871 protein-coding genes, 10 tRNA genes, 1 other RNA gene, 13 pseudogenes and 1 riboswitch (2 of these 896 running past the window's edge) are annotated in these 922,746 nt (G+C 56.9%); of the genes and pseudogenes, 394 read left to right on the forward strand and 501 right to left on the reverse strand.

Annotation, left to right across the window (positions count from 1 at the left end; translation table 11 throughout):
- The 3 genes from phoB to SJY13_RS03665 all read left to right on the forward strand — a co-directional run.
- Window positions 1-367, forward strand: partial view of a phosphate regulon transcriptional regulator PhoB gene (gene phoB / locus SJY13_RS03655; protein ID WP_085824156.1) — the 3' portion only. Its footprint begins 323 nt before the window's first position; the window shows 367 of its 690 coding nt (coding positions 324-690); its start codon lies off the left edge, out of view; the stop codon is at window positions 365-367.
- Between the two features lie 128 nt (window positions 368-495).
- On the forward strand, window positions 496-1,725 hold the full coding sequence (locus SJY13_RS03660) for an acyl-CoA dehydrogenase (protein WP_377187792.1): 1,230 nt from the start codon (window positions 496-498) through the stop codon (window positions 1,723-1,725).
- A gap of 120 nt (window positions 1,726-1,845) precedes the next feature.
- Window positions 1,846-2,613, forward strand: coding sequence for an SDR family oxidoreductase (locus SJY13_RS03665; protein WP_377187795.1), 768 nt, complete (start codon window positions 1,846-1,848; stop codon window positions 2,611-2,613).
- Between the two features lie 5 nt (window positions 2,614-2,618).
- Here the strand turns inward: SJY13_RS03665 and SJY13_RS03670 are convergent, their stop codons facing one another.
- Both SJY13_RS03670 and SJY13_RS03675 read right to left on the reverse strand, forming a co-directional pair.
- Window positions 2,619-3,479 carry an acyl-CoA thioesterase gene (locus SJY13_RS03670; protein WP_377187798.1) on the reverse strand — a complete coding sequence of 287 codons (861 nt, stop codon included), beginning with the start codon at window positions 3,477-3,479 and terminating at the stop codon, window positions 2,619-2,621.
- Window positions 3,480-3,528: 49 nt separating this feature from the next.
- Window positions 3,529-4,758 carry a serine hydrolase domain-containing protein gene (locus SJY13_RS03675; protein WP_377187801.1) on the reverse strand — a complete coding sequence of 410 codons (1,230 nt, stop codon included), beginning with the start codon at window positions 4,756-4,758 and terminating at the stop codon, window positions 3,529-3,531.
- A 182-nt stretch (window positions 4,759-4,940) separates the two neighbouring features.
- Here SJY13_RS03675 and SJY13_RS03680 point away from each other — a divergent pair, with 182 nt between their 5' ends.
- Window positions 4,941-5,546, forward strand: a complete 606-nt coding sequence (locus tag SJY13_RS03680) for a 2-hydroxychromene-2-carboxylate isomerase (protein ID WP_377187804.1) — start codon at window positions 4,941-4,943, stop codon at window positions 5,544-5,546.
- A 23-nt stretch (window positions 5,547-5,569) separates the two neighbouring features.
- Here SJY13_RS03680 and SJY13_RS03685 read toward each other — a convergent pair whose 3' ends face one another.
- Window positions 5,570-6,592: a phosphotransferase gene (locus SJY13_RS03685; RefSeq protein ID WP_377187807.1), complete on the reverse strand. Its 1,023-nt coding sequence runs from the start codon at window positions 6,590-6,592 to the stop codon at window positions 5,570-5,572.
- A gap of 11 nt (window positions 6,593-6,603) precedes the next feature.
- Entirely contained in the window at window positions 6,604-7,422 is an 819-nt protein-coding gene (locus tag SJY13_RS03690) for an SDR family oxidoreductase (protein ID WP_085824199.1), read from the reverse strand.
- A gap of 132 nt (window positions 7,423-7,554) precedes the next feature.
- Here SJY13_RS03690 and SJY13_RS03695 point away from each other — a divergent pair, with 132 nt between their 5' ends.
- The 3 genes from SJY13_RS03695 to SJY13_RS03705 all read left to right on the forward strand — a co-directional run bounded on the left by SJY13_RS03695 (window position 7,555) and on the right by SJY13_RS03705 (window position 9,885).
- The gene (locus SJY13_RS03695; RefSeq protein WP_377187811.1) at window positions 7,555-8,556 is read left to right on the forward strand and encodes an NADPH:quinone oxidoreductase family protein; all 1,002 of its coding nucleotides are present in this window, start codon (window positions 7,555-7,557) and stop codon (window positions 8,554-8,556) included.
- A 127-nt stretch (window positions 8,557-8,683) separates the two neighbouring features.
- The gene (aroQ, locus tag SJY13_RS03700) at window positions 8,684-9,133 is read left to right on the forward strand and encodes a type II 3-dehydroquinate dehydratase (RefSeq protein WP_377187814.1); all 450 of its coding nucleotides are present in this window, start codon (window positions 8,684-8,686) and stop codon (window positions 9,131-9,133) included.
- Window positions 9,130-9,885, forward strand: a complete 756-nt coding sequence (locus tag SJY13_RS03705) for an autoinducer binding domain-containing protein (protein ID WP_085824147.1) — start codon at window positions 9,130-9,132, stop codon at window positions 9,883-9,885. Before aroQ ends, SJY13_RS03705 begins: the two co-directional genes overlap by 4 nt.
- Window positions 9,886-10,277: 392 nt before the next feature.
- Here SJY13_RS03705 and tsf read toward each other — a convergent pair whose 3' ends face one another.
- The 5 genes from tsf to SJY13_RS03730 form a co-directional block, all read right to left on the reverse strand.
- Window positions 10,278-11,153 carry a translation elongation factor Ts gene (gene tsf, locus SJY13_RS03710; protein ID WP_377187817.1) on the reverse strand — a complete coding sequence of 292 codons (876 nt, stop codon included), beginning with the start codon at window positions 11,151-11,153 and terminating at the stop codon, window positions 10,278-10,280.
- A gap of 76 nt (window positions 11,154-11,229) precedes the next feature.
- Window positions 11,230-12,033, reverse strand: a complete 804-nt coding sequence (gene rpsB / locus SJY13_RS03715) for a 30S ribosomal protein S2 (protein ID WP_085824145.1) — start codon at window positions 12,031-12,033, stop codon at window positions 11,230-11,232.
- Window positions 12,034-12,200: 167 nt separating this feature from the next.
- Window positions 12,201-13,076 (reverse strand): lysophospholipid acyltransferase family protein, encoded by an 876-nt coding sequence (locus SJY13_RS03720; protein ID WP_377187821.1) that lies wholly within the window; start codon window positions 13,074-13,076, stop codon window positions 12,201-12,203.
- Entirely contained in the window at window positions 13,042-13,797 is a 756-nt protein-coding gene (locus SJY13_RS03725) for a GNAT family N-acetyltransferase (protein WP_377187824.1), read from the reverse strand. Before SJY13_RS03725 ends, SJY13_RS03720 begins: the two co-directional genes overlap by 35 nt.
- Window positions 13,798-13,894: 97 nt before the next feature.
- Window positions 13,895-14,077 (reverse strand): DUF3553 domain-containing protein, encoded by a 183-nt coding sequence (locus SJY13_RS03730; protein ID WP_377187827.1) that lies wholly within the window; start codon window positions 14,075-14,077, stop codon window positions 13,895-13,897.
- A 42-nt stretch (window positions 14,078-14,119) separates the two neighbouring features.
- Here SJY13_RS03730 and SJY13_RS03735 point away from each other — a divergent pair, with 42 nt between their 5' ends.
- Window positions 14,120-14,716, forward strand: a complete 597-nt coding sequence (locus tag SJY13_RS03735) for a histidine phosphotransferase family protein (protein ID WP_377187830.1) — start codon at window positions 14,120-14,122, stop codon at window positions 14,714-14,716.
- Here SJY13_RS03735 and SJY13_RS03740 read toward each other — a convergent pair.
- The 9 genes from SJY13_RS03740 to SJY13_RS03780 form a co-directional block, all read right to left on the reverse strand.
- Entirely contained in the window at window positions 14,713-15,975 is a 1,263-nt protein-coding gene (locus tag SJY13_RS03740) for a glutamate-5-semialdehyde dehydrogenase (protein ID WP_377193555.1), read from the reverse strand. The genes SJY13_RS03735 and SJY13_RS03740 overlap by 4 nt on opposite strands.
- Before the next feature lie 45 nt (window positions 15,976-16,020).
- A complete protein-coding gene (proB, locus tag SJY13_RS03745) occupies window positions 16,021-17,127 on the reverse strand; it encodes a glutamate 5-kinase (RefSeq protein WP_377187833.1) in 1,107 nt (368 codons plus the stop codon).
- Window positions 17,115-18,149 carry a GTPase ObgE gene (obgE, locus tag SJY13_RS03750; RefSeq protein ID WP_085824139.1) on the reverse strand — a complete coding sequence of 345 codons (1,035 nt, stop codon included), beginning with the start codon at window positions 18,147-18,149 and terminating at the stop codon, window positions 17,115-17,117. The genes proB and obgE overlap by 13 nt, the downstream gene beginning before the upstream one ends.
- 37 nt (window positions 18,150-18,186) lie before the next feature.
- Window positions 18,187-18,723, reverse strand: coding sequence for a GNAT family N-acetyltransferase (locus SJY13_RS03755; RefSeq protein WP_085824138.1), 537 nt, complete (start codon window positions 18,721-18,723; stop codon window positions 18,187-18,189).
- Window positions 18,720-19,328, reverse strand: coding sequence for a LysE family translocator (locus SJY13_RS03760; protein ID WP_377187837.1), 609 nt, complete (start codon window positions 19,326-19,328; stop codon window positions 18,720-18,722). The genes SJY13_RS03755 and SJY13_RS03760 overlap by 4 nt, the downstream gene beginning before the upstream one ends.
- Before the next feature lie 93 nt (window positions 19,329-19,421).
- The gene (gene rpmA, locus SJY13_RS03765; RefSeq protein ID WP_377187840.1) at window positions 19,422-19,691 is read right to left on the reverse strand and encodes a 50S ribosomal protein L27; all 270 of its coding nucleotides are present in this window, start codon (window positions 19,689-19,691) and stop codon (window positions 19,422-19,424) included.
- A gap of 11 nt (window positions 19,692-19,702) precedes the next feature.
- Window positions 19,703-20,320: a 50S ribosomal protein L21 gene (locus tag SJY13_RS03770; RefSeq protein WP_377187843.1), complete on the reverse strand. Its 618-nt coding sequence runs from the start codon at window positions 20,318-20,320 to the stop codon at window positions 19,703-19,705.
- 212 nt (window positions 20,321-20,532) lie between these two features.
- Window positions 20,533-21,333, reverse strand: coding sequence for a DUF2059 domain-containing protein (locus tag SJY13_RS03775; protein WP_377187846.1), 801 nt, complete (start codon window positions 21,331-21,333; stop codon window positions 20,533-20,535).
- Window positions 21,333-22,175: a DUF2059 domain-containing protein gene (locus tag SJY13_RS03780; protein WP_377187849.1), complete on the reverse strand. Its 843-nt coding sequence runs from the start codon at window positions 22,173-22,175 to the stop codon at window positions 21,333-21,335. Before SJY13_RS03780 ends, SJY13_RS03775 begins: the two co-directional genes overlap by 1 nt.
- Before the next feature lie 123 nt (window positions 22,176-22,298).
- On the opposite strand from SJY13_RS03780, the gene SJY13_RS03785 reads away from it, so the two are divergent.
- Window positions 22,299-22,388 (forward strand) — tRNA-Ser (locus SJY13_RS03785).
- 197 nt (window positions 22,389-22,585) lie between these two features.
- On the opposite strand, the gene SJY13_RS03790 is transcribed toward SJY13_RS03785, so the two are convergent.
- Together SJY13_RS03790 and SJY13_RS03795 are read right to left on the reverse strand one after the other, a co-directional pair.
- The gene (locus tag SJY13_RS03790) at window positions 22,586-22,762 is read right to left on the reverse strand and encodes a hypothetical protein (protein WP_377187852.1); all 177 of its coding nucleotides are present in this window, start codon (window positions 22,760-22,762) and stop codon (window positions 22,586-22,588) included.
- A gap of 206 nt (window positions 22,763-22,968) precedes the next feature.
- Window positions 22,969-23,175 carry a hypothetical protein gene (locus SJY13_RS03795; RefSeq protein ID WP_377187855.1) on the reverse strand — a complete coding sequence of 69 codons (207 nt, stop codon included), beginning with the start codon at window positions 23,173-23,175 and terminating at the stop codon, window positions 22,969-22,971.
- Window positions 23,176-23,473: 298 nt separating this feature from the next.
- On the opposite strand from SJY13_RS03795, the gene SJY13_RS03800 reads away from it, so the two are divergent.
- The 8 genes from SJY13_RS03800 to SJY13_RS03835 all read left to right on the forward strand — a co-directional run bounded on the left by SJY13_RS03800 (window position 23,474) and on the right by SJY13_RS03835 (window position 31,867).
- The gene (locus SJY13_RS03800) at window positions 23,474-23,965 is read left to right on the forward strand and encodes a hypothetical protein (protein ID WP_377187858.1); all 492 of its coding nucleotides are present in this window, start codon (window positions 23,474-23,476) and stop codon (window positions 23,963-23,965) included.
- Between the two features lie 207 nt (window positions 23,966-24,172).
- The gene (locus SJY13_RS03805; protein WP_377187861.1) at window positions 24,173-25,201 is read left to right on the forward strand and encodes an alcohol dehydrogenase catalytic domain-containing protein; all 1,029 of its coding nucleotides are present in this window, start codon (window positions 24,173-24,175) and stop codon (window positions 25,199-25,201) included.
- A gap of 74 nt (window positions 25,202-25,275) precedes the next feature.
- The gene (locus SJY13_RS03810) at window positions 25,276-26,151 is read left to right on the forward strand and encodes a branched-chain amino acid ABC transporter permease (protein WP_085824131.1); all 876 of its coding nucleotides are present in this window, start codon (window positions 25,276-25,278) and stop codon (window positions 26,149-26,151) included.
- Between the two features lie 4 nt (window positions 26,152-26,155).
- A complete protein-coding gene (locus tag SJY13_RS03815) occupies window positions 26,156-27,253 on the forward strand; it encodes a branched-chain amino acid ABC transporter permease (protein WP_377187866.1) in 1,098 nt (365 codons plus the stop codon).
- Window positions 27,250-28,014 (forward strand): ABC transporter ATP-binding protein, encoded by a 765-nt coding sequence (locus SJY13_RS03820; protein WP_377187869.1) that lies wholly within the window; start codon window positions 27,250-27,252, stop codon window positions 28,012-28,014. The genes SJY13_RS03815 and SJY13_RS03820 overlap by 4 nt, the downstream gene beginning before the upstream one ends.
- On the forward strand, window positions 28,011-28,784 hold the full coding sequence (locus SJY13_RS03825; protein ID WP_377187872.1) for an ABC transporter ATP-binding protein: 774 nt from the start codon (window positions 28,011-28,013) through the stop codon (window positions 28,782-28,784). Before SJY13_RS03820 ends, SJY13_RS03825 begins: the two co-directional genes overlap by 4 nt.
- A 4-nt stretch (window positions 28,785-28,788) precedes the next feature.
- Entirely contained in the window at window positions 28,789-30,675 is a 1,887-nt protein-coding gene (locus SJY13_RS03830) for an AMP-dependent synthetase/ligase (protein WP_377187875.1), read from the forward strand.
- 31 nt (window positions 30,676-30,706) lie between these two features.
- Entirely contained in the window at window positions 30,707-31,867 is a 1,161-nt protein-coding gene (locus SJY13_RS03835) for an ABC transporter substrate-binding protein (RefSeq protein ID WP_377187878.1), read from the forward strand.
- 68 nt (window positions 31,868-31,935) lie between these two features.
- Here the strand turns inward: SJY13_RS03835 and rpsI are convergent, their stop codons facing one another.
- Both rpsI and rplM read right to left on the reverse strand, forming a co-directional pair.
- On the reverse strand, window positions 31,936-32,421 hold the full coding sequence (gene rpsI, locus SJY13_RS03840) for a 30S ribosomal protein S9 (protein WP_085824195.1): 486 nt from the start codon (window positions 32,419-32,421) through the stop codon (window positions 31,936-31,938).
- 5 nt (window positions 32,422-32,426) lie between these two features.
- Window positions 32,427-32,885 carry a 50S ribosomal protein L13 gene (gene rplM / locus SJY13_RS03845; protein ID WP_085824125.1) on the reverse strand — a complete coding sequence of 153 codons (459 nt, stop codon included), beginning with the start codon at window positions 32,883-32,885 and terminating at the stop codon, window positions 32,427-32,429.
- Window positions 32,886-33,114: 229 nt separating this feature from the next.
- Between rplM and SJY13_RS03850 the strand changes: the two genes are divergently transcribed.
- On the forward strand, window positions 33,115-33,480 hold the full coding sequence (locus SJY13_RS03850) for a nuclear transport factor 2 family protein (protein WP_085824124.1): 366 nt from the start codon (window positions 33,115-33,117) through the stop codon (window positions 33,478-33,480).
- Here the strand turns inward: SJY13_RS03850 and SJY13_RS03855 are convergent.
- Window positions 33,477-34,880, reverse strand: a complete 1,404-nt coding sequence (locus tag SJY13_RS03855) for an aminotransferase-like domain-containing protein (protein ID WP_377187883.1) — start codon at window positions 34,878-34,880, stop codon at window positions 33,477-33,479. The two genes, SJY13_RS03850 and SJY13_RS03855, sit on opposite strands and share 4 nt — an antisense overlap.
- A gap of 99 nt (window positions 34,881-34,979) precedes the next feature.
- Between SJY13_RS03855 and SJY13_RS03860 the strand changes: the two genes are divergently transcribed.
- Window positions 34,980-35,207 carry a DUF1127 domain-containing protein gene (locus tag SJY13_RS03860; RefSeq protein ID WP_085824122.1) on the forward strand — a complete coding sequence of 76 codons (228 nt, stop codon included), beginning with the start codon at window positions 34,980-34,982 and terminating at the stop codon, window positions 35,205-35,207.
- Between the two features lie 60 nt (window positions 35,208-35,267).
- Here SJY13_RS03860 and SJY13_RS03865 read toward each other — a convergent pair whose 3' ends face one another.
- Entirely contained in the window at window positions 35,268-35,711 is a 444-nt protein-coding gene (locus SJY13_RS03865) for a PaaI family thioesterase (protein ID WP_377187886.1), read from the reverse strand.
- A 58-nt stretch (window positions 35,712-35,769) separates the two neighbouring features.
- Here SJY13_RS03865 and SJY13_RS03870 point away from each other — a divergent pair, with 58 nt between their 5' ends.
- The 4 genes from SJY13_RS03870 to gluQRS all read left to right on the forward strand — a co-directional run bounded on the left by SJY13_RS03870 (window position 35,770) and on the right by gluQRS (window position 39,705).
- Window positions 35,770-36,555 (forward strand): enoyl-CoA hydratase, encoded by a 786-nt coding sequence (locus SJY13_RS03870; RefSeq protein WP_377187889.1) that lies wholly within the window; start codon window positions 35,770-35,772, stop codon window positions 36,553-36,555.
- A gap of 264 nt (window positions 36,556-36,819) precedes the next feature.
- Window positions 36,820-38,160 (forward strand): methylenetetrahydrofolate--tRNA-(uracil(54)-C(5))-methyltransferase (FADH(2)-oxidizing) TrmFO, encoded by a 1,341-nt coding sequence (trmFO, locus tag SJY13_RS03875; RefSeq protein WP_377187892.1) that lies wholly within the window; start codon window positions 36,820-36,822, stop codon window positions 38,158-38,160.
- A 37-nt stretch (window positions 38,161-38,197) separates the two neighbouring features.
- Window positions 38,198-38,812 (forward strand): class I SAM-dependent DNA methyltransferase, encoded by a 615-nt coding sequence (locus SJY13_RS03880; protein ID WP_377187895.1) that lies wholly within the window; start codon window positions 38,198-38,200, stop codon window positions 38,810-38,812.
- Window positions 38,809-39,705, forward strand: coding sequence for a tRNA glutamyl-Q(34) synthetase GluQRS (gene gluQRS / locus SJY13_RS03885; RefSeq protein WP_377187898.1), 897 nt, complete (start codon window positions 38,809-38,811; stop codon window positions 39,703-39,705). Before SJY13_RS03880 ends, gluQRS begins: the two co-directional genes overlap by 4 nt.
- 5 nt (window positions 39,706-39,710) lie before the next feature.
- Here gluQRS and hisI read toward each other — a convergent pair whose 3' ends face one another.
- Window positions 39,711-40,082 carry a phosphoribosyl-AMP cyclohydrolase gene (gene hisI / locus SJY13_RS03890; RefSeq protein ID WP_377187901.1) on the reverse strand — a complete coding sequence of 124 codons (372 nt, stop codon included), beginning with the start codon at window positions 40,080-40,082 and terminating at the stop codon, window positions 39,711-39,713.
- A gap of 65 nt (window positions 40,083-40,147) precedes the next feature.
- Between hisI and SJY13_RS03895 the strand changes: the two genes are divergently transcribed.
- Window positions 40,148-40,600, forward strand: coding sequence for an iron-sulfur cluster assembly scaffold protein (locus tag SJY13_RS03895; protein WP_377187904.1), 453 nt, complete (start codon window positions 40,148-40,150; stop codon window positions 40,598-40,600).
- 59 nt (window positions 40,601-40,659) lie between these two features.
- Window positions 40,660-41,298 carry a MarC family protein gene (locus tag SJY13_RS03900; RefSeq protein ID WP_377187907.1) on the forward strand — a complete coding sequence of 213 codons (639 nt, stop codon included), beginning with the start codon at window positions 40,660-40,662 and terminating at the stop codon, window positions 41,296-41,298.
- Window positions 41,299-41,482: 184 nt separating this feature from the next.
- Here the strand turns inward: SJY13_RS03900 and SJY13_RS03905 are convergent, their stop codons facing one another.
- The 5 genes from SJY13_RS03905 to sciP all read right to left on the reverse strand — a co-directional run bounded on the left by SJY13_RS03905 (window position 41,483) and on the right by sciP (window position 47,146).
- Complete coding sequence (locus SJY13_RS03905) at window positions 41,483-41,605, reverse strand: hypothetical protein (RefSeq protein ID WP_268808366.1); 123 nt, start codon at window positions 41,603-41,605, stop codon at window positions 41,483-41,485.
- Window positions 41,606-41,717: 112 nt separating this feature from the next.
- The gene (recG, locus tag SJY13_RS03910) at window positions 41,718-43,808 is read right to left on the reverse strand and encodes an ATP-dependent DNA helicase RecG (RefSeq protein WP_377187911.1); all 2,091 of its coding nucleotides are present in this window, start codon (window positions 43,806-43,808) and stop codon (window positions 41,718-41,720) included.
- Window positions 43,805-45,931, reverse strand: coding sequence for an NAD-dependent DNA ligase LigA (ligA, locus tag SJY13_RS03915; RefSeq protein WP_377187914.1), 2,127 nt, complete (start codon window positions 45,929-45,931; stop codon window positions 43,805-43,807). The genes recG and ligA overlap by 4 nt, the downstream gene beginning before the upstream one ends.
- Before the next feature lie 123 nt (window positions 45,932-46,054).
- The gene (ctrA, locus tag SJY13_RS03920) at window positions 46,055-46,771 is read right to left on the reverse strand and encodes a response regulator transcription factor CtrA (protein ID WP_377187917.1); all 717 of its coding nucleotides are present in this window, start codon (window positions 46,769-46,771) and stop codon (window positions 46,055-46,057) included.
- A gap of 81 nt (window positions 46,772-46,852) precedes the next feature.
- Entirely contained in the window at window positions 46,853-47,146 is a 294-nt protein-coding gene (gene sciP, locus SJY13_RS03925; protein ID WP_377187920.1) for a CtrA inhibitor SciP, read from the reverse strand.
- A gap of 129 nt (window positions 47,147-47,275) precedes the next feature.
- Between sciP and mnmA the strand changes: the two genes are divergently transcribed.
- Window positions 47,276-48,421: a tRNA 2-thiouridine(34) synthase MnmA gene (mnmA, locus tag SJY13_RS03930; protein ID WP_377187923.1), complete on the forward strand. Its 1,146-nt coding sequence runs from the start codon at window positions 47,276-47,278 to the stop codon at window positions 48,419-48,421.
- Here the strand turns inward: mnmA and SJY13_RS03935 are convergent.
- The 18 genes from SJY13_RS03935 to SJY13_RS04020 form a co-directional block, all read right to left on the reverse strand.
- A complete protein-coding gene (locus tag SJY13_RS03935; protein WP_377187926.1) occupies window positions 48,418-48,999 on the reverse strand; it encodes a cadmium resistance transporter in 582 nt (193 codons plus the stop codon). The two genes, mnmA and SJY13_RS03935, sit on opposite strands and share 4 nt — an antisense overlap.
- Window positions 48,999-50,156 (reverse strand): lipid-A-disaccharide synthase, encoded by a 1,158-nt coding sequence (gene lpxB / locus SJY13_RS03940; protein WP_377187929.1) that lies wholly within the window; start codon window positions 50,154-50,156, stop codon window positions 48,999-49,001. The genes SJY13_RS03935 and lpxB overlap by 1 nt, the downstream gene beginning before the upstream one ends.
- Window positions 50,156-50,950 (reverse strand): LpxI family protein, encoded by a 795-nt coding sequence (locus tag SJY13_RS03945; RefSeq protein ID WP_377187932.1) that lies wholly within the window; start codon window positions 50,948-50,950, stop codon window positions 50,156-50,158. Before SJY13_RS03945 ends, lpxB begins: the two co-directional genes overlap by 1 nt.
- A gap of 4 nt (window positions 50,951-50,954) precedes the next feature.
- Complete coding sequence (gene lpxA / locus SJY13_RS03950; protein ID WP_377187935.1) at window positions 50,955-51,740, reverse strand: acyl-ACP--UDP-N-acetylglucosamine O-acyltransferase; 786 nt, start codon at window positions 51,738-51,740, stop codon at window positions 50,955-50,957.
- Entirely contained in the window at window positions 51,737-52,210 is a 474-nt protein-coding gene (fabZ, locus tag SJY13_RS03955) for a 3-hydroxyacyl-ACP dehydratase FabZ (RefSeq protein ID WP_085824106.1), read from the reverse strand. The genes lpxA and fabZ overlap by 4 nt, the downstream gene beginning before the upstream one ends.
- A gap of 72 nt (window positions 52,211-52,282) precedes the next feature.
- Entirely contained in the window at window positions 52,283-52,765 is a 483-nt protein-coding gene (locus SJY13_RS03960) for an OmpH family outer membrane protein (protein ID WP_234995289.1), read from the reverse strand.
- Between the two features lie 108 nt (window positions 52,766-52,873).
- Window positions 52,874-55,234, reverse strand: a complete 2,361-nt coding sequence (gene bamA / locus SJY13_RS03965) for an outer membrane protein assembly factor BamA (protein ID WP_377187940.1) — start codon at window positions 55,232-55,234, stop codon at window positions 52,874-52,876.
- A 127-nt stretch (window positions 55,235-55,361) separates the two neighbouring features.
- Complete coding sequence (locus SJY13_RS03970; RefSeq protein ID WP_268808365.1) at window positions 55,362-55,490, reverse strand: hypothetical protein; 129 nt, start codon at window positions 55,488-55,490, stop codon at window positions 55,362-55,364.
- 90 nt (window positions 55,491-55,580) lie between these two features.
- On the reverse strand, window positions 55,581-56,933 hold the full coding sequence (gene rseP, locus SJY13_RS03975) for an RIP metalloprotease RseP (RefSeq protein WP_377187944.1): 1,353 nt from the start codon (window positions 56,931-56,933) through the stop codon (window positions 55,581-55,583).
- Window positions 56,934-56,937: 4 nt separating this feature from the next.
- Window positions 56,938-58,110, reverse strand: coding sequence for a 1-deoxy-D-xylulose-5-phosphate reductoisomerase (gene dxr, locus SJY13_RS03980; RefSeq protein WP_377187947.1), 1,173 nt, complete (start codon window positions 58,108-58,110; stop codon window positions 56,938-56,940).
- A complete protein-coding gene (locus SJY13_RS03985) occupies window positions 58,110-58,892 on the reverse strand; it encodes a phosphatidate cytidylyltransferase (RefSeq protein ID WP_377187950.1) in 783 nt (260 codons plus the stop codon). Before SJY13_RS03985 ends, dxr begins: the two co-directional genes overlap by 1 nt.
- Entirely contained in the window at window positions 58,889-59,620 is a 732-nt protein-coding gene (locus SJY13_RS03990) for an isoprenyl transferase (RefSeq protein WP_085824100.1), read from the reverse strand. The genes SJY13_RS03985 and SJY13_RS03990 overlap by 4 nt, the downstream gene beginning before the upstream one ends.
- Before the next feature lie 9 nt (window positions 59,621-59,629).
- The gene (frr, locus tag SJY13_RS03995; RefSeq protein ID WP_085824099.1) at window positions 59,630-60,193 is read right to left on the reverse strand and encodes a ribosome recycling factor; all 564 of its coding nucleotides are present in this window, start codon (window positions 60,191-60,193) and stop codon (window positions 59,630-59,632) included.
- Between the two features lie 186 nt (window positions 60,194-60,379).
- Window positions 60,380-61,375 (reverse strand): acryloyl-CoA reductase, encoded by a 996-nt coding sequence (gene acuI, locus SJY13_RS04000; protein WP_377187955.1) that lies wholly within the window; start codon window positions 61,373-61,375, stop codon window positions 60,380-60,382.
- A gap of 104 nt (window positions 61,376-61,479) precedes the next feature.
- Window positions 61,480-62,583: a dimethylsulfoniopropionate demethylase gene (locus SJY13_RS04005; protein ID WP_377187958.1), complete on the reverse strand. Its 1,104-nt coding sequence runs from the start codon at window positions 62,581-62,583 to the stop codon at window positions 61,480-61,482.
- A complete protein-coding gene (locus tag SJY13_RS04010) occupies window positions 62,584-63,090 on the reverse strand; it encodes a DinB family protein (RefSeq protein ID WP_377187961.1) in 507 nt (168 codons plus the stop codon). It abuts the gene before it with no gap.
- A complete protein-coding gene (locus SJY13_RS04015; protein ID WP_085824095.1) occupies window positions 63,090-63,722 on the reverse strand; it encodes a DUF1326 domain-containing protein in 633 nt (210 codons plus the stop codon). The genes SJY13_RS04010 and SJY13_RS04015 overlap by 1 nt, the downstream gene beginning before the upstream one ends.
- A 4-nt stretch (window positions 63,723-63,726) precedes the next feature.
- Window positions 63,727-64,518 (reverse strand): DUF2182 domain-containing protein, encoded by a 792-nt coding sequence (locus tag SJY13_RS04020; protein WP_377187964.1) that lies wholly within the window; start codon window positions 64,516-64,518, stop codon window positions 63,727-63,729.
- An 85-nt stretch (window positions 64,519-64,603) separates the two neighbouring features.
- Between SJY13_RS04020 and SJY13_RS04025 the strand changes: the two genes are divergently transcribed.
- From SJY13_RS04025 to SJY13_RS04055, 7 genes are all read left to right on the forward strand, one after another.
- Window positions 64,604-65,335 carry a FadR/GntR family transcriptional regulator gene (locus SJY13_RS04025; RefSeq protein WP_085824094.1) on the forward strand — a complete coding sequence of 244 codons (732 nt, stop codon included), beginning with the start codon at window positions 64,604-64,606 and terminating at the stop codon, window positions 65,333-65,335.
- Window positions 65,336-65,345: 10 nt separating this feature from the next.
- A complete protein-coding gene (locus SJY13_RS04030) occupies window positions 65,346-65,708 on the forward strand; it encodes a DUF4345 family protein (RefSeq protein WP_377193557.1) in 363 nt (120 codons plus the stop codon).
- A gap of 36 nt (window positions 65,709-65,744) precedes the next feature.
- Window positions 65,745-66,115, forward strand: a transfer-messenger RNA (tmRNA) gene (ssrA, locus tag SJY13_RS04035).
- Window positions 66,116-66,215: 100 nt separating this feature from the next.
- Window positions 66,216-66,647 carry an ester cyclase gene (locus SJY13_RS04040; protein ID WP_085824093.1) on the forward strand — a complete coding sequence of 144 codons (432 nt, stop codon included), beginning with the start codon at window positions 66,216-66,218 and terminating at the stop codon, window positions 66,645-66,647.
- Between the two features lie 130 nt (window positions 66,648-66,777).
- Window positions 66,778-67,593 carry a chromate resistance protein ChrB domain-containing protein gene (locus SJY13_RS04045; protein ID WP_377187968.1) on the forward strand — a complete coding sequence of 272 codons (816 nt, stop codon included), beginning with the start codon at window positions 66,778-66,780 and terminating at the stop codon, window positions 67,591-67,593.
- Entirely contained in the window at window positions 67,590-68,843 is a 1,254-nt protein-coding gene (gene chrA / locus SJY13_RS04050; protein WP_377187971.1) for a chromate efflux transporter, read from the forward strand. The genes SJY13_RS04045 and chrA overlap by 4 nt, the downstream gene beginning before the upstream one ends.
- Before the next feature lie 76 nt (window positions 68,844-68,919).
- Window positions 68,920-69,378 (forward strand): SspB family protein, encoded by a 459-nt coding sequence (locus SJY13_RS04055; RefSeq protein ID WP_085824090.1) that lies wholly within the window; start codon window positions 68,920-68,922, stop codon window positions 69,376-69,378.
- 16 nt (window positions 69,379-69,394) lie between these two features.
- Here SJY13_RS04055 and SJY13_RS04060 read toward each other — a convergent pair whose 3' ends face one another.
- The gene (locus SJY13_RS04060; RefSeq protein WP_377187974.1) at window positions 69,395-69,958 is read right to left on the reverse strand and encodes a hypothetical protein; all 564 of its coding nucleotides are present in this window, start codon (window positions 69,956-69,958) and stop codon (window positions 69,395-69,397) included.
- A gap of 207 nt (window positions 69,959-70,165) precedes the next feature.
- On the opposite strand from SJY13_RS04060, the gene fumC reads away from it, so the two are divergent.
- From fumC to SJY13_RS04080, 4 genes are read left to right on the forward strand one after another with little or no spacing between them, the layout of a single operon-like run.
- Window positions 70,166-71,563 (forward strand): class II fumarate hydratase, encoded by a 1,398-nt coding sequence (fumC, locus tag SJY13_RS04065; RefSeq protein WP_377187977.1) that lies wholly within the window; start codon window positions 70,166-70,168, stop codon window positions 71,561-71,563.
- Complete coding sequence (locus SJY13_RS04070; protein ID WP_085824088.1) at window positions 71,560-71,736, forward strand: DUF4169 family protein; 177 nt, start codon at window positions 71,560-71,562, stop codon at window positions 71,734-71,736. The genes fumC and SJY13_RS04070 overlap by 4 nt, the downstream gene beginning before the upstream one ends.
- Window positions 71,733-71,954, forward strand: coding sequence for a ribbon-helix-helix domain-containing protein (locus SJY13_RS04075; protein ID WP_085824087.1), 222 nt, complete (start codon window positions 71,733-71,735; stop codon window positions 71,952-71,954). Before SJY13_RS04070 ends, SJY13_RS04075 begins: the two co-directional genes overlap by 4 nt.
- A 60-nt stretch (window positions 71,955-72,014) precedes the next feature.
- The gene (locus tag SJY13_RS04080) at window positions 72,015-72,617 is read left to right on the forward strand and encodes a DNA-3-methyladenine glycosylase I (protein WP_377187981.1); all 603 of its coding nucleotides are present in this window, start codon (window positions 72,015-72,017) and stop codon (window positions 72,615-72,617) included.
- Between the two features lie 6 nt (window positions 72,618-72,623).
- On the opposite strand, the gene SJY13_RS04085 is transcribed toward SJY13_RS04080, so the two are convergent.
- The 4 genes from SJY13_RS04085 to SJY13_RS04100 all read right to left on the reverse strand — a co-directional run bounded on the left by SJY13_RS04085 (window position 72,624) and on the right by SJY13_RS04100 (window position 76,955).
- Window positions 72,624-73,505, reverse strand: a complete 882-nt coding sequence (locus SJY13_RS04085; RefSeq protein WP_377187984.1) for a fructose bisphosphate aldolase — start codon at window positions 73,503-73,505, stop codon at window positions 72,624-72,626.
- A gap of 73 nt (window positions 73,506-73,578) precedes the next feature.
- Window positions 73,579-74,928: a cytochrome P450 gene (locus SJY13_RS04090; RefSeq protein ID WP_377187987.1), complete on the reverse strand. Its 1,350-nt coding sequence runs from the start codon at window positions 74,926-74,928 to the stop codon at window positions 73,579-73,581.
- Window positions 74,925-76,139, reverse strand: a complete 1,215-nt coding sequence (locus SJY13_RS04095; RefSeq protein ID WP_377187990.1) for a hypothetical protein — start codon at window positions 76,137-76,139, stop codon at window positions 74,925-74,927. Before SJY13_RS04095 ends, SJY13_RS04090 begins: the two co-directional genes overlap by 4 nt.
- Before the next feature lie 63 nt (window positions 76,140-76,202).
- Window positions 76,203-76,955 carry a cytochrome c biogenesis CcdA family protein gene (locus tag SJY13_RS04100; RefSeq protein ID WP_377187993.1) on the reverse strand — a complete coding sequence of 251 codons (753 nt, stop codon included), beginning with the start codon at window positions 76,953-76,955 and terminating at the stop codon, window positions 76,203-76,205.
- A 105-nt stretch (window positions 76,956-77,060) separates the two neighbouring features.
- Here SJY13_RS04100 and SJY13_RS04105 point away from each other — a divergent pair, with 105 nt between their 5' ends.
- Entirely contained in the window at window positions 77,061-77,294 is a 234-nt protein-coding gene (locus SJY13_RS04105) for a sulfurtransferase TusA family protein (RefSeq protein ID WP_377187996.1), read from the forward strand.
- Window positions 77,295-77,349: 55 nt separating this feature from the next.
- Here SJY13_RS04105 and SJY13_RS04110 read toward each other — a convergent pair whose 3' ends face one another.
- The 7 genes from SJY13_RS04110 to purC form a co-directional block, all read right to left on the reverse strand.
- Complete coding sequence (locus SJY13_RS04110) at window positions 77,350-80,121, reverse strand: Rne/Rng family ribonuclease (RefSeq protein ID WP_377187999.1); 2,772 nt, start codon at window positions 80,119-80,121, stop codon at window positions 77,350-77,352.
- Window positions 80,122-80,629: 508 nt separating this feature from the next.
- Entirely contained in the window at window positions 80,630-81,964 is a 1,335-nt protein-coding gene (locus SJY13_RS04115) for a sigma-54-dependent transcriptional regulator (protein WP_085824079.1), read from the reverse strand.
- Window positions 81,965-81,976: 12 nt separating this feature from the next.
- Entirely contained in the window at window positions 81,977-83,755 is a 1,779-nt protein-coding gene (locus tag SJY13_RS04120) for a sensor histidine kinase (protein WP_085824078.1), read from the reverse strand.
- Window positions 83,756-83,791: 36 nt separating this feature from the next.
- Window positions 83,792-84,460 (reverse strand): phosphoribosylformylglycinamidine synthase subunit PurQ, encoded by a 669-nt coding sequence (purQ, locus tag SJY13_RS04125; RefSeq protein WP_085824077.1) that lies wholly within the window; start codon window positions 84,458-84,460, stop codon window positions 83,792-83,794.
- Between the two features lie 123 nt (window positions 84,461-84,583).
- The gene (gene purS / locus SJY13_RS04130) at window positions 84,584-84,814 is read right to left on the reverse strand and encodes a phosphoribosylformylglycinamidine synthase subunit PurS (protein WP_377188005.1); all 231 of its coding nucleotides are present in this window, start codon (window positions 84,812-84,814) and stop codon (window positions 84,584-84,586) included.
- 107 nt (window positions 84,815-84,921) lie between these two features.
- The gene (locus tag SJY13_RS04135; protein WP_377188008.1) at window positions 84,922-85,590 is read right to left on the reverse strand and encodes a MarC family protein; all 669 of its coding nucleotides are present in this window, start codon (window positions 85,588-85,590) and stop codon (window positions 84,922-84,924) included.
- A 138-nt stretch (window positions 85,591-85,728) separates the two neighbouring features.
- A complete protein-coding gene (gene purC, locus SJY13_RS04140) occupies window positions 85,729-86,484 on the reverse strand; it encodes a phosphoribosylaminoimidazolesuccinocarboxamide synthase (RefSeq protein WP_085824074.1) in 756 nt (251 codons plus the stop codon).
- A 187-nt stretch (window positions 86,485-86,671) separates the two neighbouring features.
- On the opposite strand from purC, the gene SJY13_RS04145 reads away from it, so the two are divergent.
- Both SJY13_RS04145 and bmt read left to right on the forward strand, forming a co-directional pair.
- The gene (locus SJY13_RS04145) at window positions 86,672-86,992 is read left to right on the forward strand and encodes a DUF1476 domain-containing protein (RefSeq protein ID WP_085824073.1); all 321 of its coding nucleotides are present in this window, start codon (window positions 86,672-86,674) and stop codon (window positions 86,990-86,992) included.
- A gap of 125 nt (window positions 86,993-87,117) precedes the next feature.
- Window positions 87,118-88,131: a betaine--homocysteine S-methyltransferase gene (gene bmt / locus SJY13_RS04150; RefSeq protein ID WP_377188012.1), complete on the forward strand. Its 1,014-nt coding sequence runs from the start codon at window positions 87,118-87,120 to the stop codon at window positions 88,129-88,131.
- A 5-nt stretch (window positions 88,132-88,136) separates the two neighbouring features.
- Here bmt and SJY13_RS04155 read toward each other — a convergent pair whose 3' ends face one another.
- From SJY13_RS04155 to SJY13_RS04200, 10 genes are all read right to left on the reverse strand, one after another.
- The gene (locus tag SJY13_RS04155) at window positions 88,137-88,913 is read right to left on the reverse strand and encodes an enoyl-CoA hydratase-related protein (RefSeq protein WP_085824071.1); all 777 of its coding nucleotides are present in this window, start codon (window positions 88,911-88,913) and stop codon (window positions 88,137-88,139) included.
- A gap of 72 nt (window positions 88,914-88,985) precedes the next feature.
- Entirely contained in the window at window positions 88,986-89,441 is a 456-nt protein-coding gene (locus SJY13_RS04160) for a cytochrome c-type biogenesis protein (protein ID WP_377188015.1), read from the reverse strand.
- A complete protein-coding gene (locus SJY13_RS04165; RefSeq protein ID WP_377188018.1) occupies window positions 89,438-91,402 on the reverse strand; it encodes a heme lyase CcmF/NrfE family subunit in 1,965 nt (654 codons plus the stop codon). The genes SJY13_RS04160 and SJY13_RS04165 overlap by 4 nt, the downstream gene beginning before the upstream one ends.
- A 76-nt stretch (window positions 91,403-91,478) precedes the next feature.
- The gene (locus SJY13_RS04170; RefSeq protein ID WP_085824068.1) at window positions 91,479-92,057 is read right to left on the reverse strand and encodes a holin family protein; all 579 of its coding nucleotides are present in this window, start codon (window positions 92,055-92,057) and stop codon (window positions 91,479-91,481) included.
- Window positions 92,048-92,659, reverse strand: a complete 612-nt coding sequence (locus SJY13_RS04175) for a holin-associated N-acetylmuramidase (RefSeq protein WP_377188021.1) — start codon at window positions 92,657-92,659, stop codon at window positions 92,048-92,050. Before SJY13_RS04175 ends, SJY13_RS04170 begins: the two co-directional genes overlap by 10 nt.
- Window positions 92,660-92,783: 124 nt before the next feature.
- Window positions 92,784-93,230, reverse strand: a complete 447-nt coding sequence (gene ccmE / locus SJY13_RS04180; RefSeq protein WP_085824066.1) for a cytochrome c maturation protein CcmE — start codon at window positions 93,228-93,230, stop codon at window positions 92,784-92,786.
- Window positions 93,231-93,237: 7 nt separating this feature from the next.
- A complete protein-coding gene (gene argC, locus SJY13_RS04185) occupies window positions 93,238-94,266 on the reverse strand; it encodes an N-acetyl-gamma-glutamyl-phosphate reductase (RefSeq protein WP_377188024.1) in 1,029 nt (342 codons plus the stop codon).
- A gap of 93 nt (window positions 94,267-94,359) precedes the next feature.
- Window positions 94,360-95,169: a glutamate racemase gene (locus SJY13_RS04190; protein ID WP_377188027.1), complete on the reverse strand. Its 810-nt coding sequence runs from the start codon at window positions 95,167-95,169 to the stop codon at window positions 94,360-94,362.
- An 8-nt stretch (window positions 95,170-95,177) separates the two neighbouring features.
- Window positions 95,178-96,056, reverse strand: a complete 879-nt coding sequence (locus tag SJY13_RS04195; protein ID WP_377188030.1) for a lysophospholipid acyltransferase family protein — start codon at window positions 96,054-96,056, stop codon at window positions 95,178-95,180.
- An 80-nt stretch (window positions 96,057-96,136) separates the two neighbouring features.
- Complete coding sequence (locus tag SJY13_RS04200; protein WP_377188033.1) at window positions 96,137-99,556, reverse strand: indolepyruvate ferredoxin oxidoreductase family protein; 3,420 nt, start codon at window positions 99,554-99,556, stop codon at window positions 96,137-96,139.
- Window positions 99,557-99,725: 169 nt separating this feature from the next.
- Between SJY13_RS04200 and SJY13_RS04205 the strand changes: the two genes are divergently transcribed.
- From SJY13_RS04205 to grxD, 6 genes are all read left to right on the forward strand, one after another.
- Window positions 99,726-100,631 (forward strand): LysR family transcriptional regulator, encoded by a 906-nt coding sequence (locus SJY13_RS04205; protein ID WP_085824061.1) that lies wholly within the window; start codon window positions 99,726-99,728, stop codon window positions 100,629-100,631.
- A 278-nt stretch (window positions 100,632-100,909) separates the two neighbouring features.
- A complete protein-coding gene (locus SJY13_RS04210; RefSeq protein WP_377188037.1) occupies window positions 100,910-103,174 on the forward strand; it encodes a mechanosensitive ion channel family protein in 2,265 nt (754 codons plus the stop codon).
- A 192-nt stretch (window positions 103,175-103,366) separates the two neighbouring features.
- Window positions 103,367-105,526: a phosphoribosylformylglycinamidine synthase subunit PurL gene (purL, locus tag SJY13_RS04215; RefSeq protein ID WP_377188040.1), complete on the forward strand. Its 2,160-nt coding sequence runs from the start codon at window positions 103,367-103,369 to the stop codon at window positions 105,524-105,526.
- A 133-nt stretch (window positions 105,527-105,659) separates the two neighbouring features.
- Window positions 105,660-105,896, forward strand: coding sequence for a BolA/IbaG family iron-sulfur metabolism protein (locus tag SJY13_RS04220; protein ID WP_377188043.1), 237 nt, complete (start codon window positions 105,660-105,662; stop codon window positions 105,894-105,896).
- 182 nt (window positions 105,897-106,078) lie between these two features.
- A complete protein-coding gene (locus tag SJY13_RS04225) occupies window positions 106,079-106,369 on the forward strand; it encodes a hypothetical protein (RefSeq protein ID WP_377188046.1) in 291 nt (96 codons plus the stop codon).
- Window positions 106,356-106,718 carry a Grx4 family monothiol glutaredoxin gene (gene grxD, locus SJY13_RS04230; RefSeq protein WP_085824056.1) on the forward strand — a complete coding sequence of 121 codons (363 nt, stop codon included), beginning with the start codon at window positions 106,356-106,358 and terminating at the stop codon, window positions 106,716-106,718. The genes SJY13_RS04225 and grxD overlap by 14 nt, the downstream gene beginning before the upstream one ends.
- Here the strand turns inward: grxD and SJY13_RS04235 are convergent, their stop codons facing one another.
- The 3 genes from SJY13_RS04235 to SJY13_RS04245 are packed head-to-tail and all read right to left on the reverse strand — an operon-like array spanning window position 106,719 to window position 108,261.
- Window positions 106,719-107,072: an MliC family protein gene (locus SJY13_RS04235; RefSeq protein ID WP_377188050.1), complete on the reverse strand. Its 354-nt coding sequence runs from the start codon at window positions 107,070-107,072 to the stop codon at window positions 106,719-106,721. It lies immediately after the preceding gene.
- Complete coding sequence (locus SJY13_RS04240; RefSeq protein WP_377188053.1) at window positions 107,069-107,464, reverse strand: cell division protein ZapA; 396 nt, start codon at window positions 107,462-107,464, stop codon at window positions 107,069-107,071. The genes SJY13_RS04235 and SJY13_RS04240 overlap by 4 nt, the downstream gene beginning before the upstream one ends.
- The gene (locus SJY13_RS04245) at window positions 107,464-108,261 is read right to left on the reverse strand and encodes a hypothetical protein (RefSeq protein ID WP_377188056.1); all 798 of its coding nucleotides are present in this window, start codon (window positions 108,259-108,261) and stop codon (window positions 107,464-107,466) included. Before SJY13_RS04245 ends, SJY13_RS04240 begins: the two co-directional genes overlap by 1 nt.
- Before the next feature lie 234 nt (window positions 108,262-108,495).
- Between SJY13_RS04245 and tkt the strand changes: the two genes are divergently transcribed.
- A complete protein-coding gene (gene tkt / locus SJY13_RS04250; protein WP_377188059.1) occupies window positions 108,496-110,517 on the forward strand; it encodes a transketolase in 2,022 nt (673 codons plus the stop codon).
- A gap of 203 nt (window positions 110,518-110,720) precedes the next feature.
- The gene (locus SJY13_RS04255) at window positions 110,721-111,170 is read left to right on the forward strand and encodes a hypothetical protein (protein WP_377188062.1); all 450 of its coding nucleotides are present in this window, start codon (window positions 110,721-110,723) and stop codon (window positions 111,168-111,170) included.
- 25 nt (window positions 111,171-111,195) lie between these two features.
- Here SJY13_RS04255 and SJY13_RS04260 read toward each other — a convergent pair whose 3' ends face one another.
- Window positions 111,196-112,161: a DUF808 domain-containing protein gene (locus SJY13_RS04260; RefSeq protein ID WP_377188065.1), complete on the reverse strand. Its 966-nt coding sequence runs from the start codon at window positions 112,159-112,161 to the stop codon at window positions 111,196-111,198.
- A 181-nt stretch (window positions 112,162-112,342) separates the two neighbouring features.
- Between SJY13_RS04260 and gap (SJY13_RS04265) the strand changes: the two genes are divergently transcribed.
- The 3 genes from gap (SJY13_RS04265) (at window position 112,343) to gap (SJY13_RS04275) (ending at window position 114,646) form a co-directional block, all read left to right on the forward strand.
- Window positions 112,343-113,344 (forward strand): type I glyceraldehyde-3-phosphate dehydrogenase, encoded by a 1,002-nt coding sequence (gene gap / locus SJY13_RS04265; RefSeq protein ID WP_377188068.1) that lies wholly within the window; start codon window positions 112,343-112,345, stop codon window positions 113,342-113,344.
- A gap of 71 nt (window positions 113,345-113,415) precedes the next feature.
- On the forward strand, window positions 113,416-113,559 hold the full coding sequence (locus SJY13_RS04270; protein ID WP_200818598.1) for a hypothetical protein: 144 nt from the start codon (window positions 113,416-113,418) through the stop codon (window positions 113,557-113,559).
- Window positions 113,560-113,641: 82 nt separating this feature from the next.
- Window positions 113,642-114,646 (forward strand): type I glyceraldehyde-3-phosphate dehydrogenase, encoded by a 1,005-nt coding sequence (gene gap, locus SJY13_RS04275; RefSeq protein ID WP_377188071.1) that lies wholly within the window; start codon window positions 113,642-113,644, stop codon window positions 114,644-114,646.
- Here the strand turns inward: gap (SJY13_RS04275) and coaD are convergent.
- From coaD to SJY13_RS04290, 3 genes are all read right to left on the reverse strand, one after another.
- Window positions 114,643-115,134, reverse strand: a complete 492-nt coding sequence (gene coaD / locus SJY13_RS04280; protein WP_085823892.1) for a pantetheine-phosphate adenylyltransferase — start codon at window positions 115,132-115,134, stop codon at window positions 114,643-114,645. The genes gap (SJY13_RS04275) and coaD overlap by 4 nt on opposite strands.
- 82 nt (window positions 115,135-115,216) lie before the next feature.
- Window positions 115,217-115,654: a CBS domain-containing protein gene (locus SJY13_RS04285; protein ID WP_085823893.1), complete on the reverse strand. Its 438-nt coding sequence runs from the start codon at window positions 115,652-115,654 to the stop codon at window positions 115,217-115,219.
- A gap of 60 nt (window positions 115,655-115,714) precedes the next feature.
- Window positions 115,715-116,617: a LysR family transcriptional regulator gene (locus SJY13_RS04290; protein WP_377188076.1), complete on the reverse strand. Its 903-nt coding sequence runs from the start codon at window positions 116,615-116,617 to the stop codon at window positions 115,715-115,717.
- 101 nt (window positions 116,618-116,718) lie between these two features.
- Between SJY13_RS04290 and SJY13_RS04295 the strand changes: the two genes are divergently transcribed.
- Both SJY13_RS04295 and SJY13_RS04300 read left to right on the forward strand, forming a co-directional pair.
- Window positions 116,719-118,218, forward strand: coding sequence for a CoA-acylating methylmalonate-semialdehyde dehydrogenase (locus SJY13_RS04295; protein WP_377188079.1), 1,500 nt, complete (start codon window positions 116,719-116,721; stop codon window positions 118,216-118,218).
- Window positions 118,219-118,426: 208 nt separating this feature from the next.
- On the forward strand, window positions 118,427-119,011 hold the full coding sequence (locus tag SJY13_RS04300; protein ID WP_200818605.1) for a L,D-transpeptidase: 585 nt from the start codon (window positions 118,427-118,429) through the stop codon (window positions 119,009-119,011).
- Window positions 119,012-119,063: 52 nt separating this feature from the next.
- Here SJY13_RS04300 and SJY13_RS04305 read toward each other — a convergent pair whose 3' ends face one another.
- A complete protein-coding gene (locus tag SJY13_RS04305; RefSeq protein ID WP_377188083.1) occupies window positions 119,064-119,540 on the reverse strand; it encodes a fasciclin domain-containing protein in 477 nt (158 codons plus the stop codon).
- Between the two features lie 71 nt (window positions 119,541-119,611).
- Complete coding sequence (locus SJY13_RS04310; protein WP_377188086.1) at window positions 119,612-120,463, reverse strand: class I SAM-dependent methyltransferase; 852 nt, start codon at window positions 120,461-120,463, stop codon at window positions 119,612-119,614.
- A gap of 138 nt (window positions 120,464-120,601) precedes the next feature.
- Here SJY13_RS04310 and SJY13_RS04315 point away from each other — a divergent pair, with 138 nt between their 5' ends.
- From SJY13_RS04315 to SJY13_RS04335, 5 genes are all read left to right on the forward strand, one after another.
- Window positions 120,602-121,717 carry a carboxylate-amine ligase gene (locus tag SJY13_RS04315; RefSeq protein ID WP_377188089.1) on the forward strand — a complete coding sequence of 372 codons (1,116 nt, stop codon included), beginning with the start codon at window positions 120,602-120,604 and terminating at the stop codon, window positions 121,715-121,717.
- A gap of 95 nt (window positions 121,718-121,812) precedes the next feature.
- Window positions 121,813-122,955 (forward strand): acyl-CoA dehydrogenase family protein, encoded by a 1,143-nt coding sequence (locus tag SJY13_RS04320; protein WP_377188092.1) that lies wholly within the window; start codon window positions 121,813-121,815, stop codon window positions 122,953-122,955.
- Between the two features lie 7 nt (window positions 122,956-122,962).
- Window positions 122,963-124,003 (forward strand): enoyl-CoA hydratase/isomerase family protein, encoded by a 1,041-nt coding sequence (locus tag SJY13_RS04325; RefSeq protein ID WP_377188096.1) that lies wholly within the window; start codon window positions 122,963-122,965, stop codon window positions 124,001-124,003.
- Window positions 124,004-124,006: 3 nt separating this feature from the next.
- Window positions 124,007-124,879 carry a 3-hydroxyisobutyrate dehydrogenase gene (gene mmsB, locus SJY13_RS04330; protein WP_377188099.1) on the forward strand — a complete coding sequence of 291 codons (873 nt, stop codon included), beginning with the start codon at window positions 124,007-124,009 and terminating at the stop codon, window positions 124,877-124,879.
- 92 nt (window positions 124,880-124,971) lie between these two features.
- Window positions 124,972-125,304, forward strand: coding sequence for a hypothetical protein (locus tag SJY13_RS04335; RefSeq protein WP_377188102.1), 333 nt, complete (start codon window positions 124,972-124,974; stop codon window positions 125,302-125,304).
- A gap of 336 nt (window positions 125,305-125,640) precedes the next feature.
- Here the strand turns inward: SJY13_RS04335 and uvrA are convergent, their stop codons facing one another.
- From uvrA to SJY13_RS04350, 3 genes are all read right to left on the reverse strand, one after another.
- Complete coding sequence (gene uvrA / locus SJY13_RS04340; protein ID WP_377188105.1) at window positions 125,641-128,499, reverse strand: excinuclease ABC subunit UvrA; 2,859 nt, start codon at window positions 128,497-128,499, stop codon at window positions 125,641-125,643.
- Between the two features lie 175 nt (window positions 128,500-128,674).
- Window positions 128,675-128,751 (reverse strand) — tRNA-Asp (locus SJY13_RS04345).
- A gap of 45 nt (window positions 128,752-128,796) precedes the next feature.
- Window positions 128,797-128,873 (reverse strand) — tRNA-Asp (locus SJY13_RS04350).
- A 499-nt stretch (window positions 128,874-129,372) separates the two neighbouring features.
- Between SJY13_RS04350 and SJY13_RS04355 the strand changes: the two genes are divergently transcribed.
- Window positions 129,373-131,229, forward strand: a complete 1,857-nt coding sequence (locus SJY13_RS04355) for a M10 family metallopeptidase C-terminal domain-containing protein (protein ID WP_377188108.1) — start codon at window positions 129,373-129,375, stop codon at window positions 131,227-131,229.
- Window positions 131,230-131,412: 183 nt separating this feature from the next.
- A tRNA-Val gene (locus SJY13_RS04360) sits at window positions 131,413-131,487 on the forward strand.
- Window positions 131,488-131,622: 135 nt separating this feature from the next.
- Here SJY13_RS04360 and lon read toward each other — a convergent pair.
- The 3 genes from lon to SJY13_RS04375 all read right to left on the reverse strand — a co-directional run bounded on the left by lon (window position 131,623) and on the right by SJY13_RS04375 (window position 136,353).
- Window positions 131,623-134,034, reverse strand: coding sequence for an endopeptidase La (lon, locus tag SJY13_RS04365; RefSeq protein WP_377188111.1), 2,412 nt, complete (start codon window positions 134,032-134,034; stop codon window positions 131,623-131,625).
- 213 nt (window positions 134,035-134,247) lie between these two features.
- Window positions 134,248-135,378, reverse strand: coding sequence for a tRNA guanosine(34) transglycosylase Tgt (gene tgt, locus SJY13_RS04370; RefSeq protein WP_377188114.1), 1,131 nt, complete (start codon window positions 135,376-135,378; stop codon window positions 134,248-134,250).
- A gap of 63 nt (window positions 135,379-135,441) precedes the next feature.
- Window positions 135,442-136,353: a nucleoside hydrolase gene (locus tag SJY13_RS04375; RefSeq protein ID WP_377188117.1), complete on the reverse strand. Its 912-nt coding sequence runs from the start codon at window positions 136,351-136,353 to the stop codon at window positions 135,442-135,444.
- A 174-nt stretch (window positions 136,354-136,527) separates the two neighbouring features.
- Here SJY13_RS04375 and SJY13_RS04380 point away from each other — a divergent pair, with 174 nt between their 5' ends.
- The 3 genes from SJY13_RS04380 to SJY13_RS04390 all read left to right on the forward strand — a co-directional run bounded on the left by SJY13_RS04380 (window position 136,528) and on the right by SJY13_RS04390 (window position 138,154).
- A complete protein-coding gene (locus SJY13_RS04380) occupies window positions 136,528-137,418 on the forward strand; it encodes an SPFH domain-containing protein (RefSeq protein ID WP_085823909.1) in 891 nt (296 codons plus the stop codon).
- A complete protein-coding gene (locus tag SJY13_RS04385) occupies window positions 137,418-137,696 on the forward strand; it encodes an NfeD family protein (RefSeq protein ID WP_377188120.1) in 279 nt (92 codons plus the stop codon). Before SJY13_RS04380 ends, SJY13_RS04385 begins: the two co-directional genes overlap by 1 nt.
- Window positions 137,697-137,791: 95 nt before the next feature.
- Entirely contained in the window at window positions 137,792-138,154 is a 363-nt protein-coding gene (locus SJY13_RS04390; RefSeq protein WP_085823911.1) for an SUF system Fe-S cluster assembly protein, read from the forward strand.
- Between the two features lie 213 nt (window positions 138,155-138,367).
- Here the strand turns inward: SJY13_RS04390 and SJY13_RS04395 are convergent, their stop codons facing one another.
- Window positions 138,368-138,793, reverse strand: a complete 426-nt coding sequence (locus SJY13_RS04395) for a hypothetical protein (protein ID WP_377188123.1) — start codon at window positions 138,791-138,793, stop codon at window positions 138,368-138,370.
- Between the two features lie 114 nt (window positions 138,794-138,907).
- Here SJY13_RS04395 and SJY13_RS04400 point away from each other — a divergent pair, with 114 nt between their 5' ends.
- A complete protein-coding gene (locus tag SJY13_RS04400) occupies window positions 138,908-139,273 on the forward strand; it encodes a HesB/IscA family protein (RefSeq protein ID WP_377188126.1) in 366 nt (121 codons plus the stop codon).
- Here SJY13_RS04400 and SJY13_RS04405 read toward each other — a convergent pair.
- Window positions 139,270-140,184, reverse strand: coding sequence for an isopenicillin N synthase family dioxygenase (locus tag SJY13_RS04405; protein ID WP_377188129.1), 915 nt, complete (start codon window positions 140,182-140,184; stop codon window positions 139,270-139,272). The two genes, SJY13_RS04400 and SJY13_RS04405, sit on opposite strands and share 4 nt — an antisense overlap.
- A 125-nt stretch (window positions 140,185-140,309) precedes the next feature.
- Here SJY13_RS04405 and tpiA point away from each other — a divergent pair, with 125 nt between their 5' ends.
- Window positions 140,310-141,059 carry a triose-phosphate isomerase gene (gene tpiA / locus SJY13_RS04410; protein ID WP_377188132.1) on the forward strand — a complete coding sequence of 250 codons (750 nt, stop codon included), beginning with the start codon at window positions 140,310-140,312 and terminating at the stop codon, window positions 141,057-141,059.
- A 191-nt stretch (window positions 141,060-141,250) separates the two neighbouring features.
- Window positions 141,251-141,958 carry an FkbM family methyltransferase gene (locus SJY13_RS04415; RefSeq protein WP_377188135.1) on the forward strand — a complete coding sequence of 236 codons (708 nt, stop codon included), beginning with the start codon at window positions 141,251-141,253 and terminating at the stop codon, window positions 141,956-141,958.
- A 69-nt stretch (window positions 141,959-142,027) separates the two neighbouring features.
- Here SJY13_RS04415 and SJY13_RS04420 read toward each other — a convergent pair whose 3' ends face one another.
- From SJY13_RS04420 to SJY13_RS04445, 6 genes are all read right to left on the reverse strand, one after another.
- Window positions 142,028-142,339: a DMT family transporter gene (locus SJY13_RS04420; RefSeq protein ID WP_085823916.1), complete on the reverse strand. Its 312-nt coding sequence runs from the start codon at window positions 142,337-142,339 to the stop codon at window positions 142,028-142,030.
- Window positions 142,340-142,497: 158 nt separating this feature from the next.
- Window positions 142,498-143,874: a TRAP transporter large permease gene (locus SJY13_RS04425; protein ID WP_085823917.1), complete on the reverse strand. Its 1,377-nt coding sequence runs from the start codon at window positions 143,872-143,874 to the stop codon at window positions 142,498-142,500.
- Window positions 143,874-144,551, reverse strand: a complete 678-nt coding sequence (locus tag SJY13_RS04430) for a TRAP transporter small permease (RefSeq protein WP_377188140.1) — start codon at window positions 144,549-144,551, stop codon at window positions 143,874-143,876. Before SJY13_RS04430 ends, SJY13_RS04425 begins: the two co-directional genes overlap by 1 nt.
- A 116-nt stretch (window positions 144,552-144,667) precedes the next feature.
- Window positions 144,668-145,669, reverse strand: a complete 1,002-nt coding sequence (locus SJY13_RS04435; protein WP_377188143.1) for a DctP family TRAP transporter solute-binding subunit — start codon at window positions 145,667-145,669, stop codon at window positions 144,668-144,670.
- A 348-nt stretch (window positions 145,670-146,017) separates the two neighbouring features.
- Window positions 146,018-147,247: a sigma-54-dependent transcriptional regulator gene (locus SJY13_RS04440; RefSeq protein WP_377188146.1), complete on the reverse strand. Its 1,230-nt coding sequence runs from the start codon at window positions 147,245-147,247 to the stop codon at window positions 146,018-146,020.
- On the reverse strand, window positions 147,244-148,977 hold the full coding sequence (locus tag SJY13_RS04445) for a sensor histidine kinase (protein WP_377188149.1): 1,734 nt from the start codon (window positions 148,975-148,977) through the stop codon (window positions 147,244-147,246). The genes SJY13_RS04440 and SJY13_RS04445 overlap by 4 nt, the downstream gene beginning before the upstream one ends.
- 47 nt (window positions 148,978-149,024) lie before the next feature.
- Between SJY13_RS04445 and SJY13_RS04450 the strand changes: the two genes are divergently transcribed.
- Entirely contained in the window at window positions 149,025-150,206 is a 1,182-nt protein-coding gene (locus tag SJY13_RS04450) for a cytochrome P450 (RefSeq protein WP_377193559.1), read from the forward strand.
- A gap of 6 nt (window positions 150,207-150,212) precedes the next feature.
- Here SJY13_RS04450 and SJY13_RS04455 read toward each other — a convergent pair whose 3' ends face one another.
- The gene (locus SJY13_RS04455; RefSeq protein ID WP_085823922.1) at window positions 150,213-150,692 is read right to left on the reverse strand and encodes an Lrp/AsnC family transcriptional regulator; all 480 of its coding nucleotides are present in this window, start codon (window positions 150,690-150,692) and stop codon (window positions 150,213-150,215) included.
- Window positions 150,693-150,834: 142 nt separating this feature from the next.
- On the opposite strand from SJY13_RS04455, the gene cobA reads away from it, so the two are divergent.
- The 7 genes from cobA (at window position 150,835) to infC (ending at window position 156,460) form a co-directional block, all read left to right on the forward strand.
- The gene (gene cobA / locus SJY13_RS04460) at window positions 150,835-151,611 is read left to right on the forward strand and encodes a uroporphyrinogen-III C-methyltransferase (RefSeq protein ID WP_377188152.1); all 777 of its coding nucleotides are present in this window, start codon (window positions 150,835-150,837) and stop codon (window positions 151,609-151,611) included.
- Window positions 151,611-151,925 (forward strand): DUF2849 domain-containing protein, encoded by a 315-nt coding sequence (locus SJY13_RS04465; protein ID WP_377188155.1) that lies wholly within the window; start codon window positions 151,611-151,613, stop codon window positions 151,923-151,925. Before cobA ends, SJY13_RS04465 begins: the two co-directional genes overlap by 1 nt.
- 64 nt (window positions 151,926-151,989) lie before the next feature.
- Entirely contained in the window at window positions 151,990-153,654 is a 1,665-nt protein-coding gene (locus SJY13_RS04470; protein ID WP_377188158.1) for a nitrite/sulfite reductase, read from the forward strand.
- Complete coding sequence (locus tag SJY13_RS04475; protein WP_377188161.1) at window positions 153,644-154,405, forward strand: phosphoadenylyl-sulfate reductase; 762 nt, start codon at window positions 153,644-153,646, stop codon at window positions 154,403-154,405. Before SJY13_RS04470 ends, SJY13_RS04475 begins: the two co-directional genes overlap by 11 nt.
- On the forward strand, window positions 154,402-154,809 hold the full coding sequence (locus SJY13_RS04480) for a DUF934 domain-containing protein (protein WP_085823927.1): 408 nt from the start codon (window positions 154,402-154,404) through the stop codon (window positions 154,807-154,809). Before SJY13_RS04475 ends, SJY13_RS04480 begins: the two co-directional genes overlap by 4 nt.
- Window positions 154,810-154,919: 110 nt before the next feature.
- Complete coding sequence (locus SJY13_RS04485) at window positions 154,920-155,753, forward strand: ferredoxin--NADP reductase (RefSeq protein WP_377188169.1); 834 nt, start codon at window positions 154,920-154,922, stop codon at window positions 155,751-155,753.
- 245 nt (window positions 155,754-155,998) lie between these two features.
- Window positions 155,999-156,460, forward strand: a complete 462-nt coding sequence (infC, locus tag SJY13_RS04490; RefSeq protein ID WP_234995283.1) for a translation initiation factor IF-3 — start codon at window positions 155,999-156,001, stop codon at window positions 156,458-156,460.
- Between the two features lie 50 nt (window positions 156,461-156,510).
- Here the strand turns inward: infC and SJY13_RS04495 are convergent, their stop codons facing one another.
- From SJY13_RS04495 to SJY13_RS04505, 3 genes are all read right to left on the reverse strand, one after another.
- Window positions 156,511-156,900 carry a hypothetical protein gene (locus SJY13_RS04495; RefSeq protein WP_377188171.1) on the reverse strand — a complete coding sequence of 130 codons (390 nt, stop codon included), beginning with the start codon at window positions 156,898-156,900 and terminating at the stop codon, window positions 156,511-156,513.
- A 73-nt stretch (window positions 156,901-156,973) separates the two neighbouring features.
- On the reverse strand, window positions 156,974-158,290 hold the full coding sequence (locus SJY13_RS04500; RefSeq protein WP_377188174.1) for an aspartate aminotransferase family protein: 1,317 nt from the start codon (window positions 158,288-158,290) through the stop codon (window positions 156,974-156,976).
- Window positions 158,287-159,054: a BKACE family enzyme gene (locus tag SJY13_RS04505; RefSeq protein ID WP_377188177.1), complete on the reverse strand. Its 768-nt coding sequence runs from the start codon at window positions 159,052-159,054 to the stop codon at window positions 158,287-158,289. The genes SJY13_RS04500 and SJY13_RS04505 overlap by 4 nt, the downstream gene beginning before the upstream one ends.
- 87 nt (window positions 159,055-159,141) lie before the next feature.
- Between SJY13_RS04505 and SJY13_RS04510 the strand changes: the two genes are divergently transcribed.
- A complete protein-coding gene (locus SJY13_RS04510; protein ID WP_377188180.1) occupies window positions 159,142-160,041 on the forward strand; it encodes a MurR/RpiR family transcriptional regulator in 900 nt (299 codons plus the stop codon).
- Between the two features lie 48 nt (window positions 160,042-160,089).
- Here SJY13_RS04510 and SJY13_RS04515 read toward each other — a convergent pair whose 3' ends face one another.
- The 5 genes from SJY13_RS04515 to SJY13_RS04535 all read right to left on the reverse strand — a co-directional run bounded on the left by SJY13_RS04515 (window position 160,090) and on the right by SJY13_RS04535 (window position 166,021).
- The gene (locus SJY13_RS04515) at window positions 160,090-160,881 is read right to left on the reverse strand and encodes an FAD binding domain-containing protein (protein WP_085823934.1); all 792 of its coding nucleotides are present in this window, start codon (window positions 160,879-160,881) and stop codon (window positions 160,090-160,092) included.
- 94 nt (window positions 160,882-160,975) lie between these two features.
- Entirely contained in the window at window positions 160,976-163,336 is a 2,361-nt protein-coding gene (locus tag SJY13_RS04520) for a xanthine dehydrogenase family protein molybdopterin-binding subunit (protein ID WP_377188183.1), read from the reverse strand.
- A gap of 79 nt (window positions 163,337-163,415) precedes the next feature.
- Window positions 163,416-163,901 carry a (2Fe-2S)-binding protein gene (locus tag SJY13_RS04525; protein ID WP_377188186.1) on the reverse strand — a complete coding sequence of 162 codons (486 nt, stop codon included), beginning with the start codon at window positions 163,899-163,901 and terminating at the stop codon, window positions 163,416-163,418.
- 147 nt (window positions 163,902-164,048) lie between these two features.
- Entirely contained in the window at window positions 164,049-165,056 is a 1,008-nt protein-coding gene (locus tag SJY13_RS04530) for a molybdopterin-binding protein (protein WP_377188189.1), read from the reverse strand.
- The gene (locus SJY13_RS04535) at window positions 165,053-166,021 is read right to left on the reverse strand and encodes an XdhC family protein (RefSeq protein WP_377188192.1); all 969 of its coding nucleotides are present in this window, start codon (window positions 166,019-166,021) and stop codon (window positions 165,053-165,055) included. The genes SJY13_RS04530 and SJY13_RS04535 overlap by 4 nt, the downstream gene beginning before the upstream one ends.
- 234 nt (window positions 166,022-166,255) lie before the next feature.
- Between SJY13_RS04535 and SJY13_RS04540 the strand changes: the two genes are divergently transcribed.
- Window positions 166,256-166,756: a hypothetical protein gene (locus SJY13_RS04540; protein WP_085823939.1), complete on the forward strand. Its 501-nt coding sequence runs from the start codon at window positions 166,256-166,258 to the stop codon at window positions 166,754-166,756.
- 3 nt (window positions 166,757-166,759) lie between these two features.
- Here SJY13_RS04540 and SJY13_RS04545 read toward each other — a convergent pair whose 3' ends face one another.
- Both SJY13_RS04545 and SJY13_RS04550 read right to left on the reverse strand, forming a co-directional pair.
- Window positions 166,760-168,016, reverse strand: a complete 1,257-nt coding sequence (locus SJY13_RS04545; protein ID WP_377193561.1) for a vWA domain-containing protein — start codon at window positions 168,014-168,016, stop codon at window positions 166,760-166,762.
- Window positions 168,016-168,924 carry an AAA family ATPase gene (locus SJY13_RS04550; protein ID WP_377188195.1) on the reverse strand — a complete coding sequence of 303 codons (909 nt, stop codon included), beginning with the start codon at window positions 168,922-168,924 and terminating at the stop codon, window positions 168,016-168,018. Before SJY13_RS04550 ends, SJY13_RS04545 begins: the two co-directional genes overlap by 1 nt.
- A gap of 136 nt (window positions 168,925-169,060) precedes the next feature.
- Between SJY13_RS04550 and pyrC the strand changes: the two genes are divergently transcribed.
- Window positions 169,061-170,098 carry a dihydroorotase gene (pyrC, locus tag SJY13_RS04555; protein WP_377188198.1) on the forward strand — a complete coding sequence of 346 codons (1,038 nt, stop codon included), beginning with the start codon at window positions 169,061-169,063 and terminating at the stop codon, window positions 170,096-170,098.
- Here the strand turns inward: pyrC and SJY13_RS04560 are convergent.
- Both SJY13_RS04560 and SJY13_RS04565 read right to left on the reverse strand, forming a co-directional pair.
- Window positions 170,095-171,390, reverse strand: a complete 1,296-nt coding sequence (locus SJY13_RS04560; protein WP_377188201.1) for an MmgE/PrpD family protein — start codon at window positions 171,388-171,390, stop codon at window positions 170,095-170,097. The genes pyrC and SJY13_RS04560 overlap by 4 nt on opposite strands.
- Window positions 171,391-171,427: 37 nt before the next feature.
- Window positions 171,428-171,874 carry a type II toxin-antitoxin system RatA family toxin gene (locus tag SJY13_RS04565; RefSeq protein ID WP_377188204.1) on the reverse strand — a complete coding sequence of 149 codons (447 nt, stop codon included), beginning with the start codon at window positions 171,872-171,874 and terminating at the stop codon, window positions 171,428-171,430.
- Between the two features lie 72 nt (window positions 171,875-171,946).
- Between SJY13_RS04565 and hpt the strand changes: the two genes are divergently transcribed.
- Entirely contained in the window at window positions 171,947-172,486 is a 540-nt protein-coding gene (gene hpt, locus SJY13_RS04570) for a hypoxanthine phosphoribosyltransferase (protein ID WP_085823945.1), read from the forward strand.
- On the opposite strand, the gene SJY13_RS04575 is transcribed toward hpt, so the two are convergent.
- Window positions 172,487-173,122 (reverse strand): TetR/AcrR family transcriptional regulator, encoded by a 636-nt coding sequence (locus tag SJY13_RS04575; protein WP_377188207.1) that lies wholly within the window; start codon window positions 173,120-173,122, stop codon window positions 172,487-172,489.
- A gap of 174 nt (window positions 173,123-173,296) precedes the next feature.
- On the opposite strand from SJY13_RS04575, the gene SJY13_RS04580 reads away from it, so the two are divergent.
- Window positions 173,297-174,316, forward strand: a complete 1,020-nt coding sequence (locus SJY13_RS04580; protein ID WP_377188210.1) for an alpha/beta hydrolase — start codon at window positions 173,297-173,299, stop codon at window positions 174,314-174,316.
- Window positions 174,317-174,365: 49 nt separating this feature from the next.
- On the opposite strand, the gene SJY13_RS04585 is transcribed toward SJY13_RS04580, so the two are convergent.
- Both SJY13_RS04585 and lipA read right to left on the reverse strand, forming a co-directional pair.
- Complete coding sequence (locus tag SJY13_RS04585) at window positions 174,366-175,511, reverse strand: amidohydrolase (RefSeq protein WP_377188213.1); 1,146 nt, start codon at window positions 175,509-175,511, stop codon at window positions 174,366-174,368.
- Window positions 175,508-176,458, reverse strand: coding sequence for a lipoyl synthase (lipA, locus tag SJY13_RS04590; RefSeq protein WP_377188216.1), 951 nt, complete (start codon window positions 176,456-176,458; stop codon window positions 175,508-175,510). The genes SJY13_RS04585 and lipA overlap by 4 nt, the downstream gene beginning before the upstream one ends.
- A gap of 262 nt (window positions 176,459-176,720) precedes the next feature.
- On the opposite strand from lipA, the gene SJY13_RS04595 reads away from it, so the two are divergent.
- Window positions 176,721-177,269: a peroxiredoxin gene (locus SJY13_RS04595; RefSeq protein WP_377188219.1), complete on the forward strand. Its 549-nt coding sequence runs from the start codon at window positions 176,721-176,723 to the stop codon at window positions 177,267-177,269.
- Window positions 177,270-177,315: 46 nt separating this feature from the next.
- Here SJY13_RS04595 and SJY13_RS04600 read toward each other — a convergent pair whose 3' ends face one another.
- Together SJY13_RS04600 and SJY13_RS04605 are read right to left on the reverse strand one after the other, a co-directional pair.
- Window positions 177,316-178,239 (reverse strand): hydrogen peroxide-inducible genes activator, encoded by a 924-nt coding sequence (locus tag SJY13_RS04600; protein ID WP_085823952.1) that lies wholly within the window; start codon window positions 178,237-178,239, stop codon window positions 177,316-177,318.
- Between the two features lie 55 nt (window positions 178,240-178,294).
- A complete protein-coding gene (locus SJY13_RS04605; protein ID WP_377188223.1) occupies window positions 178,295-179,416 on the reverse strand; it encodes a DUF6456 domain-containing protein in 1,122 nt (373 codons plus the stop codon).
- Between the two features lie 239 nt (window positions 179,417-179,655).
- On the opposite strand from SJY13_RS04605, the gene SJY13_RS04610 reads away from it, so the two are divergent.
- On the forward strand, window positions 179,656-179,955 hold the full coding sequence (locus SJY13_RS04610; RefSeq protein ID WP_377188226.1) for a DUF6477 family protein: 300 nt from the start codon (window positions 179,656-179,658) through the stop codon (window positions 179,953-179,955).
- On the opposite strand, the gene SJY13_RS04615 is transcribed toward SJY13_RS04610, so the two are convergent.
- Both SJY13_RS04615 and SJY13_RS04620 read right to left on the reverse strand, forming a co-directional pair.
- The gene (locus SJY13_RS04615) at window positions 179,956-181,500 is read right to left on the reverse strand and encodes a trimethylamine methyltransferase family protein (RefSeq protein ID WP_377188229.1); all 1,545 of its coding nucleotides are present in this window, start codon (window positions 181,498-181,500) and stop codon (window positions 179,956-179,958) included. It abuts the gene before it with no gap.
- 159 nt (window positions 181,501-181,659) lie between these two features.
- Window positions 181,660-182,466: an SDR family NAD(P)-dependent oxidoreductase gene (locus SJY13_RS04620; RefSeq protein WP_377188232.1), complete on the reverse strand. Its 807-nt coding sequence runs from the start codon at window positions 182,464-182,466 to the stop codon at window positions 181,660-181,662.
- 277 nt (window positions 182,467-182,743) lie between these two features.
- Here SJY13_RS04620 and guaA point away from each other — a divergent pair, with 277 nt between their 5' ends.
- From guaA to SJY13_RS04660, 8 genes are all read left to right on the forward strand, one after another.
- A complete protein-coding gene (gene guaA, locus SJY13_RS04625) occupies window positions 182,744-184,303 on the forward strand; it encodes a glutamine-hydrolyzing GMP synthase (RefSeq protein WP_377188235.1) in 1,560 nt (519 codons plus the stop codon).
- Window positions 184,304-184,399: 96 nt separating this feature from the next.
- Window positions 184,400-185,305: a DMT family transporter gene (locus SJY13_RS04630; RefSeq protein ID WP_377188238.1), complete on the forward strand. Its 906-nt coding sequence runs from the start codon at window positions 184,400-184,402 to the stop codon at window positions 185,303-185,305.
- Window positions 185,306-185,431: 126 nt separating this feature from the next.
- The gene (locus SJY13_RS04635; RefSeq protein WP_377188240.1) at window positions 185,432-186,556 is read left to right on the forward strand and encodes an OmpP1/FadL family transporter; all 1,125 of its coding nucleotides are present in this window, start codon (window positions 185,432-185,434) and stop codon (window positions 186,554-186,556) included.
- A gap of 223 nt (window positions 186,557-186,779) precedes the next feature.
- Window positions 186,780-187,646, forward strand: a complete 867-nt coding sequence (locus SJY13_RS04640) for an ATPase (protein WP_377188243.1) — start codon at window positions 186,780-186,782, stop codon at window positions 187,644-187,646.
- A 45-nt stretch (window positions 187,647-187,691) separates the two neighbouring features.
- Window positions 187,692-188,609 carry a homoserine O-acetyltransferase MetA gene (metA, locus tag SJY13_RS04645; RefSeq protein ID WP_377188246.1) on the forward strand — a complete coding sequence of 306 codons (918 nt, stop codon included), beginning with the start codon at window positions 187,692-187,694 and terminating at the stop codon, window positions 188,607-188,609.
- A gap of 43 nt (window positions 188,610-188,652) precedes the next feature.
- Window positions 188,653-189,552: an alpha/beta fold hydrolase gene (locus SJY13_RS04650; protein ID WP_377188249.1), complete on the forward strand. Its 900-nt coding sequence runs from the start codon at window positions 188,653-188,655 to the stop codon at window positions 189,550-189,552.
- Between the two features lie 49 nt (window positions 189,553-189,601).
- Window positions 189,602-190,471 carry a polyphosphate kinase 2 gene (gene ppk2, locus SJY13_RS04655; RefSeq protein ID WP_377188252.1) on the forward strand — a complete coding sequence of 290 codons (870 nt, stop codon included), beginning with the start codon at window positions 189,602-189,604 and terminating at the stop codon, window positions 190,469-190,471.
- Between the two features lie 79 nt (window positions 190,472-190,550).
- Entirely contained in the window at window positions 190,551-191,165 is a 615-nt protein-coding gene (locus SJY13_RS04660; RefSeq protein ID WP_085823964.1) for a TetR/AcrR family transcriptional regulator, read from the forward strand.
- A 38-nt stretch (window positions 191,166-191,203) separates the two neighbouring features.
- On the opposite strand, the gene SJY13_RS04665 is transcribed toward SJY13_RS04660, so the two are convergent.
- Window positions 191,204-191,572 (reverse strand): group I truncated hemoglobin, encoded by a 369-nt coding sequence (locus tag SJY13_RS04665; RefSeq protein WP_377188256.1) that lies wholly within the window; start codon window positions 191,570-191,572, stop codon window positions 191,204-191,206.
- Window positions 191,573-191,680: 108 nt separating this feature from the next.
- Window positions 191,681-192,523, reverse strand: coding sequence for a glycosyltransferase family 25 protein (locus tag SJY13_RS04670; RefSeq protein ID WP_377188259.1), 843 nt, complete (start codon window positions 192,521-192,523; stop codon window positions 191,681-191,683).
- Window positions 192,524-192,674: 151 nt separating this feature from the next.
- Here SJY13_RS04670 and speB point away from each other — a divergent pair, with 151 nt between their 5' ends.
- Entirely contained in the window at window positions 192,675-193,649 is a 975-nt protein-coding gene (gene speB / locus SJY13_RS04675; RefSeq protein ID WP_377188262.1) for an agmatinase, read from the forward strand.
- 21 nt (window positions 193,650-193,670) lie between these two features.
- On the opposite strand, the gene SJY13_RS04680 is transcribed toward speB, so the two are convergent.
- The 7 genes from SJY13_RS04680 to SJY13_RS04710 all read right to left on the reverse strand — a co-directional run bounded on the left by SJY13_RS04680 (window position 193,671) and on the right by SJY13_RS04710 (window position 201,926).
- Window positions 193,671-194,891 carry an aminopeptidase P family protein gene (locus tag SJY13_RS04680; protein WP_377188265.1) on the reverse strand — a complete coding sequence of 407 codons (1,221 nt, stop codon included), beginning with the start codon at window positions 194,889-194,891 and terminating at the stop codon, window positions 193,671-193,673.
- A gap of 161 nt (window positions 194,892-195,052) precedes the next feature.
- Window positions 195,053-196,264 carry an ABC transporter permease gene (locus SJY13_RS04685; protein ID WP_377188268.1) on the reverse strand — a complete coding sequence of 404 codons (1,212 nt, stop codon included), beginning with the start codon at window positions 196,262-196,264 and terminating at the stop codon, window positions 195,053-195,055.
- 5 nt (window positions 196,265-196,269) lie between these two features.
- Window positions 196,270-197,541 carry an ABC transporter permease gene (locus tag SJY13_RS04690; RefSeq protein ID WP_377188271.1) on the reverse strand — a complete coding sequence of 424 codons (1,272 nt, stop codon included), beginning with the start codon at window positions 197,539-197,541 and terminating at the stop codon, window positions 196,270-196,272.
- 66 nt (window positions 197,542-197,607) lie between these two features.
- Entirely contained in the window at window positions 197,608-198,699 is a 1,092-nt protein-coding gene (locus SJY13_RS04695) for an extracellular solute-binding protein (RefSeq protein ID WP_085824039.1), read from the reverse strand.
- A gap of 111 nt (window positions 198,700-198,810) precedes the next feature.
- A complete protein-coding gene (locus tag SJY13_RS04700; protein WP_085823971.1) occupies window positions 198,811-199,902 on the reverse strand; it encodes an ABC transporter ATP-binding protein in 1,092 nt (363 codons plus the stop codon).
- Window positions 199,903-200,051: 149 nt separating this feature from the next.
- A complete protein-coding gene (locus tag SJY13_RS04705; protein WP_377188276.1) occupies window positions 200,052-200,759 on the reverse strand; it encodes a maleate cis-trans isomerase family protein in 708 nt (235 codons plus the stop codon).
- Window positions 200,760-200,882: 123 nt separating this feature from the next.
- Window positions 200,883-201,926: a pyridoxal-phosphate dependent enzyme gene (locus SJY13_RS04710; protein ID WP_377188279.1), complete on the reverse strand. Its 1,044-nt coding sequence runs from the start codon at window positions 201,924-201,926 to the stop codon at window positions 200,883-200,885.
- A gap of 230 nt (window positions 201,927-202,156) precedes the next feature.
- On the opposite strand from SJY13_RS04710, the gene argE reads away from it, so the two are divergent.
- Window positions 202,157-203,314: an acetylornithine deacetylase gene (gene argE, locus SJY13_RS04715; RefSeq protein WP_377188282.1), complete on the forward strand. Its 1,158-nt coding sequence runs from the start codon at window positions 202,157-202,159 to the stop codon at window positions 203,312-203,314.
- Here argE and SJY13_RS04720 read toward each other — a convergent pair.
- The 6 genes from SJY13_RS04720 to SJY13_RS04745 are packed head-to-tail and all read right to left on the reverse strand — an operon-like array spanning window position 203,311 to window position 208,999.
- Window positions 203,311-204,177: an urea carboxylase-associated family protein gene (locus SJY13_RS04720; protein WP_377188285.1), complete on the reverse strand. Its 867-nt coding sequence runs from the start codon at window positions 204,175-204,177 to the stop codon at window positions 203,311-203,313. The two genes, argE and SJY13_RS04720, sit on opposite strands and share 4 nt — an antisense overlap.
- Before the next feature lie 32 nt (window positions 204,178-204,209).
- The gene (locus SJY13_RS04725; protein WP_377188288.1) at window positions 204,210-205,688 is read right to left on the reverse strand and encodes an aldehyde dehydrogenase; all 1,479 of its coding nucleotides are present in this window, start codon (window positions 205,686-205,688) and stop codon (window positions 204,210-204,212) included.
- 8 nt (window positions 205,689-205,696) lie between these two features.
- Window positions 205,697-206,731 carry an LLM class flavin-dependent oxidoreductase gene (locus SJY13_RS04730; RefSeq protein WP_377188291.1) on the reverse strand — a complete coding sequence of 345 codons (1,035 nt, stop codon included), beginning with the start codon at window positions 206,729-206,731 and terminating at the stop codon, window positions 205,697-205,699.
- A gap of 12 nt (window positions 206,732-206,743) precedes the next feature.
- Complete coding sequence (locus SJY13_RS04735; protein WP_377188294.1) at window positions 206,744-207,652, reverse strand: flavin reductase family protein; 909 nt, start codon at window positions 207,650-207,652, stop codon at window positions 206,744-206,746.
- Entirely contained in the window at window positions 207,649-208,428 is a 780-nt protein-coding gene (locus tag SJY13_RS04740; RefSeq protein ID WP_377188297.1) for an alpha/beta fold hydrolase, read from the reverse strand. The genes SJY13_RS04735 and SJY13_RS04740 overlap by 4 nt, the downstream gene beginning before the upstream one ends.
- Window positions 208,400-208,999 (reverse strand): amino acid synthesis family protein, encoded by a 600-nt coding sequence (locus tag SJY13_RS04745; protein ID WP_085823979.1) that lies wholly within the window; start codon window positions 208,997-208,999, stop codon window positions 208,400-208,402. The genes SJY13_RS04740 and SJY13_RS04745 overlap by 29 nt, the downstream gene beginning before the upstream one ends.
- A gap of 107 nt (window positions 209,000-209,106) precedes the next feature.
- On the opposite strand from SJY13_RS04745, the gene SJY13_RS04750 reads away from it, so the two are divergent.
- The 5 genes from SJY13_RS04750 to SJY13_RS04770 all read left to right on the forward strand — a co-directional run bounded on the left by SJY13_RS04750 (window position 209,107) and on the right by SJY13_RS04770 (window position 215,083).
- Complete coding sequence (locus SJY13_RS04750; RefSeq protein WP_377188301.1) at window positions 209,107-209,952, forward strand: LysR family transcriptional regulator; 846 nt, start codon at window positions 209,107-209,109, stop codon at window positions 209,950-209,952.
- Window positions 209,953-210,036: 84 nt separating this feature from the next.
- Window positions 210,037-211,287, forward strand: coding sequence for a sarcosine oxidase subunit beta family protein (locus SJY13_RS04755; protein ID WP_377188304.1), 1,251 nt, complete (start codon window positions 210,037-210,039; stop codon window positions 211,285-211,287).
- Window positions 211,288-211,300: 13 nt separating this feature from the next.
- Window positions 211,301-211,588, forward strand: a complete 288-nt coding sequence (locus SJY13_RS04760; protein ID WP_377188307.1) for a sarcosine oxidase subunit delta — start codon at window positions 211,301-211,303, stop codon at window positions 211,586-211,588.
- Window positions 211,585-214,530, forward strand: a complete 2,946-nt coding sequence (locus SJY13_RS04765) for a sarcosine oxidase subunit alpha family protein (RefSeq protein WP_377188310.1) — start codon at window positions 211,585-211,587, stop codon at window positions 214,528-214,530. The genes SJY13_RS04760 and SJY13_RS04765 overlap by 4 nt, the downstream gene beginning before the upstream one ends.
- Window positions 214,523-215,083, forward strand: coding sequence for a sarcosine oxidase subunit gamma (locus SJY13_RS04770; protein ID WP_377188313.1), 561 nt, complete (start codon window positions 214,523-214,525; stop codon window positions 215,081-215,083). Before SJY13_RS04765 ends, SJY13_RS04770 begins: the two co-directional genes overlap by 8 nt.
- Window positions 215,084-215,127: 44 nt before the next feature.
- On the opposite strand, the gene SJY13_RS04775 is transcribed toward SJY13_RS04770, so the two are convergent.
- Together SJY13_RS04775 and SJY13_RS04780 are read right to left on the reverse strand one after the other, a co-directional pair.
- Window positions 215,128-215,346, reverse strand: coding sequence for a hypothetical protein (locus SJY13_RS04775; protein WP_377188316.1), 219 nt, complete (start codon window positions 215,344-215,346; stop codon window positions 215,128-215,130).
- 36 nt (window positions 215,347-215,382) lie between these two features.
- A complete protein-coding gene (locus tag SJY13_RS04780) occupies window positions 215,383-216,231 on the reverse strand; it encodes an alpha/beta fold hydrolase (protein ID WP_377188319.1) in 849 nt (282 codons plus the stop codon).
- A 105-nt stretch (window positions 216,232-216,336) separates the two neighbouring features.
- On the opposite strand from SJY13_RS04780, the gene SJY13_RS04785 reads away from it, so the two are divergent.
- Window positions 216,337-217,206, forward strand: a complete 870-nt coding sequence (locus tag SJY13_RS04785) for a LysR family transcriptional regulator (protein WP_377188322.1) — start codon at window positions 216,337-216,339, stop codon at window positions 217,204-217,206.
- A 14-nt stretch (window positions 217,207-217,220) separates the two neighbouring features.
- Here SJY13_RS04785 and SJY13_RS04790 read toward each other — a convergent pair whose 3' ends face one another.
- The 23 genes from SJY13_RS04790 to SJY13_RS04900 form a co-directional block, all read right to left on the reverse strand.
- Window positions 217,221-217,835 (reverse strand): YrbL family protein, encoded by a 615-nt coding sequence (locus tag SJY13_RS04790; RefSeq protein WP_377188325.1) that lies wholly within the window; start codon window positions 217,833-217,835, stop codon window positions 217,221-217,223.
- 198 nt (window positions 217,836-218,033) lie between these two features.
- Window positions 218,034-218,600 (reverse strand): GAD-like domain-containing protein, encoded by a 567-nt coding sequence (locus tag SJY13_RS04795; protein WP_377188328.1) that lies wholly within the window; start codon window positions 218,598-218,600, stop codon window positions 218,034-218,036.
- A 12-nt stretch (window positions 218,601-218,612) separates the two neighbouring features.
- Window positions 218,613-222,317, reverse strand: a complete 3,705-nt coding sequence (locus tag SJY13_RS04800; protein WP_377188331.1) for a polymorphic toxin type 15 domain-containing protein — start codon at window positions 222,315-222,317, stop codon at window positions 218,613-218,615.
- 120 nt (window positions 222,318-222,437) lie between these two features.
- A complete protein-coding gene (locus tag SJY13_RS04805) occupies window positions 222,438-223,481 on the reverse strand; it encodes a hypothetical protein (RefSeq protein WP_377188334.1) in 1,044 nt (347 codons plus the stop codon).
- A gap of 74 nt (window positions 223,482-223,555) precedes the next feature.
- A complete protein-coding gene (locus tag SJY13_RS04810) occupies window positions 223,556-225,106 on the reverse strand; it encodes a hypothetical protein (protein WP_377188337.1) in 1,551 nt (516 codons plus the stop codon).
- Between the two features lie 25 nt (window positions 225,107-225,131).
- Window positions 225,132-227,261, reverse strand: a complete 2,130-nt coding sequence (locus tag SJY13_RS04815; protein WP_377188340.1) for a hypothetical protein — start codon at window positions 227,259-227,261, stop codon at window positions 225,132-225,134.
- The gene (locus SJY13_RS04820) at window positions 227,258-229,156 is read right to left on the reverse strand and encodes a hypothetical protein (protein WP_377188343.1); all 1,899 of its coding nucleotides are present in this window, start codon (window positions 229,154-229,156) and stop codon (window positions 227,258-227,260) included. The genes SJY13_RS04815 and SJY13_RS04820 overlap by 4 nt, the downstream gene beginning before the upstream one ends.
- The gene (locus tag SJY13_RS04825) at window positions 229,153-234,366 is read right to left on the reverse strand and encodes a hypothetical protein (protein WP_377188346.1); all 5,214 of its coding nucleotides are present in this window, start codon (window positions 234,364-234,366) and stop codon (window positions 229,153-229,155) included. The genes SJY13_RS04820 and SJY13_RS04825 overlap by 4 nt, the downstream gene beginning before the upstream one ends.
- On the reverse strand, window positions 234,363-234,812 hold the full coding sequence (locus SJY13_RS04830) for a GPW/gp25 family protein (protein WP_377188349.1): 450 nt from the start codon (window positions 234,810-234,812) through the stop codon (window positions 234,363-234,365). The genes SJY13_RS04825 and SJY13_RS04830 overlap by 4 nt, the downstream gene beginning before the upstream one ends.
- A complete protein-coding gene (locus SJY13_RS04835) occupies window positions 234,809-235,105 on the reverse strand; it encodes a PAAR domain-containing protein (RefSeq protein ID WP_377188352.1) in 297 nt (98 codons plus the stop codon). Before SJY13_RS04835 ends, SJY13_RS04830 begins: the two co-directional genes overlap by 4 nt.
- Entirely contained in the window at window positions 235,105-235,740 is a 636-nt protein-coding gene (locus SJY13_RS04840) for a phage baseplate assembly protein V (RefSeq protein ID WP_377188355.1), read from the reverse strand. The genes SJY13_RS04835 and SJY13_RS04840 overlap by 1 nt, the downstream gene beginning before the upstream one ends.
- Window positions 235,737-236,846, reverse strand: coding sequence for a phage late control D family protein (locus SJY13_RS04845; protein ID WP_377188358.1), 1,110 nt, complete (start codon window positions 236,844-236,846; stop codon window positions 235,737-235,739). The genes SJY13_RS04840 and SJY13_RS04845 overlap by 4 nt, the downstream gene beginning before the upstream one ends.
- Entirely contained in the window at window positions 236,836-237,531 is a 696-nt protein-coding gene (locus tag SJY13_RS04850) for a CIS tube protein (protein WP_377188361.1), read from the reverse strand. The genes SJY13_RS04845 and SJY13_RS04850 overlap by 11 nt, the downstream gene beginning before the upstream one ends.
- A gap of 3 nt (window positions 237,532-237,534) precedes the next feature.
- A complete protein-coding gene (locus SJY13_RS04855; protein ID WP_377188364.1) occupies window positions 237,535-238,386 on the reverse strand; it encodes a hypothetical protein in 852 nt (283 codons plus the stop codon).
- Window positions 238,387-238,586: 200 nt separating this feature from the next.
- Window positions 238,587-239,003, reverse strand: a complete 417-nt coding sequence (locus SJY13_RS04860) for a phage tail protein (RefSeq protein ID WP_377188367.1) — start codon at window positions 239,001-239,003, stop codon at window positions 238,587-238,589.
- 15 nt (window positions 239,004-239,018) lie between these two features.
- Entirely contained in the window at window positions 239,019-239,207 is a 189-nt protein-coding gene (locus SJY13_RS04865; protein ID WP_377193563.1) for a DUF6760 family protein, read from the reverse strand.
- The gene (locus SJY13_RS04870; RefSeq protein WP_377188370.1) at window positions 239,204-239,566 is read right to left on the reverse strand and encodes a hypothetical protein; all 363 of its coding nucleotides are present in this window, start codon (window positions 239,564-239,566) and stop codon (window positions 239,204-239,206) included. The genes SJY13_RS04865 and SJY13_RS04870 overlap by 4 nt, the downstream gene beginning before the upstream one ends.
- 12 nt (window positions 239,567-239,578) lie before the next feature.
- Entirely contained in the window at window positions 239,579-240,019 is a 441-nt protein-coding gene (locus SJY13_RS04875) for a phage tail protein (protein ID WP_377188373.1), read from the reverse strand.
- 23 nt (window positions 240,020-240,042) lie between these two features.
- Window positions 240,043-241,653 carry a phage tail sheath family protein gene (locus SJY13_RS04880; RefSeq protein WP_377188376.1) on the reverse strand — a complete coding sequence of 537 codons (1,611 nt, stop codon included), beginning with the start codon at window positions 241,651-241,653 and terminating at the stop codon, window positions 240,043-240,045.
- Window positions 241,654-241,666: 13 nt separating this feature from the next.
- Window positions 241,667-242,557 (reverse strand): hypothetical protein, encoded by an 891-nt coding sequence (locus SJY13_RS04885; RefSeq protein ID WP_377188379.1) that lies wholly within the window; start codon window positions 242,555-242,557, stop codon window positions 241,667-241,669.
- Window positions 242,558-242,578: 21 nt separating this feature from the next.
- Window positions 242,579-243,247 carry a hypothetical protein gene (locus SJY13_RS04890; RefSeq protein ID WP_377188382.1) on the reverse strand — a complete coding sequence of 223 codons (669 nt, stop codon included), beginning with the start codon at window positions 243,245-243,247 and terminating at the stop codon, window positions 242,579-242,581.
- On the reverse strand, window positions 243,244-243,840 hold the full coding sequence (locus SJY13_RS04895; RefSeq protein WP_377188385.1) for a DUF4255 domain-containing protein: 597 nt from the start codon (window positions 243,838-243,840) through the stop codon (window positions 243,244-243,246). The genes SJY13_RS04890 and SJY13_RS04895 overlap by 4 nt, the downstream gene beginning before the upstream one ends.
- A complete protein-coding gene (locus tag SJY13_RS04900) occupies window positions 243,837-246,260 on the reverse strand; it encodes an AAA family ATPase (RefSeq protein WP_377188388.1) in 2,424 nt (807 codons plus the stop codon). The genes SJY13_RS04895 and SJY13_RS04900 overlap by 4 nt, the downstream gene beginning before the upstream one ends.
- 395 nt (window positions 246,261-246,655) lie before the next feature.
- Here SJY13_RS04900 and SJY13_RS04905 point away from each other — a divergent pair, with 395 nt between their 5' ends.
- Window positions 246,656-247,150, forward strand: coding sequence for a response regulator transcription factor (locus tag SJY13_RS04905; protein WP_377188391.1), 495 nt, complete (start codon window positions 246,656-246,658; stop codon window positions 247,148-247,150).
- 246 nt (window positions 247,151-247,396) lie between these two features.
- Here the strand turns inward: SJY13_RS04905 and SJY13_RS04910 are convergent.
- From SJY13_RS04910 to pyrH, 9 genes are all read right to left on the reverse strand, one after another.
- Window positions 247,397-247,486 (reverse strand) — tRNA-Ser (locus SJY13_RS04910).
- Window positions 247,487-247,576: 90 nt separating this feature from the next.
- Complete coding sequence (locus SJY13_RS04915) at window positions 247,577-250,015, reverse strand: DUF3772 domain-containing protein (RefSeq protein WP_377188394.1); 2,439 nt, start codon at window positions 250,013-250,015, stop codon at window positions 247,577-247,579.
- Window positions 250,015-251,049, reverse strand: coding sequence for a cysteine synthase A (locus tag SJY13_RS04920; RefSeq protein WP_377188397.1), 1,035 nt, complete (start codon window positions 251,047-251,049; stop codon window positions 250,015-250,017). Before SJY13_RS04920 ends, SJY13_RS04915 begins: the two co-directional genes overlap by 1 nt.
- Before the next feature lie 69 nt (window positions 251,050-251,118).
- Entirely contained in the window at window positions 251,119-252,234 is a 1,116-nt protein-coding gene (locus SJY13_RS04925) for an NUDIX domain-containing protein (protein WP_377188400.1), read from the reverse strand.
- Between the two features lie 30 nt (window positions 252,235-252,264).
- Complete coding sequence (locus SJY13_RS04930; RefSeq protein WP_085821613.1) at window positions 252,265-252,705, reverse strand: TrgA family protein; 441 nt, start codon at window positions 252,703-252,705, stop codon at window positions 252,265-252,267.
- A 16-nt stretch (window positions 252,706-252,721) separates the two neighbouring features.
- Window positions 252,722-253,930 carry an SAM-dependent methyltransferase gene (locus SJY13_RS04935; protein ID WP_085821614.1) on the reverse strand — a complete coding sequence of 403 codons (1,209 nt, stop codon included), beginning with the start codon at window positions 253,928-253,930 and terminating at the stop codon, window positions 252,722-252,724.
- A gap of 69 nt (window positions 253,931-253,999) precedes the next feature.
- Window positions 254,000-255,424: a cryptochrome/photolyase family protein gene (locus SJY13_RS04940; protein WP_377188405.1), complete on the reverse strand. Its 1,425-nt coding sequence runs from the start codon at window positions 255,422-255,424 to the stop codon at window positions 254,000-254,002.
- Window positions 255,425-255,472: 48 nt separating this feature from the next.
- The gene (locus tag SJY13_RS04945) at window positions 255,473-256,699 is read right to left on the reverse strand and encodes an aminotransferase class V-fold PLP-dependent enzyme (protein ID WP_377188408.1); all 1,227 of its coding nucleotides are present in this window, start codon (window positions 256,697-256,699) and stop codon (window positions 255,473-255,475) included.
- A gap of 251 nt (window positions 256,700-256,950) precedes the next feature.
- Window positions 256,951-257,703, reverse strand: a complete 753-nt coding sequence (gene pyrH / locus SJY13_RS04950) for a UMP kinase (RefSeq protein WP_085821617.1) — start codon at window positions 257,701-257,703, stop codon at window positions 256,951-256,953.
- Window positions 257,704-257,800: 97 nt separating this feature from the next.
- Between pyrH and miaA the strand changes: the two genes are divergently transcribed.
- From miaA to SJY13_RS04975, 5 genes are all read left to right on the forward strand, one after another.
- Window positions 257,801-258,694 (forward strand): tRNA (adenosine(37)-N6)-dimethylallyltransferase MiaA, encoded by an 894-nt coding sequence (gene miaA / locus SJY13_RS04955; protein WP_377188411.1) that lies wholly within the window; start codon window positions 257,801-257,803, stop codon window positions 258,692-258,694.
- A gap of 328 nt (window positions 258,695-259,022) precedes the next feature.
- Window positions 259,023-260,693, forward strand: coding sequence for an ABC transporter substrate-binding protein (locus SJY13_RS04960; RefSeq protein ID WP_377188414.1), 1,671 nt, complete (start codon window positions 259,023-259,025; stop codon window positions 260,691-260,693).
- A 122-nt stretch (window positions 260,694-260,815) separates the two neighbouring features.
- Window positions 260,816-261,862, forward strand: a complete 1,047-nt coding sequence (locus SJY13_RS04965) for an ABC transporter permease (RefSeq protein ID WP_377188417.1) — start codon at window positions 260,816-260,818, stop codon at window positions 261,860-261,862.
- Between the two features lie 13 nt (window positions 261,863-261,875).
- On the forward strand, window positions 261,876-263,339 hold the full coding sequence (locus SJY13_RS04970) for an ABC transporter permease (RefSeq protein ID WP_377188420.1): 1,464 nt from the start codon (window positions 261,876-261,878) through the stop codon (window positions 263,337-263,339).
- A gap of 128 nt (window positions 263,340-263,467) precedes the next feature.
- On the forward strand, window positions 263,468-265,555 hold the full coding sequence (locus SJY13_RS04975; RefSeq protein WP_377188423.1) for a dipeptide ABC transporter ATP-binding protein: 2,088 nt from the start codon (window positions 263,468-263,470) through the stop codon (window positions 265,553-265,555).
- A gap of 64 nt (window positions 265,556-265,619) precedes the next feature.
- On the opposite strand, the gene SJY13_RS04980 is transcribed toward SJY13_RS04975, so the two are convergent.
- The gene (locus SJY13_RS04980) at window positions 265,620-266,198 is read right to left on the reverse strand and encodes a lytic transglycosylase domain-containing protein (RefSeq protein WP_085821623.1); all 579 of its coding nucleotides are present in this window, start codon (window positions 266,196-266,198) and stop codon (window positions 265,620-265,622) included.
- Window positions 266,199-266,405: 207 nt separating this feature from the next.
- Between SJY13_RS04980 and ssb the strand changes: the two genes are divergently transcribed.
- Window positions 266,406-266,903, forward strand: coding sequence for a single-stranded DNA-binding protein (ssb, locus tag SJY13_RS04985; RefSeq protein ID WP_377188427.1), 498 nt, complete (start codon window positions 266,406-266,408; stop codon window positions 266,901-266,903).
- An 18-nt stretch (window positions 266,904-266,921) separates the two neighbouring features.
- The gene (locus SJY13_RS04990; protein ID WP_377188430.1) at window positions 266,922-267,992 is read left to right on the forward strand and encodes a site-2 protease family protein; all 1,071 of its coding nucleotides are present in this window, start codon (window positions 266,922-266,924) and stop codon (window positions 267,990-267,992) included.
- Here the strand turns inward: SJY13_RS04990 and aroB are convergent, their stop codons facing one another.
- Window positions 267,993-269,105, reverse strand: coding sequence for a 3-dehydroquinate synthase (gene aroB, locus SJY13_RS04995; protein WP_377188433.1), 1,113 nt, complete (start codon window positions 269,103-269,105; stop codon window positions 267,993-267,995).
- The gene (locus tag SJY13_RS05000; RefSeq protein WP_377188436.1) at window positions 269,106-269,693 is read right to left on the reverse strand and encodes a shikimate kinase; all 588 of its coding nucleotides are present in this window, start codon (window positions 269,691-269,693) and stop codon (window positions 269,106-269,108) included.
- 79 nt (window positions 269,694-269,772) lie between these two features.
- On the opposite strand from SJY13_RS05000, the gene SJY13_RS05005 reads away from it, so the two are divergent.
- The 9 genes from SJY13_RS05005 (at window position 269,773) to SJY13_RS05045 (ending at window position 281,317) form a co-directional block, all read left to right on the forward strand.
- Window positions 269,773-269,922 carry a hypothetical protein gene (locus SJY13_RS05005; RefSeq protein ID WP_200818536.1) on the forward strand — a complete coding sequence of 50 codons (150 nt, stop codon included), beginning with the start codon at window positions 269,773-269,775 and terminating at the stop codon, window positions 269,920-269,922.
- A complete protein-coding gene (locus SJY13_RS05010; RefSeq protein WP_377188440.1) occupies window positions 269,912-271,435 on the forward strand; it encodes a hypothetical protein in 1,524 nt (507 codons plus the stop codon). Before SJY13_RS05005 ends, SJY13_RS05010 begins: the two co-directional genes overlap by 11 nt.
- Before the next feature lie 2 nt (window positions 271,436-271,437).
- Entirely contained in the window at window positions 271,438-272,391 is a 954-nt protein-coding gene (locus tag SJY13_RS05015; protein WP_377188443.1) for a tyrosine recombinase, read from the forward strand.
- A 63-nt stretch (window positions 272,392-272,454) separates the two neighbouring features.
- Window positions 272,455-273,762 carry an HlyC/CorC family transporter gene (locus tag SJY13_RS05020; protein ID WP_085821632.1) on the forward strand — a complete coding sequence of 436 codons (1,308 nt, stop codon included), beginning with the start codon at window positions 272,455-272,457 and terminating at the stop codon, window positions 273,760-273,762.
- A gap of 90 nt (window positions 273,763-273,852) precedes the next feature.
- Window positions 273,853-276,270 carry a GcvT family protein gene (locus SJY13_RS05025; protein WP_377188446.1) on the forward strand — a complete coding sequence of 806 codons (2,418 nt, stop codon included), beginning with the start codon at window positions 273,853-273,855 and terminating at the stop codon, window positions 276,268-276,270.
- Between the two features lie 31 nt (window positions 276,271-276,301).
- Window positions 276,302-276,901 (forward strand): nucleotidyltransferase family protein, encoded by a 600-nt coding sequence (locus tag SJY13_RS05030; protein WP_377188449.1) that lies wholly within the window; start codon window positions 276,302-276,304, stop codon window positions 276,899-276,901.
- 768 nt (window positions 276,902-277,669) lie between these two features.
- Complete coding sequence (locus SJY13_RS05035) at window positions 277,670-279,097, forward strand: Do family serine endopeptidase (protein ID WP_377188452.1); 1,428 nt, start codon at window positions 277,670-277,672, stop codon at window positions 279,095-279,097.
- Between the two features lie 182 nt (window positions 279,098-279,279).
- Window positions 279,280-279,960, forward strand: a complete 681-nt coding sequence (locus SJY13_RS05040; RefSeq protein WP_085821638.1) for a response regulator transcription factor — start codon at window positions 279,280-279,282, stop codon at window positions 279,958-279,960.
- Entirely contained in the window at window positions 279,953-281,317 is a 1,365-nt protein-coding gene (locus SJY13_RS05045) for a sensor histidine kinase (RefSeq protein ID WP_377188455.1), read from the forward strand. Before SJY13_RS05040 ends, SJY13_RS05045 begins: the two co-directional genes overlap by 8 nt.
- A 2-nt stretch (window positions 281,318-281,319) precedes the next feature.
- Here SJY13_RS05045 and SJY13_RS05050 read toward each other — a convergent pair whose 3' ends face one another.
- Genes SJY13_RS05050 through SJY13_RS05060 form a run of 3 tightly spaced genes read right to left on the reverse strand, consistent with a single transcriptional unit; the run spans window position 281,320 to window position 284,059 of the window.
- Window positions 281,320-281,787 (reverse strand): CYTH domain-containing protein, encoded by a 468-nt coding sequence (locus SJY13_RS05050; protein ID WP_377188458.1) that lies wholly within the window; start codon window positions 281,785-281,787, stop codon window positions 281,320-281,322.
- A complete protein-coding gene (locus tag SJY13_RS05055; protein WP_377188461.1) occupies window positions 281,784-282,539 on the reverse strand; it encodes a ParA family protein in 756 nt (251 codons plus the stop codon). Before SJY13_RS05055 ends, SJY13_RS05050 begins: the two co-directional genes overlap by 4 nt.
- On the reverse strand, window positions 282,536-284,059 hold the full coding sequence (locus tag SJY13_RS05060) for a CHAD domain-containing protein (RefSeq protein ID WP_377188464.1): 1,524 nt from the start codon (window positions 284,057-284,059) through the stop codon (window positions 282,536-282,538). Before SJY13_RS05060 ends, SJY13_RS05055 begins: the two co-directional genes overlap by 4 nt.
- 216 nt (window positions 284,060-284,275) lie before the next feature.
- Here SJY13_RS05060 and SJY13_RS05065 point away from each other — a divergent pair, with 216 nt between their 5' ends.
- A complete protein-coding gene (locus SJY13_RS05065) occupies window positions 284,276-284,623 on the forward strand; it encodes a TfoX/Sxy family protein (RefSeq protein WP_377188467.1) in 348 nt (115 codons plus the stop codon).
- Between the two features lie 52 nt (window positions 284,624-284,675).
- Here the strand turns inward: SJY13_RS05065 and ndk are convergent, their stop codons facing one another.
- The gene (gene ndk, locus SJY13_RS05070; RefSeq protein ID WP_085821644.1) at window positions 284,676-285,098 is read right to left on the reverse strand and encodes a nucleoside-diphosphate kinase; all 423 of its coding nucleotides are present in this window, start codon (window positions 285,096-285,098) and stop codon (window positions 284,676-284,678) included.
- A gap of 103 nt (window positions 285,099-285,201) precedes the next feature.
- The gene (locus SJY13_RS05075) at window positions 285,202-286,404 is read right to left on the reverse strand and encodes a multidrug effflux MFS transporter (protein ID WP_377188471.1); all 1,203 of its coding nucleotides are present in this window, start codon (window positions 286,402-286,404) and stop codon (window positions 285,202-285,204) included.
- Between the two features lie 108 nt (window positions 286,405-286,512).
- On the opposite strand from SJY13_RS05075, the gene SJY13_RS05080 reads away from it, so the two are divergent.
- The 7 genes from SJY13_RS05080 (at window position 286,513) to SJY13_RS05110 (ending at window position 293,451) form a co-directional block, all read left to right on the forward strand.
- Window positions 286,513-288,366, forward strand: coding sequence for an ABC-F family ATP-binding cassette domain-containing protein (locus SJY13_RS05080; RefSeq protein WP_377193565.1), 1,854 nt, complete (start codon window positions 286,513-286,515; stop codon window positions 288,364-288,366).
- Window positions 288,363-288,983: a MarC family protein gene (locus SJY13_RS05085; RefSeq protein WP_085821647.1), complete on the forward strand. Its 621-nt coding sequence runs from the start codon at window positions 288,363-288,365 to the stop codon at window positions 288,981-288,983. The genes SJY13_RS05080 and SJY13_RS05085 overlap by 4 nt, the downstream gene beginning before the upstream one ends.
- A 41-nt stretch (window positions 288,984-289,024) precedes the next feature.
- Window positions 289,025-289,606 (forward strand): retropepsin-like aspartic protease family protein, encoded by a 582-nt coding sequence (locus tag SJY13_RS05090; RefSeq protein WP_377188474.1) that lies wholly within the window; start codon window positions 289,025-289,027, stop codon window positions 289,604-289,606.
- Window positions 289,607-289,666: 60 nt separating this feature from the next.
- Entirely contained in the window at window positions 289,667-290,287 is a 621-nt protein-coding gene (locus SJY13_RS05095; RefSeq protein WP_377188477.1) for an ImuA family protein, read from the forward strand.
- Window positions 290,288-290,352: 65 nt separating this feature from the next.
- Complete coding sequence (locus tag SJY13_RS05100; RefSeq protein WP_377188480.1) at window positions 290,353-291,567, forward strand: MFS transporter; 1,215 nt, start codon at window positions 290,353-290,355, stop codon at window positions 291,565-291,567.
- Complete coding sequence (locus SJY13_RS05105) at window positions 291,564-292,160, forward strand: YceI family protein (protein WP_377188483.1); 597 nt, start codon at window positions 291,564-291,566, stop codon at window positions 292,158-292,160. Before SJY13_RS05100 ends, SJY13_RS05105 begins: the two co-directional genes overlap by 4 nt.
- A 70-nt stretch (window positions 292,161-292,230) precedes the next feature.
- Window positions 292,231-293,451, forward strand: a complete 1,221-nt coding sequence (locus SJY13_RS05110) for an MFS transporter (protein WP_377188486.1) — start codon at window positions 292,231-292,233, stop codon at window positions 293,449-293,451.
- A 33-nt stretch (window positions 293,452-293,484) separates the two neighbouring features.
- Here the strand turns inward: SJY13_RS05110 and SJY13_RS05115 are convergent, their stop codons facing one another.
- Window positions 293,485-295,149: a flotillin family protein gene (locus SJY13_RS05115; protein WP_377188489.1), complete on the reverse strand. Its 1,665-nt coding sequence runs from the start codon at window positions 295,147-295,149 to the stop codon at window positions 293,485-293,487.
- Between the two features lie 25 nt (window positions 295,150-295,174).
- On the reverse strand, window positions 295,175-295,891 hold the full coding sequence (locus tag SJY13_RS05120; protein WP_377188492.1) for an OB-fold-containig protein: 717 nt from the start codon (window positions 295,889-295,891) through the stop codon (window positions 295,175-295,177).
- A gap of 256 nt (window positions 295,892-296,147) precedes the next feature.
- On the opposite strand from SJY13_RS05120, the gene metG reads away from it, so the two are divergent.
- The 3 genes from metG (at window position 296,148) to SJY13_RS05135 (ending at window position 302,475) form a co-directional block, all read left to right on the forward strand.
- Window positions 296,148-297,866 carry a methionine--tRNA ligase gene (gene metG / locus SJY13_RS05125; protein WP_377188495.1) on the forward strand — a complete coding sequence of 573 codons (1,719 nt, stop codon included), beginning with the start codon at window positions 296,148-296,150 and terminating at the stop codon, window positions 297,864-297,866.
- Window positions 297,867-298,239: 373 nt separating this feature from the next.
- Complete coding sequence (locus SJY13_RS05130; protein ID WP_377193567.1) at window positions 298,240-299,334, forward strand: efflux RND transporter periplasmic adaptor subunit; 1,095 nt, start codon at window positions 298,240-298,242, stop codon at window positions 299,332-299,334.
- Between the two features lie 3 nt (window positions 299,335-299,337).
- Window positions 299,338-302,475 carry an efflux RND transporter permease subunit gene (locus tag SJY13_RS05135; RefSeq protein ID WP_377188497.1) on the forward strand — a complete coding sequence of 1,046 codons (3,138 nt, stop codon included), beginning with the start codon at window positions 299,338-299,340 and terminating at the stop codon, window positions 302,473-302,475.
- Window positions 302,476-302,531: 56 nt separating this feature from the next.
- On the opposite strand, the gene glpD is transcribed toward SJY13_RS05135, so the two are convergent.
- On the reverse strand, window positions 302,532-304,106 hold the full coding sequence (glpD, locus tag SJY13_RS05140; protein WP_377188499.1) for a glycerol-3-phosphate dehydrogenase: 1,575 nt from the start codon (window positions 304,104-304,106) through the stop codon (window positions 302,532-302,534).
- 201 nt (window positions 304,107-304,307) lie between these two features.
- Between glpD and SJY13_RS05145 the strand changes: the two genes are divergently transcribed.
- The 4 genes from SJY13_RS05145 to SJY13_RS05160 all read left to right on the forward strand — a co-directional run bounded on the left by SJY13_RS05145 (window position 304,308) and on the right by SJY13_RS05160 (window position 308,313).
- The gene (locus SJY13_RS05145; protein ID WP_377188502.1) at window positions 304,308-305,069 is read left to right on the forward strand and encodes a DeoR/GlpR family DNA-binding transcription regulator; all 762 of its coding nucleotides are present in this window, start codon (window positions 304,308-304,310) and stop codon (window positions 305,067-305,069) included.
- A gap of 140 nt (window positions 305,070-305,209) precedes the next feature.
- The gene (locus SJY13_RS05150; protein ID WP_377188505.1) at window positions 305,210-305,572 is read left to right on the forward strand and encodes a DUF3302 domain-containing protein; all 363 of its coding nucleotides are present in this window, start codon (window positions 305,210-305,212) and stop codon (window positions 305,570-305,572) included.
- Between the two features lie 21 nt (window positions 305,573-305,593).
- Window positions 305,594-306,739: an HlyD family secretion protein gene (locus SJY13_RS05155; protein ID WP_085821668.1), complete on the forward strand. Its 1,146-nt coding sequence runs from the start codon at window positions 305,594-305,596 to the stop codon at window positions 306,737-306,739.
- Between the two features lie 11 nt (window positions 306,740-306,750).
- On the forward strand, window positions 306,751-308,313 hold the full coding sequence (locus tag SJY13_RS05160; RefSeq protein ID WP_085821669.1) for an efflux transporter outer membrane subunit: 1,563 nt from the start codon (window positions 306,751-306,753) through the stop codon (window positions 308,311-308,313).
- 3 nt (window positions 308,314-308,316) lie between these two features.
- Here SJY13_RS05160 and mprF read toward each other — a convergent pair whose 3' ends face one another.
- Together mprF and SJY13_RS05170 are read right to left on the reverse strand one after the other, a co-directional pair.
- Complete coding sequence (mprF, locus tag SJY13_RS05165) at window positions 308,317-310,926, reverse strand: bifunctional lysylphosphatidylglycerol flippase/synthetase MprF (protein WP_377188509.1); 2,610 nt, start codon at window positions 310,924-310,926, stop codon at window positions 308,317-308,319.
- A 104-nt stretch (window positions 310,927-311,030) separates the two neighbouring features.
- Window positions 311,031-311,459, reverse strand: coding sequence for an Lrp/AsnC family transcriptional regulator (locus tag SJY13_RS05170; protein ID WP_377188512.1), 429 nt, complete (start codon window positions 311,457-311,459; stop codon window positions 311,031-311,033).
- Between the two features lie 86 nt (window positions 311,460-311,545).
- Here SJY13_RS05170 and rocF point away from each other — a divergent pair, with 86 nt between their 5' ends.
- Genes rocF through SJY13_RS05185 form a run of 3 tightly spaced genes read left to right on the forward strand, consistent with a single transcriptional unit; the run spans window position 311,546 to window position 314,436 of the window.
- Window positions 311,546-312,466 carry an arginase gene (gene rocF / locus SJY13_RS05175; RefSeq protein ID WP_377188515.1) on the forward strand — a complete coding sequence of 307 codons (921 nt, stop codon included), beginning with the start codon at window positions 311,546-311,548 and terminating at the stop codon, window positions 312,464-312,466.
- The gene (gene ctlX, locus SJY13_RS05180) at window positions 312,466-313,386 is read left to right on the forward strand and encodes a citrulline utilization hydrolase CtlX (protein WP_377188518.1); all 921 of its coding nucleotides are present in this window, start codon (window positions 312,466-312,468) and stop codon (window positions 313,384-313,386) included. The genes rocF and ctlX overlap by 1 nt, the downstream gene beginning before the upstream one ends.
- A gap of 6 nt (window positions 313,387-313,392) precedes the next feature.
- Window positions 313,393-314,436 (forward strand): ornithine cyclodeaminase, encoded by a 1,044-nt coding sequence (locus tag SJY13_RS05185; RefSeq protein WP_377193569.1) that lies wholly within the window; start codon window positions 313,393-313,395, stop codon window positions 314,434-314,436.
- A 144-nt stretch (window positions 314,437-314,580) separates the two neighbouring features.
- On the opposite strand, the gene SJY13_RS05190 is transcribed toward SJY13_RS05185, so the two are convergent.
- The 3 genes from SJY13_RS05190 to dctP form a co-directional block, all read right to left on the reverse strand.
- A complete protein-coding gene (locus SJY13_RS05190) occupies window positions 314,581-315,984 on the reverse strand; it encodes a TRAP transporter large permease (RefSeq protein WP_085821675.1) in 1,404 nt (467 codons plus the stop codon).
- 3 nt (window positions 315,985-315,987) lie between these two features.
- Window positions 315,988-316,617: a TRAP transporter small permease subunit gene (locus SJY13_RS05195; protein ID WP_085821677.1), complete on the reverse strand. Its 630-nt coding sequence runs from the start codon at window positions 316,615-316,617 to the stop codon at window positions 315,988-315,990.
- Window positions 316,618-316,681: 64 nt separating this feature from the next.
- Entirely contained in the window at window positions 316,682-317,698 is a 1,017-nt protein-coding gene (dctP, locus tag SJY13_RS05200) for a TRAP transporter substrate-binding protein DctP (RefSeq protein ID WP_085821679.1), read from the reverse strand.
- Window positions 317,699-318,124: 426 nt separating this feature from the next.
- On the opposite strand from dctP, the gene acs reads away from it, so the two are divergent.
- From acs to SJY13_RS05240, 8 genes are all read left to right on the forward strand, one after another.
- Window positions 318,125-320,089: an acetate--CoA ligase gene (gene acs / locus SJY13_RS05205; protein ID WP_377188523.1), complete on the forward strand. Its 1,965-nt coding sequence runs from the start codon at window positions 318,125-318,127 to the stop codon at window positions 320,087-320,089.
- Between the two features lie 7 nt (window positions 320,090-320,096).
- Window positions 320,097-320,780 (forward strand): adenylate kinase, encoded by a 684-nt coding sequence (locus SJY13_RS05210; RefSeq protein WP_377188526.1) that lies wholly within the window; start codon window positions 320,097-320,099, stop codon window positions 320,778-320,780.
- Between the two features lie 182 nt (window positions 320,781-320,962).
- Window positions 320,963-321,247, forward strand: a complete 285-nt coding sequence (locus SJY13_RS05215) for a DUF4212 domain-containing protein (protein ID WP_085821683.1) — start codon at window positions 320,963-320,965, stop codon at window positions 321,245-321,247.
- 15 nt (window positions 321,248-321,262) lie between these two features.
- Complete coding sequence (locus tag SJY13_RS05220; protein WP_377188530.1) at window positions 321,263-323,047, forward strand: sodium:solute symporter family protein; 1,785 nt, start codon at window positions 321,263-321,265, stop codon at window positions 323,045-323,047.
- A 108-nt stretch (window positions 323,048-323,155) separates the two neighbouring features.
- Window positions 323,156-324,979 (forward strand): DUF294 nucleotidyltransferase-like domain-containing protein, encoded by a 1,824-nt coding sequence (locus SJY13_RS05225; protein ID WP_377188533.1) that lies wholly within the window; start codon window positions 323,156-323,158, stop codon window positions 324,977-324,979.
- 51 nt (window positions 324,980-325,030) lie between these two features.
- On the forward strand, window positions 325,031-325,549 hold the full coding sequence (locus SJY13_RS05230) for a hypothetical protein (RefSeq protein ID WP_085821687.1): 519 nt from the start codon (window positions 325,031-325,033) through the stop codon (window positions 325,547-325,549).
- 1 nt (window position 325,550) lies between these two features.
- Complete coding sequence (locus SJY13_RS05235; RefSeq protein ID WP_377188537.1) at window positions 325,551-326,963, forward strand: 3'-5' exonuclease; 1,413 nt, start codon at window positions 325,551-325,553, stop codon at window positions 326,961-326,963.
- An 89-nt stretch (window positions 326,964-327,052) separates the two neighbouring features.
- The gene (locus SJY13_RS05240; protein WP_085821690.1) at window positions 327,053-327,553 is read left to right on the forward strand and encodes a flavin reductase family protein; all 501 of its coding nucleotides are present in this window, start codon (window positions 327,053-327,055) and stop codon (window positions 327,551-327,553) included.
- 3 nt (window positions 327,554-327,556) lie between these two features.
- On the opposite strand, the gene SJY13_RS05245 is transcribed toward SJY13_RS05240, so the two are convergent.
- Genes SJY13_RS05245 through SJY13_RS05255 form a run of 3 tightly spaced genes read right to left on the reverse strand, consistent with a single transcriptional unit; the run spans window position 327,557 to window position 329,789 of the window.
- Window positions 327,557-328,036, reverse strand: a complete 480-nt coding sequence (locus SJY13_RS05245) for a DUF6505 family protein (protein ID WP_377193571.1) — start codon at window positions 328,034-328,036, stop codon at window positions 327,557-327,559.
- A 2-nt stretch (window positions 328,037-328,038) separates the two neighbouring features.
- Entirely contained in the window at window positions 328,039-328,731 is a 693-nt protein-coding gene (locus SJY13_RS05250; RefSeq protein WP_377188540.1) for a biotin/lipoate--protein ligase family protein, read from the reverse strand.
- Window positions 328,728-329,789: an Mrp/NBP35 family ATP-binding protein gene (locus SJY13_RS05255; protein WP_377188543.1), complete on the reverse strand. Its 1,062-nt coding sequence runs from the start codon at window positions 329,787-329,789 to the stop codon at window positions 328,728-328,730. Before SJY13_RS05255 ends, SJY13_RS05250 begins: the two co-directional genes overlap by 4 nt.
- A 132-nt stretch (window positions 329,790-329,921) precedes the next feature.
- Between SJY13_RS05255 and SJY13_RS05260 the strand changes: the two genes are divergently transcribed.
- A complete protein-coding gene (locus SJY13_RS05260) occupies window positions 329,922-330,650 on the forward strand; it encodes a hypothetical protein (protein WP_377188546.1) in 729 nt (242 codons plus the stop codon).
- Here the strand turns inward: SJY13_RS05260 and SJY13_RS05265 are convergent.
- On the reverse strand, window positions 330,644-332,596 hold the full coding sequence (locus SJY13_RS05265; protein ID WP_377188549.1) for a 4Fe-4S binding protein: 1,953 nt from the start codon (window positions 332,594-332,596) through the stop codon (window positions 330,644-330,646). The two genes, SJY13_RS05260 and SJY13_RS05265, sit on opposite strands and share 7 nt — an antisense overlap.
- A gap of 242 nt (window positions 332,597-332,838) precedes the next feature.
- Between SJY13_RS05265 and SJY13_RS05270 the strand changes: the two genes are divergently transcribed.
- The 11 genes from SJY13_RS05270 (at window position 332,839) to SJY13_RS05320 (ending at window position 342,398) form a co-directional block, all read left to right on the forward strand.
- The gene (locus tag SJY13_RS05270) at window positions 332,839-333,393 is read left to right on the forward strand and encodes a DUF3305 domain-containing protein (RefSeq protein WP_377193573.1); all 555 of its coding nucleotides are present in this window, start codon (window positions 332,839-332,841) and stop codon (window positions 333,391-333,393) included.
- Window positions 333,390-333,980, forward strand: a complete 591-nt coding sequence (locus SJY13_RS05275) for a DUF3306 domain-containing protein (protein WP_377188552.1) — start codon at window positions 333,390-333,392, stop codon at window positions 333,978-333,980. Before SJY13_RS05270 ends, SJY13_RS05275 begins: the two co-directional genes overlap by 4 nt.
- Before the next feature lie 4 nt (window positions 333,981-333,984).
- The gene (locus SJY13_RS05280) at window positions 333,985-334,596 is read left to right on the forward strand and encodes a TorD/DmsD family molecular chaperone (protein WP_377188555.1); all 612 of its coding nucleotides are present in this window, start codon (window positions 333,985-333,987) and stop codon (window positions 334,594-334,596) included.
- Between the two features lie 58 nt (window positions 334,597-334,654).
- Window positions 334,655-334,843 (forward strand): ubiquinol-cytochrome c reductase iron-sulfur subunit N-terminal domain-containing protein, encoded by a 189-nt coding sequence (locus SJY13_RS05285; protein WP_377188558.1) that lies wholly within the window; start codon window positions 334,655-334,657, stop codon window positions 334,841-334,843.
- A 105-nt stretch (window positions 334,844-334,948) separates the two neighbouring features.
- Entirely contained in the window at window positions 334,949-337,843 is a 2,895-nt protein-coding gene (locus tag SJY13_RS05290; protein WP_085821700.1) for a formate dehydrogenase subunit alpha, read from the forward strand.
- Between the two features lie 12 nt (window positions 337,844-337,855).
- Entirely contained in the window at window positions 337,856-338,449 is a 594-nt protein-coding gene (fdh3B, locus tag SJY13_RS05295) for a formate dehydrogenase FDH3 subunit beta (RefSeq protein WP_085821701.1), read from the forward strand.
- A 96-nt stretch (window positions 338,450-338,545) separates the two neighbouring features.
- Window positions 338,546-338,896 carry a putative quinol monooxygenase gene (locus SJY13_RS05300; protein WP_377188563.1) on the forward strand — a complete coding sequence of 117 codons (351 nt, stop codon included), beginning with the start codon at window positions 338,546-338,548 and terminating at the stop codon, window positions 338,894-338,896.
- 27 nt (window positions 338,897-338,923) lie between these two features.
- Window positions 338,924-340,123 carry a formate dehydrogenase subunit gamma gene (locus tag SJY13_RS05305; protein ID WP_377188566.1) on the forward strand — a complete coding sequence of 400 codons (1,200 nt, stop codon included), beginning with the start codon at window positions 338,924-338,926 and terminating at the stop codon, window positions 340,121-340,123.
- Window positions 340,124-341,380 carry a c-type cytochrome gene (locus SJY13_RS05310; protein ID WP_377188569.1) on the forward strand — a complete coding sequence of 419 codons (1,257 nt, stop codon included), beginning with the start codon at window positions 340,124-340,126 and terminating at the stop codon, window positions 341,378-341,380.
- A 19-nt stretch (window positions 341,381-341,399) separates the two neighbouring features.
- A complete protein-coding gene (locus tag SJY13_RS05315; protein ID WP_377188572.1) occupies window positions 341,400-341,525 on the forward strand; it encodes a hypothetical protein in 126 nt (41 codons plus the stop codon).
- A complete protein-coding gene (locus tag SJY13_RS05320; protein WP_377188575.1) occupies window positions 341,526-342,398 on the forward strand; it encodes a substrate-binding domain-containing protein in 873 nt (290 codons plus the stop codon).
- Here the strand turns inward: SJY13_RS05320 and SJY13_RS05325 are convergent, their stop codons facing one another.
- The 10 genes and pseudogenes from SJY13_RS05325 to SJY13_RS05370 all read right to left on the reverse strand — a co-directional run bounded on the left by SJY13_RS05325 (window position 342,399) and on the right by SJY13_RS05370 (window position 351,623).
- Window positions 342,399-343,214: a substrate-binding domain-containing protein gene (locus SJY13_RS05325; RefSeq protein WP_377188578.1), complete on the reverse strand. Its 816-nt coding sequence runs from the start codon at window positions 343,212-343,214 to the stop codon at window positions 342,399-342,401.
- A gap of 18 nt (window positions 343,215-343,232) precedes the next feature.
- The gene (locus tag SJY13_RS05330) at window positions 343,233-343,967 is read right to left on the reverse strand and encodes an ATP-binding cassette domain-containing protein (protein ID WP_377188581.1); all 735 of its coding nucleotides are present in this window, start codon (window positions 343,965-343,967) and stop codon (window positions 343,233-343,235) included.
- Entirely contained in the window at window positions 343,960-344,673 is a 714-nt protein-coding gene (locus tag SJY13_RS05335) for an ABC transporter permease (RefSeq protein WP_377188584.1), read from the reverse strand. Before SJY13_RS05335 ends, SJY13_RS05330 begins: the two co-directional genes overlap by 8 nt.
- A 155-nt stretch (window positions 344,674-344,828) precedes the next feature.
- Window positions 344,829-345,819, reverse strand: a pseudogene (locus tag SJY13_RS05340) (ABC transporter substrate-binding protein).
- Window positions 345,820-345,875: 56 nt separating this feature from the next.
- Complete coding sequence (locus SJY13_RS05345; protein WP_377188587.1) at window positions 345,876-346,721, reverse strand: ABC transporter permease; 846 nt, start codon at window positions 346,719-346,721, stop codon at window positions 345,876-345,878.
- Window positions 346,718-347,650, reverse strand: coding sequence for an ABC transporter permease (locus tag SJY13_RS05350; protein WP_377188590.1), 933 nt, complete (start codon window positions 347,648-347,650; stop codon window positions 346,718-346,720). The genes SJY13_RS05345 and SJY13_RS05350 overlap by 4 nt, the downstream gene beginning before the upstream one ends.
- Window positions 347,640-348,428, reverse strand: a complete 789-nt coding sequence (locus SJY13_RS05355) for an ABC transporter ATP-binding protein (RefSeq protein ID WP_377188593.1) — start codon at window positions 348,426-348,428, stop codon at window positions 347,640-347,642. Before SJY13_RS05355 ends, SJY13_RS05350 begins: the two co-directional genes overlap by 11 nt.
- Window positions 348,425-348,826, reverse strand: coding sequence for a hypothetical protein (locus tag SJY13_RS05360; RefSeq protein WP_377188596.1), 402 nt, complete (start codon window positions 348,824-348,826; stop codon window positions 348,425-348,427). The genes SJY13_RS05355 and SJY13_RS05360 overlap by 4 nt, the downstream gene beginning before the upstream one ends.
- The gene (gene hydA / locus SJY13_RS05365; protein WP_377188599.1) at window positions 348,827-350,281 is read right to left on the reverse strand and encodes a dihydropyrimidinase; all 1,455 of its coding nucleotides are present in this window, start codon (window positions 350,279-350,281) and stop codon (window positions 348,827-348,829) included. It lies immediately after the preceding gene.
- 91 nt (window positions 350,282-350,372) lie between these two features.
- Window positions 350,373-351,623, reverse strand: coding sequence for a Zn-dependent hydrolase (locus SJY13_RS05370; RefSeq protein ID WP_377188602.1), 1,251 nt, complete (start codon window positions 351,621-351,623; stop codon window positions 350,373-350,375).
- Between the two features lie 171 nt (window positions 351,624-351,794).
- On the opposite strand from SJY13_RS05370, the gene SJY13_RS05375 reads away from it, so the two are divergent.
- On the forward strand, window positions 351,795-352,403 hold the full coding sequence (locus SJY13_RS05375) for a TetR family transcriptional regulator C-terminal domain-containing protein (RefSeq protein ID WP_377188605.1): 609 nt from the start codon (window positions 351,795-351,797) through the stop codon (window positions 352,401-352,403).
- A 46-nt stretch (window positions 352,404-352,449) separates the two neighbouring features.
- Here SJY13_RS05375 and preA read toward each other — a convergent pair whose 3' ends face one another.
- Both preA and SJY13_RS05385 read right to left on the reverse strand, forming a co-directional pair.
- The gene (gene preA, locus SJY13_RS05380; RefSeq protein ID WP_377188608.1) at window positions 352,450-353,754 is read right to left on the reverse strand and encodes an NAD-dependent dihydropyrimidine dehydrogenase subunit PreA; all 1,305 of its coding nucleotides are present in this window, start codon (window positions 353,752-353,754) and stop codon (window positions 352,450-352,452) included.
- A gap of 44 nt (window positions 353,755-353,798) precedes the next feature.
- On the reverse strand, window positions 353,799-355,133 hold the full coding sequence (locus tag SJY13_RS05385) for an NAD(P)-dependent oxidoreductase (protein ID WP_377188611.1): 1,335 nt from the start codon (window positions 355,131-355,133) through the stop codon (window positions 353,799-353,801).
- Window positions 355,134-355,465: 332 nt separating this feature from the next.
- Here SJY13_RS05385 and SJY13_RS05390 point away from each other — a divergent pair, with 332 nt between their 5' ends.
- The 3 genes from SJY13_RS05390 to SJY13_RS05400 all read left to right on the forward strand — a co-directional run bounded on the left by SJY13_RS05390 (window position 355,466) and on the right by SJY13_RS05400 (window position 358,540).
- Window positions 355,466-356,461, forward strand: coding sequence for a hypothetical protein (locus SJY13_RS05390; protein ID WP_377188614.1), 996 nt, complete (start codon window positions 355,466-355,468; stop codon window positions 356,459-356,461).
- A 72-nt stretch (window positions 356,462-356,533) separates the two neighbouring features.
- Entirely contained in the window at window positions 356,534-357,826 is a 1,293-nt protein-coding gene (locus SJY13_RS05395; protein ID WP_377188617.1) for an O-acetylhomoserine aminocarboxypropyltransferase/cysteine synthase family protein, read from the forward strand.
- Between the two features lie 3 nt (window positions 357,827-357,829).
- Window positions 357,830-358,540, forward strand: a complete 711-nt coding sequence (locus SJY13_RS05400) for a GNAT family N-acetyltransferase (RefSeq protein WP_377188620.1) — start codon at window positions 357,830-357,832, stop codon at window positions 358,538-358,540.
- Window positions 358,541-358,543: 3 nt separating this feature from the next.
- Here the strand turns inward: SJY13_RS05400 and SJY13_RS05405 are convergent, their stop codons facing one another.
- Window positions 358,544-359,236 (reverse strand): SIMPL domain-containing protein, encoded by a 693-nt coding sequence (locus SJY13_RS05405; protein WP_085821720.1) that lies wholly within the window; start codon window positions 359,234-359,236, stop codon window positions 358,544-358,546.
- Between the two features lie 164 nt (window positions 359,237-359,400).
- Here SJY13_RS05405 and SJY13_RS05410 point away from each other — a divergent pair, with 164 nt between their 5' ends.
- Window positions 359,401-361,320 carry a hypothetical protein gene (locus SJY13_RS05410; RefSeq protein ID WP_377188623.1) on the forward strand — a complete coding sequence of 640 codons (1,920 nt, stop codon included), beginning with the start codon at window positions 359,401-359,403 and terminating at the stop codon, window positions 361,318-361,320.
- A gap of 45 nt (window positions 361,321-361,365) precedes the next feature.
- Here SJY13_RS05410 and hppD read toward each other — a convergent pair whose 3' ends face one another.
- Window positions 361,366-362,463: a 4-hydroxyphenylpyruvate dioxygenase gene (gene hppD / locus SJY13_RS05415; RefSeq protein ID WP_377188626.1), complete on the reverse strand. Its 1,098-nt coding sequence runs from the start codon at window positions 362,461-362,463 to the stop codon at window positions 361,366-361,368.
- 146 nt (window positions 362,464-362,609) lie between these two features.
- Between hppD and SJY13_RS05420 the strand changes: the two genes are divergently transcribed.
- Both SJY13_RS05420 and SJY13_RS05425 read left to right on the forward strand, forming a co-directional pair.
- Entirely contained in the window at window positions 362,610-363,065 is a 456-nt protein-coding gene (locus SJY13_RS05420; RefSeq protein WP_085821723.1) for an Lrp/AsnC family transcriptional regulator, read from the forward strand.
- A 19-nt stretch (window positions 363,066-363,084) separates the two neighbouring features.
- The gene (locus tag SJY13_RS05425) at window positions 363,085-364,965 is read left to right on the forward strand and encodes a monovalent cation:proton antiporter-2 (CPA2) family protein (RefSeq protein WP_085821724.1); all 1,881 of its coding nucleotides are present in this window, start codon (window positions 363,085-363,087) and stop codon (window positions 364,963-364,965) included.
- 30 nt (window positions 364,966-364,995) lie between these two features.
- On the opposite strand, the gene cobT (SJY13_RS05430) is transcribed toward SJY13_RS05425, so the two are convergent.
- Window positions 364,996-366,009 carry a nicotinate-nucleotide--dimethylbenzimidazole phosphoribosyltransferase gene (cobT, locus tag SJY13_RS05430; RefSeq protein WP_377188631.1) on the reverse strand — a complete coding sequence of 338 codons (1,014 nt, stop codon included), beginning with the start codon at window positions 366,007-366,009 and terminating at the stop codon, window positions 364,996-364,998.
- A gap of 79 nt (window positions 366,010-366,088) precedes the next feature.
- Here cobT (SJY13_RS05430) and cobS (SJY13_RS05435) point away from each other — a divergent pair, with 79 nt between their 5' ends.
- Window positions 366,089-366,853: an adenosylcobinamide-GDP ribazoletransferase gene (gene cobS / locus SJY13_RS05435; RefSeq protein WP_377188634.1), complete on the forward strand. Its 765-nt coding sequence runs from the start codon at window positions 366,089-366,091 to the stop codon at window positions 366,851-366,853.
- Here the strand turns inward: cobS (SJY13_RS05435) and SJY13_RS05440 are convergent.
- The 6 genes from SJY13_RS05440 to SJY13_RS05465 all read right to left on the reverse strand — a co-directional run bounded on the left by SJY13_RS05440 (window position 366,850) and on the right by SJY13_RS05465 (window position 372,761).
- Window positions 366,850-367,620, reverse strand: coding sequence for a potassium channel family protein (locus SJY13_RS05440; protein WP_377188637.1), 771 nt, complete (start codon window positions 367,618-367,620; stop codon window positions 366,850-366,852). The two genes, cobS (SJY13_RS05435) and SJY13_RS05440, sit on opposite strands and share 4 nt — an antisense overlap.
- 115 nt (window positions 367,621-367,735) lie before the next feature.
- Window positions 367,736-368,254, reverse strand: a complete 519-nt coding sequence (locus tag SJY13_RS05445; protein WP_085821727.1) for a CarD family transcriptional regulator — start codon at window positions 368,252-368,254, stop codon at window positions 367,736-367,738.
- Window positions 368,255-368,537: 283 nt separating this feature from the next.
- Window positions 368,538-368,876: a ferredoxin FdxA gene (gene fdxA / locus SJY13_RS05450; RefSeq protein WP_085821728.1), complete on the reverse strand. Its 339-nt coding sequence runs from the start codon at window positions 368,874-368,876 to the stop codon at window positions 368,538-368,540.
- Between the two features lie 65 nt (window positions 368,877-368,941).
- Window positions 368,942-369,310, reverse strand: a complete 369-nt coding sequence (locus tag SJY13_RS05455; RefSeq protein WP_377188642.1) for an RNA-binding S4 domain-containing protein — start codon at window positions 369,308-369,310, stop codon at window positions 368,942-368,944.
- Between the two features lie 6 nt (window positions 369,311-369,316).
- Window positions 369,317-372,130, reverse strand: coding sequence for a helicase-related protein (locus SJY13_RS05460; protein ID WP_377188644.1), 2,814 nt, complete (start codon window positions 372,128-372,130; stop codon window positions 369,317-369,319).
- 22 nt (window positions 372,131-372,152) lie between these two features.
- Entirely contained in the window at window positions 372,153-372,761 is a 609-nt protein-coding gene (locus SJY13_RS05465; protein ID WP_377193575.1) for a tetratricopeptide repeat protein, read from the reverse strand.
- A gap of 31 nt (window positions 372,762-372,792) precedes the next feature.
- On the opposite strand from SJY13_RS05465, the gene SJY13_RS05470 reads away from it, so the two are divergent.
- From SJY13_RS05470 to SJY13_RS05480, 3 genes are all read left to right on the forward strand, one after another.
- Window positions 372,793-373,083 carry an SCP2 sterol-binding domain-containing protein gene (locus SJY13_RS05470; protein ID WP_085821732.1) on the forward strand — a complete coding sequence of 97 codons (291 nt, stop codon included), beginning with the start codon at window positions 372,793-372,795 and terminating at the stop codon, window positions 373,081-373,083.
- The gene (locus SJY13_RS05475; RefSeq protein WP_377188647.1) at window positions 373,083-374,060 is read left to right on the forward strand and encodes an alpha/beta fold hydrolase; all 978 of its coding nucleotides are present in this window, start codon (window positions 373,083-373,085) and stop codon (window positions 374,058-374,060) included. The genes SJY13_RS05470 and SJY13_RS05475 overlap by 1 nt, the downstream gene beginning before the upstream one ends.
- 82 nt (window positions 374,061-374,142) lie before the next feature.
- Entirely contained in the window at window positions 374,143-375,963 is a 1,821-nt protein-coding gene (locus tag SJY13_RS05480) for a M3 family oligoendopeptidase (RefSeq protein ID WP_377188650.1), read from the forward strand.
- Here the strand turns inward: SJY13_RS05480 and SJY13_RS05485 are convergent, their stop codons facing one another.
- The 5 genes from SJY13_RS05485 to SJY13_RS05505 all read right to left on the reverse strand — a co-directional run bounded on the left by SJY13_RS05485 (window position 375,964) and on the right by SJY13_RS05505 (window position 380,459).
- Window positions 375,964-376,851: a DMT family transporter gene (locus SJY13_RS05485; RefSeq protein ID WP_377188653.1), complete on the reverse strand. Its 888-nt coding sequence runs from the start codon at window positions 376,849-376,851 to the stop codon at window positions 375,964-375,966.
- A gap of 13 nt (window positions 376,852-376,864) precedes the next feature.
- On the reverse strand, window positions 376,865-377,134 hold the full coding sequence (locus SJY13_RS05490) for a DksA/TraR family C4-type zinc finger protein (RefSeq protein ID WP_377188656.1): 270 nt from the start codon (window positions 377,132-377,134) through the stop codon (window positions 376,865-376,867).
- A gap of 58 nt (window positions 377,135-377,192) precedes the next feature.
- Window positions 377,193-378,167, reverse strand: a complete 975-nt coding sequence (locus SJY13_RS05495; protein ID WP_377188659.1) for a Gfo/Idh/MocA family protein — start codon at window positions 378,165-378,167, stop codon at window positions 377,193-377,195.
- A gap of 214 nt (window positions 378,168-378,381) precedes the next feature.
- Entirely contained in the window at window positions 378,382-379,278 is an 897-nt protein-coding gene (gene rpoH / locus SJY13_RS05500; protein WP_085821737.1) for an RNA polymerase sigma factor RpoH, read from the reverse strand.
- A gap of 146 nt (window positions 379,279-379,424) precedes the next feature.
- Window positions 379,425-380,459 (reverse strand): RluA family pseudouridine synthase, encoded by a 1,035-nt coding sequence (locus SJY13_RS05505; protein WP_377188662.1) that lies wholly within the window; start codon window positions 380,457-380,459, stop codon window positions 379,425-379,427.
- On the opposite strand from SJY13_RS05505, the gene SJY13_RS05510 reads away from it, so the two are divergent.
- On the forward strand, window positions 380,458-380,763 hold the full coding sequence (locus SJY13_RS05510) for a DUF6476 family protein (RefSeq protein ID WP_377188665.1): 306 nt from the start codon (window positions 380,458-380,460) through the stop codon (window positions 380,761-380,763). The two genes, SJY13_RS05505 and SJY13_RS05510, sit on opposite strands and share 2 nt — an antisense overlap.
- 3 nt (window positions 380,764-380,766) lie before the next feature.
- Here the strand turns inward: SJY13_RS05510 and SJY13_RS05515 are convergent, their stop codons facing one another.
- From SJY13_RS05515 to SJY13_RS05540, 6 genes are all read right to left on the reverse strand, one after another.
- Entirely contained in the window at window positions 380,767-381,750 is a 984-nt protein-coding gene (locus SJY13_RS05515) for a hypothetical protein (RefSeq protein ID WP_377188668.1), read from the reverse strand.
- A 31-nt stretch (window positions 381,751-381,781) separates the two neighbouring features.
- The gene (locus tag SJY13_RS05520; RefSeq protein ID WP_377188671.1) at window positions 381,782-382,780 is read right to left on the reverse strand and encodes a glycosyltransferase family 2 protein; all 999 of its coding nucleotides are present in this window, start codon (window positions 382,778-382,780) and stop codon (window positions 381,782-381,784) included.
- A 131-nt stretch (window positions 382,781-382,911) separates the two neighbouring features.
- Window positions 382,912-384,906: a hypothetical protein gene (locus SJY13_RS05525; protein WP_377188674.1), complete on the reverse strand. Its 1,995-nt coding sequence runs from the start codon at window positions 384,904-384,906 to the stop codon at window positions 382,912-382,914.
- On the reverse strand, window positions 384,903-385,844 hold the full coding sequence (locus tag SJY13_RS05530; protein ID WP_377188677.1) for a hypothetical protein: 942 nt from the start codon (window positions 385,842-385,844) through the stop codon (window positions 384,903-384,905). The genes SJY13_RS05525 and SJY13_RS05530 overlap by 4 nt, the downstream gene beginning before the upstream one ends.
- A gap of 5 nt (window positions 385,845-385,849) precedes the next feature.
- A complete protein-coding gene (locus tag SJY13_RS05535; RefSeq protein WP_377188680.1) occupies window positions 385,850-386,833 on the reverse strand; it encodes a glycosyltransferase family 2 protein in 984 nt (327 codons plus the stop codon).
- A 148-nt stretch (window positions 386,834-386,981) separates the two neighbouring features.
- A tRNA-Leu gene (locus tag SJY13_RS05540) sits at window positions 386,982-387,068 on the reverse strand.
- 143 nt (window positions 387,069-387,211) lie between these two features.
- On the opposite strand from SJY13_RS05540, the gene SJY13_RS05545 reads away from it, so the two are divergent.
- Together SJY13_RS05545 and lipB are read left to right on the forward strand one after the other, a co-directional pair.
- Entirely contained in the window at window positions 387,212-387,871 is a 660-nt protein-coding gene (locus SJY13_RS05545) for a DsbA family oxidoreductase (protein ID WP_377188683.1), read from the forward strand.
- 39 nt (window positions 387,872-387,910) lie between these two features.
- On the forward strand, window positions 387,911-388,567 hold the full coding sequence (lipB, locus tag SJY13_RS05550) for a lipoyl(octanoyl) transferase LipB (RefSeq protein ID WP_377188686.1): 657 nt from the start codon (window positions 387,911-387,913) through the stop codon (window positions 388,565-388,567).
- Window positions 388,568-388,890: 323 nt separating this feature from the next.
- Here lipB and SJY13_RS05555 read toward each other — a convergent pair whose 3' ends face one another.
- Window positions 388,891-389,835 carry a cation diffusion facilitator family transporter gene (locus SJY13_RS05555; RefSeq protein ID WP_377188689.1) on the reverse strand — a complete coding sequence of 315 codons (945 nt, stop codon included), beginning with the start codon at window positions 389,833-389,835 and terminating at the stop codon, window positions 388,891-388,893.
- A gap of 81 nt (window positions 389,836-389,916) precedes the next feature.
- On the opposite strand from SJY13_RS05555, the gene SJY13_RS05560 reads away from it, so the two are divergent.
- Entirely contained in the window at window positions 389,917-390,342 is a 426-nt protein-coding gene (locus tag SJY13_RS05560; RefSeq protein ID WP_377188692.1) for a MerR family transcriptional regulator, read from the forward strand.
- On the opposite strand, the gene SJY13_RS05565 is transcribed toward SJY13_RS05560, so the two are convergent.
- The gene (locus tag SJY13_RS05565; RefSeq protein WP_377188695.1) at window positions 390,343-390,762 is read right to left on the reverse strand and encodes an HIT family protein; all 420 of its coding nucleotides are present in this window, start codon (window positions 390,760-390,762) and stop codon (window positions 390,343-390,345) included.
- A 289-nt stretch (window positions 390,763-391,051) separates the two neighbouring features.
- On the opposite strand from SJY13_RS05565, the gene ctaD reads away from it, so the two are divergent.
- From ctaD to SJY13_RS05580, 3 genes are all read left to right on the forward strand, one after another.
- Window positions 391,052-392,710 (forward strand): cytochrome c oxidase subunit I, encoded by a 1,659-nt coding sequence (ctaD, locus tag SJY13_RS05570; RefSeq protein ID WP_377188698.1) that lies wholly within the window; start codon window positions 391,052-391,054, stop codon window positions 392,708-392,710.
- 154 nt (window positions 392,711-392,864) lie between these two features.
- Window positions 392,865-393,464: a 2-hydroxychromene-2-carboxylate isomerase gene (locus SJY13_RS05575; RefSeq protein WP_377188701.1), complete on the forward strand. Its 600-nt coding sequence runs from the start codon at window positions 392,865-392,867 to the stop codon at window positions 393,462-393,464.
- 45 nt (window positions 393,465-393,509) lie between these two features.
- Window positions 393,510-394,001 carry a DUF2244 domain-containing protein gene (locus SJY13_RS05580; RefSeq protein ID WP_377188704.1) on the forward strand — a complete coding sequence of 164 codons (492 nt, stop codon included), beginning with the start codon at window positions 393,510-393,512 and terminating at the stop codon, window positions 393,999-394,001.
- 23 nt (window positions 394,002-394,024) lie between these two features.
- Here the strand turns inward: SJY13_RS05580 and SJY13_RS05585 are convergent, their stop codons facing one another.
- Window positions 394,025-394,507, reverse strand: a complete 483-nt coding sequence (locus tag SJY13_RS05585; protein WP_377188707.1) for a GatB/YqeY domain-containing protein — start codon at window positions 394,505-394,507, stop codon at window positions 394,025-394,027.
- Window positions 394,508-394,690: 183 nt separating this feature from the next.
- On the opposite strand from SJY13_RS05585, the gene carA reads away from it, so the two are divergent.
- Both carA and SJY13_RS05595 read left to right on the forward strand, forming a co-directional pair.
- Entirely contained in the window at window positions 394,691-395,857 is a 1,167-nt protein-coding gene (gene carA / locus SJY13_RS05590) for a glutamine-hydrolyzing carbamoyl-phosphate synthase small subunit (protein WP_377188710.1), read from the forward strand.
- Between the two features lie 83 nt (window positions 395,858-395,940).
- Window positions 395,941-397,815: a glycosyltransferase gene (locus tag SJY13_RS05595; RefSeq protein WP_377188713.1), complete on the forward strand. Its 1,875-nt coding sequence runs from the start codon at window positions 395,941-395,943 to the stop codon at window positions 397,813-397,815.
- A 3-nt stretch (window positions 397,816-397,818) separates the two neighbouring features.
- Here SJY13_RS05595 and SJY13_RS05600 read toward each other — a convergent pair whose 3' ends face one another.
- A complete protein-coding gene (locus SJY13_RS05600) occupies window positions 397,819-398,466 on the reverse strand; it encodes a GntR family transcriptional regulator (protein WP_085821764.1) in 648 nt (215 codons plus the stop codon).
- A gap of 100 nt (window positions 398,467-398,566) precedes the next feature.
- On the opposite strand from SJY13_RS05600, the gene SJY13_RS05605 reads away from it, so the two are divergent.
- From SJY13_RS05605 to SJY13_RS05615, 3 genes are all read left to right on the forward strand, one after another.
- Window positions 398,567-399,211, forward strand: coding sequence for a pyrimidine 5'-nucleotidase (locus SJY13_RS05605; RefSeq protein WP_085821765.1), 645 nt, complete (start codon window positions 398,567-398,569; stop codon window positions 399,209-399,211).
- A gap of 145 nt (window positions 399,212-399,356) precedes the next feature.
- Window positions 399,357-399,542, forward strand: coding sequence for a hypothetical protein (locus SJY13_RS05610; RefSeq protein WP_377188717.1), 186 nt, complete (start codon window positions 399,357-399,359; stop codon window positions 399,540-399,542).
- Between the two features lie 74 nt (window positions 399,543-399,616).
- Window positions 399,617-400,813 carry a UbiH/UbiF family hydroxylase gene (locus SJY13_RS05615; protein ID WP_377188720.1) on the forward strand — a complete coding sequence of 399 codons (1,197 nt, stop codon included), beginning with the start codon at window positions 399,617-399,619 and terminating at the stop codon, window positions 400,811-400,813.
- Window positions 400,814-400,834: 21 nt separating this feature from the next.
- Here SJY13_RS05615 and SJY13_RS05620 read toward each other — a convergent pair whose 3' ends face one another.
- Window positions 400,835-401,962: an aminotransferase class V-fold PLP-dependent enzyme gene (locus SJY13_RS05620; protein ID WP_377188723.1), complete on the reverse strand. Its 1,128-nt coding sequence runs from the start codon at window positions 401,960-401,962 to the stop codon at window positions 400,835-400,837.
- A 230-nt stretch (window positions 401,963-402,192) separates the two neighbouring features.
- Here SJY13_RS05620 and SJY13_RS05625 point away from each other — a divergent pair, with 230 nt between their 5' ends.
- On the forward strand, window positions 402,193-402,894 hold the full coding sequence (locus SJY13_RS05625; RefSeq protein WP_200818538.1) for a GntR family transcriptional regulator: 702 nt from the start codon (window positions 402,193-402,195) through the stop codon (window positions 402,892-402,894).
- A gap of 6 nt (window positions 402,895-402,900) precedes the next feature.
- On the opposite strand, the gene SJY13_RS05630 is transcribed toward SJY13_RS05625, so the two are convergent.
- Both SJY13_RS05630 and SJY13_RS05635 read right to left on the reverse strand, forming a co-directional pair.
- Entirely contained in the window at window positions 402,901-403,359 is a 459-nt protein-coding gene (locus SJY13_RS05630; protein ID WP_085821769.1) for an Lrp/AsnC family transcriptional regulator, read from the reverse strand.
- A complete protein-coding gene (locus tag SJY13_RS05635) occupies window positions 403,356-403,811 on the reverse strand; it encodes an Lrp/AsnC family transcriptional regulator (RefSeq protein ID WP_377188728.1) in 456 nt (151 codons plus the stop codon). Before SJY13_RS05635 ends, SJY13_RS05630 begins: the two co-directional genes overlap by 4 nt.
- 132 nt (window positions 403,812-403,943) lie before the next feature.
- On the opposite strand from SJY13_RS05635, the gene ilvC reads away from it, so the two are divergent.
- Window positions 403,944-404,966: a ketol-acid reductoisomerase gene (gene ilvC, locus SJY13_RS05640; RefSeq protein ID WP_085821771.1), complete on the forward strand. Its 1,023-nt coding sequence runs from the start codon at window positions 403,944-403,946 to the stop codon at window positions 404,964-404,966.
- Between the two features lie 69 nt (window positions 404,967-405,035).
- On the forward strand, window positions 405,036-405,938 hold the full coding sequence (locus SJY13_RS05645; RefSeq protein ID WP_377188731.1) for a DMT family transporter: 903 nt from the start codon (window positions 405,036-405,038) through the stop codon (window positions 405,936-405,938).
- Here the strand turns inward: SJY13_RS05645 and glmM are convergent.
- The 8 genes from glmM to SJY13_RS05685 form a co-directional block, all read right to left on the reverse strand.
- Complete coding sequence (gene glmM / locus SJY13_RS05650) at window positions 405,935-407,278, reverse strand: phosphoglucosamine mutase (RefSeq protein WP_085821773.1); 1,344 nt, start codon at window positions 407,276-407,278, stop codon at window positions 405,935-405,937. The two genes, SJY13_RS05645 and glmM, sit on opposite strands and share 4 nt — an antisense overlap.
- Window positions 407,279-407,313: 35 nt before the next feature.
- Window positions 407,314-408,312: a dihydropteroate synthase gene (gene folP, locus SJY13_RS05655; protein ID WP_377188735.1), complete on the reverse strand. Its 999-nt coding sequence runs from the start codon at window positions 408,310-408,312 to the stop codon at window positions 407,314-407,316.
- Complete coding sequence (locus SJY13_RS05660; protein WP_377188738.1) at window positions 408,309-409,229, reverse strand: dihydroneopterin aldolase; 921 nt, start codon at window positions 409,227-409,229, stop codon at window positions 408,309-408,311. Before SJY13_RS05660 ends, folP begins: the two co-directional genes overlap by 4 nt.
- A 484-nt stretch (window positions 409,230-409,713) precedes the next feature.
- Window positions 409,714-410,355: a cell wall hydrolase gene (locus SJY13_RS05665; protein WP_377193577.1), complete on the reverse strand. Its 642-nt coding sequence runs from the start codon at window positions 410,353-410,355 to the stop codon at window positions 409,714-409,716.
- Between the two features lie 186 nt (window positions 410,356-410,541).
- The gene (locus tag SJY13_RS05670; protein ID WP_377188741.1) at window positions 410,542-413,082 is read right to left on the reverse strand and encodes a putative PEP-binding protein; all 2,541 of its coding nucleotides are present in this window, start codon (window positions 413,080-413,082) and stop codon (window positions 410,542-410,544) included.
- 64 nt (window positions 413,083-413,146) lie between these two features.
- Window positions 413,147-415,366: a glycine--tRNA ligase subunit beta gene (gene glyS, locus SJY13_RS05675; RefSeq protein ID WP_377188744.1), complete on the reverse strand. Its 2,220-nt coding sequence runs from the start codon at window positions 415,364-415,366 to the stop codon at window positions 413,147-413,149.
- A gap of 9 nt (window positions 415,367-415,375) precedes the next feature.
- Window positions 415,376-416,578, reverse strand: a complete 1,203-nt coding sequence (gene gltS / locus SJY13_RS05680) for a sodium/glutamate symporter (RefSeq protein ID WP_377188747.1) — start codon at window positions 416,576-416,578, stop codon at window positions 415,376-415,378.
- Window positions 416,575-417,102: a DUF6446 family protein gene (locus tag SJY13_RS05685; RefSeq protein WP_377188750.1), complete on the reverse strand. Its 528-nt coding sequence runs from the start codon at window positions 417,100-417,102 to the stop codon at window positions 416,575-416,577. Before SJY13_RS05685 ends, gltS begins: the two co-directional genes overlap by 4 nt.
- A gap of 91 nt (window positions 417,103-417,193) precedes the next feature.
- Here SJY13_RS05685 and SJY13_RS05690 point away from each other — a divergent pair, with 91 nt between their 5' ends.
- Window positions 417,194-417,826 (forward strand): MarC family protein, encoded by a 633-nt coding sequence (locus SJY13_RS05690; protein WP_377188753.1) that lies wholly within the window; start codon window positions 417,194-417,196, stop codon window positions 417,824-417,826.
- 8 nt (window positions 417,827-417,834) lie between these two features.
- On the opposite strand, the gene SJY13_RS05695 is transcribed toward SJY13_RS05690, so the two are convergent.
- Entirely contained in the window at window positions 417,835-418,764 is a 930-nt protein-coding gene (locus SJY13_RS05695) for a glycine--tRNA ligase subunit alpha (protein WP_377188756.1), read from the reverse strand.
- A 205-nt stretch (window positions 418,765-418,969) separates the two neighbouring features.
- Here SJY13_RS05695 and SJY13_RS05700 point away from each other — a divergent pair, with 205 nt between their 5' ends.
- Window positions 418,970-420,709, forward strand: a complete 1,740-nt coding sequence (locus SJY13_RS05700; protein ID WP_377188759.1) for a serine protease — start codon at window positions 418,970-418,972, stop codon at window positions 420,707-420,709.
- A gap of 50 nt (window positions 420,710-420,759) precedes the next feature.
- Here SJY13_RS05700 and SJY13_RS05705 read toward each other — a convergent pair whose 3' ends face one another.
- The 5 genes from SJY13_RS05705 to metZ form a co-directional block, all read right to left on the reverse strand.
- On the reverse strand, window positions 420,760-422,334 hold the full coding sequence (locus SJY13_RS05705; protein WP_377188762.1) for a thiamine pyrophosphate-binding protein: 1,575 nt from the start codon (window positions 422,332-422,334) through the stop codon (window positions 420,760-420,762).
- On the reverse strand, window positions 422,334-423,782 hold the full coding sequence (locus tag SJY13_RS05710; protein WP_377188765.1) for a TrkH family potassium uptake protein: 1,449 nt from the start codon (window positions 423,780-423,782) through the stop codon (window positions 422,334-422,336). The genes SJY13_RS05705 and SJY13_RS05710 overlap by 1 nt, the downstream gene beginning before the upstream one ends.
- Window positions 423,783-423,833: 51 nt before the next feature.
- A complete protein-coding gene (locus SJY13_RS05715; RefSeq protein WP_377188768.1) occupies window positions 423,834-424,736 on the reverse strand; it encodes a hypothetical protein in 903 nt (300 codons plus the stop codon).
- A gap of 277 nt (window positions 424,737-425,013) precedes the next feature.
- Window positions 425,014-426,117: a GTP cyclohydrolase FolE2 gene (folE2, locus tag SJY13_RS05720; RefSeq protein ID WP_377188771.1), complete on the reverse strand. Its 1,104-nt coding sequence runs from the start codon at window positions 426,115-426,117 to the stop codon at window positions 425,014-425,016.
- 169 nt (window positions 426,118-426,286) lie between these two features.
- A complete protein-coding gene (metZ, locus tag SJY13_RS05725; RefSeq protein WP_377188774.1) occupies window positions 426,287-427,477 on the reverse strand; it encodes an O-succinylhomoserine sulfhydrylase in 1,191 nt (396 codons plus the stop codon).
- Window positions 427,478-427,542: 65 nt separating this feature from the next.
- Window positions 427,543-427,620: riboswitch (SAM riboswitch) on the reverse strand.
- Window positions 427,621-427,947: 327 nt separating this feature from the next.
- Between metZ and SJY13_RS05730 the strand changes: the two genes are divergently transcribed.
- From SJY13_RS05730 to SJY13_RS05745, 4 genes are all read left to right on the forward strand, one after another.
- A complete protein-coding gene (locus tag SJY13_RS05730) occupies window positions 427,948-428,361 on the forward strand; it encodes a DUF726 domain-containing protein (RefSeq protein WP_377188777.1) in 414 nt (137 codons plus the stop codon).
- A 54-nt stretch (window positions 428,362-428,415) separates the two neighbouring features.
- Complete coding sequence (locus SJY13_RS05735) at window positions 428,416-428,688, forward strand: hypothetical protein (RefSeq protein ID WP_377188780.1); 273 nt, start codon at window positions 428,416-428,418, stop codon at window positions 428,686-428,688.
- Window positions 428,689-428,711: 23 nt separating this feature from the next.
- Window positions 428,712-429,401, forward strand: a complete 690-nt coding sequence (locus SJY13_RS05740) for a glutathione S-transferase N-terminal domain-containing protein (RefSeq protein ID WP_377188783.1) — start codon at window positions 428,712-428,714, stop codon at window positions 429,399-429,401.
- 445 nt (window positions 429,402-429,846) lie between these two features.
- Window positions 429,847-430,380 (forward strand): extensin-like domain-containing protein, encoded by a 534-nt coding sequence (locus tag SJY13_RS05745; RefSeq protein WP_377188786.1) that lies wholly within the window; start codon window positions 429,847-429,849, stop codon window positions 430,378-430,380.
- Between the two features lie 295 nt (window positions 430,381-430,675).
- Here the strand turns inward: SJY13_RS05745 and SJY13_RS05750 are convergent, their stop codons facing one another.
- Entirely contained in the window at window positions 430,676-431,782 is a 1,107-nt protein-coding gene (locus SJY13_RS05750; RefSeq protein ID WP_377188789.1) for a Hint domain-containing protein, read from the reverse strand.
- Window positions 431,783-431,872: 90 nt separating this feature from the next.
- Between SJY13_RS05750 and SJY13_RS05755 the strand changes: the two genes are divergently transcribed.
- Window positions 431,873-431,992, forward strand: coding sequence for an extensin family protein (locus SJY13_RS05755; RefSeq protein WP_377188791.1), 120 nt, complete (start codon window positions 431,873-431,875; stop codon window positions 431,990-431,992).
- Window positions 431,993-432,055: 63 nt separating this feature from the next.
- Here SJY13_RS05755 and SJY13_RS05760 read toward each other — a convergent pair whose 3' ends face one another.
- Window positions 432,056-432,892, reverse strand: a complete 837-nt coding sequence (locus SJY13_RS05760; protein ID WP_377188794.1) for a hypothetical protein — start codon at window positions 432,890-432,892, stop codon at window positions 432,056-432,058.
- Window positions 432,893-433,103: 211 nt separating this feature from the next.
- Complete coding sequence (locus tag SJY13_RS05765) at window positions 433,104-433,484, reverse strand: OB-fold nucleic acid binding domain-containing protein (protein WP_377188797.1); 381 nt, start codon at window positions 433,482-433,484, stop codon at window positions 433,104-433,106.
- A gap of 127 nt (window positions 433,485-433,611) precedes the next feature.
- Here SJY13_RS05765 and SJY13_RS05770 point away from each other — a divergent pair, with 127 nt between their 5' ends.
- Entirely contained in the window at window positions 433,612-433,935 is a 324-nt protein-coding gene (locus SJY13_RS05770; RefSeq protein WP_085821794.1) for a 2Fe-2S iron-sulfur cluster-binding protein, read from the forward strand.
- A complete protein-coding gene (locus tag SJY13_RS05775; RefSeq protein WP_377188800.1) occupies window positions 433,935-434,687 on the forward strand; it encodes an FG-GAP repeat domain-containing protein in 753 nt (250 codons plus the stop codon). Before SJY13_RS05770 ends, SJY13_RS05775 begins: the two co-directional genes overlap by 1 nt.
- A gap of 84 nt (window positions 434,688-434,771) precedes the next feature.
- On the opposite strand, the gene purD is transcribed toward SJY13_RS05775, so the two are convergent.
- A complete protein-coding gene (gene purD / locus SJY13_RS05780; RefSeq protein ID WP_377188803.1) occupies window positions 434,772-436,034 on the reverse strand; it encodes a phosphoribosylamine--glycine ligase in 1,263 nt (420 codons plus the stop codon).
- A 75-nt stretch (window positions 436,035-436,109) separates the two neighbouring features.
- Between purD and xseA the strand changes: the two genes are divergently transcribed.
- Window positions 436,110-437,603 (forward strand): exodeoxyribonuclease VII large subunit, encoded by a 1,494-nt coding sequence (gene xseA / locus SJY13_RS05785; protein ID WP_377188806.1) that lies wholly within the window; start codon window positions 436,110-436,112, stop codon window positions 437,601-437,603.
- Between the two features lie 11 nt (window positions 437,604-437,614).
- Here xseA and SJY13_RS05790 read toward each other — a convergent pair whose 3' ends face one another.
- Window positions 437,615-438,010, reverse strand: a complete 396-nt coding sequence (locus SJY13_RS05790; RefSeq protein ID WP_377188809.1) for a hypothetical protein — start codon at window positions 438,008-438,010, stop codon at window positions 437,615-437,617.
- Between the two features lie 136 nt (window positions 438,011-438,146).
- Here SJY13_RS05790 and SJY13_RS05795 point away from each other — a divergent pair, with 136 nt between their 5' ends.
- The 5 genes from SJY13_RS05795 (at window position 438,147) to SJY13_RS05815 (ending at window position 442,427) form a co-directional block, all read left to right on the forward strand.
- Window positions 438,147-438,785 (forward strand): lysoplasmalogenase family protein, encoded by a 639-nt coding sequence (locus SJY13_RS05795; protein ID WP_377188812.1) that lies wholly within the window; start codon window positions 438,147-438,149, stop codon window positions 438,783-438,785.
- A gap of 58 nt (window positions 438,786-438,843) precedes the next feature.
- Window positions 438,844-439,983 (forward strand): signal recognition particle-docking protein FtsY, encoded by a 1,140-nt coding sequence (ftsY, locus tag SJY13_RS05800; RefSeq protein ID WP_377188815.1) that lies wholly within the window; start codon window positions 438,844-438,846, stop codon window positions 439,981-439,983.
- A 90-nt stretch (window positions 439,984-440,073) separates the two neighbouring features.
- On the forward strand, window positions 440,074-440,976 hold the full coding sequence (locus SJY13_RS05805) for an EamA family transporter (protein ID WP_085821800.1): 903 nt from the start codon (window positions 440,074-440,076) through the stop codon (window positions 440,974-440,976).
- 16 nt (window positions 440,977-440,992) lie between these two features.
- Window positions 440,993-441,598, forward strand: a complete 606-nt coding sequence (locus SJY13_RS05810) for an inner membrane-spanning protein YciB (protein ID WP_377188819.1) — start codon at window positions 440,993-440,995, stop codon at window positions 441,596-441,598.
- Between the two features lie 160 nt (window positions 441,599-441,758).
- A complete protein-coding gene (locus tag SJY13_RS05815; protein WP_377188822.1) occupies window positions 441,759-442,427 on the forward strand; it encodes a Crp/Fnr family transcriptional regulator in 669 nt (222 codons plus the stop codon).
- 220 nt (window positions 442,428-442,647) lie between these two features.
- Here the strand turns inward: SJY13_RS05815 and SJY13_RS05820 are convergent, their stop codons facing one another.
- From SJY13_RS05820 to rpiA, 6 genes are all read right to left on the reverse strand, one after another.
- On the reverse strand, window positions 442,648-444,138 hold the full coding sequence (locus SJY13_RS05820) for a Do family serine endopeptidase (RefSeq protein ID WP_377188825.1): 1,491 nt from the start codon (window positions 444,136-444,138) through the stop codon (window positions 442,648-442,650).
- A gap of 131 nt (window positions 444,139-444,269) precedes the next feature.
- Window positions 444,270-444,464, reverse strand: coding sequence for a DUF2065 domain-containing protein (locus tag SJY13_RS05825; protein ID WP_170324515.1), 195 nt, complete (start codon window positions 444,462-444,464; stop codon window positions 444,270-444,272).
- Complete coding sequence (hflC, locus tag SJY13_RS05830) at window positions 444,464-445,360, reverse strand: protease modulator HflC (RefSeq protein WP_377188829.1); 897 nt, start codon at window positions 445,358-445,360, stop codon at window positions 444,464-444,466. Before hflC ends, SJY13_RS05825 begins: the two co-directional genes overlap by 1 nt.
- Window positions 445,360-446,505 carry an FtsH protease activity modulator HflK gene (gene hflK, locus SJY13_RS05835; protein WP_085821805.1) on the reverse strand — a complete coding sequence of 382 codons (1,146 nt, stop codon included), beginning with the start codon at window positions 446,503-446,505 and terminating at the stop codon, window positions 445,360-445,362. Before hflK ends, hflC begins: the two co-directional genes overlap by 1 nt.
- 72 nt (window positions 446,506-446,577) lie before the next feature.
- Entirely contained in the window at window positions 446,578-447,936 is a 1,359-nt protein-coding gene (gene gor / locus SJY13_RS05840) for a glutathione-disulfide reductase (RefSeq protein WP_377188833.1), read from the reverse strand.
- Window positions 447,937-448,086: 150 nt separating this feature from the next.
- Window positions 448,087-448,872 (reverse strand): ribose-5-phosphate isomerase RpiA, encoded by a 786-nt coding sequence (rpiA, locus tag SJY13_RS05845; protein WP_377188836.1) that lies wholly within the window; start codon window positions 448,870-448,872, stop codon window positions 448,087-448,089.
- A gap of 167 nt (window positions 448,873-449,039) precedes the next feature.
- On the opposite strand from rpiA, the gene SJY13_RS05850 reads away from it, so the two are divergent.
- The 4 genes from SJY13_RS05850 to SJY13_RS05865 are packed head-to-tail and all read left to right on the forward strand — an operon-like array spanning window position 449,040 to window position 452,501.
- The gene (locus SJY13_RS05850; protein ID WP_377193579.1) at window positions 449,040-449,741 is read left to right on the forward strand and encodes a glutathione S-transferase family protein; all 702 of its coding nucleotides are present in this window, start codon (window positions 449,040-449,042) and stop codon (window positions 449,739-449,741) included.
- Window position 449,742: 1 nt separating this feature from the next.
- Window positions 449,743-451,116: an L-serine ammonia-lyase gene (locus SJY13_RS05855; protein WP_377188840.1), complete on the forward strand. Its 1,374-nt coding sequence runs from the start codon at window positions 449,743-449,745 to the stop codon at window positions 451,114-451,116.
- A gap of 19 nt (window positions 451,117-451,135) precedes the next feature.
- A complete protein-coding gene (locus tag SJY13_RS05860) occupies window positions 451,136-451,546 on the forward strand; it encodes a GFA family protein (RefSeq protein ID WP_377188843.1) in 411 nt (136 codons plus the stop codon).
- A gap of 40 nt (window positions 451,547-451,586) precedes the next feature.
- A complete protein-coding gene (locus tag SJY13_RS05865; RefSeq protein ID WP_377188846.1) occupies window positions 451,587-452,501 on the forward strand; it encodes a DMT family transporter in 915 nt (304 codons plus the stop codon).
- Here the strand turns inward: SJY13_RS05865 and SJY13_RS05870 are convergent.
- Complete coding sequence (locus tag SJY13_RS05870; protein WP_377188849.1) at window positions 452,446-453,153, reverse strand: thiamine diphosphokinase; 708 nt, start codon at window positions 453,151-453,153, stop codon at window positions 452,446-452,448. The two genes, SJY13_RS05865 and SJY13_RS05870, sit on opposite strands and share 56 nt — an antisense overlap.
- Before the next feature lie 206 nt (window positions 453,154-453,359).
- Here SJY13_RS05870 and SJY13_RS05875 point away from each other — a divergent pair, with 206 nt between their 5' ends.
- Window positions 453,360-454,925 carry a hypothetical protein gene (locus tag SJY13_RS05875; RefSeq protein ID WP_377188852.1) on the forward strand — a complete coding sequence of 522 codons (1,566 nt, stop codon included), beginning with the start codon at window positions 453,360-453,362 and terminating at the stop codon, window positions 454,923-454,925.
- 253 nt (window positions 454,926-455,178) lie between these two features.
- Complete coding sequence (locus SJY13_RS05880; RefSeq protein ID WP_377188855.1) at window positions 455,179-455,670, forward strand: GNAT family N-acetyltransferase; 492 nt, start codon at window positions 455,179-455,181, stop codon at window positions 455,668-455,670.
- Between the two features lie 262 nt (window positions 455,671-455,932).
- On the opposite strand, the gene SJY13_RS05885 is transcribed toward SJY13_RS05880, so the two are convergent.
- From SJY13_RS05885 to nthA, 5 genes are all read right to left on the reverse strand, one after another.
- Window positions 455,933-456,175, reverse strand: coding sequence for a DUF2842 domain-containing protein (locus SJY13_RS05885; RefSeq protein WP_085821813.1), 243 nt, complete (start codon window positions 456,173-456,175; stop codon window positions 455,933-455,935).
- Complete coding sequence (locus tag SJY13_RS05890; RefSeq protein WP_377188859.1) at window positions 456,175-457,470, reverse strand: adenylosuccinate synthase; 1,296 nt, start codon at window positions 457,468-457,470, stop codon at window positions 456,175-456,177. The genes SJY13_RS05885 and SJY13_RS05890 overlap by 1 nt, the downstream gene beginning before the upstream one ends.
- Before the next feature lie 217 nt (window positions 457,471-457,687).
- The gene (locus SJY13_RS05895; protein ID WP_377188862.1) at window positions 457,688-458,023 is read right to left on the reverse strand and encodes a nitrile hydratase accessory protein; all 336 of its coding nucleotides are present in this window, start codon (window positions 458,021-458,023) and stop codon (window positions 457,688-457,690) included.
- Window positions 458,020-458,697 (reverse strand): nitrile hydratase subunit beta, encoded by a 678-nt coding sequence (gene nthB, locus SJY13_RS05900; protein ID WP_377188865.1) that lies wholly within the window; start codon window positions 458,695-458,697, stop codon window positions 458,020-458,022. The genes SJY13_RS05895 and nthB overlap by 4 nt, the downstream gene beginning before the upstream one ends.
- Entirely contained in the window at window positions 458,694-459,308 is a 615-nt protein-coding gene (gene nthA, locus SJY13_RS05905; protein WP_377188868.1) for a nitrile hydratase subunit alpha, read from the reverse strand. The genes nthB and nthA overlap by 4 nt, the downstream gene beginning before the upstream one ends.
- 151 nt (window positions 459,309-459,459) lie before the next feature.
- On the opposite strand from nthA, the gene secG reads away from it, so the two are divergent.
- The 11 genes from secG (at window position 459,460) to SJY13_RS05960 (ending at window position 468,703) form a co-directional block, all read left to right on the forward strand.
- Window positions 459,460-459,825: a preprotein translocase subunit SecG gene (secG, locus tag SJY13_RS05910; protein WP_085821818.1), complete on the forward strand. Its 366-nt coding sequence runs from the start codon at window positions 459,460-459,462 to the stop codon at window positions 459,823-459,825.
- A 159-nt stretch (window positions 459,826-459,984) separates the two neighbouring features.
- Window positions 459,985-461,628, forward strand: a complete 1,644-nt coding sequence (locus tag SJY13_RS05915; RefSeq protein ID WP_085822016.1) for a CTP synthase — start codon at window positions 459,985-459,987, stop codon at window positions 461,626-461,628.
- 101 nt (window positions 461,629-461,729) lie between these two features.
- Window positions 461,730-462,503: an isocitrate lyase/PEP mutase family protein gene (locus SJY13_RS05920; RefSeq protein WP_377188873.1), complete on the forward strand. Its 774-nt coding sequence runs from the start codon at window positions 461,730-461,732 to the stop codon at window positions 462,501-462,503.
- A 120-nt stretch (window positions 462,504-462,623) separates the two neighbouring features.
- Window positions 462,624-463,073, forward strand: coding sequence for a tellurite resistance TerB family protein (locus tag SJY13_RS05925; RefSeq protein WP_085821820.1), 450 nt, complete (start codon window positions 462,624-462,626; stop codon window positions 463,071-463,073).
- 20 nt (window positions 463,074-463,093) lie between these two features.
- Window positions 463,094-463,531, forward strand: a complete 438-nt coding sequence (locus SJY13_RS05930) for a tellurite resistance TerB family protein (protein ID WP_085821821.1) — start codon at window positions 463,094-463,096, stop codon at window positions 463,529-463,531.
- Window positions 463,532-463,536: 5 nt separating this feature from the next.
- On the forward strand, window positions 463,537-464,280 hold the full coding sequence (locus SJY13_RS05935; RefSeq protein ID WP_377193581.1) for a phosphate/phosphite/phosphonate ABC transporter substrate-binding protein: 744 nt from the start codon (window positions 463,537-463,539) through the stop codon (window positions 464,278-464,280).
- 125 nt (window positions 464,281-464,405) lie between these two features.
- Window positions 464,406-465,182 carry an ABC transporter ATP-binding protein gene (locus SJY13_RS05940; protein ID WP_085821822.1) on the forward strand — a complete coding sequence of 259 codons (777 nt, stop codon included), beginning with the start codon at window positions 464,406-464,408 and terminating at the stop codon, window positions 465,180-465,182.
- A gap of 32 nt (window positions 465,183-465,214) precedes the next feature.
- Window positions 465,215-465,928 (forward strand): transporter substrate-binding domain-containing protein, encoded by a 714-nt coding sequence (locus SJY13_RS05945; RefSeq protein WP_085821823.1) that lies wholly within the window; start codon window positions 465,215-465,217, stop codon window positions 465,926-465,928.
- Window positions 465,929-466,005: 77 nt separating this feature from the next.
- Entirely contained in the window at window positions 466,006-466,893 is an 888-nt protein-coding gene (locus SJY13_RS05950; protein ID WP_085822018.1) for an ABC transporter permease, read from the forward strand.
- Window positions 466,890-467,696 carry an ABC transporter permease gene (locus SJY13_RS05955; RefSeq protein ID WP_377188879.1) on the forward strand — a complete coding sequence of 269 codons (807 nt, stop codon included), beginning with the start codon at window positions 466,890-466,892 and terminating at the stop codon, window positions 467,694-467,696. The genes SJY13_RS05950 and SJY13_RS05955 overlap by 4 nt, the downstream gene beginning before the upstream one ends.
- A gap of 47 nt (window positions 467,697-467,743) precedes the next feature.
- Window positions 467,744-468,703 carry a DUF6492 family protein gene (locus SJY13_RS05960; RefSeq protein WP_377188882.1) on the forward strand — a complete coding sequence of 320 codons (960 nt, stop codon included), beginning with the start codon at window positions 467,744-467,746 and terminating at the stop codon, window positions 468,701-468,703.
- A 110-nt stretch (window positions 468,704-468,813) separates the two neighbouring features.
- Here the strand turns inward: SJY13_RS05960 and SJY13_RS05965 are convergent.
- Both SJY13_RS05965 and SJY13_RS05970 read right to left on the reverse strand, forming a co-directional pair.
- Window positions 468,814-468,890, reverse strand: a tRNA-His gene (locus SJY13_RS05965).
- Between the two features lie 47 nt (window positions 468,891-468,937).
- Window positions 468,938-469,420, reverse strand: coding sequence for a GNAT family N-acetyltransferase (locus SJY13_RS05970; RefSeq protein WP_377188885.1), 483 nt, complete (start codon window positions 469,418-469,420; stop codon window positions 468,938-468,940).
- A gap of 77 nt (window positions 469,421-469,497) precedes the next feature.
- Between SJY13_RS05970 and SJY13_RS05975 the strand changes: the two genes are divergently transcribed.
- A complete protein-coding gene (locus SJY13_RS05975; RefSeq protein ID WP_377188888.1) occupies window positions 469,498-469,686 on the forward strand; it encodes a DUF6324 family protein in 189 nt (62 codons plus the stop codon).
- Window positions 469,687-469,690: 4 nt separating this feature from the next.
- Here the strand turns inward: SJY13_RS05975 and SJY13_RS05980 are convergent, their stop codons facing one another.
- Window positions 469,691-470,122 (reverse strand): MmcB family DNA repair protein, encoded by a 432-nt coding sequence (locus SJY13_RS05980; protein WP_085821828.1) that lies wholly within the window; start codon window positions 470,120-470,122, stop codon window positions 469,691-469,693.
- A gap of 114 nt (window positions 470,123-470,236) precedes the next feature.
- On the opposite strand from SJY13_RS05980, the gene SJY13_RS05985 reads away from it, so the two are divergent.
- Window positions 470,237-470,557, forward strand: a complete 321-nt coding sequence (locus SJY13_RS05985) for an ArsR/SmtB family transcription factor (RefSeq protein ID WP_085821829.1) — start codon at window positions 470,237-470,239, stop codon at window positions 470,555-470,557.
- Entirely contained in the window at window positions 470,554-470,979 is a 426-nt protein-coding gene (locus SJY13_RS05990) for an SRPBCC family protein (protein ID WP_377188893.1), read from the forward strand. Before SJY13_RS05985 ends, SJY13_RS05990 begins: the two co-directional genes overlap by 4 nt.
- 216 nt (window positions 470,980-471,195) lie before the next feature.
- Here SJY13_RS05990 and SJY13_RS05995 read toward each other — a convergent pair whose 3' ends face one another.
- The 5 genes from SJY13_RS05995 to SJY13_RS06015 form a co-directional block, all read right to left on the reverse strand.
- A complete protein-coding gene (locus tag SJY13_RS05995) occupies window positions 471,196-471,501 on the reverse strand; it encodes a hypothetical protein (RefSeq protein ID WP_085821831.1) in 306 nt (101 codons plus the stop codon).
- Window positions 471,502-471,560: 59 nt separating this feature from the next.
- Window positions 471,561-472,043 carry a transcription antitermination factor NusB gene (nusB, locus tag SJY13_RS06000; protein ID WP_377188896.1) on the reverse strand — a complete coding sequence of 161 codons (483 nt, stop codon included), beginning with the start codon at window positions 472,041-472,043 and terminating at the stop codon, window positions 471,561-471,563.
- The gene (locus SJY13_RS06005; RefSeq protein WP_377188899.1) at window positions 472,040-472,591 is read right to left on the reverse strand and encodes a 6,7-dimethyl-8-ribityllumazine synthase; all 552 of its coding nucleotides are present in this window, start codon (window positions 472,589-472,591) and stop codon (window positions 472,040-472,042) included. The genes nusB and SJY13_RS06005 overlap by 4 nt, the downstream gene beginning before the upstream one ends.
- Before the next feature lie 2 nt (window positions 472,592-472,593).
- Window positions 472,594-473,715: a 3,4-dihydroxy-2-butanone-4-phosphate synthase gene (ribB, locus tag SJY13_RS06010; protein ID WP_377188902.1), complete on the reverse strand. Its 1,122-nt coding sequence runs from the start codon at window positions 473,713-473,715 to the stop codon at window positions 472,594-472,596.
- A gap of 111 nt (window positions 473,716-473,826) precedes the next feature.
- Window positions 473,827-474,414 (reverse strand): riboflavin synthase, encoded by a 588-nt coding sequence (locus SJY13_RS06015; protein WP_377188905.1) that lies wholly within the window; start codon window positions 474,412-474,414, stop codon window positions 473,827-473,829.
- A 138-nt stretch (window positions 474,415-474,552) separates the two neighbouring features.
- On the opposite strand from SJY13_RS06015, the gene SJY13_RS06020 reads away from it, so the two are divergent.
- From SJY13_RS06020 to SJY13_RS06030, 3 genes are all read left to right on the forward strand, one after another.
- The gene (locus SJY13_RS06020; protein WP_377188907.1) at window positions 474,553-475,851 is read left to right on the forward strand and encodes a capsule biosynthesis protein; all 1,299 of its coding nucleotides are present in this window, start codon (window positions 474,553-474,555) and stop codon (window positions 475,849-475,851) included.
- Between the two features lie 93 nt (window positions 475,852-475,944).
- Window positions 475,945-477,078: a polysaccharide biosynthesis/export family protein gene (locus SJY13_RS06025; RefSeq protein ID WP_085821837.1), complete on the forward strand. Its 1,134-nt coding sequence runs from the start codon at window positions 475,945-475,947 to the stop codon at window positions 477,076-477,078.
- Window positions 477,078-479,078: a capsular polysaccharide biosynthesis protein gene (locus SJY13_RS06030; RefSeq protein ID WP_377188911.1), complete on the forward strand. Its 2,001-nt coding sequence runs from the start codon at window positions 477,078-477,080 to the stop codon at window positions 479,076-479,078. Before SJY13_RS06025 ends, SJY13_RS06030 begins: the two co-directional genes overlap by 1 nt.
- Here SJY13_RS06030 and ribD read toward each other — a convergent pair.
- From ribD to SJY13_RS06060, 6 genes are all read right to left on the reverse strand, one after another.
- On the reverse strand, window positions 479,075-480,175 hold the full coding sequence (gene ribD / locus SJY13_RS06035) for a bifunctional diaminohydroxyphosphoribosylaminopyrimidine deaminase/5-amino-6-(5-phosphoribosylamino)uracil reductase RibD (RefSeq protein ID WP_377188914.1): 1,101 nt from the start codon (window positions 480,173-480,175) through the stop codon (window positions 479,075-479,077). The genes SJY13_RS06030 and ribD overlap by 4 nt on opposite strands.
- Window positions 480,172-480,642: a transcriptional regulator NrdR gene (nrdR, locus tag SJY13_RS06040; protein WP_058274803.1), complete on the reverse strand. Its 471-nt coding sequence runs from the start codon at window positions 480,640-480,642 to the stop codon at window positions 480,172-480,174. The genes ribD and nrdR overlap by 4 nt, the downstream gene beginning before the upstream one ends.
- 120 nt (window positions 480,643-480,762) lie before the next feature.
- Complete coding sequence (locus tag SJY13_RS06045) at window positions 480,763-481,176, reverse strand: secondary thiamine-phosphate synthase enzyme YjbQ (protein ID WP_377188918.1); 414 nt, start codon at window positions 481,174-481,176, stop codon at window positions 480,763-480,765.
- Window positions 481,177-481,194: 18 nt separating this feature from the next.
- Window positions 481,195-481,596, reverse strand: a complete 402-nt coding sequence (locus tag SJY13_RS06050) for a hypothetical protein (RefSeq protein ID WP_377188921.1) — start codon at window positions 481,594-481,596, stop codon at window positions 481,195-481,197.
- A 78-nt stretch (window positions 481,597-481,674) separates the two neighbouring features.
- Window positions 481,675-482,223, reverse strand: coding sequence for a DUF4166 domain-containing protein (locus tag SJY13_RS06055; RefSeq protein WP_377188924.1), 549 nt, complete (start codon window positions 482,221-482,223; stop codon window positions 481,675-481,677).
- Entirely contained in the window at window positions 482,224-482,637 is a 414-nt protein-coding gene (locus tag SJY13_RS06060) for a thiol-disulfide oxidoreductase DCC family protein (protein ID WP_377188927.1), read from the reverse strand.
- Window positions 482,638-483,019: 382 nt separating this feature from the next.
- On the opposite strand from SJY13_RS06060, the gene SJY13_RS06065 reads away from it, so the two are divergent.
- Window positions 483,020-484,039 (forward strand): helix-turn-helix domain-containing protein, encoded by a 1,020-nt coding sequence (locus SJY13_RS06065; protein ID WP_085821845.1) that lies wholly within the window; start codon window positions 483,020-483,022, stop codon window positions 484,037-484,039.
- Window positions 484,040-484,224: 185 nt separating this feature from the next.
- Here SJY13_RS06065 and rpoD read toward each other — a convergent pair whose 3' ends face one another.
- The 4 genes from rpoD to SJY13_RS06085 all read right to left on the reverse strand — a co-directional run bounded on the left by rpoD (window position 484,225) and on the right by SJY13_RS06085 (window position 490,225).
- Window positions 484,225-486,216: an RNA polymerase sigma factor RpoD gene (gene rpoD, locus SJY13_RS06070; RefSeq protein ID WP_085821846.1), complete on the reverse strand. Its 1,992-nt coding sequence runs from the start codon at window positions 486,214-486,216 to the stop codon at window positions 484,225-484,227.
- A gap of 114 nt (window positions 486,217-486,330) precedes the next feature.
- On the reverse strand, window positions 486,331-488,280 hold the full coding sequence (gene dnaG / locus SJY13_RS06075) for a DNA primase (protein WP_377188932.1): 1,950 nt from the start codon (window positions 488,278-488,280) through the stop codon (window positions 486,331-486,333).
- Between the two features lie 80 nt (window positions 488,281-488,360).
- Window positions 488,361-488,657, reverse strand: a complete 297-nt coding sequence (locus SJY13_RS06080; protein ID WP_377188935.1) for a hypothetical protein — start codon at window positions 488,655-488,657, stop codon at window positions 488,361-488,363.
- A 137-nt stretch (window positions 488,658-488,794) separates the two neighbouring features.
- The gene (locus SJY13_RS06085) at window positions 488,795-490,225 is read right to left on the reverse strand and encodes a Glu/Leu/Phe/Val family dehydrogenase (RefSeq protein WP_085821849.1); all 1,431 of its coding nucleotides are present in this window, start codon (window positions 490,223-490,225) and stop codon (window positions 488,795-488,797) included.
- A gap of 327 nt (window positions 490,226-490,552) precedes the next feature.
- On the opposite strand from SJY13_RS06085, the gene SJY13_RS06090 reads away from it, so the two are divergent.
- Genes SJY13_RS06090 through SJY13_RS06100 form a run of 3 tightly spaced genes read left to right on the forward strand, consistent with a single transcriptional unit; the run spans window position 490,553 to window position 493,281 of the window.
- Window positions 490,553-492,163: a pilus assembly protein TadG-related protein gene (locus tag SJY13_RS06090; protein ID WP_377188938.1), complete on the forward strand. Its 1,611-nt coding sequence runs from the start codon at window positions 490,553-490,555 to the stop codon at window positions 492,161-492,163.
- Window positions 492,160-492,690 carry a TadE/TadG family type IV pilus assembly protein gene (locus tag SJY13_RS06095; protein WP_085821851.1) on the forward strand — a complete coding sequence of 177 codons (531 nt, stop codon included), beginning with the start codon at window positions 492,160-492,162 and terminating at the stop codon, window positions 492,688-492,690. The genes SJY13_RS06090 and SJY13_RS06095 overlap by 4 nt, the downstream gene beginning before the upstream one ends.
- 3 nt (window positions 492,691-492,693) lie before the next feature.
- Entirely contained in the window at window positions 492,694-493,281 is a 588-nt protein-coding gene (locus tag SJY13_RS06100) for a TadE/TadG family type IV pilus assembly protein (RefSeq protein ID WP_377188941.1), read from the forward strand.
- Here SJY13_RS06100 and SJY13_RS06105 read toward each other — a convergent pair.
- On the reverse strand, window positions 493,268-493,738 hold the full coding sequence (locus SJY13_RS06105) for a hypothetical protein (RefSeq protein WP_377188944.1): 471 nt from the start codon (window positions 493,736-493,738) through the stop codon (window positions 493,268-493,270). The two genes, SJY13_RS06100 and SJY13_RS06105, sit on opposite strands and share 14 nt — an antisense overlap.
- Before the next feature lie 158 nt (window positions 493,739-493,896).
- Here SJY13_RS06105 and SJY13_RS06110 point away from each other — a divergent pair, with 158 nt between their 5' ends.
- Window positions 493,897-494,808, forward strand: a complete 912-nt coding sequence (locus tag SJY13_RS06110; RefSeq protein WP_377188947.1) for a pirin family protein — start codon at window positions 493,897-493,899, stop codon at window positions 494,806-494,808.
- 20 nt (window positions 494,809-494,828) lie between these two features.
- On the opposite strand, the gene SJY13_RS06115 is transcribed toward SJY13_RS06110, so the two are convergent.
- Window positions 494,829-495,416: a TetR/AcrR family transcriptional regulator gene (locus SJY13_RS06115; RefSeq protein ID WP_377188950.1), complete on the reverse strand. Its 588-nt coding sequence runs from the start codon at window positions 495,414-495,416 to the stop codon at window positions 494,829-494,831.
- A 98-nt stretch (window positions 495,417-495,514) separates the two neighbouring features.
- On the opposite strand from SJY13_RS06115, the gene SJY13_RS06120 reads away from it, so the two are divergent.
- The 6 genes from SJY13_RS06120 (at window position 495,515) to SJY13_RS06145 (ending at window position 500,337) form a co-directional block, all read left to right on the forward strand.
- Window positions 495,515-495,763, forward strand: a complete 249-nt coding sequence (locus SJY13_RS06120; RefSeq protein ID WP_085822019.1) for a hypothetical protein — start codon at window positions 495,515-495,517, stop codon at window positions 495,761-495,763.
- A gap of 128 nt (window positions 495,764-495,891) precedes the next feature.
- Entirely contained in the window at window positions 495,892-497,178 is a 1,287-nt protein-coding gene (locus SJY13_RS06125) for a homoserine dehydrogenase (protein WP_377188954.1), read from the forward strand.
- Between the two features lie 69 nt (window positions 497,179-497,247).
- Complete coding sequence (gene glpX, locus SJY13_RS06130; protein WP_377188957.1) at window positions 497,248-498,231, forward strand: class II fructose-bisphosphatase; 984 nt, start codon at window positions 497,248-497,250, stop codon at window positions 498,229-498,231.
- Window positions 498,232-498,323: 92 nt separating this feature from the next.
- Window positions 498,324-500,066, forward strand: coding sequence for a single-stranded-DNA-specific exonuclease RecJ (gene recJ / locus SJY13_RS06135; RefSeq protein WP_377188960.1), 1,743 nt, complete (start codon window positions 498,324-498,326; stop codon window positions 500,064-500,066).
- Between the two features lie 99 nt (window positions 500,067-500,165).
- Window positions 500,166-500,240, forward strand: a tRNA-Glu gene (locus SJY13_RS06140).
- Window positions 500,241-500,262: 22 nt separating this feature from the next.
- A tRNA-Glu gene (locus SJY13_RS06145) sits at window positions 500,263-500,337 on the forward strand.
- Between the two features lie 9 nt (window positions 500,338-500,346).
- Here the strand turns inward: SJY13_RS06145 and SJY13_RS06150 are convergent.
- The 7 genes from SJY13_RS06150 to SJY13_RS06180 are packed head-to-tail and all read right to left on the reverse strand — an operon-like array spanning window position 500,347 to window position 507,733.
- Window positions 500,347-502,188, reverse strand: a complete 1,842-nt coding sequence (locus SJY13_RS06150) for a V-type ATP synthase subunit A (RefSeq protein ID WP_377188963.1) — start codon at window positions 502,186-502,188, stop codon at window positions 500,347-500,349.
- Window positions 502,185-502,877: a hypothetical protein gene (locus SJY13_RS06155; RefSeq protein WP_377188966.1), complete on the reverse strand. Its 693-nt coding sequence runs from the start codon at window positions 502,875-502,877 to the stop codon at window positions 502,185-502,187. Before SJY13_RS06155 ends, SJY13_RS06150 begins: the two co-directional genes overlap by 4 nt.
- 1 nt (window position 502,878) lies before the next feature.
- Window positions 502,879-503,556, reverse strand: a complete 678-nt coding sequence (locus SJY13_RS06160; RefSeq protein WP_377188969.1) for a hypothetical protein — start codon at window positions 503,554-503,556, stop codon at window positions 502,879-502,881.
- Window positions 503,556-503,999 (reverse strand): ATP synthase subunit C, encoded by a 444-nt coding sequence (locus tag SJY13_RS06165; protein WP_085821863.1) that lies wholly within the window; start codon window positions 503,997-503,999, stop codon window positions 503,556-503,558. Before SJY13_RS06165 ends, SJY13_RS06160 begins: the two co-directional genes overlap by 1 nt.
- Entirely contained in the window at window positions 503,996-505,792 is a 1,797-nt protein-coding gene (locus SJY13_RS06170) for a V-type ATP synthase subunit I (RefSeq protein ID WP_377188972.1), read from the reverse strand. Before SJY13_RS06170 ends, SJY13_RS06165 begins: the two co-directional genes overlap by 4 nt.
- A complete protein-coding gene (locus SJY13_RS06175) occupies window positions 505,789-506,394 on the reverse strand; it encodes a V-type ATP synthase subunit D (protein ID WP_377188975.1) in 606 nt (201 codons plus the stop codon). Before SJY13_RS06175 ends, SJY13_RS06170 begins: the two co-directional genes overlap by 4 nt.
- Window positions 506,372-507,733: a V-type ATP synthase subunit B gene (locus SJY13_RS06180; protein WP_085821865.1), complete on the reverse strand. Its 1,362-nt coding sequence runs from the start codon at window positions 507,731-507,733 to the stop codon at window positions 506,372-506,374. Before SJY13_RS06180 ends, SJY13_RS06175 begins: the two co-directional genes overlap by 23 nt.
- A gap of 310 nt (window positions 507,734-508,043) precedes the next feature.
- On the opposite strand from SJY13_RS06180, the gene SJY13_RS06185 reads away from it, so the two are divergent.
- The 8 genes from SJY13_RS06185 to SJY13_RS06220 all read left to right on the forward strand — a co-directional run bounded on the left by SJY13_RS06185 (window position 508,044) and on the right by SJY13_RS06220 (window position 515,607).
- Window positions 508,044-509,783 carry an ABC transporter substrate-binding protein gene (locus tag SJY13_RS06185; RefSeq protein WP_377188978.1) on the forward strand — a complete coding sequence of 580 codons (1,740 nt, stop codon included), beginning with the start codon at window positions 508,044-508,046 and terminating at the stop codon, window positions 509,781-509,783.
- A gap of 83 nt (window positions 509,784-509,866) precedes the next feature.
- Window positions 509,867-510,916 (forward strand): ABC transporter ATP-binding protein, encoded by a 1,050-nt coding sequence (locus tag SJY13_RS06190; RefSeq protein WP_377188981.1) that lies wholly within the window; start codon window positions 509,867-509,869, stop codon window positions 510,914-510,916.
- A 1-nt stretch (window position 510,917) separates the two neighbouring features.
- Window positions 510,918-511,994 (forward strand): ABC transporter ATP-binding protein, encoded by a 1,077-nt coding sequence (locus SJY13_RS06195; RefSeq protein WP_377188984.1) that lies wholly within the window; start codon window positions 510,918-510,920, stop codon window positions 511,992-511,994.
- Complete coding sequence (locus SJY13_RS06200) at window positions 511,991-512,854, forward strand: carbohydrate ABC transporter permease (protein WP_085821869.1); 864 nt, start codon at window positions 511,991-511,993, stop codon at window positions 512,852-512,854. The genes SJY13_RS06195 and SJY13_RS06200 overlap by 4 nt, the downstream gene beginning before the upstream one ends.
- Window positions 512,851-513,648: a carbohydrate ABC transporter permease gene (locus tag SJY13_RS06205; RefSeq protein WP_085821870.1), complete on the forward strand. Its 798-nt coding sequence runs from the start codon at window positions 512,851-512,853 to the stop codon at window positions 513,646-513,648. Before SJY13_RS06200 ends, SJY13_RS06205 begins: the two co-directional genes overlap by 4 nt.
- Window positions 513,649-513,656: 8 nt before the next feature.
- Window positions 513,657-514,061 carry a DUF2160 domain-containing protein gene (locus tag SJY13_RS06210; protein ID WP_377188988.1) on the forward strand — a complete coding sequence of 135 codons (405 nt, stop codon included), beginning with the start codon at window positions 513,657-513,659 and terminating at the stop codon, window positions 514,059-514,061.
- A gap of 66 nt (window positions 514,062-514,127) precedes the next feature.
- Window positions 514,128-514,523 (forward strand): BlaI/MecI/CopY family transcriptional regulator, encoded by a 396-nt coding sequence (locus SJY13_RS06215; RefSeq protein ID WP_085821872.1) that lies wholly within the window; start codon window positions 514,128-514,130, stop codon window positions 514,521-514,523.
- Window positions 514,510-515,607 carry a M56 family metallopeptidase gene (locus tag SJY13_RS06220; RefSeq protein WP_377188992.1) on the forward strand — a complete coding sequence of 366 codons (1,098 nt, stop codon included), beginning with the start codon at window positions 514,510-514,512 and terminating at the stop codon, window positions 515,605-515,607. The genes SJY13_RS06215 and SJY13_RS06220 overlap by 14 nt, the downstream gene beginning before the upstream one ends.
- Window positions 515,608-515,616: 9 nt before the next feature.
- Here the strand turns inward: SJY13_RS06220 and SJY13_RS06225 are convergent, their stop codons facing one another.
- The 4 genes from SJY13_RS06225 to SJY13_RS06240 all read right to left on the reverse strand — a co-directional run bounded on the left by SJY13_RS06225 (window position 515,617) and on the right by SJY13_RS06240 (window position 519,862).
- On the reverse strand, window positions 515,617-517,020 hold the full coding sequence (locus SJY13_RS06225; RefSeq protein ID WP_377188995.1) for an MATE family efflux transporter: 1,404 nt from the start codon (window positions 517,018-517,020) through the stop codon (window positions 515,617-515,619).
- 84 nt (window positions 517,021-517,104) lie between these two features.
- On the reverse strand, window positions 517,105-518,202 hold the full coding sequence (locus tag SJY13_RS06230) for a mandelate racemase/muconate lactonizing enzyme family protein (protein ID WP_377188998.1): 1,098 nt from the start codon (window positions 518,200-518,202) through the stop codon (window positions 517,105-517,107).
- Complete coding sequence (locus SJY13_RS06235) at window positions 518,199-518,714, reverse strand: redoxin domain-containing protein (RefSeq protein WP_085821875.1); 516 nt, start codon at window positions 518,712-518,714, stop codon at window positions 518,199-518,201. Before SJY13_RS06235 ends, SJY13_RS06230 begins: the two co-directional genes overlap by 4 nt.
- A 107-nt stretch (window positions 518,715-518,821) precedes the next feature.
- A complete protein-coding gene (locus SJY13_RS06240) occupies window positions 518,822-519,862 on the reverse strand; it encodes an L-idonate 5-dehydrogenase (protein WP_377189001.1) in 1,041 nt (346 codons plus the stop codon).
- A gap of 70 nt (window positions 519,863-519,932) precedes the next feature.
- On the opposite strand from SJY13_RS06240, the gene SJY13_RS06245 reads away from it, so the two are divergent.
- Window positions 519,933-520,700: an SDR family oxidoreductase gene (locus SJY13_RS06245; RefSeq protein ID WP_377189004.1), complete on the forward strand. Its 768-nt coding sequence runs from the start codon at window positions 519,933-519,935 to the stop codon at window positions 520,698-520,700.
- Between the two features lie 17 nt (window positions 520,701-520,717).
- On the opposite strand, the gene SJY13_RS06250 is transcribed toward SJY13_RS06245, so the two are convergent.
- From SJY13_RS06250 to SJY13_RS06260, 3 genes are all read right to left on the reverse strand, one after another.
- Window positions 520,718-521,308: a LysE family translocator gene (locus SJY13_RS06250; RefSeq protein WP_377189007.1), complete on the reverse strand. Its 591-nt coding sequence runs from the start codon at window positions 521,306-521,308 to the stop codon at window positions 520,718-520,720.
- Window positions 521,309-521,323: 15 nt separating this feature from the next.
- Window positions 521,324-522,247, reverse strand: coding sequence for a 2-hydroxyacid dehydrogenase (locus tag SJY13_RS06255; protein WP_377189010.1), 924 nt, complete (start codon window positions 522,245-522,247; stop codon window positions 521,324-521,326).
- A gap of 63 nt (window positions 522,248-522,310) precedes the next feature.
- Window positions 522,311-524,110: an IlvD/Edd family dehydratase gene (locus tag SJY13_RS06260; protein WP_377189013.1), complete on the reverse strand. Its 1,800-nt coding sequence runs from the start codon at window positions 524,108-524,110 to the stop codon at window positions 522,311-522,313.
- A gap of 210 nt (window positions 524,111-524,320) precedes the next feature.
- On the opposite strand from SJY13_RS06260, the gene SJY13_RS06265 reads away from it, so the two are divergent.
- Together SJY13_RS06265 and denD are read left to right on the forward strand one after the other, a co-directional pair.
- Window positions 524,321-525,205, forward strand: coding sequence for an NAD(P)-dependent oxidoreductase (locus SJY13_RS06265; RefSeq protein WP_377189016.1), 885 nt, complete (start codon window positions 524,321-524,323; stop codon window positions 525,203-525,205).
- Window positions 525,202-526,170 carry a D-erythronate dehydrogenase gene (gene denD, locus SJY13_RS06270; protein ID WP_377189019.1) on the forward strand — a complete coding sequence of 323 codons (969 nt, stop codon included), beginning with the start codon at window positions 525,202-525,204 and terminating at the stop codon, window positions 526,168-526,170. The genes SJY13_RS06265 and denD overlap by 4 nt, the downstream gene beginning before the upstream one ends.
- On the opposite strand, the gene SJY13_RS06275 is transcribed toward denD, so the two are convergent.
- Complete coding sequence (locus SJY13_RS06275) at window positions 526,167-526,817, reverse strand: GntR family transcriptional regulator (protein WP_085821881.1); 651 nt, start codon at window positions 526,815-526,817, stop codon at window positions 526,167-526,169. The genes denD and SJY13_RS06275 overlap by 4 nt on opposite strands.
- Before the next feature lie 195 nt (window positions 526,818-527,012).
- Here SJY13_RS06275 and SJY13_RS06280 point away from each other — a divergent pair, with 195 nt between their 5' ends.
- From SJY13_RS06280 to SJY13_RS06320, 9 genes are all read left to right on the forward strand, one after another.
- Window positions 527,013-528,026 (forward strand): TRAP transporter substrate-binding protein, encoded by a 1,014-nt coding sequence (locus SJY13_RS06280; RefSeq protein ID WP_377189022.1) that lies wholly within the window; start codon window positions 527,013-527,015, stop codon window positions 528,024-528,026.
- A gap of 78 nt (window positions 528,027-528,104) precedes the next feature.
- Window positions 528,105-528,491 (forward strand): hypothetical protein, encoded by a 387-nt coding sequence (locus tag SJY13_RS06285; RefSeq protein ID WP_377189025.1) that lies wholly within the window; start codon window positions 528,105-528,107, stop codon window positions 528,489-528,491.
- A gap of 17 nt (window positions 528,492-528,508) precedes the next feature.
- Window positions 528,509-529,351: a TRAP transporter small permease subunit gene (locus SJY13_RS06290; protein WP_377189028.1), complete on the forward strand. Its 843-nt coding sequence runs from the start codon at window positions 528,509-528,511 to the stop codon at window positions 529,349-529,351.
- On the forward strand, window positions 529,351-530,973 hold the full coding sequence (locus tag SJY13_RS06295; protein WP_377189031.1) for a TRAP transporter large permease: 1,623 nt from the start codon (window positions 529,351-529,353) through the stop codon (window positions 530,971-530,973). The genes SJY13_RS06290 and SJY13_RS06295 overlap by 1 nt, the downstream gene beginning before the upstream one ends.
- 10 nt (window positions 530,974-530,983) lie before the next feature.
- Window positions 530,984-531,934, forward strand: a complete 951-nt coding sequence (locus SJY13_RS06300; protein ID WP_377189034.1) for a phytanoyl-CoA dioxygenase family protein — start codon at window positions 530,984-530,986, stop codon at window positions 531,932-531,934.
- Between the two features lie 24 nt (window positions 531,935-531,958).
- Window positions 531,959-532,954 carry a Gfo/Idh/MocA family protein gene (locus tag SJY13_RS06305; RefSeq protein WP_377189037.1) on the forward strand — a complete coding sequence of 332 codons (996 nt, stop codon included), beginning with the start codon at window positions 531,959-531,961 and terminating at the stop codon, window positions 532,952-532,954.
- Between the two features lie 42 nt (window positions 532,955-532,996).
- Complete coding sequence (locus SJY13_RS06310; protein ID WP_377189040.1) at window positions 532,997-533,899, forward strand: NAD(P)-dependent oxidoreductase; 903 nt, start codon at window positions 532,997-532,999, stop codon at window positions 533,897-533,899.
- Window positions 533,900-533,902: 3 nt separating this feature from the next.
- Window positions 533,903-534,784: a DMT family transporter gene (locus SJY13_RS06315; protein ID WP_377189043.1), complete on the forward strand. Its 882-nt coding sequence runs from the start codon at window positions 533,903-533,905 to the stop codon at window positions 534,782-534,784.
- Window positions 534,781-535,644, forward strand: coding sequence for a sugar kinase (locus SJY13_RS06320; protein ID WP_377189046.1), 864 nt, complete (start codon window positions 534,781-534,783; stop codon window positions 535,642-535,644). The genes SJY13_RS06315 and SJY13_RS06320 overlap by 4 nt, the downstream gene beginning before the upstream one ends.
- Here the strand turns inward: SJY13_RS06320 and SJY13_RS06325 are convergent.
- Both SJY13_RS06325 and uxaC read right to left on the reverse strand, forming a co-directional pair.
- Window positions 535,631-536,827: a mannitol dehydrogenase family protein gene (locus SJY13_RS06325; protein WP_377189049.1), complete on the reverse strand. Its 1,197-nt coding sequence runs from the start codon at window positions 536,825-536,827 to the stop codon at window positions 535,631-535,633. The genes SJY13_RS06320 and SJY13_RS06325 overlap by 14 nt on opposite strands.
- On the reverse strand, window positions 536,828-538,192 hold the full coding sequence (gene uxaC, locus SJY13_RS06330) for a glucuronate isomerase (RefSeq protein ID WP_377189052.1): 1,365 nt from the start codon (window positions 538,190-538,192) through the stop codon (window positions 536,828-536,830).
- A gap of 101 nt (window positions 538,193-538,293) precedes the next feature.
- Between uxaC and SJY13_RS06335 the strand changes: the two genes are divergently transcribed.
- From SJY13_RS06335 to SJY13_RS06360, 6 genes are all read left to right on the forward strand, one after another.
- Window positions 538,294-539,310, forward strand: coding sequence for a Gfo/Idh/MocA family protein (locus tag SJY13_RS06335; RefSeq protein WP_377189055.1), 1,017 nt, complete (start codon window positions 538,294-538,296; stop codon window positions 539,308-539,310).
- Entirely contained in the window at window positions 539,307-539,840 is a 534-nt protein-coding gene (locus SJY13_RS06340) for a Gfo/Idh/MocA family oxidoreductase (RefSeq protein WP_377189058.1), read from the forward strand. Before SJY13_RS06335 ends, SJY13_RS06340 begins: the two co-directional genes overlap by 4 nt.
- The gene (locus SJY13_RS06345) at window positions 539,776-540,309 is read left to right on the forward strand and encodes a Gfo/Idh/MocA family protein (RefSeq protein ID WP_377193583.1); all 534 of its coding nucleotides are present in this window, start codon (window positions 539,776-539,778) and stop codon (window positions 540,307-540,309) included. Before SJY13_RS06340 ends, SJY13_RS06345 begins: the two co-directional genes overlap by 65 nt.
- A complete protein-coding gene (locus tag SJY13_RS06350; RefSeq protein ID WP_377189061.1) occupies window positions 540,306-541,358 on the forward strand; it encodes a Gfo/Idh/MocA family protein in 1,053 nt (350 codons plus the stop codon). Before SJY13_RS06345 ends, SJY13_RS06350 begins: the two co-directional genes overlap by 4 nt.
- A complete protein-coding gene (gene uxuA / locus SJY13_RS06355) occupies window positions 541,355-542,536 on the forward strand; it encodes a mannonate dehydratase (protein ID WP_377189064.1) in 1,182 nt (393 codons plus the stop codon). Before SJY13_RS06350 ends, uxuA begins: the two co-directional genes overlap by 4 nt.
- A gap of 125 nt (window positions 542,537-542,661) precedes the next feature.
- Window positions 542,662-543,618: an NAD(P)-dependent oxidoreductase gene (locus tag SJY13_RS06360; RefSeq protein WP_377189067.1), complete on the forward strand. Its 957-nt coding sequence runs from the start codon at window positions 542,662-542,664 to the stop codon at window positions 543,616-543,618.
- Here the strand turns inward: SJY13_RS06360 and SJY13_RS06365 are convergent.
- Window positions 543,593-544,204 (reverse strand): TetR/AcrR family transcriptional regulator, encoded by a 612-nt coding sequence (locus SJY13_RS06365; RefSeq protein ID WP_377189070.1) that lies wholly within the window; start codon window positions 544,202-544,204, stop codon window positions 543,593-543,595. The genes SJY13_RS06360 and SJY13_RS06365 overlap by 26 nt on opposite strands.
- 112 nt (window positions 544,205-544,316) lie before the next feature.
- On the opposite strand from SJY13_RS06365, the gene SJY13_RS06370 reads away from it, so the two are divergent.
- Together SJY13_RS06370 and SJY13_RS06375 are read left to right on the forward strand one after the other, a co-directional pair.
- Window positions 544,317-545,018 (forward strand): PspA/IM30 family protein, encoded by a 702-nt coding sequence (locus SJY13_RS06370; protein WP_377189073.1) that lies wholly within the window; start codon window positions 544,317-544,319, stop codon window positions 545,016-545,018.
- Window positions 545,019-545,061: 43 nt separating this feature from the next.
- A complete protein-coding gene (locus SJY13_RS06375) occupies window positions 545,062-545,352 on the forward strand; it encodes a YiaA/YiaB family inner membrane protein (protein ID WP_085821897.1) in 291 nt (96 codons plus the stop codon).
- Here SJY13_RS06375 and SJY13_RS06380 read toward each other — a convergent pair.
- The 6 genes from SJY13_RS06380 to SJY13_RS06405 all read right to left on the reverse strand — a co-directional run bounded on the left by SJY13_RS06380 (window position 545,349) and on the right by SJY13_RS06405 (window position 550,401).
- On the reverse strand, window positions 545,349-546,323 hold the full coding sequence (locus SJY13_RS06380) for a hypothetical protein (protein WP_377189077.1): 975 nt from the start codon (window positions 546,321-546,323) through the stop codon (window positions 545,349-545,351). The genes SJY13_RS06375 and SJY13_RS06380 overlap by 4 nt on opposite strands.
- Complete coding sequence (locus SJY13_RS06385; RefSeq protein WP_377189080.1) at window positions 546,323-546,760, reverse strand: hypothetical protein; 438 nt, start codon at window positions 546,758-546,760, stop codon at window positions 546,323-546,325. The genes SJY13_RS06380 and SJY13_RS06385 overlap by 1 nt, the downstream gene beginning before the upstream one ends.
- A 98-nt stretch (window positions 546,761-546,858) precedes the next feature.
- Window positions 546,859-547,428 (reverse strand): hypothetical protein, encoded by a 570-nt coding sequence (locus SJY13_RS06390; RefSeq protein WP_377189083.1) that lies wholly within the window; start codon window positions 547,426-547,428, stop codon window positions 546,859-546,861.
- The gene (locus SJY13_RS06395) at window positions 547,425-548,609 is read right to left on the reverse strand and encodes a hypothetical protein (protein WP_377189086.1); all 1,185 of its coding nucleotides are present in this window, start codon (window positions 548,607-548,609) and stop codon (window positions 547,425-547,427) included. Before SJY13_RS06395 ends, SJY13_RS06390 begins: the two co-directional genes overlap by 4 nt.
- Window positions 548,606-549,481: a HesA/MoeB/ThiF family protein gene (locus tag SJY13_RS06400; protein WP_377189089.1), complete on the reverse strand. Its 876-nt coding sequence runs from the start codon at window positions 549,479-549,481 to the stop codon at window positions 548,606-548,608. The genes SJY13_RS06395 and SJY13_RS06400 overlap by 4 nt, the downstream gene beginning before the upstream one ends.
- Complete coding sequence (locus tag SJY13_RS06405) at window positions 549,478-550,401, reverse strand: hypothetical protein (protein WP_377189092.1); 924 nt, start codon at window positions 550,399-550,401, stop codon at window positions 549,478-549,480. Before SJY13_RS06405 ends, SJY13_RS06400 begins: the two co-directional genes overlap by 4 nt.
- 227 nt (window positions 550,402-550,628) lie before the next feature.
- On the opposite strand from SJY13_RS06405, the gene SJY13_RS06410 reads away from it, so the two are divergent.
- Window positions 550,629-551,099 (forward strand): putative molybdenum carrier protein, encoded by a 471-nt coding sequence (locus tag SJY13_RS06410; protein WP_377189095.1) that lies wholly within the window; start codon window positions 550,629-550,631, stop codon window positions 551,097-551,099.
- Between the two features lie 81 nt (window positions 551,100-551,180).
- On the opposite strand, the gene ugpC is transcribed toward SJY13_RS06410, so the two are convergent.
- Genes ugpC through ugpB form a run of 4 tightly spaced genes read right to left on the reverse strand, consistent with a single transcriptional unit; the run spans window position 551,181 to window position 555,346 of the window.
- Complete coding sequence (ugpC, locus tag SJY13_RS06415; protein ID WP_377189098.1) at window positions 551,181-552,236, reverse strand: sn-glycerol-3-phosphate ABC transporter ATP-binding protein UgpC; 1,056 nt, start codon at window positions 552,234-552,236, stop codon at window positions 551,181-551,183.
- Between the two features lie 3 nt (window positions 552,237-552,239).
- Window positions 552,240-553,076: a sn-glycerol-3-phosphate ABC transporter permease UgpE gene (gene ugpE / locus SJY13_RS06420; protein ID WP_085822027.1), complete on the reverse strand. Its 837-nt coding sequence runs from the start codon at window positions 553,074-553,076 to the stop codon at window positions 552,240-552,242.
- Between the two features lie 20 nt (window positions 553,077-553,096).
- The gene (gene ugpA / locus SJY13_RS06425) at window positions 553,097-553,978 is read right to left on the reverse strand and encodes a sn-glycerol-3-phosphate ABC transporter permease UgpA (protein ID WP_377189101.1); all 882 of its coding nucleotides are present in this window, start codon (window positions 553,976-553,978) and stop codon (window positions 553,097-553,099) included.
- Between the two features lie 57 nt (window positions 553,979-554,035).
- Window positions 554,036-555,346 carry a sn-glycerol-3-phosphate ABC transporter substrate-binding protein UgpB gene (ugpB, locus tag SJY13_RS06430; RefSeq protein ID WP_377189104.1) on the reverse strand — a complete coding sequence of 437 codons (1,311 nt, stop codon included), beginning with the start codon at window positions 555,344-555,346 and terminating at the stop codon, window positions 554,036-554,038.
- 181 nt (window positions 555,347-555,527) lie between these two features.
- On the opposite strand from ugpB, the gene SJY13_RS06435 reads away from it, so the two are divergent.
- Entirely contained in the window at window positions 555,528-556,442 is a 915-nt protein-coding gene (locus SJY13_RS06435; protein ID WP_377189107.1) for a LysR substrate-binding domain-containing protein, read from the forward strand.
- 35 nt (window positions 556,443-556,477) lie between these two features.
- Here SJY13_RS06435 and SJY13_RS06440 read toward each other — a convergent pair whose 3' ends face one another.
- Together SJY13_RS06440 and SJY13_RS06445 are read right to left on the reverse strand one after the other, a co-directional pair.
- Window positions 556,478-558,166, reverse strand: coding sequence for a Na/Pi cotransporter family protein (locus SJY13_RS06440; RefSeq protein ID WP_377189110.1), 1,689 nt, complete (start codon window positions 558,164-558,166; stop codon window positions 556,478-556,480).
- Between the two features lie 37 nt (window positions 558,167-558,203).
- Window positions 558,204-558,947, reverse strand: coding sequence for a DeoR/GlpR family DNA-binding transcription regulator (locus tag SJY13_RS06445; RefSeq protein ID WP_377189113.1), 744 nt, complete (start codon window positions 558,945-558,947; stop codon window positions 558,204-558,206).
- A gap of 325 nt (window positions 558,948-559,272) precedes the next feature.
- Here SJY13_RS06445 and SJY13_RS06450 point away from each other — a divergent pair, with 325 nt between their 5' ends.
- The 3 genes from SJY13_RS06450 to SJY13_RS06460 all read left to right on the forward strand — a co-directional run bounded on the left by SJY13_RS06450 (window position 559,273) and on the right by SJY13_RS06460 (window position 563,242).
- On the forward strand, window positions 559,273-561,618 hold the full coding sequence (locus SJY13_RS06450; RefSeq protein ID WP_377189116.1) for a fatty acid cis/trans isomerase: 2,346 nt from the start codon (window positions 559,273-559,275) through the stop codon (window positions 561,616-561,618).
- A gap of 75 nt (window positions 561,619-561,693) precedes the next feature.
- Complete coding sequence (gene trhA, locus SJY13_RS06455) at window positions 561,694-562,362, forward strand: PAQR family membrane homeostasis protein TrhA (protein WP_377189119.1); 669 nt, start codon at window positions 561,694-561,696, stop codon at window positions 562,360-562,362.
- 181 nt (window positions 562,363-562,543) lie between these two features.
- Window positions 562,544-563,242, forward strand: coding sequence for a Hint domain-containing protein (locus SJY13_RS06460; RefSeq protein ID WP_377189122.1), 699 nt, complete (start codon window positions 562,544-562,546; stop codon window positions 563,240-563,242).
- Between the two features lie 134 nt (window positions 563,243-563,376).
- On the opposite strand, the gene xylA is transcribed toward SJY13_RS06460, so the two are convergent.
- The 4 genes from xylA to xylF all read right to left on the reverse strand — a co-directional run bounded on the left by xylA (window position 563,377) and on the right by xylF (window position 567,879).
- Window positions 563,377-564,684 (reverse strand): xylose isomerase, encoded by a 1,308-nt coding sequence (xylA, locus tag SJY13_RS06465; RefSeq protein WP_377189125.1) that lies wholly within the window; start codon window positions 564,682-564,684, stop codon window positions 563,377-563,379.
- Window positions 564,685-564,694: 10 nt separating this feature from the next.
- Window positions 564,695-565,498 (reverse strand): ATP-binding cassette domain-containing protein, encoded by an 804-nt coding sequence (locus tag SJY13_RS06470; RefSeq protein ID WP_085821914.1) that lies wholly within the window; start codon window positions 565,496-565,498, stop codon window positions 564,695-564,697.
- Window positions 565,498-566,796, reverse strand: coding sequence for a sugar ABC transporter permease (locus SJY13_RS06475; protein ID WP_085821915.1), 1,299 nt, complete (start codon window positions 566,794-566,796; stop codon window positions 565,498-565,500). Before SJY13_RS06475 ends, SJY13_RS06470 begins: the two co-directional genes overlap by 1 nt.
- Window positions 566,797-566,859: 63 nt before the next feature.
- Window positions 566,860-567,879: a D-xylose ABC transporter substrate-binding protein gene (xylF, locus tag SJY13_RS06480; protein ID WP_085821916.1), complete on the reverse strand. Its 1,020-nt coding sequence runs from the start codon at window positions 567,877-567,879 to the stop codon at window positions 566,860-566,862.
- A 152-nt stretch (window positions 567,880-568,031) separates the two neighbouring features.
- Here xylF and SJY13_RS06485 point away from each other — a divergent pair, with 152 nt between their 5' ends.
- Window positions 568,032-569,252, forward strand: a complete 1,221-nt coding sequence (locus SJY13_RS06485; protein WP_377189130.1) for an ROK family protein — start codon at window positions 568,032-568,034, stop codon at window positions 569,250-569,252.
- Entirely contained in the window at window positions 569,242-570,747 is a 1,506-nt protein-coding gene (locus tag SJY13_RS06490) for a CRTAC1 family protein (protein WP_377189133.1), read from the forward strand. Before SJY13_RS06485 ends, SJY13_RS06490 begins: the two co-directional genes overlap by 11 nt.
- Here SJY13_RS06490 and SJY13_RS06495 read toward each other — a convergent pair whose 3' ends face one another.
- The 13 genes from SJY13_RS06495 to SJY13_RS06555 form a co-directional block, all read right to left on the reverse strand.
- Window positions 570,748-572,046 carry a cytochrome-c peroxidase gene (locus SJY13_RS06495; protein WP_377189136.1) on the reverse strand — a complete coding sequence of 433 codons (1,299 nt, stop codon included), beginning with the start codon at window positions 572,044-572,046 and terminating at the stop codon, window positions 570,748-570,750.
- Complete coding sequence (locus tag SJY13_RS06500) at window positions 572,043-572,972, reverse strand: aldose epimerase family protein (protein WP_377189139.1); 930 nt, start codon at window positions 572,970-572,972, stop codon at window positions 572,043-572,045. The genes SJY13_RS06495 and SJY13_RS06500 overlap by 4 nt, the downstream gene beginning before the upstream one ends.
- 19 nt (window positions 572,973-572,991) lie before the next feature.
- A complete protein-coding gene (gene xylB, locus SJY13_RS06505) occupies window positions 572,992-574,449 on the reverse strand; it encodes a xylulokinase (protein WP_377189142.1) in 1,458 nt (485 codons plus the stop codon).
- A gap of 91 nt (window positions 574,450-574,540) precedes the next feature.
- Window positions 574,541-575,695 (reverse strand): Gfo/Idh/MocA family protein, encoded by a 1,155-nt coding sequence (locus SJY13_RS06510; protein ID WP_377189145.1) that lies wholly within the window; start codon window positions 575,693-575,695, stop codon window positions 574,541-574,543.
- A complete protein-coding gene (locus tag SJY13_RS06515; protein ID WP_377189148.1) occupies window positions 575,695-576,750 on the reverse strand; it encodes a sugar phosphate isomerase/epimerase family protein in 1,056 nt (351 codons plus the stop codon). The genes SJY13_RS06510 and SJY13_RS06515 overlap by 1 nt, the downstream gene beginning before the upstream one ends.
- Window positions 576,751-576,777: 27 nt before the next feature.
- Window positions 576,778-577,806, reverse strand: a complete 1,029-nt coding sequence (locus tag SJY13_RS06520; RefSeq protein ID WP_377189151.1) for a LacI family DNA-binding transcriptional regulator — start codon at window positions 577,804-577,806, stop codon at window positions 576,778-576,780.
- Window positions 577,807-577,843: 37 nt separating this feature from the next.
- Window positions 577,844-579,466, reverse strand: a complete 1,623-nt coding sequence (locus SJY13_RS06525; RefSeq protein ID WP_377189154.1) for a dihydroxyacetone kinase subunit DhaK — start codon at window positions 579,464-579,466, stop codon at window positions 577,844-577,846.
- An 11-nt stretch (window positions 579,467-579,477) separates the two neighbouring features.
- Entirely contained in the window at window positions 579,478-580,470 is a 993-nt protein-coding gene (locus SJY13_RS06530; RefSeq protein ID WP_377189157.1) for an ABC transporter ATP-binding protein, read from the reverse strand.
- Window positions 580,463-581,560: an ABC transporter ATP-binding protein gene (locus SJY13_RS06535; protein ID WP_377189160.1), complete on the reverse strand. Its 1,098-nt coding sequence runs from the start codon at window positions 581,558-581,560 to the stop codon at window positions 580,463-580,465. Before SJY13_RS06535 ends, SJY13_RS06530 begins: the two co-directional genes overlap by 8 nt.
- A gap of 2 nt (window positions 581,561-581,562) precedes the next feature.
- The gene (locus SJY13_RS06540; RefSeq protein ID WP_377189163.1) at window positions 581,563-581,751 is read right to left on the reverse strand and encodes a hypothetical protein; all 189 of its coding nucleotides are present in this window, start codon (window positions 581,749-581,751) and stop codon (window positions 581,563-581,565) included.
- Entirely contained in the window at window positions 581,748-582,686 is a 939-nt protein-coding gene (locus SJY13_RS06545) for a carbohydrate ABC transporter permease (protein WP_377189166.1), read from the reverse strand. Before SJY13_RS06545 ends, SJY13_RS06540 begins: the two co-directional genes overlap by 4 nt.
- Window positions 582,683-583,630, reverse strand: coding sequence for a carbohydrate ABC transporter permease (locus SJY13_RS06550; RefSeq protein ID WP_085821930.1), 948 nt, complete (start codon window positions 583,628-583,630; stop codon window positions 582,683-582,685). The genes SJY13_RS06545 and SJY13_RS06550 overlap by 4 nt, the downstream gene beginning before the upstream one ends.
- Window positions 583,631-583,711: 81 nt before the next feature.
- Window positions 583,712-585,031 carry an ABC transporter substrate-binding protein gene (locus SJY13_RS06555; RefSeq protein ID WP_377189169.1) on the reverse strand — a complete coding sequence of 440 codons (1,320 nt, stop codon included), beginning with the start codon at window positions 585,029-585,031 and terminating at the stop codon, window positions 583,712-583,714.
- 650 nt (window positions 585,032-585,681) lie between these two features.
- Here SJY13_RS06555 and SJY13_RS06560 point away from each other — a divergent pair.
- Genes SJY13_RS06560 through SJY13_RS06570 form a run of 3 tightly spaced genes read left to right on the forward strand, consistent with a single transcriptional unit; the run spans window position 585,682 to window position 586,783 of the window.
- Window positions 585,682-585,954: a hypothetical protein gene (locus SJY13_RS06560; protein WP_377189172.1), complete on the forward strand. Its 273-nt coding sequence runs from the start codon at window positions 585,682-585,684 to the stop codon at window positions 585,952-585,954.
- A 54-nt stretch (window positions 585,955-586,008) separates the two neighbouring features.
- Window positions 586,009-586,296: a GNAT family N-acetyltransferase gene (locus SJY13_RS06565; protein WP_377189175.1), complete on the forward strand. Its 288-nt coding sequence runs from the start codon at window positions 586,009-586,011 to the stop codon at window positions 586,294-586,296.
- A 10-nt stretch (window positions 586,297-586,306) separates the two neighbouring features.
- Window positions 586,307-586,783, forward strand: coding sequence for a lipocalin-like domain-containing protein (locus SJY13_RS06570; RefSeq protein ID WP_377189178.1), 477 nt, complete (start codon window positions 586,307-586,309; stop codon window positions 586,781-586,783).
- Window positions 586,784-586,790: 7 nt separating this feature from the next.
- Here the strand turns inward: SJY13_RS06570 and SJY13_RS06575 are convergent, their stop codons facing one another.
- The 4 genes from SJY13_RS06575 to SJY13_RS06590 all read right to left on the reverse strand — a co-directional run bounded on the left by SJY13_RS06575 (window position 586,791) and on the right by SJY13_RS06590 (window position 589,830).
- Window positions 586,791-587,321 (reverse strand): GNAT family N-acetyltransferase, encoded by a 531-nt coding sequence (locus SJY13_RS06575; RefSeq protein ID WP_377189181.1) that lies wholly within the window; start codon window positions 587,319-587,321, stop codon window positions 586,791-586,793.
- A 12-nt stretch (window positions 587,322-587,333) separates the two neighbouring features.
- Window positions 587,334-588,617: an NADH:flavin oxidoreductase/NADH oxidase family protein gene (locus tag SJY13_RS06580; protein ID WP_377189184.1), complete on the reverse strand. Its 1,284-nt coding sequence runs from the start codon at window positions 588,615-588,617 to the stop codon at window positions 587,334-587,336.
- Between the two features lie 270 nt (window positions 588,618-588,887).
- Window positions 588,888-589,064, reverse strand: coding sequence for a hypothetical protein (locus SJY13_RS06585; RefSeq protein ID WP_377189187.1), 177 nt, complete (start codon window positions 589,062-589,064; stop codon window positions 588,888-588,890).
- Entirely contained in the window at window positions 589,051-589,830 is a 780-nt protein-coding gene (locus SJY13_RS06590; RefSeq protein ID WP_377189190.1) for a sterol desaturase family protein, read from the reverse strand. The genes SJY13_RS06585 and SJY13_RS06590 overlap by 14 nt, the downstream gene beginning before the upstream one ends.
- A gap of 322 nt (window positions 589,831-590,152) precedes the next feature.
- Between SJY13_RS06590 and SJY13_RS06595 the strand changes: the two genes are divergently transcribed.
- Window positions 590,153-591,037 carry a helix-turn-helix domain-containing protein gene (locus tag SJY13_RS06595; RefSeq protein ID WP_377189193.1) on the forward strand — a complete coding sequence of 295 codons (885 nt, stop codon included), beginning with the start codon at window positions 590,153-590,155 and terminating at the stop codon, window positions 591,035-591,037.
- A 236-nt stretch (window positions 591,038-591,273) separates the two neighbouring features.
- Window positions 591,274-592,959 (forward strand): tryptophan halogenase family protein, encoded by a 1,686-nt coding sequence (locus SJY13_RS06600; protein ID WP_377189196.1) that lies wholly within the window; start codon window positions 591,274-591,276, stop codon window positions 592,957-592,959.
- 278 nt (window positions 592,960-593,237) lie between these two features.
- Here SJY13_RS06600 and SJY13_RS06605 read toward each other — a convergent pair whose 3' ends face one another.
- The 12 genes from SJY13_RS06605 to SJY13_RS06660 form a co-directional block, all read right to left on the reverse strand.
- The gene (locus SJY13_RS06605) at window positions 593,238-594,296 is read right to left on the reverse strand and encodes a 2Fe-2S iron-sulfur cluster-binding protein (protein ID WP_377189199.1); all 1,059 of its coding nucleotides are present in this window, start codon (window positions 594,294-594,296) and stop codon (window positions 593,238-593,240) included.
- A 7-nt stretch (window positions 594,297-594,303) separates the two neighbouring features.
- A complete protein-coding gene (locus tag SJY13_RS06610) occupies window positions 594,304-594,786 on the reverse strand; it encodes a hypothetical protein (protein ID WP_377189202.1) in 483 nt (160 codons plus the stop codon).
- Window positions 594,787-594,853: 67 nt separating this feature from the next.
- On the reverse strand, window positions 594,854-596,035 hold the full coding sequence (locus SJY13_RS06615) for an aromatic ring-hydroxylating oxygenase subunit alpha (RefSeq protein WP_377189205.1): 1,182 nt from the start codon (window positions 596,033-596,035) through the stop codon (window positions 594,854-594,856).
- Between the two features lie 9 nt (window positions 596,036-596,044).
- Window positions 596,045-596,308 (reverse strand): hypothetical protein, encoded by a 264-nt coding sequence (locus tag SJY13_RS06620; protein WP_085821942.1) that lies wholly within the window; start codon window positions 596,306-596,308, stop codon window positions 596,045-596,047.
- Window positions 596,305-596,895: a TetR/AcrR family transcriptional regulator gene (locus tag SJY13_RS06625; protein WP_377189208.1), complete on the reverse strand. Its 591-nt coding sequence runs from the start codon at window positions 596,893-596,895 to the stop codon at window positions 596,305-596,307. Before SJY13_RS06625 ends, SJY13_RS06620 begins: the two co-directional genes overlap by 4 nt.
- Window positions 596,896-597,044: 149 nt before the next feature.
- Window positions 597,045-598,391: an aminotransferase gene (locus tag SJY13_RS06630; protein WP_377189211.1), complete on the reverse strand. Its 1,347-nt coding sequence runs from the start codon at window positions 598,389-598,391 to the stop codon at window positions 597,045-597,047.
- On the reverse strand, window positions 598,384-599,961 hold the full coding sequence (locus tag SJY13_RS06635; RefSeq protein WP_377189214.1) for a trimethylamine methyltransferase family protein: 1,578 nt from the start codon (window positions 599,959-599,961) through the stop codon (window positions 598,384-598,386). The genes SJY13_RS06630 and SJY13_RS06635 overlap by 8 nt, the downstream gene beginning before the upstream one ends.
- Complete coding sequence (locus tag SJY13_RS06640; protein WP_377189217.1) at window positions 599,958-602,024, reverse strand: oxidoreductase; 2,067 nt, start codon at window positions 602,022-602,024, stop codon at window positions 599,958-599,960. Before SJY13_RS06640 ends, SJY13_RS06635 begins: the two co-directional genes overlap by 4 nt.
- Window positions 602,025-602,084: 60 nt before the next feature.
- Window positions 602,085-603,146: an ABC transporter substrate-binding protein gene (locus tag SJY13_RS06645; RefSeq protein WP_377189220.1), complete on the reverse strand. Its 1,062-nt coding sequence runs from the start codon at window positions 603,144-603,146 to the stop codon at window positions 602,085-602,087.
- 17 nt (window positions 603,147-603,163) lie between these two features.
- Complete coding sequence (locus tag SJY13_RS06650) at window positions 603,164-604,261, reverse strand: ABC transporter ATP-binding protein (protein WP_377189223.1); 1,098 nt, start codon at window positions 604,259-604,261, stop codon at window positions 603,164-603,166.
- Window positions 604,258-605,046 (reverse strand): ABC transporter permease, encoded by a 789-nt coding sequence (locus SJY13_RS06655; RefSeq protein ID WP_377189226.1) that lies wholly within the window; start codon window positions 605,044-605,046, stop codon window positions 604,258-604,260. Before SJY13_RS06655 ends, SJY13_RS06650 begins: the two co-directional genes overlap by 4 nt.
- A complete protein-coding gene (locus SJY13_RS06660; protein WP_377189229.1) occupies window positions 605,043-605,951 on the reverse strand; it encodes an ABC transporter permease in 909 nt (302 codons plus the stop codon). Before SJY13_RS06660 ends, SJY13_RS06655 begins: the two co-directional genes overlap by 4 nt.
- 72 nt (window positions 605,952-606,023) lie before the next feature.
- On the opposite strand from SJY13_RS06660, the gene SJY13_RS06665 reads away from it, so the two are divergent.
- Window positions 606,024-606,671 (forward strand): TetR family transcriptional regulator C-terminal domain-containing protein, encoded by a 648-nt coding sequence (locus SJY13_RS06665; protein ID WP_377189232.1) that lies wholly within the window; start codon window positions 606,024-606,026, stop codon window positions 606,669-606,671.
- Between the two features lie 149 nt (window positions 606,672-606,820).
- On the opposite strand, the pseudogene SJY13_RS06670 reads toward SJY13_RS06665, so the two are convergent.
- The 3 genes and pseudogenes from SJY13_RS06670 to SJY13_RS06680 form a co-directional block, all read right to left on the reverse strand.
- Window positions 606,821-607,528, reverse strand: a pseudogene (locus SJY13_RS06670) (IS6 family transposase).
- Window positions 607,529-607,723: 195 nt separating this feature from the next.
- Window positions 607,724-608,041, reverse strand: coding sequence for a bactofilin family protein (locus SJY13_RS06675; protein ID WP_377189235.1), 318 nt, complete (start codon window positions 608,039-608,041; stop codon window positions 607,724-607,726).
- Window positions 608,042-608,743: 702 nt separating this feature from the next.
- Window positions 608,744-609,444 (reverse strand): annotated as a pseudogene (locus tag SJY13_RS06680) (IS6 family transposase); the annotation flags it as partial.
- A 286-nt stretch (window positions 609,445-609,730) separates the two neighbouring features.
- On the opposite strand from SJY13_RS06680, the gene SJY13_RS06685 reads away from it, so the two are divergent.
- From SJY13_RS06685 to SJY13_RS06710, 6 genes are all read left to right on the forward strand, one after another.
- Window positions 609,731-612,376: an AsmA family protein gene (locus tag SJY13_RS06685; protein ID WP_377189238.1), complete on the forward strand. Its 2,646-nt coding sequence runs from the start codon at window positions 609,731-609,733 to the stop codon at window positions 612,374-612,376.
- A gap of 391 nt (window positions 612,377-612,767) precedes the next feature.
- Window positions 612,768-613,934 carry a beta-aspartyl-peptidase gene (iadA, locus tag SJY13_RS06690; RefSeq protein WP_377189241.1) on the forward strand — a complete coding sequence of 389 codons (1,167 nt, stop codon included), beginning with the start codon at window positions 612,768-612,770 and terminating at the stop codon, window positions 613,932-613,934.
- A gap of 54 nt (window positions 613,935-613,988) precedes the next feature.
- Window positions 613,989-614,843, forward strand: coding sequence for a cyanophycinase (locus tag SJY13_RS06695; protein ID WP_377189244.1), 855 nt, complete (start codon window positions 613,989-613,991; stop codon window positions 614,841-614,843).
- 54 nt (window positions 614,844-614,897) lie between these two features.
- Complete coding sequence (cphA, locus tag SJY13_RS06700) at window positions 614,898-617,693, forward strand: cyanophycin synthetase (protein ID WP_377189247.1); 2,796 nt, start codon at window positions 614,898-614,900, stop codon at window positions 617,691-617,693.
- A 14-nt stretch (window positions 617,694-617,707) separates the two neighbouring features.
- Window positions 617,708-619,444 (forward strand): Mur ligase family protein, encoded by a 1,737-nt coding sequence (locus SJY13_RS06705; protein WP_377189250.1) that lies wholly within the window; start codon window positions 617,708-617,710, stop codon window positions 619,442-619,444.
- 440 nt (window positions 619,445-619,884) lie between these two features.
- Window positions 619,885-620,268: a DUF1348 family protein gene (locus tag SJY13_RS06710; protein ID WP_377189253.1), complete on the forward strand. Its 384-nt coding sequence runs from the start codon at window positions 619,885-619,887 to the stop codon at window positions 620,266-620,268.
- A gap of 120 nt (window positions 620,269-620,388) precedes the next feature.
- On the opposite strand, the pseudogene SJY13_RS06715 reads toward SJY13_RS06710, so the two are convergent.
- From SJY13_RS06715 to SJY13_RS06725, 3 genes and pseudogenes are all read right to left on the reverse strand, one after another.
- A pseudogene (locus SJY13_RS06715) lies at window positions 620,389-621,108 on the reverse strand (IS6 family transposase); the annotation flags it as partial.
- Between the two features lie 185 nt (window positions 621,109-621,293).
- Complete coding sequence (locus SJY13_RS06720) at window positions 621,294-621,749, reverse strand: hypothetical protein (protein ID WP_143534843.1); 456 nt, start codon at window positions 621,747-621,749, stop codon at window positions 621,294-621,296.
- Between the two features lie 211 nt (window positions 621,750-621,960).
- The gene (locus SJY13_RS06725; protein ID WP_377189256.1) at window positions 621,961-622,416 is read right to left on the reverse strand and encodes an SRPBCC family protein; all 456 of its coding nucleotides are present in this window, start codon (window positions 622,414-622,416) and stop codon (window positions 621,961-621,963) included.
- A gap of 100 nt (window positions 622,417-622,516) precedes the next feature.
- Between SJY13_RS06725 and SJY13_RS06730 the strand changes: the two genes are divergently transcribed.
- Window positions 622,517-623,209, forward strand: a complete 693-nt coding sequence (locus SJY13_RS06730) for a helix-turn-helix transcriptional regulator (RefSeq protein ID WP_377189259.1) — start codon at window positions 622,517-622,519, stop codon at window positions 623,207-623,209.
- 114 nt (window positions 623,210-623,323) lie between these two features.
- On the opposite strand, the pseudogene SJY13_RS06735 reads toward SJY13_RS06730, so the two are convergent.
- From SJY13_RS06735 to SJY13_RS06755, 5 genes and pseudogenes are all read right to left on the reverse strand, one after another.
- Window positions 623,324-623,548: pseudogene (locus SJY13_RS06735) on the reverse strand (tyrosine-type recombinase/integrase); the annotation flags it as partial.
- A 377-nt stretch (window positions 623,549-623,925) separates the two neighbouring features.
- On the reverse strand, window positions 623,926-624,837 hold the full coding sequence (locus SJY13_RS06740) for a LysR family transcriptional regulator (protein WP_377189262.1): 912 nt from the start codon (window positions 624,835-624,837) through the stop codon (window positions 623,926-623,928).
- A 15-nt stretch (window positions 624,838-624,852) separates the two neighbouring features.
- On the reverse strand, window positions 624,853-625,458 hold the full coding sequence (gene leuD, locus SJY13_RS06745; protein WP_377189265.1) for a 3-isopropylmalate dehydratase small subunit: 606 nt from the start codon (window positions 625,456-625,458) through the stop codon (window positions 624,853-624,855).
- A gap of 1 nt (window position 625,459) precedes the next feature.
- Window positions 625,460-626,854 (reverse strand): 3-isopropylmalate dehydratase large subunit, encoded by a 1,395-nt coding sequence (leuC, locus tag SJY13_RS06750; protein ID WP_377189268.1) that lies wholly within the window; start codon window positions 626,852-626,854, stop codon window positions 625,460-625,462.
- Window positions 626,851-627,756 carry an alpha/beta fold hydrolase gene (locus tag SJY13_RS06755; RefSeq protein ID WP_377189271.1) on the reverse strand — a complete coding sequence of 302 codons (906 nt, stop codon included), beginning with the start codon at window positions 627,754-627,756 and terminating at the stop codon, window positions 626,851-626,853. The genes leuC and SJY13_RS06755 overlap by 4 nt, the downstream gene beginning before the upstream one ends.
- A gap of 169 nt (window positions 627,757-627,925) precedes the next feature.
- On the opposite strand from SJY13_RS06755, the gene SJY13_RS06760 reads away from it, so the two are divergent.
- From SJY13_RS06760 to SJY13_RS06770, 3 genes are all read left to right on the forward strand, one after another.
- Window positions 627,926-628,927: a DctP family TRAP transporter solute-binding subunit gene (locus SJY13_RS06760; protein ID WP_377189274.1), complete on the forward strand. Its 1,002-nt coding sequence runs from the start codon at window positions 627,926-627,928 to the stop codon at window positions 628,925-628,927.
- Between the two features lie 70 nt (window positions 628,928-628,997).
- Entirely contained in the window at window positions 628,998-629,663 is a 666-nt protein-coding gene (locus tag SJY13_RS06765) for a TRAP transporter small permease (protein WP_377189277.1), read from the forward strand.
- Entirely contained in the window at window positions 629,663-631,081 is a 1,419-nt protein-coding gene (locus SJY13_RS06770; RefSeq protein ID WP_377189280.1) for a TRAP transporter large permease, read from the forward strand. Before SJY13_RS06765 ends, SJY13_RS06770 begins: the two co-directional genes overlap by 1 nt.
- A gap of 590 nt (window positions 631,082-631,671) precedes the next feature.
- On the opposite strand, the gene SJY13_RS06775 is transcribed toward SJY13_RS06770, so the two are convergent.
- Both SJY13_RS06775 and SJY13_RS06780 read right to left on the reverse strand, forming a co-directional pair.
- Window positions 631,672-632,112, reverse strand: a complete 441-nt coding sequence (locus SJY13_RS06775) for a hypothetical protein (protein WP_377193728.1) — start codon at window positions 632,110-632,112, stop codon at window positions 631,672-631,674.
- An 87-nt stretch (window positions 632,113-632,199) separates the two neighbouring features.
- A pseudogene (locus SJY13_RS06780) lies at window positions 632,200-632,334 on the reverse strand (competence protein CoiA family protein); the annotation flags it as partial.
- 819 nt (window positions 632,335-633,153) lie between these two features.
- On the opposite strand from SJY13_RS06780, the gene SJY13_RS06785 reads away from it, so the two are divergent.
- Window positions 633,154-633,672 carry a redoxin domain-containing protein gene (locus tag SJY13_RS06785; RefSeq protein ID WP_377189283.1) on the forward strand — a complete coding sequence of 173 codons (519 nt, stop codon included), beginning with the start codon at window positions 633,154-633,156 and terminating at the stop codon, window positions 633,670-633,672.
- Window positions 633,673-633,696: 24 nt separating this feature from the next.
- Here SJY13_RS06785 and SJY13_RS06790 read toward each other — a convergent pair whose 3' ends face one another.
- Window positions 633,697-634,365: a GntR family transcriptional regulator gene (locus tag SJY13_RS06790; protein WP_377189286.1), complete on the reverse strand. Its 669-nt coding sequence runs from the start codon at window positions 634,363-634,365 to the stop codon at window positions 633,697-633,699.
- Window positions 634,366-634,687: 322 nt separating this feature from the next.
- Between SJY13_RS06790 and SJY13_RS06795 the strand changes: the two genes are divergently transcribed.
- The 8 genes from SJY13_RS06795 (at window position 634,688) to SJY13_RS06830 (ending at window position 641,139) form a co-directional block, all read left to right on the forward strand.
- Window positions 634,688-635,662 (forward strand): TRAP transporter substrate-binding protein, encoded by a 975-nt coding sequence (locus SJY13_RS06795; protein WP_377189289.1) that lies wholly within the window; start codon window positions 634,688-634,690, stop codon window positions 635,660-635,662.
- A 76-nt stretch (window positions 635,663-635,738) separates the two neighbouring features.
- On the forward strand, window positions 635,739-636,272 hold the full coding sequence (locus SJY13_RS06800) for a TRAP transporter small permease (protein WP_377189292.1): 534 nt from the start codon (window positions 635,739-635,741) through the stop codon (window positions 636,270-636,272).
- A 2-nt stretch (window positions 636,273-636,274) separates the two neighbouring features.
- The gene (locus SJY13_RS06805; RefSeq protein ID WP_377189295.1) at window positions 636,275-637,561 is read left to right on the forward strand and encodes a TRAP transporter large permease; all 1,287 of its coding nucleotides are present in this window, start codon (window positions 636,275-636,277) and stop codon (window positions 637,559-637,561) included.
- Window positions 637,562-637,580: 19 nt separating this feature from the next.
- Window positions 637,581-638,000 carry a GlcG/HbpS family heme-binding protein gene (locus tag SJY13_RS06810; protein ID WP_377189298.1) on the forward strand — a complete coding sequence of 140 codons (420 nt, stop codon included), beginning with the start codon at window positions 637,581-637,583 and terminating at the stop codon, window positions 637,998-638,000.
- Between the two features lie 25 nt (window positions 638,001-638,025).
- A complete protein-coding gene (locus SJY13_RS06815) occupies window positions 638,026-638,898 on the forward strand; it encodes an NAD(P)-dependent oxidoreductase (protein ID WP_377189301.1) in 873 nt (290 codons plus the stop codon).
- Window positions 638,899-638,964: 66 nt separating this feature from the next.
- On the forward strand, window positions 638,965-639,708 hold the full coding sequence (locus tag SJY13_RS06820) for an SDR family NAD(P)-dependent oxidoreductase (protein ID WP_377189304.1): 744 nt from the start codon (window positions 638,965-638,967) through the stop codon (window positions 639,706-639,708).
- 71 nt (window positions 639,709-639,779) lie between these two features.
- Window positions 639,780-640,703, forward strand: coding sequence for a sugar kinase (locus SJY13_RS06825; RefSeq protein ID WP_377189307.1), 924 nt, complete (start codon window positions 639,780-639,782; stop codon window positions 640,701-640,703).
- Between the two features lie 16 nt (window positions 640,704-640,719).
- A complete protein-coding gene (locus SJY13_RS06830; RefSeq protein WP_377189310.1) occupies window positions 640,720-641,139 on the forward strand; it encodes an RraA family protein in 420 nt (139 codons plus the stop codon).
- A gap of 17 nt (window positions 641,140-641,156) precedes the next feature.
- On the opposite strand, the pseudogene SJY13_RS06835 reads toward SJY13_RS06830, so the two are convergent.
- Window positions 641,157-641,869, reverse strand: a pseudogene (locus tag SJY13_RS06835) (IS6 family transposase).
- Between the two features lie 66 nt (window positions 641,870-641,935).
- Here SJY13_RS06835 and SJY13_RS06840 point away from each other — a divergent pair.
- Window positions 641,936-642,709: a hypothetical protein gene (locus SJY13_RS06840; RefSeq protein WP_377189313.1), complete on the forward strand. Its 774-nt coding sequence runs from the start codon at window positions 641,936-641,938 to the stop codon at window positions 642,707-642,709.
- Window positions 642,710-643,102: 393 nt separating this feature from the next.
- On the opposite strand, the gene SJY13_RS06845 is transcribed toward SJY13_RS06840, so the two are convergent.
- The gene (locus tag SJY13_RS06845) at window positions 643,103-643,369 is read right to left on the reverse strand and encodes a WGR domain-containing protein (RefSeq protein ID WP_377189316.1); all 267 of its coding nucleotides are present in this window, start codon (window positions 643,367-643,369) and stop codon (window positions 643,103-643,105) included.
- 442 nt (window positions 643,370-643,811) lie between these two features.
- Between SJY13_RS06845 and SJY13_RS06850 the strand changes: the two genes are divergently transcribed.
- The gene (locus SJY13_RS06850) at window positions 643,812-644,105 is read left to right on the forward strand and encodes an EthD domain-containing protein (protein ID WP_377189319.1); all 294 of its coding nucleotides are present in this window, start codon (window positions 643,812-643,814) and stop codon (window positions 644,103-644,105) included.
- 181 nt (window positions 644,106-644,286) lie between these two features.
- Here SJY13_RS06850 and SJY13_RS06855 read toward each other — a convergent pair whose 3' ends face one another.
- The 4 genes from SJY13_RS06855 to SJY13_RS06870 form a co-directional block, all read right to left on the reverse strand.
- Window positions 644,287-644,850 (reverse strand): TRAP transporter small permease, encoded by a 564-nt coding sequence (locus tag SJY13_RS06855; protein WP_377189322.1) that lies wholly within the window; start codon window positions 644,848-644,850, stop codon window positions 644,287-644,289.
- A 15-nt stretch (window positions 644,851-644,865) separates the two neighbouring features.
- Window positions 644,866-645,969 carry a TRAP transporter large permease gene (locus tag SJY13_RS06860; protein ID WP_377189325.1) on the reverse strand — a complete coding sequence of 368 codons (1,104 nt, stop codon included), beginning with the start codon at window positions 645,967-645,969 and terminating at the stop codon, window positions 644,866-644,868.
- Entirely contained in the window at window positions 645,881-646,156 is a 276-nt protein-coding gene (locus SJY13_RS06865; RefSeq protein ID WP_377189328.1) for a hypothetical protein, read from the reverse strand. The genes SJY13_RS06860 and SJY13_RS06865 overlap by 89 nt, the downstream gene beginning before the upstream one ends.
- Before the next feature lie 87 nt (window positions 646,157-646,243).
- On the reverse strand, window positions 646,244-647,284 hold the full coding sequence (locus SJY13_RS06870; protein ID WP_377189331.1) for a TRAP transporter substrate-binding protein: 1,041 nt from the start codon (window positions 647,282-647,284) through the stop codon (window positions 646,244-646,246).
- 221 nt (window positions 647,285-647,505) lie between these two features.
- Here SJY13_RS06870 and pdxR point away from each other — a divergent pair, with 221 nt between their 5' ends.
- From pdxR to SJY13_RS06885, 3 genes are all read left to right on the forward strand, one after another.
- Window positions 647,506-648,915: a MocR-like pyridoxine biosynthesis transcription factor PdxR gene (gene pdxR, locus SJY13_RS06875; protein WP_377189335.1), complete on the forward strand. Its 1,410-nt coding sequence runs from the start codon at window positions 647,506-647,508 to the stop codon at window positions 648,913-648,915.
- A gap of 148 nt (window positions 648,916-649,063) precedes the next feature.
- On the forward strand, window positions 649,064-650,236 hold the full coding sequence (locus tag SJY13_RS06880; RefSeq protein WP_377189338.1) for an epoxide hydrolase family protein: 1,173 nt from the start codon (window positions 649,064-649,066) through the stop codon (window positions 650,234-650,236).
- A 16-nt stretch (window positions 650,237-650,252) separates the two neighbouring features.
- Entirely contained in the window at window positions 650,253-651,746 is a 1,494-nt protein-coding gene (locus SJY13_RS06885; protein WP_377189341.1) for an aldehyde dehydrogenase, read from the forward strand.
- Between the two features lie 359 nt (window positions 651,747-652,105).
- On the opposite strand, the gene SJY13_RS06890 is transcribed toward SJY13_RS06885, so the two are convergent.
- Entirely contained in the window at window positions 652,106-653,800 is a 1,695-nt protein-coding gene (locus tag SJY13_RS06890; RefSeq protein WP_377189344.1) for an adenylate/guanylate cyclase domain-containing protein, read from the reverse strand.
- Window positions 653,797-654,279: a GFA family protein gene (locus tag SJY13_RS06895; RefSeq protein ID WP_377189347.1), complete on the reverse strand. Its 483-nt coding sequence runs from the start codon at window positions 654,277-654,279 to the stop codon at window positions 653,797-653,799. Before SJY13_RS06895 ends, SJY13_RS06890 begins: the two co-directional genes overlap by 4 nt.
- A 213-nt stretch (window positions 654,280-654,492) precedes the next feature.
- Between SJY13_RS06895 and SJY13_RS06900 the strand changes: the two genes are divergently transcribed.
- On the forward strand, window positions 654,493-654,990 hold the full coding sequence (locus tag SJY13_RS06900) for a DUF6714 family protein (protein ID WP_377189350.1): 498 nt from the start codon (window positions 654,493-654,495) through the stop codon (window positions 654,988-654,990).
- Between the two features lie 78 nt (window positions 654,991-655,068).
- A complete protein-coding gene (locus SJY13_RS06905) occupies window positions 655,069-655,329 on the forward strand; it encodes a hypothetical protein (protein WP_377189353.1) in 261 nt (86 codons plus the stop codon).
- 42 nt (window positions 655,330-655,371) lie between these two features.
- Here SJY13_RS06905 and SJY13_RS06910 read toward each other — a convergent pair whose 3' ends face one another.
- Together SJY13_RS06910 and SJY13_RS06915 are read right to left on the reverse strand one after the other, a co-directional pair.
- On the reverse strand, window positions 655,372-656,205 hold the full coding sequence (locus SJY13_RS06910; protein WP_377189356.1) for an alpha/beta hydrolase family esterase: 834 nt from the start codon (window positions 656,203-656,205) through the stop codon (window positions 655,372-655,374).
- A gap of 328 nt (window positions 656,206-656,533) precedes the next feature.
- Window positions 656,534-656,995, reverse strand: coding sequence for a hypothetical protein (locus tag SJY13_RS06915; RefSeq protein ID WP_377189359.1), 462 nt, complete (start codon window positions 656,993-656,995; stop codon window positions 656,534-656,536).
- A gap of 319 nt (window positions 656,996-657,314) precedes the next feature.
- Between SJY13_RS06915 and SJY13_RS06920 the strand changes: the two genes are divergently transcribed.
- The 4 genes from SJY13_RS06920 (at window position 657,315) to SJY13_RS06935 (ending at window position 662,754) form a co-directional block, all read left to right on the forward strand.
- Window positions 657,315-658,226 (forward strand): homocysteine S-methyltransferase family protein, encoded by a 912-nt coding sequence (locus SJY13_RS06920; RefSeq protein WP_377189362.1) that lies wholly within the window; start codon window positions 657,315-657,317, stop codon window positions 658,224-658,226.
- A gap of 253 nt (window positions 658,227-658,479) precedes the next feature.
- Window positions 658,480-659,406, forward strand: coding sequence for a DMT family transporter (locus SJY13_RS06925; RefSeq protein WP_377189365.1), 927 nt, complete (start codon window positions 658,480-658,482; stop codon window positions 659,404-659,406).
- A 298-nt stretch (window positions 659,407-659,704) separates the two neighbouring features.
- A complete protein-coding gene (locus SJY13_RS06930; protein ID WP_377189368.1) occupies window positions 659,705-659,947 on the forward strand; it encodes a hypothetical protein in 243 nt (80 codons plus the stop codon).
- 308 nt (window positions 659,948-660,255) lie between these two features.
- Complete coding sequence (locus tag SJY13_RS06935; protein ID WP_377189371.1) at window positions 660,256-662,754, forward strand: hypothetical protein; 2,499 nt, start codon at window positions 660,256-660,258, stop codon at window positions 662,752-662,754.
- Between the two features lie 24 nt (window positions 662,755-662,778).
- On the opposite strand, the gene SJY13_RS06940 is transcribed toward SJY13_RS06935, so the two are convergent.
- The 3 genes from SJY13_RS06940 to SJY13_RS06950 all read right to left on the reverse strand — a co-directional run bounded on the left by SJY13_RS06940 (window position 662,779) and on the right by SJY13_RS06950 (window position 665,557).
- The gene (locus SJY13_RS06940; protein ID WP_377189374.1) at window positions 662,779-663,705 is read right to left on the reverse strand and encodes a DMT family transporter; all 927 of its coding nucleotides are present in this window, start codon (window positions 663,703-663,705) and stop codon (window positions 662,779-662,781) included.
- Between the two features lie 203 nt (window positions 663,706-663,908).
- Window positions 663,909-664,616 carry an IS6 family transposase gene (locus tag SJY13_RS06945; protein WP_377189377.1) on the reverse strand — a complete coding sequence of 236 codons (708 nt, stop codon included), beginning with the start codon at window positions 664,614-664,616 and terminating at the stop codon, window positions 663,909-663,911.
- A 59-nt stretch (window positions 664,617-664,675) separates the two neighbouring features.
- The gene (locus SJY13_RS06950; RefSeq protein ID WP_377189380.1) at window positions 664,676-665,557 is read right to left on the reverse strand and encodes an aminotransferase class IV; all 882 of its coding nucleotides are present in this window, start codon (window positions 665,555-665,557) and stop codon (window positions 664,676-664,678) included.
- A gap of 195 nt (window positions 665,558-665,752) precedes the next feature.
- Here SJY13_RS06950 and SJY13_RS06955 point away from each other — a divergent pair, with 195 nt between their 5' ends.
- Both SJY13_RS06955 and SJY13_RS06960 read left to right on the forward strand, forming a co-directional pair.
- Window positions 665,753-666,217 (forward strand): Lrp/AsnC family transcriptional regulator, encoded by a 465-nt coding sequence (locus tag SJY13_RS06955; protein ID WP_377193585.1) that lies wholly within the window; start codon window positions 665,753-665,755, stop codon window positions 666,215-666,217.
- Between the two features lie 150 nt (window positions 666,218-666,367).
- Window positions 666,368-667,000, forward strand: coding sequence for a tyrosine-type recombinase/integrase (locus SJY13_RS06960; RefSeq protein ID WP_377189383.1), 633 nt, complete (start codon window positions 666,368-666,370; stop codon window positions 666,998-667,000).
- Window positions 667,001-667,268: 268 nt separating this feature from the next.
- Here SJY13_RS06960 and SJY13_RS06965 read toward each other — a convergent pair whose 3' ends face one another.
- Both SJY13_RS06965 and SJY13_RS06970 read right to left on the reverse strand, forming a co-directional pair.
- A complete protein-coding gene (locus SJY13_RS06965; protein WP_377189386.1) occupies window positions 667,269-668,993 on the reverse strand; it encodes a sulfatase-like hydrolase/transferase in 1,725 nt (574 codons plus the stop codon).
- 33 nt (window positions 668,994-669,026) lie between these two features.
- Entirely contained in the window at window positions 669,027-669,266 is a 240-nt protein-coding gene (locus SJY13_RS06970; RefSeq protein ID WP_377189389.1) for a hypothetical protein, read from the reverse strand.
- Window positions 669,267-669,409: 143 nt separating this feature from the next.
- Between SJY13_RS06970 and SJY13_RS06975 the strand changes: the two genes are divergently transcribed.
- Window positions 669,410-670,786, forward strand: a complete 1,377-nt coding sequence (locus SJY13_RS06975; RefSeq protein ID WP_377189393.1) for a tetratricopeptide repeat protein — start codon at window positions 669,410-669,412, stop codon at window positions 670,784-670,786.
- Window positions 670,787-671,030: 244 nt separating this feature from the next.
- On the opposite strand, the gene terL (SJY13_RS06980) is transcribed toward SJY13_RS06975, so the two are convergent.
- The 3 genes from terL (SJY13_RS06980) to SJY13_RS06990 all read right to left on the reverse strand — a co-directional run bounded on the left by terL (SJY13_RS06980) (window position 671,031) and on the right by SJY13_RS06990 (window position 674,870).
- The gene (gene terL, locus SJY13_RS06980) at window positions 671,031-671,417 is read right to left on the reverse strand and encodes a phage terminase large subunit (protein WP_377193587.1); all 387 of its coding nucleotides are present in this window, start codon (window positions 671,415-671,417) and stop codon (window positions 671,031-671,033) included.
- A 65-nt stretch (window positions 671,418-671,482) separates the two neighbouring features.
- Window positions 671,483-672,190, reverse strand: a complete 708-nt coding sequence (locus SJY13_RS06985) for an IS6 family transposase (protein WP_377189396.1) — start codon at window positions 672,188-672,190, stop codon at window positions 671,483-671,485.
- A gap of 1,738 nt (window positions 672,191-673,928) precedes the next feature.
- Window positions 673,929-674,870, reverse strand: coding sequence for a LysR family transcriptional regulator (locus tag SJY13_RS06990; protein WP_377189399.1), 942 nt, complete (start codon window positions 674,868-674,870; stop codon window positions 673,929-673,931).
- 122 nt (window positions 674,871-674,992) lie between these two features.
- Between SJY13_RS06990 and SJY13_RS06995 the strand changes: the two genes are divergently transcribed.
- Entirely contained in the window at window positions 674,993-676,006 is a 1,014-nt protein-coding gene (locus tag SJY13_RS06995) for a D-cysteine desulfhydrase (RefSeq protein WP_377189402.1), read from the forward strand.
- Window positions 676,007-676,042: 36 nt separating this feature from the next.
- Window positions 676,043-676,723, forward strand: coding sequence for an aspartate/glutamate racemase family protein (locus tag SJY13_RS07000; protein ID WP_377189405.1), 681 nt, complete (start codon window positions 676,043-676,045; stop codon window positions 676,721-676,723).
- A gap of 53 nt (window positions 676,724-676,776) precedes the next feature.
- On the opposite strand, the gene SJY13_RS07005 is transcribed toward SJY13_RS07000, so the two are convergent.
- Window positions 676,777-677,661: a LysR family transcriptional regulator gene (locus SJY13_RS07005; RefSeq protein WP_377189408.1), complete on the reverse strand. Its 885-nt coding sequence runs from the start codon at window positions 677,659-677,661 to the stop codon at window positions 676,777-676,779.
- 267 nt (window positions 677,662-677,928) lie between these two features.
- Here SJY13_RS07005 and SJY13_RS07010 point away from each other — a divergent pair, with 267 nt between their 5' ends.
- The 5 genes from SJY13_RS07010 to SJY13_RS07030 all read left to right on the forward strand — a co-directional run bounded on the left by SJY13_RS07010 (window position 677,929) and on the right by SJY13_RS07030 (window position 683,002).
- A complete protein-coding gene (locus tag SJY13_RS07010; protein ID WP_377189411.1) occupies window positions 677,929-678,894 on the forward strand; it encodes an ABC transporter substrate-binding protein in 966 nt (321 codons plus the stop codon).
- A 66-nt stretch (window positions 678,895-678,960) separates the two neighbouring features.
- Window positions 678,961-680,016, forward strand: a complete 1,056-nt coding sequence (locus SJY13_RS07015) for a quaternary amine ABC transporter ATP-binding protein (protein WP_377189414.1) — start codon at window positions 678,961-678,963, stop codon at window positions 680,014-680,016.
- Window positions 680,013-681,554 (forward strand): ABC transporter permease, encoded by a 1,542-nt coding sequence (locus SJY13_RS07020; protein WP_377189417.1) that lies wholly within the window; start codon window positions 680,013-680,015, stop codon window positions 681,552-681,554. The genes SJY13_RS07015 and SJY13_RS07020 overlap by 4 nt, the downstream gene beginning before the upstream one ends.
- A complete protein-coding gene (locus tag SJY13_RS07025) occupies window positions 681,551-682,270 on the forward strand; it encodes an alpha/beta fold hydrolase (protein ID WP_377189420.1) in 720 nt (239 codons plus the stop codon). Before SJY13_RS07020 ends, SJY13_RS07025 begins: the two co-directional genes overlap by 4 nt.
- Before the next feature lie 174 nt (window positions 682,271-682,444).
- Window positions 682,445-683,002 (forward strand): IS5 family transposase, encoded by a 558-nt coding sequence (locus tag SJY13_RS07030; RefSeq protein ID WP_377189424.1) that lies wholly within the window; start codon window positions 682,445-682,447, stop codon window positions 683,000-683,002.
- A 340-nt stretch (window positions 683,003-683,342) separates the two neighbouring features.
- Here SJY13_RS07030 and SJY13_RS07035 read toward each other — a convergent pair whose 3' ends face one another.
- The 12 genes and pseudogenes from SJY13_RS07035 to gstA all read right to left on the reverse strand — a co-directional run bounded on the left by SJY13_RS07035 (window position 683,343) and on the right by gstA (window position 694,643).
- Complete coding sequence (locus SJY13_RS07035) at window positions 683,343-684,902, reverse strand: acetolactate synthase large subunit (protein WP_377189427.1); 1,560 nt, start codon at window positions 684,900-684,902, stop codon at window positions 683,343-683,345.
- Between the two features lie 122 nt (window positions 684,903-685,024).
- Window positions 685,025-685,129 (reverse strand): annotated as a pseudogene (locus SJY13_RS07040) (integrase); the annotation flags it as partial.
- 214 nt (window positions 685,130-685,343) lie between these two features.
- A complete protein-coding gene (locus SJY13_RS07045) occupies window positions 685,344-686,444 on the reverse strand; it encodes a hypothetical protein (RefSeq protein WP_377189430.1) in 1,101 nt (366 codons plus the stop codon).
- Between the two features lie 913 nt (window positions 686,445-687,357).
- Window positions 687,358-689,418: an adenylate/guanylate cyclase domain-containing protein gene (locus tag SJY13_RS07050; RefSeq protein ID WP_377189433.1), complete on the reverse strand. Its 2,061-nt coding sequence runs from the start codon at window positions 689,416-689,418 to the stop codon at window positions 687,358-687,360.
- 347 nt (window positions 689,419-689,765) lie between these two features.
- The gene (locus SJY13_RS07055) at window positions 689,766-690,932 is read right to left on the reverse strand and encodes an MFS transporter (RefSeq protein WP_377189436.1); all 1,167 of its coding nucleotides are present in this window, start codon (window positions 690,930-690,932) and stop codon (window positions 689,766-689,768) included.
- The gene (locus tag SJY13_RS07060; RefSeq protein ID WP_377189439.1) at window positions 690,920-691,309 is read right to left on the reverse strand and encodes a GFA family protein; all 390 of its coding nucleotides are present in this window, start codon (window positions 691,307-691,309) and stop codon (window positions 690,920-690,922) included. The genes SJY13_RS07055 and SJY13_RS07060 overlap by 13 nt, the downstream gene beginning before the upstream one ends.
- A gap of 58 nt (window positions 691,310-691,367) precedes the next feature.
- Window positions 691,368-692,258, reverse strand: coding sequence for an NmrA family NAD(P)-binding protein (locus SJY13_RS07065; protein WP_377189442.1), 891 nt, complete (start codon window positions 692,256-692,258; stop codon window positions 691,368-691,370).
- A gap of 60 nt (window positions 692,259-692,318) precedes the next feature.
- Entirely contained in the window at window positions 692,319-693,206 is an 888-nt protein-coding gene (locus tag SJY13_RS07070) for a DMT family transporter (protein WP_377189445.1), read from the reverse strand.
- Window positions 693,206-693,349: a hypothetical protein gene (locus SJY13_RS07075; protein WP_377189448.1), complete on the reverse strand. Its 144-nt coding sequence runs from the start codon at window positions 693,347-693,349 to the stop codon at window positions 693,206-693,208. Before SJY13_RS07075 ends, SJY13_RS07070 begins: the two co-directional genes overlap by 1 nt.
- A gap of 79 nt (window positions 693,350-693,428) precedes the next feature.
- Window positions 693,429-693,650: a tautomerase family protein gene (locus SJY13_RS07080; protein WP_377189451.1), complete on the reverse strand. Its 222-nt coding sequence runs from the start codon at window positions 693,648-693,650 to the stop codon at window positions 693,429-693,431.
- A gap of 4 nt (window positions 693,651-693,654) precedes the next feature.
- Window positions 693,655-694,035, reverse strand: coding sequence for a nuclear transport factor 2 family protein (locus SJY13_RS07085; RefSeq protein ID WP_377189454.1), 381 nt, complete (start codon window positions 694,033-694,035; stop codon window positions 693,655-693,657).
- Window positions 694,032-694,643, reverse strand: a complete 612-nt coding sequence (gstA, locus tag SJY13_RS07090; protein ID WP_377189457.1) for a glutathione transferase GstA — start codon at window positions 694,641-694,643, stop codon at window positions 694,032-694,034. The genes SJY13_RS07085 and gstA overlap by 4 nt, the downstream gene beginning before the upstream one ends.
- Before the next feature lie 112 nt (window positions 694,644-694,755).
- Between gstA and SJY13_RS07095 the strand changes: the two genes are divergently transcribed.
- Together SJY13_RS07095 and SJY13_RS07100 are read left to right on the forward strand one after the other, a co-directional pair.
- Entirely contained in the window at window positions 694,756-695,664 is a 909-nt protein-coding gene (locus SJY13_RS07095) for a LysR family transcriptional regulator (RefSeq protein WP_377189460.1), read from the forward strand.
- Entirely contained in the window at window positions 695,661-695,951 is a 291-nt protein-coding gene (locus SJY13_RS07100; RefSeq protein WP_377189463.1) for a LysR family transcriptional regulator, read from the forward strand. Before SJY13_RS07095 ends, SJY13_RS07100 begins: the two co-directional genes overlap by 4 nt.
- A 99-nt stretch (window positions 695,952-696,050) precedes the next feature.
- Here SJY13_RS07100 and SJY13_RS07105 read toward each other — a convergent pair whose 3' ends face one another.
- Window positions 696,051-697,358 (reverse strand): serine hydroxymethyltransferase, encoded by a 1,308-nt coding sequence (locus tag SJY13_RS07105; RefSeq protein WP_377189466.1) that lies wholly within the window; start codon window positions 697,356-697,358, stop codon window positions 696,051-696,053.
- A gap of 96 nt (window positions 697,359-697,454) precedes the next feature.
- Here SJY13_RS07105 and SJY13_RS07110 point away from each other — a divergent pair, with 96 nt between their 5' ends.
- The 3 genes from SJY13_RS07110 (at window position 697,455) to SJY13_RS07120 (ending at window position 701,618) form a co-directional block, all read left to right on the forward strand.
- On the forward strand, window positions 697,455-698,321 hold the full coding sequence (locus SJY13_RS07110; protein ID WP_377189469.1) for a LysR family transcriptional regulator: 867 nt from the start codon (window positions 697,455-697,457) through the stop codon (window positions 698,319-698,321).
- Between the two features lie 670 nt (window positions 698,322-698,991).
- The gene (locus SJY13_RS07115) at window positions 698,992-699,987 is read left to right on the forward strand and encodes an extracellular solute-binding protein (RefSeq protein ID WP_377189472.1); all 996 of its coding nucleotides are present in this window, start codon (window positions 698,992-698,994) and stop codon (window positions 699,985-699,987) included.
- Window positions 699,988-700,016: 29 nt separating this feature from the next.
- Entirely contained in the window at window positions 700,017-701,618 is a 1,602-nt protein-coding gene (locus tag SJY13_RS07120) for a BCCT family transporter (protein ID WP_234995154.1), read from the forward strand.
- Between the two features lie 509 nt (window positions 701,619-702,127).
- Here the strand turns inward: SJY13_RS07120 and SJY13_RS07125 are convergent.
- A complete protein-coding gene (locus SJY13_RS07125) occupies window positions 702,128-704,023 on the reverse strand; it encodes an adenylate/guanylate cyclase domain-containing protein (protein WP_377189475.1) in 1,896 nt (631 codons plus the stop codon).
- Between the two features lie 1,231 nt (window positions 704,024-705,254).
- On the opposite strand from SJY13_RS07125, the gene SJY13_RS07130 reads away from it, so the two are divergent.
- The gene (locus SJY13_RS07130) at window positions 705,255-705,650 is read left to right on the forward strand and encodes an alpha-hydroxy acid oxidase (RefSeq protein ID WP_377189478.1); all 396 of its coding nucleotides are present in this window, start codon (window positions 705,255-705,257) and stop codon (window positions 705,648-705,650) included.
- 24 nt (window positions 705,651-705,674) lie between these two features.
- Here SJY13_RS07130 and SJY13_RS07135 read toward each other — a convergent pair whose 3' ends face one another.
- From SJY13_RS07135 to SJY13_RS07195, 13 genes are all read right to left on the reverse strand, one after another.
- Window positions 705,675-706,088, reverse strand: a complete 414-nt coding sequence (locus SJY13_RS07135; protein ID WP_377189481.1) for a methylglyoxal synthase — start codon at window positions 706,086-706,088, stop codon at window positions 705,675-705,677.
- Entirely contained in the window at window positions 706,069-706,587 is a 519-nt protein-coding gene (locus SJY13_RS07140) for a 2,4'-dihydroxyacetophenone dioxygenase family protein (protein ID WP_377189484.1), read from the reverse strand. The genes SJY13_RS07135 and SJY13_RS07140 overlap by 20 nt, the downstream gene beginning before the upstream one ends.
- A gap of 9 nt (window positions 706,588-706,596) precedes the next feature.
- Window positions 706,597-707,298, reverse strand: a complete 702-nt coding sequence (locus SJY13_RS07145) for an SDR family NAD(P)-dependent oxidoreductase (protein ID WP_377189487.1) — start codon at window positions 707,296-707,298, stop codon at window positions 706,597-706,599.
- Window positions 707,295-707,921 (reverse strand): 2-dehydro-3-deoxy-6-phosphogalactonate aldolase, encoded by a 627-nt coding sequence (locus tag SJY13_RS07150; RefSeq protein ID WP_377189490.1) that lies wholly within the window; start codon window positions 707,919-707,921, stop codon window positions 707,295-707,297. Before SJY13_RS07150 ends, SJY13_RS07145 begins: the two co-directional genes overlap by 4 nt.
- Window positions 707,918-708,838 carry a 2-dehydro-3-deoxygalactonokinase gene (locus SJY13_RS07155; protein WP_377189493.1) on the reverse strand — a complete coding sequence of 307 codons (921 nt, stop codon included), beginning with the start codon at window positions 708,836-708,838 and terminating at the stop codon, window positions 707,918-707,920. Before SJY13_RS07155 ends, SJY13_RS07150 begins: the two co-directional genes overlap by 4 nt.
- Entirely contained in the window at window positions 708,819-709,508 is a 690-nt protein-coding gene (locus SJY13_RS07160) for an RraA family protein (RefSeq protein WP_377189496.1), read from the reverse strand. Before SJY13_RS07160 ends, SJY13_RS07155 begins: the two co-directional genes overlap by 20 nt.
- Window positions 709,509-709,520: 12 nt before the next feature.
- The gene (locus SJY13_RS07165; protein ID WP_377189499.1) at window positions 709,521-710,552 is read right to left on the reverse strand and encodes a C-terminal binding protein; all 1,032 of its coding nucleotides are present in this window, start codon (window positions 710,550-710,552) and stop codon (window positions 709,521-709,523) included.
- Window positions 710,545-711,039: a lactoylglutathione lyase family protein gene (locus SJY13_RS07170; protein ID WP_058276296.1), complete on the reverse strand. Its 495-nt coding sequence runs from the start codon at window positions 711,037-711,039 to the stop codon at window positions 710,545-710,547. Before SJY13_RS07170 ends, SJY13_RS07165 begins: the two co-directional genes overlap by 8 nt.
- 22 nt (window positions 711,040-711,061) lie before the next feature.
- Window positions 711,062-711,850, reverse strand: a complete 789-nt coding sequence (locus SJY13_RS07175; protein ID WP_377189503.1) for an SDR family NAD(P)-dependent oxidoreductase — start codon at window positions 711,848-711,850, stop codon at window positions 711,062-711,064.
- A 1-nt stretch (window position 711,851) separates the two neighbouring features.
- Window positions 711,852-712,853: an ABC transporter permease gene (locus tag SJY13_RS07180; RefSeq protein ID WP_377189506.1), complete on the reverse strand. Its 1,002-nt coding sequence runs from the start codon at window positions 712,851-712,853 to the stop codon at window positions 711,852-711,854.
- The gene (locus tag SJY13_RS07185) at window positions 712,850-714,373 is read right to left on the reverse strand and encodes a sugar ABC transporter ATP-binding protein (RefSeq protein WP_377189509.1); all 1,524 of its coding nucleotides are present in this window, start codon (window positions 714,371-714,373) and stop codon (window positions 712,850-712,852) included. Before SJY13_RS07185 ends, SJY13_RS07180 begins: the two co-directional genes overlap by 4 nt.
- Window positions 714,374-714,456: 83 nt before the next feature.
- Window positions 714,457-715,491: a sugar ABC transporter substrate-binding protein gene (locus SJY13_RS07190; RefSeq protein ID WP_377189512.1), complete on the reverse strand. Its 1,035-nt coding sequence runs from the start codon at window positions 715,489-715,491 to the stop codon at window positions 714,457-714,459.
- A gap of 26 nt (window positions 715,492-715,517) precedes the next feature.
- On the reverse strand, window positions 715,518-716,405 hold the full coding sequence (locus SJY13_RS07195) for an SMP-30/gluconolactonase/LRE family protein (RefSeq protein ID WP_377189515.1): 888 nt from the start codon (window positions 716,403-716,405) through the stop codon (window positions 715,518-715,520).
- A gap of 89 nt (window positions 716,406-716,494) precedes the next feature.
- Here SJY13_RS07195 and SJY13_RS07200 point away from each other — a divergent pair, with 89 nt between their 5' ends.
- The 6 genes from SJY13_RS07200 to SJY13_RS07225 all read left to right on the forward strand — a co-directional run bounded on the left by SJY13_RS07200 (window position 716,495) and on the right by SJY13_RS07225 (window position 722,657).
- A complete protein-coding gene (locus SJY13_RS07200; RefSeq protein ID WP_377189518.1) occupies window positions 716,495-717,166 on the forward strand; it encodes a GntR family transcriptional regulator in 672 nt (223 codons plus the stop codon).
- Window positions 717,167-717,302: 136 nt separating this feature from the next.
- Window positions 717,303-718,868 carry a sugar ABC transporter ATP-binding protein gene (locus SJY13_RS07205; protein ID WP_377189521.1) on the forward strand — a complete coding sequence of 522 codons (1,566 nt, stop codon included), beginning with the start codon at window positions 717,303-717,305 and terminating at the stop codon, window positions 718,866-718,868.
- Window positions 718,869-718,894: 26 nt separating this feature from the next.
- Window positions 718,895-719,857 (forward strand): ABC transporter permease, encoded by a 963-nt coding sequence (locus SJY13_RS07210; protein WP_377189524.1) that lies wholly within the window; start codon window positions 718,895-718,897, stop codon window positions 719,855-719,857.
- Between the two features lie 56 nt (window positions 719,858-719,913).
- Window positions 719,914-720,909, forward strand: a complete 996-nt coding sequence (locus tag SJY13_RS07215) for a substrate-binding domain-containing protein (RefSeq protein ID WP_377189527.1) — start codon at window positions 719,914-719,916, stop codon at window positions 720,907-720,909.
- 51 nt (window positions 720,910-720,960) lie between these two features.
- A complete protein-coding gene (locus SJY13_RS07220) occupies window positions 720,961-721,860 on the forward strand; it encodes a hypothetical protein (protein ID WP_377189530.1) in 900 nt (299 codons plus the stop codon).
- Window positions 721,848-722,657: an NAD-dependent epimerase/dehydratase family protein gene (locus SJY13_RS07225; RefSeq protein ID WP_377189533.1), complete on the forward strand. Its 810-nt coding sequence runs from the start codon at window positions 721,848-721,850 to the stop codon at window positions 722,655-722,657. The genes SJY13_RS07220 and SJY13_RS07225 overlap by 13 nt, the downstream gene beginning before the upstream one ends.
- A 349-nt stretch (window positions 722,658-723,006) precedes the next feature.
- Here SJY13_RS07225 and SJY13_RS07230 read toward each other — a convergent pair whose 3' ends face one another.
- Complete coding sequence (locus tag SJY13_RS07230; protein WP_377189536.1) at window positions 723,007-724,074, reverse strand: helix-turn-helix domain-containing protein; 1,068 nt, start codon at window positions 724,072-724,074, stop codon at window positions 723,007-723,009.
- Between SJY13_RS07230 and SJY13_RS07235 the strand changes: the two genes are divergently transcribed.
- The 3 genes from SJY13_RS07235 to SJY13_RS07245 all read left to right on the forward strand — a co-directional run bounded on the left by SJY13_RS07235 (window position 724,073) and on the right by SJY13_RS07245 (window position 727,514).
- On the forward strand, window positions 724,073-725,548 hold the full coding sequence (locus SJY13_RS07235) for an amidohydrolase family protein (protein ID WP_377189539.1): 1,476 nt from the start codon (window positions 724,073-724,075) through the stop codon (window positions 725,546-725,548). The two genes, SJY13_RS07230 and SJY13_RS07235, sit on opposite strands and share 2 nt — an antisense overlap.
- Before the next feature lie 86 nt (window positions 725,549-725,634).
- Complete coding sequence (locus tag SJY13_RS07240; protein WP_377189542.1) at window positions 725,635-726,339, forward strand: DUF3299 domain-containing protein; 705 nt, start codon at window positions 725,635-725,637, stop codon at window positions 726,337-726,339.
- Entirely contained in the window at window positions 726,336-727,514 is a 1,179-nt protein-coding gene (locus tag SJY13_RS07245; RefSeq protein WP_377189545.1) for a carbohydrate porin, read from the forward strand. Before SJY13_RS07240 ends, SJY13_RS07245 begins: the two co-directional genes overlap by 4 nt.
- Window positions 727,515-728,414: 900 nt before the next feature.
- On the opposite strand, the gene SJY13_RS07250 is transcribed toward SJY13_RS07245, so the two are convergent.
- Entirely contained in the window at window positions 728,415-729,113 is a 699-nt protein-coding gene (locus SJY13_RS07250) for an MOSC domain-containing protein (RefSeq protein ID WP_377189548.1), read from the reverse strand.
- Window positions 729,110-729,655, reverse strand: coding sequence for a MarR family winged helix-turn-helix transcriptional regulator (locus SJY13_RS07255; protein ID WP_377189551.1), 546 nt, complete (start codon window positions 729,653-729,655; stop codon window positions 729,110-729,112). Before SJY13_RS07255 ends, SJY13_RS07250 begins: the two co-directional genes overlap by 4 nt.
- Before the next feature lie 86 nt (window positions 729,656-729,741).
- Here SJY13_RS07255 and SJY13_RS07260 point away from each other — a divergent pair, with 86 nt between their 5' ends.
- Window positions 729,742-730,491, forward strand: coding sequence for a hypothetical protein (locus SJY13_RS07260; protein WP_377189554.1), 750 nt, complete (start codon window positions 729,742-729,744; stop codon window positions 730,489-730,491).
- A 57-nt stretch (window positions 730,492-730,548) separates the two neighbouring features.
- The gene (locus SJY13_RS07265; protein WP_377189557.1) at window positions 730,549-731,073 is read left to right on the forward strand and encodes a redoxin domain-containing protein; all 525 of its coding nucleotides are present in this window, start codon (window positions 730,549-730,551) and stop codon (window positions 731,071-731,073) included.
- A 169-nt stretch (window positions 731,074-731,242) separates the two neighbouring features.
- Here SJY13_RS07265 and SJY13_RS07270 read toward each other — a convergent pair whose 3' ends face one another.
- The gene (locus SJY13_RS07270; RefSeq protein ID WP_377189560.1) at window positions 731,243-732,703 is read right to left on the reverse strand and encodes a catalase; all 1,461 of its coding nucleotides are present in this window, start codon (window positions 732,701-732,703) and stop codon (window positions 731,243-731,245) included.
- A gap of 96 nt (window positions 732,704-732,799) precedes the next feature.
- On the opposite strand from SJY13_RS07270, the gene SJY13_RS07275 reads away from it, so the two are divergent.
- A complete protein-coding gene (locus SJY13_RS07275; protein WP_377189563.1) occupies window positions 732,800-733,042 on the forward strand; it encodes a LysR family transcriptional regulator in 243 nt (80 codons plus the stop codon).
- A gap of 130 nt (window positions 733,043-733,172) precedes the next feature.
- Window positions 733,173-733,373 (forward strand): annotated as a pseudogene (locus SJY13_RS07280) (transposase); the annotation flags it as partial.
- A 74-nt stretch (window positions 733,374-733,447) separates the two neighbouring features.
- Here SJY13_RS07280 and SJY13_RS07285 read toward each other — a convergent pair.
- The 4 genes from SJY13_RS07285 to SJY13_RS07300 form a co-directional block, all read right to left on the reverse strand.
- Complete coding sequence (locus SJY13_RS07285; protein WP_377189566.1) at window positions 733,448-734,458, reverse strand: DUF2955 domain-containing protein; 1,011 nt, start codon at window positions 734,456-734,458, stop codon at window positions 733,448-733,450.
- Window positions 734,448-735,512 (reverse strand): HlyD family secretion protein, encoded by a 1,065-nt coding sequence (locus tag SJY13_RS07290; RefSeq protein ID WP_377189569.1) that lies wholly within the window; start codon window positions 735,510-735,512, stop codon window positions 734,448-734,450. Before SJY13_RS07290 ends, SJY13_RS07285 begins: the two co-directional genes overlap by 11 nt.
- Window positions 735,509-736,633, reverse strand: a complete 1,125-nt coding sequence (locus tag SJY13_RS07295; protein ID WP_377189572.1) for an AI-2E family transporter — start codon at window positions 736,631-736,633, stop codon at window positions 735,509-735,511. The genes SJY13_RS07290 and SJY13_RS07295 overlap by 4 nt, the downstream gene beginning before the upstream one ends.
- 135 nt (window positions 736,634-736,768) lie before the next feature.
- Window positions 736,769-737,035, reverse strand: a complete 267-nt coding sequence (locus SJY13_RS07300) for a potassium channel family protein (RefSeq protein ID WP_377189575.1) — start codon at window positions 737,033-737,035, stop codon at window positions 736,769-736,771.
- Window positions 737,036-737,458: 423 nt separating this feature from the next.
- Between SJY13_RS07300 and SJY13_RS07305 the strand changes: the two genes are divergently transcribed.
- Window positions 737,459-740,107 (forward strand): AsmA family protein, encoded by a 2,649-nt coding sequence (locus SJY13_RS07305; protein WP_377189578.1) that lies wholly within the window; start codon window positions 737,459-737,461, stop codon window positions 740,105-740,107.
- Window positions 740,108-740,354: 247 nt separating this feature from the next.
- Window positions 740,355-740,765 (forward strand): ester cyclase, encoded by a 411-nt coding sequence (locus SJY13_RS07310; RefSeq protein WP_377189581.1) that lies wholly within the window; start codon window positions 740,355-740,357, stop codon window positions 740,763-740,765.
- 280 nt (window positions 740,766-741,045) lie between these two features.
- On the opposite strand, the gene SJY13_RS07315 is transcribed toward SJY13_RS07310, so the two are convergent.
- The 3 genes from SJY13_RS07315 to SJY13_RS07325 all read right to left on the reverse strand — a co-directional run bounded on the left by SJY13_RS07315 (window position 741,046) and on the right by SJY13_RS07325 (window position 744,764).
- Window positions 741,046-742,659: an arylsulfatase gene (locus SJY13_RS07315; protein WP_377189584.1), complete on the reverse strand. Its 1,614-nt coding sequence runs from the start codon at window positions 742,657-742,659 to the stop codon at window positions 741,046-741,048.
- A gap of 413 nt (window positions 742,660-743,072) precedes the next feature.
- Window positions 743,073-743,915 carry an SDR family NAD(P)-dependent oxidoreductase gene (locus tag SJY13_RS07320; RefSeq protein ID WP_377189587.1) on the reverse strand — a complete coding sequence of 281 codons (843 nt, stop codon included), beginning with the start codon at window positions 743,913-743,915 and terminating at the stop codon, window positions 743,073-743,075.
- Between the two features lie 36 nt (window positions 743,916-743,951).
- Window positions 743,952-744,764, reverse strand: coding sequence for an SDR family oxidoreductase (locus SJY13_RS07325; protein ID WP_377189590.1), 813 nt, complete (start codon window positions 744,762-744,764; stop codon window positions 743,952-743,954).
- Window positions 744,765-744,922: 158 nt separating this feature from the next.
- Between SJY13_RS07325 and SJY13_RS07330 the strand changes: the two genes are divergently transcribed.
- Window positions 744,923-745,813: an AraC family transcriptional regulator gene (locus tag SJY13_RS07330; RefSeq protein WP_377189593.1), complete on the forward strand. Its 891-nt coding sequence runs from the start codon at window positions 744,923-744,925 to the stop codon at window positions 745,811-745,813.
- A gap of 183 nt (window positions 745,814-745,996) precedes the next feature.
- Here SJY13_RS07330 and SJY13_RS07335 read toward each other — a convergent pair whose 3' ends face one another.
- Window positions 745,997-746,815, reverse strand: coding sequence for a DUF2189 domain-containing protein (locus SJY13_RS07335; protein ID WP_377189596.1), 819 nt, complete (start codon window positions 746,813-746,815; stop codon window positions 745,997-745,999).
- 391 nt (window positions 746,816-747,206) lie between these two features.
- Window positions 747,207-747,964 (reverse strand): IS5 family transposase gene (locus tag SJY13_RS07340; RefSeq protein WP_377189599.1). Its coding sequence is split into 2 segments (ribosomal slippage): window positions 747,207-747,643 and window positions 747,643-747,964, totalling 759 coding nucleotides; the frame shifts between segments, so codons are not numbered across the junction.
- A gap of 50 nt (window positions 747,965-748,014) precedes the next feature.
- Between SJY13_RS07340 and SJY13_RS07345 the strand changes: the two genes are divergently transcribed.
- Window positions 748,015-748,389 carry a hypothetical protein gene (locus SJY13_RS07345; protein WP_377189602.1) on the forward strand — a complete coding sequence of 125 codons (375 nt, stop codon included), beginning with the start codon at window positions 748,015-748,017 and terminating at the stop codon, window positions 748,387-748,389.
- Between the two features lie 484 nt (window positions 748,390-748,873).
- Here the strand turns inward: SJY13_RS07345 and SJY13_RS07350 are convergent, their stop codons facing one another.
- Window positions 748,874-749,890: an AraC family transcriptional regulator gene (locus SJY13_RS07350; protein ID WP_377189605.1), complete on the reverse strand. Its 1,017-nt coding sequence runs from the start codon at window positions 749,888-749,890 to the stop codon at window positions 748,874-748,876.
- A gap of 175 nt (window positions 749,891-750,065) precedes the next feature.
- Here SJY13_RS07350 and SJY13_RS07355 point away from each other — a divergent pair, with 175 nt between their 5' ends.
- The 5 genes and pseudogenes from SJY13_RS07355 (at window position 750,066) to SJY13_RS07370 (ending at window position 753,725) form a co-directional block, all read left to right on the forward strand.
- Entirely contained in the window at window positions 750,066-750,419 is a 354-nt protein-coding gene (locus SJY13_RS07355; RefSeq protein WP_377189608.1) for a helix-turn-helix domain-containing protein, read from the forward strand.
- 521 nt (window positions 750,420-750,940) lie between these two features.
- Window positions 750,941-751,285 (forward strand): annotated as a pseudogene (locus tag SJY13_RS23155) (DUF1254 domain-containing protein); the annotation flags it as partial.
- Between the two features lie 549 nt (window positions 751,286-751,834).
- On the forward strand, window positions 751,835-752,242 hold the full coding sequence (locus SJY13_RS23160) for a DUF1214 domain-containing protein (RefSeq protein WP_449314365.1): 408 nt from the start codon (window positions 751,835-751,837) through the stop codon (window positions 752,240-752,242).
- Between the two features lie 198 nt (window positions 752,243-752,440).
- Window positions 752,441-752,806, forward strand: a complete 366-nt coding sequence (locus SJY13_RS07365; RefSeq protein WP_377189614.1) for a hypothetical protein — start codon at window positions 752,441-752,443, stop codon at window positions 752,804-752,806.
- Window positions 752,807-752,966: 160 nt separating this feature from the next.
- The gene (locus SJY13_RS07370; protein ID WP_377189617.1) at window positions 752,967-753,725 is read left to right on the forward strand and encodes a bestrophin-like domain; all 759 of its coding nucleotides are present in this window, start codon (window positions 752,967-752,969) and stop codon (window positions 753,723-753,725) included.
- Window positions 753,726-754,513: 788 nt separating this feature from the next.
- On the opposite strand, the gene SJY13_RS07375 is transcribed toward SJY13_RS07370, so the two are convergent.
- Window positions 754,514-755,044 (reverse strand): cytochrome b, encoded by a 531-nt coding sequence (locus tag SJY13_RS07375; protein ID WP_377189620.1) that lies wholly within the window; start codon window positions 755,042-755,044, stop codon window positions 754,514-754,516.
- Window positions 755,045-755,169: 125 nt separating this feature from the next.
- On the opposite strand from SJY13_RS07375, the gene SJY13_RS07380 reads away from it, so the two are divergent.
- A complete protein-coding gene (locus SJY13_RS07380) occupies window positions 755,170-756,069 on the forward strand; it encodes a LysR family transcriptional regulator (RefSeq protein ID WP_377189623.1) in 900 nt (299 codons plus the stop codon).
- A gap of 938 nt (window positions 756,070-757,007) precedes the next feature.
- On the opposite strand, the gene SJY13_RS07385 is transcribed toward SJY13_RS07380, so the two are convergent.
- Window positions 757,008-758,135, reverse strand: coding sequence for an asparaginase (locus tag SJY13_RS07385; protein WP_377189626.1), 1,128 nt, complete (start codon window positions 758,133-758,135; stop codon window positions 757,008-757,010).
- 68 nt (window positions 758,136-758,203) lie between these two features.
- Window positions 758,204-759,028 (reverse strand): transporter, encoded by an 825-nt coding sequence (locus SJY13_RS07390; RefSeq protein ID WP_377189629.1) that lies wholly within the window; start codon window positions 759,026-759,028, stop codon window positions 758,204-758,206.
- A 385-nt stretch (window positions 759,029-759,413) separates the two neighbouring features.
- On the opposite strand from SJY13_RS07390, the gene SJY13_RS07395 reads away from it, so the two are divergent.
- The 4 genes from SJY13_RS07395 to SJY13_RS07410 all read left to right on the forward strand — a co-directional run bounded on the left by SJY13_RS07395 (window position 759,414) and on the right by SJY13_RS07410 (window position 762,246).
- Entirely contained in the window at window positions 759,414-760,349 is a 936-nt protein-coding gene (locus SJY13_RS07395) for a helix-turn-helix transcriptional regulator (protein ID WP_377189632.1), read from the forward strand.
- 258 nt (window positions 760,350-760,607) lie between these two features.
- On the forward strand, window positions 760,608-761,027 hold the full coding sequence (locus SJY13_RS07400; protein ID WP_377189635.1) for a hypothetical protein: 420 nt from the start codon (window positions 760,608-760,610) through the stop codon (window positions 761,025-761,027).
- A complete protein-coding gene (locus SJY13_RS07405) occupies window positions 761,024-761,554 on the forward strand; it encodes a plastocyanin/azurin family copper-binding protein (RefSeq protein WP_377189638.1) in 531 nt (176 codons plus the stop codon). Before SJY13_RS07400 ends, SJY13_RS07405 begins: the two co-directional genes overlap by 4 nt.
- Complete coding sequence (locus SJY13_RS07410) at window positions 761,551-762,246, forward strand: RNA polymerase sigma factor (RefSeq protein WP_377189641.1); 696 nt, start codon at window positions 761,551-761,553, stop codon at window positions 762,244-762,246. Before SJY13_RS07405 ends, SJY13_RS07410 begins: the two co-directional genes overlap by 4 nt.
- Before the next feature lie 156 nt (window positions 762,247-762,402).
- Here the strand turns inward: SJY13_RS07410 and SJY13_RS07415 are convergent, their stop codons facing one another.
- Window positions 762,403-762,789, reverse strand: a complete 387-nt coding sequence (locus tag SJY13_RS07415; RefSeq protein WP_377189644.1) for an ankyrin repeat domain-containing protein — start codon at window positions 762,787-762,789, stop codon at window positions 762,403-762,405.
- Between the two features lie 563 nt (window positions 762,790-763,352).
- On the opposite strand from SJY13_RS07415, the gene SJY13_RS07420 reads away from it, so the two are divergent.
- Window positions 763,353-765,332: a bifunctional 2',3'-cyclic-nucleotide 2'-phosphodiesterase/3'-nucleotidase gene (locus SJY13_RS07420; protein WP_377189647.1), complete on the forward strand. Its 1,980-nt coding sequence runs from the start codon at window positions 763,353-763,355 to the stop codon at window positions 765,330-765,332.
- Window positions 765,333-765,747: 415 nt separating this feature from the next.
- On the forward strand, window positions 765,748-767,289 hold the full coding sequence (locus SJY13_RS07425; protein ID WP_377189650.1) for a metallophosphoesterase family protein: 1,542 nt from the start codon (window positions 765,748-765,750) through the stop codon (window positions 767,287-767,289).
- Window positions 767,290-767,687: 398 nt separating this feature from the next.
- Here SJY13_RS07425 and SJY13_RS07430 read toward each other — a convergent pair whose 3' ends face one another.
- The 6 genes from SJY13_RS07430 to SJY13_RS07455 form a co-directional block, all read right to left on the reverse strand.
- Window positions 767,688-768,371 (reverse strand): aspartate/glutamate racemase family protein, encoded by a 684-nt coding sequence (locus tag SJY13_RS07430; RefSeq protein WP_377189653.1) that lies wholly within the window; start codon window positions 768,369-768,371, stop codon window positions 767,688-767,690.
- Between the two features lie 6 nt (window positions 768,372-768,377).
- Window positions 768,378-769,100 (reverse strand): ABC transporter ATP-binding protein, encoded by a 723-nt coding sequence (locus SJY13_RS07435; protein ID WP_377189656.1) that lies wholly within the window; start codon window positions 769,098-769,100, stop codon window positions 768,378-768,380.
- A 3-nt stretch (window positions 769,101-769,103) separates the two neighbouring features.
- On the reverse strand, window positions 769,104-769,886 hold the full coding sequence (locus SJY13_RS07440) for an ABC transporter ATP-binding protein (protein ID WP_377189659.1): 783 nt from the start codon (window positions 769,884-769,886) through the stop codon (window positions 769,104-769,106).
- A complete protein-coding gene (locus SJY13_RS07445; protein ID WP_377189662.1) occupies window positions 769,883-770,863 on the reverse strand; it encodes a branched-chain amino acid ABC transporter permease in 981 nt (326 codons plus the stop codon). Before SJY13_RS07445 ends, SJY13_RS07440 begins: the two co-directional genes overlap by 4 nt.
- A 4-nt stretch (window positions 770,864-770,867) precedes the next feature.
- The gene (locus tag SJY13_RS07450; RefSeq protein WP_377189665.1) at window positions 770,868-771,737 is read right to left on the reverse strand and encodes a branched-chain amino acid ABC transporter permease; all 870 of its coding nucleotides are present in this window, start codon (window positions 771,735-771,737) and stop codon (window positions 770,868-770,870) included.
- A gap of 87 nt (window positions 771,738-771,824) precedes the next feature.
- Window positions 771,825-773,012, reverse strand: coding sequence for an ABC transporter substrate-binding protein (locus tag SJY13_RS07455; RefSeq protein WP_377189668.1), 1,188 nt, complete (start codon window positions 773,010-773,012; stop codon window positions 771,825-771,827).
- A 46-nt stretch (window positions 773,013-773,058) separates the two neighbouring features.
- On the opposite strand from SJY13_RS07455, the gene SJY13_RS07460 reads away from it, so the two are divergent.
- From SJY13_RS07460 to SJY13_RS07470, 3 genes are all read left to right on the forward strand, one after another.
- On the forward strand, window positions 773,059-773,961 hold the full coding sequence (locus SJY13_RS07460; RefSeq protein ID WP_377189671.1) for a GntR family transcriptional regulator: 903 nt from the start codon (window positions 773,059-773,061) through the stop codon (window positions 773,959-773,961).
- Between the two features lie 684 nt (window positions 773,962-774,645).
- Window positions 774,646-775,581 carry a helix-turn-helix domain-containing protein gene (locus tag SJY13_RS07465; RefSeq protein ID WP_377189674.1) on the forward strand — a complete coding sequence of 312 codons (936 nt, stop codon included), beginning with the start codon at window positions 774,646-774,648 and terminating at the stop codon, window positions 775,579-775,581.
- Between the two features lie 59 nt (window positions 775,582-775,640).
- Window positions 775,641-776,231 carry a transposase gene (locus SJY13_RS07470; RefSeq protein ID WP_377189677.1) on the forward strand — a complete coding sequence of 197 codons (591 nt, stop codon included), beginning with the start codon at window positions 775,641-775,643 and terminating at the stop codon, window positions 776,229-776,231.
- 126 nt (window positions 776,232-776,357) lie between these two features.
- On the opposite strand, the gene SJY13_RS07475 is transcribed toward SJY13_RS07470, so the two are convergent.
- The 6 genes from SJY13_RS07475 to SJY13_RS07500 are packed head-to-tail and all read right to left on the reverse strand — an operon-like array spanning window position 776,358 to window position 781,585.
- Window positions 776,358-777,263, reverse strand: a complete 906-nt coding sequence (locus SJY13_RS07475) for an HAD-IIA family hydrolase (RefSeq protein ID WP_377189680.1) — start codon at window positions 777,261-777,263, stop codon at window positions 776,358-776,360.
- Window positions 777,260-778,075: a phosphonate ABC transporter, permease protein PhnE gene (gene phnE, locus SJY13_RS07480; protein WP_377189683.1), complete on the reverse strand. Its 816-nt coding sequence runs from the start codon at window positions 778,073-778,075 to the stop codon at window positions 777,260-777,262. The genes SJY13_RS07475 and phnE (SJY13_RS07480) overlap by 4 nt, the downstream gene beginning before the upstream one ends.
- Window positions 778,075-778,890, reverse strand: coding sequence for a phosphonate ABC transporter, permease protein PhnE (gene phnE, locus SJY13_RS07485; RefSeq protein WP_299987288.1), 816 nt, complete (start codon window positions 778,888-778,890; stop codon window positions 778,075-778,077). Before phnE (SJY13_RS07485) ends, phnE (SJY13_RS07480) begins: the two co-directional genes overlap by 1 nt.
- Window positions 778,887-779,681, reverse strand: a complete 795-nt coding sequence (gene phnC, locus SJY13_RS07490) for a phosphonate ABC transporter ATP-binding protein (protein ID WP_377189687.1) — start codon at window positions 779,679-779,681, stop codon at window positions 778,887-778,889. The genes phnE (SJY13_RS07485) and phnC overlap by 4 nt, the downstream gene beginning before the upstream one ends.
- A gap of 60 nt (window positions 779,682-779,741) precedes the next feature.
- A complete protein-coding gene (gene phnD, locus SJY13_RS07495; RefSeq protein ID WP_299987282.1) occupies window positions 779,742-780,716 on the reverse strand; it encodes a phosphate/phosphite/phosphonate ABC transporter substrate-binding protein in 975 nt (324 codons plus the stop codon).
- A gap of 59 nt (window positions 780,717-780,775) precedes the next feature.
- Entirely contained in the window at window positions 780,776-781,585 is an 810-nt protein-coding gene (locus SJY13_RS07500) for a DeoR/GlpR family DNA-binding transcription regulator (RefSeq protein WP_377189690.1), read from the reverse strand.
- A 351-nt stretch (window positions 781,586-781,936) separates the two neighbouring features.
- On the opposite strand from SJY13_RS07500, the gene SJY13_RS07505 reads away from it, so the two are divergent.
- From SJY13_RS07505 to SJY13_RS07520, 4 genes are read left to right on the forward strand one after another with little or no spacing between them, the layout of a single operon-like run.
- Window positions 781,937-782,962: an ABC transporter substrate-binding protein gene (locus tag SJY13_RS07505; RefSeq protein ID WP_377189693.1), complete on the forward strand. Its 1,026-nt coding sequence runs from the start codon at window positions 781,937-781,939 to the stop codon at window positions 782,960-782,962.
- Window positions 782,963-785,179: an ABC transporter permease gene (locus SJY13_RS07510; RefSeq protein WP_377189696.1), complete on the forward strand. Its 2,217-nt coding sequence runs from the start codon at window positions 782,963-782,965 to the stop codon at window positions 785,177-785,179.
- Window positions 785,176-786,246, forward strand: a complete 1,071-nt coding sequence (locus tag SJY13_RS07515; RefSeq protein ID WP_377189699.1) for an ABC transporter ATP-binding protein — start codon at window positions 785,176-785,178, stop codon at window positions 786,244-786,246. Before SJY13_RS07510 ends, SJY13_RS07515 begins: the two co-directional genes overlap by 4 nt.
- Entirely contained in the window at window positions 786,247-786,813 is a 567-nt protein-coding gene (locus tag SJY13_RS07520) for a histidine phosphatase family protein (RefSeq protein WP_377189702.1), read from the forward strand. It abuts the gene before it with no gap.
- A gap of 3 nt (window positions 786,814-786,816) precedes the next feature.
- Here the strand turns inward: SJY13_RS07520 and SJY13_RS07525 are convergent, their stop codons facing one another.
- From SJY13_RS07525 to SJY13_RS07565, 9 genes and pseudogenes are all read right to left on the reverse strand, one after another.
- Window positions 786,817-787,608, reverse strand: coding sequence for an inositol monophosphatase family protein (locus SJY13_RS07525; RefSeq protein WP_377189705.1), 792 nt, complete (start codon window positions 787,606-787,608; stop codon window positions 786,817-786,819).
- Window positions 787,609-788,095: 487 nt separating this feature from the next.
- Window positions 788,096-788,803 carry an IS6 family transposase gene (locus SJY13_RS07530; RefSeq protein ID WP_377189708.1) on the reverse strand — a complete coding sequence of 236 codons (708 nt, stop codon included), beginning with the start codon at window positions 788,801-788,803 and terminating at the stop codon, window positions 788,096-788,098.
- Window positions 788,804-788,951: 148 nt separating this feature from the next.
- Window positions 788,952-792,416: a hypothetical protein gene (locus SJY13_RS07535; RefSeq protein WP_085822310.1), complete on the reverse strand. Its 3,465-nt coding sequence runs from the start codon at window positions 792,414-792,416 to the stop codon at window positions 788,952-788,954.
- Window positions 792,416-796,270 carry a hypothetical protein gene (locus SJY13_RS07540; RefSeq protein ID WP_377189711.1) on the reverse strand — a complete coding sequence of 1,285 codons (3,855 nt, stop codon included), beginning with the start codon at window positions 796,268-796,270 and terminating at the stop codon, window positions 792,416-792,418. Before SJY13_RS07540 ends, SJY13_RS07535 begins: the two co-directional genes overlap by 1 nt.
- A gap of 3 nt (window positions 796,271-796,273) precedes the next feature.
- Window positions 796,274-797,332 carry a hypothetical protein gene (locus SJY13_RS07545; RefSeq protein WP_377189714.1) on the reverse strand — a complete coding sequence of 353 codons (1,059 nt, stop codon included), beginning with the start codon at window positions 797,330-797,332 and terminating at the stop codon, window positions 796,274-796,276.
- Window positions 797,329-799,443, reverse strand: coding sequence for a hypothetical protein (locus SJY13_RS07550; protein WP_377189717.1), 2,115 nt, complete (start codon window positions 799,441-799,443; stop codon window positions 797,329-797,331). The genes SJY13_RS07545 and SJY13_RS07550 overlap by 4 nt, the downstream gene beginning before the upstream one ends.
- Before the next feature lie 2 nt (window positions 799,444-799,445).
- Window positions 799,446-809,213 (reverse strand): DUF6603 domain-containing protein, encoded by a 9,768-nt coding sequence (locus SJY13_RS07555; protein WP_377189720.1) that lies wholly within the window; start codon window positions 809,211-809,213, stop codon window positions 799,446-799,448.
- On the reverse strand, window positions 809,210-810,265 hold the full coding sequence (locus tag SJY13_RS07560; RefSeq protein WP_377189723.1) for a hypothetical protein: 1,056 nt from the start codon (window positions 810,263-810,265) through the stop codon (window positions 809,210-809,212). Before SJY13_RS07560 ends, SJY13_RS07555 begins: the two co-directional genes overlap by 4 nt.
- An 805-nt stretch (window positions 810,266-811,070) precedes the next feature.
- Window positions 811,071-811,283: pseudogene (locus tag SJY13_RS07565) on the reverse strand (DDE-type integrase/transposase/recombinase); the annotation flags it as partial.
- Here SJY13_RS07565 and SJY13_RS07570 point away from each other — a divergent pair.
- Window positions 811,274-811,603: pseudogene (locus SJY13_RS07570) on the forward strand (tyrosine-type recombinase/integrase); the annotation flags it as partial. The pseudogenes SJY13_RS07565 and SJY13_RS07570 sit on opposite strands and share 10 nt — an antisense overlap.
- Before the next feature lie 145 nt (window positions 811,604-811,748).
- Here the strand turns inward: SJY13_RS07570 and SJY13_RS07575 are convergent.
- Window positions 811,749-812,759 (reverse strand): LacI family DNA-binding transcriptional regulator, encoded by a 1,011-nt coding sequence (locus SJY13_RS07575; RefSeq protein ID WP_377189726.1) that lies wholly within the window; start codon window positions 812,757-812,759, stop codon window positions 811,749-811,751.
- Window positions 812,760-812,866: 107 nt separating this feature from the next.
- On the opposite strand from SJY13_RS07575, the gene SJY13_RS07580 reads away from it, so the two are divergent.
- From SJY13_RS07580 to SJY13_RS07600, 5 genes are all read left to right on the forward strand, one after another.
- On the forward strand, window positions 812,867-815,194 hold the full coding sequence (locus SJY13_RS07580) for a DUF1989 domain-containing protein (RefSeq protein ID WP_377189729.1): 2,328 nt from the start codon (window positions 812,867-812,869) through the stop codon (window positions 815,192-815,194).
- 31 nt (window positions 815,195-815,225) lie between these two features.
- Window positions 815,226-816,191: an ABC transporter substrate-binding protein gene (locus SJY13_RS07585; RefSeq protein WP_377189732.1), complete on the forward strand. Its 966-nt coding sequence runs from the start codon at window positions 815,226-815,228 to the stop codon at window positions 816,189-816,191.
- Between the two features lie 85 nt (window positions 816,192-816,276).
- The gene (locus tag SJY13_RS07590) at window positions 816,277-817,332 is read left to right on the forward strand and encodes a quaternary amine ABC transporter ATP-binding protein (RefSeq protein ID WP_377189735.1); all 1,056 of its coding nucleotides are present in this window, start codon (window positions 816,277-816,279) and stop codon (window positions 817,330-817,332) included.
- Window positions 817,329-818,885 (forward strand): ABC transporter permease, encoded by a 1,557-nt coding sequence (locus SJY13_RS07595; protein WP_377189738.1) that lies wholly within the window; start codon window positions 817,329-817,331, stop codon window positions 818,883-818,885. Before SJY13_RS07590 ends, SJY13_RS07595 begins: the two co-directional genes overlap by 4 nt.
- Window positions 818,882-819,598 carry an alpha/beta fold hydrolase gene (locus SJY13_RS07600; protein WP_377189741.1) on the forward strand — a complete coding sequence of 239 codons (717 nt, stop codon included), beginning with the start codon at window positions 818,882-818,884 and terminating at the stop codon, window positions 819,596-819,598. Before SJY13_RS07595 ends, SJY13_RS07600 begins: the two co-directional genes overlap by 4 nt.
- 348 nt (window positions 819,599-819,946) lie before the next feature.
- On the opposite strand, the gene terL (SJY13_RS07605) is transcribed toward SJY13_RS07600, so the two are convergent.
- From terL (SJY13_RS07605) to SJY13_RS07615, 3 genes are read right to left on the reverse strand one after another with little or no spacing between them, the layout of a single operon-like run.
- Window positions 819,947-821,425: a phage terminase large subunit gene (gene terL, locus SJY13_RS07605; protein ID WP_377189744.1), complete on the reverse strand. Its 1,479-nt coding sequence runs from the start codon at window positions 821,423-821,425 to the stop codon at window positions 819,947-819,949.
- The gene (locus SJY13_RS07610) at window positions 821,412-821,846 is read right to left on the reverse strand and encodes a DUF5681 domain-containing protein (RefSeq protein ID WP_377189747.1); all 435 of its coding nucleotides are present in this window, start codon (window positions 821,844-821,846) and stop codon (window positions 821,412-821,414) included. Before SJY13_RS07610 ends, terL (SJY13_RS07605) begins: the two co-directional genes overlap by 14 nt.
- The gene (locus tag SJY13_RS07615; RefSeq protein WP_377189750.1) at window positions 821,839-823,233 is read right to left on the reverse strand and encodes a site-specific DNA-methyltransferase; all 1,395 of its coding nucleotides are present in this window, start codon (window positions 823,231-823,233) and stop codon (window positions 821,839-821,841) included. The genes SJY13_RS07610 and SJY13_RS07615 overlap by 8 nt, the downstream gene beginning before the upstream one ends.
- Before the next feature lie 473 nt (window positions 823,234-823,706).
- On the opposite strand from SJY13_RS07615, the gene SJY13_RS07620 reads away from it, so the two are divergent.
- Genes SJY13_RS07620 through SJY13_RS07630 form a run of 3 tightly spaced genes read left to right on the forward strand, consistent with a single transcriptional unit; the run spans window position 823,707 to window position 826,026 of the window.
- On the forward strand, window positions 823,707-823,937 hold the full coding sequence (locus tag SJY13_RS07620) for a DUF3489 domain-containing protein (protein WP_377189753.1): 231 nt from the start codon (window positions 823,707-823,709) through the stop codon (window positions 823,935-823,937).
- Window positions 823,934-824,350 (forward strand): DUF2924 domain-containing protein, encoded by a 417-nt coding sequence (locus SJY13_RS07625; RefSeq protein WP_377189756.1) that lies wholly within the window; start codon window positions 823,934-823,936, stop codon window positions 824,348-824,350. The genes SJY13_RS07620 and SJY13_RS07625 overlap by 4 nt, the downstream gene beginning before the upstream one ends.
- On the forward strand, window positions 824,347-826,026 hold the full coding sequence (locus tag SJY13_RS07630; RefSeq protein ID WP_377189759.1) for a recombinase family protein: 1,680 nt from the start codon (window positions 824,347-824,349) through the stop codon (window positions 826,024-826,026). Before SJY13_RS07625 ends, SJY13_RS07630 begins: the two co-directional genes overlap by 4 nt.
- Window positions 826,027-826,401: 375 nt before the next feature.
- Here the strand turns inward: SJY13_RS07630 and SJY13_RS07635 are convergent.
- Window positions 826,402-826,491: transfer RNA gene (locus SJY13_RS07635), tRNA-Ser, on the reverse strand.
- Between the two features lie 202 nt (window positions 826,492-826,693).
- On the opposite strand from SJY13_RS07635, the gene SJY13_RS07640 reads away from it, so the two are divergent.
- The 8 genes from SJY13_RS07640 to SJY13_RS07675 all read left to right on the forward strand — a co-directional run bounded on the left by SJY13_RS07640 (window position 826,694) and on the right by SJY13_RS07675 (window position 834,337).
- Window positions 826,694-828,037, forward strand: coding sequence for an SPOR domain-containing protein (locus SJY13_RS07640; protein WP_377189763.1), 1,344 nt, complete (start codon window positions 826,694-826,696; stop codon window positions 828,035-828,037).
- A 19-nt stretch (window positions 828,038-828,056) separates the two neighbouring features.
- Complete coding sequence (locus SJY13_RS07645; RefSeq protein ID WP_085821111.1) at window positions 828,057-829,223, forward strand: D-alanyl-D-alanine carboxypeptidase family protein; 1,167 nt, start codon at window positions 828,057-828,059, stop codon at window positions 829,221-829,223.
- A complete protein-coding gene (tmk, locus tag SJY13_RS07650) occupies window positions 829,220-829,843 on the forward strand; it encodes a dTMP kinase (protein ID WP_377189767.1) in 624 nt (207 codons plus the stop codon). The genes SJY13_RS07645 and tmk overlap by 4 nt, the downstream gene beginning before the upstream one ends.
- A gap of 10 nt (window positions 829,844-829,853) precedes the next feature.
- Window positions 829,854-830,975 carry a DNA polymerase III subunit delta' gene (locus SJY13_RS07655; RefSeq protein WP_377189770.1) on the forward strand — a complete coding sequence of 374 codons (1,122 nt, stop codon included), beginning with the start codon at window positions 829,854-829,856 and terminating at the stop codon, window positions 830,973-830,975.
- Window positions 830,972-831,778 carry a TatD family hydrolase gene (locus SJY13_RS07660; RefSeq protein ID WP_377189773.1) on the forward strand — a complete coding sequence of 269 codons (807 nt, stop codon included), beginning with the start codon at window positions 830,972-830,974 and terminating at the stop codon, window positions 831,776-831,778. Before SJY13_RS07655 ends, SJY13_RS07660 begins: the two co-directional genes overlap by 4 nt.
- A complete protein-coding gene (locus SJY13_RS07665; protein WP_377189776.1) occupies window positions 831,775-832,572 on the forward strand; it encodes an MBL fold metallo-hydrolase in 798 nt (265 codons plus the stop codon). The genes SJY13_RS07660 and SJY13_RS07665 overlap by 4 nt, the downstream gene beginning before the upstream one ends.
- 62 nt (window positions 832,573-832,634) lie before the next feature.
- Window positions 832,635-833,567, forward strand: a complete 933-nt coding sequence (locus SJY13_RS07670; RefSeq protein WP_377189779.1) for an AEC family transporter — start codon at window positions 832,635-832,637, stop codon at window positions 833,565-833,567.
- Between the two features lie 71 nt (window positions 833,568-833,638).
- Window positions 833,639-834,337 (forward strand): CbiX/SirB N-terminal domain-containing protein, encoded by a 699-nt coding sequence (locus SJY13_RS07675; RefSeq protein ID WP_377189782.1) that lies wholly within the window; start codon window positions 833,639-833,641, stop codon window positions 834,335-834,337.
- Between the two features lie 42 nt (window positions 834,338-834,379).
- On the opposite strand, the gene SJY13_RS07680 is transcribed toward SJY13_RS07675, so the two are convergent.
- The 5 genes from SJY13_RS07680 to SJY13_RS07700 all read right to left on the reverse strand — a co-directional run bounded on the left by SJY13_RS07680 (window position 834,380) and on the right by SJY13_RS07700 (window position 838,790).
- Complete coding sequence (locus SJY13_RS07680; protein WP_377189785.1) at window positions 834,380-835,402, reverse strand: GGDEF domain-containing protein; 1,023 nt, start codon at window positions 835,400-835,402, stop codon at window positions 834,380-834,382.
- Entirely contained in the window at window positions 835,399-835,986 is a 588-nt protein-coding gene (locus SJY13_RS07685) for a heme NO-binding domain-containing protein (protein ID WP_377189788.1), read from the reverse strand. Before SJY13_RS07685 ends, SJY13_RS07680 begins: the two co-directional genes overlap by 4 nt.
- Window positions 835,987-836,107: 121 nt before the next feature.
- Window positions 836,108-837,667, reverse strand: a complete 1,560-nt coding sequence (locus tag SJY13_RS07690) for a trimethylamine methyltransferase family protein (protein ID WP_377189791.1) — start codon at window positions 837,665-837,667, stop codon at window positions 836,108-836,110.
- A gap of 120 nt (window positions 837,668-837,787) precedes the next feature.
- On the reverse strand, window positions 837,788-838,480 hold the full coding sequence (locus SJY13_RS07695) for an HAD family hydrolase (protein WP_377189794.1): 693 nt from the start codon (window positions 838,478-838,480) through the stop codon (window positions 837,788-837,790).
- A gap of 25 nt (window positions 838,481-838,505) precedes the next feature.
- The gene (locus tag SJY13_RS07700) at window positions 838,506-838,790 is read right to left on the reverse strand and encodes a DUF3572 domain-containing protein (protein WP_377189797.1); all 285 of its coding nucleotides are present in this window, start codon (window positions 838,788-838,790) and stop codon (window positions 838,506-838,508) included.
- A gap of 66 nt (window positions 838,791-838,856) precedes the next feature.
- Between SJY13_RS07700 and SJY13_RS07705 the strand changes: the two genes are divergently transcribed.
- On the forward strand, window positions 838,857-840,278 hold the full coding sequence (locus SJY13_RS07705) for a diguanylate cyclase (protein ID WP_377189800.1): 1,422 nt from the start codon (window positions 838,857-838,859) through the stop codon (window positions 840,276-840,278).
- Here the strand turns inward: SJY13_RS07705 and SJY13_RS07710 are convergent.
- Genes SJY13_RS07710 through SJY13_RS07725 form a run of 4 tightly spaced genes read right to left on the reverse strand, consistent with a single transcriptional unit; the run spans window position 840,275 to window position 842,179 of the window.
- On the reverse strand, window positions 840,275-840,748 hold the full coding sequence (locus SJY13_RS07710; protein WP_377189803.1) for a periplasmic heavy metal sensor: 474 nt from the start codon (window positions 840,746-840,748) through the stop codon (window positions 840,275-840,277). The two genes, SJY13_RS07705 and SJY13_RS07710, sit on opposite strands and share 4 nt — an antisense overlap.
- Window positions 840,745-841,098, reverse strand: a complete 354-nt coding sequence (locus tag SJY13_RS07715; protein WP_377189806.1) for a hypothetical protein — start codon at window positions 841,096-841,098, stop codon at window positions 840,745-840,747. Before SJY13_RS07715 ends, SJY13_RS07710 begins: the two co-directional genes overlap by 4 nt.
- On the reverse strand, window positions 841,091-841,705 hold the full coding sequence (locus SJY13_RS07720) for an RNA polymerase sigma factor (RefSeq protein WP_377189809.1): 615 nt from the start codon (window positions 841,703-841,705) through the stop codon (window positions 841,091-841,093). Before SJY13_RS07720 ends, SJY13_RS07715 begins: the two co-directional genes overlap by 8 nt.
- A 6-nt stretch (window positions 841,706-841,711) precedes the next feature.
- Complete coding sequence (locus SJY13_RS07725; RefSeq protein ID WP_377189812.1) at window positions 841,712-842,179, reverse strand: EF-hand domain-containing protein; 468 nt, start codon at window positions 842,177-842,179, stop codon at window positions 841,712-841,714.
- A gap of 223 nt (window positions 842,180-842,402) precedes the next feature.
- Here SJY13_RS07725 and SJY13_RS07730 point away from each other — a divergent pair, with 223 nt between their 5' ends.
- The gene (locus tag SJY13_RS07730) at window positions 842,403-842,798 is read left to right on the forward strand and encodes a DUF983 domain-containing protein (protein WP_377189815.1); all 396 of its coding nucleotides are present in this window, start codon (window positions 842,403-842,405) and stop codon (window positions 842,796-842,798) included.
- Between the two features lie 28 nt (window positions 842,799-842,826).
- Complete coding sequence (locus tag SJY13_RS07735; RefSeq protein WP_377189818.1) at window positions 842,827-843,528, forward strand: NUDIX hydrolase; 702 nt, start codon at window positions 842,827-842,829, stop codon at window positions 843,526-843,528.
- A gap of 10 nt (window positions 843,529-843,538) precedes the next feature.
- Here SJY13_RS07735 and SJY13_RS07740 read toward each other — a convergent pair whose 3' ends face one another.
- The 29 genes and pseudogenes from SJY13_RS07740 to SJY13_RS07880 all read right to left on the reverse strand — a co-directional run bounded on the left by SJY13_RS07740 (window position 843,539) and on the right by SJY13_RS07880 (window position 868,824).
- Window positions 843,539-845,206 (reverse strand): ribonuclease J, encoded by a 1,668-nt coding sequence (locus SJY13_RS07740; RefSeq protein ID WP_377189821.1) that lies wholly within the window; start codon window positions 845,204-845,206, stop codon window positions 843,539-843,541.
- Window positions 845,203-845,982: a type III pantothenate kinase gene (locus SJY13_RS07745; RefSeq protein WP_085821129.1), complete on the reverse strand. Its 780-nt coding sequence runs from the start codon at window positions 845,980-845,982 to the stop codon at window positions 845,203-845,205. Before SJY13_RS07745 ends, SJY13_RS07740 begins: the two co-directional genes overlap by 4 nt.
- An 11-nt stretch (window positions 845,983-845,993) precedes the next feature.
- Window positions 845,994-846,743 carry a biotin--[acetyl-CoA-carboxylase] ligase gene (locus SJY13_RS07750; protein ID WP_377189824.1) on the reverse strand — a complete coding sequence of 250 codons (750 nt, stop codon included), beginning with the start codon at window positions 846,741-846,743 and terminating at the stop codon, window positions 845,994-845,996.
- A 54-nt stretch (window positions 846,744-846,797) separates the two neighbouring features.
- A complete protein-coding gene (nuoN, locus tag SJY13_RS07755; protein ID WP_085821131.1) occupies window positions 846,798-848,240 on the reverse strand; it encodes an NADH-quinone oxidoreductase subunit NuoN in 1,443 nt (480 codons plus the stop codon).
- A gap of 15 nt (window positions 848,241-848,255) precedes the next feature.
- The gene (locus SJY13_RS07760; protein WP_085821132.1) at window positions 848,256-849,800 is read right to left on the reverse strand and encodes an NADH-quinone oxidoreductase subunit M; all 1,545 of its coding nucleotides are present in this window, start codon (window positions 849,798-849,800) and stop codon (window positions 848,256-848,258) included.
- A complete protein-coding gene (gene nuoL / locus SJY13_RS07765) occupies window positions 849,800-851,953 on the reverse strand; it encodes an NADH-quinone oxidoreductase subunit L (protein WP_377189829.1) in 2,154 nt (717 codons plus the stop codon). Before nuoL ends, SJY13_RS07760 begins: the two co-directional genes overlap by 1 nt.
- A gap of 6 nt (window positions 851,954-851,959) precedes the next feature.
- Window positions 851,960-852,265, reverse strand: coding sequence for an NADH-quinone oxidoreductase subunit NuoK (gene nuoK / locus SJY13_RS07770; protein ID WP_050602759.1), 306 nt, complete (start codon window positions 852,263-852,265; stop codon window positions 851,960-851,962).
- Window positions 852,262-852,897: a hypothetical protein gene (locus SJY13_RS07775; protein ID WP_377189833.1), complete on the reverse strand. Its 636-nt coding sequence runs from the start codon at window positions 852,895-852,897 to the stop codon at window positions 852,262-852,264. The genes nuoK and SJY13_RS07775 overlap by 4 nt, the downstream gene beginning before the upstream one ends.
- Complete coding sequence (locus tag SJY13_RS07780) at window positions 852,894-853,496, reverse strand: NADH-quinone oxidoreductase subunit J (RefSeq protein WP_085821135.1); 603 nt, start codon at window positions 853,494-853,496, stop codon at window positions 852,894-852,896. The genes SJY13_RS07775 and SJY13_RS07780 overlap by 4 nt, the downstream gene beginning before the upstream one ends.
- Entirely contained in the window at window positions 853,493-853,903 is a 411-nt protein-coding gene (locus tag SJY13_RS07785) for a carboxymuconolactone decarboxylase family protein (protein ID WP_085821136.1), read from the reverse strand. The genes SJY13_RS07780 and SJY13_RS07785 overlap by 4 nt, the downstream gene beginning before the upstream one ends.
- Window positions 853,900-854,394: an NADH-quinone oxidoreductase subunit NuoI gene (gene nuoI / locus SJY13_RS07790; protein ID WP_085821137.1), complete on the reverse strand. Its 495-nt coding sequence runs from the start codon at window positions 854,392-854,394 to the stop codon at window positions 853,900-853,902. The genes SJY13_RS07785 and nuoI overlap by 4 nt, the downstream gene beginning before the upstream one ends.
- A gap of 1 nt (window position 854,395) precedes the next feature.
- Window positions 854,396-855,433 carry an NADH-quinone oxidoreductase subunit NuoH gene (nuoH, locus tag SJY13_RS07795; protein WP_085821138.1) on the reverse strand — a complete coding sequence of 346 codons (1,038 nt, stop codon included), beginning with the start codon at window positions 855,431-855,433 and terminating at the stop codon, window positions 854,396-854,398.
- 192 nt (window positions 855,434-855,625) lie between these two features.
- Window positions 855,626-857,647 carry an NADH-quinone oxidoreductase subunit NuoG gene (gene nuoG / locus SJY13_RS07800; protein ID WP_377189838.1) on the reverse strand — a complete coding sequence of 674 codons (2,022 nt, stop codon included), beginning with the start codon at window positions 857,645-857,647 and terminating at the stop codon, window positions 855,626-855,628.
- Between the two features lie 3 nt (window positions 857,648-857,650).
- Window positions 857,651-858,055: a DUF5333 domain-containing protein gene (locus SJY13_RS07805; RefSeq protein WP_377189841.1), complete on the reverse strand. Its 405-nt coding sequence runs from the start codon at window positions 858,053-858,055 to the stop codon at window positions 857,651-857,653.
- 98 nt (window positions 858,056-858,153) lie between these two features.
- Window positions 858,154-858,537 (reverse strand): hypothetical protein, encoded by a 384-nt coding sequence (locus SJY13_RS07810; RefSeq protein ID WP_377189844.1) that lies wholly within the window; start codon window positions 858,535-858,537, stop codon window positions 858,154-858,156.
- A complete protein-coding gene (locus tag SJY13_RS07815; RefSeq protein ID WP_085821143.1) occupies window positions 858,537-858,953 on the reverse strand; it encodes an MAPEG family protein in 417 nt (138 codons plus the stop codon). The genes SJY13_RS07810 and SJY13_RS07815 overlap by 1 nt, the downstream gene beginning before the upstream one ends.
- A 5-nt stretch (window positions 858,954-858,958) precedes the next feature.
- Complete coding sequence (gene nuoF / locus SJY13_RS07820; RefSeq protein ID WP_085821570.1) at window positions 858,959-860,257, reverse strand: NADH-quinone oxidoreductase subunit NuoF; 1,299 nt, start codon at window positions 860,255-860,257, stop codon at window positions 858,959-858,961.
- Window positions 860,258-860,269: 12 nt separating this feature from the next.
- Window positions 860,270-860,491, reverse strand: coding sequence for a DUF5337 domain-containing protein (locus SJY13_RS07825; protein WP_377193589.1), 222 nt, complete (start codon window positions 860,489-860,491; stop codon window positions 860,270-860,272).
- A 31-nt stretch (window positions 860,492-860,522) separates the two neighbouring features.
- The gene (gene nuoE / locus SJY13_RS07830; RefSeq protein ID WP_377189848.1) at window positions 860,523-861,623 is read right to left on the reverse strand and encodes an NADH-quinone oxidoreductase subunit NuoE; all 1,101 of its coding nucleotides are present in this window, start codon (window positions 861,621-861,623) and stop codon (window positions 860,523-860,525) included.
- 46 nt (window positions 861,624-861,669) lie between these two features.
- Window positions 861,670-861,954, reverse strand: coding sequence for a hypothetical protein (locus tag SJY13_RS07835; RefSeq protein ID WP_377189851.1), 285 nt, complete (start codon window positions 861,952-861,954; stop codon window positions 861,670-861,672).
- Window positions 861,951-863,174 carry an NADH-quinone oxidoreductase subunit D gene (locus tag SJY13_RS07840; protein WP_200818527.1) on the reverse strand — a complete coding sequence of 408 codons (1,224 nt, stop codon included), beginning with the start codon at window positions 863,172-863,174 and terminating at the stop codon, window positions 861,951-861,953. Before SJY13_RS07840 ends, SJY13_RS07835 begins: the two co-directional genes overlap by 4 nt.
- Entirely contained in the window at window positions 863,174-863,308 is a 135-nt protein-coding gene (locus tag SJY13_RS07845; protein WP_268808299.1) for a hypothetical protein, read from the reverse strand. Before SJY13_RS07845 ends, SJY13_RS07840 begins: the two co-directional genes overlap by 1 nt.
- Window position 863,309: 1 nt before the next feature.
- A complete protein-coding gene (locus SJY13_RS07850; protein WP_010442775.1) occupies window positions 863,310-863,483 on the reverse strand; it encodes a hypothetical protein in 174 nt (57 codons plus the stop codon).
- Window positions 863,483-864,088: an NADH-quinone oxidoreductase subunit C gene (locus SJY13_RS07855; protein ID WP_377189855.1), complete on the reverse strand. Its 606-nt coding sequence runs from the start codon at window positions 864,086-864,088 to the stop codon at window positions 863,483-863,485. Before SJY13_RS07855 ends, SJY13_RS07850 begins: the two co-directional genes overlap by 1 nt.
- Window positions 864,089-864,099: 11 nt before the next feature.
- Complete coding sequence (locus SJY13_RS07860; protein ID WP_037307875.1) at window positions 864,100-864,633, reverse strand: NuoB/complex I 20 kDa subunit family protein; 534 nt, start codon at window positions 864,631-864,633, stop codon at window positions 864,100-864,102.
- Window positions 864,624-864,989 carry an NADH-quinone oxidoreductase subunit A gene (locus SJY13_RS07865; protein ID WP_058274389.1) on the reverse strand — a complete coding sequence of 122 codons (366 nt, stop codon included), beginning with the start codon at window positions 864,987-864,989 and terminating at the stop codon, window positions 864,624-864,626. Before SJY13_RS07865 ends, SJY13_RS07860 begins: the two co-directional genes overlap by 10 nt.
- 186 nt (window positions 864,990-865,175) lie before the next feature.
- Window positions 865,176-865,964, reverse strand: coding sequence for a crotonase/enoyl-CoA hydratase family protein (locus tag SJY13_RS07870; protein WP_377189860.1), 789 nt, complete (start codon window positions 865,962-865,964; stop codon window positions 865,176-865,178).
- A gap of 9 nt (window positions 865,965-865,973) precedes the next feature.
- Window positions 865,974-866,829: pseudogene (locus tag SJY13_RS07875) on the reverse strand (hydroxymethylglutaryl-CoA lyase).
- A 66-nt stretch (window positions 866,830-866,895) separates the two neighbouring features.
- On the reverse strand, window positions 866,896-868,824 hold the full coding sequence (locus SJY13_RS07880; protein ID WP_377189863.1) for an acetyl/propionyl/methylcrotonyl-CoA carboxylase subunit alpha: 1,929 nt from the start codon (window positions 868,822-868,824) through the stop codon (window positions 866,896-866,898).
- A gap of 46 nt (window positions 868,825-868,870) precedes the next feature.
- Here SJY13_RS07880 and SJY13_RS07885 point away from each other — a divergent pair, with 46 nt between their 5' ends.
- Window positions 868,871-869,593, forward strand: a complete 723-nt coding sequence (locus tag SJY13_RS07885) for a class I SAM-dependent methyltransferase (protein WP_377189866.1) — start codon at window positions 868,871-868,873, stop codon at window positions 869,591-869,593.
- A gap of 12 nt (window positions 869,594-869,605) precedes the next feature.
- Here SJY13_RS07885 and SJY13_RS07890 read toward each other — a convergent pair whose 3' ends face one another.
- The 3 genes from SJY13_RS07890 to SJY13_RS07900 are packed head-to-tail and all read right to left on the reverse strand — an operon-like array spanning window position 869,606 to window position 873,254.
- Window positions 869,606-871,210 (reverse strand): carboxyl transferase domain-containing protein, encoded by a 1,605-nt coding sequence (locus SJY13_RS07890; protein WP_377189870.1) that lies wholly within the window; start codon window positions 871,208-871,210, stop codon window positions 869,606-869,608.
- Entirely contained in the window at window positions 871,207-871,713 is a 507-nt protein-coding gene (locus SJY13_RS07895) for a hypothetical protein (RefSeq protein ID WP_377189873.1), read from the reverse strand. Before SJY13_RS07895 ends, SJY13_RS07890 begins: the two co-directional genes overlap by 4 nt.
- Window positions 871,713-873,254 carry an AMP-binding protein gene (locus SJY13_RS07900; protein WP_377189876.1) on the reverse strand — a complete coding sequence of 514 codons (1,542 nt, stop codon included), beginning with the start codon at window positions 873,252-873,254 and terminating at the stop codon, window positions 871,713-871,715. Before SJY13_RS07900 ends, SJY13_RS07895 begins: the two co-directional genes overlap by 1 nt.
- A 136-nt stretch (window positions 873,255-873,390) precedes the next feature.
- Between SJY13_RS07900 and SJY13_RS07905 the strand changes: the two genes are divergently transcribed.
- On the forward strand, window positions 873,391-873,996 hold the full coding sequence (locus tag SJY13_RS07905) for an OmpW/AlkL family protein (RefSeq protein WP_377189879.1): 606 nt from the start codon (window positions 873,391-873,393) through the stop codon (window positions 873,994-873,996).
- Window positions 873,997-874,049: 53 nt separating this feature from the next.
- Here SJY13_RS07905 and SJY13_RS07910 read toward each other — a convergent pair whose 3' ends face one another.
- The 4 genes from SJY13_RS07910 to SJY13_RS07925 form a co-directional block, all read right to left on the reverse strand.
- Window positions 874,050-875,213 (reverse strand): isovaleryl-CoA dehydrogenase, encoded by a 1,164-nt coding sequence (locus tag SJY13_RS07910; RefSeq protein WP_377189882.1) that lies wholly within the window; start codon window positions 875,211-875,213, stop codon window positions 874,050-874,052.
- Window positions 875,214-875,301: 88 nt separating this feature from the next.
- On the reverse strand, window positions 875,302-876,024 hold the full coding sequence (locus SJY13_RS07915) for an EF-hand domain-containing protein (protein ID WP_377189885.1): 723 nt from the start codon (window positions 876,022-876,024) through the stop codon (window positions 875,302-875,304).
- 120 nt (window positions 876,025-876,144) lie between these two features.
- A complete protein-coding gene (locus SJY13_RS07920; RefSeq protein WP_377189888.1) occupies window positions 876,145-877,344 on the reverse strand; it encodes a DegT/DnrJ/EryC1/StrS family aminotransferase in 1,200 nt (399 codons plus the stop codon).
- 39 nt (window positions 877,345-877,383) lie between these two features.
- Window positions 877,384-878,055, reverse strand: a complete 672-nt coding sequence (locus tag SJY13_RS07925) for an HAD-IA family hydrolase (RefSeq protein ID WP_377189891.1) — start codon at window positions 878,053-878,055, stop codon at window positions 877,384-877,386.
- Between the two features lie 133 nt (window positions 878,056-878,188).
- On the opposite strand from SJY13_RS07925, the gene glmU reads away from it, so the two are divergent.
- From glmU to SJY13_RS07945, 4 genes are read left to right on the forward strand one after another with little or no spacing between them, the layout of a single operon-like run.
- On the forward strand, window positions 878,189-879,541 hold the full coding sequence (gene glmU, locus SJY13_RS07930) for a bifunctional UDP-N-acetylglucosamine diphosphorylase/glucosamine-1-phosphate N-acetyltransferase GlmU (RefSeq protein WP_377189894.1): 1,353 nt from the start codon (window positions 878,189-878,191) through the stop codon (window positions 879,539-879,541).
- Window positions 879,542-879,546: 5 nt separating this feature from the next.
- Window positions 879,547-881,370: a glutamine--fructose-6-phosphate transaminase (isomerizing) gene (gene glmS, locus SJY13_RS07935; RefSeq protein ID WP_085821161.1), complete on the forward strand. Its 1,824-nt coding sequence runs from the start codon at window positions 879,547-879,549 to the stop codon at window positions 881,368-881,370.
- A 3-nt stretch (window positions 881,371-881,373) separates the two neighbouring features.
- Window positions 881,374-881,919 (forward strand): pyridoxamine 5'-phosphate oxidase family protein, encoded by a 546-nt coding sequence (locus SJY13_RS07940; RefSeq protein ID WP_377189898.1) that lies wholly within the window; start codon window positions 881,374-881,376, stop codon window positions 881,917-881,919.
- Window positions 881,916-882,605 carry a DNA alkylation repair protein gene (locus SJY13_RS07945; RefSeq protein WP_085821163.1) on the forward strand — a complete coding sequence of 230 codons (690 nt, stop codon included), beginning with the start codon at window positions 881,916-881,918 and terminating at the stop codon, window positions 882,603-882,605. The genes SJY13_RS07940 and SJY13_RS07945 overlap by 4 nt, the downstream gene beginning before the upstream one ends.
- On the opposite strand, the gene SJY13_RS07950 is transcribed toward SJY13_RS07945, so the two are convergent.
- Window positions 882,593-883,021: a hypothetical protein gene (locus SJY13_RS07950; protein WP_377189902.1), complete on the reverse strand. Its 429-nt coding sequence runs from the start codon at window positions 883,019-883,021 to the stop codon at window positions 882,593-882,595. The two genes, SJY13_RS07945 and SJY13_RS07950, sit on opposite strands and share 13 nt — an antisense overlap.
- Before the next feature lie 90 nt (window positions 883,022-883,111).
- Between SJY13_RS07950 and moaA the strand changes: the two genes are divergently transcribed.
- Both moaA and SJY13_RS07960 read left to right on the forward strand, forming a co-directional pair.
- Window positions 883,112-884,119, forward strand: coding sequence for a GTP 3',8-cyclase MoaA (gene moaA / locus SJY13_RS07955; RefSeq protein ID WP_377189905.1), 1,008 nt, complete (start codon window positions 883,112-883,114; stop codon window positions 884,117-884,119).
- 1 nt (window position 884,120) lies between these two features.
- Window positions 884,121-885,443 (forward strand): 3-deoxy-D-manno-octulosonic acid transferase, encoded by a 1,323-nt coding sequence (locus SJY13_RS07960; RefSeq protein WP_377189908.1) that lies wholly within the window; start codon window positions 884,121-884,123, stop codon window positions 885,441-885,443.
- Between the two features lie 42 nt (window positions 885,444-885,485).
- On the opposite strand, the gene SJY13_RS07965 is transcribed toward SJY13_RS07960, so the two are convergent.
- From SJY13_RS07965 to SJY13_RS07995, 7 genes are all read right to left on the reverse strand, one after another.
- Window positions 885,486-886,649 (reverse strand): M20 aminoacylase family protein, encoded by a 1,164-nt coding sequence (locus SJY13_RS07965; RefSeq protein WP_377189910.1) that lies wholly within the window; start codon window positions 886,647-886,649, stop codon window positions 885,486-885,488.
- A 48-nt stretch (window positions 886,650-886,697) separates the two neighbouring features.
- A complete protein-coding gene (locus SJY13_RS07970) occupies window positions 886,698-887,840 on the reverse strand; it encodes an MFS transporter (protein ID WP_377189914.1) in 1,143 nt (380 codons plus the stop codon).
- 69 nt (window positions 887,841-887,909) lie between these two features.
- Window positions 887,910-889,187, reverse strand: coding sequence for a DUF3422 family protein (locus SJY13_RS07975; protein WP_085821169.1), 1,278 nt, complete (start codon window positions 889,185-889,187; stop codon window positions 887,910-887,912).
- Window positions 889,188-889,295: 108 nt separating this feature from the next.
- The gene (locus SJY13_RS07980) at window positions 889,296-889,652 is read right to left on the reverse strand and encodes a VOC family protein (protein WP_377189917.1); all 357 of its coding nucleotides are present in this window, start codon (window positions 889,650-889,652) and stop codon (window positions 889,296-889,298) included.
- 85 nt (window positions 889,653-889,737) lie between these two features.
- On the reverse strand, window positions 889,738-891,189 hold the full coding sequence (locus SJY13_RS07985; protein WP_085821171.1) for an NAD(P)(+) transhydrogenase (Re/Si-specific) subunit beta: 1,452 nt from the start codon (window positions 891,187-891,189) through the stop codon (window positions 889,738-889,740).
- A 13-nt stretch (window positions 891,190-891,202) separates the two neighbouring features.
- Window positions 891,203-892,774 (reverse strand): Re/Si-specific NAD(P)(+) transhydrogenase subunit alpha, encoded by a 1,572-nt coding sequence (locus SJY13_RS07990; protein WP_377189920.1) that lies wholly within the window; start codon window positions 892,772-892,774, stop codon window positions 891,203-891,205.
- A 129-nt stretch (window positions 892,775-892,903) separates the two neighbouring features.
- The gene (locus SJY13_RS07995; protein WP_085821173.1) at window positions 892,904-893,353 is read right to left on the reverse strand and encodes a methyltransferase family protein; all 450 of its coding nucleotides are present in this window, start codon (window positions 893,351-893,353) and stop codon (window positions 892,904-892,906) included.
- A gap of 192 nt (window positions 893,354-893,545) precedes the next feature.
- Between SJY13_RS07995 and kynU the strand changes: the two genes are divergently transcribed.
- Window positions 893,546-894,739 carry a kynureninase gene (gene kynU / locus SJY13_RS08000; RefSeq protein WP_377189923.1) on the forward strand — a complete coding sequence of 398 codons (1,194 nt, stop codon included), beginning with the start codon at window positions 893,546-893,548 and terminating at the stop codon, window positions 894,737-894,739.
- Here kynU and SJY13_RS08005 read toward each other — a convergent pair.
- Window positions 894,732-895,310: a TetR/AcrR family transcriptional regulator gene (locus tag SJY13_RS08005; RefSeq protein WP_377189926.1), complete on the reverse strand. Its 579-nt coding sequence runs from the start codon at window positions 895,308-895,310 to the stop codon at window positions 894,732-894,734. The genes kynU and SJY13_RS08005 overlap by 8 nt on opposite strands.
- A 97-nt stretch (window positions 895,311-895,407) precedes the next feature.
- Between SJY13_RS08005 and SJY13_RS08010 the strand changes: the two genes are divergently transcribed.
- The gene (locus tag SJY13_RS08010) at window positions 895,408-895,872 is read left to right on the forward strand and encodes a (2Fe-2S)-binding protein (protein ID WP_377189929.1); all 465 of its coding nucleotides are present in this window, start codon (window positions 895,408-895,410) and stop codon (window positions 895,870-895,872) included.
- Window positions 895,873-895,875: 3 nt separating this feature from the next.
- Window positions 895,876-898,116: a xanthine dehydrogenase family protein molybdopterin-binding subunit gene (locus SJY13_RS08015; protein WP_377189932.1), complete on the forward strand. Its 2,241-nt coding sequence runs from the start codon at window positions 895,876-895,878 to the stop codon at window positions 898,114-898,116.
- A 46-nt stretch (window positions 898,117-898,162) separates the two neighbouring features.
- On the opposite strand, the gene SJY13_RS08020 is transcribed toward SJY13_RS08015, so the two are convergent.
- From SJY13_RS08020 to SJY13_RS08030, 3 genes are all read right to left on the reverse strand, one after another.
- The gene (locus tag SJY13_RS08020; protein WP_085821178.1) at window positions 898,163-898,942 is read right to left on the reverse strand and encodes a gamma-glutamyl-gamma-aminobutyrate hydrolase family protein; all 780 of its coding nucleotides are present in this window, start codon (window positions 898,940-898,942) and stop codon (window positions 898,163-898,165) included.
- Between the two features lie 166 nt (window positions 898,943-899,108).
- Window positions 899,109-899,534 carry a GlcG/HbpS family heme-binding protein gene (locus tag SJY13_RS08025; RefSeq protein WP_377189936.1) on the reverse strand — a complete coding sequence of 142 codons (426 nt, stop codon included), beginning with the start codon at window positions 899,532-899,534 and terminating at the stop codon, window positions 899,109-899,111.
- 28 nt (window positions 899,535-899,562) lie between these two features.
- The gene (locus SJY13_RS08030) at window positions 899,563-901,695 is read right to left on the reverse strand and encodes a malate synthase G (protein WP_377189939.1); all 2,133 of its coding nucleotides are present in this window, start codon (window positions 901,693-901,695) and stop codon (window positions 899,563-899,565) included.
- Window positions 901,696-901,901: 206 nt separating this feature from the next.
- Here SJY13_RS08030 and pepN point away from each other — a divergent pair, with 206 nt between their 5' ends.
- From pepN to SJY13_RS08055, 5 genes are all read left to right on the forward strand, one after another.
- The gene (gene pepN, locus SJY13_RS08035) at window positions 901,902-904,454 is read left to right on the forward strand and encodes an aminopeptidase N (RefSeq protein ID WP_377189942.1); all 2,553 of its coding nucleotides are present in this window, start codon (window positions 901,902-901,904) and stop codon (window positions 904,452-904,454) included.
- On the forward strand, window positions 904,451-904,879 hold the full coding sequence (locus tag SJY13_RS08040; protein WP_377189944.1) for a hypothetical protein: 429 nt from the start codon (window positions 904,451-904,453) through the stop codon (window positions 904,877-904,879). Before pepN ends, SJY13_RS08040 begins: the two co-directional genes overlap by 4 nt.
- A gap of 134 nt (window positions 904,880-905,013) precedes the next feature.
- Window positions 905,014-906,255, forward strand: a complete 1,242-nt coding sequence (locus SJY13_RS08045; protein ID WP_377189946.1) for a hypothetical protein — start codon at window positions 905,014-905,016, stop codon at window positions 906,253-906,255.
- A gap of 70 nt (window positions 906,256-906,325) precedes the next feature.
- Window positions 906,326-907,837 (forward strand): Asp-tRNA(Asn)/Glu-tRNA(Gln) amidotransferase subunit GatB, encoded by a 1,512-nt coding sequence (gatB, locus tag SJY13_RS08050; RefSeq protein ID WP_377189948.1) that lies wholly within the window; start codon window positions 906,326-906,328, stop codon window positions 907,835-907,837.
- Window positions 907,838-908,025: 188 nt separating this feature from the next.
- Window positions 908,026-908,442 carry a DUF4177 domain-containing protein gene (locus tag SJY13_RS08055; RefSeq protein WP_377189950.1) on the forward strand — a complete coding sequence of 139 codons (417 nt, stop codon included), beginning with the start codon at window positions 908,026-908,028 and terminating at the stop codon, window positions 908,440-908,442.
- A gap of 57 nt (window positions 908,443-908,499) precedes the next feature.
- Here the strand turns inward: SJY13_RS08055 and SJY13_RS08060 are convergent, their stop codons facing one another.
- A complete protein-coding gene (locus SJY13_RS08060; RefSeq protein WP_377189952.1) occupies window positions 908,500-908,754 on the reverse strand; it encodes a BolA family protein in 255 nt (84 codons plus the stop codon).
- 107 nt (window positions 908,755-908,861) lie between these two features.
- Here SJY13_RS08060 and SJY13_RS08065 point away from each other — a divergent pair, with 107 nt between their 5' ends.
- The 7 genes from SJY13_RS08065 to SJY13_RS08095 all read left to right on the forward strand — a co-directional run bounded on the left by SJY13_RS08065 (window position 908,862) and on the right by SJY13_RS08095 (window position 916,231).
- Window positions 908,862-909,491 (forward strand): DnaJ domain-containing protein, encoded by a 630-nt coding sequence (locus SJY13_RS08065; RefSeq protein ID WP_377189954.1) that lies wholly within the window; start codon window positions 908,862-908,864, stop codon window positions 909,489-909,491.
- 333 nt (window positions 909,492-909,824) lie between these two features.
- Entirely contained in the window at window positions 909,825-910,193 is a 369-nt protein-coding gene (locus tag SJY13_RS08070) for a hypothetical protein (RefSeq protein WP_377189956.1), read from the forward strand.
- A 522-nt stretch (window positions 910,194-910,715) separates the two neighbouring features.
- Complete coding sequence (cobS, locus tag SJY13_RS08075) at window positions 910,716-911,702, forward strand: cobaltochelatase subunit CobS (protein WP_085821188.1); 987 nt, start codon at window positions 910,716-910,718, stop codon at window positions 911,700-911,702.
- A 38-nt stretch (window positions 911,703-911,740) separates the two neighbouring features.
- A complete protein-coding gene (locus SJY13_RS08080; protein ID WP_377189958.1) occupies window positions 911,741-912,091 on the forward strand; it encodes a hypothetical protein in 351 nt (116 codons plus the stop codon).
- Entirely contained in the window at window positions 912,084-913,961 is a 1,878-nt protein-coding gene (cobT, locus tag SJY13_RS08085) for a cobaltochelatase subunit CobT (protein ID WP_377189960.1), read from the forward strand. The genes SJY13_RS08080 and cobT (SJY13_RS08085) overlap by 8 nt, the downstream gene beginning before the upstream one ends.
- Window positions 913,962-914,038: 77 nt before the next feature.
- On the forward strand, window positions 914,039-915,829 hold the full coding sequence (locus SJY13_RS08090) for an aminopeptidase P family protein (protein ID WP_377189962.1): 1,791 nt from the start codon (window positions 914,039-914,041) through the stop codon (window positions 915,827-915,829).
- A 60-nt stretch (window positions 915,830-915,889) separates the two neighbouring features.
- Window positions 915,890-916,231, forward strand: a complete 342-nt coding sequence (locus tag SJY13_RS08095; protein WP_377189964.1) for a DUF427 domain-containing protein — start codon at window positions 915,890-915,892, stop codon at window positions 916,229-916,231.
- 107 nt (window positions 916,232-916,338) lie between these two features.
- Here the strand turns inward: SJY13_RS08095 and SJY13_RS08100 are convergent, their stop codons facing one another.
- On the reverse strand, window positions 916,339-917,367 hold the full coding sequence (locus SJY13_RS08100) for a hypothetical protein (RefSeq protein WP_377189966.1): 1,029 nt from the start codon (window positions 917,365-917,367) through the stop codon (window positions 916,339-916,341).
- 356 nt (window positions 917,368-917,723) lie between these two features.
- Between SJY13_RS08100 and SJY13_RS08105 the strand changes: the two genes are divergently transcribed.
- Window positions 917,724-919,091 (forward strand): DUF3179 domain-containing protein, encoded by a 1,368-nt coding sequence (locus SJY13_RS08105; RefSeq protein WP_377189968.1) that lies wholly within the window; start codon window positions 917,724-917,726, stop codon window positions 919,089-919,091.
- Here SJY13_RS08105 and SJY13_RS08110 read toward each other — a convergent pair.
- The 3 genes from SJY13_RS08110 to SJY13_RS08120 form a co-directional block, all read right to left on the reverse strand.
- A complete protein-coding gene (locus SJY13_RS08110) occupies window positions 919,088-920,773 on the reverse strand; it encodes a chloride channel protein (RefSeq protein WP_377189970.1) in 1,686 nt (561 codons plus the stop codon). The genes SJY13_RS08105 and SJY13_RS08110 overlap by 4 nt on opposite strands.
- 100 nt (window positions 920,774-920,873) lie before the next feature.
- Window positions 920,874-922,523: a DNA repair protein RecN gene (gene recN / locus SJY13_RS08115; RefSeq protein ID WP_377189972.1), complete on the reverse strand. Its 1,650-nt coding sequence runs from the start codon at window positions 922,521-922,523 to the stop codon at window positions 920,874-920,876.
- 35 nt (window positions 922,524-922,558) lie between these two features.
- Window positions 922,559-922,746: the 3' portion of an outer membrane protein assembly factor BamD gene (locus SJY13_RS08120; RefSeq protein ID WP_085821198.1), read on the reverse strand. The gene runs 655 nt beyond the window's last position; the window shows 188 of its 843 coding nt (coding positions 656-843); the start codon falls outside the window, past its right edge; the stop codon is at window positions 922,559-922,561.

A 922,746-nucleotide genomic window follows, 5' to 3' on the forward strand; every position in this document is an offset into this window, starting at 1 on the left:
ACCGTATTCAGTGGTCGAGTTGATGGCACGGGTGCGCACACAGCTGCGCAGGGTCCGTCCTGCAACCGTTGGGATTCGCTTGGAATTTGACGATATCATCTTGGATTCCGAAACCCATAAGGTCAGCCGCGACAGCAAACCTCTCAAGCTTGGGCCAACCGAGTTTCGCCTGCTGAGCACCTTTATGGAAAAACCGGGCCGCGTCTGGAGCCGAGAGCAATTGCTGGACAGGGTGTGGGGGCGCGACATCTATGTCGATACCCGTACCGTGGACGTCCACATCGGTCGTTTGCGCAAGGCATTGACGCAACATGGCGGCGAAGATCCTGTGCGCACAGTACGCGGTGCTGGCTACGCATTGGGCTGAACCACATCGGGGCAGGGGTGTGGGCATAAGGCTATGAGTTTTGCTCATGGTAGGATGCAAAACTCTTACTGTTTTTTACCGTTGCGTCGGGTTAGTTTGCGGCGAAGCAGACAGCCCGGAGAAGCATTATGAACGCCCCTGACACCAAGCCGACATTGCGTGCCAAAGACGCACCAGACATGGGCGCGTTCGCATGGGATGACCCGTTTCGCCTGTCAGATCAGCTGAGCGAGGACGAACGCATGATCGCCGCCAGCGCCAACGCTTACGCTCAGGAAAAGCTGCAGCCACGGGTGACAGACGCATTCCAAAACGAAGAGACCGACCCGGATATTTTCCGCGAAATGGGCGAAATGGGCCTGCTGGGCACCACGATCCCCGAAGAATACGGCGGGCTGGGGGCAGGGTACGTGTCCTATGGCCTGGTCGCACGCGAAGTTGAGCGTGTGGATTCCGGTTACCGCTCGATGATGTCCGTTCAAAGCTCGTTGGTGATGTATCCGATCTTTGCTTATGGCAGCGAAGAACAGCGACGGAAATACCTGCCGAAACTGGCCAGCGGTGAGTGGATCGGATGTTTCGGCCTAACAGAGGCGGATGCGGGCTCTGACCCCGCTGGGATGAAAACCCGGGCCGAAAAGATAGACGGTGGATATCGGCTGACCGGCAGTAAGATGTGGATCTCAAATTCACCAATTGCCGACGTGTTTGTTGTCTGGGCCAAATCGGATGCGCATGACGGCAAAATTCGCGGCTTTGTTCTGGAAAAAGGCGTCAAAGGTCTGAGCGCGCCAAAGATTCAAAACAAGATGAGCCTGCGTGCGTCGATCACAGGCGAGATTGTACTGGAAGGCGTCGAAGTCGACGACAGCGCGTTGTTGCCGCATGTCCAGGGGCTGAAAGGTCCGTTCGGGTGTCTGAACCGCGCGCGCTATGGCATCAGTTGGGGCGTGATGGGTGCGGCCGAAAGCTGTTGGCACGGTGCACGTCAATACGGTTTGGATCGCAAACAGTTCGACAAACCTCTGGCACAAACGCAGTTGTTTCAACGCAAGCTGGCAGACATGCAAACGGAAATCGCCTTGGGTCTTCAGGGCAGTTTGCGAGTCGGACGCTTGATGGATCAGGCCGAAGCCGCGCCAGAGATGATTTCGGTCATCAAGCGCAACAATTGCGGCAAAGCGCTGGAGATTGCGCGTATGGCGCGTGACATGCATGGCGGAAATGGAATCTCACTTGAATTCCATGTCATCCGGCACATGGTAAATCTGGAGACTGTGAATACGTATGAGGGTACGCACGACGTACATGCGCTGATCCTGGGACGGGCGCAAACCGGGATGCAAGCCTTCTATTGAGGTGTATGAAAAATCGTGTAATTGGTATTATGGTAAATAAATACCATGCAAGGTTTGCCACTTCCCAAATGCTGCCAATGCCTTACGATCAGGTCCTGAACGAATGGCGCGGAGTTTCTGATGAACCTGAACGGTAAAACGGTCGTAATTACTGGCGCAGCTGGTGGTATCGGCAAAGGACTGGCCGAACGGTTTTCCAACGAAGGTGCGATCGTCGTCTGCGCGGATATCGACGAAGACGGCGCGCATCGCGTTGCTGCGGCTATAGGTGGACATGCTCTGCGCTGTGACGTCTCGGACGAAGCCAATGTCAAAGATCTGATTGATACTGTCGAGGATAACATCAGACCCATTGATCTGTTCTGCGCCAATGCCGGGATTTTGACGCTTGGTGGTCTGGAGGTTCCGGACGAAGACTGGGATCGCATTTGGAAGATCAACGTCATGTCCCATGTATGGACAGCGCGTCATCTGGTGCCGCGGATGTTGGAACGCGGCGGCGGTTACATCATGACAACCGCATCGGCGGCTGGTTTGTTGAACCAACCCGGCGCCGCGCCTTATGGGGTTACAAAACACGCGGCTGTTGGTTTTGCAGAATGGCTTTCACTTACTTACGGCCATAAAGGCCTGCGTGTGTCCGTTTTGTGCCCGCAGGCCGTTCGGTCAGAAATGACGCGCGGCCACGAGGCCTCGGTTGCGTCCATAGACGGCATGCTGGAACCTGAACACGTGGCGCAGGCCTGTGTTGAAGCCATTGAAACGGAACAGTTTCTTATTTTGCCGCATCCGCAGGTTTTGGACTATATGCGCCACAAATCCGCAGATTATGAGCGTTGGCTTGGCGGAATGCGCAAGTTAAATCAAAAGTTTGTTGAAGGCAGTTAAAGCTGTTATTGCGCTTTGCGCATCAACCCTTCCTGTGCGACCGAAGCAATCAACGTTCCGTCCTGCGCATAAATTGAGCCCCGGTTAAAGCTGCGCCCTCGTCCGCCCCATGGCGAATCCATCGAGTAAAGATGCCAGTTCTCAAAATGTACCGGCGCATGGAACCACAACGCGTGATCCAGGCTGGCCCCGTTGACTTCGCCAGTGAACCAGCTGAGCCCATGCGGCCGCATGCCAGAGCTCATGAGATACATATCAGAGGCATAGGCCAATAACAGGTGTTGAGTTACCTGATCCGCGTTGGTGGCGGCATTCATGCGAAACCAGACCTGGTTTCGATCATCCGATTTCTCGGGGTTGAAAGGATTTAGGTGGCTTGCTTCGCGCACTTCGATTGGACGGTCACGTAAAAGCTCTCCGCGCAGCTTTTCCGGCACCTGATCCACGTATTGCATACGTAAATCCGCCCGGGACGGATAAGTTTCCGGAGCCTCCATCCGAGGCATTTGGTGGTGATGGTCCCAACCTTCGTCCTGAATGTGGAATGATGCTGACATGTTAAGGATCTGTTTGCCGTGCTGAATGGCGACCACGCGGCGGGTGGTAAAAGAACCTCCATCCCGTGCCCTATCAACCTGATAAATAACAGGAATAGAAGGATCACCTGGGCGAATGAAATAGGCGTGCAGCGAATGGCATAGGCGGTCATCCACCGTTCGATACGCCGCTGCCAGGGCTTGCGCGATGACCTGCCCACCAAAAATTCGCATTGGCGTTTCACCGCCTGACCCGGTGCCCCGGAACAGATCTACCTCAAGCCGTTCGATGTCCAAAAGGTCCAGAAGGACGCGTTCTGCTTCGGTCATGATCGGTTCTCCGGTTGGGTGTCTGTGTGGGATATCAGCGCTTACGGCGTCATTCAATCATTGCCCCAAGGACAAGCGCTTTGAGCTCGGCCCGGGATGGATAAGAGCTGGAGGGTGACAGCTGGGTTAGGAAGACAACGCTCAGGTCGTTGACGCAATCGATCCAGAAAAAGGTCGACGCCATGCCGCCCCAGCTGAAATCGCCAACCGAGCCCGGAACCCCTGCCCGACCCGGGTCAATCACGACAGCACCCCCCAAACCAAAACCTGTGCCATTCATCGGTTGTTCGGCAAAACTCTGCGGCCCCATTGATGCAATGTCGCCCGGTAAGTGGTTACATAACATGAACTCTATGGTCTTCGATCCTAATAACCTATGACCATTTCCCACCCCATGATTGCGCAGCATTTCAGCGAAACGCGAGTAGTCATCGAGTGTGCTGACCAGCCCGCCGCCCCCGGAAAAAGTGGTGGTGTTTTCAAACGGAGAGCTGCCCGCTTCATCTACAAGCCGCAATGTGTCATCGCCGGTTTCAGCGGCGTTCAATTCCATCATGTCCCCAGCCAAAGGCGTATAAAGCGAGGCAAACCGGTCCCTTGCCCCCGACGGGATTGAAAAGCCGGTGTCATGCATCCCAAGGGGATCAAGGATTTTCTGCGTAAAAAACTGGTCGAGAGGTTGGCCCGAGATTACCTCGACAACTCTGCCGATCACGTCGATGCCGACCGAATATTCCCAGCGGGTGCCGGGTTGAAAGGCCAGTGGAAGGTTGGTCAAATCACTTACACGATCTGCCAAAACACCTTGGTTTGGCTTGAAAAGAAGGTCAACTTCATCCATCGCCTCAGGCAGGAGACCCGGATTGAATGGATAGCTGAAACCACTGGTATGCGTCAGCAACTGATGTAGGGTTGGCGACGGCGCAACCTCTGTCTGATCCAATCGTTCTGCGCCGCTGATCAGCGCTTGCATGCTGTTGAATTCGGGCAGGATGTCCGAAAGTCTGGCGTCCAGATGTACCAGGCCCTGTTCCACCAACATCATCAACGCGACCGTTGTGACCGGTTTGGTCATTGAGTAAATGCGCACTATGGTATCGCGTTCAAATGGCAAGTCCTGTTCCACGCTGCGGTGACCGCAGGCGTAGTAGAAAACCTCGGACCCGTTATGTTTCACCAAAAGCGAACTGCCCGCGTATTTCCTTTGGTCGACATAGCGCTGCATCCAGCTGCAAGTGCGGGTTAACCGCCCTGTGTCGAACGCTGATTGACTGCCCATAGATTTGACCCTTTGCTGATTATCAGGATTTTGCGGGCTTATCCGCTGAATTGACAGGGAAATCCGCGCAACGACCCTATAATCTCAGCGAATTCTTCCGCCATCCTGATACACTAGCTTGGGAACAGAATCGGTGAATACGAGTTCGTGCGGTTTCCTTGATCACACGTCGGAGGAGAAACATGGCGCAACAAATTGATTTTGTGTATGATTTCTGTAGCCCTAACGCCTATCTTGCCTACAAGGCACTGCCAGCCCTTGCCAAAAAGCACGGCGCATATGTGCACTATGTTCCAGCATTGTTGGCGACGATTTTCAAAGTGACGAACAACCAAAGCCCGTTTCAGGCGTTTTCCGAGAACCGCCAGAAGACCGCCTATCTCACTCATGATCTGCACAGGTTTGCGCGTGCGCGAAAAGTGAGTTTTCATATGAGCCCTCACTTTCCCGTGGATACCAAGTTTGCAATGCGAGGTGCTGTCTTTGCATCTGGAAAACCTTGGGAAGCCAAATATATAGACGCCATATTTGATGCTATATGGGTGCATGGTCAAAAAGTGGATGATCTGAGCGTATTGTCCGAAATCCTGCGTGAAAACGACCTACCCGTACGCAAGATGCGCGAGGCCATGACCAATGTGGACATCAAACAGCAGCTCAAGGATCAAACGAAAGCTGCGGTCAAAAAAGGCGTTTTCGGTGTGCCTACCATGTTCGTCCAAAACGAGATGTTCTTTGGCAAAAACAGCCTTGGGAACCTAAACCTCGAGTTGAAACGTTTGGCGTGATCGCTTGCTCTATATTCGTTTTCTTATTTCAGTGCGGCCAGACCGTGCCGCGCGAACATAGGTACATAAGCCCCAAAAACTTGTGCTCGTTTTGGGTCTGACGCGTTGCCATCCAGCGCGCGTTTATAGACTCCTTGCAGAATCCCCGCCATGCGAAAGAAATTAAAGGCAAGGTAGAAGCCGAATTTGTCGATCCCCGGCAGTCCCCTTCGCTGGCAATACTGCTCGATAAAGGCTTGGTCTGACGGCAGGCCCAGATTTGCTCGGTCAATTCCGGCCAGGCCGCGCCCTTCTTTGCCGGGCGGCATCTGCCATTGCATAATGACGGCTGCCAGATCTGCGTAGGGGTGACCGATTGTCGAAAGCTCCCAGTCCAGAACACCTAGGCAGTTGGTTCCGTCTTTTGCGAACATCAGATTGTCGATGCGATAGTCACCGTGCACGAGCGTACGCTGCCCGTCATCCGCAGGCACCGACTGTTCAAGCGTCGTGATCAGCGCGTCCATATCGGGTATCTGAGTTGTTTCCGAGGCACGGTACTGTTTGGTCCAGCGCCCGATTTGACGCTCAAAGTAATTGCCGGGCGGGCCGTAATCCGAAAGTCCGACTGCGTCGACGTCAACCATATGCAACTCGGCCAGAACCCGGTTCATTTCGTCCATTATAGCTTTGCGCGTTTCAACGCTTTGACCTTCCATCGTGGGCTCAAGAAAAGTGCGCCCATCAAGGCGCTCCATGATGTAGAAATCAGAGCCTATTACGGTGCTATCCTCGCATAAAAGATACATCTTGGGGACTGGAACCTTGGTGCCCGTGAGGGCTGTTTGCACGCGGTATTCACGGTCTACTGCGTGGGCGGACTTCAAGAGAACGCCTGGTGGCTTTCGGCGTAATACGTATTTCTTGGCTGGTGTGCGCAGCTCAAAGGTCGGGTTAGATTGGCCGACGTCGAACTTTGTCGCTTTGAGTGGGCCATTGTAACCGTCGAGATGCGCGCTGAGATAGGCGTCGATGGCGGGCAGATCCAGTGCGGTGTTATCGGTCATCCCTCAGGCCCCTAAAGCGCTTCGGCAAAAATGTTACCGGCCGTCACCACGTTGATGCCGCCGGATACGGGGATCACGGCCCCGGTGATGTAACTGCCGCCCTGGCCGCAAAGGAACAGCATACATCCGGCGATGTCCTCGTCACGTCCGACGCGGCCCAGGGGCACCGACTTGCCCACTTTGTCACGGGTGCCTTCGTCAGCGGTCGCAAACGCGGTCATGCGCGACACAAACGGCCCGGGGGCCAGTGCGTTTACGGTGACGTGATAGGGCGCCAGTTCTTTTGCCATGATCTTGGTCAGATGCAGAACGGCTGCTTTAGAAGCGGAGTAGCTATAGGCGCCATCACCCATCGGAACCTCCCCCATGACCGAGCCAACATTGACCACGCGGGCTGGATCATCGGGTGTGCCTGATTTCATCAACATCGGCAGCAGTTTTTGGGACAGGTCGAAAATACCCGCAACGTTGACGGACATGACCTTATCCCACGCGTCATAAGGGAATTGCCCCATTGGTGCACCCCAGGATACACCCGCGTTATTCATCAGAATATCAAGGCGTTGCGTTCGGCCTATAACTTCCGACACCAGAGCATCGATCCCCTCTTTCGTGCCGACATCCCCGCCGAACCCTTCAGCGCTGCCGGGGGCGTCCAATTCGTTCAACTCATCTGCAACGGCCTCGCATGCCTCTGCTTTGCGCGAAGCAATAAGGACCCGCGCGCCGGCGCGCACCAGTGCCTCGGCGGCCATGCGCCCAATTCCCGTGGCGCCACCGGTTACAAGAGCGGTCTTGCCCTGCAATGAAAAAAGCGTTTCGGGGGTCATGGTCTGCTCCTCATTTTTGATTATTGGCGCTTGGGTGATGGTGATCAGATTTGCATCACCCTGAATTCTTGACAACACCCGCTGCCGCGCCAAAGGTCCTTCTGAACAAATAACAAGGACATCAGGCCAGATATGCAAGCTTTACTCAGCGTCGCTCCGGGTGGACCGGAAACTCTGGAATTGACCACCCTGCCCGATCCTGTGCCAGGCAAGGGTGAATTGCTGGTTGCGGTTAAGGCGGCCGGTGTTAATTTCCCCGATACGCTGATGATCCGGGATCTGTACCAGATCAAACCGCCGCGACCTTTTGCACCGGGGGGCGAGATCGCGGGCGTGGTTCAGGCGGTTGGTGACGGTGTGAGCGGGTTTGAGGTGGGCGACCGTGTTCTTGCGCTGACCGGTCATGGGGGCTTTGCCACGCATCTGACGCTCAAGGCCAAGATGGCAGTGAAGTTTCCTGAAACGATACCGTTCGAGGAAGCCGCCTGTTTCATCTTTACCTACGGCACTTCCTACCATGCACTGAAGGATCGCGCTGCCATTCGACAGGGGGAAACCCTGCTTATCCTTGGCGCCGCCGGCGGTGTTGGATCGGCTGCGATTGAGCTTGGCAAGGCGATGGGCGCACGCGTGATTGCAGCGGTGTCTTCGCCGGACAAAGCGGAATTCTGCCGTAAGATCGGCGCGGACGAGACAATCGTATATGCGCGTGACATGGACAGGGACGCGCAAAAGGCGCTTTCTTCGGAAATCAAAGCCTTGGCGGGCGGAGAAGGCGTGGACGTCGTCTATGACGCGGTGGGTGGCGACTATGCTGAACCCGCGCTACGTAGCATGGCCTGGAACGGTCGTTACCTTGTTGTCGGATTTCCGGCCGGAATTCCCAAGGTTCCGCTGAACTTGCCGTTGTTGAAAGGCTGTCAGATCGTGGGTGTATTCTGGGGGGCGTCGGTTTTCCGTGATCCCAAGGGGCATGCCGAAAATGTAAGTGAATTGTTTGGGTTGTACGCGAGCGGTCAGGTCAAGCCTCAGATCAGTGCCAGATACTCACTAGACCGTGCGGCTGAGGCGTTGGTTCATTTGGCCGACCGCTCAGCGCTTGGAAAAATAGTCGTCACGCTGGATGAGGTCTGAGCAAATCACCAAGTGAAAACTCGACATATGGGGTGTCTGCTGGGCGGCGTTCGCTTCATGAGTGCGCGGACCGGTAGACATTCCCACCAATTCGCGTTTATCAACCTGTTATGGGAACGGTGAAATAATGCAAAAAGCTCTGATTTTGAATGGTCCGAACCTTAACCTTCTGGGGACGCGTCAGCCTGAGGTTTACGGTAGCACCACGTTGAAGATGGTTGAAGATTTGTGCCAAAGCCACGGAGCTTCTCTTGGCTTTGATGTGTCGTGTCTTCAATCCAACCACGAAGGTGCCCTGATTGACGCTATTCACGCTGCCAAGGGCGTGCATGACGGGATCGTTCTGAATGCCGGAGCCTATACGCATACGTCGATCGCCTTGATGGACGCGATTGCATCGGTCGAGCTTCCGGTGATCGAGGTGCATCTGTCCAACATCCATGCGCGCGAGTCGTTTCGCCACAAATCCTACATCTCGAAGGTCGCCGTCGGGCAGATCAGCGGCTTTGGGGCGCAGAGCTATGTACTGGCGCTGGACGCCCTGTCGGCGCATCTGAAACGCGGAGGGGTTGGATGAAGCTGAGCGAATACCTTCACTTCCTCAGCTATACAAAGACGCTGGAAGAGCTTTGGGATGCGCATTGCCGGCAAATGGCAAAGTACGGGTTCATTCGGCTTCTTTACGGGTACACCCAGTATCGCACTGAAACATCTTTGGGTGATCCTGAAGACTTTGTGATTCTGACGAACCATGGACAGGAATACCTGGACGGTTTTCTCCGGGGTGGATTGTATTTCCATGCCCCGATGTTGAAGTGGGCACTGCAGAACGAAGGTGCGGCGAGCTGGAAGATGACGCAGGATCAGATGTCGGCGGGCACTCTGACCCCGAAAGAACGTGCGGTTATTGAATTCAACAAGTCCAAGAAGGTCATTTCCGGATACACGGTCAGCTTCACGTCGGTATCCATGCGGTCGAAAGGCGCGATTTCTCTGTCTGCGCGTGACACGCTGACACAGGCAGAGGTGGATGAGATCTGGGCGGAACATGGTGACGATATCCTGTTGATGAACAATGTCGCGCATTTGAAGATCCTCACCCTGCCCTACAACGCGCCGAACCGCGCGCTGACCAAACGACAGCGCGAGGCATTGCAATGGGTTGGTGATGGCAAGACCACGCAGGATATCGCCTTGTTGATGGGACTGACGGCGGCGACCGTGGAAAAGCACCTGAGGCTGGCGCGCGATTCGCTTTCGGTTGAGACGACGGCACAGGCCGTTTTGAAAGCATCGCTGCAAAACCAGATGTTTGTCGTCGAGGCCTGAGCCATCAAAATTGACGCTAAGCTGCGTCAATTTACCTAGGGTAAGGAAATCATGACTTTCCAAATCTGAACCCGAATTGCAAAGTAATATTGTTCCGTGAGTGGTGGCTTTAGCCAGGGAACGTTTTGATCGGATCTTTGCAATTCCAAGGCTCTCCGGTTGCTCTGACACAGGGGCGTCTATTCGTCCACGTACCTTTGTCGGAATTTTGGGGGGCCTCGACCATCCCCATCTTGCGGGGCCCCTCAATCCAAACGTGTGATAGATGTGGACGCTTCGGCGTCCCTTTTTGTTTCCATATGACTGAAACGCACAAAAAAACCGGTTACGCAGCTGCGTAACCGGTCTGGTTAGATGCACGCGAGCGCCTTTCGACGCCCGGGAAAAACCACTTAGCCTTGTGCGGCCTTGGCAACTTCGGCGGCGAAGTCTTCTTTTTCGACAACGATGCCTTCGCCAACTTCCAGACGTACAAAGCCAGTGATGGTTGTGCCAGCTTCTTTGGCAGCGGCTTCGACGGTCAGGTCAGGGTTCACAACAAACGCCTGGTTCAGCAATGTCGATTCCGCGACGAATTTCTTCATGCGGCCAACGATCATCTTTTCGATCACCTGCTCCGGCTTGCCGGATTCGCGGGCGATGTCCATCTGAACCTGTTTTTCCTTCTCGACTACAGCTGGGTCCATGTCCGCCTCGGACAGGGCAGCAGGGTTCACAGCTGCGATATGCATCGCAATCTGTTTGCCGATCGCTTCGTCACCACCGGACAGAGCGACCAGAACGCCGATTTTACCCATGCCGTTGGTGGCTGCGTTATGGACGTAGGACACAACCGTGTCGCCCGACAGCTTGGACATACGGCGGACCGACATGTTTTCGCCGATGGTGGCGATTTTGTCGGTCAGCGTGTCTGCAACGGATTTGCCGCCCAGATCGGCCGCCAGCAAAGCTTCGACATTGTCGACGCCTTCTGCGGCAAAGGCGATCTTGCCGACCATTTCCTGAAACTCGGCGTTTTTGCCAACAAAGTCGGTTTCCGAGTTCACTTCGACAGCAACACCGGTGCCGTCATTGACGTGAACAGCAACCAGACCTTCGGCTGCGGTACGGCCCGATTTCTTGGCCGCTTTGGCCAGGCCTTTGGTGCGCAGCCAATCGACGGCTTCGTCCATGTTGCCGCCGGTTTCGGTCAGCGCCTTCTTTGCGTCCATCATGCCTGCGCCGGTTGTGTCGCGCAGTTGTTTCACCATTGCTGCTGTGATTGCCATCTCTTGGCTCTCCTCAATTCAAACGGAATTGGGGCAGGCCTACCCTGCCCCATATGTCATTTACGTGACGGGCAGCTTACGCTTCGGCCTTGGCTTCCGGCGCGGCTTCTTCTGCAGCGGCAGGCTCTTCTGCAACGGCTTCTTCAACCGGAGCTTCTTCGAACGCGCCCAAGTCAACTCCGGCGGCACCCATCTGAGCGGTCATACCGTCCAGAGCGGCACGCGCGACAAGATCGCAATACAGAGAAATGGCGCGCGCTGCGTCATCGTTGCCGGGAATGATGTAATCAACACCATCAGGTGAGCAGTTGGTGTCGACGATTGCTACAACTGGGATACCCAGCTTGTTGGCTTCGGCAATGGCCAGTGCTTCTTTTTTGACGTCAATGACGAACAGAAGGTCCGGAACGCCGCCCATTTCGCGGATACCGCCCAGGGATGCCTGCAGCTTGATCTGGTCACGTTCCATGCCCAGACGCTCTTTCTTGGTCAGGCCTTCGGCACCGGCTTCCATGGCTTCGTCGATCTGGTTCAGACGGTTGATCGACTGGGAAACGGTTTTCCAGTTGGTCAACGTGCCACCCAGCCAGCGGTGGTTCATGTAGTACTGAGCAGACTTTTCAGCAGCGTCTGCGATTGGCTGAGCAGCCTGACGCTTGGTGCCGACGAACAGAACGCGGCCACCTTTTGCGACGGTGTCACGAACAGCCTGCAGCGCCTGGTCCAGCATCGGAACGGTCTGGGTCAGGTCCATGATGTGGATACCATTGCGCGAGCCGTAGATGAACGGGCCCATGCGGGGATTCCAACGCTGTGTCTGGTGACCAAAGTGTACGCCAGCTTCCAGCAGCTGACGCATGGTGAACTCGGGAAGAGCCATGCTTTATTTCCTTTTCCGGTTTACGCCTCGGCGGGGGTGAAAGAAGCGGATGCTCCAACCGGCGGGCCAGATAAGGATGTCTCCCCTACAAAGCCCAAACCCCGCCTGCGGGATTGAATGGCGCGCGTATACGGCAGGTTGACATGCAGCGCAAGGGCCAAATGCCCCTATTTTTCAAGCCGTGCCAAGGTATGTGCGTGGCGCACGACGGCTTCGCAATGGGCAGCCAACGCCTTGCGGCTGTCAAAGTCGCTGACCTTGGCGGGCGTGTGATAGATCAACTCGACCGAGCCTTGCCGACGCGCGCCCAGAGTCTTTAACAGATGCGGGGCAAACTCCATATCGCCCCACCAACCATAGAACCGGTCGGGCTGCCCCTTCGGGGCATGGAAGACCACGGAAACCGGTTGAACATACATGAAATTGCGCAGTTCATCTGAAAAGAACGCCGCGAACAGCGTTGTTTTAAATGGCAAAATCCGCAATCCGTCCGTGGAGGTGCCCTCGGGGAAGAACAGCAGTTTGTGCCCAGCGGTCAAACGTTCCTCAAACACCTTTGTTTGCTCGCGCGCCTTCTTGCGGTCACGCTCGATAAACACTGTGCCGGTCGCGCGTGCCAGCCAGCCGATACCGGGCCATTTCGCAACCTCGGCCTTCGAGACAAAAAAGACCCGTTTGCGGGCGTTCAGCGCAAAAATATCCAGCCACGAGGAGTGATTGGCCACCACGGCCCCGCGTTCTTGCATCAAGTCACCCGAGGTTCGGAACCCGACGCCCAGAATGCGAAACGCGTTGCGGCAGACAAACTGGCTGATGAAGGGTGTGATCGGTCGGCGTGGACCGTAGATCGGACGTTCGACCAGGCGGACGGTCAGCAACAGGATCAGACCGCTAGTCACCAAAAGGGCTAGCGGCAGGCCACGCAAGATCACCAGCCCCCACCCGATTACGCCAAGCTCGATTGGATCGGGCGCATCTTCGCTTTGCCAGGATTGATCGCTCACCGGATTACGCCCCACTATAGATACGACGCTGGCGCTCATTCATGCGGGCGGTGTCCAGGATCAGGCACACATCAGTGGTGTTGAACGCATGGTCGATAAAGGCGCCCTCTCCCACAAACCCGCCCAACCGCAGATAGGCTTTGATTAGCGACGGCACCTGCACCATTGCGGCGCGGCGGTCCAGGTCTTCGGGCGCAACAAGGTTCATGTTCTGATACCTGTCCGGCTGGGCCTTCACACGCAGGTCAGGTGGTGCCAAGTGGTTGTGGTGCAACATCGACAAGGGTTGCGCCAGGTCGTGCAGGTTGGTGCCGTGGAAACTGGCCACGCCAAACAGCACTTCGATCTCTCGCTCGGCAACGTAAGCGGCCAAACCGTTCCAAAGGTGATACATGGCCGTGCCACCACGGTAGTTGGCGTGCAGGCACGAGCGACCAAGCTCCAGCAGCTTGCGGCCGCTTTGTTTGAGGATGCTCAGGTCGTATTCATCTTCGGAATAAAACTGGCCCAATTCTTCGGCACGTTCACCCGGTAACAGTCTGTAAACACCAATTGTTTCACCGGTTAGGTCATCAATCGCCAGCATGTGGTCAAAGTGAGGATCGAACCTGTCCTGTTCCAGCCCTGCATCGTGATCGACCATCACTCCTCCGCTACCCAGTTCGCGCACAAACACGTCATAGCGAAGCCGCTGCGCAGCACGCAGTTCGGCCTCAGTCTCGGCGAGTTTGACGGTAAAGGATGGGCCTGCATCCGACATCAGAAATTCCGTTCTTGTTTGCGCGCTGATACCGCAGTTCTCGGGCAGATGGCAACACGGGCGAAATCCCGTGACGTTAACCTTTCCTAAACCAGTTTCACGGATCAAAGACCGGCATCAGGGCGATGCGCGTTCCGTCAATCACCACTTTTCCCTGCTCGCGAAAATTCACGGTGATCTTGCCCCCGATGTTGGACTGCACCTGTCCAACGCCCCAGTCGGGATAATCGGGGTGGCGGACAAACATGCCCGGTGCGAAAATGGCAATAAGGTCTGTCATGCAAGGGCTCCGGTCCAGCGGCAGATGAAGCAGGAGGTACGCATGCGCGACTCAGACGTCAACCTGGCCGAGTTGATCGGCTCGCGGATCTGTCACGATCTTATCAGCCCCATCGGGGCGATCACCAATGGTCTTGAGCTGCTTGAAATGGTTGGTGCGGTTCAGGGACCCGAGATGGAGCTGATCTCGGGCAGTGTCGGCAGTGCCGGGGCCAGAATTCGTTTCTTCCGCGTGGCTTTCGGGTCAGCCGGCGATCAGCCCTTGGGCCGGGCCGAGGTGACCGCGTTGCTGAAGGATGTCGAACGGGCCGGTCCTGTGCGAGTAAACTGGCACCTGACTGAGGCCGTGCCGCGCAACCAGGTCAAACTGGCGTTTCTGGCGCTGATGTGCTGTGAAAGCGCGATGCCGTTTGGTGGCGAAGTTACGATTGATCATGCGGGCGAAAGCTGGACCATTACCGGATCCGCCGACAAGCTCAATGTGGATAATGATCTCTGGAAAAGCCTGCCTTCGGGGCATTTTGCCAAACCTGTGACGCCTTCTCAGGTGCAGTTCGCCCTGCTGCCCGAAAGCGCCACGGCGATGGGACGGCGGGTTGCGGCGGAAACCACCTCAACCCGCGTTACGATCCGGTTTTAAGCCCGAACCGTTCCGTTCCCGCGCACAAGGTACTTGAAGCTGGTCAGCTGCGCCGCCCCTACCGGGCCTCGTGCGTGCATCTTTCCAGTGGCGATGCCAATTTCAGCGCCCATCCCGAACTCACCACCATCGGCAAACTGGGTTGACGCGTTGTGCATCAGGATCGCGCTGTCGAGTCGTTCAAAAAAACGGGCGGCGGCGTCCGGATCCTCGGTCAAGATGCAATCGGTGTGATTGGACCCATACTGGCGGATATGGGCAATCGCCGCGTCGATATCCGCGACGGGCTTTGCAGCAATAACGCTGTCGAGGAATTCCTTGCCCCAATCGTCGGCAGTTGCCTCAACCACACCATCCACGTCCAATTGACCATTGGCATGAACCTCGACCCCCGCGGCAAGAAGGGATGCAATAACATCCCTGCCCAGCGTTTCCACCACGTCTTGATGGATTAGCAGGCATTCAGCCGCGCCGCAAATACCGGTGCGGCGGGTCTTGGCGTTTAGCACGACATCCAGTGTTTTCCGGGGATCAGCCGCCTTGTCGACATAGATATGCACGATGCCTTCGAGATGGGCAAAAACCGGCACACGGGCTTCGCGCTGTACCAACCCGACCAGCCCTTTGCCACCGCGCGGGACAATGACGTCGACATAGTCGGTCATGGTCAACAATTCCTGAACCGCCGCACGATCCCGAGTGGGCACCAGTTGGATCGCGTCCTCGGGCAGGTTCGCAGCCTTCAATCCTTCGACCAGACAGGCGTGGATGGCCCCGGAAGAGTGGAAGCTTTCAGACCCACCGCGCAGAATGACCGCATTGCCGGATTTCAGGCACAAGGCGCCCGCGTCAGCCGTCACGTTGGGGCGGCTTTCATAGATCACACCGATGACGCCCAGCGGAGTACGCACGCGCTGAATGTTCAGGCCTGTAGGCATGTCCCATTCGGTCAGCACTTCGCCCACGGGATCGGCTTGATCAGCAACGGTGCGCAGCCCGTCGACCATGCCCTGAACGCGGGCTTCATCCAGCATCAGGCGATCCATCATCGCCGGGCTCAGGCCCTTGTCGCGGCCAAAATCCAGATCTTTCTGGTTGGCTTTGATGATCTGTGCCCGGTTGGCCCAAACCGCATCCGCTGCCGCGATCAGCGCGGCATGCTTGCGCTCGGCACTGGCAAAGGCCAGATCAGCCGAGGCCGCTTTGGCGCGCTTCCCAAGATCGGCCATCATGGTGGGAATGTTGTCGAAATCCTTCATCTCATGTGCCTTTCGATCGGTCATTGGTGTCTTAGCATCGCGCCGCTACAGAGCCAAATCGTCTCTGTGGATCAATACAGCCCGACCCGGATAGCCCAAAGTCGCCTCAATTTCAGAGGACTTGCGCCCTTTGATTGCATCCGCCTCTTGCGCGGTATAGCGGCTGAGCCCCTGCGCCAGACGGCGGGCCGTTGGATCAAGAATGGCCACCGGGTCGCCACGGCCAAAGTCGCCTGTCACTTCGACGATACCGGCGGGAAGCAAGCTTTTGCCATTGCCAAGCGCCTGCGCCGCGCCTTCATCAACCACAATCTCACCCCGAGGCTTCATTGCCGAGATCCAGCGTTTTCGCGCGGCATGTGGGTCCAGCGTGGCCGTAAACCACGTGCTATTCGCGCCATTTTCCAGCGTTTTCAGCGGGTTCAATGGCGAACCTTCGGTGATTGCCATGTCGCAGCCGGCGGCAGTCGCCATCTTCGCGGCGAGCAGCTTGGTCTTCATACCCCCCTTGGACAGACCCGAGCCAGCATCACCCGCCATCTCTTCGATTTCGGGAGTGATATCGCAGATCACGTCATAGCGCGTGGCGTTTGGGTCGTCGTTCGGGTTGCCGGTATAGAACCCGTCCACATCCGACAGCAAAATCAACTGATCCGCACCGACGGTGACGGCGATTTGTGCGGCCAGCCGGTCATTGTCGCCATATCGGATTTCGTCGGTGGCCACGGTGTCGTTTTCATTAACGATCGGAACCACACCCAAGCCCAGCAAAGTCTCGAGCGTTGCGCGAGAGTTCAGGTACCTGCGACGGTTGGCGCTATCTTCCAGCGTCACCAGAACTTGCGCGGTGGTGATCTTGTGCGGGGTCAACGCCTCTTCATAGGCGCGGGCCAGACGGATTTGCCCGACGGCCGCCGCAGCCTGAGATTGCTCCAGCGGCAGGGTCTGCATCGGCAGGTTCAAAACGCCACGCCCCAAAGCAATTGATCCCGAGGACACCAGAATGACGTCCGTCCCTTCCCTTTTCAACCAGGCCACATCCTGTGCCAGCGAGTGCAGCCAGTCGGATCGCAGCAAACCGGTGTGTCGATCCACCAACAAGGCAGATCCGATTTTGACCACCAGTCGTTTGGCTGCGGTCAGGGTTGCCAAGACTGCATCTCCTCAACGGGTTTTTGGCGCAGACGGTTTTCGTCGATTTGCGCCCGCAATGCGCGCAGAACCTCGGTTACGCCCAGATGCGCGACGCCGGACATCATCATAACGGGGCCGCCAACGGCCTCTTCCAGTTCGGCCTTGGCCAACGCCTGTTCATCTTCGTCTAGCGCGTCGACTTTGTTCAGGACGGTAATCCGAGGTTTTTCCGCCAATTCACCGCCATATGCCTCAAGCTCGTGAATGATTGTCCGGTAATCTTCTGCGACGGATTCAGAGGTGCCATCGACCAGATGCAACAACACCGCGCAGCGCTCTACGTGGCCCAGGAACCGATCCCCGATCCCGCGGCCTTCGTGTGCGCCTTCGATCAGGCCGGGGATGTCGGCCACCACGAATTCAACGTTATCAACCCCCACAACGCCCAGATTGGGGTGCAAGGTGGTAAACGGATAATCCGCAATCTTGGGGCGCGCGTTCGATGTCGCGGCCAGAAAGGTTGACTTGCCGGCGTTGGGCATCCCCAGAAGGCCGACGTCGGCGATCAGTTTCAACCGCAACCAAATGGTGCGATCAATCCCGTCCTGCCCCGGATTGGCCCGGCGTGGCGCCTGGTTAGTCGCTGATTTGAAATGCAGGTTGCCAAAGCCGCCATTGCCGCCCTTGGCCAGCAAGACCCGTTCGCCCACCTGCGTCAGATCGCAGATGACCGTCTCTTCGTCCTCGTCGAGGATTTCCGTGCCGACCGGCACCCGCAGGATGATGTCGTCGCCATCCTTGCCGGTGCGCTGTTGACCACGGCCGGGTTGGCCGCTCTTGGCAAAGAAATGCTGCTGATATCGAAAGTCGATAAGCGTGTTCAGCCCGTCAACAACCTCGGCCCAGACCGATCCGCCCTTGCCGCCGTCACCGCCATCGGGTCCGCCATATTCAATGTATTTTTCACGCCGAAAGCTGACGCAACCGCCACCGCCGGCCCCGGACCGGATGTAGACCTTTGCAAGATCGAGAAATTTCATGTCAGTCCCCTACTGCAAAGGCCCCATCGGCCACAAGTCAGAGTTTTTTGGTGTATGTCCAGGTGGGCACATTCGCATCGCGCGCCACCGAATAGATTTCGGCATCGCCAAGGTATTCAAACCCGCAATGGGTCAGTACCCGGGCCGAGGCCGGATTGTCCTGAAACACACTGGCAAACATCGAGCTGTTTTCCAGCGGGTTGGCCACAACCAACGCCTCAACTGCCAGCGACGCAACGCCGGTGTTCCAGTAGACCGGCGCAACCCAATACCCGACTTCGGACTGGTTGCGGTCCAGTCTGGTCAGCGAGATTAAACCGATCAGCTCTGGCCCGCCGTCCTTGGTTGCGTCCAGCGCCCAGACATCCTCGTCCCGCTCGTCCGCCATCGACCGTGTTACAAACGCTTCGATAGATCCCGGAGGCAGCGGATGCGGGATTGACGTTGTCATACGCGCCACGCGTTCATCGCCTGCATAATGTTCGATGAGACCCAGATCCGAACGGCGCAAGGGGCGCAGATCGAACCGCTCGGTTTCAATGACCGGCTGGTTTATTATCGTCTCAAGTTTCATGAGTGCGTTCCTCCTCCGAACAACACAAAAAGTACAGACGCAACAGTGAGACCTGCTAACGTCCACATCAGATACTTTTCGACAGGCTGCCCTTCAACCGCATGGGCGATTCTATCGCCCGCAAATGTCCAGATTGGGTGAAGAACGACCTGACAAATCAACAAACATACAGCGATTGTGATCGTCGCCTCAAACGTCGGTGTTCCTGCTGCGACAAAGCCGGTGAACCCTGCTATGATCATCGCCCAAGCCTTGGGGTTCAGCGGGTGGACAACAAGCCCGGCCCAAAACCCTGGGGCGGTGCCCTCAGCCTCGTGCCGCGACAGGCGCGTATTGGCGATCTTCCAGGCCAACCACATAATATAGGCAGCCGAGGCATATTTAAGCACCGCAAACACCGCAGGTGCCTGTTCAGCCAGTTGCAGCAAACCAAAGCCCACAGGCCAGATGATCAATTGCTTTCCAAGAATGACGCCGCCGACAAAAGGCAGAGCCGAACGGAATCCATAGCGCGCACCTGTTCCCAGCAGGACCATATTGGCTGGTCCCGGCGTGCCGACCTGACTGGCGGCAAAGATGAGGAAACTGGTGGTTGCGACTGTCATCGGACTTTTCGATCAAAACTTCGTTAAAACGAGAAAGGGGACCGGCATTTGTTGCCGGTCCCCCATGAATTTTCAAACCTTATGGGTTTCGGCTTACTCTGCGGCCTCCGCCACTGGCAGGACCGAAATAAAGGTGCGGTTTTTGAGACCCTTGTGGAACTTTACAGCGCCATCTGAGGTCGCAAAGATCGTGTGATCTTTGCCCATACCTACGCCCTCGCCCGGCCAAAACTTGGTACCGCGCTGACGTACGATGATGTTGCCCGAGATGGCGGCCTGGCCACCATAGAGTTTCACGCCAAGGCGGCGACCAGCTGAGTCGCGACCGTTACGGGAGGAACCGCCAGCTTTTTTATGTGCCATTCTCTCTCTCCTTAGCCTTTAGCCAACTCTTTAGCCTGCTCAACCCATTCGGGTTTCACTTTGACCGTTTCGATAGCAGCAATCTGCTCGTCCGACAAGGCGGCCAGAGCGGCAAAGCTCTCGATACCGGCTTCATTCAGCTTCTTGGCAGCGGCAGGGCCGACACCTGTCAGCGCAGTCAGATCGTCTGCGGCCGCAGCAGCGGCAGGTGCCTCTGCCTTGGGCTCAGCTTTCTTGGCAGGCTTTTTCGCCGCCGGAGCAGCTTCGCCAGCCGGTGCGGAACCAGTTGCAGCTTTCAGGCCGGATTTGTCAGCGCCCGACGACAGGATGTCGGTGATCTTGACCAAAGTCAGTTTCTGACGGTGGCCAACAGTGCGCTTCGAGCTGTGCTTACGACGGCGCTTGACGAAGTTGATGACCTTGTCACCTTTGATCTGTTCGATCACTTCGGCCTGTACGGCCGCACCGTCAACGAAAGGCGCGCCAACAACCGGAGCGTCACCGCCCAGTATCAGTACGTCGTTGAATTGAACTTTTTCACCTGCGTCGGCAGCCAGCTTTTCAATGCGGAGGATATCACCCGCCTGAACCTTGTACTGCTTGCCGCCAGTCTTGAGGACCGCAAACATGCGTCTTTCCTTTTCAAAACCGCGTTCTGTGGTCCCCGATTCACGGGTGTTTTCGGCTTTTGCCACCTCGAACAGCGCGCCCTTTTCGGGCTGTGTGACGACCCCTGGGACACGCCCGTTGGGTCAATAATAACGAGACCCGGCGCGGAAGAACCGGCCGGGATGCGCGCTTATCCATAGATTGCAGGAGAAAGTCAACACGTAATGCAGGCTTAAAGATCCGAGCCGCTCAGAACCTGCGAGACCGCCTGACCCATCTCAAAATATATCTTATCATACATCCGGTCAAAGCTTTCAAACAGGGCCGAATTGACAGCTTTGCCTGTGTCGGTGCGCGAAAAGGCGATGTTCTCGCGTATCTGCGCGTCGCTCAGCGGTTGATAGGCAAGCAGAAGAAAGGAATAAAGCCAAGTCTCAGTCTCTTGCGTTATGCTGTCTTGCTGCGACAAAAGCTCGGCCAGCAGGTCGGCATCATCGCCCCCGAGCAGCGCATTCATGCCCCGGAAAAAGTTGTAATCAGCGCTTATGGCGTTTTGAACATTCTGGTCGATCAGATCGTTGACCTGAATGAACTCAGTAACAAGCCGGAATATCTCGCTGTCGCGGTCCCCGGTTCGATAACTGTCCTTGGCCAATTCCTCGATTGCTTCGTCGGCAAAGGCTACGCGGGCCGAGTTCTCCAGCGTCACGATGGTCTGGCCCAGATCGCTTTCAAAGAACACTATAGCGCGTTCTAATTGGCTTTCGGTTAATTCCTGGCGAAATACCGTGGAAATCTCATTGTGCATCCAGATCGGGTCATAAATCCTGTCCACCTGAGCGTCGAATACGGGTCCGCCGGCGTTGTTGAGGAAAGAGGTCTTGATTTCTTGCCCCGCAGCGTTGCCCTCATCGCGCAGAATTTCGATGACCTGATCCATTTGCATCGCCTGCATCAGGCGATCCAGCTGTTCCTCGGCCTGCAATGGAAAGGCCCAAAGAGCAAACGCCGCAACTGCTGCGACCTGACGCATCAGATATCCTGTGCGGGGTGCAGATCCGCCATTTTGGCAGCCAGAATCTCAAATTTCCGGGCCATGATCTCGTATTGGATGGCGTTCAGAAGTTCATAGACCTCTTGCATCAGCGGCTGTTCCAGCGCTTCCGCATAAGAAATGACATCCGCGTCTGAAAATTCCTGATAGGTATAAGCTGCCCCGGCCAACGCGGACAGTTGCAGCGATTGACGCATGCCGGTTTCGTTCTGCTTCATCATGTTCCGCAACTCATCCGCGCCAAGCTGAAGTTCAATAATGCCCGACGCGCTGGCGGCCAGAAGGAACCGTATCTGAATTTCCTGCAGGGCCCGCAACGCCGTTCCGCTGGAATCAATGGCGTTGTTCATACGTTTGAGGTTTTCAACCCGCAGCGACCCTTCCTGGATCAGATCGGCGACAATCTCTTGCCCTTCCAGTTGCTTTGCACCGTCATCTTCGATCATATGCGAAGTGTTCTCCGCCTCAACCAGCCGTTGGCCCAGATCCGAGGCATAAAATTCCACCGCATGGTTCAAGGCGTCGTCGCTCAGCGTTTGCTCCAGAATGGACAAAGCGGTTTCATGCATGTCCTCGGTGTCGAAAACCTCTTTGGTCAGGCGCGTCCAATCGGACCCGAACCCATCGGGATCAATCCCCAACATCTGCGGCGCCGAAGCTGACGCCAGCGCGATGCTTTCCAAAGCGACGTCAAAGCCGGTTGTGGTCAGAAATGCCTCAATCCGGTCCCGGCTGGCGGCGGCAGAAGGCAAAGGAACCAATGACAGGGCCAAAAGAAGCAGGGAAAAAGGAAGGGCGATGCGGTGCGTTAGATAAGTCATAATCAGAAGCCTAGGCGTTTTCTGCCGTCAGGCAATGGAAAATCCCGACTTAGTGAATTTCCGGAATTTTCTGCTTGCACCCCTGCGCGTTCCTCACTAAATCCCCCCCTCACAGACCCCCGCGGAGAGGTGCCGGAGTGGTCGAACGGGGCGGTCTCGAAAACCGTTGTGGGTGCAAGCCCACCCAGGGTTCGAATCCCTGTCTCTCCGCCACTATCCCCAGGCATAGCTTAGACTACTTGCAAGAAACAAAACGGCTTTTCTTTCGGAAAGAGGACTGAACTGTGGTGTAAGCACTTAGTGCTCAAGCCTAATCCGGGTCAATCTGTAGAGCCTTCACTTTCATTGGCAGCTTAAGCAACCACAGAACATTCGACATAATTGTCGGGCCGCGAAACGCCCGACACGTATCAGGATCGCTGTGCAGGACGCCACATCAGCCACTCTGGAGGACAACCTTCGACCGGATTACACATGCCGGTCACTTCGAACCCGTACCGTTCATAGAAGCTGACGTTTTCTTCTTTGCTGCACTCCAGATATGCGGGTTTGTTGGCTTGATCGGCCAGTTCAAGGCCAGCTTCCATCAATTTGCCACCCACGCCCGAGCCCCTGCCGCAACTGTTGTGCCGATCGCGTATAAATAAAAGTGTGGTTCCTTGGGTTGGTGGCTGGCAATCGTGTCATCTGCAGGCAATGCCCGGATCAGGCGGCGCAAGCCTCCGTGGCGGATCAAGGTACATGCCGTGGGAACCATCTTAACAAAGGCGATATGTTTGGGCACTTCAGGAGGTTACCACATCGTGCCGTCGGAAGGATCGTCGGCCACGTGGCCGAAGCCATGCTTTAGATACAATTCCCGGGCGACAAACGTGTTGTATGCTGTGATTGAGGCTTTAGGTCCCAGCAAAAAGTCGTTTACCGGATCACCAGTAAAGCTCTCGCCAATTATTGCGCCAATAAGATCGTGCTCATCGGGGCGAAGATATCTGATGCTCATGCAAGCTCCTGTTTGGCGAAATTCTGTCATGGCAGGCGAAGTCAGCCCATCGAGGGATCAAACGACGCATCGAGTTTGCCCAATACCCAAAAGATTGTCGAGGACTGCCCCAGCGGAAGCGTAAGTTAGCTGAATTGAGATGCAGACGTGATGAGTGGCGTATTGTTGCCAGCAAGGACTTATCTGATCGGCGCTCTGTGGCTCAATCCCTGTAATTGAACAGATTTGGCGGGTTTTCCCCTTTGCAATCAGATAGTTTACAGACATCTCAGCGACTGACATTCCAAAGGAGACTCCCATGTCGCGAACTATCCTATTTGCTGTAATCATAGCCGGCCTTGGGGCCGGACTTTATTATTATCTGAACCAACCCGAATCCACACCGGCCGAACAATTGCAATCGGCAGCGCAGGATGCTGGTGATGCGGTCAACGATGCAGTGGACGCTACGACTGAACAAGCGAACGAGGCTGCTTCGTCGATCGCCACTCAGGCATCAGACGCAGTAGAACAAGCCGGAGATGCGGCAACCGATCTGGCCAATCAGGCAGGTGATGAGGTTGCTGCGCTGGCAAATCAGGGGCAAGACCTGATCAACTCATGGATCGAAGATGGCGCACTGACGGTGCAGAACTTTGATTATGACACGATGGTTGCGTCCATTCAGGAAAGCACTATGGCGCAGGATACCAAAACACAAGCTATCCAAATACTGGATGACATCAAGGCATCCCCGCAGACCATTGTGGCCAAAATAGAAGAGCTTCGGACCCTTCTGACCGGGCAATAAGTTCACGGGCGCCCTCAACTCTCGGCGCTGATCCGAACTCCTGTAACGTCACGGCGTAGCCAGATTGACGATCCACCAAGCATTTGTTTGGATTCTTCTATACAGAAGCACACACCAGACTGAACCATACCAATGCGCTCAGATCAGGGTTTTGCTGTATCCCCGCCCCACTTTGGGGCTGGGATTTTTCAGGATAAGGAACCGACAATGACAATCCTGCCTTCGACCATGTTCGCCGTTATACAAACCCATGACGGGTATTCTGACACCGCAACCGGACCCGTTATTGACGCCGCTGCTGATTGGTTGGCCGAAGCCGAGGTTCCGGTGCCACAGCCCGGTCCGGGACAGGTTCTGATCCGCTTGCGTACCGCGTCGGTGAACCCATCAGATATTCACTTCATCAAGGGCGAATACGGCCAACCCCGTGTCCAGGATACCCCGGCTGGATTCGAAGGATGCGGCGATGTGGTGGCCACTGGCGCAGGGGCTGAAGCCTTAAATGGTCTGCGCGTGGCATTTGTGGCTGCAAACGCAGGCGCCTGGGCGGAATACGTGGTGACACAAGCACAAATGTGCATTCCTCTGCGCCCCGAGATTTCGGACGATGACGGGTCCGCGCAGATCGTGAACCCTCTGACCGCGATGGCGATGGTGGACATCGCGCGCGGCGATGGCGACGCTTTTGTTGTGTCGGCGGCAACCAGCCAGTTGGGCAAACTCATGTGCAGCCTTGGCCGAGATCTGGGCCTGAAACCCATCGCCCTGGTGCGTCGGTCGGATGCGGTCGAAGCGCTCAAAGAGTTGGGCGCACATGAGGTTTTGGTTACAACCGATCCAGATGTAACCCAGAAATTCGCGGTGCTAAGCAAAGAGCTCAAACCACGGGTATTTCTGGATGCCGTCGCCGATCAGCTATCCGAGCAGATATTCTGCGCCATGCTAAACGGCGCACGTTGGATTTGTTATGGCAAGCTCAGCGCCGAGTTGCCGAAACTGACGCAAACCGGGCAGTTGATATTCATGGGCAAACGGATCGAGGGCTTTTGGCTGACCCAGTGGATGACCTCGACCCCGCCCGCCGATCAGATGCGGGTTGTGGGTGAAGTTCAGGCGCGTTTTGCTGATGGACGTTGGAAAACCGATGTATCCGAACGGCTTGCACTGCGGGATGTGGTATCAAATCTGGCTGATGCGCTGAAAAAGGGTGACGGAAAGGTGATTATCACGCCATAGTAGAACCAAGCCCCGGATGGCCGAGCATATCCGGGGCGCCATAACGCCGGACGAACCGGCATTGGGAGGTGACTTTGGATAACGCGCAGCTGCTGATTAGCGGGCTGGCGAATGGCTGTGTCTACGGCCTAATCGCCCTTGGATTTGTTTTGATCTACAAAGCGACCGAGGCGGTGAACTTCGCACAGGGCGATTTCATGATGCTGGGGGCGTTTGTCACCATCGGGCTTACCAATACCGAATATATGGGCCTGCCCTTCTGGCTGGCTCTGCCGATCTCACTGGGGATCATGGGGGCCTTGGGCTATCTGCTTGATCGCCTGATCATCCGTCGCATATTTGGCGAAAGCCAGACGGCCGTTGTGATCCTGACCATCGCCCTGGGCTTTGTCATCCGGTTCGCGGCCGGGTTGATTTGGGGGCACGAGCCGCAGACGCTGCAGAACCCTCTGGCGGGGAAAGAGGTCCGGTTTGGTGGGCTGGTACTGGGGATGGAGGACGTGGCCGTTATCGTTGTCACCATCCTGTTGACTTGGGGGCTATACGTCTTTTTCAGCCGCACAAAGCTGGGTCTTGCGATGCAGGGCGCGTCGCAGAACCAGTTGGCGGCTTATTACATGGGAATTCCGGTCAAACGTGTTCAAGGCTTTATCTGGGCGCTGGCGGGTGTGGTGGCCGGAATTGCGGGGATCCTGTTTGCGGCCAAGGGATCGGTGGACCCTACAACCGGGCTGTTGGGGATCAAGGCTTTTGCCGCGGCGGTGATTGGTGGGTTCGGCAGCCTGCCCGGCGCGCTGGCCGGAGGGTTGATCGTCGGTGTGATTGAACCCTTTGCCAGCCGTTACATTGCCGCAGGTTACAGCCAGATCGCGCCTTACGCATTGCTTTTGGTGGTTCTGATCTTCCGGCCCAACGGGCTGTTCAGTCAGGTTCGGATCAAGAAGGTCTAAGCCCATGCGGATCGTTTTCAAAACCAACTACATGCAAGATATCCGACCATGGAGAGATGGCTACCAGCTCTGCCTCTATTTGATCTTGCTGGTCGTTGTTGCCGTGGCGCCTTGGTGGCTGGATGACTTTTACCTCGGAGAACTGACAAATGTCCTGATCTGGGCTGTCGCTGGATTGGGTCTGATGGTGCTGACTGGTCACACCGGTCAGGTCAGCCTGGGCCACGCGGCATTTCTGGCCTTTGGCTGCTATGCCAACGTCATCTTGATCGAGGCCGGAGTGCCGTTTCTGATCGCCTTCCCCTTGGCCGGTGTCCTGACCGGGATTGCCGGGGTGACCGTTGCCATTCCTGCCCTACGCCTGCACGGCATCTATCTGGCGATCTTCACCATGGCGCTGTCGATCCTGATGGATGACGTTATTGTTCTGGCCGAACCTCTTACCGGTGGTGTGGCTGGTAAGTACCTGGGTGGCGTAGAAATATTTGGCCATCTGGTCGATCGCTGGGCCACCCCGGTTCAGTTTTTCTGGCTGGTGCTTGGCGTCGTGGTCCTGGTCACACTTGGCTATATCAACCTGCTGCGTGCGCCTTTGGGGCGCAGTTTTATCGCCGTGCGCGATTCCGAGGTTTCGGCGCAGGCGATGGGCGTGGATATCGCCCGGACCAAGATGATTTCTTTCGCCCTGTCCTGCGCCGTTACAGGCTGGGCCGGCGCGCTGATGGGAATGTATGCAGGCGCCTTCAACAATGAATCCTTCAACGTCTTGATCTCGATCCAGTTGCTGATGATGATCGTAATCGGAGGGTTGGGCTCAATCCATGGGGCGTTTTTGGGGGCTGTCATCATCGGCTTCCTGCCGCAATTCCTGTCGATCTCGAAGGAATACTTTGGTGCACTGCTTGGCGGTAATACAGTCGCGATACCGGGGTTGGAATTCGGCGTCTTCGGCATGATCCTGATCGCCTTCATTCTGTTCGAACCCATGGGCATGTATGGCCGTTGGCTGAAGATCCGCACCTGGTTCGAGCTGTTTCCCTTTTACCGCAAGGACATGTTCAAACGTCAGAAATCCTATCTCAAGACGGAGCGTCTGAGATGAGCCTTCTTGAGTTCGAAAACGTCACCCTGAAATTCGGTGGCCTGACCGCGGTAAAAGATCTGTCTTTTGCTGTTGAAGAAAGCGAGGTTTTTGCCATCGTTGGTCCCAACGGCGCTGGCAAATCCACGGTCTTTAATCTGATTTCCCGGTTCTACGATCCCTATGCCGGAACGATCCAGTTTGACGGGCATGACCTGCTAAAGGTCAAACCGTCAGGCGTCGCAGCTTATGGCGTGGCGCGAACATTTCAGAACATCGAACTGTTCGAACACGCTACCGTTTTGCAAAACCTGCTGGTCGGGCGGCATCGGCATCGCAAGACCAACGTGCTGTCCGAGATTTTGTTCCTGCCTTCGGCGCGACGTCAAGAGATTGAGAACCGGGAAAAGGTTGAAAAGATCATAGATTTCCTCGACCTGCAGGCCTTTCGCGACAAAATGATCTCGGGTCTTCCTTACGGCGTGCGCAAAGTGGTCGAGGTGGCGCGGGCACTGGCCACGGATCCCAAACTGTTGCTGCTGGACGAACCGGCCTCTGGTCTGTCGGTTGAGGAGACCACCGATATGCGCTGGTGGATCGACGATATCCGGCGTCAGATGGGCATTACCGTTCTGATGGTCGAGCATGATATGGGTCTGGTCTCGGGTGTGTCCGATCGGGTTCTGGCGATGGCGGACGGGGCCAAGCTGGCGCTGGGAACACCCGCGCAGGTGCAGTCGCATCCGGCCGTGGTTGAGGCTTATCTGGGGAAGGTCTCATGACCGAGCCGATCCTCACCATTCGCAATGTCGAAAGCTTTTATGGTCCGATCATGGCTATTCGGGGTGTGTCTCTGGACGTCCATGTCGGTCAGATCGTCTCAATCCTTGGAGCCAACGGCGCGGGCAAGACCACGCTGCTGAAAACTGTCTCGGGTGTGATGGACCCCGAAAAAGGCAAAATCACCTTTGACGACCAGGAAATCCAAGGCTTGGAGCCGCATAAGGTCGTGCAAAAAGGCATTGTGCATGTTCCTGAAGGCCGCGAAGTTTTTCCGTTGATGACGGTGGATGAAAACCTCAGCCTCGGGGCATACACATCCTCGAACAAGGGTCAGATAGACCATGACCGCGATCTGGTGTTTTCCTACTTTCCCATCCTCAAGGACCGCCGCATGCAAGAGGCGGGCACCCTGTCAGGTGGTCAGCAACAGATGTTGGCGATTGGTCGGGGATTGATGGCCAGCCCTAAGATCATGCTGCTGGACGAGCCGTCCCTGGGCCTGTCCCCATTGCTGGTACAGGAAATCTTTGGCATTCTGAAACGGCTGAACACTGAACAGAACATGACCATGATGCTGGTCGAGCAGAACGCCAATGCAGCGTTGGAATTGGCCCACCACGGTTATGTGATGGAGGTCGGTCGCATCGTCATGGATGGTGCCGCCGATGTTCTGATGCAGTCCGACGACATCCAGAACTTCTATCTGGGCGTTCAGGAAGACGGCGCGCGGGAAAACCGCCGCTGGAAGCGTAAAAAGACGTGGAGGTGACGGCGTGAACATCAGTACCCTGCCCCCGCAAACCACGATCAATGGCATCCGGTTCAATGCGACCCCAGGCCAGCGCCCCTTGGTCGTGGATGAATGCAAGACCATTTGCGAACTTTTCCAAAAACGCTGCGCGGATCTCGGCGACCGGACTGCACATCGGGAAAAAGACTTTGGCATCTGGAAGCCCTATTCCTGGGCCGACTACTGGCAGCACGCAAAGTGGATTGGGCTGGCCCTGCGCAAGCTGGGGCTGCAACGGGGCGAGGTTGTCTCGATCCTGTCCGAAGATCGCAAGGAATGGGCGTGGTTCGACATGGGCATTCAAGGCGTCGGAGGCATAGCCTCGGGTGTCTACACAACGGATTCCGCGAACCAGCTGAAATATCTGATCAATGACAGCGACAGCCGCTTTCTGATCGTGGAAAACGAAGAACACCTCGACAAGTATCTAGAGATCGAAGCCGAGGTGTCTGGCCTTGTGAACGTCATCATTCTGGAGGACGAAGGCCTGCATGACCTGTCCCATCCGCGCTGCATGATGATCCAGGATCTGTATGCTCTTGGGCAACAGGTCGAGGCGGAAGAGCCAGAGCGCTTTGAGGCTGAGATTGCACTGGCCTCGCCTCAGGATACGGCGCTTTTGGTCTATACGTCGGGCACCACAGGTATGCCCAAAGGTGCGATGCTGAGTCATGAGAATATTCTGGCGGCCATCGAATGCGGTGCCCACGCCTTGCCCACGTTGGACAGCGATGAGCAGCTGTGTTTCCTGCCGCTCTGCCATATCCTGGAACGTGACGTGTCAGTGTATTTCCCTCTGGCAGGGAAATGCGTCGTGAATTTCGCAGAAAGTCCCGAGACTGTTTTTTCCAACCTGCAAGAAGTTTCGCCTTCGACTTTCATCGCCGTTCCGCGAGTTTGGGAGAAGATTTTTTCCCAGGTCCAGATACTGGTACAGGACGCAACCCCGGCAGGCCGCGCTGCCTATGGCATGGCGATAAAGGTAGGCCTTGCCCGGGCCGAGTATGTTCTTGCGGGCAAACCGGTTCCCGCGGCCATCGCCGCGCAGTTCTGGCTGTGGGATCGGCTGGTGCTGCGTAACCTTCGCCGGATGTTGGGGCTGGACAAAATGCGGCGTGGTGGAACCGGGGCCGCGCCGATCTCAACCGAGTTGTTGAAATGGTATTGGGCCATTGGAGTGTCTCTGATCGAAGGGTTCGGCATGACTGAAACCTCGGGGCTGGCTACGCTGAATACGATCGAAGGTAATAAGATCGGAACCATCGGACGGGCGGTTCCAGGCAACGACATCCGCATCTCGGTAGAGGGCGAAATTCAGCTGAAAGGGCTTAACGTCTTTCAGGGCTATTGGCGCAACAACTCTAAAACAGCCGAGACATTTACCGCTGACGGCTGGCTGCAGACCGGGGATATGGGCGAGATTGATGACGAGGGCTACGTCAAAATCACCGGGCGAAAGAAAGACATCATAATCACCGCTGGCGGTAAAAACATAACCCCGGCCGAGATAGAAAGCCGGTTGAAGTTCAGCCAGTTTATCTCGAACGCGGTCATTATCGGCGATAAACGCAAATACCTGACGGCATTGATCATGATCGATCAGGAAAATGTCGAGAAGTTTGCGCAGGACCAGAAAATTCCATTTTCGAATTTTGCGTCCCTGTGCGCTGCCCCTGAGGTTTTGCAGCGGATCAAGGCCGAGGTCGATGCCGTCAACGCGGAATTTGCGCGGGTCGAACAGATCAAGGACTTTCGCCTGATCGACGTTCTGCTGACAGCCGACGACGATGAACTCACGGCCACGATGAAGCTAAAGCGGAGTTTTGTAGAGAAGAAACACGGACATCTAATTGAAGACATGTACAATTGAACCAAGGAATTACCCAAAGGGAGGAGAACTCATGAGGAACGTGATCAAACGGCTTGCAACTGCGACAGCTTTGACGGCATCCGCGACGTTCGCAGGAGCGCAAACGCAAGGTGTGACAGATGATGAGATTGTCATCGGATCGGTCAACGATCTAAGCGGCATTTTCGCGGCCGTCGGCGTTCCGGCCACCAAGGGTGCGAATGTAGTGTTCGACCGTGTCAACGCGGCCGGTGGAATCCATGGGCGTACGATCCGATTTGTTGTCGAAGACAATGGCTATCAGATGCCGCGCGCGATGCAGGGCTATAACAAACTGCTCAATCGCGACAAGGTTTTTGCCATGTTGCTGTCGCTAGGCACGCCTATGAATCTGGCGGGATTTAAGCTGCTGGACCCTAAAGGAATACCTACGGTCGCTCCGCTGTCTGCAGCTCGGCAGATGCTGCAAGAGCCGATGGACAACAAGTTCACAGCCTTTTCGACGTATTTTGATCAAAGCCGTGTCGGCGTGAAATACCTGGCCCAGCAATTTGAATCACAATCAGTATGTTCGATGTATCTGCCTACGGATTTCGGGCAGGAAATCCTGGAAGGCAGTATCGCTGGTGCAGAAGAGGCTGGGATTAACTTTGTCGCAGAAACCACTCATAAACCAGATGAAACAGAATTTGTGGGATCGCTGAGCAAGCTGAAGGAAGAAGGCTGCGACATCGTCACCATAGCCCTAGGCGTGCGTCAGGCAATCACCGTGGTCGGCACGGCCAAGAAGATGGGCCTGACAGATATGAAATTTCTGGGAACCTCGGCCAGTTTCCTAACCGTTGTGGCGCAGGTTCCCGGAGGCGTGACGGATGGGTTTTATGCCGCCGCTTCGTGGCAGGACCTATGGGCGCGCGCGGATCAACCAGCCCCTGCGGCTTTTATCGAAGAATACAAGGTCGCCACCGGTGAAGACCCTGTAGGTTTTTCGATGCTGGGATATTCGGCGGCCGAAACGATGGTCAAAGCGCTTGAGGCAGCTGGTCCCGATTTGACCTCAGAAGGCTTTATCGCCGCGATGGAGACGTTGGACTATCAGGATGAGCTGATCGGTAATCATATGACGTTTGGTCCTGATGATCATCAAGGCGCGGATTCCGTTTACGTCAGCGTCGTTGAAAACGGAAGTTGGACACTGGTCTACGAGGAATAACCCTCTCGCCTTCTCAATGAAAAAGGGCTCGCGATTGCGAGCCCTTTCTTTTTCGTATCCCGCAGCGATTAGCGCTTGGAGAACTGGAACGAACGACGCGCTTTGCGCTTACCGTATTTCTTACGTTCCACAACGCGGCTGTCGCGGGTCAGGAAGCCCGCGGCTTTCAATGCGCCACGCAGGGACGGATCGTACAGTTGCAGCGCTTTCGAGATGCCGTGCTTGACCGCACCGGCTTGACCGGTCAGGCCACCGCCTTTGACGGTCGCGACAACGTCGAACTCACCTTCCACACCAGCAACCTGGAACGGCTGGCGCAGGATCAGCTGCAGAACGGGACGCGCAAAGTATACGTCCTGGTCCTTGCCGTTCACGGTGACCTTGCCGGAACCCGGCTTGATCCAAACGCGGGCAACAGCGTCTTTACGCTTGCCGGTTGCGTAGGAGCGGCCAAGTTCATCACGCACGGGTTCACGTGCAATGACTTCTTCGGCCACGGCTTCAACGCCTGCAACGGCGCTCAGCTCTTCGAGAGTATTGATCTGATCAGCCATGGTCATTAGCTCCGGGTGTTTTTCTTGTTCATGGATGCAACATCCAGAACTTCGGGCGACTGGGCTTCATGCGGGTGCTCGGCACCAGCATAAACACGCAGGTTGGTCATAACCTGACGTGACAGGCGGTTGCCTGGCAGCATGCGCTTGACGGCTTGGGTCACGACGCGCTCGGGGTGTGCACCCTCGAGGATCTGCTGCTTGGTGCGCGATTTGATACCGCCCGGGTGGCCAGTGTGCCAGTAGAAGTTCTCTTCGCGCTTCTTGCCGGTCATCTGGATTTTGTCAGCGTTGATCACGATGACATTGTCGCCCATGTCCATGTTCGGGGTGAACGACGCTTTGTGCTTGCCACGCAGACGCATGGCGACGATCGAGGCAAGACGGCCCAGAACAACGCCTTCGGCGTCGATTAGGATCCATTTCTTGTCGATGTCTGCAGGTGTTGCAGAAAAGGTTTTCATGGCAGGATAGTCCTGTTTGATGTGATAGACCGCCCTCTGACGGAGCGGTCCGAATTCGATGGATGGGTATCTAGAGGCAGCTGATCGGCGCGTCAAGGACAGTAATCTTGATTTAAATAAGTAAAAACAAGAGGTTAAAAAATAGGTATTATTTTACCCCATAATTTTCCTGGTTTCTTGCAAAACCAAAGTACACTCGTCCAGGCTCAATTCGCTAAAGGAGCACGCAATGACAGACTGGCAGCAAGCTATCGCGACGTATGGGGCAGCCTGGCAACAAGCGGATGCTGGCAAACGTCTGGACCTTTTAAAGGCGTGTTTTGCCGAAGATGGCCGTTATGTCGACCCAACAGCAGAGGTAAGAGGTCGGACAGGTTTGTGTGATCATATCGGAGATGTTCTGCAGAGTTCTGACGGCCGAGTTGAGCTGACAAGCAAACCGACCAACCATCACGATGTTGTCCACTTTACATGGCATATGATTGGGCCCGACGGTCGTGAGTATGTCTCTGGCCACGATTTCGTTCGATTGAATGAGGCCGGAAAGATTGCTTTCCTGGCCGGATTTTTCGGGGACCCTGACCCCATAGGTTAGACGCTGATCTGCTCGGGCGGGTTGTCCAGCAGCGCCCGCAACCGGTGCATCGCGTCTTCGAACCGATCCAGTGACACATGCCCGTTCATGGCAATGCGCACAGCGTTGGGCGCGCGTCCGTCGCGCAGGGCAAACTCATCAGCTGACCGCAATTGAATCCCTTCCCGCTCGGCCGCGCGGCTGAAAGCGGCTGCGCGCCAGCCCGACGGTAGGCTGAGCCAGACAAAGGGTACGTCGGGCGCCCAGTTCAGATCGAACCCGCCCAGTGCGTTAACCGCAACCCGCACATAATCTCCCATGCGCACCCGAACGTCTTTAGCGATTTGGCGCGTTCGAGGGTCGGACAGAAGCAGGCGGGTCAGTTCGGCCAGCGGTTGCGCCAACCCAAAATACCCATATTCAGCAGATCGCCGCAGGTCGACGCTACGCTCTCTTGGTGCAATGGCAAAACCGACGCGCAACGCAGGCGTCAGAATTTTTGAGATCGACGACACGTGCCACCCCCTTTCCGGGGCCAAAGCGCGATAGCTGGGTTCGCGAGCGTCACCCATGCGATAACAATCATCCTCGATGATCTGAACATCGAACCGCCGCGCGACGTCGACAATTTCCTTGCGGCGTTCAAGTGGGGTATGAGTGCCGGTCGGATTTTGTACTTCGGGTGAGACGCAAATGGCCTGCGCCGGGGTCTGGCGCAGCACATTTTCCATCGCCATCGGGTCGACCCCCCATTTGTCCATCTTCACGCCGACCACTTCGGCGCGCATCAGCTCTCCGGCGCGGCGGAAACCTGCGTAAGACAGGTCTTCAACCAATACGACCGGTTTGGGCCCGCGCAGGATAGTTTGAAACACAAGGCACAGCCCGTTTTGCCCCCCATGGGTCAGGACAATGTCGTCATGGGACAGAGGGCCCAGCGGAAGGTCAGACAACCAGTCCACCACCGCTTGCCGCATCGGCTTATAGGCATCGCGTGTCGGATAGTTCAGGAAAAGTCGCGGATCAGACTGCGAGACTTTCTCAAGGCACTCCCGGATCAGAGCCACCTGCCCCACATCTGCCAATCGCGGGCTGAACAAGCTGACATTTGCGTCATACTTTTCGTCCCTCAGATGCAGTTGCCGGGCCCAGACGTCATCCAAAATCGGGGCCTTTGGGGGGGCTACAAATGTACCACGCCCAACCTCGGCCAGTAACAATCCTTCATCTGTCAGAATCGTATAGGCCCGCGCGACCGTGCCTGGCGTGATTTGTAACCGATAGGCAAGTTCCCGCACCGGAGGCAACTTTGTTCCGACCTCCAGTATATTGTTATCAATCGCTTTTCGGATTGTGTCAGCGACTACGGCGTACTTTGGGCCCTTGGATTTCGGCAGCGCCTCTGGCCAAATTGTATCCATTACAATTCTTCCTTTGATCTTGACACAATCCTGAATGTATCAAGTACATGTACCGAACATATTACTTTTGTGTCAATACAATTTGAAGGGATACCCACGATGACACGCGCAATGCACACCCCCGCCCTCATGCTGCTGAACGACAGTCCCCGGCTGCCGCTGATCGCTGCGCTGGCCGTGCGGTTTGCGGCGACTGTCACAAGATGGGAACGTCAACGCCGCAGCCGTATTAACTTGTCAAAACTGGACGACAGGCTTTTGAAGGATGTCGGGCTAACCCGGTATCAGGCCTCACAAGAGGTAAGCCGCCAGTTCTGGCAAGGCTAGTTAATCCCCAGTCCCATTTCGGGACCTCTTCCTTGGCCGGGTTTTACACCCGGCCCTTTTTTATCCAAATTCCGCAGCGGCCGAGCCTTCGGGTGGCAGAGAATACGTCAATGTTGCGCGCGCTACGGGTTTGTCTGATCCTTCAGAGTACAAAAGAACATCGCCAACCGCGAGCGATCGCCCAAGTTTCAGCAATGTACAACGGGCTATCAAGTCGTTGCCGCCGTCCGGTTTGCGCATGAAATCCATCGAGCACCCCGTTGTCACTGCAAGGGCCTGACGGCCTTTACGGGCCAGTATGATGGCATAGACGCAGACGTCGGCCAGCCCAAACATGGACGGCCCTGATACGGTTCCGCCTGGACGAAGGTGGGCATCCCTGACCAGCAGGCGCATGACGATTGAGGTCTCGTTCAGTTCCTCGACTACAAAATCCTTATGCACTTGCGGAAAGATACTCTCCATATAGTCCGCAAGCTGTTCCTGGTTCATGACCAATGACATACTTCCCCTCCTCGATTTGCCCGCCTAGAGTTGGCCCGACATCACATCGGAGGGCAAGATGGCAATTCTGGAACGTAGCGACAACGGCGCGGTCGCCAAATTGAAAATGAACACGCCAGAGCGCCTGAACGCCCTGAGCGATGAGATGCTGGCCGCCCTTCAGGCCGAGTTCGACGCTTTGCGCGAGGATAGCTCGGTTCGCGCTGTTGTACTGTCCGGTGAGGGTAAGGCGTTCTGCGCCGGGCATGACCTGAAACAGATGACCGCTGGGCGTCAGGCAGAAGACGGCGGAAAGGCCTATTTCGAAGACCTGTTCGGCAGGTGCACCCAGATGATGTTGTCGATCCAGTCTCTGCCCCAACCCGTCATCGCGCAGGTTCACGGAATCGCCACCGCTGCGGGATGTCAGCTGGTGGCGACTTGTGATTTGGCTGTCGCAGCCGAGGGGACGCGGTTTGGCGTCAACGGTGTGAATATCGGACTGTTCTGTTCAACGCCGATGGTTGCGCTCAGTCGCAACATCCCACGCAAGCGCGCGTTCGAGATGCTGACCACAGGCGATTTCATTTCTGCCGAAAAAGCGGCTGAATTGGGTCTGATCAACCGTGTTGTGCCGGAAATGCTGTTGGAACATGAAACAATCGCCTTCGCCAATCAATTGGCGTCCAAGCTGGGATCTGCGGTGAAAATCGGCAAGCAGGCGTTCTACAAGCAGTTGGAATTGCCCGTTGAACAGGCCTATGCCTATGCTGGCGAGGTAATGGCACAGAATATGTTGTATCGGGATACCGAAGAAGGAATCTCGGCATTTATTGAGAAAAGACCCCCAAATTGGCGTCAATAAGGCGATTGTAGTCAACATTTTTCACTACTGTTCTCATTTTAGCACTTTTCAAAAGGGCAACACTGTGTCAAAGCTGGGTCAGGGCTAAGGCTCTGGATACACTTTTGGGTCGCTGTGGGCGGAAGGTCCCTCCGAGCTGGTTTCTCTCACCGGCGTAGACATTCCCGCAACGGCGACCCCAAGACCTCTCTTTACATTGTTAATTCGAACGGTCGATGATGGCTCGTGTTGCGTTGTGTGGTGACCTGCCATATGTGGCAGCGCATGACACAGAAATTGCATATCGTGGGCGGCGGCATGGCCGGGTCCGAGGCTGCGTGGCAGGCGGCGGAAATGGGTGTAGACGTGGTGATCCACGAAATGCGCCCCAATGTGGGCACCTTTGCGCATCAAACCGGCAACCTGGCCGAGATGGTCTGTTCAAACTCCTTCCGCTCGGACGATGATGAACAAAACGCCGTGGGATTGCTGCATTGGGAAATGCGCGCCGCTGACGGGTTGATTATGACAACCGCTGATGAATACAAGCTGCCTGCGGGCGGTGCGTTGGCTGTTGACCGCGATCTATTTGCCGAAGCTGTCACTGCCAAGTTGCAGGCCCATCCACGGGTTGAAGTTACTTCAGAGGAGGTGACCACCCTGCCCGACGATGGACATTGGATCTTTGCCACCGGCCCGCTGACTTCTGCCGATTTAGGGGCGGCCATCAGGTCTGAGACCGGCGCCGAGTCGCTGGCTTTTTTCGATGCCATTGCACCTATTGTCTATGCTGAAAGCATCGACATGAGCAAAGCGTGGATGCAGTCGCGCTATGACAAAGGCGAAACTGAAGAGGAACGCACTGCCTATCTGAACTGCCCGATGGACCGCGATCAGTACGAAGCCTTTATCGACGCCCTGCTGGCCGCCGACAAGACCGAGTTCCACGAGGGCGAAACCGCGGGCTATTTCGATGGCTGCCTGCCGATTGAGGTGATGTCAGAGCGTGGGCGTGAAACCCTCCGTCATGGTCCTATGAAGCCCGTTGGCCTGACCAACCCGCATCAGCCGGACGTCAAGCCCCATGCGGTGGTTCAATTGCGCCGTGACAATGCCCTGGGAACGCTGTTCAACATCGTTGGGTTTCAAACCAAGATGAAATACGGTGCTCAGACCGATGTGTTCCGCATGATCCCCGGCCTGGAAAACGCCAGCTTTGCACGTCTGGGCGGTATCCACCGCAACACGTTCATTAACTCTCCTACCTTGCTGGATTCTCAGATGCGCCTGAAATCCAGACCGAACATCCGTTTTGCCGGTCAGATCACCGGGGTCGAAGGTTATGTCGAAAGCGCGGCCATGGGGCTGCTGGCTGGCCGTCTGGCTGCTGCTGAAATTCTGGGGCAGGTCCTGCCCGAAGTACCACAGGACAGCGCCATGGGGGCCCTGATCCATCACATCACCGGCGGGGCTGAGGCCAAGACCTTTCAGCCCATGAACGTCAATTTCGGCCTGTTCCGTCCGGTTGATGGCCTGAAAGGTGGACGTCGGGGCCGCAAGGATCGCTACAAGGCCTATACAGACCGGGCCAAAGAAGAATGGAACAGCTGGTTAACGCATTGCTGACTGGACGCCTGTGCCCCGCGCGGCGTAACATCGTGGGATGAGTGATAAGTACCTCAAAGACACCTACAATCTGGACACACCGCAAGCCACCCGCGCGCATTACCAGAAATGGGCCTCCTCTTATGACGCAGAAGTTGGCGCGCATGGGTACGCAACGCCGGGGCGCGTGGCTGAAGCGCTCTGGTCAAAACTGCCAGAGCCCCAAACCCCCATTCTGGATTATGGCTGCGGTACTGGACTGTCGGGTGAGGCTTTGCACGCTGCGGGGTTTCAGGTGATCGACGGGATCGATCCTACTCCAAAGATGCTGAAAGGCGCTGCGGCCAAAGGGGTCTATCGCACGCTGTCCACTTTTGAGATCACCGACCCGAGCCCTTTGGAACAGGATGCCTATAGGGCAATCACCGCCATCGGTGTCATTGGAGCCGGCGCGGCGCCGCCCGAGGTCTTCGACCTGTTGATGCACGCTCTGCCTAAGCATGGGTTGCTGGCATTTTCCTTTAACGATCATACCCTTGAGGACCCGTCCTACACCACACGTTTGACGGATTGGCTGGATATGGGTGCTGCTCGGCTTTTGTTCCGTGAATATGGCCCCCATCTGCCGGGAATGGACCTTAAGTCAGACGTGTATATTGTTGAAAAAGCGTGACATTTAGAACTCGTTTTGCACCATCCCCAACTGGTCCGCTGCATCTTGGGCATGCGTATTCGGCGCTATTGGCCAACGATCTGGCCACGTCTGCGGGCGGCGCGTTCTTGCTGCGGATCGAAGATATCGACCGGGCGCGGTCTCGTTCGCAATGGGAAGCACAGATCTACGATGATCTTGGGTGGCTGGGTCTGAATTGGCATGAACCGGTATTTCGGCAGTCGGACCGTCTGCCCAGTTATACCAGCGCGCTCGACACGCTTTGGTCGCGCGGACTGCTATATCCATGCACTTGTAATCGTCGGGATATCGCCGCTGCTGCCAGTGCGCCGCAAGAAGGTGCGCCATTGCTTGGCCCGGATGGAATCATTTACCCGGGCACTTGCCGGAAAAAATGGCAGGACACTAACCGAGACATCGGAAAACGCCCCACCTATGTCCCGTTGCGTTTGGACATTACTTTCGCTGCGGCGCAGATTAGTGATGCCAGGCAAGGCAATGAAAAGGTAGGATCTTTTGTCGAAACGGGCGCAGGTCCGAGTGGTGAATCCGGTGAGGTAAACTTTAACCTGACCGAACTGACGGATACGATCGGTGATGTTGTTCTGTCCCGACGCGACATGGGCACGTCTTATCACCTGTCGGTGGTTTTGGACGATGCCGCACAGGGCATCACCCACGTGGTGCGTGGGCAGGATCTGTTCGAGGCCACCCGAATTCATGTCCTGCTGCAAAAGTTGCTGGACCTGCCAACGCCTCAGTACCATCACCATCGGTTGATCCGTGACGATGCAGGCAAGCGCCTCGCAAAACGGGACGATGCTCGAGCGATCTCAAAATATCGCATAGAAGGCTGCAGCCCGGCAGATATCCGGGCGAAGGTCGGCTTGTAATTCGGTCACTCCATTGGTGACATGAGTTCAACTTCATCGCCATCGCGGACGGCCGTGTAGAAACAACTGCGTCGGTTGGTGTGGCAGGCTGGTCCTGTTTGGCGCACGACGACCAAAAGACAATCCCGATCACAATCGACGCGGAAATCCACCAGTTCCTGCACATGGCCCGAGCTTTCGCCTTTGATCCAGAACGACTGGCGGGACCGAGACCAATAAGTGACGTGCCCAGTTTCCATAGTTTTTTCAATAGCTTGAACGTTCATCCAGGCCATCATAAGAACCTCGCCCGAGCTTTCATTCTGGGCAATCGCCGGGATCAGGCCCGCCTCGTTCAGCTTTAGAGTTGATGGGTCAAACGTGACAGTAGCAGACATGAGAAAACCTTTTGCATCCCGGTGGATGCTCACTATGTATGGGGAACAGACAACGAGGGAAAGCCATGTCGGGCGAGAACGATCTGATCAAGCTGTATTCCGGGCGCATTCTGGCGCTTGCCGCAGATATCCCGCATCTGGAGCGGTTGGATAACGCTGATGCCACAGTGAAAAAGCGCTCACCCTTGTGCGGCTCGACGGTGACCGTGGATGTAAAGGTTCAGGACGGCAAGGTTTCAGACTATGGGCAGGACGTTAAAGCCTGCGCTCTGGGGCAAGCGTCTGCCTCAGTGGTTGGCAGCGCCATTATCGGCACTACCCGCGCGCAAATCGAGACAGCGCGGGATCAGTTGTCTGCTATGCTGAAGAAGGACGGCCCCGCACCCGACGCGCCGTTTGACGGGCTTGAGGTTTTGATCCCGGCGCGGGACTACAAGAACCGCCATGCCTCGATCCTGTTGGCATTGGACGCCCTGACCGAAGCGATGGAGCAAGCCGAACAGGCCAATTGCGCCTGAGCGTGGCTTTCTTGCGCAAACCCGTCTAACCTCAGCAAAATTCCGGGGGAGTGGTTGGTTTGAATAGTCTGCTTGAGCATTTCGTAACTCTGTGGGTTGTCATTGATCCTATTGGCACCATCCCGGTCTTTATCGCCGTGACTGCGGGTATGGAGATCGCCGCACGGCGCAAGCTAGCGCTTATGGCCTCGTTGGTCAGTGCAGGGATTCTGGTGTTCTTCCTGATCTTCGGCCAATTGCTGATTGAAGCGCTGGATATTGGCCTCAACTCTTTTCAGGTGGCTGGCGGGATCATCTTGTTCTTGTTTGCACTGACGATGATCTTTGGCGAAAGCAAACAAGAAGCCGAACAGCGTGCTGCCGAAGACGATCAGGAAGACAAAATGCATCAGCACAACCCGGCGATCTTTCCGCTGGCTGTGCCCTCGTTGGCGTCCCCCGGGGCGATGCTGGCGATTGTTATTCTGACCGACAATAACCGGTTCAGTGTGGTGGATCAGGGTATAACCGCGCTTGTGATGCTATCTGTTGTGGCGATTGCGTTTGTTCTGATGCTGATGGCCGAGCCGATTATCCGGCTGATCGGGCATTCCGGCGCGGCGATCATCAGTCGCGTCATGGGGATGATCCTGGCTTCGGTTGCGGTCAACTCGGTCCTGTCTGCGATGCTTGAGATCATGAAAACTGGTCAGTTATAAAAAAGCCGCCGCTCCTTCCGGGCGGAAAGGGCGGCGGCAGGTAATGCGTTTCTCGTGTGGGGTCCGGATAGCCGCACGGGGCCGAGGCATGGCCCCTCAAGGGAATTGGGACAGGCAGGTCACCCTTGACTGAGATTGGGATGACAGCGCGGTTAGATCGGCACGAGATCGCAGGCAGAAAGGGTCAGAACGTTCCCGGCATGTGAAGGGCAACCACCAGCATGACCACCAGAGACACCGCGCCTACTGCATCCTGTACAATCGTTGATTGCGAGCGGCTAATTGCGGTCTTGATCTGGGTCAGCATGGTCTCACCTCCGGTCAGAGTTTTAAGCCTTTGTTGACCTTTTGTTCTCATATTTTGGCGAGTCGGTAAAGAACTTTTTAAGAACATTTGCGAACTTATCGGAACATAATTCCTAACCCACTGAAATTAAACGAATTGCCTGATCCTGCTTCATCAGCCACAACAGCACCCGCGCCGCCTGCCCCCGGTCCGAGTTCAACTGAGGGTCCGCGGAAAGCAACGCGCGGGCATCTGTCTGAGCAGTTGCCATCAGCCCGGCCTGACGCTCCAGATCAGCGATCCGGAACTTCGGGAGCCCGGATTGGGCCGTTCCGATCAGGTCCCCAGCCCCACGCATCTGAAGGTCAGTTTCAGAAATCCGAAACCCGTCCTCGGTTTCGCGCAGAACCTCAAGCCGTTTTCGCCCACCTTCGCTGAGCGGAGCTTGGTACATCAGCAAACAGGTCGATTCCGCGTCACCTCGCCCAACCCGCCCGCGTAGCTGGTGCAGTTGCGCCAACCCGAAGGTTTCGGCACGCTCGATCACCATGATCGAGGCATTGGGGACATTGACACCAACTTCAATGACTGTTGTTGCGACCAGAACCTTGGTTTGCCCGTCCTGAAACGCCTTCATTGCGGCATCTTTGTCGGCTGCGGGCATTTGCCCATGCACCAGCCCAACCGTGCCTTCCCCGAGTATCGCCCGCAGTCGTTTGAACCGCTCTTCGGCGGCCGTTAAATCCGATACCTCGGATTCGTCGACCAAGGGACACACCCAGTAACATTGGCGGCCTTCATCTATGGCGCGACGCAAATGGGCCACAACCTCATCCATCCGGTCTGTGCTGATGACAGCCGTTTTGATCGGTTTTCGGCCGGGTGGTTTTTCGTCCAGCACCGACACATCCATGTCACCATATTGCGCCAGCGACAGGCTGCGGGGGATTGGCGTGGCAGTCATCACAAGAACATCCGCGCCCTGCCCCTTCTCTGACAACTCCATGCGTTGGCGGACGCCGAACCGGTGCTGTTCGTCGACGATGGCCAGGCGCAAGGCACTGAATTCTACGTCACTTTGGAACACAGCATGGGTGCCGACCAAAATATGAATGTCCCCATTCTTCAGCGCTGCCAGCTTTGCGCGCCGTTCCGCGCCTTTGTCGCGGCCGGTCAGGATTTCCAGCACAACGCCAGCCTCTTCGGCTAGGGGGCGCAGGCCTTCGAGGTGTTGGCGGGCCAGAATCTCGGTTGGGGCCATCATGACACCTTGCCCGCCGGCCTCAACTGCGACCAACAGGGCCATAAAGGCGACCAGAGTCTTACCGGATCCGACATCGCCCTGTAGCAACCGGTTCATCCGCGCATCCGTGGCCATATCAGCGGCAATGTCATCAATCGCGCGGGTTTGAGCACCTGTTGGTCGGTATGGCAGACTGGCCAAGACCTTGGCCTGTAGCTTGCCTGTTCCGACACTGGCGATCCCTTTGGTCTTGCGTTCCCGTTGCCGCGCCAAAGCCAGCGTCATCTGATGCGCAAACAGCTCATCATAGGCCAGGCGTTCGCGGGCCGGGGCATGAGCTGCCACATCGTCCGCACCCTGCGGGTTATGCGCGGCTGAAATCGCGCCGACCCAGTCTGGCCAGCCTTGTTCGGACATAAGCGCCGGATCAATCCACTCGGCCAGAACCGGAGCGCGGGTCAGCGCGCTGCGCGCCGCCTTGAACGCCGTTTTCTGCGTGACTCCCTGCGTCAGGTGATACACCGGTTCAAAGTCCGGGATGTCCTGCGCCTCTTCCAGCGGCACCATATGATCGGGGTGAACCATCTGCGCCATGCCGTCGAACAGTTCAAGCTTGCCGGAAATCAGCCGCCGTGCGCCTTCTGGTAGAACCCGCTTCAAATAGTCCCCGCGTGCGTGGAAAAAGACCAACTGGAAATCGGTCCGCGTATCCTCAACATGTACCCGGTAGGCACCGCCCTTGTTGCGGGACGGCCTGTGGGTGCCAACTGTTATTTCAACCGTTAAAGTTGCGGGCAGGTCGACTCCTTTGATCGTCTCGCGCCGCCTTCGGTCGATGACGGCATAAGGAAGACTAAACAACACATCGCGCGGCGAATCTGTGCCAGCCTGCGTTAGAACCTGGGCCGTCTTGGGGCCTACACCTTCAAGCGTTTCCAACCCTGCAAACAGCGGGAACAAAAGCTCCGGCCGGCCGCTCATGCCGTGGTGATCAGCTGCAGCCAGCCATCCTCATCCAGAGTCTCAATACCCAACTCAGCCGCCTTCTTGGCCTTGGACCCGGCACCCGGCCCGGCCACCAGAATATCGGTTTTCTTACTGACCGACCCCGAGACTTTCGCGCCCAGAGCTTCTGCCCGTGCCTTGGCCTCGGCGCGGGTCATCTTCTCCAACGTGCCAGTAAACACAACGGTTTTGCCTGCGACCGGGCTGCCTGCGGTATCGGGCCGTTTGGCTTCTTGAACGTCCAACTGCGTCACCAGCGCGTCTATGCTTGCGCGTTCGGCGCTTTGCGCGAAGGCGGACACAAGCGCGCGGGCCATAACCTCGCCCATGCCATCGACGCCCAGCAAGTCCTCCCATTCAGGGCCTTCAAATCCGGCGGCAGCTGTGATGGCGCGCTCGAATTCTTCCCACATCCCGTAGTGCGTCGCGATCAGGGTCGAAGCCGCTTCACCCATGTGCCGAATGCCCAACGCAAACAGAAGCCGCCCAAACGGGATCTTGCGTTTTTCATCGATGGCCAACCACAGATTGCTGGCACTTTGCGCGCCCCAGCCCTTGCGGTTTGCCAGTTTGGTCAGGTTCGCAGCATCCCGGGTCTGCAGAGTGAAGATATCCACTGGGGACCGGACAGGCAGATCGGGATCATCATAGAACATCTCGATCTGTTTCGCGCCTAGCCCTTCGATGTCGAAAGCCTTTCGGGATACAAAATGTTTCAGCTTTTCAACAGCTTGAGCGGGGCAAATCAACCCTCCCGTGCAGCGTCGAACAGCGTCGCCTTCTTCACGGACAGCGTCACTTTGGCATTCGGGGCAAGTCTTTGGAAACGCAAAGGGTGTCGTCCCGTCAGGCCGTTTTGACAGGTCAACATCGGCCAGCTTTGGAATGACATCACCGGCGCGATAAACCTGCACCCAATCGCCGACCCGAATGTCCTTGCCATCACGGATTGTTCCGCCTTTAGCATCCCGCCCAGCGATGTAGTCCTCGTTATGCAACGTTGCGTTTGATACCACCACACCACCAACAGTCACAGGATGCAGCCGCGCCACAGGGCTAAGCGCGCCGGTGCGACCAACCTGAATGTCGATCCCCTCAAGCCGGGTCCAGGCCAACTCGGCCGGGAATTTATGTGCAATCGCCCATCTGGGTGTGGTCGACCGGAACCCCAGGCGAGCTTGCAGCGCCAGATCGTCTACCTTGTAAACGACCCCGTCGATGTCATAGCCAAGAGTTGACCGTTGCGCCTCAATCTCGCGGTAATGCGCCAGCATCCGGTCCGTTGTATCGCAGAGCTGAGTCAGGGGGTTGGTTGCAAATCCAAATGCGCCAAGCTGTTCAATTGCATGCAGTTGAGTGTTCGCCAGCGGCGTGGACAACTCTCCCCAAGCATACGCAAAGAACCGCAACGGGCGCGCCCGCGTTATGGTGGCGTCCAATTGCCGAAGAGACCCGGCTGCCGCGTTTCGAGGATTGGCAAACGGTTTGTCACCTGTTTCTGCCTGCCGCGCATTCAGTGCCTCAAAGTCCTCATGCGACATGTAAACTTCACCGCGGACCTCAAGAACGTTCGGGGCATCTTCTATGACGTGCGGAATGTCGGATATGGTTAATGCGTTCGCGGTGACATTTTCCCCAACTTCCCCATCCCCTCGCGTTGCCGCCTGGACAAGTTTCCCCTGATCATAGCGCAGCGAAAGTGACAGGCCGTCGATCTTTGGTTCAGCTGTAAACGCCAGAGGATCCGTGGCCTCCAACCCAAGGTATTTCCGGATCGAGCGGTCAAAGTCCTGAACGTCTTCGTCGTCAAAGGCATTGCCCAGCGACATCATCCGAACTGCGTGTGTAATTTTTGAAAACCCTTCGCCGGGTCGCGCACCGACTTGGTCTGTGGCGCTGTCTGTGCGTTTGAGATGTGGGAATTGATCTTCAATCTCAGCATTTCGACGCTTGAGCGCGTCATACTCCGCGTCTGATATCTCCGGCGCATCTTCACCGTGATACAACGTATTCGCACGTGAAAGTTGTGCGGCTAGATGCGCAAGCTCTTCCTGTGCTGCATCTTCGGTCAGGTCAGATACCGGAATCAGTTTACGCATGGCCTCGCCCTGTCACATATTCTTGGACCCCAGTGATAGGGCGAGGCCATGGACAGGTCCAGACGTGCTTTTCAGTGAGTGTGGGGACCGCCATGGACCAGCGGCGGTCAGTTTGGGATCAGGTCACGCGCCGACAGCCAGACGGGGTTCGTCAGCACTGTTGCTCTGGGGATCGCGAAGCACGTATCCCCTGCCCCAAACGGTTTCAATATAGTTATCGCCACCGGTTGCGTTGCTGAGTTTCTTGCGCAGTTTGCAGATGAATACGTCAATGATTTTCAGTTCGGGTTCGTCCATACCGCCATAAAGATGGTTCAAAAACATCTCTTTGGTGAGGGTCGTGCCTTTGCGCAGACTCAGAAGCTCAAGCATCTGGTATTCCTTGCCGGTCAGATGGACCGCCTTACCTTCAACCTCAACCGTTTTGGCATCCAGGTTGACTGCCACGCGACCGGTAAGGATGACCGACTGCGAATGTCCTTTGGAGCGCCGGATAATCGCGTGAATCCGCGCCACCAGTTCTTCGCGATGGAACGGCTTGGTCATGTAATCGTCGGCGCCAAAACCAAAGCCCTTGATTTTACTCTCAGTGTCGTCCGCCCCTGACAGGATCAGGATGGGTGTTTCTACTCGTGCGATGCGCAGCTGTCGTAGTACTTCATGCCCGTTCATATCCGGCAGGTTCAGATCAAGCAGGATCAAATCGTAATCATACAGCTTGGCCAGGTCGATGCCTTCTTCCCCAAGATCCGTCGCATAAACGTTGAGATTAGCGTGTGTCAGCATCAGCTCGATGCTTTTGGACGTGGTTGGATCATCCTCGACAAGAAGTATTCGCATTTACTGCTCCAATTCGGTTCAATTTTCCAATTAAAATGAGCCTGATCAAAAATGGTTAATCTGACGTTACCGTTGAATCATTTATTCACTTTCATCTTTAGGTTGTCGATATTTTTTTAACGCAGTGACCTTCAAAGCGTCTGTTCCGTGCTCGGCAACCGCAGAAACCCAGGAATTGAACTCCTCATCACTCAGCCCATAGCGTTTTTTGGCGTCTGACATAGAAAACAGCCCATATAACACGCCTCGAACCACGATAATTTTACGTGAGGCGACCCATCGGTTCGTGTCATCTGGCGGCAGATCGGCATGCGATAAAACCGTTCCATCCGGCAGGGTTACGGACCTTGGCCCTTCGACTTTGTGCAAATACATATCTCTGCCCTCTTCGTGCTGCGACAAAGCTGACACCAGCCTACTTAATGTGCGGTGAAACCGCCCCTTGAGAGTGTGTAGAATTTTCCTATATTCTGCCGGTCTTTCTTAACCCGCACTGGAACCGTCATGGCCCTCGATACCGAGACACCACTAAACTCACTTGGCTTTGCCAAGTCGCCATCCGAGACCAGGGTGGTTGTCGCCATGTCCGGAGGCGTCGACAGCTCGGTTGTGGCTGCCTATCTGGCCGATCAGGGGTATGACGTGGTGGGCGTGACGCTGCAGCTTTATGATCACGGCGCGGCACTGGCCAAGAAGGGCGCGTGTTGTGCCGGGATCGATATCCATGACGCACGGCGCGTGGCAGAAGAGCGGGGGTTCCCCCACTACGTTCTGGATTATGAAAACATCTTCAAAGATGCGGTGATCGACGAGTTTGCCGACAGCTATCTGGCTGGTGCCACTCCGGTGCCGTGTATCCGTTGCAACGAACGGGTGAAGTTTAAGGATCTGCTGGAAACCGCCAAAGACCTCGAGGCCGACTGTATGGCAACTGGCCATTATATTCGGCGCATGATGGGACCCAATGGGCCGGAACTGCACAGCGCAGAGGATGCGAACCGCGATCAATCGTACTTTCTGTTCTCGACCACGCCTGAGCAGCTGAGCTTTTTGCGCTTTCCACTTGGGCATTTGCCGTCCAAGGACGCGACCCGCGAAATGGCGGCGCAATACGGGCTGGCCGTTGCAGACAAGCCGGACAGTCAGGACATCTGTTTCGTGCCCAATGGCAACTATGCCAGTGTCATCGAAAAGCTGCGCCCCGGCGCAGCCGAACCCGGCGAGATCGTGCATGACGATGGCCGTGTCCTGGCGCAGCATGACGGCGTCATCCACTATACGATCGGCCAACGCCGTGGTCTGGGGATCGGTGGCCTAAGCGAGCCGTTGTACGTCGTACGCCTGGATGTTGACAAAAAGCAGGTTGTTGTCGGATCTAAGGAATTGTTGGCCACACGCACTATTCCCGTGCGTGAAATCAACTGGCTTGGGGATGCGCCCTTTACCTCGCAGAAGGAATGGCATGTCTCGGTCAAGGTGCGGTCAACCCGACCCCCGCGTGAGGCGATCATACGTCCGCTCACGGACACCACGGCCGAGGTTGAACTGTTGACGCCAGAGGAAGGCGTCTCACCGGGTCAGGCCTGTGTGTTCTATGCTTCGGAAGGCAGCCGCATCTTTGGCGGCGGCTGGATCTGGCGCGGGTATTAAACCGCGTCGGTCCACGAATTGCTGAGGATATAGAGCCCGGCACAAATCATCACGTAGGGCACGAGCGTCTCAAGCCTGCGGGCCAGTTTCCCGGTCATCAAAGGGGATTTGGCGCCCAGCAACGCCAGGGTTGCCAGGCTAAGCGCGGCCAAAACGGCCCCTGCGACTCCAGCTGTTCGGTAGCCCGGGGCCGAGTCAGCGAGCAGAGGCGCAAGAACCGCAAACGTGTCCATCGACAAGCTGATGAACAGCAACGTGACTACAACAATAGATGCGCCGGTTTCCAGATGCGGGTCAGCTTGTGTATCCGAGCCGCGCCGTTGCCGAATAAGGGCAAAGCTACCAAGGCTCAGCGGAATGACACCTAGGTAGCCGGCCCAGTGCGGCACAACATCATCCACTCCCAGCGCCACCAGCATCGCAGCGCAAATCACAATCAATTGTGCCAGCAGAAACCCAAAAACCGAACGTTTGGCTCCGGACACCAGCATCAACGCCAGCAAGGCCGCCAGATTGTCCAAATTGGTCAAAACCTGCGCCATAAAGGCTGACAGGCCAAAAACTGCAAGATCCAGCATCAGGCGCTCATCCGGGCCAGAACGGCCTTTGCTGCACGCAAGCCGGGGGCTTCACCTCCGCGCCCCAACCTCTCCATCGTTGTTGCCATTGCATCGCGCTGCCCAGTCGGCGCATCTGCGACCTGTCTAAGCGCAGCTGCGATTTGTTCAGGCTGACAATCATCCAGCAAACATTCCGGAACGGTTCGGGTGTCAGACACCAGATTGACCAGAGTGACCGTGTCCAGCTTGACCATCCGCTCGGCCATCTTCTGGGTTAGCCAGCTGAGCTTATAGGCAATTACCATCGGCGTGGCCTGCGCAGCCAGTTCCAGCGATACTGTCCCCGAGGCTGCCAACGCCAGATCTGCCGCTGCAAATGCCGCCCGTTTCTGCGCAACCGCGTCGTCAGATGGCATGTTTCTCGGGTCCACGACCACCGGATTTCCGGGCCAGGATCTGACATGCTCAGTCACGACGTCGACCATGTGCGCAACGGTCGGCACAACCACTCGCGTATCTGGACTGTCCTGCAAGTACAGGCGTAACGCGTCGCCAAATACTGGGGCCAGGCGGTCAATTTCTCCCCCGCGTGAGCCTGGCAAGGTCAGGACGATCGGCGCCTCACCCAGATCATAGGCCAAACGAAACGCGGCGATGTCCTCGCCCGTCGCAACCGGTTCATTGACAACTGGATGGCCGACGAAATCGCACTCCATCCCGGCGCGCTCCATATAGGGCGGCTCGAATGGCAGCAGTGCCAGAACATGGTCGATTACCTTGGCCATCTTGTCTGCTCGGCCAGGCCGCCAGGCCCAGACGCTGGGGGCAACATAATGCACGGTTCGGATCGTGCTGCTGGCCTTTACCAGCTTGGCGACGCGCAAGGAAAAATCCGGGCTGTCGATCGTAATCAATACGTCGGGCTGGGTGTCCAACACGGCCTGCGCGGTCTCGGATATTCGACGTTTGAGGTGAAAGAACTTGGGAAGAACCTCCACCAACCCCATCACTGACAATTCCGCCATCGGAAAGCGACTTTGCAGGCCCTGTGCCTGCATCAGAGGACCCCCTACCCCGTCAAACTGAACTTGGGGATCCAGGCTGCGCAGACCTTCCATCAATGCGCCGCCCAACCGGTCGCCCGAGGGTTCTCCGGCGACCAGAAATACGCGCATCAGTTGGCCCGCTCGCGTACGTATAGAAATAGGCCCAGCCGGTTGCATTCCGCCACGACGCGGTCTTGTTGCAACACGATCACCCCGCCCTTTTCAATCACAATACCGGCAAGGCCGGCAGCCACGGCGGCGGACACGGTATCAGGTCCAATTGTCGGCAAATCAGCGCGACGGTCCTGATCGGGTTTCGGTGCCTTGAACAAAACACCACCACCCGCATCTGGGCGCTGAGCCAGAGATTGTAGCATCCAGTCTGTGCCAAAGATGCTTTCCACCGCCAAGGCCTGTCCCTTGGATACGGCACAGGCCTGCCCGATATCCGCCGACCCCATGGCGCGAAGAATCCCGGCACCCCGCGTCGCGTCGTCCAGATCGGCCTCGGAAGGCGTTGCATCCGTCAGGCTGCCAAGCTGAGGCAGCAGGTTCGGCGCAATCTCATGCGCGGCACGGACGGTAAAGCCCGCGGTCTCGAATATGCCAATCGCCGCCCGCAGGGCTCCGTCATCCCCGGACATAAGCGCCTTTTGCAGGATCGGCACCAATGGCATTGTGGCAGCATCGATCCGCGAGGGATCAATCACAGGCCGTTCGATCGCGCCTGCCATGCAAATTTCAGTCACGCCGCGCGTGTGTAACTCGGCGATAAAACTGCCCAGCTTCTCCAGCGGAAAAATGACTTCGGCCGTGACAGAGTCTGGCACGAACCCTTCGATGCCGCAGATCATAGGAGGCGCTGCGAGGTGATCCACGACCGCGCCCGGCAAAGCACCTGTTCCCGCAATCAGCGCCAGCATCGCATTACTTCCCCGGTGTCAAAAAGGACCGGTCTGAGTGGTCGGTCACAAAGTCAACGATCCGCTGAACATATTCGCTTTCGTTGCCCTCACCCACACGATGCGCACGCTCCATGAATGTGCCATCGCCCTTGGACAGCTCGCGGAACGCAGCGCGAAGGGCCGAGATATCCTCACGCGAGACGCCTTTGCGTTTCAGGCCGACAAGGTTCAGCCCGTCCAGCTCACCCCGCGGGGCTTGCACCAGACCATAGGGGATCACGTCGTTGGGTACCATTGTCAGGGCACCGATGATGGCGCCGCGCCCCACGCGCACCCATTGATGCAGCCCGGATATGCCGCCGACAATCACGTCGTCCTCGACGATGCAATGTCCGGCAGCTCCGGCATGGTTCACCATGATCACGCGGTTGCCGATCTGAACATCATGCGCCACATGCACGCCGGCCATCAGTAAACAATCGTCGCCAATTCGGGTTACGCCGCCGCCACCGTCAGTGCCAGTGTTCACTGTCACATGTTCCCGAATGCGGTTGCGCTTACCAATTTCCAGTCGGGTATTTTCGCCACCAAATTTCAGATCCTGCGGGATCTCACCGATGACAGAGAAGTTGAAGATCACGGTGTCTTCGCCAACTGACGTGTCACCAGTTACCACAACGTGGGATTTCAGTTCGACCCGATCCGCCAGCGTGACCTGACTGCCCACATAGCAGAAAGGGCCGATGATGCAGTCATCGCCAACCTGCGCACCGTGTTCAATAATTGCACTTGGGTGGATTTGGTTCATGTCGTTTTTTCCATGTCCCAGTCGACATAGGCCGAAAACTCTGCCTCGGCTGCGACCTCACCCTCTACAGTTGCGCGACCGCTGAACTTGAAGATTTTGCCGCCTTTTTTGCCGCGCACGGTTTCGACATGCATCTCAAGAACATCGCCCGGAACAACCTTGCGGCGGAATTTGCATTTGTCGATGTTCATGAAATAGATCAGCAACTCGCTGTCGATCACATCCATGCCCACGCCCAGCATGACGCCTGCGGTCTGGGCCATCGCCTCGACTATAGTTACGCCCGGCATGATCGGCGTTCCGGGGAAGTGACCCTGAAAATGAGGCTCGTTCATAGTGACGTTTTTGATGCCAACCGCTGAATTGTAGCCGGAAATTTCCACGACCTTGTCGACCAGCAGAAACGGATAGCGATGCGGCAATATCCGCTGGATCAGCTGAATGTCGGCGCTCTTGGTTTCCGTGCTCATGATGCTGTCGTCCCGTTCTGGATTTCTGTTTCCGGCGTGGTTAGCAATACCGGGCCTCAAGGGCAAGCTGCGCTATTCGCTGGTCTGGGGATCAAGGCCGCTTCCATCGCCGATCACAGTGTTGATCCGTGCAATGGCCGTGTCGGTGATATCGGTCCGGTCCGAGCTGAGAAACACGTTTGAGCGTTCGATGATAACCGACGCCCCGGTCTCGCGTAGCAAGTCAATCAATATAGGCTGGACCAATTCGTAGAACTTCTGACGCGCTTCCTCGCTTTGACGAGACAGAGCGTCCAGCTTTGCGCGTTGTCCTTCGCGGTGGGATTGCACCTTGTTGTCAAACGCTTCGGCAAGGGGGCGAAAGTCACCGGGTTGCATGCTCGCCCGTTTTTCGGTCAGGTCCTTTTCCTCGCGGCTTAGCTCGTCCACGATCCGTTCGTTTTCTTCGGCCAGCAAAGCGCCTTCGGCCTCGAATTCGCGCAGAACACGCTGTCCAAACTCAGAATCCGAAAACAGGCGGTCGCTGGATATCGTCAGAACGCTGGTTCCTGGCACTCCTAGCTGCTGTGCTACTGCCGGTGCAGAACACGCCAGCAAGAAAAAAACACACAGGGCCCGCAAAGGGCCCCGTGGCTTTGATATCAGATTGATCAACATTCGGGATCAGAACTGGGCCTGAACAGTCAGGTCGAAATTCTGTTCCTTGTCGAAATCCTCTTTCTTCAACGCTTGCGAGAAGTTGAACCGCAACGGGCCAAACGGTGTTTCCCACAAAACCGAAACCCCGATGGTGTGGCGGATCGAGCCGTCCGCACCAACGATATTGGCGCCGGTAGTGTCTACATTGTCGATGTTGTACAGGTTACCGACATCATAGAACACGCCGCCGCGCAGCCCCAGTTCTTCAGGCAATCCCAGAGGAAAGTCCGACTCGAACCGGGCAACCCAATAGTAGTTACCACCAGTTGCATCATCCTGACCGTTGGACAGGTCACGCGGACCAATACCGGCCGGTTCAAAACCACGGAAGGTGCTGGGCCCCAGAACAAAGCGGTCGAGGGTCCTGCTGAAATCGTCTCCCCGCCAATGCAGTGCGCCCAGTTCCAGTGAAGCACGCAGTACAACTTCTTCGTTCCACACACGGGTCTGCGCGATACCACGCGCGGTCGATTTGTAGAATTCGTTGTCACCGCCCAGCCCGGCTGCATCGACACCAACTTCAAACAGAACGCCAGCATTTGGGTTCAGACCGCCAAGGCGGCTGTCATACACATACGACACACCCAGCGAGCTGGTTGTGCGTTTGCCCTGCGCGATCTCGGAAGAAACGACTGCGCCGTTGATTTCATCATCTTGCTGCGACATCTCGCTGCGTTCCCAGCCATAGCGCAGGCGCAACGTAGATAACTCGCCGATGGCGTAGCTTATTTGAGGACGGAAGAACAACGTCTCGGTGTCATAGCTGGCAAAGCTCGAGTTGGTCGAAGACAATCCCAGACCAAGGTCAAAGCGCAGCTTGCGGCCCAACAAGTAAGGTTCACTAAAGCCGATCGTGTATTGCTCGGCATCCTGTGCTGTCGCCAAGTTCAAGCTCACTGTTTGGCCACGACCCAGAAAGTTCAATTCACTCAAACCAACCGCGATGCCGAAACCGTCGGACACCGAGTAGCTACCACCGAGGCTCAGCGACCCGGTTGGTTGCTCTTCAACATCCACGTCAACAATCACCTGGCTTGGCGAAGACCCTTCGCGCGGTTCAACATCGGCAACCGCAAAGAAACCAAGGGCACGAATGCGTTCCGCAGCCTGTCGAATTTCACGCGGATTGAAAGGATCACCTTCTACAGTGTCGAACTGTCGGCGGATCACACGGTCCAGCGTCGTGGTGTTGCCTTCGATGTCGATCCGCTCAACAAAAATCCGCGGACCTTTGGTCAGAACAAACTGAACGTCCAGTGTCAGATCACGTTGGTTTCTGGAAACCCGTGGTTCCACGCGCAGGAAATCGACGCCCTGCTTGATCCCCAGACGCTCCATCCGCGCAATCGAGTTTTCGACCAGCGACGGGGTATAAGTCACGCCAGGTTTGATTTTCAGAGCTTCCTGATAGATCGCAGGATCAACCCCGGGAATTTCGCTGACAGTCGAAATCTGACCAAATGAGAATTTTTGACCCTCGGTGATATTCATCACCAGGAAGAAAGCGTCTCTCTCTCGTGTAAACTCAACATTGGCGCTGTTGACGCGGAAATCGACATAGCCACGGGACAGGTAGAAATCCCGAATGACCTGTTTGTCGAACTCGATCCGGTCGGCAATGAACGTGTCACCCCGCAGGAAGGTCCGCAGCACGTTTGCCTGTTTGGTTTGCAAAACCCGGCGCAAACGACGGTCTGAATAAGCGCGGTTGCCAACAAAGCTGACCCGCTCGACTTCAATCGTGGTTCCTTCGGCGATCTCGAAAACCAGATCGACACGGTTGTCACTGCGGCGAATGATGCGCGGAATGACAGTCGCCGATACACGGCCCTGCGAGGAATAGATCTCGGCGATTAAATCAGCATCCGCTTCGGCCACCTGGGGCGTAAAGACCCGACGAGATTCAGAAGAGATAGCTTCCAGAAGGACATCGTCCTTAACGCGGCGATTCCCTTCGACGCTGATCTGGTTGATCGTCGGGTATTCCTCGACCTCAATCAGCAAGGTGTTGCCGCGTGGCGTCAGTTCAACTGTCTCAAAAACACCACTGTCAAGCAATCGCTGAAAGGCGTCGTTCAATTGTCCGGCGGTTACCGTCTGCCCCGGTTCAATCCCCGTCCGCGCGATAATCGTCGAAGTTTCGATGCGCTGATTGCCCTCGACATCAAACGAGTTGATGGTGAAAGACTGAGCCCATGCTGCCCTAGGGGCAGGCATTAAACTCACAAGGGAAATAAGAATAAATAACGCTAGTGGTCGCCACAAAATCTTGTTTTCCGGCTTTTGCCCTCCGCAGGATATGCCCGCGCCTCGCCTATTAGTCATTTTTTTCACTACCCAATATTTTTGGACTTTATTGCTGAGTAGCGAGATTGCGTAACCTTGTCAAAACACCAAAAAAGAAAACGGCCACGAGGGCCGTTTACGTAATAATCCAATCCTGGACTCAGAATCACATAAGGATGAGATAGGCCCAGCCAGCCATCGCTAGTGCGGTCGCGCTGAAAAACAGGATAGAATCCCAGTTCAGCGCAAAGAGAAAGCCGAAGCTTCGTACAGATTTTTGTAGCGCCTTCGTCATCTCAAACCCCTAACACGCACATTTTTCGCGTAATAATCTACGGCTTGAATGCGGCGGAATTGCGGCATCCCTGTGTAAGGGTCGCCACAATTAGCAGAACAGGTCGTTCGTGACTGAAAACAACATAAGACCCAGAATCAGCGATATACCAACACCCATCAGAATGCGCAGGGCGCCGTCGCTGGGCGGTTTGCCGGTCAAGGCCTCATAGGCGTAGAAAACCAGGTGGCCCCCGTCCAGAGCAGGGATCGGAAACAAGTTCAACAAGCCTACGGCGGTCGACAAAACGGCAATGAAGAAAATGAAATTCTGCGCCCCCTGGCTGGCCATGGCCCCAGATGTTTCGGCGATACCGATAGGCCCGGACATATTGCAGGTGCTGATTGCGCCGGTCACCATATGCCAGATGCCTGACAGGGATCCCTCGACGATACGCATGGTTTGCTGAACGCCACCTGACAGGGATGCGATGACACCCGCGGGTTCGGTGGCGGGTTCAAGAACCATGCCGCCAACAATACCAATCCGCCAATGGGTCACAAAACCACCGTCTGAACCCGGCTCGTCCGTGCGACGTGGGGCCAGCGCAAATTCAAGATCGGCACCGTCACGCCAGACGTTCAGCAACAGTACTTTGCCGTCCGAGCTCTCGACATGATCTTTCAGCTGTTCAAAGGCAAAAATTGGATCGCCGTTTACGGCGGTGATGACGTCGCCTTGCTTGAGGTCAATATCCATGGCTGCACTGCGCGGGGCAACTTGCTGAATCAGTGGTGGGTATAGCCAGGGCCCGCTGACATCAATCGTTTGGCCGTCTCGGATCACGGTATAATCCAGAGCAGGTTCGACCGGCAGCGCGTCGGTGAAATCGGACCAGGACCCCTCCTGATCAAAATCCGGTAGTTTCTGACCCGCTACTGCGACAATCTCATCCCCGTCCTGCAGCCCCTGAGCAGTACCAGGCAAGGGGTGCAGCGTGCCAACGGTCAGCGGTTCTTTAGTGACGCCCTGTGAAAAGAAAATCAGACCAAACACCAGAATTGACATCACAAAATTAAACACAGGTCCGGCCGCAACGGTGGCAGTCCGCGCCCACAGTGGCGCACCATGCATCGTGCGGCGCAGTTCCTCCGGGCTTTGTTCGGAAATCTCATTCATGGCATCTTCGTCTTTGCCCGAGGCCGCGTTGGCGTCGCCCAGAAACTTGACGTAACCGCCAAATGGCAGCGCCGCGATCTGCCATCTGGTCCCGCGTTTGTCCACACGGCTCCAGAGAACGGGGCCAAAGCCTATAGAAAAGACCTCGGCATGGATGCCTGACCAGCGGCCAACGATGTAGTGGCCATATTCGTGCACCGCGACGATCACAGACAAGGCGATCACAAAGGCCACGATGGTATAAACCAAGTTGCCGAATTGAGGGATCAGAGAGAGTACGTCCAAGTTTCTATCCTGCTCTTTTCATCACGGTATCATCCGCCCACTTACGTGCCAGATGGTCCGTTTGCAGTACGTTATCAAGGGTTAAGGGGGCATCAATAAGGCTGTCTGCGCCCTCAAATCTGTTCAAAACAGTCTCAACAATATCAGCCATTTCCAGAAAGCCGACCTTACGTGCGATAAAGTGATCAAGCGCGCGCTCTTTGGCGGCATTGAAGACCGCTCCGGACAGGCCGCCGCGCTTCATCACGTTTCGGGCCAGGCGCAGCGCCGGATAGCGCGCCTCGTCCGGGTCTTGAAACCGAAGCTGGCCGAGTTTTGCCAAATTCAGGCGTTCGATCGGCAGGTCGCGGCGTTCAGGCCAATGCAAGGCGTAACCGATCGCGTGGCGCATATCTGGCGCGCCCATATGCGCCATAACCGCACCATCCCTGAACCCGACCAGCGAGTGCACGATGGACTCCGGATGAACAAGGACTTCGATTTGATCCGGGGCGACACCAAAGAACTCTTTGGTTTCAATCAACTCCAGTGCCTTGTTGAACATCGACGCGCTGTCGATAGTGATCCTTTGACCCATGTTCCAGTTTGGGTGGCTTGAGGCTTGTTCAACTGTGGCGCTGGCCAGATCACCTAGCGGCCAGTCGCGAAACGCTCCGCCGCTGGCGGTAATGATGATACGCTCAACCGCATCAATATCCTCGCCCACCAGTGCCTGAAACACGGCGGAATGCTCACTGTCTACCGGCAACAGCTTGGCGTTGTGCTTGCGGGCTGTAGCCAGCACCAGCGCCCCCGCACAAACCAACGTTTCTTTGTTCGCCAGCGCCAGGGTCGCACCTTGTTTCAAGGCCTCTAGCCCGGGCGACAGACCCGCTGCACCTACGATGGCGGACATTACCCAATCTGCCGGGCGGGCCGCAGCCTCGGTCAAGGCCGTCTGCCCGGCGGCAACCTCAACCCCGGTGCCGGTCAGAGCGGACCGCAGATCCTCCAGCCGATCTTCATGCGCGGTGACAGCGACATCTGCGCTCAGGCGTCGGGCATCGTCGGCCAATTGTTCAATATTCGCACCACCTGTCAGCGCTACTACGTCATAGGCCGAGGGGTTCCGGCTGATCAGATCAATGGTGTTTTGCCCAATCGAACCGGTCGCGCCAAAAATCGAAACCTTGCGCATTACATGGCCCCGGGAGAATAGAAAAGCCCTGCAATCAAGACAAACAGGGCCGCTCCCATCATCCCGTCGAACCGATCCAGAAAACCACCATGCCCCGGTATCAGGTTCGAGCTGTCCTTGACGCTAAATTTACGCTTGGTCGCGCTTTCAACGATGTCACCCGCCTGGCTGGCCATTGAGGCCATCACAGAGATCACAACAAACATGACTCCAAACCCAGCGCTATAGGCGAATACGATCCCTACGAGAGCGGCTGCTGCCCATCCCCCGGCAGTTCCAGACCAGGTTTTCTTGGGGCTGACCCGGGGCCAGAACTTAGGTCCACCAAAGGTTTTACCCACGAAATACCCGGCCACATCCGTTGCTACAACAACCGTGATCAGCCACACCATCCAGCCAAAACCCATGTTCTCACGGATCGAGATAAAGCCAAGGCCGGCGGCGGCAATCCAGATGGCAAACAGCGCATAGGTCCCTTTGGACCGGCTGACCTGCCCTGCCCCGACCAAAGCCGGAGCCAGCAGGAATGGCAATTTGTAAAGCGGCGGCAAATGATAGCTGAGGATCACGGCAACCCCTGTGAGGACCCCAAGCTGAATGGCAGTTCCACGGCTGCCCGGGTCGATCATCCGGACCAACTCCCAGGTCATCAGCCCACAGGCAATGGCGATGAAGGTCTCAAACCAGAACCCGCCCAGCCAAACCTCGACCGAGCCAATGGCAACCAGCACGACGGCGGAAAGAACCCGCGCAGTCAGGTCAGACCATCGGCCGTCGCTCATGCCAGAACTGCCCCGAAACGGCGATCCCGAGTGCCGAAGTTACGGCACAGCCGTTCCAGTTCAGCCGCAGTGAAATCCGGCCAGAGCGTATCGATGAATTCGTATTCCGAATAGGCAGATTGCCACAGGAGGAAATTCGAGATGCGCGCCTCGCCACTTGTCCTGATCACCAGATCCGGGTCGGGAAGAACACACGTATCCAGGTACCGGGTCAAAGTTTCTTCATCTACATCTTCAGGGCAAAGATGCCCCTTGGCCACATCCCGTGCCAAACGTTTGGTGGCCCGCGCGACCTCGTCCCGACCACCATAGTTCAGCGCGATGGTCAGGTGAATCAGATCGTTATCTTTGGTTTGCTCTTCCAGCGCGTCCATCAAACCGGTCAGCTTGGAATCAAGGCGTACCCGATCGCCGATAAAGCGTACTCGAACCCCGTTTTCCTTCAGAGTTCGGGTTTCCTTGATGATGTACCGCCGAAACAGGCTCATAAGACCTGCGACCTCGGCCTGCGTGCGTTTCCAGTTCTCGGTCGAAAACGCAAAAACCGTTAGATACTTTATTCCAAGCCCCGGGCACGCTTCGACGACCTCCCGCACGCGTCGCGCACCGGCGTGGTGACCGAACAGTCTTGGCCTGCCGCGCGCCTGCGCCCAGCGACCGTTGCCATCCATAATGATAGCGACATGGCGCGGCCCGGCATCGGGCGCAGTATGCGGAGAGTTGAGCATATTCTGGTTTCAGACCTGCATAATCTCGGCCTGCTTGGTCTCAAGCGCGGCGTCTACGGCCTTTATCATCGTATCGGTCAAATCCTGAACTTCGCTTTCCCAGAACTTCTGGTCGTCTTCGGACATACCGTCTGATTTGGCCTTTTTGATCTGATCCATACCGTCGCGACGCACATTACGGACCGAGACCCGAGCGTTCTCGGCATATTGACCAGCAACCTTGGTCAACTCGCGGCGGCGCTCTTCATTCAGTTCCGGGATTGGCAGCATGATGATGGTGCCATTCAGCTGTGGATTGATACCCAGACCGCTTTCGCGGATCGCTTTTTCAACCTTACCAACCAGGCCCTTGTCCCAGACATTGATCGTGACCATGCGTGGTTCCGGCACGTTGACCGTTCCCACTTGGTTAATCGGCGTCATCGACCCGTAGGCATCTACCATGACGGGCTCGAGCATCGAGGCCGACGCACGACCGGTCCGAAGCGAGGCGAATTCGGTTTTGAGATTGGCCATTGCGCCGTCCATGCGCCGTTTCAGATCATCGGTATCCAGTTCGAAATCGTCAGACATTCTGCTCACTCCCCGTCTTCAGGTACTGTTTGCATGGCTCATAAGCCATCGCAATTGGGATGTATAGCAATGATGATGCGGAAATGCGCCATTGACCAGAGGTGTTTCCGGCATTTTTTGGACGATTCCAAGACCACAAAGACCGGCCAGTATGCAGACAGGCCGGCCCCATGGAAATCATGTGGATCAGGCGTTTACGTCCACCACCACACGGCCTTTGACCTGACCGTTCAGGATATCGGCCCCCAATTGGGGCAGATCACCCAGCGTTGCAGGGTGCACCATGGCGTCCAGCTTTTCCATCGGCAAATCCGTGGCGATACGCTGCCAGGCCCGGAGGCGGTTGTCATAGGGTTGCATCACACTGTCGATACCCAGCAGATTAACCCCGCGCAGCAGGAACGGGATAACCGTCGCAGGCAGGCCCGCGCCACCAGCCAGACCTACGGCCGCAACAGACGCTCCGTATTTCATCTGACCCAGAACGCGCGCCAGCATCTCTCCGCCAACGGCATCCACACATCCGGCCCAGGATTCGCTTTCCAGCGGGCGTTTGGTGGTCTCATTCAGCTCCTCTCGGGGCACAATTGTCGTCGCCCCAAGAGATTTCAGGTAGTCACCCGTCTCAGGGCGCCCCGTGACGGCGGCAACCTCATAGCCCAGATTAGCCAGAATAGCCGTGGCAACCGATCCAACACCACCCGCGGCCCCGGTCACCAGAACCGGCCCGTGCCCGGGCGTCATCCCGTGATCTTCCAGCGCCATAACGGCCAACATCGCGGTAAAACCTGCGGTCCCCACGGCCATCGCCTGACGGGAGCTCAGACCCTCGGGCAGCGGTACCAACCAATCGGCCCGCGCATTCGCTTTTTGCGTGTACCCGCCCCAATGCGCCTCACCCACGCGCCAGCCGGTCAGAACCACTTTGTCGCCGGGCTTATAGCGATCATCCGAGGACGCCTCGACCGTTCCAGCATAATCGATGCCGGGGATATGCGGATAGGTACGGACCAGACCGCCCCCCTTTGGTGACAGGCATAGCCCGTCCTTGTAGTTCACCGTTGAATACTCAACAGCCACTGTGACCTCGCCCTGAGGCAGATCCTCAAGTGACAACTGTTTCACCGACGCGCTGGCCAGGCCGCCGTCTTCGTCCTTGTCCACCACCAATGCATTGAACATCTGATCATTCCTTTCACTTTCAATTCACCAGGCTGCAAACTTCACCTGGCTAAAAATATCCCGGGGGAGTTGCGCAGCAACGGGGGCAGAGCCCCCGACCCCGTTTAAATCCAGAACGCCTCTCTGACTGTGGCGCGGCGCGTGCCGTCCGGGGCTTCGACCTCAACCTCCGCGCCCGCATCCCAATGGCTGAGCCGCATCATCCCGATCGCAACGTTGCTTTCAAAGTCCGGGGACCACGCGGCCGAGGTGACCTGCCCGACCCGCTTACCGCCAGCATACACTGCCCAGGGGCGATCACAGGGCGGAACCGCATCTCCGTGGATTGTGATTGGGCGTATCTGCTGAACCGGCCCCTCTTTGGCAACGCGCAACAGCGCGTCCCGACCGATGCAGCCAATCGCCGTGTGCGTGTTGCAGAATTTGCCTAACCCACATTCATGAGGTGTATTGTAATCGGTCATGTCATTGCCATAAGACAGCAATCCGCCCTCGATCCGCTCAATCAGGTTGGGACAACCGGCGCGCACCTGCAGATCTTCACCAGCCGCAAACAAAGCGTTCCACAGCGACATTCCAATGTCGGATCCCTCGACATAAATCTCGAACCCGCCCTGTTTGGAATACCCGGAACGGGCCACCGCCAGATCACGACCTTCAAATTCGAACATGTCGAATTTGAAAAAACGGATATCGCGGACACGGTCCCCAAAGACACGTGCCATCAACTCGTCTGCTTTGGGGCCCTGAATGGCCAGTGGAGAAACATCCGGTTCATCGACCAGCACATCCAGACGGTATCCGTTGGCGATGCCCTTGACCCACAACAACAGGTCACTGTCAGCAATCGATATCCACCATCGGTCCTCGGCCAACTTCACCGCCACCGGATCATTCAGCATGCCGCCGGTTTCATCCACGATGGGCACGTAATAACACTGTCCGGGCAACATGCCCCGCAAATCGCGCGGGGTCAGCATCTGCATCAATCGGGCCGCGTCTGGGCCGCGCAGCTCAACCTGCCGCTCGCAGGAGACGTCCCAGACCTGAACATGGGATTTCAGATGTCGGTAATCTGCCTGCACGCTTTCAAACACAGTCGGCAAGAGCATTCGGTTATAGACCGTGAACCCTCTGACACCAGCCGCCTCGACCCCTTCGGAAAAAGGCGTGCGGCGCAAGCGACGGGACAATGAAATCTGAGCCACTTAGACCTCCTCTGGCAGAAAGACCAGATCACTGACGGGGGCGGCTGACCTGGTTTCGGTCAGCATTTGATGCAATTGTCCCCGGTGATGCGTCTGGTGGTTGAAGAAATGCATAACACATTGCGCATAAGGCTTTGTGACATCTTCATTTTTAGCCGCTGAAAACCAGGTGAATGGCCCGGTCAACACCCCGTCTGGCAAAGCGGTTGCCCACTCGGTGATGCGCTGATCCACCGTATCGCGCAGAGGCAACCATTCCGACAGGCCCGCGCACAGAGATTTGCTGGCTGGGATGCCACCGCTAGGACCCTGCCCCTTGTCAAAGCGCGACATCCAGATCCAGTCGCCCCATAACAGGTGATTTGCGGTCCCCATGATCGAGCCAAAGAAGGCCCCCCGTTCGCAGGTTAGCTCCTCGGGTGACAATGCCACAAGAAACTCTTTCAACTGGCTGTTTTGCCAGTGATTATACCGCGCCATCTCTTGGGCGTAACTGGCTGAGATCATCACTTTTGCCCATGCCAGTCGATGGGGCAAATCTCGGCCGATTTGCCGCCAAAATCCCAAACTCGGCCGTAATCACGCACCTTGGATTTTGTACCGCGGGCTACGATGATATCTGGCCCCATCCAGTATTTCGAGTTCGACACCATTACCGGGTTTTCAGGGTTGGAACCGGCCAGCATTTCAATTTCGCCCTGGATTTTACGTCCGATGGTGATGCGGCGTTTGGTGCCATCCCTCTCGATCTGAACCGGTGCGCGCTCGGCACCGATGATTTCGCTGACCAGCATGGTGAATAGGCTTGTTGTCCCCCCCGCCTGACCGCTGAAAATCTGCAGAAGACCGTCATAGGCTGCGTCCGTGGCCCGTTCGTCGACATAGGCCGCGACCTTCCACTGGCCCTCTCCCATGCGACCCGGGATATCGACCAGAAGCCCGACATTCATGCCCGAGATGTCTTCGCCTTCATAATGCCCCTCATCAATGACGATCCCCATCCATGCGTGGCAATGCCCCTCGGTCGGAGGGTGCGCCCCCAGAGAGACCACACAAGGGCAAAACAGTTCACACGAGCAGTTCAGAATCAACTCACCCTTGATGGACCAATCTGCGGGAGTAATTTCCATGTTAGCCATAAGCTTATCCTCCGAAAGCTAAGGGGTAGACGAGCAGAAAAAGCCCGCCTGCGATCAATGCAAATCCCAGCGGGCGCGTGATAGCGTGCCCGATCTGGGGTAGTTTTTCCAACACCATGAAAAAGGTTGCTGCGCCCATCCACAACAGGCTCATGACTCCGCCGACAAAGCCAAGAGCCATGAACCCCCAGCAGCAGCCGACACAGAAGGTGCCAAGCCCAAGGCCCATCCGCAGCCCGCCTGCGAAACCGGTTTTCCAATGGCCCAGAAAATAGGACATGGGTGAATGACAGACGCCGTGACACACTTCTTTAACGCGGGTGAACTGGAATGCGCCGACGACAATCAACAGACCGCCCGACAGGTAGGTTGATTTGGCAATACCCAGCATATCCACGATGCCGCCAAACAGCAGGATCAGTTGCACACCTGTTATCAGCGCTGCGAAGCCTACCCACACGATGAAATACCCGGTCAGAACGCCGATCCACCCTGCCCGCGTGCCATTGGCGCTGCGGATCAGGTCATCATAGCTGCGCAGGGTTGGCACCAGAGTGGGCAGCATCATGGCCGCCATCATGATCGCCCACATCCAGAACAACGGGCCAAACTCAGCCATCGGCATGTACATGTCCATGCGGGGGTCCATGGCGCGCATGGCCTCGCCCATCGGACCGGGGCGGCCGATCCAGTCCAGATCCATATCGCGGCTCATGGTAAACATCATCCACCACGACCACAGGATCAGGGCGTAGAATCCCAACCAGAATCCGTTGCGGAGAACTGTGCGACTCACTTCTTCCTCCCGACTCAGTTCTTGCAATTCAAATGTCAGACTTTTAAATGTCAGACAAATGAAAATTACCTACGGCTCCCGGAAAATGAAAATCGACCCCCAGAAACCTGCGGATTTATCAGCCCAGATCGCTCAGGCCATTCGGGATGCAATCGTCTCGGGAAAATTGATCGTGGATGAAAGATTGCCGTCCGAGGCGGAACTGTCTGATCAGTTCAACGTTTCCCGGCCCACCGTGCGCGAAGCACTGAAACGCCTTGCTGCACAATCGCTTATACGCACGCAACGGGGCGCGACGGGCGGTGCATTTGTCAATCGGCTGGGGTTTGAAGATGCCTATACCCAGCAGATCACCACCTCGACGCTGCTTTTGTCAATGAATGCGGTCAGCTTCGATACCGCGTGCGAGGCGCGCTATGCGTTGGAACGGGCCTGCGCACCGCTGTCGGCCCACCGCCGGACCGCCGATCAACTGGCCACCATGCGCGCCGAGATTTTTCGCCAAGCCCAGCCTGGCTTGACGGATGAGGCTTTCTGCGCCTCGGACGTCGCCTTCCACCGCGCGCTTGTCGACGGTGCGGGCAACCCGGTTCTGTCTTATCAACTCGCCGGTGCAGTTGAGGCGATGCAGCCCTTGATGAACATGATCACTTTCACCGCCCGGTCCCGCGAAGAAATCATCGTTCTGCATACCCAAATCGCGGATGCGCTGGAAAACCGTGACGGTGACAGAGTGGACGCAACACTTGTAAAGCTTGAAAACTACACGCGTAAACTGGCGCAGGATGTCGCCCAACAGCGACGCAAACCCGCGTGATGAGGTGTCGATGATCACTGCCCTGAACATAGCTGCTGCCATCCTGACCATCGGCTTTGGTCTGTTCGGATTTCTGGCCCCAGCCTGGACGGCCACCTCATTGGATCTGGCCCCAACCACCAGCAATATGGGCCTAAGTGAGATGCGTGCGTCAGTCGGCGGGTTGTTCGTTGTCACCGGGGTGGCCGTTTTGTGGCTGAACAACCCTATGGCCTATGGAATGCTGGGCGTAGTTTACGCAGGCGCCGCCCTTGGCCGGTTTGTGTCGGTTGTTTTGGACAACCCACCTTTGGCCAAGGCGCTGACATTTGGTGGAATCGAACTGGTTCTTGCCCTGTGGTTGATTTTGGCGAACATCAACAAATCTGCGTAAGATATTGTTTTTTAAACAACCGGGGTGAGAAATTCCCGGTTTGCATCCAGCTTCATGCTCACCTATATAGGGTATGTCCTTCGGGACTATGGACATAAACGCGCTCGTAATAAGCGGATCGGACCCGGGGGCGGTACCCGGCGGCTCCACCATATACCTTCTGGAGGTATCCTTCATTTGAGGATTTCGTCAGAATCGGGGGGCCGAAATAGGATCGACGAACGTCTAAAGGGGTTAGCTTTGTTTCGGCGGGGTGCCACCGTACCGGCCCAAAAAGTACAATTGCAAATGACAATCGTGCTCCGGTTGCAGTTGCTGCGTAAGCAGTAGCAAGACCGAAACTTAAGCCCTTGCGCCTAGCCGCGTAAGGCGGGGTTCGCAGGTACCTGGCAACAGAAACCTGCATTTCCACCCAAATGTCTGCTGTATTCCCAACGTCTTGTTCACGTTCAGAGTTTTTTCATTCTTTCGTCTCATGCTGACGGCGACAGGAAAAGGAGAGCTGGGATGGCACACGCGGATCTACTCAGGGACTGGTATGCAGAGGTCTGGGAAAAGGGAGATACCGACGCAATCGACCAGTATTTTGCGCCAGACACGATGGCCGAAGGAATAATCCCAGAAATGCAGGTTGGCGCCGATGAATTCCGCGATCTTGTCATGGCGTTTCGGCATGTCCTTGGAGAGATTCATGTGGAACTGCCCAAGGTTATTGAACAGGACGATTGGGTTTCTGCCATTATCAAGGTGAAAACGACCCGTGCAGACAACGGTGCCCCATTGCAGGCCGCTGGCAGCGTTATTGCCCGTGTACGTGATGGGCGCATGGTTGAGGCATATAACCAGTTCGACTTCATCTCTTTGTTCGAGCAGCTTGGCCAGTTTCCTGAAGACACCCTGCCCGTTTGCATGACAGGTCAAAGGCTGGAATGGGCCTGATGTAATGCCCACGTAATCTTGACCCTCATGGCGCTTGCACGTAAGCAAAGGCCATGGGGTAAGATTGCGAACGCCCCGTGAGGCGTCAGCCCAAGTTTCGCATGTATCCGCCTAAACCAGGAGACATGCTATGCCCGCGCCAAACTCAATTACCCCAAAGCAGTTGTTGCGACTGATCGGAACGCCTCAGGCACCGGTTTTGATCGACATATGTCTGGACCCCGACTTTGAAGCTGATCCCTATCTGATCCCTGGATCAACGCGCCATGCAGCGCAGGACTTTCAGGGCCTTGTCGGTCTGATCGGCGACCGTTCGGCCGTTATCGTTTGCCAAAAAGGCAAAAAGCTCAGTCAGGGCTTGGTCTCATGGCTGCGCAGCGAAGGATGTAACGCCGAGTATCTGGAGGGTGGCATGTACGGTTGGCGTGCCATAACAGATGCGCCGCGTGTTCCCGCCAACGCTTTGCCCGAACGCGTTGAGGGCACGACACTCTGGGTCACACGTCATCGCCCCAAAATCGATCGTATTGCCTGCCCCTGGCTGATCCGCCGCTTTGTCGACCCCACGGCGCGTTTCCTGTTTGTGGCCCCATCCGAAGTTACCTCGGTCGCCGAGGTTTTTGGCGCCACGCCGTTTGATATCGAAAACACGTTTTGGACCCACCGAGAGGACCACTGCACCTTCGACACCATGCTTGATGAGTTCGCGTTGCACACCCCAGCCCTGGACCGTCTCGCCACGGTTGTTCGGGCGGCAGATACCAACCGCCACAACCTTGCGCCCGAGGCGGCAGGGCTACTGGCCGTGTCGGTAGGCTTGTCCCGGCAATACCGCGACGACCACCAAAACCTTGCGGCAGGGCTGCACCTTTATGATGCGCTTTACCGTTGGGCACGGGACGGTTCCGAGGAAGGGCATGACTGGCCGACGGATCGCAAGGCATGAAGCCGACACGTTCAGAATTGGTCCGTGTGTTTGGGCGTATTGGCCTGCTGTCCTTCGGAGGCCCCGCCGCCCAAATCTCATTGATGCATCAGGAATTGGTAGAAAAACGCCCCTGGCTGGACGAACAGACATATTTGCGGGCGCTGTCGCTGTGCATGCTGTTACCCGGCCCCGAAGCTATGCAATTGGCCATCTATGCAGGTTGGCGACTGCGCGGCGTCACCGGTGGCTTGATCGCCGGTGCGCTGTTTGTCCTGCCCGGTGCCTTTATCATCGCAGCCCTTGTCGGTCTTTATGCGGCGTTTGGTAACCTGCCCTTGGTTCAAGCCGGGTTTCTGGGGGTGAAGGCAACGGTCATTGTCATCGTGCTGCAGGCACTTAGAAATCTTTCGCGCAAGGCACTTACGGATATGCAGCACAAGGCGATTGCCGGGCTGGGATTCCTGGCCATCTTTGCGCTGAACCTACCGTTCCCGCTGATTATTCTGGTCGCGGCAATATGGGGATTTGTCACGTTTCAGGGACAGCCTCAGACCTCAGACATTCCCCAAGCTCCCAAGGTGACGGGCATGATCCGAACGGGTGCCCTGTGGTTGATGTTGTGGCTTGGGCCACTGCTTGCGCTCAACCTATCGGGGCAAAAACTGCTCAGTGATTTGGGATGGTTCTTTGCCCGATTGGCAGTTGTGACCTTTGGCGGCGCTTATGCCGTGCTGGCCTATATGACCCAGACTGTCGTGGACAAACACCAGTGGATCAGTACCGATCAGATGATAGACGCGTTGGGTCTGGCCGAGACCACACCCGGCCCCTTGATTCTGGTAACCCAATTTGTCGCCATGCTGACGGGCCAGATCTCGGGTGGGGCAACACTTGCGATAGCTGCTGGTATGGTCGCATTATGGGCAACCTTTGTCCCTTGTTTCCTTTGGATATTTCTGGCGGCCCCTTACCTGGATCAATTGGCGGCGCGCCCTCGATTGTCTGCGGCATTGCATGGGATCACCGCCGCTGTCGTGGGTGTGATTCTTAACCTGTCCGTTTGGTTTGGTTTGAACGTTCTTTTCGCAGAAGTTCCCAACCAGTCCTGGGGGCCAGTGGCCCTACCGTGGCCGGAGCTTACAAGCCTGGACCTGAGGGCTTTGATCCTGACGGTGATTGCTGGCCTATTGATTTTTAAGTTTAAATTTGGAATGGCAACAACTCTGACCGTTGTCGCAGCGATTGGGATGGGATTTCATTTCCTTTGAACAATCACCTGATACCCGGTCTTTCGTTTCCGATGAAAATCTCTATTCTGAGGTTAACCACTTTTGAGGATTACACATGTCGCAAGACATCGATTATGGAAACTTGATGCACACCGCGATGCGCGGGCTGATCAAAACCGTTTTGACCGACGTTTCTGAAAACGGCCTGCCGGGCGCGCATCATTTCTTCATTACCTTTGATACACGTCAGGATGGTGTTGAGCTCGCCGATTGGCTGCGCGAGCGGTATCCTGAAGAAATGACCGTTGTCATGCAGCACTGGTTCGAGAATCTCGAAGTCGGAGATGACGGTTTCGGCATCACGCTGAACTTCGGTGACGCACCCGAGACGCTTTATATTCCGTACGGATCAATCAAGACCTTCGTGGACCCATCCGTCGAATTCGGCTTGCGGTTTGAAAGCCCCGAAGATGAAGACGAGAGCGAAGCCTATGTTGAAGATTCGATTGAGGTCGAAGAGGAAGAAGACCACCAGGACGCCGATGTGGTGTCTCTGGACAGTTTCCGGAAGTAACGCCGTAGAGCGGCCCCTATTTCTTTTTCAGAAATGTCTCAACGGAACGGGATTTTATCCCGTTTCGAAACCTTGAGAAGGACAGGTTCAGTCCGCCGTCGGCCAGTGTACGGTCAAACTGCTGCAGCTCATAATCGCCTGTCTCACCGATAAAAAGGGAAAACACGGTCAGCGTATCACCTTCGATACGACCCCAGACAAATGGCTCACCCTGCATCGGATCCAGCGGTACCTCATGCCCGAACACGTTGCGTTTCATTGCTGCTGAATAAACGTCGGACCGGTCGGACGGGTTGAAATCAATCGAGAATTTTTGATCCTTGACACGTCCGTCCAACTTGTAGGTCGTCGTTTTCCAGCTGACGTTAAAGCCCTGCCTGTTCTCGTGGATCGACACGCTCATATCGCGTGGGGTTTCGGTTCCGTCGCCGTCCACCACGGTTGCGGACCCGACATAATCGCCGACAAACGCCGAAATGTCTGCCGCAAAGGCTTGAACGGTTGAAAAAGCGGTCCAAAATAAAATCCCGAGTGAAAATGCGATGATCTTCAGGGGACGGGTCCGATCAATAATACCCACCTCAACCTCCAATGTGGTGATGCATTGATTGTAACCTAGCCATCCCTGCGCACAATGCCGCTGTGACCGCCTTTCAAAAGAAAAATGACGCACCCCCGCTTCTATACCTTTGCAGGCCATACGTTTATGGTGCGCGCAACTGGCCGATTGCACGATGACACTGTCACGGGTACACGGCATACGACTGCATACAAGACGGAGTGACCGATGTCTCAGACCCGCACCGAATCCGACAGCTTTGGCCCGTTGGAAGTCCCTGCTGATAAGTACTGGGGCGCCCAAACTCAGCGTTCAATCATGAACTTTCCGATCGGCTGGGAAAAGCAGCCCACAGCCATCGTGCGGGCGCTGGGCGTGATCAAAAAAGCCTGCGCCATGGAAAACAAGGCGATTGGAAAACTGGACGGCAAAATCGCGGACGCAGTCATTCAGGCCGCCGGTGAGGTGATCGATGGCAAGTTCGACGACAACTTTCCGCTGGTTGTTTGGCAGACCGGGTCGGGCACCCAGTCGAACATGAACTCGAACGAGGTCATCGCGAACCGTGCGATTGAGATTCTGGGCGGTGTTATCGGCTCAAAAGACCCAGTGCACCCCAACGATCATTGCAACATGGGGCAATCGTCGAACGACACGTTTCCCACCGCCATGCACATTGCCACCGCAATGAGCGTGAGGGACGTTCTTTTGCCGGGGTTAGAGAAATTCGCTTCGGCCCTGGAGAAGAAGGCCAAGGAATTCGAAGGCATCATCAAGATCGGCCGGACGCATACGCAGGACGCCACCCCGCTGACGCTGGAACAGGAATTTGGCGGCTACGCGCATCAGATCCGTCAGGGGATTGAACGGGTTGTGACCTCGATGCCCGGCATCTATGAGCTGGCACAAGGCGGCACTGCTGTTGGCACCGGCCTGAATACACATCACGGATGGGATGAGGCAGTCGCGGCCAACATGGCTGAGATCACCGGCCTGCCCTTCGTTACTGCGCCAAACAAATTTGAAGCGCTGGCCGCTCATGACGCCATGGTCTTCCTGTCTGGTGCCTTGGCGACCATTGCTGGATCTTGCTATAAAATTGCCAATGATATCCGCCTGTTGGGTTCTGGTCCGCGCTCTGGTCTAGGCGAGTTGATCCTGCCGGAAAACGAGCCCGGATCCTCGATCATGCCCGGGAAAGTGAACCCGACGCAGGCCGAAGCACTGACACAGGTCGCCGCCCATGTGATGGGTAATGACGCCGCGATCAAGTTTGCAGGCTCGCAGGGTCACTTCCAGTTGAACGTGTACAACCCGATGATGTCCTACAACCTGCTGCAGTCCATTCAATTGCTCGGTGACGCCACCGACAGCTTTACCGAACGTATGTTGCTGGGCATTCAGGCCAATGAGCCACGGATCGACAAGTTAATGAAAGAATCGCTAATGCTGGTGACCGCGCTGGCACCGACCATTGGCTATGATAACGCCACCAAGGTCGCAAAGACGGCGCATAAGAACGGCACGACCCTCAAGCAAGAGGCCATCGCGCTGGGCTTTGTGGACGAGGAAACCTTTGACGCCGTGGTCCGCCCCGAACATATGATCGGCCCCAAGGACAAATGAGCAAGCCGGTCAACCTGAACCGGTATCGAAAGGAAAAGGCGCGGGCGCAGTCAAAGGCCCGCGCAGACCAAAACGCCGTGAAATTCGGACGGACCAAATCCGAAAAGATTGAGAGTAAATTCGAACGTGACAAGTTTCATCGAGACTTGGATGATCGTGAGTTGGATGAATGAGCAGTCGCCCGGTCAAACGATCCCTGACCCTGAAAGGTCACCGCACTTCGGTCTCGCTTGAGGATGAATTTTGGCTCGCCTTTCGAGAGATCGCGCAGGCGAAAGAAATTCCAATCAATGTGTTAGCGGCAGAAATTGATGTTGCGCGTGATCCCGAAATTGGTCTGGCTTCGGCCATTCGGGTGTTTATTCTGAAGTGGTACAGAACCCCCAACTGATCCCTTGCATCCTTCGCTGACTTACCTGTATCTTTACTGAGAACAAAAAGGGTACAAGTGATGAGAAACACCATTCCCGGACCAGACGGCCAACCACGATGCGCCTGGTGCAGCTCCGCCCCTGAGTTCTTTGACTACCATGATCAGGAATGGGGTTACCCGGTAGCCGACGACCAGAGATTGTTCGAGAAATTGTGCCTCGAAAGCTTTCAGTCCGGACTAAGCTGGCGCACCATTCTGGCCAAGAGAGGCAACTTTAGAAAGACCTTTAATCGGTTTGATTACAATGCGGTAGCCGAGTTTGACGAAGCAGATATTGAACGTCTTTTGACTGTCAAGGGCATTGTTCGCCACCGTGGTAAAATCGAAGCCGTGATCAACAACGCCCGCCGCGCACAAGAACTTGTGGCGGCTGAAGGCTCTTTGGCCGCCTATGTTTGGCGGTATGAGGCAGAGACCCCGCCCGAGCCGCAAACAGCGTCCACCTCACCGGAATCCGTGGATATGTCCAAGGATCTGAAGAAACGCGGCTGGAAATTTGTCGGGCCAACCACCGTGTTTGCGTTCATGCAGGCCATGGGGCTGGTGAACGACCACGCAATCGGGTGCGTCATGCGCGAAAAAGCGGCGCAGTTGCGCCGCGATTTCATCAGGCCGGAATAGCGCCACTCAGACCGAAGCGCGGAAGATCTTGTCGATATTGCTGCCCAAAGCGTCATTGAACTCGGCATCAGATTGCAGTTTGGACAGACCTTCGGTCAAAGCGCGTGAGAAAGATGCGATCATCTTTCCGTTCTGGCTCAGCAGATCACAGGCTTGCTCAGTCGAATAACCACCCGACAGAGCTACAACACGCAGAACACGCGGATGATCCGCCAAGGCGTCGAACAGGTTCGCTTTGTTGGGGATGGTGAGTTTCAGCATCACATCCTGCCCTTCGTCCAGCTGGTCGAGATTCTTCAGAATCTCAGCCTTCAGAATATCTTCCGCTTCGGCTTTGGTGGCCGAGTTGATGTTCACCTCTGGTTCAACAATCGGAATCATTCCGGCAGCGGTCACTTCGCGAGCGACATCAAACTGCTGCGCAACCACGGCGGCGATCCCTTCGGCATTGGCCTCATGGATTACCGAGCGTTCCTTGGTGCCAAATACACCTTCTGCTTTGGCCAGTGTTTCCGCTAGGCCGGGGATCGGTTTCATCACCTGAACACCGTTGGCTTGTTCTTCCAGACCTTTGTCGATCTTCAGAAACGGCACGATGCCTTTGACCGACCACAAGTAATCGGCAACTTTGCGACCGTCGATCTGCTCGCCGAGGGTGCGTTCGAAAAGGATCGCACCAATCACTTTGTTCTTTGTGAAATCGTCGGCCAGAATGATCCGGGCGCGCATTTTCTGAATTTCACCGAACATTTCTGCGTCCGAGCTGTAGTCGGATTCTTCAACTCCGTACAAAGCCAACGCCTTGGGCGTCGAACCGCCGCTTTGATCCAGTGCCGCAATGAATCCTGCGCCGTTCGACATTTGCTCGCGCTGTTGTGCTTTGGACATAAGAGTTTCCCGTTCAATAATGATTCCGCGTTTTGCAACCGCATACAGCAAGGCGGAGGGTGATGGTAGTTTGTTAGCGCTCAACCACGCGCAACCAAATTCCATCTTTGGATCTGACCGTTAAATGTGCGACCGGAACGGGTGTTCGCCCCTCGACAACTTCGAACCGGAAGTGCCGCAGCAATGTGGACAGCAAAAGCGGTCCTTCGATCATGGCGAACCCGGCCCCGGTGCAAACGCGAGGGCCAGCCGAAAACGGGATATAAGCCTTGCGTTGGCAGCTCTTGCCGTTTTCGGTGCTCCACCGTGTTGGATCAAATTCATCCGGTCGGTTCCACAAGCGTTCCTGACGATGCAGGTGCCAGGGGCTGAGGACGATCTGTGACCCCGTGGGAACATCCCTGCCCCGAAAGTGTTCGGGACATGTGGTTTCACGCACCATCATCGGCACCGGTGGGTACAGCCGCAGCGCCTCGCGGAACACATCGCGGCTGAGGCGGAGCTTGGACACAGCGGCAAAGTCAGATGCGTCCAGCGCCTGCGCCTCCGCGCTTAGCTTTTCCTGCCATTCGGGATAAAGCGCCATCAGGTACAATGTCCAGGCAAGGGCCGAGGCACTGGTTTCATGACCGGCCAGAAAGAAAATCGCGACCTGATCCACCATTTCCCGCGTGTCAAAGCAGCGCCCGGTTTCGGGGTCGGGCGTGGTCATGATCTTGGTGGCAAGATCGTCCGGTGCTTGCCCCTTGGCGATCAGCTCTGCCCGTTCCGACGTCAGCCGCGTGATCAATGCCCTAATGTCCTTGGCATTCCTGCGTGTAGTTCGGGAATGCAGGCGCGGTACCCTACGCGGGATCGGCATAAAGGCCGCAAGGTTCAACAAAGGCTGCTGGCGTTGATAATCCTGGAATTTGTCAAACACCTGAGCAGCCACTTCATCCTCGATCGGGACCGAGAACAACGTTCGGAAAATCACATCAGCCGCCGCGTGGCTGGTAATCTCTTCGCATTCTACAACGGTTCCTGTCTGGTCCCGCAAACGGTCGACACAGGCCTGTGCGGCACCCAGCATGGCGGGAAATGTGTCCCTCAGCCGCCCGCCCTCAAAAGCTGGATCAATGATGCGGCGTTGCCGTTTCCATGTCTCACCATTGGTCAGAAATACCGAATTGCCCAGCAGCGGGCGCAGGCCTTCGCTGATGCGATTGGATTTTGGGAAATCGTCAGGGCGTTGTTTCAGGACCGTGTCAACGACGTCGGGCTGGTTCACCAGATAAGACCGGAAGAACGGCGTGCGAAACTCGGCCATCCAGGCGCGGTACAGGCGCTGCGGCTGGGCCGACAGCAGGTCTTTGCGAAACAGCTTTAGATACTGCCAAAGCGTTACCTTGTCCGGACGAGGTGTTGGCTTTGGCGGTATCATGGCCGAACCGATCTGTATTTTGAGGTCGGTCGTTCGATACGCGACTTTGACGGCGCGCGCTGGGAAAAGCGTTGCCCCAGAGTTTGCGGCCCTGCCGTGATCCTGAAGTAATCGTAATCCTTCGGTCGATCAAATGCGCACAGATATTGGAAATGCAGTCGAAAAAACCGCCAGCGCAGCTCTTGCCAGCGCTCTGGTGTCAGGGTTTGCGTAAAGGCTGCGGACAAAACCAGTGGCCAGCGGGCCATTTCCGTTGCTACTCCGGTCACTGCCACGGGATCACAAAGGGCAAAGGCGCAGCCATCCCCCGGTGCTGATACGTCGACCCATGTCAGTTCGTCCCGTTCAGATAGAAATTGCAGGTCGCTGCGCAATGCGTCGGCATTGGGCAGGAAAGAAACCATCGGCACCACCTGTCCCAATGTCAGAAAGGACAGTGGTGGATGGCGGTCTGACATTGCACCCGTGCGGATAAGATCAGCCAGCACTGCAACGCCCAGATGCGCACCGGAGGAATGGCCGACCACCAAAACCTCATCTACATCCGAGGTCAGAGCGCCGCGAATATGGTCCGTAAACGTGGATAGGCGCGCGTTCAATTCTGCCGGAACTGCGCCTTTTTGCGCAGCAGAATAGGCATAGTCATGCATCAGGTAATAGGCAAACAACCGGTGATCGATTTTGCGAAACCAGTGAAGCAGCGCGTATGCAACAACCGCCGCAGGGATCAGCGCCAGCCAGCCAACCACTGGGGTAAGCAGTGCAGTCAGACCCCAAGCAACTGCAAAGGCGACAGCAAGTTGCACAATCAGCATTCCAACCGGGTAGAGCGCCGCAATCACCGGACCTTTGCGCAACCTCATCAGTCGCCAAAGCGTCCCGGACCCGATATAGATCCAGGCCGTTCGGACCAATTGCAGATAAGTCGCTGGAATCGAGGTCGCCATTGTGTCGCGCACGATGTCCGACCAGACCAGCACGTCGATATCCGCCTGAATATCCACCCCGTCCTGACGCGAGCGGACATGCCAGCCATACGGTCCTTCGTCCGATTTGGGGGACAGGGAAATTTCGTACCCCGAGATCGCGGCCTGCGCCTGGCTTTCTTTGCGATAGAGCTCGCGGTATCGGCGCGGGTGAATCGGATCGTAGCCGGAAATGTAAAACACCCGACGCCTGCGAACCTGAGGCTGATTTTGTTGACTGTTCATAGCCTTACCTTCTGCCGTGCAGGTTAGCGCAGCATGAACGCCAAGGTAAGTCAGATCAGTCGATTAACCGAAATTGGCCAGCGCCGGGAATGTTTCAAGCAGCCACCAGCTGAATTCGGTGAACAGTCCGGTGATCAGCATGATGCCAACAAACAGCAGTAGGCCGCCCATCACCTTTTCGATTGTGGCCATATGCGGTTTGATGCGGTTCATGACGGACATCGACCGGTTCAGGAACATTGCTGCCAGCAAGAACGGAATCCCCAGCCCCGCCGCGTAAACGCCCAGCAGCAAGGTTCCCCTCGCAACCGAGGCCTCGGACGCGGCCAACGACAAGATCGCCCCCAATTGCGGACCAATACACGGTGTCCAGCCGAACGCGAAAGCAAGACCCAAAATATAGGCGCCGAACACGGAACCGCCAGAATCGCCCGCTTCAATCCGCGCCTCACGGTCAAGGAATGGAATGCGAATGACGTTCAGGAAATGAAGACCAAAGACAATCACAACCGCGCCCGATAGTTTGGCAAACAAGACCTGATTTTTCAGTACAAACACCCCGAAAGCCGAGGCGGTAAATCCAAGCAACAAGAACACAGTCGACAGGCCCAGAACAAAGAAAAGCGCCGACAGAGTTGCCTTGCGCCGCGCCTGCGCTTCGTCCTGCATCTCATTGATCGACACACCGCTCATATAGGCAAGATAGGGGGGAACGATCGGCAGAACGCAGGGAGACAAAAAGCTGATCAACCCGCCAAGCAGCGCGACGAACATGGCGGGTAGCAGGCCCGCGTCTATAATTTCTATTCCGAACATAGATCAGCACATATGGTATCATACCCACCGCGTCACGGGGCCATTCGGTCACATCCTCGTGGTTGCACGCTGGACACCACGACAAAGTGCAAATATCTGAGGTTTATGTCTGATCCTACGGAAACGCTCGATGCGCTGGGGCTGTTGTGCCCGCTGCCGGTTCTAAAAGCCCGAAAACGCTTGAAATCCATGCCCGAAGGCAGCGTGTTGCGTGTACTGGCGGATGATCCGGCCGCCATTATCGACGTGCCACATTTCTGCATTGAAAGCGGGTATCAACTGCTTTCGCAGGACGATGCAGACGGGCACCAGATTTACGTCATTCAAAAAACTGGCTGAGGGCAAAACTGCCTACCCAAAAAGAAAAAGGCGGGCACTTGAGCCCGCCTTTCTGTTACTGGCCCAAAGACCACCAGCCGCGTCGCTTGGGCTTGGCCGGTTCGCTGGGTTGTTCCGGCTCATCAGTCACCACCTCAAGCACAGGCTCGGGAGTTTCCTGAACTGGTTCTTCCGCGACCGGCTCGGGCGTTTCGTCCTGGGCCGGTTCCTCTGTCACGGGTTCTGGTGCGGCTTCTACCGCGGGCTCGGGCGTCGTGTCTGCTTCGACCTCAACCGCAGGTTCGGGTGCAGTCTCAGTCGGTGCATCCGCGCTGATCAATTCCTGAGGTTCGGCGGCCGGGGCCTCTTCAACTGCAGGCGCGTCAACTGCTGCGTCTGCCGCAGGTTCCGCAGCTTTTGCGTCGGCCTCTGCAGGTACGGCTTCCTCGGTTGCCTCGACGTCTTTCTTCTTGCGACGTGGTGCACGGCGTCGCTTGGGCTTTTCGGGTTTTTCTTCCTCAGAAGCCGCTTCAACAACAGGTTCTGAAACGGGTTCTTCACCTGCCTCAGCGGCAGCTGTTTCACCCTCTTCGCCTTCAACTTCAGGCGTTTCGCCCGATCCATTGCCCTTTTTCCGCCGACGCCGACGGCGTTTGCGCTTGGGCTTGGTCTCTTCTTCGGCCTGAACCGTTTCTTCCTCTTCGACGACCGCCTCTTCTTCGTCCGCGTCCACCATATCCATCAAGGACGCATCCACGGACACGACAGGTGCAGTGGCTTCGGGCACGATGCGGCTGGCAGTCTTGAACTTCTCCATCGAGAAATCGGGGCTGACAAGATGTACATCCCCTTCGATCCGAACAGACAAGCCATAACGCGATTCGATCTGAGCGATATGTTCGCGCTTCTGGTTCATCAGGAAGTTGGCAATGCTGACCGGGCAGCGCACCAAAACCTCGCGGGAACGACGGCGGGTACCCTCTTCTTCGATCTGGCGTAGAATGGTCAGCGCCATGTTGTCGTCCGACCGGATCAGACCAGTGCCATGACAGGCCGGGCAAGGCTGTGTGGTCGCCTCTAGCATGCCGGGACGCAGCCGCTGACGGCTCATCTCCATCAGGCCAAAGCCCGAGATCCGGCCGACCTGAATGCGCGCACGATCTGTTTTCAGCTTGTCTTTCAGACGCTTTTCGACGGACGCGTTGTTCTTACGCTCGTCCATATCGATAAAGTCGATGACAATCAGACCGGCAAGGTCCCGCAACCGCAACTGCCGCGCCACTTCTTCAGCGGCCTCAAGGTTGGTTTTAAGTGCGGTTTCCTCGATCGAACCTTCCTTGGTGGCCCGGCCAGAGTTCACGTCGATCGCAACCAGCGCTTCGGTCACACCGATCACGATATAGCCACCCGACCTCAGCTGAACGGTCGGGTTGAACATGCCAGTCAGATAGCTTTCAACCTGATAGCGCGCGAACAGTGGCAGAGCATCTTCGTACCGTTTCACGTTCTTGGCGTGGGACGGCATGATCATCTTCATGAAGTCCTTGGCGATGCGGTATCCGCCTTCGCCTTCGACCAGAACCTCATCGATCTCGCGGTTATAGAGATCACGGATCGACCGTTTGATCAGATCGCCTTCTTCATAGATTTTCGCGGGCGCAATGGATTTCAGCGTCAGTTCGCGGATCTGTTCCCACATGCGCTGCAGGTATTCATAGTCGCGCTTGATCTCGGATTTGGTGCGTTTGGCCCCTGCAGTCCGAATGATCAGACCAGCCCCGGTAGGCACATCAATTTCCGCGGCAATCTCTTTCAGTTTTTTTCGGTCCGGCGCATTGGTGATCTTACGGCTAATGCCGCCGCCGCGCGCCGTGTTCGGCATCAAAACGCAATAGCGACCGGCCAGCGACAAATACGTGGTCAGAGCGGCACCCTTGTTGCCACGCTCTTCCTTGACGACCTGCACCAGCAGTACCTGCCGAACCTTGATGACTTCCTGAATCTTGTACCGGCGCGGGCGCGGCTTGCGCGGCGGACGAATGTCCTCGCTGTCATCCTCGTCTGCTACGGATTCAATGCTGTCATCCTTGGCAGATGCGTCTGAACGCGCTTCTGCCTCTGCATCGTCGTCCTTGGTATCGTCCTCGTTCGATGGATTCTCGGCAGGCTCTTCAGTGTCAGTCGATGCGTCCTCACTGGGCGCTTTTTCGGCCTGTTCAACCTCGGCATCAGGTACCACCGCAGCCTCTTCCGACGGAGCCTCCGCCGTCACATCGGACTCAGCCTCACCAGCAGTCTCTTCACCCGCCTCATCAACGGGCTCTTCTACCGGAGTATCCGCCACGCGATCCGCCGGAGACGTTCCTTCGGGAACCGATGTATCGGCACCCTCTTCGCTCTCATCCAGATCGATTGTTTCCATGCCCGTGGGCTCAGACAACACGTCGATCGACTCGACTGGGTCATCCGATTTCACATCCGCTGCCTTGGTCCGCGAGCGTGAACGCCGCCGCTTTGGCTTGGCCTCTTCCGCCTCATCGCGCGCTTTCAAAGCCTCAGCGTAAGCGCGTTCTTCTTCCATCAGCGCTTCGCGGTCAGCAACCGGGATCTGGTAGTAATCCGGATGAATCTCGGAAAACGCCAGAAAACCATGCCGGTTCCCGCCGTAGTCCACAAATGCGGCCTGTAGCGAAGGCTCGACCCGGGTGACTTTTGCTAGATATATATTGCCGGCAAGTTGCCGTTTGTTTTCGGATTCAAAGTCAAATTCCTCAACCTTGTTTCCGTCGACCACCACAACCCGAGTTTCCTCGGTGTGGGTGGCATCGATAAGCATTTTCTTAGCCATGTTTCCTTGGTGCACCGCGCCAAACGCGTTGTCCTAACCCATCCGGGGGGACAGGCGCTTTTGGGGTGGTGTCTTGTAAGGGCGATTTCGGACGGCGCGCGGCAGGGTCTGGCGCTGTGGCCCCCTGCCCGTACACTCAATGGTTGCGCGCGCGTCATCGCGGTTCTTCTCCGACAGGCGCGGCTCACCGCTTCCTGCCCATTTATTCCTTTCACCCGCTTTTGCAGGCTCAGGCGTTCAACTGCCCCAGTCGGGGGCACAATCGGTCTGCGTCGCCTCGTGGGATCATTCACCACCTGCGGCGTCGCAGCGAAACTCAAAGATTCGGGGCAAAAAGGCACCAAAACGGCCCTGCCCGTTCCGACACAATAAAAGCAGTCCTGTGGAAAAGACAATGGGCAAACTGCACAGAGACCCCGAACACTGTTCGGGATCGCTTCATCTGGCCCAAAATACCCCGGGGGGTGAATTGGCCGAATAGGCCAAGAGGGGGGCTGGCCCCCCTCACCTACAAATAGTCTGACCGCTGCAAGCCGTATTTCGCCATTTTTTCATTCAACGTCCTACGTGGCAGACACAGCTCGTCCATCACTGACGCGATCGAGCCCTTGTGCCGCCGCATCGTGTTGTCGATCAACATCCGCTCAAACGCTTCGACGTATTCTTTCAGCGGTTTGCCCTCGGTTGTCATGACCGGCTGCATTTCCTCGTGATCGGACATCAGCAGGGACGCAATTGTTCCCGACCCGCGCCGCGATTGCAGTACCGCGCGTTCCGCGATGTTGATCAGTTGGCGGACATTGCCCGGCCAAGGGGCTTGCAACAACTGCGCCGCTTCCTGCGCACTGACCTGAGGCGCGTCACAGCCGTATTCTTCGGCAAACTGCTCGCTTAGGCGGGTGAACAGGGTCAGAATGTCCTCTCCGCGCTGGCGCAGCGGCGGCATGGTGATGCGCAGGGCGGCCAAGCGATAGAACAAGTCAGGACGCAAAACATCTTCACTGGTCTTGCCGGCCTCTTGCAGGTTCGAAATTGCCACGATCCGTGTCTCGGCAGGCGTGCCCTGATCGTTCATGACGCTTAGCAGACGGGCCTGTAGCGTATCGCTCAGTGCTTCGACGTCTTCCAGAACCAAAGTTCCGCCACGCGCCTCTTCAATAGCTGGCAGCTGAGCGTCTTCCGGCATCATCGGGCCAAACAGTCGTTTCGATAGTGCTTCTTCCTCAAGCGCTGCGCACGAGACGAGAACGAATTTCTTACCTGCTCGGCTGCCAACCGCGTGCAGCGCATGGGCCACCAACGTCTTACCAGTGCCGGTTTCGCCGTCGATCAACACGTGACCATCGGCCTGTCCCAGATCCAGAATATCCTCGCGCAGACGCTCCATCACAGGGCTGGCACCAATCAGCTTGTTCATGATCTGCGTGCCACCGGATAGCTCTCGCCGCAAGGCCCGGTTGTCCAACGTCAGACGCCGTGCGTTACTAGCGCGTTTGGCCAGCTCCGACATCCGATCCGGATTGAACGGCTTTTCAAGGAAATCAAACGCTCCGACGCGCATCGCCTCAACCGCCATCGGAACGTCTCCGTGGCCGGTGATCATGATGACCGGCAAAGTGCTGTCGGCTCCCATCAGCTTTTTCAGCAGTTGAATACCGTCCATCCCCGGCATTTTGATATCCGAGATGACGATACCCGGATACTCCGGCCCCAGAACCTTCAACGCGTCTTCTGCGCTGGAAAAGGTTTCAGTGTCATAGCCTGACAGCGCCAGCCACTGGCTGATCGATTGGCGCATGTCCTGTTCATCATCCACAATGGCGATTTTCATGGCCTGTGCCATAGGTCTTCCTCGTTATTCAGCGGCCTCAAGGCCGTCGCTTCCCAGTATCGGCAGCTGCATCTCAAACACTGCACCGCCGTGCTGGCTGTTGCGGGCGGTCAGCCGCCCGCCATGGTCGTTCACGATACCGGACGAGATAGCAAGACCCAACCCAACCCCGTCGCCGGGCTGCTTGGTCGTATAGAACGGTTCAAACAGGTTCTCGATATTTTCGATCCCGTGACCATTGTCGCGCACAGTCAGTACCGCCGTATCGCCGGCAGCCAGGATGATTTCCACATCCGGTTCTGATACTGATTTGGTGGCGTCCAGCGCATTGCGCAAGAGGTTCACCATAACCTGTTCGATCCGCATCCGGTCCCCCATAACGATGACGGCTTCTTCGGGCAGGATCTGCGTGATCTTGACATGTCGTTGACGCAGCTGCGGCTCCATCATTGAGAGACTGGCAGCGAGCGCTTCGCTAAGGTTTACAGGGGAAAACGCATCGGCGCCCTTGCGTGCATAAGACTTGAGCTGCCGCGTGATCGCCCCCATCCGTTCGATCAAACCGTCGATGCGGCCAAAGCTGGCCAGCGCCTCTTCGGGGCGATTTCTGCGCAACAACAGACGGGCCCCGGCCAGGTAGGTCTTCATTGCAGCCAGTGGTTGATTCAACTCGTGACTGACGGCAGCAGACATCTCGCCCAAGGCGGCAAGTTTCGAGCTTTGCGCCAACGTTTGCTCGGCAACTTCCAGTGTCTTTTCAACCCTTTCCCGCTCAGCGATTTCCCGCTGTAGCCTTGCGTTCAATGCGCGAAGCTCTGCCGACTCGCGCTGGAACAATGCCATTCGCAACGTGGCCCTGCGGCTGAGCGCGTAAAAGGCCAGCGCCAGAAGAATCGCAAACCCCATGATTTCCAGCGCCAGAACGCTGTTCACCTTTTCACGGATCGACGCATAAGTGGTGAATGATGTCATCTGCCAGCCGCGGAATGGAATCCGTGTCTGCATCCGCATCACCGCCTCACCTTGCAGGTAGGCGTCAGGCGGCAGTGCGGTCCAATCGGTGGTGGCCCGGATGGCACGCTCGATTGCGCCTTGCGGGGGCTGCCGTAGCATCGCCTCGCCCTCTTCCAGGCCGCGCCATTGTGGTTCGGTCGACAAGATGATCCGGCCGGTGCTGTCCGCCACCATCACCGCATCCGAAATCCCGGCCCAGGCGCTTTCGAACTTCTGCAGATCAACCTCGACTACGATGACCCCAAGGTTCTCGGCATTGGCGTCAATCCTGCGCGAATAGACAAAACTGTAGCCTCCGGCCTCCTTTTCACTGACTGTGAAAATCGTTGCGTTCGAGCGGACAGCGTCAATGAAATAGGGCGAACTCCGATGCGCTTCGCCCAGCCGGTTCCTGTCGGTTGCAGCGACCGTGCGACCATCGCCATCCAGCAACATCAACGAGGCCGCGCCGATTTCTTCAACAAACGAGATCAGCCGCTGTGTAGACAGCGAATAGTCACTGGACTGCAGCGCAGAAATCAACGTGGGATCCCGCGACAGCAGCTGTGGAACAATGGCGTTCCTGCGCAGCTCGCTCAGCAGGTTTCCAGAGTATAGCGCAAGCCGCAGTTCAGCCCGATTTCGAGTGGATTCTGTGAACCTGTCTGTCAACAGACGGTTGGTGATCCAGACCGTCGAAACGGTTGCCACCAGCAAAATCAGGACGGCAACACGAAGCCGCCAGCCCAGCGGCGCACCCCGGAACGGTTTTGTCAAAACAGACCAGACAGATTGATCGGCGGAACTCATCCCGGAAAATTACGCGTGCTTTGTGGCAAGCTCAAGTCACGCGGGTGCGAGAGCCCCTGACAATGCGCGAAACAATGCCGTTCCATCTGTGCCGCCATGGCCTTCGTCGGCGGCACGTTCGGGATGAGGCATCATACCAAGGACCCTGCGGTTCTCGGACAGGATACCAGCGATATCACCGGCCGAGCCGTTTGGATTCTCGGTATAGGTGAATGCGATCCGGTCCTGATCCCGAAGCGTGGACAAAATAGCATCATCGGCGAAGTAGTTTCCGTCGTGATGGGCGATCGGAATGCCGATCACATCACCTGCATTGTAGCCTTGGGTGAACGCGCTGTCGCTGGTTTCGACCTTCAACCCAACGGTCTTGCAGATGTATTTCAGACCAGCATTACGCAGCAACGCACCAGGTAGAATGCCGGTTTCCGTCAGAATCTGGAACCCATTGCAGACCCCTACCGCATAGCCGCCACGTTTGGTGTGGTCGACAACGGCCTGGCAGATCGGCGACTGCGCCGCAATGGCCCCGCAGCGCAGGTAGTCACCATAGGAAAACCCACCCGGAACGCCAACGATATCGATCCCCTCTGGCAGTGCGGCGTCTTTATGCCAGACCATATCGACCTGAAACCCCGCCTGTTCAAAAGCGACTGCAAGGTCCCGATCACAGTTAGAACCGGGGAAAACGATGACGGCTGCACGCATTGCGGGCCCTCCTACGAGACTAAATCGGTGACCACAGCAACACCGGACGGCGTCAGCAGGTCAACGGCGGCAAGATTTTCACTTACCTGTTTCAAAGTTGTATTTGGCGCTGCCGGCATCCGGTCAGACCAGTTCGATCTCGTAGCGTTCGATGACAGTGTTGGCCAACAGCTTTTCGCACATGTCGGTCACATCGGCCTCGGTCGCGCCATCGGCCAGTTCAAGGTCAATCACCTTGCCCTGACGTACACCTTCGACCTGATCAAAGCCCATGGCGCCCAATGCGTGACGCACGGCCTCGCCTTGCGGGTCAAGAACCCCGGTCTTCAGCATCACATGCACCCGTGCTTTCATTCCTGCAACTCCAGCTGAGGGCCATAGTTCCAGGCCCGTTCCGTTGCGCGGGGGATAGCGTGCCAAGGGGCGTTCGACAACCCTGTTTGCGCCGCAGGGCTGGGCCTTTAACTGCCGCTACCAGATGTGAGCCCGGGATAATGCGTATCAATGGCGTTGAACACACCGGTCACCAGCATCTCTACCGCGACCGCCACTAGAATGATGGCCATGACCCGAGTGATGACATTGATCATCGTCGGTCCCAAAAACCGCGAGATCGGATCAGCAAACAACAGCCCTATTCCAACCACTGCACAGGCGATCAAAACAGCCAACCCAAGGGTTACGATAGCCTCACCATCGGTAAGCGTGTGAGCAAACACGATTGTCGTAGCGATGGTGCCCGGCCCGATGGTCAATGGGATCGCCAATGGAACCACGGCGATGCTGCTCTTTTTCAGGTGCCCGTGTTCTGCAGCCTGTTGATCGCCCGGCGCACGGTCTGAGGCGTTCATCATCGACATGCCCACGCCGAATATGATCAACCCACCAGCAATTCGGAACGAGGGGATGTCGATGCCAAATATCGCCAGTATCTTTTCACCAACCACCACAGACAAAAGCGCCACGACAACAATTGTTCCGGTAACCACCAACGCCACCTGTTTGCGTTCCGGCGCGCTGTAGCCCTCGGTCATTCCCAAAAAGATCGGGATACCGTAAAGCGGATTGAAAATCGCCAGCAAGGCGGCGAGGAACTTCAGAAACACCGCTTGGTCGAACAATTCAGCCATATTGAACGTCACCCTGTTCTATCCACTTGCCGTGTGAACCCGAGCCCGGCGGCAAGTCTTTCATGACGCGAAGTACAAAGAAAAAAGCGCAGCCTCAAGTGAAGCTGCGCGTTTGGACGTGATAACTCTGTCAATCGCTTAGTTTATCAGCGTTGGCTTAGCGACGTTTGTTTTGGGCAAGACGCCCAGACGACGGGCCACTTCGGAATAAGCATCGGTAAGATTGCCCAGATCGCGACGGAACACATCTTTGTCCAGCTTCTCGCCGGTTTCGATGTCCCACAGGCGGCAGCTGTCGGGGCTGATCTCATCGGCAATGATCAGACGCTGGAAATCCCCTTCGTAAACACGGCCGATCTCGATCTTGAAATCAACGAGGCGAATGCCGACACCGAACATCACACCGCTCATGAAATCGTTCACGCGCAGCGCCAGGCTCAGGATGTCTTCCATGTCCTGCTGGCTGGCCCAGCCAAAGGCGGCGATATGTTCTTCGCTGACCAGAGGATCCCCCAGCGCATCGTCCTTATAACAGTATTCGACAATCGGACGCGGCAGTTGCGTACCCTCGGCGATGCCCAGACGTTTCGACATGGTTCCTGCGGCGTAATTGCGTACGATCACTTCCAACGGAACGATTTCGCAGCTGCGCACCAGCTGTTCACGCATGTTCAGACGGCGGATAAAATGGGTGGGCACACCGATCTGAGTGAGGCCGTTCATGAAAAACTCGCTCAGGCGGTTGTTCAGGACACCCTTGCCGTCGATCACGTCTTTTTTCTCGGCGTTAAAGGCGGTGGCATCATCCTTGAAATACTGAACGATCGTACCCGGTTCAGGGCCTTCATAAAGAATCTTGGCCTTACCTTCATAGATTTTCTTGCGACGCGCCATAAGCGACCTTTCCAGTCTGTCGAGCGGGAATGAGTCCCCTCACGTTAGCGCCCTCTTAATCTAAGCCCCCCTTTCCCGCAAGTTCACCGACCCGAGAGGCTTTGACACAGCGCAAATCCCTTGCACCCAAGGCGTCGTATAGTCATATCATCAGGAAAGAACATGCAATCCAAGGGGTCCCCAACCAATGACCACATTCGACGAACGTGAAGCCGCGTTTGAAAACAAATTCGCCCATGACGAAAAGATGCAGTTCATCGCACGGATGCGCCGCAACCGGTTTATGGCGGTTTGGGCTTCGGCGCTGAAGGGCGAAACTGTGGAACAGGCGCGCGCCTACGGGCAGGAACTTGTTCACACCGACCTTCAAAATGTCAGCGAAGACGATGTTGTTGAGGCTGTAAAAGGCTACTTGGGCAATCTGGCGGATGAAACTAAAATCCGTGAAAAGATGGTCGAACTGCTGGTTGAAGCCAAGGAACAAGTGATGGCGGAAGCCGAATCCTGAGACCCTAGCTACAAGCCTCATGATCATCATGAGATTTATGAATTTGATTTGACGCCCCTGTCATGAGACACGGGGCGTCTGTTATTTGTACTGGCCGCTCCTGGGCCTCTTCCCGGAATATCCCAATGACAAACGCACTGAACACCTTTTTGGAAACCAACGAAACCATCCTTGCCGATGGGGCCACAGGGACCAATCTGTTCAATATGGGCCTGCAATCGGGGGATGCGCCCGAACTGTGGAACGTAGACGCGCCCGACAAGATCCGTGCCCTGTACCAGGGATCGGTTGATGCGGGCAGCGATCTGTTCCTGACCAATACCTTTGGCGGTACGTCCGCACGGCTCAAGCTGCACGAGGCGCAGAACCGGGTGGCCGAGTTGAACCGCATCGGGGCCGAACTTGGCCGCGAAGTGGCGGATCAGGCCGGGCGTCCTGTGATCGTTGCCGGATCGGTCGGTCCGACCGGTGAGATCATGCAACCTGTTGGCAGCTTGTCCCACGCAGAGGCCGTTGAAATGTTTCACGAACAGGCCGATGCGCTGAAAGCCGGTGGTGTGGATGTTCTGTGGCTGGAAACCATCAGCGCACCCGAAGAATTCCGCGCCGCAGCCGAAGCTTTTGCCCTGGCCGACATCCCCTGGTGCGGCACCATGAGCTTTGATACCGCCGGGCGCACTATGATGGGCGTGACATCGTCCGATCTTGCGCTGCTGGTCGAAACCCTGCCCAACCCGCCGGTCGCCTTTGGTGCGAATTGCGGCACCGGAGCGTCGGACATCTTGCGCACCGTGTTGGGGTTTGCGGCACAGGGAACCGAACGGCCTGTGGTGTCAAAAGGCAATGCCGGGATTCCGAAGTATGTAGATGGCCACATCCACTACGACGGCACGCCCGAATTAATGGGCGAATACGCTGCCATGGCCCGGGATACAGGCGCCACCATCATCGGCGGGTGCTGCGGCACGATGCCGGCGCATCTGCGCAAGATGCGCGAGGCGTTGGATACCCGCCCCCGAGGCACGCGGCCAACGCTGGACCAGATTACGGATGCGCTGGGGCCATTTTCGTCGGCGTCAGACGGCACCGGTGAAGATGCCGCGCCCGAGCGGCGCACTCGCAGGCGCCGCCGCGCATAACGCTTTTAACGCCCTTCGAATTTCGGAGGGCGTTTTTGCATGAAAGCTACAACGCCTTCGGAAAAGTCCCGCGACCGTCCGCATTCGCCCTGCAAATGCGCCTCTTTGGCCAGTTGCTGAGGCAAATTGTTGTCATAGGTGCCACGGATTGCCTGTTTGATCGCGCCAAATCCGGCTGTCGGGCCCTTGACCAAATACTCTGCCCGTTTGCGCCAATGGGATTGGAACGCATCGTCGGCCACAGCTTCCCAGATCAAACCCCATTCATCCGCTTGCCGCGCACTGATCTTATCGGCAAACAACGCTGCACCCATGGCTTTGGCAAACCCCATCTGACGAGGCATGAACCATGTGCCGCCCGCGTCAGGCAACAGGCCAATGCGGGCGAAAGCCTGCAGGAAATAGGCGCTTTCGGTTGCGATCACGACGTCCGCGCAAAGCGCAACGTTGGCCCCTGCCCCCGCCGCGGGTCCGTTGACCGCAGCAATCGTTGGAACGGGGCAATTGTAAATTGTCTCCAGCATCGGCTCGTATTCGTCGCGCAGCGTCCGTTCGAGGTCGATTTTACCGGTGCTCGAGGCATCGCCCAGATCCTGTCCGGAACAAAAAGCGGGTCCTGCGCCTGTCAGAACAACGGCACGAGCATGGCGCGCGGCGTGTTTCATGGCATGCGTAATCTCGGCCCGCATCTGTGCTGTCATGGCATTCATTTTGTCCGGCCGGTTCAGGGTGACAACCGCTAAATCGTCCGTAACGTCCAACAGGACCTCTTCGTATTCCATCAACGCCTCCGGGGATCTGAATTTGCCAGAACCCTGAACTATATAGCGGCAAAGGAAAAGATGAACCCTGGGTCATTCCTCGAGAATCTGGCGCAGGCGCTCCTTCTCGGCCTCGCTGAGGGCGTCGTTGCCGCCAGCGGGTTGGGCCTGAGATCTCTTGCGCAGAAAGCTCCACCCCACGGCGGCTGCGATCAGCAACATGATCGGTCCTGCAAGCCACAGCATCAGGTTTGACCCTGTCACCGTGGGCTTCAGCAACACGTATTCGCCATACCGATCCACGATAAAGGCAATAGCCTGCTTGTCGGTGTCACCGGCCACAAGCCGCTCGCGCAGCAGCAATCGCAGGTCACGGGCCAATTCGGCGTTGCTTTCATCGATGCTCTCGTTGCGGCAGACGAGGCAGCGCAAGCCGGTGCTCAGATCACGGGCGCGCTGTTCCAGAACCGGATCATTCAGTACTTCGTCAGGTTGGACGGCGAACAAAGGCGATGCAATCAGCGCAAAGATAAGGACCAGACGTTTCATTCCGCAGGTACCCCTCCAGCAGGAGCCTTGCGCGCACCGGCAGCGACACGGAACCGTCTGTCAGACAAGCTGAGCAGCCCACCCAGAGCCATCAGGATACACCCGCCCCAGATCCAATTTGCCAGGGGTTTGATATACGTCCGCATAACCCAGCCGCCATCAGCTTGCTGATCGCCGATAACCACATAGAGGTCCCGCAAAAAGCGGTAGTCGATGGCCGCTTCGGTGGTTGGCATGCGCGCTACCGGATAGTCGCGCTTTTCCGGATGGAGCGTACCAATGGTCCGCCCGTCCTGCTGCACCAGAACATCGGCGGTGGTCGAGAAGTAGTTAGGTCCCTCGACGTTGCGGACATCCTCCAGTGTCAGAGTGAATTGACCAACCTCAAAAGGTTGACCCGGCTGCGCGACGCGGATGTCTTCAACCTCCCACGCGGTCAGACCAGCGATAGCGAACATGGTCACGCCCATGCCGGTATGGGCCACGGCCTTGCCCCAATCCGCCCCGGGCAGACGGAACAGGCGATGGAAACTGCCCTTGCGGCCCGTACGACTCCAGAGATCAACGATAGCGCCAAAGGTGATCCATGCGCCCAAAAACAGCCCAATCGGGCCCAGAGCGCTGCGTTCAGTCTGCATCACCCAGACCAGCAATGCCAAGGCAACCGCCAACACAAAGGCGTAGCGCAATGAAAAGGCTGCTTTGCCGATTTTGCCCCGTTTCCACGGCAGCATCGCCCCCACCGGCATTGCGATGCCCAATGCAATCATGAACGGTGTAAAGGCGGCGTTGAAAAACGGTGCCCCGACCGAGAGTTTGCGGTCAAAGGCCATCTCAGCCACCATCGGCCACATCGTCCCGAAAAACACCACGAAACAGCTGACGGCCAGCAGGACGTTGTTCAGAACCAGCGCGCTTTCGCGGCTGACCATACCAAAAACGCCTTTGGCCTCCATCGCCTGCGCACGAGCGGCAAACAGTGTCAGTGCACCTCCGATGAAGATAACCAGAATAAACAGGATGAACACACCGCGCTCCGGGTCATTGGCAAAGGCATGGACCGATGTCAGCAGCCCGGACCGCACAATGAACGTCCCGATCAGAGAAAACCCGAACGCGATGATCGCCAGCAGGATAGTCCAGCTTTTCAGCGCCTCGCGTTTTTCAACCACAATGGCCGAATGCAGCAACGCAGCAGCCAACAACCATGGCATGAATGACGCATTTTCCACCGGATCCCAGAACCAGAAACCGCCCCAGCCAAGCTCGTAATAGGCCCACCAGGACCCCAGCGCGATACCAATGGTCAGGAAAATCCAGGCGGCAAGTGTCCAGGGCCTTACCCACCGACCCCAAGCTGCGTCAACGCGCCCCTCGATCAGGGCGGCAACCGCAAAGCTGAACGCCATGCTGAGGCCAACGTAACCCAGATACAGAAACGGTGGATGGAAAGCCAAACCGGGATCCTGCAGCAGCGGGTTCAGGTCCCGCCCATCAAACGGGGCAACGATCAGCCGGTCGAACGGGTTTGAGGTGAACAGAATAAAGGCAAAGAATGCCACAGCAATCGCTGACTGAACTGCTAAAACCCTGGCTTTCAGCGTTGGCGGCAGACCACCACCAAACACCGCAGCCATGGCCCCAAACAGCGAAACGATGAGGACCCATAACAGCATCGAGCCCTCGTGGTTGCCCCATGTCCCACTGATCTTGTAAAGCATCGGTTTGGCGGAATGGCTGTTTTCGACCACGATCCGAAGCGAAAAATCGGACGTAACAAACGCCCAAACCAGCACCCAAAAGGAAAACCCCACCAGCAGGAACTGAATGATCGCCGCAGGTTCGGCGAATGACATCCACCCCGGCCACCGCTTGGCAGCACCGATAAGGGGAACAACCGATTGCACGATCGCAACCAGAAAGGCGAGTATCAGGGCGAAGTGGCCAAGTTCTGTAATCATGGCCTTGGATATAATCCTGTTGCCCGGCAAGCACCAATCACTTTCGCCCCCTTCGGGGCGAGCATAGTGTCGCGGGTTAAGCTGCACGGCTGCTTCGCCAATCCTCCAGCGCGCGATTTTCCTCTGGGTGGGCCGCTTCTTCTGCCAAAACCGCGTCTGTGCCCGGATCCGCTGCGCCCACGCTGTCGGCGCGCAATTTACTCAGCGCTTCAAGATTTCGCATCACCTGAGGCGTGCGTTGCATCGTAACCGATATCTCGCGCTGCAAGTCCTGAACCTTGGTCTGATGCCGCGCGCCGAAGTAAAATGACACAACGACCCCCAGCAGCCACCATAGTGGTTCCGGCACCAACGCAATTCCCTGCATCCTTGCAGTAAACCACAGCGGGTCGACCATCGCCGCACCAAACAGACCTAGAGTCCCCAACGCCATCGCTGGCCGTGGCAGCCGGTTGAGGCCATCCATAAACCGATCAAACGCGCCCTTAGTCGGTGCTTGAAACTCTGACGCAAACTGCGCCATCGCCTGATGTTGACGGGTAAGGTTGCGTTCGGCACCTTTTTCAGCGTTTTCCCGAAAAACTTCGGCGGTTTCGCGAACGACATTGCGTCCGCCGCCAAACAGAAACGCCAATACGTTCGAGATCAATCCCATCCTGCTACCCTCTTTCGAAATTCCGCGTCGCTAAAGTGATAAGCAGGTGAGATGAATTCCTCGGCCCGCCGAATCCAACCGCCTTTTCCACCCGCCCGGCTCCGAGCATACTTGCGCGAGGACCGCCGGCGGTCGGCCAGACGGAAGTAATAGTTCCGTCGCGCCACCCCATAAGCATCGCGCAGGGCCATTGGTTCCGGCACAGCGGCGCTTTGACAGGCTTGTGCTGTTTCCGGGCCTACAAGCCCGTCCACAGTGACGCCGAATCCCATGTCTTGCAGCAGCTTTTGCAGAATTTTCACTGCCTGTGCGCCTGCATTGACGTACATGTCGAACACTGAGTCTTGCAGGACCTCGGGCAGCAATCCCAGTCGCGGCTGCTCAAAGTAGTGACGCACAAACACATCAACAGCCTTAGATTTACTAAGCAAGCGCACATCAGACCGGTCAATGTGCCCATCCCCTGACAGGTCCAGCCCCAGGCGCCGCATGGTATGAATGGTCACACCGAATTTGGTCGCCCCGCCGGGATCATCGGGATCGTCGACAAATCCACCTTCGCGCGCCACGATTTCCGTCGCAATCCGTCGAACCGTCTGCATCTCACCCTCCGCCGTTGATATGATCAAACGCTGGGGCAAGCTGGTTAAGAAGGGGCAATTAGAAAGGGCGGTGCATGTCCTGAACACGCAACGCCCTTTTCAGACTATCGCTTTGAGTTGTGTTTCAACCCTCGCCGGCCTCTTTGTAGACGCCTTGCTCTTTCAGGGCATCCACGACCTCTTTTGGCATATAGGTCTCATCATGTTTCGCGAGGATTTCAGTGGCAACAAACACACCGTCCACATAAGATCCGGTGCCCACCATCCCCTGATTTTCGGTAAACAGGTCCGGCAACACGCCAGTAAACGCCACGGGCACGCTTTCGCCGCCATCGGTCACCACAAACTGCACCGTCTCACCTTGTCCGCGAATGATCGAGCCTTCCTCGACCAGACCGCCGATGCGAAATACCTCGGTCGGTTTGGGTGGTTCGGCGATCACCTGACTGGGCGAGCGGAAAAAGTTGATCCCGTCCCGCATCGCATAGCCGATCAACGCTGTAGACAAGGCCAGAGCCACGACTGCCAACACGATAACTTGGACACGACGACGTTTCTTGAGCGTTTTCATACCGTCCTCACGGGAACAAAGGGGCCATCATCAGCCCCTGGGTTTCAGTCTCACCTAACATCAGGTTGGCATTCTGCAAGGCTTGGCCGCTGCTACCTTTTGTCAGGTTATCCAACGCACCGACGACAATGGCGCGACGCTCGATCCTGTCGGCAACCACACCGATATGGCAAAAGTTCGAGCCCCGCACATGGTGCGTCGACGGGGTTTCGCCAAACGGGAGCATTTGGATAAACGGTTCATTTTCATAAGCATTTAACAGCGTTTCATACACACTTGTCGGATCGCCTTTGACATAAGCCGTGGCCAGAATGCCCCGATTGGCCGGGATCAGATGCGGCGTGAACTGTACGTGCACGGTGCGTCCGGCCAAGGTCGAGAACTCCTGATCGAACTCACCCAAGTGACGGTGCGTTCCACCGACAGCATAGGCACTGTAGCCTTCACTCAGTTCTGCATACAGCAGGTTTTCCTTTAGCGAACGGCCAGCGCCGGACGCAGCGCATTTCAGGTCCAGAACGATATCGTCAAGATCAATCACCCCGGCCGAAATCAACGGCCGCAGTACATACTGCCCTGTAGCCGCATTACAGCCGGTACCCGCCACCAGACGCGCAGAGCGGACATCGTCACGATAGAACTCTGTCAGACCGTAGACGGCCTCTTGCTGCTGCTCTAGCGCGGCATGCGGGTTGCCGTACCATTTTTCGTACTCATCCGCGTCACGTAGCCGGAAATCCGCTGACAAATCGACAACCTTTAGTGTCTTCGGCAGGTCGCGGATAACCTCCTGGCTTGTTTTGTGCGGCAAGGCGCAAAAGCACAGATCTATCTGCGAGAAATCAATTTCCGCGATTTTGCAGAGATCCGGCAGGTTCATGTGGCGCAGATGCGGAAAGACCTGCGCCATCGACTGACCCGCCTTTCGCTCGGCGGCCAGGGCGGCGATGGTCAAATTCGGGTGCTCGGCGATCAGCCGCACCAGTTCGGCGCCGGTATAACCGGATGCACCCAGAATTGCGATTTTGTGGGTCATGTTAGACCTCTCGTTCAGTGTGTCACATGTCACGACCGCCGATGTGACGGTCTTTGAGTTAAGGAATGAGAAAGGCGCAGTCCTTGACCGAAGTCAGACGGCCTGAAACGAGATATGTCGTCGGAGGAATTGTGTCGCCCGGTCGCTGACAAATTCCGGCTTGCCGGTCGTCAGATAGCCACCCGAACCTGCCCCCATCATTTTTGGATGGCGTTCCAAGTAGTCCGCCAGACTTTCAGCTACCAGATCACCCTGGCTGAACACCTGCACATCCGGACCCAACGCTTTCTGGAAAGCTTCGGCCATCAACGGGTAATGGGTACACCCCAGAATTGCAGCCTGCGGTTCTGGCATTTTGCGTCTCAGCGCATCCACATGGCTGCGCACCAAGGCCTCGGCCAGGATCATGTCACCGTCTTCTATGGCATCAACCACTCCGCCACAGGCCTGTGCCTCGACATCCACACCAATGGCGCGAAAAGCCAGTTCGCGTTGAAACGCCCGGCTGGACACGGTCGCAGGCGTTGCAAACAGCGCCACGTGTTTGACCGCCACTTCGCGCGGCGGGCTGTTGTCGCCCCATTGCCGTTCGGTCAGCGCCTCGATCAGTGGTACAAAGACCCCCAAGACCCGCTTGCCTTCGGGAACGCCTTCTTCCTGCATCCGGCGCAGCGCCGCGGCGCTGGCGGTATTGCAGGCCAGAATCACCAAATCACAGCCCCTGTTCCACAGATCCGTCACAGCACCGCGCGTCAGGTCATAGATGTTTTCCGCGTCGCGCACACCATAAGGCGCGTGAACATTGTCCGCGAAATACAGGAAATCCACGTCCGGCAGACGTTTCTGCGCGGCGTCCAGAACGGTGAGACCGCCCAAACCAGAATCAAAGATGCCTACTGCCATTTGCCCCTTTAGGCGCGATGCCGTTCCTCAAATTCATAGCCGTAGTCATATGACTCCAACGGCGTTGGGGACAGCTCATACGTGGCTTTGCGCAAGAAATCCATCATCTTGCGCGTGTCCTTGCCCATCGGGTCCAGAACGTCGCGACCGATGGGTTCACCGATCACGACTTTGACCGGTGTATCAACGCGCTTTTTGAACTCTTTGATCAGCAAACCCATGCGCAGAGTGTTGTGCAGATGGCTGGCAATCTGAAACAGGCGCGAGGTGTGGCCGTCAAAAAACACCGGAACAACCGTGGCGTAGGATTTGGCTACCATCCGTGCCGTGAACCCGCGCCACCCTGGATCCATCGGGTAGGAAAACGGTTTAACCGCCGTGCTGACCGTGCCGCCAGGGAATATCCCGATCGCACCGCCCTCGCCCAGGTAATTCAACGCCGTTTTCCGGGTATCGAGGTTCAGCTTCATTGCCTCTTTGGTTGCATCGAACGAGATTGGCAGAACGATACGGTTCAGATCTTCGGCCTTGCGAAAGACGTGGTTGGCTAGAATGCGAAAATCTCCGCGTGCCTGCGCCAGCATATGGCCCATCATCAAACCGTCAAGAATACCATAGGGATGGTTGGCAATCAGGATCAGCGGGCCGTCTTTTGGGATGTTGGACAACGACCCACCGACCACGTCCAGCGTCAGACCATAGCGTTCGACGATCACTTCCCAGAAATCGCGTCCCTGGGCAACCTCTTGCTCATACCCGTCGGCACGTTTGATTAGGCGCATGCGCCCGGTCGTGTTCTCCATCAGTTTGATCACCATACGTCCGCCTTTGGTTTCGGCAGAATAGGCGTAGGAAATGTCACGAACGACATGACGGCGCGAGGGCATTCTGGTCTCCGTAGGTTGTTGCCTGCAGGATAGGCGTAAGCAACAAATTTGCCTAGGGATCGTGACATTCCTGTGACGATTTACTCAGCGGCACTGCGCAGTTCCGGCCCTCCGTGACGAATAGTAGCCAGCAATTCCTCGCGTCGTTTCGCTGCTTTAGCCTCGTTGGCCTGTAGCACCGGACCGAACCCGCGAATATCCAGAGGCAACCGCGCCAGAGAGATCACAGCGTCGCGGGTTTGTGGGGTAACAAGCAACGTTACCTCTTTGATATCCCTCTCATATTGCTTGATCAAAGCTCGCTCCATCCGGCGCTCTGTGCTGTAACCAAAGATATCCAAAGGCGTCCCGCGAAGGACTTTCAGCTTGGCCAATACGCTCATCGGCCCCAGCATCCATTCGCCAAAAGCCTTCTTTTGCGGTCGCCCGTCGGGGCCTGATTTTCCAAGAATGGGCGGCGCGAGATGGAAGGTCATTTTGAAATCACCATCAAACTCGGCTGCAGCCTTATCGCGGCTGTCCTGCATCAGCCGGGCGACTTCGTATTCGTCCTTGTAGGATAACAGCTTATGATAGCCTTTTGCCACAGCCTCTTTCAGATCATCATCCTCGAACGTGTTGACCAACTTGTGATACCGTTTGGCCAGACCCGCATTTTGATAAGCCGTCAGGTGTTGGGCCCTATGGTCGATCACTTGTTCCAAAGTTTTGGGCAATTCCGCCACGTTAGGCTCTAGAATCTCTGAGACTTCCTGAGGGTGCAAAACGGCCCATCTGCCGACGTCAAAGGCGCGTTTGTTACGCTCAATGGCGGTGCCGTTCAGCTCAATCGCCTGCAAAATGGCGCTGTGGCTGACCGGCAGCAAGCCCTGTTGCCAGGCCGCGCCAAAGATCATCATGTTGGAATAGATCGAGTCGCCCATCACCGCGCGCGCCAGATCGGTCGCATCAAACAGCGACACGCCTCCTTTCAGCCGCGCCTGCAGAGCCAGCTCCAACCGGTCACCTGGGATTTGGAACTCGGTATCGCGGGTGAAATCGCCGGTAACGGTTTCGTGGCTGTTCACTATGGCGCCCGTTTGGCCCGCCCGCGTCAGACCCAGGGTTTTGGCCCCCGCAGATACCACAAGGTCACCCCCGATCAGCGCATGCGCCTCACCCGTGGCGACGCGAATGGCGCTGATGTCTTCCGGATGGTTGGCCAGGCGGCAATGAATATGCACCGCGCCGCCTTTTTGGGCCAGTCCCGCCATCTCCATCATGCCGGCCCCTTTGCCGTCGATCTGTGCAGCTTGTGCCAACACCGCACCCAAGGTCACCACTCCTGTCCCGCCAACGCCAGTGATTACGACGTTATGCGTCCCGTTGATCTTGGGCAGAACGGGTTCGGGCAAGTCAGGCAGGTCAATCTCGGTGGTTGCTTCCTTGCGGATTTGCGCGCCTTCTAAGGTCACGAACGACGGGCAAAACCCTTTAACGCAAGAGAAATCCTTGTTGCAGCTGGACTGGTCAATCGCCCGCTTTCGGCCCAGTTCAGTCTCTTTTGGTACGATTGAGACGCAGTTCGACTGCACTCCGCAATCGCCACATCCTTCGCAGATATCGGTGTTGATAAAGACCCGTTTATCCGGATCCGGGAATGTGCCGCGCTTGCGGCGGCGTCGTTTTTCGGCAGCACAGGTCTGGACATACACGATGACCGAAACACCTTCGATTTCTCGAAACCGTTCCTGCACCTGCATCAAATCCGCGCGTTCGAACGTTTCGACGGCGGAAGGCAGCGCCTTGAAGTTCACATCTTCCTTTTCGTCATAGACCAAGGCCACGTGCTGAACACCCATGGCCGTGACCTCGGCCACGATCCGTTCTGAGGTCAGATCGCCCTCGTTCCCTTGCCCGCCGGTCATAGCGACCGCATCGTTGAACAGTATCTTGAACGTAATATTGGTGCCTGCCGACAAAGCCGCCCGGATCGCCTGAACACCTGAGTGGTTATACGTTCCGTCGCCTAAGTTCTGGAATACGTGATTTGTCGTCGAAAACGGCTCTTCCCCGATCCAGTTAGCACCCTCGCCGCCCATCTGGGTGAACCCGGTAGTGTTTCGATCCATCCACTGCACCATATAGTGACAGCCAATCCCCGCATAGGCGCGGCTGCCATCCGGCACTTTGGTCGAGCTGTTGTGAGGGCAGCCCGAACAGAAATACGGCAGGCGTGTCGCGATCTCTTCCGCGTTATCCGCTCGTCGCGCGTCCGACAGTTTCGCCAATCCGCCGCGCACGCCGTCGGTATCGCGGCCTTCTTCGATCAGAATTTCGCCCAGCTTCTCGGCGATCATGATCGGGTCCAGTGCGCCCCGGGTTGGAAACAGCTCCTCACGATGCAACGCGCCTGCCCCGCCTTTGTACCAGCCATACACCCGGCGGCCACGGCGGTCATCAAAGATGGCCTCTTTGACCTGAACCTCGATCAGTTTTCGCTTTTCTTCTACGATTACAATGAGATCCAAGCCTTCGGCCCAGTCGTGGAACCCGGTCATATCCAGCGGGAAGGTCTGCCCGATCTTGTAGGTGGTGATCCCCATCCGTTCGGCTTCGGCCTCATCAATATTCAGCAATGACATTGCATGGCTTAGGTCCAGCCAGTTTTTGCCCGCCGCAACAAAGCCGATCTTTGCGCCCGGTTTGCCCCACACCCGCTTGTCCATCTTGTTAACCCGCGAGAACGTCTCGGCCGCAAAACGTTTATAGTCGATGATCCGCGCCTCTTGCAGGTGCGGGGTGTCGCCCAGCCGGATGTTCAAACCTCCGTCGGGCATGTCGAACTGGGGCACCGACACCTTCATCCGGTCGGCACTGCCATCCACGACCGAAGTGACTTCGATCGTGTCTTTCATCGTCTTCAGCCCGACCCAGACGCCGGCAAACCTGCTGAGAGCGAAGCCGTAGATACCGTAATCCAGAATCTCTTGCACACCCGCCGGGCTGACAATCGGCATATACATGTCGACCAGGGACCATTCGGACTGATGCAACACGGTCGAGCTTTCGCCGGTGTGATCATCACCCATGGCCACCAAAACACCGCCATGTTCGGCAGTACCCGCCATATTCGCGTGGCGCATCACGTCGCCGGACCTGTCGACGCCCGGACCTTTGCCGTACCACAGGCCGAACACGCCATCGAACCGCCCGTCACCGCGCAGTCCAGCCTGCTGGCTGCCCCACAGCGCGGTGGCGGCCAAATCCTCGTTCAGGCCGTATTGAAAGGTGACGTCACTTTTCGTCAGGTGCTTATGCGCGCGCACCATCTGCTGATCCACTGCACCCAGCGGTGAGCCGCGATACCCGGTCACCAGCCCGGCTGTATTCAACCCGGCCTGCAAGTCGCGCGCCTTTTGCATCAGCATCAAGCGGACAAGCGCCTGAGTTCCGTTCAAAAGAACGGGATTTCTATCCAGATCGAAACGGTCATTGAGCGATATTTGTGGCTGACTCATCAGACGCCTCCCCTCGTCAGATCAGTGTGCTACGATTTTTTTCATTTTAGGTCATAAATATTGACCTGTATAGTCTTTATCCACTGAAACCTAAGGATTTCAAGGTTTGAATGTGGAAGTTGTTACCTATTTCATATAGGCAGTCCGAAAGAAAACGAAAGTTGCGGCGATGGATTGGGACAAGCTTAGAATATTTCACGCGGTGGCGGACGCAGGCAGTCTGACTCATGCGGGCGACAGGCTTAACCTGTCACAATCGGCAGTCAGCCGGCAAATCAGAGCGCTGGAAGAATCGCTTGATTCGACCCTGTTCCACCGCCATGCCCGCGGCCTGATCCTGACCGAACAGGGTGAGCTGCTTTTTGATGCAACCTCAGCAATGTCCAAACGTCTGGACGCCGCCGCCGCACGCATCCGCGACAGCGAGGAAGAGGTGTTTGGCGTCCTGCGCGTCACCACGACGTTTGGGTTTGGCACCTTATGGCTCGCCCCGCGCCTGCCCAAGCTCTATGAGCAGTACCCGGACCTGAACATTGATCTGATGCTGGAAGAACGCGTGCTGGATCTACCCATGCGCGAGGCAGACGTTGCCATCCGGATGAAAGAGCCCAGCCAGGCCGATCTGGTGCGCAAGCGGTTGATGACTGTTCAGATGCTGCTTTATGCAACGCCGGAATATCTGGGCGAAAGCGGACAGTTGGAGTCACTTGAGGATATCTCGAAACACAGGTTGATCTGCCAAACCCCGTCCGCGCCGCAGGTGGGGGCCAGCGCATCGATGGTTCGGCATTTGATGACCTACAATCCCAAATCGCTGCTGACGGTGAACAACTATTTTGGCGTATTACAGGGCGTTCTGCACAATCTGGGCATCGGATTGCTGCCAGATTACGTCACCCAGGATTTCCCGCACCTGTTGCCGATCCTGTCGGATATAGAAACCGCAGACGTGCCTGTGTACCTCGCCTACCCCGAGGAACTTCGTCATTCCAAACGCGTCGCTGCCTTCCGGGATTTCGTACAGGATGAAATCATCGCTCAGCGTAAGCAGCTGAAGCAAATGGGAAAACTCTAGCTATGCAGCGAGGTCATAGCGGGAATGTCCAAGGATCGGCCTGAAACATCTTGATCGTTCACAAACCGATCACTAAATGAGCAATCGAAGGCGGTGATGCTGTAACGCTCATCATCTTCATACCTCCCTGTTGGACTACGGCCGAGCTTTATGCTCGGCCTTTTTTTTGCCTATTCGCATCAGACCCATCACCGAGTGGCAAAACATCTGGGAAAGTCCGGCACTTAGACCTATGATCAAAAAAAAATCACTAAGACTTGTGTTCGAGGACAGATTCGATGATTCACCCAATTCGCTTGTTGATGGCGATCCTTTCGATTGTTTTTCTTTCGGGGCCTCTGTCCGCGCAGCAAGCCACGTCTGGCGGTTCAACTGCAACCACAACCATCCCCAATGATCTGACCCCGGAACAAGTGGACGACATGGTCGCCCGTATGTCCGACGACCAGGTCCGAGCGATCTTGCTGGAGCGTCTAGACGCGGTCGCGGAAAAAAACGCCGCCGAAGCCGAAGAACGCGAAGACCCAATCACAGAAATCAATGAGATTTGGGCCGAAATGGTGGCGTCGTGGACTCAGGTCATCGTCACGGTCCCGAACATTTTCAGTGCACAAGCCGATGCTTTCAAAAACTTTTCAACAACCTTTGGTACAACCGGCGCATTTACCCTTTTGGGCCTGATCCTCAGTGTGCTTGTCGTCGGCTTCCTAGCCGAAAAGCTATTCGAATTCCTCACTCGACGGTGGCACGAACATGCAGACGTCGGGGATGAAAATGACCTTTGGGGCGCCGTCAGATACCTGTTTCGCCGATTTTGCCGCGAAATCGCAGGTTTGGTCGTGTTTTATGTCGTCATCCGCGCGGTCGGGCGTGGGCTTCTGACTCCGGAACAAATCACCTACGCAGCACCATTCGTTTTCTACCTGATCTGGATTCCACGTTTGGGTGCAGCGGCCTCGCGGTTCGTACTGGCACCAAGCAAACCTCACTACCGGCTGGTAAATACCGATGATCACTGGGCGAAATACTTGCACCGCAACCTGATCGGTCTGCTTATTTTGGTGGGTTTCACGCTGTTCCTGCTGCATTTCAACAGGCTGAATGGCATTACCAGTGGCGAAACTCGCATTGGTTTCTGGTTAAACGCATCGATACACATCTACATCGGCGTGATCGCGTGGACAGCGCGCGAAGGCCTGTCTCAGATGATGCTGGGTACCGACCCTGATCACTCCAAATTTGATGAGGAAGTCGCTCAGTACTACCCTTACTTCGCAATCGGTGTGTCGGCGGTAATCTGGCTGCTGGTCGAGTTTATTGTAGCTCAACGCAATCCTTCGTCTTTGGCGCTGCTCGTCAATGGTGCGCATTTCACCACCATGGCTTGGCTGCTGATCGCGCCCGCTCTGGATACGCTGATACGTGGGCTGGTTGGCCATCTTCAACCGCCTATGCTTGGCGAAGGCCCCGTGGCAGAGCGCGCATATAAGTCCACCAAGCGCAGCTATATCCGGATCGGACGGGTGTTGGCAGGTATTCTTGTCATTCTGATGATCGCCCGGGCATGGGATCTCGACCTCAGTGAAATTGCAGGCGGTGGAGATGAGTCCGGCAGCAAGATCATTCAGTTCTTCATCATCATTGCGGTTGGCTACATCCTGAACGAAGTCGTTTCGCTGTGGATCAACCGTCGCCTTGCTAAAGAGCAAACTGCGGTTGAACAAAGTGCCGATCAAGAAGCGGGCGAAGGCGGCGGCTCCGGTGGATCACGTCTGGCGACGGTTCTGCCCCTTCTGCGCGTGACTGCTCAGGTCGCGATTGCGGTGATCTTTGTCCTGCTCGCGCTTGGTGCGCTGGGGCTGGATATCACGCCGCTGCTGGCTGGTGCCGGTATTCTTGGCCTGGCCATCGGCTTTGGTGCGCAAAAGCTGGTCTCGGATATTGTTGGCGGAATCTTCTTCCTGATCGACGATGCGTTCCGGGTTGGTGAATATGTCGATATTGGCGGCACCATGGGTACGGTCGAAAAGATCTCGATCCGCTCGATGCAACTGCGCCACCACCGCGGGCTGGTTCATACCATCCCATATGGTGAGATTCAGAAGATCACCAACTTCAGCCGCGACTGGGTCATCATGAAGCTGAAATTCACCGTGCCCTTCGATACCGATCCGAACAAGGTGAAGAAGATCTTCAAGAAGATCGGTGCTGAGATGATGGAGGACGAGGTTCACAAAGACGGCTTCCTGCAGCCCTTCAAATCTCAGGGCGTGTTCGACTTTGACGATGTCGGCATGATCATCCGTGGCAAGTTCATGGCCAAACCGGGCAAGCAGTTCACCCTGCGCAAAGAGATCTTCAACCGGGTCAAGGCTGCCTTCAAGGAAAACGGCATCGACTTTGCCCGTCGCGAAGTGCGCGTTGCGATCCCGGGGTTGGAAGACGCTGAGCAAGTCACCGAAGAGCAAAAGGTGGCGATCAGTGCCGCTGCCGGGGATGCGGTAGCTCAGCAGGCGCAGCAACAAAAGGAACAGCCAAAGTAAGGCTGCCAACAAACCTACTGCGATACCAAGATCAACAAAGGGGTGCCTTCGGGTGCCCTTTTTCATGGGGGCAAAATGGAACAGAAACGGGAAAAAACCGACGCAAAGCGGACAAATCGCCTTTCCGCTTCCCCCCAGCGGCTGGTTCCCCTAAAAGGCGCCAACCATTGCCATCTCGGGGATTGATACAGGATGCAAGAGCCAGCCATCACACCGGATCTGATTGCCGCCCATGGGTTGAAACCCGAAGAATACGACATGATCCTTGAGATCATCGGGCGCGAGCCGAGTTTCACCGAACTGGGCATTTTCTCGGCCATGTGGAATGAACATTGCTCCTACAAATCCTCAAAGAAATGGCTGCGGACTTTGCCGACCTCTGGCCCTCAAGTCATCTGTGGCCCTGGTGAAAATGCAGGCGTGGTAGATATCGGTGACGGCCAGGCGGTTGTCTTCAAAATGGAAAGCCACAATCACCCGTCCTATATCGAGCCTTATCAAGGCGCGGCAACGGGAGTTGGCGGCATCCTGCGCGACGTCTTCACCATGGGTGCGCGGCCCATCGCCTCAATGAACGCGTTGTCCTTTGGGGAACCGGGCCACCACAAAACCCGGCAACTGGTTAACGGCGTGGTCGAAGGCATCGGCGGCTATGGCAACTGTTTCGGCGTGCCGTGCGTCGGTGGCGAAGTGCGGTTCCACCCAGCCTATAACGGCAATTGCCTTGTAAACGCGTTTGCGGCAGGCTTGGCTGACAGCGACAAGATTTTCTATTCAGCTGCCTCCGGCGTCGGAATGCCCGTTGTCTATTTGGGTGCCAAGACCGGCCGCGACGGTGTCGGTGGTGCAACCATGGCTTCGGCAGAATTTGACGACACTATCGAAGAAAAGCGCCCCACTGTTCAGGTTGGTGACCCTTTCACTGAAAAGCGTCTGATGGAAGCGACACTGGAGCTGATGCAGACCGGCGCCGTGATCTCAATCCAGGACATGGGCGCGGCGGGCCTAACCTGTTCCGCTGTCGAAATGGGCGACAAAGGCGGTCTGGGCGTGCGTCTTGATCTGGAGAACGTCCCCCAGCGCGAAGACAACATGACCGCCTATGAGATGATGCTGTCGGAATCGCAGGAACGCATGTTGATGGTTCTGAAGCCCGAGCTTGAGGCCGAGGCCCGCGCCGTGTTCGATAAATGGGATCTGGATTTCGCCATCGTCGGCGAGACCATTGCCGAGGATCGCTTCCTGATCGTCCATAACGGCGAGGTCAAAGCTGATCTGGTCCTGTCCAAACTGTCCTCAACCGCGCCCGAATACGACCGCCCGTGGGAGCCGACGCCGGAGGCCGATGAACTGGCCGAAGTGCCTCAGATAGATCCGATTGACGGGTTGCGCGCCCTGCTCGCCTCGCCCAACTACGCTGGCAAGCAGTGGGTGTACGAACAATATGACACCATGGTCATGGCCGACAGCGCGCGCACACCCGGTCTGGGTGCCGGTATGGTCCGCGTGCATGGCACCGACAAGGCGCTGGCCTTCACCAGCGATGTCACCCCGCGCTATGTCCGCGCCAATCCCGTTGAGGGTGGCAAACAAGCGGTGGCCGAGGCGTATCGAAATCTGATTGCCGTCGGCGCCAAACCTCTGGCCACCACCGACAACCTGAACTTCGGCAACCCCGAAAAGCCCGAGATCATGGGCCAGTTCGTCGGAGCGATCAAAGGCATCGGTGCCGCAGTTGAAGCATTGGATATGCCGATCGTTTCCGGCAACGTCTCGCTGTATAACGAAACCGACGGTCAAGCGATCCTGCCCACGCCAACCATTGGCGCGGTAGGCCTGCTGACCCACACCGATGAGATCATCGGCAATGAGGTCCGCGAGGGCCACGTCGCACTGGTGATCGGCGACACCAGCGGTCATCTAGGTCAATCCGCACTGCTGGCTGAGGTTTTCAACCGCGAAGACGGTGACGCGCCGTATGTCGATCTGGACGCGGAAAAGCGCAACGGTGACTTCATCAGCGCCAACCGCGATATGATCAAAGCCTGTACTGATCTGGGCGACGGTGGCCTTGCTCTGGCTGCATTCGAGCTGGCCGAAGCTGCCGGGGTTGGTGTCTGTCTGGACGATGCCCCGACCGAGTTCCTGTTTGGTGAGGATCAGGCGCGCTATCTAGTCGCCTGCAACTTTGATCAGGCTGAGGCGCTGATGATCGCCGCGGGTCAAGCGGGTGTTCCGCTGGTCTCGGTCGGGCGGTTCACAGGCGACAACATACGCATCGGTACCTCCGAGGCTCCGCTGGAAGAGATGACAGCGACATTCCGCACCAGTTTTGCCGAAGCCGTCGCCTGACATCAAAAGTAAAGTGCCTGGAAACCTGCGCCTTCACCGGTGCAGGTTTTGTCGTTTCAAGGAGCCTATCTGACCCTTGCACGCCCCGGCCCGGCGCTCTACATCTTGGGAAAGACCTTCAGGAGAAACCTACATGCCGATGAGCGCCAACGATATCGAACACCTGCTGCGCCAAGCCTTTCCAGATGCGGAGATTCAGGTTGGCGGCAGTGACGGTGTGCACATGTCCGCCATGGTCGTGGACGAAAGCTTTCGCGGGAAAAACCGGGTGCAACAACAACGTGCGGTCTATGCGGCATTGAAGGGTAAGATGGACGGCCCGGCTGGCGAATTGCATGCATTGGCGTTGACAACGAAAGTGCCGGAGTAATGGATGATCCGATCAGTTGGGGTCTGCTGAGGCTGATCTATCTGGTCCTCGATATCGCGCATTGCATGGCGATCTTGTGTTGTGATTTGCCAAAACTACTAAAGTACGGGCCGAGGTATTGGCGTGTCATAAGGAAAATCAGACGCCGCGACTATGTACTTAGGCAAGGTTGAGCGCCAAAAATGAATGGCTGGTTGTTTTGGATGGGCATCGTCGCGGCATTGATAGTTGCCGCCGCGCTGATCGAAGCCTATGTGAAGCGAAACAGAAAACGAAAACTGGCTGACATGCGTCCAGACCCGGACAAAATCAGCAAAGTCGACGGCATTGATAGATATGGGCTGAATCCGCTGGCTTTGGCGCAGGCTGAACATCGGCGGCTAGAGGAAGAAGGATGGGCCACCAACCCGTCACAAGATGAAACGACCGCCCCGGATTCGGGTGAAAAGGATATGCAAGATGACCGACGTTAAAACCCAGATCGACGAAACCGTCAAAGCCAATACCGTGGTGCTGTATATGAAAGGCACCAAAGAGATGCCGCAATGCGGATTTTCTTCGCGCGTGGCCGGTGTGCTGAACTATATGGGCGTGGATTTTGCAGATGTGAATGTCCTGGCTGACGAGGACCTGCGTCAGGGTATCAAGGATTATTCCGATTGGCCAACAGTGCCGCAGCTTTATGTCAAAGGCGAGTTTGTCGGCGGATGCGACATCATCACCGAAATGACCCTGTCTGGCGAACTGGATACTCTTTTTGAAGAGAACGGTGTCGGCTATGACAAGGAAGCAGCCGACAAAATTCGCGAAGCAAACGCCTGATCAACGGCTGACGCAGTTTTCCAAAATGACCTGCTCACTGGCGGCATCCGCATCTGTCGCCAGAAAGCTCACCGTCGCATCCCAGCCTTTGGATCGCAGGACATACGTCCCTACCCCGCCTTCAGATTCATAGCGAATTCCTGATCCGCTTTGAGCTTGGCGCAACGTGACCAGCTGATTATCAACTATCATCGCAGCCGCGCTGGACCCGTCCTGGGCGTTGAAATAGGCAATTTCCAAAGGTACGTCATTGTCGCAGGTGAAGGTGACCGGCAAAATGTCGATCTGGGCCAAGGCCACCGTGGCGGGACATACGAGAGCCGCAGCATAAGCGACAGTTTTCAGAGTGTTCATGTGGCGGAGCTTTCCTCAATCACAGAGGCCAAAGCCTCGGCCCGTGCAGCCAATTCTGCCAGCGTATCAGTCACAGACGGCGGTACAACGGCCACTTCGATCCTCTCGGGTTCGGGCTGTGGCATGTTGCGCAGGGACTGTAACTCGGCCTCGACCGCAGTCAGTTTGGCCTCAAGCGACTTAATCTTGTCATCGGTTCCGGCCACTTTGTCGGCAAGCATCAGACCCGCCATCAGTAGCATCCGTGATTCCGGCATACGGCCGATCTGATCGGACAGGACTTGTGCTTCGTCATCCAGCATTTTCGCGGCTGATTGCAGAAAGACCTCTTCGCCTTCCTGGCACGACACGTCAAAACCACGACCGCCGATTTGAATTGTTAATTCAGGCATTATTCTACCTCTCCCTCGGCCAGTTTCGCTTGTGACAACAACGGCTCCAACCGGGCCAGCACAGCGTGCGCCTCGGCGGCATCCGTCGCCTGAGCCGCGCGTGTTGCCTCAAGCTCGGCCACTGTCGCGCGGTTAAGAAGCTCTGCATCCGGAACGCCGTCTTCGGCTGCAGCCCGCAGTTCATCCACCGATTTGCGCAGCTGATCGTTCGCCTTGCGCATGCGCTGCAAATCATCATCAAGGCGCGACATCGCCGCTCCGTGGCTTGAGCGTTCGGCGCGCAACATCTCAAGCTCAGCGCTCAATTCGGCCACGCGTTCGCTGTCGGCAAGCTCGGATTTCAGGCGGTTGTTTTCGGCCTGCAACTCCTGTGTGCTGTTTGCGACAGCCACCAGTTTTGTGTTTTCCGCCTTCAGCGCTTCCAACTCGTCCTGGTTTTCCAGTGCGGCCTTGGCCTCGGCCAGCTCGGCCCGGGCTGCCTCAACCGAGGTCAGCCGTGCGGTAGCCTCAGCAAGCTGTTCGCGCAACGCGCCTTTTTCCGGGTCTTCAGTTGGGACGTTTCGCAGACTTTCCATATCGGCGCGCATCGCGTCGACTTCCTGCTGATGACGGTCCTTCAGCGTCGTTAACCGCTCTTCCAGCTGAGCATTGGCGACGCGTTCATCATCCAAAGCTGCGCGTATTGCGTCATCCTGGCCGCCGCTGGGTGGTGCAACATTCCGCAACACCTCGACGCCGGTACCGATCCGTTCCATCGCGGCAACAATACGGCGCTGTAGTTCTTCGATCTGGCTCATGCCCCTGCCACCTCTTGATCAAGGTTCCTTGTCTCGCGGAGTGTCCGAATCAACATTTCCGCGCGCTTGACCCAGTCTAACCCAACGGGGCGGAAAATACCCACTGTTTGCTTTCAACAGCTTGGACCGTTTTCTTTAACCAATTGCCAGCCGCAAAACCCAGTTCTGCTTGCACTTTGGGGGCTGAATGATATTGAGCGCCCCATCTGCCTGTAATCCAAAGGAACAACGCCCGTGGACCTGACTGCGCTGCGCAATGCCAACCCCGAACACTGGGACAAGGCGGCCGCCATCCGCACCCTGACCCTTGACGCCGTCGCCGCCGCCAATTCCGGCCATTCCGGTATGCCGATGGGCATGGCCGATGTTGCGACTGTCCTGTTTGAAAAGCACCTCAAATTCGACGCCTCGGCCCCGAACTGGCCTGACCGCGATCGGTTTATCCTGTCAGCGGGCCATGGCTCGATGCTGGTGTATTCCCTGCTATACCTGACGGGCAATGCAGATGTAACACTGGACGAAATCAAGAATTTCCGCCAGTTGGGCGCAAAGACTGCAGGCCACCCCGAAAACTTCCTGGTTGACGGGATCGAGACGACCACTGGCCCGTTGGGTCAGGGTATCTCGAACGCGGTTGGCTTTGCCATGGCCGAGGAAATTCAGCGCGCGCAATACGGCAAGAAGATCGTCGATCACTATACTTATGTAATCGCCGGCGACGGCTGCCTTATGGAGGGTGTCAGCCAAGAGGCCATCACACTGGCTGGTCGACACGAGCTGAGCAAGCTGATCGTCTTCTGGGACAACAACAATATCACCATCGACGGCACAGTCGACATCGCCGACCGCACTGATCAGGTGCGCCGTTTTACAGCGTCAGGCTGGCATGTGATTGAGATTGACGGACACGATCCCAAAGCCATCGATGCAGCCATCGTGCAGGCAAAAGAATCCAACAAACCGACGATGATTGCGTGCGAAAGCCACATTGCGTTGGGTCACGCGGCACAGGATACGTCGAAAGGCCACGGCGCCTTGACCGATCAGGGGCAGCTGAAAGCTGCAAAAGACGGTTACGGCTGGCCACATGACGCCTTCGAAATCCCGGCCGATGTGAAATCTGCCTGGGAGGCCATCGGGGCCCGTGGCGCCTCTGATCGCGCCGAATGGGAAGAGCGTTTTGCAACCATATCCGACCGCAAACAGGCCGAGTTCAACCGCGCCTATGCGTTCGAGGCCCCCAAAAAGCTGGCTGGGGCGATCCGTACCTTCAAAAAACTGATGTCGGAAGATCAGCCAAAACTGGCGACCCGCGCGGCGTCTGAGAAGGTTCTGAACGTCGTGAACCCGATCATGCCCGAAACCGTCGGCGGGTCAGCGGATCTGACTGGATCGAACAACACCAAATCCGCCGATATGGGCGTGTTCCTACCGGAAAACCGCAAGGGCCGTTACATCCACTACGGGATCCGTGAACACGGCATGGCCGCCGCGATGAACGGCATGGCACTGCACGGCGGCATCCGCCCCTATGGTGGCACGTTCATGGCTTTCACCGACTATGCCCGCCCGTCCATGCGGTTGGCGGCGCTGATGAAAGTGCCCACCGTTTTCGTCATGACCCATGACTCGATCGGCTTGGGCGAAGACGGCCCGACCCACCAGCCGGTTGAACATTTGGCCATTTCGCGCGCGACGCCAAATACACTTGTGTTTCGCCCCGCCGATGTGATTGAGACCGCCGAAGCCTGGGAATTGGCACTGACTATCAAAGACAGCCCTTCGGTCCTGTCACTAACCCGTCAGGGCGTTCCAACGGTACGTACGGACCACAAGGCCAAAAACTTGACCGCTCAGGGCGCATACGTTCTGGCTGATGCTGAAAGCAAGCGTCAGGCCATCCTGATTGCCACCGGGTCCGAAGTTTCGCTGGCGATGGAAGCCAGGGCCATGCTCGAGGCGGAGGGTATTGGCACCCGCGTCGTCTCTATGCCATGTATGGAATTGTTCGCGCAGCAGGACGAAGCCTATCGCAAACGCGTACTGCCCGGCGGACCCGTTCGTGTCGGCATCGAGGCCGCAGTCCGCGCCGGAGGCTGGGATCGCTGGCTGCTGGGCGAACGCGGCCGCGAAGCCAAGGCAGGCTTTATTGGCATGTCCGGCTTTGGAGCCTCGGCACCCGCGGGTGAACTGTACAAACACTTCGGCATCACCGCCGAGGCGACAGTTGCCAAGGTCAGGGGATTACTGGGCTGATCCAGCATTTTTGACAGAAAAGAAACGGGAGGCGCTCATCAGAGCGCCCCTTTTCATTTCAAAGGTACGAAGTCTGAATGTCAGCAATGCGGACTTTGCAGACCTTGGATTGCAAGGCAGATTGACCTCCAGTAGTCTCGGACTTCGTTCTGACATCCATCTCAAAGGGTAACTTTCTGAGTATGAAGCAGCTTACCTGGCCAATGGCACTGCTATTGCTTTTTGCGTTTAGCCCTCAAGCGGTGGCAAGTTTTCCGCCAATAATACGTTTTATTGAACAACTTCTTGACCGCTCTATTTGCGGGTTCCCGAAGGGTTCAAGAATTGAAACTGCTGAACTGGTCTACTTCACATTGTATCGCGACCCAAGCGACTGCAACGGCAGCGGATATGGTCGATTTTGCAAAACAGTAATTCTAGACAAGGTCAGCGGCAGTTGTCGTGAATACGGCTATACAAAGGGCCACATTGGAGTCGACGACAATATTTCGCCAGCCATTGCCCCACCGAAAGGGTGGTCACCTACGGTCACCGGTTCCCAGCCGTTGTATTTAGTAGATTCCGAGAGCGGCAGCACATTATATGAGCAACCTCAAATCTACCTTCGAGTACCTGACAAAGCGGAACTGAAAGAGGAAGTCTCCTTCAAGTAATTCGTATGGTGGGTCACTTTGGGCTCTAAGCGGACTTTCCAGAAAATACTCCAAGTAACGGACCAATCACCTTGGTCGCCAAGGGGATCAACACAAACCCCCAGGCTAGGCCAAACACACCGTCCATCGTCGCTTTGGCAATCCACTCAACAGCGCCTACATACTGCGCCGACACCATGTGCCCAACAACGTAGGCCCAGTCATGAATATGGTGCCCCAGCCAGCCAAAGCCCAAAACCTCGAGCCCGTGAATGATGATCGAACCACCGACCCACAGCATCGCCGCAGTGCCTACGATAGACAGTACTTTCATCACTACCGGCATCGCTTTGACCAAGCCCCTACCCGCTCCGCGGCCAATCGGTGTTGGCGCGTTCTTCGCCAGGAAAAGCCCGACATCGTCCATTTTGACGATCAACGCGACCGAGCCATAAACCGCCAGCGTTACGCCAAGGCCAACAACCGCAAGCGTCGCGGCCTGCATCCAGATGTTCGGTGCCTCAATCGCGGCAAGTGCAATGGTCATGATCTCAGCCGACAGGATGAAATCGGTCTTGATCGCGCCCTTGACCTTCTGCTCCTCAAGATGACCCGGATCTGGATTTTTCATATCTTCGTCAATGACGTGGCTGCCATGCGGAAACAGGACATGAAAGATCTTTTCAGCGCCCTCGAAACATAAATAGGACCCGCCCAACATCAACAGTGGCGTGATCAGCCAGGGCGCAAAATTGGCAAGCAACAAAGCCACCGGAAGCAACAAAACGATCTTGTTGAAAACAGATCCGCGTGCAATTCGCCAGATGATCGGCAATTCACGCGCTGGTGCGAAACCCTGAACGTATTTCGGCGTCACCGCAGCATCGTCGATTATGACACCAGCGGTCTTGGCCCCGGCCTTACCCGCCGCAGCCACAACGTCATCCACCGAAGACGCCGCAACTTTTGCGATCCCTGCTACATCATCCAACAGGGCCAACAGACCGCTCATGCTGCTTCCTTTCTTATCATCTGCCGCTTCCGGACCCTACCTGATCGGGCGGCTAGCGCAAGCGTTAGCGCAACCGGCGCAGGTTTGCGCTAACACGTTAAAAATATGTCACTTTTGCTCTTTTGAGAATGCCAAATGACCGTTATATGGCCCTGAAAGCAAGCGCATCTGGAGGCTTCATATGACCATCAAGGTCGGTATCAATGGTTTTGGCCGTATTGGCCGCTGCACCCTGTCGCACATCGCCGCTTCGGGCCGGAACGACATTGAAGTGATCAAGGTCAACGCAACAGGCCCGCTGGAAACAACCGCGCATCTGCTGAAATACGACAGTGTCCACGGACGCTTTCCCCGTGACGTCGCCATCACCCAAAACTCGATGGACCTGGGCCGTGGCCCGATGGAGGTGTTCTCGACCTATAACATGAACGAACTGGACTGGGATGGCTGTGACGTCGTACTGGAATGCACCGGCAAGTTCAACGATGGCCTGAAAGCCAACACCCATCTGGAACGCGGCGCCCAAAAGGTCCTGCTGTCGGCCCCCGGCATAAATGTGGACAAAACAATCGTCTATGGCGTCAACCACAACAGCCTGACTGTTCAGGACAAGATGATTTCGAACGGCTCGTGCACCACGAACTGCCTTGCGCCGCTTGCCAAGGTTTTGGACGAAGGCATCGGGATTGAGCACGGCATCATGACCACGATCCACGCCTATACCGGCGATCAGCCGACGCTGGACCGCCGTCATGGTGACCTTTACCGCGCGCGGGCCGCATCCATGTCGATGATCCCGACCTCGACCGGCGCGGCCAAGGCGTTGGGTGAGGTTCTGCCCAACCTCAAAGGTCGTTTGGACGGGTCTGCCATCCGCGTGCCGACACCGAACGTATCAGCCGTTGACCTGACTTTCCGCGCTGGGCGCGATGTCACGGTCGACGAAGTGAACGCTGTCGTTCGCGAAGCCGCGCAAGGACCGATGCAGCGTGTTCTGGGTTATGAGCCGGCACCGCTTGTGTCGACCGACTTCAACCACACCGAAGAAAGCTCGATCTTTGCGCCAGACCAGACGCGCGTGGTGAACAATCGCATGGTGCGTGTGTTGGCCTGGTACGACAATGAATGGGCCTTTTCTGTACGCATGGCTGACGTTGCAGTTGCGATGGGCCGGCTTAACTAAGACCACTTTGAATTCTTGAACCTTTTTGCCCGCTCAGGTTATCTGGGCGGGCATTGTCGTTCGGGGCCACTATGACCAATCAAATCGCAATTTGGCTAGGCCTGCTGATTCTAGGCGGGTGTGTGGTCGACTATGCCCTGTTTGGACCCGAGCATTTTGTGTTTTTGGGCAAGAAGCTTTATGCCTTTCTGGACTGGCTCGCTTTCTGGCGCTGACAGAGGTTTTGCTTGACTTTCGTGTCAACTTAGCTTTGTTAGCGCTAACTTTATATTGGCCGACATTCGGACGGAGCAGAACATGACACTCAAGCTGGCAATAAACGGATTTGGACGGATCGGACGCGGTGTTCTGCGTGCGGTAATGGAATCGGGCCGCACGGATGTCGAGATTGTTGCGATCAACGATCTGGCCAAGCCGGAAATAAACGCGCATCTGTTTGAGTTCGACAGCGTACATGGACGCTACACAAAACCCGTAACCCTGACGGATGACGGTCTGGACGTCGGCGCCGGCCCTATCCGCCTGACCAGTGAGCGTGAGCCGGAAAAGCTGGATTGGTCCGATGTAGATGTTGTTCTGGAATGCACCGGTGTTTTCCGGACCCGCGAAGCCGCCTCTCGCCACTTTGAGAACGGTGCAACCAAGGTTCTAATTTCGGCTCCCGCGCGTGGTGATGGCGGCGTTAAGACTATTGTCTTTGGCGTCAATGATGACGAACTGACAGCCGAGGACAGGGTCGTGTCCAACGCATCCTGCACCACCAACTGCCTGTCTCCTGTCGCAGCCGCGCTGGATGCGGGTCTTGGTATCGTGCACGGAAACATGACCACCGTTCACGCCTATACTGCCAGCCAGCCGGTTCACGATACAGCCGGCAAAGACCCTTACCTGTCGCGCGCCGCAGCGTTGTCGATGATCCCCACCACCACCGGCGCGGCATCCGCTGTCGGCTTGGTTCTGCCGCAGCTGGCGGGAAAACTGACCGGCCAGGCAATCCGCGTTCCAACGCCCAACGTCTCGGTTGTGGATCTGGTTGCCGAAGTCTCGCGCCCAACCACGGAAGAGGAAGTAAACGCGCTGTTCACTGAAGCAGCCGCTAAGATTCCGGGTGTTCTGGCTGCTGAAGACCGACCGCTGATCTCAGTGGATTTCAACCATGATGCGCACAGTTCGACCGTTTCTCTGCCAGAAACCAAAGTCACCGACGGCACGCTGGTCCGCGTGTTGGCCTGGTATGACAACGAATGGGGTTTCTCGAACCGGATGCTGGACACAGCGGCGACGATGGGTGCCCTAACCTAACCTAACCTTTCACGCAAAGCGGCATTGACGCGAGGCGTGACGAAATTCGACACATCTCCGTCAAGCCGGGCGATTTCTTTGACCAGTTTCGACGCGATCGCCTGATGCCTTGCTTCGGCCATCAGGAACACGGTTTCGATGGAATCGTCGAGAACCCGGTTCATGCCGACCATCTGGAATTCGTACTCGAAATCTGCCACCGCCCTTAGTCCGCGGACGATGATCTGTGCGCCGACGTCGCTGGCACAATCAATCAGAAGATTTTCAAACGGATGCGCGACAATTTCAGTGGCAGTCTGTGCGGATAAAAACGCACATTCTGCCTCGATCATAGCCACGCGTTCTTCCAGCGAAAACAATGGTCCCTTGTCGCGGTTGATCGCAACGCCAATGACCAACTTGTCAACCAAAGCAGACGCGCGGCGAATGATGTCGATATGACCCAAAGTGATTGGATCGAATGTTCCGGGATATAATCCAACCCTCATAGGGGCCTCCTGCGCAACAATATTTCCGCGCTAGCAAACATAACTTCACCAAAGGTGCAAGAGGGTACGCGGCAGTCCGGACCTAATGCCCCATGATCATGCCTTCCAATGCGTCTTTTTCCATCGCCAGCTCGGACAGCTGTGCTTTGACGACATCGCCCAGGGTCACAATACCTATCAGTTTGCCGTCTTCCAGAACGGGCATGTGCCGAAAACGGCCTTCGGTCATGCGTGACAAAACATCCTGAACCGAGTCCTGTTGTGATGCTGTCTCCAGCTCACTTGTCATGTAGGTACTGACCGGCTCGGTCAGGCAACCGCTACCGCTAGAGCCCAGTTCCCGCACGATGTCACGCTCTGAAAGGATACCCGCCGCCGTCTCACCACCATCCTCAGACACGACCACCGTCCCGATGCGCTTTGCCGCCAGAATTTTAGCGGCCTCGGAAACGGTAAGCGACGGGCTGACGGTTTCAACCGCCCCGGAGCCTTTGGATTTCAGAATGGCCTGAACAAGCATACGCGGAACCTCCGAAATAACTTCCTGTTTTCCAAAGCGTTGCCGGAATGCCTGAACCTGTCAAGGTGAAGCTTCGGCTTCAAGTCGCTCAACCTCTTCGCGAATACCCTGGCTTAGTGCCTGCGCAAAGCGATTCAGCCTCTCGTTACGTTGGTCACCTTCGTGACGGACCAGATGAAAACTTCGGGTCAGACTGACCTGATCTGTCAGAATTTTCTGCAGACCGGGGTGGAACGGCAGTGTGAAATCATGAGCCACACAGATCCCAGATCCCAACGCAACCTGCCGCAATTGCACCGAAACCGAGTTTGAGGCCAGAGGGACACGGTCAATGCCAATGTCCACCAAATAGTCCAGCTCGCGGTCAAATATCATGTCAGGGATATAGCCAATCATCCGGTGCCCTCTGAGATCCTCCAGTGATTGGACCGGTAGGTGATCCGCCAGATATGCCTGCGTTGCGACCAGATGCAGCTTATAGTCGCATATCCTCTGAACCAGCAGTTTCCCGGCGGTCGGCGCGCTGACCGTTACGGCCATGTCAGCTTCGCGGCGGGACAGGTTGATGATGCGCGGCAGAGCGAGAATCTGGATGTCCAGATCCGGGTTGGCATCACATATCTTGGCGCAAACCTGCGGTAACAGGTAATTCGCGCTTCCGTCCGGGGCCCCTATCCTGATCTGGCCACTCAGCGTTTTGGACGAACCAGCAAGCGCTCCCGCCGCCGCGCGCATGGCCTCTTCGGCCTGCAAGCCATGTGCCATCAGCCTCTCACCCGCAGAGGTCAGAACATACCCTTGCTGCGATTTTGTGAACAGCGGCGCGTCCAGAGACACTTCCAGCCGCGCAATCCGCCGACCAGCTGTGGCCGGGTCAATCTTTAACAGCCGTCCGGCGGCGGAAAGGCTTTCCTCGCGTGCGACGGCCAGGAAGACACGCATATCGTCCCAATTTGGAGCCATTGGCCACCCTTTGCATTTTTGCAAAACACCTTTGAAACATTGCCTCTGTTCAACCTATTTCTGCAAGCCTATTCTGCGCAAAATCATCCGAGGAGATTGCAATGTCCGAACTGTCCCATTTCATCAACGGTGAAAGCGTTGCCGGTACGTCTGGCCGTTTTGACGATGTGTTCAACCCGGCCACGGGCGAAGTGCAATACAAATGCCCGATGGCGAGCGTCGCAGAAACTACTGCAGCCATTGAAAGTGCCGCAGCCGCGCAGCTTGCATGGGGTGCAACCAATCCACAGAAACGCGGGCGAGTGATGATGGCCATGGTTGGCCTGATGAACCGCGACATGGACAAGCTGGCCGAGGCGCTCAGCCGCGAGCACGGCAAAACCATTCCCGATGCCAAAGGCGATTTGCAGCGCGGGCTGGAGGTCATTGAGTACTGCATCGGCGCACCTCAGATGCTGAAGGGCGAGTATACCGACAGCGCGGGTCCGGGCATCGACATGTATTCGATGCGTCAGCCTTTGGGGGTCGTCGCCTCGATCATGCCGTTCAACTTCCCGGCGATGATGCCATTGTGGCATGTCGGCCCTGCGTTGGCGTGTGGAAACGCGGTGGTTCTGAAGCCGTCTGAACGTGACCCTTCGGTGCCACTGATGTTGGCCGAACTGTTTGTTGAGGCAGGCTTGCCCAAAGGTGTCTTCCAGGTTGTTAATGGCGACAAAGAAGCTGTGGACACGCTTTTGGACAGCGACACCATTCAAGGTGTCAGCTTTGTCGGGTCGACGCCGATCGCGCAGTATATCTATTCGCGCGCAACGGCGAATGGCAAACGTGCACAGTGCTTTGGCGGGGCTAAGAACCACATGATCGTCATGCCCGACGCGGACATGGATCAGGCTGCTGACGCTTTGGTTGGTGCCGGGTTTGGCGCGGCTGGCGAACGGTGCATGGCCATTTCGGTTGCTGTTCCGGTCGGTGACGAAACTGCAGACGCGCTGATCGAAAAGCTGATCCCCCGGGTCGAAAAGTTGAAAGTCGGTCCCTATACGGCGGGCGACGATGTGGATATGGGCCCTGTCGTGACCGGTGCTGCGAAAGAGCGTATTCTGGGGCTGATCAACTCGGGCGTGGAACAAGGCGCGAAGCTGGTGGTCGATAACCGTGACTTCAGCCTGCAAGGGTACGAGGACGGCTTTTTCGTCGGGCCGCATCTGTTTGACCACGTCACACCCGACATGGATATCTACAGGCAGGAAATCTTTGGCCCGGTTCTGTCGACAGTACGTGCTGGATCGTACGAAGAAGCGTTGAAACTGGCGATGGACCATGAATACGGCAACGGCACGGCGATCTTCACCCGCGACGGTGACACAGCGCGCGACTTTGCCAGCCGGGTGAATATCGGGATGGTTGGCATCAACGTACCGATCCCGGTTCCGCTGGCATACCACACCTTTGGCGGTTGGAAGAAATCCATGTTCGGGGACCTGAACCAGCACGGTGCCGACAGTTTTAAGTTCTATACTCGAACCAAAACCGTTACCGCGCGCTGGCCGTCCGGTATCAAAGAAGGCGGCGAATTTAACTTTAGGGCAATGGACTGATCTGCTTGACTGACATGTAGATACCCAACCCGGCCTGCATCAGGCCGGGTTGTTTTCGGCGGTACGTCGCTAGAACCCAACAATTTTTGCGGCCTCACGATAAATTCAGAGGGCAAACTCTGGAAAAACGGATCCGTCGGCAATAATTTACCATCAAATCGTTGTTCGAGCATTTCCTGAACCGGAGGCAAAATTGTCAAACTCCCGCATGACCCGTCGCTCTGCGTTGCTGGGGGCCGCGTCCCTTCTGGCGACGCCCGCCGTGGTACGCGCGCAAAGCGCCGATGCTTTCCCAGAAAATGAAGAGGCCATCAGCACGCAACTGCCGGTTCGCCGCAATGTTTCGTCGTTCTCACAGCAAAACTGGCAGGATCACTTTGATGAGCTGGGTGTTGGCTGCCTGTTAGCAGATATCACAAGCCGCGCGGTGCATTACTGGGGGGCGGACGGAACCTATAAGCTGTACCCAAGCTCGGTTCCGATGAGCGAAGAGCTGACCAAGCGCGGCTATACCAAGGTTGTGCGCAAAACCGAGAACCCAAGCTGGACTCCGACATCGTCGATGCGGGAACGTGACCCGTCCCTGCCAGTCCGTATGGATGGCGGCGCGCCCGGAAATCCACTTGGCACCCGCGCTATGTATTTGGGTTGGCCGGCCTATCTGGTGCATGGAACCCACGACACGCGCAAGATTGGGCGTCAAAGCTCCTCCGGGTGCATTGGCCTGTACAACCAACATGTTGAGGAACTGTATCCTCTGGTTCAAGTCGGAACCCAGGTCAGGCTGGTCTGATAAAAAAGCCCCGGTCATCAGGACCGGGGCTTTTTACTTCAAGTAGTAGTTCTTATTCCGGCAAGATCACCGCGTCGACCACGTGGATCACGCCATTGCTGGTTTCGATGTCAGCCTGAACCACTTTGGCGCCATTGACCTTCACACCGTTTTTCGCGTTTACGCTCAAACGATCACCCTGGACGGTCAGAACCTTTGCGCGCTTGCCCGCGATGTCGCCAGACATCACTTTGGCCGGAACCACGTGATAGGTTAGAATTTCGATCAGTTGGTCTTTGTTCTCAGGCAGCAACAAAGTTTCGACCGTTCCTTCGGGCAAAGCAGCAAAAGCCTCATCCGTGGGGGCAAAAACTGTGAACGGTCCATCGCTTTTCAGCGTATCGACCAGACCTGCCGCCTGAACCGCTGCGACCAGCGTGTTGAATGATCCGGCCGAAACGGCGGTATCCACGATATCAGCGGCCTGAGCCTTTACGGGCAAAGCAAGTGCAAGTGCGGCGGCAGCGCCCATGAATGTACGGCGAAACATGGCTGTTTTCTCCTCTCCAGCTTGTTATGGAAAGGGTTACGGGCGCTTCGCTGCGTCGGATCACTTTGGGATCATTTTTCCTTGATCTGCACCCAGATGCTTTGGGCGCGACCCTCCTTTAAAAAGGGTAATGCCTCAACCGCATCAGGGCGATCCTGCTGCAGAAAATACCCCGGCCAAAGCATTGAATACGCGGACGATTGCAGCAAAGTATGCAGCATGTATTGCTCACCCCAACCCGGGCAGTCATAGAAAAATCGCTTGGGGTATTCATAAGGCAGAAAAACATCGTGTACATGGATCACCACGCCCGGTCTCAACGCCGGAATGATGCGGCAGAACAGATGCGCCACGTCATTGCTCATTCGAACAACATGGCTGGAATCGATGAACAGGATGTCTCCGGCCTCAAGCTGTTCGAACAACGCCGGATCAACTTCTTCCAGCCGTTTCTGTTCGAACCGGTCGACCACATGGGCGATATCGGCGCGAGGATACGGGTCAATCGCGGTGATCTGCGTATCAAGCCCGCCGTCGGTGATCGCCTGACGGGTCACACGGGTAGAGTTTCCGCACCCGACTTCAATCACACGCTTGGGCGCAAACCGACGGATCATCAGATATAGCGCTTCCGCGTCCGGGCTGTCATAATAGCCGTTGCCGATACGATATCCGGTCTGGTTGCGCGCTGGGTCTTTCAACGCGTCCAACGCGTCAGCATGATCCTTGAACTCAGCAACGAGTTGGCTGATATCGAACCCCTCCATCCCCGGCGACAGCGCGTAGGCCGGGCGGGTTAGCCCCCCTGCCCGCTCAAAGGCCTCAAGCCGCGCGCGCTCATCCTTCTCGGTCACTTTGTCGATCAGTTTCACACCAAATCGATCAAAAATGGCATTGAGCCGTAGGAATTTTCTGGGTTTCACACGCAGGCTCCGGATGGGACATAACTGATCTGCTCCATACCGCTGCGGGTGGGGGCTCTGCAAGCGCTGCGCGGTCAAACACTTGGCAAAACGCAAAAATCCGTATTCACTGTTTCGAATAGTTAAGCGAGGGCCGCCATGCAGCAGGAATACACGCTGGGCATCGAAGAAGAGTATCTGCTGGTCGATCGCGACAGCCTTGAGCTCGCCGAAGCACCCGCCGCCCTGATGGAGGCCTGCCAGGCCGACTTTCAAGGCCAGGTCAGCCCCGAATTCCTGCAATGTCAGATCGAAGTTGGCACCCGCCCCCACACAACGATCAAATCCGCACGTGAGGACCTAAAGCGCCTGCGTTCTTGCGTGGCGGAACGCGCCGCCGACTACAACCTGGCCCCGATTGCCGTGTCCTGTCACCCGTTTGCCGATTGGAAGAAACAGCACCACACACGCAAAGACCGCTATGACGCTTTGCAGCACGCATTGGGTGGTGTCGCGCGGCGGATGTTGATCTGCGGCATGCATGTGCATGTCGGGGTAGAGGACCCAGCTTTGCGCGCCGATTTGATGCCACAGCTGTCGTATTTCCTACCTCATCTTCTGGCGTTGTCCACATCGTCTCCGTTTTGGAATGGAGAGGATACGGGGCTGTCCTCGTATCGCCTGACTGTCTTTGACAACCTGCCCCGTACCGGCCTGCCGCCGGTTTTGGCCAGTTGGTCCGAATACGAGCGAACCACCGGCATTCTGGTCGAACTGGGCGTAATCGAGGACACCACCAAAATCTGGTGGGACCTGCGACCGTCCCACCGGTTCCCGACCCTGGAAACCCGGATCATGGACGTGCAGCCTCGGCTTGAACATACCTTGTCGCTGGCTGCATTGCTGCAAGCCCTGACGCGAATGCTGTGCCGGCTGAAGGATCGGAACCTGCGGTGGCGAAACTATGATCAGTTCCTCATCGGTGAAAACCGCTGGCGTGCGCAAAGGTACGGAGTGGGAGAAGGTTTGATTGATTTCGGTGATCGTTCGATCAAACCCATGCCCGAGTTGATGGGTGAATTGATGGGGATGCTGGCGGAAGACGCCGAGATTCTTGGAACCATGACCGAACTGGCGCGCCTGCAACAAATCGCACAGAACGGAACCTCTTCCACCAGACAGCGCCGTGTTTACGCCGAGGCTTCGGCCGGCGGCGAAGATCCGGGCAAGGCAGTCGTCAGGCATCTTATCGAAGAATACCACTTCGACCTCTGAAGCCCGGCGCCAAAGATTGCTGCCCGTGCAAAATTTCTGTAAGGATTCAGAAATAAACACTCGTTCAATTCATTTAGCAGCGTGGGAGGCAAGCCTTGGATTTCGCATTGACAGAAGAGCAGACCGCGATCTTCGACATGGCGTATGAGTTCGGGCAGGAAAACATCGCCCCTTACGCCCAGAAATGGGAGGCGGACGGAACCATCCCCAAAGACCTGTGGCCGCGCGTCGGTGAATTGGGTTTCGGCAGCCTGTACGTACCCGAAGACAGTGGTGGTTCGGGCCTGACCCGATTGGACGCGACCCTGGTGTTTGAAGCTCTTTCAATGGCTTGCCCCTCGGTCGCAGCGTTCTTGTCCATCCACAACATGTGCGCAAAGATGCTGGACAGCTTTGCCAGTGACGACCTGAAATCCCGCATCATGCCTAATGTGCTGAGCCTGCAGACCGTGCTGAGCTATTGTCTGACCGAACCCGGATCAGGTTCTGACGCGGCCGCTTTGAAAACCCGAGCTGACCGGACGAATGAAGGCTTTACGCTGAACGGCACCAAAGCGTTCATATCAGGTGGTGGTTACTCTGATGCTTATGTCTGCATGGTGCGCACCGGTCAGGAGGGGCCCAAGGGGATATCGACGGTCTATGTCGAGGATGGTGCGCCCGGTCTTAGCTTTGGAGCGCTGGAACAAAAGATGGGCTGGAAAAGCCAACCCACTGCGCAGGTCCAGTTTGACGATTGTAAAATCCCGGCGGAAAACCTTGTTGGTGTCGAAGGCGACGGTTTCAAATACGCGATGATGGGCCTGGATGGGGGACGGTTGAACATCGCCTCCTGCTCGCTTGGGGCTGCACAAACTGGGCTGAACATGACGCTGCAATACATGTCCGAGCGTAAGGCTTTTGGCCAATCTATCGACCAGTTTCAGGCCCTGCAGTTTCGACTTGCAGACATGGAGATAGATTTGCAGGCCGCCCGTACCTTTCTGCGTCAGGCCGCCTGGAAACTGGATCAGGGAGCCCCGGACGCAACCAAGTTTTGCGCTATGGCCAAGAAGTTCGTGACCGAGACCGGTTCGAAAGTTGTTGACCAATGCCTGCAATTACACGGCGGCTATGGCTATCTGGCGGATTACGGGATCGAAAAGCTGGTCCGCGACTTGCGTGTTCATCAGATCCTGGAAGGCACAAATGAAATCATGCGGGTCATCGTGTCTCGACAAATGCTTGCCCAACGCTGAGGATAAAATGGCAGATATCGACATTCGCATCTCGGGGCGCGCCGGACGCATTACGCTGACACGGCCCAATGCGCTTAATGCGCTGACCTATGACATGTGCATGGCCATCGATACCGCCCTTCGCAATTGGCGCGAGGATGACGCGGTTGATCTGGTGATCTTCGACGCCCTGGGTGAGAAAGCCTTTTGCGCCGGCGGCGATATTGCCGACCTTTATGCGGCGGGCCTAAAACAGGACTATCAATTCGGACGTACCTTCTGGCAGGATGAATACCGGCTGAACGCCCTGATTTTTGAGTATCCCAAACCCGTCGTCAGCTTTCTGCAAGGCTTCACAATGGGCGGAGGGGTTGGCATCGGCTGTCATGGAAGTCATCGCATTGTTGGTGAAAGCTCAAAAATTGCCCTCCCGGAATGTTCAATCGGTTTGGTTCCGGATGTCGGCAGCACGCTGATGCTGGCGCTGGCACCGGGGCGTCTGGGCGAATACCTAGGCACGACCGGCCACCGAATGGGCCCCGGCGACGCCCTTACTGCCGGATTTGCTGATCATTACATCCCATTGGAACAATGGCCGGGCCTGATCCAGATGCTTGAGGCCTCGGGCAATGCCAGCCTGTTGGCGCAGCACGCTGCGGAACCACCCACCAGCACGCTGAAAGACCAGCAACAGCGGATCGATGCTTTGTTTGGCGGTGAGGGGTTAGGTGACATCTTGAATACGTTGCGCCGCTCGGACGACGATATCGCTGCTGCGGCGCTGACCCTCATGACGCGCAACGCACCGATCTCTATGGCGTGTACGGTGGAAATGCTGCATCGTCTGCGCAGCCCGACGCTTACGCTGCGAAAAGCGCTGGAACTTGAATACCGCTTCACCTTTCGCGCAATGGAGCATGGCGATTTCATCGAAGGCATCCGCGCACAGATCATCGACAAGGATCGCAACCCGCGTTGGCAGTTTGCCGATCTGAACGTGCCGGCGGTGACCGTCTCAAAGATGCTGCAACCGCTTGGCAAAGACACGCTGACATTCGAGGAGAACTGAGCAATGAAAATCGGGTTTATCGGTTTGGGCAACATGGGTAATCCGATGGCTGCCAACCTTGCCAAGGCGGGCCATACGGTAACGGGTTTTGACATGGCCGACGTCACGGTTTCTGGCGTCAGCATGGCTGCGTCCGGACCCGAGGCCGCAGCGGGTGCCGATATCGTCATAACGATGTTGCCGAATGGTCAAATCCTGCGTGCAGTCGCGGATGAGATCCTTCCGGCGATGCAATCAGGTTCCGTTTGGATCGATTGTTCAACTGTTGATGTCGACAGCGCCCGCGCCGTCGCTGATCAGGCCAAAGACGCAGGCGTTTTGGCCGTAGACGCTCCCGTATCCGGTGGCATCGGAGGAGCAGCGGCCGGAACACTGACCTTCATGGCGGGTGGTAGTAACGCAGGTTTTGCCAAGGCATCCCCCCTGTTCGACATAATGGGCCAGAAGGCCGTTCATTGTGGCGAATCTGGCGCGGGTCAAGCTGCCAAGATTTGCAATAACATGATCTTGGGCGTGACTATGATCGCAACCTGCGAGGCATTCGCCCTGGCAGACAAGCTTGGGCTGGACCGGCAAAAGATGTTCGACGTGGTCAGCACATCCTCAGGATATAGCTGGACGATGAACGCGTACTGCCCCGCCCCCGGTGTCGGGCCGCAAAGCCCGTCTGACAATGGTTACCAGCCCGGTTTCGCAGCCGAGCTGATGCTGAAGGATTTACGTCTCAGCCAGCAGGCCGCCGAAAGCTCTGACGCGGATACGCCGATGGGACAGGCCGCAACCAAATTGTATGAGCAATTCGTCGAAACCGAAGGCGGACTGGGTAAGGATTTCTCGGCCATGTTGCCACGCTTTGAAAAACGCGGTCGCGGATGACCCCATCGGCGGGGAGTTGCCCACAGGGTTGACCACCAGACAACAAGCGACCATCTGTCTAAAGATCCACCGTAGAGGTCAAAGGAATTAGGATGTCGCGCATATTGCCTGTCACTTTAGCGGTTTTCGCTTTTGTATTGACTCCGACCCTTGCTTCGGCGGGCAATGGTAGTGGCAAAGCTGGACACTGCCCGCCGGGTCTTGCCAAAAAGGCAGTTCCATGCGTGCCACCGGGTCAGGCAAAAAACTACTACAAGAAAGGCGATTACATCACCCGCGACTATCGCTGGATCAATGATCCCAACCGATATGGGTTGCGCCGGGACGGGTACTATATTCGCGCTGGAGATTACGTTTACCGCGTCGACCCAGACACGCAAAAAGTGCTGAACCTCATCGGAGCAGTGGCCGACATTCTGTATTGATCCTTACCTAAAGGATTCCGCATCTAACGCTCCCTGTTAAAAATTAACACAATCAGTGGGTTAGATCACAGCCGCTGAAGAGCTGCAGCGACTTCACGCTCATTTTTCTTTCTTGAAACAAACGAAAGCAGCGCCTGATCTTGTCAGGGCCCTGAGGGAACCAGCCGATCTGAACGTAGGGTTCGCACAATTCAATTTGACGTCCTCATGCCGCCGGCTGGCAAGAGGTTGCAGCTTTAGCTTTGCGATTCCATTTTGCCACCGCATCCGTGCCGTAAGTTCATGTTACGACTGGCCCATTTCCGAACTCACATACGCTGCAGGCTGCGACGGAAGTTATTCCGCCGCAACTTGTTCCGGGTTCAACATCTGATTCAGATAATGGCCAGTATGGCTGCACTCGACAGCGGCTACGTCTTCAGGCGTTCCGATGGCCACGATTTCACCACCACCATCGCCCCCTTCAGGACCGATATCGATGATGTGGTCAGCGGTTTTGACAACGTCCAAATTGTGCTCGATCACCACAACCGTATTGCCCTGATCGACCAATTCATGAAGCACTTCCAACAACTTGCGCACGTCTTCGAAGTGCAGGCCAGTTGTCGGTTCATCCAGAATATACAGCGTTCGCCCGGTCGAGCGTTTGGATAGTTCCTTTGACAGCTTCACCCGCTGCGCTTCCCCGCCTGAAAGCGTGGTCGCTTGCTGCCCAACCTTGATATAGCCCAGACCAACGCGTGCCAGCGCATCCATCTTGTCGCGGATCGACGGCACGGCTTTAAAGAAGTCCTGCGCGTCTTCTACGGTCATATCAAGGACATCCGCGATGGACTTGCCCTTGAATTTGATCTCAAGCGTCTCGCGGTTATAGCGCGCACCCTTGCAAGTCTCGCAGGTGACGTAGACGTCAGGCAGAAAGTGCATCTCAATCTTGATGACGCCGTCGCCTTGACAGGCCTCGCACCGGCCGCCCTTGACGTTAAAGCTGAACCGCCCGGGCTTGTATCCCCGCGCCTTGGCCTCGGGCAGCCCGGCAAACCAATCGCGGATCGGAGTGAAGGCACCGGTGTAAGTTGCTGGATTCGAACGCGGAGTCCGACCAATCGGTCGTTGATCAATGTCAATGACCTTGTCCAGATGTTCCAACCCTTTGATCGTCTCACAGGGCGCAGGTGTCTGGCGCGCGCCGTTCAGGCGCATCGAAGCGGTTTTGAACAGCGTCTCAATCGTCAATGTGGATTTCCCGCCACCCGACACGCCAGTCACGCAGACAAATTTGCCAAGCGGAAATTCGGCAGTGACATTTCTCAGGTTGTTTCCTGTGGCTTTGACAACAGTAACCTTCTTCTTGTTGCCCTTGCGCCTTTCAACCGGGACCGAGATTTCACGCGTGCCCGACAGATACTGACCCGTCATCGACGCAGCATCCGCAGCGATCTGGTCGGGCGTGCCCTTGCTGACCACCTGCCCGCCATGAACCCCGGCACCGGGGCCAATATCGAACACGTAATCGGCCTCTCGAATGGCTTCTTCGTCATGCTCAACAACAATCACCGTATTGCCCTGATCCCGCAGATTTTTGAGGGTCCCCAACAGGCGGTCATTGTCGCGCTGGTGCAACCCGATTGAGGGTTCATCCAGCACATACAAAACACCCGTCAGGCCCGAACCGATCTGACTGGCCAATCTGATCCGCTGGCTCTCGCCGCCGGAAAGGGTGCCACTCGAGCGGGATAGCGTAAGATATTCCAAACCAACGTTATTCAGAAACCCAAGTCGTTCGCGGATTTCCTTGAGGATGGCGCGCGCGATCTCATTTTTCTGAACACTCAAGTGATTGGGGGCGTCCTCAATCCAGGCCAAAGCCTCTCGGATGGACATCTTGACCACCTGACCCACATGCAGCTTGGCAATCTTGACGGCCAGCGCCTCTGGTCGCAGACGATAGCCGTGGCATGCGCCGCAAGAGCGGTTGTTCTGATACCGTTCGAACTCTTCCCGAATCCAGGCGCTGTCGGTCTCGCGATAACGGCGTTCCATGTTCGGAATCACGCCTTCGAAACTGCGGGTGACCTGATAAACCCTTCCGCCTTCATCATAACGGAATTGGATTTCCTCATCGCCGGATCCGCGCAGAAACACCTGCTGAACCTTCGCGGGCAGGTCTTTCCATGGTGTGTTCTTGTCAAACTCGTAATGTTGCGCAATGGCCTCGATGGTTTGGAGGAAGTACGGTGACTTACCCTTGCGCCAGGGGGCCAGCGCCCCGTCATATAGTTTGAGTGTCTGGTCCGGCACCACCAGCCGTTCGTCAAAAAACAGCTCAACACCCAGACCGTCACAATCGGGACAAGCCCCAAATGGAGCGTTGAAGGAAAACAAACGCGGTTCGATCTCGGGGATCGTGAAGCCACTGACCGGGCAGGCAAAGTTCTCACTGAACGTGATGCGCTCGGGATCGCTTTCGCGCGGCGCGGTTTCCAGAATGGCAATGCCGTCGGCCAGATCCAATGCGGTCCGCAGACTGTCGGCCAGCCGAGTCCCCATCCCTTCGCGCACCACCAAACGGTCAACCACCACGTCGATGTCATGCCGGAACTTCTTGTCCAACGTGGGCGGTTCGTCGAGCTCATAGAACTCTCCATCCACTTTTACGCGCTGAAAACCCTGCTTGCGCAGTTCCAGGAACTCTTTTTTGTATTCTCCCTTGCGGTCGCGCACGATCGGGGCCAGCAAATAGCCACGCGTCCCCTCCTCCATCGTCATGATGCGGTCGACCATATCCTGCACCTGCTGGGCCTCGATGGGCTGGCCGGTGGCCGGGCTATAGGGCGTGCCTGCGCGAGCAAACAACAGGCGCAGATAGTCGTAGATCTCGGTGACCGTGCCCACTGTTGAGCGCGGGTTTTTCGAGGTGGTTTTCTGTTCAATCGAAATTGCCGGGGACAGACCGCTGATATGGTCCACATCCGGCTTTTCCATCATGTCCAGAAACTGCCGTGCATAGGCAGACAGGCTTTCGACATAGCGCCGCTGCCCTTCCGCATAGATCGTGTCGAACGCCAGCGAAGACTTACCCGAGCCCGACAATCCGGTGATCACCACCAGCTGATCGCGCGGAATATCCACATCGATGTTTTTGAGGTTATGTTCGCGCGCGCCGCGCACCTCGATATTCTTCATCTCAGCCATTTTTGGCCCCCAACACACATGAAACCTAGAAATAGGCGAGCGGCGCTGAGTCTCCAATAGAAAAGTTAGAACAAAGTGAGAACTGGCGGCGAATAACCGATCACTCCTGACAGCTTATGCCAAAGCGCATGCAATCTGACGACATGTTCGAGGAAACGGTGAATTCAGGAATAAATGGCGCGGTTGACGGGGCTCGAACCCGCGACCCCCGGCGTGACAGGCCGGTACTCTAACCAGCTGAGCTACAACCGCGCATCTATTTCGTTGTCCATTTACCCGGACCCAGGCTGACAGCGATGGCGCGGTTGACGGGGCTCGAACCCGCGACCCCCGGCGTGACAGGCCGGTACTCTAACCATCTGAGCTACAACCGCCCGCTGCCCGTTCATTGCTGAACGTTGGGGTGTATTATGGGTACGCCCCGACATCGTCAAGCGGCGTTTTCAAGTTTTTCGCCGGAACGGGAAAAATTGTTGGTCAAGGATCGAAAATCGGCAGAGTGGTCCGACTGGCGAAATTTACCGGATTCGCCATCCTTTCTAACAGGTTGCGACCGTGATAGATGACGCGAGATTTTGCCACCTGCAGAGCCACACTAAGACCGCTGTCGCTGACTAAAATGTACATATGGACCAATAAACCACCGTCAAAAGCACACTGATTGGATGATCCGTTGAACCAATGCAACAATACCCGCAACAGCCAAGAGTAAGACACATTTGCGCCTTGAAATCCCCGCCTTAGATTTCGACTATGTCGGCAGTCAGAAACGCGATGATTTTTGCGTTTAGAACTTCAAAAATGAAACGCATCCAAACCCGGTACAATGCTGCCAGGATCAGGATGCGAAAGACACGGAAACGGTAGTAAATTATGGCAATCGCAGTAAGTAACTCTCCTGGTAACAACCCCACAGGAAATCCATTTGTCGACAGTCTGATCTGGGGATCTTCCTGGTCTGGCGGCACCATCACCTATTCTTTTGACCCTGGTTACTACGGCGACAGCGCTTTCTCATTAGCGATGAAATCTGCAGTTCGTGCAGCCTTCGACATTATTGAAACCATTATTCCGCTGAATTTTTCCGAACAGGGGTTTCTGACTGGGGGGGGGGCCTTTATCAATGACGTCGACATCACCTACGCTCTGGTTTCACAAGACTTTCTCGGCGGTCCGGGAAGTGTAGGATTTCACCAGATTCCGGGTGATTCATCACTTGCTCCCGACGGAAACCAAGCCCTTTTTGGTCTTTTTGGGTATGATTCTGTGATCTTCAACCCTGAGGGCCTCCAAAAGGGCGGCGCTGGTTTTTCGGTTATTCTGCACGAAATCCTTCACGGTTTGGGGCTTGCCCATCCACATGACAACGGCGGTGGATCGTCCATTTTTCCAGGTGTCTCCCAACCGTTTGGTGATTACGGATACCAAGGCCAAAACCAAGGTGTATTTACAATCATGTCGTATAACGAGGGATACGCTCAGGCAATCCCGGTTACTACGTATACCTACGGCGACGTCGCGACACCGATGGCGCTCGATATTGCGGCATTGCAAGCGATCTACGGAACGGCATCCAATGCAACCGGGAACAACGTCTACAGCCTGCCCGGATACAACGGCGCGGGGACACATTGGTCTTCGATCTGGGACACCGGTGGAAATGACACGATTTACGCTGGCGGGGTTCAACGAAACACGGTCATTAACCTAAATGATGCGGATCTTTCAGGCTCGGATGCTGGTGGCTCGCCGATCTATGCCGCAGGTATTCAAGGCGGGTTTACGATCGCCAATTCGGTTGTAATCGAAAACGCAGTCGGTGGTACAATGTCGGACACAATTATCGGCAATGAAGTTGGGAACTGGCTGGATGGTCGCTCTGGAAACGACATTATCTATAGCGGGTCCGGAAATGACCAGATCATTGGAGGAGACGGCAACGATACACTTTCCGGCGACAACGGCTCGGACATTGTGTCTGGTGGAAGCGGAGTAGACAACATCATCGCCTACGCGGGCGACGGAAACGACAACATCAATGGTGGTGGAGGTTATGACTGGCTACGCTTTACCGGGAACACGTCCATAAATCTGGATCTGTCCAACAAAGGTCAGCAAAACACCGGCTATGGGTTTGATACCATCCGGAGCATCGAACATGTTTCAGGAAGCGATGCAAATGACCAGATTACTGGATCTAAAGTTGCCAACATTCTGAATGGAAGAAACGGAAGCGACACACTTGATGGACAAGAGGGCGACGATACCCTCAACGGCGGCAGGCACAGTGACATTTTGATCGGCGGCAGAGGTCAGGACACTATAAACGGTGGCAACGGCGCGGACATTATTGAAGGTGGCAAAGGCCTGGATTTCATGAACGGCGGTAATGGCACTGACACTTTCGTCTTCACAACGATGCGTGACAGCACGAATTCAACGATCTATTCCGATGTAATTAGCGATTTCCGCTCTGGTGAGGATAAAATCGACCTGAGCGCGATTGACGCCAGTGAAATTCTGCCCGGTGATGACGCTTTTATCTTCAGGGGTCAGGGACCGATCACAACATCTCAGGAAGGTGAGATTTCCTATCTGAAAATCGATGCCGCGGGGACTGCGAACGACAGAACCTATGTCTTTATTGACTCAGACGCCGACAAAGCCCGCGAAATGGTGATCGAATTGACAGGGCTGCACGACCTGACGGCCAACGATTTCATCCTCTGATGTCCTAACAACTGCAGAGCGAGGGTCTTTTGCGCCCTCAATGCCAGACGGGTATCAATACCTGCAAAGGGCAAGAAACAAAAACACTGTTTTGCTTGCCCTTTTTGCTTTTTCCCAAATTTCACCTATCCTGATCAGGCACCCTTGCGAACTTCCAAGACTCGCTATAATACGCTTGCGCACGGGTGATTAGCTCAGTGGTAGAGCGCTTCGTTCACATCGAAGATGTCAGGAGTTCAAATCTCTTATCACCCACCATCCTCCCCTCAGTAAATCTTTGCAAGACGCGGCCTATCCGGCGAATCCGGTGGAGAGTTCGCTGAATTCAAAATTCCTTTGCTCATAAAAAAGGGCGGGGTCACAGACCCCGCCCCAATCGTTTGTCCCGAAACATTAATGCGCGGTTGCTGAAGCACCACTTCCGTCCGAAGTCACTTTGGCCGCCGCCGCAGCGGCTTCTTCTGCGGCTTCGTCCCATTCAACAGGCTCTGGATCCCGCACCAGCGCCTGCTTCAGCACTTCGGACACGTGGGAAACGGGAATGATTTCAAGCCCTTCTTTCACGTTGTCCGGGATCTCGGCGAGGTCCTTTTCGTTCTCTTCCGGGATCAGCACTGTTTTGATCCCACCGCGCAAGGCCGCCAACAATTTCTCTTTCAAACCGCCGATCGGCATCGCGTTTCCACGCAGGGAAACCTCTCCGGTCATTGCTATGTCCTTGCGCACCGGAATACCGGTCAGCACCGACACGATCGAGGTGACCATTGCCAAACCGGCCGAAGGTCCGTCCTTGGGCGTTGCCCCATCCGGCACGTGGACGTGGATATCCAGCTTGTCGAACTTCGGCGGCTTCACTCCGATCTTAGGCGAAATCGAACGGACATAAGACGAGGCCGCATCGATGGATTCCTTCATCACATCGCCCAGCTTGCCGGTGGTCTTCATCCGGCCCTTTCCAGGCAGCTTTAGCGCCTCAATGTGCAACAGATCGCCACCGACAGACGTCCAGGCCAGACCAGTGACAACACCAACCTGATCATCCTGTTCAGCCAGACCATAACGGAACTTCGGCACGCCCAGGAAATCATCCAAGTTTTCAGGCGTCACGGTGACCGCATCCGCCTCTTTCTTGATGATCTTAGTCAGCGATTTCCGCGCGACCTTGGCGATCTCACGTTCCAGGTTCCGCACACCCGCCTCTCGGGTATAGGTGCGGATGATCGATTGCAGTGCCTCATCGGTCAGTTCAAACTCTTTGTCCTTCAGGCCGTGGTTTTTGACCTGTTTGTCGATCAGGTGCTGCTTGGCGATCTCGCTTTTTTCCTCTTCGGTGTAACCGGCCAGCGGAATGATCTCCATCCGGTCCAGCAAAGGACCGGGCATGTTATAGCTGTTGGACGTGGTCAGGAACATCACGTTGGACAGGTCATATTCGACCTCCAAGTAGTGATCCATAAATGTGCTGTTCTGTTCCGGGTCCAACACTTCAAGCATGGCCGAAGCCGGATCGCCACGGAAATCCTGCCCCATCTTGTCGATCTCATCGAGCAGGATAAGCGGGTTCGTGGTTTTCGCCTTTTTCAGCGCCTGAATGATCTTGCCGGGCATCGAGCCGATGTAAGTCCGGCGGTGACCGCGAATTTCGGATTCGTCACGCACGCCGCCAAGGCTAATGCGAATGAACTCGCGCCCCGTGGCTTTGGCAACCGACTTCCCAAGCGAGGTCTTACCAACACCTGGAGGGCCAACAAGGCACAGGATCGGCCCCTTCAACTTTTTCGAGCGCTGCTGAACGGCCAGGTATTCGACGATCCGTTCCTTGACCTTCTCAAGGCCGTAATGGTCATCGTCCAGAATGGTCTGCGCGCGGCCCAAGTCTTTTTTGACGCGGGATTTGGTGCCCCAGGGCAGAGACAGAATCCAGTCCAGATAATTGCGTACAACCGTCGCTTCGGCAGACATCGGGCTCATGTTACGCAGCTTTTTCAGCTCGCCCTCGGCCTTCTCCAGCGCTTCTTTCGACAGTTTGGTTTCGGCAATCTTGGCTTCCAGTTCAGCAACTTCGTTGCCGCCGTCCTCGCCGTCGCCAAGTTCCTTCTGAATGGCCTTCATCTGCTCATTCAGATAATATTCGCGCTGCGTCTTCTCCATTTGGGATTTAACGCGGGTTTTAATCTTTTTTTCGACTTGCAGAACAGACATTTCGCCCTGCATCAAACCGTAGACCTTTTCCAGCCGCTCGCTGACGCTGAGGGTTTCCAGAAGATCCTGTTTTTGTTCGACCTCTATGCCCAAATGGCCCGATACAAGGTCAGCCAGCTTGGCGGGCTCGGCGGTTTCGCCGACGGCAGAAAGCGCTTCTTCGGGGATGTTCTTGCGCACTTTGGCGTAGCGCTCGAACTCATCAGAAACGGTACGCAGCAGCGCTTCGGTTGTGGTGACATCGCCCGGAATTTCGGTCAGATATTCTGCGCGCGCCTCAAAAAAATCTTCGTTTTCCAGAAATTCTGTGATCTGTACTCGCGCCTGGCCTTCGACCAGCACTTTGACTGTACCGTCCGGCAGCTTCAGCAGCTGCAGAACGTTGGCCAATACACCCGAGCGATAAATACCGTCCTGAACCGGGTCGTCATCGCCTGGGTCAATCTGGCTGGACAGCAAAATCTGTTTGTCGTCCTGCATCACCTCTTCCAGTGCGCGGACGGATTTTTCCCGACCCACAAACAGCGGCACGATCATATGCGGGAAAACCACGATATCGCGCAGCGGCAGTACGGGGTACGAAGAATTCAGGGGCTCTTGCATGCTCAATCCTTATCATTGGCAAGACGGCTCTGGTCCCTCATCGAGGCAACGCTCGGCCATCTCCTGTCTTGGACAATAAAGGTGGGGCAGAGACCGCCCCGTTTCAACCTCATCATCATTTGTCTGAATTAGAATGACCTGTGGTTTTTCGGACTGCAAGGCGTCGCAACAACATATCCACCGATTTTAACATAGCAGGCCGATTGTCGGAGCTTAAATCGGCTCAATATCCCCTTGCGCGCGTTGCGCATGGAATTCTGACTGCCAGCTTTGGAACGTACCTGTCGCGATAGCATCCCGCATGCCCTGCATGATTTCCTGAAAATAGTGCAGGTTATGCCAGGTCAGCAACATGCCCGAGATCATCTCATTGGCTCGAAACACATGGTGCAGATAGGCCCGTGAGTATTTGGTGCAGGCCGGGCAGGAACAGGACTCGTCCAACGGGCGCGGATCATCGGCGTGGCGCGCGTTTTTGATGTTCACAACTCCGTGGCGGGTAAACACTTGCCCCGTGCGGCCCGAGCGGGATGGAAGAACGCAGTCCATCATGTCGATCCCGCGCGCGACTGCACCGACGATATCATCCGGCTTGCCCACGCCCATCAGGTATCTTGGTTTGTCGACCGGAAGAAAATCGGGCGCGTAATCGAGGCAACCAAACATTGCCTCCTGCCCCTCTCCTACGGCCAGACCGCCAACGGCGTATCCTTCAAAACCGATCTGCGTAAGCGCCTTGGCACTTTCTTCACGCAGATCCTGTTCCAGCCCGCCTTGCATGATGCCAAACAGGGCATAGCCAGGACGATCACCGAAAGCCTGGCGCGACCGGTCGGCCCATCGCATCGACAGGCGCATGGACTCGGCGATACGGTCACGGTCTGCGGGCAGCGCCGGGCATTCGTCGAAACACATTACGATGTCCGACCCCAACAAGCGCTGGATCTCCATCGACCGTTCCGGGGTCAATTCATGCTTGGACCCGTCGATATGCGATTTAAACGTTACGCCCTTTTCGGTGAGCTTACGCAGACCCGCCAATGACATGACCTGAAATCCACCCGAGTTGGTCAGGATAGGGCGATCCCAGTTCATAAACTTGTGCAGACCGCCCAATCGATCAATCCGCTCGGCCGTTGGGCGCAGCATCAGGTGATATGTGTTGCCCAACAGGATATCCGCCCCGGTGGCGCGCACGCTTTCCGGCATCATCGCCTTGACTGTCGCGGCCGTTCCGACGGGCATGAAGGCAGGCGTGCGAACTTCGCCGCGCGGTGTATTGATCACACCGGTTCTGGCCTTGCCGTCGGTGGCTTTTAGGTCAAAGGAAAATCGGTCGGTCATGAAGGGCCTCGGGGTCGCTGAACCGGGCAGCATTTGCCTGATCTGTCCGTTCTTTGCAACCCGTCAGGGCAGTGAGGCGACGCGCTCGGTAAACAGGGACACGACCCCTGCCCCGTTTACATCCCGGCACACCCGGACAGGCGGGCGAGAGGTAACCGGCCGGGTTGCGCCGATCTGGGGCCCTTCGACAATCACCTGCAGGCCTGTCTCGACGGTTTCGAACATAGGTTCGTGGGTACAGGCGATCACAGCCGTTGAATCGTGCAGGCCGCAGCCTTCCAGACCACCGACCTCTTTGTAAAACTTTAGATAAAACCGAGAGATATCACGCAGGAACCCACCCATATCCAGAGAGCGAGCGGCCAGAGCCTCAAAGTCTGCGGTTTCATAAAGCGTTTTCAGCGTTACGTCCAAACCTACCAGCACGGTATCCGGCGGGGCGGCAAAAACCGCGTCCGCAGCGCTGGCATCATGATAGATGTTGGCCTCGGCGTGTTCTGTGATGTTTCCGGGACAATAAACAGCCCCGCCCATAATTACCAAACGTTGGATGTTGCAGGCAAAGCTTGGGTCCAGCCGTATCGCTTCGGCAATATTGGTCAATGGACCGACGGCGCACACAACCAGCTCACCTTTATGTTGGCGTGCCATTTCGACCAAAAACTCAGCTGCGGACAACCGATGGTTGGCCCCGATCTGAGGAATCTCGGTGATATCCCCAAACCCTTCGGGCCCGTGCACATGCTCGGATGGTGCATGGCTGGTTTCGCCCAAGGCAAACGCAGCCCCCTCGGCCACTGGTGCCTCCAACCCCAGCTTATCAAGCAAAAACCGGGCGTTACGGCTGGATTGATGCACATGCGTGTTACCGAATACGGTTGTCAGGCCGATCAGGTCGATCTCAGGTGCAGCGGCGGCATAGGCAATCGCCATGGCGTCGTCGATTCCGGGGTCTGTGTCGATAATCAGTTTCATCCCTGCCCGATAGCGCAATCGCAACAGGATGCAAAGCGGTCACATTCTGAAATTTCCACCTCGCCCACACAGGTTCTAAGATTTGCTTCCGCGTCCAATCTCTTCATACCTGAGTTGTAATTTGGCGACTCAACCCCCAAATGTATACTATAGTACACAATAATGAGGACAGTTATGACCGAAGACCAGATTATTGGATTGTTGACGTCGAACATCATTTACGTACTTGCGGCCGTTTTGATCGTTGTCGTTATTCTCAAGGGCATCAAAATCGTCCCGCAATCCGAAAAATACGTGGTCGAACGGTTCGGGCGCCTGCATTCGGTGCTTGGCCCCGGGATCAACTTTATTGTTCCGTTTCTGGATGTTGCACGTCACAAGATATCCATTCTTGAACGTCAGTTGCCAAACGCGACGCAGGACGCGATCACCAAGGACAACGTGTTGGTGCAAATCGATACATCGGTGTTCTACCGCATCCTTGAACCGGAAAAGACCGTGTACCGTATCCGTGACGTAGACGGCGCGATTGCAACAACCGTGGCCGGGATCGTGCGGGCGGAAATCGGTAAAATGGACCTGGATGAGGTTCAGTCCAACAGGTCTCAACTGATTGATCGTATTCAGGAAAGCGTTGAGACTGCTGTTGATGACTGGGGTATCGAAGTAACCCGGGCCGAGATTCTGGACGTTAACCTGGATCAAGCCACCCGCGACGCGATGCTGCAGCAGCTGAACGCCGAACGTGCCCGGCGCGCGCAGGTGACCGAGGCGGAAGGCCTGAAACGCTCGGTCGAGCTGCAGGCCGATGCCGAGTTGTATGCCGCCGAACAAACCGCCAAAGCCCGCCGAATTCAGGCCGAGGCTGAAGCCTATGCCACAAGTGTGGTCGCCAAGGCCATTCAGGAAAATGGTATTGAGGCCGCCCAGTATCAGGTGGCGTTGAAACAGGTCGAGGCTCTGAATGCTTTGGGCAATGGCACCGGTTCGCAGACCATCGTGGTTCCTGCTAATGCGCTTGAGGCATTCGGTGACGCCTTTAAGATGCTGAAAGGAGGCAGATAATGGCCGATCCCTTCTGGCTGACCTGGTGGCTATGGCTGGCTGCCGCTCTGGCGCTGGGTATTCTTGAGATCGTGTTGCCCGGCTTTATTTTCCTTGGCTTCGCCATCGGTGCTGCGGTGACAGGGTTGTTGCTGCTGATTCCGGGCCTCGCCCCGTCCCTGCCAATCCTGATGCTGATCTTTTCAACATTGTCCCTGATCTCGTGGCTGATCCTGCGGCGCATGTTCTCGCTACCCCATGGCCAGGTGAAGACTTTCAACCACGACATTAACGAATAAACGCGGCTGGCGCCCGCAAAGGGTGCCACTGCACCTCTGGACGCTGCCGCAGGCATTCCCTATATAAATGGTCAGAAAACAGCCCCGAGGCACGCATGACGCATCCCAGTGAACAGTTTGAAGGCACTCCGCTGATCGCGCCTTCAACGATTGAACATCCCCTTTACGAGGCGGTGGTCGACGCCTGCCGAACGGTCTATGACCCGGAGATTCCTGTAAATATCTACGATCTGGGTCTGATCTACACCATCGACATTACTGGCGAAAACGCGGTGAAAGTAATCATGACACTGACAGCGCCCGGATGCCCCGTTGCAGGTGAAATGCCGGGCTGGATTGTTGAGGCGATTGAACCCGTTGCAGGCGTCAAAGAAGTTGATGTCGAGCTGACATGGGAGCCGCCCTGGGGCATGGAAATGATGTCAGACGAGGCGCGGCTGGAGCTAGGGTTTATGTGAACCTGACAGACTGGGTTTTTGTCATAAAAGCTTTGTCTCTCCGTTACACAACCACAAAAAAGCGTCACACAGTTTGGGAATAGTGCCGGTATCGGCCCTGGTTACATACCCAGCCCGGACCGGAAACATATGTGCCGCCCCCCAAAACCGGCCAGAGATTTGGACCGCTCTTGCCCGAGAGCGGTCTTTTTAATCGCAAAGGCTGTAACGCAGTTACTTGACGCCGCAGGTAGATTTGATCTCAGCAGCACGTTCATCCAACGCCTTCACGTAATCCCCTGACAACATGGACAATCTCTTGTCTTCTGTGCCGGTTACCAACCCCAGCAAGGCACCGGCTGGCAAGATGGAGATGACACTTTCCACCTGCTGGTCCTGAGCATGTTTCTTTTCTGCGGCAATTGCCCTCAGGTCACCTTCGGCGGTTGCGCAATTGACGGGATGCCTGTCCGGTTTGGTGTCTGCCAAAACAGAACCCGAGGAGATTGAAAACACACCAAGAGCTGCTGCCAACACCATGGCTTTAATAATATCTTTTCCGGTCGCCATTTTATTCATCCTGTTTTGAAACTGCCTGAACCTAAGGTGCCTTAGGCTATGGGCAGCTTGTTTCAAAAAGCAAGCTGTCTTAAGTCCCAAAATCACATCCTCGATCTACCTTACCAGAAAAGTTAGGTAAGCAGGGCTGCTGCACCTTGAGCCCGCTGCCTCAGGGCACTAAGTTATAGGCAACACGCGACGACGGAGATCTTCATGTTCGGCATTCCCGGCAAACAGGCTGTTACCATGACTGCGAAGGCTGCAGAGCAGATCGCCCGCCTAATGGATCAGGGCGGTCATGCGGGTTTGCGCATTGGCGTCAAGAAGGGCGGCTGTGCCGGTATGGAATATACGATGGAGTATGTTGACCAGCCCGACACAAATGACGAAGTCGTCGAACAGGACGGCGCGCGGATCATGATCGCGCCTATGGCCCAGATGTTCCTGTTCGGAACCGAGATCGACTATGAAGTATCGCTATTGGAATCCGGGTTCAAGTTCCGCAATCCAAATGTCGTCGATGCCTGTGGTTGTGGTGAGTCAATCAAATTTGACGAAGGTTTGACACCTCAAGCCTAAGATGCCGCCTGCAGGTGGACGTAAGTCTCATTGAATCGCTGTGTCAGATGCGCACCGGCGCGGATCGTTTCGCCTGAATCCGGTGGCGCCACGTTTGTGTCATATGACGGGTTAAAAAACAGCGGAACCGACAGTCTTTCATGCGCGTCGCCGACCACTCGGTGCAGCGTGGCTTTGACCTGCCCCGCTGTCCAGAACTCAAGCATCTCGCCGAAATTGATTACAAAGGTTCCGGGTGCGGCCTCGACCCGTTCCCAACTCTGATCAGGCATAAAGACCTCAAGCCCTGCGGTCCCGTCTGTGGCCAGCAAGGTCAGGCAGCCGTAATCCGTGTGTGCGCCAATCCCGAAATCCCGATCCCCTGCCCATGATGGGCGCTGAGGATAGTAGTTGCCACGCAACAGGGCCATCGGGGTATCAAATCCGCTGTCAAAGCTGTTCGCATCCCGCCCAAGTGCTGCGGCGATCGCCCGCAGAACACGCATCGCGACGGTGCAGGCGTCGGAATAATAGGCCTGTATCGTCGGTCTGAATTCAGGTGGATTGTCCGGCCACAGGTTCGGCGCATAAACACTGAGGTCCGCGTCATGATAGCGGTTTCCAGCAGGCACCTCATAACCGCAGTCAAACACCTCTTTGAAATCCGGGTTCGCCTCGGGATCGACCTGTTCGGATTGCGAGGCGCCCCACCCCCGGTTTGACCCGGTGGCGGCCATATCAACCTGGTTCTTTTCTGTTTCGGGCAAATGAAAAAACGCGCGATAGGCGCCAATCACCTGACGTATCCGATCGTTGTCCAGCCCAGTGTTAGACACGGTCAAAAAGCCCACGTCCTGAACCGCGCTTTGCAGTTTGGCCAGCTCAGCGGGATCACGCTGGTCCAGTTTTTCCAGATCAAGATTTTGGATCATTCTGACGATACCTCTTTCGGCGGAACCTGCCGTTTTGTTGCACGCTCTGCAACCAGAATTGTCAGACTGTGTTGGCGGTGTTATCCGGGTCTGGGAACATTTAGTTAATTCAGGGAGAACGCGACATGCGGCGCAAGCTGGCGGCAGGCAATTGGAAGATGAATGGAACCGCTACAGCATTGGCTGAGCTGGAAACTTTGGCCCGCGCATTCCCGTCCCCATCGGTCGACGTTCTGATCTGCCCGCCCGCAACTTTGCTGCACCGCGCAGCGAAAGCGTTGGGTGGCACGGATATCGCGGTGGGCGGTCAGGATTGTCATGCCGCGACCTCGGGCGCGCATACCGGCGACATCAGTGCGGATATGCTGGCTGATGCGGGGGCGACCTCGGTGATTTTGGGCCATTCGGAGCGGCGCGAGGATTATGGTGAGCAAAACGACGACATCCGCGCCAAGGCCCGTGCGGCAATGGATGTCGGCCTCAAGACAGTCATTTGTGTAGGCGAAAGCCTGGAACAGCGCGACGCGGCCAATACGTTGGATATCATCGGCGGGCAGCTGTCCGGCTCAATTCCTGATCAGTCTACCGGAGAGAACCTGGTTGTCGCGTATGAACCCATTTGGGCCATTGGCACCGGCAAGGTTCCTACCCTGAACGAAATCGGTGAGGTTCACGATTTCATCCGCGCCCGCCTTGAGCGCCGTTTTGGCGAAGGCGTCGGCCGTTCGGTTCGATTGCTGTATGGTGGTTCGGTTAAGCCAACCAACGCCTCAGACATTTTTGCCGTATCCAATGTTGATGGCGCCCTGGTAGGCGGTGCCAGCCTGAAAGCGCTAGATTTCTCGGGTATCATCGACGCTTTATCCAAAGTTTGATTTCAACAGCTCCCCCGCCACACATTGTGCCTGGAGAATTCTGCCAGTGAGGCGCCGCAACATGCATAAAGGAACAGACAAAAAGCCCATGAATGCGCCCACGGGTGCGTTCATTCCAACCTCGGGAGGAACTCGTGAAAAGCCAACAACGCCAGCCCAGCAAAAATTCGGTTCTTCAACAAATTCGGGACATGGAAATTCCTGTCAAAAGTGTCATCGATGTTGGAATTCACTTTCAGACAAGAGAACTGATGGCGGCTTTTCCCACCCAAAAGCACTACTTGTTCGAGCCTGTTGCCGATCACTACGACAAGATCGAACAAAACTATCGCGACGCCGGAATTAACTATGATCTGAACAATGTTGCGGTTTCAAATCAGGATGGATTTGCTGATCTTGCGGTTTCCTCAATCCGTGGCACAGACGAAGTCACGCACTCAAGCCTCACTGGGGTTGACAGTCGTGATCAGGAAATTCGCCGGGTTCCAACGCTAAAAATTGATACGTTCGTGGCTGAACATATGTCGGCTGCGCCATATCTGATTAAGATCGACGTCGACGGAGCCGAAGAAATGGTCCTGCAAGGCGCGCCGAAAGCGCTTGAGGACTACTCGATCCTGATCATTGAGGCAGCCTTTTCTGCCGTTTCCAAACGTATCGAGATGGCCGTTGCCGCCGGGTTTGTCCTTCTGGACATTGTGGACATATGTTACAAACAGGGATGCTTGTGGCAAGTTGATCTGGTGTTCATCAACCCCAATCTCGGCACTGAAGATTGGAGGCGCGCCACACAAATTGTTGAGCCGGACAATTGGTGCAGCCATCGTTTGGTACGACACTCCCGCGACGGTTTCTGGAAAAGGAAACGGTATCAACTCAGAAAAAAGCTGCGTGGTTAAGGCAAACGGATGGTGATGTTCAAAGCCCGTTGGCCCAATTGCGCCCTGCAAAATGTGACACAAGCCCGATCAGGCTAGTTTCATTGTCACCAGCCCTGTCACAATCAAGACCGCCGCAATTATGCGTCCGGGGTTGACGGTTTCGCCCAGCAACATCACACCGACAAGAAACGCGCCTACGGCACCGATACCGGTCCAGATAACATAGGCCGTGCCCAGCGGCAAAGTCCGCATCGCCAGCGCCAAAAGGCCAAAAGAACCGATCATAGACACGCCCATGATCGCTGTCGGCCAAAGCCGCGTGAACCCCGCCGATTGCTTCATGGCGACCGCCCAAACGATTTCCAAAAGTCCAGCGAATAACAGAAAAATCCAGGGCATAAGAACACCTCGTACCTTTCGGGTCGTCCCGAATGATCATCCGTATTGGAGAGGTCGTCCTCAAGGTTTAGGTAATAAGTCTGTGACGCTCTTCAATACCTCAGACACAAAAAAACCGGGCGCTGCAGACGCCCGGTTCGTGTTTCTGTGAGGCACGGCTAGTTGGTTATGATTTCCGGCCCCATGAACGTATTTGGCAAGAAAGTCGATATCCAGGGGATGTAGGTCACCATGATCAAGAAAACGAACAACACCGCCAGGAAGGGAAGCGCCGCCTTGACAACACCCATCATCGGCATGCCTGCCACGCCCGAGGTTACAAACAGGTTCAACCCGACCGGAGGCGTGATCATCCCGATTTCCATGTTCACCACCATGATGATACCAAGATGAATGGGGTCGATGCCCAGTTCAATCGCGATCGGAAAGACCAAAGGAGCTACGATCACCAGCAGGCCCGAGGGTTCCATGAACTGACCACCGATCAGCAGAATTACGTTCACCACGATCAGGAATGTCACTGGCCCAAGACCCGCCGACAACATCGCGCTGGCGATGTGCTGGGGCACCTGCTCATCCGTAAGCACGTGTTTGAGGATCAGCGCGTTGGCGATCACAAACAGCAGTGTAACTGTCAGTTTACCAGCCTCAAACAGGGTGTGCTTGGTGTCAGGGTGAATGAACGCCGTCAGCAGCGCATAGGGTTTTTTCAGCAATGACGTGTTGCGCGTATCCCCTTCGGTGCTGAGCGGGCCCATATCCTTATAGACAAAGCTGGCAATGAAGAACGCGTAAACAGCCGCCACGGCAGCAGCCTCGGTCGGCGTAAAGATACCGCCATAGATACCGCCCAGAATGATGACGATCAGGAACAGGCCCCATCCGGCTTCACGGGCCGAGACAAAGATCTCACCCCAGCCTTTCCATTCGCCTTTGGGAAGGTTCTTGACTTTGGCCATGACGTAGATGGTCACCATCAGCATCAAACCAGCCAACAAGCCCGGAATGACGCCCGCCAGGAACATGCGACCGACGGAAACTTCCACAGCCGCGGCATAGACGACCATCACGATCGAGGGCGGGATCAGAATACCCAGCGTACCGGCGTTACAGATCACACCAGCGGCGAATTCCTTGGAATAGCCAACTTGCCGCATCCCTGCGATCACAATGGACCCGATGGCAACCACAGTGGCCGGAGAAGACCCAGACAGCGCGGCAAACAACATACAGGCGAACACTCCCGCAATCGCTAGACCGCCGGGCAAGTGCCCGACACAGGCAATCGAGAACCGAATGATCCTTCGCGCCACGCCACCGGTCGTCATGAAAGACGAGGCCAGAATAAAGAACGGGATCGCCAGCAGGGTAAAGTGGCCCTCAAACGCTTCGAACAAGGTTCCCGCGACAGAGGCCAGTGAACTGTCAGAATAGATCAGCAGGAACAGGGTTGAACTGAGCCCCAGAGCCACGGCAATTGGTACACCAATCAGCAGCAGGCCAATGACCATCGAGAAGAGAAGTACAACATCCATCAGTCACTTGCTCCTTGCTGAGCGCGGACTTCTTCAATCTCGTCCTCGACTTCGTGGCTGGCGACCAGACGGTCGGTTTCACCGCGCCAGATTTGTAAAGCGACTTGCGAAAACCGGATCACCAGCAACACCATGGACACGGGCAACACCAGGTATGGCACCACCTTGGGCAGCTTTTCATACCCTTCGCCATAATTGATTAGCCCTTCCAAAAATCGCAGTGGGGCAACCATGGGAATGTCGTCGACCTCATAAAAGCTCTGGCTACGTGCGGCAGTGTCGAAACCGGTCGGGAACCAGCGACCCGAAGTGGGTGGCAGATCCGCAAACACAGCCCAATAGTCATACGAGCCCTTCAACAGCAGCAGTGAAAACACCAAACAGCACGCCACCGAAATCAGCGCCAGAACACGGCGCGGTGCAGGGGCCAGCATGTTTAGGATGGCATCCACACCCAGATGCGCGTGTTTCTTGACCGCATAAGACGCGCCCAGCAGAACCAGCCAGCCGAACATGAACACTGTCAGCTCAAGCGCCCACAGAATGTTTGAGTTGAAAAAGAACCGCGCGATCACGTTGGTAAAAGTCACGGCCGTCATCAGGCCCAACAGCACCGCGATCAGGGTTTCCTCGATATGGTCGACCAGCCCGCTTTGGCCGGGTTTCGCACCAGACATCTCTCTGTCCCCGCATTTTTTGTGATGAGAGTGATAGCGGGCGGGCCTCAGATGGCCCGCCCGGCCAGCGCGTCGATAACTCCCCAGTCCCCGGACGCGCGGCCTGTATTCCGGGATTAGAACCCGGCGTTGATCGCTTGAGCGGCGTCAATCTTGTCTTGGCCCACATCGTCTGCAAACTGATCCCAGACAGGCTTCATCGTATCGACCCAGGCCTGACGCTGTTCGGGGTTCAGCTGGCGGATGATGCCGCCCGCGTCCGTGATCGAGACCTTGGCCGCTTCGTTCACTGCAAAGGCTTCTTTGTTGCGCTGCTCAGTCACCTCAGACAGGATTGTCAGGAACTGGTCGCGTACTTCTGGATCCAGGCTGTCCAGCCAGTCGACATTGGTCACAACCAGATAGTCGATAATGCCGTGGTTGGTCTCGGTGATGCCGTCCTGCACCTCAAAGAACTTCTTGCCGTAGATATTCGACCAGGTGTTCTCCTGCCCGTCCACAACACCCTGCTGCAATGCGCCATAAACTTCCGAGAACGCCATTTTCTGAGGGCTACCACCGATGGCTTCCATCTGGGCGACCAGAACATCCGAAGATTGCACTCGGAATTTCAAACCATCCGCATCCGCGGGTGTTTCGAGTGGCTTGTTGGCCGACATCTGCTTCATGCCATTGTGCCAGAACGCCAGACCTTGCAGGCCACGGCGCTGCATGCTGTCCTTCATTGCCTGACCATCGGCCGAGGCCTGGAACGCATCCACAGCTTCAATGTTCTTGAACATGAACGGCAGGTCGAACAGGCGGAACTGCTTGGTGAACTTTTCGAACTTGGACAAGGACGGCGCGGCCAGTTGCACGTCTCCCTGCAACATCGCCTCAAGCACTTTGTCGTCGTTATAGAGGGTCGAGTTCGGGTAAACCTCCATACACATCACGCCCTGCATCTCGTCATTGACGCGTTGCTCCAGCAGCGATGCAGCGATGCCCTTGGGGTGTTTGTCAGTGTTGGTTACGTGCGCGAACTTGACGACGATCTCGCCATCGTCGCAGGCGGCCATTCCGGTGGTTGCTGTCACGGTCAGTGCAACTGCGGTTGCAGCCGTTGTCAGGAATTTCATCAGTCTTTTCCTCCCAGACTTCCTTCATCTTCCAATCGGCACCCAACGGGCACCGCTGGGGCGAAGTGAAACGAATCAATGCTTGCCGCTCAACTTTTTGTTAGCCCTCACGTCGAATTATATTTTTGATATATTTTTCAATTACATATCGACAACTTGTTGCGCAACGCATGACGGACACAGTTGCCCTGTGCGGATTTTCGCACAGGCTTTGGGGTGGTTGTGCGGATTTTCGCACAGTTCTCGAATCGCTTCAGGCGAATTGCTCGGGCATCCGACCAGCGAGCTGCCTGACCCAATGCCCTGAAACGCGTGAGAATACGGTAAAAGTGACCGGAGGCTATTTGGCTATCTCCGATAATCCTCGGCTCTAATCTGATAGCGGGCCAACTTGTCGTAGAACGTTTTCCGCGGCAGTTTCAACGCTTTGGCAGCGTCCGCGGCCTTGCCGTTATGCCGTCCCAAAGCCGCAATCAACAGTGATCGCTCGACCCGTGCCATCTGCTCTACCAAACCAAGGTCCGTGGCCTGAGCCACCTCTTCTGGCATCCCCAGTACAAACCGCATAGCCGCCGACATCAACGAACGCGCATTGCCGGGCCAACTGTCGGCCATCAGCGAGGCCAGATGTTCGGACGAGATATCAGGTTCCGCGATACCCGCCTGCTCTGCCGCCTGCGCAACATAGTGGCGAAAGATCACCGGAATGTCCTCGGGCCGTTCCGCAAGCGACGGGATGCGCACGCGCATGACATCCAGCCGATAAAACAGATCAGCGTGAAACTGTCCCTTGGACGACAGGGCAGCCAGATCAGCGGTTGTCCCGGCCAGAATGCGTGCGCCCACACCCTGCTCGACCATTTCAAGCGCCGCGTATTGCGTGGCCTCCGGCATTGCTGAGATTTCATCCAGAAACAAAGAACCTCCAGCCGCGTCTTCGCAAACACCAACCAGATCATCGGCGGTCATTCCAGAGGATGGCCTTTTAACAAATGGCCCCTGCCCTTGTGGCGACATCAGGTGGATAACCTCCGCCACCTTCGAGATGCCACTGCCGGCGGGTCCTGTGACCAGAACCTCGGCCCCGGTGGGCGCGACGGATCGAACACGTTCGCGCAGTGCCTCAGCTTGCGCGGACAACCCAAACAGCATGCGTGCAGCCGGGTCTCCACGCTCAAGCTCGTGTTTCAAGGCCCGGTGTTCCAGAACCTGTGCCCGGGACGCAAATGCTCTTTCAAGAACGTTCAGCAGATCGGCGGCGGCACAGGGCTTTTCCAGAAAGTCGAACGCACCTTGCCCCATGGCCTGCACCGCCATCGGGATATCACCTTCGCCGGTCAAAAGGATGACGGGCAGATCAGGGTCCATATCATGGGCATAGTTGAGCAGATGAAATCCATCCCGGCCCGGCATACGAATATCCGACACGATCACACCGGGGAAATCCGCGCGGATTTGATCTTTGGCCGCTACAAAGGATCCCGCTGTAACCGGATCGTAATCTGCCAGTTCCAACGTCTGCGCGAGCGCCTCACGCACGGCGGCGTCGTCATCGACCAATAGAACCTTGCGCGTCATGCGACCTCGTCTTCCCGGTAATATTCAAGCTCAACAGTAAACATAGCTCCCGTTGCCGCGTTCGTTCCGCGAATGTTACCGCCAAAGCTTTGCACCAGACCATATGAGATCGACAGGCCCAGCCCCATCCCTTCGGACGACCCAACTGCTTTGGTCGTATAGAAAGGTTCAAACAGCTTTTCTGTGTTCTCAATACCCGGCCCGATATCCCGCACAGTCACGGCCAGTTTCCGTCCATTGTTAATCCTAATTCGGATCAGCCGGTCTTCCTGTTGGCTCATCGCGTCTGCAGCGTTGTTGATCAGGTTCACAAAGACCTGCACCAGTCGCACCTCTCCGCCCCAGGCAAACACGAGGGCGTCTGGCGGTTGCCATTCCATCGTGACGCCTTCGGCCCGCAGGCGCGCATCGGTCAACTCTATAGCCGTCTCGATCACCTGAACCAGATCGACCTTGCCCATCGGTTCGCTTTCATTGCGCGCAAAGGCGCGCAGGTTCTTGATGATCCGCGCCATCCGGGTGGCCATGTCGGATATGCGCGTCAGGTTGTCAGCGGCTTTTCCCTCGCGGCCGCGGGCAAGAAACGCCGTGCCATTGTCCGCGAATTGCTGGATCGCCATCAACGGCTGGTTCAGTTCGTGGCTGATCCCTGCAGACATTTGGCCAAGCGCGTTAAGTTTGCCAGCCTGGATCAGCTCTTCCTGCGCGTGTTTCAGCGCGGCCTCTGCTTCGAGCCGTTCGTGGACCTCTCGCCGCAAGGCTGCGTTGGCCACCGTCAAGTCGTGAGTTCTGCGAGCGACGCGGCTTTCCAAGACCAAGTTGGCCTCGGCCAAAGTGCGCCTGCGTTCTGTCGCCAGAAACAAAAAGGCCCCAAAGGCCAGACAAAGCGCGGCCACCGTTGCGGCCTGCAATCCGGCCAGACGGCGCGCGGGGGCCACGTCGACCAGCACCTCGGCCGTCATGTCGATTACCGGCAAATCAAGCATCAGGTGCAAGGCCCGGCGCGGCAGATAACGGCCCCAGTTCAGGTTCCACAGCTCATGCCGACCCACCTGGACAGAAGCGAAGTCAATCGCCTCCGCCTTTGGCGGCGTCAACCCCTTTTGCCCGTCCGCACGGTGCCAGAACAGCAGGTCCGACCGGTTAGAGATAAAGACCACACCCTCTGCATCGATAAAGAACACTGCCTCGGTACTGCCGCGCCAGGTCTGTTCAACATCCTGCACGTCAGCCGTGACCATCAACGCACCGCCAACCTGCCCCAAAGGACCAAACGCCGGGGCCGCGTAGGAATAGGTCCGATTGCCGGTGATTGGCTGAACCCCGTGTGCGCTGCCCATTGCGCCCTGCATGGCGCGCTGAAACGCGGGGTGTTCGGCCATGCTGGGGCGCAGCACCGGATGCGCTGCGACCAGAACCCGGCCGTTTCGGGCCAGATAGATCATGTTGTCTGCCGCCGTCTTGTCGGCCACGTCCAGCAGTAGGGCTTGCGCTGTACGTTTCTGTTCTGGCGTGTCTAACGTGCGCAAAGCGGGATGGTTTGCCATCAACACCGCCAGTTCTTGATACACTTGCATCTGCGTGCTCAGTCGGTCCGCAGCCAATTCAAGATCCGCCTCGGCCTTATCGCTAAGCTGCGACAGCGCCTGCCGATAGCCATACGACCACACTCCGGCTGACAAAAGCCCGACAGCGACCAAAAATCCCAAAATGACCCAAAGCCTATGCATGACATAGGGTCTTGCATTCAGCGCGCGCCATGGCAAGTCTGCGCCGTATGAAGACGGTCATCCAATCCCCGGTCGATCCGGGTTTCATGCAAAACCCTTATCCTTTCTATGACACAGCCCGCGCAGAAGGCGACCTTGTCTATTGGGAGGATTACAAAAAAACCGCCGCGGTATCGCATCGCGCTGTCCAAGCCTTGTTGAAAGACCGCCGCTTTGGCCGCGAGGTTCCGAACGAACTGCACCGCCCGGGCCCCGACCATTTGTCTCCATGGCTGCAGGTTGAGGCACATTCCCTGCTGGAGGCGGAGCCCCCCCGACACACAAGACTGCGGGCGCTTGTGATGCGGGCCTTCACCTCTCGGGCCATTGCGGCGCTTGAACCGTCGATCCACGATCTTAGCCATGCGCTGATTGACGACTTCCCCGATACACCTTTCGACTTGTTGGATGCGTTTTGCACACAAATTCCGGTAATCACGATCTGCCGCCTTCTGGGCGTACCTGCAGAGATGTCGCCCAACCTGCTGCGGTGGTCCCACGCTATGGTGGCGATGTATCAAGCCAGCCGCACCCGCGAAACCGAAGACGCGGCGGCCATGGCTGCGCAGGACTTTACCGCCTTTCTTGGCGACTATATCGAACAGCGCCGCACCGATCCGCAGGACGACCTGATCACCCGCCTGATCGCCGCTGAGGAAGATGGCGAAAAGCTTTCACGCGATGAGTTGGTTGCCACCTGCGTCCTGCTGCTGAATGCCGGGCACGAGGCGACGGTGCATTCGCTTGGAAACGGGGTAAAGACAGTTCTGCAACTTGGTCTTGGGCCACAGGTATTTGCCCCTGACCAAATTGACGGAACTGTCGAAGAGATCTTGCGCTATGATCCACCACTGCACATGTTCACGCGCTATGCCTATGAAGATGTTGAGATATTCGACCACAGCTTCAAACGCGGCGATGAGGTCGCGCTGTTGCTGGGCGCGGCGAACCGCGACGCGGCAGTCTGGAAGGATCCACACAGGTTTGACCCGACGCGCCACATTGTGACCAACACCAGTTTCGGCGGCGGACTGCATTTCTGCGTTGGTGCGCCGCTGGCCCGGCTGGAAATGCGCATCGCGCTGATAGCGCTGTTTCGGCGCTGGCCAACTCTGCACCTCAGCGAGGCGCCTGAATATTCAAACACCTATCACTTCCATGGGTTGACGCGCCTGATGGTTCAGGTTTGATCGACCTTAGCCGTCGATTAGCGCGTTCAGCGGCAGCATGGTGGTGGATTTGATTTCCTCCATCGACAACAGCGCGGTCACGTTATGCACCCGCACTTCTGAGATCAGGGTCTGGTAGAACACATCATAGGCGCGAGCGTTTTTAACGCGGACCTTAAGGATGTAGTCGATATCGCCCGCCAACCGATGCGCCTCTTGCACTTCTGGGCGATCGCGCAGCGCTTTCAGGAATTTGCGCTGCCAGTCGGCCTCGTGTTCCGAAGTGCGGATCAGCACAAAGAACGTGGCCTCGAACCCTAGCGCCTCGGCATCCAGCAGAACGGTCTGCTGACCAATGACGCCTGCGCCTTTAAGCTTGCGAATTCGGTTCCAGACAGGGGTCTTCGAGCTGCCAACACGGGCTGCAATTTCGTCCAGCGATTGACTGGCGTCACGCTGAAGCTCAGCCAGAATTTTCCGATCCGTGTCATCAATCCGCACCGACATTCCAATTTTCCCTTCGTTTCGAAACTTGTGTCCTTCTGGGTGGCTGTGGAGGAACGTATGTCCTTATTTGCCCGCCCATATGGCGCAATACCGGGAATATTTCCTATATTGAGGGTCAAGTCAAACCAACCCGAGACTCACCATGCACGTAACGCATTCATATGATCACGCTGGCCATGTCGACTTTGTCGGCGCCGGACCAGGCGATCCAGAACTGCTGACACTCAAGGCGCTGAATGCGTTTGAGCGGGCCGACGTGGTGCTGCATGATCGTCTGATCAGCGCTGAGGTTCTGGCGCTGGCTGGCAAAATGGCCGTGTTGGTGGATGTGGGAAAAGCCGGATTCGGCCCCTCCTGGAAACAGGAAGACATCGATGCCCTGCTGGTGGATCACGCGTTGAAAGGTCAGCGCGTTGTGCGCCTCAAATCCGGTGACCCGACAGTGTTTGGCCGACTGGACGAAGAAATTGAGGCCGTCGAGGCTGCTGGCATCCCGTGGCGCATTGTTCCCGGCATTACTGCGGCTTCGGCTGCCGTTGCTGGCATAGGCCAAAGCCTGACCCGGCGCGGGCGCAACTCCTCGGTCCGGTTTCTGACCGGGCATGACATGAAGGGCTTTGCCGATCATGACTGGACTGCGCTGGCACGAGACGGCTCGGTGGCGGCCATCTATATGGGCAAAAAGTCCGCCCGCTTTGTTCAAGGCCGTCTGATCATGCACGGCGCCGACCGCGCCACGCCGGTTACTTTGGTTGAAAACGCTTCGCGCCCTGATCAGCGCATATTGGCAACGACCCTGGACCAGTTGCCCAGTGATTTGAACGCCGCCGAATTGGACGGCCCCACTTTGACCTTTTATGGCCTTGCCCCGCGACAAGCGGCCCAGGCCCTGACCGAATTTAAAAAGGAGCACGCCTGATGGCCCGCGCTTTTACCCCCAAAATTGTCACTGCCAACGATCTTCTGGAAGGTGACGTTATCTATCTGACCGAGGACGACCGTTGGTCGCGGGATTTGTCCGAGGCCGAGCTGATCACCGACGAAGCCCACGCGCAGGTGCGCCTGCTGGATGCCGAGCGTCAGGTCAGCAAGATCGTCGGTGCCTATCTGGCCGACGCAGTCGCCGGTGACAAAGGCCCTGAGCCCACTCATTTCCGGGAAGATTTCCGCCGCACTGGTCCGTCCAACTATGCCCACGGCAAACAGGAATCCTCCCCGCAGCCCCGGACCTGAATTCAGGCTCCCTTCTCCCCTTCTATGGCCCCAGGTTCGGGGCTGCAAATAAGGACAGCTAGATATGTATCGCTACTCCGAGTTCGACACAGCATTCTTGGCGGAACGCAACGCGCAGTTCCGCGCCCAGGTCGAGCGCCGCATTGACGGGTCGCTGACCGAGGATGAATTCAAACCTCTGCGCCTGATGAATGGCCTGTATCTGCAGCTGCATGCTTACATGCTGCGGGTTGCCATCCCCTATGGCACGCTGAACAGCGCGCAGATGCGTCAGCTGGCCCTGCTGGCTGAAAAGTGGGACAAGGGTTACGGCCATTTCACCACCCGTCAGAACATCCAGTACAACTGGCCGAAGCTGAACGACGTGCCGGATATGCTGGACGCGCTGGCCGAGGTTGGTATGCACGCCATCCAGACCAGCGGCAACACTATCCGCAATGTGACCGCCGACCATTTCGCCGGTGCCGCCGCGGATGAGATCGCCGATCCGCGCCCCTATGCGGAACTGCTTCGCCAGTGGTCGACCGACCACCCGGAATTCCAGTTCATGCCACGCAAGTTCAAGATCGCCATCACCGGGTCCGAGAATGACCGCGCCGTGATCAAGGCGCATGATATCGGCCTGCAACTGGTCGAACGTGACGGCGTTCTGGGCGCCCGTGTGATCGTCGGCGGTGGCTTGGGCCGTACACCCATGATCGGCAAGGAACTGTCCGAGTTCGTCGCCTTTGACGACCTGCTTGCCTATCTTGAAGCCACCGTCAGCGTCTGGAACCAGATCGGCCGCCGCGACAACAAGTACAAGGCGCGCATCAAGATCACCGTACACGAGCACGGCATCGACGCCATCCGCGCCAAGGTGAACGAGCGTTTCCTGCAGGTCCGCCCGCAGTTCAAGGGTGCCGACATGAACCTGTTGGAGGAAATCAAGGGCCACTTTGCAGCACCCGCCTTCCGCGAAGCATCGGTTGCGTCGTTTGAATCGGCTTACACCAACGATCCGGTCTTCCGGTCCTGGGTGGATACCAACATCGCGCCGCACAAGAACGCGGACCACGCGATTGTCACGATTTCGATCAAGAAACACGGGGCAACGCCGGGTGATGCGACCGACGAACAGATGCGCGTAATGGCCGACCTAGCCGAAGAGTTCGCCTATGACGAGCTGCGCATCAGCCATGAGCAGAACGTGATCCTGCCGCATGTCCACAAGTCGGACCTGCCGGCGATCCATGCCAAGCTGAAGGAATACGAGTTGGCGACCGCCAATATCGGTCTGATCAGCGACATCATCGCCTGCCCCGGCATGGATTACTGTGCGTTGGCGACGGCGCGGTCGATCCCGGTTGCGCAGGAAATCGCCACCCGGTTCGAAGACCTGAAGCTGGAGCACGACATTGGCCACCTGAAGATCAAGATCTCGGGCTGCATCAACGCCTGTGGTCACCACCATGTCGGCCATATCGGCATACTGGGTCTGGATCGCGCGGGCGTCGAAAACTACCAGATCACGCTGGGCGGCGACGGCACCGAAACGGCCGCCATCGGCGACCGCACCGGCCCGGGCTTTGCCTATGATGAGATCGTGCCTGCGGTCGAACGTATCGTGGACACCTATCTGAACCAAAGGGAAAGCGCCGAAGAGACCTTTCTGACCACCTATCGCCGGGTCGGCATGGCGCCGTTCAAGGCAGCGCTCTACCCCGAGGCGCAGGCAAATGCCGCTTGACCTAATCCAGACGGACCTGGGCCATGACAGGCGCGAACTGACTGAAAAGGTCGAAGCGCTGAACGCCCGGTTCCGCCACCACAGCGCGCATGACGTAATGCATGGTGCAATCGAAGAAATCGAAGAGCTGGCGCTTGTGTCCAGCTTTGGCGCAGAGTTGGTGGTGTTGCTGCATATGGCAGCGGTGGTCGACAAGATGACCCCGGTGTTGTTCATCGACACCCAAATGCTGTTCACTGAAACGCTGGAGTACCAGCAGGAAGTCAGCGAACGGCTGGGATTGCGAAACGTCAAAATCATCCGTGCGGATGAAGAGGACCTACAGCGCGACGACCCCTATGGTGCATTGCGCATGCGGGACATGGATGCGTGCTGCAACCTGCGCAAGACCTTTCCGCTGCAACAGGCCCTGTCGGGCTATTGCGGCTGGATCACCGGGCGCAAGCGGTTTCAGGCCGGAACCCGTACGGCCTTGGAGTTTTTTGAGGTCGAGGACGGCACCGGCCGGATCAAGGTCAACCCGCTGGCCCATTGGGCGCCTGAGGATGTGCGCACCTATATGGACGAAAACAACCTGCCCCGGCACCCGCTGGTGGCCAAAGGATACCCTTCAATCGGCTGTGCGCCCTGCACCTCGCCGGTCAAAGAGGGCGAAGACCCCCGCGCCGGACGCTGGCGCGACCAGAACAAAGAAGAATGCGGCATCCATTTTGTCGATGGCAAGATGGTGCGCGCCGGAGAGAAAACATGAATGTAATCGTTACCGATGAGGGGTTCGCCCCTGATGACTGGACCGATGGCTATGTCACCCTGGAAGACGCGGCCAATGATGTAGTCGCGCTGGACGTGGCATCGGACACCGACCCCGATGAACTGATTGGTCGCCTGGGATGTGCCAAAATGGTGCGTGTGGACTTTCCGTCCTCTGCCGATGGGCGTGGGTTCACCATCGCCCGCGTGCTGCGCCTGAAAGGCTACACCGGCCGTCTGCGCGCCAAAGGGCACGTTCTGGCCGATCAATACGCTATGGCCCGTCGCAGCGGCTTTGACGAGGTTGAGATCGACCACACCCTTGCCACCCGTCAACCCGAGGACCAGTGGCTGGCGCGCGCCAATTGGAAAGACAACAACTATCAGGCCCGTCTGCGCGGCTAAGCCCGCCACTGCCAGCCTGAAAAAGGACGTTGGGGGCAACTGCCCCCTTTTCCTGACTTGGATCAAAGATTAAACGGAGATGTCGGTTTACCCCACCGACAGTGATAACGATGACAGAGATGAAGCCCGTGACCGAAGCAACCGCCGTAAAGGCCCCCGTTCTGCCGGACGCCCAGACTGTGACTGACGTCAAGCACTGGACCGACAGCCTGTTCTCCTTCAAGGTGTCGCGCCCTGCGTCACTGCGGTTCCGCTCGGGTGAGTTCGTTATGATCGGCCTGTTGGGCGACAACGGCAAGCCACTGCTGCGTGCCTATTCCATCGCGTCACCGTCGTGGGACGAAGAGCTGGAGTTCTATTCGATCAAGGTGCAGGACGGTCCGCTGACCTCAAAACTGCAACACATCAAGCCCGGCGATCAGATCATCTTGCGACCCAAGCCTGTTGGCACGCTGGTTCATGACGCCCTGCTGCCCGGCAAGCGTCTGTGGTTCTTCGCCACCGGCACCGGCTTTGCGCCTTTCGCCTCGTTGCTGCGCGAGCCGCAAACCTATGAAGACTACGACGAGATCATCATCACCCATACCTGCCGTGAAGTGGCCGAGCTGGAATATGGCCGCCAGTTGATCGAAAGCATCCGCCAGGACGAAATGCTGGCCGAACTGATGGGCGAAGGTTTTGCCGACAAGATCCGCTATTACCCGACCACCACTCGGGAGGAGAGCCCCAAGATGGGCCGCATCACCAATTTGCTGAAAGATGGCACTGTCTTCGCGGATCTCGGCATCGAAGATGGCATCAAGCCGGAATTCGACCGTGCGATGGTGTGCGGATCGCTGGCCTTTAACCTGGATATCAAGGCAATCCTTGAAGAGTTCGGCCTGCGCGAAGGTGCCAACTCTGAGCCTAAGGAATTCGTGATCGAAAAGGCCTTTGTGGGCTGATCCATGCGTGCGGGCTACTGGAATGCCAGTGGCCCGCCGATAAACCTGCTGCAAAACCTGTGATTTCAGCCCTTTCTGCACGGATGGCGCTTGAAACAAGGCGCGGGGCGGTCTAAATTCCGGGCTCGAAAATCTGCAATCATCAAAGGAATGAACCCATAGCTCGCAGACCTCACAACGCGCCGCCGCAAAGAGACACCGGCCCGCGCGTCAATGATAAGATCCGTGCCCCCGAAATTCGCCTGATTGGCGCCGAAGGTGAAAACGTCGGGGTGGTTCATCCCGCCAAAGCCATGCAGATGGCCGTAGATGCCGGACTTGATCTGGTCGAGATCTCGCCCAATGCGAACCCGCCGGTCTGCAAGATCATGGACTTTGGTAAGTTCAAATACGAAACCCAGAAACGCGAAGCCGAAGCCCGTAAAAAGCAGAAAATCATCGAGGTAAAAGAGGTCAAATTCCGGCCCAACACCGACACGCATGATTACGACGTGAAAATGCGCAACGTGTTCAAGTTCCTGGAAAACGGCGACAAGGTGAAAATCACCCTGCGGTTCCGGGGCCGTGAAATGGCACACCAGAACCTGGGTCGCGAATTGCTGGAACGTGTGGCTGAGGATATCAAGGAATTGGGCAAGGTCGAAAACATGCCTAAGATGGAAGGCCGTCAGATGATCATGATGATCGGGCCGCTGCCACAGAAATAAAAGCGTCTTCGACGCAATGTTTCAAAGCCTCCTCTTTCCGAGGGGGCTTTTTATTTTGTCTCGCGGCCTTTCATCCAAAGGCGCGCGTCGTTGACGTCGAAGCCCAACGAGATCAGATCAACGACCAGCAGCACAGTCAAAAATGTCAGATAGCCTGATGTCGCCACTTCAGCATCCGCAAGTGTTAGGGCCACAATGACGACCAGCGGGCTCCACAACAGAAGATGCGGCAACGCCATCGCCTTGCTCATTCCCCGTGCGGCCAACATGATCGGGATGTTTAGCGCCATACCGGTGATGGAAAGCGCAGCGATCAGCCCTCCGTTTGGTTGGTCCAGAAAGGCAAGCGGGGCGAGATTTACGGGAACCAGAACAATGCCAATCCAGATTTGCACCCAAACAGGAAGGCCCCGAAAACTTGCCCAGATATCCTTGATCATTCCACACCGTCGCTTAGATTACTTATGCAGTTTACTATATTGATATCAAACAGAAAATCAGATCACATCTTCGTCAAATGACAGATGTTATCGCCTTGCTAAGCCTGGTGATCAACTCGTCGATATGCGCATCTTCGATTATGAAAGGCGGTGCCAGAAGGATATGATCGCCCAGGCGCCCATCGCGTGTCCCGGACATTGGGTAACAGATCAGCCCCTCAGCCATCGCTGCCATTTTGATCTTTGCCGCTACGCCCCGGCTGGGATCAAAAGGTGTCTTGGTCTCTCGATCTGCAACCAGTTCGATGCCGCGAAACAGACCTTTGCCCCGGATGTCTCCAACATTTGGGTGCTGTCCGAAGGCAGCCTCAAGCGCAGATTGAAGCTTTTGCCCCATCACACCCGCCCGTTCTGGCAGGTCACGTTCGGTCAGTTCCCGGACCACAGCCAACGCCGCCGCCGTTGCGACGGGATGTCCAATATAAGTGTGACCGTGCTGGAAGAACCCGGACCCATCCCGGATCGCTGCAAATATTCGATCTGTGCAAAGCATGGCACCGATGGGTTGATACCCGGCCCCCAACCCCTTGGCGATACACAGAATATCAGGTGCGATGCCGTCATGATCGCAGGCAAACAACCGCCCGGTCCGCCCCATCCCGCACATCACCTCATCCAGGATCAGCAGCACACCGTACTGATCGCAAATCTCTCGGATGCGTGTAAAATACCCTTCGACCGCCGGAACCGCACCCAGAGTTGCGCCCACAACCGGTTCGGCCATGAAGGCCATGACACTGTCCGGGCCCAGCCGAAGAATTTCGGCCTCTAATTCATTGGCGACGCGCTGGCCGTAGTCGAAACTGCTCTCACCCTCTGTTTTCTCGGCGTATTCATAACACGGCGCGATATGCGTCATCTCAATCAGCATCGGAGCAAACTGCGCCCGCCGCCACGCATTGCCACCCGCTGACAATGCACCCAACGTATTGCCGTGGTAGCTCTGTCGGCGCGCAATCACATGCCGTCGCTCAGGTTGCCCGATCTCTAGATAGTATTGTCGCGCCAGTTTGATTGCCGCCTCGGTCGCCTCGGACCCGCCGGACACGAAGTAAACCCGGTCCAGATCACCCGGTGCATGCGCGACCAGTAAATCAGCCAATGCCTCGGCCGGTTCCGATGTCATGAACCCGGTATGGGCAAACGCGATTTGCTCCACCTGTTTCTGCACCGCGCGGATCACGGCAGGGTTCGAATGCCCCAGACAGGAAACGGCCGCATCTCCGCAATCCAGGTATCGACGCCCATCAGCGTCGATCAAATAGCATCCATCCCCGCCCGCAGCGACAGGCAGATCAGACTTGGTATGGCGTGGAAAAACGTGACTCATTTCAGTGCCCCTTCCAACGTGGCGATCAGCGCCGAGACCGACGCGGCGTTATCTTTCCAGACGTTTCCGTCGCGGTCGGTCAGGCTGTTTTCGAACCCGACTCGAACGTCTGCTCCGTGGTGCGCGGCGTATACAAGACACGCGTGTTCCTGTGATCCGAAAGCGCAAACCATCCAATCTGACGCGTCCGCCGGAAATTGGTCAAGGTCCTTCGGTGACAATTCCTGCCCCGTGACGTACCGCCCCAATACCAACAGGCGATCCGACTGTTCCTTGGCCACAATTCCTGCCTCATGCCAGTGCGCCAGCTGCGCGGCGTCATCTGCATCATACAGGATATGCTGAACGCGTGTCCCCTGTTCAGAGCACAGACCGTATACACGGGACGCAAGGGCTGGCTCCCGCGCAATTTCCCGGACCGAGATCGAGACCCATTCCGGTCGCACTTCGCGCAAACAAATGTACTGGGTTTCCACGTCGAACGCGCCTGCCGCCTCGGTGGTGATTTGAATGTCCAAGTGAGGAACCTTTTGGCGCAGTTCGGCCATCGTCTCAAGGTACTGGCCCGCATCCAATGTATGTCGCCCCTGCGCGTCCCGGATATGCAGGTGAAGACCGTTTGCGCCTGCGTCAAAACAGCAATGACCCGTGTCCACAATCTGATCCATCGACATTGGCAGCATCTTGTGATCCGACGCGCCGCGCCGCGCACCGTTTGGCGCCACGAGTATATAGGGAAAACAGCGAGATCGTGTATCGGTCATCAGGGCACCTCAGGACTGCATTTTCATCTAAGAGGTCAAGTTTTGTTTTACACTTGCCTTTTCCAGAACATTTGTTCTTTTACCAGAATGGAGCATACACCAACCCACCTGACAAACCGCCTGCGCAAGGACATCGGGCAAATGCCCCCGGCGCTGCAAGCCGCCGCAAAGTACATCGTCGACCACCCCGGGGACTTTGGGCTGAACCCAATCCGTGTCACAGCGGCCAATATCGGCGTCAGTTCAAATGTCCTTGTCCGTCTGGCGCAGCGCATGGGTTTTGACAGTTTTGAAGCCTTCCGAGGCCCCTTCCGCGCGGCACTGGTCACAGATCGCGAAGGTGACTTGGGTCAGGACTGGCTGACCGCGCTGCATTCCAAAGATGACTTCGGAAAAACACAGGCTAGGTTCGCCCAGAACGAACAGAACATCGTCGCCCGGTCCCTGCGACTGATGAATCCCGACAAGACCCGACAAGCAATACAGCACATAACTACAGCCCATCGATGCTATGTTACGGCAACGCGGGCCAGCTACGCGCTGGCGTACTATTTTTCCTACACCGGGCGGATGGCGCATCCGGGCATTCAACTGATCCCACGGCACTTGGGGTCCGCAACGGATGATCTTCTGGATGCAAGCCCACAGGATTGCCTGATTGCCATAACGGTTCACCCCTATTCCGCGGACACGATTCAATCCATGCGTTTTGCCAAGAAAATGGGGCTTCGGATCATTCTGATTTCCGACAGCGATGTGATCGCACCCGGGATAGACCCGGACGTAGCCTTCACCGTCAGTACCAGAACCTTGCACCCGTTTTCTTGCTTCACCGGAGCGATGGCTATTCTGGAATGTCTACTGGGCCATCTTTTCGAGGCCGGTGGGACCGCGGCCAGTCAACGCGTCGAAGCCTATCAAAAAGCGCGCGAAGACACCGGGGCCTATTGGCAGCCGTCAAAACCTCCAAGGCTGCGGCGCACCTAAAAGCCCCGGCGTTTTACCGGGGCTTTGAGGTTTTTAGTTTTGGCTCAGTTACAGACAGGCGGCGACGGCGCGTTTGGTCATTACAGCCACCAAATGCGCGCGGTAGTCCTTGCTACCATGCAGATCGCCGATCATGTTCATCGGATTGATGCTCAGCCCCATCAGCGCATCGGCGCGGAATTCCTTGCTCAGCGCCTGTTCGGCCTCGGACCAGCGGAACACGCCGTCCTCACTTGCACCGGTAACTGCAACCCGGACGCCATCAGCAAAGCGCGCCACATAGACCCCTACCAGAGCAAAGCGCGAAGCCGGCTGCAGGAACTTCTGATAACTCGCCGCCTGCGGCACCGGGAACCGGACCGACGTGATGATCTCACCCTCCTCCAGCGCGGTGGAAAACATGCCCTCAAAGAAATCATCGGCCGCGATCTGACGCGTATTGGTCACGATTGTAGCTCCTGATCCCAGCACACCTGCCGGGTAACAGGCCGCCGGGTCATTGTTGGCAACCGAGCCGCCGATTGTGCCGCGATTGCGCACTGCCGGGTCACCGATCTGACCCGCAAGCGCCGCCAGCGCCGGATAAGACCCCGCCGCCTCGCGTGCGACCACCGCATGAGGGGTTGCACCGCCGATGGCGACCGAGCCGTCATCCTCAACACAGACCCCCTGCATCTCGGCAATGCCACTCAACGACACCAGGGCCGACGGCGACGCAAGCCGCTGTTTCAACGTCGGGATCAGGGTTTGCCCGCCCCCCAACGCCTGCGCATCCTCATCTCCCAGCGCTGCAACCGCATCAGCAATGGTAGAGGGCTTCTCAAACTCGAAATTATACATTTCGTCTTTCCTTTCCGAAGAACGCAGATCCGCCCTTCATCTGGCTATAAATATCCCGGGGGTCTGGGGGCAGAGCCCCCAGCCTGCCCCAATCTCACCCCTTCATGGCCGCCCAGACGCGCGACGGGCTGACGGGCATGTCGATGTGATCCACCGCCTTGCCGCCCGAATTCAACGCATCAATCACAGCGTTGACCACCGCCGGTGGCGAGCCGATCGCACCCGCCTCACCACAGCCTTTCACGCCCAATGGGTTATGGGTACAAGGCGTCTGGCTGGAATGGTCCACACCGTAGAACGGCACATCATCGGCTCGCGGCATCGCATAATCCATGAAGGATGCGCTCAGCAGCTGACCGTTTTCGTCATAGGCGCAGTTTTCAAGCAACGCCTGACCGATGCCTTGGCCGATGCCGCCATGGACCTGACCATCTACAATCATCGGATTGACGATGTTGCCAAAATCATCAGCAGCGGTGAAGGCCTCGATGGTGACCTGACCGGTCTCGGGGTCGACCTCGACCTCGCAGGCATAGGCGCCGGATGGGAAGGTAAAGTTAGCCGGGTCGTAAAACGCAGTCTCCTCCAGCCCCGGCTCGACCTCAAGCGGATAGTTATGCGGCACATAAGCCGTCAGGGTCACATCGCCCCAGGCCACCGATTTATCGGTGCCCGCGACGCTGAACTGACCGTCCTTCAGCTCAATATCGGCCTCGGAGGCCTCCAGCAGGTGGGCCGCGATCTTCTTGGCCTTGTCGATCACCTTCTCGGTCGCTTTGACCATGGCCGAGCCACAAACAGCCAAAGACCGCGAGCCATAGGTGCCCATGCCAAAGGGGATCTTCGAGGTGTCGCCATGCACGATCTCGATCATCAACTCGTCGATGCCGATCATCTCGGCCACAACTTGCGGAAAGGCCGTCTCATGGCCTTGCCCGTGGCTGTGTGCGCCAACCATGACGCTGATCGAGCCGGTGGCATTCACCCGCACAGTCGCGGCATCATACAGACCCGCCCGGGCCCCCAGCATGCCTACGATGTTCGAGGGCGCAATGCCGCAGGCCTCGATATAGCAGTTGATGCCCAGACCCCGCATCTTACCATTGGCCTCACTTGACGCGCGGCGCGCGGCAAAGCCCGCCAGATCGGCGGCGGCCTCAAGCTTGTCCATCGTGCCGTTGTAATCCCCGGTGTCGTAGGTCAGCGCCACCGGCGTGTCATAGGGGAACTGGGTGATAAAGTTCTGCCGGCGCAGCGCAATTGGATCGGCCCCCAGCTCGCGCGCGGCTTTGTCGATCACCCGCTCCAGCTGATAGGTCGCCTCGGGCCGGCCCGCACCGCGATAGGCATCCACCGGTACCGTATTGGTGAACATCGCCTTGACGTTCACCTGAATGACCGGCGTGGTGTAGTTGCCCGCAGCCAGAGTGCCATGCAGCCAGGTCGGAACCGAGCTGGCAAAGGTCGACAGATAAGCCCCCATATTGGCGTAGGTATTGGTGCGCAGGCCGATAAAGTTGTTCTCGGCATCCAGCGCCAGTTCAATATTGGTCACGTGATCGCGTCCATGGGCATCCGACATGAACGCCTCGGACCGGCTGGCCGACCACTTGACGGGCCGGTTGCAGGCCTTGGCCGCAAAGGTACAAAACGCCTCTTCGGCATAGTGGAAGATCTTGGTGCCAAAGCCGCCGCCCACATCGGGGGCCACCACACGCACCTTATGTTCGGGCAGGCCCAGCACAAAGGCGCACATCAGCAGCCGGATCACATGCGGGTTCTGCGAGGTGGTATACAGCGTATAATCCTCGGTCCCGCGGCTGTATTCGGCAACGGCCACGCGCGGCTCCATTGGGTTGGCAACCAGACGGTTGTTCACCAGATCCAGAGAGGTCACATGCGCCGCATTGGCAAAAACCTCATCCACCTTGGCGTTGTCGGTTTCCCCCAACTGCCAGTCATAGCAAATGTTGTTCTTGAGATCATCATGCACCAGCGTGGTGCCATCCTGTGCCGCAGCCTTCATATCCAGAACGGCGGGCAGTTCTTCGATGTCCAGATCGATCGCCTCGGCCGCGTCGCGGGCCTGGGCCAGCGTATCCGCAACAACCGCCGCAATCGGGTCGCCCACATGGCGGACCTTGCCCTGCGCCAGAATGGGATGCGCCGGTTCCTGCATCGGCGCGCCGTGCTTGTCCGTCACCTCCCAGCCGCAGGGAATACCGCCCACGCCTTCAAAATCCTTGCCGGTGAACACTCGGACCACCCCCGGCATGCCTTCGGCAGCTGAAGTGTCAAGATTGCTGATCCGGCCATGCGCGATATCCGAGCGCAGGAAATACACATGGGCCTGACCATGTACGTTGATGTCGTCGGTGTAATTGCCTGCTCCGGTCAGAAAGCGCACGTCCTCGCGCCGCTTGGAACTGGCCCCGATGCCACTGTCTTTGGGCATTGCTTGTTCTCCTCCCATAATGGATGCATCCGCATCCTATGTCATCCCACGGGCGTCTCCTCTGGCGCCCGCAGTGGCATTATTCCGCAGCGATGCTGCTGACGTCCTGACCGGATGCGGCCAGGATCGCCTTGACGATGTTGTGATAGCCAGTGCAGCGGCACAGATTGCCTTCCAGATACTTGCGCACTTCGGCTTCCGTCGGGCGCGGGTTTTCCTTGAGTAGCGCCGCCGCGCTCATCACCATGCCCGGCGTGCAGAAACCGCATTGCAGGCCGTGATGATCCTGAAACGCCTGCTGGATCGTGTTCAACGACCCATCTGTAGCCGCCTGACCTTCGATCGTACCGACCTCAGCTCCGTCCGCCTCAACCGCGAGCATATTGCAGGATTTAACCGCCTCTCCGTTCACGTGGACCACGCATGCCCCGCATTGCGCCGTGTCGCATCCAACATGCGTTCCAGTCAGCGACAAGTGATCACGTAAAAAACCGGACAGCAACGTCCGGCCTTCAACATCACCACTCACGGACTTTCCGTTCACAGTCATTGAGACCTGTGTCATTGGTTCCTCCCATATCGTGTTTTTTGCTTGCTCCGAGTTAAACACGGGAATTTTTGTTTGAGAACAAAAATTTTCGTCGATTATTTCAATTTGTTACGCGCCCGACCCCTTCCGATTATGGCGCTGAAACACTGTGACAAAGTTCCGTTACGTCACCTTTTTTCGGGACGCTCGCGGCTGCGGTCGCGTCGGGATTTCCTTGAGCAGCCCTCCGACGCCCATTCCGGCAATGTCGGCCCCCGTCGTTTCAATCCCACAGGCCACGCGCGACAACACCCAGTCGGCTCCGTTCAGCGCTGGAGACCTTGCACATCCCGGCAAGCCAATCACCGGACGATCACCAAGCGCGCCCAGAAACAACAGGTTGCCCGGATCAACCGGCATTCCGAACCGGTCCACCTGCCCACCCGCAGCCCGTACAGCCTGCGGTGCCACGTCCAGAACGTCCGAAGTTGCCGAGGCGGTTAGGATCATAACCACGTCACCCTTTGCCTGTGTCAGGGCGGTCGACAACGCGTCGGTTTGGTGCGGAACAATGCGCACGTCGCAAAGGTCCATACCCAGAGATTGCACGCGACTTTGGATGGCGGCGATACCTTTCTCGTTGGGTGGGCCACCTGGGATGTCAGTCACCACCAAGCCTGCGGATTTGAAAACGGGTCCGACCAGCCGGATGGAATCTTGTGCAAGGTGTGCGGCCTCAAGAACATCCGCTTCAGGTACGGCATAAGAGATGACCTTGATCGTCGCCACCATGCCGCCCGCGCTCATTTGCTGGTATTGTGGCACGGTCGCGACAGTGATCATCGGGTTGACCTGATTGAAGGCCTCCAGCGCGCTGATATCCAGAACAGCCACCCCTGGTGCGTCCGCAATCAGGTTCACACGACCAGTAAACGGCTGCGTGACCCGTAACGTGGCGGCCGCCGGATCAGGTGTCAGGGCGGCCGCCAGCATGCGCGCGGCCTCGTCTTCGTGGCAATCACCGGGTTCCAGACGGGCAACGGTAACCGTTTCATGCCCTGCCAAGTTCAGGATGTCCTGATGCTCGGGCGTCAGGATAAGGCCCTTGCGTAGTTTGGTATCACCAGCCTGCACGGAATGGGCCAGTATGGCCCCGGCGGTCTGATCAACGGGAACAGCGCCAAATTTCACGCCTTGCCCCGCAACACAGCTGTCATTTGGGCCAGTATGGCCACTGCAATTTCCGACGGGTCAGCTGCACCAATATCCAAGCCGACGGGACCGTGGATCTGAGAGATCTGCGCCTCGGTAAAGCCCGCCTCTTTCATGCGAGCTACCCGTTTGGCATGGGTGCGGGTCGAGCCCAATGCGCCGATGTAAAAGACGCCGGCTTTCAATGCGGATTCCAGGGCCGGATCGTCCAGCTTGGGGTCATGAGTCAAAAGCACCACTGCCGTTCGTGCGTCCAAACCCAGCTTGGCAACCGCCTCGTCTGGCCAGTCGGTCAGGATCGTCTCACCGGGGAAACGCGCGCCAGAGGCAAAGGCGTCGCGCGGGTCCACAAGCGACGGATCATACCCCGCGATCCGCGCCATCGGCACCAACGCCTGTGCGATATGCACCGCCCCCACGACAATCAACCGCAGCGGAGGGTTATGGACCGCCACAAAGGTCTGCCCGTCTTCTTCGAACCCAGACCGATCCATGCGCATCCGTTCGGAATAGACATTTCTGCGCAACGCCCTGTGGCCCGTTTCGATATTGACCTCATAGGCAACCGGCTCCCGCGCGGCTCTGGCCTCTACCAGATCGCGCAGCATCTGTTCCGGCAGGACGTTGCCCACAGGTTCAACAAGAACACGGATCGTACCACCGCAGGCCAGCCCCACTGCAAAGGCATCCTCATTGCTGACACCAAATTCCAACAGGCGCGCATCGCCTTCTTCAATCGCCTCCAGCGCCTCGACCACTACCGCGCCTTCGACGCATCCCCCCGAGACCGAACCTTCGATGCGACCATCGCCACCGATCACCAACTGCGCGCCTACGCGGCGCGGGGCACTGCCCCAAGTCTGAACCACCGTGGCCAGGGCCGTCGGCATGCCACTGCTGTGCCAGTCCAGTGCCGTTTCAGGGCTGTTGTCGAATTTGTCCATTGCGCCCTCCCAGCGTGTCATTCCCCAACATAAGCAGCTTTGGCAGGATGAAAAGGAACCCTTGCCATCATCCGATTGGAACCACTTGCAAAAGTGATTCCTTCGGCGCGAACAAGCCCAGAATCCAGCCTTACATGCAAAGGATTGATTGTCAGATCATGTGATTCTAGCCTACACGCGCATCTGGTGCATTCCAGGATGCGCATATTTTATTTTCACAACGGAGACAGAGAGTTGAAACGCATTATTACACTAGGATTGGCCTTTGGCCTTTTGGCCTCGACCGCGGCGACCGCTGATACATTCTTGCGTTATGGCGAAGTCGAAGGTTGGAAAGTCTTTGTTGATCAGGACAAGAAATCCTGTCTGATCGAAGCGGTGGATGACGTTGAAAATGTTGTTCAGATGGGTCTGACCGAAGATCGCGGCGTCGGCTATGTTGGTGTCTTCACCAAAGCAAAAACCGATATCAAGCGCGGCGACACAGAGGCCGTAGCGATTCTGCTGGGCGACAATATCTATATCGGTGAAGCCACCGGCATGAAGGGCAATATCACCAAAGGGTATTCGGGTGGGTACGTCCTGTCTGATGATCCTCAGTTTGCTGAAGATATCGCCAAGCAAAAGGTCATGGTTGTTTTCCCCGAGAAGGAATTTGCCTTCACCGTTGACCTGACCGGCACCTACAAGGCCATGGAAATGGCGCGCAAGTGCAACGATGAACAGCTGAGCTGAGTTTCACGCCGAAAGCGCGGTCATCAGCCGCGCTTTCTCACCCATGTCGTCGGGCTTTGAAATAACGGCCGCCAGATCCTCAAGTGAAGCAATGGAATGGCTGGCGCGGAAACTGTCCACATGTGGCAGCATCGCCGCCACCCCCTGCGCCTTGGGCGCAAACCCGTCCCAACGCAACAATGGATTGAGCCAGATAAGTCTGCGCGCCGACAGGTGCAGACGCTCCATTTCTTTCGCCAGTGCGGCGGGCTCTCCGCGATCCAGACCGTCCGAGATCAACAGAACCACTGCGCCCTGCCCCAAAACACGCCGCGACCAATCGCGGTTAAAGGCGGACAGGCATTCGCCAATACGCGTGCCACCCTCCCAATCCTGTGCCTCGGCCCCCGCAGCGGCCAGCGCCGCATCCACGTCGCGCTGCTGCAAGTGCCGGGTGATATTGGTCAGCCGGGTGCCAAAAGTAAAAGCGTGGACCTTGGCCCAACCCGCCCCCTTGGCGTTTGAAACAGCGTGCAAAAAGTGCAGGACAAGCCGGCTGTACTGGCTCATGGAGCCTGAGATGTCACAGAGCACAACTAGATTTGGCCAGCGCAGCTTGGGTTTGAGCCGCGCGATATCGCGCAGTTCACCACCCTGACGCATTGCGGACCGCAGGGTTCGGGCCCGGTCAATGCGTTGGCCCAGATGGCTGGCCTGGCCGCGCCGCAACTCGAGGGGTTTGACCGGCAAGGTCAGCTGCGCCAGCACGCGCTTGGCCTGTGCAATCTCGGCTGTGCTCATCTGCTCGAAGTCCAGATTGCGCAGCCTTTCCTCGGTCGACGCAGTCTGAGAGGCGTCAATCTCCAGCTCGGTCCCTTCGTCCTGTTCGGTCGTCTCGGGAAGGTCAGGTTCGACCCCATCCAACAGTGCCTCGGCGGCGCGTTTTTCACCCGCATCGGCCATGCGTTCCTCTTGCACGCCGCGAATGGCGGGCAGCATCATGGACATCATATGCTCAAGATATCGCGGGTCACGCCAGTACAGACGAAAGACCTGCGCAAAGACGGTGCGATGTTCGGGGCGGTTTACGAAACAGGCGTGGAGCGTCCAGTAAAAATCCTGCTTCTCGGTGAATCCAGCGGCCTGAACGGCCCGGATTGCATCGACAACGCGCCCTGTTCCAATCGGCAACCCCGCCTTGCGCAAGGCCCGCGCGAAATGCGTGATGTTCTGCGCCAGCTTTGGATCGTCAGGGATGTCGAGAGGCAGTTGTTCCACAATCAAACCGGCTCAAGCGAAGACTTGGCCTCATCCAGAATCCGTTTCGCTTCGGACCCTTGCAGTTTCTGAATGTCATCCTGGTATTTCAATATCGCGCCCAGCGTGTCCCCGATCACCTCGGGGCTGAGGTTGATGACGTCCAGCGCCAGCAGGCATTTGGCCCAGTCGATGGTTTCGGCCACGCCCGGCTTCTTGAACAAATCCTCGGTTCGCAGGTGTTGGACAAAGGCCACCACCTCGCGGCTGAGTGCCTCGGCGGCCTCAGGTGCGCGGGCCTGCAGGATTTCAATCTCGCGGTCGAAATCGGGGTAATCGACCCAATGGTACAAGCAGCGGCGTTTCAGCGCATCATGCACCTCGCGCGTGCGGTTCGAGGTCACGATCACGATGGGGGCTTCGGGTGCCTTGACTGTGCCCAGTTCGGGGATGGTGACCTGAAAGTCGCTCAGCGCCTCAAGAAGGAACGCCTCAAACGGTTCGTCCGTACGGTCAAGCTCATCAATCAGCAGGACGGGTGCGCCATTTTCGTCCGGGCGCATGGCCTGCAACAAAGGGCGTTCGACAAGGTAATCGTCCGAGAACAGCTCGGCCTGCAAAGCACCCCGATCTGCCCCGCCCGAGGCCTCGGCAGTTCGGATCGCCACCATCTGGGCCGGGAAATTCCATTCATAGACGGCCGAGGACGCATCCAGCCCTTCATAACATTGCAACCGAATCAATCGCCGGTTCAATCCGGCGGCAAGGGCCTTGGCGATCTCGGTCTTGCCCACACCCGCCTCACCTTCCAGAAACAGGGGCCGGCCTAGTTTCAAGGACAGGAACACGACGGTGGCCAACGCCCGGCCGCAGACATAGCCCTGCGTACCCAACATGGACTGAACGGCGTCAATGGAATCTGGCTTTGTCATGGGTAATTCTCTCCTTCGCCACAACAGGTCATGACAGCCCACGCGCGTCAAGGCCATGGTCTTTGGCAGACCTACGACGTTCCGGTCTGTTGACTAGGTCTTTTACGACGGCGGCCCGTATGCTAGCCGATGCTCCATGACCAACAGCATCACGATCCGCCGCCCCGACGACTGGCATCTGCATTTGCGCGATGGCGCTATGTTGCAGGCCGTCCTGCCCGAAACCGCACGCCATTTTGCCCGGGCTATCATCATGCCGAACCTTGTGCCGCCTGTCGTACGCGGGGATCAGGCCGCCGCTTATCGCGATCGCATCATGGCCGCCCTGCCCGACGGCATGCGCTTTGAGCCTCTGATGACCTTGTACCTGACCGAAGATACCGATCCCGAAGACGTGGCCGCCGCCCATGCCAGCGGATTGATAAAGGCGGTCAAACTGTATCCGGCGGGGGCGACAACAAACTCGGCCTCAGGCGTTCGGGATTTCGACAAAGTGCGCCCGGTGCTTGAGAAGATGGCCGAGATTGGCCTGCCCATGTGCGTGCATGGCGAGGTTACCGAGGCTGAGATCGACATCTTCGACCGTGAGGCCGTGTTCATCGACCGTGTTCTAGACCCTATCCGCAGGTCGACACCGGGCCTGCGCGTCGTGATGGAGCATATCACCACGGCCAACGGCGTGGATTATGTCAAAGCGAACGACGAGGACCTTGGCGCGACCATTACCGCGCATCACTTGATCATCAACCGCAATCACATTCTGGTTGGCGGGATCAAACCGCACTATTACTGTCTTCCTGTGGCCAAGCGCGAAGAGCACCGGTTGGCGCTGCTGGCCGCTGCAACCTCGGGCGATGCGCGGTATTTCCTGGGAACCGACAGCGCGCCGCACACGGATGCGAACAAGGAAATGGCTTGCGGCTGCGCCGGGTGTTTCACCGCGACAAACACCATGTCCCTGGTGACCGAGATGTTCGACCGCGAAGATGCGCTGGACAAGCTGGAGGGGTTTGTATCCCGCAATGGTCCCGGCTTTTACGGACTGCCGGTGAACGAGGATACGATCACCCTGACCAAAGGCGATCCAGTTGCTTACCCCGACAAGATTGAGTCGGATGAAGGGCCGGTCACGGTCTTTGATCCGGGCTTTCCACTGCACTGGCGGGTGGCTTAACCCGCCAGTAGTGCAGCCAGATCCCGAGTGTGACCACCGGTCCGCAGCATGGACCAGACAGCGTCAGCCTCTTCGCTTCCGATCAGCTTGGAAGCTTTACCCCGGACACGGTCTTCGCGATCTGACAGGGTCATGGGGGCCAGCAAGTCGTGGGTCGCCTCGGGTCTGGCACCGTCCCGACGCAGCAAGGTCAGATGCGCCTGCGTCTCGGACAATGTGTCATCAGCTTGAACCGTAACCCGATCCCGCAGTGAGATCAGACGCGGATCAGCACAGGTTTTGTCCGTATAGTTGACTGGCAACGCCGTATCATGCCCCAAAGCCTGCATGGCAACGACCGTGCGATAGGAAAACTTGGCCCCCAACCCGGTCGTCGGAGACATCTGATTACACACGGTCATCCAGCGCGGATGGGTCTTGATCCGGATCTCGGCTACTTCAGGTTCAGCGATGTCCAGATCCCGCGCCGCCTCAAGCGCGGCGTGCAGCCCGTGACAACAAGCATGAAACTTGTGGCTGACGCTGTCGATCAGCCACTCTTCGCCCAATCCGGCCAGCGCGGTTTCCGCGTCCCCCTCACCTTCATGCGTCGCGCCAAACCCATATTGCCCCTCAAGCGCGTTCATGTTGGGTTCAAACCCTTTGGCGACCAGCAAAGCTGCCTCGACCCCGGCAGAGGCCGCAAGTCCCGCGTTATAGGGCTTGCCCATGGTTCCGAATTGCGCCTTCAGCCCTGCGGCGCGGGTCGCTGTCAGCCCCAACGTCTTGCGCATGGCCGCGGCGTCAAACCTGAGAATTCGCCCCGCGGCAACCGCCGCACCGAAGGCACCCGCCGTGGCGGTCTGGTGAAAGCCCGCCTGATAATGGTCGCGCCCAAGCCAGAGTCCGACGCGGATAGACACCTCTATTCCGACCAGCGCGGCTTCAAGCAGATCAACCAGAATGCGGTCGTCCCACTCGCTCAGCGCTAGTGCAGCAGGCAGGATGGCGACCGAAGGGTGTCCAATATGGGCAAAATGAGTGTCATCGTAATCCAGCGCATGGGACACGGTTCCATTCACCAACGCAGCTGCCCGTAAAGGCGCGGCACCGCCTCCGAACAAATGGGCCTGTTCTGCCCCTGCCTCGTCCAACACAAGGTTTCTGACCGTTTTGGACACCGGTTCGTCCACGCCGGCGCGCCCGACGGCGACCCAATCCAGAACAGACAACGAGGTGACGACCCGCGTCTGCAAGGTTGTCGTAACAGGCCCCGCTGCGAACCCGGCCAGAGAAGTGGTAAAATCAGTCATTCGCGCAGTCTAACGCGCGCCGATTGCGGGTAAAGGCTTAGCTGTACAAATCCGCCGCGCGGGTCTCAAAAGCCTGAACGATTCGATGCATCGCCTCGTTGAACACAACACCGATGATGCCTTGGAGAATGGCATTCTTGAACTCGAAATCCACGTGGAATGAGACATCGCAACCGCCACCCGCAGCGTCCTCGAACTGCCAGTTGGATTTCATGTACTTGAACGGGCCATCCAGATATTCGGTGTCGATCTTCTTTGGGTCAGCATGCAGCGTTACCCGGCTGCCGAACCGTTCGCGGAAGACCTTGAACGAGATAACGAGGTCAGCCTCCATCACCTGCGCTTCGCCCGCAGCATAGGTCCTGCGGATACGAGCCGCCGAGCACCAGGGCAGAAATTCGGGATATTTGTCCACATCCGCAATCAGATCATACATCTGATGTGCGGTGTAAGGCAGGTGGCGAGTTTCCGAATGGGTGGGCATGGCGTCCGGGATTTACAGGTGACAATGGCGCGTCATGTCGTATGTTGCGCGCCAAAGATCAAGGGGGCAGCGATGAGTGACCGCGCATATGTGATAGATGAGATGATCTCGGCCAAGGCGATCGCCGCCCGGATCGAGGAATTGTGCCGCGAAATCACCGACGAATACGGCGATACAGACAAGCTAGTCGTTGTTGGCCTGCTGCGCGGCAGTTTCGTCTTCATCGCCGATCTGGTTCGCGAGCTGGACCTGCCGATCGAGGTGGATTTCCTTGAGGCGTCTTCCTATGGCGATTCAATGGAAAGCAGCCGAGAGGTGCGCATTCTCAAAGACTTGCGCGGCGCCATTGAAGGCCGTGACGTGCTGGTTGTCGAAGACATCGTGGATACCGGACACACGCTGAACCACGTCACCAAGCTGCTTGCCAGTCGCAAGCCAGGCCGTTTGAAATCCATCGCCCTCTTGGACAAACCCAGCCGCCGAGAGGTAGATTTCCGCTCGGACTGGATCGGCTTTGAAATCCCTGACGAATTTGTCGTGGGCTATGGCATCGATTACGCGCAACGCAATCGCAACCTGCCCTTTATCGGCAAGGTGCGCTTTACCGAATAGTCACCCTGCCTGCCGGAAACTGGTGATCAGAAGGTCAAAGCCGGTATCCAGCATCACCGCGCGCTCAGCCTCGGGCGCCACCATGGCAGCCTCGATCAACGGACGCGACATGACCATCGCCAGATACAACCGCCGGACCAGTTCTTCGCGGTCCCAACCTGGAAACAGATCACCGGTCAGATCGGCCACCCGTTCCGCATGGTCTTGCGAGGCCTGCATGCTGCGTCGCAACAGGCTGCGTTCAGACGAGATGCACAGGAGAATTCCAAGCGAGCTGTGATCGTCCAGATGTGCCTGTGCATAGGTTTTGAAGATCGCGCGAAACAGGTCTTCAAACCCTTCTGCGTCTTCAGGGCTGTGCTGAAGCACGTCAAAAATCAACGCGCCGATCCAGTCGTTATACTGATCGGCAATTTCCTGAACGATGGCCTCTTTAGACGGGAAATACTGATAGATCCCGCCAACACTGACCCCGGACCGGGCCGAGATATCCTGAATGCGCAGCCCGACGCTGCCCATTTCGACCATCATGGATTTGGTCGCATCAAGAATCGCTTCGAACTTTTCCTTACCGCGCTTTTGGCGCGGCCTGCGGGTCAGTTGCTGAGCCGGGGTTCCCCCTGATTCTACCATCATCCGTGCATCACTTCCGTTTTTGCTTATCGCGCCTATGCCGTTCACCGCGCCTGCTGTCCAGTTTACCGCAACGTCACCAACAAGAATATTATTCTTTTTAGTGACGGAATGCGACTTGAACTTTTATGCGAATATTATTCTTGTTTAGAGCATGCCCAGGTCAGGAGACACAAAATGAAAAACGCCGTACTCAGAACAATCGCGCGCACCGCATGCCGCTTGCCGACTCCCGTTCATCGCCTGTTGAGCGGGCCAGATGTCGAAATCGACGGTCAGACACTCGACCCGCTCGTCAGCATGATGGTGAAACACTTCGCGGATGATCCGAACAAAATCCAAAGTATCGAAAAAATTCGCGCCAGCTTTGATGAACAGGGCGACTGGTTTTCTCATGCGCCCAGCCCGTTTGTAACAATGACGCCGCTTGTTATTGATGGCCCTGCAGGCCCAATTAATTGCGAAATCCACCGCCCCAAAGGCTTGCCAAGCCCTGCCCCGGTTTTGATGTTTTTTCACGCCGGAGGTCACGTCAGCGGTTCATTGGAATCCCATCGGGGCGTTTGCCGTCAGCTGGCCCTCGACGTAAACTGCGCGGTTGTGGCTGTGGACTATCGCCTTGCGCCTGAACATAAATTCCCCGTCGGCGTCAATGATTGCCTTGCTGCGTTTGACAGCATCGTTGAAAAATCCGCTGAACTTGGGTTTGACCCCGACCGTATCTCTGTTGGTGGGGACAGCGCAGGCGGCAATGTCTCAGCCGTAGTGGCGCAACAGCGCAAGAACGCCGAGCATCCGCCGAAATACCAGGTCCTGATCGTGCCGTGGTTGGACATGAGCAAACAGACCCGGTCCTATGAGCTGTTTGCCGAAGGCTTCCTGCTCGAGAAAGTAGAGATGAAGTGGTACACCAACCACTACCTTCGTTCTGACGAAGACGCGCTGGACCCGATGGCCTCACCTTTGTTGGGTGATGTCGAGGGCGTCTGCCCCGCCGCACTGGTGATCGCCGGGTTTGACCCGCTGCGCGACGAAGGCGTCGCCTATGCCGAAAAGCTCAAAGCCGCTGGCATCGAAGCTGACGTGCGGGTGATCGAGGACCTTGTGCACCCGTTCATGAACTTCCCCGGTCGCGTTCCCGCCGCCGGCGCCGGGTTCCAGCAAGTGGTTGATATTTTGCGCGAAAACTTGCTGTAACAGACCTGAAAGACTGGCTGCGCGTGTTTCGGCGCGCAGCCGGATTTGTCTAAGCGTTTAGCAGCCCGTTGATGACGGCCGTGAATATGCCAACCCCGACGGGAATGGCCTCATCAGGGAAATCGTAGTCCGGGTTATGCAGCTGCGGCTGATCCACCCCGGAGCCCAACCAGAACATTGCCGCTTTGGCCTGTTTGCCGAATTGGCCAAAATCTTCGGACCAGCGCTGAGGGTCATTCCGCATCTGCATCGGATACCCGGCCGCCCGGCCTGCTTCTTGCAGGATTGACACGGCTGCGTTTTGGTTGGTGCAGGCTTCGAATATGTCGTCGTATTCGACTTCGACCTGCAGTCCTTCTTTTGCCCCGACTTGAACCACCAAGTCATTGGTATCTGCCAGCAGCTGCGTCATGCGGGCGTCGGTCACGGTGCGCAGGGTGGCCCAGACCTCACCCTGTCCCGGCGCGATGCCAAAACTGGCCTCACCCAGACGCGCATGGGTCAGGGTAACCTGCGCAAAATCGGGCCCCAGATCCGTATTGCTGGACAAGGCCTCCAACCCCGGCAACAGGCGCGAGATCGCCCCGGCGGGCGACACCCCATCCTGCGGCGCGGCGGCATGAGAGGTCTTGCCTTCCAGCCGGATGCGAACCCCTCGTGAGGCGCAATTAGCCGGTCCGGAACACAGCGCCACCTGCCCCACCGGCAGCCCCGGCAGGTTGTGCAGGGAAAACGCATAATCCGGAGATATCCTTGCAAATGCGGGGTCGGAGATCACTGCCGCCGCGCCCTTTCCGGTTTCCTCGGCTGGTTGAAACAGCAGCACAACCCGGCCCCGCGCCGGGCGTTTTGCAGCAAGACCCTCGGCCAGCGCGGCCACCATTGTCATATGACCATCATGGCCGCAAAGGTGACCCCGGCCCTGATGAAGGGACCGGTAGTGCTTGTCGGAGTGTTCGGGAATTGGAAGCCCGTCCAACTCACACCGGATCAACACTTTGGGTCCCTCGGCCTGGCCGTCGAAAACAGCGGCGACACCGTGACCGCCGAGGTCAATCAGGACCTGATCGGGACTGTGCTGTCGCAGGTAATTAGCCACCGCAGCGGCGGTTTTCACTTCGTTGCCCGAAACTTCGGGGATCTGATGCAAGGCGTGACGCAGTCGGACAAGACCGGCCAAACGCTCAGTCGTCATGCAAGGCCCAGCTTTTTGTTGCGCGCCTCGCGCAGTCGGGCAAAATCATCCCCCGCATGATAGGAAGAGCGGGTCAGTGGTGTGGCCGAGACCATCAAGAACCCTTTGCCAAATGCCGCCTTTTCATAGGCGGCAAACTCTTCGGGTGTGACAAACCAATCGACGCGGTGATGTTTCGGAGTTGGTTGCAGATACTGACCAATGGTCAGAAAATCGATATCCGCCGCGCGCATATCATCCATCACCTGCCGAACCGCTTGCTCATCCTCACCGAGACCGACCATGATGCCGGACTTGGTAAAAATCGAGGGGTCCAAGTCCTTGACCCTCTGCAACAGCCGGAGTGAATGGAAATACCGCGCGCCGGGACGAACCTCGGGGTAAAGGCCGGGTACGGTTTCGAGATTATGGTTGAAAACGTCTGGCCTGGATTCGACCACCACCTCCAGAACCGACGGCTCGCATTTCAGGAAATCAGGCGTCAGAATTTCGATCGTCGTATTGGGTGACCGGTGGCGCACGGCACGGATGGTTTGGGCGAAATGCTCGGCGCCACCATCGTTCAGGTCATCGCGGTCGACCGAAGTGATCACAACGTGATTCAACCCCAGTTTTTCTACAGCATGCGCCACCCGACCGGGTTCAAACGCATCAAGCGTATCGGGCTTGCCGGTGGCGATGTTGCAGAAGGTGCACCCGCGCGTACAGATTTCACCCATGATCATCATAGTGGCGTGGCCCTGGCTCCAACATTCGCCGACATTAGGGCATCCGGCCTCTTCGCAGACGGTGACCAGATTGTTGTCGCGCATGATCTTACGAGTGTCGGCATAGCCTTTGCCACCGGGTGCCTTGACCCGAATCCAGCTCGGCTTTTTCGGCTGCGCATTGTCCTGACGGTGCGCTTTTTCAGGGTGACGTTGTTCGGGGATCTTCAGATCACGCACGGCTGGCTTTCCTGACATTGGATCAATTTGCTTTTGCCTAACATAAACTGCCATCGCAGACTACGCCACCCGTGCATAGCTGCCATGACAACTGATCATGCTGATGCAGAATACACCCTTCGAACCTTTCCTAAACCTTTTTAAAATCAACGCCCTTTGCGCACATAGTTGAAATTGCAGTTGCAGAAATTATGCCGTTGAAGCCAATTTAGAACTGTTTTAATCCACTCTCTGTTCACGAATGAATCACAGGAGCTTGAGCATGAAAACCGGCGCCAAACTGCCCGACGTCATCTTTCACACCCGCGTCCGCGATGAGGCCATCGAAGGCCCCAACCCGTTCCGTTGGGAAGACAAGACGACAGCCGATTATTTCTCAGGCAAACGGGTGATCCTGTTCTCGCTTCCCGGCGCGTTCACACCGACCTGCTCGACCTACCAATTGCCCGGTTTTGAGAATGGGTTTGCCGATTTTCAGGCGCAGGGCATCGACGACATCTACTGCATGTCCGTCAATGACAGCTTTGTCATGAACAAATGGGCGTTGGATCAGGGCCTGAAGAACGTCAAAGTCATCCCAGATGGTTCGGGTGAATTCACTCGCAAGATGGGCATGCTTGTCGACAAGGACAATCTGGGTTTTGGCATGCGATCCTGGCGCTATGCCGCCATCATCACGGACGGAGTTGTCGAGGCGTGGTTCGAAGAACCCGGCCTGATGGATAACTGTCCCGAGGACCCTTATGGCGTCTCGTCCCCGGAAAACATGAAAAAGCACCTGGACAAAGCCAAGGAACCGGCGCTGGTTTAAGCACCAACATCACTGCTCAAGGCCCGCGATTTGCGGGCCTTTTTCATCACGTGCGGGTTGCCGACACGATGTCATTACCGACCCTACGAATGACCTCTGCCAAACCATCGAACCAATCCTCGCCCCCGGTCGACAAACGCCGTACCAGCCCGACCGTTCGGGCAGGTTGCGGCGACGTGAACCGCAACAGCTTTAACCCAGGCACTGCATGCGCTTCGGATTGGGCGGCAAGTTCGGGCATCAGGGTCAGGCCGAATCCTTCGGCAACCAACCGAGACAAGGTCGCCAGCGAAGACGCCCCCATGTTGATCAACCCGCTGCTGCGATCCTGACCGCAGACCTCAAGCGCCTGATCCGTCAGGCAGTGGCCATCATCCAGCAACATAAGTTGCGCAGTTTGCAGATCTACTGGACGCAGAGCATCCGGATCGGAGTCCATACCGTCCAAACGTGCATGACTGCCAGCCAAAAGAAAGCGGTCTTCGAACAACGGCAGCTCGAACAGCTCGTTGCTGCCCGAGGGCAGTGCGACAACGCCCGCGTCAATCTCACCCGCGCGCAACATGGCCAGCAGACGATCTGTTCTGGCCTCACGGATCTGAACCCGCAGCGACACGTCCGAACTGCGTAGCCCCGCCAACACACCGGGCAGCAAATACGGCGCAATCGTAGGAATGATGCCAATAGACAACGACCTGTGCCCGCCCGAGTGATCCTTGGCAAACTGATCCAGCCGGTCGGCAGCCCCAAGCACCTGGCGTGCATAATCCAACACATCGCGCCCTAGCGGTGTCAGCAGGATGTCCCGCGCCTGCCGTTCAAACAGTGAGCCACCCAACGTCTCTTCCAGAGCCTTGATCTGCACTGACAGGGCTGGTTGCGAAACGTTGCAAACCTGTGCAGCCCGGCCAAAATTGCGTTGTTCGGCGACGGCGTTGAAATATTGCAGTTGTCTGAGGGTGAAATTCATAACCTCTGATTATCACTAACCCGCCAAACCGCAACCGGAACATATTGTGATGCCGCTACCCAATCATGCGGTTGCGCTCGGCCTGCATATCGTAGTGCCGCTTGAGCCGCTGCAGCGCGATCCGAAGCACGATCTTGCCCGAGCGCGCAGACCATCCCATACGCTTTTCCGCAAGCTCCAGCCCCTCAAGGTAACAGCAACACCGCAGAGCGACATCGCTGAGGCCAGGCCCGAGATCCGACAAAGCATGCTCTACCCGGCCACGCGCGTCCGAAGATCCACGCCCGCCATGCGCCTCGCTTCCGAAACTGCCACGCCCGCCGGCGGTCAGGAAGTGATCCCAATTCTGCGCCACTTGCGGTCCGATCTGCGCCAGTTCAAAATCTTCGCGCAAACGTTCGCCGGCCCGTACAAGCGCTTCGTCCAGAAAAGGTTTTCCGTCCCTGTCCCGCCTGCGCGCCAATGCGATCAGAGGGCTTTCCGCCACACTATAGCGCATCCGTTTGGGGCGGTTCGTGTTTGCCTCGCCACCCTGCCCCTGTGCCATTTGAGCGTGGAACGGAGACTGAGCCTCAGCCATGCCAAATTCACTGCGCGCCCGGGCTTTATTCTCGGCCTCTGCCACCAACCGGCTGAGCGCGGTGCGCCCTGAGGTGGATATCCGATACCGCGAAATGCGCCCGGGATTGTCACAGGCAATCCAGTCCTTTAACGCCAAGGCCTGCGCAATCTCACAGGCTACCACCGCGGTTCTGGTCGCCCCACCATCCCCGGAATCGCGAACTACAACAGCTTTGTCCATCTCTTCGGCGACAGCCAGGACCGAACCCGTTTCACAAAGCCGCCGCAAAATGCGCAGAGCTTCGCGGTTAAATCTTTCGTCTCTGGCCGCGGCCGCCTCTTCTGGTGTCACCGCAGATAGTCCGGTCGTCATCACATCTGGCTTGGCCTCGGGTTCGGCAAAATGGGTCTGGGCCAGCGATTGCAGTGCGGCATCCACCAAGGGATCGTCCCGGCGCATCTCGATACGCCTGATTTGTCTGAGAATGGTTGAAGCATGGCACCCAGCGGACCGCGCTATATCGCGGATCGACTGTCCGGTTTCCGTGTGGGCCAAGTATCGCTGCGCCCCCTCAGGTACCCAAGCCGGAATGGTGAAAGCCATGTTATTTTCCATATTTACTTGCCCTCGTCGACAAAACAATCTGCTATCTATCGCCCCCGATGATTTGTTAACCAATTCTAACTAGAGTTGCTTTCGTTACTCGTTCGTTAATCAACAGAGACAACGACCAGATTTGATTCAAAAAAATAAACAGTCATGAAGTCATAGTCCGGCGAGAGCCCGATCAAGGCAACGCCCGCTAAGGTTGTGTGACAACTGTGGAACCTTCACTTTGAAAAAGGATCCATCGAATGCACGACCTGATGACCATGATCACTTCACTGCGCCGTCCCCGTTTGTTGGCAAGGGCCGCAAAAATCGGGGCTCAGGACTACGATCGGGATCGGCATCTGCAGCGCATACTGGGCTATGGATCGCTGCCCGGTACAGGGGCAGCGTTGGTTCGGTTGCTGGAAATGGAGCGAGAGGTTAACGCGCAAAGGCAGGAAGAGGATGCCGCCTATTCACTGGTCCGCCATCTGGACTTGTTGATCGCGCTATTGGGCGAGGCGCAGCTGTTTCAGGCCAGCCGCGCCTCGCAGTATCAGTGATCAGGCAAAGGCATCCGGCATGGATGCTTTCTTTTCCGCCACGTAGTCATTCAACGCGGCGTTGATGTCCGGGTCGAGTTGCGGCTGCTGGTAGTTGGCCAGCAGATGCTCGACCCGCCCGGTGGCAATCTGGCGTGTGTCGCGTGCGCCTTCATCTTCCCAGGTCTCATACGGTTTGTAGTCCAGCACTTCGCTTTTCCAGAACGCCTCTTTGAAGTTGGCCTGCGTATGCGCACAGCCAAGGTAGTGACCCCCGGGGCCCACTTCGCGGATGGCGTCCATGGCCTGCGCATTCTCGTCATACGCAACACCTTTGGCCAATCCGTGCAACACGCCCAGCTGGTCCGCATCCATGACGAACTTTTCGAAATCGGCAACCAGACCACCTTCGAGCCAGCCACAGGAATGCAGCATAAAGTTCACACCGGCCATCAGCCCCATATTCAGCGAGTTTGCTGTTTCATACGCCGCTTGCGCGTCTGGCAGCTTTGAGCCGCAGAACGAACCTGCTGATCGGTACGGAAGCCCGAGACGTCGGGCCAGCTGACCCGCCCCATAGGTGACAAGCGATGCCTCGGGTGTTCCGAATGTCGGCGCGCCGGAATTCATATCGATCGACGACACAAACGCGCCAAAGATCGCCGGGGCTCCGGGTCGGATTATTTGGCTATACGCAACGCCCGCCATAACCTCGGCCAGCACCTGTGTCAGCGTCCCTGCAACCGAGACCGGCGCCATCGCGCCACCCACGATAAAGGGTGAGATGATGCAGGCCTGGTTGTTTTTGGCATAAACCTCAAGCGCGCCCATCATCACGTCGTCGAAGGTCATCGGCGAGTTGATGTTGGTCAACGAGGTCATCACCGTGTTTTCCTGAACGAACTCTTTGCCGAACAGAATCTCACACATTTCAACGGAATCCTGCGCCCGGCTGGGATCAGTGACCGATCCCATGAACGGCTTGTCCGACAGCGTCATGTGCGCCATCAACATGTCCAGGTGACGTTTGTTTACCGGAACATCTGTTGGTTCGCAGACTGTCCCACCCGAGTGGTGCAGCCATTTGGACATATAGGCCAGCTTCACGAACTTGTTGAAATCTTCCATGGTCGCGTAACGACGCCCGCCATGCGCATCCCGCACAAACGGAGGTCCATACACCGGAGCCAGAACCATATTGCGGCCACCTACGACCACCGATTTCTCGGGATTGCGGGCGTGCTGGGTGAATTGGCTGGGCGCGGTCTTGATCAGCTGCCGCGCCAGACCGCGAGGGATGCGAACGCGCTCGCCCTCAACATCGGCCCCCACATCCTTCCAGCGCTGCAAAGCCGCCGGGTTGTCGACAAAATTGACGCCAACTTCGGCCAGAACGGTTTCCGCATTGGTTTCGATGATTTCCAACGCTTCTTCGTTGAGTATCTCGAAGTTCGGAATATTCCGTTCGATAAATTTTGCGGTTTCGATGCGAACTGCGGTACGTTCGGCCCGGCGGGCGGCTCCACCGCCACCTCTCGCCCTGCGCCGGGTGTTTGCCTCTGGCATGAGAAAATCCCGTGATAATTGTTAGATTTCCTGGTTTTTTTACATGAAACTGACACCGTACCAGACGTGGATTACGGCGCTCTAGAGGTAAAAGCGACATGAACCCGTACTGGCTGCTCTGGCTGCTACAATTTGCAGCCCCCGCTGAGGGGACGAAGCCTATTTAATTTTGGCAATAAACTTCTGTCGGCCTTTTTCACCCATGCGGTTCAGCATCGGATAAAGCACCCGCATCAGGCCCGGGAACCCGGTCAGCAGTCTTGCGGTCACCACATCTGAGCGCGGTACGAAATATTCCAGTTTTTTACCCTTTTGCGCCCGCTTCAGGACTGCGACAACATCATCCGTCGTCGAGGGAGTGGATAAGAAGTTAAGCGCACTGCCGCCGTTTGCTGCCTCATACCGCAACATCGGGGTGTCGATCGCATTGGGGTAGATCGAGGAAACAGAGACGCCATGCGCGCGCAATTCCTCGGCAAGGGACAGGTAATACCCACGAATGCCGAACTTGCTGGCGGCATAGGCGGCGCTACCAGGCAGGGCAACGAAACTGGCTGCGGATTGCGTTCCGATAATATGACCGTCGCCGTTCTTTTTCATATGCTGCGCCAACGCCTGACTGAGATGCGCGGCAGCCCGCAGATTGATGTCGAGGTGTTGGCAGATCGCTGAGCGCTCAAGATCAACGGCATGTCCGGGCTGAATGATACCGGCATTGACCAATCCAACCGCAATCCGCTCTGATGAGTTTGCAATCTCGGTACAGAGCGCCTCCAACGCTTTCGAATCGGAGAGGTCCGATTTACTGATTATCGCCGTGGGATAGAGCTCGGACAGCTCGGCCAAAACACGTTCGTCGCGACCACACAGCCAAAGCTTATAGCCGCCGTCGTGAAAATGAGCCGCCGCAGCCATGCCAATGCCGCCGGTTGCACCGGTGATGAATGCGATCTCACACGTTGCCATAAGTCTTTCCCCTTGTTGCCGGTATGCCGCCCCAGGAACCGGAACTGGGCCTTATCAGTCCGTTTCGCTCTGGCGAGGTATTTCCGCAGTACCTTATTTTGCGCGACTTGCACGACCTGATCCATTCCGACCTTACGTTCAACAGGCCAGGCAATGTATTGAGGATCAACCTCAGACTGAAACGCGCAGCTCACCGCAACCAACAAAGGGCGACCTAAGCTGCTGCCCTGCCTGAAATCCCTTGCGTTCGCTACATCTGCAACCTAGTAGCAAACCCATGACCCAGACATCCCATGACCGCCTTCTGATCATCGACTTCGGCAGCCAGGTAACGCAACTTATTGCCCGACGCCTGCGCGAACTGAACGTCTATTGCGAAATTCATCCCTACCAGAACGTCACGATGGACTTCGTGCGGGAAATGGCCCCGAAAGCGGTGATTTTCTCGGGCGGTCCGGACAGTGTGACACGCGACGGGTCTCCGCGCGTGCCGCAAGAGATATTTGACTACGGCGTTCCGATCCTGGGCATCTGCTATGGCCAGCAGGTGATGATGCATCAGCTTGGTGGCAAGGTCGAATGTGGCCACGGCACGGCCGAGTTTGGTCGGGCCTTCGTGACCCCCAAAGGTCAGCTGGATGTTCTGAACGGCTGGTTCGACGATGGCGACGAACAAGTCTGGATGAGCCACGGCGACCACGTCAGTGAAATCGCGCCCGGGTTTAAGGTTTATGGCACCTCGCCCAACGCGCCTTATGCGATAACCGCGGACACGAACCGTCATTTCTATGCCGTTCAGTTCCACCCCGAGGTCCACCACACTCCTCGTGGTGCCAAGCTTTATGAAAACTTCGTCAAGCTGGCCGGATTTGCCGGGGACTGGACGATGGGGGCCTACCGGGACGAGATGATCCGCAAGATCCGCGAGCAGGTTGGCGACAAGAACGTCATTTGCGGCCTGTCCGGCGGCGTCGACAGCTCGGTCGCGGCGATCCTGATCCACGAAGCGATTGGCGATCAGCTGACCTGTGTCTTTGTGGATCACGGTTTGCTACGCAAGAACGAGGCGACAGAAGTCGTTGGCATGTTCCGCGACAACTACAACATCCAACTGATCCACGCCGATGAAAGCGACCTGTTTCTGGGCGAGCTCGACGGTCAGAGTGATCCAGAAACCAAGCGTAAGATAATCGGCAAGCTTTTCATCGACGTGTTCCAGAAACACGCCGATACGATCGAAGGGGCCGAATTCCTGGCACAGGGCACGCTGTATCCGGATGTCATTGAATCGGTGTCGTTCTCAGGTGGTCCGTCGGTTACGATCAAATCGCACCACAATGTCGGCGGCCTGCCCGAGAAGATGGGTTTGAAGCTGGTCGAACCCCTGCGGGAATTGTTCAAGGATGAGGTGCGCGCGCTGGGTCGCGAACTGGGCCTACCGCCCAGCTTTATCGGCCGCCACCCCTTCCCCGGCCCCGGCCTTGCGATCCGCTGCCCCGGCGAAATCACCCGCGAAAAGCTTGGGATTTTGCGCGAAGCAGATGCGGTTTACATTGATCAGATTCGCAAACATGGCCTGTACGATGACATCTGGCAGGCCTTTGTGGCCATCCTGCCTGTGCGTACTGTGGGCGTAATGGGCGACGGACGCACCTATGATTATGCCTGTGCGCTGCGGGCCGTGACGTCTGTGGATGGCATGACCGCCGACTATTACCCCTTCAGCCACGAGTTCCTTGGCGAAACCGCCACGCGGATCATCAACGAGGTCAAAGGCATCAATAGATGCACCTATGACATCACCTCAAAACCACCGGGAACAATCGAGTGGGAATGACCTAAAAGCCGGGCTAAGCCCGGCTTTTTTTGTTTAAGTCCCGGCGAAAACCAATAACTTTCAATTTGTTACTTCGCGATTCTTGCAGGCGGCACCATGGACAGCAGCAAACCTCAGATCGGCAAGGCCGCGCTTTGGATGACCGGAGCGATTGCCTCGTTCTCGTCCATGGCCGTGGCTGGCCGCGAGCTGAGCGTGACCCACGACACGTTCGAGATCATGTTCTATCGCAGCCTGGTTGGTATTTGCGTTGTTGCGCTGGTGCTGACGCTGTCGCGGAAATGGCATCAGGTCTCAACGTACCGGCTGGGACTACATGGCATCCGGAACCTTTTGCATTTTGCCGGTCAGAACCTTTGGTTCTATGCCGTGTCCGTGATCCCTCTGGCGCAGGTTTTCGCGCTGGAGTTTACACAGCCCATCTGGGTAATCCTGCTATCACCGCTGTTGCTAGGCGAACGGCTTACACCCGTACGTGTTATGTCCGCCCTGATTGGATTTGCCGGCATCCTGATCATTGCCCGCCCCGGAGCTGTGCCCATCAGTACCGGCCTGTTGACCGCAGCCCTTTCAGCGGTGTTCTTTGCGCTGACAACCATTTCCACCAAGAAACTGACCAGATTTGCCAGCATCGGGTGCATTATGTTCTGGCTGACGGTTATGCAGGCGGTGCTTGGTTTGATAGCTTCTGGTCTCGACGGACAGATCACACTGCCCACGATCAACACGGCTCCGTTTCTGTTGCTGGTCGGCCTGGCGGGCTTACTGGCACATTTCTGTATCACCAACGCTTTGGCAATTGCCCCGGCCACCGTGGTCGTTCCGTTCGACTTTGCCCGCCTGCCGACCATCGCGATTGTCGGCATGATTCTCTATCACGAGCCACTGGACCAATGGACCCTATTGGGGGCGGTCGTGATCTTCTCGGGTATCTTTTTGAATGTTAGCGCCGAGAAACGTAACAGTTTAGCAACACTTCCAAAGGACACTCGGCAACGGTAACGCACCGTCACCAGTTGACGGTACAATCAAGCTTTAGAAAGTATCGAGCACCACTACGCCGGGCTGGCGCATACCCACTCCATGCAACACCACACCAGCCTGCGAAAGCAACTTAGGGAGGAACTAATGAAAAAAGCGCTTCTACAGGCGTGCGCAGTTTGCGTTGGAGCGTCAGGAGCCTATGCAGGCGGACTTGATCGCAGCGGCCAAGGTGTAAATCTGATCTTTGAAGAAGGTTCTGTTGTTCAGTTTCGCCTTGGATACACCAACCCCGATGTGTCCGGGACACTTGGCGGAGTAAACTCGGGAAACGTTGCCAAAGACTTCTTCACCCCGCATTTGGGTTACAAAACATCACTAACCGAAAAACTGGATTTCGCGCTTATCTACGATCAGCCCTTTGGCGCTGACGTTGAATACGGCTCAAACTATCCTTTGTCGCAAAACCCGACATCACCGTTCGGAGGTCGCACTGACGTTCTGCGCGCTGAAGCCGATACAGACACCATTACCGCGTTGTTTCGGTATAAGTTCGATAATGGCTTCAGTGCCATTGGTGGTTTGCGCGCTCAGCGCCTGACTGGCAATGTGGCAGTACCAGCTGCTGCAGGATATGAGTCCGACCTCGACGCGGATATCGACTTTGGTTATGTCGTTGGTGTTGCCTGGGAAAAACCCGAGATCGCGGCCCGGGTCGCGCTGACCTACAACTCGAAGATCACGCATGACCTGTCGCAGACCGAGTCCAATAACATCGTTCCGCCCATCCCGGCAGGTGTATTTACGGCAGACACCGATTCCGAAGTTGTAACACCGCAGTCTATTAACTTGGATTTCCAAACCGGTGTGGCGCCAAAAACCTTATTGTTCGGGTCCGTACGGTGGGTGGACTGGCCGCAATCCGTGTATGCTCCACCCGTCTACACTGGCATTACCGGCAGCAATCTTTTGGACTACGATGATGCTACGTTCACATACACGCTAGGCCTGGGTTACCAATTCTCTGAAGAGTTCTCGGGCGCTGTCACGCTGGGCTATGAAACTTCAACCGGGTCAACCGTGTCAGACCTGGGGCCAACAGACGGTTTCTGGAGCGTCGGTGTCGCTGGTACATATTCGATCGAAAAAGCCAAGATTTCTGGCGGCATTCGCTATACCGACATTGGAGACGCCACCACCAACCAGGGTGCGGACTTCAGCGGTAACAGCGCCTGGAGTGTCGGCCTGCAGCTGACCTACGCGCTGAACTAACCAGAGGTCATACCTTAACAAAGAAAGCCCCGCCCTTTGTTGGCGGGGTTTTTCGTTTTGTAGTGTTCCGAGTCTAAAAAGCAGTCTGACGCTCCGATGATTTTCGTCCTCTGCCATCTGTACCCCAATTCGACCGGCAGGATGGTATTGAACTGGTCTTGCACGCATGATTGACGCCGCCCGCCGCCCGAATTAGCTAGGTCTGAAAAAGGGACAGCAGAAGATGATCTACAGCTCGGCAAAGGACTGGCGCGATGCGGCGCGAAAAAAAGTGCTGTTTTTCGGCATGTCGGGCCTTGGGAAAACCTACGTATCTAACGTTCTGCGCGACCAGGGCGACTGGTTTCATTACTCGATCGATTACCGGATCGGTACACGGTACATGGGTGAATACATCATCGACAATGCCAAGGCTGAGGCGATGAAAGTCCCTTTTCTACGCGATTTGCTGTTGTCGGATTCGATATTTCTCGGCTCCAATATCTCGTTCGAGAACCTGACTCCTGTCGCCTCGTATCTCGGCAAGCCCGGTAATCCGGCTTTGGGCGGTCTGGAAATGAACGAATATCGCCGTCGTCAGGAACAGTTCCAACAGGCGGAAATTCACGCCCTGCTAGACACAGAATACTTCATTGATCGTGCGCAGCGGCTGTACCAGTATCCGCATTTCATCTGCGACACTGGTGGGTCAATCTGCGAATGGGTTGATCCCGACGACCCAAAAGACCACGTGCTGTCCGAGCTGTCGGGACAGACACTGATGACCTGGATTCAGGGCGATGAGGATCACACGGCGGAACTGATCCGCCGCTTTGACAAAGCCCCCAAACCGATGTCGTACCAACCCGAGTTTCTGACGCGTGTATGGGCAGATTACCTCGAACAGCATGGTTGCTCGGCGAAACAAGTAGACCCGGATGCCTTCATCCGCTGGACCTATGCGCAGGCCTTGGCACACAGGCAACCGCGCTATCGGGCCATGGCAAAAAACTGGGGTGTCGCGGTCACAGCAGACGACATGAACAAGGTCCGTGATGCGAACGATTTCGATGAGTTGATCGAACGCACCCTTGAGGCCCAGCCAAACTGACCCTAGTTTCCGCACTTAAAGTGTTCTTCCAAAGGCTTGCATCTTATGCCGATCAAGATTCCCTCCGACCTTCCTGCGTTTGACGTTCTCACGAATGAGGGCGTCATGGTCATGGACGAGGATCAGGCGATGCGCCAGGACATCCGCCCGCTGCGGATCGGGTTGCTAAACCTGATGCCCAAGAAGATTCAGACCGAAAACCAGTTCGCACGTCTGATCGGCGCTACCCCGCTGCAGATCGATCTGTCGCTGATCCGCATGACCGAACATAGGACCAAGAACACCGCCGCCGCGCATATGGCTGAATTCTATCGCCCCTTCCAGGAGGTGAAGGATCAGAAGTTTGACGGCCTGATCATCACCGGCGCACCGATCGAACATTTGGAGTTCGATGACGTCACCTATTGGGATGAATTGGGTGAGGTGTTCGAATGGACCCAGACCCATGTTCATTCCACCTTCGGCGTCTGTTGGGGCGGAATGGCGATGATCAACCATTTCCATAACGTGCGTAAGCATATGCTGGACTCCAAGGCGTTTGGCTGTTTCCGCCACCAGAACCTGTCCCCGGCGTCTCCGTTCCTGCGGGGGTTCTCGGATGATTGCGTGATCCCCGTCAGCCGGTGGACCGAAATGAAACAGGATGAGATCGACAACGCTACGGGATTGACCACACTACTAGGCAGTGAGGACGTCGGACCCTGTCTGGTCGAGGATCAATCGCATCGCGCGATCTATATCTTCAACCATTTCGAATATGACAGCGATACGCTGAAGCAGGAGTATGACCGCGACGTAGCCAATGGCACACCGATCAACGTTCCGATGAACTACTATCCAGGCGACGACCCCAGTCGCCCGCCGCAGAATTGTTGGCGCAGCCATGCCCATCTGTTGTACGGCAACTGGATCAACCAGATTTATCAAACCACGCCGTTTGATATGGAAAAAATTGGCAGTTAAGGCACTCATAACCCTCGGACTGATTGTTGCGGTCCTCACGCTCGTGACCCTATGGCGCACCGTGCGAAATGAGGCCCGTGCCGAGGCCACCTATCCGCTCGAAGGCCAGATCATCGACGTGGACGGCGTCTCGGTTCATGCTGTTGTTATGGGACAGGGCCCGGATGTGGTGCTGCTGCACGGTTCCAGCGGCAATACCCGTGATATGACTTTTGCTCTGGCTCCGATTCTGGCAGAAAACTACCGAGTTATTGTCTTTGACCGGCCCGGACTGGGCTATAGCGACAGCTTTAATCCTGATGGCGAAACACTTGAGGAACAAGCAGATATTCTGCAAAAAGCCACTGCACAACTGGGCGCCGAAAAGCCCATCGTCGCTGGGCAAAGCTACGGCGGGTCCGTTTCACTTGCTTGGGCGGTGACGCGACCAGACAACCTCTCAGCCTTGGTGCTGATCGCCCCTGCGGCAATTCCTTGGGAAACGCCACTGGACGGGTTCAATAAACTGGCCTCAACTCAAGTTGGAAATGCGCTGGTGTTGCCTCTCATCACCGCCTTTGTGCCAGAATGGTATGTCGAACAAGCATTGGACAAAGTGTTTGCCCCACAAATCGCGCCCGAAGGTTATGCCGATCACTTTGGTCCCGGCTTAACCATCCGTCGCGCCTCGATGCATGCAAACGCAAAACAGCGCGCCAACCTGTTGAACGAGGTCCACGCCCTTCAGCCGCGATACGCCGAAATTGATGTCCCGACCGAGATCGTGCATGGCACCGCTGACACCACTGTGGGGCTTGGCTGGCATTCCGAGCGCCTGATCGAACAAATCCCCGGTGCCGAGCTGATCGAACTGCCGGACATCGGCCATATGCCGCAGGTCGTTGCCGCCCCCGAAGTTGCCGCCGCAATCGACCGCGCAGCGCGACGTGCAGGTTTGCGTTAAGCCCACAGCTAATCCATAGTAGGATATGGATTTTATGGCGAGGTAACCCATGGCCCGGTCTGCAAAAGGTTCCATCGAGAAGTACTTTCGCAACGACGCCCCAAAAGACGCGCGTGCGGCAATCGAAAACGCGGAAAAAGGCGCTATTCTGAACCCGACCTATCCTTATTCCGAACGCATGAAGCGCAAAGATTACGAAAAGGAAATGGACCGGCTGCAGATTGAACTGGTCAAGATGCAATCCTGGGTCCGGGCAACCGATCATCGTATCGCCCTGATCTTTGAAGGCCGGGATGCAGCCGGAAAAGGCGGCACGATCAAGCGTTTCCGCGAGAACGTGAACCCCCGTGGCGCGCGAAATGTCGCGCTCAGCAAGCCGTCGGATATGGAGCGCAGCCAGTGGTATTTTCAACGCTATATCTCGCACCTGCCCTCGGCCGGGGAAATCGTGTTCTTTGACCGCAGCTGGTACAATCGCGGCGTGGTTGAAAACGTGTTTGGTTTTTGCACAACCGAAGAACGAGAACGGTTCTTTCGTCAAGTGATGCCACTGGAAACCGGTTTGGTGAATGATGGAATTCAGTTGTTCAAGTTCTGGCTGAACGTTGGTCGGGCCGAGCAGCTGAACCGTTTCCTTGCACGCGAAACCGACCCGCTCAAGCAATGGAAGCTCAGCCCGATTGACATAGCGGGGCTAGATAAATGGGACGAATACAGCCAGTCAATTTCGGAAACTCTGACACGCAGCCATTCCGAACACAGCCCCTGGACCATCGTGCGATCAGACGACAAGAAACGCGCGCGCTTGGCAGCCATCCGCACCGTTCTGCATGCGCTGGATTATGACGAAAAAGATGAGGCCGCGATTGGCCCCAATGACCCAGACATCTGTGGCGGGCCCGAGATTTGGGACGCGTGATGCAGGTTGGACGAATGCCCCATAGCAGCTTATGTCATGGGTTTCGATGGCTTGAACAACAAAGGCACCTGAAACGGGGATGACAAAGCGCGGGTATCACCACGGGAACCTGAAACAGGCCTTGATTGAGGCGGCCCTGTCTTTGATCGAGGAAAAAGGCCCGACCGGCTTTACCTTATCCGAGGCCGCGAAGACTGCAGGCGTGACGCCTGCGGCCGTCTACCGGCATTTTCACGGGCGCGAAGACCTGATCGCCGAGGCCGCCCGCCAGGGGTTCGAGATGTTCGCTGATCTGATGCAATACGCTTATGACGAAGGCCAACCCTCGGCCCTTGCGGCGTTCGAGGCCACCGGCCGCGCCTATCTGGCCTTTGCGCGCAAGCATCCCGGTCATTACATTGCGATGTTCGAAAGCGGCATTTCTGTCAACCGTACAACAGAGCTTTCATTGGCCGCGAACCGAGCCAAGAGCATTCTTGAAAAAGCCGCCGACGATCTGTCTCAGCACATCCCGCCGGAAAAACGCCCGCCCGCGTCGATGTTCAGCGCCCATATCTGGGCGATGAGTCACGGGGTTGTTGAGCTGTATGCGCGTAACGCTGGTGCCAGCTCTCCTTTCCCGCCCGAGGATTTGCTAGAGACCGGCATCGGTATCTATCTTCGCGGTTTGGGTCTGGTACCGCAGGACGATTGACGCCGCCTTTGATCCGGTATCCACTGCGGGCTAACAACTTAGGCAGCGTCCCGAAAAACAATGATCGCTCGCTTGGATTCAATCGCTCGAAGCGCAACTTTAATGTGCTGATCCTCCATCCCATGTGCCGCCAATGCTTCGCCAAACAGGTCGGCCATCTCATCAAAATCCGCGTGTGAGATTTTCAGATGGCGATGAACCGCTTCGATACGGTCATCGGTAAATGAGGCCGGACCACCGACCAGAGAAGAGACGAACTTGGTCTGATGATCGATAAGACGCGGCATGTCGATATCTTCGAAATGGCCACCGATCTGATCGGAATCCAACGCCATCTCGTAGAAAGTCATTACAACGCGGCTGATAATTTTGAACCCGCCGTATCTATCATAAATCGACTGAACCACACCAAAGCACCTAGCTGTTGAGCACAAACAACACTGAAAGGTTATAGCAAAATGGCCGTTTTGTTAACGCTTATGGCAGCGGCCACTGTTTCCGCACCGGGACAGGCTTCACACGCTCAGGTCGTCAGCGCAGGGAATGAAACCTACAAAACCGCCCTGCTCTAAAATACGGGCTTGCCCTCCGGCGCGCCAATACAGCTTACGCCGGGCGGATTGCACTTCTCGTCTGACACGGAACCAAAGCGGGCCTTTGTCCAGCCCACTATTGGTTGTCTTGTCCTGAGAGCGTTCGCTGACCTTTACCGTTTCGACGATCTGATCCTGCTGTTTCGACCAGATCATTTGCACGCCTACTGCGGGAAAACACTGAAACATATTCCAGTCTGGCCGTGGGATTGAAACAAAATCATCCAAATGATCCGAGTACTTTGTGGACCAAGTCAGCAGCTTGCGACAGGCCTCTTGCGTCAGGATGTAGGCGGCCGCGCTGGGGGCCATTTCCAACATTGGTCGGACAGGGACATTTGCGATCTTGGCCTCAGGCCCGAACCGCAATGATCGCGGGGAAAAATCCAGTTTGACGAAATCAAACCCGGTTGCAGCGTTCAGTACAGCAGTGATGACCGCCCCGGCCTGAACGGACATTTCCACGTCATCTTCAAAGATCGCGACGGCCTTCAGGCCCTGATCCACGGTTGTTTGCCACACCGCCCGATGGCTTTCGAAACACGCGATTTCGCTGGTTTTCAGCCCCCACCGACTGCCCGAGCCGGGAACATATCCATTGCCGTCAATCGCGCCGGGGTACTGCGCATCCTTCGCGCTGAACCTCTGGGCTCCGACGAGGCCCGCATGGGCGAACTGGCTCTCCATAAAGGTCTTTCGTTCAGGCACACGATCCAGGTTGATGTAGAAGACACCCGTTCCCGATGGCAATTCGTGATGTCCCACAGCAATTCCTTTCCAGTGCTGATGCCAGATACACACCGCCACCCCGGACAATCAACCCCGGGCTGTCCGGCGAGAAGTTGAACGGTGGTCTATTCACCTGTGTGGAACGCGTCTAGGCTGTGTCAGAAGACCAGAAAACAGGAATTGCGCTATGTCATCTCATGGGTATTCAAGCGGGCGTCTGAACCTTCCTTTTGTGGGCATTTCGACATTCGGAAAATCGCCGTATGTTGAGGACTGGGACCGCATCGACGCCGACGTGGCGGTCATGGGCGCACCTTATGATTTTGGCACGCAATGGCGGTCTGGCGCCCGGTTCGGGCCGCGTGCAGTGCGCGAAGCCTCGACCCTGTTCAGCTTTGGCCATGCCGGGGCTTATGATCACGAGGATGACGCCACCTATCTGGACGCGTCGGTGCGGATGGTTGATATCGGGGATGCCGATATCATCCACACCAAAACTGATGAAAGCCACGCCAACATTCAGCTAGGTGTCGAAAAGATGCTTGAGGCGGGTGCCCTGCCCGTCACGATTGGTGGAGATCATTCCATCAACATTCCCTGCATCAACGCATTTGCGGACGAGTGTGCGCAAAACGGGCCAATCCATGTGGTTCAGATCGACGCGCATCTGGATTTTGTGGACGAACGGCACGGTGTGACCGCGGGCCACGGCAACCCGATGCGACGCGCGATTGAAAAACCCTACGTCTCGGGCATGACCCAGCTTGGCATCCGCAACGTGTCCTCAACCGCAAAGGAAGGGTATGCCGACGCGCGCGCGCGGGGCTCGGACATTCTTTCGGTACGGCAGGTACGCAAACTGGGAACCGAGGGCGTGTTGGCGCGCATACCCGAAGGCGCGCGGTACTATGTGACGATTGATATCGACGCATTCTGCCCGTCAATCGCTGCGGGCACGGGCACACCCAGCCATGGCGGGTTTCTATATTACGACGTGCTGGAGATTTTGCAGGGTCTGGCGAACCGAGGAGACGTTGTCGGAATTGACCTGGTCGAGGTCGCTCCCAATTACGACCCCACCGAAAGCACTCAGATTCTGGCCGCGCAGGTGCTGCTGAACTTCATCGGGTTTATCTTTCACGAACGGGGCAAGAAGGGCTGAGCGCCCTTCCTGCCTGTTTGATCACGCACTGATCGTGTTGTGCTCGGGTCCGTAGGGGAAGCCCGTGATGTTTTCGGCACCCTTTTCTTCGACGACCAGAATGTCATGCTCACGGTAACCACCAGCACCAGGCTGACCTTCAGGAATCCACAGCATCGGCTCGATCGACACCACCATGCCGGGTTCCAGCACCGTGTTGATATCTTCGCGCAATTCCAGCCCGGCTTCGCGGCCGTAATAGTGGCTGAGGATACCAAAGGAATGGCCATACCCGAAGGATCGGTATTGCAGCAGTCCTTCATCCGCAAAGAACCGGTTGATCTCTTCACAAATGCCGGAACAAGTGGCACCCGGTTTGATCAGGCTGAGGCCCAGTTCATGGGCGGCGACATTGGCTTTCCATATCCGCAGGCTGTCGGCGTCCGGCTCACCCAGAAACAGGGTGCGTTCCAGCGCGGTGTAATAGCCCGAGATCATCGGGAACGTGTTCAGCGACAGGATATCGCCCTTTTGCAAAGCGCGCTTGGTGACCGGGTTATGTGCGCCATCGGTGTTCAGGCCGGACTGGAACCAGACCCAGGTGTCGCGGTACTCGGCCTCTGGATAGGCGCGCGCGATTTCGGCTTCCATCGCATCGCGGCCGGCCATGGCAATCTCAATCTCGGTCGCGCCTTCGCGGATCGCGGCGTGAATGGCAGCGCCGCCCACGTCAGCCGTGTGGGCACCGCCCTTGATCAGCGCGATCTCTTCTGCGGATTTCACCATCCGAGCCGCCATCGAGTTGGGTGCGATATCGACCAGTTCCGGCCCGCCCAACATGTCAAGCGCGGTGTCACGCATCGCCAGCGTCATGTGATCGCCCTCGATCCCGATCCGTCTGGCAGAACCGATAAGGCTGGCTACGGCGCGCCAGTAGTTGTTCCGCTGCCAGTCGGTGTAAATCACGTTGTCTTCAACTGAACGCCGCCATGGCTGGCCTGCGTCGATATTGGCCGAAACGGTCGTGCAGGCGTCCTGCGTCACGACACAGCCATAGGGGCGCCCGAAAGAACAATACAAAAAGCCAGAGTAGTAGGCGATGTTCTGCATCGAAGTCATCAGAACCGCAGGAATGTCCCGCGCGGCCATTGTCGCGCGCAGGCTGGCAAGACGGCGCGCATACTCGGCCTTGCTGAATGGCAATGGCGCTTTGTCACCATTGTGGCTGATAAAGTACTCGGGGCGATTGGATAGGTCAGTCATCTTGGTCTCTCCTCAATGCCGGACAGGCAAAGCCCGGCCACTAATCCCGGCGTTCAGGACAAGCGGCCTCGGGAACCGAGAGCCATGCACCCACCTAGATATCACGACGCCATCGTGACCGGGGTGCATAATGAAATCGCTAATTCACCTTTTGAGTCGCGTCAAGCCGGGCTGAGCCCTCTCAACCGTTCAGACCGCCGCCGCAGCAGTTCAACTGTGGTCAGCAGCGCAATCGAGAACACCACAAGGATGGTCGCAACGGCCAGAATGGTTGGGCTGATCTGTTCCCGCAGGCCGGTAAACATCTGCCAAGGCAGTGTCTTCTGGCTGGCAGACCCGACGAACAGCACCACCACAACCTCATCGAATGAAGTGATGAAGGCGAACAGCCCGCCCGAAATCACACCCGGCAGGATCAACGGCATCTGAATTTTGAAAAACGTCCGCACTGGGCCCGCGCCCATATTTGCAGCCGCCCGTGTCAGCGACTGATCAAACCCGACCAACGTGGCGGTCACGGTGATGATCACAAACGGAATTCCAAGCACGGCATGGGCGAGGACAACTTTGATATAACCAACGAAGTTCTTGTCCATCCCCAGCGTCCCTTCCAGGAACCGTCCGATATCGCTGTAGAAAAAGAACATGCCAGTGGCCGAGATGATCAGAGGTACGATCATCGGAGAAATCAGGATACCCATGATTGCCCGACGACCCGGTACATGAGACTGGCTGAGGCCAATGGCCGCCAGCGTGCCCAGAGACACCGATATCACAGTTGCAATAGGCGCGATGATCAAAGAGTTCTTAAAACTGCGCTGCCATTCATTGTTGGTAAAGAAATCACGGTAATGCTTGAGCGAATACCCTTCTGGGTCTAGTCGCAGCATTTCGGGCGTGAAGGTAAAGAAGTCCTGCGCGTTGAACGACAGCGGCAAAACCACAAGGATGGGTGTGATCAGAAAGACAAAAATCGCACCACAGGTCACCCGGAACGCATAGTGCCAAAGGACCTGACGACCCGTCAGATACGGCAGCAACTTGCGGCGATAGCGGCCTTCATAAAGCCAGAAAATGAAGAAGGCGAAAAACCAACCGGCCAGCAGACCGACGATCATCGCGGTAATGCCCCCTAAAAGCAGGCCAGCTGCGCCCATACCAAGGATGGTGATCCACCGGGCAATCCGCTCATTGTCCAGAACGGTGATGTAAACCCAAGCCAGACCAGCCATGAGCACAGCGCCGATCACAACGCCCAATAAGGCACTGCCCTGCCCGGCCCCGACGAACATTCCGGCGAGCCCTCCGGCGACGGCAACAGATGGCAGAACCATCGACAGTGGTTTGCGGGATATTGGTGTAAGTGCTGCCATGTTCTTTATCCCAGCTTCACGTTATCGATGCCGACGATCTTGTCGTAGACCCAGTAGAGCAGCAGAACCACCGCCAGCAGGATCGTCCCCAGCGCAGCCGCAAGGCCCCAGTTCAGCGAGGACGAGATGTGATAGGCGATCCGGTTCGAGATGAAGACGCCCTTGGTTCCGCCCACGATCTCGGGCGTGATGTAATACCCGATGGACAGAATAAACACGAGGATCGATCCCGCGCCTATGCCCGGAATGGATTGCGGGAAATAGATCCGCCAGAAGGTCGTCCAGTTGGTCGCCCCCATCGACTTGGCCGCGCGGGTATAGGTCTCAGGTATCGTCTGCATTACCGAGTACATCGGCAAAACCATGAACGGCAGCAGAATATGCGTCATCGCGATGATCGTACCAATCTGGTTGTTGATGATCACAAGTCGGGCGTCATCCGCAACAAGCCCCAGCCAGACCAACGTTTCGTTGATCACGCCCTGTTGTTGCAACATCACCTTCCACGCCGACGTCCGCACCAGCAGAGACGTCCAGAACGGCAACAGCACAAGGATCATCAGCAGGTTGGAAACCCGCATCGGCAAGTTCGCCAGCAGATACGAGATTGGATAGGCCAGCAAGATACAGGAGCCGGTGATCACCAGCGACATGAACAACGTGCGCCCGAACAACTTGATAAGGATTTGTTTGTCCTCGGGCTGAGACTGCGCGCCCTCGGGCGTGCGGCGCATATCAACCGCATTCAGGAAGTACCCGTTGGTGATAGGAACCGCGTGTGTCTTGATGACCTTCCAGGTTTCAACATCCCCCCAGCCATCGTGAATATCGATCAGCTTTTCCTTGAACGGCGCGTCAGCTTCTACATCCAACCGTTTGATCTGACGACCAGATTTGCGGAACATCGACGACATGCCGGTCTGTTCATAGTTCAGGCGGGTGCCCAATCGGGTGTGTTGTTTCGCCTCAACGGCGGCAACCATATCCTTGGTAAAGGCGGCATACAGCGCCTCGTCCGGCAACTCGCCGCTTTCGGCATCCCAGTGCTGAAGCTCAACCACCGTCAAGGGGAGCGTTTCAGACACGATACTGTTCTCAACCGACCGGAACAGCATCGAAACGATCGGGATCACAAAGGAAAGCAGCACAAATAGTAAGAGGGGCGCGATCAGAGCCAATGCCCGGAGTTTTCGGCGACGCAACGACCGCGCCAGAGATTTCTTCAACGGCGTGCCATCTGCAGCCAGCATCGGACCTGATTGAGTAGCGTCAGTCATCTGCGTCCCTTGGTCTTAGGTGTGTCGGGGCCAAAGGCGGCCCCGACCAAGTTCATCAAAGCAGGCTTATTGTGCCAGCCACGCCTGGAACTTCGCGTCGATATCGTCGCGATAGTCCGCCCAGAACTCATAGTTATACAGGAACGTGTTCTTGGCGTTTTCCGGATCGGTCGGCATATGAGGGGCCATCTCGATCCCAAGTTCTGCGTGTTGACCCACCAGCGGGGCCGAGGACGCACGTGCCGGACCATAAGAGATCCATTTGGCCTGATCCGCCAGACGCTGAGTGTCTGTGGCGAACATGATGTAGTCTAGCGCGCGCTTCTGACGCTCCTCACTCAGACCAGCAGGGATGATCCAGCCGTCCAGATCGAACACCTGTGCGTCCCACAGCATGGCGACGGGCTGCTTCTGCTCTTCGATCACGCTGAACAGACGGCCGTTATAGGTCGAGCCCATGATGACTTCGCCATCAGCAAGCAGCTGCGGTGTATCGGCACCGGCGGACCACCAGACTACGTTGTCCTTGATGGTGCCCAGCTTGGCCAACGCCTGGTCTTGACCTTCTGGCGTCGCGAGAACGTCATAGACGTCGTCCTTTGCCACACCGTCACAGATCAGAGCCCATTCCATATTGTTGATGGGACGCTTTTCAAGCGAACGCTTACCCGGATAGGCATCGAGATCGAAGATCGAGCAAACATCTGTCGGCGCGGTGTCACCCACCAGATCGGTGCGATACCCGAATGTAGTCGAGTACACGATCTGCGGGATAAAGCACTCGCTGACCAGCAGGTCGCCGAAATCATCAGCAGCCGAAGTCCCGTCCGGGGCCGGGGCCAACATGGTATCCGGGTCGATCTCCATCGCCAGACCTTCGTCACACAGACGGATCGCGTCTGCGGCCACAACGTCCACCACATCCCAGGTGATGTTGCCAGCTTCGTTCATCGCACGCAGCTTTGCCACCGCTTCGGCCGAGCTGTCGTCGTTCAGGATGGTGACGCCGCTTTTTTCCGAATAGGGCTCGTGATAGGCCTTCAGCTGCGATTTGGAATAGGCGCCGCCCCACGACACGATGGTCATCTCTTCGGCCATCGCCCCGCCGGCAACCATCGCAATCGCGCTCGCCATAAGCGTGGTTTTGGTTACTTTCATAGTTAACTCCCTGTTATACCCGTTAATTTTATTCCCGATGACCGGATCACGGGGCAACCCGATCATCTTTTCCCACATGGCGCTAGGTCCGCGTGAGGTATTACCGAATGATCAAGCGTCCAAGGCCCGGCAATCATGAGCCAACCAGCCGATTTCGACCTCTTCGCCCGGCGACAATTTGATCGCGTCCGGGGCGTTCCGGGTCTTGATGATGAAATCATCATTGCCCGCAACCGACACGCGGAACCGGAACACATCGCCCATATAGATGAATTCTTTCACCGTCGCCTTCAGCGTATGCGCATCGGCGTGCAGGCGGTCTTTGTTGAACTCAACCCGTTCCGGGCGGATAGACACCTTGGTGCGCTCGCCTGCGTTGTGGACGTTGACAGGTTTGGCATCAATCTCGGACCCGTCATCCAGCGTTACAACGCAGGAATCGCCGTCGATGGACTTAATAACGCCTTCCAATGTGTTGTTTTCCCCAATGAATTGGGCAACAAAGCTGTTTTCGGGTTCCTCGTACAACAGGTCTGGCGGGGCCAGCTGCTGAATACGACCGTCGTCAAACACGGCGACGCGGTCCGACATGGTCAGCGCTTCGGTCTGGTCATGGGTCACGTATACGGTGGTGATCCCCAGCTCGTGCGCCAGACGGGTGATTTCGAATTGCATATGTTCGCGCAGCTGTTTGTCCAATGCGCCCAGCGGTTCGTCCATCAAGACCAGCTCGGGCTCGAACACAAGTGCACGTGCCAGAGCGATCCGCTGCTGCTGTCCACCCGACAGTTGCGCAGGCCGACGGCTGCCAAAGGCACCCATCTGAACCATATCCAGCGCGCGTTTGACCTTTTCCTCACGCTTGTCTTTGCCGATGCCTCGCACTTCCAGTGGGAACGAGAGGTTCTCGGCCACTGTCATATGCGGGAACAGGGCGTAGTTCTGGAACACCATCCCGATCCCTCGCTTATGAGGTGGGATGTTGTTGATCGGACGCCCGTCCAACATGATTTCGCCATGTGTCGCTGTTTCAAACCCGGCCAACATCATCAGACAAGTTGTCTTACCGGACCCGGACGGGCCCAGCATTGTCAGAAACTCACCTTTTGGCATTGAGAGGTTTAGATCTTTTACAACGAGTATCTCGCCATCATAAGATTTTTGGACACGCTGAAATTCGACGAACGCTGCGTCATTGGACATTTACCGACTTGGCTCCCCTGTGCGGTCCCGTGCTGCCCGGTTTATCCGGGTCTACGAGACCAATCCGCTCCATTAAAGGCCATGCGGGGCGCGACACGCAACCAAAATGTGACGCGCAGGTAACACAGACGGTTTCCTACGCGCATATCTCAGGCAGAATTCAATTCCCGCATGTGCCACGCAAGGCTTTGATTGCTTGATAAAACAGGCTTTTTTAGCCGCTCTTGAATCTCGGGGATCGCATCAAAAGTTCTTAGATTCGTGCAACTTAGAAATACAGCTTCAACCGCCGAATCAGCCCCAAGTTCCAAGGCAGCCTCAACCACGGATTGCCTGGAAATCCGGACGACCTTTGATTCTTCGGATTCGCCAAACGAACCAAAAACATCCATCGATATCCCGTTTTGAGCAAACGCCTGCCGTAACGGTTCGTTCACTTCCTCGATGTAAGGAGACAACAGGGCAAATTTTGACACGCCCTGATGGGCCGCACAGGCCGACGCCGCCCGCAGCGGATTGGTCACCACCGCCGCATCGCAGGTCTTTTGGACCATCCGCTCGACCTGCTCGGTGCCGATGACCGAGCTGGCGGATGTGCAGCCATATCCAACCACCCGGTAAGGGCGTATTTTGGGCAGCAGATCCGCCGCCGCCGGCAGCGCCTTTTCCATCTCGGCAAGGGTGTCTGTGGTAACACTTTCACCGCTGGGGATTCTGGACACATAGATCGGACAGGTCCGGTCCGCAAAGTACGCGTTGAACTCTGGTTCGATCGTCTCATCCGTTTGCAAAACAATCAGTCCCAACGGTGCGGCCGAGGGGTCATCTTTGTCCAAAGTATAGGGCAAATAGCTCATATTGCGTGCATCTCCGTACCAGTTTTAGGCAGGTATAATGGGCCTTACCTTAGGTAATGCCCTCTTAAGCGAATTCTGCCGCCAAATAAAAGGCCCGTTGTGTCTTTTCGCTGTTGGGCACGGTCATTCCGATCCCTCTGAGACGATACACAAAACCCGTGCCCCCTGCCCGATACCCAGAGCCTGACACACATCTGTGTTCATGATAGCCGCAACACCTGCCCCACCTGACGCGGTCGTGGCCATACCCGCCACAGCCATAGCCGGAAGATGCTGAATCACTTCCTGGTCGGAAAGCGTCAGGAAACTGTCGGCATCGCGCGCCAGCCCGTTCAGTGCAATCTGCGACGGCTCTTTGCAATCCAACCGCCCCATGACGCTGTCCGGCCCGTCGGCAAACACACAAACCCCCGCTTCGATACTGGCCTGCAGGGCCGGAGCCGCATCTGGTTCAACCACGATGATCTGTGGGACGTCCGACCAAACGGACCGCGCATAGGCCGCGACCGCACCGGCCAGCCCACCGACACCGGCCTGAAGCATGATATGAGTTGGCGCTTGGGGACATTGCCGCGTGGCTTCGGCCGCCATCTGCAGATAGCCCTCCATCAGCGTATGCGGCAGGTCGTAATAGCCGTCCCAGGAACTGTCGGACAGTAAGATCCAATCGTTCTCGTCTGCGGTTGCGCGCGCGCCCTCCATGCTGGCGGCATAATCCGCACCGTGACGGACAACCTGCGCCTTTTGTGCCCGCAAACGGTCGGCAAAGCTCTCGGGTACTGTCTCAGCGATATAAACCACTGCGTTCGCCCCAAAAACCCGCGCCCCTGCAGCCACGCTCATTCCGTGATTTCCTGCGCTGGCGGTGACATAAGTGCGGCCTGTCAGCGTCGCTTGGTCCGGAGTTTCAGAGGCCTCAGCTGCGTGACGTGCGATGACATAGGCCGCCCCTAACGCCTTGAACGAGCCCAAGTTCATTCGGCCGCGCTCATCCTTGACCCAAAGCGCATCGACATCCGCCAGACCGTCGATCGTGACCAAGGGCGTCTCGGCTGCCGCCGGGCATTTATTCAACAATTCGGCTACTCGGTCCGCTTTGGTGGACGGAAATGGTGCCGCTTCAATCAGCTTTTGGCCACCACGATGGGTGTTTGATGTGATTTTCAATTAGTTGTCTTTCCTGAGTTGCCCATTGACGTGACCGCATTCGTCAAGTTCTGTCAACAATACTCAGTCACCTCACGAGGCCCCGTTGCTCCAAACTGATCTCGCCTTCTACCGGAACGACTACTCCTTCAGACTGACAACAACCTCTATCTAAACTCAGCCGCGCGATACAGCGTTGGAACTGGCTGCGACTGTGTTTGGACAAGCATCTGAAAGAAGTTCGTAAGGCCATGACACTACAACGATCCATCGACATCCTCGCTGACCTGATCGGTTTTGAAACTGTCTCGGTCGATTCCAACCTTGAGATCATTAGTTACCTGACCAAACGGCTTGAGACACTGGGCGCGCGTTGCATCGAAACCCGCGATGAGACCGGCAAAAAGGCCAATGTATTTGCCACACTGGGTCCCGACATGCCCGGCGGCATTTTGTTGTCAGGACACACGGATGTGGTGCCTGTCGCCGATCAGGACTGGACCACAGACCCGTTTCAGATGGTTGAGAATGACGGAAAACTCTTTGGCCGTGGCACTTGCGATATGAAGGGGTTCATTGCCGCCACGCTGGCTTTTGCTGAGACGCTGGATGTCAGCAAACTGACCCAGCCGCTGCACTTTGCTTTCACTTATGACGAAGAAACAGGCTGCCTCGGGGGGCAGCATCTGGTGCGTGATCTGTCGGATCGAGGCATCGTGCCGGACATTGCCATCATTGGTGAGCCGACCGAGATGCGGGTGATCGAAGGGCACAAGGGCTGCTATGAATACACTACCCGGTTCGTTGGGCTGGAAGGCCACAGCTCGGCCCCTGATGATGGCGTGAACGCAGCCGAATACGCCGCGCGCTATGTCGGCAAGCTGTTAGAGCTACGCCATGCCCTGCAGGCCCGCGCGCCCAAAGGCAGCGTGTTCGAGCCGCCTTGGACCACGCTAAACATAGGTTTTTTCAACGGCGGCGTGGCGCACAATGTCATCGCCAGCAAGGCAGAGGTCGGTTGGGAGATGCGCCCGGTTCAGTCCAGCGACGCTGATTTTGTTAAAAAATCCATGTCCGATTACGTGACCCAGACCCTACTGCCCGCAATGCAGGCCGTTCATAACGACGCCGACATTATCCAAGACATCACCGCCGAAGTGGCCGGGCTTGAGCCGATGGATGACAACGCCGCCCGCGATCTAGTGGCCGAACTAACAGGCGCGAACGGCACCGGTGTCGTAGCCTTTGCGACTGAGGCTGGCCTGTTTCAGCAACTGGGCGTGCACGCGATTGTCTGCGGGCCAGGCTCAATAGCACAGGCTCATAAGGCGGATGAATTCCTTGAGATCGAGCAGTTGGACCTGTGTTGCCGGATGCTTGATCGGTTGGGGCAACGTCTGACGCGTTAGCCGGTTCCGTGGGTCCGGTCATACGCAGATCGCGCCGGTTGGATATGCGCAGCGCGTGCTTCTTGGCCGGGGTCGAATACCTCGATCAGTAACGGATAACAGGCTGCTGTGTCGGATGAATGCTCCGACGAACAGTCGCCACCGGGACAGGCCGACAAACCAACGATCAGGTCAATCTCGGCGTAGAATTCCAGATAATCGCCGGGCCTCACGGGGCTGGCCTTCATGAAGTATTGCCCGGTATCACGGGTAAAACCGGTACACATGAACACGTTCAAAACGTCGTGCACCAGCATCTCGGCCTCATGCAGCGGCAGATCGCAATGGTCGGCCAGGGCGCGGGTCAGGTTGGAATGGCAGCAATGATGGTAATCGTCACCCGACAGCAACCGGCCGGTGTAAGGATCACAGCGCGTCCCGATCACATCATGCACGGAACCGCCAAAGTCATCGAACCCGTACCAGTCCAGCGTATCCCCCACGATGGTCGCCATGGGTCGCATATTGGGAAAGCTGGACCACATGCGATCCCCGGTGGACAAGTGCGTGCCGTGCAGGGCACGTGTCTTCCCGGAATAGAACCGCTCGGTCAGGTCGTGCCTGTTCCACATATTCAAATCGCCGACCTGAGGACCATCGACGGACACAACCCTGACAAAAGCCCCAGCAGGCACATCGATACAGGCCGCATCACGCGCACCCGCAGTAACCTCGGCCGTTTTCACTGCACTCTGGCGCAACTGCCGCAAACCGGTCAGATCAGGCTGAATAAGCGTTTCGGGCGGATAGCAGATGACCGGAGTGATGGCTTTGCGATCATCAGCATCCGCCGGTGCCGTAAACTTCGGGTTTTCCAGTTTCATGCCCGTGCTCCCATCCCTGTTTGCGCACAGGCTTAGCGCATTACGAACGGGTTCGCCATCGGCTCTTGCGCGGTGCTGATCCAGGTTGTTTTGGTGCGGGTGTAATCCAGCATCGCCTCGACGCCTGCCTCGCGCCCATAGCCGGACTGATTGAACCCGCCGAACGGCGCGATCGGAGAGATTGCGCGATAGGTGTTCACCCAGCAAATCCCCGACCTGATCCGTTTTGACACCCGATGCGCGCGGGCAAGGTTCTGGGTAAAAACGCCAGAGCCCAGCCCGTAGGGCGTGCTGTTGGCCAGCGCGATGGCCTCCTCCTCGGTATCAAAGGGCAGCAGAGACATCACGGGGCCAAACATTTCGACCTTTAGCGTTTCGGTATCGGGTGCTGCACATTCAACCAGCGTGGGCTCCATATAGTTCCCCGCCCGGTCCGCAGATTTTCCCCCAAACCGGATCGCCGCACCCTGCCCTTGTGCTTTGACCAGTGTGTCCTCGATCTTGCGCACCTGTGCTGCCGTACAAAGCGGACCAACATGGGTATCTGCGTGCAGCGGGTCACCCAATCGAATGGCGCTAGCTTTCTCGGTAATCCGCGCAATCAGGGGTTCAAGAATGGACCGATGCACCAAACCGCGTGTGCCCGCCACACAGCTTTGCCCTGAGGCGCCAAAGTTCCCCGCGATCAACCCATTTGCCGCGCCATCCAGATCGGCGTCTTCGAACACCAGAATAGGGGATTTTCCGCCCAGCTCCAGTGAGGTCACTGCAAAATTCTCGGCTGAATTGCGCACCACATGGCGCGCGGTTTCTGGCCCGCCGGTAAAGGCAATGCGGTCGACATCCGGGTGCCGGGTCAGCGGAATGGCACAGTTCTGGGCGTCGCCGGTGATGACCGAGACGACCCCGGGCGGAAACCCAGCCTGTTCAATCAACCGGGCAAACGCCAGCATCGGTGCGGGTGCAATTTCTGAGGCTTTCAGTATCACTGAACACCCGGCCGCAAGCGCTGGACCCAGCTTGGTGGCCGTCAGGAACATCTGGGCATTCCATGGCACAATCGCAGCCACAACGCCGATCGGTTCACGGGTGGTAAATACGTGCATGTCGGGTTTGTCGATGGGCAGCACCGTTCCTTCGACCTTATCAGCAAGCCCGGCAAAGTAACGGTAATAGTCGGCAACATACCCTGTCTGTGCCGCTGTTTCGGCCAGCAACTTGCCGCTGTCTGTTGTCTCCAACTCACCCAGATGGTCCGCGTGTTCCGCCACCAGATCCGCCAGGCGATACAGCAGCTTTCCACGCGCCGTCTGGGTCATGTCACGCCACGCCGGATCATCCAAAACCCGTTTGGCAGCAGCAACGGCCCGGTCAACATCTGCGGCGGACGCGCAGGCGAAGCTGGCCCAGCCCTGTCCGGTCGCCGGGTTTTCGGACGTCATAACCTGCGCGTCCGAGCCCTCGGTCCACGTGCCATCAATGAACAGTTGATAATGTGGAAGATTTCCCATGGTGGTCCTCACTGAAATGCCGGCATAACGTCGTCGATAAATCGCGCCAGAGAGGCACGTTTGCGGTCATTGGTCATGCCGCTATCGACCCAGAATGAAAACTCGTCATAGCCCAGATCCTCATAGCGTTTGATCCTGTCGATCACCTGCTGCGCTGTGCCAACCGTCAGATCCTGGCCAAGTTTTTCGTGGGTAAACATCGGATTGGCATCCATTTCGGCCTCGGTGATCGGTTCGATCAGCCCCTGCTGGACCGGGCGTTTGTTCATGAACCAGGCTCCGAAGTAATTGTAGTACCGCCGCAGATCTTCGACACCCCGCGCCACATCCTCATCGTCTTTTCCGACGTAAGAGTGGTGCAACAACATTACCTTCGGGCGCGGCCCGGCATAGCTGTCGCAGGCATCATTGAACCGCGTGATCAGCGTCTCGATCTCCTCCATTCCCTGCCACAAAGGTGTAACCTGAATATTGAACCCGTTATGGACGCCGAATTCGTGGCTGTTGGGATCACGCGCCGCGATCCAGATCGGAGGGCCTCCATCCTGCAACGGTTTTGGCGCCGAGGTCGTGGCCGGAAAGGAATAGAACTCGCCTTCATGGGCGCAGTCCCCTTGCCATATCTTAGGCAACAGCGGCGTGGATTCTCGCATTTTCTGCCCGGCTTCCCAGGCGTCCATGCCCGGGGCCAGACGTTCGTATTCAAAGGAATACGCCCCGCGCGCGATACCCAGTTCGATGCGACCTTTGGTGATCTGATCCGCAGCAGCGGCTTCACCCGCCAATTTGATGGGATGCCAGAACGGGGCCACCACAGTGCCGGTGCCTAACCGCACATTACGTGTGTGATGGGCCAGATCAACCAGCGACAGGAACGGGTTGGGCGCGATGGTGAATTCCATCCCGTGATGCTCCCCCGTCCAGACCGCGCGCATCCCGCCCTCGTCAGCCATTTTCACCAGACTGACGAATTCGTCGTACAGAACGTCATGGGGCTGTTCCGGGGTCAGACGCTCCATATGGGCAAATAATGAAAACTCCATCAGACGGCTCCTTCAACGAAAACTGTGGATTTCACCCTGCTTTGCATCCCCCAGATACAGGGCGAAATCGCCTGTCTGGGCCTCGCGCGCAAAGCGGGTCATCATGTGGTGAATGCCTTGGTTGGCGTAACTCAGGTTGGGCAGATCATCGATCGGGACCCACGCCGCGTGCTCAGGCGGATCAACCTGATCCGCAGATGCCAAAAAGAACGTATAGTGCAGCTTGGAGTCAGCGTCATTGAAGGCCGAATAGACCTGATTGATCTGTGCCGAGATTCCGCGTTCAGACAGCCCCATCGCCAACCGGTTACGCTGTCCGCCCGGCTCCGCACCGGCGATCTGGATTGGTGAATACACGCCTTTTTCGTTGTCCAACAACACTCTGCCACCCGCCTCGATTATGGCACCGCAAACTGTTGGAACTGTCGCGTCAATCTCACGCTCAAGGCCCAGGCTGAAATACGACCCCCCGACATATCCAAGACCGTCGCCCGGGTTGTGCGTGAACTCTACTACCTTGCCGATAAGGACTGTGTGGTCCCCCGCTGGAACGGCCTGAACCGTTTCACAGCAGAACTGTGCCACTGCGTCATTGATCAGCGGCAGATCATTGGCGCCGCTGCGATGGGCAACCTTGGAAAAGCGGTCGCCTTTGAACCCCGCGAACGTGTTCGAAACGTCCTGCTGCCCTTCGGCCAGAATGTTGACCGCAAAGTGACTGCACCCCGCGAACAGTTCATAGCTGGACAGAAACTTGCCCGGACACACCAGCAACAGAGGCGGATCAAGCGATACAGACGAAAAAGAGTTGGCCGTAAATCCAACCGGAGCGCCCGACCGATCCCGTGTGGTCACGACGGTCACACCCGTCATAAAGCTGCCAAAGGCGTCGCGCAGGGCGCGCGGGTCCAGAACCGTCATGAAAAACACTCCTGAAGAAAAGCCAGCAGGATGGCATTGACCTCGGCCGCATGGGTCATGGGCATCATATGGGCGGCATTTGATAGAACCTCGGCCCGTCCCCGAGGTGCCAGTTCCGCCATCGCACGCGACATTTGCGGGGTTGAGTTCGGCTCATCAGCGCCAGTCATGAACAACGCCGGACATGCAATCCCGGACAGTTGCGCTGCGGTTGGTCCGTCGCTTTCGGCAAAGGCGGTATAGGCGGCCTTGTATGCGCGCGGGTCGACATCCCTAAGCCACTGCTCACAAGCATCCCGCTCTGCCGACACTTTCCCACCGAACCAGCGGTGAAGCGTGACCGACGGGTCATTCACATTCACGCCGTCCAACGCACGCGCGCGGGCCAGGATGGCATCCTGCGCTTGTGCAGAGCGTTGAAAAATAGCGTTCAATCCCACCACACCCCTGATCTGAGACTGACCTGTCGCGGCAATCCGCGTCGCCAGCACAGCGCCCATCGAATGGCCGATTAGAACAGCGGGTTCCTGCAAAAGATCCGCGATGGGCGCGGCGTAGCTGTCCAACCCATCCGGATCAACAAACACAGTTTCGCCGTGCCCGACCATATCGGGGCACAGAACGCGATAGCCAGCCGACACCAGAGGTCCAATCTGCCCACCCCAAGCCTCGGCCCTCAGGCCGACGCCGTGCAACAGCACAACCAGCGGCCCTGCGCCCTCGTCTATTGCGGCCAGCCCGCCAAACTCAGACCGAGGCCGGGTTTTCCACGTCATGACCCAGATCCTTCAAATCCTGATAGCGATCACCAATTCGATGATGCGGTCGACCCGACGTAGCACCGCCAAGCACCACAACGACCTCATCAGCACGCGGTGCATCGGGGATGGCAAATTGCAGCGTCAGGTAATGCGACCGCCGCCCTGCATCGTTCTTGTCCATCAACGGCACCATGATCGGAGCGTTCGCCGCGCCTCGTGTGTTAGTGAACGACAGGTACGATTTTGCGCCAACAGCCTGACGGAAGATATTGCCGAAATGCAGCGTGTGGATCAGGCCTGAGGCATGCTCTACTTCACCATCCAACCCTACAACAGCAGCTTTGCCATAGGCCTCGATGGCATCTCCGCTTCCGGCCAGCGCAATCATCCGGTTGGTCAGAATCTCTCCCAGGACGGGGCCATAGGCCAATATCTCGGGCCGCAGGTCTTCGACATACCGTCCGGCCCAGGGATTTGACACCACTGCGGCCACTGCAAACATCCGCCACGGGCGGTCTGCTTTGCGAAACCCTTCGACAAGAACTTCCTCGTCAAAAGTCACGATTTTTCGGATATTCGGTTCCAAAACCTTCCCCCACCTTTGGTCTGACGACTATCTCTGGCGGCGCCACACTTTGACAAACGAAAGAAGTTTGGTCTTAGGTATTAGTGACTCTTATATGTAGGTTACCGATGTCGAAATCCTTACCTCCGCTCACCTGGTTCCGGTCCTTCGAAGCAGCCGCCCGCAGGCTTAGTTCAACCGCTGCGGCAGAAGAGATCGGGCTGACTCAATCTGCCGTCAGCCAGCAGATCAGATCACTGGAGACGCGGCTGGGTGTAATGCTGTTTCATCGCCACGCACGTGGGCTGTCGCTGACCGACGAGGGGCGCAAACTGTTGCCCCAGATCGAGACCGCACTGGAAATGTTGCAAACGGCTGCCTTGCCCTATTTGACCGAGGACCGCGCGCGCCACATTACCGTCGCGGCCTCGGTCAGCGTGTTGGAATGGGTGATTTCCCCCGCTTTGCCTCGGTTTCAGGCGGAACATCCTGACACGTCAATTCGCTTTGTCAGCACGATCTGGCCCGATGAATACGCAGCCTCGCGTGCGGATGTCGAAATTCGCTTTGGGTCTGAAAAGCAAGTGGGAAAGGATGCTACGCCTTTGCGGCCGAACAGACTGATTGCGTTAAAATCCCCTGCTCTGAAAGGTGACATGCGAGATCTGCCTCTAATCGAATCCGTAGGCACGTCGGACAATTGGGTGACATGGGCCGATGCGACCGGGCATACTGTCCATACGCCGTCATTTTATGTGGATTCCTACGGGCTGGCATTACAACTGGCGACAACTGGGAATGGCGTGGCTCTGGTGAATGCTCTGGTTGCGGAACACGCCCTGCAGTCCGGGCAGGTCGTACAGGCGACAGATGCCTCTGCCCCGGCCAGCGAAGGGTATTTTCTGGCGGTTCAACGCAACTCGACTGAGGTCACAGCTTTTGTCGAGTGGTTTTTCGAAACGCTCGAAGCTTGAGGTCTGATTCAGACGTATTGATGTCGCATCTGAGGATATCATGACCTCGGTTTTTAGTGAATTCTGGAAAAAAAGGTCCGATTCATGCGATATTCAGGATTCCGAGTCATCAAAGAGGCGCTTACCGGCCACAAAGGGTGGACACCGGCCTGGCGCGATCCAGAACCCAAAGCGCAGTATGACATCGTGGTTATCGGTGGCGGCGGCCACGGGTTGGCCACGGCTCATTACCTTGCCAAAGTTTACGGTCAGCGCAAAGTAGCGGTGATCGAAAAGGGCTGGATCGGCGGTGGCAATGTCGGGCGGAACACGACCATCATCCGCTCGAACTATCTGCTGGACGGGAATGAGCCGTTTTATGAGTTTTCCCTGAAACTATGGGAAGGGCTTGAGCAGGACGTGAACTATAACGCCATGGTCAGCCAGCGCGGGATCATCAACCTGATCCATTCCGACGCGCAACGCGATGCGTTTACGCGGCGAGGCAATGCGATGATCCTGAACGGGGCCGATGCGGAGTTGCTGGACGCCGATCAGGTGCGCAAGGAATACCCCTATCTGAACTTCAACGACGCGCGCTTTCCAATCAAAGGCGGGCTGGCGCAGCGGCGCGGAGGAACAGTGCGCCACGACGCGGTGGCCTGGGGCTATGCGCGGTCGGCCGACAGTCATGGCGTCGACATCATCCAGAATTGCGAGGTCACCGGGTTTCGGATCGAGAATGGCAAATGTCTGGGGGTCGAGACCTCAAAAGGGTTCATCGGAGCGGGCAAAGTCGGATGTGCCGTTGCGGGGAATTCGGGCCGTGTGATGGGGATGGCTGGAATGCGACTGCCGATCGAAAGCCACGTGCTGCAAGCTTTTGTGTCGGAAGGTCTCAAGCCCTTGTTGCCTGGGGTCATCACCTTTGGTGCGGGCCATTTCTATGTCAGCCAGTCGGACAAGGGCGGGTTGGTTTTTGGCGGCGATCTGGACGGGTACAATTCCTATGCGCAACGCGGCAATCTGCCAGTGGTCGAGGATGTCTGCGAGGGCGGCATGGCCCTGATGCCGATGATTGGCCGGGCACGACTGTTGCGCATGTGGGGCGGCATCATGGATATGTCGATGGACGGCTCGCCGATTATCGACCGTACACCGGTCGAGGGGCTCTATTTCAACGGCGGTTGGTGCTATGGCGGGTTTAAGGCCACGCCGGCCTCGGGCTATTGCTTTGCCCATTTGCTGGCTCGCAACGAACCCCATCCGACTGCTACCGCCTATCGGTTTGACCGGTTCCGCACGGGCCGGATGATCGACGAAAAGGGCGTGGGCAACCAGCCCAACCTGCACTGAGGGGAGCACGGGCATGATCATCAACCACCCCCTTCTGGGACCACGCGATGCCTCGGAATTTGCATATCTGGGCGATGCATCCCTGATCGACCGCCCCGACTGGCAGGCCGGAAACGCGGCCGAGGCGTTCTATGAATACGCCTATCTGCGTGACAACCCTGTCGGAGAACACCGAGAGCTTTGGTTTCACGAGGCAGGCGACCGATCCTGGCTGGTCGTCACACGAAATACAATGACGCACGAGATTTCCAAGGTAGAACTGGCCCGCGACGTGGCCCGCGCCCGGGGGCGATCCAAATGACCCAGACCAACCGGCTGAGCGGCGGCCAGATCGACCGCAACACCACATTGAACTTCCGGTTCGACAATCGCAGCTATACCGCCCATTCGGGTGACACACTGGCCTCAGCCCTGCTGGCCAATGGTGTGCGAATGATCGGGCGATCGTTCAAGTACCACCGCCCGCGCGGAGTTCTGACCGCCGGGTCAGAAGAGCCCAACGGCATTGTCGAGCTGCGCACAGGCAACCGCAAGGAACCCAACACGCGCGCCACAACAACCGAGATGTTCGACGGGCTTGAGGCGCAGTCCCAGAACCGCTGGCCCAGCCTGAAATATGATGCGCTGGCGGTGAACGATCTGTTCTCAAACTTCCTGTCGGCTGGCTTTTACTACAAGACGTTCATGTGGCCCGCAGCGTTTTGGGAAAAACTGTACGAGCCGATGATCCGCCGCGCCGCCGGTTTGGGTTCGCTTTCGATGGAGGACGACCCGGACGAATATGACAAGGGCTTCCGCCACTGTGATCTGCTGATCATCGGGGCTGGTCCATCCGGGTTGATGGCCGCGCTCACTGCAGGGCGCGCTGGCGCGGATGTCATTTTAGCCGACGAGGACTTTGCGCTGGGCGGGCGACTGAACAGCGAAACCTTCACGCTGGGGGATCACAGCGCCAGCGACTGGGCTGCACAGGCCGTGGCAGAACTTTCCGCTTTGCCCAACGTTCGCCTGATGCCGCGCACCACGGTGATCGGTGCGTTTGATCATGGCGTCTATGGCGCAGTCGAACGCACGGGCGATCACTTGCCTACCCTTCCTGCGGGCAAACCCCGCCAGATTCTGTGGCGCATCTATACCAAGCGTGCCTTGCTATGCGCAGGTGCCACCGAGAGGCCGATTGCCTTTGAAAACAACGACCGGCCCGGCATCATGATGGCGGGGGCCTTGCGCAGCTACGCCAATCGCTTTGCCGTCACCGCGTCCGAGCGTGTGGCGATCTTCACCAACAATGACGACGGGCATCGCACTGCCGCTGACATGCATGCCAAGGGCGTCAAGATCGCTGCAGTTGTTGACGTGCGCGACGATGCCCCGATCAGTCACGATTATGAGGTGCTGCGCGGCGCTCAGGTGACTGACACCAAAGGCCGTCACGGGCTGACTTTTGTCGAAGTCGCCCTGGCTGATGGCACAACCCGCACACTGGACAGCGGCGCGCTGGGCGTGTCCGGTGGTTGGAATCCGAATGTGCATCTGACCTGCCACCAACGGGGCCGTCCGGCCTGGAACGAAGCACTGGCCGCCTTTGTCCCCGGCCCCGACCTGCCTGTGGGACTGTCCGTTGCTGGTGCTGCAAACGGTGTTATGTCGACGCATGGGGCGCTGCAATCCGGTGCCGAAGGGGCCACGCAGTTGCTGGAGCTGTCCAGCGCCCTGCCCGACCTGCCCAAGGCCGAAGACGCGCCGGTTGCGCAGAAACCGTTCTGGTACGTTGAGGGATGCAAACGCGCCTGGCTGGATCAGCAGAACGATGTGACGGTCAAAGACGTCAAACTCAGCTATCAGGAAGGCTTCCGCTCGGTCGAGCACCTGAAACGCTATACCACCCTTGGCATGGCGACAGATCAGGGCAAGACCTCGAACATGGGTGGTCTTGCGATCATGGCCGAGGTGGCTGGCAAGTCGATCCCCGAGACCGGGACGACTATCTTTCGTCCACCTTACACACCAGTCCCGATTGGCACTTTTGCGGGCCGGATGAGGGGGCAGGAATTCCACCCCACCCGCCTGACGCCCTCGCATTACTGGGCCAAGGAACGCGGAGCGGTGTTTGTCGAGGTTGGCAACTGGCTGCGCGCCCAGTGGTTCCCCCTGCCGGGTGAGACGCATTGGCGTGAATCGGTTGACCGCGAAGTGCGTCAGACCCGCGCCTCGGTCGGGGTTTGCGATTGCACGACGCTTGGGAAAATCGACGTACAAGGCACCGATGCAGCAGCGTTTCTGAACCGCATTTACGCCAATGGCTTTGCCAAACTGGCGGTGGGTAAGACCCGCTATGGCCTTATGCTACGCGAGGATGGCATTGCGATGGATGACGGAACAGCCGGCCGGCTGGCCGAGGATCATTTTGTCGTCACCACCACCACTGCCAATGCAGCCAACGTCTATCGTCATATGGAATTTGTTCGCCAATGCCTGTGCCCGGACATGGATGTGCAGCTGATCTCAACCACCGAAGCCTGGGCGCAATATGCGGTGGCTGGTCCGAATGCGCGCAAGCTGTTGCAAAAGATCGTGGACCCTGAATTCGACATCTCGAACGAAGGCTTCCCGTTCATGGCCTGCGGCAACATCACAGTCTGCGGGGGCCTGCGCGCGCGCCTGTTCCGTATTTCCTTCTCGGGCGAGCTGGCGTTTGAAATCGCCGTCCCCGCGCGATACGGCGACGCGTTGATGCGGCGGCTGATGACCGAGGGCGAAGAGTTTGACGTCGTCCCCTACGGCACCGAAGCGCTGGGCGTGATGCGGATCGAAAAAGGCCATGCCGCAGGCAATGAGCTGAACGGCACCACCACGGCCCTGAATCTTGGGATGGGCCGGATGGTGTCCAAGAAAAAGGACAGTATCGGCTCAACCCTGTCCGAGCGAGAGGCCCTGAACGAACCGGATGCGTTGAGGATGGTTGGTATCAAGCCGCTGGATGCGGATCATAAGATTACCGCTGGCGGGCACCTGATGAACACCGAAGGCCCGGTCGATGCGGCCCATGATCAGGGATACGTCACCTCAGCCGCCTATTCGCCCAGCTTGAACAGCAGCATCGGTCTGGGATTTCTGAAAAACGGCGGAGACCGGCTGGGCGAACAGATGCGCCTTGTGTCCCCTGTGACCGACCTGACTGTCGAGGTCGAAATAGTCTCGGCCCATTTTGTCGACCCAGAAGGAGAACGTGTCCGTGCATGATCTTGTTGCGATAACCGCCCTGGGTGGGTCTGAGCCATGCGTCGATACAGTGGGCGCGGTCACATGTACCGAAGTACCGGGCGTTGCCCTGGCCTCTGTTGCGGCGCGTCTGGGGCAGGAAAGCAAGGCCGCCAAAGCCCTGGCCAAGTTGATCGGTTCCCCCGCACCAGGCATCGGCAGGACATCCGGAGAGGCCCTGACCGCGTTTTGGGCAGGCCCAGAGCAGTGGATGGTCGAGGCACCCTTTGAGACGCATGAAGAGATTGCCGATCAGGCCACAACAGCCATGGGCGAGACCGCATCAGTCACCGAACAGACAGATGCCTGGACCCGCTTCGACCTCAGCGGAGATGGCATTCCGGCTGTTCTGGAACTGCTGTGCCAGCTTGATCTGCGCACATTGGAAGAAGGTAGCGCCGCGCGATGCTCGATTCACCACGTTGGCTGTTTCGTGCTTTGCCGGACGTCCCGGCTGTTCAGCCTGTACGGGCCGCGCGCCTCGGCCGGAACGCTGCATCATGCGATCATCACTGCGATGCGGTCGGCACTGTAACGCATTGGTTGGACTGGCAACCCATTGCCGGTCCAGTACACGGCTTAGGCCCATCGGACCAAGCCAATGACAGCCGAAGCTGCATAGAACCCCTGCAGCAAAAGGAAGGTCCAGCGGTGGTCAATCACTGCCCAGGCGGCGAACAGGCCCGCCGACAGCAGTAATAGCGCAAACCCCAGCAATTCGGCCCCTGTGTTCGAGGCGATCAGCAAAGCATAGGCCATCGCCAGAACCGAGCCGGTGATTTCGAACAGTGTCGTCATGTGCCGCCGGTTTGGTGTTTCGGTCTCTGCCATTGTTCAGCCCGCCCGATTCAGAAAGTCGACCAACAGGTCCGAAATCCGTTCCGGCTGATCCTCCATCGCGAAGTGTCCGCAGTCTTCGAGGATATGCAGCTCGGACCCCGGGATTGCATTGTGCAGCTTTTGCGCCCAGTCGATCACCTGCCACGTATCCTCAGCACCCCAGATCAATTGAACCGGCAGCGCGCCCAAATCGGAGTATCGCGGAGCGATGTCATTGGTGTGGTGTGGCTTATAGTGACGAACTTGGTGCTGAAACAGGCTGCTCTGCCCGATGGGACCGGTGATGAAATCAAGATAGATGTCCATCGAACTATCCGTCATTCGCTGCTTGTTCTGCACCGCGGAAAGCAACCAGTCGCGGAAATGGGCGCGATGATCTGCATCTGGCGCTTTGATCAGACGTTCCAAACCGGCCTGCATCTGCTCTTGCGTGCGTTTCGACGGCCAACTGTCGAAACTGACCGGGTCGATCACGGTCAGAGACCGGACGCGCTGGGGCGATTGCAACGCAAATCGCTTTGCCACAGCGCCACCGATATCGTGTCCGATCAAGTGCATGTCCTCCAGACCCCACAGGTCCAGCAGACCTTCGAGGATCGGAACCTGCCCTGTGACCGAGGTATCGATCTCGGGGTCCCAGGGCCGTTCTGACAGTCCAAACCCCAACAGATCGAAGGCATGAACCTTGTAGCCGGCATTCACCAGAGATGGCAGAACATCGCGCCAGATATACGAGGAAGACGGCGTGCCATGCAGAAGAACCACAGGTATCCCTGCGCCATGGGTTCCATGGGCAATACGCGTGCTGTTGATCAGGGCATGGTCAGTGACAAGGTGAGACATGGGATACTCCGAAGATTTGTCTTTCCCTGTCTGTAGACCGGCGCTACCATGTGACTCAAATGAATGATTGTCATTCAGCAATCTTCTTTTGTCATGAAAATGGGAATGGCTGAACGATTGGAAATAGATGCCCTGCGCGCCTTGTTGGCCATTTCGGCCCATGGCGGGGTCACGCGTGCGGCAGAACATCTTGCCCTGTCGCAATCGGCGGTCAGCCATAAGATTCGGCGGCTGGAACTAGCACTGGATTGCGACTTGCTGGCCCGGCGCCCCGGTGGCCCGCTGTTCACCGATGCCGGCCAACGCCTGTGTGACTATGCCCGGCGGATCACCGATCTGCATGACGAAGCGCTGTCGGCCTTGGGCAAGAAACCTTTGACCGGGGCCATTCGGCTGGGAATGACCGAGGACACCACCACCAGCCGCATCGCGCGGATTCTGGGGCGGTTTACGCGGCTTTATCCGGATGTTCAGGTCCGCACCCGCACCAGTCAGAGCCTGAACGTGCAGCGCTGGCTGAAAGCTGGAGAGCTGGATGTGGCTGTGATGCAGGTCTTTCGCCATGACGTGATGCCGGATGATCTGACCCTGTTCGAGGACACGCTGCATTGGGTGAAATCGCCTGAGTTTCCTTTGGGCACCTCATCACCCATACCGTTTCTGTCCTTCGACAATCAGTGCTTTTATAGGCAATGGGGCATCGGACAGGGACCGCACCGCTTTGACAGCGTTTTGGAATGCCCCAGTGCCACTGGCATTCAGTCGGCAGTCCGCTCGGGGCTGGGGGTTGCGTTACTGAATGGTCTGCATGTCACTGCGGATATGGAGGTGATCGACGATGTGTTCCCCGACCCGCCCCGCATCGCCTATGTCGCCCGCACGCATTTGAAGCGCCGCAACCCAGCGGCAATTGCCCTGATTAATGAGATCGGGAAAGAGGTTGAAAACACCACGCCTTTGCAGGCAGCCGGATAAACACTCGGTCCGGGTTAATTTGCTTGTAGTCCGAACCCTTTGGACATCCGCGCGCGGCGGCGTTCGATTGATTTCTCAAAAGCAAACGTGCTGAACAGGGCCAGTGGGAACATGACCCTCTCGCCCAAACCATCAATTACCGTCAGCTTCCCGCCACGTTCCTGCGCCCGCACGACGTTCTCGAAGCTGAGATCGCCAACGATGATCTGACCGCGCTTGAGATCGTCCAAAAGGCCCATCAGCTCATCATGCAGCCGCTGGCGCCCTTCCTGATCTTTTTTGTCCAGTGCCACCCGTTCAGCGTGCAGAGTCGGTGCAAGATCGCCATCCGAACCCGTCATTTTTTCAACAACCATGGCCGGCCCGACCGAAGTCGGAGCATATCCCATAAACTGCGCCAGCCGCTCGATCTCAGGGCAGCCCCGGTGCAGCGCCGCCAGATACTCGTTTGCCTCGCGATTCCATTGCCGCAGATTGCCATACCGCCATTCCGCATAGCGCGGGATAAAATGATCGCGAACGGCTTCGTCGACACGAACTTTCAACAGCGCGTCTTCAAGTTCGGGATGTTGAAAAATCTTGTAGTTACGGCTTTCGCGTAAAGGGCTGAGATCACACAGGTCAATCATGTCGGCATGGTCCAGTTCTTCGAAAACGCAATCTCAACAGGGCGTCGGGCTTTAAAATCAGATTCTGTCATAAGACTTTCTCATTCGCCTTACAATTCACCTTTTGATACCCAGCACTAAGATGGGACCCTGTCAGGGGTCAAACAGAACAGCTGCGTGTTGGGAATAGCGATGCTGTCCGACGAGTTCGCACCAACCTTAAATTTCGGCGTGAACTGAGGCGAGGATATCCAGATAAACCGCCAGATTGACGACGGCATAATCTTCCGGCGCGTCGCCCCCGCCCAATGCGAGGGCGGTCTTCAGACCATAGCACGTATCCTTGGCGACCGGGCCGAGCCGGGGTTCCAGTTCTTCGGCTATGTCCAGAGAAAGAATGCCGCGGTTCTTGTCCGGGCTTCGAAAATATCCAAAACCCCAAACGTTGAGGTTTGGCGAAGAAAGTTCTGTCAAATTTGATTGCGGGAAGGTCATGACGACACCTTCCTCAACCAGTGAAAACACCATACCCAGGGCCGTGCGTGCAAAAGGAATAGCGGTTTCAGCGCCTTCGAACCGGCGGATTTCCTCGATGATCTTGTCAGGATCAATGAACCAAAGCGCACGATTTCCGTAGCTGCCCAAACCGTGCGCCTGCCAATGTTGGGTCAGATCCGCGGGAACAACGCCCCCATATTTTTCGAGCATGCCGTCAGATAACGCATCGCCTGGCCCGTCCTTAGGAAGGGTCTTCATGAAGGCATCAAAGGCAAATTTTCGGGTCATTTTGACGCAACCTTACATAAAATTCGGAACCAGGCGGACATTCATCTGGGTCTTTTGCTGCTGTGCATGCCTAAAGAGCGGCATGTCATACCAATCGATATTTTCCACACCCTGCTGGATGACTTCGACGCGCGAACGGGGCGCTGTTCTGTCCTCGACCAATACATCGCTGTCGATCTCCTGTTGTGCGCGGGCGCGTTCTTCGACCGGGACATGCCGCCACTGAGCTCCAATCGACGAGTTGACCCCCGAGCTGCCCATGCGCATGAACTGACGCCCACCGGAATCGTAATGTCCGCCCGCTATTTGATCCGGATTGTGCAAGGCGTGCAATTCCGACATCTCGTCTTCCAATGCGGTTTCCACCAGATCAACCAAATCCTCATCACTCAGGTCTGCATTGGCGGGATCGCTTCCGATTTCGGCCAGTAATTCGGTAAAGCGTCTTTGGTCGTAGTTGTCTCGCACCGCCTGTTGTTCGACCGCGCCACGCGGGTCACGTGCCGAAGCCCGGCGATCACCCGCCGCACGTGCGGCGCGAGCCTCGATGGCACGCCGCTCATAGGCTGCTCGGTTGGCCAGCCATTCGGCAACGTTCATCCGGTTAAGGCCCTCCGATTGCTCATCCAGCTGGGACTGGTATTCATCGCCCAGCCCCCGCTGGATGAACTTTTCGCGTACGTTAAAGGACACTTCTATGGCCGGGCTGATCTGCCATTCATCATCGCTGAGTGCTGCAACGCCCGCAGGCGGCGTACCCAGATCAATGCGACCGGCATTCTCGTCACCTCCCGGGTTCGCGCTCCAGGCGTACGAGATGGACTCGCCTTCGATCTCGACTTCGACTGATTTGAACACCGGGTGAGCCTGCTTCACACTCGCCGCGACATTCTCGGCCTCTTCCAGAGTGATTGCGCCACTGTCGAGCATTGCCGTATTCCGCTCGCGCAGGTCCAGAAGCCCGGCGTCAATCCGCGCCTGAACTTCGGGATCAGCCGCCTGCTCTTGTTCCTCGTCATCCTTTTGGTCGCCGCCAAATAGTCCGGCAATACGCCGCGCCATCGAGACACCCAGGTTGATCACCCAGTCGATTGCGCGGTTCACGGGTGCCTGAATGGCCTGGATGATCGAACGGATCCGATCTGAAATTCCACCCAGTCCCAGAAGCGAAGCAAGGAATCCAATCACCACCGGCAAAATGCGGTTAAGTGCCCCCTCGACAGCCTGCGCCATGGCCGAGATATTGCCAGCGACGATGGTGCCTAACGCATTGATAATCGCATTGACCGCCGAGATGATCTGCTGGCCCCGTTCAATGAAAAAGACGACGATATCGTAGATCATCATGCAGGCCTTCACGAAGGCGCTGGCAGGGTTCAGCAGGCCGATGATCCATTTGATCCCGGCTTCGATGATACTGGTGATTACCCAAGACTTGATTTCATCTATGATCGCATCTTTCAGATTTCCAAGCTGCTCCAGAAGCATCTGCCAGATACCCGCCGGGCCTTCGGTGAAGAGAATGCGCAGAAAGTCGATGGCGGTTTCGATCTTGGACACGATGCCTTCGCCAAGAATGCTTACCGCCCGGGCGCGAACATTCTCTTTGCTCAACCCTAGGACCTGCAGCACGATGTCCAGGAACCCGGCCATGTCGAACCGTTCCGGCAGCTTTAGCCCTGCCCCTTCCAAAGCACCAAACAGCCATCCCATCAGCGCCTGCTGCAGGTTCTGAACGATGTTCGACATAAAGCGTTCCAGCCCCGCGCCGATCCCCGCAATAAGGTTTGAGAGGAACCCGATTGGATCCTGAATGATCGCTTCGACGACACCAGCGGCCCGCGCTAGAATACCCAGAAGCATGTTCTTGAATTCTATGATCTTTTGAATGACCCCAACGGTCGCATCGTAGACCCGCTGCCAGATCGACTTGTTGGCCTCGCGCAGTTCCTCTTCGCGCGCGTTCCGTCGTTCAATGCCGTCGCGGTAGATATCGACCATCGAACTGACAAGCGTGTCGCGTGCCGAATTGATCTCACCCTCCAACGATTCGAAGTCGGCTGTGATCCCGGATGTCGCCTGTTCGGCAAACTCACGCTCCGCCTCAGAGATATCGTCGGTCATGTAGGTGTCGATCCGGGTCCGACCTTCGGCCACTCGGACCCGCGCAGCTGCCAGCTGTTTTTCGACAAAGGCAGCAATATCAGTGATCGCGCGCTCGATCCTCCGTTCAAACGCGGCCCGACCAAGAGCCAGAGCGCGGTTAAAGCGCTTATCGCCCCAGTCGCCTGTCAGGAAATCTCCGACTGAGGTGAAGAACCCGCCTTTTTCCTTGGCAAAGGCGCTGTCGTAATCCTCCAGCGCCTCTTCGATGGCCACCCGGAAGTCTTCGGTCGCCTTCGTGCTCATGTCGGACAAGATAGTGGTGACCGCTTCGCGTGTTTCACGGCCAATGGTTTCGACGTCCGAGGTGATCTCAGCCTTGCGCTGCGCGGACAGGCCCTGTGTCCCGATCTGCTGGTTTGCGACGCTGCCGAGTTGCGCCGCCCGCTCACTGTGGAAACCGGCCAGAGTTTGCCCAATGGAACCGGAGGCGCGCGCGCGGGTCTCGTTCCGATCCGCGGCCTCGGCCTCGCGCAGGTGCGCCGGAGCCTCGCGATCATGCGTCTCGGCCTCGCCCCGCGCACCAAGCGCTGTCTGGAACTGTGGATCGTTGCCGCTCTCCAACTGGTCGCGAGTGATGTTATTGTCGGTTTCTAGCTGGTCGACCTCTGCCCTGTTCTCGGACACGTCAATGGCACTGTCGGTCGAGGGCGGCGGCACCACCGGCCCTGCCGAGACCGGTGCGGGCGGTTCGCCGACCTCATCTGGCACCAGTTCAACCTCAATTCCACCGTCCTGACTTGCCGTCGGCGGTACGGCGTCTTCGCTGACTGCTGCGGGAAGATTGCCAGCCGCCTGGCTCTGCTGGGTCTGCAGGGTCTGACCCACGCTTTCGGCCGCGCTGCGACCACCTTCGGCCATGACCTCGCGGGCATCATCCTCGGACGTGGCGTCGGGCATCGCCCGACGGATCGCCTCACGCAGGGCCGTCTCGAACCCAGACTGGTCGATACCGGTGGCTTCGGCCTCTTCGGCCCCTGCCATACCTGCCTGCTGCGCACCGCGCCTGCGGGTGACCTCTGCCTCGTTCGAGGCCGCAATGGCGTTGTCCGACGCCGCGCGGGCTGGTTGGTGCCGTGTTGAGCGGCCGGCCCGGCGCGATACAGCCGACGTAGCCGGAGCAACCGCCGCCGCAGGGCTGGGCTCGACCGGTTCTTCCTCGGCCACAGGTTCCGCGCTTTTGGCACCGTCTGCTGCCTGTGCTGCTGCGGCCTCTCCAATCGGTGCTTCGCCGTCCGCATCCGGTGCGGTTGTCTTAATATCCACCGGCGCTGAACCAGGCGGGTCCTGGCTGACCTGTGGCGCCTGTTCTGGCTGCGCGACGTTCAAGTCGTCTGACTCGGCAGAGATGTCTTGTTCCTGCGCTGACGTCTGCGGGGTGGGTTCGGTGTTTGCCGGGATCAGCGCACGGCTTACTTCGGTCACGACCGCGACGGTCGCCGACTTGCGCTCGGCCACAGGGGGCACGGCCTTGCTGACCGGATTTCGCAAGGGAACTGGGGGCGCAGTGCGCACACTTGCGGGCTCACCACCGCCGGTTCTGAGGCTTTCCAACCCGCGAGATACCTGCCCCGGAATCCGCAACGCTGATGGCCCTGACCGGCGTATCTGCTGCCTGGGTCGCGGGGCGCTTGAGCGCCGTTTTGTGGTTGCTCGGGCCACTACGTCAACGTATCAGGACGTCTTGCCTGACCGCGCCCGGGTTTCTATCTCTCGCTTGATTTCGTCGCGGTATCCCGGCGCCCTTCTGATAAAGTCCGCTCGGAATATTTCCTTCGCAGCTTCTGGTTCAGATTCTATGGCGTCTAGGGTGGTCACCACCTCTTCAAGGCTTACCGGTTTTGATGCGACAAGAAACTTTCGATACTCGCTCTTCGTCACTTTGCTTTCGATGACTTCGACAACCTGCTTCAGGACCTTGTTCTGTTGGTGGACAAATTGAGGGGTGTCACCTTCTGTGCGGTTTTCATCGTGACTATGTGGGTGGCTGTGAGGCAGGCAGGCGCACTCAATAGTTTTGATGTATTTCCGACGCTCAAGCATCTTTTCGTACCTTGTATCGGCTGGATCTGTTTTCCAGGCGATCACCCCATGGCTGGTCAGCTCAACACATCCGAGAAGCACCCATCCATCACCGCAACAGGTGCAATCGTCACAGATTTTGAGGCATTCGCAAGTTGTCAACGGTGCCTTACGCTCTTCCGTATCATCCGGTGCGCAGGGGTCGGTTTCCGTCTGAGGGGGATGCCCACAGTAATGTTCGGGCATGTCCTTTTCGCTCGCATACCCTCGTAGTTCGACATGGTCGCGAATTCGCGAGCATTCCGGCGTACCTCCTCCACAACAATCGCCGCGCGGGTCTTCCGATGCTTCAATCCGCCTGATCAGAATGCACACAGTTCCGCCCGTTTTAGGATCGCATCCGCAAATATCGGGCGACAGATCAACCAGCATCGGTTTGCAAAGTTCGATCGGCAAGCCATGACAGTCCATTGCAGTGCCGGGACCCACTTCGACCTGATAGCTGGGATAGACAAACACCTGCTTTTCTTTACCTTCACGATCTATCACCTCGATGTCTTCCGGCGTGCCGCACAGGCCCGGATGCGGGTTCAGTTCAAAGCCGCAGATTACCCCGCAGCCAAAGACAGCCCGGTTGGTGATTTTCATTAGCGAGACGGAATATTGCATCGCCGCCTTCAGGTCATCCGCTGTCACGATCATCCCGTTGGTAAAATTGACCTTTTCCGAGGACATCGGCCAGGTCGGAGCGGTCTTGCTAACATGCTTGTTCATGAGTTTATCCTCTCACTTGCGGGCTGATCGTGTTGGGCCGCAGTTGCGTCTGCGGCCTGTCGTTCCAGATCGGCCTGATGCGCCTTAGCGGCGGTTGTCGCGGTTTCGCGGTCGGCGTCGTAATCGCGCGCGATGCGGAAATGACTGCGCCAGGTTCCGCCAGGCCGGTCTTGACCCGCACGATCGTCGCACGGGTCGTCCGGGTGCCCGAACCAGCGGCCCCAATCATCTACCTTGTCCACCCAACCCGGGCGGGCATCCAGCATCCGGCCGCAGGCATCACGAATGACATGCCCAAACAGCAAAACCTCAACGCGGGCGAGATATCCCTTGTTGGCGCAATCCAGGATCGAGGATGCGGGATCTTCCAGTTCGTGCATGATCCAGGCTTTCTCAGGGCAGATTAAGATGCCCCAGGCGTAGGGCTGCCGTGGGCTGTGAATGATGTCATCGTTTTCATCCAGATGCATGATCTCTGCCGGCACCCGATGCGGCATCCAGTAGGCGGGACGCTCTTGTGGGATATGGATGTCCATGACAACGCTCATCGGATTGAGCGTCTGGCGCATCAGCGGGCGGGTGAAACGGATCAAGAACCCCTTTTCCGGTTTCTTGCCCAAAAGGCACGCCTTGGCACGCTTGCGGAACCGCGAAAACGGCATCCTGACATCATCATGCCAGATTACGGCTTCGTAATCCGACCAGCTGTAGGTTTTGACCTTGGAAAGCGGCACATCCTTCCGGCTGATCAGTTCGTACAGCAATTGGTTGCGATAGGCCGTTTTGCGCATCTTGCAGGCCTTAACCTGACTGTCACAGCAAAACTCGTAATCGTCGTCGCACGCTTTGTCGGTCGAAACGCAAATCTCGACGCAGGCCAGCGACAATCCTTCTTTTGGATCAAAGCCCTTCCGTCCGCAGTTGCTCAGCTCCAGCTGTGGCGGCTCCTGACAGGCAAATTTCAGATCTGCGTCCTTCCCGATCTCGTCTGGCGGGGAGAAACCATTGCGCTGACAGATGTATTCATTGCGCTCGATACAATCGCAGGCATTGACCTCGGGCAGGCAATCAACGTCGCTGCAACAGTCTTTTTCCAGTGTGAACCCCACACAGGTCGAGATCCAATCGGTGCTGTCGTAACAGGGGTCGAACTTACCTTTCTCGGATTCCTCGGCGTAATGTACCCGAAGACAATATTGCCCGGTGCAATCGGGCTTGCAGCCGAGGATGTCCTTCATCGAAATCCAACCGCCCTTCCAATAGAGCATCCGGCCATATCGATCGAACGCCAGGCCACAACTGATCTCAATGCAGCCATCGCGCACGTCAAGGGTGCCGTCCTGTCTTGTGGTCAGTTGATACCCGTGGGCTATGCCCACACCGTTCATGCCCAGGTTCAAAATACGAGTGCGGGTCTGGGCGTCGCTTTGACTGGCGTTCAGCTGTTCCGCGGACAGGCCCGTGCCCGGCCGGTAGATCGGCAGACTGGACCAGCAATGCTCGGTCGGCGGGGTCGGCTTCGGGTTTTCCGTCGGTGAATTGGCCATTGTCTTGGTCTCCTCAAGCGGGCCGCTATTTCAGGATCAGGGTGCCATCGAGCACGGCGGCCTCGACAGTTTCGGTTTGTCTTTCGGTTCCCGGACCGACACGGGGCAAAGCCCAGCGGCCCGCTTCCTGTTCAGTGCCCTGGTCGAGAACGATCAGGGGATTGCCATCCTCCTGGTTGGGGTCGTCACCCAGGCGACGCCCTTTGGGACTGCCGCCAAACTCAAAACGGGCACGGGTATTGGCCGGCAGAAAATGTCGTGCGATACGGTCGGCAAAGGGACCGATCCGGTCTTCGGCGCTTGCGCCGTAAAAGCGGATGACCAGCTCAGTGCTGCAGGGCTGCGTAAGCAGCGCCGGGTCCAGGCAGCTGCGTTCAAGGACCGCCAGCCCCAGTGGTGGGCCGCAGCAATCGTCGAGTTGCAAGGCCTGAGGGTGATGGCCCACCGTTGCGGTATCGCAGCCAAGCCGCGCACCGTTCGGGTCGTCCGCTATGGGCAATACCCAAAGATCCGGTCTGCGCGACGGGTCCTCGACGGAAAACCCATCGGGTGCCAGCGCTGTCAGAGCAGCCCGCAAACCGGTCATGGTGCCACGTCTTGGCAGTACATCCGGAAGGGCCGACAGCAGGGATTTCCGCAAATCCTCTGGCAATCCCACAAATCCCCCATGCCCCAGCCAGGACAACAGGAATCCGGCCCAAAGGGCATCGGTCTGTTCCGGATCGATACGCACCAGCGTCGAACCGATCAGATCGTTGATTTCATCCGCCAGCGCCTGCATCGGTGCCAGCATCCGGCGGAACTTGGTCTCACCGGCATCACCGGTCTGATAAATGTCCGGCAGTTCCTCGATCAGAGAACGGTCCGGATAGAAGACATCAAGCCCCGTCAGCCGTACCGGCGTGACACAGGCAGGCACCGAAATGTCGATCCGCAATGCGATATACGGGCGCTTTTCCTCTGCATCATCGCTCTTATCCGCGCCAAGGTAATGCCGGGCGATTTCGGGGCTGCCCACACCGTTGTGGACACTGGCCCACTCTTCGTCCCAACCGCGCTTTAGCATCGGATTTCCGGGATCGTTCCTCATCATGTCCTGGTAATCGGCAACATCATACGGATTGTCGAAACTGCGGCTACGTATCCGGATTTGCGCGCCTTCTGGCATGTCGGCCATCAGATCAGCCCTCTGCCAACCGGATCGTGTATCTCCCGGAGGCGAGTGTAAAACGGGCGACAGGTAGTGCGCCAATTGGGCCGCACCGGCCAACGGTTCGGCATCAACGCGGTACACACCCGTAGCAGTCGCGGCAAACAACGCACCGTTCCAGTGAGTCAGGTCAACAACAGGACCCACACAGTGGACTTTCTGCGCAGGTTCCAAAACCCCGTGTGAGGCCGAGAAGATCGCGCCATCCTGCGTGACAAAGGCAAGGCGATGCGGCCCGTCCATGGTCAAATTCGCCGTTGGCCTGCGATCCTTGTCCAGATGGAAAGTCGATATCCGAGGTTCATCATCGCCAATTGTCAAGGCCAGCACACGCCAATCTGCGTCCCCGATATCAACGATCTGTAAAGGTGCAGACTTGTTTCGACGCGCCATTGCGACGACGTCACACAGCTCGGTTTTAATTGGCAACTGACGCGCCACGCCATCCGAACGGATTTGGCGCAGCTCATAGGGCGCGCCCGAATTGTGCAATTCCAGCACGATGACGCCATCGCATTTATCTGGAACTACCCCAACCGTGCGCCAGTCCCGGCGCGCGAAATTCCCGGTCCGGTCTCCGGTCTTGACGTCGATCCTGTGGAGGCTGTCCGCGCTGGCGATCCAACCTGACAATTGCCCCCAGATAATGGCAATCGGATTGTCTGCCAGATGCTGCGCCACGCGCGCCAAAAGCACCACAAAACCGTTCGACCAGGCCCATAGCCCACCGTCCGATGTCATCCAGATCAGTCGGTTGCCAACATCAAACCCAAATCCGACGATGTCCGTATCGCCTTGCGGTTCCGCCCAGAGATGGGCCTCAAGATTGGTCAGCGTCGACAGACTTGCGTCATCGCCGGTTCCGAACACCAACCCTTCAGCATGACCGCGTCCCCAATGGGCCAGGCTGCGGAACCGGTACACCTGATCGCTGGGATGGGTCATGTCCCTGCCCTTTCATCGATCCGATTCATGTGAAGGGACAGGCTCTGGAACAGCGCAAATTCCCGGTCGCCCAAAACCATGGGTTCGGTCCCCAATTTCTGATCCGCTTCACCGATCCGAGTTTCCAGAACCGAGATCACCGGCCCTATTCGCGCCAAAACCGTTTCGATCGCGCCAATAGTCACCGGACGGCCGGGGTCTGACGGTGGCAAACGGGGTTCAACAGGCCGTTCGACATCCCAAAAGCGCGATGAAAGAAGCGCATTCGCCTGGGCCTCTATCATAGTCAGATCGGCATCGGCCTCAACCAAAAGTGAGGCTTCGATGCGGAACCAACGATACACCGGGGCTGAGACATGGCAGCGCTCTCCGACCAGCAGGCTGTCCGACAGGTTGCCCGCAATCCTGGCCAACAAGTCGGGGTCATGCGGCGACGGCGGCAGGTCGGGATCGCGTTTTGGAAAGATCAGAACCGTTCGATTGCCGTTTGCTGCATCCTTTTCGCGACCTGGTCTTTTGCGTGGCAGAACGTCTACACGCGCCAGTCCGAAATCCCCGCCAAGAAGATGCGCTTGGATATCGTCGGCATATAGGTGCGCCGCGCGTTTGGTGGCGACGCCACGCGCCCTTGTCAAAAGCTCGGGCAGACCGTCGCGATCCCGGCCCGGGGTCGAGGCCGACAGGTTGCTGCCGTAGGTCGTTCCCGCAACACGCCAGTGCAATCCCTCGCGTACCGCGCCCGCAGCACCGCATGTTCGGCGCAGGGGGCCATGCAGAATTTGCGCCAGTTTCGACGGCAGCGCTCCGTTCAGACCGTTGCCAAACAGGATGCCCTGTTCAGTGATCAGGTAATGCCGGTCCTCCGGGCCGGACTCGTCGAAAGTGGCAACACGCTTCCATTGCTGCTGGCTGTTTCCCGCTTTGACCAGAATTGTAAGAGGGCGTTCATCGCGGTCGAGTGGCGGCGAAAGGTGCCCAGATTCGACAAGATCGCTCGCGGAAAAGAGCACGAGTTGATTGGGAAGGCCGGTAGGGTCGGCCAGAAACCCGCCATCGTGGCTGACGCCTTCGGTCACTGGCAGGACATTGAGGCCCATCCGCGTCAGCGTGACCGGCCCGGGTCGGAATCCCGCGTTAAGCCGGATCCGGAAACGGCGCGCCGCGCCCTCCTCGCGCGGGCGAAACAGGATAACACCGTCCTGGCGCATCCCATAGGTCAAATCGTATGTTTCAACACGTCGCCAGAATCCACCTGTATCCCATTGATCGACCGGTACCGGCTCCCACGCTGGGTCGAATGCTGGTACTGGTCCCGGACGACCGTCATCGAACAACAGACCCAGCGAAACATAGCCCTCACCGCCCAATGGCGAAATGTCGTTGTCGAGTTCAAATTCCAGACTATCAGGACCGCCAGCGATATGAGCGGCGATCGGTAGGGGGTCGCGCCCTTCGACCAACCCGATTCCAACAGGTTTTGCGTCGTCGCCCGTCACCGTGAAAATTGCAGAAACCGCGCGTTTTACCGTGCGAATACGTGCGTCCAGGGTCCAATTGGCGTCAATCAAATCGGTGCTGTCGATAGGGGTACCCGGCTTGAGATCAAGTACCTGGTTGTTGCCCTCCTCGGGCCAGATCAGCATCCGGGCAGGAACCGCCTCGCGTGGGGCAACCCCAAGAAGACGCGTGAACGCACGTTTCAAACTGTCGCCGACAAACCCAACCCTGTAGATCTGAGCGTCCACCAAATAGGCGATCAGGTCGATCAACGTGATCCCCGGGTCATGCAGATTGTGGTCGGTCCATTCAGGTGCGTAAGCCGGGATCAATCCACGCCCGTCGCTGACCAGTTGTTCGAATTCGACCGTATCAAGATTTGGGGTCAGTTTTGTCATGGCGCGCCCTCGGTCAAAACGATGCGGATATCGCGTGTATCAGTCACGCCGATGACTTCTGTTCCACCAATAGAGGTCGCGTAAGGAACCTTGCCTTTTCTTTGGATCGATATCGCACCGATGCGATCCAAACCCGGAAGATGCATCAGGGCACGCCTGATGTCGGTCTCATAAATGGGCCGGCCCGGCGGCCAGCCATTTCCAGCAGGCCCTCCGATGGACGGATGCAAAAAGTCCCGCATTTTTTCACTGGCGGCCGCATCCAGTGCGGCACCTTGCCCGTCACGCGCAATCAGCTTGATGTCAACTTCCAGCGACAGGATTGGCGCGCTGAGAACTGCAAGGCAGTCCGGTCCGAAAGCATCGGACATCCTGGCCGCAAGCACCCGTTGCAACGCCATCCGACTGGCCCGGGAATAGACCGGAGTGCGGCTTTTGCCGCGCGCCAGAACCGCAATTGTGATCTTTGCGCCGGGACCGGTCGGGGCAAAGGCCTTAACATGTACGATCTCGTTGTCCGCGTCGCGTGCCATGGCTTCGATATCCGCCAGTGACAGCCCCTGCCCTGCGTGGCGCAGGGTGTCGGGGATACGCTCGACCAGTTCCGCATCCCCGGGCAAATCGCGCCCGCCTGCAATAGAGATCGGAGCCAGAACCCGATCGAGCGCCTCTACCGACCCGGTTGCACCGGCCGGTGCGAAAGCCTGCGTTTCGACCCGCATACCGCCTTGCGCGTAGGCGAATGCCCGAATTTTGTTGGCACCGGCCGTTGGCATCAACCCGTTCTCACCGTTACCAAATTGCAGGTTCCCTGCAGCGTCGGCCAGATAGACGCGCGCATCGGAAGGTTGATCTGCCAGCCTGTCGACGCGGTCCCATAGGACCCAGGTTCCAGGCACATTCGCGACATCGGTAAGCACCGCTCTTTCCCCCCGGAAATTGCGCAGTTTGGCGACCTGTTCCGCGCTCAGATCCTCCCTCAGGCGTAGTTCGATCGTGTCAGGAAGGACGGGAGTATTTAGCAGCGCAAAACGCTCTTTGGGCTCACCAAGGATCGAGCCAACAAGCTCTTGCCGGATCGAGGTCGATTGTTCGACCGGCGCGCCATTCAGCCATAGCCCTTTGATCCGCGGCAATTCTGCCCCCGGCTTCAGGTCGAGCCGGAGCCAGAACAGCGACTTGCCGAGCAGCCGCATCTGCCCCGGTTCAACGGGCAATTGAATCTCCAAGAGCCCCGACAGCATCAAACCATGTGTCGGGTCGGGACCGGTCAGTGATGCCTTGGTCCAGCGATTGTCACTGCCAAGAACGGATATCTGGACCGGGTCTGCGGGCGGGCCCTCATCCACTTTTACCAGCAGAGAAACCGACCCTGTCGCCAACCGCCTTGTCAGGCCAATCAGGATTGCCAAACCGGGCGTCAGATCAAGGTCCTCCTGGTGCGGTGTAAGCGGGGCCTGAAACACGCCCTGAAACGCCGTAAGGCGCGCGCCATCAACGCCATTGGCGTCGGTTACATCAATATCGTTCCGATTGTTTCGCGCCACCAGCACACCAGGTCGGAGTTCTGCCGGCAGATGAAAGGCCGCGCTCAGGCGCGCAACTTCAGGAGGGCGCATATGGGATTTATCAACAGTGATCGTCTGTTCAGGGCCAACTGTTGTGACAGTGTATTTGGGTTGGCCGTAGTCACCACCGACAAGACGAGCGCGAATCCAGAAATCCTCCTGCCCGCCGATCTCGACCAGTGACAGATCGTCGGGCACCGTAAAGGATACCTCACCGGACACCGCGAAATTCGACGTCTGGTCAGTGAACCCAACCGCCAGGCGTTTCCATCCCTGCCCGTTGTAATATTCCCAACTCAGCTGGGGGTTCGCGTATCTTGCGGCGACCTCGACAGGCACGACAGAAAGCGCCTGCCCGGCACGTTCCAGCACCGGTAGAGAAGCAAAATTCGGCGGTATGGCGTTGGTCCAGCCGTCGACCAGAACCCTGGAAAATCCGGGCAACACCACACCTCTGGGATCGGGAACGATCAATTCATGAGGTGTACCGCCCTGATCTATCACACCGCCAAACCCTGTAATGTCGGGCTCGGGTAAGATCAGCAGCGTTTCATGGAACAGGGCGCTGTCCGCAGGTGCCAACTCTGCCACATCGGCCTTGCGCCACTGGATGGTCACGTTTCGCCCGATATCGTCAAGGGAATCGGAAAACTGGGCCGCTGTCATATCTGATGCAGCAATTAGCGTCACGGAATCCGGATCGATGACACTGACCCGGAAAACATCGAATGGCGGATCACCGGTTGTGCTGACAAAGATGAGGTCGTCATCCAGCAAGCCGTGCGGTTGTCCATCATCCTGTGTTAGAACATCCGAGTTGTCGATCACACCGGCGCGTTCGGCAGCATTCGCGGCGGTCAGGATCTCGACCGGTGCAGCCCAATCCGTGCCTGTACCAATTTCATAGATGGCATCATCGTTGTCATTTAGGGGATCACCAGTGACATAGCCCACACGGGTGAAAGCCGCGTCGCCCGTCGTTAAAATTTCGATCTCGGTCGTAAGCTGGTTCCTGCGGCGCACTGCGTGGGCGAAATCACTTAGATCATTTGGCACATTCCGGAACGGAACCCAATCGACTTGCCCGATCACGCCGACGGTTTCTGGAGTGTAAGTAAATATCTTTTGCTGGGTCCCGCCGATCACCAGTACAGGCAGGTTTCCTACAGCACCTGTGAACGGTCGCGCTGAGGCAAAGATCGGTAAGACTTTCAGGTCACCGCCAACGGTCCGACCCCCTGCAATGTCGATGACCTGCTGCGTCCGTGCCACTGGGTCCCAACAATAGAGCTTTCCCGTCGCGCCGCCCTGTGTATAGGCATAGACACGGGGTTGCTGATCTTCCTCGGTATTTGACCCCAATGCGACCAGAGCTGTCACCGGGCCGTCAGCGGCTTTAATCTCTGGACCAGCAAGGGCAACGCCCGCAGCCCCAAAGTTGTTCAGGGCCAGTTCGACCAATTGAAGCCTGCCATTGCCCACCCGGGCTACAGCCAGTTCCGTTCCGGCATTATAGATGAGTCCGGCCAAAGAAGTTGAATTGCCGGGCGTGGTGTCCACTTCATGCAGCACGAATTGACCGCCGCTGCGCGCCAGACGCCAGATCGCCCCTTGCGCATCTGTGGTCAGTACGCCCCGCCGGTTCCAGGGCGCGTTGTGGTTATTCGTGGCGTTCGGAAACTCACTGTCCTCGATCCGCTGCACATTGGGGGCAAGCCGGGCCGCGAAACCGGCACCTTTCTCATGCACCGCGACCCAGCCTGCCGGGTCCGGCACACCGCCCCGGTCAATCTGAATCGCATAGAATTTCAGGCTGGTTTCGGCGATCAACTCTGCTTGAATCTCGGTGTTGGAAACCTGATGCGGCAAAAGCGCTAGCCCCGGCCTTTCAGGTGACCCGCCCGGTGTCTGGCCAAGCCCGTTCACCTCGATGTCCGGTAATTTTTGCCAGTCACCAACACGCTGAATTGGCTCGTCCGCCGGACCAGGCGTCTTGTCGAACCGGATCACTCCTACATAGAACTGCCCATTCTGAGTTGTGGCGACAACCAGATCGTGGCTGATATCCCCCGCCGCGAAGTCCAGCGGAACAACATCGAAAGACCCAACTGGATCAAAGCGTTCGTCAATACTCCCGCCGCCCCCGGCCGGACCGCTTATCTGACGGATAATCGGGTTGGCACCTGAAAGATCAACCACCTGAAGACGGCCATTGCGGGACAACCCAAAGAGGTGACGCACATCGCTGCGCGTGCTGGCTTTCATAGACAGCACCGTGGCATCCAGCATGTCAAACTTCAGACGCGCGGTCGCACCCCGTTTGGTCAGGGCTTCGGGAGCGGCGACAGAGAAAATGTCAAAACGCTGGGGCTCGGCCCCAAAAGGATTGAATGGGCTGGCAAGAGACAGCGGCGCCCCATTATGTGCTAACTGTGAAATCGTGTCGTCTGATGCGCCTTTGGGCAGCCTGGTTTTCACGCCCATCGTCAATTCGCGGAACCCCTTTGTCTCGGCGATCAGCGAACCCGCGGCGTCAGAGTTCAGCAGGCCTTGTGGAACGATGCGGATATAGCGTGCGCTCTCTTCCTGATCCTCCGACAGTTTCAGTTCATCCACAGTGCCCTTCCAGGCCTTGCGCAAAACAAGGTCGTCCCCGGGACCTGCCAGAGGGACAAGATCATGCCATTGCGGTTCGGGGTCGTCTCCGTTTTGCGTAATGTCGTCCTTGCGAGTGCCGTAAATCTGGAACCGAACATTTGCTGCGATCAGGGCGGACGCTACAGAGGTCCGATCAAATTTCAGCGTAATATCTGCTGGTTCCTCTACATTCAGCAAATCCTTGTCGCCAATGTAAAACCCGTGTTCCTGAAGGTTGGGCATAGCCGTGATGTCAAAACTGGTTTGCCGGGTGATCCGTCGGACAGTATTCTGTGCGACACCAGCGCCCCCGATTTGTGCGGCCAGCTGGCAGCGCCCGTCCTCGGAAACTTCAACGATCTTCAGGAACTTCGGCGGCTCCGCCATCATCTCGACCCTCAGCGTGTCGCCAGGTGCCAGACCAGCTGGCGGAGTGATCGCAATCACATCGCTGGTCCCGGAAGCCGCCGCCTGGAGCGTGTATTGTGGTCGCTGTTCGAGGTCGGGCTCAAGCGTGCTGACCGCATCCGGAGCCAGCTCGATCTTGTCGTTTGCGGGGTCAACGGATGCCACGACCGCGATGCGCCCCGGCTGAATGCGCATTGGCTGCGTTGTTTCGAAGGGCGCTTTTCCGATCTCGGCATTCTCGCCGACGCCGATGCGAGCTGCGATTTCAAGCGGGCTGCGGGTCGCGATTTCAACCGGTGTGCTGCGGTCGTCCTTGAGGGCGAAAACGACGTGACCTTTGGCCGATTTCGGCGGTGGTGGTGCAAAGTCGAAGGTCTCGAAGAACGCCAGAGCGTCACGTTCGGGCGTCTTGTCCAGACGCGATGTGCTTTCCTCAAACAGGCGTGAAGCGATTTCGATCAGGGCCCGATCCGCGCCTTTGCCTTCAAACGCGCCCTGCCAGAACGCGGCCATAGCAGCCGTGTCACGCAACAAAACGCGGCGAAGTTCCGGTGCCCGTCGCGGATCGACCGGGGGATATTTGCCCGGCAAAGTCATGCGCCCTCGCGGAAATAGAAGGGATAAACGATATTGCCACGCTGGTTCGTCGTACGCACTCGGTAATCGACCGAGATTCGCAACTTGCCGTTCACGTCATTGTCGCCCGAGACATCCACACCGGTCACGTCGATACGGGCTTCGAACCTGCGCAGCGCCTCTTTGATCTCGGCTTTGATCCTCGTTCGGGTTTGGGAATCCGGTGATGAAAGCGTCATGTCATGGATGCCGCAGCCGAAATCAGGACGCATAACACGCGACCCTTTCGAGGTTGCGATGATCAAATAAACTGCCTCGGCAATATCGGATAGTCCCGTGCTCATCTCGACCCGGCCCCAGCGCTTGTCACAGGTCACACCCGGGCGATCCATCTTATCGCGGCCAAAGCGCCAGCCGCGGCCTTGGAAGGCTGGGAAACCCTGGGTATCTGGGCGCAAAACGCTCATCCGATCAGCACCGTCAGGCAGCCCAGGGCGATGGCATTGGGCGGTCCGGCCTCGACCACCTGATCGCCCTGACGCGCGGCGAACGCGCCTTCGATGCGAACCGTGGTCGATCCAATGGCCACGGTACCGCCAACGTGGGGCTGCGGACCGTTCGACAAGGGACAGGCGTGGAAATCCAAACCGACCCGCCAAGCGGCCATCCCACCGATGCGCACAGTCATCGCACCCGGTCCGGGGCTCAGCGGTTTGCCATGACTTGTGGTATCGTTCATGCGTGCTGCGGGCTGTCCCATCAGTTGATCTCCACCATTGCGCCTTGGATTTTGCAGGTCGCGCCTGCTTTCACTTCGGCCTTGCCCGAGGCGTCGACGATCACCTGGGGCGCGCTCAGGGTGATCTTCTGCGCCGCCGTCACCGAGATTTCGCCGCCGTCGATCGTGACGGTATTACCACTGTCGGTTTCGAGTATTGCCTTGTTTTCAGCCAGATAGACCCGCGCACCCTTGTTATGGATTACCTCGACCTCATCTGTGTCACCGTCGTCAAAACGCATCTCGTGCCCGCTGCGGGTGCGCACCAGGCGCCGGTCGTTTTTGCCATCGTTGGTTTCAGGTGGCGGGGCATTGCCGTTCCAAACGGACCCCAGAACCACCGGGTGTGAAGGGTCCTCGCCGATGAAACCAACCAGAACCTCGTCGTCCTTCTGAGGCAGGAAGTAGACACCCATTTCGTTGCCCGCCATCGGGGTGGCGACGCGCGCCCAAAAGCTCTCCTGATCTTCGTTGTGCAGTTCCAGACGGACCCGCACCCGGCCAATACCCTTCGGGTCTTCGTTGTCTGTCACTTTTCCAAGCGCCAGTCCCCGCACGAATCCATCGCTTGCGCGTTCGGCTTCGGACGTGGCCACCATACCCATCATTTTGTTCATATCCCCGTCTCCTCAACCGTCAGCGACGTGGTAAAGCCCGCACCCGAAATCTCGTGCACAACGCCATTGACCCAGTAGGTTTTCGAGAACCCCTGCCCCAACCCCTCGAAGGCTACATTTATGTCGGGCCGCAGCTCCGGAAGCCCGATGCAATCGGCGCTGCCGGTCAGGAACTTGTTCGCGCGCTCGTTCAGAATGCCTGCCGCTTTGGATTTGGCTTCGTCCTGGGTGTGCACCCCGGCGCGCACCCGCAGAACCGGTTCTGAATTCAACGCTTCGGCCAGACGTTCGGGACCTGACCCCTCGGCTCCATCACGTCCTTCGGGTAACACGCGCTCTGCCCGACCTACGATCTGTTCACCAGTCTCGGCGTCGGTGCCGACGACCTCGACCGCCGCGATCTGGTTGGCCAGGTTTACTTCGGGATTGAAAGCCGTCAGCCCACCACCCCAGGGCAGTACGATATCTGCCGCCGCGCGGTGCCTTGGTCCGAAGTACAGGCGTTCATTCCGGACATAGAAGGTAAAATTCTCGTTTCGTCCGGCGAGCTTTTCCAGAAACGCCAAGTCGGTTTCTTCATTTTGCTCGATCCGCGGCTTTTTGGGCGTGGTATCGGTGACATCCGCCTGCAGACCGTGGCGTGCGGCAATTCGCCGGACATAGTCGCTGTCTGTCGCCTCTTCGAGATAATCCTTCTCTTTACCGATTGTCAGCCCGAACAGCCGGTCATAGCCAGACAGCTCTAGCTGCGGCGCGCCACTGGCACCGAAAGAGGTCGCCAGTTCAGTGATCGTACCGGTCATTACCGAGGAAAGCCGCGCCGGTTCGCCATATCCCAGACGGACATCCACTTCAGTTCCGAATTTGAACAGGTCCAGAAGATGAACGCGCGAATCCGCTGCCCCGGCAACGAATTCCCTATCCTCCCAACTGAAGGCATTGGTGACAGTGATCGTGAATCGGCCCGACGCCTTTTCCTTGAGGTCTACCGAAACCGAAGCGACCGTCAGGTGCAGATCACGCACCAGATCCTGACCACCGATGGTCACCACAAAAGTCGGCGCGAAAAAGTCCTGATGAATGCGTTCAAGATCATCAATTTCCATCAAATCTCTCCGTCGACGCGAAATCCTCCAGCGGTGGGACGATTAGCTCATCACCGTTCCGCAGAGTGCGGATGTCCTCGACCCCATTGGCCCGTGCGATCTGCCGCCAGAAACGCGGCTCGCCATATTCCTCGGCCGCCAACCCCCAAAGCGTGGTGGCGGTTGGACGGTGGCCTTCGACCTTGCCGAGAACCCGGTGTTTTGACTTGTCGGCCGAATTCCGACGCGGTTCTTCCAACTGTTCAGAGATCGTCCGGTACTGCTTGAATGTGACTGAAAGTGTCGCGCGAACCGGCGTGCCATCGCCCAGAAACATCGTGTAGCGCTGCGAGATCTTCTCGACCACCGCGCGGAAGTTGAACGACCCCCAGATAAACTCGATCCGGGGCGGCGCATGGGTGTCGCCGTCGATAGCCACCATATCCGTGAAAGCGCCCGTGTCCTCTGAGACATCTCTGCCGCCCTGATCGGTATAGGTGTCGAAAAGAAGATCCATGGTCAGCACTTCTGCAGCGCCATTCACAAATTGCAGGATCGGATTCGACAGGCCGGGGATCGGCGTTTCCTGGAAACTTGCGCCATATTCCAGAGCGTATTCGGTGGGGTTGAAATGCACCGTCAGCTCGTCGTTGGCATTGCGGCCTTCGAGGATGCGGATCATAGCTTTTACAAGTGGTGTGGACATGGATCAGCCCCTTCCCCTGCGTTCATGTTCGATGCGGATGCGCTTTTCGAACCGCCGCCAAAGTTCCTTGTCCAATTTTGCCATGTCGATCTCGGGCGCTTGCGCAACCGGTGGCGGTGGTGCGACAGGCTCCATAGTCGGGATTGGCGGCACTGGTGGCGGCGCGCGGAACTGCGGTCTGGACCGTATATGTGAGGATGGCGAGGCGTTGATCTCGAACATTCCTGCCATTGATCGCGGTTGCGTAGTACTAAGCCGGGCGGTGACTTCTGGCCGTATCGGCACCGACAGCTCAGACATTCCGCCAGCTGCTCCTGACGAGGCATGCTGGCCAGTGACATCTGATTGCGAATGCCGGGCCTTCCAGGTCAGGATACGGCGGGCAACCGTTGTCTGAATGGTCTTCCTCTGTTTTTGAGACCGCATTTCGATCAGATGCCGCGTTGCCTCGTTGACCAGTGCGAACCGGGTCTCGGATTGACGCGCAACACGGTCCGTCAGATGTGTTTGTTTTCCATGCCTCATCTCAATCAGCTTGCGATCCGGCGTCACTGATGCATGCGGCCTTTCGGTGTTCGCCTGATCGCGCTTGACTAAATTAGGCTTGTACAAGGGCGATGGCGCATTCGGGTCGGTGCTGTATGGCGTCACCGCATCCTGAAATATTGCGACAGTGCGGAGTTGTTGCCAGTTGATCGCGGTCCAGGGGCGGCGATTGGGCGTATGTTCCGAACCTACACCGCCTGGAAAAGATGACCCCATGGACACGGCACCAGGCCCTGCAATGGCCTGTAGCGCGACCTCTGACCGCACGGTCTGTGACCAGAGCAGTTTGAAATAGGGGGATACCGTCACGTTGGTGACATTCAATTGAATCGGCCGACCCGGCCCCCCAGAAGCAGTTGCTGGTGCGCGCGAAGAACGAAAGACGCGCTCGGGTCCCTGCGACTGAGCGGGCCGCGCACAACGGCGCGTTCTGGGCCAGCCCGCGTTCACCAAACCGAATGGCCTTGTCACGCAGAGCGGCGCGCGTGGTGATATGAACACCCGCCCCTTCATTGCCGCGTCAACCCGTGATGCACCAGTTCGATACTCTCCACCGCCACCGCGCTCGCGGTTGCATCCAGTTCGGTCCCGCCCCATTTGGACGGAAAAGCGTCGGCGCAGATCCAGCGCCAGGCTTCCTCGCCGCCCTCATCGATCAGAATGATCGAGACTGTGCGCCTTTCGACATCGCCGTTGACCACATCCTCGTGCCAATCCCAGAACCAGGGGTCCAACAAACCGCGTTTCAAGATCAGAGTCGCCTGCGTGCTTTTGGTGATCAGCTGCCGGTCATGGTCGTTTACCCCACCCTCGCGATAGGGTTCGGTCTCGGTCGTGCGTTCGATCCCCGAAACCGACTGCACGCCGCCCCGGTCAAGGCCATCAGCCTCGATCCTGAAGCGGAAACTGCCATATGGATCAGCCATCGGTCTCCTCCGGGGTTAATAATGTTCCAGCGGGCGCGATCCGCCCGCGTTTGCATCCAGGCGCCGGTTGATGGTCGAAATCTCTTCGACCCAGGTGCGGCGTTCGGCGTGGTCCAGCGTCATCAGCTCGCGGCTCGACCAGTGAAAGTGGTAGGCAATAAAGGCCATCTCCTCGTAGAGCTCGCCGGCAGGAGTGACCCTCAGGCTTCCCCCACCAGACCAAACCCTTCACGCTGCGCGTCCGGGGCCGGCAGAGCGTCTTCCTCGATCGCACCATCGCTGTTGAAGCTCTCGTACAAGGCTTGCAGATAATTCAGATCGGCTGCGAACAGCCCTTCGATCACCTTTGTGTTCACATCGCTCACCGCACCCAGACGAGTGATCACACGCGAAAGGACCACGATCGCCAAATAGGCAGGGTTGGATTTGACCCGCGGATCCTTCAGCGGCAGGATTTCATCGGCGGCTGTCGCCAGCCGCATTGTCCCGTCCTTGTGCAATCCTTCATCCGCATCTAGATACCCACGCGGCAAGGTGAAGCTGATTTCTGTTTGAAATGCCATGATTTCAACTCCTTACTGAATTCGCTTAATTCCTTCGTTACACAGTTCGAGCGTGTCGATGGCGACTTCGTTACCCTTACCGTTCAAGTCGGTCGGATCGTATTTACAGGGCCAAGCTTTGGTGATCTCAAAGGCCGCCTTGTCGTCACCCGCTTCGTTCTGAATGCGGATCACAACATTGCGCCGCGCATCATCAAGGGGTGTTGCATCGTCAACGACCAATTGGTGCCAATCCGCCAGATCCAGTGAATCCGTGATGCCCCACTTGAGCGTGATATTGGCGTATTTGGTCAGCCCGTTGAGCTTTCGGACAGTCGTAATCTCGTCACCCTCGCGGTATTCGATGGGTTCGTTCGAGAGGTCGCCAATCGCTACTTCGGCAAAGCCCGCCTGATCGATCCCGTCGATCTCGAGGCGATAACGCATGTTACGTAGCGGGTCCTGTCGTGCCATGTCGGTACTCCTTTAGCCAGGGCTCAGCTCTTTGCTTCGCGGGTTTGTTGAAAGACGCGGAAGATAACGAATTCGGCCGGGCGCACGGGCGCGATTCCGATTTCGACGATTAGACGCCCGTTCAGAATGTCATCCGTTGTCATTGTGTCGGGGCCGACCGAGACGCTGAAGGCCTCTTCTTCCTTTGCACCGAACAACGCCCCTTCGCGCCACTGCGTTCGCAGGAACAACGTTATGGTTTGCTGCACACGGGCCCAAAGGCGCTGATCGTTCGGCTCGAACACGACCCATTGCGTCGAGTTGTAGATCGAGTGTTCAAGGAACAGGAACAGTCGCCGCACCGAAACGTATTTCCAAAGCGGGTCGCTCGACAAAGTCCTGGCACCCCACATACGAATTCCACGTCCGGGGAAACGCCGGATACAGTTGACCCCACGTGGGTTCAGCACTTCTTGCTTTCCCGTATCGATATCAAATTCCAGATCTATTGCTCCCGCGACAGGCACGTTAGCTGGGGCTTTGAAAACACCGCGCGCATTATCAGTCAGCGCGTAGATGCCGCATGCGGCAGCACCAGGTGGAACAAGCGTGCGGGCTCCGGTACGCGGATGTGGTGTGAAGTACCAAGGGTAATAGAAAGCCGCATACTGGCTGTCATTCTGGTTACGGGGGTTTAGGGTTTCGCCGCTCAACACATTCTGGTTTCGTGCAGCGTCAAGCACCGCAATGCGGAACCGATCGGGCCGGCAGTGGTCAACAATGGCCTTCTGAATATCCGCTCCGGCGTCATCATTTCCAATACCAGGCGCATGAACGATGGCGACATCGCGGAAATTGTCCAATTCTAGAGCCGCCAATCCTCGAAGTTGGTTCGGATCGGCGATGGGGTTGTTATCATCATCGCGGTCGCCCTCAAACTGAACGACATTCGGAGTTTCGCCGTCATCCCCTGCTGTCAAAAGACCCTTGATCGCATCACCTCCCTCAGGATCGGTCGGCAATGTTACATTGTTTGGATCGGGATCAACGGTCAGGGTAATCAGCGCCGAAGTCGTATCGCTTATGGATCGCTTCCAGTAGGATGAGCTTTCGGGGTCGATAGCCAGATCATCGTAATCTTCGATCAACGCCGGGCGCGGCAAGCGGTCGGTCGCTTCAAAGGGGTCGAAATCCAATTCTGCCGGCTCGCCTCGGCTCCAATAGGCCACCTGCAAGCGGAACCCCAAGGGGACAAGAGCGTCGCCAGCGGCGTTCTGCACTTCGGTAGTGGACGCCGAGATGCGCGCGAACATTCGGTTTCCAGCCACGCCGGGACCATTTGCCGTAATCGTATAGCCAACACCGGTGTCCAGTGTGGCCGCCTGCGCGTTCAGACCAGCGATGCGGGCGATATAGCACCGCCTGCCGCCATTGTCGAAAAAGGCTTTGACGCCAAAGGGCAAGTATTTGTTGTCGGCAAAAACGTCACCAAACAGGCGCAGATACTCTCCAAAGCCTGTCACCAGCCGGGGCCGCATCGGTCCACGTTCCGCTTCGCCCAGAAAGGCTGCTGTGGACGTGGCGACGCCTTCAATCGGTTTCGGTCCGCGTTCGATTTCCTCAATGAACACGCCGGGTGCGAGATACTCGGGCATTGTCTATCTCCTTCTACTCGCCGCACTCAGCAGCACGGTGTTCCCACCCCTTCAGGGCGGCGTTGATGTCGTCGATGATTGAGGCTTCGGCGGTTGCCAGCGCCTCTTTCCCGGCTTTCAGTGCCGTCTCGGCGGCCAGAACCTTGAATTTCTGCCCCTCGGCTTTTGCGCGCGCGTCAGAGAATGCCGTCCAGGCATCTCTGATCCGGCCACTCAGTTCACCCGGCGGCACAACCGGGGGCTTTCCGTCGACGTCGACATCAATCGCACCTTTGAGGGTCTTGAGCTGACCGGCCAAAACGGTTTCACCATATGTGGGCTTGGGCGGGTCTTCGTCGGGTGGCATTTCATTTTTCGACTTTTCAGGCGGTCCGGACAGCAAGAAATAGGCTTGTCGGTGTTCATGCACGCCGATGGCTGCCAGTTCTTCGACGGCCAAAGCAATCTCGCCTGCGGATTTCTGCCATGCTTTGATTGCCGCGGTAGGCTTTCGCCAAAGCTCAAGGTTTGCAGAAGCCGCTACAAGGGCATTATCGCAGGTTTCCTGGTCTTTCTTCGCGGTGGCCAACGCGGTTTCGGCGTCGACAACATCAGTGTGAAGATCGGTCAACCTAGTTGTTACAATAGCGATCTCTGCGCCGACGCTTTCCACACCGGGCTCGCCAAGCTCTTCCAGAATATGGGTTCTGGCGCTACTTTCCCGTGCCTTCAACGAGTTGTCCTTTGCCTTGAGCCCGTCGTCACCTTCATAGGCGGCCTCGTATTCAGCCACAGCCTTGTCACGATCTGCGATCAGTTTGATCAGATCGGCCAGATTCTTGTCGACTTGCGCCGTATCCTGAGCTTGCTTTTCGTCTTTCAGAGCTGTCTTCAGGTCCTCAAGCGAGTTTGCGTTATGTGCCATAGCCTCCTCCATTTGATGCCCTCAGGGCACCACGATTGCGGTATCCAAAATCAGCGTGGTAAAATCCCTGACCTTCCCGGACCAAACCTCGGTCCCGGCGATCTCAAACGAGACATCGACAAGCAGCGGGAACTTGGGTGTCGTGCTGAGCGAAACCGGGGGGGGCCTCATACGCATGGCGAAATTGCCCCGGGCGTTCGTTTGCGTTGAAAAAGTAAGTGCCCCCGGACGCACCTGTGTTTCAGTGGCAAGTTTGACCTTGGCGTCCAGCACCTGGCCAGCCACACGCTCGCCGGACGCATCGACAACCTCGCCACGCACGATCAAGGCCTCACCATCCGATACCCGGTCCGGGCGCAGGGTCAGGGTCAGAATGCGCCCGGCATCGGGCACCGGGTCCTTCTGATCGGCGCGAACGGTGATGTTATAGGGCTTAGGCTGAAAGTACCCTGCCCGTTCCGCATCCACTTCGACGGTGTACGTCTTGCCCGCCGTCAGCCGCTCGAACACCAGATGGCCCGATGCCGAGCGGCGCGCTTTGTTGCCCCAATCCCTGAGTTTTGCGGTGATCGGACCTTGAATCATCCGACGCGTGAAACTGTCGAGAGGGGTCACCACAATGCTTGCGGGACTTGTACGCTCGGGGGCTTCCCGGTTCGGATCAAAGATGATCGGGAAAGAATGGGTCATGACGCGCCCTCTTTTCTGCCGAAGACATCCGGAGTTTCAGCGGAATGACCGGGATCAAGCCGACGGCTGCGGACCGGTGCACCCCGGACCGCGGCGCGCGCATCAATAAAGACCGGGCTGGCCAGGCAAACAAACGAAGACACATAGGGCTTGTCGTTCATCAGGCCCCAGACGCGGCTGATTTCTTCCATCGGATAAGGTACGGGCGTCAGACGGACGGATTGATCCGGGATGATGGCCTCTGCCACCGTTGTCGTTTCGTGAAGAGCGGCAATTGTTGCGCCCATACGGTGCAGATCGACTGTTTCTGATCCATTTCCAGACCGAAAGAAGCTAATCAGGTAGTACAGATCAAAAGGCAGCGCGTCCTGCAAAACCGGATCCGGGGCGCCGTTGATCGTACGGGGCGCGTTTCTCATTTCGCCATTGGGCGCCAGGTGGAACATGAACACCGAAACCAGATGCGTATTCACGTCATTGCGCTGTGCCGGAGAGCCCAGAAAAACCTGTGTGGGCAAATTTTCAACCGCCAGTTTGGTTTCGATCAGCGCCTGAATGCCCTGGGTTACCAGCTTGATGGCCTCAATGCTCATGTCAGGCAGCCCTCCAAAACCAGTGGTTCGGGATGGGGGTCGGTCAGCTCGCGCTCGACACTCAGCATTCCCATTTTCAGTAATTCGGTGCGCGTTGCGGCCATGACGTGTCGCATATGAATCTCGGGCGCGCTTTCGGCCACGGCACCAAAGGCGGCGTTGACCGCGATGGCTTGGATCGAGCCACCCGACAGCGGCAGGCGGCGCGCCAAAAATGCCGTATCGACACTGACGTGGCGCTTGGCAGCATCCGGAAAGGCCAGTTTCCATATCCGTTCGCGGTCGGCAGCCTCGGGCATCGGGAAATCAACCACAAAACGCAAGCGGCGCAGGAACGCAGGGTCGATGTTGTTCTTGAGGTTGGTGGTCAGAATGACCAGACCTTCATAGGCCTCGATCCGTTGCAGCAAATACGCAACCTCTACATTCGCGTGGCGGTCGTGGGCATCCTTGATTTCGGTCCGTTTTCCGAACAGGGCGTCGGCCTCGTCAAACAGCAGAACCGCGCTTGCGGCCTCGGCGGCCTGGAAACAGCGGTCGATGTTCTTTTCCGTTTCCCCAATGTATTTCGAAACACACCGAGCAATTTCTACCTGCATCAGTTCGACACCCAGACAGGCCGCGATGACCTGCGCGCACATGGTCTTGCCGGTGCCCGAAGGGCCACTAAACAAGGCACCTACCCCTCGGCCATACGGAAGGCGCGATACAAAATCCCATTCATCCAACACCTGCTGGCTGTGCCTGACATGCTCGGGGATAAGTTCCACGACTGTGCGTATGGTGTCCGGCAGGACAATGTCGTTCCACCCAAAGATGCACTCGGGTATTCTGACGGTTTCCGGCGCATGGCGCGCCGCCAGATGGCGGGCGGCCTCCAAAAGAGCTTTTGGCCGAACGTCAGCGCCGCCATCAGCGCATTGCGCCGCGCTGACAGCCATCTGCGCCAGCGTGACAATCTCTTCAGGGGGGAGTCGCAGCGTACCGGCCAGGCTTCTTGCGTCGTCAGCATTCAGAACGACACCCAGCTCTCGCGTTGCCTGCAACCAACGAGCCGAGATCAGGTCCCCGCCCGGCTTCTTGACCGCAGCATGAACAATTCCCCGCCCGTTTGGCTGGGACCGCGCGATTTCCGTTGCGCCGATCACGATCATTCCGCGCAGCACGCATCCGACGTCCGAGGTCAGCATCGCTTCTTGCTCGGGGCCTGGCAGAACTCCGGCATTCTCTATCATCAAAACCGCGTCATGGATCCTCGCAGCCAGTGCCCAATCAACCAGCCGCGCGCTTTGACCCGCCTCAGCAACCGTACACTTGACCCTTAAAACAGGTCCTTCATTGGCCAGAACCGCCGCCGCGATTTCGCCGGCGGCATAGGCGTTACCCCCGTCAACCAATACAAGGGGTGGCGCCTTTCTGGACAACAGGCGCCCAAGCGATGCGGCCAGTTGCGGCTCGGCATCCAGCCCAACCCACTGAACACTCCAATCTTGCCCCGAACAGCGGCGGATTCCGAACAGAAGTTCGATCACTTCCCTTGGCACACGATAGCCAGGCTGCGGCCCGTCTGCCTCGGTGCGGATCAGCTTCAATCGCGCGAATGGACGTTTCGTCTTGAGGATCGTCAGAATGTCACCACCGACATGATCCGGGCTGAAGAACATCGAAAGGGTCGTAGCACTTGGACGCGACTCGGCGAAATTGTTCTGCAAAAGCCCGACTGCCTGACCGTAGCGCTGATCGAGATCGGGGGCGGCTGCCAGGCACAAAAGCTTCAATTCCTCTGGGGCAAGGGGAAGTGTCCTGAACACCGGCTGATGCCACAACGGCGCTTCGGCCATGGCATCGAATAGTTCGCTTTCGCGTTCCCGCGAAACCTGCCGACCTGCCAGAAAATGCGCCTTGAGGTACAGAAGCTCTTCCATCCAGGGGGCATCACCCTGTCCGCCACGCGCGGCTGCAAACCGATCCAGCACAAGCGCAAAGGCCGTGTCGAGCCAAGCCAAGACCGGAGCCAAACCGGAACCGGGGTCTCGCAGAAGCTGCTCTGATGCCAGAGGGAGATGCTGATCCAGGCAAAAGACTTTGGGATGCGGGCTTTCGGCAAGCAATCCAATGATTGAACGCATCCGGGACAGCCCGACTTCGCGAAGCGCAACCTGGACATCGCCGCGCCCGTCTCCATCAATCAGGATGACCGAAACGCTGTCGGACAAGGGCATAAAGCGTTGCAGGGTATCGCTGCCCCGCTGCTCTAATAGGACAACAACAGTCTCGGTGGCGTTAAGAAAACTCTCAACTTCCGCCTCGGACCCAACCTGAGAAACTGCGAGTGATCTGTCCTGTTTCAGAGACAGCGCCAAAGCGTCCCCAAGGGCGCGGCGACTGAAAGGGCCAATGATTACGCGGGTTATGGGCATGGGCGAACCTTGTTCATGCCCCAAAGAATGCGCCTTGCTTCAGAATTCGTGAATCTGCCCTAAGGTGAAAATCCGGATTGGCCCAAAAGGCTTACGTAACGGCAACTTGGACCTATACACTTCAACTGAATCTCTGTGCCTAAAGGCATAGGCCCTACAGATTTCCGCCTATTTTTATGGTTGAATTGGTGCCGAACCCAAAAATTCTGGTGACTCGTGTTATACTAAACTCACGATTGATTCTATTTTATTTCGTGTACGTCATGCGGTGTCTTATCTTTTCGGCGAATGCCCTGTTCGGCCGCTGTCTTGCAGATGGTCTAAGCCAGCATGCAGCCGTCCGCTCGGCGGAGTATTCTGCCGATATCGATACAATTTCGCATCTCGCGTCCCGCATGAAGACGTCGATCATCCTTGTGGACCTTGCTGACGAAGCTGGAAGGGCCGGAATTTCAACCCTACGACGCCGCCTTACCGATACCTGTTTCATGGGGCTTTCCGTCGATGAAACTGCGGCGGATGATGTGCTTGCCTCGGCGCGGCTTGGCTGTAACGGGATCGTGCCCCGGAATGCCACGCTTGAGGATGTTGTGCGAATCTCGCGGGCGGCTATGCGAGGTGAGGTTGTGGTTTCGCCCACTGTGGCGGCCTCGATGATGCGGGCCCTTGCACGCCCCGAACGCGATCCCAATGCAACCGATGACCCGACCGGGTGCCTGACCCGCCGCGAGCGGGAGATTTGCAGCCTGGTCTGCGACGGCTTGACGAACAAAGAAATCGCCCGCGAGGTCAACCGCAGTGTCGGAACGGTCAAGAACCACGTGCGCTCCATTCTGTCCAAGTTCGACGTGCCCCGTCGGACAGCCTTGACCGCGCATCTTCGCAGATGAAACGGCGCAAAGCCGCCCTATCAGCTCGCCCTGCCTGTTACCGCAATGACCAGTCCACCAAACCGGTGCAACCCTGAAAATGCCGTTGGATGCCGTCAGACAAATGCGAACCAATCCCTGCAACTGCGGGGTCGCAGTCCATTTGGTGCGCTGACGCGTCTCGGTTTGGCAGCGGCCATGACAACCCGCGGGAATTGCGGCACAAATCCGGGAAAGAAAACACCAATGAAATGAGTCTGGTTTAGGTGGCGGAGAGACAGGGATTCGAACCCTGGAGACGGTCTCCCGCCTACACACTTTCCAGGCGTGCGCCTTCGACCACTCGGCCACCTCTCCGTGCCGGCGTTGTTTGAACCATCGCCGGAGGATTTGCAAGAGGTGAATACCGCGAAATTTTAACCTTCCGCGCTTGTGACACAGGTGGGCTTACAACTCGTCCCCGTCACCGTCAGACAGGTCGGCTTCGGTCATCTCAACGGGTGCAGAACTGACCGGTTTCGACGGCTTGGCAACCTTTGTCTCTGGTGCGGGTTGCGGCGCAGGCGGACCCGCCCGCAACGTCTCGGGGTTGCGCAACCAAACATCGCGCTGAGCGAACGGAATCTCAATGCCTTCGTCAACAAACCGGCGGTTGATCTCATGGTTCATGTCAGATTTCACCGACAGCACCCAGTTCACATCCCGCAGAATGGCCCGGATTTCGAAATCCAGCGAATCCGCACCAAAGCCCTGAAACACCACGCTGGGTGCTGGATTCGCCAAAACCATCGGATGCGAATTGGCAATCTCACCCAATATCTTCTCAACCACGCGCGTGTCTGTGCCGTAGGCCACGCCCACCGGTACAATGACCCGCCCGACGGTATTGCCGCGCGTGTAGTTCGTGACCACACCGCTGATCAGGTCCGAGTTGGGAACGATCACATCTGTTCGGTCAAACGTTTCAATCCGGGTAGACCGCACCGAGATATCGCGCACATAACCCATCATCCCGTTCACATCGATCCAGTCGCCCTTGGATATCGGGCGCTCGACCAGCAAGATAATGCCCGAGACGAAATTCGACACGATGGTCTGCAGGCCAAAACCGATACCAACCGACAGCGCACCGGCGACAATGGCCAGCGAGGACAGATCAAAACCCGCCAGCATGATGGCGACCAACGCGGCCAGAAAAATCCCGACGTACCCGGTGCCCGCTGCAATCGCATTCTGGCCACCCAGATCAATACTGGTCTTGGGCAGCAACGAATTGCGCAGCCCGCTTTGCAACAGACGGGTCAGGCCATAGCCGATGACAAACACGATCAGGAAGGTAAAGAAGTTGCTGGGCGAGATCGTAACCCCGCCAATATCGAACCCCAACAGCAGCCGTGACCAGACCTCAAGCAAGTCCGTTTGGCGCGCGCCCCAATACAGCGCCAATACAGGCAATGTCAGGATGGCGATGACAAATCCGGCCAGCACTGAAAACAGCGAATCCCGTGCCGCCTCGCCCAGCCCGCTGAGCCAGCCGTAGACCGAGGTGATAAAGCGATGGAAGATCGTCAGAGCCGCAAACAGAACCAGTGTTTTCACCGCTGGGAAAACAATCCCCTCGGCTGCATTGGTGTAACCTACGGCAGCCAAAATCGGGCTGACAATTCCCAGCAGGAATACTGCCTTGCGCAGGAATTCCATTAGCTGCGTCAGCCCGGCGCTGCGCGGCGTTTCGCTTGACTGCCCGTCTTCGGTCTCTGGCTTAACGGCCTGAATGCGACGGATACGCAGCAAGACAAGCGCCGTTCCAACAACAACCGGAAAGCTGATCACAGCACGGGTCGCGTCTGAGATGTTCTCGATCTGGTCAAACAGCAGCCCAAATTCATGCGCGATCAGGAAAATCGCCAGAATATCCAGATATACCCGCAGCTGGGTCACACCCTTACGGGACAGGCGATTAAAGTTCTGCGCGGCCTGCGAGATGTAAACCTGACGACCGATCCAATCGTAGTAAAAGATAAGCGCCGCCCAATACGGGACATTCTGGATCAAAAGCGTTCCGCGCAGCCCCGGTAGACCGGTCATCACGATCGCCTGTACCAGCAGCCAGACACCCAACCAAGGCAGCAGAATACGCAGCAGTGAAACCAGAAACGTCCAGACGCCGCTGCCCCGGCCCCCCAGTTGCCGCATATATTCACCAGCAGCCTCGGACCAGAAACGCCCGTAGTACAGCAAAACCCCCGCTGCAGCGGTCAGGAAGAAAATGCCCAGTCCGCGTTCTTTCAGATGGTCCTGCACGATGTTGGATTTTAGGTTCAGTGCAGATTCATTGATCAGGCCGCGTACAGCCTCGACAATGTCGACCCAAGCTGGCCCCCAATAGACCGGGTTAAGCGGGGATACCCCGCGTTCAAGCAATTCTTTTGTCTGCCGGTCGCGCAGCAGGCGGTCAATCTCGCTGATCAGCCCGTTAGCACGGCTGAAGGCTTCTTCCGAGATGATTTGCGGCACTTGCAGGCTGGTCAGCTGTTTTTCCAGATGCGCCCGAAGCTTGGCAATCTCTTCGGGTTCAGTCGCATCCCCTTCGGGTGCCGGCCCCAAGGCCGTGATTTGCGCATCCAGCGTCTGAATACGGTCTGTGTTTGCACTGCGCGCCCGGTTGAAATCTTCACGATAGTTGTGAATGTCAGCCCGCAGGTTTTCCAGCGCGGCGTTCGAGGTGCGATCAGCTTCAATATCGGTCTCGGCACGGTCCGCTGTCTCGAGCCAGTTCTGATAATATTCGCTTTGCCGATCAGTTAACTGGGCAGCGACAGGGCCACCCAGCAGGGCAAAACAAACCAGAAGGAACGCCAGAAACGGGCGAACCTGCCGCAGCATCATACGTCCTCGAACACGCCGGGGATGCTGCGGGGTGCTTCTGTCATCCAGTCAGGAACCGGCAATTCCTTTTCACGCAGGAATTCAGGGTTGAACAGTTTGGACTGATAGCGCGTACCGTAATCACACAGGATCGTCACAATAGTGTGGCCCGGTCCCAGATCCTTGGCCAGTCGCACCGCGCCCGCCATGTTGATCGCGGTCGAGCCACCCATGACGAGACCCTCATCGCGCAGCAGTTCAAAGATCAGCGGCAGTGCCTCATTGTCTGTCATCTGGTACGAGAAGTCTGGTTTGAACCCTTCGAGGTTTTTGGTGATACGGACCTGACCGATACCTTCCGCGATCGAGCTGCCCTCCATCGCGATCTCACCGGTGGTGTAATAGGAATAGAGCCCTGCCCCCATCGGATCGACCAGCCCGATCTTGACGCCCTTGGGCTGCAGCGCGTCGGCCACACCGGCCAGCGTGCCGCCCGATCCAACGGCGCAGACAAAACCGTCGACCTTGCCGTCGGTCTGTTCCCAGATCTCGGGGCCGGTTGTTTCCACATGCGCCTGTCGGTTGGCCACGTTGTCGAACTGATTGGCCCAGATTGCGCCATTTGGTTCGGTTTGCGCCAGCTGCTCGGCCAAACGGCGCGAGTAATGAACAAAGTTGTTGGGGTTGCGATACGGGGCTGCGGGAACCTGCACCAGTTGCGCACCGGCAAGGCGCAGCATGTCCTTCTTCTCTTCGGACTGGGTTTCCGGGATCACGATCACCGTTTTGAACCCCATCGACGCACCCACCAATGCCAGGCCGATACCGGTGTTCCCGGCTGTGCCCTCGACGATAGTGCCACCCGGCTTTAGCTCGCCACGGGCGATGGCGTCGTGGATGATGTAAAGCGCCGCGCGATCCTTGACCGACTGGCCCGGATTCATGAACTCCGCTTTGCCAAGAATTTCGCACCCGGTCTCGTCACTGATACGGCGCAGCCGGATCAACGGTGTTTTTCCTACTGCGTCAGCAAGATCTCGTGCAATGCGCATGGCGCCCTCATATCATTATGTCTCAACGAAGATTTACAGATGCACTGCCCCAACCACAAGCGGCGATAACTAAGCGCGCAGCCGGTCGCGATGGCGCGCAAGCCAATAGGCAAGTGTCAACAGCGGCATGTCCTTAAAGCCATTGCTGTCCACGGCAGCCATAAACGCGTCAAATGGAAGGATTTGAGTCCGAATATCCTCACCCTCGGACGCCAACCCGCCATTGTCGATAGTCCGGGTCAGATCAGCCAGCCCGACATAAAGATACACGTATTCAGTCGACGACCCGCTGGAGGAATAAGCCTCGCCCGCAAACTCAAGCGTGTCGAGCGCAACCTGCGCCTCTTCCTGTGTCTCTCGCAGTGCTGTTTGTTCTGGCGTTTCGCCGGGGTCGATCATCCCTGCCACGGGTTCCCACATCCAGGGCTCAGGGTCGTCGATCAAAAACACCGGCGTCCGGAACTGTTCAACCAACAGCACAGCATCGCGCACCGGATCATAGGGCAAAACGACAACCGCACTGCCCTGCATCAACCCGTTTCGGTTCAGAACAGCGCCCATCGAGCCATCGTGCCTACGATGTTGCAGCGCGACCTCTTCCATACCGAAATAGTCGACATAGGCGCGTTTATGATCGTGAATGATAACATCCTTGCGGGCATCGCGCGGATCGCCCGTCTTGCGTTTCCGGGCGGCCAGCTTGGCCCACGCGCGAGTCCGGATGGAGGGAAAGCTGCGGGCAATAACACTGGCGTCGACCTTGCCGTAATAGGCCATCACCTCTTGCGCAGCGATCAGAGTCAGTTCCCCCCAACCATCCACCCAATCCTGCAAAGACCAAAGAACGTCCGGCGTCCACAGGTTTGGTTCGGGATAAAACACCAGCGCTTCGGCAGTTGATCCATTTGCCAGATCGACCATCCGCGAGTTGAGGTCATATTCAAAACCACCTTCATAAAAAGCCAGCTTTTTAAGGTCATTCGGGGAAAGGTTTTGCACCAGCAACCCCTTTGCGACACTACCGGATTCAGCAGCAATCAAGGGAAAGGCCTGCCCCTTCACCCCGTACACACTATGATCCTTCAGAGAGGCCTGAGAGATGGCCAGATCAGATAGCGAACGGCCAAGCACAAGCTCCAGCAGTGGCTGATACCTGAGCGTGCCGTAAAAGAACAAATCGGACACAGATATGAGTCTCGCGTTGATTTTTGGGTTTTAGTTCCAGCGGCGATTGGCTTCTTCGGCCGCCAACCCGGCGATAAGAGCTCCGATCACCAATGTCCACAGGATTTCTGGAACCAAAAGCAACTGACCGTACTCAACACCGATCCGGAAAATGGCAATCAACGCCTCAAACGGTCCGTCATAGCGATTGCGCATTGCCAGCCGGAACATCTCATAACAGCCTTGAACAAACAGACCCCAGAACACCAGCGACGCGACGCCGGTCAAGCCATTGTTAACCGCCGCCGTCCAGCCTCTGCCGACCCGTTTGCCCATGATCTTCCAAGCGCAAACCACTGCGATCACCATATTCACATAAGTGAACCAGCCGTAATCCTTACCCTCATCACCATTTGCGATGATCATGCTTGAAACCAGAAACGCGATCACCAAAAGACACAAGGATGCTACGAGACGTGCGGCAGTGGGCATTCGAAATTTCCGTTTGTTAACCGGGTTTTGCTATAGTGATCTGTGTCACATCGCAGTTGCCAGTGTCAAAGGCTGCGCCGCAAGCAGTCAAATAATAATTCCACATGCGGCGGAAACGCTCATCAAAACCCAGAGCGGCAATTTCGTCCCATTTGGCGTTGAACGTCTCGTACCAGCGTCGCAAGGTCAGGTCGTAGCTTTTTCCAAACTCGCGCGACTTCACAACGTTCAGCCCCGCCTGCGCGACGTGTTCTTTCAAAACCGAAGGCGCCGGAAGCATACCACCCGGAAAGATATATTTCTGAATGAAATCAACACCATTCTGGTATACATCCCATCTGTGATCAGCAACGGTGATGATCTGCAGCGTCGCCTGTGCCCCAGGTTTCAAGCGCTCGCGCACGGACTCAAAATAGACTGGCCAGTATTTTTGTCCTACGGCTTCGAACATTTCGATTGACGCGATGCCGTCATATTGACCTTGTTCGTCGCGGTAGTCTTGCAACTTGAACTCGACCATGTCGGAAAGCCCCGCTTTTTCAATCCGTTGCCGGGCAAAGTTCAACTGTTCTTGACTGATGGTCAAACCTGTGACCCGAAGGCCACGCTCTTTTGCGGCGTATTCAGCAAACCCGCCCCAGCCAGAGCCGATTTCCAAAATGTGATCTCCGGGCTTCGCACCCATTTCATCAACAAGGCTAGCGTATTTTGCAGTTTGCGCGTTTTCCAGGCTTTCTTGTCCGGTTTCGAACAACGCGCTGGAATAAGTCATCGTATCATCCAGCCACAAGCCATAGAAATCATTACCTAAATCATAATGGTACGAGATGTTCTTTTTGGCCTGCCTGCGGTTGTTACGATGCAGCCAGAACCGCAAACGCTCATAGGCCTGAACCAAAAGTTTACCTGTAAAGTCGTCATAGACCGTCTCGGTGCCCAGGTGCACCAGATCCATGAACGAGCGCAAGTCAGGCGTACTCCAATCCCCTTCCAGATAGGCGTCCGAGAAGCCCAGCTCACCCTCTCGGATCAAACGAGCGAACACGTCTGGGTTATGGATATCAACGCGGGCCACTGGCCCCGCTTTGGCCCCTTCGGTCCGGAAGATACGACCATCCGGCAACACAATGTCCAGCCGACCGGACCCCATCCGGTTCAGCATCTTCAATACTTGCGCAAAGTACCTGGGCAGGTCTTTTTGCCCGTCTGTCGTCGTAAGGATCATCCCCTCTCCTTTGTACAGTGGCGGGTTCAGGCTAGGACGAGTTTGTGTTTCTGGCAAGTTTTCAGTTCCTTACTGGATTTTTCGGCCTTCATATGCCGTCAGCGCGCGCACCCGTCCCTGGGCCAATTCAACAACCGGAGCAGGATAGGTTCTACTTGGATCAAGCGCCCAGGATCGCGGTACAGCCTCAAAGTAGGCCAGCGCTGTATCTGGCGGATCACGCTGACCTTCGGCAATCCACCGGTTTACATAGGCTGCATTTGGATCAAACTTCTCACGCTGGGTCTGCGGATTGAAGACGCGAAAGAACGGCGACGCATCGGGGCCCGAGCCCGCAACCCACTGCCACCCCATCGCGTTGGCAGCCGGATCCCAATCCACCAGGCAGTCGGCAAACCAATCCATTCCGATCTTCCAATGGGTCATCAAGTGTTTGGTCAGATAGCTGGCCACGATCATACGCGCGCGGTTGTGCATCCGGCCGGTCACATACATCTGGCGTAGGCCTGCATCGACCATTGGGATACCAGTGCGAGACTGCTTCCACGCCATCACATCGGGATGGGTTGCGTCAGTGTTCCAAGGAAAGCTGTCCCACTCGGGCTTCCAGTTCCTGCTCAGCAGTTGGGGCAAGTGGAACATCAGATGGTAGGCAAATTCACGCCAGACCAGTTGCCGCAGGTAGGGCTCGGTACCTGATACGCCGTTCATTGCAGCACGTTGGACCGCATGCCAGATACTGCGCGGGCTGATTTCACCCAACGACAAGTACTCGGACAGGTCCGAAGTTCCATCCAGATCTGGCCGGTCGCGAAGGGTTGCATAGTTTGGAATGCGATCCAGAAAGCTATGCAGGGTGTCAAACGCTGCAGTTTCACCGGGTTGAACAAAAGGCGACACGATAGCTGCGCCGCGGTTCATGGCCGCCCCCAATCTCCACGTCTCAAGCTGTTCGGTGTCTGGCCACTCGGACGGTGCAGATAAACGAGATGGTGAGGCCAGAGGCTCGGGGACGTCCCGCCCCTGCACCGACCGCCACATCGGTGTGAACACACGAAATGGCTGTCCCGTTTTGGTGGCAACGGTCCAGGGTTCGAACAATAGGTGGCCAGCAAAGGACTTGGCCTCTACCCCCCGCCCGGAAAGGCTGGCTTTCAAAGTGCTGTCCCGTGCAATTGCAGCCGGGTCATAGGCACGGGACCAATAGACAGCGCAAGCCCCGACCTCAGCGATCAAAGCCTGTATCACTGTCAGCGCATCCCCACGCCGAATGGTCAGCCGACTTCCGATCCGTGTCAGGGATTGCGCAAAAACCTCAAGCCCCTGTTCCAGCCGCCACTTCGGTGCAGCCCCCAGCGCGTGCACGGCATCGTCCAGAACGAACAGCGGGATGATCGGACGGCCTGTTCGGGCTGCTGCGTTTAATGCCGGGTGGTCCGACAGACGCAAATCCCGTCGGAACCACACAATGATCGGTGACTGCTCGTTACCCATGACCGCCCTGTTGTTTTATTGACGATACGGGGCAGGCTTGGAACTGGATCACAAAACGGTCTCAAGTGCCCCTAACAACTGATCAATTTCCTGCTGCGAGGTATAATGCGTAAAGCTAACGCGCAGCACGCCTTGCTCGGGGTCAACCCTCATCGCCTGCAACGGGCGCACAGCATAAAAGTCGCCGCCACCTGCCATGATACCATGATCGTTCAGGTCTGCGGCCACGGCCTCGGCGTCCGTGTTCAGGGACAGGGCCACCGTAGGAGCGCGCCGGGTGGCGTCGGACGTGCCAATCAGCCGTACGTTGTTGCGGTCTTTAACCGCGTCCAAAACGGGCTGCAGAAGCGCAACCTCGTGCGTGCGCATCAGGTCGTGCACAAATGCCGCGCGCGCAGCCGCACCGGACCCGGGGCCGTTGTGATGATCGCACAGCAGATCGACATAATCCGCCATGCCTGCGCTGGCCGCGATCTGCGCGTGATCGGGACCCGCCGGGGTGAAACGTTTGTGCAGAACGTCACCATTGAAATAATGTGCCTGGTTCGGCAGCAACTCTCCGATTGCGCGGCGGATCACCATACAACCCTGATGCGGGCCGTAAGTTTTATAGGCTGAAAACAAATAGATATCGGGGCCAAGCTTCCCCACATTCGGGAATCCGTGCGGTGCATAAGACACTCCGTCCACACAGACAAACGCACCGGCGGCGTGGGCGATTGCGGTGATTTCGGTGACCGGATTGATCTCTCCGATAACGTTGGAGCAGTGCGGAAAACAGACCAGACGCACCTTTTCATCCAGCATGTTTTCCAGATCCAGCGGGTTCAGAGATCCGGTCTGGGGATCGATCTGCCATTCGCGTACGTCGATCCCTTCCTCTGCCAGACGCCGCCAGGGACCGGAATTCGCCTCGTGATCCTGGTTGGTGACAATGATTGCATCACCCGGCTGCATCCACTGACGAAATGCCTGCGCCAGAACATAGGTGTTTTGGGTGGTCGACGGCCCAAAGCTCAGCTCGTCTGTGTCTACACCCAGAACGGCGGCCATGCGGGTGCGGGCCTCATCCATCTCTTCTCCGGCCAGGCGGCTGGCCTGATACGGCGCATAGGGTTGCACCTTGCGTTGAGTATAAAACCGTGTCAGCCGATCCAGCACCGGTTTGCAGGTATACGAACCGCCAGCATTCTCAAAAAACGCCTGTCCTTGCAGGCTGGGTTCCTGAAACGCCGGAAACTGCGATCGAACGAAATTGATATCCAGAGTGCTCATGGCACGTGCCTCCTTGTTTATGCTCGTCATTCCAAGAGGTGTCCGAGCATGATTCCGGAACCCTCAGAAACCATGGCAGGTCTTCCAGCCCAGCCGACGCCGCACAGACGCCCGCAGCCCCTGCACGTGTAGCACGCAAGAACACCGACACGTTGCCCAGAGGTCCAGCTGTCGTCAAGCGCACAACAGGGTGTGGAACTGAAAAAGCCGGGCGAAACGGCCCGGCTTTGACTGATAGAACTGGAGGAGGGTCAGCCCTGAACTTTGGTATACGTGCCCTCACCCGCCAGAATGCCCCGGAACCCACCGGGTTCATCCAGCCCAAATACAATCAGTGGTAGGTTGTTGTCACGTGCCAGCGCGATTGCCGAGGCGTCCATGACCCGCAGACGCTTGGCCAGCACGTCGTCATAGCTGACCGAGTCATACCGCACCGCGTCCGCATGAACCTTGGGGTCTTTGTCATAGACACCGTCGACGCCATTCTTACCCATAAAGATCGCCTCACACGCCATTTCATTGGCGCGCAGCGTTGCCGCAGTGTCGGTGGTGAAATACGGGTTGCCCGTTCCGGCGGCAAAGATGCAAACACGTTTCTTTTCCAGGTGCCGCACGGCGCGCCGGCGAATATACGGCTCGCACACTTCATCCATTCGAATGGCTGAGATGACGCGGGTGAACACGCCAACCTCTTCCAGGGCCGATTGCATCCCCAGCGCATTCATCACTGTCGCCAACATACCCATATAATCAGCTGTCGTCCGCTCCATTCCCTGGGCCGAGCCGCTGAGCCCGCGGAAGATGTTACCGCCCCCGATCACCATGCATATCTCGACGCCCAAATCGTGCACCGATTTGACCTCTTGCGCGATGCGCTGAACGGTTGGCGGGTGCAGGCCAAACCCCTGATCCCCCATCAACGCCTCGCCCGAGATTTTCAGCATCACGCGTTTATACGTCGCCTTGGGGGTGGCGGTGGTCTCATTTGTCGAGGAAAGGCTCATGTTGCGCTCCGGGCTGGCACGGGTTTATTTTCAGGCGCAAAATGAAGCAAAAGCTCCGCAGGTTCAATGCGGTTGGTTAGGAATGAGGCGACCGCGCATGAGCACTGTCAAAACTTCGCAATTCTGGGATCGTCTGCCACCCATTCCGGATGACAAACCTGTCCTGATCGCTGGCCCGACAGCATCGGGCAAATCGGCTCTGGCCTTGCGGATCGCGGAAGAATTTGGCGGCGTCATCGTCAACGCCGATGCCAGCCAGGTCTATGACTGCTGGCGGGTGATCTCGGCCCGTCCATCCGCCGAGGAAGAGGCCAGCGCACCGCATCGTCTGTATGGCCATGTCGCCTATGATCAGGATTATTCCACCGGGCACTGGCTGCGGGATGTGACGCCTCTGTTGTCGGGTGAACAACGCCCGATCATCGTTGGTGGTACCGGACTGTATTTCATGGCCCTGACCGAGGGTATGGCAGACATTCCCGCCACCCCGCCCCGGATACGGGCTGCGGCCGATCAGTTGGAACTGTCTAAGCTGATCAACGGTGTCGATCCCGGAACCCTGCAGCGGATCGACACCCACAACCGCGCCCGCGTTCAGCGCGCGTGGGAGGTACAGCAAGCGACCGGGCGCAGCTTGGGCGACTGGCAGGACAACACACCGCCGCCGATGCTTGCGCTTTGTGACACGGTTCCGATTGTGTTTGACGTGGATAAACAATGGCTTCTGGATCGTATCACCCGCCGTTTCGATCAGATGTTGGAAACCGGCGCCCTGCCCGAGGTCGAAGCGATGCGCCACCTTTACAATCCGTCTTTGTCTGCATTCAAAGCCATCGGCGTGCCCGAGCTTCTGGCCTACCTGGACGGGCACATGACTTTGGATCAAGCCAGAGAACGCGCCACAATTGCAACCCGCCAGTTCGCAAAACGTCAGCGCACATGGTTTAAGGCCAGAATGAAAAGCTGGAATCACATAGATTTCTCAAAATGATACCTCGGGCAGTTCAACCAGCGGTGCCCAGGTTTTTTGCACCGGCATTTTAAGCAAGCGAATCCACAGCATTACATCGGGTTTAACTAACCCAAACACCATAACCTGTGGTCTCTGTTACCGATAACCGGGGCTCATTGATGTCGTTTTTGTACCATGAATGACGATTTCGAACGTTGACCTCAGCAAATTTCTGGGGCCGAATGACCCCATGGGGATGTTCAGGATCCAACAAAAGAAAACCTACGAACCTGCCGACCGGGTCATTCCCGTCTGAGCGGTTCAGAGCTTCTTCACTATTATAAAAGTGTCACAGGGAGAGACATTAATGCGAAATCAAACCTTGACCGGAGCACCGATTCATCGGGCGGCAGAAATGCATGCTCAGGAATATCGGGACGGCAAACTGAGCCGACGCGAGTTTATGGCCCGCGCCACCGCTCTGGGTGTCACCGTACCGGCAGCTTACGGAATGATTGGCCTGGCTTCACCGGCCAAAGCGCAAGAAGCGCAGCGCGGTGGGACCATCCGCTATCAGATGGAAGTGCGCGCACTCAAAGACCCGCGCACCTATGACTGGACCCAGATCGCCACCTTTACCGCTGGCTGGCTGGAATATCTGGTCGAATACAACAACGACGGTTCGTTCAAGCCGATGCTGTTGGAAAGCTGGGAAACCAATGACGACGCGACCGAGCACACGCTGAACGTGCGCAAGGGTGTCACTTGGAACAACGGCGAACCGTTTACGGCAGCAGACGTCGCCCGCAACATCGAGATGTGGTGTGATGCGACGGTCGAGGGCAACTCGATGGCGTCGCGGATGACTTCGCTGGTCGACCCCGACACCCAAAAGGCCGCGGACGGCGCCATCACAGTGGTTGACGATCATACCGTCCAGCTGAAGTGTCTTTCGCCGGATATCACTGTTATCCCCGGCATGGCGGATTACCCCGGTTCCATCGTGCACAGCAGCCACGACCCCGCCAACATGCTGGCCAACCCAATCGGGACGGGCTTTATGCTGCCGGAAAGCCATGAAGTTGGCGTAAAGGGTGTGCTGGTCCGTAACGAAGACCACGAATGGTGGGGCTATGCCGCTGGCAAAGGCGGCTATATCGACCGGATCGAATTCATCGACTACGGCACCGACCCCGCTGCGTTCCTGGCCGCCTACGAGGCGGAAGAGATCGACATGAACTGGGAATCGGTCGGTGAATTTGTCGACATCTTTGACGGCATCGGCCTGACCCGATCGGAAATCCCGTCGGGCTTTACTATTGTCATCCGTCCCAACCAACTGGCCGAAGACGCAGATGGCAACAAGATCTATGCCGACAAGCGTGTTCGCCAGGCTCTGGCGATGGCCGTCGACAACGAGGTCTGTCTGGAATTGGGTATGTCAGGTTACGGCATTCCGGCTGACAACTGCCATGTCGGTCCGATGCACCCAGAATTCGACTCGGCTGTTACCCGCCTGCCCTATGATCCTGCCGGCGCCAAAGCCCTTATGGACGAAGCAGGCATGGCCGATTTTGAACACGAAGTTCAGTCGATAGACGACGACTGGCGCCGCAACACTACGGCTGCAGTCGTTGCCCAGCTGAACGACGCAGGTATCAAGGCGCGTCACACGGTTCTGCCGGGTTCGACCTTCTGGAACGACTGGACCAAATACGCGTTCTCGTCGACCAACTGGAACCACCGTCCGCTGGGCACACAGGTTCTGGCACTGGCATACAAGTCCGGCGTGGCCTGGAACGAATCCGGGTTCGCCAATGAGGAGTTTGACGCTCTGCTAGCCGAGGCGAATTCCATCGCGGATGTGGACCAGCGCCGTGAAGTGATGGCCAAGCTTCAGGCGATCATGATCGACGAAGGTGTGACCATTCAGCCGTATTGGCGCACGGCCATGCGTCACCACCGCGACAATATGGTGGGCGTCGAAAAACACATTGCGGACCTGCCGCAGATCTACAAGTTCGGCATTGTGTCCTGACCTGACAAAACCCAAGCCGCGCCCCACTGGCGCGGCTTTTTCGTCCTGAGTGCGGCGGCAATAAAAAACAGCGATGCGCGGTTCAACTTGAAACACGCGCTAGCCTACCAACAGGGGCTAACATGGGACTATTCATTCTAAAGCGTGTCGGCATCATGCTATTGACAGCATTATGTCTGACATTCTTGGTCTTTTTCCTCACCAACCTATATCCGAACCTCGAAAAGCTTGCCAAAACCCAAGGCAACTTCCGCATGTCGGACGAACAGGTCGCAAGCTACCTTGAAAAGAACGGGTATCTGCAACCTACGCCCGTGAAGTACGGCGAATGGCTGGGCGTTTTGCCTTCCTATCGGCATACGAACGAAGACGGATCTGTTCTGGGCAGATGCATCCTGCCGGGCACAACCGCGGAAGAGTCGCCTAATTTCTGCGGCATCCTGCAAGGATACTGGGGATACTCGTCCGTTTTCAAAGCAGAGGTCTCGACCGTTGTTGGCACCCGGCTGGCATTGACCGGCCGCTTAATGTTCTGGGTGATGCTGCTGATGGTGCCTTCTGCGTTGATCCTAGGGATTTTGGCCGGTATGCGCGAAGGTTCGGCAACCGACCGGACATTGTCGACCATCGCAATCACCACAACCGCGACACCGGAATACGTCTCGGGGGTTATCTTTATCGCGATCTTCACCTCATCCGCCGTCGGTTTAAAGTGGTTCAAGGGAACCGCGACACAGGCGATGGAAAACCCGACCTTCGAAAATTTCTTCCTGCCGGTGCTGACCATCGCGCTTTATGGCATGGGATACATCGCGCGGATGACCCGCGCTTCGATGACCGAAGTGATGACCGCGCAGTATATTCGGACCGCCCGCCTGAAAGGTGTCGCGTTCCCCAACATCGTTATGAAGCACGCTTTGCGCAACGCGCTGATCGCGCCCTTTACCGTCATCATGCTGCAGTTCCCATGGCTGCTGAACGGCGTGGTGATCGTTGAGACCCTGTTCAACTACAAGGGCTTTGGATGGGCACTGGTACAGGCGGCAGGCAACAACGACATCCAGCTATTGCTGGCGATTTCAGTCGTGTCGGTCTTTGTGGTGCTGGTGACGCAGCTGATCTCGGATATCGGCTATGTCTACCTCAACCCGCGCATCCGTATTTCGTAAGGAAGGATAGAACATGGAACCTCTTACCTGGACCGGCTCTATTGCCTTTCTGAACCCTTTGCTGATGATCTCGCTGGCTGCGATGTTGATTTCCATCGTGGTCTGGATCCTTGGCAGCATCGTGCTGCCCGAGGCACCGCTGAGCATCAATGTCGACGGAACCCTAAACGCCAATGCCGGGCTGCGGGGGCTTACCCAATCGGCCTTGCGATACAGTTTCATGGCCAGTGTGGCCGTTACGCTGGCCTATCTAGTGCTGGGCATCCTGATGGGGACCAGCGCCGGGATCATCGGCGCGATATCACGGCAGTTCCTGCCCGTCTGGTTGTCGCTGATCATTCTGTTTGCCATGTCCATCGCGTTCAAACGGCGCCTTGGTCTGTACGGCAAGCTGTTTGACAGCCCGATCGGGATGATCGGTTTCGGCCTTGTGATGTTTTGGGTATTCACCGGTATCTTTGGTGCCATGGACCTGATCATCACACAAGATCCGCTGTCGCAGCTTTCGGGCATGAAGAACAAGGTCCCCGGAACACCGGTGCCGTCAACGGATGAAGGTCAATATGCCTGGTATCTGCTGGGCGGTGACAACCTAGCCCGCGATGTCTTTAGCCGCATGGTCAGAGGCGCGTGGGAAGTGGTCAAGATCGCGCCCTTTGCGACCATCTTTGCCTTTATGGTCGGCATTACGCTGGGCCTGCCTGCCGGGTATTACGGCGGACGTCTGGATACGTTCCTGTCCTTCCTGGCCAACCTGATCCTGGCCTTCCCGGTCATCTTGTTGTTCTACCTGCTGGTCACGCCAGAGATCGTCGCAACCGGCGTACCGAACTATATGGCCGCAGTGCTGTTCGTCTTTCCCATCATCTTTCTTGCGGTGCTTCTGAACTCGCGCTTTTACACCCGCCCGAATTTTCGCACGCCGCTTTTGATTGGGGTTCTGGGGGTCGCGCTGTGGTTCTATCTGTCGATGATCTCGACCGGTGGCTACATTATCGAAACAGAGACCTATCGCATCTGGGGTCTGCCCACATATCTTGATCTGTTCAACATCCCCGGAGGTATTCTGGTGGTGTTTGTGTCGGTCGTCTTTGTGAACTCACCCACTGTGTTCCGTATCGTGCGGGGCCTGGCGCTGGACATCAAGACACGGGATTATGTGGCGGCGGCGCAAACGCGCGGTGAAGGTCCGTGGTACATTATGCTGTGGGAGATCCTGCCCAACGCACGCGGTCCGCTGATCGTCGATTTTTGCCTGCGCATCGGATACACCACCATCCTTTTGGGGACGTTGGGCTTCTTTGGCCTGGGCCTGCCTCCGGAAAGCCCCGACTGGGGGTCGACGATCAACGAAGGGCGCAAGCTTTTGTCGATCTATCTGCACCCGGCCCTGCCGCCTGCGCTGGCGCTGTTGTCTCTGGTTCTTGGTTTGAACCTGCTGGCCGACGGTCTGCGCGAAGAAAGCCTGAAGGATTGATGTGACCAAGGCCGGGGGCCAGCCCCGTCGCCATCTGGGCTCGAACCGGTGGCGCCACAGATGGCAACCCCCCGGGATATTTTTAGCCAGATGAAGGGGATCCCCTGACTCTCGCGAGGAGAAACAAGATGAGCAAACTGGCGGAATATGACGGCCCGATCCTTGAGATCGACAAGCTGTCGATTTCATTCTTTACCCGCCTTCGGGAAATTCCGGCCGTGATGGACTTTTCGGTTACTGTCCAACCCGGGGAAGCCGTTGGTCTGGTGGGTGAATCCGGTTGTGGCAAATCCACCGTGGCCTTGGGTGTCATGCAGGATCTGGGCAAGAATGGCCGCATCGTCGGTGGATCGATCAAGTTCAAGGGACGGGACCTGGCCGAAATAAGCTCGGACGAGCTACGGGACATTCGCGGCAATGAAATCGCGATGATCTATCAGGAACCAATGGCCTCACTTAACCCGGCGATGAAAATCGGCAGGCAGTTGATGGAAGTGCCGATGATCCACGAGGGCGTCGGCAAGGACGAGGCCTATGCCCGCGCCCTGGAGGTGGTAACCGATGTGCGCCTACCCGATCCCGAGCGGATGCTCAATTCTTTCCCGCACCAGCTATCGGGCGGGCAGCAGCAGCGCATTGTGATCGCCATGGCGCTGATGTCGAAACCTGCCCTGTTGATACTGGATGAGCCGACAACCGCGCTGGACGTGACCGTCGAGGCTGCGGTGGTCGAGCTGGTCAAGGATCTGGGCAAGAAATACGGCACCTCGATGCTGTTCATTTCGCACAATCTGGGGCTGGTGTTGGAAACCTGTGACCGGTTGTGCGTTATGTATTCCGGTGAGGCGGTCGAGCGCGGCTCGATCCATGATGTATTCGACGAGATGCAGCACCCCTATACGCAGGCGTTGTTCCGGTCGATCCCGTTGCCGGGTGCGGACAAGAACGCGCGGCCACTGGTCGCCATTCCGGGGAATTTCCCCCTGCCCCATGAACGCCCACAGGGATGCAACTTTGGACCGCGTTGCGACTATTTCGAGGAAGGTCGCTGCAACTCCCAGAACATCCTTATGGAAGCCGTGCCGGGCAATGACCGCCATCACACGCGGTGTCTGAAGTTCAAAGAGATTGACTGGAACGCGCCGATCACTCTGGGTGAACAGAAGGAAAAAGGTGAGATTGGCCGGGTTGTATTAAAAATGGACAACCTCAAGAAGTACTACGAAGTTGCTGCCAACGCCCTGTTTGGAGGGGGCGAGAAGAAGGTTGTGAAGGCCAACGAGACGCTGAGTTTCGAGGCCCATGAATCTGAGACACTGGCTATTGTGGGTGAATCCGGTTGCGGCAAGTCTACCTTTGCCAAGGTGCTAATGGGATTAGAAACAGCGACTGACGGCCAGATTCTGCTGGACAATCGCAATATCGAAGACGTGCCCATCGAAGAGCGCGACGCCAAGACCGTTGGCGAAGTTCAGATGGTGTTCCAGAACCCGTTCGATACGCTGAACCCGTCAATGACCGTTGGTCGCCAAATCATCCGCGCGCTGGAAATCTTTGGCGTCGGCAATTCTGAGGCCGAGCGAAAGAAACGAATGCTGGAACTGCTGGATCTGGTGAAATTACCGCGCGCCTTTGCGGACCGGATGCCACGACAGTTGTCCGGCGGCCAGAAACAGCGCGTTGGTATCGCACGAGCCTTTGCAGGCGATGCCCGGATTGTGGTCGCGGACGAGCCGGTCTCGGCGTTGGATGTATCGGTACAGGCGGCGGTGACCGATCTGTTGATGGAGATCCAGCGTGAACACAAGACCACCTTGCTGTTCATCAGCCACGATCTGTCGATCGTGCGTTATCTCAGCGACCGGGTCATGGTGATGTATCTGGGCCATGTGGTCGAGCTTGGGACAACGGATCAGGTTTTTGCGCCGCCCTACCATCCCTATACCGAGGCGCTGCTGAGCGCGGTGCCGATTGCGGATACATCCGTTGAAAAGCAGCATATCGTGTTGGATGGCGATATTCCGTCGGCGATGAACCCGCCTCCGGGGTGTCCGTTCCAAACGCGATGCAGGTGGAAATCCGAAGTTCCGAACGGGCTGTGCGAACGCGATATACCGCCCGTGAAAACTCTGGCTGACGGGCATCAGGTCAAATGTCATCTAGCCGAGGACATTCTGGCCCGGATGGAGCCGGTGATCAAAATTGCCGCAGAGTAAGAGCTGAAACGCAAAGAACCGGCCACAGCGCCGGTTCATTTTTTGGGGGAGGCGTCAGTTTAGCTCAGCCGCCCCAGATAACTTTTACGTAGTTTTGGGTTTCTTTGTACGGCGGCACTCCGCCATGCTTTTCGACCGCTTTTGGACCCGCATTGTAAGCGGCCAGCGCCAAACGCCAGGATTTGAACTTGCGGTACTGCCAGGACAGATATCGCGCACCGCCTTCCAGGTTTTGCTGCGGGTCATGCGGATTTACCCCTAACAGCTGCGCTGTGCCCGGCATCAGCTGTGCCAGACCCAATGCACCTTTGTGCGATTTGGCGTGAGGGTTCCAACCGCTTTCCTGCTGCACCAAGCGCAGGAAAAGCTCTTCTGGAACACTGTGCTTGCGCGCCGCCTGACGCGCCAACGCCATATACTCGCCCCGGTACTTGCCGGTATATCGTTTGCTGAATGTGGGTTGTGCTGCCTTAGGTTTCAGGCGATCGGAATCCCGGTATTGCGTCGCTGCGCGCGTATCCAATACTTTGGATTGTTTCAGAAAAATGTCCCGGCGACTTTTCGAAGACAACGAGTCAGCCGAAACCGGCACCGAAACCAGCGTCAAGCACAGAACAGAAAAACAACCAACCAAAAGACGCATTCAAGCCAATCCAGCTCGTTCAGGAATCTACGCGAGTATAGGTATTCCAGTTAAAGATGAAAGCATGGTGAACAAATCCTTGGCGATTTCTTGGCCAGTGTTGCCGTCATCATCTATGTTTTCACCCTGACGCAGGCCGTATAGGGTCGCTTACAGAAACGGCGCCAGATTCGGGCGCATACAAACCAGTTAAGAACGGGGAAATACATGGCGGGTTCTGTCAACAAAGTCATTCTGGTCGGAAATCTTGGCCGCGATCCCGAGGTCCGGTCGTTCCAGAACGGCGGTAAAGTTTGCAATCTGCGCATCGCTACTTCTGAGAATTGGAAAGACCGCAACACCGGTGAGCGTCGCGAACGGACGGAATGGCACTCGGTTGCGATCTTCTCAGAGCCATTGGCCCGCATTGCAGAGCAATACCTGCGAAAGGGCAGCAAAGTTTACATCGAAGGCCAGTTGGAGACCCGCAAATGGCAGGATCAGTCCGGTCAGGATCGCTATTCGACCGAGGTTGTGCTGCGCCCCTATCGTGGTGAGCTGACGCTGCTGGACAGCCGCAGCGAAGGTGGCGGCGGTGGTGGCCAGTCCGGAGGATATGGCGGCGGTCAGGCCGGTGGCGGATACGGCGATCCTTATGGTGCCCCCTCCTCCAGCGCTCCTGCTCCAGCATCCGGCGGCATCGACGATGATGAGATCCCGTTCTAAACCAGACGGAGATTTGACATGACATGGTCCTTCACACTGGGCCGACTGTTGGGGTCGGAACTGAGGGTCCATGTCACCTTTTTTCTGTTGCTGGCCTGGGTGGGCTTTGCCGCCTATTCCAGCGGTGGATTGCCAGCCGCAATCGAAAATTTGGTTTTCGTGCTGGCGCTGTTTGCCTGCGTTGTGGCGCATGAGTTCGGCCACGCCTTGATGGCCCGGCGCTATGGGATCAAAACCCCCGATATCACTCTGTTGCCTATCGGCGGGCTGGCGCGGTTGGAACGGATGCCGGAAAAGCCGATGCAAGAGGTGGCGGTTGCACTAGCAGGACCTGCCGTGAATATCGCGATCTGGATCGTTCTGGTTGCTTTGGGCGCCGGAATGCCGTTCGAAACGATAGCGCAAATCGACTCGACCGGGCCTGCTTTGTTAAACCGTCTGGCCTATGTGAACCTGTTGCTGGCCGCATTTAACATGATCCCCGCCTTTCCGATGGATGGAGGTCGCGTGTTCCGCGCACTGCTCTGTCTGAAAATGGACCGGGTGAAGGCCACCAAAGTCGCCGCCATTGGCGGCCAGATGGTTGCCGTAGCGTTTGGTTTTTGGGGGTTGAGCACAGGGAACCCGCTGCTGGTTTTGATCGCCGTTTTTGTCTTTGTCGCTGCCAATTCGGAAAGCCAGGATGTTGCGATGCGCTCGGTCGCGCGGCGGGTTCTGGCGCGTGATGCGATGATCACCGAGTTCCACGCCCTGTCCCCCAGCGATACACTAGCCACCGCTGCGCAGGCCGTCATTCACACCACCCAGCACGAGTTTCCTGTGATGGGCGCAGATGACCATCTGATGGGGTTTCTGACGCGTGAACGGCTTTTTGCCGCGTTGGCCGGAGACCATCCGCGGTCTGATCCTGCAACCTCGGTCATGGTGACAGATATTCCGCAGGTGCAACTGACCAGCGGGTTAGAGACTGTTTTGGACGGGCTACACAAAGGTGCCCCCGCCATCGCAGTCTGTTCGCAGGCCGGTAACATGGTTGGCTATATCACCCGGGAAAACATCGGTGAGCTGATGGTGATCCGCAGTCGGTGATCAGGCCGTCGCCAATGCGTCCTTTAGCACCGACAGAACCGCCTCACGCGGGACTTCCGAGGTGACAAACGCTTGCCCGATCCCTCGGGCCAGAATGAACCGCAACTGGCCGTCGATCACTTTTTTGTCCTGCGCCATCAGATCGACCAGAGCCTCAGCGCCGGGCAAGTCACCGGGAATATCCCCCAGATCGGTCTTCATGCCCATATCGCGCAGATGCGCCCGCACACGGCTGGGGTCTTCCTGCGAACACAGGCCAAGCCGGGAGGACAGCTCGAACGCGAGCGCGCACCCGATGGCCACGCCTTCGCCATGCAACAGCCGGTCGGAATATCCGGTGGCGGCCTCAAGCGCGTGACAGAAGGTATGCCCAAGATTCAATAGCGCACGGTCGCCCTGTTCGGTTTCATCCCGCGCTACGATCTCGGCCTTCATCTGCACCGAACGTGTGACGGCCCGCACCCTTGCGGCCATGTCACCGCCCGCGACATCTGGACCGTTGACCTCTAGCCATTCGAAAAACGCGGCATCTCCCAGCAGGCCATATTTCACGACCTCGCCATACCCGGACAGGAAATCCCGCTGGGTCATGGTCGCCAATACCGATGTATCGGCCAGCACCAGCGACGGCTGATGAAAAGCACCGATCAGGTTCTTGCCCTGCGGCGCGTTGATCCCGGTTTTACCACCAACCGAGCTGTCGACTTGTGCCAGCAGCGAGGTCGGGATCTGTACGAACCGCACCCCGCGCCGCAACACGGCGGCCGCAAAACCGGCCAGATCACCGATGACACCGCCGCCAAGGGCAATGACAACGTCGCGGCGTTCAACCTTTTCGGCCAAAAGCCACTCGACGGCACGTTCGAAATGCGGCCAGCTTTTGGTTGCTTCACCGGCGGGCAAGGCCAGCGACGACATCTCGATTCCGGCCGTGGCCAATCCGTCGCGCAGCGCGCCCAAATGAAATGCAGCCACGTTCTCATCTGTCAGAACGGCGACCTTGGGGCGATGCAACAGGGGCGCGATCCTGGTGCCGGATTGGGCCAGCAATTCGGGGCCGATTTCCACGTCATATGAGCGTTCGCCCAACTCTACATGTACACTTTGGTGCATCTATTTTCGTTCCAAAACATCGGGGCGTGTCAGCAAAGCAGCCACCAACCGGTCCACCATAGTCTCGATCGCCGTTTCACCATCGGACTGAGCCGTCAGATCAGCCTGCGCATAGACCGGCACACGCGCCTCGTACAAGGCGCGCAACGTCGCATATGGGTCCGACGTGCGCAGCAAGGGGCGCGTGTCCTTATGTTTAACTCGGTTCCACAGAACGTTCAGGTCGGCCCGCAACCAGACAGAGACACCGCGTTCGGTGATCATCATTCGGTTGGTGTCGGCCAAAAAAGCGCCGCCGCCGGTCGAAAGGATGCCTTTTTCCTCGTCCAGTAGACGGCCGATGACCTGACTTTCCTTGGTCCGGAAAAACGGCTCTCCGTCGCGTTCGAATATCTCGGGGATGGTCATATTGGCTGCTGATTCGATCTCGGCGTCGCTGTCGAGGAACGGAACGCCCAGTCTTGCGGCCAAACCCCGGCCCACTGCCGTCTTTCCTGCCCCCATCATACCTACAAGAACCACCGTTTTGTGCAGTTCAAAGCCTGTATCCGCGTCCGAGCTGTAGGTGTTATGCTTAATTTCGCTCATTTCACCGTGAATGACGTGATCTTAGGAAAAATGCTAGCTATAACTATGACAAAAGAGAAAATTGGGGCAGCGTTGAGCAATGGGCCGTCTGATCAAATTCCTGATATATCTGATTTGCCTGTGTTTTATCGGGCTGGTGGCGTACGCCTATCTTGGGCCGTTCTTCGGGGCCGACTTTTCGGCACCGCAGGATGAGGTTCGAGAACCGGTAATACTGAATGTCGAATAAGGTCGCAGTGTTCATGCTGTTTCTGGCCGGGTCGGCTCAGGCACAGCAGGAACCACTCTCAGTCATCGACTGGTTAAACGATCCACCCGAGAACCTGCCGGGCACTGTCCTGCTGGAACCGCCTGTAACACAGAGCGGCAATCAACCCGATATCGTCGTCACGCCACTTGAGGCGCTGTCGCAGCCGCTGGGGCTGGTGTCGTCCTCGGTGACCGGGCTGCCCGTAGACATGTGGCAAGGCAGCGATCCTGACCGTTTGGCCAAGCTGATCGGACACGTCCCGGTTAAGTACAACCCGGCCATGCAGCGCCTTTTGTTTACCCTGCTGCTTTCCGAGGCACGTGCGCCAGCGGAACCAGGCGCGCAAGAGACGCTATTGTTGGCTCGCCTGGACCGATTGATGCAGTTGGGCGCAGCAGATCCGGTGCAGTCGCTGGTGCAACTGGCCGGCCCCACCGACAGCCGTGCGCGATTTCAGCGCTGGTTCGATGCGACATTGCTGACCGGGGACGAAGATCGCAGCTGCACCGCGTTGATCGCGCAACCTCACCTGTCGCAGGACTATGCGGCGCAAATCTTCTGCAAGGCCCGCCGGGGTGATTGGGCGTCAGCCGCCCTGACGCTTGAGGCCGCCCATGCGCTGCAGGTTCTACCGTCCGAAGATCTGGCGGTTCTGGATCGGTTCCTCAGCCCTGAATTATACGAAGATGCAGAATACCTGCCGCAACCCGATCACCCCGACCCGTTAAGCTTCCGTCTGTTTGAGGCTATTGGCGAGCGTCTGCCCTCGACCCCTTTGCCGCGGGCTTTTGCCAATGCCGATTTGCGGGACGTAGCGGGCTGGAAGGCGCAGATCGAAGCGGCTGAACGATTGACACGAATTGGTGCGCTTACACCCAATCAGTTGCTGGGGCTTTATTCTGAACGCGATCCCGCAGCATCCGGCGCAGTCTGGGATCGGGTCGCGGCGGTGCAACGGTTCGAAAGCACACTGCAGACAGGCAAGCCCGCTGCGATAGCCAAAACGCTGCCGATCGTGTGGGCCCAAATGCAAAAAGTCGGTTTGGAAGTTCCGTTTTCCGAATTGTTCGCGGGTCGATTATCGCAGGTAACGCTAACGAATCCAGGCGCTGAAAGCCTGCGTTGGCGCGTTCTGTTGCTGTCCGAACTTTATGAGACCGCAGCCCTGTCTGCACCAGACCAGTCTGAGAAATCGCAGTTTCTGGCCGCATTGGCGCAGGGCGATCCAGGGCGCGCGCGCTCACCTTCGCCACTGGCTGATGCGGTGGCTCAAGGCTTTGCCTGGGCGGCTCCGGTGCCGTCGGATATCGACGCGATGCTGGCCAACGGTCAGCTGGGTGAGGCCATTCTGGAAACCATGGAACTGTTCGCCCATGGTGCGCGCGGCAATCTTGTCGATCTGACTGCTGCTATCGCAACATTACGCCGCGTGGGGCTTGAGGATACAGCCCGGCGTGCTGCGCTGAACCTGCTGATCCTGCAAGGCATCTGACCATGACCGCCCCAGCCACTCAGGAGCTTTGGATCTCGACTTTTCTACAGGCGCAAGCAGCCGAACTGGGGGCCGCAACAAACACGCTGCTGGCGTATGGCCGCGATCTGAAGGACTTCGCGGCCTGGCTCGACCATCGCAAGGTCGGATTTGCCGAGGCGGATCGGGATCAGATCGAAGCCTATCTGATCAATTGTGACGCACAGGGATTGGCAAAGTCCACCCGGGCACGGCGGCTTTCGGCCATCAAGCAGATTTTCCGTTTCGCCTTTGAAGAAGGATGGCGCGAGGCCAATCCTGCCATTCAGATCAAAGGCCCCGGTCGGCAGAAACGCCTGCCCAAAACGCTGGATGTGCCCGAAGTTGACCGGTTGCTGCAAGCGGCCCGCGAAACCGGGCGCACGCCAACCGACCGTCTGCGCAACACGTGCCTGATGGAGGTTCTTTACGCCACCGGAATGCGGGTGACCGAACTGGTATCCCTGCCCGTATCTTCGGCGCGTGGCGATCCGCGAATGCTGCTGGTCCTGGGTAAAGGCGGCAAGGAACGAATGGTGCCGCTGTCCCCACCCGCACGGGATGCATTGGCGGTCTGGCTCCGCGTGCGGGATGAGGCCGAAGATCAACTGGTGGCCGTTGGAGGGCAGCGATCCAAGTTCCTGTTTCCATCCCGCGGCAAATCTGGCCACCTGACGCGGCACATGTTTTTTCTTCTGGTCAAGGAACTGGCCGTTCAAGGCGGCGTTGCGCTTGAAAAGGTCACGCCGCACACGCTGCGCCATGCTTTTGCGACACATCTGCTGGCCAATGGCGCCGATCTGCGGTCGATCCAGACCCTGCTGGGCCACGCCGACGTCGCAACGACCGAGATATACACCCATGTATTGGACGAACGCCTGTCAGAACTGGTGTTGGAGCATCACCCGCTGGCGAAAGACCCCAGCAACAAGGGCTAACCCCTTGATCCGCCGGGACCGCGCCCCCATAACCAATGCAACACCACAAACAATCAAGGACCGATGGAACCCTCTTCTTCTCTGATCGACGGCGCATTCTGGTTTACCACTGGCGCTATTCTGCTTTTGCTTATCCTGTCGGGCTTTTTCTCGGGTTCTGAAACAGCATTGACCGCATCGTCACGCGGAAAGCTGCGGGCACAGGCCGACAAAGGCTCGCGCGGGGCGCAAAAGGCGCTGGACATCACCGATGACAATGAACGCCTGATCGGCTCGGTCCTGCTGGGCAATAACCTGGTGAACATCCTTGCGGCCTCGCTGGCGACGGCGATGTTCACGCGGCTGTTTGGCGAAAGTGGCGTGGCGCTTGCGACGTTGGTCATGACACTGCTGGTGCTGATCTTTGCCGAGGTGCTGCCCAAGACCTATGCCATCACCAATGCGGAAAAGGCGGCCGCGCTGGTGGCCCCCATCATCAGTGTGGTTGTGACCGTTTTCTCGCCGGTCGTGGCGGCCGTGCGCCTGTTGGTGCGCGGTGTCTTGCGTCTGTTCGGCGTGAAAATTGACCCAGACAGCAACATCCTGGCCGTGCGTGAGGAAATCGCCGGAGCGCTACAGTTGGGCCATTCCGAAGGCGTAGTCGAAAAAGAAGACCGCGATCGTATCCTCGGCGCATTGGATCTAGGCGATCGAACCGTGGAAGAGATCATGTTGCACCGCTCTAACATCCAAATGATCGACGCGGACGACGCCCCGGAAGCCATCTTGCAGCAATGCCTTGAAAGCTCGCACACCCGCCTGCCTGTGTTTCGAGATGAACCCGAGAACATCGTCGGTGTGGTCCACGCCAAAGACCTGTTCCGCGCCATGTACGCCCATGCCGGGGCCAGCGAAAGCGAGACCAATCGGCTTAAGGAATTCGACGTCTCGAAGGTGGCGAACAATCCGTATTTCGTGCCGGAAACCACCACGCTGGACGATCAGATGCGAGAATTCCTGCGGATGCACAGCCACTTTGCGCTGGTGGTCGACGAATACGGATCATTGCGCGGCCTGATTACGCTTGAGGATATCCTGGAAGAAATCGTCGGCGAAATCGCAGATGAGTTCGACATCGACGAGGATGTTCCCGTGACCCGGACCGAGGACGGTCAGTTTCTGGTCGAAGGTGCCATGACGATCCGCGATGTGAACCGGGCGATGGACTGGTCCCTGCCCGATGACGAAGCCAACACCGTCGCAGGTCTGGTTATTCACGAGGCGCAGATGATCCCTATTTCCGGGCAGGTCTTCTCGTTCCACGGGTTCCGGTTTGAGGTCACGGCCCGCGAAGGCAACCGGATCACCGAGCTGAAAATCCGCCCCTTGTGACTCCAAGTCAGCGACAATCCATGTCGGAAACGGAACAGTAAACCCCAAACGGTACTTGCAGGCTTTGGCTAAATCCAAGGGAGGCAAGTCGTGAAGACCACAACTCAGGTAGCAGTGATTGGCGGCGGCGTCGTCGGGTGTTCGGTTCTATATCACCTGACAAAATTGGGCTGGTCGGACGTGATGCTGCTGGAACGGTCCGAACTGACCAGCGGGTCAACGTGGCACGCGGCGGGCGGGTTTCACACGCTGAACGGCGACACCAATATGGCTGCGCTGCAGGGCTATACGATCCGCCTGTATAAAGAACTGGAAGAGATTACCGGGATGTCCTGCGGCCTGCACCATGTGGGCGGGGTAACCCTGGCCGACAATCAGGACCGGTTTGACATGATGCTGGCCGAAAGGGCCAAGCACCGGTTCATGGGGCTTGAGACTGAAATCGTGGGTCCCGATGAAATCCGCAAGATCGCCCCGATCACCAATACAGATGGCATTATCGGCGCCCTTTACGATCCGTTGGACGGCCATCTGGATCCCTCTGGTACAACCCACGCCTACGCCAAGGCCGCGCGGATGGGCGGAGCCACGATCGAAACCCATTGTATGGTGCGCGAAACATTGCAGCGCGCGGATGGCACTTGGGATGTGGTCACTGACAAAGGCACCATCCACGCCGAACATGTGGTCAATGCCGGCGGCCTTTGGGCCCGTGAAGTTGGCGCCATGGCCGGTGTCTATTTCCCGTTACACCCGATGGAACACCAGTATCTGGTCACGGATGCAATCCCTCAGATTGAGGCGATCATCGACGCCGGGGGCGAGCACCCGCATGTGATGGACCCCGCTGGAGAAAGCTATCTGCGCCAGGAAGGCCGCGGCTTGTGCATCGGGTTCTACGAACAACCCTGCAAACCCTGGGCTGTGGACGGCACCCCGTGGGAATTCGGCCACGAACTTTTGCCCGATAACTATGACAAGATCACCGACAGTATCGAGTTCGCCTATGAACGTTTTCCAGTTTTGGCCGAGGCCGGAGTGAAATCAGTGATCCACGGGCCGTTCACTTTTGCACCGGACGGGAACCCTCTGGTCGGGCCGGTGCCGGGGATGCGCAACTATTGGTCAGCCTGCGGCGTGATGGCAGGGTTTAGCCAAGGTGGCGGCGTCGGTCTGACACTGGCGCAGTGGATGATCGAGGGCGAGCCCGAGCGCGATGTCTTTGCCATGGATGTGGCCCGGTTCGGCGATTGGATCAACCCCGGCTACACCCGCCCCAAAGTGGTCGAAAACTATCAAAAACGGTTCAGCGTCGCCTACCCGAACGAGGAACTGCCCGCCGCCCGCCCCAACCGGACAACCCCGATGTATGACATCTTCACCGATCTGGGCGCGGTCTGGGGGCAGCAATACGGGCTTGAGGTACCGAATTACTTCGCGAAGGACGGCGAGCCCGGATATGAGACGCCCTCGTTCCGGCGATCGGATGCGTTTGACGCAACCGGGCGCGAGGTACGTGCCGTTCGCACCGGCGTCGGCATCAACGAAGTTCACAATTTTGGCAAATACCGCATCACGGGACCGGGCGCGCGGGACTGGCTAAACCGGATCATGGCCGGGCGCATCCCCAAACCGGGGCGGCTATCGTTGACGCCGATGCTGTCCCAAAAGGGCAAGCTGATCGGGGATTTCACTGTCTCGTGCCTGGGCGAGACCGAATTCCAACTGACCGCGTCTTATGGCAGTCAGGCCTTTCACATGCGGTGGCTCCTGCAACATCAGGTCGACGGCGTTAGCATCGAAAACATCAGTGACCGTTTGAACGGGTTTCAGATTGCGGGGCCCAACGCCACACAGGTGTTGGCCGCCTGCACCCGCGACGACCTGTCAGATTTCTGCTTTCTCGATGTGCGGCGCATGACGGTCGGAATGGCCGACTGCATTGTCCAACGGGTCAGCTATACCGGAGATCTGGGGTATGAGATTTACTGCGATCCGATGGCCCAACGGCAGCTCTGGTGGACCTTGTGGCAGGCCGGTCAATCCCACGACATGGTGCCCTTTGGCATGCGCGCGATGATGAGCCTGCGTCTGGACAAGTTCTTTGGGTCCTGGATGTCGGAATTTTCACCAGACTACACAGCTGCCGAGACGGGGCTGGATCGGTTCATCTCTTACTCGAAAAACGCCGATTTCATTGGTCGCGCAGCTGCCGAGCTTGAACAGGCTGAGGGTCCCGCACGCAAGCTGGTGGCTTTCGAGGTCGATGCCGACGATGCAGATGTCAACGCTTATGAGCCGATCTGGATGGAAGACGAGGTCGTGGGTTTCTGCACCTCGGGCGGCTATTCTCATCATGCCCGGAAATCCGTCGCCTTGGGGTTCCTGCCTGCCGACCGCGCGGCCGACGGATCGCAGGTTCAGATCGAAATCCTGGGACAGATGCGCAATGCCCGTGTGATTTCTCAGCCGCTGTTTGATCCGGACGGTGCGCGTATGCGGGGATGACTCGCCCGCGCTCCGGCGGCATGGTGGCGGTATGACTCAGATACCGATCATTCTACTGGCCGCCGGACAGTCCAGCCGCATGGGCGGCAGGGACAAGCTGTTGCAAATTGTCGATGACTTGCCCTTGCTGCGACGCGCAGCACAGATCGCATTACAAGCGGCACCGGTCATAGTGGCCCTGCCCGCGTCTCCGCACCCCAGATACACCGCGCTGGAGGGATTGGATCTGCGAATGATCGAAATCCCCGATGCCAGTGAGGGCATGAACGCCAGCTTGCGTGGTGCCTTGGCTCAGGTAACGTCTGATGCTCCGGCCGCGATGGTTCTGCTGGCTGACCTGCCTGACATCACTGCTGACGATCTGACGGCCGTTCTGGGTGCCGTCAAAATCCACCCGGACAACCTGATCTGGCGGGGTGCGACAGCTGCAGGCAAGGCCGGTCACCCGGTGGTTTTTGACCGCAGCCTGTTTGACCAACTTACAACCTTGACCGGCGATGAGGGTGCGCAATCTGTTGTGCGGGCGCATTCAGATCAGGTGCATTTGCACGCTCTGCCGGCAAGCAACGCATTACTGGATTTGGACACGCCGGAAGACTGGGAGAAATGGGCGAGAAATCGCCGGTCCTGAACGCATCGGCCCAAAATGAACACGGCCCGGTCGTTGTCGACCGGGCCGGTTGCCCAAAACAGGACTACCACTTTTCATCAATCCCAGAAGCGCGGCCAAAACTGCCTATTGGCAATCTGGCTATTGTGCCGCTGAACCTAAACAAGACCCCCTCGTTAACATGCCGCTCAGCGCTTCCAGTAACTGTGACAAGCCTTTGGCACCCCCTAGTGCCATCGGCTCCCCCTCGCTTGGGCCTTTTCATCGTCACCGATCCGAAGGATTCAAACAATCTAAAATTGGACGGGATGGTTAATTTTAGGGGTATCAGAATGGTTTTTCCGCAACATTCTTTCGAGGCCATTCAACCTAGCGTTGAGTGCTACTTTCACTTAGAGTGACGTCAAATTTGGTTATGTCTACGTCCAGTGAGCTATCTAGCAATTATGTCAAGAATTGTTCCCGTTTACACCGGCGTTCAACGCGCAGCGTCACAACCAAAAGAGGATCGCTCGAAAACAGTGAAAATCAATGGGTGATTTGTTAACAAAACTGAGTCAATTCAACTCTTTTCGCGCTTTGCTGGTCAAATCGGCAACAATCCACCGATTCGCCAAGAATGATTCGCGCGAATCCTCCGATCGCCGCCTCAGATGCAGCGGCATGGAACCGTTCTTTTGTGGCAGAATTAAGATTTCTTAACAATCCAATCAGGAAACACTCAGACTGAAGGCGCATCTCCTGTTTCAACGCGCGGTCGCAATCGCGTGGTATATACAGGAGACAACAATGAGCATCCGCAAATCCTCCCTTCTTCCCGGGACAACCAATTGGGTCGGCGTTGGCGCATTAGGCGCTGCACTGCTGGCAACCACCGCCCTGCCCTCAATGGCCGATGAGGCGCTGGCTGATCTCGTCGAAAACGTTTCGCCCTCGGTCGTCACAATCATCGCAGAGCAAAACACGGCCCCAATGCCCGCGCAGGGCCAGGATCTTGAAGACCACCCGTTCGGGGAGTTCTTTAAACGCTTTGGCACGCCCGAAGGATTCAATGCACCGCAACGTGGACCTGCACAGGGGCTGGGATCAGGGTTTGTGCTGGATGAAGCCGGATACATTGTTACCAATCACCACGTCATCGACAACGCCGCGACCGTGACTGTGCGCCTGAGCGACGAGCGCAGCTTTGAGGCCGAAGTGATCGGTACCGACCCGCTGACCGATATCGCCATTCTGAAAATCGACGCGGGTGAAAGCCTGCAGGCCGTGGATCTGGGCAACAGCGATGTCATCCGCGTGGGCGAAGATGTGGTGGCCATTGGCAACCCGTTCGGCCTGCATTCCACCGTGACCACCGGGATCGTTTCGGCCAAGGGTCGCAACATCTCGCAAGGACCCTACGCCGAGTTCATCCAGACCGATGCCGCCATAAACAAGGGCAATTCGGGCGGCCCGCTGTTCAATATGGAAGGCGAAGTGGTTGGCGTAAACTCGGCCATCTATTCACCAACCGGAGGGTCCGTGGGTCTGGGCTTTGCCGTGACCTCGAACATTGTCGAACACATCGCCGCTGACCTGCGCGATGATGGTCAGGTCAGCCGCGGCTGGCTGGGCGTATCGATCCAGAATGTCAGCCCCGAAATCGCGGCTGCCATGGGTATCGACGCATCCGCTGGCGCACTGGTGTCGGACGTAGTCGACGGCAGCCCGGCTGAAGGCATTCTGAAACAGGGCGATGTCATCCTGACCTTCAACAACGAGCCCGTCGATTCCAGCAGTGATCTGCCGCTTTTGGTTGGAACCACCAAGGTGGGCACCGACAGTGTTCTGACCGTTCTGCGTGATGGGGCCGAGCAGCAGCTTGAGCTGACGATCGGACAGCACCAAAGCGCTTCGGCCGAGATTGACAAGTCGGTTGACGAAACCGTCTCGGGCACCGCTCTGGGCGTGACAGTTGCCCCACTGACCGACAGCAACCGCAGCCAGATGGGCGTGGCTGAAAATGTCGACGGCGTCGTTGTCACCGACATGGCCCCTGACAGCCCCGCTGCCAAGGCCGGACTTCAGCCCGGTGATGTAATCGTCAAGTTGGGCGGTCAGGACACCGCGACACCAGACGCTTTGAAAGCCGCGTTGGACAGCGAAAAGACCGACCCCGCGCTTGTCCTGATCAATCGCGGCGGCAACCAGATCTTTGTTGCGGTGGAAATCGCCTGATCAAACACCAGCGCGCGCCACAAGATGGGGATATCTGGCGGGCGCCTCCTCGGCGGGTTTGAATTGTCCGCAAACCGCTGGGGCTGCCGGGTGCGCAAGGACGCACCCGGCACGTAAACACTTCAAACCATGTGCTTTACCCGCAAATTATGTTTAAATCCGGATAGAAAGGAGGTCCGATCATGAGCCGCCGCCTGCTAATCGTAGAAGACGACGAAGATACCCGGGACTTCATCGCCAAAGGATTTGGTGAAGAAGGCTATGTGGTAGAAATGGCCACTGACGGCCGCGAGGGCCTGTATCACGCCACCGATGGCGGATTTGACGCCGTTGTTCTGGATCGGATGTTGCCCGGATTGGACGGCTTGTCTCTGATTAAATCAATGCGTGCGGCGGGGTTGAAAACACCTGTGCTGATGCTGACCGCGATGAGCGCCGTTGACGAGCGGGTCAAGGGACTGCGCGCAGGAGCGGATGATTATCTGGTCAAACCGTTTTCCTTTCAGGAACTGCACGCCCGGATCGAGGCCCTGCTGCGCCGCCCGCAAGAGTCCGAGGAAAGCCCCACGCTGACTTGCAAAGACCTCGAGATGGACCTGCTGACCCGCAAGGTCACCCGCGACGAGCGAGAAATCAGCCTCACCCCTCGCGAATTTCAGATCCTTGAGTTCTTTTTGCGCCGCAAAAACCGCGTGGTGTCACGCACCATGCTGTTGGAGGGCGTGTGGGATTACCATTTCGACCCAAATACCAATGTGGTCGACGTCCATATCTCAAAGCTGCGACGTCAGTTGGACGAAGGCGGAGAGCCACCATTGATTGAAACCGTCCGAGGTGCAGGTTACATGATATCCGATGGATAACTTGCGACTTTCCTTCAACAATTCCCGTACCCGCCTAGTCCTGGCCAGCATGGTCCTGAGCACTTTGTTGACAGCCACGGTTCTGGCATTGGTTTACGTAACCGCAAATCGCAGCATCGAAAGCGAAACCCGGTCGGTCGTGTCGGCCGAACTGACTGGGTTGGCGGACGAATATGAACGTCGTGGGCTGATCGGTCTGATGGCAGCGATCGAACGGCGCATTCCCTCGGCGTCCGAACGGGATGCTTTGTACCTGCTGACGGATCGGTTTGGTGCCAAGCTGGTTGGCAACCTTAAACAATGGCCCGAGGGAATCGCCGCAGGCGGCGGTTGGGTCGATCTTGAATTACGCCGCGCGGATAATGATCAACTGGTGCCCATTTCGGCTGCCTCCATCCGCCTGCCCGGCGGTGAACGTCTGTTGGTGGGGCGCGACGCGTTGGCGCGGCAGCAGTTTGACCGCGTCTTGTTGCGTTCAGTCGGAATTGCCCTGGGTATTGCTCTGGCGCTAAGCGTCCTGACTGGCTGGCTGTTCACCCGGCTTGTTTTCTCGCGCCTGTCCGATATCGCCAGCACTGCCGAAAACATCGTATCGGGCGATCTGTCCCGCCGAATGCCGCTGCGCGGCACTGGCGATGAGTTTGATCAGGTCGCTGGAACGTTGAACACCATGCTGGATCGGATCGAAGAGCTGGTCAGTAATCTGCGCACCACGTCGAACTCTATCGCGCATGATCTGCGCTCTCCCTTGTCTCGGTTGCGGCAACGGGTTGATGCGCTGTCTGATCCGGACAAGTCCGAACAGGATCGCGAAATTGACATCGCTCGGGCATCGGCAGAGATCGACCATGTTCTGCGCGTCCTGGGCCAGCTGACCGAAATCTCGCGCGCCGAGGCTGGCGTCGGGCGCGAACAATTTGAACCCGTCGACCTTCAGGATTTGGTGGCCAATGTAGCTGAATTGTATGAACCCGTGGCCGCCGATCAGGGCATTCAACTGGAAATCACCGGAACAGCCGCGGCGATCCCCGGTCACCGCCCGCTGCTGTCGCAGGCTTTGTCGAACCTGTTGGAAAACGCGATGCGTTACGCCCCGGACGACACGACTATCACGATCAGCCTTACCGAAGACGGCCCGTTCACCTTTCTGAGCGTTCGCGACCGCGGCCCCGGTGTCCCGCAAGAAGACCTGCCACGCTTGCAAATGCCCTTTGTGACGCTTGATCCGGCCCGTACCGAACGCAATTCCGGGCTGGGCCTGGCACTGGTGGCCGCGATTTCCCACATGCATGGCGGTGCATTCGAAGCGCACAATTGCGATCCAGGGCTTAATGCTACGATCAAACTGGCGCGATAGCCCTAAGCTGGCAAACCGTCGATGGCCATCGTCTTGTTTTTATATCGTTTATCCGCGGTTACATCTGTGCCGAACCACTTTGGCGGGGTGTAGGCCTGCGCCTCGGGTTCGGATTGAAACTCCACCTCGACCAGACGCAGCGGGGCCAGATCTCCCACAAACACGTCCAGTTCGAACACACGTCCATCCGGCAATTCCCCGGTATAGCGTTCTTTTTCCACCCGGCGTCCTTCGGTTTCGGGCCAGAAAGTCTCGAACTGCTCGGCCGAAATCTCGGCCTCGCGCTCGACCCGGACCATCGTACCACCGCCTTTCAGCGTCAGATAGTATCGGTCATTCTTCTGGCGCAGACGCAGTTCAGTTAAATCGTCAGGGGCGGTCAGATATCCCTGCCGCACCAAGGCTTTGTCAGTTGGCCCTAAATCCGGCAGGTCAGCAACCAGGAACTTGCGTTCTATTTCGGTGCTCATATGGTTGAAACCTCTCCGTTTTCCAGCTCGTCAAACAGCGCTTGATAGGCAATCGCCGCCACACTGCGCCCGGCATAAACCCCAAGCGGGGCGCGGTTCTGTCCCATCCGCTCGATATCGGCGGCAAATGGGATCTCGGCATTCAGAAACCGCTTGCGATACAGATTTCGCATCCTCTCGATCGTGTCCAGGTGCAGCGTCTTGCGCCGTTGAACCATTGAAAAGAACGCCCGCAGCTTTTTCTTGGGTAGTCCCTGTTTTTCGAAAAACGTTACGAGTTGATCGAATGTTCGTTCAGACAAGGTCGTTGGAATGACCGGCACCACAATCTGGTCGGCTGCTCTGAAGATGTTTTCAGACAGGGTTGAGAAATTCGGCGGACAATCCAGAAGGACCACGTCATAGTCGCTACCTGCTGCCGCAAGTGACTTTTTCAACCGGGATCTTTTGTTTCGCATCTGCGACAAAAACACGTCGAAATCGCGGAAGGTCAGATTGGCCGGCAGTACATCAAACCTGTCAAAGTCACTGGCCCGAATCGAGCCGGTAAAGCGTTCAACATCCTCGAAAAACCGCGCGTCCTTGAGTTTCTTTGACGGTTTGACCCGCAGGTAAAATCCCGACGCCCCTTGCGGGTCGAGATCACACAGCAACACCGTGTACCCTGCCTGCGCATAACAATAGGCCAGATTCACCGAGGTTGCGGTTTTTCCTACACCGCCTTTATTGCTGTAACAGGCAATGATCTTCACGTCTTGACCTCCTTGTGGTGAAACAGGGTGCGGAACAGATGCTGAGTGTCCAGGCTGTCGAAATGCTTGAAACTGGCGATAACGCGGTGCCGTTCGGCCCTTTGCCGTTGATCAAGGATGCTTACCAACCCGCCAGCGGCCAAGGCCAATTGCGCATTCACGCGGCCCTGCGCGTTGCTTTGACGAGACACAAAGCCAAGCAGCGCATCTTGCTGCACCGAGTAATCATTGAACAGGCCCAGGTTATCTTGAAGCTTTTTCAGGGGCTTAATTAGCGCTTTGAATGCCTTCTTGTCGAACAAGGGCGCGAAGAACTCCATCAAGTAACGCAGCTTCTTGCAATCGATGCGCAGGGCGTGAACGGCCTCATCCGGCGTGTCTTCTGTAATCCTGCGCGCCAGTTTGCAGACTTTGCGGTAACGTTTCCAGATCAATGCACACGCATAGTCATAGGCCCCTCGAGCAGCATTGGGACCGGGCTGAATCGCCCCTGCCTCGGAAAACAGCGTTGTCAGTTTACTCATCTGTTGTTCATACGCCGTGCTTCGGAACTGTTTTGTCAGCGCTTGAAACGCACGCGCACGTTCCGCTCCGAACTGGTCGAACATAGCCTCAAGTCCAAGGTGAAGGTTGGATGGCAAAAGATTGAAATACATATCTTTATCCAGAAGATAGACATCCATGTCCCGCACCGGTCCTGTCGGAGCCATGAGATCGGAAAAAACTTGCTTAAACTCTGCAGTCTGGTCGGGGGAAAAAACCCCTTTGAACAGGCTGAGAACCGAGCGGATACGGCGCAGGGACACTCTGTAATCATGCAGGAATTCGGTATCTATGTCGGCGATCACCCCGGCCTCATTCTGCCGTGCCACGTGCAGGTAAGTGCGGATGATATCGGTCGCCACCTGAACCGACGGCTCATCGGTGCCAAGCGCAATATCCGGCTTGGCCTTGTAGGGGGAGATCCCGGGAAGCAAAGCCTGGAAAACGGCTTCCATGCTCTGTTGGCCACTTGACAGGTCCGCAAACGCCGCGCACACGGTCTGAAACGCGCGGTCATACCCGCGCATCGGCTGAACGCGCACCAGAACCACTTGCCCGCCTTGCGTTGACAATGACTGTGCGAAACCCCGAACTTGCGTCTTCTGCAAATCGTCTAAAACCGCAAAGTCATGGCTCTCGAACCAGCCAGAGGTGATGCCCATCAACGCACGCAAGCTGGGAAACCCGGTCAGAGCGGTGCGAACGGGACCTTCGGGCAGGTCCTGCACGAAACGACCTGTTCCGATGCCACTTTGCTCAACCACTGAGCCATCGGAGTTCAGCAACCTCAAGACGTCATCTGTTTGGATCAACAGACGCCCATCTGCCCGGACAGACTGATCATAACAATCCAGCAGATTAAACGCGCGGCGGGGGATGGAGTTCTCAGTCTTCAACGAGAAGCCATTGAGACCTTTTGAGACCTGTGTCAGATCAAACTTGCCAGAGAACACAAAGAACCTGTCGTCGTTCGCCATTACTGGCACCCCACCAGCGGCGGGGAAACAAACATATGCAGGGTCGAGGCGCCGCCGATCATTTCCTGTTTTCCAGATCTTCGGACATCGGTGACCTCGTGACTGCTCGGCACTATGAAAACGTACATCCCGTCGGTAATCAAGGATCGCAAGGCGTTTCGCCTGCACAAAAAACAGGCGGATGACAGCACCGGTGCGCGGGGTTAAAAGGTGGTCATGTCCGATCCTGTTTCATCAATCCGAAATCTTGGCCCAGCCTATGAGCAAGCCTGCGCCAAGGCAGGTATCCGCTCGGCGCAGCAATTGCGCGACATTGGCCCCGATGAGGCCTATACACGTTTGTTGCAGGCAGGCTCACGCCCGCATTTCATCGGCTATTACGTTCTGGTCATGGGTCTACAAGGGCGGCCCTGGAACGACTGCAAAGGCGATGAGAAGAAAGCGTTGCGACAAAGATTTGACGCGATCAAGGCAGGTGTCAATGCGGCACCGGAAACGAAGATGATGTCGGATCTGGATGCCATCGGTGTGCGCGTGACGGCTGACGATCTCAAACCAAAGTAAAAAAGCCGCGCCCGTTTCCGGATGCGGCCTGAATTTTTCGTCTGGCGAGAGTTTAGCCGACCAATTCGATACCCGAGAAGAAATACGCGATCTCAACCGCTGCAGTTTCCGGAGCATCCGAACCGTGGACCGAGTTTTCGCCAACTGATTCAGCAAATTCAGCACGGATGGTGCCGGCGGCCGCGTCTGCGGGGTTTGTTGCGCCCATGACTTCACGGTTCTTGGCAATGGCGCCTTCGCCTTCCAGTACCTGAACAATTACCGGCTCGGACGACATGAATTCGCACAGTTCGTCATAGAACGGGCGCTCGGCATGTACGTCGTAGAACTTGCCAGCTTGCGCCTTGGTCATGTGAATGCGTTTTTGCGCAACGATGCGCAGACCTGCATCTTCGAACTTGGCATTGATCTTGCCAGTCAGGTTGCGGCGGGTTGCATCGGGCTTGATGATCGAGAATGTGCGTTCCAGTGCCATATCGGCCTCTCCTTCGTGTAAGGCGCAGGACATGCGCCGAAATCCATCGCGCGCCGCCTAGCACGGTATGTGCCTTATGAAAAGCACTATGATGGCTGACCGCTCAGATCGCGTCAGGCAGCGGGTCCTGTCGGTCGACCCGACGAACATAAAGCACGGCCAGAAGACCGGCGAAGCTGCTGGCGCACATCATGCCAAGTACCAGAAACGGGCCGTTTTCCGCCGTGACCAATGCGCCTGTCAACGACGTCAGAACAGCGCCCAGGGCCACAATCATCGCGCCGGACAGGCCAGCCGCGCTGCCCGCCAGTTTCGGGCGAACGGACATCACTCCGGCCGACGCGTTGGCATTGGTCAAACCGTTGCCAAAGCCCACAAACACCGCCGCCCCGAAGAAAACCCAAACCGAGCCCTGCTCGCCCGAAAACAACAACAACCCACAGAACGGACCGGCTGAGGCGATGATCCGCCCCGCCAGGATCATGGTGGTCAGCTTCGTATGGGCTGCGATACGTCCGGTGATGAAATTGCCGACCATGAATCCGCCCGTGATGATCCCGATACCAAGGCCCAGCATTGCGGGGCTCAGATCGAACCAAGCAGCGGCAACCAGCGGCGCGCCAGTAATAAAACTGAAAAACCCGCCGATGGAAAACGCCGCGCATAGTGCGTAGCCCCAAAAACGGCGGGCACGAAACAGGTGCGGGTATTCACGCAACTGGGCCGAGAAGGTTGAGGACCGATGTGTATTCGTCTCACCCATATCCGCCCATAACAGGATCAGCATCCCGGCCCCAAACCCGGAATACAGAATAAACCCGGCCCGCCACCCAAGGGCCATGTCCAAGGCCCCGCCCAGCATCGGCCCCAACATCGGCGCCAGTGCCATCGCCATAGCGACATAGCCCAGTTTACTGGCCGCCTCGTTTGGGGGATGCATGTCGCGGATCGCCGCGCTGGACAAAACCGGCCCCGCGACCACCGCCGCCTGCAACAGCCGAAACCCAAGGAAGGCCCAGATCGAATCTGCCAGTACGCAACCGACCGACGCGACGGTAAAGATCGCCATGCAGATCAACAGGATCGGCCTGCGCCCATAACGATCCGACAAGGGCCCCATGATCAATTGCAGCACGGCGGAAATCGCCAGATATCCCGCCACGGACAGGTTCACCAACGCGTAGTCGACCTGAAAATCATCTGCCATCCGCGCCAGCGACGGCAGGAACATATTCAGCGTTAGCACCGAAAGGGCCGTCGCAAAAATCAACGTAGCCAAGGAAGGGGGCGTTTGGGCCGCGCGCATGGGGTAAGAACCGTCTGAAAACCAACTGGATCAGCGCTAACACAACGCTTGGGAATTGAACATGCCAACCCGCTGGCGGCGTCCCGGATGCTCTGCTATGAGCGCCCCATGCTACGGATCGACAACATCACATACGCCGTCGAAGGCCGCCCTCTGTTTGACGGGGCCAGCGCAACGATTCCCGATGGCCACAAGGTTGGCCTTGTGGGGCGAAATGGAACTGGCAAGACCACTTTGTTCCGGTTAATCCGGGGTGAGCTGGCGTTGGAATCGGGCAACATCGCCCTGCCCAAACGCGCTCGCATCGGTGGCGTCGCGCAAGAGGTGCCCTCCTCGGAGGTATCGCTGATCAACACGGTTCTGGCAGCCGACAAGGAACGCAGCGCGCTTATGGCCGAAGCCGACAGCGCCACTGACCCTTCGCGCATAGCCGAGATTCAGACCCGTCTGGTGGATATCGACGCCTGGTCAGCCGAGGCCCGTGCAGCCTCGATCCTCAAAGGTTTGGGGTTCGATGATCAGGACCAGCTGCGCCCCTGTTTGGATTTCTCGGGCGGGTGGCGGATGCGGGTGGCACTGGCGGCGGTGCTGTTTTCGCAGCCCGATCTGCTGCTGTTGGACGAACCGACCAACTATCTGGACCTCGAGGGCGCGCTTTGGCTGGAAAGCTATCTGGCGAAATACCCGCACACGGTGATCATCATCAGCCACGATCGCGGGCTGTTGAACCGCGCGGTCGGCTCGATCCTGCATCTGGAAGACCGCAAGCTGACCTATTACGCAGTACCCTATGACAAGTTCGCCGAACGCCGGGCCGAACGGCTGGCGCAGGCTGAATCCGAAAATGCCCGTTCCAAGGCTCGCATTGCTCATCTGCAGAGCTTTGTAGACCGTTTCCGCTATAAGGCGTCCAAGGCCGTGCAGGCCCAGTCGCGCCTTAAGATGATTGAGCGCATTCAGCTGGTTTCAACCCCGCAAGAGGCCGCCCTGCGCGCGTTCACCTTCCCTGAACCCGAGGAGTTGTCGCCGCCGATCATCCAGATCGAAGGCGGCGTCACCGGTTATGGTCAGACTGAAGTTCTGCGCCGTCTGAACCTGCGCATTGATCAAGACGATCGCATCGCGCTGCTGGGCAAGAATGGTCAGGGCAAATCGACCCTGTCCAAGCTGCTGTCCGACCGCCTGCCGCTGATGGCGGGCAAAATGACCCGCAGCAACAAGCTGCGCATCGGTTATTTCGCCCAGCATCAGGTGGATGAGCTGTATGTGGACGAGACCCCTCTGGACCACCTGCGCCGTCTGCGCCCGACCGAGGCGCCGGGCAAATGGCGGTCGCGTTTGGCCGGGTTCGGGTTGGGGACGGATCAGGTGGAAACCAAGGTGGGCCGCCTCTCGGGCGGTCAAAAAGCACGCCTTTCATTGTTGATCGCCACAATCGATGCGCCGCATATGCTGATCCTCGATGAACCGACTAACCACCTGGACATCGAAAGCCGCGAGGCACTGGTCGAGGCGCTGACAGCGTATTCCGGGGCGGTTGTTCTGGTCAGCCACGACATGCATCTGCTGTCGCTGGTGGCAGATCGTCTGTGGCTGGTTTCGGATGCGACGGTCAAGCCGTTTGACGGTGATCTGGAAGCCTATCGCACCATGCTTCTGGCACGCGACAAACCCGTGAAAGCCAAGCCGCAAACAGCCAAACCCAAACGCTCGTCACGCGACACTATGCAAGCCTTGCGCGCCGATCTCCGCAAATGCGAGGACCGGATCGAAAAGTTGACTGACATGCATGAAAAGCTGTCAGTCAAGTTGGCAGATCCGGCCTTGTACGAGGATGATCGCGTCCGCGATCTGGAATCCTGGAACCGCAAATTTTCTGAGATAGTCGAAGCCATGCAAAAAGCGGAATCTCTTTGGGTGGCCGCAGCAGAGCGGCTTGAACAGGCCGAGGGCACAGCATGATGGATGCGGCCTTTCTGATCACTTCGTTCACAACGCTGTTTGTGGTCATCGACCCGCCGGCGCAGACACCGATTTTTGTGGCCTTAACCCAGGGCATGGACCGTCAGGCGCGCCACGCGATTGCCGTCCGCGCCTGCCTAACCGCGGCCGGCATTCTGGCCATGTTCGCCGCCTTTGGCGAGGCGGTGCTGGGCTTTGTCGGTATCTCGATGGAGGCGTTCCGCGTTGCGGGCGGTGTTCTGCTGTTTTTGACCGCGCTGGACATGCTGTTCGAACGCCGCACCAAGCGGCGTGAAAACAGCGCCGAGGAAGAAGAGCACCCTGACCCCTCGGTGTTTCCGCTGGGAATTCCGCTGATTGCTGGCCCGGGTGCGATTGCCACGATGATCCTGCTGGCTGGTCAACAGCCAGGCTATGATGGTTTGGCCGTGGTGATCGGTATGATGCTGATCGTGGTGGCTATGGTATTTGTGACTTACCTGTCTTCGGGTGCCGTCGCCCGGCTGTTGGGCAAAACCGGGCTGAACGTTCTGACCCGTCTGCTGGGCATGCTGTTGGCCGCCTTGTCTGTTCAGTTCATTCTGGATGGCCTCAAGGCCTTTGGTTTTGCATCGTAAATCCCCATATGACCCTTAGGTTTTCTTGTTGAGGTAACGGTATGGACAGCGACAACATTGGGCGTTTGGTTTATCTCGTTGTTCTCGGCTCGGCCGTGGTGTTGTGGTTTTTCGCGCAAAACCGCCAGTCGATGAACAAAACGCTGCAACAGGCGATGGCCTGGGTGTTTATTTTCGTAGGCGTGATTGCCATTGTCGGGTTGTGGGAAGACATCCGAACCGATTTGGGCTCCACGACGCAGATGACCGTGACCGGTGAGACGATACAGGTGCCCCGCGCGTATGACGGGCACTACTACCTGCCGGTTATTGTGAACGGAGAGCCGATCACTTTTCTCGTCGACACCGGCGCCAGCCAGATTGTGCTAAGCGCACAGGATGCCAGGCGCGTGGGCATTGATCCCGACCAGTTGAATTACCTGGGGCGCGCCGCCACGGCAAACGGAGAGGTCCGAACTGCCCCCGTGCGTCTGGACAGTCTGGAACTGGGGCCGATCACCGACCATAATGTATCAGCCTGGATCAATGAGGGTGAGCTGGACAAGTCGCTGCTGGGTATGGATTACCTGCACCGGTTCTCAAGCATCCAGTTCACGGATGGCCGCCTGATCCTTTCGCGCTAAGAGCGCTGACGGTGGCATTTCCGAATTGAGAACAAAGTAAGAACATGTTATCCTATCAGCATGTCTGCACAGCTTCTTGGCCGTAAACCCGCGCGCGAGGCGCCGGGAATAAACCTTCACCCGCAGCTTACCCTGCAACTGTCCCGCGTGCACGAGGCCTGCGGCCCCGCCCGGCGCAGCTTTGCCATGTGGCTGGCCGGTCAGACACAAGGGCCGGTCTTGTGGATTTCCCCCGCGTGGGAGCCCGGCCAGCTAAACCCCGACGGGATGATGCCCTTTGCCGACCCCGCCCGGTTCCTGTTCGTGCGCCCCACCCGTGCCGAGGACCTGCTGTGGTGCATGGAAGAGGCCTTGCGCAACGGGGCCATCCCGCTGGTGATTGGCGACCTGCCCGGCGCGCCGGGGCTGACGCCGGTGCGGCGGATGCATCTGGCCGCCGAACAGGGCGGCGCGATGGGTCGCGCGCCGCTGGGGCTGTTGCTGACGCCCGGCGATGGCGGTGCACAGGGGGTCGAAACCCGCTGGCACATGGCCGCCGATCATCAGGGCGACACCCGGCGCTGGACCCTGACCCGCCGTCGCGCCCGCGCCTTGCCCCCGGTCAGCTGGCAGGCCAGTCAGACCAAACCGCGGGCCGGGCTGACCCTGACGCGGATCGAAACCGAAGATGTTTTGGTGTGACACCTCACGCGGTTAACAAAACTTGTGACTGGCAAAAGCCCGCCCCCCGCCCTAGCGTTCCCGGTATGAGCCACCCAATACACGACAGTCGCTATTCCTGGCTCCGCCTTCTGATCACGCTTGGCATCGCGATGGTGGCGAATGTGGGGATGTGGGCGGTGATTGTGGTGATGCCTGCGGTCGAGGCGCAATTCGGAGCGAGCCGGGCCGAGGCCTCGTTGCCTTATGTCCTGTCGATGATCGGCTTTGCACTGGGGAATATGTGGCTGGGGCAGATGGTGGACCGGCTGGGCGTGACCAAAGCGTTGATCGGGGCCGCCGTGCTGAGCGCGGTCAGTTACCTGCTGGCGACCATGGCGCCGAACATAATGCTGCTTTCGGCGGCGCATCTTTTACTGGGGTTGGGCACATCAATCGGCTTTGGGCCACTGATCGCCGATATCTCGCACTGGTTTATGCGGCGGCGCGGGATCGCTGTGGCGCTGGTGGCAAGCGGCAATTACCTATCCGGGGCGATCTGGCCCACCCTGCTGTCGGGCATTCTGGCGCGCGACGGGTGGCAACAGGTCTACCTGACCCTCGCGGTGATCACGTTGGTCGTAGTGATCCCGATGTCTTTGTTGCTGCGCCGTCAGGTCCCGGTCGAGGCCCACAGCACTGCCGCTGCCAATGCGCAGCTTAATGCGCGCAGTGTGGGGATTTCTCCACGGGCTTTGCAATACATTCTGGGTCTGGCCGGGATAGGCTGTTGCGTGGCGATGTCGATGCCGCAGGTCCATATCGTGTCCTACTGTGTCGGGCTGGGCTACGGCCCCGCCGTTGGGGCCGAGATGCTGTCGCTGATGCTGCTGGGCGGCGTAGTCAGCCGCGTGATCTCGGGGCTCGTGGCGGACAAGCTGGGTGGGGTCATGACATTGCTGATCGGCTCGGTCCTGCAATGCATCGCGCTGTTTTTGTTCCTGCCCTATAACGGGATGGCCTCGCTTTACGTCGTCAGCCTGCTGTTCGGTCTGGCGCAGGGTGGCATCGTGCCCAGCTATGCGCTGGTCGTGCGGGAATACATGCCCCCGCAAGAGGCAGGGGCGCGGGTCGGTTTCGTCATGATGATGACCATAATGGGGATGGCACTGGGCGGTTGGATGTCAGGTTGGATCTATGACGTCACCGGAAACTACCAACTGGCTTTTATCAACGGCATCCTGTGGAACGGGCTGAACATCGCCATTCTGCTGGTTTTGCTGCACCGCTCACGCCCTCGCCGGCAAGAGGTTCTGGCATGACCCAATTGACGCGGCGCACCCTAATGGCCGGGCTGGTGGCTCTGCCCCTGGCCCATCCGGCGCAAGCGGCCCTGCGGCCCTATGTGCTGGTACCGGAAGGAACATCCGTAGACTTTACTTTCAACCTGTCCGGCATCGCCCAGTCCGGGACCATGCCGATCAAGTCCGCAAATATTCAGATCAACCTCGCTGATCTGACTAACAGCCGGGTAGATGTTGTCCTGAACGTGGCCGAAGCCCGCACCAGATTGCCATTTGCCCGCAACCCTATGCTTGGCAAAGATGTCCTGGATGCCGCGAGTTACCCCACCATCCAGTTTGTCTCGACCCGAGTACAGCTGGGCGATGGTGGGCGGATATCACGTGGGGCCAAGATCATCGGTGATTTGACCCTGCGGGACGTGACCCGTCCGATTACATTGCAAGCCGACCTGTTTCGCCCGCCAGGCAGTGACACCAACAATCTGGACGAATTGTCCATTCGCCTGACCGGCGCGTTGAACCGCCATGACTTCGGCGCCTCGGGTTATGCTGATCTGGTGCAGGATACGGTTGGGTTGGATATACAGGCAGAAATCAAACGGGCCGAATAGACAAAAAACGACGTGACAGAGTCGAATAGTCGCGCGCATCGTACATCAGGTCAGTCAAGTTCAGAGCATCATGCGCACGATCATTTCATTTGCCGCCCTTTTTCTTTCGGTCATTCTGCTGCAGCTCTCGACGGGCGGTGTCGGCCCATTGGATGCCATCTCGGGCCTGACGCTGGATTTCACAACCGAACAAATCGGCCTGCTGGGTTCGGCCCACTTCGTCGGGTTCTTTATCGGCTGCTGGTGGGCTCCGCGCCTGATGGGCAGTGTTGGTCACTCTCGTGCATTTGCAGTTTGCACAGCTTTGGGTGCGATGGGATTGATCGGGCATACGTTGACAGACAATCCCTATGCTTGGGCGGGGTTGCGGATTGCTTCGGGCACCTGTGTTGCCGGAGCCTATACGGTGATTGAAGCCTGGTTGAACGCCAAGGTCACCAACGAATCCCGAGGACGCGCCATGGGCACCTATCGCATCGTCGATATGGGCGGGTCCCTCTGTGCGCAGCTGATCATCGCGGTTCTGCCACCGGCCTCATACGTTTCGTACAACCTTTTGGCCATCCTGTGCTGCGCCGCGCTGCTGCCATTGACACTGACCAGGGCCAGCCAGCCCGAAACGCCCGACGCACCCCGCCTGAAGCCAAAACTGGCATGGAGCAGCTCACCGCTTGCCGTTGCAGGGGTGATCGTGGCGGCCCTCAGCTCGGCCTCATTCCGGATGGTCGGACCGGTCTATGGGCAAGAGGTCGGTCTGGGCGTGGACCAGATCGCGTTCTTTCTAGCCGCGTTCGTGCTGGGTGGCGCGATGGCGCAGTACCCGATGGGTTGGCTTGCAGATAAATATGACCGGCGCTGGGTCCTGATTTGGCTGTCGGCAGCGGCAGTACTCAGTTGTGGGATAACCATGGTCGCCAGTGGAACAGGAACCGTCGGCGTAATGCTGGCCGCAGGGGTGTTCGGGTTCACCACCTTTCCGATCTTTTCTGTCTCATCAGCGCACGCAAATGACTTCGCCACAACCGAGCAACGGGTCGAGCTGTCAGCGGCATTGATGTTCTGGTACGCCTTGGGGGCGATCGCCTCACCCTATATTTCGTCGACATTAATCCAGCAGTTCGGACCCGGAGCTTTGTTTGCCTTTGTGGCACTTGGCCATCTGGGCCTGATCGTATTTGGGCTGGCGCGGATGCGGTCGCGCCCGACACCCGAAGAACGCACGAACTATGTCTACGCACCGCGGACATCGTTCACCATCGGGCGGTTGCTGAAACGATCGCGCGAGGATTAAAGAAAAAGGGCCGGGAAATCCCGGCCCTGTCTTTTATTGCTGTGTCGGAGGCGTTTCTTCCTCGACGATCTGAGCGGATTCGGAAGTCGATTCCAACGCGCCGTTGACGACACCACCGACCCCATTTTCCATCGACAAGCCCAGCTCTTCGCCCAGCTTCTTGAGCGCCGGCATCTGAACGGCCATACCCATGATGGAATCCAGCGCCTGATTGACCACCGGCTTGTCGCCGTTTGACGCGGTGCCACCTGCACCACCCCCGATGCCACCCACCTGATGGATCTTGATCGATTCAATCTTTTCGGCCGGCTTGACCATTTCCGAAATGATCGACGGCATGGTCTCAATCCGCGCCATATCGACCTTCATGCGGATTTGCGCCGCGGACAGAGCGTTGTCGGCCTCGACAATCGCGCGCTTACCTTCGGCTTCGGCCAGCATGTCGTTCTTCTTGGCCTCTGCGCGGATGTTCAGCGCGTCTGCCTCGGCCTGCGCCTCTTCTCGGCGGGCTTCGGCACGGTCAGCGGCGGCCTCCTTCTCGGCCTGCGCAGACAGCCGGATCGCGGTAGCCTGACGCTCGGCCTCACGGGTGGCTTCGATCAGAACGATCTGCTTCTGACGCTCAGCCTCGGACACTTCACGCGCAGTTACGACGGCCTCGGTGGCTTTGGTCGCCTCGGCCCGGGCCAAGTCGGCCGATGCACGCGCGCGGCTTTCCTCCTCGGATTTCTGCGCGATGATGATCTGGCGCTCTTGTTCTGCCACTTCTAGCTCACGCTCTTTCGAAATCTCCGCGTCGCGGATCTTGCGCTCGCGCTCAATTTCGGCGGCGCGGATGGCTTCTTCACGCGCGATACGTGCACGCTCGGTTTCACGCACTGAGTCCTCGGTCCGCGCGGCGATCTCGGCCTCTTGCGCCACACGCAAGGTTTCCACTTTTTGCGTCTGTTCAATGCGTGCCTGAGCTTCGTCCTGCTCGATCAGCAGTTTCTGAAGTTGGGCCTCCATTGCAGCCCGACGCACTTCAACTTCTGCCTCGGCATCTATCTGCGCGCGTTCTTTCTTGGACACCGCGATCACTTCGGCCAGCTTGCGCATACCCACGGCGTTAAACGCATTGTTTTCGTCCAAAGCCTCAAACGGTGTCTGGTCCAGCGCGGTCAGCGACACCGATTCCAGCGACAGGCCGTTTTTCAGCAGGTCCTCGGACACGGCATTCTGCACCTCTTGCACAAAATCGGCGCGGTTTTCATGCAAACCGTCCATGGTCATCTGGGCGGCCACGGCGCGCAGACCGTCGATCAGCTTGCCTTCGATCATCTCACGCAGTTGCTCGACATCAAAGGTGCGATCACCCAGCGTTTGCGCCGCACGTGCGATGCCCTCGTCCGTGGCCATGACCGAGACGTAGAATTCCACGCCAACGTCCACACGCATACGGTCTTTGGTGATTAGGGCAGCCTCGTCACTGCGCTGCACTTCAAGGCGCAGGGTCTTCATGTTGACAGGGCTTACCTCGTGCAACAGGGGCACAATGATGACACCACCATCCATGATGATTTTCTTGCCGCCTGCGCCGGTCTTCACCAGGCTGACCTCTCGGGTCGCGCGGCGGTATAGACGGCCAAGCACAAGGCCGATGAACACAATTACCGCTAAAATGGTCACAACTGCAGTGATCAGGAATGTAAGTTCCATGCAAATTCCTCCGAATTGGGGTTGGTTAGTTTGACAGGCCGACCAGAACGAACCGGTCGCGTCGTCGGTCGCGCAGCACCAGCACATCTGTGCCCTGATTCAGCGCATCCTTGTCCTGCAGCGGTTCCGCGCGCAGGTAATGGGTATTGCCAAAGCGATCCATGACCCGAACCTCGGCCGGGCGACCGCGTGAGGCCGTGCCTTGGGTGATTACACCCCGGCGGCGAGCCAGCATCCGTTCGGAAATCGCCTCGGTTTCGGTCTTGGGCAACAGGCGGGCAAAGACACTGCCAAAGCCACGGGCAAACCACAGGCCAAAGGCACCGGCGGGGATTGCAGCCATCCAGGGCGGCAGGTCAAAGCCCAGCAGATCGCGCAGCGCCATTTGCAAGCCCACACCCGACAGGCCGAACCCCGCAAGCAGCACCACCAGCCAGATCATGAAAGGGATTTTGCCAATCCCCAGCCACGCCAATGGCCCCGCCGCAGCCGCGTCAGGCACGTCGCTTTCAACTTCGGCCAGCTCAAAATCGCCCAGATCGACATCTGCGTCGATGTCCAGACCTAAATCACCAATGTCCAGATCGGGGGCATCCATCACATCCAGATCAACCTCACCCTCGCCAGCCAAAAGGCTGCCTCCCAGGACCAAAGCGATCAGTTCCAGCGCCAAGAGGCCGAACAGAAGCGCAAGCGCCAGGGTAAAAGGTGCAAATGCACCCTCGAGTAAGAAGTCGAACATCAAATAGTGGCCCTCGCTTTAGTATACATTGGTATACATTCAATATGGGAAGTCGTCCCAAATATTCAAGTAGTTGTGATCCAAAAATACAACCCAAGGGTATTGCAGCGCAGAAGACGCCTGCAATCCACGACCCTGCGTCGCGACACGTTTTGGGTCTTTGCGTGTCTAAAATGACATCCCGATAAAAGCCGGGCTTTTGCTGGCCGGTGACATAAGGTAGATGGGCGCGCAGACAGATACGTGGAAACGCAAAATGGCTCGGATTCTCATCACCTCGGCGATCCCCTATATCAACGGGATCAAGCACCTCGGCAATCTGATCGGCTCGCAATTGCCTGCTGATCTGTACGCACGTTACCAGCGTGGCCGGGGGAATGAGGTCATGTTCCTGTGTGCCACTGACGAACACGGCACCCCGGCCGAGCTTGCGGCGGCCAAGGCGGGCAAACCCGTCGCTGAATACTGCACCGAAATGCACGGCGTGCAGGCGGATATCGCAAAACGCTTTGGCCTGAGCTTTGATCATTTTGGCCGCTCGTCCAGCGACCAGAACAAAGCCCTGACGCAGCACTTTGCCGGCAGGCTGGACGAGGCGGACTTGATCCGAGAAGTCAGCGAGAAGCAGGTCTATTCCCACGCCGATGGCCGCTTTCTGCCGGACCGCTATATCGAAGGGACTTGCCCCAATTGCGGATATGACCGCGCTCGCGGCGATCAATGCGAAAACTGTACCAAACAGCTGGACCCAACCGACCTGATCGAGCCGCGCTCGGCCATTTCGGGCTCAACAGATTTGGAAGTGCGCGAGACCAAGCACCTGTATCTGCGCCAGTCTTCGATGAAGGATCAGTTGGACGCCTGGATCGACAGCAAAACTGATTGGCCGATCCTAACCACATCAATTGCTAAAAAGTGGCTGCATGACGGTGACGGGCTGCAGGATCGCGGCATCACCCGTGATCTGGATTGGGGTGTGCCGGTCAAGAAAGGCGATCAGGACTGGCCGGGCATGGAGGGCAAGGTCTTTTACGTCTGGTTCGACGCGCCGATTGAATACATCGCCTGCGCCAAGGAATGGGCCGACGCCTCCGGCAAGCCCGATACCGAGTGGGAACGCTGGTGGCGCACCGACAAAGGTGCCGAAGACGTGCGCTATGTGCAGTTCATGGGCAAGGACAACGTACCGTTCCATACACTCAGCTTCCCAGCGACCATTCTGGGCTCGGGTGAGCCGTGGAAGATGGTCGACCACCTGAAATCGTTTAACTACCTGAACTATGATGGCGGCCAGTTCTCGACCTCTCAGGGGCGCGGCGTGTTCATGGATCAGGCGCTGGACATCCTGCCCGCTGACTACTGGCGGTGGTGGCTTCTGAGCCACGCGCCCGAAAGCAGTGACAGCGAATTCACGTGGGAGAACTTCCAGCAATCGGTGAACAAGGACCTGGCTGATGTTCTGGGCAACTTTGTCAGCCGGATCACCAAGTTCTGTCGTTCGAAATTCTCTGAGGCCGTACCTCAAGGCGGCACCTATGGCGAACGCGAACAGGCACTGATCGACGAATTGACCAAACGCGTCCGCGCCTATGAAGGCCACATGGAGGCGATGGAAGTCCGTAAATCCGCTCAGGAACTGCGGGCGATCTGGGTTGCGGGCAACGAATACCTGCAAGCCGCAGCACCGTGGTCGGTATTCAAGGAAGACCCCGAACAGGCGGCGGCTCAGGTACGTCTGGGCCTGAACCTGATCAGGCTTTATGCAGTGCTCAGTGCGCCGTTCATCCCGGAAACCTCGGCCCGGATGCTGAGCGCTATGAACACGCTGGACACCAGCTGGCCCGAGGACGTCGCCGCTGCGCTGGGCGCCCTGCCCTCTGGTCATGAATTTTCAGTGCCAGAGGTTCTGTTCGCCAAGATCACCGATGACCAGCGTGAGGATTGGCAGACGCGGTTCGCGGGCACACGCGACTGACACACCGCTTTACAGTCGAAATTCGGGGGGCAGTTTGCCCCCCTTTTTTGTAGCACCATCCGGTTGAATCTCAATCGCCGTCTGGTTCCAATTCGCACACTCATGTTGCGCGGATACGTGGATAAACCTGCGCGATGTCAGAATAATTTCAGCCTTCGTATTCAGGCCTACAGTGTAAACAAGGTTGAGAAACACGTCTAAACCCGCCATCCTGATCCAAAGTTCCGGCGACTCGGGTCTCGATCGGTGGTCTGGGCCGGGTAAAATTTACTTCAACGAGGCAATTTCTATGTCCCTTGCATCGACGTTTTCCTGCTTCCGTCACAGCCCCTCGGTCACCCGGTTTCTTTGGCCCGCTGCCGCAGCAATCTGCATGGGACTGACACAAACCGCCTCAGCCCAGGACCAAAGCGACGCGCCGCCGCCAAAAGTTTCCATCGCTGCCGCCTATTCGCAGGAAATCACCGAAGAGGCCGTATTCATCGGACGGGCCGAAGCGCTGGACAAGGTCGATATCGTGGCCCGCGTTAGCGGTTTCCTGGAAACCCAGAACGTTGAAGACGGTGCGTTGGTAAAAGAAGGCGACGTGCTGTTCACCATCGAACCTGACCTATATCAGGCGACGCTAGAGGCGAGAAACGCCGATCTGGACCGGGCCGAAGCCAATTTGGAACTGGCCAAGGTTGATCTGGCCCGAAAGGAAGAGCTCTATAAACGCGACGCCACGCCAGAATCTGAGCGTGATATCGCGCGCGCCAACGAACTGGTGGCCGAAGCTGAGGTCAAGGCCGCCAAAGCAGCGATCCAGCAGGCCGAACTGGACCTTAGCTATACTGAAATCCACGCCCCTTTCACGGGTCGTATCGGGCGGGTCGCAATCAGTGTCGGGGATATTGTCGGTCCAACCAACCCTCCGCTGGTCAATATCGTCAGCGAGGCACCGATCTACGTCAATTTTTCCCTGAACGAGAAACAGTTTACGACCGTTCTTGAAACCATTGGCGAAAGCGCCTCGTCGCTGTCCGAAAGCGACAAGAGCCCGGTTGTTCGCGTGACATTGCCTAACGGAACAGAACTGGACGAGTCCGGGACCATCGTCTTTGTCGACAACCGGATTGATCCCCTGACTGGTGCCATCACAATGCGCGCCGAGTTCGATAACACAGACCGACTGATCATCGACGGGGCGTTTCTGAACGTGCGCATCGAAGCGCTGGAGCCGACGCTAGAGGTGCTTATCCCTCAGGCCGCGCTTCAGCGGGATCAACGGGGCGAGTTCGTCCTGGTAGTTAACGACCAGCAAATGGTCGAACAGCGCTACATCACCACCGGAGATACCGTAGATACTGCCATCATCGTCAAAGATGGCCTGCGCGAAGGCGAAAGTGTCATCGTCGAGGGCCTGCAACGCGTGCGCCCGGGTGTTGCCGTAGATGCGGTCGTCGCATCTGAACAGCCGGGAGAATAACTGATGTTCTCCGCCCTGTTCATTAGCCGGCCCAAGCTGGCGCTTGTCATTTCGCTGGTCCTGACCATCATGGGCGGCATCGGCTACCTAGTTCTGCCAGTGGCCCAATTCCCGGATATCACACCGCCGGTTGTAAGCGTCACGGCCACCTATACCGGCGCCAATGCCGAGACGGTGGAAAACACCGTCGCCGCGCCCATTGAAGCGCAGGTAAACGGTGTGGACGATATGATCTATATGACGTCAACGTCGTCAGATAACGGTTCATATTCACTGAACATTACATTCGAGGTCGGCACTGATCCTGATATTGCCTCGGTCAACGTGCAAAACCGTGTGGCTCAGGCCATGTCGTCACTGCCCGCCGAAGTGACATCGTCCGGCGTGGTCACGCAAAAAGCGTCAACCAACATGCTGCTGCTGGTGACGCTGACCTCACCTGAAGGCACGTATGACAGCGTGTTTCTGTCCAACTACGCGTCAATCAACCTGAAAGACGCGCTGGCCCGGGTTCAGGGTGTTGGTAAAGCCGAAGTTCTGACCAATCTGGAATACGCCATGCGGATCTGGATGGACCCGGATCAGATGGCGGCTTTGTCCATCACGCCCGGTGACGTCATCAGCGCGATCCAAGAGCAGAACATCGAAGTTTCCGCCGGCTCTATCGGTTCGCCACCTGTGCCAGAGGGGCAGACGTTTCAATATACTATCAAGACCAAAGGCCGTCTGACCTCGGCCGCCGAATTTGGCGACATCGTCATCCGAACCGGTGACGCGGGATCAATCGTACGGGTCAAGGATATCGCGCGCGTTGAACTGGGCGCAGAGTTCTATTCCGCATCGGGCTATTTCCAAGCCGTTCCGGCAACGGTTCTGGGCATCTATCAGGCCCCCGGAGCGAACGCGCTGGCCGTGTCCGAACGGGTTCAGGCAGAGCTGGACCGCCTGTCCCGTTCCTTCCCGACGGATGTCGAATTCCAGGTACCATTCAACACCACCGACTTTGTCGAGCAATCCCTGAATGACGTGGTCACAACCCTGATGCTAACCTTCATTTTGGTGATCTCGGTTGTGTTTGTCTTTCTGGGCAGCTGGCGAGCCACGATCATTCCTGCCGTTGCGATCCCAGTATCTCTGATCGGAACGTTTGCCTTTTTGCTGGCGTTTGGGATGTCCCTGAACACGATCTCATTGTTCGCGCTTGTGCTGGCTATCGGGATCGTGGTGGACGACGCCATTGTTGTTGTTGAAAACGTTGAACGCATCATCGCGGACGAAGGCCTTCCCCCAGCCGAGGCGACTCGCAAAGCGATGGGACAAATCACCGGCCCCGTCATCGCAACCACACTGGTTCTGCTGGCGGTGTTCGTGCCGGTAACCTTCATGCCCGGCATTTCCGGGCGATTATATTCGCAGTTCGCTGTTACCATCTCAACCGCTGTGGTGATCTCGTCGATCAACGCGCTGACCTTGTCACCCGCCCTGTGTGGGCTGGTGCTGCGCGCGCGCTCTGGCCCTCCCAAAGGGGTGCTGGCCATGTTCGAAAACCTCATCGGAACAGTGCGCAGCGGGTATGTCGCGATCGTGCGCAAGATGCTGATCCTGCCGGTGGTTGCACTGGGGATAATCGTGGCCCTCGCCATGGGAACCGGCACGATCATGTCCAATACGTCCAGCGGGTTTATTCCGCTTGAGGATAACGGATACCTGTTCGTTGACATTCAACTGCCCGATGCCGCAACCCTAGAACGGACAGAAACGGTTTCCGCACGGGTTGATGATCAAATACGAGAGATTCCGGGCGTGGCCAGCACGGTTCTGGTCAATGGGTTTTCTATTCTCAACGGCACGACCACCAACGGCGCTACGGTTTTTGTGAACCTGGAAAACTGGGATGACCGCCAGGAAGAGGATCTGAGCGCGAATGCCATTCTGGCCAAGGTCCTGGCCATCGCCAATGGTGAATCCGCGGCCTCGATCGTGGCTTTCAACCCGCCGCCCATTCAGGGTCTCGGCCTGTCTGCCGGGGTTGAAATGGAGGTTCAGCAAACCGGAGGCGGTACGCCACAGGATCTGGCCTCGGCCGTGGGATCGTTTGTCTATGCAGCGAACCAGCGGCCCGAGATCGGTCAGGCCTATACCACCTTCCGCGCCAACGTCCCACAGCTGTTTGTCGATCTGGATCGGGAAAAGGCCAAGACGCTGCAAGTGTCCGTGGCCGAGATTTTCCAAACCATGCAGGCGCAGCTGGGCTCGTATTACGTAAACGACTTCAACCTGTTCGGTCGGGTCTACCGCGTGATGATCCAGGCCGACGGCACTTATCGCGACAACGTCGAAGACATCTCGAACCTCTATGTGCGGTCTACGCAGGGCGATATGGTGCCGCTGGGAACGCTGATCGATGTCGAAAACGTGCTGGGTCCGGTTTTGCTAAAACGGCACAACCTGTTCCGGTCGGCGACCGTGACCGCTGTGCCTGCGCCGGGCCTGTCCAGCGGAGACGCGATCAATGTCATGACCGAAGAGTCCGCAAACGCCCTGCCCCCGGGCTATGCGTTTGAATGGACCGGCACAGCACAGCAGCAGCTGGCCTCGGGCAGCCTGGTGGTTGTGATCCTTGGGTTGGCAATTCTGTTCGGCTACTTGTTCCTTGTTGGGCAATACGAAAGCTGGTCACTGCCGGTTTCCATCCTGCTTTCGGTGGTTGTTGCCCTGTTCGGGGCGGTGGCCGCCGTGGCCATCGTGGGTAGTGATATCAATCTGTATACGCAGATCGGGATGATCATGCTTGTGGGGCTGGCCTCGAAAAACGGCATTCTGATTGTTGAATTTGCGATGGAGCAAAGGGCCAATGGACTGTCGATCAAAGATGCCGCTGCCGAGGCCGCGTTTCAGCGGTTCCGCGCTGTGATGATGACCGCCCTGTCCTTCTTGCTGGGCGTTGTGCCGCTGTTGGCCGCGAATGGCGCGGGCGCGGCCAGTCAGAAAGCCATTGGTGTGGCCGTCTTTGGCGGGATGCTGGCAGCCACACTGGTTGGCGTCATTCTGGTGCCAGTGCTCTATGCGCTGATGCAAAGTCTTAGAGAGTGGATCAAGGGAACAAAAAACGATCCTGGACCTACCGAAGAACCCGTCTGAATCAAAAAGCCCCGCCTCAATGGCGGGGCTTTGTTTTTACCCGGTCAAGCTGCTGCCTAAGATCGACGCTGATCCATCCACTCGTCAATGTGGGCGATCTGTTCGGCGCTCAGCTTCAGTCCCAGTTTGTTACGGCGCCAGACGACATCCTCGGCCTTGCGCGCATACTCCTTGTCCATCAGCCATTCTAGCTCCCGCGCAGTTAGAGACGCGCCAAAGTTCTCACCCAACGCCTTGTCAGAATTCGCATCGCCCAGAATAACGCGCGCTTCGGTACCATAGGCGCGGACAAGCCTTTCGGCCCAGGCACGATCCAAGAAGGCATAGTCAGCCTCCAATCCCGCCACCAGATCCTGCACACCATCGACCGGAAAATCACCGCCGGGTAAAGCAACGCCAGCCGTCCACGGGCCGTGAAGGTCAGGGAAGTGATTGGCAACTTTCTCAAGCGCGTGTTCTGCAAGCCGGCGGTATGTGGTGATCTTGCCGCCAAAGACGTTCAGCACCGGTGCCCCGCCGGTAGAATCTACTTTCAACGTGTAATCCCGGGTCGCGGCTGTCGCGCTGCTGGCTCCGTCATCGTACAGAGGGCGCACACCGGAATAGGTCCAGACGATCTGGTCCCGCGTCACGGGCTTTTTGAAATACTTCGACGCAAAGGCGCACAGATAATCCTGCTCGGCCTCTGTACAGATCGGGGGTTCGGACGGGTCGGCGTGTTCCTGATCCGTTGTGCCGATCAGGGTGTAATCGCGCTCGTACGGGATGGCAAAGATGATGCGCCCGTCTTCACCCTGAAAGAAATAGCATTTTTCATGATCGAACAGCCGGGGGGTCACGATATGACTGCCCCGCACCAACCGCACGCCCTCGCGTGAGTTCACATGGATTTTGGTCTGGATGATATCGCCCACCCAGGGACCGCCCGCATTGATCAGCATCTTTGACCACACAACCCGGGTTTCGTCGGACTCTCGGTCACGGATCGTGATCTCCCACAACCCTTCAATACGCTTGGCGGACAGCACTTCGGTCTGCACCAGAATATTGGCCCCGCGCGCCTCGGCGTCACGGGCATTGAGAACGACCAGACGGGAGTCTTCAACCCAACAGTCGGAGTATTCATAGGCCGTCTGAAACTTGTCCTGCAGAGGCGTACCTTCGGGTGAGGATGCAAGGTTCAACGACGACGTTCCCGGCAGGATTTTGCGGCCGCCCAGGTTGTCGTACAGAAACAACCCCAGACGGATAAGCCACGCAGGCCGACGACCGCGCATCCACGGCATGAAGAAGCTTAGCAAACGCGACGTCGGCGTTTCGGAATCGAAACGCATATCTTTGTGATACGGCAGCACAAAGCGCATGGGCCAGCTGATATGGGGCATTGCACGCAACAACGTCTCGCGCTCGATCAGCGCTTCGCGGACAAGGCGGAATTCGAAATATTCAAGATAGCGTAGGCCGCCGTGAAACAGTTTGGTCGAGGAAGAGGACGTTGCCGATGCAAGGTCATGCATTTCAGCCAGCGTGACAGTCAAACCACGCCCCGCTGCGTCACGTGCGATACCGCATCCGTTGATTCCACCGCCTATGATGAACAGGTCTGTGACCTGCGTGTTCTTCTGGTCCATATCCCAGTGATTCCCCGTTGTGGAAAACGCGCGCTCATTAACCGCGCGGCCCCTCGTTTCGTCAATGTCTCTTTTCGTTTTTTTTCGCTTTTTGCATCCGAGGAACACATTTGTTATGACTATTTTGCTGAATTCGGCATGGATCACTTGCAAAACCTGAAAAATAGAACAAAAACGAATACAACCCGGTTGGAGCCAACAGTGTCCTTATCCTTTCGCCAGTCTGACATCCTAAGCATCGCCAAGCAGGACGGTCGTGTGACGGTCGACGGTTTGGCGACGCGGTTCGACGTGACGGTCCAAACCATTCGCCGTGACCTGTCAGAACTGGCGGATATGGGTAAGCTTGATCGTGTGCATGGTGGCGCTGTTCTGCGGTCTGGCGTGTCCAACATCGGCTACGAAGACCGCCGCGCCCTGAACGCGGAAACCAAGGCGCTGATTGCTCAAAAATGCGCGCGGGATATTCCTGACGGGGCGTCAGTGTTCATGAATATCGGCACCTCGACCGAAGCCGTCGCTCGGCAATTGTTGTCCCATAAGGACCTGATGGTGGTGACTAATAATATGAACGTCGCCAATATTCTGGTCGAAAACCCAAACTGCCAGATCGTTGTGGCTGGAGGTGTGCTGCGCCGCTCGGATGGGGGTTTGGTCGGCAATCTGACCATTTCGACGATAGAGCAGTTCAAGTTCGACTATGCGATCATTGGATGCTCTGCCCTGGATACCGAAGGTGATTTGTTGGATTTCGACTTTCAGGAAGTGCGGGTCAGCCAAACCATCATCGCGCAGGCCCGCAAAACTTGTCTAGTAGCGGATCAGTCCAAGTTTCAACGGACCGCACCCGCCCGGATCGCGTCAATGTCTGAGGTCGACGTGTTTTATACTGATTTCCCACTGCCGGATGAGTTGGCCAGTAAATGCGCCGAATGGGGCACCCGACTGGTACTGTGCGGCTGACCAAAGCGGGTTTTTCTGTCAGCTTCGGTCAAGCGGCAATCTGGGTAGCCACGCCTAGACCCTACGTTCAACCATAAAGTGATTGACGAACTGGACACCAACAACTGAGGATGAGACAACCTTCCAAAGGAGGCGCGAGCATGGGATTACTGGGGCAGCCGCTGGGCTATTATGACTATCTGACATTTGTGGCGCTGATTCTTCTGCTGGGCGCCGTCATGGGGCTTTTTCTGTTCATCATGGGGCTGCCCGGACGTATTGCGATCAAACGCAACCACCCCCACGCCGAGGCCGTAAAAATCATGGGATGGATGGGATTTCTGGCCATCGTTCCCTGGGTGCACGCGTTTATCTGGGCCTTCCACGACGGAACCACAGTCGATATTCGCCGCTTGCCCGAAGATGAACGTGACGCAGTGCGCAAAGAGATCAAACGACTGGGGGGCGAATTGACCGAAGAATACCGCGATCCGCTGGATCCTGACGAGACGCAGAAAAGCTAAAGCCAAAGGAAGTCACAGAATATGTTTGTCGCCCTCGGCATTACGCTGTTTTACATCATTTTCGTCTGGTTCATTTTCTTCAAAGCTAAATGGCTGAAATTCAACATCACTTGGGGGATCGTCTCGTTCTGGGTTGGCGCCCATCTGCTGCTGATCTTTCTGGTCGCGTTGCGGTTCTTTCAGCCCTTCTCGATCGACAGCCATGTTGTGCGCTCGACCATTCAGATTGTGCCCCGGCTGACTGAACCGACGATACTGACCGAGGTGCTGGTGGAACCCAATACCGAGGTAAAGAAGGGCGATCCGCTTTATCGCTTTGACGACACTGTATTTGCGCTTGAGGTTGAAGAAGCCACAGCCCAGTTGGTCGCGGCTGAACAGAACGCCAAAATCCTGGAACAGGACGTGATTGCTGCCTCCGAGGCCATTGAACGAGCCAACGCGCAGCTGGCATATGCCCGAACACAGCAGGCGCGCTATGAGAACCTCGTGCCCGCTGGCGGTGCGCGTCAGGATGAGCTCGACCGATGGGACGAACAGGTCACCGAGGATCAGGCTTTGGTCAAAGAGGCCGAAGCCAATCTAGAAAAGGCTCAGCTTGCCCTGAATTCGCAGATCGACGGGGTGAACACGGGTATCCTGCAAGCGCAGGCACAGCTGGAAAAAGCTGAGTATTTTCTGGAGAACACGACAATTTATGCGCCCGAAGACGGGATGATCGTGTCACAACAGGCCCGCCCTGGACTTGTCGTAGGAGATATCCGACTGGGCGCGATCGCCAGCTTTGTGACCAAGGACAACCCCTATATTCTGGCAACCTACCGTCAACAGAATTTGAAGTTTGTCGAACCCGGCCAAGAGGTCGAGGTTGCCCTCGATCTCTACCCCGGAGAGATTTTGACCGGCAAGGTCGAGGCTATCTGGTGGGCAACGCGCCAAGGACAGTACCTGCCTTCTGGCCGCCTGCCCGGCTTTGAACTGCCCAAACTGCCGGGGCGCATTGCGGTGCAAATCTCGGTCGACATCCCCGACAAGCATACCTTCCCTGCGGGCGGGCATGCAGCGGTGGCAATCTATACCGGACAAGGCAAAAGCTTTGAGTTCCTGCGGCGTATCAATATCCGTTTGTATTCCTTCGCCAACTTCATCCGACCCCTGGATATCTGAGGACTGACATCATGGCACGGGCCAGACTTTACAGCAGACTGATGGGCACAGCCCTTTGTGCGGCACTGCTGGTGGGCTGCACGCCTGTTGGCCCGGATTTCGTGCGGCCGAACTCTCCGGTCGTCAAGCAATGGATCGAGGTCAACAGCCCCAGCACTGGTCAAAGCGGTCTGACCTCGCGCAGCGCGCCGGTGGTGAAATGGTGGCAGACATTCAACGATCCGACCTTGAACAAGCTGATCGCTCAGGCCTATGCCCAGAACCTCGATCTGCAGGTCGCGGGTGCCCGTGTTCTACAGGCCCGCGCACAATTGGGCATCGCTTTCGGAGAGCTTTACCCCCAATCCCAAGCCATCGGCGGTTCGATCCAACGGCGGCAAATAAGTGAGAACCTAAATCCGATTGCGGATATCAACCGGATTATCCCATTGGATACCGAATTTTCGACCTCGCAGGTTGGCTTTGACGCGCAGTGGGAGTTGGACATATGGGGCCAGCAACGGCGCGGTGTTCAGGCCGCCCGGTCTAATCTGGCCCTGCAAGTGGCCAATTATGACGACGCACTGGTGACACTGACTGGCGATGTGGCGGCGCTGTATGTCAATATCCGCGCTTTGCAGGAATCCCTGGCGGTGGCGCGCGAGAACATCCAGCTGCAGCAGGAATCCGCAGACCTGACCGAATTGCGGTTCAATAATGGCGTGACGACCGAGTTGGACGTTCAGGAGTCGCGGGCTTTGTTGAACAACACCAAAGCCTTGGTGCCCGAGATTGAAAGCGATCTGCAACAAGCCAAGAATGCGCTGGCCGTTCTGCTGGGAACTACCCCGTCGCGTATGACCAGCCTTCTGGGCAATTCAGGGCGCATCCCGTCAGCCCGGTCCAACGTGGCCGTTGGCGTCCCTGCCGAGTTGTTGCGCCGCCGCCCGGATGTGCGCGCGGCTGAATTGGCGGCTGCCATCCAATCGGCGCAAGTTGGAATAGCGCTGGCAGACCTGTACCCGCAATTCATTCTGTCCGGCGCAATCGGGCTGCAGGCCTCTGGCGGGCGAGATCTGTTTTCGTCGGCCAGCACAACCGGGCTAGCCAATGCCGGCGTGGTCTGGAATGTGCTGAACTACGGTCGGATCAAGAACAACGTCCGGGCACAGGATGCGGCCTATCAGGCACTGATCGCCAACTACCAGAACACAGTCCTGACCGCCTATTCCGAGGTTGAAAGCGCGATGGTGGCCTATGCCCAATCCCGCAAGCAGGTGGGATTCTATGAAAACAGCGTCGCCGCCTCACGCAAAGCGTCAGAAATTGCGATTGATCAATACCGGGATGGTGCTGCCAGTTACTCTCGTATTTTGAACACCCAAACTGCATTATTGCGGTCTCAGGCCAACCTGATCCAGGCACGGCAGGAAGTGTCCAGCAATCTGGTCGCGGTCTACAAGGGGCTGGGTGGTGGCTGGCAGATCCGTCAGAATCAGGAATTCCTGCCTGAAACCGTGCTGGCCGAGATGGCCTATCGCACCGACTGGGGCGATCTGCTGCAACAAGACCCAACGCGCGCCAGCCTGAACTGACACTTACTTGGTCAGGCCGCGCAAGCCGCCAGAGATCAGGATATTCACCTCATACAGAATGCGGGGTGCCGCCAGGCCACCGGGGCTGGCCAGGTAATTCGGGCTCCAGTCCGGTTCAAACTTTTGCTTGAACGACCGCAGCCCTTCAAAGTGATAAAACTGCTCACCATGCTCGTAGACAAAGCCGCCCACACGATTCCAGAATGAGGCCAGCTGCCGGTTCTCAATCCCGGAAAACGGCGCAGCCCCCAGCGAGAACCACTGGAACCCCTGCTCTGATCCCCGCGCCATCATCTCGGCAAACAGCGCGTCCATGACAAAGCTTGGGCTGTCAGGCTCATACCGCATCAGGTCCAGTGACAGCTCGGATTTGTTGCCGCCCTGAAACAAGTTGGCAAATGCCATGATCTGTCCGGTATCGCCATTGCGCAGCACGGCGTGGTCGAAATAGGACAGGTAATCGTCATCAAACCCACCCAGGGCAAAACCCTTTTCCTCGCCAGCCTTACGTTCGAGCCAAGCGTCAGAGATTTTGCGTAGTTCTGGCAGGACCGGGCTTAGGTCTTGCTTGAGAATGATTTCAAACACATAACCTTCACGCTCTGCCCGGTTCTTGGCCTGCCGAAATCGCTTGCGGGGCTTTCCATCCAGAGAGAAATCTTTCAGCGGCACGCGCGCGACCTCGCCGATTTTCAGGATCGACAGGCCGAGATCCAGAAAGGTCGGCAGGTATTTGGTCGAAACACTGTAAAACGCACACAGCTTACCTTCGCGATCCGCCATTTCGCGTAACTGCCAAATTAGTTGCTGACCGGCTGTTTCGTCACCTACCGGCTCACCCTTGCTGATCAGCGCGTTGCCAGTATCGGCATAGGCAATAAACGCTGTGTCGTCCGGCGCGATCAGAAACTGCTTGTCACCGGTCAGTGAAATTTGAGATTCGGTATCCTCACTCTCCATCACAAGCCGCTCGACCACAGGCGGGATTTCAGTTCGCACCGGGGGTGGGATTTCGCGCCCGAACAGAGAGTTCACAGCCACAACCCCCAGAATGACCGCAACCACAAGGCTAGAGCGTAAAAAGCGCGAAGCATCGCCATTCCACGCGAACTCCCACCACAGGGAATTCTGGTATTCGACATGGGAATAGGCAAATAGTCCGACCCAGAAGATGACCGCCAGCAAAGCCACCACACTGACCAGCCACGGGATGTTCAGGCGAAAGATTGATGCACCACTGACGCGGTAGAACGCCCCCCGGAACGTGGCCAGCAGCGCGATGGTGGCCAACATGCTGATCGCCTCATGCGTATCCAACCCTTTGGTCAGAGAGGCGACGAAGCCAATCACCATCAACAGCATGGCCGCAATCCAGGCACGGTAAAGCTTGCGGAACAAGCCGCGTGAGACAAGGATCAGAAGAACGCCCACGGCACTGCCCGCCAGATGTGAGGCCTCTACAAAGGACAGAGGCAAGAAATCCCGCAACACACCCAGGCTTTGGCTGCTGGAAGGCAAAGCACCCGACACCAGCAGGATAACCCCGGCCACAGCCGCCACTCCGGCTGCAACCATCGGCACAATTGGGCGGATCGCGCGGTATACCCACGTGGCTGCGCCACTGATGTGATGGCGATGTGTCAGGGCCGAGGCTACCGCAATCGAGAGGGTTGCAATCGCAAATGGTAAAAACGTGTAGACCAATCGATAAAGCAATAGCGCGGCGATGACGTCCGACCGCCCCGACGCTCCCAGCCCGGCGATCAACGTGGCCTCAAACGCACCTATACCGCCCGGCGCATGGCTGAGGATGCCAATTGCGATGGCCCCGATGTAGATCGTGAAGAAGTACGGATAGCCGACACCAAGGTCATCCGGCATTAGAACGTACAGCGCCATGGACGCGCCAAAGAGGTCTCCGATTGCGGCTATTGTCAGCAGGCCAGACAACTTGCCACCGGGCAAGTTGAACCCGACCCCGCCATAGGCCAGTCTGCGCCCCCCTTTGGCGAGCCATAAGAACAAGGTCACCAGACCCGCCAGCAGGCACAGTCCAATTGTGGTTTCTACCGTGTCGCTGATCGGAAGAACTTTGGAAATTCCATCTGGATGCAGCGTCAACAGGATGCCAAGCAACAAAACCAACCCAGACCAAAACGCAATCCATGAGGTCGCAATTACGCCGGCGACCCTGCTCAGATCCAGCCCGAGCGAGGCATAGATGCGGTATCTAATAGCTGTACCCGTGATGTACGAAAACCCAAGGCAGTTCGACACTGCGTACCCACTGGCTCCGGCCATGCCCGCGACGGGCAATGGCACCTCGCCGTCGGCCACGCTTTGAACCGCCAAAACGTCATACATGGATAAGGACACAAAGCTGACTACTGTCCAGCACAGAGCAAAGAACATCAGCTTCCACGATGTGTTGGCCACGTCGGTCTTAACGTCGGACCATTTCACGTGCGAGGACAGCTCATGCAGTACGGTCAGCGCAATTAGCGTCACTAGAATCGGGATCGCGATTTTTATCCACGGCTTTTCCAGGACCTTTGTGACCCGCTCGGCCCAGCGAACAGCCCAGAGTTCTTTGTCTGTCTGCTGATCAGTCATGGTTTTTTCCTGCTCTCAGGCACTGAAATGATCCTGCACGCGAATGTATGGCGCAGGTCGATCCTTGCACATTTTCTTTGAACCTCAAAGCGCTACAGGGCGGATCAGACCCGACCTTTTCGGGTGGACAGCAACAGGTTGGTTTCCGATCGCGTGACCCCCTCCATCCGCCGTATCTGAAACAGAACTTCATCCAATTCCGCCAGCGTTTCGGTGCCGATCTCGGCGATCAGGTCCCAGCTGCCATTGGTGGAATGCACGGCGCGCACCTGACGCATGGCGGCGATTCTGGCCATCGTCCGCTCGGTCCCGCGCCCTTCGATTTCAAGCATCATCAACCCGCGCACCGGGCTTTCGGCCACGTCCTGCCGGGTGAGAACTGTGAAGCCCACGATCTCACCGGATTGTTTGAGGCGTTGTAACCGGCTGCGCACCGTTGTGCGGGTGACCCCCAGCGTTTCCGCAAGCTCGGATAACGAGGCCCGAGCATCCCGATGCAACGCGTTGAGCAATCGACTATCCAAATCGTCCATAATTACTTCTCATTTCGTATCACCGGGTTTCATTTTGAACATTTTGCCCTCTTCTCGCAAGGCATCCCGGCAGCTTAGATAATCATATGGACAAAAAACACGTGATTTTAGTTGGCGCCCCCATGGATGCGGGCAAACGCAGACAAGGGTGCCGGATGGGGCCCGATGCCTATCGGGTGGCCGGGCTGGAACAGGCGCTGGCGGATTTGGGGCATTCAGTCACCGATATCGGTGATGTCAGCGCGGACGCTACGGGTGTACCGGATCACGACCACCTTTTCGCCCTGCCCGACTGCATCGGCTGGACCAACGCTTTAAGCCGAGCGGCACATAACACTGCCCCGAAGGGTCTGCCAATTTTCATGGGTGGCGACCATGCCCTGTCGATGGGAACGGTTGCAGGCATGGCTGTCCATGCCCAACAGATTGATCGCCCCCTGTTTGTGTTGTGGCTGGACGCCCATAGCGATTTCCACACGCCAGACAGCACCGGCAGTGGCAATCTGCATGGCACGCCCGTCGCCTATTTCACCGGCCAGCCCGGGTTTGACGCCTTTCCGCCGGTAACAGCCCCCGTTCCGACCGATCGCGTAGGCATGATCGGTCTGCGGTCCGTTGACCCGGCTGAACGCGCCCGACTAGAGCAGGATCACGCCATGCTCGCGGATATGCGCAGCATTGATGAACACGGAATCAAAGCTCCCCTGTTGGCCTTTCTTGACCGGGTTCGGCAGGCAAACGGCATCCTACATGTCTCGCTGGATGTTGATTTCCTCGACCCTTCGGTCGCGCCTGCTGTGGGCACAACGGTCCCCGGTGGCGCAACCGAACGCGAGGCGCATCTGGCTATGGAACTGCTGCACGAAAGCGGCCTTGTCTGCTCGCTTGATCTGGTCGAGCTAAACCCGTTTCTCGACGAACGGGGCCGCACTGCCAAGTTGATGGTTGATCTTGCGGCCTCTTTGCTGGGGCGTCGCATCTTCGACCGCCCAACCCGGAGTTTCTGATGAATTCCCTGCAATCCCCGTCCGCCGTGGTCATGGTTCGCCCCCATGCCTTTGCTTCGAACCCCGAAACCCGCGATGACAACGCATTTCAGACGCTGGCGAACCGATCTGCCAAGGCAACCTCGGCTGCCGCACGGGATGAGCATGACCGGGCCGTCGAACAACTGCACGCGGCAGGTGTTACCGTTCATGTTTTTGACGATCACGGCACGCAAGACACACCGGACAGCGTCTTTCCCAACAACTGGTTTTCCACCCATCCCGGCGGGCATGTGGCGATCTACCCAATGTTTGTCCCGTCACGTCGGCGCGAAAGGCGCAGCGACGTTATTGAACTTCTAAAACAGGAATACCGCGTTCAGGACGTCATAGATTACTCCGGCCTGGAACAGGACAATCTGGCGCTTGAGGGCACCGGCGCCATGGTTCTCGATCACGTTGGGCGCATCGCCTATACGGTTAAATCCAACCGAGCCGATCGGGTTTTGCTGGAACGGTTCTGCACACATTTCAACTATGAACCAATTGCCTTCGAAGCCCGGGATGCCGAAGGCCGAGACGTCTATCACACCAATGTTCTGATGGGGATCGGTATGCATTATGTGCTGATCTGTCTGGACATGATCACCGATCTCGACCGGCGTGCCACCGTTCGGGCGCGCCTGGAAGAATCTGGTCGCACTGTCATTGATCTGTCCCACGAACAGATTGCCGATTTCGCCGGTAACGCAATCGAACTCAGCGGGAACAACGGCCTCGTACTGGCCCTGTCCTCTCGCGCCCTGGACGCGCTGACGCCCCAGCAAATTGAGGTCATCAAAGCCAGCGCTACTACGTTGTCGCTGACGATCCCAACGATAGAAACAGCCGGAGGGTCAGTGCGTTGCATGATCGCCGGCATTCATCTTTCCCGCCGATAGGAGACCCTGATGCAACCTTCCGAAAAAGCCCTGGTGCCGTTTGTTTCCGTCGACAACATGATGCGTCTTGTGCATCACGTCGGGCTTGAAAAAATGATCACACAAATCGCTGCCCGGATCGAAGCCGATTTCAAACGCTGGGAAAGCTTCGACAAAACTCCCCGTATTCCGGCTCATTCCCCGCACGGGGTGATCGAACTTATGCCCACCTCAGACGGCGAGGCGTACGGGTTCAAATACGTCAACGGCCACCCCAAGAATACGTCCGAGGGGTTGCAGACCGTGACTGCGTTCGGCCTATTGGCCGATGTGTACACCGGCTACCCCACCCTGCTGACCGAGATGACCATGCTGACAGCTTTGCGTACAGCGGCAACCTCAGCGCTGGTGGGCAGCTATCTGGCACCAAAATCCTCGTCCGTCATGGCCATGATCGGTAATGGAGCACAGTCGGAATTCCAGTGCCTGGCCTTCAAGGCGATGTGCGGCGTCAAGACAGTGCGTCTGTATGACACCGACCCCAATGCCATCAAAAAATGCGCTGCAAACCTATTGGGTTCAGGACTGACCATAGTACAGTGCAAAACACCCGAGGACGCCATTGAGGGCGCGGATATCATCACGACCTGTACGGCAGACAAGAAAAACGCAACGATCCTGACTGACAACATGGTCGGTCCAGGCGTGCATATCAACGCCATTGGTGGCGATTGCCCAGGCAAAACCGAACTACACCGCGACATTCTGCTGCGATCCGACATTTTCGTCGAATACCCCGAACAAACCCGCGTCGAAGGCGAGATTCAAGCGCTGGAAAACGACCACCCGGTCACTGAAATGTGGCAGGTCATGACCGGGCAGGCCAATGGGCGTCGTGACGACCGGCAGATCACTCTATTCGACAGCGTCGGTTTTGCGATCGAAGATTTCTCGGCCTTAGGCTACATTAAATCCGCCATTGAAGGCACTGATTTCTATGAGGCTCTGGATATGTTAGCCGATCCAGATGACCCTCGCGATCTGTTCGGAATGCTGATGCGGGCCGGATAGCGGCCGGGAAACGGGGCGCTGCCCCCGCCGCCCTACGGGCAACTCCCCCGGGATATTTTTAGCCAGATGAAGCAGGGGATCCGATCCTTCATCTGGCTAAAAGCATCCCGGAGCGCGAGGCAGAGCCTCGCATTTTATGACCTGTCAGCCAGCGAGCGACGGCAAGAACAACACAATGCCTGGAAAGGCCACCAAAAGAGCGATTGTAACCCCGTCCGCGATGAAAAACGGAGTGACGCCTTTGAAGACATCCTGCACGCTCAGGTCCGGGCGCACGCCAGCCACGACAAAGCAGTTCAGACCAATGGGAGGCGTGATCAAACAAAACTCGGCCATTTTAACCACCAGAATACCAAACCAGATCGCGCACATTGGGCCGGACATTCCAAAGGCACTGTCGGCCGCGCTGACGGCTTCGCCTCCGTTCAGGGCCATAACGGCCGGGTAAACAACCGGCAGGGTCAGCAACAGCATCCCAATGGCGTCCATGAACATGCCAAGCACTGCATAGGCCAGCAGGATGCAGATCAGGATCAGCATAGGTGACATTTCCAACGAAGTGATCCAGTCGGAAAACGCGCCCGGCAAGTCGGCAAATCCCAGGAATCGGACGTAAATCAACACACCCCAAATGATCGAGAAGATCATGGCGGTCAGTTTGGCTGTTTCCAGCAGGGCTGATTTCAGCTCGGTCCAGCGCATGCCGTGAAACAGGGCAAAGCAAAAGACAATAAAGGCACCGATTGCCCCGCCCTCTGTTGGCGTGCCCCAGGCCTTTTCGCCAAACGGATTGTAGACAAAGCAGATTATGATCAGGATCACGGCCACGATTGGGAACGCACCAGGCAAGGACGCGAACCGTTGCTTCCACGTGAACCCTTTGACCGGTGGGCCAACCGATTTGAAAATCACCGCGATGCCCACAATCAAAACGCCATAGACGATTGCTGAAAAAGCGCCGGGGATGAAACCGGCCAGCAAGAGTTTACCGACATCCTGCTCGACAATAATCGCATAGATCACCAGGATCGCCGAAGGTGGGATCAGCGAGGCGAGCGTACCGCCTGCGGCAACGACCCCGGCTGCGAATTGCTTGTTATATCCGACCTTCAGCATCTCGGGGATCGCGATCCGGGCAAACACGGCTGAGGTCGCCACGGACGCGCCTGACACGGCGGCAAACCCGGCCGTTGCAAACACCGTTGAAACAGCAAGCCCCCCCGGAACCCAGGCGACCCAGCGTTTTGCGGCCTCAAACAACGCACGGGTCAAACCTGCGTAATACGCAAGGTAGCCGATTAGAATGAATGTCGGGATCAGGCTGAGCGTATGGGACGCCACTTTTGAATGAGGCACCTGACCCGCCGTTTTGACGGCGACGGTCAGCGCTTTGCCAAATCGGTCGGGATCATAGCCAAACTTGGCCCAGAAAATCCAGACCAGCCCAATCAGCCCCGCAAGACCGGCCGCAAAAGCCACGCGCATTCCGGTGACGACCAAAACAAGCAGAACACCCGTGACCCACAGGCCAATTTCAATCGTGTCCATGCGCTAGTCCTGCCCTTCGAATTGCTCAGCCTCGGCAGCGGCCTGCGCCGCGGTGTCCTGTATCAACGGTACAGCCACCGGGTTCTCCAACCCCAGTACAAACGCGCGGCCATATCCCCAGATCTGCAGTATCAGTCGCGCGCAAAGCACTGAAAACGCCACCGGTGCCAGCAGCTTGGCCGGCCACAGTGGGATGCCTATGTCGATCGAGCTGTCGCGGCTCCACATCGGAGCGCCAAAATCGAAGGATCGGTCGAAATGGGACCAACTGCCCCAGACCAGCGCCAACATCAGTACCAGGATCAAAACCACCGAAATCAGCTCGAACAGCCAAAGCGCGCGGCCTCGCAGGCGTGAAATCACAATATCCATCCGGATATGCCCGCCGTCGCGCTGCACAAAGGATACGCCCAGAAAGGCGATCAATGGCATCGCCTGTTCGATCCAGTCCACATAACCCGGCAGCGGCGCGTTTATCGCGTTGCGCCCGCTAACCGAGACGACGGCAAGCACCATCAGCCCGAAGACGGCAAGCCCGCTGATCAGTGCCAGAAACCGTTCTACCCCAAGCAGAAGATGGTCCAGCCGACTGAGGCGGCTGCCATCCTCCAACACCGTGGCCTGTCCTGCCATTCCGGTGGTCCCCTGTTATTATGATTGGTGTCCGGGTGCCCGTTCAGGCACCCGGATTATGCGATCAGTTGCCGCCACGCTTTTGCTTGAGCGTGACCTGAACCAGATCATAAAGATCCTGCGCAGGAATGCCCTGGGCAGACATGTCCGCAATCCACTTTTCGCGGATCGGGTCAGCCGCCGTCGTGCGGAATTCTTCCAGCACGGCTTCGTCGATCATAACCTTCTCGACGCCTTTTTCCGACAGAACGCCATCCCACTGTTCCAGCAGGCCGCCGTAGTTGGCAAGGTAGTGATCTATCGCCTCGTCAATCGAGCTGTTCAGTGCCTCGCGGTGTTCAGCGGGCAGCGCCTCGTAGGCGTCGATATTCACCACAACCGGGCAGTTCACGGTTCCTGGATTCAGGTTGGCGGTCCACCAGTCAGCTTCGTTGATCGTGCCAAACGACAAATGAGCATGCTGGGCAAAGGCTACCGTATCCACAACGCCGGATTCCATGGCGTTGAAGGCTTCGGTTGCGGGGACCGAGGTTGGAACACCGCCGACAGCTTCAAAAGCCTGACCCAGGCCACCGGTCGCGCGCACGCGCATACCGTCAAAGTCTGCCAGTTCATCGCGCGGATCGCCTGTGCCGACCAGATTGTACTGCGGCATGGGTGAGGTCATGATGATGCGTGCATTCCACTGCGCCATTTCATCTTTGACAGCCGGATGATCGTAGACCGCGTGGCTGACGGCAACCTCTTCATCCAGGTTATTCACACCCAGAAACGGCAGTTCCAGCACCGTGATCGCGCGGTTCTTGTCGCGGTGATATCCGGCACAGAACTGAGCCATCTCAAAGGCACCGATTTCAATACCATCAAGGTTCTCACGCGGCTTGGACAAGCCGCCATAACTAACATTGATCGTGAAATCGCCATTGGTTTTTTCGCTGACCAGCTCAGACAGTTTTTCAACATGTTCGGTAAAGGCACGGCGCTTGCCCCAGACCGAAGCATTCCATTCGGTTGCCGCAGCCTCTGAGACGAACGCAACACCCAAAGCGGCGACGGCAGCACCGCTCAACATCTTTTTCATCGTGATTTCTCCCTATTGAGCGCCCCTATGTCCGAGCGCTTGCCCCAAAGCTAGCGCCAACATCGAAAACTGCCAACCCCGCACGGGTTTCAGCGGGACGCTCTATGATCGCAGTCATACGCTAACAACTAAAAGGAGAGTCTGGTGCGCGTAGGATCTGGCATCTTTTTGCGTAAACCGTGCAAAATATACATTACATCTAAACAATTGTTTAAGTTCATTTATTTTTACATATTTTTATAATGTTTACAAACTTACGTTGCGTGGAAAAATTTCTTTACAAACTAATCCATGGATTTCTGTAATTTATTTCATTGTTTTCAGTTCCCGGTATTATTCGCCTCGGGGAGAAACAAGATCGACGACACCCAACATTTAGGTAAACGTCGGTCCAGTGAAATTCAGTCAAGAGGGAGGAGCCTCAGTATGACAACCGCTGCCCAGCAAGGTGCAAATGTCTATCCACCAAATGCAGAGACTGTTGCGCGTGCTCATGTAGATGCCGACAAATACTCCGAAATGTATGAGGCATCGATCAAAGACCCTGACGCCTTCTGGGGCGAACAGGGTAAGCGGATCGACTGGATCAAACCCTTTTCGCAAGTCAAAGACGTCAGCTATAATTTTGGGTCGGTCGGGATAAACTGGTACGCAGACGGTACGCTGAACGTTTCGGCCAACTGCCTGGATCGTCACCTGAAAACGCGCGGCGACCAGACCGCCATTATCTGGGAGCCGGACGATCCAAACGACGCGGCCCAGCATATCACCTATGCGGAATTGCATCGTCGTACTTGCCGGATGGCCAACATTTTGGAATCTATGGGCGTACGAAAGGGCGACCGTGTGGTCATCTACCTGCCCATGATCCCCGAGGCCGCTTACGCTATGCTGGCCTGCGCACGCATTGGTGCCATCCACTCAATCGTGTTTGCGGGCTTTTCCCCGGACGCTCTGGCAGCGCGGGTGAATGGGTGTGATGCCAAGGTGGTCATTACAGCCGACGAAGCGCCACGGGGCGGCCGTAAGACTGCGTTAAAGTCAAACGCGGACGCTGCGCTGCTGCACACCAAGGACTCGGTGAAATGTCTGGTTGTCAAACGCACCGGCGGGCAAACAACCTGGGTCTCGGGTCGCGACTATGACTATAACGAAATGGCATTGGAGGCGGATGATTACTGCGCGCCGGCCGAGATGAATGCCGAAGACCCTTTGTTCATTCTGTATACGTCGGGTTCGACCGGTCAGCCAAAAGGTGTGGTACATACCACCGGCGGTTATCTGGTGTATGCCGCGATGACCCACGAGATCACGTTCGATTACCATGACGGTGATGTGTATTGGTGTACTGCTGATGTCGGCTGGGTCACCGGGCACAGCTATATCGTCTATGGCCCGCTGGCCAATGGCGCGACCACGCTGATGTTCGAAGGGGTTCCAACCTATCCGGATGCATCCCGCTTTTGGCAGGTTTGCGAAAAGCACAAGGTCAACCAGTTCTATACAGCCCCCACCGCTTTGCGCGCCTTGATGGGCCAAGGCAATGAGTGGGTCGAGAAATGCGATCTGAGTGACTTGCGAACACTGGGCACTGTGGGTGAGCCGATCAACCCCGAAGCGTGGAACTGGTACAATGACGTTGTTGGTGGCGGACGCTGCCCGATCGTCGACACCTGGTGGCAGACCGAAACCGGTGGTCATCTGATGACCCCCCTGCCCGGAGCCCACGCGATGAAGCCCGGCTCGGCCATGAAGCCGTTCTTTGGTATCGAACCGGTCGTTCTGGACCCGCAATCCGGCGTCGAGATCAACGGCAACGGCGTCGAAGGCGTGTTGTGCATCAAGGACAGCTGGCCTGGTCAGATGCGCACCGTCTGGGGCGATCATGAGCGGTTCGAAAAGACCTATTTCTCGGACTACAAAGGCTATTACTTCACCGGCGACGGGTGCCGCCGGGACGAGGACGGCGATTACTGGATCACCGGTCGTGTCGACGATGTGATCAACGTCTCAGGTCACCGCATGGGCACCGCCGAGGTGGAAAGTGCGTTGGTCGCACACGCCGCGGTAGCCGAGGCTGCGGTTGTCGGTTACCCCCATGAAATCAAAGGGCAAGGCATCTACTGCTATGTCACTTTGATGAATGACCGCGAACCCAGCGACGATCTGCTCAAGGAACTGCGCGTTTGGGTGCGGACCGAAATTGGTCCGATTGCCTCGCCCGACGTGATCCAGTGGGCCCCTGGCCTGCCCAAGACCCGCTCGGGAAAAATCATGCGCCGTATCCTGCGCAAGATTGCCGAGAATGACTTTGGCAGCCTGGGTGACACGTCGACGCTGGCGGACCCGTCAGTCGTCGAAGACCTGATCGAAAACCGCGCGGGAAAGTGAGGACGTGATGGACGCTGCCATAACCACCACACCTGCTGTTCTGATCCTTCTCGGCCCTCCGGGCGCTGGGAAGGGCACACAGGCGCGCATGCTGGAAGACAAGTTCGGTCTGGTGCAACTGAGCACTGGTGATCTGCTGCGGGCCGCGGTTGCTGCCGGCACCGACGCGGGCAAGGCCGCCAAAGCCGTGATGGAGGCTGGAGAACTGGTCAGCGATGAAATTGTCATCGCCATACTGCGCGATCGCATGGCCGAGCGTGACTGCTCCAAGGGCGTCATCCTGGATGGCTTCCCCCGCACCACTGTGCAGGCGCAAGCGCTCGACGCGTTGCTGGCCGAGAACGGGCAAAGGATCAGCGCTGCGGTCAGCCTCGAAGTCGAGGATGCAGAAATGGTGATCCGCATCTCGGGCCGATACACCTGCGCTGGATGTGGCGAGGGGTTTCACGACCAGTTCAAGAAACCCGCGGTCGAAGGCACATGTGACAATTGCGGCAGCACCGAATTCAATCGCCGTGCCGATGACAATGCAGAAACCGTGGCGTCCCGGCTGATCGCGTATCACGCGCAAACCGCGCCACTGATTACCTATTACGATGCGCAGAACGTGCTGAAACGCACCGACGCCATGGGCAAGATCGAAGACATCGCCAACGATCTGGAGGGGATCGTCGGCGACGCATTGAATTAAGGGGAGGAGAAAAGCCACAGGGCTTTGATCCTTAATAGGAATACTTCGTTGGACCCGCCTTGGCGGACCAGAGGAGTCTTGCCTGATGCCGACGATGGCGTCTGGCTAAATCGGGAAGCGGTCCGCGACACTGGAGGAGTCGGGCGCGGGCCGCCCAAGAGGGAAGCAAGGAGGAACCCGCAATGGCGGATCAATCTACCAACTCTGCGCAGACTGCCGAGTCCGACAAGGGCTATTGGCAGGCCAACCTGCGCTTAATCTACATCAGCCTCGTTATCTGGGCGCTGGTGTCGTTTGGATTCGGCATTCTGCTGCGTCCGTTACTGTCGGGGATCGCCGTCGGTGGCACCGATCTGGGCTTTTGGTTTGCACAACAGGGATCAATCCTGGTCTTTCTGGTGCTGATCTTCAACTACGCCTGGCGCATGAACAAGCTCGACGCCGAATACGGCGTGGAAGAAGAATAAGGGAGCGCTGGGACAATGGATCAGTTTACCATCAACCTGCTGTTTGTCGGCGCGTCTTTTGCGCTATACATCGGCATCGCGATTTGGGCCCGTGCGGGTTCCACATCTGAATTCTACGCCGCGGGTCGCGGCATTCACCCGGTCACCAACGGTATGGCGACAGCGGCTGACTGGATGTCAGCAGCCTCGTTCATCTCGATGGCGGGCCTGATCGCCTTTACCGGCTATGACAACTCGACCTTCCTGATGGGGTGGACTGGTGGCTACGTGCTGCTGGCGCTGCTGCTTGCGCCCTACCTGCGCAAGTTCGGCAAATACACCGTGTCGGAATTCATCGGTGACCGCTTTTACAGCCAAACCGCACGCATCGTTGCAGTGATCTGTCTGATTGTGGCCTCGGTAACTTACGTGATCGGTCAGATGACCGGTGTGGGCGTGGCCTTTGGCCGCTTCCTTGAGGTTAGCAACACATCTGGCCTGTTGATTGGCGCCGGCGTCGTGTTTGCCTACGCGGTGTTTGGTGGGATGAAAGGCGTGACCTATACGCAGGTCGCTCAGTACTGTGTGCTGATCACCGCCTATACTATCCCGGCGATCTTCATCTCACTGCAGCTGACCGGTACGCCGGTTCCGGCGCTGGGTCTGTTTGGCGACACCGCAAGTGGTGAACCGCTGCTGACTAAGCTGGATGCGATCGTGACCGAGCTGGGCTTTAACGAATACACCGCCCACCACTCGGACACGCTGAACATGGTGCTGTTCACGCTGTCGCTGATGATCGGTACGGCCGGTCTGCCGCACGTCATCATGCGTTTCTTCACCGTGCCGAAAGTGGCTGATGCCCGCTGGTCTGCCGGTTGGGCGCTGGTGTTCATCGCACTGCTGTACCTGACCGCCCCTGCGGTTGGCGCAATGGCTCGCCTGAACATCAGTGACATGATGTGGCCCAATGGTGGCATCGAAGGTGGCGCGGTTTCGGTCGAAGATATCGACAACGATCCGCGGTATGATTGGATGGCCACGTGGCAGAAAACAGGTCTGCTGGATTGGGAAGACAAGAACGGCGACGGCAAAATCCAATACTATAACGACATGTCCGATGCCATGAACGTTATCGCCGAGGAAAAAGGCTGGGTTGGAAACGAGTTGACCAAGTTCAACCGTGACATCCTGGTTCTGGCCAACCCCGAGATTGCCAACCTGCCGGGTTGGGTGATCGGTCTGGTCGCTGCCGGTGGTCTTGCGGCCGCTCTGTCGACCGCTGCGGGCCTTCTGTTGGCGATTTCGTCAGCTGTGTCCCACGACCTTGTCAAAGGTGCGATCAATCCGTCGATCTCTGAAAAGGGTGAATTGCTGGCGGCGCGGATCGCAATGGCCGTGGCCATCGTTGTGGCAACCTACCTGGGTTTGAACCCACCGGGTTTTGCGGCGCAAACCGTGGCTCTGGCGTTTGGTCTGGCGGCTGCCTCGATCTTCCCGGCGCTGATGATGGGGATCTTCTCGACCCGCATCAACAACACCGGCGCGGTTGCTGGCATGCTGGCAGGTCTGACCGTCACTTTGGTCTACATCTTCCTGCATAAGGGCTGGCTGTTCATTCCGGGCACCAACTCGTTCACCGATGCTGATCCGCTTTTGGGTCCGATCAAGTCGACTTCGTTCGGCGCCATCGGTGCGATGATCAACTTTGGTACCGCCTACATCGTTGCAGGCATGACCAAAGAGACTCCGCCGGAGATCGTTGAATTGGTCGAAAGCGTGCGTATTCCCCGTGGCGCGGGCGCAGCTCAGAACAAATGAGCCTGATGCGGACCCTGGACACAGTCCAAGGACCGCGTCTTTCGACTGACTACTCCCGCCCGGCACTCCACCGGGCGGGATTTTTAACCAGAAACCCAGGACCGTCACATGCCCCTGTCCCATGATGAGATCACCCGGTTTCTAAAATCCGTACACCCCTATGACGCCCTGCCCCAGGATGTGCTGGATAGCACAGCCCGCCAGATCCAAGTGTTGGAGGTCGAACAAGACGCCTCGCTATACGAATTGGGCAATGCTCTGCCCGGCGTCTTCATCATTTACGAAGGACAGGTTGAAATCACTGACGAGAACGGCGCAGTCGTGTCTCATCTCGGGCTGCGCAATTCCTTTGGCGAGCGCGGCCTGTTCAAAGATGGCCGCGCGGTCACCAACGCCTCGGCGCAGGAGCATTCGGTTCTGATGCTGCTTGCACCCGACCTGGTGCGTGACCTGGCCAGCGAGCACGAAGTTGTCTCGAGCTTTTTTGATCGCACACGCGGTGACCGGACCGACCCGCAAAGCTTGGCGACCAGTTCCATTGACATCCTCATGGCCAAGGATCCCGCCATCTGCACGCCTGGCACACCAGTGCAGCAGGCAGCGCAAATGATGCGGGATCGCCATATCTCATCGCTATGCGTGACCTCAGATGACGCACTTGTGGGCATAGTGACCCTGCGGGACATTTCCGGGAAATACGTAGCGGATTGTATGCCCGAGACCACGCTGATCGCCGAGATCATGACCCCTGACCCCATCACCCTGTCGCCGACCGACATTGGATCTGACGTACTGCATGTGATGATGGAGCGTGGCATCGGTCATGTCCCCATCTGTGAGGGCAGCAAGCTGGTTGGCGTCGTGACGCAGACCGACCTGACCCATTATCAGGCCATCAATTCCGCCGAACTTGTCCGCCGCATAGCCCGCGCCCAATCAGCCCAGGAGATGGCGCACGTGACGGCGGAAATTCCACAGCTTCTGGTACAGCTTGTGGCCAGTGGGAACCGACATGAGATCGTCACCCGTCTGATCACCGATATCGCCGATACCGCCACACGGCGTCTGCTTGCACTGGCCGAAGAGAAACTTGGCCCCCCGCCCGTGCCGTATCTATGGTTGGCCTGTGGATCGCAGGGCCGGCAAGAACAAACCGGTGTATCGGATCAAGACAATTGTCTGATGTTGGACGACAGCGTGTCCAAGGACGACATGCCCTACTTTGCCGCTTTGGCGAAATTCGTCTGCGATGGGCTGGATACCTGCGGATACTTTTACTGCCCCGGTGACATGATGGCGACTAACCCGCGTTGGTGCCAGCCAGTGCGCATCTGGCACACCTATTTCAAAGGTTGGATCGCCAAACCCAATCCAGAAGCGCAGATGCTGGCCTCGGTCATGTTTGATCTGCGCCCGATTGGCGGCACATTCGAGCTGTTCACGAACCTCCAGGCCGACACGCTGGCCGCCGCCAATGCGAACTCGATCTTTGTGGCGCACATGATTTCGAACTCGCTGAAACACACACCCCCGCTGGGCTTGTTGCGTGGCTTTGCGACGATCCGGTCGGGCGAGCACAGAAACACACTGGATCTTAAGCATAACGGCGTCGTGCCTGTCGTTGATCTGGCCCGCGTCTACAGCCTGCAGGGCCAATTGCCCGAGGCCAACTCGCGCGCGCGCCTGAAGGCCGCCGAGGCTGCAGGTGTACTCAGTCCCTCAGGGGCGCGAGATTTGCTTGATGCGTATGACCTGATCGCCGAAAATCGGCTGGAACATCAGGTCAGGCTGGTCAAGTCCGGTAAGAAACCCGACAACTATCTGCCGCCATCGTGCTTGTCAGACTTTGAGCGAAGTCATCTTCGCAACGCCTTTGTTGTCGTAAAGACGATGCAATCGGCTGTTGGTCATGGCAAGGGTATGCTCGGCTAAGACTGAAAACACACGGAACGGGACCAAGCGCCCGAAATTCGGAGAGACACAATGTTTCTGGAACTCATCGGTACCGTCTTTGCAGGCATCGCTTTTGCAGGCGTGGTCATGGTTGTAAACAAGCTGACAGGCGGACGCCTGCCGCGTTGGGCCGCCCCGGTCGCGGCAGGTTTGGGTATGATCGCCATGACCATCAATAGCGAGTACTCCTGGTACGATCGAACCCGCGGCACCCTGCCCGACGGCCTGACAGTCATACAAGAGGTTGAAAGCCGCGCCTTCTATCGCCCATGGACCTACGCCGTGCCGTATGTAGATCGTTTCGCCGCCATCGACACCGTCTCAGTGCGCACCAATACACAGGTTCCCGAACAGCGTCTGGTGGACCTGTATTTCTTCGGCCGCTGGGCTCCGGTGTCTAAAATGCCGGTGGCCGTGAACTGTGTCGATAACAGCCGCGCCAATTTGGCGGACGGGGCCGAGTTTGGCGATGACGGCCATCTGTTAAACGCCGACTGGATCAAAGCCAACGCCGATGATCCGGTTATCGAGGCGACCTGCGGAGTGTGACATGCTGAGCCGTTTAAGCCTGCGCCTGCGGATTTTTCTGTTTTTTTGCCTTCTGGCTGCAGGCGCTCTGGCCGTCAGTTCAATCGCGCTTTGGATCAGTTATCAGCGTGCCGCCGATCCTGATTTGGCCAGCGCGTTCGTCTTTGCCGAAATCCTTATGGGATTTGGGTTTGTCGCCCTGATCGCCACTGTTTGGCTTCTGTTTGATGATAATGTCGCTAAACCGATTGAACGCCTCTCTGCGCAGTTGCGGGCCCGCGCGCATGCAGGTGTCAGCACAGATGTCGATATGCAAGCCGCACGTTATCTGGGCGACCTTGCGCCCGCAGCGGCGGGGCTGGCAGATCAACTGTCCGGCAAAACCATGGATGTGGCCGAGGCCGTTGCGGTCGAAACCGCCCATCTGGCGGCCGAAAAACAGAGGCTGACCGCCCTTCTGACCGAAATTCCCGTGGCAATGGTTCTGGCCAGTCCAACCCATAAAATCGTTCTGTATGACGGACAGGCCGCCGGAGTACTGGCACAGATCGCCCATCCCCGCCTCAACGCCTCGCTGTTTGAATACCTCCAGCCAGCGCCGTTGGAACAGGCTTTTAAGAAACTGACCAAAACCGGTCTCGAAGTGACCTGCACATTGATCAGCATCGACGGGGCCCAGACCTATAGCGCCCGCATGAAACCGCTGGGTGACGCGCCGGGGTATCTGCTTTTGTTCGATGAAAGCTCAGCCAATATCGCGCCCGACGCGGCGCGTCCTTTGGTCTATGATTTCGACCTGTTGCACAGCGATGCTGAGGACAGGTTTGACACCCTTGCCCTGTCCGATCTGTGTTTTGTTGTGTTTGATACGGAAACCACAGGGCTGTTGCCGCATAAGGACGAGATCGTGCAGATCGGTGCGGTGCGGGTAGTGAACGGTCGTATCGTCGAAGGTGAACAGCTGGACATGTTGGTTGATCCCGGAATGCCGATTCCGGCAGCCTCGACGAAGGTACACAAGGTCAACGACCGGATGGTCGAAGGGGCGCCGGACATTGGCGAGGCTGGGCGCGTCTTTCACCAATTCGCGCGCAACGCGGTGATCGTGGCGCATAATGCCCCCTTCGACATGGCCTTTCTGCGGAGCCATGCGAAGCGTATGAATGTGGACTGGGATCACCCTATTCTTGACACTGTTCTTTTGTCCGCCGTTCTGTTTGGAGCAAGCGACCAGCACACGTTGGATGCTTTGTGCGACAGGTTGCAGATTACCATCCCAGAGAACCTGCGCCACACCGCCCTTGGCGATGCAGTGGCCACAGCCCAGGCGTTGGTTAAAATGCTGCCGATGCTTCAGGCACGTGGGATGACCACATTTGGCGAGGTCATCGAAGCCACCCGCAAGCATGGCCGTCTATTGGAAGATCTGAACTGAGCCTCGATTTGTTCGGGCTGGATTCAGCTTTTCATGGACAATTCCAACAGGCCGTGGCACCTGATGCGCGACCACTAAATGAGCGCGCGATGACCGAAAAGACCTTTACCCCCACCCCCAATCAAAGCATCGCCTTCCGCGAAGCGCTGGGGTGTTTCGGAACCGGTGTTACGGTTATCACCACCAACACCGCGCAGGGGCCGCGAGCCATCACTGTCAACTCGTTTTCGTCTGTTTCGCTGGATCCACCGCTGGTACTGTGGTGTCTGGCCAACGACTCCAACAGGTTCGACGCTTTCCACGCCTGCACGCATTACGCAATCCATGTAATGGCGCAGGAACAACAGGACCAAGCGCTGCGGTTTGCGCGCGACGGGTTGGATTTTTCGCATGCGGAATGGCTGAGTGATCCCGATGGTCGCCCGCACCTTGCCGATTGCCTGGCCCGGTTTGACTGCCATTTGCACTCCAGACACGAAGCCGGAGATCACTTGATTCTGGTCGGTGAGGTGAAAAAGGTGATGTACCGAACCGGCAAGGGTCTGATTTTCAAACGCGGTCAGTTCGGTGGGTTCGCGGACTTTCTGTAACGTTTATTCGTCAAGCGTCCCGTGAACAGCCAGAGCATCTAGCTGCGTTTCCTGCGGTGTAATGATCCGGTACGCCTCGTGCACGCCGTTTTCGGATAACTCTCGGGCAACCGTCAAAAGAGTGTTTGGGGCATGTTCATCGCACAGCTCGCTCATATGCTCGATTTCGGCGCGCGCTACACCCAATGCCGCCTGAACTGAGGGCGCGCCGTAGAGTTGCACAAAGTGCTGGGCCAGGCTTTGCGCGATTGACTCAACCTCAGCCTCTTCGATCTGGGTAACAGCCACAAAGGTCACCCGGCCAAAGGTTTCCACCCCCAGCCAGCCATTAGCAAATGCCTGACGCGCTTTGCCTTCCAGATCGCCCTGCCCCCAGTTCGAGAACTCGAACCCCCCTGAAATGCACCATTCACCGGTACGCGCCGGGGAATGAAACACGTTCATATCGCTTTCGTCGAAGTGAATTGCGCGGGCCAGTTTCATCATCAGTTCTCCAACACGTCGGTTAACGGGCGCAGTCGTGTGTCAGCGCCGTCACGGATCAGCATCCCGAACCGCTCATCCGTGCCGACAAACACACCCGTGTCTTCAATGGGTTCGCCAACACCTTGTAGCAGCCCCATCCATTCCGCGTGCAGCGGCGCATTGCCATCCTCTTGCCAACGGTTCAGCCATGTCAGCATATGACGCGACCAGCTTTCTATCAGCTGCACCGGCGACACTTCGGCACAGCCTTCGTCATACAGCGCAGTGACATCAGGGGTTTCCCCAGGTGCGTCACCGGTTTGCAGCAGTGCAAGTTCCCAACCAATCACCAACCAATCTGGTTCCTGTTCAGGGTCTCCGGTCGAAGCCGCCGCATGAAACAAACCGCATTTAGCACCGTTCACACAGATCAGCCCGTCCCAGCCCAGATGCACCGCAACCTCGGGTGGTGCCAGCGCGCCCAGGGCATTCTGGAACCCCACCGAACATAGCGGCAGCATGACCATTGCGTCCTGCAGGGGTAACTCGGGCGCAAAGACGATGGCAACACGCAGGCGGTCGGCCTGAATGTTGTAAACCACCGTCCCGCCATCGCAGCCCAGCGCCGCCATTGCCTGCGCACGTTCAAACGGGTCCTCTGTGCCCTGAACCGGATGGCCTGTCAGCAAGGGCGGAAAAACCGGTAGGCTCATGCGTTGCCTTTGGCGATCATGTCCCGTGCGATCTTGCGGAAAGCCTCGGCCTGTGGGCTGTCGGGTTTACTGACCACGATCGGAGCACCACCATCCGCCGCCACACGGATGTCCAGATGCAGAGGGATTTCACCCATCAACGGCACACCCAGTTCCTTGGCTTCCGTGGCGACACCACCGTGACCGAACACATGTTCTTCGTGACCGCAATTCGAACAGATATGCGTCGACATATTCTCGATCATGCCCAGGATCGGCGTCTTGAGCTGGTTGAACATGTCGATCCCTTTGCGGGCATCAATCAGGGCAACGTCCTGCGGGGTCGACACAACGATAGCTCCGTCCACCTGGAACTTTTGGCTCAGCGTCAGTTGCACGTCGCCTGTGCCCGGCGGAAGGTCAACAATCAGCACGTCCAATGCGCCCCACTGCACCTGTCCCATCATCTGTTGCAACGCGCCCATCAACATGGGACCCCGCCAAACAACCGCCTGCCCTTCGTTGGTCATCAGACCCATAGACATCATGGTCACGCCATGATTGCGCAACGGCAGGATCGTCTTGCCATCCGGGCTGGCTGGACGGCCCGAGACACCCAGCATCCGGGGCTGAGACGGACCATAAACATCCGCATCCAGCAGACCCACGCGGCGCCCTTCGGCCGCCAACGCACAAGCCAGGTTGGCCGAAACCGTAGATTTCCCCACGCCGCCCTTGCCCGAGGCAACGGCAATTATCCGGTCCACACCCGCTACCGCCTGCGGTCCAGTTTGCGAGGGCTTAGGTTTGGGTTTCAGGTCCGGCGGGGCCTTCTCGGAATGTGCCGTCATCATAGCCGATACGCTGGCAACGCCGTCCACCATCTGGGCGGCCTGTTCGGCGGCAGCGCGCACCGGCTCCATCCGTTCTGCCTGTTTTGGGTCGATCTCAAGCACAAAGCGCACGGTGTCACCTTCGACATTAAGCGCGCGGATCACGCCGGCGCTTACAATGTCCTGACCGGACACAGGGTCGGTGATCTTTTTCAGGTTCGCCAGAACCGCGTCACGAACACTCATGCGGTTTTCCCTTTGATGGGCCCGTTTTTCAGAACCGCGCGTATCGACAGGCTTTGGTCGCCGCTCATTGCATGTGTCTCCGTCTTATTCTGTTTATTTGACGCATTTGGGGCCGGGCCGTTAGGTTAAGCCATGCGCGTTGTCCTTTTGTGCCTGAGCCTGACGCTCTCCGCCACCCCCTCTTGGTCGCAAGAGGCACTGGGCCTTGTCGCCCCGGCCGAAGTTTCAGACTCTGGTCTGTTGCAACATATCCTTCCGCGCTTCTCTCTCAAGACCGGGATACGCGTTATTGCCGATGATGGCGGCGTTTTGGTGCTGGAAACCGCACCGCCAGGGGATCCGGTATTTGCCCGCGATGGTGTCGTTTACCATCTGCGGATCGAAGCGGACGCCAGACACGAACGGTTCCGAGACTGGTTGCTGTCGGATATCGGCAAGCGCACAGTCGAAAGCTTTATCCCCGATCAAGGCGTACCGTTCTCTGCCCGTTTCGAGGTTGCTGCAATACAAGAGGAAACAAAGGTCGATGGCAATGCAGTGTTGGGTGAGGAACTTTCGATGACCCATTGCGGCAGGTGCCATGTAATCGGACCCAAGAACCGAATGAACGGGTTGGGATCGACGCCTTCTTTTGCGGTGCTGCGCGGGATGCCGGACTGGTCCGAAAGGTTCGAGGCGTTCTTTGCGCTGAACCCGCATCCTGCGTTCACACAGATCGAAGGTCTAACGCCTCCGTTTGACCCGCAGCGCCCCTCGCCCATTCACCCGGTCGAGATAACGTTGAATGAGCTGGAAGCAATTCTAGCCTTCGTTTCGGTCCTCACCGCCGCTGATCTGGGCCAGCCGCTGCAGCTTCAATGATCCTTTCTTTTTGAAAAATAGTCTTCGGTCGTAACAACCTTGGGTTTCGGATTCGACTGAAACGGATTGTCCTCTAGCTGAAACTGCGCGTTCACACGGCAATTGTCGCACATCTGGATCATTCGGGCCTTGTCAGAAGTCGCGAACATCGGGTGCGTGCCCGCTAGTTTCTCCATGATCCGTTCGACCGTTGATTTCACACCGAACAGCGCACCGCATTCCACACAGGCAAACGGCTCTTCCTCGTTCAGTACCTGTTGGGACAGGGCCGCGTCGCTCAGATCGAACTGCGGCACCAGAGTAATGGCATCCTCGGGGCAAATGCCCTTGCACAATCCGCACTGCAAACAGGCGTCTTGCTGGAAGTTCAGCTGCGGCTTGTCCGGGTTATCAACCAAAGCCCCCGACGGGCATAGCGACACACAGCTCAGGCACAAGGTGCATGCGTCGGTATCAACGGCAACAGCCCCGTAGGGTGCGTTTTCCGGCAGGGTCAAAGGTGCCTCGGCTTTTGGGTTCAAGGCCTGCGCAGACAGTCGTGCGATCTGTCTGCGGTTGCCCAAGGGCAGAACCGGATCGGCCAAGGGGGCGGGCACGTGTTGGGCGTAAAGCATCCCCGCCATCGCGTCTGGATCGCCCTCATCAATCAGCCCGACATTGTCCAACCCTGAAATCGACAAGGCCAAGTTGAGTTCCTGGTCCAGCGCATCGCGCTCGGTTGTGGGGGCCAGCAAGACATCCACGCGGGCAAACCCGTTCGCCAAAGCGGCCAGCATTTCAGCGTGACCAAAGCCTGAGATCACGTTCAACTCAAGTGGCACAACGTCAGCGGGCAGGCCTCGCCCAAACCGGGCGGCCAGCCGGATCATCTCGGCCCCATGGGCATCATGGACCAGCAAACGAGGGGCCGTGCCCCCTGCGCGCCGAAACGTGCGGGCCAGGATATGCATCCGCGACAACACAGCCGCAACCGGCGGATCCTCATAGGTGATGGCGGTCGAAGGGCACAGGGCGGCACATGCGCCGCACCCTGCACAGATCATCGGATCGATGGCCACGTGTTCACCCGCCGGAGTGATCGCGCCGGTAGGGCAGATATCCAGACAATTGGTACAGGCGACCTGCTCGGCCCGGGAATGGGCACACAGGGTTTCCTCTAGCCGAACATATAGCGGTTTTTCGAACGTGCCGACCAGCTGGGCCGCCTCGAACGCCAGCCGTGCGACGGCAACGGCATCTTTGGGATCGGCCCGCAGGTAACCTTCGCGCTTGGCCGGGGCCTGAACAAATGGCGCCCCTCCGGTCAGGTCGAGGATAATATCGCAAGACGATTGCGCCCCATCCCGCGGGGCGGACCACCCAAAGGCGCCCCGGCCACCTGGTTCAAGCTGCTGCAATGCATCCAGGTGCAGGGAAAACCCACCCAGCGCACCGTTGAGCGACCGCACCTTTCCACGCACTACATCAAAGGCACGCGACACCGTCTCAGCCATGTCGGTGACCAGAACCGTCACAGCCAAAACAGGGGCCAACTGCGCTGCCAGATCAAAACACACATCGCCAGGGCCGATGATAAAACAGGTACCCTCACTGATAATGTCGACGCTGGGCGTGACGGGCTGAGGCAACACCGCTTCGGCTGCAAGCGCGGCGATCTTAGGCGTCGCGTCGTTGCCCTGCTCCGACCACCCGGCCCGATCGCGCAGATCAACAAATCCCGGCGCTTCGATATTCAACTCATCAGCCAGTGCCCGAAATACGTCTTGTTCCTGACCACAGGCAATCACGGTGTCACCATCCTGCATCAGGGACGCGGCTTTCTCTAACTCTGTGGTGCAAAGCGCCGTGTGAACTTTGGAACATCCGACCCCGCAGGCGGATGCGATTTGGTCTGCGTCCAGGTTTTGTGTCCCAGCGCAGTCGCATAATATGATTTTTGTGCCCATGGCCTCCCCTCAGGCGTCTCCCCCGTCAAGTCATCAGATTAGGGTGTCTGCAGAAAGTGGCAATCCCTGCGCTGTCCCGCCCTCGTAAAACCGGCCTACAAAAGGCCTTTGGCGAGAGGTCAGCAAATAAAGAAACGGTGAACACTGGCTATGCGACCAAAGGAGGGGCTTGGCACAGGGCCGGATTGTGTACCATAGTGGACCCCGTGGAAGGCAGGGGAGAGCCTTCCGGGGAGGACTATGTGGCCAAGGCCGCCAGCCAGATTGAAATGCCAATCGGCGTCGTCGTGCGCAAAACACCCGGTGTAACCCGCTGGGCGAAATGGAACTGGCGCGCCGTTGCTGTGCTGCCGGGTGCCAGACCCGCTGCCTGGCTGGAGATGCGCCGTGAAGGCGAGGCTGTCGAGTATCACGCGGCCACCCTGCCCCTGACCCTTTGGGCGGATGAATCCGAAGCCTACATGGTCAACCTGTCTGACGGGCAACCCTCAATCTACCTTGTTCTGCGGGACGCGCTGGATGGCAGCCAACCAATGGATGCAGTGCTGGTCACAGCCTCGCCGTTCGAAGGGCAGGATTACGCGGATACCGGCGAAGAGATCGTCGAGAAAATACCCATGACCGAAGGGTTGATTGCCTGGGTACGCGATTTTGCATTGGAGCATCATCGCGACGAGGTGTTCGTCAAGCGTCGCCGCGACAAGAAACGGACAGACCTGGTCGAGGATGGCAAGGGCGACGCCCGCATCCGTCAGGACTCGGACGTTTACCGCGCCCCGCGGAGGATCGTGCAATGAGCGAAGCCCGCGATTTCTGGTCCCGCCGCAAGGCCGCCGTTGAGGCCGAGACCGAAGCTGAAGACCTTGCAACCGAGGAACAGGCCATTGCAGCGCAACAGGCTGCATTGAACGAAAAAAGCGACGCTGAGATATTGGCGGAATTCGATCTGCCCGACCCCGATCACCTGCAATCCGGTGATGACGTATCCAGCTTTATGGCGAAGGCCGTACCCGACCGTCTGCGGCGCCGAGCGCTGCGGCGCTTGTGGCGGTTGAACCCGGTGCTGGCCAATGTGGACGGGCTGGTTGATTACGGCGAAGACTACACCGACGCTTCCTGTGTGATCGAGAACATCCAGACGGCCTATCAGGTCGGCAAGGGAATGTTGGCCCACGTAGAAGCTCTGGCCGCTGCTGCCGAGGCCGAGGATGCCGCGCCCGAAGTAGAAGCTGAAACGCCAGAACCCGAGGCTGACGCACCGCCCAAGATCGCCGAAGAACCGGAACCGGAACCGGAACCGGTCGTGATAGCGCAGGCTGAGGATGCAGAAGAGGATTATTTGCCTCCTGCCCCGCGCCGCATGAAGTTTGAATTCGAAGGATGACCCTATGACCGCTAGCAACGCGCAAAACATGGATGTCCCGGCCGAGGATCGCCTGCGCGCGGATTTCTATAACTTTATCGGGCTGCTACTATCGGCCCCGCCGGATCAGATGTTGTTGAATCAGGTAGCAGGTCTGTCCGGGGATGAAACCGATCTGGGTCAGGCCATTCGGGCGATGGCACGGGTGGCCAAGGTCACCAAACCGGCCGCCGCGGAACGCGAATTCAACGCGCTGTTCATCGGTCTGGGCCGGGGTGAGTTGCTGCCCTACGCCAGCTTTTACCTGACAGGTTTCCTGAACGAAAAACCCTTGGCGCAGCTGCGCAACGACATGGCAGTGCGGGGCATCACCCGTGCACAAAACGTGTTTGAACCCGAAGATAACATCGCCTCATTGATGGAGATGATGGCAGGCATGATCGTGGGCCGCTTTGGTGCGCCCGCGCTGCTGGAAGACCAGAAGGCCTTTTGGAACAAACATATCGGCCCCTGGGCCGCGCATTTCTATTCGGATTTGGAAGCCGCTGAAAACTCGGTTCTCTACGCGTCGATCGGCACCGCCGGTCGGGTGTTCATGGAGATCGAGCGCGAAGCGTTCCGAATGACGGCGGTATAGCCCGCCACTCGCCAGCGCCCCAAACGGCGCTAGATCGCAATTGGGAAAGGAGAATCCCATGAGTAAGACAAAGGAAGATGGCGCCACGCGCCGTGATTTCCTGAAACTGGCCGGAACCGCAGCACCTGCTGCTGTCGCCGCCGCCAGCCTGAGCGGTCAAGCCGAAGCAGCCGAGCTGCCAACGGACGACACCCGCATTCAGGATACCGCGCACACGCGCGCATATTTTGAAAGCACCCGGTTCTAGGACCGGACGTTTTCACACCCGACTGACGGTTGCGATTGGCCCTGACGTCGGCACCACAAGTACCAAGCCAGCCATGGCTCACATGGCCAGCAAGGGAGGAAAACAATGCTTAGGAAAAAGACCAACGGGGTTGCGAGACGCCCCCAGCGGACAAGTATCCTGTCCCAGGTCGGCGAGAAAACCGTCGATCGCCGCGCATTCCTGCGTGGATCGGGCCTGACGATCGGCGGATTGGCCGCGATCAGCGCTACGGGTGGAACCGTGACGCAAGCCAGTGCCCAGACTGCGGCCAACCAGGCTGTTGAGAACGTCAAATCCGTATGCACCCACTGTTCGGTCGGCTGTACGGTCGTCGCCGAAGTGCAGAACGGCGTCTGGGTCGGGCAGGAACCCGGCTGGGACAGCCCGTTCAACCTGGGTGCCCATTGCGCCAAGGGGGCCTCGGTTCGCGAGCACGCCCATGGCGAGCGTCGCCTGAAGTATCCGATGAAAAAGGAAGGCGGCGAGTGGAAACGCATCAGCTGGGAAGAGGCGATCAACGAGATCGGCGACGGCATGATGAACATCCGCGAAGAATCCGGACCGGACAGTGTGTACTGGTTGGGTTCCGCGAAACATAACAACGAACAGGCTTATCTGTTCCGCAAGTTCGCCGCCTACTGGGGCACGAATAACGTGGACCACCAGGCCCGTATCTGCCACTCGACCACCGTTGCGGGTGTTGCGAATACATGGGGCTACGGCGCCATGACAAATTCGTACAATGACATCCACAATTCCCGGGCCATCTTCATCATCGGCGGCAACCCGGCCGAGGCGCATCCCGTGTCACTGCTGCACGTTCTGCGCGCGAAAGAGCAGAACAACGCCCCGCTGATCGTGTGTGACCCGCGCTTTACGCGCACCGCAGCCCATGCTGATGAATATGTCCGCTTCCGTCCCGGCACCGACGTTGCTTTGATCTGGGGCATTCTGTGGCACATCTTCGACAACGGCTGGGAGGACAAAGAGTTCATCCGCACCCGTGTCTGGGGTATGGACCAGATCCGCGAAGAGGTTGCCAAATGGAACCCGGATGAGGTCGAACGCGTCACTGGGACACCCGGATCGCAACTGCGTCGGGTCGCGCGTACCATGGCCAACAACCGTCCTGGCACGGTGATCTGGTGCATGGGTGGCACACAGCACACCAACGGCAACAACAACACCCGCGCCTATTGCGTGCTACAGTTGGCGCTTGGCAACATGGGCACCTCGGGGGGTGGCACCAACATCTTCCGTGGCCATGACAACGTGCAAGGTGCAACGGACCTTGGTGTTCTGTCCCACACCCTGCCCGGCTACTACGGCTTGTCGAAAGGGGCTTGGGGCCACTGGGCGCGCGTTTGGGGAGAAGAACCCGAATGGCTGGCCGGTCAGTTCGCCTCGATCAAGGACAAGGAAGGCAAGGACAAACCGCTGCAGAACGAGCGCGGCATTCCGGTGTCCCGTTGGATCGACGGTGTATTGGAAGATCCGGCGAACATGGACCAGGACAACAACGTCCGCGCCATGGTTCTATGGGGCCACGCGCCTAACTCGCAAACGCGTATGACGGAAATGAAAACGGCAATGGAAAAGCTGGACATGCTGGTCGTGATCGACCCGTATCCCACTGTTTCAGCCGTTCTGCATGACCGCACCGATGGCGTTTATCTGTTGCCGGCCTGTACTCAGTTCGAAACCCGCGGCTCGGTCACGGCCTCGAACCGGTCGCTGCAGTGGCGTGACAAGGTGGTTGATCCGCTGTTCGAAAGCCTGCCGGACGAGGTCATCATGGCCAAGTTCGCCAACAAGTTCGGCTGGGCGGATCGGTTCTTCCGCAATATCGAAATGGAAGACGCCGAAACCCCGAATGTCGAAAGCATCACGCGTGAGTTCAATTCGGGTCTGTGGACTATCGGCTATACAGGTCAATCGCCGGAACGTCTGAAAAGCCATATGGCCAACCAGCACACGTTCGACAGAACCACGCTGCAAGCCATTGGTGGACCAAACGACGGCGAATACTACGGCCTGCCCTGGCCTTGCTGGGGAACGGCTGAGATGGGTCATACGGGGACACCAAACCTCTATGACATGTCCAAACCGGTGGCCGAAGGCGGCCTGACCTTCCGCGCCCGTTTCGGCGTGGAACGCGATGGCGACAACCTGCTGGCCGAAGGGGTCTATAGTGTTGGATCAGAGATTCAGGATGGGTATCCTGAGTTTACGATGCAAATGCTGATGGACCTCGGCTGGGACGGCGATCTGACGGCTGAAGAACGTGCCGCGATTGACGCCGTTGCGGGGCCCAAGACCAACTGGAAAACCGACCTTTCGGGCGGCATCCAGAGGGTCGCGATAGCGCATGGCTGTGCGCCCTTCGGGAACGCCAAGGCCCGCACGGTCGTCTGGACCTTCCCGGATCCGGTGCCGCTGCATCGTGAGCCGTTGTATACGCCACGCCGCGATCTGGTGGAGGACTATCCAACCTATGAGGACCGCCAGGCCTATCGCCTGCCGACCTTGTATGCCTCGATCCAGAAGAACGACTTTTCAAAGGATTATCCAATAATCCTGACGTCTGGTCGTCTGGTCGAATATGAAGGCGGCGGTGATGAGACACGGTCCAACCCGTGGCTGGCCGAGCTGCAGCAGGACATGTTCGTCGAGATCAATCCGCGCGATGCCAACAACCTTGGTATTCGTGACGGATCACAGGTCTGGGTCGAAGGTCCTGAGGGCGGCAAGGTCAAGGTGATGGCGATGCTGACCAACAGAGTTGGTGCCGGCGTGGCCTTTATGCCGTTCCACTTTGGCGGCCATTTCCAGGGTGAAGACCAGCGGCACAAATACCCCGCTGGAGCGGATCCCTATGTGCTGGGTGAAAGTTCCAACACCGCCCAGACCTATGGCTATGATTCAGTGACCCAGATGCAGGAGACAAAATGTACTCTCTGCAAGATCTCGGCAGCGTAAGGAGGACGATAAATGGCTAGAGCAAAGTTTCTCTGCGACGCTGAACGCTGCATCGAATGCAACGCCTGCGTAACCGCGTGTAAGAACGAGCACGAGGTGCCTTGGGGCATCAACCGCCGCAGGGTGGTGACGATCAATGACGGCGACCCGGGCGAACGCTCGATATCGGTTGCCTGTATGCATTGCTCGGATGCGCCCTGTATGGCGGTGTGCCCGGTTGACTGCTTCTATCAGAACGAAGAAGGGGTCGTCCTGCATTCCAAGGACCTGTGCATTGGCTGTGGCTATTGCTTTTACGCGTGCCCGTTTGGCGCGCCGCAATACCCGCAGGCGGGCAACTTCGGGTCACGTGGCAAGATGGACAAGTGTACCTTCTGCGCCGGCGGCCCCGAGGAAACCCACTCGACCGCAGAGTTCGCCAAATATGGTCGCAACCGGATCGCCGAGGGCAAGCTGCCCATCTGCGCCGAGATGTGTTCCACCAAGGCCCTGCTCGCTGGCGACGGCGACGTGGTCTCGGCCATCTACCGTGAACGCGTTGTGGCGCGCGGATTTGGTTCGGGTGCCTGGGGTTGGGGCACAGCCTACGACCAGAAGGACGGCTGAACAGGCCTTCAAGACCAACAGTCCCGCATTTCGCGTGCGGGGCTGTCATGATGCATGTAAAGCACCACCACATAATCTGACCGCAACGGAGCGAACATGACAAACGATGTCCATTGGGTTCTGAAGCTTGACTTGAACCTGGATAATAAACCCGAGTTCGAGGCGCTTATGCATGAAATGGTTGCAGCCACACAGCAAGAGTCCGGTGCCAAAAACTATGAATGGCACCTAAGCGATGCACGTGTTCAAATCTATGAACGATATGCCAGTTCCGAAGATGCGATGATCCACATGCAGAACTTTGGTGAGAACTTTGCGGATCGTTTCCTGGCGCTGCTGACACCCGTTCAGCTTGATGTCTACGGACCTGCTAAAGACGACCTGCGCGCCGCCCTGACCCCTGTTGGAGCGGTTTTTCATCCGCAAATCGGCGGTTTTTCCCGCTAATCCAAGTTTGCACAGGAGAGTACCCCGATGCGCCTGATCCAGTATCTGCTGATCTCGATGTTCCTTACCGGGTTTGCATGGGCACAGGACAGTTCTGACGTCCAGGGCACGCCAGACCGGGCAACAACGGGCGGGGCCACAACATTGGAAGATATCCTGGCCCGCCAACGCGGAGAAAAGGTTGACAACAGTTATCGTTCAGAGAACACCGGGCAAGGCAATGTCGAGGGCCTGATGGGGCAATTTGGCACGCGCGGTGTCACCTCGGACAGTGATGTCTATCGTGCGTTAAGGTATGGGTCTGCGGATGTCACAGTGTCGTCCAAAGGACCGGCCGCCAGCGTTTTGATACAAGACGGCGGCATGTGGTGGCTGAATTTTCGAACCGGGCCACTGCGTGAATATGGAACTTACATCATTGCCGGGATGCTGGCCGTCATTGTTCTGTTCTTCCTGCTCCGAGGGAAAATCCGCATCGATGGTGAAATAACAGGTCGAACCGTGACCCGGTTCAACAGTTTCGAACGCTTCGGCCATTGGCTTTTTGCGGGATCTTTTCTTGTTCTTGGCCTGACGGGCCTGCTGACCCTGTATGGGCGTGACTTTCTGATACCGCTCTTTGGAAAAGAAGGCTTTGCCGTCATCGCCCGGGGGTGCAAATGGTTGCACAACAATCTGGCCTGGTCGTTCATGCTGGGCCTGGTCATCGTTACCGTGAACTGGATCGCCCATAACATCCCCAACCGCACTGACCTGAAATGGCTCGCGGCCGGAGGCGGGTTGTTTACCAAAGGCAGCCACCCACCCGCCAAGAAATTCAATGCAGGGCAAAAGGTTATCTTTTGGGCCTGTATTCTTCTGGGCGTATCCATCAGCTTGTCTGGCCTGTCACTGCTGTTCCCATTTGAAATGCCGTTGTTTGCCAAAACTTTCTCGATCGTGAATTCAACTGGTATTCCGCAGATGTTCGACCTGAACCTGCCGGTGCAAATGTCACCGCAGGAAGAGATGCAATATGCTCAAGTGTGGCACGTCATGGTCGCCTATGTGTTCATTGCCATCATCATCGCTCATATCTATCTGGGGTCTGTCGGAATGGAAGGAGCGTTCGACGCGATGGGCACCGGCGAGGTTGAAGAACAATGGGCGCGCGAGCATCACTCGCTGTGGCTTGCTGAAGTTCAGGACAAAGAGGCCGGAAAGACGGCGGCCTCACCTGCCGAATAAATGCGCGGGCTGGTCGTTGCACTGGCGCTGATCCCCCTCCCCGCCCTGGCTGAGTTCTTTACGCTCAAGGGCCACGGAGGGCCGATCATGGGGATCGCCACTGCACCTGACGGTCGGATCGCCACGGCCAGTTTCGACAATTCGGTTGGCCTGTGGTCAGACCAAACTCCTCAATGGCTGGAAGGCCACGAAGCTGCCGTCAACAGCGTCGCATTTAATGGCACGGCGATCTATTCCGCAGGCGATGACTTTACCCTGCGCCGCTGGCCTAGCGGCGCAATTGTGGGCAAGCACAAAGGTAAAATCGTTGGGCTTGCCGCCTCGAAGACACATGTTGCCACAGCCAGTTGGGACGGCACTATCGGCCTGTGGCCGGTGGATGACTTTACGCCTCAAATGCTGGGGCCCATCAGCAGTGGCGTTAACACGGTTGCGTTTTCCTCGGATGGAACACTGCTTTACTCCGCCGGCATGGACGGCGCTTTGCGGCTGTGGGACGTGTCCACCGGTCAGGAAATGCAGCGTGTGGTGGAACATGGGTTTGGCATCAACGAGCTGGTGTTGAACACTCAGGACAACTGGATTGCCTATGGCGCAGTGGACGGGGTCACGCGTGTCCGTGACTTGACCACTGGCGAAGAGCGTGACTTCACTCTTGACCGCCGTCCAATTCTGGCGCTGGCGCTCAGCCCGGATCGGGGCCTTTTGGCGGTTGGGGATGGCGAAGGGTTCATCATGGTCATCGACACGGAAGAGTGGCGTATCGTGCAGGATTTCCGCGCAACGCTGCGCGGCCCGGTCTGGGCGTTGGCTTTTTCCGCAGACGGCCAGAACATCCATGCGGGCGGTATCGACGAGGCCATGTACAGTTGGCCAGTTGCCGCCCTCGGCGATCACGAACAGATGGCTACGGCCGAGCCTAGTTTCCTGAAAAACCCCGATGAGATGAGCAACGGAGAACGCCAGTTTGCCCGAAAATGCTCAATCTGCCATAGCCTGACACCTGATGGTCAGCGACGCGCAGGCCCAACCTTGCACGGCGTGTTCGGACGTCAGGCCGGTACACTGCCGGGATATTTCTACTCGGACACGCTGCAAGACTCTGATATCATTTGGAATGACGAAACGATAAATGCCCTTTTCGACGAGGGGCCCGACCACTACATTCCAGGGTCTAAGATGCCAATGCAGCGGATCACGCAAGCCCAGGACCGCGACGATCTGGTCGCCTTTCTGCGCCGCTCTACGAGCCCATAGACCTGAGCCGGAGGAACATATGAAAGCCTTTCTTGCCGCTGCTGCCGCAATGGTCGTTATTACAGCCGCCGCACCATTTGCGCTGCAACAGATCGGGTTCAGCTCTGCGGATGCGGGCTCCGGTTCGGCTGTGCGCCTCGACTGAATGACCGAATACCTGACAACTAAGGAACTGGCCGACCTGCTGCGCATTGGTGAGCGCAAGGCCTATGATCTGGCCTCATCCGGCGAGGTTCCCTGCGTCCGCGCCATGGGCAAGCTGCTGTTCCCACGAGCCGAAGTCATCGCCTGGCTTAACGCCTCGCGGTCCGGCCCGCAGGTCTCGGAACCGCCTTTGCCGCCGATCGTGGCGGGCAGTCATGATCCGTTGCTGGATTGGGCTCTGCGCGAAAGCGGATCAGGGCTGGCGACCTATTACGACGGCTCGTTTGACGGGCTGAACCGTCTGACGGATCGCCGCGCGCAGGCTGCAGCACTGCACATCCACGAAGACGGCGGTTTCAACACTCAGACCCTACGCACCACCCTGGGAGAGGCACCGGTGGTTCTGTTTGAAATTGCGCTGCGCCAACGTGGGCTACTTTTGGCCCCCGGCGTGACTGGGTTGAAAGGGTTTGCCGACCTCAAGGGGCGCAAGGTCATCCTACGCCAGAACAGCGCCGCCAGTCAGCGGCTGTTCGATGCCCAGCTTGAGGCCCATGGCCTGACACGCGACGATCTGGACACCCTGCCCACCTGCGCCCGCACCGAAGAGGAACTGGCCATCGCCCTGCACGACAGCAAGGCGGAAGCCGGATTCGGATTAGGTGCCCTTGCCGGGCTGTATAACCTAGGCTTTGCCCCAACCCATTCCGAGCGCCTGGATCTGGCCATCTGGCGCCGCGCCTATTTCGACGATCCGATGCTCAAACTGCTCAGCTTTCTGCAATCCGAGCGTTTCACCACCCGCGCGGCCGAGTTTGGCGGATACGACCTGGCGGGATTAGGGACGATTCATCACAACGGCGCCAGCGGCTGACTATTTGGCATTCGGAAAGAACAGCTGCTGACCATCCAGCTTATAAGACTCGATTGCCGTCTGGCCATTTGGTCCTGTCAGCCAGTCGATGAACCGCTGACCCGCCGCTGAACGCACGCCCGGATGTTTCTTGGGGCTTACCAGGATCACGCCATATTGATTGAACAGGCGTGGATCGCCTTCAACCAGAACTTCAAGATTGCCCCGGTTTCCAAAGGACAACCACGTCGCCCGGTCCGTCAACACATAGGCGTCCATGCCGCTGGCTACATTTAACGTGGCTCCCATACCCGATCCGGTCTCGCGATACCATTCACCAGACGCGCCGGTTGGATCGATGCCTGTCGCCTGCCAATGCTGCATCTCAGCCTTATGTGTCCCACTATCATCCCCGCGTGATACGAAAGGAGTTTGGGTATCCGATACCGCAGTCAGGGCGGCAACGATATCGGTGCTTCCTTTCACTTTGGCGGGGTCCGATTTTGGTCCAACGAGGACAAAGTCGTTATACATCACATCGAACCGTTCAACGCCCCAGCCATCCGCCACGAACTGATCCTCGGCTTGTTTGGAATGCACCAGCAGGACATCGCCATCGCCGTTCACCGCATTCCGGATTGCCTGCCCTGTTCCGACGGCAACCACACGCACGTCGATCCCCGTCTCTGCCTCGAACCCCGGCAGAATGTAGTCCAGCAGGCCTGAATTCTGTGTCGATGTCGTGGACTGCACCACAATAAAAGGTTCTTCTGCCGTTGCTGGGCCTACCAAAAGGCCAAGTGCAACCAGATTTACCCGAACGAAATTCCGGATCATTCCACTCTCCACAATCAATTAAGTAACGAGACCGCCCGCCAAATACCGGCGCGAGGCGAGGCTTTTCGGGGTGTCCAAAACCTGCTGGGCCACCCCGTGTTCCACCACATGACCGCCCTGCATCATCACGACATCCGTCGCCAACCGCCGAGCCTGGCCGATATCGTGTGTGACCATGACAATGCGGACACCACGGGCTGAGGCGCGTTGAACCATCCGCTCGATCATTTGCGTGGCACTGGGGTCAAGCGCGCTGGTCGGCTCGTCCAGAAACAGGGTCTCGGGGTTCAACGCCAGAGCGCGCAGAATAGCCAGTCTCTGTGCTTCACCGCCTGACAAAGAGCGGGCTGATTGCCGGGCCTTCCCCTCTAGACCGCCTTCAGCCAGCAGTTCCTCGATCCGGGACTTGCGCCCCGTGCGCGTCAGACCCTGCCGTTTCAGAACAAAGTCCAGGTTAGCCGCAACCGAGCGCCGAAGCAGCACGGGTCGTTGAAACACCATCCCCTGACGGGCTTTGTGGTCAGCATTCAAGAGGGCACCATCCTGCCTGACCTGCCCCCGCTCTGGCACGATCAACCCGTGCAGGCATCGCAGAAGCAGGCTTTTGCCAGCCCCATTGGGCCCCAGGATCAGGGTCGGCCCGGGCCCGTCCAATGAAAGGTGTGGCACATTCAGCAAGGCCTTGCCCTTGCGGGTAATCTGAAGCCCATCAACGGACAAACAGCCTGCCATCTCAGAAATCAGGTCACGCATGGCGCAACCCTTCCTCTTCAGCCCGCAGGCTGAGTGCGCTGACCATGGCATTCACAGCCACGGCGATGCCGATCAGGATCGCGCCCAAGGCCAAAGCCAGTGCAAGGTTACCCTTGGACGTTTCCAGCGCAATGGTTGTCGTCATTACGCGCGTAACGTGGTTGATATTGCCACCGACGATGATGACCGCACCCACTTCGGCAATCGCACGGCCAAACCCAGCTAACAATGCAGTGACCAGCGCAATCCGCGCATCCCATAGCAACACCGGTACGGAGGCCAGTCGCGAAACACCCAACGAGCGCAACTGTTCCGAATACTCCTCGGCCAGCATCTCAACCACCTGCCGGGTCAGCGCAGCAACAATAGGTGTTACCAGAACCACCTGAGCGATGATCATCGCGGTCGGCGTATAGAGTAGCTCGAGCACACCCAATGGTCCGGATCGCGACAGCGTCAAATACACCAGCAGACCCACGACAACCGGCGGAAACCCCATCAACGCGTTCATCAGCACGATCAACACACGCCGTCCGGGAAAGCGCGCAACTGCCAAAGCGGCCCCAACGGGCATCCCGATCAGGGCGGAAATCAGAACGGCAATGATGGACACCTGCAGGGACAGCACCACAATCGCCCACAGCTCTGAGTTGCCGCGAATGATCAACGCAATAGCCTGACTGAATTCTGATGCAAAACCCTGCATTATTTTCTGACCTGCGGACATTTCGAATGAAATGCGTTAATTTACAGCGTAATTCTAAGGCATTTATGCCCCAAGTACAGACACAAATCCGACACCCCAAACAAGAAACGCGGCCCCGTTTGGGACCGCGCATATGGACACCGATGGAAGTGGGTTTAGTTCAGTGCAGCATCCGTGATCTGATGGGTCCAAGCACCATCAGGCTGCTTGGTGATCACCGGGTCAGAGCCTCCGGCCAGTAGCGTGCCCACAGTCCGGTCGAAATCTGCCGGGTCCAGCGCGCCGTTTGATCCCGCAGTCAGCTTGGCGATCTCACCCATCATGCGTTTCTGGTGCTCTTCGGTCTGGGCACCAGTTGCGTCATTTTCAAGCACTATATCAGCCGCCTCATCCGGGTTTTCTTCGGCGAATTTCCAGCCTTTCATCGAAGCACGCACAAAACGCTCCATCTTGTCGACGAACGCCGCATCGCTCAGGTTTTCCTCCAGAACGTACAGGCCGTCTTCCAACGTGGCGACGCCCTGGTCTTCGTATTTGAATGTCACCAGCTCATCCGGGCTGACACCCGCGTCGATGACCTGCCAGTATTCATTGTAGGTCATCGTGCTGATACAATCAGCCTGACGCTGTAGCAGCGGATCGACGTTGAAGCCCTGTTTCAGAACTTCGACCCCGCTTTCGCCTTTGCCGGCGGTGTCGATTCCCAGCTTAACTCATCCAGCTCATGAAGGGAAATTCGTTGCCAAAGAACCAGACACCCAGCGTGCGGTTCTTGAGGTCATCGGGCGAGGAAATCCCGGCATCCTTCCAGCAGGTCAGCATCATACCCGAACTTTTGAACGGCTGCGCAATATTGACCAACGGCAAGCCCTTTTCGCGCGCAGCCAGAGCCGCCGGCATCCATTCAACGGTCACATCGGCACCGCCCCCTGCAATCACCTGCGTGGGCGCAATATCGGGACCGCCGGGCAGGATCGTCACATCCAGCCCCTCTTCTTCGTAAAACCCTTTGTCCTTGGCCACGTAATAGCCTGCGAACTGCGCCTGCGTGACCCATTTCAACTGCAGTGTCACCTCATCTGCTGCAAGCGCCGCACTGGCTGCAAGGCTAAAGGCGGCGACCGCACCGCTGAGTAGCTTATTCATCTTCATATCTCCTAGTTGCTGTTAAAGCCCCGTTTTCGGGGTCTGTTGAAAAGTTTTTATCCACGTTGCGACGGATGCCAGAAGGTCACCGCTTTTTCGATCATCGCCACCAGACCATAAAACGCCGTGCCGGCCAAAGCAGCCACAACAATCTCGGCCCAGACCATATCCAGCGACAATTGCCCGACGCTGGTTGATATCCGAAAGCCCATGCCCAGGGTTGGCGAGCCAAAGAACTCGGCCACGATAGCGCCGATCAGCGCCAGGGTGGTGGAAATCTTCAACCCGTTGAACACAAATGGCATCGCGGCGGGCAAGCGCAGCTTTAGAAAGCTCTGCCAATAGGTCGCTGCATAAGTTTCCATCAAGTCACGCTGCATGACGGTTGCTTCTCTTAACCCTGCAACCGTGTTCACCAGCATTGGGAAGAAGACCATCACCACCACCACAGCGGCTTTCGAATGCCAGTCAAACCCGAACCACATCACCAAAATGGGGGCCGTGCCCACAATCGGTAAAGCCGCGACAAAGTTCCCAACCGGCAACAGCCCCAGACGCAGAAAGTCCCAGCGATCCACGGCAATCGCCATCAGGAATGCAGAAAAGCAGCCAATGATGTACCCGCTCAGCGCGCCTTTGATGATCGTCTGGACAAAATCCACCCAAAGGATAGGCAGGCTGCCCGCGAAACGCACTGCGATAACCGACGGTGCAGGCAGGATGACCAGTGGCACATTCAGCCCACGCACCAACAGCTCCCATATTCCGATGATGGTCAGACCAAAGATCAGCGGTGCCAGAAACCGCACCAATCGGCTGTTGGCTTGTGGCCCGCTCGCCAGTCGGCTGTTCAACCACCAGCCAAACAGCCAAAGAAGGACGGCACACAGAACTAAGATCATTGCGCCATCCCCATCCGTTTCAGGACCGAACGTTCAACCATCCCCAGCAAGCCCACAAGACAGGCCGCCAGAATAGCCGCTGCAAACAGAGCGGACCAGATCTGAACCGTCTGACCATAATAGCTGCCCGCCAGCAATCGCGCGCCCAGCCCTGCCACCGCGCCGGTTGGCAACTCACCTACAATCGCCCCGACCAGTGAGGCCGCGATACCAATTTTCAGAGAGGTGAACAGATAGGGCATCGACGCGGGCAAGCGAAGTTTCCAGAACCCTTGTGAGCTGCTCGCACTATAGGTGCGCAATAAGTCCAGTTGCATCGCATCCGGGCTACGCAGACCTTTCACCATGCCAACCACGACCGGGAAGAAACTCAGATAGGCCGAGATCACCGCCTTGGGAATGATCCCTTGAATACCAATCGAATACAGCACCACGATGATCATCGGTGCCAGCGCAATAATCGGAATGGTCTGGCTGACGATGGCCCAGGGCATGACTGACAGATCCATCACACGGCTGTGCACTATCCCGACGGCTAGTAGAATGCCCAACCCCGTTCCGATGGCAAAGCCCAGCATAGTGGCGCTGAGTGTCACCCAGGAATGATAGATCAATGACCTTTTCGAGGTGATTTTCTTTTCGACTGTTGTTTCCCACAACTCTTCTGCCACCTGATGCGGAGCGGGCAAACGTGGTCGTTCTTGCTCCCAAGTCTCATCGATGGCGTAGGGGTTGTCGATAACCAGCTCAAACTCGCTCATGTCGCGCCGATCAACCGCCTTGGGTGGATCAACCTGCTGCCCTGCCCGTTCAAATTCGGTCAGTACACCCTTGATGTTCATTGGCACACTCGCGGCGTACCAGAACAGAAGAATGACGCCAACAACGGTAAGGACAGCCCAAATAGCTCTGATCCCTTCACTCCTCATCAGAATGCCCCGCCCGCAGGCCCTCGCGCACGCGATGGGCCACTTCGATGAACTCTGGCGTATCTCGGATATCCAGTGGACGCTCCTTTGGCAAAGGGCTGTCGATCACATCCGTGATCCGCCCCGGTCGCGGGCTCATCACCACGATCTTTGTGCTGAGATAGACGGCCTCGGGAATCGAATGGGTTACGAACCCGATAGTTTTTTCGGTCCGCGCCCACAGCGCCAGCAGCTGCTCGTTCAGATGATCGCGTACAATCTCGTCCAGCGCCCCGAACGGTTCATCCATCAGAAGGATATCCGCATCAAAGGCCAAAGCCCGCGCGATGCTGGCGCGCTGCTGCATCCCACCGGACAACTGCCAGGGGAACTTGCCGCCAAACCCTTCCAGATCAACAAGTTCAAGCACGTTCCTGACCCGGTCCTCCTGCTCTTTCGCGGAATACCCCATAATTTCAAGCGGCAGCTTGATGTTCTTGGCAATGGTGCGCCACGGGTACAGTCCCGCCGCCTGAAACACATACCCATAGGCCCGATTCTGCCGTGCCTCATCCGGGGTCATGCCGTTGACGGTGAGCGTCCCTCCGGTCGGGGCTTCAAGCGCCGCGATACAGCGAAGGAAGGTGGTTTTACCACAGCCCGAGGGGCCAATGAAACTTACGAACTCGCCCTTATTGATCGAAAGGCTCACATCCCTGAGCGCGTGGATCGGGCCGTCGTTTGTTTGGAAGGTGAGGTTTAGCCCATTGGCTTCTATCACCGCCTTGCCATTCGTCATTCTTTAGTCGTCCCCAAATTTTCAACCCAGAACCATATCAGCCCCGCAATCGCCCCCACAGCCGTGAAGACCACCAATTCCTGCATTACATCCACCAGAGGTCGGGTAGTCATGTCTTCTGAAAAGAGCCATAGGTACACAGCCACGCTGGTGATTGCTCCTCCGATCCCAGCAATAGCAGGATTAAATTGGTGCATAATCACCGCACAGAGCCGCACTCCAAAAGCCGGAATCACAGTGGCCGCAATCGCAAGCGGCAACGTCGAGGCCGCAATTGATACCCAGACAAATTGGTCACCCCCTGTCTCAGTGAAAACACCCATTTGCCATCCCCAAAATACAAGAGACGCAACAAATACAGCTGCCAAGTAGCCCAGAACACTCCAAATGATCGGCACTCAAACCCCCGTCGCCGGAATACCCGTCCGCTCAATCGGCCGCGGCGCGGTCAGCTCTTTCCAGGTGCTTAGTGCTTTGTTGACGTGACCGTTGGGTTCACGGGCAACAAAATCACCATGTCCTTCCTGCGTGCGGACTTCTCCGTCATGCACAGCAACCTGACCGCGTGTCAGGGTAAAGCGCGGCAGGCCTTTAACCTCTTTGCCTTCAAACACGTTGTAGTCAATCGAGGATTGCTGTGTTTCTGCGCGGATCGTCTTGGACTTTTCGGGATCCCAGACGACGATGTCCGCATCAGCACCAACAAGAATCGCACCTTTTTTCGGATAGCAGTTCAATATCTTGGCGATGTTTGTTGACGTCACAGCCACAAACTCATTCGGAGTAAGACGACCGGTATTCACACCATGGGTCCACAGCATTGGCATCCGGTCCTCCAACCCGCCGGTCCCGTTGGGAATCTTGGTGAAATCCCCGACCCCAAAACGTTTCTGATCAGTCGTAAAGGCGCAATGATCGGTGGCCACAACGCTCAGCGTTCCGGAATGCAATCCGTTCCACAGACTGTCCTGATGTTGCTTGTTCCGAAACGGAGGGCTCATCACACGACGCGCGGCGTGGTCCCAATCCTGGTGGAAATATTCGCTCTCGTCCAAGGTCAGATGCTGGATCAAAGGCTCACCCCAAACGCGCTTGCCCTGCATCCGCGCCCTCCGGATCGCTTCGTGGCTTTCCTCGCAAGAGGTATGCACCACATAAAGCGGTACGCCTGCCATATCGGCGATCATGATCGCGCGGTTGGTGGCCTCACCCTCGACCTGTGGCGGGCGGGAATAGGCATGCGCCTCAGGCCCGGTATTGCCTTCGGCCAGCAGCTTGGCAGACAGTTCGGCGACCACGTCACCGTTTTCGGCATGTACCATGGCGATGCCACCCAGTTCGGCCAGCCGATGAAAGCTGGAATACAGCTCGTCATCATTGACCATCAACGCGCCCTTATAGGCCATGAAGTGCTTGAACGTGTTGATCCCGCGCGTCTCGATCACCGTCTTGATGTCATCGAACACCTGCTCACCCCACCAGGTCACGGCCATGTGGAACGAGTAGTCACAATTCGCGCGTGTCGATTTGTTGTCCCAGCGCTTCAGCGCGTCCAACAGGCTTTCCCCTGGATTGGGCAAGGCAAAATCCACCACCATCGTGGTGCCCCCGGCCAAGGCTGCCCGTGTTCCGCTCTCAAAGTCATCGCTGGAATAGGTGCCCATGAAAGGCATCTCCAGATGCGTATGCGGATCGATTCCGCCCGGCATCACATAACACCCGGTCGCGTCCAGCTCTTTGTCGCCTTTCAGGTCCAGCCCGATTTCGGTGATAACGCCACCTTCAACCATGACATCTGCCTTGTAAGACAAATCTGCAGTAACGACGGTTCCGTTCTTGATAACAGTGCTCATGTTAAACTCCCTCATGCGGTCTGCGCCGCTCGCTTCATCTGGCTAAAAATATCCCGGGGGAGTCGCCCATCAGGCGACGGGGCAGCGCCCCCTATTCTACGATCTCAGCCGTCTCAACGACCGCATGAAACAGTACGTCAGCCCCGGCCGCAGCCCATTCCTTGCTAATGTCTTCGGCCTCATTATGGCTCAACCCATCCACACAGGGGCACATCACCATTGCGGTCGGCGCCACGCGGTTGATCCAACAGGCATCATGACCCGCGCCCGAGATGATGTCCGTATGGGAATACCCCAAGCGCTCGGCTGCGTCGCGCACAGCGGCCACACAGCCAGCGTCGAATTCCACCGGATCAAATCCACCAACTTTCTCGAATTCGATTTGCAGGCCCATTTCGTCCACGATATCCTCGGCGGCCACACGCAAACGGTTCTCCATATCCGTAATCACCGCCAAATTGGGCGAGCGGAGATCGACCGTAAACACCACCTTGCCCGGTATCACGTTGCGCGAATTCGGGAACACATCAATATGCCCTGCAGCCCCCACAGCATGGGGCGCGTGGGACCACGCGATCTCATCCACTTTCTCAAGAATACGCGCCATTGCCAGACCGGCATTCTTGCGCATCGGCATCGGAGTCGATCCGGTATGTGCGTCCTTGCCGGTCACAGTGATTTGCGTCCAGCTCAGGCCCTGACCGTGGGTAACAACGCCAATATCCTTGCCTTCGGCTTCAAGGATTGGGCCTTGTTCGATGTGCAGCTCAAAGAACGCGTGCATCTTACGGGTGCCAACTTCTTCCTTGCCGCGCCAGCCAATGCGCTCCAGTTCGGCACCAAACTTCTTGCCCTCGGCGTCTTCGCGATCATAAGCCCAGTCTTGCGTATGCATCCCGGCAAACACGCCCGAAGACAGCATCGCCGGGGCGTACCGCGTGCCCTCTTCATTGGTCCAGTTGGTCGCGACAATCGGATGCCTGGTCTTAATACCCAGATCGTTCAGCGTGCGGATGATTTCCAAACCGCCCAACACGCCAAGAACACCGTCATACTTACCGCCGGTTGGCTGCGTATCCAGATGCGAACCTACATAGACCGGCAGCGCCTCAGGGTCGGTGCCTTCGCGGCGGGCGAACATGTTGCCCATCTGGTCCAGCCCCATGGAACAACCAGCCTCTTCGCACCAGTTTTGAAACAGCGCGCGCCCCGCGGCATCCTCATCCGTCAGGGTCTGGCGGTTGTTGCCACCCGCAACGCCAGGGCCGATCTTGGCCATCTCCATCAGGCTGTCCCACAACCTGTCGCCGTTGATCATGAGGTTCTGCGCCGGAGCTGCCATCTTATTCTTCCCTGTTGCTTGCGATTTGGCTCGCTATTGGTGTCTTGATTTGACCATCTGGTCAAACTCACGCTATCACGGGTTCGAGATCAGTCAAGAATTTGCAGGACGCCGACGGATTTTTTGACCTAAACAGCGCCTGCTTGCCGGAAAAAGAGACATCGACAAAACATGCCCAAAGATCGCGCGCCAACCAGAATTCAGAAAAAGAATCGGGCCGCCATTCTCGAGGCCGCCCTGAACGTGTTCTCTGCCCATGGATTTCGCGGCGCAACGGTGGACCAGATCGCTGCCGAAGCCGGGCTGAGCAAACCCAATCTGTTGTACTACTTCCCCTCGAAAGAGGCGATCCATACCGCGCTGCTGTCCGGTCTTCTTGAAACATGGCTGGCCCCATTGCATGACCTTGACGCAGACGGGGACCCGATGGAAGAAATCCTAAGCTATATTCGGCGCAAACTTCAGATGAGCCGGGAATTGCCGCGTGAAAGCCGCCTGTTTGCCAACGAACTGGTTCAGGGCGCACCGCGCATCCACGACGCGTTGTCCAAAGACCTAAAGGCGCTGGTGGATGAAAAAACTACCATTCTGACAGGCTGGATGGATCGGGGCAAAATCGCCCGGCTGCACCCTTATCACCTGATCTTCTCGATCTGGGCCCTGACGCAGCACTACGCAGATTTTGATGTCCAGGTTCGTGCCATTCTGGGCGATGAAGACCCGTTTGAAGGCGCTGAACCGTTTGTCGATACGCTCTATCGCAAGCTGCTTGCGCCATAAAAAAGAGGGCCGCTGACCGGCCCCCTCGTGCATTTTGTCAATCGATCTACTCGGCTGCTTTTGCCATCGGATTGTTCGGATGCGTCGTCCAGTTGGCATAGTCAGGCTGAACCTCCAACCCAGTACGCGGATCGACCTCTCCGGCTGACATCGGTTCCATCGAGATACACCCGTCGACCGGGCAGACATCCACGCACAGGTTACAGGCGACGCATTCATCATCCATGACCTCAAACACTCGGTCCTCGGATATGGAAATCGCCTGGTGGCTGGTATCTTCACACGCGGCATAGCAGCGGCCGCATTTGATACACTGGTCCTGATCAATCTTGGCCTTGGCCACGTAGTTCAGGTTCAGATACTGCCAGTCGGTCACATTCGGAACAGCAAGGCCCACGACCTCGGACACGTCCTTGAACCCTTTTTCGTCCATCCATTTGGACAGACCCGCAGTCAGTTCGTCGATGATTTTGAACCCATACGTCATTGCCGCCGTGCAGACCTGAACGTTACCACATCCCAACGCCATGAACTCGGCCGCATCGCGCCATGTGGTCACGCCGCCAATCCCAGAGATCGGCATACCATGCGTGGCCTCGGCACGGGCAATTTCAGACACCATGGACAATGCGATCGGCTTCACCGCCGGACCGCAATATCCACCATGGCTGCCCTTGCCGTCGATCGATGGTTCCGGGCTGAACGTGTCCAGATTGACGTTGGTGATCGAGTTGATTGTGTTGATCAGCGACACAGCATCCGCACCGCCATTGCGCGCCGCAGCCGCCGGTTTGCGGACATCTGTGATGTTCGGCGTCAGTTTCACAATGACCGGTCGGTCGTAATACTTTTTACACCAACGGGTGACCATCTCGATGTATTCCGGCACCTGCCCAACAGCGGATCCCATTCCCCGTTCGCTCATCCCGTGGGGGCAACCGAAGTTCAGCTCAATCCCGTCCGCGCCCGTCTCTTCAACGCGGGGCAGAATGGCTTTCCAGGCCTCTTCCTCGCAAGGCACCATGATCGATGCGATCAAGGCGCGATCCGGATAGTCGGCCTTGACCCGCGCCATTTCTTCGAGGTTCACCTCAAGCGGGCGATCGGTAATCAATTCGATATTGTTCAGCCCCAGCAAACGGCGGTCAGCCCCATAAATCGCACCATAGCGAGGGCCGTTCACATTGACGACCGGTGGGCCTTCGGATCCCAGCGTTTTCCAGACCACACCGCCCCATCCGGCCTCGAAGGCACGGCGGACGTTGTATTCCTTGTCGGTCGGCGGCGCAGAGGCCAGCCAATACGGGTTCGGGCTTTCGATTCCCAGAAAGTTTGTCTTTAAATCAGCCATCTATCCGGCCTCCCTGATGCAATTCAGCATCTTGTTCTTGTGTTTCACGCGGTCAAAGACGCGTGGATATCCATCGCCGCATCCCGACCTTCGGCCACGGCGGTCACGGTCAGGTCTTCGCCGCCGGATGCACAATCGCCCCCGGCCCAGACGCCTGACAAAGATGTGCGCCCGGCCTCGTCCACAGCGATCTTGTTGCCGTCCAGCGCCAGCCCTTCGGGTGCACCTTCCAGCGTCTGACCGATGGCCTTAAGAACCTGATCAGCGGGTACGCGGATTTTCTCTCCGGTTCCGGACAGTTGGCCATCATGGCTGGCAGTATACTCCAATTCAATCTCTGCCGCCGCCCCGTTTCCATGAACCGTCACGGGCTGAACATTGGTCATGATCCTGACACCGTGCGAAGCGGCCAGATCCTGTTCATATCGGCTGGCCCCCATCGCATCGCGGTCACGACGATAGGCGATGGTGACATGTTCTGCGCCCAGCAGTTTCGACTTCACCGCCGCGTCTACAGCCGTCATGCCACCACCTATGACAACAACGTTGCGGCCAACTGGCAAATGCCCCAAATCCGAGGCCTGACGCACGTCCGAGATGAAATCAACAGCATGGCGCACACCGTCCAGATCTGCCCCCTGCGTTCGCAACGCGTTTACCCCGGCCAGACCGATGGACAGGAAAACCGCATCATAATTCTCAACCAGACCGTTCAGCGAGACCCCTTCGCCCAGAACTGAGCCGGTTTCGATCGAAATGCCGCCAATTTTCATCAGCCAGTCAACCTCGGCCTGTGCGAAGTCATTGGTCGATTTGTAAGCGGCGATCCCATATTCATTCAGACCACCCGGCTTGGGCTTGCCTTCATGGATCACCACGTCATGGCCCAGCATCGCCAGACGATGCGCACAGGCCAGACCTGCGGGCCCTGCCCCAACGACGGCAATGGACTTGCCTGTCGGCGCGGCGCGGTCAAACGGGTGATCCCCTGCGACCATGACGCTGTCTGTCGCGTACCGCTGCAAGCGACCGATCTCAACCGGCGCGCCTTCGGCTGTCTCACGTACGCAGGCCTCTTCACACAGCGTTTCCGTGGGGCATACACGGGCGCACATGCCGCCCAGAATGTTCTGCGCCAGGATCGTTTCGCCCGCCGCTTCGGGTTGACCGGCCTGAATTTGCCGCATGAACAACGGAATATCGATGTCCGTGGGACAGGCCGTCACACATGGCGCGTCATAGCAAAAATAGCACCGATCTGCTGCCACCGCGGCCTCGTGCGGGGCCAGTGGCGGATGCAGATCCGTGAAATTCGAGGTCAGCTCATCGCTGGAAAGTCGCCCGGAGACAATGCCGGGGACCATCTGGCCCTGTGCCATCGCTCTACTCCCTGTAGATATGTTTGTTATGACCTCAGCTTGCCACATTCTGATTTTTTATCAATTGGTAAAATTTCTCAAATGGTCAAAAAATGCAGAAACCCTGGAAACCTAGCCAAATTGGCGCCAAAATCGCCTGTTTTTCGTTCAATCGATGATATCTGGACCTCTGATCGCAGGAATCAAAGTTGGTCAGACACGCATGGGACCGCTTGGAAAATTCGCCGGACAGGTGTTGGTTGCGTCTGGTTTTAGCCGGTTCTGCTGCGTAATGTGGGTCCGACAAAGACCCAGCAGTGCCGGCTAACGGCCGAAAATCCGAAAGACTCGCGATGCAGGCCAGCCCCACGAAGTTCAACATCGTCATCATCGGGCAAAACAACCGGCTGCAGTATGAGGCGCTGCTGTTCGCGGCCTCATTGCGCCACAGCTGCCCCGATTTCGCAGGTCGGCTGTTTGTGGCGATGCCACAGCCCGGACCGCTTTGGCAGCAGGACCCGAGTATCCGCGACGAGGACGTATTAAAGGCACTTGGTCAGCTGGACACCGAGATTTTGCCTTTTGACAATCAAGTCTTTGGCGGCAGTTATCCCTATGGCAACAAGATCGAAGCTTTGATGGCCCTGCCAGAAGGCGAGCCCTTTGTATTCTTCGACAGCGACACACTGATCACCGGCGATCTGAACAGCGTTCCGTTTGATTTCGACTGGCCTGGTGCGTCGCTGAAAGTCGAAGGATCCTGGCCGAAACCCACGCTCTATGGTCCTGGGCTGGACGGTATCTGGAGCGCTCTTTACCGCCACTTTGATCTTGATTTTGACAGCGCGTTGGATACCAGCCAGCCGGTGGATTACTGGCGGCGCTACCTGTATTTCAACGCGGGGTATTTCTTTTACTCTTGCCCGCGGAATTTTGGTGAAAGGTTCCTGCACTATGCCCGTACGATACGGGATGGCGATATCCCTGAACTGGTCGGACAGAACCTGAACCCCTGGCTGGACCAAGTCGCGCTACCACTGGTCATTCATTCCTTTGGCGGCGGGCGGGACGCCCTGCCAGTGGGCCTGCTGGATGGTTCGGTCAGTTGCCACTATCGCCTGTTCCCACTGCTTTACGCACGCGAAAGCGACCATGTGATCGACGTGCTCGAAACGGTTGTCGCACCGAACCGGGTCAAGAAAGTGCTCAAGGGCTATGACCCAATCAAGAAGCTGGTTCTACAGCGCAAAGGGCACAAAATCCGGGACCTGTTCGACCGCGATAGCCTGCCTCAGCGCGAGCAGGTCATTCGCAAGACGATCAAAAGCAAGGGGCTTTGGATGCGCTGACAGCAATGTTGTGCGCACGCCACCAATCGCCTAGAGATTCAACAACACTAATTCCAACGGGAGATCATAAAGATGTCAGACGGTCCAACACATGGTTTTGACACGCTGCAAATTCACGCGGGTGCGCGGCCCGATCCGGCAACCGGCGCGCGTCAGACGCCCATCTACCAGACGACCGCTTATGTATTCCGCGACGCAGACCACGCTGCCGCCCTGTTCAACCTGCAAGAGGTGGGCTTTATCTATTCGCGCCTGACCAACCCGACAGTGGCCGTGCTGCAGGAACGTATCGCCACGCTGGAGGGCGGCGTCGGCGCGGTCTGCTGCTCCTCGGGTCACGCGGCGCAAATCATGGCGCTGTTCCCGTTGATGGGGCCTGGTTGCAACATCGTGGCCTCAACCCGTCTTTACGGCGGCACGGTCACGCAGTTCAGCCAGACGATCAAACGTTTTGGCTGGTCGGCCACATTTGTCGATACCGATGATCTGGACGCCGTGAAAGGTGCCATCGACGAAAACACCCGCGCGATATTCTGCGAATCCATCGCCAATCCAGGTGGCTATGTCACCGATATTCGCGCGCTGGCGGATGTGGCGGATGCGGCGGGCATTCCGCTGATCGTCGACAACACCTCAGCCACGCCTTACCTGTGCCGGCCGATCGAACACGGCGCGTCGCTGGTTGTGCATTCGACCACCAAATACCTGACGGGCAACGGCACTGTCACAGGTGGCTGTGTCGTGGATTCGGGCAAGTTCGACTGGTCGGCAAGCGACAAGTTCCCTTCGCTCAGCCAACCAGAAACGGCTTATCATGGGTTGAAATTCCACGAGACCTTTGGCCCGCTGGCCTTTACCTTCCACAGCATTGCGATCGGTCTGCGCGATCTGGGCATGACGATGAACCCACAGGCGGCGCATTACACGCTGATGGGGATAGAAACTCTGTCTCTGCGGATGGAGCGCCACGTTGAAAATGCCCAAAAGATCGCTGCTTGGTTAGAGGCAGACGACCGTGTCGACTACGTCACCTATGCTGGTTTGCCTTCGTCACCGTATTCCGAACGTGTTAAAGCACATTACCCCAAAGGCGCCGGTGCGTTGTTCACCTTTGCTGTCAAAGGCGGCTATGAGGCCTGTGTCAAACTGGTGAACGCGTTGGAGATCTTCAGCCACGTGGCCAACCTTGGAGACGCGCGGTCGCTAATCATCCACTCGGCCTCGACCACGCACCGTCAGTTGAGCCCCGAACAGCAAGAGGCCGCAGGCGCAGGACCCAATGTTGTGCGCTTGTCCATCGGTATCGAAGACGCCAACGATCTGATCGCCGATCTGGATCAGGCTCTGGCCAAGGCAAACAGCTAAGCGATGGCAGGGCACGACACAAACGATCTGGGTCAGCCAATTGGCAAACCGGTTGAGGGCGCGTTTCCGCGCCCGACACCGCCCTATACGCCAATGGAAGGCCAGTATTGCTCTGTTGTGCCACTGGACGTGAACAGGCACTCACCCGGGTTGTTTCGGGCCTTTGCCAATGACGCAGATGGCCGGAACTGGACATACCTGCCCTACGGGCCGTTCGCTTCTGAGCATGACTTTAACGAATGGACCCGTGCCTCTTGCAGCGATGCTGACCCGATGTTTCACACGGTACTCGACCGCTCTGATATGCCGGTCGGCATGGCCTCATTCCTGCGGATCGCACCGGCGGCAGGAGCCATTGAGGTTGGACACATCCATTTCTCGCCCCTGTTGCAACGCAAACCACAATCGACCGAAACGATGTATCTGATGATGCGCCGTGTTTTCGACGAGCTTGGCTATCGCCGGTACGAGTGGAAGTGCGACGCCCTGAATGCGCCGTCCCGCAGTGCGGCCGAACGGTTGGGGTTCACCTTTGAAGGCGTGTTCAGACAGGCGACCCACTATAAGGGGCGCAACCGGGATACGGCGTGGTATTCAATTCTGGATAGCGAATGGCCTCGCATTCGCGACGCGTTCGAAAGCTGGCTGTCACCAGACAATTTCGACGAGACGGGCCAGCAACGAAAACCGCTGATGGCCCGGGCCCAAGGGTAAAGGTCAGTCCGAAATCCCAAACTCCATCGTCACATTGACCGAGACTGAAATCTCGCCGCCTGCTACCGGCACGCTGCCTGCTTCGGACATGTTTACCGCCCGCATCTGAGCCACCGGGAACGATCCACCAACCTGTTCGCTAATCTGCTGAACCGGGCCGAGTGTCACGTTGGCAGCCTGTGCCAGTTGTTCAGCCTTCGCCGTTGCCTCTCCTACTGCTTTGGCGCGCGCCTCAGCCTGTAACGGCGCCGGGTCTTGCACACCGAAGTTCAACCCGCCGAAATCATTGGCCCCGTCCTGGATGACCGCGTCCATAATGGTGCCAAGCTGGGTCAGATCGCGGACACGCACCAGCACGCTGTTCGAGGCGACAAACCCTGAAATCTCGGGCCGGTCGCCACTGCTGTTGCGGCCAGTCCAAACAGGAGACAAAGACAGATCGCGGGTCTGAACATCGCGGGCTTCGACCCCCATGTCATCCAGCCGCGTCAGAATCTGCGTCACGGCCTCGGACGTTGCTTGCATCGCGGCTGAGGCCTGCGGGTCTTCGTTTGTCACACCCAATGTGATCGTTGCCATGTCGGGTGCGGCCTGCACGGTACCGGCTGCATCCACGGTGATGCGACGTTCTTCCGCATGGGCCATTCCTGCCGCCGTGATCGCCAAAACAGCCGTTAGAAAAGCGAGTTTCTTCAAAGTCTTCCCTCCAAATTCTTCAATCACAACATGGGATGGACAGGGCGTGTGGAACAAGGGGAACCCACGGCTTTTTCTTTCCCTCGGCGGGATCCTGCTTTAATGTCGGGCTGCGGACGAGATGTCGTTTGCATTGATGCTGATAATTATGGTTCTTCCGGATTATGAAACCTGCCTTTGCGCTGTCTTTTTCTGCCACCGGAATTTCTCTGCACCACCAATCGGATGACGACTGGTTCTGCGTGGGCGAGATCGCATTGGACGCGCCCGACCTAAAGGATCAGGTGCGCGCCCTGCGTGACCAGGGATTTGCCATTGCAAACGACCTGAGCTGCAAATTGGTGATTCCCGAAGATCAGGTTCGGTACATTTCAGCGCCTACAGACGGGCTTTCGGACAAAGAAAACGAACAAGCATTGAAAGCCGCGCTGGCGGGTGAGACGCCGTATTCAGTCGATGATCTGGCGTTTTCCTCGACGACGGTCGACGCAACCACCTATGTGGCCGCCGTTACCAAACAGACATTGGTTGAGGCACAGGAATTCGCCACAGAACACGGGTTTATTCCGGTTCAGTTCAGCACTGATGCGGACGCACAGGATTTTCCGACAGAGCCCACGTTTTCGATATCAGAGCCCGACATGTCCGTCGCAACCCCAGCCGAGGTCCGGGTACCATCACCAGAGCCACAAGCAGAGGATGCGCCAACCGTTCATGCCATCGCCGCCACAACGGCCCCGGATGTGTTCAGGTCGGCCCCGGTTGAGGCCTCGGGCGAAGCTCCAAGGCCTGCCACAGGCCTTCTCGCCTCGCGCTATGCCATTCCCGCTGCGGTGGCCGCCGCCGTTTTGCTTGCCGTGGGATTAGGTGCATGGACAATGACCGGGTCGGATACAGATCGGTACCCAGTTTCCGAAACGGTGCAGGTGCAGGAAGATGTGCCCTCTGCCGAACCGCTTGTGGCTAACACACAGGTTGATCCGCCAGAAGCCACCGCTGACGAAACAACTACTGAAACAGCGGCTTTAGAAAGTCCTCAGCCTGATCCGGTTACGCCGGAGCCATCGGACCTAACCGCTACAGATGCTGCAATCCTTGAGGCGTTGAACGTCGCACCAACAACCGTAGAGGATGTAGCGCGCGATCCCGAACCGCAGGAAGATCCGACACAGCCGGGCTTGCAGACCACAGCCCCCGGCGCGCCAGAGATCCCGGCTGAACCCAAAACTGAAGAACTTTACCTAGCCTCTGTCGACAATTCCAATCTGTCCCGCGATGCGGTGGCGTTACCGCCGGTTGACAGCTTTGCCACCGACGCGCCTTTTGAACCGATTTCCGTTCCAAGTGCGGTCGGCACAAACGTGGCGCTGGATGACCGCGGTCTTGTCACGCCCACCGCCGAAGGCACCCTGAACCCTGACGGCATCGTTGTCTATCTGGGGCGCCCGTCGAAAGTGCCGCCAGAGATCCCCGTTCGGTTTGAACAGGAACCAATTGAACAAGAACCCCAAAATCCTCTGGCCGAACTGCGCCCCAAACCCCGTCCCAGCGATCTGATTGATCGGTTCGAACGTCAGCAACTTGGCGGACGCACCCGCCAGGAACTGGCGGTTCTGCGCCCTAAACTGCGGCCCAAATCCGTGCAGGAACAACCTCAGGTGGATGAAACCCCAACCGCTTTGGCGGTTGTGCGGGTCCCGCGACCCAAACCACGCCCTGCGGGACTGGCACCATCATCCGGCACGCAAACTGCAAATCTCGGCTCGACAGCAGCGATCACGCAATCCGACGCTGAGGCAGGATCGTTCCAGCCCCGTGCCGTCGCGCCCAAGATTCCGTCGTCTGCGTCCGTGGCACGGCAGGCGACGATCGACAACGCCCTGAACCTGCGCCGGTTGAACCTGATTGGTGTGTACGGCACGCCTGCCAACCGGCGGGCCTTGGTACGCTTGCCCAGCGGTCGGTACAAAAAGCTGAAGGTCGGAGACAGGTTGGACGGCGGTAAAGTTATCGCCATCGGCGACAGCGAGTTACGCTATCAAAAACGTGGTAAGAACACGACATTGAAAATGCCGCGTGGATAAGGGATGGGGCAAGCCATTGAGGTCACCCCACCTTAGGTTAACTCACTAAGCAGCTGTAATTTCACCGCTTTCGATCTGCTCACGTTCGATGGATTCGAACAAAGCCTTAAAGTTTCCCTCACCAAACCCATCGTCACCCTTGCGTTGGATGAACTCAAAAAAGATCGGTCCGATTACGGTTTTTGAGAAGATCTGCAGCAGAATTCTGGTCTCCCCCCCATCCAGAACGCCTTCTCCGTCGATCAGGATGCCGTGCTTCATCATCCGGTCCAATGGCTCTTCGTGGTCGACAACGCGCTCTTTGGACATGTCGTAATAGGCCTCGTTCGGCCCCGGCATGAACTTCAGACCTTTTTCAGCAATCGCATCGGTCGAGGCATAGATATCTTCACTGCCCACCGCGATATGCTGAATTCCCTCGCCTTTGTACTTGTTAAGGTATGACACGATCTGCCCGGTCTCGCCGCGATCTTCGTTGATCGGAATGCGAATACGTCCGCAGGGCGAGGTCAGAGCCCGGCTGAACAGACCGGTAAACTTGCCCTGAATGTCGAAAAACCGGATTTCACGGAAGTTGAACAATTTCTCGTAGAACTTGAACCACTTGTCCATATTTCCTTTGTAGACGTTATGCGTCAGGTGATCGAGGTAATAGAACCCGTCGCCGCGCGGTTTGGATTGCTGGGTCCAGGTGAATTCCTGGTTATAGGGCGAGGTGTCGTGATACTGGTCAATAAAATAGATCAGCGACCCCCCGATGCCTTTGATTGCCGGAACGTCCAATGTCTTGTCCGCCGCATCATACGGCTCGGCCCCTTGGGCAACCGCATGGTCATAGGCCTTTTGCGCATCCACCACACGCCAGCCCATCGCGGGCGCGCATGGGCCGTGCTCGGCTGCAAAGCGCGCGGCAAAGCTGTCGGGATCGGCGTTGAGGATGTATGTCACATCACCCTGCTGCCATAGCTCAATCGCTGGTTTATCCGTGTGGTGACCGACGAGATCGTACCCCATTTTGGCAAACAGATCGCGCAACTCCTGTGGTTCCGGATGGGCGAATTCGACAAACTCAAACCCGTCGGTGCCGGCGGGGTTTTCGGGACTGATGACAGATTTCGGGGCGGTATGCGGGAAAGGACCCATGGCGCGTCTCCTCAAAAACAGGAATTTCTTTGCTGATTCCAAAATACGCCTTAACCGCCGCTGTTTCTGCGCATTGTTTTCGTGTAAGCTGCATTCAAGCGCGCAAAACCCGCATCGTTTAGACGAAATATGGAGAACTTCCGCATATGTTGGATTCCACCGACACGCGCCTGCTGTCCGCATTGCAAAAGGATGCCCATCTGACCGCGCACCAATTGGGCGAATTGCTCAACCTGTCGCCCAGTCAGGCTGGTCGGCGCCGACAGAGGCTAGAGGCCGAGGGGTACATCACCGGCTATGCCGCTCGGCTGGACCCGCTAAAGCTGGGGCTGCACGTGCAAGGGTTCATTCAGGTGCATCTGGGCACCCATGGGCCAGAGCAATCCGAGAGCTTTGCCCGTCTGGTCGATACCCGCGCTGAGATCACCAGCGCCTGGACGATGACCGGCGAGGCAGATTACCTGCTACATGTCTATTGCGACGATCTATCCGGGCTCAATCGCTTGCTTCATCAGGTGATCCTGCCGCATCCTGCCGTGGCACGGATTCAAAGCCAGATCGTGATGGATCAACTTAAACGCGACGCGCCATTGCCGACGTAACCCGACCGAAAGGACGAAAATGGACGACTTCCTCTACCAGGCTTCGATCTATCTGGCAGCTGCCGTGATCGCCGTGCCCCTATCGGCACGTCTGGGGTTGGGATCTGTGTTGGGGTATTTGGCCGCTGGCATCGTCATCGGCCCGGTTTTTGGCCTTGTGGGCGCTGAAACTGAAAGCCTGCAGCACGTGGCCGAGTTCGGCGTGGTGATGATGCTGTTCCTGATCGGGCTAGAGCTTGAGCCACGCGCTTTATGGGATATGCGTGACCGGCTATTGGGACTCGGCGGATTGCAGGTTGGTTTGTCGACCGCCGCGATTGCCGGTGTAGCCATGTATGCGAACCATCCCTGGTCAGTGGCGCTGGCTGTTGGGTTAACGTTGTCACTGTCCTCCACTGCGATTGTTCTGCAAACACTGTCGGAAAAGGGCCTGATGCGTACCAATGGCGGTCGCGCGACCTTTTCGGTGCTGTTGACACAGGATATCGCGGTCATTCCCATTCTGGCTTTTCTGCCGCTGCTGGCCTTGCCCGCCATTCCCCATATCGAAAACGACGGATCGATCGACCGCGCTGCAAAGGACCTGCACGGCGCCGGACACCACAGCCTGTCTTTGGTCGAAGGCCTGCCCGGCTGGGCGGTCACGCTGGTTACCCTTGGCGCCATTGCCTTTGTCATTCTGGCGGGCGTCTACCTGACCCGCCCCCTGTTCCGGTTCATCCACGCAACCCGCCTGCGCGAGATGTACACCGCTCTGGCCTTGATGATCGTTGTCGGGATTTCCTTTCTAATGACCCTTGTGGGCCTGTCCCCCGCTTTGGGCGCGTTTCTGGCTGGCGTTGTTCTGGCCAGTTCGGAATTCCGGCATGAGATGGAAAGCGACCTTGAACCGTTCAAGGGCCTTTTTTTGGGCCTGTTCTTTATCACCGTCGGGGCCGGAATCGATGTCGCCTATTTCTTCAACGACCCGTTAGAGCTGATCGGGTTGGCTCTTTTGGTGATCCTGACCAAGGGGATTATTCTATACGTAGTCGGGCGCGCTTTTAACCTGCGTGGGCGTGACCAATGGCTGTTTGCGCTTGGGTTGGCGCAGGCCGGCGAGTTCGGATTTGTTCTGCTGGCCTTTTCAACACAACAGAATGTAATTCCCCCCGACCTGTCGCAAAAACTGCTGATGATCATCGCACTGACCATGCTGATCACACCGCTTTTGTTCATCATCTACGATGTGTTGTCCCGCCGTATCGGCGATGGCACACCTACCCCTGAACCCGACGAGATTGATGAGAAAGGGCCGGTGATCATCGCGGGTATTGGGCGCTTTGGTCAGATCGTGAACCGCCTTGTTCGCGCCAGCGGGTTAAAAACCGTAGTTCTGGATCACGACATCGAGACAGTTCAGCTGATGCGCCGCTTTGGCGTCAAAGGGTTTTTGGGCGATCCCACCCGCCCGGAATTGCTGAGGGCGGCAGGGCTTGAAAAAGCTACCGTGCTGGTTGCTGCGATGGATGATCCGAAACAAGTTACCCGTTTGGTAAGCTACGCCCGGCGTCAGCGCCCGGACCTGCATATCGTTGCGCGTGCGCGCGACCGGACACATGTATACGAACTGTACCAGGCCGGGGCTAACGATATCGTGCGCGAGATGTTTGACAGCTCGCTCCGGGCTGGTCGCTATGTTCTGGAAAATACGGGTCTAAGCGAATACGAGGCCGCACAGGCCGAACAGACCTTTTATCATCACGACCGGACCTCGGTTCGCGAACTGGCTGAACTGTGGATTCCCGGAATGCCCACAGGGGAAAACAAGAAATACATCGAACGGGCGCAACAGCTTGAAAAGGATCTGGAAACAGAGCTTTTGGAGCTGGCTGAAAAACACGCCAAAAAGTCTGCCTGATCTGGTCAAACCCGGATCAGGCGGCATTGTTTACCCGTCCGAGACACCTGCCTCGGCAAAGGTCGCCATACCCGAATGACACGCCACGGCGCTTTTGAGGATGTTGATCGCCAACGCCCCGCCCGAGCCTTCGCCCAACCGCAGGCCCAGATCAAGCAAGGGTTTCTTGCCAAGCTGCGCCAGAACAGCGCCGTGCGCACCCTCGGCACTTTGATGGCCTGCCACCGCGTGATCCAGAGCATCCGAGCGCACATTCGCCAGACAGGCCGCAGCCGCCGAGCAGATGAAGCCGTCCAGAACAACCGGAATGCGCAGGATACGCGCTGCTGCTATCGCACCGGCCATAGCTGCAATCTCTCGTCCGCCCAGGCAGCGTAGAATATCCAGCCCGTCACCAGAATCTGCGTGCAAAGTAACGCCCTCGGCCACCACACGGGTTTTGTTGGCCAGCCCAGCATCGTCTACACCGGTTCCACGCCCGGTCCAGTCAGCGGCATCACCACCATACAGGGCACAGGCAATGGCAGCTGCCGGGGTGGTGTTGCCGATGCCCATCTCTCCGACTACCAAAAGATCGGCATTGGGGTCCACGGCCGTCCATCCGACGCGCAGGGCCTGCACAAGTTCAGTTTCGGTCATTGCGGGACCTGTGGTGAAATCTGCAGTCGGGCGGTCCAGTTCCAGCGCGTGCACATCCATTGTCGCGCCCGCCGCTTTGGCCAGTTGATTGATCGCCGCGCCACCATGTTCAAAGTTCATGACCATCTGCACGGTCACTTCCGGCGGAAAGGCTGAAACACCCTGTGCTGTCACGCCGTGATTTCCGGCGAACACAATGACCTGCGGTGCAGAAATTAGCGGCCGGGCATCCCCACGCCAGCCCGCATACCAGATCGCCAGGTCCTCAAGCCGACCAAGCGCCCCGGGCGGTTTGGTCAGCTGCCCGTTGCGGTCAGCCGCTCCTTGCAGCGCGGCCCCATCCGGCCCCGAAGCCCCATTGAGAGCCTCACGAAAGGTTTTCAGGTCACTAAGTTGGGGCAGCATTCAAAGCCTCGTTGCATCAGAGTGGTCCTGTGTGTTTAACCGAACCGTCCAGACCAACAAGACCCCGAAAGGCGCGGGAGTGCATAAAAACGACACCAAACCCTTTTCCGTGTGGGATATTCCGCTGGCGCTGGTCCTGCTGACCCGTTTGCCCGTGCCGCGCCTGCCCGAGAATGTGTTTGCCCGGCAGGCCGACGCCGCTTGGGCCTTTCCGGTGGTCGGAATGATTGTCGGGCTGTTGGCCTGTGGTGTGGGCTGGGCTGCAATGGCGCTTACCCTGCCTCCAACGGCTGGTGCAGTTCTGCTGATTGCAACTTTGGTGATCAGCACCGGTGCCATGCACGAGGATGGGCTGGCCGATACGGTTGATGGGCTTTGGGGTGGTTTCACGCCCGAACGTCGGCTGGAAATCATGAAGGACAGCCATATCGGGACCTATGGCGTTCTGGCGCTGATCTTTTCACAAGTGCTGCGGGTAATCCTGATGGGGGCCTTGTTGACGGCCGGTCTCTATGGGGCGATCCTTGCCGCCTGCATCATCTCGCGCGCCTTTATGCCGGTGCTGATGGCGACCTTGCCCAATGCCCGCAACAGTGGGCTGAGCCACACGGTCGGCGGACCAAGTGTCAGAACCGTCCTTGTTGGGATGGTTTTGGCAGTTGTTTGCGCCGTAGTTCTGATGGGATCGGGAGCTTTGATCGCTATACTGATCGCCTCGGTGACTATTGCTGGTTTGGCCGGTTTAGCAAAAACCAAGATCAACGGCCAGACCGGCGACGTTCTGGGCGCAACACAACAACTGGCAGAGCTTTCGTTCCTCGCCGTTGCTGTCGCAGCGCTTTAGACCGTTCCGCCGGTTTCGATCTTCAGGACTTCGCCGCAGTGCTTACAATGTACCGCATCGGGATCATGGCGGTACAACCCGCAGCTGGGGCATTTATGGCGCACCTTCTGCGGCATAAAGATTGCTTGTGCCAATCGCACAAACAGCGCCACCCCTACCACCATAATAAACACCGAAAACAGCTTTCCACCCGGTGTGTCCAAAGTAATGTCGCCAAACCCGGTCGTGGTCAGCGTGGCCATGGTAAAGTAAAGCGCATCGATATAGGCAGTTTGGCTGCTGTCCGGAATGAAGAAGACCAAAACTGCCGTAGAGGTCGCAAAGACAAACACCATCAGATTGATCGCTGCAATTACCGCATCTTCATGGGTGCGAAAGAATTGACTGTCGCGCCGCAGATCCCGCAGCAAATGATAGGAATGGATCAGGCGCAAGGCGCGCAGGATCCGGACAAAAGCCAGGTTTCCTGGTAAAAACGGATCCAGCAGCAGTGAGACAATCACCACAATGTCCGCTAGCGTGTAAACCTTGCGCAGTAGTTTCCAACGATCCTTGGCGATCCACAGCCTGGCTAAAAAATCCACAAGGATCACAAATCCGATGCATAAGCTGGCAAATGTAATTCCCGGCCCATGTGTCACGTTGGCAGTGGCGATGAAGAACACGATAGAAACCGCGTCAAACACGATCAGGCCGTACCGGAACCAAACCGAGACAGGGTCGTGCGCGACATACAGAAACTTAACGGTTTGCTTCAATCTGACCATCTACCCGCCTCTAGCTACTGGGAAATTAGCTGCAAATGCGGATTTCACCAAGCGACCAGACATGAAAAAAGGCCACCCCCGGAAGGAGCGGCCTCAAATCCACAATTCTCTGCAATCAGGCGGCGGCGGGTGCACGTGAGACCAGAACCTCATCCACCTGCTTGGCGGCCGAAACCTCTCCTGCGCCAGAAACGGCCGCGACTTCGCGGGTCAGACGTTCCAGCGCCGCCTCATAGAGCTGGCGCTCAGAATAGCTCTGCTCGCGCTGATCGTCCGTACGGTGCAGGTCACGAACCACTTCCGCGATCGAGATCAGGTCGCCTGAGTTGATCTTTTGCTCATACTCCTGCGCCCGGCGCGACCACATGGCGCGTTTCACCTTAGCCTTACCCTTCAGCGTTTTCATCGCCTGACTGATGACATCCGGCGAGCTGAGCGACCGCAGACCGGATTCAGTCACCTTGTTGGTCGGTACCCGCAGGGTCATTTTGTCTTTTTCAAAAGAGATGACGAACAGCTCGAGTGAGTATCCCGCGACTTCTTGCTCTTCGATCGAAATGATCTGACCCACGCCATGCGCAGGGTAAACAACATAGTCATTCGGGCGGAACTCAAGCTTTTTCGACTTAGACATACAGGTTCATCCTTGTTTACAGAGCGAGGCGTGGACAACAAAACACACAAGCCGGTGCCATCCCCGGCCCCGTCAGGTGTTTGGTTTTCCAAAAAATCAGAACTCCAAAGTATTCATACTTACGGAGTACATCCCCATCTCATTCATCTTTCAGCTTATGAGTATATCACAAAATTGCGACACTTAAAAGCGCAGGCCATTCCGAGATCCTGAAACATCAGGAATTTCAAGGCAATAAGGCATGTTTTTACATCTGAACCAGCAAGTTCAGAGCGCGAATCGCCTAGCCACCTTCGCCGGGCGCTTCTGAGAAATACTTTTCCATCTTGCCCTCTTCGCCGTCACGCTCTTCGGCGTCGGGCAACGGGTCTTTCTTAGTCACGATCACCGGCCATTGTTCCGAGAATTTACGGTTGAATTCGACCCACTGGTCCATTCCGGGTTCGGTGTCCGGGCGGATCGCATCGGCGGGGCATTCCGGTTCGCACACGCCGCAGTCGATGCACTCGTCAGGATGAATAACCAGCGTGTTCTCACCTTCGTAAAAACAGTCCACCGGACACACTTCGACACAGTCGGTGTATTTGCAGGCGATGCAGTTTTCGGTGACGACGTAGGTCATAATTGGTTTCCCGTTTGCGCTTTGTCGTTTAGCTAGTCCAGTATTGCGCTATCTTCAAGGTAGGATCAGTCCCCTGACATGCGAGAAAGATCAAGCGCGCGCCGATCCTTCTTGGTAGGGCGACCTTTTCCTTCAAAACCCGGATTTCGCGGCGGTGTGTCCTGTTTTTCAGTCATATCGAAATACAGTGTTTGCGCCTCGGGCGCCGGACCGCGCCGTTCACCAAGCTTTTCAATGCGAACGACGCGAACAACACGCCCCTGAGGGAAAGTCAGAACATCACCGGGTCCAACCGCTTGCGCCGGTTTCAAGATCCGGTGTCCGTTCATCCTGACGTGACCACTGCTGACCTGTTTGGCGGCCAGGCTGCGGGTCTTGAAGAACCGCGCCTGCCACAACCATTTGTCGATCCGCAGCTTGGCCTCATCAGCCATCTGCGATCAGCTACCGTCCTTCAAACCCATCAGCGCAGCAGCAAACGGGTTATCCGGATCGATGGCCTTTTCCTTTTTCGGAGGCCGGGAGGAGAAGGACTTGGCACCTTGCGGTTTGCCACCCTTCTTGCCTTGTGGCTTTCCGCGCCCGTCCTGAGGTTTACCACGTGGCTTGCCTTTGGCCTGCCCTTGCCGAGGCTCGCGACGCGGACCCCGGTTGGCCTGACGCTGACGGCCCCACGTAAAGGAATAGAACACTTCAACTTCGGGCTCGTCCGATCCGGAAGCCTCGGCTGCCGCCTCGGTGCTTGCGGTGGCCTCGGCTGGCGCCTCGGCGGGTGCGGCGACCTCTTCGGGTCCGGCCTCGGGCACGGTGGTTTCTTCGGCGGCTGGCTGCGCTGAGGCCTCTGTCGCTGGCTTTTCGGCCTCGACCAGAGCTACCTTGACCTTTTCGCGCTCGCCACGCTCGGCCTTGTAGCCCAGCCCTTGCATCAGGTCCGCGAACTGCTCCAGCGTCATACCGGTAATGGACAGCATGTCGGGCTTGGCTTCAAAACCGCCCCTGCTGTCTTCGGCACGCAGCATATCAGCCAAACGTTCCAGCATGTCGATGCGGATCGAACGCTCACCGGCGTCGCGATATCCGCACATATTGTCGTAGCCTTGCGGCGCATCCTTGGCGACTGGCACCGTCACCAGACCCGGAGGCGGTGCGTCAGGGAATTCCTGCAGTCCATTGGTGAGAGCCCACAGCACCAAGCGCAGACGCGTCGGGGCAGGCTTGAGCAGCAACGGCATGAAGATAGTGAACTGACCGAACCGAATACCGTGCTTGCGCAGTGCGCCACGGGCATCCTGATCCAGATCTTTGACATCTTGCGCAACGCCAGCGCGGGGCAGAATGCCCAGCCCTTCGACCATGCGGAACGCAAATCCCTTCGCCAGGCCCGAAAGCTCTTCGTCCCGTGACAAGGTAAGCAGCGGCTCGAACAGCGCGGCCACTTTGCGGTCGATGAAATGCTGCAAACGACGCTGAACCTTCTGTTCAACATCCGGCCCAGCGGCCTCATCCACAAACACTTCGACCATCGGCTTGAGAGGTTCGGCCCCAGCAACCAGTTTGCCGACGGCATATTCGCCCCACATCAGGCCACCCTGATCGGTAAAATCAATTTCGGTATCGGGCGCATTATAGAAGCGGTCGGCACGCAGATGGAATTGCGGCGCGAGTGCTTGCAGCGATGCCGATTTCAAAGCTTTCGCCTCGGTTCCCTGCGCGCTTTTGTCCGGGGTAAACCGGAACCCTTCCAAACGACCGACGAATTCGCCTTCGACGGTCACTTCACCCTTGTCATTTACTTCGGCCAAAAGGGCCTCCTTCTGTTTGAGCCGGCGCAGCAACACAGACGTGCGCCGGTCCACAAATCGCTGAGTCAAACGGTCGTGTAACGCGTCTGACACTCTGTCTTCTACAGCGCGGGTTTCAGCGCGCCAATGGGATTCGTCACGCACCCAGCCGTTTCGTTGCGCAACATATGTCCAGGTGCGAATATATGCCAACCTTTTGGACAATGCATCAATATCGCCATCGGTGCGGTCGATCCGGCGAATTTGTCGCGCCATGAAGTCATCGGGGATCGTACCGCTCTCGTGCAGGTGACCGTAGATCACCTCGAGCAGACTGGCGTGTTCAGCGTGGCTGATACCGCGAAAATCGGGGATACGGCACACATTCCACAGCATCCGGACGGATGGGCCGTCGCTGGCGCGCGCCATGATCTCGGTCACTTGCGACAGGGATTTCAGCACGTTCAGGTCGTCCGCGGGGCGCGCTTTGATCAGATGCTCGCCCTGCGGGCTGACCTCGAGCGAGTTGATCAGGGCGTCAATTGAGCCAAAGCGCAAAGCGGCATTCCGCCAGTTCAGCTTCTTCATCGGCGTAAAGCGGCTGTCCATGATCGCCTGCGCAACACCATCATCCAACGGCGGAGCTTCACCTGTCACGCCGAAGGTGCCATCCGACATGCCACGCCCGGCCCGCCCGGCAATCTGAGCCAATTCATTCGGAGCCAAAGGACGCATCCGGCGGCCATCAAACTTGCTGAGCGCCGAAAACGCCACGTGATCCACATCTAGGTTCAGCCCCATGCCAATGGCGTCTGTGGCGACCAGATAGTCAACCTCGCCATTCTGATACAGATCGACCTGCGCGTTCCGTGTCCGGGGGCTGAGTGCGCCCATAACCACAGCCGCCCCGCCTTTTTGGCGACGTAGAAGCTCGGCAATGGCATAGACGTTATCGACCGAGAACCCGACAATGGCACTGCGCGCGGGCATGCGGCTTATCTTTTTCGAACCAGAATAGACCAGCTGCGACATCCGTTCGCGACGCACAAACTGCGCCTCGGGAACTAGCGCTGCAATCGGGCCGCGCATGGTGTCAGAGCCCAGAAACAGCGTTTCATTGGTGCCGCGCGACCGCAGCAGGCGGTCGGTGAACACATGGCCACGCTCAGGATCAGCGCACAGCTGGATTTCGTCGATGGCCAGGAAATCGGCCCCCATGCCCTCGGGCATCGCCTCGACCGTGCAGACCCAGTATTGGGCACGCGGCGGCACGATCCGTTCTTCGCCGGTGACAAGGGCCACCACAGACGGGCCGCGAATGGCGACGATCTTGTCATAGACCTCGCGCGCCAAAAGGCGCAGCGGCAGACCGATCACACCCGTCCGGTGCCCCAGCATGCGCTCGATCGCGTAATGGGTTTTACCTGTGTTGGTTGGGCCAAGAACGGCCACGATTTGGGATGACCCGCTCACCTTTGCCCCCTGCCCCGGTTCTTCAGAGGGCCGAGCCCTCGACCTGAGGCTTCAGTCGATTCACAGCATTGGTTACTTCTTCGTGATGGGGATGTATAGACAGCGCGCGCTCATAGGCCTGGAACGCTTTATCAGGCTGCCCGACTATTTCGAAAATCAAACCCAATCCGTAGATTGCCTCGTAATTATTCGGGTTCAGCGTCAACGCGTGCTCCAAGTCGGCTGCGGCCATACCAAAACGCTCGACACCAAAAAAGGCTGATGCGCGCAGATGCCAGCCTTCGGCAAAATCGGGGGCGTGATCGGTCAGCGCGGTCAGGTGTTCGATCGCGGCCGTGGCGTTCCCGTCATCAAGCGCCTCGCGCCCACGCTCCAAAAGAAGATCCGCAGAGGCTGAACCCGAAAGCGACCACAGCGCCTTGAGTTGCCGATCAATGCTGATCGCCTGATCCGGAGTTGATTGCACCAGTTGCTGCAATAGCTCTATCTCATCCCGAGAATCTGCCTGTTGCGCAAGACAAGGAATGGAAAACGTGACTAGCAGCGCCGTTGCCGCGACGATACATTTGAGATTGTTGCTTGCAATGCCCATAACAACGTTCAGTGTAGCGTAGCGCCAAGGGATGTCCATTCCCTGCGCACAAATCAAAGTGAGGATAACCATGAGCGAAACCCTGGAAAAAGCCGCAGCAGCGCTGAACGAAAAACTGTCGGGCGGTGATTTTGGCGCATCGGCCAAATTCGCAATCGCCGGTATGGGATCAATCATTGTGGACGCAAACGGCGCACGCGTCAGCGAAGACGACGCTGATGTAACCATGAGCGCAGATGCCGACACGTTCGAGCAAATCCTCAGCGGTGAACTGAACCCGACCGGTGCTTTCATGTCCGGCAAGCTGACTGTGGACGGTGACATGGGTGTCGCCATGCAACTGGCATCGGCACTGGCCTGATGGGTTTTTCGCCGGCCCCTTTGTTTGAAGACGTGGCCGGCGCTCCTGCCGGTGGTCAGGCCCATTGGCTGAACACCTCGGACAATACCCAAATTCGCGTGGCCCATTGGCTGCCCGAAGAGGAGGCTTGTGGAACGATAATGATGTTCCCGGGCCGCACCGAATACATCGAAAAGTACGGCGGCACAGCGTCCGAGTTCGTAGGCAGAGGGTTTGCCTTCCTTTCCGTTGATTGGCGGGGACAGGGGCTGGCGGATCGCCTGCTGGATGACCCGCGCGTCGGTCACGTGGACAGCTTTGCGGACTATCAGAAAGACGTTCAGGCTTCGCTGGATCTGGCAACCGAACTGGACCTTCCGCAGCCCTGGTATGTGATTGGTCATTCGATGGGTGGGGCCATCGGTCTGCGGGCCGTGCTGGAACACGATTGCTTTGCGGCCTGCGCCTTTACCGGCCCGATGTGGGGCATATTCTTTACGCCGATCATGAAACCGCTCAGCCGCCTGACGGCCTATTGGGGCCCAAGGATCGGCCTGGGCGAAAAGACCCCCCCGACCACGACGCTGGAAAGCTATGTGTTGGCGCAACCGTTTAAAGGCAACATGCTGACCCGCGATCCAGCAATGTATAAGATGATGCAGGACCAGTTGGCGGCACATCCCGAACTGGCGCTAGGCGCCCCGTCAACAATCTGGCTGCGCGAAGCATTGGACGAATGCGCGTGGCTGATGGATCAGACAGCGCCTGCAACGCCCTGCCTGACTTTTCTGGGAAGTCACGAACAAATCGTCGACCGCAAGGCGATCCGGGCACGGATGGCGAATTGGCCAAATGGCACCTTGGTCGAAATCCCCGATGGTGAACACGAGGTCATGATGGAAGCGCCAGATGTGCGCGGACCTGTGTTCGACCAGCTGGCAGCCCATTTTCTGGCGACCCAGAAAAATCCAAGCCCACAGCCTGCGCTGACAAGCTGACAGGATACCCGAACAAAGGCAGCTTGTGATCCACGCCGCCCGCGCCTAGATGTTTGCCAAAGCAGATATTCCGAGGTGATCCATGCGCGACCTTCCCTTTCCAGCCCGTGACGCAAATGCAATTGGCGGGGCCGAAAATCTCGGCAACCTTCCAGAGTGGGACCTGACCGATCTGTATGCATCGGAAGACGCACCCGAACTGGATCGCGATCTAAACTGGCTTGCAGGCGAATGCGCCGCATTTGCCGCCGACTACGAAGGCAAATTGGCCAATCTGGATGCCGGTGAACTGCTTACCTGCGTTGAGCGTAACGAAAAGATCAACACCATCGCGGGCCGCATCATGTCCTTCGCGGGCCTGCGTTATTACCAGATGACGACAGATGCCGAGCGCGCCAAATTTCTGTCGGACATGCAGGAAAAGGTCACGATCTTCACCACACCCTTGGTGTTCTTTACGCTTGAGATCAACCGCATCGACGATGACGTTTTGAAAGCCCATTTCAACAGCGACGCCGCGCTGGCGCGCTACGAGCCTGTATTCCGCCGCGTCCGTGCGATGAAGCCCTATCAACTGTCCGACGAGCTAGAGAAATTCCTGCATGACATGGGCGTTGTCGGCGACGCATGGGAACGCCTGTTCGATGAAACCATCGCTGGCCTGACCTTTACCGTTGATGGCGAAGAGCTGAATTTTGAAGCCACCGCCAATCTGCTAACCGAACAGGACCGCTCGGTCCGTGAGGCCGCGGCGCGCGAGATGGCGGCGGTCTTTTCCGACAACATCAAGATCTTTGCCCGCGTTCACAACACGCAGGCCAAGGAAAAGGAAATTGAAGACCGCTGGCGCAACGTGCCAACACCGCAAACCGGTCGCCACCTGTCCAACGATGTCGAGCCCGAAGTTGTTGAAGCCCTGCGCGACGCCGTCGTCGCCGCCTACCCCAAGCTGAGCCACCGATATTATGAGCTAAAGCGCAAATGGCTTGGGTTGGACGTCATGCAGGTTTGGGACCGCAACGCGCCATTGCCGATGGAAGACACTCGTGTCGTCGGTTGGGATGAGGCCGAAAAGATGGTGATGGATGCCTATAACGCATTCGACCCCCGTATGGGCGACATCGCGTCGCCGTTCTTTACCAAAGGCTGGATCGACGCGGCGGTAAAACCGGGCAAGGCCCCCGGCGCATTTGCACACCCCACTGTTACCGAAGTGCACCCCTATGTGATGCTGAACTACCTTGGCAAGCCGCGCGACGTAATGACCCTTGCGCACGAGCTGGGCCACGGCGTGCACCAGGTGCTGGCCGCCGATCAGGGCGAGATGTTGTCTTCGACACCTCTGACGCTGGCCGAAACTGCATCCGTGTTCGGCGAAATGTTGACCTTCCGCAAAATGCTGGATCAGGCTGAAACGCCTGAGCAGCGCAAGGTTCTGCTGGCAGGCAAAGTCGAGGACATGATCAACACGGTCGTGCGCCAGATCGCCTTCTATGACTTTGAATGCAAGCTTCACGCCGCCCGCCGCGAGGGCGAGCTGACCCCCGATGACATCAACGCCCTGTGGATGAGCGTCCAGGCCGAAAGCCTTGGGCCCGCGTTTGAATACATGGACGGGTATGAGACATTCTGGTCCTACATCCCACATTTCGTCCACTCGCCCTTCTATGTTTATGCCTACGCCTTTGGCGACGGATTGGTGAACGCGCTTTACTCGGTTTACGAAAGCGGTTCGGACGGGTTCGAGGACAAGTATTTCGAGATGCTGCGCGCGGGCGGATCAAAGCACCACAAAGAGCTGTTGGCCCCATTCGGGCTGGATGCAAGCGATCCGAAATTCTGGGACAAGGGCCTGTCGATGATCTCGGGCTTCATCGACGAGTTGGAAGCGATGGAAGACTGATCACATCTGGCTTTTGGTCGTCAGGAAAATGGCGGCCACGATCAGCACGGCCCCAAGGGCCGCAACCGGTGTGATTGCGGCCCCCAGAAACAGGGCTGAGTTGATAAAGGTGAACACCACGGATGCGGCGAACATCAAGGTCGCCGTCAGCGTCGAGACCCGCGCGGCGGCCTCGTACCACAGGTAATAGGCCAAGGCGGTCGGTAGCACCCCTAGCAGGATCAGGAACACCACATCGTTGACTGTCGGAACCTGCAGCGTAAAAGCGGCCAGTGGAACCAAAAGCAAGCCCGAGCACAGGAATATCCCGAATAGGAAACTCAATCGCTCGGCGGTTGATTCCGAGCTGCGCATCGCCCGGCTGCTGGAAATCAGGAACACCGCCCAACTCAGGCCGGCACCGATTTCAAGCAAATCTCCGAACAAAGGCTCTCCGCGCCCCTGAAAGTCGCGGAAGACAGTCAGAAAGACACCCAGGATTGCCAAAGTGGTGGCCAGAACGTCGGTGCGCGTAACTGGCGTATCAGCAAAGAAATACAGGAAGACCAGAACAAAGAACGGAGCTGTATTCTCAAGCACCATCGCATTCGCGGCACCTGTGTGTTCAAGCCCGATATGGAACAGGATGTAATTGACGACCGTGGACAAAACGGCCAGTCGAAAGTTCCAGTCGCTCAATCGGATTGACACCGAAACCCGCATCACCCGCAACATGCAGTAAATGGCCAGTGCCGCGATAAACAAGCGGGTCACTGCGATCTGAAGCCCACCCAAGTCGCTGGTCAGATAGCGGACAATGACACTGTGCGTGCCCCAGAGAAACGCAGCAACGAACCCAAGAACCAGCCCGTTTTGTAACAGCGGCCGTTTCGACTGAGTTGCCGCCATCCTCCTGACCTGGTTACTTCAGCTGACTGTCTTTGGACCCGCGCCGGTTAAAGCCCGCACGGGATTTAAAAGCTCCGTCGCGTTCCTGCTGGCATTCAAGGCACAATTTGACGCCAGGCAGCGCCATGCGTCGCTTTTCCGGAATTGGTTCCTCGCATTCAGCGCAATGGGTCAGGCTTTCGCCCACCGGGCGCTTTTTCGACTGCATCCGGGCGAGCTCATCCGAAATGGATGCCTCGATCTGTTCACTTACCGCGCCATCTCGCGCCCAACCGCCTGCCATCGGTCTCCTCCTGATCAGGTGCCCGTCAGGTTAGCCGAGCCGGGCGCGGCGTGGCAAGTCAGAGCGCAACAGCCTTGTCAAAAACCAGGTCGATCATCTCTTGCGTCCCGCGCGAAAACTCTAGCGGGCACAGATATTCGTCCCCTTCGCGGACCGACCGGCAAAACGCCTCGACCTGCAGCTTATAATGGTCGTCACCGGGAAATCGCGTGACCTGAACCTCAAGACCCGGACGGTGCAGTTCGACCCGCGCTTCGCCAAAAACCCGCGCGTTGAACGGCGCGGTCAGACGGATGACACCCCCTTCCCCGTGAAACACCATCTCTTGGTGCGGATGCATGCGGATCGAGACATAGCTGGAACACGTAAAATCCGGAAACCGAGCCCGAATTTCGCTGAACGCATCAATTCCGTCCTCCCACCGAATGGCGGATTCGACAGAAACCGGCTCTTGCCCGGTTGCAAAGCGCACACCGCCAATCACATAGACGCCGATATCCCGCAGACCGCCGCCGCCGGTTTCTGCCTTGTTACGAATGTTTGTAACATCCGTCCGGTTGTCGAAACTGAACGCCCCTGTGACATGCACCAGTTTCCCGATGATCCCGTCAGCGATCAGCTTGCGGACAAACTGCCACTGCGGATGGTGCACGATCATATACGCCTCAGCCGCCAGCAACCCGGTCGCATCGCGCTTTTGGATCAAAGATTCGAACTCAGTCGCGGCCATGGTCATCGGCTTTTCGCACAACACGTGCTTGCCGGCGTCCAACGCCTTTAGACTCCATTCCACATGCAGGTGATTGGGTAGCGGGATATAGACGGCCTCAATCGCGGGATCCGCCAGCAGCGCTTCGTAACTGTCATAGATGGTCAAATCCGGACAAAATGCCTGAAACGGTTTAGCCTTGCCCACGTTTGAAGTGGCCAACCCGGCCAGCCGTGCTCCATCTGCGGCGTGGATTGCCGGAGCCATGAATTGGCGCGCAAACTTTGCAGCCCCAAGAACACCCCATTCTACTGGTTTATGCATCATCTCCTCCGCCATTGGTTCCCGTATGCCGAAACCCGCAAGTTACCGCTAACATTTCAGCGTCATGACATCTGTATCAATCAACCGCTGCGAAGTCAGGCTTTTCTCTGACCTTGGCCAACGAAAAACCGGCATCAGAACCGAGGAGTCGTCCGATTTTGTTACAAAAAAGCCCGCCAGATTTGGCGGGCCTATTCGTTTCGACTGAATATCCTCAGACCGTGCTGAGCATACCCTTTTCACGCGCAAGCTCGCGCATCTTTTTTTGCAGTTTCTCAAAAGCGCGCACTTCGATCTGACGAATGCGCTCGCGGCTAACATTGTACTGGGTACTCAGCTCTTCCAGAGTGACAGCCTGATCCATCAAGCGGCGCTGGGTCAGGATATCCTTTTCCCGGTCGTTCAGAACGTCCAGCGCCGCCGCCAGCAATTCACGCCGCGCATCAAGTTCGTCGCGCGCCTCATAATCGCCAGCCTGGTCGGCATCTTCATCCTCAAGCCAATCCTGCCACTGCATGGTCCCTTCGCCTTCGGATCCGACCGTCGCATTCAGCGAGGCATCGCCACCGGACATCCGGCGATTCATGCTGATCACCTCAGTTTCAGTCACTCCAAGGTCATTTGCGATCCGTGCCACGTTTTCAGGGCGCAAATCCCCCTCTTCCAACGCGCCGATGCGGGCTTTGGCCTTGCGCAAGTTGAAAAACAGCTTTTTCTGCGCCGACGTGGTACCCAATTTGACCATCGACCACGATCTCAGAACGTATTCCTGGATCGATGCGCGAATCCACCACATCGCGTAGGTCGCCAGCCGAAAGCCCTTTTCGGGGTCGAACTTCTTGACCGCCTGCATAAGGCCGACATTGGCTTCGGAAATCACTTCGGCCTGTGGCAGGCCATAGCCGCGATATCCCATGGCGATCTTGGCCGCCAACCGCAGATGCGATGTGACCATTTTATGAGCAGATTTAGTATCTTGCTCTTCCACCCAACGTTTGGCGAGCATGTACTCTTCTTCTGGCTCCAGCAGGGGAAACTTGCGAATTTCCTGCATATAGCGGTTCAGCCCGCCTTCCGGCGTCGGCGCGGGGAGATTTGCGTAATTTGCCATGTTTCATGTCCCTCCGACAAATGTTTAAGTCGTTAACATAGGATATGGGAAACCTTCCCGATCCATTCAAGAGGTACCGTTAACAGTTTGGGATTAACGATCGATAAAGGAAAGCTAAGAAATTGTTATTCACGCGTCTTTGCACATTATGACAGCGGTGTACGAAGCTGTTCAATCAGGTTTTCCATGTCCTTTGGCAAATCCGCCTCAAACCTCAGGTTTTCACCTGTCACAGGGTGTTGAAAGCCAAGAACCGCAGCGTGAAGCGCCTGTCTGGGAAACGACCGGACCGCGTCAGAAGCGTCCGTGCTGAAGGCTTTTGCGGCTAGTTTGCGCTTTCCTCCATAGACCGGATCGCCCACCAGCCCGTGGCCTGCATGGGCCATGTGAACGCGAATCTGATGGGTGCGCCCGGTCTCCAGCCAGCATTCGATCAGTGTCACGCCAGCCGGAGTGCCAAATGTCTCAACTACCCGAGAGCGGGTCACAGCGTGCCGCCCGCCATGAAACAACACAGCCTGTCTCTGTCGGTCGGTCTTGTGGCGGGCTAACTGTGTAGTCAATCGCATGATATTGCCGGGCTCAAAGCTGACGCCCTTAACCCCGCGCAGACGTGGGTCATTAGCATCGGGCACACCATAACAAATCGCCCGATAATAGCGTTCGACACTGTGGGCCTCGAACTGAGCGGCCAATCCGTGATGCGCCGCGTCAGATTTCGCAACAACCAATAATCCGCTTGTTTCCTTGTCAATACGGTGCACGATCCCCGGCCGTTTGACGCCGCCAACCCCGGACAGGTCATCGCCGCAATGGTGCAGCAGTGCGTTCACAAGCGTCCCGTTCGGCGATCCGGGCGCCGGATGCACGACCATTCCAGCCGGTTTGTTAATGACGATCAGATCCGCGTCTTCGTAGACAACCTGCAGCGGAATATCCTCGGGGCCGATATGGCTATCTTCGGCTTCGGCCACGGTTACTGTAACCTTTGCACCTTCGACCACTTTGGCCCTGGGATCGCGCAGTTCTGTGCCGTTGATCCGAACGGCTCCTTCTTCGATCAACCGGGCCAAACGTGTACGAGACAGGCTCTCCTCGGCTGGCACATCCCGCGAAAGCGCCTTATCAAGGCGTGGCGGCGGATCGGCCGCGATCTGAAACTCAATCTGACGGGTGCTCATGACTGTCCCTTCCGAACCCCAGGAACCGCAGGAAACGCCACAGCTACGCTTGCTGCGGAGAATGGTCATGCTGCTGACCGCGGTGATGATTGGCGGGGTTCTAGTGACATTCGCACTGATTGTCATCCGACTATCGGACAGAACCCCCACCCTACCCGATCAGGTCGAACTGCCGAACGGCGCAAAAGCCCAGGCTGTCACAATCGGAAGCAATTGGTATGCGGTGGTAACGGACGATGATCGCATTCTTATCTTCGACAAGACAACCGGACGCCAGCGCCAGGAAATCACGGTCGAGCCCTGATCTTTAGGTTTCCAAAGCCATGCGAAACACGATCTCGGACGCCCTGCGCAGGGCATCATACTCTTTTGCGGTGTCCCTTCGGAATGCTTGTTCCTCTTCGCTTAGCTCGACCGGAGAGAACAACTGAGGTCGATCCGAGAAGAACTCCTGCTGAAATGGCGCATCTTCCGCAGTCAAAAACGCATCCAACCAGGCCCGCTCATCCGGTTCGAGAACGTCATGCCGCCGAACCATGACCGGATCATCGACCACACGCCGCCGCAGGCGTCGGCTTTCTCGCCGACCTATTGCGCGCGAAACGACGCCAAAAGCCTCGCTGGCCGCGCGTGATTGCGACGGGTTCGAAGGGCGATCTATTGCCCCCCCTTCTGGCAACGGCACACCGACCTGCGCCATGAAATCGTCCACCACATGTCCCCGCACCATCTCAGCGCGCTCGTATAAGGTCGGGATAACCTGCACGCCAGGAAAGGACTGACGGATTTGCGCCAGCTTTGCCGAAAAACTGTAGCTTTGAGGGTTGGCTTTAATTCTGTCCAACCGATTCCGCACGAAATCTGATGGGCTGCTGTTCAACCGGCCATTCTTGGCGCGTTGCTTGTAATCCGCTTCAAAAAAGTCGGAATAGCGGCGGCAATAGAAGGTAATCCGCAATTCCCGCGACGGTATTTCCGTAAAAACCTGAGCCAACTTGGTCAGATCGCAGGAATAGAACATTTCCGATGACACAAGGCAGGTCTGATCGTGATGCGCCTCGTATTCGCGGGTCATCATTTCGCGAAACGGGTCCATTGGATGCTGATTCTGGTTGATGTGAAACGCGATGATGTTGTGGCTGATCGCAAGGCGCGTGCTGCCTTCCAGCCTGCGCCGCCCCGCCTCCATGTAGCGCAATCCGACATCTGCAAGTTGATCTGCATTGCTGCGCACATACCCCTGCAGCGCAGTGGTGCCCGTCTTGGGCATCCCCATATGCAGCCAAAGCATCAGATACCTCCTGCGTCAGAGCTGGACCCGCTCATTCCTGGTGCTGAGCGACAAAGCCGGATGTCATCTGCTGCATGAGATCCTGCATTTCGGGCTGTTCACGCAGCGCCGCGATATGCTCGCGGTGCAGGTCACAAGACACATGGTGCAGACGCGCCGTTTCCGGGTCTGACATCAATTCGTAGAAATGTTCGCGCTTGCGGTCCAGAATAACATCAATTGAGCTGTCCTGTTCAGCGTTCTGGTTCATCATGTTCCAGTATTCCATCCCGAGGCTTTCCCCAAGATGATGGGCCCGCCCACGCATTTTCTTGACCAGATAACTCTCGCACGATTTCAGCGCGTAATGATTGACCTGCACCAGATCATATCCGATGGAATCCCGCGCCGACCGCCAACTGCTGGTGTAATAGCGTTCCGGCATCTTTTGCGCCGACCCGTTGTACCAATGGCATTCCTCCATCGTCTCGACAGTGGGCCGTTTGGGTCGGTGAACGCCCAGCGCATCCCACAGCTGACGTTGGAACATCGTCTTGAATCCCCAAGCCTGCGGAGGGCGGGGTTTCTGTTCCTGCGCCGCACGTTGAAACTGATCCGACAGGAACCGGTCCTCATACCGGATGACACCTGCATTTCCGAACAGCCTCCACGTCATCGAGATCGTTTTTGCGTCCGGAATAGCCTCGGTCAGAGCCCGCAGGGTGTGGTCGCCGGTTTTCACATTGATATGCTCGTCGGCGTCAATCACGATGACCCAGTCCTGTGGCCGCGCAACCTCCATCCGGAGGAACTTTTTGTAGGCGCGCTTTTGCGGGCTGGTCTGGCGGCGCGAGTTGTTGTCGACATGGGTCACGATCCCCCTGTCGTGCAGCCTCTGCAGCAAGACATCCGTGCCGTCGGTACAGTCGTTAGTCATCACGACAATATCGTCGACGCCGATCGCTAGGTTATGCGCCACCCACTCCAGAACAAAGGGGCCTTCGTTCTTCATCGGGGTAACACTGATGTATCGGGGGTCCTGTTCAGACACTTTCTAGCCTTCTTTACTGCCGCTCATTCAATCTGCGTCCGAGTTTCCACAGCTTTCGCTCGGACCATAGCCTAGGCCTTGTGAAGTCTGTGACCAAGGGCAATCCCACAACCTTTTGACTGAATGTGCCATTATGATCGAGCCCGCGCCAACTGGTTTGCAAATCGTTTGTACGGTGGAAACAGATCATGCGCTTTCTGCAAAAAACCGGCAGCTTTATTTTTGTTTCCGCGTCGCAAATGGATGTGACCGGCCATACCCTGAATTGCTGCGGTGTTGTCGTCTATTTCAGCAGCTTGGATGATTTGGTTTTGCCCTTGGTCGACGGCTCCGATCCGCTCCAGAAACTGCCCCATGGCAAAGATCAAAAACGGGTTGCCAGGGTCACATGCAAGGGCATCGGCCATCGAAATCCGCGCACGTGGCAAATCCCCATCAGCCTCAAAAAGGCTTGCCAGTCTTTTGTGGTAAAGCGGGTTTTCCGGCCAGTCCGCTGCAATATGGCTAAGGATGTCGATGGCCTTCGAAAGATCAGATACACCAAGATGCCAATCTAACAAGGCGACCAAACCTTCAACAGAGGGATCATCACAAGGGGTGTTTTTCATGGCCCCCAGCCCTTCGTGCAGGCGCTCCAGCCTTGATCGGTCATCCAGCAATCTACGCGCCTTTTGATCCAAAGCCAGATCCGGCCAATCCAATAGAATAAAATCAAAGTTACAGGGCTGTCTGACAAGCACCTTGTGCGTCACCAGATACAGGCTATTGAACGGCGGAAAACGGCGGCGGCGCATCTCTTTTTGCAAGCGAAAGTCCGTGGGAGGAAAAACACGCGCAGGCAGTTGATCCCTGTAGACCATGCGAGAGCCAATTACCACAACATCCGGGCGCAACGGCTTGGCCCAGAACGCGCGCGCAAAGTGGCGACCTGCGGGCCAACGCTTTTGTTGTGCACCCAGCGCCGCAGCTTGCAGCGCAAGTAACACTGCGTAGTCGTCCGGCCAAAGATTCTTGTTTTTCAACCCCGCTTTGGCCAGACCCTCGCTTTCTTTCCAGTGCGAAAGATAAAAACAATTCATCGCCTGAAGAAGCGGCATAAACGCATTGTCCGCCTTGTTACTCAGGATGGGTTGGGCAAGCTCGTATGCTTTTTCGATTTGATCCTGCGCACAAAGGTACTGAGCTGCCTTCGCATAAACATGGGCGGCCTCGGACACATTTAGAAACGCGTCTGGCCCCTTGGCCACACGGTCAATCACACGCTGGTTTGCCGCCGAAACTTCTTGTTCCGTCAGCACGTCCTTGAATACTAGCCTCTGCCGACCAGAAACCCGCGCTGCTGCCATCGAAAACGCAGAAATAAACGGTGCGATCACCTGTTCGGCCCGTGACATTGTATATAGTTCAAGAAAATCCCGCTGCGCGCGGGTCATGCCGGAAACGTCGGCAATATCGGCCATTCCCAACAAGTTGGGGAACCGCGACTGAAAGCGCGCGATCAGTTCGGGCTGATCCGAAAACATAATGGCCGTTTGCCCGGCGGTTTTTTCAAGATGTGCCTCATACAGCTCTTCCGGCTCGATCTTGGCAGGCCATGTCGTGTGCTTCCAGGGCAACCCGTTCAGGATATCGCCCCGCCGAATGTGATAGGCCGACACCCCCTGCCCCGACAGTTTGGCATCCGCTCGGTCCATGATGGCGCGGATTTCCTCTGTAAAGCCAATTCGGTAGATAAACTCGCGATACCTTGGGCGGATCGTTTCGATATCCTCCCATGGAAAGGCAAACACCTCGAATCCCTCTTCAACCAGAACAGACCGGCCAGAGTTCAGATGTGTGATCAGACGGTCCGGAGACTTGTCGTTCTGAAACTTCCAGATCGGCAGGGCCTGTTTTGACAGCGCATCGAAATCCTTGGTGCTGAGGAAATAGGCGTCCATCCAGTCTTTCGTGAACAGATCCTGCGGTTGGTCCAGTTCCGGCGCGTCGGCTCCTTGCGGGAACCAGTTCACCCGGTAATCGGTATCAAAATCCTCGGCCAGGCGGATGCAGGTCAGCATCATCAGCAATCGTGCGCCCATGCGATCCTTGCGCTGGCCGATGAACACACCTTTGGGTGAGGTCATGAGGACCCCTCGGCCTCGGCCATTGCAGCGCGTCGCAGAACCCGGAACCGTCGGCGCGCCTGCTGTACCAGTTTTGGATGGCGGTCTTCCGCAAAACCTTCGATCCCGCGCATGACCATCGGCAATTGACGGCGGGCCCGCATCATTTCGTAATACTCTGTAGGTTCCAGCGTCCCATCCATCGCCTTCAGCATGACCGGCTTTAGAATATCCAGTTTACGCAGCATCGGTGCTGCAAAGTGGTTCGCAAACCATGTCTTGAGCAGCAGCACATTCTCTCCGCTCAGCCGCTGAACCTGTTGGCGATCAAGGTCAAAGAATGGATCATAGAACACGTAGGCTTTGCCCGCTGTCCGTACCGTCTGGGCCGCATCCCCCAAAGGCAGATCCCAATCCTGAACCTGACCAAAGCGATATCGGGTCTCCCACGGCACCAGACGCGCATCCAGCGTGGTTTGCGGATTGAAGGCAATCACATGCGAACCGGGAACCAGGCCGGAAAAGGTCAGCGCCCCAAAGCCGCCCATTGAGGCACCGGCGAACACCACACGGTCATATTTGTCAAAGAAGCCTTCGGCGGCGCGATCCTGGAAATACGAAATGATCTCGGGGTCGCGATACCACGCCTTGGTCCTCGCAAAGACCCCCATATGCGACCAGCCTGCATCCCGGAAAAACTTCCACCCCCAGGGTTCGCGCGCAAAGGACAGGTCATTAGCGTTGGCGATATTGTCGAAGCTGACAACCAGTTGCGACGCCGAGCGCTGATGGAACAGCACCGAATGACGTTCAAGCTTTTGCAGGTATCCGGCACCGTCGCCGCCGGGGTAAAGCTCGACAAACCACGGCGGTGCGGGGTCGGTCAAAATCCGTTCATACCCTGTCTTGCGATCGGGGTGTTCGGGTTTCAACTGCTCTTTTGAAAGGTCGTCTGCCATGGTTTTCAAACAAGATTGTCCACCAGCCACACCCGAAAGTCCACCCAGTCCGGGCGCATCTTGATCTCGGCGATCTTGGCACGGTGCCAGTCGCAAGCCTGGGTGTGGAGCGGCCCTAGAACCTCATCCGCTTTCAACTCATCCAACAGCGGGGCCGCTCGCCGGGCAGTGGGCAGGATGGTTTGATCAGTTTCTTTGTTGGCATTCATGTCCTGCCAGTATGACTGCCCCTGATCCACCTTGATGTGATTTGTCCGCCCCCGGTCACGTTTGATAAGAAAGCCATCCAGCGACCGCACCGAGTAGTGATGCAAACGACCAAGCGAATGATCAAACCCGCGCCAGGCCCGCCAGCCGACCTTTTCGCTTGGAAACAGCTTGCCGCCGGCATCCGACCAGGCAATCTCGGCCTCTTTCCCCTCTTCCACGCCTTTGGGGCGATGGGGGCCAAATCGGGTGAACTTGCCATTGTTGCGAAACAGTGTCTTCAGACCCGAGGCCCGGCTGGAATGATAGGGGAATTCCTGATCCCCCATCGAAAACACTTCGGTCACTGGCCTGTCTTCAAAGCTGAGGTTGCCCGAACTGCCAAACAGTTTCCACGCAAACGAGATTGCGTCAACCGGCTGTCCGGCGCGATGTTCGACCTCGGCAATCAACGCGTCAAAGCTGTTATCCCCGTGACGGATGTTCCAAAACTCGTCCACATCCAGACAAAGCAGCCAATCGGCCGCTTTGACCTTTGGTTGCCGCCGCGCGCGTCGCAGCATCTGATGCTGTGGATTGCCGCCCTCTTTCACCTCGTTTGGCACATGGGTGGCGATCCCCAGTTCTTGCAGCCTGCGCGCGATATCATCCGTGCCGTCTTCACAGTCGTTAGTGAAAATCACAAAGTGATCAATCCCTAGCGCCTTATGGAACGCGACCCATTCCAGCATATAGGGGCCTTCGTTCTTCATCGTCGTGAATACGGTAATGGCCTGAGACATTAAGACCTTCCTCAGTTGCGTTGATCATCGTCTTACACAACCCCGCGGGCACGGGCGAGACTGGAAATCGACATATCAATAATCCCCGGTAAACTGGTGCAACCCTACACTTCGAGAGAACAGCCGTTTTGCAATAATGGGAATAGTCTGGTGCGGTCGAGAAAACTCGAACTTCCACGGGTGTTACCCCACAGCGACCTCAACGCTGCGCGTCTACCAATTCCGCCACGACCGCACTGCCAGTGACTTGGTAGAGGGGCGTATAGACGCTGAAGATCGAGATGTGAAGAGGCAAAAACAACGACGGTTTGAATTCCCGTCGGGCGCTCATATCTATACAACCACTGTATTTCCCACACCCCAGTCAGGAGCCTGAACATGGCCTCATCCGATCCCCGCCCCATCGTCCAGATCGACATAGTTTCGGATGTGGTCTGCCCGTGGTGCATCGTCGGGTTCCGGCAGCTTGATCTGGCCCTTCAGCAACAGAATGTGCTGGCTAAACTGCGGTGGCACCCGTTCGAGCTAAACCCAACTATGTCGCCGGAAGGTCAGAACCTGCGCGAACATATTGCTGAGAAATACGGCTCGACTCCTGCTCAAAGCCAACAGGCACGCGATCACCTGACGCAGCTGGGGGACGAGCTGGGCTTTAGATTCAATTTTGACGACGACAGCCGGATTGTGAACACGTTTGCAGCGCATCAACTGTTGGACTGGGCTGAAGCTCAAGGCCGCCAGCATCCGTTGAAGCTGGCTCTGTTCGAGGCCTATTTTACCAATCAACGGGATGTCTCGAAGACCGCTGTTCTTCTGGACGCAGTCCAGGCAGCCGGGTTGGATCGCGATGCTGCGCGGGCCGCGCTTGAGTCAGGTGCGCATGTCGCACCGACCCGTGACAAGCAGCAGTTCTGGACCAGCCGCGGCATCTCGGGCGTGCCATCCATGGTCTTTGGTGGTAAGTATCTGCTAACCGGCGCGCAAGGAACGGACACTTATGAGCAGGCCCTGCAACGGTGTTTGACCGAGGCCGCGTAACCCCTTCCCCTGCCCGTGCACCCGCGATATGGAATCGCCATGGAATGGAAGATCACTGACGGGCTTACCGAATACAACGACGCCATCGCCTTTATGGAGGCGCGCGTGGCCGCTATTGCCAATGGCGAAGCTGAGGAATGCGTCTGGCTGTTGGAACATCCGCCGCTTTACACGGCCGGCACTTCTGCCCGAATCGAAGATCTGACAGACCCGGATCGTTTTCCTGTCTACGAGGCAAAGCGCGGCGGGGAATACACGTATCACGGCCCCGGTCAGCGGGTGGCTTATGTCATGCTGGATCTCAACAAGCGTGGCAGGGATGTTCGGGGCTTTGTAAAAAAGCTTGAAGAATGGGTAATTGCCGCACTGGCGGAATTCAATGTTGATGGTGAGATTAGGGATGGCCGGGTTGGCGTCTGGGTCCGTCGGGATGACAAACCACTGACGGTGACCGGCAAACCCGCCGAGGACAAGATCGCCGCCATTGGCCTGCGACTGCGCAAATGGGTCAGCTTTCACGGTATCTCGATCAATGTCGAACCCGAGCTGGACCATTTTTCCGGCATCGTGCCCTGTGGCATCACCGAATACGGAGTCACTTCGTTGGTCGATCTGGGCCTGCCCGTGACGATGGCTGATATCGACGCCGCGCTTCATAAGACATTTGCTGAAGTTTTCTTACCAGCCAGGGTCTGAGCGCGAACAATTTCGCGTCTACCGAATCGCCACCTGACCACTGTGATCGTAACAATAGCAAACCAGCCAAGACTTTGTTTCCAAGCCTAACTACAATTGCCTACTTTGCATGCAGTTTTGGTGCCTTAATCAAGGCATACTCACTCAAATACATACAAGTCGCCTGTTAACGCGTAAACTACTCTTACCGTTCTAGAGTGAGTGGTGTGTTAACCGGTGATCCCGGGCTGCCCTGGGTATCGGACAAGTGTTTGGTTACGAGTTTGCCGTTCCGACCCCAAATCGGAACGGCAATTCGTATTCTGATTATAGGCTACTCCCTTTCACGCGTCCTGCACATGATCATGCCCAAATCGGGGAGAGGCTTTGCTGATCGGATTCACAAGGTCAAGCTCCAGCGTTGTGTGCCCGATGCCAAACCTGGATTTCAGAACTTCTTTCACAGCGACACGAATGGAATCGGCCTCGGACCAGGCCTGAGCGGCAATTTCCAGATGCGCAGTCAGGGCCGGCTCGCGTTCCTGCATGCTCCACAGATGGATGTGGTGTACGCTGGCAATCCCGTCGACCTGTTCGATCGCAGTTGCCACCTCTTCCGGATTCAGTTCAGGCGGCGCACCCAACATCAAAACGCGGATCGTTTCGCCGATCTCGGATTTGACATGCCACAGGATGTAGATCGAGATCAGGATCGTGACCGCAGGGTCAACCCAGGTCCAACCGAACAGGATCACCGCGGCTCCGGCAACGATAACGGCGACTGATCCCAATGCGTCAGCCACATTGTGGATGAAGGCCGCGCGAATATTCATGCTGTCTTTTGACATCGAATAGGTCAGCGCCGCAGTGATCAGATCAACGATCAGGGCAAGCGCTGCGATCCAGACCACCATCCAGCCGTTTACGGGCTCGGGTTCGAAAAACCGCATCACGCCCTCATACAGCAGATACACCGACAGAACGATAAGCGTGGTATAGTTGACGAGCGCCGCGACCACCTCTGCCCGACCATAGCCAAAGCTCATACGCGGATCAGCAGGCCTTCGGGCGATCTTGCGCGCAAAAAACGCGATGATCAACGCAATCGCATCCGAGAAATTGTGCAGCGCATCCGCAATCAGCGCCAACGAGCCCGAGAAGATGCCACCGATGACCTGCGCCACGGTCAACAGCAGGTTGACACCAATCGCCCCTGCGACGCGCATATCGCCTGCATCCGGGTCAATATGAGTGTGGCTATGCCCTTTGTGATCGTGGTGCTGTCCCATTGTGGCCTGATTCCTTGTTTTGGTCGCACAGCTTATATAATTCCTCTAGTCACTAGAGGTTCAAGAGGTGAGTTTCAGAAAATGCACTCAATCGGAGAGTTATCTCGTCGAACCGGGGTCAAAGTCCCCACGATTCGGTTTTACGAGGACAAAGGCCTGTTGCCCAAACCGCATCGAACGGTGGGCAATCAGCGCCGGTATGATGACGGTGCCCTGAACCGGTTGCAGTTCATTCGTCATGGCCGGGATCTGGGCCTGCCTCTGACCGATATCGAGGCATTGCTGTCGCTTGAGGGCGCGCAAGGCCCCGATCTGGACCGCGCGCATGAGATCGCGGAACGACAATTGATTGACCTGCGGCAGCGGATTGTTCAGCTGCGCAGGCTTGAGGTCGAACTGACCCGCATCTCCGCGGCCTGTGACGGCACGCATGATCACGTCTGTGCCGTGTTGCACGCCTTTGGCAACCACGATGCCTGTCTGGGACCGCATGCGGCCAAGTCGTAATCAGGCCAGCGCGGCTTTGATCTGTTCTGCGTGCTGGGCGATCACATCAAAGTCGCCCATCTGACCCGGCGCGCGCAGGGAGACGTCTGCATGCCGTGGAAGCACGTGGAAATGCAGATGAAACACCTCCTGCCCACCTGCGGCCTCGTTGAACTGCTGGATCGTGACCCCATCCGCGCCAAAGGCGTTGACCACAGCATGCGACAGTTTCTGCGTCGTCGCCATCACTGCCGCCAATTGCGCGGGTGATGCATCCAACAGATTCCGACACGGTGTTTTTGGGATCACCAACAAATGCCCATCCGCGCGCGGCATGATGTCCATGAACGCCAACGTGTCATCATCCTCGTACACACGGGTCGAGGGGATTTCTCCGCGCACGATCTTGGCGAAGATGTTGTCGGGGTCATAAGCAGTCATGTCAGCGCTCCGGTTTCGGTGTTGCCTTTAGTTCTGCGGTGCGGCCCGGTGCGGGTCAAGCGGTGAAAGTGCCTGCGCGGCGTCCTCTTGAATTCCCGTCGTCAATACCCAAATCGCTGGCGTTCGGGGTCCGGAAATCGCTGGGTATCCTCCTGCCCGCGACAATTAATCTTGATCCAGATCAAACTCGACCATTGAAGGCGCTTCTTTCGCACTCTAAAACCGGCAGGAATCCCGCGCACCAGAGAGGTCTGGGTGCGCGGTGTAGTTGCAACAGGAGGCACCCATAATGGCGGACGCAGCCATTCATGGTCACGATCATGAAGACGAACGCGGTTTCTTTACCCGCTGGTTCATGTCGACCAACCACAAGGATATCGGTATTCTGTACCTGATCTTTTCGGCATTTGCCGGACTGATCTCGGTTCTGATGACCGTCTACATGCGGCTCGAACTGATGCACCCCGGTGTTCAGTACATGTGCCTCGAAGGCTTCATGGCCGACCCATGCACCCCGAACGGACATCTTTGGAACGTGATGATCACCTACCATGGTGTTCTCATGATGTTCTTTGTGGTCATCCCGGCATTGTTCGGCGGATTTGGCAACTATTTCATGCCGTTGCAGATCGGTGCGCCGGATATGGCGTTCCCGCGGATGAACAACCTGTCCTTCTGGCTGTATGTCGCTGGTACGTCGCTGGGTGTGGCCTCGTTGCTGTCACCGGGCGGGAATGACCAGCTTGGCTCTGGCGTGGGTTGGGTTCTGTACCCACCGCTATCGACATCCGAAGGCGGCATGTCGATGGACCTTGCAATCTTTGCAGTGCACGTATCTGGCGCCTCTTCGATCCTTGGCGCGATCAACATGATCACCACCTTCCTGAACATGCGTGCCCCGGGCATGACATTGTTCAAGGTGCCGCTGTTCAGCTGGTCGATCTTCGTCACCTCGTGGCTGATTCTATTGTCCTTGCCGGTTCTGGCGGGCGCAATCACCATGTTGCTGATGGATCGGAACTTTGGATTCACCTTCTTTGACCCTGCCGGCGGCGGTGACCCGATCCTGTATCAGCACATCCTGTGGTTCTTTGGCCACCCGGAAGTGTACATCGTGATCCTGCCCGGGTTCGGCATCATCAGCCACGTGATCGCCACCTTCTCGCGCAAACCTGTCTTTGGGTACTTGCCGATGGTCTGGGCGATCATCGCAATCGGTGTGCTGGGCTTTGTCGTGTGGGCGCACCACATGTACACCGTTGGCCTGTCGCTTCGTCAGCAGGCCTACTTCATGCTGGCCACGATGGTCATTGCGGTGCCAACAGGGGTCAAGGTCTTCTCTTGGATCGCGACGATGTGGGGCGGCTCGATTGAGTTCAAGACGCCGATGCTGTTCGCCTTTGGTTTCCTGTTCCTGTTCACCGTTGGTGGTGTGACAGGCGTGGTGCTGTCGCAGGCCGGTATCGACCGCGCCTATCACGACACGTACTATGTGGTGGCTCACTTCCACTATGTGATGAGCTTGGGTGCTGTGTTCGCGATCTTCGCAGGTGTCTACTTCTACTTCAGCAAGATGACGGGTCGTCAATACTCCGAGTTCTGGGGCAAGGTTCACTTCTGGCTGTTCTTCATTGGCGCCAACCTGACCTTCTTCCCACAGCACTTCCTGGGCCGCCAGGGTATGCCGCGCCGTTACATCGACTACCCCGAGGCATTCGCCCAGTGGAACTTTGTATCGTCGATTGGCGCTTTTGTGTCCTTCGCCTCATTCCTGCTGTTCTTCGGCATCGTGATCTACGCTCTGCTGCGGGGCGCGAAAGAGACGCGCAACAACCCATGGAATGAATACGCGGACACGCTGGAATGGACCCTTCCTTCGCCGCCGCCCGAACATACGTTCGAGCAGCTGCCTAAGCAGGAAGACTGGGACAAGGGCCACGCGCACTGATCCTGTTAAACCCAAAAGAAACCCCGCCTATTCCGGCGGGGTTTTTTCTTTGCAAAAGCGCATCCCCGGACCACGGTCTGGGTAGAAAGTCGCCAGAGCCACAAAAATCAGCTATTCTGGCACGGCACCACATCCGGCAACCCGGAGGTTTCAAATGCCCGATTTTGATTTTTGGTATTCTATTGGTAGCACCTACAGTTTTCTGACGGCCATGCGCTTGGACGAATGGTGCGAGGAACACGACGCCTCGGTTGCATGGCGACCATTCAATGTGCGCAGTGTGATGTCCGAACAACGCAACATTCCATTTGCGGGAAAACCGGTCAAATCTGCCTATATGTGGCGAGATATCGAACGCCGGGCTGCAAAGTACCACATTCACGCAAAGCTGCCTGCTCCCTACCCTATCTCGGATCTGGTGCTGGCCAATCAGGTGGCCTTATTGGGCATGGGCGACGGCTGGGGCAAAGCCTTTACCCAAGCCTTGTATCGCATCTGGTTTGAAGAAAAAGTCGAAGCTGGCAGTGAAAGCGCGATCTCAGAAGCCTTACACAGGTGCCAGCGGGACCCGCGCATGATCCTGGCGCGGGCGCGCAGCCCCGACACGGTTGCCGCGCTTGAAGCTGAAACCGAGCAGGCCATAAAACTCGGCGTTTTTGGCGCTCCCAGCTTTGTTGTTCAGGGTGAGGTTTTTTGGGGTGATGACCGGCTGGATGACGCGCTGTCCTGGGCACGCGTGGGTCACGTCATTTGATCATTCCCCCTTCGCCATTTTGCGGTCCTGCGCTACTATTTGGCTATGCCTTACAAATGGACTCAAACGTCTGAATCGGAGCAGGAACTTCGCCTTTGGCCGCATAACTCGCTGCCTCCACGCTGGGCCATGTGCGTCGTGTTCTCGGTGTTCCTGTTTGGCCTGATCCCGCTGATGGCAGTGTTGGGATCGGCGTTGCTGTGGGGGTTGTTGCCGTTTTTGTTAATCACAGTGGTGGGGTTATGGCTGGCAATACAGGCCAACTACCGTGCTCGCAGCATGTTTGAGGTTCTGACACTTAACGCGACGCAGGCCACTCTGGTGCATCACGACCCGCGCAAAGGGCGACAGGAATGGGCCTGTAACCGCTATTGGGCACGGCCCGAAATGCACAAACACGGCGGTCCGGTTCCAAACTATGTGACGCTGACCGGCGACGGGCGCGAGGTGGAAATCGGCGCGTTTCTGTCCGAGGACGAACGCATCGCCCTATACGACGATCTGAAACAAATACTGCGCGAACGGGTCGCGCAGTAATTTGGTCATTTATGTAGAGATTGTCAGCAGCCGTTCGTGGCGGAGCAGAGATGATCCTTGACCATAGGGCCGACTTTCCCGAAATCCATCTGGCCGGTATAGCGTGTCTTGAGCTCGCCCATGACCTTGCCCATATCCCGGATTGAACCCGCGCCGGTTGAGCTGATTGCGGTCTGAATGGCCTTTGCGACCTCGTCTTCGTCAAGTTGCTTGGGCAGAAATTCCTCGATGACCTCGACCTCGCGCAATTCCCGTTCGGCCAGATCCAATCGGCTGCCCTCTTCATAGGCTCGAGCGCTTTCTTTGCGCTGCTTGGTCATTTTACCAAGAATTTCAAGCACCTCTGCGTCGCCGCAGCCTTTGGCTTCTTCGTTGTCAGCCGCGCGCGAGGCGATGTCACGGTCCTTGATCGCAGCATTAATCAGGCGCAGCGTCGACAGACGCTCGGCATCCTTGTCTTTCATTGCTTGCTTCAGGGCAGTGTTCACCCGTGATCGCATATCCATATGTTCTGTCCATCCCCATGGCAAAGGAACCCCGACCATATCGAAACAAAAAGCGCGACACAACCGGGGGTGAATACAGCTAAGGCATTGATTTTGCTTAATAGCCTAAAAATTGAACAGGCTTGACCCAGCGCCACAACCCCCTTAAGTATGCGCCGGTTTACCCTGCAGGAGAGTCGCGCCATGGCACAGAACGTCCCGTCCAAGCCCACCGCATGTCTGGCATTGGCCGACGGAACACTGTTCTACGGGATGGGCTTCGGCGCAACCGGCCAGACAGTGGCCGAACTGTGCTTTAACACTGCCATGACTGGGTATCAGGAGATCATGACCGATCCCTCTTATGCCGGACAGATCGTAACATTCACCTTTCCCCATATCGGCAATGTCGGCGTGAACCCTGAGGATGACGAAACCGGTGATCCGGTTGCGGCTGGAATGGTGGTCAAGTGGGACCCGACCGAGCCCTCGAACTGGCGCTCGGTCGAAGAGTTGAAGACCTGGCTGGCCCGTCGTGGCCGCATCGCAATCGGTGGTGTCGATACCCGGCGCCTGACCCGCGCAATCCGCCAACAGGGCGCGCCGCACGTGGCATTGGCCCATGACCCTGACGGCAATTTCGATATCGAAGCTTTGGCCTCCGCAGCGCGGGGGTTCGCCGGTTTGGAAGGTATGGACCTGGCCAAGGACGTCACCTGCGCCCAAAGCTATCGCTGGGATGAGATGCGGTGGGCCTGGCCGGATGGCTATACCCGGCAAGAAGCCCCGGTGCATAAGGTTGTTGCCGTGGATTTCGGCGCCAAGCGTAACATCCTTCGCTGCCTGGCCTCGGCCGGTTGCGACGTCACCGTCCTGCCCGCCACAGCCACAGCCGCCGAAGTGCTGGCCCACGAGCCCGATGGTGTGTTCCTCTCGAACGGTCCCGGCGACCCTGCGGCCACTGGGGAATACGCCGTGCCAATGATCAAAGAGGTTCTGGACAGCACCGATCTGCCGGTGTTCGGCATCTGCCTTGGGCACCAGATGCTGGCGTTGGCTTTGGGCGGTCATACGGTCAAGATGAACCACGGACACCACGGCGCGAACCACCCGGTCAAAGACATGGAGACCGGCAAGGTCGAGATCACCTCGATGAACCACGGCTTTGCCGTCGACGCACAGTCCTTGCCGGAAGGTGTTGTGGAAACCCACCGTTCTCTGTTTGACGGGTCAAACTGCGGTATTCGCATGACGAACCGCCCGGTCTACTCGGTGCAACACCACCCCGAAGCGTCGCCCGGACCGCAGGACAGTTTCTATCTGTTCGAGCGTTTTGCCGAGGCCATGGCGGGAAGAAAAGCGCAGGCATAACCACCTGTTGAACAGAGTTAACTCGCTGTTAACCCTGATTGAGCAACCCTGACGCCTGGTAAGCGTGTCAGGGTTCTTTCATTATGGTCCAGCTTAATCTGCAGCAATTCGCGCATACCGCGCCGGTATCTGCGCAGGACCGCAAGCCGTTGGGAGAGTGCCTGATTGACCGCGGCCTGATTTCGCGGGCCCAACTGGACGAAGCGTTGTTTCTGCAATCTTGGCAAAAGGCTCCGCTGGGCGAGATTCTGGTGGCAGAGGGTTGGGTTGGGCGTTCGGATGTCCTGACCGCGCTTTCTGACCAAAGCGGATTGCAGATCGCTGATCTGGACAGCAGCACTCCACCACCGGATCTGTATAACCTCAAACCAGTTGAGTTCTGGCTGGCTCATAACGTCATTCCGTGGATGCGTCTGGGGCCAATTGTCCTGGTGGCAACAGCCCGGCCCGATCTCTTTCCTGCAGTCCGCGCCGAAATGGAAGGCAACGGGTGGGCGGTGGCGCCTGTTCTCGCGTCCTCGGATCAAATTGACAGCACCATTGCCCGCGTGTTCTCAAGGCCTCTGGCAGAGGCCGCAGAAACGCGTGTCACCCCGGATCACAGCTGTCGGTCTTGGACGATGCGGTCCCACGCTGGCCCAACGATTGCGCTGATCGCTCTGGTCGGCGTATTTGCAGCCGTCCCCATGACCGGATTTACAGTGCTGATCGTTGCAGCTGTGACCACGTTGGTTCTGTTCATGACATTGCGTTTGGCCGGGCTGCTTGGACATGTCTGGAAGCCGCCTGCCCCTGCCCCGGATTCAGCGGCGGTTCACGCCCCGCACGTCTTGCCCGGCGTTTCAATATTGGTGCCGCTCTATAAAGAACGGGAAATCGCGGACGCATTGATAAATCGGCTGCGGCGATTGACCTATCCCAAGGCGTTGCTGGATGTCATTCTGGTGCTGGAAGAATCCGACGACGTGACCCGATCCACTCTGGCATCCGTTGACCTGCCAAGCTGGATCAGAATGGTTGAGGTTCCCGAACTGAACGGCCTAACCACAAAGCCCCGCGCCATGAACTATGCCTTGGATTTCTGCCGCGGTGAAATTTTGGGTGTTTGGGATGCCGAAGACGCACCGCAACCCGATCAGATCGAACGCGTTGCGAGGCACTTTGCGCAGGCGGATGAAGATGTCGTGTGCCTGCAGGGCGTTCTGGACTATTACAACCCGCGTACCAACTGGCGATCGCGCTGCTTTACTATCGAATACAACAGCTGGTTCCGCGTCATCCTTCAGGGCATCGCACGCCTCGGGCTTGTCGTGCCTTTGGGTGGAACCACCTTTTTCTTCCGCCGGGACAAGCTGCTGGAATTGGGCGGTTGGGACGCGCATAACGTGACCGAAGATGCTGATCTTGGGGTTCGTCTCAGCCGGGCGGGCTATCGCACGGAAATGGTTGATACAACAACCTTTGAAGAGGCGAACTTTCGCGCCTGGCCCTGGGTCCGGCAGCGTTCGCGCTGGCTCAAAGGGTTCATGGTTACCTATCTGGTTCACATGCGCGCGCCGTTGCGTCTGCTGAAAGATCTGGGCCTGCTGAGGTTTCTGGGGCTCCAGGCCTTTTTTCTGGGCACTGTCGGACAGTTCCTACTGGCCCCGGTGCTTTGGTTGTTTTGGATGAAGGCATTCGGCCTGCCCAGCGTTTTGGATACGATCATCCCCGGCAACATGCTGACCGGGCTGATCATTCTGTTCCTTTCGGCAGAAGTTACAAACGTCGCAGCAGCCTTAGTTGTCGTTTCCGCGCCCGAGCGGCGGTTTCTGTTGCCGTGGGTCCTAACGATGCCCCTGTACTTTCCGCTGGGGGTTTTGGCCGCATACAAAGCCCTTTGGGAGCTGGCGACCAATCCGTTCTTCTGGGATAAAACACAACACGGACAGGCCAGTGACGAAGGGCTGGTGCCCTAACGCTTATTTCTCACGCAAAACCGCATCCTGTTTCAGGCGGGTCATGAAGGCGACCGAGATATGTTCCTTCAGGGCGCGTTCGGCGGCCTCCTCATTTCGGGCTGCAATCGCTTCGACAATGCCCTTATGCTCGCTTTGGGCAATCTCGCCGCGCCCCTGAACGGCCAGCGATGTGGTAGCCATCAACGCCATTGTGCGATGAACCAGGTTGAGCTGCTGCACCAGATAGCGATTGTGCGAGGCTAAGTGTATCTGCTCATGAAACCGCCTGTTGGCACGCGACAGGGCGGAGGGATCGTCCACCAGCGCATCATCAGCCGCGACCATGTCCTGAAGTACCTTGATCTCTTCTTCAGTGGCATGTTTGGCAGCCAGTTTTGCCGCCAGCCCTTCCAACTCGCGCCGAACCACATAAAGCTCGGCCATCTGGTTGTGGTCCAGCGACGCCACGATCAACGACCGCCCATCCCGTTCCAGCAGGGATTGGGTTTCCAGCCGCTGCAGCGCCTCACGGATTGGCGTGCGAGACACCCCAAACCGTTCTGCCAGTTCGCTTTCGACCAGACGGTCGCCGGGCTTGTAAACGCCAACATCAATCGCTTCGAGAATAAGGCTGTAGGCGTCTTTGTTGGGCTGTCTGGATTGGGGCATTGGGTGGTTTGTCTCCTCGTTCGGACATGTCTATCCGGGTCGGGCCATTGCAATCAAGTGTAGCATTGAAAACCGTGCTGTTGCGGCCTAAACCCATACCATGGTCAAACCTGCCTTTGCTCACGTCACCCAATGGGTGTTCGACCTCGACAACACGCTGTACCCGCCGCATATGCGCCTGTTCGACCAGATCGAGGTGCTGATGACAGATTACGTGGTACAGGCAATTGGCGTCGACCGTGCCGAGGCGGATCGCCTGCGATCCCTATATTGGCGGCAATACGGCACCACGCTGGCGGGGTTGATGGCCGAGCATGACCTGGACCCTGACCCCTATCTGTACGCGGTTCACCAGGTCGACATGAGCCACATGGACCCCGATGCCGAGCTAGCTGATCACATCCGGACCCTGCCCGGACGTCGCATTGTCTATACCAATGGCAGTGCGCCGTATGCCGAACGTGTGCTTGCAGCGCGAGGCCTCAGTGGATTGTTCGATGCGATTTATGGGGTGGAACACGCAGGCTATCTGCCCAAACCGGAAAAAGCCGCGTTTCAGGCGATCTTTGCGCAGGATGGGATTGACCCGGCCAAAGCTGCGATGTTCGAAGACGATCCCCGCAACCTGGCCGCTCCGCACGCGATGGGCATGCGCACTGTCCACGTCGCGCCCGAGCCACACCAAGCTGAACACATTCATCACCACACCGACGATCTGGCCGCGTTTCTTGCGCGGCTGAAATGACCTAACGCCTGCGACAACTTGCCTTTGCTGCATTGCAGCATTTTGGTGTATGCAGCGCAACGCTAACGGATAGGAGACCCCCATGTGCGCGAACGTGATTCCCCGACGCCGAACTCAGTTGCAACGACTGTTGTTTGCAATACCCATGCTCGGCATAATGTTTTGCGATGCAGAAGATGTCACGACGAGGGACTGGGCATACTCGGCTGTTGGTCTGTTCCTTCTGTGGGGGGTATTGATCTTTTTGTTCGGCCTGCCAGGCCTGTATATGCCAGCCGTGGCCATGGTGCCAGTGATGTTCCTGATCCTGCTGCGGATATCGCGCGGCTGAGACACGGGACAGGATGTCACTTGGCACTTGAGACAGAAGCACTCTAGGGTTTGCCCAAAACCGAAAGAGGCGCCATGGCAGACCAGTGTGACATCCTGATTTCCGGCGGCGGAATCGCCGGACTGACCGCTGCAGCGGCTTTTAGCACCGCCGGGTTCGACGTGATCTGCGTCGACCCGACCCCACCGATCACCGAACGCGATGTCGACGGGTCCGACCTGCGGACCACTGCCTTTTTGCAACCCGCGCATGGGCTTTTAGAGCAATGCGGGCTGTGGCAACGGCTGGACGCACACGCGGCCCCCTTGCAGATCATGCGCATTGTGGATGCGGGCGGAGATGTGCCGGAACCGCGCGTGGTGCGTGACTTCAACGCGGCCGATATCTCGGACCAGCCCTTTGGCTGGAACCTGCCCAATTGGCTTTTGCGGCGCGAGATGGTCGCCCGTCTGGCCGAATTGCCGAATGTCGATTTCCGTCCTGGCACCGGCACCGCCAGTCTGTTCACCCGCACCGCCGAAGCCCGCGTGGGCCTGAGCGATGGCAGCCGCATTCGCTGCAAGCTGGTGATCGCCGCAGATGGCCGCAATTCGCCCATGCGCGAGGCCGCTGGGATCAATGTTCACACCACGCGCTATGGCCAAAAGGCGCTGGCTTTTGCCGTCACGCACCCGATCCCGCATGACAATGTCTCGACCGAGATCCACCGGTCCGGCGGGCCGTTCACCCTGGTCCCCCTGCCGGATTGGCAGGGTCAGCCCTCTTCCGCCATCGTCTGGATGGAGCGTGGGCCACGTGCGGTTGAGCTGTTAAATACCGATCCCGACACGTTTGAGGCGCTGATGACCAAACGGTCCTGCGGGTTGCTTGGGCCGCTGAAGCTGGCCTCACGCCGGACGATCTGGCCGATTATCAGTCAGAAGGCGGAGCGCCTGTCGGGTGAACGGGTTGCCCTGATGGCCGAGGCTGCGCATGTGGTGCCGCCTATCGGCGCGCAGGGGCTGAACATGTCATTGGGCGATTTGCGCAGTCTTCTGGATCTGGCACAAGCCCGGCCCGAAAACCTGGGCGATGTGCAGATGTTGGAGGCTTATCACAAGGCCCGCCACGCTGAGATTGAGATGCGCGTCAAAGGCATCGACCTGCTGAACCGCGCCTCGATGATCGAAGCGCGGCCGTTACGGGACGTTCGCGCGATGGGGCTGAATGCGCTTTATTCCCTGCCGCCTGTCCGTAAAACGCTGATGCAGATGGGCCTCGGCGTGCGCTGAGGTCCCGTACCCACAGAAGGTTTACAGGACCTGATCCAACACGCGCTTGAGCCGCGTGATCGTGCCGTCCACATCATACAGCTTATCCAGCCCAAACAGACCCAATCGGAAGGTGCTGAACCCTTCGGGCTCATCACATTGCAGCGGTACTCCAGCTGCGATCTGCATGCCCAGGGCGGCGAATTTTTTCCCGTTCTGGGCTTCGGGGTCCGAAGTGTAACTGACCACCACGCCCGGCGCACCAAAACCGTCTGCGGCCACCGAGACAACGCCTTTTTCATGCAACATCGCCCGAACACCATCACCCAGCGCCCACTGTGCATCACGCAGCTTATCAAAACCGTAGTCACGGGTTTCAATCATAGTATCGCGAAAAGCGCGCAGTGCATCAGTCGGCATTGTGGCGTGATAGGCATGGCCGCCGTTTTCATAGGCCTGCATGATCTGACGCCACTTCTTAAGATCAACGGCAAAACTATCGGATTCCGTCTCCTGCAACCGGGCTTCGGCGCGCTCGGACAACATGACCAACCCAGCGCAGGGCGAGGCGCTCCAGCCTTTTTGCGGAGCTGAGATCAGCACATCCACACCGGTGGCCTTCATGTCGATCCAGGCACAGCCCGAGGCGATGCAATCCAGAACCATCAGGGCACCAACCTCATGCGCAGCGGTGGCCATCGCGGTCACATAGGCGTCCGGCAGTATCAGACCAGCCGAGGTTTCCACATGCGGGGCAAAGACAACATCCGGGCGCTGTTCGCGGATCGTCGCCACGACCTCTTCGATCGGGGCCGGGGCAAATGGTGACGGGCTGGAGTTTCCGGTCTGCCGCGCCTTCAGAACCGTTGCCGACGCCGTCAACTCACCGGATTCGATGATCTGGCTCCAACGGTAGGAAAACCACCCGTTCCGAACCACCAGCACATTGGCATTGCGCGCAAATTGCCGGGCGACAGCCTCCATGCCGTAAGTGCCGCCGCCAGGAATGATCGCAACGCCGCCCGCCTGATATACATCGCGCAACATATCCGAGACATCCCGCATAACCTGCTGAAACTGGGCGGACATGTGGTTCAGTGACCGATCTGTGAAAACAACCGAAAATTCTTCGAGCCCGTTGGGATCAATAGTCTCCAAAAGCGCCGGCATGATGTGTCCTTTCAAACTATCTCAGAGATTTCTGACCCCAATCGGGGAAATGGTCAAACGCTCTTTCGCAGCGCAGTTGACGCGAGGGAATACAGGTTCCTAACAGAATATTAACTCCTGAAAGCGTCAATATTCAGGTAGTTGACGCCAAACAGTGTCACCGCCCCTTTACACCCTGACGTGTTTCTGAACAGATGCATTCACTTTGTAGAAGAAAGGTTTTTCCTCCCGTGACTGCGCATAAGCGGATCAGTTTCCAAGTTGTACGTGACGAGGTCAAAAGACGTATTGAAACCCGTATCTGGCCGCAAGGATCTCTGCTGCCAACGGAAACGCAACTTGCCGAAGAATTCAATTGCGCACGTGCCACCGTGAATCGCGCCCTCAGGGAACTTGCGGATCAGGGTTTTGTGGAACGAAAGCGCAAAAGCGGGACGCGGGTCAAAAAAGAGCCCAGCAAACACGCCAAGCTTGAGTTTACACTGACGCGGCAAACTGTAGAAAACCAGAACTCTATCTATCGATATGCGCTGGTGGAACGCAACGTGGTCGCAAGCCCCGGTTGGCTGGCCTCACAACTCAGCGTGTCACCGGACGCGCGGGTACTTCACCTCGTGTGCATGCATTATGCCGACAACCTTCCCTTTCAGCTGGAAGAGCGCTGGATCAACATTGCAGCCGTGCCCGAGGTGGAACATGCCGACCTCAACAGCCACGGCCCCCACGAGTGGCTTTTAAATGCCGCCCCCTTTACCGAGGCCGAAGTGGCTTTTTGTGCGATCTCTGCCGATGGCCGATTGGCTGAGTTCATGGGTACGACCGCCGGTACCTCGATGATGCAGCTTGAACGGATCACCTGGAAAGACGGTGAACCGATGACGTTTTCCCGGATGACACATCATCCCGGGTTCCGCATTCGCACAAAATACTGACCTGCCCTAACCAATCGGACCGGGCAAACGCTCTTCGCTTAGCAACACGTTGGCTTCAACATCGCCTGCTCCCGGCAGGGTCATGATCCTTCGGCGCAAGACGCGCTCGAAATCGGACAGGTCGCGCGCCACAACACGCAGGCGATAGTCATACAAGCCTAAAACATGCTCGACCGTCTGGACTTCGGGAATGGCACTAACGGCGCGTTCAAAGTCTTCCAGACTGATCTGCCCCTTGCGCGCCAGCTTTACACCAAGGAAGACCGTCACCCCGAACCCAAGCGCCTCGGCGTTCAGGCGCAGGCGGCGACCTTTGATGATACCTGCGGTTTCCAGCCGCCTGATGCGCCGCCAGGTCGCGGGCTGCGACAAGTTCAGCTTTCGCCCCAACGCACCAGCGCTTTGCGTGGCATCCGTGGCGAGGTTGTGGAGAATTTGCCTGTCGATCTCATCAAGCTCTATCATACGGGCAAAACCTCGTCGCTTTTGACGCGCGCGATATGCATCAACGCTTCGATATCAGCGATATGAGGCAAGGTCAGAATGCGGTCTCGATATAGCTGTTGGTAATGCTTCATATCCCTGGCCAACACCGACAGGCGGACGTCAACACGTCCCAGAAAGGTCTGCAATTCGATGACTTCGGCCACTTGCCGGGCAGCGGCGGTAAACTCGTCAAATGCACGCGGTTGAGTCTTGTCCAGCGTCACGCGCAACGAAACTTCGACCGCATATCCCAGCGCTGTCCAGTCGATCACGGCCTCTTGCCCTTGAATGACACCCGCCTCCTGCATTTTTTCAATCCGCCGCCAGCAGACGCTGGCACTGATCCGAGAGCGTTCGGCCAATTCGGAAGTCGACAGGGTGGGGTCGGCCTGAAAATGGCGCAGGATTTGCCGGTCGATATCATCAAGCATGAATTTTTCACTTCTACGGTAATTCGCGAATAAATACTCACACTCTTGCTGATATTTCAAGGATAGCGCCATCGCAATCCTTGAAAAATCGCAGTAGAACCTTGCTCAATCGAAACAGAAAGGACCAGCGACATGCGCGTCTATTACGATCGCGATTGCGACATCAACCTGATCAAAGACAAAAAAGTGGCAATCCTGGGCTATGGCAGCCAGGGCCACGCCCATGCGCTGAACCTGCGCGACTCGGGCGCAAAGAACTTGGTCGTTGCACTGCGCGAAGGCTCGGGCTCGACCAAGAAAGCCGAGGCCGAAGGTCTGCAGGTAATGGGTATCGCAGAAGCGGCGGCCTGGTGTGACGTCATCATGTTCACCATGCCCGACGAATTGCAGGCAGAAACCTACAAGAAATACGTACATGACAACATCAAGCCCGGCGCAGCCATCGCATTCGCGCACGGCCTGAACGTTCACTTTGGCCTGATCGAGCCAAAAGAAGGCGTCGACGTCATCATGATGGCCCCCAAAGGCCCCGGCCACACCGTGCGTGGCGAATATGCCAAAGGCGGCGGCGTGCCCTGTCTGGTCGCCGTCAACAGCGACGCGACTGGTAAGGCGCTGGAAATCGGCCTGTCCTACTGCTCGGCCATCGGTGGCGGTCGCTCGGGCATCATCGAGACTAACTTCCGCGAAGAATGCGAAACCGATCTGTTCGGCGAACAGGCCGTTCTGTGTGGCGGTCTGGTTGAGTTGATCCGCTGCGGCTTTGAGACCTTGGTCGAAGCGGGCTACGCGCCTGAAATGGCCTATTTCGAATGCCTGCACGAAGTGAAGCTGATCGTTGACCTGATCTATGAAGGCGGCATCGCCAACATGGATTACTCGATCTCGAACACAGCAGAATACGGCCAGTACGTGACCGGCCCGCGCATCCTGAAATACGACGAAACCAAAGCCCGCATGAAAGAAGTGCTGAACGACATTCAGCAGGGCAAGTTCGTCCGTGACTTCATGCTGGAAAACGCTGTGGGTCAGCCGACCATCAAAGCGTCACGTCGCGCCAATGATGAACATATGATCGAAGAAACCGGTGCCAAGTTGCGCGGCATGATGCCATGGATTTCGGCCGGTAAAATGGTCGACAAAGAAAAGAACTAAGTCTGACAGGAGTCAGCGAAGGGGCGGCCCAAAAGGCCGCCCTTTTTCGTCCTGCTATCTGAGGCGCACATGGTCCATCAACCCACCTCCCGCGATTGGAGCGGCGTTATCACGCTGGGCCTGATCTGGGGCGGCACCTTTATGGTCGTCACCATGGCGTTAGAAGGCTACGGACCGGTGACCGTCGCCACTGCGCGCACTACGCTGGGTGCGGTGACGCTGTTGGGCCTGATGGCAGTCACCCGCCGTAGAATGCCCAGCCCCTCTGCCGGGCTTTGGGGGTTCATTGTTATCATTGGTATTCTGTCCACGGCGCTGCCCTTTGTACTGCTAAGTTGGGGACAGCAATATGTTCCGTCAGCCTTTGCCGGCCTGTCGATGGCGGCGATTCCGTTGATGGTCCTGCCGCTTGCGCATTTCTTCTCGGACGAACCCATGAACCTGCGCAGGCTGTTGGGCGTGTCACTTGGGTTTTCTGGTGCCTTGGTGCTGATCGGACCGGGTCTGGCGCAGCTGGGAACAGGCGCAGAGCCATTGGCGCAACTGGCCTGTATCGGTGCGGCATTCTGCTATTCCTGTGCGTCGATTTTCACCCGACGGTGCCCACCCATCGACCCGGTGACCTTGGCGGCCCTGACACTGGTGGTTGGTGCCGTTATCCTTGTGCCGATCATGCTGGTGACCGAGGGTATCCCCGGTTGGGAGGGGACACGCCCCGGTCTGGCCATTCTGGTCTTGGGCCTTGTGCCTACGGCCTTTGCCACATTGCTGCGCGTGTCCATCATTCGCAGCGCCGGGTCCGTCTTCCTGACGTTGGTCAACTACCAGGTGCCGATCTGGTCGATGGTGTTCGGCGCGTGGATTCTGTCCGAGGCTCTGCCCATACGGTTTTACATCGCACTGGCGATGATCCTGACCGGGTTGGCGATCAGCCAGTGGTTCAGTCTGCGTAAAATGTTGACAGGGCGTTAACCGGCAACCGCTTCGACCTCGGCCACGATGCCATCCACGACCTGCGTCAAAAGGGCGTCGTCTTCGCATTCTGCCATCACGCGGATCAAAGGTTCGGTCCCTGATTTGCGGATCAGCAGACGCCCCTGCCCGGTCAAACGCGCCTCGGCATCGGCAATGGCAGCCTGAACCTTGGCGGCCTCAAGCGGGGTCTGCCCTTCGCCGTAGCGCACGTTTTTCAACAGTTGAGGTACGGTTTCGAACTGCACCGACAGTTCAGAGGCCTTGCGGCCCGTATGCACCATCTCGGCCAGGAAATGCAGTCCGGCCATCAGGCCATCGCCGGTTGTCGCATAATCGCTCATGACGATGTGGCCCGATTGCTCTCCGCCCAGATTGAACCCGCCGTCGCGCATCCGCTCAACGACATAGCGATCACCTACTGCCGTCCGTTCAAGGCGCAACCCGACTCGGGCCAGATGCCGCTCGAGCCCGAGGTTGGACATCACCGTGGCAACCAACGCACCACCGGTCAGACGGTCCGCCTTGGCCCAGCTGGTCGCCAGCAACGCCATCAGCTGATCGCCGTCAGCCACCTGCCCATGCTCGTCCACCATGACCACGCGATCGGCGTCTCCGTCCAGACAAATGCCAACGTCAGCCCCGTGGGCCACAACCGTTTCTGCGGCCAGCTGAGGCTTGGTCGAGCCGCAATTCAGGTTAATGTTCTTACCGTTTGGCGCGACGCCAACCGGGATAACCTCAGCCCCCAATTCCCAAAGAACCTCGGGCGCAGTGCGGTGGGCAGCCCCGTTGGCGCAATCGACCACCACTTTCAGCCCATCCAGTCGCAGGTCGCGCGACAGCGAGGATTTGACCCGCTCACCATAGCGGAAACGGGCATCGTCCACCCGGCGGGCGCGTCCGATATTCTGCGCCTGTGCGGGTTTGACGCCCTCTTCGATCAGCCGTTCAATCTCGATCTCTGCCTGATCCGACAGCTTGTAACCGTCAGGACCAAAGAACTTGATGCCGTTATCCTCGGCCGGGTTGTGACTGGCCGAGATCATCACACCCAGGTCCGCCCGCATCGAGCGGGTCATCAGGCCCACCGCTGGGGTCGGCACCGGACCCAGCAGCAACACGTTCATACCGGTCGAGGTCAGACCTGCCGTTAGGGCGTTTTCCAACATATACCCGGACAAGCGCGTATCCTTGCCAATCACCACACGGTGGACGCTGGATGCATCCCGGCGGAAATAGCGGCCAACAGCGGCCCCAATGCGCAAGGCCATCTCGGCCGTTATCGGATGCGTGTTGGCAGTGCCCCGCACCCCGTCGGTTCCGAACAGCTTGCGCATAGGTAATACTCCTCGAATTCTTGCCTGCGACCGGATTACCGGACTGCGGCCCATAGGCGCAAGGCCTGAGCGGTCTCAGCGACGTCATGAACCCTGACGATCTGCACCCCTTGTGCCAATCCCGCCAGTGCCACGGCAATAGATCCAGGTGCGCGGGCATCCTTGCGCGGCTCTTTGCCAATCTGACCGATCAGCCCTTTCCGGGACACCCCCAGAAGGACCGGGCAGCCCAATCCATGAAACAGGCTGAGATTTTGTAGTAAGGTCAGGTTATGTGCTTCGGTTTTACCAAACCCGATACCAGGATCGATCACGATTTGGTCCCGCGGCAACCCAAGCTGTTCCAGCCGTGCCACCTGCCCTTCCAGAAAATCAAACACGTCCAGCAATACATCGTCGTATTGCGGATCGTCCTGCATGGTGGCCGGATCGCCCTGCATATGCATCACACAAACCGGCGCGCCCGTTTCGGCGCAAAAAGGTGCAAGCTGCGGATCGAACGTGAAGCCCGACACGTCATTGATCATCCCTGCCCCTGCCATCCACGCCGCCTGTGCGACGCTGGCCTTGCGCGTGTCGATGGAAATCAGGGCGTTTGTCTTGGCGCGTATCGCTTCGATCAGGGGCTTGGTCCGGACAATCTCTTCGTCCACGGGCACAAAGGACGCACCGGGACGGGTCGACTCGCCACCGATATCGAGAATGGAGGCCCCGTGCGAGACCATCTCTTGTGCCGACATCAGGGCGGCCTCGACCGAATTATGTACTCCACCATCCGAGAAGCTGTCAGGTGTTGCGTTGAGAATGCCCATGATCTGTGGGCGATCCATCTTGATCCCTGCAATATCCGCGCGCGGTTGGGTCAGACGGTTCAGAACCTCTTCTGGGACTTGCTGTACTGAAACGATGCTGGACTTTACGCCCCGAACCAATCGCTCCGCATGGGTGAACCACAAAGGTAACCCGGCCAGAAACACCGCCCCATTGGGGCACGCTGGGCCATGTTGTACCAGAGGTCGGAAATACGCGGTCAAAGCAGTGCCTGATCCACGGATACAGCACGCAGCGGGGTCTTGGGCGCATCCGGCAATGCTCCGCCGATCACCATCATTTCGCTGGCCTCAAACGTAGCAGCAAACCACGCCGCCAAGGCCACTGCGTCCGAAGGCGCCGCTGAAGGACCATCGACTGCATCCAGCACGATCTTAGACGGCGCCCAGACGCAGATCTGGCCGTTTTTCATGGCCCAGTCCAACTCGGTCCGCGTCGACACAACAACGCAGCGATGATCCCGCGCGGCCAGAACCCAGGCGTTCTGTTCAATCGCCAAGAGGTCAATCCGACGCTGTGTCATCGCATGACCGGTCTGCGGCACCGCCATTTCTGCCGCTCCGACACACAGGATCAAGGGCCGCTGGCGGTGTTCCAACTGATCGATCCATCCGGTCAGGTTTGACGATGTGATGGCCTCGTTCGACAAAAAGGCCAGCCGTGGATGGGGGCGCTCTTCCTCAACCATATCGTGGTGTACATTGTCCTTGCCGCGCACGATTTCGACGCCCAGCGCTCCTGGGCCGCGATCCAGTTTTTCTATGCGAACAAAGGATCTTACGGCCTGAGGCTCAAGCAATATTCGCTCGGCCACCCGATCAGCCAGCGTTTCCAGCAGGTTCAGCCGTTCGGCCGCCAGCTCAAAGCCGATGGCCTCGGTCACTCGGTCATAGGACAGGATCCGATCGACGTCGTCATCAATCGGGTCGGTCAGCGGGCGAACCTCGACCACGATGTTAAAGCAGATCCGCTGCGTGGTTCCGCGTTCGGCCTGAAAAGCACCGATCTCAACCTCGACGATATGGTCGCGCAATGAGATGCGATCCAGAGGGCCGCGCGCCGCGGTTGCTTCGGACCGTTCGGACGGGTGCGCAAAGGCAAGACGGATTTCAGAACTCATGCGACAGACCTTCTCGGGCTCATTGGACTGATTTGCCCAAAATAGACGATGCGCGCGCATATATCACTGCAACAAACGCCTTTCCAGTCATCGAATGCGGCGTCAGGTGACGCGGATCATCGCAGACGCCTTGTGGCCCAACATGTGGCAGTGCAACAGCGAGCTGTTCGGATTGTCCGCCTCCAGCGCTATTTACCGGGCCTCCCCTCGCTCGCGACCAGAAAGCTGAGTCACCCAACGGCGTCGCTTCAAGCCACTACAGGACCAGACAGGCGTGGTGGGAAGGCCCTGTGGGGCGATTTGGCGGATGGCTTACCGGGCAAGCGGGTCAGCACCAAACCCCGATCCGATGTCAGGCAGTGCCGGCATTGCGGCCATCAATTGCAGGATGAGCCTGCGTGAAAACGTCGTTGCGGGCCAATCAGCCCGCAACAATGATCATTCGACGCCCCCCGCCATCAGCCTTCCGGCGCAGGTGCGTCTATCAGTTGCTCGCTGTCTGGTAGTTGTGGCGATAGAAAACATGCACGCCGATGCGCGCCGTTTCCTTGTAAACACGCGACCACGACGGGTTGACCGCTGTGGTATGGTAATGCGTCGCACCTTCGGTCAGTTCTTTCGAAGCCCCGTCGATCGCAGCACGCGCGACTTTGGACACGCGCTCATAAGCTCTCTTCTCGCGGATGACTTCCTTATGACCATCGCAGGTGTAGGTGAACTGGCACTGGTATTTCTTGCCTGTTCCCTGCTTGATCACGCCGCACAGCGAATCCGGAAAACGACCGCTTTTGACACGATTGAGGATTACCTCGGCCACCGCAAACTGACCGCGCACGCTTTCGCCACGCGCCTCAAAATACAAGGCTTCGGCCAGGCATTTGAAATGCTCGTCCCCTTTGGCCGCAGGCTGTTGATCCAGCCAGTCCTTCGAGTACGAAACTTTTTTCGGTTCAAGCGGCTTTCCGGGCTTGAACAAGCTCAGATAATCGCGGAAATTCTGAACAGGCAGTTCACCACGTGAAACCAGCTCAGTCTTGGCAGCATTGGTCGCTTTCCTTTCGGCGAACGACGCACTCGGCAGCACAGTTGCTGCCATGACGGCAACAGCCAGTATATATCTTAGCATCAGATAACCTCGCACAGGCACATTACGCGCCAAACCCTCCCCCGGCGGGCGCGAGAAGGCTCATACCGAAATGAATCGGAAACGTCCAGTTCTGATGGAAACGCAAGTGGAAAATCGCCGTAACGTCAAAAAAAATTGACGACAGCGCCTCTCAACAACCACTATTCCTAGGGTAAAAGGAGACTGTCAACCCCCAAGTCTGGACGAAATTGCCAGTTGAGCGGCAGCCAGCCGAGCGACAGGCACCCGGAAGGGCGAGCAAGAAACATAGTCAAACCCCAAATCGCGACATATGGCGATTGATTCGGGGTTGCCGCCGTGCTCGCCACAAACGGAAAGCGTAACGTCCGGTTGCGCCTGCCGTCCGCGTTCAGACCCGAGTTTCAGCAATTCGCCCACCCCATCAGCGTCAAGGACGTGAAACGGATCTTCGACAAAGACACCCTGGCGGACATAGGCCGACATGAACCGGCCAGCATCATCGCGCGACAGCCCATATGTCATCTGTGTCAGGTCGTTAGTGCCAAAACTCAGGAATGAAGTTTGCGGAGCGATCTCATCCGCGCGCAGGCAGGCGCGTGGCGTTTCGACCATGACCCCCAGGCGGTACTCAAACTCCACCCCTTGCTCCGAGGCCACCGAGGCCGCAACCGAATCGATCCGCGCTTTGACCAGTTCGACCTCGCGCTTGGCGGAAACCAGCGGTATCATCACCTCTGGCACAATAGGCGCACCGTTTTTGCTGGTTTCAAGTGTGGCCTCAAAAATGGCCCGCGCCTGCATGTCATAGATTTCGGGAACAGTGACACCAAGACGGACACCGCGCAGACCCAACATCGGGTTATATTCCGTCATGGCCGCGACACGGCGCTCAACATCCGAGACCGGCAAGTCCAACGCCTCGGCCAATTCGCGTTGACCGCTGCGTGTGGTCGGCAGGAATTCGTGCAGGGGCGGGTCAAACAGGCGGATACACACGGGCTGGCCTTCCATGATCCGGAACAGCTGCACGAAATCCTCACGCTGCATCGGCAACAACCGTTCCAACACCGCGGCGCGACCCGAGGAAGTTTGCGCAAAGATCATCTCACGCATCACAATCAGGCGGCCGGGGTCAAAAAACATATGCTCGGTCCGGCACAAACCTATCCCTTCTGCTTTAAAATTGCGGGCCGTCTGCGCATCGGCCGGCGTGTCAGCGTTGGCGCGAATGGCGATGTCACGTTCGCTATCGGCCCAGCCCATAAGCGTTTGAAAACAATCGTCTAATGCGGCCTCCAACATGGCGGGTTGTCCGGCCAGAACCTGCCCTGACGTGCCGTCAATCGTAAGGATATCGCCGGTTTTGAACACACGCCCATCAGAGGCGGTCAGCAGCTTTTTCCGAGTTTGGAAACGCATGTCCAAGGCCCCGACGATACAGGGTAGACCCAGGCCCCGCCCAATCACCGCCGCGTGGCTGGTCATACCGCCCTTTTCGGTCAGCACCGCAACAGCCGCATGCATTCCGCGCACATCCTCGGGCGCGGTTTCGCGCCGGACCAGAATGCAGGGCTCTCCTCGGGCTGCACTGGCCTGCGCCTCGGCAGCCGTGAACACAAGTTTGCCGGTTGCCGCGCCAGGGCTGGCAGCGATACCTGTGGTCAGAACATCTCGGCGCGCTTCGGGGTGGACCTGTCGATGCAGTAATTCGTTCAAAGAATGCGGATCGACCCGCATCACCGCCTCTTGCGGGGTGATTATGCCATCTTCCGCTAAACGCACCGCGATCCGCATCGCCGCCCGCGCACTGCGTTGCACGCGCACGCCGTCCAGAATATGCACATGGCCGTTTTCGATCACGAACTCGACCTGCATTTCTTCCTTCAGCTTGACCCGCATCAACGCCGCATGGGTCTTGAGATCAGCAAACGCCGTCGGTGCCACCTCTTCCAAAGACTTACCGCGCGGGTCCTTTTCCAGATACAGCGCGGCCACGCCCGCACCCAGTGCATCCCGACCCTGGCTTTGGCTCAGATAGCGACCCGTTAGCTGCGGCATTCCCGTTGTAGGATCAATCAGTTGCAGTACACCTGATCCGCATTCGCCCTGTCCGACACCGGGGATCATTTCCTGAATGACAAGGCCCAGCCCAGCATCCACAGGAGCCCCCTTGGCCTGTCGTAGCAACCGGGCCGATGTGCCATCCCAGGCCCGCGCCATCGACCGCAGAACGGCAATCAACTGCTCGCCCCGGTCCTGAGGAAAGGCTTCGTCGGTCTCATCATCATAGGCCCGCAGCGATTGCTGCAATCCTTCGCGCCCATCTGCATCTATGTCGTCAAACACATCCGCATCCAGCCGTGCGACGTGAACCGCGTAGCTTTGAACAAAGCGCAGGTACAGCGCGGCGGCGGCCTCACCACCCATCGAATCCGACAGGTCCACATAGCGCGCGTCATTCATCCCGATGTTCAGGATCGCCCCGGGGCCTCCCCAGTCGGGGTCCTCCGAACTTGGTCGGACGCACAGCAAAGCGGTCTGATCGAACTGATCCAGGATAGCCGCTATATCAGGCACCTGCCCTTTAGCGATCCGTTGCACCGCGTCAAACGATAAAGCAACCGTACGGGGCACTGGCATTTCCAGCCGGACCAGCCGTTGCAAGCATTTCGCCCGCCCACCATGAGAGTTGGCAGCAACGGGCGCATCGGATGTTATCAGAGTGGTATGCGGGTTATTCTGCACTGCGGCACCTTTTGGTTTGCCCGCAGCATAAGGCCCTGCACCAGTGGTGCAAGGGCGATCTGGGTCAACCCTCGATCTGACTCAGATCTGCGACGCTGGAACAGACCTGACGGATTTGGCTGAGCAGGTTCAGGCGGTTGCGGCGCAGGATGTCATTGTCAGTATTGACCTGAACATCCTCGAAAAACGCATCGACCGGGCCGCGCAATTCGGCCATTGCAGACATGGCGGCCGGGAAATCTTCGGCTTTCAGCGCCGGGTCGATCTTGGCCTGAGCCGCATCGAGCGCCCCGAACAGGGCCTTTTCGCTGTCGGTCTCGGCAAATTTCACATCCGCACCGTAAGAGTATTCGACGCCATCCTTTTCCTCGGCTTGCGTGAGGATATTGTTGGCGCGTTTGAATCCCTGCACCAGGTTCTCGCCATCCTCGGTGGCCAGAATTGTATTGAGAGCCCGTGCGCGTTTGACCAGCAGATTGAGGTCATCATTGCCCTCCTTCGCGATACAGGCGTCGATGATGTCGTGGCGGATACCCTCATCGCGGAGGAAGACCTTGAGGCGGTCGTGGAAGAAGGAAAGTAGGTCGCCCGATGCGTCTGGAACCTTCTTCTCCAGCTCAAGAAAGGCCGACGCCGGCAATCCTTCGAGTTTTTCTTTGGCAGCCTGGAATGCAGCGCCAAAGACACCATGATCAGCGATTTCTTCCAAGAGATCACGAACACTCGCGTCAGGCAACGCTGCATTGATCGCGCTCTCCGCACGAACCAATTGACCGTCAAAGAAGCGGTCCAACCTTAGACGTAGACTATTGTCTAAAACCAACCGAATAACACCTAATGCCGAGCGGCGCAGGGCAAACGGGTCTTTCGACCCGGTCGGTTTCTCGTCAATCGCCCAGAACCCGGTCAGCGTGTCCAGCTTGTCAGCCAGTGCCACGGCCACCGAAAGCGGCGCGGTGGGCACGTCATCCGACGGACCAAGCGGTGAGTAATGTTCCTGTGCCACGGCAGCCACGGCGGCATCCTCGCCCGCAGCCTCGATATAGTACCGCCCCATAAGCCCCTGAAGCTCAGGGAATTCATAGACCATTTCCGAGCTCAGATCCGCCTTGGCCAGACGCGCGGCTTTCTCGGCCTGATCAGCGTCTGCGCCGGTGACCGGGGCCAGTTCGCGGGCCAACGCGGCGATACGGTCAATCCGCTCAGCCTGTGTGCCCAACTTGTTGTGGAAGGTCACATTCTCCAGCGCGCGTGTCCATTGCGCGATGTCCGCTTTGGTGGCGCGCAGGTCGTTTTCCCAGAAGAATTTCGCATCCGCCAGACGGGCCGACAGCACCTTTTGGTTTCCGGCTAGAATGGTCGCGCCATTGTCGGCGGTTTCACGGTTGGCAACGGTGATGAACCGCTCAATCCGGCCCGACTTAGGATTGCGGACCGAGAAGAATTTCTGATGCTCTTTCATCGAGGTTTGCAGCACCTCGGGCGGCAGTTGCAGGAATTCTTCGTCGATCTTGCCCATCAGCACCACCGGCCATTCGACCAGCCCGGCCACCTCGGCCAGCAGCCCCCTATCGTCAACCACTTCCAGACCTGCCGCAAAAGCCATGTTCTGCGCGTCGTTCCAGATGTGTTCAGCCCGGTCTGCGGGGTTCAGCACAACATAGGCGCTCTTCAGCTTTGCCGCGTAGTCGTCGAAAGATGTCACCGCGAAACGCTTCGGGGCTAAAAACCGATGTCCGGCAGTCGTATCACCAGAGGTGATGCCATCGACGGAAAGCGGAACAACCTGCGCGCCCGCTTCGTCGCTGAGAATGCACAGGATCGAGTGCAAAGGACGAACCCAGCGCAATGTGCCGCTGCCCCAACGCATCGACTTGGGCCAGGGAAAGTTGCGAATGGTCGCCTCAAGCACCTCGGCCACAATCTCGGCTGCCGGACGACCGGCTTTCTCGATCGTTGCGAAGTAGACCGCGCCCTTGGGCGTGTCGCGCTCTTCAAGCTGGTCGCGGGTCAGGCCTGCGCCGCGCAGGAACCCTTCGATCGCTTTGTCGGGCGCGCCAACCTTGGGGCCTTTGCGTTCCTCGCGGATGGTCGGGCTTTCGGCCAGCAGGCCTTCGATCGCCAGCATCAGGCGGCGCGGCGTGGTTTGGGCAGCGGCCCCGGCATAGGTCAAACCGGCCTCAACCAAACCATCCGTCATCCGCTTTTTCAGATCCTCACCCGCACGGGCCTGCATACGGGCGGGGATTTCTTCGGAAAACAGTTCGATCAGCAGGTCGGGCATAGTCGGTCCTTAGAAATTGACGATCGTCTGGATGACGATGGCATTGGCAATGTCCACAAAGAATGCGGATACAAGGGGCAGCACGATAAAGGCAATAGGTGACGGGCCATATCGCTTGGTGACAGCGGTCATATTGGCGATGGCCGTGGGGGTCGCACCCAAAGCGAAGCCACCGAACCCGGCGGCCAAAACGGCGGCGCGGTAGCCCGACCCCATCACCGGGAACAACACGTAAATCACAAAAACTACGGTAAAGGCAGTTTGCGCGACCAGAACCACCAGGATGGTCACGCCCAGCTCAGCTATGGTCCAAAGCTGCAGGCTCATCAATGACATGGCCAGAAAGGCACCCAAGGCGAACTCTGAGGCCAGGCCAAGCGCCGGCGTACGGCTGACTGGTACTGCGTCAGGAAACATCCAACTGCGCAGGTTGGCGATAAGAATGGCAATGATCAAACAGGGTACGAATAGCGGTAGCTTCAACCCTGCCTCGGAGATCAGAATATTTGCGCCATAGCCCAGGATAATTGCCAGATGCAGATACAGCATGACCCGCATCAAACCGATGGGCGTGATCTCAGGATCGCGCTGGTCCTCGGTAGGAACCCCGACTGTCAGTTCTTCGGTCGGACGGTCAGGTGTCAGGTTATTGCGCTCGACCAGGTGCTTTGCAACCGGTCCGCCCACCAGCGCCGCCAGCACCAACCCCAGAGTAGCCACCGCTACGCCCAGCTCAGTTGCCCCATCCAGCCCGGTGACTGCGCCAACCTCCGGAGCCCAGGCAATTGCGGTCCCGTGTCCACCGATAAGTGCGGCAGAGCCGAACAGCACGCCGGACTGGGCCGGAAAGCCAAAGGCCACGGCGCCCAACATGCCGATCCCGTTTTGCGCAAAGATTGTGATCAGCGTTAGAACCAAAAGCAGAGCTAAAGGCTTACCGCCTGTAATCAAATCTGAGAACCGGGCGTTCAGGCCAATGGCGGCAAAGAACAGAACCAGCAGGTAGTCGCGGGTTTCCATCTCAAACTCAAACGAAATACCCGTCGTCAGGTACAGGGTCAGCATCGCCAGTGCCGCGACCAGACCGCCACTGACTGGCTCGGGGATGTTGAAGCGCCGTAGAAACCCGACCTGAGTGTTCAGCTCGGCCCCCAACAAGTAGACTGCCAGCCCCAAAGTGGCCGAGATCATATCAGGTACAAGGTAAGTCATTGCGCGGCCGCCGGGCGCAGAGGGCACTCCTCACCCACAACGGTGCCGTCATAAGCTTTTTCGCCGCAATTATTCAGCGCATGCCAGACATAGCCTTTGCCATCCTTAGTCACGGCAACGATCCGGTCGACGCCAAAGTGAATGTTCTTTGTGCCCATGAAAGCCTGTGCCTGACCGGATTTCAAAGCCTCGGCAATGGCGACCGCGTCATAGCACCCAAACCAACCCGGTGCGGTCAAAGGCTCTGCATTTTCGACAGGCTGATAGGCGGAAAGGTCCGCAGCCGTCAGGTCAGTTTCAAAACAGGCCCGGTACCGGATGGGTGAGCTGTCTGCGTCAATTGCTTGAAACGCTGTGTAGGTGATCGGTTCAGGGGCGTCTGCCCCTGTTCCCAGCAACACCACATCCTCGCCTGGTTGCGCGACGACGTCGTAATAAAACCCATACACCTGCATGTAGTACATGCCCCCACCCGCCAGAACGGCGGAGACAAGAAGGAGGAGAGCAAGTAGTTTTCCGGTCATGTTTTCAACATCCTGATCACGCGACCTCTTTCAAACGGGTGGAAAATGGGACAGGTTCCAACCTGAAACAGGCTGAAACGAGGCTTTTGGAATGGACACGACCCTTGCCGTTGGATTTTTCGGCGCGCTGTTTGCGATCATGAACCCGATCACCAACCTGCCCGTATTTCTGAGCGTGACCGACGGCCTGACGCCAGCCGACCAGCGCAAAGTTGCGGCAAAGACAGCCACTTATTGCCTTGTTCTGGGCGGTGCTTTCGCGGCCGTTGGCAGTCAGACGCTGGGCCTGTTCGGGATCAGTGTTGACGATCTGCGCGTCGCGGGCGGTCTGGTCGTACTGATGATCGGCCTCAATATGCTGAGCGGCAAGGAAACCACCGCGCATCACGGAACCGAAGGTGAAAAGCGATCCTACCCCAAGCCCGAAACCGTCGCCTTTTACCCTCTGGCTTTCCCCATCCTGGTCGGCCCCGGCACAATTACGACTCTGATCCTCTATGCGCATCACATTACAAAACCCGTAGACGCCATTGTTTATGCAGGTGTTTTTCTGGGCGTTCTGTTTTTGCTGTTCGTCACGTTCTGGAACGCCGCGGCTCTGGCCAAGCGGCTGTCCGACAACGCGCGCGTTATCATGAGCCGCTTTATGGGCATGATCCTTTCGGCCATCGCAATCAGCATGATCGCAGACGGCCTGAAGGTACTGCTGCCCGGATTGGCCTGAGCGCCCCATTAGGCCTCGAACCCGGCGGCCCTGGTTTGAACGAAGGCGTCCGCGCATTGTTTGGCCAGCGCCCGCACCCGCCCGATATAGGCCTGCCGCTCGGTCACCGAGATTACGCCGCGCGCATCCAAAAGGTTAAAGATGTGGCTGGCCTTGATACATTGGTCATACGCCGGATGCGCCATTACGATACGCTTGCCGGTTTTTGGATCGTCATGCTCCTGCGTCAGAATGGTTGCGCATTCGGCCTCGGCCTCTTCGAAGTGGCGCAGCAACACATCAGTGTTGGCGACGTCAAAGTTCCAGCGGGCGTATTCTTCTTCGGTCTGCTTGAAAATGTCGCCATAGCTCAGCGGGCTGGGCGATTGCGGATCGTTGAACGGCATATCCATCACATGATCAACGCCCAGCACATACATCGCCAAACGTTCGAGACCATAAGTCAGCTCGCCCGAGACGGGCGTGCAATCATGGCCACCGACCTGCTGGAAATAGGTGAACTGACTGACCTCCATGCCGTCACACCAGACCTCCCAACCCAAACCCCATGCGCCCAATGTCGGGCTTTCCCAGTCATCTTCGACAAACCGGATGTCGTGCAGCTCCATGTCGATGCCGATAGCCTGCAATGAGCCCAGATACAGCTCTTGCAGATCGGGCGGGCTGGGTTTGATCAGCACCTGGTACTGGTAATAATGCTGCAACCGGTTCGGGTTCTCGCCATAGCGGCCATCCGTCGGGCGACGGGACGGCTGCACATAGGCGGCCGCCCAGGGCTTGGACCCCAGCGCGCGCAATGTTGTCGCAGGGTGGAACGTGCCCGCACCGACCTCCATGTCATAAGGCTGCAGGATGGCGCAGCCTTTCGACGCCCAATACGCCTGAAGCCGCAGGATGATCTCTTGAAATGAACGTGGTGCGCTGGACGGTTCGGTCATGACATTCCTTTTGGGTGCAACTTCGCCCGGTTTCGGTCTGTTTTTCCCTTCCTATGCAAGGGGCCAAGGGGCGTCAACGGGCCAATGGCCCCGGGCTGTCACTGCACCGCCACACTGGAAATTCCCCGTATTCCAAGCATGGCTTTCCTATCCGCAAATCGCGTAGTGTGCCGCAAAACCAAAACACTGCGGACATGGGCAGACAATGACACGCATATTCACTGCAATTTTGTTTCTATTTCTCTTCGGCGTGCGAACCGTTTTCGCACAACAGGACAGCGCCGTTTGGGTGCAGGTCGAGGCGCAACCGTCGCTGCGCGAGGCACAGGATCGGGCGCAGGCTTATGCCAACACCCTACCTGACGTGAACGGGTTTCGGTTGAACTCTGGCTGGTACGCGATTGTGATCGGACCCTATCTGCGCAATGACGCCGAACAGGTTCTGCGTGTCTACCGCGCCGAGGGACAAATCCCGTCCGACAGCTTCATTGCGTTTTCAAGCGCGCTGGGTCAGCAATTCTGGCCGGTGGGCGCGAATATTCTGGATCGCGGCGTCGTGGCCCCGCCGGTGGAAAGCACGCCCGAACCCGAAGAGCCTGTGGCTGGTTTGACGCCTCAGGCTTCGGATGAAACCCGGTCTCAGGCGTTGCAGTCCGAACGCCTTTTGTCGGCCCAGGACCGCGAGAACTTGCAAACCGCCCTTCAGGCCGCCGGGTTCTACAATTCGACAATCGACGGCGCATTTGGTCAAGGCACCCGCCGTTCGATGGGGGATTGGCAGCGGTTCAATGGCTATGAACCAACCGGCGTTCTGACCACGGTACAGCGCCAGGCGCTGATGGATGACTTTAACGCGCCGTTGATTAGCGCTGGCATGGATCGGTACGCAGACCCGCAGGCTGGGATTGAGTTGGACTTGCCGCTGGGCATGGTCGCCTTCGACCGGTATGAGGCCCCGTTTGCCCATTTCGCTGGTTCAGACGACCCCAACACCCAGGCCCTGCTGATCAGTCAGAAAGGTGACAAGGCAACTCTGCGTGCGCTATATGAAGTCATGCAATCGCTTGAGATTGTGCCGCTGGATGGCCCGCGAAACCTGCGCAATAACGCTTTTACCCTTGAAGGGCGCGGCAAAGGGATCGTGTCTTATACCGAAGCTGCGCTGAAAGATGGACAGATCAAAGGCTTTACGTTGGTCTGGCCCGAAGGGGATGAGGCCCGCCGCGCACGGGTGCTGGCCGCGATCAAGGCCAGTTTTACCACCAATGATGCCGTTCTGGACGCTGGCGCCGGTGCGGATGCCGAACAGCGCATCGACCTTGTAGCCGGGCTGCAGGTACGAAAGCCTCGCCTGTCCCGGTCAGGGTTCTTTACCGATGCGGATGGCACGGTTCTGACCGTTTCCGAGGCCACCGACAGCTGCACCCGCGTGACACTGGACAATGATCAGGAAGTACAGGTGGCCTGGAGCGATGCAAACCTGGGCGTGGCCGTGTTGCGCCCTGTGCGCAGCCTTGTGCCGATCAATGTGGCAGAATTCAGCGCCGACAAACCTCGTATTCAATCCGAGATCGCGGTCTCCGGGTTCTCGTATCAGGGCGCGCTTGGGGCTCCGACACTGACATTCGGCCAGATCACCGATGTGCGTGGTCTGGATGGCGAGAACGGTGTTAAACGCCTGGCACTGGCCGCCCAACCGGGCGATGCAGGCGGCCCCGTCTTTGACGACAGCGGTCAGGTTGTTGGCATGTTGCTGCCGACACCATCCGAAGGGCGCACCCTGCCCGCCTCTGTCAGCCTTGCCGCCACCGTGGATCGGCTGAACGAAGTTCTGACACAGGCCGGAGTCTCGGGTCAGTCCGGTCAGTCGGCAGCCGAAATCTCACCAAATGAACTGAGCCGCAGGGCAAACGGGATGACAGTGCTGGTTCACTGCTGGGATTAAGTCAAACAAACAAAGAAAAACGCGGCCCTCTTGGGCGGCTTTTTTTGTGCCTACAGAATACCCGGGGTCACCCGGATCAGGGTTGGAACAGGAGCATCAAACGCAGCACGCACCGCTGCTTGCATCTGTTCCAAATTGGCTGGGGCCACGGACAAGGCCCCAAAGGCGTCGGCCAACTTGCAGAAATCCGGGTTGCGCGCCACGACCGCGTTGGGGGCGATCTGGCTGCCGATCATGCTGTCTTCGATCTCTTTCAGCTTACCGTTGTCCCATAAGATGATGGGCAGAGACAGGCCCAGCTCAACCGCTGTGCCCAGTTCCATCATCGTATAGTGAAACCCGTAATCCCCTGCAATCACAGCAGTGGGCTTACCCCGACGCACCACCGCGCCGCCAATCCCGGCGGGTAACGCGTAACCGAGCGTGCCGAATCCGGTCGGGTGATGCCAGTGGTAGGGAAAGGCCATGTCCCAGACTTCCTTGGCCACATAGGCGAATTGGGTCATGTCCGAGTAAATCATCGTATCCGCCGGCATGGCGTCACGCAGCGCGTCGATTACTGGGACGATACCCGGACGCTCGGCATCCACTTCGGCGCGCCAGCGACTGCGCACCAGCGCAACCTCTTCGGGTGTCCATCCTGTTGCGGGTTTGACATGGTCGATCGAGGCCCAAAGGGCATGGGCAAAGCTTTCCCCATCCGCCTGCAGCTTGACTGCGGCGCGGTGGCGGTCAGCAAGAACCTGCGGATCAAGATCAACCCGCACCAGATGGGCGGAATGGCCCAGCGTGTCACGCCACAAATCAACTTCACCCAGTTCTGCACCTATTGCGACCACCAGATCGGCTGAGCCGATAATATCGGCACTTCCCGGACGAGGCAGCGCGGCACCGAAATCCAGCGCATAACCCAGCCCGGCCATCCCTCGCCCGGCATAGGTCGTAAAACAGGCCGCCCCTAATTGGGTCAGAATTTGCCGCCACAGGTTGGACCGGGAACCGCCCCCCAGAATGAACAGGGGTCGACGTGCGATGTTCAGCAACGACAACACCGAGGCTACATCGGGCGGCAGAGCCTTTGTGCGCAGGCCCGGCTGGCTTGGAAACGGTGCGGGCTCAGCCTCGGCCTCAAGTTGTGCGATCGGCACCTGAATATGCTTGGGGAGCGGGCGCGACAGTTCGAACTCTTCAAAGGCACGCTCGACCAAGCCATAGGCGGCCTGCGCCGTGTTCGCTTGAAACGACCAATTGGTCACAGTTTCGGCCGCACCGCGCTGATCCTTCATCTGGTGCAACTGCCCCTGCGTCGCTTGCGGATCGTCCAGGCAAGACGACATCACCAGCATCGGCACCGAGTCAGTATAGCCCTGCCCCATTGGTGTCATGATGTTGCACAGCCCCGGGCCGGTGATCACATAAGCCACGCCCGGTTTCCCGGTCGCCCTTGCATAGCCGTCCGCCATAAACCCAGCGCCTTGTTCGTGTCGGGCCAGCACATGGGTAATGCCCGCATCTTCGATCCCGCGGTACATTTCCTGATTATGCACGCCGGGGATGCCAAAGATCACGTCAACGCCACGATCTTTCAGCATGTGCGATATCTGGGCACCCAGAGGTCTTCTCATCAACTTCTCCAGAAATGAGTGGTAAACAGCGCGTAGACGGCCAACAACTCAAGCCGTCCAACCAGCATACCGATGGTCAGCAGCCATTTTGCAGTGTCGTTCAGGTTCGCGAAATTGCCCGCCGGACCAATTTGGTCCCCCAACCCTGGCCCGACATTCGCCAGTGCAGTCGCCGCCCCCGAAACTGAGGTGATAAAGTCCAGACCAGTCAACGCCAAGGCCCAGGACAACACGCCCAGCGTGACCACGAAGAACATAAAGAAGCTCATGACCGAGGTCAGAACGTCCGGTCCGATCGTACGCCCGTCGTATTGCGGCGCAAACACTCCGTGCGGAGACCGGATGCGACGGATCTGCGTCTTGATCGAAGCAAACAGCAGTTGATACCGGAAGATCTTGATTGAACAGGCGGTTGATCCAGCGCACCCGCCAATCAGTCCGATCAGAAAGAACAACATGATCGGAAAGCTGCCCCAGCCCATGTAATCAACGCTGGCATATCCGGTGCCGGAAATGATCGAAGTGATATTGAACAGGGACTCGCGGAACGCTTGTTCCCAGTGATGCGGAAATACTGAGGTCAGAAAGACCGACATGATCACAACCAGAACCAGGATCGTGGCCAGAAACACTCGGATTTGACTGTCTCGCCAAAGCGAGCTTGTCGTGCCGTTGGCGAACTGGACGTAGCGAACAAACGGCAAAGCCGCGAGGATCATGAAGACTGACGCCGCATATTCGGAAGGCCCTGAAAACGTCCCGAAAGACGCGTCATAGTTGGAAAACCCGCCGGTCGAAATCGTTGTCAGCGCATGAACCAGGGCGTCGAAAAAGCTCATCCCTAACCCGGCATAGACCAAAACGCAGACAATGGTCAGAAAGACGTAGATCAAGGAAATCTGACCCGCAATCTCTTGCGCGCGGGGCAGGATTTTCCCCATTGTTTCAAACCCTTCCGAACGGAAGATTTGCATACCGCCGACCCGAAGCTCGGGCAGGAAAACCATGGCGACCACAATGATGCCGATCCCGCCCAGCCATTGCAGCACGCCTCGCCACAACAAAAGCCCACGCGGCAGACTATCCAAGCCTGAAATAACGGTAGAACCGGTGGTCGTCAGCCCCGACATCGCCTCAAAATACGCATCGACAAACCGCAGTTCGGTCTCACCGAACAAAAACGGGATCGCACCGAAAAACGGCAGCGCGACCCACACGCCGGTAGTCAGCAAAAAGGTCTGACGTATCGTCAGACCTTCTCCCACCCCGTTGGAACAACTGAGTGAGAGGATAACGCCGATCAGAATTGTGATGACGCCGCTTTCGAGAAACACATGCCATTCGCCCCGACCTTCAATGAGATCCGCAAGCATGGGCAGCATCATGGTCGCCCCAAGAATGGCGACCAACAGGCCAATCACATATCCAACCGGGCGCATGTCCGTCATGAGGCGCAGCGTTGGCGCGCCTGCACGACAGTGTCAAGCGGATGCCCGGTTTTACTTGTCCGTTTTGGCAACCGACGAAGGCATCGCAGGCGGGTTCGACGGCGCGCGCGTGTTGCGCGCAGCTGCGGTGGGCTTGGCTGCCTGAGGCTCAGCGACTGCAACCTTTGCTGCAACGGGTTTTGCTGCCTCGGTCTTTGCGGCTGCGGGTTTTGCGGTCTCAACCTTGGACGCCATGGGTTTCGCTGCAACTGCCTTGGGGGCTGTCGACTTAGCTGCCGCTGCTTTGGGTGTGGCAGCTATAGCTGCTTTTGTTTTGGGCGCCTCAACTTTGGGTGCAACAGCTTTCACAGCTGCGGCTTTCGGCGCTGCGGGCTTGGCTGCAGCCTTAGGAGCGACGGGTTTGGCGGCTGCCTTGGGCGCGACCGGTTTGGCCGGAGCAGCAGCGGGTTTGGCAACCGCTTTCGGTGCAGGTGTCGCGGCAACTGGCTTTGCAGCGGCAGGTTTGGGCGCAGCAGCTGCAACAGACTTCGTCGCCGGAGCTTTTGAGGCCGGAGCGGTTTTGGCAATCGCAGCCTTAGCAACCGCGGGCTTTTTTGCAGTCGCAGCGGGTGCGGTCTTGGCTTTTGCCGCCGGTTTCACAGCCGCAGGCTTGGGTGATTCGATCTTAGCATCGACAGTTGCTTTTGCCTGAACCGCCGGCGTTGCTTTGGCGGCTGGCTTTGGCTTGGCCTTGACTGCCGGCGCTACCGTCTTGGCCTGCGATTTGAATTCCGGTGCCTTGGCAACCGGCGCGGGGATTTTGGATGACGCGTACAGGACCTGCACCGGTAAAAAGGGCAGCTCCAACGCAGAGCATGTAAAAATCTGCATGATTTTCAGCTGGTTGCCGACCGCTTGTCCAGCCATACGAATTGCCGCTGCCTGAAACTCCAGCGGTTGGGTAATCGGGTTCATGAGTGTTTTCTCCTGTGAAAGCGATGCAACCTGCGAAAGAGTAAAGAACCCTGACCGCCCCGCATATTCGGACGGATTGCGTTGCCTTGCAGTCCTGGGCGTCGCACGTGCCGGCTTCCTTTTCAGAGTCACGTAGCCACCAGATACACGGCTACGACATAGGTGCATTCGACGCCACTATAGTGTGAATTGGATGCAATCGCAGCAAAAATTGCTGCATTGCGGCAATTACCCGCCGTCAGAAGTGTTTTTATGCTTACTTAAAGCCCCGTCCGGGTCACCCTACATGGAACAGCGTTGTAAACAGACGCGGGTCCAAACTGGCGGAAACAAAGGTTGGGCCCTTGGTCAAAACCGAAACGGCATCATGGCTGTGCAGGCTTTCCTGATGGCTGGCCACCACGCGGAAATCACCGACATGGTGATCGGCCAACAGTTCGGCACAGAACAAGCGGGCTGCATCTTCGACAAAGATCGGGTTTGCTGCGTTGAGCTCGGCAAAGGCCTGCTCATCCTCGCGTTTGACCATAACTTGCGTTTCAGTCGGAACTGCCCGGCGACACAGGCCAATCAAATCCTCGAACCAAAGGCAATCCGCATCACAATCGACAACCACCGAAATCCGCGCGACCGAACGCTGCGAATGCGGCGTCGCCAATTGCCCACGTGTGGCACGGGCATGTTCGCTAAGCTCCAGAGAGCATGGGCAGGTCGATGAGTAGACATAGTCGAGATGCATGATCTTCTGGCGCACGGCATTCTGTTCAACCAGTTCCAACGCGATGTCGTAATACTGGTACCCTTCCAGCCCGGACCGCAGGCTTTTCACCCGGTCGGGATAGGAAAACCGCATCTGAATGCGTGCGTCAAAACTGTCCAGGTCGGACATGTAGTCGTCCAGCGCGGCCTCCATGACCTCAAAGCTGAACGTCCGCTCGGCATGCTTGTAGAACGAACGCATGATCCGGGACATGTTGATGCCCTTCTTTTCAGCCTCAAGGCTGACCGTGCCGGTGATCGACGTTTCCAATGTCAGGTCTTCGTCGTCTTTACGATGAAAGCGGATCGGCAAGCGAAAATTCGAAATGCCCACGTGCTGGATCTGCTGCTTTGCTCCGCGGATCAGGCTGGATGGCCCGTTCTGAAGATCGGGCAGCGAGGCGCGGTAGGCCTCGTTAACCGTGAACCCTTCGGGGTACTCACGAGAAAATGCCGGGTAATTTGTTGAGGCCAACCCTGGCACCAGACGTGCGATTGCCGGGTCGAGTTGGCTGATCTCGGCCTCGGTTGCGGTTTCGGCCCATTTCCGCAGGGTCTTCAGTGCGGCTGCGGCTTCATCATGGTCAGGTGCGTCATCAATGTCACGGGGTTGCACGTTCATCGATCAGGGTTCCTTGGGTTGGTCGCCGGAATATAAACCGGTTCAGCGCGTTTTCCAGTGTAACCAAATACGTGCCAAATCACAGCCCGGATCGGATTTCCGTGAAGGGCGCGCTGTTTGCGCCCCTCAACTTCGGTTTCGATCCGGCGCATCAGGCGGATTACGCGTCTTATCGCTGAGAAACGTCCAATGCCTGCCTGATATCGGCAAGCAGGTCGCCTGCATCCTCAAGCCCAACCGAAAACCGGATTAGGCCAGGCGCGATCCCCAACTCGTCTTTCTGCGCATCGCTCAGACGTTGATGGGTCGTTGTCGCGGGGTGCGTTGCGATCGACTTGGCATCGCCAAGATTGTTTGAGATCACCGGTATCGTCAGCGCATTCAGGAACGCAAACGCGGCGTCCTTGCCACCCTTGATATCCAGCGACAAAACAGTGCCACCCTTGCCGCCCAACTGAGATTGCACCAGCACGTTCTGCGCATGGGTTTTCAGCCCCGGATACAACGTTCGCTCCAGCGCAGCGTGACCTTCCAGCAATTCAGCGATGATCAGCGCCGTGTCCGCCTGAGCGTTGACTCGCAAGGCCATCGTTTCCAGACCCTTCAGCATGACCCACGCATTGAACGGGCTAAGAGCGCCGCCAGTATGCTTGAGATAGGGCTCAACTGTGCCGCGGATGAACTCTTTGGTGCCTATGATGACACCGCCCAATGCGCGCCCCTGCCCGTCGATGTGCTTGGTCGCAGAGTAAACGACCACATCGGCTCCCTGCTCAATCGCGCGCGAGAACACCGGCGTTGAAAAGACGTTATCCACAATCACCACCGCCCCAACCGTGTGGGCCAGATCAGCAACGGCGGCAATGTCGATCACCTCAAGCGTCGGGTTCGACATGGATTCGAAAAACACCGCCTTGGTGTCAGATCGGATCGCCGTTTTCCAAGCCTCAAGATCGGTGCCGTCGACAAAAGTGACCTCAACCCCATAACGGGTGAGGATGTTTTCCAGAATGTACAGGCACGACCCAAAAAGCGCCTTGGCCGAGACGACATGATCCCCCGCCTTCAGCATGGAGGTCAGCGCCGCGTTCACCGCCGCCATGCCCGAGGCAGTGGCAAAGGCGTCCTCGCCCCCTTCCAGCGCCGCAATGCGCTGTTCGAACATCGACACGGTCGGGTTGCCGTAACGGGCATAGATAAACTCGTCCGGACCGCTTTCGATAAAGCGCGCCTCGGCCTGTTCAGCGGTATCATAGACAAAACCCTGGGTCAGAAAGATCGCCTCGCTGACCTCATTGTATTGGCTGCGACGGATGCCGCCATGGACGGCTTGGGTGCGTTTGTTCCAGCTCTCACTCATGTCATTCCTCTCGGCCTTTGTCTGGCAAAGGCATCAAAAAAACCCCAGACGCGGTCAAGCGAAAGGGGCCTTTCATCCTGACCTTTTAGCGGTGTTGTTTAGCGTGGCCCGCAATCCGGTAACAAATCGCCACGTAGCACCGTTGCCATTACGCCGCACATGCAAACGCGTCAACCCCGACACGTGCAACGTCACGCATCTGTAACCTTCCTTTCATCGAAGCGTCATAGCGTTATGCGAAAGCAGCACCACAACATCTTGTGTGAGGCAAAGCTATGCCAATGATCAGGATCAATGCCGTTGGCGATACATTCGCTTTGCACCGCAGCCCCCGGCCCCCGCGCAGCGTTTTACGTCAGACCCGGAGCTCACCCGGCCCTGTCATCATCATGACGCATGGCTAAAAATACCGCCCCGAATGCTCAAAATCCTGCCCGCATCAAAGCATCCTGGCTTTACAGCCATCGCCCTTGCGCAGGCATTGCCTCAGTTGGCCGCAACATCTGGGTTTTGGATCCGGGTTCGAAGATGAGGGGCTGGGCATCGCCTTTGGTTGGAATGCGCAAGGACCGATGTGGGAGGCCCGAAAGCGCGCAATCAAAGCCGGGCACGCGCTTGCCGAACTGATCGGCAGCCTACGGCAGATGAATCCGGATCGCCCGATCCATTTCATCGGCCATTCGATGGGCGCGGAACTTTCGCTTGAGGCCCTGCATCATATTCAGCCCGGCGCGCTAAACCGCGTTATCTCAATGACTGGTGCCGCGTATCACAGCCGCGCTCGTATGGCGCTGGACACGCCTGCTGGCCGTCGGGCCGAGTTCATCAACGTGATCAGCCGCGAAAACGACCTGTTTGATTGTTTGTACGAGTTGCTGATTTAGCCGCCGAAACGAGGAGACCGATGCATTGGTACAGGGCTCAACGCGCCAAATGCGGTGACCCTGCAAATCGACTGCCTTCAGACGCTGGATCATTTGTCACGGGCGAACTTTCCGATTGGCGGCCCACAGCGCCGCATCTGCCACTGGTCCAGCTATACCCGCCCGGGCATGCTGCGAATTTACAATGCATTGCTGCGCGATCAGAACCGGCTGATCCTGCCCGCCCTGCAACGCGGCATTCCCGATCAACCAACACGCCGCTGGTCACGGCTTTTTGCCCTGCCCCGTCCGCGACAACTCTTGCCGTTTGTTCAGAAAGCCTCATGATCTTCTCAACCTGAGGAGATACCATGATCGATCTGTATTTCTGGCCCACGCCAAACGGCTGGAAGGCCTCTATCGCGCTAGAAGAAATGGGGCTACCCTACACGACCCATCTGATCAATATCGGAAAGGGCGATCAGTTTGATCCTGAATTCCTGAAAGTCTCTCCAAACAACCGCATGCCTGCCATCATTGACCCGGACGGCCCGGACGGCGCGCCGATCTCGGTCTTTGAAAGCGGCGCGATCCTGATGTATCTGGCCCGTAAGACGGGTCGCTTTTATGGCGATACGGAACGCGACCGCATATCGGTCGAGGAGTGGCTGATGTGGCAGATGGGCGGTATTGGCCCAATGGCCGGACAGGCGCATCATTTCCTGAATTACGCCCCACAGCTCGATCCGCCCCAGGACCTGCCCTACGCCAAAGACCGCTATCGCGCCGAGGTCGGTCGGCTATACGGCGTGCTCGACCGGCGCTTGGCCGAGCATGAATATGTTGCGGGGGATTTCTACTCTATCGCGGACATGTCCATCTGGGGTTGGGCCAGCCTGTGGGAAGGCCAGCAACAGGTATTGGAGGATAAGCCGCATTTTACCCGGTGGCTGGAAACAGTCGGTGCCCGCCCGGGGGTACAGGCCGGCCGTGCGCTGCATGCGGAATTGCGTGGTGATCACAGCGACAAGAAATCGCAAAACGTTCTGTTCAAGCGCTAGGACACGCTCCTACTGGGTTTGCTGTCCCGTTAAGGCGCGCTGCAAGCATGACTGTAAGGACAGGGCAAAGCTGAGGGTAGTGTAGACATACAGGACAACGCCGGACGCTTCGTTTTTAACCGCAATCCGTGCCCGCCTTGTGATAACGTCGTAGTCAGTCGGTAACCAGTTGCGCCAGGCTTGGGATGGAGCAAGTCAAACTATGCGAGTTTTAGTCACTGTATTTGTTTTGTGCGCGGGCATGGCGAGTGCGGCACCGGATTGCGCCGAAAGCCTGCAAACCCCACGATCTGATCTCGTGGCCTTTGACCCGTCTGTTCCCCTCACCTTGCCTGATGTCGAAGGGGTTGCCGGGCCTGTCAAACCCAACCCAAAGGTGGTGAGTTCACCAAGACCACAGCTGCGACCGTGCAGGTTTCGCAAACTCGAACTCGGACGCGAGCTCATGCGCAAGCGTGGGGCGGTGTGTGGCGACTGGACAATAATAGGCGACACCCGCAAGCCTTTTTCAGGAAAGCTCAGAGGGTGTGGAATTGCAGCCCCGGTACGCATCCGCGTGGTGTCCGACGTTTTTCTAAGCCAACTGGCACTGATGGATTGCCAGACTGCGATTACTTTCAAAACATGGATCGAAAACACAGCCAAACCTGCGTTTGCGGATCGCGGTGGTGGTCTAAAAGGCATACGCCTTGTCGGCCACTATGCCTGTCGCACACAGAACAACCAACCCCGCGCCCGCCTTTCCGAGCATGCACGGGGGCGCGCAATTGATATCTCTTCTTTCATACTGATGGATGGCACCGTGATTACGGTGGGCAACGGATGGAAAGCGGACGACACGAGTGACGTTATGCGTGATCTGCATACCGGGGCCTGTGGCCTGTTCGGTACCGTGCTTGGCCCCAATTCTGACCGGTTCCATCAAGGGCATTTCCATTTCGATACAGCCCGTCGTCGCAGCGGATCAATCTGCCGCTAACAATTTCATCGAATGCGCCAGCGTAAGGTTTGGTTAAAACCTGTTTGCGTTACTGTTGCGGACTTTAGATCGAGCCGCCGCTTGCATCTGGGGGTGGGCAGCCTGTGGGAAGGCCAGCAACAGGAGTTAGAGGTCAAGCCGCATTTCACACGCTGTTCGAGGCCGCAGGTGCCCGCCCCGGAATGCGGGCCGGCCCGGCGCTTCTTGCAGAGCTGCACAGTGATCACCGGGACAGGAAACCACAAAACGTCTTATTCAAGCAAAAAGCAAACCAGAGGCGCATAAAGCTATGTTTCTACGCCTGAATTCTCTCAGGTCTCTTTGTTCGGTTGTTGGCGACCAAAACCGAAACCTCGTGCTTTTTCAGCACTGCGGCTGCGGTTGGGCCGTAGTCGGTCAATCGGCCATCAAAAACACCAGGAAAAATCTCAAAGAGTTCGTCCTGCGTCGCTTTAGTTACGCCACGCAGGGCCATGTCCCCCGGATATAAGCTTTCGGTCTTTGCCCCGTTAGAGAATACGATCTCATGCTGATCGAATATGAAGTGGTAGTAGGTTACTTGACTGGCATCATTCACCACCTCAACGCCAGGCATCTCCAACAGGAGTTTTGCAGGAATCAGAACTTCGGATTCGTCAAAAAGTACTTCCAACTCCGCCTCGGAAATCAGCACTTTGTGATTGGGTGAAACCAAAAGATCAGCTGTCGGAGAGCCCAAGCCCAATGCGTTCTTTGAAATTCTGATCGGCTTTAAATGGCTTTGGCCTGATTGAGATACGTCGATAGTTCGAGATCCGATCCACCGTATCTTTTTTGCGTTTCCTTCGGCAGTTGTTACCAGATCACCGCATTTCAGGTTCTCGACGGTGACGTCACTCTCAGGTGTTTGGATCATTGTTCCCAACACGAAACACGGTACGTCAACGATGGCATCCGGATCCGTCGTGTCCGGAGCATTGTCAGGAGTGACATTTGAAACAGTAAATGCGTATGCCACACCAGGATCCAATGGTTCCGATGTAATGTAGCCTGCAAGCGTCCCGTTCACCTCAACCCGGTATACGTCGATTGTTCCGCCATTTGGGTTTGTAAGAGTGTAGGACTCTTCCAAATAGATGTCCCCATTTGCGGTCAATCCCCCGATTGGAGTTCCGTCAAGGTCTGTTACAAGTCCCTGCTGTGTAAGGTCATCGCCATTCTCGTTGTTAAACCGGTCACCGTTGAAATCAGTACCATTGTCCGGATCGCCATTGACCAGATTTGGTGGCCCAGGGTCGTCCTGGACGTTGAATACACGCCTATCGGAGTTTGGGTCGTAGGTTGTGGCAAGTGTGACGGTGCCGTTAAAGAAAGATACCGATATAACATTAGGGGCGTACCCGATGTATGAGTAAGCGGCCATATCTACCCCCAATTCCTATTTTCTCGCGGTGTAATTCATTAACATGAATGTGGCTTTTATATGCCATTTTTCTTTTAACTGTAAGACCTTGTGCTGTTTTTCATCACTCTGCGCTTCTTCCTTGCGCTTTGCCCCGACTCTGACCGGTTCCATCAAGGGCATTTCCATTTTGATACAGCCCGTCGTCGCAGCGGATCAATCTGCCGCTAGAAGGTTTGCCAGATGCGCTTGGGCAAGATTTGTCATTGCCTGTGTTCGTCACTGCTCCGGCCTTTAAGTCGACCCGTCGCTTGGATTTGGGGGATTGTCGTTGAAACGCTCAAAAAACCGGGCCAGTCCCACCAAAGGGCTGACATAGGGCAATGTGTTAAGCGCTGCAGCACCTTGGCCATCCGTTCTGGCCAATCTGCCGTACAAATGATCGCCGCCGTAGTCCTGTAACCAAAACCCAAGGTCTTCATAGTAACTACGCCGACTTCTTACCGTACGGGTTTCACAAATTGCTGCAGATCCATTGGCCTGAATACTCAGACGTTCCACATCGACGTTCGCTTCGTCCTCGACCATAAAGAACACCGAGATGATTTGGCTGTATTCGCCCTCCTGTTCAATTCTGCATTTATAGTGGAGTTCTTCGATCTCGGGTTCGTATGTTTGCGGGTTCACGGTGTTTGTCGTCATCGATACTGAAAACACCCCGTCTACCCCCGCCGGACCTACCTTGTAGTACCCATCATCGCTGTCGGGGGTGGTTTTTAGGATCTGAAACGCCTTGTCGGCGGGCATGTCGTAGCAAATGCGCGATGTCCATTGGGCAAGACCGTACGGTATCTCGCGAACCGTGTCAGGAAGCCAGTTCAAGCCAAGCCAAAGAAATATACTTCCGAATACAGTTCCGAAAAGTATCCAGGCCACAACCATGCTCTGGTTCTGTGCAGGGGCAAAGTCCGGCAGCGTTTCAATGAGTGGCAGGAACATCAGAATAAGCCCCAATATCAGCGCTGTTGACAGGGTCTCCCACCAGACGCGCGGATAGATCATCACCAATGCAAGGATGGATAATGTACCGACCAAAGCGACACTGGCACTGGCAAACGAATGTGCCAGCACGTCAGACGGTCCGAAAAGGTAAACGCCAACGGCCCATTGCGCGAAAAAGCTGATTAGACTGACAAGTATTAGCCTACGCAACCGATAAATTCGGTATAAATATTTGTTTTGCAAAGAAAACGCCTCATTATTTTCTTTCAATATGCACCCAATTTGGGCGAAATGTTGTCGGCACACATGCTGCCCGTTCTTTGGATATTGCGTCGGCCCGTTAATACGTCTGCGAATTACCCTGCACCAGCACATCCAGCATGGCTGAGATATCCTCGATTTCCTCCGCGATCACATGGGTCACCGAATGCGCCCGCTGCATCCGGCCTGTGACCCGCAACAGCCGCCCCGAGATTACCGCGCGGCGGAAGCGTTCGTAGATCTTGCGCCAGACCACCACGTTCACGATCCCGGTCTCATCCTCAAGCGTGACAAAGATCACCCCTTTCGCCGTGCCCGGCCTTTGCCGCAGGATTACCAGACCGGCCACAGCCACCCGCGCGCCCTCGGGCGGGTCATCCAGACGATTGGCGGGCAGACAGGCTGGTGGGCGCGGCCAATTCCGGTTCGACGTTTTCGGGTGGGCAGAAGCAACAAGCATGAGAACAAAAATAGAACATACCGCAGGAAAGTCCAGCCACGGCGTACGGAGTTGCAAATGAGACTGGAAAGACCCAATTGCCTTGACTAAGGAAGGTTTTGAACATCGCAAAAGGAAGACGCACGCAATGGCAAAGATCACCTATGTCGAGCATGGCGGTACCGAGCATACAGTCGAGGTTGCCAACGGACTGACCGTCATGGAAGGCGCCCGTGACAACAACATCCCCGGCATCGAGGCCGATTGCGGCGGCGCCTGCGCGTGCTCGACCTGCCATGTCTATCTCCATCCCGATTGGGTCGAGAAGGTTCCAGCCAAGGATGACATGGAAGAGGACATGCTGGACTTTGCCTATGAACCCGACCCCGCCCGCTCGCGCTTGACCTGCCAGATCAAGGTCACGGATGCGCTGGACGGTCTGGTCGTGCAGATGCCTGAAAAACAAATCTGATGCACTCAAAAGCGCCGCGCCCACCCGCGTGCCACTGGCGCCCTCGGGCTCGCGGCGCGTGGCTGGCCTTGTGCTTCTGGCTCACAGGCACCTTTTCTGCGGTCGCTGCGGACGCAATCGTATCTGCCCGTTTCACCCATGCCACCACACGCTACGCCCATGGCGTCTTGGGGGATAAGGTCGAGTACGGTGCGTTAGAGCTGACCCTCCGCAATCGGGTCCTGGTGCTGCAACTGCCCTCCGACCGGGTCTTCGAGGATCTCGCCCCCAGATTGGTGGATGTTGATCTGGACGGAAAACTCGAGGCCATAGTGGTCGAAACCCACATAGCCGCCGGTGCCCAGCTAGCGATTTACGACGCAAGCGGCACCAAGATTGCGGCAACCCCGCATATCGGCACCCGGTTCCGCTGGCTTGCCCCTGTTGGCGCCGCAGACCTGGACGGTGACGGGTATGTTGAAATCGCCTATGTCGACCGCCCGCATCTGGCAAAAACCCTGAGAATCTGGCGGTTTACCCGCGGTAAATTCACTGAAATCGCCGACCTGCCCGGCCTGACCAACCACAAAATCGGTGAGGATTTCATCAGCGGAGGTTTACGGGATTGCGGCAACGGACCGGAACTTATCGTCGCCAACGCTGATTGGAGCGAGATTGTCAGCGTGTCTTACGATCAGGAATGGCAACGGCACCGGCTGGGCCCGTTTTCGCAGTCGAATCTGGATCGGGCGATGGCCTGTCAGACGCTTTGAAGCAGCCCGCGCCAGCAGGCTGCCCGGCCCAAGACCTGTGGCGTTGCATCTTTGATGCGGCGTCAGAGCGCGGGAGCCCCTGGCTCAGAGCGCGCGCCAACCAATATCGCTACGGAAAAACCCGCCCGGCCAGTCAATTCCACCCACCATCGCATAGGCCTGGTCCCGCGCGTCCTGCAGGCTGTCACCCCGCGCCGTGACGTTCAGAACTCGCCCGCCTGCGGACACAACCTGACCATCGGATTGCTTTGTACCCGCATGGAAGACCATATTCTTGCTGTCCTCAGGCAAGTTATCCAGCCCTTTGATCACGCTGCCTTTTTCATAAGAACCGGGGTAGCCTTCCGCCGCCATCACAATGGTCAGCGCATGATCATCCGCCCAGTTCACGCGCGCCTTGTCCAAACGCCCCTCGGCCGCGGCGTGCAACAAGTCCATGACCTGCGCACCAAGGCGCATCATCAGCACCTGACACTCCGGGTCGCCAAAACGCACGTTGTACTCCACCAGACGGGGTTGGCCTTCTTTGATCATCAGCCCTGCATAAAGAACGCCCTGAAACGGCGCGCCACGTCGCTTCATCTCGGCCACGGTAGGGAGGATGATCTCATCCATCGCGCGCGCTTCGATCTCAGCGCTCAACACCGGTGCTGGTGAATAAGCGCCCATGCCGCCTGTGTTCGGGCCGGTATCGCCTTCACCCACGCGTTTGTGGTCTTGGGCTGAGCCAATAGACAGGATGTTTTCACCATCACATAGCACAAACAGGGATGCCTCTTCGCCCTCCATAAATTCTTCGATCACAACCTCGGCCCCAGCCCCGCCAAAGGCACCGCCGAACATATCGTCAATGGCGTCCAGAGCGTCTTGCTCCTCCATCGCCACGATCACACCTTTGCCTGCCGCCAACCCGTCGGCCTTGACGACAATCGGCGCGCCCTGTTCGCGGATGTAGGCCTTGGCTGGCGCGGCTTCGGTGAACCGCGCATACTCCGCAGTGGGCGCGCCCGAATCATCACAGATTTCCTTGGTAAAGCTCTTTGAAGCTTCCAACTGCGCCGCAGCCGCCGATGGTCCAAACACCAGCACGCCTGCTTCGCGCAAACGATCCGCTACACCTGCCGCCAATGGTGCCTCGGGGCCAACAATCACAAAGTCAATTGCGTTCTCTTCGGCAAAGCTGACAACAGCGCCGCCATTCTCGATATCCAGCGCGGCGCAATCGGCGATTTGCGCAATCCCGGCATTGCCCGGCGCCACAATCAGACGGTCGCATTTGGGGTTCTGCATCACCGCCCAGGCCAGGCTGTGTTCGCGCCCACCACTGCCGAGAATGAGGATATTCATGAATGCTCTCCGATCTGCTTGGCCTCGCCTTGCGCGCGTTCTAAGCTGGGCAGGCATTTGACACAAGGCGCTGAAATGTCCGACCTGCTTGACGATCCCATTCCTGGCCAAAATACCCCTGAATACTCCGTTTCGTACATCTCGGGCGAGGTAAAGCGCACGTTGGAGGGCACGTTCGGGCGAATCCGGGTGCGAGGTGAGGTCGGGCGTGTGTTCAAGGCGCGGTCAGGTCACCTGTATTACGACATCAAGGACGATCGGAACGTGCTGGCCTGCACCACGTGGAAAGGTCAGGTCTCAGGCCTGTCCGTTGTCCCCGAAGAAGGGTTGGAGGTCGTGGTGACGGGTCGCCTAACGGCCTTTGGCGCTCAGTCCAAATACAACCTGAATGTTGATGAGGTCGCCGTCGCCGGACAGGGCGCGCTGATGGCGTTGCTGGAAAAACGCAAAAAGCAGCTTGAGTCCGAAGGTCTGTTCGCGGCTGAGCGAAAACAGTCCTTACCCTACCTGCCCCAGATTGTCGGTGTCGTCACCTCGCCCTCGGGCGCTGTCATCCGCGATATTCTGCACCGCCTGCGCGACCGGTTTCCCCGCAAGGTGCTGATCTGGCCAGTGGCGGTTCAGGGCTCGAACTGCGCGCCTGAGGTCGCCAATGCGATCAAGGGTTTCAATCAGTTGACACCCGGCGGTTCTTTACCCCGACCCGATCTGATCATTGTTGCCCGTGGTGGTGGGTCAATCGAGGATCTTTGGGGCTTCAACGAAGAGGTTGTCGCGCGCGCGACCGCAGCATCCACTATTCCCCTGATCTCGGCCGTGGGGCACGAAACAGACACAACTTTGATTGATTTTGTCTCGGACCGCCGCGCGCCAACACCAACCGCCGCCGCCGAACTGGCCGTACCTGTGCGGATGGAACTGCTGGCCTGGACAGGAGAACAAGGCGCGCGCCTGTCCCGCGCGGCCTCTGATGCTGTACAGCGCCGCAGCCAGCGCCTGCGTGATTTGTCTCGTGCTTTGCCACGCCCGGACAGCTTGTTGAACACTCCGCGGCAACGGCTTGATTTGATTGCAGATCGTCTGACACCAGCGCTAGAGCGTGGGGTTCAGAACCGTCACCTGCAGGTCGTGCAGCTTTCTGCCCATTTACGCCCTTCGACCCTGCGCAATCTTGTGACTACGCGGCGTGAAGCGGTGCGCAACCTGTCCTCGCGCCTGTCCTTACGGCCCATTCGGCGCGAAATCGACGTACAGCGCCAGGCCCTTACCCGACTGGGCGACCGCATGAACACGGCGCAGTCAACGCGACTGGATCGGATGCGGCAGCAACTGGAGGCCACAGACCGACTGCGTGAAACGCTTAGCTACAAGGCAACGTTGGAACGCGGATACGCTGTGGTCCGCGCAAAGGATCAAGTGGTCACGACAAAGGAACAGGCCGCGAAACACGATACGCTTCAGATTGAGTTCGCGGACGGAGTTTTGACCACCGGTCAAACGCCAACTGCCCGACCCGGCACAAAGGCAGCACCCAAAAAAGACGCGCCGGATCAGGGGTCACTATTCTGACCCCGCAAGGCTCAGACCCCGACGTCAGGCCCGTAACACACCATCTCTTCGTCGATATCTTCGGCCTCATACAACTCGGTCTGCGCCGGGTCGCCTTCGAACTGCGCGGCCAGACCGTTGCCTGAGCGGGTGAAGACCCAACATTGCGGGTCCAGGCGATCTTCGTAGAGAAAACAGATCTGATTATTTCTCTCGTACCAGATCCCTTCCTTGCATTCGCCATCCAGAAACGACCAGATGACCCGCCGGTTGGGCATATAGCGCTCGACCCCGTAAACCTGCCCCTCAAACCCGTAAAACAGGGTTTTGCCCTGAGTGTAGTTATCAAACTCCGCCCCAGAGAGCGCGGATTGGGCCACGGCCATATGCGCAGGCACGGTCAAGAGAATCGCTAGGTATCTAATCATGGTTCCATTTTGTCAGATGCAATTGCGCAGGGCCAATCACCAATTTCACAGATCATCCTGCCTTAACGTCACCGGTTGAGTTTCCCTCGCCCCCGGTACGATGCTGCGCAAAACGCATCGTGCAAGGGACACCATTTTGACAACCGCACTCTTTTGGATCGCAGCCGCATGCGCGCTGGCCTATTTCCCCATGGCACCCCGCCCGGCCAGTGCCATGCGCTCTGTGCTCAAGACCACATCCGTAGCGGTACTTGCGGCGATTGCTTTACTGACGAACGGCCCGATGCTGTTGGTTCTGGCTCTTGCCCTATGCGCTGTCGGCGATGCGCTGCTATCGCGCGACAGTGACAGCACTTTCATAGCCGGGATTGGCGCATTTGCCGCTGGGCATCTGGCCTATATCGCCCTGTTCCTGACCCATCCCAACAGTGACCTCTCATTGGTCCTGAACAAGCCCGGCTATTTCTGGTCCCTCCTCCTCCTCGGCATCGTTGCGACGACTTTGCTGCCCCCCCGTGCCGGAGACCTCAAAGGGCCGGTTCTGGGTTATATTCCGATCATTTTGGGCATGGGCGTTACTGTTCTGGCGCTGCCCGAAACCGGGACATTGCGCTGGGCCTTGCCTGCCGCACTGGCCTTCATCGCGTCTGATCTGATCCTGGCGACCGAAAAATTCTTATTGCCCCCCGATCATCCGGCGCACCGGATCACCCCCTTCATGGTTTGGGGCCTCTACTGGGCTGCCCAGGCCGGGTTGCTTATTGCGCTCTCCTGACCCTTTGCAACTGCCGCAAATCCGCATTAGGTGAAGGGAACACCTGCGGAGACCAAAAATGGCGTTATTCTCAAAGCTCAAGGACAAGCTGTTCAAATCCTCGTCCCGCCTCGAACAGGGGCTTGAGGCCATCGTCGAAGACGGGGGCGAGGAAACACCGACGCCAGATCCGATCATCCCCGAACCGGACCCACAGCCGGAACCGGTGCCAGAACTGCCCCAACCAGAACCTGTTCCCCAGCCGGTTGAAACGCCCGAGCCCATGCCTGTCGATCCTACCCCAGCCCCGCCACCGCCCGAGGCTGCGCCCGCCAAAGGTGTTCTGGGTCGCCTGTTTGGCCGCACAGAGGCCGCGCCAGTTGTGCGCCGCACGCTGGATGATGACATGCTGGAACAGCTCGAAGAGCTGCTGATTGCATCCGACATGGGCGTCGACACCGCCCTGCGCGTTACCTCAAACATGGCCGAGGGGCGATTTGGCCGCAAACTGTCCATCCAAGAGATCAAGCAGTTGCTGGCTCAGGAAGTGGCCCGCGTTATGGACCCTGTCGCCAAACCCATGCCCATCTATCCCAAACGTCCCCAGGTCGTTCTGGTCGTGGGGGTCAATGGATCAGGCAAAACCACCACCATCGGCAAACTGGCCAGCCAGTTCAAAGCCGCAGGGAAGAAGGTCGTGATCGCGGCTGGCGATACATTCCGCGCCGCAGCCGTCGAACAATTGCAGGTCTGGGGGGACCGCGCAGGTGTACCCGTCCTGACTGCTCCCGAAGGATCAGATCCGGCTTCACTGGCCTATGACGCCCTGACACGAGCACAGGAAGACAGCGCCGACCTGCTGATGATCGACACTGCGGGCCGTCTGCAAAACCGCACCGACCTGATGGAGGAACTGGCCAAAATCGTCCGCGTCATCCGCAAAAAAGATGAAACCGCCCCCCACAACACCCTGCTGGTCCTGGATGCCACCACCGGCCAGAACGCGCTGAACCAAGTGGAAACGTTTCAGAAGCTGGCCGACGTCTCTGGCCTGGTTATGACCAAGCTGGACGGCACAGCCAAGGGCGGCGTACTGGTCGCACTTGCGGACAAGTTCGGCCTTCCCATCCACGCCATCGGTGTCGGAGAACAGATCGACGACCTCGCCCCGTTCGACCCCGAGGAATTCGCCGCCGCTCTGACCGGGCTGGAAACCTGATCCGCCGCTTCATCTGGTTATAAATATCCTCGGGGGGGTGCCGGGGGGCAGACAGCCCCCCACTTTCTCCATCAGCGAAAGACCCAAGTATTGAGCGACTGGCTGATCTCCCTCGAAGGTACCGAAGCAGGCCACCAGCTCGCCCTTGGTCTCGCCTTGATGGCCGCTTTCCTGCACGCTGTCTTCGGAGCGCTGCAAAAAGGCCGCCACGATCCTTGGCTGTCGCGTGGTGCCATCGACGCCAGTTATTGCCTGATGGCTGCACCGTTCGCGTTTTTCGTGGTGCCCTGGCCGGAGCCCTATATGTGGCCCATCTTCGCCACCGTCTGGTTAATCCATGTCGCCTACAAAGTGCTGCAAGCGATGGCTTACACCAAGGGGTCCTATACCGTCGTCTACCCCGTCGTTCGCGGTACCGGTCCGCTGTTTACTGTCATTGGCGCGTACCTATTGTTTTCTGAAACGTTCACTGGTGCCCAGTGGTTTGGCGTGGCTGTCCTGCTGGCCGGTATCTTCGGTCTGGCCATCTATAACTTGCGCTTTCTCGAAACCAATCGCGAGACGCTGGGCATCGCGCTGGCGTTGGCGGTGGCAACAGGCCTTTTTGTGGCGCTTTACACCACCTATGACGCCTACGGCATCCGCGCGACCGCCGATCCATTTACATTCCTGGCCTGGTTTTTCATGATCGACGGGGCAACGATGCCGATCTACGCCTTCCTTAGATGGCGCGCCATGGTCAACCGCCCAACGGTCGGGCCGCTAATGCTGCGTGGATTGGCTGGCGGTATCATCGCGCCTCTGTCCTTTGGGTCAATCATGCTGGCAACCCGGCTGGACAAGGTCGGCGAAGCTGCTGTCTTGCGTGAGACCTCGACCGTCTTTGCCGCCCTGATCGGGTGGTTGGTTCTGAAAGAAACTGTCGGTCCGCGGCGGATTGCGTTGATGGCATTGATTGCATTGGGCGCCGTAATAGTTGAAATGGGCGGGTAAGCAGCAGGAAACCGTTATGACAGGCAAAAAAGACATCAATCCATTTCTGAAGCAGGTGTTGGAACTTGGCCCTCCGCTGGCCTTCTTTTTCATCTACCTGCGTCTGCGCGACGACAGTTTTCTGATTGGCGGCATCGAATACTCTGGCTTTATCATTGCCACCATCATCTTTGTGCCGCTGATGCTGGCCGCGATGGGTGTGCTGTGGTTTCTGACTGGCAAGCTCAGCCGCATGCAGATCTTCACCGCTTTCATGGTCATTTTCTTTGGCGGCCTGACCGCCTGGTTCAATGATGAGCGGTTCTTCAAAATGAAGACCACACTAGTCTATGGTTTCTTCTCGGTCATTCTTGGCATCGGTCTGCTGCAGGGGAAATCCTATCTGGCCTATGTCCTGGACGAGATGCTGCCCATGCGGCACGAAGGGTGGATGATCCTGACCCGGCGTCTTTGTGGCTGTTTCGTCGTTCTAGCCGTCGCCAACGAAATTGTCTGGCGGACGATGTCGACAGATCTGTGGGTGAAAATCGAAACTTTCGCTTTCCCGATCGCACTGATGGCTTTTTTGATGCTGCAATTCAACTTGTTGCAAAACTACATGGATGATCCTGACCACCAGTAGATGAACAGCAGGCAAAGATGCTCATCCCTTGGGTTTGAAGGACTGAGGACATTTGGACGACCCTCAATAGAGGAAAACCCGATAAAATCCTTGGCTTAGCGCCAAAGCTGTGGAAAGTTGAGTCACCACTCAACATTTGCAGCCGGAGCACCCACCACTGATGACGGCTTTCCCAGACAGCGGCTTTCTTTCCGAGGCTTCCGACCGACTAAAGGCGATGCTTTCCGCTCAGGCCAAAGAGATAACCCTGAAAAGGGGCGAGACCCTGTTCGAACAGGGGGATGAAGGCGACGCGCTTTATGCCATTCTCGAAGGCACGCTCGAAGTGTCCTTTTTGGCAATGAGCGGCCGCAAGCTATCCCTGACCCTGATGAGGCCTGGCGAAGTGTTTGGCGAGATTGCCCTGTTTGACAGCGGACCACGCACCGCGACCATCGCTGCTGCTGACCCGTCCCGCGTGTTACGCGTGCGTCAGGGTGATGTGATGAATCAAATCCGTCAGCATCCCGATCTGGCCGTTGATATGATCCGGTTGGCAGGTCTGCGGATGCGGTGGATGGGTTCGCAGTTAAACGAGCAGGTCTTTTTGCCAATGCCGATCCGGCTGGCGCGTAAGCTGTTGCATCTGTCAGAGCTTCAGGACGACCCAACCAAGCGGATCACCTTGTCCCAAAGCGAACTTGCCGAGTTCGTCGGTGCCACGCGTGAAGCCGTTTCTAAAACGATCTCGACCTGGAAGCGAGACAATGTTGTCGAAGCATCGCGCGGCGGATTGATGATTCAGGATTTCGACGCGCTTCGGGAACTGGCCGATTCCGACCTGATCTAGACCCTTGTGACTTGCTTCACATACGTAGGGTCAAGTTAAGGATACCTTCATAACTGTTACCGTAGGAGGTCAGAGAATCATCCCCGATATCTGTCCACTGACCTCTCCCTGTATCAGAGCCATGCGCCTCCCCGGCGTGTGGCTCAATTCTTTGGTGCAGGGTTAAATCAAAAAGGCCGGGGCGATTGCCCCGGCCTGATCATTCATTGATTTGGCTGGCTTACTCTGTAAGGCTCAACGCCACAAAGCGCGGCTCTCCACTGCGCCGAACCAGAAGAAGCAGCGACTTGCGGCCTGCATCGCGCGCTTCTTCCATGCGTGCCTCAAGATCGTCGATTGATGTCACCTTTTGCTGCCCCGCCTCGGTGATCAGATCACCCGCGCGCAGACCCTTGGCAAAAGCCTCTGAGGCTTCGTCCACCTCGGTTACAACCAGTCCATCGGCCTCGGCATCCAGGCCCAGATCCGTGCGCAAAGTGTCCGTCAGGGGTGAGATTGTCAGCCCCAGGATATCCGCGTTTTCCTCGATTGGCGCATCAGGCGCGTCCTCTTCGCCTTCTTCGCTCCGCTCAGCGTCTTCGCGACGGCCCAGCGTTACCAATACTGTCTGCGTGCCCTCATCCCGATGCACGACCACCCGGACCGATTTGCCGACTGTAGTCTCGCCAACCAGACGTACCAAACCTCGCGTATCTTCAACCTCAACACCGTCAAAGCTCAGGATCACATCGCCAGCCAAAAGACCTGCCTCTTTGGCTGGTCCTTCCGGCACATCGCTGATCAGCGCGCCTCCCGGCTTTTCAAGACCCATGGCCTCGGCCATATCTTCTGTGACATCTTGAATGCGCACGCCCAGCCAGCCGCGACGGGTTTCACCAAACTCGCGCAGCTGATCGACCACTTTGACTACTACGTTAGAGGCCATCGAGAACCCAATCCCGATCGATCCGCCATTGGGGGAAAGGATCGCCGTGTTCACGCCAACCACTTCGCCATCCATGTTGAACAGCGGCCCGCCCGAGTTGCCCCGATTGATCGCTGCATCGGTTTGGATGTAGTCATCATATGATCCGCTCAGCTCCCAATTCCGGGCCGAGACGATCCCCGCCGAAACCGAAAACCCCTGCCCCAGCGGGTTGCCCATTGCGATGACCCAGTCGCCAACGCGCGCGATATCGCTGTCACCGAACTTAACGTATTTCAGCGGACCCGACGCCTCGACCTTGAGCAAGGCGATATCGGTTTTCTCATCTGTGCCGATCACCTTGGCTGGCAGCTCTTTTTTGGGCTGACCGTCGCCGGGGAAGAACTCGACCAAGATTTCATCGGCTTCTGCAATCACGTGATTGTTGGTGACGATGTAGCCATCCTCTGAAATCACAAAGCCCGATCCAAGCGCGTTACTGCGGCGTGGGCGGTTTTCATCATCGCCTTCACGATCTTGAAACTCGCGAAAGAAATCCTCAAACGGAGAGCCCTCGGGCACAATCCCCTGCGGGCCGGTCTGGCCTTCGATCAGTGTCGAGGTTGTAATATTAACCACCGCCGGGCTGATCTTTTCAGCCAGCGGCGCCAGACTTTCACTCCGCGCCTGAGCAGCCACAGCTTGCGCCAGAACCAAAAGCATCCCGGCAAAGGCCAACCACATCAGCCGCATGAAACCAACACCATCGTCCCGCTGGACGGAAATACTGCGTGCGTGTGCCTGCACTTGGGAACTCCTTGTCAACAATTCTTACCAAACCGCCCGCAGGCGGCCCTTCTTAGCAACCAATGTAGCCGGTTTGATCTAGCCCGCAACTCGTGATCGCGGGGAATTCACCAGCAATTGAAAACACAGCGTTAAAACCCGACCTGATATGCTCCCCAAAGCAGCACCAGACCGCTGACCACACACAGCAGCCCGGCCAGCCGTCGCGCCTGCTCGGGCAAAGACCGCAACGCCTCGAGCATGCGTTCAATAAGCGAAGGGGCCAGCGCATAGGCCAGCCCCTCAACAATCAGCACCAGCCCGAAGGCCAGAAGGATAAGGCCCATTACTGGGATGCAGGGGCCACCGGTACAGCCCGTCCTGTCGATGATCCAAGGAAATTGAAGAACTCGGAATCCGGGCTTAGAACCAATGAGCTGTTGCCGCCACGCAGCGCATTCTCATAAGCCGTCAGCGACCGATAGAATTCAAAGAACTCGGGGTCTGCGCCATAAGCTTCGGCGAAGATCGCGTTTCGTTCAGCATCCGCTTCACCGCGCGTGATCTCAGCCTCGCGGCGGGCATCTGATACCAGTTCAACCACGGTCCGGTCTGCCTGTGCACGCACACGCTGGGCCGCTTCGTTGCCCCGGGCGCGTTCGTCTGTCGCCTCACGTTCCCGCTCGGCTTTCATCCGGTCGAACGTTGCCTCAAGGTTCGCCTGAGGCAGATCGGTCGCCTTCAGTCGCACATCGATGACGGTTACGCCCAGCGCCTGCGCTTCGGCAATCGCACTGTTGCGAATGCGCAGCATCAGCGCTGCCCGGTCAGAACTTAGAATGTCGCGCGATGACACCGAACCCAGCACTTCGCGTGTCTCGGCGCGCAGGATGCGGTCAAGTCGATCTTCGGCAACTGGGATGCCGCCAACGCCAACGGCCTGACGGAACCGGTTCAGATCGGAAATCCGGTAGCGCGCGAAGGCATCAACCACCAGACGGCGGTCATCCAGCGGGGTAACTTCCAGCGGCTGAACATCAATCGACAGGATGCGGTCATCATAGCGGACCACTTCCTGAACGACAGGAAGTTTGAAGGCCAATCCGGGCTCTTCCTTGACCGCGACGACCCGGCCAAATTGCAGAACCAACGCGCGTTCGCGTTCGTCCACAATAAAGATCGACGACAAACCTGCCACAGCAAGGATTACGACGATAATCAGAATAATTGGAGATTTACGCATCAGTTACCCTCCGCTGCCGGGTTGCGGCGCAGCTCGTTCAGCGGCAGGTAAGGCACAACGCCCTGCCCCTGCCCGCCTGAGTTCTGGTCCAGAATTATCTTGTCGACGTCACCCAGAATCTGCTCCATCCGCTCAAGATACAGACGTTTACGGGTCACATCAGGCGCTTTGGTGTATTCCTCCAGAACCGCACTAAAGCGGCTGGCCTCACCCTGGGCGCTGTTGATCTGCTGCGCGCGGTACGCTTCGGCCTCTTCCAGAACCTGGGCGGCTTCACCACGTGCTTCAGCCAGTGCCTTGTTCGCATAAGCGTCGGCCACGTTCTGTAGGCGGTCACGTTCTTGTGCAGCGGCCTGAACGTCGCGGAATGCGGCGATCACGTCCTGCGGCGGGTCCGCTTTGTCAAAGTTGACACGCACAATGTTCACACCAGAGCTGTAGCTGTCCATCGTGGATTGGATCAGTTCCTGCAGCCGGTCCGCGATAACACCACGATCCCGGTTCAGGATCGGAGCAAGCTCTGACTGGGCAATGATCTCACGCATTGCCGATTCCGAAACCGCCTGAATCGTCTGTTTGGGATCTCGTAGGTTGAACAGGTATTTGGCTGGGTCGTTGATGTTCCAGACAACCTGATAGTCGATATCGACCACGTTCTCATCGCCGGTCAGCATCAGGCCATCGTCGCTACCGCGTGCGCCGCCCATATCTTCGTTCCGCTCGCTGGTCACGGCGATAACCTCGGCGGTCACAAACGGCCACGGCGCGAAATTCAGACCCGGGTTTCCTACAGCTGAAAACTCGCCCAGAAACAACTCAACCGATTGTTCTTCTGGTTTCACGGTATAGAAACTTGCGAACCCCCACAAAGCCGCCGCTACGATCAAACCAATCGCAACGGTTCCCTTGGTAAGGGCTGGACCGCCACCGCCAGACCCTTGACCATTGCCGCCACGGCCACCGCCGCCACGACCGCCCATCAGAACGCGCAGCTGTTCCTGGCCTTTTTTCATCAGCTCATCGATCTCGGGGATCTGCGGGCCATCGCCTTCGGGGGGCTTGCGCCCGTCCCCATTGTTACCCCGATTTCCTCCACCTCCCGAAGAGCCTCCGCCCCCCCAGGGGCCACCGCTGTTGCCCGCCATATGTATCTTTTCCTTTGTTCTGGACCGTGTGATCACGGTGCCCCTTGTAACTTGGTTGCGCGCGCTTGCAAATCAAGCAGTGCGCACAGGTTGCCGCATTGTCACCAGTTCTTCGGCCATCACCGGGTGAACTGCAACGGTGCGATCAAAATCTTCTTTTGTCGCGCCCATTTTCACTGCGATTCCAGCCAGCTGAATCATCTCACCAGCGCCCGGCGCCACGATATGACAGCCCAGCACCTTGCGGCTGGCCTGGCTGACGATCAGCTTCATCAGTACCCGCTGTGTTCCACCAGCAAATGCCTTTTGCATCGGCTTGAACGAAGTTGCGTAAACTTCGACCGGCTCTTGTGCCGCGGCCTCTTCTTCGCTGAGGCCAACGGTGCCAAATTCGGGCTGGGTAAAGATCGCGGTGGGGATCAGGTCGTGATCCACCGGTGTCGGGTTGCCTTTGAACACTGTCTCGACGAAAGCCATGCCTTCGCGGATCGCGACGGGCGTCAGGTTCACCCGGTCGGTCACATCCCCGATGGCATAGATCGAGGGCACGCCGGTCTGGCTGTATTCATCCACGATGATCTCGCCCTTGCGACCGCGTTCAACACCAATCGCCTCAAGACCCAGATTGTCAGCGTTTGGCGCGCGACCGGTGGCATACATGACCACGTCGAACAACTGTTCCGAGCCATTGGTGGCCTTGACGCGAATTTTGTCACCGTCCTTGGCCATTTCCAGCACGTTTGTGCCCAGATGCAGATCAATGCCGTTCTGGCACATCTCCTCACTGATCAGCCCGCGCGCTTCTTCGTCAAAGCCCCGCAGAATTTGCGCGCCGCGATAGAACTGAGTGGTCTTGACCCCCATGCCATTCATGATCCCGGCAAACTCACTGGCGATATAGCCGCCGCCGACGATCAAGATCGAGTGGGGTAGCTTCTCCAGATGGAAAATCTCGTTCGAGGTGATGGCCAGATCAGATCCCGGAAACTCAGGCACGACCGGGCGGCCTCCGGTGGCCACAAGGATGTGCTTGGCGGTTTTGCGGGTTCCATCAGCCAGTTCAACGGTATGCGCGTCCACCAGGTGGGCGCGCTGGTCAAAGCTTTCAACACCGTTGTTTTTCAAAATATTGCGGTAAATGCCTTCCAGCCGGTCCAGTTCCGCATGAAGTTTGCCGCGGAAAACCTGCCAGTCGAACGGGCCAGGTTTCACGTCCCAGCCATAAGCCTGCGCATCGCCGACCATGTCCGAGAATTCGCTGGCGAACACCATCAGTTTCTTTGGCACACAGCCCCGGATGACACAGGTGCCGCCGTAGCGGTCCTCTTCTGCCAGCGCCACCTTGGCGCCATTTTCGCCAGCTGCAACTCGCGCCGCGCGGACCCCGCCCGAGCCGCCGCCGATGACAAACAGATCATAGTCAAAGCTCATCCTGAGTTCCTTTTTTCAGACAGGGCAAATTCGTTGGTTATCTGGGGGTAAGTGACGCGCATCCAACCCTTGGTGGTTAAGAAAGTGTACGCAAGCCATGCAAGCGCGGCATTCCATGATGATCACAACCGCACCTTTTGGGTCTATCTCTTAATCCACAATATCCAAGAACAGGTTCTCTCCACTCTCGGCCGGTTGGTCTGTCTCAATCGTGCCTTCGTTGATATCTCGCACCTCAACCCGGCCGTCGCCGTAGCCAATGACGACCTTGTCACAGATATCGATGAACAGGCCGTTTTCGACCACGCCCGGCACCTGATTGAGCACCAGCGCCAATTGTCGCGCGTTGCCAATGCGCTGCAGATGCAGGTCCAGGATGTGGTTGCCCTCATCGGTGACAAAAGGCGCCTCACCGTTCATGCGCAAAGCGGTCGAGGTGCCAAGAACGTCCATCGTGTCCAGCGCCTCTTCGATCAGGGTGCGGGTGGTCTGCCAGCCAAAGGGGACAACCTCGACCGGCAGAGGGAACGCGCCCAGCGTTTCGACCTCTTTGCCCGCATCGGCGATCACCACCATCCGGTCGCTGGCTGTTGCAACGATCTTTTCCTGAAGATGCGCGCCCCCGCCGCCCTTGATCAGGTTCAGCTCACCGTCGAACTCATCCGCGCCGTCAATCGTCATGTCCAGCCATCCGGCCTGATCCAGAGAGACAACCTCGATCCCCACCTCACGGGCAAGCTGCGCGGTGCGGCTTGAGGTCGGAACGCCCTTAATCTGCAACCCTTCGTCCTTCACCCGCTCCCCAAGGCGGCGCACCATCCATACGGCCGTCGATCCTGTGCCCAGCCCAACGCGCATTCCATCCTGAACCATATCAGCGGCGCGGCGCGCGGCGACATACTTGGCCTTGTCGACGGGTGACATTTCTCCGGTCATGGCAGCATTCCCCTGTTTTGCTGCCGAACTTATACGGAATGCGATCAGCAACTGCGAGAGCGAATACACCAATTTTCTGAGCCATCATGTCGCGAAAATACGCGTTTCCTATTGGAAACGTCGCAATCGATGCTTTCAAGATGACGGCACCCGTATACATAGCCATTATGAGCGCGCCCTATCTTTTGCATTATGCCCCCGACAACGCCTCGCTGGTGATCAGGCTGGTGTTGGAAGAGATGGGCCTGGATTACAAAACAGCGTTGGTGGATCGTAGCCGAAACGCACAGGACAGCGCAGCCTACCGGGCGCTGAACCCAAACGGCTTGATCCCCGTTCTGGAGACGCCGCAAGGTCCGATCTTTGAGACAGCCGCCATCCTGCTGTGGCTCGCAGATACGCATGAACAACTGGCCCCCGCCCCTGACAACGCAGATCGGGCAGCGTTCCTGAAATGGCTGTTCTTTGCATCAAACACTTTGCACGCGGATATGCGTATTTTGTTTTATGCCGAGAAATACATCGACGCAGCTGCGGCTGAGACCCTGCGCGCCAGTATCCGCCCTCGGCTGCGACAGCATCTTCAGGCACTGGACGCCGAGGCACGGCACACGCCGGGATGGCTGCACCCGGAACGGCCTTCGGTCCTGACCTACTATGTCGCTTGCATGATGCGGTGGCTGGCGTTGTATCCGGCGCAGACCGATCGCAGCTGGTATCAGCTGGCAGACACCCCGTACCTGCAAGCTATCCTGATGCAGCTTGAAACACGCCCTGCAACCCGCGCCGCCATTGCGGCCGAAGGGTTAGGGGTTACGCCCTTTACATCTCCGACCTATGCTACTCCTCAAGAAGGCTCAGCTACCTGATATGTTTCTATCCGTCTTCGATATGTTCAAAGTGGGCATTGGCCCTTCGTCGTCTCATACCATGGGGCCAATGGTTGCGGCTGCGCGGTTTCTGGACATGATGCGCGCCTCACCGTTCGAGTTTTCCGGCCTGCGCGGATCTTTGCACGGATCCCTTGCCTTTACCGGTGTTGGTCACGCAACCGACCGCGCCACGATACTGGGTCTGGCCGGATTTGTTCCCGACACCTATGACAACGACAAGGCCGAATCCGCGTTGGCGGAAATCGCTGAAACACAAGTGGTTTCCCCCGAAGGACTGCCAGAATTGAAGTTCGACCCCAAGACCGATCTGACCTTTGATTTCGAACACCAACTGACCGGTCACGCCAACGGTATGATCCTGATGGCCACCGACGCGCAGGGCGATGTGATCCTGCGGCAGGTCTATTATTCAATTGGTGGCGGCTTTGTCCTGACCGAGGAAGAACTGGCCGAGGGTAAAGCGACAGACGAAGGCGACCCTGTGCCCTTCCCCTTCAAATCCGCTGTCGAGATGCTCGACATGGCCAGGACCAGTGGCAAAAGCATTGCCGAGATGAAGCGCGCCAACGAAATCGCGCGTGGATGCGCGGATAGCTTTGCCAAAGGGACAGCTCGGCTTTGGCAGGTGATGAACGACTGTATCGAACGGGGTCTGACCACGGACGGGATTCTGCCCGGCGGTCTGAGCGTGCGCCGCCGTGCCAAAGGTATCCACGATGCGCTGCAGGCCGAGCGAGGCATGAACCTGAATGCACCGCACACGATCAATGACTGGATGAGCGTTTACGCCATGGCCGTGAACGAGGAGAACGCAGCCGGCGGTCAAGTCGTGACAGCACCTACCAACGGTGCGGCTGGCGTACTGCCTGCCGTGTTGCGCTATTATCTCGATCACGTGCCCGGTGCATCCGAGACGCATATCGAAGACTTCCTGCTGACCGCTGCTGCCATTGGCGGGCTGGTCAAGTTCAACGCGTCAATCTCAGGTGCCGAGGCCGGGTGCCAGGCCGAGGTCGGCAGCGCCGCCGCTATGGCCGCAGCTGGGCTGTGCGCCGTCATGGGTGGCACGCCCGAGCAGGTGGAAAACGCCGCCGAGATCGCGCTGGAACACCATCTGGGCATGACTTGCGACCCGGTTGCAGGATTGGTTCAGGTGCCCTGCATCGAGCGGAACGGCCTGGGTGCTATCAAGGCCGTATCGGCGGCGTCTCTTGCCCTGCGCGGTGACGGACAGCATTTTGTTCCGCTGGATGCGGTGATCGAAACCATGCGCCAGACAGGGCATGACATGCATGAGAGATACAAAGAAACGTCACTAGGTGGTCTGGCGGTCAACGTGCCAAACTGCTGAGAGATATGTGAGGGACCCCATGCAAGGACATTGTCTGTGCGGAAAGATCCGTTATGAGGTCACCCCTCCGGCCCTGTCTTGCGTGACTTGCCATTGCGACAGTTGCAGGCGTCAATGCGCGGCCCCGATGACGACCTATTTCGGGGTTCGCGACGGGCAATGGCGCTGGCTTGGTGATGCGCCAAAGACCTTCAATTCACCCCCTGGGGTCGAACGCAGTTTTTGCCCTGAATGCGGCACGCCGATCTCTTTCCGCTCACAAGCCATGTCAGGCGTCCTGCACCTCTATGTGGCCACGCTCGACGATCCGGAACTGCTGCAGCCGACCCTGCATGTCGCACATGAGGAAAAGCTGCGCTGGCTCAAGATAGACGATGGCCTACCCCACTGTATCGGGCCGGATTACACCAAGGCGCAGTCGCTGCCGTAAACGCTTTCCACTCTGGGTCAAACCCCGTAGCGTCGCGCCCATGACACAGGATCGACCAGTATTCGGCATCGTCTTGATGCTCGGGTTTTGCCTACTCGCACCGCTGGGCGATGCCATGGCCAAACTGCTGGGCGAGACGACGCCCATTGGCATGCTGGTCTGGGTCCGATTTGCAGTGCAGGCGATTGTCTTGATCCCTTTGGTTGCCCTAAGCGACCGGAGCTTTCGGATGCGAGGCCGCATTCTGCGCCTGACCTTCATCCGGACAATTTTGCACATTGTCGGAATCGCCGCGATGTTCAGCGCACTCAAGTTCCTGCCATTGGCAGATGCAGTCGCAATTGCCTTTGTGATGCCCTTTATCATGCTGATCCTGGGCAAGTACGTGCTGGATGAAGTGGTCGGAATTCGCCGCCTGATTGCCTGTACCGTGGGGTTTGTGGGGACGTTGATGGTTATTCAGCCCAGTTTTGCACAGGTTGGTGCGGCTGCCCTGTTGCCTCTGGTTGTGGCTTTGGTCTTTGCCCTGTTCATGCTGGTGACGCGAAAGATCGCAAAGGAAACCGATCCGGTCGCCCTTCAGGCGGTCTCTGGCATAATGGCGACTGTCCTGTTGCTGCCGGTCTTAGTGCTTGGAACCGTGGGTGGCGTTTGGGAACTGTCCCTGATCCCCCCGATGGGCGAAGGTCATTATCTTTTGATCGCAATTGGTCTGTTGGGAACAGTCGCGCATCTGTTTATGACATGGTCGCTGCGCTATGCACCATCAGCCACATTGGCCCCAATGCAGTACCTTGAGATACCCGTTGCCACCCTGTTTGGGTGGCTGATCTTTCACGATCTACCCGATGGCATCGCGGCGCTCGGTATCGCGATCACAATTGCAGCCGGCCTCTATGTCATTCTTCGCGAGCGGGCCAGCGCCCGGTCTGCTCCGACAGAAACGCCTGCATGACCTGATCCAGGGCGTATCGCGGCACCATCACCAACAGACCCGGTCCGTCTATAAACAACTCAACATCCGCCAATGCCCGGTTGGATGTACCAACGCCCCCGTTTGGCTCCATTACCAGACCGTCGATTGGCCACTCCAACCCAAGGCTGCGCCCCTTTACACGTTGAAACGGAAACAATGACACCACATCTCCCGGCGTGACCTTGAGCGCAATCCGAGGCGGCGCAAGGAACACAACCTCATGCGCACCCAGCAGGATACAAGGTCGATCAGGCCACCTTGCAAGCACGTTCAGCACTGCCAGCTGATGATCCAGACGCCCCCCAAGAAATCCCGCCCCCAGCACCAAAGGTGCGTCAACATTGCGCAAAGCCTTGTCAAAATCGGTGCTATTTTGTTCCGGAATTGGAAACAACCGGTCCGCAGGGATCTGGTCGCGATGCTCGGCTCTCAGCGAATCGAAATCACCGATCACGGCATCCGGGACGCGGCCCGATTCCATCAATGACGCCGCGCCACCATCAGCGGCCACAACTGTTTTTACTCGAATCAGCAGCTGATTCAGGTCGTCAGGGCCTATTTGGCCGCCTCCAACCAGTCCAATTGGCTCTGATGACCGTACAATCGACGTATTTTTTTTAAGATTGATCATTTTTTCCGGATTTGGACACATTGAGACCACAAAATGATAGGTTCATGGAAAGAGTTCTGAGCCAATAGGTGCGCCCGTACTTGGGCTGTTGGCTCTCGTAGTTTGTAGAGGACGTGCGTCTGATGGTACAGAATAACAAGGTATTAACCGTTTCCTATGGAACCTTCTCGTGCACTTTAGAAGGGTTCGACAATTCATTTGAAACAATGAAAGCGATTGCAGAGTACTTTCGTGATCTTTCTGCGGATGATCGTTACTTTGGATCGGAGCCTCCTCAACCGGATACCGAAATGCTGGCCCGTATCGCAAAACGCGATGCATCCAGAGAAGTGGAAGCCAGCCAGAATGAATCAGGTCTGCTTCTGCGTGCCACCGATCAGGTCTCAACCCCGTCACAGCCTGCACCCGCTGCATCGGAATTGAACGTTGTTAACACGTCCGCAGCGGCACCATCCCCCTCGCACCCCCCTCATACGGCGTTCGCTGATGCGGAACCCGTTGAAGACGCACCTGCTCCAGCAGCCGACAGTATCGCGGCCAAACTCCAGCGTATCCGCGCAGTTGTTTCTCATTCCGAGGAAAACGCGGTGATCTACACTGAAGACGAAGAGACGGCCCTGATGAAAAACGCGACCGGTCCGTCAGATGCCGTCGCCGCCGCCTTTGCAGCCGGGTCGCTTGACCCCTCGGACCTGGGCGAAACCAACGAAACCGAGATTGAACAGCCGGTGGACAGCGGCAATGACGTACAGGAAGACATCCGGGTTGAAGCGGAGGACACTGCCGAAGCTGAGCCCGAGATCGAAGATGTGGTCGAAAAAAGCCCAATGGTTCTGACGTCAGATGACGCGGTACCAGAAACGGAAGTTGAGGAAACTGTTACCATTGATGCGATGTTTTCCAACTTGGATGACTCCGCCGAGACCGAACCGGAAGGCGAGGAAGTGGACAACATCCTTAAAGATACAAGCGCTGGGGACGAGGCCGAACATCCCCGGATGGATGATGCAGAATCCGGCACTTTGACTGAAGAAGACGAGTTTGATCTGCTGAGAGAGATATCAGAGGTCGAAAACCATCTGGCCGGCCGCACAGACAAGACACCGGCTAACCCAATGAGCCTGGACGAAGATGTATCGCGCTTGATGGACAAAGTTGGTGAGCAATTGAGCGATCCGACCACCAACACCAAGCGTGAAACCTACTCTCACATGCGCGCAGCGGTAGCGGTGACCGAGGCCGAGCGAGGTGCTTCCGATGGTATCAAGCAAGAAAGTGAGGGCGACGATTATCGCAGCGATCTGACGTCAGTCGTCAGCCCCCGCCGCCCGGATGTTCAAGTGACCAGCGCGCGCCCCATCATTGACGCTGCCGCGCCTCTCAAGTTGGTTGCGGAGCAACGTGTCGACAACCAGTCCGAAGAAGCAGGACCGGTGACCCCCCGCCGTGTGAAGTCGGATACCGAAGATGAAACGCCCGACGAAGGTGGGTTTGTTCTGTTCGCACAGGAACAAGGGGCCCAATCCCTGCCAGATTTGCTGGAAGCCGCTGCTGCGTACCTTTCCTTTATCGAAGGCCAGGAGCAGTTCTCGCGCCCACAGTTGATGAACAAAATTCGCTCGCTCAAGCAGGATGAGTTCAATCGCGAAGAAAGCCTGCGCTCTTTCGGTCAGTTGCTGCGGGACGGCAAGATCGAAAAAGCCGGAGGCGGACGCTTTGCGGCCTCGACCCAGATCGGGTTCCGCCCGGATGACGAGCGCGCCGCAGGCTGACTTTTTGCCAAAGAAATCAAATGGGCCGAGGGTTTCCTTCGGCCTTTTTCTTTTGCGGTGAGGTTTTGGTGTTCCAATTTTCGCCGAAATGTAGTCCAGCACCTTTGCTGCAATGCAGAAAAATGCTACTGTCTGCTGGGGAGGAGGTCTCTAAGTCAGGTCTCTTTTTAGCAAAGGCTGCGCCATGTACGAAGTCCCGATCCGGCGTCTCAGAAAGTACGACGAGCAGAAAGTTATAAGTCATTTCAAAAACTTGAGTGACGATGCTTTGACCTCCAGGTTTGGTATTTCGGTCAAATCAGAAACGGTTCAGACGTACCTGTCCGGGCTGTTCGAAAATGCCACTTTGGTGTTCGGGGCCTTCCCGGATTCCCGTCTGCGCGGCGTGGGGGAATTGCGCATCCTGCCAGACAGTCACAATCAAGTGGCCGAGGTCGCCTTTACGGTTGAATCAGCCTGGCAAGATCGCGGTATCGGCGACGCCCTGCTGTCCCGGATCATCACCGCCGCCCGAAACCGCGGAATTCGCGAAGTCCACATGCTGTGCCTGGCAACCAATCAAAAGATGCGCCGCCTGGCTGCCAAACACAAAGCTGATCTTGATATTGCGACAGGCCAGATTGAAGCCACGCTCACTACGCCCTGGCCCACTCCGTTCAGCGTGGCCGAAGAACTTTCGGGCGAATACCACGCAATCGCGCGTGCAATCCTAAGCTGGCCCACGCCGGACCACCGCGCGGGTTGAGTTTAGAAAGTGAAGACCAAGGCCACGTGGGAGCCTGTCAGGATGAGGTCAGTCACACCAAAGCCTTTGTTAACAACGCGAATGCAACGCACGGTATCGACTTCGAAAACCGTGTACCCGCCTATTCAACGACGCCATGACACTATCCAATTCCCAGTCTGCGGCCTAACTGACAAGACCGATGAAATCCGTTTTGGATAGGTCCAACAGGCCTGCTGCTGGCAATCATGGCAGGGATCTCATCCGCAGGTAGCGTCAACAACTATTCCGTGGGTTGATCCGGATCTTCCTTGCCCACGCCCTTGAATACAAACTTGAAGGGTAAAACCCACAAGATACCCAAGCCGACATAGACCAGAAACTCCAGCCAGATCGGCGGGCGATCCAGCCAGTTTACAACGGTCACTACAGCCACGATGTAGACGGGCAACCCTACCAGCAGCAGTACCAGCGACCAGCGACGGCGCGCCTTATAGCTCAGACCGGTTTTCTCGTCCTGCCCCATCAATCGGCAAACGGGTCGGTCACCAGAATGGTGTCTTCCCGCTCCGGGCTGGTTGAAAGAAGCGCGACCGGACAGTCGATCAGCTCTTCAACACGACGCACATATTTGATCGCGTTGGCAGGCAGGTCTGCCCAGCTGCGCGCGCCTTCGGTAAATTCGCTCCACCCTGGCATCTCCTCGTAGATGGGCGTGCAACGCGCTTGCTGATCCGCGGCGGTAGGCAGATAGTCCAGATGCTCTCCGTCCAGATTATAGCCGGTACAGATCTTCAGAGTTTCAAACCCGTCCAGAACGTCAAGTTTGGTCAGCGAAATACCGTTCACCCCACTGGTCGCACAGGTCTGGCGCACAAGGCACGCGTCGAACCAACCGCAGCGGCGCTTACGTCCGGTGGTGGTGCCAAACTCATGTCCACGTTCACCCAGACGCTGCCCATCGTCGTCGTCCAGCTCGGTTGGAAATGGACCTTCACCCACTCGGGTCGTGTAGGCTTTGACAATGCCAAGAACGAAATCGATTGAGCCCGGGCCAATGCCAACCCCGGTGGCAGCCTGGCCCGCGATGACATTGGATGACGTCACGAACGGGTAAGTGCCAAAATCAATGTCCAACAGAGCGCCCTGCGCCCCCTCGAACAAAATACGTTTTCCTGCTTTGCGCTTTTCATTCAGCACTTTCCAGACAGGGGCCGCAAAAGGCAGAATTTTCGACGCTATCTCTTTCAGTTGAGCGATAAGCGCGTCCCGGTCAACTGGTTCGATTCCCAAACCTTTGCGCAGAGGGTCGTGGTGCTGAAGGGCGCGGTCAACACGGGCTTCAAGCGTTGCCTCATCCGCCAGATCGGCAACGCGTACGGACCGGCGCCCAACCTTATCCTCATAGGCCGGGCCGATACCGCGGCCAGTTGTGCCAATCTTCGTGCCCTTGGAGGCCGCTTCTTCCCTCGCGCGGTCCAACTCTCCGTGAATCGGCAGAATCAACGGCGTATTTTCTGCGATCATCAGTGTCGCGGGCGAAATATCGACACCCTGTGCACGGATCGTTCCAATTTCCTTGAGAAGATGCCATGGGTCCAGCACAACGCCGTTGCCAATGACGCTTAGCTTGCTGCCGCGCACGACACCCGAAGGCAGCGCATGCAGTTTATAAACCTCACCATCGATAACCAGCGTATGACCGGCATTATGTCCGCCTTGAAAACGCGCGATTACGTCTGCCCGTTCGCTAAGCCAGTCGACAATCTTGCCTTTTCCCTCGTCACCCCACTGGGCGCCGACAACAACCACATTGGCCATATCTGGTCCTTTTGCGCTGAGTTTTCAAACTCGGCTCGTATAACGGGGACAAAGCGGCAGGGAAACCGGTAATTCGCCGCAGATAACAACCGCGCTGCGCGCGATGCCTCCGGCAGGGATATTTATTAGCCAGATGAAGATCGGATCCCTTGTTCATCTGGCCCGAAATATCCCGGGGGAGTCGCCCGGAACGGGCGGCGGGGGCAGAGCCCCCTTCTTAACGTGCAGCCAGACGAACGGGCTGACCATGCGGCGTTGTCAAATAGGCTTCTTCCCAAGCGTTTCTGAGGTTAGCGACGTCCTGTGTTGCGGCTGCGCCCTGCTCGACCAGGAATTCCTCTAGGGTTACCAGCCAAGCGAGGAAGTAGTCGTCGCCCCCGTCCAACTCTCGGTCCAGCCCGTGACGTTTCAGGGTCTGCGAAAACCGTGCAGCCCAGTCGGGCCAGTCGACCCGACCCGCTTCGTTCAATGCAACGGTGACGGCGAATACCTGTGCGTGCCAGGGTTCGGCAAAAACCGGTTCCGGCGCGGAATGAGTGTTGCATAGCGTCATGCGGGTTCCAGGTAGCTTTGCCACAGGTCTAAAACAACTTCATCCCGCGGGTGCTCCGGATCGGCCCAGAGCTCTGAGGCCGGAAAGACCACGGCATAGAGAGGTTCGGGCGCTTCGCCCAGACCATGGGCATTGGAATCGGGCAGGACATGCGTACCGTGCAGCCGTAGGATTCGGCCCTTTGCACCGGCTGCGTAAACCGGCAATCTGGTGTGTCCGCCATCGACAAGGCGGTTGGCGGCCGGATGCAGAGTTTGAACCGCCTGCCCGATTTCGAACTGAGCAGGCACATCAGATGGGCGATCAGCCGGGCCTCCTTTTGCGAGGGCCTTTGGTACGGCCTGAACCTGCAAGACCCGCGAAGACAAGGGATGCGAGCTGTCATTTTCGTCACCAATCAAGTCTTCAGGGTACAGCACACCGTTATCCACCAACAGATCAGCCAGGCCCGATATCCACTTCTCATAATATGAAAACCTGGCGTAATCCTTCGGTGACAGCCTTTCACGGGTGTGGCGGGATTTGTCGATATTCCACTGCCCCAAAAACCCAGCCGCCAGTGTTACAGCCAAAGCACGCCCGTGCCAGTCTTCGGCAAAAACCGGGCCGTCCTCGGTCTCAGGCACCACGGGGCCGTCCCCGAACCGTCCGCCCATATCGTGAACCCGGGTCATGCGGGCACCCGTGCCAGGCCGGTGCCGATCATGCTGTCACGGGTGACAAGATCCGCAAGGTCATCCTCGCTCATTCCCTCGGTGCCGTCCGGGCGCATTGGCAACACCAGATAGCGTATTTCGGCCGTTGAATCCCACACGCGCACGGCGGTTTCCGCCGGCAGTTCGACTCCAAACTCGGCCAACACCTTGCGCGGCTCACGTACAGCGCGGGCGCGGTAAGCGTCGGACTTGTACCACCCTGGCGGAATACCTAACAGCGGCCACGGGTAGCAGCTGCACAAGGTGCAAACGACCATGTTGTGCTGGTCGGCTGTGTTTTCAACTACCACCAAATGTTCGCCCTGCCGTCCGTAAAAACCCAGATCGGCTACGACCTGTGTGGCGTCTTCCAACAGAGCCTTTTTGAACTCAGGGTCGCTCCACGCCTTGGCCACGACGCGCGCGCCGTTCTTGGGGCCTATCTTGTTCTGATAGGTGTCGATTATCTCATCCAGTGCTGCCGGGTCGATCAGCCCTTTGCGGGTCAGAATCGTCTCGAGCGCCTTGACGCGGAGCGCAGGTTCAGGCGGCAACAGGGCGTGCGGGTGGTCGTGATCATCATGTGGCATGAGCGGCAGGTTGCGTCAGCATATGCACGGCTGTCCAGTCTCTTTGCTGTGATAAATTGCATCACGTGCGGTGATGGCAACTCCTCCCTTGCCCCCGCTGGCAAACTTGCATAAGTACCACGCGATACACGCCACGCTGTACAGGAACACCATGGAAAACGTCGTTCTCATCATCCACCTTCTCTTGGCTTTGGGCCTGATTGCCGTTGTTCTGATGCAGCGGTCCGAAGGCGGTGGCCTGGGTATGGGCGGCGGTGGCGGTGGCGCCATGACCGGACGTGCGGCTGCGACCGCGTTGGGCAAGGTTACCTGGATATTGGCGGCCTGCTTTATTGTCACGTCGATCACGCTGACCATTCTGGCGGCTCAGAAATCCTCGGGCAGCTCCGTTATCGACCGTCTGGGTGTTCCGGCACCAGCCGCGGTTGAGGAAAGCACACCGGCGGTTCCGTCGGCAGATGATCTGTTGCCTCCGACACAGGGCGACAATGCGCCACTGATTCCGCAGGCCAACTGATCCACAAAACCTAGAATACTGAAAGAGAGCTGCAACAGCATCTTGCGGTTCTCTTGCGCTATGGGCGCGAATCCTTTATGTGTAAAGTCCCGTGGTGCTGCGGTTTTTTCAAGCCGCCGGGCAGCTGATTTTGACGTCTCACGGGAGCAGCCGAAAAACATGGCGCGTTTTATTTTCATTACAGGTGGTGTGGTCTCGTCCTTGGGTAAAGGACTGGCCTCGGCGGCCTTGGGATCGCTGTTGCAAGCGCGAGGGTATTCGGTGCGCTTGCGCAAGCTGGACCCCTATCTGAACGTCGATCCCGGCACGATGTCGCCGTTTGAACATGGTGAGGTTTTCGTAACCGATGATGGTGCCGAAACCGATCTGGACCTTGGGCATTACGAACGGTTCACGGGTGTGGCCGCACGCAAGACCGACTCTGTCAGTTCGGGCCGGATCTATTCCAACGTTCTCGAGAAAGAGCGCCGTGGAGACTACCTCGGCAAGACCATTCAGGTGATCCCGCACGTCACCAATGAGATTAAGGACTTCATCGCCATCGGAGAGGATGAGGTCGACTTTATGCTGTGCGAGATCGGCGGCACCGTCGGCGATATCGAAGGACTGCCCTTCTTTGAAGCCATCCGTCAGTTCAGCCAGGACAAGCCCCGTGGTCAATGTCTGTTCATGCACTTGACCCTGCTGCCCTTTATCAAAGCCTCGGGCGAGTTGAAGACCAAGCCAACGCAGCACTCGGTCAAGGAATTGCGTTCTATTGGCCTGGCTCCCGATATTTTGGTCTGCCGGTCCGAGGGGCCGATCCCGACCAAGGAGCGTGAAAAACTGGCGCTGTTCTGTAACGTGCGTCCCGACTCGGTTATTGCTGCGCAGGATCTCAGCACCATCTACGATGCGCCACTGGCCTATCACCGTGAGGGATTGGATCAGGCAGTTCTGGACGCGTTCCAGATCAGCCCCGCGCCAAAGCCCGATCTGACAAAATGGGAAGACGTCAGCGACCGCATCCATAACGCCGAGGGCGAAGTGAAGGTCGCAATCGTCGGCAAATACACACAGCTTGAGGACGCCTATAAATCGATTGCCGAGGCCCTGACCCATGGCGGCATGGCCAACAGGGTTCGGGTCAAGGTCGAATGGGTCGATGCCGAGGTGTTCGACACCGAAGACGCCGCCCCGCATCTCGAAGGTTTCCACGCCATTCTTGTTCCCGGTGGCTTTGGCGAACGCGGCACTGAAGGCAAGATTAAAGCAGCTCAGTACGCGCGCGAACACAAAGTACCCTACTTGGGCATTTGTTTGGGCATGCAGATGGCGGTCATCGAAGCCGCCCGGAATGTCGCGGGAATAACCGAGGCAGGCTCGGAAGAGTTTGACCACGAGGCCGGTAAAAAGCGTTTTGAACCGGTTGTTTACCACCTTAAAGAATGGGTGCAGGGCAACCACAAGGTCGAGCGCAAAGTGGGCGACGACAAAGGCGGCACAATGCGACTGGGCGCTTATGATGCGGTTCTGGCAGAAGGCTCAACAGTGGCCGGGGTTTACGGCGGAACCAATATCGAAGAACGCCACCGCCACCGGTACGAGGTGGACATCAAATACCGTGAAAAGCTGGAAAAGGCGGGGCTGAACTTCTCGGGCATGTCGCCGGACGGCCGGTTGCCGGAAATCGTCGAATGGTCGGACCACCCCTGGTTCATTGGGGTCCAGTACCATCCGGAGCTCAAGTCCAAGCCGTTTGCTCCACATCCTCTGTTTCGTGACTTTGTGCGCGCAGCGAAAGACAGCTCGCGCCTGGTCTGACACAAGGCGCTTTGCGACATTGTATCGGTCGGCGTGAAAATTCTGTACGCGCCGGTCGTTTGCGCGGTTAACTGTCGGGAACAACCGACAGGAGACCGGCCATGAGCAATCAAATCACCCAGGCAGAGAATTTTGCCGCCCTGCACAAAAAGGGCGACCCCGTAATCCTGTACAATATCTGGGATTCCGGCAGCGCCGGGGCCGTTCGTGACGCCGGTGCCAAGGCAATTGCCACCGGCAGCGCACCGGTTGCGATGGCGCAGGGCTTCGGCGACGGCCAGAACCTTCCACTCGAGGCAGCACTGGACAATGTCGGCCGTATCGTGACGGCCGTTGATTTGCCGGTCTCTCTGGATTTTGAAGGGGCGTATTCCAAGGATGTTTTGGGCATTGCCAGCAATGTTCAGCGCGCACTTGAAACCGGTGTCGTCGGCTTCAATTTCGAAGACCAAATCGTTGGAACCAGTGATCTCTATGACATCGAAACCCAGGCTGCACGCGTTGCTGCCATGCGCGAAGGATCCGATGCGGCGGGCGTTCCTGCTTTTATCAACGCACGGACCGATATCTTCCTCAAGGCCAAACCGGAAACCCATAGTGACGCGATGCTGGATGATGCCATTGCGCGGGCGCAAGCCTATACAGACGCTGGGGCCAGCGGCTTTTTTGCCCCCGGCCTGAAGGACGAAGCCATGATCGCCAGGTTGTGCGAATCGACGGAATTACCGGTCAACATTATCGCACTGCCCGGCACGCCGGACACGGCCACGCTGGCATCGCTGGGCGTGGCGCGGATCAGCTATGGACCGGTGCCATACCGCCTTATGCTGGGCTGGTTGCAGGAACAGGCAAAACAGGCACTGCATGGGGGCTGACCCCTCGCATCACGACAGCAACTTCAGGTGGAATCCCGTAAACCGGCAAACTTATGATTATCGGGCTATGACGGGTAGTCCGTGCTTGGCGGCCCACAAAATATGGAATAATGTCCCCCTATGTTGAAAAAGCTCTTTCAGGCCTTTCGCCCGCCGCAACACGACAACCTGCCCGACCCGGATGCTGAACTGGCGCTTGGGGCGCTTATGGTGCGTGTGGCACAGGCGGATCGGGATTACAAACTCGAAGAAATCAGCCTGATCGATCGCATCCTTGCCCGGCTTTACCAGCACAACGCGATCGAGGCCGCCAAGGTCCGGGCCACCTGCGAAAAGCTGCACGCGGCTGCCCCGGACACCGACACGTTCGGCAAACTGATCCGCGAGACCACCGACTTGCAGGAACGTCTGGCCGCGTTGGATGCCCTGTGGGAGGTCGTTCTGGCTGATGGCAATTCGGACGAGGGCGAGATGAAGATTGTGGAAGAATCCCGTATCGCCATGGGTCTGAGCTATAAAGACAGTCAGACCGCGCGCGAACGGATGCAAAGGCGCTTGGAAGAGCGTTAGACGCCATCTATATCTAGCACATGTTTAGTGATTTCCTGTCCCGGCTTACGCAGCCCCAGCCCGCCCCGCTTGCCCATGATGACGCCCGCCTGGCCCTGACAGCCCTGTTGGTGCGTATTGCGCGTTCTGACAACGACTATGCCGACAGCGAAATGTCCAGAATCGACCGGATTTCGGCCGAGCGTTATGGTCTGTCTCCGTTCGAGGCCGCCGGTCTGCGCGCCCGCGCCGAAGATCTTGAGGCCGAGGCCCCCGACACCGTCCGCTTTACCCGCGCAATCAAAGAAGCCGTGGATTATGATAACCGCCTCGCCGTCGTACAGGCGATGTGGTCGGTTGCCTTGGCTGATGGGCAGCGCACCGGCGAAGAGGATTCGCTGCTGCGGCTTGTCGTAAGCCTGCTGGGTGTCAGCGACGTGGATTCCGCTCTGGCCCGTCAAAAGGCTGCTAAAGCGTGATTGCGATGCTGGGCATGTATGACATGCCTGCCCTGCAACCGGCCAACGACCGGCTCTGGACTTTGATTCGCTCTCATCTGGGGTATGGCCCTGTCCACCTGACCCGCGATGCCGATGTGTGGGAGATCTGGCTGAACTCCGATCTTGTCTTTGCGCAGACCTGTGGGATGCCGTACCGCACCCGCCTGCACGGCAAAGTGCAATTGATTGGCACACCTGATTACGGATTGGTCGGGTGTCCGCCCGGCCACTACCGCTCGATCCTGGTGGCACGGCAGGACGATCAGCGAGGCCTGGATCAGCTGATCGGTGGCATATTCGCGTTTAATGAGGCCCTGTCTCAGTCCGGCTGGGCCGCGCCTTTGGTTCACCTTGCACAACGCGACCTGATACCCGCGACCATCCATCAAACCGGAGGGCATGTGCATTCGGCGCGTGCCGTCGCAGACGGGCATGCCGACTATGCCGCGTTGGATGCTTTGACATGGGAGCTGTTGAAGGAACACACCGATATGGGCACCACCCTGCGCGAGATCGATGCAACCGAGCCTACTCCTGCCCTGCCCTATATCACCGCCAACGGACAGAATGCGTCCGAAATTGCACGCGCCGTTCGCGCCGCCATTCACGCCCTGCCGGCCGAAGATCGCCGCCTGCTGCATTTGCACGACCTGATCGACATTTCCGCTGACGAATATCTTTGCGTCTCAAATCCTGATCAGGACACGGTCAATCAGCTTAGTCCCTGACCGATTTGGCCAAAACGTCTGGTCAATTTGGCAGTTTCCGAACCCAAACGCGTCAATTGCGCATTGCATTGCCCCGATTTTTAAGCCCTAGTACCGCACCAACACCAATAACACCTGGACCACCCGTGACAGATTCCACTCCCGTAATCGAGATCAAGAACCTCCACAAAAGCTTCGGCAATCTGGAAGTGCTGAAGGGGGTCGATATTACGGCAAGGCGCGGGGATGTCGTATCCCTGATTGGATCATCCGGGTCGGGCAAATCCACGCTTCTGCGCTGCTGCAACCTGCTGGAGGACAGCCAACAGGGCGAGATCCTGTTCAAGGGCGAGCCGGTACGCTGGATCGGCGATGGCCACGGACGCCGTCCCGCAGACCCCAAGCAGGTGCTGCGCATTCGCACCAACCTGTCGATGGTATTCCAACAGTTCAACCTGTGGGCCCATATGACAATCCTGCAAAACGTGATGGAGGCTCCGGTTACCGTGCTGGGGCGTGACCGGGCCGAAGCCGAGGACAGCGCACGCAAATATCTGGAAAAGGTCGGGATCGGCGACAAGTGCGACGTCTACCCTGCGCAGCTGTCTGGCGGTCAGCAGCAACGCGCGGCCATTGCCCGCGGCCTGTGCATGGAACCCGAAGCGCTGCTGTTTGATGAACCTACTTCAGCGCTGGACCCGGAACTGGAACAGGAAGTTATCAAGGTAATCAAGGATCTGGCCGCCGAAGGCCGGACTATGATCATCGTGACCCACGACATGAAGATGGCTGCCGATATCTCAAGCCATGTCGTTTTTCTTCACCAAGGCCTGATCGAAGAAGAGGGCCTGCCGGAAGATATCTTTACTACCCCTGAATCAGAACGACTTCAGGGCTTTCTCTCCGCCACTCAGGCGGCGTAAAATCAGAACAGAACTAAACTGGGGAGTAACCAATGAAAAACCTGATTCTGACCACAGCAGCGCTTGCGCTGACAGCTGGTATTGCCATGGCCGACACGGTTCGGATGGGCACTGAAGGCGCTTACGCACCTTGGAACTTTATCAACGATGCCGGCGAGATCGACGGTTTTGAGCGTGAACTGGGCGATGAGCTGTGCAAGCGCGCCAACCTGGAATGCGAATGGGTCAAGAATGACTGGGACTCGATCATTCCAAACCTGGTCTCGGGTAACTACGACGTCATCATCGCGGGTATGTCGATCACTGACGAACGCGATGAAGTGATCGACTTTACCCAGAACTACACACCGCCGGACCCATCGGCCTATGTTGCGATGTCCGACGACGTAGACGTCACAAGTGGCGTTGTCGCAGCGCAGACCGGTACCATTCAGGCCGGGTACATCGCCGAATCCGGTGCAACTCTGGTAGAATTCTCAAGCCCGGATGAAACCCTCGCCGCTGTTCGCAACGGCGAAGCTGACGCGGTTCTGGCAGACAAGTCCTTCCTGGCCCCCATCGTTGAAGAAGACGGTGATCTGCGTTTTGTCGCCGACGAAGTCCCTCTGGGTGGTGGCGTCGGCATGGGCGTTCGTGAATCGGATGCCGAGCTGAAAGAAAAGTTCAACGCAGCCATTCAATCGATGAAGGATGATGGCAGCCTGAACACGCTGATCAGCAAATGGGAAGTGTCTTCGACCTTCTGATTTTTCTGCACAAGTAGCGCGCCCTTACGATTTGGGGCGCGCTGCCGCTGAGCCCTCGCTAGTGTATGAGGCCTGCCATTTTCTCGTTCTGCTCTGATCCCGATGTTCTGGACACGTTTCGTTGGTTTTCCTGCTACTTGACCAACGGAGTGCATTGGTCCTTCTATTTGTCCTTCCTCAAGGTTTTGGCCTTGTTGGCAGTGACTGCGCCCGTTGCGCTGGGGTTCGGCTTTGCCGGAGCAATGGCCGCCCGGTCGCATTTCCCGCCGCTTAGCTGGCTGGGCAAAGGCTACATCGCCGTAGTTCGCGGCGTACCGGATATCGCCTTTTTCATGTTCTTTGTGATCGCGCTGGACCAGGCGTTTGAATGGACCCGTCATAAAATCCTTTGCCCCGACTGGACCGATCCGATCCGTCAGGGCAACGACTTTCTGGTGTGCCAAGCCGCCAAATTACCGCTGGGCTCTTCGCCGGAATGGATGCACGAGACCTACGGGTTCTTTCTGGCAGTCATCACCTTCTCGATCGTCTTTGGGGCCTTTGCTGCCAACGTGCTGTTTGGTGGCATGCGAGCCGTTCCGCATGCCCAGCTAGAGACGGCCGAAGCCTATGGCATGTCACGCCGTCAGACTTTCTGGCGTGTCCTTGTGCCGCAGATGTGGGTTTATGCCCTGCCCGGCCTGTCGAATTTATGGATGGTTTTGATCAAGGCCACACCGCTTTTGTTCCTGCTAGGGGTCGAGGATATCGTCTATTGGGCACGCGAACTGGGTGGAACCAAGACATCCAAATTCACCGCCTACCCGCATGGCGATTGGCGCATGTGGTACTTTCTGTTTCTGCTGGTCTTCTACCTTGGCATGACCCGTGTCTCTGAGATTGGACTCGAGAAACTGATGCGACGCCTGGCCCATGGGCAGGCCACATCGGGCGGCGAACTGCTGCGCAAGGAGACCACGGCATGAGCTGCTTGCAGACCATCCAGGATTACGGCCTGCGGTCCATCGGTCTGGGTGAGCGTCTGCTGCCCAAGTCTGATTTCACCTTGTGCGAACAGTTCACCCTGATCGGGTCTGGCATGATCTGGAACGTCTATTTCGGCATCATGGCGCTGGCGACCGGGTTCTTCCTGGCGACGGCGCTGGCCGTCGGCAAGGCGTCCAGCAACATATGGCTGCGCAAACCGTCCGAGTGGTTCATCTTTATCTTCCGCGGCTCGCCGCTGTTCATCCAGTTCTTCTTTGCGTATTTCCTCTTTCTCTCGCTGAAAAAACCCTACCCGATGTTCGACGGGTTCACGTCAGCCTGGCTTGGTGCTCTGATCGTTCTGTTCTTCAACACGGCTGCCTATTCGGGTGAGATCTTTTATGGCGCGCTGCGCTCAATCCCAAAAGGGGATATCGAGGCAGCAGACGCCTATGGCATGTCCGGCTGGTCGCGGTTCCGCCGGGTCGTTTGGCCGACCACGCTGCGGCTGGCATGGCCCGCCTACACGAACGAGGCGATCTTTCTGTTCCACGCCACCACACTTGTCTTCTTCTCGGCATTTCCCGCGTGGCAACAACGCGGCGATGCGCTGTACTACGCCAGCTATTTTGCCGACAAGACCTTTAACCCGTTTGTCCCCTATCCCATTCTGGCCTTCTATTTTATCCTGCTGACGCTGGTTGTGATCGGGGGATTTGGTCTGGTGAACAAGCGGCTCAATCGGCACCTGCCAGCTGCCAAAAAAGCCAAAATGCAGTTCCGCCTGAAGCTGGCGCGCTGACCACGGGCATTCGCGTCGCAGAACAAGATTTATTAGGGAATTCGGCCTTGATTAGCCTTGTCACTATCGTTTTTTCTGGTGATCTGGATCTCGTGCGATATCAGGCTCGATCGCTGGCGTTATTGGTGCGCCCGGAAATTATCAACGATATCAACTTGGTCATCAACGATGTGAATGAGGGCGATATCCGCCGCACATTGGAAGAAATGCGCCCGGAGTACGGCCCTCATGCCGCCAAAGTCCGGATCGTCGGCGGCGATGAGGTGCTGCTGAACGTGCCGCGTAAAACCCGCCGCAGTTTGTTTGAGTGGCTTTATGTGGACAACCGGCATCGCCTGCCTTTTGCCTCTGCGCAAGGCTGGCGCGGCGGCAATGGCTATCGGATGCAGCAGGCCCTGAAACTGGCCTCAGCGCGGATCGCTGACTGCGACAGGATGCTCATACTGGACGGAAAGAACATTTTTCTGCGCGATTTCGATCCGGAAGAGTTCTTTGACGAACAAAATCGCGGACTATCCACTTTCCATCCTCCGAACGCCGAATTCCATCAGGGCTGGCTGAATGAAAGCCTGAAAGTGATGGACCTGAACATGACGGCCAACGATATCGAAGCCACCACCGCCTACGAGACTCCGTATCCGGTCAATCGCCAACTGGTGCTGCGCGTGCTGGATGAAGTCGCCGAGTCCCATGGTTCAGTTCAAGCCTTGTTTGCATCCAAACAACGGCCAACGGAATTCATGTTATTGTTTGCCTCTTGCATCAGGAACGAAGGCAATGTCGACCGGTATTTCGGAGAATTTGCCGGCCAACACCTAGGGGTGTGGAAAGAGTATTCACCGCAACTGATCAACAAGGTTATCTCTAACGCAGAAACTACCCCGTCGGCCACTTTTGGGGTGCATCGCAAGGCAATTGAGCTTCTTAACGACGAACAGCGCCAGCGTCTGATTGCCCTGTTTGCAGTGCGTGGGCTCGATCTGAAGCCGTTGTTGAACTCTGCCTGATGCAGATTTGACCTATGGGCGCCTTCACAGCGGCAGCAGGCTATTCACAACATTTTCGCAGCGCCAAACTCCAGTCAATCGGGCTGAAGGAGTTGAGATTTGTTTGAAAATGGTACCGCCTGCTGGATTCGAACCGGCGACCTCTGGATCCACAATCCAGCGCTCTAACCAACTGAGCTAAGGCGGCACTCGTGTGGGGCGATGTACCGAACGCGCCCACGGAATGCAAGAGGATTAAAGCTGAATTTTCCAGCTTTGTTCGACAAGATCGACCCCAAAGGAATGCACATGTTTGCTGTTCAGCAAGTGCCACCCCGAAGCCCGGTAAAGCCTGCAGGCGGCCTCGTGGCTTTCGTGGGTCCACAGCCTCATTTCTGTGAATCCGGCACTGCGCGCGAACGCCATACAGGTACCCAACATCCGCTTGCCCAACCCCAACCCGCGGGCCTGAGGCATCAGCAGGAACAGACGCAACTTTGCTGTTTTTTCGTCAAGCGCAACACAAAAGATGCTGCCCAGCCTCTCGCCTGCCCGCTCGGCAATCCAACCCCTTTCCCGGGTCGGATCATGCCCGGCGACAAAGTCGGTCAGGATACTGTGAACAAGGGGGGCGAAGGTCTCATCAAACCCCTCATCGCGCGCATAGAGCAGGCCGTGCTGCATAACCAGCCACGGGGCGTCGGAGGCGCGAAAGGGTCTGATCAGAACATCCTGCATTCCTTATTGGATAGCAAAGGCGGCTTGATTCTCAACCCTTTGCGCGCTAGCACAATCTCTGATCCCCGGAGGCGCATATGAGCATCAACACCGAACGTGACATTCAGGCAAACCTGCAGATCGGCCCCACTGATCACGGCATGGTGCGACTTTTCATTGAGGCCGATGGTGTTGAGATCCCGATGGATTTCGAACCCGAGGAAGCCGAAGAAATCGCAGACGAAATCCGTGCGGCCGCTGAGGCTGCGCGCGCGGTGCAAGGCTGACCTCTCAGATCCGAGGGTCGCGCATTGCGTGTAGACGGCGGGCGGCATCCGTCGCAAATTTCTGGATCAGTTTCTTGCGCCGCGCCGGCGCAACCTTGTCCTCCGGGGCCATGCGCACAATCTCGGCGTCATAAGCATCGGCGATGATCAGGCCTGTCTCGGGCGGCAGCAGATCGGTAGGAAAATCGGTATCGACTGCCCAGAAGAATCGATCACACCACTCCATATAACCCTGCCATTTGGCATCCGACTGATAATCGGCGCGGCTGGATTTGCATTCGATCACCCACAGCTCACCCTTTGAACCCAGCCCCATGACATCCACGCGCAATCCGCGTGTTGGCACGAATTCCTCAACAGAAACAAACCCATGGGTCAACAGGTGCCGTGAAACACCACGCGCGAGCTTTTGTCCGGGCTGTAGATCTAATGTCATGTTTGAAATGTGAACAATTCATGAACATAAATCAAGAACATCATCGCACTTGACATGATACCAATCAGTATCTTATCAATGAGATACCAAATGGTATCACTAACGGTGTATCGAATGCAGACACAAACTCAAAACGCGTTTCGTGCGCTTGCCGACCCAACCCGCAGGGACATCGTACAGATGCTTGCTGCGCAGGACATGACGATCGCGCAATTGACCGATCAATTTGAAATGACCCGCGCAGCTGTCAAAAAGCACCTGACCGTATTGTCCGATGGCGGTCTCATCACGGTTGAGGCGCGCGGACGGGAACGTATCAACCGACTGGAACCCAAGGGGATGGCCCCTGTTCTGGACTGGCTCAGCTATTTTGACCAGTTCTGGGATGATCGCTTGAACAATCTTAAAGAAGCCATTGAAAGGAATAAAAAGTGACTAAATCCGTTTTGCAAAAATCGATCTTCCTGCAGGCTGAACCTGAAACAGTCTGGGCTTATCTGACCGAGCCTGATCGCCTGGCAGAATGGTTCCACAAGCCCGTGCGCCCTCTGGCGGCAAATCAAAAGCTTGAGATGTTCGGAACCACCAGTGGCGATCTGCTGATCTGGGGCGAGGTGCGCGTTGCCCGCCCGCCTGAATACCTGGAGTACACCTTTACGGTGAAACCCATGGGTGATGCGATCAGCGTGGTCAAATGGACCTTGGAACCCGTCGCAGGCGGTACCCGCTTGGGGCTGCACCATGAAGGCCTGCCCCAAACCGCCGAAGCGTTCGGGCTTATCCTGGCGCTGGACAAAGGCTGGGATGAGCATTTGGGCAAGATGCGGACTGCGTTGCACGAAACAGTTGACGCCTGACCCCTTGTGCAAACCCGCCGCACATCCTACTTAGGCCCGTGGCGGGTTCTGCCCTTCTTGTGACAGGTAGCATTCTGGTGGCCTTAAGCAATTCCGAGGGGGCTGGCTCTGTTCAGGTCCTGGCCTGATTACCTGGCGCCCACCTGTACATACAGGTCCTCGGGAATCAAACCGCACGGTTGACTGGTGGTCCCGCCACACTTTTCGCAAATGTTGCTACTTCGCTGAAGGCGCGTCCTGCCGCACTGGGGCAGGTTCAAAGCTGTGCACAACAGGTGAGCCGCGGCGCGGTCCGCCCGGTTTGTCGGCCATGCTCATGATCGCATAGGCAAACTGGACGCCAGCAAACACGATGCCATTCATGAACCAGATCATGACCAACGCGATCAGACCCATGTCAGATCCGGTGATCAGGCCGCGCAAGTTGGCCACGTTCAGGGCCAGCAGCACGCCGACAAAAATGGCCGAGATGACAAATCCCCAAGCAACCTGTGTGATGTAGAGACGGATAAGTTTGGGCATGGCGAACCTCCTTGCACTCTGACATTCAGATTAGCGCATGCAGGTTCGGGGTAAAGGCGTCAGAACGCCTCGGGCTTGGCCTCATGCGCCATATGGTCCAGCACAGCATTGACGAATTTGGGTTCTTTGCCTTCAGGAAAAAAGGCACGGGCCACGTCAACGAACTCGGTAATGATCACCTTGGGTGGGGTATCGTCCTGCGTCAGTTCAGCCCCGGCCGCGCGGAAGGTTGCGCGCAAGGTGGGGTCGATCCGTGCGATGGGCCATTTCGCAACCAGAGCGCGGTCGGTCATCTGGTCAATCGGTGCCTGATAATTCACGGCATCTTCAACCAGCTTGCGGAACACGCGGATATCGCCGTCCAGCATCTCTTCACCCTCATAGACAGCGCCAAACCGGTGTTCCAGAAACTCATTCACAACCTGTTCGGTCGTCTGGCCCGACTGTTCCATCTGGAACAGCGCCTGCACGGCGTAAAGCCGGGCGGCGGATTTCATCAGGCGTTTCTGGTTGGCCGGTTTCGGCGCGTCTGTCTGGGTCATGCTGTCGTGGATCCGTTGCTGTCGCCCGCCACTAGGATGGACTCGGACGGTGGCTTGAAGCCGACGCCCTTTTTCGAAGCGCCCCACTTACGGCTGAGTGCGATCAGATGCAAGGCCGCAGCGGCGGCTCCGCCACCTTTATTCATCTTTTCTGGGTTAGCACGCACCTCGGCCTGATCGTCATTTTCAACCGTCAGGATGCCGTTGCCGATGCACAGACCCTGCAGGCCCATCAACTGGATGGCCCGGCTGGAGTCGTTGCAGACGGTTTCATAGTGGGTAGTCTCTCCGCGAATGACGCAGCCCAGCGCCACATAACCGTCGAAGTTGCACTGGCGGTCGGCCATGGCGATGGCGGTGGGGATCTCCAGCGCGCCGGGCACCTCGACCACATCACAGGTGCCGCCTGCCCCTTCGATCTCGGCCTTGGCACCAGCCACCAGATTGTCGGCGATGGCGCGATAGAACGGAGCCACCACGATCAGCAGTTTGACAGGTTTGTCGAATGCCGGTGTCGGCAGAACGCCGTGTTTGTCTTGTTCAGCCACGATCAGTCATCCTTGAGAATCGAGCGGGTTCCGACGATGGACAGGCCAAACGCGTCGAGCCCCAGATACACGGTTTCAGGTGAATCCGTCAGCAGCACCAGCTCCTGAATACCCATCTTGGACAGTATCTGCGCGCCCAGACCAGTTTGCTTGATAGTGCGTGGACCTTCGTCATCACCTGCGTAAAGCGAATTGCGGGGCTGGCGGAACAGGCAGACCACGCCGCGCCCCTCGGCGGCGATCTTTTCCATCGCGCGCGGCAATTCATGGGGCGATTTTGGCCCCAGCCCCAGAATGTCGGGGGCCTCGTGCAAGGCATGCGTACGGGTCAGAACGGGTTCGGGTGTGGTGATGTCGCCCTTGACCATCACGACATGTTCGATGCCGTGAGTTTGGTCGGTGAAGATACGCATCTCCCAATCGCCGCCATATTCGGAACTGACGGTTTCCCGCGACGTTTCGACCACAAGATTGTCGTTGCGTGACCGGTACGAGATCAGGTCGCTGATCGTGCCGATCTTCATGTCATGTTCTTTGGCAAACGCAACCAGATCGGGCAAACGCGCCATGGTGCCATCAGATTTCATGATTTCACAGATCACGCCCGAAGGGTTTAGCCCCGCCAGGCGCGAGATATCGACAGCCGCCTCGGTATGACCCGCGCGCACCAGCACCCCACCCCGTTTGGCCCGCAGGGGAAAGACATGGCCCGGCGTTGCGATATGCGCCATCGTATTCTGTTCGTTGATCGCCGTTGCCACGGTCAGCGCCCGATCGCCAGCTGAGATGCCCGTTGATACACCTTCGCGCGCCTCGATGGACACTGTGAACGCGGTTTCATGACGTGATGAGTTGTTCACGGCCATCATCGGCAAGCCCAGCGCGTCTACACGCTCAGCCGTCATCGGCAGGCAGATCAACCCGCGGCCATGTGTGGCCATGAAGTTAATCGCCTCGGCGTCAGCAAACTCGGCAGCTATGACCAGATCGCCTTCATTCTCGCGGTCTTCGTGGTCGACCAGAATGTACATCCGGCCCTTGCGCGCCTCATCGATAATCTCTTCGATCGGGCTGATCGCGTCGCGCAGCTGGGCTTCGACAGGTCCGGGGGTTTCAAAACTCATGAAGCAGCCTTTCGCAAAGCAAGTTTGACCGGGTGGATAGACTACCAGACGTTCAAAGACCAGACCGCATGCGGCACGAGCCGGTCAGGACGCGGCGTTGATTAACGTGGCTCAGGACATCTCGGCCAATCGGGCGACATAGCGCGCCAGGGTGTCGATCTCGAGGTTCACCTGATCCCCAACCGAGACATCACCCCAGGTTGTCACCTCTTTGGTATGCGGAATAAAGTTGATCCCAAATTCGCACATGTCGACATCATTGACGGTCAGCGAGGTCCCGTTCAATGCAACCGACCCTTTCGGAGCAATGAACCGAGCCAGATCCTTTGGCGCGCGCAGGGTGACGCGGGTGCTGTCGCCTTCGTCCTCGACAGCGACCACTTGCGCGACACCGTCCACATGGCCGGACACAATATGCCCGCCCAATTCGTCGCCGACCTTCAGGGCCCGTTCCAGATTGACCCGCTTACCTACTGCCCAGCTGTCCAGATTGGTTTTGGATACGGTCTCGGCGCTGATCTGAACGTCATAACAGTCGTCCCCTAGTGCAATAACAGTCAGACAGACGCCATCGCTTGCAATAGAGGCACCAATATCAATTCCCGCCGTATCATAGGCCGTGTTGATCCGGGCCCGCAGATCGCCTTGCTGATCCAGCTCAGTGATGGTGCCTATATCGGTGACAATCCCTGTAAACATTTCGCTAACCCCTAATTCATACTTTAGCCCAGCGTTCCTAGCCGACCTAAGCCCAAGCTGCGTGCCGGACAAGCCCCACCTTGCCGGGAAGGGCGTAAACGGGCATAATTTCATTAACAAACGACAAGAGCAGCAGTGATGTCACCCTCCGCCATTGGCCCGCAACGCCGCGTGTTTCTATTTTTGCAGGGACCTCATGGCCCGTTTTTCAACGGGCTGGGTCGGATGCTGCGCGCCACAGGGGCCGAGGTCTGGCGTGTCGGGTTCAACGCGGGCGATCAGGCCTTCTGGTCGGACCCATCAAGCTACACCCCGTTCCGCGACGATCCTGCACTTTGGCCTGACACGCTTGCCACGCTGATCGCCGAACGGCGGGTTACGGATATCGTCCTTTACGGTGACACACGCCCGATCCATGCCTGTGCCGTGGACGTTGCGCGCGCCAAAGGCGTCACGGTGCACGTGTTCGAAGAGGGCTATCTGCGCCCGTGGTGGGTCACTTACGAAAGGTCCGGGTCCAACGGGAATTCCCGCCTGATGTCTCTCGAAGTTACGCAGATGCAGCAGGCGCTGGACCAGTCCTTTGCACAGACGCCGCCGCCTCCGTCCCATTGGGGGGATATGCGACAGCACATCTTTTACGGGGCGCTCTATCATTGGTTTGTGCTGTTTATGAACAGGCGCTACCGCAGTTTTCGCCCCCATCGAGACCTGCCTGTTTCAAAAGAGTTTAGCCTGTATTTCAAGCGCCTGGCGCTGATGCCTTTTCATCGCATTCAGCGCCGCTGGGCCACAGCGCGCGCGCGCAGCAGCGGGTTTCCGTACCATCTGGTTCTGCTGCAACTGGGGCATGACAGTTCGGTGCAGTCCCATTCGGACTATAGCTGCATGTCCGATTTTGTGGCGGATGTGATCAAAGGCTTCGCAAAAGGCGCGCCCGCACATCATCGCCTGGTCATCAAGGAACACCCGCTTGAAAACCACCGCGAACCTCTGCGCAAACGCGTGCGTCAGATGGCGCGAACGCATGGTATTTCAGACCGCGTACATTATGTTCCTGGTGGCAAGCTTGCAAAGCTGTTGGACGATGCCAATTCGGCCGTCACAATCAACTCGACCGCCGGGCAGCAGGTTCTGTGGCGTGGCATCCCACTGCGCATCTTTGGCAGATCGGTTTACGACAAGCCTGAATTCGTATCGCACCAGTCTTTAACCGACTTTTTCGCCGCGCCAATGCCCCCAGATCAGAGTGCCTATCAAATCTACCGACGGTTCCTGCTCAAAACCAGCCAGGTGCCGGGTGGGTTTTACTCGCGTCGGGGGCGGCGACAATTGCTGCGCAGCGTGGCTGACATGATGCTCAGCGCAAAAGATCCCTATCAATCGGTCCTGACCAACAAAGAGGCGCTGACGCCACAGTTGCGAGTTGTTGAGTAGCCCAGACCCACGCGGCGCTAGATGTTATCGCACAATCCGGATAACTTACGGCCAACAAAAGACTATAACAAAGACGACTGAGGATAGCCGGCAGTGAAGCGTTTTCCAATCCGATGGGTACGGGGGATTTCCCTTGTCGCCGCTATTGGCCTTTTGGCCGCGTGCCAGCTTCCTAAGGCCGGGCCCAATAAAAGTGAAATTCTGGCAGGCTCTGTTGAAAACGGTGGCAACGCATTTGTTGTCGAAGTCGACGACCGGGTGTCCGAGGCCACCTCAGCCGTTCCGCAATTTGGGTTTTCCTCCGCATTTCGCAGCGCGACCAGTCTGGCTGCAGATACCGTCCGTCCCGGTGACACCTTGGGCATGACGATCTGGGAAAACGTCGATGATGGCCTTCTATCCGGAGAGCTGAGCTCATCCACCATTCTAGAGCAAGTACAAGTCGACAGCGACGGATTCATCTTTGTGCCCTATGCCGGGCGCATTCGCGCCGCGGGCAACACGCCCGAGCAATTGCGACAGCTGATCACAAGTAAACTTGCCGAACAAACGCCCGACCCGCAGGTTCAGGTGCGCCGCACGGCCGGGGACGGCTCCACCGTCACGTTGACCGGTGAAATCGGCGCCCCCGGTGTCTACCCGATCGAACGCCCAAGCCGCACCTTGTCCGGGATGCTGTCGCGTGCCGGTGGGGTGGCCCTTGGTTCCGACATTGCGGTTGTAACGTTGATCCGCGGCAACAACCGGGGAACGGTTTGGTACGAAGACCTGTTCCGCGACCCCAGCCTGGACGTCGCTCTTCGCGGTGGAGATCGTATTCTGGTAGAGGCCGACACCCGGTCTTACATCGCCCTGGGTGCAACAGGCGGGCAATCCCGTGTGGCCTTTGACACCCAGGACCTGTCCGCGCTTGAAGCCCTGGCGCAGGTCGGTGGCTTACAATCCCTGTCCTCTGACCCCACCGGTATCTTTATTTTGCGGGACGAACGTCAGGATATCGCCCGCTCGGTCATGGGCCGTTCTGATCTGCAAGGGGAACAGCGCATGGTTTACCTGCTGAACCTCACTGCCCCCAACGGGCTGTTCATTGCCCGTGATTTTGTCATTCGCGACGATGACACGATCTATGTGACCGAAGCCCCATACGCGCAATGGAGCAAGTCCATCTCGCTGATCGCCGGTGGCCTGACCCCGGTCGCAAATGTAGCGACGCTGACGGGCGGTTGATGCAATCCGAAACAACAGCCGGGTCAAAGCGGTCTCGGCTGTTTGTCTATAATGCCGGCTTTCTGACACAGCGCCGTATTAGGCGCATTCTTTCCCTCAAGGGGTACGATATTCGCATTGGCTTTCCCAAGGACGGCGATGTCGTAGGCGTTTGGGGCAATAGCCCCACAGCCCGCCGAGGGTTGTCCGTTGCCACGAAACACAATGTGCCGATCCTGCGGGTTGAGGACGCATTTCTTCGGTCACTTCATCCTGGTCGCGATGGTGAGGCCCCGCTTGGCCTGTTGTTGGACCAATCCGGCCTTCATTTCGGTCCGGCACATCCTTCGGATATTGAGACGTTGCTGGCCACGCACCCTCTAGACGACACGGCTTTGTTGAATCGGGCCCGTTATGGAATTGCGCGGGTGCGCGAGTTGCATCTGAGCAAGTACTCTGCCTTCGACCCCGACCGACCGCCCCCCAATCCGGGTTATGTTTTGGTGGTCGATCAGACCCAGGGTGACGCGTCCGTCACCGCCAGCGGGGGCGACGCCGCCCGGTTTCGCGAAATGCTGGTCATGGCACAAGAGGAAAATCCAGGCGCCAAAGTTCTGATCAAAACCCACCCCGAAACCAACGCTGGTCACAGGGCTGGCTATTTCTCGGACCGGGATGTCACCGACCGGGTCTCGCTCATGACAGCGCCGATCAGCCCGTGGTGCTTGCTGGAAGGGGCTGTTGGCGTCTACACCCTGTCCTCTCAGCTGGGGTTCGAGGCGATCATGGCCGGACACAAACCCCGTGTATTCGGCCAGCCCTTTTATGCCGGGTGGGGCCTGACACAGGACGAGGCCCACTTTCCCCGCCGCCAGCGCAGCCTGACCCGGGCGCAACTGTTTGCGGCGTCGATGATCCTCTACCCGACTTGGTACGATCCTTACCGGGACCAGGTGTGTGAACTGGAAACAATCCTGGACACGCTTGAGGCGCAAACCCGCACCTGGCGGCAGGATCACAAGGGCTGGACCGCCTCGGGTATGCGGGTGTGGAAACGCAAGCACCTGCAACAAATGTTCGGGCGCGAAAAGAAAATCCGGTTCACATCGGCCCAACCGGACAATTCCGACCGGCCGCACATGGTCTGGGCCAGGCATGCCCGCGACGCCACAGATGCGGTGCGTGTCGAAGACGGATTTCTGCGGTCGCGCGGTTTGGGGGCCAGCCTGGTGCCGCCTATCTCATTGGCGACTGACGATCTCGGCATTTACTACGACCCCACCCATCCCAGCCAGTTGGAGGAGTTAATCGCGGCGCGCGAAACCCTGCGACCGGATCAGGATATCCGCGCCGAACGTCTGGTTGCGCAGATCATCACGGGCCGCCTCAGCAAATACAACACCGGCGATGCGGTTCCCGATTTGCCCGCCGGTCACCGTATTCTGGTGCCAGGACAGGTCGAAGACGACGCCTCGATCCTTATGGGTACAACATCGGTACGCACAAACACCGATCTGTTGCGCGCAACCCGCGCCGCGAACCCAGACGCTATCGTGATCTACAAACCCCATCCGGATGTTGAGGCTGGCTTGCGCGAAGGCGCGCTGGACGACGCCCATCTGGCGGATGTCATTGTCCGAAACACCGACCCGGCCGCACTGCTGTCTGAGGTTCAGGAAGTCTGGACCATGACCTCATTGCTGGGGTTCGAAGCGCTGTTGCGCGGCGTCGCCGTTACTACGTTGGGTGCGCCGTTTTATGCGGGCTGGGGGCTGACCCAGGATTTGGGCACCGTTCCGGCGCGCCGCGGCGCGCGACCGTCATTGTTGGGATTGGTGCATGCTGCATTGATCGACTACCCGCGCTATCTGGATCCGATCACTGGCCAGCCCTGCCCGGTTGAGGTCGCACTGGAACGCTTGGCCGACAGGTCCGGCACCAAAGGCGGTCCATCGCTCCGGGTGTTGTCCAAGCTGCAAGGGACATTTGCCACGCACGCGCATCTGTGGCGCCGCCGCTAACGCAGCGCGCGCGACCAGCGGTGCAATACATCAGGCCCTACGGCCCGCGTTTCGATCAGTTCAAACCGGGGGGCGCTGTCCAGTTTCTCAAGCCCGAGCGCGCCAATGGCTGGCAACCCTTCGGCACCGATCGTCAGACCTGCGCTAAAGCCCACCAACTCGTCCACAAGGTCGTCAGCCAGCAAGGACGCAGCCAATGCGGACCCGCCCTCGCAAAACACCCGTGTCAGCCCTGCATGCCCAAGTTGCTGCAGCAGATCCGCAGAATCGATATGGTGGTCCTGCAAGGCGCAGGGGATCAAACGAGCACCCATCCCTTCCCACGCGCGGGCACGTTCTGCGTCCGGGGACGGGCCGTGGCACAGCCAAACAGGAACCTCGGATGCAGTCCGCGCTAACTGCCCCAACAGCGGGATGTCCAAACGACGAGAGACAACAACCCGCACCGGTTGCGCCGCAATCCCCAGATCACGCACCGTAAGAGAGGGGTCATCGACACGCGCGGTCCCGGCCCCAACCATCACCGCATCATGGCGCGCGCGCATGGCATGCACGGCCCGGCGCGCCTTAGGTCCGGTGATCCACTGGCTGTGCCCGTTGGACGTGGCGATCCGCCCGTCAAAACTGCTGGCCAGTTTAAGTGTTACAAAGGGTCGACCTTGTTCGGTTTTCAGAAAGAAACCTGCGTGATCCTGCGCGGCCTGATCCGCCAGAACGCCAGTCGTCACCTCGATACCGGCCTCACGTAACATGGCAAAGCCCTGCCCCGCCACACGTGCATCGCTGTCCTCAATGGCCGACACCACCCGGGATACTCCGGCTGAGATCAAGGCCTCGGCACAGGGCGGTGTTTGACCATGATGCGAACATGGTTCCAGTGACACATACGCTGTCGCGCCGCGTGCAGCCTCACCAGCCTGTGCCAGTGCTTCGGCTTCTGCATGGGGGCGGCCGCCCGGCTGGGTCCAGCCACGACCAATAATCCGTCCGACGCGCACGATGACACAGCCGACAGACGGGTTGGGCCAACACGCCCCTTGCCCGCGCTGACCCAAAGACAAGGCCAGCGCCATATATCGCTTATCTGTTTCGCTCACTCGTCCGTCGAAGGCTGCGGCGGGCGCAGTTCGTGGACAAACTCCTCGAAATCATCGGCCGCCTGGAAATTCTTGTACACACTCGCAAAGCGAACATAGGCCACGGTGTCGATCCGCGCCAGAGCTTCCATGACGATCTCGCCGATCTTGCTGGACGGGATATCGGTCTCACCCATGCTTTCCAGACGCCGCACAATACCCGAGATCATCTGATCGATACGTTCGGGATCGATGGGCCGTTTCTGCATCGAAATGCGGATCGAGCGTTCGAGCTTATCGCGGTCGAAATCTTCGCGTTTGCCATTGGTTTTGATCACCACCAGATCGCGCAACTGCACGCGTTCATAGGTTGTGAACCGTCCGCCACAGGCCGGGCAAAATCTGCGCCGGCGGATCGCAGCATGATCCTCTGCCGGGCGTGAATCTTTGACTTGTGTGTCGATGTTTCCGCAAAACGGGCAGCGCATCCGCCGTCTCCTCGTCCCTGGTTCGGCCTCTTTTGTAAGCACTCTGGCTTACTTATCCACAACTATAGGGCAGCCGCTAGGATTTGGGTAGTCGGAAATTTTCACCGCAAGATAAAGGGGTCACGCGAAATGGGCAGTGACCCTTCTCTGATGCGCCGCTGTGCGGTGCTCAAACAGAAAAATGCCTTGCCATGTTCCCAGCACCGGCTTGCCGAATGCCACCGGAATAGACAAGGACACCGGTAAAAGCGCGGCCTTGATATGGGCGGGCATGTCATCTGGCCCTTCATAGGTGTGTCGCAAATACGCCATCGAGGGATGATCCGAGGGCGGCACCAGCCGGTCAAAGAAAGCACTCAGATCAGTTCGCACTTCAGGATCTGCGTTTTCCTGAATAACCAGCGAACACGACGTATGTCGTACAAACAGGGTCAGCAATCCGTCACGTTCGACCGAGTTTAGCCAGTTTCGCACATCCTTGGTGAATTCGTACAACCCCGGACCATACGTCGAAATAAGAAACTCGGTCTGCAAAACGCAACGATACTCCGTTTAGTTGTCGAAAAGCGGACGGCGATTGCACAGGCCGTTTGCGCTTTGAACCGACCGGCTTTGGCCCGGGATGAACCCAACAGAGTTCGACATGACGTTCAGATCAACGCCTTTTGGCGGCGTGATCGAAAACTGCACGGCCGTTCTGCGGCCTGTCGCTTCGCTGGGGCCATAGCCGCGCACAACATAAATTGGCTGCTGCCAACCCGCACCCAGCGATCTGCGGGCAAAGTCGGCGGCGGCACACCAATAGCCATCTGCGTCCGTGCGTCCACGCGGGATCACTTCAAATATTGAACTGTTCACCGCAACCGTCTGATATCCGAGACGGCCGTTAAACGCCGACGCCGGAGTGCCCAGCACAAGGGCAGCAAATACTGCGTAAGATAATATCTTTTCCATAAGCATACTCTTTCCTGTTTCGAGGTAAGTATTGACTTAGTTTACAATGAAAGCCGGCAAAGCCGGTTCACGATGATTTCAGCCACAGTGCCCATCGGCGTGAACAGGCGTCAACCAGCCGCGATACCGGATCAACCGGCCCAGCATTGGCACCTCGGCCGATACGTCAAACCAGAAATGACCGTCTTCGCCCTGCCATTCAGCGGTTGAAGATCGCGGCAACAGGAACGCAGGGCATGGCAGGCCCAGCACGCTCACGCGACGGATGTGGATAAATATACGCCCATCTGACACCTCTGGCTTCAGCCACAACGTCACCCAACCCAGTTTTTCACGAATAGACCCGGTTTCGTGATCATGGGTCAGCCGCGAGCACGTGGTGTGTCCGTTGAAATCCCGCTGCCAGGTCCATTCGTGCCCGTTCCGCTCGATCCTGACCTGCACTGGGATATCTTCGGCGTTTAGGGGAAAGCGTCCAAGTCGCAACATCAGGTCGATCAGCAGGCCCCGTCCCCTGCGGACATCGCAGCGCCCCGAATATAGACCTGTATTGCCGTGTAGTCGGCGAACAGCCATTGGCAGCTCACTATCCTCTGGCAAGGCCTGCAGAAAGGGATCAGGTTGCACTTAAAACCCCTCGGGCAAGAACCGGGACCGCAAACTGGTTTCCGGGATCAAACAAGCCTCGGTACGGCCGAATATCTTATACCTGTTCCGGGCGATGGCGTAGTATAGGGGGTCTTTGACCGGGCCAGGCAGGAACCTGCAAAGCGACAGAACAGGCCACCCCCCCGGCAAAGCACGCATGGCTGCAGCAAAGGCATCAAGCCGCTGGTGAGTTACGCCATCCACAACCACCAGATTTGTTTCGAATTTATCCGTCGGCAAACCAAGTTCTGCGTACAACCTCTGCCCCAATGGCGATTGAGCCGTGGCAAACCTGAATCGCTGCGCCGTGTCCTGCGCCACCATAAACCTGAAGAAACCGGAACACAGAACGCATTCTCCATCAAATACGATCAGGTCGCCGCTATCCGGCATTGCGGCACTTGTTTGGTTCGGCATCAAAACTGCGCCCAGTTGTTCCCTTGCCGCGCACCCTTTCATCGCGCCCCAATTCAGGCAATGCGACAAGTGGCCATTTGGTCAGATGCACAAAATAGATAACATGCCGGGGAGCCTCCGGTGTCTTTGTGGCAAAACTCCGTGGCTCTGACCCCATCCCCATAAGGCACTAACCCGACAACGCGCTGAAACTATTCGATCCCGCGCATCTGGTCTTGTGCGCATCAGCCAAAAGTGTTCGATTTCTTGTCAAACGTCGCCGCCGAGTTTTATAACCAAACGTATTCCGGAACCAACCGATTGATCGCAAGCACCCGCAATCACGTGCAAATCCATTGAGAATGCAGTAGAAAAAGCCATGGAAGTTCATATCTCCCGCATCCAATTGCTAACCAGATCTCTGGACCAACAGGCGGAAACTCCGGATACGGCAGACCGCATCCTTGATAAATGCGGACTGGACCGGGCAGCAATTGCGGCTTCGGACACGACGTACACGGCCACTCAGGAGGCGCTGTTCGTGCGATATGCCTGCGATGCGCTGGGGGATATCACCTTTGCTGCGCAGGCTGGGATGCAGTTCACTTCATCCTCCAGCCTGACCGCTTATATCAGCAAATACTCGCGCGATCTGAGGCAGGTCATCGAGAATACGTCGCGGTTTCATGGGATGATTGATCCCGCGATTTTCTTCAGCCTGCGCCATGCCGGGAATTTCGCCACGATTGAGGCCGACTGGAAGGATGCCAGCTATGCCCGGTATCATCGGCGCACCGAGTTTCTGATGTTCGCGGGGCTGGCCCGCATGCGTAGCCTGACCCAATCGAATTTCTATCCGATTGAAATACGCTTTCAGCACGAGGTCGGTGAAAACAGCAAACAGTTTCAGAAACTGGCTGGTTTTCCGGTTGTTTTCGGCGCCGAGCGGTTGGAATTTGTGCTGGCCCTGTCCTCACTGGATATACCGGTTCCCACCTACGATTCGAACCTGCGCGAGCATCTTCTGGAATATGGTGAACGCGTGATGGCTGAGCGGCGCTCACCCAAGCAACGGTTGCGCGCCCAGGTCGAAGGGCTCATTACCCGCTCATTGCCCGGCGCGATCATTCAGGCAGAAGACGTCGCGGCCAATCTGGGCATGAGCCCCCGCACCTTTGCCCGTCGTCTCAAGGATGAAGGGGCTAGCTATCGCGACATAGTCGATGACCTCAGATGCGATCTGGCCCAGACTTTTATCACCAACGGCATGCCACTGTCCGAGATCGCGTTTTCTTTGGGTTATGCTGATCAACCTGCGTTTTCGACGGCGTTCAAACGTTGGACTGGTCTGGCACCCAGTTCGTTCCGAAGCCGTTTGGATTTTCCGGTCAAAACTTGAATCCGGTGGCCGGGGGTCATCAGCGGCGACGCCTCGCCCCGGCCTGTCCCATGAGTGGACACTGGAGATATAGAAAGGCGCACAGGCCGCGACTTGTGAGTTCTCGCCAATTTGATCGTACCGGCAGACAACGTGAACCGCCCGTAGCCAAAAAAAAGGCGCCTCGGTTGAGGCGCCTTCGGGGGTTACTGATCCAGGAAGGATCGCAACTTACGCGACCGGCTGGGATGTTTCAGCTTGCGCAGCGCTTTCGCTTCGATCTGGCGGATCCGTTCGCGGGTCACGCTGAACTGTTGTCCAACCTCTTCCAGCGTGTGGTCAGTGTTCATGCCGATGCCAAAGCGCATCCGCAGAACGCGTTCTTCCCGCGGGGTAAGCGAGGCCAGAACCCGTGTGGTGGTTTCCTTGAGGTTTTCCTGAATGGCGCTGTCCAATGGCAGCACCGCATTCTTGTCCTCAATGAAATCGCCAAGCTGGCTGTCTTCCTCGTCGCCGATGGGCGTCTCCAATGAGATCGGCTCTTTGGCGATTTTCATCACCTTGCGCACCTTCTCGAGCGGCATCTGCAGCTTTTCAGCCAGTTCTTCCGGCGTCGGCTCACGGCCGATCTCGTGCAGCATCTGACGTCCGGTACGAACCAGCTTGTTGATCGTCTCGATCATGTGGACCGGAATACGGATCGTGCGGGCCTGATCTGCGATGGACCGCGTGATCGCCTGACGAATCCACCAGGTTGCATAGGTCGAGAACTTATAACCACGGCGGTATTCGAACTTGTCCACCGCCTTCATCAGGCCGATGTTGCCTTCCTGAATAAGATCAAGGAATTGCAGGCCGCGGTTCGTGTACTTTTTGGCGATCGAGATCACCAGGCGCAGGTTCGCCTCGACCATTTCTTTCTTGGCTTGACGGGCTTCTTTCTCGCCCTTTTGTACCTGCTGCACGATGCGACGGAATTCGCTGATATCCAGACCGACATATTGACCGACCTGCGCCATGTCGTTGCGCAATTCTTCAACCTTGTCGGTCGACCGTTCGATGAACATCTGCCACCCACGACCAGGCTTTTCGGCCATCTCAGCCATCCAGTTCGGGTCTAGTTCGCGGCCCCGATAGGCGTCGATGAATTCGCGGCGGTTGATGCGGGCCTGATCGGCCAGCTTTACCATTGAACTGTCCAGGGACATGATCCGCCGGTTGATGCCATAGAGCTGGTCAATCAACGCTTCGATCCGGTTGTTATGCAGGTGAAGCCCGTTCACCAGCTCAACAATCTCTGCCCGCAGTTTTTGGTAGGTCGCCTCGTCCGTTTCACTGAACGAACCGTCTTCGTTCAGAGTCGCCGAAATCCGACTGTCCTGCATCTCGGACAACATCGAGAAATCAGTTGAGATCCGCTCCAACGTCGTCAGAACCTGATCCTTCAGCGCTGCTTCCATAGCAGCCAGAGACATGTTGGCCTGTTCGTCTTCGTCATCATCATCGTCGCTGGCAATCGGGTTGCCGTCCGCGTCCAATTCTGGACCCGTTTCCTCTTTGGCCGGCTTGGCTGCTTGCACAGCTGACGTGTCGACGACCGGCTCTTCGACATCGCCGTCTTCGTCAAGCTGGTTGCCAAAAGTGGTCTCCAGATCAATAACGTCGCGCAGCAGAATGTCTTCTGAAAGCAATTCGTCATGCCAGATCGTGATCGCCTGGAATGTCAGCGGGCTTTCGCACAAGCCCAAGATCATCGTGTTCCGACCCGCCTCGATCCGCTTTGCAATGGCAATCTCGCCTTCGCGGCTCAACAGCTCAACGCTGCCCATCTCGCGCAGATACATGCGGACGGGGTCATCCGTGCGGTCCAGCTTTTCGGTTGCCGCACCTGACAGCGCCACCTCACGGTTGCTGTCAGTCGTCACCAGTTCGGTCGAGCCTTTGTTCTCTTCCTCTTCGGCCTCTTCATCTTCGATGATGTTGATGCCCATTTCGGACAGCATCGACATAACATCTTCGATTTGTTCCGAACTGACCTGATCAGGTGGCAAAACCTGATTAAGCTGGTCGTAGGTGATGTAACCTTTCTCGCGGGCCTCGGCGATCATCTTCTTGACGTTGGCCTGACTCATGTCCAGCGAGATTTCCTGTTCCTGCTCGTCGGATTTGCGGTCTTCGTTCGTATCCTTGGCGGCCATTCAATGCTCCTGCAGGGATGGGTGATTCGTATGAACCGAATCATTAGCGCGTGAAAGTGATTCGGCCACCCGTTTACCCGTTTTTCTTTTCCAGTGCCTTACGAAAACACCACTTTAGCGCTGTTTTCGTTCGAAATTGATACCTGACGTGATTGCCTTGAACGCATCTTTCTCGTCGCGGTTGATTCGCGCGCCATTGTCGGCAATGTCGAAAACAGCCTTGTCCTCGTTCTGGCTGCGGCTTGTGCGGTTACGCTCTTCGGCGGCCTGGGCCAGCCGGTATGTCAGCGCCTCATCGGCCAAATCGGACAGTTCCTCTGCGGCTTCGGCAATCTCAGCATCCAATCCCCGGAGCGCTTTGATCTTTGCGAGTTCTTCGGCCAGAGTCATCTCGGCCTTTTCAACGTCGCCTGGTTTGGACACACTAGGGATTACTGCGACATGGCGAAGGGCCAGCAGGTTTTCAAGGGCCTGCGGCCCCAAATTTTCGGCGATATGATCCTTCAGGCTGTCGGGGTCGTCTATGGCGTGGCGAAGAATGGCGTGGCGCAGCGATGCGTGATCGGGATCGCGGCACTCCATCTCCTCCAACTGGTGTTCGAACTGAACGACGACTTGTGGATTCAGGGCGGCGATGGCCAGAATAGCAGCTTCGCGCAACTGAATCTCGGCATTCTCGGAAGAGGCCAGAAACGAGGCCCGCGCCCCGGGCGACGCCGGCTGCGGCTGAGGTTTCCACTTGCCGCGCGGTTGCCAGGACCGGTTTTGCTGTTGCCGCTGTGGGCGGAACAACTGCCAGCGCAGGTCTTTGATCTCTTGCCCGTAATGCGACCGGATCGACGGATCCCGGATCAGCTTGATCTTGTCGCGCAGAGTTTTGTCCAGCGCCGCCTTACGCTCGGGGCTGTCAAATACTTTGCCCTCGGTTTCGCGCTGCCACAGCAGTTTGACCATCGGAATAGCGCCATCCAGAACCGATTGCACAGCGCCTGCCCCTTCGGCCCGTAGCAGATCATCGGGGTCTTTCCCCTCGGGCATCAGGGCAAACCGTAGGGATTTCCCGGCCTCAAGCAACGGCAGCGCTAGATCGACCGCACGCATCGCCGCGCGCAGGCCCGCCGTGTCGCCATCCAGTGCAATGATCGGCTCATCCGAGATGCGCCACAGCAGTTGCAGCTGATGTTCGGTGATCGCAGTCCCCAATGGGGCGACAGACGCACCAAACCCGGCTTCGCCCAGCGCGATCACGTCCATATAGCCTTCGGACACGATCAGCGGTTGCCCCTTACCTGCTGCCTGACGAGCGGGGCCGTGGTTATAAAGGCTGCGGCCCTTATCGAACAAATCGGTCTCGGGCGAATTCAGGTATTTTGCGTTGTCATTTGGGTCCATCGCCCGGCCACCAAAGGCGATACACCGGCCACGCGGGTCACGGATCGGGAACATGATCCGGTTGCGGAACGTGTCGTACGGCTTTTTGCCCTTGTTCGATGGTTTAGCCAGCCCTGCGTCCAGGATCAGATCCTCTGCCACGTTCTTGCCGCGCAGATGATCCCACAGACCTTGCCAGCCTTCCGGCACAAAACCGATCTCCCACCGGTCAAGCGCCTGGTCGTCCAACCCGCGGCGTTTCAAGTAATCGCGGGCCTCGGCCCCTGCCCCGGTCTTGAGTTGCAGGCGAAAGAACTGCACCGCCTGCTCCATCACCTCGGCGAGTTGCGACCGGTGATCCTGTTTTTCCTGCGCTTTGGGGTCCCGAGCGGGCATCGGCAACCCGGCCTCGCGCGCCAGAATCTCAACCGCTTCGATGAAAGAGACATTTTCGGTCTCTTTCACAAAGCTGATCGCATCACCTTTGGCATGACATCCAAAGCAGTAATAGAACCCTTTTTGGTCATCCACATGGAACGAGGCCGTCTTTTCATGATGAAATGGGCACGGCGCCCACATGTCGCCCTTGCCCTGGTTGGATTTGCGCGCATCCCACATGACTTTGCGCCCAACAACCTGAGACAGGCTGAGCCGGGTGCGCAATTCATCCAGAAATCCAGGAGGCAGTGACATGCATCAAACCTGACAGAAACGGAAACGCGCGCCAAGGGGATGACGCGCGTTTGTCCACAGAGAAATGAAGTCGCTGTGGATTATTGCTGCAGGCAAAGCTCCAACCACGCGGCGCCCAGGTCTTTTTTGCGTACGTCGCGCATTTTTTGCTCATAGACCCAAGGGGTGATCAGCGGCACAGCTGCATTATAGTTCTCTGGCCATGTGGGGGACGTGTCAGCAACGGCCTGCGGCACGTTGCGTTCCTTGACACGATCCAGTCGTGCTTTTTGAATCGCCGCAACGACATCCGCCTGATACTGGCAGCTTTGTTTTTTGGTTTCTTCGGCAGCCAGAGGTGTGGCCAAAACAATGGCCGCGATGGCGATACGCAACATGGGGGTCTCCCGGATTCGTTTCTGTCGCGGCAGCTTACCCAGATGACAACTGGCCTGCCATCTTACTTTTCATCGCATGGGATCAATTGATACTGCGGGCAAGCAGGCCGTAACCTGCCTGCCCGCAAGGCCATGGGTTAAAGCCCCTTGGCGCGATAGCTTTTCGAGACCCGGTCGACGGCCACTATATAAGCTGCGGTTCGCAGGTCTTCGACATCATCCCGGCTGTGCCAAACCTCGCGCATTGCCTGATAAGCAATACGCATGGTGTCATCGAGGCCAGAGCGCACCAGCTCGAGTTCGTCCGCACCCCTAAGGTACTTGGCCTTGAAGTCCGGCGACATTGACCACGCATCCCCCAGGTAACGGTCCAGCCGCTCCAACTCGCTGACGATCAGCTCGTGGCGCGCCTCTTCCTGGCGGCGTTGCATCCGGCCAAAGCGGATGTGGCTCAGGTTCTTGACCCACTCGAAGTAAGACACTGTCACGCCGCCCGCATTTGCATACATGTCGGGAATGATAACAGTGCCCTTCTTGCGCAGGACCTCATCCGCACCTGCCGTGACAGGTCCGTTTGCCGCCTCGATGATCAAAGGTGCCTTGATCCGGTCCGCGTTGGTCAGGTTGATGACACCCTCAAGTGCCGCCGGAACAAGAATTTCACATTCCTGCTCCATCACCGTAGCGCCTTCGGCCGTGTGAGTGGCGTCAGGATAGTCTTTGACGCCGCCATGTTTCACGATCCACTGGCGCACCGATTCAACGTCGATCCCGTCGGGATTGTACAATGCGCCATCCCATTCGATGATTCCCACAATCCGCGATCCGTCTTCCTCGCTCAGGAATTTGGCCGCGTGGTATCCCACATTGCCCAGCCCCTGTACGATCACGCGCTTGCCATCCAGTTTTCCTGACAGACCCGCCTTTTTGACATCCTCGGGGTGCCGGAAAAACTCGCGCAGAGCGTATTGGATGCCCCGGCCAGTCGCTTCGACCCGTCCGGCGATGCCACCCGCATTCAGCGGCTTGCCGGTAACGCAGGCCCGCGCGTTGATATCCGTCGTGTTCATTCGCGCGTATTGGTCGGCCATCCAGGCCATCTCACGTTCGCCCGTGCCCATATCCGGGGCAGGTACGTTCTGAGACGGGTTGATCAGGTCACGCTTGGCCAGCTCATAAGCGAAACGACGGGTGATCTGTTCCAGCTCATGCTCTTCGTATTTGCGAGGATCAATACACAGCCCCCCTTTTGAGCCGCCAAAAGGTGTTTCGACCAGCGCGCATTTGTAAGTCATCAGCGCTGCCAGCGCCTCAACCTCGTCCTGGTTCACTGCAAGGGCATATCGAATACCCCCTTTGACCGGCTCCATATGCTCGGAATGAACGGATCGATATCCTGTGAATGTGTGGATCTCTCCACGTAGGCGAACGCCGAACCGCACCGTGTAGGTGGCGTTGCAGACCCGGATTTTTTCTTCCAGCCCCGGGGGCAGATCCATCAGAGACGCCGCTCTGTTGAACATGAGATCTACACTCTCGCGAAAGCTGGGTTCTTTTATGGCCGTCATTTAATCCTCCGTGCCAGCGAACGACTTGCGTCCTGACGTTTTGTCGCACCCAATGAGTAAACGATCAATAATTATGCAGAAATAAAAGCGCAAAAGTCGCAGAAAACTTTCCGGCGGCAGCTGAGTCGCCATATTTCGGGCTTACCTTCGCTATTGTAGCGGAAACAGGGACAGACGGGTCAAAGACCGTAAAATTATCCTTCAAATACCAGCAAAGACACCAGAACCAGGGCTATATCGCCCAATTCCCGCCACGATTCGGCGTTAATTTCCTAGTGTTAACTTTTCCTTAGCAGTGTTGGATGTCTGCTCAGCGAGGTCACCAGGATGGTAAGGCGCGTATTAAAGAACGGTACGAAGAAAATTAAAGACAGTGTATCCATGTCCCGACGGTTCACAAAGAGCGAAGACGGGAATTTTACGATATTCGTCTTAATGGGGTTCCTGGTAATCTTTGCCACGACCGGTATCGGCGTCGACATCATGAATTTCGAACGCGACAGGGCGAACCTCCAGTCCACACTGGACCGTGCTGTTCTTGCGGCAGCTGACCTTGATCAGAAACTGCCACCTCGCGACGTAGTGGAAGCCTATCTCGACAAGGCCGGGCTCAGCGACAAGCTGGACACGATTACCGTTCAGGAAAGACTGGGATCCAGGATTGTTTCGGCAACGGCCGTAGTTGTTGTCGATACTCACTTCATGAGCTTTGCCGGAGTTCCCGAGTTGACAGCCAATGCGGCAAGCACCGCGGAAGAGTCTATAGGCTTCATCGAAATTTCGATGGTTCTGGATATGTCCGGCTCAATGAGCCGCGCTTCGGCAACGCCTGGGGTTTCCAAGATTGCGACGTTGCGAGAAGCGGCGAAAGAATTTGTAACGGACATGCTGGATAAGACGGAAGAAGACACAATTTCGATTTCCATTATTCCATACGCAACTCAGGTCAACGCTGGTGCAAACATTCTGGACAAGTTTGACAACGTTTCTTCCGAACACAATTATTCCCATTGCGTGAACTTCACTTCCAGCCAGTTCAACAGCGCTGCGCTGAGCCCGTCGACCGTTCTGCAAAGAACCGGCCATTTTGACGTTTTCACAAATTCGGAAAACCCAATCTCGGCCCCTGTTTGTCCGGTACGTTCAGGTAGTGAGATCACGGCATTGACCGACGATATTGACGATCTGCATGATCAAATCGACGCGTTGACGCCGAACGGAAACACGTCGATCGATATTGGTATGAAATGGGGTTCGGCAATGTTGGATCCTCAATTCCGCACCATTACCAGCGAATTGGCTACAGAAGGCATCGTTCCCAACAAATTCAGCGACCGCCCTCTCTCGTATGAAGAGGACGTGCTGAAGGTGGTTATCGTAATGACCGATGGGCAGAATACATCGCAGTACCGTCTTGAATCCGAGTATCGTGATGGCATGTCGGATGTTTGGTTCAACCCGGACTATGTTCGTGACAGTGGTAAAAGAGGCGAATACAGCGTACGCGTATCTACCGATCCTGATCGCTTTTTCTGGACACAACAGGACCAGTTTGCCAACCACGCTTACGGCGACAACGAGCCTGGTGAGGCAACCCGCCTTACTTATCCTCAACTGTTCAACCGGGCATCTGTGTACTGGAACGCCGTCAACAACTATTACTTCCAAAGTGACTATGTTCAGAATTGGTATCGTGACGTGTACAGAAGCACAGGTTCTGGGACGAAAAACACACGCACCTCGAATATTTGCGGTGCAGCCAAAGACAAAGGCATGATCGTCTATGGTATCGCCTTTGAAGCCCCACAAAGCGGTCTGAACACAATCGTTGATTGCGCAAGCTCGATAAGCCATGTCTACGACGTCGATGGTGACGAACTTGAAGACGCTTTCGAATTTATCGCGTCCTCGATCAAAAAGCTGAGGTTGACGCAATGATCCGCAAACTCCTTGGTAAAGTGGTGCGTTTTAAGCGCAAGGAAAACGGCGCAGTGACCGTGGAGTTCGTGATCATTTTTCCGGTGTTCATGTTCTTTATCCTCAGCGCAATGGAATACTCACTGGTGACCATGCAGCAGGCGATGCTGGAGCATTCAGTGGACCGGACGGTGCGTGATATTCGCCTGGGTACGGGCGCTAACCCCACTCATGATGAGATCAAAGCTTCGATCTGCGAAAAGGCGGCAGTGATCAGGGACTGCTCATCTAATCTACAACTGGAAATGATCATCCAAGACGCGTTTGTAGGTGTGAACCTGCCTGCCGAGGCTGACTGCACAGACAATTCCGAAGAAGTAAAACCGGTTCGTGAATTCAGCAATGGTGCATCAAACGAACTGATGATCTTGCGCGCCTGTGCAAGAGTCGACCCCGTTTTTCCAACTTCGGCCATGGGGCGCGCTTTGGTTGATGAGACCGGTCAGATCGCACTAACTTCGACAACTGCCTTCGTTCAGGAGCCATAAAACATGCGATTGTTTTCAAGAATCCGCCGGCGCTTGGGCTCGTTTTCGCGTAATGAACGCGGGATGATGACCGTGGACGCTGTCATAATCTTTCCGATGTTGGTTTGGACCATAACCGGCGCCTTCACCTTTTTCGACGGATTTCGTCAAAGCGCCTCTAATCTAAAGGCCGCCTACACTGTTGGTGACTTGATTTCGCGTGAAACACAACAGATTACAGATACTTACATCGAGTCATTGCATGAACTCATGCAGCGGATGGTGAGCAATAACAGCGAACTGAAACTGCGTGTAACGCTGGTTGTGTTTGATGAGGATGATGATCGCCACTACGTTCGGTGGTCGACGCAGTGCGGATACGGTGCAATCTGGACCAACGCCAACATTGGAAACATGCGCGACAATCTTCCGCCCATGCCCAATCAGGATACTTTGATCATTGTCGAGACATCAAACGATTACGAACCGGTGTTTGAAACGATCCTGAGTGACGGATGGGTTTCGAGAGACAAAGTCTTTACCAACTTCGTATTCACGCGGCCGCGTTTCACTAACGAAATCGCAGCAGACGTGTCCGTTACGTCCTGCTAGCAATCATTGCAGAGAGAATTTCTGACATAAACTTGTTTTCGGCGGCTGCCGTCATGCCGCCGATTCCAGTTCGTCGCCCCAGTCGCCACCACAGGCCAGGCGCCCAGTGATACCTTGCGCTGCTGCGAGTCTTTACGAGAAAACCGTTCGACGGTTTGAACGCAAAGACGCCGCGATCCACGGTCTCAATATCCTCAACATTGGCGATCAGATGCCCTGCCCCGGTTCTGAGCTCGGTTTCGGTCAACTCAATCCACTCGTTGGTCGCGCTCCACATACGATACGCAAGCCAGAACGCAGCAGCCCCAACCACAAGCAGGAACAGCACCCATTGCGGTTCTGGCGGGTTGGCCAGTGCGACAAAGATCGACAGACCTCCTACGACACTCAGCATGCCAACACCCAGCCAGCGTCTGGGGCCTGAGGCCTTGATCGTTGCCAGAACTTCCTGTTGCATGCGTATCCCCTGCTCTTTTCAACCGGGTTTAGCGGCTTTGCACCGGGAAAGACAGAGGCGAAAGTGACTGCGGGTTTTTGCACATTCTCCGTTCATTCCTGCGAATTGACGCATCCTGTCCACAGGTTACATCTGACCCATTGCTGCAGGAGGCCACAATGTCCCTAAGACCCACCCTGGAAACCCGGAAATCCGTTCCCACACGTGAAGGCGCAGGCGTTAAACTGCATCGTGCCTTTGGGTTTCAGGACCCGTCCGAGTTGGACCCGTTTTTGCTGTTTGATGATTTCCGGAACGATCAACCGCAGGACTACCAGGCGGGATTTCCATGGCACCCTCATCGCGGCATTGAAACGATCACGTATGTGCTGGCCGGAACGGTTGAGCATTCGGATTCGCTGGGCAATAGCGGGACGTTGGGTGCGGGGGATGTTCAGTGGATGACGGCAGGGTCCGGTATCCTGCATCAGGAAATGCCCAAGGGTAACCTGTCGGGTCAGATGCATGGGTTTCAACTGTGGGGAAATCTTCCGTCAGATCAAAAAATGACAGCTCCCCGATATCAGGATGTCCAAAGCAAAGAGATACCTGAGATCACCGACGACGACGGCACCACAGTGCGCGTGATCGTGGGGCAGTTTTGGGGCAAGATTGGCCCCGTAGACGGTATTGCAGCTGACCCGCAATACCTGGACATCGAGGTTCCGGCTGGGGTTAAAAAGACCTTTCGGATCGACACCTACCGCCGCGCCTTTGCCTATGTTTTCCAGGGACAAGCCGCCTTTGCAGATGCATCACAACCCGCTGGCGTTCTTCTTGAGAAGGAAGTGGCCGGGCAAGAGGTCAATATCCGCGACATGTCCGGCGACAGAACCCTTGTGCGCTTTGGCACAGGGGATGAGATCACCGTTCAAGCCGGCCCCGACGGGGTGCGGTTCTTGCTGATCTCGGGCGCGCCAATTGATGAGCCGGTGGCGTGGCATGGCCCCATTGTCATGAATACAAGGGCCGAGCTTGAACAAGCCTTCAGCGAGCTGCGAAACGGTACGTTCATTCGCCCTGCACACTAGGCGCGTGCCGTACCACTGAATCAGGCCGTCACAGACCGGTGCACCATGTCCCAATACGCCTGTTCGACTTCGTCCAGCGACAACCGTCCGCCTGCCCGATACCAGGTCATCACGCCGTTCAGCATCGCTATCACGGCGAACGTGGCGATCTTGGTGTCTGCAATGTCAAACGCGCCTGCCGCCTGCCCTCTGCGCAAAATAGCCTCCAGCGCGTTTTCATAGGTCCGGCGCAGCGCCTCAATCTGGGCGAAGTTATCGGACGACAGGTTGCGCAACTCCATATAGGCGATGAACACCTCGTCCGGGCGCTGCAGGTGAAAGCGTATGTGAAATCCAACAAACTGGCGCAACGCCTCGGCCGCGTCTTCGGTTTGGTCCTGATCTGCGTAGGCCGTAATCAGATCCTGCATATGTTCGTACATCAGACGGAACAGAAGGCTCTGTTTATCCGGCGTGTAATTATAAAGCGCCCCGGCCTGCACACCGACCTCGGCTGCTATCTGGCGCATGGACACCGCCGCATACCCATGGCGTGCGAACAATGCCAACGCCGCTTCGCGGATGCGCGGGCCGGTGATGTCGGAATGAGAACCCTGAGTACGTGCCATGGCCACACCGTATCTGAACGCCTGTTCAGATAGAACCCCGCTTGAACCAAATGGGCAAAAGGTGCATCACGGTTGCAATTGTCCTTGAAAGGTTGCGCATGAAGCCCCTGCCTTTGCTGATCCTGTTTCTTGCCTGTGCGGGATGCACGAATTTCCCCGAACTTGAAGGCCGGGAGCAGCCCGATGTCAAATCCGCGCGCTACCCTAAGCTTATTCCATTGCAGGAAAACCTCGGCCCCCCAATCGACCCTGTGAACGAGGCGGCAGAGGTCGAAGAAGACCTTCTTGCGCGGCGCGAGGCGCTGCAGAAGAAGTCAGAAGAATTGCAAAATGTGGAAATCGACTGACAGCCGGCCTTTTCACAGCCCCGTCCTGGACCGCGACGCATTGCACCCCTGGCCCAAACCCGGTAAGGCAGCGCTAAACGGGCGCACAGCCTGAACAACAGGAATTCGAGCGGAAAGGAACCCACGGGATGACACAGGCGCTGCGGCTGGGAATTGCGGGCTTGGGAACCGTAGGTTTGGGTGTCGTGAAAATCGTCCGCCGCCATGCCGATCTGCTGCAGGCGCGCACCGGCCGACCGATAGTGATCACTGCTGTATCAGCACGGGACGCAGCCAAAGATCGCGGCGTGAACCTGTCCGATTACGCTTGGGAAACCGACCCGGTGGCGCTGGCTAAACGCGACGACATCGATGTGTTCGTCGAACTGATGGGCGGTGAAAACGGCCCCGCCAAAGCCTCGGTCGAGGCGGCGCTGGCCAGCGGCAAGGACGTGGTCACAGCGAACAAAGCCTTGCTGGCCATTCACGGTCAGGATCTGGCCGAACAGGCCGAAGCCACCGGTCGTGTCATCCGGTTCGAAGCTGCCGTTGCAGGTGGAATCCCGGTGATCAAATCCCTGACCGAAGGGCTGGCAGGTAACGAGATCACGCGCGTCATGGGCGTGATGAATGGCACCTGTAATTACATCCTGACCCGAATGCAGTCGCAGGAACAGGGTTACAACGCGCTGTTCGAGGAATGTGCGCAGCTGGGATATCTGGAAGCTGACCCCAACCTGGACGTGGGCGGGATCGACGCAGCGCATAAGCTGGCACTACTGTCCTCGATTGCCTTTGGCACCAAGCCGAATTTCGACGGAATACAGATCGAGGGCATTCAGCACATCAGCCTGGATGACATTCATCAGGCCGCCGACATGGGTTATCGGATCAAACTGCTGGGCGTGGCGCAAAGATCCGCGCGCGGTCTTGAACAACGCATGCAACCCTGTCTGGTGCCCAGTGCATCCGCCCTGGGTCAGTTGGAAGGCGGCACCAATATGGTCGTGATTGAAGGCGACGCGGTTGATCAGGTTGTCTTGCGCGGCCCCGGCGCGGGCGAAGGCCCAACTGCCAGTGCGGTGATGGGCGATGTATGCGATCTGGCGCGCGGGCTGCAAATCTCGACCTTTGGCCGCCCTGCAACCTCTCTTCAAGAGGCGACCCCGGCAATAACCGGCTTGCCAGCCCCCTATTACCTGCGTCTTGCCCTGTTCGACAAACCCGGAGCGCTGGCCAAAGTGGCTGCAATTCTGGGCGACGCTGGTGTGTCGATCGACAGGATGCGCCAATACGGCCACTCGGAAAGCACCGCGCCTGTTTTGATCGTTACACACAAGACGACACGCGCCACATTGGACGTTGCCCTGGAAGGGTTCCGCGCGACCGATGTGGTTTCCGGCGAACCTGTTGCATTGCGGATTGAAGAGGTTTGACTCTTGCAGCCTGCCCAAGGCGCAGGCTATGCCGAACACAACGCCTTTACTGACCTGAGGATACCCAAGATGAGTGCTGCCAAAACCGATTTCAACGACCGCCTGCTGTCTCTGGGGCTTGCCCGGGTTGCCGAACAAGCCGCTCTTGCGTCTGCCTCGCTGGTTGGGCGTGGTGATGAAAAAGCCGCCGATCAGGCCGCGGTGAATGCCATGCGCGAACAGCTGAACCTGCTGGACATCGCGGGTGTCGTGGTCATCGGCGAAGGCGAGCGTGACGAAGCGCCGATGCTGTTCATTGGCGAAGAGGTTGGCACCGGCAACGGCCCCGGCGTGGATATCGCACTGGATCCGCTGGAAGGCACCACGCTGACCGCCAAGGACATGCCCAACGCGTTGACCGTGATCGCCATGGGCCCGCGCGGTTCAATGCTGCACGCGCCCGACGTCTATATGGACAAGCTGGCTGTTGGGCCGGGTTATCCCGAGGGTGTCGTCAATCTGGACATGACCCCGCGCGAGCGTGTCGAAGCGCTGGCCATGGCCAAGAACTGCACCCCTGCTGACATCACTGTCTGCATACTGGAACGTCCTCGTCACGAAGCGATGATTGCCGAAGTGCGCGAAACCGGTGCCTCGATCCGTCTGATCACCGATGGCGACGTAGCTGGTGTCATGCACTGCGCCGAAAGCGAAGTGACCGGCATCGACATGTATATGGGCCAGGGTGGCGCCCCCGAGGGCGTTCTGGCCGCGGCAGCTTTGAAATGCATGGGTGGTCAGATCTATGGTCGGCTGCTGTTCCGCAACGATGACGAACGCGGCCGCGCCGCCAAAGCCGGCATTGCCGATCTGGACCGCGTCTATGACCGCGATGAGATGGTGACGGCGGACGTGATCTTTGCTGCGACCGGCGTCACCGGCGGCTCTCTGCTGCCGCGCATCAAGCGCGAGCCAGGCTGGGTTGAGACAACAACGCTGCTGATGCGTTCGAAAACCGGTTCGGTACGCCGCATGTCCTATCGTACACCGACATGGCCGCACGACGACGCATGACAGCTTGCGCCGATGCCCTCAGCGAGAGTATTTGTCAAAGATGAAGAGGCCGGGTCCGAGAGGGTCCGGCCTTAGCACATAAGAGGCAAGGTATGAGCTTTCTAGGGGTTGAACAGTCATTGTCCGGGCGGCGCTGGGTCGGCCCTACAGCCGACGTGGAACGCGCCACCGAAATGCTGGTGCAACAGGCTGGCCTGCCCCGCGCGGTCTGTCAGGTGCTGGCCCGGCGTGGCGTCCCGGCGATGGGAGCACAGGGGTTTCTGGATCCCAAACTGAAAGAACTGCTGCCAGACCCGCGCTCTATGCGGGATATGGAAACGGCCGCCAAACGATTCCTGGCGGCGGTCAAAGTCCGGCAGAGGATCGCCGTTTTTGCAGATTATGACGTTGATGGCGGCAGCTCGGCCGCCTTGCTGCTGGTCTGGTTGCGGCAGATGGGCTTGCAGGCCACGCTCTATGTCCCTGACAGGATCGACGAAGGATATGGACCTAATGTACCAGCCATGCAGGCTTTGGCTGCAGATCATGACCTGATCATCTGCGTCGATTGCGGCACGCTCAGCCACGAACCTATTGCAGCTGCTAAAGACGCCGATGTCATCGTTCTGGATCACCATCTGGGTGGTGAGACATTGCCTGATTGTGTCGCTGTGGTGAACCCGAACCGGCAGGATGAAGGCGGCGACCTGGGTTATCTCTGCGCCGCCGGTGTTGTGTTCCTGATGCTGGTCGAAGCCGGGCGGCAGTTGCGTGAGGCCGGCGCCGAAAGCCCCGACCTGATTTCCCTGCTCGATCTGGTGGCCCTGGCGACCGTCGCCGACGTCGCCCCCCTGATCGGGGCAAACCGGGCACTGGTGAGACAGGGGTTGAAGGTCATGGCCCAAAGGCAAAGGCCGGGTCTGGTGGCACTGTCCGACGTGGCGCGGATGGATGCAGCGCCAAACAGTTATCACCTGGGGTTCCTGCTTGGGCCACGGGTGAATGCAGGTGGCAGGATTGGCCAGGCCGATCTGGGCGCACGCCTGCTCAGCACCGACTCGATGACCGAGGCCGAGGCCCTATCGCAACGGCTGGATGAGCTGAACACCGAGCGTCGCGATATCGAAAACGCGGTCCGCGCAGCCGCGCTGGATCAGGCCGAAGACCGCGGTCTGGACGCGCCCCTGGTTTGGGCAGCGGGTGAAGGCTGGCACCCCGGCGTCGTCGGTATTGTCGCGTCGCGACTGAAGGAAAACGCCAACCGTCCCGCAATTGTCATCGGCTTTGACGGGGATGAGGGCAAAGGATCAGGCCGGTCGATATCCGGCGTCGATTTGGGGGCCTCAATCCAAAAGCTGGCAGCCGAAGGACTGTTGGTCAAAGGCGGCGGCCACAAGATGGCGGCGGGCCTGACCGTGATGCGCGACCAGTTGGAACCAGCGATGGCGCGGCTAAGTGAATTGCTGGCCAAACAGGGCGCGGGTGACGGCGGCCCAGCCGACCTGAAACTGGACGGCACGCTGATGCCGGGTGCGGCCACGGTGGATCTGATCGAAGAGATCGAAAAGGCAGGTCCGTTTGGGGCCAGTGCCCCTGCCCCGCGCTATGCCCTGCCCGATCTGCAGGTTCGGTTTGCAAAACGTGTCGGTGAAACCCATCTGAAACTGTCCCTGTCCGACGGCATGGGCGGTGGATTGGACGCCATCGCCTTTGGGGCCTTTGATGGCCCGATGGGTGACAAGCTGTCCAATCACGGCGGTGCGCGGTTCCATTTTGCCGGGCGGCTTGAGGTCAACACCTGGGGTGGCCGACAGAGCGTGCAGCTGAGGCTTGAGGACGCCGCCGAGGCAAATTGATCGCGGTTTCAGAGCCTCCAAAAAACTTTCACATCCCTGCGTTTTTCGGCTTGCGGGGGTGCTAGGTAAACCGTAAAAGGCCCTCCACAAGCCAGCTGTGGCCCGTTCGTCTATCGGTTAGGACGCCAGGTTTTCAACCTGGAAAGAGGGGTTCGATTCCCCTACGGGCTACCACTTGTGCTTGTCAGGTCCAAATGGCCCGTTCGTCTATCGGTTAGGACGCCAGGTTTTCAACCTGGAAAGAGGGGTTCGATTCCCCTACGGGCTACCATTTTCTGCATCACAATCCGAACTTTTCGTGGCACAGGCCCTGCACCTGTTCCCAGATGGATTTGAATTCCGGCGTGTTTTCTGCTGCGTAGTGGAAGTTCTTTATCAACCCGGTGGCCTGGGTGAACACCTGCCGCACCTCGGCCTTGTCCGCAAATTCCGCCGTTGACTGCGTGACATCGTAGACCAGCTTAAAGGTCATCTTCTGACGTTCTAACGGTACGGTTGCGTCCACTTTGTCAAAGGCATCCTGCTGCAGATAGACCATATCCACGAACAGGCCTTTTTGCTGGGTGACGAAATCTTCGATCGTGACACCCTCTTCACCGGTCACCTGCATCATCTGGTCGACTTGTTCGCCCTTTTCGATCAACGCCAACAGATCGCGCACCTTTTCTGTCCATCCAACCTCGGCGTTCTTGTCATACCAATCGGACAGCTGATCCAGATAGCGTGACCAGCTGAGCATCGGATCAACAGCCGGATAGAACCGTTTGTAGGCGCGTTCCGACGACAGGCCGAGGAAACACTTGACCGTCGACAATGTCGACTGAGTGACCGGTTCGTCAAAGTTGCCGCCGGCCGGTGACACGGTGCCGATCAGGGTCAGGCTGCCCAGATCACCGTCATTGGTTTTCAACGCCCCGGCACGCTCGTACAAGCCCTTGATCGAGCTTTCCAGATAAGCCGGGAACCCTTCTTCGCCCGGAATCTCCTCGAGCTTGCCCGAGGTTTCGCGCATCGCCTGCGCCCAACGGCTGGTGCTGTCAGCGATCAGCAACACGTCATAACCCATCTGGCGGTAATACTCGCCCAGCGTGATGCCGGTGAAGATCGACGCCTCACGCGCGGCAACGGGCATCGAGGAAGTGTTGCAGATGATGATCGTCCGATCCATCAGGCTGCCGCCGGAGGTCGGGTCGGTCATCTTAGGAAACTCGGCGATGGTCTCGACCACCTCGCCCGCGCGTTCACCGCAGGCCACTACGATCACGATATCGACCTTGGCGTTCCGTGCGATCAGGTTCTGCAAAACCGTCTTACCCGCCCCAAAAGGCCCCGGAATACAGGCCGTCCCCCCGCGCGCAATTGGGAAAAACGTATCAATAAGGCGCTGAGAAGTCAGGATCGGCTCGGTCGGGTAAAGCCGCTCGGACAGGGCGCGTTTCAGGATGCTTTCCGGCAAAGGGCGTCTCACCGGCCATTTCTGCGACAAGGTCAGTGTATGCTCGCCCCCCTGCGCATCCTCAAGACGCGCGACAATGTCGTGGATCGTGGCGGCACCCTTTTGGACCCAGACAACCTTGTAGTCGCCAACCCAATTGAAGGGCAGCATGATCTTGTGGCTAAAATGCCCTTCGGGCACGGTTCCGATACTGTCGCCAGCTGTGACCGTGTCGCCAACCTTGACCGAAGGCGTGAACGACCATTTGGCCTGTGTATCCAATGGTGCCACATCCGCCCCGCGAGGCAGGAACGTCCCGAATTCAGCGGCCACCTTGGGCAGTGGCGATTGCAACCCGTCAAACACCTGCCCCAACAGGCCTGGGCCCAGTTCGACCGACAACAGCTGCCCCGATTGTTCGACCGGATCGCCCACTGCCACGCCATCAGTGCTTTCATAAACCTGCACATCCGCCGTGTCGCCGCGCACGCGCAGAACTTCGGCCTTCAACCGTTCCTGACGCCCGTCCGGACCAGAGCGTGTGGGTCGGATAAACACCACCTCATTCTTGACCAACTGACCGGGATGGCCCGCAGCATCCGGGTTGGCCTGAATCTGCACCAGCCCTTCCTGCACAGCGATAACGCGGGCGGTGGCGGTTTGTTTGGCTGAGGTTGGGGCAGTCATGTTCTTGCTCCCTCAAAGTCGATTTCCACGGCGCCGGCCATCGCCTGCTGCGCCATCTTTTCAAATCGTTTGGCCGCATCCGGCGCATTGCTTTGCGCCCAGCGGTCGAAAATGTTCCAGATCAGCACGTAGATCGCCACGGCCTCAAAATCGAACAAATGGCGGGCGGCATGGTGCTTTAGCTGCTTGTGGCTGACCGACAAAAGCAGCCGCTCCAGACCCAGCGGTTCATCTGCGTCCAGCAGCTGTTTGGCTTCTTTGAGCCAGGGCATCACTGTTTCCAACCCAAACCCAGGGTCTGCCCAGTTGGCAGGGATGTGACGGCTCCATCGGCCCAGGCCGAAGGTCTCAGTTGAGGGCCTGCCGCCCTGTTTGCGCAGACGCAAGGCCGCAACGGCCGTGCGCAGATCCATCCGCGCGGTGAACAACGCGCGCAAGGTTGGTTGAGGGATTTCGCGAACCGCGTCTTTGCAACGCGCGATGGCCTGCGCGTCGGTGACGCCCATGTCATAATCGCTCCAGTTCAGCGCATGTTCCAACACCTTCAGCACGCGCGCGTCTTTTGGTGTCAATGCACTGAGCCGACGATCCAACCTGATCCGTGACAGGGGCGGCTGTTTTGCGACAAACAAACGTTCTGAACCCGGCAGGCTGCTGATCAATGCGATATAGGCGTCGGGGTTCGACATGCTAACGGATCACCCCCTCTAACACCGCACGAAAGCGCGGTTGAAGATGCTCCATCAGCAGCGAGGCTACCGCTTTGTCCGTCAAATCCAGCACCACGCCCTGATCCTCGGCCCGCACCTGAATTCCGTCCTGCGCACTGTCCGCGGCGTGCAGCTCGACCTGGTCTCGCAGCATTTTGGCAGTCAATCCCAAGACGTATTTCGTCAGCTTGCCGGATTGAATGTCATCGGCGTTCTGTTTGATATCCTCTTGCGTGGCAACTTTGGCGGGAAGGATCACTTGCACCTTGCCGTCCAGATTGGCCCTTTCAGCAGCGCGGCCGACGACTTCGAGGATCATCTGTTTCAGCAGGTCCGGATCGGACATTTCCTTGGTGACCAGACGCTCGACATCTTCGCGAAACCGATCCGTCAGCCCGGCTTTCATGGTTAGTACCGCATCGCGCATGGCGGTATTCAGCGCCTCTTCCCCTGCGGCGCGGTAATTTTCGGATTCGACCCGGGCCTTTTTCTGAAAGGCCTCTGCCTCACGCCTTGCATCGGCCAGGATTTTCGCCGCCTCTGCCTTGGCTTCGCCACGCAGCTTTTCCGCGTCGGCCTGCCCGGCCGCGACACCTTCATTGCGCAGTTTGTCGATCAGGGCGTCGACCCCGTGCGAGATTATATCATCCTGTGCCATCAACTGATCCCCGCGCTGATGACCAGAGCGAAGACAAAGGCAAAGACACCGAACCCTTCGATGATCGCAGCCGGGGCCAACGCCAGTCCGAAGATTTCGGGTTTCTCTTTGGTCGCGTTGATGGCCGCTGCGCAGGCCCTACCCTGCCATATGCCGCAATACATCAGCGCGATGCCCGACAGAATGCCGATCCCAAACAAACCGCCCGCATTTTCGGGGGTCACATCGCGGTTCAAGGTGAACATGATGACGATGCCGTAAATCACCATTGTTGAGGGAAAGGCCGAAACCCCAACGAAACGGCCATATCCGCCATCCGTTTCAGTCATAGCTCCGATACTGGCCATTCCGGCGATAGAGCACCCAATAGCGCTTGCCGCTGCGCCCAATGCCATGGGGGCATAGATACCCAGCCAACCCAATGTAAGAACAAGCTCATTCATTCCTGAACCTCCTTGCGGGCGAACGGACGAAATACAATGCCTTCATCCGGCAGACCCCATTTAAAGAACTCGATGTAGTTGAGGCGTAATCCGTGGACGACGCCGCTCATCATCGCCAACGCGAAATTAAGGACATGGCCGATGATCAGGATCAGCAGGCCAAACAGAATACCCGGCCCCTTGAGCGCTTGCATCACTGACATTGCCAGATCATTGAAGGTGATCGCCAGCGAGGCCGAGGCCAGCCCCAGCGCAAACAGGCGCATATAGCTGAGCACATCGCCAAAGGCGCCCATCGCCCCGGCCAATCTCTGCAGACCTTCCAGGAATTGCCACAGCCAGTCGGTCGGTGTTTTGATGACCCGCTCGCTGGAAAACAGCACGATCGCCAGAACGCCCGTCCCCGCCAGTGCGCCGCCCGAGACCAGCGAGGCCCCTTTGATATAACCAAGCCAAACAAGGAACCCACCAACCAGAACTGCAATCCAGCCCAGATTTGCAATCGCACTGCGCCGCCCCCATGCGGCCCGCGCGGCCAGTGCGTTGGCCAGAACCAGATGCAGGACGCCGACAACAATCGAGATCATCATCATTGCGCCGAAGTTGTTGAAGTCGAGAAGTTTGAGTTTGGCCCAAACTGACCCCTGGGGCGGTATCACACCGAAATAACTGCCGACCAGAACGCCATACAGGATCGTTGCGCCCGAGACGATCAACCCGAAACGCCGCCAAGATCGTTCTTTGGCCGTTCCTGCCAACCGTTTCCAGAACAACAAAAGCCCCACAAAGATGACCGCTCCATACCCTGCATCAGCGACGATCATCGCAAAGAAAATCGCGAATGAGGCGGCGACGATGATGCTGGGATCCCAATCCTTGTAGCCCGGCACTTGATAGAACAGCGCCAGATCTACCGCAGCGGCGCGCTTGTCTGGTTGTTCCAGCAATGTGGGTGGGATGTCTTCGGGGCCGGGTCTTTCGATCAAAACGGCGCCGTTCTTGGATTTGGCCAGGTCCAGCACCGCATCAATACGATCCTCGGGCACCCAGCCTTGCAACGCGAACATGGCGTTTTCATCGCGCACCTTCTGGGTCGCATGGGCCAGTTCCGCAGCACTTTCCGCCGCCGACAGGTTGCGCCGCATCAGGGTCAGATAGCGCGTCTGTGCCACCCGCTCGGCCTCTAGGGTTTCAATCGCGATCTCGGCCTCTTCCAACTGCGCCTCTAGCTCGTGAATGGGCAACGACCCAGTGTGTGTACGCGGGACCGGCAGGATGTCGTCGCCTGGGTCATCGGGGCCAATCAACACCGCATAGATAAAGCGATGGTCCTGCTCCAATATCGCCCACGGCAGTGTCAGGTCGCCCAATGCATCCCGGTGCTTGAGTGGCAGTTGGTAGAACCACAACCGATTGTCCGCCAGAACGTCGGCGGGCGGGAAATCCAGATCCCCCCAAGGACGCACCTGCGCAATCCGATGGGCCAGAAAATCCCGCCGATCCAGCATCTCGCGGCTGCGTTGCATCAGATCCAGCACATCCCGGACAAACTGATCCATATCGAAGTCGGGATCACGCTGAATCTGACGGCGCGTATCCGCCACATCGGTCAGAAACCGCAATGCCTTATAGGCGTCCCGCGCTCCGCGTTGGTTGATCTTTTCCGGCTCATCAGGCGGAGAGGCAAGCGGCAAAACGTGCATGCAGCCGAGATCCTGCAGGGCCTCAAGTGTATCGGTCTTACGTGCGGCGGGTCCAACCAGCGACAGTTTACTGAGCCTTGCAACACTCACGACACAGCCTCCTGCGCGTGCTTACGTTTCGAAATTTTCGAACGCACGACCGCCTGCATCTGCTCATCACTCAGATAGATGCGGATTTTCTTGATGTTGGCCTTGGCCCGTGGGATCAGAACCTTTTCGAAAAGGTTGACGCGCTGGGTGATCGTGGCCACAGCTTTGTCGAAAATCTTCACCCGTTCTTTGGCCACTGTGACGCGCAGGCGGGCCTCGATCATGTCATGCAACAACTGCGCTGTCGCATCGACCCAATGCGGTTTTGCCAACAAGGAATACGGTCGCACCGCGACCCCGATCCGGTCAAGCGCAGGCATTTTGACACCCACCACGTTGACTTCGGTGACCTTGTAATCCTTCAGCTCCACCAACCCGTTCAGATCGACATCCTGCTGCGCCAGCATCGGCAGCTTTTCCCCGACCTGCTGCGCCAGATCTCGAACCTCTTGCTGCAGGCGCATGACGTCCGTCCGCGCCTTGGCGCGTTCCGCCATCAATTGCTGGCGTTTGAGATCCAGTGACGGCAAGAACCGCTCATAGCTTTTCAACTGCATCTGCTGGCGGGCCAACGACGATTTATTCAGCTGCAACCGTGCCATCGGCATCCTTTGGGAAATACTTGTCGATCAAAGCCTGCTTCATCAACAACTGCCCGGGCGCGAAACATTCCGCCAGAGTTTTCCAGCCCAGATCCAACGCCTCCTCCAGCGGGATCGAGACGTTGATATCCATGAAACGCGCGCGGAACAGGGCTCCGAATTTCAGCAATTGGTGATCATAATCCGACAGATCAAAGGCCATCGCCTGCTTCTGCGCGGCATCGCGGCTTTCAGAATAGAACCGGATCATCGTGTTCATGATCTGGCCGTGATCTTCGCGAGTGGTTTTGCCGATCACGTTCTGCTTGAGGCGCGACAGGCTGCCAAACGGGTCGATCACGCCCGAGTGTAAATAGATCTGCCCTTCGGTGATATAACCCGTGTTGTCCGGCACAGGATGGGTCACGTCATTGCCCGGCATCGTCGTGACGGTCAGCACAGTGACCGACCCGCCTTTGGCGTAATCACAAGCCTTCTCGTATCGCCGCGCCAGCTGAGAATAGAGGTCTCCCATGTAACCCCGCTGCGATGGCACACGTTCTTGGCTGATGCCGACCTCTTTCATCGCATCGGCATAGGCCGTCATGTCTGTCAGCAAAACCAGAACGCGCTTGCCCTCTTCCACTGCGAACTTTTCGGCCACGGCCAGTGCCATGTCAGGCACCAGCAGGCGTTCCACCAACGGGTCCATCGCCTGATTGACAAACATCACCGTCCGCGAGAACACGCCAGCGTCCTCGAAAGACGTACGGAACGTATAATAGTCATCGAAAATCAGCCCCAATCCACCGAAAACCACAACATCGGCGTCCGCCTGAATGCCAATGCGGCTGAGGAAGGTATTGAAGGGTTCGCCCGAGACCGAAAAGATCGGGATCTTCTGGCTTTCCACCAGCGTGTTAAACACGTCGATCATCGGCACATCGGTGCGGATCATCTTGTTCGGCACTGCACGCTCTACAGGGTTTACCGTCGGCCCACCGATATCGATCCGGGGCTCTGCCGACAGATCCGGCCCACCGTCGATCGCCTCACCCGCCCCGTCAAACACACGCCCCAGAATGTTGGCTGAATACGGGGTCTGCATAGGATGGCCAAGGAAGGTTGCCGTCGCTTCGGTCGAGATTCCCTTGGTGCCCGAAAACACCTGCAGCGTAACCACATCCCGATCAATGAAAATCGCCTGCGCCAGTGTCTTGTGCCCGTCCACCGTTTCTATCACGGCCAGATCGTTGAACCGAACGACTGCCTGAGCAGAGCCGTCCAACGGCACCCTGACCTTGATCGTATCGCCCACAATTTCCAGAACACGCGTGTACTTCAAAAGACTTTGGGACATCACCTATCCTCAGCCGCGCAATAGAAATATCTGAAACCACTTTACGGAAAATCACGAACGAAACGCGTGATTTCTCAAACAGCTTACAAAGAATCAATAGCTTGGCAAGGACAGAAGCCGGGTATCCGCTGCGACATTACGGCGTCGTCAAGCCGGGGTCGAATTTCGAGACATAACCCCATAAAAACAATGCACTACCGCGATTACCCCTCAATTACTAAAAAATTAGTTTGACACATGTGCGAAAAATCGCTGATGCTGATCGCCATCCGGTTCAAGCCGGATAACCATAAATTCTGGGAGGAAACAGATGCGGAGACATCTACTTTCCGCAGTGGCGGCGGCTGCCGTCATTGCGGGGCACGGTCCCGTTTGGGCCGACGAAGCCGCAGCACAGCGCTGGATCGACGACGAGTTCCAGCCATCGACCCTGTCGAAAGACGAGCAGATGGCGGAAATGCAATGGTTCATCGAAGCTGCACAGCCTTACAATGGCATGGAAATCAACGTTCTGTCAGAAGGCATTCCGACCCACTCTTACGAATCCGAGGTCCTGACCAAGGCATTCGAAGAGATCACGGGCATCAAGGTCAACCACCAGATTCTTGGCGAAGGCGAAGTTGTTCAGGCTGTACAGACCCAGCTGCAAACCGGCCGGAACCTGTATGACGGCTATGTCAATGACAGTGACCTGATCGGCACGCATTCGCGTCTGCAACTGGCCTATCCGCTGACCGATATGATGGGAGGCGACTGGGCAGGCACGACCTCGCCGACGCTTGATCTAGATGACTTCATGGGCATTCAGTTCACCACCGGTCCGGACGGCAAGCTGTATCAGCTGCCCGACCAGCAGTTCGCCAACCTCTACTGGTTCCGCAAGGACTGGTTCGATGATGAGGCCAACAAAGCCGCATTCAAAGAGAAGTACGGCTATGATCTGGGTGTTCCGGTCAACTGGTCAGCTTACGAAGACATCGCCGATTTCTTTACCAACGACGTGAAAGAAGTCGACGGCACCACGATCTATGGACACATGGATTACGGCAAACGTGCGCCTGACCTTGGCTGGCGTATGACCGATGCCTGGCTGTCGATGGCTGGAGCCGGAGATGTGGGTGAGCCAAACGGTATCCCGGTCGACGAATGGGGCATCCGCATGGAAGCGGGCACCTGCAACCCCGTCGGTGCATCCGTTTCTCGCGGTGGTGCGGCCAACGGTCCGGCTGCGGTCTATGCGATCCGCAAGTGGGATGAGTGGCTGCGGAACTATGCACCTCCGGGTGCGGCGTCTTATGACTTCTACCAGTCGCTGCCGGCGCTTAGCCAGGGCAACGTGGCCCAGCAGATTTTCTGGTACACCGCCTTTACCGCCGACATGGTCAAGCCGAAGTCCGAAGGCAACAACACCGTGGATGACGAAGGCACGCCTCTGTGGCGCATGGCACCCAGTCCGCATGGCCCCTATTGGGAAGATGGCCAGAAAGTTGGCTATCAGGACGTGGGATCCTGGACCTTCCTGAAGTCGACCCCTGCGGATCGTGCTCAGGCGGCGTGGTTGTACGCTCAGTTCGTGACGTCCAAGACTGTCGATGTGAAGAAGTCCCATGTGGGTCTGACCTTCATCCGCGACAGCTCGGTCAACCACGAGTTGTTCACGGAACGCGCACCCAAGCTGGGTGGTCTGGTCGAGTTCTACCGCTCACCCGACCGTGTGGCATGGTCGCCAACCGGTATCAACGTGCCGGACTATCCGAAGCTGGCCCAGATCTGGTGGCAGCAGATCGGTGACGTGAACTCGGGCGCCTTCACCCCGCAAGAGGCGATGGACCGTCTGGCCGAAGAGATGGACATCACCATGGCCCGTATGCAGGCCGCGGATGAAAGCGCCGGTGTCTACGGTGGCTGCGGCCCGCGCCTGAACGAACCGCAGGATCCCGCCTTCTGGCTGGAAAAGGCGGGCTCGCCCAAGGCCAAGCTGGACAACGAAAAGCCGCAGGGCCAGACCGTCAACTATGACGAACTGGTTCAGCGCTGGCAGTCTCAGTAAGCCTTTGAAACCCCGGGGGTGCCGTTTCAGGCATCCCCACCCCAAGACCAGTGCGTTGCACTGAAAGACCGGAATCCACCGACATGATCGAATTACAGGACGCGACCAAAAGGGTCGGCAACGTCATCCATATCAAACCCACTAATCTGACGCTGCAGACCGGCCATTTCAATGTGCTGCTGGGCGCCACAGGATCAGGCAAGACCTCTCTTATCAAGATGATGGCCGGGCTGGATCCGATTGCCTCGGGCAAGGTGCTGATGGACGGGCAGGACGTCACGCGGCTGAACACGCAAAAGCGCAAAATCAGCCTGGTGCACCAGTTCTTTGTGAACTACCCGCATATGACCGTCTTCGACAACATCGCCTCGCCGCTGCGCGTGGCGGGCATGGCGCAATCCGAAGTCGAAGGCCGCGTCGAAGAGGCAGCCGACCTGCTGCAACTGCGCCCGATGCTGCACCGCCGCCCACATGAGCTGTCGGGCGGACAACAGCAACGTACGGCGCTGGCCCGAGCAATTGCCAAGGAAAGCCGCGCGGTGTTTCTGGACGAACCGCTGGCCAACCTGGATTACAAACTGCGCGAAGAACTGCGTGAACAACTGCCCGATCTGTTCGCAGGTCGCGGTGCAGTGGTGGTCTATGCGACGTCGGAGCCCGAGGAGGCACTGCTGCTGGGCGGTCAAACCGCCCTGATGGAAGATGGTCGCGTGACCCAGTTCGGCCCAACCGCAGACATCTATCGCAACCCGGAAAACATCGCCGCCGCACGGGTGTTTTCAGACCCGCCCATCAATGTCGGCCACATCACCGTGTCAGGCACGCAGGCGCATCTGGCAGGCGGCGGAAAATGGACGGTTACCGATATCGCAGATGGTGAATACACAGTAGCGGTCCGCCCTCATCGTGTGACGCCGCTCCGGACCACGGACGCGGATGTAGAATTGACCGGTCGGGTCATAGTGACTGAGCTTTCGGGCTCGGATTCCAGCGCACATTTCCAGCATGGCGAGGATGCCTGGGTCTCACTGGCGACCGGCGTACATCCCTATCGGGTAGGAGAAGATCACGTATTTTACATGAACCCGGCCCATTGCCGGTATTTCGGCCAAGACGGCCAAAGGGTGGCCTGACATGGCGCAGATCAAGCTTTCAAACCTTCGCCACAGCTATATGCCATCGCCCAAAGGGCCCGAGGATTATGCGCTGAAAGAAATCGACGTCACCTGGCGCGATGGCGGGGCCTATGCGCTGCTGGGACCGTCGGGCTGCGGGAAGTCCACGCTGCTGAATATCATCTCGGGCCTGCTGACCCCGTCCCAGGGGCAGATTTTGTTCGATGATCGCGACGTGACCGCCCTGCCCCCAGATCAGCGCAACATTGCGCAGGTGTTTCAGTTTCCGGTGATCTACGACACCATGACCGTGGGTGAAAATCTGGCCTTTCCGCTAAAGAACCGGAGCGTCGATGCGGCAACGATAAAACGCCGCGTGGATGAGATTGCCGAGATGCTGGACGTCTCTGACATGCTGAGCACCCGCGCGTCGGGTCTGAGCCCGGATAACAAACAGAAAATCTCGATGGGTCGTGGTTTGGTCCGTGACGATGTCAACGCGGTGATGTTTGACGAACCGCTGACCGTGATCGACCCGCATCTGAAATGGAAGCTGCGATCAAAACTGAAAGAACTGCACCAGCGTGTCAAAGCGACGATGATCTACGTGACCCACGACCAGACCGAGGCGCTGACCTTCGCGGATGAGGTTGTGGTGATGCAGGACGGCGAAGTGGTTCAGATCGGCACGCCGGTTGAGCTGTTCGAGCGCCCTCAGCACACATTTGTCGGCCATTTCATCGGCTCGCCCGGCATGAACGTCCTGCCCTGCGAAGCCAAAGGCGACCGCGCTGTTTTCGAAGGCCACGAAGTGATGTTGGAAGGCCCAACCCATGGCGACGGCGGTCGCACCGATCTGGGCATTCGTCCGGAATATGTGAGCTTTGGAGAATCCGGTATCCCCGCGCAAGTGACCAAGGTCGCCGATATTGGCCGCCACTATGTGGTCAGCGCTATGGTCGGCAATACCGCCCTCAAGGCTGTCGCCGAACACAACGCACCCAACCCGGGATCACATGTTTTCCTGAAATTCAAACCTGAACAATCGCGCGTGTACCGCGACGGCTGGATCGCAACCAAGGAGCGCGGCAGATGAGAACGGAAAATCAAAGAGCCTGGTTCTTTGTCCTGCCGGTTCTGGCGTTGGTGGCCTTCAACGCGCTGGTGCCGATGATGACGGTGGTCAATTACTCGGTGCAGGAAACTTTTGGCAACAATCAGTTCTTCTGGGAGGGGCTGGGCTGGTTCGAGCAAATCCTGAGATCCGATCGCTTTCAGGCCGCTTTGGGGCGACAGTTCCTGTTTACCTTCATGATCCTGATCATCGAGGTGCCCTTGGGCATCATCGTCGCCCTGTCCATGCCGCGCAAAGGCTTTTGGGTACCGGTCTGTCTGGTTCTGATGGCCCTACCGATGCTGATCCCGTGGAATGTTGTGGGCTCGATGTGGAACATCTTTACCCTGCCTAAAATCGGCCTGCTGGGATATTTCCTGAACGACGTCCTGGGCATCAACTATGACATGACCCAACAGCCTCTGTCGGCATGGATTACAGTCATTGTGATGGATGTCTGGCACTGGACCTCGCTGGTAGTCCTGCTGTGTTATGCGGGCCTTGTGTCGATCCCCGACGCCTATTACCAGGCCGCCAAGATTGACGGCGCCAGCCCGTGGTCGGTGTTCCGGTATATCCAATTGCCCAAGATGAAGACGGTTCTGACCATCGCCATCCTGCTGCGGTTCATGGACAGTTTCAACATCTACACTGAGCCGTTTGTTCTGACCGGCGGTGGCCCCGGCAACTCGACCACTTTGCTGTCGATTGACCTTGTGAAGATCGCGCTGGGACAGTTCGACCTTGGCCCTGCGGCAGCGATGAGCCTGATCTATTTCGCCATCACGCTGCTTGTGTCGTGGCTCTTCTACACTCTGATGACAAAGGATGACGCAGAATGAAAAAGCGTTCCATCATCCCGATACTTTACATCGCGTTCCTGATGCTGCCGATCTATTGGCTGGTGGCGATGTCCTTCAAGACCACGAATGAGATCCTGTCGGGCTTTTCCCTTTTTCCCCAAACATTTACGCTGGAGAATTACACCACGATCTTCACCGACCCAACGTGGTACTGGGGCTACATCAACTCGATCACCTATGTGACGCTGAACACGGTGCTTTCGGTCTGTGTTGCCTTGCCTGCGGCCTATGCGTTCTCGCGGTATCGGTTCCTGGGTGACAAACAGCTGTTCTTCTGGCTGCTGACCAACCGGATGGCCCCGGCTGCCGTATTCGCGCTGCCGTTCTTTCAGCTCTACTCCTCTATCGGTCTGTTCGACACCTATCTGGCAGTGGCGCTGGCACACACGCTGTTCAACGTGCCGCTGGCGGTGTGGATTCTGGAAGGTTTCATGCGCGGCATCCCAAAAGAGTTGGATGAAACGGCTTACGTAGACGGCTATTCCTTCCCGCGCTTTTTCGTGACGATCTTCCTGCCCAACATCAAAGCGGGTGTGGGCGTGGCGGCTTTCTTCTGCTTCATGTTCTCTTGGGTGGAAATGCTGCTGGCCAAGACCCTGACGGCGGTTGAGGCCAAACCCATCGCGGCCGTGATGACACGCACGGCCTCCAGCGCGGGGTACGAGCTGGGCCTGCTGGCTGCTGCCGGCACTTTGACCATCATCCCCGGCGCCATCGTCATCTGGTTTGTCCGTAACTACATCGCGCGTGGTTTCGCGATGGGCCGTGTGTGAGGTTCGATATGCGTAAACTCCTACTCACCCTCCCCCTGCTTTTCCCGACAACAACGCTGGCTCAGACTGCCGGGTGGGGCAGCGTCGGCCAGCAAGAGGAAAAAGGGTTTTCCTGGACCGCGCCTTTGTGGCCGGATTTCTGGATGGCCTGGACCCCGGCAACACTGGCGGTGTTCGTGGGCATCTTCTCGGCCATTGCCCTGATTGGCATACTCGAAGGCACAAAGTTCCGCGACGGGATCGAACGGCGCGGAGTGCTGGGCCTGACGACCACATTGGGCGATCGGCTGTTCATCACCCTTCTGGGCTCGGTCTATATCTTTCTGGCGTGGCTTGGATTGGTGGGTCAGCCGGTTTGGACGCCGCTCTTCCTGTCTGTGGGCTGGGGCATCTTCGTGTTCTGGAAAGTTTGAGCTTTGCGAAATGGCGAAAGGATGCTTGTCTGTCAGGCATAATAAAAAATGCGACATGAAAGACCGATGCGAAAGAAAAAAACAACAAACCTGCTGACCGAAGTGGAGCTTGAGTTCATGAACGAACTTTGGGCACTGGGTCAGGGCTCGGTCCGTGACGTGCTTGATCGCCTGCCCCCGGAACGCAATCTGGCTTATACATCCGGCGCGACCATCCTGCGAATTCTCGACGAAAAAGGCTTTGTCGAAAGCCGCAAGGACGGCAAGACGCTGATCTATACACCGCTTCTGGAGAAAGACAGGTATCAGGCGCGATCGCTGCAGAACCTCTCCCGCACGTTGTTCGACGACACGCCCGCCTCGCTGGTGGCGCGTCTGGTCGACGACGCAGGGCTGAGCGAAGCCGATTTGGAGGATATTCGGGCACTGGTAGAGAGGAGACTGCAAAATGACAGCGGTTAAACCGGTTCTCGACGCGTATCTGGAATTGAACCTGGTCCTGGTCCTTGCGGCCATTGTGTGGCTGGTTGCCCGAGGCGTCCTGTCCAAAACGACACTGAGCCACGGTTTTGTGGCACAGCTGCGCGCGCTCAAGGCACTTTGTTTGTGTGTTGTTCTCAGCCCTCTTCTGGCGCTTGGCGTGTCCGCTCTGGCTGCACACGCCCCGGCCGGGGGGCCGGTAGCCATCGGCGATATCGCCGTGGCGGCTTATCTGCGCGGTGACATTGCGATGCCTGCGACCCAGTTCGAAGCGCTGCTGAACACGCGCCAGCGATGGGGCGAGGTGATCTTCAGCGGCGAGTATCAAATCGTGTCTGCGATCCTCGCGCTTATGGCGCTGGCCTCCTTGGCCTATGCCTTGCGCATTGTCCGCGACGGGCTGGCGATCCGGGACACAGTCAACAACAGCTTTCTGTGGCGCCACTCGGCCAAGGTGGACATCCGCCTGTCTGACCGCATCGCCGTTCCGTTCGCAGTGCGGGGCCTGCGCAGACGTCATGTTGTCCTGCCCAGCCATCTGCTGGACACCCCGCGCGAACTGCGCTTTGCCCTTGCGCATGAACTTCAGCATGTGCGTGCCGGGGATGTCGAATGGGAGCTGGGCTTTGAACTGTTGCGCCCGCTTCTGTTCTGGAACCCGGCTTACGTGTCGTTGAAATACCAGTTCGATCGGTTGCGAGAGCTGGCCTGCGATCAATCCGTCGTTGCCCGTTCTGGAATTGACGCGAGGGATTATACTTCGTGCCTACTGGACTATTGCGCCCGCACCGTGGTGCGTGGCAGCCCGCGGGTCCTGAATGTCGCTCTGGTTACAGGCGGCAAGGCGAAACGTGTGCTGCGCCAGCGGGTTATTGCGCTAGCAGATGCGCCAGCGGTTCAGTCCTCAATGCCGGTCATGTTCCTTGGCATGACACTGGTGTTCGCCACGGTTTTGGGTCTGGGTGCTGCCTCGGTTCAACAGACCGAGGATTGGACCCATGATCGCCTGATGTTGTCCACTGTGGTCAATCTGGAACGCTTGGAAGCGCGCAATCAGGGCAACTAGCCCAGGCCTCTACCAACCTCGCCGCCCAAACAGAGCCTGCAACCGGGTTTGCCCTGCAAAGGGATCAACCGGTTGTGGTACCGCCAGAGTGGACACGACCCGGCGGACCAATACCCAGCAGATCACCGCAAAGATAACGCCGCCCAACGCCTGCCCGATCAGCACACCGGGCGCGCCTGCGATATAGGCACCGGCCACGGCAAAAGGCCATGTGCCCAAAGTATGCCGCCCCCAATTGACCCAGGTCGAATACACCGGATGCCCGAGATTGTTGAAACTGGCATTGGCCACAAAGATCACCCCGTTGAAAAACGACGCCAGCGCCAGTGGACCACAAAACAAATAGATCAGCGCCCGGGTCTCGCCCTGCGCCTGAAACAGGTCGGCGATGGGCGCGCGCAGCAGGAAAAGCGTGGCGGCCATTAGGCAGACGTAAACGGCGGTGAATTTGACACCGGCCAGAAAGGCATTCTTCACACGGTCATATTGCCCTGCCCCGAAATTTTGCCCGACGATGGGACCAATGGCTCCCGAGAGGGCAAACACGACCGAGAACGCAACGGGGGTCAACCGCCCTATGACAGCCATCCCGGCCACCGCATCGGTTCCGAACTGAGCAACTTCGCGGATAACGATTGCATTGCCGATGGGGGTGGCCACGTTGGTCAATACAGCAGGGATAGCAATTGCGCGCACTGGCCCCAAATCCGAAACCACCTGTTTTAGCGATGGCCGGGCGAAGCCACGATGCACGCGCAGCGCGGGCCGGATTGCGGCGACTAATATGAAAATGCGAGCAATGACCGAAGCTATGGCCGCCCCATCCAAGCCCAACCCCACGGCAAAGATCAGGATCGGGTCCAGCACAGCGTTTACCACGCCGCCATAGATCGTGGCCTGCATTGATCGGCGCGCATCGCCATGCGCGCGCAACACAGCCATTCCCGTCATGGCCAAAGCCATCACCCACATGGTCGGCAGAATGATTGTTATATAACGCGCCGCAAGGCGGAGTACCTCACCTTCGGCCCCCAGTATGGACAGGAAAAAGGGCAGGTTAAACAGAGCACTGACAGACACGGTGAAACCGACCAGAATGCCCAGAATTGCCACGCTGGTCGCATATTGGCGAGCCTGTTCCGACCGCCCGGCACCCAGTTCCTTGGCCACCAGCGCTCCGGCCGCGATCGATAGGCCAACATTGATGGAATTGGTAAAGAACAACAGCGTTCCCGCATAGCCGACCGCAGCCGCCAAAGCGTCATTGCCCAGCATGGAGATGAAAATCATATCGACGAAATCGACCGCAAAAATCGCCATCAGGCCAATGCTGGTGGTCAACGACATACGCGTCACGTGACGCATCAGGCTGCCGGTCAGAAAAACCGCCCTAGGTTCGGATTGTGTTGCCATACCGGATTGCTGCCCTCGTGTCCCAAACCAAACTGCCCGTGTTTCATCCCCTGTCGCAACAACTAATCCAACAAACGCAGGCGATCAGGGCGTGTCTTTGTGTTCAGCGTTCAGCATATCCCAATCAAAAACCACCCCTGTTCCCGGAGTATCGGGGGCCACGGCCTGGCAATCCTCAACAACCAGCGGACGCTGTGTGTATTGGTCTATCGGAAACGAATGAACTTCCAGCCAGCCCGGATTTGGTTGCGCGGACACCAGGCTGACATGCAGCTCCTGCATGCCATGGCTGCACACCGGAATACTGTGTTGGGCGCTGAGTGCGGCCACCTGCAACCACCCCGTGATGCCACCACAGTTGGACGCGTCGGGTTGAATGAAACTCAGACTGGCATCTGCAAACGCATACTCGAACTCATGGATCGTGTGCAGGTTTTCCCCCATCGCCAAGGGCACACCGGTTTCCGCCGCAATACGACCATACCCCTTGTAGTCATCGGGAATGATGGGTTCTTCGAACCACAAGATGTCGAGCTCTGAGAACCCACGCGCCGCCGAAACCGCCTGATCGACGGACATTGAATAATTGGCGTCGACCATAAAAAACCTATCCTGGCCAAGCAAGTCGCGCACCGCCGCTGCGCGCCTCAGGTCCTCGGACAACTCTGGCTGACCCACCTTGATTTTAACACCGTTAAATCCGCGCTGCAGATAGCCTTCGGTTTGCGCCAGTAGTTTTTCCAGAGGGAAGTTCAGGTCAATTCCCCCGGCATAGGCCTTACAACGATCTGACACACCCCCGGCCATTTTCCACAAAGGCTGACCGCTTTGTTTCCCGCGAATGTCCCACAGTGCGATGTCCACAGCCGAGATCGCAAAAGAAGCGATGCCACCCCGAGCAACGTAGTGCACATGCCACAGCATGGCATCGTACAAAACCTCAATCTGATTGCTGTCCTTGCCGATCAAAAAGGGCATCAGATCGTGCTGGATCATCGCCAGCACCGCATGACCGCCCTTGCCGCCGGTATAAGTGTACCCCACGCCTTCCACGCCTTCTTCTGTGCGCACCGTGACGGTGATCAGTTGGAAAAAGGTGTGGTCACCATGTTTGGCGTCCACCAGCACTTCGGCCAGAGGCACGTTGAACAGTTGGGCCTGAACCGAGTGTATCTTGCTCATGTTGTGCCGCGTACGGGACGATCATTGTCGATGTTGAAGATCATCCCGTCCAAAAGTTCATCCAGATCGGGACGGGCCGCCGGACCGTTTGAAATATCAGCCAGCATCAAGCTTCCGTCCGGGCGCATCGCAAACATGCCCGGTTCTGCAAAAGGCTGATCAGTCTCGGCTTTGGACAAAGGGTCAGACACGTAAAGGCCAAGGTCCCGCATCTGAGGCACCGTCAACCCGTAACACAGATCAAAACGCCACTCGAACTCTTCTCGATCAGCCACGGCTTTGTCTTTGGTGTCGGCGGACAGGACGATCACATCCATTTTCGCAGTCCAGTCTGACAGCTGATCGTTCAGCTTGTTCAGATACCGTTTACACCGCGGGCAGTGTCGACCACGATAGACAAACAATACGGACCAGCGCTGTTTTGGCTGGCCGATTTCGCAGATACCGCCATCCACATGTAAGAAACGTGTTGGCTCAACGCGTTCGCCAACATTGGGTTTTGAGTGTTTCATGCGGTCTCCTATTCTTAGATTTCTCGGCCTCCGGGCCCATGTCAATCCACGGTATCCAACTGCGTCTAGCCTTTATTTCTGGCACGTAGTGACCAACCCGCATACGGCTAAAACACCAACTGAACTTTCATCGCACAAGACCGATCCGAGGCCATTTCAAACGCCTTTACAGCTTCCGACACATCAAAGCTGTGGGACACAAGCTGATCCACATCCAACAACCCGGCCTGCATCATTTGCACTGCTGTCCTGAACTCGGCGTGAAATCGGAATGAGCCGCGCAGAGTGATCTCTTTTGCCGTGATTTTCTGCATCGGGACCTGCATATCTCCGCCCAGACCAAGCTGGATCACGAGGCCACCGGGGCGCAAACCATCAACACCAGAAGCCAGCGCCTGTGGGGCCCCCGAGCACTCCAAATGCACGTCAATCTTGCCTTTTCCGTCTTGAAACTGCGCCAGAGCATCAGGATCAATTTGGATATTGATGACGTCATCCGCGCCGCAGGTCTGGGCCAGCCCAAGCGTAAAATCCGACAAATCCGTCGCAATGATGCGGGCTGCGCCTGCACGGCGGGCGGCAAGGATCACAAGGCATCCGATCGGACCGCAGCCGGTGACAAGAACGGTCTTTCCAACGAGGCTACCGGCTTGTCGAATGGCGTGAAGGCATACGGCCAAAGGTTCGGCCATCGCAGCTTGCGCCGCCGTCAGCCCATCAGCCGGAATACACTGGTTTGCCTTTGCAATCAGCTTTTGCTGAAACGCACCCTGAATATGAGGAAAAGGCATCGCGCTGCCGTAGAACTGCATGTTGAGGCAATGGTTTTGCTGCCCGTTCAAGCAGTATTCGCAGGATTGACAGGGCCGGGATGGGGACACAGCCACCAATTGTCCAACTTGTAATTCTGTGACCCCTTCCCCCAGCCCGGCAACCGTTCCTGCCACCTCGTGCCCCAGAACCATGGGTTCGCGCAGGCGGATCGCTCCGAATCCTCCGTGGGTATAATAGTGCAAGTCCGATCCGCAGATGCCCCCCGCTTTCATCTCGATCAGCACGTCGCCGGATCCGGGGCCTGGCGTTTCACGCGTTTCCAACCGCAAGTCCCGCGCAGCGTGGACAACAACACAGGCATTGGCGGCTGTCATGTCTTTATCCTCTATACAGTGCGGCAAAAGATACGGATAGTCGGGGCCATCCACCAAGGGGTTTTTCAAGATGGCTCTTCAAATGTTTGACCTGACCGGGCGGCGGGTTCTGATCACGGGCTCCAGCCAAGGTATTGGTTTCGCGTTGGCCAAAGGTATGGCCGGTGCAGGCGCCGAGATCGTTGTGAACGGCCGAGACCCCGCCAAAATCAGCGCCGCCGCAACCGAGCTGCGGGCCGACAAAGCAACGGTTCACGAGCTGGCTTTTGACGTCACGGATCATGACGGTGTTCGGACGGCAGTGGACAGCTTTGAAGGTGCGGCCGGTGCGATTGATATCCTGATCAACAATGCCGGAATGCAGCACAGGACCGAGCTGCAGGATTTTCCCGCCGACGCTTTTGAGCGTCTTTTGCAGACCAATATCGCCTCGGTCTTTCATGTAGGTCAGGCCGTTGCACGCCACATGATCGATCGGGGAGCGGGCAAGATCATCAATATCGCGTCGGTACAGACGGCTTTGGCCCGGCCCGGGATCGCGCCCTACACCGCCACCAAGGGCGCGGTGGCGAATCTGACCAAAGGTATGGCGACGGATTGGGCCAAATACGGGCTGAACTGCAACGCAATCGCGCCCGGTTACTTCGACACCCCACTGAATGCGGCGCTGGTTGCCGACCCCGAATTCAGCGCCTGGCTGGCAAAACGCACCCCGGCGGGCCGCTGGGGCAACGTAGATGAGCTGGTGGGCGCGGCGATCTTCCTGTCGTCTGCAGCATCCAGTTTTGTGAACGGCCATACGCTGTATGTGGACGGTGGCATAACCGCATCGCTGTAATGTCGGGTCAGCGCCGATCATAGGCTCGACACCACGGCCACGCCAACCACGATCATCAGGGATGCTGCCATCCCGACATTGATGTTTCGCTGTGTTGCTCGGTTAAGATTCAGACTGCCCAACCGAGCGCCCGCGCTGAGCCATATCAGGTGAACTGGTAACCAGATAATGTTGAAAAAAAACAACTTTATCACGACTTCCCAAAACGGGGCCTCGGGCAGAAAGGCAAAACCGGAAAACAACGCGGTACCAACCACATAGGCCTTGGGGTTGATAAACTGCAACGTCAGCCCGTTGAAAAAACCAAGCGGCTTTTCAGCGGCGGAAAACCCGATCTTCGATCCCGTACTGGCGATACGCCACGCGAGGTACGTCAGGTAGCCAACCGAGGCAAGGAACAACATGGATCGAAGCGCCGGTACCGCCAGCACAAGCGCGGCGATCCCACTCACAACCAACATCATGTTGATGAAGCCGCCCAACATCAGCCCACCCACAAAGCCGAATCCGGCACGATAGCCGAAGGCCGCGCCGATCCCTGCAGTCGTCAAAACCCCCGGCCCCGGCGTGATCAAAAGGAAAAAGACTGCAATAATAAATTCAATCATTGCAGCACTGCGCCATCACAGGTCTTTGCACTCAGGGACGGGCGTCAGAACAGTGCCATCGTTGAGGTGCTGCAACAGGTTATCGACGGTCAGGTTACCCATCGCCGCCCGTGTTTCGACCGTGGCGCTGCCCGCATGCGGTAACAGCACCACATTGGACAAGTCACGCAGGGCCTGAGGCACGCGTGGCTCGTCGCGGAAAACGTCCAGCCCTGCCCATCCAAGCATGCCGCCCTGCAGGGCAGCGATAAGCGCAGGCTCATCCACAACCGATCCGCGGCTGACATTGATCAATGTTCCGCGAGGACCCAGAGCTTCAATCACCTCTTCATTGACCAGCTTGTCGGTTGATGAACCTCCCGGTGTGATACAGATCAGGACATCCACATGGTGCGCCATCGCGATCAAATTGTCGAAATACTTGTAGGGCACGTCTTTTTTGCTGCGGGTGTGATAGGAAATCTCGGGGTTCCACGGGCCCAGCTTGCGGGCAATAGCCTGCCCGATACGCCCCAGCCCCAAAATACCAACTTTCTGTTCGTCTGCCGACCGGGTCAAAGGTGCGTTGCCATTGCTTTCCCAGTGTCCCGCCCGAACAAAGGCGTCATCGCGCACCAACTCGCGGTAACAGGACAACAGCAGCAGAACAGCCGTAGTCGCCACTTCTTGGTTCAAGACGTCCGGCGTATGGGTCACTACCACACCCCGGCTGGCTGCAGCATTTGCATCAACGGCATCGTACCCCACGCCATACACGCTGATCACCTTTAGATTTGGCAAGGAGGCCATCAGGTCAGCAGGCACCCCGTCATGGCCGTTGGTGACGATATGGGTGATGGCGTCCGCATCAAACGCATCACGCCGGTGAATATTGAACGCATCCGACAAACGAGTACGCATCGCCTCTGTGATACCGCCGATTTGCAGAAGATCAGCCATTGTGACCGCCTGCCTGGGGGCACCATCCGCCCCTTTTGTGAACCAAAACCATCCCCAAATCCTTCAGTGATTGTCGCGGGGCACGTGTTTGCGCGCGATATCACGATACGCATCCGCCCCTTTCAAGGTCATGCCGCGATCCAGCCGGTCGACCTTTTCACGGAAAATCTCTTGCCAGGGGGATTGATTGGCGGGAATGCCATACCCCCCTGCAGCCTCAAGCGCACGGGCTCGTTCATTCAGTTCGTCCAGCGGCACCAACATGTTCGCAGAGCCTTTTCCTAGATCAATGCGCAGGCGATCTCCGGTTTGCACCAGCGCCAATCCTCCGCCATCCGCCGCCTCGGGTGACGCGTTCAGGATCGACGGGCTGCCGGACGTGCCCGATTGCCGCCCATCGCCGATACAGGGCAACGCCTCGACGCCGTTTTTGATCAGATATGAAGGCGGGCGCATATTCACCACTTCAGCCGCCCCCGGATATCCTTTGGGGCCCGCGCCCCGCATGATCAGGATGCAGTTTTCGTCGATCTCTTCGGACGGATCGTCAATCCTGTGGTGAAAATCCTCGGGGCCGTCGAAAACAACCGCCCTGCCTTCAAACGCATTTGGATCATTCGGGTTCGACAGATAGGCGGCACGGAAAGCGGGCGAAATCACGGATGTCTTCATGATCGCGCTTTCGAACAGGTTCCCTGACAAGTTTAGGAACCCAGCCTGCTGCTTGACCGGATCGCTCACCGGTGTGATCACATCCGCATTCAGGGATCGTCGGTTCACGCAGTTTTGGCCGATGGACTGCCCGTTTACCGTTATGGCGTTTGGGTTCGGCAGCAGACCTGCCTCCATCAACTCTCCTACCACGGCGGGCACGCCACCGGATTGCTGGTAATCCTCACCTAGGTATTTTCCTGCGGGTTGCATGTTGACCAGCAAGGGAACATCGTGCCCCAGCGCCTGCCAGTCATCATTGTCCACCGCAACGCCCAGATGCCGGGCAATGGCGTTCAGGTGGATCGGCGCGTTGGTCGACCCGCCAATCGCCGAGTTGATCACAATCGCGTTCTCAAACGCGTCGCGCGTCATCACGTCGCTTGGGCGCAGGTCTTCCCAAACCATGTCAACAATGCGTTTCCCTGTTTCATAGCTAATCTGTCCCCGCTCACGATACGGGGCGGGAATGGCGGCACAGCCGGGCAGTTGCATACCCAAGGCTTCAGCAAGGGAATTCATCGTGGTGGCCGTGCCCATCGTGTTGCAATAGCCCACTGACGGAGCCGCAGCGGCTGCGATCTCCATGAATTCATCCGTATCGATCTTATCGGCGGCCAAGTCTTCGCGCGCCTGCCAGATCACGGTGCCCGATCCGGCCCTTTCACCCTTCCACCAGCCGTTCAGCATGGGGCCCACGGACAGCGCAATCGCAGGGATGTTCACCGTTGCCGCTGCCATCAAAAGCGCGGGCGTGGTCTTGTCGCACCCGATGTTCAGAACCACCCCATCCAGCGGATACCCGAACAAGCTTTCGACCAGCGACAGGTAAGCCAGGTTGCGATCCAGCGAGGCCGTGGGGCGCTTACCGGTTTCCTGAATCGGATGTACAGGTATTTCGATGCATGTCCCCCCGGCCGCGATGATGCCATCGCGAACACGTTTGGACAGCTCGATATGGTGCCGATTGCAAGGGCTCAGATCACTGCCGGTTTGCGCGATTCCGATGATCGGCTTGCCGGATTGCAGCTCTTCCCGGGTGAGGCCATAGTTCAGATACCTTTCAAGGTACAATGCCGTCATTTCCAGATTGTCGGAGTTCATAAACCATTTGCGCGACCGCAATTGGTCCTTCGTAATTTTCTGAGCCATGGCCTGACCAGCCCCCATCGATGATTTGCTGTGGCGCTGCCAACCTCGCTTTCTGCGGCCGGGGCGTCAATCTCGAAAATTTAATTATTTTCGTGATTTTGCTCGCCAATCGTCTAATGCCACATTAATTGAAACAAACCTGAGTTTGCGGAACGCTCGGCTTCGAACGCACTAATCCATCGCAACATCTCTTTGAAAGGACTTGCCAGCATGCCCCAAAACAGCCGCGTGACGTTGATAGGAACCGGCCTGATGGGTGCGCCCATGGCCCAAAACTTCTTAACCGGTGGGATCGATCTGACCGTCTGGAACCGCAGTACGGACAAGGTAATACCGCTGGTAGACCGCGGCGCCAAAACCGCCCCAACAGCTGCCAAGGCCGTTGCGGGCGCGAGTGTCCTGATCACGATGCTGTCAGACGGGTATGCAACCGAGGCCCTGTTGTCCGATCCTGAATTTCGCCAGGCACTGTCGCCCGGAATGGTTTGGATCGATATGTCCAGCGCTAAGCCGGAACATGCCCGCGAACAATCTGCCCTTTTGCACACATTGGGTGTGGCACATCTGGACGCGCCGGTCTCGGGCGGCACCAAGGGCGCAGAGGCGGGGTCGCTGGCGATCATGGTCGGCGGTGAAAAAACCACCTTCGATCAGGTGACACCTCTGCTTTCGACCATGGGGCGTCCGGTTCATGTCGGCCCGTCAGGCGCGGGACAGCTGTGCAAACTGGCCAATCAGACCATCGTGGCCGTCACGATCTCGGCCGTGGCCGAAGCAACCTTGCTGGCCGAGAAAGGCGGTGCGGACCCGGATGCCCTGCGTGCAGCCCTGAAAGGTGGGTTTGCCGACAGTGTGATCTTGCAGCAGCACGGCGCAAGGATGTCCGAAGGTGATTTTGAGCCCGGCGGTTTGTCAAAGTTCCAACTCAAGGATCTGGACAACACGCTGGCCGAGGCAGCTGCGTTTAACCTGAGGCTCCCCTCAACCCAGGCCGTTCGGGATCGGTTCGCGTATCTGGTCAACGAAATGGATGGTGCTGACCTGGATCATTCCGCCTTGTATCAGGAACTAAAGAAACAGAACGGCCTGTCATGACGCAGGTTCTAATCATTGGCGCAGCCGGAATGCTGGGCCAGAAACTGACCCGACGCATTCTGACAGAAAACACCTTTGGCCCTGCGGACCGTCTGATGCTGTTTGACAGGGCGTTTTCCGACACTGCACCAGGTGTGACCCCCTTAACGGGTGATCTGACCCAACCCGGTATGATCAAATCGCTTGCTGCCAGTCGCCCGGACGTGATCTTTCACCTTGCCGCCATCGTCTCGGGTCAGGCTGAGGCTGAATTCGATCTGGGCTGGAACGTCAATCTGATGGCCATGTGGGACTTGCTGTCCGCACTCAGGCACGAGCATGAGGCATCAGGTGGGCAGTACCGGCCACGGTTGGTCTTCGCCTCATCTATTGCGGTTTTTGGTGCACCATTTCCGGATCGGATCGAAGACGATTTCCTGTGCGCTCCGTTGACCAGTTACGGGGTTCAGAAAGCGGCGTCAGAGTTGATGATATCGGATTTCAGCCGCAAAGGGTTTATCGACGGGCTTTCGCTGCGCCTGCCCACTTTGTGTGTGCGCCCCGGAAAAGCAAACCTGGCGGCGTCGTCCTTTTTCTCGGGCATTATCCGAGAGCCGCTGAACGGGGATTACGCCGTTCTGCCGGTTCCAGATACGGTGCGCCACTGGCACGCAAGCCCCCGCGCCGCTGCCCGATTTCTGACTCACGCGGCCGCGTTGGACACGGATCAGTTGCAGGGCCGCAATGCGCTGAACATGCCGGGTGTCAGTTGCACCGTTGCCGAGCAGATCGAGGCCCTGCGCAATGTGGCCGGGCAAGCCGCAGTTGACCTGATCAAATCCGAACCGGACACAACCATCGGGAACATCGTTGCAGGCTGGCCGCGCGATTTTATTCCCGAACGGGCCCGCGCCCTTGGATTTGAGGCCGAAGGCAGTTTCGAAGAGATTATCAAGACTTATCTGGAAGACGATTTTACCGGTTAATCGCCCATCGTCTTTCCGGTCAGATGACGCGCCAGATGGTCGTGGATTTTTTGACGCGTCAGGTCTTCGTCCCCGGACAAAGCCGCATCCAGAATACTTGCGTGATGCTGGATATTTGCCGAAATGAACTCGAACCGTCGGTCTGCGACCATCAATTGCTGCCGGAACTGTGCGTAAATGCGCCCGTGCATCTGTTTTAGCGTCTCTGACCCGCAAGCCGAAATCAGCGTCTGATGAAACTCGTTTTCCGAGGCAAACCATATGCTGACCAGATCGCTGGGGTCATCCTTGGCATGGATGCGCTTTTCGATGTGGCTCAGCTTGTGATGCGCGGCGGTCAGGCGGGCCTCCCAATCCACGCCGCCATTGCGGATGGACAAAACCGTCCCCTCGCCTTCCAGCAATATCCGCAAATGGGTCAGTTCGATCAGTTTCTGAGACGAACGGATAGGAACCCGAAAACCGCGCTGTTCCTGAAAATCAGCCAGACCAACCGTAGACAGGCGGAACAGCACTTCACGCACGGTACTGGCCGAGCACCCAAATTCCTTGCGCAAATCCTCGGCCCTCAGTTTTGCGCCGTGTTCGAACCTGTTTGATACAAGCCTGGCTTTAAGCTCTTGGTAGATATCAACTTCGCTGCTCATTCGTATACGTGTCCCGGGTTCTGGTCTGCTCTGGTCGTAACTCGATTTTCGATTTTATGCAATAATCTCGAAATTTTTTCAAATTTCACATTTTGCTTGTTGCAATCGATTCGCCGTCCTAACGTCGAACGGCGTTCGTTATCAAGGAGGCAAAAAGACCTTCAGCATGCCACGCTCAACGTCTGGGAGGACAATATGAAGTTATTGACGACAGCGGCCGCTGTGGCCGTAGCGACCACCATGGCGGCGACCTTTGCTACCGCCGAAACAACCAAACTGCGCATTCAGACCCATTTCTCGCCTGAACAGCTGTCGGGTAAGATGGCGGCCAAATTTGTCGAAGACATCACCGAGATGTCGAACGGCGAGATCGAAGTTGAGATGTTCTATTCCTCATCGGTTGTGAAGTCGGTCGAAACCTTTGACGCCGCCGCAACCGGTATTCTGGATTGTGACATGACCGGAGGTGGTTATCAGACCGGTAAGAACCCGGCCTTCCAATTCGCTGGCGATCTTCTGGGCGGATACCAGAACCCTTATCAGCAAATGGCGTGGCTATTGCATGGCGGCGGTCGGGATGCTCTGAACGAGCTCTATAATGGCTATGACATGGAATTCGTTGGCTGGTGGATTCCGGGCCCTGAATCTCTGGCTTCGACCAAGCCGATCAAGACGGCTGCCGATTTCAAAGACTGGAAGTTCCGCTCACCTCCGGGTCTGGCGACCAAGGTGTTTGCCGAATTGGGTGCTTCTCCAATCGTGATGGATTTCAACGAAATTTTCACCGCGCTTGAAACCGGCATCATTGATGGTGCTGACGCGGCGAACCTGACCAACAATGTGGGTCTGGGTCTGTATGAAATCGCCGGGCACACCAACTATCCGGGCTTCCATTCGATGCCAGCAGACCACCTTGCCTGCCGCAAGGATGTCTGGGATTCCATGCCCGCGCATCATCGCAAGATCATCGAAGTCGCCATGGACAGCCTGGCGCTGCACAATGCGACCATCAACGAAGTGCAAAACGCCCAAACCGCCAAGGATCTGCGCGCGCAGGGCATCGAGTTGTATGAGTGGTCGCCCGAGGATCTGGCTGCGTACCGCGCCGCCGTGCAGGTTGGTTGGACAGACTTTGCAACCACACCTGAATCCAAGGCGCTTTTGGACAGCCACATCGCGTTCCTGAGAAACCTGGGTGCGATGGACTAATCGGCGCTTCGCTGAGAACACCTGTTGGAAAGGCTGCCTCGGTGACCTTTCCGCGCTCCTCTCGGGTTCGTGGATTTCATGAAAATCACCAAAGTCATCAGTCACGTTCTGCGCTACGACATGCCCGAGGTGCCGGGATATTCGCAGCAGTATTACCGCCAACGTACGGCCCACCTGGTTGAATTGCCGACCGACGAGGGCATAACCGGATGGGGAGAGCGCTTTGACCCCAGCAACTTGGCGTGTGCAAATCAAGCCGAAGTTCAGGCCTTGATCCAGCCTAAGACACTGGGGATGAAGCCAAATTCAGACGTCAAATTGTGCACAGCCGTGCGACGCGGTATCGACGACACCTATCCGTTTCAGATTAAGGACAACACTGGCCGGTTCAAGGCCCCCAAGGTCCCCGGTATCGGTGTGACGCCGGATCGGGATTTCATTGATCACTTTCGGATAGCTGCCTAGCGGCGAAGGGATAAGCGATGCAACGATCGACAGGCGGGTTGGTAGAATGGCTGGTGCCTTTGGCATTTGTCGCAACGGCCAGTTGGCTGGTCTGGCATTTGCCCGCGTTTTTGCTGGACTGGCTGCCCTATACGTCTGAGTCTCTGAAAGGTCAGGTCGAAGAGATTTACCTGCGCAGCGATGTGACCCCGAACATGCCCGGAGTATTCGGCGCGCATATCGACATGATCGATATCATCGCGCTTGTTCTGTTGCCGATACTTGCCGTTGTCGGCACGCGCACGGTGCGTCTGGCGGCCATGGAATACGGCGGCTCCAGCGGCATTGATCGCTTTGCCCTGTTCATCGGGCGCGTCACCATGATGATGATTGCGATCATGACCATTGTGATGCTGTACGAAGTGTTCATGCGCTACATTCTGGAAAAGCCGACCGAATGGGCCAACGAGATGACCCTTTGGTTTGCCAGCTTCGTCTTCCTGATGTCTGGCTATTACGCCATGCAACAGCGCAGCCACATCCGAATCTTCCTGCTCTACGATTCAGTGCCACGCTGGCTGCAACGTGTCTTTGACACAATTTCAACTGTTCTGATCGTCATGTTCGCCTTCTTTCTGGTCTATGGAAGCTACAAGCAGGTCTTCGTGAATAAGCTATACAAATGGGAGCTTTACGGCTCGGCCTTCAACCCTCCCATTCCGGCGACGCTGCAGCCAATGGTGCTGATCGTGATCACACTGGTGGCCATGCAGGCCATCGTTAACCTGTTCGCCGATTGGAACAAAGAACCCGAGGTTCACACCGACGAACCGGATGATGAAGAGATAGAAATGCTCAAGAAAGCGGTGGGACAAGACTGATGGACATTGGAACAATTTCACTGATCCTGATGGTCGCCCTGATCGTGCTTTTGGCGATTGGGATGCCATTGGGTCTGGCGTCTGCGTCGCTTGCGGTTCTAGTCCTGGTTTTGAAGTTCGAACCGACCCTTCTGTTGAATCCGTTTTCCTTCGGAGACGGAATGCTGACCGGACGCCCAGGAACCGGGCCGCTGTATATTCTGGCACAGAAAATATATGGGCTTTTAACGGATTACGTCCTCATATCCGTGCCGTTGTTCATTTTCATGGCATCCCTGCTGGAACGGTCCGGTATCGCCAAGGACATGTATTCCTCTCTGAATATCTGGCTGTCGCGCACACGGGGCGGGATCGCCATTGTCACCTCAATCATGGCGGTGATCATGGCGGCCATGTCCGGGATCATCGGGGGTGAGGTGGTTCTGCTGGGGCTGATCGCCCTGCCCCAGATGCTGCGGCTTGGGTACAATCAGAACCTGGCGATTGGGGTGATCTGCGCCTCGGGCTCATTGGGTACGATGATCCCGCCGTCGATTGTTCTTATTATCTACGGCCTGATCACCGAAACCTCGATCAAGTCACTGTTCACCGCGTCCTTCATCCCTGGCTTCATGCTGGCGTCGATGATCATCCTCTACATCGTGGTCCGTACCCGGCTGAACCCCGACGACGCCCCTTTGCCCGAACCGGACCCAAGCGATCCCGAGCCCGTCGAAAAGCGCAAGCTGTTTGGTGCATTCCTAAGCATCGTCGTCGCCGGGTTTTCGACTACGCTGTTTATCCGCGCGGCCTTTTTTGAGCTGTCTGGATCAAACGCTGCAAGTCAGGGTGAACCCGCCCGGCTTGGGACAATTGATCACCTGCCCTGGTTTGCAGGGATTACCATCGTCGCGCTGCTTCTGATCTTTTTCGTCTTTGGCAAAGAACGCGCAAAGATCGGGTGGGACATGGGCAAAGGACTTGTTGCCCCGCTGGTCGTGATTGGCGTTGTTCTGGGATCGATCTATGGTGGGATTACCGGGATCACCGAAGCCGCTGGCATGGGGGCCTTTGCCGTTCTGGTCATTGCCTTCCTGCGTGGCGAAGGCTCGTTCGAGCTGGTGTGGGACAGTCTCATGCGCACGCTCAAATCCACGGGCACGATCATTTGGGTCACCATCGGGGCTGCGGCGCTGGCCGGTGCGTATACTATCGCCGGAGGGCCGCAATACGTGGCCGATCTGATCGTCGGGCAAGAGCTGCCGACAATGCTGGTCATTCTGGTCATGATGCTGATCCTTCTGTTCATGGGGGCGTTCATGGACTGGGTCGGTATCGTACTGCTGATCATCCCGGTCTTCCTGCCCATCGTCCTGCGCCTGCCCATCGAAGAGATTGGCCTCATCGGGCAGCTGGAACCCAGCCAGGTGGCCATCTGGTTCGGCGTAGTTTTCTGCATGAACATGCAGGTCAGTTTCCTGTCGCCCCCGTTTGGACCGGCTGCATTTTATCTCAAATCCGTGGCCCCGCCGCATATCAGTCTGACAGACATTTTTCGGGGCTTCCTGCCCTTCATTGGTATTCAGTTGGTGGCCCTGTCGATCCTGCTGATCTGGCCAAGCATAATTGCATTGCTGCTGTAGGAGCCATCCAATGCTGACACAGAACCAAATCTTACAGTTCCAAACCAACGGATATCTTGTCGTGCCTGATGTGATCCCCTCAGACATCCTTAAGGCGGTCAAAGACGAGTATTCCGCTCTGCTCGACGGACTATATGACGGGTGGTATTCGCAAGGTCTGGTTGAAACACCCCCCGACTTGCTGGATTTCTGGGGCAAGCTGCTGACCGCTTATCAGGCTGGCTGCGATTACTTTCAGCCGATGGACATTTCGCTGCCCGGTGACCGGATCATGGCAGACACCCCGTTTCACATCGGCCCCGCCATGTTTGACATGCTGACTGCAGACCCTCTTTTGGACGTTGTCGAATGTATTATCGGCCCCGAATTGACCAGCAACCCGATACAGCATGTGCGCCTGAAACCACCGGCCACGCAGTTATCCCAGGACGAGGTCCGTGCGCATATCACTGCAACCGACTGGCATCAGGACCGAGCCGTTGCGCTGGAAGAAGCGGATCGAACCGAGATGGTCACCGTCTGGATCGCGGTCAATGACGCCACCGTAGACAACGGATGTCTGCAAGTGCTGCCGAAAACAGCAGATCAGGATATCCTGCCCCACTGCGCCCGTACCCAGACCGGAATCGCAGACGGATTCATCGACGAACACAGCGCGGTACCGCTGCCGATAACGGCCGGGGGGGTTGTGTTGTTTCATCCACTTACGCCGCATGCTTCGCTGACCAACACCACTGATGCCTTTCGTTGGTCATTTGACATCCGTTACAGCGCAACCGGTCAACCCACGGGCCGAGGCCATTTCCCAGAGTTCGTGGCCCGATCCCGCACCAACCCAGAAATCGTATTGCGGGATTGGACCACCTGCAAAGCCCAATGGGAAGCCGCCCGTACCCGCCTTGCGGGACTGGCGCATATAGACATTCACCGGTGGCGCTCGGATTCACCCTATTGCGCCTGAAGGCCCACATTTCGGAGGAATGATGTGAAACGTCTTCTTGTCGTCGGTGGCGGGCTGATCGGTATCCGCCATGTCCACGCCGCGCAGGCGCATCCGGATTGCGTTCTGGTCGGGCTTGCTGATCCGGACAGATCCATAAACACCGATGCCCCGCGTTTTGACGCGATGGAAGATGTCGATTGCCCGGTCGACGGTGTGATCATCGCTACACCAACACATCTGCACACAGCGCATGGCATACAGGCGGCCGAACGCGGGTGGCATATGCTGATCGAGAAACCCGTGGCAGGATCAATCGAAGACGCAAACCTGCTGGGCCAAGCGGTGGCCAGTGCGCAGGTGTCGTCGCTGGTGGGTCACCATCGCCGGTATCACAATTTAGTTCAGCATCTGAAATCCGTTCTGGCCGATGAGAGAATCGGACAGGTCATCACCGTTTCGCTGATTTGGGCGATGCGCAAACCAAATGCCTATTTCGACCAAAACTGGCGCACATCTGGCGGTAGTCCGGTCATGATCAACCTGGTGCATGATATTGATCTGCTGCGATTTGTGATCGGTGAGATTTCAGATGTTGCGGCATTGCGCGGCCCATCTGTCCGAGGCAGCACACGGGTGGAAAGCGGTGCCGTTGCTTTGGCGTTTGAATGCGGTGCCACGGGGACGATCAGTTTTGCCGATACAGCGCCCAGCCCCTGGGGGTTCGAGGCGGGAATAGGCGAAAACCCCAACATCGGCACCACCGGGCAGGACATGATGTGGATCACGGGCACCAAGGGCGCGATCAGCTTTCCGTCGATGACCCTGTGGCACGGCGAAGACTGGGGCATACCCGCCCAGCAGATACCGCTGGAGCTGACCAGCAATCCGGGCCGACCGCTCGATGCTCAACTGGACCATTTTCTTGCGGTGATGGAGGGTGCAGACCCTTTGACGGACGTCGCGGACGCGGCGCAAACCCTGGCCGTTGCAATGAAGATCGAACAGGAACTGGCCGCTCAGAAAAATCGCCGAATGTAACACTATGGGGCCTGATAAAGACCTCACACCGATCAACGAGACTTGGAAGGACACCCGATGAGCAAACCGTCTATTGGATTTATCGGCTTGGGAATGATGGGGGGGGCGATGGTCAACCGCCTGCAGGACCGCGGCTATAATGTCACCGTGTTGGGCAATCGGGATCGCACCTATTTGGATGCCGCCATTGCGCGCGGCGCGACCGAGGCTGCAACTGCCCGCGAACTTGCCGCTGCCAGCGACATCGTCATGCTATGTATGGGTACCTCGGAACAGGTCGAGGGGCGCATGCGCGGACCGGACGGCGTGCTTGCCGGATTGCGAAAAGGCGCGGTAGTTATCGATTTCGGCACCTCTCTGCCCGGCAGCACAAAACAGCTTGCGACTGAGGTATCCGAAATCGAGGGGCAATACCTGGATGCTCCGCTGGGGCGCACCCCGTCGCATGCGCTGGATGGTCAGCTCAACATCATGACCGCCGGTGACAAGGTGGCATTCGATGCGATAGAGCCGGTGCTGAAGGACCTTGGAGAAAACGTGTTCTACTTGGGTGCGTCAGGTTCTGGACACACGATCAAGCTGATCAACAATTTCTTTGGAATGACCGTGGCCAATGCCATGGCCGAAGCGTTTGCCATGGCGGATGTGGCTGGGGTCGCACGCGACCAGCTGTACGATGTCATGGCAGCGGGCCCACTGCATTCGGGGATGATGGATTTTGTCAAAGCCTATGGTGTCGACAATGACCCCAACCAGCTTGCGTTTGCCATCAAGAACGCCGCCAAGGATCTGGGCTATTACGCGCGCATGGCCGAAGAAAGTGGCGTCAACAGCGTCATGTCCACAGGCACCTTGGCTGCGCTAAGCGACGCACGCGATAGTGGGCAGGCAGACGACATGGTAAGCCAGATGGTCGACTACTACGCCAAACGGTTCAAAGGCTGACCTATGGCTGTCGCTGCCAAATCCACGGCAGACCTGCCACGGCTGGGCATCTTATTGATGCTGCTGGCCTGGCTGGCGTTTTCCGTTGTGGACTTGGGTGCTAAGTGGCTGGCTGTGGCCGGCCTGCCAGCGGCACAGCTGGCGTTCATGCGATACGCTGGCCACTTCGTGATCTCGGTTGGTGTGATCGCAAAAGGTGGCCTGGAGGCGGACCGATTCAAGACAGATCACCCCTGGCAATTGATCAGCCGGGCGATGCTGCTGATCTCGGCCACTGTTCTGAATTTTTACGCCTTACGGTTCCTACCGCTGACTGTGGTGTCGGCCATCATGTTTTCCAGCCCGGTGATCGTCTGCTTTCTGTCCTTTTTTGTGTTGAATGAAAGGGTTGGACCTTGGCGTTGGGCCGCAATTATACTGGGTTTTGTCGGCGTTCTGGTGGTGGTGCGTCCCTTTGGAACTGCTTTCCACCCAACCATGTTGCTGATCATCTACAACGCAACCGCGTTGGCTTTGTATTCGATCATGACGCGAAAGCTGTCCGGTATAGTTGCGGTTGATACCATGCAGTTCTACTTGGGCCTGACGGGCACATTTATTCTGCTGCCCTTTGCGGTGTGGTCGTGGATTCAGCCTGCCACAAACTGGGGCATGGTCGTGCTGATCGGGCTGGGCGTTCTGGGCTGGGGCGGGCACCAATTGCTGACAAATGCGCACAGGTTCGGTACGGCAAATCAGTTGATGCCGTTCACCTACTCTTTCCTGATCTATGTCGCCCTCTGGGGTTACCTGTTCTTTGGCACGGTGCCCGACGGTGGTACCATTTCAGGAGCTTTGCTGATTATGTGCGCCGGGCTGATCATTTGGAAACGAGAACAGAGATGACGCGTATTGCCTGCATCGGCGAGGCCATGATCGAATTGTCGATCACGCAGGCTGACGCGCAAGTTGGCGTCGCGGGCGACACGCTGAACACCGCCATTTATGCCAAACGTCTGGCTCCGGATCTGGAGGTTGACTACATCACGTGCCTCGGGGACGATCCGATGTCCCAGCGGATATTCGACTTTATTTCTGATCACGGCATCGGCACCTCGGCCATTGGCACGATCCCCGCCGCCTCGCCTGGCCTTTATGCCATCACAACGTCAGAGGCTGGTGAGCGCAGTTTCACCTATTGGCGCAGTGAATCCGCAGCCCGGAAACTGTTCGCGGATTGCGATTTTCGCGTTCTGACCAAATATGACGCGCTGTACTTGTCGGGGATATCGGTGGCGATCCTGCCGCATCCGGTCAGGCTGGCACTTCTGGATTGGTTGGCGGCAAACCCTGTCAAACTGATCTATGACAGCAACTACAGACCCAAACTTTGGGACAGCGTTGAACACGCCCGGCTGGTCACCTCACTTTTGTGGCAAAGGGCAGATATCGCTTTGCCCTCAATCGATGACGAGATGACCTTGTTCGGTGAGACCGCTGATCAGGTGATCGACCGCTTTGCCAATCCTACTGTTGTCGGCGCTTTAAAACGCGGCGAAAAAGGGCCCCTTTCGATCGGCCAGACTGTCCGGCAATCCTATGCCCCTGTCGCCAATGTCGTCGATACAACCGCCGCCGGAGACAGCTTCAACGGTGGGTACTTGGCCGCTCTGCTGTCAGGGCGATCCCAGGAACGGGCGCTTGTGGCGGGGCACCAGATGGCCTCGGTCGTGGTGCAATACCGGGGCGCAATTATTCCCGAATAAGCGGTGCCAGGTCCTCGGCCCCAACAAGGGCCAAAAGCCCGGATGTTGGATCTGCGCACTGCGCGGCTTGGGCGATCTGGGTTGATTTGGGATCGTTCAAAGACCGTCCCTGCGCCGTTTCCGAAACGCAATAGTCGATCCAGGTCCGCACGCCCTGAATGACGGGTTCTGATCCGGTTTCCCGCAGTGTTTCGATGAACCGGTATGGCACTTTTTGGCTGCCATCCATGGCTATCTGGTCCAGTCGATGCTGCAAATCCGGGTTCTCGAACCGCGCCATCAGAGCTGAGGCATAGCCCGGCACCTGGTCCTGAACCTGCTTTGGCAGCGTTGAACCCGCGTCGGCCATCAGCTGCCCTACAAGATTGCGCAGAGCCTGATCCCGGATGGCCTCGTGGACAAAGGTATGGCCGCGGGCCAATCCTGCATAGGCCAGCAAAGAATGTGCACCGTTCAGCATGCGCAGTTTGCGCAGCTCGTGCGGGGCGACATCGTGAACAATCTGGACCCCAGGCCAATCCGGCCGGGGCCCGGCGAAACTATCCTCGATCACCCATTCTGAAAACGCCTCGGTCGGCACAGCCATAGGATCACCACTGATTGCCCGCACGGCGTCCGTGGTCGCAGGGGTAATCCGGTCGACCATCGCGTTCGGGACCCGCACGATGTCCCATTCGATGCTCAGCCCGGCGATCTGGGCAAAACGAAACACGGCCGCTTGCAGCGCCCTGCCATTTTCAACCCGATTATCGCAGCTCAGCACCGTTACAGGCCGCGTGCGTTCCGCAAGCCCATGCGCCAAAAAGCCGATCAAGGTCGAAGGCTTCCGCCCGTTCAGATCCGCGATGATCGCGGGATCGTGTTCATCAAGTTGCCCCGACGGCTTCAGGTGGTAACCTTTCTCGGTGACAGTGGCCGAGATTACATCGGCGTCCTTTATAGCCCGAAGAACCGCCATCGGGTTTTCCGGCGCAACCAGCACGTCCTGCAAAACAGTGACTCGACGCACGCCTTCACCGTGCACGCACAGGTCATAATCAAATCCCTGTTTCGCCAAACCGTCCCGGACTGCGGGTGAACGCAAGCTGACACCCACCACATCCCAACCGTCTGCCTGATCGGTGTAATCCAGCAAATGAGCACGCGCGAAATTACCCAAGCCAAAGTGGAGGATACGGCCCATCTATGCCTCCAACCCGTAAACCTGACGCGCCAGATCGGTTGTCAGCAACTGTGACAGATGTTCCGCGCTGTCACGCCCGAAATAGCCTTTTTCAACTTGTCGCGCCAAATGGAGCGCAACCCCGCGGCGCCACATATCGTGACGCGCCGGGATCGACAAAAAGGCCCGTGTGTCATCATTAAATCCCGCTAGGTTAAAATACCCTGCTGTTTCAACCACCTGATCAAAGTAACGCGCTATCCCCGCGGGGCTGTCGTGGAACCACCAGGGTGGACCAATCCTGAGGCACGGCCAGTGCCCCGCCATCGGGGCCAGTTCGCGCGCATATGTTCCTTCGTCCAGCGTGAACAGAATGATGCGCAAGTCTGGTTCGTTACCAACCCGGTTCAGCAGAGCCTCAAGGCCCCGTACCCAATCCATCGCGATGGGGATATCCGCGCCTTTGTCGCGCCCGAAATCCTGCATCACCGCTGTATTTGTATTGCGCTTGCTACCAGCGTGGATTTGCATGGTCAGGCCGTCCTCGACCGACATCTGCGCCATCTCGATCAGCATATGACCATAGAATTGCTGTGCGTCTTCAGGCGTTCCTTGCTGTTGCCGCAGACGTTGAAACAGTTTGTCTGGGTCGTCCAACCACTCTGTATGGACCAGTTCGATGCCGTGATCCGTCGCAGTTGCCCCCATCTGAATGAAAAACTGGCGGCGCAGGCGTAAAGCCTCAAGATATCCTTGGTAGTTGCCCGTATCGCACCCGGTCAGAGCCCCAAGCTGTTTGAGGTTCGCTGCAAAACTCGGATCGGCCCCGTCCAACACACCATCGGGGCGAAAGGTCGGAACAACGCGCCCGTTCCAGCCGCTTTCCCTGATCTCAGCGTGATGCGACAGCGTATCCAGCGCGGAATCCGTTGTGGCCAGTACCTCGATGTTGAACTGGTCGAACAAAGCCCGTGGACGGAACGCGTCCTGTGTCAGGCAATCGGCGATCTGGTCATAGATAGCATTCGCAGTTTCAGGCGATAAATCCTGTGTTATCCTCAGCGTTTCTCGCAACACGTAGCTGATCCAGATACGCGAGGGCGTTCCCAGAAACAGGTCCCAATGCTGGGCGAATAACCTGAAAACCTGGCGCGGATCAGCAGTGTGCCCCTTAGGTCCGACGCCAAGCTCGTGCAGGGGAACACCCTGCGAATAAAGCATCCGAAACACGTAGTGATCCGGCACCACCAACAGCTCGGCCGGGTTTGAAAAGGGCACGTCTCTGGCAAACCATTCGGGGTCGCAATGCCCATGCGGAGAAACAATCGGCAGTTCCTTGATGCCCTGGTAAAGCCCGTCAGCCAAATCCGATAATTGTCCCGCCATTGACCCTCTTTCATATGTCTCTGCACATGTTAACATTCTTTTTGCCGCCCGCATCTTTTCGATGCAAAATCAGGCGATAAAATGCGTGACCGGGGGGAACGATGAATATTGCTTTGATTGGCCTGGGTATGGTGGCAAGCACGCATGTCGCGGCCATTCAATCCTCGGGGCACGGTCTGAACCTGGCCGGCGTGTTGGGCCGTGACCCGGACCGGACGGTCGCTTTCGCGACCCAGCATAAAACGCGCGCTTACAACAGTGTAGAAGAGATCGCGCAGGATCCTGCCATCGACTTCGCCATTGTGGCAACGCCACCGGATCAACGCTTGCCACTGGTCCGCGCGCTTGCCGCCGCGGGCAAACCCATCCTGATGGAAAAACCGATTGAACGGACGCTATCCACCGCAAGGGAAATCGTCACCTTGTGCGAGGACGCATCGGTTCCTTTGGCCATCGTTTTTCAGCACCGGGCCCGCGCCGCCTCTGCCGCGTTGAGAACCGCGCTGATGGCGGGCGAACTTGGTGACATTGCCACGGTGGATATCCGTGTCCCCTGGTGGCGGGACCAAAGTTATTATGATGCACCAGGGCGCGGAACATATGGGCGTGACGGTGGCGGAGTAATGATCTCGCAGGCGATCCATACGCTGGATCTTGCAATATGGTTGCTTGGCCCGATCTCGTCGGTGCAGGCCTTGATGGCCCAAACGCCGCTGCATCAGCTAGAGGCCGAGGATTGGGCCGGAGCCCTGTTCGAAATGGAATGCGGAGCCGTCGGTACGATGATGGCCACAACAGCTGATTTTCCGGGCAGTGCTGAAACCATCACCATTCAGGGCGCCAAGGCAACGGCCCAGCTGGGATCCGGGGTTTTGTTGATCACCTATCTGGACGGGAAAACCACCAGCTTTGGCGAAACGGCATCCACGGGCGGCGGCGCTGATCCGATGGCATTTACACATGAATGGCACCAATCGGTGATCGAAGATTTTGCCCGCGCGATCACCTCGGGCACCACACCTTTGGCCCCTGCCCGCAGTGCGCTGTTGTCTCATGCCGTGATCGACGCCATGCAAACCGCCAGCCGGACTGGCCAGAGAACGAAAGTTGCCTCATGAGCCTGACCTGCGTCGCCCTTGGGCTGGACCACCGCCATATCTACGGCATGACGGAGAACATGGCGAAAGCTGGTGTCAGGTGCGTTGGCTATTGGACCCTAGGCGAGCCCGCCACCCTGCCCGGCTTTGTCAAACGGTTTCCTGAGATACCGCGCCTGAACCAGCTTGAAGACGCGTTGAATTGCGGGGCCGACCTTGCTCTGATTTCGGCCATTCCTGCTGACCGCGCTGATCTGACCGTTCAGGCGATGCAGCACGGTATGGATGTCATGAGCGACAAGCCCGGTTGCACCAGCTTTGAGCAATTGGACCACATCCGTCAGGCAGTGTCCGACACGGGCCGAATATGGTCGGTCAATTTCTCGGAACGGTTCGAAACGCCGGTCAGCACATTAGCGTCCGAGTTGGTCGAACTCTGGGGCGATCGGCAAGGTTGTCCAAACCATCGGCCTTGGCCCGCACAGGCTGAACCGGCTGACCCGGCCCGAATGGTTCTTTCAACGGGATCTCTATGGCGGCATTCTGACTGATATCGCCTCACACCAGATCGATCAGTTCTTGCACTACACTGGGTCAACCTCGGCTGAAATCACCAACGCCTTCGTCGCGAATTATGCCAACCCGGCAGATCCGGGCCTGCAGGATTTCGGCGAGTTGAACCTGCGCAGCGCGCTGGGCACCGGGTACATCCGGGTCGACTGGTTCACCCCGGACGCTTTGCCAAACTGGGGTGACGGACGGCTGACCCTGCTTGGGACCGAAGGGTATATCGAGCTGCGCAAAAACGTTGATGTTGGGGGTGCTGCAGGAACGGATCATCTGATCCTGGTCAACGGTGAGACCTGCAAGAAACAGGACGCGTCAGATGCAGGGCTGCCATACTTTTCGCGCCTCGCGCATGACATCAAGCACCGGTCTGAAACCGCGATGACGCAGGCGCATTGCTTTACTGTCATGGATTTGGCGTTGCGCGCGCAGGAAATGGCTGAGTCCCCATGATAAATATTGCAATCCTCGGGGCTGGTATCGGCAGCCAGCATCTGGGCGCTCTGCGGCAGCTTGGTGGCGATTTTAGGGTTGCCGCCATTGTCGACAAGGACGTGGACCGGATCGAAAAGATCCGGGCGTCAAGCGACTTTGCGGCGATGACCGATATTGCCGACGCCCTTGCCGATCCGCAAATCGACGTGATCGACATCTGCCTGCCGCCGCACCTGCATGTTCCGGTCACGCTGGATGCGCTGGCCGCTGGAAAGCATGTGGTATGCGAGAAACCACTGGCGACGTCGATGGCGGATGCAGACCGGATGAAGGCCGCAGCGAAACACGCCGGCAGGCAAATCTTTCCGGTGTTTCAGTACCGCTGGGGTCCCGCCTTTGCCCAATTGCGCCATCTGCAGACCACCGGTCTGACCGGGCAGATTCACACCGCTGCGCTGGAAACGCATTGGTCGCGGGGGGCGGATTATTACGCCATCCCTTGGCGTGGCACATGGGAGGGGGAACGCGGCGGTGCCGTGTTGGGCCATGCCATCCACAACCACGACCTTCTGACCCACCTCGCGGGACCAGTCGCTTCGGTCTCGGCCATGGCCACGACGCGCGTTAACCCAATTGAAACCGAAGACTGCGCCGCCATCGCATTTAGCCTGACGTCTGGTGCATTATGCACCAGCAATATCACTCTGGGTGCTACGACGGATGAAACACGCCTGCGCATTGTGTTCGAACACCTGACCGCCACGTCCGGTGTTGAACCCTATGCCCCCGGTTCCGCACTGTGGACATTTACCGCCCGCGATCCGTCCGATCAGGCAGTGATTGATGCGGCGCTGAACGCAGCACCCTGTGAACCTGCCGCGTTCCAAGGTTTTTTCACTGAAATTGCCAAGGCGCTGAACGGCGTCCCAAACGCGGCCGTCACGTTAGAGGATGGCATCGCGTCGGTTGCCCTTGTAACCGCGATCTATCACGCTGCGCGAACAGGTGATCGGGTGACCCTGCCAATCCCCCCTGACCACCCGCTATATCAAGGATGGTTGCCATGAAACAATGCTGGCGCTGGTTTGGACCGGATGATCCGATTGCCTTGCACGACCTTCATCAAGTCGGGGTCCAGGGGATCGTCACCGCCCTGCACCACATTCCACCTGGAACGGCCTGGGACAAGCAAAGCATCGCAGATCGGCAGAACCTTCTGGCCACCGCCGGATATCAATGGGACGTGGTCGAAAGCCTGCCTGTGTCCGAGGCCATCAAGACACAATCGGCTGACATGTCCGCCCATCTCGCCGCATACAAATCCAGCTTGCAAGCCCTTGCCGATCGCGACATTCAGGTTGTCTGCTATAACTTCATGCCGATCCTCGACTGGACGCGAACCTCACTACGCGCACCGCAATCCCATGGCGGGACAGCTATGTTATTCGATCTCACCGATTTCGCGGTGTTCGACCTGCATATCCTGAACCGGGACAATGCGGCGCAAGACTATTCCGAACATACGCGAGACGCAGCCTTATCCCGTTTTCAGGACATGACCGATCAAGCCAAGATCACGTTGCAACACAACGTCACTGCCGGGCTGCCCGGATCAAACGATCAGTGGAGCGTTGAAGATGTCCGGGCGCTGCTTGGAACCTATAAGGATATCACCCCAGACCATTTGCGCGCCAACCTGATCGATTTTCTGGCCGAAGTCGCCCCGTTCGCGCAGGATCTGGGCCTGCGATTATGTTGCCATCCCGACGACCCGCCCTTTTCCCTGCTGGGACTGCCGCGTGTGATGTCCAGCACGGATGATTACGGAAAGGTCCTGAAGGCCGTCGATCTGCCGTCCAACGGGGCGACACTGTGCACCGGATCGCTGGGCGTGGCCGCTGATTTCGACGGCGCCGGATTTGTCCAGCGGCATGGTGCGCGCATTCACTTTGTTCATCTGCGCAACACCAAGCGGATTGCGGGATCAGACCTGGAAAAGCCCGATTTTTACGAGGCTGCACATCTTGAGGGTGATACCGATATGGTTGGTACTATCCGCGCGCTGGTGCAAGAACAGAGGCGGCGAATATCCGAAGGGCGCGTGGATTGGCAAATCCCGATGCGCCCGGATCACGGTCAGGAATTGCTAAGCGATCTGGGAGGACACAGCACGCCTGGCTACCCTTTGATCGGGCGTTTACGCGGCCTGGCTGAATTGCGTGGGATCCTGGCCGCCTGTGCCTGAAATCTATTTTCTTGCGTCACAGCGGCGTTCACCGTTTAGTAGAGGCACCTAAACGGGCAGCGGGGTGTCTTCCGGACCCGCCCGACGTCTTAACCGGCGTGTGAAATCCCCGTGAAATCCGATGCGTGCAGGCATCATTTTTCGAAACGTCGGCCTGCGCCGTTCGCAGCCGCAAAAAACGGGAGGTTTCCATGAAAACCGCAGGTGTAATTGGTCTTGGCGATATGGGCAGCGGCCTTGCCAAGAACCTTATCAAGAATGGCTTTGAAACATCCGGGTTTGATCTGAGCGATACCCGAATATCCGCCTTTACAGAGATGGGCGGTATGGCCAAACCGTCCGTTGCTGAGGTCGGGACCCACGCCGCCTGTGTGTTCGTAATGGTCATGAACGGCGATCAGGCACGTGAGGTTATTCTGGGCGACAACGGGCTGGTTGCCAATATGGCCCCCGGCGGCACGGTTATCCTGTCTGCCACGATCAAACCACACGAAGTTGTGGCCATTGGCAGCGAGATGGCTGGCTCGGGCATCAATCTGATCGACACGCCTGTTTCGGGCGGGTTTCCCGGCGCGCAGGGCGGCACGTTGACGATGATGGCGGCTGGGCAGCCGGACGTGCTGGACCAGAACGCCGATGCGATGCAGGCCGTCTCGGCCACAATCCACCGGGTTGGAACAAATCCCGGTGACGGTCAGACTGTGAAAGCCTGCCTGCAATCGCTGATTGGCTCGATTTTTTCAGCCACCTTCGAGGCTGCCGCGCTGGCCGCCAAAGCCGGCGTCAGCGGTGAGGTTCTGCTGAACGTGTTCGCCTCGTCCAGTGCGGGTTGCGGAGTGGTTAACAACGCACTTGAAAACATCATCGACCGGCAGTTTGTCGGCACCGGCAGTCATATCGCAACTATGCACAAAGACCTGACCATCTCACTTGAGCTGGCCACCCAGCTTGGGGTCCCGATGCAAACCGCTTCTTCTGCGATGCAGGTATTTCATGCGGGCAAGACCAAATACCCCGAAGGTGACAACTGGATCTGCACCCGAGTCATCGAAGAGATCATTGGCGCAGAGCTGCATCGCTGAACCGAAGCCCACGCAGGTATTGTCGGACGAACTCGGATAGCTCAAACCTAAGAGCTTCCGGGTCCAGAGCGACAAACCGGCCTTCAAGCGACAGTTTGACGATCCCATGAACGGCGGAAAATACAGTCCGTGCGCGCAAGGCCAACGCCTGATCGTCCATTTCCGGAGTGATCCGGGACAGCGGCTTGACAACATCAGCGATCAGCAGCGCGTGTTCGTCCAGGTGCCAATCTGGAACAGACACATCGGGCGGCATGTGATGATCGAACAAAGCCGCCCACAGGTTTGGGTTCGCGGTGCCAAACTCAAGGTAAGCCAGCGCCAGAGCCAGCACCCTTTCTTCCGGCACTTCGGTTGAGGCTGACGCCTGCTGCAAAGACGTATGCAACCGCGCAAGTGTTCGGGAATTCACCGCCAGAACCAAAAGGTCCAGATCCTCGTAGGCATTATACAAGCTACCCAAAGCACATCCCGCGTCTTTGGTAACGTCACGGGCGCGCAAGGCGGCCAATCCTTGGGTTTTGATCCTCTCTTCGGCCGCATTCAGAAGATTTTCCTTCAGAATTTCTCTTTTTGTTTTAGCCACTTACACCTCCGGTTTCGATTTTTTTGAACGGCGTTCAATTTTATTCTTGAACAACGTTCAGGAATATTGCACATTCACCTCATGAACAATGTTCATAAACGAGGAGCCAAAGATGTTCAAACAATTTGCCACATTGTTAAGAGGCCGGGCTTTTGAGGCAGCGACCGTGGTAACAGATCGCCACGCCTTGCCCATTCTGCGCCAGCAAATCAGGGATTGCGCCCATGCGGTCCAAATGTCCCGCAAGGCCGTCGCCGTTGCGATGGCGCAGAACGAGCAAGAAAAGAAACAGCATGACCGGTTGACCCTGCAGATCGCGGACCTCGAAACACGTACGCTGGATGCATTGCAGAAAAACCGCGAAGATCTGGCGCGTGACGCGGCCGAAACCATCGCCCACCTTGAGGCTGAACGCGACGTGTCCACGCAGGCTCAGGCCCGGTTCGACACGGAAATTGCCCGGCTGCGCACTGTCCTGCGTGAAGCCGAGACCCGGTTGCGGCAGTTGCAGCGCGGCCAACGTCTGGCCGCTGCCACCGACAAAACACAGCGCCTGCAACAGGTGGCCCCTGACAGCGGTTTATCCACCCTGCGCGAGGCCGAAGACACGCTGCAACGATTGCAAGAGCGTCAAGGCGAGATGGATGCAACCGCCCGCGCCATGACCGAGTTGGAAACAACCGGTTCGGCGGAAAACGTCCAGGATCGTCTGGCCGAGGCCGGCTGTGGTCAACCCCTGCGGACTAGCACTGACGACGTGCTTGAGCGCCTGAAGAAGAAGGCGCAGAAATCCGGGAAATCCAAATCAAGCTGACGTGAAGAACCAAACGTAACATACTGAAAAAAGGAATATTAAAATGAACAGCGAAGAAAACCTGAACCTGCCCCAGTCCAACGCATGGAACATGTTCACCATCATCTCATTTGTGGTTGCCGCAGGAATGATGGCCGGTGGCATATACTTTCTCGAAGCAAGCTTTGCGGCAAAAGGCTTTTATTCAATGTCCGCGCTGATGCTGGTGCACACCACTGTATCGATCACCAAAACCCTGCGCGACCGTGAAGAATCTCAGCGTCTGCACAACAGGATCGAGGACGCAAAGACCGAGAAGCTGCTGAAAGAGGTTGGCGACAATATCGCTGCCTAAACGATGACATCGCGCAAGAACAAACGCGTGCGGCTGGGGGTGGTTCCGTTTGCGACCCCCAGCCGCAAAGTATTGAACAACACCCGGTCTTTCGGGATAGCGAACCGGTCCGACACTGCTTTGCGCGTCGCCGCATCATCTGCCAGCGCCGCAGCAGGCCACCCCACGAGGCCACGCGCGCTGGCCAGAAGCCATGATCGATAGAACGCACGCCCCGCATCAACATTCAACTCGTTGGCCGGCCAGTGAAACAACGCCATCGCCGCTGCTCCGCGGCTACGCGCGGCTTCACCGGACAAGCTTGGACCCAGGCCCAACAGGGACAGCAAATCAAAAAGGCCTGTTCCCAGGATCGCAGGTACGATTTTGGCAGTCGTGCCACCCATGGCCAAAACCTCTCGGTTCAACCCGTCCCTGTCATACCCCACAGAATCTTTGCGCAACCGCATCCAGCTCAGCAACTCTGTCCGGAATGGTTTTGACTGCATCACCCGGGCCGAGGCGATGTCGATTTGTGCCGCAAGCCAGTCGATTTGCTCCTGTGCCGTCACCAATGTCATGTGATCAGCCTGCCAGTTCTGAAAGGCTGTCGAGCCCGTCGGCGCAAACCCCGCCCGATGCGTCAGACGCTGTCCCATCTGCGCGGCCAGTGCGGCATCTTCAGGATTGACCTCTCCGCCTGGCATAACCCGAGCAATCGGGTGCAGGCCGTTTTCATCGGGTGCGGTCAAGAGGGTGACGTTTCCCCCAACGCCATGCGCCGCCAACGCCAAAACCGTGGCTTCGACCGCAGCCCCACAGGAGACCTCAAGATCACGATCGGTTGGATCACCGATGGGCAAACGTCGAGAGAGATCGGCCAGGATCTCGATCCCTCCGTCGCGCAGCGACCACCGCGCCGGTTGCGTGTTATGGGCTGAAGGCGCAAGCATTGCGTTGGCCACGACCGAATGGAACTCTGTCTGATCCATCACGACAGCTCCTTGGAAAACAGATGCAGGCGATGCAAAGGCTTGGCACCGGCTTTTTCGGATTGCCGCAGGCTGGCGTGGTTTTCATCAGCGATCCAGGTGCCACCAACAGTTTTATACCCCGCAGCGATCATATCGCGCGCCATCTCACCCAGCATCAAAGGGTTGACGGACTGACCCTGAAACTCGGGCATGACACCCTGAAAGATCACCACGGCACGATCCCGGTGCGCCTTGTAGTGCAGATAGTGCCAGGGCAAAGACAGACGCAATCGGGATCCCAACCGCCGCAGCAGCGGATTTAGATCGGGGATAGCAATCACAGCGCCCGCAGGCTTGCCCTGGTAATGCACGACTTTAGATATCCGCGGGTCCATGATCCACTTCAGGTCTTTCGCCTGAAAGCTGAACTCTTCCGCCGAGACAGGCACGAACATCGGGTTGTCCCTGAAACTTCGATTCAGAATGGTGCGGGCGTCCTCTAGCCGCTCAGCAATGGTGGAACGATTGACTGGCGCGAAGGCAAACCCCTGCCCTAACAATGCGCACGTTGCGAATCTGACAACACCTTCGGGGCCGGGTGACTGTCGAGCCGCAATTCGAACGTGGTCATCGGAAAATGGCGGATGTACCCATTTGCCTCAAGCAATTTGGGCAGGTGCCGCGGGCCCCATATCTGGTCGGTATAAGGCGCATGGTTGAAACCGTCTGTCATCACCCCGGCCTGCTGCATCGCGGTCAGGTTAAAGTTTCCGGTCAGCCGCGTCATGCCCATGTTGCGGGCCCAGTTCTCGGCCGCCACAAGCAGGGCTTCCGCCGTCTCACCATCATCCACGCAATCGAAAAAGCCAAAACATCCACGCGCTTCATGATGCAGGTCGTTTGAGGCCTGATGCAGATGGGCCGTGATCCGGCCAACAGGCTGCCCACCCCGCAGAGCAGTGAAATAGGTATAGCGTGTGGCGTCCGGGAACATAGGGTTCTTAGTTGACAGAAACCGCTGCAAATCGGCCTTCATGGGCGAGACGTAAGGCGTATCTGTACCATAAGCGTGGAATGGGGCCGCAAAAAAGTTGGCAAAGTCGCGTTCTTTTATCTCGATCATCTGTGCCCCGCGGTCATAAGGATGCACGCCATCCGCTGAACAGCGCGCAAACCTGCGCCCGAGCTGTCCAATACAGCGATGTCGGGACTGTTGAGCATCGCCACACGGAAAGGATCGGCGGACAGCAGAACGGCATGTGTGGCATCGAAACGGGAAAACAGCCAGTTGACCTGCTCATCACTCGTCGTCCCCAACTGTAGAACCGGTGTTTCATCAAACCGCGCGCGCAGGTCGGTCAGGTTCATATCCGACAGATCAGGCTCTTCCACCAGAACCGCATCCGGAGCGCCCGCTGCACGGCGCAGCAACGCCATGCTTGCCTCGGGCCCTTGCCCGTCGGCCTCGGCAATCTCGCGCAATGCGACAAGCTGCCGATCTTCGGTCCGTAGGGCAGTTGCTGCCTGCCAGATCGCAAGCAGAACAAGGGCTGACACTATGACCGCCATCACCTGCAGACCCGCCCGCAAATCCATCGAAACAAGCCCGGCCAGGATTAGCGTCAGCAAACTGGTCACAGCAAAAACAAACACAAAACCGCGCAGAATGTCCCGTGCGGTGACCGCAGGTCGGTTCAGACCGATCGACAACCAGCACAGGACCAGCACCGCCACACCGCCCAGCCGAACAGGGACATCCACCGTCGGAAACCGCATGTAGTCAGTGGCAAGAAAGGGCAGGATCAGCAGAAAAGACAGGCTCATCTGGTTGATGGCGCTGTTTTCGGTGGGCGACAGGCTGCCGTGATCCCTGCGTTGAACGAACAAGGCTACGCCTACCAGTCCCACCAATTGGAACAGCAGCATGCCGAACAATCGCCAGACCTCAAGACTGCTGAACTGCAACAGCCCCAACAGGGTAAAGGCAACCGCGCCCCAGGCGCAGGTCTGTTTCAGGATCGCTGAAGCATGACGACGCAGCAAACCTTCGGCCAACAACAGCGCGGCCAAAGGGACCAAAGCCGCGCAACAGTTTGCGACAACTGAAACGAGCCATCCCCAACCGCCCCAATGGCCAATCCGGGCCAGCATCAGGATGACAAGCACCCACAGGCAAAACCGGAACCGACTGGCGATCTCTGGGCGTTGCACAATATCCCCCAGGCGCAGAAGAACCACCACCGCGCCCAACGCAGCACACAAAGACACCCAGGCGTCCGCCAAAAAGCTCGCCCCGCCTGTCATGACGCCAGGAGCCTGTTCATCTGCCGTCGGACGAGTGGACGCATCACGGCGGCCACCAGGCCAGGCAGTGGTCTTTCGATTCTGCCGCTATGAGGGTTCAGAAACCAGCCGCGAAAATCTGCGCCGTGGGGGCGGCACAGAACGGCGTTCAGGGCCTCGCCGCCCATCAGGGTCCCCGCCATGATCACCATCGGCGCAAAGGACATGCGGCTGCGAGTGCCGGCAATCACCTCACCGGCCAGCGCCAGATCGACGTGATGCCGGGACGAGGAATGCGTCAGCACATACTCGGCCTCAGCCGCTGAAGCTGCCGCGTTCATGTCTTGAGTCAGCGCGTTCCAGCCCGTGCCTTGGGTTGGGTATGCCAGCCGCTCTTCCGGCATCGGATCGCCCGGCGTGGTGACATAGACGGACGGCAGCGGTGAGGCATAGGCGTCAATCACAGTGCGCGCTTTTACTCGCGCTGTGCGATACAACAGCAGACTGGCCCCAAGATCATCGGTGCCGTTGATCACCACATCCGCTTCCTCGACCAGACGATCCACATGGTCGGACCAATCGGCGCCCAGCACCTCGATCTTGGCCTCGGGGTTAATCTGCAGGCATTGATCCCGCGTGGCCATGGCCTTGTCCTGATCAACCGTTTTCAGCGTCGCGAACAGTTGGCGGTTCAGGTTAGACACCTCAAAACTGTCCAGGTCCGCAAGGATCAACCGCCCCACCCCGGCTCGGATCAGGGTCATGATGGCACTGCCGCCCATCCCCCCTGTACCACAAACGAAAACGCAGGAATTGCGCAGGGCGGCCTGCTCGACCTCAGTGACAAAGCCAAGATTGCGCGTTGTGAATTCCTGGTATGAAAAATCCGTCATTCGTTCTTTTCCCTTGGCCGCAGGATGCCGAATTCCCGCTGCGTATCCGCCCATTGCCACAGAGGCATCGCCAGTCGTTGCAGGACTGCAGCGCCCACGGCCAGCGTCAGCGCGGCAAAAGACCCGCGCGGGACCTCGCGCCCGACATAGGACAGCGCGGTTGGCGTATCCATCTGACCCAGCTGCAGAATGTCATCGCCGCGATCGTAATCCAGTTGATCGCGGCAGAAATCGTTGACCGCCTGATCCCGGTGTTTCGGGGCCTCGGCGAGGGTTTTTTTCAGGTGATCCGACCCGCCGGTATAGGCGTTGGTGATCACAAAGCGATCCTCGTCGAAACCGGCCTCATCCCCGACGCCAAACACATTGCGGTGCTGGCGCATGATGCCACGCCCCAACAGCAGATGCAGAAGGCTGCGCCGGTTTTGCACGCCACCTTCAGGTGTCGGGAACACCCGGGCAAATCCGGTTCCGACCAACCCCACAACCGCAGGCACCTGCGTCACGTTTGATATCCAAAGCGGCCGCATACCATTGCGAAACAGCATAAGAACGCAAGTCAGGCCATACAGCACCCAACTTAACCCCTGACTGCGCAGGCTCGGGTCCACCATCACCAGCCCCAGATGCAGCACCTGTTCAGAGCGATGCCCCAGATCGACATCCATCAACGCCAGTGCATTAAAAGCCACAGGCGTCTGATCGGCGCGGCGTGTGACCAGAGTAATCACCGACTGCCCAAGCCGGTCTCGATCCCCGGCAAAGACTCCATAGCTGAGCTCTCCTGCAGGGAGCGTCTTGGATGCCACCTGACGCAAGTCAGCAACCAGTTTGTCCAACTCTGACGGTTGCATCCACAGGCCTGGCCGTTCAACAATCCGAACCGCGTAGCCTCCGGAGGCCTTCAACCGGATATCCATATACCGCTGCCCAGCGGCGCTTATTATGGCGCTTAGCAATGCCTGTTCCTGCAATTGACTGCCTGCGGGCAGTTTTAGTTTTGTTTAGACAGCGCCTTTCATCAGTGCCATCCCTGCTGGCCCATGAAGGATCGTATGCCCGACCAATGCAAGTGCAGAATTCCACCGGAAACGCCTGATTTGCCGAAAACTTACCACTTCGCTAGGTTTGTCAAAAGACGAGAGGCATGAGTATGAAGATCGCCTCAGGCGGACAAACGGGGGTGGATATCGCGGCATTGGAATTTGCCCGCGAGAACGGGCTGCCCTATGGCGGCTGGGTGCCCAAAGGCCGAACGAATGAAGCGGGCCGCATCCCAGATCAGTTCAGTGGTCTGGTCGAAACGCCCACAGAATCAGTATCTGAAAGAACAAAGCGTAACGTCGTCTTTGCTGACGCCACGCTGATTTTTATCGATGGCTCAACCAGCCCCGGCACTTTGCAAACCGTTGATTTCGCGATCGACGCGGGGAAACCGCATCTGATCGTCGATCTTAGGGGTGGCACAGATACTTGCGCTCAACAGGTACGGGTCTGGTTAGCTTCGACCCCAATAGAGGTTTTGAACATCGCAGGCCCGAGGGCATCCGAGGCACCGGGGGTCGGAGCACGTGCGCGTGCGGTACTTGATCAGATCTCCGACAGGCTGAGCGGTTGATTCCCAGCCGAGATCCGATGCACGTATGGGGTCCAGCTGGCCCTTTGTGAACTGCGTGGCCGGTCGGGATCGTCAGCACCTTTACACCCCCAGCCTGTTGCCGCTTGTCGGATCAAACAGGTGCATATGTGCTGCAAGCACCGAGAACCGCATAAGGGGGTGTTTCTCTTCGATCGGATGAACGCCCGGCAGGCTGATCGTGATGGCATCGCCGGTTGCTGTCAGGTGCCCGTGCAACAGAGTGTTTGCCCCCAAGGGTTCGGCAATTTGAATCGACGCCTCCAATGGGCCATTATCGTCCTGGACCAGATGCTCGGGGCGGATGCCCAGCTTTACCGCACCGTCTTCACCCTGAGACGGGCCCACAGCTACCCCACTGACGCTGATCGACCCGGCATCGCGCGTGGCGTCAAAGATATTCATGGCAGGGCTGCCGATGAACTGCGCGGCAAACAGGGTCTGCGGTGTTTCATAGACCTCAAGCGGGGTTCCGATCTGCTCGGCAATTCCTCCGTTCATCACGATCATCCGGTCAGCCATTGTCATAGCTTCGACCTGATCGTGGGTCACATAGAGCGAGGTGACCCCCAACTTCTCTTGCAGCTCGCGGATTTCCAGACGCATCTGAACCCGCAGCTTGGCATCTAGGTTTGACAAAGGTTCGTCAAACAGGAAAACCGCAGGCTCGCGCACAATCGCGCGCCCCATGGCCACCCTCTGGCGCTGCCCGCCCGACAGCTGCCGGGGCTTGCGGTCCAGCAGCGGCTCAAGCTGTAACAGCTTGGCGGCGTCGGTCACCTTCTGATCAATCTGATCCTTCGGCAGACCTGCAATCTTCAGCCCATATCCCATATTCTGACGCACAGACATATGCGGATAGAGCGCGTAGTTCTGAAACACCATCGCGATATCGCGGTCCATCGGCTCTTTTTCATTGGCGCGCTCAGTCCCGATCCTGATCTCACCGGCGGTCACGGTTTCAAGCCCCGCAACCATGCGCAGCAATGTCGACTTGCCGCAGCCCGAAGGGCCGACGATTACGATGAACTCACCATCTTGGATATCGACATCGATACCGTGGATCACATCCGTCGGTCCAAAGCTCTTCTTGATGTCTTGAAGGGTTACTGTAGCCATTTCTTATTTCTCGCTATCGACAAGGCCGCGTACAAACAGCTTTTGCATGGACACCACAACAATGACCGGCGGTATCATCGCCAGGATGGATGTGGCCATGATCACCGGCCAGTTGGCGACATCATCACCGGATGGGAACATTTGCTTGATGCCCATCACGATGGTGTTCATTTCGGGGTCAGTGGTAATCAGCAGCGGCCAGAGGTATTGGTTCCAGCCATAGATAAACAGGATCACAAACAGCGCCGCAATATTTGTGCGGCTCATCGGGACAACGATATCGATAAAGAACCGCATCGGTCGCGCGCCATCCACGCGGGCCGCCTCGGCCAGTTCATCCGGGATCGTCAAAAAGAACTGGCGGAACAAAAAGGTGGCCGTGGCCGACGCGATCAAGGGGAAGATCAAGCCGCCATAGCTGTTCAGCATTCCGAAACCGGCCACCACTTCAAACGTCGGAACGATGCGTACTTCAACGGGCAGCATGAGCGTCAGGAAGATCAGCCAGAAAAACGTCGTGCGTCCGGGAAACTTGAAATAGACAATCGCAAAGGCCGACAGAAGCGAGATCGCGATTTTGCCGACCGCAATCCCGATTGCCATCACCAGGCTGTTGAACAGCATCGTTGCAACGGGAACGTTCACCCCGGAAAACAGCGCCGCCTTGTAGTTTTCCCAGAACTGATCCCCAGGCCAGATCGGCATTGGCGGTCTGACGATTTCGGGTTGCGAAACCGTCGAGGCAACAAAGGCCAGCCAGATCGGAAAGAAGATGACCAGCACCCCAAGGATCATCAACGCATGCGTCAGCCAGATGCCAGCACCCCGTTTTTCGACCATACCGTGTTGTTGGGCAGCCATCAGTAATGCACCCTTTTCTCAACGTACTTAAACTGGATCACGGTCAACAGGCCCACCACGATCAACAAAATGACCGACTGCGCCGAGGATGAGCCCAAATCCTGCCCGACAAAGCCGTCGGAAAACACTTTGTAGACCAGAATGGTCGTCGCTTGTTGCGGTCCGCCCCCGGTGATCGTGTGGATCACCCCGAAGGTTTCGAAGAACGAATAAACCACATTCACGACCAGCAGGAAAAACGCAGTTGGCGACAAAAGCGGCAGGACAATCGTAAAGAACCTGCGCCAGAAATGCGCGCCATCAATCGCGGCGGCCTCGATCACAGAGCGCGGAACCGATTGCAACGCCGCAAAGAAGAACAGGAAGTTATAGCTGATCCGGCCCCAGGCCGAGGCAACAACCACCAGACCCATCGCTTCTGTCCCGTTCAGAACGTGGTTCCAGTCATAACCAAGCTGGCTGAGGTACCACGAAATGACACCCACCCGTGTGTTGAACATGAACAGCCACAGCACACCGGCGACGGCCGGCGCAACGGCATAGGGCCAGATCAAAAGCGTGCGGTAAGCGCCTGATCCTTTAATCAGCCGGTCCGCGATCACCGCAAGAAACAGGGCTGGGATCATCGAGCACAATGTGACGAGGGTAGAGAAGATCGCCGTCGTCAGGAACGAGGCACGGTAGAATTTGTCGCTAAGAAGAAATTCAAAATTACCCAGTCCAACGAACTGGGAAGACAGGCCAAACGGGTCCGGAATAAAAAGAGACTGCCAGATCGCCTGCGCCGCCGGGTAAAAGAAGAATACGGCAGAGATGATGACCTGCGGTGCAATCAGCACAAGCGGCAGCAGCCAGCCGCGAAAGGTTACGCGTTTTTCCATCTTGGGGGCCTAGGTGCAAAGATTGCGGGCTCCGAAGAGCCCGCATCTGTTTTGGTTTTACTGGTTGGCGGATTCGAAACGGCGCAACAGGCTGTCTCCACGCTCTTTGGCGCTGTCCATTGCTTCTTGTGCGGTTTTGTCGCCTGACCAGACGGCCTCCAGCTCTTCATCGATGATTCCGCGAATCTGGTCAAAGGACCCAAGACGCAGGCCTTTTGAGTTTGCTGTTGGCTCTTTGGCCGTCATCTGGATCACAGCGATGTCGGTGCCAGGGTTGCTGTCGTAGAAACCGGAGTCCCGGGTGACAACACCGGCTTCGGCGGTGATGGGCAGATACCCGGTATTCTGGTGCCAGTCCGCCTGCACATTGGCCGAAGACAGGAAGCTCAGAAACTCGCCGACCCCTTTGTACTCATCGGCCTCATGCCCTTCCATAACCCACAGGGATGCACCCCCGATGATGGTATTCTGCGGCTCGGCTGTCAGGGCTTCCCAATATGGCAGTGGGCGCACGTCAAATTCAAACTCGGCTTCGGAACTGATTCCCGCGTACCCCGCCGAGCTTTCGGTGAACAGCGCACATTCACCTGCGCGGAAGTTCGCACCGCCTTCGTTACGACGACCGGTATAGATGAACTTGCCATCCTTGGCCCAATCGCCCATCGCGGTCAGGTGCGCAACCTGCGCCGGGCTATTCAGCATTAATTCGGTATCCAGGCCCGCAAATCCATTGTCCTGAGACGCAAACGGCACATCATGATAGGCCGAGAAGTTCTCCAGGTGGATCCAGCTTTGCCACGCAGTGACCAGCGGGCATTCCTCGCCACCAGCTTTCAGCTGATCCAGAACATCGCCCACCTTTTCCCAGGTCGACAAATCGGTGTCCGGGTCCACGCCAGCCGCCTGCATGGCGTCGCGGTTCACCCACAATACAGGGGTAGAAGAGTTGAAAGGCAGCGACAGCATATCGCCGTCGGTCGTGGTGTAATACCCTTTGACCGATCCGATATACGCATCGGGATCAAAAGACGCGCCGCTTTCAGCCATCACCTGGTGCACTGGTTTGATTGCACCCTCTGCTGACATCATGGTTGCGGTTCCCACTTCAAAAACCATCAGAATGTGGGGCTGCTCACCGGCCCGGAAGGCCGCGATACCCGCATTCAGGGTTTCCGAGTAATTGCCCTTGTGGCTTTCCACGATGACATACTCGCTTTGGCCGGCATTGAATTCCTCGACCTGGGCTTTCACAAGTTCACCCAAACGGCCAGTGAAGGCATGCCAGAACTGAACTTCGGTCTGCGCCATCGCCATGACCGGCGACAAGGCGGTTGAAACGGCAAGCGCGCCGAGAATGTGCTTATTCATGATCTCTCCCACGCATCACAAGGGATGCTTTTTTGTTAACACCATCTGCTTCGCGTAAACGGTGTACTTAATACTTTTACGACGTTATCGCCGAAAAACCATAATTCAAGTTCAGTTTTTTTGTTACAAACATAATATAGTGTTATGAAATTCGCTTTGAGGTATCAGTTCGGGATCGAAAATGGGCCAGGTTTTAAGAATTCGGCAGTTAGAGGCGTTGGTGGCGGTGATCGCAAATGGCTCGATGACGGCGGCGGCGTCAGATCTTGGTGTCAGCCAGCCCGCGGTCAGCCGGTTGCTGTCAGATCTGGAACAAGCGCTGGGTTTCCAGCTGTTTGACCGCCGCGACGGGCGTTTGGTACCTTCTCAAGAGGTGCGGTATCTGCAACCGAATGTTGAGCGCGTTTTGGAACTGATGAAACAGATTTCAGACGTCAGCGAGGATATCACGCAGCGCAAAGCCGGGCATATCCGCGTAGCCTGCCTGCCCGGTTTCGCAACCAGTCATCTGCCCGGCGTTGTGGCGGATTTTCTGAAGAACAGGCCCGGTGTCACCCTGACCATCGAACCGGACCGGCCCGAGCGAATCTTTGAATGGATGATTGGTGAGCAATATGACTTTGGCATCACCGACGGGTTCAACGGGCATCCTGCGATCGAAAGCCGGAACATCGATGTTCGTTCCGTTTGCGTATTCCCCGAAGGCCATACGCTGGAATCGGTGCACGAAGTAACACCATCCTTGCTGGCCGACGAACAGATCATCCATACGCGGCGCGACAGCGACTTTTTCGGGCGCTTGTCCCGAGTGTTTCAGGACGCCGATGTCACGTTGAATTCTCATATCGAGGTTCGGCAGTTCACAGCCGCATGTGAACTGGTCGTCAACGGTGTAGGCGTCGCCATAGTGAGCGAGTTGGATGCGGTCAAATATGCAGGTCAGGGGCTGAGTTTCCGACCCTTCAGACCGATCCTACCTCATACCCTGTCTCTGGTCCGCCCGGTGCTCAAGCAACCGTCTCTGGTGGCGTTGGAGTTCATAGAACTTTTCAGCGACAGTCTGATCCCCTTTATGACGGAAGCGACGAAGGGATAAAGGTATCCTTCCGTCCGGCCCCTGCCGCTTGCGTCTTAGACTTCGGTGTTTCGCTCTCGTTCCGGCAGGTCCTCGATCAGGCGCGTTTCCAGCAGCTGACCATTGGCATACAGAATCGGTGTTGAGATGGCCGCGATATGACTGTTGAACTCACGGAACGCGCGAAGAGTCTCTAGATGGATATCGCTGGTCTCAAGGCTATCAACCTGCCCGCTCTGCAAACGCCGGAAGTGACGTTTACGGCTGTCTCGTTCGGCTCGCTTAATCTCGGTTTTTTCCAGGTTCAGAAGCCGCGCGCTTTCAATATCTTCCGAAATGAGAACATTGGTTGCCAGTTTAAGATTGGCCAGAATTTTCTCGTGCAGCTCCTGCAACTCTAACCATCCCTCGTGCGAAAACTGCTTGCCCGTCTCTTGCAACTCGGCCGCCAGAACAGTCAGGCGCTTGGCCACGACATCGCCCGCAGTTTCCAACCGGACGGCATATTCCAGAACGTCGCGCGCCTCGTCTGCGTGTTTCTTATCCATCTTCTCGATCGGCAAGGATGCCACAAAGGTCCGGATATCCGACAGGCTTTGGTTTACCTCGTGATCGAGTGTCTGAACCGCCTTGATCTGCTCGATCTCACCAGACCGATACAGGGTCAGCAAGGGGCTGAACATCAGCTCGACCTGATCAGCCATCCGCAATAACTCTCGCTTGAGCGCCGAGATGGCCAGTGTCGGGGTCTCGGCCAACTGCGGGTCCAGCGCACTGGCCGGTTTTGCACGGGCTTCGGGTTCGGACCGGCGCGGTGCATCCGGCAACATCCGCTCGAACGGACCCTTCAATAATTGGCAAAACGGCAGCGACAGGATCAGCAGAGACGCGTTGAATGCCAGATGTGCATTGACCAGCATCTGCCCCTGATACCCTGCCCCCAACACACCAGCCTGAACGGCGAGGTTGGCTGCAAACAGGCACAGGATCGCCCAAACACCCCGCAGCGCCAGATTGGCAAAGGGGATGCGCCGTGCCTGTATGTCCATACCTCGTGTCAGCCACACGGGGATCAGCGCGCTGCCCAGATTTGCCCCCAACACCAGTGACAACCCGGCGGAAAACGGCAAGGCACCGATCTGCACCAGTGTCACGCACATCAGGATCGCAGCCACCGAGCTGTGCATGACAAAGGCCAGTGCCCCGCCGACAAGAAACGCGGTCACGTAATCACGCACTAGATAGTCGGCAATGGCAGGCAAAAAAGCGCTGTGTTGGATCGGATCCATCGCCTCGCGCAGAAAGCGCAGGGATATCAGGATAAAGGCGACCCCCATAAGGATACGCCCAATCTGACGGGGTTTCTTACGCTCGGTCTTGACGAACAGCCATCCACCAACGGCCAGTAGCAATGGCACAAGCCAATCCAGGCGGAAGGACAAAATCTGGATGATCAACGCCGATCCCAGATCACCACCCAGCACGATCGCAAGACCGGCTGGAAACGACAAAAATCCACCCGCAGCAAACCCAGACGCCAGCAACGCAACCGCGGCCGAGCTTTGCAGCACAAGCGCCATTACCATGCCGGTCATACTTGAACCGACGGCGCTGTTGTTGCGGGTCAGAACACGTTTGAAAGACGCGCCATAGCTGCGCTCAATCCCGGTGCGCACCATGCGTACGGCAAACAACAACAGCATTGTTGCACCCGCCAATTGCGTCAGGAAGACTAGTATTGCCATTCTGAGCACATCCTTCGTTCTGCTCGGTGAGACCGGATCATTCCGCCACCTCTACATCAATCTGCCAGCGCTCAAGTTTGGCCGCCAGTTTCTTTCCCGGTGCAACATCCGTTACAAGCCGCCCGATCTGGCTGGGATCGAAACCCTGATGCCGTCCCGCTGTCTCAAACTTCTGATGAACCATGGCCACAAGCGCCAGGCTGGTGCGTTCCAACACGACCGAGGCCAATTCGGCCTCAACCGGGTTTTCGTACAAAAACCCGTACTTCGAATTTAACGCGTCCGCGCTGAGCAGAGCGACGTCGTAGGAATAGCGGCGGGCCTGCGCCTCGGCCACAAAGCCAAATGAACCCAGTTCATCCTTGCGCATTTCACCACCCAGCAAAAATACGCGGTTGCCGTTATGCTCAACCAACTCATGCGCAACTTTGGTCGAGTTGGTCACAACGGTCAGATTATGCCTGACCCTCAGCTCTTCGGCACCAATAGCGGTTGTACTTCCAACGTCCAGAAACACGGTGGCCCCGTCGGGCACAGCCTTTGCAACCGCTTTGGCTATCTTGCTCTTTTCCTTCGTAAACTCGCTGAAACGCTGGAAGAACCCCGTCTGCTGACGTGTTTCGAGAAGACGAACACCACCGTGTCCACGGGCAACAACACCCATTTTTGACAGGGATTTGACCGCTCGCCGAACCGTCTCATCCGAGACATCCAGGAATTCTGCAATTTCTGCATTCCGCGCATGGCCGCCAAATTGGCGAAGCACTTCAAGCAGTTGCATTTCCCTCGGGGAAAGGGTTTTTTGTGGTGTCATATGTTGTTGTCTGCTCACTAGAACTTTGCGTCATACGCGCTGGACAAGAAAAGTCCACACTAACGTTGGTATTTTCCACAATATCCCACATTTTTGTTATGTTTTGCAACCACACCGCGCGCGGACCGATTCACAGCCACGAAATCAAGTGGGCCTCTTTCCAGCACAACGTCTGAATCAGAGAGCAGGATGCTGGCAAGGCCGCCTTTTTTCATTTGATCAGTGGGCTTTATATGAACAAACTCAGTCCACGTTTCAGACTGTGGACCGCGAACAACCCCGGAGGGCATTGATGCAGAAAGCTCGATCATTGCGACGTAGCATGGTTTCGGTGCTCATTGCATTTGCATGTGCTGCCCCACACTGGGCCGAAGCACAAAGTGATCCAAGCGTTGCATCTGCAACCAATGCCGATTGGGCCGAGGTCAAAGAAATCATGGATCGGCGCTGTGTCGTTTGTCACAGCTGTTATGACGCGCCGTGTCAGCTAAAACTGACCTCCCCCGCCGGGCTGTTACGTGGGGCCAGCAAACAAGCCGTTTATCACAGTCAGCGCCTTGAGGATGCGCCGCTGACCCGACTGGGCGTTGATGCACAGTCCCTACCCCAATGGCGGGCGCTTGGATTTCACTCGGTGACGCAGAATGTGGAAACTGACCCCAGCTTGCTGGAAAGATATCTGGATCTGGGTCGCCAAAACCCTATGCCCGTAAACGCGCCTGTTCCTGCCGCGCTTAACCTGACTACAGATCGCCCTCTGGCCTGCCCCACCCATGATGAGTTCGATGCCTACCGCGATGGCAATCCGTTGGCCGGCATGCCGTACGCAACTGCGCCGCTCGAGGATCACGCGCACCAAACACTTGTGGCATGGGCACGCAGCGGCGCGCCATTACCTTCCGCACCCCCCAATGTTCCCGACGACATTCAGGCTCAGATCACCGAGTGGGAGGCGTTTCTGAACGGCAAAAACTTGCGACCCCAACTTATGAGCCGGTACATTTACGAACACTTGTTTCTGGCGCGGTTACACTTTCAGGGTGATGACCCAAGACGCTTTTTCCAACTGGTGCGCTCAACCACGCCGCCCGGTGAAAAGATCGGCATCATAGCAACCCGTCGCCCCTTTGATGCTCCGGGCGTGAACCCGTTTTACTATCGCCTTCAACAAATTGACGAAACGATCGCGCACAAGGAACACCTTGTCTACGAGATAGGGCCTGATCGGATGGCACGTTTCCAGACACTGTTTCTGGACCCCGACTGGTCGCTTGCCACTGCGCCGCCCTATGGCGATGCCGAGGGCGGTAATCCCTTTAGCACTTTTGCCTCTATGCCCGCCCGCAGCCGCTATCAGTTTTTGCTTGATGATGCCTTGTTCTTTGTCCGCAGCTTCATCCGCGGCCCCGTTTGCCATGGGCAAACCGCCGTGGATGTGATCGAGGACCGGTTCTGGGTCAGCTTCCTGGACCCGGACGCGGATCTGTCGATCATCGATCCGGCCTTTCTGCAGGACGGAGCGGTACATCTGGAGCTGCCCGTCTCTGGGGTTGACGGCGGCGCGTTGGGCGATTTGCAAGGCTTTTCGCATGCCAATCAGGTCAGGTATCTTGAGTTCCGCGATGCCCGTTATCGCGACAGCGCGGCGCACACAGAAGGGTTCGACTACGATGCAATCTGGGATGGTGATGGCACCAACCCGAATGCGCTGATCACGGTTTTCCGCCATTTCGACAACGCCGCTGCAATGACCGGATTTCATGGTGACATCCCCGAAACGGCGTGGGTCATCGATTATCCGATTTTCGAACGCATCTACTATGATTTGGTGGCGGGGTTCGATGTGTTTGGCCGGGTCGAACATCAGCTTTCGACACGTCTGTACATGGACGAGCTGCGGATGGAGAGCGAAGACACTTTCCTGTCCTTCATGCCCAAAGCGGCCCGTCAGCAGATACACAAGAAATGGTATCAAGGCACATTGGCTGAAATTCATACCTATTGGCACCACCGCCACGTCGATGCCAGTTTTCCCACCGGCATCGGCTTTGAAACTTCGACGCCCAAGCAGGAGTTCCTGTTGACACTGCTCGCACGCGGCAATGGCCTGTGGTCGGTGACAGACCCGATCAACAGATGCGCTGACGCAGATTGCTCGCAAAGCCAGATCCAACTCGCCCTGCGCGCGTTGGCCAATCAACGTGGCGATTGGGTGCGGTATTTGCCGGACCTGTCTGTTCTGGTCGTCGAAGACAGTGGCGGTGCGGCAGACGTCTTCTCACTTGCCCATGATAAGGCCCACACGAACGTGGCGTTTCTGTTCGACGAGGCAGCCCGCCGAGACCCTGAGACGGATGTTCTGACAATTCTGCCCGGGCTGGCTGGCAGCTATCCGAATTTCTTCTTCAAGGTTCGGCAGGACGAGTTGACCGCCTTTGTCCAGGACCTGAAAGCTGTAGGGTCGCAAAGTGATTTCATGGAAGTTGTGGCCACCCATGGCGTACGCAGAACAAGCCCGGAATTCTGGCCGTTGAGTGACCGAATTCATGAAATCTTCATCCAGCGAAACCCGGTTCATGCGGGTATTTTGGACCTCAACCGGTACAAAGACCCTAAATCAGCTGATGATCCGACCTGATCCCGTGTCGGACCCGCTATCGATCAATTGACAAGTTAACTTGCCGCACCTCGATCCGGCCCCTAAGTTTTAAGTATGCGGTCTTATGCAGATATCCGCCCGGCCTATAGCCGGGCCGAACGTATAAGTGACGGAGTCGTCCACGTGCTGGGCGTGACGTCCGCCCTTGTTGCGGTACCAGCCCTGATCGTGATGTTGGTCTTTTATCGATCCGAACCTGCTGCGGTACTGGGTGCTTCGATCTATGGCGCCACGCTGGTTCTGATGCTCACGTTTTCGGCGGCGTACAATATGAACGAAAGTAAAAGGTGGTCCGATCTTTTGCGGCGTCTCGATCACTCAGGCATCTATGTCAAAATAGCCGGGACCTACACGCCGTTCCTGCTGGTCTCAGGCGTACAGGCACCTGGGCTGCTGTTGGGGCTATGGTCTTCGGCGACGCTTGGATCGTTGTTGAAACTCATCGATCCCAATCGCTTTCGCTGGTTTGGACTGGCCCTATACCTGATGATGGGATGGGCCATTGTGTGGGCCGGTCAATCCACCTTGGCCGAACTTTCGCCAACGGTTTACTTCCTGATGATCGCGGGCGGAGTTGTCTACACGGTCGGCGTCACGTTCTATCTTCTCGATTGGCTGCCCTACCACAACACGATCTGGCACGTGTTTGTTCTGGCCGGCAGCATATTGTTCTTCTTTGCCGTAGCGCTCCGTGTTTTGCCCGCGCCGCTTGAGGTAACTTGACCCTGCGCACACCTTTTGGCGCCGCCCGGATTGTTACCCCACGTTGTAATTAGTAACCCCACGGAATCTGGCCTGCTGCGGCCCTTCCAATTCTCGTACGCCCTGACTATTTAGCGCCGACTTCCTTACAGCTCTGCCCGTCATTAACTGAACGTAGGGCGACCGATTAGCAGGCACATTCATGGCAAATCCTTCATTCATCGGCCTTGCGCCGAACGCTACCTCTTACTCTGAAACCAACGCGACCACCCCGGCATCTTCCGGGCCCGGTGCGAATTCCCAGGTCGACGTGCCCTGTTTCGCGAAAGGAACCCTGATCCTGACCCCGCGCGGCGAGGTCAAAATCGAAGACCTGAAATCTGGTGACTTGGTCACTATGGCCGATGACACAGAAAGTCCAATCGAGTGGATCGGTTCAAAAACCGTCCAAACCGACCCTGAAAGTTGCGAGCGGCTGAACCCGATTCAGATTTCAATTGGGGCCCTGGCACCAAACGTGCCTTCTGTCCCCTTACGAGTATCGCCCAATCACCGCGTTCTTGTATCCCGGCCCGAAAACAAAATTCACTTCGGAGAATCGTCGGTTCTCGTCCCCGCCAAACACCTGACATCGATGGACGGCGTCACCCAAGACGACACCCCTCAACAGGTGACCTACTACCATCTTCTGTTCAAACGGCATGAGATCGTCATCTCAAACGGCGCAGAAACCGAGAGTTTTCACCCAAGCGATGCTGCGTTCAACAGTCTTGCAGAACAATCTCGCGAAGAGATACTTGCGTTGTTCCCTGAACTTCGAGACCAGAGCAACAACGCTTACGGCGACACCGCAGCCCGTGCCGTGCAAGACCACGAGGTCGACCTGCTTAACTTCAGCTGATCCGCTTGGCAAAAATCGACGGCTTCAGTGGCCCCCAACCCCTTGCATTGCCGAATTCTGCCCGGCAGTGGCGAGGGGCCTACCAAACCCGCGCGAAGTAACGGGCACGTAAGCAGACCGGACTTCGGAGCGGGTCAAACGAACCTGTTCACATAGTTTTCCAAAATCTCCTGACGTCCGGATTTCGGTTCGGGGTTGATGTGATCCGCCAAAACTCGGTCGGATATGTCTTGCAGGCTGGATTCCAACATGGATTGCGCCGCAGGAGTGTCCCAACCGGAATACCGTTCTGCCAGGGCCACATCCATACCACCATCCTGGATCATCGCAGCCGCGGCCTTGAACCCTCGGGCGCAGATGTCCATGCCACCGATATGAGCGGCCACGAGGTCCTGCGCATCAATCGATTGGCGGCGGATCTTGGCATCAAAGTTGGTCCCGCCGGTCGAAAACCCGCCATCTTTCAGAATGTGGTAATATGCCAGCGCGACCTCTGGCGTGTTGTTCGGAAACTGGTCTGTATCCCAACCCGATTGGTAATCGTTGCGGTTCATATCGATCGATCCCAACATGCCCTCGGCCGTTGCCACCGCGATCTCATGTTCGAAACTGTGGCCGGCCAGGATTGCATGACCCTGTTCGAGGTTCAGCTTCACCTCATCCTCCAGCCCGTATTTCCTGAGAAATCCGATGCAGGTCGCCGCGTCATAGTCATATTGATGCTTCGAGGGTTCCTGTGGTTTCGGTTCAACCAGAATGGCGCCTTTGAATCCGATCTTATGCTTGTACTCAACCACCATATTGAGGAACCGACCCATGTGATCAAGCTCAGCGCCGATGTCGGTGTTGAGCAATGTCTCATACCCTTCGCGCCCGCCCCACAGCACATAGTTTTCGCCGCCCAACTTATGTGTGGCGTCGATGCACGACTTCACCGTTGCAGCCGCAAAAGCATAGACATCGGGATCAGGGTTCGTGCTGGCACCCGACATCCAGCGGCGATGGCTGAACATATTGGCTGTTCCCCAAAGCAGCTTGGTGCCAGCGCTTTCCATCTTTTGGCCGATATAATCGGTGATCTCTTCCAGCGTGCGCAGGTTATCCGCGAAATTGCCCTGATCCGGACGGATATCGGCATCATGCCAGCAAAAATAGGGCTGTCCCAAAATCTCGAACATCTCAAAAGCGATATCCGCTTTCATCCGGGCGCGGCCCATATCGTCTTGCGGATACCATGGGCGTTCAAAGGTTGGTCCGCCAAACGGATCACCGCCCTCCCACGCGAAAGAGTGCCACCACGCGACGGCAAAACGCAGGTGATCTTCCATACGGTTGCCCATTACGATTTCGTCCGGGTTGTAGTGACGGAAGGCAAGTGGATTGCCGCTGTCTGCCCCCTCGTACGAGATGGTTTCGATGCCTTCGAAAAATCCGCTTTTCATCTCTGCCCCCTTATTCTGCTTTTTGCCCCGGCTGCTTGCCAAGAATAATCATCGACAACAGGTCGTCATCCGTGACGTCCTCAATATCAACCGTTCCGACAAGCTTGCCGTTTTTCATAACCGAGGCCCGATCACACAGGTCCATGACCGCGTGGACATCGTGATCGATCAGAAAGATCCCGATACCTTGCGCCTTGAGCTGATGGATCAGGTCCGCCACCATCTGAGTTTCATGCGGACCAAGGGCCGCCGTCGGTTCATCCATGATCAGGATACGCGCGTTGAAATAGACCGCACGCGCGATGGCCACGGATTGCCGTTGCCCGCCCGACAGTGCCGAGACGGGATCGTTGAACTTTTGAAAATTGGGATTGAGCTGCGCCATGATCTTGCGGCACTCAGCCTCCATCGCAGCGTCATTGACCAGTCCCATAGGGGTGGTCATTTCGCGGCCAAGAAACAGGTTGGACGTGGCATCCAGATTGTCGGCCAGCGCAAGCGTCTGATAAATCGTCTCGATATTGTTCGTCCGCGCATCACGTGGGTTGGTGATCTCAACCGGCTTGCCATCAATCAGGATTTCCCCGTGATCCATCTGATAGGCACCAGACAACACCTTGATCAAAGTCGACTTTCCAGCCCCGTTATGACCCAAAAGGCCCACGACTTCACCAGGATAAAGATCGACCGAGACGTGATCCACGGCTTTGATCCCACCGAAGGAAATCGAAATCTCGCGCATTTCAACTAGTGGCGGCGCGCCTGAACCGCGGCCCGTATTTGAAGGCGTCTTTTGCGTGTCCTGAGCTTGCATCACTTTGCCCCCAATCGCTTGCGGTAGACGATGTCGATATAAACGGCCAGCACAAGAACGCTGCCGACAACGATGTTCTGGAACGGCGCATCGACGCCGACCATTGCCATGCCAGACTGCAGCGCCTGCATGATCAATGCACCAAGGATCGCGCCATAGATGGTCCCGATCCCGCCCGATAATGCGGTGCCGCCGATTACGGCTGCGGCAATAACCCTCAGCTCATCCAGCGTGCCGATATCGTTCGAGTGGTTGGCCAAACGCGCCGAAGCGACCACGGCCGAGACAGCACACAAGAACCCCATCAACGCAAATATCTTTACGGTCAGCAGCCGTGTGTTGATCCCAGAAAGTTCAGCCGCGTCCGGGTTTCCCCCGGTGGCAAAGATATAGCGCCCGAACCGGGTTTTCCGCGCCACAACAGTCAGGCTGACCGCAACGATGATGAGGATAAGCACTGAGATCGGTATGCCATACCCAACAACCAGCCCTTCCGGCATTACCTCTCCGCGCGCTTCAAACATGCGCTGCAGCCTGCGGGTCGGAATGGCGTAGCTGTTGACGATATACACATAGCCCAGGATTGCGACTGCGATGATTGTTGCCATTGTCGCCTCGGCCCAGACCGGTTTGACCGGAAAGCCATGCGCGGCCTTGGCGCGTCGGCCGCTCCACAACGCCCAGATCGCAATCGCGGTGGCGAACAACCCAAGCAGCCAGCTTGCCGATGTGCCGAGGGTGCCGTTGGTTCCCCCGAACATTAGAAACGTGCTGTCCAGCGGGCCGATCGTTTGCCCGCTGGTCATGTACCACGCGACGTTGCGCCAGACCAGGAAGCCACCGAGCGTAACGATAAAGGCGGGAATGGTCAGATAGCCCACCATCCAGCCGTGAAAGGCACCGATCAGCGCGCCAATCAGCAGCCCCACAACAATGGTAATTGCCCATGTCACCGGGTTGCCCAGTCCCAGCCCCAGGATATGCGGCAGCAACTCGGTTTGCGTTACAGCCATCACTGCGGACGTGGTCGCCAACAACGCACCAACGGACAGATCAATGTGGCGGGTGACGATGATAAAGACCATTCCGCAGGCCATGATCGCCACTGACACAGTCTGAATGGACAGGTTGAACAGGTTTCGCGGTGTTAGAAACCGCCCATCCGTAAAGATGTTGAAACCAATGCATAAGATGACAAACGCGCCGATCATTCCCAATAGCCGCATATCCAGTTCCAATTGCTGGAACAGGCCTGGCTTTGCTTTTTCAGGAACCGGCTGAGACGAAGTTTCGGTCATATCCGATCTTTCATATTCAGCGAAGATCCCCGGCCTTAGCGTGAAGGCCGGGGATTTTAGGGTTTAGTTACAGGGGGCTGGGCCGTTTTCGACACCCTGACAAAGGTCTGCCAGCGGGATCCATCCGGCGTCCACGACAACCGTCAAATTGTCCTTGGTGATCGGCACCGGTGCCAGAAAGACCGAGTTCATCTCGGTCCCGCCGGGCGATGTCCAACTGACCGCTCCATCGACGTCAGACGGGCTGGTGCCGCTGCTCAGCGCGACTGCGATCTCGCCTGCCGCCTTGCCAAGTTCACGGGCGTCTTTCCAGACCGAAACCGTCTGCGTGCCCAGCGCAACCCTATTCAGCGCTGCATGGTCCCCGTCCTGTCCGGACACAGGAATACCTTCCATACCTTGCGCTGTCAGGGCCGCAACCACACCGCCAGCTGTTCCATCGTTTGAGGCAACAACTGCGTCGACGTTGTTTTCATTCGCAGTCAGGATCTGTTCCATGTTCCGCTGGGCGTTGGCCGGAAGCCAGCCATCTGTGTAGGCCTCACCCACGATTACGATGTCACCGCCATCAACCGCGGCGCCAATAATCTCTTGCTGGCCACCCCGCAGAAAATCAGCGTTCGGATCGGTGGGAGAACCCTTGATCATTACGTAATTGCCCTTGGGCATCGCCTCAAAAACAGCGCGCGCCTGCATCCGTCCGACTTCGACATTGTCAAAAGTCAGGTAAAAAGCGCGACCATCTTCGATCAATCGGTCGTATGCAACAACTGGGATACCTTCGTCAGCGGCAGCTTGAACAGCCGGTCCAATGGCCTGCGCGTCTTGGGCAAGAATGATCAGGGCATCCACACCCTGAGCGATCAGACTTTCAATATCTGCCAGCTGCTTGGCAGACGACGATTGCGCGTCTGCCGAAATATACTCGGCACCGCCTGCTTCAAGGGCTGCCTTGATCGCCGCTTCGTCGGTTTTCCAGCGCTCTTCCTGAAAGTTGGACCAGCTTACGCCGACAACCGGCTCGGCAAACGCGGCCGAGCCCAACAATGCAACCGCAGCTGAAAAGCTGAGAATTCGTTTCATGATTTCCTCCCATTTGCTGAGCCATCGCCTCTTGATTCGTGGCCCTCACCTTTACTGAGTAGCATATTTATTTCAGTCAGTAAAATATTTACTCTATTCGAAATGCGGAAATCCAAATAGATTGGGGTCATGACAAGATTCGTGAGGACAAGATGCTGAAAAGCAAAGATTCTCCAAATTCTCTGGACCAAAGAAACGCGACCCGCCTCCGCGTTCTGGAACATATCAGAACGCGCGGCTCGATCTCACGAACCGATATCGCGTCGGCTCTGCAGACCAGCCCGGCGACGGTTACGGCCGCAACAGCCGACCTGATTGCAGCCGGTCTGGTAAAAGAGATTGAAGGCGAAACCTCGGCCAAATCCGCGAAACGCGGCAGGCCGCGGGTCTTGCTGCAGCTGGATGGTCGATCCCACCTGGTGGCGGGCCTGAAAGTGGCGCGCCATGTCATCTCGGTCCTGCTGGTCGATTTTGAAGGCAATGAAGTCACGTCACATATGCACCAGCTGCGAGACGTCCAGATGACGCCGGTTGCATTCGTGGCCACCGTTCGACTGGCCCTGGAAGAGGCCTGCGACAGGATCAACGGATCGATCCAACAGTTGGCAGGCGTCTCAATCGGAATTGCAGGGTTAGTCGATGCCAAGCGGAACTTCGTTCATTGGTCATCCTCGATTACTGATCGAAACGTCGATTTCAGCCATTTGTTTTCAGAAGGCCTGCCCTGCCCCACTTTTGTCGAGAACGATGCCAATCTGGTCGCAAAAGCCGAGCAGCTTTTTGGACAAGGCAAAGGCCTGAAGAACTTTTTGGTGGTGACGATAGAACACGGTGTTGGGCTTGGGATCGTACTGGACGGCAAGCTTTACCGCGGAGAGCGCGGCTGTGGTGCTGAATTTGGCCATGCCAAGGTTCAGCTCGATGGTGCATTGTGCCAGTGTGGCCAGCGTGGCTGCCTTGAAGCCTATGTCGGGGACTATGCATTGCTGCGCGAAATGACGGTCACCGGCCACAGTTCAGAGATGGCCAACGTGTCGGACATCCATGTTCAGGCCAATTCCGGCGATCAGCGCGCCGCATCGGTTCTGGCACGCGCAGGTCAGATGTTTGGTCTGGGTGTGTCCAACCTGATCAACCTGTTTGACCCCGAGTGCATTATCCTGTCGGGCGCTCAGATGAGCATGGAACACCTCTGTTCCGAGGATGTCATGAACCGCATCAAAAACGGTGTTGTTAATGTTGATGCCCCCTTGCCTGAGATCAAGATTTATAAATGGGGCGACCTGATGTGGTCCAAGGGGGCCGCAGCCTATGGGATCGAACAGGTCTCGATCCTCAAGGTTCAGGAGCTTGCAGTACAACATGCGCCCTGAGCTTGCTGTCCTTGTCACCCTAGCCTCGACCGCCAGCGCCGAGGTTCCCCGGTTCAACCCTGTCGATGTCCCCGCGCATATCTATGATGGCGGGTGGGAGCATTTCGTAGGCGGTGGTGTGGCCGTTTTTGACTGTGATCTAGATGCTCTGCCCGAGCTGTTTGTGGCAGGTGGGGCAAATCCCTCACAGCTGTTTCGAAACACCTCAGGCAGCGACGTCTCGTTCCGGGTTGAAACACCGGAACAGCTGTCGCTGACCGGGGTCACCGGCGCTTATCCTCTGGACATCGACAGCGACGGCATCATGGATTTGGTTGTATTGCGTGTCGGTGAAGACGTGTTGTTGAAGGGTGAACCGGACTGCGCGTTTTCCCCCTTCGAAACAATAGGTTTCCAATCAGACGACCACTGGACCACAGGGTTTTCTGCAACCTGGGAGATGGGCCAAACGCTGCCGACGCTGGCGTTTGGCACCTATGTCGATCGGTTTGATCCCGAAGGTCCTTTTGAAACTTGTGGTCCCACGCTTCTTTACCGACCTGACGGGGACAGTTACCAAGAGCCCCAACAGCTTGAACCGGGCTATTGCGCCTTGTCGCTGTTGTTTTCAGACTGGGCCCGCAAGGGGCGCGCGGATCTGCGGGTCAGCAATGATCGGCACTATTATGTGCGCGGCGGGCAAGAGCAACTTTGGGCTATGGAGCCTGAACCGCGGCTGTACTCCAGCGATGACGGATGGTTGCCTTATTCGATCTGGGGCATGGGCATCGCGTCCAGAGACCTGACAGGTGACGGGTTCCCCGAGGTCTACCTGACCTCAATGGGCGATCAGAAATTTCAGGTGTTTGATCCGCGTGCTGACGGCCCAACCTGGCGCGATGCCACCTATGAGAAAGGGACGACCGCGCACCGACCGCATGTGGGTGGTGATGGCCGACCGTCGACCGGTTGGCACGCACAGTTCGGGGATGCAAATAACGATGGCCTGGACGACATTTTCGTCGCCAAAGGCAATGTTGAACAAATGCCGGATGCGGCACTGAACGATCCCAATAATCTGCTTTTACAACAGGCAGATGGACAATTCACTGAATCCTCGGACCAGGCCGGCATTGCGTCAACGGCCAAGTCCCGCGGCGCGGCTTTGGCGGATTTGAACAACGACGGCTTGCTGGATCTGGTAGTCGTGAACCGCGGTGCCAACTTGGAAGTGTATCAAAACCAATCTGATCCGCGAAACTGGCTGTTGGTGGATGTCAGCCAGAACCGCCCAAATCGGTCCGCCATAGGCGGGTTTATCGAAGTCAGAACCGATCTTGGGTTGCAGACGCGCGAAATCACACTTGGCGGTGGCCATGCGGGCGGCAGTTCTGTGCTGCATCACTTTGGCCTTGGCGATGCGGACCGGATCGACATCCGGATGATCTGGCCCGATGGAGAAACAGGGGATTGGCATCGGGTCCGCCCCAACCAGAAAACCCGACTGAAACGCTGATCAATTCTCGACTGGCAACCCACTTGGGACGCGGTCGGGAACACCCAAACGCCGCGCCGGATCTTCGAGGCTGGTGAGAAAGCTAAGTAACGCATTGATTTCAGCGTTCGTCAGGTTTGATGAGGCTAGGCTGTTGGCATCACCAATTGCCTCAACACTACTCGGATCAAGCATTGGCCTTTGGTCTTCGGCCCCAGGGAATTCGGGTAGCACAGCCTTGTCCACCAGGTAGGCCTGCAGAGAAGCCACCGGATTCAGGTGATGCCGCACCACGTCCTCAAGCGTGGCATATGCCCCGGCGTGGCCATAAGGCGCGGTCAGCGTCACGTTGCGCAATGACGGTGTCCGGAAGGCATAGGCATCCCCTTGGTGTCCCGTTACCCTCAGGCGACCGTCATCGCGCGTGTGGTTCTCGAACCTTGCCGCTTTGCCGGGGCCAATCTGGGGCATCGCAATGGCGTGGAACGCATGATCGGTTTGAAACCAGCCAGAATGACAGGTGCCGCACCCTGCCTTTCCATAGAAAAGCTGCATCCCTGTCTGCACCTGTTCTGACATCGCCTCTTCCCCACGCATTGCGCGGTCGAACGGGCTGTTATCCGCGCGCCATTCAAAGGCGATGAAGTCGGCAATGACATTTGCGATGGCTGTAAATGTGATGTCTTCCCCCGGCATGAGTTCGTCAAAACGCCGCTTGTATTCAGGAATCTCCGCCACACGTGCGGCAATCAAATCCCACGCGCCGCCTTCCTGGGTCAAAAGCCCAAGACGCACAGCCTTGCTGACCTCATTTTCCGAGTAGTGCCCGGCCATCTCATCCGGCGACAAAACCGGGAACATCGCCTGAGCGGCCAATGCAGATTGGAAACCGGGCCTCATATGCGTGCCCAAAGGTGTCCGGATGCCGTTTGGCAGATTGGGGTCGGTTTCCAGGCGTCCATCATGAAAAAACGTCGTGAACTCAACGGCCCCAAGGTTCCAAAGACCGGGCGAGTTGCGGGGGATGCGCTGTTCGGGCGGGTTGTTCGGGTCGATCTTGCGATCAGGTCCCAGCCCAACGCCTCCTTCGCCGATCCCAAGCGAAAGACCATCCGAGGTGCCAAGATCAGGATGGTGACAGGTCGCGCAGCTGATATTCCTGTTCCCCGACAAAATCGGGTCATAAAACAGAAACTGACCCAGTTGGGCATTGGCAAATTCTGGTTCAATGAATTCCGGTCTGGGCCCAAGATCCTGCGCGCTCACAACCGACGCAACCACCCAAGCGCCCAGCGTTGTTGAAATGCCATAATGCCTCATACCCGTCCCTCGGAAATTTCCAATACCAACTTTTGGCGATAAGGTCTGTCCGGTGTGCAGATCACTGTTGGGAACGATGGAATGTTGACCGCATTTGGATAGCCTGAGGGTTCGATACAAACCCCTCCGCCCTTGCAGAAAGGGTCGGACAGATGTGCTGCAGAATAAATCTGCGCACCGGGCTGATCAGAACAGACGCTGAGTTTCAAACCATTGTCCACTGCAACCTCAACCACAGGGGTCTGCGGGTTTCTCTGGGGGTTAAAAACAAAGAAATGATCTATGTCCTGAGCAGCGTTGCCAATCGATTTCGGCACGGTGAAATCCAACCTGGTTTTGCCCACCTGCCGCAACTGTCCCGTAGGTATCCCTTGGTCATCGATATCGAGAATCCGATTTGAAGCCAGTTTCAGTCGAGTATCTGCGATACCATCGGTGCTGCCCAGCGTGTAATAATTATGCTGTGCAACACTGATGGGCGTCGGTCGGTCCGGCACTGCGGAAATCCTATAGGTAAGGCGAGGGTAATTCAGTGTCACCCGAACTTGGAATTGCACTTCACCCGGAAATCCATTGTCGCCATCTGGCGATACAAGGTTCAAGACAGCCTCGTTTTCTGCGGTCTGACTGAGTGACCAGTTTTGCCGGGACAAGCCCTTAACCCCACCATGCAGCGTGTTCGCCCCCTCATTCGCGCTGAGCGGATACGGCGCACCGTCAAGCCAGAATTCAGCACCGCCTATCCGATTGGCAACCCGCCCGACGATCGCGCCCAGATAATAGGGATCGGTCAGATAATCCTGCGGGTTTTCATAGCCCAAAATCAAGGGCGTTTCGTTGATCCACCACCCCTGGGTAATCGCCCCACAGCTCAGCAGGGCCACGGACATCGTGTGGTCATTCAGCAAAACGCGGTCAATCTGCACTGGTGTTCTCTGATCTGTTTTATCGAGCTGCGAGCGGCGCGAGGGCTTTGTAGGACTTCCCATAGCGTTGATACGCGACTTCATACACGTCGAACAAATCCGCGCGCGGGTCAATAACGTCCGAGATTTGAGGGGGCACCATAACTTCGCCGGGGTTAACACCGCTGACCGCACAGGCGGCCAATCGAGCTGCTCCAATTGCGGCCCCGAACTCACTGCCCTCGGGCAGCGCAAGCGGCACTTTTAACACGGTCGCAAGCGTTTCCAGCCAAAACCGAGAGCGCGCGCCCCCCCCCACGGCAAGCAAGCGTTCAGGTTCAGTGCCAGTGCTTTTCAACGCCTCCAGACAATCCCGCATGGCAAAGGCAACGCCGTCCATGACAGATTGCGTCAGATCGACGGGTCCGGCAGACACATCGATACCAAGAAATGCCCCCCGGATATCGCTGTTGTTATGCGGCGTCCTCTCACCGGACAGGTAAGGCAGAAAGGTAATGGATGAGGGACCGGCCAGTGTTTCGGGTAATGCAGCCGCCAGTGATCCGACAGATTGACCGAGATTGCGGGACAGCCAGTTCATGCTGTTTGTGGCCGACAGAATGACACCCATCTGAATCCACCGCTCGGGTACCGCGTGGCAAAAGCAATGAACTGCGGTTTCAGGGTCTGGCGCGTACGTGCTTTTTGCAACAAGCAAAACCCCGGATGTGCCCAGCGAGACAAACCCTGACCCCTCATCAATACTGCCAATTCCACAGGCCGCAGCGGCATTGTCACCGGCACCTCCTGCGACCAAAACGGGTCCGGACAGGCCCCATTCCTGCAGCAAACCCGCCCTAAGCTCTCCTCCGGGCGCGCTGCCTTCTACCAGACGGGGCATCTGATCGGCGGTCATGTGGCTTAGATCAAGGGCGGATTCCGACCACGCCCGTTGTCCCACATCCAGCCAAGAGGTCCCGGCACTGTCGGACATCTCACTAATGTAATCTCCGGTCAGCCAGAACCGCAGATAGTCCTTGGGCAGCAGAACTTTTTCGGTCTTGGCAAACACGTCGGGTTCGTGATTTCGCACCCAGTCCAGTTTGGGGGCTGTGAACCCGGGGAAAACGATATTGCCGGTAATAGCGCGCATCTCGGGTTTCTGGTCCAAGGCCGCCGCTTCTTGCGCGGATCTGGTGTCGTTCCAAAGGATACACGGCCGCAGTACTTTGCCGTCTGCGTCCAGCAGGGTCGCGCCGTGCATGTGTCCGCTTAGCCCAATGCCACGAACTGCAGACAAGGCACTGGCATCTGCCGCGCGCAACGCGGCAATCACCTGCTTACAGGCCTCAATCCAATCCTCCGGTGCCTGTTCGGACCAGCCGGGTTTGGGCGTTGAGGTCTCGATACCTGTCTCAGCCTCAGCGACAACTTTCCAGTCGTCGTTCACCAGAATCCCGCGAAGACCAGATGTCCCCAAATCCAAACCTAAATACACTCGAAACTCCTTCTTTAAACACGCAATCTCTGCCACGCGCCCCTGTTGTTTTTGATCACTGCCCCCCGCGCAAACCCACCAGCTGAGAATACTAGTCGAGCGTGACCCAAGCTGCGTTACGCGCCGAGCTTTGTACACACGCCGCGACGAATTTCACACCGTTGAGGCCATCCTGAATGGTCGGATACATCACTGCCGTCTCGGGCGACGCACTGGTTCTGAAGGCACGGATCGCTTCTGCGGCCTCGCTGTAGATATTTGCAAACCCTTCCAGGTACCCCTCTGGATGACCAGGTGGTACGCGGCTTAGCCGGTTGGCCGCCTCTCCGGCACCGGACCCATTGCGAGTGATCAACCGCTTGGGTTCACCGTAAGGCGTAAACCACAGATAGTTCGGATCTTCCTGCGCCCATTCCAATCCGCCCTTTTCCCCATACACACGCAGTCGGAGGGCGTTTTCATTGCCCGGTGCAACCTGCGAGGACCAAAGCATCCCACGCGCCCCACCATCGAACCGCAGCAGGACATGGGCATTGTCGTCAACCTGACGACCGGGAACAAAGGCCTGTAGATCGGCAGCGAGGCTTTCGGCCTGCAGTCCCGTGACGAAACAGGCAAGGTTGTAGGCATGGGTCCCGATATCTCCGGTCGAGCCCCCCGCGCCTGACCGTTCGGGATCGGTTCGCCACTCTGCCTGCTTGAAATCCTGCTGTTCGGTCAGCCAGTCTTGTGGATACTCAACCTGAACCACACGGATTTTCCCGATCTTACCATTGGCAATCATCTCGCGCGCTTGCCGAACCATCGGATAACCCGTGTAATTGTGGGTCAGGATGAACAAGGCGTCCGCGCTTTCGGCTGCCTTGACCAGTTTCTTTGCATCCCTCAGCGTCGAAGTCAGCGGTTTGTCGCAAATGACGTGAATGCCGCGTTTCAGAAACTCACGTGCCGCCGCATAATGCATGTGATTGGGGGTGACGATCGACACCGCCTCGATCCCGGAATTGAGCCGCGCTTCGCGTATCGCCATCTGCTTGAAGTCGTCATAGACCCGCGCAAGCGCCAGCGCCTCACCGCTTTCGCGGGACTTTTCAGGCGTTGAGGACAAGGCCCCGGCGACCAGTTCGAACTTGTCGTCCAGCCGCGCCGCGATGCGATGCACCCCTCCGATAAAGGCGTCATTTCCACCGCCAACCATACCCAGGCGAATACGCCCCGAATTGTCTTCGCTGCGCCCTGTAACCATCAGTCAATCCCCAGCATTTTTCGGTTGGCAGCTTCGTCTGCCCCACCATCCGCAAAGTCATCAAAGGCCCTTTCGGTCACACGAATGATATGGTCCGAAACGAACTGAGCACCCTCGCGCGCGCCATCCTCGGGGTGTTTCAGACAGCACTCCCATTCGACCACAGCCCAGCCGTCAAAATCATTGGCCGCCATTTTCGAAAAGACCGCCCCGAAATCCACCTGACCATCGCCCAGAGACCGAAACCGCCCGGCCCGATCAACCCAACTTTGATACCCGGAATACACGCCCTGCCGACCAGTTGGATTGAACTCGGCGTCTTTGACGTGGAACATCCGGATCCGATCTTTGTAGATGTCGATATTGTCTAGGTAATCAAGGCATTGCAGCACGTAGTGTGATGGATCGTACAGCATACAGGCACGCGCATGGTTGCCCGTCCTCTCAAGAAACATCTCGTAGGTCACACCATCATGCAGATCCTCGCCCGGATGGATCTCGTAACAGACATCCACACCGCAGTCTTCCGCGTGATCCAGAATAGGCTTCCAACGCCGCGCCAGCTCATCAAATGCCGTTTCGATCAGACCAGCGGGGCGTTGCGGCCATGGGTAGATATACGGCCACGCCAAAGCACCGGAAAACGTCGCATGCGCTGAAATACCCATGTTCCGGGATGCTGACAGAGCCTTTTTGACCTGATCCACCGCCCATTCCTGCCGGGCCTTGGGGTTTCCCCGAACGCTTTCGGCCGCAAACCCGTCAAAAGCCTTATCATAGGCCGGATGGACGGCAACCAACTGCCCCTGCAGGTGGGTAGACAGCTCAGTCACTTCAACGCCATTTTCCTTAGCTTTGCCTTTTAATTCATCGCAGTAATCGACACTGGAGGCCGCTGCCTCAAGATCGAACAGCCGGCCATCCCAGCTGGGCAACTGAACGCCCCTGTACCCACAATCAGCGGCCCATCGCGTGATCGTATCCCATGAGTTGAACGGAGCATCGTCCCCAGCGAACTGGGCCAAGAACAGAGCCGGGCCTTTAATCGTCTTCATAGTGTTTCCTCCCCAAAACCTATGCCTCTATGGCGGCAAATTTTCCTTAAGGTAGATGTCGATGCGAATGCGTTCCTGCGCCCTGTTGAACGGAACCTTGTCGGATGTCGCGCGCAGAAGACGCACGGCAGACCGAACGATATGTCCCGAATCCTGTGAAATCAGCGCGTCGAACGTGCCACGGCACAGCGCCTCGCGGCTCAGTGGTGTCAGTTCGTGGGCGATAATTGCCAGGCCTTTACTGATCTTGCTTTCAGACAGGAACTGGACAAGCCCGGCATTGCCTGCGGCAGAAGAATATATTCCGACCAGATCAGGATAGGTCTCAAAAATCTCGGGCATCATCTTGTAGATCAGATCCGGATCATCGCGGCCTTCGACGGATGCGACAACTTCGAGATGTGGAAACTCTTCGGCGACGACCAGATCAAAGCCCTGACGCCGCTCAAGATGGTCCCGTGCCAGGCGGGAACCTGTCAGAACCAGAACCTTGCCGGGCCGGTGCACAAACCGCCCCATCAACTGGGCCGCCGTGCGTCCGGCGGATACGTTGTCAATTCCGACGAAATGATCCCGATCCGAGCTGGGAAGGTCAGACACCAACGCAACAACCGGCACGCCCTTGTCCCGAACCCTTTTCACTGCGTCCCGGACAGATGGCGTTTCCGGGCCAAAAACGGCGACACCGTCAACATCACGCCCATCGACACCGTCCAGGATTTCAACAATGTCCTGCGGATCAAACGGAGCGACCTTTTTGATCGTCATTCGCGTCCGTTCAATGAACTGGTCCCACGACTGTTCACCGATCTGAGTGCTGAGCGCCTCGACAAATTCGTTATCCGTGTCTGGCAGAACAAACAGGAAATTGTAGACCCGATTGCGCGCAAGATTTGCGGCGGCGGTGTCGCGGACATAGCCCAGCTCATCAATTGCTTTTTGCACTTTCTGGACGGTCACCGCCCGAACGCCGGGCCGCCTGTTCAACACGCGATCAACCGTTGCCAGGCTGACGCCAGCCACCCGCGCGATGTCGTTCACCGTTGGTTTCTTCACCAATTCCAGTTTTTGCTTTTGGTCTTCCACTGGTCTGCTAGCCCTCAATCTCCTGCGCCAACCCTTCGAACAACAATGCGACCGCTTCAGCGCCGGGGTCGTTGTGTCCAATCAGGTTTTCTTCGGGAACATAGGCTGCTCGGCCCGCCTTGGCACGGTGAATATTTGCCGTATTATCAGCGCCTTCTCGCGCGGCCTTCGCGGCCTGGGGCAATCCATCGGGCAACGCGTCCAACGCGGGTTCAAGCGCGTCAATCATTGTCCGGTCACCCAGTTTGGCGCCGCCCACCTGGCGGACTCTGTTCAACCCTTCAACCAGCGACTTGGGCACTGACGCTCCACTTGCACAAGCGTCCCCTGCCGCGTTGAAGAAGATCGCCAGGATCACGCCGGACGAGCCACCCATGGTCTGGCTCAATTCATTGCCCAGCGCGGGAAACAGCTGTGTCAGATCGGCCAAAGGCATCCGGTCCAGACTGCCTTGCAAAGCCCGGGCCGCGGTAGCCAAAGTGCTGCCTGTGTCACCGTCCCCGGATTTGGCATCCAGCGCATTCAGGTCTTGTTCGGCGCCAATCAACAGAGCAGACAGTCGGGTGATCGTGTCCTTGGTGGCCGAGTTGTTCGAGGGGATCGGATCGATTGGTGTCAACCCATCCGGCAACGGCGCAATCTTTACCGGGGCAATAGAATTGATCCCCGGCCACGCGGCAAGATCGACCGGGCCTTTGAGGGCCACCAACTCATCAGAACCAACCGGCAAGACCGACACGGAAAACCCATGCATATCTAGCGAGGTCATCATCGGCGCAGGCCCGATGATGTGGCGCGCAAAGCCTGTCTCGGACAGCGCGTGGGTCAGAACCGCCATTTCCAGCGGCGTTGTCGAGCCCAGGTTATTCACCAGCGCCACGCATTCGCCCGCATCTACCCGTTGTTTCAGTTTTTCGACAACTGTGGACATCGCCGTAACAGCATCTGCAAAATCCACCTGCTGTACGCCGGGCTCGCCATGGATGCCCAATCCCAATTCCGCTTTTCCCGGTGCAATTCTGTCTTCTTTCGGCGATCCCGGAACGGTGCATGTATCCAGGCTCATGCCGATGCTGACAACTTTTGCAATGACCGCATTGGCCGCATTGGTCACCGCGTTCAGATCCGCGCCGCCTTCGGCTAACGCGCCTGCGATTTTATGAACAAACAACGTACCCGCAACGCCACGGGGTTGCGGAAGGTCTGGCAGGGCAATGTCGTCATCGACCACAACCATTTCCACTTTGCGACCCAAGGCGCGCGCACGCTCGGCGGCCAATCCAAAATTCAGCCGGTCGCCGGTATAGTTCTTGACAATCAGCAAGCATCCCGCCTCACCCGTCACCGCCAGAATTCCCGCCAGTACGGCCTCAACGGACGGCGAGGCAAAGACCTCGCCACAAACCGCTGCGGTCAGCATTCCAGCCCCGACAAACCCTGCATGCGCGGGTTCGTGGCCCGACCCACCGCCAGACACCAGCGCAACCTTGGACTTGTCCCAATCAGAACGGTAGACCACCTTGATGTGGGGGTACCCGTCCAACCGTGTCAGTGTGCCGCCCGACGAGGCCAAAAGGCCGTCTATCGCGTCCGTCACAAGGGTTTCTTTGGTGTTGAGGAACTGGGCCATGCTTTTGCTCCTTAGGTCACGCGCGCGCCGGACGCGTCGAAATACAACGGGTTGTTGGGTCTGATTTTAATAGTCTTTCTGGCAGGGTAGTCCTGATGGACATCAATAAGGGTCACAATCGGGTGCCCGTTCAGATCAAGATGCAACCTTGTCTGGTCACCCAGATGTTCAGCACGGATCACACGGGCCTCAACGCCATCGCCTTCGACGATATTTTCGGGACGCAGACCGATCTGAGGGCCTTTGTGATCGCCACCAAACAGCTCGGACGGCAGGATATTGATCCGCGGCAAACCAAGACGGCTGGCGACATACACGCTGCCCGGGTTTTCATAGATATCCCGAGGGGTGCCATATTGGACAAGCTTGCCATCCTCCAAAACACCGATATGCGTTGCCATGGTCATCGCCTCGACCTGATCATGCGTCACATACAACAGCGTAGAGCCCAAATCGGCCTGAATTCTTTTCAACTCAATCCGCAAATCCGCCCGCAGCTTGGCATCCAACGAGCTGAGCGGTTCGTCCATGAGGAAAATCTGTGGATCCCGGACCAGCGCACGCCCGATTGAAACGCGCTGCATTTCGCCGCCCGACAGTTCGGTTGCCTTGTTGTCCAGCTTGTGCGGAATCTGAAGGATTTCCGCGACTTCGCCCACTTTCCGCGTGATCTCATCTTCAGGCGTCCTGAGGATCGGGGATCGCAGCGGGAAGGACAGGTTTTCGCGCACGGTCATATGCGGGTAAAGCGAGTATTGCTGAAACACCATGGCCACATCGCGTTGGGCTGGCGTTTCAAGCCCGACATCCCGACCATCAATGCGGATCGAACCGGAATCCAGCTTTTCAAGCCCCGAAATCAACCGCAACGTTGTTGTTTTTCCCGCCCCGGTCGGCCCTAGCAGCACAACAAAAGCCCCATCCGGGATGGTCATCGAGATATTATCAACCGCCTTCAGGCTGCCGAAAGATTTTGAGATTTGGTCCAGTACGACTTCAGCCATTGGACAGCACCTCATCGTTCAGGACAGATCGCAATGCCCGGCCTGTGGACTGGTCAAACAGGGTCACCATCGCGGACCGGAACTCCAGCCCGACGGTTTCGCCGGGGCCAACGGTATCGCGCGCATCTATGCGGGCCTTCAACTCTCCGTTTGGGCTTTGCAGCGTCACGATCTGGGTGGTTCCCAGATACTCTGCGGCCAATACCTTGGCGCGATAGCTGCTGTTGTCGGACAAAAACACATGCTCGGGGCGGACACCAAACACCAGCTCGCCCTCGGCGGCTTCCAGCGACTGCGGCACGGTCTCATCATGGCCGTTCAAGCGTACCATGTCCGACCCGGGTTCCACCTTGCCCTGAAATTTCAGAAAGTTCATGGACGGCGACCCGATGAAATCGGCAACAAACATCGTCGCGGGCTTGTCATAGATTTCCTGCGGGGTTCCGAATTGTTCAATCACCGCGTTGTTCATCACAACAATCTTGTCGCCCATTTGCATGGCTTCCAGCTGATCATGGGTGACGTAAACCGTCGTGGCTCCCATGCGATCATGCAGCCCGCGCAGCTCTTCTGCCATGTGTTCGCGAAACTCGGCATCCAGCGCGCCAAGAGGCTCGTCCATCATGAAAGCCTTTGGTTCGCGCACGATGGCGCGCCCAAGTGCGACACGCTGCCGGTCACCACCCGACAAGCCACCCACAGGGTTGTCCAAAATGTCTTGGATACCCAAAATACCCGCAACTTCGGCGACTTTTGCTTTCACTGCCGCCCGCGGCATGCCCTGCGAGATCAGCGGATAGCTGATGTTCTTGCGCACGTTCATATGCGGGTACAGGGCGAACATCTGAAAAACAAAGGCGATATCCCGCTCGGACGGTGGCCGTTGACTGATTTCCTCTCCGTCCAGGAAAATCTCACCAGAGGTCGGAAGTTCAAGTCCCGCGATCATCCGCAATGTTGTGGTCTTTCCACAGCCGGAGGGGCCCAGCAGCATAAAGAACTCGCCATCTTCAATCGTGAACGAGCTTTCGCGGACAGCGGTAAAATCGCCGAACATCTTCTTGACGTTTTTAACTACGATCTGGGCCATTTCTACTCCGGAAAATGGCTGACGACGATGAACATAACCGTTCCGATCAGCGTGACGATGAATGAGTATGTGAACGCCCAAAGGACAAACGGTTGCATCAGCATAAAGACACCAATCGCAATCAGGATCGTTGCAACCATTTCCCATGGGCCACGACGAAATCGCAGCAGACCTGACAGAAAATCACTCATTTGCGTACCGCTCCAAAGGTAATTCCACGCAGCAGGTGTTTGCGCATCAGAATGGTGAAAATCATCACCGGGATCAGGAATATCGTCGCGCCCGCCGCAACAGCAGGCCAATCCAACCCGCCAACACCGATGATGGTCGGGATGAAAGGAGGCGCGGTCTGCGCGGTGGCCGAGGTCAGCAACACGGCGAACGCGTATTCGTTCCACGCAAAGATAAGGCAGAAAATAGCGGTCGACGCGATGCCAGTGGCGGCCTGTGGCAGGACCACTTTGTAGAATGCCTGGAACCGGGTGTAGCCGTCGATCAGCGCCGCCTCTTCATACTCGCGCGGGATTTCGTCGATGAACCCCTTCAGCAGCCAAACCGCGAGTGAGATATTAACGCCCGTGTACAGCAGGATCATCCCCAGATGCGTGTCACTGAGCCCCAGGTTTCTGAACATCAGGAAGATTGGAATGGCCACGGCCACCGGGGGCATCATCCGCGTGCTGAGGATAAAAAACAGCAGATCATCCTTAAGCGGCACTTTGAACCGGCTGAACGCATAAGCCGCCAGCGTGCCCAGGAAGATGCTCAGGAAGGTAGATCCGAACCCGATGATCACCGAATTCATAAAGCGTTCGCCAAACTTGGACGGTCCGACGATCACCATATCATACTGCCTGACAATCTCATCCGCCCAGTTCTGTGGCGGGTTCGCGTTTAGAAACTCCTGCGTTTGCCGAGTGCGGGTGGTGAACAGGTTCACGTATCCCTCAAGTGTCGGGTCGAACACGACCTTAGGGGGATAACTGATGGCATCTGCAGGTGATTTGAAGCCAGTTAACAGAATCCAGACCAGCGGGATCATGGTGATAAGCGCATAGGTGACGACCAAAGTACCTGCGACCCACTTGGACCGTTTTGAGGGTTCGGTGACTGAAAAACTGCTCATCGTTGTTTCACCTTGTTCAAGGCTTTCACGTAAATGGACGCCAACCCAAACACCGTGACAAACAAGATGATTGCGTAGGCCGAGGCATAGCCCGTCCGCCATTTCTCGAACGCTTCGCGTTTCAGATTGATCGACGTCAATTCGGTCGTCGAACCCGGCCCGCCGCCAGTCAGCTGGACCACAAGATCAAACATCTTAAAGTTTTCGATCCCACGGAAAAGAACCGCCAGCATCAGGAATGGCAGCACCATCGGGATAGTAATGGTAAAGAACTGCCGCAGCTTGCTGGCCCGGTCGACTTCTGCGGCCTCATAGATGTAATCGGGGATGCTGCGCAGCCCGGCCAAGCAGATCAGCATCACAAACGGCGTCCACATCCAGGTGTCCACGATCACAATCGCCCAAGGTGCCAACTGGACCGATCCCAACATCTCAAAGCTGGATGGGTCTTTACCGGTGAACCAGGACACGATGTAATTGAACAGACCGATCTGCGGTTGATAGAGGAACTTCCAGAAATTCCCGACCACCGCCGGAGACAGCATCATCGGCAACACGATGATCGTCGTCCAAAGGTCATTGCCCCTGAATTTCTTGTTCAGCAGCCATGCCAGCGTGAACCCGATCAGGACTTGAAAGAAGATCGTCCAGAACAGAAAATGCGCCGTCGCCTGCATGTTCAGCCAGGTATCAGAATCCGTCAGGATGCGTTCATAATTCCTGAACCCGACATCCTTGACCTCACGCCCGATCCGGTTGGCTTTGAAATTGGTAAAGCTCAGCTGGATGGTCCAGATTAGAGGAAAGATATTGATCGCAAGCAGCAAGAAGATCGTGGGAGAGATAAAGATCCAGGCAATCGCCCGATCAGATAGTCCCCGAATTTTTCGCGCAACTCGCACGGGCGTTGCCTGCGCAACGCGATCTACGGTCCTGTCAGACATCTCTTTGCCAGTTCTTGTCGGTTGCAGACTCTGAGGGAAAAGCAGGAGCGGGTCAGAGCCCGCTCCTGTCCTGTTTCCGGATTACAGCTTGCCTTCGTCCTGGAAGGTCTCGGTCCAATCCTCGATCAGCAGATCCAGCGCTTCTTGTGCCGTGCCTTGATCGGCCACGACATAGTCATGAATACGCTTTTGCATCGCCAGCAGCAGTTCTGCGTAGGCCGGCTCTTGCCAGAAATCCTGAACGTCATTCATGGCCAACAGGAAATCACCGGCAAATGGGGCGCTATCAACAAACCCCGGATCCTGCAGCACTGAGTTATGCGCGGAATATCCGCCCAGCTCCCACCACTTGGCCTGTACCGCAGGCTGCGCGAACCATTTGATGTATTCCAGCGCCGCATCCTGTTTTTCGGAGTAGCTGACAACCGAAATACCCTGCCCGCCAAGTGTTGATCCGGCGACATTCTGCGGTGGATTCACAAAGAAGTCGATCTTGTCACCGCCGGTATTGGGGTCGGCGTAAAGACCCGGGAAGAACGCAAACCAGTTCATCGCCATGGCGACCTGACCCGACTTAAAGGCGTCCAGGCTCTCACCCATGTAAGAATTCGTGTATCCCGGAGGTGTCGCTGTCTTGTAGAACTCTTTGTAGAATTCCAATGCTTCAACCGCCTCTGGCGAATTCACCGCGCCTTCCATGTCGTAAGACCCCGGGGTATTTTCATATTTGAATCCCCATGGATACAGCGCGCCGGTCACACCCATTGTGATGCCTTCCGAACCACGCTCGGTAAAGATCGCAGCGCCATAGACTGTCTTGCCGTCAATTTCGCGTCCCTGGAAAAACTGTGCGATCTGCAGCAGTTCTTTCTGGGATTCCGGCTCGCGCAGGTCCTGCCCGGTGGCTTCTTTGTAGGCGGCTTGTATCTCGGGATCGTCGAACCAGTCCTTGCGATAGAACCATCCGTTGGCATCGCCCATTGCAGGCAGCGCGTAGTAATTTGGGGTGCCTTTGGGCCAGGTCGAGTAGGCATAGACCGTGGCTGGCGCAAAATCATCCATACTGATGCTTTCAGCATCAAAGAACTCGTTCAGTTGGACATAATGGCCGTTTTCAGCACCACCGCCAATCCACTGGCTGTCGCCAATCAGCAGATCACACAGCTTACCGCCCGAGTTCAGCTCGTTCAGCATCCGGTCTGCAAAGTTCGGCCACGGCACGAACTCAAAATTCATTGTGTGGCCGGATTCGGCTTCGAATTCCTTGGACAGTTCGACAAGCGCATTGGCCGGGTCCCAGGCCGCCCAACACAACGTCAAATCATCGGCTTTTGCCGTTGTAGAAAGAGTAGTAGCGGCAAGGACTATTGCGCTGGCCGAGGCCAGTTTTGAGTAAGTCATCCATTCCTCCCTTTTTAGCGCCGTCAATCGAGGATGTGCGAATCGCGGCATGGGTCCAAGGCTATTTGAGGTACGCACCTCAAGTCCAGATATTTCTGAGGTTCGTACCTCATAGCGCCATCTAAAACTGCATAAAAATAAGACAACCCATTGTCTTTAATAATTTAATTGGCACTCGACCACTCTTCGCTTTCGAAAGAGTGGTCAGGAACTTGAAACGCCGATGAAAGCCCATCAGTGCGGCACCCGGTTGTCACAACTGTCAAAGACCCCCAAATGAGCACTGGTATTGCTCAGGCGAACGCCGCGCCATTCCCAGCCAATGACGGATGGGCAAGCTCAAACGGTTCCTACCTACCACCGTAACTGACGGCACCTTGGTCCTGTTCAATGATCCCTGCCCTGCGATACCCCCCCCCCAGAAGCGTAGTACATTCGGCATTCGCAAACCGCTTGAGGTTTTCAAACTTGCAGGCTGAATTCGGCAAAACCCGTTGGGTTCGCCTGTCACAAATACGGGCTGCATCGTTGGACAGCTAGGAGTTACCAGGGTGAGAATCCTCAGCCCGAACACATTCCATAATTCATGGCCATCAAGCGCAGTATTCGGCTAGGGTCGGCTGACACCGATATTGTTAGGACCGTTCATCATGCAAACGTCTGTTGTCGAAGCGCGCGCCGATACACCGCCCGGGCCAATCGCCGACCTGATCTGGACCGTCGATATTCCGTTGATGAAGTTCCTATTCGGAACCAAAGGCCGCTGGCACCGGGTCTTTGCCTACGACTGGTCGGAAACCACTGGCATCGTGTGCCACAAACAGACATGCCTTGCGATGCAGGGTCAGAAGGTTGCTGGCGTCCTCGTCTCGCACACGCTCGAAGAGTTCGATGCGCATTTTGTACAAACACGAAAGCGATAAGGTGAAACCGAAGGGCCCGCATTCAGAAAACACCTCGACACCGCCTTCGACCTGATGACGCAGCTTTTCCCGCACGGGTTGGATGGGTCGTATTTTGTGTTCGACCTGGCCGTATCTGCGGACGCTCGTCACCAGGGTATTGGGCGCAACCTAATCGACGCCGCAATCGCAAAAGCAAAGGCTGCTGGTTGTGTCCGCGTTTGTCTGGATGTTGCGGCGGATAATGATGCGGTGCAGTTCTATAAACGGATCGGAATGCAAGTTGCGGTCGAAACGCGAGTTCCTCAACTTGCTGATCAGCATGGCGTAGGAACGCACCTGCACATGGTTCTGCCACTGTGATCAGCGTGGCATGGATCACAACAGCGAGGGCACATTTATCGACACTATAAACACCGCCGCGACCGACAATCCTCTTATCGGCACATGGGAGATGCTGGATTGGTACAATCAGAACGAAACCGGTCAAAAGCACTATCCCCTGGGGCAGAACGCGACCGGATACATAAGCTATTCGAGCGACGGACATGTCTTCGTCCATTTGATGGCCGCAGATCGCCAGCTTTACCACATTAACGACCCGTTTGGTGGATCAGAGGCAGAGGATTCAGCTGCGATGAAATCTCAGATCAGCTATGCCGGGCGATACAGGGTCAGCGGTGATCAGGTCACGCACCACGTCACACATGCGTCGTGCCCAAATTGGGTCGGCACTGACCAAATTCGCGATATCAGATTTGACGGCCCTCAAATGACGCTAAGCGCGGCCGGTGCCGTTTTTCAAGGAGAGCGGGTCACTGCTTATGTGATTTGGAAACGGGCCGAATAGCAGGCATTTACGAAGACGAGTCTCTACCTTCAAAGCGGTACTCAAGGTAGACAAGGTAGGGCTCAAACTCGATTGGGTTTGCGTTTTCCGGGTACCGATCGATGTATTGAAACCCGAATTTTTCGTACATCGACAGCATCGGTCGGTTGCCCTTGACCGTATCTGCATAGACCGCAGTGCAGCCCATCCTTTTTGCCTCTTCCAGGCGCATTTCAAACAGACGCCGCGCCATCCCCATGCGCCGTGCTTCGGGGCGAACGAACATGCGCTTCATCTCGGCCGCGTCAGGTCGTATCCGGCGCAATGTGGCGCAGCCAAGCAGGCGTCCATTTTCAGATTGAGCCAACACTAGCCGCCCGTCCGGTGGCAGCATCTGATCCAGGTTTTCCAGCGAAGACCGCACCATGTCTTCCGGCGCAAGCTTTGGCAATCCGGCCGCAGCAGCCGTTTGCAAAACGTCCGAGTAATACTCGAACAACAACGATTCAAACTCCGGCAGGTTGACCACAGTGGACACAAATGAAATCTCGTATGACATCATGTATTTTCCCTAACTGCGGCGTGCAAACTGACGGCGCAAACCCAAAAGCGTTGTGCGGTTGAGGTACCACAGGAAATACCCGATCGCATTATTGCGCGCTTCGGTTTGGGGCTGTTCGCCGCGCGACATGCGCGTCATCTGCCAGGCATAATATTCAACCCGGGACACAGTGTTAACCAGATTGATCAGCCAGTTCCGGGCGTTCACCCCAAACCGACCTTTGCCGATAACCAGCCCGTCTTCTTCGATACCAATGCGTTCGACCTTGCCATCCAGCATCTCGGCCACGGCGTCCGGCTGAACACATAAGGGGCGCGCAAGACCGATCATGTCGATGCCGTCCTCAGAGATGGCCCGCTCCATTGCCGTAATGCTGCGAAAGCCGCCGGTGACCATAAGCGGGACAGAGACCGCCTTGCGAACCTCGCGGGCATATTCCAGGAAATAGGCCTCGCGCCTGATTGTGCTGTCGCGTTGTTTCTCTTGTGTGCCGTTGACGAAACTCATCTGCTCATACGTACCACCAGACAGCTCGATCAGGTCAATCCCGTCCAGCTCAAGCATTTGCGCAACGCGGCAACTGTCCTCGATCGTAAAGCCACCTTTCTGGAAATCGGCAGAGTTGAGCTTTACTGCAACCGGGAAATCCGGCCCCACTTCGGCCCGGATCGCTACGTACACCCGCCGCAGAAACCGCGCCCGGTTTTCCAGAGAACCGCCCCATTCGTCCGTTCGTTGATTGGTGATCGGAGACAGAAATTGACTGACCAGGTAACCATGTGCCGCATGGATCTGAACACCATCAAATCCGGCCTGACACGCGATCCTTGCGGTGTGTGCGTACCGCCGGATCGCATCCTCGATATCGTCAGGCGTCATCGCTTTTGGTTTGCCGAAAAGACCCAGAATGCGCAGCTTTTCATCGGACGGGGACAGCGGGCGCATATTGACGACGATAGGGCATTGGCGGCCCGGATGGCTGATCTGCATCCAGATTTGGCTACCTCCCGACTTGGCAGCCGAGGCCCAGAGTTGCAGCGCCGCCAATACGGTATCGTCCTCGACAACCACATTTCCAGGTCGTTCAAGATATCGCCGGTCGACCATGACGTTGCCGGTCATCTGAATGGCCATACCGCCGCTGGACCACCGTTTGTATAATGTCTGATGGGCCTCGTTGGGGGCATCATCGGAACCAGCCAGCGCCTCGGTCATCGCGCTTCTGGAAAAGCGGTTCTTCAAGCGGACACCACATGGCAGATCCAGAGGTTTCGATAAATCGAATCTGCGCATTTTCTTTCCCCACAATCGCTTGGAACCAAATCCCGTTTTCGAGCATTGGTATTTCGAGCATTGGTATAAGGTGCCCGAACTGCGGCCGTTCTGGCAAACACTAAAACGACCCAGACTGTCCAATGGCACGCCCGAACTTAGGGCCCAAGTGATCCGCAGCTGCTTGAAACGCAGTAAGGCCATCCCCATCACTGCCAAGGGCCCTGCCCCAGAGATAAAAGGTGCCCCCAGGCTGCGTCTCCCACTGGCCAAAGGCACCTGGTATGATGGTTACGGGATGATGGTCTTGGCCCCAATGCGATTAGCCAAGGCCGATCTGCCCTTTCTCGGCGCGAAGGGGCGCGGATCGTTTGTTGCCATTTCCGGGATTGAAGCCGTTGGGTCTTTGATCGCACGGGGCACGCGCACACAGGGATCGAACAGGACCCCGGCGTCAGGGGGTTGCATGTGCGACCTTACGAAACTCGGTGTGGTAATCGGGATGTTCCGTTCCCATCACGCGGTCCCACCAGGAAAAGTATAGGCCAAGGTTATAACCCGCATGGGCGTGATGCAGGTCATGATGGGTGACTGTCGTCATCCAGCCAAACAACGGCTTGCCGTGCCGGTTTGCCGGAAACAGCTCGTACCCGGAATGACCGATCGCGTTACGCAACATCATATGAGTGACGAAAATCAGGATCGCCACCGGATGCGCTGGCACGACAAGCAGGATCAGTGGCAGGTAAATTGCGTTCGTCACCGCTTCACCCAGATCGAAACTATACGAGGTGAAGGGCGTCGGATTGTGTGATCTGTGATGCAACCGGTGAAAGCGCCGGAATAGCGGTGGGTAGTGCAACATCCGGTGGGACCAGTAAAACCACGCATCATGGGCAACGATCAGAACCACCGTACTGAAGACCAGATACGTCCATCCGTAACTGCCGATTTCAGTATAGATCGGGATGATCCCCGCCTCCGCCCCCAATGCGATCAGAGTTCCGGTCAGGGTAAAGGCCAGAACGGTGCGCAGACTAACAAGAATCTCGCGGCGTATCTGGCTGAGCGGAGGTGTGTCTGGCCGTATCTTGCGTGTGTAAAGTCGCGCAGCCAGCGCCAGGTTCACTATCAGATAGACACCACCCGCCCCAACAAGATAGCGCAGCAGGTCAATTGTCAGAACGCCCGAGAATGTCTCGGCAAGGTGACGAATAATGCAGTGATTTTCCATGGTTGCCTCCGATTGGAATTACAGGACGAGACATTGACGGGGATCCATGTGACCCTCTCGCTGAAGTTGGAAACTGCCTAGTGTTTTCGAAAATCGGCGCGGCTTTTCCAAAATCGGCGTGCCCAGGCCGGTTGACTGGATCACAGGTCTCGGCTTCGCTCGGGAAATGGAAGATGTCGCAACAAGATTTGATCTGCTTCTGAGGGGCGGGGCGGTAACCGCGCTGGCAATTTGCGCATTGGTCTTTTTGGCGCACCGTGCCCATTGGCCCCGAGGTCTGTCAGTGCCAGCCCTCTGCATAGGACTTATCGCTTACCTTCTCGTGTCGTCGCCGAACCTGGGACTTGAGAGAGCCGAGACGGTACTGATCCTGGGTGCCGGCCTTGTGCCTGTATTGTCGGTCTGGGCCGGTGCCGAAGTTTTCATTGACCGTCCGGCGTTCCGGCCGTGGCATGGCGTGGCGGCGGCCCTGGTCGTGGTCAGTACGTGGCTTGCACCCTTTCTACCCGTCGCTGCAACGGTCCGGGGCGTTCTCGTCGTCTTACTATATGCTGGATTACTCGGCATTGCCGTATCCACTGCCTCGGGTGATCTGGTCGAAACCCGTCGCCGGTTCCGCAGGTGGTTTGTGGCGCTCATGGCTCTGATGGGGCTAGGGATTTCAGGGATTGAGTTACTGAGACTTGATAGCAACCTGCCGCCTTGGATATACCCCCTGCATGCCGCAGGATTTCTGGTGCTGACACTTCTGTTCCTGCTTTGGGCGGTTCGAGTTGCCCCCGGCGTCTGGCCCCCGCAGCAAGCGGTCAAGGCAAAGACTGCCATGCCCCTGTCAGGCGCTGATGCTGCAGTGTTGCACCGGGTCGAGACCGCGATGGGTGATGGCATCTGGCGCACCGAAGGCCTTACAATCGCGCAGCTCGCAGCGGCAACAGCGGCGCCCGAACACAGAGTTCGTACCGCAATCAACAAAGGGCTCGGCTACCGCAATTTTGCGCAATACATCAACAAGTTCAGGATCGAAGCCGCGTGTGAGGTGTTGTCCGATCCGACCTGCGCCGATACGCCGGTTCTGACAATCGCCTACGATGTTGGTTTTGCTTCGATCGGGCCGTTTAACAGGGCGTTTCGCCAGATACACGATCAATCCCCAACCGCGTATCGAAATGCTCGTGTTTCACCCGCGGCCTCACGCCCTGTGGCCTAATGCTCGCCACTGAAACAACGGCAGGAACCGAACGCATACCACTTGATCGTGCGTGGACGCTGCCCAGCGCACCACACCGTGCCTGGCATAGTTTATCTGACAGACTCCCCCCTAGCGAGGTGCAGGAAAGCTGTTATAGTTTCCCTCAAGCCAAAAGGGAAAGCTGCCAAACAACGCCCAAAACAAAAAGCGGAAGGCAGCTGTAAAATCCCACAAGCCAACAGGGACGAACTAACATGAATAATCGTTTGCGCAAGGTCACCATTGTAGGTGGCGGCACGGCAGGTTGGATGACCGCGCTGCTTCTGGATATGGTGCTTTCCCGCACCTCAGCACCCAAGGATCGTCCGCGCATCTGCCTGATCGAAAGCCCCAACATAGCCACCGTAGGTGTAGGTGAGGCCACAGTGCCGCGCATGCCGGTCACGCTCCGTCAGGCGGGTATTTCAGAGCGAGAATTTTTCCGCGAAACCAACGCGTCGTTCAAACTGGGTGTCAAGTTTTGCAACTGGAACAAGGACGCCAAGGGTAATCGCATCGATTATGTGAACCCCTTTGCCCACGGCCAGATGGTGGAAGGGTTGGAAGCTGCCGAGTATTTCTTGCGCTTTGGCAACGGAGATCGGGACTTTACGCAGTCAATCTCGCCGCACGATCATCTCGGCCGCCTGTGCAAAGGCGCGCGGCAGTTGGGCCAGCCCGAATTTGAACAGCGGTTTGGCTATGCGTATCATCTGGACGCGGTAAAGTTTGCAGGCATGCTCACCAAGGTTTGCACCAATCGCGGCGTGGAGCACATCCAGGATGAGGTAAAAGCCGTTGAGCTGGATGAACAGGGCAACGTCAGCCATCTGATGTTGGAGCGCGCCGGCCGCCATGACATCGAAATGGTCGTGGATTGCACCGGATTTCGCGGGTTGATAATAAATCAAGCCCTTGGTGAGCCGTTTATGGACTATTCGGATTACCTGCCCAACGATCGCGCCCTGGCGTTGCAGATCGAACATCCCGATCCAGATAAGATCGAAAGCCTCACTCGGTCTACAGCACTTGGCGCGGGTTGGACATGGCGGGTGCCGCTCTTCAACCGTGTGGGCACAGGCTATGTGTTCTCATCGGCGCATCGTACGGATGATCAGGCGGCGGATGAATACCTCGAATGGCTTGGGGACAGCGGCAAGGGTGCGACGCCGCGCGTAATCCCAATGCGCATCGGGCGTGTGCGCAATGCCTGGGTCAAGAACTGTGTCGCGATCGGTCTATCCGGCGGGTTTATAGAACCGTTAGAGAGTACCGCGATCCATATGGTGGATCATGCGGTGCGCTGGTTCGCAGAACACTTGCCGACGCGCGACATCGAGCCATCGTTGCGGACAAGATACAATCGGCAGATGAACAAGCTCTACGATGAGGTTCTGGAATTCATCTGCCTCCACTATCGATTGGGCAACCGCACCGATGACCAGTATTGGATCGATGCACGAACGGAGATGAAGTTACCCGATCGGTTGGCCGAGAATCTAGAATTGTGGCAACACCGCCTGCCGATGGACCACGATATCGAGTTCGCCACGCTATTTGACCATCGCGTGTATCAGACAGTTCTGTTGGGCAAACAGGCCTATGATACAGGCTATGGCACTGGCATCCGTGATCGTCTGCGTCCGTTGAAGAAGCCGGTCTGGTTCCAGGGCATGAAGCGCGCGAAAGCAGATCTTGCGCAGATAATCAAAACGATGCCGGATCACAAAACGCTGCTGCGCGATATCCGAGGAGAGTTGGAGAAACCAGCCTTTGGCAAGGCGGCGGCGGTGAAACCGACAGTTGCGATGCCGGGCGTGGCACCAGCACCCGTGACGATCCAGAACATGCCGGATTTTGCCGAAATCCAAAGCGGCGCGAAGGACTTGCAGCTGTTCTAGATATTTTTGGCGCTCTGCGCGAAAGGCTCTTCTTGGATCAATTTAGGTGTGGAGCGTTAAACCTCTGCCCTCAAAGAGGCCATTGGCCAGGAGCGTTTGGTCAGAGAGCCGTTTTTGCCTACAAGGATTGCAGCGGAACCGCGACGAATGGGTGACAGGCGCGCCGCCTCTTTGCATTGGCCTAGCCGGCAGCGGGCCTTTGATCGCAAGACGACAAACTACTTCGAGGCCAGTTCTTTTTAATTTAAGAGATCCAGCATAGCGCCAAAATCCTGCACTTACTTGTCGAAGCTAATGCTCAATTTATCCGACGCAGCAACACTCTGACAGGATAGTATATCTCCTCGTGCGATGTCGCTATCTTCAAGAGCCATTCTGGCGCGCATGTGAACCTGGCCATTTGTCAGGCGCGCCTTGCAGGCGCCGCATACTCCGGATTGGCAACTGAAAGGGGGTGCGAGGCCCGCTGAGAGCACCGCATTGAGCAGGGTTTCGTTCTCTGCGACGGAAACATCGTGTACCGCCCCATCCAGTTCAACCTTTGCATTGGCGGCGACACCAATCACACTGGGCGCTGCGACCTCGCCCCCGCCAAAGCTTTCCATGTGAATACGGCTTGCCGGTGCATCCAGCGCCATCAGAGCATCCTTCACGTCGGCATTCATTGTTCCGGGACCGCAGACCCAATACTGAACATCTTGTGCCACGGGTGGGGTTTCGGCGATCGCATCCTTTATCAAACCTGCATCCACGCGCCCCTTTCGCCACGGACTAATGGAACGCCACATCGACGGAGCGGACAAGACATGACGCACAGTGAATCGGCTGCCATGCTCCGCTGTCAACTTGCCCAGTTCATTGTGAAAGATGATGCTACCGTCATCGATGTTGCCGTAGATCAAATGCGCCACTGAATGAGGCTCTTCTTCAAGCACAGCATTGATCATTGCAAAAAGCGGCGTGATACCGCTGCCTGCGCCAAAGAAGTAATGGGTACGACGGTTCAGTGCATCCGGCGAAAGTGAAAACTGACCAAATGGCGGCATGACATCGATCATGTCGCCGGGCGTTAAGTGGTCGCCGATATGATTGGACACTATCCCATCGACCACCCGTTTTACCGTGATGCGCAGAGGGGCACCTGGTGGGTTGGAAATAGTGTAGCTGCGGCGTTGCTCTGTGTCGTTGAGGTGGAAGCGCAAAGTGACATGCTGCCCTGCCTGCCAGCGAAAGGTCTCGGCCAGTTTGGCAGGCAGGTCAAAGATCACACTTGTGGCTTCGCCTTTGATCTCGGGCTGGGTTTCAGCAATCCGCAGGGAAAAGAAGTTGGGATTCATAGCATTCTCACCGATAGTCAAACGTGGTGTCCAGCGTGCGGATAGCCAACCGGCCCGCTTGCGAGACGATCAGGAACTTATCCGTCTGGGTCATGGTTCCGGAAAAATCATCCCAAGTGTAGCCGACACCGGTGACAACAGTGACTTCCGTGCCGCCCTCGGCGATCTCAGAGGTGATTTCGGGCGCATCGCGGGTGGTTTCCGCATATCCCCGCATCGCTTCGGCCCATGCCAGGTCTTGGCTCCAATCAGGAAGGGTTTCCCAGTCTGCTACCGAATAAGAAAACTGCTCATCCGGCAATCCTGCCCCGTATTTGACTGTGAAAATATGCACCGCCTCCGGGTGCCAGTCCTTCCATGTTGCAGCGATGGCGGGTTCATTTGTTGCTTCGAGATAGCGAACCGCCAGGTCCTTCGGTTCGTCTGACGGGTTGGCCAGGACCAGCCCGGATGCCAGGGTCATCCCGATCAGGGTTGCAAATATGCGCATCATTGTTCTTCCAGCCTGAGTAAGGAATGCAGGTGTTTCTGCACTTGATTGAGGAAAGGATCCGGTGTCATTCCAAAGCAACTGCGTAGGACCCGGTCTCTTGTGTCTCAAGAAAGCCCAGGATCGCTTTTTGGTGCCCGACAACCGGGCTTTCACCGTTGGCGGCTGGGCCGACCTCAAAATACGGGCTGGTCAGTGATTTTTGCTGTTGCTCACAGGCATAGATATCCTCGGCAGTAAAATCACCCGAGGCCATGGGATCGTCTTCACCGGTGGCGTCTCCGTCAGGATACTTCGGGCCGCCGAAATCCTTCCAGAAACTCCAACTGCTCCATTCCTGTTTTTGAAACTCCCACCCCGAGGCGTTCGCCAACTTGGTCCGGTTTTCCACGCGCGTCAGATCAGGCCCTAAGGGCGTGATGATGAAGATGTTCCAGCTGTCCTCGCCCGCGCCAAGCCCGATACCGGGAAACAGCATTGGCACCCAGGCCCCTATATGGGGTTCCGGTATCGCCCGCGGTGTGGGTAGGTTTTTTTCCAGATTCTTTGCGTATTCAGGCGCGGGGGGTTCCCAGAAGTGATAATGCGGCCCCTTCCACCCGTATTCCGCCCGCGCATGATCATACATATGCAGCGTGTTCGAATGCAGATGGCTCAGGTGATAGACGTCGATGTAGTTTTCGACCACGATCTTCCAGTTGGCCTTGATCTCATAGCTTCGCCGAGCATCGGGGTATTCCACCAGCTCTTCGGGTTTGTGTGGCCCCAACAGCGGATCAACCGCACCAAACCAATCCGCAAGGCTCGGCGGATTTGGATCAGGATGAACAAACAGCATTCCACGCCAGATATCGACACTGGCGGGTTTCAGTCCCAAACAGGATTTGTCGATACCATTGGGATATTCCTTTGCCTCATCCGGAACCGAAATCAGGTTACCTTCCAGATCGTATGTCCAGTCGTGATACGGACATGTCAGTGCTTTTTGTGTTTTCCCAACCGCCCGGATCAGCTGTGTGCCGCGATGGCGGCAAATGTTATGAAACGCGCGCAATCGGTGATCGCGGCCCATAACGATAAAGATGTTGTTCAGCCCGGCCTGTACCGAGATAAAATGTCCGGGCTCCGGCACGTCCTCTGCAAGCCCGGCATAACGCCAGGTACGCGAGAAGATCAGCCGCTGTTCGCGGTCGAACCAGTCCTGAGACGTATAGGCATCAACGGGAAGGTGGTGGTACATCCGGGTCATGGCAACCTCTTAAACAAGCCAGATGGCGTAGGAAGGAAACAGGCTGGCCGCGATCATCATCAGACCGAATACAGCCCAAAGGATCGCCACAACCCAAAACAGGATCGGGTCCTGATCGCGTGTGATGTCAAAGACAAGCGCGGTCTGGCCAGTCATGATTGACGGCACCAACCACCAGAGAAACAGCGCTCCCCAGACCCAGTAGAGCCCCAGAACCGCGGCAACCAGAAGAATGGGCAAGGCAACGTAATTGATAGTACGCGAGGTGCTCATGTGATTGCCTCGAGGCTTGCGGCAAGTATCTGCGCAGCCTGCTTCAGCTCCTGGCACCATGCGTCGGGCGGGCTGAGTGGGGTCAATGAATCCAGGTTTACATACGTGGCAGCGATCCCCTGCGAGACGACGCGAACCCGTGTGGCCGAGGCGTTGGGGGCGGCGCGCCGCAACACCACTTCGATTACCCCAAGAAAATGTTCCAGGCTTTCCACAAGGGGGTGTCGCATCTCCGGGTGATCGGCAACGGATGTGACAAGGGACTGGTAGGCCAGCGTCAGGCGCGGATCATTAGGGGTGGACTTGTCAAACAGAAGATCGATCAGATCCGTCGGGGTGCCCGTTGGTTCCAACGTGTCTTGCAAGGCATGGGTCGCCTCAGCGAACCGATCCACGACATACCCTATGAGGGCCCCTGTCATCTGATCCTTGTTGCCCAAGTAGTGACGCAGGATGGGTCGTTTGACCCCGGCTTCGGCCGCGATGCGTTCCTGTGTTGCCCCCTCCAACCCGAAGCGGGCCACGCAGGTAAGATATGCATCGAGGATTTGTTCTGATCTTTGGTCTTTCAAACTGGGGCGGGACATGGCGCTCTCGTTTATTGTCATAGTTGACAAATAACCGTCTAAAGTTAATTGTCAACTATGACAATAAATAAATTCAGACAGCGAACACTTACTACCCGCAGTTGGTCAAGTTTGGATAACAAGGCTGAGTGTTAAATCATTGAGCCCATTCAATTGGCCTTCGATACGGCCAGAAGCCCGGCTTTCAGGATGTCAAACATTCGATGGATTTCTGCTTCACTTATGATCAACGGCGGTGAAAAGACGCACATGTTCACGATGGGACGCAATACTAGCCCGCGCTTTTGGCATTCTGCATCGATCATCGCTCCAAGCTGGTAATCTCGTTTGAGATCATCCTGCGCATCGCCGGTCTCTGAGCATTGCACACATCCCATCAACCCCATTCCGCGGGTATCGGTGACAAGGCTGATCTCAGAGAGTTCCCGTAAACGGTTCTGAAAGATCGGTGTCATTAGCTGCACGTGCTCAAGAAGGTTTTCTTGTTCGATGATCTCCATGCTTTTCAGACCAGCTGCTGCGCTGACCGGGTGGCCGGAATAGGTGTACCCATTGGAAAATGTAGCATCCTGCCCAGCCACATCTTCGATCAACCGGTCCGATAAAATAGCCGCACCCATTGGCGAATAACCCGAGGTCAAACCCTTGGCGCACGTAATGATGTCAGGCTCTATGCCGAAAACCTCTTTGGATGCGAACCAGTGACCCAGGCGACCAAACGCGGTGACGACCTCGTCTGAAATGTAGAGAACGTCGTTGCGCCGGCAGACCTCAAGACAGCGTTTGTGATACCCCTCAGGAGGTACAATGACGCCGCCCGAGGCCAGGATCGGTTCAGCGATAAAAGCCGCGACTTTGTCCGGGCCAAGCGTCTGGATAGCGTTTTCCAGGTCGGCGACCTTTTCGTTCAAGAAGTCCTGGATGGATTGATTCTGGGCACGATAAAGGGGGTTCACGTCAGGTAAGAAATGGGTGAGCTCGTTCGCCTTGTCTAGCCACAGACGGTCACGTTCCTTTCCACTGACACTGGCGGCCAGATAAGTGCTGCCATGGTAGGCTTTCTGGCGAGAGATGATGATCTTTTTTTCAGGCAGCCCAAGCAGATTGTTCCGGAATTGGACAAATCGAAGCGCCGTATCCACTGCTGTTGAGCCGCCGGTCGTGAAAAAAACGTGGTTCAGGTCACCCGGCGCGCGTTTGGCAATCTCGCGCGCAAAACGCGCAGCGGTAGAGTTGGTGTTGCTGAACGGCGAGAAATAAGCAAGTTGTCGCGCCTGATCTGCCATCGCCTCGGCCATTTCTTCGCGACCATAGCCGATCTGTGTGCACCACATCCCACCCGGGCCATCGATCAGCTTGTTACCCTCGTCGCTCACAACGTGAATGCCGCTTGCGCCTTCAACAAGGGTTCGGTTGTTCTTGCCCAGGGTGTCCATCCCCTCCCACGGATGTAGGAAGTGGTCGTTGTCCCATTGCTTCGCATTTGTGTTATCCACGTGGGACCGCCATTTCCTGCGCTGACATGACAATTGCGAACTCTTCACGGACCAGCGCATCTGCTGCGCCAAAGTAGTTGGGGAAATGGGAGTTCAAGATCGTGTTGGCCTTGTCCCGCGCCCGTTCCAAAAGGTCGGTTTTGCCCTCGTTCTCCCATGTGTCTGTGCGCTCACGATCCATGAGCCGGGGGTAAACGAACTCGCTTTTCATGTAGCTCAACGTATGTGGGTTGCCCAGGAAATGACCGGGATCGATGGCGCATTGATGGATCACGTCTACGGCCATGGTTTCTTCCGTGACCTCGATCCCGCGTAGCGATCGCAGGATCATGCCCCCCGCTTCGTCATCAATGACCATGCTCTCAAAGCTGCATCCCATCAGGCTGCCGATCATTCCGCCGAACTCACACAGGCGATTTGCGCCGGCATGAGCGGCGAGCGTGAAGGTCAAAGCCTTTTCCAATCCGTATTGCGCGTCGGGTATTTTGGCATCGGTCATGCCTGCCCCGACTGAGGTGGGCAGGCCATAAAAGTTACCCATCTGAATGGCTGCGGCCCCGATCAGGGCCTGTTCGCCGCTGCCACCGGTAAAAGACCCGCTGCGCAGGTCGGTGATGAACGGCCAGGCGGCAAAGCAGACCGGACAGCCAGGCGTAATGAGGTTGACGATAGCGACACAGGCAAGCGTTTCTGCAACGGTTTGCACCAGGGTCCCAGCAAGTGTCGCGGGGGCTGTGGCCCCGGCCTGAGGCGGCACAGCCAGATCGACGGTCAGTCCAAGTTTGGCCGTATCTATCAGAATTTCCATGTTTTCCTTGCCAATCCGCAAGGGGGAAACCATCGGACATCCGCCAAAAATGACACTGGGTTTTTTCATGAAACTGCCCTCGCCGCCTTGCGCCAGATCGAACATTCGGATGGCGTGGGGAATATGGCTGCGGTCGCGGAACGTCAGGCAGGCAGGCTTTTGACTGCCGGCCAGCATCGCGTAGATGGTGTTCATGTCATGGGCAAAATCGCCGGTGACATCGGTCGCCAGAACCGTGTCCCCCAACATGTGGATGTTTTCGAGCTGATCCACCAACCGTGTGAAATCATACACGTCGCGCAGATCGCTCGGGCGATAGGATTTTGTTTCATAGTCGAAAGTCGTGACTGCGGTGCCGGAGTTGGCGAAGTAAACGCTTTCCGCCTTGCAATGCATGTCGTCTTTGCCCTCACGCTCACCGCGCGCGTAGACATAGAATTCCTTTGCAGCACCAGCGAGGATGTCCTCCATCAATGCTCGGGGAAAACACAAGCGGCCATGGTCGTTCAATACCGCCCCTTTGGGCAGCACAAGATCGAGAAGCTCGGGGAAATGATCTGTGACACCTGTGTTTTCCAAAACGTTGAGCGCGGCGTTGTGGATGTTTTCCATATCGCGCTGTGTAAGAGGCTTGTAGCGCCCACCACTAAGCCCGCCTCGTACGGCCTCGTTACCGGTCGTCGCCTGTTGAACGGCAATGCGCGCGGCGCGCCCACCGCCACCGCGACGACGCGAACGGGGTGTTTCGGTTGTGCTGTTCATAACGTTTCCTCTGCCAAGTCTATTGTTTCACGGCGAAACCAATCTTTTTCGGCTTCTGCCTTGGGGCGTTCAAAATTGCGGGCGGCGCGGTGACCCGCGAAAACAGCGTCGACGATCAACCCAGGCGATGCGGCATCGCCAATGAGTTCGAGAGTTTTCAACCCGCTCCCTCGCAAGCTGTCGTAAAGCGCTGTCTCGCGCTGGCGTTCAGTGACCAGCACCGTCGAGGCGCACGGAATTTCGGTATCGCGCCCTGTGAAGGCGCACCTGATGCGCGCCATGTCACCTTCAACCGCCGCCAGCACCTGATTGCAGCGAATGTCGACACCAAGTTCGATCAGTCTGGCCTGAATGCGGGGTTGCTCTAAGGTGTGGACTGCATAAGCGGAAACCAGACTGTCCGGCGTGACAAAAACCACTGAATATCCGGCTGTCGCCAGTTTTTCGGCTATCACGCCTGCCAGATAGATGTGGTCATCATCATAGATCAGGACCGGACCGCCGAAAGGCAGTTTGCCGGTCATGATGTCATCGGGCGTCAGCACTTCGGCACCTGACGCAATCGTCGGCAAATGGCGTTGCGTACTGCGGCCCATTCCATCGGAGCGCCAACGGCTGCCGGTGGCGAAAAAAACGTGCTCGATACCAAGTTCTGCCACCTGGTCGCCATCAAGCCTGCTGTCGGTGAACAACTGAACGTTGCCGCGCTGTTTAAGATCGTTCACGCGGTAATCCATTACCCGCGACCACGCGCTTAGTCCGGGAAGTCCGCATTCCTTTGCGACGCGCCCGCCAAGTTCGGATGACGCCTCAGCCAGAGTCACCTGATACCCGCGCCGCGCCAGTTGCATTGCACATTCAAGACCGGCCGGGCCGCCGCCGATAACCAGCGTGTTCGCCTCGCTGGTTTTCGGGGCGATGATTTCAGGGTGCCAACCGCGCCGCCATTCTTCACCCATAGTCGGATTTTGGGTGCAGCGGATTGGGATACCCAGATTGTCAGATGACACACAGATGTTGCAGCCGATGCATTCGCGGATTTCGTCAACCCGCCCTTCCTCAATTTTGTTGGGTATGAAAGGATCCGCAATCGAAGGTCGCGCAGCACCAATAAGGTCGACAATACCTTTTTTGACCATCGACAACATCATGTCAGGAGAAGTTAGGCGACCAACGCCAACCACGGGCTTCCGGGTTATCTGCTTTACGTGGGACAAAAACGCGTTTTGGTACCCATCCTCTGGCTGAAAACGAGTGGTCACGCTGTCATTCGACCAGTCGGCCACATTTACATCCCACAGATCAGGGAGGTCCGACAAAAGCTCGACCACAGCGCGGCCTTCTTCTGATGCCTGCATGCCATCTGCGCCGATCACCTCGTCTATGGCAAAGCGAAACGCAACAGCGCAACTGTCGCCCACGGCCTCATGTGTGTCTTCAAGCAGTTCGCGGGTCAGGCGCACGCGGTTTTCAAGTGATCCACCATATTCGTCGCAACGTTGGTTCATATGCGGAAGCATAAAATGGTGGGCCAGAGTCATGTTGTGCCCGGCGTAGACATAGATGATATCAAACCCGGCGTCTTTCGCGCGAAGAGCAGCGTCGCGATGCCAGCGGCGGAATTCCCGAATATCCGCCTTATCCATGGCCTGAGCCTGCTTTGGGTGCGTCGTGTCGACGGACATTTCGGATGGCGCAAGAACCGGCGCGCGGGTCAGCAGGTTTTGGGCATGATTGCCGTTGTGAACCAGTTGGATGGCTGCCAGCGCGCCATGCGCATGCACCGCATCCGTCATCAACTGCAACGCGGGAATATCGCGTCCGTCCCATAACCGCCCCTCAGCAAAGGGGGACAGATCCGAGGTCGGATGGATCTCGGTCTCCTGATTGGAAACCACCGCCCAACCACCTTCAGCCTTCATTCCACGCACTGCTGCGTCGGCTCGAGGCCGAACGTGCCCCAACCCAGTACAATGCGGCACCTGATAAAAGCGGTTCCTGGCTGTGACCGGGCCGATCTGAATCGGTTCGAAAAGCAAAGCATATGGGTTCGCGTTCGACATGTTCACGCGTTTTCCTATTTTTGGGATCCGGAGCCGTAAGGCCCCGGAAAAGTGGTTGTGTTAGAAGCCGGCTTTGATCCGTTCAAATTCTGCCAGCATTTTCGCCTCAAGCTCGGGGTTCACCGCATCAAAGAACAAACTGCCCTCGAAGAAGCTTTTTGGATCCGCAAAACCATAGGCTTCGATGTTGGCCTGATCGGCGACTTCAAACGCTTTTGCGTTGGAATGGGGGTAACCCCAATTGTCGATGATGTACTGACCGCTGGCAGGATCGGTGAGTGCGTTCAACAGATCATAGACCTGATCGACCGGTGTCGTGGAAGATTTCAGATGCACGTAACCACACGCCCATGTCGCGATGCCTTTGTCGACGTCACGCATCATTGCGGCAGGAACCTCGTTCCAGATCAGGTTCAACTCCGACTGGTTCCAGGCCCAACCCAATTCGATTTCACCGCTGGTCATCGCCTGGTCAAACTGACCCGCATCGGACCAGTAGAAGCGCACGTTCGGGTGGATCGAACGCAGAAAATCCGAGACTTCCTTGAACTGTTCATCGCTCAGGTTAGTGTAGTCATCAGCATTTCCGGTGGCCAACGCCGCCAACGCATATGCGGACGACGCGGCATCAGGAACGGCGATCTTGCCAGCATAGGCCGGGTCAGCCAGCAACTGCAGTGAAACATCATCTCCTGATATCTTGTCGGTGCGATAAATAAGGCCCGTATTCCCCCACTCGAACGGCAACATGTATAGCTGGCCGTCCAGAACGATAGCATCCACTTCCTTGATCTCGGGCAGCACATCGGCCCAGTTGGTCAACTTGCTTTCATCAAGTGGCTGGATCAGATCAGCTGCGACCCATTTTCGGACCGCGTCCGAACAGGGATGCGCCAGATCTGCGGCGAAACCCGAACTGAGTTTCGTAAAGGCTTCTTCCTGACTTCCGAAATAGGAATAGCTTGGCGCCTCATTCCCGTATTTTTCCATATAGCTCGCAAAGAAGCCGGGATCTTCATATCCTGACCAGTCAAAAACCGTCAGATCAGCACCACCTGCAAAGGTGCTTCCTGTACTTACTGCAGTCGCACACGCGAAGGCCGCAATTCCTTGAAGTTTCATTTTATCCTCCCACTGTTTTATTCTGTACTTTGACCAAGATCGATCACGCTGGCGCCCTGAAGCCCCAGCCAAACCGCATCGCCGCGATTGAAATCGACCGTGTGAAAATAGTTCGGAACCGACACCGAGATTGGTGTCTCGGGCCCCGCAACCTGAATATGGTAGTGAATGTTCTCACCATAAAAGGCGACGTTGCTGACGGTGCCCTGTACCGTAGATGGATAATCCTCGGGTTTTTCAGCGGCGATCTCTAGTTGTTCCGGTCGAATACCGATGTTCATGTTCCTGTCGCTGGTCGCGACATTGGGATTTCTCTCAATCTCCATACGCCCAAAAGCGGCTGCATTGATTGAAAGCGTATCGCCAGTCTCATCCAGCAGTTGGGCGGGCAAAATGTTCATCTCGCCGATAAAGCTGGCTACCTGCTGATCGCAGGGGCGGGCATAAAGCGTGGTTGGAGTGTCCACTTGTTTGAGCCGCCCATTGAACATCACGCCAATACGATCAGACATTGTCATCGCTTCATATTGGTCGTGGGTGACCATCACGAAGGTGATACCAAGCGATTGCTGCAGATTGCGCATTTCAAACTGCATCTGCTCTCGCAGTTTCTTATCAAGTGCCGACAAAGGCTCATCCAGCAGCAGCACCTTGGGCCGCATGATCAACGCCCGGGCAAGAGCCACCCTTTGCCGCTGTCCACCGGATAACTCGCCTGCGCCGCGGTCCTGAAGACCGCCCAGCTCGACCATTTCCAAGGATTCGGCCACGCGCTGGTCGATCTCGGCCTTGGGCGCCTTGCCCCGCAAACCATAGGCCACGTTGTTTCCGACATTCAGGTGCGGGAAGATGGCGTAGCTCTGAAAGACCATGTTCGTTGGTCGGTTGTTTGCAGGCACACCTTCCATTTCCTGACCATCAATCAAAACAGAGCCTTTGGTTGGTTCCTGAAAGCCAGCGATCATCCTCAAAACCGTGGTCTTGCCGCACCCAGAAGGGCCGAGGAGAGAGAAAAACTCGCCTTCCTTGAGATCGAGGTTGATCCCGGCAGCGGCAACAAACGTGCCGTAGCGCTTTTCAACGTCCCTGAGTTCTATGATGTTTCTGTCTGTCATCGGACCTCTGATGCGGAAGATCGGCGGCGGAAATACTCGGCCAGCACCAAAAGCAGAACCGAGGTAAGCAGCAAGATAGAGCCGAGCGCCAGAACATTGGGAAGCTTGGCCGGAAAGCGGATCTGGCTCCAGATATAAACCGGCAGGGTTGGCTGGTTCCCGGAAAGGAAAAAGGCGAGGACAAACTCGTCGAAGCTCACCGTGAATGTTACCAGAATGCTGGCCACGATGCCGGGGGTTACGACAGGCAGCGTCACGCGACGGAAAGTCTCAAATACGCCGACACCGAGATCATAGGATGCCTCCTCCAATGACGCGTCGAAGTCATCGAAAGCTGATTTCAGGATCGAGACAGAGAACGGCAGAGCAAGGAAGGTATGTCCCAGTACAACGGTCAAAAGAGATGGTTTGAGGCCAAGAAACAGAAACAGAACCAACATCGAAGAAGCGACAATGATGCCCGGGATGACCAGGGGCAGCATTACCAGACCTTCAGCCGCGCGCTGCCCCCGAAAACGGTACCGAACAAAGGCGCGGGCGGCAAAAAGCCCCATGGCCGTGGATAGAATTGCGACAACTGTGCCGACACCAAGCGAATTCCAAAGGGCTTGGATCAAAGTGTCCTGCTCGCCCAGCTTTCGGTACCAGTCCAGCGTCCAGCCCTTTATCGGAAAGGCCACGATTGTGCCGCTGTTGAACGAGAACAACGGCAGGAAGAGAACCGGCAAGTACAGAAACACAAGATACAGAAAAGCATATGCCGTCAGGGTCGAAGGACGCCTCATCTGATCCGCCTCCCCAGCCGCGTGGCGGTAAGGACAAATACAATGGCTACAAATCCGACCGAGAGCATCGCGATCAGTGACAATGTGGCACCAAGGGGCCAATTGTTGGCAGCCCCGAACTGAACCTGAATGAGATTTGCAATCATCTTACCGTCCGACCCGCCGACCAGCGCCGGGGTCACGTAATCGCCGACGGTCGGGATAAAGATAATCAGGCAGGCGGCAATAATACCCGGGATTGTCAGCGGCAGCGTCACGCGCATGAAACGTCTAATGGGGCCGTTGCCCAGATCGGTGGCTGCCTCCAACAGGCTGGGGTCGATTTTCTGCAGTGAGACATAGATCGGCAGGATCGCAAACGGTGCCCAGGCGTGGGCAAGCGTCAGCACGACGGCGAATTCATTATAAAGCAGAAAATCGAGCGGTTCGTCGATTAGACCCAGCATCAACAGCGCAGAATTCATCACGCCGTTGAACCCGAGGATGAGTTTCCAGGCAAATACGCGCAGAAGGTAGCTGGACCAGAACGGAATGGTAATGAGCAGAAGCCAGATGGTCTTCTTGCGCGCCTTCATCGCGATGAAATATGCGATTGGATAAGCCAGTGCGACAGTAACTGCGGTAACCGCCCCGGCGATCCAGATCGACCGCAACATCAGGTGACGAACCAGCGGGTCCGCAAACGCATCGCGATAGTTTTTCAGGGTCGGTGTCTTGTCGAGCGTCACATAGGATTGGGTCCAGAACGAATAGGCGACCAAGATCACCAATGGCGCCGCCACCAGAAAGCCCACATAGGCCGTGGCTGGTGCGCTGAGGGTATATCCCCGGGACGCTTCGCTACGAAATATCACCCAACCTCCATTTCCGAATTTTTCACGAGTCACTAATGGACGATCGTCCATTAAATGTTGCGCCAGAAAGGCCTTTCGTGTCAATCTCCCTGTGAACCGACCCTCTGAGTAGATCTCAAACACATGGAATCATTGAAAAACGACAAGACACTTAAAGAGAGAAAGCGCGGTGTAAGGCGTGATCCAGAGGCCAACAGACAGTTGCTGATCAAGGCGACTCTGGACACTATTGCTGATATTGGAATTACCGACACTTCGGTCAGCCGCATCTGCGAGCGCTCCGGTCTGTCGCGTGGCATGATCCATTTGCACTTTGGAGGGAAAGACAAGCTGCTGACTGAAGCGGCCCAGCAATTCAGCGCTGAATACTATGCTGAAATGGACCGGATGACCGACCTGGGTCTGCATTCATCGCCGGAAGATCGGATAATGGCAGTGGTCGGGGCCGATCTGTCAGAAGTTTTGCTCAACCCCCGCAGCACCAAAATCTGGCACGCTTTCCGCGGCATTGCGAGCTCTCATCCAGGCATTGCCCGCTACAGCAGCACCCAGGATCACAAACTTGTCGACACCTTGCTGGAGGCTTTCAGAGAGCTCGGTGAACAGAATGGGTATGATCCGGATCTAGCAGAGGATGCCACCAGCGGAACTCTGGCTCTGTTGGAAGGTATGTGGGTGAATTATCTGACCGATATGCAGAGCTTTTCCCGCGAAGGAGCAGGCGCATTGATCCGTAGGTTTCTGGGGGGGCTGTACCCAGGGTGCTTTTAACACAATTCGGGGCCCTCTAAGGCGCTGCAACACGCGCGAGTTGCAGCGCAATTCAATGTCAGAAAACACAAATGATTTGAAACGGGGATGAGTGGCGGTGCTGTCAGGCTAAAGCGAACCAGTCTCAGTTCATCACCAAATCCCGGAACTTAGGCGGAGCAAAGCTGGCACCACTCGGAGAGAGCAGCGCTTTGGGTCAGTTTGTAATTGTCACGTGAATAAAGGTGGCCTTCCTGATTGAAATGGTTGTGGACGGAAGAATAAACGGCGGCGAATTTCTACAAACATCGCATTTGCCTGAACCGGAGCATCGCCCGTTCTCGTCGTCGAAATGGCAGATGGGAATTCTCGGTGCGATTGTTTAACCAGCGGCCGGCCTCTTGCCGACAATCGTTCCGAACAACTCTCATCGCTGCGCCATATGACCTCAGTTTGTCAGTCACGATGATTTCAGGTTGGCCGTAGCATTTCATTGATTTTCTGAGGAATTTCAATGCCGCCTTGCGGTCACGGCGCTTTGTTACGCAAGACTCCAGCACTTCGCCCTCGTGACCGACCGCCCGCCACAAGTAGTGCGTTTCACCAGTGATCTTCACGAAAACTTCGTCCAGATGCCACCGCCAGTTCGAATAAAATCGCATCCGACTGACCCTATTTCTTCGGATCTCTGCCGCGAACATCGGACCAAATCTATTCCACCAACACCGAACTGGTTCGTGGCTGATGTCGATGCCGCAGTCGTGCAGAAGGTCTTTAACGTTACAAAGCGAAAGCGGAAAACGGACATACATCATCACTGCTAGGCGAATAATTTCAGGACTGGTTTTGAAATAGCGAAAAGGGGAACGTTTTGTCATCGGGCAAAGCTAGGAAACAGCCCTGCCCGTCTCAAGCCGGTTTCTTCTGACAATGACCTACTAAATCTGCGCCTCGCAGGTAGGGCTAGGCTGTGTCCATCAGGTAGATAGTCGAGCCGCTCAACATGTATTCAGATATCCGGCAATCACAAAGACTACACCTGTGTCTTTTGCACGTGCTTTACCACACATGGTCTATTGCTGACCCGTGATTTTGACCTTGCCCACAACCTTAGCGCCGCTTTCAGTTGTCATCGTCTTGGCCACGACATCCGCATGAACTTGTGAGGTCGATGCAAGCTTTAGATCATCGCAATTCAAGCGGCCCTTATGCTTGCCTTCAACCATGACCTTCTTTGCCGACAATGCCCCGTCAACCGACCCGCTCAACTGAACTGTGATCGTCTCAGCGCTGACATCGCCGACCACGCGGCCATTGACTTCGACACCTCCCCCGCTTGAACTGACATTACCTTCGATTGTCAAATCTACTTCAATTCTTGAGCTCGACACATTGAATTCCTCTGATTGAGATTTTGGCAACCCTAGAATGGAAATTGGGATTTGAACACCTTTGCCGACGTCAATTTGAACCGAGTGCATGCGTACGATGCCACGTGGCGCGCATGCTGGAACTGGTTGAGCAAGGCCAAAAGCCGTCGATCGGCTGGACCCAGTTATGCTGGACCGAAGCCCGCCATTGCTGCCGTTCGTGCACGACGCAGCATTCCTAAATGATCGGTTTTGTTGTTGGGGCAAAACAAACCTTGATGAGAATTCACATGGAGGTACGATTGAACTGCTTCAGTCTCTCTTGCTTAACGTCATGTCCACGCCCGAACTGGGTGGTATCAATCCGGTCTCAAACCTTCTATGCCTGCCTGAAACCGAGAGAGGACACCCAATGCCTAAATCCAAAAAGCCCAAGGCAAGGCGCCCAGGTGCAAACCCTGTCAAGAAACCTGCTTGGCACCAAGCACTCAACGGCACTGCCGGACAACATGGAGGGAAGCCAACTAAAACTGGCAAAAAGGCACAGAATAAATCGGCGTAGGCCGACTGCAATTTTAAAGAGACTTGGCGAGACAGCCGCATTGGGCATCTTGGAAACTGCGAAACAGGAGTTGCGCCCGTGGTAGAGCCAGAAACGGTGCTGTCAGACAAATTCGAACCAGTCTCAGCTAGGCCAGTACAGCTGCCCTTTACGCCGCACCTCTCGGCGAGAGCGGCGGTGCGTGTCAGCTTGAATGTATCTCTGCTGGCTAGTAACCTTTCCTAGTTGAAGGGTTGTAGACGGAGGAATGGACAGAGGCAAATTTCTGTAAGCTTCGCATTCGCCTGAAACGTTGTATGGCGCGTTCGCTTCGTCGGAATGGCAGGTGGGAATTCTCAACGCGGTTGTTGAGCCACCTGCCCGCCTGCTGTCTTTCGGTAGCATCAAGCTCCTTGAGAGCGGCCCGATACAATGCGAAGCGATCCGTGACGACGTTTTCCGCTTTACCGTGTCGCTTCATCAATTTCTTGAGGATTTTCAATGCCGCCTGCTTGTTTCGACGCTTGGTACGACTGTTTCCAGTACTTTGCCTTCGTGATCAACAGCCCGCCAAAGATAATGCCGCTTGCCCTTCACCTTCACCTTCACCTTCACCTTCAAGAAAACCTCATCCACGTGCCACTTCCATTTCGAGAAGGCACGCAGTTGCTGGACGCGTTTTTTGTCTGATCTCAGCGGCAAACATCGGGCCGAACCTGTTCCACCAATAGGGGACGGTTTCGTGGCTCACCTCAATACCACGCTCATGCAACAGGTCTTCCACGTTTCTAAGCAATAGTGGGAACCGAATGTAAAGCATGACTGCCAGACGAATGACCTCTGGACTGGTTTTACAGTATTTGAATGGCGATTGTTTAATCATGTGCGAAGGCTACGAGAGCACCCTACCCCGCTCAAGCAAAGTTCTTCTGATAAGACCCGGCTGATTTTATCTGTCCAAAACAATTAGCATTTCCCCGACTGCCTCAGTACGACGTTTTAGCAAATCTTGTTAGCAAACATTTTTGGCTGATCAGCATTCACCCACTGAGTGGCACTTTCTATGCCCGTTTCAATTTTGTTTCTTCTAGCAACACCGTTCTGTACGATCCCGGTACAGGCGTTTCTTAACAAGCGTCGGCGATGTGCAGCGAAGAAGATTGGGCGTTATGAAGGTGATTTTACGAATAGCCGGACGTGCCGTTCTGTTCTGTGCTCTTATGATAGCGCTTGGTTGGTCTGTATTGGCGCTGCCTTTTTTCTCGGGGCTTCGGGTTCCAATTTTAGAGAGGGTGCTTTCAGACCAAATCGGTCAAACGTTGTATATACGAGGAGATGTCAGCATCGTTCTGGGTGCAACAAGCCACATCCATGCAACCGCAGTGGAAGTCCCAAGCGAGACCATTGCCAATGTGAGTTTGGCGACGCTGAAGGACCTTAAGCTAGAACTGAACCTGCCGGCGTTGATCAAAGGCCAGATTGATTTCGACAACTTGATTGTGGACGGCTTGAAAGTCAGAATGCTGACTAACAAGAACGGGACGCACAGTTGGACAGCAAACAATCGACCTGAGGTCAGTTTGACGACGTCGGGGCTGCAGAATGACACTGACGGCATTCTTGACTTCTTGAGCGATAAAACAGCCGCATTCACTTCGGTTGCGCTGATCGTCGAAAATAAAACGACAGGCTTTGAATTCGATTTCAATCTAACAAATCTACACTTGGATCAAGTGGATGATGATGCGGGTGTTACCGTAACAAGCCAAGGAACCGTGAACGGTCAGGACTTCCAAATCAAAGGCGATTATCCAAGAGGTCAACCATTCACGACAACTGCAAACTTCGGTGCGATGAAGCTTGATTTCAACGGGGCTCCGATCACATCGCAGAATGGTGGCGGTTTCGATGGCAAACTGACGTTGGACACAGGCGAAATTGGCGACTTACTCGAAGTGCTGAGGCTCGACCGTGATCTTGAGGGGCAAGCAACCTTGGCAGCAGAGATACGCAGCCAGAACCCACAACTGAAAATTACAGATATCACAACAGCTTTAAACCTTTCTAAAGGTCAAAAGCTGACAGCGGAGGGTTCTGTCGAAAATTTGTTAGATTTTGCGGGTATAGATCTGACTGTCGACGGACGCTTTTATCCTGAGGGAAACCCACCTGAAACAGCCACGGATCTGAAGGATCTGAAGCTGACCGACTTATCAACTCATATTGTTGGTACGGATGGCGCATTGGAGTTTCAGGATCTGATTTTAACAACAAACGCATTCGACAATGAATTAAAACGGGTCGGCCCAGTCAGTATTGGTCGCGTATTTCGGTCTAATGAGGGCAATCTGATGCTTGAAGACATCGCGTTGCAGGCCGGGCCGCAGGATCGACCATACGTTACCGCTCAAGGGAACATCAAAGACCTGCTGCGGCTGAAGGACATCGACTTTAGCGGTACTATGTCGATACCAGCTTCGGTGGTCTTTCGAGACCAAGACGAGAAAGACGCAAAGACGCTTGGCAGCGTAGAGGGCAATTTTTCTTTCGATGACTTGCAAGGGTTCCTCAGTCTCAACGAGTTTGATGCGCAGACAGTAGATACCAACGTATGGGAGCTGAAAACTCAGGCAAAGCTTGGAAATGTAGATGATTTTGAGAACCTGTCCTTTGATTTCAACCTAGTTGTCAAAGACAGTGCTTTGTTCCTGAGCGCCCTTAACCTGAAAAAGATCAATGCTGGGCCGTTGAAGTTCAGCCTGTCCGCAAATGGAAAAAAAGAGAAGTTCTCAAGTGTCATCGCGCTGTTAACCGGAAAGTCGAAGCTGAATGCCAAGTTGGAGACATTCGTAGCTGGCGCGCGACCCAAAACGCAAGGCAAGGTTTCCAGCCAGAGTATCGTGCTTCAGGATGTCAAAAATGCTATTTCCATCGTTTCGCGAATTGGAGCAAGCTTCCGACAGCGCGGTACCAAAGAAGCAAAATCCGCCAGGTCGAAAGCCAAGGCCTCTGATCTGATAGAAGTAGAGGATTTTCTGCTCGATCAGGATGTTGATGTAACCATTGATATCAAAAAAATTGAAGGCCAACGGGCGATAACCAGCTTGTCCAGCCAACTCACGGCCAAGGACGGCATTGCACAACTTGGGCCGGTCGACGTAGCGTATGATGGTGGTCATTTCTCCGGCACGGCGAAGATGAACGTGGCAAAGACACCCCAGCTGCTTTCAATTCAAGGCACAACGAAAGACTGGAATCTGGCAGACGTCCTGGACGCATTCAAGGTCAAATACGCGGCTGAGGGGCGACTCCATGGGAGTTTCGAGTTTGTCGGAAACAGGCGTTCGCTAGACGTTTACTTGAACTCTATGAAGGGTTCTGCTTCGATTCTGATGTCAAATGGTGGGATTGCAACCAGTCTTCTCGAACTGTCCGGCCTTGGCATATTTCCATGGCTGTTTTCTGATGAACTCAGAAAAGGATACAGTAAGATCACATGCCTTGCCGTGCCTATTAAAGTCGATGCAGGCAACGTCTCTTTCAGCTCGTTTGTCGCCGAGACCAAAAAAGTTCAACTAGTTGCCCGTGGCGAGCTGGATTGGAAAAAGAACTCGATTTCAATCCACGCAGAAGCCCGAAAGCTTGGCAGGCCGTTGTCACGCAGCGCCTGGCCTTTCGAAGTCGTAGGAACGCTGACGCATCCGAAAATCAAACTTCTTCATCACAATATTTTCCAGAAACGCGCAGACGGCGCGACGAAGCTGCCTCTTACCAGAAAATCCTGCATTCCAGATATTGACCAATTGAGACAGTAGTTTCAGGGCTCAGTTTCAAACTCGATCGCATGCGAATGGCCGATAGACATGGTCATCTGGCTCTGTTCAAGTTCCGATCAACAATTCAGAATGTCCTGGCGGTGTGAGCGTCGATCGCGGCCCCAAACCGGACTCTCAACACCCTCTAGAATTGCCGCGGTCGCAATCCGCAAAGCCGCCTTTCGCTGGAACAGCAAGAAGCAAGAAGCAAGAAGCAAGAAGCAAAGCTAGGCGAACTCACAATCTTCGCAACTAGTCTTCCATCCTCTTCCTCAATATCCGCTAGGGCTTAGAGTTCGGCATTCGTGCTTTCTTCCAAATAGGGGATGGTTCTTTTACTGTCTTTTAGTGCAAGACAGGATGTCGCCGCTCCTATTGACGGATATGAAACGTGTTGAGACTTATCAAGAATGCGCACCTCTATTCGCCTGCACCTTTTGGTTTGGGCCATATTCTCACCGCAGGTGAACGCATCATTTACGTCGGTAGCGTAGCGCCCGAATTGCCGGATCAGCTTCAGGCCGAGGTCATTGACGTCGACGGTGCAGCGGTTGTTCCGGGATTGATTGACGGACACGCGCACATCACGGGCGGCGGCGGTGAAACCGGACCAGCCAGTCGGGTGCCGCCGATGGTCCTGTCCTCTTTCACACGTGCCGGTGTCACTTCGGTCATTGGAGTCTTGGGCACCGACGATCTGACCCGCAACACACAGACGCTGGTGCAGCAGGCCTGTGGGCTGCGGGCCGAGGGGCTTTCGGCCTGGTGTCACACCGGTGGCTATCATGTCCCGCTAACCACTCTCACCGGTTCAGTCCGCGGAGATATCGTGTTCCTAGATCCGGTCATCGGCGTTGGGGAATTAGCGATCAGTGATCATCGGTCGAGCCAACCGACATTGGATGAGTTTCTTCGGATTGCAAGCGAGGCGCATGTCGCGGGATTGATGACTGGAAAAGCGGGGATTGTGCATTGCCATATGGGAGATGGCGAGCGGGGGTTGTCAATGTTGGAGCAAGCTATCGCGGCTTGCGAAATTCCCGCACGCGTCTTCAATCCAACCCATGTCAATCGCAATAAGCCACTTTTCGAACAGGCCGTCGCGCTGGCGCGGCACGGATGTTACATCGACGCTACCGCGTTCCCCTGTGAGCATATCGAACCGGGCATCTCTGCCTCCGAGGCCTACATCCAATTCCGCGATTTGGGCGGTAATGCGGACCGGTTTACGATCAGCTCTGACGGTGGCGGTTGCCTGCCTGCCTTTGACCGTGATGGCAATTTGACACGGTTCGGTGTGGGATTGTCGGACACTTTGCCCGAAACCCTGCGCGACCTTACAGATCGGGGAGTATCCCTGTCCGAAGCGCTGGCTCCGTTGACCTCGAATGTCGCCGATCTGCTGAAGTTACCCCGAAAAGGGCGTCTGAAAGTTGGCATGGACGCGGATCTGGTGGTTCTTGACGAAAACACGGTTGTGCGGCATGTGATGGCCCGGGGGGAATGGCATGTCCGCGATGGCCAGATAGTCCAGCGCGGTATGTATGAACAGGTTTGAGCGTCCGCGCGGTCCCGGTGGCTGCCCGCTATAGCACCGGAAGGTAGTTGAGACATGTGCCCTGCACCCGTAGATGCAGAGACCCCGCGCGGGTACATTATTCCGATTGGCGGCGGTGAAGACCGCGCTAAGGAAATGCAGATTCACCGAAAGTTTGTGGAACTGTCCGGCGGTGCCGAAGCCGATATTGTCGTGATCCCAACAGCCTCGATGCTGGAAGAAACAGGGCCCGACTATAACCGTATCTTTTCCGAGCTGGGCGCAGGCACGGTTGAATTCCTGCCGATCTCACGCAGGGCCGATTGCGACAACCCTGATTTTGCCGAGATGCTGGACCGCGCGACCGGGATTTTTATGACCGGTGGGAACCAGTTGCGCCTGTCAGCAATTCTTGGAGGTACTCTAGTCGCCCAAAAAATACGCCGCCGGAATGCGACCGGTGTACCGGTTGCAGGAACTTCGGCAGGTGCTTCGATCATGTCCGAGCATATGGTTGCGGGCGGCAGCAGCAACTCAGCCCCGGCTGAAGGCAACATCACACTTGCACCTGGCATGGGCCTGACCAATGCCGTCATCATCGATCAGCATTTTACGCAGCGAAACAGGCTTGGACGCCTGCTAACGGCCTCATCTTTCAACCCTTTCTTGATTGGGTTGGGAATTGACGAAGACACGGCTGCCTTCATCGGTCCCGACAATGTCTTTGAAGTGATCGGCAGCGGTTCGGTAACAGTGGTGGATGCCAGCCAGTTGACCCATTCATCAATGTGGGATGCCCGCCGGGGCGAAGCACTGAGCCTTCTTGGTCTTCGGCTTGACGTTCTGGGCGAAGGGTGCCGTTATGATCTGACGGCTCGCCAGGCTTTTCCGCCGGATGAGCATATGGCGTTCTGCACATTGCCGGATTAGTCCGGGGATGAGGCCGCCAGCGGGGGGATGAAAAGCTAACCAACGGGGAGCCTCATGAAAATAATCTCGACCAATGTCTTTGTCGGCCCGAATGTCTGGGCCAGTTTTCCGGTCATTCGCCACGTCATCGATCTGGGTGTTCTGGAAGAGTGGCCCTCGGCAAAAATTGGACCCGAGTTTATCGACGCCTTGATCAAGGCGCTTCCTGGTCTGGCTGAGCATGGCTGTTCTTATCGCAAACCCGGGGGCTTCATCCGCCGCTTGCGCGAAGATGAGGGCACCTGGCTGGGTCATGTGCTGGAACATTGTGCGATAGAGGTTCAGAATGTGGCCGGTTCGGATGTAACCTTTGGCCGAACGCGCAGCACAGGCGAACCCGGCCGGTACAATATGGTTTATGAATACCGTCAGCGCGATGTCGGTCTAGATGCAGGCAAGTTGGCAATGCGTCTGCTGATGCATCTTTTGCCGCAAGCCCTCAAGGAACAGGTGGATTACGACTTCGACCCGGACTTTAACTGGGACGATGAACTGCGCAGCTTTGTGCTGCGGGCGCAGCGCAAAGAATTTGGCCCGTCAACCGGGTCGCTGGTCAAGGCCGCGCAAGGGCGCGACATCCCGTGGATCAGGCTGAATTCAGGCTCGCTGGTGCAGTTCGGGCATGGCAAGTACCAGAAACGCATTCAGGCAACCATCACATCAGAGACCAAACACATCTCGGTCGAGATTTCCTGCGATAAGGAAGACACCCACAACCTGCTGAACGATCTTGGCCTGCCGGTACCACAGCAGCGCATGGTCTATTCCCCGGGCGAAGCGGTACGCGCTGCCGGACGAATTGGACACCCGGTGGTCGTCAAGCCTTTGGACGCCAATCACGGGCGCGGTGTTTCAATCAATTTGAACTCAGACGAAGAGGTCGAGGCCGGCTTTGCCGAAGCCAAAGAACATTCCCGCAGCCGTGCTATTCTGGTGGAGAGCTTTATCACCGGCTTTGATCACCGAATGCTGGTGGTGAACAACAAGCTGGTCGCGGTGGCCAAGCGGGTTCCCGGGCATGTCATTGGCGACGGCACGCACACGATTGCCGAACTGGTCGACATCGTGAACCAGGATCCGCGCCGAGGCATCGGGCACGAAAAAGTGCTGACCATGCTCGAAATCGACAATCAGGCCACACGCCTGATGGAGAATGCGGGCGTAAGTACAGAGACCGTGTTGCCGGATGGCGAGATTTTCTATCTCCGGTCGACGGCGAACCTGTCCACTGGCGGCACCGCAATCGACCTGACGGATGTGGTGCATCCCGACAACCGTGATATGGCCGAACGCGCCATCATGGCCGTGGGGCTGGATGTGGGCGGTGTGGACTTTCTGATCGACGATATCACCAAATCCTACAAGGATATCGGCGGCGCGATTGTCGAGGTGAACGCAGCCCCTGGCTTTCGGATGCACGTTGCCCCGTCCGAAGGTCAGCCGCGCGATGTGGCCGGGAAAGTGATCGACATGCTGTTCCCGACCAACGAGGAGACACGCATACCGATTGCGGCGATCACAGGTACCAACGGCAAGACAACGACGTCACGGATGCTGGGTCATATCATGAAAACCAGCGGCAAGACCGTTGGTATGACCTCGACCGACGGCGTTTATGTGGACGGCAAGCTGAGCGTGAAGGGCGACATGACAGGGCCCAAATCCGCGCAGATCGTCCTGCGCGATCCGGCGGTTGATTTTGCCGTGATGGAAACCGCACGCGGCGGTCTTGTTCGGTCAGGTCTGGGCTATCAGCGCTCAAACGTGGCGGCATGTCTGAATGTTTCGGCAGATCATTTGGGTCTTGGCGGCATCAACACGGTCGAGGAACTGGCCGTCGTCAAGCGCGTGGTGGTAGAGAGCTCTACGGATACGGCCGTGCTGAATGCCGATGACATCAATTGTCTGAAAATGGCTGACTACGCCGGAGCGGACCAGATCTTCTATGTCACCACCAATCCGGGGCACAGTCTGGTCAAAGAACATATCAAGGCAGGCGGAAAGGCCATCGTGCTTGAAAAGGGCATGAATGGTGACATGCTGACCATTTACGACAACGGGCTTCATATCCCGGTTCTGTGGGCACATCTGATCCCGGCGACGTTGGAAGGCAAAGCGGTTTTCAACGTCCAGAACGCGATGTTTGCCACCGCGATGGCCTATAGTTTCGGAGTGGATCTTGACAATATCCGCCACGGGCTGCGCACCTTCGACACCAGCTATTTCCAGGCACCTGGGCGGATGAATGTCTATGATGAACATCCCTTCAAGGTGATCCTGGACTATGGCCACAATCCCGCCGCGCTAAAGGCGATGGCGGCGCTGGCCGATCAGTTGGAGGTCAAGGGCCGCAGATTGTGTGTTGTCGCGATGCCCGGCGACCGGCGCGATGAAGACATTGTAGACGGGGCCGCCGCGTTGGCCGGACACTTTGATCATTACATCTGCAAAGCGGATGACCGCCGCCGCGGTCGCGGGCATGACGAGGTGCCGCAGTTGATGCGTCAGGCCATGATCGAAAACGGTGTGGACGCTTCAGCGATCACGATCATCCCGGACGAGGTCGAAGCCGTGAGCGCCGCGTTGGAGCAGGCTGCACAGGGCGATCTGCTGGTAATCTTTGGTGACGACACGACGCGTTGCTGGAAACAGATCATCTATTTCAACTCTGATGGTGAAGTACCCGAGGCCGTGCCGGTGGCAAGCCCCACCGAACCCGCATTCGAAGACATGTTCGAAGGCGACCAGAACCTGATCCGGGACGAGCGTGGTGTGCGTCTGGCCCGTGACATCAGTGAAGACGCGGATTGAGCGGAGGCTCGGAAATGGACCGGATTGAAGAGCTTGAGACCGCGCTGACAATTGCAAGCGCGACTGTCGACCATATTCAGGTGGATGATGCCCGGCGTCTGACTGGGCCGGGCCTGCTTTGGGACCGACCCGGCGCGGTGATAGACGTGTTTTTCACCGATATCGCTGCCACGCAGGTCACCATCCTGTGGGAGAAACACGCGCGTCGTGTGCTGGATGCGCTTGGGTGGCAGGATCAGGACCTGACCCACCGCATCTTTACGGGTGGTGTCAATTTGGCGATCTCAGCGCCAATGGATCAGCTCTATTCCGCGATCTTCGCGGCGCAAACCGCGTGGCATTTTTGTGCCGCCGAACTGCTGGCATCCGAGCCCGGAGATTTCGATCAGATGGTTGCAGATGTCAAAGGCGTAGTGGAGAATGAAGCCAACCCTGCGCTGATCGCCTTGATCGCGGCAGCAGAAGTGCAAGGTGTGGATATCCTCTGCGATGATGATGACGTATCGATCGGGCATGGGACGGGCAGTCAATCCTGGCCGGTCGATGCGCTGCCAGCCTCTGATGAAGTAGACTGGTCTGCTCTGCACAATATCCCGGTCGCGTTCATCACCGGAACCAACGGCAAAACCACCACTACCCGGTTGCTTGAGGCGATCTCACGCGCTTCGGGCAAGGTCGCCGGGCTGACCTCGACCGAATTTGTGCGCGTGGGTGACGAAATTCTGGACCGTGGCGATTACTCAGGTCCCGGCGGCGGGCGCATGTTACTGCGTGACAAAAGGCTGGAGGTCGCCTGTCTTGAAGTCGCACGGGGAGGCATTCTGCGTCGGGGTCTACCGACTCGCGCGGCCACGGCAGCAGCGGTCACCAATGTGGCGAACGACCATCTAGGGCAATACGGGGTCAACACGGTGCCAGAACTGGCTCAGGCCAAGTTCGCCGTACATCGAACACTGGCCGAGGGTGGCGTGCTGGCCCTGAATGCCGATGACAACTATGTCCGCGCCGAAGCGGAGGATACATCTGCGAATATCTGGTGGTTTTCGCTGGACTCACAGAATGACCTGATCCGGCAGGCTCGTGACGCGGGCAAGTGCTGCGCGTATGTACGGCAGGGAGATGTCATCTTTTTCGACGGCGCTGCGGAACAGATGGTGATCGCGGTTTCCGATGTCCCTCTGACCATGGGCGGCGCTGCGAAGTATAATATCCTGAACGCGCTGGCGGCCTTGTGCCTTGCCTTGGCACTGAATTTACCCGTTCAGGCGGCTCGGGATGGATTGGCCGGTTTCAAGCCAGACGCCAAAGATAACCCAGGTCGTTGCAACGAGTTTCAGCACAACGGGGCCCGGGTTTTCGTGGATTTTGCACATAATCCGCATTCGATTTCGGCAGTTTGCAATGCGTTATCGAGCCTACCAGCAAAACGGCGTTTCATAATGCTTAGCCATGCTGGGGACAGATCGGATCAAGATATCCGCGAGGTAACTGCGACAGCGCTGAAATTCCAACCCGACGTAGTCGTCGCAACCGAGTTAGAAGGGTATTTAAGAGGTCGCGAATTAGGAGAGATTTCTGATCTGATCGAACGAACAGCGTTGGAACATGGGTATAATGCGAAACAAATACTCAGAGCTACTTCGCCCTCACAGGCTGCTTCACTGATACTTGAATTGCTGGAGCCGGGTGATATTGCCTTGCTGCTGGTGCTATCCGATCGTGACGCCGTTCTCGCGATGCTTGACAGTTAAAAACAAAGCCGGCTGCCGAATTCACAGAGTTACAGTCAACACGAGGCAATACCAGCAAACGCAACGCAGATATCCAATTGGGCTTCAGACACCGATTGAAAGGTGAAGTTCCAATTCATCGGTAATGATCAGCTGGCAAACAAACCTGGGTTTCTCCATGGCAAAAGCACGTGCGAGGACCCGCCTTATTTTTGCAACACCGGATCGGTAGCGGCCCATTCCGGCCTCTCAGCGCAGCTGTCTAATTCTGCGGTCGCAGCCCGCTTTACGGTCATTCGCTGCGTTTGCGAACGCCGGTGCCGGACGAGCACTCTCAACAAGCGCGGAGCTGCCGCTCAACAATCCTGACCGTTAAGTTTCGGATGGCCTGGTGGTTCATCCGCCGCTAACTTCACTGAAACACAATTGCTGCTTTCTGGGGGACGTTTTGACACCTGATTTTGAGACTGCGCACAGAATGTGCGAAAGCGCATTGCGACGCTTGGACCGAACGAAATCCAGAGGCCGTGGCAAGCCGCTACGCATATAACACGACCATGGGTATGAACCGCAGCGACCCGATGACAAGCCAAGCTGAAATCGCCGAAATGGCTGCGGGTTTTATGGCCGATTTTCCCGATCTCATCCTCAAGCTCGACAGTGTTTTAGTTGCCGATCACCATATGGTCTATGCGTGGACCTTTGAGGGCCACCACAAAGACACGGGCAGCCATGTGAAGTTCTCAGGTTGGGAGGAATGGGATTTGGACAACGAACTAAAGGTGATCAAGTCGTTGGGCTGGTATGACAGCGCCGATTATGAACGCCAGGTTGCTGGCGAATGATGATCGCTGCCAAGGGGGCACGGCCCGTGCGGGCGATCGTCTACGGTGTCGGAGAAGTACTGTCAGACAAATTCGAACCAGTCTCTGTTCGCTGCGACACGCGCGAACTTTTCCGGAACAAAGCTGACGCCACTCGGCAAGTGCGGCATTGCGTGCCGGCTTGAATGTATCTCTGCTGGTTAGCGATCTTTCCTGGTTGAAGTGGTTGTAGACGGAGGAGTGGACGGAGGTAAATTTCTGTAAGCTTCGCATTCGCCTGAAACGTTGTATGGCGCGTTCGCTTCGTCGGAATGGCAGGTGGGAATTCTCAACGCGGTTGTTGAGCCACCTGCCCGCCTGCTGTCTTTCGGTAGCATCAAGCTCCTTGAGAGCGGCCCGATACAATGCGAAGCGATCCGTGACGACGTTTTCCGCTTTACCGTGTCGCTTCATCAATTTCTTGAGGATTTTCAATGCCGCCTGCTTGTTTCGACGCTTGGTACGACTGTTTCCAGTACTTTGCCTTCGTGATCAACAGCCCGCCAAAGATAATGCCGCTTGCCCTTCACCTTCACCTTCACCTTCACCTTCACCTTCAAGAAAACCTCATCCACGTGCCACTTCCATTTCGAGAAGGCACGCAGTTGCTGGACGCGTTTTTTGTCTGATCTCAGCGGCAAACATCGGGCCGAACCTGTTCCACCAATAGGGGACGGTTTCGTGGCTCACCTCAATACCACGCTCATGCAACAGGTCTTCCACGTTTCTAAGCAATAGTGGGAACCGAATGTAAAGCATGACTGCCAGACGAATGACCTCTGGACTGGTTTTACAGTATTTGAATGGCGATTGTTTAATCATGTGCGAAGGCTACGAGAGCACCCTACCCCGCTCAAGCAAAGTTCTTCTGACAAGATCATTCGCTGCGGATGTATGATTTTGCTCCCCCCTGACTCACGATCTGCGGACAAAGCCGATCTCGGCATGCCCTCAATCTCGCCAAATGGATGGTCTATTGGGCGGTTACCTTTTCTAGAAGACAGATCCTAATACCACCAACGGGCGCCTGCGTGGCGCCGCAGCCAGCCTCCGATGCTGAAGTGATCGCGGTGAATCAGGAGCAGAAGCGCGACGAATGCGGCCATCGCCGCAAGAGCGATCACTGGGTTTCGGTTGATTGGAAAGCCGCGGTCGTTCAGAGCAAAGGGATCTAGGTAACGCTCCCATTGTCGGGTGATGGTAAAGAAATGCATCGCCGCAAGACCGCCATAGCTGAAAACGCGAAAAACGCCCAGAGCTGCCAGCACACAAAGTGCAATTTGAACGCCGCCCACAGCGTATATCTGGGCAAAGGACATCTCGATCCCGTCGATATTCTTGGCCAGGTTTTGATATTGCTGGGGCGTAATGATCTTGTGGACGGCCCAGAGAAACATGAACCACACGAGCCCTATGCGCAGGATAAAGACGGCGGCGGCGTCTTTGCGGTCATAAAACGTCATGATCACTCCTGCACTTGCAAAACTATGAAGCGACAGACCGTAGGCAGAGGCCATCCGAAATCGTCGCGTCACCAACAGATGGCACGCAGGAATGATTGGTGCAATGAACGAGCGCTTCCGACAAAATCTATTGCCGGTGGTCGTAAGGGAAAAAAGGTCCGCCATGGGCTCACTGCAGGCATCAGAGGCCGAGCAGCATGCTCTCAAACTCTCACGTGAACCGCCCTAAGCGAACCTTCTCTGAGAGCCCTTGAAGGTTTGCAACGATAATCTTGCCCATCATCATTTTCATCATGGTTTGTCCCACCAGCCATCCGATCGGCCCGTATTTCACGCGATAATCGAAGGTCCAAGTCACTTTGGATTTGCCGCCGATTGGCGTGATGCGGATTTCGGAACAGGCTTCGTGCAGCGGCATCGCGGCCATCTCAGATAGCTTGACCGTATAGCCGCTGCCCGGCTTCCATGCAGTCACCTCTTCAACCACAGACGTGCCGTTCGCGAAGTGGTTGCGGCGCTTTGAGCCCTTTCCAACTTCGCCGTCGGTTAAGGCATCAACGGATGTGATCTGCGGTGCGAATGCGTCGATATGCATGTATTGGCTCAACACTGCCCAAACGGATTCTGGGGCTGCGTCGATTGTTAGGTTGCGTTCATGGTGGATCATTTTCAACTCCGTTTGTTTGCATGTCAGTCGGTTTCTGATCCTGTCCTAGAACTACGCTCCTCTCACCGTTATGACAGTAGTGTGAGAGGAGGATGAAAAAATGCGTCGCACTGAACGTCTGTTCCAGATTATCCAAATACTGCGATCTACCCAGTCGCCAATCACAGGACGGGAGTTGGCAGATGAATTGGAGATATCTCTTAGCACGCTCTACCGCGATATGGCCGAGCTTCATGCACAGCGCATCCCTATTACGGGCGAGGCGGGGATCGGATACGTGCTTGACGATGGTTATGACATGCCGCCCCTGATGCTCACAGCAGATGAGTTAGAGGCGGCAGCCCTTGGTGCCGCGTGGGTGGCATCTGAGGCCGATCCCTCGCTTGCCCGGGCCGCGCGGGATTTGGTGTCAAAGCTCTCTTTGGCCATCCCGAAGGAACTGCGCCCGGTGGTGCTGGACGGCAGCACAAAGCCTATTCAGACGCGCGCCAGGGTGACCGAACGTTTCGATAGCGCTCTGCTGCGCTATGCCATTCGGGAGAGGTACAGATTGCAACTCATTTATACGGACCGTGATGGCAGCACGACTGACAGGGTTGTCTGGCCGCTATTGATCGCATTCTTGGATCGAACACGATACCTTGTGGGATGGTGCGAGACCAAAGACGACTATCGGCACTTCAAGACAGAACGGGTCGAAGAGCTGAAAGTACTGGGCCAGAAGTACCCGGGACGGCGGGCGGCGCTGCTCAAGGGATGGGAAGAAGCGACAGCGAAACGGATGCAAAGCTGACGTTAGTGGGTTGTGCTGCATCTGATAAAATGGGCTCGATTCAAACCACCGCTGCGGCGCAAACATATGTCCGGCCCGAATTGGCGAACGACAAGTACCGCCCGCCAACATGGTTCAAATGTCGATTTGCTCGGCGATGCTCAGCGCATCTTCAAGTTCGACGCCAAGGTATCTGACAGTGCTGTCAACCTTTGTGTGTCCGAGCAGAAGTTGAACCACTCTGAGATTTCCGATTTTCCGGTATATCTCCGCTGCTTTGGTCCTACGCAGCGAACGAGTGCCGTATCCTCTGGGCTCCAGTCCAATCGCGGCCACCCAATCCCTTACAAGCCGGCCATATCCCCAGGCATCAGCGCCGCGCTGATGATGTCATCGTACAAGCGGAGTGAATGCTTGGTCCCGGAAGTTAGCCGAGAACACCATTTCTGCCGATGCAATCGGCGGCACGGAGCCCGAAGTGCTTAATGCCGCTGTACACACGAACGACCATAGTCCGTAGATGACTGCCGTTGTTGTCTGAACGAGAGGTCCAAGCCAAACTTCACTGACGATCTAACTTCTCCGGATCGCCGACAGCACTTTCGACGATGCGTTTCGCCATATCGTGTAATGTTCCGATACACAAACTTCAGGCGCGCGCTGGGGCTATTTCAAGGCTACCGTATTTGCTCCACTTTAGCCGACGAATGCTCCTGTGGAATACAATCGGGGTCGCGTCACTGGCCCGCCCCGACGGGGTGCAGGTCCGAGGAAACGTCTTTGACCACGTCCACGAACTCATCCACCATTTTTGAGTTCCCCACCGCCCGTCGCGCGATATAGAGTTCGATGCTCTGGCCGTCCGTTTGGTACGGGATGCAACTCAAATGTGCAGGCGCCAGGGCGCGAATCCATGCGGGTGCCAGCCCGATGCCAACCCCGTGCGCCACCAGCTGCAACATGGTGGATTTGTCGATGACTTCGCAGGCGATGTCTGGTTGCCACCCATGGGCGCGATAGCTGTTCCAGAGCAGGTCGTGAAGGATCGGGCGGGCGTGTTTTGGAAACCCGATAATCGGATGATCCCTGATATCTGCCGCTGATAGCGTGTCCCGGCCTGCAAGTTCCGATGAGGATGGCAAGACCACAACAGCGCCCTGCTGGTACAAAAGGTCCGCTTTCAAATACTCTTCCTCAGGGGGTTTGCGGACAAAAGCAATGTCGGTGCGGTGATTTGCAAGCTCTTGCGTATGGTAATCCGAGGACGAAATCTCAAGAATGTCCACATGCACCGAAGGCTGCCGTTTGCGGAACTCCATCAGCGCTGGCGGCAGTAGCATCGAGATCGCCTCATCAACCCCGCTGACCCGCAATGTCTTCAGGCCGCTATCGGCCGCATGCCGGGCTTTGGAAACGGATTTGTCGATATCCGCCAGAATACGCTTAGCGTCGCGCAGGAACTCGGACCCCGCTTGCGTCAAGCTAACCTGCCGGGTTGTACGAAAGAACAGGGCAAAGCCCAACTCGTGTTCCAGCGCGGAAATGCGATCGGACAATGCAGGCTGGCTGAGGCCAAGACGTTCGCCCGCCTTTCGAAAATGCAACTCTTCGGCGACCGCTACAAAGCACTGAAGTTGGCGAAGTTCCAAATCAACCTGTCCCGACTACTGTATCACGCGCGCCCGTTGCCGTTCTCCTAGCCCGCTTTCATATTTGCGGATCGCATCCGCGAATTCCAGCGAGTTCAGGGTGTCGTCGCGGCCCTCAAGATGGGCAGTCTGTGTCGCGTCGTCCATTTCAAACGGCAGCTTTGCCTCGCCCATTCTGATGACCCGGTTTTCGATATCAATCGTGTAGTTGACGCCATCCTCATGGGACGCCGCATGCATCAACCGATCCCGCACCTCGGGACTGACCATGGGCAAGGCAAGGCCATTCTTGCGCGCATTGTCATAGAAAATGCCCGCAAAGCTGGTGCCGATGATGCCCTGAACGCCCAGTTGAACCAGTCCCCAGACCGCGTGTTCCCGGCTGGACCCGCAACCGAAATTGTCGCCGACAACCAATATTCTGGCCTCATGCCACGGGTGGGTGTTCAGCACAAAATCCGTACGCGGGGTGTTATCCTCGTGAAAGCGCAGATCGGCGAATGTGCCCTCTGCCAGCCCTTCGCGAGTGATCGTGATCAGAAAGCGTTTAGGCATGATCACATCGGTATCAACGTTGGCAACCGGCAGGGCGGCGGCGAGCCCATGAACAGTTTTAGGCATCTTATTCCGCTCCTTCGCTTAGAAATTCGCGGACATCCGCGATCCGTCCATGGATGGCGGCGGCGGCCACCATTTCTGGACTCATCAAATGGGTGCGTGCCCCGCGACCCTGCCGACCTTCGAAATTACGATTGGTGGAGGAGGCAATCCGCTCGCCATCCAGGGCGATATCGTCATTCATCGCAAGGCACATCGAACAGCCGCTTTCCGGGCGCCAGTCAAAGCCTGCTTCGATAAACACCCGGTCGATCCCCTCAGCCTCGGCCTGTAGACGGGTATAGGTCGAACCGGGCACGACGATGGCGTTCACCGATCCGGCAACCTTTTTGCCCTGCAGGATTGAGGCAGCCGCGCGCAGATCCTCGATACGGCTGTTGGTGCACGAGCCGATAAAGGCGCTGTCGATCTCGATATCGGTGATCGCCTGACCGGCCCTCAGGTCCATATAGTTTAGTGCGCGGTTCAGCGCCTCGCGTGCCTTTGGCGTCATCCCCTCGGTCTCGGCGGGGACCAAGCTGTCGACTGGAACGGACTGATCCGGGCTGGTGCCCCAACTGACAAGCGGGGCAATCTCGGCAGCGTCAATCTCGAACACCGTGTCGTATTCCGCGCCCGCATCCGAGTTCCATTCCAGCCCGCCGAAGTCCAGTGTGCCGCTATGCGCGCGCCCCTTGGTTGTCTCAAGCGCCTTTTGGTCTGCCCCGATCAGGGCAGCCCGTCCGCCCAACTCGACCGCCATGTTACAGATCGTCATCCGCCCGGACATTTCCTGCGCGCGGATGGCCAAGCCGGAAAACTCGACGGCATAGCCATTTGCACCGCCCGCACCAACCACCTGAACGACTTTCATGATGATGTCTTTGGCGGTCACACCGGGGGCAAGATCGCCATCGATTTTGACCAGCATTGTCTTCAGCCGCTTATAGCGCAGGGTTTGCGTCGCCAGCACGTGTTCGACCTCGGACGTGCCGATGCCAAAACCCAGCGCCCCAAAGGCCCCATAGGTGGTGGTATGGCTGTCACCGCAGGCAATTAGCATCCCTGGTGCGACAAGCCCCTGTTCCGGGACAACAACATGCTCGATCCCTTGGCGGCGGTCGCCTAGGCCATAGAAGGCGATGTTGTGCTTTTTGCAATTGGCTTCCAGATTATCGATCAGCAACTTAGAGGCCGCATCATGCGGATCGCGCTGCCGTGTGGCATTCACGTGATCGACCACTGACAAATGGGCCTCGGGCCGCCAAACGGAAAGCCCCTTCTGATCCAGCCCGGAAAAGGCCTGCGGGCTGGTGTATTCGTTCATGATATGGAAATCGACATAAATCAGCATGTCGCCGTCAGGCAGGTCGCAAACCTTATGTGCGTCCACCAGTTTATCGTAAAGCGTCCTGCTCATTTGGCAGCATCCTTCTGTTCGATCTGGCGCAGGAAAAATGCGCGCATTCGGCTTGCTATTTCGTCCGGAATCTCTTCGGCCATGTAATGGGTGGCGTCGACGGCTTCGCCCTCGACCCGTTGCGCCCGCGATTGCCAAAGCGCCATCGCGTCGAAACAGGTCTCAATCACCCCGCGCTCGGCCCATAGGACCATCAGCGGTTGTTCAACTTTCTGCCCGTCGTCCTGATCGTCATGTTCGATGTCGATGGTCGCGGCGGCGCGGTAGTCTTCGCAAGCGGCGTGGATGGCCTCGGGTGTGCTGAAGGCGGCGATGTATTCGTCGAGCGCCGCAGGGATAAAGGGATTTTCGCCCTTGGCCTGATTGAAGCATTTCAATTTCCAGAACTGCGCGGGATCTTTGCCGATAATCTGTTCCGGGATGGGGTGTTTCTGAATCAGAAAGAACCAGTGCCAATAGGCGCTGGCAAATTCCATTGAGGTATCGCGATACATTTCGCGAGTCGGTGCGATGTCCAACAGGGCTATTGCGCGGACTTTTTGGGGATGATCCAGAGCCATCCGATGGCTGACCCGCGCTCCGCGATCATGGGCACCGACCAGAAAGGTCTCATGCCCCATCTGAGACATGACAGAGACCATGTCTTTTGCCATTTCGCGTTTCGAGTAGGGCGTATGCCGATCATCTGAGGCGGGTTTGTACGAGCGGCCATATCCGCGCAGGTCGGCGCAGATGACATGGAACTGATCTGTCAGTTGCGGGGCAACAGCATGCCACATGGCCGACGTCTGCGGATAGCCGTGCAACAGCAAAAGGCCCGGATTGCCAGGGTCGCCACCGTGTCGCACAAAAATCTTCTGCTCGCCGACATTCAAAGTCAATTCCTCGAAATCCAGAAACATACCGGTGCGCTCCGCTAAATCGGTTGGTTATTCAAGATAACCGACTCTTTTGACAATATTAATCGGATTTACTGATCAATTCTTCCGAAAAATCATCGCCGCACAAGCATGTAATCTCGCTCAGCATATTTGATCGGGTCAGACCGGCCTGACTGAAAGGGAGGAAGCTATGAAGTTCTGGAAGACATCAAGTCTGGTCGTTGCGCTTGTCACCAGTGCAGGTGCGGCCTTTGCCGCCTGTGATCCGGGCGAGGTCGTCATCAAGTTCAGCCACGTTACCAATACCGACAAACACCCCAAGGGCATCGCAGCGACACTGCTGGAACAACGCGTCAACGACGAGATGGACGGAAAAGCCTGTATGGAGGTATTTCCGAACTCGACCCTCTACAATGATGACAAAGTGCTTGAGGCGCTGCTGAACGGCGATATTCAACTGGCGGCGCCATCGCTGTCAAAATTCGAAAAATTCACCAAGAAATTCCGTATCTTCGACCTGCCGTTCCTGTTCAAGAACATCGAGGCGGTTGATGCATTCCAAACCTCGGACGCCGGGCAAGCACTGCTGGATTCGATGCAGCGTCGCGGCCTTCAGGGGCTGACTTTCTGGCACAACGGCATGAAGCAGATGTCGGCCAATGTTCCGCTGGTTACACCGGCCGATGCGGGTGGGTTGAAATTCCGGGTCATGTCCTCGGACGTGCTGGTGGCACAGATGGAAGCGATTGGCGGCAGCCCGCAGAAAATGGCCTTTTCCGAGGTCTACGGCGCCCTTCAGCAGGGTGTTGTGGACGGGCAGGAAAACGTCTGGTCCAACATCTACGGCAAGAAGTTCTTCGAAGTGCAGGACGGCATCACCGAGACCAATCACGGCATCATCGACTATCTGGTCGTGACATCGGTTGACTGGTTGGACAGCCTGGACCCCGAAGTGCGTGATCAGTTCCTGACCATACTGGGCCAGGTAACCGCGACCCGTAACTCGGAATCCTACGCTGTGAACCAGAAAAACCGTCAGGCAATTCTGGATGCGGGCGGCACCATTCGGGCGCTGACGGATGACGAACGCGAGGCCTGGGTCGTCGCCATGCAACCAGTATGGGAACAGTTCTCGGGCGATATCGGTCAGGACTCCCTCGACGCAGCAGTTCAGATCAACTCTGGCTTCTGAATCACTCGGCGCGGGCAGGACATTCCTGCCCGCGCTTTTGTCAAACAAGCAGTTGTTGGGAGGGTAGACTATGGCCGACAATCACTCGTTCGCGGACCGGATCGAAGAGACTTTGATTGCCGTTATTCTGGGTCTGATGACCACACTGACATTTGCCAACGTCGTTGCCAGATATGTCTTTGATTCTAATATCCTTTGGGCATTGGAGATGACGGTCTTCCTATTCGCCTGGCTGGTTCTGCTGGGGTCGTCCTATGCGGTGAAAAAACACGCGCATCTAGGGGTCGATCTGATGGTGAACATGCTGCACGGCAATGCCCGGAAACGACTGGCCCTGGTCGCTGCCGCTGTTTGTGTCGCCTTCTCACTTCTTATGCTGAAGGGATCGTGGGATTACTGGGCCAACTTCGCCAACCTGCCCGCCACCGAAGGGCGCTGGTTCCCGCTTGGGTTCGAGCAAGACTACCTTGAAAAGGGCTGGTACGAGACCAACGACATCCCGATGCCCAGTATCCTCGCCTGGATGGCAGACACCTTCAATGAGGGCGAGGCCTACGAAAAAATCCCGCGTTTTCTGCCCTACATCGTGCTGCCGATTTCGATGGCCTTGCTGTTGCTACGGTTTGTTCAGGCGACATTCAGCATCTTGAACGGAAAGACGGATCGGCTCGTGGCCAGCCATGAGGTTGAAGAAGAATTGGCCGAAATTGAAGCCCAGAACGCAGAGGCTAAATAATGGAAACCGTCCTTCTCTTTGCCATGGTCATCGGGTTCCTGATGATCGGTGTCCCGATTGCAATCTCGCTTGGGATGTCGTCCATCCTGTTTTTGCTGTGGTTTTCGGACAGTTCACTGGCGTCGGTCGCACAAACGCTGTTTGCCGCATTTGAAGGCCACTTTACCCTGCTGGCGATCCCGTTCTTCATTCTGGCCTCGGCCTTCATGACGACGGGCGGTGTGGCGCGACGGATCATCCGCTTCTCGATAGCATGTGTCGGCCATTTCCCGGGCGGCCTCGCCATTGCGGGTGTGTTTGCCTGTATGTTGTTTGCCGCGTTGTCGGGTTCATCGCCAGCCACCGTTGTCGCCATCGGCACAATCGTAATCTCTGGCATGCGGCAGGTCGGATACTCCAAGGAATTCGCCGCTGGTGTGATCTGTAACGCAGGTACATTGGGCATCCTGATCCCACCCTCTATCGTCATGGTGGTCTATGCCGCCTCGGTCGAGGTGTCGGTGGGCCGAATGTTTCTGGCAGGTGTCATTCCGGGGCTGTTGGCCGGTTTGATGCTGATGGCCACCATCTATGTCATCGCCAAGATCAAGAATCTGCCCAAGGGCGAGTGGAAGGGCTGGGGCGAAGTGTTCCAGTCAGGTCGCGAGGCCGGTTGGGGCCTGTTCCTGATCGTGATTATTTTGGGCGGTATCTATGGCGGCATCTTCACGCCTACCGAAGCCGCCGCTGTGGCCGCTGTCTATGCCTTCTTCATCGCCACCTTTGTCTATAAGGACATGGGTCCGCTGGCCGCCCCCAAAACCCGCAGCCTGTCGGCCGCCGCAGTGATCGAAGACGCCCCTGCAGGCCCGCGCATTCCCCTGAAAAGTAAGCCCTGGGCAGTGGTCACCGCGATTGTGCATCCTGACACTCAAAAGACCTTGTTCGATGCGGGGAAACTGACTGTGACGCTGCTGTTTGTGATCGCCAACGCGCTGATCCTGAAACATGTGCTGACGGACGAGCAAATCCCACAGCAGGTCGCCAATGCGATGCTGTCGGCGGGCTTCGGGCCGGTGATGTTCCTGGTGGTTGTCAACATCATCCTGCTGATCGGAGGTCAGTTCATGGAACCCTCAGGCCTCTTGGTCATCGTGGCACCGCTGGTGTTCCCGATCGCCATCGAGTTGGGCATCGATCCGATCCATCTGGGCATCATCATGGTGGTCAACATGGAGATCGGTATGATCACCCCGCCGGTCGGCCTGAACCTCTTCGTCACCTCGGGCGTTGCCGGGATGCCGATGATGAGCGTGGTCAAAGCAGCCTTGCCGTTCCTTGCCGTGCTGTTCGTTTTCCTGTTCATCGTCACCTACGTTCCGTTCCTGTCTACATTCCTCCCCAACACATTCATGGGACCGGAAATCATAACCCAGTGATGCGGAATGCGCTGGCGGCATCTGTCGCCAGCGCATTTTGTTCAAGATAGTAGGATTTGCACGGCTATCGTGATGGTTCAGCGGAGCAACAATACCAGAAGTCTCCTTCCATCGGCGTTGAGGGTTTAGGTGGTCAGTCTGGGAGTGGCTCAGTCGAATAATCCGGCTCAATTTCCGCTCTATGCGCAGGTCGATCTTACGGTTGTTGTGAAGCGAACATAGCGGTCGTTATTACTAAACCAACCGAGGTCCGTTTTGTCCTACAGTGCGTAAATTCAGTCCCTGATCCTTGCTGCACTCTGCACGAATGGCGGCTTTATCCCGCTGCCCGACAGCACCATACTTTACGCTACCGCAGCATTTACCACGTCGCGAGCGCACGCGGCATGAAAACCGGCCTCACAAAAAGGGCTCTCTGCCAACTTTCTCTGCAGTGAGCCTGAAAAAGCCATCAGAACAATTTGCCGCCATTGCTGCGATTTCACGCGTTTGCAGTCACGGCATGATGGCTCGGCCAATTCTAGACCGACGCCTAGCCTGTGAGATGCCGCCACGCGGCCTACCAAAGCCGACGTTGAAACGCTGGCTGGCTAAGGGTTTGGCAAGCGACCAACTGCTGGGGCCATCCGCCCAGTCCCACAAGCGGCTACGAATTCAGTCTTAGTGACGCGCACCGCAAAGAACTGCCATTTGGATTGGTAGGGCGACACACACCAAAGATCGGTATCGCCAAAGTCCAAATACACAAGTTTTTCGCTGACTGCCCACCTGCGGGTAATCTGACGCCCATTTCCGTTGAAGACATATTGCTCTGGATTCATTCCTAGCCCGCGATTTTGGTCCATACCATCAAAGAAAGAGGAGCGATCACGCTTAAGGCGGGTTCCATCGATGACCCAAACTAAGTCTCCGTAAAACTGTTCTCTCGCGCGTACCTCGTCTTCGCCGATATGTGAATGCTGGAATTCAATAACCAAACCACTCGGAGTCCTGACATCCGCAAAGTGCAAATCTCCTTCATCACTTCGCAAAGGGCACTCTTGCCAACTCATCGGAAAACGATCTTTCCATGACCGATGCCACTGCGTCTCGGGTTCCCACCAATGATCGCAATGGGGTTTCCCTTTATGTGCCCAGTGCCAGACCCTTTTTGGCCCACACTTGGCAACCAACCTAGACCCACAACCGGGGCAAATTCCAGCCCCACCGGGGCTCGCCTCAGCCATGGCATCATTAAGTAAAGCGAAACGCATATAAGGCAAATAGCAATTGGCTAACGCCAATGAAAGGCTCAAAGACCACTTTGCTCACGGCCCAGAGCGGACATCGAAGCATCCATCGTCATGCTACGGCGCGCCTGCGAGACCGGTCAGGTGAGCCCTGATCTGACTATAGCGGCACTTCCAGCGTTCGCGTATGCAGCGTAACGCGTACTGCAGAAAGCGGTAGTTGGATGTAACATTCTCAAACGGCAGGGAGCGGACTTTTCCGTCATTCGATTTTTGGCCTTCGCTGACGCAGCACCGGCTCGCAGGCGCGGCACCCTTGTTGTCGCGGTGCAGCTCAAGTCGCCAATCCGGTCATTAGCGGACGCGAGATTTGCCGGAAGCGAAACCGTACTGTCGCCGCAGCTCGGCCGGGCAAGCTAAACGCGGACTAGGCGGACTTTTACGGTTGCAGGTAATGCTCACGCAGCAGTTCTTCGCGCTTACAGCTAAGTGGTATCGGTGACGTGGTGGATTTCACCAGGCTGGTCGTTCGATCGTTCTGGTCTCGATTGTGAAGAGTTCTTGGGGGCCACAGTTGATCAGGTCGCGATGAATTCGATACAGGTACGCTGGTTGCGCTCAAACCTGTAGCGGCATTAGAAGTCCGGCTGCAATGAGGGCCGTAGAGTGACGGCGGGTAGGTATCGGTGGTTCTTCGTTAACTAACGGCAATCTTAGATCGAGCGTGCCTTTCAAGCACCCAATGATATCGCGATCTTGGTTTCAATCGTTCCCTTGACGTGACATGAAATGAGCTAACGGTATCCGCGCAAAGCCACAATTTTTAGAACAAAGGAACGACTCATGACCTCAGCCAAACCAAATGTCGGGGCGCAAATCGAGCAAATGAGTTTTTTAAGGCTGGGGTTTGAGGACAAGGTTACGATCGGTCAACAAAAAGACCGCTGGACCATGTTGTTTGTCTATCGGGGTAAGCATTGTCCACGCTGCAAGCGCTTCTTGAACAAGTTGAATGCGGCGCTGCCGGCATGGGCTGACGTTATGGACGTTGTTGTCGTCTCTGCCGACACCAAAGAAAAAGCTGCAGCAGACAAAGCAGAATTCGGCTGGGATTTTGATCTTTGTTATGGAATGACCGAAGCGCAAATGCGCGCGCTTGGTCTATATGTGTCATCACCTCTATCTGATGCAGAAACGACGGGTCTATTCGCCGAACCTGGCGCGTTTGGTATCCGTCCGAATGGGACGCTGATGCTGGCCGATATCTCTAACGGCCCTGCGGCACGTCCCGATTTGGAAGAGCTTTTGGACGGAATGAAATTCAATATTGATAATGACCGTCCGGAACGAGGAACGGCCTGAGACCACCAGATCGCTTGGCCTTGGTTACTCGAAGTAGCTGGGGTGCGTCTTGTGAATGAAGTCGATGGTTTCGTCGAGGCGGGACAGATGCTTTCTGACTGAGGCTTGCGCTTGGTCATGATCGCCTGCTGCCATGGCCTCTGCAATCTCTCGGTGATCGGCGAGGATGGCGTCTGCGGCACTGCCCTTTTCAAGACTGAGCATACATAGTCGGTCAACCTTCTGCTTTGATTCTAGCATCACTTCAAATGCCATCGGATTGCCGCTGAGCACGTAGATCAGTTTGTGAAAATCATAGTCCAGCGCGTGAAACGCCGATAGATCACCGTCACTGATCGCCTGCTCTTGTAAGGCGAGATTTTCTGCCAGCTTTGCTTCTCGCGTTGCATCCCAAACTTCCATTGCTCGATGGATGATCTCCAGTTCCACCGCCATTCGAACCAATCGAGCGAGAGCCACTCGCTCCATCGAAAATCCCCGAACTACAGTCGCCTTTTGTGGTCGTATTACGAGCAGATCTTCGTTGCCGAGCCTTGTGAATGCGTTGCGAACAGGTTGGCGTGATACCCCGAATCGGCTCGCCACCTCAAATTCGGAAAGTTTCGTACCGGGAAGAATTTCAAGCGAAACGATCTCGTCGTGTAGCGCTTCATAGACCGCATCGGTTGTGGTTCGTCTGACAATATCTTCCACGGTATGTTGCTTGCGCCCTCTATCTTGGTCACGTTTCAAATTACCGATTCACTGTTAAGACCTTGAAACCAAGTTAATATTCTTCTGGCGTCTGCCTGAGTGAACCAATGTATTCGTTTCACCTATCAAATGCCTTGCGCTTTCGACTGTCAAGCAATCTGACATACTAGATGCCTACAGTTGACATAACTTGGATACTAGTGTCCCTTTAGAAGCAGCAGCGATTCTGGTTCTTGGGGGAAATCGAAAGCTAAGTGGCTTACGGTCTCTGAAATTCCATGAAAGCCAAATCCTGTCCAAAATTAATCGGGGAGGAGAACCCATGACTTTCACGAAATCGTTCTTTGCAACTGCGACCGCTGTGGCATTCATTGCAACGTCAGCTTCAGCCGAAAACTGGCGGGCCTGGAACATCCACAACGACGGCCATCCCAACACGGCTGCAATGGACAAGTTTGCCGAACTGGTTGACTCAGCTACAGACGGCGAGGTTACCGTCGATGTATTCCATGGTGGTGTTCTTGGTTCCCAACCGGATGCCCTTGAACAAGTACGTATCGGCGCAATCGAGGTTGGTAACTTCAACCTCGGTCCCATTGGCCCAATGGTGAAAGAAGCTAACCTTGTATCGCTTCCTTTCATCTTCAAAGATGTTCCGCACATGTTCCGCGTGCTGGACGGCGACGCCGGTGACGTTGTTTCAGCTGCGATGGGTGAAGCAGGCGTACTGCCACTGGCATGGTTTGATGCCGGTGCGCGTTCTTTCTACAGCCAAAAGCCGATCAACACGCCCGCAGATGTCGAAGGTCTGAAAATCCGAGTGATGAACAACGATCTTTATACATCGATGATTTCTGCGATGGGCGGGAACCCGTCTCCAATGGCTTTCTCCGAAGTTCAGCAAGCGTTGAAAACCGGCGTTGTTGATGGTGCGGAAAACAACTTCCCGTCGTTCAAAAATGTCGGTCACTATGAAGTGACCACAAATTATTCTTTGTCCGAGCACCTGATTATCCCCGAGTGCATCTGCGTGAACACGGCCAAATTCAATGCGCTGTCTCCTGAGCTGCAGGCCGCTGTGCGCGGGGCAGCAGAAGAAGCCGCACTGGTCCAGCGAGAGCTTTGGGCAGTTGGCTCTGAGCAAGCGCGTAAAGATGTTGAAGCGGCTGGCATCACGGTCAACGAAATCGCCGACAAAGGCCCATTCCAATCCGCAATGGATTCGGTTTACGCAGACTACCTGGCTGCAAATCCTGACATGAAGGCGTTGGTGGAAATGGCGCAAGCCACTGAATAAGTTGTCTTAATAGTCCAACTTTGAGCGCCCGGCTCCACCAATTGGATGCCGGGCGTTTTGCCTCAGAGGAAACCCAATGCAAGAGCCCGATACCCCACCTGCCGCCATGCGCAACATGGACAGGATTCTTGATCTGCTCGCACGAGGCTGCATGTTGCTGTCTGGCGTCGCCATTGTTGTCATGACAGCGATCTTTGCCTGGCTAGTATTCGGCCGCTACGTTCTGAACAACACGCCCACGTGGGTCGAGCAGGTTTCACTGCTGTTGGTCATGGTCATCGCATTCCTTGGCGCGGCTGCGGGTGTGCACAATCACACGCACCTCTCTGTTGTCGTGTTCCGCAATATAGTTCCGGCCTCTGTGCGAACGGTTTTCGTCGTGGTCTCTGATGTCCTGATGGCAGGTTTCGGTGGCATGATGTTTTGGTACGGAATTGAGTTGACCAAATTCAAATGGAACACCCTGATCCCGCTCATCCAATGGTCAGAGGGCTTGCGCTCCTTGCCACTGACAGTCAGCGGCGCGTTGGTGTTCCTTTTTTCCACTGGCCATCTGATCCGCCTGTTTCTGGGCCGAGACGAACGCCAAGACAACATAGATCAGGGATAGTCATGGGACTCATGATTCTGTTGGGGGTTTTTGCCCTTTGTGTCATAATCGGTGCGCCAGTGGCATACGCCCTTGGTATCGCTGCATTGGCTTCCTTTTGGTTTGAAGGATTGCCGCTGTTTGTTGGATTCCAGCGTATCGTGTCGGGGATCAACGTCTTTTCCCTAATGGCGATCCCGTTCTTCATCTTTGCGGGCGAGTTGATGTTTCACGGCGGTATCGCAATCCGGTTGGTTCGGTTTGCGCAGGCCGCCGTAGGCGCTGTGCGCGGTGGGCTTGGTATCGTCAATGTCTTCTCGTCCATGTTGTTTGGTGGCATTTCCGGATCGGCAATTGCCGATATCTCGGCGCTTGGGTCGATCCTGATCCCGGTGATGAAAGACAAAGGTTATGATGCCGACTATGCGGTGAACGTCACGGTGACGTCATCAATTGCCGGAATCATCATTCCGCCTAGCCACAACATGATCATCTTTGCTCTTGCAACAGGCGGTGCTGTTTCAATCTCAAAACTGTTTCTGGCTGGCGTTGTGCCCGGCGTCCTTATGTGTTGCTGCCTTGCAATTGCGGCGTACGTTGTAGCGGTCAAGCGCGGCTATCAGGCCGAGCAGTTTCCAGGTTGGATCGCACTTGCCATTGCTTTTGTGGGTTCGATTCCGGGTTTATTGACGGCCGTGATCATTGTCGGAGGGGTCTTGTCAGGCGTCTTTACGGTGACTGAATCCGGCGCGTTCGGGGCAATGTATGCCTTTGTCGTGACGCTTGTTGTCTATCGCAGCCTGTCTTGGGAAAACTTTAAAACCGCCGTTATCTCTTCGGTGCGCACAACTTCTATGGTGATGATCCTGATCGCCTGTGCCGGTGCTTTTGCCTATATGCTGACGTTCAACCGGGTGCCGACGAAAACGGTCGAATTCCTATTGGGTATCACAGAAAACCCTATCCTGATCTTGTTAATGATCAATGCTGTCCTGTTGCTTTTGGGGATGATCATGGACATGGCCGCGCTCATCCTTATCTGCACGCCGATCTTTTTGCCGGTGATGAACATGCTGGGTATCGACCCGCTGCAGTTCGGTATGATCCTTTTGGTGAACCTCGGCCTTGGTCTTTGCACGCCACCTGTCGGGACCTGTCTCTTTGTGGGATGTGCGGTTGGAAAACTACCGATGGAGAAGGCGGTCAAAACGATTTGGCCATTCTACCTCGCCATTTTTGCAGCGCTCATGCTGATCACCTTCGTGCCGGCAATTTCACTGACGCTGCCGAACCTGATCATTGGCCCGTAAATCAAAGGAGAATTTGGCGATGCTGACAATAAGACGCCTGGACATCGATGACGCGGGCAAGTTGATCGCGGGAGCGCGAGGCAAAGCGCAGGAAATCGGCGTGCCGATGTGTATTGCCGTCACAGACGAAAGCGGCAACCTCATCGCGTTTGAGCGGATGGACGGCGGCAAGATCACCAGCATCAACCTAGCCATCGACAAGAGCTTCACCGCAACCGGCATCCAAAAAGGCACGGACGCTCTTGGTGAAGCTAATCAGCCGGGTATGGCCGCACATGGAATATCCTCATCGTTGGGGGGGCGCATGGTGACCGTTGCAGGTGGCCTCCCTGTGACGGTTGACGGACAGGTTGTTGGCGGGATCGGAGTGAGCTCAGGTTCACCAGCCCAGGACCTCGAAGTCGCGCAGGCAGCGGTCACGGCGCTCTGCGAAGTCTAAAAAGAAAGAGTTTAAGGAGTCAGATATGACAAAACCCGTCATCGGTTTCATCGGCCTCGGTCTCATGGGCGGCAACATGGCAGAATGCCTGCAAAACAACGGTTTCGATCTGGTTGTCATGGGTCGCAACAAGGAAGCAGTGGCCGCCACAGTCAACCGCGGCGGTGTAGAGGTTAAGACGCCACGAGAGCTTGCTGCGAAAAGCGATATCGTGATGCTTTGTGTAACGACATCGGAAGTGGTCGAAAGCCTAATCTATGGCGATGATGGCATCCTAGCAGGCATCAAAGAAGGTGCTGTGGTCATTGACTTTGGTACTTCCATCCCGGCGTCCACACGCAAAATTGGCGCTGATTTAGCCGCCAAAGGTGCCGGTATGGTTGACGCTCCGCTAGGACGCACGCCCGCGCACGCCAAGGACGGTTTACTGAACATCATGGCGGCGGGGGATATCGGCACCTTTGAGAAAGTGAAACCTGTCCTGGATGTACTGGGGGAAAATGTGTTTCACCTCGGCGAGCTGGGTGCTGGCCACGTGACCAAGCTCATCAACAATTTCATGGGTATGACCACTGCTTGCACAATGAGCCAGGCGTTTGCCGTGGCTGATCGCGCGGGGATCAACAAGCAACAACTATTCGACATCATGTCAGCTGGTCCGTCCAATTCGCCATTCATGGGCTTTTGCAAGAATTACGCGGTGGATGGCGTCAGTGATCTTGGGTTCTCAATCAACAATGCCAACAAGGATCTTGGGTATTTTCTGAAGATGGCCGCTGACATGGGCACGCGGGCCGAGATTGCCGAAGGCACTGCGCACAACTTACAGGCCGCGGTCGACGCAGGCATTGGGGATGGCAACGTGCCGGAAATCTTCGACTATTTTGTCAGGCTCTAACGCTGGGAACAGCATCAACCCAAGGCAGAAAATTACGAAGCACTATTTGGACGGGAAAGAACGATCATGAAACTTCAGGGAAAATCCGCAATTGTCACTGGTGGCGGCCGCGATATCGGGCGCGCTTGTGCTGTCAAGCTCGCCTCCGAAGGCGCATCTGTGGCCGTAAATTACTTCGCCAGCGGTGCAGGGGCGGAGGAAACTGTAGCTGAGATCGTAGCGAACTGCGGCAAGGCATTTGCAGTTCAGGGCGACTTGAACAAGCCCGAAGACGTCGACGCGCTTGTTGCCCAAACGGTCGAAACTTATGGCAGTCTGGACATTCTGGTAAACAATGCCGGGGGTCTAATTGCGCGCAAGAAAATCGCGGAAATGTCGCTTGAGCATTGGCAGGCTGTCATGGATCTCAACCTGACCAGCACGTTTCTTATGGTCAAAGCGGCGCTGCTGCATATGAAATCCGGGGCGATTGTAAACATCGCTAGTCAGGCGGGTCGCGACGGCGGCGGCCCGGGTGCGTCGGCTTACGCAACATCAAAAGGTGCTGTGATGACATTTACCCGCAGTCTTGCAAAAGAACTGGGCCCTGACATTCGTGTCAATGCAATCTGCCCAGGTATGATCGACACGGATTTCCATAACATCCACACTCCCGACGCAGGCCGTCGCGGGTTAGAAGCAGCTGCGCCGCTCAAGCGGCAAGGCCGGTCTCAGGATGTTGCGAACCTAGTGGCGTTTCTAGCAAGCAAGGACGCGGCTTATCTGACCGGAACCAATGTCGATATCAATGGTGGGATGCTGTTCTCGTGACCACGGCAGAACAGGTCACGTAATTGTCCAACACTACCGTTTGTCAAATTCGAAGTACTGGAAACCGGAATATGCGTATTCTCGCGATAGGTGAATGCATGGCCGAAATGGCCCCAACTGACGCGCCAAGCACGTATCAAATGGGGTTCGCCGGAGACACGTTCAATACAGCTTGGTATCTGGCCCAACTCGCACCCGAAACGCCCTTGTCCTATTTTACAGCCGTCGGAGATGACGCCATTTCTTCTCGGATGCTGAGTGTCATGCGCGAAAGTGGGGTCAACACCCAGCAGGTGAGGATCGTGCCAAACCGTTCAGTGGGGTTGTATCTTATCACGTTGGACAACGGGGAACGTAGTTTTACCTATTGGCGCGGCCAGTCGGCCGCACGCCTGTTGGCCCAAGACAAGCAAGCACTTGCCCACGCCATGAAGCAATCAGATCTAATCTATTTCTCCGGCATAACTCTGGCAATCTTGAACCCAGAAGGGCGCGCCGCCTTGCTCGACGTAGCTCGGTCAGCGCGGCACGCTGGAAAACGGATTGCCTTCGACCCCAATCTGCGCCCGCATCTTTGGGACAGTCCGTCTGAGATGACCGAGAACATCATGCAAGCGGCCGCCGTTAGCAATATCGCCTTGCCATCGTTCGAGGACGAGGCACGTTGGTTCAGCGACATGAACCCCGCGGCCACTTTGCAGCGCTATGCAAGGGCGGGTGCGGAAACGATCGTTGTCAAGAATGGCGCAGAAACGGTCCTTTATCGCACCCGCGGCGCAGACGGCTCTGTCCATGTTCCGCCTCTGGCTTCGGTTGTGGATACGACTGCTGCCGGCGACAGTTTCAACGCTGGCATTCTGGCGGGGCTGGCAACAGATAAACCCTTCCCTGACAGCATAGCGCTGGCCTGCAAACTGGCAGGGCATGTCGTGCAAGGCAAAGGTGCACTTGTTCCCATCAACCAAAGCCTGCTCGACAGTTGCCCCCAGCCTTAGCAGAAGGATCCAGCCCATGCCGAACCCTCAGCCCGCGGAAACGATCAAATTGCATCCGGATACGCTTGATCGCTTGTCAAAGGTCAGCACGGCAACAGTGGCCACGCTGCTTTACAAACGCGGTTATCAAAACGCCTATGTTCAAGGCGTTGCCCCATTGGGCACGGGCAAGCCCTCCCTCGTGGGCCCGGCTTTTACGCTGCGCTACATTCCTGCACGGCCTGACACCGACCCAATCGAGGCGTTTCGTGAGCCAGATCACCCGCAGCGCGTGGCCGTGGAAACATGTCCTGAACGCGCGGTATTGGTCATGGATTGTCGGCAGGACGCCACGGCGACCTCGGCAGGTTCGATCCTTTTGACGCGACTGGAAATGCGCGGAGCAGCGGGCGTTGTTACGGGTGCTGTCAGACGAATTCGAACCAGTCTCTGTTAGGCTTGTGACGCTGTCCTTTATTCCAAGCCAAGTTCGCGCCACTCGGCAAGAGCGGCGCTGCGTGTCAGCTTGAAGGTGTCTCGGCTGGTGAGAGATCTTTCCTGGTTGAAGTGGTTGGAGATGGAGGAGTGAACGGCGGCGAATTTCTGCAAACTTCGCATCCGCCTGAAACGCTGCATTGCGCGTTCTCGTCGTCGGAACGGCAGGTGCGAGTTCTCTACGCGATTGTTGAGCCACCTACCCGTACTTTGTTTTTCGAGCGCACCCAAATCTCTCAGCGTCGCCTTATAGGATGCGAAGCGATCTGTTACGGTCTCGTCGGCGCAACCGTGCCGCTTCATTTCATCAGTTTTCTGAGGAATTTCAATGCTGCGGCTTTGTTTCTGCGCTTCGTGGCGACTGCTTCCAGCACCTCACCTTCGTGATCGACGGCACGCCAGAGGTAGTGACGTTTTCCATTCACCTTCACGAAAACCTCGTCCACGTGCCACTTCCATCTTGAAAAGGCTCGAAGTTTCTGAACGCGCTTTCTTCGTATCTCAGAAGCAAACACCGGACCAAACCTGTTCCACCAGTAGCGGACGGTTTCATGGCTGACATCGATGCCCCGCTCATGCAGCAGGTCCTCGACATTCCGCAAGGAAAGCGAAAATCTGATGTACGCCATCACCGCCAGGCGGATGATCTCGGGACTGGTTTTGAAGTACTTGAAGGAGGCAGGTCTGGTCATGGGCAAAATCTATGCAACCGCCCTGCCCTGCTCAAGCAAAGTTCTTCTGACAAGACCGTGCCGGATATGGACTTGGCCCCTGCCGATGATGGCATCTACCGAATGGACGTCGCGTCTGGTGATTACCGTCTGATCCTCAGCTTTGCGCAGATCAAAGCCCATCAGCCGACACCGTCGATGGACAAGGCCATCCATTGGATCACTCATCTTGAGGCCAACCCATCCGGCTCACGCTTCCTATTTATCCACCGCTGGACTGAACGGGTCGAGGACGAGACATGCTTCCTGCACCGCCTCTATACCGTGAACGGCGACGGGACGGATTTGCACATGCTTGAATGCTCGGACCACCCGTTGCCGCAACTCGCCGACGATTTTGACCCGAATGCGGTAGGGACATTCGATTATGAAAAGTCGGAATACCAAATCTCACACCCGATGTGGAAATCGGACAATGAGGTGATCGTATGGGGGCCACATGACGTGGCAATCCATTATCATCTATACGATGACACGACCGGCAAGGTGGATGTCATTGGGCCGGGCATCCTGATTGAAAACGGGCAAATGACCTATTCCAGCGACGGGCGCTGGATCCTGTCCAACACCTATCCCGATGCCGACACGAACGAGCGCGTCCTGTTTTTGTTCGATACGAAGACCGGAGCACGGCATGACCTTGGGTCGTTCTACACGCCGCCGGATCTGGGCAAGCACAACCGCTGCGACCTTCACCCGCGCTGGAGCCATGGCAACAACACGGTCTGCATTGACTCAGTGCATGAAGGGGCGCGGCAGATGTATCTGGTGGATGTGTCAGCAATCACTACCGAGCAGTGAGCATTCCCCCTGACGTCGGGCGGCGTTTGGCTTGCCCAAATCCCGCCTGACCCAATGAAAGAAGCCAAAGGATCTCCGATCCTGTGGGAGCGCAAAAGGGATCGTCACCCGAAAGGGCAGATCATCACGGTATGGAACGACCATGGCCCAAAGCCCCTGCTACGGCTCGCAAGAGACGGATCAATGGCTATTGCGTCAGGGAGATCATGCTGGGCTGTTCTGGGTGGAAGCCGGTTCGCCGGCTGGAACCGAGAGCCCGGTCACGAGCCGACAGGTTCGGTATTTGCTAAGGAGAAGGTATCCGGCCCGAAGTTGCTGAGATCCGTGCAAAGAAACCGCCGGGGTCAGACGTTAACTCAAAAGTCGAGTACGGCACTGGAATAGCTGCCCTGATTACTCAGCTATAGGCACATAGCCTCGACGGCGTTTCTGCCTGTCGAGTTTCTGGAGCGCGTCGGCAGCCTCAGCTTCATCATCGTACGTCACCATCATAGCTTGCCCGTTTGTGCCAATACGTCCCCAGGTACGAAAAACGGAAATTTCCCCAAACAATGTCGGCTGCAATTCAATTCCATAGAACCGCGCCATGTTGACGTCCGGGTCCACATGGATCAGGTGGACAGGTGTGGTGTCTGTCGGCTCCATGGCTTGAGTATCCATTGCTGAAGCCCAGCTGTCCAATGACATTGCATGATATGCTCACTGGCGAGAATTCTGATCCTTAGTGGAATTTGGCGTCAACTTTACCAACTGTTGCTCAATCAGCCTTGGCCCTTTTGAGGAGTAAAAACGGATGCATACCTCGGGTTCGTCAGTCAAGCATCTCCCTCTGTCCGCTGATGCGATCGTCCGCATTGAGTGATCGAGGCTGCCATCCCAAATCGGCCATTAGTGCACTGCGCAACAGTTTACTTAGCACAGCGCAGCAGTTTACTTACTTGCCATCTATTTGGGTGGAATTTGCCAGCCTTTGGTCCCTTCGGCATTTCCGTTAAAACTTACAGCAACTGAATTCCAAAACGAGATATTCCCGATAATAAAACTGATCATGTGTTTGCACCGACGTTCGGACATAAGCCGCGAAGAGTTCTAGGATTATTGGTTGAACAAGCATGAGCCATTTTTTCAGAAGAACGCGGCTGTAACGCGTTCGAAGCGGTATGTTCAAAGCCATACAATTGACAGCCCACTGAATGCCGCGATGAAAAACTCCAGGAACATGCTGCCGGAATTCGACGGTGTGGCTGAAGTCTGGTTCACTTCTGAAGAAGATCTGATGGAAGCGATGGGCTCCTCTGAAATGCAAGAGCTAAGTGTTGAGCTGCTGCAAGACGAAGCTAATTTTGTCGATCACACAAGGTCATGCGCATTCATTGTTCGAGAGCGAGAATTCTAGGCCAGCCGAGTAAATAAACTCCGGCCCATTCCTGCCGTTGGCCCTGTCTTTAGGATGCTGCGGTCGCAGCCCACATTACCGCCTTTCGCTGCAAATGCGAAATTATTAGCGCTCGCGTTTTCTGGAGCATGTATCCCTTCAACAGTCACCGCAGCTACGCGTTCTCCGCCGTGGTTGGACATCATTCGAAGGCATCTAGATCACCTGCTTGTCGATATGTGCCTGCCTTCAAACGCAAGCTGTCCTCGACTATCGAAGCAATAGCAGCAACGCAGACGAGAAAGCCCGAAATAGGCACGATCGCGATGGCGAATTTCTTGGGCATGTAGTTTGGTTTGAAAACGATACCGCCGTCCTCCCAGGTGAAATACCACATCTCCCAGTATTTGCCGCCCATGGTCAGCACCGCCTCGATCCCCCAAACGATCATCACGATGCCCAGGCAGAAAATCACGGCAGTCCAGAACTGTTGGATGAAGAAGGCAGCCTTTCGTGGAAGCCAGTTGTAAATCAGGTCAAGCGCGATGTGGTCCTTGTCCCGCACCGTGAGGGCGAGCGCGAAGAAGACCAGCCAGATGTTGCTTAGCACTGTCAGAAGATCGCCCCAGATTGGTGGATCCTTGAAGACATAGCGCATCACGACCGAGTAGACCGTGAAGGCCACCATCGCCAGAAGCAGCACCGCACAAAAGGCGGTCAGCGTCTTCTTGACGGCATTGTCGATGAACTTTATGGCGGCAATCATCCAAAGCTCCTTTTCTCAACTTGCGAAGCCCAGAGCGCGCGGAAGATACATAGTAATGTCCGGCACGACGATCAGCACGAAAAGCAGCACGAAAAGCGCAACCAGGAAGGGCAGCATGGCGAGGGCGACCTTCTCTAGCCGCACTTCGGCGATGGCGCCCGCAGTGAAGAAGGCAACGCCAACGGGCGGTGTGACCGAACCGATCAGGAAACCCACCACGACCACCAATGCTGCCTGCACATCCGGGTAGCCCGCCTTGACCATCACGTCCACCAGGACCGGGCCTGCAACGATAATGTTGGCTGCCGAGTCCATCACCATGCCCAGAAGACAGATGAACAGAACCAGAACCAGCGCAAAAATCAGCGCGTTGTAGGTGTAGCTTAGCAACCATAGTTCAAGCTGGCTGATCGCACCCAGCGAGGTAAGAAGCCAGCTGAACGGGCCAGAAGCCGCGATAATGATGAAGACCATCGCGGAATTGCGGAAAGCGCGCACGAACGCGCTCTTGCAATTGGTCCAGGTGATGGTGCGGTAGATAAACAGACCCACGAACAGCGCGATGGTCGCTGTCAACGCACCCGCCTCCACCACACCGGCAATGCCAAAAACGACCGATCCGACCAGAACCACCGGGATCAGAAGAGCAAAGGATGACTTGTACCCGGCAATGGCGATGCCTTTGAGACTGAAGGGCTCCTCGCTGCGCTCGAAGTTCTTCTGCCGCGCAATGACGTAGTTGATTGTCATCAGAAGCCCGCCAATCATCAGGCCCGGTATGATCCCGCCTGCAAACAATGCGCCAACAGAGATGCCACCCGCATTCGCCAGAACGATCATCATGATCGACGGCGGGATGATCCCGCCAATTGTGGAACTGACTGCGGTGATTGCCGCGGCGAATTCGGGCGGGTAGCCCGCCTTTTTCATTCCCGGTACCAGGAGTGACCCCACCGTCGCTGTGTCTGCCACGACCGAGCCGTTCATTCCGGCAAAGAACATGGAAACCAACACGTTGGCCTGCGCCATGCTACCGCGCATCCGCCCGATGATCCGCTGGCTCAAATCCACAAGACGATCGGTTATCGTGGCCGAAGTCATAAGCTCGCCGGTCAGCATGAAGAAAGGAATGGCCGTCAGCGGCACCGAGTTCGATCGCCTGAAACATCTGGCTGGGGATCAGGATCATCGGGGCAGCGTCGGTGATCAGGATATAGGCCACCGGGATTAGGATCATCACGAAGCCAACGGGTGCGCCCAGCATGATCATCACGACCAGGATGGTCAGAAGTGCGACGCTTTCCATTCAATCTATCTCGCTTCAGCTGTTGTTATTGAAGGGCGCGGAACCCGATCCCGCGCCCTTGCCAGTCTCGATCGTGGTCCGCTCGATTTAGAGCGCGCCCGCCTCTTCCAACTGAGCAATGAAATTGCTCATGCCCTGTTCTTCCAGAACGCGGCGCGCGGTTGTCGGGTCGTAGGTGCCCTTAGCATTGAGCCAGGCATCAATGGCCCCGGCACGCCAGAGCGTAAGTTCTTCCTCGGTCGGAACATACCAGTCCTTCGCGGTTTCCTTGATGGAAATCTCACCTGCCTCAACCCATTCGCGGTCCAGTTCCTGCACCTTTTGGCCAAACGCTTTCGCTGCTGTATGCAGCCATTCCTTTTCCTGATCGGTCAGCGCATCATACTGGCGCTTGTCGATGGAAAGCTGATTGCCGGACCACGAGCCACCGATCTCGGTGAAATATGGGGCAACCTCATGCAGCTTGGCCACATGCTGCCATGGAGTTGCGACATACTGGCCAGACACAACACCGGTCTGTAGCCCCTGGTACAGTTGCGCCCAGTCATAGGGTACAGGGACGGCGCCCCAGTTCTTGACAAGCGTATATTCAATCGGGCTCTTGGTTACGCGCCACTTAAGCCCTTCCATGTCCGCTGGCACCCGTACCGGTCCATTCGCATTGCCCAGCTGCCGGAAACCACCCGAGGAGTAAACCGTCAAGCAAACATGGCCCGCCTCTTCTGCAGCGACCTGACATTGCTTCTCGGCCAACCATTCGGATGAAATCCGGTCCGCATCCTCGATGCTTTTGAAGATGTAGGGCAGATCGAAAATCGCAAGAGATGTTCCGAAATTGCCAAAGTTTGCCGTCGAACTTGTCCACAGCGCCAGAAGCCCTTGGTTCGCTTGTTCGCCACACGTCTGTTCGCTGCATAACGACTTGCGATAGTGCGGCTCGATCTTCAACTGACCGCCCGACACTTCTTCCAGCGTTGGGATCAGAGCCTGATCAATGGCATCCCCAATCGGCATGCCAATAAAACCCACCGTTCCCAGTTTTAGCACTTTTTCGGCTGCCGCGGATTGCGCGAACAATGCGGTTGCCGACGCAAAACAGACTGCCTTCAGTATGGACGACTTAGTCATTAGATCATTCTCCCGTTGAGCTTTTTCTTGCTCACATCATCGGTCTAGCCTCCGGTTGGTGAAAGTGACAGATCAATTAAATGCAGGTGACAGATTGCCGGAAGCCTGACAAGCTGCTTCACGGATCGTTACAATAGATGCCAAAAGCACAAGATGAGGGGACACGATTGAGCTCGACCGAATTGCAATTCTTAAAGCTTCCCGAAAACTCTCGTCTTAGTTTGCGCGACCAAGTCTGTGAAATTGTCAGTGCAGCACTCATGTCGGATGCGCTGGCTTACGACCGTCCGTTGCCGTCCTGCCGACAGCTAGCGGACCAGCTTAAGGTCTCCAGAAACACGATCTTTGCAGCCTATAATCGTTTGGTAGACCTTGAGTTCTTGGTGTCGCGTGATCGATCAGGCTACTTCGTTCACCCGAAGATGGCAGCGCTGCAAACTGAACGCGGCAAGGCCAAGGCGGCAGAGCGCGAGACCCAGGAATGTCCGGTCAACTTCAAGCCCAACAATCTTGAACCGATCATCATGCCTGTGGACTACCGCAACTATCCCTATCCGTTCATTTACAATCAAACCGATCCGGATCTTTTTCCCGTTGACGGTTGGCGTGAATGCTCCAGACAGGTACTGGGGCGCGCGCGCATGCCGGCATGGGCCAGCGACGCCGTCGAAAGCGACAGCCCGCAACTGTTGCAGCAACTGCGCCAGCGCCTTCTGACTACACGCGGTATCTATGCCGAAGACGACGAAATCCTGATCACGCTCGGCGCGCAAAATGCCCTGTTCATTCTGGGGTCGATCTTCGCGCCTCAGGGAAACCCGGTCGCAATGGAAAACCCTGGTTACTTCGGCGCGCGAAATGCCTTTGTGCAATCCGGCAACACGCTCATCGGGGTCCCGATCGACCAGGAAGGCCTGATCCCATCGGCGATACCCGAGGGCTGTCAGCTTGTCTTCACAACTCCCAGCCACCAATTCCCGACGATGGTCACAATGAGCCAAACCCGCCGCGAAGAACTGATCAAAACGGCGGTGGAAAAAGACCTTATCATTGTCGAAGACGACTATGACGTCGCCATGAATTCCATTACACAGCCCCCGCTTTCATTGCGGTCACTGGATACGACCGGTCGGGTGATATATGTCGGCAGCTTATCAAAAATCGTCTCAAAAGGGCTCCGCATCGGCTTTGTCGTAGCTCATCGCGATATCATTCGTCAGGCACGCATCGCCCGTGGCGTGATGATGCGGCACCCACCAACAATCGTTCAGGAAATCATGGCGCTGTTTCTTCGTCTGGGCCACTACGACGCGCATGTGCAAAGAATCGGCGATCGGTTCAGCGAGCGCTGGCATGCGATGAACGACGCCATCGACACCCATCTTGGCATGATGCAGCGATCCAGGACGGAAGGCAGTACATCCTTCTGGTTGACCGGGCCCGAAGGATTTGATTCCAGCGCGCTGGCGGAACGGCTGCGCGAAAAAGGTGTTCTGATCGACAAGGGGCAGCGCTACTACATTGGCAACAGCGACAGCAGAAGCTTCCGTCTTGGCTTCGCATATGTGCCAGTATCCAAGTTCCAGTCCGGTGTGAAGCTTATCGCCGACGAGGTTCGCAAACCGTTGTGAGGCCTCCTTGGGATGCAAGCCGCCATCTGTCCCTGTGAAATGCGTGCTCTGTCCCTCGCGATCCATCGATTTCTCAAGTTATCTGAGTTTCACGCCACCCTTAGCGAGAGGTGTGGGATGATGTCTGTGAGATCAGGGGACCCGACCTTTGAAAGACCAAGTAACCTCCAATCCGAATGTGACGCCATTTCATTTTCAGGTGCCAGACGCGATACTGAATGACATTCTGGCCCGCGTCGCCAACTACCCTTGGCACGAGATGCCCGATGACGGTGGTTGGGACTACGGCACCAACTTGGACTACCTGAAAAAGCTCTGTGCCTACTGGGTAGATGGGTTCGACTGGCGTGCCCAAGAGGCGCGCATCAACGGGTTCTCTAATTTCCACGCCCCCGTCGACGGGATCGATATGCACTTTATCTATGAACCCGGGAGCGGCGAAAACCCGATGCCGCTGATGATCAGCCACGGCTGGCCGGGTTCCGTGGTTGAGTTCTTTGAAATCATCGAGCCGTTGGCCCATCCCGAACGCTTTGGCGGCGATGTCGCAGATGCCTTTACAATCATCGCCCCCTCGCTGCCGGGATTCGCGTTCTCGGCTCGCCCGCCCCGCCCCTACGGGCCGCGCAAGATGGCACATGTCATCAACTCCCTGATGACGGAAACATTGGATTTTAGTGGCTATCTTGCGCAGGGCGGCGACTGGGGGGGCGCGGTCTGTTCCTGGCTGGGCTACGACCATGCGCCAGCCTGTTCTGCGATCCATGTCAACGTTCTAACCATGCGGCATCCGGACGGACCTCAGACTGCCGAAGAAAGAGCATGGGAAGCGCAATTTGATCAAGATCAGATCATGCAGAACGGATATCGTACGCAACAGGCGACCCGACCGCAGACACTAAGTTACGCCATGATGGACAGCCCCGTGGGCATAGCCGCATGGCTGATCGAGAAGTTCCATGATTGGTCAGATGTGCCGGAGGGTGGCATCGAAAACGCCCATTCAAAAGATGAACTTCTGACCAACATCATGATCTACATCACCACGCGCTGCTTCAATACAGCGTCATGGATTTACTACGGACGGCGTGAGGAAGGCGGGCGCATCTTGTCGCCTGAAGGCAAGCGCGTCGAAGTGCCAACGGGCTGTGCCGTTTTTCCCGCCGAAATGCTGCGTTGGCCACCGCGCAGCTACGCGGAGCGCATCTACAACATTCAGCACTGGACCGAGATGCCGCGGGGCGGCCATTTCGCGGCGATGGAAGAGCCGCAGATGCTCTTGAATGACATTCGCAAATTCGCGCGCACGTTGCGCCGCTGATCCGACGGAGACAGACATGACGCTTTCCCACGCCGACTATCAGGCTATCGCCTCTAAACTAAAACCCAATGGTCAAGCATTCATCGACGGCGCTTTCTGTGATGCTGCGGATGGCGAGAAATTCGAGACAACCAACCCTGCATCGGGAGACGTCTTGGCTGAGGTCGCACACTGCAAGGCGGCGGATGTGGACCGTGCCGTTGCCGCGGCACGGCGTGTGTTCAATGAAGGCACCTGGTCGCGAGCGGAGCCGGAAGAGCGCAAGGAGGTCCTTCTGCAGGTCGCCAAACTGGTGCGCGAGCACGCCCATGAGCTGGCGGTTCTTGAAAGTATTGATGCCGGCAAGACAATCAATGACTGCAAGGAGGAGATCGGCGTCGAGGTCCCGAAATTCTTCCAGTGGTACGCCGAAGTGGCTGACAAGACCTTTGGCAAGGTTGCCAATACAGGTCCGGGTGCCTTGGGACTGGTGGTACAGGAACCCATCGGCGTTGCCGGTGCCATTTTACCATGGAACTTCCCGCTGCTGATGGCCGCTTTCAAGATCGCTCCGGCTCTAGCGACGGGGTGCTCTGCAGTGATCAAACCCGCCGAACAGACACCGCTGTCAACACTTCGCCTTGCGGAGCTGATGCATGAAGCCGGAGTTCCTGCCGGCGTCATCAACGTCATTCCGGGCTACGGTGAGACCGCTGGTAAAGCTGTCGGTCTGCACAGCGATATAGACACTGTGTCCTTCACCGGCTCAACGGAAGTGGGCCGGATGTTCATGCGCTATTCCGGAGACAGCAACCTCAAGGTTGTCGGCCTGGAACTGGGCGGCAAAAGCCCGTTCATCGTACTCGGCGACGCAGTCATGGATGACGATCTGATTGACCATGCCGCAATGGCGGCCTTCTGGAACGGAGGGCAGAATTGTTCAGCCAACATGCGCCAACTGATCGCTGCGCCGTTGGTCGAGGAGTTCTCATCGCGCATTGTTGACCGCGTCAGGGCTTTCAAACTGGGCGATCCGCTGGATCCTGCCACCGATATCGGCTCGATGATCACAAGCGACCACAAGGAAATGGTCATGCGCTATATCCAAAGCGGCCTCGACGATGGCGCAAGCAAGATAGTGGGTGGCAACAGTGAACTGCCGGGACACTTCATTGAACCCACCGTGTTTCAGAACGTGACGCCAGAGATGAAAATCGCGCGCGAAGAAATATTCGGACCGGTTCTCGGCATCATGTCGGTGAACTCTGCCGAAGAGGCGCTAACCGTTGCCTGTGACACCGACTATGGCCTGCACGCCACCGTATTCACCCAGGATATCGACCAAGCCATTCACATGGCACGGTCGCTGCCGTGTGGTACAGTTTCTGTCAACGGATATTCGGAGGGTGATATCAAGACCCCGTTCGGCGGTTATAAACAATCAGGATCGCTAGCGCGAGACAACGGAACCGAAGCATTGGAACAATACCGGCAAACCAAGACGATCTGGATTCAAACGAAAGCCGGTTAAGCAAGCCTTGGGCAGAATTTCGATCCTGAATTTCGACTCTGCTTTAGAGCTGGTCGCCAGAATGCTCGCGATCAGCGGATTTGGTTAATTGACGGCCCAGAGCCGACCTTCAATCGAGGATCGTGATGCCGCGTTGCGGCCCGTCAGAGCCGCCGTTCGCCGCAATTGCAAATTCAGGGTAATCGAGAGACGCATGAAGTGCTGAATCTGATCGGAGCAATTGCCGATATTCCGAATTGCGCGCTTTCGCTGCCCGCTAATTCAAAACTAGGTTTACGATCATTCGCGCATCTCGTGGAGTTGGAAGACGATCATTGCATCCAGTTTAAAATGCTTGTGGCACTAACTCGGGCGAACTTCTATTCGGGCAGCCCCACCGCGCGAAGCCCATCCAGGATTGCGTCCCAACGTGTTGGGTCCTGAAAATTGAACCTGCGCACGCCGCTAACTCGGAAGTCCGGATCTGACGCAATTAGGGCCTCCCGAGCCTTTTCTCCATGATCATGTAGACCAGCCTGACCAGCTGCACTGGCAAGATACAATTGTGCGACCGGTAGTCCCGGCGAATTTTGCAGCGCTCGGTTGGCGTTGGCGATGGCATTCTCGAAGTCTCCCATAACCAGATAAGTCTGGGCCAACGCTTGTGGGACACGGTGATATATTCGGTTCTTGGCCAGAGAAAACGAGCCCTTTTTGATGGAGTTCAGCGCTAACTCTGGTTGGCCCATCAGGTTCTGAATCCAGCCCAGTACCATATGTCCTTGGGCAAACTGCGGACTGATTTCGAACCCACGTTCAACACACCGCACCGCCGCATCCAAATCGCCGGTAATACCGTAGTGAAAAATTCCCCGGATCAGGTGCACATAATCGCTTTGGTCATTCAACGAAACCGCCTTGCTCAACCCGGCGTCGGCGGCTTCGATATCCTCCGGGCTTATCGGACGGTAACCCCATACCAATTCGCCGATCAACGTGTTCGCCTTCATCCCAACGGCCATGAAATTGCGTGGCTGGACCGTCAGGATCCTGTCCAGCAGACGGCCCGCCGCCTCCCATTCTTCGGGCTGCGATCCCATCATGTAATGCCCCGCGAGGTTCAGCATCGCCTCAGGATCATTTGTCTCTGTATCAGCCGCGCGCTCAGCAATTCGTTGCAGAATTCCGTATCGGATCGTTGTCGCGATTTCCCCTGACAACAGATCTTCTGCCACAAAAGGGTCGGAAAGATCACCGTTCATCCGCTGGGTCAGATAGGTTGCTGACGTGCTTGTTTCACGCAACTTAAGGGTGGCACGGACCTGGTTGCCAGACGCCTGAAACACTGCCGTGGCGATATGGTCCGGGTCCGCATCGAGAGCGATCAGATCCAATCCGGTCAGATTGGCAAGCGCCGCCTCTACAGTGTGATTGCAGGCCTCTGCCAGCATCTTGGCATCGTCATTGTTGCCAAGGGCTTCGAATGCCGCGAGGGCTATGGTCGGTTTCCTGGATGTGCCACCGATGGGTGGTGTGCTGACACCGTTCTGCGCACCATCTTGGTCGGAGGGCCAAACAAAGGCGCGGATCGGGCGCGAGATGTTTTTTAATGTCAATTCACCGACATCCGCAAACAGCTCGTCCATTACGCCAACGATCTGGTCGCGAACGGCAGCGGAGATGCAAATCCCGCCCGTCGGGGCTGCGCCCTCTAAGCGAGCTGCGAGATTCACACCGTCACCATAGATATCGCCGTCATCAACAACCACATCGCCTATGTGAAGGCCCATGCGATAACTGATCTGCCGATCCTGAGGCGTGGATTCTTCGTCTGCGCGAACCGCTTCTTGCGCCGCTATCGCGAACCGCACCGCTTCCACTACACTAGAGAACTCGGCCAGAAATCCGTCGCCCGTTGACTTGATGATCTTACCCCCAGCCTGCTCGATGCCGGGATCAAACACGGACACGCGCAGTTCTTTCTGACGGGCCAGCGTGGCTTCCTCGGCGGCTTCCACAAGCCGCGAGAAGCCGACAATGTCAGCCGCCAAGATCGAGGTAAGTTTGCGCTTCACCCTTGGGCTCGCGTGTTCAAGGAAATCCAACCGGTTTTGTCCGGTTCGGGCATAGCGACACCATACCCTCCGAACGATGTCGGAACCGTCTGCCATTTCGGCAGGCCGTCGGCCATGTCGAAAACACGCTCGCCATAGAAGATGTGAAAGGTTGGCTCAAAGCTCAATCCGGATTCGGCCAGCGACATCGCGTAAACCGCGACGATGTCCTTACCGGGTTTGATATTCACCAATGCACCCCCGCATTTACCACAGGAAACACGATGGCTTTCATCATTCTTGTCCGATTGAACCGTCGGTCCTGACAACGAGACATTGTTTGCCGACCAGAGGCACCAGGCATTGACCGGCGCCGAATGCCATTTTCTGCAAGAGTGGCAATGACAATAAGCCATGACCATCGGCTCACCGGCAGCAGAAACACTACATGCGCCGCAATAGCAGATTCCCTGGTAGGTTTCAGAATCGCCGCTCATCATCTTTTTCCCAAATCGATCAAGGGCGCTCTTTGTAACTCACTAGGGACACCCGGCTTCCTCAAAACACTTCTACACATACATCCCTATTGTGCTGCCCCAAAGTAGCTTCTTCGTCTCCGCTGCTGAACTTCGAACGATGTACTGAAAAAGCATCTGTCCGGTGTCCATCGCAATCGCTCGATTTCGGGGTTTCAGCCTGTTTAATATGTCAACATGCCAAAGGTAACGACAACAACGGAAGCTCTTGCAACCCAGATCATTGCTGCGTTTGACGGCCTTGATCCACCAACCGATGATGAACTTCTTCACCCCGATTGTATGGATGACGTGGATATTCTTGAATTCTATGGCGGGGTCAAATGGCATGAGATGACCGATCAAATGATTGTATACGGTTACGCTGCCCCCACTGCCTTCAGCGCCAAGGCATTTCAGTACTACTTGCCCGCCTATCTGATTTGGACTCTGCGAAATTCAGACAGCCCGGAGTATGCCAGTGAAAGCATCCTACTAGCACTCGACCCCGGCACATCGAAAGAACTGCTGCATGAGTTCAGGAAGTCAAAGTTCAACCAATTGACGCCTGCACAGAATGAGGCCGTGTTGAGGTTTTTGAACTATTTCAGCGACCATCCTGAGCTTGGTGAATTTGCAGAAGCCGCTTTGGTCAATTACTGGATTGACCGGGGCGGGCGGTCATCGGGTCGATGATTTTTGTGTATTTGATGTGGCTCTTCGCAGCGCTTTTGTCGTGACCGGTTTGCCATTGGCATTGGCTGAGAGTGAGCAATGGCAACGACTATGGGGGGATCCAGTGCGCTGTCTCTTGGCCTTTTTGCAATATCGATGGCAGCGGATGGTTTGCTTAGAGGCCAGACAAGAATTCATTTTTCGAATTTCCGTCGCTCCAACCAGCCGCGTTTGTTCTTCATCGCTATCGCTTTGGTGTTCGCTGCCGGCACCGGTGTCATCATTGCTGCTATCTGGGCAATTTTCTTTAAGGACAAGTGTGTTTTCCCAGCACGGTGTGTCTCAGAGCCAACGGGCTAGTTTTGGCTGAACTGACACGACCGTTGTGATTTCGTTGTTTCGTCAGTTTTCCATGCTTTCGAACCAGTCGAGCGCCATCGTGCCCCATTCTTTTGGGTAGCCGTGCCCACCGTTGTGCAAAAAGAGTTCAAGACTACCGTGTTCGCATTCCCACCGTTTGCGCCAGAGATTGGCTCTCACTTCGTTTTCTGCCGCGTTGTGTTGGCATTCGTTGGTACGGCGCCATAACGAAAGACCCTCCCAGATATCGGCCTGGGTAATGGTGATATCGAATTCTTCATTGTGTATTGATCTACCTTCAAGCGGCACAACCTTATCAGTGAAACCGTGTGTGTGAAGCATGTGAACAGGCCCGAGGCATTCTTGGGTCATTGGGAGCCAGAAGCCACCGGAAGCAGGGGCATAGCCAAGCGCCAGATCTGGTGCGAGGCACGCAACTTCCCACACCATGGAACCACCTCGTGAGAACCCTGTCAGCAGCACCTGGTCCGGATTCACGTTTGCACGGGTTACGACATCCGCCAGCACGTCACGGAGAAACCTGACATCTGAGCGGGGATAGGTAATCCACCCATCCCGAACCGACCAATCGGCGGGCTTGCCTTCCAGCCATGGCAGTGCGGTCGGCGCCACAAACGCATAACCCCGCGCGGTGAATGCTTCGACGAACGGCTTGTTCTTAAGTACCTTTGCTCCGGACCCGCCATAACCATGCAAGTGTATCACAACTGGCCCGCCCCGCCATTCATCTGGAAGGGCGATATGGTACTGACCAGTGTCTATTTTGCAGGGATTGGATGCTTCGCCGCAATCAAGCGCAAAGGCCTGCCCCGAAATCAGAAACATGGACAATGCGATTGTTACCTTTTCGAGCATATCTGGGTCCCTCCCGATGTCTGACCGTACCATATTACGGAAAGGGCTTTTTTGAGACGGCGGTGGTGCAGAATTCAACTTTGCTGAGCAGCCTCACCTGACTGATCCAAAATGATTGTTAGTGCATCAGCGGCTTTTGTTCTATCGGGACGATGGTTTGAGGTGCTGGCGAACGATATAGGAGTTCAGATTTCGCGGGCCAAAGCGGACGTACGCCGCACCAAAGAAAGTGATCCAGGAAGGATTGAGACCAAGCCGCAAAAGCCACGTAAGACTGAATTAGTTCGAGACCAATCGAAACTGTACAGATAAAAAAACCGCTGCCGTCCTAGTCAGGGATTTCCACCGTTCCAACAATATGAGTTCGCCTCAGGGGCAGAGCTTGGTATGCTGAGGCGATATCTGTTGTCGCTATGCCGCTGCCAGTCATTCCTTCGTAGCGCCCCGTCCCGGTGACGATTTCCCAAGTGTTTGCCTCGCCTTTTTCCCCGGCCTTCCATCGCATGATAAAAGTGTCATCACCTTCACCGAAAACGCATATTCCATTGATTGAGTTGGTGCCGTCTTCAAATCCAAATCCCGAACCCAGACATCTGGCTGGCCCGTCGTCCATTGGACCCTCAATTACTTCGAAACCACCCGTATTATCCGTTAGGTGAAAGATGTGATAACCAAGGTCAAAGTTCTCTTGGTTTAGAGGGTAGACATTGTTGATCTCGATGCGTTGCTCGTCAGCACTGGCGGGAACACCGAGTATCGCCAAAAGCTGGATAATCAATAGGGTTCTCATTTGGTTCTCCAAAGAATGTCACTCATCTTAAGGGCCTTCGAAGCATTTACAATCTGCAACAATGTTGGTGACCGACCACTTATGGTGTACGGGAAAAGCGGTTCCAGCCAATTGATGGCGGCCCAAATCGGCCATTGGCAATGGCTTGATGACTCCGCGGTGCGGTCCGCCGAAGGGGACACTCGCTGCGGTAGCGAGTTGCCCGGGAAGATGAGGTCATGCTCGCGGAAGACACCCTGTCTCCGCCTTAAGGTTCACAGGAGATCCGAGACAATGTAGGTTTCTTGTGAAAGCGTAACAGCAACAGGCGTGCATCAGAATGGCGCGACAGCTCCCACTCGAAGGTGACAAGACCTTTCTGGTTTACGCCGGCACTGGTACCGACCTGATATTCAATCATGGAGTTGAGCTACCCAGTTTCGCTTCGTTTCCATTGCTGGAAGAACCTGGCACCAGGACAATACTGGCCGGTCAAATGCAGGCTCTTGTCGATCTAGCCCGTGAAATGCGTGTCGGATGCATCCTTGATGCGCCCACATGGATGGCGAATGCCGACCGGGCAGCGCCTTTGGGGTACGATGCAGAACGGCTCGTTGAGGTGAACAAAGACGCGGTCAGTCTAATGGAAGACGTGCGCCAAGCCGCAGCTTGCGATGATGTACTGGTGTCGGCCTGTATCGGCCCGCGCTATGATCCTTACGCCGACATTCCGCCGGTAACCGTCGAAGATGCACGTCAATACCACGCCGCTCAAATGCACAGCCTGAAAGACACAAGTGTCGACCTGGTCACCGCTTATACATTCAACCGCCCAAGCGAGGCAGCGGGATGCATCCTCGCCGCCCGAGACGCTGATCTGCCGATCATCATGTCTCTGGTTGTTGAGACAGACGGGTGCCTGGCAGATGGAACCAAACTTGTGGACGGAATTGACCATATCGACGGGGCAACCGACGCAGCGGCGCTGTTTTTTATGGTCAACTGCGCTCATCCGACCCATTTCGCCGGAGCGCTTGGCAACCACCCACGACTGAGAGGCATGGTGGCGAACGCTTCGAGTTGCTCGCATGCGGAACTTGACGAAGCAGATGAGCTGGACGAAGGCGATCCAATTGAGCTTGGCAAACAGATTGCCGCAATTGCGCAGCAGAATCCGTCGATTCAAGTATTTGGAGGATGCTGCGGTACCGACATGCGCCATCTGAAATCGATGGTCAGCGAATTAGCGTAGCCAACTTGGTTCAATCTGAGTGATAGCCCTGAGATCTAAGGCGATACCGTGATTTCTTTCCACAACTTGTTAGGAGATCGGGCCCAGAGCCGACGTCCAGCGGCGGTTCGCGATGCTGCAGACGCAGCCCGCATTGCCGGCTTTCGCCGCGCGCGCAAAATTCGGATCAGGACTAACTCATACATCGCGTACAAAGTTGCTGTGCATTTGGCTTGATAATGTCATCCGCTATGTAGCGTGTTAGTTGTCAGCAATGAACCAACTAACCTCAGCCAAGCGGAACGCCACATCCTATGCCCTAGCGGTCCTTGGAGTGCTTTTTGCATCCATCTGTTTTGGCCTTGTACCCTACTTTAGCCGTGGGCTCACCGATCAGGGTCTCGCTCCCTATGCGGTTGCTTTTTATCGGTACATCTTGGCAGCGGTTATCCTTTTGCCTGCACTTTTTACGCATCGCTCAAAGTGGCGGGAAATCGTCTGGGGTATGGTTGCGGGCGCAGTGATGGGCCTTGGCTGGGTCGGCTATGTTACCGCGCTTGAGACTGCTCCTGCATCGACGGTTGGTGTTCTCTACATGACCTATCCGGTGTTTACGATTGCTATCGCATGGGCACTTTTTGGTGACCAACCAACACGGCGTAGCCTTTTTGCGGCTGGATTGATCGTTGTTGCTGCGATATTCGCAGGTTCTCCGGCATCTGTGCCTCCGGACCAAATTCCAATCCTTCTCGTCTCATTAGCGGCACCTTTCGGTTTTGGCTTCGGCATTTGTGTTCTCGTGCACCGCCTGTCACGTATTGCGCCTTTAGCCAGAATGGCGTCAGTCTCGCTTGGGTCGGTCATTGGCCTTGCCCCTCTCATTCTTTCATCCGAGGTCGGCGAAATCCTACCAGAAGGTGGGGACGACTGGCTTCTAGTTGTCGGGTTTGGCCTTTTGACCGCGCTTATTCCACAACTGATTTACACGATCTGTTCGCCTATTATTGGGGCAGCGCGGACTGCTGTAGTCGGAAGTATTGAACTACCCACGATGTTTGCTGTTGGCGTTCTTGCATTCGGTGAAGTAATCACGGGTGCACAGGCGCTTGCCTGCGCACTGGTTTTGGGTGCGATAGCTCTCACGCAAAGTCGTTCAACTCGAACCGTGACGACCGTGATCAGCAAGGAGCCAGAGAGGTAGCTCTGGGTTCAATCCTGTCATCAGATGCGCCTCAACATCAGCCGACTGTCCGGCCCGGCGGGTTGCTGAGGGCGGCCCTAACTTGCCGTTCATTAGTTGAGTTCGTACAGCGGTGTAATTGCCAAAAGCGGGCCCAGAGCACTGTGTGCAAAACATCCCTGCCCACGGACAACGAAGCCGCTGCATAGGTTATTATGATGCGTCGAAAGAAATGCTACAGTCCTCGCATTGCAATCAAAGGAGTTTTCTTGTGCGCTCTGTTGTCCTCACTGTAACCGCCCTCTCATTATCCGCCTGTATGTCAAACCAAACGGTCTCGGATACCGATCTGCCGTTCTTTGGCGACGGCTATCGCGCCGACGGCGATCAATGTCGCCGGATAGGTGAGGATGATTTTACCAATCAGTTCCTTGATGACGCTGCCGACTTGGTCGGTTGCCCCGAAGACATGGAGAATCTGGGCGTTTTTGTCATCGACACTGGCGCTGTCGAAGTAGGTCGCAAAGACAGTTACATACTATACTCTGTCCCCTTGCGTTAGTCTGCGGGCCGAGCTGGAGAATACGCTCGTTCTCCCATACGGCATCGAAAATTAACCTATTTGCCCGAACGGCCCTCATTGGTCATTGATCGCGTTCACTTGCACAGCGCTGTTTTCTCAAAAGCAGACTTTCATGCACCTTGCAGCCCTTCGGGCTGTCGCTGCGCCGTTCGAGCCATCGCACAGAATGCCCCGGCCGGTCTACTTAAACGCCTTGGTTCACTGGTTTGCTTGTGTATCATGCTACAAAACAGTGCCGCCGTGCAGAATTACTCAATCCTTGGCAGCACTTCTGCGGAGTGTAGTTAATGCCCGCCATCGATGATCTCGCTTGGCCTGAAGCGTATATCGAGCTTCTGCCGCTGATAACTGACCATTGGTCAGTAAAGGATGAGATTTACTTTCACCGTCAGCTAAGTGCGGGCAAGTCCGGTGCGCTTGTCTATATTGTCGACATTACATGCGACGCATTCAGCGGTCAGGCCATTCTTAAACTTGACACCCTTCCGGATCCAGAATGGAAAGAAAAGGCCGAAAACCAAAGGCATCTTGAGGCCTTCGAAGCTATTCCCGCGTTCGGATCCAAGCATCTGGCACGTATTGTCCATTCGCTGGAACACGACGGTAAGATCGCGATCCTTTCAACGGTCGTGGCGCAAGGGTTGGAATACTCTCTTCCCTGGAACGATTGCGGCTATGAGTTGGCCTTGAACGTTCTTCAGCGGCTGTCGAGAAGCCTCCTGGACGATTGGAACGCTGACTACGAGATGGCGCCGGGAATGCAAACGCCTCAGCAGTTGCTTTCCGGATGGCTCGGCTACAGGCTCGAGCCCGAGGAAGGTCGCGTGCATCAATTCCTGTCAGATGTTTGCGGTCATGATCCAGATGAGCGTTGCTTAATGTTCGAAGGGCATTGGTACCCAAACCCGCTGGCATTTGCCTGTGAAGAAAACCTGCCAGGTCACTTGAGTATAAGAGCGGCAAAGGGCCGAGTGCATGGGGATCTCCACGGGTACAATGTACTGGTTCGATCGCACCAAAGCCGAGATCCCGATTATTACCTGATCGATTTGGCACTGTACGAAGACAAACAGTTCCTGTTTTACGATCACGCGTATTTCGAATTGGCATATCTGCTGGCGCGGCGCGGAAGCTGCCTACCTGCCCAATGGGATGCCATCCTTGATGATCTTGGTCTCTTTCATTCAAAACACCACACATTAGGGCTTTGGCAGGATGACGTCGGGATTGTCGAGTTTGTCAGAACTTTGCGGCGTGGGGCGATGAGGTGGGTGGAGCGCCACGAAAGCCATCGTCTCAGTTTTATGGAAAGCCAATATTTGCTGGCCCGCGTCGCCGTGGGTCTTAACTTTGCAAACAAGGAAATGAGTACCGGGGCGCGCAGCCACGCATTCTTGTATGCAGCTCACAATCTCAAAGACTACATGACGCTCAACAACGTTGACTGGCCCAGGCACGGGCCTGTGTTCCAATTCCCGACAACGCATGAACCTTTGTCCGGCTCTCAACCTGAAACCGAAACACTTGCACCAAACACTGAGCCACCAGCTGAAAAAGACCGTTTGTTTGATCGGATGGTCACTCAGCTTCCAACGCCACAAAAGCCGGTAATCGCAGTGCTGCCTTTCGACTGCCTCAGTGGACAAAGCGACAACAATGGCTTTGTGGCTGGCATCAACCATGAACTTGTGACCGAACTTGCAAAAGTGGATTGGCTGTCGGTGGTTTCACCCACTTCCACTAGGCTCCTCAAGGATGCGTCTTTAGCCGGAGAGGAAATCGCGCAGCGCCTTGGGGCTCATTACCTGGTGGAGGGCAGCGTGCGTTATGACGATCAACGCGTTCGCGTCACCGCCCATCTGGTAGATACATCAAATGGGCATGATCTTTGGGCCGATCGCCTGGACCGAAAGACGGAAGATGTTTTTTCCCTGCAGGAGGAAATTGCGTCAGCCGTTGTCGGGCATATAGACTGGGAATTGCGGTTCGACCTGCGCGAACAAGCCCGCCTGAAACGAGGTGAGGTCAATGTATGGGACAGAGTTCAAAAAGCTCTGTGGCATCTATTCAAATTCACCGATGAAGATACTCAAAAGGCAAATGATATTTTAACCAGAACCATCGACATGACGCCAGATTACGCACTTGCGCACGCAGTGATGGCTAATGCCGAGCTTCGAAAACTGTTCTTCGTCCAGGTCGATGATCGGAAAAAGGCGAAGGAACGCGCACTCTATCACGCAGAGCGCGCCGTGGCCCTAGACGAACAAAGCAGTTTCGCACATGCCAGTCTCGCCCGTGCCTACACCCGGTTCGACCAACACGATACCGCAATTGCGGAGGCAGAACTTGCGGTGAGTCTCAACCCGAGCGCGGCAAACGCTCATTTGGTTCTAGGATATGCTCAACTCGCAAAGGGGCAGGCGAAGCTTGCGCTATCGCATTTCGAGACCGCAACCCGGTTTGGCCCGTCCGGTCCATATTTCAAGGTAAAATTGTTGGCCAAGGCCTTTTGCCTCTATTTCCTCGACAGCTTTGACCAGGCCGAAGCGTGTGCGAGAACAGCATTGGAAGGAAAATCGGTTGATCCATTCGGCCGCTATGTGTTGGCAGTCATATTGACACGACAGAAAGCCACGGAAGAGGCGAAAGACGTTGTCCGCCAGAGCAAAGAAAAACGCCCCGACATGACCTGTTCGCGCGTCCGCCTGGCATTCGAAAACTTGCAACAACGTGATCTTGACAGATTTGTCGAAGATCTTCGGGACGCTGGATTGCCGGATTGATCTTCGTCTCTGGCAACGCGTGGATCAATGAGGCGGATGATCGGCAGCGGTTGGTTGAAGGTGCAACCGGGTTGCGATCAGAACGCCACCGATGATCATGACACCGCCGACTCCTTGATAGAGCTGCAAGTCGATGCCCCTTAGGGTCACGGATTCGACGGCGACGAGGATCGGCACGAGATAGGCAAACAAGGAAGCTGTCGACGCACCAACTTCGTCGGTGCCGAAATTAAGCAGGTGGAGGTAGATAGCCCCCATGCCAACTCCAATGAACAGGATTGAGCCCCAGACCTGCCAGGAATAGTCCAATGGCTGAAGTGTGCCTGCTTCGTGAATGACAACAAACGGCAGCAACACGACAATGCCAACAACGAAGATCACGAACAGGCCTTCGTTAGGTTTTGGATGCATGTTCCATTTCTTAAGAAGAACCAAATAGAGCCCGCGGCAGGCATTGGAGGCTATCATCAGCAAGAAGGCAAGATGCGGGTCGAAATTGATTAGATTCTCTAAATCACCACGAAATGCAAAAATCAGCGCTCCAACGAGTGCAATTGCAACGCCCAGATACTGGACAGATCGCAATCGTTCGTTGAGCAAAAATGCAGAAAACAGGATCGTCAGCAAAGGCACACTGGTGTATCCGGCACCAAGATCTATCAGGTCGTTGGATTGGAGCGCTGAATAGACAAACCAGGGCGTGGCAACCACGCCGATGCAGGCAAGCACTGTAATACGGAGCCAACTGCTCTGGAAATGTCGATACGGGTTGCTCCATCCTCTCAGAACAAGAGGCAAAACAAAAATTGCTGCAATCAGGCATCGCCAAAATGTCAGCACAACCGGATGAACTTCTTTGACTGCCAAATTACCGAACAAGAAGTTCCCGGCGCTGATCAACATTGCAAGCAACAAAGCCCCGTAGGCCAAGGCAGTTTTATTCACTTTCATGATTGCATCAGAGCATGACCGGCTTTTCAAACAAAGCATCAATCGATGTGGCATTTGCGTGTTAACCGCACTGTATGCTTGTATCACGTCGGCCTCGTCATTCGATAAAGCGACCCAATGCCGACGCCTATGCCCACAAAGGCTACTGCAGGTGCTGTCAGACGAATTCGAACCAGTCTCAGTTTGCCGCGGAAACCGCGAACCTATCCGGAACAAAGTTGACGCCACTCGCTAAGAGCGGCGGCGCGGGTCAGCTTGAAGATGTCTCGGTTGGTGAGCGATCGTTCCTGGTTGAAGTGATTGTAGACAGAGGAATGGACGGAGGCGAATTTCTGTAAACTTCGCATGCGCCTGAACCGTTGCATGGCGCGTTCGCGTCGTCGAAACGGCAGGTGCGAATTCTCAGCGCGGTTGTTGAGCCACCTGCCCGTCTGTTGTTTCTCCAGTACACCCAGTTCTCTGAGTGCGGCTCTGTATGAGGCGAAGCGATCCGTGACGACGGTTTCCACTTTGCCGTGTCGCTTCATCAGTTTCCTGAGAAATTTCAATGCTGCAGCTTTGTTTCGGCGTTTGGTGACAAAGGCTTCCAGCACCTCGCCTTCGTGGTCAACAGCCCGCCAAAGATAATGACGCTTGCCATTTACCTTCACGAAAACCTCATCCATGTGCCACTTCCATTTCGAGAATGCGCGTAGCTTCTGAACACGCTTCCGTCTGATCTCAGCAGCAAACACCGGGCCAAACCTGTTCCACCAATACCGGACAGTTTCGTGGCTCACGTCGATGCCTCGCTCGTGCAACAGATCTTCGACATTCCGAAGCGAGAGCGGGAAACGAATGTACAGCATCACCGCAAGGCGAATGATCTCGGGGCTGGTTTTGAAGTACTTGAAAGAGGCAGGGTTGGTCATGGGCAAAAGCTACGCAACAACCCTGCCCCGCTCAACCAAAGTTCTTCTGACAAGACCCATTACTGTTCAGTCGATCCCGGGTAGCTGATTACGCTCCGATACCTGTCGTCCTCATGGAGTTGCCAATAGAGCGCCATCATTCGTTTCGAGAGCAAGCCCACTTCTCCCGATCCAACGGACTGCCCATCTATTGTAGTCACAGGCATGACGCCTCCGGCCGTTGATGTCACAAAGGCCTCATCCGCCGACTTCAGATCTTCAACCGCGATATCCTGAGCGTGGCACTGGATGCCCATTTCTGCGCACAGATCAAAGATGGTCTGACGTGTAATTCCCAACAAGACGCTAAGGTCGGGTGTTGAAACTACTCCGTCCTTAATTGCAAACATATTGAACCCGGGCCCTTCGGATACATTTCCGTTGGTATCAAGCAGCACCGCGGTGTCCGCCCCCCGCTCGTAGGCGGCATAAAGCGCCTTCACCATATCCAGCCAATGGTAGTTCTTGACGGTTGGGTCGACAGAGGATGGCGGGATACGCAGCACATCCGTCACGGCCAAGTGCAAGCCACGTTCCATCTGTTCTTCGTTGGCGACAGAGCCGAAGGGAATTGCGAACGCAATAAAGCGGTTTTCTGCGTCCCTCGGGTCCCGACTGAAGTCCGGAGATGTCCCCCTTGTGCAGATAAATTCCACATAAGCGCTCTCGAACCCGGACAAGGCCACGCAATTGTGCAGGATTTCAGCCACTTGGGCCTTACTATATGGAATAGACATATGCAGTTCCGCCATCCCACAAAAAAAGCGCTCCAGGTGGTCTCCCAATCTGAAAAAAGCGCCTTTCCACACATGAGCAACATCATAGGTCGCATCCGAATGCAGAAAGCCATAGTCCAGAACCGAAAGCTTTGCCTCCTGGATCGGCAAATATTGTCCGTCCATATATGCAACACCGGGTGGGTAGTTGCGATGATCAACGTGGCGAGCGGTTAAATTGGGCAAATTGTGCATGCTCGAACTTTCGATGCGAGGATTCGGCTTGTTCGCTTGAAAGTACCGTCTTTTTCTGGGCATTTTGCCTGATAAATGATGTATTCCGCGCAAAATGACGCAAAATCGAAAAGGTGAGTGAGCAATATGCCAACTTTGCTGGATGACACCGACAAGAGGCTTCTAGAGCTGCTTCAGCGTAACAATCGCCTGACAGCAGACGAATTAGGGGAACATGTCGGAATCTCACGCTCGTCAGTTCAACGGCGCATGAAACGGTTCAGGGATGAAGGGATCATCGAAGCGGACATTTCTGTCCTGTCCGCTAAAGCCATCGGGCGCCCCATGACCTTTATCGTTGAAGTTGAACTGGAACGCGAACGCACCGATCTGCTGGACGAATTTCGCCGCTCCATGCTTGCGTTGGATGATGTTCAACAATGCTATTATGTAACAGGACACACCGACTTCATTCTGATTGTCACATCCGCGGATATGGCGGCATATGAAGAATTCAGCCGACAGGTGTTTACTGACAATCCCAACATCCAAAGGTTTCACTCAAATGTCGTGGTGAATCGCGTAAAAGCTGGTTTGCAGGTGCCGCTTTAATGTTCCAGTTAGAAAAGTTCCACGCTCAACGGATGTCTGTCTCGGGCTCGCGGCGGCTATCGGTAGCGGCACGTGATGGTGTGATATGGCAGATAGTCAACATCGGGTTGTCGTTGTGGGAGGGTATGGCGGATCGGAGGAGGATCAGTCATGGAAACACCAAACTTACCCGCCATTCGTGCGCTTCGACCTGCTTGGAACAAGGGTCGGATTGTCGGCCAAAAGCGCCCGCTGAAGCCAAAACATGTCTGGGCGATCAGAGTTCGCCTGGAGCTAGCCGAAAACCATCGGGACCTCGCTCTCTTCAACATGGCAATCGACAGCAAGCTTCGCGGCTGTGATCTCGTCCGGATGCAGGTGGTGGATGTCATGGCGTCCGGCCAGATCAAAGAACGCGCCTCAGTTCTGCAGAGCAAAACACAAAAATCTGTTCGCTTCGAGATTTCTGAGGGCACTCGGGCGTCAGTCGCGAAATGGATGGAGGATCCGCTGATGGTCGGATCTGAGTTTCTTTGGCCAGGTCGATTTCACGAACGCCTACATATCTCAACACGGCAGTATGCCCGGATCGTTCGGGATTGGGTCACTTCGATCGGATTGGAGGCAACCGCCTATGGCACCCATTCCATGCGACGGACCAAGGTAACCCAAATATACAAGAAGACCGGCAACCTGCGCGCCGTTCAGCTCCTGCTTGGGCATACCAAGATGGACAGCACGGTCCGATATCTTGGCGTTGAACTTGAGGACGCACTCGCTATTGCTGAAGCGATCGAAATCTGACGACTTGGGCCGTCTTCAGGGGCGGCCCACAACCGACAATCATCGATCAGCTACGCGCCGCGCCCCAGCTTCACCAGAACAGCCCTTCGCTACGTCGGTGAGTTACAAGGCGTTAATGCTGAAGTAATTCGGACAAAGCCCCCCTTCCCATTCCGTTTGTCAATTGACCGGTTCCAATCCTAAACCGAGCAACTCGCCGGTGTTGATCAGAAAAGAAGTGACCGGCACCAATGGGATGCCGACCACACTGCCGAGGTTAATACGCGCATTATTTCTCAGGCGTCTGCACCATGAAAAGAAATTCGGCGACGGCAGCTTCTGATTCAGGCCGCAGGTTCTCGATCCCCTCATACGGTCTGCCAAGACCTGGCCCCTCGTCGGGATACTGTTCTTTGCGTTGAACATGGCGTTGGATCATGCGCACAAACTTTGCACCGCCCCATGCACCAATCTCGGTCGACACTGGGTACTTTTCCTGCGGATCGCGGTAGAGATCGTAGAAATCGGCAAGGATCGCGTTGTCGATACTGCCGCCGGGAATAGCGAGCTTATACTGTTCCTTCACGACCGCTTCGAGCGCGTTGATGGCATATAGGAAGACATAGTCTCGCCTTCCATGCGTGTCTCCGTTCAATAACAATGATGTCTGGTCAACCCCATCGATGACCCGGTCGCGTGGGATGCCGCCGGTGCCGCCGCCAATCCGCGCCAGCGTGGTGAACAGATCGCTTACATGCGTTATGTCGTTCACGATCGAGTTTGCTTCGATCATCCCCGGCCAGCGGACGAAGGCATCAACACGTACACCACCTTCTAAAGTCGCGCCTTTCCCGCCGCGATAGAGCATCGGTGTGAAACCGGACTCAGGTGAAAACTTGGTCGCGTGACCGTTGTCGCCCATGACAATCACGATCGTGTCGTCTGCAATCCCCAATGTATCCATCTCGGCCATCAGGTCGCCAATCCACTGATCCACCAGCTTCATCTTCTCGACATAGGTGCCGCCATTGGGGGTGGTGTATTCGGCCGTGGTCGTTCGCGGCCCGACAATCGGATAGAGGGGCCAATAGTTCAGGAAGAACGGCTCATCCTTTGCGGCAAGTTCGCGCAGTTGCTCCATCGCCTGATCTTGATAGCGCAGGTTCATCTCATGGTACTTTTGTTCAGTCCAGCGTTCACCCGGCTCCATGTGGACTTCACGCACATTCGTATCGCGTACGCCCTCCACACCGGTTGCCATGGCGGAGGCATCCGAACGAAACCAATTGTCTTTCGTGTGGCGGCTGTCGTAGTTGTTTTCACCGATCCCAATCGTGATTTCCTCGTTCGCACCGTCATCATGGTAAAGCGTCAGTTGCCCCTGCTGGTGGATTGGAAAGGCGGCATAATCAAAGCCTTGAAAATTCGGCCAGGCTTCGCGGATGTCGCCCAGATGCCACTTGCCGATGTGGACGGTGTTGTACCCGGCATCTGACAAGACCTCGGCAAGCGTCACTTCCTTATCCGCAAGACCAAAGCCGGAGATATCGACCGCCGTGTTTCCCATTCCATTGCGGATGGGATGGCGTCCGGTCATGAATGCAACCCGTGTCGGCGTGCAGGAGGGCTCGGTGTACATCCGGGCCAGTCTCATGCCCTCTGTCGCCAACTCGTTGACCGCGGGAGTTTTATAACCCCTGACTGCATTCATTGTTGGATTGCCCATGTCGCCAAAGCCGACGTCATCAAGCAGGACGTACAGAATATTGGGTGGATTGCCGCCATTCTGCTCACGAAAGTCGGCCATGACCGCGTCGATTTCCTGATCTTCCGCAGTCCAACGTTCGCCATGCTGTTTTTCAAGTATGTAGTATTCAGCATCCCGGACGATGGGGTCTTCTTGGGCCTGGGCTGTTGCCGATAAGGTCAGCGCCGAGGCGGCTGTTAAGGTCAGTAGGCGTTTCATAGTGGCTCCCATTTGTTGTCTGATTTTTTGGGTATCAGGATCATTCACTCAGACAGGCGCGATTGGCTTCGCCAACACGTGTCATTCATTTTGTGGCTTTTCGGCACGCTCTGGCAGCGTCGCGAGATACGCCATAATCTCTTCTTCGAGACCGGCGAGGCTGGATCGCATGTGAGCAATTTGGTCGACTGAAGGCCCTGCACCTAAGAGGCGGGAAAGCTCTTCATAGTCGCCTATGATTTCCCTAATGACTTTGTCATCCTTGCAAAGCGCGTCTATTTTAGGTCTGTGCTCCGCAAATTTGTCGTCCAAAACACTCATCTGCCGGGCCCTTTCAACAACCCAATTCAATTCACATATTAAAATACAACAGCACCAGTGGTCACAGTAGGTATCATGCAGTAAGTTACGGGGTAACATGTTTGATTTCAGGGGCTTGCCAGCGGCCTTGAGTTGGGAACCAAATGAACAGCGGCACCGTTTCATCGCAATCTGATACCGGCTTTCCGGATCAGATGATCGACGCTCTTGCTGTACAGCAAGAGCTCGAAAAGGTCTTGGACAGCGAGGACCTCGCAGGCGCGGCCCGACTTCAGTCTTTTCTGCGCTACGTGGTGGACGAGGCACTCGCCGGACGAGGCAATGCCATCCGCGCCAAGACAATTGGCGAAGATGTCTATGGAGTTTTTTCCAACCAAGGCGAAGATCCATTGGCCATTGTCAGAGTTGACGCCGGACGGCTGCGGCGGCGTCTGAGTGCTTATTATCAGCGTCCGGAAAACACAAACGCGATCCGCATACACATAGACAAAGGCGGTTACGCGCCCCGTTTCGAAACGCTGCCGCAGAAATTCGAACCGTCATCTCCCGAACGCGTTGCTTCAATCCCTGTTGTCGCACGAACGAAACTCTGGATCAGCCTCGCCGCAGCTACAACCATTGTCCTAATTGCTGCAATCACCCTGCTTACTCCTTTTGGACACAAGGACAGTATCACCACCGGGCCAGATGGCGCGTCAAAACTGGCAGAGAGGGATGCGTTGTTTGCGGTCTCTCCAGCCAAGCTACAGGCAAAAAACCTCGCTGAAGATGCGCGCAACCTGATGTTCCCGGCATTGGATCGACAACGGCTGATGGCGTCGCTGGCGCTGTTCGAACAAGTCATTGCGCTCGACCCCGATTACTACGCCGGGTTCGCGGGGGCTGCTCAGATCAACGCGATGCTGGCCTCGCAAATGCCCGATACACCAGCGCGAGAGGACTATATCGCGAAAGCAAAGGAGCGCGCAGAACGCGCGGTTGTACTTGCTTCCGGTGAGCCTTGGTCGCAGTCCGCCATGGCGATGGTGTACTTTGCCGAAAAGGACTGTCGGACGGCCGCGACCTATTCCGAACGCGCCACCCGCCTCAGCCCCAGGGATTTATATGCCCAAAATTTCGATGCCTTAATCGCGCTATTTTGCGGCGAGTTCGACCGTGCGGTTCAAGTGGCCAAACCTCTTATCGGAACCAGTGAGCTTTCAGAACGGCTTATTTTTCGCAATGTTGCCGCCACGGCAGAATTTCACCGCGGGAATTTCCAGGACACAATCGACATTTATAATTTAGCAGTAAACGCCGGTGCTCCCGTTGGTGCTCTGACCCTAACCTACCTTGCGGCTGCGAACGCGAAACTGGACCAAACTCAAGAGGCAACACGATACGTAAGCCTTCTCACGGAATCCTGGCCTGACTTTCCACTGGAAAGCTTTCTGTCTGCAGTATTCATCGTGCCTGACCACGCCAATCCAGTGATCGAAGCTTTGGAAAAGGCTGGATGGCAATCCACGGCAGGCCGATAGCATTGCAAGGTTGCATCAATATCCTTTTGTTCGCATCAATGATGTCCGCTCTGGACCCTGAGCCGCTTTGCGGTGGTACAGAAAAAGACCTGTTTTCATGATCAACAAATGTCAGCTCCCAGCGATATCGCTCGATCACATCGCAACCGCAGCGAATGGCCGCTTCCCGCCCTTCGGGCCCAATGGCCAAGGTTTCGCTGGGCGGCTCAAGGCCGACTATCGGCCTCGAACTTTGTTTTCTGTTCTACTGCCTTCTTACCCTCTCTCGATTACGCTCCCGACGTTCGATGTTGATCCGGTGGTCGCGACCCAATGCCCGGTAGAATCCCAGTCCCTTGGACCAGTTCAGAAAATGGGCAAAGCTATCGACCTGATCGTCGTTACGCCCGCGTGGAAAGGACTGAAGCTCTCGTTTGAACGTCGCCAGCCAGGGCGCGTCTGCAGGCAGGTACACCTTGCCCTCTTCGACAGGACCGCACGCGGACTGGAACCGGGTTTCCTTGTCCTTGTCAGGTCTAATGCGTTCATAGCGCCGGCGGTCATCACGAAAAAGCTCGTCCAAAAGCGGTTTGCCAGAAGCGGCATCCTCGATCAGAACTCGATCCGGTTCCCAACGGCCGACAAGCTGCAGCGCCTTTGCTTTGGTGCTGTCAGACTAATTCGAACCAGTCTCAGTTTGCCGCGGAAACGGCGAACCTATCCGGAACAGAGTTGACGCCACTCGCTAAGAGCGGCGGCGCGGGTCAGCTTGAAGGTGTCTCGACTGGCTAACGATCTTTCCTGGTTGAAGTGGTTGTAGACAGAGGAATGGACGGAGGCGAATTTCTGCAAACTTCGCATGCGCCTGAAACGTTGCATAGCGCGCTCTCTTCGTCGGAAAGGCAGGTGCGAATTCTCAACGCGGTTGTTGAGCCACCTGCCCGTCTGTTGTTTTTCGAGAGCACCCAAATCTCTGAGCGCTGCTTTGTAGGATGCAAAACGGTCGGTAACGATCTCTTCGGCGCAACCGTGCCGTTTCATCAATTTCTTAAGGAATTTCAGTGCTGCAGCTTTGTTTCGGCGTTTGGTGACAACGGCTTCCAGCACCTCGCCCTCGTGATCAACAGCCCGCCACAGATAGTGTCGCTTGCCATTCACCTTCACAAAGACCTCGTCGACGTGCCATTTCCATTTCGAGTGTGCTCGCAATTGCTGAACTCGCTTTTGTCTGATCTCGGAGGCAAACATCGGACCGAACCTGTTCCACCAATATCGGACGGTTTCGTGGCTCACCTCAATTCCCCGTTCGTGCAACAAGTCTTCGACATTCCGAAGCGACAATGGGAACCGAACGTACAGCATGACTGCCAGACGAATGACCTCTGGACTGGTCTTGAAGTACTTGAATGGCGATTGTTTGATCATGCGCGAAGGCTACGAGAGCACCCTGCCCGCCTCAACCCAAGTTCTTCTGACAAGACCTCGCGAAAACAGGTCGTAATTTTTTGCCCGACCATTGGCCTAAACCTACTCTCACAAACGCGACAGTTCTGCCTCCATATTTTTAGTCAGATGTCTCCATCTTAGGCGAACCACCACCAGGTTCCGTCAGAAGCACCATTTATCGTCCTTAGCGAAAACCACGACGAACCAAACGGATATGGGTTTTGCATTGATACATATGGGGCCGGGCAGTCTGATCTTTTGCAGACCCATTCTTGCAAACCGCCCAGTGAGGGTGAACCGCGCAGCTATGAAGGCCATGACACGCGTTTTGAGTACAACGCAGACACCATGCAGGTCGTATCTTACCCGTTTGAAGGCTTCTGCATGCAGGCCTTAATCGCTACAGGAAAGTCGGAGTTTGCACTGTTGGAATGCAGCGATCATCCTCGCCAAAAGTTCATTTACGACGATACAGATCAGACTCTGCGACTAAACGAGGACCAAGTTAATTGCGTGGTAGTAGCATCGGAAACAGTCCCAGCGGGTCCGTGGGTGAAACGGCCACTCTCGTAGGAATCCTGCGATGAAGTCGAGGCGTCTCTAAAACAGTGGAGCATTGTCACTGAATGACGCATAGCGGGGTATTCTCTCTGCCGTTCACTCCCATGTGCTGTCCTCAGTTTTGTGACCATGCGCTTCCTGCCATCACGGAAGTGAAAGCTGCAGGCGCCCCTACCCGATCCGCGCCACTCCGCGCCCATTGATATTTTGTCCGCGACAAACGGCAAAGCGTGCCGAGTTCCCAGCTGACGTAGCCCAAGACGGGGCTGTCTTATGAACTTCCGCCCATTGGCGATCCTGCCTCCACTCGTGATTGCCGTGCTCGGCTTCAATTGGATGACTCGGGAACAGTCCAAGGACATCACCCGTCACGAAGAAACCCGTCCCGCGGTGCGCGCGATGGAGATCCTACCGCATCCAGTCGCAGCAAGAGGCCGCGCGACCGTTTGAAGGGAATGTATAGTGATAAGGTTGGCATTGTTCTCTTCATGAATGATGGAAAGCCGCTACGTGAAAAAAACAAAAAAGGCCGCTCACGAGGCGGCCTTCAGATCGGAAACCTGTCAGACCGCTTTAACGTGCTACGGCACCTACCGCGCAAAGCATTGAAGTCTGACGATTCATCATATCTGATCTCTCCTTTGTCAGGGTTTCCAGTTCCGCAAGCTACAAGACGGGTAGCTTCGGCTCGACAACCTTTAGATGTATTGGTCGAATTTCGCTGGATTTCGAACCAACGCCTATTTGCGTTGAAAAAGCGCTTCGTCCTGGTCGCGTCCATTTGCAAGCCCCCATTGCGGCACGTCCGTCTGCTACGCTGCAATAAGCCCCTGGGCTGCCATTGCCGCCCAAACTGGCCGCTGCGGTCGCACTCGGCTGATCGCAGCCCAAAGCGGTCGTTGCCGATCCGCTGGTCGGGCGGAAGGCGATCTTTCGCTGCATGCACGAAACTTAATTGCGTAACCGGCCAAAGCAGACACTCGGCCTTAGTCAGTCCTATCTATTCTGGATTGCTGACCGTCCCCTAGAAGTGAATTCTTCGTGGACTTCACGAATTCCGGCAGTGCAGCATCACCTCAAATGCAGCGATTGATCAGTCAGCGCCCAATTTGCCCATTTTCCGTTCTGCTGCAGTAGCGCTCTGATCGCTCCAAAATTATTCTGACTCAATGCAGCTTTTCGCATCGTCGGGTAGGTGTTGTGACGAAACAAAAATTTGCAATTGGTCGCCAAGGTGTTGCCATACCTGCTCACTGTGCTCTGACTGTGTTTCTACCAAGCGGACCATATTGATTGTCAGGGGCTGCGCGGGCAGCACGTCATCAAGGCGCACAAGCAGACCCTGTGCGAGCGGGTCGGCAACCAGTGAGTGGGGCAACCACGCAACACCGATTTCATTCAGAGAATATTGCAGCATGGCAAGCGTCAGAGCGGTTTCAGCTCTGGGTAACGCAGTGACGCCTGTGGGCAAACGCGGGGCGACCATCCGGGAAAAGACCTGCCCAAGAAATACTTCGGGCGGGTAACTGATTGTTGGAATTACCGCTTCTGTTGCCTTGCTGCGCATTGCGGGCGCACAGACTGGCAGCAAAAAATCTGAACCAAGTGTCCTGGCTTCGAAGGCGTTTCCAGGTCCGGGCATTTTGCCATCAGGAATCGCGTACATGATCGCAAAATCAACTTCCTTCGAGATTAGCAGCAAGAGGCATTCGTCCTGGTTCCCGGAACGCACGCACACCGAAGCATCGCCATTTTCCGTCAATGCGTACACAACCTTGGGCGAAACGGTTGTAGTCAATGCATGTTGGCAGACAAAGGACAGGGAATTGCCGGCCTGATCACTCGCAGTCTTCAAAGTATGTCGCAGTTTGTGTAACCGCGAGCTGAGTTCACGCAATTCGAGCTCCAGCGCCTGTACACCTGGCATCAGAGATACGGGCTTGCGGCGGCGGTCGAACAGGGTCGTGCCGATATTGTCTTCGATAAGGCGCACCCGGCGCGTAAAGGCAGATTGGGTCAGCAACCGCTTGTCAGCAGCGCGCGCCAATGAGCCGCTATCAAGTACGGCCAATATGTCATCAATCCATTCAAGGCGCATAAAACGTAGATAACGCAGCCTCGCGTAATATGCAACTCTTGCAATATAGGCGTCAACTTTCGAATTTGAATACAGAGATAGCGAGGAGTAAGTTGACGTAAATCAATATTAGGAGCTCTCACATGCATCTTGCCCGCTTCCCTCGCCTGCACTTAGCTCATCTTCCGACGCCGCTTGAGCCGATGAAACGTCTGTCAAAAGAGCTGGGTGTCGAAATCTGGATCAAGCGGGACGACTGCACTGGCATGTCAACTGGGGGCAACAAGACCCGCAAGCTTGAATTCCTGATGGCAGAGGCCGAAGCGCAGGGTGCAGATATGGTAATGACTCAGGGGGCTACGCAAACCAATCACGGCCGACAGACCGCAGCATTTGCCGCCAAGCTTGGGCTCGATTGTCATATCCTTCTGGAAGATCGCACAGGGTATGAAGATGCCAACTACAACACCAATGGCAATGTGCTGCTTGATCATCTGCATGGCGCGACCACGGAAAAGTTTGCCGGTGGCCACGACATGCCGGGCGAGATGGAGAAAGCAGCCAACAAGAAACGGGCAGAGGGACGCAATGTCTATGTCATTCCAGGCGGCGGATCGAACCCGACTGGGGCGCTCGGCTATGTGAATGCCGCTTTTGAGATTATAGGTCAGGCCAATGACAGCGGTTTGAGAATTGATCGATTGGTGCATGCGACCGGCTCTTCGGGAACACAGGCAGGGCTTGTTACGGGCATGTGCGCAATGAGTGCTCAGGTGCCCGTGCTGGGCATCGGCACAAGGGCGCCGCAACCCAAACAGGAACAAATGGTTTACGACCTTGCCTGCAAAACTGCCGAGAAGCTGGGATGCGCAGATGTGGTCAGGCGCGAGGACGTGATGGCCAATACCGACTATGTCGGCGAGGGCTATGGCCTGCCGACCACAAGCGGCATAGAGGCGATCCAGATGTTTGCCGAACTGGAGGGCATCCTTCTGGATCCGTGCTACTCGGCCAAGGGTGCAGCGGGTTTGATCGATCTTGCGCGCAAGGGTGAGTTTAAAGATGAGCGGGTCGTGTTCCTGCACACCGGGGGCGCTGCAGCTCTCGGAGGGTATGACTTTGCCTTTGATCATCAAAACCGCTGGGTGACTGTCTGAGCCATGGCGCCGCGTCCGGTCGGCATTCTTGGTGGCATGGGGCCCGAAGCGACCATCCTCCTCCAGAGTAAGCTGGTGGAGGCGGTGCCTGCGAGTGATGACTGCGACCACATCCCGCTGTTGATCGACATGAACCCGCAAGTACCGTCGCGGATGGCGCATTTGATCGCAGGCACCGGAGAAAATCCTGGGCCGACGCTGGCCACAATGGCGCGTCGTCTTCAGACTGCCGGATCCTTGGCGCTGGCAATGCCGTGCAACACCGCGCATCACTATGCCAAAGCAATCACAGGTGCGGTGAACATCCCGCTGTTGAACATGGTTGACCTGACAGCTGATTATGCAGCCAGAACGATTGGCTCCGGGGGGTGTGTCGGTATGCTTGCTTCGCCCGCCGTGCGGCGCACACGTTTGTTCGAAACTGCACTGTCGGCGCGAGGGCTTTCTGTCGTCTGGCCCAAAGATGATGAAGAAATGCTGTCGGCAATCCGCAGCATCAAAGCAAACGGCCCTTGTAGCGATGCGCGCGAAACATTGCGGGGTGCTTCGCATGAACTTGTTGCAGCAAGCGTAGACCTGCAAATCGTTGCGTGTTCGGAATTCTCGCTAATTGCCGACAGTGTGGCGGCGGACGCCAATGTTATCGACACCATCGACCTGCTGGTCGCCGAAATTTGTAAATTTTCTCAGTCGGGTCAACATGGTGAGGCGGAATAGCGAGGGCTATTATTCCTTGGGACGACATGGGTTTGGGAAACAGGCGGGTTAGCTTAAAATCGATCCCAAAACTGGCGGGCAGTTTTGTCAAAGATTGTCGGATTGGAAAAGGCAGAAATCGTGAGCGTCGCACACCAAGTGTCATCGCCGATAGGCACCAGCAGTCCCGCGTCAAGTTCAACCGAAATCGCGGTTTCAGGCATCCAAGCGAAGCCACTTCCGGTCATCAGGCGCCGTTTGATGGTCTCAACCAAACTATCGACATAGATCGTCTCAGCATTCAGCGGTTTCCGATCTATGGTATTTTCAACAACCATGCCCAGAAATGACGAGCGGTCATAGGCCAGATATGGGATTGGCGGGCCATCCTGACGTGCGAGGTTCCACCCCATGGTGCGCGCCGATTCAGTCGCAGCCACCGGCACCAGACGATCCTTCAACAGATCCTTTCGCTCGAATGCAGCCTCGTCAATCATCGGCGAGACCGAGTGGTGATAATAGCACAACAGGATGTCGACTGCGCCTTCGACCAAAAGATCGCAGCAGGTGCTTAAGGAATCGGACAGTACACGTGTGCGCAAATCGGGGATTTGCAGTTGCAACTCTTCGATCCGGGCAGCCAGATAATTGACCGCAAGGGTGTGAAGCACCGAAAATCGAATGAATCGGCTGTCCCCCCTGTCAGCATCCCGCAGTGATTGACGTGATTCTGACAACTGCGATATCGCAGCCAAGGCAACGGGCAGAAACTGTTGTCCCGCCTCTGTCAGTTGCACCGGATATGTGGCCCGGTTGACCAATGGCAGCCCGACCCAACTCTCCAACGCTTTGATTCTACGACTGAATGCAGATTGTGTTATGTTACGTTCGTCGGACGCACGGGTGAAGTTCAGCGTTCGGGCAAGGCACTCAAAATCACGCAGCCAGTTCAGATCCAATGGAAGTTCCTACATGTCAAAGGGCGCATTGGCCAAGCATAACTGTAACTATGCACAAAACGAATAGTTTGATGAAATGTTCGAATTGGCCCTCGGAAAACCTCATGATCTAGACTTCCAGGCAGGACTTGGCGGTTTGCGCCTTTTTCAGCCTTCCGGCTGCAGTCGCAGCCCGAGACAATTTAGCACGATCCTATGGCGCGATAGGAAATCGAATGACTAAAGAACGACGCCAAAACACGGCGCAAATCAACAGAGGAGACTATCATGAGAACGAATCTGACGACACTGGGCCTTGCGGCTGCGGTTGGTATCTATGCAATGCCTGCTTTTGCTGCCGAAGAGGTCAAGATCGGTGTGCCGTCCTGGACCGGGGCGCAAGCAATTGCGCATCTTCTGGGGGCAGTTGTTGAGACGCGCATCGGAGGTACGGTAGAATTTGTGCCGGGGAACAACGCCACTATTTTCCAGGCAATGGATCAGGGTAAGGGCGACATCGACGTGCATCCCGATGTGTGGCTGCCCAATCAAGAGAGCTTTACCAAAAAATATGTAGATGAGGCCGGAACGGTAACCCTGTCCTCGAACCCATACGAAGGCAATCAGGGCTTTTGCGTCAGCCAGGACTTTGGCCAGGCCAACAACATCACTGACATCGCTGATTTGGGCCGTCCGGACGTCGCTGCACTGATGGATAGCGATGGCAATGGTAAGGGCGAAATGTGGATCGGCGCGCCGGGCTGGGCGTCGGCGAATGTGAACGAGGTTAAAACCCGGGACTACGGCCTGCTTGATTTCATCGAGCCGGTGCGTGCTGAAGAAAGTGTGAAAACCGCGCGGATCAAGGATAGTATCGCTAAGGGCGAAGGATATGCCTTCTACTGCTACAAACCGCACGCGGTTTGGTACATGTTCGACGTCCAGATGTTGAGTGAACCGACATTTGACCCCGCGAAATACGTGATGGTTCAGCCATCTGATGATCCGGATTGGTACACCAATTCCAGTGTTGCCACCAAAGACGCGCTTAAGAACGTTCAGATCGCCTGGTCCAATACCCTCCCGGATCGCTCTCCTGCGATTGCCGATTTTTTTGCGAATTTCCAAGTGACGGCTGATGACGTCAGCGGGTTCGCCTACGAAATCAGCGGGAAAGGACGTGATCCGGCAGAGGTCGCCCGCGAATGGGTCGACGCCAATCCTGACCGCGTGGACGCCTGGTTGGGCCTCTGATCTCGCTCAAGGAACACGGTGGCGCCGTTTCATGGCGCCACCCGAACGCTGACCGCTGGGGGACCTATGGGCGACGATACCGTTATCGAAATTTCGAATGTTTGGAAGATTTTCGGAGGCAGGCCCGAGGTCGCGCTGCAGGCGATCCGGGATCAGGGGCTTAGCAAGGCTCAGGTGTTGGCGGACTACAACTGTGTTGTTGGTGTTGCTGATGTCAGCCTGTCGGTCAATCGGGGCGAAATCTTTTGCATTATGGGCCTTTCCGGCAGTGGTAAGTCTACTCTGGTCCGCCATTTCAACCGGCTGCTTGAACCCACTGACGGCAAGATCGAGATTGAAGGCACCGATGTCATGGCCCTGGGGCCAAAAGAGCTTCAGCAGTTTCGCAACAACAAGATTGGCATGGTGTTTCAGAACTTCGCACTTATGCCGCACCGGTCGGTGCTGGATAATGTCGCGATGCCACTGGAAATCCGCCAGGTCAGCAAAAATGAGCGGATGCGTCAGGCCGCCGCCATTCTGGACATTGTAGAGCTTGGCGCCTGGGGATCGAAATTCGCGCATGAGCTGTCAGGCGGCATGCAACAGCGTGTGGGTTTGGCCCGAGCGCTGGCAGCTAACCCGGATGTGTTGTTGATGGACGAACCATTCTCAGCGTTGGACCCGCTGATCCGTCGGCAATTGCAGGATGAATTCATCCGGCTGAGTAAGATCCTGAAGAAGACCACGATTTTTATCACCCATGATTTGGATGAAGCGGTTCGCATCGGCAACCGCATCGCAATCATGCGTGATGGCAAGGTCGTGCAGATTGGAACGGCCGAAGACATTGTCATGAACCCCGCTGACGATTATGTGGCCGATTTTGTTGCGGGCATTTCCCGGCTCAAGGTGGTGCGTGCCCACGCAGTCATGCAGCCCATACCCGAACACATAGCAGCCCATGGCCCGCTGGCGGCCGATGCCCCACGCGTCAACGAGGGTGAAAACCTCAGCACGCTGATCAATCTGGCGATCGACAACAGCAGTGCCATTCTAGTGGAGGACGGCGGCGTTGATGTCGGCGTGATTACCCGTGCCGATCTGCTGCGTACTGTGATCGAAGGGACCGAAGTGTCATGAATACCTCTGATGTGAACCCGCTGGAAGATACCGAAAGCGAAGCCGCCCTGGCCTATGCCGAAGAGCGCCGCGATAACATTCGAACCTTTGTCCGCACCAACCCTGACTACTACATCCGCAATTTCGATAAGATCGGTGCCTCGTCCCGTTTCACGCCGACCTTCAACCTGATGGCGGGGCTGTTTGGTCCGGTGTGGTTTGGCGCGCGCGGGCTGTGGTCATGGGCGCTGCCCTTTCTGATCCTGGAAACAATTGCTTTTGTGCAGATCGCCCGTGGTCTGTTTGGCGATCTTGCTGCTGACGCAATGGCGCGCATCGCTTCGATCGAAGGCACGCTGGAATTGCGCAAACAGCAACTCGCCGCCGCGATCGAGAACCAATCGGACAAGATTGATGTCTATCGCCGCACTGTCGAATCTCTTGAGGATAACATTGGCGGCATCCGTGCCGAGGCCGAGGCGTTAGCCGCCGAAGGCCCCTCAATTGTTTTGACCGGCCTAGTCATCCTGCTGATCGTGAAGGCCGTGCAGTCGCAAGTGGCCAACTGGGCGCTGGAGGCCCGTTTCTCTGACTGGCTGTCGGATCGGTCGATCCGCTCTGCCATGCCGGTATCGCAAATCGTGTTCAGCGCGATCTTCATGGCGCTGATCGTTGCGGCCGCGATGATGCACTACAGTTTCCCGGGCCGGTTTTCGCTCCTCAGCCAATTTCCCACAGACCCGAACCTCCGCCTGACTGGCATCACCTGGGTGGAAGAATTCATCGCATGGTGCGTGCGCAACAGCGAGGGTTTCTTTGATGCTCTGACATTCGGGATCCGCGGGCTGCTCGACGCTCTCGAAGTCATTCTGGTCCAGACGCCGTGGATCGTAATCGCCAGTCTGATCATTTTGCTGACCTGGCTGACCGCAGGGATCAGCACAGCAATCTATTCGGGGGCATTTCTGGCCTATATGGGCTTGTTGGGTTTCTGGGAAGGCGCCATGACCACGCTGGCGTTGTTGGGGACAGCCGCATGTTTGTCGATTGTCATCGGCATACCACTTGGCATGTTCGCCGCCCGCCGCCCAAGGTTTTATGCCTTTATCCAACCCATCATGGATTTCATGCAAACCATGCCCGCATTTGTCTTTATGGTGCCAGTGATCGCTTTTTTTGGCGTCGGCAAACCGGCGGCAGTTGTGGTTACGATGATCTTTGGGGGAACACCGGTGGTGCGCTTGACTGTTCTTGGCCTGCGCGGTGTGCCCGAAAGCGTGCGCGAAGCAGCGATCAGCTTTGGAGCCAACAAGTGGTATCTGCTCACCAAGGTCGACCTGCCGCTCGCAAGCCCGTCGATCCGGGCAGGGATAAACCAGACGATCATGTTGTCGCTGGCGATGGTGGTTGTGGCATCACTGATTGGCGCCAAAGGACTGGGCGAAGATGTGCTTGAGGCCTTGCAATATGCCAATGTGGGTCAGGGCATCCTCGCCGGGTTTGCGATCCTGTTCTGTGCCATGATCCTTGATCGCATCGTGCAGGGCGGGCGCAAATGACGCCGATTGTATTTGTCCATGGATTCTTGGGCGGCAGTCAGCAGTGGCAGAGGCAAGCCGAAGACCTGTCAGGTTTCGATGTCATCGCGCTGGATCTACCAGGATATGGTAAGAATGCACGGCTTGATGCGTTGGACAGTATAGCTGGGTATGCTGACTGGGCGCTAAATGAATTGACGGAGCGCGGTATCCAACAATTCCACCTGATCGGCCACTCGATGGGCGGGATGGTTGTGCAGGAAATGGTCGCCCGCGCACCGGGGCGCATCGCGCGTTTGGTGCTCTATGGCACCGGTGCGTTGGGGGTGTTGCCAGGCCGGTTCGAGACCATAGGAACCTCAAAACGCCGAGCCCGTGCCGACGGACCGCAGGCCACAGCCAGACGAATTGCGGCCTCCTGGTTTCTCGAACGGGAAAAGGACGCAGCATATGAAGATTGCGCCGTGATCGCCGAACAATGCAACTTGCAGTCTATACTCACCGGGCTCGATGCGATGGAAGGCTGGAGTGGGGCGGAACGCTTAGCGGACATCGAAGTCAAAACACTGGTTATCTGGGGTGACAGGGATCGCACCTATCCCTGGAGTCAGACCGAGCAATTGTGGCAATCAATTCCCGACGCCAACCTGGCAGTGATACCAGAGTGCGCCCACGCGACGCATCTGGAAAAACCTGGGCTGTTCAACAGGGTTCTGATCGATTTCTGTGCAGATTGACGAGTATCTGATCTCAATTTTTAGTTCAGAATTCCGTCGACGGGAGCGTGTTGCACAAATTGTTTCTGATGCCTAGCTGGTCCCTCGGATTGGCTGCGGGATGCTGGGACGCCTTTCAAATTCAATGCGTCGCGGCGGGATAAGTTTGCGAAGGTAAAGTACCGTGTGAAGAACTTGGCCGAATACAACGAGGTGCTCAGCCAGCGTGGTGACGTGACGGTCTGGTTTGGCGAGGACGCGGTGTCTGGATGGTGTGCAAGGCGTTCAGGCAAGCGCGGCGGTCAGCCGCGATACTCCGATCTGGCGATCGAGATGTGTCTTACCTTGCGAGTGGTGTTCGGCCTGCCGCTTCGGCAAACTCAGGGCTTTGTGCGCAGTCTGCTGCGGCTCATGGAACTGGATCTCCCCGTGCCGGATTACTCGACGCTCTGCCGTCGTGCGCAAACACTTCTGATCGTGTCTGACATCCGCATGGCCGGTGGCCCGATCACGCTGGTTGTGGACAGCACCGGGTTGCGTGTCCACGGTGGCCGCGACTGGATGCGGGAGGAGCATGGGCTGCCAAAGGCTCGCAGAACATGGCGTAAACTGCATATCGGGTTCGACCCGGAGAGCGGCGAGCTCGTCGCGTCACGCCTAACAACCGAGCATGTCGGATATCCCGGCGCATTGCCTGATCTTCTTGCCGAGGTGTACCGTCCTAAGCACCGTTTCATCGCAGACGGTGCTTAGGACGGTACACCAACCGCCGCAACGATCCGACAGGCTTTCGGTACGGATGTCGAGCTGATCATTCCGCCTCCGAAGAACGCCGTTCCCGGAGAGTGGGCCGCACGCAACGCCCATATTGGGCGATACAAACAAGTCAACGGATCAGAGTTGCGCAGCCGAAAATTGGAGACCCAGACAACCGAAACCAAGGTCGCTGTCAAAGCTCTAAACCGCAGGACTTATCTCGGTTGTGCGACCTGTGAACGAAGCGCATAACGAACCGGGGAAAGGGGCAAATGCGGCCCAAGCGCTATTCGTGCAACGCGTTCTATGGGCCGTCCGTTTCAAAAAGAATTTGTGCTCAAGGTGCTGGCGGGCACACAACTTCGATCAAGGAAGGGCCGCCACATGATAGCCCCGCGGAAAGGGCTTTTACAAAGCCATCGGTGTCTTCAATTCGTGTCCCGGGAACCCCATGCCCTTTGGCGAGCGCAACCCAGTCAAGCGTTGGGTTTTCCACATCAAACATCGCCTCAGCATTCTTGCCAAAACTCTCAACACCGACATTCGCCAGTTCATCCCGAAGGATTTGATAGCCGCGGTTGGCAAATACAATCACCGTAACGTCCAGGCTTTCGCGCGCCATGGTCCACAAAGACTGCAACGTATACATGGCGGATCCATCGCCTGTTAGAGCAATGACCTTTCGGTCTGGACACGCAATGGCTGCACCAGTTGCGCACGGTAGACAAAGCCCTATCGCCCCACCGGTTCCCCCAAGCAAGTCATGTGGTCGCGCGGTTGCGGTCGGAGGAATGACGTGAAACCCGGACGTCACGGATTCATTGCAAACGATAGCATTGTCGGGAATGAGGGCCGCCAACGTCTGGCCGACTTTTGCTAAGGTGAGATCTCCGGTTGGGATTGGAGGCAGGTCGAGAGCGTATGTGTTCAGCTGTGTCTTGCTCGAAACACCAACTGCGTCTGCCAGTGTTTGAAGAGTCCAGGCAATATCATCCGTCGGAGCACACAGACTTGAAACCGTGCAACCGGCGGGCTCGGGTGTGCTCGGTTTCCCCGGGTATGCAAAGAAGGCAACGGGTTGGTCGGTGCCGATCAAAGTGATTGACGATGTCTGTTCAAGCTGAGCGATCTTGGGAGCAATTGGATACACAAGTTGATCCAATTTGGCAGCCCCGGCCCCCTTCGAAATTCGAGGGATTAGAGTATCCGCCAACAGGCGGCATCCGGTTTTGACGGAAATTTTTCCAGCCAGTACACGAAGTGGACCAAAAAGCGCGGACCCACCTATCATCAAAGCCGCGTTTGCAGTCTTCAGACGCATAGCTGCGGCCTCGATGTCTTCCAAGGACGGACAATGAAGTGGTTGGGGCAGAATGCTATTCGTCGCAGGGCCAGTCGCTGCATCCCAAGCAGTATCGGCGGGAAGAACAAGAGTGGCGATCTGGCCGTTTTGAGATCGGGCGGCCTGGATGGCTGCGGCCCCGTCCGATGCGACGCTTGTGGCCTGATCAGAAACTCGTGTCCAATGGCTTATGGCCTGACTTACGCCAATAATGTCGCCTCTGAGTGGGCTTTCATAGCGCAGGTGATGTGTTGCGTGATCTCCCACCACATTCACGATCCCGGACCCCGATTTTCTGGCGTTGTGTAGATTGGCAAATGCGTTGCCTAGCCCCGGTGCAAGATGCAGCAGAGTGCCGGCAACGTCCCGTTTCATGCGGTAGTAGCCATCAGCGGCGCCCGTCGTTCCACCTTCGAACAGGCACAAAACACAGTTCATCTCGGGATGTCGATCGAGAGCCGCAACAAAGTGCATTTCAGACGTGCCTGGATTGGCGAAAACCGTATCGACACCGTTGTGAAGAAAGGTCTTGACTAACAATTCTGCGCCGTTCATTCGATCACCGCCAACTCTGATTTCAACGCACTTTATGGGAGAGACAACCCAAAAGTAACTGAAAAAGCTTGCGATGATGTGCAGGCCGTCGATCGTCATCGATGCCCTCGCCTCGTAAAACTTGCCATGTTGAACAACGCGGGGTCGCGGTGGTTTTCGGCCAGTTCAAGTCGAACTCGGAACGCCCAGACATGCTTAGGTTTTAGCGGCCGCTTCTGACCGACGATACGTCCCTTGTTCTAGGTTGGGCGAAGCACGCGAATGGCAGGTATGTTTGGGTTTCCATGACTGACCCTCCGATCCGCCATGCCCTCCCACAACGACAACCCGACATTGACGAGAGACAATTTCACAGGATGCTGCGTCGCCTCGGAGGTCTGCTGGGAGCCCACTTTAACCGATGCTGTGCTTCCTAGGAATATCGGCTTTACTTTCGTAGGGTTAGAGATTTTCGCTCCCATATTCGAGAATTCTCAACAGTGCATCGGCTCCCTGAGCAAAAAGTGAAACGGTTTCGGCTTTTTCAAGTGGGGATAAATCAGACCACGTTCGCCCCGCGTGCTCCCCTTTCAATATGAGTGCGTCCGCTTCACCCGTCTCGGCGTCGAGCGTCAAGCTAAGCTCCTCAGTTTCCATCTGAACCGAAGGCGCTCCATTCGTTAGTTGAAGAAGGGCCGCAGCCCTTTCCGCCTTTAATTTGGCAATCCGTTCGTCCCGCTCCTCTCCACTGAGTTTCTGAGCTTTTTTGATTCCCGTTCGCCAAGACCGCATCGCCACCAAAATTGCTGCTCCGGCACTGACTGGGAGTAATGGAGGAAACAGAACTGCTGCCATAACGCCAAGACCAACACCCGCGCCCGTCCCGTGAGTGAGTGCTTTGCCGCTGGCCTGTAGTCGCATTCCAATTGGCTTTGTGACGTTGTCTGACACCATTCCGGCCAGCGTCCGCTGCAAATTGGATGCGAGCATTGGAACAGCGTTCGCGCGTTCAAGTGATGTCGAAACACCGTCCTTAAGCGCACCAACCATGTTTGGAACGGCCTCAACGCTATTTTTGGCCCTTTGCAGGGTAGTGTTGGAGGCCGACAAAACGCCTTCGCGAGTACGTTCGAAAAATGTTGCTCTCTTGAACTCCTGTGAGGCCATCGGTGCATATTTGGCAAGCACACTGAGTTCGACCTTGGCCTCGGTAAGCGCAGATTGTTCGATCCGTTCACGCGCAGAAGATGCCAACTGAGCGGCACGATTGATCGAGCTGTAAATCTGGTGCCGTTCGCCTTCGTTGACCGACTTCATTTCGTCTATGTTATCCAACATCGACATAATCGCTAGGAAACTTGGCGCGTGAACCGCATGAAATGCCCTGTTCAATCTCCATGTGTTCGCGTCGCGGAGTAGTGCATCAGATACAAATTTTAGATCCTGATCAAGCGAGCCTGTTGCCCGTTTGAAATCGTAGTCGACCAAAGATCGATTTTCGACTAACAAGGCGAGCTGATCTAGGCTGCGTAACCGTTCGTCGTCAGATGTAAGACCTTGCAATTGGAGAGTTCCTTAACTTCGTTCTTCTTCAAAATACGCAGCCGTACAATGAAATTGAAGTCGACAACCTCTCTTTTTGATAATTTGATACTTGTGAAGAAAGCAGACCTTGGCACCTGCCTGGCGGATGCTCACTTTGCCCCGCGATGTGTGAATTCGATCAGCCCTGGGTTTGTTATGGCCCCGAATGTCCGGAATGCGGGCGGCGGCTGCAGCATTCCGACCGTGTGTCCAAGGTCGGGAATGGGCCGTTCGTATCGACAACGATAATGGGACCCAATTATCGTTGCTGGTTCGCACTCGTAAACTTACCATAACTTAGCTCCGATCCGATCGTTAAAACAGCTCGTCGGGCTCAAAACTTTGCAACAAAACCGGCTATGTCCAGGGCGGTGAGTGACTTCGGGTTGCAATCTGTTTTTAGAGCAAATCCCGAGCCTGCTGTCTCGTGACCGGGCTCTAGGTTTCAGCCAACATATCGGCTTCCACCCAGAACACCCCAGCATGATCTCCCTGACGCAGTAGCCCCTGAACCGTCTCTTGTGAGCCGGCGCAGGGGTTTTGGGTCATGGTCGGTCCATATCGTGGTGATCTGCCCATTATACCGGGTGGCCTTTCAGTTTTGCAGCGCAGCAGTTACCGGCCTTACATCGCAGCCGGACCTAATTCTCCCGCATTCCAGAATTGGTAGCATTCAGCTGGGCCAAGATTGCCACGTGGATAGCCCCCTGCCCCTCTGCTGATGGATCTCGATTTCGGCCCATTCCGGTCATTCGGCGACCGCGTGGTGATGCTGCGGTCGCACCCATTTTCCGGACATTCGCTGCGAGAGCGAAGTCCCCGGCGTGCTGAGCTCACACAACGCGACACTTGTCGGACATTCCCGAAGCCCCTTAACTTAAACGGATGTTTCCTATTGGTTCTTATTGGTGCTTGTAACCGCGCGCCAGCCTTCCTTTGGCGGCCTGTCTAACAGGTCTTGGGCGCGGGCCATCATGGCGATTGAGGCGGGGTCTCCGTTTCGCGCCTGGTCTGCGGCCGCGAATGCGGCAACGGCCTCTTCAAACCGCCCTGTCCGATAATGTGCAAGGCCCTGTTCATAAGCCTCTATCCAGGCAAATGATCCATCACGTGCATCCGCCATTACGATCAGTTCGTAGACCACCAGCTCTTCGACACGTCCAAACACGGTAACCGTGTCCAACTCGCGGACCACGATTGCGTCAGCAGCCTGTCGCCTCGTTTCCGGCCCGACCAGGACCAGCGTTCCATAGTCTTTGTTGGCCCCTTCCAACCGACTGGCAACGTTCACGACATCACCAATCGCGGTGTAGTTCAACCGCTGCTCTGATCCGATATTTCCGACCAGAGCCTCACCGCTGTTCACCCCGATCCTGACGCATAGGGGGTTGCCAGCCTCATCTTTAATTCCGGACGCGCCCACGGCAGCGACAAGGTCCAGCGCTGCGCGGCAGGCATTTTCAGCGTGGTTGGCATCTTTACGCGGCGCCCCCCAAAACGCCATCACGGCATCGCCAATAAACTTGTCGATCGTCCCACCGTTTTGAGTAATGGCCGCAGAGGCCGCGCTGAAGAAGGGCTCCATCAGTTGGACAATCTTTGGGCCAAGTTTTTCGGACAGCCCGGTGAAACCCGTTACATCGCAAAACAACACAGAGATCTGTTTCATTTCTCCGCCCGGCTGTATCTTGATGCCCTCAGCAACCAGCATACGCACGAGATCGGTGGGCACGTATTTTCGGAAAGCGGACAAACCAGCAGCCATGCTCGCGGCTGCCGCAGAAAGATTGGCAAGCTCAGACAGTTTGGAGGGTCTGCGCTCAATGCGTTCGACGTCAAAGCGTTCGATTTTGCCAAGATCTTCGGCGATGCGCGCCAACGGATTTGCGACAATGCTTCGGATCAGCCAGATCGCCAACCCGGTTGCGACGACCACAACACCGATCAATACGTATATAAGGTTTATCAGCGTTTCATCGATGCCCGACAGAAACGCCGCTTCGGGTATGACCGTGGCAACGCGCCAGCCATAAAACCCCAATGGCGTCAGCGCCACCGCATAAGGCACGCCGTCGATGACGACGCGTTTCGTCAACGTGCCCTGGGCATTCGCATGGGGGTCTGCCAACAACCTTTCGCCTGAGATCATGGCAACTTCATAAAGCTTCCCTTCGCCCATGCGCGCTGGGGTAATCTCATCCGCTTCTGCATCAGGTACCGCAATAACTTTGCCGTCAGCGTTCAGAATAAATGCCGCGCCGAATTCGCCGGGCGCAAGCTTGGCAAGAAAACGTGACAAACGATCCGTTTCGATTGCAACGGCCAGAACACCTTGCCGCGTTCGGTTGACGTCTATCGGACCAGCAAAGGCGTAAACGGTTTTTTTACTATCCGGAAGGTCGCGCGTTTCGATCCACCCCGCAGAGCTGAGACCCATGAAGTTTTCAAACCAGGCATGTTCGCGCGGATCATAGGATGTTTCGGTAAAGGTCCGCTCCTCGAACTGAATGTCACCGGGGATAAAGATGTAGCGATCCTTCCGTAGCATCCGGTCGCGGATTCCCTTGTCGATTTCAATCATCTCAAGCCCGCCGTCACCTAGACGGTGCGACGCGAAAAAATTGCCATCGGGCCAGCCAAAGAACATCCATGAGATATTCGGCTGCGCCTGCAATTGCGACAGAAAAACAAACTCGCGCTTGTCGGCCTGTCGCGTCGCGATGACGTTCTGGACAAAGATCGTGCGAACGGCTGCCCAGGCGGCTTCGGCCGACCTAAGCGTTACCCCCAATTCGATACGGACAGTGTTCGCGATCTGGCCGTTGATTTCAGCTGCAAGCATGCGGCTATTGTCGCGCGCAGTCGTCCACCACAGGGAATGGACAATAAAGGTCGACACCCCGATAGACACAGCCACCAGAATTGACACAGCGATGCCCACGCTAAGTCGCACTTAAATCTCCGCCAAATTACTCATATTCTTCAGTATTGAATTGAAATTGCTAGGAGGGCACAACTTTCTTCGACCTATCCCAAAATCTCACGCAACTGTTAGGTAGCAGCAAAGGACTGTGTTGAAGCGGGCGCTTGAACATTGACTACTGTAGCTGACCTTTGCGATTTTGCCAGACGCTGTGTGCAGATGGACGTGCGGCCCTAACCGGACCTTGGACTTACCTTCGAGTTGCTGCGGATGCGCCCGCTTTCCGGACATTCGCTGCCAGTGCAATACGTTTTGCGGGTCGAACTCACAGTCTGCGAACAAAGCTACATTTCGCTGCGGCTGCGCGAAGGGCTGCTTTATCGCGCGTTCGGAGTAGACAGTTGGGACGATACGAGTTTATTCCAGCTCAGAATGATCAGCGCGGTGGCGATACTTTGCGCCACGGCGAAAACGATCATTGCGTTCAGAAGGCCAAACTTGTCCGCCAAAACGCCACTGGCGATGATGGGCAGTGAAAAACCGAAGTAGGCATAGACGAACAGACCAGCCGTCGCACGCGCACGCTCGTTAGGCGCGCGCAGCGAGACCTCAGCAAGTGAGGCAAGATAGGTAAACCCGTAACTTGCGGCACTCGTGATACAGGTTCCCAATAGAACGAGGGTCAGTAGCTTCAGCCAAACCCCGGCCAGAAGGACCAGAAACCCGAGCGGGATTAGGACAAAGCCAAGCGCCAAGGCGCGTTCGTTGGTCATACGCCGCGCAATCGGCTGACACAGAAACCCAACGAAGATCGCGAGAAAAATAACCAACCCGGTCCATCCGCCCAAATCATTTGCCGCCAGTTCTAGCGGCACCACAGCAATGGTCATGCCAGTGGTCGACCATGCCAGAGCCATGGCCGCGCCGAACACCCATGTGCCTGCCGGAAACACCGGGAGGCGCAGCAGGGAGACAGGACGGGGCGTGTCCACGCGCGGTAGAGCCAGAGCGATCACCGCAAGGGCGGGCGCAATGAGAAACAAGACGATGTAACTGACAGGCAACAATGTCGGGCCTTGGAAGCCCAGGCTTATCCCAGTCGCTAATGCTCCGCCACCGAAGCCGAGAGATGTGGCCGAGGTCACGATCAATGCAGCAGTTTTTGCCCGATCAACGCCAAGGATTTCGGTCATGTAGGCAGTTCCGGCGGTCGTCGCGAGACCGGTTCCAACCCCGAGCATAAATCGGGCGATCACGAGGCTGGTCCAGCTCGGCATTTGCACGAGGAGTGCTGTCGCTGCGGCTCCGAGGATCAAAGCGAGCGCAATTGGAACCCGCCGGCCGATCCGGTCAGACAACCCACCCAGCAACAATAAGGTCGGCATCAACCCGCCCACATAGGCCGCGAAAGCAATGGTCACGGCCGTTGCCCCGACATCGCTTTGTGCGGCATAGGCATCATAGAGCGGAGCCTGAAGGTTCACCGCGAAGGTGACGGTGAACAGACTAAGCGCGAGTAACGAAAAAGAGATCAGGTTAGGCATGGGCCTACCTCTGGGTTCCACCACTTCTGTCGCGACCCCTTGTACGAGTGTGTATCCGGCTTGAGCATTTTGAGACCGGGTTTGTCGAAAGTTCCGGTGAGCAATGCCACAACCAGAGCATCGTCAACGGCTCCAATCGTACTGCCGCAGGTCGAACAAAAAGCCCGGGAAGACTTTTCCGATGAACGAAAGAGGGCCGGCCTGCCATCAGGACCGATCCACTCAACGTCTTCCGCGGCAAACTCCACGCATGTTGCGGTTAGAGAGCCCGTGTGACGTTGACACATACGACAGGAACACGTGTGAGGAAATTCGGGACGCCCGATCGTGCGAAACCTGATACGCCCACAGAGACAGCCACCTTCCATTGGATTCATAAATTGGTCCTTTCGAACTGTAATGCAATAAGGGCTGTTATCACGCTAATCACCCCGTCTATGTCACCATCGCACTGATGACAGCACCGAGGGAAAAAGTTCCTGCCCTGCGCTCAAAACCGCTATCCTCAGCAAAACTGATATGCCCCGAATTGAGCCCTTTTGTCATTTCCGTAAACCCTGCCAATGCGGGGGCTGAATAACCTGCGCCGGATAAGGCCTGCGGCCAAGCCGAGGTTGGCAATGCAGCAGGAACTATCGTCTTTGAAAGCACTCGGGATACACAGTTTGCAACATCCATCGGCGAATACCGCGCCGGACCTTCCAGCTCAAGTATCCTTACGTTACGCCAGTCTTCACATAACGCTTCCGCAGCAATACGCCCAATATCTTTAGTAGCGATCATCGGGATTTTCCGCTCAAGAGGAGCAAGAAAACTAGGAAGTTCGCCATGCTCTGCAGCTTGAACCAAAGGACCCCAGTTTTCCATGAAGTACGCGGCACGAAGAAAGCTCACGGGTATTTCTGTTCGGCTCAGATACGCCTCAAGACCCCTGTTCATGGCAATCCATCCAATCCCATTTGGTTTGTCAGCGCCGATCGAGGACAGGGCGACCACCTTCTGTAACTGTGAGTTGGCCACAGCTTCCGCGATGTTGCGCGCCATAGCGTCCGCTTGTTCGAACAAAGTATCTGATGAGTATTGTGGCGGACTGATAATATAAGCCCCATAGCCGCCAGAAAACGCGCGGTTTAAAGCCTCTACATCGGTGAAATCCGCGAAAACCACCTCTGCGCCCCAACGAGACCAGATAACTTCTTTGGACGCCTCGCGCACGACAACGCGCACACGTTTTCCTGCCCTTAACAACGCTTCGGCTGCGGCCGAACCGGTGCGCCCGCTAACACCCGTAACAATGTATAATTCATCTTTATCGTTCGTTTTCATTCTAAACTCCTGTTGCAACTCGGCGGATGACATTTTTAGTTCCGACCTATTTGAAGAGACCTAAGTCGCTTTTTGTGTCCTTGCTGTCGCCACAAAGACACCGAGCCCGGCGATCACCATTCCGAGCCAAGCGATAAGCGGCATGACCTCCCCGAGAACGATCCACGCGACGGCTGCCGCCATGGGAGGGACAAGAAAGAAGATTGCGGAGACTTTTGACACTTCACCGGCCCGGATCATGGCCAGCAACAATCCGATCGCTATCAGTGAGTTGGCGATGATCAGATAGATAAGCGACGCAATGAGTTGCCACGTCCAGGTGACCTGCATGCTTTCAAAGGCAACCATGAAGGGGAGAACCCCCAGCAGACCTGCCGTGAAACCAACCAGATTTGCGGTGACTGGATGGTGTGAAACTCCGAACCGCTTTTCCCAAAGCGATCCACCTGTGATGCCAATTAGGGCAAGTATGGCAAACACAAATCCTATTGGATGCGGTGCTGCGATCTCTGAGCGTGCAGTGATCACGACAACTGCACCCGCCAGCCCCCGGACGAGTCCAACCCATTGTCGCCAACTGACGGTTTCCCCTGCCCAACGTGGTGCAATCAGACCTGTCATTATGGGTTGCATGGCAAGGATCAGTGCAAGTGTCCCGACCGACAGCCCGGCGGTGAATGACATGTAGAACATACCAAAATACAGGGCCTGCAGAAGGAACCCGACGATAGCCAGATGTATCCATTGCGATGGTGTCTGAGGTAACGGTGGGCGCAGGATGACAAACAATCCAACCATGATGACCACCACGCAAGCAAAGCGCAGGGCCAAGAATGTCATTGGTTCGATATAGCCAAGACCGAATTTGGCGGCGACATAGCCTGTTGACCACATCACCAGAAATACTCCGGGCGCAAAGACAAGCCATGCTGGCCGGTGGTCGGTCATCAAAAACATCCTCGTCCGTTGATTAGTGTCAGGCCCTCAACCAAGTCAGGGGTCTCGCCCAGGAGAGGGATCACCAACAGCGTTGCCACGCCGGGAGTGTCATAGAGCTTTGCATCTGCCTTAGTTTGCTCAAAGCGTGGCATATGACGCCTCCTTAGCTGCGACGCGCAGTTCCGCACGCCGCCATTTTTGTGGATTGGATTATGTGGAGGAGCCTTGTGCTCAGGATTTGGTCGCTCGAATGTGACTGACCTGCTGACCCTGCATACCCCAGTTGTCGAGCGGCACTTCGTCGATCACCACAAAGGTTGTGGACGGGTTCTTGTTCAAAACCCTTTGCATCAGGTCAGTGACGCCAGCGATAAGCTCGGCCTTTTCCTCTACCGATGGGCCCGTGCCGTTGGGGCCGCCTTCCTGGGTCACCTTGATGTTGACATAGGGCATGGCTTCAATCCTTTCGCTCAACAAAGGAAAAGACTTTGGTCAGCACCCGCCATCCATCCTCTGTATTGATTAGTGTCAACAGGTCCTGATAGTTGCGGCCCATCATGGTCATGCGCGCCTCAACAATGCCGATCCGGTCCCCTTTGAGGGCAATCCGTTCGATCACCTCGCCGCGCGGGTCACCACGGGATGCAGGCGGTGTTCGCGCATCGATGCGCGACATGTAAGCCTCCAGTCCCATCTGTTCATAGGTGCCTGCCGTGCCGTTCACGTAACTCAGGCCTGCGTGAAACACCGAGCGCAGCACCTTACTGTCCGAGTGATAGAGCCCCTCAAAATAGCGCCCCAGCAGAGTGCAGACCTCGCTGTTTTCAGAACCGGTCATTGCACCAACCCCTCAGCAGCAAAGGCCGATTTGGTAGCCGGACGCGCCGCAATGCGCGCGACATAGGCCGCAAGTTTTGGCCACCCCGAAAGGTCAATCGCCTTAAAGTTGGCCCAGTTGACCAGCACAAATGTGTAGGCATCTGCGACCGAGAACTGATCGGCGACCAAGTAATCTCGCCCATCCGACAAGACCGTTTCCAGATAGTCATACTTGGCTGCGACTTTCTCTTGTGCCGCTTCCTGTTCCGCATCCGTCGAGCCGTTGGCGAACAGCGGGCCCCATGCTTTGTGCAATTCCGCAGCGGCGTAATTCAGGAACTGCTGCAGACGCGCGCGTTCGACGCTGCCAGCGGAAGGTGCGTAGGCGCGCTCGGGATTGTTGTCAGCGATGTACTGAAGGATAGCAACACCTTCGGCAAGGTTCTCACCAGCGTCCGTTTCCAGCGTCGGTACATATCCGTTTGCGTTGATATCGCGGTAGGAGCGCCCTGTTTCGGTCAATCCGGCAGCGGTATCGACTGCCTCGGTATCAAATTCGGCACCCACCTCGTACAGCATGATATGGCTGGCGAGCGAACAGGCACCAGGTACGTAGTAGAGTTTCATGACAAGCTCCTTTTTCGTGTTGCTTGCCTTGTCGTACCTCTCTTTTCGAACGATTGATAATATCGAGATTTCATGTTTATGATCTATTCAACAGATCATATGGACTATCAAGATGACGCTTGACCAACTCATCGCTCTGGATGCTATCGTTGCCACTGGCACCTTCCGTGCGGCGGCGGAGAGGATGAACAAAGCACAATCCGCCGTCAGCCATCAAATCCGAAAACTGGAGGCAGAACTTGGTTTCGATCTGTTTTCTCGCGATGCTTATCGCCCCAGCCTGACGTCTGAAGGTGAAGTTTTTTATCGCGAGACCGCCCGCGTGCTGGAGCAGGTAAATGGATTGAAATCAGTGGCCGCGGGCCTACGCAGCGAACAGGAGCCTATGATCTCTGTCGTCATGACGGCGACCATGTCCTTGGATCCCATCCTGATGGTCCTTGGCGCCGTTGGCCGGAAGTTTCCCGAAACACATATTCGGGTGTCGACCGAGATGATGGGAGGGCCTTTGGCGCGGCTGATAGAGGGCGACGCAGATCTGATCATCGCCGGGCTCGAGGGCGTTCCTCTGGATGACGTCGAAACCTTGCCAGTGGGCGCGATTGTCATTCGCCCTGTCGCAAGCCCGGACTTTCCCGCCTCACAGCGCACCGGTATGCGCTCCCGCCAGGAGATGCAGGCCTACACGCAGGTGATTGTGTCGGGTACTGGAGGACGAACCTTCGACCAAAGCCGCGATCTGCTCACTGGCGGGCAGCGCTGGACAGTATCTGATTTCGAGGCCAAAAAATCAGTACTCAAGGCGGGCTTGGGATGGGGTGGCATCCCAGAACATCTAATGCAGCATGAATTGGCGAACGGGGAACTTGTGCCGTTGACGGTTGAAGGATACCCCCCACGGCATACCGAGATCTTCGCCATAAGGCGACGAGATCAGCCGATGGGGCAAGTCATGTCGCGGCTTTGGGCTGACTTACAGCAGGCTCGTCAATTGACGCCGGATCCCGATAGCAATCGTTGAAGATCCTGAGCCCCACGCGTTCGCAATCTGCGACAAGTCTTCAGATCAAGCGCCTCGAAGCGATCCTGGGTCAGCCGGTCTTTGACAAGCATGGTCGCGGCGTGGTCCTGCGCGACACGGGACGAAAGCTATTTCCAGTCGCGCAGGAGGTGACGGCGCGTCTCGACGCGGCACCACGAGAGATTTCCCAGAACACGGTAAGCGGGAAACTACGTTTGGGCATACACGGGCCGCCCAATCCGGACATTGGCCATGTCGTTTCAATGTTGCGGTTGCAGCCCGCATAACTGCCATTCGCCGCGTGTGCGAAATCTGGACATGTTCCAACTCGATGCATTTGCGACTTTTCAACTACTTACTGCGGCGGTCCTGGTGCCGGGATGCAGTTAGTGGACAAAGCAGAGCTTTTGAAATTCGCGCCTCCAAGACGCAACGTCAACGCCCACCTGCTCGTTCCTCAGCCCGCGTTTGATCAATCCTGCCAGACGCTCGGCATCCGCCGACGTCATGCCCCAGCGGACAAGCTCTGGTGTGCCGATCCGTAGCCCATTCATATCCCCCTCAACCGGCACCAACGGCAAGCCGATTCCACAGGCAAGAAAGCCATTTTGGCGCAGAGCCCTCGAGGCTGCTTGTCCGCCGCCAAAGGGCTCAGCCAGGACTGCGAATTGGTGAGAATTGGTGAACCCTTGGGCGCCCGCAAACACAGGCACGCCTTGCGTATCAAGCGCAGCAGCCAAGGCTTGCGACATGGCGATCATCTCTGTCGCATAGGCCGCCCCAAAGTCTTTCCAATCGAGCATCGTCACGGCCAATGCCGCAGTTTTTGCTACGTCGAAATTGGCGGTCATACCGGGAAAGGCAATCGCATCCAAGGCTTGTGCGATTTCGGGATCGTTTGACACGATCAGCCCGCCCGCGGGTCCGCCAAGGCTCTTGTAGGTGCTCATTGTCATAAAATGCGCACCCTCGGTCAGGGGGTTCGACCATGCACGCCCTGCAATAATGCCGCATTGATGTGCGGCGTCGAACATGACCTTGGCGCCAATCTCATCGGCAATCGCCCGCACCTCAGCCACAGGATGCTCAAACAGGTTCAAACTGCCCCCAATTGTGATCAGCTTAGGCGTCTCAGCCAGGGCCAAGGCCCGCAACTGCTCCAGATCGACGGTATAGCCATCAGCGTTTACCGGAGCTTCGATAGTGCGTAGCCCATAGAGCCCCGCACAGCCTGCAACATGATGCGTGACATGGCCTCCGATCGAGGCGGGGGGAGCGATGATCGTGTCCCCCGGTTTACAGGTCGTCATGAAGCCATAGAGGTTGGCAATCGCACCAGAGGGCACACGCACCTCTGCATATTTGGCGTCGAAGACATCCGCGCAGAGCTGCGCGGCGATCACTTCGATTTCCTCAATCGCTTCCAGCCCCATTTCGTATTTGTCGCCGGGATAGCCCAAAGACGGGCGTGAACCGATGCCCGAGGACAAAAGCGCCTCGGCCTTGGGGTTCATCACGTTGGTCGCGGGGTTGAGGTTGAAGCACTCTTCCTCGTGGATCCTGCGGTTCTGTTCGGCCAGTGCTTCGATCCGCACCAGAAGACCCTCAGATGTTGCAACCGATGCTTTCCGTGCGATGTCCTGAACCAGGGTTTCGCTTGTGCTTGGCACCCAGTGTCGTTCTGCAAGTGTCATTGGCCGTCCTCCTTTTCAGAATGTTGTGACGGCGGAACCGTGACAGCGCAAATCAGATTTGCTATTTCTTGGCGTAGAAAAACTAAGGCTAGGGAAATGAGTGTTGCGCCCAAACGCCCCAAAGGGCCTCCGTTGAACGCCATGCGCGCCTTTGAGGCCGCGGCGCGGCATGTCAGCTTTGTCGCCGCAGCAGAGGAGTTGAACGTCACGCCCGGCGCGATATCGCAGCATATCAAAACACTTGAAAGCTGGGCGGGTACCCCGCTGTTTCGTCGCAACGCGCAGGGCGTCGCGTTGACCAAGGCAGGCGCGTCTTTGAAAGCAAGCTTCACCTCCGCCTTCGACGGGCTGGCGGATGCCACGCGCGCGCTGCGCAACCTCAAGCCCAAAGCAGATTTTCATATCGCGGCCCTGCCATCTGTTGCTCAGCTTTGGTTGCCGAAAAGGTTGAGCCGGGTCAGGGCGCGTTTTCCCGAGATCAACTTTTCGGTCACGGCGATGGAGTATCCGCCCAGCCTGTCGCGGGAATTGTTCGATCTGGCGATTTTCATTGGCGTTCCTGACGGGACTGACACGCATATCCCCATTTGCGCCGATGAAATCGTTCCCGTTTGCGCGCCAGATCTTTTGGGGCGCAGGGATGCGCTTGACACAATGACCCTTCTTCACGATCAGACATGGGCCGATGACTGGACCATTTGGTCCGGGGCGACCGGCATCCCTCTGAAAGAGCCACGAAACGGCCCGCAGTTTTCGCTCTATAGTTTGGCCGTAGAAGAGGCGAAGGCAGGTGCAGGCGTTTTGATGGGACATCTCTGCCTAATCGAAGATGCGCTGGTCAATAATTCCCTTGGACCAGCAAGCAAAGATTCATGCCACAGTGGCCGATTTCTGTATTACCAAATCCCTGATGCCGCCAGACAGAGAGCTGAAACCCAACAGGTATTGGCACTGCTGTCCTAGATCGGCCCATTGCTGCCGTTCGCCAGTGGGTCGAGATACTGCAGCGCGGCCCGTTGAACCAGCCTTTCGCTGAACACGCACAATCTTTGGTCGAGCGAACACCCAGATCGCGAGACGTTCCTTCCTTTGGTTTGCAGTAAATTAATGTCGGGCCCAGCCCAAAGATGTCATAACATTTTGCGCCTTGGGTGGAGAACGGTCTTTGCTTCACCGTTGCAAATATCTGCCATGCGCAGGAGACGTGAATTGCAATATCGCGACAGGCGGAAGATTGGTTAAAAACAAGATTGGGACCTCAACAGTTTCTAAAATGCTACCACCAGGGCTCCAATTCTGTCGCCCGGACCTCCTGAACCGTCGCATTTGATCGCTGGTGCTTTCGAATATTACTGATCATTGGGGTATATTGAAGTATTGTTGCTGAGCGGATTGGGCGTGGGCCCTGAAGATGACCTAAACGACGTTCTAAAACAAACTTGGAAGCGGTCAGGGAGGAGCTTTTTCAATGTATTGTAATCCAAACGCAGTCAGAGGCTGTCAGATTTTGATAGCCGTGCTGTTTACGTCTCTCTCTGCGAGCAACGTAATAGCACAAAGTACTTCTGAAGGTGACGTCACGATCCCAGAACCCGGGCCGACCATCACGTTCACATCTTGGACCGGCCCTTATATGCGAAGTCAGATGCTTGGCTTTGTGCGCCCCTATGAAGAGGCGAACAACGCCAAAGTGCATGTTGCACATTACAATGGCGGCATTTCGGAAATCCGCGATCAGGTCGAAAGTGCGAATGTGATTTGGGATGTGGTTGACCTGACACAGGCGGACTCTCTTCGTGCCTGTGAAGAGGGGCTTTTGGAGAATATCTCTAACATTGAACTGCCTGATGGTGTGGATGGCACCCCATTTCGAGACGATTTCGTCGAAGGCGCCCTGAACGACTGTGGTGTCGGTGTCATTGTCTGGGGAACCGCATACGCATTTAACAGTTCTCAATTTGCGGACACGCCTCCCTCAACCATCGCTGATTTCTTCGACACCGAAACCTATCCAGGTCCACGCGCGATCCGAAATGATCCGACAGTGATTATGGAGTGGGCTATTATGGCTGATGGCGTGGCGCGCGAAGATGTATACCCAACACTTGAAACCGAGGAAGGCGTTGAGCGCGCCCTGAAAAAGATGGACGGAATAAAATCCGGTTTGCAAATCTGGGAAACCGGTCGTGAACCGGTGCGCATGCTGAACGCTGGTGACGTAGCGATGTCTTCAATTTGGGCAACAACAGGCGCGACCGCTGCGCAGGAAGAGGGCGCAGATTTCACCGTCAATATGGACGGCCGTGTGATCGAACTGGATTTGTTTGGTATTCCAAAGGGAAGTCAGAACAAGGAAGGCGCCATCGACTTCATTCGCTTTGCCAGCAGCTCAAATTCACTGGCAGACATGGTTGGGCACTTACCAAATGGTCCGACCCGTAAATCCTCAATGGCACTCCTGTCAGATGACGTTTTGGCGCGTATTCCGAACGGCCCGGCGTATGAGGACAATCTTTACATTCTGTCAGACGCTGAATGGTGGGCAAACAACCATGCGCGTCTGGAGGAAGCGTTTCAGTCTTGGCTCGTGACGTCTGAACGTCAAGGCGCTGCAGGATCAACACGGTAAGCCGAAACAACAGGGCTAAGAGGTGCAAAATGAGTGATCAATCGACACAGAAACCTGACAATCTTGTTGCAAAAAGCGGCTTGTTCAAAGGTATGAACCCGACGATGGGTATCGCTTCAATGGTAATGATATTGGGGTTTGTGTTCTTCACAATTCGCGATGTCGAGGCTTCAAGTGCGATCTTTGCGTCAGGCAAGGATTTTATCATCGGCAGTTTGGACTGGTTTTACGTACTGGTCGTCAACGTAGCACTGTTCTTTGTGATTTGGCTGATGATCAGCCGGTTCGGTCATGTGAAACTGGGTAAAGATGACGACGAGCCCGATTTTTCGACGTTTTCATGGATCTGCATGTTGTTTAGTGCCGGCTTGGGATCTGGGCTGATCTATTGGGGCGTGGCTGAGCCGATGTTCCATATTCAAGGCAGCCCTTTTCTCGATCGTGCAGGAATCGAACCCGGGTCGGTCGGTGCGGCAGTGTCCGCCGTTACGATTACAAACTTCCATTGGGGGTTCCACGGTTGGGCTCTGTATGTGCTGGTCGGACTATCTCTCGCATATTTTTCTTATCGTCATGGGTTGCCACTTACACTGCGCACGGCGCTTTATCCGGTGCTCAAGGAGCGGATATACGGTCCTTGGGGGCACCTCGTCGACTTGATCGGAGTATTTGGTACCATATTTGGCCTGGCCACCTCATTGGGATTGGGTGTAACGCCGATCGCTGCTGGTCTTGAAGACCTGGGCTGGATGGCCAATACCCAAACAAATCAGTTAATCCTTGTCGCAGTCATTACCTGTCTCGGTACAGCTTCCGCTGCCTCCGGCGTTGGCAAAGGCGTGCGCATCTTGTCCGAGGCCAACGTTATGGCAAGTATTGGACTGCTGATCCTTTTCATAATCCTGGGGCCGACAGCATTTTTGCTGGGCATCACGATATCCGGCTTTGGCGACTACTTGTGGACAGTGATCCCGATGGGCTTCTGGATCAATGGTGAGCCCGAGAACCAATGGCAGAGCTGGTGGACGATCTTCTATTGGGGCTGGTGGATCGCATGGTGTCCGTTTGTGGGCCTGTTCATTGCACGCGTGTCCAAAGGTCGGACAATCAAGCAGTTCTGCTATTGCGTGCTTCTAATTCCGACATCGGTTGTGATGCTGTGGATGGGGGTCTTTGGTGGCGCTGCCGCAGGCGTTGATCTGTTCTATGACGCGGGCGTCGTCGAAGCAGTTAACAACGACTATGCGGCTGGCGTGTTCCAAACAGTCAAAGGATTTGGCTATACTTGGCTGGTTTATCCGATCACCGTACTGATCACAGTCCTGCTGATTTCGTGGTTCGTCACGTCTTCTGACTCGGGGACGTTGGTGATGTGCACAATGCTGTCGATGGGTGACGAACACCCACCGGTCAAGTTCCGTGTTTTCTGGGGGATTACGGCAGGCGTTGTGGCTGGAGTTCTGATGCTAGCTGGCGGCTTGAGCGCGCTCCAGACGGCTTCAATCGTCGCCGGGCTGCCAATTGCCGTGATCTTACTGTTCATGATCTACGGCATCGTCAAATCGCTTCATGCCGAACATCCCTTGCCCGATGTTGCGGATAAGTATGAGCTGGAGTTCCTCAACAGATAACCCAGCTCTAACGTACAATTTATCGAAAGGCGGCCTCATCCGCCTTTCGCGATTTCCAGCATTGGTCGCGAATAAGCGAAATACAACGGAGAGTGTCTAGGTGACTTTCCCCCAGCCGCATTGCAGCACTTTTTGTTATAGGTAGCAATGCGAGTGAACAGACACGTCAACGTCTTTTTGGGGCCGTCCGCCAAACTTTGCAAGGTAGGGCCGTCCAAGCATTGTTGCCATTTGAAGTCAGCCAAACATCGGCCAAATTGGACTCACAGCCGCCATCAGATGCTGCGCAGCATCCGCACAATTTCAACCTCAGTTGGCGACACGAGCGGCCCTAGTAGCCGTTGATCTGTGGGCATCGTCGCTGCGGCGCGGCCCGTCAAAGGAGACATTCGCTGCGCGAACGAAGCTGGAAGACGGACGGAGGTCCGAAGAGGCGGACAAAGTGTAAATTTGCTTCGCGTTCCTCAATGGCAGCTAGCATGCATCCACCTCGACAACTTCTTTGGCGGTTATTCCGACTTCCGATCCCGCAACCCCGCCTTGCGTAAGTCTTCAACAAAGCGCTCGCCAACGCTTGAATCGCGAAACTTCCCCTTCAGGCTATGCCTTAGATCGTCGAGCGTGTGATCAGGTTCGTTTTTCAGCAGTTCATCAATCACGGCCTGAGCATCCTCAATCCGACCCAGCCGTACATAGAGCGCAGCTTGTGTGCGGCGCGCAAGATTTGGCATCCTCGTCATCTGGTCTATTGAGGCTAGCCCTTCTTCATACTCTCCAGAAAAATACTGTGCCCACGCAAGCGTCCATAAATACCAATCAGGATGATGGGGGTTGAGACGGATCGCGGACTTAATGCGCCCAAGAGCTTCGTCTACCCGACCAAGATAAACCAACACCTCTGTAGAGTCGGCCAAGACCCCGGCGGAGTTTGGATTGAGGGCGATGGCCCGGTTGTATTCAACTTCGGCTTGTTCAAGGTCGCCCGATTGCATTTTGGCACTTGCCAAAACCCAATGTGCCAGAGAGCTTTCGGGATCAAGCTCAACAGCTTTTTCGGCCATAGCAAACGCTTGTTTCAGCGCGTCCTCTCGCGGTCTGTCGGCACACCACCCCCAACGGAAACAGTTGATGTGCACCCACGCCATACTGAAATATGCCGCCGAGTACCCCGGGTCGAATACCAGCGCATTTTCAGCCAGACTTAACGCTTCCGCGTGACCTTCCGGTGTGAATTTCAATCGTTCTGCCCGGCTGAGATAAATGAGTTCGTAGGCCTGCAGACTCTCGGTTGGCTGGCGCAGCAGGCGGTCATATTCTGCGAGGTTGATACTCTGTTCCAGAGCCGCAACAATGGTCCGGGTGATTTCATCTTGCAGGGCAAATATGTCCGCCATGTTGCGATCATAGGTCTCCACCCAGATCGCGTTTCCAGCGGTTGCGTCTATCAACTGCGCTGTGACCCGTAACTGGTCTCCGGATTTTTGTTGGCTGCCTTCAAGGATATAGCGGACGCCAAGTTCTTTGGCGATTTCTCGAACGTCCATTGCCTTGCCATTGTAATAGAAGCTTGAATTACGTGCGATGACAAAGAACTCGGAAAACCGTGAGAGCTTGGAGATGATCTCCTCGCTGATCGCGTCGCTTAGATAGTCTTTGTTCGCGCCCTGGCTCAGGTCACTGAAGGCCAACACTGCGATCGACGGTTTTTCGGGAAGAGGTTGCTTCATTTCCGCCGCCTCTAACGGTTCAAATTCCAGCCCGTTGAGCTGCCACCATAGGATTCCTGTAAAGATAAGAAGTGCCAGAAAAACTGGTACGACCATGCGCTTTGCGCGTGTTCTTAGACTCTGCGGGGGCGAGACTATGGATGTCGTCAGGTTTGCCGCCTTTTCATTCAGCACGACGTGAAACACCGGGATTGGTCGTTCAATGTTCTTGGCGTCAACTTCACCCTGATCTTCAAAATCCAGATCCAGCTTGTCGCGCACCTGGTTGCGCACATTTTGATGGACGCTAACACCACCGGAAGTAGCCAACCCTTCAAGTCGTGCCGCGACATTGACGCCATCGCCATGGATGTCGCCATCTTCGTCGATGACGTCACCTACGTTGATACCTATTCGGAAATCTATGCGCTCATCCTCGGGCACATCCGCATTCCTGTCGGACATGGCGCATTGCACTTCAACCGCAAATCGCACGGCATCGACAGCACTGGCAAACTCCATCAACGCGCCATCGCCCATCAACTTGATCGTATGACCGTTGTATTGAAACGCTTTGGGATCGATCAATTCTAAGCGGTGCCGCTTAAGTGCGGCCAATGTGCCCACCTCATTCCGACCCATTAAACGGGAATACCCCACAGCATCTATGGCGAGGATCGCGGTGAGACGGCGTTTCAATCTGGTCTCCCTTCGTAAATAGGTTAGGCAAGCGGGGTGTCACAATCCATGCGATTTCTAGCCGAAAAATTAAGACATCCCAATAAGCCACCATTCACCAAGGACGGGCTATTGGTCAAATTGGGCTTACTGCGGTCATGCGGTGGTGCGGCATCTATCTTAGCTTAATCCGAAGAACCGACGTTGGTGACGGCCCTTATTGCCCTCTGCGGAACTGAGGGTGGGGCTTTGCTTTACCTGTAGTGCTAACTTGGCGGGTCGTCCGTAGCGATCTGAGACAGTAACGATTACATCGTCCAGTGGTTCGCCCAACGCAGCTCTCTGGAGAAAAACGCTATCTGCAATGGCCTCGGAGATACCGCGTGCGCCGCCCTCGATCAAAAGGCTCGTCAAATACGTAGCGACAACTGAGTCTTCAAATGTATATCCAGTATCACCTGTTGCCTCGGGACTCGCCGGCATTCCCTAATCCACTTTTTTGCTCGAATTTCCCTATATTACTCAGCCATTAGTTGAACAAAAGCATAAACATGTCAGATGTATCGCTGCGTTGACCAACTAATGTCCGGAATGAGGTTCCGCACTGCAGAAACGTGTCCTCACCGTCAAAGTCCGCATGGGACCGACTGTCACTTTTGCGGTATGACAGAATTTAACAATCGCCAATGGTGGCGGGTCATCCTCCCCGCCGCTTTCCTTTCCTAGGTCAGCGGGATTTGTACAAGCCAAACACCCCTGGCCGTCAGGGTGAGGGCGCAGCCCTCCCCCTCGGGCAACCCTATTAGACAGGGCCGTGTCCTCTGCTGCGCCTCCGGTCCGCACCACCCCTGTCGAATAGCATTGCCTCGCCCCCTCCCGCGTTCGCCACGTGGCAGATCAGCAGGAACAGGCAGCTTCGCTGTCTGATCTGCAAATCAGCCCTGATTTTCCAAAAGGGAAGCCAGGTCAAACAAAGTCATTGCGGGAGTATCAAAATAGGGATTCTGGATCAGTTTAAGACGCAAAGGTCAAATTCAACTGATGGCCAACATCGGGGGGTGCCTTCCGATGTCGAACGTTCACCCGTTTCTGGTCCAACTATGACGGTTGGGTCCGGTTCGTGTGACGTTCAACAGGATGTCGGGCGACACATAGTTTTGCCATTCAACGACAGCTAAGTCATTGATTGCGCCGAATCTGGTATTTTTCTTTCGCACACCTACGCGAGCTGCGGCAGGAGTGGGAGGGCAACTTGATCGTCAAGGGAGTCCTGCGGTCCGAGGACGCGCAAAAAATGGTGGCCGAGGGCGTGGACTGTATCTGGGTTTCAAACCACTCCGGGCGTCAATTCGAAGCCGGGCCCGCTGTGATTGATCAATTGCCGATTATTCGCGAAGCGGTCGGTACAGACATGCCACTTATCTACGATTCCGGCGTCGCCTGGGGATTGGATATCATGCGCGCCCTGGCGAAAGGTGCAGATTTCGTCATGGTCGGACGCGCCTTTCAATATGCTGTCGCAGCGTTTGGAGCGCGAGGGGTCGACCATCTCGTTCACATCCTGAAAGCAGACATTGAGGCCAATATGAGCCAGTTGGGCGCTGAAAACCTCGACAACTTGGCCGAGCACCTTCTCAAGAGTGGCTAATCACCCTTCGCTAAGCACCGCGTATCACACACACCCGCTCATCGCCTCGTCAAGCAATCCATTAACGATCAGATCCGCAGTTGAACGCGAACAAGCCATCGGCAGGTTATAGACCGTCGCCAGGCGGGTCAGAGCTTTAACATCAACATCGTGCGGCATTGGTGACAAAGGGTCGACAAAGAAAATCAATGCATCCAGTTTCTCTTCACAGATCATAGCGCCGATCTGTTGATCACCCCCGAGCGGTCCACTTTTCAGGCAAGTCACATTCAGCTCTGGAAAGGCCTCTTTTAGTCGACCGCCGGTTGTCCCTGTCGAAAAGATTTGCACGCCGAACAGGCGGGACTGTTGTAGACCCACCCATTCAACGATTTCGTCCTTTCGCGCATCATGAGCTACTAGCGCGAAACGCGACGCGTCACCGGATGAATTGTTCAACGTAGTCTTCTCCAAGTCCTACTTCCGCAAAGTGTTTTCGGCACAGATCAATCTTGGTAAAGACATCTTCGTAGCCAGTGACCTTGCCCCACGGATCAACATAGCACATCACGCCATTGACCTGAAAATATGTGACCATCTCTTCGACATCGTCCGGGACGACCAAAGTATGTGTCTCGCCCGGCGGCTCAAAGACATAACCCCCTTCTTCCGCCACCCAATCATGTTCCAGATAATGCCAACGTCCTTTAAGGACAAAGCCGTGGACAGGTTGCGGATGGCGGTGCCGCGAAAGAACACCAGCTTTGCGCACTTTGAGAAGGTTCATCCAATAGCCTTGCGAGCGGTTCAGACAGAGCGGTCGGAACCAGACGTTTTCGGCCTGCGGAACCCATAGCCTTTCGTCCTCGCTCATCGCGTTCGGGATCACGATTTCTTCTTGCGCATCCTTGGGGAACGGCAATTGATAAGGCATTCGGGCGGTGTCGTCGTCATTCATTGATTTTCCTCACATAGCGAGATAGCCGCCATCGACCGGATAGATCGATCCGGTCACAAAGCCGGCGTTTTCACTCAAAAGCCATTGCACAAGCGCGCCGACCTCTTCGGGTTTTCCCCAGCGTTTCATAGGCGTGCGCGCCATGATTCCTGCCGTTCGCGCCGGGTCTTCCCGTAGGCCTTGGGTCATCTCTGTTTCGATCCACCCTGGCGCGATGGCATTGACCCGGACGCCGTGTTCGGCCCAGCGACCTGCAAGCGCCTTGGTCAATTGTGCAACGCCGCCCTTGGAAGCGGAATAGGCTGGAACCAAAGGCCCACCAAAGGTGCTGAGCATGGAGGCGGTATTGACGATGGCCCCACCTGTTTCCGTCAGCAACGGATGTGCGGCGAGGCAGCAGCGCATCGTACCGGTCAGGTTCACATCAAGCACCTTGGCAAATACGTCGATGTTGTATTCTTCTTCACGCATAAGAATACCTGCGCAGTTCACCAAAGCATCAAGACGCGTAAGATCGCTAAACACTGTATCGACAGAGACCTGATCAGTCACATCCAGGGTCTGTACCTTGATCCCGTCCTGGGGCACGAACGCATCCAACTCGGATTGGGACGCAGATGCAGCGATGACGGACCAGCCTGCCTCAGCCAGCGATCGCGAAACACCCGCACCGATCCCTCGCGTACCACCCGTAACAAGGGCCTGCTTCATCCAAGTTCCTCCAATACACTGGTGAAGGCGCGCGCGCGCCTGTCGATATCATCCAATGTATAGCTCGGTTTGAACAGTGCGGAGCCCAGCCCATATCCATCTGCACCCGCAGCATGATACGACGCCATCGTATCCGGCGTTATGCCACCTACCGCAGCGACGACTGCGTCTGCAGGCAATACGGCGCGCATAGCCGCTATGGCAGCGGGGGGCACCATTTCCGCCGGAAAGAATTTGAGCACCGAAGCTCCGATATCCAATGCCGTTAAGGCCTCGGAGGGGGTCATGACGCCCGGACACCAATACAGACCCCGTGCGACAGCCGCGCGCCCGATGTCCGGGTTCATATTAGGCGACACGATGATCCGCCCGCCTGCATCTGCGACCGCCCCGACCTGATCCGTAGTCAACACTGTGCCAGCGCCGACTATGGCTTGAGCGCCATGTTTCGCAACGATCTGCGCAATCAATTCCTGCGGGTCCGGTGAGTTGAGCGGCACTTCAATAATCCGAAACCCGGCATCGAAGAGCACATCAGACACCGGGCGCGCATTTTCTGGTGCCAGCCCCCGCAAAATCGCGATCAGCGGATTTGCCGCAAGGGCTGCAGTAAGGTCAATCATCCGAGTAACCCCGCAGCGCGTGCGATCAGGAAATGCCCCTTTGCCACTATATCATCTGGCGCGCGACGACTTTCGAAACCGGCTATTCGAAGAGCAATTTCGTAGCGGTCTGACAAATCGCTACGTCCTACAACAGTGATTGTCCCAACTTCGTTCAATTCACCCGTTGCAGCAGCTACTTCGGTACCGATCAACAAACCTGACAGGTAGTCAGCCGTTGCAACCTTTGGAATTTTGCCCATGAGAGGAAGCGTCCGGACATGGAAAAGGCTGTGCAGCAAGTTCGACGTTCCATCGAGGCCGGCTTTTACACCCATTGTGAACGCCTCCTCACTGAAGGTATCGTCCTTCATCAAGGTCCCGAGGATTGTGTGCCCTTTCAGCGCAGAGAAGATCTCACCCGTCATGTAAGTCGAAAAATCTACGATTTTCCCGCCTGCAACCTGAACCCATTTGCTGTGAGTTCCCGGCATCACAAACGTGCCTTCGCTTAAACCCAGCGAAGAGGCCCCAATGATCTGGGTTTCTTCGCCGCGCATGACGTCCGGTCCTCCGGCATGTTCGGTCGAAGCACCCGTTACAAAGTGAATGCGTGCTCCACTGGTTGCGTCATGAGGGACCAGAGCCCGTGCAAGACCGCCCGCGCCGAGCGGCATTTCGGCATACTGCGTTTCTACCCAGCCATTGCGGCTGGTGATCATGCCAGATGCCAGGATCGGCAGGTTTTCTTTAGTGACCCAAGGGCCGATGAGACGATCAAGAACCGACTCAAACGTTTGTCCTGCAACCTGCATTATGCCTTCAGGCGACGAGACCCCATCGATCACTTCGCCTTCTGCACCAATGAGAAATGCACGGAACGATGAAGTGCCCCAATCTACGCCGATCAGCGCTGGCTCAGATGCGACCGAATTCATTCAGCAGATCCTCGACGGTTTTGCCTTGGGCCACCCATTTACGGGTTTCCTCCTCTCGGTCAGCTTGCTCTTGAGCAAGGCGCACGGTTTCTTCGGCGATTTCCTGTGGAACCACAACGACGCCCATGAGATCAGCTACAATGAAATCTCCGGGGTTTATGACGACGCCCCCACAGGCGATTGGCACATTGATCGAAAGCTCTTCTTTACGTTCTGAGAACATCGTGTGCGTACCACGTGGCGTGATCGCGCGCGTCCAGATTGGCCAGTTGATGTCTTCCAGCTCATCTGTGTCGCGCCCGGTGCCATCAACGATCATGCCGCGGATACCACGGTTCTTAGCCAGGCCACCCATGAGGCCGCCACAGACCGAAGTTTGGCGATCACCACCCGCGTCCACGACGATCACGTCCCCGGGTTGTCCCATTTCAAGCGCTCTCAAAGGGTCGACCAGATCGCCTTTTGAAAGCTGAACCGTCACGGCCTGGCCTGTCACCTTGGCGCGGAAAGCAGGCTTGATGGCGCTGTCCATCACACCTGTTCGGTACTGCACATCCGCAAAAATGGCAGCGGCAGAGTACGCCTCCAACACCTTGTCGAATTTTTTGAGAAGTTCCGGGTTTCTTTCTAAATCATTGAAAACCCTAAGGTCCGTGCTGACGTCTGGCATTCTTGTCTCCTGTTATGCGGTAGATACGGCCAATGCGTCGGCATTGACTGTGTAGTCGGGTTTTTGTCCTGTCAGGACCTTGGCCACCTGAGTGGCCGCGGTGACCCGTGCTGCGTGTATGGATTCCTCGGAATAGTAGGCGGCATGTGGCGTTACGAGGACGTTGGGCAGTGTGAACAACGGGTTGTTATCAGGCGTCCAGTTGGCGCGCTTGGCCGGCTCTTCTTCGGGGTCGTCGAGCCCTGCAGCAGACAGATGGCCTTCGGTCAGCGCCCGGAACAGCGCCTTGTTGTCGACCGTTGGTCCGCGTCCAGTGTTCACGAGTATCGCACCGGGTTTCATGACAGAGAATTCGACATCAGACAGAAAGTGATGCGTGTTCGGCGTCATCGGAGCCTGCATCAGAATATAGTCGGACCTAGCCAGTAATTCGGGCTTGCTCACCAGCTCGACCCCAAGCTTCGCGGCAGCTTCTTTTGGCAAATACGGATCATAAGCGATGACCGCAACTCCGAAAGATTGCGCCCGAGCTACGATGGCTTGCCCGATTTTACCCAGCGAGACGACACCCATCGTCCTCCCACGTAACCGGTAGACCGGCTGTCCGCTTTGCCACTGCCAGACCCCTGCATGAGTGGCCCGATCATAGTCGGGTAACTTGCGAGCAAGAGTCAGCCAAAGGGCAATCGCGTGATCGGCAACTTCCTCGGTACAATAGTTTTGCACGTTAGTGACGAGGATGCCTTGTTCCGTGGCCGTGCCAACATCCACGATATCCACGCCGACGCCATATCGTGCGATGACCTCACAGTTGCGCATCCGCGTGATCGTTTCCTTCCCGATCCGGGCATATTGATTCATCATCGCAGCGCAATGCGGCGCGACATCGAACAGGTCTTCCTGACGCTTGGCCTGAAGCGCGATCACTTCGGCACCCGCGGCTTCCAGGATTTCCGTTTCAACGGTGACGTCGCCAAAATCGTAGTCGGTTATCACGACCTTGGGCCTGTCCGTTCTGGGGGGAAAGTTGGCGCGATCAGTCATAGGCACCCGCCGAATAGGTCAATTCATACGAGTGACTGTAAAGCTCGAAGATGTTGCCAAACGGGTCCTCCATATAGACCATGCGATAGGGCTTTTCGCCGGGGTAATATTTACGCACCTGTTGCATGCGCTGGCGGCCACCCAAATCTTCGATGACCTTGATGCGACCTTCCAGATCCTCGTCCTGCACGCAGAAATGGAACAAACCGCGCCGCCAGTATTCAAACGGACGTTCCTCTTCGACGGTTCTCGGGAATTCGAATAACTCGATGCCGACGCCATCTCCCATCGACAAATGCGCGATGCGGAAGCTTCCCCAACCTTCCCCAAACACATCGTCGCACATCTGACCAATGGCGCTTTCGTCATGCAGGATTTCGGTTGGTTCCATCAGCACATAGAGACCGAATGCTTGGGAATAAAACTCCACGGCTTTTTCCAGGTCCGGAACCGTGATGCCGATATGTGAGAAAGTAAGAGCAGCCATGGGAGGCTCCTTTTGTTAGCAGTTAAAGAATGTTACGAACGATGCCGCCTTCGATCCGGTGCGCAGAACCGTTGGAGGCCGAGCTGGCCGAGATCGTGACGATCATGCGGGCGACCTCGTCTGGTTGGACAAAGCGCTGTATGAGCGATGTGGGTTCATCTGATTTGAAGTAATTGTCCACGATCGTGTCGAGCGGCTCACCCTTTTGATCGGCGAGGCCGTCAAAATAGACCTCGACACCTTCTGTCCAGGTTGGACCTGGCAGGATCGAGTTAACCCGGACTTTCGTACCTTTTGTGAGCTCTGCCATGCCACGTGTCAGACCTAACATGGCAGTTTTGGTGACAGAATAGTGCACCATCTGAGGCAGTGGTTTGACCGCTGCTTCACTGGCCATATTGATGATGGACCCTTCCCCCCGGCGTAGCATCTCGGGCAGGAAAATCCGGCTCATCCGAACGGCGGACAGGACGTTGATGTTGAAGTAATGCATCCAGTCGTCATCGGTCAGATCCTCAAACGGTTTGACCGAAAAGATGCCGACATTGTTGACCAGCACATCAACTGTACCGCGCGCTTGCGCGAAATCCGCCAGAGTATCCGCATCAGCGGTTTTTGTTAGGTCGGCCGCAATGCCTTCAACCTCGCCCAGAGATGACAGGTCATCGACGCAGGCGGACACTTCCGCCTCGGTCAGGCCATGCACGATGACCCGCGCGCCTTCTTCCAGATAGACCCGGGCAGTGGCTTTGCCGATGCCGGAACCTGAACCGGTCACCAGAACCAGCTTATCTGTAAGTCCCAGATCCATCTCAGGCTTCCTTTTTTAGGCTTGATGATTGCTGTGACGACGAGCGGCCAAATATGCGGCCCATGAGGGCCGAGATTTCCGCGCGCCACATGTCTATGCCGACGGCCATCAAGATAATCAGGCCCAACACGATGTTCTGAACGGAAGATGGTGCGGCGTTCAGGTTCAGACCATTCTGGACGATAACGATTGTCATCGCTCCCATCAGTGTGGCGAGGATGTTGCCACGCCCGCCTGCAAGACTGGCGCCCCCAACTACAGCAGCAGCAATGGCCTGTAGTTCCAACGTCTGGCCATAGTTGGGCGAACCCGAGTTGAGGCGTGCTGACATCAGGATGGCCCCGACAGCCGTCATGAAACCCGCGATGACAAATGTCGTGGTCTGAACCTTACGGACGTTGATGCCTGTCAGAACGGCAGCGGCTGGGTTGCCACCCACAGCATAGATCTCGCGGCCGAGTTTTGTGAAGTTCATCGTGAACGCGGCAAGGGCATAGAAGAACACGAGGTAGAAGAACGGCAACGGAACGCCGAACAGCTTACCGTAAAAGATCGGCTCCAACGCTGGATCCAGCGAAAAGATCGGCGAGCCATTGTTGAAGGTCAGCGCAAGGCCTCGAAAGGCAATCAATGCCGCCAGTGTGGTTATGAACGACGGAATGCGCCCGTAGGCGGTTATCAATCCGATGAAAAGACCGAGCAATCCGCCAATAAAGAGAATGAGTGGTAGCGCCAAAACCAACGGAATACCGATGAATTTCAACAACTGCGCAAGGATCATGGTTAGCAAGGCCACCATCGACCCTGAACTCAGATCAATGCCCGCCGCGAAAATCACGATGGTAGATCCAATTGCGATCAACGCCACAATGCTCACCTGCAAGGACAGGTTCGACAGGTTGCCTGGGTTCAGAAAGCGCTCTGTCGTAAGGGCGACAATCAGAGCGACGATCACCATGGCTGCAAATGGCCCAATCAATTGAGTGTCAAAGATTCGCTTCATGCGAAAGCCTCCTCAGGCTTGGAATGGGAAATGTCGGCGGAAGCGCGCACTAGATCGTCATGAGTAAGCTCAGATGCATCGACCGTGCGCGCGATTGTGCCATGTTGTACAACGGCAATCCGGTCACTCATCGCCAGCAGCTCGTCATGGTCCGAACTGATCAGGATGATCGATTTTCCCGCACGGGTGAGCCTGTTGATCAGCTTGTAGACGGCGATCTTGGCGCCAATATCGATCCCCTGTGTCGGCTCATCGAGGATCAGGATGTCCGAGGCAGAGAACAGCCAGCGCGCGATCACGATCTTCTGCTGATTGCCACCAGACAGGAAATTGACCGTTTTTTCTTCGGCCTGGGTCGAGATTTCCAGATCGCGGATCAGATCATGGGTAGCTTGCTCTTCCACCCTAAGTTTCAAGACTCCGAACCGGCTTAGCTCGCCTAAAGACGCTGCAGTTACGTTCCCGCTTGCGCGAAAGTTGAAGAACAACCCATCAAACTTGCGGTTTTCCGGAACGAGGGCCAATCCAGCACGGATCGCATCGATTTCCCGGCGGAAGTGAACCGGTTTGCCGTTCAGCGTTACTTGCCCGGCAATCAATTCGTCGGTCCCGAACAGCGCGCGCGCAATTTCAGTGCGGCCACTGCCCAGGACGCCGCCCAAGCCCAAAACCTCGCCTCGGCACAGTGAAAACGAAACATCTTTCACACCTGATTTTGTGGCCAGACCGGACGCCTCCAGCACAATATCATCGGTGGCGTTCTGCTCTTTGGGATAATGCTCACCAATGTCCTCACCAACCATGGCGCTGACAATCTCAGAGACGTTAATCTTGGTCTCACCACTTGCGCGCACAACGCATCCGTTGCGTAAGATCGTCACTTCATCGACGATCCGCTCAACCTCATCCAGCCTGTGAGAAACATAGAGGATGGCGGTGCCGCGTTCGCGCATATTTCGCAAAAGCTGGTGCAGGCGCTCAATCTCATCTTCGCCCAATGCCGCAGTTGGCTCATCAAGGATGATCATGCGGGCATCCATCGCGATGGCTTTCGCGATCTCGACCAACTGTTGCTCGCCTACCGACAGCGTACCGGTGATAGTTTCGGGTGAAACATCGACATCCATTTCCGCCAACACGCGGGCGGCTTCATCGTAGACCCTGGCCCAATCGATCACACCAAAGCGAGACCGAGGCATATTGCCAAGGAAGATGTTTTCGCCAACCGATAAGGTCGGCACGATCGAGAATTCCTGAAAAACTGTCGCGATGCCCAAATCGCGCGCCGCCTGCGGGTCGCTGATTGTGACAGACTTTCCATTGTACAGGATTTGGCCGCTATCTGGTTGCTGTACGCCGGACAAGGTTTTGATCATCGTGGACTTGCCACAGCCGTTTTCGCCCAGCAGCCCATGAATGGAACCGGGCATAAGCCGGATGCAGACCTTGTCGTTCGCCAAGACACCGGGATAGGCCTTGGTAATATCGACAAACTCCCAAAGGGGCGTTGCGGGTGTCATTGCGATTGCCTCGACAAAATGAAATTCGGCTGGTTTGCAACCCGGCAGCACGCACGCGCGCCACCGGGATGCGGGGAGATGGCTCAGTATTCTTTGGACGGTTGTGGGAAGAGCTTTTCAGGCTCTTGCAGCACACTGATCGCGCCATCCTTGTCCTCAATCGATGTGGGCGTTTCGATCCAGCCACCGGGATAAGACCCGTTAAGCGCATCAATAGTGGCGTGCATTGCTGCTTTACCCATCAGGAATGGTGAAGTGTTGACGGTTGCCGTGATGTTGCCCGCCGCGATCTCTTCAAGGCCGGACGTGTCGCCATCATTGCCCAATAGAACGATGTCATTTCGGCCGAGTGCTTTCGCAGCAAAGGATGCTCCAATGATCATGTAGTCATTCGCAGCAAAGATCATGTCGAGATCGGGGTTCGACTGCAGGATATCCATGCCAGCTGTGTTGCCGCCTTCGACGTTCCATTTGCCATCGATGGATACAACGACTTCAAAGTTGTCGTTGCCCTCAATGCCGTCAAGAAAGCCACCGACCCGCTCGGTTGAGTGATACCCTGGCTGCCCTTCGATGATGCCGACCTTCAATGGTTGACCGCCATAGGTCTCGATGGCCCAATCAGCGATGGCCTGAGTACCATTGCGCTGAGAATACCCGACCACACCGTGGATCGGAGTCGGAAAGTTCGGGATGTCCGAGTTGATCATCAAAACAGCCATGCCCTTGTCAACGGCCTGCTTAAGTAGCGGCGCCGCAGCAAATTCATCATGCGTTCCAAAGATGATCGCATCCACATCCTGCGTCAGTACATCCTGGATCATACCCATCTGACCGTTGATATCCGCGCCAGACTGAGGCGCGAGCATGAAGACTTCGACCCCGGCCTCCGCAGCGACCGCTTTGATGCCCTCACCAATGGCGATGTAGTAGTTGAACTCGGTAGCCGGTGGCATATACGCGATCCGGAACGTGTCATTCTTGGGTTCAATCGCATCAATCGCAGCCTGTGCCCCGCCCTGCAGCGGCACCGGTGTCGGATAGTTTTCGGCCATTGCGACCGTTGCCAGCGTGACGAACCCCGCGGCAAGCGTAGTGCTCATAAGCGTTTTCAACATTGTTTTCTCCTCCAGAAATTCGTTGGTTATCCGTTGAACGGCGTGTCGATCACGCCGCGAATGCCGGGCTTCACGGCAAAGAGGCCGCCGGATTCCGGTTCTTTTGTTAAAGCGGCATCGTCACTCATTAACCGCGATGTCGTGATGAAAAGCGTGTCCAGGTCTGGACCGCCGAATGCGCAACAGGTGGGCTTCCAGACCGGCACCTCAATCACGCGATTGATCGTGCCGTCGGGTGCAACGCGCACAACGCGATGGCCTTCCCATTCGGCATTCCAGACGCCGCCTTCTGCATCCACGCAGGACCCATCGGGCAGGCCGGGTTCATCCTCGAAAGAAACATGCATCCGACGGTTCGAAACAGATCCACTATCAGTGTCGTAGTCGAACGCCACGATTTCCCGATCCGGGGTATCGGCAAAGAACATTGTAGTTCCATCCGCCGTGAAGCAGGTCGAATTGGCGCAAGACACCCCTTCGATGATTGTGCGCACGTTCAGGTCCGTGTCGACGCAAATAACCGACGAATCGGCATTACCCGAGACTTCGTTCATTCCCCCAACAATCAACCGCCCCTGACGATCAGTCCGCCCGTCATTCAACCGCGTCTCCGGGTTATTCGACTCGAATCGGGTGACGAGGGATTCTTCTTTCATGGCCTGATCAAGCAAAACGACACGATCTGCATAAGCAACGATCAGCCCTCCAGAGATCCGCGGAGCAAAGCAACATACGCGCTCTGGCATCTTATGAGACGTGCTTTTCGAAGTTACCGGATCAAATAAGAAAAGCGCGCTGCCTTCGATGTCGGTCCACCAGACAAGCCCATCGGCGGGATTCCAGAAAATCCCTTCCCCGTGCTGGTTCTTGCAGTCGACCACCAACTCTGCGCGCAATTTTTTGACCTCCATCATCGCTTTCTGATATCTGATATACCAGCTTGCCTAATCTGGTGTATCAGATATCTTGCATCTGGCAACACCTTTTTTGGAGATATCCCCAGATGGCCCTTGAGAGACCCAAATCATTGCGTGAACTCGCACTGGAGCATTTGCGGAACAGCATTATCGATGGCTCCCTGAAGATGGGTCAGGTTTTGTCGGAGCGAAAAATCTCCGAAGAACTGGGCGTGTCTAAGTCACCGGTCCGCGAGGCGCTCGCTCAACTGCGTGACGAAGGGTTGGTCAGTATCGAACCGCAAAAAGGCGCACGCGTGTTTTCCTTGTCCGAACCGGAAGTCACCCAAATCTGCGACTTTAGACAAGCGATCGAAACAGCCGCCTTCGAACTGGCATTGTCGCGTGACCCGGAAGGGCTGGCCAGTGAAATGCAACGCGTCGTGACGGAAATGGAACGAGAACGCCGACGAGGCAACGAAAAGGGCTACCTTTCACTAGATACCACGTTTCATCAGTTGATCTTCGAACATGCCGGGAACGATTATTTGACGGCTAGCTATACCCGATACATCGGTAAGATTGCAGCATTGCGAACCCACCTGGCGAAGCTACCGCAGCACACCGAACTCTCTTTTGATGAACATGCGAAGATTGCGATTGCAGTGCGTGAAGGGGACATGGTCAAAATCAAGTCTCTTCTAACGGCACATATTGATCGCACGCGGCAGGCATATAAGAGCGCTGCAATTGTTCTCGAAGGTGCCGCTGCGCCCTGACGGATAGAAAAGCTGAGTTTTTTTGAAGGGGGCGGGCCATATCGGCACCGCCCCTTTCTTGTTCGCTTCACCGCTATCTCTTTTTCATTGACATCTGAGATATCAGATGCCAATCAAAAAGCGGGAGGAGCTTTGTATGACACCTGCAATGGAACATGGCGCACTGAGGTCACAGCCACTGATTCAACTGGAAGCGGTTGGCAAAAGCTTCGGGACGAACATTGTTTTGGACGGTGTCGACTTCGAGTTGAGACCCGGTGAAGTTCACGCGCTTTGTGGTGAAAACGGTGCTGGAAAATCCACTTGCCTCGGTCTTCTTTATGGACTTCACCAGCCTACAGCCGGGCAAATCCTGTGCGATGGCAACGAGCAGCGGGTTGAAAGCCCGCCACATGCGCAATCACTCGGTATTGGCTGTGTCTTTCAGGAACTCAGCCTCGCCGGCGCCCTCTCCGTAGCGGAAAACATCTACGCCGGCCGCGTGCCCACCCGGTTGGGTGTCGTCGATTGGCCAGAATTGCGTCGTCGGGCGGAAGCGCTGCTGGCAGAGTTCGGTCTGGAAATTGATGTTTCATTACCAGTTGACAGCCTGCCGATTAGTTCCCGCCAAATCGTAGAAATTGCTAAGGCGTTGTCACTGAACTCCCGTGTCCTGCTTTTGGATGAGCCGACTTCGGCATTGGCACCCGATGAAGTGGGCGCACTATTCGACGTTTTGAAGTCCCTTACAAAGAAGGGGATTGGCATAGTATACGTCAGCCACCACATGGCCGAGATCTTCCAGATTTCAGACCGCATCACTGTTCTGCGCGACGGGCGCCGCATCAGCACATTGCCCGTGTCAGAAACCTCACAGGAAAAGGTCGTTGCCGAGATGATCGGCGGCGCGCATCCCGGTGATGTCACCCGTTCGGATCATGGCGGCGGCAACGAGGTTTTGAATGTAAAGAACCTGACGCGTCCCGGCGAGTTTGAAGACATTTCGTTTTCCATAAAAGCCGGAGAGATCGTTGGTATGGCCGGTCTGATGGGCGCCCGCCGCAGCGAGATTGTCCGATCCATCGCCGGATTGATGCATGGCGCGACAGGCGAAATCAGATTGCATGGCAAGCCAGTCAGCTTTGCGTCCTTGCGGCAAGCGATGCGCGCTGGTGTCGGGTTTGTCCCCGAGGAACGCAAGACCGAAGGTCTCTTTCTGGAACAATCGCTCAGCGACAACCTGATTGCAGCCAGTCTTTCCGAACACACGTCTGTCGGTTTCATGCGTGCCAGCACAATCAAAGCTGCGAGCCAAGCCGCCATTGACGCCTTCAGTGTCAAAACCAGCGGGATTACCGAACTTGTTGGCGATCTGTCAGGGGGCAACCAGCAAAAGATCATGCTGGCAAAATGGCTCAAACGTGCTCCAGCTCTTCTGATCATTGAGGAGCCCACAAAAGGTGTCGATGTCGGGGCCAAATTTCAGATTCACACAGAGCTTTTACGTCGAGCCGCCGAAGGGATGGCCATCCTCGTGGTGTCATCCGATTTCCCTGAACTTGTCTCTCTCTCTACGCGCATCCTTGTGGTCCACGACGGTCGCCTCATGGGCGATGTTGCGGCGGTTGAGGCAACCGAGACCACGCTCCTTCAATTGGCCGCCGGAAACTCTGTTCCATCGGTGGATGCAACTCAACCCGATCAATCAGGAGTTGCGACGTGACCATGACAGCTCAAGACAATTTGCCCATGAAACCACCTCTGTTGCGCCGTGTCCTGCAAGCCTTTGTTGATATTCGTGAGCTGACGCTGATCGTCCTGATCGCCGCCATCATCATCGTGATGTCCAACATCAACCCCTACTTCCTGAGCTTCTCGAACTTTCGAGCCGTAGCTGTGGGCATGGCACCGACCGCAATCATCGTGATCGGCATGGCGATCCTGCTTGCATCCGGTGGTTTCGATCTGTCGGTTGGTTCGGTGATGGCCTTGTCTTCCACCGTCGTCGCCATGCTGCTTTTGACCGGTATGGCAATCCCGTTGGCCGTAGCCTGCGGGCTCATTCTAGGTGGCACGGTGGGCGTGGTGAACGGAGTGCTGGTGACCGGCCTCGGGATCAATCCGTTGATCGCAACGCTCGGAACGATGTCGATCGCACGCGGTATTGCCCTCGTATTAACCGAGGGGTTTTCAGTATCCAGCCTGCCGGCGTCTTTCGCCTGGATCGGTAAGGCTGACATCGGCGGCTTTCCGGTGATTGTTTTGTTCACCATTCTACTGGTGATCCTGTTTGATCTGGCCGTCCGCCATACGCGTTTCTTTCGTCAGGTCTATTTCATTGGCGCCAATGAAAAAGCCGCGATGCTCTCGGGCATCCATGTCACACGCGTGCGCATCATTCTGTACGCGCTGACCGGTGTTCTGGCTGCTCTGGCGGGTGTCTTGCTGGCCTCCCGCCTGATGAGCGGTACGCCCACGGCAGGCAATGGCATCGAACTGCAAGTTCTGGCGGCGGCCGTCATCGGCGGCGCATCTTTACGAGGAGGAGAAGGCACTATCCTTGGAGCTTTCCTTGGCGTCGTTTTCGTGGCGTTAATCAACAATACCATGACGATGCTGGCCGTATCGATCTACTGGCAGATGATCGTCATCGGCGGTGTGCTCGTTACAGCAGTCGCCTTGGACATGCTGATCCGAAGCAAACGGGGCTAGGCCCGAAGCTCTCCAAAACTCAACAACAACCAAAGATCCAAAACAGGGAGACTACGATGACTGAATTGAATGTAAATCGACGCAGGTTGCTGACAGCGGGCACCACTGCTGGATTGGCTGCAGCGTTAGGACTGCCCATGCTGTCCAAAGAAGCCATGGCGCAGGCCGCTGGTAAGGAATACGTTTTCCTGTCCATCGTCACGCAAGTGCCGTTCTGGGTAGATTATCGCAACGCGATGGAAGATCTTGAGGAGTTGATGGGCATCAAAGCCACGTTCACTGGCCCTCTGGATTTCGACACTGCAGCACAGGCGCGCCAATTGGACGAACTGATCGCCAGACGCCCCGCAGGTATCCTCATCTTCCCCGGTGATCCGGCTACTTTGGCCCCAGGCGTAGAACGCGCGGTCGAGGCCGGGATTCCAGTCACGTGCTGTATCGGTGACATTCCTGACAGCCCCCGGTCCACTTTCCTTGGGATCAACGGCGTTCAGGCAGGACGTGTCGGCGGCGAGATGCTGGCACAAGCGATTGGCGGCAAGGGGAAGGTCATTCTCGGCACGTTCCCTGCTCCTTCCACGCTGGAACGGGTCGAGGGTTACAAACAAGTCTTCGCTGAGAAATACCCGGATATCGAAGTCGTCGATGTTGTGAACGACAAAGCCGACCCGTCCTATGCTCCGACAGCCTATCTTCAGGCCATTCAGGCAAATCCCGATATTGTTGGCATCGGCGGTACAGACGGTGACAGTGGCAAAGGCGCTGCGATAGCGGTCAACGAGGCGGGTCGCAAGGACATCAAGATCGTCGCGATGGACCGAAATGATGATATGCTTCCCTATATCGAAGACGGCACAATTCACGGCGCAGTGGCTCAGAAATCCTATCTGGAGATCTTTCTCGCATTCCACATGATGCATTGGCAAAATACCGATGCGTTGAAGGTTTTGCCGGATTGGAAGGCTGCCGGGATCAACCCGCTGCCTGAGCGCGTCGAAACCGGGGTGATGCCGATCACATCCGAGAATGTTGCACAGTTTAAGCACGTCTAAATTGTCATCCCGGCGCGGCTTGTCGCGCTGGGACATAGTCAGGGAGCCAACATGCCGGACAGATGGAGTGTTCTTCAGCTACATCAGGGCGATCTGCGACTGACACTCCTGCCAGGCATCGGAGGCCGTCTGTGGGACGTGAGTTTTCATGGGCTCTCACTCCTCTTTCAAAACCCCGATCTTGACGGATTCGAGGTCGATGACACCCGGCTCGCCGATTTGCCTACACGCTCTCCACAATTTGGCTTTCCACTTTGGGGGGGCGAGAAGACATGGATCGCCCCTGACGCGTCTTGGGAAAACGGCGCTCCGTTTCCCGTGTTGGACAGCGGCTCCTACCAGATCACTTTGAGAAGCAGCACTCGTATCGACCTGACCAGCGCCGTCTGTCCCTTATCTCACTTATCTGTTTCGCGTCGCATCACACTGACTTCTGAAAACAGCTGGGACATTGAACATATCGTTGCCAATCGCGGCACTTCCTCTCGCCTGACCGGCATTTGGTCAGTCATGATGCTTAACACTCCAGCCAAGATCGGAGTCGAAATGGATCACCCCGCATTTTACCCTGTTTTCGGCTCTTCAGAAGCGATGGTTGAAACGCGCGGCAGCGGCACGGTCGCAGATTGTAGAAGACTGCAGGAATTCAAGATCGGGCTACAGAACCCCAACAACCGAACGCTGATACGGTGCGGAACCGATGGCCCCTTGCTGATGTGCTCAGTACCAGAACCACAACAGGGTGACAGATTTGCGCATCACCGTCCGTTCGAGATCTTCAATTCGGGAGATTACGCCTACTGCGAAGCAGAATGGCACTCACCCGTGCACGACCTCGAACCAAATGAAACAATGAGTTTTCGGCAGACGTTCCAATTATTGACAGACGATACACAGAAAATGCCAGCGAGTCTCACAAGCAACAAGGAATTCATGTCATGCATGTCCTGATCACAGGCGCTGGTGGGCATCTCGGCCGCAAACTTTTCGACACGCTAGAAGGCGACCCCGGTTACATCGTTTCTGGCATCGACATCCGTCCCGTTGACCATCCCGACATTCACACCGCAGACCTCTCCGACAACAGCGGTTGGATCAGTTTGCTAAAGGGTGTGGATGTTATCGTGCATCTTGCTGGTGATAGAGAGCCAGCCGCCACCTGGGCCTCTGCGATCAAACACAATATGGATGCAACTCTTTCTCTCTATCACCATGCGGCAGCCATGGGCGTCAGCCGAGTAGTTCTTGCCAGCTCCAACTGGGTTCACGGCGACAAGAGATTCACGCATGACGCGCTTAATAGCAAGACGTCTCCTGGTCCGGTAAATGCTTACGGAATGTCAAAACTGTTCTGTGAACGGACAGGGGCTTATTTCGCCGAGCATCACGGACTATCTGTCATTTGCCTGCGCATTGGCTGGACGCAATGGACCCACGACAACCAACCCGGCACGCATATGGCGATGGGTCGATGGGGCCAGGAAATGTGGTTGAGCGATCGGGACTTTCTATGCGGCATGCGCGCCGCAATTGATGTTAAAGACGTTTCCTTTGCAGCACTGAACCTAATGTCGGATAACCCGGGTATGCGTTGGGATATCACCGAAACGCAGCAAGTGATCGGCTATTCTCCGCAAGATGGGAGCCCAGCAAAAGTTACCGCAATCATTGCCTTCAGGTCTGCACTGAAGCGCCTGTTTTCAGTCCTTATCCCCAATTATTTCACGACACGTTTTCCAGATTGGTAGAGTACAAGGTCCGGGCAATGTTGTTGCGTTGCGCAATCAGTATCCGAAACATATCCTTAAGGTAAGCGCTGAAAAGGTCAGCGTTGTGCGCATTGCGGTTGTAGGCGACCGACGTCTCGAGCGGCAGATTTCGCAACCATTGGATGTTTGATGGTGCGATAACAATCCGCGAACATCGCTGAAGCGGTGTTATGTGAAGCGATCTCTGGGTGAATGATGGCCGTTCAGTGGAACGAGTACGAAAGGCTGCCTCGCGGGACTTTGCACCCATCCGCATTCTTACTTCAATGGACCGCAGTCAGCCCTAATCGTACGTTCTCAACCAAGTTTTCTTTTGGCCCGACCACATTTACTTGCTTCGGAACTTAGTCGGTGTCATTCTGGTTTGGCCTCGAAAAAATCGAGTGAAATGAGACTTGTCGGAGAATCCAAGCATTAGGCCGATCTCCGCTATTGTCATCTTGTCTTCTCTGATGTGCTCCTTAGCGACATCGACACGCAGCCGTTTGATCTCGCGGGGTAGCGTCGTGCCTTGTTTCTGAAGCGCTTTCAGGAACCGTCCCTGTTGTATTCCCATCAACCCAGCCACCACCTCTGGCCCCAAATCGGATTCGTCCAATTTGTCGCGCAAGACAGATCGCAATGCAGCCACCACGGTTACTTCTTCATCTTGTCGCTGTGAGGCTACGGGTTTGGCAGAGACCTCTGAGATATGGTGCAAAAACAACCATTCCACAGGAAAACTAATTTGCATTCCGGGATCAGCCCCAAGGCCAACCTCGATACCTTTGTAGTCGATAGGCAGACCATTGATGTATCTGCTTTCCCATCGCACACGCGAAGAATCCCAAGAATCTCCGACGACGGTCAGCAATAGGCGTACATAGATTGCGGCACCAAAACCGGTCACCTGAATGGGCGGGACAGTAGGTTCCTGTTGCCTCTCGATACGATAAGTCGCTTTGTCTGCTTCAATGACGAGGCTGTGCCGCACAGAATTGGACTCCTGCGGTACGAGCTCAACAAAGCGAGTGAAAAACTCGAATAGCGTTTTTGTAGATTGCAAGGCTTGAGCGAAAGGCGGCCATCCTTGTAGGTCAAACGCTTCCCCTACATTCAGTCCTAGGTATCGATCCCCTGATACTTCTGAGAAGGCATTCACCAAACCGTAGACCAGCTCTGAGTGAACGAACACAGATGGGTCAGACAACAGTTCAGCTTTCAAGCCGGCCTGATCCAATGCTGGTTGCGGATTGATTTTACGTTCGGTGAGATATTGCAGAAACGGAGCTGCTAAGGAGAGGCGAATAAAGCCCTCGCTATGCTCTTGAGAGGTGGAGTTGAAAGGCAAGCTCGTCACCCTTGTGATGATTAGTAGTTTTGACTGGTGGCCATTTTTACGATCACATTCGAACATGCCAATTCAAAAGTGGCAACCGAGGCAAATTTTTCCGGACTATAGTTGGCAAAACATGAATATGAAGGGAGTACTTATGTCCGGTCTACGAATGTCGCTTTGCTCGACGGTAATTGTCGCTGCAGGTCTTGCTTTTTCAGCGTCCGCGCAGGCTCAGGATCAAGAAGAACCCCAAACGTTGTTTACCAACGTGCACATCTTTGATGGCGTGAATGAACAGCGCATCGAGAATGCCAGCGTATTGGTCGAGGGCAACCTGATTAAGTCCGTATCAACCGATGCGATCGACGCCCCTAATGCTACAGTCATTGACGGAGCGGGGCGGACACTGACTCCCGGATTTATTGAACTGCACGCGCACCTCATGTTGATGGGGCCTACCTTGCCCGCGATGGAGGCCAACACGACCTGGGAGGACTTTGCCATACACGGTGCGCGGATGGCCGAGATGTATTTGATGCAGGGTTTCACCACTGTCCGGGATGCTGGTGGCGCTAATGGCGGACTGCGTAGGGCGATAAACTCGGGGCAAATCGAGGGCCCTCGTTACTATCCATCTGGGGCGTTTATTGGAACACGCGGTGGTCACGCTGACTTCGCGAATTTCACAGCACCACCTGGTTCGGAGACAAACATGGGTCGGCTGAACATGGCTCAGGAGGTCAGTGGTGTTGATGACGTCTATAAATTCGCACGTAACAACTTTCGTATGGGCGCGACGCAATTGAAATTCATGCAATCCGGTGGTGTCGTGTCGGCATTCGACCCTTGGCAATTGCTGGCCGGGTCGCCCGAAGAAATCAGAGCCGCCGTGCAGGTCGCGAATGAATATGGCAGCTATGTCATGGCGCATTCCTATCGTAAGGAAGCTATCCTGAGTGCGCTCGACGCAGGTGCTATGTCAATCGAACATGGTTTTTCTTTTGACTGCGAAATTGCCGAAGTCATGAACGAGAAGGGTGCGTACATTACAACAAACCTAACGGCATTTGACCCCGGCCTTCTCGACATTCCAGCTGTGGCGAATGTTCCGGCGAGCCTTGCCAAGGCAAAGTCTGCCTCGGCCACATTTGCAGGCTATATCGACAATATGAAAGAATGCCCGGTGAAGCGGGGTTTCCAGACAGACTGTGTTGGTTCGGTAGAGGCGTGCAATATCCAGATTGCCTACGAAAAACACTTAAACAATGATTTTTTCGGCCCCTACACGTCAATGGTCACGTTGACATCGACGGGTGGCGAGGTAGTCGCTCTATCAGGTGACTTTATGAACCCTTATACCGCAGGAAAACTGGGCGTTATCGAGGAAGGAGCTTATGCGGATATCCTGCTAATCGACGGTAACCCACTTGATGACTTCTCGGTTGTTGGCACGGGTGATCAGTGGTTCGGTGCCGACCCGAGGCCTGAAAGCCCAGATACGATCCGACTGATCATGAAGGACGGCGTCATCTACAAAAACACGCTGGATTGACCAGTCTAAATAGCCGGAGAGTATTTATGTACCATTGGTTTCGCTCCGTAGTATTCGCAGGGTTGGTTTGGTGTGGACAGCCTACCATGGCGACGCCTGAAACCGCGTTGGACTGGGCAGACCTGCCGGACCCATCCGCGCAGGTCTTTGATGACCCCTATAGAGATCTCACCCCCGAACAGTTCGACGATGTTCTTTTCGTTGTGCGTATACGTGGCAGGTTGCAGCAAGAGGTTGGCAGCGCCGAAGAACGGCAGAAATGGCAAGTGCTTTTAGCAGAGACCGAAGACGCCTTGGTGTCAGACGGAATTGACGTCGATTGGCTACTCGATCAGCGCGAGGATGTGACTGAACGTCGAAGAAAGGCTGGGACGAACGCAAATCCGCAATTCGATGGTCAAACAATCACACTCGCAGGGTTTGCCATTCCTGCTCCGAGCGATCCGGACGGTCGACCTGTGGCGTACTTGGTGCCAGAACGAGGGATGTGCAGTCATATGCCGCCACCTCCGCCCAACCAAATGATCCGTGTGCGGTTGAACGGGGACTGGGCGCCCAGCTATTTCCACGAACCCGTTCGGCTGACCGGTAAGCTGACTATCGATCCTTCTGTTCAAGATATGATGGTTGTGGACGGCCTTATGCCTATGAATGCGACTTTCCAGCTAGATACGGAACGTGTCGAAACTCTGGAAACCGAGGCAGACAGGCTGGAATGGAAGCAGCGTGCCGCTGATCGTATCCGAGCGGCGGGCAATCGCAAGACCGGCGGGGCAAAGGCGTCTGAATGATAAGACTTCTCGTTGCCGCATTGAGTATTGCCTTTGCCGGCGCAGCGTCGGCTCAAGGCCTGTCCGGGCCTTCTTCGGTTGAAGCTGATCTTGCGCCCGGAGATGGGCTAACCGACCCACAATATCGTTCCGATTTTCCGCGCAACATCGCACCGGGTTGGTTTCAGTGGAAAGATCGACTGGCGGAGAGTGGGTTTCGGTTCAACATTGATTACTTGGCATTGGGTCAAACTACGAATGCTGATCTGGGAACCGGCGAAGCGGCCAGCGGAATTGCTCGTTTCTACGGCAGTTGGCAGGCAACTGAACGAGGGTCTCTGACGTTCAAGATCGAAGACCGGCACAGTTATACCGATGTTGCCCCGCAATTCCTTGGGTTAGATGGTGGAGCGCTTTCAATCACAGGGACAGCCTTCAACGATAATGGGTTGCTATTGACCAATCTGTTCTGGACCCAAAGGGCGGAGAACGGTTCGTGGACGCTGCAAGTCGGCCAGATTGATGTAACGGACTTTGTGGACATCTATGGGTTGGTAAGCCCCTACAGTGGTTTCCAAAACCTGTCTTTCAATACCAATCCGACAATTAACGCGCCCAACCAAGGTCTTGGCATTGCCGGTGGGGTAAAGCTGAGCGAGAATCTCTACGCCGTTGCAAGCGTCTCAGACGCAAACGCCGACCCGTCCGATCCAAACTTTGATGTGTTTAGCGACGGTAATCTCTTCAAATCACTCGAATTTGGTTACACCTCCGGCTTTGATCGCATCTACTTCGACAACATCCATCTGACCCTCTGGCATGCGGACGCAGCTGACGATGGCAGCCGAGCGGAAGACTACGGGGCCGCGTTTTCTGCCGCATGGTTTGTTAACAATAAGTGGATGCCGTTCTTCCGTGCAGGGGCTTCAAAGGGAACCGCAGCGCTTTATGACCGGTCGGTTTCTGCCGGTCTTGGGTACTACGGTCGCAATACCGATCTGGCCGGGCTGGGCCTGAACTGGGCCGAGGCAAGAGGCATTGACGGTGATCAGTTCACGCTCGAAGCATTCTACCGTTTTTCAATCTCACCCGGATTGCAGATCACGCCATCGGTACAATTCATTTCCGACCCGCTTCTGAATCCCAATCAGGACCAGATTACTCTGTTCGGTCTAAGAACCCAGATCGTTTTCTAATGCGGGGTGAATGCAATAGGTAAGTGGCAGTGCCAAAGGGCGACTCAGGGAGATCAACAGGACTTTGCAAAGCCCGCTTTCTGCGCATTGCTGCCATCTGTGGTGCTCGATGTTGCAAGCGCGGCGAAGGGCCGCTTGGTGGCCTCCTATTGCTTTTTGCAGTTTGACAGAATGGTACAATCGCAAATGGCGGCGGGCCCTCTTTCCCCTTACTTTCCCTTCGTGGGCCAGCGGCATTTGGACAAGCCAAACGCCCCTGGCCGTCAGGGTGAGGGCGCTGCCCTCCCCTTCGGGCAACCCTTTTAGACAGGGCCGTGTCCTCGGCTTTGCCTGCGGGCCGCACCACCCCTGTCGAATAACGTTGCCTCGCCCCCTCCCGCGTTCGCCACGTGGCAGATTAGCAGGAACAGGTAGCTTCGCTGTCTGACCTACAAATCAGCTCTGATTTTCCGAAAAGGAAGTCAGAACAAATCAAACTGCATGCCGGAGCAAAAAAATGGGGGCGGTGTGTTAGTTGATGACGCAAAGGTCAAATTCAACTGATGTCCAACGTTGGGGGCGCCTTCTGATGTCGAACGTTCACCTAGTTTCTGGTCCAACTATGACGGTTGGGTCAGGTTCGCGTGACGTTCAACAGGAAATGTGGAACGTCACTGATATTTGACTCAATTGACGGCCAAAACCTCAATAAACAGGTCAATCACGTCATTCAATTTTGACCCAAACGTCAAGCATTTCTGGCCCAAGGTGATTAATGGCATTTCATCGATGCTGAAGTTGATGTCTCATTTCTTGCCTGCTCCACCCAGCGACTGACAAACGCGGATTTGACCATCATGGAGTTGAGAAGGTTACTAAGCTCGAGGAAACTACGTCACGACTGAACGCGCGTTGGATGTCTTATCCGGAGCCTCCAAGCCTTGCCGATGTATCCTCCTTGGCATTGCCCTCAGCCATTCTGCCAAAAGCTTGTCGCCAACCTTCAGCAAGTTCTTTCATCTGAGACAAAACCTCGGCATCTTCTGGCGATATGCGACGAGTCAGCCGTGCGCGTGTAACAGCCAATACAGACCAATTCGGATTTGGCCTTTCAGCCAAGGTGATCCGATCACCGGCGCCAACTTCGCCAGGTTCGAGCACACGATAGTACCATCCGGTTCGGCCCGTCTTCTGAAACTGGTAGGGCATTTCCTTGCGCCCTGTATGTAGCCCAAGTTTCCAGCACGGCTGCCGTCCCTGGCTAATTTGAACTACCGCCGTCCCGAGTAACAGGATGTCGCCGATGCAGAGGTTTTCCTCGGTCAGTCCCGTCGTAGAAATGTTCTCGCCAAATGCCGCTGGCATCGTGCCGGGTGCCATTAGGCCCTCTGCTTGCCAAGCCGAATAGTGATCAAAAGCATAATGATGGATGGCTTTGTCTTCGCCACCATGCACGGTCAAATCCGCTTGAGCGTCCCCGGAAAATCCAAGCGAGGTTATAGTTTGCCGCCCGCTCACCCGATCTTTCTGAATGGCTGATGGCGGTTTGTTTTGCCAGCGATCTTTGACCTCTCCGAAGAATATGTCGTCAATAGTCGCTGACAGGTCTGGATGGTTCATCTGGCTTCCTTGTGCTCAAGACAGATCTTGTCTTTCTCTCCGGGCTCCAATGAAATACCCAACAACTTGCAGAAACCGTTTTTAGTCGTGGCATCATGATGAGTGCAGGATTTGCATTGGCCGAACGAACGACCGCCATTTGCGGTCAAGGCCAGACTGAGGCTTTGCATCAGCCCCTGCTCAAGCATGGCTTGGTTTTCTGCAGGCATATCTCCTACTGCCTGAGCAACAGGGTTCGGCTGACGTACGATCTCGCCCCCTTCCTTTGTGAGTTCGTAGGAAATCGACCGCTGATCATGTTCTTTGCGATGCTCTTCTACATAGCCTTTGCGCGCCAAAGCTTTGAGCGTCTGTGACATCGTTCCACGGGTTGTTCCGATGTATTCTGCAACATGCGACGGCGAGCGCGAGAACATGTTCGCCTCAGCGAGGTACTCGAGCGCCATCCTCTGAGTCGGGTTCAAATCTCCCGCCCATCCTTCGGAAGCATCAATCCGGGCCAGACGGTTGATCAGTGTGCGTATGCGATGATCTGTGTTCATAATGCTTTTAGTAGCGACTCGAAATTATAGTTGCAATGTATTTCTCACTATAGTAGCGACTCGCTATCTTTTAACAGGAGACACCCATGAAACTCTCAATGCTCACTTCCACTCTGGTCTTGTTCATCGGCAGCACAGCTCTTGCTGATGGGAACCATGCCATCCATCAAGATGGCGCCATCATATCTTCGGCAGACGCCAGTAAAGTCGCGGACTTTGACATTCTGGCCGCGCACGCGCACCGCAATGGAAACACCGTCACTTTTCACATGACAACGAATGGAGCGGCTGGCGCCTCAGTTCCGGTGGCAACCGGAGAGGTCGGTGGATCAGACGTCTGGTCCTATGTTTGGCCTACTTCTTTGGACCCTTCGGCCGTTGGGTTCGAAGGCGGCACAGGCATCCTTGCAATGGCCGCAACCAGTCATCCGGATTTTGATGACACACCGCTTTTTGACGAGAACGGTGACGGAGATCCGGCCAATGACGGCATCGAATGGCACAGCCACTGGGTTGTGTTGACCCCGACCGAAGCGTGCGGACCCGACGCGCTTGCCGTACGTGACATCCCCGAAGGATCCTCACCCAAGCTACCTGCGACATGGCCAGGGTTCCCGATCTTTCTGGACAGCCCAGGGTTTACACCGCTGTTTGATGGGCCCGAAATTGTGGTGAACGCAGGCTTCGCCAGCGACGTTGAACTGGATGGTGTCGCTTATGACGGCGTTACGTCAGCATTGAGGGTTAACGCGAATATCCATGCGCCTTTGCTATGCGTCACAGATGTTTTCGACGTCGCATCTGGCGACCTGAGCCTGCCGGGCAAACTTCACTGATATTCGACCGTGCAGCCGCCAAGCCCAAGGCGGCTGCCTGCTAAAGAGGACGAGAATATGCAAACACCAGAACTAGACGTATCGGAATGGTTCAACACAGACACACCCCTGACTTTAGGCGACTTTGAAGGACGGGTTGTCGTCCTTGAGGCATTTCAAATGGCATGCCCAGGATGTGTCCTGCACGGCATTCCCTTAGCACAATCGATTCAGAAGACATTTCCTGAAGAAAAAGTAGCCGTGATTGGCCTGCACACTGTTTTCGAGCATCACCGTGCTATGACACCGGTGTCTCTGAAGGCTTTCTTACATGAATATCGCATTACCTTCCCTGTTGGCGTGGGCAAACAGGGCGCAGGACCATTGCCAAACACGATGACTCGCTTTGGCATGCGCGGCACACCAAGCCTTGTCCTTTTAGATCAGGCGGGGCAGATCGTTGCGCATCACCTTGGTCAGGTTTCGGAACTTCAATTGGGGTCCGAGATTGGCAGTCTTCTGACACAGGAGGTCGTGTCGACCAAAGGCGGCACCGTCACTGTTGATCAAAACGAATGCAAACCAGGTAGCTGCAATGTGTGATCCGGCCAAGGTGCCCACATATGGAAATCGTTTTTTCCAAGCGCCATCGCCAAACCGTAGTTTTGTCTTTCACGGCGACGAAAAGCCCAAAAACACCAAACGGTGCTCGCTACCCAACAACCCACAGCGTCAGGCAAGTCCCAAAAGATCGGGGACTTGCCAATTGTTTTTATGCTAGGTCTACACACTCGATGCTCAAACCAAGCGCGCTTGCCACACCGGCACCATAACCGGGATCGGCCTTGAGACAGTTCGATATGTGACGGATCTGAATTTCCTTTCTTGCAGCGCCAATCGCGCGGGCAGTGTTTTCGAACAACACTTTTTGCTGCTCCGGCGTCATCAGGCGGAACAAATCACCGGTTTGCGAGAAATAGTCATCATCCTCGCGGTGGTTCCAATGATCCGCAGCACCTTCGATGGACAAAGGTGGTTCAGAGAAATCCGGTTGCTCGGACCATTCGCCATGCATTTTGGGCCCATAGCCAATCCGAGATCCGGCATTGCCGTCGACCCTCATCGCTCCATCACGATGGTAGGAATGATACGGGCACCGCGGTGCATTCACCGGGATTTGGGAATGGTTGACACCCAACCGATACCGCTGAGTGTCGCCATAGGAAAACAGACGTCCCTGCAACATTTTGTCCGGCGAAAAGCTGATACCAGGTACAATTGTAGAAGGCGCAAAGGCGGCCTGTTCCACTTCGGCAAAGTAGTTCTCGGGGTTGCGGTTCAATTCCAGCTCGCCAATCTCAATCAGCGGATAGTCCCCATGCGGCCAAACCTTAGTCAGATCAAATGGGTTGAGATGATATGTACCCGCATCCTTCTCTGGCATGACTTGGACGTAGAGCGTCCATTTGGGAAAATCACCGTCTTCGATAGCATCATAAAGATCACGCTGATGGCTTTCACGGTCACCAGAGATGATTTGCGCGGCTTCTTCGTCGGTGGGGTTTTTGATCCCCTGCTGGGTTTTGAAATGGAATTTGACCCAGAACCGTTCGCTGTCCGAATTGATAAAGCTGATTGTGTGGCTGCCAAAGCCGTGCATGTGCCGGTAGGTTGCGGGAATGCCGCGATCAGACATAACAATCGTCACCTGGAGCAAAGCTTCGGGAAGGCTGGTCCAGAAGTCCCAATTGTTATCCGCACTGCGCATGTTGGTCCGCGGATCGCGTTTGACCGCGTGGTTAAGATCGGGAAACTTCAACGGGTCGCGAAGGAAAAACACTGGAGTGTTATTGCCCACCAGATCCCAGTTGCCTTCCTCGGTGTAAAACTTGACTGCAAAGCCGCGAATGTCCCGTTCTGCGTCCGCCGCACCGCGTTCTCCTGCAACGGTCGAAAAGCGCAGGAAGAGATCCGTCATCTTGCCAACATCAGAGAACAATTTGGCGCGTGTATAGCGTGTGATGTCGTGGGTCACTGTGAACGTACCGTAAGCGCCGGACCCTTTGGCATGCATCCGGCGCTCGGGGATCACTTCGCGATCAAAATGAGCCATCTTCTCGAGAAACCAGACATCCTGAAGCAGCGCAGGACCACGCGGTCCCGCCGTCAGAGTGTTTTGGTTGTCGGGCACTGGCGCGCCAAATGCGGTGGTCAGTTTCGGTTTGCTGGTCATGTCAATCTCCTGAGTTGGTATTGGCAGGACAAAACCGAAAACCGCCAAATTACTCCAACTTATATAAATTATCCGATCGATAATCAGAGGTGATGCATGGCAAGAAGAACCTCGGTTGCCGGTCTTTCACTCAGAGATCTTGAGTACATTCAAAGCATTGCCGAAGAAGGTCATATTGGCCGAGCGGCTGATATCTGTGGGGTTTCACAACCTGCAATCAGCCAACAGGTATTGAAGCTAGAGGCCCGACTTGGATTTTCGATTTTCGAACGTCAAGGCAGGCATGTCTCTTTGACGCAAAACGGCCGGATAGTCCTGCAAAAACAGAAATCCTTCTGACCGAGGCCCGTGAACTGTTGGAATTGTCGCTGAGCCTGAGTGACAATCTGGAAGGTGATTTGAAGTTTGGTGTACTTCCAACCCTTGGTCCTTACTTATTGCCGCTCATCCTCAAGTCACTCAAAGCCGCTTACGCGCCTGCATCCCAGGCCGTAAGCAACGCAAAACACAGGTCAAATACGATAAGCGCAAGTACAAACGCCGCAACCGGATCGAGATCATGTTCCGCAGGCTCAAGGATTGGAAGCGCGTGGCGACACGCTATGGCCGTAGTCCCAAGGTCTTCCTCTCAGCCTTCGCACTCGAGGCAACCGTTATGTACTGGTTATGAATCCTAACCCAAAGTAGAATTGGTCAAGTTGAGAACACTGTCGGTTTCAGCGCCAAGCCTTGTTGCAACAAACGTCATTGAGTCGCCTGGCGTTCTTTTTCCGGCCAGAATTCATCCACCACGACATATGCAACGATTACAAAAAATGCGGCGCTGGCAACTTGTAAAACTCGAGTGATGCTCTTGACATCTGCCTCATCGGAAAACGGAGCAACCGACCCGCCATATACAATCAGAGCCGTTGTAATAGCAGAGCCGGCAGCGGTGGCGAGCGGGGCTTGAGATTTACCGAGTGCTCCGAGTGTTAGGCAAAAGAAAAAACACAGCAAAATGGGGGTGAGAATAACCGGAGCTATTACGTTTAATTCATAACAAATGATGGATACTGCCGCCCCAAGAAGGTTTGCCGTCAGCATTGCTTTTGCAACTGTTTTGCCTGCAGCGGGCATTGCCGCAAGTTGCTGGCTCAGGAGCGCGACAAAAAACAAAACAAGTAGTGCAGATGCGCCGGAAACAAAAAACGCCAAGGCAAACGGCACTGTTACAAGCGACATCCTGACTATTCGGCGATGTGGGTCGAAGTTCGGCGACGATGCGGCCTTCTTCTGGGCCGCTGTTTGAGGTTCGGCGGGGATCAGCGCGAACATTAGCGTCGATACGAAGCCCGCAAACAGCAGATTCAAAGGTATCCAATACACAAGCACCAAGGCCAGATCCTGGGATTGCAGAACCAAGTTTGGGATCATCAATGCTCCCATGAGAGCGATGACACCTGGTAAAACTCCGGCGCCTGAAACCGACCACATGAAAGACAGGATTATTCCAATGGCTACCAGAATGAGAAACACGAGCGGATATGGTGAGAAGACTGACGACACCAGAAACGAAATGAACATCAATCCAATCGAAAAAACAAACAGCTTAGTAAATGCTGCCAGAGGTAATGCGGCGGGCGCCTGCAAAAACAGTGCGGCGAACACCGCCCCAACGACGGCAAGCGGCCACCCAAGAAATAGGCCCAATGAAAAGACGCCGGTAACACCCAGCGCAAGCCGGGTGACAGAGCGTTGGTCCTCAGTACGCATAGGACAGAATTGAAACCACGCGGATGTAGGTGCGACCTACGAGGTTCAGCAACGAGTTGTCGCTTAGGTACATGATCACATCGGCTTGCCCATTCAGTTGAAAGCGAAGGTCATCTTCGGCGCTTCCGGCTTCATAGCCAGGTAAAACGATCCTGACTGGGAATCTCTCAGGCTCCCGCAAAAAACCTTTAGTGCTTGGAGGGCTCGCCAATTGCCCGGGCACATCACCGCCACTTAGGGAAACAGCCGCACTAAAGCTCTCAATGACGCCCGGAATAACCTGACCTGGATGCATGTCCAACACGACATCAACCGGAGACCCTATCGAGGCTCTTCCTAGGTTGTTCTCGGAAAAATACGCCTCAATCCAGACGTCAGTTGCGTCCAGAAACGTCAACAGATCCTGGCCGGATCGCGCATATGTTCCGGGGGCTATCAGCAAATTCGAGATGACACCTGTCGCCGGAGCGCGCAACTCAGTCCACTCAAGGTTAAGCTCTGCATCCGCCAAGGCCGCCAACGCGCGCTGGATTTTCGGGTTTTCAATCCCGTCGTCACCAAGCCTTTGTTTTGCTTTTTCCAGATCTGCTTTTGCGTTCTCATAGTTTGCCTCGGACTCCCCCAGTTGCCCTCGCGCATCATCGGCCTTTGAGACGGCAATCAACCCTTTCTTTTCGAGCGCAAATACGCGTTCTGTTTGAATGCGCATCGTATCCAGATCGCTCTGCGCCCTTGCTAGTTTGGCCTGTGCGGCTCTTACCTCTGCCGAAGATGCGCCCACTTCTTGAGTGGCTGCTTCGAGATCAGCTTCCGCCTTGTCGCGCTGAATCTCATAGGGTCGCGAGTCGATCCGGACAAGGACATCTCCGGCCGATACAATCTGACCATTTTCGACCAATACTTCAGTCACGGTGCCAGTCACCTGCGGGACGATCTGGGTCGCCACGGCTTTTACTCTTGCGTTCCCGGTAAATGGCGTTTTCCGATCAGCGACCAGATACCAGACAAGAAAAATCAGAATGACAGCCAGGGTTGTCCATATCGTCTTCCTCATTTCGCCGCACTTTCTGCAGCGCCCTCAGCTTCGGGCGAGGTATCAATCCAAACCTTGAACAGCTCATAGAAGACAGCGAAGAGAACCGGTCCCATAAAGACGCCGATCAAACCGTACGCCATCATACCTCCGAGAACACCGATGAGGATGACCAACATAGGAGTCTCGAGGCCTTTTGAGATGAACACGGGTCTTAGGAAACTGTCCATTATAGTGACGGGAACAGCCAGTATGGTGAAGACCAAAGCAGTTCCGCCGGACATGGAACTCCAAGCGTAGATAATTACCGGTATAAGAACCAATCCGGGCCCGATTTGGATAATCGAGAGTATCAGGCAGATGAATGCCAACGTGGCGGCCGAAGAAATCCCAAACAAAGCCAACAGTATCCAAACGCAGACCGCTTGAATGGCAGCTACGCCAATCACGCCTTTTGTAACGTTCCGAATTGTTGCGCCTGCCAGTGTTACGAATTCTCCACCGCGCGGAGCGAAAACACGGTTGGCAAAGCGCTGAAGACCTTGGACCATATTTGGCCCGGGGCTGAACAACGCCCCCATTATCAATACGGACAGAGCTAAGCCAAGAAGCCCGATGCCGATGCCCAACACCTTTCCAAACAGCGACTTGGTGATCTCAAGGATTTGCGCGCCATATTTTGTAAGCGCGCCGTCAAGATTGCGCTCAAACATCCCCCAGACATCGGAAATTTTGTCTCCAACCAATGGTAATTCCTTGAGGCCCTCGGGTGCAGGGGGGACTTTCAGCTCACCCTTGTCTGCTTGTTCCGCGAATTCAGCCCCTAGTTCTGCAGCACCAGACACCGCAGTTGCGACTGGCCCCAGGGTCAAAACAAGGCCCAGCAAAACCAAGATCGTTGTGGCAAGCTTTTTCCGACCTCCCAGCTTGGACTGCAGCCAATCAAATGCCGGGTAAAGCGCCACACAGAGGATAGTTGCCCAGATAACCACGCTTGCAAGCGGGGCCACCATGACCAGAGCGCTGTAGAGAAATAGTCCGAGAAAGAGCAATCGTATCGCTAGATCGACAATCTTTGCGTCCTGTGTCTTTTCCATTCCATCCCTCCATATGTTTTTTTGAATGTTATACTCAAAAAACATAATATGTATATTTTTTTAGTTTTAGTGATCATCTATCAGCTTGAAGACGCAAATGAATCCAGGCCGCGGCTTGAGATGCACAGACGGGCCAATGCCTGTGCAGGAACTCGGTTTGGCTCATTTGAGTGCAGTCTATTAGTCCGCTTTTTTGTCGTCTTGGGACAAGATTGTATCTGCCACTGTGGTCGCAGCGGTAACGAAGACACCGAGGCCCACGATGATGTAAATCATTGTGAAGATCTTCCCTGCCGCGGTTTCAGGTGAGAAGTCACCAAACCCTACGGTCGAAATTGTCACTACAGAAAAGTAGATTGAGTTGAGCCAACTCCAACCCTCGACAAAGTGGTAAAAGACCGAAGCCCATAAAATCATTCCAACCGTGAAGGCAAGAATGCCTTTCACTCTACCGTCTTTGAAAGCGACGCCTATCCCTCGTGTTATTCTGGTTAGTGAGTTCATCCTGTCCTCGTCGTTTGAAGAATTCACATATAACAGTAATTGGATAAATGTGGGAAATCGAAGAAATCTGGCTGCCAATAGCTTGGGGGATGCGTCGAGCCGCTGAAGTCGCAACCCCTGCAACGTGTCCAGTTCTGGTCGGTCAAACTCGCTTCAAGCCAGCTGATTGGAAGCTGGGTCAGCGGTACAAAAGTTATTTTGTCATCTACCCGTGATTTAGCTGTCCGACCAAATCAGCGAGAGTTATCAGCTGTACGGTCAAGATCATTCAGAGGTCGGGAAATTTACCGACCAAATAATCCATTAACCTAACAAATAAATGGTTTAGGTTGCCCAAGGTATGAATCGGAACATTAGGAGAAAAGCGTGCGATACGTTGCAAAAGGTGTATTGGTTTGTTGCGCTGTCGCGTTTGTGGCTGTGTTAGCAGCTTGGCTTTTCCTGTCTTCTACGTTGTTTTCTTCTGTAAGGACCACCTTCGTTGAAAACCTGATCTCCAAGAAACTTGGTCAGGACGTCATCATAGAGGATGAAGTGCGTCTGGGCCTTGGCCGGCACTTGCAGGTGTCAGCGGCGGGGCTGGTACTACCCGGTTCGCGGAGAGCGAACGAGAATCTAGCAGCAATCGACGAACTTGAGTTCGAAATTTCCACGCGCGACCTCTGGAACAGTAATCTATCGCTGAGCAACCTTTCTTTCTCGGGCGTGCACCTGAACCTGATCACAGGCAAAGACGGCGTCGGAAACTGGCAGTCCCTTTCCCAATCAGATGTAGAAGCCGGGCAAGCTGCTAAGTCTCCGAAAATGCCTTTGGCTGGAGTTCTAACGGACCATAAAATTGACCTGACCGATATCACTGTTTTTTACCAAAACGATCTAAACGGGCTTGAGCTGGATCTGCAGCTTTCTGAGCTGCTTCTAAAACGCGATACGGAAACCGACGTTGCGACCGCAGTTGGGGCCGGTTCGCTAAACGGAAAGAGGTTTGATCTGAACGCGACATTCCCTGCGGAAGACCCGTTTCAGGTAGCGGTGAACTTCGAACAGATTTCGATTACCGCAGAGGAATCCCCCATAGAAGACGGGCTGCAAGTGAAGACGACCCTAGAGGTTGTAGAACTTGGCCAGCTTCTCGATATCCTGAAGCTTGACCGTGTCCTGGAAGGTTCAGGGAGTATTAGTGCAACATTCAATTCGGTCGACGGCGTTGCCCGGATTGATGATCTAAGTGTTTTGACGGAGTTGGATGGCGGGCAAAGCCTCTCGCTGACAGGACAAATCGGAGAATTGGGGAACCCGGAAGACGTATCGCTGACAACCCGCATTCGGTTGTACCCTGAAGATGCTGAACCGGGCACAGCCGCATCGCGGTATGATCTTAAACTTATCGCGGTCGACATGGTTATCGACAGCGTCCCCGGGCGGATTCCGCAGCGGCAAATGGTCATTAAGACCAACGGATTCACATTGGACACGTCTGGCGAGGGTCCGCCTCCGATCAAGTTCTCCGAACTTTCCAGAACACCAGAAGGCGCCTTAAGGGTCGGAAGCATCAACTTGAGAATTGGGAACCCGGCTGATCCGTTTATCATTTTGGACGGTTCGGTCGATGACGCTCTGCAGTTACAAGGAATATCAGCAGAAGGTCTAATGGATATTCCAGCAAGCAGTTTGATCTCACCAGAACTGTTAGGACCGGACGACCAACTCGGCAGATTTTCCGGCGACTTTCATTTGAATGGCGACATCAATCAGGTATCGCTGACGAATTTGGATGGCAGGACAAGCGAAACGGAAGTCTGGAACCTCGAAGTACATGGCACTGTCAAGAATGTACTCAAATTCGAGGACCTGGATTTGGCAATCGATGTTGAAGTCCCATCAGGTGCAGACCTTTTGGAGGCACTATCGCTTGATCGCGTGGAAACCGGACGGGCTCGCCTTGAGATTGACCTCGCTAGCGAAGGCACCGATTGGAACGCGAGTGCCAATGTCGAGGTTTCTGAATCTGTCCTGGAAATTGTCGCCGATCTTGATGATGCAACAAGTGATCCTGTGCTGAAGGGTTCCATAGAGAGTGACCTGATAAAGATAGATCATATTCGAGCTATCATTCAGGCCGCCGCACAGTTGCGGAAGCTAGGCGGTACGGAGCCCGACGAGGAAGACGTCAATCAAGAAGCAGATGACACTGGCCCTTTGAGAGATGTGACGCTTAAACCAATTGGGCGTTCAGTTCTCTTGTCCGGTATGGATATGGATGTCGACATTGACCTTCGGCACATAGAGGGCGCCAAAGGCATTAGCAGTTTGCAGAGCGAACTGACGCTTAACAAAAATGAGCTTAAGGCCGGACCTTTGAAATTTGAATACGGTGGCGCTCATTTCGACGTCAGCGGGCAAATGGATCTATCGAACGACGCGCACCTGCTCACGTTGACCGGCAAGGCAGGCGGCTGGCAGCTGGATGATATTCTTCACGGTCTGAACTTCAAAAAAGGTGCAAGCGGTACGATCTATGCAGATTTTTCGGTGTCAGGAGGAACCAATTCACCCAAGCACTTTGCCAACAGCATGAACGGCAACGCCACAGTTTCATTGCGTGATGGCTCGATCGAGACCCAGCTTTTGGATTTGGCGGGGCTGGGTGTGCTACCTTGGGTGTTTACCAAAGAAAAACAAAAGGTTGCTCCGATCGTGTGCTTGCGCGCGCCGATTAGTATCTCCAATGGAAGTATTTCGACGAAACAAACCACCTTGGAAACGGATCATGTCCAAGTTGTGGTCTTTGGCGGCGTCGATGTGGCTGGCAAGGTCTTGGATTTAGATCTACAGCCCCGCAAGATTGGCGAACCTCTTTCGAAAAGCCCCTGGCCAGTGACTCTAAAAGGCCCGCTAGCTAAGCCGAAAATCAAGGTCAAGGACGGCCCGAAGCGACTGAAACGATCAGATGGTGCAGACAAAATGCCTGCCAAAAGAAAACTCTGCGTCCCGGATATTTTACAACTGCAGTAGTAGTGGTGGAGGCAGTTGGTTCAGGAACAAATCTAGAATTAAAGAAAGATGACAATGCTCCCGAAAAGGGATTTCCGCTTTGAGCCCAAAGCAGTCTTTGCAATATCCAGCATTCGCCGTTCCCATCGGCATGTTAGCAATGTGTCGGCTTGAGTTTTTTTGGCATACGACCGACTTTGCTGTACACTCGCCACACTGCTCTGTCGAAAAGCTGAATGAATGACCAACTTCTTTGGGGGGAGGAACTATGTCAATCGAAACGACCGCACGAGAATTTTTTGAAGCTTGCGAGACTGGTAAGGGTTGGGAAGGGTGCAAAGGCTGTTGCCATCAAGGCGCTACTTTCTCAGCTCAGGCCGATGCGTTAGCTGACATATCTACTCTGGAGGGTTATGCGGATTGGATGAAGGGTTTGCTGACACCTATTCCAGATGGTCATTACGAGTTAAAGTCATTCTCGACTGATGCAGATCGTGGCGTCGTAACTGCATTTGCCGTATTTCACGGTACCCACTCGGTAGACGGGCCCGTGCCAGCGACCGGAAATAAGGTTGCGGCCGATTACGTCTATGCGATGGAGTTCGAAGGCGAAAAAATTCGGCACATGACCAAGATTTGGAATGACGGTCACTCGTTAAAGCAACTCGGCTGGGCTTAACCGCTGTAGGATGATTTGTGCGCTAGCGAGCTGAAATGGCGGTGAGCGCTTTGTCCGCTCATCAGCCATTTTCAGTCCGGTGCTGAATGTCCAGTTTTCGGGGATCTCAACATGCTGAACGAGCGAAACCTAAAATGGTGGTGGAGGTCCGGTGAGCGTGAGCTCTTTTAGTTCAGGGTGCTGCTTCTGCAGCGAATGGCGGCAAGGCAGACGCTAACGCGGAAATTTTAAGGTTGGGCCAATGTCCGGTAGGGCTGTATAACCGGGATTAGGTTTGGGACTAGCCCTCTGCAGTCTCAATCTTCCAGGCGTCCAGTAACTTCGGGAGTGCAATCTCCCAATCCAAAACCCCGGATTGTGCTGCCCAGGAAAGGTATTGGCCTTTCAAATCCGCCTCAAGCGTCGGAGATGTGCCAGCCAGATTGTTCAATTCCGTACGGTCTGTCTCCATATCGTAAAGCTCCCAATCTTGCGAAAATTGACGCACCAGTTTGAATTGCCCGAGGCGAATTGCTGCGTTTCCTTCATGTTCGAAGAAGATCGGTTGCTCGCGTCCCCAGTCTTTTCCTCTGAGCAAGGAAAGCAGGGATTCACCCTGCATAGGCTGGATTTTGTGCCCTCCAACCTCGTCTTGATATGTGCACCCTGTCGCCTCAAGGATGGTCGGCAGAATATCCACAACGTGACAGGCAGCATGGGCCGTGTTTCGGGTTTTGAACCCTTTGGGCCAATGCGCGACCAGTGGCGTCGATATCCCACCTTCGTGCACGTAATGCTTGAACAGTCGAAATGGCGCGTTGGAAACATTGGCCCAAGGTTTGTCATAGCTTTGATAGGTCAGTGCACTACCAGGCATAACGTCGGGGCGATTGCCCATCTCGATCTTGCGACCGTCGGAGGTGGTGGCTGGGAAGAACTTGGCCCAACCATCTTCGGCCATGAACTCGGCACAACCACCGTTGTCGGACAGAAACAAGATCAGCGTGTTGTCGAACCTGTCCATGCGTTTCAGCTCGGCGATCAGACGGCCAATGGACTGATCCATCCGGTCCACCATTGCGGCATAGGTCGCCATTTTCCGGGCTTCCCAGTCCGTGTTTTTCTCTGCAGTCCACGGGTGAACCTGGTCATCGCGCGGTGAAATGTCCCAGTTGGTCTGGAACAGCCCCATGGCATTCATCGTCTCGTGCCGCGCAGTGCGAGTGGCGTCCCACCCGGCGTTATAGACTCCGTCGTACCGGGCGATGTCTTCTTCATGCGCGTGAAGCGGCCAATGCGGGGCAGTATGTGCCAGATAGAGAAAGAACGGCTGATCTTCGGGCGTTTCTTCGATCATGCCGACCGCTTTGTCGGTGATCGCGTCGGTGAAATAGAAATCATCGGGGAAGGTCTCGACCCGGCTATCGTCTTCCAACATGTAATGCGGTGAAAAGAAATGTGTGACGCCATCGACAATGCCATAAAAGCGGTCAAACCCGCGCTGACGTGGTGTTGGGTGCTCGACATCGCCAACGCGCCAACTGTCGACCTCGCGGGCCATGAAATCCCCCGCGACATGCCATTTCCCGGACATCAGCGTTCGGTAGCCGTTCGCTCTGAGGTGCTCTGCAATCGTGGCGCTGTCGTTGCGCAAGAACCCTTGATAGGCAGGCGTGCCAAGATTGGCCCCCATGTGACCAACGCCTGCGTTGTGAGGATACAACCCAGTCAGCAACGACGCGCGGGTCGGGCAACATCTGGCGCAATTGTACATGGCTGACAACATGGTGCCGTCGCGAGCGAGCGCATCAATGTTAGGTGTCTTGATTTCGGAGCCCGTAACGCCAAGATCCGCAAAACCCAAATCATCAGCGAGGATCAAAATAGCGTTTGGTCGTTCGCTTACCTTTGGCATCGTTTTTTCTCCAGAAAAGTCTGAAGAAACGTAGGATTGTACAAGCGCAATCACAACAATCTTTAGTTACATGAACTGAAGGCAGCCACGAAGGTACGCGTTTGAAGGGTTCGCTTCGTCAGCACATATTGAGTGCAGACTGAGCTAAATCTTGTACCAGCAGCGAACGGCAGCTTCGACGGGCCGCACTGCAGCACTTGGGGTTTGTTTGAACGGCAACAATGGGCCGTCCACAATCTGTGTAGGACAGGGCGGGCAACCGATGCCGTATCGCATCTGAGGTCCGGTTAGAGCCCGAAGTCTCAGATTCCGCGCTTCGTACGAATGTCCGCTAGGTAATTCGACGAGGTGTAAGCCTTGTGATTTGGATAGCAGTTTCGTTGGCTCCATTTACGGCCGCCCTTTTGGAGCGGCTATTCCGAGACCTCGTGGGCGGCAAAGGCATCCGCATAGTCAGGATGCCAGCGCGACAGCGCGGGCCGGTTATGGACAATATCACCCAGGGCCCATTCGATGCGTTTCCTGTCGCGGGCTTCTGAGACATCGTTGTCGGGGCAGAGAATATAGAAATCTCCGTTCGACATGCGCTGCAGCAGATAGTCGATCGCCTCGTCGCTTGACCATGCCGCCGCGGGCTTTTCGGGCATGAACTTCTGGATCATGCCCGTGTAGGTAAAGCCGGGCACAAACAAATGGGCGCTGATCTCGGCACCCGCCTCGCGCAGCTCGTGGGCCAGCATCTCGGTCATGACCTTCACAGCGGCCTTGCTGGTGTTATAGGCGGTGTTTCCGGGCGGCGTGGTGATCCCCTGTTTCGAGCCTGTGTTGATGACCACGGCAGGGCGTGCTGCGGCGATCATCCGCGGCAGGAAGGTGTGCACTCCGTTCATGACGCCAAACAGATTGACCTCTATCAGTTTCCGCCAGTTCTCGCTGTTTTCCCAACTGCCGGTCGGCAGCGCAATCCCGGCATTGTTCATCAAGACAGCCACCTCTCCGAGTTCAAAGACCTGATCGGCGAGATCCGTCATGGCTGCGGCGTTGGTCACGTCCGCGGGGATCGCCCGAACCGTCTGGGATGTATCCGCCAGTTCGATCAAAACCGGCTCGGCCTTGTCCAGTGCCTCTCCTGGAAGATCGACCAGCACAACACCCAGACCCGCCTGCAAGAACCGTTTGGCCGCAGCGAAGCCCACGCCGCTTGCCGCCCCGGTGACAACGGCTAGGCCGCCTTTTTCGATTGCTTTTTGGTACATGTTGTTCCCTCTCTTGATGACGGGTCACGTCGTGTTTCAGGGCGCCATCTTTTGTTTAATGCCCCCGATAAACGCCGCATCGTCCTGTTGTTTGCGGGCATCCAGCAAAGCCTCGGCATCAGGTCCTGCGCGATACCGCAAACGGTCGCCGGTGTCGTTGGCCGCGTCCCAAATCACCTCGGCAACCGTCTCTGGCGCAGAAGGGTTCGATGCGAGTTTGCCGAACAGGCGCCCCATAGCTTCGGCCATCGGCACGTAGTCTGGCAGATTTTCATCCATAGCAAAATCGAACGAGCTGCCGCCGAAATTCGTCTGGATCATGCCAGGTTGAACAATACGCACCCGTATGCCAAACGGTTCCAACTCGTAGTGCAGGGCTTCGGACAGACCTTCCACCGCAAACTTGGTGCCGTGATAAAGCGCGCCCAGCGGGAAGGTGATCTGCCCACCGATGGACGAGATATTGATCACCGTGCCGGAACGGTTTTGACGAAAGTGGGGAAGCACCGCTTTGGTCACCTCCATCAAGCCGATCACGTTGGTGTCGAACTGGCGTCGGATGCGGTCCATCGTAAAGGCTTCGAGCGCGCCATAGGCCCCATAGCCTGCATTGTTCAGCAAAACGTCGATCTGTCCAAAGCGTTCGATGCCCTCTGCCACGGCCGTCGCGATTGAGTCGGCGTCCGTCACGTCCAGCCGCGCCAGGTGGACGTTCTCCAAAATGGCAAGATCCGAGCCGCCGGTAGGGGTCCGCATCGTGGCAACGACGTTCCATCCCCTGGCCTGGAAATACCGGGCCGTTGCCGCGCCGATACCGGACGACGCGCCGGTAATTAGAATGGTCTTCATATCTTTGATCCCCTGATGCCTATGAGCACAATACTCAAGAATTCTGTGGGAATCTTTTTCTATTCTCCAAAATTTTAGCACAATTCTCCAGAAACGGAGTTTTTCTAAGATATAAGGCGGCGTCCATGCTAAAGGAGGACAAACCAAGGGAGGCGGACATGGAACCCCAGGATTTGTTGGACTACGTTTCGACACTGCTTGACCAGAAAGGGATCGGCCAGGGCGTTCTTCAGCATGAAGATAGCGGGACGGTGTTTCTGACCCATCCGGCGCCAACCCAACAAGAGGCCAATGTCTACCGTCCTCTTTTGTGTGCGGTGCTGCAGGGCGCAAAGGAGGTTGGCACCAGCACGAGAATCCTGACAGTTGGGGCTGGGCAATCACTGATCGTCAGCAATGCCTTGCCCGTGGTCTCGCAGGTTACCAACGCAACGCCCGAGCATCCCTATGTCGCACTCGTATTCCCTTTGGATCTGGATGTGATGCGCGCCTTGGCGTCGTCGCTGCCACCGTCATCTGGTGCCCGTGTATCGGACCCGTTTTCGATTTGCCTCGCAGATACGGATGATGCGATACAGGACGCGCTGTTGCGCTATTTCCACCAGTGCGAAACCGATGAGACACGGCGCATGCTCGCCCCCATAACAGCGCGGGAAATCCATGCCCGCCTGTTGATTGGCAAGCATGGCGGCACGCTTCAGAAACTGGTGTGGCATGAAAACGTGGCCAGCAGGATCTTTGCAGCGACACACGAAATCAGCTCTGATCTGGGTCGGTCACTGAGTGTTCCCGAGCTTGCCGGGCGTGTTGGTATGAGCAACTCGGCCTTTTTTGAGCAGTTCAAGGCGGTCACTGGAACGTCTCCCTTGCAATACCAAAAGGACCTGCGGTTGATGCAGGCCCGCAACGAGCTGCGCACAACCGGGTCGAAAGTGTCCGAGATTGCCTATGGCGTCGGATACGAAAGCTCGGCCCAGTTTTCGCGGGAATATGCACGCAAATTCGGATGCTCCCCAAGACACGATCGAGTTTCTATGGCCGTCCAATAAGGCAAAAAACAACAAATTCAAACGTCACAGCCCTATTACGGACAAGAGCCTTTCAGCCCGACCAATTTCCGAAAGCAGCCGTTGGTGCATTCGCAGCGAATGGCCGGTTCGGTGAAGCTGCACCGCGGCGCAGTCTGACACGATGAATGGCTGGAAAGGGCCGATCTCCGATGGCTGAATAGACTACTCCTCTGCAGGTGACACGGCCCGATTGTAGAGATGCCATGTGGTGTGACCGAGAATTGGCAGGGTGAAGATCAGGCCCAGAAACGCCGGAACCAGTGACAACAGCATAGTGACTGAGATGATCGCCGCCCAGGTGAGCATGACCACCGGGTTTTCCGTGACGACGCGAATGGAAGTTAACATGGCGGAGACGAAATTTGTTTCCCGGTCGAGCAACATGGGCATGGCAACGACGGTCACGGAGAACAGTGCAGTCCACAGAATTGCGCCTACACAGGTTCCAATTGCAAGGAAGGTCCAGCCTTGCAGTGTGAAGAATACGGTGTTCAAAAACCCGTCAAAGTCCGAGAAAGAAGTATTCTGCAGGATGATCGCCAGCCAAAGCCGAACCTGATAAACCCACACCCAGAAAATGAACAGGGTGACAAAGGCCATCCAGCCCATTTCGCGCTTGCGTTGATTTGCCATGGCGGTGAGAATTTCTGACCAGCCAAAACTCTCTCTCTTCTGCAATCGGCGGGACATTTCATAAAGCCCGGCCGCGGCAAAAGGTGCGACCAGCGGAAAGCCTACAATGGCGGGTATGATCATCCAAATCTTGCCGAGCCAGACGAAGCTCCAAACAAGCAAGATTCCGAAAACCGCATAGAACAGGCCGAAGAAGCCGCTCATGACGGGGCGAGCCAGAAAATCGGAAAACCCGGCCTTCAGTGACGCGGTAATATCACCCGCCGTCACCTTATTGACCTTTGGCATGGCCTGCTGCTGCGGCGTCAGATTGTCCGGTGGTGTGGAGCCTTCGGACTTGGATGTCATGACGCACTTCTCCCTAAACATGGCACGGCGCTGGTCTTTTTGCCAACAGAGCTAACTGTGAAACAGACATCCCTCTTTCGCATAGAGAGTGCATCAGGTGAGGCATAAGGGCAAGGCGGGAGTATGGCAGCTACGTCTCGCAAATTGTAAGTTCGGCCAGCTCAAGATTTCGCTGTTGCAGCGAATGTCTCCTTCGACGGGCCGCATTGCAGCATCGTCGCGCCGAGTCGAGTGTCCGCAATGGGCCGGGTCTCCACATCGTCAACGCCTTGCTGACCTACACTCGCTTATCATCCGATGAGATTAAAGTTATCCCCGTGCCCGGTTTTGCTAGTGGATTGAGGTAGCCATGTCGTTGATGTGGATTCGCGTTTCTTTCTAGGGTCAGGATTTATAACCAGTAGATGACGGTTGCCGCGAGTGCGATGGCTGACAGAAAGACCTTTGGGCAGCGGTCATAGCGGGTCGCCACTCGCCTCCAATCCTTGAGCCGGCCAAACATGATCTCGATGCGGTTTCGCCGCTTGTATCTGCGCTTGTCATATTTGACCGGCGTCTTGCGCTGCTTTCGGCCGGGTATACAGGCGCGTATCCCCTTGTCTTTCAACGCGTCTCGGAACCAGTCGGCGTCATAGCCGCGATCCCCGAGCAGCCAGTCCACATTTGGTATGCTGCTGAGCAAAGCCCGAGCACCGATGTAATCACTGACTTGCCCGGCGGTTACGAACAGGTTGAGCGGGCGACCTTGGCTATCGCAGATAGCATGCAACTTGGTATTCATGCCGCCCTTGGTTCTACCGATCAGGCGGCCACGCCCCCCTTTTTTGCGGCCATACTGGTCGCCGTACGGTGTGCCTTGAGATAGGTCGCGTCAATCATGACCGTCTTCTCTTCGCCGTGTTTGGCGGCCAGACCGGCCATAATCCGTGCGAAGATGCCTTTCTCGCTCCAACGCTTCCATCGGCTGTAGAGGGTCTTATGGGGGCCGTAGGCTTCCGGGGCGTCTCGCCAGCGCAACCCATTGCGATTGATAAAGATAATCCCGCTCAACACCCGTTTGTCATCTACCCGAGGCTTGCCATGTGACTTCGGAAAGAATGGGGTAAGCTTGGCCATCTGCTCATCGGTCAGCCAATAGAGGTCGCTCATGTCACCGCTCCGTTTTCAGAGCCGTGAATCACGCATCGCAGTGAAAATCAATGCATCCTGACCCTAGTGACAAGGCTTCCGGGCCAGGCGCAACACGCCGATGCAATTTCTATGATGGAACTGATGTGGTTGAAGAGTTCCTCAGCGTTGAAGACAAACGTCAGGTGCATGTACAGATACGCGAGTTTGCCGCTCCGATGAAAACATTCGAAGCTAAGTTCTCAGTCGTGCCGACGCCAAGCGGAGCGACGCAAGTATCGATCGAAATGAACTACGAGATGAAGATGAGTGTGTTCGGCGACGTATTAGACCTGTTGGTGATCAAGGGCAAAATGACGAAGCTGTTGAACAGTGTGCTTGCCGGACTGGATCACCATATTACGGCTGGTGAAACGATCGGCAAAGACTTTGTCGACGCCGCATAATTTCTCCAATCAACGAAAATCTCTTGGCTGCCGATAGGGTTGTCGGCGGCCAACAGGTCAGCATATTTGTTGATGATACTGGCACATTTCCACCATTCGGTAGACCCTAGCTTGCCGGGATGGCCGGTCGAACCAAAACTGGCGGAACGGCCCTTAGCGGACCTTCACCCTGCCTTCTAGATGCTGCGGTCGCAGCCCGCTATCCGGACATTCGCCGCTGGTGCGAAATCTTGGTCAGCGCGAACTCACAGGTCGCGGTCTTTGCCGCCGTTCACCGTTAGTACTCCAATGGCTGCTGTCAGCTTGCCGCCACTATCTAAACACAAGAGTGTGTGCGAGAAGGTAAAATGTCAGAGCAACACAGAATTTGCCGTTACGTTCTGACCCCGGAAACAGATAAATGTGCGCGACGTTTTCCAATATGGTTAGAGCAACGTTTGCTTGTCAGGTCAGACGACCGATCCAATTGTTTTTGCACCCGGACTTAGCACACGTTTTGTGAGGCATGCGACAGCCCATTTCGACGATACTGGCTTGGGGTCAGGCCGGTGTATTTTCGAAATGCGCGTGTGAAGTGTTGCGGGTGCTCATACCCCGCCGAGAATGCAACATCGATTATCTTGATTTCGAGGTCACGAAGGAGACGGCAGGCGTTTTCGAAACGCGCTTCCTGAATGAGCTCAGTGTACGTTTTGCCGTGTCGCGCAAGTGTACGTTGAAGAGTTCTACGCGACATGCCCGTGATTTCGGAGATGAGATTGAGCGACGGGTAGGCGTCCTGAAGATAGGGTGCAACAACCCGCCGGAGGCTTCCAACAAAGTCTATCCCGTCAGGAGAAACAGCTATATCGTCAGATCCGTTCACGGTTTGCGTCATACTTGGTACGGCAAGGCTGATGATAGGAACCGTGACAGAAGTGTGGGGCTGGCCAAATCGAATTCTGGTGTTGGGATAGGTTGCCTCCGCCGGGACATGGCTTGCGGATTGCGACATGATGGTAATTTCACCAGGGCACCAATCGGAACCACATACAGTGCGCAAGATCTCAATGAACGAATGAACAGCGACCCATTCCGGTCCTGCCAGGGCGCTGTGGTCGCGAAAGTCGGGTAAATCGAAGTGAATTCTATAGTCGTCCCCCTCTTGCCGAATACCGACTGACATGGCCGTGTTTTCGATGGGGACGACCTTCGCAAATGATTGAATAAGTGCCAGACCAGATGGCGCATTCAATAACGCAGATTGCATTTTTTGCGACAGCCCTGAAACCCTGGCTGAAAGCGACGCGTGATGCCCAAACTCGACGATGTTCAGATCACGGCTGCACTGGTCTACAAACTCAAAAACCTTGGGCAGGCTGAGATAGGCATCTGGATGGTCTTCAATCATGGTCGGAAGCTTGGCGCGTTCCAGCTCCCGGTCAACCGGTGCGCCGATTTCGCGTAGGGACGACGTGTAGGTGAGAAGGTGCGCGGCGCGGACCAAAGGTAATGCTCTCATCCGTAAACCCTCTAATGATCGCTTCCAGCTTTGGCCCTTTGACGCAATTCAATAGTATATGCAGCGCGTTCCAATCCGCAATCACCTTGGTCAGAGGCGCGTATTGGTCAGACACCACGCATCAACGTTGCCTAAAATCGTAGCAGAAACGCTCCTGCTAAGAAGGGAAACACCAATGCCGCGGTCGGCAGCCGAATTTCATCTGGATCCTGTTGAGGTTTCCGATGCGGTCTCTGCTCTCGTCAGGGACGGAGACGCTACGATTCAAAAGGTAGCCGATGAGTTGGGCGTGAGCAGGCGTTCAATGCAGAGGTATCTTGCCGACTCGGGCGTTACGTTTTCAGGCATCCGGGATCAGGCGGTAAACCACGCGGCGCTGACGATGCTGGCGCACACGGCAATGCCGATTGCAGTGATCTCCAGAAAATTGGGATACAAAAACCCAAGTAGTTTCACACGCGCGTTCGTTCGGTGGAACGGTGTTACACCCCTTAACTATCGGCGCCTGGAAAGACGAGAAGTTTCATAGGCAGAGTTGTGGCGCGAAATGGTTAGAAATACAGCTTCAATCCGGACTACTGTTGGTCAATGACGGATCAACCCGAAGGCGAACCTTAAATCTGACCAGCCTCTTTTGACCCAGAGCCTTGTACATAGCTTGAGCAATTGAACTGATTTCGGGCCCCCTGTAGAAAATCACTTTGACAACAAAACATTATCTTGGAGAAAGACATGACAAGCCTGACAAAGAAACTTGCGTCGGCGACAGCCTTTGCGATGCTGGCGCTACCGGCTTTGGCCGATGTCTCAAAAGAGACAGTTGAGTCCCTAGGTGCGCCGGACTCCATCGATACCCGCATCGGCACGCTTGAGTTTTCCAAAGGTGTGCCAACAGATGCCACCGCTCAGACTGTCTTCGATCAGGTCGACTTCACCCGTGCCCTCAATGTCTACAACAACAGTTTCCGCGGCGCATCGGCCCTGGGTCTGAAGAAAGGCTTCCAGAACGCCGGTGCACAAAGCGGCGATGTCGTCATCTTCGAAGAGCTGATGGGTTCCGACTCGCTGTTTCTGACAGCAAACGCTGACACCATTTATTACATGTCCTGGCTTGACCTGTCAGACGGGCCGATTGTGATCGATCAGCCATCCGGTGGCCTGGGGGCGATCAATGATATGTGGTTCTCGTGGGTCATCGATATCGGACGTCCCGGCCCGGATCGCGGCCTGGGCGGCAAATACCTGATCGTGGGTCCTGACTATGATGGTCCGCTGCCCCAGGGTGGGTATTTCATTGCCCACGCAAAGACCAACACGGTGCTCTATGCGCTTCGGGCATTCATCGAAAATGGGAACGACCCAAAACCGGCAGTGGACAACATCAAACAAAACCTGAAGTTCTATCCCTACAAGGCAGGCAGTTATGGCACCCCAATTGCCGAAGCGTTGGAAGGCACGGTTGCCCTGGCCGGGGAACCCAAAATCCCCGAGACCAAGTTCATCAATACCAGCGGCATGTCTTTCAACACTATTCCGCCAAGTGACTACGGTTTCTTCGAGTGGATCAACGAGAATGTGCAGAACGAGCCAGCCACAAGCTACGATGTTGAGCTCGCTGGCCAACTCGCAGCAATTGGGATCGTTCATGGGCAGGACTTCAAACCTGACGACCGAATGAAAAAGATCCTGACTGATGCAGCCGCTGCTGGCCAGACCTATGGCCGTGCACTTCAATGGCAGGCTCTGGAGCGTCATCCGGAGTGGGCTTACTACGAAGGCTCTTACTGGACAAACATGCTTTGGGAAGGGGGTGCTTTTTTCGAAACACCACCGCCAGCCTACAAGGACGGGATGTTCAAACCATTGCCGCCGACCGGGGCAAGAACCCTCGATTCCAGAACAGCTTTCTACTACGCCTACACGCTGGACAGCCCCGGCATGATCATGAATTTGCCTGAAGTTGGATCACAGTACCTTATCGGTTTTCTCGACTCCGACGGCAATGCTTATGATGGTTCCAAAACCTACAAGGTGATTTTGCCAAAGGATATTCCGGCCAAGGCGTTCTGGTCCTTTACTCTGTATGACAACCAGACTCGCAGCATGTTACAAACTCCGCAGAAATATCCGCGCTCGGGCAGCCAATCTTATCCGACTCCAGCAGCCACAGCAGAAGAGGACGGCTCAACTGTCGTCTACTTTGCCCCGGAGAAACCGGAAGGCGTGGCTGATGGCAATTGGATACAGACGGACCCAAACAAGGGGTATTTCAACATCCTGCGCCTTTATGGTCCGATGCCAAGCTTCTTAGACAAGTCCTGGCGGCTAAGCGAAGTCGAATTGGTCAAGTGAGCGCGCTGGTGCTGCCCCGAGCCAAGTTCGGGGCGACATCTACGAAGGTGACGCGCCTGTCCAACATTCACTATCGGCACCATCGTCTTGAAAGAGGAAACTCCGAGGGTGGCGCCGGTGTAAGTTGCATCTGATCGTATTGACCACTGTCCCATTGAGTTAGGAGCATACCAAATGACATGTCGTTCAGTCATTCTTATGGCCATCGTAGTTTCAACATCGGTCTCGGCTGCTGAAGTCTTTAACCGCGATGGCTTCAGCATTCATCAACTCAACGACGCTGTCTATGAAGCGGTTGCGGAAGAGCAATTCAGTGGCGAGGCCTTTTGGTGCGTTGCTGGTTCGTTTGCACAAATTGATCTGAAAGCATCTCCAAACGCCGATATCTACGTTGTGCGAGGGTTCGGGCCGAGCGAAACCACCAACCGGAGGACAGCTGCCCAATTCACTCTGGATGCAAAAGCTGCTGGTGTGACGCCCACCGGGGGATCTGATGACATAAATGAGTTGTCAATTGGTGAGCATATGGCAGTCGATGTTGCCAGAAGCCATTGCGAACGGTGAGCCCAGAGTTCTACGGCGGTTCTTGGAAAAGAAAGATACGCCCCTTTTGTCTGAACCGGAAAAAAGTAATTCACCACAGACGCCAAAATACCGGATCACCAGGCGCCTATGTTATTGGTCATTGTCACAGGAACAATTCTCGAATGATTGAGTAAATTTGATGAACCAGACATTGTTGACCGCATTTTTCATTATTGCTGGCACCGTGGTTATGATCCTGCTTGTTTACCGGGCAACCCATTGGTTGGTTGGGCGGGAGCCTGAATCAGTCACAAAAGAGCTGTCGGGTTCAGTCCTGGGTCGGGTCTCCGCCTTGCACGCATTGATCCTTGGACTGGTGTTTGCTCAACTCGCGCTGGACTATCGGGTATTGCAGACTGATCTCGGGTCTGAAGCAGATACGGTTCGACAGATTGTCACTGATGCCCAGCTACACGGAGGAGCAGGAACAGAGGACATTATTGCCGGGGCGAAAGATTATATCGATGTAGTCGTAACCCAGGAATGGCAGGATCTTGCCTCAGCGAAAGCCGTAGGGTCCGCTGGTCGTACCGCTTGGCTAGAGATCTATCAGGGGACGTTGAATTTGGAGTCAGACACTGCTGTTCAGAAGAGACTACACGACAACCTGGTAGCCAAAGCACGGGCGTTGGACACGTTCCGCAGCAAGCGCCTCAATATCGCAAGTGGCTCAAACCAGGTTCCCTTCTGGTTTGCTGCAATCGCGGGTCTCGTCATCATTTCCGTGAGCTATTTTGCCTTTGCGCCCTCCGGTCTCAACATCGTGTTTGTTGCCCTGTTCGGCGTTTACAACGGAATTACTCTGTTCCTGATCTACGCGTTTGCAAATCCCTACGTCCCACCCGGCGCACTCGAACCGGTCGCGCTGTCACATGTCAGGGTACTTATTGGGCAGTAAGTTGCGCATTGAAGCCGGCGCGTGCCCCAAAACCAGCGTGAGGGATGTGGATCGGCATGAAAGGTGACTCTCATTTTGGAGTGATCGGCCTCGAACTCCGACCCACATGGCTATACTGATCAGACGCTTTCTCGACAGCACAAGGATGCAATCACGGCATGTTGGTTGTGGAAACGGTGGAAAAGCTCAGGCGCTGCACAAATCCGACAGTAAGCCGATCAGGCAGATTCGCCGTGAGCATTGGCTGTCGTGGTGTCGAGTGCGCAAGGTCATCCGCTTATGGTACACAGTACGAAACCTCATGCCAGATCATTGGCGAGGTGCTGCTGAATGTGCCCGTAAAGGCTGAGGAATTCCTGCCCGCCAACTCAACTAGCGGCCTCGAAAGAGCTTGCAACACCTAACGCCAGTAGAGAAATTTGAAGCCTGTATTGCGGCGATCCGTTGAAACCACTGCGTGTCGCTGCCATTCACACTCAGCGCAACATCTGGTGATTTGGGCTCTTTGCAGACCTCGGAGCAGACGCAGCATAAGCCTCTGCCCCGCTTGCCACTACCTAGCCATCGGCCCAGTGCGGCCGTCCATCGCGTCTTGAGACGCTGCAGTGCAGCTTCTGCAAAGCAGTCATTAACTGCTACCGCTACAGTTAAGGCCACACGAAGATATCATTTCTTCTTAAGTTTGGCACGGATGGTGCTTGTTCAGCGCCCTCGCTCAGGCCAGCATAGCGCCAATTCGAATGCAGCGTCGCACTTCCTCCATAACGCCGTAACGGTCCATCGGCGGTTTAGCTGCGCTTACCAAACCACATGCGGCTGATCAGCCGGTCTCGCATGTAGAACTGGTGATAAGCCCATCCCGCAACGTGCAGCCCGATCAAAACAAGAAGGACGGTCCCAATAATGCCGTGTACCACACGCGCTGGAAAAACACTGAAAGATGGAGGTAAGGCGGCCCCGGACCCTCCAAAAATGATCGCGAAAAGCCCCGCTGAATAGGCAAGAGCAATGCCGCTGCCAACCATCAAAAAGACAAGCGCATACAGCCCTAAATGCGCAAGTTTGGCACCCGAATTCAGTGCAGGGCTGCCCGCATCCGCATAAGGTGGAGCCTTGGCAAAGATGCGCATCGCCAGTCGCAGGGTCATAAGCACCCCAATTGTCAGACCCCAGATCATATGACCGGTCAATCCAAACATCTTGTCCGGGCTATCATTTGGAATCTCTGCCAGGCTGGGGCCGCCAAGAATTAGCGCAACAAGGATCATCACAGCGATGAGCCAGTGCAGGCCAACGAAAAAGGGATGGTATCGTTTCATAGTTAAAGTCCAGTCTTTGTGACGCGCAGCAGAGCGGGTGAAGAAGGTTAGGTTCAGTTCCTTGTATCAATACGTCGAACGACCTAAAACGAAACAAACTGAACATACTGTTACATGAGTGGAACATGCGTACGTTTGATTGGGAGCTCTTGCCTCATTTCCTCGCCGTGGCGCGGACGGGCAGTCTGCGGTCAGCCGCAGAAATTGTCGGAACCAGCTACGGCACTGTAAATCGTAACATCCAGGCACTGGAGACCAGCTATGGTGTGCGATTGTTTCACCGGTCCAGACAGGGCTTTTCGCTCACCGAATTCGGAGAAGCCCTTTTGCCAATGGCAGAAGACGCAGAACAGAAAATCTTTGCGGCACGCAAACGGGTTGAAGGGCTTGATCGTAGCGAGGCGGGCAAAATTCGGTTCTCGCTGACGCCGACCCTAGCCTATGGCATTGTGGCCCCGATTGTCGCGCGATTTAGTAAACAATATCCAGAGATTGACATTGAGATGCGGCTGACATCAGAGGTGGAATCTATCACCAATGACGAAACCGACATATCGCTACGTGTCGCGCAGGACGTGACTGACGACGTGGTAGCACGTAAGCTATTTCAGTTGGAGATTGGCGTTTATGCCAGCAAGGATTACCTCGAAAATATAGTCCCAAATGCGGGGGCCGACGGCGTTGGCCTCACCTGGATTGGGCCCCCGACCAACCGCGCACCCCAAAGCTGGACGCGACCCTCGCCATTTCCGAACGCGACACTGCGCCACGACGTCACTGACGGACAAATGAGAGTACACCTCGTTAACCTGTCTGTCGGCATGTCCCATTTGCCAACTCTTCTCGAGCCTGCTTTCCCTAACATTTGCAGGATGCCGAGAACGGATGTTTCTCCTGGTCCATGGCTTTGGGTGCTCTTACATTCTGACCTCAGAAGAACAGTGCGCGTCCGGCGGCTTGTCGATTTTCTGACGGAAGAATTGCGGGCATTGCACAAGGCAGGAAAGCACTCCCGTTCGATCTAACGGATGCATAAACAGTCAGGGCACCATTCTTTCGTAAACTGTCGCAGCGCCGTTATTCAGTACGCATTTCTCAAGCTGAACGGCCCAGACCAGCCATTCACAGGGTCGAGCCTACGCTGCGGTGCGGCCGTTCATTTCGGACTTTCGCTGCAGTTGCAAAATCGAGCCGACAGCGAACAGGTAGTCTGCGGGACAAAACGGGCATTCATCAAAGTTACGCAATGGAGCGAACCATCCAGTAATCAAATCGTCACTGTGTCCACTTGAATTTTCCAGTCTGCTTGCCCGACATATCGTGAAAAGTGCCCTTTCCACCCGGTCTGAACATATAGACAACCCCAAAATCCGAGAAGACGACCTGCAAGCCACTTTTAGTCTTTGTCATAGGATTGTTTGCAGGAGAAGTGTTGGTGTCTCGCAGGCACAAGCCACTGTTCGAATTGCAAGATACGATTTTTGGACTGTATGGCCCCCCGTTCTGTGAGTGCCAGTCTGAAGTCACAGTAATTCGGGAACCAGCTGTGATATCCTGAGCGAAGGTCGGGGTCGCTGTAGTGAAGATTGCTGTTGCTATCCCTGCAAGAAGTTTTCTCAAAGAATTACCCTCCACAAATAAAATATTAGTCAATTTGTCAGATGGCGGACGCATGTCAAGCGAGCGGAGGATACAGTGTAATCTCCAGTAACTTAGGGCTCCTAGCGGACCTCGGAGACCGCGCAGCATCCAGCGGTGAATGACCCATGCCACCCGAATAGACGGCCCAAAGCAGTCACTCGTTGAGGTCTTGTCATGCTGCGGCCGCAGTCCAAGAAGCTGACATTCATCTGAACTTCTGGCATGATTGGTTCGCGCTGATGAGCATGGGTACAAGAATTGATGACACCCAGCCCTGAGGTTTTCTTTAGACCCAGCTGAACCAGACCGCTTGGTAAGTCTATCATTCGAACAGCTTTGCGAGAGCTTCTCGGTCGGCGTTGTGATGCAATAGACCAATCATTAGAAGAAGGCGGGCTTTGGCTGCAGAAAGGTCTCCGGCCAAGATGCATCCGGCCTTCAGCAGCGTTTCACCGCCGCCCGCGTCTCCATAAATTGGTTCGACGTTCCCATGGTAAACCCGTGTAGCAATCACGACCGGGATGTCTTTTGCCAAAGCATACTTGATCGCGTCAAAAACATCAGAGTTTACGTTGCCTGCCCCAACTCCGTTTATAACGATCCCCTTGGCACCAGTATCAACCGCGTGGCGCAGCAACCTGCCATCTGACCCAGCATATGCCATGATCAGGGGCACGTCAGGCAACGTGTTCGGGAGGGTTTCAGGCAGCGAAACACGCACCCGGTGCAGCCGGTTATTGAAACGCTGGACATGGTCGTTGAACACGTAACCAAGATAACCCTTTTCACCTGAATTGAAGGTTTGGACATTAGTCGTCTGCGTTTTTCGAACGTGACGTGCCGAATTGACATATCGGTTGAGAGTTACCGACACGCCCCAGTTCTGAGCATTGGGCGACAGCACTTGAATCACAGCATTGTACATGTTTCCAGGACCATCCGGATTCGGGGTAGAGGCATCGTTCATCGCACCGGTGAATACGACGGGCTTGTCGCTCTTCAGCGTGACATCTGCAAAAAAGGCCCCATCTGCCATCGTGTCTGTTCCATGCGTAACAACGGCACCACTAATGTCTTCTCGAGAAAGTACCTCATCCAATTTGGTACTGAGCTGCGCCCAATCCATGGGCGTCATCTGAGACGAGTCAATATTGCTGAACTGAATGACCCCAATGTTTGCAATATCTGACAGTCCCGGCACAGCTGCCACAAGATCTTTGGCCGACACACCGGGAACGGCGCCACCAGTTTCAGGATCAGTCCGCTCTGCGATCGTCCCTCCGGTTGCAATAATTGCCACCGATGGCAGATTGGCGTTTTGTGACGCAAACTCCAACTTTGAATTCTGTTGATCAGCTTGCGCTGTTCCGAAGAAAAGCAACACCAAACAAGCTAACGCTGAAACCAAACTTCGGGGGCAAATCATCGATGACCTTTCAATTCTTACCAAGAATCCTCGGGCGCAAAACACTGCTAATCGTTTGACGAAACTTGCTGCCCAGCGTCGAGTCTATCAAGTCACTTTTTCAAACCTTTTGGAATCACGACCGACACATCCATTCGAAATGCCAAACCGTCCGGCCCACCTTGGGGGCTATCAGCCCAATAGGTGACGCCGCCCATTATCTGCACCGGAACCTCACCGAACTCTACCAGCTTGCCGACTTCGGCTGTCACCGGAACCCACCATTCGTCCGCGGTCCAGTCATATTCGCTCTCGGCGAATGTCTGAAAGGTCCATTGCGACGCGTTGGTATAGGCAACAAACGGTTCCAAAAACGTTGTGTTTACGTCTGGAACATTGTCCCGCGTTTCCCAAACTCCCCATTGCTGGGTGATCAGGCCACCATAGGTCCAGCCGTTTTTCTGCACGAGAGCGGCGGCCGTTGGGCCAAGTGCCATGGTCCCCTCTCCTAGCAATGAATCCGTGCTGGTCGGCCAGGTCACTTGCAGTCCGGCCCCCAAAGAGAGGTCCCCAAATCGCGTTTGCTTTGCGTTGGGTGCAAGAAAGAACTCCTGCTCAATATCGCCCAACCCAAATTGACTGCCGGATGACCCAACGATGTTCTCCTGCTGTATCAAAGGTATAATCGTCCGGACCGTCAGGGTTAGGTCGGAGTTTAGTTGGAAAGGGTAAATCGGCTGGAAACTGAGAGAGGTTCTGTACCCATCATCGGATCCGATATCAGGCGTGTATTCCAGGATCAAAGGCAGCACGATCAGATCCGCGAAAGGGTTGGCGAGATCCTTGGCGATTTCGGCGGCGGTGTCGTCGCTTTGAGCTGCCGCAGCGCCGCTGATTAATGTCAGCCCAATTGAGAACGTGATCGCAGTACGTGACATGTTATCGATCCTAAAATTTTATCACCCGTGGAAGATGTTCGGGGCGCATGCTTTGGTCATGCATCTTTAAGTCACAGTGCATAGACCCCGTTCACCAATTGAAGCGGTAGCACATCGCTTGGGATCGGTCGTTGTCACTGAGTCCCAAAAATGGTTCGATGGCCCTCAACAAAGAGGGCTTAATACAAACCGACTTATGCATAGTGGTCTGAAGTTTGCTGTCGGCATCACCTGCAAAGTTCAAGCAACGATTGCGGAGCCTCCCAATCGCACGTTGTAGACGCCAAGATACAATTGGATTTAGAGTAAATCCCATAACCAAGGACTCTGACCGATCAACGTCGCAAACCCATTTTTGGATAGGTCGAACCTCAAACTCATTCCGATGTTCGAAACGCGTGGTCGGACCCACGAAGAAGTAGCGGATTTCGTTGCAGACATAACCCGTGGCACGGTTGACCTTTCCTTTCCGGATGGGCTGGATCGTTTCAAGCTGGAAGGGCGTTCTTGGCGTTTTGGCGATGTTTCAGTGAATGAAGGGTATGGATCTGGTTGCCAGTATCGCAGTGATCCAGACCGCCATCTTAAACAGGAGATGGTTCAGCTCAATTGTCTTGGTTTCGGAAGGCCAAATCCCGAAAGAGGTGCCGATGGCAGGATTACTTCGCTGGGAATCCGGGCTGAGTCAGACTGCCCCCGAACTCCGGTGAACGCGATCGATTTCTTTGTTCCATTCGAATTCGTTGGGTTCGATCCAAGTCGAAATCCTGAAAGCACTACTTTGCCCTTGGGAGATCCCATTGGGCGGGTTTTGAACACTGCGATTCTGGATGTCACGCGGCGGCTACCCCATGCATCCGTGTCAGATGGCTTGCATATGGTCGACACACTATGCGCCCTGGTTCGCGATCTTTTGTTGTCCAATCGCAAGCACGCCAACCGCGAAAACCTCACCCGGGCCCGGCGATTGGCGATAGACAGCTATATCGAAGATAACCTCTCCGATAATCTGTCAGCTTTCCAGTTGGCTAATACCTTTTCCGTATCGCGCTCATCATTGTTCCGCATGTTCGAGGATGATGGCGGTGTCGAAGCCTACATATTGAAACGACGGTTGCACCGTGCTTTCCATGGGTTGAGAGCCATGAAACCTGTTAAGGGTGCCGTTCGCCATATTGCAGAGAATATGGGCTTCTTCGAAGCGGCCAATTTCAACCGCGCATTTAGAAGAGAATTTGGCATCCCGCCTTCTGAGCTCGTCGGAACCGGTCTACAGAGTCAGAATGCTTCGCAGCGCCCTGACGTACAAAGATCACCTTAGCAAGCACGGCCCAAAGGCGACCTTGGATGTACCCTGGCAATACTGCGTACGCAGCAGGCTTTGCGGACATTCGCCGCGAGCGCAAAATCTGGAAACTATTGAATTCATACGTCACTGACAAAGCCGGCCTTCAGCGCATTACGATCTTTTTTTTGCACGATTTCGTCGAATTTCGGGAACCTTTCTGCACCTCCTGCATCCAAGGAACCAGGTGCGCACAAACGCGCATTCGAAGAAAACCTTGGAAAGGACCCAACCATGTTTGGAAAGACCGCAATTGCTGTTGGATTCATCGTCGTTAGTGCATCTACCGCCAAAGCTCATGATGAGCAGGCCCTCGCGAATGCCCCAGCTGGGGATCCTTATGTGAAAGTGAGCGACGTTCTCCCCTTACCCGAGTTCATCCCAGGTCTAGGAACACTTTTTGTAGACCCGGCCACGCTACCCGCTGGCCCGTTCCTCGCCTATGATCGCGATGGTCGATTGTCAGCCACCGTTTACATGACACCGCTCGATGATCTGCAAAACGGTACATCGTTTGACGGCCTGAAAATCGGATCACACACCGTCAGTTCGACAGATATCTATCTCAATGCCGGGCATCCCGGTGTGGATAAGCCGCACGCGCATGTCGTTCTTTTTCACGATGAAACCGCCAAAGAGCGTCTGGCGGAATGATCTGTACGCGACGCCATGCCCTTCGGGTTGGGGGATATGCGATTGCTACTGTCGCTAGTTCTCGGGTCGCGCTAGCGCATCTGGCCACTACGATTGAGATGCGCGGAAGCCCGCGTGGTGAGCGCATCTGGTATGATCCTATTGGTATTGCGGTGTCTCCGGGCACCACCATCCGGTTCATCAATCGCGATCCCGGCAACAGCCATACGGTAACTGCATATCATCCGGCAAACTATGATCGAAGGCGTCGCATCCCCGCTGAGGCCGACCCATGGGACAGCGACTTTTTGCTTCCGGACGAGTATTTTGAAATCACCCTGACGGCACCCGGCGTTTATGACTACTATTGTCTACCGCACGAGATGGCGGCGATGGTCGGTCGCATTTTGGTTGGAACACCCAACGACACCGGCTGGGAGGGAAGTTCAATCGACAAAAGCGATGTGTCGGAAGACGTCCTGAAAGCATTGCCTTTGGTCCAAAAGATCCTTTCAGAAGGCACCGTTCGCAAGGAAAACGGATCATGAAAGTTCAATTGAGCCTCAGACAACAAGCCTCGACCGATGCGGCCAAATCGGAAGCAGAGCTTGTAAATGCTGCGCGTGAAGGTAGCGAACTGGCCGTCCGGGAACTCATCCGCCGCCTGAACCCTCGCCTGTTTCGCGTTGCCCGTGGTATCGTGGACAGCGACACCGAGGCAGAAGAAGCGCTGCAGGAGGCTTATCTTTTGGCGTTCAGCAAACTGGAGGGGTTTCGTGAACATGCCAGCTTTTCTACCTGGATCACCCGGATCGTGATTAATACCGCGCGTATGCAGCGCAGACGAGCACGAACTGCTGAAGAGTATGACACAGTGGACGAATCCAGCTCACTTATAACTTTCCCCGGGCAATATTCTGAGCTTCCCGATGCAATGCTTGGACGTGCGCAATTGAGAGACTTTCTCGAAACGGCCGTTTCCGAGCTGCCGCCAAATCTGAGATTGCCGTTTCTTCTGCGTGAGGCTGAAGATATGAGCATTCTTGCCATTGCAAGCGAGCTTCAGATCAACCCTATAACTGTGAAAACACGCCTATTCCGCGCCCGTCGCCGATTGCGCACCACCATCGAACACCGGGTTCGGGGTGGGTTCGAAGCAATCTTCCCATTCGGTGGAAAACAATGCGCCAACATGAACGATCGCGTAGTAGCGCTATTGCAGGCGAGTGGCGCACTTTGACGGAGAAAAGCAGCCCTTAGCCGACATCTATCGGCTTGTCTGGATGCTGCAGTCGCAGCTCGCATTGCCGACATTCGTCGCGCGTGCAAAGTCTGAAGCCGCTCGAACTTACACAACGCGAACAAAGCCACTATTCGCAATGCTACGAGGATGAAGTCACAAGTTTCGAAAACACTGTTGCATCTCGCCGCCCACTTCGACAGCGATTTCTATCGGGGATTTTCCGAATTCAGATATCGCAGACGGATTCGCACCACGCTTCAACAATGCCTCAACGACTGCGGTGTATTCTTTGCGCACGGCAATATGCAAAGGCGTTTCGGACATATCGCCTACGGCGTTTACATCCGCACCAGCTTCAATAAGGAGCAGTGCTCCATAGATATTTTTTTGCCAAAGCATCGCATGTAAAGGGGTGTCCCCATCGGAGCCCCTGCTGTCGATGTTGACGAGAGCTTCACCCATCTCGGCAGGGAACAAAGTTTCGGAACATGATGAAAGAACCTGATCTAAAGTCTCCCTAGATTTGGCCCTCTTAGACATTCTACCTCCCTGCAAATCGACATTAAATGGTTCCATAGCATACCTGAATTCTGTACTTCTAACGAGAAGTTTCAAGTCAATTTGGGCTCAGAACCGACCTCGGAGGCATTGCGACCGCCGATTTGTGTGCTACGCCTCTCCCCGCGTGCGCGGCCCATAGCCGACCTACGGCATCAACTTGAGATTCTGCGGCACAGCCCACGAAACCAGCCCTTCGCTGCGACTGCGAACTCACAGTCTGAAGCAAAAGCAACCGTCTGCTACATCGTGGTGAAGGAAGGGTGCATGAATGAGAGCATATCCGACAAGACAGACCTTTTTCGGCTTGGTGTTTTGCTTTGTTTAGCCTCGAATGATCGAGAAATCTCTACTTTGAATTGACCAATCAAAGGGAAGCTCAGGTTCACCACTTGCGGTACCTTAGCAAACCCCTGATGTTTGGGTATGGTGCTGAATACCACCAACCGTGAATAGCGCGACAGATGTTCTCGCAACCCATGTCATACGGATGTCGCGGAAAGCCTGCAAAAGGCACGTTAACCAACCAACTTGAGAGGTGCCCAATGTCTTTCTCTAACCGTACATTGTTTTCGCGTCGCCAGTTTCTCTCCACAACAGCTGCGAGTACCGCTGCAATTACGCTTCACCCCTTCTCGGCTGATGCGGCCAACAATCAGGCGCATCTTCGTATCATGGAAACAACCGACATCCATGTTCATGTGTTCCCCTATGATTACTATGCCGACAAACCTCGGGATACGGTGGGCCTGTCCCGCACCGCCTCAATCATCAATGAAATCCGTGCTGAGGCAGTAAACTCGCTGTTGGTTGACAATGGAGACTTTCTACAGGGCAACCCGATGGGCGACTACATCGCCTATGAACGCGGTATGAAGGAGGGGGATAGCCACCCAGTCATCACCGCGTTCAACACGGTTGGTTATGATGCAGCCACACTGGGAAATCATGAGTTTAACTATGGGTTAAACTTCCTTGAGACCTCTTTGGCCGGTGCAGATTTCCCAGTGGTTCTTGCCAACGTAGCAATAGAGAAAGGCGCGAGCCCGCGCGAAGACAAGACGCTCGTCCAGCCTTACACAATTCTCGATCGCGAAATCGAAATGGGTGACGGCACGAAGCATCCCATCAAAATCGGTATTATCGGTTTTACCCCTCCGCAGATCATGAACTGGGATCGCAAGCATCTCGAAGGCAATGTCGAAGCGCGGGATATCGTTGAGACGGCCAAGGCCTATTTGCCTGAGATGCAGGAACAAGGCTGCGATCTGATCATCGCTTTGTCGCATTCAGGAATTGGGGGAGCCGATCACGCTGATGGTATGGAAAACGCGTCTGTTGTGCTTGCTGGTGTCGACGGGATCGACGCGCTGGTCACGGGTCACAATCACTTGGTCTTTCCCTCGCCAACATTTGCAGACCGTCCCGGCATCGATGTTGATAGAGGCACGCTGATGGGTAAACCCGCCGTTATGGGCGGCTTCTGGGGGTCGCATCTTGGTCTGCTTGATCTGCTGTTGGAACGGGATGGAAACGAATGGCGGGTGGTGACCACCACATCCGAGGCGCGACCTATTTCCCGAAGGAACGAGGACCGATCAATCACCGCGCTGGTCGGAGATGATCAGCGAGTCCTCGACTCGGTTGCGACAGATCACGACGAAACGCTAGTCTATGTTCGCCGCGCTGTTGGCAAGACCTCAGCACCTCTGCACAGCTATTTCGCATTGGTTGCAGATGACCCGTCAGTCCAAATCGTATCAATCGCGCAGAAGTGGTATGTCGAAGAGATGCTGAAAGGCACAGAACATGAAGGCTTGCCGATCTTGTCAGCGGCAGCACCTTTCAAGGCTGGTGGCCGCGGTGGTCCGGAATACTACACGGATGTTCCCGTTGGTGACGTTGCCATCAAAAACGTAGCCGATCTGTATCTCTATCCGAACACAGTGAGAGCAGTCCGCGTGAATGGTGCGCATGTCAGGGGCTGGTTGGAACGTTCGGCCGGAATGTTCAATCAGGTTAAAGCGGGTTCGAAGGATGCGGTCCTGCTGAACTCGGAATTCCCTTCCTACAACTTTGACGTGATGGATGGTGTGATCTATCAGATTGACCTGTCCCAGCCTTCGCGCTTTGGGCCCAAAGGCGAAGAGATCAACTCCGATGCCGCGCGGATTGTAAACCTTACTTACAATGGCGAACCCGTTACTGATGACATGGAGTTCATCATCGCCACCAACAACTATCGCGCATCAGGCGGTGGAGCCTTCCCCGGAGCGTTGGGTGACACAATCGTATTCGAAGCCCCGGATACCAACCGCGACGTCATAGTGCGCTATATTGTCGAGCAGGGCACGATTGATCCAAAGGCAGATGCCAACTGGTCTTTTGCGCCGCTTGGGGACACGACAGTGTTGTTCGAGACCGGCCCAAAAGCGCGGGACTATATGGGCGACGTCAAAGGTGTCACAATCGAGGACGCCGGAGAAGGCGCCGACGGCTTCGCAGCCTTCCGGATCAAGCTCTGATCCAATTGGAGCAAGAATACCACCCGCCACCAAATAAAGCTGGTGGTGGGCTTACATTGGTGACTGCGGCCCATAAGAGACATCCACTGGCCACCCGATTTTCTGCGGACGCAGCCCGCTTTGCAGCCATCCGCCGCAAGCGCAAAATGCAGCGCCCGTCGAACTAGCAGGTCGCGGACAACGTGACCATCAGCTAAACGCCTGCCAATATGGGTGTGGAACTGCGAGGATTGACCCGCGGTGGCGGCTTGTCCAAGAAGCTTGATCCATACGTAAAACAGCGGCAACATCCATAGAGTGGCGTTCAATTTTTGGAACGTCGGTTTAACGATATTGGTCAAACGGAAGCATCGGGTGTTTCCCAGGGCCAAAGTTTGCAGAAAACCATTTTCAATCTAACTTCAGGGAGCAAGCCATGACGGCCATGACCCAGACCGAGGCAGACGTTTTAGAAAAAATTTCAGTACTCCTCCAAAAACCGGAAGATAGACCCCCTTCAGACCAGATTGACGTCACTTTTGATCCGGCGAAAATCATCAAGGACCTTGAGGAGTTTTACGAACTTCTGAAAGAGTCCGACGCCATGCTCAAGGCAAGTGTGCCTTACCTTAAGCCGCCACATTACCGGCCCGAGCTTCCTGCGCACGGCGAGATTGAATTTGGCATTCTGCCTTTTTGGGCAAAATACCCAAAGGAAATCCCCGATTACCAAGACATACCACAAGTCTTCCTTGAGTTCCTTAAATTAGTCGATGGTTTGGGCCTCATTCCACAACCAACGCTCACGCCTAAAGAGTATGAGCATCTCAAGACAGCAGTCCTTAGCTACAATGCGATCTCGCCCGACGGTACGTCTTGGGGAATTGGGAACTTCGGGCAACTGGATTATCGCTGGCTCGAAGCGCCGATTAACATGCTTCTTGTCAACTATTACTACAAGAAATACCCATGGCCGATGGCGGACCTGAATGACCCGGCCAAAAGCCCGCATGTGGCAACGATCCCCGAGGGTGGCAATACATTTGTGGTTGCCGGCGATTGGGGAACAGGGGGAGACGACGCCAAAGCGGTGCGTCATGCGGCTGTGCATCTGGACCCGTACTACCTGTTTCACTTAGGAGACGTATATTACACCGGCACACCCCAACAATCGCCCCGTCAGACCTTCCTTGGGCCAGGCTATGAGATGGCCCATCTTGTTGATTTCTGGCCCAAGACGCACAGGAAGCCCGGCCGGTCCTTCACGATGAATTCCAACCATGAAATGTACACAGGTGCTCGGGGTCTTTTTGAGGACGCTCTGTCCAGCCCAATCTTTGCCCACCAAAACGGTTTCACCTATGGGATGCTGGAAAACGAATTTTGGCAGGTTTTCTACCTCGACAGTGCCTACTACAGTCCAGATTTTCTCAAAATGTATGGTGCGCTTAGCGAAGATCAAATCAGTTTCGTGAAATCGAAGCGCAAAGGGAATACCGACAAGAAAACAATCGTCATGACCCATCACACGCCCTTCGATGTGACTGGCAAGTTCGAACAGGTCAAGAACAAAAAATCTCTGCTCCGAGATGTCGCCAGGGCTTTGGACAACAACCTGCCGGATTACTGGTATTTCGGGCATATCCATGACGGGATTGCCTATGCGCCAAAGAAAGTTGTCGCTTCAAAACACGGCCCGAAGATCCCGGGCACCTGTCACATGCGGTGCACCGGCCACGCCTCTATGCCGTATGGGGCGCCCTGGGCATTGGCTAAATTGGGCAGCAAACCGCCCTTCAAGAAATCCGACTTCATCAAGGACATCGAGTTTTTTGCACAAACGCCAAAGCCCGACTGCGGCCTTCATGTCAAAAACGGCTTTATGACCTTTACCTTTACAGGAGCAAATATCGAGGAAGCCTTCTACGACAGCGATGGAAAAAGGACTTGGTTCCGGAAAAGCGGACCCACCACCTGAGACTGATCGTCCGCAGGTCAGGGGTAGTCGCAGGCCACAGATCTCGAACGGTATGTCGAGTTGCCACGGCGTGACCGCCAGTCGATGTCGAGCAGGGCCGCCACCGATCAAAAAGATCAATTCCCGGCACTAGCTACTGTCTGCTGGCGAGCCAGTATCGATGAACACTCTCGTAGAGGATACCGGCCGTTACCAGTCATTCATCGTGCCCCTCACCGCCGCAGCGCAGCATTCGTATTGCGCCATTCGTGCAGAGTGCAGCATTTCCACCTCGGCAATGACCGGGTCGCGGACAAAGTACCAATTCGCTGCGGCTGCATCGAAGTCCGCTTACGACGCGTTGCGAAGTTCAATTATTTTTCACGTCAAATCAGCCATACAAGAGCAACGAGCCGCTGCTAGCTATACGAATAGGCACCGATTTTCGAAGTGCTAAGTTTGTTACTCACCAACGCCTCAGCAAATGTGATACCTGCAGCCACCCCATCAATAACAGGTAAGCCAAACTCCTCGCTGAGCTGGGCCATTAGGTCAGCCATTCCTGCGCATCCAAGAACGATTGCTTCAGCATTGTCCTGTTCAATTGCCACACGGATTTCTGAACGAATTTTATCCAAGGTGGCTGAGTCGCCCTCTTCAAGCTTAAGAACAGGAATTTCAGTTGCTCGAACACGCCCGCACTTTTGGGCAAGCCCATAGCGCATCAGGTTGTTTTCCAGCCCCGGCACCGAGCGGGACAGAGTAGTGATAACGCTGAACTTATTGGCGATCATACTGGCCGCGTGATATGCGGCCTCACCAATGCCAAGGACAGGAACGGACACAAGTGTGCGCACAGCGTCGAGTCCTGTATCATCAAAACAGGCAATGACAATTGCGTCGACGTCCTTGTGCTGCGCAACTTCTTTCAACAACCCTGGCACACAAGTTGCGACGTCCAAAAAACCCTGAATACTAGCTGGGCCGTCTTGCGAACTGGCGGCCACGATATCCGTGTTAGGACGGGCAACGGCGCGCGCCGCCGATGCGATCTTGTCAGTCATGGATGTGGTTGAATTTGGATTGATAACCAGAATTTTCATGTCAGTTCATACCTCACCGCCAAGGTAGGCGGCCTTGATCCGGTCGTCGTGCAACAGTTCGTTGGACTTGCCTTCGATGACCACGTTCCCGGTGGCCATTGCGTAGGCGCGGTGCGATATGCTGAGCGCCATACGGGAATTTTGTTCCACCAACAGCACTGACACACCTTCGTCGCGGTTAATCGCCACGATAGAGCGGGCGATGTCCTGTACCAGCTTTGGCGCGATGCCAAGGCTGGGTTCATCCAGCAACAAGAGCTTGGGCTTGGCCATTAACGCACGGCCAATCACCATCATCTGCTGCTCACCACCCGACAAAGTGCCAGCTGCCTGAGAGTAGCGCTCCTTGAGGCGTGGAAAGCGGGCGAGGATGCTGTCCAGTGTGACTTGTATGCCCGCCTTATCGTTGCGGGTGAAGGCCCCCATCATCAGATTGTCTTTGACCGACATGAACGGGAACACACGACGCCCCTCTGGCACCATGGCGATGCCGCGTTTGACGATTGCAGACGGGTCTGTTCCGTCCACACGTTCCCCGTCGAAGGTGACGGACCCTTTCACAGGTTTCGCCAAGCCCGTAATGGCGCGCAAAATGGACGATTTGCCCGCACCATTCGCCCCGATCAAGGCAACCGTTTCGCCTTGGTTCACGTTGAGCGAGACACCTTTCAGCGCATAGACATGGTCATAGTAAAGTTCGACGTCTGTGAAATCCAACATGGCTGTCATGGCTTACATCCCGATCTCATCGTCGGCGCTGCCCAGATAGGCCTCGATGACTTTTTCATTGTTCTGGATTTCGGACGGCGTGCCCTCGGCGATCTTTTCACCAAAGTTCAATACGACGATCCGGTCCGAGATGTTCATGACAGCAGGCATGTCGTGCTCCACCAACATGACCGTCACGCCTCGTTCGTCGCGTACAGAGCGCACGAGATTGACCATGTTCATCGTCTCATCGTGGTTCATGCCTGCAAAGGGCTCATCCAACAACAGCACCTTGGGGTCAGTGGCCAGACCAATGGCAATGCCTAGCGCGCGCAGGTTGCCTTGTGGCAGATTGCTGGCCAGCTCATGCGCAATCTCTGACATGCTGAGGAACTCCAACAACTCATCCGCGTATTTGCCAAAGGCGGACACATCTTCTTTGGCAGTCTTAGAATCCCAGAAATACCCGGCCAGAGATGCCTTGGCCCGCAGGTGCTGTGCGACCACAACGCTTTCGCGCACGGTCATGCTTTTGAAGATCGTCGTCTCTTGAAACGTGCGTACGATGCCCTTACGGGCAACGACATGCGGTTTCAGGTTGGAAATACGCTCTCCGCGATAGAGCACTTCACCTGATGTGGTCGGTGTGAAGGATGAAATCATCTTGAACAGCGTCGATTTTCCAGCACCGTTCGGGCCGATGACCGATAAAATTTCATTCTCAGACACTTCAAAACTGATGTCATTATTCGCGGTTAGACCGCCGTATTTCTTGGTGACATTATTGACCTGAATAAGGGCGCTCATTTATTGTTCCCCTTGCCAAACCGAATGCTGAGTAGGCCATTAGGTAGGAAGCGGATCACGGCGATCAGGATGATCGAGTAAACAAGCATCTGGTATTTGCCGAGTTCGAACAAAAGGTCCCAACCAAAGTACAATACAAGCGTTCCAAGAATTGGACCAAAGACATAGCCAAGCCCCCCAAGGAAGCAATTCAGCATAAAGTTGACCGAATCCGCTACAACAAAGGTGGAGGGGTAGACCGACTGCGCGATTGAGCCGAACATGGCCCCACCGATGCCGCCAAAGAAGCTTGAGATCGCAAAGATCACAATGCGGATGTAGGCGATGTTCACCCCGATAGAACTGGCAAGCTCTTCGTTTTGCTGCATCGAACGGCAAAGGTGCCCAAGGCGCGAATTGACCAGCCTATAAAGTGCCGCATAAGTCACGACCATCAGGATGCAGGCCGTCAGGTAGAAGGCCAGTTTGGTGTTCTCCATGGCGCCGAAATCAGGGATCAGCGGGATGCCAAAAATCGAGACGCCGGTCGGCAAGGGGATGTTTGAAATGCCCTTGGCCCCGTTTGTTACGGGCAGGGCCAACGCAGTCAGCGTCACCACTTGGGTCAGGACCAGCGTTATCATCGCAAAATAGACGCCACGAAGGCGTAAGATCGGCAAGCCAATCAGCACGGCGACCAGCCCGGCAAACAACCCGGCGGCTGGGAGTGATATCCAGAAGGACCATCCGGCTTTGACGACCAGAATGGCCGAAACATATGCACCAATCAGCGCAAACGCCCCTTGGCCAATGTTGATCCGCCCAATGTAGAATGTCAGCCAGACGCCCGCACTAGCGATGGCCAAAAGCGCGACAGAGGTCAGGGTAAAGTAGAAATCCCAACGTCCCGTCATGTTGATAAGCAGCGGCACGCCAACAAAAATGGCCACAAGGAAGACACCGACGCCAACCAGTTGTTTTGTTGAAAATCCCATCATCATCTTAACCCCACGGCTTGCCCATCAGGCCCTGAGGCCGGATGGCGAGGAAGATCATCAGCGAGATGAAAATCAGCAGGTATGTGATGTCACCATATTGAGCCAAATACGCCAGCCCGAAGGCTTCCATAAAGCCTAAGATAATACCGCCCCAGATCGCGCCAGAGATCACTCCGGCACCGCCGATCATCACCATCATGAAGGCTTTGATTGATGTAGGCCCACCCATACCAAGGTTCACACCGGTGATGGTCACCAGAAGACCCCCAACCAAACCGGCCAACATCGCACCAAGCGCGAAGCCGATCATAGAGTAGCGGTCAACATTAACGCCCATCAACTGAGCAGCGGTTCGGTCTTGGGCCAGCGCTCGCAATGCACGACCGGTCTTGGTGTATTGCATCAGGCCGATAAACGCGACGATCGACAGGATCGCCAAGATGCAGATCAGAATGCGGTCATAAGGCATGATCAGGCGGAAATCATAGTTGAACACGCCATCGACAATCTTAGGAACGCCGCGCTGCTTTTCGCCAAAGACAATCAGGATCAGGGCATCCAGAAAGAATGCAATCCCTGCCGCCAAGAGCATCGTACTTTCTTCGCGGGCTGATCCCTTGATCACTGGGGCAAACAAGTATCGCTCAATCAGCGCCCCGAGGATCGCCAGGGTCACGCAGGACATAACAAGGGCAAAAACGAACGGCACGCCCCACTGGCCGTAGAATGTATAGGTGACGAAACCGCCAATCACGTACATCTGCCCGTGGGCAAAGTTGAGGACGTTCATCAAGGCAAAGATCAGGGTCAGACCAAGCGCGATCATCGCGTATTGAGACCCCAGATAGACGCCATTGGCCAATATCTGTTCCATGTCGATTTTCTTTCGTGGAAGAGCCCTGGGCCAAAGCGACCCAGGGAAAGTTCTGCTCAGGTGAAACCCAACGGCAGAAGGGAGTTTTTAGTCGACCTCAGCGACGAACAGCGTTTCGAACTGACCGTCCTGATAGACATTTACCACCAATGGCACTGCAACCTGACGCTTTTGGCCAAAGGACGACATGCCGACATAACGCAACTTTGCATCACCGTTCATGTAGGGGTTTGGTGCCTCAAAAGTGTCCATTGTCGTTTGGAACGCATCCACATCAGTGATAGCGGAAGGGTCGGCTTTCAACGTTTCCAGAATATACTCCAAAGCATAAACTTTGGTGTTGGATTCGTCGTTGTACTCTCCAAACATATCTGTGTAGCGCTGTACAAACTCGTTCATCATTGGTGATGCGAGCTCAGGCGTGGATGCCCCACCAACTGAGATGAAGCCGTTGGCCAGATCGCCAGCGCCTTCCGCCAGAACACCTGCATCCTGTGCGGTTTCGGTTGAAATCACACCTTCAAAACCCAGTTCCCGAGCGGAACGGATCAACTGTGGCGCGTTCGCAGGCGACACCCCGGATAAGACCAACAGATCAGGGCGCGTGCGCATGATTGGCGTTAGAACGGGTGTGAAATCTGTTGTATCAACCTGATACGTGACGTTGGATGAAACAACTTCCATGCCAAGTGCTGTTGCTGCTTCAACTCCACCATCCCGCTGGCTGAGCGGGTCAGATTCGTTGGCTGCAATGAAGGCTACAGATTTGACGCCCTTTTCCGCCATCAGGTATTTGTAGATTGCTGGGCCGGACTGGTAGTTGGCGACCATACCCAAAACGGCGTTGGAGGCCGGTGCTTGATAAAGCGACTTTGGAAACGCGTATGGGAAATAAATGATCCCGTTGGCTTCAGCTACGGGGCGCACAGCTGCCGCGCCGTCGTCAACATTCGGGCCGACGACGTAGTGGATGCCTTCTTGAGCCATTTTCTCCATGCCCGCAATTGCGCGTTTGGGATCTTTCTGGTCATCAAAGGAAACGATTTCAATGTCATAAGTTGTGCCGCCGATGGTGTAACCGCCGGTCTCATTGATCCAAGTCGCACGCGCTTCCATTGAGCGTTGGTTGGAAATACCCCAGGCCGCAGCAGGGCCGCTGGTCACGCCAACAAAGCCAATTTTCAGAACCGGGTTCTCTGCAAAGGCAGCAGTTGCCCCAATCGCCGTCAGTGTTGCAGCCGTCGCGGCTGCTTTCATGAGTGATCTTCGCTGCATATCTTAACTCCCGTTGAATTCAAATTCGGCGCGTTTCGCGCCATTCTTGGCCGGCAGTTTGATGGAATCCCCATGCGTGCCGCGTAGTCAGTTCACGATTGTTAACAATCTTTGTCAACATATTTGTCGTTTTGGTCGACAAATTCTAATACTTGGCCTTAGACTGATTGGAGATTATGCCTTTACAGCCAGCGAATCCAAAACAGCAATCAACCCTGAAAGTAGTCTCGTGTCCTCCAATCCTCAGCAAAGCAGCATAGGTAAGACGGGCCCCAATCCGGGATCGGATGAGAGTTATATCGTTGAGCGCATCTACAAGGCGGTCATGGAACAGCGTTTGGCACCAAACACCAAACTGAGTGAAGCACGCCTTTGCGAAACCTTTGGCGTTGGTCGTATGCGGGTTCGACGGGCACTTCTATTACTCTCGAGTCAGGGGCTCATTGAATTACAGTCAAATCGCGGCGCTTATGTTGCCTGTCCCGACAAGTCCGAGGCAAACGATGTATTTGCGGCTCGGATGCTGATCGAGCCGCCCCTCGTTCGGCAATTGGCTCAAAGCTCTGGTGATATTGATCTGACGGTTCTCATTGATCACATTGCCCTTGAGGATGCGGCCCGCGAAAAGGAAGAGCGAACCGAGATCATTCGGCTGTCCGGCGAATTCCATACAAAACTCGCCCAAGCAACGGGCAACAAGTTCATCTTCCGAATGATGCGCGAATTGGTCATGCGAACATCCCTCATCGTGGGCCTTTTCGGATCGTCGCAAAACGCGAGCTGCCCAGATGACGAGCACAGTAAGATCCTGCACGCAATCCAGTCACAGAACCCGCAATTAGCTGAGAGACTACTCATATCTCACCTGAACCACATTCAGAGCGGCCTTGATATGGAATCGCGGCAGGAACCTCAGGACGATCTGGCAACTATTCTTGGTTCGAGTTGATCAGAAAATCAGCGTATTTTGAAATGAAGGACCGTTGGAAACCGTTTGAATTGGGTTGATTGTCAGCTAAAGGTCCAAATGGCTGCGCGTTTCTCCATAAATTTCCCAAGGTCGGGTTTTAGGTAACTGTAGTCCTTCATGCAGTTCGCAGCATTGGTGCGTATGGGCTCGTAGCGGCCATCAGACGTCGTGCAGCATTGCCCCCTGCCCCAACTCAAACTGATCTTGCGGACGGCCCTTACCGGACCTTGGTTCCTTTATCGCGATGCCGCGTTGCGGCCCGTCATTCCAGACATTCGCCGCAGGCGCAAAGCCAACGACTCGTCGAACTCATAGATTGCGCAATTAAATTTGAGTTCGCTACTGGTTCAGAGCCAATTTGAACGGTCGAATGAAAACCATCGGCGGGGCCTGGCTGCAGGGCCAGGTTCATAGCCGTAACGATTGTGTTGGCCATCGTCGAAATGCGGTTCGGGTTTATGATTGTCTTTTCTTGGCCAGAACCAGGGAAACAGAAGTTCTGTTGCACCTGGAAGCGAGGAGATACGTCGAGACATTGGTAGGGTTCCATTTGTAATTGATATGGATCGACCCTGCTCACCTCATCTCTAACCAACCACTGACATGATCCGGATTACCCGTAAGTCATCCGTAAGTCTCTTGGCACAATAGACCTCAACAGGCATGTTAAATCACGAAGTCCTCCAACGTTTGTGGGTCTGTATGCCAGTTCAACCTTCTCTGTTTGCTGAAAAGCTACGCCGCTGGCGTTCCGACAACGGCACCCACGGTCGCATCACACAAGAGGTATTGGCAGCGTTGTTAGATGTAAGTGTAGATGCAATCGGCAAATATGAACGCTCGCTGTCGTTCATTCGAGGCGACCTGGAGAGCAGATTGTCGGAAAGGTTGGGGTGGAGCATTGACGAGATACTAGCTTGTCGGCTGGATTGGGAGGCACGGCAGGGTAATTTTGTCGATACAAAGTACCAATTGCTGGACGATGCGCTGGTGGACAGGCATTTTAACGGGTCATACCGGGAGGCGATCTGCCACATGATCTCAACCGCGGACACGGAATTGGGTCGATTACCCGAGGAGCTGGCCGCCGATGAGAGAGTTTTCCTGCCGATCTATCAAACCTACGACGATCATTGGCAAATGGTTATCAGGGATGGTCGGATGGTCGCAAAATGGGCTCTGCTATTGCTATTCCCTGAAGATGAAGCCGAATTTCGTGCGTGTAGACTGCGTGAATCAAATCTATCCGTCGAGCGAGTACGACAGCCTATCCTGCCGGGCACATACTTCGGCTATTGCCCTGCCTTAATTGTTAGCCGTGGTCACGAAAGTGCTGCGCCTTTGTTGTTGTCGTCCTTTGTAACCTACCTAGAACAATTGGCTCGTCGCGATATTGTTCTGCATGGACTCGGCTCTATTAGCTGTTCGCCAGGTGGGGCTCAGGTGTGTCAGGACCTGGGAATGACCCGTCTTGGCGACTACCGGCTTGGGCCGGAATATGGAGTATGGGAATTGCCTGGCTCGGCGGTGTCCGCTTCGCTTTTCGGTCGGCGCAGTCCAATGCTGCGCCAAGCCTACACCCAAGCTTTTCTAATTTAATTGCGGGTCAGGGCCTCAAATATATCGTCAAACATGGCAACGCTGCCTCGGTGGTTGACATGACCCCGAAAAAGCTCGCCGGCGATACCGGCTACGGTTCAGCTAAGATGCTGGGCTGGCTGGTGGAGGAACGTGGCATCGCCCCACACATCCCGGTTTGGGATAAATCGAAACGAACGAACGGCACGTTCTCTCGTGAAGACTTCGTCTACGATCCAGCAACTGACAGCTACACATGTCCCGGTAACAAGGAACTGCGGACATATCGCCGGAACTTCTCAAAACCACGAAAGCCCAACGGCGGCAAAGATGGTTTCATCCGATACCGCGCCTCAAAACACGACTGCGATGTATGCCCGCTCAAACCGCAATGCTGCCCAGGTGATCCGGGGCGACGCGTGATGCGATCCGTCCACGAAGCGGCTCGCGACGTTGCCCGCGATATCCGAAAAACCGACGCCTACATGACGTCGTTCATTCAGAGGCGGAAAGTCGAGATGCTGCTTGCACATCTAAAGCGATACATAGGCGTGTCGATGATGCGGCTGAGAGGACCCAAGGGCGCATATGAACAGTTCCAACTCGCAGCCACGGCCCAAAACCTTCGGAAACTCGCAAAACTGGTTCCGCAACCAGAACCAACAGGCTGAGAGGAACGGACCAGCTGCTTTGGGCTTCGCCCATCGGCAGCTCCAAGGTCGACTTATTCAACACTATGCGGGCTTACAGGACATTCGAGTTGAACGGAAAATCTATCGAAAATGAATGCTCTAAACTCAAGGCCGGCCTACTATAAAGTTTGGCACTATCCCCGCCTTCTTGATCGCTGCTTCAACATCATGCCCTGCGAAGAATCCATATCCTGAGATGAGTGCCGAATCTATGCCTGCGCTGGATGCGCCCAGAACGTCAGTGTGCAGGCTGTCGCCAACCATCAGAATTCGGGACTTGTCGATGTGCCCGAGGCGTTGGAAAGCGAGATCATAGATGTTGCCGAAAGGCTTTCCAAAGAACTGAGGGGCGACACCCGTTCGGTCTGCCAGCCGGTGCGCAAAAAGACCGGGCTCTTTGGAAAATCCGTACTCGCGAGGAGCAACAATATCTGGGTTTCCGACCATTACCGGGCGGGGACGCTCTAGCAAGGCGGTCTCCAACATGGCTTGACGCGTTTCAGTCCAAACCGCTGACCCGATCATCAGGAATCCGTCGACAGTTCCGTAGGGTTCTGGGTCATCCTCCAGATAGGATAGTTTCAACCCCTCCAAATCGCGAAGACCGGCGCTGGGGGTCGCCATCAAGCCCCAATGCAACCCACTTTGACCGTTTACTTCTGATAGCAACGTCGCCCGGCTGGTGATCACGTCTCGGGGCGCAAAGTCATAACCAAGCCTGGAATATTTTTCCAACAGAGTTGTGTGAGGAAACCCAGCAGCATTTGAAACGACCAAAACATGTTTGCCGGCGGCTTTCAGTGACCTGACCCGATCCGGTGTATCCGGGATTGCCGTATCACCTATATTGAGAACCCCGAATGCGTCGAGGAGGAACACGTCGAACTCATGAGCTATGTCATCAAGCGTTTCAACCTGACGATACTTCACTTCAGTAGGTCTAGCTTGGGGAAGTCGGTGGCGTACAGCCTCATAGGCATCGAAAGCGTCCTGCGCAGAGAACCCGGTCAAATGATCGCCCCTCGAACCTTTGCCGAGACCCATTCGCTAATCAAAACCGCAACGAGAATTATAATCAGGATGAGGCTGACTTGCGGCCAGGCCAGCACGTTGAGCGAAGCTGACAGCTGTAACCCTATGCCTCCGGCACCAACTAGGCCCAGAACCGTGGACTCGCGAATATTGATGTCCCAACGAAAAACGGCAATGCCGGCAAATGCAGGCAATATCTGCGGAACGATCCCGTAAGCCATGATTTGCCAGCGCGACGCACCAGTCGCCGTGATCGCTTCGACCTGAGCGTGATCAATTTCCTCTATGGCCTCGTACAGAAGCTTTGCGCAGAAACCAATAGAACGGATTGCAATTGCAATAACACCCGCAAAGACGCCTGGGCCAATAATTGCGATCAATAGAAGGGCCCAGATCAGCGAGTTGATAGAGCGAGTCGAGACAATGACCAACAAAGCAACAGGGCGGATGAACAATGTCGACGGCGTGGTATTGCGCGCGGCCAAGAAGGCAACCGGCACTGCCATGCACAAGGCGATGATTGTACCCAGGGTGGCGATGTTCAGTGTGTCCCAAATCGGGCGGCCCAGCTGTGTGATGTAGTCCCATTTGGGAGGCGTTGCGCGGGTCCAGATATCGTTGGCAATGCGGGGTGCATCCCAGACGAAAAACCAGGTCGTCGATTCCGAGATGAATTGCCAGCAATAAACAAAGACAGCCACACCCAAAAGCCAGCCAAACCAGCGAACAAGACTTTGACCCGTCGTCCGTCGGCGCCAGATCTGCGTATCGTTTTGTTTAAGAACCGGCATTATTGAACCCTCGCGCGGATAATTCCCGAAAGGTATTCAAGTGCCATGACGATCCCGATGATCAGGATGAGAATGGCTGCTGCTGTGTCGTACTCATATCGATCGAACGCAGTGTTCAACGTCGCACCAATTCCGCCGGCGCCCACCAGGCCAAGAATTGCGCTTTCTCGGAAATTGATGTCGATCCTGTACATGGAAAGGCCCACAAGTCGCGGCATAACCTGTGGCTGAACGCCATAGTTGATCCATTGCGGCCAACGCGCGCCAGAGGCCTTGATTGCCTCGGCCTGAACCTTGTCCATCGCTTCGATGTCTTCGGCCAAAAGTTTTGAGAGAAATCCAATGGTGGCGAAGGAAAGGGTCAGAAATCCGGCCAGCGGACCAAAACCGAAGATAGCCACCAGCAAAATGGCCACGATGATTTCTTGCAAGGCTCGACTGATGGCAACAATGCCCCGGCAAATCATGTAGATTGGCAAAGGGGCGATGTTGCGTGCCGCGCCCAACCCTATCGGGATCGAAATCAGGATGCCCACGACCGACGCAGCCACGGTCATAATGATACTCTCCAGCAGACCGCTCCAAATGTCTGACCACCGCGAAACGAAGTCTGGGCTGGTAAACGCAAGTACAAATGCCCACCCCCGATCCAGTCCTTCATAGACACGACCCCAATCAACTTCGATGGTCATATAGGCGGCGATCAGGTACGCAAAAAACCCAAGGAACAATGCCCAGCGGAGCAAAGGGTTTTTGACAAAGGCAGGTTTACGCCAGCCTTTTCCGAGCATGTCGTCCAGTTCTCGATGGCTCATTCTGCGGCCTCGACATCTTCATCTTCGTCCACTTTTTCGATGCTCGCTTCCCAATCTTCCTCGCCGTAGATCTCGGTCAGCTTTTCTGGGGTAAGACCTGTTGGAAGGCCGTCATACACAATCTCACCAAAGCGAAGGCCGACAACTCGCGGAACAAACATTTGGGCGAGAGCCACATCATGGATGTTGATAATGGCCGCCAACCCTCGCTCCTGACATAATTCTGTTATGAGGCGCATGATTTGACGGCTGGTTTTGGGGTCCAGCGAGGCAGTTGGCTCATCGACCAGCAGCAGTTTCGGGTTTTGAATCAATGCGCGGCAAATGCCGACCCTTTGGCGTTGACCACCCGACAGTTCATCCGCTCGTTTGTCAGCCATGTGCAACAACCCCACCCGATCAAGCAGGCGGAAAGCCTCGTCGACGTCCGACTGCGGATATCGCCGCAGGAAACTGCGCCAGAATCCCACATATCCCAGCCGTCCCGACAATACGTTTTCCATCACCGTGAGACGTTCGACCAAGGCATATTCCTGAAAGATCATGCCCATTTCACGGCGCGCTTTACGTAAAGCGCCCGATCCGAGTTTGGTCAGGTCCACATCATCCAAAAGGACACCACCGCTTGTGGGTTCAACCAACCGGTTAATGCACCGGATCATGGTCGATTTGCCCGCACCCGAGGGCCCAATCAATGCAAGCACCTGTCCTTTGGGCACCTCAAGATCGATGGCCTTCAGCGCCTGATCTCCGGTCTTGTATGTTTTCGTCAGCTTTTGAAGACGCAGCATAAAATGCCCCAGATTAGGTTGAATAACGGGCCCTTTCGGGCCCGCAGTATTGGCCAAAGGTCACTGGCAGGCGTAGGAGACGCCATTTGCTGCGTCAATTTTACGAATGACATCCCAGAATTCCTGATAGGTCATCTCAAGGAACTGGCCTTCGTTCGATTTCGAAAACTCAGCTTCAAGTGTCGTGCCCTCCCAGTCGAAGCTGAAGAAGGCATTGCGGATTGTCTCCTGCAGCTCGGGCGTCAGGTTGTAAACGGTGCCAAACCCAGTGGTCGGGAAAGTCTGCGATTTATAGATCGTAACAACATCATCTTCGTTGATCACGTCGCGCAAAATCATCCGCGACTTTACCGAGTTGGCAATCGAAGCCGCCAAGTAATCCTTGTTGGCCACGCCCAAGATCGAGTTGTCGTGTTTACCCGAGTAGACAGGTTCGAAATCACGCTCCGGCAGCAAATCAAAGTCGCTCTTCAAAATTGCTGATGGCGCTTTGAAACCTGAGTTGGATGTGGGGGAGGTAAAGGCCAGTTGCTTGCCTTTGATGTCCTCAACCTTTTCGATTCCCGAACCAGGAAAGGTAATGATTTCCATCTCATAGCCAAAATTACCGTCTTTCGAGGCCATGATCGTGAACGGCCGGAACCCGGCGCAGTTTACAGCCAAAGGGTTGGAACCAGTGTTGAAGCCCGCAATATGCAGACGCCCCGAACGCATCGCTTCGATCTGAGCTGCGTTGTTCTGAACCGGGAAAAAGACGACGTCCTTGCCGGTTTCCGCCTTCAAATGCTCAAGAAAGTCTGACCATGCGGTTTTGTAAACGGCGGGGTCTTCGACTGGTGTATATGCAAAAATCAAGGTGTCAGGGTCTATTTGCTCGGAGGGATCTGTTGGGATATCCGCGATCAAATCTCCGTCGGAGTCACAAAAACGCTCGTCCAAGTCACCGCGCGGACAATCCTGCGCCGAGGCTGTCCCCGAAAGCGACAGTAGCGCAATTGCAGATGCCCCAACCAATAGTTTGATGTTGATCTTCATGTTTTCCTCCCAGTTATGTGCGGCCTTTATCAGCCGCTGTTAGTCATTCCTTTTCGTTCTCAACCGGCAACGAGAATATCGACCTCGGCACCACCTATTGCATCGAGCAGTTCCCCGGTTGGTTTTGTGTCGGTGACTATGGAATCCAATTCGGCAAGATCGCCTACTTGAGACAGACCCTTGCGCTCAAATTTCCCGGAATCGATAAGAAGATGGCGTTTCGTAGCACGCGCCAGCATCATCCTCTTGATCGCCGCAAAGCCCCTTACCGTCTCTGACGGGCCTTCTACTGAGAAACCCGAGGAACCGATCATGCACCTGTCAACGTTGAAACGAGACAGGAATTCCAGTGTCTCGGTTCCGATCGTTGCAGATTCAGTTGCCAGGTATTCTCCGGGGCACAATAAGACCTGGGCAGCACCATGGCCAAGGGTCATCGCCACGGGGATTGAATTCGTGATCACCGTACAATGGATATCGAGAAATGCCAGCGCGCGTGCCATCTCTACAGTCGTCGAGCCGGAATCGACCATGACCGTTTCACCGTCCTGAACAAGCTCGGCCGCGCTGATTCCTATCCGTTCGCGCTCTTCGATCTGTGCGCCGGTCCGTTCTTCCAGACTTGGATAATGCCCTTGCACTGGGGCTGATGCCCCACCGTGCGCACGCGCGATCAGGCCTTCATTGGACAGGGCTTCAAAATCCCGGCGAACGGTCTCATTCGAAACGTTGAAACGCTGTGCCAACTCGTTGATGCGAACGTGCGGGCGTAGTTTCAATTCCAGCAGGATTTGCTGGCGTCTGTCGGACTTTTTTACCCGACCAGGACTTTTTTCAGATTTCTTACCGCGCGTTTTGGTTTTGGACATTCAACGACTCGAATATTTTCAGAACTCAATTTTGTGGGGTTTCGGGCATTTTGCAATAATTTTTGTTGCATAATCCTCATTTCGTAGTGAAAATTCACATGACATCAAAGATTTCACGGGACAGAGCAATATACGCAGGCTGATCAATTTCAAAATGAAAGACCGGGCGCATCGTTGGTTTTCTCTTGGTGAAGTTGGTGGTTGCAAAAAAATCCTGACGCATTTTCCAAAGGTTTTGACAGATAATCAGGAAGCCCCAACTATCTAAAAGAAAATTCGTAAGGCTGCATGAGGAAGGGCAAAAAAGAACCGGGAAACCCGGGCGAATTAAACCCAAAGGGAGGAAAAATAATGAAGAAACTAACATCCACTGCCGTCGGATCGCTGATTGCCTTGGCCGCGTCTTTGTCCGCGGCGCATGCTGAAAAGCTGACTTTCTATTGCTCAGCTCAAGAGGATTGGTGTCAGCTGATGGCACGTAGCTTCGAAGATGCAACTGGCATCGACGTGAACATGACCCGAAAGTCTTCGGGCGAGACATTTGCACAAATCCGTGCCGAAAGCTCGAACCCGAAAGGTGACGTTTGGTGGGGTGGTACGGGCGACCCGCATCTGCAGGCCGCCGAAGAAGGCCTGACGATGGAATACGTATCGCCGATGCGCGACCAGCTTCACGATTGGGCGATATCCCAGGCTGAAAGCGCGGGCAACAAGACGATCGGCATTTACTCAGGCGCGCTTGGGTATGGCTACAATGCCGACCTTGTCGCTGCAAACAACTTGCCCGAACCTGCCTGTTGGAAGGATCTTTTGAAGCCCGAATACAAGGGACACGTTCAGATGGCGAACCCGAACTCTTCAGGGACGGCCTATACAACGCTGGCCTCAATGGTGCAGATCTTTGGTGAGGATGAAGGCTTTGAGTTCATGAAAGGCCTGCATTCGAACATCAACCAGTATACCAAGTCCGGCTCTGCGCCGATCAAGGCCGCCGGTCGTGGCGAGAACACGATTGGTATCGTCTTCATGCATGACGCCGTAAAGCAGGCCGTGTCGGGGTTCCCGATCAAGGTCGTCGCACCATGCGAGGGCACGGGGTACGAAATTGGCTCAATGTCGATCATCGACGGCGCCCGCAACGAAGAAGAGGCGAAGAAGTTCTATGACTGGGCCCTGTCGCCCGAAGCTCAGAATCTTGCCCTTCAGGTCAATGCGTTTCAGGTGCCATCGAACAAGGGTTCGGAGACCTCAGAAAGCGCACCTGATATGAATCAGATCAAGCTGATTGACTATGACTTCAAAAAATATGGTTCCTCAGACGAACGGAAGCGTTTGCTGCAGAAATGGGACGAAGAGGTTTCGGTTCTGCCGCAGTAAATGACTGACACTACATCAAAAACGACCCATCCGGTCCTGATCTTCTGGATCATCGCCGGGTGGGTCGGATTCTGCCTGCTGCCCTGGTACATGGTCGACGGCGGCCTGTGGTCGTTCGAATGGCTCTTGGACGGCTACCCATTCGATGAGGATTATGCCCCTGCAGCTTTTCTGATTGGACAAGGTGAGAAACTATGGCTCGCTCCACTCCTGATCGCTCTCGCCCTACCGCTTTTGGTGTTGAAACGCGCCAAATCTGACCCGATTTATGCCCGCATTCTGGTACTCTCCGGAGCGCTCGGCTTCGGCTGGTTGATCGTTCAGGGTTTCAGCATTGGCATCAGAGGATTCAACTTCGACTGGTTGGAAACGATGATTGGCGACTTTGGCGACCGTCAGTTCGGCATGGGCTACGGCGCAATGATCTGCGCCTCGAGCTTTCTGTTCCTGCTCACTCAAGGTATCGCGGCGAGGGGTGCCATTAATGGTGATGTCTTCGTCGTAAGCGCTATTGGCGGTGTGATTACCATTGTCACCGCTTTTGTCTTTTTCCCCATCGCCAAGATGCTTTTCGCTGCTTTCATCACCGAAGACGGCGCTTATTCCATTGCGGTTTTCTTCTCGAAGTTCTTCGACGACCGGTTGTGGGGACTGGGGTGTTTTCAAGGTGCACGATGCGGTGCGGCCTGGAACTCACTTTTCTTGGCCATCCTCGTTGGCTTCATCACAACGATCCTCGGCCTATGCTTCGCGTTGGTCGTGACGCGCTCGGGTTTCCGCTACAAACGCGCGTTACGGGCTTTGACCGTTCTCCCGATAATCACTCCACCGTTCGTGATCGGCCTCGCGCTCATCCTTCTTTTTGGACTGTCCGGCTCTGTCACCCGGTTCTTTGCCGAATTACTCGGCACACAGCCGACGCGGTGGCTTTACGGAATGCCAGGCATCTTGATCGCGCAGACACTCGCGTTCACGCCGATTGCGTTTCTCGTGCTGATTGGCGTGGTTGAAGGCGTCTCTCCCTCGATGGAGGAAGCGGCCCAGACCCTGCGGGCCAGCAGATGGCAGACGTTCAAGACGGTTTCCTTGCCCCTGATGCGGCCCGGTCTTGCCAATGCCTTTCTTCTGGGCTTCATCGAAAGCATGGCCGACTTCGGCAACCCTCTTGTTTTGGGTGGGAATTTCGACGTGCTGTCGACCGAGATATTCTTTGCCATCGTCGGCGCTCAATACGATCAAGGGCGCGCTGCGGTTCTGGCAATGGTGCTTCTGTTCTTTACCCTTTCCGCCTTTTACGCGCAGCGCGTCTGGTTGGGAAAGAAGAGCTACACAACAGTCACCGGCAAAGGCGATGCGGGCGTGCATCCGCTGATGCCAACCGGCCTTTCGGTGCCTGTACTGCTCATCGCCTTTGGCTGGGCATTATTCACAATTATTGTCTATGCGATGATCATCTACGGCAGTGTAGTTGAGCTGTGGGGGGTCGATAATTCGCTGACGATCAAGCACTACATCACTGCATTCTCAGTCCGCTTTGAAGAAGAGGGAATTCGCTGGACCGGAGCCGCCTGGGACAGTTTCTGGACGACCATCACGATCGCGGCCATTGCTGCACCATTGACTGCCGCCGTTGGGCTGGTAACGGCCTATCTGCTGACCAGGCAAAGCTTTGCAGGCAAGAACGCTTTCGAATTCGGAACAATGTTGTCCTTCGCCATCCCCGGCACGGTCATCGGCGTTAGCTACATCCTTGCCTTCAACGTTCCGCCAATCGAAATCACTGGCACAGGTGTCATCCTCGTTGTCAGCTTCATCTTCCGCAATATGCCGGTTGGCGTTCGCGCCGGCATCGCGAGCATGTCGCAGCTGGACCGCAGCCTTGATGAATCCTCGCTGACCCTTGGCGCAAACTCATGGCAGACGTTCCGCAGTATCATCCTCCCGCTGTTGCGCCCTGCGATACTTGCTGCGCTTGTCTACAGTTTTGTACGTGCCATGACGGCAATCTCGGCCGTCATCTTTCTGGTCAGCGCGGAGTATGACATGGCAACCAGTTATATCATCGGTCGGGTCGAGAATAACGACTATGGCCTTGCTATCGCCTATTCGACGACGCTGATCTTCGTGATGCTCGCGGCGGTCGGCTTATTGCAACTTCTCGTTGGCCGGGTCCAGATTGGTCGACGCACGCAGCACGGAACGGAGACATCGCCATGACCGACACCAAAATCGGTTCCAAGGCCGCCCCGGTACGGTTTGAGAACGTGTCGAAAGTATTCGGCAAGGATGTGGTCGCCGTCGATAACATCAACCTCCACGTAGACGCAGGAAAGCTCGTTACGCTGCTTGGTCCGTCAGGCTGCGGAAAAACAACGACACTGCGCATGATTGCAGGGTTGGAGATGGCAAGTTCGGGCAAGGTCTTGATCGGTGATCGGGACGTGACCAAACTGCCAGCCACCGACCGCGATGTATCTATGGTGTTTCAGTCTTACGCGCTGTTCCCTCATATGAGCGTGTTAGAGAACGTGAAGTATGGCCTCACATTCTCGGGCTTTGCGAAGGATGAAGCGCGCAGTCGTGCCTTGTATGGCTTGGAGTTGGTTGGCCTACAGGGGTTTGACAACCGCCTTCCCTCAGAGCTATCCGGCGGCCAGCAACAACGTGTTGCCGTCGCACGCGCACTGGTGCTTGAGCCGCAAGTTCTGCTGTTCGACGAGCCGCTGTCCAACCTCGACGCCAAGCTTCGCCGTCAGGTGCGTGAGGATATTCGGGCGATACAGCAAGACCTTGGCTTGACAGTTGTTTACGTCACACACGATCAGGAAGAGGCACTGGCGGTCTCGGATGAGATTGTTGTTATGCGCAATGCAGCGATCGCTCAGATGGGTACACCGCGCCAGCTTTACGATGCCCCAAATGACCGGTTTGTTGCCGATTTCATCGGTGAGGCAAACCTACTGAGCTGCCAAATCGTAGATATTGATGGCGGCATGGCAACCATCGAAGTCGAAGGCTATCGCCACACGCTGCCACGTCGCGGTCTGTCCGAAGGACCGGCAACCATCGCCGTGCGACCCTCACGTTTGGTGATCGGTTCAGATCAAGGTATTCCAGCCACAGTGGCCAAGGCGACCTATGTTGGCGTTCGGATGGAATATACATTGAAAGGTGCATTCGGTCAGGTTTTTGCCGTTCAAGATGATGTCGACGCACCGCTAGAACCCGGCACTGAAATCATGATGGGTTTTGCTGACAAAGGGCCCGTGCTTTTGCCTGACTAAATGCCGAATCTCACGATCATCACACACCCCGAAGTCTCTATCGATCCGGCCATCCAGATAACAGATTGGGGCCTGAGTGTGACGGGCCGTAAACGCGCGACTGAATTTGCTTCCTGCGAGGCGTTGTCGAATGTCACGCAGATTTGGACCAGTAACGAGCGAAAGGCCCGCGAAACGGGTGAGATTCTTGCTGCACCACAAACGCTGCCCGTGAATTGTCACTTGGGTCTCGGTGAAAACGACCGCAGCGCAACCGGTTATTTGCCTCGAGACGATTTCGAGGCAGCGGCTGATGCCTTCTTTGCCCAGCCGGAAGTTAGCTATAGCGGTTGGGAAACAGCTGTCGAGGCGCAGAAACGCATTCATCGGACAATCACCGAGATTATCCAAATGCACGACGCCGGAGATATTGCAATCGTGACACATGGGGCGGTCGGCACATTGCTGTGGTGCGCACTCTCGGATTGTTCGATAGACCGCAAGCACGATCAGCCATCACAAGGCCATTTCTGGCAGGCAGATCTATTGACGCTCAAACCCTATTCAGGTTGGGTTTCGTTGGCATAAACGTTAGTCGTTCCAAGCGTTCTCTGCGATTTCAACCAAGGTCTCGAACACATCTGGTGTACCCACGATTACGCGCCCACCTTCGCGGATCATCACATCGGCGTTCTGATCCTCAACAATGCCACCCGCTTCCGAGACCAGCAATTGCCCAGCCAGACAATCCCAGGCATTCATGTGTTCTTCCACGTATCCCAAGAGTCGCCCAGCAGCGACGTAGGCCAATGATAACGCTCCACTGGCGTTTCTGTGAAACATAGCCCCGTGCTCGATTAAGTTCTCGACAATAGGTAAAACATGCCGGGTCTTAATCCGGTTCGAATACCCCACGGCGACTGTTCCGTCCCGCAGCGCCACCCCTGACGCAACGCGCATTGGGGATCCGTTAAGCGTCGCACCTTCTCCGCGCATCGCTACAAAGGTCTCATCCACATTTGGATCACGTATCACACCGACCTCAGTATGTCCTTCCGTGACACTAGCCAGAACAATAGTCCATGCAGGTATGCCGTTGACGAAATTCGTTGTCCCATCAATTGGGTCAATCACCCAGTCAAAACCGCTCTTACCAACAGTAGCCCCGTGCTCTTCACCGAGAATTCCATCATTGGGCCACGCCTTTGCAATCCTCTGACGAATAAAGGTTTCAACATTCTTGTCCGCCTCGCTCACCCAGTCCTGAGCACCTTTTTGATCAACGACAAGATTACCTCGATCCGCGAAATACTCTTCGGCAATTACCCCAGCCTCCTCGCAAACTTCGATGGCAAAATCTCTGCGTTCTGAAAGTCGAGACATGGGTGGTCCTTTTCCGAATAAAGAGCTGCCATGCAACAATGCAAGCTAATCGAATGCCTATCAATCAAAGAGTCATTTCGATTGTTTTCGGGAGCCGTTTCGGTGCCGCAAACCTAAAAATTTTAGTGTTGATGAACTCCTCCGCAAAAAACAGCAAGTCAATCATTAGCTAATTTTTGCACGCATTCGGGCTCAGGGCCGACTTACGATGGTGCAGCGTAGAATCCGAATTATTCACCATCTGAATGTCGGCTTTCTTGCCAGCGCCCTCATTGGTTCGCATTCACCGCGAATGTCAGCTTCCCGCCCTTCGGGCCCAATGGCTAAGGTTTCGCTGGGCGGCTCAAGGCCGACTATCGGCCTCGAACTTTGTTTTCTGTTCTACCGCCTTCTTACTCTCTCTCGATTACGCTCCCAACGTTCGATGTTGATCCGGTGCTGTCAGACGAATTCTAACCAGTCTCAGTTTGCCGCAGAAACCGTGAACCTATCCAGAACAGAGTTGACGCCACTCGGTAAGAGCGGCGCTGCGTGTCAACTTGAAGGTGTCTCGGCTGGTCAGCGATCTTTCCTGGTTGAAGTGGTTGTAGACGGAGGAATGGACGGACGCAAATTTCTGTAAACTTCGCATGCGCCTGAACCGCTGCATCGCGCGTTCGCGTCGTCGGAAAGGAAGGTGCGAATTCTCAACCCGGTTATTGAGCCACCTGCCCGTCTGTTGTTTTTCATTGGCGCCCAGCTCTCGGAGCGCGGCTCTGTATGAGGCGAAGCGATCCGTCACTACGTTTTCCGCTTTACCGTGGCGCTTCATCAATTTCTTGAGGAATTTCAGTGCTGCAGCTTTGTTTCGGCGTTTTGTGACAACGGCCTCAAGCACTTCACCTTCGTGATCGACGGCACGCCAGAGATAGTGGCGTTTGCCGTTCACTTTCACGAAAACCTCGTCAACGTGCCACTTCCACCTTGAAAAGGCTCGGAGTTGCTGAACCCGTTTTCTTCGGATCTCTGATGCAAACATCGGGCCGAACCTGTTCCACCAGTATCGGACAGTTTCGTGGCTCACATCGATGCCTCGCTCATGAAGCAGATCTTCTACATTCCGAAGCGAGAGCGGGAAACGGATGTACAACATCACAGCGAGGCGGATGATCTCGGGACTGGTCTTAAAGTATTTGAAAGAGGTAGGTTTGGTCATGTGCAAAATCTACGCAACCGCCCTGCACCGCTCAAGCAAAGTTCTTCTGACAAGACCCCCTAAACTTTGCAACGGAACCCTGCCGGATACTTGCACCAACGCAAATGCCGGTGCATCCGGCGATTGTTCTGTGGCGGAAAACAAGACGTCAGCTGCGCGTCAACCTGCGGGCGGCCACGTAGGCTGATCGGCGTAGAACCTGATCCAGATTGATGGTGGTTTCACTGCCGCGGGGCGAAATCTCGGCCGCGGTGAAGGGATGGTTCGTCGGATCGATGATCGAGATCAAGGTCACCATGTCGGGCGTCGCCTCGCCAGACACCCGCGTGAGATCCACGAAATCAAAATTTACCACACCGGGGCGGCGGAAGCTCAGCGGGGCGCTGGGGTTTTTTGCCTCAATCAGTTGCAGCGCCAATCCGGCCGTCGCAAGCGGGATCTGGCGCGGGGTCGTTGCACCGTTGACCCCGTTCATGAGCGCGTTGCGAAGGTTGGCGTCGACAGTGATCCCGCTCAACGGCGTCGCGGTCGGGTGACTGAGGGCGAAAAGATTGACCCGCATGCCGCTCGGATCCAGCGGCGTGACATGTCTGTGGTGAATCTGGACCAGGCAATCCATGTCGCTTTGCTCGATCGTGGTGGTCTGAGAAGTCGCTGTCGAGAAGAAGTATTCGTCCCACGGCCCGCTCGGTAAACTATTTGCGTAAAACAGGATGTCAGGGCTGCTGTCGACGGCCAGTGCCGGTCCGGGCGGCGCTGCCATGGGTTCAAAGACGGGATCGGGAAGCTCTCCTCGACCGCCATCAATGGGCACGGCACGAATATAGCTGCGCCCCACGGTATGTGGGGTTGGCGAGACGTCACGCTCCCAAACCCCAAGCGATACCAGCGCTGCCCGCAAATACACGCGCGCGTTTGCGTCCGTGCCAGACCGGAACAGCGACAAATCCTCGACCAGAGTTTGCGGGAGGCCTTCCATGATCGGGCGCCAGGTCCAGGACGGGTGTTCACCGGACGTATCAATTTGCCCTTCGAACACGCCGATACGGGTTCCGGCCCAGACAGTATTTGGCGTTTGACGGTCAACCAAAACGGAATGGACCGACGCAGGCGTGCCGGATCGTCCGGTGGCCGCGTTTGGCGGGGTTGTCCGCAGACCGGTTGGGTACCAGCGCCCGCTGCCATTGTACCACCAAAGCGTGTCATAATCGGTATCGGGCACCAATCCGCCGCTCTCATTGCGTCGTGTGCGCCCCGAAGTGGCAACATAGAACGCTGTATCCGTATGCGGCGCCAGATCGGTCCAAACCACCCCGTCGTTATAAGGCAGGTATTCCAGAAACGGGTCCGGCTCATCGTCGCCTGCTGATGTGCCCGAGGGCCGTTCTCCGCTGACGATCGCGTCAGTCAGCGAGGTCCAGCTCGACGTCGCTGCTGAAAACTCGAACACGCGAACGGTATATTTGCTGAGGACCGCGATGCGGGTTCCTGCCGAGGTTGACGGGTTCCCGGAATTCAGCACCTCAATCACTGCAACGGGGTCCCATTGGTTGTTGTAGGTCAGACGGTCCTGATTGATGTCATTGCCGGCATTTGTTCCTGGAATGGTCGCAGATTGCGTCGTATGCGGATCGCTGCCAGAGGGCAGAGTTCTCCAGGTCATCCAGGCTGTGCTTGGCGGCCCGCCTGCGCGCCAGTTGTCGGTCATCCAGATTCGATGCGTTCCGATGAATAGGCGCGCCATGTTGGCGTTCCTGCCCGGCAAAGCCAGCGGCCCGGAATAGAAGTTTGCAATCGAACTTTCATCCCTTTCTTTTTGCCAAAGAGCATTCCAGGCGCGGCGCAATGCGGGTCCGCGCGGTTGACGCGCCGGAATAAAGTCCCAGTCCGCATTGATATACTGTTTGACCACATGGTTGGGCTGGGTGGGATGATAGGCGCAGCCGCCGCCGTCACCACTGTCCCGGCGCTGCCAAAGTCCACCGCCCACGCGCTCGATAAAACCGTTGTCCTGCAGCCCTGCTATCAGGTGCTCATCAAGCGTCGGATGCGAGCGCAAATAGCCAGGCTCAAGCGTGGGTAGGCCGACATTTCGCGATGTCCCGCCGCCACTGGCGGTATCGGGGCGGGTATAGACACCCCCATCGCACCCAACCCAAATTGTAGCGCCCGCAGGCCGCAGAGCATGGACATCAGAATGGATGCCCCCCCCGACATAGGTCGGGTCGCTGACCGGCGGGCCGGAGATGGACACACCTGTGGTGCCTGCACTGGCTTGGTTCGCCAAGGTGAACCCTGCGTCCAGATCGCCCGCAGCCGCGGTGCCAGTGATTGGCAGCCGGTATATATGCGCCTCACCCCCTTTGCCTGCCCCCCCAACAAAGACAACATCGTTGCCAGAGCCATCATCAACAACCGCAAGGCTATTGTCGAAATGTGACTGGTCCGGCTTATTGATCAGGTAGTTGGTTCCATCAAAAGTCACGTTGGCGGTGTAGACGCCAAAGGGCCAATTGGCGATCGGCACCGCCGCGACCGGGGTGCCTGCAACACCTGCCGGTGTATGCGTCAGATCGATCAGCCACCCCGCTGCAAGTCCTTCCTTGCCCACAACAGGCTGCGTTTTCTTGCCAGCGACATAGATACGCCGCGGCTCGACCGGCGAGGCTGCAAAAACCAGGCGGTTGCCAGCCTCAAAATCGGTCGGCTCGATGCGCTGAAACGTCCCCGTGGGCCCCGAGGTTGAATGCCAGACCCCATCTACCGCATCGCCAACCCCCATCAACGCGACGAATAACCCTTGCACCGTCCAGAGCACGTCCGTGCACGCCCCTTCGATGTCCCGGCCAAATTGGCCGCCAGTAAAGTCTTGATAGGTCCAGGTGGCGTCTTCAACGAATGGCCCGTCGCGCACAAACAGACCATGCGACGTGGCCGCGACGATGCGGGCGGTATCGGCCGCGGTTTGGGTCAGCGGTGTTGCCGGATCGCGGGCCAGGCGATAGACACCCATCCCGATCAGATTGACCGCCTCGCGCTGCCACCGGTTGGTCCCCAAATTGGCAAGCGTGGCCCCCACGGTCCCGTTTAACCGCAACACACCGATGCCGCCGTGTTTGGTGCCAGCGCGCGGGGCAAATCTTGGCTTCAACTCGCCGGTGCCAACATAAATCACATCGTCATTTGCGGTTGCACCCCATTCCACCAAAAGGGCGCCGACCGTCAGGATCAAATCGTCCCGGCTGGTCGCGCCCGAAAGGGCCCAGCTTGCCAGCGGGTCCCAGCTCGCGCCGCCGTCCTGCGTGGTCCAAACACCTCCGTTTGCGGCCCCTGCGTAAGCTCTTTGGCCACCCGGGTGCACCGCCAGGTCACGGATGCGGCCTGCTACGGTCGGAGATCCCGTGCCTGTACTCTGTCGCAGGATCGTGGGGCCCATGGGCAGCCATTGGCGCTCGGCTTCAAAACCGGCAGTGACGACATCCCCAAGCGCGTCCAAATCGCCCAAGCCACCAGGCACCGCAGTATCGGCATCGCGTGCGCTGTTGGCCTCGGCGCGCATTGCCACTGTTTCAGGCACTTTGCGCAGATCGGGGGGCCAGTCATATCGTGCCATCAACCCGTTCCTCCTTCGTCGTCTCCTCCTTCGCCGATGCGAATCCATCCTTCCTCGACCGAGACGGGTCCATCCGGCAGAATTGCGGCCTGGGTTGCCGCCAGTATCGGGTCATCCCGCCAGGTGATCGGCGTGTTACGGCGGGTCCATCGCTGGTCTTTGCCAAAGGCCGCAATCTTTGGCAGCCGGACTTTGTCTGGGTCGATAAGCACCGGGCCTATTCGGGCCGAAGGGGCAATCCGTTCAAGCCCCGGCGCCACCCAATCGCGCAAAAGCTCCAGAGATTTGCGCGGCAGGATGCCCGTCGTGGCGTTCACGCGCCCCGCCGGGTTCATCAGCAGTGTCAGTTGGACCCGTTGACCGGAATGCACGTTCAAACGCCCACCGCCTTCGATATAGGGCGACGAAAGCGGTGAGGGCTGAGCCAAGGTTGCGGACCCCAGAACCGCCCGAAATCCGCGACCTGCGCCGGTCCTGGGTGCCTGTTCCGCCACCGTTTTCTCGATCAACCTAAAGCGGCGGAAATCATCGCCGACGAAATAGCCGTAAAGCCCATCATGTCCTTTTGCCACTTCACCCAACGCGACCTCAAAAGCCCGGGATTTGACAGCCTCAAAAACACCCGTTTCGCTTAGAAGTTTGGAAAGCCCAATGGCCGTCTCATCGAAGGCATCGATCTTCGAAAGGTCCGTCGGGATATCCAGCCAGAGCGTGGCGCGTACCACTGCCACGGGGCGGCCCACCAGGCCCGCAATCGTTGCGTCCGATTGGACCTGTGCTTCGTCCACCCCCCACATCGTCGTATCGACGGCACGCAAAAAGGCCGACAGCGCGCTTTCATCATCAACCAGATCGGGATCTTGCAGGCGCAGGGCGTCCACATCGATCATCCCGCGGGCAATCTCGCCCAACACGCGGGCCGCAGGCGGCAGGTCTTGTTGCGGGTCATTCACCGCAGGTCCGGGCCGCCCGACCGCACCTTCCCAGACCAGCCCGTTGGTCACCGGATCTTGCAGCAACTCACCCAATGGATTACCCGCCGCATCGAACATCTCGACGGATTCGTCGATGAAATCCGGCAGGATATAGCCCGCGATGGGGTTCACACCGCGTGAGGGGTCGGATTGGTCAAGCTGCGCCTCGGCGGGCGTGTCAGAGGCATCGGCGGGATCAACAAACCGGAACATCAATCTGGCCGGAAGCGAAAGCCGTGGTGGCAATTCCAGCGCCGGACGGCCATCTTCGTCCTTGCTGGACAGCGCATGCGGGCGCACCACTCGTTCGGTATCAAGGTCTCGGAAGCGGCCAAAACAATCGATGACACGCGCACGCAGCAAAGAGATGCGCCCGCTGGCAATGAGGCGCGGCAACCCGGCGTCGCGCAAGGGCTCAGGCACGACCATGGATACTTCGCGCTCTTGCCCATCTGGCGCGGGCTCCAGGCCCAACCAAACATCGCCAAGCTGGTCCAGCGTTACCGAGCCGGTATCGGCATCTTCCAGAAACACTTTTAACTCCGCCAGGCGCGCTGCGTGTTCATCCGAAATCTCGCCCAGTTCGTCCTCGTCGCGTTCGTGTTCCGCATCAAGGTAATCGGCAATCAGCGCTTTCCAGGCATCGTGCAGGCCGTCGGTGATCGGTGCCCGGCCGCGCAGGACCAATGCCCTGCCATCACCCTCAGAGCGCCCGGCAAACTCGATCCGTCCAAGCGACCAGCCGGCCAGATCACTTCCCGGCTCCAGTCGCGCTTCCCATTCCAGCCAGACCGGCAGCCAGGGTTGTGCCCATGAGGTCACCCCAACGGGGCTTGGCTCTCGGCCTTCGGCCAGAGAATGGCGCAGCAACTCGTCGCGAATGATCCCCTGGGCATGGGGCGGGGCCGTCGCGGCCAGGGCGGGCGTTCCATCATAGACACCGTCACTTGTGAACCGCAGTGCAGTTTCTCCGCGTAGCCTTGTTTGCACGGCGACGGCCTCTGCATTATTGGTTGTGCGGCGCTGGATGGCGGCTTGCTTCCACGGATCAAGGTAGGGATCCAGAAGGAAACTATTCTCTATCAGGCGCCGGACCAGCTGGGGCAAATTGCTGCGGTTGGGCAGATCGGGAAGGTAATCTCGTGCCACAAACCGACGGCCATAGGCGACCTGCAATTCGCGCGCCCAGAGGCATTCAAGTTTACCGTCGCTCGAAAACCGCCCGTCGTTAAATCGGTTTGAGCGTTTGAAATTCCGCAGGCCCAGGATAGGCGCGGTGGCGCGATGATAACGCGGCGCGGGTCTTTGAATGCGTCTGGTGACCGGACCTTCGCGGCCATCGTCAACGCCAAACCGCTTGTCCTTGGCGCGTTTCGCGCTCTGGCGTAACTTGAAACGACCCGCATCTGTGCGGCCGGGTCGCGCGCCCAGCCACATGACCTCGGCCTCAGGCGGAGACGGTGAGGCAAGGCGTGCCGTTTTGGTGCGCAACGGACGGCCTGCCTGTATATCCGCTTGCCGCCGTTCGACGATGACATCTTCGTAAAATTCGGTGCCGCGAAACGCCTCGAACCCGTCTCCGTGTTCGGCTTCGTCCAGCGCCACCAGCCCATCCGGCTCGCCCAGCCGGCGGATCATTCCGTTGGCCACGGCAGTCAAAAGGCTTTCTGAGAACTCCAGCTCATCGCTGTCATCCAGGCCAAAAGTTTTGGACACCTGCGATGCGATCAATCGCTCTAATGTGGGGGCAAGCGCGACTTCTATGGCCTCACTGCGCGGCGCCAGATCCTTGCCGACAGGTCCTGTCAGCCGGACACCAAAAACGGACCCATGCAACAGCGTGTTAAACTGCCCGACATGCAACGGAACGGTCAAAATTTCCGGCCGCGCCGCGACATATCCGGTCGCCAAGGCACTTTGCGAACTGGAGAACGCCAGGGCAGAGGCAACCTCGGTCAAGCGCAGATCAGAGGTAACCGATGCCGCGGCAACCCCCAAAGCATCCGCCCTGCCCGTATCATTGGTTGATTGTTGACGCTGGGCGATAAACTGATTGTTCACTGCGTTAACCGCGCTCACCTGTTGGGCAACGGCCCCGTCCATCGGCGCGGGCGACGCGGTCCAGCCCAGCGAGTTGAGCACACGCGACACCGAAAACGGCCAATAGCTGGACGAAAGCGGATCAGAGGCGCGCTCGGACCACCAGCCGACCACAACATAACTCGCCAACCGGGACGTGATGGTGTTGGCATTCACACCCTCAAGCGGATCGAAAAACGAAAACCGGTTGCGGGTGGCATCATAACCAGCCGTCCAGCTGGGTGATCCGCCCACAACCCCGTCCAGCGCCTCGGGATCAAGCTGGTCACCATCGCCCAGGCTGGGGCCCTCCGGGAAATCTTCCAACTCATAAACCTGACCGGTTTCCGACGCGACCACCCAGGCCTTCAGCGTCATCAGCGCCGAATTGGCGGGGCCGGTCATGCGCACCACAAGCCAGCGGTTCGGCAGGCTGCGCAACTGCAAGCCTTGTTCGTCGTCATCCGCCAATTCTCCCTGCAACAAGCCATCGGGCAACGCCCAGTGCAGATGGATACCCGGCGCCCGTTCCTCTGGGTCCGAGAATGGCGGTGTGGGGATGTCTTCTTCGCTGGCCGGGCCGCCCAATTCCATTGGCAGGCGCACATATTCTTCACTGTGGTTCGCCGGCACATAAAGCGCTCGAACATCAACAGGCACGACCAGCGCTGGCGGCGGAGGCGGTGGTATGGCAAACTGGTCGAGCCGATTGACAGCCGTATCGCCCAAATGCACCGCCATGCTCCAGGCCGGGCGGGCCAGAAGTGCTTGCATTAACCTTGGATCGATCGGGTCGGCCATGGGTCAATCCTCTTCCAGGCGCTGGCGCAAGATGTTTTCGAAATCTGCAACAACCGCTACATTTGGAACAAAGGCCGCATCCTGAAATTGCGGCGTGGTTGTGCTTTGGGCAAAGACCTGGCGGTACGGGAACCGCAGCATCTGCATGGCAAATTCTGCCCCATCGATATCTTCGCCGAAATCCTCGCCCGGGATTGGCGCCGTCATACCTGTGCCATCCGCGTCCGCAAAAGCCCGGGCTGTGTTGGACAGATCAAGCACGCCCGCCGCGCCGCGCCGGAACCGCACGGGGATTTGTGCGGCCAGGGTCGATGGCGCGGTCGGATCATCCTCGTCCGGCACGACAGGCGCGCCCGCGTCATCCACATAACCGGCCGTGCGCACGTCTCGCGCCGGAACAAATGCGCGCCACCGGCCGGACGATTGCTCTTCCAGACGCACGCCGAATTGCAGGCCCTGCCGCGGCTCTTCGATGTGCAGAACGTTGGGGATGCCGTCAAAAAGCGCCAAAATTACCGAAGGAGCAAGCCGTTCAAGGCGCAGCAGCTTGATCCGGTCCGAATTGGATTCGGGCAGAACCTCTTCGTCATGATCGGCAGGTTCCGTGTCATAGGCGCGGATATGCATGCCCGGCCAACCCGCCACCGCCGCCGACCGCATCAGAAACCCGGTCACAACCCCGGCCGTTCCGGTCAGCGTCGGTTCCGAACCGGGTGATCGGACGCGGCGCTCTGCCTCGTCAATTTCTTCTTCGATCTTGGGATAGAGCTTTTCCAACTGTGCCCGCTCCAGCGAATTGGCGGTGCCGACACTCAACGCGCCTTGCACCAGCGCATCCGTCCACGCGCGATCGAGATAGAAGAACCTGATGGATTCAACGGGTAGAAGATCCGCATCGGGCACAAGGGTGTTAAACGGCACACCCTCCAACATCCGCAGGCGCGCCAGAAACTCCAACACGCTGTCGGTGGCCACCGTCTCGCCATCAGGTGATGCCAGGAAGAGTTCATGTTCCAGAGCGGCACGTGCCTGGGCGACCCCAAGGGTCTCACTAAGGCTCATCGTCGGTTCCTTTCCAATCGGTCTTCCAAAAAGATATCGAGGTCATCGATGTCACCAACCGCACCGAGATCGCCACTGGCCAGCGCATCAGCACCGATGGCAAATTCCACCAGTTGTTTGAGCCCGACATCCAGCCTATCGACCAGCTCAGTCTCAAGCCTACGGTCCAGAGTCACCTCTCCAGTGCCAGAAACCAAGGGTTTCGCGGCCATAAGCGCCGTCACCGAGGCAGTATCGGTGGGCCGCGCCTTCAGCCCTTCAAGCACCCCTGGATCAAGCTCAAGCCCCTGAACCAAGAACTCCAGCGGATCACCTTCAAGGTTGGGCACGGGGTTTCCGGCGTCGACCCGGGGCCGGAGCGTGGCAATGGTTTTCTCTGGCGCCTCTGCCAAGACGCGGATCAAATCCGCTTCCAGGGCCCGCGCGAAACGCCCTCGGACCAAATTTTCCAAAACGCTTGGATCGACGGTCGCCACGCCGCCGGCAAAGAGGCCAAGATTTCCCACCACCGCAAAATCGAGCCCTGTCTTGGCGCGCGCGGCGCCGAACCGTTCGGCCCGCCAACGTTTGAGCGCCGCGATGAAAGACGGTTGCGAAAGCGCCAAAAGTCGCCCGGTCTCAAACGCCACTGCCAGCGAGACGTCTTCCTCTCCACTGGGGGTCATCAGGCGCAAATGGTCGCTCACATGCGCCAACGCGTCATCACCGACGCCGGGAATGTCACGGCGCACCCGCACCGGTGAAAACGGGCCACGGTACCAAGCGGTTTCACCGTCTCCGACGCGCGTTCGATACGGCAGGGTCAGATGGCCGCTTTCCGCCACGTCCAGAGGCAATCGGGTGGATGGCGCCGCGCCGGAATCCGCGCCGCCGCGATCAGGCGTGCAGTCAGCCAGAGGTCGCGCAAAACCGCTGCCGGTGCGCCGGCCCAAGAGCCCGACATCCAGATTCCGCATCAGCTGCTCAAAACTACCGGCCCCACTGCAGGTGAACCGCCAGGAGGTCAGTACAGGAAACCGTAGTATCCGTTCCTGAAACACGACCTGTGGCGGAATGGAGAAGCCACCAAACACGCCTTTCACCTGAAAGCTGTTCTCCAACGCGCCGCTTTCCAGCGCGCTGAAATCGCCGTCAAGCATCGCCGCCGAGCTGATGGGTCCCAGTGCGCTGACGCCGTCTTCATTGGCGCTGGCCCGGTCGAAGAGCGCCCCGTCGTGAAACACCACTTCGCCGCGTCGGATCGCTTCGGCCATGGCGTCACCGTCACGCACATCCAGGTTGCGCGGCTCTGGCACCGCTTTCAGCGGTATCGCTGCACCATCAGAGATCGCGGCGTTCACGGCTGTCAGCTCGGTACTGAAAACCAGGTCCGAGAGGTCAAAAAAGTTGCGCGGCGGCAAGGGTTCTGGCAATTCGCCCAGCTGACCTTCAAGATTGATCAGACAGGCCGTGTATGCCTTGGGCCGACAATTCTCGCGATCGAACTGAGGCATGCGATTGGAAATGACCACCGCCAGAAAGCCATCATCATCACCCATCGCGGCCTCGGTATCGTCGATATTGACCTCGCGCACATGGGTCAAAAGCGGCAAATCTTCGACCGTGGGGAAAACATTTCGAACCACAGATACTGGGACCGACAACCGTGTCGCCGTCGGCACGTCTTTGTCGCCGGGCAGATCGACACCTTCGCTTACGCAATCCTGCCAGGGAATGTCATGCTCGATCTGACCCTCGCCTTCGGCAATCACCACCAGGGCCAGCCAGGGTGTGCGCTCACTGGTGATCTGATCTCCAAACGCGGTCTCATCTGGTGCTGCCTTGCGATCCCACGGCAGGGTTTTCTTCTTGAGCACAATCTGCGGCAGCCGGGCCTCATAAGCGCCTTCGGAATTGGCCGGCGGGAAAGTCATAAGTGCTTGATCGGGCGGTAGTTTTAATCGGGGTGCCGTCACGTTGAAATGAGTTTGAAGCGGGCGGACAGCCAGCTCATCTACGTCGACGCCATCTTCTTCGGCCTCGATTTTCAGATCGCCTTGCAGCCGGTACTTCCCCGCCTCCAGCGCTGGGACAATGCTGTCATAGAGAAAGAAACGCCCTCGCGCGACCATGATCAAGGTTCTCCGTTTTCAAGTTCTGCGGTTCGCGGGGTGACATCAGCGGGCGGGCGCCAGCCGATTTTGAGCGGTGCCTTGCCAGTGCGCACAACCCCGACCGAGAGAGATACGCTCTCGTTCACAAGCCGCGAGACAAACCGCTCGGCTGTCATATTGGCCGCCATGACACCGTCCAGCCGCCCCGAGGTCAGCCCCGACAGACGCACGACGAAACCGGCTTTGGATTTGATGGTGTAGACCACCAGCGTCTTGCCATCATAGGGCACCAGCATCGGGCGTTTCTCGACGATCTCTGCCCCCTGGAACGAAATGGCCAGCGCCGAGAGTTCCTGCTCGGTCAATCGGCCATCAAACAGCACCGCAACGGCGCTGGCGGCGCGGTCAAACTGGGTCTCTACCAGCGTGGCCTGATCGGTCATATGCGCGGCACGCAGCCAGCCTGTGCCGCCTGCCCGACCGCCTCGAACGCGGCTTGCGCCCTCGGCCCGCAGGATGGCACCGCGACACAGCGCCATCGAACGGCCCAGATAGGCCACTGACTGTGCATCCGTCCAACCCGCGATTTCTGCCGAAGTCTTGCCATTGTCGCCCGATATCACCGCATAGGCCGCTGTTCCGGCAGGCAAATCAAGGCTGCGCTTCGAACCGGCATTGTCCAGCAGAACCCGGCCTGTCAGGCCAATGGCCAAGACCCGCGCGGCGCCGCTCAGGGTCAGACGGCCAGCCGATTCAAATCGACGGGACCGCATGGCTCCCGGCAAGTCAAAGACCACCACCTCGCCGGCTGCCAACCCGCTAGTTTTGTCCGCGGATTTGGTGCCTCGCGGCCCGCGCGCACCCGCCATCGCGGCGATGCCTGCAAGATGGTTGCGGGTTGCACCGGTTGACCGTTCGGCACTGGCTGAAGCATCAAGCCCCGCTGCTTTCGTGCGCGGCACCCGACCTTCTGCGGCGATTGTCTTGCCGACCTGCGCCGGGGCGGTGGCAGTGCGCAGCAGGAATGCCGGCGCCCTCACCCCTCGTGCGGCCAAAACCGCATCCAGTGACGGCGGCTCAATCCGGCTGAGCCCACGGGCCAACTCTGGGGGCACACGCGTTGCGCGCGGTGTCAAAACGCCCTCGGCCTCCGCAGCTACAACGCTTGGCAAGCTCAACTGGCCACGCAGGCGCGGCTGGCCAAACTGAATGTCGCGGCGTGGTCTGACCTCTCGAACACGCTCGTCCTTGGAGCCGCGCGGCGCATCCGTGACGATCCGTTCTGTCAAAAGCCCGACGCGCATCGGTGTACGTCTGGCCTGACGCCAGGCCCGCGCGCCCGTGGCACCTGTCGGACGGCGCTCGGCGGTCTGGAATTCCGCCGCCAGCGCGATATTTCGGTCCTCTGCAATCGAGTTCAACAATGTGAGATGCGTGGCAGCCAACCCGACGATTGATCCAAAGAAAAAGCCATTGTCGCGCAGGGGCAGCGGCCGGCGAGGCCCGGCCTCAACCTGATTGAACGCCACCCCGCCCGTTTCGGGATTAGGACGGCGGCCAAAGAATTCCGGGCCAAAGCTCAGGTCGACGCCTTCGGTTGCCTCGATGATCGTGCCTTTGGGCACCTTCTTGTCATCAAGGCCTTGCGGCGGTCCCCAGACACCGACGGGGAAAGCCCCGGTATCGCGTGTGCGCAGTTTGATCTTATCGACATCATCCAGTCGTTCTTCGTCAGACCCCGGATCAATTTTGAGCAGCGACAGTTCCAGCGTGACTTCAGAGACGACCAGATTGGATGGTGCAACGCCAAGCGCCCCAGAGGGATCGCGCTCGAACAGGTTCTGACCCGGACGGTCAATCACAGTAAGCGGGATGGTGCTGGTGATCGACAGCTCAAACTCGCTCATGACATCAAAGGGCTTGGACAGGCTGCCGTCAGCGGTGTCCGATGCATCACCATTCCCGCTTGCCGCTGGCAGGGTGCCGCGCCCGGTGATGCCCGACAGCGCCTCGGCCCGGTTACCGCTAGCCAGTTCCAGATACTTGGCCGCGAAATCGACCCAGGTGACATATTCCGGCTCGGGGTTGTCCTGCTTGCCAAACTTGACGGTGACGTCGATGGGGCCGACCTTGACCCGCGCTTTGCCGTGGAACTCTGGCCCTGCAACCTCGATTTCCGCGCTCAAGCTAAACGACAGCTTGATCGTCCCGAACCAGGTCTTGATCCGAATACCTGCCGAAATGCGCACATAGGCATTGGCCAGGTATTTGAACGGATCAAAGTAGACAATCGCGTTCACGCCCCAACCGAGCGAGACAAAGACCGGGCCGAATTTGGCTGTTGCCTCAAACGCGCCGCCACCCATCACCGCTTCAGACGTCAGGGCAAAGTAGTTCTCTGCCTTGATGACGATGTTCGATGAGACGGACCAGTTATACCCCAGACGCGGAACAACCGGATAGCCACTGGCCTCAAATTCTGGGTGATAGCCGCCAAGGGTCAGCACGAACTGGCCTTTGTTGGGGCCTTTGAACCAGCTGACATAGGCAAAACCACCTGTCAGTCGGGCGCTTTCATGCAATAGCCAGGAATTGTCGGTCAGCTGGGCCTGAATCCAAATCACACCCTCTTCGGTGGAAAAGCGTGCAAGCAGTCCAAGCTCGATCGAGACCAAGGCAAAGCCCGGGCGTGGCAGCGCCATGCGGGCCAGGCCAAAAATCGACAATTCAAAGCCACTGCCAAATTCCACTGCGACAACGGCGATGCCATCGACCAGAGCAAATGAGGTAAAGCTGATGCCGGCTGCAAACCAGAACTTGCCACGTATGACCGGGAATGTGCGCCGGACCTCTTCGAGATACGCAATGACATCGGTTGGCAAGTCAGCCGCCGGGTCCAGCGCCTGGATCAGGACAAAATCGCCAAAGTCACTCAGGTCCGTGGGTGGAACCAGATCCCTGTTGATGCCAAAGCCGCCACCGATCCCGGTCAGGAAAAAGGCAGGCGCGCCGCCGATGGGCCCAAGGAATGACCCCACTGCGAAGAAGGACGTATACCGGCCTTGGTCGTCCGATGCCGAGGCATAACCGCCATAGATCGACAGGCCATAAACCGCAAAGCGAGCGGCCAGCATGCCGACATATTCGATGTCGTCTTCGTCACCGAACTTGCGCAGACCACCTGCCAGCGAGATGCCCGAAAGGTCAGCAGAGACGCCCAAGCCAGCCAGATCAGCCCCCCAGGACGCGCTGTCAAATATCCCGCCCTGATCGGTGCGATAGATAAGCTCTAGGTCATCGACGCTAGCGGCAAGCCCGGCAATGGTGACCGAACCATCAAACAACAGTGAAACGGACTGCAGACCTGCGTCTTCGTCAGATTGCGCGCCCAGGCCGATCTGATCGACATAGAGCGGACCAAAGCCCTTGCGGATCGGCAGCCACCAGGGGCCTGATCCCTCACCTGCGCGGAAGCCAAAGCGCAAATCGCCCGAGTTCAGGGTTTGCACCGACAGCGCCGGGCTAAAGGCAGGGGCCAGGGCGGCATTGCCGTCATTCGTTTCGCTCAGAAGGCCAGAGGCCACGGCATTGTCGGAAGAGCCGCCACTGACAGCCGCCCCGATCTCGGCCAGTTCCACCTGGGCACCTCCGCGAAGCGGACCAGAGCCAACCTGCGCAAAGGCGTGAATCGCGATCGACCCCAATGAAAGCGGGCTTTTGATCAGCGGCGCGTTAGAGCTGCCGATGCGCAGACCAATCCCGTTGACCGACAGGGCCGGAGCAAAATCAGGCGCGGCGCCACTGATATTCAACAGACCGATTTCAAGACCAGGATTAACATCGCCCACAATCCAACGGCTGTCATTTTCCAACCAGATCGCAATGTCGCCGCCAATGACTTCAAAACGGTCAATGATGGTCACCGATAGCCCAACAGAGCCGCCGAGATTGGCCAAACCGATCTCAACCGCATTATCCACGGTGATGCCCGGCCCTGCATCAGCAATATTTTCGATCAGCGTCAAAAGCCGCACAAGCTTGGACTGCACAAGATCTTGTTGAGTCTCGCCGACCCGTGGCAGCGCGCGGAAGAACTCTGCATCAAGCCCGCCACCGGGTGTCAAAATCACGTCGGTCAACACGTCGCGCATCGTGTCAGAGCCGATGTCGCGGTCCAAAAGTGCGCTGACTTCATCCAGCCCCAAGACAAAGCCGCCCAGCAGTTCGATGGCCAGATGCATAAGCCCCGCGGCGATCTCTTCCGGCGTGTCCCCACCCACGCTGGGCGAGAATGTCTGTGAGGTAAAATTATACCGCAGGCGGAAGGCCTGATCGGCACTCGCATCAAAGGCCAGCCCCGTGCTCAGCGTGGATGGCGGCGCGCCGCGACCCACATCAATCTCTGTAAAGGGTCGCAAGATCACGCCATCGGCCACGGGTATCTGGGCGGGGCCGATCATGGCCGTCAGCCGGTTCAGCCCGCCATCATCGACGCTCAAGCTGGTCTCGATATCGCCGACAAAAGGTATCCCGACCAGATCAGCGGTGAATTCGACCTCCTGGGTGGCTGTGAAAAGCTCGATTTCAAGTGTCGAGCCCGGCGTGCCCGCATTGGCCACCGATACGCGCAAGCCCGTGCCGGTGTTTGCCACCGACAGACCGGTTGGCAAAACAGGGTTCAATGCACCCAAGCCCGATGACACAAGCGCTGGCCAACGTGCGGCCAGGCTGGCAACCGGATCAGCAGCCCAGGCCACCAATGCTGGACCGTCAAACGCACCGCCTGACCGCAAGGCCAGCGCATTACCCACGTCGCCCAGCAACGCGCCAAAGGGTGACCCGGTATCGACAATAGCGTCCAAAACTTGCGGCAAAGCTGCTGTAACGGCAGTGGCCAGCAGATCCGTGAGATTGGGTGGCCCCGGGTAGATCTCGATATCCGGGCCCGCATCAGGCCGCAGGAACACCCGCAGATCGCTGCCCGTCAGTGTCAGATGGGCCGCCTGCCGATCACCAACCGCCCCGGGCACGCCGGCAAAAAGAGAAATCTCGGGCCGAGAAGGCCCGGCCGCAATCGGGAACCGCAGGCCAAAGGCGCCGCCCAAGGCGATACTGCCCGCAGGCAAAAACGCACCCGGGTCCAGGGCAAAGTCCAGAACCAGGCCGCCATCGTCGCGGGCCCGCAGCGCAAAGCCCGGTGCGAACTCCCAAATACCGGAACCGCCGCCCGTTCCCACCAGCGGGCGCAGCGCGTCCATAATGGCGATAACTCGGGGCGCATGCAGACCACCGCCAGGCCCGCCCAAAACCGAAGCGCTGGCGAACCACGCGCCCGGATCAACAAAGAGAAGCGGCGGCACCCGAACCGGATCTGGCGTCAGCCCAAATCCAGCAAGCCCCGCATCAACGATCCCGGTCACGATCGGGTCGATCTGGCGCAGCCCGTCAAGAACCTGGCTCAGGGCCAGCGCAGCAAGGGTGGGCGGCAACGCCCGGACCAACGCGGTTGGGTTTGGCGCAGGCCAAAGGGGGATTGCGCTCGGGATATCCGGCAGATCGCCGGGCAAAGTTATCTCTGCCGTAAAGGGTGCCAGTCCCAGTTGTAGGCCTGGTGTCCCCTCTGCCCCGAAATTCACAGCGCCAGAAACAAGTCCATGTTGGCCCAACACCGCGTTCAGCGACCAAGCCCCAAAGGCGAAATCTGGTGCGGACCCCTCCAGCGTCACACTCAACTGGCCTTGGTCGGCGTCAAAGCTCAGCCCGGCCCCTGCCCCGTCAAACAACGTTTGCACAACGTCCATAAGCGCGCCACCGAGCGCGGGGTCGGCCAGCGCCACCTGCAGCTGCGCGGTCGGTTCATCGACCCAATGGGACAGCGACAGCGCGTCGAACCCGTCATCAGCCCCCAGAATGCCGGTCGCACGCAACAGCGCGATAAGCTCGGTCAGACCGGGCGTGGGCAGGGCCACGGCTTCGGCTACGATCTCACCGAACAGCGCACGAACGGCTGGGGCGGTGGGGGCAATGCGCGGAATCCCCGGCTTGGACAGCGTGTCCGCCGTAACCACGAGCCGCGCGTGGCTTTCCCCGAACAAGCGCGCGCCATGGAGAATAACCTCTAACCCGTCGGTGCCGCTTTCCGAGGTGCCATCAACCCCGACGCAGCCCGAGAATGAAATGGACCGCAAACCCAAGGGTGCATCGCCGTGATCCATCGGCCCGCCCACCAGCCATCCCGAACCACGAGAGAGATGGCCTGACAGCACAACCTTGCCAGCCGGGCGGAACTCCGGCTGGGGGCCAGACGCGCCATCGCGATTCAGTCGCGCCGAGAGCAATTCGACCAGGGCGCGTCCCTGGTACCCGATTGCCCCTGCCGCAGGGGCGTCACCCAGAGGAACATGCAGCCCGATGCCCATGCCCTCAACCTGCGTCTGTCGCAACACATTGGCCCGGGCCACAGCAAAGGTGCTGAGCCCTGCAGCCGCAACTGCGGTCATCGCCCGACGCACGCTGTCCTGTTCAAGAACGCCGTACAGCAGGTGGATCTGCAGATCGCCGCGTCGCGCCCCAGTCCAACCTGCAGGCGGCGCCAGCTCGTCCAGCGGACGCCCCGACAGGCGGTCGCGGATCAACCGCCGCCCCCGCGCCAAATCTGCGTCGTCCGGCTCGCCCGGGTCAACGGGGGGCAATAGTTCATTGAGACGGTGCAGCGTCTCGGTGGTTTCAAGGTCCAACGGGTCAAGCGCGGCCGTCGCCAGACCCGCGATCAACAACTGGTTGGGCCCGGAAGGCAATGTATTCAGCGCCAGCCAGGCGCCATGGCCCGCAGCCCGGTCTGCCAAGACGGCCGCGCCCGCGATGCCACCCGCCTGTGCCAATGCATGGGACAACCGCGCCGCCTGTCCTGAGGCGTCGTCCTCTTCCGTATCCGGACGGGGCGCCAGCAGGATCGTCCAGGTGCCGCTGGCATCTCCGGGCACTTGCGAAAACGCGGTGGCCTCCCGGTCTCGGATCCGCAAATCAAGCAGGCGGGCCGGGTCAACGCCCTCGGGAACCGGTGCAGTTTCAGACAATGTACAGATCACAAAGAGGACGTCTGGGGCCGCCCCCAGAAACGGCGTCACATCCGAACTCTCGATCAGGCTTGTGGCGTCGGTATCGCCTACAACATGCAGCACCGTACCCGGTTGATTGACAGCGGGGCTGACCAGCCCATCGGTGCCCGTCCAGCCTGTTTCCAGTGCCAAGAGGCCAACGGCCAGTTCCGCCGCGCCCAGCCCCGAAAGCAGCGTCGGCAGTTCAGAGGCCATCCCACGCGCCAGTTCATCCGGTTGCAAACCCGGATCACCAGGGCGCCATGTCCGCAGCGGCAGTGACGAGAAACGGTCAGGCTCGGCCTCGGATCGGTCGGGCAATCGCCATGCGGCAATACCCGGACTACTGTCAGCGCCAGGCAGCAGCAGACACCATGGATCCGACAAGGTACCGGTACCCTCCACGCCACTTGTTCCGGCCCCAAGACGGGCGGTGAAAACCTGCAGCCGTTTCGTTACCTCTGCAAAGGGGTCTGCCAGCAACCGCCCCAGCCAGTCACGCAGGGCGGCTTCTGGTGCATCGATCAAGGCCGACAGTGAAAGCCGGTGCGGGTCAGGCCCACCGAGAACAGGTGCCGCCCGTCGCCACCCCAGCATATCCACCAAATCAACAAGAAAGTCGTTGCCGCTGCGCTCGGCCAAAAGACCCAGTAACCGCTCAATCCCATCCCATTGCGCACCCGAAAGCTGGTCCACATCCATGCCGCTTGAAAAGTCCGGCAATTCCAGCGGAAGGCCGATGCCATCCAGCGACACCGTCGGGTTAGGTGTATCAAATTCAACCGATACCCCATCCGCTGGCCGCCAGCGGGCCACCAGGCCCAACCTGTCGGTCTCAAGCGTCAGGCCAGTGCCGGAGGTCCGCAACCGCAGCCCGCCGCGGGCCCGTCCGTTAAAGCCGGCCTCGACCTCGGGGATAAACGCGGTGGCACCTGTCGACAGGTCGACCTTCACAAGCGCAACGCGCCCCCGAAATTCGATCACGGTGCAACGCTGCCCCAGATCGTCAACCCGGCTGAGCCACCCGACCCCAATCGCCAGGGCCCCATTCGCATCGCGCCAGATCGCCACATGCGCCCCGGGCGTGATCGACAGTCGCCAAGGATCGACCTCGGTTCCCGCGCCGCTCACATCTGCGGCACCGGCCAACAGCGTGCGCAAACTGCCCAACACAGCGGTGACATCACCGCTGTGGTTTTCGAGCACGTCAAGCCAATGGGCCCGCAGCTGCCCAAGCGGATCGCCCAGGAAGGTGACAGGATCAAGCGTAGGGTACCCGGCCCCTGCCCCCGCAGGCGCGCGCCAGCCCAAGACCACCCCGATAAGCGCAGCACCGGGGCCAAGGTTGGACAACAGCTCGTCCAAGAGGTCGGTCACCGTTTGCGCCGCAGCCGCCGCCACCGCGTCTGGGTTGGTCAGATCCAACCAGGGGTGATTGCTTTGCGCCACTGTCACGTCGCGCGCAGCAATAACCACCGCTGGTCTGCGTTCTTCGTCCAGTGCCAGCCCAAGTATCAGCTCTGCGACCGACACGTTGGGCATGGCCTCTCCGCTCAGATCAAAGTGCAGGCTGGTTTCAAGCTTTGGAACCGCAGTCGCGGCGCCGGTGGCCAGGCTCAGGTGCAATATGTCAGCCGAAACGCCCGCCTGTGTGATCCCGGTGGTGGTGGAGAACCCCAGCGATATCCTGATGTCCGGCCGCGCCTCAGGCCCGTCTTCTGCACGCAGACCGATGCGAATGGTTGCACCGCCAACAGGCAGGTCAATGCCGGTGGCATCTACGGTCGCACCTGCACCCAGAATATCAGCCAAAGCCTGAAGCCAGCGTGTCCGCGCCGCCGGAGCGCCCAACAGTTGCGCAACCCAATCAGACAGCGCATCCGCTCCGCGGCTCAGAAGGTCGGCAACGGGAAAGGCCGGAATCTCGGGCGCGGTGCCCAGACCAAGCGCGTCTGCCAGCGCACGCACCTGTGCGCCGCCTGCCCCGCGCAACTGCGCCTCGATCAGCGCCAGGATAAGTTCAATGGCCAACTCGCGGAGGGCATCGGGATTGCCCAGCGACAGCATCATGTCACGCGGCGTGGTTTCGCCGGGCAATTGCAACCCACCCAAGGATAAACTCACATCCGGCGCACCGTCCGCAGGGTCGGTTGGGATCGCAACCCGCAACCCGATCCGCGCAAGACCAGCCTCGCCCGGAGCGGGTGGGGCAGCTACGGTAATCTCTGAAGACAGTGCGATGACGCCGCCGGGTTCCCCGGCCAGGAACGGATTAGCTGGTGCGGGACCAGAGCTTTTGGCAGCACGAAACAGTGGGAACAGCAGCGATGACCTGCTGTCTGCAAAGCCGCCACCCGTATTCACGACCACACCCAGGAAGATATTGACCTGCCCCGCCGGGCGGTCATCGATCACCAGATAAAAGCCCGCGTCGATCCCTGGCTCGACCTGGTCGGAAAACAACTCAATCCACTGTCGCCCATCCGGGTCGCTCTCGATCCCGCCCTCGCGAACGGCGGCGGCAAACTCAAGCAAGGCCTGGCGCTGCGCGTCATCGGCCAAAATTGTCGACAAGTAGTCCTGGGGATCTGTCAACCAGTCGCCGTTGAAATCACCCTCCGCCGTCACCAGGCCAAGGGCGCGCAACAGCGGAGTCAGATCCCCAAAATCATCGGGCGAGAAGGCGTTCATTTGGCCCCCCCTCGAATGCGGAACCGCGCCTGCGACTGCACGACCAAGGCGCCGTCTTGCAGGCTGAGGCCTTGTGCCACGAGGCGTTTATTTGAAACGTCGCGACCAGAGGCCCCGGCGATACTGTCAGCGACCTCCAAGACCATCTGATAGGCAAAGGCGATCAGGGTCTCACCCCAGATATCGGCAATCAACGCATCGCCAACGGGCCTGTCGGGGGCCGCCGCCACAAGCCCCGCGACCCGTTCAGGGTTTCCCATGGCAAAGGGGACAATCATCTCGGTCCGGCCCGCATCAGTGGCCACAGGTATTGTAACGCTCAGCACGTCTTTGCCTGTCTTGGTCGTCACCTCGCCGACAAAAACGACAAGCTCGCTGGTGCCGTCATCCCAAATGATCGGCTTGGGTTTTGGGTCATCTTGATTGGGTTTGCCGCCACTCTTACCGACAGCGGCCAATTGCATCAGCGGTTCAAGGATTTTTGGCGCCAAAGGCAACGCGGCGCCCAACGCCCCAACCGCGATTGGTTCGCGTGGTAATAGCTCTGGCAGCTGTTTTCGCAGACCCGCCAACGCGCCGTTGGCTATCGCATCAAGCTCAAGACCTACAGAAGGGGTTTTCAACTCGGCCTCAAGAAACCCGCCAAACACACTCACATCAATTCGAGGGAAGTCAGGAACAGTTACATCGCCTGGCCGGTCGGGATTGCCTATGTCGTCGCTGTCAGTCCAGAGAAGGTCTTCTAGTCCACGCCCATCTTTCAGTTTGATTTGCGCCAGTATCCCGATGGCGTCTTTCAGTCGAATAACCTGTCGATCTGAAAATCCAAGTTCGGAAGCCTGTTCGATCACGGCTTCAAACTGTCCGGAACCGTCACGGGCCAATCGCAAATCCAAGGCGGTGGTTTTGCCGTGCTGAAGGCCCTCAAGCAATTTTGAGGCGTCTTTGAGCAAGGACTTGCCTTTATCGCTGATGGTGGGCTCGTTCAAAGCCTGCCCGATCAAATCGCGCAGCGACAAAGAGGTCTTTTTCGGCCGGCCGGGTGGCCGCATGACGTAACCCTCCTGTCACAACAAAACAGAGCGCTGGCGGAGCGCTTTATCGTTGGTTTGGTTTTTGAAACGTCCGGCGACCGGGCGTAGGGTTTTTTACCGATTCAACATTTTAAGAATTCGGTCTGCGGTAATGCCAAGCACAAACCAAAGCGCAAGAAAGCCAACAAGTTCAAGGCTAAAGCTGCCCCATTTGAAATAGGTCTGGGCAACCACGAGCGACACAGCGAAAGGAACAAGCTCCCTTTCAGCTACCGATCTTAAGCCAGGGGATGTCAAAAGAGAGAACATGAATCCAGACTCAGTAGCGACGAAATTATCACGGTTGTATCGCTTAGTTTACCTTAGGTCAATTTTATTGACGAATGCGGGCGCCCTGACCCGGCCGCGCGCGCCTCTACCCAAGGCTCATAGCGGCCGGATTGGGGTAGATAATAATAGGATTGGTATTGCCAAGTTGTTTGAGGATGCATGCAAAGCGTTGCGTCGTAGCGCTCAGACTACCATTTCTGCGGTGTCCTTCATGCTGGCGCAAAGCGTTGCCTACGTCTGCTGGAAAAGTCGACCGCCGGTCCTTTGTGACGTTACTTTCAATTGCAACAAGGGTCCGCCTTAGGCTGAGCTGCGACCTCCACTTTCGAACCCGATATCATGGGCCCGATCTTTCTCACGCCTTTGCTGACGCCAGCCGTTCCATGGCGAGTGTAAGAGGCATTGACCGTATCTCTTCCTGCCCCGGAACTTCCTTGTCGCCTGCATCGACAAGTATGCGTTCTGCGACGTCCAATTCTTCTGTGGCGATGTGAAGCTCACCAGAGATGCAGCTGGACCCGTTGTCGCTGAGCAGGCGTGCTTTGTGCAGCACCGTTGCCTGATCACAACCTGAGGCTTGCAAGGCAAGGTCCAGCGTGTCGGTCACATCCTCGGTCTTCATTCTCGTGTAAAGCTTCCAGGCGATGATGTAACGACTGTAATCGTCGAGGATCGTGGACAAGTAGAACCACCCCCACTCGAGCATCAGTTGCGAAATGGATGGAGGACCCTCTTATGGTTGGCTCTGAATTTCTGTGGCCAGGCCGCTTCCACGAGCGGTTACACATTTCAACGCGCCAATATGCACGGATCGTTCGCGATTGGGTTACATCTATAGGTCTTGAGGCAACGGCCTATGGTACGCATTCAATGCGGCGCACCAAGGTCACACAGATCTACAAAAAGACTGGCAATCTGCGGGCCGTTCAGCTCCTGTTGGAACATACCAAGATGGACAGTACTGTTCGATATTTGGGCGTTGAGCTGGAAGACGCTTTGGCCATCGCAGAAACCATTGAGATATAGAATGGAGGGGCCGTCTTCGAGGGCGGCCCGAACCGGACTTTGAACACGATCACCACGCTGCAGTGCGGCTTCCCGTATGCAGACGTTGAATCCGGTTGTGACTACTAGCCTTCTCGAGGCTTGCTAACGGCTTGGCGAATACCATCTATACCAGCTTTCTCGTGGAATGCCTGACAATCAGTTCTACCGGTATAAGATACGGGTCAGGAACGGTCTGGCTATCCAACCAACGGACTATCGATTTGGCGGTAACCTCTCCCATTCTTGCTACTGGCAGATGGACCGTCGTGATTGCAGGAAACGTGTAGGGTGAAGAAGGCAGATCATCGATTCCAATCAGCGATATTTCGTCAGGCACGATTAGTCGTTGCCTTTGCAATTCGAATAATGCTCCCATGGCCAAGACGTCGGAAAAGCACAGAACAGCCGTAAATGTTGCCTTAGTTTTCAGTAGATTTTGTATTGCCGTGCCGCCACCTTGAATTGAGATATCCGTCTCGATCATTTGTAGTGAGTGCGTAAATTTGGTGGTCTTCAACCCCGATAGTCGCGCCTGAGTCCTGTCGTTGTTCTTGACCGGTCCGTGAACCACGGCAATTTTTCGGTGACCTGATGCCAGCAGAAAATCGAGAGCAATTCGCGACGCGCTTGCGTTATCGTAGCCAACAGTCGGCATATGATAATTCTCTTCAAAGTACGAAGTGGCTATCACTGGAAGGCGGGTTTGTTCAATCAGCCTGTCGAATTCTGGGCTGTGCGTGATACCGGAAACAATCAGAGCCTCTGCACCAATATCAACCAACCCTCTTGCTTTTTCAGTTTCAATCTCGGGATCGTTAGAGGTTGTTGCAACAACGAGCGACAAACCGTGCTTTGCCAGATGTTTTTCAAGCGCTGCCAGAAATCTTGAAAAGATCGCGTTATCTAGTGTCGGAACCAGGGCGCCGATGACGCGGGTTCGGCCGGAATTGATAGCACGGGCGGCAGCACTGGGCACGAAATGCAACATTTCGATCACCTCCTGTACGCGCAACCGTGTCTCTTCAGAAACAGCCTTTGGAGAATTCAGAACCCGTGAGACTGTCGCGATGGAAACACCAGCGGCCTTTGCCACGTCACGAAGATTGGCCCGTTTCTTTTTCGGTCGGCTTTCCATTTTGCCTCAATAGTTGGTGTACTCTCTTCGTATTTTTCTAATACTTGACAGATGAAACCAGTTACATCAAGTTATGTAACTAGTTACATTTTAACTCACGGAAAACAATGTCCACCGACGCGATCCTTCACGAATTCAGCAATAACGGGCACGCTACACCCGCGCGGTTGTTCGCCGGGTTTCAGAAACCGGGTCATGAACGGACCCTGGTACTGGCACCTCGGGAAGTCCGGAAAATCGCGATGCGCCCAGACGATCTTCTATCCATTGCCGGGGTCTGGTCCGAGGGTGAGCTGCACGTTTCGGCATTTGACGTCCGCGGAAAAGATGCGCTTTCCACCATTGGACTTGCTGCGTCAGGACAATTGAATAGCGATGAGTTTGACTTGACCGAATTGGTCGGCTGGATTGCAGCGCATGGCGGTGATTGCAACGCCTGTATCGCTGCCGCCCACCTGCCAGCAAGTGACGATCAGTTTGTTCTCAGGGCCAGTAGCCCCATAACCTTATGGCTGTCGCGCGTTTCGGACCGTGACCAGTTGGTTAGTGGATTTGGCGGTGGCTCGATCACAATTACGCATCAACCCGTTGAGAGAACCAATCTGATACTGCCCTGCCCGCTGGGGGATGTGCGCGATGAATTCACCGTTACGCGCGGCACGGGAATATCTTACGAATTAGAGCAGGGTGAAACCCTCCAGATAATCGACGTCGAGGGGCAGCAATGCTCGGATTTTGTCGCCTTACGCGCCGATCGGCTCGACAATGGTGAGGAGTGGTTGATCGACAGTACCGCAACTCGATCGATGGTGCGACGCGCCTACCCGGGCCCCGGCATGCTCGACAAATTCTTCGACAGCGAAATGCGCCCGCTTCTAAACGTTGTACAAGACACCTGCGGGCGGCACGATACTTACGGTCTGGCCTGCACAGCACGTGGATACGCGGAGCGCGGTTTCCCGGGGCATGTTAACTGTTCTGACAACATTTCCTATGCGCTTGATCCTTATGGCGTGAAGCGCCGTTCCGCATGGCCGGCAATCAATTTCTTTTGGAACACCTGGATCGACCCCAATACTCACGACCTTCTGGTAGATGAAAGCCACTCACGCCCAGGCGACTATATCGCCATGAAGGCTCTTGAAAATCTTGTCTGTGTTTCGACCGCGTGCCCGGATGACATCGACCCTATTAACGGTTGGAACCCAACGGATGTGCACGTACGGATTTACCGGCCTGAGACACCCATTCGTCGCGCCGTTGCCTATCGCGAAAAGGAAGACGCACCAATGTCCCTCAGTCAGGAATCTGCCTTCCATGAACGGCTGGAACCGTTGACCCAGCACTTTGCGCCGGCGCGGGACCTTTGGGCGCCGGTGAGCTTTCCATCGCATGGGACACTGGGCGAGTATTGGGCGTGCCGTGAGGCTGTGACCCTGCAGGACATGAGCGGGCTGCGCAAATTCGATATTATCGGGCCTGATGCCGAGATGTTGTTGCAACTGGCGACGACGCGGAATGTTGCCAAACTGCCGGTCTGGCGCGGCTCTTACACGCTGATGTGTGACGAGACCGGTTCTGTCATTGATGATGGTACTCTGTTCCGGCTTGCGCATGACCTGTTCCGCTGGTGCTGTGGCACTGAGGAGAGCGGACGGGCACTGCAGACATTGGCGGAGAAACACGGGTTTCAGGTTCGCATCCACGCCATGCGAAACGCGTTGCCAAATCTGGCGCTGCAGGGCCCGAAATCCCGCGATGTGCTGCGCAAGATTGTCTTCACGCAGCCCCATGTGCCGACGCTGGATCAACTGAAATGGTTCGGCTGTACCGTAGGCCGCTTGAACGATCGCGAAGGCGCCCCCTTTATGCTGTCCCGTTCCGGATATACCGGCGAGCTGGGCTATGAGATATTCTGCTCCAAGGCCGATGCTGTGACCATCTGGGATGCAGTGTTGGCTGCGGGAGAGGAATTCGGGATCACGCCGATGGGGTCGGCTGCATTGGAGATCATCCGTATCGAAGCAGGCCTTGCGGCGGCTGGCGCAGAATTCGCACCAAGTGTTGATGCCTATGAGGCCGGATTGGGGTTCGCCATTGATCTGAACAAGACGGATTTCATCGGCAGGGCCGCGCTCGAACGCAATCAGGAGGCGCCCCGACAGGTGCTCAAGGGGCTATTGCTGGATTGCAATGATGTCCCGCCGCACGGCGCCGGGGTCTTTGCCAACGAGAGGCAAGTGGGGGCAATCACTTCTGCCACGCGCTCTCCGTCCCTTGAGCGCGGCATAGCTATCGCGCGTCTTTCTGTCGAGCATTCGGAAAACGAAACGAGGCTGGAAATTGGGCAACTTGACGGGCGGATGAAGCGCCTTGGTGCCATGGTCACCGATATCCCATTCATAGACCCGCAGCGAAAGCGGGCGCGCGCTTAGCAAGAAACATCCAATCAACAGGAGTGAGAATATGAAACTAAAGATGAAGTCACTGGCATTGTCAGCTGCGGTCGGCGTGATTGCTCTGCCCGCTTTCGCGGCGGAAGAGGTCAAGATCGGCGTGCCGTCCTGGACGGGCGCGCAGGCTATAGCTTATTTGCTGGGCGCGGTCGTGGAGACACGGATCGGCGGGACTGTGGAATATGTACCCGGCAACAACGCCACGATCTTCCAGGCGATGGATCAGGGCAAGGGCGACATTGATGTACACCCGGATGTCTGGCTGCCAAATCAGGAAAGCTTTACCCAGAAATATGTCGATGAGGCGGGCACTGTAACGCTATCGTCCAACCCTTATGAGGGCAATCAGGGCTTTTGCGTCAGCAAGGAATTTGGCGAAGCCAACAACGTCACTGACATCGCTGACCTGGGTCGCCCGGACGTGGCCGCTTTGATGGACAGCGACGGCAATGGCCGTGGTGAGATGTGGATTGGTGCGCCCGGCTGGGCTTCGGCCAATGTGAACGAGGTGAAGGTGCGCGACTACGGGTTGATGGATTTCATCGAGCCGGTACGTGCCGAGGAAAGTGTGAAAACGGCGCGTATCAAAGACAGTATCGCCAAGGGTGAAGGTTATGCCTTTTACTGCTATAAGCCCCACGCTGTGTGGTTCATGTTTGATGTCGAAATGCTGTCTGAGCCTGCGTTTGATCCCGAAAAATACGTGATGGTGCAGCCTTCGGACGATCCCGATTGGTTCGACAAGTCTATGGTCGCCTCGAAAGATGCACTGAAAGATGTTCAGATCGCTTGGTCCAACTCGCTGGTGGATCGCTCGCCTGCGATTGCCGAGTTCTTCACCAATTTCCAGGTGACCTCGGATGACGTGTCGAACTTTGCCTATGAGATCAGCGCCAATGGCCGTGATCCCGCCGAGGTTGCGCATGAGTGGGTTGAAGCGAACTCTGATCGCGTAGACGCCTGGCTGGGTCTCTGATCCAGCACTGAAACCCAAGGTGGCGCTGCATATTCGGCGCCACCTTGAAACGGCGCAACCCAAACAAAAAGTCTTCGGGGGACACATGGGCGACGATACCGTTATCAAAATCTCGAATGTCTGGAAGATCTTCGGTGCCAAACCCGAGATTGCTTTGCAGGCGATTAGGGATCGCGGCCTGACCAAGGCCGAGGTGCTGGCAGAGTTCAACTGCGTTGTCGGCGTGGCCGATGTCAGCATGTCAGTCACCCGTGGCGAAATCTTCTGCATCATGGGGCTGTCGGGCAGCGGCAAATCCACAATGGTGCGACACTTCAATCGCCTGCTGGAACCGACCGATGGCAAGATTGAAATCGAAGGCACCGATGTGATGGCGCTGGGTCCGCAAGAGCTTCAGCAGTTTCGCAACCACAAAATTGGCATGGTGTTTCAGAACTTTGCACTGATGCCCCATCGCTCGGTGCTGGACAATGTTGCGATGCCCCTGGAAATTCGGCAAGTCAGTAAGAATGAGCGCATGCGTCAGGCCGCCGCCATTCTCGATATTGTCGAACTTGGCGCCTGGGGCTCGAAATTTGCACATGAACTCTCCGGCGGGATGCAACAGCGCGTTGGTCTGGCCCGCGCCCTGGCCGCCAACCCCGATGTTCTGTTGATGGACGAGCCGTTCTCGGCGCTGGACCCGTTGATCCGGCGTCAATTGCAGGACGAATTTATCCGGCTCAGTAAGATTCTGAAGAAGACGACGATCTTCATCACCCATGATCTTGATGAAGCCGTCCGTATCGGCAATCGCATCGCCATCATGCGCGATGGCAAAGTGGTGCAGATTGGCACGGCGGAAGATATCGTCATGCATCCAGCCGATGATTATGTGGCGGATTTCGTGGCGGGTATCTCGCGGCTCAAAGTGGTGCGCGCCCATGCGGTGATGCAGCCTATTGCTGATCATATCGCGGCCCATGGCCCGCTATCCGTCGACTCCCCGCGCGTCAATGAAAGCGAAAACCTGAGCACAATGATTAATCTAGCGATCGACAACAGCAGCGCGATCCTTGTGGAAGATGGCGGCGTGGATGTTGGCGTCATAACCCGTGCCGATCTGTTACGCACCGTGATAGAAGGGACAGAAGTATCATGAGCACCTCTGATGTGAATCTTCATGACGTGAACCCGCTAGAAGACACTGAAAGCGAGGCCGCTCTGGCCTATGCCGAAGAGCGGCGCGAGAATATTCGTGCTTTTGTGCGCACCAACCCTGATTACTACATCCGCAACTTCGACAAGATCGGTGCGTCGTCGCGCTTTACGCCGACCCTCAACCTGATGGCAGGGTTGTTTGGCCCGGTCTGGTTTGGCTCGCGCGGTTTGTGGACATGGGCGTTGCCCTTCCTGATCCTTGAAACAATTGCTTATGTGCAAATTGCGCGCGGAATGTTCGGTGACTTGGCCGCCGAGGCCATGGAGCGTATCGCATCGATTGAAGGGACGCTTGAACTGCGGCGACAGCAATTGGCTGCAGCCATCGAAAGCAATTCGGACAAGATCGATGTCTATCAGCGGACAGTGGACTCGCTTGAAGAAAACATAGGGGGCATCCGTGCTGAAGCCGAGGCAATGGCCGCCGAAGGTCCTTACATCGTCCTGACCGGCCTGATCATTCTGATCATCGCGAAATTTGTTCAATCACAGGTGGCAAACTGGGCCCTGGAGGAACGTTTCTCGGAGTGGCTATCGGATCGTTCGATCCGCTCGGCCATGCCGGTGTCGCAGATCGCGTTCAGCGCAATCTTCATGGCGCTGATTGTGACTGCCGCGATGATGCATTACTCCTTCCCCGGACGGTTTTCCCTGCTCAGTCATTTTCCGACGGATCCAAATATCCGCCTGACCGGGATCACCTGGGTGGAAGAGTTTATCGCATGGTGCGTTCGCAACAGCGAAGTATTCTTTGAAGTGCTGACAATTGGCATCCGCGCGCTGCTGGATGCGCTTGAGGTCATATTGGTGCAGACCCCGTGGATCGTGATCGCCAGCCTGATCGTCCTGTTGACCTGGCTGACAGCAGGCATCCGCACGGCCATCTATTCGAGTGCCTTTCTGGCTTATATGGGCCTTCTTGGTTTCTGGGAAGCGGCGATGACAACACTGGCTTTGTTGGGAACAGCGGCATGTCTGTCCATTGTGATCGGCATCCCCTTGGGCATGTTTGCGGCGCGACGTCCTCGGTTCTATTCGTTTATCCAGCCAATCATGGACTTTATGCAAACCATGCCCGCCTTTGTCTTTATGGTTCCGGTAATCGCGTTCTTTGGCGTCGGTAAACCGGCGGCGGTCATTGTAACGATGATCTTTGGCGGCACACCGGTGGTACGCCTGACCGTCCTAGGCCTGCGTGGCGTTCCGGAATCCGTGCGGGAGGCCGCCATCAGCTTTGGCGCCAACAAATGGTATCTGCTGACCAAGGTCGATCTGCCGCTTGCCGCACCGTCAATCCGGGCGGGGATCAACCAAACGATCATGTTGTCGCTGGCCATGGTGGTCGTTGCCTCCCTGATCGGGGCAAAAGGCCTGGGCGAAGACGTTCTTGAAGCGCTGCAATACGCGAATGTGGGCCAGGGGATCCTCGCGGGCTTCTCGATCCTGTTCTGCGCAATGATCCTCGATCGGATCGTGCAGGGCGCCAGAAAATGACACCACTTGTCTTTGTCCATGGCTTTATGGGCGGCAGCAAGCAGTGGAAATTGCAGGCGCCGCTAGCGGGGGACCGAAAGCTGATCGCCATTGACCTGCCCGGCTTTGGCAAAAATGCGCACAAAGACGCGCTACGCTCCATTCCGGAGTTCGCCGAGTGGGTCCTTGCCGAAGTCGACGCCGAACAATTCGACCTGCTCGGACATTCAATGGGTGGAATGATTGCCCAAGAGATGATCCAACTTGCGCCGGATCGCGTGCGCAAACTTGTGCAATATGCAACGGGCGCAGAAGGTATCATTCCTGAGCGGTTCGAACCCATTGAAACCTCTATCCAACGCGCCCATGCCGATGGGGCTAAATCAACGGCTCGCAGGATCTCCGCGACTTGGTTTTTAGATATTGAAACAGCGCAGGAATTTCCAGCATGTGCCCGGATCGCGGAAGCTTGCTCATTGCAGGCAATCATTGCTGGGTTGGAGGCGATGCAAAATTGGTCCGGGCTTACTCATCTTGCAAAAATTGCATTGCCGACACTTGTGCTTTGGGGCGACCGGGACCGTACATATTCATGGTCCCAAACTGAAACCTTATGGCACAACATACCTGATTGCCGACTCGCGGTGTTGCCCGCCTGTGCGCACGCAGTTCACCTGGAAAACCCGATTCTGTTTAATCAACTGGTCAGTGATTTTCTGGAAACAAATTTATGAGGATCCGACGCTTGCAACACCGAAAGCTGGTCAAGTAATTTCTGTTGAAGGCCACAATGACGTCGTTCAGCGTAACGCAGAATAACCCCTACTTCTGACCCCGGATGAATGTCGGCTCTTTGCACGATGATTTGTCTAATTCGCAGGTGCAGCGAAAATCCGCTTCCCGCCCCTTCTTCCGGAGACATGTTTAGTAGCGGCCGGTCCTCTCCTGATCTAGGCACATCTTGTTCCCGGGCAAACTTTGATCAGAGGGACACCTCTCAATTTCGATGTCGAACGGACGCAGCAGGTGCATCAGGTGTCACCCAAGCGAACCCTGCCCCGTCCCTGGTCTGGCTCATATAACTACCGCCGTCTGACCCGCTCACGGCTGCGCTCCCGTCGTTCGATGTTGATCTGGTGATCGCGACCAAGGGCCCGGTAGAAGCCCAGACCTTTGGACCAGTTCAGGAATTGCGAGACGCTGTCGACCTGATCATCATTCCGCCCACGCGGAAAGGATTGCAGCTCCCGTTTGAATGCCGCCAGCCAGGGCGCATCAATTGGCAACTTTACCTTGCCCTCTTCTACCGGTGCACAAGCTGACTGGAACCGGGTTTCCTTATCTTTGTCAGGCTTAATGCGTTCGTACCGCCGGCGATCGTCAAAAAACAACTCGTCAAAGAGTGGTTTTCCGCTTGCCGCATCTTCGATTAGAACGCGGTCGGGATCCCAGCGGTTGACAAGATTCAATGCCTTGGACTTCAGGTCTGTGTAGTCCACCTGCCCTCGCCAGACGTCAAGCAGGTACCATGCGTTTTCTCGGAACCCCCAGGTCGTACAGGCCGAGAAGTCGGATCGGGGATCCGCAGACATACCCGTATCCCAGCTTTGAACAACCAGTTGGAACCAGCGACGATCTTCGACGGTCTCATAGGTGCCGAACCACTCCCAGCGCAGCGGCGATCCGTCTGGTGCAATCGGGTTCTGCTGATACTGGCAATTGAACACAGCTGCGCCCATTTCGCGACGCTTGGTATCCAGCGTTTGCTGATCCAGGCGCGACGGACAAAGGAGATCACCCGGTTTGCGGTGCATAACCCTTCCACGCCCAAGAGGCACCGTCTCATGGTCTTCGGCGATGGCAGGCAGATTCAGGTGCCGATAGGTACCGCGTTCAAGCAGATAACCCGGCGGATCCATCTCGTGCAACCGTTGTGCAACCATAACCACACGCCCTTCGGCCGGGTTGTCGAAGCGCGACAGCAAGGTCCCCTCAATGAATTCCTGTGCCTTGACCAGCTCGGCTTCGGAACCCGCATCACCAGCTTTCAGCAGGTCATCGATGATGATGTAATCGGCACCATGGCCAGTAACAGAACTACCGATGGAGACAGCCTTGCGACTGCCACCCCTTGTGGTGCGGATTTCTTCTGAGGTGTTGCCCTTTTTGGCCAAAACCGTTTCAGGGAACATTTCCCGGTACCAGCGCGCGGACATGATCCGACGACAATCTTCGGAATGCTTGCGCGCCAGATCCAGCCCGTAGCTGGCAACAATAATCTTGGCGCTGGGGTTATGCCCCAGAAGATACGCGACATAGGCAACGGCCACGGTGACCGATTTCAGGCACCGGGGCGGAATGTTGATGATCAACCGCTTGTTCTCGCCGACGCGAACGTTATCCAACTCATGGCACATGGCACGCACATGCCAGGCCGGATCAAAGCTACGGTCAGTCCCTTGGTGCAGCGTGTCAAACACACGCCACACGAAAGGAAAGAAATTGTCCCGGCAAACCTCGCGTGCGGCTTGCAAGACCATTTTGGGATCAGGAGCCGTCATCTTCCACCTCGTCATCTTCGGGATCACCATCACCATCCTGTTGGCTGGAAAAGAAATCCCGGAGGATGTCATAATCAACTGTCTCCGGTCCTTTCAAAGCAGCGCTAGCCTGTTCGCTCCCATCATCTGTCCCGCCGAACAGATCAGCATCAAGCTTGAGAAGCGCCATCAGCAATTTCGTGTCGCCCTTCAACGCACCGGCCGTAAATCGCTTGGCAATTGCCTCCGCCTTGGAAATCCGAGTTTCGTGGTTGCCTTCGCGGACGGTGATCTTGGCTTCCAGTTCGCGTTTCAAACTGGCATTCACGCCCTTAGCACCTTTCGGCCGCCCTTTCGGATTGCCGGAGCAGCCTTTCTTGAATTGGGTTGTTTTGGGCGGTTTGCCGTAGCCCACCTCATACTCTTTCGTATCGTCAGACATGATCCGCCTCCAGCTCTGAGGTGGCATCGGTTGCTGCAGAATGCGCATCAAACGTCTGGCCTGTGACCGCGTGCACAGCGCTCTCACCAGTCATCTCCTGCCAACGGCGGATGGCGACATCGACATAGGCCGGGTCGAGCTCAATGAGCCGCGCCCGGCGCCCGGTTTTCTCAGCTGCCAGCAAGGTCGCGCCGGACCCGCCAAAGACGTCCAGCACGACATCGCCGCGATGACTTACATCCATGATGGCATCTGCCACCAAAGCTGTCGGCTTCACCGTGGGATGATCAGCGAGATCCGCTTCGCGTCCTGACCCAAAGCTGTTCACACCCGCATAATCCCAGACATTGGTCCGGTTGCGCCCATGTTTGCCCAATTCGACATTGTTGGTATGCGGCATCCCCGGCTTCTTGAAGATCGCAACCAGCTCGTGCTTGGAGCGGTAGAGGCTGCCCATCCCCCCATTGGTCTTATTCCAGACGCAGAGGTTGATGAGGTCAAAACCGCCGATCTTTCCCGCCGCAATCAGTTCTTCTATGTGACGCCAGTCCATGCAGATCATCGCGATGCCTCCGTCCGGCAAGCAGTGAAACAGCCGGTTGATCACGTCAGAGAGAAAGCCACGGAACTCACTGTCAGACATTTCTCCTGACGCCATGGCAAACTCGCGATGATTGCCACCGGTGCCACAGCGGACATGCCCATTGACCGGCACGTTGTAAGGCGGATCGGTAAAGACCATCTGCGGGCTCTCGCCATCCAACAAGGTGTCGTAGCTCTGGGCGTGCAAGGCATCCCCGCAGAAGATGCGGTGATCTCCGAGAACCCAGAGATCGCCCGGCTGGGTGATTGCCGGCGTTGCCGGGTCCGGTGTCTCAACAGTTTCCGCTTCAGTCTCTGTAACCTCGCCCGCACCATCGATGATGATGTCAATCTCCGGTGTCTCAAACCCGGTGATGTCGAGACTGAAGTCCAGTTCACCATCAAGGCTGAGGTCCATCAGCTCTGCAAACTCGATCTGCAGAGCAGCTTCGTTCCAGTCGGACAATTCCGCCAGCTTGTTATCCGCAATGCGCAGAGCGCGCACTTCCGCTTCTGACAAGTGATCCGCGACAACAGTCGGCACGGAAATCAACCCCAGGGCCTTAGCGGCCTCATAGCGGCCATGACCCGCGATGATTGTGCCCGAACCATCCAACAGGATCGGGGTGACGAACCCAAACTGGGCCACCGAAGCTTTCAGCTTGTCAATATTCTTGGCCGCGTGCACGCGGTTGTTGTTGGCGTAGGGCTTGATCTGGCTGATCTGAGATTGAATGACTTTTTCGGCCATCCAGATCGGCGTGTTGGACGCCTGGACGTCGCTGCGTGATTTCTTGGCAGACATAGCCGCCTCCTTTCATTTGACGCTCTTTGGCGTCGACAAGAAAGGATCGTGTTGGGAATTCGGAGAGAGCACGACCAGCAACTCTCCGGACCAATCGATCCGGTTCGTTGCCCCTTCGAATGCTCTCGGTCTTATCCGCTTCAAAAAATGCGGCACCGAATGCTGCCTGGGAGATGTATTCACCTCCCCGTGGGACCTTGTCCCTTGCAGGGCTGGCTAGAATTTATGCGCGGGGATTTGCAATTGCAACCCCAAATCAAAAAGTAACCAAGTCGTAACCAATTAAGATTGTTGACGAATAATCGGTGGTACGGCAGCAGAGCCCCGCAGACTAAGCCCTTCCAGAGATCGCCCCAGAAAGAGCTGGACTGTTGTTGCAATCCACGCATCACTGAACCCACGCCCGAGCCATTCGGGCGCTCCTCGGTACCGGGCATGGTATTCCACCTGCCCCAATTCAGAGGAGATTCTACATGTTCAAGCCAAAGCAAACCAAGATTGACAAGGTGCAACAATTGTTGCGCAGACCAAGTGGTGCCAGCCTGGCGGCGCTTTGCAAAGCAACTGGCTGGCAGCCTCATTCGGTCAGAGCGGCATTGAGTGGGCTACGGAAGAAAGACGTCATGATTGAACGACGGACATCCGATAAACCAGATGGTTCTTCCACCTATCACCTGACGGTGGGAACAGGAGAAGAGTCATGACGAAGACTAGTGATGTCGCCGATCTCGCCGCCATGGGTCGATCGGATCTGGTCACGCTTTGGCAGCAACTGTTTAATCAACCCGCACCCGCCATGCTCAGCCAACCCTTCCTGCGCCGTTTTATCGCCTTTGAGATGCAATCCCGCCGTCATGGCGGGCTGTCTCGACAGGTCAAAGCCAAGCTGGAAAAGGGATCTGAGAAGAAGCCCCAGCCTTCCCGCCCCGCCCTTAAACCCGGCGGGCGCCTGCTGCGCGAGTGGAATGGCGTGACCCATATGGTCGATGTGACAGGGGATGGATTTACCTGGAACGGTCGGCCCTATCGCTCGCTCTCGGCCATCGCCCGAGAAATTACCGGTGCGCACTGGTCGGGGCCGCGTTTCTTCGGACTCAACGGCAAGGGGGCCAAATGAGCGCGCGCCGTAAAATCCGGTGCGCCATCTATACGCGCAAGTCCTCAGAAGATGGTCTGGATCAGGACTTCAATTCGCTGGATGCGCAATATGAGGCCTGCGCGGCCTATGTCGCCAGCCAGCGACATGAAGGCTGGACCCTGTTGGACGAGCGTTACGATGACGGTGGCCTGTCGGGCGGCACCCTTGAGCGCCCCGCCCTGCAACGCCTTCTTGAAGAGATTGATGCAGGGCGTATCGAAATGGTTGTGGTCTACAAGATCGACCGGCTGACCCGATCGCTTGCCGACTTCTCCAAGCTGGTCGAACGGCTGGAACAGGCGAACTGTTCGTTTGTGTCCGTCACGCAGGCCTTCAATACCTCTTCGTCCATGGGCCGGTTGACCCTCAATGTGCTATTGTCCTTTGCTCAGTTTGAACGGGAAGTCACTGCCGAACGCATTCGCGACAAGATTGCTGCGTCGAAGAAAAAGGGGCTTTGGATGGGTGGCAATCTGCCCCTGGGCTATGACCGCCACCCGGATCCGAAGGCAAGAACGCTGGTGGCAAATGAAGAGGAGGCCAGAACGGTCCGGCATCTCTTTAGTCTCTATGACAAGTTGGGGTGCCTGCGCAAAGTAGAAGAACGGGCAACGGCAGAAGGGCTGCGGTCAAAACGGGTTATTCGGACAGATGGCAGTGTGAAAGGGGATTGTCCGCTGTCACGTGGCCAGATCTATTACCTGCTGCGCAACCCGGTCTATCTCGGCAAAATCCGCCATAAGGTTAAGATCTGGGACGGACAACACCCGGCGATCATCGATCAGGACGTCTGGGACCGGGTACAGGAGAAAATGCGACAGGCATCGAACCGCTCCCGGGTACGCGGCGGCTCCGATGCGCGCCAACGCTCCAATGACCCCGGCGCCTGGCTCACCGGTTTGATGCAGGACGAAACTGGTGACAGGTTGACGCCAACCCACACCACGCGCAAAGGCCGACGATTGCGCTATTACGTCTCCAACAGACTGATCTCGGGTGGCAAGGATATCTCTGGATGGCGATTGCCCGGCCCGGCGCTGGAAAACGCGGTCACTGATGTCATCGTCGGACATCTGCAACACACAGCAACCGCGCACCAAGTGCTGGCGCAGCCAGAGGCCGGGTCAGCCGAGGCGGTGCAGGCTTCAGTTGCGAATTTAGTAACCCGACTTCGAGAGCAAGGCGGTCAGGTCGGCGCTGATATTCTGGCCAGCGGCGAAATTGCACGAGGAAAGATCGACCTCGAATTGAACCCTAAAACTGTGGCAAGCGCACTTGGCATCGCTGCGGACCATCTGCACCCGGATCTCACACACATCACCGCATCCTTCGATCTGCGCCGCCGCGGCGTCGAGGCCAAGGTCATCGCCGGAAATATGGCGCCCCAACCCGATCCTCACCTCCGGTCCATGCTGATCCGCGCCCATGGTTGGGCCCGTGATCTGAAGGCCGGGGTTCAACTGATGGAGATTGCGCATCGGGAAAGCGTCCCCGGCGCATTCATCCGCACCCGCGCCCAGCTCGCCTTTCTCTCACCGAATATTCAGACCGCGATTCTCGACGGCAGCCAGCCGCCCGAACTCACACTCAAGCGTCTGGTCAGCGTTACCCACCCGCTTAATTGGAACGAACAGGAGCGCCTGTTCGACTTCTGACACCTCCAGATCCGACCTCCCTGATACGCGGCTAGTCCTCCCTGATCCGGTGGAACAGTTCCCTGTTCGCATGAGAGAATTCCCTGTTCCGATATTTAGGGAATTTGCAACATAAGCCACTGAAAAACATGCAATTCTGACTTGTGGAGCGCCGGCCAACAGGTCCATTTTGCGAAAATTCCCTGTAAATTGTCGGTTATCAGGGAAATCCAGCCCAAAGCGACCCCGACAAAATGCGGCACTGAGACTGAGGCCGAAATTGCACTCTGAGTGTACGGTTTGCTCCGTCTCTGATTGAAAGCGCACGCGCCAACTCGCGGGAATTGCGGCACAATTCCGGGTCAGAAAACACAACTGAGGTGAGACGGGTATGAGTGGCGGGGAGACAGGGATTCGAACCCTGGGAACGCTCTCACGTTCAACGGTTTTCAAGACCGCCGCATTCGACCACTCTGCCACCTCCCCGCGTGGGGCCGGGTCTAAGGCGAACTTGAAACGGTGGCAAGAGCAAATAGGGAAATCTCGCCGAAGGTAGCGCAGCGGTCTTTCCTTGAACCCCGGCTCGCGTTATGCTTCGGCGGAAAGACCATATCAGCCCGGCGAAACAGAACCGGCGAGTGGCGGCGGGGTTCAGGAAACGAGACCCTTTCAGGCAAGGGATGACAAAATGAAGCGAGCGAGTGAGACACGCGCAAAACCGCGATCATTGGCGGTTCTGGCCCTGTCATTGGCAGTTCTGGCAGGCTGCGAAGAGGCATTGTCGCCAGATGGCGCTTCTGGTGATGCGCAAAGCAGCGACACCGAGAACGATGGAAAGACTGAACTGTTCCCGGAGTACTCGGACAACTCTCGCGAGTCCGTGGAAGCCCCCGAGGTTTTTCAGGTTACCGAAGCCGGTCTTTGGGACGGCCGCCCGTCCTTGGGCGGAATCTGGGTGGCACACCCCGAAGTGACACAGCCAGAGCGCGTGGTCATCAAAAACACGTCTAACAATAAAACCGTGACGGGTGCCCTGTTCCGCAGGGAAAGAAACCTGCCCGGTCCAGCCCTGCAGTTGTCTTCGGCGGCGGCCGAAAAGCTGGGCATCCTTGCGGGAGCACCGACAAAAGTCGAAGTGGTCGCCCTGCGTCGCAAACAAGTCGAACAGAAAAAGCCCGCGCCCGAGGAAACAGCCGGGACAGAAACCGCTAGCGCAGAGGACACGCCGAAAGCGGACCCGGCCGCATCCAACGGCGAAACTGCTGAGACGGAAAAGCCTGCAAAGCGGAAATGGTGGCAAAAGAAGGAAACTGTTGCTGCAACCGGTGCCGCCGGTGCTGCGGTAGCAGCTGACGCCGCGACGGACACAGCAGCCGAAGCAGCTGAGGAAGTTGCAGAAACCGCTGTTCAAGCCGCACCGGCGGCGACATTGTCGAATCCCGAGGTCACTCCGCCCACGGAAAAACCGGCCAAACGGAAATGGTGGCAAAAGAAGGAAACTGCTGCTGCAACAGGTGCTGCGGTTGCAGCTGACGCCGCGACGGACTCAGCAGCCGAGGCAGCTGAGGAAGTTGCAGAAACCGCTGTTCAGGCCGCACCGGCAGCGACATTGTCGGACCCCGAGGTTACTCCGCCCACGGAAAAACCGGCCAAACGTAAATGGTGGCAAAAGAAGCCTGCCAACGAAATTACGGAAACTCCGTTGGACCCGATCGAAGGCGCAGCGGCGGCAATTGATGCGGCGGAACCAACCGCTGTTGAAGCGGCCACAGCGACGCAGGCGGCGGCCCCCCGGTCGATCAGCAAGCCATATGTTCAGGTTGGAACCTTCAACGTTGAAGCCAATGCCAAAAGTGCCGCTGAAAAGATCAAGCGAAACGGGCTGAACGCCGATGTGCGTGAACTGGAAAGCGATGGCAAAACGGTCTGGCGCGTTTTGGTTGGCCCGGCTGCGACCCGCTCTGAACGGAACGCAATCCAAAGCGATGTCAAAGACCTTGGATTCACCGACGCGTTCACCGTCAAAAACTGAAAACCAAAGGAGGCCCCCGATGCTGTCCTCACTGCGATCATCCGTTTTGACCCTGGGCCTGGCGCTGTTTGCCCTGCCTGCCCATGCTTTCGATACTCAGGCCCGCGCGGCCTATGTGATGGACCAGACGACCGGAACCGTTCTTCTGTCCAAGGAAGCAGATCAGCCACTGCCGCCCGCGTCGATGTCAAAGCTGATGACGCTTTATGTGGCGTTCGAGGCACTGCGGGATGGCCGCCTGACGCTGGACGAAACCCTACCGGTGTCCGAACACGCCATGAGCTATGGCGGATCAACCATGTTCCTGAATACGCAGGACCGAGTCCGGGTAGAGGATTTGTTGCGCGGCATCATCGTATTGTCGGGCAATGACGCATGCGTTGTGCTCGCCGAAGCGCTGAGCCCCGACGGGACCGAGGCCGGATTCGCCCGCTATATGACACAGCGCGCCCAGCAGATCGGAATGGATAACTCGAACTTCGCCAATTCCAACGGCTGGCCCGCCGCGGGTCACATGATGTCCGTGCATGACCTTGCAGTTCTGGCGAACCGGTTAATCACGGATTTCCCCGAATATTACCCTCTTTTCGCCGAAGAAGAGTTTGAATTCGATGGTCGTGCACCTTCAAACAAGCGAAACCGCAATCCGCTTTTGAAACTGGGCATCGGCGCGGATGGGCTGAAAACCGGTCATACGCAAGAGGCCGGTTACGGCCTTGTCGGATCGGCCAAACAGGGCGACCGCCGGGTGATCTTTGTGCTCTCCGGCCTCGACAGCACCGCCCGTCGTGCAGAGGAGGCCGAGGCTGTTGTTAACTGGTCGTTTCGTAATTTTGTCGAGAGGACAGTTGCCAACCCGGACACGCCGCTAGCCGAAGCGCAGGTCTGGATGGGGGCCAACAAGACCGTTGGACTGGTACCCGAAGAAGATCTGTCCTTGCTGTTCCCCGTTCTGGGAGACTCCAATGTCGAGGCCGAAGTGGTCTATGAGGGCCCCGTCAACGCGCCGATTACCAAAGGGCAGCAGCTGGCCGAACTGGTCATCAAACCCGAAGGCCTGCCCGAGATTCGCAGGCCTCTGGTCGCCGCGCAGGATGTCCCAACAGGTGGATTTATGGTCCGCATGATGACCGTAGGCGGCATCGTCCTGACCGACGTGATTGGCAACCCATTGGACGCATTGTGACAAGATCCGGGTTGTTTCTGACCTTCGAAGGTATTGACGGATCAGGTAAATCCTCGCAGGCACGTATGCTAGCCGAGCATCTGATCGGTATGGGCCATAAGGTCGTTCTGACACGCGAACCCGGCGGTTCGGACGGGGCCGAGGAAATTCGCAGCCTGGTTCTGGAGGGCGACCCTGACCGCTGGTCGGCTGAAACCGAAATCTTGCTGTTCACTGCCGCGCGGCGGGATCATTTGGAACGAACGATCGAACCAGCCCTGGCTGAAGGCAAAGTGGTGATCTGCGACCGGTTCGCCGACAGCACCCGCATGTATCAGGGCCTGTCCCGAGGTGACCTGCGCGGACTGGTCGATCAGCTGCACAGCCTGATGATCGGACGTGAACCCGATCTGACTGTTCTGATCGACATGGACCCGGAAACGGGACTGTCGCGGGCCAAAGGACGTCAGGGATCGGAAGAGCGGTTCGAGGATTTTGGCATCGACCTGCAACAGAAAATGCGCGCGGGGTTTCTGGCTCTGGCAGATGAGTTTTCTGACCGGTTTCGCGTGATCGACGGTAACCGGGACATGGACAGCGTTGCCCGGGATGTGACAGATATCGTCCAACAAACCTTGTGACAGACGAGAAATGAGCGACGACACACCCTCCCCGGATCAGGCCCCCGGTGCCCCGCACCCGCGTGAAACCCGACAACTTTTTGGGCAAGCCGCGGCCGAACAGGCCTTTCTGAGCGCCTATACATCAGAGCGCCTGCATCACGGCTGGTTGCTGACCGGACCGCGCGGGGTGGGCAAAGCAACCTTGGCCTGGAGGATTGCGCGGTTTCTGCTGGCAACCCCTCCGGCCGAAGAAGATGGCCTGTTTGGCGCCCCACCGCCGCCCGAAACGCTGGCGATTGCCCCCGATCATCCGGTCACTCATCGCATTCAGGCCGGGGCTGAGCCCGGACTGGCCGCGATCACCCGATCCGTTAATGATCAGGGACGCCTGCGCGGCGAGATCGTCGTTGATGACATTCGCAAACTGGGCAAGTTCTTTGGTCTGTCCTCGGCAGATGGTGGGCGCCGTGTGGTGATCGTCGACTCGGCGGATGAGATGAATGTCAGTGCAGCCAATGCACTGTTGAAAATGCTCGAAGAACCGCCCGCGCGCACAACGCTATTGTTGGTGTCGCACCAACCGTCCCGCCTGTTGCCGACGATCCGATCTCGCTGCAGAATCCTGCGCCTCTCGCCGCTTGGGGCCGAGGATATGCAGACCGCACTGGCCCAAACCGGAGCCGAACTGCCCGGTCGTGCCGAACATCTTGCGGCCCTGGCTGCAGGATCCGTGGGCGATGCGGTCCGGCTGATCAATCTGGGCGGGCTGGAAATCTACGCCGAGCTGATCAGTATACTGGGCACCTTGCCCCGGATGGATCGCCAGCGCGCGCTGGCCCTTGCCGAAGCTGCCGCCCAACGTGGCGCGGCAGAGCGGTTTGAGCTGTTGCTAACCCTGATCGACGTTGCCCTGTCCCGCCTTGCCCTGACTGGTGCAACCGGCGCACCGCTGATGCCCGAGGCCGCCCCGAATGAGGCCGAAACGCTCAGCCGTCTGTCCGCGTCGCCGCTTCAAGCCCGGCGCTGGGCTGAGGTTGCCGCGACAATTACAGCCCGCACGCGCCATGGTCAGGCAGTGAACCTTGACCCTGCCGCTCTGGTCCTAGATACGGTGTTCAAGATACAGGAAACCGCCGGTCAGAGCAGATGAGCGACACCCCCCAGATTACCGACAGTCATTGCCATCTGGACTTCCCCGATTTCGACGGGCAACTGGACCAGATTATCGCTAACGCAGCTGAGGCGGGCGTGACCCGGATGGTCACGATTTGCACGCGTCTGTGCAATGAACCCACCATACGCGCCATGGCAGAGGCGAACGCACCCGTTTTCTACGCGGCTGGCACCCATCCCATGAGTGTAGCAGACGAGCCGATGGCGACCGTTGATGAGCTGATCACCCTGTCTCAGCATCCCAAGTTTGTGGGCATCGGCGAAACCGGGCTGGATTACCATTACACCGCCGACACCGCCGCGGTTCAAAAGCTATCACTGCGCGTTCATATCGAGGCCGCCCAGCGCACCGGTCTTCCTCTGATCATTCACGCCCGCGCAGCGGATGACGATATGGCCCGGATTCTGGCCGAAGAGCACCGCAACGCGCCCTATTCTTGTGTGATGCATTGCTTTTCCTCATCGGCAGAACTGGCCAGGGCAGCATTGGATCTTGGGTTCTACCTGTCCATGTCCGGTATTGCTGCTTTTCCCAAAAGTCAGGAATTGCGGGATATCTTCGCAAGCGCACCGGTCGATCGTATTCTGGTGGAAACCGACGCGCCCTATCTGGCCCCGCCGCCCTATCGCGGCAAACGCAACGAACCCGCCTACACCGCACATACCGCCCGCAAGGGGGCCGAGGTGTTCGGTCTGGACTACGCCGATTTCGCAGCGCAGACACAGGTTAACTTCGACCGGTTGTTCACCAAGGTTGCGGCTTACAAGGCAGCTGCATGACCGAATTGCGTTGTACCATCCTTGGCTGCGGTTCATCCGGTGGTGTGCCTCGGCTGGGAGGGCATTGGGGCGCGTGCGATCCCGACAATCCCAGAAACATCCGTCGCCGCTGCTCGATGCTGGTGGAACGCGATGGACCCGATGGTACAACTTCGGTTCTGATCGACACCTCGCCTGACATGCGCAGCCAATTGTTGGACACAGGCACAGGACGGCTGGATGGTGTTGTCTATACCCATTCACATGCTGATCATGTCCACGGTCTTGATGATCTGCGCATGATCGTGTTCAACATGCGGGAACGGGTGCCGGTCTGGGCGGATGGCGACACGCAAAACGACCTTCTGGGGCGGTTCGGGTACGCCTTTGTACAACCCGAAGGCTCACCCTATCCGCCGATCCTGCAGCTTAAATCCATCAACGGCCCGTTCGAAGTGAACGGCCCTGGCGGACCTATCCCCTTTCATCCGTTCCGGGTCAATCACGGCACTATCGATGCGCTGGGATTCCGGATGGGCAAGCTGGTCTACCTTCCGGATGTTGCCGAGATTTATGACGATGTCTGGCCGCTGCTGGAAGGACTGGATTGTTTGGTGATCGATGCTCTGCGCCGGTCGCCGCATCCCACTCACGCGCATCTGGAAAAGACGCTGGGATGGATCGACCAACTAAGACCCAAACGCGCAGTGCTGACCAACATGCATATCGATCTGGATTATGCCACGGTCGAGGCGGAAACCGACAACTATATCACCCCGGCCTATGACGGCATGGTGATCCTTCAGGGCCTTTAGGCCGCTGATCGCCCGCCCCGAAATACCGCCGCCAGCAATGGCGCAATACACGGGGGCATAACATGCTGCAAAGCCTGATCGACGTTATTCTGCCGGTCTTCCTGGTGATCGGGGCTGGCTATGCCTCTACCCGCCTGGGATACTTCAAAGAAATTCATATCGACGGGTTGATGAAGTTCACGCAGGGCTTTGCGATCCCATGTCTGCTGTTTCTGGCGATATCCAATCTGGACCTGAGCGCCAGTTTTGATCCCCGGCTTTTGACCAGTTTTTACACCGCCGCCGCGCTATGCTTTTGCGCGGGCCTCTTTGGGGCGCGATTGATATTTCAACGCGACTGGGAGGACTGCGTCGCGATTGGGTTTTGCTGTCTGTTCTCCAATTCCGTCCTGTTGGGTTTGCCGATAACCGAGCGCGCCTATGGCCCCGAAAACCTGACCGGAAACTACGCCATCATCGCCTTCCACTCTCCTTTCTGCTACGGCGTCGGCATCACGGTGATGGAGGTGATCAGAAACCGTGGCCACGGCGGCACCCGGATGGTGCGGTCCATCTTGTCTGCCATGTTCCGCAACGCACTGATCCTTGGCATCGCGCTTGGTTTCGTGGTCAACCTGTCGGGGATCGTAGTGCCTGCCGTCGTGGACGAGGCCCTTGGCCTTGTGACCCGGGCTGCCCTGCCCGGCGCCCTGTTTGCACTGGGCGGTGTGCTGGTCAAATACAAACCCGAAGGCGACCTGCGCGCCATCGCATTTGTCTGTGCCATATCCCTGATGCTGCATCCAAGCCTGGTTTGGCTGTTTGGGTCGTCTGTTGGCCTACCGCAGGATTTGTTCCGGTCTGGTGTTTTGAACGCGGCCATGGCGCCCGGGTTCAACGCCTATATATTTGCTAACATGTACGGGCGGGCGAAACGGGTTGCCGCGTCGTCCGTGTTGATCGGCACGGCGGCGTCCATTCTGACGGTTCTGTTTTGGTTGACTCTGTTGGGCTGACATTCATCAAACATAGATTGACATTGGACCGTCAGGATACACCTATCGGGAAACCAATCAGGATTTCTTAAATGCCCAATGCCCTTATCGTCGCTCATGGTCAGCCATCGGACCCCGACCCCGCCGAAGCTGCGCTGGCCGCTTATGCGGCCGAAGTCGACGCGCAGTGTCACGGGGTCAGCGTTAAATCCGCAACTTTGGCAGCCCCTGGTATGCTGGAGGAATGTTTGGACCGCCTGCCCGAAGACACGGTGATCTATCCGCTTTTTATGGCAAAAGGCTGGTTTGTGACCAGCGCGCTGCCCAACCGGCTAAGAGATCGGCAACGACGCATTCTCGACCCCTTGGGTGTTGACCCGCAACTGCCCGCGTTAGTTGCCGATGCGCTGCGCGATGTGCTGGCCGAGAACCAATGGGAGGCCGCCAATACTGATCTGGTTCTGGCCGCCCACGGCTCTGGTCGCAGCCGCAATCCTTCTGCCGTTGCAACAGCCTTTGCAGCGGTACTGGAACAGCATCTAACGTTCAAATCCTCTCACCTCGGCTTTGTGGAAGAGCCACCTTCGATTGCCCAAGCCGCCACTGGTTTGACCCGTCAGGCCCTTTGCCTGCCCTTTTTTGCCTGCACCGGTGGGCACGTACTTGAGGATGTACCGAAAGAACTAAGCGACGCGGGCTTTATAGGTCAGGTGATGCCGGTGGTCGGTGAGTTGCCTCGCATCAAAAGCCATATTGCAGCAACTCTGTCCACGGCGGCCAGGCAAAGTTAACTCTTTCACATAGGCAATTCGTGAGCAGCGAGGCTGGTGCGGCTATTCCGAGGGTGTCCCCGTCGTCGTGCCTTCCTGCCCAAGCTCTGCCAACGCTGAATAGAGGGCGTGGCAGGACCGTCCCTTGCGCTTCGCCTCATACAAAGCCAAGTCCGCAGCGTGTAGAATCTCTGCAGCTTTGGGTGACACGAATTGTGTCGACAAGGCCGTTCCGATACTGGCTGATATCCGGCAGGTATTGCTTTCGAATTCCATCGGCTTTTTCAGCCGTTCAATCAGGCGCCCGGCGACTGCCGACAGAACCTTTTCGTCTATCAAGCCTCTGAAAATAATAACAAACTCATCTCCGCCGATACGCGCGACCGTGTCGTCGCTTCGAGTTTCCTCAATCATTATTTGCGCCGCTTGCTGCAAGACGTAATCGCCTGCCGCATGACCAAATCTATCGTTGACGGATTTGAAGTAGTCCAGATCCAGATGCATCAGGGCAAAGGGGGTGCTGCCGGATATCAGATGGCCAAGGAATACATCCATTGCGCGCCGGTTTTTCAGGCCGGTCAGCATATCTGTAAGAGCTTGTTCCTCGGCAGCCAGCATGGCGCCTTGCAACCGCAGGTTCAGCGACCTCGAGGCCTCCATCGCCGCGGACTTGGCCTCAACCAGATATAACAGTTCGATCGCCAAATCCGTGCCCGAGAAATCGGCACTGGTCAGCGCGTAATCCCGCACCGCATCCAGGATCGAGATTCCGAACGACAGGTTGATGACTGCGCCCTTCCCCTGTGGCAGCGGTGCAATCAATCCTTTCAGCGCTGTACTTGGTGTGTCGTGAAGTTTCAGGTGCAGTTTGGCCCCGGCCAGTGACATCAAGGCTGACACGGACTTCACTGCGCGGGGGCGCACCAGCTTAAACACGTCCACAAAGCTCTTGCCTGCCATCTGCTGATCGGGGCGCAGTTTTTGCAGTGTCGGACCGACGCGCTGGATGCGCCCAGTCTCATCCACAAGCACGAACATGGGGCACAGCGTTTCCAACAAAGCACCCAAATCACCGGTATCCATCATGAATTCCGCGCCCCCAGATCAAAATGCCGCCCTTCGGCAAAAGCGCTTTCCACCAGAACAATTGAGATGACCTCGGCCGCTCCCTCTTGGCCCTCATGGGACAACATCGCCAAGGCACCATAGTCATCAGCCATCGCGCGCAAAACACCGACCATGACGCTGGAATAGCCGGGCAAGCCAGGAAAACAACGCAGCTGATACTCCGTCGGCGTTACTTCACGAAGTTCCAACGCGGGCAGGCACAGATCGGACACGGCCAACCTGACCCTGTCGGACAAATCATCCAGTGAATGCAAAAACTCAACATAGATTACGCCACCGAACCGCAGCAATCGGCGCAAGTCCTCCATTTTTGGGTGCGAGACCAGATAAGTTCCCAAATCTTCCAGCATTTCAGCGCGGGGTCTTTTCAGGTCGGCGCAAAGCGCATCCAACACCCGAACCGTCATTTCATCATCGTAGACGAGCATGGCCTCAAACTCGACGAATCCCAACTCGGCCACCTCGGTCACGCGCAGCCAGCACGATTGTCCGTAGGTCGCACACACAAAAGACTGTATCGCCCGATTGATCAGACCATGCATGAGATGCCCCAGATTGGTTTCCCCGCCAATCTGGCCTGACAATTCTTAATAAAACGCCAAAACGCATCGTGAAATATGGACAATATGACCGAGTCTCAAAGCGTAATTTGATTACGTCATATCAGAAATCCGTAGGCGCCCCGCCTTCGGATTTGCGGCGCGCTACAAAGTCGGCCAGCTCGTCCCGGATACCCTCATCCAGCGCCGGAGGTTCAAAGCTGGTAATGATCTCCTTGAACATGTGGTGGGCACGCTCGGCGGTCCAGATGCCACCGGCCACATCCCAGCCTTCATAGTTTTTCCAATCGCTGAGGAAGGGCTGGTAGAAGGCGGTGGTATAACGATCCTGCGTGTGCTGGATGCCAAAGAAATGGCCTTCGTTCCCGACGGAACGGATCGCATCCAGTGCGATTTCATCGGGTCCGGTTGCGGTAATTTCAGGCTGCATATATCGTTGAATTTGCTGAAGTATTTCGCAATCCATGATGAACTTCTCGGGGCTTGCGATCAAACCGCCCTCCAACCATCCAGCTGCGTGGTAAACCATATTGGTACCGGATTGAACTGCCGCCCACAGGGAATTCGACGTCTCCCAGATCGATTGCCCGTCAGGCACGTTTGCAGCACACACACCCGAAGACCGCATCGGAAGGCCGTAGTACCGCGCCATCTGTCCCGTCATCTGGGTCGAGCGCATGTATTCCGGCGTGCCAAAGGCCGGAGCGCCGGATTTCATGTCCACATTCGAAGTGAACGTGCCGATAACGCAGGGAATCCCGGGCCGCACATATTGGAACAGGGCAATGGCGCACAGCGCCTCGGCCAAGGACTGCGCCACAGCACCGGCCATTGTCACCGGGGCCATCGCGCCAGCAAGTGTAAACGGTGTCACCACAATCGCCTGACCCCGTCGCGCCAAACGCAGACAACCATCAATCATCGGATGGTCATGTTTCAGCGGCGAGGTCGAGTTGATGTTGGTGTACATGCGCGGAGTTTCTTCGAACTCTTCGTGACTCAGGCCTCCGGCGATTCTGACCATTTCCATCACATCTTCGACGCGCTCCTTGCCCAGAGAATAGGCGTGCATCGCCTTATCCGTTAGGGTCAGCTTGTCATAGAGAACGTCCAGATGCCGAACGCTGGCGTGGATATCCACCGGCTCAACCGGATAGCCCCCGGCGAAATGGATACAGTTGAAATACTGGGTCAGTTTCAACAGGTTTCGGCACATCTCGCGATTGCCTGGAACCTTGGTCCCGATCTCCATATCCCAGTAATTGGGGGGCGAAGAAACATTGCCGAAAAGCAGATTTTTGCCACCGATCTCGATCTTGCGATCCAAGTTGCGCGGAGTGATCGAGAAGGTGGCCGGTGCCTTGCCGACCATCTCCATCACAAAATCCCGGCCCATACGGACGTTGTCGCCTTCAATCGTACAGCCTGCTTCGCGCAGGATACCGATAGCTTCTTCGTTGTAGAACTCGATTCCGATCTCTTCGAGAATGCGCATGGCGCCTTCGTGGATCGCTTCGATCCCGGCTGCATCCAGCGGCTCGGTGGGGTTGTCAGTGTTGATCGGAGGGTCCCACGGCATCTGGTCGATCACCGCACTGCCCCTGCGTTCAGCCGCACCGGCACGCCCTCCGCCGCGGCGTCTGCGAGTTTTTGTGTCGGCCATTTTGTCCTCCGGAGCTTGCACTTTCCCAAGCAAGCCCCGAACCCGGGCGGTTGGCCGCTCTGTCTGCGACAACCTATGTCGGTTTTCGATTCCGAACCGCCGAAAACAGCTGCTGAGCCGTCAGTTTTTTGCCAACCAGCCTGGGATATGTCCGATATCCGGCAATACAACGTCAGCCATAGGCAAAAGCGCCTCAGCCGGGGCAACTCCGGTGAGAACACCGATTGTGGTCATCCCGGCGGCACGCCCCGCCTGCAGGTCGTGCAAGCTGTCCCCTACCATGGCCACTCGCGCGGGCTCGACCCCGACATGGGCGGAAAATGCAAGCAGTTGTCCAGGACCGGGTTTGTGTCCATGGCCGCTGTCATAGCCTGCAACAAAATCAAAGTGATCCCTGATGCCCACCGATTCCAGATGTTGCAGCGCGGGCGCTTCGCTGTCATTTGTGGCTACTCCCAGCTTGAAACCGGCCTGCCGCAACCCCTCCAGAAACGGCAGCAACGGAATGGCTGGTGCTTGCGCTGCAGTGGCGGCCTCGCTGTTCAATAGGTCGACCAGTTCCGCCTGCGTGAGTTCAGGTACATGCGGGGCTAGGGTCGCCGCGATCTCGTCAGCCGTCGCCGCCACGACAATACTGTCAGCCGAGTATGTGACCTGTTCCAGATCGAACCCGATGACATGCCCCAATTCGGTTGCGCGCCTGAGGTCTCCCTCGGCCAGCCGCATCAGCACATTACGTCCAAATGCCCCCCACGTGTCGGCAAAATCAAACAGTGTACCGTCCTTGTCGAACAAGATGGCGTCTATGGGCATTGCGTGCTCCTGCAAGTTTTTAGGATCAGGTCCAGTGGACATCGGCCTCGCCGGACAAAACGGCGCGCGCTTGCCCCGGCAATTCATAGGGCACCGAGTTTGCGTCACAAAAGGCAACCACCCACGAATCGTCAAGCATCAGAAACTCCAGCACTGATCCCAGCAACTCTGGCTCAGAGGCTCTGTCTCGCAGATCTTGCTCTGATGTACCGGTAGAGCCCAGAAAAACAGGCAGAAGCTCTTCGTTTCCGACAAGCCAGCCCAGAGCGTTCAGCGCCAGCGTTTCAGCAGATTGGGCGGATATTGGCATAAAGAGGCCCCGGATCAGCTCTTGGAAAGGGTTTGTTAACCAAACTCATAAACACTTTGGCAACGCATGCAACCAACGGTGACCAATATGTCCGTGCAGGGAACCATCCTTGTCCTCGACGGGACCTCGACCAATCGCATCATGCTGAAGGTTCAGCTGACGGCGGCGTGGTATCACGTCGTTCAGGGCGAACGGCTTCATGGGTTGGCGGGACTCCTGCGTCGGGCCAAGCCCGATCTGGTTCTGACCTCTCAGACCTTGCCGGACGGTGTCGCTGCGGATGTGAAAAAGCTGGTGATGGCTGATCCGGATCTAATGGACGTACCGGTTGTCGCGATTGCGCCGCAAAACGACAAATCAGCCAGGTTGAAGGCACTGGAGGACGGGCTGGATGATGTGTTGGCGCACCCGTTCAAGGATACGTTTTTACTGGCCCGGGTTCGTAGCCTGTTACGCGCACGGGCTGATACACAGGATCTGAGGGCTGGAAACAGCTCGCAGCCCATCGGGTTTGCCGAACCTGCCGGCACCTTGATTACGGCATCCAAACCAGCGCGAGTGGCTGTTCTGACGCATAGTGCGCGTACCGGCGCAATCTGGCAAAACGCTTTGGCGAAACGTATGCGACACAGCTTAGCGGTACATACATCGTCAAACCTTCAAGGGTTGTTGTCCGGCCCGGTGCCGGACGCCATCGTGGTCGAAGTGGGGGCCAGTCCAGCCGACCTGAACCTTCTTGCTGATCTGAAATCCCGGGGGGCAACGCGACACACCGTTCTGATAGGTATCCTTGAGGGCGAGAAAGCCGAGCGCGCCTCGGACGCGCTGGATCGGGGCGCCGATGCAATCTGTCTGGGCGGGTTCTGTGCCGAGGAGACGGTTTTGCGCATCGACAATCAAGTGGCGCGCAAGGTGCGACTGGATCAGATGCGCGCATCCCTGCGCCGCGGGCTGGCTGAATTGTGGGTTGATCCGCTGACCGGCCTGCACAACCGACGCTATGCGATGCGCGCGATGGATCAGATCGCGCACCGGGCCGCACGGTCCGGGCAGGGATTTGCGGTAATGCTGGCCGATCTAGATCACTTCAAAGCCATCAACGACAATTTCGGCCATTCCGCTGGGGATATGGTCCTGACCGAGGCGGCGGCACGGTTGCAGCAAACCGTCGGCACTGCCGGTTTCGTCGCACGTATCGGCGGAGAAGAGTTCATGATCGGCCTGTCGGACACCACTCAGGAAAAAGCGCTAGAGCTGGCCCGCACACTGTGCAACAGCATCCGTCGAAAACCGTTTAAACTGCCAGATGCACCCTGCCCCATCCCGGTTACGATCAGCATAGGTCTGATCGCAACCAAGCCGGACGCGCCATCGCTGTTACACCGGCCCTCACCGCTGGAAAAGTTGATCAAATCCGCCGACACCGCGCTTTATGCTGCCAAAACAGCCGGACGTGATCAGGTTCGGGTCCGGCAAAGCGCCGCTTAGTCTTTCCACTTGCGCCCATGAGGTCTGCGCCGCACAACCTCTTCCAACCGGGTTGCATAGGTCTGTCGCTCTGCGTCACTCATCTCTGAAACGCGCGCCAGCCACTCATCCTGAAGGGCAAATTGCAAATCAGCCATGGCCTGCGCCTGTTGTTGCAAAAGAACCTGCACGGCCGCGGGATCAAAGGGATTGGCCCGCAATGCAGCGCCCAGTGCAGTGAAATCCTGGGCGCGGAGCTTTGATCCATGCTTGTGTCGCTCGGACAATTCTCCGCGCAAAGCTTTGCGATCTTCTTTCGGCAATGCCCGGTACAAAGCGGACCCGAACCCGGGTGGAGCCTTGGCATGGTGCCCGCCTTTGACCCTGTAGGCTGTTCCCAGCGCGATACCCACGATCAGCAGGTTCAACGCCAGGGACACGGTCAACAAAACCGTTACCCAGCGTTTCTTGGGTTTGGGATTTTCGCTCATTCCGCGTCCTCCAGAAATGTTGTGTCCAGGCCAAGATCTGCAACTACGAAACTGCTGTCCTGTGCAAAGATGTACGTCGCCGGATCGGGCAGAAAGTCAGGGGCTGAAAACCCGATCCAAACACCCGCGGCGCTGGCCGCAACCAAACCACCCATGCTGGGCCAGCCGCCAAACCCGTCCAATAGCCGCGCCCACAGGGAGCGCCGTGGCTGTAGTACAGGCGTCATCCGGGAAAGCCGCACGGATTCGGAATCTGTCAGAATTCGAACCGCAAGTTCATCGGGCAAACCGGACCGGGCTTGCCGCGCCTGGGCAAACAACTGTTCAAGTTCAGTGGTGTCATCAGCCATCGTCATACCCCAGTTCATCACGTCGTCCGGCCAGTATCGCCGCCAGAGACCGTTTTCCGCGCGCGGTCAGACTTTCTACCGCTTCTGTTGAAACGCCCATAATCCCGGCGATTTCGGGATTGGGCAATTCTTCCATATGCCGCAAGATAACGGCCTGCCGCTGCCGGTCAGGCAATTGCGACAAGGCGTCCTGCAGCGCATCCTTGCGTGCCCCGTCCTGCATCCGGTCCGCCACGCTTGGTTCACCATCCTCGGGCTCGGGCACTTCGGCCAGCCTGTCGGGCTTTTTCTTGCGTTGCACGTCCACACACAGGTTCAGCGTCACACGGTACAGCCAGGTCGACACCTTGGCCTGCCCCGGCACCCATTTCGGCGCTACTTGCCACAGCCGCATCATGGCGTCCTGCGTCACATCTTCGGCTTCTGCCCTGTTACCCAGCATCCGCAGAGCTACGGAAAAGCTGCGCGGGCCCAGCCGATCGGTCAGCTCACGCGCAGCGGCAGCATCGCCATCTGCGAACTGCCGCAGCAACGTATCGTCGCCCGGGTCGCCCGCGGCACCAGAGGTGCCGCGAACATCCTGCAAAGGGGAGGTCAGATCCTCCATCCTTCATCAGCTGTCGTCAGAGCCCGACTGGCCGTGTTTCTTGTGCTTTCGACCCATCTTGTCTTTTGCATCGGCAAATTCCTGTTCCGAGATCGACCCGTTGTTATCCGCGTCGATACGATCAAACATCTTGCCAGCACGGCGCGGTTTGGGCAACTCGTCCTCGGTCAGAAAACCGTCCTGATTGGCGTCGTTCTTTTCGAACATCTTAGTGACGCGCTCACTGGCCTTCGTCTGGCCTGCGGATTGCATTTCCTCGACACTCAGCTGACCGTCCCCATCGGTATCGGCATCGGTGAAGCGTTGATTGCGATGAGCCTGCATTTCTTCCTGCGTCACCTGACCATCGCCATTGGCGTCCAGTTCCTGGAAAGTCACGGGTGCGCGGTCTTTCGGACCGGCAGCCAGCACCGAGGTGCCGGTGATTGCAACAGCCGAGATAAGGATGGCCGGGATGAATTTTACGCTTTTCATATCGTTTTTCCTTTGATTCAAGCGGCCCCATCGCCGCTGCTCACATAGGTTCAAACGGCCCAGGAACCCGGTTCCGTCGCTGAAAACAGAATTTTTCACCGGGCTGAAAGTTAAGCTTCCTAAAGATTTGATCTGGGCATCGCGACACAAAGCGACGCACCCCCCTTTTCTGCGGGGTAAAACAAGCGCAATATCCCGTCAATTCGAACGCGCGAGTTTCAAAATGACAGATCAGACGATCAACACCATGACCGAGAATGACCGACCTACCAAGGCTGCCCTGATAAAGGGCTTTCGTTGCCGGTGCCCGAAATGCGGTGAGGGCAGGCTTTTGCGCGGTTACCTGAAGGTCAATGACAGCTGCAGCAATTGCGGTCAGGAACTGTTTCACCACCGGGCAGATGACGGCCCGGCCTATCTGACCATTCTGCTGGTCGGCCATCTGCTGGCCCCTGCCTTGCATGTCACTTACGTGCAGTGGCGCCCAGAACCACTGACGATGTTCCTGGCTTTTGCAATTGGCTGCACTGCCTTGTCACTGTTCCTGCTGCCCCGTTTCAAGGGGGCCGTGGTGGCCTATCAATGGGCGCGCCGCATGCACGGTTTCGAAAAAGCGTAATGACCTTGGCAACCGGGTCGCGCAGGGCATGACAGAAGACAAATCAGCTATACGGAACGCGGCTACGGTCATCGTGCTACGAGACCGCTTGACCAACCCCTCGATCCTAATGGGGCAGCGCGGCGCAAAAGCCGCCTTCATGCCGAACAAGTTTGTGTTTCCCGGTGGCGCCGTGGACGCGGCGGATTCGGATGTGTCTTTGGTGTCGAACCTGCCCGAGATTTGCAGCGAACGGCTGAGCGAACAGGCGCAGCCGGGCATGCAGAACGCTTTGGCCGCTGCCGCAATCCGTGAGTTATGGGAAGAAACCGGGCTGATGCTTGGCCAACCCGGTGGCTGGCTCGGATCAGTGCCCGAAGATTGGCAGAGCTTTGCGGACATGGGTATTCAACCCGCGGCGGATGCGCTTCAGTTTGTGTTTCGGGCGGTGACACCTCCGGGTCGTCCGCGCCGGTTTGATGCGCGGTTCTTTCTGGTCGACGCCACAGCGATACAGGGCGACCTGGACGATTTCAGCCGTGCCTCGGACGAGCTGTCCCATTTGCAATGGGTTGCACTGGGGCGGGCGCGCGATCTGGACCTGCCCTTTATTACTGAGGTTGTGCTGGCGGAAATCGCGGCACGGATCACTGACACCGCGCCGCCCACTTCAGTCCCCTTTTACCAGCACAGCGATGAACAAAGCCTGTTCCTGCGTCTGAAGGGCTATCCGATGCCCGAAACGGACTAAGACACAGCGCTTACTTCATTCGGCTGATCACCGTCGTCACCTCGGGCTTTTTGCCGATCTCAGATTTTGCGGTCTGCCGAACGATGCGGCGCAGGGCTTCTTCCAGTTTGTCATCATCGCGCAGGGTTTTTGCATCTGCCCGCATGAGGAACTGGTTCAGATCCTCTTCCAGTACCTCGACCAACGCCGCACGCGAGGTTCCGGTTTCGGACAACCCCATCGTATCGCACCAGGGCTCGCCCAACGGCTCGTTCTCTTCGTCCAGAATAACGGTCACAGTAACATGCCCGTTCAGCGCCATTCGGATTCGGTCGCGCACAACCCCGTCCAAAGCACCAACCTTGACCGTGCCGTCCAGATAAGTGCGACCGGTTTCAATATAGTCCACCACACGCGGCGCGTTCCCGGTCAGGTCCAGCATAGTGCCGTTGACCGCCAGAATACCCGTGCGCCCACCGGCCTCGGCCAACTTGGCGTGTTCGCGCAGGTGACGGTGTTCACCATGCATCGGGATGACCATCTGCGGATCGATCAGCGCATGCACTTTCTCAAGATCCGGTCTATTGGCATGGCCCGAGACATGATAGAGACCCGAGCTGTCATCCACCACATCCACACCCTTTTCGCTGAGCTGGTTCATTATGAAGATCACGCCACGCTCATTTCCTGGGATGGTCTTGGACGAGAACAGGAACAGATCGCCCTCTTTCAACTCCAGCCCGCGATACTTACCGCGCGCCAGTTGTGCGCTGGCGGCCCGACGTTCACCCTGACTTCCGGTCACAAGTAACATCAGATTCTGGCGCGGCAGGTCGACGGCCTCTTCGGCGCTAACGACTTTGGGAAAGTCCGTCAGGATGCCGGTTTCAGTGGCCGCCTCGATCATACGTCGCATGGCGCGACCCAGCAGAACGACCGAACGCCCGGCCCGCTGCCCGGCTTCGGCCAATGTCTTCACCCGGGCCACGTTTGACGCAAAGGTCGTGGCAACCACCATACCGCTGGCGCTTTCTACCAACTTGGTGATCTCGGGGCCGACGTCGGATTCCGAGCGTCCGGCATGCTGGGAAAACACGTTTGTGCTGTCGCACACCAACGCTTTTACGCCGGGCTTGGCCACCTCGGCCCACAAGTCGGGATCAAACGGCTCGCCCACGATAGGGGCTGTGTCCAGCTTAAAGTCGCCCGTGTGCACGATCCGGCCCGCAGGGGTGTCAACAACCAGCGCGGCACTTTCGGGAATCGAATGTGACACCGGTAGGAACCCGACCGAGAATGGACCTACCGAAATCTGTTCTGGCCAGGCCGAGATGGTCTGAACCGCGTCTTCGGGGTGGCCATGCTCTTCCATTTTGCGGCGCGCGATGTTGGCGGTGAACGCCCGCGCATAGATCGGCGCGCCTAGTGCGCCATAACAATGCGCCACAGCGCCGACGTGGTCCTCATGCGCGTGGGTGACAAAGACGGCCTCCAACCGGTCGGCACGTTCCTGCAACCAGGAAATATCCGCGTGAATCAGGTCAACCCCCGGCGTCGTGTCCATATCCGGAAAGGTCACCCCCAGGTCAACAAGGATCAACCGTTCTTGCCCAGGCTTGCCATAGCCATAGACATACGCGTTCATGCCAATTTCGCCTGCACCGCCCAGCGGCAGATAGATCAGTCGTTCACTGCTCATGTCGAGCCATTTTCCTTGTTATAGCGATGGATCACGGTCAGGCCGTGCATCGTCAAATCGTCTTCGATGGCGTCAAACCCGACGTCAGCCTGATCGAACAAAGGGGCCAGCCCGCCAGTTCCGATCACTTTCATCGGCATTCCATATTCTGCTTTGATCCGGGCAATCAACCCCTCGATCAGCCCGGAATAGCCCCAATACACGCCTGACTGGATACAGCCAACCGTATTCGTGCCAATCACCCTTTCCGGGCGCGTGATGTCGATATGCGGCAATGCCGCTGCCCCTTGGTGCAAAGCCTCAAGGGACAGGTTTACACCGGGCGCAATGATGCCGCCAACATATGCCCCATCCGAGGCCACAACATCAAAATTCGTAGCCGTTCCAAAATCGACGACAACCACATCGCCACCATGCCGATCGAACGCCGCCACCGCATTTGCCAACCGGTCCGGCCCGGGTACTGTCCCCTCATCTATCCGGGGCGCAACCGGCAGCAGGCATTCCGGCTTACCCACGACCAGCGGCCGGCACCCAAAGAAACGGTCCGCAAAAATCCGCAGGTTGAACACCACCCGGGGCACTGTTGAGGCAATTATGACATCTGTGATGTCAGCCTCGATCCCGTAATGCTTTACCAAAGTCGAATACCAGGTGAAATAGGCATCTGCCGTGCGGGAATGGTGGGTCGACGTGCGCAAGGTGCACAGAAAACTCTCACCATCCCAGATCGAGAAAACGGTGTTTGTATTGCCGCAATCAATTGCCAAAAGCATCCCGGTCTCCTTCAGAAAAACACATCCGCCGCAGGAATGCCAACGCGGCCTTTGGCGGTCTTTAGGACAAGGTTGCCGCTGCTGTCCACGGTTTCAAAGGTCCCCACCGTCTCGGACGTAGTGGTGCGGGCGGTGATGACTTCGCCCAACCGGGCTGCGCGGGACAACCACGCGGTTCGGATCGGCTCGAACCCGTAGGTGGCAAACTGGCTTTCGTACCCGGCATAAGCTGCGGCCAGTTCGGTTAAAAAATCCTCAGGCGTGACGCTGGCACCGGTTTCAGACAGCAGCGAAACAGGGCGCAGTGCACCGGGTTCTACCGCATGGCTCGGAGGGGCCTCGGACAGGTTGACGCCAATGCCGATGGACAAGTGCGACACGGCGCGTCCCTGCCCTGTGCTTTCCAAAAGGATACCAGCCAGCTTCCCACCGTTCAGCAACACATCATTAGGCCACTTAAGCGCAAAGCCCGCAGCACGCCCGGTGACCGCGACACAGGCGTCAAACAGGGCCAGCGCCGCCACAAAGCTGCGCAAGGCGGCTTGTTCAGGGCTACCGTCCGGGCGCATCAACAGGGTGGCCGCCAGATTGCCCTTAGGGTTGGCCCAGGCCCGCCCCCGTCGACCACGTGCCGAAGTTTGGCTATGCGCCGTGATCCACACTGGTCCTTGCGCCGAAGGGGCAATACGGGCCGCCTCATCCAACGTGCTGTCGACCTGTTGCAACACGTGCAAGCCGTATCCCTGCGGCCAGTCGGTCATGTCAAAAAGGCCCGGTTCGCCGACCGAGCCCTCTGCAATTGGGTAATTTGTATGTCAGTTGACAAGTGTCGTTGCCGCGGCTGCAGCCGCGCTTTCGATACCGAACTGATAAATCACGCCGACCAGCATCATCGCCGCAGACCCCATAAGGGCAACCCACAGAACCGGAGTCGAGCGCGTCTCGATCGGGTCCTCATTCTCGTCCCCGAAATACATATAGAACACGATCCGCAGATAATAGAACGCACCGATGACCGAGGCGATGGCCGAAACGATGACCAAGCCCGTCAGACCCGCACTGACACCGGCTTGCCACACGCCGAACTTGGCGAAAAAACCCAGCATCGGCGGCACGCCTGCAAGGCTGAACATCAAGATCAATACGGCCAATGCCTTACCGGGATCACGCTTTGAATACTGGCGCAAAGCATCGATGTCAGTGACGGGTTTTCCATCGCGCTCCATCATCAGGATGAACGCAAACGTGCCGATATTCATGGTCACATAGATCGCCAGATACATCAGCATCGCCTTGACGCCCATTTCGGTGCCCGCCGCCAAACCAATAAGCGCATACCCCATATGGGCAATCGACGAGAACGCCATCAGACGTTTGATGTTGCGCTGACCGATGGCCGCAACTGCGCCCAGCAGCATCGAAAGAACCGAAAGCAGCACAATCACCTGCTGCCAGTCTTTCACCACTCCACCAAAGGCGTCATGCAGCACCCGCGCAAACAGGGCCATCGCAGCCACTTTGGGCGCGGTTGCGAAGAAAGCTGTAATCGGCGTAGGCGAGCCTTCATATACGTCCGGTGTCCACATATGGAACGGCACGGCCGAGACCTTGAACGCCAGGCCCGAGATCAGGAAGATCAGGCCGAAGAGCAGACCAACTGAAACCTCTCCGTGATGGACCGTCTGGATGATGCCCGAGAACAGCGTGGTGCCGGTAAAGCCATAGACTAGCGATGCACCGTACAGCAGCAGGCCCGAGCTGAGCGCACCCAGTACAAAGTACTTCAGACCGGCTTCGGTGGATTTGGCGCTGTCACGACGCAATGCGGCCACAACATACAAGGACAGCGATTGCAGCTCCAGCCCCATATATAGAGACATCAGGTCGCCTGCGCTGACCATCATCATCATGCCCACGGCGGCCAGCGCCACCAGCAGGGGGTATTCGAACCGCAACAGATCGCGCCGCGCCATGTAGTCCTGGCTCATCACCAGAACCGCAGCTGCAGACAAAAGGATTGTCACCTTGGCAAAGCGAGAGAACCCGTCATCCACAAACATGCCGTTGAACGCCACGTTGACACCGTCGCCGTTGGTGGCGATCCAGAAGGCCAGCAGCGCCATCAGCGCCGCCGTCGTCCAGACCAAAACCGAAGCCAGCCCGTCTTTCGTCGTGTAAACGGCCCCAATCAAAGCGACCATCGCATAGACAGCCAGAACGATCTCCGGCAGGATTATTGTCAGATCAGCCTGGATCATGTCTCCAAAGCTCCCTTAATGCGAGGCGGCCGTCTGGGTCACGGCTTCAGCCGCGGCCAGAGCCGTGTCATAGTTCAAAATCAGCGCCGCGGTCGAGTTGCCGATCACATCAGTTACCAGCGACGGGTAGACCCCCAGCAGGATGGTCATCACGATCAGCGGCGCAAAGATCAGCCGCTCGCGCGAGCTCATGTCCGTCATCGCCTTGAGGCTTTCCTTGATCAGGTCACCAAATACCACGCGGCGATAAAGCCATAGCGCGTATGCAGCCGAGAAGATCACACCGCTTGCTGCCACAGCCGTCACCCAGGTGTTGACCTGAAAGGCGCCCATCAGCGTCAGGAACTCCCCGATAAAGCCGCTGGTCCCCGGCAGGCCGACATTGGCCATGGTGAACAGCATGAAGACCAAGGCATACGCGGGCATCCTTATCACCAGACCGCCATAAGCTTCGATATCGCGGGTATGCATCCGGTCATAGATTACTCCGACACACAGGAACAGCGCCGCCGAGATGAACCCATGGCTGAGCATCTGAAATATGGCCCCGTCGATCCCCTGCTGGTTCGCGGCAAAAATCCCCATGGTCACAAAGCCCATATGCGCGACCGAGGAATAGGCGATCAGCTTTTTCATGTCTTCCTGCACCAGCGCCACCAGCGAGGTGTAGACAACGGCAATCGCCGACATCCACAGCACCAGATCGGTCATCACGGCTGACCCCACCGGGAACATCGGCAGACTGAACCGCAAGAAGCCATAGCCACCCATCTTCAACAGGATCGCCGCAAGCACGACGGACCCCGCCGTGGGTGCCTGCACGTGCGCGTCCGGCAACCAGGTATGAACCGGCCACATCGGCATCTTGACGGCAAAACTGGCGAAGAATGCCAGGAACATCAGCGTTTGCATGCCGCCTACGACGTAGACACCCAGCACGCTGAACCCGTCAGATGAGAAATGATGCGTCATCAGCGCCGGGATGTCTGTGGTGCCGGCATCCGCATACATCGCAACCATCGCCACCAGCATCAGGACCGAGCCGAAAAACGTGTAGAGGAAGAACTTGAAGCTCGCATAGATGCGCTCTTTACCGCCCCAGATACCGATGATCAGGAACATCGGGATCAGGCCGGCCTCGAAGAACAGGTAAAACAGCACCAGATCCAGCGCCATGAACACGCCCAGCATCAACGTTTCCAGCAACAGGAAGGCGATCATGTATTCCTTGACGCGGTCGGTCACGTTCCAGCTGGCCAGGATTGTCAGCGGCATGATGAACGTGGTCAGTAGCACGAACAGAACGCTGATGCCGTCCACGCCCATTTTGTACTTCAGACCTAGCAGCCACTGGCCTTCTTCCACCATCTGGAAGCCGGTGTTGGACGGATCGAAACCTGTGTAGATACCGATCGAGACAAGAAACGTCACCGTAGTTGCAACCAGCGCGACCCATTTTGCGTTGCGCTGTGCGGCCACGTCCTCGCCATGCAGGAACAGGGCCAGAATGCCTGCCGCCACGGCCGGAATGAAGGTGACGATCGAGAGGATGTTATCCATTAGTGGGCGCCTCCGCCGATCGACATCCAGGTGACCAGGGCTGCGATGCCCAGAACCATCCAGAAGGCGTAAGTAAAGATGTAGCCCGTCTGCGCCTTTCCTGCGAGGCGGGTAAAGAAGGGAACAACGCCCATCGCGATCCCGTTCAGGAAGCCGTCGATGGTGTTGCCATCGCCGCGTTTCCACAGGAACCGGCCTATTGCCAAGGTGGGTTTGACAAAAATCGCATCGTAGATCTCGTCAAAATACCATTTGTTCAGCAGGAACAGGTACAGCGGACGCTGGTTCGCTGCCAGACGTGCGGGCAGCGACGTGTTCACGATGTAGAACCAATAGGCCACGATAAAGCCCAGCGCCATCGCGACAAACGGCGAGACCTTGACCCATTTGGGGGCTGCATGCGCATCGTCCAGAACATGGTTGTCCGGCCCCATGTAAATCGCGCCCTCTCCAGGCTCACCGGCAAACACATAGTGATGATCACCGCCATGGGCCGCTTCTTCATCATGTGCAGCACCATCGCCGTGGCCGTCATCCGCGTGCGCCTCATCAGCATGCGTGTCGTCACCATGGGTCGGATCGGCAGTGCCGTGATCACCAGCTTTAGCATGCTCGGACGCCTCGGCCACCGGAATGCCATAGAACTTGCCAACCTTGTCCGCGTGGCCAAAGAAGTTGCCATACCAGATCATCCCAGCAAACACCGCGCCCAGGGACAGAACCCCTAGCGGGACCAGCATGGACATCGGGCTTTCATGCGCGTGCTCATGGGTGTGCTTGTCGCCCCGCTCTTCGCCATAGAAGGTCAGGAAGATCAAGCGCCAGCTGTAGAATGAAGTGAACGCAGCCGCTATCACCAGCATCCAGAACGCATAGCCCGTGCCACCGGCAAAGGCGCTTTCGATAATCGCGTCCTTGGACAGAAAGCCAGCGAACCCGATCTGAGTCAGTGGAATGCCAACACCCGTGATGGCCAGCGTGCCGATCATCATCGCAGCGAAAGTAAAGGGAATCTTCTTCCGCAAACCGCCGTATTCGGTCATCTCCTGCTCGTGATGCATGGCATGGATGACCGATCCTGCGCCAAGGAACAACAGCGCCTTGAAGAACGCGTGTGTCAGCAGGTGGAACATCGCTGCCGAATACATGCCAACACCCGCGGCCACAAACATGTAGCCCAGCTGTGAACAGGTCGAATAGGCGATCACCCGTTTGATGTCGGTCTGTACCAGACCCACGGTCGCGGCAAAAAACGCGGTCGAAGCACCCAGGAAGGTGATGAACCCGGTCGCACCCGGCGCGAACTCCATCAGGGGCGACATGCGGCAGATCAGGAAGACTCCAGCCGTCACCATGGTTGCGGCGTGGATCAGCGCAGACACAGGCGTCGGGCCTTCCATCGCGTCCGGCAACCAAGTGTGCAGGATCAACTGCGCCGATTTCCCCATAGCGCCGATGAACAGCAGCACGCAGATCACTTCGATGGCGCTCCATTCGCCCCACAGGAAGTGCAGTTGTGTCTCTGCCAGTTTCGGGGCCGAGGCGAAGATGTCTGAGAAGTTGATGCTGTCGGTCAGCAGGAACAGCGCAAAAATCCCCAGCGCAAAGCCAAAGTCACCAACCCGGTTGACGATGAACGCTTTCATCGCGGCGGCGTTAGCGGTCGGTTTGCGATAGTAGAACCCGATCAACAGATAGGACGCGACGCCCACACCTTCCCAGCCAAAGAACATCTGAACCAGATTGTCCGCCGTCACCAACATCAGCATCGCGAAGGTAAAGAACGACAGATAGGCAAAGAAGCGCGGCTTATAGCTTTCGCCCTCACGCCATTGCGGGTCGTTGTCCATGTAGCCAAAGGAATACAGGTGCACCAGCGCCGAGACGGTCGTCACCACAATCAGCATGATCGCGGTCAACCGGTCCAGACGTACCGCCCAGCTTGTCGACAGCGATCCGCTTTCGATCCAGCGCATGATCTCGATCTGCTGGGTGTGACCGTCAAAGGTGAAGAAGATGATCCAGCTGAGCAAACAGGCCAGAAACAGCAGGCCCGTGGCGGTCCACATGGCAGCCTTCTCGCCAATAAATCGCCAGCCAAACCCGCAGATCAGCGCGCCCACCAGCGGGGCAAAGAGGATGGTGGTTTCCATAATCTCTTACCCCTTCATCATATTGACATCTTCAACCGCGATTGAACCACGGTTGCGGAAGAAACAAACCAGAATGGCCAGCCCGATCGCCGCCTCGGCCGCCGCCACGGTCAAGACGAACAGCGTAAACACCTGCCCGACCAGATCGCCGAGGAAACTGGAAAACGCCACGAGGTTGATATTCACCGCCAGCAGCATCAGTTCGATGCTCATCAGCAGGATGATGACGTTCTTGCGGTTCAGGAAGAGACCGAAGATGCCGATGACGAACAGCGTCGCCGCGACCGTCAGATAGTGTTCAAGTCCGATCATAGCTTCGCTCCTGGCGAGTCGGGGTAGTAGAGTTTGCAGCCGCAAAAAGTGTCTATCGAATCGTTGCCCAAACGGTATTCGTAGAATTCCTCGAATTCGCTTTCGTCGTATGAACGAAGTCCAATCTCCGACGCTTGGGCGCGCAAATCACTAACGTTGTCAATTTTAGAAAGCTCTAGCGGGCCTTCGGGCGCTAGATGGTGTCCAATTAGGCTTGGCGTATATCCCGCAATGTGAGCTTGACCTTCTTCCGGATAAGGTCCTTTCCCAAGCAGGATGGCAGCCTGCACATTCTGGCAATCGGTGATCACCAAGTTGGTTTCAGGATTACAAGCATCCAGACTGTGGACCGTTTGCACCAGCAAGCCTGATTTGATCTTGTTAACTGGTGTACCAAAATAATTATCGTATTCGCCAGCAAAGGCAAAACTGCAGTACTGCCCACGGGCAACCGGAAATATGCCCTCACCACCTTCTTGGTCGCGGATCTTTTCGAGGACATCCCAATGAAACTCTGTACCCGTATCCATCAGGAAGCCCGCCATTGAGGCTGTCGAACAAGCATAGGAAGCACCGCTTGACGCAACCCAAGCGAAACAGATCGCTGGGATATGCTTCGTTACTTTTTTCACAACCCCTGCCCCGGTTTCACGTCCTTCAACTCCATCGCCTTGGCCGGGTCGCGCATCATCTGGCCGATGATGTCCTGACGCTTGATGTCCTTGCGGTGGCGCAGGGTCAGAACGATGGCGCCGATCATGGCCACCAGCAGGATCAGGCCCGCCAGTTGGAACAGAAGGAAGTATTGATCGTACAGGATGACACCCAACGCCTCGGTGTTATGGCGATCCACTGGCACCGGCTGCGCCAGATTGGCCGCCGCGCCCTGCGCGCTGTCCCACGCGCCAAAGGCCATGACGAACTGCATCAGGATGACCAGACCGATCAGTAAGGCCAACGGCATATAGCGCGCCATCTCAGCCTTGAGTTCGGCAAAGTCCACGTCCAGCATCATCACCACGAACAAGAACAGCACCGCGACCGCGCCGACATAGACGATGATCAGCAGCATCGCCACAAATTCGGCGCCCAACAGCACGAACAGCCCTGCCGAGGAGAGAAAGGACAGGATCAACCACAGAACCGAGTGCACCGGCTGGCGGCTGATCACCGTGAACAGCCCGCCGGTGATGGCGCTGATGGCAAACAGGTAAAAGGCAAAGACAGTCATTGATCCTCATCCCCGTTGTCACCCATGACCTCTTTCGCCAGATCCAGCGCCCGGGTCATGGCTGGGATGCCGGCAAAGACCGACATCTGACCGATCGTTTCCACGATCTCTTGTTTCTTGGCTCCGGCCTCCAGTGCGTGGCGCACGGTCTGACGCACGGCGCTGTCAGCTTGTGCGCCCTGACAGGTCAGCCCGGCCAGCGTCAGCAACAGGCGGGTTTTAGCGTCCAGCCCCTCTTTGTTGACGGTGTTGCCAAACATCATCTCCATGACCTCTTTCGGCATGGTCGGCCAAAGCGACTCGAACCCCTGAGGCGAAAAATTCTCGAGCCCCGGATTCAAAGACTTGGCCATATCCTGGGCCTGTTTGAGCATCTGTTCGAACGGATTTTTCGGTGTGTCAGTCATCGGTACGGTGCATCCATTTCCAGATTTCGCGCGATCTCGGATTCCCAGCGTTCGCCATTCGACAAGAGTTTCTCCTTGTCATAAAACAGCTCTTCACGGGTTTCCGTGGCGAATTCAAAATTCGGGCCTTCGACAATGGCATCCACCGGGCAGGCCTCTTGGCAGAAGCCGCAATAGATGCACTTGGTCATGTCGATGTCATACCGCGTGGTGCGGCGGCTGCCGTCTTCGCGCGGTTCAGCGTCGATGGTGATCGCTTGGGCGGGACAGATCGCCTCGCAGAGTTTACAGGCGATGCAGCGTTCTTCGCCATTGGGATAGCGGCGCAGAGCGTGCTCACCCCGGAACCGCGGCGACAGCGGGCCCTTTTCATGCGGGTAGTTGATGGTGGCCTTGGGGGCGAAGAAATACTTCAAACCCAATTTCATGCCGACCCAGAAGTCCTGCAGCAGAAAATACTTGGCGGCGCGGGTGTAGTCGATTTGGGTCATCTCAGCCTCCTACGCTCCAACGGGCGTAAGCGCCCCAGAACCAGTCGAATTTTGCTGCAAAGGCCACAAAGACCACCCAGGCCAGCGAGAACGGCAGGAACACTTTCCAGCCCAGCCGCATCAGCTGGTCATAGCGGTAGCGCGGCGTGATCGCCTTGACCATCGCAAAGAGGAAGAAGAAGAACGCCATCTTAGCGACCATCCACAGCACGCCGTCGGGCAGGCCCGGGATCGGCGACAGCCAACCGCCGAAGAACAGCAGCGTGGTCAAGGCGCACATCAGGAAGATCGCGATGTATTCACCCGCCATGAACAGCAGGAACGGCGTGGCAGAGTATTCGACCTGATAGCCAGCCACCAGTTCTGATTCCGCCTCGGGCAGGTCAAACGGCGGGCGATTGGTTTCCGCCAGTGCTGAGATAAAGAACAGGAAGACCATCGGGAAATGCGGCAGCCAGTACCAGTTGAACAGGCCCAGATTGCCGTCTTGTGCCTGCACAATTGCACCAAAGTTCATCGAACCCGTCGACAGGATCACTCCGATGATGATCAGGCCAATGGAGACCTCATACGAGATCATCTGCGCAGCGGACCGCAAAGACCCCAAAAACGGGTACTTTGAGTTCGACGCCCAACCGCCCATAATCACGCCATAAACTTCCAGCGAGGATACGGCAAAAACGTACAAGATCGCCACGTTGATATCTGACAGCACCCAGCCGTCGTTGAACGGGATCACCGCCCAGGCGATCATTGCCAGAACAAAGGAGGTCAACGGCGCGAGGATAAAGACCGTACGATCGGCCCCAGCGGGTATCACCACTTCTTTGACCACATATTTCAGCGCATCCGCCACCGATTGCAGCAAGCCATAGACGCCAACAACATTGGGCCCGCGGCGCATCTGAACCGCGGCCCAGATCTTGCGGTCGCCATAGACAAGGAACAACAGCGAGATCATCACAAAAGCCACAACTGCCAGCACTTGCGCCAAAATGATGATGGCTATTCCGCCTGGGGTGTTAAAGAAATCAGCCATTGGTCCTCACACCGTGGGTATTCCGTTTTCCGCGTGCGATGCAGAGGCCATGTGCCTGCGCAATCTGCGGCTGGGTCGGCGCGTTGGTGTAAACAGCATCTACCGCCGCTACGCCACCCTTTTTCTTGCGTTCCACACGCAAATCAGACGCGTCAAATCGCGCGCTTGTCCGTGATATGAAACGGATTTGGTTCATTCCGCTGCGATCTTTCCGGCGGTTCGGGCCTGCGACTGCGCAGACAGCTCAGCCATGAGCTGCGAGGCACGGGCAATCGGGTTGGTCAGATAGAAATCCTTGATCGTGTTGCGGAAGGCAGCTTTGCCAAGCGACCCGGTCTGCAAAGCCTGTACGTCGTTTTCGACCACCTCATCGATGCGCGCCAGATGCGGCACAGCTTTGATCAAAGCGGTACGCAGCTGTGCCAGTAAGTCGAAGGGCAGTGTTGCGCCCAGTTCTGCCGACAAAGCCCGCAAAATAGCCCAGTTTTCCTTGGCCTCTCCGGGTGCAAAACCAGCACGCATGGCCAATTGCGGACGGCCTTCGGTGTTCACGAACAAACCGTTTTCTTCGGTGTAGGCCGCCGCCGGCAGGATCACGTCGGCGCGGTGCGCGCCCCGGTCACCATGGCTGCCCTGATAGATGACAAAGGCACCCTCTCCGATTTCGACCTCATCCGCGCCGAGGTTATAGATCACATCAGCCGCGCTGACCGCGTCCATCCCGGCTGGATTGGTGGCATCCACATCCATTGCACCAACGCGACCGGCGGCGGTGTGCAGAACAATCAGCCCGCTTTCTGTATTGGCAGCAACGGTTTGCGCGGCGGCCAATACCGCAGCGCCGTCCGCCTCTTGCAGTGCTCCTTGCCCAACGATGACCAGCGAGGGCTTGCCCTTGATTTCATCATCACCACCCATATCGACAACCTGTTGCAAAGCCGCCCGGTCATCGCCGACATGGTGGTAATCATATGTCAGTTCGACCTTGGGGCCGACCAGCGCCACCTCGGCCCCTTGCACCCAAGCTTTGCGGATGCGCGCGTTCAAAACCGGCGCCTCGTCGCGCGGGTTGGTGCCGATCATCAAGATACGCTCGGCTGAATCGATATCCTCGATCCTGGCAGTCCCGGCATAGGCACCCCGATTGCCCGCAGGCAGCTTGGTCCCGTCAGTGCGGCATTCGACAACACCGCCCTGCCCTTCGATCAGATGTTTCAACGCATATGCGGCCTCAACCGAAGCCAGGTCACCGACGATCCCCGCAGGTTTCTCAGCCCCTTTCAGCGCCTCAGCCGCCTTGGTCAGAGCTTCAGGCCATGTGGCCGGGCGCAGCTTGCCATTTTCTCGGACATAAGGCTGATCCAGACGCTGTCGGCGCAAACCATCCCAGACAAAGCGGGTCTTGTCGCTGATCCATTCTTCGTTGATGCCGTCATGGTTGCGCGGCAGAAACCGCATTACTTCGCGACCCTTGGTATCCACGCGGATATTTGCGCCCAAGGCATCCATGACGTCGATGGATTCCGTCTTGGTCAGCTCCCACGGCCGCGCGGTAAAGGCGTAAGGCTTCGACGTCAGCGCCCCTACCGGGCACAGGTCAATAATGTTGCCCTGCAGGTTCGAATCCAGCGTCTGATTCAGATACGAGGTGATCTCGGCGTCCTCGCCACGCCCGGTCTGACCCATCTGGGTGATCCCCGCGACCTCGGATGTGAACCGCACGCAGCGAGTGCAGCTGATGCAACGGGTCATCGCGGTGCCGACCAGTGGCCCCAGATCCAGATCGTCCACCGCACGCTTGGCTTCCTTGAACCGCGTGCCCGACAGACCATAGGCCATGGCCTGATCCTGCAAATCGCATTCGCCGCCCTGATCGCAGATCGGGCAGTCCAGCGGATGGTTAATCAGCAGAAACTCCATCACCCCTTCGCGGGCCTTCTTGACCATGGGCGAGTTTGTCTTGACCACCGGCGGCTGACCCTCTGGACCGGGGCGCAGATCGCGCACTTGCATCGCGCAAGAGGCTGCAGGTTTCGGCGGGCCGCCGACAACTTCGACCAGACACATCCGACAGTTTCCAGCAATCGACAGACGCTCGTGATAGCAAAAGCGCGGCACCTCGACCCCGGCCTGTTCGCAGGCCTGGATCAGGGTCATCGCACCGTCGACTTCGATTTCCTGCCCGTCGATGTTTACCTTGCGGAGGTCAGACATGGTCTAGTTCGCCCTCAAATACACGCCGATGGCGCTGTTTCTTTCGATTTCCGCACGCCCCAGCGCACAGAAGGAATTTGGGTTGTCATAGGCGACGTTGTTTTGGGCCAGATAAGCTTCGCCCTTGGCGCGCATCCGGTCCTTTTCGGCGTCTGAACCCACGTAGTCCCGGATTTCCTTATCCGAGTAGCCCAGCTTGTTCGCTTTGGACCGCAGTCCCCACATCACTCCAATCGCTTTCATCCGGCGCCCACTGATCGACGGGCAATATTCCGAAATCTCGTTTGCGATCGCGATGTAATAGAGCTCGTTGTCGATCTCTTTGACTTCGCGCAAAGGGGGTTTGGCCTCGGCCATTACCGGCAGTGTCATCAGCGACACCAAGGCAAGCGTTTTCATACCAGACATAACAATTCCTTTCGTCTTGGAAACTCCAAGACGACCGGTGGTCGGGTTGCTATGCAATAACACCCGCCGCGTCATGACGTGATATGCAGAACTATGCGTCATGGCCGTTGGCAGGTTCCTGCAAATGTCAGGTTGTCATCGGTGATACGCAGGTTCTGCGGGTCGGTATCCGGACCTACTTTCCATTCAATTCTTGAGGACCCGAAACTTGCGATGCAGAATTTGATTCCTTCGTATCGCCCGGCTTCGCGCGCGCCATCCAGCGAAGCTGAGGCACCTTTCACAACAACGGTGAAATCCGCAGGCGAGGCCTTCTTATCGACTGGCTTCGCCTTGGCCCTGAACGCCTTACCGTCGAACAAAATTCGATCATCAGACGGGGTGACAAGCCCACAGGCCGAAACTGCGGACAACAGGACAACAGCGCACAAGACTGCAGTGCGACGGGCTTTTGATGGGGCTTGTTTATTGCGCACGAACATCAAAACGCCGCCACCAAAGCCATCAAACCCATCACGAACATGCAGACCCACGCAAGAACATAAAGAATAGACCGCGGCCCCGCGTTAGGTTTTCCGATGCCCCGCAAATGCACAAACAGCATCAACAGACGCGCCAGCAGCGCGACCGAGGCAAGAAGGTTCACCCAGAACGGGTTGACCCCCATCAGGATCGCCGCGACCGTCACCGCCGCAAAAGCAGGCAAGGTCTCGGTCCCGTTCAGATAGGCACGGTTCAAGCGATACGCCTGGTCTCCATAGTCCTGATCAGGCGTCGCGCCAGGCGCCAGGCCTTTGCCCTGTTTGGCCAGGGCCGTGAACGGAGCCATGAAAAGAACGACAAGGGTGAAAATCACCACTGACGCAACTGCATGTCCATAATCTGCGAATACTTCCATTGGTATCACTCCGCCGCCATCGCACCCATGCGGCCCGTTTTCTGAGCCTTGATACGGTCTTCTATTTCCTCGCGGAAGTTGCGGATCAGCCCCTGGATCGGCCAGGCCGCGGCATCCCCCAGCGCACAGATCGTGTGGCCTTCGACCTGTTTGGTCACATCAAACAGCATATCGATTTCTTCCAGTTCCGCTTCGCCGCGCACCAGACGATCCATCACCCTCATCATCCAGCCGGTCCCTTCCCGGCACGGCGTACACTGACCACAGCTTTCGTGTTTGTAGAACTTCGACAGGCGCCAGATCGCCTTGATGATATCGGTAGACTTGTCCATCACGATCACCGCCGCCGTTCCAAGGCCCGAGCCCAGATCGTTGCGCAGGTGGTCGAAATCCATGATCGCGTCACGCATGTTCTCACCGCGCACACAAGGCACGGACGAGCCGCCCGGGATCACCGCCAGCAGGTTGTCCCAGCCACCACGAATGCCACCGCAATGGGTCTCGATCAGCTGTTCGAACGGGATCGACATCGCCTCTTCGACGACGCACGGGTTGTTCACATGGCCCGAGATTGCAAACAGTTTGGTGCCTGCGTTGTTCTGACGGCCAAAGCCTGCAAACCAGTCCGCGCCACGACGCAAGATGGTCGGCACTACGGCAATCGACTCCACGTTGTTCACAGTAGTTGGGCAGCCATAAAGACCAGCACCTGCCGGAAACGGTGGCTTCATCCGCGGCATGCCCTTCTTGCCCTCAAGGCTTTCTATCAGAGCGGTTTCTTCACCACAGATATAGGCGCCCGCCCCGTGATGCAGGAACAAGTCGAAATCCCAGCCGGACCCGGCCGCGTTCTTTCCCAGCAAACCTGCGTCATAGGCTTCATCAATCGCGGCCTGCAGCGCCTCACGCTCGCGGATGTATTCGCCACGCAGGTAGATATAGCAGGTATGCGCATTCATCGCGAAGGATGCGATCAGGCAGCCCTCGATCAGTGTATGCGGATCGTGACGCATGATCTCGCGGTCTTTGCAGGTTCCGGGCTCGGATTCATCCGCGTTCACAACCAGATAGGCAGGACGCCCGTCGCTTTCCTTGGGCATGAACGACCATTTCAGACCGGTCGGAAAGCCAGCGCCGCCACGTCCACGCAGCCCTGAGTCCTTCATCGTCTGGATGATCCAGTCCCGCCCGTTGCCGATCAAGCCAGCAGTGCCGTCCCAATGCCCGCGGGCCTGGGCACCGTTCAGCGTGCGCTCGTGCATCCCGTAGATGTTGGTAAAGATCCGGTCCTGATCCTTCAGCATCATGTGTTACCTTCAGCTGTCCTGACGCATGCGCCAGAGTTGAAAAATGTTCACGCCTGCATAGATGAATCCTGCCAGAGCGGCAAAATCAAACAGCAGCGCATAACGCCCCGGCAATTCCAATGCAGGGCCAATGAACAGGGTCACGGCAAGCCAGATCAGCATGGTCACGGCAATGACCACCCCGATATGTCGACCCTTTCGGGCTATGGCCTGTTCCTTGTCCTGGTCCATCTCACCTTGGTGCCCTGAACGGGCATTCGTATCAGTCTTCGTAAGTGCCATCTTTTTTGACACGTTTGGCAAACTCGGTTTCTTCGCCTGCGGCCAGTTTGGCCGCCTGTTCAATCCAGCCGTCGCGTTCGATACGGCCTTTGAATTTCAACCGCGCGTCTACCCATGCGACCTGTTCTGATGTCCAGGCCGCGATCTGGTCAAAATGATAGAAACCCAGTTCGTTCAGCGTCTGTTCAAGCTTGGGTCCGACACCCTTTAGCATCTTCAGGTCATCTGCCTTGCCGTCCCGCGCCCCGGTCAGCGTCTGGGGTTGAGCCTCTTTGGCTGCTTTCGCCTCTTCCGCCTGCTTCACAGCAGGTTTGGCCGGCGCAGGTGCCTTGGGCGGCGTCGGAGCCGCCTTGGTCGCCGCCGCCTTACCGTCCTTACCCAGCCAAGGCGTAAGGATCGGAACTTCGGTCCCGTCAATGCGCTTGACTGTGTCGCCCAGATCCGCCGCCAGCGCGACACTGGCATTGTACTGCGGTCTATCAGCCTCGTATTCCGTCAGGCTGCTGAGACCCTTCAGCGGCTCAGCGGCATAGCGACCATTCTGCGGGCCTGGTGTCGGAACTTTGCCCGCAACCAGATCGTCAATGATCCTGCCGAAATTCTCAGCCGTCAGATCCTCATAGTAATCCTTGCCGATCTGGGCCATAGGCGCGTTGGTGCAGGACCCAAGGCATTCCACCTCTTCCCAGCTCAGCTTGCTATCGGCGGACAGCGTATGTGGTTTTGCCGCGATCTTGTCCTTGCAAACCGCGATCAGATCCTCTGCGCCGCAAATCATGCAGGACGTCGTACCGCAGACCTGAATATGCGCGACCGAGCCAACCGGTTGCAGTTGGAACATGAAGTAGAACGAAGCCACCTCAAGCACGCGGATATAGGCCATGCCTAGCATATCCGCGACGGATTCAATCGCCGGACGGCTCAGCCAGCCCTCCTGCTCCTGCGCGCGCCACAACAGCGGGATAACCGCGCTGGCCTGACGCCCCTCCGGGTATTTCGTGATCTGCGCTTCGGCCCATTGCTGGTTGGCAGCAGTGAAGGCAAAACTTTCGGGTTGTTCGGGGTGAAGACGGCGGAGCATTAGAAGTTCTCCGTCAAGCAAATCTTGTGAGTGAGGGAGTGGAACATCAGCATAGGTGAATCACCATCAAGTAACGGTCACTTTGGCGAACCCGCTCATCAGTGATCAATTGTTCAATAAGGTCAGGTATCTCAGCCTCAACAAACCCAGCGGCAGGTAGTTTGTTGTCAACATCCTCTGCCTCAATCCGGCACCCGTTCCTAAGGACGAATTCGTACAACGCATCGGCACGGTGTTCGATGCCATCTTTCGTCGATGCTGATGAATCAGCCGTCACGTTGGTCGCCAACAACACGGCACCAAGAGCCATTGAACAGAAGCGCTTCTTCACCGGTCAATCTCCCCAAACACAACGTCCATGGTGCCGATGATGGCGGCGACATCGGCCAGTTGATGCCCTCCGGCAATGTGGTCCATAGCTTGCAGGTGCAGGAAGCCCGGCGCGCGCAGTTTGGCGCGGTAGGGTTTGTTGGTGCCGTCTGCGACCAGATAGACGCCGAACTCACCCTTGGGGGCTTCGACGGCGGCATAGACCTCACCCGCGGGAACGTGGAAGCCTTCGGTATACAGTTTGAAGTGATGGATCAGGCTCTCCATCGAGGTCTTCATATCCGCGCGTGACGGCGGTGTGATTTTGCCTCGGGCCAGAACATCGCCGGGACAATCACGGATTTTGGCAATGGCCTGGCGGATGATCAGCAGCGACTGGCGCATTTCTTCCATCCGCACCAGATAGCGGTCATAGCAGTCGCCGTTCTTGCCGACGGGAATCTGGAATTCGAACTCATCGTAGCATTCATAAGGCTGCGCACGGCGCAGATCCCAGGCCAGACCAGACCCGCGCACCATCACACCCGAGAAGCCGTATTTCAGGATGTCATCCTCGGTCACCACACCGATATCGGCGTTGCGCTGCTTGAAAATGCGGTTTTCAGTCAGCAAGCCGTCGATATCGTCCATGACGGCCGGAAACGTGTGGCTCCAGGCTTCGATATCGTCCAACAGCTCTGGCGGCAGGTCCTGATGCACGCCGCCGGGGCGGAAATAGGCCGCGTGCAAGCGGGCACCACAGGCGCGTTCATAGAACACCATCAGCTTCTCACGCTCTTCAAAACCCCACAAAGGCGGGGTCAACGCGCCGACATCCATCGCCTGCGTGGTCACGTTCAGAAGGTGGTTCAGAATGCGCCCGATCTCGGAATACAGCACTCGGATCAGAGAGCCTCGGCGCGGCACCTCAACGCCGGTCAGCTTTTCGATGGCCAGACACCAAGCGTGCTCCTGGTTCATCGGGGCGACGTAATCCAGACGGTCGAAATACGGCAGGTTCTGCAGATAGGTGCGGCTTTCCATCAGCTTTTCGGTGCCACGATGCAGCAGGCCGATATGCGGATCACAGCGTTCGACAATTTCGCCGTCCAACTCAAGCACCAAGCGCAAAACACCATGAGCCGCAGGGTGTTGCGGTCCAAAGTTGATGTTGAAATTGCGGATCTTCTGTTCTCCGCTCAGCGCGTCCGTGCTGCCGTCATCGTATCTTGAGCCGTCCATCAACGCCCCCGCTTATTCTTTTTTGCATCAGCCCGAACCCGGACCTTTTCCGCCTCAAGCGCTTTGGCCGCAGCCCCTGCCAGCAGGACCCCCAGCGCACCCAAAGTGATCAGTTCCCCCAGCAGCATCAGCATCTTAGCGGCGCTCCAACTCTTGCAGTTTCAGTCCGACCCACCACAGCAGCGCGATCGTACCAAACGGGACCAGGCAAAGAAGGCACCAGTATTTGTTGATCCCGAAGAACGGCAAAATCTTTACCATCGGAATGATGGTCAGCGCCGACAGGATCAGCCACCAGATACCACCCATCACTCAGCCTCCTGCTTTTCGTCGCCCGGCAGAATGTAATTCGCGCCCTCCCACGGAGACATGAAATCAAACTGTCGGTATTCCTGAACCAGCGACACGGGCTCATAAACCACACGCTTTTGCGCCTCGTCATAACGCACTTCTGTGTACCCGGTGGTCGGGAAATCCTTGCGCAGCGGATAGCCACGGAACCCATAGTCGGTCAGGATGCGCCGCAGGTCCGGATGGCCCGAGAACAAGATGCCGAACATGTCGAACACCTCGCGCTCGAACCAGTTGGCCGAGGGGTGCACATCAACGATCGACGGCACCATGTCTTCTTCGCGGATCGAAACGCGCAGGCGGATGCGCTGGTTCTGGTACATCGACAGGAAGTGGTAGACCACATCGAACCGTTTGGCCCGCTCGGGGTAGTCCACAGCAGTGATATCGACCAGAGACGAGAATTTGCAGTTCTGATCAGATTTCAGAAATTCGATGAACTCAACCAGATTGGACGGAGCCACATCAACATTCAATTCGCCATGGGTCACGTCCCAGGACAAGACACAATCTGTCCGCTTCAGCTCTAACTGCGTGCCAAGTTCTTTGAGTGCTTCGCTCATCCACTCTCTCCTTAGCGCACGATGGTGCCGGTGCGGCGGATTTTGCGTTGCAGCTGCATCAGGCCGTACAACAACGCCTCTGCCGTTGGCGGGCAGCCGGGCACGTAGATGTCGACCGGTACGATGCGGTCACAGCCTCGCACGACCGAATAGGAATAATGGTAATAACCGCCGCCATTGGCGCAAGAGCCCATCGAGATCACATAGCGCGGCTCGGGCATCTGGTCGTAAACCTTGCGCAGCGCCGGGGCCATCTTGTTGGTCAGGGTGCCGGCCACGATCATCACGTCCGACTGACGCGGGGATGCGCGGGGGGCGATGCCGAACCGTTCCGCATCATAGCGCGGCATCGAGGTGTGCATCATTTCAACCGCACAGCAGGCCAGACCAAAGGTCATCCAGTGCAGCGATCCGGTCCGCGCCCAGTTGATGATGTCTTCGGTTGAAGTCAGCAGGAACCCTTTGTCCTGCAGCTCGGCGTTCAGGGCCTGGGTGGCGACTTCCTTGTCGACGCCGGCGGTGTTTGCACCCGTCATCACTCCCATTCCAGGGCCCCTTTCTTCCATTCATAGGCAAAGCCGATGGTCAGAACGCCAAGAAACACAATCATGGACCAGAACCCGACATCACTGATGTCTTTGAACCCCACGGCCCAGGGAAACAGGAAAGCGATTTCCAGATCGAAGATGATGAACAGAATCGCGACCAGATAGAATCGAACATCGAACTTCATCCGCGCGTCGTCAAAGGCGTTAAAGCCACATTCATACGCGCTGACCTTTTCCGGGTCGGGATTGCGAACAGCCAGTACCACAGCTGCCAGAATCAGAACGATTCCCAAGCCTACTGCAACGGCCAGAAACACCAGGATCGGGAGATACTCCCGCAAAAGGTCTTCCACGAATAGCTCCTTTCCTGCGCATAGCCCATCAGGGTGCGCCGTCAATTGGCGTGTTGACTGGACATTCTCTATCTCTGCGGGGTCAGAGGGTCAACCGAACACAGCCGCGCAGGGGGTTAATATTCCGCTTTTGCCTGACCGGAGTTAGGCCGATTTTTGGCGAATCCGCGTTTGAACAGAAACGGCTTAAACCTGAGTTTTCCATGCAGGATTTCGTTTCTCGAAAAACGCGCCGATTCCTTCGCGGGCTTCTTCGGTTTCCCACCGTTCCACCAGTGCCTGAATGGTCTGATCGATCACAGCATCGTCAATGCATGGCCCAAGCGCCCGAACCAGTTCCTTGGCCGAGGCCACGGCACCCGGCGCGCAAGACAGGTAAGGCTGGATTTCTGCCTCGACCGCATCTTTTAGATCCGCGGCGGGTACTGCCTTTGCCAGCAATCCAAGCGCCACAGCTTCAGCAGCATCAAACAAACGGGCAGACATGAAGACACGCCGTGCCTTTGCCTCGCCCATGCGTGCAATCACATAGGGGCCGATCGTAGCTGGGATCAGGCCCAGACGGGTTTCCGTCAGCCCCATTTTCACGGTCTCGACACCAATTGCCACGTCACACACAGCAGCCAGTCCGACACCGCCGCCAAACGCGTTGCCGTGGACAGCCCCGATGAGGGGTTTGGGCATGGTGTTCAGCGCCTGAAGCATCGCGGCCAGTTTGCGCGCCTCGGCAAAGCGCGTGTCTGGATCGGCGGCCATCTGGTCCTGCATCCAACCCAGATCGGCCCCGGCGCAAAAGGTTTTGCCCGCAGCGGCCAGCACCACAACCCGCACCGAATTGTCGGCCCCCAACTGCGCGGCGGCTTGCGTCAGCTCCGAGATCATCTGCGCCGACATCGCGTTATGCTTATCGGCGCGATCCAGAGTCAGGGTTGCTACGCCGCGTTCATCCATGGCGACCGAGATCGTTTCAAACATTCCCACCCCTTATTCCGGCCGCATCGCGCGCGCCATCTGCGCAGCCTCTTCGACAACGGCCAGATCGAGCCCGGTTTCATATCCCAGACGCTCAAGATGGGCCGCGACAGCCTCGGTTGCGACATTCCCGGACGCGCCAGGTGCAAAAGGACACCCGCCCAGACCACCAACGGCCGCATCGAAAGTTCGCACGCCCAGTGTCAGTGCCGCGTCAATATTGTCGATGGCACGACCGTTTGTGTCGTGGAAATGCCCCGCCAGACGTGTGACCGGAACACGGTCACGCACAGCCAACAGCATATGGGCGATCTTATCCGGCGTCCCCTGCCCGATCGTATCCCCCAGAGAGACCTCGTAACAGCCCAACGAGAACAACCGGTCTGCAACCTCGGCCACTTTTTCAGGCGAGGTCGGTCCGTCATAGGGGCAATCGGTGACGCAGGAAACGTAGCCGCGAACTGGCAGGTCAATATGGCGCGCGGCCTCAAGGATCGGCTCGAACCGTTCAATCAGATTCCGCAATCGTGGCATTGACGTTGGCCTTCGAGAACCCCTCGGACGCCGAGGCAAACACCGCGATTTCATCCGCCTTTGCAGCTCGTGCATCCTCATACCCGCGCATGTTCGGCGTCAGCGCGGCATAACGCACGCCCTTGGCCCGCGTGATCGCGGCCAGCACATCCGCGCTGCCCACCATTTGCGGCACCCATTTGGGTGACACAAAGCTGGCCACCTCGATCCGGGCAAACCCGGCGCGGCTGAGGCAATCGACCAGGGCAACCTTCTCGGCCACCGGAATTTCGCGCTGCTCGTTCTGCAGCCCGTCGCGTGGCCCAACTTCGAAGATTTCGACCCGTTCACCCATGGTTATGTCCTTTTCAATATGCCGCGTTTTGACCGACTGTGCCACGTTGTGTCCGCATGGGACAGGTCATTCCTCTTCCAACCGGACCAAAGCCGCCCCGGCCTCGACCTGCGTGCCGTCCTCAGTCAGTACCTCGGCCACGACGCCATCGCGTGCAGCCAGCAAAGAATGCTCCATCTTCATCGCTTCCAGAATGGCCAACCGGTCGCCCTCCTGCACCGCCTGCCCCACCTGTGCAAAGACCGCCTTGACCAGTCCCGGCATCGGCGCTTCGATCACGTTGGTGTCTCCCGCAGCACGTGTTGCGCGGTCCAGCGGGTCAACGATATCAAATGCTTGCCCATAGCCATCAAACACAGTGACCGTTGTGTCTGAAACCGCAACACGTGGCATCGGCATTCCGTCAATCACCCATGTGTCACCTATGCGTTCGGCCAGCACAGTCTTACCCGCCACGTCCCAGGTCTGACGATCAGGGCCTTCGACCTGAACGTCCAGGTCAATTACGTCCTGTGCCCTTAACTGAACCGCGCGATGCAGCGGGGCCCATAGAGAAAACCCGGTCTCGTCATTTGTGTTTTCCAGATCCAGCGCAGCCATCGCCGCCGCCACACAGGTTGCTGCGGGCACAGCCACGGCCTGTACCAACACCTCCAGATCACGGCCGATCAGACCGGTGTCCACATCCCCGCCCGCAAACCCCGCATGACGGGTCAAGGCTCCTAGAAAGGCAAGGTTGGTGACCGTGCCTGCAACCTCGGTGCGCTGCAAGGCGCGGTGCAATTGCTTTAGCGCAACCGCGCGGGTCGGGCCGTGCACAATGACCTTGGCAATCATCGGGTCATACCAAGGGCTGATCGTATCTCCGGCGCGGACCCCGCTGTCTGCGCGGCAAGACGGGGGAAACTCTAAATGCGTCAGCCTGCCCGTCGCGGGAAGAAAGCCCTTGGGCACATCTTCAGCATACAAGCGCGCCTCAAAAGCATGGCCCGAGATCGAGAGCTCGTGCTGTTGCTTCGGCAAGACCTCACCTGACGCCACGCGCAATTGCCATTCAACCAGATCCACACCGGTGATCGCTTCGGTCACAGGGTGTTCGACCTGTAGCCGCGTGTTCATCTCCATGAACCAGAACCGGTCCGCGCGCAGCCCGTCCGAGGCATCGACGATGAATTCAACCGTCCCTGCCCCCTTGTAACCAATCGCTTCGGCCGCCCGCACGCCTGCCTGCCCCATGGCCTCGCGCATTTCAGCCGTCATGCCTGGGGCCGGAGCCTCTTCGATCACCTTCTGGTGCCGCCGCTGCAGGGAACAATCGCGTTCAAAAAGATGAACTGCATGGGTGCCGTCGCCGAACACCTGCACTTCGATATGGCGCGGTTTTGAAACGAACTTCTCGACCAGAACGGCATCATTGCCAAAGGCCGTCCGGGCCTCACCCCTTGCGCTGTCCAGCGCGGTTGCGAAATCCGCTGGCTGTTCGACCAGCCGCATGCCCTTGCCACCGCCCCCGGCGACGGCCTTGATTAGGACCGGGTAACCGATCGTATCCGCAGCGCCCGCCAGATGCTCGGGGTCCTGATTGTCACCGTGATAGCCGGGCACGACCGGAACTCCGGCCTGCTCCATCAACACCTTGGCCGCGTCTTTGAGGCCCATCTTGCGGATCGCATCCGCCGAGGGGCCGATGAACGTCAGGCCCGCAGCCTCAACCGCATCTACAAATTCCGGGTTCTCGGACAAAAAGCCATAGCCCGGATGGATCGCCTGCGCGCCCGTGTCGAGCGCGGCCTGTATGATCACATCGCCTTTCAGATAGCTGTCCGCCGGGGCCGGGCCGCCGATATGCACGGCCTCGTCCGCCATCTGCACATGCTTGGCCGAGGCATCCACGTCCGAATGGACGGCCACACAAGGCACACCCATTTTCTGAGCCGTTTCCATGACTCGGCATGCGATTTCGCCACGGTTGGCAATCAGGATTTTATTGAACATCAGCAAACCCTTGCTTTCCAAAGCCCATAGTTTCACGGTCCCAACCATGAGCGATAACATTTATGATCCCGAATTTGTGGCCGGTGTCTTCGACAGATGCTCGGGCGCTTATCGAAACTGGAGCGCAGCCGCGTCTTTCGGGTTGATAAGATCGTGGCGTCGGGCCTGTGTAAACGGACTGAACCTGCCCAGAAAATCGACTGCGTCTGGCGTTGACTTGATGGCCGGCACCGGCGAGGCGTGGCCGCATTTGTTCGCCAGGTTTCCGAACATAGCTGAAGTCACGGCTATCGACATCAGCCCGGGAATGCACCGACAAGCGATTGACCGGCTGCACAAAGATCGGGAAGACCGCATCACCCATCACTGCGCCAACATGCTGACGACGGATCTGCCGAGCGACTCGGCCGAGTTTGCCATATCCACCTTTGGCCTCAAAACGTTTGACGCCCAGCAGCATCTGGCCTTTGCCCATCAATTGAATCGTATTCTCAAACCCGGAGCGCCATTTTCCCTGATCGAAGCAACGGACCCCGTGGGCTGGTCTCTTCGACCGCTCTACCGCTTCTATCTTGACGGCGTGTTGCCGCAGATCGAGCGTCTCTTTCTGAACGGCGCTCAGGACTTCACAATGATCGGTGCCTACACAAGAAATTTCGGAACTGGCAGCACTGTCATGGAGGCGCTCAAGGCGGTTGGACTGACGGTCGAAGTCCAGTACTTCGTCGGCGGCAGCGCGGTGCGGTTTTCCGGGTTCAAACCCGGCTAGATCAGCCACGACCTACATCCTGAACACGCCGAAACGTGTCTCCTCAATCGGGGCGTTCAGCGCGGCGTTCAGCGACAAGGCCAGCACATCGCGGCTTTTGCGCGGGTCGATGATGCCGTCATCCCACAACCGGGCCGACGCGTAGAGCGGATGGGATTGTTCCTCGAACATCTCGAGCGTTGGGCGCTTGAACTCGGCCTCTTCCTCATCGGTCCAACTACCGCCCTGCCGTTCGATCCCGTCGCGTTTGACAGTGGCCAACACGCCCGCCGCCTGCTCTCCGCCCATGACCGAAATGCGCGAGTTCGGCCAGGTCCACAGGAACCGCGGCTGATAGGCGCGGCCTGCCATCCCGTAATTCCCTGCCCCGAATGAGCCACCCACCAGCATGGTGATCTTGGGCACATTCGTCGTGGCCACGGCGGTCACCATCTTGGCCCCGTGCCGCGCGATGCCTTCGTTTTCGTATTTGCGGCCCACCATGAAGCCGGTGATATTCTGCAGGAACACCAAAGGGATGTTGCGTTGCGAGCAGAGTTCAACGAAGTGTGCGCCCTTCTGCGCGGCCTCGGAAAACAGCACACCGTTGTTGGCGATGATCCCAACAGGGCAGCCTTTGACATGGGCGAACCCGGTCACCAGAGTCTCACCAAAGCGCGGTTTGAACTCGTCAAAGCGCGAGCCATCGACCAGCCGCGCAATCACCTCGCGGATATCATAAGGCGTGCGCAGATCGGCAGGGACGACGCCCAGAATTTCCTCGGGGTCATAGGCCGGGTCTTCGGGGCTGGCCCAATCCACCGTTTGCGGTTTGTGCCGGTTCAGCGACCCTACAGCGCGCCGCGCCAAGGCCAGCGCGTGGGCGTCATCCTCGGCCAAATAGTCAGCCACGCCCGAGAGGCGCGTATGCACATCGCCACCGCCCAGATCTTCGGCGCTAACCACTTCTCCGGTCGCGGCCTTGACCAGAGGCGGGCCGGCCAGAAAGATCGTGCCCTGATCGCGCACAATGATGGTCACATCCGACATTGCAGGCACATAGGCGCCACCCGCCGTGCACGAGCCCATGACTACCGCGATCTGAGGGATGCCCTTGGCGCTCATCCGTGCCTGATTATAGAAGATACGGCCAAAGTGGTCGCGGTCGGGAAAGACCTCATCCTGATTGGGCAGGTTCGCCCCTCCACTGTCGACCAGATAGATGCAGGGCAGATGATTTTCCTCGGCAATCTCCTGCGCGCGCAGGTGTTTCTTGACCGACATCGGGTAATAGGTACCGCCCTTCACGGTGGCGTCGTTACAGACCACCATGACCTCTTGCCCCTGCACCCGGCCAATACCTGCGATGACCCCGGCGCTGGGGGCGGCATCGCCATACATCCCATGCGCCGCCGTCGCGCCGATCTCAAGGAACGGAGACCCCGGATCGAGCAGGTTCGCCACCCGGCGTCGCGGCAGCATTTTGCCCCGCGAGTTATGCCGTGCGCGGGATTTTTCACCACCGCCCATACGCGCCGCTTCGGCAGCGGCAGAGATTTGCGCCAGCGCGTCGAGATGGGCAGTGCGGTTTGCCTTGAAGCCCTCGGAGGTGGGCATGGCTTTGGATGTGAGTTTCATTCCCTATTTTCCTTAAGCAACCTTTGGGCATATCGCCAGTCGAGCCATCTTAGAGTTACATCCAACAACTCGCACTCCAACTCGGGAACTTCGTTGTCACACGTTTCGAATGATGGCTTGGATGCACGACCTACAGCGTTTTCGTAGGATCGAAGCTTGAACCCTCTGAGATTGATTTCCGCCGGTAAGGAACTCGATATTTCCTTACCTTTGAGACGCAGATGATCAATGAAGATCATCTGACAGCTTTCTTCTCGGTCGTCAGAAATTCGGCCTGTGCAGTAACCCAGCGCCTGTGTAAGGCAATCAGCATCAAGTGTCATTTTGGAGATTGTAACTTTTGTCGAGGCGCTTAGCTCCGTGCAACCATCGAACCATTCTTCAATCCAGATGACCGGTTCCTCTGGTTCGTCAATAGAATACTCACCAATAGAATCCGCCAATCCAACGCTTGATAACATCGCAAATGGAGCAAGGAAAAAAGAAACAAAAAAACTCCTCATCACGTAGAGCTCACACCCATAGTCAATTCAGATTTTGCCATCTGCTTCAATTCCTTCCGAATAACCTTCCCGGTCACGGTCATCGGCAATTCCTCCAGAAATGCCACCTCGCGCGGGTAGGAATACTGCGCCAAACGGTCCTTGACCCACTCCTGTAACTCTGCGCCCGAGGCCTCGGCCCCCGGTTTCAACACCACATAGGCCTTGACGATCTCGGTCCGCAGTGGGTCAGGTTTACCGACCACGCCAACCGTCGCCACCGCCGGGTGGGTCAGCAGGCAATCCTCGATCTCGGCCGGGCCGATGCGGTATCCGGCCGAGGTAATCACGTCATCATCGCGACCGACAAAGCGCAGATAGTCGCACTCCCACACACCACGGTCGCCGGTGATCAACCAGTCGCCCCGGAACTTCTCAGCCGTCGCCTCAGGGCGGTTCCAATATTCCAACAGCATCGAGGCCGATCCTCGCCGGATGGCCACATCGCCCTCATCGCTGGTTGGCGCGCCGTTCTCGTCGATGACCGCAATCTCATGCCCCGGCACCGGCTTGCCGATACAGCCCGGGCGCGCGGGAAAGTCCTCAGTGCAGGACGACACCACCATGTTGCATTCGGTCTGGCCGTAAAACTCGTTGATCGTCAGGCCAAACGCCTGTTGCCCCCAGGCCAACATTTCAGCCCCCAAAGGCTCACCCCCAGACGCGACCGAGCGCAGCCCCGGAATACGTTGATCGGTGGCCTTCAACATCCGCAGCGCGGTTGGCGGAAAGAACACATTCCGCACACCGCCGCGCGTGATCACATCGACGCAGGCCTCGGGCGTGAATTTTTCCAAACGCGCGGCCACAACCGGAATGCCCAGCGCCAGCCCTGGCATCAGCACATCAAACAGCCCGCCGATCCAGGCCCAATCGGCAGGCGTCCACAGGCAATCGCCGTCACGCAAATGGTTGTGGCTGATGGAGACACCCGGCAGGTGCCCCGTCAGAACCCGGTGCCCATGCAGGGCACCCTTGGGTTTGCCCGTGGTGCCAGAGGTATAGATCAGCACCGCCGGGTCGTCGGGGCCGGTCTCTGCAAAGGGCAGCGGATTGTCCGAAGGTGTGATCTGATCAACCTGCAACGACCGGGCCAGGTCACCCAGCAGCGTGGCCCCTTCGGCATCGGTCAGAACAACCTGCGCCCCGGCATCCCCAATGCGCGACGCCAGCGCATCCTGCTGAAACAGTTTGAACAGCGGCACCGAGATCGCGCCGATCTTCCAAATCGCCAGATGGGCCGCTGCGCACATAGGCGACTGGCTGAGCAACACGCCCACGCGGTCTCCGGGGCTCACCTTTTGTAGCAAGGTATGTGCAATTCCATTCGTCAACCGCTCCAGCTGTCCAAAGCTGATGATCTGATCGCCACCCTCACTCACAGTGACAATCGCCGTGTTTTCGCGCGGTTGGGACAGGCACTGACGCGCCATATTGAGTCGATCCGGAATCATCCAGCCTCCACCCTGGCGCAACCCCGGTATGCCGTTATTGGGACGCATAATCGAAGTCCCTTATTTTCCTGAGCTTTCCCGGATACACGCCGTTTCCCGCTGTCACGGAAACTTGATGCAGATCAGAGTAGGCGCGGCCTGCGTCCTGCAAAACACCCTCATCAACAAATTCAAAGGCCGTAAAATGACCAATAAACTCGCCGCTTTGGCTCTTTCGACCGCGCTTGTCGCGCTTGCCGCACCCGCTTTCGCCCAAAATCAAGGAGACTGGACCGTCGGTGTCGGTGTTGGCTACCTGGACCCGAAATCCGACAACGGAACCCTGGCCGGGCTGGACGCCGACGTAGACGCGGACACCCGCCCGATCTTTACCGCCGAATACTTTGTCCGGGACAATCTGGGCATCGAATTGCTGGCAGCCACCCCGTTCAGCCACGAAGTCACCTTGGGGGGTAGCATCGACGCAGGCACCGTCAAACACCTGCCGCCCACCCTGTCGCTGAACTACCACTTTGCGACCAACAGCGCCTGGAAGCCTTATGTTGGCGCAGGCATCAACTACACCATCTTCTTTGACGAGAAATCGGCCTTGGGTGATCTCGAACTCGACAACTCGGTCGGTCTCGCGCTGCAGGCCGGTCTGGATTATATGGTCACCGAAAAAGGCGCTGTGCGTTTGAACGTACGCTGGTTCGACATCGACTCGGACGTCAAACTGAACGGCGCCGATATCGGCACCGCTGAAATCGATCCTTGGCTGGTCGGCGTGTCTTACGTTCACCGCTTCTGATCCTTTCACGTAACGCCCCGCTGTCTCCCTCGTCAGCGGGGCGTTTTCTTTACTCAGAGCATTTCGTTCATCAGTTCCCGCCCGATCAGCATCCGGCGGATTTCGCTGGTGCCGGCGCCAATCTCCATCAGCTTGGCGTCGCGGAATATCCGGCTGACTGTCGAATCCGCCAGGAACCCGGCCCCGCCCATTGCCTGAACCGCCTGATGCGCCTGTGTCATCGCCTGTTCCGAGGCATACAGACAGCACGCCGCCGCATCCTGCCGCGTCACATCCCCACGGTCACAGGCTTTGGCAACCTCATAGACATACGCCCGGGCCGAGTTCATCGCGGTATACATGTCGGCAATTTTGCCCTGCATCAGTTGGAAGCTACCGATGGGTTTGCCAAACTGCTTACGTTCGGCCAGATAAGGCATGATCTCATCCAGACACGCAGCGATGATACCGGTTCCGATCCCGGCCAGAACCACGCGTTCGTAATCCAACCCGGACATCAGAACCGCAACGCCCTGACCCTCTTCACCAAGCACATTTTCAAACGGCACCTCGACATCTTCGAAAATCAGCTCAGCCGTGTTTGACCCGCGCATCCCCAGCTTGTCGAAATGGGGTGAGGTGGAAAAGCCCGTCATCTCTTTTTCGATCAGGAATGCAGTGATCCCTTTTGAGCCCGCATCTGGATCGGTTTTGGCATAAACAACCAGCGTATCCGCATCCGGGCCGTTGGTGATCCAGTATTTGCTGCCATTCAGCCGGTAATGATCGTTGCGCTTTTCGGCGCGCAACTTCATCGACACGACATCGGACCCGGCCGAGGCCTCGGACATTGCCAGCGCGCCCACATGTTCACCTGAAACCAGGCGCGGCAGGTATTTCGCACGCTGTTCGTCACTGCCGTTCAGCTTGATCTGGTTGACGCACAGATTCGAATGCGCCCCGTAGGACAGCGAGACCGAGGCCGAGGCGCGCGCCACTTCCTCGACCGCAACGGTATGAGCCAGGTAAGACATCCCCGCGCCGCCGTATTCTTCGGGCACGGTGATGCCAAGCAGGCCCAGTTCACCCATCTCTGCCCATAATTCATTGGGAAAAGCATTGGCCTTGTCGATCTCGGCCGCCATCGGCTTGACCCGCTCTTGCGCCCATCGATGGACCATTTTACGCAGTTCATTGACGTCATCGCCGAGATCAAAAGTCATGGTTGCCTGGAACATATCTTCTTCCTCTGCGCCATAGGGAGCTAATTGAACACTTGTTCATTAATAGCGGCGAGAGTGATATCTGTCCAGTCGGAATGCGGACTTAGTGGTTGACGAATTCTCCCAGGCTGATCCTGCCGTCCCCATCTGTATCCAGTTGCTCCAGAATCTCCGGTGAGCGGGCAGCGCTATGCATACCAATGGCTGCCCTGCATTCGGCACTGACTTTCGCCTCGTCTTCGCGAAAGCCGAACTCCAATTCAGCCAGACTTACAAACCCATCATTGTTTATGTCCGCTGATGTAAAATCGTCGGCTCTAAAGCGTTCGTTTGCGGCGACAACTTCGGGCAAGGTAATCCGGCCGTCCTTGTCAGCGTCCGAAAACCCAATCGCTTCCTCTGCCATCTCTTCCGGCGACATCGACCATACGCGCGCAAGCTCGCTTCCGTCGCAGTCGGGGGGCAAGTTCACTTCGGCGGCTTGCTGCGACATGTACTGCATCATTTCAATGCGATCGACAAACCCGTCGCCATTTGCGTCCTTCGCACGGAAGTTGCCTGCAAAATCAGTCTTGGCCTGCGCCCCGGACAGGGAAACGGCAGCCAGTAAAGCGACGGTGAGCGCCACCGGCGACGCAGTGATTGAAATCTTCTTCAAGGTTGAGACCTCCTTCATTTTGGAATGAGGCACCCCATCTTCGGCGATCAGTCTGCGCAACGCTGCACTCATGGTTTCCCCACGGGCTGCGACCCGTGCGTAAAACGCATTTTTTTCCGACAGGCTAAGCCTGACTTCGAGGGATTCTGATTTCTTTTCTTTACGCATAGCTTCGCAACGTTTTTGATGATGTGCCCTGCCCATAACGCAAGAGCATCGCAAAAATGCTAGCAGTGCAGCGCCCGGACGCGAGTGTTTTCGTGTCCGGACACGCCTTTTGGGGCGAAATCAGGACGTCGCCTGGTTGTGAATGCGTGTCACTTCATCCCGGATGATCCGGGCAATCAATTCGCAGTCTTCCAGCGAGAATGTCAAAGGCACGCGCATGTCCATGATTCCCGCCAGTACCCGGTCGCTGTTCGGCATGCGCGTGCTATCGGCATAGCGCCAACTGTCATAGCGCGAGGTAAATCCAGTGGGCTCAGCACCGCCGAACCACTTCAGTTCCACACCGCGCGCGGCGCATCGCTCAATGACCACAGCGATGGTATCTGCCGACCAGTCCAGCAACAGGAACTGAATCGAAGACCCGACATAGGTTTCGGCTTCGGGCCGTTCCACAATCGTCAGACCGGGGGTATCGCGCAGACCCTGTTCGACCCGCTCATACCTTTCGTTCCAGCGCTGCACCTGGTGATCCAGATCGCGCAATTGCGGGCGCAGGATCGCCGCGCGCAGGTTGTCCATCCGCCCCGAGACATTGGGCGTGGTGTATTTTATCCGCTCAAAAACCTCTGGCCCAGGGGCTGCCAGATGACGTTCATACAGCATGTATGAGCCGGAAAGCATCGTCGCCTTGGCCGCAAGCTCTTCGTCATCGGTGATCAGCAGGCCACCTTCACCTGAATTTACATGTTTGTAGGTCTGACAGGAGTAGCACCCAACAGCCCCCTGACGGCCCGACAATTGGCCGCGCCAGGCCGCACCCATGGTGTGGGCGCAATCCTCGATCACAGTCACACCCGCGGCGTCGCACATCCGCATCAGCCGATCCATGTCGCACAGATGTCCACGCATATGGCTGAGCATCAGAACACGCGCCTGGTCCAGCTTGGCTTGCAGATCGTCCAAATCAATTGTCAGGCCTGCTGTTACCCCAACAAAAACCGGCCGCGCGCCAACTGAGGCGATCGACCCCGGCACCGGGGCCAGCGTGAAAGCGTTGGTCAGAACCGGATCACCGGGCTGCACCCCTACCGCCCGCAATGCGGTCGCCATCGCGTAACCGCCCGAAGCCACTGCCAAACAGTACTTTGCACCCATCCGGGCCGCGAATTCCTGTTCCAGCAGCGCAGTCTCGCCCAATTCACCAGGTGCGACGTTATAGCGATGCAAGCGCCCGTGGCGCATCACGGCCAGCGCGGCCTCGATCGCCTCATCTGGGATGGGTTCCTGTTGGGTGAAACTGCCAGTGAATATCTCGTTCATGGGTTTGTTTTGGTACCGTCAGCGTTACGCGTCAAGAGATCACGCCGCCGCACCGATCAGGTCAGCCACCAGATCAGGCAGATCGTCGAAGTGATGCAACAGCGCTTCGGGCTCCAAAGCGGCCATGTCGTCACCGGATGGACCAAACGTAACCAGCACCGACGGCACACCCGCCGCGCGGGCCGTATTTCGGTCGGTATCGGAATCACCGATCAGTACACACAGGTCCGGGTGCCCGCCTGCCCGCCGCGCGGCCTCACGCAAGGGTTCCGGATCCGGCTTTCGCACCGGCAAAGTGTCAGCCCCGACCAATGAGGCAAACTGATCGCGCACGCCCATCTGGCTCAGCAGTTGATCGGCGAGCGCCTCGGGTTTGTTGGTGCAGATGCCCACGCCGTATCCTGCCGTTTTCAAATGCTCGACCGCCTGAAGCGCACCGGGATAGAATTGTGTATGCGTGTCGATGGCTTTCGAATACGCCTCAAGCAGCATTGGATAATAGCTCAGGACGGTTTGTTCATCGTACTCCCCGACCCGATTCAACCCGTGGCTCAGCATCATCCGGCCACCGCGCAACGCAATCCCTGCATCCTGCCCATGGACCAGCACATCGCCGTGCCCCATATGGCGAAAACAGTGGTTGGCGGCCTCAAGCAAATCACCCGACGTATCGGCCAAAGTTCCGTCCAGATCGAAGATAACTGTGCGCATTTTGCCTCTCGCCTCGGCGGTTTCCCGCCATCAGATGTTGCAAACGGCAATCTTGTTTGATGCCCGAACCGCTTGCGCCTTTGCCCTCAGCGGATAAAACGGACGGCAACAAAACAAAAGAGAAATCGTTTTCATGAGTACTGCTCTTGTCATCCTTGCCGCCGGCAAAGGCACCAGGATGAATTCGGACATCCCCAAAGTCCTCCATCCTATCGCCCAGGCCCCCATGCTGGTTCACGCCATGCGGGCTGGCGCTGTCCTTTCGCCCGAACGCACCGTGATCGTCACCGGGCATGGGTCAGAGGCCGTTGCAAAGGCCGCCGCTGACGAAGACGAGACAGCGCAGATCGCGATTCAGGAAGAGCAGTTGGGAACAGCCCACGCCGTCGGTCAGGCGCGGGACGCTTTGGATGGATTTTCCGGCGACGTGGTGGTGCTGTACGGAGATACACCGTTCCTTCAGCCTGACACGCTTGAACGGATGATCGCCGCGCGGGCAGAAAACGATCTAGTCATCCTGGGGTTCGAGGCCGCAGATCCCGCCCGCTATGGTCGCCTGATGATGGATGGCGAGACGCTGGAGCGGATTGTGGAATTCAAGGACGCCTCGGATGAGGAGCGCGCAATAACTTTTTGTAATTCTGGTCTTTTGGCCTGTAATGCGCAAACGTTGTTTATGTTGATTGACGCGGTTGGAAACAACAACGCGTCACGGGAATACTATTTGACAGACGTCGTCGAAATTGCCCGCAATCGGGGGCTGCAGGTCACAGCGGTCGCCTGTGATGAGGAACAGACACTGGGCGTAAACTCACGCGCGGATCTGGCCGTTGCGGATGCGGTTTTTCAGGCCCGCGCCAGGACAGAACTGCTGGAATTGGGTGTCACCCTGATGGCGCCCGAAACCGTTTATCTGGCGGCTGACACGATCATCGGCCGCGATACGGTGATTGAACCCAACGTGGTCTTTGGCGCCGGCGTCACCGTTGAAAGCGGCGCGACGATCCGGGCGTTTTCGCATCTTGAGGGTTGCCATGTCAGCCGCGGTGCCGTCGTCGGCCCCTATGCCCGCCTGCGCCCCGGTGCAGAGCTGGCCGAAAACACCCGCGTCGGCAATTTCGTTGAAATCAAGAATGCCGAGATTGCCGAAGGCGCAAAGGTCAACCACCTCAGCTATATTGGCGATGCCTCGGTGGGTGCTGCCTCGAACATCGGTGCGGGCACGATCACCTGCAACTATGATGGCGTGATGAAACACCGCACCACGATTGGCGAGAATGTGTTTGTCGGATCGAACACCATGCTGGTGGCCCCGATCACGCTGGGGGATGGTGCGATGACGGCGACCGGAACGGTGGTGACGCGAGATGTCGAGCCGGACGCGCTGGCCGTGGCACGTGCCAAGCAGGACAACAAATTGGGCTATGCCCGCAAATTGTTTGATATGTTGAAGGCGAAGAAGGCTCGCCGCGACAAAGGAGCCTGAGACGGATGTGTGGAATTGTAGGTGTATTGGGACAGCACGAAGCTGCCCCGATTTTGGTCGAGGCGCTAAAGCGTCTGGAATACCGTGGTTATGACAGCGCGGGCATAGCCACGGTCAACGATGGGACGCTGGGGCGCAGGCGGGCGGTGGGCAAGCTGGTCAATCTCAGCGACCTGCTGGTGCACGACCCTCTGCGCGGCAAGTCCGGTATCGGTCACACCCGATGGGCCACCCACGGGGCACCGTCGGTTGGCAATGCGCACCCGCACAAGGCCGGGCCGGTCGCTGTTGTCCATAACGGTATTGTCGAAAACTACCGTGAACTGCGTGCTGAACTGGCGGATCACGGGATCGGGTTCGAAACAGAAACTGACACGGAAACCGTCGCCCTGATGGCCGAACATCTGCTGAAATCCGGGCTGTCCCCGGTTGAGGCGGCGTACCAGACCATCGATCGGCTGCAAGGTGCCTTTGCACTGGCATTCTTGTTTGACGGGCAGGACGATCTGATCGTTGCCGCGCGCAAAGGCTCGCCGCTGGCTATCGGGCATGGGGACGGAGAGATGTTCGTTGGCTCGGACGCCATCGCGCTGGCACCGTTGACCGACCGCATCACCTATCTGGAGGAAGGCGACCGGGCCGTACTGACCCGAACCTCGCTGGAAATCCGCACCGAGGCGGGTGAGCTTGCAAATCGCGAAATCCGAAAGATCAAACTGGACCACGCGCGCACCGACAAGGCTGGTCACAAGCATTTCATGGCCAAAGAGATCGCCGAACAGCCCGTCGTTGTGGCCGAGGCGATCCGCTCGTATCTGCCCACGGGCGGGGACCGGGTGGTTCTGCCTGACACGGATCTTGATTTCACCAAGCTGGATCGGTTGACAATGGTCGCCTGTGGTACGGCGTTCTATGCCTGCCTGACCGCCAAATACTGGTTCGAACAACTGGCCAAGATGCCGGTTGAGGTCGATATCGCCAGCGAATTCCGGTATCGAGAGCCGCCTATCAGCGACCGAACGGCCGCACTGTTTGTCAGCCAGTCCGGCGAAACCGCCGACACGCTGGCGGCGCTGCGCTATTGCGAGGGCAAGGCGGACAAGATCGTCTCGGTGATCAATGTCCCCGAAAGCTCGATCGCGCGGGAAAGTGATATTGCTCTGCCGATCCATGCCGGTGTTGAAATCGGCGTGGCCTCGACCAAGGCCTTTACCTGCCAGCTGAGCGTGTTGTTGATGCTGGCGCTGAAAGCCGCGGCTGACCGGGGCACGCTAACGGACGAGGAACTGGCCGATCACACCGCCGCCCTGCGGGGCCTGCCGACAGTGCTCAACGCAGCGCTGGATCAGGACCGCGCCATCAGGAAATCCGCCCAACGTCTGTCCGAAGCGCGCGACGTCCTGTTTCTGGGCCGTGGGTTGATGTACCCGCTGGCCATGGAAGGCGCGCTGAAGCTAAAGGAAATCAGCTATATCCACGCCGAAGGTTACGCGTCGGGTGAACTGAAACACGGACCCATTGCGCTGATCGACAAGCATATGCCGGTGGTCGTAATGGCCCCACGCGACGCGGTCTTCGACAAGACCGTTTCGAACATGCAAGAGGTGATGGCCCGCAAGGGCAAGGTTATCCTTGTCTCGGACGACGACGGTATTGCCGAAGCCGAAGACGGGGTCTGGAGCACCATCCGAATGCCCCATGTGCACACCAGCCTCGCCCCAATCCTGTATTCGGTTCCTGCCCAACTGCTGGCCTATCATACAGCCGTCGCCAAAGGCACCGACGTGGACCAACCCCGCAATCTGGCGAAATCCGTAACAGTGGAGTGAGACATGGCCAAACAATTCCCGGAACTGGACGATGCCCAGCGCAAGTTCATCGAAGAACAGCACATGTTCTTTGTCGGCACAGCCGGAACCGAGGGACGGGTCAACATCTCACCCAAGGGGATGGATTCGCTGCGGGTTCTGGGGCCGAACCGAATTGCCTGGATGAACCTGACCGGCAGCGGTAACGAAACCGCCGGGCACCTGCTTGAGGTTAACCGCATGACGCTGATGTGGTGTTCGTTCACAACCCGCCCGCTGATTCTGCGCACCTATGGCACCGCGCGCACGGTGCATGTGGGGGATGAAGGCTGGGACGAACTGGCCGCGCTGTTCCCGACCCACCGCAGCGCACGGCAGGTCTATGATCTAGAGATCGATCTGGTTCAGACCTCCTGCGGCTACGCGGTGCCGTTCATGGAATACCAGTCCGAGCGTGACACGATGCAGAAATGGGTAGATGGCAAGTCGGACGACCAAATTCAGGCCTATTGGACCGATAGGAACCACCAGACGATCGACGGCAAACCCACGCGCGCGTTGAACCAATGACGCCAGGCGCTTATCTGGACCAGATCAAGGCCCATGCCAATCCCGAGCGTGCCGAACAGATGGCTGCCTATCACAAGGTCGACCGGGCGCATCTGGGTGTATCAAACCCCATCCTGAACGACCTGACCAAATCGTGGCGGCAGGAATTGGATGTCCCGGCCCGTGTGAACTTGGCAGACGCCCTTTGGCAGACAAATATTCACGAGGGGCGTCTGGCCGCAGCCAAACTGCTGACGCAGGCGCGTATCCGGCCAGATGACGCCGTTTGGAATCTGCTGCAAAGCTGGCTGCCCGATTTTGACGCCTGGGCCGTGGCCGATCACGCCTGTATGGCGATGCAGAAACGCCTGTCAGCTGATCCGGCCCGGCTGGATCAGGTCGAAGCCTGGACCCAATCCGACCATATGTGGACCCGGCGCGCCGCGCTAGTGGCGACTTTGCCCTGGACCAAACAGAACCATCCCAAACCGGATGATCTGATCCACCGCGACCGTGTCCTCGGCTGGGCAGCAGGATATGTGCCCGACCGTGACTGGTTTATTCAAAAGGCCATAGCCTGGTGGCTGCGCGAGCTGTCCAAACATGACGCGGCCCGCGTGATTGCCTTTCTAGAGAAGCATGGCGAGGCGATGAAGCCATTTGCCCGGCGCGAAGCAGGCAAATACCTCAAAGATCAATTGGCATAGACCTCAAGTTCGACCAATTCATCAAACGGCAGCAACAGCGCCCGCATCGCATCCAGCGACAGGCGACTGCCCCCGCTTTCTGGCCCTGATACAGGTACCAAGGCGATATAGGCTTGCGCACCGGTCCGCGGCACGACAACCCGCCCGGTGAATTCGGTGTCAACCAGCGGTGTTTCCATCCATCGGCCCGGCGTTGTCGGGTCGCCCAGCCCTGCGATAGTGGTCTTTGCCCCTACCCATCCAGCTGCTGTCGCCGCGACAGGCTCGGGGTCCGTTGTTTCGTCAACCGCGGCTTCGACAGCGGCCGGTTCTGTCCCGGCGGCTGCTTTGTCGCCGCCAAAAACCCGATCCGTCGTGGACCGAATGGTGGCGCACCCGGCGACCAGAATACAAAAGGCTAATAGTACGTATCTCATATCGCCAATCTACCGCCCTGTGCCTATCTGTACCAGCGCAAAGGAAAGTTCTCCCTTGTCGCAGGCAGATGTCAGCTTTACCTATGTCACATGACAGCTCCTCTCATCGACCCGTTCGCACGTGCCATCACCTATCTCCGCGTCTCCGTCACGGACCGCTGCGATTTCCGCTGTGTCTACTGCATGTCCGAGGACATGAAGTTTCTGCCCAAGAAAGACCTGCTGACGTTGGAGGAGTTGGACCGCATGTGCACCGCCTTCGTGCATATGGGCGTGGAAAAGCTGCGCATCACCGGGGGCGAACCTCTGGTGCGTCGGAATATCATGTCTTTTTTCAACGCGATGACCCGGCACCTGGACAGCGGCGCCTTGAAGGAACTCACGCTGACAACCAACGGCTCGCAACTGCACCGCTTTGCGGACGATCTCTATGCGGCGGGCGTGCGCCGGGTGAATGTATCACTGGACACGCTGGATGAGGACAAGTTCAGCCAAATCACCCGCTGGGGCCGTCTGAAACAAGTGCTCAACGGCATTGACGCCGCACAAAAAGCCGGTCTGCGGGTCAAGATCAACGCCGTAGCGCTGAAAGGCTTCAACGAACCGGAACTGCCTCAAATCACTCAATGGTGTGCCGAACGTGATATGGACCTGACCTGGATCGAGGTTATGCCCATGGGCGACATCGGCAACGAAGATCGGTTGGATCAGTACTGGTCGCTCAAGGACGTGCGCAAAGAATACGAGAACCACTATACCGTGACCGATCTGGCCGAACGCACCGGCGGCCCGGCCCGCTATGTGCGGCTTGAGGAAACCAACCAAAAGATCGGCTTCATTACACCGCTGTCACATAACTTCTGTGAAAGCTGCAATCGCGTGCGTCTGACATGCACCGGTGAGCTGTATATGTGCCTCGGACAAGAGGACATGGCCGACTTGCGCGGCGCGCTGCGCGATCACCCCGATACCGAGCAACCGCTCGAAGATGCCATCCGGGCCGCGATCAACCTGAAACCCAAAGGGCATGATTTCGATTACTCGCGCCAATCGGTCGACGGCAAGATGAGCCGCCACATGAGCCATACAGGCGGCTGACATGCCCCAGCGCGCTGGCCGGCCAACCCTGCTGTACCGTCTGTATTGCGGCCTGACATCTGTGGCTGAGCCACTGGCCTGGCGTACGGTCCGAAACAAGCTGCAGGCCGCAGACGTTCCCGAGACACGGCAACAAGAACGGCTGGGCCATGCCAGCGAGCCGCGCCCTCGGGGCCAGTTAATCTGGTTTCACGCCGCCAGCGTGGGCGAGACCCTATCTGTCATCAGCCTGATAAAACGTCTGGGTCAGCGCCTGCCACAGGCAGAGTTCCTGATCACCTCCGGCACCCCTACGTCCGCTGCGTTGATCGAAAAACGCATGCCGCCCCGCACCCGGCATCAATATCCCCCCCTGGATACGGCTGGCCCGGTACAGCGCTTTCTGGACCATTGGAGCCCCGATACAGGTATCTTCGTCGAAAGCGAAATCTGGCCCCGCCTGATCGTCGAAAGTGGCTCGCGGGGTATCCCGCTGGCGCTCCTCAATGCCCGACTATCTGACAAATCCGTCGCAGGCTGGAAAAAGCGCCCCCAAACAGCGCGGTTCATTTTGGATCGGTTTCGTCTGTTCCTGACCCAGAATGACAAAACGGCTGGGAACCTGATCGACATGGGCGCCCCTGCTGACCGCGTGTATCCCGGCACAAACCTCAAAGCCATGTCCGACCCGCTGCCGGTGGACCAAACCGCCCTGTCAGACATCCGCGCGCAGATCACAGATCGTCCAACCTGGATCGCCAGCTCCACCCACGCAGGCGAAGAAGAAACCGTTCTGGCCGCCCATGCACAGCTTTTGAAACGCTGGCCCAACCTGCTGCTGCTGCTGATCCCGCGCCACCCCGAACGCCGGGGCGAGGTCGCCGCGCTGGTGGACAAGGTCGGGCAAACCGCTGTTTTCCGCTCTGCCGACGCGACCATCACAGCCGAAATACAAATCTACGTGGCCGATACGCTGGGCGAGACCGGGACCTGGTACGCGCTCTGCCCTATCGTGTTTTTGGGCGGCTCACTTAAGGACATCGGCGGCCACAACCCCTTTGAGCCCGCACAGGCAGGTGCTGCCGTGATCACCGGCCCAGGTTACTTCAACTTTGCGGAAACATTTGCCCCGCTGATCGAATGCGGCGGCGCAATTGAGGTCGCATCCACCCCGGACCTGACCAATACAGTCACCTCCTGGCTGTCTGACCCCACCGCATTGGACGCCGCCCGCTCAGCGGCCAAATCCTGCGTGAACACCCAAAAAACGGCACTGGATGCGGTTGTCGAAACGCTGTGCACCCAACTCAGCCTACAGGACGCGGATCCAGCTTCATCTGGCTAAAAGTATCCCGGGGGTGCGGGGGCAGAGCCCCCGCGAGGCCCATCAAGCTGCCGGCATCCGCTGTTCAACGATCCCGGCCCACCAGCTGCACCCGGCCGGAATGGCCTCATCGTTGAAATTGTACTCGGGATGATGCACCGCCGCGGTATCGCCATTGCCCACAAGGATGTAAGCACCCGGTCTCTCCTCAAGCATAAAGGCAAAATCCTCGCCCCCCATGATCAAGGGGGCTTCGTCGCACGCTCCGGATACAGACCGCGCAACATCTGCCGCAAAATCGGTCTGCACATCGCTGTTCACCATTACCGGATAGCCCCGATAATAAGTCACATCGACAGCCCCACCAAAGGTCGCGGCAACGCCGTTGCAGATTTCCCCGATCCGCGTTTCAGCCAGATTGCGCATCTCCTTGCTCATCGTGCGCACAGTACCTTTGAGCTTGACCGACTGCGGGATCACGTTGAACGCAGTGGATGAGGTTTCAAACGACGTGACCGAAACCACCACCTTATCAACCGGGTCAGCATTGCGCGCGGCGATGGTCTGCAGCGCCATGACCGCCTGCGCTGCCATGACTGTGGTATCAACTGTTTCATGCGGCTTGGCCGCGTGACCGCCCTTGCCTTCAAACGTGATGTCAAACTGGTCCGTGGCGGCGAAAAACGCGCCCGGACGAATGGCGAAGCTGCCCACCGGGCGGCCAGGCCAGTTGTGCATCCCGTAAACTTCCTGAATGCCCCACCGATCCATCATGCCGTCTTCGCACATCTCACGACCACCGCCGCCGCCTTCTTCGGCAGGCTGGAAGATCACCACAACTGTTCCGTCAAAGTTACGGGTCTCTGAGAGGTATTTGGTCGCCCCCAGCAACATCGCGGTGTGCCCGTCATGACCACAGGCATGCATCGCCCCATCCGTTTTCGAGGCATAGTCCAAACCCGTCGCTTCGTGAATCGGAAGCGCGTCCATATCCGCCCGCAAACCGATCACCTTGCCGCCGGTATCAACCTTGCCTTTGATAACGCCCACAACTCCGGTGCGGCCAATCCCGGTCACCACCTCATCACAGCCAAATTCCTTCAGCTTATCGGCGACCAGAGCACTTGTGCGATGTGTCTCAAACAAAATCTCGGGGTTTTCGTGAATATCGCGCCGCCATTGAGTGATTTCGCCCTGCAACTCTGCGAAGCGGTTCTTGATCGGCATGGTCTTCTCCCAGTTTTATATGTGCCCTGCATTCAGGCCGTCACATGTTCAGTCAGTGTGCACGGGCCGCAGCGCACCGGACAATAGAATGATCAGGATGGCCAACGGCAACAATGCCATGAATGCCAGCCGTAATGTAAGCATTTCAGCCAGAAACCCAATAAGCGGCGGACCAATCAACAAACCGCCATAGCCCAGCGTTGCCACGCTGGCGATGGCTTGCCCGGGCGGCACATGCGGATCGTTGGCAGCCCGACTAAAGGCCAAAGGCATGATTACGGCATAGCCAACGCCCATCAACGCAAAACCAGCCAGCGCCAAACCTGCTGCATCTGCGGATACTACACCGAACACGCCCAACGCCGCACACACCCCCCCAAATCGGGCCGCTGAGACCGGACCGAACCGGGCAATCACAAAGCCTCCGGCCAGCCTGAAGGTGACCATCGTCACCGAGAACACCGCGTATCCAAGGGCAGCAACGCTTTCGGTCGCGCCTGTTACATCCCTGAGGAAAATAGCGCTCCAATCCGCCACAGCCCCTTCGCCCAGCGCCCCGCACAATGCTGCGAACCCCACCAAGATCAGTGCCCCAGAGGGCAGAGCAAAAACCGCGCCGCCAGACGAAGCCGCGCGGCGCGATGTCCAGCGCACCCAGGACAAGGCCAACGCAAGCGCCACCACGACCCCTCCGGTCAATAGGAAATGCTGCATCACCGTCAGACCCATTTGCACCGCGCCATACCCGCTAAGCGCGCCCAACCCTGCGCCCAGGCTCCACATCGCGTGGAATGAGGACATTACGGGTTTGTCATAGGTCTGCTCGACCTCGGCAGCCCAGGCGTTCATGGCCACATCCATTGACCCGTGGAACGCCCCGAATACAAACAGAAAACCAGCCAGCGCCCAGAACCCGTCTGCAACGGCCAGCAGGATCAGGGAGAGTGTGTAAAGAACCGCTATTATCCGTGTGATCCTCACCGCCCCGAACCGGTCAGTCAGCCGCCCTGTAACCGGAAAGGAACACACCGCCCCGGCAGCCATGAACAGCAGGCCAAAACCAAGGGCTTCGTGCGTCAGGTCCAACCGATCGCGCACAGCCGGAATACGAGACGCCCAGATGCCAAACAGCGCACCATTCAGGATGAACATGGCAGCAACGGCCCGCCACGCGGCCACGATTCCGATCACTGGAAGCCCTTCACAAAATGCGTCAAACCAGTCCGTTCTACAGGGTAAGGATGGTTTGGCAACTGCGGTTTATTCCAGCCGTTTGCGTATTTGGCGGATCGCGATCCACACCATCAGCACAACCGGGATTGTCACCGCAGCCGTCAGCATCCCCTTGCTGATCCCCGCCTTGGTCAGCGGATACAGCAGATAGCTGACCAGTGAGACGGCATAGTAACTGATGGCAACCACCGACAACCCCTCGACCGTGTGCTGCAGGCGCAGGGCCATATCGGCGCGGCGGTCCATGCTTTCCAACAGCGCCTGATTTTGCGCGCTGCGTTCAACATCCACCCGAGTCCTTAGCAGCTCACCCGCCCGGATGGCCCGGTCCGACAAGGCTTGCAGACGATATTCAGTGGACTTCACGGTGCGGATCGCCGGATCATAGCGGCGCATCATGAAATCGGCAAAGCTTTGGCGCCCCTCAAATCTCTCTTCGCGCAGAACTTCGATCCGCTGGTTCACTATAGCTTCATAAGCGCCCGTTGCCCCAAAGCGAAACGAACACCGGGCCGAGAGCGTCTCAAGTTCAGTCGAGATAGACAACAGATCAGGCAGCAAAGCGTCAGGATTGGCCGCATTATCGGTCATCTGCCCCATCAATTCGGTCAACTTGCCGTCCAACTCTCCGATACGCGGGGTCAGCTGTTTGACGCGAGCAAAGCCCAGCATGGACATTGCTTTGTAGGTCTCAATCTCACACAGACGCTGAATGATCCGCCCTATCCTGCGTTGCCCGGTGCCTTTTGCCACGAACATCGCAAACCGCATATGCCCAGCCGGATCAATGCGGAAATCGCTGGCACATACGGCGGCGTCGTCCAGCACCCGGGCCACGGCAAGGCTTTCGGGCTCAAACCAGTTGGCCAGAGAGGATTTGACCGTATCGTCTTGCCCGCGCGTGACCACGCGCATCATCACAGAGGTCACCCGTTGACCCGGGCTTGCCATCAGCCAGTCCGGCGGGAAGACTTCAAAATCGGCCGGGTTGAAGGGCCGGTCACTGACGTTCGGTGTAATTGCGGTATAGGTCACAAACTCGGTATGTTGCTCCCATTTCAGCCAATGGCGCCCGATCTGCCCGGCATAATGGGTTGCCTGAGGCTGCGGGTGCTGTGCCCCGTGCCGGTCCAGCAGGTCGATCAGATGGGCCAGATCCTCATCCCGATCCCGCGCCACGGCGGCAACCGGTTTCTTGATCGCCAGAAAGACCACGGTGCAAGGCGTCGACGCCACAGGGAACGGCCGCGCGTGCAACTCATTGGCCAGTGCGTAGCGCAGCGGGTGATCATCAATTGGGGTCATTCAAGGGCTCCGGTTCGTTCCGGGCACTATACGACACCTCGCCGTTACATCAATTCTCTTTTTATTTCATATACTTACAAGGATACAACGGTATACAAACCCGCTATCTCATTGATTTGGCTGCCACAGCTCGATCGGATTGCCCTCGGGGTCATGAATGCGGGCGAATTTGCCGACCTCACTATCCCACTCGGCCCGGGTTTCGACAGATATCCCCGCAGCTTTCAGCTGGGCGATCATTGCCGTCAGGTCGTCTACCCTGAAATTGATCATCCACTGCTGCTCGGACCGCCCGAAATACTCGGTGTCCTGCGCAAAGGGGGCAAAGACCGTGTATCCTTCGCGTTGTTTCCAGGGCGCCGGGTCATAGTAATTAACACCCAGGTGTTCTTCGTACCAAGCGCTCAGCGCCTTTGGATCGTGGGCGCGAAAGAACACGCCACCTATGCCGTTGACCTTTTCCATGAGGCACCTCCTGCACTGCAGACTACACCAAAATGAAAAAAGGCGCCCGGTCGGGGCGCCTTTGTCTTTTCTAAGCCTGTGGAGATCAGTCGATCATCGGCAGCAGCTTGTCCAGCGACTGTTTGGCGTCGCCATAGAACATGCGGGTGTTTTCCTTGAAGAACAGCGGGTTTTCGATGCCCGAATAGCCGGTGCCCTGACCACGCTTGGATACAAACACCTGCTTGGCCTTCCAGCATTCCAGAACCGGCATACCGGCGATGGGGCTGTTGGGATCTTCCTGCGCCGCAGGGTTCACGATGTCGTTGGAGCCGATCACGATGGCAACATCCGTATCCGGGAAGTCGTCGTTGATCTCATCCATTTCCAGAACAATGTCATAAGGCACTTTGGCTTCCGCCAGCAGCACGTTCATGTGCCCCGGCAGACGACCGGCAACGGGGTGGATCGCAAAGCGTACGTTCTTGCCTTGCGCGCGCAGCTTGCGCACCAGTTCGGAAACCGATTGCTGCGCCTGCGCCACCGCCATGCCATAGCCCGGGATGATGACCACGCTGTCTGCGTCGTTCAGGGCTGCGGCAACGCCTTCAGCTTCGATGGCAATCTGCTCGCCTTCAACGGCCATCTGCTCACCTTGCGGGCCGCCAAAGCCACCCAGGATCACGCTGACAAAATGGCGGTTCATCGCCTTACACATGATGTAAGACAGGATCGCACCGGACGAGCCCACAAGCGCACCGACCACGATCAACAGGTCGTTGCCGAGGCTGAACCCGATCGCCGCAGCCGCCCAGCCGGAATAGCTGTTCAGCATCGACACAACCACCGGCATGTCAGCGCCGCCGATGCCCATGATCAGGTGATAACCGATGAACAGCGCCGCCAGGGTCATCAGGATCAGCGGGAACAGACCGCCCGAAGCGGTGTACCAGATCAGACAGATCACCGAGAGAGCCGCAGCAGCCGCATTCAGTGCATGGCCACCCGGCAGCTTTGTCGCCACCGACGTCACCTTACCTGCCAGCTTGCCATAGGCCACAACCGAACCGGTGAAGGTGATCGCACCAATGAAGATACCCAGGAACAATTCAACATGCAGGATGCCCAGTTCCGCCGGGGTTTTCTTTGCGATCAGTTTCGCAAACGCACCCAGGTTGGACAGATCCGCATCCTTCGCCGAGTCCACGATGGCAAAAACCTGTGCCACATTCTGGATTTCGAAATGCGCGTTGAAGCCCACAAACACAGCTGCCAGACCAACCAACGAGTGCATCGCGGCCACAAGCTGCGGCATCTCGGTCATCTGGACACGTTGCGCCACGTATTGGCCGATAAAGCCACCGCCTGCAATCAGCAGCAGCGACAGCAGCCACAGACCGGAACCGGGGCCAACCAGCGTCGCAAAAACCGCCAGCGCCATACCGACAATACCGTACCAGACCGCGCGCTTGGCGCTTTCCTGGTTCGACAGACCGCCCAGAGACAGGATAAAGAGAACAGCTGCAACAACATAAGCAGCAGTAGTAAAGCCTTGCATCTATCCGGCCTCCTTAAGATTTCTGGAACATGGCAAGCATGCGCCGGGTGACGAGGAAGCCACCGAAAATGTTGATCCCAGCCATAAAGACCGACAACGCCGCCAACAGAATGACCAGGAACGAACCCGACCCGATCTGCATCAGTGCGCCCACGATGATGATCGACGAGATCGCGTTAGTGATCGCCATCAGCGGTGTGTGCAGGCTGTGTGCGACGCCCCAGATCACCTGGAATCCCACAAAGATGGCCAGCACGAAGACGATGAAGTGCTGCATGAAACTGGCCGGAGCGATCAGCCCCACCAGCAGCAGCAACGCGCCACCGACACCCAGCAGGGTAAACTGCTGTTTCGTCTGCGCCTTGAAGGCCGCAACCTCTTGCTCACGCTTCTCTTCCGGGGTCAGCTCTTTGACTTCGGGTTTTTTCTGCGCCGCAATCGCCTGAATCTTTGGTGGCGGTGGTGGGAAGGTGATCTCACCCTCAAAGGTCACGGTGGACCCGCGGATGACGTCATCTTCCATGTCATGATTGATCTGACCGTCCTTTTCAGGCGTCAGGTCGGTCATCATGTGACGAATGTTGGTGGCGTAAAGCGACGAGGATTGCGCCGCCATCCGGCTGGGGAAGTCGGTATAGCCGATGATGGTCACGCCGTTGGCGGTCACGACCTTCTCATCCGCAACGGTCAGCTTGCAGTTGCCGCCCTTTTCCGCCGCCAGGTCGACAATGACCGAGCCCGGTTTCATCGCTTCGACCATGTCCTTGGTCCAAAGCTCGGGCGCTTCGCGGTTGGGGATCAGCGCCGTAGTGATGACGATGTCTACCTCAGGGGCCAGTTCGCGGAACTTGGCCAGTTGGGCTTCGCGGAATTCATCGGACTGCACGCTGGCATAGCCACCGGTCGCGGCACCATCCTGGCTGTCATCTTCGAAATCCAGGTAAACGAACTCTGCGCCCATCGACTCGACCTGTTCGGCCACTTCGGGACGCACATCAAAGGCAAGGGTGATCGCACCCAACGAGGTCGACGTGCCGATGGCCGCCAAACCGGCCACACCAGCGCCGACGATCAGGACCTTCGCTGGCGGTACTTTTCCCGCCGCCGTTACCTGACCAGTGAAAAAGCGACCAAAGTTGTTGCCCGCCTCGATCACTGCGCGATAGCCCGCGATGTTGGCCATCGAGGACAGTGCGTCCATCTTCTGCGCACGGGAAATCCGCGGCACCATCTCCATGGCGATCACATTGGCGCCCTTGGATTTGGCCAGCTCCATGCCTTCTTCATTTCCGGCTGGATTAAAGAAGGAAATCAGCGTCTTACCTTTGGTCAGGCGTTTCAGTTCAGCCTCGGTAGGCTGGCGAACCTTGGCGACGATATCAGCCGCCTTCCACAACGCGGCCGCCGTCTTGACCACCTCAACGCCCGCCGCCTCATACGTCGCATCCGAAAAGCCCGCGGCCAAACCCGCGCCTTTCTCAATCAGACACTCATACCCAAGCTTCTGCAGTTGCAACGCAGACTCCGGCGTCATCGCAACGCGATCCTCGCCCGATATCGTTTCCTTTGGTGTGCCTAGCTTCACCGGCGTTCCCCCTAATTTTCAATCTGACCGATCAGGTGGTCGGTATAGTTCATCAAGCTTTCATGTACCCTGCGCAATATTATTTCGCAAGCGCAGCATTCGTAACGTTATGTCACGACACACGCGGCGTCACACCCAGCGTCGGGTTTGCCGTTCGTATCGGGCGAAATCTGCGCGGAATGTCCGGCGCAGTCGGTTTTCTTCAGGCACAATAAAGCGGCGCTCTAACACCCACACAAAGATGGGAACCAAAACCAGCGACAAAACCGCGTCGAACCGAAGGATCAGACCCGCCAAAATCAAAACGTCACCCACATAGATCGGATTGCGGCTGCGTTTGAAAATCCCGCTCTGGATCAAGGCCGAAGGCGTTTGGTGCGGGATCACCGTTGTCTTGTGGCGGCGAAACTCGGCCACTGCCAAAACCGCCAGGATCACGCCGCCGCCGATCAATACTCCGCTGAGCAAGTCTGTGAAACCTCCATCCAGCGACAGACCCAGTGAAAAGTACCGCTCTTGTGCCCAGGCCAACACGGCAAATCCCAACAACCAGACCGGAGGAAGATCAATCTTTTTCATGGCCGGATGCCTTTTGGTTCATCAGTAAACTTGCCGATGATCTATCGTTTCCTGCCCAAGATGGCAAAACACCAGATAGTCGCAGCGCTGGCGTGCCTCGGATGCCCGGCACAGGGCAAAACATGGACACAAACGGATGGATCAGGTAGCCCTTGGATCTAATTCACATCCAGACCAATTCGCAGGACCACTATGACCGACTTTGCCGCGACAAAAGCCATGTTCGATTTACCCAAGGACGTCATTTATCTTGACGGCAACTCACTTGGCCCCTTGCCCCATGCGGCCAGCGGCCGTGTCAGTGACATGATGACCCGGGAATGGGGCCAGATGCTGATCACCGGGTGGAACAAGGCAGGTTGGATGGCTATGCCGACCAAATTGGGGGATCGGATCGGTCATCTGATTGGCGCGGAACCGGGCAGCGTGGTAACCGGCGATACCCTGTCGATCAAGGTCTATCAGGCGGTCGCGTCAGCGCTGGAGTTGCGTCCCGACCGCAAGGTTGTTCTGTCGGATAGTGGCAACTTTCCCACCGATCTTTATATGGTCGAAGGACTGCTGCGGTCCCTTGGCCCAGAATATGAATTGCGCGTCGTCGCCCCCGATGAGGTCCCCGGAAGTATCACCGAGGATGTGGCTGTCCTGATGCTGACCGAGGTTGATTACCGCAGCGGACGCCTGCACGATATGAAGGCTCTGACCGAACTGGCGCACGCAAACGGTACGATCACTGTCTGGGATCTGGCCCATTCTGCCGGGGCAATTCCTGTGGACCTGTCTGGCTGCAGCGCCGATTTTGCTGTTGGATGTACGTACAAGTATCTCAACGGAGGCCCTGGCGCGCCGGCTTTTGTCTACGTAGCGCCGCGCCTGGCTGAACGTGTGCGTCCCGCGTTGTCTGGATGGCTGGGGCACGAGGCCCCCTTTGCCTTCGATCTGGACTATCGCCCTGGCGACGGCATCGAAAGAATGCGGGTTGGAACGCCGCCTGTGATCCAGATGACCGCGCTGTCCGCAGCGATGGATGTCTGGGATATGGCTGATATCCAGGACGTGCGCGCCAAATCCATCGAACTGACCGAGTTATTCATTGAACGGGTCGAGGCGGCCTGCCCCGGGCTGGAACTGGCCAGCCCGCGTGATCCCGAACAGCGCGGCAGCCAGGTTTCGTTCCGGTTTGCTGATGGGTACGCCGCCATGCAGGCCTTGATTGCACACGGTGTGATCGGCGATTTCCGCGCGCCTGATATCATGCGGTTCGGCTTTACGCCGCTGTATATCGACGCGCAGGATGTCGAGCATGCGGTTTCAATTCTGGCCGATATCATGACGAACCGGTTGTGGGACACGCCCGAATTCAAAGTCCGCCAGCGCGTTACCTAGCCTCAAGCCCCGCACCAATCAGCGCAGCCAATTGTGCGGCGCGGACCTCAAAGTCCTGCCCACCAGAGGCGGTCAGCTTGATCCCTTTCAGCGCGACGGTGATGGTTTTTGCGGTTTCGTGCGGATCGCCAACCAACCTGACCCGCCCGTTGGTCTGTTCCTTGGAAAGCCAATTGGCATAGAGGTCGGTCAACGCCCCCTCGCCCGCCTCGACAATCTCGGTGGCCATGGACTTGGTGGTATCCAACATCTCAAGCCCGTGCGGAGAGGCCAGGATCTCGGCGATGCCTTCGGATTGCGCATGAACGGCCTTTGCTACGGTCTCGGGCACTGATCCCGGGCCTTCCAGTGCCTGCGCGACGGCCAGGGCTTTTTCCTCGTAATACAGCTGGGTCAGCTTTCGAACGATCGCTTCTTTGTTCTTGTAGTGCAGATAGACGGCCGGCCGCGACATCCCCGCGCCACGCGCAATATCATCCATCGATGTTTTTTTAAAACCGTATGCGGCAAAGGCCTGAAAGGCTGACGACAATATCGCTTTTTGCCTCGGGTCATCATTCAAATCACTCATACCGTAGCTTTGACATTTTTTGTTTATTTTGTCAATTGACAATCTGACACTTGCAGGCAATATGTCAGGAACCAGCCAAAGCCCAGGGAGATGCGCCATGGCGACCAGTTTAAAAGTGAACGGTACATCCCATCAAGTAGACTTGCCTGACGATGTACCCCTGCTGTGGGTTCTGCGGGACGGGGTTGGCCTGACCGGTACCAAATTCGGCTGCGGAGTCGCAGCTTGTGGTGCTTGCACAGTGCATATCGATGGTGAGGCCGTGCGTTCGTGCCAGGTCACGTTGTCGGATGTTTGGGGCGATGTAACAACGATTGAAGGCATCGGATCGCCGGACGCATTGGCAACGATCCAGCAGGCCTGGGTCGACCATCAGGTCGCACAATGCGGGTACTGTCAGTCAGGGCAAATCATGCAGGCGGCCGCGCTACTGGCGGAGAACCCTGACCCGACCGACTCAGATATTGATGACGCGATGCAGGGCAACCTGTGCCGCTGTGGTACCTACTCTCGCATCAGGGCGGCGATCCAGGATGCAGCCTTAAAGCTGAAAGAGGTGTAACCGATGGCATCTGTTGGTAAAATCCTCCGCCGTACGTTCCTGATTGGTTCAGCCGCCGTCGTCGGCGGTGTGGCTTTTGGGGCTTATTATGTCAGCCGACCAGCACCCAACCCGCTGAAACCTGGCGAAGGCGAAGCGGCGCTCAACCCATTTGTGCTGATCGACCAGAACGGCGTGACCCTGTTTGCGCCCCGGGCTGAGATGGGACAGGGCGTCAAAACCACCTGGGCAGCCCTGATTGCCGAGGAGCTGGATGTGGACCTGGACCAGGTCACTGTTCTGCACGGCCCTGCCGCAGCGGCCTATTACAACTCGGCCATGATGGGTGAAAGCCTGCCCAACAAGGGCTATGACATCTCAAATTTCCAGCACAATCTGGCTGAGGCGCTTGGTGTGGTTGGCCGGGTGCTTAGCCTTCAGGTGACGGGGGGCTCGACCTCGATGAAGGACGGGTTCGAGAGAATGAGGCTGGCCGGGGCCTCGGCCCGTGAAACGCTGAAACAGGCGGCCGCTAACCGCTTGGGCGTTGATCCGTCCGCGTTGAAAACGGCGTCGGGTTTTGTCATTGCGCCCGATGGGGACAAGATCGCCTATACCGAACTTGCCATCGAGGCCGCCGTGATTGAAGCGGTCGAAGCCCCTTTGCGTGCCCCCTCAGAATGGCGGTATCTTGGTCGTACGCAACCGCGCCTGGACATGGCGGGCAAGGTGACCGGCACCGCGGAATTCGGTGTCGACGTGCGCCTGCCGGGTATGAAATTTGCCGCCGTCCGGATGAACCCCAAGCTGGGCGGCGTCATGAACAGCTATGATGACAGCGCAGCCAAAACAATGCCGGGCGTTGAAAAAGTCGTCAATCTGGGCACTGGTGTTGCAGTTGTTGCCAACAACACCTGGCTTGCAAATCAGGCGGTTGAGGCGATTGACGTGGATTGGGGTGACGCGCCCTACCCGTCGGAAACAGACGAGATTTTTTCCCATATTGCCAAGGCGTTCGACGACGCACCTAATTCGACCATGCGTGACGATGGGGATGTCACCACGCTGCCGGACGGCGCAAGCGAGATCACTGCAGAATACAAAGTGCCTTATCTGGCCCACGCCACGATGGAGCCGATGAACGCAACTGCCTTGTTCACCGGCAACGCGCTGGAGTTGTGGTGTGGCAATCAAGCTCCGACATTGATCCAGATGCGGGTAGCCAGCGTGGCCAATCTGGATACCGAAGCGGTCCAGATCCACACCACCTATTTGGGCGGCGGGTTTGGTCGACGGGGTGAGTTTGACTTTGGCGAAATCGCCACCAAGGTCGCGATGGCGATGCCGAACGTTCCGGTCCAGACCACCTGGAGCCGCGAAGAGGACATGCGCCACGACTTTTACCGCCCCGGAGCGATGGCGCGGATGCGGGGCGCGGTCAAGGATGGTCAGGCCGTGCTGATCGACGGGCAAGTCGCTGCGCAATCCTGCGCCCAACAAGCCGTAAACCGCTATACCGGACTGCCCGCTGCAGGCGCTGACAAAGTGCTGGTCGAGGCGTTCTTTAACCAACCCTATGCCGTTCCGAACTACCGGATGAGCGGGCATGTCGTCGATCTCGACATCCCCGTTGGGTTCTGGCGGTCTGTCGGCAATAGTCACAACGGTTTCTTCCATGAAACATTCATTGACGAATTGGCCCACGCTGCGGGTCGCGATCCGCTGGATTTCCGGTTGGAACTGGCCAAATCCGAACACGCCCCTTCAGCGGGCTGCCTTGAGGCCGTACGCGAAATGTCCAACTGGACCGGTCAGACCGCGAAAGGTGTCGGGCGCGGTGTTGCTCTGACCTATAGCTTTGGCACGCCGGTGGCACAGGTCATCGAAGTGGTGGACGAGGACGGAACGATCCGCATCAACAAGGCCTGGATCGCCTGCGACATGGGCCTCGCTCTGGATCCCGACAACGTCAAGGCACAGATGTTCGGGGGCATGATGTACGGCCTGTCAGCCGCCTGTTTCGGTGAAATCACCTTTTCCGAAGGCGAGGTAGAGCAGTTCAACTTCCCCGACTATGACGCCATTCGGATGCACACGGCACCGCAGGTCGAAGTGCGCGTTCTGGAAACCAACCGCCATATGGGCGGCGCGGGAGAACCTGGCACACCGCCGTCAATGCCCGCTCTGGGCAATGCCCTGTTCGATCTGACGGGTGAGCGCGCGCGCACCCTGCCTTTGATCAATCAGTTCAATCTGCTGATCTGATCGCGATGCGCCAGTCCAGTTCTCCTCTCTCGGGCCGGCGCAGGACCTAAGCGCTCTGGGATACCAGGGCAGCGTCTGAGCCGGTCGACCAGGCGTGAACCGCCGCGCCAAACGCCTCGAACAAGGGGCGCGACACTGGGTCATTCACAGCATCCCATTCCGGATGCCATTGTACTGACAAGGTAAACCCGGGGGCATCTTTTACATAGATCGCCTCGGGCGTGCCGTCGGGCGCGTGCCCGTCAATGACAACCCTCTGTCCGATCGACTTGATGCCCTGCCCGTGCAGCGTGTTCGTCATCACTTCGGTCGCGCCCATCAGACGGTGGAACAGGCCGCCCTCGGTCAGCTGCACCACGTGACGCAGGGCAAACTTTTCCTCTAGCGTGCCATCGGGTGGCATCCGGTGGTTCATGCGGCCCGGCAAATCGCGGATTTCGGGATACAGCGTCCCGCCCATCGCCACGTTGACCTCTTGGAATCCGCGGCAAATGCCAAAGAACGGCTGACCACGCTCAACACAGGCCCGCACCAGCGGCAGGGTAATGGCATCGCGGGCCCGGTCGAATTCACCATGGGCATCCGTGGCGCATTCGCCGTATTCTTCGGGGTGGACGTTTGGGCGCCCTCCGGTCAGCAGAAACCCGTCACAAACCTTGAGCAATTCATCAACCGACACATATCGGGGATCGGCCGGGATCAACAACGGCAGACAGCCGGATACATTGGCCACCGCATCCGAGTTCATCGTCCCACCCGCATGGGTCGGGTATTGATCGTTCATCAAATACGAATTGCCAATGATACCGACGACGGGTCGAGACATTCTGTATTCCTAAATCGTTACTCTCGCTGTCAGGAAAGCTATCGGCCCTGTCTGTGGCGCGCAATAGCACAAGACCTGCGTGTCAGCGCAAGCTGTTGTTCAACCCTGCACATGCGTGAGGACATCTGATGGGGACAACGAAACGTTGCCCCCGTGTCCCTCCCGATCAGGCTTCGCCAGTCAGCCCTGCAAATTCGATCCCGGTCATCGCGGCGATGGCATCATTGTCCGAAGTATCACCGGTTACACCAACTGCGCCGATCACCTCGCCCTTGCGGTCGCGCAGCAATACGCCACCGGGTACGGGTACGACCTGGCCGCCGTAAACGCCATTCACGGCAGCCATGAAATAGGCCTGCGCCTCGGCTCTCTGCATTTGTGCGGTGCCAGCCATTCCCAGCATGACCGAGCCATAGGCCTTGCCATGCGCGATAGCAAACCGACCGGGCGCGGCGCCGTCTTCACGCTCGAACGCGATGACATGGCCACCGGCGTCCAGCACCACGACCGAAAGAGGTTTCAGCTCCATCTCGCGCCCTTTCTCAAGGGCTTTGCGGATGATCGATCGCGCTTTGCGCAGAGAAATAGCCATGTCGTGTCCTAACGTTCAGGAGATTTGTTTAAAGGCTTGCCTTAAGTTCCAATCGGCGGGCATGCAGAACCGGCTCGGTGTACCCCGATGGCTGTGCACGCCCCTTAAAGACCAGATCGCAGGCCGCCTGAAAAGCAATACCGTCAAAACCAGGGGCCATTGGGCTGTATTCAGGATCGCCTTCATTCTGGCGATCCACCACTGCGCCCATCTTTTGCATCGCGGCCATGACTTGATCTTCGCTAACGATATCGTGGTGCAGCCAGTTGGCCAGTGCCTGACTGGAAATACGGCAAGTGGCCCGGTCTTCCATCAGGCCGATATCATTCAGATCCGGTACTTTCGAGCATCCAACACCCTGATCAACCCAGCGAACAACATAGCCCAGAATGCCCTGCGCATTGTTCTCGATCTCATGGGTGATCTCGTCATCGCTGAGGTTGCGACCGCCCAACAGGGGAATGGTCAGCAGATCGTCCAACGTGCCACGGGGCCCGCTATCAGCCAGTTCGTCTTGCCGGGCCAATACATCGATCTTGTGGTAATGCGTTGCGTGCAAAGTCGCCGCGGTCGGTGACGGCACCCAGGCGCAGGTGGCGCCCGATTGCGGGTGTCCGATCTTGGCCTCCAGCATATCGTCCATCCGGTCCGGCATGGCCCACATGCCTTTGCCGATCTGCGCCTTGCCCTTCAGGCCACAAGCCAGACCAATATCGACGTTGCGATCCTCATAAGATGCGATCCACGGCGTGGTTTTGATATCGCCTTTCGGCAGCATTGGGCCTGCTTCCATCGAGGTATGGATCTCATCCCCGGTGCGATCCAGAAAACCGGTGTTGATAAAGGCCACGCGCGATTTCGCGGCGCGGATACATTCTTTGAGGTTGGCTGAAGTCCGGCGTTCCTCATCCATGATGCCCAGCTTTACTGTGTTGCGCGGCAGGCCAAGGATATCTTCGACCATGTCGAAAATCTGGACCGAAAACGCCACCTCTTCCGGGCCGTGCATCTTGGGTTTCACCACATAGACCGAGCCCTGGACCGAGTTCCCGCCCTCACGCTGCATATCGTGCATGGCGATCAGCGTGGTGCAGAGCGCATCCATCAGCCCTTCGCCGATCTCATTGCCCTGCCCGTCCAGAACGGCAGGGTTTGTCATCAGATGCCCAACATTGCGGATCAGCATCAGCGAACGACCCTTCAGGCTGCCCTGCACCCCTGATGCGGTCGTAAAGCTCAGATCCTTGGCCAGCTTGCGGGTGAAGGTCGTGTTGCCCTTGTTCACCTCTTCGGTCAGGTCACCCTTCATCAGACCCAGCCAGTTGCTATATGCAACCACCTTGTCGGTTGCATCGACACAAGCGACCGAGTCCTCGCAATCCATGATGGTCGACAAGGCCGATTCCAGACGCATATCGGCAATATTCGCAGGATCGCTGGCCCCGATGGCACTGTGTGTGTCGATCCGGATCTGAATGTGCAGCCCGTTGTTGCGCAGTAATACCGTATCCGGTTTGCCCGGCTCTCCCTCATACCCAACAAATTGCTTGGGATTGGCAAGCGTTGGCATCAGTTCGCCGTCCTGAACACGCAGCCCTGCGACATCCGCCCATGACCCGAAGGCCAGCGGAACGGCACCGTCCAGAAACGCCTTGGCCCAGGCAATCACCCGCGCACCACGCGTGGTGTCGTAGTCGCCACCGGCAGGCAAATCGCCCATCGCATCCGTGCCATAGAGCGCATCGTACAGGCTGCCCCAGCGCGCATTGGCGGCGTTCAGGGCAAAGCGGGCATTGGTGATCGGAACAACCAACTGTGGGCCGGGAATCAGCGCAATTTCCGGGTCAACATTGGCAGTGTCGATCTGAAAACTGTCACCTTCTTCGACAAGATATCCGATCTCTTGCAGGAAGGCCTGATAAGCGGCGGCATCATGTGCCTGGCCTGTACACAGTTGATGCCAGGCATCGATTTGCCCCTGAAACCGGTCGCGCTTTGACAACAGGGCACGGTTCCTGGGGCCCAGCTTGGTCACCATCCGCGCAAGACCATCCCAGAAGGTATCAGCCGTGACACCGGTTCCGGGCAGTGCCTGATCCTCGATAAAATCGGTCAGCACTTTATCAACCTGAAGTCCGCTGCGCGCCTGCCTGCTGCTCATGATCTGTCTCCCACGTTTGTACGCCATTGTATGCAGCCAGCATTTAGGACGATTGTTTCCGATAGGCAACGTGCATCGCGACGCGGCGGTAAAACAACCTTACCAAAATGTCAGATTGGTACATTCAATCCCGAACAGGACCGCTTGCAGGCCAACGCCTCAGCCCATAACGTCGCGCCAGACACGAACCGATGCGAGGCCCCCCGATGCGCGACGCTGCCCCTACCACGATCTACCTGAAAGACTACACTCCGTTTGGCTATCTGGTGGATAGCGTGCATCTGACCTTTGATCTGGCCGATCACGCCACCCGCGTGACGTCGCGCATCGCTTTTCGCCCAAACCCCGAGACCACAGACCGCACATTCTTTTTACACGGCGAAGAGCTGACCCTGGTCCGCGCCGTCATCGACGGGATCGAGGTCACGCCCAGTATCACTGACAAGAGCCTGACAGTGGACGTCCCGGACGCGCCGTTCATCTGGGAATCCGTTGTTGAAATCGACCCCGGTAACAACACCGCGCTTGAGGGGCTTTACATGTCGAACGGCATGTACTGCACCCAATGCGAGGCCGAAGGGTTCCGCAAGATCACTTATTACCCGGACCGCCCCGACGTGATGTCCACCTTCACCGTGCGCATCAATGGCGACCTTCCGGTTCTGCTGTCCAACGGCAACCCCTCCGGCAAAGGTGACGGCTGGGCCGAATGGACCGACCCGTGGCCAAAACCCGCATATCTGTTCGCGCTAGTTGCGGGCGATCTGATTGCGCATCCCGATCGGTTCACCACCATGTCAGGCCGCGAGGTCGAACTGAACCTCTGGGTACGCCCCGGCGACGAAGGCAAATGCGCCTTCGGCATGGAAGCGTTGAAGAAATCGATGAAGTGGGACGAGGACGTCTATGGCCGGGAATACGACTTGGACGTTTTCAACATTGTGGCCGTCGATGATTTTAACATGGGCGCGATGGAGAATAAGGGGCTGAACATCTTCAACTCTTCCGCCGTACTGGCCAGTCCGGAAACCTCGACCGACGTGAATTTCGAGCGGATTGAGGCGATCATCGCGCATGAGTATTTCCACAATTGGACCGGCAACCGCATCACCTGCCGCGATTGGTTCCAGCTGTGCCTGAAAGAGGGGCTGACAGTGTTCCGCGACGCGCAGTTTACCTCTGACATGCGCTCGGCCCCGGTAAAGCGCATCCACGACGCCATCGACCTGCGCGCACGCCAGTTCCCCGAGGACAACGGACCTTTGTCGCACCCGGTCCGGCCCGAGAGCTTTCAGGAGATCAACAACTTCTACACCGCAACCGTCTATGAAAAAGGCGCCGAAGTGATTGGCATGCTGAAACGGCTGGTCGGTGATGAAGCCTATTCCAAAGCGCTGGATCTGTATTTCGATCGCCACGATGGACAGGCCTGCACCATCGAAGACTGGGTCAAAGTGTTCGAGGATACCACAGACCGCGATCTGAGCCAGTTTAAACGCTGGTACAGCCAATCCGGCACGCCCCGCGTCTCGGTCACCGAGGATTGGGCAGACGGGACCCTTACGCTGACCCTGTCCCAGCGCTCGGAACCAACGCCGGGCCAGTCCAGAAAACTGCCGCAGGTGATCCCGGTCGCCGTAGGCTTGTTGGGTCCAAATGGCGACGAAGTTCATGCAACCCAAGTGTTGGAGCTGACCGAGGCCGAGCAGAGCTTCCAATTCACCGGGCTGGCAGCCAAACCCGTGGCCTCAATCCTGCGCGATTTCTCTGCTCCTGTCATTCTGGAGCATGATCCTTCGAACACCGAACGCGCCTTTTTGCTGGCCCATGACACCGATCCTTTCAACCGCTGGCAGGCTGGGCGGTCGCTGGCGCAGGACACTTTACTGCGTATGATCCGGCAGGACGCCACCCCCGATGCCGACTATCTGGATGGTATTCTTGCCGTGCTGCGCGATGGCGATTTAGATCCGGCCTATCGAGCGTTGATGCTGGGTCTCCCGACACATTCCGAACTGGCGGCAGAATTGTTTGACGCCGGCGACACCCCTGACCCGATGGCGATCTGGGCTGCGGTCGAGACCCTGCGGCAGGCGACCGCGCAACATTTGCAGGATTTGCTGCCCCGCTTGCACAGTGAAACTCTGATCGGCACACCGTTCAGCCCGAACGCCGAGCAAGCGGGCAAACGGTCGCTCGGCGGTGCTGCGCTGTCTCTGACATCGCGGTTGGATGGTGGCAGCAAAGCGGCCGAGGAATACGCGGCGGCCGACAACATGACGCTTCAGCTGACCGCTTTGTCCTGCCTGTTGCGCGCTGGAAAAGGGCAGGACGAGCTGTCTGCCTTCTACGACCAATGGCAACATGACCGTCTGGTGATGGACAAATGGTTTGGTCTGCAAGTGTCGATGGCCGCACCCGAGGCAACTGTTGACACGGCGCGCACCCTGACAGGGCACACTGATTTCAATTGGAAAAACCCAAATCGTTTCCGGGCGGTCATGGGGGCACTTGCCATGAACCACGCCGGCTTCCATCGCGCGGATGGGGCCGGATATGCCCTGTTGGCAGATTGGTTGATCCGTCTGGACCCGATTAACCCGCAGACCACGGCCCGGATGTGTTCCGCGTTCCAAATCTGGAAACGTTATGATGCGGACCGTCAGGACCTGATCCGCGCGCAGCTAAACCGCATTTTGGAAACGCCGAATCTGTCCCGGGACACGACAGAGATGGTGTCGCGTATCCTGGGCGCATGACTCCATACAGCTTTACCCGCCACAATCGGTCGGCGAAGGCCATGGGTATTGTGATCTGCGTGTATGCTGCGCTGATTGCTCTGGTGATCCTGTTTGACGCGGTGTGGTGGATTATTGCGGCGTTGGCACTGTCCACCCTACCCGCCCTATGGGATATCGCACGGGGCACGCAGGCCGGTGTGATCTTCGACCAAAACAAACTGCAATGGTTTTCCGGAGGTCGCGAAGCTGAGGTTGCTTTGGCAGACATCGACCATGTGCGGTTCGATACACGATGGGACCTTTCGGTGCGTGTCTCGCTGGTTTTGCGGTCCGATAAACGGATTCGCCTGCCAGATGAGTTGACCCCGTCCCACAAAGAGTTCGAACACGTGCTGCAACATGCAGGATTGCGCGTTGAACGCCACCATTTCACCGTTTTTTGAAACAATCCGCCGTTCAAATAGGGAATTACTGGGCCTTTTAACCGGAATCCCAAGCAAAAAGCTTGAATTTGAGGAAGTTTCCCGACAGTATTTTAAGTCAAGTTTCGTGTTTTTTTACATTTTCGAGTTTTACCATGTTCCGGTTCTTAAGGGCGCGTTCTGCCCGATCTTCTTCTTCCCGACCTATCGCGGCTGATGCTGCCGTTGTTGCTGCGTTGCCAGAGCAGGGTCAGCTGAACATCCCTCTTGCCCCCATCGGCTCTGATGACATGGTCAGTCGGGACATGATCGAACGCGGGCGCATGCTGGCCAGGCAAGACCGCTGGGCCGAGCTTTCGCGGCAAATGCGGGTCGCTGACACTGCGCGAAAGACCGCACCCGACGGCATGCCAATCGCCGATCTGCTGGCCTTTGGTGCGCGGTCAGACGTCGTTTTGGCGGTCGAGCATGCGCTGTCAGATGGGCAAGCCTTGTCAGAGTACGACCTGTTGGGCGGTATTTCTGAACTTGAAGACGAAATGTGCGCTTATCCCAATGATCCGATGGTTACTCTTGTGGTGGCGCTTGCCCATATCGATCTTGCCTGGGCGTGGCGTGGAACCGCAACGGACGCGACTTTGCCACCGCTGCACAGATCACGTTGTGCAGCCCATTTTGATCGGGCCGCTGCGCTTTTGCCGAAATGCCGAAAGGCTGCGCCAGACAGCCCTTTGGTTGCCGCAACAAATTGCGCCCTGATCGCAGGGCAGCGCAAATCGAACATACGCGTTGCTGATGAATACGAAAAGCTGATCACGCTGGACCCAAACAACCAGCGCCACATGCGTGCGATGGGAACCCACTTGCTGCCACGGTGGTTTGGCAGCTACGAAGAGCTTGAGGTACAGGCCCTGCGCAATGCCGCCCGGACCCGTGATATCTGGGGCGCTGGCGGTTATACGTGGGTTCAGTTCGACGCCATTGCACTGGACGAAGAAGCCTGCGCGCGCTTGGATGTCGAGTATTTTCTGGAAGGCCTGCATGAAATCCTGCACCGCCGTCCCGATCAGCAGACCGTGAACATGTTGTCGGCATATTGTGCCACCACAATCCAGAACGGGCTTGGACTGAACGAACAGGCCGATCTGGTGCGGGTGCAAATTCACGAGGCCGCGAACTGGCTGATCCGTGACCACCTGACCGAGTTGCACCCGCTGATCTGGGCGCATGCAGCAAATGGATTCAGCAACTCTGCCCGCATCAACTCGCCCGAGCGGTTTGCCGCACGCGGTCAACGCTGTGCTTTGCGGGCCATCGGCGATTTGTTCCGCGAAGAGCTTCGCAGCGGCACGGATGTGACCTTTACCCCGTCTGGTCTTCGCCTGTCCGAGAACTGATTCCCCCTTGCCCCTAGTCCCCGCCGGGCCTAATACGCAGGCTTAGACTTCTGCGGAAATGAGGCGCGCCATGCTCGACCTGACTTACGAAATGCCCAAACCCAAAACCATTGCCGGGGCCAAGCACGACTGGGAACTGGTAATCGGGATGGAGGTGCATGCGCAGGTCTCGTCCAATGCGAAACTGTTTTCCGGCGCGTCGACCCAATTCGGGGCCGAGCCGAACTCGAATGTGGCCTTCGTGGACGCAGCAATGCCCGGCATGCTGCCCGTCATCAACGAGTATTGCGTGGAACAGGCGGTGCGCACCGGGCTGGGTCTGAAGGCCGAGATCAACCTGAAATCGGCCTTCGACCGCAAGAATTATTTCTATCCTGACCTGCCGCAAGGCTATCAGATTTCCCAGCTGTACCAGCCCATTGTGGGCGAAGGCGAAGTGCTGGTCGAAATGGGTGACGGCACTGCGCGGATCGTTCGGATCGAACGCATCCACATGGAGCAGGACGCCGGTAAGTCGATCCACGACATGGATCCGCATATGTCCTTTGTGGACCTGAATAGGACTGGTGTCTGCCTGATGGAGATCGTCAGCCGCCCCGATATTCGCGGCCCGGAAGAGGCTGCTGCCTATATCGCCAAGATGCGTCAGATCATGCGGTATCTTGGTACCTGCGACGGCAACATGCAGAACGGCAATCTGCGGGCGGACGTGAACGTCTCGATCTGCTTGCCGGGCGCCTATGAGAAATATCAGGAAACGCAGGATTTCTCGCATCTGGGCACGCGTTGTGAAATCAAGAACATGAACTCGATGCGGTTCATCCAGCAAGCGATTGAAGTTGAAGCCCGCCGCCAGATCGCTATCGTCGAAGGCGGTGGAACGGTCGATCAGGAAACCCGCCTGTACGACCCGGACAAGGGCGAGACGCGGTCCATGCGCTCTAAAGAAGAAGCACATGACTACCGTTATTTCCCTGACCCCGACTTGCTGCCGCTGGAAATCGAGCAGGCTTGGGTCGACGACATTGCCGCCAAGTTGCCGGAACTGCCTGACGATAAGAAGGCGCGGTTCATCACCGAATTCGCACTGACCGACTATGACGCGTCGGTCCTGACGGCTGAGGTTGAATTGGCCGCCTATTTCGAAGAGGTGGCCAAGGGCCGTAGCGGCAAGCTGGCTGCGAACTGGGTCATCAACGAGCTTTTCGGCCGTCTGAAGAAAGAAGACCACGACATCACGGTCTCGCCCGTGTCGCCTGCACAATTGGGTGGGATCATCGACCTGATCGCGTCGGACGCCATCTCGGGCAAGATCGCCAAAGACCTGTTCGAGATTGTCTACACCGAAGGTGGCGACCCGGCACAGATCGTCGAACAGCGCGGCATGAAACAAGTGACCGACACCGGCGCAATCGAGACCGCGTTGGACGAGATCATCGCAGCCAACCCCGCACAGGTTGAAAAAGCCAAGGTCAACCCAAAACTGGCCGGTTGGTTTGTGGGTCAGGTGATGAAGGCAACCGGCGGCAAAGCCAACCCGAAGGCCGTAAACGAACTGGTCAGCAAAAAGCTGGGTTCATAAACCAAGCGAATTGAGTGTCATCGGCGGCAGGGTTTTACAGAAAACTCTGCCGTTTTTGCTTCGGGCTTTACGGATTGTGCGCGGGGATCACGCAACATGTGCAGCAGATTTCCAAGCGGGCGCGATGATGACTTTCCCAAAATCACCAACATGTTAGATTGCCAACACCCGGCAAGCAGGAAACACTGATGCAGCGCTATGAATACAAAGTCGTCCCCGCCCCGCAAAAAGGCGCCAAAGCCAAGGGCGTGAAAACGGCCGAAGGTCGGTTCGCGGCATCCATCGAACAGGTCCTGAACCAAATGGCACAGGACGGCTGGGAATACCAACGTGCCGAGTTGCTGCCCAGCGAGGAACGCGCAGGCCTGACCAGCTCAACCGTGAACTGGCGCAACGTACTGGTGTTCCGCCGCGAGCTTGATGTGACTCATACTTCGGCGCGCAGCGCACCCGAAGCGGCTGCCATGGCGCAACCGATCACAGGGCCGGGAACCGTGGCCGCACCCGCACCAATAGCGCAAGAGGCCATGGACCCCCCCTTGTCGCTGAAAGGCACCGAAGTTGAGTCAGAGGCAGACGACGAAGCCCCGGCCAACAAGACGTAAGCCCCGCAGGGCGAAATTACCCTGCACCAGAGGGGCTGCACGGCATCGTTCCAGCGTTTAAACGCCGATATCCAAGGCCAGTGCGTGGATGCGTGGCACGATGTCGCCCAATGCCTTGTGAACGGCGCGGTGGCGGGCGACGCGGGATTGACCCTCAAAGGCAGTGGCCCGGATACGCACGTTAAAATGGCTCTCGCCACCCTCCTGAAAGCCCGCATGGCCCCGATGGCTTTCGCTGTCATCGACCACCTCAAGCTCATGCGGGTCAAAGGCTGCCTGAAGGCGGGTTTGAATTTCATCGGTCACAGTCATTTTTATGCTCAGCGACAAAATATTTGCCGCCCCCCTCTTCTACTTTCGGCTGCTTAGACTAAACTGCTGCCTCCGAGTTGAAAAGATGCGTTCGTAAGGATCAGACCATGACGAAATCAGACCCCTTCGGATTCGATATGTCCGTTTCCACTTCCAAAAAGAAAAACCCGCGAGGGCGTCGGGGCATGTCGGGCGCGTCTGAGACCTCGGTGCGAATCTGCGACCATGAGGGCTGTGAAGAGGCCGGCAAGTTCCGTGCGCCCAAAGCGCCGGACGTTCTGGATGATTTCTTTTGGTTCTGCCAGCAGCACGTGCGGGAATATAACCAGAAATGGAACTTTTTCGACGGCACGACCGAGGCTGAACTGAACGCACAACGTTCAAAAGACAAGGTGTGGGAACGTGAGACCAAGCCCTTGGGCGACCCTGAGGCGCGCGCCTGGGCCCGTCTGGGCATCGAGGACCCGCATCAGGTTCTGGGCGAGAACGCCACCAAAAATCCGGGCCGCAATGCCACCGGCAGCGGCGGCCGTCGCCTGCCCCCGACCGAGCGCCGCGCGATCGAAATTCTGGAGGCCAAGGACAATTGGTCCAAAGCTGACGTTCGCAAGGCCTATAAGAAGCTGATCAAGGTGCTGCACCCTGACATGAACGGCGGCGACCGCAGCCAGGAAGAGCAGCTGCAAGAGGTCGTCTGGGCCTGGGATCAGATCAAGGACAGCCGGAATTTTAAATGAGCTGGCCGTCGAAGGGCTGATTCATCAGAGTTTTGATTTTGTTCTGCGTAAAGAGTGATTTGCCAAAGATATGGGCGAATTGCGATACGGAAGGCGCATTCGGCAGCTTTGAGCCCAGAGCTGTCGTTGCTCTGAGAACAGGTTTCGGCGAGTGCATACGGCAACTTCCAAGCATTTGGGGCAAACAGAACGCTGCAATTGCATTCACGGGCTCACCTCTGCTGACGTCACCCGATTCAACCATAGACCAGGTCTGCCTTGACTTGATCGCACAGTATTACAGCGTCTTAGGAGGTTATCTCAGCGATTTTTTCTGTCAGGAAATACGTAGAAATGTCTCGAAATCCATTCGCGCTTGTTTCACCATTTGCAGCAGTTCTTTCGGTGTTTGGTGTTTGTTGTTTCCCAGTTGCCGCCGAAGAGATTTGTGATGATGTACCTTTCCAAGTTCGCGAGGACGGAGACTTCAGGCAACTGTCCGTCACAGGTTTTCCGTCATTTCAGTTGTCAACGAGTTTAGGGTGTAATTTCAGTGAGGCTTGCGATTTTGACGTTTTTGTCGGACACGGCGACACTGAGTGGAGAAAAAAGTTCCAAGTGAACATAAGTGATCTGTGCTCGTCCATTCAGGTCAGTGTTGAACACGGTGAAAACTCTCATTTCAATATTGCTGGAGACTACCGATCACCTTTTGAACTGTAGTCTGTGAAAAGTACACGCATCCAAACCTCAGAGATTGATTTTGTCTTGAATGAGACGAGATATCATTCATTGCCAGTTGATTATGCGTGGGCGCTGTGGGATGGAAATATCTCTGCGGGGGCGTCATTGCGCGAAGACGTTGTGCGCAGGTCAATTTCCATCGAGTTTTTTTTCTCCAAAGAATGAGGATATTTTTCGATGTTAGATTTAATTTTCTACTAGCTGGGTGAAACCGCTGGAGATGAGAGGCAGCGGGAACGACTGAATGGTGCCAGACAATATCACAGCAAAAGGCGGCTTTATCCCGCAAAGCGGCCTTCTAAGACGAGGGACACTGCATTCCCAGTAAATGCAGCGTCTGAGTAGATCAGTCGTTCTTTAAATCCATCAATATGGCCAGTTTCAAAGAAACACCCCGTCAGCTTTTGACACGCGCGGCTTTCCCTTGCCCTTGGCCGCAATATGTTGCACCACACACAGGTTCAGACCCCGGTTAAGGGGCAAGAGATAAGGACAAGGCGCATGGCTGACGGATCGATCGATATCAACGCAAAACCCACCGAAGAGATCTCGGTCCGTGAAGTATTCGGAGTTGACAGCGACATGGCCGTCAAGGGCTTTGCCGAGCGCAGCGACCGGGTGCCGGTGATCGATCCGACCTACAAGTTCGACCCCGAGACCACGCTGGCGATTCTGGCGGGCTTTACCCACAACCGCCGGGTGATGATCCAAGGCTATCACGGCACAGGCAAATCGACCCATATCGAACAGGTTGCAGCCCGTCTGAACTGGCCCGCTGTGCGTGTGAACCTTGACAGCCACATCAGCCGGATCGACCTGATCGGCAAGGACGCGATCAAACTGCGCGATGGCAAACAGGTTACCGAATTCCACGAGGGCATCCTGCCCTGGGCCCTGCGCAACCCAGTTGCCATTGTCTTCGACGAATATGATGCGGGCCGTGCAGACGTAATGTTCGTGATCCAGCGGGTTCTGGAGCATGATGGCAAGCTGACCCTGCTGGACCAGAACGAGATTATCACACCCAACCCAAACTTCCGCCTGTTCGCCACTGCCAACACTGTTGGCCTGGGTGACACGACAGGCCTGTATCACGGCACGCAGCAGATCAACCAGGCGCAGATGGACCGTTGGTCCTTGGTCTCGACACTCAACTACCTGAGCCACGATGCCGAGACGATGATCGTCCTGTCCAAAGCGCCTTTGTACAACACGTCCGAGGGCCGCAAGACCGTCAGCCAGATGGTCACTGTTGCCGACCTGACGCGGACTGCCTTCATGAACGGCGATCTGTCCACCGTGATGAGCCCGCGGACCGTGATCAACTGGGCGCAAAACGTCGAGATTTTCCGCGACGTAGGCTATGCGTTCCGCCTTTCCTTCCTGAACAAATGTGACGAGCTGGAGCGCCAGACCGTGGCCGAGTTCTATCAGCGGTGCTTTGACGAGGAACTGCCGGAAAGCGCGGCGAGTGTGAGCTTGGGGTGATGCGAAGCGGTGCTCGCATCGCACTTCTCGCAATCTTGATGAGTGGTGCACATTCGGCTTCGGCTGAGGTACTGTTGCTTGGCGTAAAGCCGGGATACTACGGTGATTTTGATATGTTCAATGCCGTCAACTCCGGTATTTTTGCAGTTTGCAACAGTGCCCGACCCAGTAGAATTGAGTTTCACTCACCAAATGATACTCAAAGCAGAAATTATCACTTTGAGAATGCTGTCGTTGCCTTTGCAGATAGTGTCATCATGGTTGAGGATGAACTCTGGCTCAATCTTCAACCACCAATAGGACAAGCGCGTGATAGCAACTATACTTTAGGTCTGGTTAAATTGGCTAATATGAACTGCATGTTGGGGGATCAGGTCAAAAATGAGTAAACTAAACGACAACCCTGCTGATCCGTTCAAGAAGGCCCTGGCCGAGGCCACTAAGGTTATGGCCGACGATCCTGAGCTGAACGTCTCATATACGGTCGATCCGTCGGGGATGACGGGCGAGTCGATGCGTCTGCCGCAGGTTTCTCGCCGGATGACCCGCGAAGAGGTTCTTTTGGCACGCGGAACCGCGGATGCCTTGGCCTTGCAGCGCCGATATCATGACGATGCGACCCATGCGCGTTATGCACCCCCCGGCGATATGGCGCGGGATTTGTACGAAGCGATGGAAGTTGCCCGGTGTGAGGCGATGGGCGCGCGCGATATGCCGGGCACCGCGTCGAATATCGACGTCAAAATCGGGCACGAGGCCCTGCGTCGGGGTTATGACCAATGCAAACAGCCTGCCGATGCGCCCCTGTCGGTGGCCGCCGGCTATCTGATCCGGCATCTGGCCACAGGGCGCGACCTGCCGCCTGCGGCCGAGAATATCATGAACCTGTGGCGTGGCTTCATCGAGGAACAGGCTCGCGGGACGCTTGAAAATCTTGATGACATCCTCTCGGACCAGGCTGAGTTCGCCAGGTTCGCCCGTCAGATGATCAAGGATCTGGGCTATGGCGACCAGCTGGGTGATGACCCGGATGAGCTGGACGAAGATCAGGAAGATCAGGCCGAAGACGACGCCGAAGAACAGCCCGATCCCGACAGTACAGGCCAGGATGATCAGGAAGATCAGGACGCCGACGCCACGCCCGAGCAGACTCAGGAAGAGCAACAGGATCAGTCGCAGGCCCAGGTCTCGATGGATGAGATGGCTGATGAGGAAATGGGCGATGAGGCCGAAATGCCCGAGGGCGAGGCTCCGTTGGAACCCCCTGCCCCTCCACCCGCGTCCGAGGCCGATCCGGACTACAAAGTATACCTGAACACGCATGACGAAGAGATTGCGGCCGAAGATTTGGCCGAGCCTGCGGAACTGGAACGGCTGCGCGCCTATCTGGACCAGCAGCTTGATCCGCTGAAAGGCGCGGTCAGCCGTCTGGCCAACAAGCTGCAACGCCGCCTGCAGGCCCAGCAGAACCGCAGTTGGGAGTTCGACCGCGAAGAAGGCATTCTGGATGCAGGTCGTCTGGCCCGCGTGGTGGCCAACCCGACCACACCGCTGAGTTTCAAGGTCGAAAAGGATACCGAGTTCCGCGACACCGTCGTAACGCTGTTGCTGGACAATTCGGGGTCCATGCGTGGGCGTCCGATCTCGATCGCTGCGATCTGCGCCGATGTTCTGGCGCGGACGCTAGAGCGCTGCAACGTAAAGGTCGAGATTCTGGGCTTTACCACCCGTGCCTGGAAAGGTGGTCAGGCGCGCGAAGCATGGCTGAACGATGGCCGCCCACAACAGCCGGGTCGCCTGAACGATCTGCGCCATATCATCTACAAGGGCGCGGATGCCCCGTGGCGGCGCGCGCGGCCCAATCTGGGCCTGATGATGAAGGAAGGCCTTCTGAAAGAAAACATCGACGGTGAGGCGTTGGAATGGGCACACCGGCGGATGCTGGCGCGGCGCGAGCAGCGCAAGATTCTGATGGTGATTTCCGATGGCGCGCCGGTTGATGATTTAACACTCAGCGTTAACCCCGCGAATTACCTGGAAAAACACCTGCGCGACGTGATCGCGATGGTCGAAAAGCGTAAAATCGTTGAGCTGTTGGCTATCGGCATCGGCCATGACGTCACACGGTACTACGACCGGGCGGTGACAATCACGGATGTGGAACAGCTGGCGGGTGCGATGACCGAACAACTGGCGGCTCTGTTTGACAGCGATCCACGGGCGCGTGCGCGGGTTATGGGGATGAAAAAGGCCAGCTGATACAGGCCTTGCCTCCTGCCGGAGGGTTTTCCGAAATAGAAGATTGGGGTAACAAACCCGTCTGCATGAGGTAAAATATGTTTCAGTCCTTTGAGGTGACTGCGCGCCCGGAACAAGGGCCGCCACGACTGGCCGCGTTGCGCAATGAGATTGCGCGCGAAGGGCTGGATGGGTTTCTGATCCCACGTGCGGATGCGCATCAGGGCGAATACGTGGCCCCTCGGGATGAGCGCTTAGCGTGGTTGACCGGCTTTACCGGATCGGCTGGGTTTTGCGCGGTTCTGACGAATGTGGCAGGTGTGTTCATCGACGGGCGGTATCGCACGCAAGTCAAGGCTCAGGTCGCGGTGGAATACACACCGGTGCCGTGGCCGGAAACCAGCTTGAGCGCGTGGTTGAAAGAACAGCTGCCCAAAGGCGGCAAGGTTGGTTTTGATCCCTGGCTGCATGCGGCAGACCAGATCGCGACGGCGCAAAAAGACCTTGTGAACAGCGGCGTTGAACTGGTGCGCTGTGGCAATCTGGTTGATCGGGTCTGGCCGGACCAACCGCCTCCTCCGGCAAATCCGGTCAAGACCCACCCGATTGAGTTTGCGGGCGAATCTGCGGATAGCAAGATCAACCGACTGGCCAAGGCCTTGCAGAGCGGCGGCAACACGGCGGCTGTGATCACTCTGCCGGATTCGATCATGTGGTTGCTGAACATTCGCGGCTCGGATATCGGGTATAATCCTGTGGCGCATGGGTTTGCTATTCTGCACGCAGACGGTCGTGTCGACCTGTTCATGGCGCCGGAAAAGCTGACCAATCTGGGGGATCATCTTGGAGATCAGATTCGGATTCATGAGCCAGACAGCTTTCTGAGCGCGGTGGCAGAACTGGACGGTGCTGTGCAGGTTGACCTGGGCACGCTGCCGCAGGCTGTGGCGGATGTGCTGCAGGGCAAGATGGTGGATGGCGGCGATCCTTGTGCCTTGCCCAAAGCCTGCAAAAACCCCGCTGAGATCGCCGGCAGCGCCGAAGCCCATCTGCGCGACGCCGTCGCCGTGGTTGAAACACTGTGTTGGCTGGATACGCAGCCCCCCGGCACCCTGACCGAAACGCAGGTGGTCTCCCGGCTGGAAAACAACCGGCGCAAAGACAACGCGCTTCAGGATATCTCGTTTGACACCATCGCAGGGACCGGACCAAACGGTGCAATCATGCATTACCGGGTCACCGAGGAAACCGACAGCCGTCTGGACAACGGGCACATTTTGGTTCTGGACAGCGGCGGGCAATATCTGGACGGCACCACAGATATCACCCGCACAATTGCGATCGGAGATGTCGGGACCGAGGAAAAAGCCTGTTTCACACGCGTGCTGAAAGGCATGATCAACCTGTCTATGTTGCGCTGGCCCGTCGGACTGGCTGGGCGGGATATCGAAAGCATCGCGCGTGAACCGCTGTGGGCCGCGGGGCAAGATTTCAACCATGGTGTCGGACATGGTGTCGGCGCGTATCTGAGTGTCCACGAAGGCCCGCAGCGCCTGTCCAAGCTCAGCCATGTTCCGCTGCAGCCGGGCATGATCCTGTCCAACGAGCCTGGATATTACCGCGAGGGCGCCTTTGGCATCCGCATCGAAAACCTTGTTGTGGTGCAAGAGGCCCCGGGCCTGCCGGGCGGCGATGATGAACGCGCGATGTTGACCTGGCGCACGCTGACCTATGTCCCTATTGATCGCAGGCTGATCGTGGTCGACATGATGACAGCCCAGGAACGCGGCTGGCTGAACGCATATCATCGCGACGTTGCGGAAAAGATCCGACCACGGCTGGGCGATCAGGCGCAACTGTGGTTGGATGCCGCAACTGCGCCGATCTGACACCGCGCTGTTACAAACGCCGGGCAGAAGACGCCCAAAAAGACGAGGGAAGGAGCAGATATGACTGAGATCACGATCCGCAAAGCGGCGGGTAAATGGAGCGTCCGTTCAGGTGGAGCCATTCTGGGTGAAAGCACAGGAGCACTGGAGCTGCTGGAAGGTGATCTGGACCCGGTGATTTACTTCCCCCGCGCCGACATCGCGATGGCGTTTCTGGACGTCACCGACAAAGTGACCCATTGCCCGCACAAGGGTGACGCGGCACATTTCTCGATCGTCAACAAATCCTCGACCACAGAAAACGCCGCCTGGAGCTATGAGGACCCGATCCCGGCTGTGGCTGAGATCAAGGGATATGTGGCGTTCTATCCGGTGGAATCCGTGAAGGTCGAACAGATTTAAAGGTCGGCAGGCAAACACCAATCGCCTATTCGGCCTGCAACCTGCAATTCTTGAAACCTGGCTGTTATCCACTTCTGATCCCAAGCCGACACAACTCCATACCGAAATCACGGGCGTGTCCCAGTTGGAACTTCGCACAGGTGTTTGCCAAACAGGTCCGCGCAAGTGCTCCTGGCGAAAACATCTGTACGAAGTAAGTATTCTTCGATTTTGCCTCGTGGCAGATTTGCTTCCCAATAAAGGCTAATGCCTTTGACTATGGGCCGACGCATATTGCAGTACAGCGAGCGATCCGGATCTGTGGGTACGTGACAAACGGCTGTAATAGTTACACCGCCCTCGTTGGTGGCTGAAACCAGGCGTTCATTGTCACCCAATTGGAAGCCAGTGTTGGTGGGATTTCTTGGGATGCCAAAATCGCCAAGCCGAATTCCGCTTGGGTTAAAGATGATCACCTTGTGCGGTTTGCGATGCCAGTCATCGTCATTCCAGTTTTTGCACACGCTCTGCTCCCAGGGTGTGTTGTCTTGTGCACGACAACGATTTTGCGAAAAGTGTCGGGTTCCGAGCGAGATCGCCTCAATGGGCAGGCTTTCAGTACTGTTCGAGGTGTCTCGACAAATTCTCCGCCGGTGCGAGGGAGAAAAAAGGTAGCGACGGCTATCTCGAATGTCCTTTCCAACATGTAGCACCACGCTTTTGCTCCAGGTCGCTGTTGCTGTTACTCCTGACAAGACTAAGGGGATTTGCCTGCTGGTGCATTCCAGTGGTGCAGCTCGACGCTCCCATTGCCTATGAGCTGCGATTCCCGCAATACCTCCTGGTAAGGCGAGAATTCCAATAATATTCGCCGCCAAAAGACCTCGTCCCATTAGTCCAAGCGACTTTGCCATAAGTACTGCAGCCCGAGCAATGACAGTCACCGGTAGAACTTTGACGAACAAGTCAATCCAAGCGTTTCCCACCGACACCAGAAGTCTGGGCACATCGGCCGCCGAGTAATTCGCAACACCCAACCGGACGCCGATTTCTACAATAAGGTACACAAAGGAAAGGGTAACAAGCGCGGGCCAGCTGCGCATTGCAAACGGCATGTAGATAAAGAGCAAAAGACAGATGAGAAGAAGCCAAAGCACTGGTTCACTCCTTTGGTTAACCGAGTGGTCGCCGAGAACCGTTCAACAAGCCTGCGAACATGACGATAGCAGCGCACCGGAACACGTATCCGGCCAACTTCTAACAGCTGTGTTTGCCGTTTCAGATCATCTTTAAACGAAGAGATTTGCATTTAAATCCAAGAAATTGCGCAGTTTTTTCGCAACTCCGGCTAGGTTCGCAAAATCTGCTTTGTCCCGCACATCCGACATCACATCCAGCACCCCAACCTCTCCTGTGTGCAGCCCTCACCGCTCACACCCTGCTCACGCCTCTGTTGGATGCAAGTGAGCCCTAGTCAGTGCACACTGGGCATGGAACATTGTGGGAGGATGCCATGTCGATCACGCGCCGTAGTCTTGCCGGTTTGCTAGGGGCCGCAGCCGTACTGCCCGGCGCGGTATGGGCGCAACAGGACCCCGTACTCGAGGCCGTCAGGTCCACGCTTTACGGCAGCACCTCTGAATTCGAGCAGGGCATGGCCATTCTGATTCAGCGCGGCAATCCGGATGTGGTGCCCGCTTTGATCACCGGAATGCGTTATGGTCAGCGACGCCGCGATGAGATCGCGGAGGTGATGCAAGCCTTGACCAACGAAAACCTGGGCACAGACTGGTTCGACTGGATGCTGTGGCAAGAGAAGAACGCGCAATTGGTTCCACACCCTTCACTGATCCCTTTCAAAAGAGAAGTTTTGCTGGGGATCGACACGAATTTCGACGACTTCCTGCGCCCTGAATACCTACAGCGTGACAAGATGAAGATTCGTCTGGAAGAAATAAGCTGGGGCGGTGTGGTCAAGGACGGTATCCCGTCGCTGGACAATCCTAAACTGATCCCAGCCTCGCGTGCGGATTACCTCAAGGACGATGATCTGGTTTTCGGCGTCTCAATCAACGGCGATAAGCGCGCTTATCCCCTGCGGATCATGGGCTGGCATGAAATGTTCAACGATGTGATTGGGGGCGTCCCGGTGGCGCTGGCCTATTGCACGCTGTGCGGGTCGGGCATTCTGTTCGAAACGCAGGTGGCCGGGCGGCGCAAGCCGCTGGTCTTTGGGTCTTCGGGGTTCCTGTACCGGTCGAACAAGCTGATGTTCGACCGCGACACGCATTCGCTGTGGAACCAGTATACCGGCCAACCGGTTGTCGGGCCGCTGGTCAACAACGGGATTGAGCTGAAGCAACGCCCGGTGGTGATCACCACCTGGGCCAGTTGGAAGACTTCGCACCCGGACACCCGCGTGCTGTCGCTGAAGACCGGGCATCGGCGGAACTATGGCTCGGGTGTGGTGTATCAGGAATATTTCGCCTCGCCCGAACTGATGTTCCCGGTGCTGGTGGATCAGTCCCGACACCAGCAAAAGGATTATGTCTTTGCCGTCCGCCAGTTCGGCGCTGCCCGTGCGTGGCCGTTGGACGCGTTCAACCAAACCCGCGTGATCAACGATGCAATCGGCAATCGACAACTGGTTCTGATCGGCAACCCAGACAAGCGCGCCGTGCGTGCCTATGAACGTCAGTCTCATCGGTTCACCGCAGCCGATGGCGGGCTGGTGGACGAAACAGGCCGGAAATGGACCTTGACCGAAGAGTCTTTGATCGGCCCGGATGGCACCCGTTTGTCGCGGGTGGCGGGACATATCTCTTACTGGTTTGCCTGGGATAACTACCTTGGCGACGCGGCGAGTGTGTATCGCGGCTAGGAATGCTCCTCGGCCGCTGTGGCCGCCAATGCGCGGTTATAAGCCTTGAGCGCGTCGATGTGATACAGCGCGCCGACCGGATTTTCGCAACCGTCCTCATCGACCACCACAACCGGAATACAAGGGATGTCATCGCGATCAAAATAGGGCATCGCGGCCTCAAGCGTGGCGCTGGCCTGCACGCACAGCCCTTGTTCTATCAGCTTCTGCGCCTCATCCGACGTAATTGAACGGGCATCACCGAGGGGCCGCATCACTGCGCCTGCCCGCAGCATCGCCAGCAGATACGCCTGCGGTCCGGCCGCCAGATGCACATTGCGGCGTTCCAACTGGGTCAGAAAGAACGACCGATCTACAAGGCGCGAAGCCAACGCAGTCGACATCGAGACCGATACCATAACCGCCAGACCGATTTGCCAGTCTCCGGTCAGCTCAAACACGATCATCGTGGTCGAAATCGGCGCCCCCAGCACAGCCGCAGCTACCGCGCCCATACCTGCAAATGCATATAACGTATGCGTGCCTGAAACATCCGGCAGTAATCCGGTCGCAATCAATCCAAAGGCCAACCCGGTCAGCGCACCAATCATTAACGAAGGCGAGAACACCCCCCCACCCATGCGCCCGCCCATCGTGATGGCAACGGCAACAGTTTTGACAACTGCAAACAGGATCGCCGAGGTCAGCACCAGATCGCCGGTCAACGCCCGGATCGTGGTCTCGTACCCGACACCGATGATATGCGGAAACCAGATGGCGATCAGACCCAGCATCGCTCCCGAAACCGCAGGGCGCAGCCACCCCGGCAGGGACAGGCGGCTTTGAATATGGCTGCCGATATCCTCGGCAAAAAAGATTGAGCGCATCAGCAACAACGCCACAAAGCCACAGATCAACCCCAGGATCAGGAATGCGGGCAGCTCGACGTAGAATTGCAGCGAGCCGGGCGTGTCCAGCGTGAACTCGGTCACGTCGCCATATTCCAGCCGGTTGATCACCGTCCCAGCGACCGAGGCGATAACAATGGGGGCAAAGGCGTGGACTGCAAAGTGGCGCAACACCACCTCAAGTGCGAACAAAGCCCCTGCGATGGGTGAATTGAAGCTGGCTGAGACTGCAGCTGCCACGGCACAGCCCAGCAGGTCGCGCCCGGTGATGCCATCCGCATGAATGCGGTTGCTGACCCAGGTTGAGATGACACCGGCCATATGCACCACGGGACCTTCGCGCCCTGTGGATCCTCCGGTGCTGAGCGTCACCAGCGAGGCAAAGAATGAAGCTATGCCTGCCTTGCCCTCAACCCGGCCATCGGTCACCGCCGCCCCTTCGATCACGTCAGCGACCGATCGCACCCGGCCATCATCGGTGAATTTGTGCAGGATAATCCCGACAATCAGGCCACCGAAGATGGGGATAATCAGGATCATGAACCACGGCAGCATCTCGACATGGCTGTGCAGCAGCAGAATATCTTCGGTGTCATAGACATAAGCCTGCAAGGCGCGGATTGCCTTGCGGAACCCCAGTGCCATGAACCCTGCAGCAATTCCGATGGCCAGCGCGATGAACCAGAACTGGATCTGGCTGGGACCACGCCGTCGCATCACCCGCCACGCGTCCTTCATCGCGGCCAGAGCCTGATTGAACTGGTTGCGCAGAACGGTGCGGGTCGATTGGGTCATTGGCCCTCGGGGATGATGCAATAACCCTTAGTAAGCCACGGGGCGCTCATATAAAAGTGGGATAGCGACGGATTGGCACCCGGATTGCGTCAGATCGGTCTCAGGCATCCAGCAAGGCACGTGCTGCGGCGCGGGCCTCGTCAGTGATGGTGTCTCCGGCGACCATGCGGGCAATCTCGTCCACGCGGTCAGGATCGGCCAGCGGAATCACGGTGGACAGGGTCTGCCCACCGGTCACATGTTTTTGAACCCGCCAGTGATGCGCCGCACGGGCTGCGACCTGTGGTGAATGCGTCACGACCAACACTTGGCCGCCCTGTGCAAGCGAAGCCAGACGGCGCCCCACCGCATCGGCAGTCGCACCGCCGACGCCGCGGTCAATCTCGTCAAAGATCATGGTGCGGGCGCTGTCTTCGCCGGTCAGACAGACCTTGAGCGCCAGCAAAAAGCGGCTGAGTTCCCCGCCCGAAGCGATCTTGTTCAACGGCCCGGACGGCGCGCCCGGGTTCGTTGCCACCGTAAAGGCAACCGCATCAACCCCCTCGGGGCCGGGATCAGCCGGGGTGATTTCGGTTTGAAACACCGCGCGCTCCATTTTCAGCGGCGCAAGCTCTGCCATCACGGCTACATCCAAACGTCCGGCGGCCTTTTGGCGCGCGGAGCTGAGCGCAGCCGCGGCCGTGTCATACAACACCTGAGCCTCGGCAACTGCGGCCCGCTGATCGGCCAGATCAGCATCTCCGGCCTCAAGCCTGTTCAGACGGTCTCGCAGCGTTTCGGCAAAGGCACCCAGATCGTCCGGAGCCACGTCATGCTTGCGGGCCAGTGCGCGGATGGCGAACAGCCGCTCTTCTGCGTCTTCCAGTTCCGCCGGGTTGAAATCCAGCACCTGAAGGCAGGCGTTGACGCCATCTTGCGCCTCGCCCAGCTCGACCAGAGCACGCGCCAGTGCGGCGATGGGGTCCTCTAACTGACCGCCAGCCGTATCAGACACACCTTCCAGCCAACGCATGGCATCCACCATTTTACCCTCGGCCCCGTCCCCGCTAAGCAAATCAAAGGCGCGGGCGACATCATCCCGGATACGCTCGGCCCCTTGCATCATTCGGCGGCGGGCATCCAGATCAGCGTCCTCGCCCGGTTGCGGGTCCAACTTGTCCAGCTCAGCAACTGAATGACGCAGGAATTCCTCTTCCGCGCGCATCGCGGCCAGGGCAAATTCGGTCTGCGCCAGAGCTTTGCGCGCGCGGGACATCCCAGACCAGGCCAGGCGCACATCTGATATGTAAGGCCCTGCGCCAGTATAAGCATCCAACATCGCGCGATGGCCACGAGGGTTCAGCAGGCCCCGGTCATCATGCTGGCCGTGTAGTTCGATCAGGGTCTCGGACAAAGCCCGCAGCACCTCGCCGGAACAGCGCCGGTCATTGACCCAGGCGGTCTTGCGCCCCTCAGCGGTGTTGATTCGGCGTAGGATCAGCTCTTGGCCGCCGGGCAAGCCTGCTTCTTCCAGAATCGCATGAGCCGGGTGACCTTCGGGCAGTTCAAACTCGGCCACAACTTCGCCCTGTGCAGCCCCCTGACGAACCAGTTCCGCCCGGCCCCGCCAGCCCAGAACGAACCCTAACGAATCCAACAGGATCGATTTTCCTGCGCCGGTTTCGCCGGTCAATGCGTTCAGGCCCGGCTGGAATGTCAGTTCCAACCGGTCGATGATCAGCATGTCGCGGATTTCAAGGGCGCGCAGCATCGGGTCTTAGCGTCCCACGCCTTTAGCCATGGCGATTACAACCACTCACCTTTTACCGTCTGGCGGTAAATCTGGCTGAGCCAGTTGTTGCCGCGGCTCTTAAGGTCCAGCCCACGTGAGGTCAGCAGCTTGTAGCCCGCATCGTACCATTCGGAGGATTGATAGTTATAGCCTAGAATCGCGCCGGCTGACTGGGCCTCATCCACCAAACCCAGCGACAGAT

This window comes from Ruegeria meonggei (assembly GCF_042768335.1).
Lineage (GTDB): Bacteria > Pseudomonadota > Alphaproteobacteria > Rhodobacterales > Rhodobacteraceae > Ruegeria > Ruegeria meonggei.

Coding starts and splice junctions, on each gene's coding strand:
- SJY13_RS05015 (WP_377188443.1), top strand. CDS start 271,438: ATGACCGCCCCAGCCACTCAGGAGCTTTGGATCTCGACTTTTCTACAG.
- SJY13_RS04030 (WP_377193557.1), top strand. CDS start 65,346: ATGATCACTGCCCTGAACATAGCTGCTGCCATCCTGACCATCGGCTTT.
- SJY13_RS07730 (WP_377189815.1), top strand. CDS start 842,403: ATGACAGATCAGACGATCAACACCATGACCGAGAATGACCGACCTACC.
- SJY13_RS06475 (WP_085821915.1), bottom strand. CDS start 566,796: ATGACCGAAACTTCGTCTCAGCCGGTTCCTGAAAAAGCAAAGCCAGGC.
- SJY13_RS06800 (WP_377189292.1), top strand. CDS start 635,739: ATGCAAGAGCCCGATACCCCACCTGCCGCCATGCGCAACATGGACAGG.
- chrA (WP_377187971.1), top strand. CDS start 67,590: ATGAAGCCGACACGTTCAGAATTGGTCCGTGTGTTTGGGCGTATTGGC.
- SJY13_RS06990 (WP_377189399.1), bottom strand. CDS start 674,870: ATGCGCCTTGAATGGATTGATGACATATTGGCCGTACTTGATAGCGGC.
- SJY13_RS04575 (WP_377188207.1), bottom strand. CDS start 173,122: ATGATGGTAGAATCAGGGGGAACCCCGGCTCAGCAACTGACCCGCAGG.
- SJY13_RS06225 (WP_377188995.1), bottom strand. CDS start 517,020: ATGGCAACACAATCCGAACCTAGGGCGGTTTTTCTGACCGGCAGCCTG.
- uxaC (WP_377189052.1), bottom strand. CDS start 538,192: ATGGCGGGACAATTATCGGATTTGGCTGACGGGCTTTACCAGGGCATC.
- SJY13_RS07725 (WP_377189812.1), bottom strand. CDS start 842,179: ATGAAAAGCGTAAAATTCATCCCGGCCATCCTTATCTCGGCTGTTGCA.
- SJY13_RS05850 (WP_377193579.1), top strand. CDS start 449,040: ATGAGCGCGCCCTATCTTTTGCATTATGCCCCCGACAACGCCTCGCTG.
- SJY13_RS05050 (WP_377188458.1), bottom strand. CDS start 281,787: ATGAGCACCGAAATAGAACGCAAGTTCCTGGTTGCTGACCTGCCGGAT.
- SJY13_RS03725 (WP_377187824.1), bottom strand. CDS start 13,797: ATGTCGGATGCAGGCCCATCCTTTACCGTCAAACTCGCCGAGACTGAG.
- SJY13_RS04980 (WP_085821623.1), bottom strand. CDS start 266,198: ATGCGTCTTTTGGTTGGTTGTTTTTCTGTTCTGTGCTTGACGCTGGTT.
- SJY13_RS03905 (WP_268808366.1), bottom strand. CDS start 41,605: ATGCTGACCCAGATCAAGACCGCAATTAGCCGCTCGCAATCAACGATT.
- SJY13_RS03660 (WP_377187792.1), top strand. CDS start 496: ATGAACGCCCCTGACACCAAGCCGACATTGCGTGCCAAAGACGCACCA.
- SJY13_RS06495 (WP_377189136.1), bottom strand. CDS start 572,046: ATGAGGCATTATGGCATTTCAACAACGCTGGGCGCTTGGGTGGTTGCG.
- SJY13_RS07910 (WP_377189882.1), bottom strand. CDS start 875,213: ATGTTCCAGGCAACCATGACTTTTGATCTCGGCGATGACGTCAATGAA.
- SJY13_RS06050 (WP_377188921.1), bottom strand. CDS start 481,596: ATGGAAAAGATATTATCTTACGCAGTATTTGCTGCCCTTGTGCTGGGC.
- metZ (WP_377188774.1), bottom strand. CDS start 427,477: ATGAGTGAGAGCTGGAACAAACGCACCCAAGCCGTCCATGGCGGCATC.
- SJY13_RS07640 (WP_377189763.1), top strand. CDS start 826,694: ATGAAGCGAGCGAGTGAGACACGCGCAAAACCGCGATCATTGGCGGTT.
- SJY13_RS07220 (WP_377189530.1), top strand. CDS start 720,961: ATGCCGGACAGATGGAGTGTTCTTCAGCTACATCAGGGCGATCTGCGA.
- nthA (WP_377188868.1), bottom strand. CDS start 459,308: ATGCCACATGATGATCACGACCACCCGCACGCCCTGTTGCCGCCTGAA.
- SJY13_RS05775 (WP_377188800.1), top strand. CDS start 433,935: ATGCACTCAAAAGCGCCGCGCCCACCCGCGTGCCACTGGCGCCCTCGG.
- SJY13_RS04535 (WP_377188192.1), bottom strand. CDS start 166,021: ATGGACAAATTCGACAACAGCCCTGAAACGGCACTGGACTGGCACAGC.
- SJY13_RS08055 (WP_377189950.1), top strand. CDS start 908,026: ATGCAGCGCTATGAATACAAAGTCGTCCCCGCCCCGCAAAAAGGCGCC.
- SJY13_RS08110 (WP_377189970.1), bottom strand. CDS start 920,773: ATGACCCAATCGACCCGCACCGTTCTGCGCAACCAGTTCAATCAGGCT.
- SJY13_RS07405 (WP_377189638.1), top strand. CDS start 761,024: ATGATCTGTACGCGACGCCATGCCCTTCGGGTTGGGGGATATGCGATT.
- SJY13_RS07260 (WP_377189554.1), top strand. CDS start 729,742: ATGAAACTCTCAATGCTCACTTCCACTCTGGTCTTGTTCATCGGCAGC.
- glmS (WP_085821161.1), top strand. CDS start 879,547: ATGTGTGGAATTGTAGGTGTATTGGGACAGCACGAAGCTGCCCCGATT.
- SJY13_RS04455 (WP_085823922.1), bottom strand. CDS start 150,692: ATGTCGGTGCGGATTGATGACACGGATCGGAAAATTCTGGCTGAGCTT.
- SJY13_RS03670 (WP_377187798.1), bottom strand. CDS start 3,479: ATGACCGAAGCAGAACGCGTCCTTCTGGACCTTTTGGACATCGAACGG.
- SJY13_RS07665 (WP_377189776.1), top strand. CDS start 831,775: ATGACCGAATTGCGTTGTACCATCCTTGGCTGCGGTTCATCCGGTGGT.
- SJY13_RS04015 (WP_085824095.1), bottom strand. CDS start 63,722: ATGGCTAACATGGAAATTACTCCCGCAGATTGGTCCATCAAGGGTGAG.
- nuoK (WP_050602759.1), bottom strand. CDS start 852,265: ATGATCGGACTTGAACACTATCTGACGGTCGCGGCGACGCTGTTCGTC.
- SJY13_RS05090 (WP_377188474.1), top strand. CDS start 289,025: ATGGACAGCGACAACATTGGGCGTTTGGTTTATCTCGTTGTTCTCGGC.
- SJY13_RS04930 (WP_085821613.1), bottom strand. CDS start 252,705: ATGCCCACTGCCGCACGTCTCGTAGCATCCTTGTGTCTTTTGGTGATC.
- SJY13_RS06105 (WP_377188944.1), bottom strand. CDS start 493,738: ATGCAACAGGAAGTTCTGGCAACGATCAAGGCCTCAGGCCCCAGACGC.
- ctaD (WP_377188698.1), top strand. CDS start 391,052: ATGGCGGACGCAGCCATTCATGGTCACGATCATGAAGACGAACGCGGT.
- SJY13_RS04425 (WP_085823917.1), bottom strand. CDS start 143,874: ATGGATGTTGTACTTCTCTTCTCGATGGTCATTGGCCTGCTGCTGATT.
- xseA (WP_377188806.1), top strand. CDS start 436,110: ATGTCCGACCTGCTTGACGATCCCATTCCTGGCCAAAATACCCCTGAA.
- SJY13_RS07075 (WP_377189448.1), bottom strand. CDS start 693,349: ATGCCACGCTTTGAGCAAACTAAGGCAGATGCAAAGCTCTATGACACT.
- SJY13_RS06440 (WP_377189110.1), bottom strand. CDS start 558,166: ATGGCAATACTAGTCTTCCTGACGCAATTGGCGGGTGCAACAATGCTG.
- SJY13_RS06535 (WP_377189160.1), bottom strand. CDS start 581,560: ATGGCCCAGATCGTAGTTAAAAACGTCAAGAAGATGTTCGGCGATTTT.
- SJY13_RS04970 (WP_377188420.1), top strand. CDS start 261,876: ATGGAACCTCTTACCTGGACCGGCTCTATTGCCTTTCTGAACCCTTTG.
- SJY13_RS06175 (WP_377188975.1), bottom strand. CDS start 506,394: ATGGCACGGTTGCAGCTGAATAAATCGTCGTTGGCCCGCCAGCAGATG.
- SJY13_RS06080 (WP_377188935.1), bottom strand. CDS start 488,657: ATGTTGCGTATCGCCATCGCGGCCATTGTTTTGGCCACACCTCTGGCT.
- SJY13_RS06950 (WP_377189380.1), bottom strand. CDS start 665,557: ATGGACGGACAATATTTGCCGATCCAGGAGGCAAAGCTTTCGGTTCTG.
- SJY13_RS05920 (WP_377188873.1), top strand. CDS start 461,730: ATGAGCAATCAAATCACCCAGGCAGAGAATTTTGCCGCCCTGCACAAA.
- SJY13_RS05895 (WP_377188862.1), bottom strand. CDS start 458,023: ATGACGCTATGCAACACTCATTCCGCGCCGGAACCGGTTTTTGCCGAA.
- terL (WP_377189744.1), bottom strand. CDS start 821,425: ATGACGGCTCCTGATCCCAAAATGGTCTTGCAAGCCGCACGCGAGGTT.
- SJY13_RS08105 (WP_377189968.1), top strand. CDS start 917,724: ATGTCGATCACGCGCCGTAGTCTTGCCGGTTTGCTAGGGGCCGCAGCC.
- SJY13_RS07680 (WP_377189785.1), bottom strand. CDS start 835,402: ATGATGGATACCGGTGATTTGGGTGCTTTGTTGGAAACGCTGTGCCCC.
- recN (WP_377189972.1), bottom strand. CDS start 922,523: ATGCTGCGCGCCCTTGAAATCCGCGACATGCTGATCATCGACCGGTTG.
- SJY13_RS04685 (WP_377188268.1), bottom strand. CDS start 196,264: ATGGCAGCACTTACACCAATATCCCGCAAACCACTGTCGATGGTTCTG.
- SJY13_RS07720 (WP_377189809.1), bottom strand. CDS start 841,705: ATGGAGGATCTGACCTCCCCTTTGCAGGATGTTCGCGGCACCTCTGGT.
- SJY13_RS04420 (WP_085823916.1), bottom strand. CDS start 142,339: ATGCCCTGGATTTTTCTGTTATTCGCTGGACTTTTGGAAATCGTTTGG.
- SJY13_RS05255 (WP_377188543.1), bottom strand. CDS start 329,789: ATGAGTGTTCGTGACGCGGTTCTGGCGAACCTGAAAAAGATCACCGAC.
- SJY13_RS05135 (WP_377188497.1), top strand. CDS start 299,338: ATGTTCTCCGCCCTGTTCATTAGCCGGCCCAAGCTGGCGCTTGTCATT.
- SJY13_RS03855 (WP_377187883.1), bottom strand. CDS start 34,880: ATGGATACAATTTGGCCAGAGGCGCTGCCGAAATCCAAGGGCCCAAAG.
- SJY13_RS04635 (WP_377188240.1), top strand. CDS start 185,432: ATGAAAAAAGCGCTTCTACAGGCGTGCGCAGTTTGCGTTGGAGCGTCA.
- SJY13_RS04960 (WP_377188414.1), top strand. CDS start 259,023: ATGCGAAATCAAACCTTGACCGGAGCACCGATTCATCGGGCGGCAGAA.
- SJY13_RS08010 (WP_377189929.1), top strand. CDS start 895,408: ATGGCGACCAGTTTAAAAGTGAACGGTACATCCCATCAAGTAGACTTG.
- SJY13_RS05425 (WP_085821724.1), top strand. CDS start 363,085: ATGGACGACTTCCTCTACCAGGCTTCGATCTATCTGGCAGCTGCCGTG.
- SJY13_RS08060 (WP_377189952.1), bottom strand. CDS start 908,754: ATGACTGTGACCGATGAAATTCAAACCCGCCTTCAGGCAGCCTTTGAC.
- glmM (WP_085821773.1), bottom strand. CDS start 407,278: ATGCGCAAGCTGTTCGGAACCGACGGGGTGCGGGGCACTGCCAACACG.
- SJY13_RS07760 (WP_085821132.1), bottom strand. CDS start 849,800: ATGGATAACATCCTCTCGATCGTCACCTTCATTCCGGCCGTGGCGGCA.
- SJY13_RS04255 (WP_377188062.1), top strand. CDS start 110,721: ATGGCACTGCTATTGCTTTTTGCGTTTAGCCCTCAAGCGGTGGCAAGT.
- SJY13_RS07560 (WP_377189723.1), bottom strand. CDS start 810,265: ATGCGGCCACCCGGCCGGCCGAAAAAGACCTCTTTGTCGCTGCGCGAT.
- SJY13_RS06200 (WP_085821869.1), top strand. CDS start 511,991: ATGAGAACGGAAAATCAAAGAGCCTGGTTCTTTGTCCTGCCGGTTCTG.
- SJY13_RS05110 (WP_377188486.1), top strand. CDS start 292,231: ATGCGCACGATCATTTCATTTGCCGCCCTTTTTCTTTCGGTCATTCTG.
- SJY13_RS03795 (WP_377187855.1), bottom strand. CDS start 23,175: ATGAGCATCAGATATCTTCGCCCCGATGAGCACGATCTTATTGGCGCA.
- SJY13_RS05490 (WP_377188656.1), bottom strand. CDS start 377,134: ATGGCAGGCGGTTGGGCGCGAGATGGCGCGGTAAGTGAACAGATCGAG.
- SJY13_RS05195 (WP_085821677.1), bottom strand. CDS start 316,617: ATGGCAGGACAGGCCACGGTGTTGGAGGATGGCAGCCGCCTCAGTCGG.
- SJY13_RS07245 (WP_377189545.1), top strand. CDS start 726,336: ATGATAAGACTTCTCGTTGCCGCATTGAGTATTGCCTTTGCCGGCGCA.
- purQ (WP_085824077.1), bottom strand. CDS start 84,460: ATGCGTGCAGCCGTCATCGTTTTCCCCGGTTCTAACTGTGATCGGGAC.
- SJY13_RS04845 (WP_377188358.1), bottom strand. CDS start 236,846: ATGGAAATTGATGATCTTGAACGCATTCATCAGGACTTTTTCGCGCCG.
- SJY13_RS07690 (WP_377189791.1), bottom strand. CDS start 837,667: ATGGCCGACACAAAAACTCGCAGACGCCGCGGCGGAGGGCGTGCCGGT.
- SJY13_RS07255 (WP_377189551.1), bottom strand. CDS start 729,655: ATGAACACAGATCATCGCATACGCACACTGATCAACCGTCTGGCCCGG.
- SJY13_RS05375 (WP_377188605.1), top strand. CDS start 351,795: ATGCCCAAAGATCGCGCGCCAACCAGAATTCAGAAAAAGAATCGGGCC.
- SJY13_RS05285 (WP_377188558.1), top strand. CDS start 334,655: ATGAGTAAGACAAAGGAAGATGGCGCCACGCGCCGTGATTTCCTGAAA.
- bamA (WP_377187940.1), bottom strand. CDS start 55,234: ATGACTAATAGGCGAGGCGCGGGCATATCCTGCGGAGGGCAAAAGCCG.
- gltS (WP_377188747.1), bottom strand. CDS start 416,578: ATGACTTACCTTGTACCTGATATGATCTCGGCCACTTTGGGGCTGGCA.
- SJY13_RS04205 (WP_085824061.1), top strand. CDS start 99,726: ATGGATTGGGACAAGCTTAGAATATTTCACGCGGTGGCGGACGCAGGC.
- lpxA (WP_377187935.1), bottom strand. CDS start 51,740: ATGAACCAAATCCACCCAAGTGCAATTATTGAACACGGTGCGCAGGTT.
- SJY13_RS04695 (WP_085824039.1), bottom strand. CDS start 198,699: ATGAAAGTAACCAAAACCACGCTTATGGCGAGCGCGATTGCGATGGTT.
- SJY13_RS08070 (WP_377189956.1), top strand. CDS start 909,825: ATGTCTCGAAATCCATTCGCGCTTGTTTCACCATTTGCAGCAGTTCTT.
- SJY13_RS23160 (WP_449314365.1), top strand. CDS start 751,835: ATGAATTTGCCTGAAGTTGGATCACAGTACCTTATCGGTTTTCTCGAC.
- SJY13_RS04725 (WP_377188288.1), bottom strand. CDS start 205,688: ATGGGAAATCTTCCACATTATCAACTGTTCATTGATGGCACGTGGACC.
- SJY13_RS04475 (WP_377188161.1), top strand. CDS start 153,644: ATGCCGCTTGACCTAATCCAGACGGACCTGGGCCATGACAGGCGCGAA.
- SJY13_RS06295 (WP_377189031.1), top strand. CDS start 529,351: ATGGACATTGGAACAATTTCACTGATCCTGATGGTCGCCCTGATCGTG.
- preA (WP_377188608.1), bottom strand. CDS start 353,754: ATGGCTGATTTAAAGACAAACTTTCTGGGAATCGAAAGCCCGAACCCG.
- SJY13_RS06760 (WP_377189274.1), top strand. CDS start 627,926: ATGAAGTTCTGGAAGACATCAAGTCTGGTCGTTGCGCTTGTCACCAGT.
- xylA (WP_377189125.1), bottom strand. CDS start 564,684: ATGAAAAGCGGATTTTTCGAAGGCATCGAAACCATCTCGTACGAGGGG.
- SJY13_RS05385 (WP_377188611.1), bottom strand. CDS start 355,133: ATGGCACAGGGCCAGATGGTCCCCGGCATTGTCTCCGGGCGACTTTCC.
- SJY13_RS05040 (WP_085821638.1), top strand. CDS start 279,280: ATGAGCCGCCGCCTGCTAATCGTAGAAGACGACGAAGATACCCGGGAC.
- SJY13_RS03760 (WP_377187837.1), bottom strand. CDS start 19,328: ATGACAGTCGCAACCACCAGTTTCCTCATCTTTGCCGCCAGTCAGGTC.
- SJY13_RS07015 (WP_377189414.1), top strand. CDS start 678,961: ATGGGCGACGATACCGTTATCGAAATTTCGAATGTTTGGAAGATTTTC.
- SJY13_RS04355 (WP_377188108.1), top strand. CDS start 129,373: ATGGCAATCGCAGTAAGTAACTCTCCTGGTAACAACCCCACAGGAAAT.
- SJY13_RS08005 (WP_377189926.1), bottom strand. CDS start 895,310: ATGAGTGATTTGAATGATGACCCGAGGCAAAAAGCGATATTGTCGTCA.
- SJY13_RS04235 (WP_377188050.1), bottom strand. CDS start 107,072: ATGAACACTCTGAAAACTGTCGCTTATGCTGCGGCTCTCGTATGTCCC.
- SJY13_RS04775 (WP_377188316.1), bottom strand. CDS start 215,346: ATGACGACACTGTTCGAAATCACCGGCTCGGTTCTGGCGATGGCCTAT.
- SJY13_RS07780 (WP_085821135.1), bottom strand. CDS start 853,496: ATGACTGTCTTTGCCTTTTACCTGTTTGCCATCAGCGCCATCACCGGC.
- SJY13_RS05080 (WP_377193565.1), top strand. CDS start 286,513: ATGCTACGGATCGACAACATCACATACGCCGTCGAAGGCCGCCCTCTG.
- glyS (WP_377188744.1), bottom strand. CDS start 415,366: ATGCCCGACCTGCTGATCGAACTGTTTTCCGAAGAAATCCCCGCCCGT.
- pyrC (WP_377188198.1), top strand. CDS start 169,061: ATGACCAACAGCATCACGATCCGCCGCCCCGACGACTGGCATCTGCAT.
- SJY13_RS05600 (WP_085821764.1), bottom strand. CDS start 398,466: ATGCCCCAATCCAGACAGCCCAACAAAGACGCCTACAGCCTTATTCTC.
- SJY13_RS07295 (WP_377189572.1), bottom strand. CDS start 736,633: ATGTTTTTTGAGTATAACATTCAAAAAAACATATGGAGGGATGGAATG.
- SJY13_RS04755 (WP_377188304.1), top strand. CDS start 210,037: ATGCGATATTCAGGATTCCGAGTCATCAAAGAGGCGCTTACCGGCCAC.
- SJY13_RS05240 (WP_085821690.1), top strand. CDS start 327,053: ATGACCGAAAAGACCTTTACCCCCACCCCCAATCAAAGCATCGCCTTC.
- SJY13_RS05395 (WP_377188617.1), top strand. CDS start 356,534: ATGTCAGACGGTCCAACACATGGTTTTGACACGCTGCAAATTCACGCG.
- SJY13_RS04200 (WP_377188033.1), bottom strand. CDS start 99,556: ATGAGTCAGCCACAAATATCGCTCAATGACCGTTTCGATCTGGATAGA.
- SJY13_RS06585 (WP_377189187.1), bottom strand. CDS start 589,064: ATGCAACCCCCTGACGCCGGGGTCCTGTTCGATCCCTGTGTGCGCGTG.
- SJY13_RS06955 (WP_377193585.1), top strand. CDS start 665,753: ATGCCAACTTTGCTGGATGACACCGACAAGAGGCTTCTAGAGCTGCTT.
- SJY13_RS07065 (WP_377189442.1), bottom strand. CDS start 692,258: ATGAAAACGAACGATAAAGATGAATTATACATTGTTACGGGTGTTAGC.
- SJY13_RS07070 (WP_377189445.1), bottom strand. CDS start 693,206: ATGACCGACCACCGGCCAGCATGGCTTGTCTTTGCGCCCGGAGTATTT.
- SJY13_RS06840 (WP_377189313.1), top strand. CDS start 641,936: ATGGACTTGGCCCCTGCCGATGATGGCATCTACCGAATGGACGTCGCG.
- SJY13_RS04860 (WP_377188367.1), bottom strand. CDS start 239,003: ATGGCTGATCCATATGGCAGTTTCCGCTTCAGGATCGAGGCTGATGGC.
- SJY13_RS03800 (WP_377187858.1), top strand. CDS start 23,474: ATGTCGCGAACTATCCTATTTGCTGTAATCATAGCCGGCCTTGGGGCC.
- SJY13_RS07290 (WP_377189569.1), bottom strand. CDS start 735,512: ATGAGGAAGACGATATGGACAACCCTGGCTGTCATTCTGATTTTTCTT.
- SJY13_RS06445 (WP_377189113.1), bottom strand. CDS start 558,947: ATGCAACTGCTTGAAGTGCTTCGCCAATTTGGCGGCCATGCGCGGAAT.
- SJY13_RS06155 (WP_377188966.1), bottom strand. CDS start 502,877: ATGTCGAACCCCGACGCCTATATCGCATTGATCAGCAGCCTGCCGGGT.
- rocF (WP_377188515.1), top strand. CDS start 311,546: ATGGACAAAAAACACGTGATTTTAGTTGGCGCCCCCATGGATGCGGGC.
- SJY13_RS06995 (WP_377189402.1), top strand. CDS start 674,993: ATGCATCTTGCCCGCTTCCCTCGCCTGCACTTAGCTCATCTTCCGACG.
- SJY13_RS07685 (WP_377189788.1), bottom strand. CDS start 835,986: ATGCATGGTCTGATCAATCGGGCGATACAGTCTTTTGTGTGTGCGACC.
- SJY13_RS07805 (WP_377189841.1), bottom strand. CDS start 858,055: ATGTCTGGTATGAAAACGCTTGCCTTGGTGTCGCTGATGACACTGCCG.
- SJY13_RS05635 (WP_377188728.1), bottom strand. CDS start 403,811: ATGCTTGATGATATCGACCGGCAAATCCTGCGCCATTTTCAGGCCGAC.
- SJY13_RS05605 (WP_085821765.1), top strand. CDS start 398,567: ATGGTCAAACCTGCCTTTGCTCACGTCACCCAATGGGTGTTCGACCTC.
- SJY13_RS04110 (WP_377187999.1), bottom strand. CDS start 80,121: ATGGCTAAGAAAATGCTTATCGATGCCACCCACACCGAGGAAACTCGG.
- SJY13_RS03690 (WP_085824199.1), bottom strand. CDS start 7,422: ATGACCCCCGAAACGCTTTTTTCATTGCAGGGCAAGACCGCTCTTGTA.
- SJY13_RS04025 (WP_085824094.1), top strand. CDS start 64,604: ATGAAAATCGACCCCCAGAAACCTGCGGATTTATCAGCCCAGATCGCT.
- SJY13_RS03755 (WP_085824138.1), bottom strand. CDS start 18,723: ATGAAACTTGAGACGATAATAAACCAGCCGGTCATTGAAACCGAGCGG.
- SJY13_RS07120 (WP_234995154.1), top strand. CDS start 700,017: ATGAGTGATCAATCGACACAGAAACCTGACAATCTTGTTGCAAAAAGC.
- SJY13_RS03735 (WP_377187830.1), top strand. CDS start 14,120: ATGCGCGACTCAGACGTCAACCTGGCCGAGTTGATCGGCTCGCGGATC.
- SJY13_RS06230 (WP_377188998.1), bottom strand. CDS start 518,202: ATGAGCAAGATACACTCGGTTCAGGCCCAACTGTTCAACGTGCCTCTG.
- SJY13_RS05325 (WP_377188578.1), bottom strand. CDS start 343,214: ATGATCCGGAATTTCGTTCGGGTAAATCTGGTTGCACTTGGCCTTTTG.
- SJY13_RS05280 (WP_377188555.1), top strand. CDS start 333,985: ATGACCGCTAGCAACGCGCAAAACATGGATGTCCCGGCCGAGGATCGC.
- SJY13_RS06275 (WP_085821881.1), bottom strand. CDS start 526,817: ATGAGCAGCGAAGTTGATATCTACCAAGAGCTTAAAGCCAGGCTTGTA.
- SJY13_RS06575 (WP_377189181.1), bottom strand. CDS start 587,321: ATGTCATACGAGATTTCATTTGTGTCCACTGTGGTCAACCTGCCGGAG.
- SJY13_RS03820 (WP_377187869.1), top strand. CDS start 27,250: ATGAGCCTTCTTGAGTTCGAAAACGTCACCCTGAAATTCGGTGGCCTG.
- SJY13_RS06985 (WP_377189396.1), bottom strand. CDS start 672,190: ATGATCAAACAATCGCCATTCAAGTACTTCAAGACCAGTCCAGAGGTC.
- SJY13_RS05010 (WP_377188440.1), top strand. CDS start 269,912: ATGTCGAATAAGGTCGCAGTGTTCATGCTGTTTCTGGCCGGGTCGGCT.
- SJY13_RS06400 (WP_377189089.1), bottom strand. CDS start 549,481: ATGACGGATTTTTCATACCAGGAATTCACAACGCGCAATCTTGGCTTT.
- SJY13_RS06235 (WP_085821875.1), bottom strand. CDS start 518,714: ATGAAACACTCAAAACCCAATGTTGGCGAACGCGTTGAGCCAACACGT.
- SJY13_RS03675 (WP_377187801.1), bottom strand. CDS start 4,758: ATGGGCAGTCAATCAGCGTTCGACACAGGGCGGTTAACCCGCACTTGC.
- SJY13_RS04045 (WP_377187968.1), top strand. CDS start 66,778: ATGCCCGCGCCAAACTCAATTACCCCAAAGCAGTTGTTGCGACTGATC.
- fabZ (WP_085824106.1), bottom strand. CDS start 52,210: ATGAGCACGGAAACCAAGAGCGCCGACATTCAGCTGATCCAGCGGATA.
- SJY13_RS05035 (WP_377188452.1), top strand. CDS start 277,670: ATGAGCATCCGCAAATCCTCCCTTCTTCCCGGGACAACCAATTGGGTC.
- nusB (WP_377188896.1), bottom strand. CDS start 472,043: ATGACCCAGACAGACGCGCCGAAACCGGCCAACCAGAAACGCCTGATG.
- lon (WP_377188111.1), bottom strand. CDS start 134,034: ATGCAAGAGCCCCTGAATTCTTCGTACCCCGTACTGCCGCTGCGCGAT.
- SJY13_RS05560 (WP_377188692.1), top strand. CDS start 389,917: ATGCACTCAATCGGAGAGTTATCTCGTCGAACCGGGGTCAAAGTCCCC.
- SJY13_RS07235 (WP_377189539.1), top strand. CDS start 724,073: ATGCCAATTCAAAAGTGGCAACCGAGGCAAATTTTTCCGGACTATAGT.
- SJY13_RS04285 (WP_085823893.1), bottom strand. CDS start 115,654: ATGCTTGTTCAGGCCATTCTGAAATCCAAAGGCTCCGGGGCGGTTGAA.
- SJY13_RS03730 (WP_377187827.1), bottom strand. CDS start 14,077: ATGACAGACCTTATTGCCATTTTCGCACCGGGCATGTTTGTCCGCCAC.
- SJY13_RS06320 (WP_377189046.1), top strand. CDS start 534,781: ATGACGCGTATTGCCTGCATCGGCGAGGCCATGATCGAATTGTCGATC.
- SJY13_RS04850 (WP_377188361.1), bottom strand. CDS start 237,531: ATGTCCACACCACTTGTAAAAGCTATGATCCGCATCCTCGAAGGCCGC.
- SJY13_RS04990 (WP_377188430.1), top strand. CDS start 266,922: ATGACATGGTCCTTCACACTGGGCCGACTGTTGGGGTCGGAACTGAGG.
- SJY13_RS04495 (WP_377188171.1), bottom strand. CDS start 156,900: ATGATCAAGGATATCTGGGCAAGTTTTCGGGGCCTTCCTGTTTGGGTG.
- SJY13_RS06020 (WP_377188907.1), top strand. CDS start 474,553: ATGTCACCCTCCGCCATTGGCCCGCAACGCCGCGTGTTTCTATTTTTG.
- glmU (WP_377189894.1), top strand. CDS start 878,189: ATGAGTACTGCTCTTGTCATCCTTGCCGCCGGCAAAGGCACCAGGATG.
- SJY13_RS06515 (WP_377189148.1), bottom strand. CDS start 576,750: ATGAAGACGATTAAAGGCCCGGCTCTGTTCTTGGCCCAGTTCGCTGGG.
- SJY13_RS04270 (WP_200818598.1), top strand. CDS start 113,416: ATGACCAATCAAATCGCAATTTGGCTAGGCCTGCTGATTCTAGGCGGG.
- SJY13_RS03815 (WP_377187866.1), top strand. CDS start 26,156: ATGCGGATCGTTTTCAAAACCAACTACATGCAAGATATCCGACCATGG.
- SJY13_RS05345 (WP_377188587.1), bottom strand. CDS start 346,721: ATGATCTTAGTTCTGTGTGCCGTCCTTCTTTGGCTGTTTGGCTGGTGG.
- SJY13_RS06560 (WP_377189172.1), top strand. CDS start 585,682: ATGCAAACGTCTGTTGTCGAAGCGCGCGCCGATACACCGCCCGGGCCA.
- SJY13_RS07000 (WP_377189405.1), top strand. CDS start 676,043: ATGGGGCCCGAAGCGACCATCCTCCTCCAGAGTAAGCTGGTGGAGGCG.
- SJY13_RS07425 (WP_377189650.1), top strand. CDS start 765,748: ATGACGGCCATGACCCAGACCGAGGCAGACGTTTTAGAAAAAATTTCA.
- purD (WP_377188803.1), bottom strand. CDS start 436,034: ATGAATATCCTCATTCTCGGCAGTGGTGGGCGCGAACACAGCCTGGCC.
- SJY13_RS04760 (WP_377188307.1), top strand. CDS start 211,301: ATGATCATCAACCACCCCCTTCTGGGACCACGCGATGCCTCGGAATTT.
- SJY13_RS07145 (WP_377189487.1), bottom strand. CDS start 707,298: ATGAAGCAGGCCCTTGTTACGGGTGGTACGCGAGGGATCGGTGCGGGT.
- SJY13_RS05210 (WP_377188526.1), top strand. CDS start 320,097: ATGGACGCTGCCATAACCACCACACCTGCTGTTCTGATCCTTCTCGGC.
- SJY13_RS06600 (WP_377189196.1), top strand. CDS start 591,274: ATGAATAATCGTTTGCGCAAGGTCACCATTGTAGGTGGCGGCACGGCA.
- SJY13_RS04245 (WP_377188056.1), bottom strand. CDS start 108,261: ATGAGCCAGATCGAAGAACTACAGCGCCGTATTGTTGCCGCGATGGAA.
- SJY13_RS06545 (WP_377189166.1), bottom strand. CDS start 582,686: ATGAGCAGTTTTTCAGTCACCGAACCCTCAAAACGGTCCAAGTGGGTC.
- cobS (WP_085821188.1), top strand. CDS start 910,716: ATGGCTGACGGATCGATCGATATCAACGCAAAACCCACCGAAGAGATC.
- SJY13_RS07510 (WP_377189696.1), top strand. CDS start 782,963: ATGACTGACACTACATCAAAAACGACCCATCCGGTCCTGATCTTCTGG.
- nuoL (WP_377189829.1), bottom strand. CDS start 851,953: ATGGAAACCACCATCCTCTTTGCCCCGCTGGTGGGCGCGCTGATCTGC.
- guaA (WP_377188235.1), top strand. CDS start 182,744: ATGACCCAGACATCCCATGACCGCCTTCTGATCATCGACTTCGGCAGC.
- SJY13_RS05245 (WP_377193571.1), bottom strand. CDS start 328,036: ATGAAACTGGCCCGCGCAATTCACTTCGACGAAAGCGATATGAACGTG.
- SJY13_RS04305 (WP_377188083.1), bottom strand. CDS start 119,540: ATGTTTCGCCGTACATTCATGGGCGCTGCCGCCGCACTTGCACTTGCT.
- metA (WP_377188246.1), top strand. CDS start 187,692: ATGCCGATCAAGATTCCCTCCGACCTTCCTGCGTTTGACGTTCTCACG.
- tsf (WP_377187817.1), bottom strand. CDS start 11,153: ATGGCAATCACAGCAGCAATGGTGAAACAACTGCGCGACACAACCGGC.
- SJY13_RS04780 (WP_377188319.1), bottom strand. CDS start 216,231: ATGTCTCACCTTGTCACTGACCATGCCCTGATCAACAGCACGCGTATT.
- SJY13_RS05190 (WP_085821675.1), bottom strand. CDS start 315,984: ATGGACACGATTGAAATTGGCCTGTGGGTCACGGGTGTTCTGCTTGTT.
- SJY13_RS08095 (WP_377189964.1), top strand. CDS start 915,890: ATGACTGAGATCACGATCCGCAAAGCGGCGGGTAAATGGAGCGTCCGT.
- SJY13_RS07750 (WP_377189824.1), bottom strand. CDS start 846,743: ATGACCGACTGGCCGCAGGGATACGGCTTGCACGTGTTGCAACAGGTC.
- SJY13_RS04560 (WP_377188201.1), bottom strand. CDS start 171,390: ATGACTGATTTTACCACTTCTCTGGCCGGGTTCGCAGCGGGGCCTGTT.
- SJY13_RS06625 (WP_377189208.1), bottom strand. CDS start 596,895: ATGTCCCGCCCCAGTTTGAAAGACCAAAGATCAGAACAAATCCTCGAT.
- SJY13_RS03945 (WP_377187932.1), bottom strand. CDS start 50,950: ATGCTGGCGCTGATTGCGGGAACAGGTGCTTTGCCGGGCGCGGTCGTG.
- SJY13_RS05630 (WP_085821769.1), bottom strand. CDS start 403,359: ATGATAGAGCTTGATGAGATCGACAGGCAAATTCTCCACAACCTCGCC.
- rpiA (WP_377188836.1), bottom strand. CDS start 448,872: ATGACCGGAGAAATGTCACCCGTCGACAAGGCCAAGTATGTCGCCGCG.
- SJY13_RS05865 (WP_377188846.1), top strand. CDS start 451,587: ATGACACAGGATCGACCAGTATTCGGCATCGTCTTGATGCTCGGGTTT.
- SJY13_RS06190 (WP_377188981.1), top strand. CDS start 509,867: ATGATCGAATTACAGGACGCGACCAAAAGGGTCGGCAACGTCATCCAT.
- SJY13_RS04690 (WP_377188271.1), bottom strand. CDS start 197,541: ATGACTGACGCTACTCAATCAGGTCCGATGCTGGCTGCAGATGGCACG.
- SJY13_RS07310 (WP_377189581.1), top strand. CDS start 740,355: ATGTCAATCGAAACGACCGCACGAGAATTTTTTGAAGCTTGCGAGACT.
- cobT (WP_377188631.1), bottom strand. CDS start 366,009: ATGCTGCCCCAACTTAGTGACCTGAAAACCTTTCGTGAGGCTCTCAAT.
- SJY13_RS08040 (WP_377189944.1), top strand. CDS start 904,451: ATGACTCCATACAGCTTTACCCGCCACAATCGGTCGGCGAAGGCCATG.
- SJY13_RS07185 (WP_377189509.1), bottom strand. CDS start 714,373: ATGACACCCGCAACGCCCCTTTGGGAGTTTGTCGATATTACCAAGGCC.
- SJY13_RS07740 (WP_377189821.1), bottom strand. CDS start 845,206: ATGAGCAGTGAACGACTGATCTATCTGCCGCTGGGCGGTGCAGGCGAA.
- cphA (WP_377189247.1), top strand. CDS start 614,898: ATGAAAATAATCTCGACCAATGTCTTTGTCGGCCCGAATGTCTGGGCC.
- SJY13_RS04680 (WP_377188265.1), bottom strand. CDS start 194,891: ATGACTGACCTATCCAATCGCCCCGAGTACTTTATCAGCCACAATGGT.
- SJY13_RS07060 (WP_377189439.1), bottom strand. CDS start 691,309: ATGAATCCAATGGAAGGTGGCTGTCTCTGTGGGCGTATCAGGTTTCGC.
- SJY13_RS05225 (WP_377188533.1), top strand. CDS start 323,156: ATGCCCCTGTCCCATGATGAGATCACCCGGTTTCTAAAATCCGTACAC.
- SJY13_RS06940 (WP_377189374.1), bottom strand. CDS start 663,705: ATGAAAGTGAATAAAACTGCCTTGGCCTACGGGGCTTTGTTGCTTGCA.
- SJY13_RS06610 (WP_377189202.1), bottom strand. CDS start 594,786: ATGCGCATATTTGCAACCCTGATCGGGATGACCCTGGCATCCGGGCTG.
- SJY13_RS05130 (WP_377193567.1), top strand. CDS start 298,240: ATGGGACTGACACAAACCGCCTCAGCCCAGGACCAAAGCGACGCGCCG.
- SJY13_RS03850 (WP_085824124.1), top strand. CDS start 33,115: ATGACAGACTGGCAGCAAGCTATCGCGACGTATGGGGCAGCCTGGCAA.
- SJY13_RS06030 (WP_377188911.1), top strand. CDS start 477,078: ATGCAATCCGAAACAACAGCCGGGTCAAAGCGGTCTCGGCTGTTTGTC.
- SJY13_RS03740 (WP_377193555.1), bottom strand. CDS start 15,975: ATGAAGGATTTCGACAACATTCCCACCATGATGGCCGATCTTGGGAAG.
- SJY13_RS06590 (WP_377189190.1), bottom strand. CDS start 589,830: ATGGAAAATCACTGCATTATTCGTCACCTTGCCGAGACATTCTCGGGC.
- SJY13_RS06405 (WP_377189092.1), bottom strand. CDS start 550,401: ATGGATATCCGGTTGAAGGCCTCCGGAGGCTACGCGGTTCGGATTGTT.
- SJY13_RS05860 (WP_377188843.1), top strand. CDS start 451,136: ATGCAAGGACATTGTCTGTGCGGAAAGATCCGTTATGAGGTCACCCCT.
- SJY13_RS03835 (WP_377187878.1), top strand. CDS start 30,707: ATGAGGAACGTGATCAAACGGCTTGCAACTGCGACAGCTTTGACGGCA.
- SJY13_RS04730 (WP_377188291.1), bottom strand. CDS start 206,731: ATGGAGTTTTCATTATTTGCCCATATGGAGCGTCTGACCCCGGAACAG.
- SJY13_RS04435 (WP_377188143.1), bottom strand. CDS start 145,669: ATGAAATTCCTGACAACGGCTGCAACCGCAGTTGCACTGACCGTGACA.
- SJY13_RS04580 (WP_377188210.1), top strand. CDS start 173,297: ATGAAAAACGCCGTACTCAGAACAATCGCGCGCACCGCATGCCGCTTG.
- SJY13_RS07675 (WP_377189782.1), top strand. CDS start 833,639: ATGCCCAATGCCCTTATCGTCGCTCATGGTCAGCCATCGGACCCCGAC.
- SJY13_RS05790 (WP_377188809.1), bottom strand. CDS start 438,010: ATGATTAGATACCTAGCGATTCTCTTGACCGTGCCTGCGCATATGGCC.
- SJY13_RS06645 (WP_377189220.1), bottom strand. CDS start 603,146: ATGAAACTTCAAGGAATTGCGGCCTTCGCGTGTGCGACTGCAGTAAGT.
- nuoH (WP_085821138.1), bottom strand. CDS start 855,433: ATGGCTGATTTCTTTAACACCCCAGGCGGAATAGCCATCATCATTTTG.
- SJY13_RS05160 (WP_085821669.1), top strand. CDS start 306,751: ATGGCACGGGCCAGACTTTACAGCAGACTGATGGGCACAGCCCTTTGT.
- ctlX (WP_377188518.1), top strand. CDS start 312,466: ATGAATTCCCTGCAATCCCCGTCCGCCGTGGTCATGGTTCGCCCCCAT.
- SJY13_RS07870 (WP_377189860.1), bottom strand. CDS start 865,964: ATGTTTGAAACGATCTCGGTCGCCATGGATGAACGCGGCGTAGCAACC.
- SJY13_RS06285 (WP_377189025.1), top strand. CDS start 528,105: ATGAAAATCACCAAAGTCATCAGTCACGTTCTGCGCTACGACATGCCC.
- SJY13_RS07845 (WP_268808299.1), bottom strand. CDS start 863,308: ATGCTGATGCTGCTGGGGGAACTGATCACTTTGGGTGCGCTGGGGGTC.
- SJY13_RS05310 (WP_377188569.1), top strand. CDS start 340,124: ATGCGCGGGCTGGTCGTTGCACTGGCGCTGATCCCCCTCCCCGCCCTG.
- SJY13_RS04190 (WP_377188027.1), bottom strand. CDS start 95,169: ATGGCAGTAGGCATCTTTGATTCTGGTTTGGGCGGTCTCACCGTTCTG.
- SJY13_RS06460 (WP_377189122.1), top strand. CDS start 562,544: ATGGCAAATCCTTCATTCATCGGCCTTGCGCCGAACGCTACCTCTTAC.
- SJY13_RS07465 (WP_377189674.1), top strand. CDS start 774,646: ATGTTAAATCACGAAGTCCTCCAACGTTTGTGGGTCTGTATGCCAGTT.
- SJY13_RS05480 (WP_377188650.1), top strand. CDS start 374,143: ATGCGCGACCTTCCCTTTCCAGCCCGTGACGCAAATGCAATTGGCGGG.
- SJY13_RS05740 (WP_377188783.1), top strand. CDS start 428,712: ATGATCGATCTGTATTTCTGGCCCACGCCAAACGGCTGGAAGGCCTCT.
- SJY13_RS07530 (WP_377189708.1), bottom strand. CDS start 788,803: ATGACCAAACCTACCTCTTTCAAATACTTTAAGACCAGTCCCGAGATC.
- SJY13_RS04135 (WP_377188008.1), bottom strand. CDS start 85,590: ATGGCTGAATTGTTCGACCAAGCGGTGTTTCTGAAGTTCCTCGCCGCC.
- SJY13_RS05745 (WP_377188786.1), top strand. CDS start 429,847: ATGCGCAAGCGTGGGGCGGTGTGTGGCGACTGGACAATAATAGGCGAC.
- SJY13_RS07610 (WP_377189747.1), bottom strand. CDS start 821,846: ATGTCTGACGATACGAAAGAGTATGAGGTGGGCTACGGCAAACCGCCC.
- SJY13_RS07520 (WP_377189702.1), top strand. CDS start 786,247: ATGCCGAATCTCACGATCATCACACACCCCGAAGTCTCTATCGATCCG.
- SJY13_RS04085 (WP_377187984.1), bottom strand. CDS start 73,505: ATGTCCAAAGCACAACAGCGCGAGCAAATGTCGAACGGCGCAGGATTC.
- SJY13_RS03870 (WP_377187889.1), top strand. CDS start 35,770: ATGGCAATTCTGGAACGTAGCGACAACGGCGCGGTCGCCAAATTGAAA.
- SJY13_RS05595 (WP_377188713.1), top strand. CDS start 395,941: ATGGTCCAGCTTAATCTGCAGCAATTCGCGCATACCGCGCCGGTATCT.
- SJY13_RS04300 (WP_200818605.1), top strand. CDS start 118,427: ATGACCCGTCGCTCTGCGTTGCTGGGGGCCGCGTCCCTTCTGGCGACG.
- kynU (WP_377189923.1), top strand. CDS start 893,546: ATGACCGACTTTGCCGCGACAAAAGCCATGTTCGATTTACCCAAGGAC.
- SJY13_RS07455 (WP_377189668.1), bottom strand. CDS start 773,012: ATGCAGCGAAGATCACTCATGAAAGCAGCCGCGACGGCTGCAACACTG.
- SJY13_RS05915 (WP_085822016.1), top strand. CDS start 459,985: ATGGCGCGTTTTATTTTCATTACAGGTGGTGTGGTCTCGTCCTTGGGT.
- ccmE (WP_085824066.1), bottom strand. CDS start 93,230: ATGAAAACGCTCAAGAAACGTCGTCGTGTCCAAGTTATCGTGTTGGCA.
- acs (WP_377188523.1), top strand. CDS start 318,125: ATGACAACCGCTGCCCAGCAAGGTGCAAATGTCTATCCACCAAATGCA.
- SJY13_RS05060 (WP_377188464.1), bottom strand. CDS start 284,059: ATGGCGAACGACGACAGGTTCTTTGTGTTCTCTGGCAAGTTTGATCTG.
- SJY13_RS07925 (WP_377189891.1), bottom strand. CDS start 878,055: ATGCGCACAGTTATCTTCGATCTGGACGGAACTTTGGCCGATACGTCG.
- SJY13_RS05215 (WP_085821683.1), top strand. CDS start 320,963: ATGGCGGATCAATCTACCAACTCTGCGCAGACTGCCGAGTCCGACAAG.
- SJY13_RS04605 (WP_377188223.1), bottom strand. CDS start 179,416: ATGGAAAATAACATGGCTTTCACCATTCCGGCTTGGGTACCTGAGGGG.
- SJY13_RS05660 (WP_377188738.1), bottom strand. CDS start 409,229: ATGAGTTCTGAAATCCGTCTTGCCTTTGCGCACCCGTCCGAACGGTCC.
- SJY13_RS05485 (WP_377188653.1), bottom strand. CDS start 376,851: ATGGCGGCAACTCAGTCGAAACGGCCGCTGTTACAAAACGGGCTGGTT.
- SJY13_RS05715 (WP_377188768.1), bottom strand. CDS start 424,736: ATGAACCCGATTACCCAACCGCTGGAGTTTCAGGCAGCGGCAATTCGT.
- SJY13_RS05455 (WP_377188642.1), bottom strand. CDS start 369,310: ATGGCTGATGAGGCCAAGCTGCGGATCGACAAATGGTTGTGGCAGGCG.
- SJY13_RS06650 (WP_377189223.1), bottom strand. CDS start 604,261: ATGACAGACAGAAACATCATAGAACTCAGGGACGTTGAAAAGCGCTAC.
- SJY13_RS06635 (WP_377189214.1), bottom strand. CDS start 599,961: ATGAACAGCACAACCGAAACACCCCGTTCGCGTCGTCGCGGTGGCGGT.
- SJY13_RS06725 (WP_377189256.1), bottom strand. CDS start 622,416: ATGATCCACCATGAACGCAACCTAACAATCGACGCAGCCCCAGAATCC.
- obgE (WP_085824139.1), bottom strand. CDS start 18,149: ATGAAATTTCTCGATCTTGCAAAGGTCTACATCCGGTCCGGGGCCGGC.
- SJY13_RS07920 (WP_377189888.1), bottom strand. CDS start 877,344: ATGAACGAGATATTCACTGGCAGTTTCACCCAACAGGAACCCATCCCA.
- SJY13_RS06240 (WP_377189001.1), bottom strand. CDS start 519,862: ATGACAGCCGCCAATGCCTGTGTTGTTGTCCACGCTGCGCGGGACTTG.
- SJY13_RS04010 (WP_377187961.1), bottom strand. CDS start 63,090: ATGATCTCAGCCAGTTACGCCCAAGAGATGGCGCGGTATAATCACTGG.
- SJY13_RS05300 (WP_377188563.1), top strand. CDS start 338,546: ATGACAAACGATGTCCATTGGGTTCTGAAGCTTGACTTGAACCTGGAT.
- SJY13_RS05995 (WP_085821831.1), bottom strand. CDS start 471,501: ATGCCCAAACTTATCCGTCTCTACATCACACAGGTTGCTTGGGGATTT.
- SJY13_RS07095 (WP_377189460.1), top strand. CDS start 694,756: ATGACGCTTGACCAACTCATCGCTCTGGATGCTATCGTTGCCACTGGC.
- SJY13_RS05620 (WP_377188723.1), bottom strand. CDS start 401,962: ATGCCGGCGCTTTTGGAGACTATTGATCCCAACGGGCTCGAAGAATTT.
- SJY13_RS07615 (WP_377189750.1), bottom strand. CDS start 823,233: ATGTCTGCCAAGAAATCACGCAGCGACGTCCAGGCGTCCAACACGCCG.
- denD (WP_377189019.1), top strand. CDS start 525,202: ATGACGCAGGTTCTAATCATTGGCGCAGCCGGAATGCTGGGCCAGAAA.
- SJY13_RS04890 (WP_377188382.1), bottom strand. CDS start 243,247: ATGACCCATTCTTTCCCGATCATCTTTGATCCGAACCGGGAAGCCCCC.
- SJY13_RS06945 (WP_377189377.1), bottom strand. CDS start 664,616: ATGACCAACCCTGCCTCTTTCAAGTACTTCAAAACCAGCCCCGAGATC.
- SJY13_RS06540 (WP_377189163.1), bottom strand. CDS start 581,751: ATGAGTGATTTTCTGTCAGGTCTGCTGCGATTTCGTCGTGGCCCATGG.
- SJY13_RS05825 (WP_170324515.1), bottom strand. CDS start 444,464: ATGGGCCTTATCCTTCTGGCCTTCGGGCTGGTGCTGATTGTTGAGGGG.
- SJY13_RS06525 (WP_377189154.1), bottom strand. CDS start 579,466: ATGGCCCAGTTCCTCAACACCAAAGAAACCCTTGTGACGGACGCGATA.
- SJY13_RS07375 (WP_377189620.1), bottom strand. CDS start 755,044: ATGAAACGATACCATCCCTTTTTCGTTGGCCTGCACTGGCTCATCGCT.
- SJY13_RS03720 (WP_377187821.1), bottom strand. CDS start 13,076: ATGAGCGCCAGCGTCGTATCTATAGTGGGGCGTAATCCGGTGAGCGAT.
- SJY13_RS07670 (WP_377189779.1), top strand. CDS start 832,635: ATGCTGCAAAGCCTGATCGACGTTATTCTGCCGGTCTTCCTGGTGATC.
- SJY13_RS05985 (WP_085821829.1), top strand. CDS start 470,237: ATGCAGACACAAACTCAAAACGCGTTTCGTGCGCTTGCCGACCCAACC.
- pepN (WP_377189942.1), top strand. CDS start 901,902: ATGCGCGACGCTGCCCCTACCACGATCTACCTGAAAGACTACACTCCG.
- SJY13_RS05235 (WP_377188537.1), top strand. CDS start 325,551: ATGCTGAGCCGTTTAAGCCTGCGCCTGCGGATTTTTCTGTTTTTTTGC.
- SJY13_RS06825 (WP_377189307.1), top strand. CDS start 639,780: ATGCGTATTCTCGCGATAGGTGAATGCATGGCCGAAATGGCCCCAACT.
- SJY13_RS04895 (WP_377188385.1), bottom strand. CDS start 243,840: ATGAGCATTGAGGCCATCAAGCTGGTAACCCAGGGCATTCAGGCGCTG.
- SJY13_RS04785 (WP_377188322.1), top strand. CDS start 216,337: ATGGCTGAACGATTGGAAATAGATGCCCTGCGCGCCTTGTTGGCCATT.
- SJY13_RS05150 (WP_377188505.1), top strand. CDS start 305,210: ATGGGATTACTGGGGCAGCCGCTGGGCTATTATGACTATCTGACATTT.
- SJY13_RS05700 (WP_377188759.1), top strand. CDS start 418,970: ATGACACGCATATTCACTGCAATTTTGTTTCTATTTCTCTTCGGCGTG.
- SJY13_RS07810 (WP_377189844.1), bottom strand. CDS start 858,537: ATGTTCGTGCGCAATAAACAAGCCCCATCAAAAGCCCGTCGCACTGCA.
- SJY13_RS08045 (WP_377189946.1), top strand. CDS start 905,014: ATGTTCCGGTTCTTAAGGGCGCGTTCTGCCCGATCTTCTTCTTCCCGA.
- purL (WP_377188040.1), top strand. CDS start 103,367: ATGCAAGAGCCAGCCATCACACCGGATCTGATTGCCGCCCATGGGTTG.
- SJY13_RS04735 (WP_377188294.1), bottom strand. CDS start 207,652: ATGACGGTTCTGGACCCGCGCGCCCTGCGCGACGCCTTTGGCAGCTTT.
- SJY13_RS04705 (WP_377188276.1), bottom strand. CDS start 200,759: ATGAGCTATTTGCCCTATACTTTGGACAAAGATGACCCCTCGGCCGCA.
- SJY13_RS04155 (WP_085824071.1), bottom strand. CDS start 88,913: ATGGAATACGAAGAGGTCCTGTTGGACGTTACGGACGATTTAGCGGTT.
- SJY13_RS05930 (WP_085821821.1), top strand. CDS start 463,094: ATGTTTAGTGATTTCCTGTCCCGGCTTACGCAGCCCCAGCCCGCCCCG.
- SJY13_RS03685 (WP_377187807.1), bottom strand. CDS start 6,592: ATGACCGATAACACCGCACTGGATCTGCCCGCCATCGACGCCTATCTC.
- SJY13_RS07550 (WP_377189717.1), bottom strand. CDS start 799,443: ATGGTCGCGCGAGGGCGTTTCTTTCTCTATGACAGCATTGTCCCAGCG.
- SJY13_RS05370 (WP_377188602.1), bottom strand. CDS start 351,623: ATGGCAGCTCCGGCGCAGAACCTCATGATCAACGGCGACAGGTTGTGG.
- phnD (WP_299987282.1), bottom strand. CDS start 780,716: ATGAAGATCAACATCAAACTATTGGTTGGGGCATCTGCAATTGCGCTA.
- SJY13_RS07195 (WP_377189515.1), bottom strand. CDS start 716,405: ATGATGGAGGTCAAAAAATTGCGCGCAGAGTTGGTGGTCGACTGCAAG.
- SJY13_RS05400 (WP_377188620.1), top strand. CDS start 357,830: ATGGCAGGGCACGACACAAACGATCTGGGTCAGCCAATTGGCAAACCG.
- SJY13_RS04920 (WP_377188397.1), bottom strand. CDS start 251,049: ATGCGCATTGCACGAGATCTTGCTGACGCAGTAGGAAAAACACCGTTG.
- SJY13_RS07535 (WP_085822310.1), bottom strand. CDS start 792,416: ATGGCACGATATGACTGGCCCCCCGATCTGCGCAAAGTGCCTGAAACA.
- SJY13_RS04450 (WP_377193559.1), top strand. CDS start 149,025: ATGAAGACGGTCATCCAATCCCCGGTCGATCCGGGTTTCATGCAAAAC.
- SJY13_RS04700 (WP_085823971.1), bottom strand. CDS start 199,902: ATGTCCAATGACGCAGCGTTCGTCGAATTTCAGCGTGTCCAAAAATCT.
- ugpE (WP_085822027.1), bottom strand. CDS start 553,076: ATGGTCGAAAAACGGGGTGCTGGCATCTGGCTGACGCATGCGTTGATG.
- SJY13_RS06220 (WP_377188992.1), top strand. CDS start 514,510: ATGACAGCGGTTAAACCGGTTCTCGACGCGTATCTGGAATTGAACCTG.
- SJY13_RS04170 (WP_085824068.1), bottom strand. CDS start 92,057: ATGGGATTGATCTCGAACGTATTGGCGTTTCTGTTTGGCGGCGGACGC.
- SJY13_RS03680 (WP_377187804.1), top strand. CDS start 4,941: ATGGCGCAACAAATTGATTTTGTGTATGATTTCTGTAGCCCTAACGCC.
- fdh3B (WP_085821701.1), top strand. CDS start 337,856: ATGGCTAGAGCAAAGTTTCTCTGCGACGCTGAACGCTGCATCGAATGC.
- SJY13_RS05935 (WP_377193581.1), top strand. CDS start 463,537: ATGCTGGGCATGTATGACATGCCTGCCCTGCAACCGGCCAACGACCGG.
- SJY13_RS04090 (WP_377187987.1), bottom strand. CDS start 74,928: ATGATACCGCCAAAGCCAACACCTCGTCCGGACAAGGTAACGCTTTGG.
- SJY13_RS05420 (WP_085821723.1), top strand. CDS start 362,610: ATGTTGGATTCCACCGACACGCGCCTGCTGTCCGCATTGCAAAAGGAT.
- SJY13_RS07275 (WP_377189563.1), top strand. CDS start 732,800: ATGGCAAGAAGAACCTCGGTTGCCGGTCTTTCACTCAGAGATCTTGAG.
- glpD (WP_377188499.1), bottom strand. CDS start 304,106: ATGGACCAGAAGAACACGCAGGTCACAGACCTGTTCATCATAGGCGGT.
- lipB (WP_377188686.1), top strand. CDS start 387,911: ATGGAATGGAAGATCACTGACGGGCTTACCGAATACAACGACGCCATC.
- SJY13_RS04825 (WP_377188346.1), bottom strand. CDS start 234,366: ATGACTTTGCCGGGCAAATATCCCCCGGTCGATCCGCGACGGGCACCG.
- rpmA (WP_377187840.1), bottom strand. CDS start 19,691: ATGGCACATAAAAAAGCTGGCGGTTCCTCCCGTAACGGTCGCGACTCA.
- SJY13_RS04510 (WP_377188180.1), top strand. CDS start 159,142: ATGGAGCATACACCAACCCACCTGACAAACCGCCTGCGCAAGGACATC.
- lpxB (WP_377187929.1), bottom strand. CDS start 50,156: ATGCGCGTATTTCTGGTCGCCGGAGAACCCTCGGGCGACCGGTTGGGC.
- SJY13_RS05355 (WP_377188593.1), bottom strand. CDS start 348,428: ATGACGAATGGCAAGGCGGTGATAGAAGCCAATGGGCTAAACCTCACC.
- hydA (WP_377188599.1), bottom strand. CDS start 350,281: ATGAGCACTGTTATCAAGAACGGAACCGTCGTTACTGCAGATTTGTCT.
- gstA (WP_377189457.1), bottom strand. CDS start 694,643: ATGAAACTCTACTACGTACCTGGTGCCTGTTCGCTCGCCAGCCATATC.
- SJY13_RS04105 (WP_377187996.1), top strand. CDS start 77,061: ATGTCTGATCCTACGGAAACGCTCGATGCGCTGGGGCTGTTGTGCCCG.
- SJY13_RS07960 (WP_377189908.1), top strand. CDS start 884,121: ATGCCCCAGCGCGCTGGCCGGCCAACCCTGCTGTACCGTCTGTATTGC.
- SJY13_RS07355 (WP_377189608.1), top strand. CDS start 750,066: ATGCCGCGGTCGGCAGCCGAATTTCATCTGGATCCTGTTGAGGTTTCC.
- SJY13_RS05030 (WP_377188449.1), top strand. CDS start 276,302: ATGACTCAGATACCGATCATTCTACTGGCCGCCGGACAGTCCAGCCGC.
- SJY13_RS04600 (WP_085823952.1), bottom strand. CDS start 178,239: ATGAATTTCACCCTCAGACAACTGCAATATTTCAACGCCGTCGCCGAA.
- SJY13_RS06185 (WP_377188978.1), top strand. CDS start 508,044: ATGCGGAGACATCTACTTTCCGCAGTGGCGGCGGCTGCCGTCATTGCG.
- phnE (WP_377189683.1), bottom strand. CDS start 778,075: ATGCCGGTTCTTAAACAAAACGATACGCAGATCTGGCGCCGACGGACG.
- SJY13_RS06855 (WP_377189322.1), bottom strand. CDS start 644,850: ATGATTGCCGCCATAAAGTTCATCGACAATGCCGTCAAGAAGACGCTG.
- SJY13_RS04165 (WP_377188018.1), bottom strand. CDS start 91,402: ATGATTACAGAACTTGGCCACTTCGCCCTGATACTCGCCTTTCTGGTT.
- uvrA (WP_377188105.1), bottom strand. CDS start 128,499: ATGGCTGAGATGAAGAATATCGAGGTGCGCGGCGCGCGCGAACATAAC.
- SJY13_RS07890 (WP_377189870.1), bottom strand. CDS start 871,210: ATGAAACTCACATCCAAAGCCATGCCCACCTCCGAGGGCTTCAAGGCA.
- SJY13_RS07915 (WP_377189885.1), bottom strand. CDS start 876,024: ATGCGTAAAGAAAAGAAATCAGAATCCCTCGAAGTCAGGCTTAGCCTG.
- SJY13_RS06150 (WP_377188963.1), bottom strand. CDS start 502,188: ATGACTGCCCCAACCTCAGCCAAACAAACCGCCACCGCCCGCGTTATC.
- SJY13_RS07105 (WP_377189466.1), bottom strand. CDS start 697,358: ATGACACTTGCAGAACGACACTGGGTGCCAAGCACAAGCGAAACCCTG.
- SJY13_RS07470 (WP_377189677.1), top strand. CDS start 775,641: ATGACCCCGAAAAAGCTCGCCGGCGATACCGGCTACGGTTCAGCTAAG.
- SJY13_RS07885 (WP_377189866.1), top strand. CDS start 868,871: ATGAGCGATAACATTTATGATCCCGAATTTGTGGCCGGTGTCTTCGAC.
- SJY13_RS07855 (WP_377189855.1), bottom strand. CDS start 864,088: ATGAGCGAAGCACTCAAAGAACTTGGCACGCAGTTAGAGCTGAAGCGG.
- nuoG (WP_377189838.1), bottom strand. CDS start 857,647: ATGTCTGACCTCCGCAAGGTAAACATCGACGGGCAGGAAATCGAAGTC.
- SJY13_RS06390 (WP_377189083.1), bottom strand. CDS start 547,428: ATGATCGAGATAAAAGAACGCGACTTTGCCAACTTTTTTGCGGCCCCA.
- SJY13_RS06370 (WP_377189073.1), top strand. CDS start 544,317: ATGTTCAAACAATTTGCCACATTGTTAAGAGGCCGGGCTTTTGAGGCA.
- SJY13_RS06490 (WP_377189133.1), top strand. CDS start 569,242: ATGCGCCCTGAGCTTGCTGTCCTTGTCACCCTAGCCTCGACCGCCAGC.
- SJY13_RS05510 (WP_377188665.1), top strand. CDS start 380,458: ATGACTGTCCCTTCCGAACCCCAGGAACCGCAGGAAACGCCACAGCTA.
- SJY13_RS06380 (WP_377189077.1), bottom strand. CDS start 546,323: ATGGATCAGACAGAGTTCCATTCGGTCGTGGCCAACGCAATGCTTGCG.
- SJY13_RS04630 (WP_377188238.1), top strand. CDS start 184,400: ATGGACAGCAGCAAACCTCAGATCGGCAAGGCCGCGCTTTGGATGACC.
- purS (WP_377188005.1), bottom strand. CDS start 84,814: ATGAAAGCACGGGTGCATGTGATGCTGAAGACCGGGGTTCTTGACCCG.
- SJY13_RS04740 (WP_377188297.1), bottom strand. CDS start 208,428: ATGACGTGGAAAACCCGGCCTCGGTCTGAGTTTGGCGGGCTGGCCGCA.
- SJY13_RS07270 (WP_377189560.1), bottom strand. CDS start 732,703: ATGACCAGCAAACCGAAACTGACCACCGCATTTGGCGCGCCAGTGCCC.
- SJY13_RS07595 (WP_377189738.1), top strand. CDS start 817,329: ATGAGCACCTCTGATGTGAATCTTCATGACGTGAACCCGCTAGAAGAC.
- SJY13_RS07155 (WP_377189493.1), bottom strand. CDS start 708,838: ATGAATTCGGTCGCATCTGAGCCAGCGCTGATCGGCGTAGATTGGGGC.
- SJY13_RS05690 (WP_377188753.1), top strand. CDS start 417,194: ATGGACACGACCCTTGCCGTTGGATTTTTCGGCGCGCTGTTTGCGATC.
- SJY13_RS07085 (WP_377189454.1), bottom strand. CDS start 694,035: ATGACCGGTTCTGAAAACAGCGAGGTCTGCACTCTGCTGGGGCGCTAT.
- SJY13_RS05980 (WP_085821828.1), bottom strand. CDS start 470,122: ATGACATTAGATCTACAGCCCGGACAAAAGCTCGCGCGTGGTGTTTCA.
- SJY13_RS06205 (WP_085821870.1), top strand. CDS start 512,851: ATGAAAAAGCGTTCCATCATCCCGATACTTTACATCGCGTTCCTGATG.
- SJY13_RS06915 (WP_377189359.1), bottom strand. CDS start 656,995: ATGAGAACCCTATTGATTATCCAGCTTTTGGCGATACTCGGTGTTCCC.
- SJY13_RS06655 (WP_377189226.1), bottom strand. CDS start 605,046: ATGAGGCGTCCTTCGACCCTGACGGCATATGCTTTTCTGTATCTTGTG.
- SJY13_RS07230 (WP_377189536.1), bottom strand. CDS start 724,074: ATGTTCGAATGTGATCGTAAAAATGGCCACCAGTCAAAACTACTAATC.
- SJY13_RS04195 (WP_377188030.1), bottom strand. CDS start 96,056: ATGCCCTCGCGCCGTCATGTCGTTCGTGACATTTCCTACGCCTATTCT.
- ctrA (WP_377187917.1), bottom strand. CDS start 46,771: ATGCGAATACTTCTTGTCGAGGATGATCCAACCACGTCCAAAAGCATC.
- phnC (WP_377189687.1), bottom strand. CDS start 779,681: ATGCTGCGTCTTCAAAAGCTGACGAAAACATACAAGACCGGAGATCAG.
- SJY13_RS07345 (WP_377189602.1), top strand. CDS start 748,015: ATGCATCCTGACCCTAGTGACAAGGCTTCCGGGCCAGGCGCAACACGC.
- SJY13_RS04620 (WP_377188232.1), bottom strand. CDS start 182,466: ATGGCAACGTGTGAGATCGCATTCATCACCGGTGCAACCGGCGGCATT.
- SJY13_RS07975 (WP_085821169.1), bottom strand. CDS start 889,187: ATGACCCCAATTGATGATCACCCGCTGCGCTACGCACTGGCCAATGAG.
- SJY13_RS05710 (WP_377188765.1), bottom strand. CDS start 423,782: ATGACGGACATGCGCCCGGTTGGATATGTGATTGGCCTGTTGGTCGCC.
- SJY13_RS07285 (WP_377189566.1), bottom strand. CDS start 734,458: ATGCGTACTGAGGACCAACGCTCTGTCACCCGGCTTGCGCTGGGTGTT.
- SJY13_RS05645 (WP_377188731.1), top strand. CDS start 405,036: ATGGTCCATCAACCCACCTCCCGCGATTGGAGCGGCGTTATCACGCTG.
- SJY13_RS07590 (WP_377189735.1), top strand. CDS start 816,277: ATGGGCGACGATACCGTTATCAAAATCTCGAATGTCTGGAAGATCTTC.
- SJY13_RS07380 (WP_377189623.1), top strand. CDS start 755,170: ATGCGTACGTTTGATTGGGAGCTCTTGCCTCATTTCCTCGCCGTGGCG.
- SJY13_RS04075 (WP_085824087.1), top strand. CDS start 71,733: ATGAGCAGTCGCCCGGTCAAACGATCCCTGACCCTGAAAGGTCACCGC.
- hisI (WP_377187901.1), bottom strand. CDS start 40,082: ATGTCTGCTACTGTCACGTTTGACCCATCAACTCTAAAGCTGAACGAG.
- ugpC (WP_377189098.1), bottom strand. CDS start 552,236: ATGGCTACAGTAACCCTTCAAGACATCAAGAAGAGCTTTGGACCGACG.
- SJY13_RS06510 (WP_377189145.1), bottom strand. CDS start 575,695: ATGGTTACAGGGCGCAGCGAAGACAATTCGGGGCGTATTCGCCTGGGT.
- SJY13_RS05610 (WP_377188717.1), top strand. CDS start 399,357: ATGCTCGGCATAATGTTTTGCGATGCAGAAGATGTCACGACGAGGGAC.
- SJY13_RS07500 (WP_377189690.1), bottom strand. CDS start 781,585: ATGTCCAAAACCAAAACGCGCGGTAAGAAATCTGAAAAAAGTCCTGGT.
- gatB (WP_377189948.1), top strand. CDS start 906,326: ATGCTCGACCTGACTTACGAAATGCCCAAACCCAAAACCATTGCCGGG.
- SJY13_RS04660 (WP_085823964.1), top strand. CDS start 190,551: ATGACAAAGCGCGGGTATCACCACGGGAACCTGAAACAGGCCTTGATT.
- SJY13_RS05470 (WP_085821732.1), top strand. CDS start 372,793: ATGAGCGAAACCCTGGAAAAAGCCGCAGCAGCGCTGAACGAAAAACTG.
- SJY13_RS04515 (WP_085823934.1), bottom strand. CDS start 160,881: ATGTATAATTTCGAGTTTGAGAAGCCCTCTACCATTGCTGATGCGGTT.
- rpoH (WP_085821737.1), bottom strand. CDS start 379,278: ATGGCAAATTACGCAAATCTCCCCGCGCCGACGCCGGAAGGCGGGCTG.
- SJY13_RS05505 (WP_377188662.1), bottom strand. CDS start 380,459: ATGAGCACCCGTCAGATTGAGTTTCAGATCGCGGCCGATCCGCCGCCA.
- SJY13_RS07985 (WP_085821171.1), bottom strand. CDS start 891,189: ATGCAAGGCTTTACTACTGCTGCTTATGTTGTTGCAGCTGTTCTCTTT.
- ppk2 (WP_377188252.1), top strand. CDS start 189,602: ATGGCCCGGTCTGCAAAAGGTTCCATCGAGAAGTACTTTCGCAACGAC.
- SJY13_RS07705 (WP_377189800.1), top strand. CDS start 838,857: ATGCAACCAACGGTGACCAATATGTCCGTGCAGGGAACCATCCTTGTC.
- SJY13_RS07825 (WP_377193589.1), bottom strand. CDS start 860,491: ATGGACCAGGACAAGGAACAGGCCATAGCCCGAAAGGGTCGACATATC.
- SJY13_RS06300 (WP_377189034.1), top strand. CDS start 530,984: ATGCTGACACAGAACCAAATCTTACAGTTCCAAACCAACGGATATCTT.
- SJY13_RS04500 (WP_377188174.1), bottom strand. CDS start 158,290: ATGAGTCACGTTTTTCCACGCCATACCAAGTCTGATCTGCCTGTCGCT.
- SJY13_RS05855 (WP_377188840.1), top strand. CDS start 449,743: ATGTTTCTATCCGTCTTCGATATGTTCAAAGTGGGCATTGGCCCTTCG.
- SJY13_RS05085 (WP_085821647.1), top strand. CDS start 288,363: ATGATGGATGCGGCCTTTCTGATCACTTCGTTCACAACGCTGTTTGTG.
- SJY13_RS07320 (WP_377189587.1), bottom strand. CDS start 743,915: ATGTACCAAAAAGCAATCGAAAAAGGCGGCCTAGCCGTTGTCACCGGG.
- SJY13_RS04520 (WP_377188183.1), bottom strand. CDS start 163,336: ATGCCCAAAGACAGTGGCATCGGGGCCAGTTCCAAGCGGCGCGAGGAC.
- SJY13_RS07715 (WP_377189806.1), bottom strand. CDS start 841,098: ATGGCTGATGACACCACTGAACTTGAACAGTTGTTTGCCCAGGCGCGG.
- SJY13_RS06065 (WP_085821845.1), top strand. CDS start 483,020: ATGGAAGTTCATATCTCCCGCATCCAATTGCTAACCAGATCTCTGGAC.
- SJY13_RS03860 (WP_085824122.1), top strand. CDS start 34,980: ATGACACGCGCAATGCACACCCCCGCCCTCATGCTGCTGAACGACAGT.
- ndk (WP_085821644.1), bottom strand. CDS start 285,098: ATGGCACTGGAACGCACATTCTCGATCATCAAGCCCGATGCAACCCGC.
- ugpA (WP_377189101.1), bottom strand. CDS start 553,978: ATGGAAAAACGCGTAACCTTTCGCGGCTGGCTGCTGCCGCTTGTGCTG.
- SJY13_RS04830 (WP_377188349.1), bottom strand. CDS start 234,812: ATGAGCGTTTTGCGCCCAGATACCCAGGGTTTCCCAGCCTTCCAAGGC.
- phnE (WP_299987288.1), bottom strand. CDS start 778,890: ATGAGCCATCGAGAACTGGACGACATGCTCGGAAAAGGCTGGCGTAAA.
- SJY13_RS07700 (WP_377189797.1), bottom strand. CDS start 838,790: ATGCCAATATCCGCCCAATCTGCTGAAACGCTGGCGCTGAACGCTCTG.
- SJY13_RS07395 (WP_377189632.1), top strand. CDS start 759,414: ATGTTCGAAACGCGTGGTCGGACCCACGAAGAAGTAGCGGATTTCGTT.
- ligA (WP_377187914.1), bottom strand. CDS start 45,931: ATGCGTAAACTGATTCCGGTATCTGACCTGACCGAAGATGCAGCACAG.
- SJY13_RS07620 (WP_377189753.1), top strand. CDS start 823,707: ATGTTCAAGCCAAAGCAAACCAAGATTGACAAGGTGCAACAATTGTTG.
- nuoN (WP_085821131.1), bottom strand. CDS start 848,240: ATGATCCAGGCTGATCTGACAATAATCCTGCCGGAGATCGTTCTGGCT.
- SJY13_RS06315 (WP_377189043.1), top strand. CDS start 533,903: ATGGCTGTCGCTGCCAAATCCACGGCAGACCTGCCACGGCTGGGCATC.
- SJY13_RS04905 (WP_377188391.1), top strand. CDS start 246,656: ATGAAGACGTCGATCATCCTTGTGGACCTTGCTGACGAAGCTGGAAGG.
- SJY13_RS04765 (WP_377188310.1), top strand. CDS start 211,585: ATGACCCAGACCAACCGGCTGAGCGGCGGCCAGATCGACCGCAACACC.
- SJY13_RS05475 (WP_377188647.1), top strand. CDS start 373,083: ATGGGTTTTTCGCCGGCCCCTTTGTTTGAAGACGTGGCCGGCGCTCCT.
- SJY13_RS04505 (WP_377188177.1), bottom strand. CDS start 159,054: ATGACCGATACACGATCTCGCTGTTTTCCCTATATACTCGTGGCGCCA.
- SJY13_RS07450 (WP_377189665.1), bottom strand. CDS start 771,737: ATGGAACAGATATTGGCCAATGGCGTCTATCTGGGGTCTCAATACGCG.
- nuoF (WP_085821570.1), bottom strand. CDS start 860,257: ATGCTGAAGGATCAGGACCGGATCTTTACCAACATCTACGGGATGCAC.
- aroB (WP_377188433.1), bottom strand. CDS start 269,105: ATGCACCAAAGTGTACATGTAGAGTTGGGCGAACGCTCATATGACGTG.
- SJY13_RS07370 (WP_377189617.1), top strand. CDS start 752,967: ATGAACCAGACATTGTTGACCGCATTTTTCATTATTGCTGGCACCGTG.
- SJY13_RS05390 (WP_377188614.1), top strand. CDS start 355,466: ATGCAGGCCAGCCCCACGAAGTTCAACATCGTCATCATCGGGCAAAAC.
- SJY13_RS07555 (WP_377189720.1), bottom strand. CDS start 809,213: ATGAACGCCTTCTCGCCCGATGATTTTGGGGATCTGACTCCGCTGTTG.
- SJY13_RS06815 (WP_377189301.1), top strand. CDS start 638,026: ATGACAAAACCCGTCATCGGTTTCATCGGCCTCGGTCTCATGGGCGGC.
- nuoI (WP_085821137.1), bottom strand. CDS start 854,394: ATGACCCAAATCGACTACACCCGCGCCGCCAAGTATTTTCTGCTGCAG.
- SJY13_RS06900 (WP_377189350.1), top strand. CDS start 654,493: ATGCCAAAGGTAACGACAACAACGGAAGCTCTTGCAACCCAGATCATT.
- SJY13_RS05495 (WP_377188659.1), bottom strand. CDS start 378,167: ATGCATAAACCAGTAGAATGGGGTGTTCTTGGGGCTGCAAAGTTTGCG.
- SJY13_RS06960 (WP_377189383.1), top strand. CDS start 666,368: ATGGAAACACCAAACTTACCCGCCATTCGTGCGCTTCGACCTGCTTGG.
- acuI (WP_377187955.1), bottom strand. CDS start 61,375: ATGTTCAATGCATTGGTGGTGGACAAGGACGAAGACGGCGGCCTGGCC.
- SJY13_RS05265 (WP_377188549.1), bottom strand. CDS start 332,596: ATGGGCACAAAAATCATATTATGCGACTGCGCTGGGACACAAAACCTG.
- gor (WP_377188833.1), bottom strand. CDS start 447,936: ATGAGCTTTGACTATGATCTGTTTGTCATCGGCGGCGGCTCGGGCGGG.
- SJY13_RS03770 (WP_377187843.1), bottom strand. CDS start 20,320: ATGTTTGCGGTCCTCAAGACTGGCGGCAAGCAGTACAAGGTTCAGGCG.
- SJY13_RS06845 (WP_377189316.1), bottom strand. CDS start 643,369: ATGGATACTCAAGCCATGGAGCCGACAGACACCACACCTGTCCACCTG.
- SJY13_RS06015 (WP_377188905.1), bottom strand. CDS start 474,414: ATGTTTACAGGGATTGTCACCGATATAGGCACCATCACTGAGCTGGAT.
- SJY13_RS03825 (WP_377187872.1), top strand. CDS start 28,011: ATGACCGAGCCGATCCTCACCATTCGCAATGTCGAAAGCTTTTATGGT.
- SJY13_RS07330 (WP_377189593.1), top strand. CDS start 744,923: ATGGAACCCCAGGATTTGTTGGACTACGTTTCGACACTGCTTGACCAG.
- SJY13_RS05445 (WP_085821727.1), bottom strand. CDS start 368,254: ATGTCTAAGTCGAAAAAGCTTGAGTTCCGCCCGAATGACTATGTTGTT.
- SJY13_RS05120 (WP_377188492.1), bottom strand. CDS start 295,891: ATGTTCGACTTCTTACTCGAGGGTGCATTTGCACCTTTTACCCTGGCG.
- SJY13_RS07440 (WP_377189659.1), bottom strand. CDS start 769,886: ATGAGCGCCCTTATTCAGGTCAATAATGTCACCAAGAAATACGGCGGT.
- SJY13_RS06570 (WP_377189178.1), top strand. CDS start 586,307: ATGGATCACAACAGCGAGGGCACATTTATCGACACTATAAACACCGCC.
- rplM (WP_085824125.1), bottom strand. CDS start 32,885: ATGAAAACCTTTTCTGCAACACCTGCAGACATCGACAAGAAATGGATC.
- moaA (WP_377189905.1), top strand. CDS start 883,112: ATGACAGCTCCTCTCATCGACCCGTTCGCACGTGCCATCACCTATCTC.
- SJY13_RS04935 (WP_085821614.1), bottom strand. CDS start 253,930: ATGATCCTTACGACGACAGACGGGCAAAAAGACCTGCCCAGGTACTTT.
- tgt (WP_377188114.1), bottom strand. CDS start 135,378: ATGACCGACCGATTTTCCTTTGACCTAAAAGCCACCGACGGCAAGGCC.
- SJY13_RS04095 (WP_377187990.1), bottom strand. CDS start 76,139: ATGAACAGTCAACAAAATCAGCCTCAGGTTCGCAGGCGTCGGGTGTTT.
- SJY13_RS06975 (WP_377189393.1), top strand. CDS start 669,410: ATGAACAGCGGCACCGTTTCATCGCAATCTGATACCGGCTTTCCGGAT.
- SJY13_RS04610 (WP_377188226.1), top strand. CDS start 179,656: ATGCACGACCTGATGACCATGATCACTTCACTGCGCCGTCCCCGTTTG.
- SJY13_RS06265 (WP_377189016.1), top strand. CDS start 524,321: ATGCCCCAAAACAGCCGCGTGACGTTGATAGGAACCGGCCTGATGGGT.
- dnaG (WP_377188932.1), bottom strand. CDS start 488,280: ATGTCACTGCCTCCTGGATTTCTGGATGAATTGCGCACCCGGCTCAGC.
- dctP (WP_085821679.1), bottom strand. CDS start 317,698: ATGAAAAAGATGTTGAGCGGTGCTGCCGTCGCCGCTTTGGGTGTTGCG.
- gap (WP_377188068.1), top strand. CDS start 112,343: ATGACCATCAAGGTCGGTATCAATGGTTTTGGCCGTATTGGCCGCTGC.
- SJY13_RS06290 (WP_377189028.1), top strand. CDS start 528,509: ATGCAACGATCGACAGGCGGGTTGGTAGAATGGCTGGTGCCTTTGGCA.
- SJY13_RS07815 (WP_085821143.1), bottom strand. CDS start 858,953: ATGGAAGTATTCGCAGATTATGGACATGCAGTTGCGTCAGTGGTGATT.
- fumC (WP_377187977.1), top strand. CDS start 70,166: ATGTCTCAGACCCGCACCGAATCCGACAGCTTTGGCCCGTTGGAAGTC.
- SJY13_RS07250 (WP_377189548.1), bottom strand. CDS start 729,113: ATGAACCATCCAGACCTGTCAGCGACTATTGACGACATATTCTTCGGA.
- SJY13_RS04325 (WP_377188096.1), top strand. CDS start 122,963: ATGGCAGATATCGACATTCGCATCTCGGGGCGCGCCGGACGCATTACG.
- SJY13_RS07115 (WP_377189472.1), top strand. CDS start 698,992: ATGCGAAGTCAGATGCTTGGCTTTGTGCGCCCCTATGAAGAGGCGAAC.
- SJY13_RS07400 (WP_377189635.1), top strand. CDS start 760,608: ATGTTTGGAAAGACCGCAATTGCTGTTGGATTCATCGTCGTTAGTGCA.
- SJY13_RS06340 (WP_377189058.1), top strand. CDS start 539,307: ATGAGCCTGACCTGCGTCGCCCTTGGGCTGGACCACCGCCATATCTAC.
- SJY13_RS07265 (WP_377189557.1), top strand. CDS start 730,549: ATGCAAACACCAGAACTAGACGTATCGGAATGGTTCAACACAGACACA.
- glpX (WP_377188957.1), top strand. CDS start 497,248: ATGAGTGCTGCCAAAACCGATTTCAACGACCGCCTGCTGTCTCTGGGG.
- SJY13_RS05515 (WP_377188668.1), bottom strand. CDS start 381,750: ATGCTTTGGCTGCATATGGGGATGCCCAAGACGGGCACCACTGCGCTG.
- SJY13_RS06885 (WP_377189341.1), top strand. CDS start 650,253: ATGACGCTTTCCCACGCCGACTATCAGGCTATCGCCTCTAAACTAAAA.
- SJY13_RS05115 (WP_377188489.1), bottom strand. CDS start 295,149: ATGGAACTTACATTCCTGATCACTGCAGTTGTGACCATTTTAGCGGTA.
- SJY13_RS07660 (WP_377189773.1), top strand. CDS start 830,972: ATGAGCGACACCCCCCAGATTACCGACAGTCATTGCCATCTGGACTTC.
- SJY13_RS07995 (WP_085821173.1), bottom strand. CDS start 893,353: ATGAAAAAGATTGATCTTCCTCCGGTCTGGTTGTTGGGATTTGCCGTG.
- SJY13_RS07010 (WP_377189411.1), top strand. CDS start 677,929: ATGAGAACGAATCTGACGACACTGGGCCTTGCGGCTGCGGTTGGTATC.
- SJY13_RS05465 (WP_377193575.1), bottom strand. CDS start 372,761: ATGGACATCCCTTGGCGCTACGCTACACTGAACGTTGTTATGGGCATT.
- SJY13_RS06730 (WP_377189259.1), top strand. CDS start 622,517: ATGCGTCGCACTGAACGTCTGTTCCAGATTATCCAAATACTGCGATCT.
- SJY13_RS04525 (WP_377188186.1), bottom strand. CDS start 163,901: ATGACACAGGTCTCAATGACTGTGAACGGAAAGTCCGTGAGTGGTGAT.
- SJY13_RS06385 (WP_377189080.1), bottom strand. CDS start 546,760: ATGTTCGTGCCTGTCTCGGCGGAAGAGTTCAGCTTTCAGGCGAAAGAC.
- SJY13_RS06895 (WP_377189347.1), bottom strand. CDS start 654,279: ATGATGAGCGGCGATTCTGAAACCTACCAGGGAATCTGCTATTGCGGC.
- frr (WP_085824099.1), bottom strand. CDS start 60,193: ATGTCTGACGATTTCGAACTGGATACCGATGATCTGAAACGGCGCATG.
- SJY13_RS05335 (WP_377188584.1), bottom strand. CDS start 344,673: ATGCAGGGTTTTGCATCAGAATTCAGTCAGGCTATTGCGTTGATCATT.
- SJY13_RS04220 (WP_377188043.1), top strand. CDS start 105,660: ATGCCGATGAGCGCCAACGATATCGAACACCTGCTGCGCCAAGCCTTT.
- SJY13_RS06705 (WP_377189250.1), top strand. CDS start 617,708: ATGGACCGGATTGAAGAGCTTGAGACCGCGCTGACAATTGCAAGCGCG.
- SJY13_RS04375 (WP_377188117.1), bottom strand. CDS start 136,353: ATGAAACTGATTATCGACACAGACCCCGGAATCGACGACGCCATGGCG.
- miaA (WP_377188411.1), top strand. CDS start 257,801: ATGAGCACTGTCAAAACTTCGCAATTCTGGGATCGTCTGCCACCCATT.
- SJY13_RS05975 (WP_377188888.1), top strand. CDS start 469,498: ATGAGCATCAACACCGAACGTGACATTCAGGCAAACCTGCAGATCGGC.
- SJY13_RS04640 (WP_377188243.1), top strand. CDS start 186,780: ATGATCTACAGCTCGGCAAAGGACTGGCGCGATGCGGCGCGAAAAAAA.
- SJY13_RS04380 (WP_085823909.1), top strand. CDS start 136,528: ATGACCGAAGACCAGATTATTGGATTGTTGACGTCGAACATCATTTAC.
- folE2 (WP_377188771.1), bottom strand. CDS start 426,117: ATGAACGTGCAACCCCGTGACATTGATGACGCACCTGACCATGATGAA.
- SJY13_RS06580 (WP_377189184.1), bottom strand. CDS start 588,617: ATGCGCAGATTCGATTTATCGAAACCTCTGGATCTGCCATGTGGTGTC.
- leuC (WP_377189268.1), bottom strand. CDS start 626,854: ATGAGCAGGACGCTTTACGATAAACTGGTGGACGCACATAAGGTTTGC.
- SJY13_RS07080 (WP_377189451.1), bottom strand. CDS start 693,650: ATGCCCTATGTCAACATCAAGGTGACCCAGGAAGGCGGCCCCAACGGC.
- cobA (WP_377188152.1), top strand. CDS start 150,835: ATGCACGTAACGCATTCATATGATCACGCTGGCCATGTCGACTTTGTC.
- secG (WP_085821818.1), top strand. CDS start 459,460: ATGGAAAACGTCGTTCTCATCATCCACCTTCTCTTGGCTTTGGGCCTG.
- SJY13_RS05095 (WP_377188477.1), top strand. CDS start 289,667: ATGTCTGCACAGCTTCTTGGCCGTAAACCCGCGCGCGAGGCGCCGGGA.
- SJY13_RS07625 (WP_377189756.1), top strand. CDS start 823,934: ATGACGAAGACTAGTGATGTCGCCGATCTCGCCGCCATGGGTCGATCG.
- SJY13_RS05105 (WP_377188483.1), top strand. CDS start 291,564: ATGACCCAATTGACGCGGCGCACCCTAATGGCCGGGCTGGTGGCTCTG.
- SJY13_RS05170 (WP_377188512.1), bottom strand. CDS start 311,459: ATGGACGATTTGGATAGTCGATTGCTCAACGCGTTGCATCGGGATGCT.
- sciP (WP_377187920.1), bottom strand. CDS start 47,146: ATGTATTTGCACAAAGTCGAAGGGCCAAGGTCCGTAACCCTGCCGGAT.
- SJY13_RS07735 (WP_377189818.1), top strand. CDS start 842,827: ATGACAGAAGACAAATCAGCTATACGGAACGCGGCTACGGTCATCGTG.
- SJY13_RS06770 (WP_377189280.1), top strand. CDS start 629,663: ATGGAAACCGTCCTTCTCTTTGCCATGGTCATCGGGTTCCTGATGATC.
- mnmA (WP_377187923.1), top strand. CDS start 47,276: ATGGCCCTCGATACCGAGACACCACTAAACTCACTTGGCTTTGCCAAG.
- SJY13_RS05555 (WP_377188689.1), bottom strand. CDS start 389,835: ATGGGACAGCACCACGATCACAAAGGGCATAGCCACACTCATATTGAC.
- SJY13_RS06125 (WP_377188954.1), top strand. CDS start 495,892: ATGACACAGGCGCTGCGGCTGGGAATTGCGGGCTTGGGAACCGTAGGT.
- SJY13_RS03935 (WP_377187926.1), bottom strand. CDS start 48,999: ATGCTGGATCTTGCAGTTTTTGGCCTGTCAGCCTTTATGGCGCAGGTT.
- SJY13_RS06325 (WP_377189049.1), bottom strand. CDS start 536,827: ATGGGCCGTATCCTCCACTTTGGCTTGGGTAATTTCGCGCGTGCTCAT.
- rpsB (WP_085824145.1), bottom strand. CDS start 12,033: ATGGCTCTTCCCGAGTTCACCATGCGTCAGCTGCTGGAAGCTGGCGTA.
- fdxA (WP_085821728.1), bottom strand. CDS start 368,876: ATGACCTACGTCGTCACCGAAAACTGCATCGCCTGCAAATACACCGAC.
- SJY13_RS04465 (WP_377188155.1), top strand. CDS start 151,611: ATGGCCCGCGCTTTTACCCCCAAAATTGTCACTGCCAACGATCTTCTG.
- SJY13_RS04820 (WP_377188343.1), bottom strand. CDS start 229,156: ATGACAAAACTGACCCCAAATCTTGATACGGTCGAATTCGAACAACTG.
- SJY13_RS05750 (WP_377188789.1), bottom strand. CDS start 431,782: ATGGCCGCTTACTCATACATCGGGTACGCCCCTAATGTTATATCGGTA.
- SJY13_RS07180 (WP_377189506.1), bottom strand. CDS start 712,853: ATGAAGCGAATCTTTGACACTCAATTGATTGGGCCATTTGCAGCCATG.
- SJY13_RS07140 (WP_377189484.1), bottom strand. CDS start 706,587: ATGAATGACGACGACACCGCCCGAATGCCTTATCAATTGCCGTTCCCC.
- SJY13_RS04875 (WP_377188373.1), bottom strand. CDS start 240,019: ATGGCACGACAGGACCCGCTACGTAACATGCGTTATCGCCTCGAGATC.
- SJY13_RS05535 (WP_377188680.1), bottom strand. CDS start 386,833: ATGTCTCAGGCCATTACCGTATTCACGACGATGAAGAACGAAGGCCCC.
- SJY13_RS06865 (WP_377189328.1), bottom strand. CDS start 646,156: ATGGAAAGCGTCGCACTTCTGACCATCCTGGTCGTGATGATCATGCTG.
- SJY13_RS07430 (WP_377189653.1), bottom strand. CDS start 768,371: ATGAAAATTCTGGTTATCAATCCAAATTCAACCACATCCATGACTGAC.
- SJY13_RS04390 (WP_085823911.1), top strand. CDS start 137,792: ATGACGCATCCCAGTGAACAGTTTGAAGGCACTCCGCTGATCGCGCCT.
- purC (WP_085824074.1), bottom strand. CDS start 86,484: ATGGCGCGTCGCAAGAAAATCTATGAAGGTAAGGCCAAGATTCTTTAT.
- SJY13_RS07840 (WP_200818527.1), bottom strand. CDS start 863,174: ATGGACGGCTCAAGATACGATGACGGCAGCACGGACGCGCTGAGCGGA.
- SJY13_RS06210 (WP_377188988.1), top strand. CDS start 513,657: ATGCGTAAACTCCTACTCACCCTCCCCCTGCTTTTCCCGACAACAACG.
- SJY13_RS05955 (WP_377188879.1), top strand. CDS start 466,890: ATGAGCTGCTTGCAGACCATCCAGGATTACGGCCTGCGGTCCATCGGT.
- mmsB (WP_377188099.1), top strand. CDS start 124,007: ATGAAAATCGGGTTTATCGGTTTGGGCAACATGGGTAATCCGATGGCT.
- SJY13_RS06550 (WP_085821930.1), bottom strand. CDS start 583,630: ATGTCTGACAGGACCGTAGATCGCGTTGCGCAGGCAACGCCCGTGCGA.
- SJY13_RS07365 (WP_377189614.1), top strand. CDS start 752,441: ATGGCCATCGTAGTTTCAACATCGGTCTCGGCTGCTGAAGTCTTTAAC.
- SJY13_RS06100 (WP_377188941.1), top strand. CDS start 492,694: ATGCGATTGTTTTCAAGAATCCGCCGGCGCTTGGGCTCGTTTTCGCGT.
- SJY13_RS06970 (WP_377189389.1), bottom strand. CDS start 669,266: ATGAGTGTTTTGGACGACAAATTTGCGGAGCACAGACCTAAAATAGAC.
- leuD (WP_377189265.1), bottom strand. CDS start 625,458: ATGCCTAAAACTGTTCATGGGCTCGCCGCCGCCCTGCCGGTTGCCAAC.
- nuoE (WP_377189848.1), bottom strand. CDS start 861,623: ATGCTCCGCCGTCTTCACCCCGAACAACCCGAAAGTTTTGCCTTCACT.
- cobT (WP_377189960.1), top strand. CDS start 912,084: ATGAGTAAACTAAACGACAACCCTGCTGATCCGTTCAAGAAGGCCCTG.
- SJY13_RS03970 (WP_268808365.1), bottom strand. CDS start 55,490: ATGACGAAGGCGCTACAAAAATCTGTACGAAGCTTCGGCTTTCTCTTT.
- SJY13_RS07580 (WP_377189729.1), top strand. CDS start 812,867: ATGTCCACCGACGCGATCCTTCACGAATTCAGCAATAACGGGCACGCT.
- SJY13_RS08080 (WP_377189958.1), top strand. CDS start 911,741: ATGAGTGGTGCACATTCGGCTTCGGCTGAGGTACTGTTGCTTGGCGTA.
- SJY13_RS05665 (WP_377193577.1), bottom strand. CDS start 410,355: ATGCTAAGATATATACTGGCTGTTGCCGTCATGGCAGCAACTGTGCTG.
- SJY13_RS07190 (WP_377189512.1), bottom strand. CDS start 715,491: ATGTTGAAAACGCTTATGAGCACTACGCTTGCCGCGGGGTTCGTCACG.
- SJY13_RS07020 (WP_377189417.1), top strand. CDS start 680,013: ATGAATACCTCTGATGTGAACCCGCTGGAAGATACCGAAAGCGAAGCC.
- SJY13_RS03990 (WP_085824100.1), bottom strand. CDS start 59,620: ATGCTCAACTCTCCGCATACTGCGCCCGATGCCGGGCCGCGCCATGTC.
- ugpB (WP_377189104.1), bottom strand. CDS start 555,346: ATGAATAAGCACATTCTCGGCGCGCTTGCCGTTTCAACCGCCTTGTCG.
- hppD (WP_377188626.1), bottom strand. CDS start 362,463: ATGGGTCCTTTCCCGCATACCGCCCCGAAATCTGTCATCAGTCCCGAA.
- SJY13_RS05100 (WP_377188480.1), top strand. CDS start 290,353: ATGAGCCACCCAATACACGACAGTCGCTATTCCTGGCTCCGCCTTCTG.
- SJY13_RS04750 (WP_377188301.1), top strand. CDS start 209,107: ATGTCGAAATCCTTACCTCCGCTCACCTGGTTCCGGTCCTTCGAAGCA.
- SJY13_RS06830 (WP_377189310.1), top strand. CDS start 640,720: ATGCCGAACCCTCAGCCCGCGGAAACGATCAAATTGCATCCGGATACG.
- SJY13_RS04815 (WP_377188340.1), bottom strand. CDS start 227,261: ATGACCCATCCCAGCGATCAGGTGTACCGGTTCCGCAGCCTGGCCCAT.
- aroQ (WP_377187814.1), top strand. CDS start 8,684: ATGCAAAAAGCTCTGATTTTGAATGGTCCGAACCTTAACCTTCTGGGG.
- SJY13_RS05705 (WP_377188762.1), bottom strand. CDS start 422,334: ATGAGAAGACCTCTGGGTGCCCAGATATCGCACATGCTGAAAGATCGT.
- SJY13_RS05065 (WP_377188467.1), top strand. CDS start 284,276: ATGTCCGATCCTGTTTCATCAATCCGAAATCTTGGCCCAGCCTATGAG.
- SJY13_RS06920 (WP_377189362.1), top strand. CDS start 657,315: ATGGCGCGACAGCTCCCACTCGAAGGTGACAAGACCTTTCTGGTTTAC.
- SJY13_RS07335 (WP_377189596.1), bottom strand. CDS start 746,815: ATGACATCCAAGTCCGAAGGCTCCACACCACCGGACAATCTGACGCCG.
- SJY13_RS06215 (WP_085821872.1), top strand. CDS start 514,128: ATGCGAAAGAAAAAAACAACAAACCTGCTGACCGAAGTGGAGCTTGAG.
- SJY13_RS07585 (WP_377189732.1), top strand. CDS start 815,226: ATGAAACTAAAGATGAAGTCACTGGCATTGTCAGCTGCGGTCGGCGTG.
- SJY13_RS06565 (WP_377189175.1), top strand. CDS start 586,009: ATGACGCAGCTTTTCCCGCACGGGTTGGATGGGTCGTATTTTGTGTTC.
- SJY13_RS04870 (WP_377188370.1), bottom strand. CDS start 239,566: ATGGCATTTCAAACAGAAATCAGCTTCACCTTGCCGCGTGGGTATCTA.
- argE (WP_377188282.1), top strand. CDS start 202,157: ATGACACTACAACGATCCATCGACATCCTCGCTGACCTGATCGGTTTT.
- SJY13_RS07205 (WP_377189521.1), top strand. CDS start 717,303: ATGACACCTGCAATGGAACATGGCGCACTGAGGTCACAGCCACTGATT.
- SJY13_RS03805 (WP_377187861.1), top strand. CDS start 24,173: ATGACAATCCTGCCTTCGACCATGTTCGCCGTTATACAAACCCATGAC.
- SJY13_RS03895 (WP_377187904.1), top strand. CDS start 40,148: ATGTCGGGCGAGAACGATCTGATCAAGCTGTATTCCGGGCGCATTCTG.
- SJY13_RS04405 (WP_377188129.1), bottom strand. CDS start 140,184: ATGATCCAAAATCTTGATCTGGAAAAACTGGACCAGCGTGATCCCGCT.
- SJY13_RS07505 (WP_377189693.1), top strand. CDS start 781,937: ATGAAGAAACTAACATCCACTGCCGTCGGATCGCTGATTGCCTTGGCC.
- SJY13_RS04100 (WP_377187993.1), bottom strand. CDS start 76,955: ATGTTCGGAATAGAAATTATAGACGCGGGCCTGCTACCCGCCATGTTC.
- SJY13_RS07630 (WP_377189759.1), top strand. CDS start 824,347: ATGAGCGCGCGCCGTAAAATCCGGTGCGCCATCTATACGCGCAAGTCC.
- SJY13_RS07160 (WP_377189496.1), bottom strand. CDS start 709,508: ATGCCAGACGTCAGCACGGACCTTAGGGTTTTCAATGATTTAGAAAGA.
- grxD (WP_085824056.1), top strand. CDS start 106,356: ATGACCGACGTTAAAACCCAGATCGACGAAACCGTCAAAGCCAATACC.
- SJY13_RS07055 (WP_377189436.1), bottom strand. CDS start 690,932: ATGCCTAACCTGATCTCTTTTTCGTTACTCGCGCTTAGTCTGTTCACC.
- SJY13_RS06720 (WP_143534843.1), bottom strand. CDS start 621,749: ATGACGTTTTATGACCGCAAAGACGCCGCCGCCGTCTTTATCCTGCGC.
- SJY13_RS07785 (WP_085821136.1), bottom strand. CDS start 853,903: ATGACTGACACACCGAAAAATCCGTTCGAACAGATGCTCAAACAGGCC.
- SJY13_RS06180 (WP_085821865.1), bottom strand. CDS start 507,733: ATGTCCCAAAGTCTTTTGAAGTACACGCGTGTTCTGGAAATTGTGGGC.
- tpiA (WP_377188132.1), top strand. CDS start 140,310: ATGCGGCGCAAGCTGGCGGCAGGCAATTGGAAGATGAATGGAACCGCT.
- SJY13_RS04160 (WP_377188015.1), bottom strand. CDS start 89,441: ATGAAACGTCTGGTCCTTATCTTTGCGCTGATTGCATCGCCTTTGTTC.
- SJY13_RS04120 (WP_085824078.1), bottom strand. CDS start 83,755: ATGAGTTCCGCCGATCAATCTGTCTGGTCTGTTTTGACAAAACCGTTC.
- argC (WP_377188024.1), bottom strand. CDS start 94,266: ATGACCCACAAAATCGCAATTCTGGGTGCATCCGGTTATACCGGCGCC.
- SJY13_RS07545 (WP_377189714.1), bottom strand. CDS start 797,332: ATGAGCCTTAGTGAGACCCTTGGGGTCGCCCAGGCACGTGCCGCTCTG.
- SJY13_RS04225 (WP_377188046.1), top strand. CDS start 106,079: ATGAATGGCTGGTTGTTTTGGATGGGCATCGTCGCGGCATTGATAGTT.
- SJY13_RS06605 (WP_377189199.1), bottom strand. CDS start 594,296: ATGAATCCCAACTTCTTTTCCCTGCGGATTGCTGAAACCCAGCCCGAG.
- SJY13_RS07515 (WP_377189699.1), top strand. CDS start 785,176: ATGACCGACACCAAAATCGGTTCCAAGGCCGCCCCGGTACGGTTTGAG.
- SJY13_RS05410 (WP_377188623.1), top strand. CDS start 359,401: ATGAAACCTGCCTTTGCGCTGTCTTTTTCTGCCACCGGAATTTCTCTG.
- SJY13_RS04070 (WP_085824088.1), top strand. CDS start 71,560: ATGAGCAAGCCGGTCAACCTGAACCGGTATCGAAAGGAAAAGGCGCGG.
- nthB (WP_377188865.1), bottom strand. CDS start 458,697: ATGACCCGGGTTCACGATATGGGCGGACGGTTCGGGGACGGCCCCGTG.
- SJY13_RS06115 (WP_377188950.1), bottom strand. CDS start 495,416: ATGGCACGTACTCAGGGTTCTCATTCCGACATCACCGGCCCGCGCATC.
- SJY13_RS05890 (WP_377188859.1), bottom strand. CDS start 457,470: ATGGCCAATGTGGTTGTTGTCGGCGCCCAGTGGGGTGACGAGGGAAAA.
- SJY13_RS06435 (WP_377189107.1), top strand. CDS start 555,528: ATGGGCCAGGTTTTAAGAATTCGGCAGTTAGAGGCGTTGGTGGCGGTG.
- SJY13_RS07745 (WP_085821129.1), bottom strand. CDS start 845,982: ATGCTTTTGGCAATTGATTGCGGCAATACAAACACCGTTTTCTCGATC.
- SJY13_RS06060 (WP_377188927.1), bottom strand. CDS start 482,637: ATGCCGGATAGCGGCGACCTGATCGTATTTGATGGAGAATGCGTTCTG.
- SJY13_RS04175 (WP_377188021.1), bottom strand. CDS start 92,659: ATGCAGACGGTTCGACGGATTGCGACGGAAATCGTGGCGCGCGAAGGT.
- SJY13_RS07445 (WP_377189662.1), bottom strand. CDS start 770,863: ATGATGGGATTTTCAACAAAACAACTGGTTGGCGTCGGTGTCTTCCTT.
- SJY13_RS06085 (WP_085821849.1), bottom strand. CDS start 490,225: ATGACGGCCATAAAAGAACCCAGCTTTCGCGAGAGTGTAGATCTCATG.
- SJY13_RS05155 (WP_085821668.1), top strand. CDS start 305,594: ATGTTTGTCGCCCTCGGCATTACGCTGTTTTACATCATTTTCGTCTGG.
- rpsI (WP_085824195.1), bottom strand. CDS start 32,421: ATGGCTGATCAGATCAATACTCTCGAAGAGCTGAGCGCCGTTGCAGGC.
- SJY13_RS03780 (WP_377187849.1), bottom strand. CDS start 22,175: ATGACTTATCTAACGCACCGCATCGCCCTTCCTTTTTCCCTGCTTCTT.
- SJY13_RS06810 (WP_377189298.1), top strand. CDS start 637,581: ATGCTGACAATAAGACGCCTGGACATCGATGACGCGGGCAAGTTGATC.
- SJY13_RS07350 (WP_377189605.1), bottom strand. CDS start 749,890: ATGAGAGCATTACCTTTGGTCCGCGCCGCGCACCTTCTCACCTACACG.
- SJY13_RS05045 (WP_377188455.1), top strand. CDS start 279,953: ATGGATAACTTGCGACTTTCCTTCAACAATTCCCGTACCCGCCTAGTC.
- SJY13_RS07420 (WP_377189647.1), top strand. CDS start 763,353: ATGTCTTTCTCTAACCGTACATTGTTTTCGCGTCGCCAGTTTCTCTCC.
- SJY13_RS04595 (WP_377188219.1), top strand. CDS start 176,721: ATGAAAACCGGCGCCAAACTGCCCGACGTCATCTTTCACACCCGCGTC.
- SJY13_RS06905 (WP_377189353.1), top strand. CDS start 655,069: ATGGCAACGACTATGGGGGGATCCAGTGCGCTGTCTCTTGGCCTTTTT.
- dxr (WP_377187947.1), bottom strand. CDS start 58,110: ATGCGCAAGGTTTCGATTTTTGGCGCGACCGGTTCGATTGGGCAAAAC.
- SJY13_RS05305 (WP_377188566.1), top strand. CDS start 338,924: ATGCGCCTGATCCAGTATCTGCTGATCTCGATGTTCCTTACCGGGTTT.
- SJY13_RS07950 (WP_377189902.1), bottom strand. CDS start 883,021: ATGAGATACGTACTATTAGCCTTTTGTATTCTGGTCGCCGGGTGCGCC.
- SJY13_RS04145 (WP_085824073.1), top strand. CDS start 86,672: ATGACCACATTCGACGAACGTGAAGCCGCGTTTGAAAACAAATTCGCC.
- SJY13_RS07175 (WP_377189503.1), bottom strand. CDS start 711,850: ATGGATCTGGGACTTACAGATAAGCTGGTTCTGGTGACCGGTTCAGGT.
- SJY13_RS07880 (WP_377189863.1), bottom strand. CDS start 868,824: ATGTTCAATAAAATCCTGATTGCCAACCGTGGCGAAATCGCATGCCGA.
- SJY13_RS07315 (WP_377189584.1), bottom strand. CDS start 742,659: ATGCCAAAGGTAAGCGAACGACCAAACGCTATTTTGATCCTCGCTGAT.
- SJY13_RS07850 (WP_010442775.1), bottom strand. CDS start 863,483: ATGGGTGGTATCTGGTGGCTGATCCTGTCGGCGCTGACCATCATTCCG.
- SJY13_RS05525 (WP_377188674.1), bottom strand. CDS start 384,906: ATGACCTCACCCAAAGGTGTGTTCATCGGCCAGCGCAAGGATCGCATG.
- SJY13_RS07170 (WP_058276296.1), bottom strand. CDS start 711,039: ATGGCTGCTCTTACTTTCTCACATATCGGCATCACGGTTCCGGACCTG.
- SJY13_RS04975 (WP_377188423.1), top strand. CDS start 263,468: ATGAGCAAACTGGCGGAATATGACGGCCCGATCCTTGAGATCGACAAG.
- SJY13_RS06350 (WP_377189061.1), top strand. CDS start 540,306: ATGATAAATATTGCAATCCTCGGGGCTGGTATCGGCAGCCAGCATCTG.
- SJY13_RS04385 (WP_377188120.1), top strand. CDS start 137,418: ATGGCCGATCCCTTCTGGCTGACCTGGTGGCTATGGCTGGCTGCCGCT.
- SJY13_RS07600 (WP_377189741.1), top strand. CDS start 818,882: ATGACACCACTTGTCTTTGTCCATGGCTTTATGGGCGGCAGCAAGCAG.
- SJY13_RS07390 (WP_377189629.1), bottom strand. CDS start 759,028: ATGTCACGTACTGCGATCACGTTCTCAATTGGGCTGACATTAATCAGC.
- SJY13_RS07655 (WP_377189770.1), top strand. CDS start 829,854: ATGAGCGACGACACACCCTCCCCGGATCAGGCCCCCGGTGCCCCGCAC.
- SJY13_RS04470 (WP_377188158.1), top strand. CDS start 151,990: ATGTATCGCTACTCCGAGTTCGACACAGCATTCTTGGCGGAACGCAAC.
- SJY13_RS08025 (WP_377189936.1), bottom strand. CDS start 899,534: ATGGCTATTTCTCTGCGCAAAGCGCGATCGATCATCCGCAAAGCCCTT.
- SJY13_RS04480 (WP_085823927.1), top strand. CDS start 154,402: ATGAATGTAATCGTTACCGATGAGGGGTTCGCCCCTGATGACTGGACC.
- ribB (WP_377188902.1), bottom strand. CDS start 473,715: ATGAGTTTTGAAACCCCCGGACCTGTCGAAGCCCAGCTGCGCGACGCG.
- SJY13_RS04915 (WP_377188394.1), bottom strand. CDS start 250,015: ATGCTGCGGCAGGTTCGCCCGTTTCTGGCGTTCCTTCTGGTTTGTTTT.
- SJY13_RS04795 (WP_377188328.1), bottom strand. CDS start 218,600: ATGACCCGAAAATTTGCCTTTGATGCCTTCATGAAGACCCTTCCTAAG.
- SJY13_RS05815 (WP_377188822.1), top strand. CDS start 441,759: ATGACGGCTTTCCCAGACAGCGGCTTTCTTTCCGAGGCTTCCGACCGA.
- SJY13_RS05770 (WP_085821794.1), top strand. CDS start 433,612: ATGGCAAAGATCACCTATGTCGAGCATGGCGGTACCGAGCATACAGTC.
- SJY13_RS05260 (WP_377188546.1), top strand. CDS start 329,922: ATGCGCGTTGTCCTTTTGTGCCTGAGCCTGACGCTCTCCGCCACCCCC.
- SJY13_RS07240 (WP_377189542.1), top strand. CDS start 725,635: ATGGCGACGCCTGAAACCGCGTTGGACTGGGCAGACCTGCCGGACCCA.
- SJY13_RS06695 (WP_377189244.1), top strand. CDS start 613,989: ATGTGCCCTGCACCCGTAGATGCAGAGACCCCGCGCGGGTACATTATT.
- SJY13_RS06530 (WP_377189157.1), bottom strand. CDS start 580,470: ATGGCTGAAGTCGTACTGGACCAAATCTCAAAATCTTTCGGCAGCCTG.
- SJY13_RS06395 (WP_377189086.1), bottom strand. CDS start 548,609: ATGACAGGCGGGGCGAGCTTTTTGGCGGACGCCTGGGTGTCTTTGTGT.
- uxuA (WP_377189064.1), top strand. CDS start 541,355: ATGAAACAATGCTGGCGCTGGTTTGGACCGGATGATCCGATTGCCTTG.
- SJY13_RS06615 (WP_377189205.1), bottom strand. CDS start 596,035: ATGACCCGGATGTACCACCACCTTCCCGTTGATGCCTATACGTCTCAG.
- SJY13_RS06930 (WP_377189368.1), top strand. CDS start 659,705: ATGTCAAACCAAACGGTCTCGGATACCGATCTGCCGTTCTTTGGCGAC.
- SJY13_RS04585 (WP_377188213.1), bottom strand. CDS start 175,511: ATGACGACTGAGCGTTTGGCCGGTCTTGTCCGACTGCGTCACGCCTTG.
- SJY13_RS04080 (WP_377187981.1), top strand. CDS start 72,015: ATGAGAAACACCATTCCCGGACCAGACGGCCAACCACGATGCGCCTGG.
- SJY13_RS06410 (WP_377189095.1), top strand. CDS start 550,629: ATGAGTATGAAGATCGCCTCAGGCGGACAAACGGGGGTGGATATCGCG.
- SJY13_RS07905 (WP_377189879.1), top strand. CDS start 873,391: ATGACCAATAAACTCGCCGCTTTGGCTCTTTCGACCGCGCTTGTCGCG.
- SJY13_RS07150 (WP_377189490.1), bottom strand. CDS start 707,921: ATGATTGACCTTACTGCAGCCCTTGCGGCAAATCCGCTGATCGCGATT.
- SJY13_RS07200 (WP_377189518.1), top strand. CDS start 716,495: ATGGCCCTTGAGAGACCCAAATCATTGCGTGAACTCGCACTGGAGCAT.
- mprF (WP_377188509.1), bottom strand. CDS start 310,926: ATGACTGATCAGCAGACAGACAAAGAACTCTGGGCTGTTCGCTGGGCC.
- ftsY (WP_377188815.1), top strand. CDS start 438,844: ATGGCGTTATTCTCAAAGCTCAAGGACAAGCTGTTCAAATCCTCGTCC.
- SJY13_RS05945 (WP_085821823.1), top strand. CDS start 465,215: ATGAAAAACCTGATTCTGACCACAGCAGCGCTTGCGCTGACAGCTGGT.
- SJY13_RS07695 (WP_377189794.1), bottom strand. CDS start 838,480: ATGCCCATAGACGCCATCTTGTTCGACAAGGACGGTACACTGTTTGAT.
- SJY13_RS04885 (WP_377188379.1), bottom strand. CDS start 242,557: ATGGCACATAACGCAAACTCGCTTGAGGACCTGAAGACAGCTCTGAAA.
- SJY13_RS04400 (WP_377188126.1), top strand. CDS start 138,908: ATGTTCGGCATTCCCGGCAAACAGGCTGTTACCATGACTGCGAAGGCT.
- SJY13_RS06095 (WP_085821851.1), top strand. CDS start 492,160: ATGATCCGCAAACTCCTTGGTAAAGTGGTGCGTTTTAAGCGCAAGGAA.
- SJY13_RS05350 (WP_377188590.1), bottom strand. CDS start 347,650: ATGAGGAGTGAAGGGATCAGAGCTATTTGGGCTGTCCTTACCGTTGTT.
- SJY13_RS05615 (WP_377188720.1), top strand. CDS start 399,617: ATGGCAGACCAGTGTGACATCCTGATTTCCGGCGGCGGAATCGCCGGA.
- xylF (WP_085821916.1), bottom strand. CDS start 567,879: ATGAAACGAATTCTCAGCTTTTCAGCTGCGGTTGCATTGTTGGGCTCG.
- SJY13_RS04260 (WP_377188065.1), bottom strand. CDS start 112,161: ATGAGCGGTCTGTTGGCCCTGTTGGATGATGTAGCAGGGATCGCAAAA.
- SJY13_RS04295 (WP_377188079.1), top strand. CDS start 116,719: ATGTCCGAACTGTCCCATTTCATCAACGGTGAAAGCGTTGCCGGTACG.
- SJY13_RS07435 (WP_377189656.1), bottom strand. CDS start 769,100: ATGACAGCCATGTTGGATTTCACAGACGTCGAACTTTACTATGACCAT.
- SJY13_RS04615 (WP_377188229.1), bottom strand. CDS start 181,500: ATGCCAGAGGCAAACACCCGGCGCAGGGCGAGAGGTGGCGGTGGAGCC.
- SJY13_RS05565 (WP_377188695.1), bottom strand. CDS start 390,762: ATGACTGCTTATGACCCCGACAACATCTTCGCCAAGATCGTGCGCGGA.
- SJY13_RS04335 (WP_377188102.1), top strand. CDS start 124,972: ATGTCGCGCATATTGCCTGTCACTTTAGCGGTTTTCGCTTTTGTATTG.
- SJY13_RS07575 (WP_377189726.1), bottom strand. CDS start 812,759: ATGGAAAGCCGACCGAAAAAGAAACGGGCCAATCTTCGTGACGTGGCA.
- SJY13_RS04115 (WP_085824079.1), bottom strand. CDS start 81,964: ATGGCACAGGCCATGAAAATCGCCATTGTGGATGATGAACAGGACATG.
- SJY13_RS08020 (WP_085821178.1), bottom strand. CDS start 898,942: ATGTCTCGACCCGTCGTCGGTATCATTGGCAATTCGTATTTGATGAAC.
- SJY13_RS05885 (WP_085821813.1), bottom strand. CDS start 456,175: ATGGGGCAGGACGAGAAAACCGGTCTGAGCTATAAGGCGCGCCGTCGC.
- SJY13_RS05000 (WP_377188436.1), bottom strand. CDS start 269,693: ATGAGCGAAATTAAGCATAACACCTACAGCTCGGACGCGGATACAGGC.
- hflK (WP_085821805.1), bottom strand. CDS start 446,505: ATGGCGGGCAACAGCGGTGGCCCCTGGGGGGGCGGAGGCTCTTCGGGA.
- hpt (WP_085823945.1), top strand. CDS start 171,947: ATGAGTGACCGCGCATATGTGATAGATGAGATGATCTCGGCCAAGGCG.
- SJY13_RS03880 (WP_377187895.1), top strand. CDS start 38,198: ATGAGTGATAAGTACCTCAAAGACACCTACAATCTGGACACACCGCAA.
- SJY13_RS03985 (WP_377187950.1), bottom strand. CDS start 58,892: ATGAGCGACGGCCGATGGTCTGACCTGACTGCGCGGGTTCTTTCCGCC.
- SJY13_RS06860 (WP_377189325.1), bottom strand. CDS start 645,969: ATGCTGACCGGCGAGCTTATGACTTCGGCCACGATAACCGATCGTCTT.
- SJY13_RS05585 (WP_377188707.1), bottom strand. CDS start 394,507: ATGGATATGCGATCACGGGTGAACACTGCCCTGAAGCAAGCAATGAAA.
- SJY13_RS06870 (WP_377189331.1), bottom strand. CDS start 647,284: ATGACTAAGTCGTCCATACTGAAGGCAGTCTGTTTTGCGTCGGCAACC.
- SJY13_RS05685 (WP_377188750.1), bottom strand. CDS start 417,102: ATGACCGGAAAACTACTTGCTCTCCTCCTTCTTGTCTCCGCCGTTCTG.
- SJY13_RS08090 (WP_377189962.1), top strand. CDS start 914,039: ATGTTTCAGTCCTTTGAGGTGACTGCGCGCCCGGAACAAGGGCCGCCA.
- SJY13_RS07980 (WP_377189917.1), bottom strand. CDS start 889,652: ATGGAAAAGGTCAACGGCATAGGTGGCGTGTTCTTTCGCGCCCACGAT.
- SJY13_RS04550 (WP_377188195.1), bottom strand. CDS start 168,924: ATGACAAAGCCAGATTCCATTGACGCCGTTCAGTCCATGTTGGGTACG.
- SJY13_RS06935 (WP_377189371.1), top strand. CDS start 660,256: ATGCCCGCCATCGATGATCTCGCTTGGCCTGAAGCGTATATCGAGCTT.
- ilvC (WP_085821771.1), top strand. CDS start 403,944: ATGCGCGTCTATTACGATCGCGATTGCGACATCAACCTGATCAAAGAC.
- SJY13_RS04055 (WP_085824090.1), top strand. CDS start 68,920: ATGTCGCAAGACATCGATTATGGAAACTTGATGCACACCGCGATGCGC.
- recJ (WP_377188960.1), top strand. CDS start 498,324: ATGAGCTTTCTAGGGGTTGAACAGTCATTGTCCGGGCGGCGCTGGGTC.
- SJY13_RS04965 (WP_377188417.1), top strand. CDS start 260,816: ATGGGACTATTCATTCTAAAGCGTGTCGGCATCATGCTATTGACAGCA.
- SJY13_RS04945 (WP_377188408.1), bottom strand. CDS start 256,699: ATGAGCACTCTGGATATCAATTTCGTTCGATCGCAGTTTCCGGCGTTT.
- SJY13_RS05765 (WP_377188797.1), bottom strand. CDS start 433,484: ATGCTTGTTGCTTCTGCCCACCCGAAAACGTCGAACCGGAATTGGCCG.
- SJY13_RS04720 (WP_377188285.1), bottom strand. CDS start 204,177: ATGAAACTGGAAAACCCGAAGTTTACGGCACCGGCGGATGCTGATGAT.
- SJY13_RS06665 (WP_377189232.1), top strand. CDS start 606,024: ATGGAATCATTGAAAAACGACAAGACACTTAAAGAGAGAAAGCGCGGT.
- SJY13_RS06785 (WP_377189283.1), top strand. CDS start 633,154: ATGACCTCAGCCAAACCAAATGTCGGGGCGCAAATCGAGCAAATGAGT.
- SJY13_RS04430 (WP_377188140.1), bottom strand. CDS start 144,551: ATGTCTGGTGCGAAACCCGGCCAAAGCGGGCTGGTCGACCATATCGAG.
- SJY13_RS06160 (WP_377188969.1), bottom strand. CDS start 503,556: ATGGCACAGGATGATATAATCTCGCACGGGGTCGACGCCCTGATCGAC.
- SJY13_RS07540 (WP_377189711.1), bottom strand. CDS start 796,270: ATGGCCGACCCGATCGATCCAAGGTTAATGCAAGCACTTCTGGCCCGC.
- SJY13_RS04835 (WP_377188352.1), bottom strand. CDS start 235,105: ATGGGACAGCCCGCAGCACGCATGAACGATACCACAAGTCATGGCAAA.
- SJY13_RS07110 (WP_377189469.1), top strand. CDS start 697,455: ATGAGTGTTGCGCCCAAACGCCCCAAAGGGCCTCCGTTGAACGCCATG.
- SJY13_RS07415 (WP_377189644.1), bottom strand. CDS start 762,789: ATGTCTAAGAGGGCCAAATCTAGGGAGACTTTAGATCAGGTTCTTTCA.
- SJY13_RS06925 (WP_377189365.1), top strand. CDS start 658,480: ATGAACCAACTAACCTCAGCCAAGCGGAACGCCACATCCTATGCCCTA.
- SJY13_RS04040 (WP_085824093.1), top strand. CDS start 66,216: ATGGCACACGCGGATCTACTCAGGGACTGGTATGCAGAGGTCTGGGAA.
- SJY13_RS06450 (WP_377189116.1), top strand. CDS start 559,273: ATGCAGAAAGCTCGATCATTGCGACGTAGCATGGTTTCGGTGCTCATT.
- SJY13_RS06820 (WP_377189304.1), top strand. CDS start 638,965: ATGAAACTTCAGGGAAAATCCGCAATTGTCACTGGTGGCGGCCGCGAT.
- SJY13_RS04240 (WP_377188053.1), bottom strand. CDS start 107,464: ATGCCTGAATTAACAATTCAAATCGGCGGTCGTGGTTTTGACGTGTCG.
- SJY13_RS04900 (WP_377188388.1), bottom strand. CDS start 246,260: ATGCCCATAACCCGCGTAATCATTGGCCCTTTCAGTCGCCGCGCCCTT.
- SJY13_RS07165 (WP_377189499.1), bottom strand. CDS start 710,552: ATGACTGATCGCGCCAACTTTCCCCCCAGAACGGACAGGCCCAAGGTC.
- SJY13_RS04290 (WP_377188076.1), bottom strand. CDS start 116,617: ATGGCTCCAAATTGGGACGATATGCGTGTCTTCCTGGCCGTCGCACGC.
- SJY13_RS03790 (WP_377187852.1), bottom strand. CDS start 22,762: ATGGAAGCTGGCCTTGAACTGGCCGATCAAGCCAACAAACCCGCATAT.
- SJY13_RS03775 (WP_377187846.1), bottom strand. CDS start 21,333: ATGCGTCAGGTCGCAGCAGTTGCGGCGTTTGCTCTTTGGGCCTTTCCA.
- SJY13_RS07225 (WP_377189533.1), top strand. CDS start 721,848: ATGCATGTCCTGATCACAGGCGCTGGTGGGCATCTCGGCCGCAAACTT.
- SJY13_RS07025 (WP_377189420.1), top strand. CDS start 681,551: ATGACGCCGATTGTATTTGTCCATGGATTCTTGGGCGGCAGTCAGCAG.
- SJY13_RS07965 (WP_377189910.1), bottom strand. CDS start 886,649: ATGCCGATCAAGAACCGCTTCGCAGAGTTGCAGGGCGAAATCACTCAA.
- SJY13_RS07215 (WP_377189527.1), top strand. CDS start 719,914: ATGACTGAATTGAATGTAAATCGACGCAGGTTGCTGACAGCGGGCACC.
- recG (WP_377187911.1), bottom strand. CDS start 43,808: ATGAGCGGCCGGCCGGAGCTTTTGTTCCCGCTGTTTGCAGGGTTGGAA.
- SJY13_RS05220 (WP_377188530.1), top strand. CDS start 321,263: ATGGATCAGTTTACCATCAACCTGCTGTTTGTCGGCGCGTCTTTTGCG.
- SJY13_RS08065 (WP_377189954.1), top strand. CDS start 908,862: ATGACGAAATCAGACCCCTTCGGATTCGATATGTCCGTTTCCACTTCC.
- SJY13_RS05005 (WP_200818536.1), top strand. CDS start 269,773: ATGGGCCGTCTGATCAAATTCCTGATATATCTGATTTGCCTGTGTTTT.
- SJY13_RS06640 (WP_377189217.1), bottom strand. CDS start 602,024: ATGTCGAACGCGAACCCATATGCTTTGCTTTTCGAACCGATTCAGATC.
- SJY13_RS05075 (WP_377188471.1), bottom strand. CDS start 286,404: ATGCGCGCGGCCCAAACGCCCCCTTCCTTGGCTACGTTGATTTTTGCG.
- SJY13_RS07945 (WP_085821163.1), top strand. CDS start 881,916: ATGACGCCAGGCGCTTATCTGGACCAGATCAAGGCCCATGCCAATCCC.
- SJY13_RS03705 (WP_085824147.1), top strand. CDS start 9,130: ATGAAGCTGAGCGAATACCTTCACTTCCTCAGCTATACAAAGACGCTG.
- SJY13_RS05250 (WP_377188540.1), bottom strand. CDS start 328,731: ATGAGCCTACCGGTTTTTCCGCCCTTGCTGACAGGCCATCCGGTTCAG.
- SJY13_RS07645 (WP_085821111.1), top strand. CDS start 828,057: ATGCTGTCCTCACTGCGATCATCCGTTTTGACCCTGGGCCTGGCGCTG.
- SJY13_RS06260 (WP_377189013.1), bottom strand. CDS start 524,110: ATGGCTCAGAAAATTACGAAGGACCAATTGCGGTCGCGCAAATGGTTT.
- SJY13_RS07895 (WP_377189873.1), bottom strand. CDS start 871,713: ATGAGGAGTTTTTTTGTTTCTTTTTTCCTTGCTCCATTTGCGATGTTA.
- SJY13_RS05810 (WP_377188819.1), top strand. CDS start 440,993: ATGACAGGCAAAAAAGACATCAATCCATTTCTGAAGCAGGTGTTGGAA.
- SJY13_RS03665 (WP_377187795.1), top strand. CDS start 1,846: ATGAACCTGAACGGTAAAACGGTCGTAATTACTGGCGCAGCTGGTGGT.
- SJY13_RS06250 (WP_377189007.1), bottom strand. CDS start 521,308: ATGATTGAATTTATTATTGCAGTCTTTTTCCTTTTGATCACGCCGGGG.
- pyrH (WP_085821617.1), bottom strand. CDS start 257,703: ATGAGCCTTTCCTCGACAAATGAGACCACCGCCACCCCCAAGGCGACG.
- SJY13_RS04810 (WP_377188337.1), bottom strand. CDS start 225,106: ATGGCCAATTCACCGACGGAAAACCCGAAGCCGACCCCGCCGACCGAG.
- SJY13_RS04415 (WP_377188135.1), top strand. CDS start 141,251: ATGGAAATTCCTGTCAAAAGTGTCATCGATGTTGGAATTCACTTTCAG.
- SJY13_RS07210 (WP_377189524.1), top strand. CDS start 718,895: ATGAAACCACCTCTGTTGCGCCGTGTCCTGCAAGCCTTTGTTGATATT.
- SJY13_RS07900 (WP_377189876.1), bottom strand. CDS start 873,254: ATGCGTCCCAATAACGGCATACCGGGGTTGCGCCAGGGTGGAGGCTGG.
- SJY13_RS08030 (WP_377189939.1), bottom strand. CDS start 901,695: ATGAGCAGCAGGCAGGCGCGCAGCGGACTTCAGGTTGATAAAGTGCTG.
- ssb (WP_377188427.1), top strand. CDS start 266,406: ATGGCGGGTTCTGTCAACAAAGTCATTCTGGTCGGAAATCTTGGCCGC.
- SJY13_RS05545 (WP_377188683.1), top strand. CDS start 387,212: ATGGCCTCATCCGATCCCCGCCCCATCGTCCAGATCGACATAGTTTCG.
- SJY13_RS06660 (WP_377189229.1), bottom strand. CDS start 605,951: ATGGACGATCGTCCATTAGTGACTCGTGAAAAATTCGGAAATGGAGGT.
- SJY13_RS07325 (WP_377189590.1), bottom strand. CDS start 744,764: ATGAAGACCATTCTAATTACCGGCGCGTCGTCCGGTATCGGCGCGGCA.
- SJY13_RS06245 (WP_377189004.1), top strand. CDS start 519,933: ATGGCTCTTCAAATGTTTGACCTGACCGGGCGGCGGGTTCTGATCACG.
- SJY13_RS06755 (WP_377189271.1), bottom strand. CDS start 627,756: ATGTTTCTGGATTTCGAGGAATTGACTTTGAATGTCGGCGAGCAGAAG.
- SJY13_RS04565 (WP_377188204.1), bottom strand. CDS start 171,874: ATGCCCACCCATTCGGAAACTCGCCACCTGCCTTACACCGCACATCAG.
- SJY13_RS07035 (WP_377189427.1), bottom strand. CDS start 684,902: ATGAACGGCGCAGAATTGTTAGTCAAGACCTTTCTTCACAACGGTGTC.
- SJY13_RS06470 (WP_085821914.1), bottom strand. CDS start 565,498: ATGCAAGCTCAGGACACGCAAAAGACGCCTTCAAATACGGGCCGCGGT.
- speB (WP_377188262.1), top strand. CDS start 192,675: ATGTCATCTCATGGGTATTCAAGCGGGCGTCTGAACCTTCCTTTTGTG.
- SJY13_RS06110 (WP_377188947.1), top strand. CDS start 493,897: ATGTCCCTAAGACCCACCCTGGAAACCCGGAAATCCGTTCCCACACGT.
- SJY13_RS06195 (WP_377188984.1), top strand. CDS start 510,918: ATGGCGCAGATCAAGCTTTCAAACCTTCGCCACAGCTATATGCCATCG.
- SJY13_RS06165 (WP_085821863.1), bottom strand. CDS start 503,999: ATGAATGAGCTTGTTCTTACATTGGGTTGGCTGGGTATCTATGCCCCC.
- trhA (WP_377189119.1), top strand. CDS start 561,694: ATGCGGTCTTATGCAGATATCCGCCCGGCCTATAGCCGGGCCGAACGT.
- SJY13_RS05695 (WP_377188756.1), bottom strand. CDS start 418,764: ATGACCGAACCGTCCAGCGCACCACGTTCATTTCAAGAGATCATCCTG.
- SJY13_RS04790 (WP_377188325.1), bottom strand. CDS start 217,835: ATGATTGACCTGTGTGATCTCAGCCCTTTACGCGAAAGCCGTAACTAC.
- SJY13_RS07410 (WP_377189641.1), top strand. CDS start 761,551: ATGAAAGTTCAATTGAGCCTCAGACAACAAGCCTCGACCGATGCGGCC.
- SJY13_RS08015 (WP_377189932.1), top strand. CDS start 895,876: ATGGCATCTGTTGGTAAAATCCTCCGCCGTACGTTCCTGATTGGTTCA.
- SJY13_RS05970 (WP_377188885.1), bottom strand. CDS start 469,420: ATGCAGGATGTTCTGATCAGACCCTTTCGCGCCTCCGACGCCCCGTGG.
- metG (WP_377188495.1), top strand. CDS start 296,148: ATGGCTCGGATTCTCATCACCTCGGCGATCCCCTATATCAACGGGATC.
- SJY13_RS04485 (WP_377188169.1), top strand. CDS start 154,920: ATGACAGAGATGAAGCCCGTGACCGAAGCAACCGCCGTAAAGGCCCCC.
- SJY13_RS04210 (WP_377188037.1), top strand. CDS start 100,910: ATGATTCACCCAATTCGCTTGTTGATGGCGATCCTTTCGATTGTTTTT.
- rpoD (WP_085821846.1), bottom strand. CDS start 486,216: ATGGCCGCCAAGGATACGAACGAAGACCGCAAATCCGACGAGCAGGAA.
- SJY13_RS05530 (WP_377188677.1), bottom strand. CDS start 385,844: ATGGCAGACGACCTTTCAAAAGAGCAGTTGAAACCCGAACACCCCGAT.
- SJY13_RS06910 (WP_377189356.1), bottom strand. CDS start 656,205: ATGCTCGAAAAGGTAACAATCGCATTGTCCATGTTTCTGATTTCGGGG.
- SJY13_RS05330 (WP_377188581.1), bottom strand. CDS start 343,967: ATGCGTGACCTGATTTCTGAGATGGCAGGCTGTTTGTCCGTTGATGGG.
- SJY13_RS06335 (WP_377189055.1), top strand. CDS start 538,294: ATGAATATTGCTTTGATTGGCCTGGGTATGGTGGCAAGCACGCATGTC.
- SJY13_RS05575 (WP_377188701.1), top strand. CDS start 392,865: ATGCCCGATTTTGATTTTTGGTATTCTATTGGTAGCACCTACAGTTTT.
- SJY13_RS05315 (WP_377188572.1), top strand. CDS start 341,400: ATGAAAGCCTTTCTTGCCGCTGCTGCCGCAATGGTCGTTATTACAGCC.
- SJY13_RS06120 (WP_085822019.1), top strand. CDS start 495,515: ATGAAGCCCCTGCCTTTGCTGATCCTGTTTCTTGCCTGTGCGGGATGC.
- SJY13_RS05580 (WP_377188704.1), top strand. CDS start 393,510: ATGCCTTACAAATGGACTCAAACGTCTGAATCGGAGCAGGAACTTCGC.
- SJY13_RS06090 (WP_377188938.1), top strand. CDS start 490,553: ATGGTAAGGCGCGTATTAAAGAACGGTACGAAGAAAATTAAAGACAGT.
- SJY13_RS06555 (WP_377189169.1), bottom strand. CDS start 585,031: ATGACTTACTCAAAACTGGCCTCGGCCAGCGCAATAGTCCTTGCCGCT.
- SJY13_RS05925 (WP_085821820.1), top strand. CDS start 462,624: ATGTTGAAAAAGCTCTTTCAGGCCTTTCGCCCGCCGCAACACGACAAC.
- SJY13_RS07860 (WP_037307875.1), bottom strand. CDS start 864,633: ATGGGAGTGATGACGGGTGCAAACACCGCCGGCGTCGACAAGGAAGTC.
- SJY13_RS05440 (WP_377188637.1), bottom strand. CDS start 367,620: ATGGTCAGATTGAAGCAAACCGTTAAGTTTCTGTATGTCGCGCACGAC.
- SJY13_RS07940 (WP_377189898.1), top strand. CDS start 881,374: ATGGCCAAACAATTCCCGGAACTGGACGATGCCCAGCGCAAGTTCATC.
- SJY13_RS06280 (WP_377189022.1), top strand. CDS start 527,013: ATGAAGTTATTGACGACAGCGGCCGCTGTGGCCGTAGCGACCACCATG.
- SJY13_RS05230 (WP_085821687.1), top strand. CDS start 325,031: ATGTTTCTGGAACTCATCGGTACCGTCTTTGCAGGCATCGCTTTTGCA.
- SJY13_RS03695 (WP_377187811.1), top strand. CDS start 7,555: ATGCAAGCTTTACTCAGCGTCGCTCCGGGTGGACCGGAAACTCTGGAA.
- SJY13_RS05870 (WP_377188849.1), bottom strand. CDS start 453,153: ATGATCAATCTTAAAAAAAATACGTCGATTGTACGGTCATCAGAGCCA.
- SJY13_RS04940 (WP_377188405.1), bottom strand. CDS start 255,424: ATGGGTAACGAGCAGTCACCGATCATTGTGTGGTTCCGACGGGATTTG.
- SJY13_RS06255 (WP_377189010.1), bottom strand. CDS start 522,247: ATGGCTGATCTTCTGCAAATCGGCGGTATCACAGAGGCGATGCGTACT.
- SJY13_RS04315 (WP_377188089.1), top strand. CDS start 120,602: ATGCAGCAGGAATACACGCTGGGCATCGAAGAAGAGTATCTGCTGGTC.
- SJY13_RS06485 (WP_377189130.1), top strand. CDS start 568,032: ATGCTGAAAAGCAAAGATTCTCCAAATTCTCTGGACCAAAGAAACGCG.
- SJY13_RS03865 (WP_377187886.1), bottom strand. CDS start 35,711: ATGTCATTGGTCATGAACCAGGAACAGCTTGCGGACTATATGGAGAGT.
- SJY13_RS06685 (WP_377189238.1), top strand. CDS start 609,731: ATGAAGGTGATTTTACGAATAGCCGGACGTGCCGTTCTGTTCTGTGCT.
- SJY13_RS05875 (WP_377188852.1), top strand. CDS start 453,360: ATGAAAGCGATTGCAGAGTACTTTCGTGATCTTTCTGCGGATGATCGT.
- SJY13_RS04840 (WP_377188355.1), bottom strand. CDS start 235,740: ATGAACAAAATGATGGGTATGGTGGCCACGTCCGAAGCCGAACGCGCA.
- carA (WP_377188710.1), top strand. CDS start 394,691: ATGGCACAGAACGTCCCGTCCAAGCCCACCGCATGTCTGGCATTGGCC.
- SJY13_RS05320 (WP_377188575.1), top strand. CDS start 341,526: ATGACCGAATACCTGACAACTAAGGAACTGGCCGACCTGCTGCGCATT.
- SJY13_RS04880 (WP_377188376.1), bottom strand. CDS start 241,653: ATGCCCGAGTATCTCGCACCCGGCGTGTTCATTGAGGAAATCGAACGC.
- trmFO (WP_377187892.1), top strand. CDS start 36,820: ATGACACAGAAATTGCATATCGTGGGCGGCGGCATGGCCGGGTCCGAG.
- SJY13_RS06805 (WP_377189295.1), top strand. CDS start 636,275: ATGGGACTCATGATTCTGTTGGGGGTTTTTGCCCTTTGTGTCATAATC.
- bmt (WP_377188012.1), top strand. CDS start 87,118: ATGACAAACGCACTGAACACCTTTTTGGAAACCAACGAAACCATCCTT.
- SJY13_RS05020 (WP_085821632.1), top strand. CDS start 272,455: ATGGAACCCTCTTCTTCTCTGATCGACGGCGCATTCTGGTTTACCACT.
- nrdR (WP_058274803.1), bottom strand. CDS start 480,642: ATGCGCTGCCCGTTTTGCGGAAACATCGACACACAAGTCAAAGATTCA.
- SJY13_RS04440 (WP_377188146.1), bottom strand. CDS start 147,247: ATGACGCGCAAGGTTCTATTGGTCGATGACGACGCCGCCGTGCGTGAG.
- hflC (WP_377188829.1), bottom strand. CDS start 445,360: ATGCGTAAATCTCCAATTATTCTGATTATCGTCGTAATCCTTGCTGTG.
- SJY13_RS06795 (WP_377189289.1), top strand. CDS start 634,688: ATGACTTTCACGAAATCGTTCTTTGCAACTGCGACCGCTGTGGCATTC.
- SJY13_RS06375 (WP_085821897.1), top strand. CDS start 545,062: ATGAACAGCGAAGAAAACCTGAACCTGCCCCAGTCCAACGCATGGAAC.
- SJY13_RS07525 (WP_377189705.1), bottom strand. CDS start 787,608: ATGTCTCGACTTTCAGAACGCAGAGATTTTGCCATCGAAGTTTGCGAG.
- SJY13_RS07710 (WP_377189803.1), bottom strand. CDS start 840,748: ATGAGCGAAAATCCCAAACCCAAGAAACGCTGGGTAACGGTTTTGTTG.
- SJY13_RS05275 (WP_377188552.1), top strand. CDS start 333,390: ATGAGCGAAGCCCGCGATTTCTGGTCCCGCCGCAAGGCCGCCGTTGAG.
- SJY13_RS06620 (WP_085821942.1), bottom strand. CDS start 596,308: ATGAGCACCTCGCGTACTATCAATTACGTTGCCTTGCCCATTCTTCTG.
- SJY13_RS04445 (WP_377188149.1), bottom strand. CDS start 148,977: ATGCATAGGCTTTGGGTCATTTTGGGATTTTTGGTCGCTGTCGGGCTT.
- SJY13_RS05290 (WP_085821700.1), top strand. CDS start 334,949: ATGCTTAGGAAAAAGACCAACGGGGTTGCGAGACGCCCCCAGCGGACA.
- gap (WP_377188071.1), top strand. CDS start 113,642: ATGACACTCAAGCTGGCAATAAACGGATTTGGACGGATCGGACGCGGT.
- coaD (WP_085823892.1), bottom strand. CDS start 115,134: ATGAGGGTTGGATTATATCCCGGAACATTCGATCCAATCACTTTGGGT.
- SJY13_RS06765 (WP_377189277.1), top strand. CDS start 628,998: ATGGCCGACAATCACTCGTTCGCGGACCGGATCGAAGAGACTTTGATT.